Source organism: Amycolatopsis bartoniae (genome assembly GCF_014191255.1).
GTDB classification, from domain to species: Bacteria; Actinomycetota; Actinomycetes; order Mycobacteriales; family Pseudonocardiaceae; genus Amycolatopsis_E; species Amycolatopsis_E bartoniae.
On sequence record NZ_JACHWH010000001.1, the window covers coordinates 1,015,008 to 1,937,753 of the forward strand.

General features: G+C 70.9%; 800 protein-coding genes, 7 tRNA genes, 6 pseudogenes and 4 riboswitches (2 of these 817 running past the window's edge). Of the genes and pseudogenes, 355 read left to right on the forward strand and 458 right to left on the reverse strand.

Annotation, left to right across the window (positions count from 1 at the left end; all coding sequences use genetic code 11):
• On the forward strand, positions 1-369 hold the 3' portion of the coding sequence (gene def / locus FHX82_RS04985) for a peptide deformylase (protein ID WP_145937452.1). Its footprint begins 132 nt before the window's first position; 369 of the gene's 501 nt are visible here — the last part of the coding sequence; its start codon lies off the left edge, out of view; its stop codon occupies positions 367-369.
• Between the two features lie 166 nt (positions 370-535).
• Here the strand turns inward: def and FHX82_RS04990 are convergent, their stop codons facing one another.
• From FHX82_RS04990 to FHX82_RS05005, 4 genes are all read right to left on the reverse strand, one after another.
• Complete coding sequence (locus FHX82_RS04990) at positions 536-1,648, reverse strand: GNAT family N-acetyltransferase (RefSeq protein ID WP_145937451.1); 1,113 nt, start codon at positions 1,646-1,648, stop codon at positions 536-538.
• A 125-nt stretch (positions 1,649-1,773) separates the two neighbouring features.
• Positions 1,774-2,406, reverse strand: a complete 633-nt coding sequence (locus FHX82_RS04995) for a VOC family protein (protein WP_145937450.1) — start codon at positions 2,404-2,406, stop codon at positions 1,774-1,776.
• Between the two features lie 840 nt (positions 2,407-3,246).
• On the reverse strand, positions 3,247-4,011 hold the full coding sequence (locus FHX82_RS05000) for a maleylpyruvate isomerase family mycothiol-dependent enzyme (protein WP_145937449.1): 765 nt from the start codon (positions 4,009-4,011) through the stop codon (positions 3,247-3,249).
• Complete coding sequence (locus tag FHX82_RS05005; protein ID WP_145937448.1) at positions 4,011-4,508, reverse strand: SAV_6107 family HEPN domain-containing protein; 498 nt, start codon at positions 4,506-4,508, stop codon at positions 4,011-4,013. Before FHX82_RS05005 ends, FHX82_RS05000 begins: the two co-directional genes overlap by 1 nt.
• 532 nt (positions 4,509-5,040) lie before the next feature.
• On the opposite strand from FHX82_RS05005, the gene FHX82_RS05010 reads away from it, so the two are divergent.
• Both FHX82_RS05010 and FHX82_RS05015 read left to right on the forward strand, forming a co-directional pair.
• Positions 5,041-5,541, forward strand: a complete 501-nt coding sequence (locus FHX82_RS05010; protein ID WP_145937446.1) for a YbaK/EbsC family protein — start codon at positions 5,041-5,043, stop codon at positions 5,539-5,541.
• Positions 5,538-6,128 (forward strand): GNAT family N-acetyltransferase, encoded by a 591-nt coding sequence (locus FHX82_RS05015; protein WP_145937445.1) that lies wholly within the window; start codon positions 5,538-5,540, stop codon positions 6,126-6,128. The genes FHX82_RS05010 and FHX82_RS05015 overlap by 4 nt, the downstream gene beginning before the upstream one ends.
• On the opposite strand, the gene FHX82_RS05020 is transcribed toward FHX82_RS05015, so the two are convergent.
• The 4 genes from FHX82_RS05020 to FHX82_RS05035 all read right to left on the reverse strand — a co-directional run bounded on the left by FHX82_RS05020 (position 6,109) and on the right by FHX82_RS05035 (position 10,949).
• A complete protein-coding gene (locus FHX82_RS05020) occupies positions 6,109-7,002 on the reverse strand; it encodes a DMT family transporter (RefSeq protein ID WP_145937444.1) in 894 nt (297 codons plus the stop codon). The genes FHX82_RS05015 and FHX82_RS05020 overlap by 20 nt on opposite strands.
• Positions 7,003-7,320: 318 nt before the next feature.
• Positions 7,321-8,982 (reverse strand): DUF885 domain-containing protein, encoded by a 1,662-nt coding sequence (locus tag FHX82_RS05025; protein ID WP_145937443.1) that lies wholly within the window; start codon positions 8,980-8,982, stop codon positions 7,321-7,323.
• A 34-nt stretch (positions 8,983-9,016) separates the two neighbouring features.
• Entirely contained in the window at positions 9,017-9,901 is an 885-nt protein-coding gene (locus tag FHX82_RS05030; protein ID WP_145937442.1) for a methylenetetrahydrofolate reductase, read from the reverse strand.
• Between the two features lie 46 nt (positions 9,902-9,947).
• On the reverse strand, positions 9,948-10,949 hold the full coding sequence (locus FHX82_RS05035; RefSeq protein WP_145937441.1) for a bile acid:sodium symporter family protein: 1,002 nt from the start codon (positions 10,947-10,949) through the stop codon (positions 9,948-9,950).
• A 112-nt stretch (positions 10,950-11,061) separates the two neighbouring features.
• Here FHX82_RS05035 and FHX82_RS05040 point away from each other — a divergent pair, with 112 nt between their 5' ends.
• From FHX82_RS05040 to FHX82_RS05050, 3 genes are all read left to right on the forward strand, one after another.
• Positions 11,062-11,922 (forward strand): LysR family transcriptional regulator, encoded by an 861-nt coding sequence (locus FHX82_RS05040; RefSeq protein ID WP_145937440.1) that lies wholly within the window; start codon positions 11,062-11,064, stop codon positions 11,920-11,922.
• Positions 11,923-12,042: 120 nt separating this feature from the next.
• On the forward strand, positions 12,043-12,699 hold the full coding sequence (gene xynA / locus FHX82_RS05045) for an endo-1,4-beta-xylanase XynA (RefSeq protein ID WP_145937439.1): 657 nt from the start codon (positions 12,043-12,045) through the stop codon (positions 12,697-12,699).
• Between the two features lie 11 nt (positions 12,700-12,710).
• The gene (locus tag FHX82_RS05050; RefSeq protein ID WP_145937438.1) at positions 12,711-13,373 is read left to right on the forward strand and encodes a polysaccharide deacetylase family protein; all 663 of its coding nucleotides are present in this window, start codon (positions 12,711-12,713) and stop codon (positions 13,371-13,373) included.
• 595 nt (positions 13,374-13,968) lie between these two features.
• On the opposite strand, the gene FHX82_RS05055 is transcribed toward FHX82_RS05050, so the two are convergent.
• Entirely contained in the window at positions 13,969-14,655 is a 687-nt protein-coding gene (locus FHX82_RS05055; protein ID WP_145938514.1) for a helix-turn-helix domain-containing protein, read from the reverse strand.
• Between the two features lie 83 nt (positions 14,656-14,738).
• On the opposite strand from FHX82_RS05055, the gene FHX82_RS05060 reads away from it, so the two are divergent.
• Positions 14,739-15,548 carry a hypothetical protein gene (locus tag FHX82_RS05060; RefSeq protein ID WP_145938515.1) on the forward strand — a complete coding sequence of 270 codons (810 nt, stop codon included), beginning with the start codon at positions 14,739-14,741 and terminating at the stop codon, positions 15,546-15,548.
• Here FHX82_RS05060 and FHX82_RS05065 read toward each other — a convergent pair.
• Positions 15,541-16,323 (reverse strand): PIG-L family deacetylase, encoded by a 783-nt coding sequence (locus FHX82_RS05065; protein ID WP_145938516.1) that lies wholly within the window; start codon positions 16,321-16,323, stop codon positions 15,541-15,543. The two genes, FHX82_RS05060 and FHX82_RS05065, sit on opposite strands and share 8 nt — an antisense overlap.
• 77 nt (positions 16,324-16,400) lie before the next feature.
• On the opposite strand from FHX82_RS05065, the gene FHX82_RS05070 reads away from it, so the two are divergent.
• The 4 genes from FHX82_RS05070 to FHX82_RS05085 all read left to right on the forward strand — a co-directional run bounded on the left by FHX82_RS05070 (position 16,401) and on the right by FHX82_RS05085 (position 20,937).
• The gene (locus FHX82_RS05070; protein WP_145938517.1) at positions 16,401-17,465 is read left to right on the forward strand and encodes a polyprenyl synthetase family protein; all 1,065 of its coding nucleotides are present in this window, start codon (positions 16,401-16,403) and stop codon (positions 17,463-17,465) included.
• Positions 17,466-18,920 carry a phytoene desaturase family protein gene (gene crtI / locus FHX82_RS05075; protein WP_145938518.1) on the forward strand — a complete coding sequence of 485 codons (1,455 nt, stop codon included), beginning with the start codon at positions 17,466-17,468 and terminating at the stop codon, positions 18,918-18,920. It begins immediately after the preceding gene.
• Between the two features lie 72 nt (positions 18,921-18,992).
• Positions 18,993-19,781 carry an LLM class F420-dependent oxidoreductase gene (locus FHX82_RS05080; RefSeq protein ID WP_145938519.1) on the forward strand — a complete coding sequence of 263 codons (789 nt, stop codon included), beginning with the start codon at positions 18,993-18,995 and terminating at the stop codon, positions 19,779-19,781.
• 19 nt (positions 19,782-19,800) lie between these two features.
• Entirely contained in the window at positions 19,801-20,937 is a 1,137-nt protein-coding gene (locus tag FHX82_RS05085) for an MFS transporter (RefSeq protein ID WP_145938520.1), read from the forward strand.
• On the opposite strand, the gene FHX82_RS05090 is transcribed toward FHX82_RS05085, so the two are convergent.
• Entirely contained in the window at positions 20,906-21,274 is a 369-nt protein-coding gene (locus FHX82_RS05090) for an Rv2175c family DNA-binding protein (RefSeq protein WP_145938521.1), read from the reverse strand. The genes FHX82_RS05085 and FHX82_RS05090 overlap by 32 nt on opposite strands.
• Before the next feature lie 111 nt (positions 21,275-21,385).
• Between FHX82_RS05090 and pknB the strand changes: the two genes are divergently transcribed.
• The 4 genes from pknB (at position 21,386) to FHX82_RS05110 (ending at position 25,848) form a co-directional block, all read left to right on the forward strand.
• On the forward strand, positions 21,386-23,362 hold the full coding sequence (pknB, locus tag FHX82_RS05095) for a Stk1 family PASTA domain-containing Ser/Thr kinase (protein WP_145938522.1): 1,977 nt from the start codon (positions 21,386-21,388) through the stop codon (positions 23,360-23,362).
• A 193-nt stretch (positions 23,363-23,555) separates the two neighbouring features.
• The gene (locus tag FHX82_RS05100) at positions 23,556-24,866 is read left to right on the forward strand and encodes a wax ester/triacylglycerol synthase family O-acyltransferase (RefSeq protein ID WP_145938523.1); all 1,311 of its coding nucleotides are present in this window, start codon (positions 23,556-23,558) and stop codon (positions 24,864-24,866) included.
• Between the two features lie 34 nt (positions 24,867-24,900).
• A complete protein-coding gene (locus FHX82_RS05105) occupies positions 24,901-25,464 on the forward strand; it encodes a 2'-5' RNA ligase family protein (protein WP_145938524.1) in 564 nt (187 codons plus the stop codon).
• Positions 25,465-25,476: 12 nt separating this feature from the next.
• A complete protein-coding gene (locus tag FHX82_RS05110; RefSeq protein ID WP_145938525.1) occupies positions 25,477-25,848 on the forward strand; it encodes a VOC family protein in 372 nt (123 codons plus the stop codon).
• Here the strand turns inward: FHX82_RS05110 and FHX82_RS05115 are convergent, their stop codons facing one another.
• The 4 genes from FHX82_RS05115 to gltB (FHX82_RS05130) all read right to left on the reverse strand — a co-directional run bounded on the left by FHX82_RS05115 (position 25,849) and on the right by gltB (FHX82_RS05130) (position 35,678).
• Positions 25,849-27,240: a class II 3-deoxy-7-phosphoheptulonate synthase gene (locus tag FHX82_RS05115; RefSeq protein ID WP_183176481.1), complete on the reverse strand. Its 1,392-nt coding sequence runs from the start codon at positions 27,238-27,240 to the stop codon at positions 25,849-25,851.
• 69 nt (positions 27,241-27,309) lie between these two features.
• Positions 27,310-29,454 (reverse strand): MMPL family transporter, encoded by a 2,145-nt coding sequence (locus tag FHX82_RS05120; RefSeq protein WP_145938526.1) that lies wholly within the window; start codon positions 29,452-29,454, stop codon positions 27,310-27,312.
• 154 nt (positions 29,455-29,608) lie between these two features.
• Positions 29,609-31,114, reverse strand: coding sequence for a glutamate synthase subunit beta (locus FHX82_RS05125; RefSeq protein ID WP_145938527.1), 1,506 nt, complete (start codon positions 31,112-31,114; stop codon positions 29,609-29,611).
• Positions 31,107-35,678: a glutamate synthase large subunit gene (gene gltB, locus FHX82_RS05130; RefSeq protein WP_145938528.1), complete on the reverse strand. Its 4,572-nt coding sequence runs from the start codon at positions 35,676-35,678 to the stop codon at positions 31,107-31,109. Before gltB (FHX82_RS05130) ends, FHX82_RS05125 begins: the two co-directional genes overlap by 8 nt.
• A gap of 501 nt (positions 35,679-36,179) precedes the next feature.
• Here gltB (FHX82_RS05130) and FHX82_RS05135 point away from each other — a divergent pair.
• The 3 genes from FHX82_RS05135 to FHX82_RS05145 are packed head-to-tail and all read left to right on the forward strand — an operon-like array spanning position 36,180 to position 38,885.
• Positions 36,180-37,097, forward strand: coding sequence for an ABC transporter substrate-binding protein (locus FHX82_RS05135; RefSeq protein WP_183176482.1), 918 nt, complete (start codon positions 36,180-36,182; stop codon positions 37,095-37,097).
• Complete coding sequence (locus FHX82_RS05140) at positions 37,084-38,112, forward strand: FecCD family ABC transporter permease (protein ID WP_145938529.1); 1,029 nt, start codon at positions 37,084-37,086, stop codon at positions 38,110-38,112. Before FHX82_RS05135 ends, FHX82_RS05140 begins: the two co-directional genes overlap by 14 nt.
• Entirely contained in the window at positions 38,109-38,885 is a 777-nt protein-coding gene (locus FHX82_RS05145) for an ABC transporter ATP-binding protein (protein ID WP_145938530.1), read from the forward strand. Before FHX82_RS05140 ends, FHX82_RS05145 begins: the two co-directional genes overlap by 4 nt.
• Here the strand turns inward: FHX82_RS05145 and FHX82_RS05150 are convergent, their stop codons facing one another.
• Positions 38,886-39,608: an SDR family oxidoreductase gene (locus FHX82_RS05150; RefSeq protein ID WP_145938531.1), complete on the reverse strand. Its 723-nt coding sequence runs from the start codon at positions 39,606-39,608 to the stop codon at positions 38,886-38,888.
• Positions 39,609-39,658: 50 nt separating this feature from the next.
• Here FHX82_RS05150 and FHX82_RS05155 point away from each other — a divergent pair, with 50 nt between their 5' ends.
• Positions 39,659-40,255 (forward strand): TetR/AcrR family transcriptional regulator, encoded by a 597-nt coding sequence (locus FHX82_RS05155; RefSeq protein ID WP_145938532.1) that lies wholly within the window; start codon positions 39,659-39,661, stop codon positions 40,253-40,255.
• A 19-nt stretch (positions 40,256-40,274) separates the two neighbouring features.
• A complete protein-coding gene (locus tag FHX82_RS05160) occupies positions 40,275-41,063 on the forward strand; it encodes an SDR family oxidoreductase (protein ID WP_145938533.1) in 789 nt (262 codons plus the stop codon).
• Between the two features lie 25 nt (positions 41,064-41,088).
• Here the strand turns inward: FHX82_RS05160 and lgt are convergent, their stop codons facing one another.
• Entirely contained in the window at positions 41,089-42,030 is a 942-nt protein-coding gene (gene lgt / locus FHX82_RS05165; protein WP_145938534.1) for a prolipoprotein diacylglyceryl transferase, read from the reverse strand.
• 85 nt (positions 42,031-42,115) lie between these two features.
• Between lgt and FHX82_RS05170 the strand changes: the two genes are divergently transcribed.
• Both FHX82_RS05170 and FHX82_RS05175 read left to right on the forward strand, forming a co-directional pair.
• Positions 42,116-42,343, forward strand: coding sequence for an AbrB/MazE/SpoVT family DNA-binding domain-containing protein (locus FHX82_RS05170; RefSeq protein ID WP_145938535.1), 228 nt, complete (start codon positions 42,116-42,118; stop codon positions 42,341-42,343).
• Positions 42,344-42,347: 4 nt separating this feature from the next.
• On the forward strand, positions 42,348-42,749 hold the full coding sequence (locus tag FHX82_RS05175) for a type II toxin-antitoxin system VapC family toxin (RefSeq protein WP_145938536.1): 402 nt from the start codon (positions 42,348-42,350) through the stop codon (positions 42,747-42,749).
• On the opposite strand, the gene FHX82_RS05180 is transcribed toward FHX82_RS05175, so the two are convergent.
• The 6 genes from FHX82_RS05180 to FHX82_RS05205 form a co-directional block, all read right to left on the reverse strand.
• A complete protein-coding gene (locus tag FHX82_RS05180) occupies positions 42,750-42,926 on the reverse strand; it encodes a hypothetical protein (protein ID WP_183176483.1) in 177 nt (58 codons plus the stop codon).
• A 344-nt stretch (positions 42,927-43,270) separates the two neighbouring features.
• Positions 43,271-44,056, reverse strand: a complete 786-nt coding sequence (trpA, locus tag FHX82_RS05185) for a tryptophan synthase subunit alpha (protein ID WP_145935478.1) — start codon at positions 44,054-44,056, stop codon at positions 43,271-43,273.
• Positions 44,053-45,267 carry a tryptophan synthase subunit beta gene (gene trpB / locus FHX82_RS05190; RefSeq protein WP_145935479.1) on the reverse strand — a complete coding sequence of 405 codons (1,215 nt, stop codon included), beginning with the start codon at positions 45,265-45,267 and terminating at the stop codon, positions 44,053-44,055. Before trpB ends, trpA begins: the two co-directional genes overlap by 4 nt.
• Positions 45,264-46,073 carry an indole-3-glycerol phosphate synthase TrpC gene (gene trpC, locus FHX82_RS05195; RefSeq protein ID WP_145935480.1) on the reverse strand — a complete coding sequence of 270 codons (810 nt, stop codon included), beginning with the start codon at positions 46,071-46,073 and terminating at the stop codon, positions 45,264-45,266. The genes trpB and trpC overlap by 4 nt, the downstream gene beginning before the upstream one ends.
• 143 nt (positions 46,074-46,216) lie before the next feature.
• Complete coding sequence (locus FHX82_RS05200) at positions 46,217-46,762, reverse strand: Trp biosynthesis-associated membrane protein (RefSeq protein ID WP_145935481.1); 546 nt, start codon at positions 46,760-46,762, stop codon at positions 46,217-46,219.
• Entirely contained in the window at positions 46,740-48,302 is a 1,563-nt protein-coding gene (locus FHX82_RS05205; RefSeq protein WP_145935482.1) for an anthranilate synthase component I, read from the reverse strand. The genes FHX82_RS05200 and FHX82_RS05205 overlap by 23 nt, the downstream gene beginning before the upstream one ends.
• Positions 48,303-48,394: 92 nt before the next feature.
• On the opposite strand from FHX82_RS05205, the gene FHX82_RS05210 reads away from it, so the two are divergent.
• A complete protein-coding gene (locus tag FHX82_RS05210; RefSeq protein WP_145935483.1) occupies positions 48,395-49,024 on the forward strand; it encodes a TetR/AcrR family transcriptional regulator in 630 nt (209 codons plus the stop codon).
• Here FHX82_RS05210 and FHX82_RS05215 read toward each other — a convergent pair.
• From FHX82_RS05215 to FHX82_RS05225, 3 genes are all read right to left on the reverse strand, one after another.
• Positions 48,990-49,325 carry a hypothetical protein gene (locus tag FHX82_RS05215; protein WP_145935484.1) on the reverse strand — a complete coding sequence of 112 codons (336 nt, stop codon included), beginning with the start codon at positions 49,323-49,325 and terminating at the stop codon, positions 48,990-48,992. The genes FHX82_RS05210 and FHX82_RS05215 overlap by 35 nt on opposite strands.
• 149 nt (positions 49,326-49,474) lie before the next feature.
• Positions 49,475-49,867: a PPOX class F420-dependent oxidoreductase gene (locus tag FHX82_RS05220; protein WP_145935485.1), complete on the reverse strand. Its 393-nt coding sequence runs from the start codon at positions 49,865-49,867 to the stop codon at positions 49,475-49,477.
• Between the two features lie 7 nt (positions 49,868-49,874).
• Positions 49,875-50,687 carry a DMT family protein gene (locus FHX82_RS05225; protein WP_145935486.1) on the reverse strand — a complete coding sequence of 271 codons (813 nt, stop codon included), beginning with the start codon at positions 50,685-50,687 and terminating at the stop codon, positions 49,875-49,877.
• 44 nt (positions 50,688-50,731) lie between these two features.
• Here FHX82_RS05225 and hisF point away from each other — a divergent pair, with 44 nt between their 5' ends.
• Genes hisF through hisI form a run of 3 tightly spaced genes read left to right on the forward strand, consistent with a single transcriptional unit; the run spans position 50,732 to position 52,220 of the window.
• Complete coding sequence (gene hisF, locus FHX82_RS05230; RefSeq protein WP_145935487.1) at positions 50,732-51,505, forward strand: imidazole glycerol phosphate synthase subunit HisF; 774 nt, start codon at positions 50,732-50,734, stop codon at positions 51,503-51,505.
• Positions 51,502-51,867 carry a hypothetical protein gene (locus FHX82_RS05235; RefSeq protein ID WP_229881499.1) on the forward strand — a complete coding sequence of 122 codons (366 nt, stop codon included), beginning with the start codon at positions 51,502-51,504 and terminating at the stop codon, positions 51,865-51,867. Before hisF ends, FHX82_RS05235 begins: the two co-directional genes overlap by 4 nt.
• Entirely contained in the window at positions 51,864-52,220 is a 357-nt protein-coding gene (hisI, locus tag FHX82_RS05240) for a phosphoribosyl-AMP cyclohydrolase (protein WP_145935488.1), read from the forward strand. Before FHX82_RS05235 ends, hisI begins: the two co-directional genes overlap by 4 nt.
• Positions 52,221-52,225: 5 nt before the next feature.
• On the opposite strand, the gene priA is transcribed toward hisI, so the two are convergent.
• Positions 52,226-52,957, reverse strand: coding sequence for a bifunctional 1-(5-phosphoribosyl)-5-((5-phosphoribosylamino)methylideneamino)imidazole-4-carboxamide isomerase/phosphoribosylanthranilate isomerase PriA (priA, locus tag FHX82_RS05245; RefSeq protein ID WP_145935489.1), 732 nt, complete (start codon positions 52,955-52,957; stop codon positions 52,226-52,228).
• Between the two features lie 22 nt (positions 52,958-52,979).
• The gene (gene hisH, locus FHX82_RS05250; RefSeq protein ID WP_145935490.1) at positions 52,980-53,609 is read right to left on the reverse strand and encodes an imidazole glycerol phosphate synthase subunit HisH; all 630 of its coding nucleotides are present in this window, start codon (positions 53,607-53,609) and stop codon (positions 52,980-52,982) included.
• 108 nt (positions 53,610-53,717) lie between these two features.
• Here hisH and FHX82_RS05255 point away from each other — a divergent pair, with 108 nt between their 5' ends.
• Entirely contained in the window at positions 53,718-54,074 is a 357-nt protein-coding gene (locus FHX82_RS05255) for a hypothetical protein (RefSeq protein WP_145935491.1), read from the forward strand.
• Here FHX82_RS05255 and FHX82_RS05260 read toward each other — a convergent pair.
• Positions 54,065-54,949, reverse strand: a complete 885-nt coding sequence (locus FHX82_RS05260) for a transketolase family protein (protein ID WP_145935561.1) — start codon at positions 54,947-54,949, stop codon at positions 54,065-54,067. The two genes, FHX82_RS05255 and FHX82_RS05260, sit on opposite strands and share 10 nt — an antisense overlap.
• Before the next feature lie 6 nt (positions 54,950-54,955).
• Positions 54,956-55,636 (reverse strand): thiamine pyrophosphate-binding protein, encoded by a 681-nt coding sequence (locus FHX82_RS05265; RefSeq protein ID WP_145935492.1) that lies wholly within the window; start codon positions 55,634-55,636, stop codon positions 54,956-54,958.
• A 52-nt stretch (positions 55,637-55,688) separates the two neighbouring features.
• Between FHX82_RS05265 and soxR the strand changes: the two genes are divergently transcribed.
• Entirely contained in the window at positions 55,689-56,150 is a 462-nt protein-coding gene (gene soxR, locus FHX82_RS05270; protein WP_145935493.1) for a redox-sensitive transcriptional activator SoxR, read from the forward strand.
• 207 nt (positions 56,151-56,357) lie between these two features.
• On the opposite strand, the gene FHX82_RS37960 is transcribed toward soxR, so the two are convergent.
• Together FHX82_RS37960 and FHX82_RS05280 are read right to left on the reverse strand one after the other, a co-directional pair.
• Positions 56,358-56,642 (reverse strand): DUF2695 domain-containing protein, encoded by a 285-nt coding sequence (locus FHX82_RS37960; protein ID WP_145935494.1) that lies wholly within the window; start codon positions 56,640-56,642, stop codon positions 56,358-56,360.
• Between the two features lie 61 nt (positions 56,643-56,703).
• Positions 56,704-57,276, reverse strand: a complete 573-nt coding sequence (locus FHX82_RS05280; protein ID WP_145935495.1) for a TetR/AcrR family transcriptional regulator — start codon at positions 57,274-57,276, stop codon at positions 56,704-56,706.
• Positions 57,277-57,443: 167 nt separating this feature from the next.
• Between FHX82_RS05280 and FHX82_RS05285 the strand changes: the two genes are divergently transcribed.
• Together FHX82_RS05285 and FHX82_RS05290 are read left to right on the forward strand one after the other, a co-directional pair.
• A complete protein-coding gene (locus FHX82_RS05285; protein WP_145935496.1) occupies positions 57,444-59,576 on the forward strand; it encodes an MMPL family transporter in 2,133 nt (710 codons plus the stop codon).
• Between the two features lie 201 nt (positions 59,577-59,777).
• Positions 59,778-60,701: a glycoside hydrolase family 64 protein gene (locus tag FHX82_RS05290; RefSeq protein WP_145935497.1), complete on the forward strand. Its 924-nt coding sequence runs from the start codon at positions 59,778-59,780 to the stop codon at positions 60,699-60,701.
• Between the two features lie 43 nt (positions 60,702-60,744).
• Here FHX82_RS05290 and FHX82_RS05295 read toward each other — a convergent pair whose 3' ends face one another.
• From FHX82_RS05295 to hisD, 4 genes are read right to left on the reverse strand one after another with little or no spacing between them, the layout of a single operon-like run.
• Positions 60,745-60,903: a CG2302 family histidine operon protein gene (locus tag FHX82_RS05295; protein WP_183176484.1), complete on the reverse strand. Its 159-nt coding sequence runs from the start codon at positions 60,901-60,903 to the stop codon at positions 60,745-60,747.
• Complete coding sequence (gene hisB / locus FHX82_RS05300) at positions 60,900-61,499, reverse strand: imidazoleglycerol-phosphate dehydratase HisB (RefSeq protein WP_145935498.1); 600 nt, start codon at positions 61,497-61,499, stop codon at positions 60,900-60,902. The genes FHX82_RS05295 and hisB overlap by 4 nt, the downstream gene beginning before the upstream one ends.
• Complete coding sequence (locus FHX82_RS05305; protein WP_145935499.1) at positions 61,496-62,593, reverse strand: histidinol-phosphate transaminase; 1,098 nt, start codon at positions 62,591-62,593, stop codon at positions 61,496-61,498. The genes hisB and FHX82_RS05305 overlap by 4 nt, the downstream gene beginning before the upstream one ends.
• Complete coding sequence (hisD, locus tag FHX82_RS05310) at positions 62,590-63,912, reverse strand: histidinol dehydrogenase (RefSeq protein ID WP_145935500.1); 1,323 nt, start codon at positions 63,910-63,912, stop codon at positions 62,590-62,592. Before hisD ends, FHX82_RS05305 begins: the two co-directional genes overlap by 4 nt.
• A gap of 48 nt (positions 63,913-63,960) precedes the next feature.
• Here hisD and FHX82_RS05315 point away from each other — a divergent pair, with 48 nt between their 5' ends.
• Positions 63,961-64,758: a carbon-nitrogen hydrolase family protein gene (locus FHX82_RS05315; protein WP_145935501.1), complete on the forward strand. Its 798-nt coding sequence runs from the start codon at positions 63,961-63,963 to the stop codon at positions 64,756-64,758.
• Here the strand turns inward: FHX82_RS05315 and FHX82_RS05320 are convergent.
• Positions 64,703-65,614: a DMT family transporter gene (locus tag FHX82_RS05320; RefSeq protein ID WP_145935502.1), complete on the reverse strand. Its 912-nt coding sequence runs from the start codon at positions 65,612-65,614 to the stop codon at positions 64,703-64,705. The genes FHX82_RS05315 and FHX82_RS05320 overlap by 56 nt on opposite strands.
• 172 nt (positions 65,615-65,786) lie before the next feature.
• Between FHX82_RS05320 and FHX82_RS05325 the strand changes: the two genes are divergently transcribed.
• Positions 65,787-66,440: a VC0807 family protein gene (locus tag FHX82_RS05325; protein ID WP_145935503.1), complete on the forward strand. Its 654-nt coding sequence runs from the start codon at positions 65,787-65,789 to the stop codon at positions 66,438-66,440.
• Here FHX82_RS05325 and FHX82_RS05330 read toward each other — a convergent pair.
• Complete coding sequence (locus FHX82_RS05330; RefSeq protein ID WP_145935504.1) at positions 66,433-67,053, reverse strand: LuxR C-terminal-related transcriptional regulator; 621 nt, start codon at positions 67,051-67,053, stop codon at positions 66,433-66,435. The two genes, FHX82_RS05325 and FHX82_RS05330, sit on opposite strands and share 8 nt — an antisense overlap.
• Before the next feature lie 147 nt (positions 67,054-67,200).
• Here FHX82_RS05330 and FHX82_RS05335 point away from each other — a divergent pair, with 147 nt between their 5' ends.
• The 3 genes from FHX82_RS05335 to FHX82_RS05345 all read left to right on the forward strand — a co-directional run bounded on the left by FHX82_RS05335 (position 67,201) and on the right by FHX82_RS05345 (position 70,091).
• Positions 67,201-68,220: a type VII secretion protein EccE gene (locus tag FHX82_RS05335; protein WP_229881482.1), complete on the forward strand. Its 1,020-nt coding sequence runs from the start codon at positions 67,201-67,203 to the stop codon at positions 68,218-68,220.
• A gap of 85 nt (positions 68,221-68,305) precedes the next feature.
• Positions 68,306-69,004: a S1 family peptidase gene (locus FHX82_RS05340; protein ID WP_145935505.1), complete on the forward strand. Its 699-nt coding sequence runs from the start codon at positions 68,306-68,308 to the stop codon at positions 69,002-69,004.
• 13 nt (positions 69,005-69,017) lie between these two features.
• On the forward strand, positions 69,018-70,091 hold the full coding sequence (locus tag FHX82_RS05345; RefSeq protein WP_145935506.1) for a dihydrofolate reductase family protein: 1,074 nt from the start codon (positions 69,018-69,020) through the stop codon (positions 70,089-70,091).
• A gap of 271 nt (positions 70,092-70,362) precedes the next feature.
• On the opposite strand, the gene FHX82_RS05350 is transcribed toward FHX82_RS05345, so the two are convergent.
• The 4 genes from FHX82_RS05350 to nadA are packed head-to-tail and all read right to left on the reverse strand — an operon-like array spanning position 70,363 to position 75,181.
• Positions 70,363-71,643 (reverse strand): ATP-binding protein, encoded by a 1,281-nt coding sequence (locus tag FHX82_RS05350; protein ID WP_145935507.1) that lies wholly within the window; start codon positions 71,641-71,643, stop codon positions 70,363-70,365.
• 39 nt (positions 71,644-71,682) lie between these two features.
• A complete protein-coding gene (nadC, locus tag FHX82_RS05355) occupies positions 71,683-72,534 on the reverse strand; it encodes a carboxylating nicotinate-nucleotide diphosphorylase (protein ID WP_145935508.1) in 852 nt (283 codons plus the stop codon).
• Positions 72,531-74,174 (reverse strand): L-aspartate oxidase, encoded by a 1,644-nt coding sequence (locus FHX82_RS05360; RefSeq protein ID WP_145935509.1) that lies wholly within the window; start codon positions 74,172-74,174, stop codon positions 72,531-72,533. Before FHX82_RS05360 ends, nadC begins: the two co-directional genes overlap by 4 nt.
• On the reverse strand, positions 74,174-75,181 hold the full coding sequence (nadA, locus tag FHX82_RS05365) for a quinolinate synthase NadA (RefSeq protein WP_145935510.1): 1,008 nt from the start codon (positions 75,179-75,181) through the stop codon (positions 74,174-74,176). Before nadA ends, FHX82_RS05360 begins: the two co-directional genes overlap by 1 nt.
• 95 nt (positions 75,182-75,276) lie before the next feature.
• Between nadA and FHX82_RS05370 the strand changes: the two genes are divergently transcribed.
• Both FHX82_RS05370 and FHX82_RS05375 read left to right on the forward strand, forming a co-directional pair.
• Positions 75,277-75,933 (forward strand): NUDIX hydrolase, encoded by a 657-nt coding sequence (locus FHX82_RS05370; protein ID WP_308431622.1) that lies wholly within the window; start codon positions 75,277-75,279, stop codon positions 75,931-75,933.
• Positions 75,934-75,967: 34 nt separating this feature from the next.
• Positions 75,968-76,684 (forward strand): LON peptidase substrate-binding domain-containing protein, encoded by a 717-nt coding sequence (locus FHX82_RS05375; RefSeq protein ID WP_145935512.1) that lies wholly within the window; start codon positions 75,968-75,970, stop codon positions 76,682-76,684.
• 153 nt (positions 76,685-76,837) lie between these two features.
• Here the strand turns inward: FHX82_RS05375 and FHX82_RS05380 are convergent, their stop codons facing one another.
• The 7 genes from FHX82_RS05380 to FHX82_RS05405 all read right to left on the reverse strand — a co-directional run bounded on the left by FHX82_RS05380 (position 76,838) and on the right by FHX82_RS05405 (position 84,596).
• Entirely contained in the window at positions 76,838-77,383 is a 546-nt protein-coding gene (locus FHX82_RS05380) for a DUF2567 domain-containing protein (RefSeq protein WP_221215623.1), read from the reverse strand.
• Positions 77,384-77,470: 87 nt separating this feature from the next.
• Positions 77,471-77,671, reverse strand: coding sequence for a biotin synthase auxiliary protein BsaP (bsaP, locus tag FHX82_RS36795; RefSeq protein WP_145935514.1), 201 nt, complete (start codon positions 77,669-77,671; stop codon positions 77,471-77,473).
• Entirely contained in the window at positions 77,668-78,684 is a 1,017-nt protein-coding gene (bioB, locus tag FHX82_RS05385; protein WP_145935515.1) for a biotin synthase BioB, read from the reverse strand. The genes bsaP and bioB overlap by 4 nt, the downstream gene beginning before the upstream one ends.
• Before the next feature lie 80 nt (positions 78,685-78,764).
• Positions 78,765-79,481: a dethiobiotin synthase gene (gene bioD, locus FHX82_RS05390; RefSeq protein WP_183176583.1), complete on the reverse strand. Its 717-nt coding sequence runs from the start codon at positions 79,479-79,481 to the stop codon at positions 78,765-78,767.
• Positions 79,482-79,520: 39 nt separating this feature from the next.
• Entirely contained in the window at positions 79,521-81,800 is a 2,280-nt protein-coding gene (locus tag FHX82_RS05395) for a SulP family inorganic anion transporter (protein ID WP_145935517.1), read from the reverse strand.
• Between the two features lie 289 nt (positions 81,801-82,089).
• A complete protein-coding gene (locus tag FHX82_RS05400) occupies positions 82,090-83,370 on the reverse strand; it encodes an adenosylmethionine--8-amino-7-oxononanoate transaminase (protein WP_145935518.1) in 1,281 nt (426 codons plus the stop codon).
• Positions 83,371-83,393: 23 nt separating this feature from the next.
• On the reverse strand, positions 83,394-84,596 hold the full coding sequence (locus FHX82_RS05405) for a cytochrome P450 family protein (protein WP_145935519.1): 1,203 nt from the start codon (positions 84,594-84,596) through the stop codon (positions 83,394-83,396).
• 106 nt (positions 84,597-84,702) lie between these two features.
• On the opposite strand from FHX82_RS05405, the gene FHX82_RS05410 reads away from it, so the two are divergent.
• A complete protein-coding gene (locus tag FHX82_RS05410; protein ID WP_145935520.1) occupies positions 84,703-85,320 on the forward strand; it encodes a nucleoside/nucleotide kinase family protein in 618 nt (205 codons plus the stop codon).
• A 416-nt stretch (positions 85,321-85,736) separates the two neighbouring features.
• On the opposite strand, the gene FHX82_RS05415 is transcribed toward FHX82_RS05410, so the two are convergent.
• From FHX82_RS05415 to FHX82_RS05430, 4 genes are all read right to left on the reverse strand, one after another.
• Positions 85,737-86,873 carry a glycosyltransferase family 4 protein gene (locus FHX82_RS05415; RefSeq protein ID WP_145935521.1) on the reverse strand — a complete coding sequence of 379 codons (1,137 nt, stop codon included), beginning with the start codon at positions 86,871-86,873 and terminating at the stop codon, positions 85,737-85,739.
• A gap of 83 nt (positions 86,874-86,956) precedes the next feature.
• A complete protein-coding gene (locus FHX82_RS05420; protein ID WP_145935522.1) occupies positions 86,957-88,009 on the reverse strand; it encodes a C40 family peptidase in 1,053 nt (350 codons plus the stop codon).
• Between the two features lie 452 nt (positions 88,010-88,461).
• The gene (locus tag FHX82_RS05425; RefSeq protein ID WP_145935523.1) at positions 88,462-88,677 is read right to left on the reverse strand and encodes a hypothetical protein; all 216 of its coding nucleotides are present in this window, start codon (positions 88,675-88,677) and stop codon (positions 88,462-88,464) included.
• A gap of 81 nt (positions 88,678-88,758) precedes the next feature.
• A complete protein-coding gene (locus FHX82_RS05430; protein WP_183176486.1) occupies positions 88,759-90,132 on the reverse strand; it encodes an NYN domain-containing protein in 1,374 nt (457 codons plus the stop codon).
• A 91-nt stretch (positions 90,133-90,223) separates the two neighbouring features.
• Between FHX82_RS05430 and FHX82_RS05435 the strand changes: the two genes are divergently transcribed.
• Both FHX82_RS05435 and FHX82_RS05440 read left to right on the forward strand, forming a co-directional pair.
• Positions 90,224-91,933 (forward strand): DEDD exonuclease domain-containing protein, encoded by a 1,710-nt coding sequence (locus FHX82_RS05435; protein ID WP_145935524.1) that lies wholly within the window; start codon positions 90,224-90,226, stop codon positions 91,931-91,933.
• Between the two features lie 50 nt (positions 91,934-91,983).
• Positions 91,984-92,265, forward strand: coding sequence for an Lrp/AsnC family transcriptional regulator (locus tag FHX82_RS05440; RefSeq protein WP_091517201.1), 282 nt, complete (start codon positions 91,984-91,986; stop codon positions 92,263-92,265).
• A gap of 63 nt (positions 92,266-92,328) precedes the next feature.
• On the opposite strand, the gene qcrB is transcribed toward FHX82_RS05440, so the two are convergent.
• From qcrB to ctaE, 4 genes are read right to left on the reverse strand one after another with little or no spacing between them, the layout of a single operon-like run.
• Positions 92,329-94,023: a cytochrome bc1 complex cytochrome b subunit gene (gene qcrB, locus FHX82_RS05445; RefSeq protein ID WP_145935525.1), complete on the reverse strand. Its 1,695-nt coding sequence runs from the start codon at positions 94,021-94,023 to the stop codon at positions 92,329-92,331.
• On the reverse strand, positions 94,020-95,156 hold the full coding sequence (gene qcrA, locus FHX82_RS05450; protein WP_145935526.1) for a cytochrome bc1 complex Rieske iron-sulfur subunit: 1,137 nt from the start codon (positions 95,154-95,156) through the stop codon (positions 94,020-94,022). Before qcrA ends, qcrB begins: the two co-directional genes overlap by 4 nt.
• Complete coding sequence (gene qcrC / locus FHX82_RS05455) at positions 95,153-95,971, reverse strand: cytochrome bc1 complex diheme cytochrome c subunit (RefSeq protein WP_145935527.1); 819 nt, start codon at positions 95,969-95,971, stop codon at positions 95,153-95,155. The genes qcrA and qcrC overlap by 4 nt, the downstream gene beginning before the upstream one ends.
• Before the next feature lie 44 nt (positions 95,972-96,015).
• Positions 96,016-96,645: an aa3-type cytochrome oxidase subunit III gene (ctaE, locus tag FHX82_RS05460; protein ID WP_145935528.1), complete on the reverse strand. Its 630-nt coding sequence runs from the start codon at positions 96,643-96,645 to the stop codon at positions 96,016-96,018.
• 84 nt (positions 96,646-96,729) lie between these two features.
• Between ctaE and FHX82_RS05465 the strand changes: the two genes are divergently transcribed.
• The 3 genes from FHX82_RS05465 to trpD are packed head-to-tail and all read left to right on the forward strand — an operon-like array spanning position 96,730 to position 98,653.
• Positions 96,730-97,143 (forward strand): hypothetical protein, encoded by a 414-nt coding sequence (locus tag FHX82_RS05465; protein WP_145935529.1) that lies wholly within the window; start codon positions 96,730-96,732, stop codon positions 97,141-97,143.
• A 60-nt stretch (positions 97,144-97,203) separates the two neighbouring features.
• Positions 97,204-97,614 (forward strand): response regulator, encoded by a 411-nt coding sequence (locus tag FHX82_RS05470; RefSeq protein WP_145935530.1) that lies wholly within the window; start codon positions 97,204-97,206, stop codon positions 97,612-97,614.
• A 7-nt stretch (positions 97,615-97,621) separates the two neighbouring features.
• Positions 97,622-98,653: an anthranilate phosphoribosyltransferase gene (gene trpD / locus FHX82_RS05475; protein ID WP_145935531.1), complete on the forward strand. Its 1,032-nt coding sequence runs from the start codon at positions 97,622-97,624 to the stop codon at positions 98,651-98,653.
• Positions 98,654-98,721: 68 nt separating this feature from the next.
• Here trpD and FHX82_RS05480 read toward each other — a convergent pair whose 3' ends face one another.
• On the reverse strand, positions 98,722-99,141 hold the full coding sequence (locus tag FHX82_RS05480; protein ID WP_145935532.1) for a cytochrome c oxidase subunit 4: 420 nt from the start codon (positions 99,139-99,141) through the stop codon (positions 98,722-98,724).
• A 27-nt stretch (positions 99,142-99,168) separates the two neighbouring features.
• Complete coding sequence (ctaC, locus tag FHX82_RS05485) at positions 99,169-100,065, reverse strand: aa3-type cytochrome oxidase subunit II (RefSeq protein WP_145935533.1); 897 nt, start codon at positions 100,063-100,065, stop codon at positions 99,169-99,171.
• Positions 100,066-100,214: 149 nt separating this feature from the next.
• Here ctaC and asnB point away from each other — a divergent pair, with 149 nt between their 5' ends.
• Positions 100,215-102,149 (forward strand): asparagine synthase (glutamine-hydrolyzing), encoded by a 1,935-nt coding sequence (asnB, locus tag FHX82_RS05490; protein WP_145935534.1) that lies wholly within the window; start codon positions 100,215-100,217, stop codon positions 102,147-102,149.
• A gap of 366 nt (positions 102,150-102,515) precedes the next feature.
• Here asnB and FHX82_RS05495 read toward each other — a convergent pair whose 3' ends face one another.
• Positions 102,516-103,448, reverse strand: coding sequence for a carbohydrate kinase family protein (locus FHX82_RS05495; RefSeq protein WP_221215633.1), 933 nt, complete (start codon positions 103,446-103,448; stop codon positions 102,516-102,518).
• A gap of 193 nt (positions 103,449-103,641) precedes the next feature.
• Here FHX82_RS05495 and FHX82_RS05500 point away from each other — a divergent pair, with 193 nt between their 5' ends.
• Entirely contained in the window at positions 103,642-103,797 is a 156-nt protein-coding gene (locus FHX82_RS05500) for a hypothetical protein (RefSeq protein ID WP_183176487.1), read from the forward strand.
• A 77-nt stretch (positions 103,798-103,874) separates the two neighbouring features.
• On the opposite strand, the gene FHX82_RS05505 is transcribed toward FHX82_RS05500, so the two are convergent.
• Positions 103,875-104,237, reverse strand: a complete 363-nt coding sequence (locus FHX82_RS05505; protein ID WP_145935536.1) for a HesB/IscA family protein — start codon at positions 104,235-104,237, stop codon at positions 103,875-103,877.
• Between the two features lie 164 nt (positions 104,238-104,401).
• Between FHX82_RS05505 and FHX82_RS05510 the strand changes: the two genes are divergently transcribed.
• Positions 104,402-105,067, forward strand: a complete 666-nt coding sequence (locus FHX82_RS05510) for a DUF3043 domain-containing protein (RefSeq protein ID WP_183176488.1) — start codon at positions 104,402-104,404, stop codon at positions 105,065-105,067.
• Between the two features lie 35 nt (positions 105,068-105,102).
• A complete protein-coding gene (locus FHX82_RS05515; protein WP_145935537.1) occupies positions 105,103-106,092 on the forward strand; it encodes an aldo/keto reductase family protein in 990 nt (329 codons plus the stop codon).
• Here FHX82_RS05515 and FHX82_RS05520 read toward each other — a convergent pair.
• Positions 106,089-106,757: an IspD/TarI family cytidylyltransferase gene (locus FHX82_RS05520; protein WP_145935565.1), complete on the reverse strand. Its 669-nt coding sequence runs from the start codon at positions 106,755-106,757 to the stop codon at positions 106,089-106,091. The genes FHX82_RS05515 and FHX82_RS05520 overlap by 4 nt on opposite strands.
• A 55-nt stretch (positions 106,758-106,812) precedes the next feature.
• On the opposite strand from FHX82_RS05520, the gene cobT (FHX82_RS05525) reads away from it, so the two are divergent.
• On the forward strand, positions 106,813-107,859 hold the full coding sequence (gene cobT, locus FHX82_RS05525) for a nicotinate-nucleotide--dimethylbenzimidazole phosphoribosyltransferase (protein WP_145935538.1): 1,047 nt from the start codon (positions 106,813-106,815) through the stop codon (positions 107,857-107,859).
• Positions 107,860-107,911: 52 nt separating this feature from the next.
• On the opposite strand, the gene FHX82_RS05530 is transcribed toward cobT (FHX82_RS05525), so the two are convergent.
• The gene (locus FHX82_RS05530; RefSeq protein ID WP_145935539.1) at positions 107,912-109,015 is read right to left on the reverse strand and encodes a branched-chain amino acid aminotransferase; all 1,104 of its coding nucleotides are present in this window, start codon (positions 109,013-109,015) and stop codon (positions 107,912-107,914) included.
• Between the two features lie 95 nt (positions 109,016-109,110).
• Between FHX82_RS05530 and FHX82_RS05535 the strand changes: the two genes are divergently transcribed.
• Positions 109,111-109,395, forward strand: a complete 285-nt coding sequence (locus tag FHX82_RS05535) for a hypothetical protein (RefSeq protein WP_145935540.1) — start codon at positions 109,111-109,113, stop codon at positions 109,393-109,395.
• Here FHX82_RS05535 and FHX82_RS05540 read toward each other — a convergent pair.
• Positions 109,364-110,338: a hypothetical protein gene (locus FHX82_RS05540; protein ID WP_145935541.1), complete on the reverse strand. Its 975-nt coding sequence runs from the start codon at positions 110,336-110,338 to the stop codon at positions 109,364-109,366. The two genes, FHX82_RS05535 and FHX82_RS05540, sit on opposite strands and share 32 nt — an antisense overlap.
• A gap of 86 nt (positions 110,339-110,424) precedes the next feature.
• Here FHX82_RS05540 and FHX82_RS05545 point away from each other — a divergent pair, with 86 nt between their 5' ends.
• Positions 110,425-111,927: a leucyl aminopeptidase gene (locus tag FHX82_RS05545; protein ID WP_145935542.1), complete on the forward strand. Its 1,503-nt coding sequence runs from the start codon at positions 110,425-110,427 to the stop codon at positions 111,925-111,927.
• A 181-nt stretch (positions 111,928-112,108) separates the two neighbouring features.
• Here the strand turns inward: FHX82_RS05545 and FHX82_RS05550 are convergent, their stop codons facing one another.
• Positions 112,109-112,423, reverse strand: coding sequence for an oxidoreductase (locus tag FHX82_RS05550; protein WP_145935566.1), 315 nt, complete (start codon positions 112,421-112,423; stop codon positions 112,109-112,111).
• A gap of 169 nt (positions 112,424-112,592) precedes the next feature.
• Between FHX82_RS05550 and lpdA (FHX82_RS05555) the strand changes: the two genes are divergently transcribed.
• The 5 genes from lpdA (FHX82_RS05555) (at position 112,593) to lipB (ending at position 118,119) form a co-directional block, all read left to right on the forward strand.
• On the forward strand, positions 112,593-113,966 hold the full coding sequence (gene lpdA / locus FHX82_RS05555; RefSeq protein WP_145935543.1) for a dihydrolipoyl dehydrogenase: 1,374 nt from the start codon (positions 112,593-112,595) through the stop codon (positions 113,964-113,966).
• Positions 113,967-114,023: 57 nt separating this feature from the next.
• A complete protein-coding gene (sucB, locus tag FHX82_RS05560) occupies positions 114,024-115,811 on the forward strand; it encodes a 2-oxoglutarate dehydrogenase, E2 component, dihydrolipoamide succinyltransferase (RefSeq protein ID WP_145935544.1) in 1,788 nt (595 codons plus the stop codon).
• Between the two features lie 65 nt (positions 115,812-115,876).
• Positions 115,877-116,746 (forward strand): TIGR01777 family oxidoreductase, encoded by an 870-nt coding sequence (locus FHX82_RS05565; RefSeq protein WP_145935545.1) that lies wholly within the window; start codon positions 115,877-115,879, stop codon positions 116,744-116,746.
• Positions 116,743-117,372: a phosphatase PAP2 family protein gene (locus FHX82_RS05570; RefSeq protein WP_145935546.1), complete on the forward strand. Its 630-nt coding sequence runs from the start codon at positions 116,743-116,745 to the stop codon at positions 117,370-117,372. Before FHX82_RS05565 ends, FHX82_RS05570 begins: the two co-directional genes overlap by 4 nt.
• Positions 117,373-117,381: 9 nt before the next feature.
• Positions 117,382-118,119 (forward strand): lipoyl(octanoyl) transferase LipB, encoded by a 738-nt coding sequence (gene lipB / locus FHX82_RS05575; protein ID WP_145935547.1) that lies wholly within the window; start codon positions 117,382-117,384, stop codon positions 118,117-118,119.
• A 38-nt stretch (positions 118,120-118,157) separates the two neighbouring features.
• Here the strand turns inward: lipB and FHX82_RS05580 are convergent, their stop codons facing one another.
• Positions 118,158-119,093, reverse strand: coding sequence for an LLM class F420-dependent oxidoreductase (locus tag FHX82_RS05580; RefSeq protein WP_145935548.1), 936 nt, complete (start codon positions 119,091-119,093; stop codon positions 118,158-118,160).
• Between the two features lie 10 nt (positions 119,094-119,103).
• A complete protein-coding gene (locus FHX82_RS05585) occupies positions 119,104-119,697 on the reverse strand; it encodes a TetR/AcrR family transcriptional regulator (protein ID WP_145935549.1) in 594 nt (197 codons plus the stop codon).
• A 128-nt stretch (positions 119,698-119,825) separates the two neighbouring features.
• On the opposite strand from FHX82_RS05585, the gene FHX82_RS05590 reads away from it, so the two are divergent.
• From FHX82_RS05590 to FHX82_RS05610, 5 genes are all read left to right on the forward strand, one after another.
• Positions 119,826-120,332, forward strand: a complete 507-nt coding sequence (locus FHX82_RS05590) for a hypothetical protein (RefSeq protein WP_145935550.1) — start codon at positions 119,826-119,828, stop codon at positions 120,330-120,332.
• A gap of 20 nt (positions 120,333-120,352) precedes the next feature.
• Positions 120,353-121,288, forward strand: coding sequence for an oxidoreductase (locus tag FHX82_RS05595; RefSeq protein ID WP_145935551.1), 936 nt, complete (start codon positions 120,353-120,355; stop codon positions 121,286-121,288).
• 26 nt (positions 121,289-121,314) lie between these two features.
• Positions 121,315-122,316, forward strand: coding sequence for a lipoyl synthase (lipA, locus tag FHX82_RS05600; protein ID WP_145935552.1), 1,002 nt, complete (start codon positions 121,315-121,317; stop codon positions 122,314-122,316).
• 14 nt (positions 122,317-122,330) lie between these two features.
• A complete protein-coding gene (locus FHX82_RS05605) occupies positions 122,331-122,669 on the forward strand; it encodes an MmcQ/YjbR family DNA-binding protein (RefSeq protein WP_145935553.1) in 339 nt (112 codons plus the stop codon).
• 86 nt (positions 122,670-122,755) lie between these two features.
• Positions 122,756-123,379 (forward strand): DedA family protein, encoded by a 624-nt coding sequence (locus tag FHX82_RS05610; RefSeq protein WP_145935554.1) that lies wholly within the window; start codon positions 122,756-122,758, stop codon positions 123,377-123,379.
• Positions 123,380-123,383: 4 nt separating this feature from the next.
• On the opposite strand, the gene FHX82_RS05615 is transcribed toward FHX82_RS05610, so the two are convergent.
• The 3 genes from FHX82_RS05615 to FHX82_RS05625 are packed head-to-tail and all read right to left on the reverse strand — an operon-like array spanning position 123,384 to position 127,051.
• Positions 123,384-124,097 (reverse strand): copper homeostasis protein CutC, encoded by a 714-nt coding sequence (locus FHX82_RS05615; protein ID WP_229881479.1) that lies wholly within the window; start codon positions 124,095-124,097, stop codon positions 123,384-123,386.
• An 11-nt stretch (positions 124,098-124,108) separates the two neighbouring features.
• A complete protein-coding gene (locus FHX82_RS05620; RefSeq protein WP_222425966.1) occupies positions 124,109-126,016 on the reverse strand; it encodes an acyl-CoA dehydrogenase family protein in 1,908 nt (635 codons plus the stop codon).
• Between the two features lie 60 nt (positions 126,017-126,076).
• Positions 126,077-127,051, reverse strand: a complete 975-nt coding sequence (locus tag FHX82_RS05625; protein ID WP_145935555.1) for a hypothetical protein — start codon at positions 127,049-127,051, stop codon at positions 126,077-126,079.
• Positions 127,052-127,149: 98 nt separating this feature from the next.
• Here FHX82_RS05625 and FHX82_RS05630 point away from each other — a divergent pair, with 98 nt between their 5' ends.
• The 3 genes from FHX82_RS05630 (at position 127,150) to FHX82_RS05640 (ending at position 130,237) form a co-directional block, all read left to right on the forward strand.
• On the forward strand, positions 127,150-128,040 hold the full coding sequence (locus tag FHX82_RS05630) for a patatin-like phospholipase family protein (RefSeq protein ID WP_145935556.1): 891 nt from the start codon (positions 127,150-127,152) through the stop codon (positions 128,038-128,040).
• 155 nt (positions 128,041-128,195) lie between these two features.
• Positions 128,196-129,380, forward strand: a complete 1,185-nt coding sequence (locus FHX82_RS05635; protein ID WP_444541929.1) for a L,D-transpeptidase — start codon at positions 128,196-128,198, stop codon at positions 129,378-129,380.
• A gap of 110 nt (positions 129,381-129,490) precedes the next feature.
• Entirely contained in the window at positions 129,491-130,237 is a 747-nt protein-coding gene (locus FHX82_RS05640; protein WP_145935558.1) for an SIR2 family NAD-dependent protein deacylase, read from the forward strand.
• Here the strand turns inward: FHX82_RS05640 and FHX82_RS05645 are convergent.
• The 4 genes from FHX82_RS05645 to FHX82_RS05660 all read right to left on the reverse strand — a co-directional run bounded on the left by FHX82_RS05645 (position 130,234) and on the right by FHX82_RS05660 (position 138,243).
• The gene (locus tag FHX82_RS05645) at positions 130,234-131,391 is read right to left on the reverse strand and encodes a low temperature requirement protein A (protein WP_145935559.1); all 1,158 of its coding nucleotides are present in this window, start codon (positions 131,389-131,391) and stop codon (positions 130,234-130,236) included. The genes FHX82_RS05640 and FHX82_RS05645 overlap by 4 nt on opposite strands.
• A gap of 308 nt (positions 131,392-131,699) precedes the next feature.
• Positions 131,700-133,169, reverse strand: a complete 1,470-nt coding sequence (locus tag FHX82_RS05650; protein WP_268247171.1) for an MFS transporter — start codon at positions 133,167-133,169, stop codon at positions 131,700-131,702.
• Positions 133,170-133,819: 650 nt separating this feature from the next.
• The gene (dnaE, locus tag FHX82_RS05655) at positions 133,820-137,389 is read right to left on the reverse strand and encodes a DNA polymerase III subunit alpha (protein WP_145936711.1); all 3,570 of its coding nucleotides are present in this window, start codon (positions 137,387-137,389) and stop codon (positions 133,820-133,822) included.
• A gap of 122 nt (positions 137,390-137,511) precedes the next feature.
• Positions 137,512-138,243 (reverse strand): G1 family glutamic endopeptidase, encoded by a 732-nt coding sequence (locus FHX82_RS05660; protein WP_145936712.1) that lies wholly within the window; start codon positions 138,241-138,243, stop codon positions 137,512-137,514.
• Between the two features lie 164 nt (positions 138,244-138,407).
• On the opposite strand from FHX82_RS05660, the gene FHX82_RS05665 reads away from it, so the two are divergent.
• Positions 138,408-139,589, forward strand: coding sequence for an aminotransferase class V-fold PLP-dependent enzyme (locus FHX82_RS05665; RefSeq protein ID WP_145936713.1), 1,182 nt, complete (start codon positions 138,408-138,410; stop codon positions 139,587-139,589).
• Here the strand turns inward: FHX82_RS05665 and FHX82_RS05670 are convergent.
• Together FHX82_RS05670 and FHX82_RS05675 are read right to left on the reverse strand one after the other, a co-directional pair.
• The gene (locus FHX82_RS05670) at positions 139,582-141,867 is read right to left on the reverse strand and encodes a beta-xylosidase/alpha-l-arabinosidase (RefSeq protein ID WP_145936714.1); all 2,286 of its coding nucleotides are present in this window, start codon (positions 141,865-141,867) and stop codon (positions 139,582-139,584) included. The genes FHX82_RS05665 and FHX82_RS05670 overlap by 8 nt on opposite strands.
• Positions 141,864-142,877: a LacI family DNA-binding transcriptional regulator gene (locus FHX82_RS05675; protein WP_183176585.1), complete on the reverse strand. Its 1,014-nt coding sequence runs from the start codon at positions 142,875-142,877 to the stop codon at positions 141,864-141,866. Before FHX82_RS05675 ends, FHX82_RS05670 begins: the two co-directional genes overlap by 4 nt.
• A 188-nt stretch (positions 142,878-143,065) precedes the next feature.
• Here FHX82_RS05675 and FHX82_RS05680 point away from each other — a divergent pair, with 188 nt between their 5' ends.
• From FHX82_RS05680 to FHX82_RS05695, 4 genes are all read left to right on the forward strand, one after another.
• A complete protein-coding gene (locus FHX82_RS05680; RefSeq protein ID WP_145936716.1) occupies positions 143,066-144,358 on the forward strand; it encodes an extracellular solute-binding protein in 1,293 nt (430 codons plus the stop codon).
• The gene (locus FHX82_RS05685; protein ID WP_145936717.1) at positions 144,358-145,299 is read left to right on the forward strand and encodes a carbohydrate ABC transporter permease; all 942 of its coding nucleotides are present in this window, start codon (positions 144,358-144,360) and stop codon (positions 145,297-145,299) included. Before FHX82_RS05680 ends, FHX82_RS05685 begins: the two co-directional genes overlap by 1 nt.
• Complete coding sequence (locus FHX82_RS05690; protein ID WP_145936718.1) at positions 145,299-146,120, forward strand: carbohydrate ABC transporter permease; 822 nt, start codon at positions 145,299-145,301, stop codon at positions 146,118-146,120. Before FHX82_RS05685 ends, FHX82_RS05690 begins: the two co-directional genes overlap by 1 nt.
• Before the next feature lie 235 nt (positions 146,121-146,355).
• Positions 146,356-146,499: a hypothetical protein gene (locus FHX82_RS05695; protein WP_183176489.1), complete on the forward strand. Its 144-nt coding sequence runs from the start codon at positions 146,356-146,358 to the stop codon at positions 146,497-146,499.
• Between the two features lie 391 nt (positions 146,500-146,890).
• Here the strand turns inward: FHX82_RS05695 and FHX82_RS05700 are convergent, their stop codons facing one another.
• Positions 146,891-147,727 carry an aldo/keto reductase gene (locus FHX82_RS05700; RefSeq protein WP_145936719.1) on the reverse strand — a complete coding sequence of 279 codons (837 nt, stop codon included), beginning with the start codon at positions 147,725-147,727 and terminating at the stop codon, positions 146,891-146,893.
• Positions 147,728-147,767: 40 nt separating this feature from the next.
• Positions 147,768-148,394 carry a TIGR03085 family metal-binding protein gene (locus FHX82_RS05705; RefSeq protein WP_145936720.1) on the reverse strand — a complete coding sequence of 209 codons (627 nt, stop codon included), beginning with the start codon at positions 148,392-148,394 and terminating at the stop codon, positions 147,768-147,770.
• A 61-nt stretch (positions 148,395-148,455) separates the two neighbouring features.
• Between FHX82_RS05705 and FHX82_RS05710 the strand changes: the two genes are divergently transcribed.
• The 4 genes from FHX82_RS05710 (at position 148,456) to FHX82_RS05725 (ending at position 151,194) form a co-directional block, all read left to right on the forward strand.
• The gene (locus FHX82_RS05710) at positions 148,456-148,914 is read left to right on the forward strand and encodes a DnaJ family domain-containing protein (protein ID WP_145936721.1); all 459 of its coding nucleotides are present in this window, start codon (positions 148,456-148,458) and stop codon (positions 148,912-148,914) included.
• 99 nt (positions 148,915-149,013) lie between these two features.
• The gene (locus FHX82_RS05715) at positions 149,014-149,403 is read left to right on the forward strand and encodes a hypothetical protein (RefSeq protein ID WP_145936722.1); all 390 of its coding nucleotides are present in this window, start codon (positions 149,014-149,016) and stop codon (positions 149,401-149,403) included.
• Complete coding sequence (locus FHX82_RS37625; RefSeq protein WP_145936723.1) at positions 149,396-150,571, forward strand: sensor histidine kinase; 1,176 nt, start codon at positions 149,396-149,398, stop codon at positions 150,569-150,571. Before FHX82_RS05715 ends, FHX82_RS37625 begins: the two co-directional genes overlap by 8 nt.
• Positions 150,568-151,194, forward strand: a complete 627-nt coding sequence (locus FHX82_RS05725) for a response regulator (protein ID WP_145936724.1) — start codon at positions 150,568-150,570, stop codon at positions 151,192-151,194. The genes FHX82_RS37625 and FHX82_RS05725 overlap by 4 nt, the downstream gene beginning before the upstream one ends.
• A 22-nt stretch (positions 151,195-151,216) precedes the next feature.
• Here FHX82_RS05725 and FHX82_RS05730 read toward each other — a convergent pair whose 3' ends face one another.
• Entirely contained in the window at positions 151,217-152,380 is a 1,164-nt protein-coding gene (locus FHX82_RS05730; RefSeq protein ID WP_145936725.1) for a PI-PLC domain-containing protein, read from the reverse strand.
• A 227-nt stretch (positions 152,381-152,607) separates the two neighbouring features.
• On the opposite strand from FHX82_RS05730, the gene FHX82_RS05735 reads away from it, so the two are divergent.
• From FHX82_RS05735 to FHX82_RS05745, 3 genes are read left to right on the forward strand one after another with little or no spacing between them, the layout of a single operon-like run.
• Entirely contained in the window at positions 152,608-153,081 is a 474-nt protein-coding gene (locus tag FHX82_RS05735; RefSeq protein WP_145936726.1) for a hypothetical protein, read from the forward strand.
• A gap of 5 nt (positions 153,082-153,086) precedes the next feature.
• Positions 153,087-154,244, forward strand: a complete 1,158-nt coding sequence (locus tag FHX82_RS05740; RefSeq protein WP_145936727.1) for a PPE domain-containing protein — start codon at positions 153,087-153,089, stop codon at positions 154,242-154,244.
• 31 nt (positions 154,245-154,275) lie between these two features.
• Complete coding sequence (locus FHX82_RS05745) at positions 154,276-155,031, forward strand: ESX secretion-associated protein EspG (RefSeq protein ID WP_145936728.1); 756 nt, start codon at positions 154,276-154,278, stop codon at positions 155,029-155,031.
• 6 nt (positions 155,032-155,037) lie between these two features.
• On the opposite strand, the gene FHX82_RS05750 is transcribed toward FHX82_RS05745, so the two are convergent.
• Positions 155,038-156,384 carry an FAD-dependent monooxygenase gene (locus tag FHX82_RS05750; RefSeq protein WP_145936729.1) on the reverse strand — a complete coding sequence of 449 codons (1,347 nt, stop codon included), beginning with the start codon at positions 156,382-156,384 and terminating at the stop codon, positions 155,038-155,040.
• A gap of 77 nt (positions 156,385-156,461) precedes the next feature.
• On the opposite strand from FHX82_RS05750, the gene FHX82_RS05755 reads away from it, so the two are divergent.
• Entirely contained in the window at positions 156,462-157,067 is a 606-nt protein-coding gene (locus tag FHX82_RS05755) for a TetR/AcrR family transcriptional regulator C-terminal domain-containing protein (protein WP_229881478.1), read from the forward strand.
• Positions 157,068-157,779: 712 nt separating this feature from the next.
• Positions 157,780-161,568 carry an NACHT domain-containing protein gene (locus FHX82_RS05760; protein WP_145936730.1) on the forward strand — a complete coding sequence of 1,263 codons (3,789 nt, stop codon included), beginning with the start codon at positions 157,780-157,782 and terminating at the stop codon, positions 161,566-161,568.
• 389 nt (positions 161,569-161,957) lie between these two features.
• Here the strand turns inward: FHX82_RS05760 and FHX82_RS05765 are convergent, their stop codons facing one another.
• Positions 161,958-162,215, reverse strand: coding sequence for a GntR family transcriptional regulator (locus FHX82_RS05765; protein ID WP_145936731.1), 258 nt, complete (start codon positions 162,213-162,215; stop codon positions 161,958-161,960).
• Between the two features lie 153 nt (positions 162,216-162,368).
• Here FHX82_RS05765 and FHX82_RS37630 point away from each other — a divergent pair, with 153 nt between their 5' ends.
• The 3 genes from FHX82_RS37630 to FHX82_RS05780 all read left to right on the forward strand — a co-directional run bounded on the left by FHX82_RS37630 (position 162,369) and on the right by FHX82_RS05780 (position 163,585).
• Positions 162,369-162,938 (forward strand): winged helix-turn-helix domain-containing protein, encoded by a 570-nt coding sequence (locus tag FHX82_RS37630; protein ID WP_145936732.1) that lies wholly within the window; start codon positions 162,369-162,371, stop codon positions 162,936-162,938.
• 120 nt (positions 162,939-163,058) lie between these two features.
• Positions 163,059-163,406, forward strand: coding sequence for a phosphotransferase (locus tag FHX82_RS37965; protein WP_145936733.1), 348 nt, complete (start codon positions 163,059-163,061; stop codon positions 163,404-163,406).
• Positions 163,403-163,585, forward strand: a complete 183-nt coding sequence (locus FHX82_RS05780; protein ID WP_145936734.1) for a hypothetical protein — start codon at positions 163,403-163,405, stop codon at positions 163,583-163,585. The genes FHX82_RS37965 and FHX82_RS05780 overlap by 4 nt, the downstream gene beginning before the upstream one ends.
• Positions 163,586-163,589: 4 nt before the next feature.
• Here the strand turns inward: FHX82_RS05780 and FHX82_RS05785 are convergent, their stop codons facing one another.
• Together FHX82_RS05785 and FHX82_RS05790 are read right to left on the reverse strand one after the other, a co-directional pair.
• Positions 163,590-164,150 (reverse strand): NsdA family TPR-like regulatory protein, encoded by a 561-nt coding sequence (locus tag FHX82_RS05785; RefSeq protein WP_512698862.1) that lies wholly within the window; start codon positions 164,148-164,150, stop codon positions 163,590-163,592.
• Complete coding sequence (locus tag FHX82_RS05790) at positions 164,147-164,320, reverse strand: hypothetical protein (protein WP_183176490.1); 174 nt, start codon at positions 164,318-164,320, stop codon at positions 164,147-164,149. The genes FHX82_RS05785 and FHX82_RS05790 overlap by 4 nt, the downstream gene beginning before the upstream one ends.
• Before the next feature lie 724 nt (positions 164,321-165,044).
• Between FHX82_RS05790 and FHX82_RS37635 the strand changes: the two are divergent.
• The 4 genes and pseudogenes from FHX82_RS37635 to FHX82_RS36820 form a co-directional block, all read left to right on the forward strand.
• Positions 165,045-165,380 (forward strand): annotated as a pseudogene (locus tag FHX82_RS37635) (hypothetical protein); the annotation flags it as partial.
• 127 nt (positions 165,381-165,507) lie between these two features.
• Entirely contained in the window at positions 165,508-165,831 is a 324-nt protein-coding gene (locus FHX82_RS37640) for a hypothetical protein (RefSeq protein WP_311733300.1), read from the forward strand.
• Between the two features lie 72 nt (positions 165,832-165,903).
• A complete protein-coding gene (locus FHX82_RS37645; RefSeq protein ID WP_183176491.1) occupies positions 165,904-166,053 on the forward strand; it encodes a hypothetical protein in 150 nt (49 codons plus the stop codon).
• A gap of 42 nt (positions 166,054-166,095) precedes the next feature.
• Positions 166,096-166,881, forward strand: coding sequence for a hypothetical protein (locus tag FHX82_RS36820; protein ID WP_229881474.1), 786 nt, complete (start codon positions 166,096-166,098; stop codon positions 166,879-166,881).
• 169 nt (positions 166,882-167,050) lie between these two features.
• Here FHX82_RS36820 and FHX82_RS05810 read toward each other — a convergent pair.
• The 3 genes from FHX82_RS05810 to FHX82_RS05820 all read right to left on the reverse strand — a co-directional run bounded on the left by FHX82_RS05810 (position 167,051) and on the right by FHX82_RS05820 (position 168,106).
• A tRNA-Val gene (locus FHX82_RS05810) sits at positions 167,051-167,122 on the reverse strand.
• A gap of 41 nt (positions 167,123-167,163) precedes the next feature.
• Positions 167,164-167,625, reverse strand: coding sequence for a peroxiredoxin (locus FHX82_RS05815; protein ID WP_145936736.1), 462 nt, complete (start codon positions 167,623-167,625; stop codon positions 167,164-167,166).
• Between the two features lie 52 nt (positions 167,626-167,677).
• Complete coding sequence (locus FHX82_RS05820) at positions 167,678-168,106, reverse strand: DUF3052 domain-containing protein (protein WP_145936737.1); 429 nt, start codon at positions 168,104-168,106, stop codon at positions 167,678-167,680.
• Between the two features lie 387 nt (positions 168,107-168,493).
• On the opposite strand from FHX82_RS05820, the gene aceE reads away from it, so the two are divergent.
• From aceE to FHX82_RS05835, 3 genes are all read left to right on the forward strand, one after another.
• Complete coding sequence (gene aceE / locus FHX82_RS05825) at positions 168,494-171,304, forward strand: pyruvate dehydrogenase (acetyl-transferring), homodimeric type (protein WP_145936738.1); 2,811 nt, start codon at positions 168,494-168,496, stop codon at positions 171,302-171,304.
• Positions 171,305-171,362: 58 nt separating this feature from the next.
• A complete protein-coding gene (locus FHX82_RS05830) occupies positions 171,363-172,574 on the forward strand; it encodes an alpha-hydroxy acid oxidase (RefSeq protein ID WP_145936739.1) in 1,212 nt (403 codons plus the stop codon).
• Positions 172,575-172,705: 131 nt separating this feature from the next.
• Positions 172,706-174,319 (forward strand): L-lactate permease, encoded by a 1,614-nt coding sequence (locus FHX82_RS05835; protein ID WP_145936740.1) that lies wholly within the window; start codon positions 172,706-172,708, stop codon positions 174,317-174,319.
• Here FHX82_RS05835 and FHX82_RS05840 read toward each other — a convergent pair.
• Positions 174,300-174,932, reverse strand: a complete 633-nt coding sequence (locus tag FHX82_RS05840; protein ID WP_145936741.1) for a nicotinamide mononucleotide transporter family protein — start codon at positions 174,930-174,932, stop codon at positions 174,300-174,302. The genes FHX82_RS05835 and FHX82_RS05840 overlap by 20 nt on opposite strands.
• Before the next feature lie 488 nt (positions 174,933-175,420).
• Here FHX82_RS05840 and FHX82_RS05845 point away from each other — a divergent pair, with 488 nt between their 5' ends.
• The 5 genes from FHX82_RS05845 to FHX82_RS05865 all read left to right on the forward strand — a co-directional run bounded on the left by FHX82_RS05845 (position 175,421) and on the right by FHX82_RS05865 (position 180,256).
• The gene (locus tag FHX82_RS05845) at positions 175,421-176,620 is read left to right on the forward strand and encodes a PucR family transcriptional regulator (RefSeq protein WP_145936742.1); all 1,200 of its coding nucleotides are present in this window, start codon (positions 175,421-175,423) and stop codon (positions 176,618-176,620) included.
• A gap of 148 nt (positions 176,621-176,768) precedes the next feature.
• On the forward strand, positions 176,769-177,683 hold the full coding sequence (locus tag FHX82_RS05850; protein WP_221215648.1) for an ACP S-malonyltransferase: 915 nt from the start codon (positions 176,769-176,771) through the stop codon (positions 177,681-177,683).
• Positions 177,680-178,654 carry a beta-ketoacyl-ACP synthase III gene (locus tag FHX82_RS05855; RefSeq protein ID WP_145936743.1) on the forward strand — a complete coding sequence of 325 codons (975 nt, stop codon included), beginning with the start codon at positions 177,680-177,682 and terminating at the stop codon, positions 178,652-178,654. Before FHX82_RS05850 ends, FHX82_RS05855 begins: the two co-directional genes overlap by 4 nt.
• A gap of 72 nt (positions 178,655-178,726) precedes the next feature.
• Positions 178,727-178,972 carry an acyl carrier protein gene (locus tag FHX82_RS05860; RefSeq protein ID WP_139099344.1) on the forward strand — a complete coding sequence of 82 codons (246 nt, stop codon included), beginning with the start codon at positions 178,727-178,729 and terminating at the stop codon, positions 178,970-178,972.
• Between the two features lie 36 nt (positions 178,973-179,008).
• Positions 179,009-180,256: a beta-ketoacyl-[acyl-carrier-protein] synthase family protein gene (locus FHX82_RS05865; RefSeq protein WP_145936744.1), complete on the forward strand. Its 1,248-nt coding sequence runs from the start codon at positions 179,009-179,011 to the stop codon at positions 180,254-180,256.
• A 53-nt stretch (positions 180,257-180,309) separates the two neighbouring features.
• Here the strand turns inward: FHX82_RS05865 and FHX82_RS05870 are convergent, their stop codons facing one another.
• The 3 genes from FHX82_RS05870 to FHX82_RS05880 all read right to left on the reverse strand — a co-directional run bounded on the left by FHX82_RS05870 (position 180,310) and on the right by FHX82_RS05880 (position 183,121).
• A complete protein-coding gene (locus FHX82_RS05870) occupies positions 180,310-180,906 on the reverse strand; it encodes a hypothetical protein (RefSeq protein ID WP_229881556.1) in 597 nt (198 codons plus the stop codon).
• 73 nt (positions 180,907-180,979) lie between these two features.
• Positions 180,980-181,483 (reverse strand): DUF3145 domain-containing protein, encoded by a 504-nt coding sequence (locus FHX82_RS05875; RefSeq protein WP_145936745.1) that lies wholly within the window; start codon positions 181,481-181,483, stop codon positions 180,980-180,982.
• A gap of 192 nt (positions 181,484-181,675) precedes the next feature.
• Positions 181,676-183,121, reverse strand: coding sequence for a S8 family serine peptidase (locus FHX82_RS05880; protein ID WP_145936746.1), 1,446 nt, complete (start codon positions 183,119-183,121; stop codon positions 181,676-181,678).
• Positions 183,122-183,304: 183 nt separating this feature from the next.
• Here FHX82_RS05880 and FHX82_RS05885 point away from each other — a divergent pair, with 183 nt between their 5' ends.
• Positions 183,305-184,720, forward strand: coding sequence for a hypothetical protein (locus tag FHX82_RS05885; protein WP_183176493.1), 1,416 nt, complete (start codon positions 183,305-183,307; stop codon positions 184,718-184,720).
• A gap of 7 nt (positions 184,721-184,727) precedes the next feature.
• On the opposite strand, the gene FHX82_RS05890 is transcribed toward FHX82_RS05885, so the two are convergent.
• Complete coding sequence (locus FHX82_RS05890; protein WP_145936747.1) at positions 184,728-186,122, reverse strand: dihydrolipoyl dehydrogenase family protein; 1,395 nt, start codon at positions 186,120-186,122, stop codon at positions 184,728-184,730.
• 82 nt (positions 186,123-186,204) lie between these two features.
• Between FHX82_RS05890 and FHX82_RS05895 the strand changes: the two genes are divergently transcribed.
• Positions 186,205-186,852 (forward strand): histone-like nucleoid-structuring protein Lsr2, encoded by a 648-nt coding sequence (locus FHX82_RS05895; protein ID WP_183176494.1) that lies wholly within the window; start codon positions 186,205-186,207, stop codon positions 186,850-186,852.
• Positions 186,853-186,856: 4 nt separating this feature from the next.
• Here the strand turns inward: FHX82_RS05895 and FHX82_RS05900 are convergent, their stop codons facing one another.
• From FHX82_RS05900 to FHX82_RS05915, 4 genes are all read right to left on the reverse strand, one after another.
• Positions 186,857-188,239, reverse strand: a complete 1,383-nt coding sequence (locus tag FHX82_RS05900) for an NAD(P)(+) transhydrogenase (Re/Si-specific) subunit beta (RefSeq protein ID WP_145936749.1) — start codon at positions 188,237-188,239, stop codon at positions 186,857-186,859.
• A complete protein-coding gene (locus FHX82_RS05905) occupies positions 188,232-188,525 on the reverse strand; it encodes an NAD(P) transhydrogenase subunit alpha part 2 (RefSeq protein ID WP_145936750.1) in 294 nt (97 codons plus the stop codon). The genes FHX82_RS05900 and FHX82_RS05905 overlap by 8 nt, the downstream gene beginning before the upstream one ends.
• Positions 188,525-189,628 (reverse strand): Re/Si-specific NAD(P)(+) transhydrogenase subunit alpha, encoded by a 1,104-nt coding sequence (locus FHX82_RS05910; protein ID WP_145936751.1) that lies wholly within the window; start codon positions 189,626-189,628, stop codon positions 188,525-188,527. Before FHX82_RS05910 ends, FHX82_RS05905 begins: the two co-directional genes overlap by 1 nt.
• A 73-nt stretch (positions 189,629-189,701) precedes the next feature.
• Positions 189,702-190,334 (reverse strand): TetR family transcriptional regulator, encoded by a 633-nt coding sequence (locus FHX82_RS05915; RefSeq protein ID WP_145936752.1) that lies wholly within the window; start codon positions 190,332-190,334, stop codon positions 189,702-189,704.
• A gap of 89 nt (positions 190,335-190,423) precedes the next feature.
• Here FHX82_RS05915 and FHX82_RS05920 point away from each other — a divergent pair, with 89 nt between their 5' ends.
• From FHX82_RS05920 to FHX82_RS05930, 3 genes are read left to right on the forward strand one after another with little or no spacing between them, the layout of a single operon-like run.
• A complete protein-coding gene (locus FHX82_RS05920; protein WP_145936753.1) occupies positions 190,424-191,440 on the forward strand; it encodes a ferredoxin reductase in 1,017 nt (338 codons plus the stop codon).
• 10 nt (positions 191,441-191,450) lie between these two features.
• Positions 191,451-192,560 carry a fatty acid desaturase family protein gene (locus FHX82_RS05925; RefSeq protein WP_145936754.1) on the forward strand — a complete coding sequence of 370 codons (1,110 nt, stop codon included), beginning with the start codon at positions 191,451-191,453 and terminating at the stop codon, positions 192,558-192,560.
• 9 nt (positions 192,561-192,569) lie between these two features.
• Positions 192,570-192,773: a hypothetical protein gene (locus tag FHX82_RS05930; protein WP_145936755.1), complete on the forward strand. Its 204-nt coding sequence runs from the start codon at positions 192,570-192,572 to the stop codon at positions 192,771-192,773.
• 496 nt (positions 192,774-193,269) lie between these two features.
• Here the strand turns inward: FHX82_RS05930 and FHX82_RS05935 are convergent, their stop codons facing one another.
• Both FHX82_RS05935 and FHX82_RS05940 read right to left on the reverse strand, forming a co-directional pair.
• Positions 193,270-194,613, reverse strand: a complete 1,344-nt coding sequence (locus tag FHX82_RS05935; protein WP_145934506.1) for an NtaA/DmoA family FMN-dependent monooxygenase — start codon at positions 194,611-194,613, stop codon at positions 193,270-193,272.
• Positions 194,614-194,624: 11 nt separating this feature from the next.
• Positions 194,625-195,689 (reverse strand): LLM class flavin-dependent oxidoreductase, encoded by a 1,065-nt coding sequence (locus FHX82_RS05940; RefSeq protein WP_145934505.1) that lies wholly within the window; start codon positions 195,687-195,689, stop codon positions 194,625-194,627.
• 86 nt (positions 195,690-195,775) lie between these two features.
• Between FHX82_RS05940 and FHX82_RS05945 the strand changes: the two genes are divergently transcribed.
• From FHX82_RS05945 to FHX82_RS05960, 4 genes are read left to right on the forward strand one after another with little or no spacing between them, the layout of a single operon-like run.
• Positions 195,776-197,059 carry a sensor histidine kinase gene (locus FHX82_RS05945; RefSeq protein WP_229881553.1) on the forward strand — a complete coding sequence of 428 codons (1,284 nt, stop codon included), beginning with the start codon at positions 195,776-195,778 and terminating at the stop codon, positions 197,057-197,059.
• A 1-nt stretch (position 197,060) separates the two neighbouring features.
• Positions 197,061-197,705, forward strand: coding sequence for a response regulator transcription factor (locus FHX82_RS05950; RefSeq protein WP_145934504.1), 645 nt, complete (start codon positions 197,061-197,063; stop codon positions 197,703-197,705).
• 12 nt (positions 197,706-197,717) lie between these two features.
• Positions 197,718-198,128 carry a secondary thiamine-phosphate synthase enzyme YjbQ gene (locus FHX82_RS05955; RefSeq protein WP_145934503.1) on the forward strand — a complete coding sequence of 137 codons (411 nt, stop codon included), beginning with the start codon at positions 197,718-197,720 and terminating at the stop codon, positions 198,126-198,128.
• A 20-nt stretch (positions 198,129-198,148) separates the two neighbouring features.
• Positions 198,149-198,826 carry an HAD family hydrolase gene (locus FHX82_RS05960; protein ID WP_229881551.1) on the forward strand — a complete coding sequence of 226 codons (678 nt, stop codon included), beginning with the start codon at positions 198,149-198,151 and terminating at the stop codon, positions 198,824-198,826.
• A 34-nt stretch (positions 198,827-198,860) separates the two neighbouring features.
• On the opposite strand, the gene FHX82_RS05965 is transcribed toward FHX82_RS05960, so the two are convergent.
• Positions 198,861-200,612, reverse strand: a complete 1,752-nt coding sequence (locus FHX82_RS05965; protein WP_145934502.1) for a proline--tRNA ligase — start codon at positions 200,610-200,612, stop codon at positions 198,861-198,863.
• A 111-nt stretch (positions 200,613-200,723) separates the two neighbouring features.
• On the opposite strand from FHX82_RS05965, the gene FHX82_RS05970 reads away from it, so the two are divergent.
• Positions 200,724-201,617, forward strand: coding sequence for a 2-hydroxyacid dehydrogenase (locus FHX82_RS05970; RefSeq protein WP_145934501.1), 894 nt, complete (start codon positions 200,724-200,726; stop codon positions 201,615-201,617).
• 1 nt (position 201,618) lies between these two features.
• On the forward strand, positions 201,619-204,492 hold the full coding sequence (locus FHX82_RS05975) for an AfsR/SARP family transcriptional regulator (protein WP_145934500.1): 2,874 nt from the start codon (positions 201,619-201,621) through the stop codon (positions 204,490-204,492).
• A gap of 49 nt (positions 204,493-204,541) precedes the next feature.
• Here FHX82_RS05975 and FHX82_RS05980 read toward each other — a convergent pair whose 3' ends face one another.
• The 4 genes from FHX82_RS05980 to FHX82_RS05995 all read right to left on the reverse strand — a co-directional run bounded on the left by FHX82_RS05980 (position 204,542) and on the right by FHX82_RS05995 (position 206,788).
• Positions 204,542-204,748 (reverse strand): hypothetical protein, encoded by a 207-nt coding sequence (locus tag FHX82_RS05980; RefSeq protein WP_145934499.1) that lies wholly within the window; start codon positions 204,746-204,748, stop codon positions 204,542-204,544.
• Between the two features lie 65 nt (positions 204,749-204,813).
• Positions 204,814-205,695, reverse strand: coding sequence for a non-homologous end joining protein Ku (gene ku / locus FHX82_RS05985; protein WP_145934498.1), 882 nt, complete (start codon positions 205,693-205,695; stop codon positions 204,814-204,816).
• Between the two features lie 68 nt (positions 205,696-205,763).
• Positions 205,764-206,324 (reverse strand): TetR/AcrR family transcriptional regulator, encoded by a 561-nt coding sequence (locus FHX82_RS05990; RefSeq protein ID WP_145934497.1) that lies wholly within the window; start codon positions 206,322-206,324, stop codon positions 205,764-205,766.
• A 2-nt stretch (positions 206,325-206,326) separates the two neighbouring features.
• Positions 206,327-206,788 carry a mycothiol transferase gene (locus tag FHX82_RS05995; protein WP_145934496.1) on the reverse strand — a complete coding sequence of 154 codons (462 nt, stop codon included), beginning with the start codon at positions 206,786-206,788 and terminating at the stop codon, positions 206,327-206,329.
• A 90-nt stretch (positions 206,789-206,878) separates the two neighbouring features.
• On the opposite strand from FHX82_RS05995, the gene FHX82_RS06000 reads away from it, so the two are divergent.
• On the forward strand, positions 206,879-207,160 hold the full coding sequence (locus tag FHX82_RS06000) for a winged helix-turn-helix transcriptional regulator (protein WP_229881550.1): 282 nt from the start codon (positions 206,879-206,881) through the stop codon (positions 207,158-207,160).
• A 4-nt stretch (positions 207,161-207,164) separates the two neighbouring features.
• On the opposite strand, the gene FHX82_RS06005 is transcribed toward FHX82_RS06000, so the two are convergent.
• The 9 genes from FHX82_RS06005 to FHX82_RS06045 form a co-directional block, all read right to left on the reverse strand.
• A complete protein-coding gene (locus FHX82_RS06005; RefSeq protein ID WP_145934494.1) occupies positions 207,165-208,538 on the reverse strand; it encodes a vWA domain-containing protein in 1,374 nt (457 codons plus the stop codon).
• Positions 208,535-209,422 carry an AAA family ATPase gene (locus FHX82_RS06010; protein ID WP_145934493.1) on the reverse strand — a complete coding sequence of 296 codons (888 nt, stop codon included), beginning with the start codon at positions 209,420-209,422 and terminating at the stop codon, positions 208,535-208,537. The genes FHX82_RS06005 and FHX82_RS06010 overlap by 4 nt, the downstream gene beginning before the upstream one ends.
• A gap of 78 nt (positions 209,423-209,500) precedes the next feature.
• A complete protein-coding gene (locus FHX82_RS06015) occupies positions 209,501-209,824 on the reverse strand; it encodes a hypothetical protein (protein ID WP_145934492.1) in 324 nt (107 codons plus the stop codon).
• A 119-nt stretch (positions 209,825-209,943) separates the two neighbouring features.
• Positions 209,944-210,294, reverse strand: coding sequence for a DoxX family protein (locus tag FHX82_RS06020; RefSeq protein WP_145934491.1), 351 nt, complete (start codon positions 210,292-210,294; stop codon positions 209,944-209,946).
• 67 nt (positions 210,295-210,361) lie between these two features.
• Positions 210,362-211,024, reverse strand: a complete 663-nt coding sequence (locus tag FHX82_RS06025) for a hypothetical protein (RefSeq protein ID WP_145934490.1) — start codon at positions 211,022-211,024, stop codon at positions 210,362-210,364.
• Positions 211,025-211,278: 254 nt separating this feature from the next.
• Positions 211,279-211,352 (reverse strand) — tRNA-Arg (locus FHX82_RS06030).
• 87 nt (positions 211,353-211,439) lie between these two features.
• Positions 211,440-212,171 (reverse strand): SDR family oxidoreductase, encoded by a 732-nt coding sequence (locus FHX82_RS06035; RefSeq protein WP_145934489.1) that lies wholly within the window; start codon positions 212,169-212,171, stop codon positions 211,440-211,442.
• Positions 212,172-212,175: 4 nt separating this feature from the next.
• On the reverse strand, positions 212,176-213,573 hold the full coding sequence (gene lpdA, locus FHX82_RS06040; protein WP_145934488.1) for a dihydrolipoyl dehydrogenase: 1,398 nt from the start codon (positions 213,571-213,573) through the stop codon (positions 212,176-212,178).
• A 66-nt stretch (positions 213,574-213,639) separates the two neighbouring features.
• Positions 213,640-214,044 (reverse strand): nitroreductase family deazaflavin-dependent oxidoreductase, encoded by a 405-nt coding sequence (locus FHX82_RS06045; protein WP_145934487.1) that lies wholly within the window; start codon positions 214,042-214,044, stop codon positions 213,640-213,642.
• A 152-nt stretch (positions 214,045-214,196) separates the two neighbouring features.
• Here FHX82_RS06045 and FHX82_RS06050 point away from each other — a divergent pair, with 152 nt between their 5' ends.
• A complete protein-coding gene (locus FHX82_RS06050) occupies positions 214,197-215,237 on the forward strand; it encodes a LacI family DNA-binding transcriptional regulator (RefSeq protein ID WP_145934486.1) in 1,041 nt (346 codons plus the stop codon).
• Between the two features lie 194 nt (positions 215,238-215,431).
• Positions 215,432-216,052 carry a TetR/AcrR family transcriptional regulator gene (locus FHX82_RS06055; RefSeq protein ID WP_145934485.1) on the forward strand — a complete coding sequence of 207 codons (621 nt, stop codon included), beginning with the start codon at positions 215,432-215,434 and terminating at the stop codon, positions 216,050-216,052.
• Between the two features lie 71 nt (positions 216,053-216,123).
• On the opposite strand, the gene FHX82_RS06060 is transcribed toward FHX82_RS06055, so the two are convergent.
• Both FHX82_RS06060 and FHX82_RS06065 read right to left on the reverse strand, forming a co-directional pair.
• Positions 216,124-216,786 (reverse strand): histidine phosphatase family protein, encoded by a 663-nt coding sequence (locus FHX82_RS06060; protein WP_145934484.1) that lies wholly within the window; start codon positions 216,784-216,786, stop codon positions 216,124-216,126.
• A 9-nt stretch (positions 216,787-216,795) separates the two neighbouring features.
• On the reverse strand, positions 216,796-217,965 hold the full coding sequence (locus FHX82_RS06065; protein ID WP_145934483.1) for a S8 family peptidase: 1,170 nt from the start codon (positions 217,963-217,965) through the stop codon (positions 216,796-216,798).
• A 121-nt stretch (positions 217,966-218,086) separates the two neighbouring features.
• Between FHX82_RS06065 and FHX82_RS06070 the strand changes: the two genes are divergently transcribed.
• A complete protein-coding gene (locus FHX82_RS06070) occupies positions 218,087-219,004 on the forward strand; it encodes a hypothetical protein (protein WP_183176586.1) in 918 nt (305 codons plus the stop codon).
• A gap of 11 nt (positions 219,005-219,015) precedes the next feature.
• Here FHX82_RS06070 and FHX82_RS06075 read toward each other — a convergent pair whose 3' ends face one another.
• Positions 219,016-220,620, reverse strand: a complete 1,605-nt coding sequence (locus FHX82_RS06075; protein WP_145934481.1) for an acyl-CoA synthetase — start codon at positions 220,618-220,620, stop codon at positions 219,016-219,018.
• Between the two features lie 100 nt (positions 220,621-220,720).
• Here FHX82_RS06075 and FHX82_RS06080 point away from each other — a divergent pair, with 100 nt between their 5' ends.
• The gene (locus FHX82_RS06080; protein ID WP_145934480.1) at positions 220,721-222,355 is read left to right on the forward strand and encodes a bifunctional 3'-5' exonuclease/DNA polymerase; all 1,635 of its coding nucleotides are present in this window, start codon (positions 220,721-220,723) and stop codon (positions 222,353-222,355) included.
• Between the two features lie 237 nt (positions 222,356-222,592).
• Here the strand turns inward: FHX82_RS06080 and hrpA are convergent, their stop codons facing one another.
• Positions 222,593-226,456 (reverse strand): ATP-dependent RNA helicase HrpA, encoded by a 3,864-nt coding sequence (hrpA, locus tag FHX82_RS06085; protein ID WP_145934479.1) that lies wholly within the window; start codon positions 226,454-226,456, stop codon positions 222,593-222,595.
• 129 nt (positions 226,457-226,585) lie between these two features.
• Between hrpA and FHX82_RS06090 the strand changes: the two genes are divergently transcribed.
• Positions 226,586-226,990 carry a VOC family protein gene (locus FHX82_RS06090; protein ID WP_145934478.1) on the forward strand — a complete coding sequence of 135 codons (405 nt, stop codon included), beginning with the start codon at positions 226,586-226,588 and terminating at the stop codon, positions 226,988-226,990.
• Positions 226,991-227,012: 22 nt separating this feature from the next.
• Here the strand turns inward: FHX82_RS06090 and FHX82_RS06095 are convergent, their stop codons facing one another.
• On the reverse strand, positions 227,013-228,176 hold the full coding sequence (locus FHX82_RS06095) for an alpha-hydroxy-acid oxidizing protein (RefSeq protein ID WP_145934477.1): 1,164 nt from the start codon (positions 228,174-228,176) through the stop codon (positions 227,013-227,015).
• Between the two features lie 92 nt (positions 228,177-228,268).
• Between FHX82_RS06095 and FHX82_RS06100 the strand changes: the two genes are divergently transcribed.
• The gene (locus tag FHX82_RS06100) at positions 228,269-229,549 is read left to right on the forward strand and encodes a Bcr/CflA family multidrug efflux MFS transporter (protein WP_145934476.1); all 1,281 of its coding nucleotides are present in this window, start codon (positions 228,269-228,271) and stop codon (positions 229,547-229,549) included.
• A gap of 7 nt (positions 229,550-229,556) precedes the next feature.
• Here FHX82_RS06100 and FHX82_RS06105 read toward each other — a convergent pair whose 3' ends face one another.
• Positions 229,557-230,777 carry an NAD(P)/FAD-dependent oxidoreductase gene (locus tag FHX82_RS06105; RefSeq protein ID WP_145934475.1) on the reverse strand — a complete coding sequence of 407 codons (1,221 nt, stop codon included), beginning with the start codon at positions 230,775-230,777 and terminating at the stop codon, positions 229,557-229,559.
• Positions 230,778-230,906: 129 nt separating this feature from the next.
• On the opposite strand from FHX82_RS06105, the gene FHX82_RS06110 reads away from it, so the two are divergent.
• The 3 genes from FHX82_RS06110 to FHX82_RS06120 all read left to right on the forward strand — a co-directional run bounded on the left by FHX82_RS06110 (position 230,907) and on the right by FHX82_RS06120 (position 233,473).
• Entirely contained in the window at positions 230,907-231,110 is a 204-nt protein-coding gene (locus tag FHX82_RS06110) for a hypothetical protein (protein ID WP_145934474.1), read from the forward strand.
• Between the two features lie 51 nt (positions 231,111-231,161).
• Positions 231,162-231,971, forward strand: coding sequence for an ABC transporter ATP-binding protein (locus FHX82_RS06115; RefSeq protein WP_145934473.1), 810 nt, complete (start codon positions 231,162-231,164; stop codon positions 231,969-231,971).
• A gap of 473 nt (positions 231,972-232,444) precedes the next feature.
• Entirely contained in the window at positions 232,445-233,473 is a 1,029-nt protein-coding gene (locus FHX82_RS06120) for an IS110 family RNA-guided transposase (protein ID WP_145939377.1), read from the forward strand.
• Positions 233,474-233,654: 181 nt separating this feature from the next.
• Here FHX82_RS06120 and FHX82_RS06125 read toward each other — a convergent pair whose 3' ends face one another.
• The 8 genes from FHX82_RS06125 to FHX82_RS06160 all read right to left on the reverse strand — a co-directional run bounded on the left by FHX82_RS06125 (position 233,655) and on the right by FHX82_RS06160 (position 244,016).
• Positions 233,655-234,347, reverse strand: a complete 693-nt coding sequence (locus FHX82_RS06125; protein ID WP_145934674.1) for a FadR/GntR family transcriptional regulator — start codon at positions 234,345-234,347, stop codon at positions 233,655-233,657.
• A gap of 1 nt (position 234,348) precedes the next feature.
• Complete coding sequence (locus tag FHX82_RS06130) at positions 234,349-235,629, reverse strand: L-serine ammonia-lyase (RefSeq protein WP_145934675.1); 1,281 nt, start codon at positions 235,627-235,629, stop codon at positions 234,349-234,351.
• Position 235,630: 1 nt separating this feature from the next.
• Positions 235,631-236,707 (reverse strand): glycine cleavage system aminomethyltransferase GcvT, encoded by a 1,077-nt coding sequence (gcvT, locus tag FHX82_RS06135; protein WP_145934676.1) that lies wholly within the window; start codon positions 236,705-236,707, stop codon positions 235,631-235,633.
• Between the two features lies 1 nt (position 236,708).
• Positions 236,709-239,528, reverse strand: coding sequence for an aminomethyl-transferring glycine dehydrogenase (gene gcvP, locus FHX82_RS06140; protein WP_145934677.1), 2,820 nt, complete (start codon positions 239,526-239,528; stop codon positions 236,709-236,711).
• A gap of 123 nt (positions 239,529-239,651) precedes the next feature.
• Positions 239,652-239,745: riboswitch (glycine riboswitch) on the reverse strand.
• A 99-nt stretch (positions 239,746-239,844) separates the two neighbouring features.
• Positions 239,845-240,609 carry a 3-oxoacyl-ACP reductase gene (locus FHX82_RS06145; protein ID WP_145934759.1) on the reverse strand — a complete coding sequence of 255 codons (765 nt, stop codon included), beginning with the start codon at positions 240,607-240,609 and terminating at the stop codon, positions 239,845-239,847.
• 2 nt (positions 240,610-240,611) lie between these two features.
• Positions 240,612-241,976 carry an aldehyde dehydrogenase family protein gene (locus FHX82_RS06150; RefSeq protein WP_145934678.1) on the reverse strand — a complete coding sequence of 455 codons (1,365 nt, stop codon included), beginning with the start codon at positions 241,974-241,976 and terminating at the stop codon, positions 240,612-240,614.
• On the reverse strand, positions 241,967-242,671 hold the full coding sequence (locus FHX82_RS06155) for a gamma-glutamyl-gamma-aminobutyrate hydrolase family protein (RefSeq protein WP_145934679.1): 705 nt from the start codon (positions 242,669-242,671) through the stop codon (positions 241,967-241,969). Before FHX82_RS06155 ends, FHX82_RS06150 begins: the two co-directional genes overlap by 10 nt.
• Positions 242,652-244,016: a glutamine synthetase family protein gene (locus FHX82_RS06160; RefSeq protein ID WP_183176496.1), complete on the reverse strand. Its 1,365-nt coding sequence runs from the start codon at positions 244,014-244,016 to the stop codon at positions 242,652-242,654. The genes FHX82_RS06155 and FHX82_RS06160 overlap by 20 nt, the downstream gene beginning before the upstream one ends.
• 101 nt (positions 244,017-244,117) lie before the next feature.
• On the opposite strand from FHX82_RS06160, the gene FHX82_RS06165 reads away from it, so the two are divergent.
• A complete protein-coding gene (locus FHX82_RS06165) occupies positions 244,118-244,714 on the forward strand; it encodes a TetR/AcrR family transcriptional regulator (protein WP_145934680.1) in 597 nt (198 codons plus the stop codon).
• Positions 244,707-245,525: an amidohydrolase family protein gene (locus FHX82_RS06170; RefSeq protein ID WP_145934681.1), complete on the forward strand. Its 819-nt coding sequence runs from the start codon at positions 244,707-244,709 to the stop codon at positions 245,523-245,525. Before FHX82_RS06165 ends, FHX82_RS06170 begins: the two co-directional genes overlap by 8 nt.
• 26 nt (positions 245,526-245,551) lie before the next feature.
• Here FHX82_RS06170 and FHX82_RS06175 read toward each other — a convergent pair whose 3' ends face one another.
• The 7 genes from FHX82_RS06175 to FHX82_RS06205 form a co-directional block, all read right to left on the reverse strand.
• On the reverse strand, positions 245,552-246,622 hold the full coding sequence (locus tag FHX82_RS06175) for an NAD(P)-binding domain-containing protein (RefSeq protein ID WP_145934682.1): 1,071 nt from the start codon (positions 246,620-246,622) through the stop codon (positions 245,552-245,554).
• A gap of 574 nt (positions 246,623-247,196) precedes the next feature.
• On the reverse strand, positions 247,197-247,871 hold the full coding sequence (locus FHX82_RS06180) for an SRPBCC family protein (protein WP_145934683.1): 675 nt from the start codon (positions 247,869-247,871) through the stop codon (positions 247,197-247,199).
• Between the two features lie 93 nt (positions 247,872-247,964).
• On the reverse strand, positions 247,965-248,819 hold the full coding sequence (locus tag FHX82_RS06185; RefSeq protein ID WP_145934684.1) for an FAD binding domain-containing protein: 855 nt from the start codon (positions 248,817-248,819) through the stop codon (positions 247,965-247,967).
• Positions 248,816-251,254 (reverse strand): xanthine dehydrogenase family protein molybdopterin-binding subunit, encoded by a 2,439-nt coding sequence (locus tag FHX82_RS06190; protein WP_145934685.1) that lies wholly within the window; start codon positions 251,252-251,254, stop codon positions 248,816-248,818. The genes FHX82_RS06185 and FHX82_RS06190 overlap by 4 nt, the downstream gene beginning before the upstream one ends.
• Before the next feature lies 1 nt (position 251,255).
• Positions 251,256-251,774 carry a (2Fe-2S)-binding protein gene (locus tag FHX82_RS06195; RefSeq protein ID WP_145934686.1) on the reverse strand — a complete coding sequence of 173 codons (519 nt, stop codon included), beginning with the start codon at positions 251,772-251,774 and terminating at the stop codon, positions 251,256-251,258.
• A gap of 205 nt (positions 251,775-251,979) precedes the next feature.
• Complete coding sequence (locus FHX82_RS06200) at positions 251,980-253,092, reverse strand: XdhC family protein (RefSeq protein ID WP_145934687.1); 1,113 nt, start codon at positions 253,090-253,092, stop codon at positions 251,980-251,982.
• Positions 253,085-254,188 (reverse strand): vWA domain-containing protein, encoded by a 1,104-nt coding sequence (locus FHX82_RS06205; protein ID WP_145934688.1) that lies wholly within the window; start codon positions 254,186-254,188, stop codon positions 253,085-253,087. The genes FHX82_RS06200 and FHX82_RS06205 overlap by 8 nt, the downstream gene beginning before the upstream one ends.
• A gap of 81 nt (positions 254,189-254,269) precedes the next feature.
• Here FHX82_RS06205 and FHX82_RS06210 point away from each other — a divergent pair, with 81 nt between their 5' ends.
• The 4 genes from FHX82_RS06210 to FHX82_RS06225 are packed head-to-tail and all read left to right on the forward strand — an operon-like array spanning position 254,270 to position 257,375.
• Entirely contained in the window at positions 254,270-254,710 is a 441-nt protein-coding gene (locus tag FHX82_RS06210; RefSeq protein ID WP_145934689.1) for a hypothetical protein, read from the forward strand.
• Between the two features lie 4 nt (positions 254,711-254,714).
• Entirely contained in the window at positions 254,715-255,326 is a 612-nt protein-coding gene (locus FHX82_RS06215; RefSeq protein ID WP_183176497.1) for a DUF3558 domain-containing protein, read from the forward strand.
• A 13-nt stretch (positions 255,327-255,339) separates the two neighbouring features.
• Positions 255,340-256,626, forward strand: a complete 1,287-nt coding sequence (locus FHX82_RS06220; protein ID WP_183176498.1) for a PPE domain-containing protein — start codon at positions 255,340-255,342, stop codon at positions 256,624-256,626.
• A gap of 2 nt (positions 256,627-256,628) precedes the next feature.
• A complete protein-coding gene (locus tag FHX82_RS06225; RefSeq protein ID WP_145934692.1) occupies positions 256,629-257,375 on the forward strand; it encodes an ESX secretion-associated protein EspG in 747 nt (248 codons plus the stop codon).
• Positions 257,376-257,583: 208 nt separating this feature from the next.
• Here the strand turns inward: FHX82_RS06225 and FHX82_RS06230 are convergent, their stop codons facing one another.
• The 11 genes from FHX82_RS06230 to FHX82_RS06275 all read right to left on the reverse strand — a co-directional run bounded on the left by FHX82_RS06230 (position 257,584) and on the right by FHX82_RS06275 (position 266,542).
• Entirely contained in the window at positions 257,584-258,447 is an 864-nt protein-coding gene (locus tag FHX82_RS06230) for an AAA family ATPase (RefSeq protein ID WP_145934693.1), read from the reverse strand.
• Positions 258,448-258,512: 65 nt separating this feature from the next.
• Entirely contained in the window at positions 258,513-259,085 is a 573-nt protein-coding gene (locus tag FHX82_RS06235; protein ID WP_145934694.1) for a nucleotidyltransferase family protein, read from the reverse strand.
• A complete protein-coding gene (locus FHX82_RS06240; RefSeq protein ID WP_145934695.1) occupies positions 259,078-259,875 on the reverse strand; it encodes an IclR family transcriptional regulator in 798 nt (265 codons plus the stop codon). The genes FHX82_RS06235 and FHX82_RS06240 overlap by 8 nt, the downstream gene beginning before the upstream one ends.
• Positions 259,876-259,884: 9 nt before the next feature.
• The gene (gene pcaC, locus FHX82_RS06245) at positions 259,885-260,283 is read right to left on the reverse strand and encodes a 4-carboxymuconolactone decarboxylase (protein ID WP_145934696.1); all 399 of its coding nucleotides are present in this window, start codon (positions 260,281-260,283) and stop codon (positions 259,885-259,887) included.
• Positions 260,280-261,053: a 3-oxoadipate enol-lactonase gene (pcaD, locus tag FHX82_RS36510; protein WP_222425958.1), complete on the reverse strand. Its 774-nt coding sequence runs from the start codon at positions 261,051-261,053 to the stop codon at positions 260,280-260,282. The genes pcaC and pcaD overlap by 4 nt, the downstream gene beginning before the upstream one ends.
• Complete coding sequence (locus tag FHX82_RS36515) at positions 261,050-262,384, reverse strand: class-II fumarase/aspartase family protein (RefSeq protein WP_145934698.1); 1,335 nt, start codon at positions 262,382-262,384, stop codon at positions 261,050-261,052. The genes pcaD and FHX82_RS36515 overlap by 4 nt, the downstream gene beginning before the upstream one ends.
• Positions 262,377-262,922 (reverse strand): protocatechuate 3,4-dioxygenase subunit alpha, encoded by a 546-nt coding sequence (pcaG, locus tag FHX82_RS06255; RefSeq protein ID WP_145934699.1) that lies wholly within the window; start codon positions 262,920-262,922, stop codon positions 262,377-262,379. The genes FHX82_RS36515 and pcaG overlap by 8 nt, the downstream gene beginning before the upstream one ends.
• Positions 262,923-262,995: 73 nt before the next feature.
• Positions 262,996-263,739, reverse strand: coding sequence for a protocatechuate 3,4-dioxygenase subunit beta (gene pcaH / locus FHX82_RS06260; protein ID WP_145934700.1), 744 nt, complete (start codon positions 263,737-263,739; stop codon positions 262,996-262,998).
• Positions 263,740-263,784: 45 nt separating this feature from the next.
• Positions 263,785-264,960 (reverse strand): thiolase family protein, encoded by a 1,176-nt coding sequence (locus FHX82_RS06265; protein WP_145934701.1) that lies wholly within the window; start codon positions 264,958-264,960, stop codon positions 263,785-263,787.
• Positions 264,960-265,685 (reverse strand): CoA-transferase subunit beta, encoded by a 726-nt coding sequence (locus tag FHX82_RS06270; protein WP_145934761.1) that lies wholly within the window; start codon positions 265,683-265,685, stop codon positions 264,960-264,962. Before FHX82_RS06270 ends, FHX82_RS06265 begins: the two co-directional genes overlap by 1 nt.
• 38 nt (positions 265,686-265,723) lie before the next feature.
• Positions 265,724-266,542 (reverse strand): CoA transferase subunit A, encoded by an 819-nt coding sequence (locus FHX82_RS06275; RefSeq protein WP_145934702.1) that lies wholly within the window; start codon positions 266,540-266,542, stop codon positions 265,724-265,726.
• Positions 266,543-266,626: 84 nt separating this feature from the next.
• On the opposite strand from FHX82_RS06275, the gene FHX82_RS06280 reads away from it, so the two are divergent.
• On the forward strand, positions 266,627-267,544 hold the full coding sequence (locus FHX82_RS06280) for a 2-hydroxyacid dehydrogenase (RefSeq protein ID WP_145934703.1): 918 nt from the start codon (positions 266,627-266,629) through the stop codon (positions 267,542-267,544).
• A 24-nt stretch (positions 267,545-267,568) separates the two neighbouring features.
• Positions 267,569-268,252, forward strand: coding sequence for an HAD family hydrolase (locus FHX82_RS06285; RefSeq protein ID WP_145934704.1), 684 nt, complete (start codon positions 267,569-267,571; stop codon positions 268,250-268,252).
• A gap of 374 nt (positions 268,253-268,626) precedes the next feature.
• Here the strand turns inward: FHX82_RS06285 and FHX82_RS06290 are convergent, their stop codons facing one another.
• Positions 268,627-268,932, reverse strand: coding sequence for a HesB/IscA family protein (locus FHX82_RS06290; protein WP_145934762.1), 306 nt, complete (start codon positions 268,930-268,932; stop codon positions 268,627-268,629).
• 133 nt (positions 268,933-269,065) lie between these two features.
• Positions 269,066-269,509 carry a hypothetical protein gene (locus FHX82_RS06295; protein ID WP_145934705.1) on the reverse strand — a complete coding sequence of 148 codons (444 nt, stop codon included), beginning with the start codon at positions 269,507-269,509 and terminating at the stop codon, positions 269,066-269,068.
• Between the two features lie 98 nt (positions 269,510-269,607).
• Between FHX82_RS06295 and FHX82_RS06300 the strand changes: the two genes are divergently transcribed.
• The gene (locus tag FHX82_RS06300) at positions 269,608-270,039 is read left to right on the forward strand and encodes a GtrA family protein (RefSeq protein ID WP_145934706.1); all 432 of its coding nucleotides are present in this window, start codon (positions 269,608-269,610) and stop codon (positions 270,037-270,039) included.
• 261 nt (positions 270,040-270,300) lie between these two features.
• Entirely contained in the window at positions 270,301-270,972 is a 672-nt protein-coding gene (gene shbA, locus FHX82_RS06305) for an RNA polymerase sigma factor ShbA (RefSeq protein WP_145934707.1), read from the forward strand.
• Here the strand turns inward: shbA and FHX82_RS06310 are convergent.
• From FHX82_RS06310 to FHX82_RS06325, 4 genes and pseudogenes are all read right to left on the reverse strand, one after another.
• A complete protein-coding gene (locus FHX82_RS06310) occupies positions 270,969-271,949 on the reverse strand; it encodes a TIGR03557 family F420-dependent LLM class oxidoreductase (protein WP_145934708.1) in 981 nt (326 codons plus the stop codon). The two genes, shbA and FHX82_RS06310, sit on opposite strands and share 4 nt — an antisense overlap.
• Entirely contained in the window at positions 271,928-272,257 is a 330-nt protein-coding gene (locus FHX82_RS06315; RefSeq protein WP_145934709.1) for a WhiB family transcriptional regulator, read from the reverse strand. Before FHX82_RS06315 ends, FHX82_RS06310 begins: the two co-directional genes overlap by 22 nt.
• Before the next feature lie 56 nt (positions 272,258-272,313).
• A pseudogene (locus tag FHX82_RS06320) lies at positions 272,314-272,607 on the reverse strand (GNAT family N-acetyltransferase); the annotation flags it as partial.
• Entirely contained in the window at positions 272,571-273,014 is a 444-nt protein-coding gene (locus FHX82_RS06325) for a MaoC family dehydratase (protein ID WP_145934710.1), read from the reverse strand. The gene FHX82_RS06325 and the pseudogene FHX82_RS06320, both read right to left, overlap by 37 nt.
• A gap of 37 nt (positions 273,015-273,051) precedes the next feature.
• Between FHX82_RS06325 and FHX82_RS06330 the strand changes: the two genes are divergently transcribed.
• A complete protein-coding gene (locus FHX82_RS06330; RefSeq protein ID WP_145934711.1) occupies positions 273,052-274,206 on the forward strand; it encodes a saccharopine dehydrogenase family protein in 1,155 nt (384 codons plus the stop codon).
• 6 nt (positions 274,207-274,212) lie between these two features.
• Here the strand turns inward: FHX82_RS06330 and FHX82_RS06335 are convergent, their stop codons facing one another.
• Complete coding sequence (locus FHX82_RS06335) at positions 274,213-274,713, reverse strand: metallophosphoesterase family protein (protein WP_145934712.1); 501 nt, start codon at positions 274,711-274,713, stop codon at positions 274,213-274,215.
• Between the two features lie 100 nt (positions 274,714-274,813).
• Here FHX82_RS06335 and FHX82_RS06340 point away from each other — a divergent pair, with 100 nt between their 5' ends.
• The gene (locus FHX82_RS06340; RefSeq protein ID WP_145934713.1) at positions 274,814-276,595 is read left to right on the forward strand and encodes a VanW family protein; all 1,782 of its coding nucleotides are present in this window, start codon (positions 274,814-274,816) and stop codon (positions 276,593-276,595) included.
• Here FHX82_RS06340 and FHX82_RS06345 read toward each other — a convergent pair.
• Positions 276,579-277,295: a TetR/AcrR family transcriptional regulator gene (locus tag FHX82_RS06345; protein ID WP_145934714.1), complete on the reverse strand. Its 717-nt coding sequence runs from the start codon at positions 277,293-277,295 to the stop codon at positions 276,579-276,581. The genes FHX82_RS06340 and FHX82_RS06345 overlap by 17 nt on opposite strands.
• A 122-nt stretch (positions 277,296-277,417) precedes the next feature.
• Between FHX82_RS06345 and FHX82_RS06350 the strand changes: the two genes are divergently transcribed.
• Positions 277,418-277,603 (forward strand): DUF5302 domain-containing protein, encoded by a 186-nt coding sequence (locus FHX82_RS06350; RefSeq protein WP_145934715.1) that lies wholly within the window; start codon positions 277,418-277,420, stop codon positions 277,601-277,603.
• Between the two features lie 65 nt (positions 277,604-277,668).
• Here the strand turns inward: FHX82_RS06350 and FHX82_RS06355 are convergent, their stop codons facing one another.
• From FHX82_RS06355 to FHX82_RS06365, 3 genes are all read right to left on the reverse strand, one after another.
• Positions 277,669-278,742, reverse strand: coding sequence for a Glu/Leu/Phe/Val family dehydrogenase (locus FHX82_RS06355; RefSeq protein WP_145934716.1), 1,074 nt, complete (start codon positions 278,740-278,742; stop codon positions 277,669-277,671).
• A 120-nt stretch (positions 278,743-278,862) separates the two neighbouring features.
• On the reverse strand, positions 278,863-279,588 hold the full coding sequence (locus FHX82_RS06360; protein ID WP_145934717.1) for a tryptophan 2,3-dioxygenase: 726 nt from the start codon (positions 279,586-279,588) through the stop codon (positions 278,863-278,865).
• A 4-nt stretch (positions 279,589-279,592) separates the two neighbouring features.
• Entirely contained in the window at positions 279,593-279,988 is a 396-nt protein-coding gene (locus FHX82_RS06365) for a RidA family protein (protein ID WP_145934718.1), read from the reverse strand.
• Between the two features lie 220 nt (positions 279,989-280,208).
• Between FHX82_RS06365 and FHX82_RS06370 the strand changes: the two genes are divergently transcribed.
• Positions 280,209-282,143 carry a S53 family peptidase gene (locus FHX82_RS06370; protein ID WP_145934719.1) on the forward strand — a complete coding sequence of 645 codons (1,935 nt, stop codon included), beginning with the start codon at positions 280,209-280,211 and terminating at the stop codon, positions 282,141-282,143.
• 66 nt (positions 282,144-282,209) lie between these two features.
• Here the strand turns inward: FHX82_RS06370 and FHX82_RS06375 are convergent, their stop codons facing one another.
• Together FHX82_RS06375 and FHX82_RS06380 are read right to left on the reverse strand one after the other, a co-directional pair.
• On the reverse strand, positions 282,210-283,382 hold the full coding sequence (locus FHX82_RS06375; RefSeq protein ID WP_229880531.1) for a cytochrome P450: 1,173 nt from the start codon (positions 283,380-283,382) through the stop codon (positions 282,210-282,212).
• A gap of 39 nt (positions 283,383-283,421) precedes the next feature.
• Positions 283,422-286,217: an FAD-binding and (Fe-S)-binding domain-containing protein gene (locus FHX82_RS06380; RefSeq protein ID WP_145934720.1), complete on the reverse strand. Its 2,796-nt coding sequence runs from the start codon at positions 286,215-286,217 to the stop codon at positions 283,422-283,424.
• Positions 286,218-286,277: 60 nt separating this feature from the next.
• On the opposite strand from FHX82_RS06380, the gene FHX82_RS06385 reads away from it, so the two are divergent.
• Complete coding sequence (locus tag FHX82_RS06385) at positions 286,278-287,063, forward strand: 2-keto-4-pentenoate hydratase (protein ID WP_145934764.1); 786 nt, start codon at positions 286,278-286,280, stop codon at positions 287,061-287,063.
• 399 nt (positions 287,064-287,462) lie between these two features.
• On the opposite strand, the gene FHX82_RS06390 is transcribed toward FHX82_RS06385, so the two are convergent.
• Positions 287,463-288,404: an NADP-dependent oxidoreductase gene (locus FHX82_RS06390; RefSeq protein WP_145934721.1), complete on the reverse strand. Its 942-nt coding sequence runs from the start codon at positions 288,402-288,404 to the stop codon at positions 287,463-287,465.
• Positions 288,405-288,453: 49 nt separating this feature from the next.
• Between FHX82_RS06390 and FHX82_RS06395 the strand changes: the two genes are divergently transcribed.
• Positions 288,454-289,071, forward strand: coding sequence for a TetR/AcrR family transcriptional regulator (locus FHX82_RS06395; RefSeq protein WP_145934722.1), 618 nt, complete (start codon positions 288,454-288,456; stop codon positions 289,069-289,071).
• 534 nt (positions 289,072-289,605) lie between these two features.
• Here FHX82_RS06395 and FHX82_RS06400 read toward each other — a convergent pair.
• The 3 genes from FHX82_RS06400 to FHX82_RS06410 are packed head-to-tail and all read right to left on the reverse strand — an operon-like array spanning position 289,606 to position 293,181.
• A complete protein-coding gene (locus FHX82_RS06400) occupies positions 289,606-291,783 on the reverse strand; it encodes a xanthine dehydrogenase family protein molybdopterin-binding subunit (RefSeq protein ID WP_145934723.1) in 2,178 nt (725 codons plus the stop codon).
• Entirely contained in the window at positions 291,780-292,742 is a 963-nt protein-coding gene (locus FHX82_RS06405) for an FAD binding domain-containing protein (protein WP_145934724.1), read from the reverse strand. Before FHX82_RS06405 ends, FHX82_RS06400 begins: the two co-directional genes overlap by 4 nt.
• The gene (locus tag FHX82_RS06410) at positions 292,729-293,181 is read right to left on the reverse strand and encodes a (2Fe-2S)-binding protein (protein ID WP_145934725.1); all 453 of its coding nucleotides are present in this window, start codon (positions 293,179-293,181) and stop codon (positions 292,729-292,731) included. The genes FHX82_RS06405 and FHX82_RS06410 overlap by 14 nt, the downstream gene beginning before the upstream one ends.
• A gap of 130 nt (positions 293,182-293,311) precedes the next feature.
• Here FHX82_RS06410 and FHX82_RS06415 point away from each other — a divergent pair, with 130 nt between their 5' ends.
• A complete protein-coding gene (locus FHX82_RS06415; protein ID WP_145934726.1) occupies positions 293,312-293,878 on the forward strand; it encodes a TetR/AcrR family transcriptional regulator in 567 nt (188 codons plus the stop codon).
• A 10-nt stretch (positions 293,879-293,888) separates the two neighbouring features.
• On the opposite strand, the gene FHX82_RS06420 is transcribed toward FHX82_RS06415, so the two are convergent.
• The 3 genes from FHX82_RS06420 to FHX82_RS06430 are packed head-to-tail and all read right to left on the reverse strand — an operon-like array spanning position 293,889 to position 297,267.
• Positions 293,889-295,910: a phage holin family protein gene (locus tag FHX82_RS06420; protein WP_145934727.1), complete on the reverse strand. Its 2,022-nt coding sequence runs from the start codon at positions 295,908-295,910 to the stop codon at positions 293,889-293,891.
• Positions 295,907-296,491, reverse strand: a complete 585-nt coding sequence (locus FHX82_RS06425; RefSeq protein WP_145934765.1) for a DedA family protein — start codon at positions 296,489-296,491, stop codon at positions 295,907-295,909. Before FHX82_RS06425 ends, FHX82_RS06420 begins: the two co-directional genes overlap by 4 nt.
• An 8-nt stretch (positions 296,492-296,499) precedes the next feature.
• Entirely contained in the window at positions 296,500-297,267 is a 768-nt protein-coding gene (locus FHX82_RS06430) for an MBL fold metallo-hydrolase (protein WP_229880527.1), read from the reverse strand.
• A gap of 552 nt (positions 297,268-297,819) precedes the next feature.
• On the opposite strand from FHX82_RS06430, the gene gltB (FHX82_RS06435) reads away from it, so the two are divergent.
• A complete protein-coding gene (gene gltB, locus FHX82_RS06435; RefSeq protein WP_145934728.1) occupies positions 297,820-302,349 on the forward strand; it encodes a glutamate synthase large subunit in 4,530 nt (1,509 codons plus the stop codon).
• Positions 302,342-303,796: a glutamate synthase subunit beta gene (locus FHX82_RS06440; RefSeq protein ID WP_145934729.1), complete on the forward strand. Its 1,455-nt coding sequence runs from the start codon at positions 302,342-302,344 to the stop codon at positions 303,794-303,796. Before gltB (FHX82_RS06435) ends, FHX82_RS06440 begins: the two co-directional genes overlap by 8 nt.
• Positions 303,797-303,842: 46 nt before the next feature.
• Here the strand turns inward: FHX82_RS06440 and FHX82_RS06445 are convergent, their stop codons facing one another.
• From FHX82_RS06445 to FHX82_RS06495, 11 genes are all read right to left on the reverse strand, one after another.
• A complete protein-coding gene (locus FHX82_RS06445) occupies positions 303,843-304,709 on the reverse strand; it encodes a DMT family transporter (protein WP_221215342.1) in 867 nt (288 codons plus the stop codon).
• 314 nt (positions 304,710-305,023) lie between these two features.
• On the reverse strand, positions 305,024-306,280 hold the full coding sequence (locus FHX82_RS06450; protein ID WP_145934730.1) for a methylaspartate mutase: 1,257 nt from the start codon (positions 306,278-306,280) through the stop codon (positions 305,024-305,026).
• Positions 306,280-306,753, reverse strand: a complete 474-nt coding sequence (locus FHX82_RS06455) for a cobalamin B12-binding domain-containing protein (RefSeq protein ID WP_145934731.1) — start codon at positions 306,751-306,753, stop codon at positions 306,280-306,282. Before FHX82_RS06455 ends, FHX82_RS06450 begins: the two co-directional genes overlap by 1 nt.
• On the reverse strand, positions 306,750-307,991 hold the full coding sequence (locus FHX82_RS06460; RefSeq protein WP_145934732.1) for a type III PLP-dependent enzyme domain-containing protein: 1,242 nt from the start codon (positions 307,989-307,991) through the stop codon (positions 306,750-306,752). Before FHX82_RS06460 ends, FHX82_RS06455 begins: the two co-directional genes overlap by 4 nt.
• Entirely contained in the window at positions 307,988-309,487 is a 1,500-nt protein-coding gene (locus FHX82_RS06465) for a class I adenylate-forming enzyme family protein (protein ID WP_145934768.1), read from the reverse strand. The genes FHX82_RS06460 and FHX82_RS06465 overlap by 4 nt, the downstream gene beginning before the upstream one ends.
• Entirely contained in the window at positions 309,487-311,019 is a 1,533-nt protein-coding gene (locus FHX82_RS06470; RefSeq protein WP_145934733.1) for an AMP-binding protein, read from the reverse strand. Before FHX82_RS06470 ends, FHX82_RS06465 begins: the two co-directional genes overlap by 1 nt.
• Before the next feature lie 14 nt (positions 311,020-311,033).
• Positions 311,034-311,810 (reverse strand): hypothetical protein, encoded by a 777-nt coding sequence (locus FHX82_RS06475; protein WP_145934734.1) that lies wholly within the window; start codon positions 311,808-311,810, stop codon positions 311,034-311,036.
• 134 nt (positions 311,811-311,944) lie between these two features.
• On the reverse strand, positions 311,945-312,994 hold the full coding sequence (locus FHX82_RS06480; RefSeq protein WP_145934735.1) for an acyl-CoA dehydrogenase family protein: 1,050 nt from the start codon (positions 312,992-312,994) through the stop codon (positions 311,945-311,947).
• A gap of 31 nt (positions 312,995-313,025) precedes the next feature.
• Positions 313,026-314,213: an acyl-CoA dehydrogenase family protein gene (locus FHX82_RS06485; protein ID WP_145934736.1), complete on the reverse strand. Its 1,188-nt coding sequence runs from the start codon at positions 314,211-314,213 to the stop codon at positions 313,026-313,028.
• Positions 314,210-314,470, reverse strand: coding sequence for a phosphopantetheine-binding protein (locus FHX82_RS06490; RefSeq protein WP_145934737.1), 261 nt, complete (start codon positions 314,468-314,470; stop codon positions 314,210-314,212). Before FHX82_RS06490 ends, FHX82_RS06485 begins: the two co-directional genes overlap by 4 nt.
• A gap of 12 nt (positions 314,471-314,482) precedes the next feature.
• On the reverse strand, positions 314,483-315,595 hold the full coding sequence (locus tag FHX82_RS06495; protein WP_145934738.1) for an acyl carrier protein: 1,113 nt from the start codon (positions 315,593-315,595) through the stop codon (positions 314,483-314,485).
• Positions 315,596-315,869: 274 nt separating this feature from the next.
• Here FHX82_RS06495 and FHX82_RS06500 point away from each other — a divergent pair, with 274 nt between their 5' ends.
• The gene (locus FHX82_RS06500) at positions 315,870-317,264 is read left to right on the forward strand and encodes a Dyp-type peroxidase (RefSeq protein ID WP_145934739.1); all 1,395 of its coding nucleotides are present in this window, start codon (positions 315,870-315,872) and stop codon (positions 317,262-317,264) included.
• Positions 317,265-317,356: 92 nt separating this feature from the next.
• On the forward strand, positions 317,357-318,142 hold the full coding sequence (locus FHX82_RS06505) for a DeoR/GlpR family DNA-binding transcription regulator (RefSeq protein WP_145934740.1): 786 nt from the start codon (positions 317,357-317,359) through the stop codon (positions 318,140-318,142).
• A 25-nt stretch (positions 318,143-318,167) separates the two neighbouring features.
• Here FHX82_RS06505 and FHX82_RS06510 read toward each other — a convergent pair whose 3' ends face one another.
• On the reverse strand, positions 318,168-319,634 hold the full coding sequence (locus tag FHX82_RS06510) for a cobyric acid synthase (RefSeq protein WP_145934741.1): 1,467 nt from the start codon (positions 319,632-319,634) through the stop codon (positions 318,168-318,170).
• Complete coding sequence (locus FHX82_RS06515) at positions 319,631-320,557, reverse strand: cobalamin biosynthesis protein (protein WP_145934742.1); 927 nt, start codon at positions 320,555-320,557, stop codon at positions 319,631-319,633. Before FHX82_RS06515 ends, FHX82_RS06510 begins: the two co-directional genes overlap by 4 nt.
• Positions 320,558-320,593: 36 nt before the next feature.
• Between FHX82_RS06515 and cobU the strand changes: the two genes are divergently transcribed.
• The 3 genes from cobU to FHX82_RS06530 all read left to right on the forward strand — a co-directional run bounded on the left by cobU (position 320,594) and on the right by FHX82_RS06530 (position 323,312).
• Positions 320,594-321,214 carry a bifunctional adenosylcobinamide kinase/adenosylcobinamide-phosphate guanylyltransferase gene (gene cobU, locus FHX82_RS06520; protein ID WP_145934744.1) on the forward strand — a complete coding sequence of 207 codons (621 nt, stop codon included), beginning with the start codon at positions 320,594-320,596 and terminating at the stop codon, positions 321,212-321,214.
• The gene (gene cobT, locus FHX82_RS06525; RefSeq protein WP_145934745.1) at positions 321,211-322,224 is read left to right on the forward strand and encodes a nicotinate-nucleotide--dimethylbenzimidazole phosphoribosyltransferase; all 1,014 of its coding nucleotides are present in this window, start codon (positions 321,211-321,213) and stop codon (positions 322,222-322,224) included. Before cobU ends, cobT (FHX82_RS06525) begins: the two co-directional genes overlap by 4 nt.
• A gap of 356 nt (positions 322,225-322,580) precedes the next feature.
• Entirely contained in the window at positions 322,581-323,312 is a 732-nt protein-coding gene (locus FHX82_RS06530; RefSeq protein ID WP_229880524.1) for an adenosylcobinamide-GDP ribazoletransferase, read from the forward strand.
• Between the two features lie 167 nt (positions 323,313-323,479).
• On the opposite strand, the gene FHX82_RS06535 is transcribed toward FHX82_RS06530, so the two are convergent.
• Positions 323,480-324,205 carry a FadR/GntR family transcriptional regulator gene (locus tag FHX82_RS06535; RefSeq protein WP_145934746.1) on the reverse strand — a complete coding sequence of 242 codons (726 nt, stop codon included), beginning with the start codon at positions 324,203-324,205 and terminating at the stop codon, positions 323,480-323,482.
• A gap of 66 nt (positions 324,206-324,271) precedes the next feature.
• On the opposite strand from FHX82_RS06535, the gene FHX82_RS06540 reads away from it, so the two are divergent.
• The gene (locus FHX82_RS06540) at positions 324,272-325,150 is read left to right on the forward strand and encodes a proline iminopeptidase-family hydrolase (RefSeq protein ID WP_145934747.1); all 879 of its coding nucleotides are present in this window, start codon (positions 324,272-324,274) and stop codon (positions 325,148-325,150) included.
• Entirely contained in the window at positions 325,147-326,541 is a 1,395-nt protein-coding gene (locus tag FHX82_RS06545; RefSeq protein WP_145934748.1) for an APC family permease, read from the forward strand. The genes FHX82_RS06540 and FHX82_RS06545 overlap by 4 nt, the downstream gene beginning before the upstream one ends.
• Here the strand turns inward: FHX82_RS06545 and cobC are convergent.
• Genes cobC through FHX82_RS06565 form a run of 4 tightly spaced genes read right to left on the reverse strand, consistent with a single transcriptional unit; the run spans position 326,492 to position 331,383 of the window.
• Entirely contained in the window at positions 326,492-327,511 is a 1,020-nt protein-coding gene (cobC, locus tag FHX82_RS06550; protein WP_145934749.1) for an Rv2231c family histidinol phosphate aminotransferase CobC, read from the reverse strand. The two genes, FHX82_RS06545 and cobC, sit on opposite strands and share 50 nt — an antisense overlap.
• Positions 327,504-328,832, reverse strand: coding sequence for a cobyrinic acid a,c-diamide synthase CobB (locus FHX82_RS06555; RefSeq protein WP_145934750.1), 1,329 nt, complete (start codon positions 328,830-328,832; stop codon positions 327,504-327,506). The genes cobC and FHX82_RS06555 overlap by 8 nt, the downstream gene beginning before the upstream one ends.
• Entirely contained in the window at positions 328,826-329,440 is a 615-nt protein-coding gene (gene cobO / locus FHX82_RS06560; RefSeq protein WP_145934751.1) for a cob(I)yrinic acid a,c-diamide adenosyltransferase, read from the reverse strand. Before cobO ends, FHX82_RS06555 begins: the two co-directional genes overlap by 7 nt.
• Complete coding sequence (locus FHX82_RS06565) at positions 329,440-331,383, reverse strand: putative cobaltochelatase (protein ID WP_145934752.1); 1,944 nt, start codon at positions 331,381-331,383, stop codon at positions 329,440-329,442. The genes cobO and FHX82_RS06565 overlap by 1 nt, the downstream gene beginning before the upstream one ends.
• Positions 331,384-331,406: 23 nt before the next feature.
• A riboswitch (cobalamin riboswitch) is annotated at positions 331,407-331,516 on the reverse strand.
• A 41-nt stretch (positions 331,517-331,557) separates the two neighbouring features.
• Between FHX82_RS06565 and cbiE the strand changes: the two genes are divergently transcribed.
• Together cbiE and cobM are read left to right on the forward strand one after the other, a co-directional pair.
• Positions 331,558-332,736, forward strand: coding sequence for a precorrin-6y C5,15-methyltransferase (decarboxylating) subunit CbiE (gene cbiE, locus FHX82_RS06570; RefSeq protein WP_229880522.1), 1,179 nt, complete (start codon positions 331,558-331,560; stop codon positions 332,734-332,736).
• The gene (cobM, locus tag FHX82_RS06575; RefSeq protein WP_145934753.1) at positions 332,733-333,497 is read left to right on the forward strand and encodes a precorrin-4 C(11)-methyltransferase; all 765 of its coding nucleotides are present in this window, start codon (positions 332,733-332,735) and stop codon (positions 333,495-333,497) included. Before cbiE ends, cobM begins: the two co-directional genes overlap by 4 nt.
• 83 nt (positions 333,498-333,580) lie before the next feature.
• Here the strand turns inward: cobM and FHX82_RS06580 are convergent, their stop codons facing one another.
• Together FHX82_RS06580 and FHX82_RS06585 are read right to left on the reverse strand one after the other, a co-directional pair.
• Positions 333,581-335,491: a S53 family peptidase gene (locus FHX82_RS06580; protein ID WP_145934754.1), complete on the reverse strand. Its 1,911-nt coding sequence runs from the start codon at positions 335,489-335,491 to the stop codon at positions 333,581-333,583.
• An 86-nt stretch (positions 335,492-335,577) separates the two neighbouring features.
• Positions 335,578-336,645, reverse strand: a complete 1,068-nt coding sequence (locus FHX82_RS06585) for a cobalt-precorrin-5B (C(1))-methyltransferase (protein WP_145934755.1) — start codon at positions 336,643-336,645, stop codon at positions 335,578-335,580.
• A gap of 11 nt (positions 336,646-336,656) precedes the next feature.
• Between FHX82_RS06585 and FHX82_RS06590 the strand changes: the two genes are divergently transcribed.
• From FHX82_RS06590 to FHX82_RS06600, 3 genes are read left to right on the forward strand one after another with little or no spacing between them, the layout of a single operon-like run.
• Positions 336,657-337,406 carry a cobalt-precorrin-6A reductase gene (locus FHX82_RS06590; protein ID WP_145934757.1) on the forward strand — a complete coding sequence of 250 codons (750 nt, stop codon included), beginning with the start codon at positions 336,657-336,659 and terminating at the stop codon, positions 337,404-337,406.
• The gene (bluB, locus tag FHX82_RS06595; RefSeq protein WP_145934758.1) at positions 337,403-338,083 is read left to right on the forward strand and encodes a 5,6-dimethylbenzimidazole synthase; all 681 of its coding nucleotides are present in this window, start codon (positions 337,403-337,405) and stop codon (positions 338,081-338,083) included. Before FHX82_RS06590 ends, bluB begins: the two co-directional genes overlap by 4 nt.
• A gap of 24 nt (positions 338,084-338,107) precedes the next feature.
• Complete coding sequence (locus FHX82_RS06600) at positions 338,108-341,314, forward strand: arabinosyltransferase domain-containing protein (protein ID WP_183176500.1); 3,207 nt, start codon at positions 338,108-338,110, stop codon at positions 341,312-341,314.
• Between the two features lie 500 nt (positions 341,315-341,814).
• Here FHX82_RS06600 and FHX82_RS06605 read toward each other — a convergent pair whose 3' ends face one another.
• From FHX82_RS06605 to FHX82_RS06615, 3 genes are read right to left on the reverse strand one after another with little or no spacing between them, the layout of a single operon-like run.
• Positions 341,815-343,305 carry a precorrin-2 C(20)-methyltransferase gene (locus tag FHX82_RS06605; RefSeq protein ID WP_145938587.1) on the reverse strand — a complete coding sequence of 497 codons (1,491 nt, stop codon included), beginning with the start codon at positions 343,303-343,305 and terminating at the stop codon, positions 341,815-341,817.
• Positions 343,302-343,925 carry a precorrin-8X methylmutase gene (locus FHX82_RS06610; RefSeq protein ID WP_145938586.1) on the reverse strand — a complete coding sequence of 208 codons (624 nt, stop codon included), beginning with the start codon at positions 343,923-343,925 and terminating at the stop codon, positions 343,302-343,304. The genes FHX82_RS06605 and FHX82_RS06610 overlap by 4 nt, the downstream gene beginning before the upstream one ends.
• On the reverse strand, positions 343,922-344,977 hold the full coding sequence (locus FHX82_RS06615; RefSeq protein WP_145938585.1) for a ferredoxin-like domain-containing protein: 1,056 nt from the start codon (positions 344,975-344,977) through the stop codon (positions 343,922-343,924). Before FHX82_RS06615 ends, FHX82_RS06610 begins: the two co-directional genes overlap by 4 nt.
• A gap of 161 nt (positions 344,978-345,138) precedes the next feature.
• On the opposite strand from FHX82_RS06615, the gene FHX82_RS06620 reads away from it, so the two are divergent.
• Genes FHX82_RS06620 through cobN form a run of 4 tightly spaced genes read left to right on the forward strand, consistent with a single transcriptional unit; the run spans position 345,139 to position 350,660 of the window.
• Positions 345,139-345,987 carry an ABC transporter ATP-binding protein gene (locus FHX82_RS06620; RefSeq protein ID WP_221215679.1) on the forward strand — a complete coding sequence of 283 codons (849 nt, stop codon included), beginning with the start codon at positions 345,139-345,141 and terminating at the stop codon, positions 345,985-345,987.
• Positions 345,984-346,835: an ABC transporter permease gene (locus tag FHX82_RS06625; protein ID WP_145938583.1), complete on the forward strand. Its 852-nt coding sequence runs from the start codon at positions 345,984-345,986 to the stop codon at positions 346,833-346,835. The genes FHX82_RS06620 and FHX82_RS06625 overlap by 4 nt, the downstream gene beginning before the upstream one ends.
• Entirely contained in the window at positions 346,832-347,065 is a 234-nt protein-coding gene (locus FHX82_RS06630; protein WP_145938582.1) for a helix-turn-helix transcriptional regulator, read from the forward strand. Before FHX82_RS06625 ends, FHX82_RS06630 begins: the two co-directional genes overlap by 4 nt.
• Before the next feature lie 52 nt (positions 347,066-347,117).
• Complete coding sequence (gene cobN / locus FHX82_RS06635; protein WP_145938581.1) at positions 347,118-350,660, forward strand: cobaltochelatase subunit CobN; 3,543 nt, start codon at positions 347,118-347,120, stop codon at positions 350,658-350,660.
• An 18-nt stretch (positions 350,661-350,678) separates the two neighbouring features.
• On the opposite strand, the gene FHX82_RS06640 is transcribed toward cobN, so the two are convergent.
• From FHX82_RS06640 to FHX82_RS06670, 7 genes are read right to left on the reverse strand one after another with little or no spacing between them, the layout of a single operon-like run.
• On the reverse strand, positions 350,679-351,062 hold the full coding sequence (locus tag FHX82_RS06640; RefSeq protein ID WP_145938580.1) for a hypothetical protein: 384 nt from the start codon (positions 351,060-351,062) through the stop codon (positions 350,679-350,681).
• A 29-nt stretch (positions 351,063-351,091) separates the two neighbouring features.
• Complete coding sequence (locus tag FHX82_RS06645) at positions 351,092-351,694, reverse strand: gamma carbonic anhydrase family protein (protein WP_145938579.1); 603 nt, start codon at positions 351,692-351,694, stop codon at positions 351,092-351,094.
• Between the two features lie 3 nt (positions 351,695-351,697).
• Complete coding sequence (locus FHX82_RS06650) at positions 351,698-352,060, reverse strand: VOC family protein (protein ID WP_145938590.1); 363 nt, start codon at positions 352,058-352,060, stop codon at positions 351,698-351,700.
• Between the two features lie 5 nt (positions 352,061-352,065).
• Positions 352,066-353,445 (reverse strand): HAMP domain-containing sensor histidine kinase, encoded by a 1,380-nt coding sequence (locus FHX82_RS06655; RefSeq protein WP_145938578.1) that lies wholly within the window; start codon positions 353,443-353,445, stop codon positions 352,066-352,068.
• Positions 353,445-354,125, reverse strand: a complete 681-nt coding sequence (locus FHX82_RS06660) for a response regulator (RefSeq protein WP_145938577.1) — start codon at positions 354,123-354,125, stop codon at positions 353,445-353,447. Before FHX82_RS06660 ends, FHX82_RS06655 begins: the two co-directional genes overlap by 1 nt.
• 14 nt (positions 354,126-354,139) lie before the next feature.
• Entirely contained in the window at positions 354,140-354,313 is a 174-nt protein-coding gene (locus FHX82_RS06665) for a hypothetical protein (RefSeq protein ID WP_229880520.1), read from the reverse strand.
• Positions 354,310-354,720: a hypothetical protein gene (locus FHX82_RS06670; protein ID WP_145938576.1), complete on the reverse strand. Its 411-nt coding sequence runs from the start codon at positions 354,718-354,720 to the stop codon at positions 354,310-354,312. Before FHX82_RS06670 ends, FHX82_RS06665 begins: the two co-directional genes overlap by 4 nt.
• 65 nt (positions 354,721-354,785) lie before the next feature.
• On the opposite strand from FHX82_RS06670, the gene FHX82_RS06675 reads away from it, so the two are divergent.
• Positions 354,786-355,595 (forward strand): LamB/YcsF family protein, encoded by an 810-nt coding sequence (locus FHX82_RS06675; RefSeq protein WP_145938575.1) that lies wholly within the window; start codon positions 354,786-354,788, stop codon positions 355,593-355,595.
• Here FHX82_RS06675 and FHX82_RS06680 read toward each other — a convergent pair.
• Positions 355,570-356,796 (reverse strand): cytochrome P450, encoded by a 1,227-nt coding sequence (locus FHX82_RS06680; protein WP_145938574.1) that lies wholly within the window; start codon positions 356,794-356,796, stop codon positions 355,570-355,572. The two genes, FHX82_RS06675 and FHX82_RS06680, sit on opposite strands and share 26 nt — an antisense overlap.
• On the reverse strand, positions 356,796-357,563 hold the full coding sequence (locus tag FHX82_RS06685) for an alpha/beta fold hydrolase (RefSeq protein WP_145938573.1): 768 nt from the start codon (positions 357,561-357,563) through the stop codon (positions 356,796-356,798). Before FHX82_RS06685 ends, FHX82_RS06680 begins: the two co-directional genes overlap by 1 nt.
• Positions 357,564-357,794: 231 nt before the next feature.
• Here FHX82_RS06685 and FHX82_RS06690 point away from each other — a divergent pair, with 231 nt between their 5' ends.
• Positions 357,795-358,115, forward strand: a complete 321-nt coding sequence (locus tag FHX82_RS06690) for a hypothetical protein (RefSeq protein WP_145938572.1) — start codon at positions 357,795-357,797, stop codon at positions 358,113-358,115.
• A gap of 79 nt (positions 358,116-358,194) precedes the next feature.
• A complete protein-coding gene (locus tag FHX82_RS06695) occupies positions 358,195-358,662 on the forward strand; it encodes an RICIN domain-containing protein (protein ID WP_183176501.1) in 468 nt (155 codons plus the stop codon).
• A gap of 73 nt (positions 358,663-358,735) precedes the next feature.
• On the opposite strand, the gene FHX82_RS06700 is transcribed toward FHX82_RS06695, so the two are convergent.
• The 4 genes from FHX82_RS06700 to FHX82_RS06715 are packed head-to-tail and all read right to left on the reverse strand — an operon-like array spanning position 358,736 to position 361,203.
• Entirely contained in the window at positions 358,736-358,969 is a 234-nt protein-coding gene (locus tag FHX82_RS06700) for a hypothetical protein (protein ID WP_145938570.1), read from the reverse strand.
• On the reverse strand, positions 358,966-359,193 hold the full coding sequence (locus FHX82_RS06705; RefSeq protein ID WP_145938569.1) for a non-oxidative hydroxyarylic acid decarboxylases subunit D: 228 nt from the start codon (positions 359,191-359,193) through the stop codon (positions 358,966-358,968). The genes FHX82_RS06700 and FHX82_RS06705 overlap by 4 nt, the downstream gene beginning before the upstream one ends.
• Positions 359,194-359,204: 11 nt before the next feature.
• Entirely contained in the window at positions 359,205-360,629 is a 1,425-nt protein-coding gene (locus FHX82_RS06710) for a non-oxidative hydroxyarylic acid decarboxylases subunit C (protein ID WP_145938568.1), read from the reverse strand.
• Between the two features lie 7 nt (positions 360,630-360,636).
• Positions 360,637-361,203 carry a non-oxidative hydroxyarylic acid decarboxylases subunit B gene (locus FHX82_RS06715; protein ID WP_145938567.1) on the reverse strand — a complete coding sequence of 189 codons (567 nt, stop codon included), beginning with the start codon at positions 361,201-361,203 and terminating at the stop codon, positions 360,637-360,639.
• Positions 361,204-361,261: 58 nt separating this feature from the next.
• Between FHX82_RS06715 and FHX82_RS06720 the strand changes: the two genes are divergently transcribed.
• The gene (locus FHX82_RS06720; protein WP_145938566.1) at positions 361,262-361,666 is read left to right on the forward strand and encodes a MarR family winged helix-turn-helix transcriptional regulator; all 405 of its coding nucleotides are present in this window, start codon (positions 361,262-361,264) and stop codon (positions 361,664-361,666) included.
• Between the two features lie 48 nt (positions 361,667-361,714).
• Here FHX82_RS06720 and FHX82_RS06725 read toward each other — a convergent pair whose 3' ends face one another.
• Positions 361,715-362,356, reverse strand: coding sequence for an FMN-dependent NADH-azoreductase (locus tag FHX82_RS06725; RefSeq protein ID WP_145938565.1), 642 nt, complete (start codon positions 362,354-362,356; stop codon positions 361,715-361,717).
• Between the two features lie 85 nt (positions 362,357-362,441).
• Between FHX82_RS06725 and FHX82_RS06730 the strand changes: the two genes are divergently transcribed.
• Positions 362,442-362,921: a MarR family winged helix-turn-helix transcriptional regulator gene (locus tag FHX82_RS06730; RefSeq protein ID WP_183176502.1), complete on the forward strand. Its 480-nt coding sequence runs from the start codon at positions 362,442-362,444 to the stop codon at positions 362,919-362,921.
• Positions 362,922-362,925: 4 nt separating this feature from the next.
• On the opposite strand, the gene FHX82_RS06735 is transcribed toward FHX82_RS06730, so the two are convergent.
• Entirely contained in the window at positions 362,926-363,165 is a 240-nt protein-coding gene (locus FHX82_RS06735) for a hypothetical protein (protein WP_145938564.1), read from the reverse strand.
• 127 nt (positions 363,166-363,292) lie between these two features.
• Between FHX82_RS06735 and FHX82_RS06740 the strand changes: the two genes are divergently transcribed.
• From FHX82_RS06740 to FHX82_RS06755, 4 genes are all read left to right on the forward strand, one after another.
• Positions 363,293-365,656: a Tex family protein gene (locus tag FHX82_RS06740; protein WP_308431556.1), complete on the forward strand. Its 2,364-nt coding sequence runs from the start codon at positions 363,293-363,295 to the stop codon at positions 365,654-365,656.
• Between the two features lie 113 nt (positions 365,657-365,769).
• The gene (locus tag FHX82_RS06745; protein ID WP_145938562.1) at positions 365,770-366,186 is read left to right on the forward strand and encodes a DUF6401 family natural product biosynthesis protein; all 417 of its coding nucleotides are present in this window, start codon (positions 365,770-365,772) and stop codon (positions 366,184-366,186) included.
• A gap of 582 nt (positions 366,187-366,768) precedes the next feature.
• On the forward strand, positions 366,769-369,723 hold the full coding sequence (locus FHX82_RS06750) for an AfsR/SARP family transcriptional regulator (protein ID WP_145939362.1): 2,955 nt from the start codon (positions 366,769-366,771) through the stop codon (positions 369,721-369,723).
• Positions 369,724-370,417: 694 nt separating this feature from the next.
• The gene (locus tag FHX82_RS06755; RefSeq protein WP_145938560.1) at positions 370,418-371,047 is read left to right on the forward strand and encodes an SDR family oxidoreductase; all 630 of its coding nucleotides are present in this window, start codon (positions 370,418-370,420) and stop codon (positions 371,045-371,047) included.
• Between the two features lie 6 nt (positions 371,048-371,053).
• Here FHX82_RS06755 and FHX82_RS06760 read toward each other — a convergent pair whose 3' ends face one another.
• Positions 371,054-375,919, reverse strand: coding sequence for an RHS repeat-associated core domain-containing protein (locus FHX82_RS06760; RefSeq protein WP_145938559.1), 4,866 nt, complete (start codon positions 375,917-375,919; stop codon positions 371,054-371,056).
• Between the two features lie 91 nt (positions 375,920-376,010).
• Positions 376,011-376,469 carry an Lrp/AsnC family transcriptional regulator gene (locus FHX82_RS06765; RefSeq protein ID WP_145938558.1) on the reverse strand — a complete coding sequence of 153 codons (459 nt, stop codon included), beginning with the start codon at positions 376,467-376,469 and terminating at the stop codon, positions 376,011-376,013.
• Between the two features lie 77 nt (positions 376,470-376,546).
• Here FHX82_RS06765 and FHX82_RS06770 point away from each other — a divergent pair, with 77 nt between their 5' ends.
• Entirely contained in the window at positions 376,547-377,563 is a 1,017-nt protein-coding gene (locus FHX82_RS06770) for a Glu/Leu/Phe/Val dehydrogenase dimerization domain-containing protein (RefSeq protein ID WP_145938557.1), read from the forward strand.
• Between the two features lie 122 nt (positions 377,564-377,685).
• Here the strand turns inward: FHX82_RS06770 and FHX82_RS06775 are convergent, their stop codons facing one another.
• Positions 377,686-378,792 (reverse strand): SPFH domain-containing protein, encoded by a 1,107-nt coding sequence (locus FHX82_RS06775; protein ID WP_145938556.1) that lies wholly within the window; start codon positions 378,790-378,792, stop codon positions 377,686-377,688.
• Between the two features lie 15 nt (positions 378,793-378,807).
• Positions 378,808-379,035, reverse strand: a complete 228-nt coding sequence (locus FHX82_RS06780) for an NfeD C-terminal domain-containing protein (protein WP_222426004.1) — start codon at positions 379,033-379,035, stop codon at positions 378,808-378,810.
• A gap of 172 nt (positions 379,036-379,207) precedes the next feature.
• On the opposite strand from FHX82_RS06780, the pseudogene FHX82_RS06785 reads away from it, so the two are divergent.
• A pseudogene (locus tag FHX82_RS06785) lies at positions 379,208-379,627 on the forward strand (helix-turn-helix domain-containing protein); the annotation flags it as partial.
• Between the two features lie 591 nt (positions 379,628-380,218).
• Here the strand turns inward: FHX82_RS06785 and FHX82_RS06790 are convergent.
• Both FHX82_RS06790 and FHX82_RS06795 read right to left on the reverse strand, forming a co-directional pair.
• On the reverse strand, positions 380,219-381,475 hold the full coding sequence (locus FHX82_RS06790; RefSeq protein ID WP_145938555.1) for an aminotransferase family protein: 1,257 nt from the start codon (positions 381,473-381,475) through the stop codon (positions 380,219-380,221).
• 4 nt (positions 381,476-381,479) lie between these two features.
• Entirely contained in the window at positions 381,480-382,856 is a 1,377-nt protein-coding gene (locus tag FHX82_RS06795) for an FAD-binding oxidoreductase (protein WP_145938554.1), read from the reverse strand.
• A 67-nt stretch (positions 382,857-382,923) separates the two neighbouring features.
• On the opposite strand from FHX82_RS06795, the gene FHX82_RS06800 reads away from it, so the two are divergent.
• Entirely contained in the window at positions 382,924-383,508 is a 585-nt protein-coding gene (locus FHX82_RS06800; protein WP_145938553.1) for a TetR family transcriptional regulator, read from the forward strand.
• Positions 383,505-384,185, forward strand: coding sequence for a VC0807 family protein (locus FHX82_RS06805; RefSeq protein WP_145938552.1), 681 nt, complete (start codon positions 383,505-383,507; stop codon positions 384,183-384,185). Before FHX82_RS06800 ends, FHX82_RS06805 begins: the two co-directional genes overlap by 4 nt.
• Before the next feature lie 189 nt (positions 384,186-384,374).
• Here FHX82_RS06805 and FHX82_RS06810 read toward each other — a convergent pair whose 3' ends face one another.
• On the reverse strand, positions 384,375-385,271 hold the full coding sequence (locus tag FHX82_RS06810; protein ID WP_145938551.1) for a DivIVA domain-containing protein: 897 nt from the start codon (positions 385,269-385,271) through the stop codon (positions 384,375-384,377).
• Between the two features lie 50 nt (positions 385,272-385,321).
• Positions 385,322-386,554, reverse strand: a complete 1,233-nt coding sequence (locus FHX82_RS06815; protein WP_145938550.1) for an FAD-dependent monooxygenase — start codon at positions 386,552-386,554, stop codon at positions 385,322-385,324.
• Between the two features lie 106 nt (positions 386,555-386,660).
• Here FHX82_RS06815 and FHX82_RS06820 point away from each other — a divergent pair, with 106 nt between their 5' ends.
• Complete coding sequence (locus FHX82_RS06820) at positions 386,661-387,551, forward strand: TetR/AcrR family transcriptional regulator C-terminal domain-containing protein (RefSeq protein WP_145938549.1); 891 nt, start codon at positions 386,661-386,663, stop codon at positions 387,549-387,551.
• A 52-nt stretch (positions 387,552-387,603) separates the two neighbouring features.
• The gene (locus FHX82_RS06825) at positions 387,604-389,019 is read left to right on the forward strand and encodes a serine/threonine-protein kinase (RefSeq protein ID WP_145938548.1); all 1,416 of its coding nucleotides are present in this window, start codon (positions 387,604-387,606) and stop codon (positions 389,017-389,019) included.
• Between the two features lie 111 nt (positions 389,020-389,130).
• Here FHX82_RS06825 and FHX82_RS06830 read toward each other — a convergent pair whose 3' ends face one another.
• The 4 genes from FHX82_RS06830 to FHX82_RS06845 are packed head-to-tail and all read right to left on the reverse strand — an operon-like array spanning position 389,131 to position 392,829.
• A complete protein-coding gene (locus FHX82_RS06830; protein WP_145938547.1) occupies positions 389,131-390,279 on the reverse strand; it encodes a THUMP-like domain-containing protein in 1,149 nt (382 codons plus the stop codon).
• Complete coding sequence (locus FHX82_RS06835) at positions 390,280-391,248, reverse strand: class I SAM-dependent methyltransferase (RefSeq protein WP_145938546.1); 969 nt, start codon at positions 391,246-391,248, stop codon at positions 390,280-390,282.
• Position 391,249: 1 nt separating this feature from the next.
• Positions 391,250-392,029, reverse strand: coding sequence for an enoyl-CoA hydratase/isomerase family protein (locus FHX82_RS06840; protein WP_145938545.1), 780 nt, complete (start codon positions 392,027-392,029; stop codon positions 391,250-391,252).
• A gap of 35 nt (positions 392,030-392,064) precedes the next feature.
• Positions 392,065-392,829 carry an ABC transporter ATP-binding protein gene (locus FHX82_RS06845; RefSeq protein ID WP_183176587.1) on the reverse strand — a complete coding sequence of 255 codons (765 nt, stop codon included), beginning with the start codon at positions 392,827-392,829 and terminating at the stop codon, positions 392,065-392,067.
• A 277-nt stretch (positions 392,830-393,106) separates the two neighbouring features.
• Between FHX82_RS06845 and FHX82_RS06850 the strand changes: the two genes are divergently transcribed.
• Together FHX82_RS06850 and FHX82_RS06855 are read left to right on the forward strand one after the other, a co-directional pair.
• Positions 393,107-393,646 carry a cysteine dioxygenase gene (locus tag FHX82_RS06850; RefSeq protein WP_145938542.1) on the forward strand — a complete coding sequence of 180 codons (540 nt, stop codon included), beginning with the start codon at positions 393,107-393,109 and terminating at the stop codon, positions 393,644-393,646.
• Complete coding sequence (locus tag FHX82_RS06855) at positions 393,643-394,032, forward strand: rhodanese-like domain-containing protein (RefSeq protein ID WP_145938541.1); 390 nt, start codon at positions 393,643-393,645, stop codon at positions 394,030-394,032. The genes FHX82_RS06850 and FHX82_RS06855 overlap by 4 nt, the downstream gene beginning before the upstream one ends.
• Before the next feature lie 521 nt (positions 394,033-394,553).
• Here the strand turns inward: FHX82_RS06855 and glgP are convergent.
• The gene (gene glgP, locus FHX82_RS06860; protein WP_145938540.1) at positions 394,554-397,085 is read right to left on the reverse strand and encodes an alpha-glucan family phosphorylase; all 2,532 of its coding nucleotides are present in this window, start codon (positions 397,083-397,085) and stop codon (positions 394,554-394,556) included.
• A 58-nt stretch (positions 397,086-397,143) separates the two neighbouring features.
• Between glgP and FHX82_RS06865 the strand changes: the two genes are divergently transcribed.
• Positions 397,144-398,559 (forward strand): neutral zinc metallopeptidase, encoded by a 1,416-nt coding sequence (locus FHX82_RS06865; protein WP_145938539.1) that lies wholly within the window; start codon positions 397,144-397,146, stop codon positions 398,557-398,559.
• 541 nt (positions 398,560-399,100) lie between these two features.
• Here the strand turns inward: FHX82_RS06865 and FHX82_RS06870 are convergent.
• Together FHX82_RS06870 and FHX82_RS06875 are read right to left on the reverse strand one after the other, a co-directional pair.
• Positions 399,101-400,051: a tetratricopeptide repeat protein gene (locus FHX82_RS06870; protein WP_145938671.1), complete on the reverse strand. Its 951-nt coding sequence runs from the start codon at positions 400,049-400,051 to the stop codon at positions 399,101-399,103.
• 31 nt (positions 400,052-400,082) lie between these two features.
• Positions 400,083-400,379, reverse strand: a complete 297-nt coding sequence (locus FHX82_RS06875; RefSeq protein ID WP_145938672.1) for a thiamine-binding protein — start codon at positions 400,377-400,379, stop codon at positions 400,083-400,085.
• Positions 400,380-400,448: 69 nt separating this feature from the next.
• Here FHX82_RS06875 and FHX82_RS06880 point away from each other — a divergent pair, with 69 nt between their 5' ends.
• Complete coding sequence (locus tag FHX82_RS06880; RefSeq protein WP_145938673.1) at positions 400,449-400,949, forward strand: MarR family winged helix-turn-helix transcriptional regulator; 501 nt, start codon at positions 400,449-400,451, stop codon at positions 400,947-400,949.
• A gap of 48 nt (positions 400,950-400,997) precedes the next feature.
• Here the strand turns inward: FHX82_RS06880 and FHX82_RS06885 are convergent, their stop codons facing one another.
• From FHX82_RS06885 to FHX82_RS06895, 3 genes are all read right to left on the reverse strand, one after another.
• Complete coding sequence (locus tag FHX82_RS06885; protein WP_145938674.1) at positions 400,998-401,360, reverse strand: DUF3817 domain-containing protein; 363 nt, start codon at positions 401,358-401,360, stop codon at positions 400,998-401,000.
• A 166-nt stretch (positions 401,361-401,526) separates the two neighbouring features.
• Positions 401,527-403,887 carry a GH92 family glycosyl hydrolase gene (locus tag FHX82_RS06890; protein WP_145938675.1) on the reverse strand — a complete coding sequence of 787 codons (2,361 nt, stop codon included), beginning with the start codon at positions 403,885-403,887 and terminating at the stop codon, positions 401,527-401,529.
• Positions 403,888-403,890: 3 nt separating this feature from the next.
• The gene (locus tag FHX82_RS06895) at positions 403,891-407,124 is read right to left on the reverse strand and encodes a GH92 family glycosyl hydrolase (protein ID WP_261377291.1); all 3,234 of its coding nucleotides are present in this window, start codon (positions 407,122-407,124) and stop codon (positions 403,891-403,893) included.
• A 241-nt stretch (positions 407,125-407,365) separates the two neighbouring features.
• Here FHX82_RS06895 and FHX82_RS06900 point away from each other — a divergent pair, with 241 nt between their 5' ends.
• From FHX82_RS06900 to FHX82_RS06920, 5 genes are read left to right on the forward strand one after another with little or no spacing between them, the layout of a single operon-like run.
• Entirely contained in the window at positions 407,366-408,349 is a 984-nt protein-coding gene (locus FHX82_RS06900) for a LacI family DNA-binding transcriptional regulator (protein ID WP_145938676.1), read from the forward strand.
• Positions 408,350-408,351: 2 nt separating this feature from the next.
• A complete protein-coding gene (locus FHX82_RS06905) occupies positions 408,352-409,368 on the forward strand; it encodes a class I mannose-6-phosphate isomerase (protein WP_145938693.1) in 1,017 nt (338 codons plus the stop codon).
• Position 409,369: 1 nt separating this feature from the next.
• Complete coding sequence (locus FHX82_RS06910) at positions 409,370-410,137, forward strand: ATP-binding cassette domain-containing protein (protein ID WP_145938677.1); 768 nt, start codon at positions 409,370-409,372, stop codon at positions 410,135-410,137.
• Entirely contained in the window at positions 410,134-411,174 is a 1,041-nt protein-coding gene (locus tag FHX82_RS06915) for an ABC transporter permease (protein ID WP_145938678.1), read from the forward strand. Before FHX82_RS06910 ends, FHX82_RS06915 begins: the two co-directional genes overlap by 4 nt.
• A 22-nt stretch (positions 411,175-411,196) precedes the next feature.
• Complete coding sequence (locus FHX82_RS06920; RefSeq protein WP_145938679.1) at positions 411,197-412,174, forward strand: ABC transporter substrate-binding protein; 978 nt, start codon at positions 411,197-411,199, stop codon at positions 412,172-412,174.
• A 45-nt stretch (positions 412,175-412,219) separates the two neighbouring features.
• Here FHX82_RS06920 and FHX82_RS06925 read toward each other — a convergent pair whose 3' ends face one another.
• On the reverse strand, positions 412,220-412,927 hold the full coding sequence (locus tag FHX82_RS06925; protein ID WP_145938680.1) for an isocitrate lyase/PEP mutase family protein: 708 nt from the start codon (positions 412,925-412,927) through the stop codon (positions 412,220-412,222).
• Positions 412,924-413,379 carry a carboxymuconolactone decarboxylase family protein gene (locus FHX82_RS06930; protein ID WP_145938681.1) on the reverse strand — a complete coding sequence of 152 codons (456 nt, stop codon included), beginning with the start codon at positions 413,377-413,379 and terminating at the stop codon, positions 412,924-412,926. Before FHX82_RS06930 ends, FHX82_RS06925 begins: the two co-directional genes overlap by 4 nt.
• A 46-nt stretch (positions 413,380-413,425) precedes the next feature.
• Between FHX82_RS06930 and pdxR the strand changes: the two genes are divergently transcribed.
• Positions 413,426-414,787, forward strand: a complete 1,362-nt coding sequence (pdxR, locus tag FHX82_RS06935) for a MocR-like pyridoxine biosynthesis transcription factor PdxR (RefSeq protein WP_145938682.1) — start codon at positions 413,426-413,428, stop codon at positions 414,785-414,787.
• A 46-nt stretch (positions 414,788-414,833) separates the two neighbouring features.
• On the forward strand, positions 414,834-415,496 hold the full coding sequence (locus tag FHX82_RS06940; RefSeq protein ID WP_145938683.1) for an MBL fold metallo-hydrolase: 663 nt from the start codon (positions 414,834-414,836) through the stop codon (positions 415,494-415,496).
• On the opposite strand, the gene FHX82_RS06945 is transcribed toward FHX82_RS06940, so the two are convergent.
• The 3 genes from FHX82_RS06945 to FHX82_RS06955 are packed head-to-tail and all read right to left on the reverse strand — an operon-like array spanning position 415,487 to position 418,698.
• On the reverse strand, positions 415,487-416,542 hold the full coding sequence (locus FHX82_RS06945; protein ID WP_145938684.1) for an NAD(+)/NADH kinase: 1,056 nt from the start codon (positions 416,540-416,542) through the stop codon (positions 415,487-415,489). The two genes, FHX82_RS06940 and FHX82_RS06945, sit on opposite strands and share 10 nt — an antisense overlap.
• 5 nt (positions 416,543-416,547) lie before the next feature.
• Complete coding sequence (gene meaB / locus FHX82_RS06950) at positions 416,548-417,507, reverse strand: methylmalonyl Co-A mutase-associated GTPase MeaB (RefSeq protein WP_145938685.1); 960 nt, start codon at positions 417,505-417,507, stop codon at positions 416,548-416,550.
• Between the two features lie 3 nt (positions 417,508-417,510).
• Entirely contained in the window at positions 417,511-418,698 is a 1,188-nt protein-coding gene (locus FHX82_RS06955; protein WP_145938686.1) for an acetyl-CoA C-acetyltransferase, read from the reverse strand.
• Positions 418,699-418,816: 118 nt separating this feature from the next.
• Between FHX82_RS06955 and mce the strand changes: the two genes are divergently transcribed.
• The gene (gene mce, locus FHX82_RS06960) at positions 418,817-419,254 is read left to right on the forward strand and encodes a methylmalonyl-CoA epimerase (RefSeq protein WP_145938687.1); all 438 of its coding nucleotides are present in this window, start codon (positions 418,817-418,819) and stop codon (positions 419,252-419,254) included.
• Here mce and FHX82_RS06965 read toward each other — a convergent pair.
• Together FHX82_RS06965 and FHX82_RS06970 are read right to left on the reverse strand one after the other, a co-directional pair.
• A complete protein-coding gene (locus FHX82_RS06965; protein WP_145938694.1) occupies positions 419,247-419,819 on the reverse strand; it encodes a TetR/AcrR family transcriptional regulator in 573 nt (190 codons plus the stop codon). The genes mce and FHX82_RS06965 overlap by 8 nt on opposite strands.
• Complete coding sequence (locus FHX82_RS06970; RefSeq protein ID WP_145938688.1) at positions 419,816-420,187, reverse strand: SPW repeat protein; 372 nt, start codon at positions 420,185-420,187, stop codon at positions 419,816-419,818. The genes FHX82_RS06965 and FHX82_RS06970 overlap by 4 nt, the downstream gene beginning before the upstream one ends.
• A gap of 139 nt (positions 420,188-420,326) precedes the next feature.
• On the opposite strand from FHX82_RS06970, the gene FHX82_RS06975 reads away from it, so the two are divergent.
• From FHX82_RS06975 to FHX82_RS06985, 3 genes are read left to right on the forward strand one after another with little or no spacing between them, the layout of a single operon-like run.
• On the forward strand, positions 420,327-421,433 hold the full coding sequence (locus tag FHX82_RS06975) for a coiled-coil domain-containing protein (protein ID WP_145938689.1): 1,107 nt from the start codon (positions 420,327-420,329) through the stop codon (positions 421,431-421,433).
• Between the two features lie 43 nt (positions 421,434-421,476).
• Positions 421,477-421,926: a universal stress protein gene (locus FHX82_RS06980; protein ID WP_145938690.1), complete on the forward strand. Its 450-nt coding sequence runs from the start codon at positions 421,477-421,479 to the stop codon at positions 421,924-421,926.
• A 9-nt stretch (positions 421,927-421,935) separates the two neighbouring features.
• Positions 421,936-422,889 (forward strand): adenylate/guanylate cyclase domain-containing protein, encoded by a 954-nt coding sequence (locus tag FHX82_RS06985; protein WP_145938691.1) that lies wholly within the window; start codon positions 421,936-421,938, stop codon positions 422,887-422,889.
• A 745-nt stretch (positions 422,890-423,634) separates the two neighbouring features.
• On the opposite strand, the gene FHX82_RS06990 is transcribed toward FHX82_RS06985, so the two are convergent.
• The 3 genes from FHX82_RS06990 to FHX82_RS07000 all read right to left on the reverse strand — a co-directional run bounded on the left by FHX82_RS06990 (position 423,635) and on the right by FHX82_RS07000 (position 426,836).
• Entirely contained in the window at positions 423,635-424,870 is a 1,236-nt protein-coding gene (locus FHX82_RS06990) for an aldehyde dehydrogenase family protein (protein ID WP_145937395.1), read from the reverse strand.
• A 53-nt stretch (positions 424,871-424,923) separates the two neighbouring features.
• A complete protein-coding gene (locus FHX82_RS06995) occupies positions 424,924-425,613 on the reverse strand; it encodes a M50 family metallopeptidase (RefSeq protein WP_229880567.1) in 690 nt (229 codons plus the stop codon).
• A 320-nt stretch (positions 425,614-425,933) separates the two neighbouring features.
• The gene (locus tag FHX82_RS07000; protein WP_145937397.1) at positions 425,934-426,836 is read right to left on the reverse strand and encodes a DNA-3-methyladenine glycosylase family protein; all 903 of its coding nucleotides are present in this window, start codon (positions 426,834-426,836) and stop codon (positions 425,934-425,936) included.
• Between the two features lie 253 nt (positions 426,837-427,089).
• On the opposite strand from FHX82_RS07000, the gene FHX82_RS07005 reads away from it, so the two are divergent.
• The 4 genes from FHX82_RS07005 (at position 427,090) to FHX82_RS07020 (ending at position 429,188) form a co-directional block, all read left to right on the forward strand.
• Positions 427,090-428,028, forward strand: a complete 939-nt coding sequence (locus FHX82_RS07005) for a S1C family serine protease (protein WP_145937398.1) — start codon at positions 427,090-427,092, stop codon at positions 428,026-428,028.
• 95 nt (positions 428,029-428,123) lie between these two features.
• Positions 428,124-428,732 carry an oligoribonuclease gene (orn, locus tag FHX82_RS07010; RefSeq protein ID WP_145937399.1) on the forward strand — a complete coding sequence of 203 codons (609 nt, stop codon included), beginning with the start codon at positions 428,124-428,126 and terminating at the stop codon, positions 428,730-428,732.
• 74 nt (positions 428,733-428,806) lie between these two features.
• Positions 428,807-428,882, forward strand: a tRNA-His gene (locus FHX82_RS07015).
• 233 nt (positions 428,883-429,115) lie between these two features.
• A tRNA-Lys gene (locus FHX82_RS07020) sits at positions 429,116-429,188 on the forward strand.
• Between the two features lie 60 nt (positions 429,189-429,248).
• Here the strand turns inward: FHX82_RS07020 and FHX82_RS37650 are convergent.
• On the reverse strand, positions 429,249-429,509 hold the full coding sequence (locus FHX82_RS37650) for a tyrosine-type recombinase/integrase (RefSeq protein WP_229880516.1): 261 nt from the start codon (positions 429,507-429,509) through the stop codon (positions 429,249-429,251).
• A 443-nt stretch (positions 429,510-429,952) separates the two neighbouring features.
• On the reverse strand, positions 429,953-430,087 hold the full coding sequence (locus FHX82_RS36830; RefSeq protein ID WP_260171886.1) for a hypothetical protein: 135 nt from the start codon (positions 430,085-430,087) through the stop codon (positions 429,953-429,955).
• 263 nt (positions 430,088-430,350) lie between these two features.
• Here FHX82_RS36830 and FHX82_RS07030 point away from each other — a divergent pair, with 263 nt between their 5' ends.
• The gene (locus FHX82_RS07030) at positions 430,351-430,956 is read left to right on the forward strand and encodes a ClpP family protease (RefSeq protein ID WP_145937400.1); all 606 of its coding nucleotides are present in this window, start codon (positions 430,351-430,353) and stop codon (positions 430,954-430,956) included.
• Positions 430,953-431,129, forward strand: a complete 177-nt coding sequence (locus FHX82_RS07035; protein ID WP_183176504.1) for a DUF6247 family protein — start codon at positions 430,953-430,955, stop codon at positions 431,127-431,129. The genes FHX82_RS07030 and FHX82_RS07035 overlap by 4 nt, the downstream gene beginning before the upstream one ends.
• Positions 431,130-431,234: 105 nt before the next feature.
• On the opposite strand, the gene FHX82_RS07040 is transcribed toward FHX82_RS07035, so the two are convergent.
• The 10 genes from FHX82_RS07040 to FHX82_RS07085 form a co-directional block, all read right to left on the reverse strand.
• Positions 431,235-433,259, reverse strand: coding sequence for an AbfB domain-containing protein (locus FHX82_RS07040; RefSeq protein WP_145937401.1), 2,025 nt, complete (start codon positions 433,257-433,259; stop codon positions 431,235-431,237).
• 36 nt (positions 433,260-433,295) lie between these two features.
• A complete protein-coding gene (locus tag FHX82_RS07045; protein ID WP_145937402.1) occupies positions 433,296-433,589 on the reverse strand; it encodes a hypothetical protein in 294 nt (97 codons plus the stop codon).
• A 48-nt stretch (positions 433,590-433,637) separates the two neighbouring features.
• A complete protein-coding gene (locus FHX82_RS07050; RefSeq protein WP_145937403.1) occupies positions 433,638-437,795 on the reverse strand; it encodes a polymorphic toxin-type HINT domain-containing protein in 4,158 nt (1,385 codons plus the stop codon).
• A gap of 55 nt (positions 437,796-437,850) precedes the next feature.
• Positions 437,851-438,903 (reverse strand): hypothetical protein, encoded by a 1,053-nt coding sequence (locus tag FHX82_RS07055; protein ID WP_229880515.1) that lies wholly within the window; start codon positions 438,901-438,903, stop codon positions 437,851-437,853.
• Positions 438,904-439,025: 122 nt separating this feature from the next.
• Positions 439,026-439,841: an MBL fold metallo-hydrolase gene (locus FHX82_RS07060; protein WP_145937404.1), complete on the reverse strand. Its 816-nt coding sequence runs from the start codon at positions 439,839-439,841 to the stop codon at positions 439,026-439,028.
• A 112-nt stretch (positions 439,842-439,953) separates the two neighbouring features.
• Entirely contained in the window at positions 439,954-440,982 is a 1,029-nt protein-coding gene (locus FHX82_RS07065) for an LCP family protein (protein ID WP_145937405.1), read from the reverse strand.
• Positions 440,979-441,485, reverse strand: coding sequence for a SigE family RNA polymerase sigma factor (locus FHX82_RS07070; RefSeq protein WP_229880514.1), 507 nt, complete (start codon positions 441,483-441,485; stop codon positions 440,979-440,981). Before FHX82_RS07070 ends, FHX82_RS07065 begins: the two co-directional genes overlap by 4 nt.
• A 163-nt stretch (positions 441,486-441,648) precedes the next feature.
• The gene (locus FHX82_RS07075; protein WP_229880513.1) at positions 441,649-442,023 is read right to left on the reverse strand and encodes an STAS domain-containing protein; all 375 of its coding nucleotides are present in this window, start codon (positions 442,021-442,023) and stop codon (positions 441,649-441,651) included.
• Between the two features lie 36 nt (positions 442,024-442,059).
• Complete coding sequence (locus FHX82_RS07080) at positions 442,060-442,419, reverse strand: STAS domain-containing protein (protein ID WP_145937407.1); 360 nt, start codon at positions 442,417-442,419, stop codon at positions 442,060-442,062.
• A gap of 189 nt (positions 442,420-442,608) precedes the next feature.
• On the reverse strand, positions 442,609-442,863 hold the full coding sequence (locus FHX82_RS07085; RefSeq protein WP_145937408.1) for a WhiB family transcriptional regulator: 255 nt from the start codon (positions 442,861-442,863) through the stop codon (positions 442,609-442,611).
• A 289-nt stretch (positions 442,864-443,152) separates the two neighbouring features.
• On the opposite strand from FHX82_RS07085, the gene FHX82_RS07090 reads away from it, so the two are divergent.
• Positions 443,153-443,590: a winged helix-turn-helix transcriptional regulator gene (locus tag FHX82_RS07090; RefSeq protein WP_145937409.1), complete on the forward strand. Its 438-nt coding sequence runs from the start codon at positions 443,153-443,155 to the stop codon at positions 443,588-443,590.
• A gap of 1 nt (position 443,591) precedes the next feature.
• Here the strand turns inward: FHX82_RS07090 and FHX82_RS07095 are convergent, their stop codons facing one another.
• Genes FHX82_RS07095 through FHX82_RS07105 form a run of 3 tightly spaced genes read right to left on the reverse strand, consistent with a single transcriptional unit; the run spans position 443,592 to position 447,384 of the window.
• Positions 443,592-444,203, reverse strand: a complete 612-nt coding sequence (locus FHX82_RS07095; protein ID WP_229880511.1) for an acetoacetate decarboxylase family protein — start codon at positions 444,201-444,203, stop codon at positions 443,592-443,594.
• Between the two features lie 11 nt (positions 444,204-444,214).
• Positions 444,215-445,897 (reverse strand): FAD-dependent oxidoreductase, encoded by a 1,683-nt coding sequence (locus tag FHX82_RS07100; protein ID WP_145937433.1) that lies wholly within the window; start codon positions 445,895-445,897, stop codon positions 444,215-444,217.
• Positions 445,894-447,384: a flavin-containing monooxygenase gene (locus FHX82_RS07105; RefSeq protein WP_261377210.1), complete on the reverse strand. Its 1,491-nt coding sequence runs from the start codon at positions 447,382-447,384 to the stop codon at positions 445,894-445,896. The genes FHX82_RS07100 and FHX82_RS07105 overlap by 4 nt, the downstream gene beginning before the upstream one ends.
• A 71-nt stretch (positions 447,385-447,455) precedes the next feature.
• Between FHX82_RS07105 and FHX82_RS07110 the strand changes: the two genes are divergently transcribed.
• From FHX82_RS07110 to FHX82_RS07125, 4 genes are all read left to right on the forward strand, one after another.
• Complete coding sequence (locus FHX82_RS07110; RefSeq protein ID WP_145937411.1) at positions 447,456-448,481, forward strand: AraC family transcriptional regulator; 1,026 nt, start codon at positions 447,456-447,458, stop codon at positions 448,479-448,481.
• A gap of 34 nt (positions 448,482-448,515) precedes the next feature.
• Positions 448,516-449,502: an SDR family NAD(P)-dependent oxidoreductase gene (locus FHX82_RS07115; RefSeq protein WP_145937412.1), complete on the forward strand. Its 987-nt coding sequence runs from the start codon at positions 448,516-448,518 to the stop codon at positions 449,500-449,502.
• Positions 449,503-449,715: 213 nt separating this feature from the next.
• Positions 449,716-450,468: a GAF and ANTAR domain-containing protein gene (locus tag FHX82_RS07120; protein ID WP_145937413.1), complete on the forward strand. Its 753-nt coding sequence runs from the start codon at positions 449,716-449,718 to the stop codon at positions 450,466-450,468.
• A 35-nt stretch (positions 450,469-450,503) separates the two neighbouring features.
• Complete coding sequence (locus tag FHX82_RS07125; RefSeq protein WP_229880508.1) at positions 450,504-451,622, forward strand: FUSC family protein; 1,119 nt, start codon at positions 450,504-450,506, stop codon at positions 451,620-451,622.
• Here FHX82_RS07125 and FHX82_RS07130 read toward each other — a convergent pair.
• Positions 451,557-452,711, reverse strand: a complete 1,155-nt coding sequence (locus FHX82_RS07130) for a glycosyltransferase family 9 protein (protein ID WP_145937414.1) — start codon at positions 452,709-452,711, stop codon at positions 451,557-451,559. The two genes, FHX82_RS07125 and FHX82_RS07130, sit on opposite strands and share 66 nt — an antisense overlap.
• Before the next feature lie 114 nt (positions 452,712-452,825).
• Here FHX82_RS07130 and rfaE2 point away from each other — a divergent pair, with 114 nt between their 5' ends.
• Genes rfaE2 through FHX82_RS07145 form a run of 3 tightly spaced genes read left to right on the forward strand, consistent with a single transcriptional unit; the run spans position 452,826 to position 455,805 of the window.
• A complete protein-coding gene (gene rfaE2, locus FHX82_RS07135) occupies positions 452,826-454,301 on the forward strand; it encodes a D-glycero-beta-D-manno-heptose 1-phosphate adenylyltransferase (RefSeq protein ID WP_145937415.1) in 1,476 nt (491 codons plus the stop codon).
• A complete protein-coding gene (locus FHX82_RS07140; protein WP_222425985.1) occupies positions 454,298-455,101 on the forward strand; it encodes a glycosyltransferase family 2 protein in 804 nt (267 codons plus the stop codon). Before rfaE2 ends, FHX82_RS07140 begins: the two co-directional genes overlap by 4 nt.
• Positions 455,098-455,805 carry a BON domain-containing class I SAM-dependent methyltransferase gene (locus tag FHX82_RS07145; protein WP_229880506.1) on the forward strand — a complete coding sequence of 236 codons (708 nt, stop codon included), beginning with the start codon at positions 455,098-455,100 and terminating at the stop codon, positions 455,803-455,805. Before FHX82_RS07140 ends, FHX82_RS07145 begins: the two co-directional genes overlap by 4 nt.
• A gap of 488 nt (positions 455,806-456,293) precedes the next feature.
• On the opposite strand, the gene FHX82_RS07150 is transcribed toward FHX82_RS07145, so the two are convergent.
• Positions 456,294-456,743 (reverse strand): DUF4383 domain-containing protein, encoded by a 450-nt coding sequence (locus tag FHX82_RS07150; RefSeq protein WP_145937416.1) that lies wholly within the window; start codon positions 456,741-456,743, stop codon positions 456,294-456,296.
• A gap of 50 nt (positions 456,744-456,793) precedes the next feature.
• On the opposite strand from FHX82_RS07150, the gene FHX82_RS07155 reads away from it, so the two are divergent.
• On the forward strand, positions 456,794-457,180 hold the full coding sequence (locus FHX82_RS07155) for an NUDIX hydrolase (protein ID WP_145937417.1): 387 nt from the start codon (positions 456,794-456,796) through the stop codon (positions 457,178-457,180).
• A 283-nt stretch (positions 457,181-457,463) separates the two neighbouring features.
• Here the strand turns inward: FHX82_RS07155 and FHX82_RS07160 are convergent, their stop codons facing one another.
• Positions 457,464-458,525, reverse strand: coding sequence for a glycosyltransferase family 4 protein (locus FHX82_RS07160; RefSeq protein WP_145937418.1), 1,062 nt, complete (start codon positions 458,523-458,525; stop codon positions 457,464-457,466).
• Between the two features lie 73 nt (positions 458,526-458,598).
• Here FHX82_RS07160 and FHX82_RS07165 point away from each other — a divergent pair, with 73 nt between their 5' ends.
• The 4 genes from FHX82_RS07165 to FHX82_RS07180 all read left to right on the forward strand — a co-directional run bounded on the left by FHX82_RS07165 (position 458,599) and on the right by FHX82_RS07180 (position 460,624).
• Positions 458,599-459,060 (forward strand): hypothetical protein, encoded by a 462-nt coding sequence (locus tag FHX82_RS07165; protein ID WP_145937419.1) that lies wholly within the window; start codon positions 458,599-458,601, stop codon positions 459,058-459,060.
• 65 nt (positions 459,061-459,125) lie between these two features.
• Complete coding sequence (locus tag FHX82_RS07170; RefSeq protein WP_183176505.1) at positions 459,126-459,284, forward strand: hypothetical protein; 159 nt, start codon at positions 459,126-459,128, stop codon at positions 459,282-459,284.
• Positions 459,285-459,487: 203 nt separating this feature from the next.
• Entirely contained in the window at positions 459,488-460,387 is a 900-nt protein-coding gene (locus FHX82_RS07175) for a PfkB family carbohydrate kinase (protein WP_145937420.1), read from the forward strand.
• 39 nt (positions 460,388-460,426) lie between these two features.
• Positions 460,427-460,624, forward strand: a complete 198-nt coding sequence (locus FHX82_RS07180; protein ID WP_145937421.1) for a hypothetical protein — start codon at positions 460,427-460,429, stop codon at positions 460,622-460,624.
• On the opposite strand, the gene FHX82_RS07185 is transcribed toward FHX82_RS07180, so the two are convergent.
• The gene (locus tag FHX82_RS07185; RefSeq protein WP_145937422.1) at positions 460,621-460,998 is read right to left on the reverse strand and encodes a hypothetical protein; all 378 of its coding nucleotides are present in this window, start codon (positions 460,996-460,998) and stop codon (positions 460,621-460,623) included. The two genes, FHX82_RS07180 and FHX82_RS07185, sit on opposite strands and share 4 nt — an antisense overlap.
• 125 nt (positions 460,999-461,123) lie before the next feature.
• Between FHX82_RS07185 and FHX82_RS07190 the strand changes: the two genes are divergently transcribed.
• On the forward strand, positions 461,124-461,561 hold the full coding sequence (locus tag FHX82_RS07190; RefSeq protein WP_145937423.1) for a hypothetical protein: 438 nt from the start codon (positions 461,124-461,126) through the stop codon (positions 461,559-461,561).
• Between the two features lie 43 nt (positions 461,562-461,604).
• Positions 461,605-463,164 (forward strand): glycoside hydrolase family 13 protein, encoded by a 1,560-nt coding sequence (locus tag FHX82_RS07195; protein ID WP_145937424.1) that lies wholly within the window; start codon positions 461,605-461,607, stop codon positions 463,162-463,164.
• Here FHX82_RS07195 and FHX82_RS07200 read toward each other — a convergent pair.
• Complete coding sequence (locus FHX82_RS07200) at positions 463,161-463,565, reverse strand: four-helix bundle copper-binding protein (protein WP_145937425.1); 405 nt, start codon at positions 463,563-463,565, stop codon at positions 463,161-463,163. The two genes, FHX82_RS07195 and FHX82_RS07200, sit on opposite strands and share 4 nt — an antisense overlap.
• 71 nt (positions 463,566-463,636) lie before the next feature.
• On the opposite strand from FHX82_RS07200, the gene FHX82_RS07205 reads away from it, so the two are divergent.
• Complete coding sequence (locus FHX82_RS07205) at positions 463,637-465,247, forward strand: RecQ family ATP-dependent DNA helicase (protein WP_145937426.1); 1,611 nt, start codon at positions 463,637-463,639, stop codon at positions 465,245-465,247.
• A 21-nt stretch (positions 465,248-465,268) separates the two neighbouring features.
• On the opposite strand, the gene FHX82_RS07210 is transcribed toward FHX82_RS07205, so the two are convergent.
• On the reverse strand, positions 465,269-466,840 hold the full coding sequence (locus FHX82_RS07210; RefSeq protein WP_145937427.1) for an IS1634 family transposase: 1,572 nt from the start codon (positions 466,838-466,840) through the stop codon (positions 465,269-465,271).
• A 145-nt stretch (positions 466,841-466,985) separates the two neighbouring features.
• On the opposite strand from FHX82_RS07210, the gene FHX82_RS07215 reads away from it, so the two are divergent.
• Positions 466,986-469,574 carry a bifunctional FO biosynthesis protein CofGH gene (locus tag FHX82_RS07215; protein WP_145937428.1) on the forward strand — a complete coding sequence of 863 codons (2,589 nt, stop codon included), beginning with the start codon at positions 466,986-466,988 and terminating at the stop codon, positions 469,572-469,574.
• A 162-nt stretch (positions 469,575-469,736) separates the two neighbouring features.
• Here FHX82_RS07215 and kynU read toward each other — a convergent pair whose 3' ends face one another.
• Positions 469,737-470,909 carry a kynureninase gene (gene kynU, locus FHX82_RS07220; protein ID WP_145937429.1) on the reverse strand — a complete coding sequence of 391 codons (1,173 nt, stop codon included), beginning with the start codon at positions 470,907-470,909 and terminating at the stop codon, positions 469,737-469,739.
• 135 nt (positions 470,910-471,044) lie between these two features.
• On the opposite strand from kynU, the gene FHX82_RS07225 reads away from it, so the two are divergent.
• A complete protein-coding gene (locus FHX82_RS07225; RefSeq protein ID WP_145937430.1) occupies positions 471,045-472,877 on the forward strand; it encodes an AMP-dependent synthetase/ligase in 1,833 nt (610 codons plus the stop codon).
• 471 nt (positions 472,878-473,348) lie between these two features.
• On the opposite strand, the gene FHX82_RS07230 is transcribed toward FHX82_RS07225, so the two are convergent.
• The gene (locus FHX82_RS07230; RefSeq protein ID WP_145939320.1) at positions 473,349-474,263 is read right to left on the reverse strand and encodes an SDR family NAD(P)-dependent oxidoreductase; all 915 of its coding nucleotides are present in this window, start codon (positions 474,261-474,263) and stop codon (positions 473,349-473,351) included.
• 433 nt (positions 474,264-474,696) lie between these two features.
• Between FHX82_RS07230 and FHX82_RS07235 the strand changes: the two genes are divergently transcribed.
• The 5 genes from FHX82_RS07235 (at position 474,697) to FHX82_RS07255 (ending at position 482,431) form a co-directional block, all read left to right on the forward strand.
• A complete protein-coding gene (locus tag FHX82_RS07235) occupies positions 474,697-475,890 on the forward strand; it encodes an MFS transporter (protein WP_145939319.1) in 1,194 nt (397 codons plus the stop codon).
• A gap of 644 nt (positions 475,891-476,534) precedes the next feature.
• Positions 476,535-477,791: a GGDEF domain-containing protein gene (locus FHX82_RS07240; protein WP_145939318.1), complete on the forward strand. Its 1,257-nt coding sequence runs from the start codon at positions 476,535-476,537 to the stop codon at positions 477,789-477,791.
• Positions 477,792-477,884: 93 nt separating this feature from the next.
• A complete protein-coding gene (locus FHX82_RS07245) occupies positions 477,885-480,017 on the forward strand; it encodes a phospholipase A2 (protein WP_145939317.1) in 2,133 nt (710 codons plus the stop codon).
• Positions 480,018-480,139: 122 nt separating this feature from the next.
• Positions 480,140-481,768 carry an LCP family protein gene (locus FHX82_RS07250; protein ID WP_444541919.1) on the forward strand — a complete coding sequence of 543 codons (1,629 nt, stop codon included), beginning with the start codon at positions 480,140-480,142 and terminating at the stop codon, positions 481,766-481,768.
• Between the two features lie 183 nt (positions 481,769-481,951).
• Positions 481,952-482,431, forward strand: a complete 480-nt coding sequence (locus FHX82_RS07255; RefSeq protein ID WP_145937656.1) for a helix-turn-helix domain-containing protein — start codon at positions 481,952-481,954, stop codon at positions 482,429-482,431.
• A 43-nt stretch (positions 482,432-482,474) separates the two neighbouring features.
• On the opposite strand, the gene FHX82_RS07260 is transcribed toward FHX82_RS07255, so the two are convergent.
• On the reverse strand, positions 482,475-483,959 hold the full coding sequence (locus tag FHX82_RS07260) for a flavin-containing monooxygenase (RefSeq protein WP_145937657.1): 1,485 nt from the start codon (positions 483,957-483,959) through the stop codon (positions 482,475-482,477).
• A gap of 101 nt (positions 483,960-484,060) precedes the next feature.
• Between FHX82_RS07260 and FHX82_RS07265 the strand changes: the two genes are divergently transcribed.
• Positions 484,061-484,636, forward strand: a complete 576-nt coding sequence (locus tag FHX82_RS07265; protein ID WP_145937702.1) for a TetR/AcrR family transcriptional regulator — start codon at positions 484,061-484,063, stop codon at positions 484,634-484,636.
• Between the two features lie 243 nt (positions 484,637-484,879).
• Positions 484,880-485,320 carry a hypothetical protein gene (locus FHX82_RS07270; protein ID WP_145937658.1) on the forward strand — a complete coding sequence of 147 codons (441 nt, stop codon included), beginning with the start codon at positions 484,880-484,882 and terminating at the stop codon, positions 485,318-485,320.
• Between the two features lie 122 nt (positions 485,321-485,442).
• On the opposite strand, the gene FHX82_RS07275 is transcribed toward FHX82_RS07270, so the two are convergent.
• Complete coding sequence (locus FHX82_RS07275; RefSeq protein ID WP_145937659.1) at positions 485,443-485,664, reverse strand: DUF3618 domain-containing protein; 222 nt, start codon at positions 485,662-485,664, stop codon at positions 485,443-485,445.
• A gap of 108 nt (positions 485,665-485,772) precedes the next feature.
• On the opposite strand from FHX82_RS07275, the gene FHX82_RS07280 reads away from it, so the two are divergent.
• A tRNA-Leu gene (locus tag FHX82_RS07280) sits at positions 485,773-485,846 on the forward strand.
• Between the two features lie 7 nt (positions 485,847-485,853).
• Here FHX82_RS07280 and FHX82_RS07285 read toward each other — a convergent pair.
• The 10 genes from FHX82_RS07285 to FHX82_RS07330 all read right to left on the reverse strand — a co-directional run bounded on the left by FHX82_RS07285 (position 485,854) and on the right by FHX82_RS07330 (position 495,066).
• Complete coding sequence (locus tag FHX82_RS07285; RefSeq protein ID WP_145937660.1) at positions 485,854-486,408, reverse strand: EF-hand domain-containing protein; 555 nt, start codon at positions 486,406-486,408, stop codon at positions 485,854-485,856.
• Positions 486,409-486,604: 196 nt separating this feature from the next.
• The gene (locus tag FHX82_RS07290) at positions 486,605-487,138 is read right to left on the reverse strand and encodes a hypothetical protein (RefSeq protein ID WP_229880502.1); all 534 of its coding nucleotides are present in this window, start codon (positions 487,136-487,138) and stop codon (positions 486,605-486,607) included.
• A gap of 225 nt (positions 487,139-487,363) precedes the next feature.
• Positions 487,364-488,311 carry a catechol 2,3-dioxygenase gene (locus tag FHX82_RS07295; protein ID WP_145937662.1) on the reverse strand — a complete coding sequence of 316 codons (948 nt, stop codon included), beginning with the start codon at positions 488,309-488,311 and terminating at the stop codon, positions 487,364-487,366.
• A 14-nt stretch (positions 488,312-488,325) separates the two neighbouring features.
• Positions 488,326-489,360, reverse strand: coding sequence for a 4-oxalomesaconate tautomerase (locus FHX82_RS07300; RefSeq protein WP_229880499.1), 1,035 nt, complete (start codon positions 489,358-489,360; stop codon positions 488,326-488,328).
• Positions 489,357-490,052: a 4-carboxy-4-hydroxy-2-oxoadipate aldolase/oxaloacetate decarboxylase gene (locus tag FHX82_RS07305; protein WP_145937663.1), complete on the reverse strand. Its 696-nt coding sequence runs from the start codon at positions 490,050-490,052 to the stop codon at positions 489,357-489,359. The genes FHX82_RS07300 and FHX82_RS07305 overlap by 4 nt, the downstream gene beginning before the upstream one ends.
• Positions 490,053-490,329: 277 nt before the next feature.
• Positions 490,330-490,899, reverse strand: coding sequence for a TIGR03086 family metal-binding protein (locus tag FHX82_RS07310; protein ID WP_145937664.1), 570 nt, complete (start codon positions 490,897-490,899; stop codon positions 490,330-490,332).
• Positions 490,896-491,879, reverse strand: coding sequence for a sigma-70 family RNA polymerase sigma factor (locus FHX82_RS07315; RefSeq protein WP_221215349.1), 984 nt, complete (start codon positions 491,877-491,879; stop codon positions 490,896-490,898). Before FHX82_RS07315 ends, FHX82_RS07310 begins: the two co-directional genes overlap by 4 nt.
• Positions 491,880-491,965: 86 nt before the next feature.
• Positions 491,966-492,670, reverse strand: coding sequence for an anti-sigma factor (locus FHX82_RS07320; RefSeq protein WP_145937665.1), 705 nt, complete (start codon positions 492,668-492,670; stop codon positions 491,966-491,968).
• Positions 492,667-493,248, reverse strand: coding sequence for an ECF RNA polymerase sigma factor SigK (gene sigK, locus FHX82_RS07325; RefSeq protein ID WP_145937666.1), 582 nt, complete (start codon positions 493,246-493,248; stop codon positions 492,667-492,669). The genes FHX82_RS07320 and sigK overlap by 4 nt, the downstream gene beginning before the upstream one ends.
• A gap of 75 nt (positions 493,249-493,323) precedes the next feature.
• A complete protein-coding gene (locus FHX82_RS07330; RefSeq protein ID WP_145937667.1) occupies positions 493,324-495,066 on the reverse strand; it encodes a bifunctional sugar phosphate isomerase/epimerase/4-hydroxyphenylpyruvate dioxygenase family protein in 1,743 nt (580 codons plus the stop codon).
• A gap of 34 nt (positions 495,067-495,100) precedes the next feature.
• Between FHX82_RS07330 and FHX82_RS07335 the strand changes: the two genes are divergently transcribed.
• Positions 495,101-495,745, forward strand: coding sequence for a TetR/AcrR family transcriptional regulator (locus tag FHX82_RS07335; RefSeq protein WP_145937668.1), 645 nt, complete (start codon positions 495,101-495,103; stop codon positions 495,743-495,745).
• 67 nt (positions 495,746-495,812) lie between these two features.
• Here the strand turns inward: FHX82_RS07335 and FHX82_RS07340 are convergent, their stop codons facing one another.
• The 4 genes from FHX82_RS07340 to FHX82_RS07355 are packed head-to-tail and all read right to left on the reverse strand — an operon-like array spanning position 495,813 to position 498,622.
• Positions 495,813-496,787, reverse strand: coding sequence for an amidohydrolase family protein (locus tag FHX82_RS07340; RefSeq protein ID WP_145937669.1), 975 nt, complete (start codon positions 496,785-496,787; stop codon positions 495,813-495,815).
• Between the two features lie 40 nt (positions 496,788-496,827).
• Positions 496,828-497,052 carry an ADP-ribosylation factor GTPase-activating family protein gene (locus FHX82_RS07345; protein WP_145937670.1) on the reverse strand — a complete coding sequence of 75 codons (225 nt, stop codon included), beginning with the start codon at positions 497,050-497,052 and terminating at the stop codon, positions 496,828-496,830.
• Positions 497,049-498,086 carry a hypothetical protein gene (locus FHX82_RS07350; RefSeq protein WP_145937671.1) on the reverse strand — a complete coding sequence of 346 codons (1,038 nt, stop codon included), beginning with the start codon at positions 498,084-498,086 and terminating at the stop codon, positions 497,049-497,051. The genes FHX82_RS07345 and FHX82_RS07350 overlap by 4 nt, the downstream gene beginning before the upstream one ends.
• A complete protein-coding gene (locus tag FHX82_RS07355) occupies positions 498,083-498,622 on the reverse strand; it encodes a UGSC family (seleno)protein (RefSeq protein WP_145937672.1) in 540 nt (179 codons plus the stop codon). Before FHX82_RS07355 ends, FHX82_RS07350 begins: the two co-directional genes overlap by 4 nt.
• A 104-nt stretch (positions 498,623-498,726) precedes the next feature.
• Here FHX82_RS07355 and FHX82_RS07360 point away from each other — a divergent pair, with 104 nt between their 5' ends.
• Positions 498,727-499,119 carry a DUF2237 family protein gene (locus tag FHX82_RS07360; RefSeq protein ID WP_145937673.1) on the forward strand — a complete coding sequence of 131 codons (393 nt, stop codon included), beginning with the start codon at positions 498,727-498,729 and terminating at the stop codon, positions 499,117-499,119.
• Here the strand turns inward: FHX82_RS07360 and FHX82_RS07365 are convergent.
• A complete protein-coding gene (locus FHX82_RS07365) occupies positions 499,103-499,705 on the reverse strand; it encodes a hypothetical protein (protein WP_145937674.1) in 603 nt (200 codons plus the stop codon). The two genes, FHX82_RS07360 and FHX82_RS07365, sit on opposite strands and share 17 nt — an antisense overlap.
• A 44-nt stretch (positions 499,706-499,749) precedes the next feature.
• Between FHX82_RS07365 and FHX82_RS07370 the strand changes: the two genes are divergently transcribed.
• From FHX82_RS07370 to FHX82_RS07385, 4 genes are all read left to right on the forward strand, one after another.
• Positions 499,750-500,790 (forward strand): J domain-containing protein, encoded by a 1,041-nt coding sequence (locus tag FHX82_RS07370; RefSeq protein ID WP_145937675.1) that lies wholly within the window; start codon positions 499,750-499,752, stop codon positions 500,788-500,790.
• Entirely contained in the window at positions 500,790-501,446 is a 657-nt protein-coding gene (locus tag FHX82_RS07375) for a response regulator transcription factor (protein ID WP_145937676.1), read from the forward strand. The genes FHX82_RS07370 and FHX82_RS07375 overlap by 1 nt, the downstream gene beginning before the upstream one ends.
• Complete coding sequence (locus FHX82_RS07380) at positions 501,439-502,779, forward strand: sensor histidine kinase (protein WP_145937677.1); 1,341 nt, start codon at positions 501,439-501,441, stop codon at positions 502,777-502,779. The genes FHX82_RS07375 and FHX82_RS07380 overlap by 8 nt, the downstream gene beginning before the upstream one ends.
• 61 nt (positions 502,780-502,840) lie before the next feature.
• Positions 502,841-504,151: a DUF2079 domain-containing protein gene (locus FHX82_RS07385; protein ID WP_145937678.1), complete on the forward strand. Its 1,311-nt coding sequence runs from the start codon at positions 502,841-502,843 to the stop codon at positions 504,149-504,151.
• Positions 504,152-504,498: 347 nt separating this feature from the next.
• On the opposite strand, the gene FHX82_RS07390 is transcribed toward FHX82_RS07385, so the two are convergent.
• On the reverse strand, positions 504,499-504,768 hold the full coding sequence (locus tag FHX82_RS07390; protein WP_145937679.1) for a GntR family transcriptional regulator: 270 nt from the start codon (positions 504,766-504,768) through the stop codon (positions 504,499-504,501).
• A gap of 66 nt (positions 504,769-504,834) precedes the next feature.
• On the opposite strand from FHX82_RS07390, the gene FHX82_RS07395 reads away from it, so the two are divergent.
• The 3 genes from FHX82_RS07395 to FHX82_RS07405 all read left to right on the forward strand — a co-directional run bounded on the left by FHX82_RS07395 (position 504,835) and on the right by FHX82_RS07405 (position 507,448).
• Positions 504,835-505,119, forward strand: coding sequence for a helix-turn-helix domain-containing protein (locus FHX82_RS07395; protein ID WP_145937680.1), 285 nt, complete (start codon positions 504,835-504,837; stop codon positions 505,117-505,119).
• 518 nt (positions 505,120-505,637) lie between these two features.
• Positions 505,638-506,348, forward strand: a complete 711-nt coding sequence (gene pepE, locus FHX82_RS07400; protein ID WP_145937681.1) for a dipeptidase PepE — start codon at positions 505,638-505,640, stop codon at positions 506,346-506,348.
• Positions 506,345-507,448, forward strand: a complete 1,104-nt coding sequence (locus tag FHX82_RS07405; protein ID WP_145937682.1) for a DUF1015 family protein — start codon at positions 506,345-506,347, stop codon at positions 507,446-507,448. The genes pepE and FHX82_RS07405 overlap by 4 nt, the downstream gene beginning before the upstream one ends.
• Here the strand turns inward: FHX82_RS07405 and FHX82_RS07410 are convergent.
• Positions 507,445-508,287: a DUF2127 domain-containing protein gene (locus tag FHX82_RS07410; RefSeq protein ID WP_145937683.1), complete on the reverse strand. Its 843-nt coding sequence runs from the start codon at positions 508,285-508,287 to the stop codon at positions 507,445-507,447. The genes FHX82_RS07405 and FHX82_RS07410 overlap by 4 nt on opposite strands.
• 81 nt (positions 508,288-508,368) lie before the next feature.
• Here FHX82_RS07410 and FHX82_RS07415 point away from each other — a divergent pair, with 81 nt between their 5' ends.
• Both FHX82_RS07415 and FHX82_RS07420 read left to right on the forward strand, forming a co-directional pair.
• Complete coding sequence (locus FHX82_RS07415; RefSeq protein ID WP_145937684.1) at positions 508,369-508,695, forward strand: hypothetical protein; 327 nt, start codon at positions 508,369-508,371, stop codon at positions 508,693-508,695.
• A gap of 80 nt (positions 508,696-508,775) precedes the next feature.
• Entirely contained in the window at positions 508,776-509,657 is an 882-nt protein-coding gene (locus tag FHX82_RS07420; RefSeq protein WP_145937685.1) for a PaaX family transcriptional regulator, read from the forward strand.
• On the opposite strand, the gene FHX82_RS07425 is transcribed toward FHX82_RS07420, so the two are convergent.
• Positions 509,627-510,322 (reverse strand): IclR family transcriptional regulator, encoded by a 696-nt coding sequence (locus FHX82_RS07425; protein WP_145937686.1) that lies wholly within the window; start codon positions 510,320-510,322, stop codon positions 509,627-509,629. The two genes, FHX82_RS07420 and FHX82_RS07425, sit on opposite strands and share 31 nt — an antisense overlap.
• A gap of 120 nt (positions 510,323-510,442) precedes the next feature.
• On the opposite strand from FHX82_RS07425, the gene FHX82_RS07430 reads away from it, so the two are divergent.
• The 3 genes from FHX82_RS07430 to FHX82_RS07440 are packed head-to-tail and all read left to right on the forward strand — an operon-like array spanning position 510,443 to position 513,081.
• The gene (locus tag FHX82_RS07430) at positions 510,443-510,955 is read left to right on the forward strand and encodes a flavin reductase family protein (RefSeq protein WP_145937687.1); all 513 of its coding nucleotides are present in this window, start codon (positions 510,443-510,445) and stop codon (positions 510,953-510,955) included.
• A 13-nt stretch (positions 510,956-510,968) separates the two neighbouring features.
• Positions 510,969-512,195, forward strand: a complete 1,227-nt coding sequence (gene styA / locus FHX82_RS07435; protein WP_145937688.1) for a styrene monooxygenase subunit StyA — start codon at positions 510,969-510,971, stop codon at positions 512,193-512,195.
• Positions 512,196-512,250: 55 nt separating this feature from the next.
• Positions 512,251-513,081 (forward strand): alpha/beta fold hydrolase, encoded by an 831-nt coding sequence (locus FHX82_RS07440; RefSeq protein WP_145937689.1) that lies wholly within the window; start codon positions 512,251-512,253, stop codon positions 513,079-513,081.
• A gap of 97 nt (positions 513,082-513,178) precedes the next feature.
• Here FHX82_RS07440 and FHX82_RS07445 read toward each other — a convergent pair whose 3' ends face one another.
• Positions 513,179-513,373, reverse strand: coding sequence for a DUF2795 domain-containing protein (locus FHX82_RS07445; RefSeq protein ID WP_145937690.1), 195 nt, complete (start codon positions 513,371-513,373; stop codon positions 513,179-513,181).
• A 124-nt stretch (positions 513,374-513,497) separates the two neighbouring features.
• Here FHX82_RS07445 and FHX82_RS07450 point away from each other — a divergent pair, with 124 nt between their 5' ends.
• Entirely contained in the window at positions 513,498-513,917 is a 420-nt protein-coding gene (locus FHX82_RS07450) for a VOC family protein (protein ID WP_145937691.1), read from the forward strand.
• A gap of 1 nt (position 513,918) precedes the next feature.
• On the opposite strand, the gene FHX82_RS07455 is transcribed toward FHX82_RS07450, so the two are convergent.
• Positions 513,919-515,553 carry a thiamine pyrophosphate-binding protein gene (locus FHX82_RS07455; RefSeq protein ID WP_145937692.1) on the reverse strand — a complete coding sequence of 545 codons (1,635 nt, stop codon included), beginning with the start codon at positions 515,551-515,553 and terminating at the stop codon, positions 513,919-513,921.
• A 56-nt stretch (positions 515,554-515,609) separates the two neighbouring features.
• Positions 515,610-516,611 carry a glutathione S-transferase family protein gene (locus FHX82_RS07460; protein ID WP_145937693.1) on the reverse strand — a complete coding sequence of 334 codons (1,002 nt, stop codon included), beginning with the start codon at positions 516,609-516,611 and terminating at the stop codon, positions 515,610-515,612.
• Positions 516,612-516,682: 71 nt separating this feature from the next.
• Here FHX82_RS07460 and FHX82_RS07465 point away from each other — a divergent pair, with 71 nt between their 5' ends.
• A complete protein-coding gene (locus FHX82_RS07465; protein WP_145937694.1) occupies positions 516,683-518,047 on the forward strand; it encodes a WS/DGAT/MGAT family O-acyltransferase in 1,365 nt (454 codons plus the stop codon).
• Here FHX82_RS07465 and FHX82_RS07470 read toward each other — a convergent pair.
• Positions 518,044-519,018, reverse strand: coding sequence for an aldo/keto reductase (locus FHX82_RS07470; RefSeq protein ID WP_145937695.1), 975 nt, complete (start codon positions 519,016-519,018; stop codon positions 518,044-518,046). The two genes, FHX82_RS07465 and FHX82_RS07470, sit on opposite strands and share 4 nt — an antisense overlap.
• A 107-nt stretch (positions 519,019-519,125) precedes the next feature.
• Between FHX82_RS07470 and FHX82_RS07475 the strand changes: the two genes are divergently transcribed.
• Positions 519,126-520,334, forward strand: a complete 1,209-nt coding sequence (locus tag FHX82_RS07475; RefSeq protein WP_444541918.1) for an MFS transporter — start codon at positions 519,126-519,128, stop codon at positions 520,332-520,334.
• A 14-nt stretch (positions 520,335-520,348) separates the two neighbouring features.
• On the opposite strand, the gene FHX82_RS07480 is transcribed toward FHX82_RS07475, so the two are convergent.
• A complete protein-coding gene (locus FHX82_RS07480; RefSeq protein WP_221215350.1) occupies positions 520,349-521,746 on the reverse strand; it encodes an amidase in 1,398 nt (465 codons plus the stop codon).
• Positions 521,747-521,757: 11 nt separating this feature from the next.
• Positions 521,758-522,735, reverse strand: a complete 978-nt coding sequence (locus tag FHX82_RS07485) for a D-2-hydroxyacid dehydrogenase (protein ID WP_145937697.1) — start codon at positions 522,733-522,735, stop codon at positions 521,758-521,760.
• A gap of 94 nt (positions 522,736-522,829) precedes the next feature.
• Here FHX82_RS07485 and FHX82_RS07490 point away from each other — a divergent pair, with 94 nt between their 5' ends.
• Genes FHX82_RS07490 through FHX82_RS07505 form a run of 4 tightly spaced genes read left to right on the forward strand, consistent with a single transcriptional unit; the run spans position 522,830 to position 525,678 of the window.
• Positions 522,830-523,570 (forward strand): maleate cis-trans isomerase family protein, encoded by a 741-nt coding sequence (locus FHX82_RS07490; RefSeq protein ID WP_145937698.1) that lies wholly within the window; start codon positions 522,830-522,832, stop codon positions 523,568-523,570.
• A 33-nt stretch (positions 523,571-523,603) separates the two neighbouring features.
• Positions 523,604-524,317, forward strand: a complete 714-nt coding sequence (locus tag FHX82_RS07495; RefSeq protein WP_145937699.1) for a maleate cis-trans isomerase family protein — start codon at positions 523,604-523,606, stop codon at positions 524,315-524,317.
• Positions 524,308-524,982, forward strand: coding sequence for a GntR family transcriptional regulator (locus tag FHX82_RS07500; RefSeq protein ID WP_145937700.1), 675 nt, complete (start codon positions 524,308-524,310; stop codon positions 524,980-524,982). The genes FHX82_RS07495 and FHX82_RS07500 overlap by 10 nt, the downstream gene beginning before the upstream one ends.
• A 30-nt stretch (positions 524,983-525,012) precedes the next feature.
• Positions 525,013-525,678: a hypothetical protein gene (locus FHX82_RS07505; RefSeq protein ID WP_183176507.1), complete on the forward strand. Its 666-nt coding sequence runs from the start codon at positions 525,013-525,015 to the stop codon at positions 525,676-525,678.
• A 159-nt stretch (positions 525,679-525,837) separates the two neighbouring features.
• Here FHX82_RS07505 and FHX82_RS07510 read toward each other — a convergent pair whose 3' ends face one another.
• The 3 genes from FHX82_RS07510 to FHX82_RS07520 are packed head-to-tail and all read right to left on the reverse strand — an operon-like array spanning position 525,838 to position 532,685.
• Positions 525,838-530,106, reverse strand: coding sequence for an HAD-IC family P-type ATPase (locus FHX82_RS07510; RefSeq protein WP_145937796.1), 4,269 nt, complete (start codon positions 530,104-530,106; stop codon positions 525,838-525,840).
• A 48-nt stretch (positions 530,107-530,154) separates the two neighbouring features.
• Positions 530,155-531,216 carry a tartrate dehydrogenase gene (locus tag FHX82_RS07515; protein WP_145937797.1) on the reverse strand — a complete coding sequence of 354 codons (1,062 nt, stop codon included), beginning with the start codon at positions 531,214-531,216 and terminating at the stop codon, positions 530,155-530,157.
• Positions 531,213-532,685, reverse strand: a complete 1,473-nt coding sequence (locus FHX82_RS07520; protein WP_145937798.1) for an NAD-dependent succinate-semialdehyde dehydrogenase — start codon at positions 532,683-532,685, stop codon at positions 531,213-531,215. Before FHX82_RS07520 ends, FHX82_RS07515 begins: the two co-directional genes overlap by 4 nt.
• A gap of 66 nt (positions 532,686-532,751) precedes the next feature.
• Between FHX82_RS07520 and FHX82_RS07525 the strand changes: the two genes are divergently transcribed.
• The 4 genes from FHX82_RS07525 (at position 532,752) to FHX82_RS07540 (ending at position 538,166) form a co-directional block, all read left to right on the forward strand.
• The gene (locus FHX82_RS07525; protein ID WP_145937826.1) at positions 532,752-534,005 is read left to right on the forward strand and encodes an aspartate aminotransferase family protein; all 1,254 of its coding nucleotides are present in this window, start codon (positions 532,752-532,754) and stop codon (positions 534,003-534,005) included.
• An 8-nt stretch (positions 534,006-534,013) separates the two neighbouring features.
• Positions 534,014-534,511 (forward strand): DUF3830 family protein, encoded by a 498-nt coding sequence (locus FHX82_RS07530; protein ID WP_145937799.1) that lies wholly within the window; start codon positions 534,014-534,016, stop codon positions 534,509-534,511.
• 720 nt (positions 534,512-535,231) lie between these two features.
• The gene (locus FHX82_RS07535) at positions 535,232-536,605 is read left to right on the forward strand and encodes an FAD-binding oxidoreductase (protein WP_145937827.1); all 1,374 of its coding nucleotides are present in this window, start codon (positions 535,232-535,234) and stop codon (positions 536,603-536,605) included.
• A gap of 7 nt (positions 536,606-536,612) precedes the next feature.
• Positions 536,613-538,166, forward strand: coding sequence for an acetolactate synthase large subunit (locus FHX82_RS07540; RefSeq protein WP_145937800.1), 1,554 nt, complete (start codon positions 536,613-536,615; stop codon positions 538,164-538,166).
• Here FHX82_RS07540 and FHX82_RS07545 read toward each other — a convergent pair.
• Together FHX82_RS07545 and FHX82_RS07550 are read right to left on the reverse strand one after the other, a co-directional pair.
• Positions 538,135-539,040, reverse strand: coding sequence for a DMT family transporter (locus FHX82_RS07545; RefSeq protein ID WP_145937801.1), 906 nt, complete (start codon positions 539,038-539,040; stop codon positions 538,135-538,137). The genes FHX82_RS07540 and FHX82_RS07545 overlap by 32 nt on opposite strands.
• A gap of 85 nt (positions 539,041-539,125) precedes the next feature.
• A complete protein-coding gene (locus FHX82_RS07550; protein WP_183176508.1) occupies positions 539,126-539,665 on the reverse strand; it encodes a TetR/AcrR family transcriptional regulator in 540 nt (179 codons plus the stop codon).
• Between the two features lie 82 nt (positions 539,666-539,747).
• Here FHX82_RS07550 and FHX82_RS07555 point away from each other — a divergent pair, with 82 nt between their 5' ends.
• Entirely contained in the window at positions 539,748-540,125 is a 378-nt protein-coding gene (locus tag FHX82_RS07555) for a hypothetical protein (RefSeq protein ID WP_145937803.1), read from the forward strand.
• Between the two features lie 46 nt (positions 540,126-540,171).
• On the opposite strand, the gene FHX82_RS07560 is transcribed toward FHX82_RS07555, so the two are convergent.
• Together FHX82_RS07560 and FHX82_RS07565 are read right to left on the reverse strand one after the other, a co-directional pair.
• On the reverse strand, positions 540,172-542,331 hold the full coding sequence (locus FHX82_RS07560; RefSeq protein ID WP_183176509.1) for a 3-hydroxyacyl-CoA dehydrogenase NAD-binding domain-containing protein: 2,160 nt from the start codon (positions 542,329-542,331) through the stop codon (positions 540,172-540,174).
• 2 nt (positions 542,332-542,333) lie between these two features.
• Positions 542,334-543,545 (reverse strand): acetyl-CoA C-acetyltransferase, encoded by a 1,212-nt coding sequence (locus FHX82_RS07565; protein WP_145937805.1) that lies wholly within the window; start codon positions 543,543-543,545, stop codon positions 542,334-542,336.
• Positions 543,546-543,655: 110 nt separating this feature from the next.
• Between FHX82_RS07565 and FHX82_RS07570 the strand changes: the two genes are divergently transcribed.
• The 3 genes from FHX82_RS07570 to FHX82_RS07580 all read left to right on the forward strand — a co-directional run bounded on the left by FHX82_RS07570 (position 543,656) and on the right by FHX82_RS07580 (position 547,598).
• Positions 543,656-544,834 (forward strand): TetR/AcrR family transcriptional regulator, encoded by a 1,179-nt coding sequence (locus FHX82_RS07570; RefSeq protein WP_145937806.1) that lies wholly within the window; start codon positions 543,656-543,658, stop codon positions 544,832-544,834.
• Between the two features lie 241 nt (positions 544,835-545,075).
• Positions 545,076-546,371: an acyl-CoA dehydrogenase family protein gene (locus tag FHX82_RS07575; RefSeq protein ID WP_145937828.1), complete on the forward strand. Its 1,296-nt coding sequence runs from the start codon at positions 545,076-545,078 to the stop codon at positions 546,369-546,371.
• A gap of 12 nt (positions 546,372-546,383) precedes the next feature.
• The gene (locus FHX82_RS07580) at positions 546,384-547,598 is read left to right on the forward strand and encodes an acyl-CoA dehydrogenase family protein (protein ID WP_145937807.1); all 1,215 of its coding nucleotides are present in this window, start codon (positions 546,384-546,386) and stop codon (positions 547,596-547,598) included.
• A gap of 224 nt (positions 547,599-547,822) precedes the next feature.
• Here the strand turns inward: FHX82_RS07580 and FHX82_RS37970 are convergent, their stop codons facing one another.
• The 6 genes from FHX82_RS37970 to map form a co-directional block, all read right to left on the reverse strand.
• The gene (locus FHX82_RS37970; RefSeq protein ID WP_145937808.1) at positions 547,823-548,383 is read right to left on the reverse strand and encodes an Imm8 family immunity protein; all 561 of its coding nucleotides are present in this window, start codon (positions 548,381-548,383) and stop codon (positions 547,823-547,825) included.
• Between the two features lie 182 nt (positions 548,384-548,565).
• A complete protein-coding gene (locus FHX82_RS07590; RefSeq protein WP_145937809.1) occupies positions 548,566-548,790 on the reverse strand; it encodes a hypothetical protein in 225 nt (74 codons plus the stop codon).
• Positions 548,791-548,844: 54 nt separating this feature from the next.
• Positions 548,845-549,867 carry an alpha/beta fold hydrolase gene (locus FHX82_RS07595; protein ID WP_229880557.1) on the reverse strand — a complete coding sequence of 341 codons (1,023 nt, stop codon included), beginning with the start codon at positions 549,865-549,867 and terminating at the stop codon, positions 548,845-548,847.
• A 2-nt stretch (positions 549,868-549,869) separates the two neighbouring features.
• Positions 549,870-550,700 carry an SDR family oxidoreductase gene (locus FHX82_RS07600; RefSeq protein WP_145937810.1) on the reverse strand — a complete coding sequence of 277 codons (831 nt, stop codon included), beginning with the start codon at positions 550,698-550,700 and terminating at the stop codon, positions 549,870-549,872.
• A gap of 33 nt (positions 550,701-550,733) precedes the next feature.
• A complete protein-coding gene (locus FHX82_RS07605) occupies positions 550,734-551,225 on the reverse strand; it encodes a GNAT family N-acetyltransferase (RefSeq protein WP_145937811.1) in 492 nt (163 codons plus the stop codon).
• Positions 551,222-551,989, reverse strand: coding sequence for a type I methionyl aminopeptidase (gene map / locus FHX82_RS07610; protein ID WP_145937812.1), 768 nt, complete (start codon positions 551,987-551,989; stop codon positions 551,222-551,224). Before map ends, FHX82_RS07605 begins: the two co-directional genes overlap by 4 nt.
• Positions 551,990-552,108: 119 nt before the next feature.
• Between map and FHX82_RS07615 the strand changes: the two genes are divergently transcribed.
• Positions 552,109-554,958 (forward strand): AfsR/SARP family transcriptional regulator, encoded by a 2,850-nt coding sequence (locus tag FHX82_RS07615; RefSeq protein ID WP_145937813.1) that lies wholly within the window; start codon positions 552,109-552,111, stop codon positions 554,956-554,958.
• Positions 554,959-555,497: 539 nt separating this feature from the next.
• Here the strand turns inward: FHX82_RS07615 and FHX82_RS07620 are convergent.
• The 5 genes from FHX82_RS07620 to FHX82_RS07640 all read right to left on the reverse strand — a co-directional run bounded on the left by FHX82_RS07620 (position 555,498) and on the right by FHX82_RS07640 (position 561,962).
• A complete protein-coding gene (locus FHX82_RS07620) occupies positions 555,498-556,652 on the reverse strand; it encodes an acyl-CoA dehydrogenase family protein (RefSeq protein ID WP_145937814.1) in 1,155 nt (384 codons plus the stop codon).
• Positions 556,649-558,580: an ATP-binding protein gene (locus FHX82_RS07625; protein WP_145937815.1), complete on the reverse strand. Its 1,932-nt coding sequence runs from the start codon at positions 558,578-558,580 to the stop codon at positions 556,649-556,651. The genes FHX82_RS07620 and FHX82_RS07625 overlap by 4 nt, the downstream gene beginning before the upstream one ends.
• A gap of 5 nt (positions 558,581-558,585) precedes the next feature.
• On the reverse strand, positions 558,586-560,169 hold the full coding sequence (locus tag FHX82_RS07630; RefSeq protein ID WP_145937816.1) for a carboxyl transferase domain-containing protein: 1,584 nt from the start codon (positions 560,167-560,169) through the stop codon (positions 558,586-558,588).
• A gap of 68 nt (positions 560,170-560,237) precedes the next feature.
• Positions 560,238-561,026 (reverse strand): SGNH/GDSL hydrolase family protein, encoded by a 789-nt coding sequence (locus tag FHX82_RS07635; RefSeq protein WP_145937817.1) that lies wholly within the window; start codon positions 561,024-561,026, stop codon positions 560,238-560,240.
• Between the two features lie 147 nt (positions 561,027-561,173).
• On the reverse strand, positions 561,174-561,962 hold the full coding sequence (locus FHX82_RS07640) for an SGNH/GDSL hydrolase family protein (protein ID WP_145937818.1): 789 nt from the start codon (positions 561,960-561,962) through the stop codon (positions 561,174-561,176).
• 139 nt (positions 561,963-562,101) lie between these two features.
• Here FHX82_RS07640 and FHX82_RS07645 point away from each other — a divergent pair, with 139 nt between their 5' ends.
• Complete coding sequence (locus FHX82_RS07645; protein ID WP_145937819.1) at positions 562,102-562,689, forward strand: SACE_7040 family transcriptional regulator; 588 nt, start codon at positions 562,102-562,104, stop codon at positions 562,687-562,689.
• Positions 562,690-562,796: 107 nt separating this feature from the next.
• Positions 562,797-563,210, forward strand: coding sequence for a hypothetical protein (locus FHX82_RS07650; RefSeq protein ID WP_229880555.1), 414 nt, complete (start codon positions 562,797-562,799; stop codon positions 563,208-563,210).
• Positions 563,211-563,226: 16 nt separating this feature from the next.
• Here FHX82_RS07650 and FHX82_RS07655 read toward each other — a convergent pair whose 3' ends face one another.
• On the reverse strand, positions 563,227-563,841 hold the full coding sequence (locus FHX82_RS07655; protein ID WP_145937821.1) for a TetR/AcrR family transcriptional regulator: 615 nt from the start codon (positions 563,839-563,841) through the stop codon (positions 563,227-563,229).
• 117 nt (positions 563,842-563,958) lie between these two features.
• Between FHX82_RS07655 and FHX82_RS07660 the strand changes: the two genes are divergently transcribed.
• A complete protein-coding gene (locus FHX82_RS07660) occupies positions 563,959-564,747 on the forward strand; it encodes an SDR family NAD(P)-dependent oxidoreductase (protein ID WP_145937822.1) in 789 nt (262 codons plus the stop codon).
• A 4-nt stretch (positions 564,748-564,751) separates the two neighbouring features.
• Here FHX82_RS07660 and metX read toward each other — a convergent pair whose 3' ends face one another.
• Together metX and FHX82_RS07670 are read right to left on the reverse strand one after the other, a co-directional pair.
• Complete coding sequence (gene metX, locus FHX82_RS07665) at positions 564,752-565,876, reverse strand: homoserine O-acetyltransferase MetX (RefSeq protein ID WP_145937823.1); 1,125 nt, start codon at positions 565,874-565,876, stop codon at positions 564,752-564,754.
• Positions 565,873-567,177 (reverse strand): bifunctional o-acetylhomoserine/o-acetylserine sulfhydrylase, encoded by a 1,305-nt coding sequence (locus FHX82_RS07670; RefSeq protein WP_145937824.1) that lies wholly within the window; start codon positions 567,175-567,177, stop codon positions 565,873-565,875. The genes metX and FHX82_RS07670 overlap by 4 nt, the downstream gene beginning before the upstream one ends.
• A 99-nt stretch (positions 567,178-567,276) precedes the next feature.
• On the opposite strand from FHX82_RS07670, the gene rdmE reads away from it, so the two are divergent.
• The 3 genes from rdmE to FHX82_RS07685 all read left to right on the forward strand — a co-directional run bounded on the left by rdmE (position 567,277) and on the right by FHX82_RS07685 (position 571,202).
• Positions 567,277-568,848 carry an aklavinone 12-hydroxylase RdmE gene (gene rdmE, locus FHX82_RS07675; protein WP_183176511.1) on the forward strand — a complete coding sequence of 524 codons (1,572 nt, stop codon included), beginning with the start codon at positions 567,277-567,279 and terminating at the stop codon, positions 568,846-568,848.
• 109 nt (positions 568,849-568,957) lie between these two features.
• On the forward strand, positions 568,958-570,484 hold the full coding sequence (locus tag FHX82_RS07680; RefSeq protein WP_145939347.1) for a PucR family transcriptional regulator: 1,527 nt from the start codon (positions 568,958-568,960) through the stop codon (positions 570,482-570,484).
• 4 nt (positions 570,485-570,488) lie between these two features.
• Positions 570,489-571,202: an MOSC domain-containing protein gene (locus tag FHX82_RS07685; RefSeq protein ID WP_145939346.1), complete on the forward strand. Its 714-nt coding sequence runs from the start codon at positions 570,489-570,491 to the stop codon at positions 571,200-571,202.
• Position 571,203: 1 nt separating this feature from the next.
• On the opposite strand, the pseudogene FHX82_RS07690 reads toward FHX82_RS07685, so the two are convergent.
• A pseudogene (locus tag FHX82_RS07690) lies at positions 571,204-572,136 on the reverse strand (zinc-binding dehydrogenase).
• 159 nt (positions 572,137-572,295) lie between these two features.
• On the opposite strand from FHX82_RS07690, the gene ald reads away from it, so the two are divergent.
• Positions 572,296-573,399, forward strand: a complete 1,104-nt coding sequence (gene ald, locus FHX82_RS07695) for an alanine dehydrogenase (protein ID WP_183176512.1) — start codon at positions 572,296-572,298, stop codon at positions 573,397-573,399.
• A 440-nt stretch (positions 573,400-573,839) separates the two neighbouring features.
• Entirely contained in the window at positions 573,840-577,571 is a 3,732-nt protein-coding gene (locus tag FHX82_RS07700) for an ABC transporter ATP-binding protein (protein ID WP_229880495.1), read from the forward strand.
• 5 nt (positions 577,572-577,576) lie between these two features.
• On the opposite strand, the gene FHX82_RS07705 is transcribed toward FHX82_RS07700, so the two are convergent.
• Positions 577,577-579,814 (reverse strand): hypothetical protein, encoded by a 2,238-nt coding sequence (locus tag FHX82_RS07705; RefSeq protein ID WP_145939222.1) that lies wholly within the window; start codon positions 579,812-579,814, stop codon positions 577,577-577,579.
• Positions 579,815-579,896: 82 nt separating this feature from the next.
• Between FHX82_RS07705 and FHX82_RS07710 the strand changes: the two genes are divergently transcribed.
• On the forward strand, positions 579,897-580,409 hold the full coding sequence (locus FHX82_RS07710) for a SigE family RNA polymerase sigma factor (RefSeq protein WP_145939223.1): 513 nt from the start codon (positions 579,897-579,899) through the stop codon (positions 580,407-580,409).
• On the forward strand, positions 580,399-580,974 hold the full coding sequence (locus FHX82_RS07715; protein WP_145939224.1) for a hypothetical protein: 576 nt from the start codon (positions 580,399-580,401) through the stop codon (positions 580,972-580,974). Before FHX82_RS07710 ends, FHX82_RS07715 begins: the two co-directional genes overlap by 11 nt.
• 48 nt (positions 580,975-581,022) lie before the next feature.
• On the opposite strand, the gene FHX82_RS07720 is transcribed toward FHX82_RS07715, so the two are convergent.
• Genes FHX82_RS07720 through FHX82_RS07735 form a run of 4 tightly spaced genes read right to left on the reverse strand, consistent with a single transcriptional unit; the run spans position 581,023 to position 586,668 of the window.
• On the reverse strand, positions 581,023-581,403 hold the full coding sequence (locus FHX82_RS07720) for a hypothetical protein (RefSeq protein ID WP_145939225.1): 381 nt from the start codon (positions 581,401-581,403) through the stop codon (positions 581,023-581,025).
• Positions 581,400-585,824, reverse strand: a complete 4,425-nt coding sequence (locus FHX82_RS07725; protein ID WP_221215352.1) for a DUF6531 domain-containing protein — start codon at positions 585,822-585,824, stop codon at positions 581,400-581,402. The genes FHX82_RS07720 and FHX82_RS07725 overlap by 4 nt, the downstream gene beginning before the upstream one ends.
• Positions 585,817-586,137 carry a type VII secretion target gene (locus FHX82_RS07730; RefSeq protein WP_145935821.1) on the reverse strand — a complete coding sequence of 107 codons (321 nt, stop codon included), beginning with the start codon at positions 586,135-586,137 and terminating at the stop codon, positions 585,817-585,819. Before FHX82_RS07730 ends, FHX82_RS07725 begins: the two co-directional genes overlap by 8 nt.
• 9 nt (positions 586,138-586,146) lie before the next feature.
• Positions 586,147-586,668, reverse strand: coding sequence for a YbaB/EbfC family nucleoid-associated protein (locus tag FHX82_RS07735; protein ID WP_145935822.1), 522 nt, complete (start codon positions 586,666-586,668; stop codon positions 586,147-586,149).
• Between the two features lie 248 nt (positions 586,669-586,916).
• Here FHX82_RS07735 and FHX82_RS07740 point away from each other — a divergent pair, with 248 nt between their 5' ends.
• Entirely contained in the window at positions 586,917-590,627 is a 3,711-nt protein-coding gene (locus FHX82_RS07740; protein WP_145935823.1) for a multifunctional oxoglutarate decarboxylase/oxoglutarate dehydrogenase thiamine pyrophosphate-binding subunit/dihydrolipoyllysine-residue succinyltransferase subunit, read from the forward strand.
• A gap of 596 nt (positions 590,628-591,223) precedes the next feature.
• On the opposite strand, the gene FHX82_RS07745 is transcribed toward FHX82_RS07740, so the two are convergent.
• From FHX82_RS07745 to FHX82_RS07755, 3 genes are all read right to left on the reverse strand, one after another.
• The gene (locus tag FHX82_RS07745; protein ID WP_373308587.1) at positions 591,224-592,411 is read right to left on the reverse strand and encodes a S8 family peptidase; all 1,188 of its coding nucleotides are present in this window, start codon (positions 592,409-592,411) and stop codon (positions 591,224-591,226) included.
• A gap of 210 nt (positions 592,412-592,621) precedes the next feature.
• A complete protein-coding gene (locus FHX82_RS07750) occupies positions 592,622-593,701 on the reverse strand; it encodes an ABC transporter ATP-binding protein (RefSeq protein ID WP_145935825.1) in 1,080 nt (359 codons plus the stop codon).
• Positions 593,702-593,775: 74 nt separating this feature from the next.
• A complete protein-coding gene (locus FHX82_RS07755) occupies positions 593,776-594,981 on the reverse strand; it encodes an NAD(P)-dependent malic enzyme (RefSeq protein WP_229880492.1) in 1,206 nt (401 codons plus the stop codon).
• Between the two features lie 272 nt (positions 594,982-595,253).
• Between FHX82_RS07755 and FHX82_RS07760 the strand changes: the two genes are divergently transcribed.
• A complete protein-coding gene (locus tag FHX82_RS07760; RefSeq protein ID WP_145935826.1) occupies positions 595,254-595,850 on the forward strand; it encodes a dTDP-4-dehydrorhamnose 3,5-epimerase family protein in 597 nt (198 codons plus the stop codon).
• Here FHX82_RS07760 and FHX82_RS07765 read toward each other — a convergent pair.
• Positions 595,843-597,456: a GMC oxidoreductase gene (locus FHX82_RS07765; RefSeq protein WP_145935827.1), complete on the reverse strand. Its 1,614-nt coding sequence runs from the start codon at positions 597,454-597,456 to the stop codon at positions 595,843-595,845. The genes FHX82_RS07760 and FHX82_RS07765 overlap by 8 nt on opposite strands.
• 81 nt (positions 597,457-597,537) lie before the next feature.
• Complete coding sequence (locus FHX82_RS07770) at positions 597,538-597,984, reverse strand: hotdog fold domain-containing protein (protein ID WP_145935889.1); 447 nt, start codon at positions 597,982-597,984, stop codon at positions 597,538-597,540.
• A gap of 75 nt (positions 597,985-598,059) precedes the next feature.
• Here FHX82_RS07770 and FHX82_RS07775 point away from each other — a divergent pair, with 75 nt between their 5' ends.
• From FHX82_RS07775 to FHX82_RS07785, 3 genes are all read left to right on the forward strand, one after another.
• On the forward strand, positions 598,060-598,641 hold the full coding sequence (locus FHX82_RS07775; protein WP_145935828.1) for an acid phosphatase: 582 nt from the start codon (positions 598,060-598,062) through the stop codon (positions 598,639-598,641).
• An 11-nt stretch (positions 598,642-598,652) separates the two neighbouring features.
• Entirely contained in the window at positions 598,653-599,138 is a 486-nt protein-coding gene (locus FHX82_RS07780) for a GNAT family N-acetyltransferase (RefSeq protein WP_145935829.1), read from the forward strand.
• Positions 599,139-599,227: 89 nt separating this feature from the next.
• Positions 599,228-600,094: an LLM class flavin-dependent oxidoreductase gene (locus FHX82_RS07785; protein WP_145935830.1), complete on the forward strand. Its 867-nt coding sequence runs from the start codon at positions 599,228-599,230 to the stop codon at positions 600,092-600,094.
• On the opposite strand, the gene FHX82_RS07790 is transcribed toward FHX82_RS07785, so the two are convergent.
• Complete coding sequence (locus FHX82_RS07790; RefSeq protein WP_183176513.1) at positions 600,091-600,567, reverse strand: hypothetical protein; 477 nt, start codon at positions 600,565-600,567, stop codon at positions 600,091-600,093. The two genes, FHX82_RS07785 and FHX82_RS07790, sit on opposite strands and share 4 nt — an antisense overlap.
• A 260-nt stretch (positions 600,568-600,827) precedes the next feature.
• Between FHX82_RS07790 and FHX82_RS07795 the strand changes: the two genes are divergently transcribed.
• Positions 600,828-601,742 (forward strand): diacylglycerol/lipid kinase family protein, encoded by a 915-nt coding sequence (locus FHX82_RS07795; protein ID WP_145935831.1) that lies wholly within the window; start codon positions 600,828-600,830, stop codon positions 601,740-601,742.
• A 283-nt stretch (positions 601,743-602,025) separates the two neighbouring features.
• Entirely contained in the window at positions 602,026-602,280 is a 255-nt protein-coding gene (locus FHX82_RS07800; RefSeq protein WP_091513803.1) for a WhiB family transcriptional regulator, read from the forward strand.
• Positions 602,281-602,444: 164 nt separating this feature from the next.
• Here the strand turns inward: FHX82_RS07800 and FHX82_RS07805 are convergent, their stop codons facing one another.
• The gene (locus FHX82_RS07805; protein WP_145935832.1) at positions 602,445-603,950 is read right to left on the reverse strand and encodes a sensor histidine kinase; all 1,506 of its coding nucleotides are present in this window, start codon (positions 603,948-603,950) and stop codon (positions 602,445-602,447) included.
• Positions 603,951-604,042: 92 nt separating this feature from the next.
• Here FHX82_RS07805 and FHX82_RS37975 point away from each other — a divergent pair, with 92 nt between their 5' ends.
• On the forward strand, positions 604,043-604,117 hold the full coding sequence (locus tag FHX82_RS37975; RefSeq protein ID WP_098515123.1) for a 50S ribosomal protein bL37: 75 nt from the start codon (positions 604,043-604,045) through the stop codon (positions 604,115-604,117).
• A 60-nt stretch (positions 604,118-604,177) separates the two neighbouring features.
• On the opposite strand, the gene rsrA is transcribed toward FHX82_RS37975, so the two are convergent.
• Together rsrA and FHX82_RS07815 are read right to left on the reverse strand one after the other, a co-directional pair.
• A complete protein-coding gene (rsrA, locus tag FHX82_RS07810) occupies positions 604,178-604,498 on the reverse strand; it encodes a mycothiol system anti-sigma-R factor (RefSeq protein WP_145935833.1) in 321 nt (106 codons plus the stop codon).
• Complete coding sequence (locus FHX82_RS07815) at positions 604,495-605,133, reverse strand: sigma-70 family RNA polymerase sigma factor (protein WP_145935834.1); 639 nt, start codon at positions 605,131-605,133, stop codon at positions 604,495-604,497. The genes rsrA and FHX82_RS07815 overlap by 4 nt, the downstream gene beginning before the upstream one ends.
• Before the next feature lie 206 nt (positions 605,134-605,339).
• Here FHX82_RS07815 and ybaK point away from each other — a divergent pair, with 206 nt between their 5' ends.
• Both ybaK and FHX82_RS07825 read left to right on the forward strand, forming a co-directional pair.
• Positions 605,340-605,819: a Cys-tRNA(Pro) deacylase gene (ybaK, locus tag FHX82_RS07820; RefSeq protein ID WP_145935835.1), complete on the forward strand. Its 480-nt coding sequence runs from the start codon at positions 605,340-605,342 to the stop codon at positions 605,817-605,819.
• A 31-nt stretch (positions 605,820-605,850) separates the two neighbouring features.
• Positions 605,851-606,303 carry a hypothetical protein gene (locus FHX82_RS07825; RefSeq protein ID WP_145935836.1) on the forward strand — a complete coding sequence of 151 codons (453 nt, stop codon included), beginning with the start codon at positions 605,851-605,853 and terminating at the stop codon, positions 606,301-606,303.
• On the opposite strand, the gene FHX82_RS07830 is transcribed toward FHX82_RS07825, so the two are convergent.
• Positions 606,300-606,911 carry a TetR/AcrR family transcriptional regulator gene (locus FHX82_RS07830; protein WP_145935837.1) on the reverse strand — a complete coding sequence of 204 codons (612 nt, stop codon included), beginning with the start codon at positions 606,909-606,911 and terminating at the stop codon, positions 606,300-606,302. The genes FHX82_RS07825 and FHX82_RS07830 overlap by 4 nt on opposite strands.
• Positions 606,912-606,996: 85 nt before the next feature.
• Here FHX82_RS07830 and FHX82_RS07835 point away from each other — a divergent pair, with 85 nt between their 5' ends.
• The gene (locus FHX82_RS07835; RefSeq protein ID WP_145935838.1) at positions 606,997-607,653 is read left to right on the forward strand and encodes a peroxiredoxin-like family protein; all 657 of its coding nucleotides are present in this window, start codon (positions 606,997-606,999) and stop codon (positions 607,651-607,653) included.
• On the opposite strand, the gene FHX82_RS07840 is transcribed toward FHX82_RS07835, so the two are convergent.
• Both FHX82_RS07840 and FHX82_RS07845 read right to left on the reverse strand, forming a co-directional pair.
• Positions 607,650-608,258 (reverse strand): alpha/beta hydrolase family protein, encoded by a 609-nt coding sequence (locus tag FHX82_RS07840; RefSeq protein WP_145935839.1) that lies wholly within the window; start codon positions 608,256-608,258, stop codon positions 607,650-607,652. The genes FHX82_RS07835 and FHX82_RS07840 overlap by 4 nt on opposite strands.
• Position 608,259: 1 nt before the next feature.
• Entirely contained in the window at positions 608,260-609,015 is a 756-nt protein-coding gene (locus tag FHX82_RS07845; protein WP_145935840.1) for an SOS response-associated peptidase, read from the reverse strand.
• Between the two features lie 93 nt (positions 609,016-609,108).
• Between FHX82_RS07845 and rsgA the strand changes: the two genes are divergently transcribed.
• Together rsgA and FHX82_RS07855 are read left to right on the forward strand one after the other, a co-directional pair.
• Positions 609,109-610,098 carry a ribosome small subunit-dependent GTPase A gene (rsgA, locus tag FHX82_RS07850; protein WP_145935841.1) on the forward strand — a complete coding sequence of 330 codons (990 nt, stop codon included), beginning with the start codon at positions 609,109-609,111 and terminating at the stop codon, positions 610,096-610,098.
• A gap of 86 nt (positions 610,099-610,184) precedes the next feature.
• Entirely contained in the window at positions 610,185-611,006 is an 822-nt protein-coding gene (locus tag FHX82_RS07855) for an SCO4651 family lipoprotein (protein WP_183176514.1), read from the forward strand.
• A 16-nt stretch (positions 611,007-611,022) separates the two neighbouring features.
• Here the strand turns inward: FHX82_RS07855 and pruA are convergent, their stop codons facing one another.
• Genes pruA through FHX82_RS07870 form a run of 3 tightly spaced genes read right to left on the reverse strand, consistent with a single transcriptional unit; the run spans position 611,023 to position 614,555 of the window.
• Entirely contained in the window at positions 611,023-612,651 is a 1,629-nt protein-coding gene (gene pruA / locus FHX82_RS07860; protein ID WP_145935843.1) for an L-glutamate gamma-semialdehyde dehydrogenase, read from the reverse strand.
• Between the two features lie 9 nt (positions 612,652-612,660).
• Positions 612,661-613,152, reverse strand: a complete 492-nt coding sequence (locus FHX82_RS07865) for a DUF6912 family protein (protein WP_145935844.1) — start codon at positions 613,150-613,152, stop codon at positions 612,661-612,663.
• Complete coding sequence (locus FHX82_RS07870) at positions 613,149-614,555, reverse strand: WS/DGAT/MGAT family O-acyltransferase (protein ID WP_145935845.1); 1,407 nt, start codon at positions 614,553-614,555, stop codon at positions 613,149-613,151. The genes FHX82_RS07865 and FHX82_RS07870 overlap by 4 nt, the downstream gene beginning before the upstream one ends.
• Before the next feature lie 36 nt (positions 614,556-614,591).
• Here FHX82_RS07870 and FHX82_RS07875 point away from each other — a divergent pair, with 36 nt between their 5' ends.
• A complete protein-coding gene (locus FHX82_RS07875) occupies positions 614,592-615,353 on the forward strand; it encodes a TrmH family RNA methyltransferase (RefSeq protein WP_373308586.1) in 762 nt (253 codons plus the stop codon).
• Here FHX82_RS07875 and FHX82_RS07880 read toward each other — a convergent pair.
• Complete coding sequence (locus FHX82_RS07880; protein WP_145935847.1) at positions 615,322-615,705, reverse strand: HAD-IA family hydrolase; 384 nt, start codon at positions 615,703-615,705, stop codon at positions 615,322-615,324. The genes FHX82_RS07875 and FHX82_RS07880 overlap by 32 nt on opposite strands.
• Before the next feature lie 99 nt (positions 615,706-615,804).
• Here FHX82_RS07880 and FHX82_RS07885 point away from each other — a divergent pair, with 99 nt between their 5' ends.
• Entirely contained in the window at positions 615,805-616,254 is a 450-nt protein-coding gene (locus FHX82_RS07885) for an Rv3235 family protein (protein ID WP_145935848.1), read from the forward strand.
• A 754-nt stretch (positions 616,255-617,008) separates the two neighbouring features.
• On the opposite strand, the gene secA is transcribed toward FHX82_RS07885, so the two are convergent.
• Positions 617,009-619,858, reverse strand: coding sequence for a preprotein translocase subunit SecA (gene secA, locus FHX82_RS07890; RefSeq protein WP_145935849.1), 2,850 nt, complete (start codon positions 619,856-619,858; stop codon positions 617,009-617,011).
• A gap of 178 nt (positions 619,859-620,036) precedes the next feature.
• On the reverse strand, positions 620,037-620,708 hold the full coding sequence (gene hpf, locus FHX82_RS07895; protein WP_145935850.1) for a ribosome hibernation-promoting factor, HPF/YfiA family: 672 nt from the start codon (positions 620,706-620,708) through the stop codon (positions 620,037-620,039).
• 529 nt (positions 620,709-621,237) lie between these two features.
• On the opposite strand from hpf, the gene FHX82_RS07900 reads away from it, so the two are divergent.
• Positions 621,238-621,897, forward strand: a complete 660-nt coding sequence (locus FHX82_RS07900) for a ComF family protein (protein WP_145935891.1) — start codon at positions 621,238-621,240, stop codon at positions 621,895-621,897.
• Positions 621,898-622,030: 133 nt separating this feature from the next.
• Here FHX82_RS07900 and FHX82_RS07905 read toward each other — a convergent pair whose 3' ends face one another.
• The 7 genes from FHX82_RS07905 to ahcY all read right to left on the reverse strand — a co-directional run bounded on the left by FHX82_RS07905 (position 622,031) and on the right by ahcY (position 629,157).
• On the reverse strand, positions 622,031-623,776 hold the full coding sequence (locus tag FHX82_RS07905) for an LpqB family beta-propeller domain-containing protein (RefSeq protein ID WP_145935851.1): 1,746 nt from the start codon (positions 623,774-623,776) through the stop codon (positions 622,031-622,033).
• Complete coding sequence (gene mtrB / locus FHX82_RS07910; protein ID WP_221215355.1) at positions 623,773-625,467, reverse strand: MtrAB system histidine kinase MtrB; 1,695 nt, start codon at positions 625,465-625,467, stop codon at positions 623,773-623,775. Before mtrB ends, FHX82_RS07905 begins: the two co-directional genes overlap by 4 nt.
• A 7-nt stretch (positions 625,468-625,474) precedes the next feature.
• Entirely contained in the window at positions 625,475-626,152 is a 678-nt protein-coding gene (gene mtrA / locus FHX82_RS07915; protein ID WP_145935852.1) for an MtrAB system response regulator MtrA, read from the reverse strand.
• A 72-nt stretch (positions 626,153-626,224) separates the two neighbouring features.
• Positions 626,225-626,872 (reverse strand): dTMP kinase, encoded by a 648-nt coding sequence (locus FHX82_RS07920; RefSeq protein WP_145935853.1) that lies wholly within the window; start codon positions 626,870-626,872, stop codon positions 626,225-626,227.
• A gap of 24 nt (positions 626,873-626,896) precedes the next feature.
• Entirely contained in the window at positions 626,897-627,343 is a 447-nt protein-coding gene (locus FHX82_RS07925) for a type II toxin-antitoxin system VapC family toxin (protein ID WP_229880489.1), read from the reverse strand.
• Positions 627,340-627,627: a FitA-like ribbon-helix-helix domain-containing protein gene (locus tag FHX82_RS07930; protein WP_145935855.1), complete on the reverse strand. Its 288-nt coding sequence runs from the start codon at positions 627,625-627,627 to the stop codon at positions 627,340-627,342. Before FHX82_RS07930 ends, FHX82_RS07925 begins: the two co-directional genes overlap by 4 nt.
• A gap of 57 nt (positions 627,628-627,684) precedes the next feature.
• Positions 627,685-629,157: an adenosylhomocysteinase gene (gene ahcY / locus FHX82_RS07935; protein ID WP_145935856.1), complete on the reverse strand. Its 1,473-nt coding sequence runs from the start codon at positions 629,155-629,157 to the stop codon at positions 627,685-627,687.
• Between the two features lie 102 nt (positions 629,158-629,259).
• Here ahcY and FHX82_RS07940 point away from each other — a divergent pair, with 102 nt between their 5' ends.
• Positions 629,260-631,548: a hypothetical protein gene (locus FHX82_RS07940; protein ID WP_145935893.1), complete on the forward strand. Its 2,289-nt coding sequence runs from the start codon at positions 629,260-629,262 to the stop codon at positions 631,546-631,548.
• Positions 631,549-631,561: 13 nt separating this feature from the next.
• On the forward strand, positions 631,562-632,431 hold the full coding sequence (locus FHX82_RS07945) for an LLM class flavin-dependent oxidoreductase (RefSeq protein ID WP_145935857.1): 870 nt from the start codon (positions 631,562-631,564) through the stop codon (positions 632,429-632,431).
• Here FHX82_RS07945 and FHX82_RS07950 read toward each other — a convergent pair.
• The 3 genes from FHX82_RS07950 to FHX82_RS07960 form a co-directional block, all read right to left on the reverse strand.
• The gene (locus tag FHX82_RS07950; protein ID WP_145935858.1) at positions 632,411-633,916 is read right to left on the reverse strand and encodes an amino acid permease; all 1,506 of its coding nucleotides are present in this window, start codon (positions 633,914-633,916) and stop codon (positions 632,411-632,413) included. The two genes, FHX82_RS07945 and FHX82_RS07950, sit on opposite strands and share 21 nt — an antisense overlap.
• Before the next feature lie 337 nt (positions 633,917-634,253).
• The gene (locus tag FHX82_RS07955; protein ID WP_145935859.1) at positions 634,254-635,183 is read right to left on the reverse strand and encodes a cation diffusion facilitator family transporter; all 930 of its coding nucleotides are present in this window, start codon (positions 635,181-635,183) and stop codon (positions 634,254-634,256) included.
• A 57-nt stretch (positions 635,184-635,240) separates the two neighbouring features.
• A complete protein-coding gene (locus FHX82_RS07960; RefSeq protein ID WP_145935860.1) occupies positions 635,241-635,720 on the reverse strand; it encodes a DUF2000 domain-containing protein in 480 nt (159 codons plus the stop codon).
• 71 nt (positions 635,721-635,791) lie between these two features.
• Here FHX82_RS07960 and FHX82_RS07965 point away from each other — a divergent pair, with 71 nt between their 5' ends.
• A complete protein-coding gene (locus FHX82_RS07965; RefSeq protein WP_183176515.1) occupies positions 635,792-636,262 on the forward strand; it encodes an Lrp/AsnC family transcriptional regulator in 471 nt (156 codons plus the stop codon).
• A gap of 1 nt (position 636,263) precedes the next feature.
• Here the strand turns inward: FHX82_RS07965 and manA are convergent, their stop codons facing one another.
• The 5 genes from manA to FHX82_RS07990 all read right to left on the reverse strand — a co-directional run bounded on the left by manA (position 636,264) and on the right by FHX82_RS07990 (position 640,660).
• Positions 636,264-637,484, reverse strand: a complete 1,221-nt coding sequence (gene manA / locus FHX82_RS07970) for a mannose-6-phosphate isomerase, class I (RefSeq protein ID WP_145935861.1) — start codon at positions 637,482-637,484, stop codon at positions 636,264-636,266.
• Positions 637,485-637,542: 58 nt separating this feature from the next.
• Complete coding sequence (locus tag FHX82_RS07975) at positions 637,543-638,637, reverse strand: hypothetical protein (RefSeq protein ID WP_183176516.1); 1,095 nt, start codon at positions 638,635-638,637, stop codon at positions 637,543-637,545.
• On the reverse strand, positions 638,621-638,839 hold the full coding sequence (locus FHX82_RS07980) for a Trm112 family protein (protein WP_145935862.1): 219 nt from the start codon (positions 638,837-638,839) through the stop codon (positions 638,621-638,623). Before FHX82_RS07980 ends, FHX82_RS07975 begins: the two co-directional genes overlap by 17 nt.
• A 28-nt stretch (positions 638,840-638,867) precedes the next feature.
• Complete coding sequence (locus FHX82_RS07985) at positions 638,868-640,223, reverse strand: phosphomannomutase/phosphoglucomutase (RefSeq protein ID WP_145935863.1); 1,356 nt, start codon at positions 640,221-640,223, stop codon at positions 638,868-638,870.
• Positions 640,224-640,303: 80 nt separating this feature from the next.
• Positions 640,304-640,660, reverse strand: a complete 357-nt coding sequence (locus FHX82_RS07990; RefSeq protein ID WP_145935864.1) for a DUF3499 domain-containing protein — start codon at positions 640,658-640,660, stop codon at positions 640,304-640,306.
• A gap of 73 nt (positions 640,661-640,733) precedes the next feature.
• On the opposite strand from FHX82_RS07990, the gene FHX82_RS07995 reads away from it, so the two are divergent.
• Positions 640,734-641,201 (forward strand): metallopeptidase family protein, encoded by a 468-nt coding sequence (locus FHX82_RS07995; protein WP_145935865.1) that lies wholly within the window; start codon positions 640,734-640,736, stop codon positions 641,199-641,201.
• Between the two features lie 70 nt (positions 641,202-641,271).
• Here FHX82_RS07995 and FHX82_RS08000 read toward each other — a convergent pair whose 3' ends face one another.
• Both FHX82_RS08000 and FHX82_RS08005 read right to left on the reverse strand, forming a co-directional pair.
• On the reverse strand, positions 641,272-643,191 hold the full coding sequence (locus tag FHX82_RS08000) for a hypothetical protein (protein WP_221215356.1): 1,920 nt from the start codon (positions 643,189-643,191) through the stop codon (positions 641,272-641,274).
• 78 nt (positions 643,192-643,269) lie between these two features.
• Positions 643,270-643,554, reverse strand: a complete 285-nt coding sequence (locus FHX82_RS08005; protein WP_373308595.1) for a WhiB family transcriptional regulator — start codon at positions 643,552-643,554, stop codon at positions 643,270-643,272.
• A gap of 249 nt (positions 643,555-643,803) precedes the next feature.
• Between FHX82_RS08005 and FHX82_RS08010 the strand changes: the two genes are divergently transcribed.
• Positions 643,804-644,571, forward strand: a complete 768-nt coding sequence (locus FHX82_RS08010; RefSeq protein ID WP_145935868.1) for a site-2 protease family protein — start codon at positions 643,804-643,806, stop codon at positions 644,569-644,571.
• On the opposite strand, the gene FHX82_RS08015 is transcribed toward FHX82_RS08010, so the two are convergent.
• The 3 genes from FHX82_RS08015 to mshB are packed head-to-tail and all read right to left on the reverse strand — an operon-like array spanning position 644,552 to position 646,372.
• On the reverse strand, positions 644,552-645,244 hold the full coding sequence (locus FHX82_RS08015) for a hypothetical protein (protein WP_145935869.1): 693 nt from the start codon (positions 645,242-645,244) through the stop codon (positions 644,552-644,554). The two genes, FHX82_RS08010 and FHX82_RS08015, sit on opposite strands and share 20 nt — an antisense overlap.
• A 1-nt stretch (position 645,245) precedes the next feature.
• Positions 645,246-645,626 (reverse strand): hypothetical protein, encoded by a 381-nt coding sequence (locus tag FHX82_RS08020; RefSeq protein WP_183176517.1) that lies wholly within the window; start codon positions 645,624-645,626, stop codon positions 645,246-645,248.
• Positions 645,623-646,372: an N-acetyl-1-D-myo-inositol-2-amino-2-deoxy-alpha-D-glucopyranoside deacetylase gene (mshB, locus tag FHX82_RS08025; protein ID WP_145935870.1), complete on the reverse strand. Its 750-nt coding sequence runs from the start codon at positions 646,370-646,372 to the stop codon at positions 645,623-645,625. The genes FHX82_RS08020 and mshB overlap by 4 nt, the downstream gene beginning before the upstream one ends.
• A 110-nt stretch (positions 646,373-646,482) precedes the next feature.
• Between mshB and FHX82_RS08030 the strand changes: the two genes are divergently transcribed.
• A complete protein-coding gene (locus FHX82_RS08030) occupies positions 646,483-648,237 on the forward strand; it encodes an ABC transporter ATP-binding protein (protein WP_145935871.1) in 1,755 nt (584 codons plus the stop codon).
• 600 nt (positions 648,238-648,837) lie between these two features.
• On the opposite strand, the gene FHX82_RS08035 is transcribed toward FHX82_RS08030, so the two are convergent.
• From FHX82_RS08035 to typA, 5 genes are all read right to left on the reverse strand, one after another.
• Positions 648,838-649,767: an ABC transporter permease gene (locus tag FHX82_RS08035; RefSeq protein ID WP_145935872.1), complete on the reverse strand. Its 930-nt coding sequence runs from the start codon at positions 649,765-649,767 to the stop codon at positions 648,838-648,840.
• A gap of 1 nt (position 649,768) precedes the next feature.
• Positions 649,769-650,785: an ABC transporter permease gene (locus tag FHX82_RS08040; protein WP_145935873.1), complete on the reverse strand. Its 1,017-nt coding sequence runs from the start codon at positions 650,783-650,785 to the stop codon at positions 649,769-649,771.
• A gap of 167 nt (positions 650,786-650,952) precedes the next feature.
• A complete protein-coding gene (locus FHX82_RS08045; RefSeq protein WP_145935874.1) occupies positions 650,953-652,743 on the reverse strand; it encodes an ABC transporter family substrate-binding protein in 1,791 nt (596 codons plus the stop codon).
• Positions 652,744-652,935: 192 nt separating this feature from the next.
• A complete protein-coding gene (locus FHX82_RS08050; protein WP_229880486.1) occupies positions 652,936-654,660 on the reverse strand; it encodes an ABC transporter family substrate-binding protein in 1,725 nt (574 codons plus the stop codon).
• Positions 654,661-654,801: 141 nt separating this feature from the next.
• A complete protein-coding gene (gene typA, locus FHX82_RS08055) occupies positions 654,802-656,700 on the reverse strand; it encodes a translational GTPase TypA (protein WP_145935875.1) in 1,899 nt (632 codons plus the stop codon).
• 147 nt (positions 656,701-656,847) lie between these two features.
• Here typA and FHX82_RS08060 point away from each other — a divergent pair, with 147 nt between their 5' ends.
• Complete coding sequence (locus FHX82_RS08060) at positions 656,848-656,991, forward strand: hypothetical protein (RefSeq protein ID WP_183176518.1); 144 nt, start codon at positions 656,848-656,850, stop codon at positions 656,989-656,991.
• Here FHX82_RS08060 and FHX82_RS08065 read toward each other — a convergent pair.
• Complete coding sequence (locus FHX82_RS08065) at positions 656,988-657,293, reverse strand: YciI family protein (protein WP_145935876.1); 306 nt, start codon at positions 657,291-657,293, stop codon at positions 656,988-656,990. The two genes, FHX82_RS08060 and FHX82_RS08065, sit on opposite strands and share 4 nt — an antisense overlap.
• A gap of 254 nt (positions 657,294-657,547) precedes the next feature.
• Here FHX82_RS08065 and trpS point away from each other — a divergent pair, with 254 nt between their 5' ends.
• On the forward strand, positions 657,548-658,510 hold the full coding sequence (gene trpS, locus FHX82_RS08070; protein WP_145935877.1) for a tryptophan--tRNA ligase: 963 nt from the start codon (positions 657,548-657,550) through the stop codon (positions 658,508-658,510).
• A gap of 267 nt (positions 658,511-658,777) precedes the next feature.
• Here the strand turns inward: trpS and FHX82_RS08075 are convergent, their stop codons facing one another.
• From FHX82_RS08075 to FHX82_RS08085, 3 genes are read right to left on the reverse strand one after another with little or no spacing between them, the layout of a single operon-like run.
• Positions 658,778-659,173 (reverse strand): (deoxy)nucleoside triphosphate pyrophosphohydrolase, encoded by a 396-nt coding sequence (locus FHX82_RS08075; RefSeq protein ID WP_145935898.1) that lies wholly within the window; start codon positions 659,171-659,173, stop codon positions 658,778-658,780.
• A gap of 2 nt (positions 659,174-659,175) precedes the next feature.
• On the reverse strand, positions 659,176-660,474 hold the full coding sequence (locus FHX82_RS08080; RefSeq protein ID WP_145935899.1) for a sensor histidine kinase: 1,299 nt from the start codon (positions 660,472-660,474) through the stop codon (positions 659,176-659,178).
• A gap of 14 nt (positions 660,475-660,488) precedes the next feature.
• Positions 660,489-661,193 carry a response regulator transcription factor gene (locus FHX82_RS08085; RefSeq protein ID WP_229880483.1) on the reverse strand — a complete coding sequence of 235 codons (705 nt, stop codon included), beginning with the start codon at positions 661,191-661,193 and terminating at the stop codon, positions 660,489-660,491.
• 145 nt (positions 661,194-661,338) lie between these two features.
• On the opposite strand from FHX82_RS08085, the gene FHX82_RS08090 reads away from it, so the two are divergent.
• From FHX82_RS08090 to FHX82_RS08100, 3 genes are read left to right on the forward strand one after another with little or no spacing between them, the layout of a single operon-like run.
• Positions 661,339-662,388, forward strand: coding sequence for a LolA family protein (locus FHX82_RS08090; RefSeq protein WP_145935878.1), 1,050 nt, complete (start codon positions 661,339-661,341; stop codon positions 662,386-662,388).
• Positions 662,385-663,395, forward strand: a complete 1,011-nt coding sequence (locus tag FHX82_RS08095) for an ABC transporter ATP-binding protein (RefSeq protein WP_145935879.1) — start codon at positions 662,385-662,387, stop codon at positions 663,393-663,395. Before FHX82_RS08090 ends, FHX82_RS08095 begins: the two co-directional genes overlap by 4 nt.
• A complete protein-coding gene (locus FHX82_RS08100) occupies positions 663,392-664,255 on the forward strand; it encodes an ABC transporter permease (RefSeq protein ID WP_145935880.1) in 864 nt (287 codons plus the stop codon). The genes FHX82_RS08095 and FHX82_RS08100 overlap by 4 nt, the downstream gene beginning before the upstream one ends.
• On the opposite strand, the gene FHX82_RS08105 is transcribed toward FHX82_RS08100, so the two are convergent.
• From FHX82_RS08105 to FHX82_RS08120, 4 genes are read right to left on the reverse strand one after another with little or no spacing between them, the layout of a single operon-like run.
• Positions 664,236-665,054, reverse strand: a complete 819-nt coding sequence (locus FHX82_RS08105; RefSeq protein WP_145935881.1) for an inositol monophosphatase family protein — start codon at positions 665,052-665,054, stop codon at positions 664,236-664,238. The genes FHX82_RS08100 and FHX82_RS08105 overlap by 20 nt on opposite strands.
• Positions 665,051-666,058, reverse strand: coding sequence for an ABC transporter ATP-binding protein (locus FHX82_RS08110; protein ID WP_145935882.1), 1,008 nt, complete (start codon positions 666,056-666,058; stop codon positions 665,051-665,053). Before FHX82_RS08110 ends, FHX82_RS08105 begins: the two co-directional genes overlap by 4 nt.
• Positions 666,058-667,653, reverse strand: a complete 1,596-nt coding sequence (locus FHX82_RS08115; RefSeq protein ID WP_229880481.1) for an ABC transporter permease — start codon at positions 667,651-667,653, stop codon at positions 666,058-666,060. Before FHX82_RS08115 ends, FHX82_RS08110 begins: the two co-directional genes overlap by 1 nt.
• Entirely contained in the window at positions 667,650-668,696 is a 1,047-nt protein-coding gene (locus FHX82_RS08120) for a thiamine ABC transporter substrate-binding protein (RefSeq protein ID WP_145935883.1), read from the reverse strand. The genes FHX82_RS08115 and FHX82_RS08120 overlap by 4 nt, the downstream gene beginning before the upstream one ends.
• Positions 668,697-668,719: 23 nt before the next feature.
• Positions 668,720-668,833: riboswitch (TPP riboswitch) on the reverse strand.
• Positions 668,834-668,865: 32 nt separating this feature from the next.
• Between FHX82_RS08120 and FHX82_RS08125 the strand changes: the two genes are divergently transcribed.
• Together FHX82_RS08125 and FHX82_RS08130 are read left to right on the forward strand one after the other, a co-directional pair.
• On the forward strand, positions 668,866-669,156 hold the full coding sequence (locus FHX82_RS08125; RefSeq protein ID WP_145935884.1) for a 4a-hydroxytetrahydrobiopterin dehydratase: 291 nt from the start codon (positions 668,866-668,868) through the stop codon (positions 669,154-669,156).
• 63 nt (positions 669,157-669,219) lie between these two features.
• Positions 669,220-669,486, forward strand: coding sequence for a hypothetical protein (locus tag FHX82_RS08130; RefSeq protein WP_145935885.1), 267 nt, complete (start codon positions 669,220-669,222; stop codon positions 669,484-669,486).
• A gap of 247 nt (positions 669,487-669,733) precedes the next feature.
• On the opposite strand, the gene FHX82_RS08135 is transcribed toward FHX82_RS08130, so the two are convergent.
• Positions 669,734-670,168: a cytidine deaminase gene (locus FHX82_RS08135; protein WP_145935886.1), complete on the reverse strand. Its 435-nt coding sequence runs from the start codon at positions 670,166-670,168 to the stop codon at positions 669,734-669,736.
• A 21-nt stretch (positions 670,169-670,189) separates the two neighbouring features.
• Positions 670,190-671,272: a redox-regulated ATPase YchF gene (ychF, locus tag FHX82_RS08140; RefSeq protein ID WP_145935887.1), complete on the reverse strand. Its 1,083-nt coding sequence runs from the start codon at positions 671,270-671,272 to the stop codon at positions 670,190-670,192.
• A gap of 333 nt (positions 671,273-671,605) precedes the next feature.
• On the opposite strand from ychF, the gene FHX82_RS08145 reads away from it, so the two are divergent.
• Both FHX82_RS08145 and FHX82_RS08150 read left to right on the forward strand, forming a co-directional pair.
• Positions 671,606-673,075 carry a DNA-3-methyladenine glycosylase 2 family protein gene (locus FHX82_RS08145; RefSeq protein WP_145934038.1) on the forward strand — a complete coding sequence of 490 codons (1,470 nt, stop codon included), beginning with the start codon at positions 671,606-671,608 and terminating at the stop codon, positions 673,073-673,075.
• A 20-nt stretch (positions 673,076-673,095) separates the two neighbouring features.
• A complete protein-coding gene (locus FHX82_RS08150; protein WP_145934039.1) occupies positions 673,096-673,605 on the forward strand; it encodes a methylated-DNA--[protein]-cysteine S-methyltransferase in 510 nt (169 codons plus the stop codon).
• A 2-nt stretch (positions 673,606-673,607) separates the two neighbouring features.
• Here FHX82_RS08150 and FHX82_RS08155 read toward each other — a convergent pair whose 3' ends face one another.
• Together FHX82_RS08155 and FHX82_RS08160 are read right to left on the reverse strand one after the other, a co-directional pair.
• Entirely contained in the window at positions 673,608-676,568 is a 2,961-nt protein-coding gene (locus FHX82_RS08155) for an AAA family ATPase (RefSeq protein WP_145934040.1), read from the reverse strand.
• Positions 676,565-677,713, reverse strand: coding sequence for an exonuclease SbcCD subunit D (locus FHX82_RS08160; protein ID WP_183176519.1), 1,149 nt, complete (start codon positions 677,711-677,713; stop codon positions 676,565-676,567). The genes FHX82_RS08155 and FHX82_RS08160 overlap by 4 nt, the downstream gene beginning before the upstream one ends.
• Before the next feature lie 115 nt (positions 677,714-677,828).
• Here FHX82_RS08160 and rmuC point away from each other — a divergent pair, with 115 nt between their 5' ends.
• A complete protein-coding gene (rmuC, locus tag FHX82_RS08165) occupies positions 677,829-678,788 on the forward strand; it encodes a DNA recombination protein RmuC (RefSeq protein WP_145934042.1) in 960 nt (319 codons plus the stop codon).
• Positions 678,789-678,973: 185 nt separating this feature from the next.
• Positions 678,974-680,020 (forward strand): DUF6542 domain-containing protein, encoded by a 1,047-nt coding sequence (locus FHX82_RS08170; protein WP_145934043.1) that lies wholly within the window; start codon positions 678,974-678,976, stop codon positions 680,018-680,020.
• Positions 680,021-680,337: 317 nt separating this feature from the next.
• On the opposite strand, the gene FHX82_RS08175 is transcribed toward FHX82_RS08170, so the two are convergent.
• Positions 680,338-681,306, reverse strand: coding sequence for a 4-hydroxy-3-methylbut-2-enyl diphosphate reductase (locus FHX82_RS08175; protein WP_145934044.1), 969 nt, complete (start codon positions 681,304-681,306; stop codon positions 680,338-680,340).
• A gap of 105 nt (positions 681,307-681,411) precedes the next feature.
• On the opposite strand from FHX82_RS08175, the gene FHX82_RS08180 reads away from it, so the two are divergent.
• From FHX82_RS08180 to FHX82_RS08205, 6 genes are all read left to right on the forward strand, one after another.
• Complete coding sequence (locus FHX82_RS08180; RefSeq protein WP_145934045.1) at positions 681,412-682,341, forward strand: lipid droplet-associated protein; 930 nt, start codon at positions 681,412-681,414, stop codon at positions 682,339-682,341.
• A gap of 134 nt (positions 682,342-682,475) precedes the next feature.
• Positions 682,476-683,666, forward strand: coding sequence for an exodeoxyribonuclease VII large subunit (gene xseA / locus FHX82_RS08185; RefSeq protein ID WP_229880478.1), 1,191 nt, complete (start codon positions 682,476-682,478; stop codon positions 683,664-683,666).
• A 3-nt stretch (positions 683,667-683,669) separates the two neighbouring features.
• Positions 683,670-684,065, forward strand: a complete 396-nt coding sequence (locus FHX82_RS08190; protein ID WP_145934047.1) for a hypothetical protein — start codon at positions 683,670-683,672, stop codon at positions 684,063-684,065.
• The gene (locus FHX82_RS08195) at positions 684,028-684,261 is read left to right on the forward strand and encodes an exodeoxyribonuclease VII small subunit (protein WP_145934048.1); all 234 of its coding nucleotides are present in this window, start codon (positions 684,028-684,030) and stop codon (positions 684,259-684,261) included. The genes FHX82_RS08190 and FHX82_RS08195 overlap by 38 nt, the downstream gene beginning before the upstream one ends.
• A gap of 86 nt (positions 684,262-684,347) precedes the next feature.
• Positions 684,348-685,409, forward strand: a complete 1,062-nt coding sequence (glpX, locus tag FHX82_RS08200; protein WP_145934049.1) for a class II fructose-bisphosphatase — start codon at positions 684,348-684,350, stop codon at positions 685,407-685,409.
• A gap of 5 nt (positions 685,410-685,414) precedes the next feature.
• Complete coding sequence (locus tag FHX82_RS08205) at positions 685,415-686,224, forward strand: S1 family peptidase (RefSeq protein ID WP_221215742.1); 810 nt, start codon at positions 685,415-685,417, stop codon at positions 686,222-686,224.
• Between the two features lie 6 nt (positions 686,225-686,230).
• On the opposite strand, the gene FHX82_RS08210 is transcribed toward FHX82_RS08205, so the two are convergent.
• Positions 686,231-687,208, reverse strand: coding sequence for an NAD(P)/FAD-dependent oxidoreductase (locus tag FHX82_RS08210; protein WP_145934051.1), 978 nt, complete (start codon positions 687,206-687,208; stop codon positions 686,231-686,233).
• A gap of 105 nt (positions 687,209-687,313) precedes the next feature.
• On the opposite strand from FHX82_RS08210, the gene FHX82_RS08215 reads away from it, so the two are divergent.
• Together FHX82_RS08215 and FHX82_RS08220 are read left to right on the forward strand one after the other, a co-directional pair.
• On the forward strand, positions 687,314-688,711 hold the full coding sequence (locus FHX82_RS08215; RefSeq protein ID WP_145934052.1) for a class II fumarate hydratase: 1,398 nt from the start codon (positions 687,314-687,316) through the stop codon (positions 688,709-688,711).
• A gap of 118 nt (positions 688,712-688,829) precedes the next feature.
• A complete protein-coding gene (locus FHX82_RS08220) occupies positions 688,830-689,384 on the forward strand; it encodes a sigma-70 family RNA polymerase sigma factor (RefSeq protein WP_145934053.1) in 555 nt (184 codons plus the stop codon).
• Here FHX82_RS08220 and FHX82_RS08225 read toward each other — a convergent pair.
• A complete protein-coding gene (locus tag FHX82_RS08225; RefSeq protein ID WP_145934054.1) occupies positions 689,373-689,942 on the reverse strand; it encodes a TetR/AcrR family transcriptional regulator in 570 nt (189 codons plus the stop codon). The genes FHX82_RS08220 and FHX82_RS08225 overlap by 12 nt on opposite strands.
• A 74-nt stretch (positions 689,943-690,016) precedes the next feature.
• On the opposite strand from FHX82_RS08225, the gene FHX82_RS08230 reads away from it, so the two are divergent.
• Together FHX82_RS08230 and FHX82_RS08235 are read left to right on the forward strand one after the other, a co-directional pair.
• Positions 690,017-690,964 carry a DMT family transporter gene (locus FHX82_RS08230; protein ID WP_145934055.1) on the forward strand — a complete coding sequence of 316 codons (948 nt, stop codon included), beginning with the start codon at positions 690,017-690,019 and terminating at the stop codon, positions 690,962-690,964.
• The gene (locus FHX82_RS08235; RefSeq protein WP_145934056.1) at positions 690,877-692,391 is read left to right on the forward strand and encodes an ATP-dependent DNA ligase; all 1,515 of its coding nucleotides are present in this window, start codon (positions 690,877-690,879) and stop codon (positions 692,389-692,391) included. The genes FHX82_RS08230 and FHX82_RS08235 overlap by 88 nt, the downstream gene beginning before the upstream one ends.
• 546 nt (positions 692,392-692,937) lie before the next feature.
• Here the strand turns inward: FHX82_RS08235 and FHX82_RS08240 are convergent.
• Positions 692,938-694,464, reverse strand: coding sequence for a CehA/McbA family metallohydrolase (locus FHX82_RS08240; RefSeq protein WP_221215359.1), 1,527 nt, complete (start codon positions 694,462-694,464; stop codon positions 692,938-692,940).
• 79 nt (positions 694,465-694,543) lie between these two features.
• Here FHX82_RS08240 and mgrA point away from each other — a divergent pair, with 79 nt between their 5' ends.
• Together mgrA and FHX82_RS08250 are read left to right on the forward strand one after the other, a co-directional pair.
• Positions 694,544-695,569 (forward strand): L-glyceraldehyde 3-phosphate reductase, encoded by a 1,026-nt coding sequence (gene mgrA / locus FHX82_RS08245; RefSeq protein WP_145934057.1) that lies wholly within the window; start codon positions 694,544-694,546, stop codon positions 695,567-695,569.
• Between the two features lie 10 nt (positions 695,570-695,579).
• Entirely contained in the window at positions 695,580-696,185 is a 606-nt protein-coding gene (locus FHX82_RS08250) for an MBL fold metallo-hydrolase (protein ID WP_145934058.1), read from the forward strand.
• Here FHX82_RS08250 and FHX82_RS08255 read toward each other — a convergent pair.
• Positions 696,182-696,616, reverse strand: coding sequence for a DUF309 domain-containing protein (locus FHX82_RS08255; protein ID WP_145934059.1), 435 nt, complete (start codon positions 696,614-696,616; stop codon positions 696,182-696,184). The genes FHX82_RS08250 and FHX82_RS08255 overlap by 4 nt on opposite strands.
• 34 nt (positions 696,617-696,650) lie before the next feature.
• Here FHX82_RS08255 and guaB1 point away from each other — a divergent pair, with 34 nt between their 5' ends.
• Positions 696,651-698,090 (forward strand): GMP reductase, encoded by a 1,440-nt coding sequence (gene guaB1, locus FHX82_RS08260; protein WP_145934060.1) that lies wholly within the window; start codon positions 696,651-696,653, stop codon positions 698,088-698,090.
• A gap of 20 nt (positions 698,091-698,110) precedes the next feature.
• Here guaB1 and phoH2 read toward each other — a convergent pair whose 3' ends face one another.
• Positions 698,111-699,397, reverse strand: a complete 1,287-nt coding sequence (gene phoH2 / locus FHX82_RS08265; RefSeq protein ID WP_145934139.1) for an RNA 5'-3' helicase PhoH2 — start codon at positions 699,395-699,397, stop codon at positions 698,111-698,113.
• Positions 699,398-699,836: 439 nt separating this feature from the next.
• Complete coding sequence (locus FHX82_RS08270) at positions 699,837-700,613, reverse strand: isoprenyl transferase (RefSeq protein ID WP_145934061.1); 777 nt, start codon at positions 700,611-700,613, stop codon at positions 699,837-699,839.
• An 81-nt stretch (positions 700,614-700,694) separates the two neighbouring features.
• Here FHX82_RS08270 and trhA point away from each other — a divergent pair, with 81 nt between their 5' ends.
• Entirely contained in the window at positions 700,695-701,363 is a 669-nt protein-coding gene (gene trhA / locus FHX82_RS08275; protein ID WP_145934062.1) for a PAQR family membrane homeostasis protein TrhA, read from the forward strand.
• A gap of 4 nt (positions 701,364-701,367) precedes the next feature.
• Here the strand turns inward: trhA and FHX82_RS08280 are convergent, their stop codons facing one another.
• Genes FHX82_RS08280 through abmR form a run of 4 tightly spaced genes read right to left on the reverse strand, consistent with a single transcriptional unit; the run spans position 701,368 to position 704,963 of the window.
• Positions 701,368-701,937, reverse strand: coding sequence for a uridine kinase family protein (locus tag FHX82_RS08280; protein WP_145934063.1), 570 nt, complete (start codon positions 701,935-701,937; stop codon positions 701,368-701,370).
• Positions 701,934-702,410, reverse strand: a complete 477-nt coding sequence (locus tag FHX82_RS08285; protein WP_145934064.1) for a hypothetical protein — start codon at positions 702,408-702,410, stop codon at positions 701,934-701,936. Before FHX82_RS08285 ends, FHX82_RS08280 begins: the two co-directional genes overlap by 4 nt.
• Positions 702,411-702,467: 57 nt before the next feature.
• On the reverse strand, positions 702,468-704,360 hold the full coding sequence (locus FHX82_RS08290; RefSeq protein WP_145934065.1) for an acyl-CoA dehydrogenase family protein: 1,893 nt from the start codon (positions 704,358-704,360) through the stop codon (positions 702,468-702,470).
• Between the two features lie 39 nt (positions 704,361-704,399).
• Positions 704,400-704,963, reverse strand: coding sequence for an ATP-binding transcription factor AbmR (abmR, locus tag FHX82_RS08295; protein WP_145934066.1), 564 nt, complete (start codon positions 704,961-704,963; stop codon positions 704,400-704,402).
• 103 nt (positions 704,964-705,066) lie between these two features.
• On the opposite strand from abmR, the gene FHX82_RS08300 reads away from it, so the two are divergent.
• Positions 705,067-705,786 carry a tetratricopeptide repeat protein gene (locus tag FHX82_RS08300; protein WP_145934067.1) on the forward strand — a complete coding sequence of 240 codons (720 nt, stop codon included), beginning with the start codon at positions 705,067-705,069 and terminating at the stop codon, positions 705,784-705,786.
• Here the strand turns inward: FHX82_RS08300 and FHX82_RS08305 are convergent.
• Genes FHX82_RS08305 through mca form a run of 3 tightly spaced genes read right to left on the reverse strand, consistent with a single transcriptional unit; the run spans position 705,775 to position 708,999 of the window.
• Entirely contained in the window at positions 705,775-707,781 is a 2,007-nt protein-coding gene (locus tag FHX82_RS08305) for a thioredoxin domain-containing protein (RefSeq protein WP_145934068.1), read from the reverse strand. The genes FHX82_RS08300 and FHX82_RS08305 overlap by 12 nt on opposite strands.
• Before the next feature lie 37 nt (positions 707,782-707,818).
• Positions 707,819-708,091 (reverse strand): hypothetical protein, encoded by a 273-nt coding sequence (locus tag FHX82_RS08310; protein WP_145934069.1) that lies wholly within the window; start codon positions 708,089-708,091, stop codon positions 707,819-707,821.
• A complete protein-coding gene (mca, locus tag FHX82_RS08315) occupies positions 708,088-708,999 on the reverse strand; it encodes a mycothiol conjugate amidase Mca (RefSeq protein ID WP_145934070.1) in 912 nt (303 codons plus the stop codon). The genes FHX82_RS08310 and mca overlap by 4 nt, the downstream gene beginning before the upstream one ends.
• A 104-nt stretch (positions 709,000-709,103) precedes the next feature.
• On the opposite strand from mca, the gene FHX82_RS08320 reads away from it, so the two are divergent.
• Together FHX82_RS08320 and greA are read left to right on the forward strand one after the other, a co-directional pair.
• Positions 709,104-709,526, forward strand: coding sequence for a DUF4307 domain-containing protein (locus FHX82_RS08320; protein WP_145934071.1), 423 nt, complete (start codon positions 709,104-709,106; stop codon positions 709,524-709,526).
• Between the two features lie 195 nt (positions 709,527-709,721).
• Positions 709,722-710,219, forward strand: coding sequence for a transcription elongation factor GreA (gene greA, locus FHX82_RS08325; RefSeq protein ID WP_145934140.1), 498 nt, complete (start codon positions 709,722-709,724; stop codon positions 710,217-710,219).
• A 55-nt stretch (positions 710,220-710,274) separates the two neighbouring features.
• On the opposite strand, the gene FHX82_RS08330 is transcribed toward greA, so the two are convergent.
• Both FHX82_RS08330 and ilvA read right to left on the reverse strand, forming a co-directional pair.
• Positions 710,275-710,745 (reverse strand): Lrp/AsnC family transcriptional regulator, encoded by a 471-nt coding sequence (locus tag FHX82_RS08330; protein WP_145934072.1) that lies wholly within the window; start codon positions 710,743-710,745, stop codon positions 710,275-710,277.
• 9 nt (positions 710,746-710,754) lie between these two features.
• Positions 710,755-711,972: a threonine ammonia-lyase gene (ilvA, locus tag FHX82_RS08335; protein WP_145934073.1), complete on the reverse strand. Its 1,218-nt coding sequence runs from the start codon at positions 711,970-711,972 to the stop codon at positions 710,755-710,757.
• Between the two features lie 76 nt (positions 711,973-712,048).
• On the opposite strand from ilvA, the gene FHX82_RS08340 reads away from it, so the two are divergent.
• On the forward strand, positions 712,049-712,333 hold the full coding sequence (locus FHX82_RS08340; RefSeq protein WP_145934074.1) for a hypothetical protein: 285 nt from the start codon (positions 712,049-712,051) through the stop codon (positions 712,331-712,333).
• Positions 712,334-712,506: 173 nt separating this feature from the next.
• On the opposite strand, the gene FHX82_RS08345 is transcribed toward FHX82_RS08340, so the two are convergent.
• The 5 genes from FHX82_RS08345 to FHX82_RS08365 all read right to left on the reverse strand — a co-directional run bounded on the left by FHX82_RS08345 (position 712,507) and on the right by FHX82_RS08365 (position 717,574).
• Positions 712,507-713,664, reverse strand: coding sequence for a cystathionine gamma-synthase (locus FHX82_RS08345; protein WP_145934075.1), 1,158 nt, complete (start codon positions 713,662-713,664; stop codon positions 712,507-712,509).
• Between the two features lie 9 nt (positions 713,665-713,673).
• Positions 713,674-714,105 carry a hypothetical protein gene (locus FHX82_RS08350; protein ID WP_229880473.1) on the reverse strand — a complete coding sequence of 144 codons (432 nt, stop codon included), beginning with the start codon at positions 714,103-714,105 and terminating at the stop codon, positions 713,674-713,676.
• A gap of 9 nt (positions 714,106-714,114) precedes the next feature.
• Positions 714,115-714,603, reverse strand: coding sequence for a hypothetical protein (locus FHX82_RS08355; RefSeq protein WP_145934077.1), 489 nt, complete (start codon positions 714,601-714,603; stop codon positions 714,115-714,117).
• Positions 714,604-714,741: 138 nt separating this feature from the next.
• Positions 714,742-716,091 carry a hypothetical protein gene (locus FHX82_RS08360; RefSeq protein WP_145934078.1) on the reverse strand — a complete coding sequence of 450 codons (1,350 nt, stop codon included), beginning with the start codon at positions 716,089-716,091 and terminating at the stop codon, positions 714,742-714,744.
• A gap of 106 nt (positions 716,092-716,197) precedes the next feature.
• Positions 716,198-717,574 (reverse strand): cystathionine beta-synthase, encoded by a 1,377-nt coding sequence (locus tag FHX82_RS08365; protein ID WP_145934079.1) that lies wholly within the window; start codon positions 717,572-717,574, stop codon positions 716,198-716,200.
• A 107-nt stretch (positions 717,575-717,681) separates the two neighbouring features.
• On the opposite strand from FHX82_RS08365, the gene FHX82_RS08370 reads away from it, so the two are divergent.
• The gene (locus FHX82_RS08370; protein WP_145934080.1) at positions 717,682-718,902 is read left to right on the forward strand and encodes an acetyl-CoA C-acetyltransferase; all 1,221 of its coding nucleotides are present in this window, start codon (positions 717,682-717,684) and stop codon (positions 718,900-718,902) included.
• 40 nt (positions 718,903-718,942) lie between these two features.
• Here FHX82_RS08370 and FHX82_RS08375 read toward each other — a convergent pair whose 3' ends face one another.
• Together FHX82_RS08375 and FHX82_RS08380 are read right to left on the reverse strand one after the other, a co-directional pair.
• Positions 718,943-719,791: an LppU/SCO3897 family protein gene (locus FHX82_RS08375; RefSeq protein WP_145934081.1), complete on the reverse strand. Its 849-nt coding sequence runs from the start codon at positions 719,789-719,791 to the stop codon at positions 718,943-718,945.
• Between the two features lie 146 nt (positions 719,792-719,937).
• A complete protein-coding gene (locus tag FHX82_RS08380) occupies positions 719,938-720,768 on the reverse strand; it encodes a Bax inhibitor-1/YccA family protein (RefSeq protein ID WP_145934082.1) in 831 nt (276 codons plus the stop codon).
• Positions 720,769-721,015: 247 nt separating this feature from the next.
• Between FHX82_RS08380 and FHX82_RS08385 the strand changes: the two genes are divergently transcribed.
• From FHX82_RS08385 to FHX82_RS08400, 4 genes are all read left to right on the forward strand, one after another.
• The gene (locus FHX82_RS08385) at positions 721,016-722,410 is read left to right on the forward strand and encodes a collagen binding domain-containing protein (RefSeq protein ID WP_145934083.1); all 1,395 of its coding nucleotides are present in this window, start codon (positions 721,016-721,018) and stop codon (positions 722,408-722,410) included.
• Positions 722,411-722,424: 14 nt separating this feature from the next.
• Positions 722,425-723,102, forward strand: a complete 678-nt coding sequence (locus FHX82_RS08390) for a class F sortase (RefSeq protein ID WP_222425947.1) — start codon at positions 722,425-722,427, stop codon at positions 723,100-723,102.
• An 80-nt stretch (positions 723,103-723,182) separates the two neighbouring features.
• Entirely contained in the window at positions 723,183-725,177 is a 1,995-nt protein-coding gene (locus FHX82_RS08395; RefSeq protein ID WP_145934084.1) for an SDR family oxidoreductase, read from the forward strand.
• A gap of 72 nt (positions 725,178-725,249) precedes the next feature.
• Positions 725,250-726,440 carry a coiled-coil domain-containing protein gene (locus FHX82_RS08400; RefSeq protein WP_229880471.1) on the forward strand — a complete coding sequence of 397 codons (1,191 nt, stop codon included), beginning with the start codon at positions 725,250-725,252 and terminating at the stop codon, positions 726,438-726,440.
• A gap of 139 nt (positions 726,441-726,579) precedes the next feature.
• Here the strand turns inward: FHX82_RS08400 and FHX82_RS08405 are convergent, their stop codons facing one another.
• Positions 726,580-727,911, reverse strand: coding sequence for an amidase family protein (locus FHX82_RS08405; RefSeq protein WP_145934085.1), 1,332 nt, complete (start codon positions 727,909-727,911; stop codon positions 726,580-726,582).
• A gap of 71 nt (positions 727,912-727,982) precedes the next feature.
• On the opposite strand from FHX82_RS08405, the gene FHX82_RS08410 reads away from it, so the two are divergent.
• The gene (locus FHX82_RS08410; protein ID WP_183176521.1) at positions 727,983-728,453 is read left to right on the forward strand and encodes a DUF3761 domain-containing protein; all 471 of its coding nucleotides are present in this window, start codon (positions 727,983-727,985) and stop codon (positions 728,451-728,453) included.
• Positions 728,454-728,459: 6 nt separating this feature from the next.
• Here the strand turns inward: FHX82_RS08410 and FHX82_RS08415 are convergent, their stop codons facing one another.
• Together FHX82_RS08415 and FHX82_RS08420 are read right to left on the reverse strand one after the other, a co-directional pair.
• A complete protein-coding gene (locus tag FHX82_RS08415; protein ID WP_145934086.1) occupies positions 728,460-729,740 on the reverse strand; it encodes an MFS transporter in 1,281 nt (426 codons plus the stop codon).
• Positions 729,741-729,817: 77 nt separating this feature from the next.
• Positions 729,818-730,849 carry a DNA polymerase IV gene (locus FHX82_RS08420; protein WP_145934087.1) on the reverse strand — a complete coding sequence of 344 codons (1,032 nt, stop codon included), beginning with the start codon at positions 730,847-730,849 and terminating at the stop codon, positions 729,818-729,820.
• Between the two features lie 121 nt (positions 730,850-730,970).
• Here FHX82_RS08420 and FHX82_RS08425 point away from each other — a divergent pair, with 121 nt between their 5' ends.
• Positions 730,971-731,711: a hypothetical protein gene (locus FHX82_RS08425; protein ID WP_145934088.1), complete on the forward strand. Its 741-nt coding sequence runs from the start codon at positions 730,971-730,973 to the stop codon at positions 731,709-731,711.
• Positions 731,712-731,732: 21 nt separating this feature from the next.
• Here the strand turns inward: FHX82_RS08425 and FHX82_RS08430 are convergent, their stop codons facing one another.
• Positions 731,733-732,458 (reverse strand): dienelactone hydrolase family protein, encoded by a 726-nt coding sequence (locus FHX82_RS08430; RefSeq protein WP_145934089.1) that lies wholly within the window; start codon positions 732,456-732,458, stop codon positions 731,733-731,735.
• Between the two features lie 166 nt (positions 732,459-732,624).
• Between FHX82_RS08430 and FHX82_RS08435 the strand changes: the two genes are divergently transcribed.
• A complete protein-coding gene (locus tag FHX82_RS08435; protein WP_145934090.1) occupies positions 732,625-733,791 on the forward strand; it encodes an NAD(P)/FAD-dependent oxidoreductase in 1,167 nt (388 codons plus the stop codon).
• A gap of 69 nt (positions 733,792-733,860) precedes the next feature.
• Here the strand turns inward: FHX82_RS08435 and FHX82_RS08440 are convergent, their stop codons facing one another.
• From FHX82_RS08440 to msrA, 5 genes are all read right to left on the reverse strand, one after another.
• Positions 733,861-734,274 carry a hypothetical protein gene (locus FHX82_RS08440; RefSeq protein ID WP_183176522.1) on the reverse strand — a complete coding sequence of 138 codons (414 nt, stop codon included), beginning with the start codon at positions 734,272-734,274 and terminating at the stop codon, positions 733,861-733,863.
• Positions 734,275-734,479: 205 nt separating this feature from the next.
• A complete protein-coding gene (locus tag FHX82_RS08445) occupies positions 734,480-734,977 on the reverse strand; it encodes a DUF4234 domain-containing protein (RefSeq protein ID WP_145934092.1) in 498 nt (165 codons plus the stop codon).
• Positions 734,978-735,087: 110 nt separating this feature from the next.
• On the reverse strand, positions 735,088-735,543 hold the full coding sequence (locus FHX82_RS08450) for a GNAT family N-acetyltransferase (RefSeq protein WP_221215362.1): 456 nt from the start codon (positions 735,541-735,543) through the stop codon (positions 735,088-735,090).
• Complete coding sequence (locus FHX82_RS08455; RefSeq protein WP_145934093.1) at positions 735,537-735,980, reverse strand: MEKHLA domain-containing protein; 444 nt, start codon at positions 735,978-735,980, stop codon at positions 735,537-735,539. The genes FHX82_RS08450 and FHX82_RS08455 overlap by 7 nt, the downstream gene beginning before the upstream one ends.
• Positions 735,977-736,498 (reverse strand): peptide-methionine (S)-S-oxide reductase MsrA, encoded by a 522-nt coding sequence (msrA, locus tag FHX82_RS08460; protein WP_145934094.1) that lies wholly within the window; start codon positions 736,496-736,498, stop codon positions 735,977-735,979. Before msrA ends, FHX82_RS08455 begins: the two co-directional genes overlap by 4 nt.
• Positions 736,499-736,786: 288 nt before the next feature.
• On the opposite strand from msrA, the gene FHX82_RS08465 reads away from it, so the two are divergent.
• From FHX82_RS08465 to FHX82_RS36835, 4 genes and pseudogenes are all read left to right on the forward strand, one after another.
• Positions 736,787-737,344 carry a hypothetical protein gene (locus FHX82_RS08465; RefSeq protein WP_221215363.1) on the forward strand — a complete coding sequence of 186 codons (558 nt, stop codon included), beginning with the start codon at positions 736,787-736,789 and terminating at the stop codon, positions 737,342-737,344.
• Between the two features lie 24 nt (positions 737,345-737,368).
• Positions 737,369-738,331, forward strand: a complete 963-nt coding sequence (gene pip / locus FHX82_RS08470; protein WP_145934095.1) for a prolyl aminopeptidase — start codon at positions 737,369-737,371, stop codon at positions 738,329-738,331.
• A 69-nt stretch (positions 738,332-738,400) separates the two neighbouring features.
• A complete protein-coding gene (locus FHX82_RS08475; protein WP_145934096.1) occupies positions 738,401-738,919 on the forward strand; it encodes a DUF3237 family protein in 519 nt (172 codons plus the stop codon).
• A gap of 90 nt (positions 738,920-739,009) precedes the next feature.
• Positions 739,010-739,225 (forward strand): annotated as a pseudogene (locus FHX82_RS36835) (heme-binding protein); the annotation flags it as partial.
• A gap of 66 nt (positions 739,226-739,291) precedes the next feature.
• Here the strand turns inward: FHX82_RS36835 and FHX82_RS36840 are convergent.
• Positions 739,292-740,680: a DUF8189 domain-containing protein gene (locus tag FHX82_RS36840; protein WP_229880469.1), complete on the reverse strand. Its 1,389-nt coding sequence runs from the start codon at positions 740,678-740,680 to the stop codon at positions 739,292-739,294.
• 173 nt (positions 740,681-740,853) lie between these two features.
• Here FHX82_RS36840 and FHX82_RS37655 point away from each other — a divergent pair, with 173 nt between their 5' ends.
• On the forward strand, positions 740,854-744,720 hold the full coding sequence (locus FHX82_RS37655; RefSeq protein ID WP_145934097.1) for an nSTAND1 domain-containing NTPase: 3,867 nt from the start codon (positions 740,854-740,856) through the stop codon (positions 744,718-744,720).
• A 392-nt stretch (positions 744,721-745,112) separates the two neighbouring features.
• A complete protein-coding gene (locus tag FHX82_RS08490; RefSeq protein WP_145934146.1) occupies positions 745,113-746,942 on the forward strand; it encodes a GH25 family lysozyme in 1,830 nt (609 codons plus the stop codon).
• 767 nt (positions 746,943-747,709) lie between these two features.
• Here FHX82_RS08490 and FHX82_RS36850 read toward each other — a convergent pair.
• From FHX82_RS36850 to FHX82_RS08520, 6 genes are all read right to left on the reverse strand, one after another.
• Entirely contained in the window at positions 747,710-747,868 is a 159-nt protein-coding gene (locus FHX82_RS36850) for a hypothetical protein (RefSeq protein WP_229880468.1), read from the reverse strand.
• A gap of 240 nt (positions 747,869-748,108) precedes the next feature.
• Positions 748,109-748,182, reverse strand: a tRNA-Leu gene (locus FHX82_RS08500).
• Between the two features lie 32 nt (positions 748,183-748,214).
• Complete coding sequence (locus FHX82_RS08505) at positions 748,215-749,540, reverse strand: NAD(P)/FAD-dependent oxidoreductase (RefSeq protein ID WP_145934098.1); 1,326 nt, start codon at positions 749,538-749,540, stop codon at positions 748,215-748,217.
• Positions 749,541-749,651: 111 nt separating this feature from the next.
• Entirely contained in the window at positions 749,652-750,047 is a 396-nt protein-coding gene (locus FHX82_RS08510) for a type II toxin-antitoxin system VapC family toxin (protein ID WP_145934099.1), read from the reverse strand.
• Positions 750,044-750,244, reverse strand: coding sequence for a hypothetical protein (locus FHX82_RS08515; protein ID WP_145934100.1), 201 nt, complete (start codon positions 750,242-750,244; stop codon positions 750,044-750,046). The genes FHX82_RS08510 and FHX82_RS08515 overlap by 4 nt, the downstream gene beginning before the upstream one ends.
• 11 nt (positions 750,245-750,255) lie before the next feature.
• Entirely contained in the window at positions 750,256-750,993 is a 738-nt protein-coding gene (locus FHX82_RS08520) for a uracil-DNA glycosylase (protein ID WP_145934101.1), read from the reverse strand.
• Here FHX82_RS08520 and FHX82_RS08525 point away from each other — a divergent pair.
• The gene (locus FHX82_RS08525) at positions 750,992-752,461 is read left to right on the forward strand and encodes a S10 family peptidase (RefSeq protein WP_145934102.1); all 1,470 of its coding nucleotides are present in this window, start codon (positions 750,992-750,994) and stop codon (positions 752,459-752,461) included. The genes FHX82_RS08520 and FHX82_RS08525 overlap by 2 nt on opposite strands.
• A 16-nt stretch (positions 752,462-752,477) precedes the next feature.
• Here the strand turns inward: FHX82_RS08525 and FHX82_RS08530 are convergent, their stop codons facing one another.
• Both FHX82_RS08530 and FHX82_RS08535 read right to left on the reverse strand, forming a co-directional pair.
• Positions 752,478-753,431 carry a GH25 family lysozyme gene (locus FHX82_RS08530; protein ID WP_145934103.1) on the reverse strand — a complete coding sequence of 318 codons (954 nt, stop codon included), beginning with the start codon at positions 753,429-753,431 and terminating at the stop codon, positions 752,478-752,480.
• Positions 753,432-753,538: 107 nt separating this feature from the next.
• A complete protein-coding gene (locus FHX82_RS08535; protein WP_145934104.1) occupies positions 753,539-754,366 on the reverse strand; it encodes a helix-turn-helix domain-containing protein in 828 nt (275 codons plus the stop codon).
• Between the two features lie 102 nt (positions 754,367-754,468).
• Between FHX82_RS08535 and FHX82_RS08540 the strand changes: the two genes are divergently transcribed.
• Complete coding sequence (locus tag FHX82_RS08540) at positions 754,469-755,056, forward strand: NADPH-dependent FMN reductase (RefSeq protein WP_221215364.1); 588 nt, start codon at positions 754,469-754,471, stop codon at positions 755,054-755,056.
• A gap of 95 nt (positions 755,057-755,151) precedes the next feature.
• Here the strand turns inward: FHX82_RS08540 and FHX82_RS08545 are convergent, their stop codons facing one another.
• The 7 genes from FHX82_RS08545 to FHX82_RS08575 all read right to left on the reverse strand — a co-directional run bounded on the left by FHX82_RS08545 (position 755,152) and on the right by FHX82_RS08575 (position 762,100).
• Positions 755,152-756,870, reverse strand: a complete 1,719-nt coding sequence (locus FHX82_RS08545) for a S8 family serine peptidase (RefSeq protein WP_145934106.1) — start codon at positions 756,868-756,870, stop codon at positions 755,152-755,154.
• A gap of 120 nt (positions 756,871-756,990) precedes the next feature.
• Entirely contained in the window at positions 756,991-757,950 is a 960-nt protein-coding gene (locus FHX82_RS08550; RefSeq protein WP_145934107.1) for a Ppx/GppA phosphatase family protein, read from the reverse strand.
• A gap of 9 nt (positions 757,951-757,959) precedes the next feature.
• The gene (locus FHX82_RS08555) at positions 757,960-759,102 is read right to left on the reverse strand and encodes a lytic transglycosylase domain-containing protein (protein WP_229880463.1); all 1,143 of its coding nucleotides are present in this window, start codon (positions 759,100-759,102) and stop codon (positions 757,960-757,962) included.
• Between the two features lie 92 nt (positions 759,103-759,194).
• Complete coding sequence (locus FHX82_RS08560) at positions 759,195-759,695, reverse strand: DUF501 domain-containing protein (RefSeq protein WP_145934108.1); 501 nt, start codon at positions 759,693-759,695, stop codon at positions 759,195-759,197.
• 24 nt (positions 759,696-759,719) lie between these two features.
• Positions 759,720-760,277 carry an FtsB family cell division protein gene (locus FHX82_RS08565; protein WP_373308584.1) on the reverse strand — a complete coding sequence of 186 codons (558 nt, stop codon included), beginning with the start codon at positions 760,275-760,277 and terminating at the stop codon, positions 759,720-759,722.
• A 4-nt stretch (positions 760,278-760,281) separates the two neighbouring features.
• A complete protein-coding gene (eno, locus tag FHX82_RS08570; RefSeq protein ID WP_145934109.1) occupies positions 760,282-761,568 on the reverse strand; it encodes a phosphopyruvate hydratase in 1,287 nt (428 codons plus the stop codon).
• A gap of 79 nt (positions 761,569-761,647) precedes the next feature.
• Entirely contained in the window at positions 761,648-762,100 is a 453-nt protein-coding gene (locus FHX82_RS08575; protein ID WP_145934110.1) for a VOC family protein, read from the reverse strand.
• Positions 762,101-762,185: 85 nt separating this feature from the next.
• Between FHX82_RS08575 and FHX82_RS08580 the strand changes: the two genes are divergently transcribed.
• Positions 762,186-762,581 carry a tetratricopeptide repeat protein gene (locus tag FHX82_RS08580; protein ID WP_145934111.1) on the forward strand — a complete coding sequence of 132 codons (396 nt, stop codon included), beginning with the start codon at positions 762,186-762,188 and terminating at the stop codon, positions 762,579-762,581.
• On the opposite strand, the gene FHX82_RS08585 is transcribed toward FHX82_RS08580, so the two are convergent.
• The gene (locus FHX82_RS08585) at positions 762,550-763,146 is read right to left on the reverse strand and encodes a TetR/AcrR family transcriptional regulator (protein WP_145934112.1); all 597 of its coding nucleotides are present in this window, start codon (positions 763,144-763,146) and stop codon (positions 762,550-762,552) included. The two genes, FHX82_RS08580 and FHX82_RS08585, sit on opposite strands and share 32 nt — an antisense overlap.
• A 94-nt stretch (positions 763,147-763,240) precedes the next feature.
• On the opposite strand from FHX82_RS08585, the gene FHX82_RS08590 reads away from it, so the two are divergent.
• A complete protein-coding gene (locus FHX82_RS08590) occupies positions 763,241-764,143 on the forward strand; it encodes an SDR family oxidoreductase (RefSeq protein ID WP_145934113.1) in 903 nt (300 codons plus the stop codon).
• Between the two features lie 327 nt (positions 764,144-764,470).
• Here the strand turns inward: FHX82_RS08590 and FHX82_RS08595 are convergent, their stop codons facing one another.
• Complete coding sequence (locus FHX82_RS08595) at positions 764,471-765,130, reverse strand: hypothetical protein (protein WP_229880460.1); 660 nt, start codon at positions 765,128-765,130, stop codon at positions 764,471-764,473.
• 157 nt (positions 765,131-765,287) lie between these two features.
• Here FHX82_RS08595 and FHX82_RS08600 point away from each other — a divergent pair, with 157 nt between their 5' ends.
• On the forward strand, positions 765,288-766,499 hold the full coding sequence (locus FHX82_RS08600) for a wax ester/triacylglycerol synthase domain-containing protein (RefSeq protein WP_145934114.1): 1,212 nt from the start codon (positions 765,288-765,290) through the stop codon (positions 766,497-766,499).
• A 3-nt stretch (positions 766,500-766,502) separates the two neighbouring features.
• Here FHX82_RS08600 and FHX82_RS08605 read toward each other — a convergent pair whose 3' ends face one another.
• The 3 genes from FHX82_RS08605 to mfd are packed head-to-tail and all read right to left on the reverse strand — an operon-like array spanning position 766,503 to position 772,009.
• Entirely contained in the window at positions 766,503-767,438 is a 936-nt protein-coding gene (locus FHX82_RS08605; protein ID WP_145934115.1) for a nucleoside triphosphate pyrophosphohydrolase, read from the reverse strand.
• Entirely contained in the window at positions 767,435-768,409 is a 975-nt protein-coding gene (locus tag FHX82_RS08610; protein WP_229880457.1) for a hypothetical protein, read from the reverse strand. The genes FHX82_RS08605 and FHX82_RS08610 overlap by 4 nt, the downstream gene beginning before the upstream one ends.
• A gap of 54 nt (positions 768,410-768,463) precedes the next feature.
• Entirely contained in the window at positions 768,464-772,009 is a 3,546-nt protein-coding gene (gene mfd, locus FHX82_RS08615; RefSeq protein ID WP_145934150.1) for a transcription-repair coupling factor, read from the reverse strand.
• A 183-nt stretch (positions 772,010-772,192) separates the two neighbouring features.
• Between mfd and FHX82_RS08620 the strand changes: the two genes are divergently transcribed.
• Entirely contained in the window at positions 772,193-773,353 is a 1,161-nt protein-coding gene (locus tag FHX82_RS08620; RefSeq protein WP_145934117.1) for a PQQ-dependent sugar dehydrogenase, read from the forward strand.
• On the opposite strand, the gene FHX82_RS08625 is transcribed toward FHX82_RS08620, so the two are convergent.
• Positions 773,331-773,924: a dihydrofolate reductase family protein gene (locus tag FHX82_RS08625; RefSeq protein ID WP_145934118.1), complete on the reverse strand. Its 594-nt coding sequence runs from the start codon at positions 773,922-773,924 to the stop codon at positions 773,331-773,333. The two genes, FHX82_RS08620 and FHX82_RS08625, sit on opposite strands and share 23 nt — an antisense overlap.
• A gap of 108 nt (positions 773,925-774,032) precedes the next feature.
• Between FHX82_RS08625 and FHX82_RS08630 the strand changes: the two genes are divergently transcribed.
• The gene (locus FHX82_RS08630) at positions 774,033-774,539 is read left to right on the forward strand and encodes a winged helix-turn-helix transcriptional regulator (protein ID WP_145934119.1); all 507 of its coding nucleotides are present in this window, start codon (positions 774,033-774,035) and stop codon (positions 774,537-774,539) included.
• Here FHX82_RS08630 and FHX82_RS08635 read toward each other — a convergent pair.
• From FHX82_RS08635 to FHX82_RS08645, 3 genes are all read right to left on the reverse strand, one after another.
• Positions 774,511-775,233, reverse strand: a complete 723-nt coding sequence (locus FHX82_RS08635) for an SDR family NAD(P)-dependent oxidoreductase (protein WP_145934120.1) — start codon at positions 775,231-775,233, stop codon at positions 774,511-774,513. The two genes, FHX82_RS08630 and FHX82_RS08635, sit on opposite strands and share 29 nt — an antisense overlap.
• 90 nt (positions 775,234-775,323) lie before the next feature.
• On the reverse strand, positions 775,324-775,917 hold the full coding sequence (locus tag FHX82_RS08640) for a carboxymuconolactone decarboxylase family protein (protein WP_145934121.1): 594 nt from the start codon (positions 775,915-775,917) through the stop codon (positions 775,324-775,326).
• 172 nt (positions 775,918-776,089) lie between these two features.
• Positions 776,090-776,629: a cupin domain-containing protein gene (locus tag FHX82_RS08645; protein ID WP_145934122.1), complete on the reverse strand. Its 540-nt coding sequence runs from the start codon at positions 776,627-776,629 to the stop codon at positions 776,090-776,092.
• Positions 776,630-776,736: 107 nt separating this feature from the next.
• Between FHX82_RS08645 and FHX82_RS08650 the strand changes: the two genes are divergently transcribed.
• From FHX82_RS08650 to FHX82_RS38160, 3 genes and pseudogenes are all read left to right on the forward strand, one after another.
• Complete coding sequence (locus FHX82_RS08650; protein ID WP_145934123.1) at positions 776,737-777,309, forward strand: TetR family transcriptional regulator; 573 nt, start codon at positions 776,737-776,739, stop codon at positions 777,307-777,309.
• Positions 777,310-777,313: 4 nt separating this feature from the next.
• The gene (locus FHX82_RS36855) at positions 777,314-777,544 is read left to right on the forward strand and encodes a hypothetical protein (RefSeq protein WP_229880454.1); all 231 of its coding nucleotides are present in this window, start codon (positions 777,314-777,316) and stop codon (positions 777,542-777,544) included.
• A gap of 164 nt (positions 777,545-777,708) precedes the next feature.
• Positions 777,709-777,884: pseudogene (locus FHX82_RS38160) on the forward strand (transposase); the annotation flags it as partial.
• A 147-nt stretch (positions 777,885-778,031) separates the two neighbouring features.
• On the opposite strand, the gene FHX82_RS08660 reads toward FHX82_RS38160, so the two are convergent.
• Complete coding sequence (locus tag FHX82_RS08660) at positions 778,032-778,625, reverse strand: TetR/AcrR family transcriptional regulator (RefSeq protein WP_145934151.1); 594 nt, start codon at positions 778,623-778,625, stop codon at positions 778,032-778,034.
• Between the two features lie 85 nt (positions 778,626-778,710).
• Positions 778,711-779,649, reverse strand: coding sequence for an acyl-CoA desaturase (locus tag FHX82_RS08665; RefSeq protein WP_145934124.1), 939 nt, complete (start codon positions 779,647-779,649; stop codon positions 778,711-778,713).
• Between the two features lie 163 nt (positions 779,650-779,812).
• Here FHX82_RS08665 and FHX82_RS08670 point away from each other — a divergent pair.
• The 4 genes from FHX82_RS08670 to FHX82_RS08685 all read left to right on the forward strand — a co-directional run bounded on the left by FHX82_RS08670 (position 779,813) and on the right by FHX82_RS08685 (position 784,146).
• Positions 779,813-779,884, forward strand: a tRNA-Gln gene (locus FHX82_RS08670).
• A 5-nt stretch (positions 779,885-779,889) separates the two neighbouring features.
• A complete protein-coding gene (locus FHX82_RS08675) occupies positions 779,890-781,650 on the forward strand; it encodes a GGDEF domain-containing protein (protein ID WP_444541917.1) in 1,761 nt (586 codons plus the stop codon).
• Between the two features lie 46 nt (positions 781,651-781,696).
• On the forward strand, positions 781,697-783,169 hold the full coding sequence (gene glmU, locus FHX82_RS08680) for a bifunctional UDP-N-acetylglucosamine diphosphorylase/glucosamine-1-phosphate N-acetyltransferase GlmU (RefSeq protein WP_145934125.1): 1,473 nt from the start codon (positions 781,697-781,699) through the stop codon (positions 783,167-783,169).
• On the forward strand, positions 783,166-784,146 hold the full coding sequence (locus FHX82_RS08685; RefSeq protein ID WP_145934126.1) for a ribose-phosphate diphosphokinase: 981 nt from the start codon (positions 783,166-783,168) through the stop codon (positions 784,144-784,146). The genes glmU and FHX82_RS08685 overlap by 4 nt, the downstream gene beginning before the upstream one ends.
• 64 nt (positions 784,147-784,210) lie before the next feature.
• Here FHX82_RS08685 and FHX82_RS08690 read toward each other — a convergent pair whose 3' ends face one another.
• Positions 784,211-785,221, reverse strand: coding sequence for a hypothetical protein (locus FHX82_RS08690; RefSeq protein ID WP_229880547.1), 1,011 nt, complete (start codon positions 785,219-785,221; stop codon positions 784,211-784,213).
• Positions 785,222-785,488: 267 nt separating this feature from the next.
• Between FHX82_RS08690 and FHX82_RS08695 the strand changes: the two genes are divergently transcribed.
• From FHX82_RS08695 to FHX82_RS08705, 3 genes are all read left to right on the forward strand, one after another.
• On the forward strand, positions 785,489-786,088 hold the full coding sequence (locus FHX82_RS08695; protein WP_145934128.1) for a 50S ribosomal protein L25/general stress protein Ctc: 600 nt from the start codon (positions 785,489-785,491) through the stop codon (positions 786,086-786,088).
• Positions 786,085-786,681, forward strand: coding sequence for an aminoacyl-tRNA hydrolase (pth, locus tag FHX82_RS08700; protein WP_145934129.1), 597 nt, complete (start codon positions 786,085-786,087; stop codon positions 786,679-786,681). Before FHX82_RS08695 ends, pth begins: the two co-directional genes overlap by 4 nt.
• A gap of 136 nt (positions 786,682-786,817) precedes the next feature.
• Positions 786,818-787,174, forward strand: a complete 357-nt coding sequence (locus tag FHX82_RS08705) for a DivIVA domain-containing protein (protein WP_145934130.1) — start codon at positions 786,818-786,820, stop codon at positions 787,172-787,174.
• A 48-nt stretch (positions 787,175-787,222) separates the two neighbouring features.
• On the opposite strand, the gene FHX82_RS08710 is transcribed toward FHX82_RS08705, so the two are convergent.
• The 4 genes from FHX82_RS08710 to FHX82_RS08725 are packed head-to-tail and all read right to left on the reverse strand — an operon-like array spanning position 787,223 to position 792,240.
• Complete coding sequence (locus tag FHX82_RS08710) at positions 787,223-788,911, reverse strand: fatty acyl-AMP ligase (protein WP_145934131.1); 1,689 nt, start codon at positions 788,909-788,911, stop codon at positions 787,223-787,225.
• 32 nt (positions 788,912-788,943) lie between these two features.
• Entirely contained in the window at positions 788,944-790,692 is a 1,749-nt protein-coding gene (locus FHX82_RS08715) for an ABC-F family ATP-binding cassette domain-containing protein (protein WP_145934132.1), read from the reverse strand.
• Positions 790,693-791,652, reverse strand: coding sequence for a 4-(cytidine 5'-diphospho)-2-C-methyl-D-erythritol kinase (locus FHX82_RS08720; protein WP_145934133.1), 960 nt, complete (start codon positions 791,650-791,652; stop codon positions 790,693-790,695).
• Between the two features lie 9 nt (positions 791,653-791,661).
• Positions 791,662-792,240, reverse strand: a complete 579-nt coding sequence (locus FHX82_RS08725) for a TetR/AcrR family transcriptional regulator (protein ID WP_145934134.1) — start codon at positions 792,238-792,240, stop codon at positions 791,662-791,664.
• Positions 792,241-792,374: 134 nt separating this feature from the next.
• Between FHX82_RS08725 and FHX82_RS08730 the strand changes: the two genes are divergently transcribed.
• Positions 792,375-793,793 (forward strand): MFS transporter, encoded by a 1,419-nt coding sequence (locus FHX82_RS08730; protein ID WP_145934135.1) that lies wholly within the window; start codon positions 792,375-792,377, stop codon positions 793,791-793,793.
• 41 nt (positions 793,794-793,834) lie between these two features.
• Here the strand turns inward: FHX82_RS08730 and FHX82_RS08735 are convergent, their stop codons facing one another.
• Both FHX82_RS08735 and rsmA read right to left on the reverse strand, forming a co-directional pair.
• The gene (locus tag FHX82_RS08735) at positions 793,835-794,851 is read right to left on the reverse strand and encodes a methionine ABC transporter ATP-binding protein (protein ID WP_145934136.1); all 1,017 of its coding nucleotides are present in this window, start codon (positions 794,849-794,851) and stop codon (positions 793,835-793,837) included.
• Between the two features lie 175 nt (positions 794,852-795,026).
• Positions 795,027-795,114, reverse strand: a riboswitch (SAM riboswitch).
• Positions 795,115-795,179: 65 nt separating this feature from the next.
• Complete coding sequence (gene rsmA, locus FHX82_RS08740; protein ID WP_145934137.1) at positions 795,180-796,034, reverse strand: 16S rRNA (adenine(1518)-N(6)/adenine(1519)-N(6))-dimethyltransferase RsmA; 855 nt, start codon at positions 796,032-796,034, stop codon at positions 795,180-795,182.
• Positions 796,035-796,173: 139 nt separating this feature from the next.
• Between rsmA and FHX82_RS08745 the strand changes: the two genes are divergently transcribed.
• Positions 796,174-796,368, forward strand: a complete 195-nt coding sequence (locus tag FHX82_RS08745) for a hypothetical protein (protein ID WP_183176524.1) — start codon at positions 796,174-796,176, stop codon at positions 796,366-796,368.
• Positions 796,369-796,623: 255 nt separating this feature from the next.
• Here FHX82_RS08745 and FHX82_RS08750 read toward each other — a convergent pair whose 3' ends face one another.
• From FHX82_RS08750 to metG, 3 genes are all read right to left on the reverse strand, one after another.
• Positions 796,624-798,027: a resuscitation-promoting factor gene (locus tag FHX82_RS08750; protein ID WP_145938110.1), complete on the reverse strand. Its 1,404-nt coding sequence runs from the start codon at positions 798,025-798,027 to the stop codon at positions 796,624-796,626.
• Positions 798,028-798,231: 204 nt separating this feature from the next.
• The gene (locus FHX82_RS08755) at positions 798,232-799,125 is read right to left on the reverse strand and encodes a TatD family hydrolase (protein ID WP_145938109.1); all 894 of its coding nucleotides are present in this window, start codon (positions 799,123-799,125) and stop codon (positions 798,232-798,234) included.
• Positions 799,115-800,914, reverse strand: a complete 1,800-nt coding sequence (gene metG / locus FHX82_RS08760; protein ID WP_145938108.1) for a methionine--tRNA ligase — start codon at positions 800,912-800,914, stop codon at positions 799,115-799,117. Before metG ends, FHX82_RS08755 begins: the two co-directional genes overlap by 11 nt.
• A 48-nt stretch (positions 800,915-800,962) precedes the next feature.
• Here metG and FHX82_RS08765 point away from each other — a divergent pair, with 48 nt between their 5' ends.
• The 4 genes from FHX82_RS08765 (at position 800,963) to FHX82_RS08780 (ending at position 804,155) form a co-directional block, all read left to right on the forward strand.
• Positions 800,963-801,562 carry a PadR family transcriptional regulator gene (locus FHX82_RS08765; RefSeq protein WP_145938107.1) on the forward strand — a complete coding sequence of 200 codons (600 nt, stop codon included), beginning with the start codon at positions 800,963-800,965 and terminating at the stop codon, positions 801,560-801,562.
• Between the two features lie 81 nt (positions 801,563-801,643).
• A complete protein-coding gene (locus tag FHX82_RS08770) occupies positions 801,644-802,630 on the forward strand; it encodes an ATP-binding cassette domain-containing protein (RefSeq protein WP_145938106.1) in 987 nt (328 codons plus the stop codon).
• Positions 802,623-803,387 (forward strand): ABC transporter permease, encoded by a 765-nt coding sequence (locus FHX82_RS08775; protein WP_145938105.1) that lies wholly within the window; start codon positions 802,623-802,625, stop codon positions 803,385-803,387. The genes FHX82_RS08770 and FHX82_RS08775 overlap by 8 nt, the downstream gene beginning before the upstream one ends.
• Before the next feature lie 153 nt (positions 803,388-803,540).
• Positions 803,541-804,155, forward strand: coding sequence for a GH25 family lysozyme (locus FHX82_RS08780; protein ID WP_145938104.1), 615 nt, complete (start codon positions 803,541-803,543; stop codon positions 804,153-804,155).
• Between the two features lie 7 nt (positions 804,156-804,162).
• On the opposite strand, the gene FHX82_RS08785 is transcribed toward FHX82_RS08780, so the two are convergent.
• Genes FHX82_RS08785 through FHX82_RS08800 form a run of 4 tightly spaced genes read right to left on the reverse strand, consistent with a single transcriptional unit; the run spans position 804,163 to position 809,464 of the window.
• On the reverse strand, positions 804,163-806,109 hold the full coding sequence (locus tag FHX82_RS08785; RefSeq protein WP_145938103.1) for an NPCBM/NEW2 domain-containing protein: 1,947 nt from the start codon (positions 806,107-806,109) through the stop codon (positions 804,163-804,165).
• Positions 806,110-806,165: 56 nt separating this feature from the next.
• Complete coding sequence (locus FHX82_RS08790; RefSeq protein ID WP_145938102.1) at positions 806,166-807,149, reverse strand: glycoside hydrolase family 183 protein; 984 nt, start codon at positions 807,147-807,149, stop codon at positions 806,166-806,168.
• 57 nt (positions 807,150-807,206) lie between these two features.
• Complete coding sequence (locus tag FHX82_RS08795) at positions 807,207-807,863, reverse strand: response regulator (protein ID WP_145938101.1); 657 nt, start codon at positions 807,861-807,863, stop codon at positions 807,207-807,209.
• Entirely contained in the window at positions 807,860-809,464 is a 1,605-nt protein-coding gene (locus FHX82_RS08800; RefSeq protein ID WP_229880452.1) for a sensor histidine kinase, read from the reverse strand. The genes FHX82_RS08795 and FHX82_RS08800 overlap by 4 nt, the downstream gene beginning before the upstream one ends.
• Positions 809,465-809,624: 160 nt before the next feature.
• Here FHX82_RS08800 and FHX82_RS08805 point away from each other — a divergent pair, with 160 nt between their 5' ends.
• The 4 genes from FHX82_RS08805 (at position 809,625) to FHX82_RS08820 (ending at position 813,188) form a co-directional block, all read left to right on the forward strand.
• Positions 809,625-810,431 (forward strand): ABC transporter ATP-binding protein, encoded by an 807-nt coding sequence (locus FHX82_RS08805; RefSeq protein WP_145938100.1) that lies wholly within the window; start codon positions 809,625-809,627, stop codon positions 810,429-810,431.
• Positions 810,421-811,299: an ABC transporter permease gene (locus FHX82_RS08810; protein ID WP_145938099.1), complete on the forward strand. Its 879-nt coding sequence runs from the start codon at positions 810,421-810,423 to the stop codon at positions 811,297-811,299. The genes FHX82_RS08805 and FHX82_RS08810 overlap by 11 nt, the downstream gene beginning before the upstream one ends.
• A 9-nt stretch (positions 811,300-811,308) precedes the next feature.
• The gene (locus FHX82_RS08815) at positions 811,309-812,355 is read left to right on the forward strand and encodes an ABC transporter substrate-binding protein (RefSeq protein WP_145938098.1); all 1,047 of its coding nucleotides are present in this window, start codon (positions 811,309-811,311) and stop codon (positions 812,353-812,355) included.
• 143 nt (positions 812,356-812,498) lie between these two features.
• Positions 812,499-813,188: a G1 family glutamic endopeptidase gene (locus FHX82_RS08820; RefSeq protein ID WP_145938097.1), complete on the forward strand. Its 690-nt coding sequence runs from the start codon at positions 812,499-812,501 to the stop codon at positions 813,186-813,188.
• A 43-nt stretch (positions 813,189-813,231) separates the two neighbouring features.
• On the opposite strand, the gene FHX82_RS08825 is transcribed toward FHX82_RS08820, so the two are convergent.
• From FHX82_RS08825 to rsmI, 3 genes are read right to left on the reverse strand one after another with little or no spacing between them, the layout of a single operon-like run.
• Positions 813,232-813,573, reverse strand: coding sequence for a hypothetical protein (locus tag FHX82_RS08825; RefSeq protein WP_145938096.1), 342 nt, complete (start codon positions 813,571-813,573; stop codon positions 813,232-813,234).
• 18 nt (positions 813,574-813,591) lie between these two features.
• A complete protein-coding gene (locus tag FHX82_RS08830) occupies positions 813,592-814,551 on the reverse strand; it encodes a quinone oxidoreductase family protein (protein ID WP_145938095.1) in 960 nt (319 codons plus the stop codon).
• A 10-nt stretch (positions 814,552-814,561) separates the two neighbouring features.
• Positions 814,562-815,401, reverse strand: coding sequence for a 16S rRNA (cytidine(1402)-2'-O)-methyltransferase (rsmI, locus tag FHX82_RS08835; protein ID WP_145938094.1), 840 nt, complete (start codon positions 815,399-815,401; stop codon positions 814,562-814,564).
• Positions 815,402-815,455: 54 nt separating this feature from the next.
• On the opposite strand from rsmI, the gene FHX82_RS08840 reads away from it, so the two are divergent.
• Positions 815,456-817,003: a dolichyl-phosphate-mannose--protein mannosyltransferase gene (locus tag FHX82_RS08840; protein WP_145938093.1), complete on the forward strand. Its 1,548-nt coding sequence runs from the start codon at positions 815,456-815,458 to the stop codon at positions 817,001-817,003.
• A 524-nt stretch (positions 817,004-817,527) separates the two neighbouring features.
• Here the strand turns inward: FHX82_RS08840 and FHX82_RS08845 are convergent.
• On the reverse strand, positions 817,528-819,270 hold the full coding sequence (locus tag FHX82_RS08845; protein ID WP_145938092.1) for a serine/threonine-protein kinase: 1,743 nt from the start codon (positions 819,268-819,270) through the stop codon (positions 817,528-817,530).
• Positions 819,271-819,373: 103 nt separating this feature from the next.
• Here FHX82_RS08845 and FHX82_RS08850 point away from each other — a divergent pair, with 103 nt between their 5' ends.
• The 4 genes from FHX82_RS08850 to FHX82_RS08865 all read left to right on the forward strand — a co-directional run bounded on the left by FHX82_RS08850 (position 819,374) and on the right by FHX82_RS08865 (position 824,335).
• Positions 819,374-821,275 carry a propionyl-CoA synthetase gene (locus FHX82_RS08850; protein WP_183176525.1) on the forward strand — a complete coding sequence of 634 codons (1,902 nt, stop codon included), beginning with the start codon at positions 819,374-819,376 and terminating at the stop codon, positions 821,273-821,275.
• Positions 821,276-821,387: 112 nt separating this feature from the next.
• Positions 821,388-822,953, forward strand: coding sequence for a beta-N-acetylhexosaminidase (locus FHX82_RS08855; RefSeq protein ID WP_145938091.1), 1,566 nt, complete (start codon positions 821,388-821,390; stop codon positions 822,951-822,953).
• Positions 822,954-823,025: 72 nt separating this feature from the next.
• Positions 823,026-823,832, forward strand: a complete 807-nt coding sequence (locus FHX82_RS08860) for an SGNH/GDSL hydrolase family protein (RefSeq protein ID WP_145938090.1) — start codon at positions 823,026-823,028, stop codon at positions 823,830-823,832.
• Positions 823,805-824,335: a TetR/AcrR family transcriptional regulator gene (locus FHX82_RS08865; protein WP_145938089.1), complete on the forward strand. Its 531-nt coding sequence runs from the start codon at positions 823,805-823,807 to the stop codon at positions 824,333-824,335. Before FHX82_RS08860 ends, FHX82_RS08865 begins: the two co-directional genes overlap by 28 nt.
• Here FHX82_RS08865 and FHX82_RS08870 read toward each other — a convergent pair.
• Both FHX82_RS08870 and cadA read right to left on the reverse strand, forming a co-directional pair.
• A complete protein-coding gene (locus FHX82_RS08870; RefSeq protein ID WP_145938113.1) occupies positions 824,316-825,740 on the reverse strand; it encodes a pyridoxal-dependent decarboxylase in 1,425 nt (474 codons plus the stop codon). The genes FHX82_RS08865 and FHX82_RS08870 overlap by 20 nt on opposite strands.
• A gap of 25 nt (positions 825,741-825,765) precedes the next feature.
• Positions 825,766-827,454 (reverse strand): cadmium family heavy metal-translocating P-type ATPase, encoded by a 1,689-nt coding sequence (cadA, locus tag FHX82_RS08875; RefSeq protein WP_145938088.1) that lies wholly within the window; start codon positions 827,452-827,454, stop codon positions 825,766-825,768.
• Between the two features lie 61 nt (positions 827,455-827,515).
• Here cadA and FHX82_RS08880 point away from each other — a divergent pair, with 61 nt between their 5' ends.
• The 5 genes from FHX82_RS08880 to FHX82_RS08900 all read left to right on the forward strand — a co-directional run bounded on the left by FHX82_RS08880 (position 827,516) and on the right by FHX82_RS08900 (position 831,749).
• On the forward strand, positions 827,516-827,875 hold the full coding sequence (locus FHX82_RS08880) for an ArsR/SmtB family transcription factor (protein WP_145938087.1): 360 nt from the start codon (positions 827,516-827,518) through the stop codon (positions 827,873-827,875).
• Positions 827,876-827,891: 16 nt separating this feature from the next.
• Positions 827,892-828,383, forward strand: coding sequence for a PH domain-containing protein (locus FHX82_RS08885; protein ID WP_229880451.1), 492 nt, complete (start codon positions 827,892-827,894; stop codon positions 828,381-828,383).
• Positions 828,380-829,849, forward strand: coding sequence for a PH domain-containing protein (locus FHX82_RS08890; RefSeq protein WP_222425993.1), 1,470 nt, complete (start codon positions 828,380-828,382; stop codon positions 829,847-829,849). The genes FHX82_RS08885 and FHX82_RS08890 overlap by 4 nt, the downstream gene beginning before the upstream one ends.
• Before the next feature lie 71 nt (positions 829,850-829,920).
• Entirely contained in the window at positions 829,921-830,595 is a 675-nt protein-coding gene (locus FHX82_RS08895) for a DUF2306 domain-containing protein (RefSeq protein WP_145938086.1), read from the forward strand.
• Positions 830,592-831,749, forward strand: coding sequence for an FAD-dependent monooxygenase (locus tag FHX82_RS08900; RefSeq protein ID WP_145938085.1), 1,158 nt, complete (start codon positions 830,592-830,594; stop codon positions 831,747-831,749). The genes FHX82_RS08895 and FHX82_RS08900 overlap by 4 nt, the downstream gene beginning before the upstream one ends.
• Here FHX82_RS08900 and FHX82_RS37660 read toward each other — a convergent pair.
• Both FHX82_RS37660 and FHX82_RS08910 read right to left on the reverse strand, forming a co-directional pair.
• Positions 831,715-833,442 (reverse strand): tetratricopeptide repeat protein, encoded by a 1,728-nt coding sequence (locus FHX82_RS37660; protein WP_183176526.1) that lies wholly within the window; start codon positions 833,440-833,442, stop codon positions 831,715-831,717. The genes FHX82_RS08900 and FHX82_RS37660 overlap by 35 nt on opposite strands.
• A gap of 312 nt (positions 833,443-833,754) precedes the next feature.
• Entirely contained in the window at positions 833,755-834,261 is a 507-nt protein-coding gene (locus tag FHX82_RS08910; RefSeq protein WP_183176527.1) for a hypothetical protein, read from the reverse strand.
• 266 nt (positions 834,262-834,527) lie between these two features.
• Here FHX82_RS08910 and FHX82_RS08915 point away from each other — a divergent pair, with 266 nt between their 5' ends.
• The gene (locus FHX82_RS08915) at positions 834,528-837,377 is read left to right on the forward strand and encodes a hypothetical protein (RefSeq protein WP_145939306.1); all 2,850 of its coding nucleotides are present in this window, start codon (positions 834,528-834,530) and stop codon (positions 837,375-837,377) included.
• Positions 837,374-837,892, forward strand: coding sequence for a type VII secretion system-associated protein (locus FHX82_RS08920; protein WP_145939307.1), 519 nt, complete (start codon positions 837,374-837,376; stop codon positions 837,890-837,892). The genes FHX82_RS08915 and FHX82_RS08920 overlap by 4 nt, the downstream gene beginning before the upstream one ends.
• A 55-nt stretch (positions 837,893-837,947) precedes the next feature.
• Here FHX82_RS08920 and FHX82_RS08925 read toward each other — a convergent pair whose 3' ends face one another.
• The 13 genes from FHX82_RS08925 to eccD all read right to left on the reverse strand — a co-directional run bounded on the left by FHX82_RS08925 (position 837,948) and on the right by eccD (position 911,118).
• Complete coding sequence (locus FHX82_RS08925) at positions 837,948-838,172, reverse strand: hypothetical protein (protein WP_145939308.1); 225 nt, start codon at positions 838,170-838,172, stop codon at positions 837,948-837,950.
• A 166-nt stretch (positions 838,173-838,338) separates the two neighbouring features.
• Positions 838,339-841,059, reverse strand: a complete 2,721-nt coding sequence (locus FHX82_RS37665) for an AAA family ATPase (protein ID WP_145939309.1) — start codon at positions 841,057-841,059, stop codon at positions 838,339-838,341.
• A 160-nt stretch (positions 841,060-841,219) separates the two neighbouring features.
• Positions 841,220-841,870: a type VII secretion system-associated protein gene (locus FHX82_RS08935; RefSeq protein WP_145939310.1), complete on the reverse strand. Its 651-nt coding sequence runs from the start codon at positions 841,868-841,870 to the stop codon at positions 841,220-841,222.
• A gap of 13 nt (positions 841,871-841,883) precedes the next feature.
• Positions 841,884-901,304: a WXG100-like domain-containing protein gene (locus FHX82_RS08940; RefSeq protein WP_183176528.1), complete on the reverse strand. Its 59,421-nt coding sequence runs from the start codon at positions 901,302-901,304 to the stop codon at positions 841,884-841,886.
• Between the two features lie 59 nt (positions 901,305-901,363).
• On the reverse strand, positions 901,364-901,690 hold the full coding sequence (locus tag FHX82_RS08945) for a WXG100 family type VII secretion target (protein WP_145937602.1): 327 nt from the start codon (positions 901,688-901,690) through the stop codon (positions 901,364-901,366).
• Positions 901,683-902,150: a YbaB/EbfC family nucleoid-associated protein gene (locus FHX82_RS08950; RefSeq protein ID WP_145937601.1), complete on the reverse strand. Its 468-nt coding sequence runs from the start codon at positions 902,148-902,150 to the stop codon at positions 901,683-901,685. Before FHX82_RS08950 ends, FHX82_RS08945 begins: the two co-directional genes overlap by 8 nt.
• Entirely contained in the window at positions 902,147-903,895 is a 1,749-nt protein-coding gene (locus tag FHX82_RS08955) for a WXG100 family type VII secretion target (RefSeq protein ID WP_145937600.1), read from the reverse strand. The genes FHX82_RS08950 and FHX82_RS08955 overlap by 4 nt, the downstream gene beginning before the upstream one ends.
• Before the next feature lie 3 nt (positions 903,896-903,898).
• Positions 903,899-906,919 carry a hypothetical protein gene (locus FHX82_RS08960; RefSeq protein WP_183176529.1) on the reverse strand — a complete coding sequence of 1,007 codons (3,021 nt, stop codon included), beginning with the start codon at positions 906,917-906,919 and terminating at the stop codon, positions 903,899-903,901.
• A gap of 57 nt (positions 906,920-906,976) precedes the next feature.
• The gene (locus tag FHX82_RS08965) at positions 906,977-907,423 is read right to left on the reverse strand and encodes a hypothetical protein (protein WP_145937599.1); all 447 of its coding nucleotides are present in this window, start codon (positions 907,421-907,423) and stop codon (positions 906,977-906,979) included.
• An 87-nt stretch (positions 907,424-907,510) separates the two neighbouring features.
• A complete protein-coding gene (locus FHX82_RS08970; protein ID WP_145937598.1) occupies positions 907,511-907,804 on the reverse strand; it encodes a WXG100 family type VII secretion target in 294 nt (97 codons plus the stop codon).
• A gap of 49 nt (positions 907,805-907,853) precedes the next feature.
• Positions 907,854-908,183, reverse strand: coding sequence for a hypothetical protein (locus FHX82_RS08975; protein ID WP_145937597.1), 330 nt, complete (start codon positions 908,181-908,183; stop codon positions 907,854-907,856).
• A gap of 158 nt (positions 908,184-908,341) precedes the next feature.
• Positions 908,342-909,772, reverse strand: coding sequence for a type VII secretion protein EccB (gene eccB / locus FHX82_RS08980; protein ID WP_145937596.1), 1,431 nt, complete (start codon positions 909,770-909,772; stop codon positions 908,342-908,344).
• Positions 909,772-911,118 carry a type VII secretion integral membrane protein EccD gene (gene eccD / locus FHX82_RS08985; RefSeq protein WP_229880450.1) on the reverse strand — a complete coding sequence of 449 codons (1,347 nt, stop codon included), beginning with the start codon at positions 911,116-911,118 and terminating at the stop codon, positions 909,772-909,774. Before eccD ends, eccB begins: the two co-directional genes overlap by 1 nt.
• Before the next feature lie 185 nt (positions 911,119-911,303).
• On the opposite strand from eccD, the gene eccCa reads away from it, so the two are divergent.
• Positions 911,304-915,305 carry a type VII secretion protein EccCa gene (gene eccCa / locus FHX82_RS08990; RefSeq protein WP_145937594.1) on the forward strand — a complete coding sequence of 1,334 codons (4,002 nt, stop codon included), beginning with the start codon at positions 911,304-911,306 and terminating at the stop codon, positions 915,303-915,305.
• Between the two features lie 603 nt (positions 915,306-915,908).
• On the opposite strand, the gene mycP is transcribed toward eccCa, so the two are convergent.
• The 4 genes in view from mycP to FHX82_RS09010 are tightly spaced (at most 47 nt apart) and all read right to left on the reverse strand, a layout consistent with a single transcriptional unit that may run on beyond the window.
• Complete coding sequence (gene mycP / locus FHX82_RS08995; RefSeq protein WP_145937593.1) at positions 915,909-917,210, reverse strand: type VII secretion-associated serine protease mycosin; 1,302 nt, start codon at positions 917,208-917,210, stop codon at positions 915,909-915,911.
• Complete coding sequence (locus tag FHX82_RS09000) at positions 917,207-919,741, reverse strand: hypothetical protein (protein WP_145937592.1); 2,535 nt, start codon at positions 919,739-919,741, stop codon at positions 917,207-917,209. The genes mycP and FHX82_RS09000 overlap by 4 nt, the downstream gene beginning before the upstream one ends.
• Before the next feature lie 47 nt (positions 919,742-919,788).
• On the reverse strand, positions 919,789-922,179 hold the full coding sequence (locus FHX82_RS09005) for a right-handed parallel beta-helix repeat-containing protein (RefSeq protein WP_145937591.1): 2,391 nt from the start codon (positions 922,177-922,179) through the stop codon (positions 919,789-919,791).
• A gap of 37 nt (positions 922,180-922,216) precedes the next feature.
• A protein-coding gene (locus tag FHX82_RS09010) for a LuxR family transcriptional regulator (RefSeq protein WP_145937590.1) crosses the window boundary here: on the reverse strand, positions 922,217-922,746 show its 3' portion. It continues 2,125 nt past the right edge of the window; only the last 530 of its 2,655 coding nucleotides appear in the window; the start codon falls outside the window, past its right edge — the gene reads right to left on this strand; its stop codon occupies positions 922,217-922,219.

Sequence of the window (922,746 nt, forward strand, 5' to 3'; positions counted from 1 at the left end):
GCGGGGCTCGCGGCGCCGCAGATCGGGGTGTCGCTGCGGGTGTTCAGCTACGACGTGGGTGGGCTGACGGGCTACGTGATCAACCCCGAGCTGGCGGAGGTGTCGGAGGAGACGCACGAGATCGAGGAGGGCTGCCTGTCCGTGCCCGAGCTGCGGTTCCCGGTCACCCGCGCCGTGCGGGCGGTCGTGCGCGGGGTGGACGTGGACAACGAACCCGTTGTGGTGGAAGGGAAGGACGTGCTGGCACAGTGCCTGCAGCACGAAACCGACCACCTGAACGGAATGCTCTACCTGGACCGGCTGGCGAAGGACACCAAGCGGGAGGCTTTGCGCCAGGCGCGGAACACCGACTGGTTCTGGCGTCGCTGAAACCCGGCCCGCCGGGGATGGGGGCGGGAGGCTGGGCGGGTGCTGATGGTGTCGCCGGACGCTCACGAACCGCAACGCGCGCGATTCCAGGGTCCCGAACTCACGACCGCCCGGCAGGCGCCGGGGAAGCCCGACGCGACCGCCACGCGCAGGGCTCCGCCGACGTTCACGCGCCGCCCGGGACGCGCGGCAGCAGGTTCGGCGGGATGGTGATGCGCAGCAGACCCTCTTCCTCCGGCTGGTCGGGGGCCAGCCCGGCGCGGACGGCCGTGCGGAGGATGCCGTTGCGACCGGGGAGGGAGACCGCCATCAGGCGGCGGTGGCCGCGCGCGGCGGCGATCACCGCGAGGCGCGCCATGAGCGCCGTGCCGACACCCTTGCGTTGCCACGCGTCGTCGACGAGTAGGGAGATCTCCGCGATCTCGCCGGTGCCGGGGATGAGCTGCCCCAGCCCGATCACCTCCCGGCCGCACACCGCGAGCAGGCTCATCCCCCGCGGCGGCACCAGCAGCCGGTGCAGCCACCGGCGCGGCACGGTGCGCATTCCCGTGTGGTACCGGTGGAACAACGTCTCCGCCGAGCAGCGTTCGTGCAGGGCGAATACACCGTCGGCGTCGCCGGGCAGGCCCTGCCGCAGCACGATCGACGTCCCGTCGGCGCAGGTTGCGACCGCGGGGCGGGACACGTCGGCGCGGACGGTGTCCAGCAGGCCGAGCAGCGCCTCCGCGCGCGCGAGTTCCAGCTGCACGAACGGCGCCCACCGGCGGCGGGCGACCAGCGCGCTCACACCGTCCACTGTGAACACCGCGCGATGCCCGCCCTCGGTGCGGCCCGGGTTGGCTTCGGCGAGCGGGACCACGGTCACCAGGTCCGCGGCGAGGACCTCCCGCAGCACGTCGGCGTAGCGACCAGGATCGGCGACGGCCCGGCTCGCGGCGACCAGGGTCGCTGCGGAGGCGTCGACCAGCTCGTGCACGTCGGCGTCGGCCACCGCTGAGCATTCGCAGCCCTCGTCCTGGATGGCGCGGACCAGTTGCTCCTTCGTGAGCCCCGTCGCGGGGCGGACCACCACCTCGTCGAGCACCCCGCCCGGCACGGGCAGCACGGTCAGGCCGAGGATGTTGCACTCGAGATCGGCCATCCGGATCGCGATCCGGGCGAGCATGCCGGGGTGGTCGGCCATCCGGATGCGCAGCCGCCACGCGGCCGGGGCGGTCCGCTCCTCGGCGGGCGGCAGCCAGGGCGCGATCCGCGGGGGTGTCACGGTCTCGATTTCCATTCCATCACGATCGGCGCCGCACGTTGCCGCGTGAGGACGTCCGTGTTTCACCCGTGTCAGCGTTCGGCGCGGTCGAGCAATGCAGGCGAAACGAACGCCGTTCAAGCGGCGGTGAGGTGCTGGCCTCACGGCTGGTCGAGCAGGATGAACTCGTTGCCCTCCGGGTCCGTGCTGTTTCCGGCGGGGGCGCCGGCGAGGGCCAGGCGGATGCGGTTCGGCGACTGCTTCGGCTCCTCGGTGCGCAGGAACTCCAGCCAGGGGCCACGACCGGTCGGGGCACGCAGGCCGACGATGACCTGTTCCCGGGCGGCGATCCGCCAGCCGCTGTGTGTGGTCCAGAAAGTGGCCTGTGCCAACGGGTCCAGCGAGTCGACGACGATGGCGGCCAACGACTCCGTGGTGGTGTAGCCGGGGCGTGGTTCGAGGACGCAGAACTCGTTGCCCGCGGGGTCGGCGAGGACCACCCACGGCACTTCGCCCTGGCCGATGTCCACCGGCCGCGCACCGAGCGCGAGCGCGGTGTCGACCTTCGCGCGCTGGTCCTCGGCCGAGCTGCTGGCGAGGTCCAGGTGCAGGCGGTTCTTCGTGGTCTTCGGCCCGCGCTGGGCGACGAACACGAGGTCCAGGTCGCTCCCGTCGGAGGCCGGTGGGTGCACGACGTGCTCCGCGGCCGCCCAGCCGAGCAGGGACGCCCAGAACCGGGCCAGCTCGGCTGGCCGCTCCGCCTCGATCTGCACCGCCACCAGTCTCGTCGCCATACCCGGAACGGTAGCGGGCCGTGCGGCGGAAACGGTGGTACCGGACTGCACCCCGCCAGCCGCGTCACCGCCACGCGCGGAACGGTAACGGCCCGCACGATAAGCGGCGGGCGTCGGAACCGCACCACCACCGGCTTCGCCACCATGAGCGGAACGGCCGCGCGAGGAAACGGCGGCGCCAAGCTGCACCGCCACCAGCCGCATCGCCACGCCGGACGTGGTGATGGCCCGCGGGGCGAAAACGGCGGTACCGGCACCGCACCGCCCCAGTCACGCCGCCGCGCCCGGCGGTAGCGGCCCACACGGCGGAAACGGCGGCGCCACAGCCCCCCACCACCAGCCGCACCCCGAAAGGTGGTGGCTACACGACCAAACGGCGGCGCCGGAACCACACCACCACCAGCCCTGCCCGAACAGCGGCAGCCCACGATGGTAAGGGCGGCACTACAGCCCCGCACCACCAGCTTCGCCCGGACAGATGCGGCCCTCACGACGAAAACGGCGGCACTACAGCCGCGCACCACCAGCCGCACCCGGAAAGGTGGTGGCTACACGAACAAAACCGTGGCGCCGGCACCGCACCACCACCAGCCCCGCCCGAACAGCGGCAGCCCCCACGACGAAAACGGCGGCGCCACAGCCACGCACCACCAGCCGCACCCGGAAAGGTGGCGGCCATACGGCGGAAACGGCGGCGCCACAGCGCCGCCGTCGCCATCGCCCGGAGCAGTGGGTCCACGCGAACGAAGACCGTGGTGCCGGGGCCGCGCCGCCCCGGCACCACACCGCTCCACCGGGAACCCCTTCCCGACAACGCTTCCCCACGCGTCGGACTGGGGGTTACTTCGTTGCGAGGCGCAACAGCGCCCACAGCTGGCCGATGGCGTCCTCATCGCGTGACCACTCCACTTGCCGGTGGTCGTTTCGGCCCCACATCCACAGGTACATCGCTACCGGTGGGGCCGAGACGGCGCCGTCCGCTCTGGCGGCTTCCGCCGCAGAGCAGCGCCACGCCTCCGTCACCCCGGGGCCCGCCCTGGCTATCCAGTGGTGGCCGCCGCTGTGGACCGCCACCGACTTCCTCGTGGTGCCGGACAGGCCGAGCATCGGCAGCCGCTGGCCGAACCACACCGCCAGCACCTCGTCGATGCCGTCGATCGCGAAGTCCTCCGCGATCTCGCGCTCCGGTTCGCCCGCCGCGTTCACCACGTCCCACCGGTGGATCGTCGTCTCGTGTGCCATGCGCCGCGACCAGAAGCCGTACGTCCTGTCGGCAGGCCACCAGCTCGCGGCATACGCCTCCGCGTCGTGCGTCGTCAGCTCCGCCAGCAGCTCCGCGAGGCCCGTCCGCAGGTAGTCCTCAGTGGACTGCCCCGGCTCCGGAAACCGTTGCCACTCCCGGGGCGCGCGCCCCTGGGTGATCCACGCCGTCGCGGTGCGATACACCCCGCCGACATGGCGGACCACCTCGCCGATGGTGAACCCCGGACAGGTGGGGACCGGGGTGTCACCGGGCGCCGAACGCGACGCGCCGAGCAGCAGCTCCACCTCGACCCCGAGCGCGTCGAGGAACCGGCCGTGGTCGATCAGGGCTTGACCGGCCATCAGCCGCGCTGGGCCTTCTGCCGCCGGGGCGGCGCGGCGCACTGCCGGGCGGCTTCCGGCCGCGGGTGCACCACCCGGTCGGCCAGCTCCAGGAACAGCCCGGCCTGACGGCACAGCTCCGCCGCCGACTCCTCGGTGATGCGCCGCGTGATCCCGGCCTGCGCGGCGGCGCGCGCGGCGGAGTTGGCCGCGAAGTACGCCGACCACTCGGCCAGCTCCGGCGCGGCCGCTTCGAGCAACACCCACACGCTGGCCGGGCGCGCCCGGCCCCGGTGCGGGCGACCGCGCGCGGCCAGCACCGCGGCGCCACCACGCAGGGCGGCCAGGTAGGAGGTGACGAACTTGGAAACCGGGTCCGTGGCGTGCTCGGCCTCGGCGAGACCGTGCTGGGCCTCGTTCAGCAGAGCCACGGCGGCAGGCGCTGCGGGCGGGCGCACCGGCAGCGGCAGCGCGTGCTGCCGGGCGCCGTCACGCCCCGCGACGGTGGCAATGGACATTGCCCCTCCCTGTTCTTGCTGGTGGTTGCGGTGCCCGGCACCGAGACGCTTCCCCCGCCCCTGCGCCAGGCACCGCACCGGCGAGCGCTCCACCGGGTGTCGAACCTGTGTTCGAGCAAGTTCCAGCCTAACTTCGAACACGTGTTCGTTCAAGTCCTGATCCGGTGACGGAACGTCCTTTCTCTCAGCACCGAACCGGGCGTCGCTATTCCCTCTTCCAGGTCTGCCGGCGAGCTCGTCGGGTAACCGAGAACCAGCCCCGGCGCCCCGTCGGCATCAGGAGCCGCTCCAGTTCACCCGATTCCATCAATTGCGCGAGCACGAGTTGGGGCGGCACGGAATTTCCGAGATCGGCCTCGCGTTTGGTAGTCACCCGATCGGCGGAGGCGAGGAACTCCGCCGGATCCGGAGGCGACCAGGAGGGCGTCACACCGGGCCGGTCCGCCGTCCCAGGCCCACCGGCCCGGTGTCACTCCGGGTGAGAGGGGATACAGCGTCGGCCCGGCCGGACGGTCCGTGATCTCATATCGGTATGAGCAGCCTGGACCACCCGGCCGTCGCCAAGGTCGCCGCCGCGCTGGCGGAGGCGGGCAGGCACGACGCCGCGCAGGGGATCCGCATTCTCCCCTCCGAAGCGCGCACGGCGGCGCAGGCCGCCGAGGCGCTCGGTATCGAGGTAGGCGCGATCGCGAACAGCCTGATCTTCAAGGCGGTCTTCCCCGACCGGACTGAACCACTGCTGTCGCTGACCTCCGGGGCCCACCGCGCGGACACCGTGCGGCTCGCGGAACTGGTCGGCGCCACGTCCGTCGAGAAGGCGGACCCGGCGTTCGTCAAGGAGCACACCGGGCAGGTCATCGGCGGTGTCGCACCGGTCGGACACCCCCAGCCGATTCCCACGGTCGTGGACACCGCACTCGAGCGGTACCCCGTGATCTGGGCGGCCGCCGGGCACGCGAAGTCGGTGTTCCCGACCACGTTCGCCGATCTGGTGGCGCTGACCGGCGGACGCCCCGCGGGAGTGGGTACATGACCACGGTGTCGACCCAGTTCGTACCCCTGACCGCCGACGAGTTCCGCGGTCGCCTCCGCGAGGCGCTGGCCATCTACGTCGAGGCGATGCGGTATCCGCCCGGCACCGCCGAGCAGCGCGCGCCGATGTGGCTGACGCACGCGCTGCGCGACGGCTGGCGTTGCTTCGCGGCCCTCGACGCCGAGGGGACGCTGCTCGGCGTCGCCTACGGCTACCGCGGCAACCCGGGCCAGTGGTGGCACGAGCAGGTGCGCCGCGGGCTCGTGAACACCGCCGGCGAGGAAGCGGCCGGGCAGTGGCTCGGCGACTACTTCGAGCTCACCGAGATCCACGTGCGGCCGCGCAACCAGGCCGGCGGCATCGGCGAGACGCTGTTGCGGCGGCTGCTCGACGGCGTGCCGAACCGGCACGTGCTGCTGTCCACGCCCGAGGGCCCGAGCCGGGCCTGGAAGCTGTACCGGCGGGTCGGGTTCGTCGACGTCCTGCGCGACTACCACTTCGCCGGCGACCCGCGGCCGTTCGCGATCCTGGGCCGCGCCCTGCCGCTCGAACCCCCGGGCGCGGCGGTCAGTTCCGCAGGTAGCTGACCGCGAGGGCGGTCACCAGCAGGGCGGCACCGGTCCAGCCCGCGACTCCCAGCTGCTCGTGCAGCAGGAACGCCGACAGCACCGCCGCGGTCAGCGGTTCGAGCAGCGCGGACAACGCCGCCACGACGGGTGCCGCCGTGCGCAGCGCCAGGAAGTACGCGCCGTAGGCGACGCCAGTGGGCACGACGCCGAGGTACAGCGCGACCGCGAGCACGTCGGGCCGCAGCGGCAGCGCCATGCCCGACGCGAGCCCGAGCGGCAGCAGCAGGATTCCACCGATGAGCAGGCCGAACGCCGTGGTGCCGAACGAGTCGAGGCCCTCGACCGGCCGCCGGATCACCAGCGTGACGACGGCGAACCCGGCGCCGGCCACGAGCGCGATCGCCACTCCGGCGAGCAGCCGCGCGCCGCTGCCGACGCCTTCGGGCGACCAGGTGAGCAGCACCAGCCCGGCCACCGCGGCGGCCATCGAGACCAGCGTGGCGGGAGCGGGCAGGCGGCGGCGCACCACGGCGGTGGCGAGCGCGACGAACAGCGGCACGCTGCCGATGGTGACCATCGTGGCGATGCTGACCGACGTGAGCGTGACCGCGGCGAAGTAGCACGCCTGGAACTGCGCCAGCAGTGCCCCAGCGACGAGCAGCCGCCGCACCACCGCGGCTGTCCACTGTGGACGACGGCCGGTGAGGAGCAACAGCAGGACGGTGCAGCTGCCGCCGAGGAGCAGCCGGTAGGCAGCGACCGGCAGGGCGTGCAGCCCGGCCTTCGCGGCCAGCAGGGAACCGGACAGGCCGCCGGTCCCCCACAGGAGACCGGCGAGGATCAGCGCGAACGCGGACCGGCCACGCGCGGGCGCGGCAACGGGTGAAGACATGGGAAAACGCTCCAGCGTCGAAGAGTCAGGGACACCGACGCGGGGCGAAAGACGTGCGAGTGTTCCGCCCCGCTAGGCGCGGGGCGGTGGGGTGACGCGGTAGATGCGATGCATGTCAACCTCGTTTCTTCTTTCAGAAGCGGCGGAGCCGATTGCCGTGGGCCGTCAATCGGCACCGCCGCGGGTTCTGAGGCGGCCTCTCGCGAGGACAGCGCCTCCGTGGTGACCTGGCGGTCATGAGGAGGCGATCCCGGAGTGAGAGGCCGCCTCAGGTTCCGCTACCCGCACCGCTACGCAGGCCGAGAACCTCGGAGGCTTTCAGTCCAGTTCGTTCAATTGCTGGCGGAGGGTGTCGAGGCCCATACCACCGAGGCGGAGGGCCTTCGTGTGGAAGTCCTTGATGTCGAAGGCGGCGCCCTGGCGGCGGCGGGCGTCCTCGCGGGCCTCCAGCCACAGCCGCTCGCCCAGCTTGTACGCCGGGGCCTGGCCGGGCCAGCCGAGGTAGCGGTCGATCTCGTCGTGCACCAGGGGCGGGTCGGTGATGGTGCGTGTGAGCATGAACTCCAGCCCCAGTTCCGGCGTCCACCGCTCACCCTCGTGGAACCCCGTGCCCTTCGGGATCTCCAGCTCCAGGTGCATCCCGAAGTCGACGAGCACGCGGCCGGCGCGGAACAGCTGCTCCGACAGCATCCCGAACAGCTCGCCGTCGTCGGAGAGGTAGCCGAGGTCCTGCATCAGCCGTTCGGCGTAGAGCGCCCAGCCCTCGCCGTGCCCCGACGTGAACGCGAGCATGCGCTGGAACCGGTTGAGTGAGCGCTCGTACACCGCGGTCGCGATCTGCAGGTGGTGGCCCGGCACGCCCTCGTGGTAGACGGTGCTGACCTCACGCCACGTGGAGAACTCCTCGCGGCCCGGCGGCAGGGACCACCACATTTGACCCGGGCGAGAGAAGTCCTCGCTGGGGCCGGTGTAGTACGCGCCCGCGCCGCCACCGGGAGGCGCGATCCGGCACTCCAGCGCCATCACCTCGTCGGGGATGTCGAAGTGCTTGCCGCGCAGCTCGTTCAGCGCCGTGTCGGACAGCCGCTGCATCCACTGCTCGAACTGCCTGCGCCCGTGCACGCGGTACTTCGGGTCGGCGTCGAGGGCTTCGGCGGTCTCGTGGAGCGTCGCGCCGGGCTTGATGCGGGCCGCGACCTCCCGCATTTCCGCTTCCAGGCGGGAGAACTCGCCCCAGCCCCACTCGTAGGCCTCACGCGGGTCGAGCGCCGCGCCGGTGAAGTAGCGCGACCACAGGCGGTACGCGTGCTCGCCGACGGCGTCCTTCACGCGGGCCTTCGGCGCCAGCTCCGCGCGCAGGAACCCGGCCAGTTCGGCGTACGCCTCCTGCGCCGCGCGCGCCCCGCGGTCGAGGTCGGCACGCAGCACCTCCGGCCCGTTCGCGACGAGGTTCTCGAAGAACCCCTTGTCCCCGCTCAGGCCCGCCCACGTCTCGGCCTGCTCGGCGACCTTCGTGACCTGCCGCAGCGCCGCGGTGTTCCCGGCCTCGGCCGCGGCGAGCAGGGACGCGCGGATCCCGTCGACCGCGCCGGGCACCTTCGCCAGGCGCGCGGCGATGGTCGCCCACTGCTCCTCGGTGTCGGTCGGCATGAGGTCGAACACCATGCGCAGGTCCTGCACCGGGCTCGCGATGACGTTGAGCGCCGCGAGGTCGAGCCCGGCCTCGGAGATCTCCAGGTCCAGCCCCACGCGCTCGGTGAACACGGCCTTGGCCGAGCGCTCCGCCGGGTCGGTGGCCTCCGCGCGGCGGATCTCGTCCAGCGCCCGCCGGGACAGCGCCGCGCGGGCGGCGTGGCCCTCCGGCGAGTAGTCCGTCAGCTGGTCGTCGTAGCCGGGAATCCCCAGCTCCGTCGCGGCGACGGGGTGTGCCGCCGCGAAATCGTCGACGAACCGGTCGCAGATCTCGTGCACAGAAGCCATGCAGGCAACTTACCCGCTCGTGGCAAGGCGGTTTTCACGCCCGCACGGGCACCAGGCCGAGCCGCTGCACGACCTCACGCGTGGCCTTCGACCGGTTGAACGTGTAGAAGTGCAGGTCGGGCACGCCCTCGGCGATGAGCCGCTCGCACAGCTCGGTGACCACGTCCAGCCCCTCGGCGCGGAACGCCTTCGGGTCGCTCTCCAGCGGGCCCAGCCGGTCGAGCAGCCATTGCGGGCACGAGGCGCCGGACAGCTTGATCGTGGTCTTGAGCGTGCGCGGGGTGGTCAGCGGCATCACGCCCGGGATCAGCATCGCGTCGCAGCCCGCGGCGGCGACGCGGTCGCGCAGCCGCAGGAAGTCCTCGGGCTCGAAGAACAGCTGCGCGATGGCGAACTGGGCACCGGCCCGGAACTTGCGCACGAGGTACTTCGTGTCGCTCGCGAGGTCCGGCGAGCGGGGGTGGCCGTACGGGAACGCCGACACGCCCACGCAGAAGTCACCCAGCGAACGGACGAGCTCGACCAGCTCCTCGGCGTAGTTGAGGCCCTCCGGATGCGGCACCCACTCGCCGTACGGGTCGCCCGGCGGGTCGCCACGCAGCGCGAGGATGTTGCGCACGCCGACGGCCGCGTACCAGCCGATGACGTTGCGCAGCTCGGCCACCGAGTGGTTGACCGCCGTGAGGTGCGCCATCGGCACCAGCGTGGTCTCGGTGGCGACGCGGGCGATGTTGCGGATCGTGCCGTCGCGGCTCGACCCGCCCGCGCCGTAGGTGATGGACATGTACGCCGGGTCCAGCGCCTCCAGCTCGCGGATGGAGCGCCACAGGACGGCCTCGTCGGCGGCGTCACGCGGCGGGAAGAACTCCACCGAGAACACCGGGCCCTCGCCCCGCAACCGTTCGACCACCGATTTCATACCGGTCATCCTAATGGCGCGACCCCATCGCGACATATGTCCTGACTCAAGCTTGACTAGGGGCGAGTTCGCGCGCCGGTTGCTGCGCACCCCAGCGGCGGGCCAGCACCGCGCAGATCATCAGCTGCGCCTGGTGGAACAGCATCAGCGGCAGTACGACGAGGCCGACCGCGTGCGCGGGGAACAGGACGGTGGCCATCGGCAGGCCGCTGGCCAGGCTCTTCTTCGACCCGCAGAAGATGATGGCGATCCGGTCCTCGCGGTCGAAGCCCAGGCGCGGGGTGAGGAACCTCAGCACGGCGAACACCGCGAAGAACACCAGCAGGTTCACCGCCAGCAGCGCGACCAGCGACAGCCAGCTCAGCTGGTGCCAGATCCCGGCGACGACGCCCTCGCTGAACGCCGTGTAGACGACGATGAGGATGACGCCGCGGTCGGCGCGGCCCAGCACCTTCTTGTGCCGGGTGAGCCAGCCGCCGATCCAGCGGCGGGCGAGCTGGCCCGCGACGAACGGCACCAGCAGCTGCAGCAGGATCGAGGTCACCGAGTGCAGCGAGAAGCCGTTGCCGGTGGTGTGCAGCAGCAGGCCCACCAGCAGCGGGGTGAGCACGATGCCGATGAGGCTGGAGAACGAGGCGCTGCAGATGGCCGCCGCGACGTTGCCGCGGGCGATCGAGGTGAACGCGATGGACGAGTTCACCGTGGACGGCAGCGCGCACAGGAAGATCACGCCGGCGACCAGGGTGGGCGTGAGCACGCTGGACTCCAGCAGCCTCGTGGCCAGGCCCAGCAGCGGGAACAGCACGAAGGTGGCGAGCAGGATCGTCACGTGCAGGCGCCAGTGCCTCAGCCCGGCGAGCGCCTCCGCTGTGGACAGTCGCGCGCCGTAGAGGAAGAACAGCGCGCCGACGCCGACCGAGCTGACCACCGACGCGACGTCGGCGCCGGAACCACGCGCGGGCAGCAGCGCCGCGACCCCGACCGCGGCGAGGATGCCGAGGATGAACGGGTCGATCCGGGTTTTCGCGAGCAGCGCCGCCCCACGCATGAATGGTCCTTTCACCTGACTGGGATACCCCGATCCTGCGTTTTCCCGCTCCGATTGTGAAGTATGATTGCCGCCATAACTGTTATCACGAAACGTGATATACGGTGGCGCGGTGCTGGATCCGGTGTGGCTCAAGACGTTCCTCGTGGTCGCGGAAACCCGCAGCTTCACGCGGGCGGCGCAGCGGCTCGGACTCCGCCAGTCCACCGTCAGCCAGCACATACGCAAGCTCGAACAGGCCAGCACACAACAGCTGTTCGTGCGCGACACGCATTCCGTGGAGCTCACTCCGGACGGCGAAGCGATGCTCGGTTTCGCGGCGAACGTGATCGACACGATCGACCGCGCTATGAGCTATTTCACAGGCGCCGAGCTGCGTGGCCGGGTGCGTTTCGGCGCGTCGGAGGACTTCGTCGCGGGACCGCTGCCGGAGATCCTCGCCGAGTTCCGCCGCTCGCACCCGCTGGTGGACCTGGAGCTGACGGTCGCGCTGTCCGGGGTGCTGCACGAACAGCTGCGGTCGGGCGAACTGGACCTGGTGCTGGGCAAGCGGCAGGCGGGCGAGGACGCAGCCGGTGCACTGTGGACGGAGCCGCTGGTGTGGGTCGGCCGCGAGGGCGTGGCACTGGACCCGGCCGAGCCGGTGCCGCTGATCGTCTACCCGCCGCCGAGCATCACGCGCGCCCGCGCGCTGGAAGCCTTGCAGCGCAACGGGAAACGCTGGCGGATCGGGTGCACGAGCGGCAGCCTCAACGGTCTGCGCGCGGCGGCGCTCGCCGGGCTGGGGGTGGCGGTGTTCGCGCGCAGCCTCGTACCGGCGGGGCTCGTGGAACTGCCGCCAGGGCACGGGCTGCCCGATCCGGGTGAGGTCGAGTTCGTGCTCCGCGCGCGGCGGGCCGCGTTGCAGGGGCCGACGGCCGCCCTGTCCGACGCCATCCGCACCGGGGCGAGCCGGCTACACGGCACACCCTGAATCCGTTCGAAAGATTTCGCACCGAAAACTTTCGAAATACGTGGTTGACACGGGTCGAAAATTCCCGCCATACTTTCTCCGCCAGTTCTCGTGCCACCGTTCACGAGGAGGAAGAATTTCATGGCTCTGACGAAAATCCGCCGCCGAGCGCTGCTCGGACTGTTCTGCGCCGCGGTCGTGGCGGCCGCGCCGACGGCTTATGCGGACACCACCATCACCACCAGCCAGACCGGCACGAACAACGGTTACTACTACTCGTTCTGGACCGACGGCGGCGGTTCGGTCTCCATGACACTGGGGTCGGGCGGGAACTACCGCACGTCGTGGACCAACTGCGGGAACTTCGTGGCGGGCAAGGGGTGGAGCAACGGCGGCCGCCGGACGGTGAGCTACTCGGGCAGCTTCAACCCGTCCGGCAACGGTTACCTCTCGCTGTACGGGTGGACGTCGAACCCGCTGGTGGAGTACTACATCGTCGACAACTGGGGCACCTACCGGCCCACGGGAACGTACAAGGGCACGGTCACCAGCGACGGCGGCACGTACGACATCTACGAGACCACGCGGTACAACGCGCCGTCGGTCGAGGGCACGAAGACGTTCAACCAGTACTGGAGCGTGCGGCAGTCGAAGCGCACCGGCGGCACGATCACGACCGGAAACCACTTCGACGCGTGGGCCCGCGCGGGAATGCCCCTGGGCAGTTTCAACTATTACATGATCCTCGCCACCGAGGGTTATCAGAGCAGCGGGAATTCCAACATCACGGTGAATTGAGGAGTTTCCGCATGCGTATGACAAGAATGGCGATCGCCGCCGTGGTGGCCGCTTCCGCCGTGGTCACCGGTACCGGTTTCGCGCAGGCTGCGCCGTGCAGCGGGTACGTGGGACTCACCTTCGACGACGGTCCTTCCAACGACCACACCCCGGCGCTGCTCAACGCGTTGAAGCAGAACGGGCTGCGGGCGACGGTGTTCAACGAGGGCCAGTACGCGGCGGCCTATCCGGCGCAGGTGCGGGCCGAGGCGGCGGCGGGCATGTGGATCGGCAACCACAGCTACACGCACCCGCACCTGGTGCAGGAGAGCCAGGCGCAGGTCGACTCGGAGATCTCGCGGACGCAGCAGGCGATCGCGGCCGCGGGCGGTGGCACGCCGAGGTTGTTCCGGCCGCCGTACGGGGAGACGAACGCGACGGTGCAGTCGGTCGAGGCGAAGTACGGGCTGACGCAGGTCATCTGGGACGTCGACTCGCAGGACTGGAACGGCGCCAGCACGGACGCGATAGTGCAGGCCAACGCCCGGTTGACGAACGGGCAGGTCATCCTGATGCACGAGTGGCCGGCGAACACGCTGGCGGCGATCCCGCGGATCGCGCAGACACTGGCGGGCAAGGGCCTGTGCGCGGGGATGATCTCGCCGCAGACCGGCCGGGCGGTGGCACCGGGCTGACGTGACGGGCGAAAGCGGGGTGCGGTGGAGGGTCGCCGTGCCCCGCTTCTGCTGCCGGTGGCGGAGCGCCGGACCGTGGGCGGCGGGTTGCGGTAGGGCTCGCCCCGCTTCGACCGCCGGTGGCGGGATGGGGGGGCGAGGGTCCCGGGAGGAGATGGCGGGCGGACAGGCGGCGGGTTGCGGTGGAGGTTCGCCGCGCCCCGCTTCCGCAGCCGGTGGCGGGACGAGGAGTGGCGGCCGCCTGGAGCGCCGGACCGTGGGCGGCGGGTTGCGGTGGGGTTCGCCGTGCCCCGCTTCTGCCACCGGCCCCGGGGGCGAGAGGTGACGGGGGCCTGGGGCCGGACCGTGGCGGTCGGGTGCGGTGGGTGTTCCGCCGCGCCCCGCTGTCGCAGCCGGTGGCGGGATGAGGGGTGGCGGGGGGTGGGCTGCGGGGAGGGCTGCGCCGCGCCCGGCATCTGCAGCCGGTCCCGGGGGCGGGGATGAGGGGTGGCGGACCGTGAGCCCCGGTGCAGCGGGCTGAGGGGTGCCGGAACGCGGCCACCGTCCGCACCCGCTCCCGCCGCGGCAGCGACGCTCGCCCGCCGGGGAACCCGCCCTACCGCGCCACACCCCGTTCCCGCAGGAGGTCGCGGGGGGCCAGGCCCGCCAGGGCACGCACCTCGCGGGCCAGGTGGGCCTGGTCGGCGTACCCGGCGGCGGCCGCGAGGTCCGCCAGCGCCGCCGGGGCGCGTTCGGCCGCTCGGAGGAACCGCTGGAAGCGGCCCACCCGCTGCACCGCCTTCGGACTCAAGCCCGTGTGCTCCAGGAACAGCCGTCGCAGGTGGCGCTCCGTCAGGTCCAACTCCGCGGCCGCTCCACCGACCCCGGCCTCAGCGCGCCACAGACGCCGGACCGCCTCTCGCACCCGCTCGTCCACCGGGGCCGGGCGCAACGCCTCCGGCGGCACGCCCGCCCACACCTGCTCCGCCACGCGCCGCGCCACCGCGTCGGGCAGGATCGCCGACAGCGGCACCGTCTCGTCCCGCAGCTCGTGCGCCGGCAGCCGGAGCACCGCGCCGATCGCCTCCGTCCGGAACCGCACGCCCCGCAGGTGCGCCCCCGCCGGCAACGGCACCAGGTCCACCTCCGACGCGGGCCCGGCGAACACCGCTTCGCCGTCGGCGAACACGATCACGTCCGCACAGCCGTCCGGCACCACCCGCTGCACGCCGCCGCTCCCGGCGCGCTGCTCCCACCAGCACCGGACCGCACCGGAGCCGGGCCGTTCACGATAGGAGGACATGTTCCCGAGTATGACCGCGGCAGGTAACGTCCCGCCGCGGCCGGACGACTAATCCGTCGTCCTGCCGAGACGAGGGGAGACGGATGCTGCGGGTTCTCGGTGTGCACGGCATCGGCGCCCACCGCTACCACCGCCGGACCGGATCGGCGAAGGAAGCGGCGGACGCGCTGGCCACGGACTGGTTCCAGCACCTCGGCACCGCCATGCCCGCCAACTCCACCGTCGACCTGCGCGCCGCCTACTACGCGCACCACCTGCACCCCGACGACGGCCACAGCATCGACGAGGACCCGGCCACCCTCGACCCCGCCGAACAGCGCCTGCTGACCGGCTGGATCGAGCTCCTCGACCCCGAACTCACGAGCCTGCCGCCGGAGGACCGGCTGGAGCGCGCCGGGAACTGGCTCGTCCGCTCCCACGGCCCCGGCACCCGGCTGTTCGCTCTCACGTTCTGCCGCGAGCTGCACGCCTACCTCGGCGCCCGCGAGGCCGCCCGCCAAGCCGTCGCCGACGCGATCGCCGGACTGAAGCCGCACGTCGTCGTCGCGCACTCGCTCGGCAGCGTCGTCGCCTACGAAACCCTGTGGGCGCACCAGGATCACGACGTCGACCTGTTCGTCACGCTGGGCAGCCCGCTCGCGATGCCCGGCGTCGTGTTCGACCGCCTCGAACCCGGCGGCTGCCACGCGCGGCCGCCGCAGGTGCGCCGCTGGATCGACATCGCCGACCCCGACGACATCGTCGCCGTTCCCTCACGCGGGGTGGCCCGCCGGTTCGACGGCGTCGAACACGTGCCCGTCACCACGTTCATGTGGGAGTTCCAGACTCCCGGTGCCTACCTACGCTCCGCCGATGTCGCGGGCGTCATCTTCACCGCGGGCAGCCTCACTTGAGCAGGTCGTCGGTGACCACGCCCGGCTCCTCGCCGACCCGGATGAACCACTCGGTGCCGAACGCGTAGCGGAACGCCTCGTCCGGCATCGCGAGGAAGAACGACTGCTCGCTGATCTGGCTCGGGTGCGCCCGCATCGCGCGCCGCTTGTACTCCAGCCACGGCGTCACGTCCACCCTGGTGGTGATCTCGCCCTCGGGCTTGCCGACGGCCGCCATCTCCTCCTCCGACGGCATCGGGCTGCCGGGGTTGGCCTCGGCGAGCTCGGTCATCCCCCGCCGAAGGTGGTCGCGGTCGGTGGTGGCCTGGAACACCCGTGGCGTGCCCGCCAGTTCGGCCGCGCGCATGCCCACCCGGTGCACCTGGATGTGGTCGGGATGGCCGTAGCCGCCGTTGTCGTCGTAGCACGTCAGGATTTCCGCGTCCTCTTCGCGCAGGATCGCGGCGAGCTTCTCCGCGGCCTCCTCGACCGGAGCGGTCCAGAACGAGCCGGGCTCGTCGTTGGCCGCGTCACCCATCATGCCGGAGTCGGTGTACCCCAGGAACTCCACGCGCGCGGCGCCCAGGACCTCCGCTGCCGCAAGGGTTTCCCGCACCCGCCGCTCGGCGAGCGTCTCGCCCTCGGCGAGCAGTCCTGGCGGGATCTCCCCGCGTTCGCCGCGCGTGGCCACCACCAGCACGACCCGGTGCCCGTCCTCGGCGGCCTTGCGCATCACCCCGCCGCACAGGATGCACTCGTCGTCGGGATGGGCGTGGAAGGTCACCAGTGTCGTCACCAGGCGAGACTACGGGGGTCGTCACACCGTGACCACCCCGCGAAGCGAAAGTCGCCGCCAGGCCGGACGATAGGGGGATGGACTACGACGCCGACCTGCCGGGCCACGTGGAACGGGTGCTGAGCCGGTTCCTGCGGGAAGCGGGCGCGGAGATCGAGGCGACCGAACCGGGCTTCGCCTCCGGCGTCGACGCGCTCACCGAGTTCGTGCTGCGGGGCGGAAAACGCCTGCGCCCCACGTTCGCCTGGTGGGCCTGGCGCGGCACGGGCGGGCGCGCGGGGGACGCCGAGGGCGTGCTGCAGGCCGTCGCGAGCCTGGAGCTGGTGCAGGCGTGCGCGCTCATCCACGACGACCTCATCGACTCCTCCGACTCGCGCCGTGGCAGGCCGACGGTGCACGTCGCGTACGCCGACCTGCACACCTCACAGCAGTGGGCGGGCACGGCGGCCTCCTACGGGCTCGCCGCGGCCGTCCTCATCGGAGACCTCGCGCTCGCCTGGGCCGATGACATGTTCGGCGCCGCGCCACTGCCCTCGCCGGTCCTCGGCGCGGCGCGCCCCGCGTGGCGCGCGATGCGCACGGAAGTGCTGGCGGGCCAATACCTCGACGTCCACATGCAGGTGACCGAGGACGCCTCCCCGGAGGCCGCGCTGCGGGTGAGCCGCCTCAAGACCGCGGCGTACACCGTGGAGCGCCCGCTGCACCTCGGTGCCGCGCTCGCCGGTGCCGACGTGGCGCAGGTGGCCGCGCTGCGGGAGTTCGGCCGCGACCTCGGCATCGCCTTCCAGCTGCGCGACGACCTGCTCGGCGTGTTCGGCGACCCTTCGGTGACCGGGAAACCCGCCGGGGACGACCTGCGCGAGGGCAAGCGGACGCTGCTCATCGCGCTCGGCCTGCGGCAGGCGGACGCGACGCAGGCCGGGGTCATCACGAACGCGCTGGGCAACGTCGCACTGTCCGAAAAGGACATCGAGCAGGTGCGCGACGTACTGCGTGAAGTGGATGCCGTATCCGCCGTGGAACGGCACATCGACGAGCTGACCGGCAGCGCGCTCACCTCGCTGGCGCGGGCTGAGCTGACCGAACCCGCGGCGACCGCACTCGCGGAGCTGGCCGCCAAGGCGACCCGAAGGACGTTCTGAATGCGCGGGGACCACGTGGTCGTGATCGGGGCCGGGCTCGCCGGGCTGTCGGCGGCGCTGCACCTGCTCGGCGCGGGCCGCCGGGTGACGTTGCTGGAGCAGGACGACCGGCCGGGCGGGCGCGTCAGCCAGCACGAGTACGACGGCTTCACGGCCGACACCGGCGCCACCGTGCTGACGATGCCGGAGCTGCTCGACGAGGCGCTCGCGGCGGTCGGCGAACCCAACCGGCTCCGCCTCGTGCGGCTGGATCCGGCCTACCACGCGAGGTTCGCCGACGGCAGCGCGATCGCCGTGCACACCGACGGTGACGCGATGGAGTGCGAGATCCGGGAGTTCGCCGGGCCGCGCGAGGCCGACGGCTACCGGAGGCTGCGCCGGTGGCTCACCGAGCTGTACGCGGCGGAGAAGGACCGGTTCATCGGCGCGAACTTCGACTCCCCGCTCGACCTCGCGCGCCCGGAACTGCTCAAGCTGCTGGCACTGGGCGGTTTCGGCCGGCTGGGCCCGCGCATCGGCCGGTTCCTCGGCGACGACCGGCTGCGCAGGCTGTTCTCGTTCCAGGCCCTCTACGCCGGGCTCCACCCGCGCACGGCGCTGGCCGCGTACGGCGTCATCCCGTACATGGACACGATCGCGGGGGTGTACTACCCGCTCGGCGGCATGGGCCGGGTCGGGCAGGTGCTCGCGGACGCGGCCGAGCGGGCGGGCGCGGACGTGCGCTTCAAGACCGAAGCCGCCTGGCTGGAAAGGGTTTCCTCGCGCGTGCGGGCGGTGCGCACTCGCGCCGGCGAGCGGATCCCCTGTGACGCCGTGGTTCTCGCGACCGAGCTGACCACGTCCTACCGCCTGCTGGGGGTCCGGCCGAAACGCCTGCTGCCGCTGCGGTACTCGCCCTCGGCCGTGGTGCTGCACGGGAAGTCCGAGCGCAGCTGGCCGGAACTGGGCCACCACACCATCTTCTTCGGCGACGCGTGGGAGCGGACGTTCACCGAGATCATCCGCGACGGGCGGCTGATGTCCGATCCCTCGCTGCTGGTGACCCGCCCGACCGCCACCGACCCGACACTGTCCGCCGGCGGGCAGGTGGTGTCGGTGCTGGCGCCCGCGCCGAACCTGCGCACGGGACCCGTGGACTGGCCGCGCGTGGGCCCGGCGTACCGGGACGAGCTGTTGCGGGTGCTCGCGCACCGCGGGCTGACCGGGTTCGAGGAGGACTACCGGGTGGACGAGATCGTGACGCCGCGAGAGTGGGCCGAGCGGGGGATGGCGGCGGGCACGCCGTTCTCGCTGGCGCACACCTTCGCGCAGACCGGTCCCTTCCGGCCGGGGAACCTGGTGCGGGGGCTGGAAAACGCGGTGCTGGCAGGGTGCGGGACCACGCCGGGCGTCGGCATCCCGCCGGTGCTGATCTCGGGCCGCCTCGCGGCGGCGAGGATCACCGGTCCGCGGTAGGTCCCCGGCGCCGGGCGAGCTGACCGGTTGCCCATCGGGCAGGGTTCGCTGCCCGACTTTAGGCTTGGTGCCATGACTTCTGCTTCGACGAGGCCGGTGCGCATCGGCCTGCAGCTGCAGCCCCAGCACGCGGACTACAAGTCCATCCGCGAGACCGCTGCCCGCGCCGAGGACCTCGGTGTGGACATCATCTTCAACTGGGATCACTTCTACCCGTTGCGCGGCGAGCCCGAGGGCAAGCACTTCGAGTGCTGGACGATGCTCGGCGCGTGGGCCGAGTCCACGTCGCGCGTGGAGATCGGCGCGCTGGTCACGTGCAACAGCTACCGCAACCCGGAGCTGCTCGCCGACATGGCCCGTACCGTCGACAACATCAGCGACGGCCGCCTGATCCTCGGCATCGGCGCCGGCTGGTTCGAGAAGGACTACACCGAGTACGGCTACGAGTTCGGCACCGCGGGCAGCCGCCTGGCCGACCTCGCCGAGGCCCTGCCGCGCATCGAGTCCCGGCTGGCGAAGCTGAACCCCCCGCCCACGCGGCACATCCCGGTGCTCATCGGCGGCGGTGGCGAGAAGAAGACGCTGAAGCTGGTCGCCCAGCACGCCGACATCTGGCACGGCTTCGGCAAGCCCGACGTCGTCGAGCGCAAGGTCGGCATCCTCAAGCAGCACTGCGCGGACGTCGGCCGCGACGCGGGCGAGATCGAGATCTCCACCGGTGTCGAGGGCGACCCGGGCGAGCTGGGGCCGAAGCTGCGTGACCTGGGCGTGTCGCTGTTCACCGTCGGTGTGAGCGGCCCGGACCACGACCTGGAGCCGCTCAAGAAGTGGATCGGCTGGCGGGACGCGCACAACTCCTGAACCCGTCCACAGTGGACCGATGCTGGGCCGCTACCTGACCGGAGCGGCGCTCGCGCGGACCGGCGACGAACTGTCCGGTCCGGCGGTGCTGCTGCTGGGGCTTTCCGCCACGGGGTCACCGGCGGCCGCGTCCGCGCTGCTGGCCGGGCTGACGGCGTCCTCGGCGCTGGGTGGCCCGGCCTTCGGCGCGTTCCTCGACCGTACGGCACGCCCCGGCCGCCTGCTGGCCGTAACGCTCGCCGCGTACGCGCTGGGCCTGGTGGCGGTGCTGACCGCCACCAGGCACCTGCCGTGGCCCGCCGTGCTCGGGCTCGCGGCGCTGACCGGACTGTTCAACCCTGCCGTCGCGGGTGGCTGGACGTCGCAGCTGCCGAACGTGCTCGGCGGGCGCGCACTGGCACGGGCAACGGCACTGGACGCGGCGACGTTCAACGCCGCGAGCCTCGCCGGTCCGGCGCTCGCCGCCGTCGTCGCCGACCGCCTGGGCGCGCCGGCCGCGGTCGCCGTGGCGGCCGGGCTCGTCGCGCTCGCCCTGCCCGCCGCCTGGTCGTTGCCACGCACGGAAACCCGGCGCGACCGGACGCACTGGAGCGCGGGATTCGCCGTGCTGTGGCAGCGGAAAGCCCTGCTCCGCGCCACCCTCACGACCACCGTGTCCTACGTCGGCGTGGGCATGGTGACCGTCTGCTACCCCCTGCTCGGCGCGGCGCACTTCGGCGGCGCCACCCGGGGCGCACTGCTGCTGGCCGTGCTCGCCGCCGCGGCACTGGGCACCGACGCCGTGCTGGCGCGGCACCCGTGGCGCGGGCGGCCGGACACGCTCGTGTTCGCGAGCACGTTCGTCCTCGCGGCGAGCGCGGCGCTCAGCGTCCTGTCCCCGGTGCTCGCCGCCGTCGTCGCGGGCGTCGGCGAAGGACCGCAGCTCACGGGGCTGTTCGGTGTGCGGCACCGCGAAGCGCCGGACCACCTGCGGGCGCAGGTGTTCACCATCGGGGCCAGCGTGAAGGTCAGCGGGTTCGCCGCCGGATCCGCGCTCGGCGGCGCGCTGGCCGCCGGCTCGCTCACCGGCTGCCTGCTCGCCGCCGCCGCGGTGCAGCTGGCCGCCGCGGGCGGCTACCTCGCGGTCAGAACGCCATCGCCTGCGCGCGGCGCTTGACCTCGGTGCCGTGGTTCATGCGCAGGGCGTTGACCGGGGTGGTGCCGGGCAGCGACTCGTCCTCCGAGTACAGCCACCGCAGCATCTCCGTGCGGCTGAACCCGGCGTCGGTGAGCACTGTCAGCAGCCCGGCCAGCCCCTTCACCGGGGCGTTCCCGGCGAGGAAGTCGGCGGGCACGTACAGCTCACCGGCACGGCGGATCGCGAGCAACTGCCCGTCCCGCAGCAGCTGCCTCACCTTGTTCACGGACAGGCTCAGTACCTCGCTCACCTCGCCCAGCGAGAGCACGGCGACGTCCGGCCCGAGCACGTCATCAGCGACTGGAATCGCACTCACAGCTGACACTGTGCCACACGGGGTATCACCGAGCGCAATATCGAACGTTCGGAGTAACCAAACCTGAATCCGGCGCCCGGAGTCGACCCGGAAGTCCGTACCATCGCGGGCGTGACAACCACCGATACCGGTCTGGCCGGAACGCTACTGGAGCGGCGTTACCGGGTCGACTCCCCGATCGCCCGGGGCGGCATGTCCTCGGTGTACCGGGGCGCCGACACCCGGCTGGATCGCCCGGTCGCCATCAAGATCATGGATCCGCGGTTCGCCGACGACCGGTCCTTCGTCGAGCGGTTCGAGCGCGAGGCCCGCTCCGCCGCCCGCCTGCACCACCCGAACGTGGTCACCGTGCACGACCAGGGCTTCGACGGCGACCACGTGTTCCTGGTGATGGAGCTGGTCGACGGCGGCACGCTGCGCGACCTGCTGGACGAGCGCGGCCGCCTGGAGGTGCCGCTGGCGATCGCGGTCGCCGAGCAGATGCTCGCCGCGCTGTCCGCCGCGCACGAGGCCGGGCTGGTGCACCGCGACGTCAAGCCCGAGAACGTGCTGATCGGGCGCACCGGCACGCCGCCGACGGGCGTGGTGAAGGTCGCCGACTTCGGCCTGGTGCGCGCCGTCGCCAGCGCGGGTACGACCAGCTCCAGCATCATCCTGGGCACCGTCGCGTACCTCTCCCCCGAGCAGGTGACCACGGGCCTCGCCGGCGAGCGCGGCGACGTGTACTCGGCGGGCATCGTGCTGTACGAGATGCTCACCGGCCGCGCCCCGTACACCGGTGACACCGCGATCTCCGTGGCGTACCGGCACGTGAACGACGACGTGCCCGCGCCGAGCACCGTCACGCCGGGCGTGCCGCCCGCGCTCGACGACCTCGTGCTGCGCGCCACCCGCCGCGACCAGGAGGCGCGCCCGGCCGACGCCGGGGCCTTCCTGCACGAGCTGCGCCGGATCCGCGCGTCGCTTGGCATCGGGCCGGTCACCATCCCCGTACCGGGTGACCAGCCCTCGTCGTTGCCGGACGCGGAACGGACCGTCCCGGCGTTCGCCCCGGTCGGGAAGACTTCACCGATCACCGGTCCGCAGGGCACGCGCATGACGCCGCGGCCCATGGGCCTGCCCTCCACCGCCGTCCCCCGGATGCCACCGCCCGCTCCGCCGTCCGGTCCAGCCGACTCCGACCCCGAGGGTGTCCGGCGGCCCGCCCTGATCTGGTCGATCGCCGCGGTGCTGCTGGTGCTGATCGGCGTCGGCATCTGGTGGGTCGCCGCCGGGCCGACGAGCACGAACAGCACGTCGGTGCCGCAGGTGGCGGGCCTGGACAGGGCGAGCGCGGAGAAGAAGCTCACCGACGCCGGGTTCACGGTCAAGTTCACCCAGCAGCGCGACAACACCGTCGCCGCGGGCCTCGCCGTGCGCTCCGACCCCACCGCGGGGTCCGGTGCCGTCAAGGGCAGCCAGGTCACGGTCGTGCTGTCCGCCGGGCGCCCCACGGTGCCCGACATCAGCACCAGCACCTCGCTCACGCAGGCCGAGTCGGCCATCATCGCCGCCGAGCTGGTGCCCCAGCACGACGCGAACGCCGACCAGTTCAGCACCACCGTGCCCAGCGGCAACGTCATCAGCGTGAACCCGCAGCCGGGCACGCAGCTGGACCTGAACTCGCCGGTGTCGATCATCGTGTCGAAGGGCCCGCCGCCGCAGCCGGTGCCCGACGTCGTGGGCCTGTCCCACGACCAGGCGTTCCAGAAGCTGCAGGCCGCCGGGTTCGAGCCGTTCGACGCGGGCACCGAGTTCTCCGGCGACGTCGACGCCGGTGCGGTCACCAGGACCAGCCCGGCGGCCAACAGCCAGGTCACGGACGGAAGCAAGCGCGTCGGGGTGTTCACCAACGACGGCGTGCAGGTGCCGTCGGTGCTGGGCCGCTCGCTCGACGACGCGGTGCAGACACTGCAGCAGGCCGGGCTGCAGGCCGACATCAAGGGCGGCAAGGGCAACCGCGGCTTCGGTTTCGTCGTCGACCAGGACCCGGATCCGGGCAAACTGGTGAAGAAGGGGTCGAAGGTCCAGCTGCGCGTGTTCCCGTGACGGTTTCCGATCGGTCCTGCCCGCGAACCTTTTCCGCGGCCCGCAGTTTCCACTGTGGACGGTGAATCCTCCTTTCGAGTGAAGGAGAGTTCTGTTAGCGCCGCGGAAACACACCGACTACCCTCTTGTCACGTCCGTGGGTTCCAGTAGTGGTCCGATCGATTTCCGGAAACCGACCACAGAAGGGTCGATCATGACCGGCCGTCAGCTCAGCGGGCTCGATGTCGCCTTTCTCTGCCTGGACGGGGAAACGACTCCCATGCACATGGGCGCGGCGGCGGTGTTCGCCCCTGCCGCCACCACCGCGCCGGAACGCCTCGCGGACCTGCTCGTCGAACGCGCGGCCCGCGTGCCCCACCTGCGCAGGCGGCTGACCGCGTCGCTGCTGCCGCCCGGCGGGGCGTACTGGAGCGACGACCCGCGCTTCGACCCCGGCAGGCACGTCCAGGTGCGGGAGCTCGGCGAGGACTGCTCGGAGGACGCGCTCGCGCGGCACGCCGCGTCCTGGATGGAGGAGCCGCTCGACCTGCGCCGCCCGCCGTGGCAGGTGCGGCTCGTCACCGGCCTGCCGGACGGGCGGTTCGCGCTGCTGCTCAAGCTGCACCACGCCTTCACCGACGGCACGGGCGCGTTCGCCGTCGCGGCGGGCCTGCTCGACGAGCTGCCCGTCACGGCGGCGTTGCTGGCCGCCGCCGAACAGCCCGAGCCCGTGACACGGTCACCGCTCGCGGCGCTCCGGGACACGATCAACGAGGCCGGGGAGAACCTGGGCATCGCCTCGGCGGTGCTGCGCGCGGCGCGACCGTACCCGGTGTCCCCGCTGGCGGCGCCCAGCTCGGCCAGCCGCCGCCTCGGGTTCGTCCGGCTCGACCTGGCCGACTTCGCCACGATCCGGGCGGCGCACGGCGGCACCGTCAACGACGTGCTGCTCGCGGTGCTGTCCGGTGCGCTGCGACGGTGGCTCGTGGACCGCGGCAGGCGCGTCGCGGGCCGGCCGATCCGGGCGCTCATCCCCGTGAGCACCCGCGCCCGCAGCGGCGGGGCGGGCGGCAACCAGCTGTCCGGTTACCTGTGTGAGCTACCCGTCCACCTCGAAGATCCGGTGCGGCGGCTGCGGGAGCTGCGGAAGTCGATGAGCAGGCACAAGGCCGCGGGCCCGCTGTCGGGTGCGGGCGCGCTGCCCGTGCTGGCCGGGCGCATCCCGTCCCCCGTGCACCGGGTGGCGACGCGGTTCGCCGGGCAGGCCGCGGGGCTGCTGTTCGACATCGTCGTGACGAACGTGCCGCTGCCGAAGCTCGACCTGGCGCTGGACGGCGCGCCGCTGCGCGAGGTGTACCCGCTGGTACCGCTGGCCGCGCGGCACGCGGTCGGCATCGCCGCGGCCGTGCACGCCGATTCCGTCCACATTGGACTCCAGGTGAACGGCGCCGCCGTGGCGGACACCGGTTCGCTGCGTGACGCCGTGCTCAAGTCGGCCGCGGAGCTGTACGAGCACTCGGTCTGACGCTTTCGTGACCTTGGTGCGGCAGAATGTTTCCATGCCGGTCCCCACTGCCGCATGGCTTTCGCGTGCCACGAGGAGCGCGCTCATCGTCCCGGTGCCCGAGACCGAGCAGCTCGTGGACGCCCACCGCCGCACGCTCACGGGCACGCCCCCGTCGAGCGTGCCCGCCCACGTGACCGTGCTCTACCCGTTCGTCCACCCGAGCCGGATCGACGCGGCGACCTTCGATGCGCTCAGTGCCGTGCTGGGCGGGATTTCCGCGTTCGAGTGCGCCTTCACGCAGGTCCGGTGGTTCGACGACGAGGTGGTGTGGCTGCAGCCCAAACCGGACGAGAACTTCCGGACACTCACCCGGGTGGTGTGTGAACGTTTTCCGACACATTTGCCTTACAGCGGGGCACATCCGGACACGGTGCCGCATCTGACCGTCGTGGACGGTCGCAACGGGGACGCCGAGGGCAAACGCCGGATAGCCACGGACATCGCGGCGCATCTGCCGGTGCACGCGCGGATCGACCGGGTGCGCCTGGTGGCGGGCGAGGACGAGCACGGGCCGTGGCGCACGATCACGGAGTTCCCGCTGGCCGTGCCGGCGTGAGATCATCGGCCGATGCTTCGGTTGGGCACGGTCGTGCTGGGAGTGGAAGACCTGCACCGCGCCGCCGCCTTCTGGCAGGGCGCGCTCGGTTACGTCCCGCGGGACGGTGAACTCCGGCCGGGACAACGGTTCGCGGTGCTGGTGCCGCCCGAGGGCGGGCCGGGGCTGGCGCTGGGCGTGAGTGAGACCCCGGTGCAGGAGCACCCGCGGGTCCACGTGGACCTGTACGCCGCGGATGCGGCGGATCAGGTCGCCGAAGCGGAGCGCCTGGTGACCCTCGGCGCACGGCACGTCGACTGGGACCGCTACCCGGAGGACGCGGACTTCGTCGTGCTCGCCGACACCGAGGGCAACCGCTTCTGCATCATCGACACGAGCCGGTGATCAGTTGCGGAGCATCTCCGCCACCAGGAACGCCAACTCCAGCGACTGCTGGGTGTTCAGGCGCGGGTCGCACGCCGTCTCGTAACGACCGGCCAGGTCCAGGTCCGAGATCTCCTGCGCGCCGCCAAGGCATTCGGTGACGTCCTCGCCCGTCAGCTCCACGTGGATACCGCCGGGGTAGCTGCCCAGTGCGTGGTGCACCTCGAAGAAACCCTGCACCTCGTCGATGATCCGGTCGAAGTGGCGGGTCTTGTAGCCGGTGGAGGACTCGTGCGTGTTGCCGTGCATCGGGTCGCACTGCCAGATCACCTTGTGCCCGGTGGCCTCGACCTTCTCCACGATCGCGGGCAGCACCTCGCGGACCTTGCCGTTGCCCATGCGGGAGATCAGCGTCAGGCGGCCGGCCTCGTTGCGCGGGTCGAGGCGCTCGACGTACTCCACCGCCTGGTCCGGCGTGGTGGTGGGGCCGATCTTGAGGCCGATCGGGTTGGCCAGCAGCTCCGCGAACGCGATGTGGGCGCCGTCGAGCTGGCGGGTGCGCTCGCCGATCCACAGGAAGTGCGACGAGAGGTTGTACAGCTTCGGGTTCGACGCGTCGGCGTTGTCCAGCCGCAGCAGGGCGCGCTCGTAGTCCAGCAGCAGCGCCTCGTGGCTGGCGAAGATCTCCGTGGAGTGCAGGGACGTGTCGGTGACGCCGCAGGCGGACATGAAGCGCAGCCCGCGGTCGATCTCCCCCGCCAGCGCCTCGTAGCGCTCACCGGCGGGCGAGGTGCGCACGAAGTCCTTGTTCCAGTCGTGGACCTTCGTCAGGTCGGCGAGCCCGGACGCGGTGAGGGCGCGCACGAGGTTCATCGCCGCGCCCGCGTTGGCGTAGGCGCGGATCATGCGGCCCGGGTCCGGCACGCGCAGCTCGGGCTTGGCGACCAGGGAGTTGACGATGTCGCCGCGGTAGACGGGCAGGCCCAGCGCGTCGGTGGCGTTGGAGCGCGGCTTGGCGTACTGCCCGGCGATCCGGCCGACCTTCACCACGGGCAGGCTGGCGCCGTAGGTGAGCACGACGGCCATCTGCAGCAGGGTCCGCAGGTTCGCGCGGATGTGCGGCTCGGTGTTGGACTCGAACGTCTCCGCGCAGTCGCCGCCCTGCAGCAGGAACGCCTCGCCGCGGGCGACCATGGCGAGCCGCTCGCGCAGCCGGTCGATCTCGACGGGCACGGTGATCGGCGGCACGCTCTCCAGCACGGCCCGCACGCGCCGGGTCGCGTCCGGGTCCGGCCACTCCGGCTGCTGGGCCGCCGGGCGCGACAACGCCTCGTCGAGGCGTTCACGCAGCTCAGGCGGGAGCGGGGGCAGTTCGGGAAGGGTGTCGACGGGGACGTCCACGGTCCAGTTCACGGGGTCCAGGATATGGGGTCCCCGCCCGCCGCCCGTCGTCGCGTCGGTCACGACGACGGGCGGCACGGCTCAGCCCCTGGCGCTGGTCACCGGCTCCCGGGGCTCCGGCGCCTTCGCGCGGACCCGGCCCGGCCACCACGCCGCGCGGCCCACCAGCGCCGTCAGGCTCGGCACGAAGAACATCGCCATCACGAACGCCGCCACGAGGATGCCGAACGCCAGCGCGAAGCCCATCTCGGCGAGCAACGCGTTCCCGGCCAGCATCAGCGCGCCCAGCGAGCCCGCGAGGATGACGCCCGCCGCGGCGATCGTCGGGCCGGTGTGCCGGATCGCGAGCGCCGCCGCCTCGTGGGGCGACTTGCCCTCCTTCGTCTCCTCACGCAGCCGCGCCATCATCAGGATGTTGTAGTCGGTGCCCAGCGCCACCACGAACATGTAGATGATCAGCGGGATCATGAAGATCAGCCCCGACTCGCCGACGATGCCCTGGAAGAGCCACGTCGTCGCGCCGAGCGTGGCCGCGAAGCCCAGCCCCACCGACGCCATCACGTACCACGGTGACACGACGCTGCGCAGCATCAGCCCGAGCACCAGCATGATCAGCACCGCCGCCACCGGGAACACCACGCGGTAGTCGCGGTTCATCGTGTCCTGGATGTCGACGTACACCGCCGTCACGCCACCCACGAGCGCCTTCGTGCCCGCGGGCGCGGAGGCGTGCGCGGTGTCGCGCAGCGGCCCGCCCACGGTGTGGATCGCCGCGTCGGATGCCGGGTCGCTCGTGAGCGTCACCGAGTAGTTCGCCGTCGTGCCGTCCTTGCTCAGCTGCGGCTGCCCGACCGCCCCGACACCGGGCACCTTGCGCAGGTCCGCGCCGAACCCGCCGAGCGACGTCTTGTCCAGCGGCCCGTTGTCACTGCGCAGGTAGACGTTCGTGGGCGACGTCGCGCCCGGCGGCAGCCCCTTCTCCAGCGACTTCATCGCCACCTGCGACTCGGCGGTGTCCGGCATGGACCCGGACGCCAGGTCGAACGTCGGGTTGAAGTTCACCAGCCCGATCGCCAGCGCCACCATGATCACCCCGGACACGCCCGCGAACACCGCGGGCCGCCTGCCCACCGCCCGGCCGACGGCGGCGAACCGCGCCGCCTCCGGTTCGCGGCGCCACGCCTTCGACGGCCAGAACACCTTGGTGCCCAGCAACGACACCACGGCGGGCACCAGCGTCAGCCCGGCGAGCAGCGTGACCGCGACGGCGATCGCCAGCGACGGGCCCATCGAACGGAAGAACCCGAACAGCGACAGTGCCATCGTCAGGAACGCGATGATCACCACCGCGGCCGCGGACGTGATCGCCTCGCCCACGCGGCTCACCGCAGTCACCATCGCCCGCTTCGGGTCGTCGCCCGCCCGCAGCCGTTCGCGGTAGCGGAACATGAGGAACAGGATGTAGTCGGTGCCGACGCCGAACAGCACCACGATGAGGATCGACGAGATGGAGCTGTCGGCCTGCATCCCGAACAGCTTCACCACCCAGCTGATGAGCCCGTTCGCGATCTGCGACACGACGCCGATGAGGACGATCGGCAGCAGCGCGATGATCGGGCTGCGGAAGATCACCAGCAGCAGCACGAGGATCAGCAGGACGGTCGCGATGCCGACGATGGAGTTGGAGTTCTTCGACGCCTCCTGCGAGTCCAGCTGCTGCGCGACGGTGCCGGTGGTGCCCGCCTTCAGGTCACTGCCCGCGACGAGCGACTGCAGTTCGGTGCGTAGCCCCTTCGCCGCGTTCGTCAGCTCCTGCGCGTTCCCGCCGGACAGCTGCGGCATCTTCACCGCCGAGAGCTGCACGAGGTTGTTCGGCGACGGCTGGGCGGGCAGCACGGCCTCGACGTCGGTGAGGTGCTTGCCGCCGAGGTCCGTCACGACCTGGCTCACCTTCGCCGTGTCCTGCGAGTTCAGCGCGGCGCCGTCGGCCCGCTCGAACACGATGATCATGGACGGGGTGAAGGCGCTGGGAAACGCCTGCTGCCCGAGGTTCGCGGCCTGGATGGACTCGTAGTCCCGCGGTAGCGCGTCGCTCTCGTCCGTGCTCTTGGGCAGCGCCGGAGCGGTCGCGATCACGACGATCGCGAGCAGCACCCACGCGGCGATCACCCACCACGGCCGGTGCACGACCAGCCGCCCCAGTTTCGCGAACACACCGGTGTCCATGAACCACCCCTCGGAAGAAGCCCCTGTGAACGACGCCAGTGAACCGGCGCCGCCCCCGGGCCGCCACGTGTGCGCGGTCACTGCTGAGAGTTCGCTGAGACACGAAAAACGGGCACCCGGCGTCGTTGCCGGGTGCCCGTCGGTTCTACGCCGCTTACACCACCGCGAGTGGCAAAGCGGTGGGGTGCACGGGGGCGGGAAGGTCCGAGGCGCCGGTGAGGTAGGCGTCCACGGCGTTGGCCACCGAGCGGCCCTCCGCGATCGCCCACACCACCAGGGAAGCGCCGCGGTGCGCGTCGCCGCAGACGAAGACGCCCGGGGCGTCGGTCTGCCAGTCCGCGCCGCACGAGATGCGGCCGCGGGAGTTCAGCTTGATGTCCAGGTCGTCGAGCAGGCGCATCTCCTCGACGCCCTCGAAGCCGATCGCCAGCAGCACCAGGTCCGCCGGGATCACCTCGACCTCGTCGGTCACCGGCAGCACCTGCCTGCGGCCCGACTCGTCACGCGACACCCGCACCTTCTGCAGCTCGATCGCCCGCACGTGCCCGGAGTCGTCGCCCACGAAACGCTTGACCGCGACGCCGAACAGACGCTCACCGCCCTCCTCGTGCGCCGGGTACGTGCGCAGGATGTACGGCCACGTCGGCCACGGCGAACGCTCCTCGTCGCGGGTGGCCGGCGGCATCGGGTACTGGTCCAGCTGCGTCACCGACAGCGCGCCCTGGCGGGTGGCCGTGCCGTAGCAGTCCGCGCCCGTGTCCCCGCCGCCGATGACGATGACGTGCTTGCCCTTCGCGTCGATCTCCGGCGGCCCGTCGCCCTCGCACTGCTTGTTGGCCTGCACGAGGTGCTCCATCGCGAGGTGCACGCCCGCCAGCTCGCGCCCGGGCGTCACCGTGTCGTCGCGGCCGCGCAGCGCGCCGACCGCGAGCACCACCGCGTCGTGCCGGGCCCGCAGCTCCTCGACGGTCAGATCGACGCCGACCTCGCAGCCGGTGACGAACTTCGTGCCCTCCTTGCGCAGCTGCGCCAGGCGGCGGTCGAGGTGCTTCTTCTCCATCTTGAACTCGGGGATCCCGTAGCGCAGCAGCCCGCCGAGGCGGTCGTCGCGCTCGTACACGGTCACCTCGTGCCCGGCGCGCGTCAGCTGCTGCGCCGCCGCCAGACCCGCCGGGCCGGACCCGACCACCGCGACCCGCTGCCCCGAGGACACCTCGGCGACCTGCGGCTCGACGATGCCCATCTCCCACGACTGGTCGGCGATCGTGGCCTCGACCTGCTTGATCGCCACCGGCCCGCCGGACAGCGGCGAGATCGACAGCGTGCACCCGGCCTCGCACGGCGCGGGACAGAGCTTCCCGGTGAACTCCGGGAAGTTGTTCGTCGCGTGCAGGCGGTCGCTCGCGGCCGCCCAGTGGCCCTGGCGCACCAGGTCGTTCCACTCCGGGATCAGGTTGCCCAGCGGGCAGCCGGAACTGCCGGAGTGGCAGAACGGGATACCGCAGTCCATGCAGCGCGTGGCCTGCGTGCGCACCTTCTTGTTGCGTTCCTCCGAGGAGTCGTACGCGTAGACCTCACGCCAGTCCTGCACCCGCTCGTCACGCGGCCGCTTCTTCGGCTCCTCGCGTTCGAACTTCAGAAAACCACGGGGGTCAGCCATTCGCGGCCTCCATCACAGCCTCGTCGACGTCACGCCCCATTGCTTTCGCCGTTTTCATCGCCTGCAGCACGCGCGCGTAGTCACGCGGCATGACCTTCGTGAACGACGCCGACCGCCGGGGCCAGTCGCCGAGCAGTGACGCCGCGACCGTCGAGCCGGTCAGCTCGCGGTGCCGGGTCACGATTCCCTTGAGCCAGGACAGGTCCTCGGGTTCGAGCGGGAGCAGGTCGACCATCTCGCCGTTGACCCGCGAGTGGTCGAGGTCCAGCACGTACCCGATGCCGCCGGACATGCCGGCCGCCAGGTTCCGCCCCGTCGGCCCGAGCACCACGGCCCGGCCGCCGGTCATGTACTCGAACGCGTGGTCGCCCACGCCCTCGGCCACGACGGTCGCGCCCGAGTTGCGGACGCAGAACCGCTCGCCGACCTGGCCACGCAGGAACATCTCGCCGCCGGTCGCGCCGTAGGCGAGAGTGTTGCCCGCGATCACCTGCCGCTCGGCGGCGAACGTCGCGGCCGGGTCGGGACGCACCACGATCCGCCCGCCGGACAGGCCCTTGCCGACGTAGTCGTTGGCGTCGCCGACCATCTCCAGCGTGACGCCACGCGGCAGGAACGCGCCGAGCGACTGCCCGGCCGAACCGGTGAGCCGCACGTGGATCGTGCCGTCCGGCAGGCCCTCCCCGCCGTAGCGGCGGGTGATCTCCGACCCGAGCAGCGTGCCGACGGTGCGGTTGACGTTGCGGACCGGCAGCTCCAGGCGCACCGGGTGCGCGTCCTCCAGCGCCGCCTCGGCGAGCTGGATGAGCGTGCGGTCCAGCGCGTGCTCCAGCCCGTGGTCCTGCTCGCGGATCTTGCGGCGCGACCCGCCGTACGGGGTGTCGGTGGGCATCTCGAAGATCGGCCGCAGGTCGAGGCCCTTGGCCTTCCAGTGCTCCACCGCGTCGTCGACGTCGAGCACGTCGGCCCGGCCGATCGCCTCGTCGAGCGTGCGGAAACCCAGTGCCGCCAAGGTTTCCCGCACTTCCTGCGCGACGAACCGGAAGTAGTTCACCACGTGCTCGGCCTGCCCGGTGTAGCGCTTGCGCAGGTCCGGGTTCTGCGTCGCGACGCCGACCGGACAGGTGTCCAGGTGGCACACCCGCATCATGATGCAGCCCGCGACGATGAGCGGCGCCGTGGCGAAGCCGTACTCCTCCGCGCCGAGCAGCGCGGCGACCACGACGTCCCGGCCGGTCTTCATGGCGCCGTCCACCTGCACGGTGATCCGGTCGCGCAGGCCGTTGAGCATCAGCGTCTGCTGCGTCTCGGCGAGCCCGATCTCCCACGGCGTGCCCGCGTGCTTGAGCGAGTTCAGCGGGGAGGCGCCGGTGCCGCCGTCGTGCCCGGAGATGAGCACGACGTCCGCGTGCGCCTTGGACACCCCCGCCGCGACCGTGCCGACGCCGAGCGAGGACACCAGCTTCACGTGGATGCGGGCCTTCTCGTTGGCGTTCTTGAGGTCGTGGATCAGCTGCGCCAGGTCCTCGATCGAGTAGATGTCGTGGTGCGGCGGCGGGGAGATGAGCCCGACGCCCGGCGTCGAGTGCCGGGTGCGCGCGATCCACGGGTACACCTTGTTCGGCGGGAGCTGGCCGCCCTCGCCGGGCTTCGCGCCCTGCGCCATCTTGATCTGGATGTCGTCGGCGTTGACCAGGTACTCGCTGGTGACGCCGAACCGGCCACTGGCGACCTGCTTGATCGCGCTGCGGCGCTCCGGGTCGTACAGGCGCTCGGCGTCCTCGCCGCCCTCGCCGGTGTTGGAGCGGCCGCCGATGCGGTTCATCGCGATCGCGAGCGTCTGGTGCGCCTCCGCGGAGATCGAGCCGTACGACATCGCGCCGGTGTTGAAGCGCTTGCAGATCGACTCGATCGACTCGACCTCGTCGACGGGGATCGGCTGCCGGCCGCTCTCCTTGAACTTGAACATGCCGCGCAGCGCGCCGCCTTCGCGGGCGAGGCGGTGCACCTCGTCGCTGTAGGCGCGGTACGCCTCGTCGCGGCGGGTCTTCGACGCGTGCTGCAGCAGGAACACCGTCTCCGGCGTGAACAGGTGCAGCTCGCCCTCGCGGCGGTAGGCGTACTCGCCGCCGCTGTCCAGCCGCCGGTGCACGCGGTCGGTGGGGTTGTCCGGGTACGCGCGGCGGTGGCGCATCGCGACCTCTTCGGCCAGCACGTCCAGCCCGACGCCGCCGAGCTTCGACACGGTGCCGGTGAAGTACTCGTCGAGCACTTCCTGCGACAGGCCGAGCGACTCGAACACCTGCGCCGCGGTGTACGCGGACACGGTCGAGATGCCCATCTTCGACATGATCTTCTGCACGCCCTTGACGAGCGCCTTGACGTAGTTGCGCACGGCCTGCCGCGGCTCGATGCCCGACAGCATGCCCTGGTTGACCATGTCTTCGAGGGTTTCGAAAGCCAGGTACGGGTTCACCGCCGCGGCGCCGTAACCGAGCAGCAGCGCGATGTGGTGCACCTCGCGGGCGTCGCCGGACTCGACGACGAGCGCGACGCGCAGCCGCTCCTTGGTGCGCACCAGGTGGTGGTGCACCGCGGACACCAGCAGCAGCGACGGGATCGGCGCCATCCGGTGGTCGGAGTCGCGGTCGGACAGCACGAGCGTGCGCGCGCCCGCCGCGATGGCCTCGGACGCCTCGCGGCGCACGCGCTCGACCGCGTCCGCCAGCGCCTTGCCCCCACCGTCCACTTCGAACAGTCCGGACAGGACGGTGCACGCGAAGCCGGGCAGGTCCCCGTCGTCGTTGATGTGGATGAGCTTCGCCAGCTCGTCGTTGTCGATCACCGGGTACGGCAGCTCGATGTGGCGGCACGACGCCGGGCCGGGGTCGAGCAGGTTGCGCTCGGGACCCATGATCCGGCTCATCGACGTGACGAGCTCCTCACGGATCGCGTCGAGCGGCGGATTGGTGACCTGCGCGAAGTTCTGCTTGAAGTAGTCGTACAGCTGCCGGGACCGCTGGGACAGCACCGCGGGCGGGGTGTCCGTGCCCATCGAGCCGATCGGCTCCGCGGCCTTCTGCGCCATCGGCGCCAGCAGGATCTTCAGCTCCTCCTCGGTGTAGCCGAAGGAGAGCTGGCGGCGCAGCACCGAGTCGTGGCTCTGGGTCACGTGGTCGCGGTCGGGCAGGTCGGCCAGCTGCAGCAGGCCCGCGTGCACCCAGTCGCCGTACGGCTGCTGCCGGGCGAGCGCTGTCTTGACCTCGTCGTCGGCGACGAGCTTGCCCCCGGCGGTGTCCACGAGGAACATCCGGCCCGGCTTGAGCCGCCCCTTGGCCACCACCTGGTCCGGCGGCACGTCGAGCACGCCGGCCTCGCTGGCCAGCACCACGCGGTCGTCCGCCGTGCGCCACCAGCGCGCCGGGCGCAGGCCGTTGCGGTCGAGCACCGCGCCGACGAGCGTGCCGTCCGTGAACGTGACGCACGCCGGGCCGTCCCACGGCTCCATCAGGTTGCCGTGGAACTGGTAGAACGCGCGGCGCTCCGGGTCCATCGACGTGTTGTTCTCCCACGCCTCCGGGATCATCATCAGCACCGCGTGCGGCAGGCTGCGCCCGCCCAGGTGCAGCAGCTCCAGCACCTCGTCGAAGGAGGCGGAGTCCGAGGCGTCCGGCGAGCAGATCGGGTACAGCCGCGAGAGGTCGCCCGGGATCAGGTCGGACTCCAGCAGCGCCTCGCGGGCACGCATGCGGTTGCGGTTGCCGCGGACGGTGTTGATCTCGCCGTTGTGCGCGACGAACCGGAACGGGTGCGCCAGCGGCCAGGACGGGAAGGTGTTGGTGGAGAACCGGCTGTGCACCAGCGCGATCGCGCTCGCCAGCCGCTCGTCACGGAGGTCCGCGAAGAACGCCGGCAGCTGCTCGGGGGTGACCATTCCCTTGTAGACCAACGTCCGCGACGACAGCGACGGGAAGTACGTGCCGCACTCGGCGACCACACTGTCGTGCTCCACGCGCTTGCGCAGGCAGAACGTCAGCCTGTCCAGCTCGATACCGGCCGGGCGCACGCCGTCGGAACCCGGCTTGCCCGCGACGAACAGCATCGCGAAGTGCGGCATCACCGAACGCGCGGTGGGCCCGATGTTCGCGGCGTCGGCGTCGGCGGGCACGTCGCGCCAGCCGAGCACGTCGAGGCTCTCCTCCTCGGCCAGGCGCTCGATCAGCGACACGGCCTTGGCCCGCCGCTCGGCTTCCGCGGGCAGGAACGCGATGCCCGCCGCGTACCGGTGCTGCCCACCGGCGGCCGGCTCCGGCAGCTCGAACGGGGTGACCGCGCGCAGCAGCTCGTCGGGCAGCTGCAGCAGGATGCCGGCGCCGTCGCCCGAGGTGGGCTCGGCCCCCGCGGCACCGCGGTGGTCGAGGTTCATCAGCGCCGTCAGGCCGTCGGTGACGATGCGGTGCGAGCGCCGTCCCCGGATGTCGGCCACCATGGCGACACCGCAGGAGTCCTGTTCGAGCGCGGGGTCGTACAGACCCTGCTTGCCTGGAGTGGCGGAGAAGATCATGCGGGGACCTCCTTCGTCGTCGTCGTGCTCAGTGCGGAAAGTTCCCCCGGTCTTGCTGTGCTCGGGACGACGATGGCCCGCTGATTAGCGCGACCTTAACACCCAGGAAACATGACAGCACCCTCTCGAGATGTGGATTTTCTTCTCGGGGAGGTAACGATCTGGCTGCGGAGAACGACTTCGTTCTTGATGCGCTCGTTCCGGCGGGGGAACGGTTCCAGTGTAGGTCGCGCGTATCCGTCAAGATTACGTGAACGTTGCCCGAACGGGCCAGATCTCGCGGTGGTAGCGTAAGTCACTGCTGGTCAGCGGCTTGCCGGCCAGTGGTGCGCGGACGGGGAAACCGGTGGGAATCCGGTGCTGTGCCGCAACTGTGACGGTCCGTACACGGGCCGAAGCCAGATCGCCGTCGCGCGCCGACGCCCCTCACCTCCGGCTCAGAGGTGCGGCGTGACCGGGCACGGCACGGCGCGACGCCGGGGGCCGTCCACAGAGGTCCAGATGACACGCCGGTTTCCGCTCCTGCTCGTGGTCCTGCTCGTGCTCGCCGGCTGCGCCAGCCACCAGCAGGACGAGGCTTCCCCCGCGAAGCCCGACACCGAGGCGGTGTTCCCGGTCACCATCGGCTCGGTGACCATCGACTCCCAGCCCGCCCGGATCGTCTCCCTGTCGCCGTCCGCCACCGAAACGCTGTTCGCGCTGGGCGCGGGCGCGCAGGTGGTCGCGGTCGACTCCCAGTCCGACTACCCACCCCAGGCGCCGCACACCGCGTTGTCCGCGCTGAGCCCGGACCCGGAGGCAATCGCGGGCTACCACCCCGATCTTGTGGTCACTTCTGCCGACACGAACGGCCTTTCGGCCGCGCTCGCGAAGACCGGCACGAAGACGCTCGTGATGCCGGACGCGAAGACCCTCGACGACGCCTACGCCGAGTTCCTCGACCTCGGCCGGGCCACCGGCCACCAGGCCGAGGGCGAGAGCCTGGCCCGCCAGACCCGTTCCGACATCGACCAGGTGATCGCCGCCACGCCGAAACCGGCCCGGCCGCTCAGCTTCTACTGGGAGCTCGACCAGACCTACTACAGCGTGACGTCGAAGACGTTCCTCGGGCAGGTGCTCGCGCGGTTCGGGCTGACGAACATCGCGGACGGCACCGACCCGGCCGCCAACGGGGGCTACCCGCAGCTGTCCGCGGAGCGGATCCTGCAGTCCGATCCGGACGTCGTCTTCCTGGCGGACACGAAGTGCTGCGGGCAGAGCGCGCAGACCGTCGCCGCCCGGCCGGGCTGGAACACGCTGACCGCCGTCAAGGAGGGGCACGTCTTCCCGCTCGACGACGATCTCGCCTCGCGGTGGAGCCCGCGCATCGTGGACCTCGTGCGCGCGATCTCAGCCGACGTGACCGATGCGGGCAAGTAGGGCGCACGTCACGCGCCTGCGCCCCTGGCTCGTCGTCGCCGCGGTGCTGGTGCTGCTCGTGGCGCTCCTCGCCGGGGTCCTGATCGGCGCCGCGGACCTGGGCTGGCGGCGGGTGCTCGGCGAGATCTTCGCCGAGGCGACCGGCGGGCGCTCGCCGCTGACGGCCCGCGAGGCCGCGATCGTGTGGCAGCTGCGGGTTCCCCGCGTCCTGCTCGCGGGGCTGGTGGGCGCCGCGCTCGCCATGTCCGGCGCCACGTTCCAGGGCGTGTTCCGCAACCCGCTCGCCGACCCGTACCTGCTGGGCGCGGCCGCGGGCGCGGGGATGGCGGCGACGATCGTGGTCGTCGCCACCCCCGGGGCGAGCGGCTGGGTGCCGCCGGCCGCGTTCGCCGGGGCTCTCGGCGGCGTGGGGCTGAGCTGGCTGCTGGGCCGGACCACCGGGGGCGGCGGCACAGCGGGCCTGCTGCTGGCGGGCGTCGCCGTCGGGTCGTTCCTGTCGGCGGTGCAGACGTTCGCGCAGCAGCTCAACACCGAGACGATCCGGCAGGTCTACACGTGGCTGCTGGGCGGGCTGAACGTCAGCGGCTGGCACGAGGTCCTCGTCGCCCTGCCCTACATCGCCGTCGCGGCGGTGATCCTGTGCGTGAGCGCGCGCCTGCTGGACGTGCTCTCGCTCGGCGACGCGGAGGCCGAGTCGCTCGGCGTCCGGCCCGCGCGCGTCCGGCTGCTGCTGCTCGCCGCGGCGTCGCTGGCGACGGCGGCCGCGGTGTCGGTGAGCGGGCTGATCGGGTTCGTCGGCATCGTGGTGCCACACGTGGTGCGGTTGCTGGCCGGGGCCAGCTACCGCGTAGTGGTCCCGCTTTCGCTGCTGGGCGGGGCGGTGTTCCTGATCGCCGCGGACCAGGTGGCCCGTACGGTCCTGCCGGGCGAGCTGCCGCTCGGCGTCGTGACGGCGTTCGCCGGGGCACCGTTCTTCGTGGCCGTGCTGCGGTCCTCACGGGGGAAGGTGTCATGACGGCGCTGCGGTTGGAGGGCGTGCGCGCGGGCTACGACGGGCGCGAGGTCGTGCACGAGGTGTCCGTGACGGTGCCTGCGGGCAGCTGGCTCGCGATCGTCGGGCCGAACGGCGCCGGGAAGTCCACGCTGCTCAAGACGATGGCCGGGCTGTTGCCGGGCACCGGCCGCGTCCTCGTCGACGACCGGCCGGTGCCTTCGTTGTCCCGCAAGGAAAAGGCGCGGAAGCTGGGGTACGCGCCGCAGGACGCGGTGCTGCCCGCCGGGCTCACCGTCACCGACTACGCGTTGCTCGGCCGCACCCCGCACCTGGGTCTGCTCGCGCGCGAAAGCGCGGCCGATCTGTCCGTTGTGGACGAAGCACTCGCCCGGCTCGACCTCGCCGGGCTGGCGGGACGCGCCCTGGGCACGTTGTCCGGCGGTGAGCGCCAGCGCGCGGTGCTCGCGCGGGTGCTGGCGCAGCAGGCGAGCGTGCTGCTGCTGGACGAGCCGACGACGGGGCTGGACCTCGGGCACGCACAGGCGATGCTGGAGCTGATCGACCGGCTGCGCCGTGAGGACGGCACCACCGTGGTGTCCACATTGCACGATCTGACGTTCGCCGCCCAGTACGCGGACCGGGTGCTGCTGCTGTCCGACGGCACGGTCGCCGCGGCCGGAAAACCGGCGGAAGTCCTGACGCCGCAAGCACTCGCGCAGCACTACGGCGCGACCGCCGACATCCTGACCGCGCCCCGCGGCGAACTGGTCGTCACCCCCGTCCGCCCCCGCTGACTAGCTCTGCGCCGTCGGGCGCACCACGACCTCGTTCACGTCCACGTCGGCCGGCTGCCCGACGGCGAACGCGACCGCGCGGGCGATCGCGTCCGGGCCGATGGCGACCTTGTCCACCATCGCGCGCATCGGCTCCGGCGCCCCCTCGACGAACTCGGTCCTGGTCATGCCGGGCGAAACGATCGTGACGCGCAGGCTGTCGCCCGCCTCCTGGCGCAGGCCCTCGCACAACGCGCACACGGCGACCTTGGTGGCGGAGTAGACGGCTTGCCCCGGTACGGTCCGGTACGCCGAGGTCGAGGCGATCGTCACGAACTGCCCCGAGCCCTGCGCGCGGAACACCGGCAGCGCGGCGGCGATGCCGTGCAGCACGCCCTTGAGGTTCACGTCGACCATCTGGTCCCAGGCGTCCACGCGCAGCTCGTCGAGCGGCGCGACCGTGGCCACGCCCGCGTTGCCGACCAGGACGTCGAGGCGGCCGAAGCGCTCGCGGGCCACGTCGACGAGGTTCACCAGGTCCTGCCGCCGGGTCACGTCCGTCGGCGCGAAGGCAGCCTCCCCGCCCGCGCCGATGATGCGTTTCGCCAGGTCCTCCAACCGTTCCACGCGACGGGCGCCCAGGACCACCTTCGCGCCGCGCTCGGCGAGCAACAGCGCCGTCGCCTCGCCGATCCCGCTGCCCGCGCCCGTGATCGCGACGACCTTGCCTTCGATTTCCGTCATGTCCGACCCTTCCGATCAATGTAATACCCTACTTACATTACTCTGGTCGAGTGGCCAAGCGCGAGAGCTACCATCACGGGGACCTCCGGGCCGCGCTCGTCGAAGCGGCGCTGGAGCTGATCGCCGAGCGCGGGATCGACGCGCTGTCGGTCGCCGAGGCGGCCCGCCGCACCGGCGTGAGCCCGGGCGCGCCCTACCGGCACTTCCCCACGCGGCTCGCGTTGCTGAAGGCCGCGGCGACACGGGCGGCGGAGTTGCTGGCGGCCGATCTCCGTGCGGCGCTTGAGAAAACGGCAAATCCCACGGAAGCGCTCGCGGCGACCGCGGGTGCGTACGTGCGCTTCGTCGTGCGGCACCGAGCCGGGTTCGACCTGGTCTTCGCCGCACAGCTGCGCCCGCTCGCCGACCCCGCGCTCGGTGAGGCGGGGCGCGCGGTGATGGACGTCCTGCTGCCGATCGCGCTGGAGCTGACCGGGGACGCCCAGTCCGCGCTCGACCTGCTGCAGCAGCACATCGCGGCCGCGCACGGGTTCGCCGTCCTGCACCTGAGCGGCTTCATCAGCCGCTACTCACCGGGCGTCGACGACGTCGCCGAAGGCGCCGCGAACGCCAGCCGGGCCCTCGCGGCGGCTGCCCGCGGGGACTAGAACCTGTTACAGTCCGGGCATGATCCTGGATCGCTTCCGGGTGCCGGGCAAGGTCGCCGTGGTCACCGGGTCGGGGCGCGGCATCGGCGCGGCCGCCGCCGTCGCACTGGCCGAGGCGGGTGCGGACGTCGTGCTCTCCGCCCGCACCCAGGCCGACCTGGAGAAGGTCGCCGAACGCGTGGCGCGGACGGGCCGCAGGGCGCACGTCGTGCCCGCGGACCTCAGCGATCCCGCGGCCGCCGGAGCGCTCGCCGCCGCCGCGGTGGAGGCGTTCGGGCGCCTGGACATCGTGGTGAACAACGTCGGCGGCACCTATCCGCGGCCGCTGCTGGAGACCACGCCGGAGTTCCTCGAAGAGGCGTTCCGGTTCAACGTCGCCACCGCGCACGCACTGACCACCGCCGCCGTGCCCGCGATGCTGGAGGCGGGCGGCGGTGCGGTGGTGAGCATCTCGTCGAACATGGGCCGCATCGCGGGCCGCGGCTTCGCGGCGTACGGCACGGTGAAAGCCGCCCTCGCGCACTGGACGCGACTGGCGGCAGTGGACCTCGCGCCGCGGATCCGGGTGAACGCGATCGCGGTCGGTTCGGTGGCCACCTCGGCGCTCGACCTCGTGACGAGCAACGCGGAGATCCGCGAGAAGATGGAGTCGGCGACGCCGCTGCGGCGCATCGGCGACCCGGAGGACGTGGCCGCCGCGATCCTGTTCCTCGCCTCCTCCGCGGGCGCGTACGTCACCGGAAAGGTGCTGGAGGTCGACGGCGGCTTGCAGGCGCCGAACCTGGACCTCGGCCTGCCGGACCTCTAGCCTGCTGCTCCGCCCCCTACGGCGGTCACTCCGCGTCGCGGTGAGCGCCTGGTTCCAGCTCTTCGGTCTTCTGCGGTCCGGCCGGCTCTGTCCTGAGCAGTTCGGGGTCTTCGCGGGGCCCGCGGCTGCGGGCGACGAAGAAGTAGATCATCGCGCCGAGGAACACCAGGATCGCGGTCCAGACGTTGACGCGCAGGCCGAGGATGTGGTTGGCGTGGTCGGAGCGCAGGAGCTCGATCCAGAAGCGGCCGACGGTGTAGCCCGCGACGTACAGGGCGAACGCCCGGCCGTGCCCGAGCTTCAGGCGGCGGTCCATCCACACGACGAACGCCGCGACGAGGAGGTTCCAGAGCAGCTCGTAGAGGAACGTCGGCTGCACCGGGCTGTCCGGCAGGGGGATGTGCCCGAAGGCGACGCCGTCCGCCCCCTGGTCGGGGATGCTGGGGTTGCTGGGGTCGAAGCGCTGGTAGATCTCCAGGCCCCAGGGCAGCGACGTGTGGGCGCCGTAGAGTTCCTGGTTGAAGTAGTTGCCCAGGCGCCCGATGGCCTGCGCGGCCACGATGCCGGGCGCGATGGCGTCCGCCATGGCCGGCAGCGGAACCCCCTTGCGGCGGCAGCCGATCCACGCCCCGACGGCGCCGAGGGCGATGGCGCCCCAGATGCCGAGCCCGCCGTCCCAGATGTAGAGGGCCTTGATCGGCTCCTTGCCGGGGCCGAAGTACAGCTCGTTGTCGGTGATGACGTGGTACAGCCGCCCGCCGACGATCCCGAACGGCACCGCGAACACCGCGATGTCGACGACCGTGCCCTTCGTCCCGCCGCGCTCCTGCCAGCGGCGCTCACCCCACCAGATGGCGAGGATGATGCCCAGGATGATGCACAGGGCGTAGGCGCGGAGCGGGATCGGCCCCAGGTGCCAAACCCCCCGGTCGGGACTGGGGATCGTCGCGAGAAACACGGTGTGCACGGGGCCACCGTAGCCTGCGCGGACGGGGGAAGGACGTGAAGGCCGGAAAGTGGAGTATTACTCGGAAAAGTAATACTCTTACTTCGTGCGGTTGACGGAGAAGGGCCAGGTCACCATCCCCAAGGCGATCAGGGAACGGCTGGGGCTGGGTCCGGGCGACGAGGTGGAGTTCGTGCTGGACGAGGACGGTGCGCGGATCAAGCGCGCCTCGGGCAGCCCTTCCCGCGGGCGTCGCCTGGTGGAGCGGTTGCGGGGCCGTGGTGACGTGGCGCTGAGCACCGCCGAGATCATGGCCCTGACGCGGGACGTGTGACGCGTTGGCCACCCTCGTGGACTCGAACGTGCTCATCGATGTCCTCACGGAGGACGAGCAGTGGTTCGCCTGGTCGGCCGAGGCACTGGAAAAAGCCGCCGACGCGGGTCCCCTGGTGATCAACCCCATCGTCTACGCCGAGGTTTCGGTGCGGTTCACGAAGATCGAAGACCTCGACGACGCACTGTCGCCGGACGACTTCAGCCGAACGCCGTTACCGTGGTCGGCCGCCTTCCTCGCGGCCAAGTGCTTCGAGACCTACCGCCGCGGGGGCGGTACGAAGACTGCGCCCCTACCGGACTTCTTCATCGGAGCACACGCGGCGGTCTCCCGGTTCGCACTGTTGACCAGGGATGCGGCGCGGTATCGCACGTACTTTCCGACGGTCGAGCTGATCACCCCGTGATCAGCGGCCCGCTTCTCGCCCGTTGAGGAACGCCGAACCCACCGCGAGCACACAGCCGACCCCGAAGATGGCCGTCAACCACACCGGCCCACCCCGCCAGCCGTTCCAGATCCCGGCGGCGGCCATCAGCACGGCCATGACGATGTTGCGCAACTGCAGGGGAGACGGCTTGGCCATAGCCCCAGCCTTTCACGGCAACGACAGAACACCGGCACCCCACCCCACAGAACCCCGCAACGAAAACCGAGCAACGCCCCCTCCCCGCCCGGTCCTCCCCCGTCCCCGATACAAAGCCGTCATTAGCGGTCGGCACGGTGTGTCAAGGGTGAGGCGAAGCCTCATCGCGCAGCGACGCCGAAGGCGCCCTTGACGCACCGTGGCGACCGTTAAACAATCAGCGATCGGGGCGCCCACGCAACCACCATCGCGCGCAGCGCGGCTTTTCGCGCGCAGCGCGGCTTTGGGTCACTTCTCAGGCGACGGGATGATCACCCAACTCTGAGGTTCTGTGCAAACCCGGCTCAAGCCGTGACCGGCTGCCGTACTCCTTCGGCCAGCTCCGCCGTCAACGCCCGCACGGCGTCGACTCCCTCGGCGGCCTTCGTCACCAGCGCCGAGCCCACGATCACCGCGTCCGCGAAGCCCGCGACCTCGGCCGCCTGCTCCCGCGACTTCACGCCCAAACCGACGCCGATCGGCAGGTCCGTGTGCGCCCGTGCGCGCCGGACCAGTTCCGCCGCTCCCGAGCCCACCTGGTCGCGCGCGCCGGTCACGCCCATGACCGCCGTCGCGTACAGGAAGCCCGAGGCCGCCCGTGCGGTGAGGTCGAGGCGCTCCTCCGAGGACGACGGCGCCACCAGGAAGATCCGGTCCAGCCCGTGCTCCTTCGACGCCGCCATCCACTCCGCGGCCTCGTCCGGGATCAGGTCCGGCGTGATCATGCCCAGCCCGCCCGCCGACGCGAGGTCCCGCGCGAAGCGGTCGACGCCGTAGCGGTGCACCGGGTTCCAGTACGTCATCACTACGGCCCGGCCGCCGCGCGACGACACCGACTCCACGACCTCGAACAGCTGCTTCAGCCGGAAGCCCTGCTTGAGCGCGACGTCCGAGGCGAGCTGGATCGTCGGCCCGTCCATCACCGGGTCGGAGTAGGGCACGCCGACCTCGACGAGGTCCGCGCCGCCGTCGATCATGGCCGCGAACACGTCCTTCGAACCCTCGACGCTCGGGTACCCGGCGGGCAGGTACCCGACCAGCGCCGCCCGGCCCTCGCTGCGCGTCTGCTCGAAGAGAGCCTGCAAACTCACTTGTCCACCAGCCCGAACCACTTAGCCGCCGTGTCCATGTCCTTGTCGCCGCGCCCGGACAGGTTGACCAGGATCAGCGCCTCCCGGCCCAGCTCCTTGCCCAGGTCCAGCGCACCGGCGAGCGCGTGCGCGGACTCGATCGCCGGGATGATGCCCTCGGTGCGCGACAGCAGCCGCAGCGCCTCCATCGCCTGCGCGTCGGTGATCGGGCGGTACTCGGCACGCCCGGTGTCCTTGAGCCAGGCGTGCTCGGGACCGACGCCGGGGTAGTCCAGCCCGGCCGAGATGGAGTGCGACTCCATCGTCTGGCCGTCCTCGTCCTGCAGCAGGTACGTCATCGCGCCGTGCAGGTTGCCCGGCGTGCCCTTGGTGAGCGTCGCGCCGTGCCGCCCGGTCTCGACGCCGTCCCCGCCCGGCTCCAGCCCGACGAGCCGCACGTCCGGGTCGTCGATGAAGCCGTGGAAGATGCCGATGGCGTTGGACCCGCCGCCGACGCACGCCGCGACCGCGTCGGGCAGACGGCCGGTCTGCTCCAGGATCTGCGCCCTGGCCTCCTCGCCGATGACCTTGTGGAAGTTGCGGACCATCGTCGGGAACGGGTACGGGCCCGCGGCGGTGCCGAACAGGTAGTGCGTGGTGTCGGCGTTGGTGACCCAGTCGCGCAGGGCCTCGTTGATCGCGTCCTTCAGCGTCCGGGAACCGGTCTTGACCGGGATCACCTCGGCGCCGAGCAGCCGCATCCGGGCCACGTTCAGCGCCTGGCGTTCGGTGTCGACCTCGCCCATGTAGACCACGCAGTCGAGGTCCAGCAGCGCGCACGCGGTGGCCGTGGCGACGCCGTGCTGGCCCGCCCCGGTCTCGGCGATGACGCGCTTCTTGCCCATCCGCTTGGTGAGCAGCGCCTGGCCCAGCACGTTGTTGATCTTGTGGGAGCCGGTGTGGTTGAGGTCCTCGCGCTTGAGGAACACCCGTGCGCCGCCGGCGTGCTCGCCGAAGCGCGGGGCCTCGGTCAGCAGCGACGGCCGCCCCGCGTAGTCGCGCAGGAGCCGGTGGAACTCGTTCACGAAGTCGGGGTCGGTGCGGGCCTTGTCGTACTCGGCGGCCACCTCGTCGACGACGCCGATCAGCGCCTCCGGCATGAACCGCCCGCCGTACGGGCCGTAGTAGCCGCGCTCGTCGGGGTCGTGCTCGGTGCGCGTGGTGTCGCTCATCGGCTTGGCCTCGGGCAGGCGGGGTGCGAACCGGCGGTGACCAGCTTGACCAGCGCGCCCTTCGGGTCACCCGAGGCGACGAGACCCTCGCCGACCAGGACGGCGTCGGCGCCGTGCCCGGCGTACGCCATCAGGTCACCGGGGCCGCGGACACCGGACTCGGCGACCTTCGTCACGTCGAACGGCAGTCCGGGGGCGAGCCTGCCGAACACGTCGCGGTCCACTTCCAGGGTGTGCAGGTTGCGCGCGTTGATGCCGATGATCTGGGCCCCGGCCTCCAGCGCGCGGTCGGCCTCCTCGGCGTTGTGCACCTCGACGAGGGCGGCCATGCCGAGCGACTCGACGCGGTCGAGCAGCGAGACCAGCGCGTTCTGCTCCAGCGCCGCCACGATCAGCAGCACCATGTCCGCGCCGTGCGCGCGGGCCTCGTGCACCTGGTACGGGCTGACGACGAAGTCCTTGCGCAGCACCGGGACGTCGACCACCTTGCGCACGGCGTCGAGGTCGGCGAGCGACCCGCCGAAGCGGCGCTGCTCGGTGAGCACGCTGATGACGCGCGCCCCGGCCTCCTCGTAGTCCTTGGCCAGCGCGGCCGGATCGGCGATCGGGGCCAGCTCACCCTTGGACGGGCTGCGCCGCTTGACCTCCGCGATCACCCCGATCGAGGACTCGCGCAGCGCACCGGCCGCGTCCCGCGGCGGCGCGGCCTTGGCGGCGAGGACCTTGAGCTCGTCGAACGGCAGTGCCTTCTCGCGCTCGGCGAGATCGGCGCGGACACCGGCGATGATTTCTTCGAGAACGGTCACCGGGTGCCCCCGTTCCCAGGCGCATCCAGGTTTTCACTCGAAAGCTGGCTCACAAACACCTTCCCCTTCCCGCAGAAAAGATGCTAACCCGCGCACAATTCCGTGCCGGTCCCGGGTCGGACATGCCTTGGCGGCCAAGCCCGCTAGTCCTTGGTCGGATCTTCGCCTTCGGAGAGCGCCTCCCACAGCTCGGTGTCCGGGTCCCGTGCCGTCTTCTTCACGCCGGGCGCCGAGTAGCGTGCGCCCAGTCTCGGCATGGCTCCTGCCTTCCTGGTAGCGGTCAACCCGCCGAGCAGCACGAGAATTCCCCCGAGCAGCGCGAGTCCGCGACCGGTGAAGATCTGCCACACCGGTGTCCCGACGGGGAAACCGCCGAACGAGACGCCGTCGACGGCCAGCCAGACCGCCCACAGCCCGGCCGCCGCGAGGACGACGCCGAGGACCCGCCGGGGCCAGCCGCCGGTGGCGATCGCCCCGGCCACGCCCGCCACGGCGAGCACGGCCAGCGGCACGAGCGCGCCCTGCACCTGCGCGCCCGTGTGCGTCTCCAGCACGATGCCGCGCACGCCGCCGTCGCGCTGCTGCGCGGACCACACCAGGCGCGACGCGCCCCACAGCGCCGCCGCCCCGAGGAGCAGCAGCACCGCGATGGTCCACAGTGGACGCTTACTGGGCGCTGGCGACGTCATCGGCCGGGTCCAGGGCCCGCGCGGGGGCCATCGTCTGCGCGGCGGCGACGGCGGAGAGCACCGTGCGCGCCTTGTTCAGCGACTCGTTGTCCTCGTAGTCGGCCACCGAGTCGGCCACGACCCCGCCGCCTGCCTGCACATACGCCACGTTGTCCCGCACCAGCGCGGTGCGGATGGCGATAGCCGTGTCGGCGTCGCCGGCGAAGTCGAAGTAGCCGACGACGCCGCCGTAGAGGGCGCGGCGGACCGGCTCCAGTTCCTCGATCAGCTGCATCGCGCGCACCTTCGGCGCACCGGAGAGCGTGCCCGCGGGGAAGCACGCCGCGACGGCGTCGAACGCCGTGCGGTCGTCGCGCAGCTCGCCGGTGACGGTGGACACGATGTGCATCACGTGGCTGTAGCGCTCGATGGTGAAGAAGTCGACCACGCGGACGGTGCCGGGCTTGCACACCTTGCCCAGGTCGTTGCGGCCCAGGTCGACGAGCATCAGGTGCTCGGCGCGCTCCTTCTCGTCCGCGAGCAGGTCCTTCGCCAGCTGCGCGTCCTCCTCCGGGTCCACGCCACGCCAGCGAGTGCCCGCGATGGGATGCGTCGTGGCGCGCCCGTCGCGGACCGTGACCAGCGACTCGGGGCTGGAGCCGACGATGTCGAAGCCTTCGAGCCGCAGCAGGTACATGTACGGGCTGGGGTTGGACGTGCGCAGCACCCGGTAGATGTCCAGCGCGTCGGCCTGCGTGGCGATCTCGAACCGTTGCGAGGGCACCACCTGGAACGCTTCGCCGGCCTTGATCGCCTCGACGGCCTTCTCGACGGCCTGGTGGTAGTCCTCCTTGCTGCGGTGCCGCCGGAACTCGGGCGCGGGCCGCTCGAACACCGCCGTGGTGGACGGCGCGTGCGCGCGCAGCTCCTCCGTCATCCGCTCCAGCCTGCGGACGGCGTCGTCGTACGCCGCGTCCACCCGCTCGGGTGAGTCGTCCCAGTTCACGGCGTTCGCGATGAGCGTGACCGTGCCCTCGTGGTGGTCGACCGCGGCGAGGTCGGTGGCCAGAAGCATGGTCAGCTCGGGAATGTCGAGGTCCTTTTCGGCCAGCTCCGGCAGCTTCTCCAGCCAGCGCACCGCGTCGTAGCCGACATAGCCGACCATCCCGCCGGTGAGCGGCGGCATGCCGGGCAGCGGCTCGGTGTGCAGCGCCGCGACGGTCTCGCGCAGCACCTCCAGCGGGTTGCCCTCCGTCGGCAGCCCGACCGGCGGCGTGCCCTCCCACACCGCCTTCCCGTCGCGCACGGTGAGCGCCGCCGGGCTGCGCACGCCGATGAACGACCAGCGCGACCACGACTCGCCGTTCTCCGCCGACTCGAACAGGAACGTTCCGGGCCGGTCCGCGGCCAGCTTGCGGTACACGCCGACCGGGGTTTCCCCGTCGGCGAGCAGCCGCCGGACGACCGGGATCACCCGGCGGCCCTCGGCGAGCGCGCGGAACTCGTCGCGGCCGGGGCTCACGGCACCGAGGCCGCCGGACGCGGAATGGGCAGCAACCATGCCGCCATTGTGCCGCTGAGGAGTTTTCCAGCCGCACCGGCACTAATTCACACTCTGTTGAATTCCGGGACAGGGCGCGCCATCATGGACTGGTGACCACCGCCGACGACCCGAAGGCCGCCAAGCGCCGCGGCCGCCGCCCCGGCGGCCAGGACACGCGCGCCGCGCTCCTCGAAGCCGCCCGGGCGGTGTTCTCCGAAAACGGCTACGAGGGTGCCACGGTGCGCGCGATCGCCGCCAGGGCGGGCGTGGACGCGGCCATGGTGAACCACTGGTTCGGCGGCAAGGACGCCCTGTTCGCCAAGGCCGTGCTGCAGCTGCCGGTCGACGCCCAGGACGTGGTGGCCACCCTGGTGGAGGGCGACCTGGACTCGCTCGGCGAACGGATCGTCCGGCGGTTCGTCACCGCGTGGGACTCCACCTCCGGCGGCACCTTCCCCGCGCTCGTGCGCAGCCTGGCCAGTCACGACCAGGCCGCGATCGGGCTGCGGAACTTCCTCGTCGAGAACGTCCTCAGCAGGATCACGGCCCGGATCGAGACCGACCAGCCCCAGTTGCGCGCCACGCTGTGCGCCTCCCAGCTGATCGGCATCGGCATGGCGCGGTACGTCGCGGCTTTCGAGCCCTTCGCGTCGGCCGACGTCGAGGTGCTCGTGGCGGCGGTGGGCCCCACGCTCCAGCGCTACCTCACTGGCCCCCTCCGTTCCACACGTTCGAATTGACCGGGACCACTATCTTCTCCGGGTCCATTCCCAGCCGCCGCATTGCGCGCTCGACGTCGTTCACGTGCTCGTTCGCGATCCGTTCCGCCGCGCGGACGGAGAACTGGGCCGTCTCGAGGAACTGCCGCAGATCACCGCGGTCCGTAGTGGACAGTTCTCCGGGATTGTCCATGTCCGCTCGCACGACGTCCTCGATCGCGGTCTCCACCGCCATCAGGCCGTGCATCGCCTCGTCGAGCCGTTTGACCAACTGCCGCGCCCTACCGCGCAATTGCCCGTAATACATCCGCGTATCGCTCATCGCCGCACCCTTCGGGTTTCTCGGGGAGATTGTCTCGTCCCCATACAGTTCCGAAGATCGACGGCCTTGGCAACGAATCAGACAACGAGATCCGAAGTTCACCCGTAAGATCGATTCCAGCTCTTTTCCGCGGTAAACCGCGGTGGTTCCTACGCCGGTTCCTGGAGCCGGATCGCGATGCCCACCGTGCGGTCCGCGGGGCCGCGCAGGCGGCTGAAGAACATCGACACACGGCCGACGATCCCGTACTTCTTCGCGATCAGGCTCCGCACGCGCTCGCTCTCCGCGGCGTCCAGCAGGCGCGCCCGCCCGGCGAACTCCGGCCCGTGCGTGCGCTGCCCGCGCAGGTCGCACCCCTGCACGCGCACGGTCCCGTCCCGCCGGATCCGCTTGACCTTCCCCGCCTTGCGTTCGCTCCACAGCGCCAGCTCGTCGCCGTAGGGCGCCGCCCACACGGGCGTCGGCACGGGGGTGCCGTCCTTGCGGTACGTGGTCACCAGCACGTACTTCTCGGCCATCAGCCGTTCGGTCTCGGAAGTCATGCCGCCACTATGAACCGACCTCGCCGAAGCGGGCCAACGCGAGCGCGGCCGCCACCGCCACGGCGAACCCCGCGACGGCGACCCAGCCGAAGCCCGCGCGCGTCGCGTCCCCGAGCGCGAACACCCCGATGAGCGACGGCAGCACGGTCTCCCCGACCACCATCAGCGCCGTCGCCGTGGTCACGCCGCCCCGCTGCAGCGCCGAGGCGTAGAACAGCATCCCGAGCGCGCCCGCGACAGCCACCGCGTACAGCGCCGGGTCCGCGAAGAACGCCCCCACGCTGCTGGTCGAGACGATGCGCCCGGCCAGCGCGACCAGCGCGAACTCCAGCCCCGCCACCAGCCCGAGCGCGGTGCCGCGCAGCCGCCCGGCCGCCATGCCGACGGCCCCGACGACTCCCGTCGCCACCAGCAGCCCGACGTGGAAGGCCAGGCCCACCGGCTCCGAACCCTCGCTCTGCGCCGACGCGCCCAGCAGCGCGAGCCCCGCGCACACCAGCACCACGGCCGTCCATTCGCGAGCGTGCAGCCGGGTGCCGATGGCCATCGCCGCGACGGCCGTCACCGCCAGGCTCGCGGCGAGCGCGGCCTGCACGACGAACAGTGGCAGCACCCGCAACGCCACCAGTTGCGCGAGGAACCCCAGCACGTCCAGGCCCGTGCCCAGCACGTACCGCCACTGCCGGAACACCCGGACCAGCAGCCGCGGGTCGACCCCGCCGTCGCCCGCGGCGACGGCCCGCGCCGCCACCGCCTGGAACACCGACGCCACCCCGTACGCCACGGCCGCGACCAACGCACACAGCAATCCCCACCACATCCCGCCCACCCTACGGGCGAAACGGCGCCCATTAAGCTGGGCATATGTCCGTAGCCGTGAGGGTGATCCCCTGTCTGGACGTCGACGCCGGCCGAGTGGTGAAGGGCGTCAACTTCGCCGACCTGCGCGACGCGGGCGACCCGGTGGAGCTGGCCCGCCTGTACGACGCCGAGGGCGCGGACGAGCTGACGTTCCTCGACGTCACCGCCTCCTCCGGCAACCGGGAGACCACCTTCGACGTGGTGCGCCGCACGGCCGAGCAGGTGTTCATCCCGCTCACCGTCGGCGGTGGCGTGCGCACCACCGAGGACGTGGACCGGCTGCTGCGGGCGGGCGCGGACAAGGTGAGCATCAACACGGCGGCGATCGCGCGGCCGGAGTTCCTGCGCGAGGCGTCGCACCGGTACGGGGCGCAGTGCATCGTGCTGTCGGTCGACGCCCGGCGCGTGCCCGAGGGCGGCGAGCCGACGCCGTCCGGTTTCGAGGTCACCACGCACGGCGGCCGCAAGGGCACCGGGATCGACGCGGTCGAGTGGGCCGCGCGCGGCGAGGAGCTGGGGGTCGGCGAGATCCTGCTGAACTCGATGGACGCCGACGGCACCAAGAACGGCTTCGACCTGGAGCTGATCGAGCTGACGCGCAAGGTCGTGCGGGTGCCGGTGATCGCGAGCGGCGGCGCCGGTGCGGTGGAGCACTTCCTGCCCGCGGTGCGCGCGGGGGCCGACGCCGTGCTGGCCGCCAGCGTGTTCCACTTCGGACAGTTGAAGATCGGCGACGTCAAGGAGTCCCTGCGCGGGGGCGGGGTCGAGGTCCGGTGAAGCGCATCGAAGTCCGGGTGACGATGGCACTGATGGTCGGGCTGGGGCTGGCGTACACGCTGCTCGGGGTGATCATCGTGACCACGTCCGAGGCGTCGCCGCGCACGCTGCTGCTGCCGATCGCGAGCGTGGTCCTCGGCGGGCTCGTCACGGCCGGGCTGGCGCTGCGGATGCCGTCCGCGCGGTTCTTCGGGTTCGCCGTCGCCGCGCTGCTCGCCCTGCTGCACGCGTTCCTGCTGCTGGCCAGCGCGGTGCTGTTGTTCAAGCTGTTCTCCGGCCTGCTCGCGGCCGGTTACGTCTACGCGTGGGTGCTGCTCAACTCCGGGCCCATGCGCCGCTACCTGCTCGGAGACGCCGCGTGAGCCTCGACCCCGCACTGGCCGGCCGCCTCAAGCGGAACGCCGACGGCCTGATCTGCGCCGTGGTGGTGGACCACGCGACGTCGGACGTGCTGATGGTGGCGTGGATGAACGACGAAGCGCTGGAGCGCACGCTCACCACCCGCCGCGGCACGTACTGGTCCCGCAGCCGCCAGGAGCTGTGGGTGAAGGGCGAGACGTCGGGGCACGTGCAGCACGTGCGCGAGGTGCGCCTGGACTGCGACGCGGACACCGTGCTCGTGCGGGTGGACCAGGTCGGCCCGGCCTGCCACACGAACACGCGCACCTGCTTCGACACCGACGAGCGACTGCTACTGGCCGACGACGGGGCCTGACGCGCTCAGCGGACGGCGGCCAGTGCCTCCGGCAACGTGAAAGCCCCCGCGTAGAGGGCCTTGCCCACGATCGAACCTTCCACGCCGTCGCCCGCGAGGGCCGCCAGCGCGCGCAGATCGTCCAAACTGGACACTCCGCCCGAGGCGATCACCGGGGCGTCGGTGCGGGCCGCGACCTCGCGGAGCAGCTCCACGTTCGGGCCCTTGAGCGTGCCGTCCTTGCTCACGTCCGTCACCACGTACCGGGCGGCGCCGTCGCGGTCGAGGCGCTCCAGCACCTCCCACAGGTCGCCGCCGTCCTGCGTCCAGCCGCGCGCCGCCAGCCGGTGCCCCGCCTCGGTGATGCGCACGTCCAGCCCGATGGCGACCCGGTCGCCGTACGTGGCGACGGCCTTCGCGGTCCACTCCGGGTCCTCCAGCGCCGCCGTGCCCAGGTTCACCCGGCGGGCGCCGGTGGCCAGCGCGGCCTCCAGCGACGCGTCGTCGCGGATGCCGCCCGACAGCTCGACCTGCACGTCCAGCCGGCCGACCACGCGGGCCAGCAGCTCCCGGTTCGAGCCCTTGCCGAACGCCGCGTCGAGGTCGACCAGGTGGATCCACTCCGCCCCGTCGCGCTGCCACGCCAGGGCCGCCTCCAGCGGGTCCCCGTAGGAGGTCTCGGTACCGGCTTCGCCCTGGACGAGCCGGACGGCCTGGCCGTCGGCCACGTCCACGGCGGGAAGGAGCGTGAAAGTCACGCGGCCACGATAGCTGAGCTGCTCAAAGGCTCCGCAGCCAGTTCTCCAGCAGGTGCGCGCCCGCGTCGCCGGACTTCTCCGGGTGGAACTGCGTCGCCCACAGCGGCCCGTTCTCCGCGGCCGCCACGAAGTCCTCGCCGTGGTGCGCCCACGTCACCTTCGGCTGCTGCCCCGGCAGGCCCGAGTCGAGCTCCCACCGGCGCGCGGCGTAGGAGTGCACGAAGTAGAACCGCGTGCCGGCGTCCATTCCGGCGAACAGCTGCGAATCGGCGGGCGGGCGGACCGTGTTCCACCCCATGTGCGGCACGACGTCGGCGTGCAGGCGCTCCACCGTGCCCGGCCACTCGCCGGTGCCCTCGGACTCCACGCCGTGCTCGACCCCGCGCTCGAACAGGATCTGCATCCCGACGCAGATGCCCAGCACCGGGCGGCCGCCGGCCAGCCGCGTGCCGATGATCTTCTCACCGCCGACGGCGAGCAACCCCCGCATGCACGCGGCGAACGCGCCCACCCCGGGCACCACCAGCCCGTCGGCCTCCAGCGCCGCATGCGGGTCGGCGGTCACCTCGACCTCGGCGCCGACGCGGCGCACGGCACGTTCGGCGGAGCGGAGGTTCCCGGAACCGTAATCCAGAATCACGACGCGAGTCACCCCGCCAGTCTAGGGTGGCCCCGCGGACGCTTCCAGCACGGGAAAGTCCGGTTTGAACTCCCGGACCGCGGGGAATGAGTTCGGCGGGGGCAGGCAAAGGGAGTGACTATGCGGTCACAACACAGTTCCAGGGCACGCCCCGGCCGGAAGATCCTTGCCCTGACCGGACTTCTCGCCGACGAGCTGCAGCACCTCGACGCACGCGAGCTGGACGCGGCCGAGGTCCGCACGCTGATGCACGACCTCACCGGCACCGCCTCCGCCCTCACCCGGATCCTCGACGGGCTGCGCGACTGCCCGCTGCTCACCCCGCCGGGGCAGGAGCCCGGCGTGCACCACACGGTGTGCAGCGAGCTGGAGCAGGCGGCAGCCGCGGCCGAGGACCTGCGGGTGACGGCGGAGTCGTTGTGCCGGCTGCTACCGGCGGAGGCGGTGGTGCCGGAGCGCAGAACGCTTCAGCCGTAGAACCCGCGGATCGCGGACGTGAGGCCCGGCACGTCGAGCCCGTGCGCGGCGTCGTGGTCGGCCGGGGTGCCGTAGAGACGGACCTCCGCGTCGCGGCGGACGCCGAGGCTGAGCAGCCGGTGCGGCACGTCGGCGAGGGCTTCCGCGACGTGGTGCGCGGAGGTGCCCGCGAGGTACGGCTCGACGAGGACGACGTCGGCACGGTCGTTGGTCGCAGCGCGCAGGCTCTTGGCGTCGAAGGGCCGGACGGTGTGCGCGTAGAGCACTGTGACGTCGAGCCCTTCGGTGGCCGCGAGCACGTTGTCGAGCAGGGGGCCGACGGCCAGCACCACTCCGTCGTGTCCCTGCCGGACGGTCTGGAACCCGGCGCCGAGGTGGGGCTCGGCGTTCGCCTGCGAGCTGAGCCGGAGGTAGACGCTGCCGTCGCCGGGCAGGGATTCGAGCAGCAGCCGGCGGGCTTCCTCCGGGTGGCCGGGCACGTGCACGGTCCAGCCGGGGATGGTGTCCAGGAGCGCGACGTCCCCCGGTGACTGGTGCGTGCGGCCGTCGGACGACCTGTCGTAGGACGCGCCCGCGGAGACCAGGACCGCGCCGACACCCTGGTGGGTGAGATCGAGTTTCACCTGTTCGTAGGGCCGCTCGACGAGGAACGGCGGGAAGCTGTGCGCGACAGGGCGCAGGCCCGCGAGCGCGAGGCCGCCGGTGACGCCGACGAGCGCCTGTTCGCGGATGCCGACGTTGAGCACGCGGTCCGGGTGGCGCCGCCGGGTGCCGGCCAGCTGGGCGGCGGAGATCTCGGCGAGCACGAGCACCAGCCGGGGGTCGGCGTCCAGCATTTCGTCTATTGTGGACAGGAAGGTTTCGCGCATGTCCAGCACTGGTCAGGATTCCTTCGGTTCGACGACGGCGACCACGCACAGGGGTGCGTGCGGGTGCGGGGTGGTGAAGGCGTCGTACAGGGCGTCGTGGTCGCGGCCGTCGACGGTGCGGGTGACCCAGTTCTCGACGGCGAAGCGCCGGTCGATGCCGCCGGGCCAGCCGTAGGTGGCGGACTGGTTGTCGATCACGACGGCGGTCAGCCGGTCGAGGGAGAGGCGGCCGGCGAGCGCGACGGCCTCCCAGTTGGAACCCTCGTCGAGTTCGGCGTCGCCGACGAGCACGACGACCCGGGAGTCGATGTGCTGCGCCCGCAGGCCGAGCGCGGTGCCGGTGGCCAGCGCGAGGCCGTGGCCGAGGGAGCCGCTGGAGATCTCGACGCCGGGTACGCGGGTGCGGTCGGGGTGCAGGCCGAGGCGGGAGCCTGCCGACGCCCAGTCGTCGAGCTCGGCGGGGTCCAGGAAGCCCTTGGCGGCCAGCACGGCGTAGTAGGCCATGGGGCCGTGGCCCTTGGACAGCAGGAAGCGGTCGCGCCGCGGGTCGTGCGCGTTCGCGGGCGAGATGTTCAGGACGCGGTCGTACAGCACCCACAGAACGTCCACAGTGGACTGCGCGGCGGGCTCGTGCTTCTCGTCGCCGGTCAGGCGGGCGATCAGGGCGGACAGGTCCGGCGTGGCGGTGGTCATGCCGTCACGGTGCAACCTCGACTTAGGTTGAAGTCAAGGTTAGGCTGGTCGTGTGACCAAGCTTGGCGACCACCTCAGCATCGGGCAGGTCGCGGAACGCAGTGGCGTGCCGCACACCGCGCTGCGGTTCTACGAGGACCGCGGGCTGATCTCCTCGGAGCGGTCCGCGGGCAACCAGCGCCGCTACCCGAGGACCGTGCTGCGGCGGATCGCGTTCATCCGGGCGGCGCAGCGGGTGGGGCTGAGTCTCGAAGAGATCAGCAGTGCGCTGGCGACGCTGCCGAAGGACCACGCGCCGACGAAGGCGGACTGGGCCCGGCTGTCGCGGAACTGGCAGGAGGAGCTCGACGCGCGGATCGACGCGCTGCAGCGCCTGCGCGACCGGCTGACGGGTTGCGTGGGGTGCGGTTGTCTCTCCCTTCGGGTGTGCGGCCTGTACAACCAGGACGACCAGATGTCCCACTTCGGCCCCGGCGCGAGGCTGCTGAAACCCGCCCTGGAGGGCGGGGTCTAGCGGCGCCGGTGGGGCAGTTCGAGTAGCGGTGACGGGACCTCCGGGACTTGGGCAGTGCTCGCGGGCCGGTTCCGGCCCTGGTGATCGGCAATTGAAGGCGGCGGTTCGAGCGCTGCACGGTGGCGCCATCGAGCCGAACCGACTGCATCCGGCCCCGCGGAGCCGCCGACATACCGCACAGCGGCCGTCGCCGGACAGGCGCCACCCTCACGGCGGCCACCGCCGACAGGGACGTGTGGAGCCCAGCCGCGTAACCCCCGCGCACGGTGCCGGCGTACCACCCCGAGAAGCCCCGCCCGCCGCCAAAAGCGCGCAGTCGCACCGGGCGTGCCGCAGCACCGCGGCCACCGAGGGCGCGCAGGACGCACGCCACCGGGTGGTCCAGCGCAGGCTGTGGTCGCAGCCGTGGTCGTGCAGGACCCGCGCCAGGTAGCACCGCAGGCATTCGCGCGGCAGCGGGGTGGTCCAGCTCTCGACCAGCTCGGCATTCATCGTTCCCCCCAGGAAATCGTCGATCACCGAGGTCTACCACCCGCCACCGACAATTCCGGGCTCACGTCGCCCGGCGAGGCCGCCCCAGCAACCGCCGGCCCACTTCCACCAGGTGGGCACGCAGGGTGTCGTCAGGAAGAGCCGCGAACTGCGGCGCCCCGCCGGTCAGCGCGATGCCCACGATGGCCGCGTGCGCCGCGATCGCGCGGGACTCGTCCGCCTCCGGGCCCGCGAACAGCTCCAGCATCCGCCCCCCGTAGATGTCCGACCACGAGTCCGCCAGCGCGCGCGTCACGCCGGGATCCCGTGCGAACAACGCCACCAGCGCCCGGTGTCGCACCACGACGTCGACGAAACCCGTCAGCAGGTGGTCGATCTGCGCGCCCCGCCGGCGCAGCCGCGAAGCCTCCTCGACGACCAGCTCCAGCTCGCGCAGCCCCGGTTCGGCCACGGCGCCCGCGATCTCGTCCTTCGTCTTGAAGTGGTAGTACACCGCCGCCTTCGTGACCCCCAGCGCGTCCGCGATCATCTGCAGCGACGTGCCCTCCACGCCGTGCTCGGTGAACAGCTGCAACGCGGTGGCGAGCAGGCGCGTCCTCGTGTCTTCCCGGCCGCTCGCCGTCGCGGCTGTCATCGCACCCTCCCCGTGAACAGGCCGAGGGTACGTGCCACCACGAGCTCCGGCAACCTCCAGGGCGCTAGCCGTGCGGCTAGTCACACACTAGCCGATCGGCTTGGACGGCCCCTTGCCGATCGGCTAGCGTCGATGTCACCCGATCGACTGAGAGGAAAGGCGCGCTCGTGGCCACTGCGCTCTACCGGCTGGCTCGGTTCTCGTTCCGCCGCCGCAGGCTCGTCACCGCGGTCTGGGCCGCGGTGCTGATCGTGCTCGGCCTGGGGGCGCTGACCCTGTCCGGCCAGCTCACGAACTCCGTGACCATCCCCGGCACCGAGTCGCAGCGGGCGATCGACCACCTCAAGGAGCGCTTCCCGCAGGCATCCGTCGGCGGCGCCACCGCCCGCGTGGCGATCGAGGCACCGGCCGGTCAGAAGCTCACCGATCCGGTGAACCAGCCGACCGTCGAACAGCTCGTCAACGCGCTCAAGACCGCACCGAAAGCGCGCACGGTCAGCGACCCGTTCCAGACGAAGATGGTCTCGCCGGACGGCCGCGTCGCGCTCGTGCAGATCAGCTACGGCGTCCAGGCGTCCGAGCTGACCGAGAGCGATCGCGAGGCCGTCCAGGCGCCCGCCGAACCGGCCCGGCACGCCGGGCTGACCGTCGAGTTCGGCGGCGACGCGATCGAGGGCATGCCCGAAACCGGTGCCACGGAAGGACTCGGCGTCGTGGTCGCCGCGATCGTGCTGACCGTGACATTCGGCTCACTGCTCGCCGCGGGGCTGCCGCTGCTCACCGCGTTGCTCGGCGTCGGCGTCGGCATGGCGGGCCTCTTCACCGTCTCCGGCTTCACCGAGCTGAACTCCAACACCCCGATCCTCGCGCTGATGCTCGGCCTCGCCGTCGGAATCGACTACGCGCTGTTCATCGTCTCCCGCTACCGCCACGAACTGGGCCAGGGCCACGATCCCGAACAGGCCGCGGCCCGCAGCGTCGGCACCGCCGGTTCGGCCGTCGTGTTCGCCGGGCTCACCGTGATCATCGCGCTGGTCGGGCTCACCGTCGTCGGCATCCCGTTCCTCGGCCAGATGGGGGTCGCGGCCGCCGCGACCGTCGCCGTCGCCGTGCTGATCGCGTTGACGCTGCTGCCCGCCATCCTCGGTTTCGCCGGCCGCAAGGTGCTCGGCAGACGACGCGAGCAGACCCGCACCACGAACGGCGAACGCTGGGCCCGCTTCGTCGCGAGGCACCGCGTGCCCGTGCTGGTCATCGCCGTCCTCGGCCTGCTCGTCGTCGCGATCCCGGCGCTGAGCATGCAGCTCGGCCTGCCGAACGACGCGACCGCCGCGCCGGATTCGACGCAGCGCAAGGCGTACGACATCGTCTCGTCGGGCTTCGGTCCCGGCGTGAACGGCCCGCTCATCGTGGTCGTCTCCGACGCGACTCCGCAGAACACCACGGAGGCCGCGGACCGCATCTCGCGGCTCGGCGACGTCGCCGCCGTGACGCAGCCGCAGTTCAACGCGCAGCACGACACCGCGATGTTCACCGTCATCCCGAAGAGCGGCCCGAGCAGCGAGCAGACCGAGAAGCTCGTCGGCGACATCCGGAACCAGGCCGGGCACACCGAACTCGCCGTCACCGGGCAGACCGCGCTGCAGATCGACGTGTCCGAGAAGCTCGCCGGCGCGATGCTGCCCTACCTCGCGCTCATCGTCGGGCTCGCGTTCCTGTTGCTGATGCTGGTGTTCCGCTCGCTCGTGGTGCCGCTCAAGGCCACGCTCGGCTTCCTCGGCTCGGTGGTCGCCACGTTCGGCGCCGTCGTCGCGGTGTTCCAGTGGGGCTGGCTCGACGACCTGCTCGGGGTGAAGTCGACCGCGCCGATCATGAGCATGCTGCCGATCCTGCTGATCGGCGTGTTGTTCGGTCTCGCCATGGACTACCAGGTGTTCCTCGTGACGCGGATGCGCGAGGAGTACGTGCACGGCACCGAGGCGCAGGAGGCCACGATCACCGGCTTCCGGCACGGTTCGCGCGTCGTCGTGGCGGCCGCGCTGATCATGATCAGCGTGTTCGCCGGGTTCGTGCTCGCGGACACCACGCTGATCCAGTCCATCGGTTTCGCGCTCGCGTTCGGCGTGCTGGTGGACGCGTTCGTGGTGCGGATGACGCTCGTGCCCGCGGTGATGTCGCTGCTGGGCGCGAAGGCGTGGTGGCTGCCGCGCTGGCTCGACCGCGTGCTGCCGAACGTCGACGTGGAGGGCGAAAGCCTCACCAAGCAGCTCGACGAGCGCGAGCCCGCGAACGTCGGGTAAGCGCTTTCCCGAAGTGGTCCATACCTTGTTGCCCGCTCACCCTTGACGTTTGTTGGACCCGGCAACATACTGGGACCGCGCTGCCGAGCGAGGCCGGGACGGCCGCCCTCCCGAACCCGGAAGCGTTGCCGCATCAGGAAAATCGATCCGGCGCGCCCGCCCGGTCCCCCAGGGTGCCGTCGCGCCTTCCGGAGGTGAACGATGCTGTTCGCACGACGCCTGATCCCGGTCCTGCTGGCCCTCGGGCTGGCCGCTCTCCCCGTCACCACGGCGCAGGCCGCGCCCGCCACCGGCGAGCCGCCCGCGTCGTTCTGGGGCGACACGAGCACGATCCCCGCCGCCCAGAACGTCCTGACGGTCAAGGTCGAGAACCACACGAACGGCCAGTACCCCGACAGCCAGGTGTACTGGAGCTTCAACGGCCAGACGGCCTCGATCGCGCAGCAGCCCTACATCGACATGCCCGCCAACTCCGCCGGGCGCATGTACTTCTATCTCGGCTCGCCGAACGGGCAGTACTACGACTTCATCGAGTTCACCGTCGGCGCGGCGCAGATCAACGTCAACACCACCCGCGTCGACCGGTTCGGCCTCAAGCTCGCGCTGCTCGTGCACGGGCACGACGGTTCCGAGCGCGTGGTCGGCGAGAACTACGCGACATTCTCCGAGAGCAGGGACGCGACGTTCCAGCGGTTCCAGAACTCGGTGCCCACGGAGTTCAAGCAGCTGGCGACCGTCAACGCGCCCTACGGCATCCCGTCGCCGGGCAACGCCCCCGCGTTCCAGCCCGGTGGGCAGTACGCGAACTACTTCTCCAGCTACGCCGCATCCGTCGGCGACAGCAACGACTCGACCGCGCAGATCTTCGGCTGCGGCGGCACCCTGTCGGCCAACCCGCAGCTGTGCGCGGGGATCAACCGGCACGTCGCGCAGCTGCCGACGGCGGACCAGTCCAACCCGGCGAACTTCTACCAGACCGCGCCGGCGAACTACTACTCGCAGTTCTGGCACCAGAACGCCATCGACGGGAAGGCGTACGGCTTCCCGTACGACGACTACGCCGAGCAGTCCTCGTTCATCTCGGTGAACAACCCGCAGTACATGCTCGTCGCAGTCGGCTGGTGAGGCCGGGCCGGTGCGGCCGTGCCCCTCGCGGCCGCACCGGCGTTCAGCCGACGAACCAGGCGATCGCGCCGCCGAGCGCGAGCAGCGTGGCGACGAGCAGGAGCCCGGCCAGCACCTTCGAGTTCTTCCACGTGCTGTACACGCCGCCCGCGAGGAAACCGGCCAGCGCCAGCAACAGGATTCCGACGATCTCCTTGCTCACAGCACACCCTTGGTCGACGGGATGCCGCCCGCGCGCGGGTCGGGCTCGGTGGCGGCCCGCAGGGCGCGGGCGAGCGCCTTGTACTGCGCTTCGGCGATGTGGTGCGGGTCCCGGCCGTACAGGACGCGCACGTGCAGGGCGATCCGCGCGTGGAACGCCAGCGAGTCGAACACGTGCCGGGTCAGGACGAACGGGTAGTTGCCGCCGATGGTGAAGGTGTTGAACTCCTCCGGCTCGCCGGTGTGCACGCAGTACGGGCGCCCGGAGACGTCGATCGCCGCGTGGGCGAGCGTCTCGTCCATCGGGATCCACGCGTCGCCGAAGCGGCGGATGCCCTTCTTGTCGCCCAGCGCCTGGGAAAGCGCCTGGCCCAGCACGATCGCGGTGTCCTCGACCGTGTGGTGGGCGTCGATGTGGATGTCGCCCGTCGCCTCGACCTTCAGGTCCAGCGAGCCGTGCACGCCGAACGCCGTAAGCATGTGGTCGTAGAACGGCACGCCCGTGGAGATCTCCACCTCGCCCGTGCCGTCCAGGTCGAGCACGACGGAGATCGAGGACTCCTTGGTGGTACGGGAAATCTTGCCGACCCTGCTCACCGGGGGACCTCCTTGCTCGCCGCCAGGAAGGCGTCGTTCTCCTCCGGGGTGCCGATGCTCACCCGCAGGTGCCCCTCGATGCCGACGTCGCGGATCAGCACTCCGTTGTCCACATAGGACCGCCAACTGGCCTTCGCGTCGCTGAACCGTCCGAACAGGACGAAGTTGGCGTCGCTCGGCACCGGCGTGAAACCGAGGCCCAGCAAGGCTTCCACCACCCGCTCCCGCTCCGCGGCGAGCTTCGCGACCGACGCGAGCGTGGCGTCCGCGTGCCGCAGCGCCGCCCGCGCGGCGGCCTGCGTCAGCAGCGACAGGTGGTATGGCAGGCGCACGAGCTGCAGCGCGTCCACCACCGCCGGGGCGGCGGCGAGGTAGCCCAGCCGGCCGCCCGCGAACGCGAACGCCTTGCTCATCGTGCGCGACACGATGAGCTTCGCCGGATACTCCGCCAGCAGCGCGAGCGCGCTCGGCTGCGACGAGAACTCCGCGTACGCCTCGTCCACCACCACGATGCCGGGCGCCGCCTTCAGCACCGCTTCCAGCTCCGCCAACGGGATCGAGCCGCCGGTCGGGTTGTTCGGGCTGGTCACGAACACCACGTCCGGCCGCCGCTCGGCCACGATCGCGGCCGCGGCCGCGGTGTCGAGCGTGAAGTCCTCGCGGCGCGGCGTCGGCGCCCACTCGGTGCGCGTGCCCGCCGCGATGATCGGGTGCATCGAGTACGACGGCTCGAAGCCCAGCGCCGTGCGGCCCGGCCCGCCGAACGCCTGCAGGATCTGCTGCAGGATCTCGTTGGATCCGTTGGCGGCCCACAGGTTCCGCTCCGACACGAGCACACCCGTGGACACCGACAGGTAGTCCGCCAGGTCCTGCCGCAACGCGAGCGCGTCGCGGTCCGGATACCGGTGCAGCCCGGCGGCGACCTCGCGCACGGCCGCGGTGACGTCGTCGACCAGCTCCTGCGGCGGCGGGTACGGGTTCTCGTTGGTGTTGAGCCGGACAGGCACGTCCAGCTGCGGCGCGCCGTACGGGGTGCGGCCCCGCAGGTCCTCGCGCAGCGGCAGGTCCGCCAGCGTCACGTCTTCTGCTGTCACTTCTCTCCCTCGAAGCGCGCGGTCACGGCCTCGCCGTGCGCGGGCAGGTCCTCGGCGTTCGCCAGCGCGACCACCTTGCCGGACACTTCGCGCAGCGCCTGTTCGCTGTAGTCGATGACGTGGATGCCGCGCAGGAAGCTCTGCACGGACAGGCCCGACGAATGGCGGGCGAACCCGCCGGTGGGCAGCACGTGGTTCGAGCCCGCGCAGTAGTCGCCCAGCGAAACGGGCGCGTACGGCCCGACGAACACCGCACCCGCGTTGCGCACCCTGGCCGCGACCTCGCGGGCGTTCGCCGTCTGGATCTCCAGGTGCTCGGCGGCGTACGCGTCCACCACGCGCAGCCCGTCGTCTACAGTGGACACCAACACCGTGCCGGACTGCTTGCCCTGCAAGGCGGTGGTGACCCGCTCGCTGTGCTTGGTGGCCTTGACCCGCGTGGCCAGCTCCGCGTCGACGGCATCGGCGAGCGCAACCGACGTGGTGACCAGGACGCTCGCGGCGAGCGTGTCGTGCTCCGCCTGGCTGATCAGGTCCGCGGCGACGTGCCCGGCGTCCGCGGTCTCGTCGGCGAGGATCGCGATCTCCGTCGGACCCGCCTCGGAGTCGATGCCGATCAGCCCGCGCAACATGCGCTTCGCCGCGGTCAGGTAGATGTTGCCGGGCCCGGTGACCAGGTCGACCGGCACCAGCTCGCCGCCGTCGGTGTCCGTCCCGCCGTACGCGAGCAGCGCCACGGCCTGCGCGCCGCCGACCGCCCACACCTCGTCGACGCCCAGCAACGCGGCGGCGGCCAGCGTGGTCGGGTGCGGGCTGCCGCCGAACTCGGCCTGCGGCGGCGTGCACAGCACCAGCGACCCGACGCCCGCGGCCTGCGCCGGCACCACGTTCATCACGACGCTCGACGGGTACACGGCCAGCCCGCCCGGCGCGTACAGGCCGACGCGCTCGACCGGCACCCACCGCTCGGTGACGGTGCCGCCCTCGGTCACCTGCGTGGTGACGTCGGCGCGTCGCTGGTCGGCGTGCACCTTGCGGGCGCGTTCGATGGACTCCTCCAGCGCCGCGCGCACCTCCGGCGCCAGCTCCGCGAGCGCCTTCGCCAGCGCCTCCGCGGGCACGCGCACGGTCGAGGGCCGGACGCGGTCGAACTTCTCCGTGTACTCCAGCACGGCCTCGACCCCGCGGTCGCGCACCGCCTCGACCACCGGCCGCACCTGATGCAGCGCCGCGTCCACGTCGATCTCGGCACGAGGCAGCGTGGTACGCAGCTCGGCGGCGGACGGGACCTTTTCACGCAGGTCGGTGCGGTTCAGCATGGGTCTAGGGTACGGAGGGGGAAGCCGTCCACGACCAGGGAGGTAGCCGTGCTCCGGATCGCGCTGAGTCAGGTCACGTCCGGCGAGGACCCGGCCGGGAACCTCGAACTGATCCGCGGCGAAGTGGCCAGGGCCGCCGCCGAAGGGGCCCGGGTCGTGGTGTTCCCCGAAGCCGCCATGGTGCGCTTCGGCGTCAAGCTCGGCCCCCTCGCCGAACCGCTGGACGGGGCGTGGGCGAAGTCGGTGTCGGCGGTCGCGGACGAGCACGGCGTGCTGGTGGTCGCGGGCATGTTCACGCCGTCGGATGACGGGCGGGTGCGCAACACGCTGCTGGTCACCGGGCTGGGCAGGCACCTCGGCTACACGAAGATCCACCTCTACGACGCGTTCGGCTTCCGCGAGTCCGACACCGTCGCGCCGGGTTCGGACGTCGTCACCACCACGGTCGACGACGTCACGCTCGGCCTCGCCACCTGCTACGACGTCCGGTTCCCCGAGCTGTTCCGCCGCCTGGCCGACGAGGGTGCCGAGGCGATCGTGGTGCCGACGTCGTGGGGCAAGGGCGAGGGCAAGCGCGAGCAGTGGGACGTGCTGGTGCGCGCCCGCGCGCTCGACTCCGGCTGCTGGGTGCTGGGCTGCGGCCAGGCCGACCCGGCCGAAACGGGCACCGAGGTGAACCCCAAGGCCCCGACGGGCATCGGCTACTCGACGGTCGCCGACGGCTTCGGGCACGTCCGCGCGCAGGCCGGGCCCGGCCCCGAGCTGCTCGTCGTCGACGTCGACCCCGAGGTCACCCGGAAAGCACGGGCTGCGACGGGTGCACTCGCGAACCGGCGCTTGAGCTAGGCGAAACCGCCTGGCTGCGGCGGGACAGCAGCCAGATCCCCGCCACGATGACGGCCGCCGCGAGGATCTCCCCTGTCAGCACGCCCGCGCCGGCAGCCGCCGACTCGCCGAGCCAGCCGATGCCCACGGCCACGCCCACCAGCGGGTCGCTCGTCGTGATCACCGCGAGCGCGGGCGCGATCATCCGCCCCTGCTGGAAGGTGTTCTGCGACAGCAGGAACCCCACCGGCCCGACGAGGCACACGACGTAGAGCGCCCAGTGCGTGAACGGCACGGACCACCCCTCCCGCAGCTGCCCGGCGACCACCTTCAGCAGCCCGGCCGTCACGCCGTAGAGCACGCCCGTCGCGAGCGCCAGCCCGAGCACCCGCCCCGGCCCCCGCAGCACCCACGACAGGCCGAGCCCGGTCAGCGCGAGCAGCCCCAGCACCAGGGCGAGCGGCCCGGCGTCGTGCACCAGCTCGGCGGAACCCCCAGCCGGCCGGGCCAGCGCGAGGAACGCCGAGAGCCCCGCGACGCAGACGAAGGTGCCCAGCACCACCACCGGATCCGGCCGCCGCCCGCCCAGCCACGCGGCGAACACGCTCGCGAACGGCAACGCCGTCACCAGCAGCGGCTGCACCAGCAGCAACGGCCCGTACCCGAGCGCGAGCACCTGCAGCGCCAGTCCCCCGACCGTCGCCACGATCCCCACCAGCCACAGCGGACGGCGCCCCAGCGCGACCAGCAGCCCCGGGTTCAGCGTGCGGCTGCGCGGCACCTGGTGCGCGGCCTTCGCCTGCGCGGCCGACGCCAGCCCCATCAGCGCCGCCCCCGCCACCGCGGCGGGCACCGCCACGAGCAGTTCCACGCCCATCCGCTCACCTCCCCTTCACGCCACCATCACACCGTGGGCACCGCCTTCCCCGCATCCGGAAATTCCCCGGAGCGTTACCGGAACCCGACCCTGATCTCACACGTCCAGGAGGTAGATTGAGCCGCCTCACGAGCCCCGCCCCGTGCTCCCCCGCGCACAGACTGTGAGTCCGATGCCCCACCACGTGACGGTCCACCTCCCCGCCCTCGGCGCCCTCCTGCGCCAGGGCGCGAAGCACCTGCTCGAGTCGACGATCGTGCCGCTCGGCCTGTTCTACCTGCTGCTGACCCTCGTCGGCTTCGACGGCGGGCTGATCGCCGCGCTGTCCTGGTCGGTGCTCGCGCTCGCCCGGCGGGCCGTGCTGCGCCAGCCGGTCCCCGCCGTGCTCCTGCTGACCACCGGGCTGCTCGTCGGGCGCACGGTCCTCGGGCTGGTCACCGGCAGCGCGTTCCTCTACTTCCTGCAGCCGACGCTGCAGAACTTCCTCATCGCGCTCGTGATGGTGGGCTCGCTGCCGTTCGGCCGCCCGTTCATCGCGAAGCTCGCCGACGACTTCTGCGCGTTCCCCGACGCGTTCAGCAAGCACCCGCGCGTGGAGCAGATGTTCCGTCGCCTGTCGCTGCTGTGGGCGCTGGTGTTCCTGACCAACGGCGTCACGACGCTGTGGATCCTCGCGCGGGAGAGCGTCGGCAACTTCCTGGTGGTCTCCACCGCGGGTTCGTGGAGCGTCATCGGCGCCGCGATCGTGGTGTCGCTGCTGTGGTTCCGCCGCGCCCTGCGGGGCGAGGGCATCGCGTTGCGCTGGGGCGCCGCGCCCGTCAGCTGATGCCCTCCTCGATGGCCAGCCGGGTCAGGTCCGGGCGGCGCCGGCGGCCCGTCTTGTCCCGGATGCGCTCCAGGTAGGAGCGGACGGTCCGGACGCTGATCGACATGGCCTCGGCGATGTCGCTGTCCCGTTCGCCCGCCGCGACGAGGGACAGCACCTGCCGCTCGCGGTCGGACAGCAGGCTCTTCACCCCGCGCGTCGAGTTCAGCAGGAACGACGCCAGCGCGGGAGAGACGTACGTGTTGCCCGCCGCGATCTCCCGCACCGCACGCAGGATGTCGGCGCCGTCGGCGTCCTTCGACAGGTACCCGCGCGCGCCCGCCGAGATGGCACCCAGCACCTCCTCCTGCCCCGCGTGCGCCGAGACGATGAGCACCTTGTGCCCCATCTCGACGACCTTCTGCACCGCGGCGGAGTCCGTGACGCCACGCAGCTTCAGGTCGAGCACCACCACGGTGCCCGCGGGCTCGCGGGCCGCGGCGAACCGGGGCACGGAGTCGGCGACCGTGCCGAGCTCGATGTCCGCCGCCTCGGCCAGCACCCGCGCCACGGCGGACCGGTACAACGGATGGTCCTCGATCACGCTCACCCGGATCCGCGGCTGCTCGCTCATCCCCGCCTCCTCGCCTCGTCCCCCGGGGGATACCCCGCCCGCGCCCGCGGATTCTTCCGCACCCGGACCCCCTGTGGCTATTTCTACCGGCAGAAAAAGTGACGGCCCCGTTTATTCTGTACCAGGAATCAAGGAGAGGCGTCGATCTTGACCACGGCCGGGGCACGGATTCCTACGTTCACGGGGGCGCACCGCGCGAGCGCCGCCCTGTCGCCGTACGTTCTGCCGATCCGCCCCGCCCAGGTCGCCGTGTGGGTGCTCGCGGCGGTCTGCTGCCTCGCGGACCAGTCCCCGGAAACCGAACTGCTGGCGGCGCTGGTGGTCGGGGCCACCTCGGTGCGTTTGGCCGGACGGCACTTCGCGGGCTGGGCACTGACGTGGGTGCGCTATCGGCTGCTGCGCCACGACGACCGCAGGCTGGGCACCGATCCCCTGCTCGTGCTCGCCCCGGACTTCCGGCTGCGCCAGCACCACGACCGCGCCGGCAACCGCTTCGGCGTCATCGGCTCCGGGAACGGCTGGACGGCGGTCCTGCGGCTGACGACCGAGCCGGACGTGCGGTGGCTGAGCGGACTGCTGCGCCACGTCTGCGAGAACGAGGAGATTCCGCTGGCGGGGGCGCAGCTGGTCGCGCGGTCCGAACGCGGGCGGCGCGTGCACCTGGTCGCCCTGCGCTACCGCCCCGCCGACGCCCCGCTCGCGGCGCTGTCGCGCGGTCCCGGTGAGCTGGGCGAGCACCGGGCGCTCGTCCGCGCGGCGCTGAACCTGCTCGGCACGCTCGCCGAGGCAGGGTATCCCGCGACGATCCTGGAAGCGGGCGAGCTGGCCGCGGAACTGCGGGCAACCCTTGGCGTGCAAGGGGAACCGGCGGCCGTGTCGGACGGCTGGCGGGCGTGGTCCGCGGCGGGCACCACGCAGGCGTGCTTCACGCCGCGAGCCGATCTTGAAAGCGCTTTCCACGCCGGCGCGCGCCAGGCCGCCTTCACCGTCGCGTCCTTCTCCCTCCGCCGCACCTCACGGGGCCGGCTGCGGGAGGACGTCGTGCTGCGGGTGGTCGAGCACCGCCGCGCGCCCCGGGCGGACGACTTGGACGTCGTGGCCGTGCCGCTGTACGGACGGCACGAGTCGGCCGTCCGGCGCACCCTGCCGCTGGCCTGCGCGCGCTGACCGTTTTTTCCGACTTCCGTAGGTACCAGGGGAAGTTCTGGCGGAAATAGTTTCGAGAGGTTCTTCCCCTTCCCCGGAGGTTCCCATGCGAAAGACCGCTGCCGTCCTCGCCACCGCCGCCGTGCTCGCCGGTGCGGGCGTCGCAACCGCCGAAGCCGCCACGCCGTTGATCATCGGCGGCACCACCGTCAGCTCGGCGCCGTGGGGCGCGCAGATCTACTGGGACGACGTGTCCAGCTACGGCGGGTTCGAGTGCTCCGGCACGATCATCGCGTCGCAGTGGGTGCTCACCGCCCAGCACTGCCTCAACAGCCCCGGCATGCACGTGAAGATCGGCAGCGTGACGCTGCAGCAGGGCACGGACGTCGACGTCGACCGGCAGCTGGCCTCCCCGAACGGCGACATCGCGTTGCTGCACCTGACCCGCGCGGTGAGCACGACGTACATGCAGCTCGCGGACAGCGACCCGGCGACCGGTGCCACCAACCAGATCTACGGCTGGGGCCGCACGCAGGGCAGCAACCCGCCGTCCAGCACGCTCAAGACCGCCGACGTCCGCGTCACGGGCACGAGCTCCGACGCCTACGGCGGCCCGGCGATCGCCAGCCGTGGCGTGACCGGCTCGTCGTGGCACGGCGACTCCGGCGGCCCGGAACTGTCGGGCGGCAAGCAGGTCGGCGTGTGCTCAACGGGCAGCAACACCGGTTACCAGACCAACGGCACGCAGAACTACGCGAAGGTGTCGGCGAGCCGCTCGTGGATCCGGTCGAACGCGGGCGTGTGAGAGATTTGGGGGCGTGAGCAAGCGCCCGTACGTCCTGGCCTCGGCCGCGATGTCCCTCGACGGTTACCTCGACGACACGAGCCAGGAGCGGCTGCTGCTCTCCAGTCCGGAGGACTTCGACCGCGTCGACCAGGTCCGCGCCGGTGCGGACGCGATCCTGGTCGGCGCGGGCACCATCCGGGCCGACAACCCCCGGCTGCTGTCGCGGTCCGGGCCCGATCCCGTCAAGGTCACGCTCACGACCAGCGGGAAGCTGGACCCGGGCGCGAAGTTCTTCACCACCGGGGACGTCGCGAAGCTCGTGTACGCGGCGTCTCCGGCGGTCCCGGCATTACGCGCCCAGCTCGGCGACGTCGCGACGGTCGTGGACGCGAGCGAACCGCTCGACGTGCACCGGCTGCTGGCCGACCTGGCCGACCGCGGCATCGGGCGGCTGATGGTGGAGGGCGGCAGTGCCGTCCACACCCTGTTCCTGACCGAAGACGTCGTCGACGAGCTGCACCTGGTCGTCGCGCCGTTCTTCGTCGGCCAGCGGGAAGCGCCCCGGTTCGTGGGCGCGGGGCGCTTCCCGCAGGGCCGGATGCTGCTCGTGGAGACGCGGCAGCTGGGTGATGTCGTGCTGCTGCGGTACCTGACGGGCCAGGCGGCACGCGACCACAGGCGGCTGCGGGAGGCGGCCGAACTCGCGGAGCAGTGCCCGCCGTCCGCGACGTTCCGGGTGGGTGCGGTGATCACGGACGCGTCGGACCGCGTGCTGGCCACGGGCTTTTCCGGCGAGACGGACCCGCACGACCACGCGGAGGAGGCGGCGCTGGCGAAGCTGGGCCCGGAGGCGCCGCTCGCGGAGGCCACCATCTACAGCTCGCTGGAGCCGTGCAGCGCGAGGGCGTCCCGGCCGGTCACGTGCACGCAGCACATCCTCGACGCGGGCATCCCGAGGATCGTCTTCGCGTGGCGCGAACCGGCGGTGTTCGTCGACGCGCAGGGCGCGGAGCTGCTCCGCGCCGCGGGCCGCGAGGTGATCGAGATCCCGGAGCTGGCACCCTTGGTCCAGCAGGCGAACACCCACCTGCCAGGGGTGGGTTAGGTCTGCGCGGCTGCGGGGCCCGCCACCTCCTGCGCGCCGGACGCGTGGTCACCTCATCAGGCGGGCACCCCGAGCCGCGCCATCCCGCAGCCGCCTAGCGCGGCACCCACATCGTCACCCTCGTGCCGCGACTCCGGCCGGCCCCAAGCACGGCCCGCCAAGCATGGCCACCCGTGCCCCGTCCCCGCCGCCGGTCAGCGCGGTACCCGCCTCGCCACCCGGGGTGCCGCGACTCCGGCCGGAACTCCACCCCCCGCCATCCCGCAGCCGGTCAGCGCGGCACCCACATCGTCACCCTCGTGCCGCGCCCGGGGCGGGACTCCACCCGGCACCAGCCGCCGACCTCGGACAGCCTCGCCTTCATCGACTCGCTCATCCCGAAGCCCGCCGGGCGGGCGTCGGCGTCGTAGCCGACTCCGTGGTCGCGCGTGACCACGACGACCCCGCCGTCGCGCTCCTCCATCCGCACCACGACCTCGCGCGTGCCCGCGTGCTTCATCGTGTTGCGCAGCGCCTCCCGCGCCGCGTCGCGGACCGCGATCCGGCGGGCCTCCGACAGCTGGTCGTCGCCGATGTCGGAGATCGCCAGCTCCGCCCGCAGCCCCTCGCGCGCCATCTCCGTCGCCAGCGTGGCCAGCTCGGCGGCCAGCCCGTCCGGCGCACCCGTCGAGTTCAGCATCCGCCGCAGCTCGGTGGCCTGCACGCGCGCCGCCTCCCGGACCCGCGCCAGCTCCGTCGCACCGCCGTCCGCCAGTGCGATCGCCTCCAGCGTCTGCAACACGGTGTCATGCAGCGTCCGCTCCGTGCGGGCCCGCTCCGCGTCCTGCCCCAGCCGCATCCCGATCGCCAGCGCCAGCCGCGTCGCCAGCCCGAGCAGCACCAGCGAACCCACCGCCGTCGCCACCGCCACCAGCAGCATCCCCGCGACCCCGGCGAGGCTCGCCAGCGCCGGCCGCCCGCCGCCGGGCCCGAGCCACAGCAACACGCCCTGCAGCCCGATGCCCAGCACCGCCAGCCCGAGCCCCGCGAACAGCCCGCGGCACATCGTCCACAACGCGACCGTGCTGGTCAGGTAGATGAACGGCAGCCACCCGCCCGGCCAGAACAGCTCGGCGGGCGCCGTCGCCCCGCACCACAGGCTGGCGCCGACGGCGAGCGCGACGTCCGTCCACAGCAGCGCCCACGTCCACCGCCCGCGCCGGTCCGGTACCCGCAGCACCCACCCCGCGCTGGCCGCCGTGAAGACGGTGCCGAACCACGCCACCACGGTCTGCTGCCACGTCGGGCCGAAGCCGAGGACGAGCCAGAGCCACACCGCCGGCAGCCCGACGATCCGGAACGTCATCGGCAGCAACACGGCGTACCGCGTCGCGCGGATCATCAGCGGGTCGGCCGGCGGCTCCACCTCGCTCGCCGCCATCGCCCCCATCCGGCGCACGGCCGCGACCGGAGCAGGGTCGTCGACCTCGGAGGGCAGCTCACGCGGCGTGGACGCGAGCACGGGCGCGCCACGCCGGAGCAGGGCGAGCAGGAAGTTCGGACCGCGGGTCAAGTTTCGTACTCTTTCTCCCCCCTCGTGCACCTTAACCCGTCAGTGCAAGTCCAGCCCGAGGTCCAGCGCCGGAGAGGAGTGCGTGAGCCCGCCGACCGCGAGGAAGTCCACGCCGGACTCGGCGTACTCGCGGGCGTTGTGCAGCTTCAGCCCGCCGGACGCCTCCAGCCGCGTCTTCGGCGACAGCTCGTCGCGCGCCCGCACCGCCCGCGCGCAGTCCTCCGGCGTGAAGTTGTCGAGCAGCACCTCGTCCGCCCCGGCCGCCAGCGCCTCGGCGAGCTGGTCGAGCGTGTCCACCTCGACCTCGCACGGCAGCCCGGCCGCGTGCTCGCGGGCCGCAGCCAAGGCCGCCGTGACCGAACCGGCCGCGACCACGTGGTTGTCCTTGATCAGCACCGCGTCGCCGAGCCCCATCCGGTGGTTCACCCCGCCGCCGCAGCGCACGGCGTACTTCTGCAGCAGCCGCAGGCCCGGCAAAGTCTTGCGGGAGTCCCGGATCCGGCAGCCCGTACCGTCCACAGCGGACACCCACGCCGCTGTCGCCGTGGCCACGCCGGACAGGTGGCACAACAGGTTCAGCGCCGTCCGTTCGGCCGTGAGCAGCCCGCGGACGGAACCACGCAGCACCAGCGCCGGCTCCCCGGCGACCAGCTTGCTGCCGTCCTCCAGCGCGGACAGCACCTCGTAGCCGTCGCCGAGGACCTGGTCGAACACCGCCAGCGCCGCCGGGAGCCCGGCGAGAGTGCCGTTCACCCGCGGCGTCACCTCCGCACGCGCGGTCGCGCTCTCGGGCACGGTGGCGTTCGTCGTCGCGTCCGGGCCGTACCGCAGGTCCTCGGCGAGCGCGAGCTCCACCACGCGCCGGACGTCCTGCAGGTCGAGGTCGGTCATGCCACTCCCATCGCCGGAACCGGATCGGCCAGCACCGGCTGCCCCGACGGGCTGAGCCGGATGAGCTGGCTGCGCTGCCACAGCTCGTCGTCGCGCTCGGGAAAGTCGGCGCGGACGTGGCAGCCGCGCGACTCGGTGCGCCGCTCGGCCGCGGCGACCAGCGCCTGCGCCACCAGGGTGAGCGCGGCGTCCTCCACGTCCCGGTGTGTCCGCAGTGGACGGTCTTCTGTGGACAGATCGAGCACCGAGCCGACCACGGCGAGACCTTCGGCGTCCCGACCGATCGCGGCGTACCGGCTCATCACGCGCTGCAGGGCGTCCCGGTCGGCGACCGGCACCGCGCCCGGGCGCGGCTCCCGGCCCTGCCGCGGATCGGCCAGCAACCCGGCCGCGAGGTCCGCGGCGACGGCCTCGGCCGTGCCCGCCCCCGTGACCAGCCCTTCGAGCAGGCTGTTCGAGGCGAGCCGGTTGGCGCCGTGCAGTCCCGTCCTGGCGACCTCACCCGCGGCGTACAGACCCGTCACGCCGGTGCGCCCGTCCGTGCCCGCGACGACCCCACCGCACGCGAAGTGCGCGGCCGGCGTCACCGGGATCGGGTCCCGCGCCGGGTCGACGCCGATCGCCCGGCACGCCGCGAAGACCGTCGGAAACCGCGTGGCGAAGCCGGAAACCCCGGTGGCGTCGAGGAAAACGTGGTCGTCGATGCCGCCCGGCGCCTGCCCCATGCGGCGCGTGATGGCCGCCGAGACGACGTCGCGCGGAGCGAGGTCGCCCAGCGGGTGCACGCCCCGCATCACGGACTTCCCCGCGCCGTCGACGAGCACCGCCCCCTCGCCGCGCACGGCTTCCGTGACCAGCGGGCAGCGGCCGCGCGCGCCCGGCGTGTACAGCACGGTGGGGTGGAACTGCACGAACTCCAGGTCCGCCGCCTGCGCTCCCGCCCGCAACGCGAGCGCGAGCCCGTCACCGGTGGCGATCTCCGGGTTCGACGTGGCCTGGTAAAGCTGGCCCAGACCACCGGTGGCGAGCAGCACGGCCGGGGCGCGCAACACGCCGGGCACGCCGTCGGGGTCGAGCACCGTGACCCCCGCGACCGCGCCCAGCGGCGTGAGCAGCGCGTCGACGGCGATGTGCCGCTCCAGCACCGGAAGCCGCCGACCGGTGGCCTCGGCGACGAGCGTGCGCTCCACTTCGGCGCCCGTCGCGTCCCCGCCGGCGTGGATGACGCGGAACGCGCTGTGGCCGCCTTCGCGCGTCCGGGCGAGCAGCCCGGCTGCTCCCGGGTCGAACCGCGCGCCGGCCTGGCGCAACCACGAAACCGCACCCGGCCCGGCGTGCAGGATCGACCGCACCGCGTCCGGCTCGCACAGGCCCGCGCCCGCGACCAGCGTGTCCTCGACGTGCCGCCCGACCGAGTCACCCTCGTCGTGCTGGTCCTCCAGCACCACCGCGACGCCGCCCTGCGCCCAGCGCGTGTTGCCGTCCTCGACCGCGGCCTTGGTGACCACGAGCACGCGCAGCCCGAGCTCCTGGGCGCGCAGCGCGGCGGTCAGCCCGGCCACTCCGCTGCCCAGGACCACGAGATCCGCTCTCGCCTCCCACACCGCGGTTTTCGACTGAAAGTCGCTAACCGGGCGCATCACTCACCGCCGCCGGGCTGGCCGATCTCGATCATCCGCTGCACCGAAGCCCGCGCACGGGCCGCGGTCTCGAGGTCGACGTGCACCTCGTCGACGCCTTCACGCAGCGACCGGAGCAGGGCCGCGGGGGTGATCATCTTCATGTACCGGCACGACGCACGCTCGTTCACCGCGCGGAAGTCGATCTCCGGCGCGGCCTTGCGCAGCTGGTGCAGCATGCCGATCTCGGTGGCCACCAGCACGGTCTTGGCCTTGGTGTCGCGCGCCGCGTGCACCATGTCTCCGGTGGACAGGATCTTGACCTTCTCGCGCGGCACGGTGCCCTCGCCCGCGAGGTAGAGCGCCGAGGTGGCGCAGCCGCACTCGGGGTGGATGAACAGGTCGGCGTCCGGGTTGGCGGCCGCGCGCTCGGCCAGCTCGGGCCCGTTGATCCCGGCGTGCACGTGGCATTCGCCCGCCCACACGTGGATGTTGTCGCGGCCGGTCTCGCGCTTGACGTGCGCGCCGAGGAACTGGTCGGGGCAGAACAGCACCTCGCGGTCCTCGGGGATCGAGGCCACCACGTCCACCGCGTTCGATGACGTGCAGCAGATGTCGGTCTCCGCCTTGACCTCGGCCGTGGTGTTCACGTACGAGACCACCACCGCGCCGGGGTGCTCGGCCTTCCACGCGCGCAGCTGGGCGCCGGTGATCGAGTCGGCGAGCGAGCAGCCGGCGCGGGCGTCTGGGATCAGCACCGTCTTCTCCGGCGCCAGGATCTTCGCGGTCTCGGCCATGAAGTGCACGCCGCAGAAGACGATGGTCGACGCGTCACTGGCCGCCGCGATGCGGGACAGCGCGAGCGAGTCGCCCGTGTGGTCCGCGATGTCCTGGATCGCCGGGGACTGGTAGTTGTGCGCCAGCAGCACCGCGTCGCGCTGCCGCGCGAGCTCGCGCACCTCCTCCGCCCAGGCCGCGTCCGGCTCGATCCCGGTGTACGGGGTCAGCTCCTGCAGAGTCGAAGTCATCATGGCCCTCCTGGACCGGCTTGCGGGTTTTCGCCTTACAATCGAAAACCGTGCGAAGCCATATTAACAGCAGCGCCCCCCTGGCACACGAGGTTTTGGCGGCGGTCGTCCAGGTGCGTTCCGCCACACTGCGGGTGCTGCTGTGGCGCCGCGCCCTCGATCCGCACGTCGGCCGGTGGTCACTGCCGGGTGGCAGGCTGCGTCCCGACGAGGACGTGGAGACGTCGATCCGGCGTCAGCTCGCGGAGAAGGTGGACGTCCGGCAGCTGCGGCACGTGGAGCAGCTCGCCGTGTTCAGCGCCCCGGACCGGGTGCCGGGTCCGCGCGTGGTCGCGACGGCGTTCCTCGGGCTGGTGCCGTCCGACGTGGATCCGGAGGTGCCGGAGGACACCCGGTGGCACGAGATCGACGCGCTGCCGCGGACGGCGTTCGACCACCGCGAGATCATCCTGCGCGCCCGCGACCGGTTGCGCTCCAAGCTGAGCTACACGAACGTCGGATTCGCCTTGGCACCAAGGGAGTTCACCATTTCGGCGCTGCGTGAGATCTACTCCGCGGCGTTGGGGTACAAGGTTTCCGCGACGAACCTCCAGCGGGTGCTTTCGCGCCGCGGGCTGCTGGTGCCGACCGGCCACACGGCACCGCCGGGCCGCAGCGGGGGGCGGCCCGCCGCGCTGTTCTCCTTCGCCGGTGAGGGAATTCAGGTGACGGATCCGTTCGCGGTGTTCCGGCCGCCGCCGAGGCGACGATGAGCAGCGGAGCGGTTTTCGAAGTACCGTGTAGGCCGTGACCGATGCGGAACGGCCGGAGAGCAAGCAGGTGACCGTCCCGCTGTTCCCGTTGCAGACGGTGCTCCTGCCGGGTGCGGCGTTGCCGCTGCACCTGTTCGAACCGCGTTACCGGCAGCTCGCCGTCGATCTGCTCACGGGTGCGGTGCCGGACAAGCGGTTCGGCGTGGTCGCGATCCAGGCCGGGGGGATGTGCGAGATCGAGCGGCTGGAGCACGTGCAGGAGGTCGGCTGCACGGCGATCCTGCGGGAGAGCGAGCGCCTGCCGGACGGCCGGTTCGACATCCTCACCACCGGGGAGCGGCGGTTTCGTCTGCTCGACATCGAGACCCACCGCGCCCCGTACCTGGTGGGCACAGTGGAATGGCTGGACGACGAGCGCCTGCCGCCCGCCGCGGCCGAAGCGACCGCGAGACTGGCGGGCGCGGCGCGTGCCGCGCACCGGCGCTACCGGGAGTCGGCGTGGGACCGTGACGCGGTCACCCCTCCGGCGCCGGAAACCCACCCGGCCGACCTGGCGTACCTCCTGGCCGCGGACTGTCTGTTACCTCTCGCCGACCGCCAGCGCCTGCTGGAGGAACGCCACCCCCTCCGACGGTTGAGCATGGTGTACCGCCTGCTGTCCCGGGAGGCGGGTTTCCTGGCGGCGCTACACGCCGTGCCCGCGCCGCCCGCGCAGCTCCCCCACCTGATGACCCGCGCGGTGCTGAACTGAGGGGTGTCGTCGCGGCACGCCCCGCCACCGGCGGTGCTCACCAGCAGACGGGCCACGCTCCGCACCCCCCAGGCGAACAGCAGCCACCACGGCCTCACCCAGCAACACGCCCCCTGAGGCGGCCCCCTACGCGACGGAAGGCACCGCGGGGCCTCAGCCCAGCCTGCGGCCGAGGTCGTCGCGGCCGTTCCAGCCTGCCAGCAGGCCGTAGACCAGCGCCGTGGCCAGGGGTTGCGCCACCAGCACCCACAGCGACTCCAGCTGCGGCGCCTTGACCAGCACGTCCCCGATCTTCGGCGTGCCCGTCACGGCGTAGTGCCCGTTAGCGAACGCCACGCCCATCGACGTGCCGAGCCAGCCCGCGAGCAGCCCGCCCAGCACCGCCGCGATCATGATCACTGGGCCGCGGCGCTCCCGCAGCAGCCACACCACGACGCCGGTGGCGATACCGGCGGCGAACGCGAGCAGCAGGTAGATGCCCAGGTCGTCGAACCGGTGCCAGCTCTCCAGCTGCAGCGGCACGAGCTGGTTCCCGTCGTACACGCGCACCCGCTCCGGCGGCGCGATCAGCGACCAGAGCCAGCCCAGCGGGATGCCCACCAGCCCGACCAGGGACAGCACGCTCACCGCGGGCAGCAGGTCGGCCTTGACGATCACGCGCGGCTGCGGGCGGGGCAGGCTGAACACCAGCCGGGACAGCCCGGGCTCCTCGGACCTGCCGTCCGCCCCGACCGTTCCCTCAGCCACTGGTGTCTCCCCCTTCGCCGCGCCGCTGGCACGCCGAGACTAGCCGGTGCCCTCGCTCGTGCACGCACCGTGTCGGCTGCATCGCGCTTCCCACCCGGTGGGCGTCACCTGCACCACCATCCGCCGCGCGCACTGGGCGCAGAACCGCGGTGGTTCGAGCGCCGTGCGCGGGGTGTGGCACCGCGGGTGCTCGCTCCCCGCGAGCGGCTCACCGCAGTGCACGCAGTACGTACCGGTCACAACGTCTCGCTCAGCGCCTTGATCGGCATCTTGAGCTCGTCGAGCATTTCCAGGTCCTGGCTCGCGGGCCGGCCGAGGTTGGTCAGGTAGTTGCCGACGATGATCGCGTTGATGCCGCCCAGCATGCCCTGCTCGGCGCCGAGGTCACCGAGCGTCAGCTCCCGGCCGCCGGCGAACCGCAGCATCGTGCGCGGCATGGCGAGCCGGAACGCGGCGACGACGCGCAGCGCGTCCTTGCCCTCGACGATCTCGTACCGCTCGTAAGGAGTACCCGGCTGGGGGATGAGGAAGTTCATCGGCACCTCGTCGGGCTCCAGCTCGGCGAGCTGCACCGCGAACTCGGCGCGCTGCTCCGGCGTCTCGCCCATGCCGATGATGCCGCCGCAGCACACCTCCATGCCCGCGTCGCGCACCATGCGCAGCGTCTCCCAGCGCTCCTCCCACGAATGGGTGGTGACGACGTTCGGGAAGTGCGAGCGCGCGGTCTCGAGGTTGTGGTTGTAGCGGTGCACGCCCATCCCGACCAGCTCGTCGACCTGCTCCTGGGTGAGCATGCCCAGCGAGCAGGCGATCTGGATGTCGTTGCCGTCCGCGCGGATGGCCTCGATGCCCTCGCGCACCTGCGACAGCAGCCGCCGGTCCGGCCCGCGCACCGCGGCGACGATGCAGAACTCGGTGGCACCGGTCTCGGCCGTCTGCCGCGCCGCCTTGACCAGGCCCGGGATGTCCAGCCACGCCGAGCGCACCGGGCTGGGGAACCGGCCGGACTGCGAGCAGAAGTGGCAGTCCTCCGGGCAGCCGCCGGTCTTGAGGCTGACGATGCCCTCCACCTCGACCTCGGGACCGCACCAGCGCATCCGCACCTCGTGGGCGAGCGCGAGCAGCTCGGGCAGCCGGTCGTCACCCAGCCGCAGCACGTCGAGGACCTGCTGCTCCCCCAGTCCCACTCCCCGTTCGAGCACCTGTTCCCGTGCGACGGCGAGGACGTCGGTCCGTTCGGGCGCTGTGGTCACTGGCGTCTCTCCTTCGAGCGTCGGGCACAGACAGGTAGCCATGCTGCCTCACGGGGTGCCGCCGGGCATAGCGAGGAACGTCACGTCCGGGCGGCGGCCGCCTTCTGGAACTGCTCGGGGTCGAACTCGCCGCCGAACCACGGCGACAGCCCGGCCCGTGCCCGGTCCAGGAACTGCTCCCGGCCGAGCCCGCCCACCCCGGCGGCCAGCGCGCCGAGCAACGGCGCCCCGGCGGCGACGGGCAGGTCCGCTGCGTTGCTCAGCATCGCCAGGTCCGGCTCCGCGGGCCACGACCCGATGACCACGCCGGGCACGTGCAGCCCGCGCGCGGTGGCCACCTCCGCGGTCAGCGCCGTCGCGTTGAGCGTGCCCAGCCCGGCCTCCGCGACCACCAGCACGGGCGCCCCGAGCGCCCACGCCGCGTCGGCCAGCGTGCTGCCGTCCGGGCCGAACCGCACGAGCAGCCCACCCGCGCCCTCGACGAGGACGAGGTCGTGCGTCTCGTCCAGCTCGGTGGCCGCGCTCGCCACCTGCGACGGGGTCAGCACGGGCAGGCCGCTGCGCCGAGCCGCCGCTTCCGGCGACAGCGGGTCGGGGTAGCGCTGCAGCTCCCGCGTGGTCACGTCCCCGGCGAGCCGGGCCACCTCGGCCAGGTCCCCGGGCTCGTCCGGTCCGACGCCCGTCTGCGCGGGCTTGAGCACCGCGACCCGCCGCCCGCTGTCGACGGCGAGCGCCGCGATCGCGGCGGTCACGGCCGTCTTGCCGACGCCGGTACCCGTTCCGGTCACCACCAGCATGCTCACGGGCGTCCACGCTAGTACCGGCACCCGCAAGATCTACTTACTGGTCAGCCTCCTGTCCGCCGCCGGGTTCGCCGCCGAGTGGAACGACCCCGTCCGCGGGTCGTACAGGTGCACGCGCGCGGCACCGACGTCGAAGTACATGCCCAGCAGCTCGATGTCCCCGCGTGCCTCGGCGCGGGCGATCGTCGGATAACCCCGCAACCGCTCCAGTTGTTCGACCACGTTGTGCAGCGCCAGCTGGTTGGGCCCCGCAGGCTCCTCACCCTCGACCGCGATCGGGGGCTGCGTCCAGTACCGCGCGACGCTCGGCTCCGCGTGCCGCAGCCACGCCCGCAGCGCCGGCGCGTCCTCCGGCGCCCCGTCGAGCAGGGCCTTCATCGCCCCGCACGAGGAGTGCCCGCACACCACGACCTCGCGCACCTTGAGCACGTCCACGGCGAACTCCAGTGACGCCCCCATCGACGCGTCGCCTCCGGCCGCGCAGGACGCGTGGTCCGGCACCAGGTTGCCGATGTTGCGCATGGTGAACAGGTCGCCCGGCCCGCTGCTGGTGAGCACGTTCGGCACGATCCGCGCGTCCCCGCACGCGATGAACAACGTCTGCGGCGCGTGCACCTGGTCGTCCAGGTACGGCCGCACCAGCTGCGAGGTCCGCCGCTCGAACTCCGCCACGCCGCGCCGCATCGAGCTCCCCGTGCGCTGCTCCGGGATCGGCGGCACCTCCTCGTGCGTTCCCTGCCACTGCGACCAGGGCGCGAACCACCGGGGCACGACGTGCCGCGCCCGCGACTTGTGCACCGTCGGCTCGCCCGCCTTGCCGCTCTGGAACCACGGGTGGCCCACCTCGTCGACGACGACCGTGCCGCCGGCCTGCTCGTAGGAGTGCTGCCACGCCGACAGCACGTCGAACGCCGCGTGGTCGAGGTAGTCGACGACCAGTTCGAGGGTGACCTTGCTGCCGCGCGGGATCTCGTTGAGCACCGTTGTCAGCCGGGGGATGGACAACGCGGACAGCGCGCCTTCGACGACCACGCGCCAGCCGTCCTCGTCGCGTTCCGCGTGGATCCCCGCCCACAGCAGCCGCCACAGCATGAGCACCGCGGCCACGCCGATGCCGATCAGCACTCCGGTGAGCAGATCGAGCACCACGACCCCGGCCAGCGTCACCACGTACACCGGCAGGTCGCCGTGGCGCAGCACGTCCTTGATCTGCGCGACGTTCACCAGCCGCGCCCCGACGTGCACCAGCAGCCCGGCGAGCGCGGCGAGCGGGATGTTGCGCAGCAGCCCGGCCAGCACGGCGACGAACAGCAGGATCCACAACCCGTGCAGGATCGCCGAAACGCGGGTGCGGGCCCCGGACTGGACGTTGGCCGAACTGCGCACGATGACACCCGCGACGGGCAGCCCGCCCAGCGCCCCCGAGACGGCGTTCGCCGCGCCCTGCCCGATCAGCTCGCGGTTGAGGTCGGTGCGGGGCCCGTCGTGCATCCGGTCCACGGCCACCGCCGACAGCAGGGTCTGCACGCTGGTGACCAGCGCGACCGTGACCACGGCGACGCCGAAGGCGAACCAGCCGCCGCCGGGGAACTCCGGCGCGAACCGCAGGTGCAGCACGTCGGCGGGCACGTCGACCCGGGGCACGTCCAGCGCGAGCAACATCGAGACCACGGTGACGAGGCCGATCGCCGCCAGCGGGGCGGGCACGCGCCGGACGGCGGCGGGCAGCCTCCCCCACAGCACCAGCACGGCGAGCGTGCCCAACCCCAGCAGGGTGGCCGCGCCGTGCAGGTGGACGAGCTGCGACGGCAGCTGCAGCAGGTTTCCCACCGGGGAACTCTGTGCGTTGCCGCCGAGGACGATATGCAGCTGCGCGAGCACGATCGTGACGCCGATGCCCGCCAGCATGCCGTGCACGACCGCGGGCGAGATGGCGAGCGCGGCGCGCGCGACGCGGCTGAGCCCGAACAGGATCTGCAGCGCACCGGCGAGGACGGTGATCGCGCAGGTGACGGCCCAGCCGAACTCGGCGATCGTCTCGGCCATGATGACGGTCAGCCCCGCGGCGGGCCCGCTGACCTGCAACGCCGAACCACCGAGCGCACCGGCCACGACACCGCCGACGACGGCCGCGATCAGGCCCGCGACGATCGGGGCGCCCGAGGCGAGCGCGATGCCCAGCGAGAGCGGGACGGCGACCAAGAACACCACGAGCGACGCCGGGACGTCGTGGCGCAGGTTCTCCAGCAGGCGGCTGCCGCGCCCGCCGGAGCCCGGCGGTGCGTGCTCGCGTTCGCGTGCGGCTGTGATCATGATGCCCTCCGATTTCGGTTGCCGTGTGGCGAAGTGATCCGGCTCGTCCCCAGTGACCGCCGGTGATCCACAGATACCGGAAGCCGGGAGGAATGTCCGGTATGTAGAGAACTACTCACGTTTTGTTCACAGCAGGTGGTGACTGGCAAACCTGCCGGAAACAAACGATGGGCGCGCCCGCGCTCACTCCGCAGCGTGGCCACGGCCTCGAATTTGTACGCAGCGTGATCGCAAGCAGGACAGTGCTCGCCGTCACACTCGTTCTAGTGAACTTTTCCCGTACTGCCGGTCAGGCCGTCGCAGCCACCGCCGCCATCGCCTCGGCGATGGTCCGGACCTCGGCATCCGTGCACACGTACGGGGGCATCGCGTAGATCAGGTTCCGGAACGGACGCAGCCACACTCCGCAGTCGGTGGCCACTTTCGTGGCCGCCGCGAGGTCCACCTCGTGGTCCAGCTGGATGACACCGATCGCGCCGAGCACGCGCGCGCCGGCTACCCCGGGCAGCCGTGCTGCGGCCGCGAGCCCGGACCGCAGCCCGGCCTCGATCCGCCGCACCGAGCCCTGCCAGTCCTGCCCCAGCAGCAGGTCGATCGACGCGTTCGCGACCGCGGACGCCAGCGGGTTGCCCATGAACGTCGGGCCGTGTGCGAGCACCGGCACCTCGCCGCGGGAGATGCCGTCCGCGACGCCGGACGTGCACAGCGTGGCCGCCATGCTGAGATAACCGCCGGTCAGCGCCTTGCCGACGCACAGCACGTCCGGCGTGACGCCCGCGTGCTCGGCCGCGAACAGCGTGCCCGTGCGGCCGAACCCGGTCGCGATCTCGTCGAACACCAGCAGCACGCCGTGCCGCTCGGTCAGCTCACGCAGCACGCGCAGGTAGCCGGGATGGTGGAACCGCATCCCGCCCGCACCCTGCACGACGGGCTCGACGATGACACCTGCGAGTTCGTCCGCGTGCGCCTCGATCTCACGCGCCAGAACGTCCACATAGGACTCGTCCACCGGGGTGTCGAACCCGGCGGGCGGCTCGGGCACGAACACCTGCTCCGGCAGCACCCCGCGCCACAGTGAATGCATGCCGCCGTCCGGATCGCACACGCTCATCGGGTGGAACGTGTCCCCGTGGTAGCCGCCGCGCCACGTCAGCATCCGGCGCTTTCCCTTGCGCCCCAAGGACTGCCAGTACTGCAGGCACATCTTCACCGCGACCTCGACCGACACCGAGCCGGAGTCGCAGAGGAAGACGTGTTCGAGGCCGGGCGGGGTCAGCTCGACGAGCTTCGCCGCGAGCCGGATCGCGGGCTCGTGGGTCAGCCCGCCGAACATGACGTGGCTCATCCGCCCGGCCTGCTCGGCGAGCGCCGCGTCGAGCACCGGGTGCCGGTAGCCGTGGACCGCCGCCCACCACGACGACATGCCGTCGATGAGCTCACGCCCGTCGGCGAGCCGCAGGCGCACCCCCGACGCGCCGGTCACCAGCAGCGGCTCGACCCGGCCGGGCATCGGGCCGTACGGGTGCCACACGTGCCGGGCGTCGAGGGCGAGCAGCTGCGCGGGGTCCACGCCCGCACGATAAACCGGCGGTTTCAGCGCAGGCGGACCGGCAGGGTCTCGAGCCCGCGCATCAGCGTGCTGTCCCGCCAGCGCAGTCCGGCGGGCTCGCCGTCCAGCTCGATCGTGTCGAACCGGTCGAGCAGCTTGCCCAGGGCGATCTCGGCTTCGAGCCGGGCCAGCGGCGCGCCGACGCAGTAGTGGATGCCGTGCCCGAACGCCAGGTGCCCGCCGGCCGGGCGCGTCACGTCCAGGGTGTCCGGCTCGGCGAACTTCTCGCCGTCCCGGTTGGCCGACAGCAGCGAGATCAGGACGAACTGGTCCGCGGGGATGACGGTGCCGCCGACCTCGACCGGTTCGGTGGTGAAGCGCAGCGTCGCGATGTTCACCGGCCCCTCGAAGCGCAGGAACTCCTCGACGGCGCCGGGCAGCAGCGACGGGTCCGCGCGCAGCGCCGCGAGCTGGTCGGGCCGCTCCAGCAGCGCCCGCACGCTGTTGCCGATGAGGTTGACCGTGGTCTCGTGCCCGGCGACGAGCAGGAGGAAGGCCATGGAGATCAGCTCGACCTCGGACAGCTGGTCACCGGCCTCGGACACGTGCACCAGGTCGGAGAGCAGGTCCTCCGTCGGCTCGGCGCGCTTCGCCGCGATGAGCTTGGTCAAGTACTCCGACAGCGCCGTCCCGTGACTCCGCAGCTGCTCCGGAGTCGCGGCAGACACGATGGTGTTGGACCAGGCGCGGAAGTCGTCACGGTCCGTTGTGGGAATGCCCAGCAGTTCGCAGATGACGGTGATCGGCAGCGGGAACGCGAACGCGTTCAGCAGGTCGACGCGGCCGTCCTCGGGCATCGCGGCCAGCAGCTCGTCGGCGATCTGCTCGACGCGCGGGCGCAGGCGCGAGACCGTGCGCACGGTGAACGCCTTGTTGACGAGCTTGCGCAGCCGCGTGTGGTCCGGCGGGTCCATGTTGAGCAGGTGCGCGGCGAGCGACGAGACGAAGGCGCTGTCCGCGCCGCGGTGGACGGCGAACAGCTCGCGGACGCGCTTGTTGTCCTTGCTCAGCCGCGGATCGGCGAGCAGTGCCCTGGCCTCGGCGTACCCGGTGACCAGCCACGCTTTCAGCCCGCGCGGCATCGCCACCGGACGGACCGGCGACTCGGTCCGCAACCGCTCGTACACCGCATGGGGGTTCTGGATGAAATCCTGGTCGAGCTGGATCGGCTCGTCGAGCACCCGCATGTCCTGGTTTGCCTTCCCCTTGGTGTCCTGACGGGAAGAGAACGATTCACCTCGGGGAAAGGTGCCCTGCCCTCGGTGGCGCAGGAGCTTCCGGGAGAATCGGGGGGTGAAGTACCGGCCGATCTCCTTCGACCGGCTCGCCGGGGAACTGGCCGAACGGATCCTCGCGCTGCCGGGTACGCCGTGGGTGCGGGTGGCCGTCGACGGCGTGCTGGACACCGCCCTGTTGGCCGATGCACTGGTGGACCCGTTGCGCGTCAACGGCAGGCCGGTACTGAGGGTGTCCACAGTGGACTTCCTGCGCCCGGCGTCGCTGCGGTTCGAGAAGGGCAAGCAGGACCCGGACGCGCGATACTACGACTGGCTGGACGAGGGCGCACTGCGGCGCGAGGTGCTGGACCCGATCGGCCCCGGCGGCACGGGCCTGGTGCTGCCCGCACTGTGGGACGCCTCCCGAGACAGGGCGACGCGGCTGGACAGGGTGGAACTCCCCCCAGGCGGCGTGGTGATCGTCGACGGCGAGCTGTTGCTGGGCCGCGGACTGCCGTTCGACCTGGCGGTGCACCTGGCAGTTTCGGCAGGCGCACTACGCAGGCGTCTGCCGGAGGAGGAGCAGTGGGCGCTGCCCGCCTTCGCCAGGTACGAGGAGGAGGTCCAGCCCGCTTTGGTGACGGATGTCCTGGTCCGCGCGGACGACCCGAAACACCCGGCAGTGGCGGAGTAAAACAGCGAAACGACCACCCGGCGACGAAACGGGCCCAGCACACCCCCACCCGCCATCACCCACGCCACAGGAACTCGGCGACGAAACAAGCCCGGCACACGCCCAGGCCTCCCCCGTCCCCGATCCCCAGCTGCATTAGCGGTTGGCTCACCGGGTCAAGGGTCGCGCAGCGATCGCGAAGCGACGCCGAAGGCGCCCTTGACGCGGTGAGCCAACCGTTAAACGATCAGGGGAAAGGGGCGGGGGTGGCCGGGCGAAACGAGGGCGCCCAGCGCCCGGTCAAGTCCGCGCCCTACTGGACCACAGGGAACGCGCGCAGCGCGGGCGCACCCGCCGGCGAGCACGAGGGTTGTGGGCCTGGCTCGAAGTGATCCCCCGCTGCCAGGCGACGGGATGACCACCCAACTCCGCGGTTGCTACCCCGCCAACAACCCCCGCAACCGCTTGGCCATGTGGTCCCAGCGCCAGTGCTCGCGCACCCACTCGCGCCCGGCCTCGCCCATCTTCCGCGCCCTCGTGGGGTCCGCCAGCACCGACGCGAGGGTCTCCGCCAGCTGCATGACATCACGCCCGTCGACCACGTGGCCCGTCACCTCGTCCACCACCGTCTCCGGCGCGCCGCCCGAGCGGCCCGCGATCACGGGCAGGCCCGTCGCCGAGGCCTCCAGGTACACGATGCCCAGGCCTTCCACGTCGAGGCCCTTGCCGCGGGTCCGGGCGGGCATCGCGAACACGTCGCCGGCCGCGTAGTGCGCCGGGAGTTCCGGCCACGGCACCGAACCCGTGAAGACCACGTCCTCGGCGACGTCGAGTTCCCGCGCCATCCGCTCCAGCCTGCCGCGGTATGGACCACCGCCGACGATCAGCAGCGCCGCGTCCGGCACGCGCCGCCGCAGCTCCGGCAGCGCCTGCAGCAGCACGTCCTGCCCCTTGCGCGGCACCAGCCTCGACACGCAGACCACCGTCGGCCGGTCGCCGAGCCCGTGCCGGGCACGAATCTCCCGCCGGGCACCCTCGTCGGGGCGGAACAGCTCGACGTCCACACCGGACGGCAGGTGCTCCAGCCCCGCCATCGGGCCGAACGCCGCCGCAAACCGCTTGCGGGTGTACTCGCTGACGTATGTGACGACGTCCGTGGTGTTTCCGATGCGCCGCAACGCCTGCCGCGCGCCGGGCAGCATCGACCAACCCACCTCGTGCCCGTGCGTGCAGGCCACGATCCGCTGGGCGCCCGCGGCCCGCAGCGCGGGCGACATCAGGGCGAGCGGGGCCGCCGCGCCGAACCACACCGAGTCGCACTCCCGGCTGCGCAGGATGTCCTTCGCGCGCCGCACGACATCCGGAGTGGGCAGCATGAGCGACGTGGAATGCCGGACCACCTCGAACGGCGCGGCGGCGTCCCACTCCGGGTGCGAACCGGACGCACCGTGCCACGACGGGGCGTACACGACGAGGTCCTCGGGCGGCAGCCGCCGGGCCAGCGAGTCGAGGTAGTTCTGGATCCCCCCGGGCCGCGGCGGGAAGTCGTTGGTCACCAAGAGGGTCCGGGGCACGCCGACGAGAGTACCGAGTCCCCGAAAGCACCGGGGGCGGCACCGCGTGTGCGGTACCGCCCCCGGTGGGAAGTCGCGAAAGGTCAGTAGGCGACCCGGCGCGCTCCCGAATAGTCGTTCTGCAGCGGCGAAATCTTCACCACGTCACCGGTGTCGGGCGCGTGGACCATCTTGCCGTCGCCGAGGTAGATGCCGACGTGGTGCACCGGCGAGCCGAAGAACACCAGGTCGCCCGGCTGCAGCTGCGCGCGGGGCACGGCCTTGCCGACCGTCGACTGCGCCTGGCTGGTGCGCGGCAGCGAGATGCCGGCCTTGCCGTACGCGTACTGCGTCAGGCCCGAGCAGTCGAACGTGGACGGACCGGTGGCGCCCCACACGTAGCTGCTGCCCAGCTTGCCCAGCGCGACGTTGATGGCGGTCTGCGCGGCCGACGTCGGCGCGGGCAGACCCGGAGCCGCACCGCCCGTGTCGTGCTGCGCAGCCTTGTCCGCGGCGCTCAGCTTCGTGCTCAGCTGCTGCAGCTGGGAAAGCTGGGCCTGCAGCGCGGCGGACCGCGCGTTCAGGTCGTTGAGCAGCTGCTGCGACTGGTCGGTGGCCTGCTGGGCGCGGTTGCGCGCGTCCGTGGCCTGCTGCGCGGCCGCCGCCGCGGCGTTGACCGCGTCGGTGTAGCTCTGCAGCGCCCGGTTCTTGTCCTCGGCCAGCACGGCCAGCGCCGACGAACGGTCCAGGAAGTCCTGGGCCGAGGTGCCGGTCAGCAGCGCGGACAGCTTGTTCATCTGCGCACCGGTGACGAACGAGGCGTCCGCGAACTGGTCGACGACGACCTGGAACTTCGCCGCGTCGGCCTGCGCCGCCTGCAGCTTCTGGTTCGCCGCGGCCAGGTCGCCGTTCGCCCTGGCCAGGTCGGCCTGCTTGGCGTTGAAGTCGTCCTGCGCCTTGAGCTTGTCCTCGTTCAGCTGCTCGGCCTGCTGGGCCGCGGCCCGGTACTGGGCCAGTGCGTCCGCCGAGTTGGTGGGGGGATTCTGGAGGGCGGGGAGGGTGATCGCGCCGGCGGGGACACCCACGCCGACCATGGTGATCACCGCGGCGGCCGCGATGGCTCCTGCGACCACGCGCTTGATCGGTTGCGACTGCACGCCGCGCGTGTCTCCTTTGCACTCGGCCGCCTACCGGTTCGCCGTGCGCAGAGGTCGGGGGCCCTCTGGTCACCGGAGCGGGCGAAATCACGCGTCCGGCGAACGGCTTGCCCACCGCGGCCCGCGGACTTCAGGCACACAAGTGCCCGCACCTGGGTCCTGCCAGCAACGGTGGTTCCGGCACAGCTCCCCGACAAAGCTGCTTCGGCGGCGATCTCGCGTCGTGTCGCGGGGGTGCGACGACTGCCAACCGCGAGATCTCGGCCAGGTTACGAAAGAGCCGCGCTGTCGTCCAGCAGTGTCAGGGAAAAACTCTCCGTAATTTCCGTCGCCGCCCGTTCGGACCAGCGCGTACTTCCCGAGTGTGACCAACGTAACAACCATTACCCAGACCACTACTGACCGTTCGCCGCCGCAAACGACCGTTTGTCGCTTCCGGCGCTCGGGTGGACTCAGGCGGCGCGATCCTGGGTGTGCTCGGCCATCGGCAGGAGCCGCAGGCGCGGGATGAGCCCGCCCTCGGCGAGCGCCTCGATGGCCCGCAGTTCGTCCGGATCCCATTCCACCGTGGGAGGTGCGTTCAAAAGCACGCTGACCGCGCAGTCGGCGCACCCGGTGCCGCGCAGCACGCAGCGGCCACAATCGACGATGGTGCTTTCTCCGTGCATTTCTTCCTCCTGCTGACCTGGTACGGGCCGGACAGGAAGCACGGTAGGGACACCCACCGACAATTTTCGGCGCTTTCGAACTCAGACGCGACCCAATCGCGTGAGCAGTACCGCCGAAGCGACCGGATGCGCGCCCGAACTCCTGGTCGAATCGGCCACCGCGCGGTCCGAGGTCGCCACCACGAGCGGACGCCCTGGCGGCTCCGCCGCGACCAGCGCGCGGATCACGTCGTCGGCGAGCACCCCGGGATCGGAGAACAGCACCCGGACGCCGCGGGGCGCGACAGCGGGCACGGACAGCACGCCCGCCCCGTCGAACACCACCGTCACCTCGGCCCCGGTCCGCGACGCGAGCGCCCCGAGCTGCTGGACGAGGCGCGTGCGCTGGTCGGCGAGCGGCAGCTCCGGATAACCCGTCTTGGTGACGTTGTAGCCGTCCACGATCAGGTGCACGCTCGGCAGCCCCAGCAGGCGGTCCAGCGCCGCCGGATCCCGCACGTGCGCGCCGTGGCCGGCCGAGGAGGACGCACCCCGCACGAGGTCGGCCGGACGGCGCGCGCTCTTGCCGAGCGACAGCTCCCGGCGCAGCCCGGCCACCGCACCTTCGATGGTGTCGGCCAGCAGGGCGAGCCGGACCTCGTCGGCGTCGCGGGCCTCGCGGGCCGACTGACGGGCGATCTCGGCGTCGGCCACCGCCCGCTCGGCCCGCGCCCGCTCCGCCGCGACCCGCTGCCGCTCCCGGTCGAGCTGGGCGGTCAGGGCCGCGATCTCGGCGTCCTTCTCCCGGTCGGCGTTCGCCACCCCGGCCCGTGCGGCTTCCGCCGCGTCACGGGCCTGTCGCAGCAGTACGCCCTGCTCGCGCAGCCGGCCACGCAGCCGGTTCAGCTCGTCCTCGCGCTCCCGGCGGGCCGCGTCGACGGCTTCGAGGGCCTGTGCCAGCTCCTCCCGGGTGCGGACGAGCTCGGCCTCGAGCTTCTGGTTGCGTGCCACCGCGGCATCCCGCTCGGCGCGCAACGCCGTCTCGGCCGCGTTCTTGGCCACGAGCCGCACGCGGGACGTCGCGCTCGACTCACCCAGCAGGATGGCGGCCGTCGCGGCCACCACGGAGTCCTCGTCGTTCGGGTTGAGCGCGTCCTGGCGGTGCTCGCGCACCCACTCCAGGACAGCGGTCCGGAACGCGGTGGAGTCCTGCAACGTGCTCAGCAGAGCGGTGGCGCCGAGCCGCGCGCGCTTGGCGGGCGCGAACTTCGCGACCGGGCGCAGCTGCTGCGGGACATCGACGCGGGGCATCTTGCCGAGGGCTTCGGCGGCGAGCTCGGCGAGTCTGGCGCGCACGAGTTCCGGCAGCTCGCGCCAGGCGAAAGGCGGTGCCGGCTCCGCCTCCGGCCGCTGGTCAGGCGCCGGAGCGCGAAGACCGGGGTCTTCGGGCTCTTCGGCGTGCACTGAGGGCGGCATCCGTACAGGGTAGTCGGTCATTCGCGCGAATCTCTTCCCGCGGGACGGCGGTCGCCCGGAATTGTCGGTGCCGTTACCTAGGGTGCCGATCATGCATGCCGCCTCCGACCAGCTGACCTTCGACGAGCTGGGCACGCCGTTGCGGGAGACCACTTTCGTGGTGTTCGACCTCGAGACCACCGGCACCAAACCCGGCCCGAACGGCATCACCGAGATCGGCGCGGTCAAGGTCCGGGGCGGGCAGGTGCTCGGCGAGTTCGCCACCCTGGTCAACCCGGGCATGCCGATCCCGCCCCAGATCGTCGCGCTGACCGGGATCACCGGCGCGATGGTCTACGACGCCCCGCCGATCGAACGGGTGCTGCCCGCGTTCCTGGAGTTCGCCGCGGGGGCGGTGCTCGTCGCGCACAACGCCCCGTTCGACACCGGCTTCCTGCGTGCGGCGTGCGCGGGGCACGGCTATGTGTATCCCAAGCCCGCGGTGGTGTGCACCGTGCGGCTGGCCCGGCGCGTGCTCACCCGCCAGGACACGCCCAGCTTCCGGCTTTCGGCGCTGGCGGCGTTGTTCGGCGCGTCCACCACCCCCAACCACCGGGCGCTGGACGACGCCCGCGCCACCGTCGATGTGCTGCACGCGCTCCTCGAACGGGTGGGTTCGGTCGGCGTGCAGTCACTCGAAGAGCTGATGGACTACCTGCCGGAGGTGACGCCTGAGCAGCGGCGCAAGCGTGGGATGGCCGCCCACCTGCCGGAGCGGCCCGGGGTGTACCTGTTCCGCGGGCCGAACGAGGAGGTCCTCTACGTCGGTACGGCGGCGAACCTGCGGCGGCGCGTGCGCACGTACTTCACCGGTTCCGAGAGCCGCGGCCGCATCCGCGAGATGGTGGCCCTGGCCGAGCGGGTGGACGGCATCGAGTGCTCGCACGCGCTCGAAGCGCAGGTGCGCGAGCTGCGGCTGCTGGCGGCGCACCGCCCGGCCTACAACCGCCGCTCGAAGAACCCGCGCAAGTCGTGGTGGGTGGTGCTGACCGACGACGCGTTCCCCCGCCTGTCCGTGGTCCGGCTGCCCAAGGACGGGGCACTGGGCCCGTTCCACAACCAGGCGACGGCGAAGCTCGCCGCGGACGTCCTCGCCGGGGCCACCGGCCTGCGGACGTGCACCCAGCGAATCTCGGCCGTCGCCCCGTCGGGCAAGCCGTGTGCGCTGGCCGAGCTGGGGCGCTGTGGGGCGCCCTGTGCGGGTCGGCAGAGCGTGGCGGAGTACTTCCCCTCGGTGCACGCCGTGACGGGGCTGATCGGCGGCGTGGACGCCGGTCCGCTGCACTCGGCGCTGCGTCAGCTGGAGGAGCTGGCCGCCGCCCAGCACTACGAGCAGGCGGCCCGCCGCCGCGACGAGCTGGCCGTGCTGGTCCGCGCCGTCGCGAGGGCGCACCGGCTGTCCGCGCTCGCCGCGATCCCCGAGCTGGTCGCCGCGGCCCCGGACGGCAACTACGGCTGGGAGTTCGCGGTGATCCGGTACGGCAGGCTCGCCTCCGCCGGGGTGGCCCGGCGCGGGGTGCCGCCGATGCCGGTCGTGGACGCGCTGGTGGCCGCCGCCGAGACGGTCACGCCCGAGCCGGGCCCGCTCCACGGCGCCCCGCCCGAGGAGGCCGGTCTCCTGCTGCGCTGGCTCACCAAGCCCGGCGTGCGGCTCGTGCGCACGGCCGTCCCGTGGGCGGAGCCTGCCCACGGCGCCGGGGGCTGGCAGGAGTGGCTGGAACGCGCCTCGACGGCGACGGCACTGGAACAAGCGGCGGGCTGAGCGGCGGGGCTACGATCGCGGCGGTTCGACAACTCCCGAGGAGGACTGACGTGATCACCGCGATCGTGCTCATCCACGCCGTGGCGGACAGCATTCCCGAGACCGCGCAGGCGATCGCGGACATCGACGGCGTCTCGGAGGTGTACTCGTGCGCCGGCGACGTCGACCTGATCGCCATGGTGCGCGTGCACACCCACGAGGAGCTGGCCGACCTGATCCCGGCGAAGATCGGCCGCGTGCCGGGCGTCGTCGACACGGACACGCACATCGCGTTCCGCTCCTACTCGACGGCCGACACGGAGTCCGCGTTCGCACTGGGCGCCGACGACTGACCCGGTGCACGCCGAAAGGCCGGCTCCTCCACGAGGAGCCGGCCTTTCGCTGCGGGAGAACCGTCAGTGCTTCTGCGTCGGCGGGGTCTTCCAGCCGGCCGGGACCTCGCCCTCCGACGGGACCTCGCCGTTGCCGTGACCGTTGGCGTGGTGCCCGTTGCCGTGACCGTTGCTCTTCGCCCGGTCCAGTGCCGCGATCTCGTCGGCCGGGTCCGGCGCCAGCAGCGTGCCGGGCACCGGACGGCCCGCGGCACCCAGCTTGTTCATCTTCTTCGGCACCGACGCGCCCTGGTACTCCAGCGGGATCGCGTGCCCGTGCGAGTCGACGCCGCCCAGCGGCTGGTGCAGCTCGATGAACTCACCGTGCGGCAGGCGCTTGATGATGCCCGTCTCGATGCCGTGCTCTAGCACCTCGCGGTCGGCCCGCTGCAGGCCCAGGCAGAGCCGGTACGTCAGGAAGTACGCCAGCGGCGGCACCACCAGCAACCCGATCCGGCCCGCCCACGTGGTCGCGTTCAGCGAGATGTCGAACTGGTCGGCGATGATGTCGTTGAAGCCCGACAGCTCCAGCACCATGAAGAAGCTCAGCGCCATGATGCCGATGCTGGTGCGTACCGGTGCGTCCCGGGGGCGCTGCAGCAGGTTGTGGTGCGCGGTGTCGCCCGACAGCTTCCGCTCGATCATCGGGTAGCCGATGAGCAGGCCGAACAGGATCGGCATGCCGACCGCGCCGGCGAAGAACACCGCGGGCACCGTGTAGTTGCCCAGGTACAGCTCCCACGCCGGGAAGACACGCAGCATGCCGTCCGCCCAGGCGAGGTACCAGTCCGGCTGCGAACCGGCGGACACCTGCGAACCGTTGTACGGGCCGATGTTCCAGATCGGGTTGATCTGGAAGACGCCCGCCATCAGCGCGAGCAGACCGGTGGTGATCGCGAAGAACGCCCCGGCCTTGAGCGCGAACACCGGCATGATGCGCACGCCGACGACGTTGGTCTCCTTGCGCCGCACCCCGGGGAACTGCGTGTGCTTCTGGTACCACACCAGCGCCAGGTGCACGCCGACCAGCGCCAGCATGATGCCCGGCAGCAGCAGGATGTGCAGCGAGTACATGCGCGGCACGATCACGTTGCCGGGGAACTCCCCGCCGAACAGCGCCCAGTGCAGCCAGGTACCCATGATCGGCACCGAGAGCACGATGCCGGACAGGGTGGCGCGGATACCGGTACCGGACAGCAGGTCGTCCGGCAGCGAGTAGCCGAAGAAGCCCTCGAACATGCCCAGGATCAGCAGCAGCGAGCCGAAGATCCAGTTCGCCTCGCGGGGACGGCGGAACGCTCCGGTGAAGAAGATCCGGAACATGTGCGCCATCATCGCGGCGACGAAGAGCAGGGCGGCCCAGTGGTGCAGCTGCCGCACGAACAACCCGCCGCGCACGTCGAACGAGATGTCCAGCGTCGACGCGAACGCCCGCGACATCTCCACGCCCTGCAGGTTCTGGAAGCTGCCGTGGTAGGTGACCTCGGCCATCGACGGGTCGAAGAACAGCGTGAGGTACACGCCCGTCGCGATCAGCACGATGAAGCTGTACAGCGCCATCTCGCCGAGCAGGAACGACCAGTGCGTCGGGAACACCTTGTTCATCTGCCGGCGCAGGCCGGCCGCGAGGTGGTACCGCTGGTCCATGTTCGAGGCGGCCTCGTCGGCCTGCCTCTGGAGCATGCTCGAGCCCCTGGTCGGCGTGGTGAGTGAACTCATGACTTGCGCTCCCAGAAAGCAGGACCGACGGGCTCGATGAAATCGCTGCGGGCGATGAGGTAGCCCTGCGCGTCCACGGTGATCGGCAGTTGCGGCAGCGCACGCGTGGCGGGCCCGAAGATGGGCTTGCCGTACTCGAGCGCGTTGAACTGCGACTGGTGGCACGGGCACAGGATGCGGTTGGTGCGCTGCTCGAACAACGAAGCCGGGCAGCCGACGTGCGTGCAGACCTTGCTGTAGGCGTAGTACTCGCCGAAGTTGAAGTCCTCCTGGCCCTTGCGCTTGATCACCTTGGCCGCGTCCTCGGGACGGAGCCGGATGAGCATGACCGGGGTGTCGGACCGGGTGAAGACCGCGCCCAGCTTCTCCGGGTCGTTGCGCTCGGACTCGTGGAACGGGAACACCGTCTCCATGCCGCCCGCGTCCAGGTCCTCGGGGCGGATCAGGTCGATCTGGCTGGAGTCGCCGGTGTAGCGGCGCAGGTAGACCGGCTCGCCCTGGTACTCCGGCGCCCAGGGCGTGTGCCACAGGGTGTCGGCGGGGTCGCCCTTCCACGGGCTCTTGATGAACGAGGCCACCGGCAGCGCGACGACCCCGAGGCCGAGCGCGCCACCCGCGAGGCCGACCGTGCGCTTGACCAGCGAGCGGCGGGCGATGGTGCTGCGGCTGCCCGCGTCCTCCAGCTGCGCGACGATCGTCTTGCGGTCGATCTCCGGCGAACCCTCGCCCTCGCCGTCGTGCCGGTCCTGCACCGCGAGCTCGGCCGGGACGAACTTCTTGGTGTAGGACACGACGCCGATGCCCAGCGCCAGCACCGTCACGCCGAGCGTGACGCCCAGCATGGGGGTGTAGAGCGAGTACAGGAACGTGCCGCTCTGCTCCGGCGCCTTGTACTGCCACGGCCACCAGATCAGGGCCACCACGAAGCCGAGCCCGAACAGCGCGGCGATCGCGAACCACAGCGCGACCGAGCGCTCGGCGCGCTTCTCCGCCCGCGTGCCCTTGACCGGCCACGGGTCCGGGTAGTCGACGAGCTCGACCCCGTCCAGCTTCGTGCCCAGCTTGACCAGCTGGTCGCGGTCCATCTCCGCGAGTTCGGCGGAGGAAGGCAGGTTCTGCCCTTCGCTGCTCATGCCCTCGATCCAATCCACAGCGTGATGCCGATCAGCGCGCCGATGCCCACCACCCAGGCCACGACGGCTTCGGAGGCGGGACCGAACCCGCCGAGCCCGTTGCCGCCCGGGTTGTTGTTGCCGTCCGACACCGACTTGACGTAGGCGATGATGTCCTTCTTCTCGTCCGGCGTGAGCTGCCGGTCGGAGAACTTCGGCATGTTCTGCGGGCCGGTCAGCATCGCCGTGTAGATCTGGTCCTCGGTGGCCGGGTCCAGGCTCGGCGCGTACTTGCCCGCCGACAGGGCGCCACCGCGACCGGTGAAGTTGTGGCAGGACGCGCAGTTCAGCCGGAACAGCTCGCCACCGCGCGCCGGGTCCGCGCCGCGCAGCGCCGCGCCCGTCTCGGCGGGCCGCTCGGGGCCGCCACCGTTGGCCTGGATGTAGGCGCCGACCGCGTCGATCTCCTCCGGGCTCAGCTTCGGCGGCTTGCGCTCGGCCTGCGCCTCCTGGCGCACCATCGGCATCCGGCCGGAGGAGGTCTGGAAGTACACCGCCGCGTCGCCCACGCCGATCAGGCTCGGGCCGCGGTCCTGCACGCCCTGCAGGTTCGCGCCGTGGCAGGTGATGCAGGTGTTGTTGTAGACCTGCTGGCCCAGCCGCAGCTGCGCCGGGTCCTCCTGCGCCTGAGCCGTCTGCGCCTTCGGCACGAAGACCGCGTAGACGGCGCCCGCCCCGATCAGCGCGACGCCCAGCGCGAGCAGGCCGGCGATGCGCCTGCGCAGCTTGGTGCGCGCGCGGAAGCGGCGCTCGGAGGTTTTCTTCGTGGTGGTCATCTTGCGGCAACCCTTGCTGTGATGAGTCCGGGACGGGCTGGCGGTCAGGGAATGATGTAGATCACCGCGAACAGGCCGACCCACACGATGTCGACGAAGTGCCAGTAGTAGGACACGACGATCGCGGAGGTGGCCTGCGCGGGCGTGAACTTGCTCAGCTTCGTCCGGATGAGCAGGAACACGAACGCGACGAGTCCGCCCATGACGTGCAGCCCGTGGAAGCCGGTGGCGAGGAAGAACACCGTGCCCCAGGCGCCGGACGGGATCGTGACACCCTCGCGGACCAGGCTGGTGTACTCCCCGGCCTGACCGCCGATGAAGATCGCCCCCATGATCAACGTCAGCACGTACCAGCGGCGCAGCCCGTAGACGTCCCCGCGCTCGGCGGCGAACACACCGAGCTGGCAGGTGAACGACGACGCCACCAGGATGATGGTGAAGGGCAGCGCGTACGGGATGTCGAGGTGGATCGGCTCGCCGGTGGCGGCGTTGACGGGAGGCCAGATGCCACTCGAGTTCTGTGCCTTCACCGTGAAGAACATCGCGAACAGGCCGGCGAAGAACATGAGCTCGCTGGAGAGCCACACGATGGTGCCGACACTGACCATGTTCGGCCGGTTCAGCGAGTGCACCCGCTGGCTGATGTTGGGAGCTGCCGTTGTCACGAGTCGCATTATGTCCTCCGGCAACGGAGGCTGCCCGGTCGGGTCGCCGCGCGGGTTGGTCACATCGACGAACGCGGAGGGTGAGGAACAACGGTGAGTCTGCTCGATCGGGTCCGTGACCTGCTGAGAAAGAGCCCGGAACCAGTGCTGACGCCCGACACGCCGGGACTGTCGGTGGTCGCCGAGGCGTTCGACGCCGCCGAGGCGGATTCGGCGGTGCTGGCGAGATCACACCTTTGGGACGAGGAAAAACCCGCGGTGCTGCGCCACCACCTGACCTTGCCCGCGGCCAGGGTGGCCGAAGCAGCGCGCGTTCTGGCGCAGGATGGGTGGGAATTACGCACGGTGTCCGAATCGGACGGCGTGGCGAAGCTGCACGCGCTGCGCGTCCAGCGCCTCGACGCGCTGCACTGCGCCCAGGAACGCTCCCGGATGGCCGGGCTGGCGCAGCGGCTCGGCGGCGACTCGGTGGGCTGGGACGCGTTGCAGCAGACGGGTACTGGGTGAGAACGGACACTGCGACTACGATTCGACCCATACCACTGCGACGAGGCCGGAGGCTTGAACGTGACCGAGCAGCCGATGAGGATCCTGGTGTTCAGCCACCGGGCGGAAGTCCGCGAGTCGATCGTCACCGCCGTCGGCCGCAGGCCGGCGGCCGATCTGGGACGCGTGGACTACGTCGAGGCCGCCGGGATCGCCGACGTGCTGGCCGAGATGGACGAGGGCCTGGTCGACCTGGCCATCCTCGACGGCGAGGCCCAGCCCACCGGTGGCATCGGACTGTGCCGCCAGCTCAAGAACGAGATCACCGACTGCCCGCCGATCGTGGTCGCGGTGCGCCGCAAGGACGACCGCTGGCTGGCCACCTGGTCGCAGGCCGACGCCGTGCTGGTGCACCCGCTCGACCCCCTGACCGCGGCGGAGACCGTCGCGGAGGTGCTGCGGGGCCAGCGGGTCCCGGCAGTGCGCGCGTGATCCGCAGATGACGGCTCAGATCCACTCCTGGCCCGCGCTGCTCACCCGGCTCATCGACCGGGCCGACCTGTCCGAGGAGGACACGGCCTGGGCGATGGACCAGGTGATGTCCGGCGAGGCGACGCTCGCGCAGATCGGCGGCTTCGCCGTGGCGCTGCGCGCGAAGGGCGAGACGCCCGAGGAGATCGCCGGGATGGCGCGGGCGATGCTCGACCACGCCCGGCGCGTGCACGTCGAGGACCGCGCCGTGGACATCGTCGGCACCGGCGGTGACCGGTCGGGCTCGGTGAACATCTCGACGATGGCCTCGCTGGTCGTGGCGGGCGCCGGGGTGCCGGTGGTCAAGCACGGCAACCGCGCGGCGTCGTCGAAGTCCGGTGCCGCGGACGTGCTGGAGGCCCTCGGCGTGGCGATCGACCTGCCGCCGGAGGGCGTGCAGCGGTGCGTCGCGGAGCTGGGCATCGGGTTCTGCTTCGCGCCGGTGTTCCACCCGGCGTTCCGCCACGCCGGTCCCGCCCGCAGCCAGCTGGGCGTGCCCACCACGTTCAACCTGCTCGGCCCGCTGACCAACCCGGCGCAGCCGGACGCGGGCCTCATCGGGTGCGCGTACGCCGACCGGACGGAGCTGCTGGCACGGGTGTTCGCGCGCCGCGGCGCCAGCGCGCTCGTGGTGCGGGGTGACGACGGTCTCGACGAGATCACCACCACGACCACCAGCACGGTGTGGGTGGTGTCGGACGGCGAGGTGCGTCAGGAGCGCTTCGACCCGGCGTCGCTCGGCATTCCCTACGCCACGGCGGAGGACCTGCGTGGCGGCGAGGCGGCGGTGAACGCCGAGGTCGTGCGCGAGCTGGTGGCCGGCAAGACGGGCCCGGTGCGGGACGCGGTGCTGCTCAACGCGGCCGGCGCGCTGGCCGCGCACGCGGGTTTCTCCGGCTCGCTGACGGCCGATCTGGAGGCGGCGCTGGCGCGTGCCGCGCAGGCGGTCGACTCCGGCGCGGCGGCGGATCTGCTGGCGCGGTGGGCCGCGTTCCGCTGAGCCACCCCTGACAAGCGAAAGGGCGCCTTCCCGGCTCGGGAAGGCGCCCTTTTCGGCGTTGCTGAGACCTACTCGTGGTTGGGGCCCGTGTGGTACTCGAACACGAGGCCACCGACGGTGATGAGCAGCATGACCACCGCGATCACCAGCAGCCACACGTGGAAGAACGCCAGCGAGAGACCGGCCGTGGCGGCCGAGGCGGCCAGCGCGATGGGCCAGTAGCTGCCCGGGCTGAAGAAGCCCAGCTCGCCCGCGCCGTCGCTGATCTCCGCGTCCTCCCGGTCCTCCGGGCGCGCGTCGATGCGCCGCGCCACGAACCGCATGTAGCTGCCCGCGATGAAAGCCAGGCCGCCGGTCAGGATCAGCGCGACGAGGCCCACCGGCTCGACGCCGAAACCGCTCCAGTAGTAGGTGGTCACGCCGTAGACGATCGCGATGAAGAACGCGAACGCCGTGACCAGATCGAAAATCCGGGCTTCGACCCTCATGAAGCTGTCCTCACTCCTGTTCCGGGATCAGCGCGCGGTGCGATCGGTGTTGAACGGCCTGGTGGTGACCGCCTGCGGCGCGCACAGCTCGCCGCAGTTCATCGCGCCCAGCGCCTCGGCCGCGGTGTTGGGCACCCCGGTCGCCGGGTTGATCTGCGTCCGCAACTGAATGTACTGCTGGTACAGGTTGTCCGGCAGCGCGCGGACCTCGAAGTTCATCATCGCGTGGTAGGTGCCGCACAGCTCGGCGCAGCGGCCCACGAACGAACCGGACCTGTCGATCGTGTTCTGGAACGACGAGTCCTGGTTGTTCTTCTCCGGGTACGGGAACACGTCCCGCTTGAAGTGGAACTCCGGCACCCAGAAGGAGTGGATGACGTCGGTCGAGCGCAGGTTGTACTGCACCGTCTTGCCGACCGGCAGCACCAGCAGCGGGATCTCGGTCGAGCTGCCGACCGTCCGGATCATCTGCCCGGTGGCGTCCTTGGGCTCGTTCGGGTAGTCGAACTCCCAGTTCCACTGGAACGCCGTGACGTTCACCGTGACGTCGGGGTTCGGCTTCTTGTCGAGCACCTGGCTCTCGGTGGTGGCGGTGAAGAAGAACAGCACGCAGACCATCACCAGCGGCGTGATGACGCAGAACAGCTCCAGCGGCACGTTGTACTGGAACTGGCGCGGCAGGTCCGACGGGTCCTGGTTCTTCTTCTTGCGGTGGAACGCCGACGACCAGAAGATCAGGCCCCACACGATCACGCCGACGACGAGCGCGGCGAGCACGGACCAGGTCCACAGCCAGCGCATCTTGTCGGCCTGCTCCGTGACGCCCACCGGCCAGCCGAAGCGCAGCACCTCGTCACCGGAGCACCCGGTCGCCAACAGGGCCACGAGCCCGGCCAGCGCGGCGACCTTCCCGACCCTCTTCAACCCGAGCCTCCTCAAGTTCTCATGTGACAGCCGGAGCCTAGCTGAGTTCCCGGCCTCCGCTCGGCAAGGGGTAACCGTTCGCGGGGAGCCCAAGCGGCATACTGGCGTCTCCTTGTCTTCGATGTCGACCAAAAGGTGTGTGAGTAGACGTGTGCGGCCTGCTCGGACTGCTCTGTCCCAGTGAGAACGAAGCGGCGAAGGCCCGCGACGCGGTCGGCGCCGCCCTGCGCTGCCAGCGGCACCGCGGCCCCGACGAGACCGACACCTGGGCGGATGCCGAGGTCGTCTACGGGTTCAACCGGCTGGCGTTCATCGACGTCGAGCACTCCCACCAGCCACTCGTGTGGGGGCCGCCGGAAGCACCGCAGCGGTACACGCTGAACTTCAACGGCGAGATCTACAACTACCGCGAGCTGCGGGAACGGCTCATCGACGAGCACGATGCGAAGTTCGCCACAGAGGGCGACGGTGAGGTGATCGCCGCCGCGTTCCACTACTGGGGCCCCGGTTCGGTCGGCAAGCTGCGCGGGATGTTCGCGTTCCTGCTGTGGGACGCGCAGGAGAAGGTGCTGCACGGCGCGCGGGACCCGTTCGGCATCAAGCCGCTGTTCTACTCGGCCGGCCCGGGTGGGGTGGCGTTCTCCAGCGAGAAGAAGAGCCTGCTGGAGCTGTCCGGGGTGCTCGGGGTACGTGAGGAACTAGACACCATCGCCCTGCAGCACTACCTGACGCTGCAGTACGCGCCGGAGCCGGAGACGCTGCACACGGGCGTCCGGCGGATCGAGTCGGGCACGTCGTTCACGGTTTCCCCCGGCGGACAGCTGAAGCAGGAGCGGTACTTCTTCCCGCAGTTCACGGCCCGTCCGGTGCACACCGACGCGGAGGCGAAGGACCTGCACAAGCGCATCGCCGACGTGCTGCGCGACTCCGTCCAGAAGCACATGGTGGCGGACCCGGACATCACGGTCGGCGCGTTCCTGTCCGGCGGCATCGACTCGACTGCGATCGCGGCGCTGGCCAAGGAGCAGAACCCGAACCTGATCGCGTTCACCACCGGGTTCGAGCGCGAGGGCTACTCCGAGGTGGACGTGGCGGCCGAGTCCGCGGAGGCGATCGGCGTCCGGCACGTGATCCGCACGGTGACCGCGGACGAGATGATGGAGTCGCTGCCGCTGATCGTCTGGTACCTCGACGACCCGGTGGCCGACCCGGCGCTGGTGCCGCTGTGGTTCATCGCCCGCGAGGCCCGCAAGTACGTCAAGGCGGTGCTGTCGGGCGAGGGCTCGGACGAGCTGTTCGGCGGCTACACCATCTACAAGGAGCCCATCTCGCTGGCGCCGTTCGAGAAGGTGCCGGGCGGGGTGCGGAAGCTGCTGGGCAAGGTGTCGGAGCGCATCCCGGAGGGCACGCGCGGCAAGGACCTGCTCCGCCGCGGGGCCCTCACGCTGGAGGAGCGGTACTACGGCAACGCCCGCATCTTCCGCGACGACCAGTTGCGGAAGGTGCTGCGCAACTACGTCGAGGGCGTCGGCCACCGCGACGTGACCGCGGAGCACTACCGCACGTCGGCGGGCTGGGACCCGGTCGCGCGCATGCAGCACGTGGACCTGTTCACCTGGCTGCGCGGGGACATCCTGGTCAAGGCGGACAAGGTCACCATGGCCAACTCGCTGGAGCTGCGCGTCCCGTTCCTCGACAACGAGGTGTTCAAGGTCGCGGCGAGCATCCCGCTCGACCAGAAGGTGACGAACGAGACCACGAAGTACGCGCTGCGCCGGGCGCTCGACGGCATCGTCCCCGCGCACGTGCTCAACCGCCGCAAGCTGGGCTTCCCGGTGCCGATCAAGTTCTGGCTGCAGGACGAGATGTACGACTGGGCGCGCGGCATCGTGAACGACTCCCAGACCGACGCGCTCCTGGACAAGCCCGCCGTGCTGCGGATGCTGGAGGAGCACCGGGCGGGCACGCTCAACCACAGCAGGCGCATCTGGGCGCTGCTGGTGTTCATGCTGTGGCACGGCATCTTCATCGAGCACCGCATCAAGCCCGAGATCCCGGAACCGGCCTATCCGGTGAAGATCTGAGGTTTTGGTGGCGAAAAGCCCCCTTCCGCGCCAGCGGGAGGGGGCTTTTGTATTGGAACCCCAGAGTTGGGTGGTCATCCCGTCGCCTGAAACCGCACCATCACTTTGAGTCAGGCCCGCAACCCTCGTGCTCGCGTGAGATCACATGCCAAGCTTGCGGGCCTGGGTCAAAGTGATATGCACAAACCGCAGGCGACGGGATGACCACTCAACTCGACCACCTCGCCAAGGCGAGATCCCTTTGGGCCCGGCCATCCCGGAGCCTGCCCGCCGGCGAGGCATTCTTTTAATCTTTGAAGCCGCGCTGCGCGCGAAAACCGTGCGTTGGGGCGCCCTTTTTGGTTGCGTTTCGCTGCCGTGCGAGGGTTACGGGTTCAGTATTGTGCCGATTTCTACTGCCGCATCCTGACCGTAGGCGTCGGCAATCCGTTTCAGGCCTGCTGGTTTGTCGAGTTGCCATTCTTGGGTGCCGATTGTTTCCAGTACCAGCACCGCGATGAGCGAGCCCAGCTGTGCTGCCCGTTCCAGGCTCAGGCCACCGTTCATTCCGGCCAGGAAGCCTGCCCGGAAACCGTCTCCGACGCCGGTGGGGTCGGCCTTCGTCAGTTCCGGGATCGCCTCGATCTTCAGCGTCTCCGTGGGGCTCACGAGTTCCACACCCTTCTCACCCAGGGTGGTGATGCGCAGGCCCACGTGATCCAGGACCTCGTCCTCGCTCCAGCCCGTCTTCTGGCGGAGCAGCTCCCACTCGTAATCGTTGGTGAACAGGTACTTCGCGCCCTCCACGAAGGTGCGCGCCTGCTCGCCGTCCATCCTTGCCAGCTGCTGGGACGGGTCCACCGCGAACTCGTACCCGCGCTGGCGGCACTCCTCCGCGTGACGCAGCATGCCTTCGGGGTCGTCCGGGCTGATGAGCACCAGACCCAGGCTTCCCAGCCGCTCCTCGATCGGCCTCAGCTCGATGTTGCGGGCCTCCGCCATGGCACCCGCGTAGAACGTCGCGATCTGGTTCAGGTCCTCGTCCGTCGTGCACACGAAGCGCGCCGTGTGGGCGACCTCCGACACCAGCACCCCGGACGTGTCCACCCCGTGCCGCTCCAGCCAGGCCCGGTAGTCCGCGAAGTCCTCGCCCACCGCGCCCACCAGCACGGGACGCACCCCGAGCACCCCGAGGCCGAAGGCGATGTTCGCGCCGATACCACCGCGGCGCACCACCAGGTCGTCGGCCAGGAAGCTCAGCGACACGCGGTGCAACTGGTCGGCGATGAGCTGGTCGGCGAACCGGCCGGGGAAGTGCATCAGATGGTCGGTGGCGATACTGCCCGACACCGCGATCCTCGCGTTGGATGGCACGAGTGCTCCCTGTTCTCGACACAAGTATCGGCGCCGAGGTTGGTCCTTAAGAGTTGATTCGGCGCCGCGGACCGACACTACCGTGAAGTAAGGCTGTCGCGTGGGGCTCGAGTCCCCCTAGCGTCTCACTGTGCCCATCATGACCGAACCGGAAACACTCGCCGAACTCATCGACGACTGCGCCTCGATCCCCGCCGACCTGCGCGAACAGCACCAGGTCGCACCACTGCCGCCGGCGCCCCGCGCCTGGACGGTCGACGAAACGTGCCACTCCCAGGTGGCCGGCCTCGACTGAGGATCCAGCAGGACACGAAAAAGCGGGCGCGGGTCACACGACCCGCGCCCGCCCGTTTCGTCAGCGGTGCGCCGGACTCAGTGGAACGAGTCGCCGCAGGCGCAGGAACCCGTCGCGTTCGGGTTGTCGATCGTGAAGCCCTGCTTCTCGATGCTGTCGACGAAGTCGATCACCGCGTCCTGCACGTACGGAGCGCTCATGCGGTCCACGGCCACGCGCAGCCCGTCGAACTCGCGGAACAGGTCCCCGTCGAGCTCGCGCTCGTCGAAGAACAGCTGGTAGCGCAGGCCCGCGCAGCCACCCGGCTGGACGGCGATGCGCAGGTGCATGTCGTCGCGGCCCTCCTGCTCCAGCAGTGCCTTCGCCTTGGCAGCGGCAGCGGCGGTCACCGTCACGCCGTGGGTGTCGGTCTGCGGGGCGCCGGTCTCAGCGGTCGTCATGGCTCTCCCTCAGGTGTTGCTCTGTGGCGGGTACGAATGCCTCCTGCAACCAGTCAACATCGCCCGTCCCCGTTCTGTTCCACGCCGGGGCGTTCATCCCCCATGGTCCCACATCTTCACGACCGGGCGAACGGGCGCACGGACGCCTGCAATATCCTGGTCACGTGAGGTTCTTGCGCCGCAGCGGCACTACCACCGAAGACAGCCCCGTCACCGAGGCCGCCGAGGTGGCCGAAAGCGTCGAATCTCACAATCGTGGGTTCACGCCGGCGAAGGGGCGCGCCACGCCGAAGCGCCGCGAGGCCGAGGGCAAGCGCCGCGGCCCCGTCGCGCCGCCGCCGCGCACCACGCGCGAGGCGATGAAGCGCAACCGCGAGCTGCGCAAGTCCAACCCGCAGTCGAAGGAAGACCGCCGCGCCGCCGCCAAGGAACGCCAGGCCCGCATGGCCGCGGGCGACGAGCGGTACCTGCTCCCCCGCGACAAGGGCCCGGTCAAGGCGTACGTGCGGGACCTCGTGGACTCGCGCCGCAACCTCACCGGCCTGTTCATGCCGCTCGCCATCGTGGTGCTGGTCCTGATGATCACGCCGTTCCCGCTGCTGCAGCAGTACGTGACGCTGCTGTGCATGGTGCTGCTGGTCGCGATGGTCATCGAGGGCGTGCTCACCGGCCGCCGCGTCACGCGCCTGGCCAGGGAGAAGTTCCCGAAGGAGACCATCAACGGCCGCTCGCTGGGCTGGTACGCGTTCGTCCGGTCGAGCCAGGTCCGCAAGCTGCGGATGCCGAAGCCGCGGGTCAAGCCCGGCCAGCCGGTGCCCGAACCCAAGTAGTTAGCCACGCGAAGGACTCCGGCTAGGCTGGGGTCATGGAGTTTCGACGTCTCGGCCGTAGCGGACTCTCCGTCAGCGAGATCTCCTACGGCAACTGGCTCACCCACGGCTCGCAGATCGAGGAGGAGCAGGCGCAGGCCTGCATCAAGGCCGCCCTCGACGCGGGCATCACGACTTTCGACACGGCCGACGTGTACGCGAACACCGTGGCCGAGTCCGTGCTCGGGCGCGGGCTCGCCGGGCAGCGGCGCGAAAGCCTGGAGATCGCCACCAAGGTCTTCTGGCCGACCGGGCCGAAGGGGCCGAACGACAAGGGCCTGAGCCGCAAGCACATCCTCGAATCCTGCAACGCGTCGCTCAAGCGCCTGCAGACCGACTACGTCGACCTCTACCAGGCCCACCGGTTCGACCACTCGGTGCCGCTGGAGGAGACGTTCCTCGCGTTCTCCGACCTGGTCCGGCAGGGCAAGGTGCTCTACGTCGGCGTCTCGGAGTGGACCGCCGAGCAGATCACGCAGGGCGCGGCGCTGGCGCGTGAGCTGAAGGTGCCGTTCGTCTCGAACCAGCCGCAGTACAACATGCTGTGGCGCGTCATCGAGCCGCAGGTCGTGCCCGCCTCGGAGCGCGAGGGGCTGAGCCAGATCGTGTGGTCGCCCATCGCGCAGGGCGTGCTCACCGGGAAGTACAAGCCGGGCCAGGCGCCGCCCGCCGGGTCCCGCGCGGACCACGAGGCGACCTCGAAGGCGGTGCAGCGCTACCTGCGGGACGAGGTGCTGGAGCGGGTGCAGAAGCTGGAGCCGCTGGCCGCGCAGGCCGGACTGTCGCTCGCGCAGCTCGCCGTGGCATGGGTGCTGCAGAACCCGAACGTCGCCTCGGCGATCATCGGCGCCTCCCGGCCGGAGCAGGTGCACGAGAACGTCAAGGCGGCCGGCGTGAAGCTGGACGCGGACCTGCTGAAGGCCATCGACGAGGTGCTCGAAGGCGTCGTCGAGACCGACCCCCGCCACACGCAGAGCCCTCGCTAGCGGGACAGGACCTGCCCGGCGACGACGAGGTCGTGCGGGTAGGTCACCTTCATGTTCTGCTCCTCCCCCGGCACCCAGTGCACGGGCAGCGCGGAGAAGCGTTCCATCACCGACGCCGTGTCGGTGCCCTCGAAGCCCTCGCTCGCGGCCTGCTCGTAGGCCGCGAGCAGGGGCTGCGCCCGGAAACCCTGCGGGGTCTGGGCACGCACGACCGTGCCGGGAGGGCGCGCGCCGAGCGTGTCGCCGTCGGCGCCAAAGATGTCGTCCGCGGCCAGGCCCGGCATCGCGCCACCGTGTTCGCGGGCGACGCGCAGGACCTCGATGATCAGGTTCGGGGTGACCAGCGGGCGGGCGCCGTCGTGCAGGAGGACGGTGTCGACGGCACCGGCTCCGATGCGCCCGGCCAGGTGGCGCAGCGCGTTCAGTTCCGACTCCTGGCGCGAGCCGCCGCCGTGCACGACCTCGACGTCCGCGGGTTCGGCGTCGACGACCTCGCGGACCAGCTCCTCGTCCTGCGGGCGCGTGACCAGCACCAGCACACCGACCTCGGGCACCTTCGCGAACGCCGACAGCGACCACGACACGATCCGGCGCCCGGCCAGCGGCAGGAACACCTTGTTGAGGTTCGCGCCGACGCGCGTGCCCGCGCCGCTGGCCAGGATCACGCCTGCTGCCGAAGGTTCACTCACATCGCGGAATGGTAGGCGCTAGGTTGACGGCGTGAGTCGACCCGCGTTCACCGACGTCCCCCAGCCCGACGAGCTCGCGCGCGCCGAAGCCCGCCGACGGCACGCGACGCTGCTCAAGCCCGTGGAGTCCCTCGGCAGGCTGGAGGAGCTGGGTGCGTGGATCGCCGCGTGCCAGGGCGTGTGCCCGCCGCGCCCGTTCCAGCGGCCCCGCGTGGTGATCTTCGCCGCGGACCACGGGATCGCGGCGAAGGGCGTCTCGGCGTATCCGCAGGAGACGACGGCGCAGCTGGTGGACGCGCTGGTCAAGGGCACTGGCGTGCCGAACGCGCTCGCGGGCGTGGCGGGCGCGGGGCTGCGGGTGGTGGACGTGGGCGTCGACGCGGACACGGCGGTACAGGAGTTCAAGGTGCGCCGCGGATCGGGGTCGATCGACACCGAGGACGCGCTCACCGAGGCCGAGGTGGAGGCCGCGTTGCGGGCGGGCGTGGAGATCGCCAACGCGGAGGTCGACGCGGGCGCGGACCTGCTGGTGGCCGGTGACCTGGGCGTCGGGGTCAGCACGCCGTCGGCGGTGCTGGTCGCGGCGCTGACGGGGACCGAGCCGGTGGCCGTGGTGGGCCGGGGCTCGGGCATCGACGACAACGCGTGGATGCGCAAGGCCGCCGCGATCCGCGACGCGTTGCGCCGCGCCCGGACGGTGCTGGCCGACCCGCTGGCGCTGCTGCGCACGTCCGCGGGAGCCGACCTGGCCGCCATGACGGGCTTCCTGGCGCAGGCCGCGGTCCGCCGGACACCGGTACTGCTGGACGGCCTGACGTCGGTCGCGGCGGCGCTGGTGGCCGAGGAGCTGGTGCCGAACGCGCGGGCATGGTGGCTCGCGGCGAGCCGCTGCGCGGAGCCCGCGCACGACCTGGCGCTGGAGCACCTGGACCTGAAACCGGTGCTGGACCTGAACATCCGCCTCGGCGAGGCCGCCGGGGCGCTCGCCGCGCTCCCGCTGCTCACCATGGCCGTGCGGGTGCTCACCGACGTGGCCACCTACGAAGAAGCCGAGGTCACCGCACCCTCGGCACCGTGAAAAAAGGCCGCCGCCCCCACAGCGGGGACGGCGGCCTCGGAACGGACAGGGGTCAGGACAGCGGGTGCATCCAGCCGTGCGGGTCGGGGCGGGTGCCCTCCTGCACGCCGATCAGCTCGGCGCGCAGCTTCATCGTCACCTCGCCCGGCTCGCCGCCGTTGACGAGGAAGCCGCCGTTCGCGTGCTTCACCCGGCCGACCGGCGTGATCACGGCGGCGGTCCCGCACGCGAACACCTCCGTCAGCTCGCCGGACGCGGCGTCCTTCTCCCACTCCTCCGTGGAGATGCGCCGCTCCTCGACCTCGTGGCCGAAGTCCTGGGCGAGCCGCAGCAGCGAGCTGCGCGTGATGCCCGGCAGCAGCGAACCGCTCAGCTCGGGCGTCACCACGCGGGCGTCGGCACCGGAGCCGTAGACGAAGAACAGGTTCATCCCGCCCATCTCCTCGACCCAGCGCCGCTCGACCGCGTCGAGCCACACCACCTGGTCACAGCCCTGCTCGACGGCCTGTGCCTGCGCGAGGAACGACGCCGCGTAGTTGCCCGCGCACTTCGCCGCACCCGTGCCGCCGGGCGCCGCCCGCACGTACTCCGTGGACAGCCACACGCTCACCGGCTTGACACCGCCGGTGAAGTAGGAGCCCGCGGGCGAGGCGATGAGCGAGTACAGGTACTCGTCCGCCGGCGCGTTCACGCCGAGCCCCACCGAGGTGGAGATCATGAACGGCCGCAGGTACAGCGTGTCACCCGTGCGGGTGGGCACCCACCGCTCGTCGGCGGCCACCAGCTCCCGCAGCGAGGCGAGGAACAGCTCGTCCGGCAGCTCCGGCATGGCCAGCCGGTGGGCGGAATCGCGGAAACGCGCGGCGTTGGCCTCCGGCCGGAACGCGGCGATCGACCCGTCGGGCTGGCGGTACGCCTTGAGGCCCTCGAAGATCGCCTGCCCGTAGTGCAGCACCGAGGTGGCCGGGTCCAGCGTCACGGCCTCGTACGGCCGCAGCCCGGCGTCGTGCCAGCCGTGCTCGGCGTTCCAGCGGACGGTGACCATGTGGTCGGTGAAGTAACGACCGAAACCCGGAGCCGCCAGTACCTCCGCTACGCGCTCCGCCGGGGCGGGAGACGGGTTCGGGGTACGGGTGAAGGGCATGGTCGTCGTCATCGCTACAGGATATCCCTTAGTCGGACGTCCGAGAATGTCCTCCTGCCTTGCTTCGGTTCCCGCCGAAGCCGCCGCGGAGTCTCTAGGATGCTGGGGTGACGGAAAACAGTGTGTCCGCGGGCGCGGCTTCGGACGTCAAGACGCTGGGAGCGGCCGCGCTGCTCACCTACAGCGCCGGCGTGCTGCTGCTCGTCGGTTACCTCCTGCTCGGCGTGTTCGGCGCGATCCTCGGGGCCGTCGGCGCCGTCTTCGGCGTCATCTGGTGGCGCAGGACGCACGACGACAAGGTGTTCCCGCGCGACCTGTCGGTGAAGTCGCTCGTCGTGCTGGTCGTGGTGGCCGTCGCGGTCACGCTGCTCGCGTTCGCGCTGGCGGCCTGACCAGCAGCACGCCCACGGCGAGCACGCCCACCGCAATCAGCAGGTCCGGCCCCGGCACCCACGCCAGCAGCGTCACCGCCAGCGCGGCGCTCGCCACCGCCCGCGCGTCGCGGCGCCGGGCGGACAGCGTCAGCAGGCTGGTCACCAGCACCTCGGCCAGCGCCAGCGCCGCGGCCACCAGCAGCGCCCGGGACGGGTCCAGCAGCGCCGCGCCGACGGCCGCCAGCAGTCCACACAGGACCGAGCCGGACGGCCTCGGCAACGTTCCCCGCGCCTGGGTCAGCGCGCCCAGCGCGGCGGGCACGGCCGCGATCACCACTACTCCGGCCAGCAGCGGCTCGATCGCCTGCCCGTCGACCGCGGCGAGCAGGTCCCGCAGCGGCGCGCCGGACAGCCCCAGCCGCACCGGGCCGAGCTGGTAGAGCGCCGCCGCGCACACCACGAGCCCGGCGGCGACAGTACCCGCCAGCCACCGGTCCGGCTTCCGCCCGGCCAGCAGGGGGAAGAGCACAGCCGCGGCGGCGAACAGCCCGGTCCACCCCGGCCCGCTGCCCGTCCCCCGTTCCGGTGCGATCGCCAAACACAGCGCGACGACCCCGGCCGCGCCCACCAGCACGATGCCCAGCAGCCAGCCCCGCCAGTAGCGGGCGAGCACCAGCCCGGACGCGTCCGCGACGGTCACCACCAGCACGACGGCCACCGCGACCGGCACGCGGTACTGCGGCAGCAGGTAGGTCCCGCAGGCGGAGGCGAACACCGGCACCACGCCGAGGCGGGCCACCAGCCGCGCGCCCTCGGCCAGCGGTGCCGCGCGCGGCGGCACTTCGGGCCGCGGCAGGCACCACACGAGCAGCCCCGCCAGCACGACCCCGGCCGGCAGCCACCAGCCGCCACCGGCGGCGCCGAGCGCCAGCGCGATGCCCAGTCCCGCGGCGAGCCGCACGGCACGTCACCTGCCTCTCCCGTTCACCGGCCGCCTTATTAGCATGGCAAACCATCCACATCGTCCACGCGCGCGAGGAGCCATAAGTGACCGTGCCGAAGTTCGCCCTGTACGAGAACACAGAGACCGCCCTGGGCAAGAGCCGGGCCGAGGTGGTCGTGATCGGCACTCTCCAGGGTGAGAAGGCACCGGTCCTCGCGCCGGGCGCGGAGGCGGTCGATGCCGCGTTCGACGGCAAGCTCGCCGGGTTGCTGGCCACCCTGGGCGCGAGCGGCAAGGCCGAGGAGATCGTCAAGCTGCCCTCGCTCGGCAAGCTCGGCGCCGACGTCGTGCTCGCCGTGGGCCTGGGCAAGGCCGTGGACGGCACCGTCACCCCCGAGCAGGTCCGCCGCGCCGCCGGTGCCGCCGGGCGTGCGCTGGCCGGCACCGCCCGCGCACTGTTCGTCCCGTCCACTCTGGACCTGCAGGCCGCCGTCGAGGGTCTCGCGCTGGGCGCCTACAAGTTCACCGAGTACAAGTCCGAGCCGGGCGACGCACCGGTGTCCGCTGTGGACTTCGTGCAGCCCGCCGAGGGCCAGTCGCGCGCCCACAAGGCGACGCTGAAGGCCGCCACCGCGATCGCCGAGTCGGTGATCATCGCCCGCGACCTGATCAACACCCCGCCGAACGACCTGTTCCCGGCGTCCTTCGCCGAGCGCGCGAAGAAGCTCGCCGAGGCCAACGACCTCGAATACGAGGTGCTCGACGAGAAGGCGTTGAAGCGCAAGGGCTTCGGCGGCATCCTCGGCGTCGGCGGCGGGTCCTCGCGGCCGCCGCGGCTCGTGCGCGTGTCCTACAAGGGACCGAAGGCGGGCAAGAAGGTCGCGCTGGTGGGCAAGGGCATCACGTTCGACTCGGGCGGCATCTCGATCAAGCCCGCGGCGAACATGGACAACATGACCTCGGACATGTCGGGCGCCGCCGCGGTGCTCGCGTCGGTGGTGCTGGCCGCGAAGCTCAAGTACCCGCTGGAGGTCACCGCGCACATCCCGCTCGCGGAGAACCTGCCGTCGGGCAGCTCCTACCGGCCGGGTGACGTGCTGAGCATGTACGGCGGCAAGACCGTCGAGGTGCTCAACACCGACGCCGAGGGCCGCCTGGTGCTCGCCGACGCGATGGTGCGCGCGGCCGAGGAGGACCCGGACTACCTGATCGAGACCTCGACGCTGACCGGCGCGCAGGTCGTGGCGCTGGGCAACCGGACCGCCGGGATCATGGGGTCGGAGGAGTTCCGCGACCGCGTGGCGGGGATCGCGCAGGCGACCGGCGAGGGCGGCTGGCCGATGCCGCTGCCGGAGGAGCTGCGGGCCGACCTCGACTCGAAGCTGGCCGACCTGGCGAACGTCACCGGGCACCGCTGGGGCGGCATGCTCGCCGCCGGGCTGTTCCTGCGGGAGTTCGTCGCGGACGGCCTGCCGTGGGCGCACATCGACATCGCGGGCCCGGCGTACAACACCGGCGGCGCCTGGGGCTACACCGGCAAGGGCGGCACGGGTGTCCCGGTGCGCACCATCGCCGCAGTCCTGGCCGACATCGCCGCGAACGGCTGAAAGAGGCGGCGGAGCCGCTTGCTGTGGGCCGTCAACTCGCACCGCCGCGGGTTCTGAGGTGGCCTCTCGCGAGGACAGCGCCGACGTGGTGACCTGGCGGTCATGAGTCGGCGATCCCGGAGTGAGAGGCCGCCTCAGGTTCCGCTACCCGCACCGGCTCGCAGGCCCTTGCTGGAATTCCTCAGTCCTTCTTCTGTCGCGCCGTGTATTCGCGCATGCGGCGGGGGTAACCGACCTTGGCCACTTCGTACACCGGGATCCCCCGCTTGCGGCCGAAGGTCTGCGCCGCGTCGAGGCTGCCGATGCGGCGGCGGGTCCACTCGCCGTCGTGTGCGACCAACACCACGGTGGTTTCCGTCACCGTGGTGCGTGGCTCCACATAGGCCTCGACACCGGTGCGGGCCGCGGCCCACTCGTCCAGGTGCCGCGTGTCCCGCTCGGTGGCTCCGCGCAGCGTGCCCGCTCTGCGCCTCCGGAAGAGCCCCACCTCGACCACCCCGTTTCCCGCTGTTCCCACCGGCCATTATCCCGGCGTCGGCGAGTGCGCCCAGCAACACACCCGGCTACCTCGCAAGTCGCGAGTACGTAGTGACAAGATGATGAGGGTTCGGACGTAACACGACGTTGAACCGGATGGCAGACGAACCTCCTCGAGGAGAAGTGAAGTGACCGACGCTGGCCCCGACCTGGTGATCCTCGGTGGCGGTTCAGGCGGCTACGCGGCGGCGTTCCGCGCCGCCGAGCTGGGCCTGTCCGTGACCCTGATCGAGAAGGACAAGCTGGGCGGGACGTGCCTGCACCGCGGCTGCATCCCCACCAAGGCACTGCTGCACGCGGCGGAGGTCGCCGACTCGGCCCGCGAGGGCGAGCAGTTCGGGGTCAAGACGATCCTCGAAGGCATCGACATCGCCGGGGTCAACAAGTACAAGGACCAGATCGTCTCGCGGCTCTACAAGGGCCTGCAGGGGCTGGCCAAGGCCCACAAGGTGAACCTCGTCGAGGGCACCGGCACGTTCGTCGGCGGCACCACCGTCGAGGTCGACGGGCAGCGCCACACCGGCAAGAACCTGATCCTCGCCACCGGCTCGTACTCGAAGACGCTGCCCGGCCTGGAGCTGGGGGGCCGGTTCATCGCCAGCGAGGACGCGCTGTCGCTGGACTACATCCCGGAGAAGGTCGTCGTGCTCGGCGGCGGCGTGATCGGGGTGGAGTTCGCCAGCGTGTGGGCCTCCTTCGGGGTGGACGTCACGATCGTCGAGGCGCTGCCGCGGCTGGTCCCGAACGAGGACGAGTTCGCGTCCAAGCAGCTCGAACGCGCGTTCCGCCGCCGCAAGATCAACTTCAAGACGGGCGTGCGGTTCACCGGCGCGAAGCAGGACGACAACGGCGTGAGCGTCTCGCTGGAGTCCGGCGAGACCATCGAGGCCGATCTGCTGCTCGTCGCCGTCGGCCGCGGCCCCAACACCGCGGGCCACGGCTACGAGGAGGCCGGCGTCCGGATCGAGCGCGGGTTCGTGCTCACCGACGACCGGCTGCGCACCAACCTGCCCAACGTCTACGCGGTCGGCGACATCGTGCCGGGCCTGCAGCTCGCGCACCGCGGCTTCGCCCAGGGCATCTTCGCCGCCGAGGAGATCGCCGGCCTGCAGCCGCGCGCGATCGACGAGGCGGGCATCCCGCGCGTCACCTACTCCCACCCCGAGGTCGCCTCGGTGGGCCTCACCGAGGCAGCGGCCAAGGAGAAGTACGGCTCCGGGGTCACCACCTTCACCTACGACCTGGCGGGCAACGGCAAGAGCCAGATCCTCAAGACGTCGGGCGCCGTCAAGCTGGTCAAGGCGCCCGAAGGCCCCGTCGTCGGGCTGCACATGGTGGGCGACCGGGTGGGCGAGCTGATCGGCGAGGCCCAGCTGATCTACAACTGGGAGGCGTTCCCGGAGGACGTCGCGCCGCTGATCCACGCGCACCCGACCCAGACCGAGGCCCTCGGCGAAGCACACCTGGCCCTCGCGGGCAAGCCGCTGCACGTGCACAGCTGACGTACCTGGGCAGAAGACAGACCACAGCAACAAGGATTCAAAGGGAGTCAGCGAACGATGGCCTACTCCGTCACATTGCCGGAGCTCGGGGAGAGCGTCACGGAGGGCACCGTCACCCGGTGGCTGAAGCAGGAGGGTGACACCGTCGCGGTCGACGAGCCGCTACTGGAGATCTCGACCGACAAGGTCGACACCGAGGTACCGTCGCCGGTCGCCGGCACGCTGCAGCGGATCGTCGCCAAGGAGGACGAGACCGTCGAGGTCGGCGGCGAGCTCGCCGTGATCGACGACGGCACCGGCGGCGGCAGCAGCGACTCCGGCGGCGACGTGGAGAGCGCCCCGGCGCAGGAGCAGGCCCAGCCGGAGCCCGAGCCGCAGCAGCAGGCCGCCCCGGCCGCGCAGGAGTCCGCGCCGCAGGCGCAGCCCGCGCCGGGCGGCTCCGCGCAGGGCACCCCGGTGACCCTGCCGGAGCTGGGCGAGAGCGTCACCGAGGGCACCGTCACCCGCTGGCTCAAGCAGGTCGGCGACTCGGTCGAGGTCGACGAGCCGCTGCTGGAGATCTCGACGGACAAGGTCGACACCGAGGTGCCGTCGCCGGTCGCGGGCACGCTGCTGGAGATCAGCGTGAACGAGGACGAGACCGTGGAGGTCGGCGGTCAGCTCGCCGTCATCGGCGACGCCTCGGCCGCGCCGGCCCAGCAGGAGCAGCCGAAGCAGCCCGAGCCGCAGCAGGCTCCGGAGCCGAAGCCCGAGCCGCAGCAGGCCGCCCCGGCGCCCAAGGCCGAGCCGAAGCCCGAGCCCAAGCCGGAACCGAAGCCGCAGCCCGCCGCCCCGGCCCCGCAGGCTCCCGCGCCGCAGGCGTCGAAGCACGCCGCCGAGTCGGAGGACAACGGCAGCACGCCGTACGTCACGCCGCTGGTCCGCAAGCTCGCCACCGAGCACGGCATCGACCTGTCGTCGCTGACCGGCAGCGGGGTCGGCGGCCGGATCCGCAAGCAGGACGTGCTCGCGGCGGCCGAGGCCAAGCAGAAGCAGCAGCAGGCCGCCCCGGCCCCGGCGGCCGCCCAGGCTCCCGCGGCCCAGCGCCCCAGCGCCCCGGCGGCGTCGGCGGAGGAGTCGGCGCTGCGCGGCACCGTGCAGAAGGCCAGCCGGATCCGCCAGGTCATCGCGCAGCGCACCCGTGAGTCGCTGCAGACCTCGGCCCAGCTGACCCAGGTGTTCGAGGTGGACGTCACCAAGATCGCCCGGCTGCGCCAGCAGGCGAAGGCGGCGTTCCAGGAGCGCGAGGGCGTCAAGCTCACGTTCCTGCCGTTCTTCGCCAAGGCGACGGTGGAGGCGCTCAAGCAGCACCCGAACATCAACGCCTACCTCGACGAGGAGAGCAAGGAGATCACCTACTTCGGCGAGGAACACCTCGCCGTCGCGGTGGACACCGAGCGCGGCCTGCTCTCCCCGGTGATCCACAACGCGGGCGGGCTGAACCTGGCCGGCCTCGCGCAGGCGATCGCGGACGTCGCGGGCCGCACCCGGGCGAACAAGATCAAGCCGGACGAGCTGTCGGGCGGCACGTTCACCATCACGAACCTGGGCAGCAACGGCGCCCTGTTCGACACGCCGATCATCAACCAGCCGCAGTCCGGGATCCTGGGCGTCGGCGCGGTCGTGAAGCGGCCGGTCGTGGTGACCGACGCCGACGGGCAGGACACCATCGCGATCCGGTCGATGGCGTACCTGGCGCTGACGTACGACCACCGCCTCATCGACGGTGCCGACGCGGGCCGGTTCCTGACCACGATCAAGAACCGCCTCGAAGAAGGCCACTTCGAGGACGAGCTGGGTCTGTAAGGATCAGTCGAAGGGGCGTCCGGGCAACCGGGCGCCCCTTCGTCGTCTCCGCCTAAGCTGAGCGCATGCGCGTCCTCGTCGCGGGCTCCCGCGGGCTCATCGGAACCGGCCTGGTCTCGGCGCTGCTGGAGGCGGGGCACGAGGTTCGGCGCCTGGTCCGCGGCAGCGGTGAGCACACCTGGGACCCGCCGTCCGGCCGCATCGACGGCGCGGCGTTCGAGGGCGTCGACGCGGTGGTGAACCTGTGCGGCTCCACGATGGTCACGCGGTGGAGCGCGGCGCGGAAGCAGATGATCGCGGACAGCCGGATCGAGCCCACCGAGGTGCTCGCCGAAGCCGTCGCCGAGCACCGGATTCCGGTGCTGGTCAACGCTTCCGGCGTGAACTACTACGGCGACACGGGAAACACCACCGTGGACGAATCAGCGCCGCGGGGCGAAGGTTTCCTGGCCCACCTGTGCGAGGCGTGGGAAGCCGCCACGGCTCCCGCCGCGCGCGCCGGAACACGCGTGGCGTACCTGCGGACGGGGCTCGTGCTGAGTCGCCGTGGCGGGCTGCTGGGGCCGTTGAAACCGCTGTTCCGGCTCGGGCTGGGCGGCAGGCTCGGCAGCGGGGCGCAGTACCAGTCGTGGATCAGCGAGCAGGACGAGATCGGCGCGATCCGGTTCGTCCTGGAGCACGAGGGCGTGGCCGGGCCGGTGAACCTGACCGGGCCGGAGCCGGTGACCAACGCCGAGTTCACCCGTGCCCTCGGGCGGGCGCTGCACCGCCCCGCGCCGTGGTGGGCGCCCGGACCGGCGCTGAAACTGGCGCTCGGCGAGGCCGCGGACGACATGGTGCTGGCGTCCGTGCGTGCCGTGCCTTCCGTGCTGCAGCGGGCCGGTTACCGGTTCGTGCACTCCACTGTGGACTCCGCGATGGCGGCCGCGACGTGATCCGCTGGCTCGCGACCGGGCTGGGCCTGCTGGCCCTGTTCGTCGCATTGGGACTCGCGGTGGCGAAGCAGCCACTGGCGGTGGACCTCGCCGTCACAGGTGTGTTCCAGGGGTTGTGGCGCGGCACGGTCGGCAGCGTGACGACGGTGGTGAGCAACCTGGTCGGTCTCGTGCTGCCCGCCGCGGTGGCGCTTGGGATCCTCGTCGGCGCGATCCTGGCGTGGTACCGGAACCTGCGCGCGGAGGCGTGGATCGCGGTCCGGGTGCTGCTCGTGTTCGGCCTGGCGCGGCTGACCAGCTGGGTGGCCAAGCCGATCTTCCTGCGCCAGCGGCCACGCGCGTACTCGGAGTTCAGCTACCCCAGCGGGCACGTGGTGGCGATCGCGAGCGCGGGCCTGGCGGTGGTGCTGCTGTGCCGGTGGCTCGCCCCCGCGCTGACCCGCCGCGCGGCCCTCGTTTCGGCCCTGCTCACGGTGGTGGTCGCGCTGACGCGGCTGATCCTGGGCGTGCACTGGCTCAGCGACACCGTCGGCGCGGTGCTCGGCGTGCTGGGCATCGGGCTGCTCGGCGCGGTTGTGCTGAGGCTCCTACCGGGACCGGTATCGACGCCCTCCGCGGCGGCGTAACCTGCGGGAGTGAGTGTTTCCTGCCGTGCTGCCACCGAGCCGGTCGACGTCCGTCCGATCGGCACCATCGACTACCTCGAAGCCTGGGAGCTGCAGCGGACGTACGCCAACGCCCGCGCGGACGGCACGGGGCCGGACACGATGCTGCTGCTGGAGCACCCGTCGGTGTACACGGCGGGCAAGCGCACGCAGCCGGAGGACCGGCCGGTGGACGGCACCCCGGTGGTGGACGTCGACCGCGGTGGGCGGATCACCTGGCACGGGCCCGGTCAGCTGGTCGGCTACCCCATCGTCAAGCTCGGCGACCCGATCGACGTCGTGAACTACGTGCGGCGGCTGGAGGAGGCGCTGATCCGGGTGTGCGACCAGTTCGGCGTGCACACCGGCCGCGTCGAGGGCCGCAGCGGGGTGTGGGTGCCCGCCGACGACCGCGGGCAGGAGCGCAAGATCGCCGCGATCGGCATCCGCGTGCAGCGCGGCGTCACCATGCACGGTTTCGAGCTGAACTGCAACGCCGACCTGAGCGCGTTCGACAAGATCATCCCGTGTGGCATCCGGGACGTCGGCACCACGTCGCTGTCCTGGGAGCTGGAGCGCGAGGTCACCGTCGAAGAGGCGCTGCCGCTGGCGCGGGACGCGGTGCTGGCCGCGCTGGACGGCGAGCTGGCGGTGAGCGACAACCGGTGGCTGCCGCGTCCTGAAACGCCTTCCGCGCCGGGTGTGACGTTCGCCCTGCAACAGTCCTGAGTGGACCGGCCCGCTGCCGAGCGGGCCGGTCCTCGCGTTCAGGACAGCTGGGGCGCGACCGCGGAGGCGATCAGCTCCAGGTGGTCGAGGTCCGACAGGTCGAGCACCTGCAGGTACAGGCGGGTGATCCCGCTCTCCTCGCGGTAGCGGCCGAGCTTGTCGACCACCTCGGCGGGCGTGCCCGCGACACCGTTCTGCTTCAGCTCGTCCACCTCGCGGCCGATCGCCGCGGCCCGGCGGGCCACCTCGGCGTCGTCGGCGCCGATGCACACGACCTGCGCGGCCGAGCGCGTGATCTCCTTGGGGTCGCGGCCGATCTCGCGCGCGGCGGCCTCGACCCGCTCGAACTGGGCGGCGGCGGTGGCCGCGTCGACGAACGGCAGGTTGAACTCGTCGGCGTACCGGGCGGCGAGCGCGGGGGTGCGCTTCTTGCCCGCCCCGCCGATGATCACCGGCGGGCGCGGCGACTGCGCGGGTTTCGGCAGCGCGGGCGCGTTCTCGAGCCGGTAGTGCTCGCCGGAGAAGCTGTACGTCTCGCCCTCGCGCGTCTCCCACAGACCGGTGATGATCTCCAGCTGCTCGGCGTACCGATCGAAGCGCTCCTTCACCGGCGGCAACTCGATGCCGTAGGCGGTGTGCTCGGCGTCGAACCAGCCGGCGCCGAACCCGAAGTCGACGCGACCGCCGGACATCTGGTCCACCTGCGCGACGGAGATCGCGAGCACCGACGGGTGCCGGAAGGTGGCCGCGGTGACGAGCGTGCCGAGGCGGATGCGCTTGGTCTCCCTGGCGAGCGCGCCCAGGGTGACCCACGCGTCGGTGGGGCCGGGCAGCCCGGAGGCGCCGCCCATCGCCAGGAAGTGGTCGGAGCGGAAGAACGCGCCGAAACCGTTGTCCTCGGTGGCTTTCGCGACTCGGAGGAGGTCGTCGTAGCTCGCCCCCTGCTGGGGCTCCGTGAAGATTCTCAAGTCCACGGAGTCAACCCTAATCCGTCCGGCGCACCCGCGTGAGGAGGTGGACGATCACCGACTCGACCTGGTGGCCGACCTTCTTCGGGTCCGGGGAGCTCGCGATTTCCGTTGCGGCGGAAGACAAGGCACCGAACAGCAGGCGCGCGGTGATCTCCACCGGCACGTCGTCCACTTCGCCCGCCTCGATGAGGTCCTCCAGGCTGGAGCGGATGAGCCCGAAGCTCGCCCTGTCCTCGGCTTCGCGCCAGCGCTCCCAGCCCATCACGACCGGCGCCTCGTGGATCGCGATGCGCTGGTACGCCGGGTCCAGACAACTGGAGATGAACTCGCGCAGGCCGCGCAACGCGCGCTCCCACGGCGGCTCCGGGCCGCGCATGATTTCTTCCAGCCGCCCGAAGACCTTGCTTTCCACCTGCGCGAAAGCCGCCTCGAAAAGCGCCTGCTTCCCGCTGAAGTGGTGGTACAGCGCCCCTTTGGTCACCCTGGCGCGCTTGGCGACCTCGTCCAGCGAGGTGCCGGCGTAGCCCCGCTTGGTGAACAGTTCGACGGCGCTGTCCACCAGTGCGGATCGGGTGGACTCCGAATAGTCGAGTCGCCTGGACCGCATTGTCGCCACCGCCACAGCTTACGCCAGCATGAACTTCACATACCCGTGGTATGTTAACGGTGTTCGCCATACCGACGGTATGGCGCAAACTCAGAGTATGGCCAGGGTCACAGAAGGGGACTTGACCCATGAGCTGGAAAGACTTCCACCAACGACGCGAAACAGCCGACGCGGTGCTGCGGCGGGCCGCGCGGGATCCGCAAGGGCCGTTGCCCTTCGCTGAGGTCCCTGGTGCGCGTGAGGTGTTCGGATCCGAGGAACAACTGCTGCTCGCGCTGCAGTACCGCTGGGGCCAGGTGCTCGGCGGCCACCTGCGCGTGGAGTTCGAGGACGAGCCGGACGATCACGTCGACGCCGTCACCCGTGCCTGGAACCGGGCCGCGCGCAAGCATCCGGTGCTGCGGGCGGTGCTCGACGCGCACGGCGACCGCTACCCGTCGCTGCGGCAGGTGCGGGAGGCCGAGCAGCGGTCCCTCGCCGTCGCCGCCGGACTGGCGGAGCCCGGTGAGCCGATCGAGGAGATCACCAAGGTGGGCGCGGCGTTCTCCGCCCTGCTGCGGCACGGGCCGGGACTGCCCGCTCCCCGGCGCAACCCGCTCGGTCAGCTGCTGCGGATGCTCGCGCCCAGCGCCTGACCTGGTGTCTACTACGCGGTATGTGGACAGAGACTGACATCCCGGACCAGTCCGGGCGCACGGCGCTCATCACGGGGGCCAACTCCGGACTCGGCCTGCAGAGCGCGAAGGCGCTGGCCGCGAAGGGCGCCCGCGTGCTGCTGGCCTGCCGGTCCGCGGAGCGCGGCGCCCAGGCGCTGCGGGAGGTCCAGGCCGTCGCGGACACCGCGCCGCAGCTGATCGCGCTCGACCTGGCCGACCTGTCGTCCGTCCACAAGGCCGCCGGACAGGCCCGCGAGGCCACCGGTGACGCGCTCGACGTGCTGATCAACAACGCGGGCCTGATGGCGACGCCGCGCAGCCGCACAGCCGACGGGTTCGAGCTGCAGTTCGGCACCAACTACCTCGGGCACGCCGCGCTGACGTGGCTGCTCATGCCCGCGCTGCGCGGCGGCACGGGCGCCCGCGTGGTGACGTTGACGAGCGTCGCCGCGATCGGCGCCCGCGTACACCTGGACGACCCGAACTTCGAGCACCGCCGGTACAACCCGGGAGCGGCGTACGGGCAGTCGAAGCTGGCGAACCAGACGTTCGCGCTGGAGCTGGACCGGAGGCTGCGGGCGGCGGACGAGGACGTGCTGAGCGTCGTCGCCGCGCCCGGGTACACGGCCACCGGCCTCACCTCCGCGATGGCGCGCTCCCAGCGCCTTCCGCTGGTGAGCACGGTGCTCGGCGCGATCACCAAGCTCGGTGACGCGCTGCTGGCGCAGAACGTGCGGATGGGCGCGCTGCCGCAGCTGTACGCGGCGACGGCGCCCGAGGTCAACGGCGGCGACTACATCGGCCCGAAGACGCTCCAGCTGCGCGGCGAGCCCGTGATCGTGCAGCCGCTGCGGGCGGCGCTGGACCGCGAGACGGGGGCCGGGTTGTGGCAGCTGACAGCCAAGTTGACGGGGATCACGCCCGACCCGTCGTAGCTGCTGGAGCGCGTAGGCTGGGGCGCGTGACTGTTGCGCCTGAAGGTCGGAAGCTGCTGCGGCTCGAGGTCCGCAACGCCGAGACCCCGATCGAGAAGAAGCCGTCCTGGATCAAGACCCGGGCCAAGATGGGCCCCGAGTTCACCGAGCTGAAGGGCCTGGTGCGGCGCGAGGGTCTGCACACGGTGTGCGAGGAAGCGGGCTGTCCCAACATCTACGAGTGCTGGGAAGACCGCGAGGCGACGTTCCTGATCGGTGGCGACCAGTGCACCCGGCGCTGCGACTTCTGCCAGATCGACACCGGCAAGCCCGCCGAGCTGGACCGCACCGAACCGCGCAAGGTCGCCGAGAGCGTCCAGGCGATGGGCCTGCGCTACTCCACCGTCACGGGTGTCGCGCGCGACGACCTGGAGGACGGCGGCGCGTGGCTGTACGCCGAGACCGTCCGGCAGATCCACGCGCTCAACCCCGGTACCGGTGTCGAGCTGCTGATCCCGGACTTCAACGCCGACCCCGAACAGCTGGCCGAGGTGTTCTCTTCGCGGCCGGAGGTGCTCGCGCACAACGTCGAGACCGTGCCGCGGATCTTCAAGCGGATCCGGCCGGGCTTCCGGTACACGCGGTCGCTGGAGGTGATCACGCGCGCCCGTGAGGCGGGGCTGGTCACGAAGTCGAACCTGATCCTCGGGATGGGGGAAACCCCCGAGGAGGTCGAGCCCGCGATGCGCGACCTGGTGGAGGCGGGCTGCGAGATCCTGACGATCACGCAGTACCTGCGCCCGTCGGTCCGCCACCACCCGGTGGACCGGTGGGTGAAGCCGGAGGAGTTCGTGCAGCACTCGCAGGTCGCGGAGTCGCTGGGCTTCGCGGGCGTGATGGCGGGTCCGCTGGTGCGCTCGTCGTACCGCGCGGGCCGGCTGTACGCGCAGACCAAACGCCACCGCGGCGAGCCGCTGCCGGAGAACCTGTCGCACCTGGCCGAAGCCGGCCCGGCGGCGCAGGAGGCGAGCAGCCTGCTCACCCGCTGACGCCAGGAGGTCGCATGGCGACGACCGAGGACATCCGCCGGTGGGCGATGGCCTTGCCAGAGGTCGGGGAAACCAGTCACTTCCGGTTCCACGTGCCGGTTTTCCAGGTGCGCGGCCGGACGTTCCTCGGCATGGGCCGAGACGAGACCACGGCGGTCTTCTGCATCGACGAGCAGGAGGCGAACGACGCGGCGGCCGAGGATCCGGCGGTCTTCGAGGCAGTCCGGCGGCCTGACGCGCGCAGGAGCTTCCTCGGTTTGCAGGTCCGCCTGGCGGACGTCGACGACGAGCGGGTCAGGGAACTCGTCGAGCGGGCCTGGCGGCAGCAGGCCCCGAAACGGCTCACCCGCTGATCCCAGGGTTCTTCCCGGAAGCCGCGCCCGCGGTGGTTCGCTACTTTGGACACCGCGAGGGGTGACAAAACGGACAGGGGAGAACCGTGATCACCGACATCCTGAACTGGCTGCAGGGCCTGCCGCAGCCGGCGCTCGTCGGCGCGACGGGTCTGCTGGTGTTCCTGGAGTGCACGATCGGCCTGGGGTTCCTGGCGCCGGGCGAGTCGGGCCTGCTGGTCGCGGCGACGACGGCGCACACGGTGCCGCGGTTCCTGGTCCTGTGGGCGGTGGTCACGGTCTGCGCGACGCTCGGTGACTCGATCGGGTTCGGCATCGGGCACCGGTGGGGGTCGCGGCTGCGGGAGACGAAGCTGATCCAGCAGCACGGCGTGGAGGCGTGGGACCGGGCGACGGGCATCCTGCAGCGGCGGGGCGTGTGGGCGGTGTTCTTCGCGCGGTTCCTGCCGGTGATCCGCACCCTGATGCCCGCCGCGGCGGGCACGTCGGGGCTGCCGTTCCGCAAGTTCCTCCCGGCGGCCTTCGCGGGCGCCCTGTGCTGGTCGGCGCTGCACATCAGCCTCGGCGTGGCACTGGGCGAAGCGGCGAAGCAGATCGAAGGAGCCTTCAACACGGGCGGCTTGATCGTGCTGGGAGTGCTGGTGCTCGCGGGGCTGTTCTTCTTCCGGCGGTGGCGGAAGAAGCGGTCCCGGGTGGAGGAAAAGGTCTAGAGGTTCACGACCGCGCCAGTTCCACGAGCTTTCGTGCCACCTCCTCGTCCAGGACGGCGTGCGTTCCGTAGTCCACGGCCGCCCCTCCCGACGGCGCGAGCCGGCGGCGGGGCGCCGCATGCAGGTCGCGCACCCCGGTCGCCTCGGCGATCGCCCTGGCGTTGTGCGGGCGGATGCCGCCGCAGGCCATCACCGTCAGCTCGTCGCCCGCGGCAGTCACCATGCGGCGCAGCACCGGGACGCCGTCCTCCGCCCGCGCCGCGCCGCCCGAGGAGAGGACCCGGGCGACGCCCAGGGAACGCAGCGTCTCCACCGCCGCCACCGGGTCCTCGCACACGTCGACCGCGCGGTGAACCGTCACCGGCAGACCCTCCGCCGCCGCCACGAGGTCCGCCAGCACCGGCCGGTCCAGCGCGCCCCGCGACGTCAGCGCGCCCACCACGACGCCCGCCGCACCGGCCGACGCCGCGTGGCGGACGTCCGCCAGCATTGCGTCCACTTCGGACGGTGCGTACCGGAAATCGCCTTCCCGCGGGCGAACCAGCACGTGCACCTCCGACCGCCGGCACCGCGCCAGCACCGCCGCGAGCAGGCCCGGGCCGGGCGTCAGCCCGCCCAGCTCCCCCGCCGAGCACAGCTCGATCCGGTCGGCGCCCAGCGCGTCCGCCGTCACCGCGCCCTCGACGGTGTCCGTGCTCAGCTCGATCCGCAGCCCCACGACTCCGAAGCCTACGTACCGATGCGGCGCGCCACCGACTCCTCCGTCGACGCGCCCGCCCGCCAGTCGGCGATCCACGGGCCCGTGCCCTCACTCGGGTCGAGGATGCCGTCCTCCAGCCACGCGTACCGGCCCTCCAGCACGCGGGCGGTCAACGCGTAGTCCTCGTCGTCCGTGTTGTCCCACAACGCGTCGAACAGCTCCTCGATCCGCCCGCGCGCCTGGCGGCAGAACACGTCCGCCAGCTCCCGCGCCTCCGCGGTCCCCTGCATCTCCGCGCGCACGCAGCTCGCCGCCATCGCGAACAGCTCCGCCCCGATGTCGACGATCCGCCCGAGGAAACCCTGCCGCTTCTCCAGCGCCGCCTGCCACCGCGCCATGCCGTAGAACGTCGAGCGCGCCAGCTTCCGCGCGGTCCGCTCGACGTAACGCAGGTGACCGGCCAGCTCGCCGAACTCCGCGAACGACGTCGGCACCTGACCGCGGCCCGTCACCAGCTGCGGCAGCCACTTCGCGTAGAACCCGCTGGCCTTCACCGCCGCCTTCGCCTTCGCCTGCAGGTCCGCCTCCGCGTCGGCCAGCGCACCGGCGGCGGACAGGTGCGCGTCGACCGCCTCGCGGGCGATCAGCAGGTGCATGATCTCCGTCGAACCCTCGAAGATCCGGTTGATCCGCAGGTCCCGCACCAGCTGCTCGACCCCCACCGCGCGCTCGCCGCGGGCCGCCAGCGACGCGGCCGTCTCGTAGCCGCGCCCGCCCCGGATCTGCATCAGCTCGTCCGCGACCCGGCACGACATCTCGCTCGCCCACAGCTTCGCCAGCGCCGCCTCGATGCGGATGTCGTTGCGGCCCTCGTCGCTCATGTGCCCGGACAGCTCCTGCACGCTCTCCATCGCGTACGTCGTCGCCGCGATGAACGAGATCTTGTTCGCCACCGCCGCGTGCTCGCCGAGCCGCTTGCCCCACTGCACCCGCTCGGACGCCCACTCCCGCGCGATCTTCAGGCACCACTTCCCCGCGCCCGCGCACATCGACGGGATCGACAGCCGTCCCGTGTTCAGCGTGGCGAGCGCGATCTTGAGCCCCTGCCCCTCGCCGCCGACGACGTTCTCCTTCGGCACGCGCACCTTGTGGAAACGCGTCACGCCGTTCTCGATGCCGCGCAGGCCCATGAACGCGTTGCGCCGCTCGACGGTGATGCCGGGCGTGTCCATCTCGACGATGAACGCCGTCACCCCGCCGCGATGCCCCTCGGACTTCGGCACCCGCGCCATCACCACGACCAGCTCCGCCACGACACCGTTGGTGGTCCACAGCTTCACGCCGTCCAGCTCGTACGCCTCGCCGTCCTCGGTCGGTACCGCGGCGGTCGCGAGCCGCGCCGGGTCGGAGCCGACGTCCGGTTCGGTGAGCAGGAACGCCGTGACCGCGCCCCGCGCGCAACGCGGCAGGAACTTCGCCTTCTGCTCGGGCGTGCCCGCGAGCTTGAGCGGCTCGGGCACGCCGATCGACTGGTGCGCCGACAACAGCACGCCGAGGGTCGGATTCACCGAGCCGACAAGCATCAGCGCCCGGTTGTAGGCGACCTGGGTCAGGCCGAGCCCGCCGTACTCCTCGGGAATCTTGATCCCGAAGCAGCCCAGCTCGGCGAGGCCCTTGATGTACTCGTCGGGGATGCGGGCCTCGCGCTCGATGACGCTGCCGTCGATCGTGGCGCAGTACTCCCGCAGCTGGTCGAGGAAGCGGTCGGCCTTCGCCGCGGCCTCCGGCGTGGCACGCGGGTGCGGGTGGACGAGGTCGAGCCGGAAGCGGCCGAGGTAGAGCTCCTTCGCGAAGGACGGCTTGCGCCAGTCCGTCTCGCGCGACTCCTCCGCGAGCGCCCTGGCCTCCTTTTCCGTCACCTTCGGTTGCGTCGCCACCAGGCACCTCCTCGACATCGGCGTCAAGCCTTTGTGACGAGTGTTACCCATGGGTAGCGATCAGGGAAGGCTCTTCGGGGAGAAAAGGGCCTCGACGGCAAGCGGGAACTCCGGCATCCCGATCACCACTTCGCCGAGGCGCGGCGGCCCGAGCACCCAGATCCGCCGGTGGAACCAGATGTCGGTGTAGAGGTCGAGCGGACACGCCGGGATCTCCACCTCGACGGGACCGATTTCCGGCAGCACCGTCCACCCGCGGACGCACAGCTCGTCGTCTTCGGCGAAGTCGGCGTCGTCAACCGCGCCCGGGAGCGGGTACCAGTTCGCCTCGCCCCGCAAATGGCTCCGCAGCGCCCGGGCGCGCACGACCACCATCACCAGGGGAACGACCACGATGCCGTAGACGAAGAACGCTTCGCCGAGGTCCTCGGACGGCGGTGGTTCGATGACCGTGCCGACGACGAGCGCCGCCAGGGCCGCCGCGAACAGCACCGCGAAGCCCGCTGCCACCCGGAACACACGCCGCTCGCGCCACTGGTGGTCGACCTGCCGAGGCAGGCTCGCGCGCCCGGCTCGCCGCCGCACCCGCGCGGGCCACGGCCGACCCGAGCCCTCGACCCGCACGAGTGCCCTGCCCCGGCTGTCCGGTCCGACGAGCCACACCTGCCCGGTGCGCGCGATGACGTTGCGCACCTGCCGGGGCATTCCGCGCAACGCGAGCACCGTCTCCCCCGCCACGATCCGCCTGCCGTGCAGGGTCGCGGCGAGCGGCAGCCATGGCTGCTCCCGCAGCAGAGGCTCGGCCCACCGCACCGAGCGGAGCCGCCGCCAGATCGTCCAGCCCACCCAGGACGTGAGCCCGATAGCCAGCCCGGCGGTGTCGGTGCCCTCCCAGCCTGCCGCGGCGTGCACGCCGACGAGCACGGCCAGCCACAGCAGCCACCACCACGGCACCCGGGCGCGGTCGCGCAGGTGCGCGAGGTGCAGCGGGGTGCTGTCACACTCGATCGCGGGCAGCGAGGTCACAGGGATCATGGCAGGAGCAGCGTAAACGGCCGTACCCAGCGATTTTCCGGCGTAGCACTCGTCACGACGGACTGGCCGCCGCCACGGGCGCGAGGGACCATCGGGGCATGAGCGGACTGGACCTGCCCCGGCCCGTCGGGTTCGTCCTCGGCGGGGGCGGCAGCCTCGGCGCGATGCAGGTGGGCATGCTGCGTGCGCTCGACGAGTACGGGCTGCGGCCCGACCTCGTCACCGGCACGTCCGTCGGCTCGCTCAATGGCGCCTTCCTCGCGCTCGAACCGGGCGACGCGAGCGAGCGCCTGCCCGCGATCTGGGCGCACATGACGCGGCAGGAAGCGTTTCCCGGCGGGGTGTTCAGCCAGGTCCGGACGCTGCGGCACGCGAAGACGCACCTGTTCCCCAACACCGGACTCGCCGCGATCATCCGCGAGCACCTCGGCGACGGCACGACCTTCGAGGACCTGAAGCTGCCGCTCGGCGTCGTCACCACCGACGTCGACACCGCCGAGCCCCGGCTGTTCCGCACGGGCGAACTGCTGCCGACGCTGCTCGCGAGCGCCGCCATCCCCGGCATCTACCCGCCCGTCGAGCACGAGGGCCGGCTGCTCTACGACGGCGGGCTCGTGGCGAACGTGCCGATGCGCCAGGCGCTTTCGATGGGTGCGAAGTCCCTCGTGGTGCTGGACTGCGCGTTTCCCGGGCAGATCCCGTCGCCGCCGCGCACGATGGCCGAGGTGCTCATGTACACGGCGATGATCAGCATGCGCAACCAAGCAGTGCTGGAAGCCCCGGTGGCGGGCGCCGAGGTGCCCGTCGTGTACCTCCCCGGGCCGGTTCCGCTGCGGATGAGCCCGCTGGATTTCCGCCACACCGAACAACTCGCCGCGAATGCCTACGAGGCCGCGCGGGTACACCTCGACGGCCTCGCGGTGGACGGCCCCGGCCTGTACGGCGGGCCCGGTGTGAAAGTGGTGTCAGGCAGGGAGAACGAGTGGTGACGCACGCCACTCCCCGGCAACAAACCACGTGGTGGGGCGTCCATACGAGCGCGGTACTTTGAAGCACCGAGCCCGCTCCTCCCGACCTCCACGACAAAAGAGACCAGATGTTCTTGAAGAAGTCTTTACGAAACCCCGGCAGAGCGCGGTCCGGTGTGCTCACCGGACTGCTGGTGACCGTGCTCGCCCTTTCGGCGTGCAGTTCCGACGACTCCGGTTCCGCCAACGGCGGGAACACCGGCGGTACCACGGCTTCGTCGCAGGCGGGAGCGGTGGTGCAGGTCTCGATCGAGCCCGCCCAGACGACGGACGTCAACCCGACCACGCCCATCGTCGTGAAGGCCACGAACGGCACGCTCACCGACGTGACGGTCACCAACACCGCCAAGGGCACCAAGGTCAAGGGCGCGCTGTCGGCCGACAAGACGACGTGGACGTCCAGTGACGTCCTGGGCTACGGCGCGAAGTACACCGTGGACGCGCACGGCGCCGACGCGGCGGGCAAGACCGTCGAGCAGCAGAGCACGATCAGCACGCTGAACCCGGCGAAGCAGGCCAACCCGAACATGATCCCGGCGCCGGCGTCGGTCGCGTCGACGGGTGTCGGCGTGGGGCAGCCGATCGTGTTCCAGTTCACGTACGCGGTGAAGAACAAGGCCGCCGTGGAGAAGCAGCTGACGGTGAAGTCGGACCCGCCGCAGCAGGGCAGCTGGTACTGGGTGGACGACAAGAACGTGCACTACCGCCCGAAGGCGTACTGGCAGCCGGGCACGAAGATCACGGTGACCGCGAAGATCTACGGCGTGGACTTCGGCAACGGCGTGTACGGCGCGGAGGACCGCACGGAGACCTACCACGTGCACGACTCGTGGATCGCCAAGGCGGACGGCAACACCGAGCAGATGCAGATCCTCCACAATGGACAGGTCGTCAAGACCATGCCGATCTCCATGGGCAAGGACGCCACCCCGACGCACCTCGGCGCGCACGTGATCTCGGACAAGCAGCAGAACTACACGATGGACTCGTGCACCTACGGGGTCTGCAAGGGCGACCCCAACTGGTACCGGTCCGAGGAGCACTGGGCGCTGCGCATGTCCAACGACGGCGAGTTCGTGCACGAGAACCCGAACAGCGTGGGCGCGCAGGGCAACTCCAATGTCTCGCACGGCTGCATCAACCTCAACGCCGACAACGCGCAGTGGTTCTTCAACAACTTCAACCTCGGCGACGTCGTGGAGGTCAGCAACTCGGGCGGCAAGCAGCTGCCGATCTGGGACCTCTACGGCGACTGGGCCCTCTCCTGGGATCAGTGGCAAAAGGGCAGCGCACTCAACTGACGTCACTGGTGAGCCGGCTTGCGAGCCCATGCCGGTAGCGGAGCCGGTTGACGGCCCACAGCAAGCGGCTCCGCCGCTCGGAAAAGACGATCGTCCTCCATCATGGAGGCATGAGCGAGCTGGACAGGGCCCGCGCCCTCGTGCGTGGCGCGGGCCGGATCGTGGCGTTGACGGGAGCCGGGATCTCCACCGAGTCGGGGATCCCGGACTTCCGCGGCCCACAGGGCGTGTGGACGAAGAACCCGGCGGCGGAGAAGCTCTCCGACATCTCGGAGTACACCGCCAGCCGTGAGGTGCGGGAGCTGGCCTGGCAGAGCCGCCTCGAACACGCCGGGCTCGCGCCGGAGCCCAACACCGGGCACCGCGCCCTCGTCGACCTCGAACACGACGGGCGGCTGATGGCGATCCTCACGCAGAACATCGACGGCCTGCACCAGAAGGCGGGCTCGGACCCCGCGAACGTGGTGGAGCTGCACGGCACACTCGCGCAGAGCATCTGCCTGTTGTGCGGCGACCGCCGGGACATGCCCGAGACCCTGGAACGCGTGCGTGCCGGGGAAACGGACCCGTCCTGCCTGGTGTGCGGCGGAATCCTGAAGTCCGCCACCATCTCCTTCGGCCAAGCGCTCGACGTCGCGGTGCTCGAACGGGCCCGGCTGAACGCGCTCACCTGTGACCTGCTGCTCGCGGTCGGCACCTCGCTCACGGTCCACCCCGCGGCCGGCCTGGTGGACATCGCCGCGGCGGCGGGCGCCCCGGTGATCATCTGCAACGCGCAGGAGACCCCGTACGACGACGTGGCCGAGGTGGTCCTGCGCGACCCCATCGGCGAGGTGCTGCCCGCCCTCGTGCGCTAGCCCTCCCGGGTGGCCACCACCATCGTCGCCACGAGGGTGGCCACCGCGGCGGCCGTCAGGTACACCGCGACGGGCGTGAACGACACCGCCACCACCAGCACCGCCGCCAGCGGGAAGCCCACCGCGATCGGGCGGCACTCGTTGCGCGGGCCGATGTGCAGCAACCACACACTGAGCAAATACAGCGCCACCGGCACGGTCAGCGCGAGCGCCGAGCCCGTCGCGCCGAGGTGACCGGCGTGCGTGACGTGATCGATCGTCAGCTCCAGGCCGACCCCGGTCGCCGCCGCCGAGCCGAAGATCACGTAGTGCCCGAAGCCCCACAGGTAACCGTGGCGGAACTGCCGCACGCGGCGCTCCCCCGGCCGGTCGAAGTACAGCCACCACATCGAGCACACGATCACCAGCCCCGCGACCGCCACCCCGGCCAGCTCGCCCACGCCGTGCCCGCTGCCCAGCGCCTCCTGCATCGCGACGCTCGCGGCGAGCACCGACTCGCCGAGCACGATCAACGTGAACAACCCGTACCGCTCGGCGATGTGGCCCGGATGCCAGCTGGTCGCGCGGCTGCGCTCCGCCCACATCGGCACCAGGAGCTCCGCCACGACGAGCAGGACGAAGCTCGCCCCGAACCACGACACGGGAACGACGAGCCGCAGAATCCAGCCCACCTGGACGACGGTGATGCCCACCGCGTACCGCAACGCCGTCCCCCGGTACGCCTCATCCTGGCGCGCGGCCCGCAGCCACTGCACGACGAGCGCGAGGCGCATGAGGACGTATCCCGCGACGACGATCCTCAGGTCCTCGTGCCACGCCGCGGGCACGCCCGCCGCGACCACGAGCGCCCCGGCGATCTGCACGAACGTGGCGACCCGGTAAGGCACGTCATCGGTGTCGAAGGCGGACGCGAACCAGCTGAAGTTGACCCAGCCCCACCAGATCGCGAAGAACACGACGAGGTAGGTGCCGACGCCGTGGGCGATCTCGTGCTCGCCGAGCGAGTGGTGCAGCTGCACCCCGGCCTGACTGACCGCGACCACGAAACACAGGTCGAACAGCAGCTCCAGCGGGGTCGAGGCACGGTGCTCCTCGGCGCGGCTGCGGGCGGTCATCGGTCGGTGCCACGCGCGGGTGCGGCGCTCGGCGGGCATCGGGCCTCCTCAGCTCGGGAACGCCCGTATCCCACCACGGCCTGGGCTCGGGTGGGCCCGGCTCCCCCTCGTGCGGACCCACCCGAGCAGGTGCCTTCCCGCGCCGCCGAACGGTCCCCCGCGGACGCCGACGGCAGCGTGAGGAACGAGCGTTCGTGTCCCAGCCGGACGACAACGGCTCGCCGGCTGGTGGTCCCATCCCCGGACCGCCAGCCAGGCCGCCACTTTGCGTAGCGAATCCCTCGAAGTGAAGGCTTGACCAGGTTTACCCGGTCGCTCTGCGTAGCGCTACCGCATTCGGGAAACCATCACTCGGATGGAGCAGCCATTGTCACGTGCTGTAGTTGTTCATCCGACCGGCGTGCTCGCCGCGCGCGGAGCTCCGCGACGCCGAGCGTGAGCGCGACGAAGGTGAAGCCGGCCGCGCACAGCATCGAGATCGTGAGCGCGGCCGGGAAGTCGCCGTGTGTGCCGCCGACCATCGCCCGGAACACCCCGGCGAGCACCGCGGTGCCGATCGCGGTCCCGATCCGTTGTCCCGTCTGGAGTGCACCACCCGCGACACCGGCCATGCGGGTCGGCACGCATTCGAGGGTGAGGGTGGTGTTCGGGGAGATGACCATGCCGCCGCCGACCCCGGCGACCAGCAGCGGGGCGGCGAACACGAAACTCGCGTGGGCCGTCGGGCCAAGCCAGGCCAGCAACGCCACCGTCACCAGTCCGAGTGTCACGAGACTGAGCCCGGTCACCGTCAGCTTCCGGCCCAGGCGGGGCACGAGACGTCCCGCCACGGCGGCCGAGACAGCCGAACCGAGGGCGAACGGCGTGACGGAAAGCCCGGACTGTAGCGGAGAGTAGCCGAGCCCTTCCTGGAAGAACAGGGCGAAGACGAGCCAGATGCCGGCGAAGCCGCAGAAGTAGATCGCGCCGATGGAGGCGCCGGGCGCGTAACCCGGGGTCGTGGTGAAGAGCCGGACGTCGATCAGCGGGGCGCGCTCGTGGCGGACCGTGCGACGCTCCCACCACACGAACAGGGCACCGAACGCGACGGCGATCGGGAACAGCCACCACAGGCGCCGCAGACCGTCCTGTTCGGACTCGACGAGCGGCAGCAGCACGCCCAGGACGGTGAGGCCGAGCAACAGGATGCCGACGTAGTCGATCTCGGAGCGGAGGCGCGCGCGCCGCGTCGTCCGCTTCGGCACGAGCCGCAGGGCGAGCACGAACGCGACGACGCCGATCGGGACGTTGACGTAGAACACCCAGCGCCAGCCGTCCTGCTCGCCGAACAAGGCGAGGATCAACCCGCCGAGCACCGGCCCGACGGCGGTGGAGATGCCGACGACGGCGCCGAACAGGCCGAAGGCGCGGCCGCGTTCGGCGCCGCGGAACAGGTCCTGGATGAGCCCGCTGTTCTGCGGCGTGAGCAGACCGCCGGCGCACCCCTGCAGCAGCCGCGCGACGACGAGCGTCGTGTCGTCCGGGGCGGCCCCGGCGAACGCGCTGGTCGCGACGAACGCGGCGAGCGCGATGAGGAACATGCGGCGCCGCCCGAGCGCGTCCCCGAGGCGGCCGCCGGAGACCAGCACGAGCCCGAAGGTGAGCGCATAGCCGGAGACGACCCACTGCGCGGTGCCCGCGTTCGCGCCGATGCCCTTCTGGATGGACGGCAGGGCCACGTTGACGATGCTGACGTCCAAGAGGCTCATGAACCCCGCGGCGAGGGTGACCGCGAGGGCCTGCCAGCGCCGGGGATCAGGGTGGTGGTCGTCGGTCACCGGTCCATGGTGGCGCGGGTCGCGGGGTGGCGCGCGGTGAAGGGTGTGGGGTGGGGGCGGGGTGTCGTGTTCGCCTCGGGGGTGGGGGCGTGGGCGCCTTGCGTGGGGTTGGGGAGCCTCGGGGGCGGGGGCGCGCCGCCTTTGGGACGGGGGCGACTTCGGCGCCGCCGGGCCGCCGCCTTCGGGGCGGGGGCGCGACGCCTTCGGGGCGGGGGCGACTTCGGCACCGCCGGGCCACCGCCGCCTTCGGGGCGGGGGCGCCGCCTCCGGGGCGGGGGCGGCTGGGGTGCCGGGCCACCCCCGCTTCGGGGCGGGGCCGCCCCGCCTCCGGCGTGGGCCGCGCTGCCTCGGGGCGGGGGCGGCTGGGGTGTAGGTGGCGCTTGGGTGCGGGGCTTTGGTTGCCTTCGCGCGGACTTGACCGGGCGCTGGGCGCCCTCGTTCCGCCCGGCCACCCCCGCCCCTTTCCCCTGATCGTTTAACGGTTGGCTCACCGCCTCAAGGGCGCCTTCGGCGTCGCTGCGCGATCGCTGCGCGACCCTTGACACGGCGAGCCAACCGCTAATGAGGCTGGGGATCGGGGACGGGGGAGGCCTGGGCGTGTGCCGGGCTTGTTTGCGTCGACCGGTTCCCGTGGCGTCGTGGTCGCCGTTTTACGTGCCTGCGGTGATGCCTGGGATGCCCTTCAGCTCACCCATCAGCATGCTGCTCACCTTGACCGGGTAGTCGTACAGCGCGAAGACCGTCTCGCGTTGGCGGCCGATCAGCTTGAGCCGCACCGGGGTGTCGCCTCGGTGGGCCAGCAGCGTTTGCTTCAGCTCGCCCACCACGCTCTTGTCCAGTTTCTCCGCCGTGCAGTGCAGCATCAGCGGGGGCTCGTCGTCACCGTTGCCGACCTCTGACAGGTCCAGTGGTACGAGGCCGCCGCCGAAGACGGACATCTTGTCTTCCCGCCAGTTGACCCTGCCCTTGACCAGCACGGCGTTGTCCTCGACCAGATCGGCCGAGAACATGGCGTACGACTTCGGGAAGAACAGCACCTCCAGCGAGGCGTCCATGTCCTCCACCGTGCAGATCGCCCAGGGCTCGCCCTTCTTGTTGACCCGCCGCTCCAGCGACGTGATCAACCCGGAGACGATGAGCTCGCCCTCCTTCGGCGGGTTGTCCAGGATCGCGGCGATCGGCCGGGGCGCGTGCTTGCGCAGGATCCGCTCCGCCCCGTCCAGCGGGTGCGCCGAGACGTACAGTCCCAGCATCTCCCGCTCGTAGGCCAGCAGCTGCTTGCGCGGCCACTCCTCCTCGCCGAACTTCAGGTGCGCCAGCGGCGACGACGACGTGGCCGGACCGGCGTCGGAGTCGTCCGCCGAGCCGAACAGGTCGAACTGGCCCATCGCCTCCTGGCGCTTGAGCGGCACGACCGCGTCCACCGCGTCCTCGTGCACCTGGATCATCGACAGCCGCGTGTTGCCGAGCGAGTCGAACGCGCCCGCCTTGATCAGCGACTCCAGCACCCGCTTGTTGCAGGCCACCAGCTCCGACTTGTCGAGGAAGTCGGTGAAGGACGAGTACTTCCCCTTCTCCTCACGCGTCTTGATGATCGAGTCGACGACGTTGGCCCCCACGTTGCGGACCGCGCCCATGCCGAAGCGGATCGCGTCCCCGACCGCGGCGAAGCGCGGGCCCGACTCGTTGACGTCCGGCGGCAGCACCTTGATCCCGAGCCTGCGGCACTCGGACAGGTACACCGCCGACTTGTCCTTGTTGTCCCCGACCGACGTCAGCAGCGCGGCCATGTACTCCGCGGGGTAGTTCGCCTTGAGGTACGCCGTCCAGTACGAGACCAGGCCGTACGCGGCCGCGTGGCTCTTGTTGAACGCGTACCCGGCGAACGGGAGGATGGTGTCCCACAGGGCCTTGATGGCCTCGTCGGAGAACCCGTTCTCCTTCATCCCGCTGTGGAAGCCCTCGAACTCCTTGTCGAGGACCTCCTTCTTCTTCTTGCCCATGGCGCGGCGCAGCACGTCCGCGCGCCCCATGGAGTACCCGGCCACCTTCTGGCCGATGTGCATGATCTGTTCCTGGTAGACGATCAGGCCGTAGGTGTCGGCCAGGATCTCCTTCAGGGGTTCTTCCAGCTCCGGGTGGATCGGCTTGACCTGCTGCCGGTTGTTCTTCCGGTCGGCGTAGTCGTTGTGGGCGTTCATGCCCATCGGGCCGGGGCGGTACAGCGCGCCGACCGCCACGATGTCGTCGAAGACCGTCGGCTGCATGCGGCGCAGCAGGTCACGCATCGGCCCGCCGTCCAGCTGGAACACGCCCAGCGTGTCACCGCGGGAGAGCAGCTTGTACGTCTCCGGGTCGTCGACGCCGAGCGTGTCGAGGTCGATGTCGATCCCGCGGTTGGCCTTGATGTTGTCGATCGCGTCGCCGATGACCGTCAGGTTCCGCAGGCCCAGGAAGTCCATCTTCAACAGGCCGATGGCCTCACAGGACGGGTAGTCCCAGCCCGTGATGATCGACCCGTCATCGCGCATCCACAGCGGGATCGCGTCCATCAGCGGCTCGCTGGACATGATGACCGCGCAGGCGTGCACGCCCGCGTTGCGGATCAGGCCCTCCAGGCCGCGGGCGGTGTTGAAGATCGTCGAGACCTCTTCGTCGGTCTCGATCAGGGTGCGGACCTCCGCCGCCTCGCCGTAGCGCTCGTGCTGCGGGTCGACGATGCCCGACAGCGGGATGTCCTTCGCCATGATCGGCGGCGGCAGCGCCTTGGAGATCTTGTCGGCGATCGCGTAGCCCGGCTGGCCGAAGTGCACGCGCGCCGAGTCCTTGATCGCCGCCTTCGTCTTGATGGTGCCGAAGGTGATGACCTGGGCGACCTTGTCCGCGCCGTACTTCTCGGTGGCGTAGCGGATCATCTCGCCGCGGCGGCGGTCGTCGAAGTCGATGTCGATGTCGGGCATCGACACGCGCTCGGGGTTGAGGAACCGCTCGAACAGCAGCTTCTGCGGGATCGGGTCCAGGTTGGTGATACCGAGCACGTACGCGACCAGCGAACCGGCGGCGGACCCACGGCCCGGGCCCACGCGGATACCCACCTGGCGGGCGTGGTTGATGAGGTCGGCGACGACGAGGAAGTAGGCCGGGAAGCCCTTCCCGATGATGACGTCGAGCTCCATCTCGATGCGCTCGCGGTAGCCCTCCGGCGCGCCCTCCGGGAACCGCCACTTCAGGCCGCGCTCGACCTCCTCGCGCAGCCAGGAGGACTCGTCGTACCCCTCCGGCACCGGGAACACCGGCATCCGGTCCTTGTGGGTGTACACGTCCTCGTACGACTCGACGCGCTCGGCGATCAACAGCGTGGTGTCGGCGGCGCCGGGGACCTCGGAGTCCCAGTACTCGCGCATCTCCTGCGCCGACTTCAGGAAGTAACCGTCGCCGTCGAACTTGAACCGGTTCGGGTCGTTGAGGGTCTTGCCCGACTGCACGCACAGCAGCGCCGAGTGCGAGTCCGCCTGGTCCTTGGTGACGTAGTGCGAGTCGTTGGTGGCCAGCGGCTTGAGGTCGAGCAGCCTGCCGATCTCCAGCAGGCCCTCGCGCACCGACCGCTCGATGGGCAGCCCGTGGTCCATCAGCTCCAGGAAGAAGTTGTCCGCCCCGAAGATGTCCCGGTAGTCCGACGCGGCCTGGATGGCCTCCTGCTTCTGCCCCAGCCGCAGCCGGGTCTGCACCTCACCGGACGGGCAGCCGGTGGTGGCGATGATGCCCTCGGCGTTCTCCGCGATCAGCTCGCGGTCCATCCGGGGCTTGCGGTAGTAGCCCTGGATACTGGCCAGCGACGAGAGCTTGAACAGGTTGCGCAGGCCGGTGGAGTTGCGCGCCAGCATGGTCATGTGCGTGTACGCGCCGCCACCGGAGACGTCGCCGCCCTCACCGAACTCGTCCGAGCCCCGCTGCGACGCCTGCCCCCAGAACACCGGCTTCTTCGTGAACCGCGACTCCGGGGCGATGTACGCCTCGATGCCGATGATCGGTTTCAGCTCGGCCTTCCTGGCCTCCTGGTAGAACTGGTCGGCCCCGTACATGTTGCCGTGGTCGGTCATGCCGACGGCGGGCATCCCGAGGCGTTTGGCCTCCGCGAACAGCGGGGCGATCTTCGCCGCACCGTCGAGCATCGAGTACTCGGTGTGCACGTGCAGGTGAACGAAGGAATCGTTCGACACCGGCGAAAACCTCCCCATAGCGGTACTGCGTCCCTGAGGTGGTCAGCCTAGCTCGCGGCACCGACAGTTCGGTGAAGGCGTGCCGCACCCGGTGGGGTGCGGCACGCCGTGAGCGGGGACGCTCAGCCGGTGTAGGAGTCGGTGAACCCGTTGCCCGAGGAGTTCGGGTCGGACGGGGTGGCGTAGTTCACGCCGTTCTGGCGCAGGATGATCTTCTGCGAGCTGACCAGGCCCGGGTTGCCGCCGTTGACCGTCAGGCCGCTGAAGGTGACCGGCGAGAAGTGCGCCACCGACGACTGCGAGCCGCCGACGGTCGGGGCCTCCACGACGTACTCGGCCGACTGGCCGGGACCGCTGTAGGTCTTCGTCGACGACCAGCTCTTGCCGGTGGTGTTGTCCTTGAGCGAGATGACCCACGAGCTGCCGCTCGACTTCGCCACCGAGGCGGTGATGGAGTCACCCGCCTTGACCGGCACGCTGGAAATCGTCACCGAGTAGTCCGGCAGGATTTCCCACCATGCGGAATATTCCGCGCGGCCATTGACGTAATCGGATTCGGTGCCCGTCTGGATGAGGTCCGAGTTGCCGTCGCCGTCGATACCGACCCACGCCGAGGAATAGGTGGCCGAGCTCGACGCGGAAACGGAAGGGACGTTCCAGGTGGCGGTCGCCGAGGTGAAGCCGCTGCCCGTTTTCGCGTACCCGGACCAGTTCGACGAGTAGGACGCGTTCTGCTGGTGGGAGATCAGGTGGTCGGCGGAGTTCACCGAGGCCACGGCGGGGGAGGCGACGACGCCGAGCGCGGCCGCGGCGCCGGCGGCGATGGCGAGAAGCCGGTGGGGAGTCCGACTCATTTTCAGTTCTCCTTTTGGGGAAGGGGAGCGGGGAGGAGCTCCTGAAAAGAATTCCTAACCAGCTTCCCGGCGACCCGGCAAGAATCCGGCGGCGAATACCTACTTTGGTCGGTGCACAAATCGGACGAGCTGTCCGCTAGCGGGCGCGGGTAGGGTGGGCGATCATGCGGAACGAAGACGTGCTCCGGTACCGGGCCGAGACCCCCGGCTGCGCCGAGGTGGTCCACCTCAACAACGCCGGGGCGGCCCTGCCGCCCGAGCCGGTGGTCCAGACCGTCATCGAGTACCTGCGCGAGGAGGCCCGCCGCGGCGGTTACGAGACCGCGGCCGCGGCGCAGGACCGCGTGCAGGGCGTCTACGCGTCGGTGGCCCGGCTGCTGGGCGCGGAAGCCGACGACATCGCGCTCACCGACAACGCGACCCGCTCGTGGCAGGCCGTCTTCTACGCGCTGCGCTTCGAGCCCGGCGACCGCATCCTGACCAGCCGGTCGGAGTACGCCAGCAACGTGATCTCGTACCTGCAGGTCGCGCGACGCACCGGTGCGGTCGTCGAGGTGGTGGCCGACGACGAGACCGGCCAGGTCGACGTCGCCGACCTGCGCCGCAGGCTCGACTCCCGGGTGAAGCTGATCTCGATGAACCACGTGCCGACGCAGGGCGGGCTGGTCAACCCGGCCGAGGAGATCGGCGAGGCCGCGGCGGAGGCGGGCGTGCCGTTCCTGCTCGACGCGTGCCAGTCGGCCGGGCAGCTGGACCTCGACGTGCGCCGGCTGCGCTGCGACGCGCTGAGCGGCACCGGCCGCAAGTACCTGCGCGGTCCGCGCGGCACGGGGTTCCTGTACGTGTCCCCGCGGCTGCGGGAGCGATTGGAGCCCGCGACGCTCGACCTGCACTCGGCCACGTGGACCGCGCCGGACGAGTACGAGATCCAGCCGTCGGCGAAGCGGTTCGAGGTGTGGGAGCGCAACTTCGGGTTGACCCTCGGGCTCGGCGCGGCCGTGGACTACGCGCTCGCCGTGGGGCTGCCCGCGATCGAGGAGCGCGTCACCGCGCTCGCCGCGTCATTGCGCGAGCAACTGAGCGAGCTCGACAGCGTGACGGTGCACGACCAGGGGGCGCGCAAGTGTGGCCTCGTCACGTTCTCCACGCCGCGCCTGCCCGCGCTGGAGATCAAGGAGCGCCTCGGGAAGGCGGGCATCAACACCTCCGTCACCCAGCGCACCTCGGCGCAGTACGACTTCACCGATCGCGGGCTACCGGACCTCGTCCGCGCGTCGGTGCACTACTACAACACCGAGGACGAGCTGCGGCAGCTCACCGGCGAGCTGGCCCGGCTGCTCAGCTGAGCTCCACCGGGGTGGTCAGCACGGGGTACGGCCCCACCTCGCGCACGCGGCCGGTGATCTCGAACGAGCCCGCGCACGGCAGGTCGGCGGCGGAGCGCCCGACGAACACCTCCACCGTGCCGGGTTCGACGATCCGCCGCAGGTCCAGCCCGGTGAAGCTGGTGCGGTCGGCGTGCAGCTCGAACGTCACCCGCCGCTGCTCGCCCGCGGCGAGCGGCACACGGGCGAACCCGGCCAGCGCCAGCACCGGGCGGGTCACCTGCGCCTGCACGTCGTGCAGGTACAGCTGCACCGTCTCCTCCCCCGCGCGCTCACCCGCGTTGCGGACACTGACCGAAATGGACAGTGCGCCGTCGGCGGGAATCTCCGCGGTGCTCAGCGAAAGGTCCGAGTACTCGTAAGCCGTGTAGGAGATGCCGTGCCCGAACGGGAACAGCGGCGTGGGGTCCAGGTTGCTGATGCCCTCGCTGTTGCCGCCGAGCGGCGGGTGCAGGTACGTGCCGGGCGCGCCGCCGGCCACGCACGGCACCTGCACCGGCAGGCGCCCGGACGGGTTGACCCGGCCGGACAGCACACCCGCGAGCGCCGAGCCACCCTCCTCGCCGGGCATGAACGCCTGCACCAGCGCGGCCGCGGAAGCGTGGCGCCCCAACGCGTACGGACGCCCGGACACGACCACCACCACAACCGGCTTCCCGGTCGCCAGCAGCGCTGCCACCAGTTCGTCCTGCACGCCGGGCAGGCTCAGGTCCTCGGCGTCGCAGCCCTCGCCGGACGTGCCCTCGCCGAACAGGCCCGCGCGGTCGCCCACGACGGCGACGCACACGTCGGCAGCAGCCGCTGCCTCCACCGCGGCGGCGAACCCGGACCGGTCCTCCTCGCGGATCGGGCAGCCCTGGTGCAGCGAGATCTCCGCGTCCGGGAGCTCCTGCCGCAGTGAGTCCACAAAGGACGGTACCTCGACGCCGATGCCGAACTCCGGAAACCGCTGGAGCACGTGGTTGGGGTAGGAGTAGCAGCCCAGGAACGCCAGCGGGTCGTCGGCACACGGGCCCACCACGGCGATGCGCCGCGCCGACAGCGGCAGCACGCCGTCGTTCGCCAGCAGCACCACGGACTTCTCCGCGATCTCCCGCGCCAGCGCGCGGTTGCGCGGCGAGTCCAGGTCGACCGGCTCCGCGGCCGGCGTCCAGTCCGGGTCCAGCAGCCCCAGCTGGGCCTTCTGCCGCAGCAACCGGTGCACCGCGCGGTCGACGAGGTCCTCGGGCACCTCGCCGGAACGCACCAGCTCGATCAGTTCCTTGCCGTAACACAGCGTGTCCGGCAGTTCGACGTCGATCCCCGCGGCGAGTGCCAACGCACCCGCGCTCCCGACGGTGTCGGCCACGCGGTGCATGCTCTTCAGGAACGCGATCGCCCAGTAGTCGGACACCACGACGCCGTCGAAACCCCACTCGTCACGCAGGATCCCGGTCAGCAGCCCGCGGTGGGCGCCGACGGGCACGCCGTCCAGGTCGACGTAGGCGTTCATCACCGAACGCGCGCCACCGTCCCGAATGGACATCTCGAACGGCGGCAGGATCACGTCACGCAGCTCCCGCGGCCCGATCGACACCGGAGCGTGGTTGCGGGCGGCCCGCGAAGCCGAGTACCCCGCGAAGTGCTTGAGCGTGGCGACGATCCCCGTCTTCTCCAGCCCGCGCACGTACGCGGCGCCGAGCGTGCCGACCAGGTACGGGTCCTCCCCCAGCGTCTCCTCGACGCGGCCCCACCGGTAGTCGCGCACGACGTCCAGCACCGGCGAAAGCCCCTGGTGCACCCCGACGGCGCGCATGTCCTCGGCGATCGCGGTGGACATGCGCTCGACCAGCTCCGGGTCGAAGGTCGCCGCCCACGCGAGCGCCGCCGGGTAGACCGTGGCGCCGAGCGTGGTGAAGCCGGTGAGGCACTCCTCGTGCACGATCGCGGGCACGCCGAGCCGCGTCTCCTCGACGATTTCCCGTTGCAGCGCCACGATTCGCGCGACACCTTCGGCCACGCTCACCGGCGCGGTGCCGAACACGCGCGTCAGGTGCCCGATGCCGTCGGCGCGGACCTGCTCGAACGGCACCCCGCCGCGCGCGAACACGTCCTGCATCGGCGCGACGTTCCCGTTGAGCTGGTCGTTGCCCGGCCACGCGCTGCCCAGCTGTGCCACCTTCTCCTCGAGCGTCATCTCGGCCCGGAGCGCCTCGGCGCGCTCGTCGGGGGAAAGCGACGGATCCTGCCAGCGGGTCATCGTGCTCCTTGGTCGGCGAGGGGGGCCGTCGAGCCGCGGACGACGAGGTTGGTCGCCAGCTCGACGTGGTGGGAGTCCAGGGTTTCGCCCGCGATCAGCCGCAGCAGCGTGCGCAGCGCGACGCGGCCCATGTCCTGCAGCGGCTGACGGACGGTGGTCAGGCCCGGAGTGGCCAGTTCGGCCAGCACGGTGTCGTCGAAACCGACGACGCTCAGGTCCTCGGGCACGCGCAGGCCGCGGCGGCGGGCCGCCTCCAGCACGCCGAGGGCGGTGGCGTCGCTCGCGGCGAACACCGCGGTCGGCGGCTCGGCGAGCGACAGCAGCCGGGTGCCCATCTCCAGGCCCGCGTCGTACTGGAAGTCGCCGTGCAGCACCAGATCCGGGTCGGTGCCGACCCCGGCGCTCTCCAGCGCGGCGCGGTAGCCGTGCAACCGCGCCTGGTTGCACGACGCGGTCTGCGTTCCGCCGGCGAAGGCGATCCGGCGGTGGCCGAGGCTCAGCAGGTGCTCGGCCGCGGCCATGCCGCCGGACCAGTTGGTCGCGCCGACGCTGGTGACCTCGACGCGCGGCATGTTCAGCGGGTCGATCACCACGAGCGGCAGCCCGGCCTTGGCGAAGCCTTCCACCTGCGCGAGGCTGAGCACGGACGTGACCACGATGAGCCCTTCGCGCCCGCTGCTCTTGAGCCGCTGCGCCCAGCTGTCCTCGGGGGTGAGCGGGCCGCTGCCGTCGGGCGCCGGCACGCGGCCCACCACGACGTCGACGCCGGTTTCGGCGCCCGCTTCGGTGATGCCACGCAGGATTTCGAGCGCGTAGGGGCTGCGCAGGTCGTCGAACACGAGGTCCACGACCCGCGTGGGCACGGGCAGGCGCCTGCCGGTCTGCGGCACGTAACCGAACTGGCGCAACGCCTCCTCGACCTTGGCGCGGGTCGCGTCGGAGACGTCACCGCGCCCGTTGAGCACCTTCGAGGCCGTCGGCAACGACACCCCGGCGGCGTCGGCCACCATGGCCAGCGTCGCCCGCTTGCTGGAACCAGCCGACACCCCAACCTCCTATCGGAAAAATTTCGGCTCACTGTAGCTCGGGTATCTCTGTCCTACCAGACCTTGACGGAGCCGTGGCCGCAGCCTATCTTCCCTGCCACACCATAGTGTTTCCGAAAGTTTTCGGAACCTTCGATGGGGAAGGCACGACGATGACACTGGGCAAGCGCCGCACGGCGCTGATGGCGGCCGGGCTGGCCGCACTCCTCTCCTTCACGGCCGCGTGCGGCAGCAGCGGCCCGTCGGGTGCGGCCGGGGGCGCCACGGCATGGGCGCTGACCGGCGGTGACGAACAGACCATGCGCACGTCCTTCCAGCAGGCGAAGATCGACGGCCAGTTCTTCGGGAACGACGCCTACAAGCAGAAGATCCGCTCCGCGGTCGGGGCCGGGCAGGCGCCGACCCTGCTGTTCAGCTGGGGCAACGGCGGCATGCTCAAGTCCTGGGTGGACGCCGGGAAGGTCATGGACCTGACGCCCGAGGTGCAGAAGGACCCGACGCTGACCAGCCGCTACCTCCCCACGGTCGCCCAGACCGGCGTGATCGACGGCAAGACCTACGGCGTGCCCAACAACGGCATGCAGCCGGTCATGGTGTTCTACAACAAGGACCTGTTCAACCGGATCGGCGCGCAGCCGCCGAAGACGTGGGACGACCTGATGGCCCTCGTGCCGCGGTTCAACCAGGCCGGCATCGCACCGTTCGCCCTCGGCGGCCAGAGCAAGTGGCCGCTGCTGATGTGGGAGGAGTACCTCGTCGACCGCCTCGGCGGGCCCGGGGTGTTCGACGCGATCGCCGCGAACAAGCCGAACGCGTGGTCGGACCCCGCGGTGATCCAGGCCAACTCGATGATCCAGCAGCTCGTCAGCGCCGACGGGTTCGTCAAGGGCTTCAACTCGATCGCCACCGACTCCAACGCCGACAGCGCACTGCTGTACACCGGCAAGGCCGCGATGTACCTGATGGGCTCGTGGGCGTTCCCGTCGATCAAGCAGGCCGATCCGGACTTCATCTCCAGCGGCAAGCTCGGCTGGGTCACCTTCCCCACCGTCTCCGGTGGCAAGGGCGCGCCGGAGGACATCGTCGGCAACCCGGCCAACTTCTGGTCGGTCTCCGCCACCGCCACCGACCAGCAGAAGCAGGCGGCGATCGACTACTTACGTACCGGTGTGATGAACGACAGCTACGTGGACAGCCTGCTGGCCAGCGGTTCGGTACCGCCGGTCAACGGCATCGAGAGCAAGCTCGCCACGACGCAGGACCCGCAGTATCTGTCCTATGTGTACGGTCTGGCGAGCAAGGCGCCGAACTTCCAGCTCTCCTGGGACCAGGCACTTTCCCCCGGCCAGGCCGACACGCTGCTCAACAACCTCGGCCAGCTGTTCCTCAGGCAGCTCACGCCGGAACAGTTCTCCGCCAACATGAACGCCACGATCGGCAAGTGATGGACGCTCCGACGATCGCTCCCGGCACCACCGGTGCCGGGAGCCGGGAGGCGCCCGCGCCCGGTGCGCGCACCTCGCGCACCGGGCCGCCGGTGCTCATGGCCGTGCCCGCGCTCGTGTTGTTCGCGGTGTTCGCGCTGCTGCCGCTCGCCGGCGTGGTGGTACTGAGCCTGATGAACTGGGACGGCATCGGCGACATCTCGTGGAACGGGCTGGGCAACTGGGCACGGGCGCTGGGTGACCAGGCGACGTACCACGCGATCTGGCTGTCGGTGCAGGTGATGGTGGCCAGCTGGCTGTTCCAGACGCCGGTGTCGCTGCTGCTCGGCGTGCTCGTCGCCGGGCGCGGCCGGTACCGCGCGGTGCTGGGCGTGCTGTACTTCCTGCCGCTGCTGCTGTCCGCGGCGGCGATCGCGATCGCGTTCAAGGCGCTGCTGGACCCGAACTTCGGGATGAGCAGGGCGTTCGGGATCGGCGCGCTGTCGCAGGACTGGCTCGGCGACCCGACGCTGGCGCTGTACGTGGTGATCTTCGTGATCGCCTGGCAGTTCGTGCCGTTCCACACCCTGCTGTACCAGGCCGGCGTGCGGCAGATCCCGCGACAGCTGTACGAGGCCGCGGAGATCGACGGCGCCGGGCGCGTGCGGCAGTTCTTCTCCATCACGCTGCCGCAGCTGCGCTACACGATCCTGACGTCGTCGACGCTGATGCTCGTCGGTTCGCTGACGTACTTCGACCTCGTGTTCGTGCTCACCGGCGGCGGGCCGGGCAACGCGACCCGCTTCCTGCCGCTCGACATGTACCTCAACGGTTTCTCGAACAACGACATGGGCCGCGCGAGCACGCTGGCCGTGCTGCTGGTGGTGGCGGGCCTCGCGTTGTCGCTCGGGCTGGCCCGGCTGGCCGGGTTCCAGCGCGGTTCGCAGCTGGAGGGAGCCTGATGGCCCGCACCCGTCCCAACGTGCCCGGTGGTGTCGCCGGGTTCGTGTGGTTGGTCGTCGTGCTCGTGCCGGTGTACTACGTGGTGGTGACGAGCCTGCGCAACCAGCGCGGGTTCTTCGACGCGAACCCGCTGTCGTTCCCGTCGAACCCGACGCTCGACAATTATGCGTTGGTGCTGCGCAACGACTTCCTGCGATATTTTCTGAACAGCGCGGTGGTCACCCTCGGCACGGTGGCGATCACGGTGGCGGTCTCGCTGATGGCGGCGTACTACGTGGTCCGCGGCCGCACGCGGTTTTCGGGGTTGACGTACAAGGCTTTCCTGCTCGGTTTGGCGATTCCGTTGCAGGCCACGATCATCCCGATCTACTGGCTGATCACGCGGGCGCACCTGTACGACACGCTGCTCGCGATCATCCTGCCGTCGGTGGCGTTCGCGATCCCGCTGTCGGTGGTGATACTCGCGAACTTTCTGCGAGACGTGCCGAACGAGCTGTTCGAGTCGATGCGCGTGGACGGCGCCGGGCACTGGCGGATGCTGGTGAGCCTGGTGCTGCCGCTGGTCAAACCGGCGGTGGTGACCGTCGCGGTGTACGACGGCCTCAACGTGTGGAACGGCTTCCTGTTCCCGCTGATCCTCACGCAGAGCTCCGACCAGCGCGTGCTGCCGATGGCGTTGTGGGCTTTCCAGGGTCAGTTCCAGGTGAACATCCCGGCAGTCCTCGCGGCGGTCGTCCTGTCGACCCTGCCGGTACTGGCGCTGTACATCCTGGGCAGGCGGCAACTGGTGGCGGGGCTGACCGCAGGCTTCGGGAAGTGATGCGGGACCGCGGTGGCTGGAGAAGTCCGCCCCCAGCAGCACGAGCAAAGCGGCCCGCAGGTGAAAGCCCCGCCGTCCAGCGGTGGCGATAGCCCGACGACCCGGGACTCGCGATCGGCGCTGGGGGTGTGCGGTTTCGGTTTCCGGGCCAGGCAAAAACCGCCATCTGACCACCGGCATTTCGCGGTTCTCGGAGACCCCAGTCGCCCCTCTTTCCCGGTGGAGCGCCCCGCAGGTGAAGGTGAAGCCGTCCGGTGGGGTGGACACCGGTGGTGGCGACGAGCCCGACAACACCGGCCTCGCGATCGGCGGCGCCGCGGTGGCCGGTGCCGCCACCGCGGCCGGTGCCGTGCTGCTCCTGCGGCGGCGCACCCGCTGATGCCCGCCTCCCGCTGGCGCCGATGGCTGGGTTTCCTGGCCATCGGCACCGCCCTCGTGTCCTGCGGCACCGAGGCCACTCCCGCGGCACCGCCTCCGCCGGTGGCGGAAACCTCGGCACAGGCACCGGCGAGCACCGCTCGCCCGGTCACGCTGGAGGTGCCCGCGATCGGCGTCCACACGGGACAGATCGTCGACCTTGGGCTGACCTCTTCCGGTGAGCTCGAAGTACCGAAGGACGCCGTGACCACGGGATGGTTCACCGGCAGCCCGGCCCCCGGCGAAACGGGCCGTCCACGTGCTCGCCGCGCACGTGGACTGCAGCACCGCCGTCTTCACGGTCTACCGCGTCGCGCACTACCCGAAGACAGCTGGCCGGGCTGCGCCGGTGATCAGCCGTTGAACGTGTCCGGGTCGAAGCCGGTGCGCTGGTTGCGGTCCAGCTCGCCGAGCGCGCGAACGTCCTCTTCGGACAGCTCGAAGTCGAAGATGTCGATGTTCTCGCGCACGCGCTCGGGCGTCGACGACTTCGGGAACACGATGTTGCCCAGCTGGATGTGCCAGCGCAGCACCACCTGCGCGGGCGACTTGCCGTGCCGGTCGGCGATTCCCGCGATCACGTCGTCCCCGAGCACCTCGCCCTGGGCGATCGGGCTCCACGCCTCGGTCGCGATGCCGTGCCGACGGTGGTACTCGCGCAGCTCCGCCTGCTGCAGGTACGGGTGCAGCTCGATCTGGTTCACCGCGGGCGTGGTGCCGCTGTTCGCCGCCAGCTCGTCCAGGTGCGCGGGCTGGAAGTTCGACACCCCGATGGCGCGTGCCTTGCCCGCCTTGAGGATCTCCTCGAACGCCTGCCACGTCTCGACGTACCGGTTGCGCTTCGGCAGCGGCCAGTGGATGAGGTACAGGTCCACGTAGTCGGTGCCGAGACGGCGCAGGCTGCCCTCCAACGCGGTGATCGCGTTGTCGTGGCCGTGCGCGTCGTTGGCGAGCTTCGTGGTGACGAAGACGTCCTCGCGGGACAGCCCCGACTGCCGAATGCCCTCGCCGACGCCCTCCTCGTTGCGGTACATCTGCGCCGTGTCGATGTGCCGGTAACCGGCGTCGAGCGCGACGCGCACGGCGTCCGCGGTCTCGCCGGGCGGGATCTGGAACACGCCGAACCCGAACTGCGGGATCGCGACGCCGTTGCCGAGATCGATGCCGGGTACGGAGGAAGTCGTAGCCATGCCCCCGACCTACCCCCGGCCCGAACGGCACAAACGTCGGTCAGAGCCCCCGCTTGAGTGCCTTCAGCCGGTCGACCGCCGCCGGGTCACCCTCGAACTCCAGGCGCACCGCGTCCCGGCCGAACACGAACAGCAGCAGCTCCACCGGCCCGCCGACGACCGTCACGGTGTCCGGACCGGACTTCACCGCGGCCTGCTGACCGTCGGGAGTCCGCAACGTCACCCCGACCGGTGACTTGCGCAGGCTCAGCTTCCCCACCGCCCGCGCCGAACTCCAGGCCCGCGCGTCCCGCACCGGGTCCGCGGGGCGCGGCTCCCAGCCGGGCTGCCCACGCCGCGCGTCCTCGTGGTGCACGAGGAACTCGCCGGCGTTGGCCGCCTCGTCCACGCCGGGCAGGCGGGTGGGCCAGAACTTCGCGGGCCCGGACCGCAGCCGCGCGATCAACTCGCTCCACGGCTGGGCCGCGTACTGGTCCTGCACCTTGCGCGTGTAGGACGCGAACGGGGACACGAGGATGCCCACCGCCGCGTCCGGACGGTGCTCGCGCAACACGAGGTGCGCGGCGAGATCCCGCGTCCGCCACCCCTCGCACAGCGTCGGCGCATCCGGCCCGACTTCTTCGAGGAACGCGCTCAACGCCTGACGCTCATCCGAGGCAACACCCATGGCGCCGACACTACCCGGAAGTAGCGGTCCACAGCCGCCGCGTCACGGGCACACTCGAAGCATGACCGAACGCAAGCCGCCGGGGATGAGTGCGGAGACGTGGGTCGAGCGGCAGATCCGGCAGGCGCAGGAGCGGGGCGCCTTCGACAACCTGCCCGGCGCGGGGAAACCGCTGCCGAACCTGCACGCCCGCCGCGACGAGAACTGGTGGATCAAGCAGAAACTCGCCGACGAGGGGCTCTCCGCGGACGTCCTGCTCCCCGAGCCGCTCCGGCTGCGCAAGGAGATCGACGGGCTGCGCGAGTCCGTCCGCCCGCTGCCCACCGAACGCCAGGTGCGCGACGCGGTCGCCCAGCTGAACCGCCGCATCGCCGACTGGCTGCGGGCGCCCTCCGGACCGGCGGTTCCCGTGGGTCCCATGGATGCCGACGACGTGGTCCGGCAGTGGCGGGAAGACCGGCCGACGGTGCCGAAGCCACCGCCGCCGGAAGCCCCGCGCACCCGCTGGTGGCGCCGCTGACATCCTCCGATCGGTGGATGCCGCCGTCACCCGATCCGGCACCGGACGACGCCTCCCCGGCCGATCCGCCGACGCCACCGCTCCCCGAATACTCACTACGTGACAAGAACTTTCCGCATCCTGCACTGGCTCGCCGTCACCTACCTGGCCCTCGGCGTGCTCGCGCTCGTCGTCATCGTCCTCCTGCGGAACGACCCGGCGGAGGTCAACGACGCCGTCTGGACCCGCGCCGTCATCGTGCTGGTCACGGCCGTCGTGCTGGTCCTCCTCACGAACCGCGCGGCCCGCGGCTCCCGCGGCGCGTTCCGACGGCTGCGGATCATCTCGATCGTCGTCCCCGTCGCCATCGCGGTGATCGTCGCGCTGCCGGGGCTCTTCCCGCTGTGGATGCGGCTGGAACAGGGGCTGTGCGGGCTGGTCATGATCGCCTACGCGGTCGTGGTCAACGGACGGCGGACGGTCACGGTGACATCATCGAACGGTGAATGAGGTCGCGGATCCGCTGCAGGTCCGGCTCGACCGCCTGCGGCGGCTCGTGCCACTGCCGCTGCTGGCCGTGTCCACCGCGGCGTCCTTCGCGATACCGGGGGCCGCCCGGTCCCGGTTGCTGCTCGAAGCGAGCCTCGTGGTCGCGGCCGCCCTCTGGTCGGCGTTCGTGAGCGCGCGCCTGCCCGCCGGCACGCCGCTCCCGCGCCGCCTGGCCGCGTACGCCGTGCACACCCCGCTGGCGGCGGTGCTCGTCGGAACCAACCTCTGCTTCGGGATCTTCGCGTACTCGGGTTTCCTGTTCGCGTATCCGCTCGGCCGCCGCTGGCGGCTCGCGGCTTTCGCGGTCACAGCACTGATCGTGTCCGCTTCGCTGGCCGGCGGTTATCCGGTTCGCCTCGACGGGCACGGGCTCACGTACCTGATCGTCGCCGGCGTCATGCTGGCGCTGGTCCTGAACTCGGCCAGCATCACCAACCACGCGCTGGCGCAGAACGAGGAGCGCGGCCGGATGATCGCCGAGAACGCCCGGCTGCACGAGCAGTTGCTCACGCAGGCGCGGCACGCGGGCGTGATCGAGGAACGACAACGCCTCGCCGGCGAGATCCACGACACGCTCGCCCAGGGCCTGACCGGGATCATCGCGCAGCTCGCGGCGGCGGAACACGTCCGGCACGATCCCGGGCAGCTGTCCCGGCACCTGGAGCTGGCCCAGTCGCTTGCCCGCGCGAACCTCGCCGAGGCACGCCGGTCGGTGCGCGCCCTGCGCCCGGGGCAGCTCGAACAGGCCGGTTTGCCGGCGGCGCTCGGTGAATTGGCGCGCGAATGGTCGGCCAGTTCCGGAATTTCTGCGGAATTCCAGGAAACGGGCGCACGATGCCGGGTCCCCGACGAGGTCGAAACCATTCTTTTCCGGGTCGCACAGGAGGCGTTGGCGAATGCGGCGAAGCATTCCGGTGCACGTCAGGTGAATCTGACCCTGACCTGTCTCGACGACGCCGTGTTGCTCGACGTCCACGACGACGGAACGGGTTTCGACGCGGCAGCGGAAACCGACGGGTACGGCCTGCCGGGAATGCGTCACCGGCTGGCGAAAGTAGGGGGAACGTTGACGGTGGAATCCAGCGCGGGCTACGGCACCACGCTCAACGCTTCGGTTCCGCTGCGATGAGCCCGATCCGGCTGTTGATCGTCGACGACCACCCGATCGTCCGCGACGGTCTGCGCAGCCTGTTTTCCGGTGACGCGGATTTCGTGGTGGTCGGCGAAGCGGGCGACGGCGCGGAGGCGGTGCGGCTGGCGCGGCGGACCGAGGTGGACGTGATCCTGATGGACCTGCGGATGCCGGGAACGGGCGGGGTCGAAGCGATCGCGCGGTTGCGGGAGCTGGGTCACCCGGCGCGCGTCCTGGTGCTGACCACCTACGACACGGACCGCGACGTGCTCCCGGCGATCGACGCGGGCGCGACGGGCTACCTCCTCAAGGACGCCCCGAGGGACGAACTGGTCCGCGCGGTCCGGGCGGCGCACGCGGGCCAGTCCGTACTGGCGCCGTCGGTGGCGAGCACGCTGATCGGCCTGGTCGGCGCGGGCGCCGCGGAGTCACTGAGCCCGCGGGAACTGGAGGTGCTGCGCCTGGTCGCGGAGGGCGCGACGAACCAGGTGGCGGCCCGCCGCCTCCTCATCAGCGAAACGACGATCAAGACGCACCTGCTGCACATCTACACGAAACTCGGGGTGCGCGACAGAGCGTCCGCCGTGGCGGTGGCGTACAAGCGGGGTCTGCTGGACTGAGGATGGCACGGCCGCCACCAGCTCAGGTGGGAAAGTCCCTGCTCACCACGGGACCGTTGTCGCGGAACACATCCACTTCGACCCGGGCGTAGTCGTCGTTCGGCCGAGTTCCTTCCGCCGACCAGTCGAGGCTTGTGTAGGCGCCGCAGAGGTAGTGGCGGGAGGTGGGCTCCGCCGTGCCGTCCAGCCGGAAGAACGTGACCGCGACGTGCGCGCAGATCCCGTCCACCTCGGTGTCGAACAGCGTGCCCGAGAGGGACGCGGGGGTCAGCCCGGTGCCCGACTCCGCGCTGACCGCGGCGCCCGGCGTCGCCACCCAGCCGAAGTACTGGTCGGTCCCGTCGAGGAAGTCGGCCAGTGCGGTGGGGTGGTCGACGAGGTCGGTGTTGAGGAAGTCGACCCCGGCCTCCAGCTCGGAGTACCAGGTGTCGTCGTCCTGCGGGGTGTCGTAGAGGCGCACCTGGCGGCCGTGTTCGTGGGCGTCGCGGACGAAGCCGGGCAGGTCGGTGACGGAGGACCATTCGGCGGTCGTGATCGGGTTCTCCTCGGCCGAGTACGTGCCGTAGTCGCCGCTCCCGCCGTCGAAGAACTCGTGGCGGACGGGGTGGGCCGTGACGCACTCGCGTGGCGTGTGCCCGCTGAACACCACTTTCACCGCGCCTTCGGTGACCACTCCGTTGTCGTAGGCCGAAAGCATGCCCGCGTACTGGTTGTCGAGCATGTCGTGCACGCGCTGGTAGAGGCGGCCGTTCTCGTAGGGCATCTGGGCCTCGTCGGTGCACGAGGTGGGGACGTCGTTGGTGCCCACCTCGCCCTTGAGCTCGATCACCAGGTCGAACGGCTCGTCGCCGGAGGGGTAGACGCGGCCGTCGTTGTCCCGCACGCGTTCGGCCAGCTTGTCGAGGTAGAGGTTCTGCAGGGTCCGCGAGGGGTTGAGGTCGTTCTCGTCGTGCCCGACGAGAACGTTTCCGTCCTTGAGCCAGACGTCCGCCTCCACGCTGTTGAACCGCTCGTCCAGCGCTTGCGTCAACTCGTGCCCGGTGTCCGCGTAGTCGTTGTGCGAATGGGCGTGCAACAGGGGCGGCGGGCTGAACGCCAACGGCCGCACGGCCTGCTCGTGGGCGGGCACCCCCACCGTGGCGACCACCGCGCCCGCGGCAAGACCGGCCCAGATCCGGCGCATCATGCTGTCACTCCTTCGGCTCGGCTGCGAGATCCGGACCGACCATGGCAACGCGACCCGGGCGCCACAATCGAGTGGGAGCAGGCTGGGACGGGACAGCACCGGGACCAGCGACATCCCGGCACGGGCGGGACGTCCCGGGGCGGGATCACGTCGCGCGGAGGTGGAACGCTTCGGGTGAAATCCGCGTCTTAACCGGTGGAGCCGACTCCTACCGAGGGGAAGACACAGTGGACGACGCCTACCGGCTGAGCGACACCGGTGACGCCCGCCGGCTCGTGCGCCAGGCGCAGCGGCACCCCGAGCAGCAGTACGGGCACGTGCGCGAAGTCGCGGCGGTCGGCAACACGCCGGGGCAGATCGTCGCCGACGGCGGGCGCTTCGAGCTCGACCCGGCCGGGATCGCGGCCGCCGACGCCGAGCTCGGCCGCTGCCGCGACGAGCTGGCCACGCTGCTCGCCGAGTCCGTCCAGCTGGAGACCCCGCTGCGCGACGGCGGCGGCCCGGTCGCGAGCCACCTGCGCAAGGCGTTCGGTCTGCGCGGTTCCACCGACGGCGGCGTCCAGGGCGCCCTGCGCGGCTACCTCGCCGAGCTCGACGCCCTGCGCTCGGCCATCCGCCAGGCGGGCGCCGACCACGGGCAGCACGAGTCCGACGTCGCCGACCAGCTGCGTTCGCTGCACACCGGCAACGGGGAGCGCTGAACAGCATGACCGCCCCCGAACACCGGCGCCGCCACGAGTACTACTCCGACTCGCACGAGCCCACCGCGCGGCAGCGCCGACGCATCCGGCGCCGCCACGAGGCCCGCGTGCGCAACCGCGCCGACGACCGCTTCGGCAAGATCAACTGGAACGCCTACGACCACCAGCAGCTCTACGACATGGTCCACACCTCCGACCCCGCCGCGATGAGCGAGACCGTGCAGCAGTGGTCGGCGCTGGCCGATCGCGCCGACGCCGCGACGGCGCGGGTGCAGCGGACGGTCCAGCAGCTGATGGAGTCCTGGCGCGGCGGCTCGGCGGCCGGCGCAGCGGGCTCGGCCTCGAACCTCACCGCGTGGGCCGGCGACGCGGGCCGGATCATGCGCGGCATCGGCAGCGGCCTCGCGACCTACACGAACGCGATCGTCGACGCCCGCAACGCGATGCCGGACCCGGTGCACTACACCGCCGTCCAGCGCTTCCTCGACGGCTACGACGTGCGGGCCGAGGGCCCGGGCGCGGCGATCCTGGCCGAGCAGCTGCTGGCCGACCAGCAGCCGACGAAGGCCGAGGCCGACCGCGCCAAGGCCGAGGCCGTCCGGGTGATGGAGCGCTACGAGGCGACGAGCAAGGGCGTCCACGACACGCTGCCGTCGTTCGCCACCGCCCCGTCCACCGTGGTGCCCCCGTCGCAGGACGCCCCGTCCACGCCGGGCACCGGCTCGAAGGACCCGTCGAACCGGGGCAGCCGGGGCGTCGACAACCTCTTCCAGCGCGCGTCCGTGCCCACCGGCTCGCTGCCGTCCGGCGGTTCGGCGGGCTCGTCGAACCTGGACGTGACGAGGCCGTCCAGCATCCGCGACCTCATGGCGGGCAACGGTTCGAGCGGGCTCGCGGGCGGCCAGGGAAGCGCTTTCGGCGCTGGTCAGGAAGCGCTTTCCCGCGGTGGCCTCTCGGGCGCGGGCACGCAAGCGGGCGGTGGTTCGTTCAGCGGGTCGCTGCCGACGGCGAGTGGCGGTGGCACGGGCGCGGGGATGTACCCGGGCGCGAGTACCGGCCGGCGGGAGGACGACCGCGACCACCAGAACCGCTACGGCAGCGAGTCCGGTCTCGACCTGCTCGACGACCTGCCGCCGGCGTGCCCGCCGGTGATCGGCGAATGACGGCGGGGTGAGCTGACGGGTGGCGCGGCGCATGCCGCACGTCGACGGGGTCGTGCTGTCGCACCTCGAACTGGACCTGCTGTGGGAGGACCTGGGCCTCGGTCCGCTGCCGTACCCGCTGGACGTGCGTTCGCACGGGCGCACCCAGGACGAACGTGACGACCTGGGTGCGCAGGTCTTCGAGAGCCTGCGCGCCGCGGGCCTGCACGACGGCCAGGAAGCCGACGCGGCGCTGGAGGATTTGCTGGTCCTGATGAGCAGGCCAGTGCTGTCACTGGACGCGCTGGTGCTGGGCGGGATCCCGCTGCGCGTGCTGGCGGCGGCGCGTGGCCGCCGCGCCGTGCTGGCCGTGCTCGACCGCGAGGAGCTGGCGCTGCGGCCGATCGCGGCGTCGTCGCTGGCGGGCGTCGTCGCGGACGTGCTGGGCGACGTCCCACCCGGCCCCGGCAGCGAGGTGCGGCTCCCGAAGGAGGCGTTCGTCGAGGCACTGACCGCGTACAACTCGTCGGGGCACAACGCGTTCGAGTGGAGGCTCTCGCAGGCGGGTGTGTCCGGGCGCGCCTCGCGGGCGCTGTGGACCATCGCCGCGTCGCCGATCGTCGGCTCGGGGCAGCTCGCGGCCAACGGGCCGGGCGGCCGGTCCCCCGTGCTGACGTGGTTCGACACGGAGGCCGGCCGCTACGCCATCACCACCCAACCGGGTACCGGCCCGTGGGTCACGGTCACCCCGGCGGACCAACGCTGGCTGGTGACGCGCCTGATCGGCCTGACCGACCAGGTGCGCTAGCCGCGCTCAAGCCGCGGACGCGACGTGACCGTCGGGACGGATTGTCGCCGTGGTCAACCCCTTCCACTCCGCCCGGTCCTCCGCGAGCTCGTCATGGCGGAAGTCCACCGTGACGTGTCGCCCCGAGCGGAGCCGGTCGAAAAGCGTTGTGCCATCGGCGAAACGCAGGTTCGGCGCGCGTACGCCGGTCAGCGGGTGACCGTCACCGGCCGGGTAGCGCACCGACAGGCCGGACAACCGTTCCGCCAGGCCGCGCGCGAACGACGGGTGTTCGGCAAGCAGTTTCGACAGCAGGCCGCGCAACTGCTGCCCGTCTGGTGAGAACGCGGTCATCAACGAGGTCTGCGCCTGCGTGCTCTCCAGGAGATCGACCCCGACCGCGTGTCGCTCGTCGTGGTAGGTGTCGAGGAGGTCCGCTTCGCCCTTGACGGCGGCGGCGAGCTTCCAGCCGAGGTTCATCGCGTCCTGCACGCCCACGTTGAGCCCGACCCCTCCGGCCGGCATGTGCTGGTGCGCGGCGTCCCCGGCCAGCAGGACGCGGCCGGCCCGGTAGCGCTCCGCCTGCCGCGCGGCGTTGGTGAAGCGGGAAAGCCAGACCGGCGAGTGCGCGCCGAAGTCGGTGCCGGCCGCCGCGACGGCCTTCCCGCGCACCTCGTCGAGGGTCAGGTCGCCCGGCCAGTCCCCGCGCACGTCCTCCGGCGCGGACCCGACCAGGCGGTACTTCCCATCCGGCAGCGGCACGACCATCAACCCACCGTTGCCGTTGCCGGCGCTGAAAGCCCCACCCGGCGGCGGGAAATCGAGTGAGACGTCGGCGAGCCAGCCGAGGACGCTGTACGAGGTGCCGGGGAACGCGATACCGGCCGCCTGTCGGACGGTGCTGCGCGTGCCGTCGCAGCCGACGACGTATTCGGCCTCGAGCCGGTAGGCGCCGTCCGGCCCTTCGGCGTCGATCACGACGGAGTTCTCGTTGTCGCTCAAGGAAAGAAGCCGATGGCCGCGTTTCAGGTCCACTCCGGACACACGGGCGTGTTCCTCCAGCAACTCCTCGGTGCGTGCCTGCGGGATCGCCAGCGTGAAGCGGAAATCCGTGTCCAGCACACCGAAATCGAGCCGGTGGTCGAGGCTCGCGAAGTGACCGCTGGGAATTCTGAAGCCCTCGCCGAGGAACCGGTCCGCGAGACCTCGGCACGCGAACAGTTCGATCGTGCGCGGGTGGATCGTGAGCGCCTTGGAATGCGGGTCGGGGGCGAGCCGCGGTTCGAGCACGGTGACGCCGACCCCGGCCAGGCGCAGTTCCGCCGCGAGCCACAGGCCGACCGGTCCGGCCCCGGCGATGACGACTGGGTTCATGACTCCTCCTCTTGGTCAGTGACCAAGGCTAGCGCGTTTCTTGGTCAGTGAACAAGAGTGGGTGGTAGGCTCGGCCTGTGAGCACGGAGCGGCGGGACGAGATCGCGCGGGCGGCGCTGGAGCTGTTGCAGGAGAAGGGCGCCGAAGGGGTGAGCCTGCGCGCGGTCGCGGACCGGATGGGCGTGCGGCTGAACACGGTGTCCTGGCACGTCGGGTCGAAGGCAGGCCTGCAGGCGCTGATGGCGGACGCGATCGTGGGCGGGGTCTCCCTGACCCGGCTGCCGAAGGCGTGGGAACCGCGGGTGCGCGAACTGGCCCACCGCTACCGCGCGGCGCTGCTGAGGCACCGCGACGGCGCGGCCGTGGTGGCGGGCACGTACGCCGCGGAGCCGAACACACTGGCCGTCGCGGAGGCCCTGCTCACGGCGCTACTGGAATCGGGCTGCGCGGAGGCGGACGCGGCGTGGACCCTCTGGACGATCGTGTACTTCACGCTGGGCCTGGTGGCGGAGGAGCAGAACGCCCCGGCCGCAAAGGACGAACTGACAGCCGCGGCAACGACCGGCGCGTACCCCGCACTGGCGCGCACGCTGCACCACCTGACCGGAGGCAGCTTCGCGGACCGCCACGAGTTCGGCCTCGACCTGATCCTGCAGGCCCTCCGCGCGAGAACGTCCCCGTAGGGCGGGCTGGTGGTGCCTCCCACTCGGGAGAGCTCACCAAAGGCTGGCCACCAACGGCGACGACCAACCCTAGGCACAATCGACACGAGCAGCCGTTTGAATGCCCCCGGTGTACAGGTGCCGTGTTGCGCTGCCCACGCGGTACGTGGTTGCTCTCGGGCCGCACCGGTTCCGGCAGGCCAAACACTGTGGGCGCAGCAGGGTTCGAACCTGCGACCCCTTGCTTGTAAGGCAGCTTACTGACGGGAATTAGCAGTTCAGAAGCCCGCCGCCCTCCCGAGCAGCGTCCGTCCCTGTGCTCTACTGTCCGCCCACAACTGGGGTCGAGAATCGCGCCACTTTACAAATGTCGACCCTGTTCTCGCCTGTCGATGCCGCCGGTCGAGCACCGGAAGCACCCGACTGACACCCACCAGCAGACCCATCTGTTCCGAATCTGTCCCTCGGGAGCGGATTACCCCCGGCAGACAGCAGCAAGCAAGTACGCGCCTGGCCAGAACACTGATTGAAACAGGCGGCCTGAGGGTGGTTCTGGCAGACGTACGGTGGGCCACCGCGACGGCCATGACCTTCTTAATAGACCAGCGCCGACAGCCTCTCATTTATCCCCATGCAAACACAGCGTCATCGGCAACGTAAATGTAACAGTCGCCTCCTGCAGCACGATCCAATTGTAGGCTGTTGCCAGAGCGAGAGCGAGGAGGCAGGCACGGTGAGCGAAACGAACACCATCCATCAGACGCGGACACGGCGGGGACCTTCGTACGACTACGAAGCACTACTAGATGAACATTTTCAGCACCTTGTGCAAGCCTTACTACTGAAGCAGCACCCAAACTTGCAGTGCTTCCCGGTTGGAATGCCCGACGGCGGCCGCGACGCCACAGCGGGCGACACAAGTGAAAATGACTCCATTATTTTTCAGGTAAAATTCGCGCGTGATCCATCAACAATCAGCGATAAATACGAGTGGGTCAAGAAGGCTATTGAGGGCGAGGTCACGAAAGTGCGCCGTCTAGCCGAGCGCGGGGCACGGAAATACTACCTGGTAACAAACCTCCCGGCGACGTCACATCTCGAATCCGGGACGATCGACAAAGTCAATTCCTTCGCCAAAGAAGTTTTATCGATCCCGTTTCAATGCCTATGGCGGGACGACCTAGATCGCCGACTCGATGGCGAGTTCGACCTCAAACTGCGTTTCCCGCATCTACTAACCGGACCTGATCTCCTTCGGCTCATCTGGGATCGGGCGAGTGACACTCATATTCTATCCGAGGCGCGTGCGACGATAGAAACGTACCTAAGAAACCAATTCGAGGCGGATGAATTTCTTCGCTTCAAGCAAGTTGACATGTTGTCAACCAAGCTGTTCGACCTTTATATCGATGTGCCAGCTGTCCCCTCACCGCGGAAGCGGGGAGCGCCAAGATTCTCGCAAACATATGTTGACACAGTCACGAGGATAGGTCGCGCCTTAAGGAGGCTGGAGCCAGAGGAGGCGGCTATTCAGGCGTATCGACGGGTTAGTGAGGGAATTGGCGCCTCTGGTCTTTTTGCCGACATGATTCACCTTACACAGGTACCGCAGGTAGTCATAGAGGGTGCACCAGGGCAAGGAAAGACCACGCTAACCCAGTACCTGTCGCAGATACAGCGAGCGCGATATCTAGGCAAGCTAGAAGCGTTAGCACAACTACCCAAGACGCACACCTCCGGGCCCATATTTCTCCCGATTAAGCTAGAACTTAGAGATATCGCAGTTTGGCTAAAGGGCGTAGACCCCTGGAATCGCGACACCGACGCGCGGCACGGGCAGACAGAATCACTCGAATCAGCGATCGCCGGCCATATCAGGCGCTACTCGGGAGGGCGCCAATTCTCGGTCGAGCATGTACATTCGCTCATGCAATCAATTCCTATTCTTTTATGCCTAGATGCACTCGATGAGGTTGCAGACCTGGACGATCGAAAAAGGGTAGTCGAAGAAGTTGAGGCTGCCATTACGCGACTAAGTGGGACGCCAGGAAACTTGGTAGTAATCGTAACCAGTAGACCAACCGCGCTCTCGAACGCGCCAACTTTTTCGCCGGAAAAATTCCAATACTATAGCCTTGCGTCAATAGATCCGAATCTTGCGTTTCAGTATGCGCGCAAGTGGTCAACTGCCCGGGGGATTCGTGAAGATGTGAGAGCGGAGATCGATTCGATTCTTCGCACGAAACTTCAATCACCTCATATGGCGGAACTAGCTAAAAACACGATGCAGCTAACGATTCTCCTGACGCTAATCTCCTCACGCGGATCCAGCCTGCCAGACAAGCGTACCGAACTTTATACGGCTTACCTCGAACAGTTCTTGAGCCGAGAGTCGGACAAGGATCCGAGTGTACGGGAACATCGAGATCTGTTGATGGAGCTGCATGGTTACTTGGGCTACTACCTTCATGCAAATGCCGAAGGAAATAGGTCTTCCGGGCGCATCTCAAATGAGAATTTGCGGCAGCTTTTAGTTGACTATCTTGAGAGAGAAGAACAAGATACGTCTATTGTCGACAAGATCTTCAAGGCAGTAGTTGAGCGCGTAGTTGCACTTGTTTCTCGGGTCGAAGGGACACTGGAGTTCGAAGTCCAACCGCTTCGAGAATATTTCGCAGGGCATTATCTTTACCACACTGCCCCTTACTCCCCGCCCGGACGGGAACGCAAAGGAACGAAGCCTGACCGTTTCGACGGTATTGCTAACAACCCTTATTGGTTGAACGTCACCCGATTCTATGCGGGCTTCTTCTCTAAAGGTGAGCTATTTGACCTTGCCCATAGGGTTTGCGACCTACTTGAACAGTCCGAGCGGGATGGCGTAACGTATCCTCGGAGGCTTGCGCTTTCGTTGCTTCAAGACTGGGTCTTTTCTCAATCACCGAAAGCTGCTCGAATGGTAGTAGACGCGCTGTTCACAAAACAAGGAATGGCTTGGGCTGCCTCAGTTATTAGGAACCCCGTTATAGACATGTTCGAGAACTCGAGCTTCTACCTTCCAGTTGGCTCTGGCGGGGCCGATCGCGCGCAGGAAATCTTGCAGTCCGAGATCGTAAGGCATCTTTCGACTGATCGACTGGAACCCTTGTGTGCCTTGCTCGAATCCGTATCTGAACCTGAAAGTTTGCGTCGTTTCGTCGACGGGAATCCTTCTTTCCGTGAGGGTAATGGACGGAAAGATGCCCGGTGGGTTTTGATACGTGGACTACTTTCCGCAAACGACACTGATTCGATGGAGCGATTTGAAGAAGTTGTTGGCAAGCTTAACAGAATAGAGCTTGCGAAGCTATTGCGTGTGATGACGCTGTCATATGCGGAATCCATGGATGGGATGCAAGCCGGGGCTTGGCGGGAGGCCATGTGTCGTATCCTCGATTTAGGGACAATCCGACCTCCTTCGATGCATCCGGACTGCCCCTCAGCGCTATTGCTGCTCCGAGCACACCCCACGGTGTGGATTGACGATCTGCGCCACGGACGGTCCGCCACCCGCATGTTCGGGTCTCGGCTTTCCGGGGAAGCATCTTCCCGAGATCTCAATGAAGGAGGAAGACGCGCCCTGGAAATTTTCACGGAAATAGAGGAATATCTGGATGGAGGGATGGCGCGTACGTCACTCGCCCCCTGGGTACATTGTGTCGACACATTGGAGCGTGAGTTCGGGCGCAGCTGGTCCACCATCACAATCAGCTGCGAGGCCGCAGCGATCGTTTCTCCAAAGGAAAGAGCTAAGGGTGTCACGAGTCTGTTTGACGAGGACGCTAGTTTGCCGAAACGATTCAGGATGATCAGATGGAAGGGCAATGATGCTCAATGGTGGGCAAACGAATATGAGCAATGCTCGACGATTGCTGATCGTCGAATTTGGCTGACCGGCGTATGCGTATGGACTTCGCCAGATGTATTCGCCCAGCTGCTGCCTCGCATCGAGGACGCTCTGGCGGCCCTGGATAGCAGTGACGCTTGGATACTACTAAATACGATGAACAGCGCTTACTCATATTCCAAGCTATTGAGCAAGAGGCTCCAAACCCACCAAGTCTTGACCAGTCTAAGAGGGCGTTCAGTCGCCGTGCTTTTGTTAACTATCCGACGGTCCGATAAAGCGACTCAACTTCAGATTATAGATGATTTTTTCAGCGATTATGTGCAGGATGGCATAGTTGCCCATGAGATCCTCCCATTAGTGGGCGACCGCTTCTTATTCGATGGAGAGTCGAATTTGATGGACCTTGAGACATTGAAGGCGTGCGCCAGGTTTGGCAGCCTTCTTCCCTACGGAGGTTGGGAGTTCGGAGTTGATCGAAGAAAGCTTCGCAAGATACCAGCCAGGACTATACTAGAAAATAGCGACATTTTGCCGTTGTCGATCGTCGGACCAGCATTCGATGCAGTTGACTATGCGGCGCCGAAAGCCAAGGCCGTTCTCCGCATAGCAAATCAGGAGTCTTGGTTCAAATAATCGCGGCCTTGTGATCATCCCGTCGGTCGGTGGACGTTCCGTCGTGCCGCAACCGCCGCGCTCAACTGCCCCCGGGGTGGCCAAGTTGCGGTCTGACCGGACGTGGTTGCCATCAGGTCGGCGACGGGATGACCGGCGAGTACCTAGCTCTGCCAGAGCAACCATACGTGTCCTCCCCTCGTCATCCCACACCTGCCCGCCGACGAGGACACGCTCGCCGGCTTGTCTTGCGGCGGCTGCGGAGCTGCCTCGCCTCCGGCGAATCGCCGCGCCGCAGCTTGCAGGCGTCCCCTGCAATAAAGATGAACTCTGAACGCCAGATCGCAGTATTGGCCAACTCGCGCTGAACCAAAGCCGTGGCGCTACCCACAGGTGGTCGCGACCGTCCCCTACCCCTTCCGGGTGACCAACGTACCGCGCCCGAGGACCACGGTCACCACGCCTTCCTCCCGCAGCGCCGTGATCGCCCGCGCAGCGGTCGCCTTCGCGACGCCGTAGATCTCCGCCAGCTCCGGGCCGCCGGGTAGCTTCGATCCTGCAGGTAGAGCGCCGGATTCGATGTCGCGGCGGATGTCGTCGGCGATCTGGGCCCAGACGTACTCCGGTCCGTGGTGGTCGATGCGGCCAGAGCGGTCGTGCCATGACATGTCGCAACGCTATGCAGCGTCATCCTCCTGCATTCACACCTCGGTACTAGTGGGTTCCTATAGGTACCTAGGGCGTGCTGTCGCCGCCTCACGAGCGCGTCGCGCCGTGGTGGGTTGCGGCCGAGTGGAGTCCACCGAATCCCTGGAGTGCTGATGACCCTGTTCGAGGAGTTGGAGCCGGAGATTCCCGGCACGCTCTACGAGAAGATGGCCGAGCATCTGACCGAGCGCATCAAGCGCGGCGAGCTGCGGCCCAACTATCCGCTCCCCAACGAACGCCGGTTGGCGGAGGAGTACGGCGTCTCCTTGGGCACCGCGCGACATGCCACACGGCTGCTCAAGTACCGCGGTCTCGTGATCACAGTCCGCTCGAAGGGCACCTATGTCACCACGCTGGCCACCTCCTCAAGCTTGCTCAGCGATGCTGCCGTCGCCGAGACCAGCGGCTTCCTGGACAACGCACGCCCTGACGATCTCCCCCGTAATCTGGCCTCGACCGCACGACAGGGAGGCTGGATGACGCACGCCGTGCCAGCATTCACCGCCGAGTCCACCCGGGCCGTCCTCGATACAGCCTGTCGGATCGCGGGTGTGGACTGGCAGGGGGCAACTCTGATGCGTCTCGGCGAAAACGCGCTCTACCGGCTTGCGTCTGCGCCCATCGTCGTTCGGATCGCAGGAGGATGGACTACTGGTCGACGATCGAGAAGGAAGTGGCAGTAGCCCGCTGGTTGACGACGCAGGACTTCCCCGCCGGGCGACTGTCTCCTCCTGCCGAACAGCCGCTGTTCGCGGCCGGCCACCCAGTGACCTTCTGGGAGTTCATCCCCCGGTGACGTGGCCATGCCGGATGACATCGCCGCGCTCGGGAAGGCTCTGCGCCAGCTGCACCAGCTGCCCTCCCCCACCGAGTTCCACCTTCCGCGGACCGACATCCTGTCTCGGGTCCGGCCGCGCGTGACAGCTTCTCCCGTCTCGGACGACGACAAGGAGCTGCTGTTGCAGCGATGCGAGGAGCTGCAGGAGGCGGTCTCCCAGCTCCAGTTCCCACTGGATGAGTGCGCCATCCACGGCGACGCGCACATCAAGAACATGATGATCAGCGACGCGGTCCCGTTCTCATCGACTTCGAGAACTTCTCCTGGGGACAGCCCGAGTGGGACCTCTCGACGACGGCGACTGAGTACGTGACCGCCGGATGGTGGACGGACTGGGACGGCTTCCCGACTCTGCGCGCGACCCATGAGATCAAGATGACCACGTGGATCATGCAGAACGCCAACAACTCCCCGGAGATCAAGGCCGAGTTCGAGACCCGGATGCACACCATCCGCACCGGCGAGGCCACGGGCAACTGGCGCGCGTTCTGAGCGCTCAAGCCGCGGGCGGCAAGGCCAGCTTGGGGTAGCGCGCCTTCAACAGCTGATCGAAGTTCTGGGACAGCTCGCGCTCCGCCTTCACCGACCTCAGCGCCTTACAAAAGTCGGTCAGGTACCGCAGGTACCGCATCGACTGCAGGCCGTCGGCGAGTTCGACGGCCTCCGTAGCGAGCGCCACGCCCTCGTGTCGCTCGCCGTTGGCGAGCGATCCAGCCGCCGAGACCGTCTGGATGAACGCGCGCGTCCTCGGTGGTGTCAGCACCGGATCAATCGCCTGCGCCGTGAAGTACTTCGCGCGGTGCCCGTCGCCGAGGTCACGGAAGCAGTGCGACCCCTCACCGGCCAACTCCAGCGCGTCGAAGTAACTGACCCATTCCGGGTCCGCCCCGAGGTTCCGGGTCTCGAACGCTTGTTCCGCGCGGTTCAGCGCTGCAGCAGTGCCGGACTTGTCCGCGAGACTCGCCAGAGCGCGCGCTTCCATCGCCAGGAACATCGCGGACACGGTGTTCGTCGCCCGACGGAGCGTTGCGCTCTGGGCTGCTCTCGCAAAACTCACCGCGGGGTGAAGTAGCGCATCGCCACACCGTGGCGCCCGGCGTCGTACGCGCTCCAGCCGAGCAGCTGAGCGACCTCCGCGGCTGCGCCGAAGATCTCCCGCCGGATGGGCTCGGGGTGGTGTTTCCGCAGCAGCGGCACCACCTGGTCGCGGAAGAACTGGATGAGCATTCGCCGCGTGTGGCCGAACGGCTCACACCGGCCCTGCCACCGCCTGCACCAGCCGCGCCTATTCGGCCGACTGCGCCTCGCCCCCGCTACCTCGACGCCGCCGTTCGCGCGGAGGCAGCGAAGGCCCGCCAGGCGCCCGGGGCCAGCGCAACGCCACTCTCTGCGCCGCCGCCGTCGCGCTCGGGCACCTCGTGGCCGGAGGCGCACTGTCCGAACAGGACCACGAGGCTGTATTGCTCACCGCCGCCGGACGGCACATCGCGGAAGGCGCCTACAGCGAACACCAGGCGCGGCAAACGATCGCCTCCGGCCTCGCGCCGGACACAACCGGCCCCGCCCCATCGCCTGATCACTCACCCGGGGAGGAGACACCACCGTGCCTGTTTCGGTCGCGACGAAGGCGCACATAGCGCCACCAGAAGTACACCGCCCACACGCCAAAGATCAGTGTGAGCAGCCCTTGCGTCCAGCACACCAGACCGTCGGACCACACTGCCCAGAACGTCACCTCACCGGCAGTCCCCACGGTTGTGACCACCGCTCCCGCCAGCGCTACGGGGATCGAATTGGGATGTGGTGGCTCTATCGGCATGTCGTCGAGCCTCACACGTCGGAATCTTGGTCGCATGCCACCGAACGGAGCAACTGATCATGCCCGCCCCTCGTGCCCTGTCCTCGGTGCCGGAGCAGCCCGCGCAAGACGCGCTGGACCGACGCCGAACTCATGGCCGTCGACTTCCCCGAGCCGCGGTGGGCCGTGCGACCCCGCGCTCAACGCCACCGAAGTCGAGCGCGGACCGGGCCTCTACTGCGCGCTGGAGGACACCGGACGGCGCCTGCAGCGTCGACGTCGGCAGATGCTCGCGGCCGGAGGCCGGGCCACGTCGCTGCTGACGCTGGAGACCGCGTGCCCGACGATGCGCACGGCGGCGAGGCCCTGCTGTGCGAGTGGCTCGACGCCAACCCGCACGCCCGGCTGGTCATCATCGACACCTTCGCCAAGATGCGCGGCGCCGACCCGCACGGCATGTCCGCCTACGCCGCCGCCGTGCGGTTCAAGACGCTCGCCGACCACTACGGCGTGCCGTTCCTGCTCATCCACCACGTGCGCAAGCAGTCCGCCGACGACTTCCAGGACCTCGTGTCCGGCACGAGCGGCCTGACCGGTGCGGGTGGATGCCACGTTGGTGCTCAAGCGCTCCCGCGGCCAGGCGGACGGCGTGCTGCACGTGACCGGCCGCGACGTCGAAGAAGCCGAGTACGCCATGAGCTTCGACGCCACCTGCGGCGCCTGGGCCAAGCTCGACGGCCCCGCCGGCGACTACCAGCTGCACGACACCCGCGCCCTCATCGCCCGCTTCGTGCGCGACCACCCCGGCAGCAGGCCCACGGCCATCGCCGACGCACTGCAGCTCAAGCCCAACCGTGCGCCAGACCTGCTCGCGCATGGCCAAGGACAGCCAGCTGCACGCCGCGCCGAACGGCGCCTACTTCCCGCCCGGCGGCAGTGACAGCGACACCACCCCGGAGGCGTCACAGCTGTCACTCCGTCACTCACCCGACCCTGACCAGGGAGAACACCTGTGACGGCCCGAGTGACACCACACCCGCCCGTCACGCCCGCCCAGCCGACCGCCAGACAAAGGGGGAACGCGATGGACACGCCGCAGCCGGTGCCCGAACCGGTGCTCTACCGGGTCGAAGAAGCCATGCGGCTGCTCTCGATGAGCTGATCCGTCATCTACGAGCAGATCCGCTCCGGCCGCCTGCTCTCGGTGGCGAAGCGGCGTAGCAAAGGTGACGGCGGGATCCGTTGGTTCGAAACACGGCAACGATGGATCGCTGAAATCACGGTTGGATACACGGCCTCCGGCAAGCGAAAGGTCAAGACAGCCACCGCTGGGACCAAGACCTGGGCCGAAGAGAAGCTCAAAGAGCTGATTCGAGACCTTGACGACGGCGTGCCGATCGCAGACCACGCCTACACCGTTGGCCAAGCTGTCGAAGACTGGATGACCTACGGCCTGAGTGGTCGCGACGAGGACACCATCAAGACCTATCGATACCAGGTGGATCGACACATCAACCCGCACATCGGCGCGAGGAAGCTTCGCGAACTGGCCGCCGAAGAGGTCGAGAAGTGGCTAGCCGACCGGGCAACAGTGCTCAGCACGAGGACTCTACGAATGCTCCACTCCATACTCAACCGCTCAGTCAAGCGGGCGATGAAGCGCGACAAGGTGAAACGAAACGTGGTGGACCTGTGCGACGTGCCCGCCGGGCGGGATGGACGCCCCTCGAAAGCGCTCACCTTCGATCAAGCAATCAAGGTGCTGCAAGCGGCCGAGAATGCTGATCGGCGCTCGAACGGAAGAACTGCGAGCACCGACCTGGGATCACCTCGATTTGAATGGCGACAACAACGCCGTACCGCCGGTTCCACGCTCCATCAGCGTTTGGCGGCTCCGACTCCACAGCTTCGTCTCGCTACTGTCGAGCGCCAAGGTCCCGATCGAAGACATCGCACGGCTCGTCGGCCACAACGGCACCGCTGTCACTGAGCTGGTCTACCGCCACCAGATCCGGCCTGTGATGGAGGAGGGCGCGACCGCGATGGATCGCATCTTCGCCCGGCGGTCCCGCGAGGCGTAGTCAGGCAGATAGTCAGGCATCCGCCGGAGGGGGTGCCTCCCACCCGGGAGACACCCCCTCCGACCTGCGTAAACACTGTGGGCGCAGCAGGGTTCGAACCTGCGACCCCTTGCTTGTAAGGCAAGTGCTCTTCCGCTGAGCTATGCGCCCTTGCCCCGGTGGCGCCCCCAAAGGCACCACCGGGGGAAAGATCACGCCGCCAGTTCGGCGACCGCCTTCTTCCACGCCGACTGGTCGCGCGGCTCTCCGGGCTGGTTGACCTCCGCGAAGCGCACCACGCCCTCCTTGTCGATCAGGAACGTGCCGCGCAGTGCCAGACCCGCGTCGGAGTTGAAGACGCCGTACGCCTTCGCCACCTCGCCGTGCGGCCAGAAGTCCGACAGCAGCGGGAACTGGTAGCCCTCCTGCTCGGCCCACGCCTTGAGCGAGAACGGCGTGTCGACCGACACACCGATCACCTGCACGCGGCCGTCGTAGTCGTCGAACTCGTCCCGCAGCTGGCACAGCTCACCGGTGCAGATACCGCTGAACGCGAACGGGTAGAACACCAGCAGCACCGGCTTCTCACCCTGGAACGACGACAGGCTCACCTGCTGCTTGTTGTAGTCGTTGAGCGTGAAGTCCGGGGCCTTCGAACCGACCTCGACAGCCATACTGGCACACCTCTCCCGTCTCGCCTGACCTCTGCGAGCCCAACCTTACCGGTCAGCGCTTCGACTTCGACTTCGGTGAGACGAGTTTGGTCCCGGCCCAGTTCGGGCCCACGCTGATGTTGGACGTCTGGGCGAGCCCGACCGTCGGCACCGCCTCCGCGATCTCGCTCGGCTCGACGTGCCCCGGCTGCCCGGTCTTGGGGGTGAGCACCCAGATCACCCCGCTCTCGTCCAGCGGCGATCGGGCGTCCATGATCGCGTCGACCAGGTCGCCGTCGTCCTCGCGCCACCACAGCAGCACGACGTCGACGACCTCGTCGGCATCCTCGTCGAGGAGCTCGCCGCCGATCTGTTCTTCGACCGCCGCACGCAGGTCGTCGTCGACGTCCTCGTCCCAGCCGATCTCCTGAACCACCATGTCCGGCTTGATGCCGAGCCTTTCGGCGACGCTGCGGTTTTCAGCGTCTCCTGCGGCGACCACTGCTTTCACTCCTCCAACTACGACGGGTGACCGGCCGGTCCCGGGCACTCGGATACACGATGGGGCTAGCGAACACGCCCGCGGCGCGCGGCGCAACCGTCCACACCGGATCTCTCCCAAGTCGTTTCCCACGGTGAGCGGGTCCCAACCGTCCGGGCACCCCTTTTCGACCCGGCATTCGGAGCACCCCGGCACCCCGTGACCTAGGGTGGAGGGGTCGCGCGCGCGTGCGCGCGTGCGCGCAGTATGAGAATTCGTTCACGGCACCGGCAAACGTTACCGCCCAGTAGCGATGACGGAGGCCCCGAAAAAGACGACGATGTCAGCAGGGACCCGCCTTGCCCGGCGGGCCCCTGAACACGAAGTGACAACTGGCGAGGAGATCCCTTGGCCCCCCGAAAAGACCAGGCCGCTAGCGCTGGTGCCGGCACCCGGCAGGCGCCGGCACGGGTACGCGTCATCCGTGACGGATTGGCCGCGCACCTGCCGGACATCGACCCCGAGGAGACCGCCGAATGGCTGGACTCCTTCGACGAGGCGCTGGCCCGTGGCGGACAGCAGCGGGCTCGTTACCTGATGTTGCGGATCCTGGAGCGTGCCCGTGAGCGCAACATCGGCGTCCCGCCGCTCACGGCCACCGACTACGTGAACACCATCCCCACCGAGAACGAGCCCTGGTTCCCCGGCGACGAGGAGATCGAGCGCCGGTACCGGGCCTACATCCGGTGGAACGCCGCGATCATGGTGCACCGGGCGCAGCGGCCCGGCGTCGGCGTCGGCGGGCACATCTCCACGTACGCCTCCTCGGCCGCGTTGTACGAGGTCGGCTTCAACCACTTCTTCCGGGGCAAGGACCACTCCGGTGGCGGCGACCAGATCTTCATCCAGGGCCACGCCTCCCCCGGCATCTACGCGCGCGCCTACCTCGAAGGCCGGCTGTCGGAGCAGCAGCTCGACGGCTTCCGCCAGGAGTACTCGCACGCGGGCGAGGGCGGCGGCCTGCCGTCGTACCCCCACCCGCGGCTCATGCCGGACTTCTGGGAGTACCCGACGGTCTCCATGGGCCTCGGCCCGATGAACGCGATCTACCAGGCGCGCTTGAACCGCTACCTGCGCGACCGCGGCATCAAGGACACCGACGACCAGCACGTGTGGGCGTTCCTCGGCGACGGCGAGATGGACGAGCCGGAGTCGCGCGGCCTGATCCACGTCGCGGCGGGCGAGGGCCTGGACAACCTGACCTTCGTCATCAACTGCAACCTGCAGCGGCTCGACGGCCCGGTGCGCGGCAACGGCAAGATCATCCAGGAGCTCGAGGCGTACTTCCGCGGCGCGGGCTGGAACGTGATCAAGGTCATCTGGGGCCGCGAGTGGGACGCGCTGCTGTCCGCCGACCGCGACGGCGCGCTGGTCAACGTCATGAACACCACGCCGGACGGTGACTACCAGACGTACAAGGCCAACGACGGCGCCTACGTCCGCGAGCACTTCTTCGGCCGCGACCCGCGGACGAAGGAGCTGGTCAAGGACCTGTCCGACGCCGACATCTGGAACCTCAAGCGCGGCGGCCACGACTACCGCAAGGTGTACGCGGCGTACAAGGCCGCGATGGAGCACCACGGCCAGCCGACGGTGATCCTGGCGCACACCATCAAGGGCTACGGCCTCGGCCCGTCCTTCGAGGGCCGCAACGCCACCCACCAGATGAAGAAGCTCACCCTCGACGACCTGAAGCTGTTCCGCGACGCGCAGCGCATCCCGATCAGCGACAAGGAGCTGGAGGAGAACCCGAAGCTCCCGCCGTACTACCACCCGGGCAAGAACTCGCCCGAGATCGAGTACATGGTGGGGCGGCGGCGCGCGCTGGGCGGGTTCCTGCCCGAGCGGCGCGCCAACCGGGCCAAGGCGCTGGTGCTGCCGGGCGACAAGGTGTACGAGGCCGTCCGCAAGGGCTCGGGCAAGCAGGAGGTCGCCACCACCATGGCGTTCGTCCGGCTGGTCCGCGAACTGGCCAAGGACAAGGAGATCGGCGCGCGGATCGTGCCGATCATCCCGGACGAGGCCCGCACCTTCGGCCTCGACTCGATGTTCCCGACGGCCAAGATCTACAACCCGCACGGCCAGACGTACACCTCCGTGGACGCCAACCTGATGCTGGCGTACAAGGAGTCCGAGCACGGCCAGCTGCTGCACGAGGGCATCAACGAGGCCGGGTCCACGGCCTCGTTCACCGCGGTCGGCACGTCGTACGCCACGCACGGCGAGCCGATGATCCCGATCTACATCTTCTACTCGATGTTCGGTTTCCAGCGGACCGGCGACGGGCTGTACGCGGCGGCGGACCAGATGGCGCGCGGCTTCGTGCTGGGCGCCACCGCGGGCCGCACCACGCTGACGGGTGAGGGTCTGCAGCACGCCGACGGGCACTCGCTGCTGCTGGCGCACACCAACCCGGCCGTGGTCGCGTACGACCCGGCCTGGTCGTTCGAGATCGCGCACATCGTGCGGGACGGCCTGCGGCGGATGTACGGCGAGACCGGCCCGGACGGCAACGGCGAGAATGTCTTCTACTACCTGACGATCTACAACGAGCCGTACCAGCAGCCGGCCGAGCCGGAGAACCTCGACGTGGACGGGCTGCTCAAGGGCCTGTACCGCTACGCCGAGGCGCCCGCGGGCGACGGGCCGCAGGCCCAGATCCTGGTGTCCGGCGTGACGATGCCGGACGCGCTCAAGGCGCAGCGCCTGCTCGCCGAGGAGTGGGGCGTGCGGGCCGCGGTGTGGTCGGCCACGTCGTGGTCGGAGCTGCGCCGCGAGGCCGTCGAGGTCGACCGCGACAACCTGCTGCACCCGGCGGACGAGCCGCGCGTGCCGTACGTCACGCAGGCCCTGCAGGACGCGGCGGGCCCGATCGTGGCGGTGTCGGACTGGATGCGGGCGGTGCCGGACCTGATCCGCCCGTGGGTGCCGAACGACATGATCACGCTGGGCACCGACGGGTTCGGCTTCTCCGACACCCGGCCCGCGGCGCGGCGCCACTTCCTGGTGGACGCCGAGTCGATCGTGGTCGCCACCCTGGGCGGGCTCGCCCGCCGCGGCGAGGTCGACCAGGCGAAGGTGGTGGAGGCGACGCGCAAGTACCGCCTGCACGACGTCTCGGCGGCGGGGCCGCAGCTGTCCGACTCCGGCAACGCGTGACCAGTGGGCGGGCATCCGGTTCCCCGGATGCCCGCCCACTCTTTCGAGGGGAAGTGACTTGACGAAGAGGCGCCTGCCCAAGCCGTCCGAACTACGCGAGATCCTCCGCCCGAAACCGTTCGTGCTGGACCCCACCGAGCGCAGGCTCGGCCGCGCCCACACGATCCCCGACCTGCGCACGATCGCGCGCCTGCGGACGCCGCGGGCGGTGTTCGACTACACCGACGGTGCCGCGGAGCTGGAGGACAGCCTGCGGCGGGCGCGGCAGGCGTTCCGCAGGGTCGAGTTCCACCCCAACGTGTTGCGCGGGGTCGCCGACGTGGACACGAGCACCACGGTGCTCGGCAAGCGGTCGGCGCTGCCGTTCGCCTTCGCGCCCACCGGGTTCACCCGGGTGATGCACCACGAGGGTGAGCGGGCGGTCGCGCACGTCGCGCAGCGCGAGGGCATCCCGGTCTCGCTGTCGACGATGGGCACCACCTCGATCGAGGACGTCGCGGCGGCCGCGCCCGAGGCCCGCAAGTGGTTCCAGCTGTACGTGTGGCGCGATCGCGGCGCGGGGCTGGACCTGATGCGCCGGGCGCACGAGTCGGGCTTCGACACGCTGCTGCTGACCGTCGACACCCCCGTCGGCGGCGCGCGGATGCGGGACGTGCGCAACGGCCTGACGATCCCGCCGACGCTGACCCCGCGCACGTTCCTCGACGGCGCGATGCACCCGGCGTGGTGGTTCAACCTGCTCACCACCGAGCCGCTGCAGTTCGCGTCGCTGTCGTCGTGGGGCGGCACGGTCGCCGAGCTGATCAACCACATGTTCGACCCGGCGCTGAACTTCGACGACCTGGCGTGGGTGCGCGAGAACTGGCCCGGCAAGCTGGTGGTGAAGGGCATCCAGAACGCCGACGACGCGCGGGACGTGGTGAAGCACGGCGCCGACGCGGTGCTGTTGTCCAACCACGGCGGCCGCCAGCTCGACCGCGCGCCGACGCCGCTGGAGCTGCTGCCCCCGACACTCGACGCGGTGAACGGCGACGCCGAGGTGTGGCTGGACACGGGCATCCTCTCGGGCGGCGACATCGTCGCGGCGATCGCCCAGGGCGCCACCACGTGCCTCGTCGGGCGGGCGTACCTGTACGGCCTGATGGCCGGCGGGGAACGCGGCGTGCAGCGGTGCGTGGACATCCTGCGGACGGAGATCGTCCGGACCATGCAGCTGCTGGGCGTCCGCACGATCGACGCGCTACGGCCCAGCCACGCGACACTGCGCTGAAGGGGCGCGACACGGCGGAAACCGGCTCATCTCGGTGAGCGGAACATCCCGCTTGACCGATCAGCACCGGCTGCTCATGATCTCAACGCTCTGACGGAAACGGCTTTCCGCATCGCGAAAACGAGGTCGGCATGTTCGTGCAGGAGCTCGCCCCGCTCGCCGGGTCACTCGGTCTTTCGGCGCTCGTCGCGGTCCTTCCCCTCGCGACGGTGCTCGTCCTGCTCGGCGGCGTGCGCATGCGGGCCCACCACGCCGCGCTCCTCGGCCTCCTGGTCGCCCTCGTCGTCGCCGTCGCGGTCTACCACATGCCCGCCGTCCAGGCGATCTCCAGCGGGCTGCAGGGCGCCGCGTTCGGGCTGTTCCCGATCATGTGGATTGTCGTCAACGCGCTGTGGATCTATCGGATCACGGTCCGCACCGGGCACTTCGACGTGCTGCGCCGCTCGTTCGGCCGCGTCTCCGACGACCCGCGCATCCAGGGCCTGCTGATCGCGTTCTGCTTCGGCGCGCTGATGGAGGCCCTCGCGGGCTTCGGCGCGCCGGTCGCGATCAGCTCCGTGATGCTCGTCGCGCTCGGGTTCACGCCCGTGCGCGCGGCCGTGCTCGCCCTCGTGGCGAACACCGCGCCGGTCGCGTTCGGCGCGATGGGCACACCGGTCGTGACGCTCGCGCAGGTCACCGGCATCCCGCTGGACACCGTGTCGTCCATCGTCGGGCGCCAGACGCCGCTGCTGTCACTGTTCGTCCCGCTGCTGCTGGTGATCATCGTCGACGGCAGGCGCGGCCTGCGGGAGACGTGGCTGCCCGCGCTCGTGTGCGGCATCGCGTTCGGCGCCGTGCAGTTCGCCGCGTCGAACTACGTGTCCGCGCAGCTCGCCGACATCGGGGCGGCGCTGGCCGGGACGGCCGCGCTCGTGGCGCTGCCCTCGACGAGGAAACCCGCCCGCGAAGAGGTGCGCACGTCGGTGCTCACGGGCGTCGCGACCGAGACACTGGACCGGCCGGAGGACCGCGGCGAGGTCGTCCGCGCCTACCTGCCGTACGTGCTCATCATCGTGATCTTCTCGCTGGGCCAGGTGCCGCCGGTCAAGCGGCTGCTGGACGCCGTGACGTGGAAGTTCCACTGGGCCGGCCTGAACGTCGCCGCGCCGAACGGGAAACCCGTCTCCGGCAACACGTTCTCGCTGCCGTTCCTCAACACCGGCGGCACACTCGTGCTCATCGCCGGCATCCTGACCGTCGTCGCGCTGCGGGTGACGGCGCGGGACGCGGTCCGCGAATGGGGCGCGACCGTGCACGAGCTGCGGCTCGCGATCCTGACCGTGACCGCCGTACTCGCGCTGGCCTACGTGATGAACCTGTCCGGCCAGGCCACCACCATCGGCTACCTGATCGCCGGCGCCGGCGCGGCACTCGCGTTCCTGTCGCCGGTGCTGGGCTGGTTCGGGGTCGCGGTGTCGGGCTCGGACACGTCGTCGAACGCGCTCTTCGGCGCACTGCAGGTCACCGCCGCCCACCAGGCCGGGCTGTCGCCCGAGCTGCTCGCCGCGGCCAACAGCTCGGGTGGCGTGCTCGGCAAGATGATCTCGCCCCAGAACCTCAGCATCGCCTGCGCCGCGGCCATGCTGCCCGGGGAGGAGGGCACGCTGCTGCGCAAGGTGCTGCCGTGGAGCGTCGGGCTGCTGGCCGTGATGTGCCTGATCGTGGTCGGCCAGAGCACGGTGCTCAGCTGGATGCTGCCGTGACCCTGGTGCGGTTGCGGGTGGCCGACCGGTTCCAGCTCCACCAGCCGTGGATGACCAGCGCCGCGAAGACCACGTAGATCGCGGCGGAGAAGTACAGGCCGGAGGCGATCTGCAGCGGCACGCCGACCGCGTCGACGGCCAGCCACACCAGCCAGAACTCCACCAGCCCCAGCCCCTGCGCGCCGAACGCGACGAGGGTGCCGACGAAGATCGCGGCGTCCGGCCAGGGCGCCCACGACGCGTTGAGCGCGTCGAGCAGCAGCGCCATCGCCACGGTGCCCACGGCGAAGAGCCCCGCCATGCTCAGCCGCTCGGCGAGCCTGCCCTTGCGCACGACCACGCCGTAGACCGGGTCCTTGCGGCGCGTCCACGCCCACCAGCCGTAGAGCGAGATGACGAGGATGGCGACCTGCCGCGACGCGAGGCCGCCCAGGTGGGCCGACGTGTAGACCGCGAACAGCAGGACGGTGGCGCCGACCTGCACCGGCCAGGTCCAGAGCGTGCGCCGCTCGGCGAGGAACACCACGGCGAGCGCGCAGATCTGGCCCACGAGCTCGGCGATGGAGATCCACTGCCCGAAAACGGTCAGTCCGTGCTCCAGCAAGAAGTTCACGCCTTCGTCAACCCCTCCGGCTCGACGGTGATTCCCCGTCCGGGTCCATCTCACGACCTGGACGCAGCACGATCGGGTGAGTCAGGTAGCGGTGAAAACCTAACCAGGTCCATAGTGGACCTACCGGTGGGGACCGGGGAGATGAGGCCGCCCGGCGCAGCGCAAACCGCAAGCGCCGGGCGGCCTCGCATATGCTCACCGCTTCGCGGTTCGCATCCATGGGCCTGCGCTTGCCTCGCACTTGGGGGGGCCGAGCCCCCCAAACCCCCACGGTGCGAGCTCCTCCCGACCCGGCGTGCGGGCGTTGGAAATTAACCAGCACGGCGCCAGGCGTCCCGAAACCGCCGTGGCGCATCGCACGAGCACGGTTCGGCCGCGGCCAGGGGTGTGATCCCGCAAACTTCGCCACCAGCAGGCCGCACCAACCGCCAGGTTCGCCACCGACCATGCAAATTCCGCAAGTACCCGGGCATACGATCGTGGGCATCATGACCCAGACGAACGCCCGGTCCTTCCCGCCGCCTGCGAAGCACCACGGCCTTTCCGCCAAGACCCTGCGCCGGCTGGACCGCGCGTCCGGGCGGCTGGCCTCGGCGAGCGTCGCCGCCATGGAACAGCGGCTGCCGTGGTTCACTCGGCTGCCCGCGGACCAGCGGGCGAGCGTCCTGATGATCACCCAGACCGGCGCCGCCGGGTTCGTCGACTGGCTGCGCGACTCGCAGGAGGCCCTGAAGCTCACCAGCGAGGCCTTCCGCAGCGCCCCCCAGGAGCTGTCGCGCTGGATCAGCCTCCGCCAGGCCGTCGGGCTCGTCCGGATGGCCATCGAGGTCTTCGAAGAGGAGCTGCCCGCCTTCGCCGCCACCGACGCCGAACGCGCCTCGCTCATCGAGGGCATCCTCCGCTACGGCCGGGAGATCGCCTTCGCCACCGCCAACTCCTACGCCGCCGCCGCCGAGGCCCGCGGCGCCTGGGACGCCCGGCTCGAAGCCCTCGTCGTCGACGGGATCGTGCGTGGGGACGCCGAGGAAGCCGTCCTGTCCCGCGCCGCGGCGCTCGGCTGGGATCCCGCCACCGCCGCGACCGTCCTCGCCGGGCCGCCGTCCTCCGAGGACCCGCCCACCGTCGTGTTCGAGGTGCGCCGCCTCGCCGCCCGGCTCAGCAGGCCCGTGCTGCTCAGCGTCCAGGGCTCCCGGCTCATCGTCGTCGCCGGCGGGCCCGAGGACGACGTCGGCAAGCTCGCCGTCGCGTTCGGGGACGGGCCCGTCGTCGCTGGTCCCACCGTGCCGAGCCTCGCCGAGGCCCACCGCAGCGCCGCCGAAGCCCTCTCCGGGCTGCGCGCCGTCGTCGGGTGGCCCGGCGCGCCCCGGCCGGTCCGCTCCGCCGACCTGCTGCCCGAGCGCGCCCTGTCCGGCGACGCCGAGGCCGAGCGCCTGCTCATCGAGGAGATCGCCCAGCCGCTCGAAGCGGCGGGCCCGACCGTGCTGCAGACGGTGGAGGCGTACCTGGAGTCCGGCGGGGTGCTCGAAACCTGCGCGAAGACGCTGTTCGTGCATCCCAACACGGTGCGTTACCGGCTGCGCCGCGCCACGGAGCTCACCGGCCGCAACCCGCTCGACCCGCGGGACGCCCTGGTGCTGCGCATCGCGCTGATGGTCGGCAGGCTGGCCCGCGCCCGCGGGCTCTGGTGAGCGAACTCACTGCCTCCACTGCCCGAACCATACAAGGGATTCTCGTTCGGGATGCCGCAGAACCCGCGAGCTTTAGAGGGTTCCCACAAAATCGTGGCACGGACTTGGTGACGGCCAGCATGCCGACCAAGCGCACCGACCGTGTTCCCTGGCAGACGTGACAGCTCTCCTCGCTCCCGGACAGGGGTCCCAGGCCCCCGGCATGTTCACCCCGTGGCTCGAGCTCGCCGGCACCCGCGACAAGCTGCGGCGCTGGTCCGAGCGCGCCGGCCTCGACCTCGTGCACCTGGGAACCGAGGCCGACGCCGAGACCATCCAGGACACCGCGATCACGCAGCCGCTGATCGTCGCGCTGTCGCTGCTGGCCTACGAGGAGCTGGAGAACGTCCCGGCCGACGCGCCCGTGGCCGGGCACTCCGTCGGCGAGCTGGCCGCGGCCGCCATCGCCGGGGTGCTGTCCGCCGAGGACGCCGTCGCGCTCGCCGCCGTCCGCGGTGCCGAGATGGCCAAGGCGTGCGCCGCCGAGCCCACCAGCATGGCCGCGGTCATGCTGGGCGAGCCGGAGCAGGTCGTCGCCTGGCTGGAGGACAACGGCCTGACCGCCGCCAACCGCAACGGCGCCGGGCAGATCGTCGCCTCCGGTGCCGCCGACGCGATCGAGCGCATCGTCGCCGAACCGCTGGCGGGCACCAAGGTCCGGGCGCTCAAGGTCGCGGGTGCGTTCCACACCGCGTACATGGCTCCGGCCGAGGAGGCGCTGCGCGCCCACGCCGGGCAGGTCACCGTCTCCGACCCGACGCGCCCGCTGCTGTCCAACGCCGACGGCGGCGTCGTCACGAGCGGCGCGGAGTACCTCGACCGGCTGGTCAAGCAGGTCACGCGGCCCGTGCGCTGGGACCTCACGATGGACGGCCTGGTCGGCCTCGGCGTCACCGCCACCGTCGAGCTGCCGCCGGCCGGCACCCTCACCGGGCTGGTCAAGCGCCAGCTCAAGGGCACGGTCACCACCACCGTCGCGCTGAAGACCCCGGCCGAACTGCCGGCCGTCAAGGAGACTCTGTGACTACTTTGCGCCTGAAGCAGGGCCCCGCCGCCACGCGCGTGCTCGGGGTGGGCAGCTACCAGCCCGAGCGGCGGGTCACCAACGACGAGCTGTCGAAGATCATGGAGACCACCGACCAGTGGATCCGCGACCGCGTCGGCATCATCGAGCGCCGGTTCGCCGAGAAGGACGAGCTGCTGGTCGACATGGCGGTCACGGCGGGCCACAACGCGCTGGCCGACGCCGGTGTCGAAGCGTCCGAAGTGGACACCGTGATCGTGCCGAACTGCACCATGCCCTCGCCGATCCCGAACGCCGCCGCGCAGGTCGCCGACCGGATCGGCGTCAAGGCCGCCGGCGCGTTCGACCTCAACGCCGCGTGCGCGGGGTTCTGCTACGGCCTCGGCGTCGCCTCCGACCTCATCCGCTCGGGTTCGGCGGGCAAGGTGCTGGTGATCGGCGCCGAGAAGCTCACCGACGTGGTGGACCCGGTGGACCGCGCGAACGCGATCATCTTCGCCGACGGCGCGGGCGCCGCGGTGGTCGGTCCGTCCGACGAGCCGGGCATCGGCCCGGTGGCGTGGGGCAGCGCGGGCGACCTGGTGGACACGATCTACATGCGCGAGCACCGCTTCATCTACCAGGAGGGCCAGTCGGTCTTCCGGTGGGCGACCACGCAGATCGCGCCGATCGCCTTCCGGGCGCTGGAGCTGGCCGGGCTCGAACCGTCCGATGTGGACGTGCTGATCCCGCACCAGGCGAACCTGCGCATCGTCGAGGCGATCGCGAAGAAGCTGCGGGCCAAGGGCGCCCGCGAGGACATGCTGGTGGCCGACGACATCCGCTACTCGGGCAACACCTCCTCGGCGTCGATCCCGATGGCGCTGGACCACATGCGCAAGGCGGGCACCGTGAAGAGCGGCGACGTCGTGCTGATGGTCGGCTTCGGCGCCGGACTGTCCTACGCCGGACAGGTCGTCATCTGCCCGTGATACCACTTACCCCGGCGGGCGCCCGCCCGCCGGGGTGATCGAGCCCGAACAACCAGGAAAGGGAAACCAACAGTGGCGGACAAAGAAGAGATCCTCGCCGGCCTCGCCGAGATCGTCGAAGAGGTCGCCGGTGTCGCGCAGGACGACGTGAGCTCCGAGAAGTCGTTCGTGGACGACCTCGACATCGACTCGCTGTCGATGGTCGAGATCGCGGTGCAGGCCGAGGACAAGTTCGGGGTCAAGATCCCGGACGACGAGCTCGCCAACCTCAAGACCGTGGGTGACGCCGTCGACTACGTCGCGGCGAACTCGAAGTAAGCATCCTCTGAACACGATTCCTCGGGGAGAGGTCACATGAGCAACATCGACGTCGTGATCACCGGGCTGGGTGCCACCACGCCGCTCGGCGGGGACGTCGCGTCCACCTGGGACGGCCTGCTCGCCGGTCGCAGCGGCGTCCGCCGTATCGAGGCCGACTGGGTCGAGAGGTTCGACCTGCCGGTGAAGATCGGTGCGGCTCTCGCCGAGGAACCGACGGAGAAGCTTCCGCGTGTCCAGGCACGCAGGCTCGACCGGTGCGAGCAGATCGCCATCATCGCGGCGCGGCAGGCGTGGGCGGACGCCGGTTTCACGGAGCCGACGGACGAGCACAGCGACGTCGAGCCCGAGCGGCTCGGCGTGTCCATCGGCACCGGTATCGGCGGCCCGGTCACCCTGCTGAACCAGGACGACCTGCTGGAGGAGCACGGCATCCGCAAGGTGTCGCCGCTGACCGTGCCCATGCTGATGCCCAACGGCCCGGCCGCGCACGTCAGCATCGAGCTGAAGGCCCGCGCCGGGGTGCACGCGCCCACCTCGGCGTGTGCCTCCGGTGCGGAGGGCATCGCCAACGGCTACCAGATGATCCAGAACGGCCGCGCCGACGTGGTGGTCGCCGGTGGTGCCGAGTCGTGCATCCACCCGATCACCATCGCCGGGTTCGCGCAGGCCCGCACGGTGTCCACGAACAACGACGACCCCGAGCACGCCTCGCGGCCGTTCGACACCGACCGGGACGGTTTCGTCCTCGGTGAGGGCGCGGGCGTCGTGGTCCTGGAACGCGAGGACCGCGCGCGGGCCCGCGGGGCGAAGATCTACGGCAGGCTGTCGGGCTACGGCATCACCTCCGACGCGTACCACATCACCGGCAACCACCCCGAGGGCATCGGTCAGGTCGCGGCCATGACCCACGCGCTGCGGATGGCGGGGCTGACCGCGCAGGACGTCCAGCACGTCAACGCGCACGCCACCGCCACGGTCGTCGGTGACATCGGCGAGGCGAACGCGATCCGCAAGGCGATCGGCTCGCACCCGGTCGTCACGGCCCCGAAGGGCGCGCTCGGCCACCTGGTCGGCGGTGCGGGCGCGGTCGAGGGCATCGCGACGCTGCTCGCGATCTACCACGGCATCGTCCCGGCGACGCTGAACCTGAACAACCAGGACCCGAAGGTCGAGCTGGACGTGGTGGCCGGGGAGCCCCGCAAGGGCGACTTCACCGCCGCGATCAGCAACTCGTTCGGCTTCGGCGGCCACAACACGGCGCTGCTGTTCACCGCCGCGTAAGCGTTTCCCCCGAGGACGGCCGGTTCCCCCTTCCGGGGAGCCGGCCGTCCGTTTCAGCAGCGGGCGACTTCCGGCGTGGTGTACCCGGCGACGGAATCCACTCGCCAGTGTCCCTGTTCGATGGTCACCGGCAGGCTGAGCTTCCACTGCACGCAGGCGGCGCCGGGCAGCTCCGCGGGGGCCGACGCCGCGTCCTGGACGCTCGTGAAGCCCACCAGCACCCGCAGGTCCTGCGCGGTGATCGTGTCGATGCGGTAGACGAGGATGCTGCCGTCCTTCACGGACTGGTAGTCTTTCAGCCACTCCGCGCGCGACTTCGCCTGGATGCGCGCCCTCGTGACCGTGGTCTTCCACTGGTCGTAGTCGCGGTTGTTGATCGAGTCGAAGTACGTCTGCAGCAGCTGCGAGATCGCGTCGTGCTGCGGATGCGCGGCGGCGTCGGGCGTCAGCTCGACCGTGCCGGGCCCGGGCTGCTGGTCCGGCGGCCGCGCGGTGGAGGTCGGCAGCGCGAGAATGGCGTCCGGCTGCTGGTCCGGCAGGCGGTAGAGCTCCCTGGCGAGCAGGCCACCGCCGACCATCAGCGAGACGACCACGACCAGGACGGGCAGCAGCCAGCGATGGGCGTTCGGGGGAGCCGGCACTGCTGACACATCGGCAGCGTAGTGGTTAACGCTGTTTTACGCGCGCGACCACCCGATGTTCGGCCGTGTCCTGCCCGACGTCTCACCCCACCCGGTGCAGCCAGGTGACCGGGGCGCCGTCGCCGGCGTGGCGGAACGGTTCCAGCGCCTCGTCCCAGTTGGTGGCCAGGAGCTCGTCCACGCGGTGCGCGAAGGCCTCGCCCGCGCGGGCCTGGCTCACCAGGGCACGCAGCTGGTCCTCGCCCACCACGATGTCGCCGTTGGCGCTCGTCCGCCCGTGCCACAGGCCGAGCCCGGGCGCGTAGCAGTACCGTTCGCCGTCGACCCCGGGACTGGGGTCCTCCGTGACCTCGAAGCGCAGCATGGGCCACGCCTTCAGCCCGGCGGCCAGTTTCGCCGCCGTGCCTGCGGGCGCGCTCCAGTTGCACTCGGCACGGAGCTGGCCCGGGGCGGCCGGCTGTGCCGTCCACCGCAGGTCCACTCGGGTCCCGAGGGTGCCCGAAATAGCCCACTCGACGTGCGGGCACACCGCAGACGGCGACGAGTGGACGTACACCACACCACGGGTGTTTCCACGGGTGCTCACTGCTGACCTCCGCTACTCGACGAGGGGCGTCTTCCCCTACGACCTCGCGAGCTCGAACGTCTGCTGTGCCCTGGTGCGGCTAGAGCACATTGTGCACCGTGATCACCCATTTGGCCACACGAACCTCACCCGTCGCAGGCACCACTTCCGTGTGGGGCGCTCCCGGCGCACCGGCAGCGCCCCGACCGGCAACTAGGCGCCGAGGGACTGCGCGGCCGCGACCGTGTCAACGAGCCCGGTCCCCTTGTCGTAGCTGGAAGTGTAGGGGCCGACGGACTCGTAGGCCGCACCGTTCGCGTACTTGTACGCCGTCGACTTGATCGCGTTCTCGATGTCGGCGGGCGTCGCTGCGGGATCGGCCTGGAACAACTGCGCGACGATCCCGGTGATCTGCGGCGTGGCCATGGACGTCCCGCTGATCACGTTGTAGGTACCGATGTCCAGTGGGCCGGGCCCGTTCTCCGGCTGCAGGCCCTGCGCGCAGATCACCAGGTACGGGCGGCACGAGGACAGGATGTTCTCGCCGGGCGCGGAGACGTCGGGCCACGTCGCCGGGTCGGTCGCCAGGCCGCGGGAGGAGAAGTCGGACACCGTGCCGTCGCGGGTGCCGGTGCCCTGGTCGTTGTAGGACGCCACGGAGATCACGCCCGGCGTCGGGTCCTGACCGGGCGGGTTGGACAGGTTCTCGGTGCCGTCGCCGCCGTCGTTCCCGTTGGCCCACACGGTGACCACGCCCTCGGCGGCCAGCGCGCGCTGGAGCTGCACGGTGGCCGAGTTCGGGTCGAACGTGCCGCCGCCGCTGGGGCCGTAGGAGTTGTTGACCACCTTGATGGGCGGGCAGGTACTCGCCGGCACGCCCGCGCCGCACGGCGCGGCGTGGTTCTCCAGCACCCAGTTCAGCGCGGCGTCGGTGCCGAGCACGAGGATCGCGAGCCCGGTGGAGATGGCGACGATCTTCGAGCCCGGCGCGGAACCACCGACCCGGGTGCCGTCCGGCAGGGTCAGGGCGTTGCCCGCGGCGATCCCGGTGACGTGGGTGCCGTGCCCGCCGAGCGAGGTGGTGTCGGTGTCGAGCGACGTCGGCACGTCGACGATGCACGAGGTGTCCGTGCCGTCGAGGCACAGGCTCTTGAGGTTGCGCACCACGCGCGTGCCGTCCGGGCCCTGGAAGGCCGGGTGCGTCGGGTCGACGCCAGTGTCGATGATCGCGACGGAGACTCCGGTGCCGTCGAGCGCCGTGCCGTTCGCGCCGGTGAGGGTGGTGCGGGCTTCCGCGCTGCGGGTGGCGGTGGTGCCCGTGCTGCCGTACGCCACGAGCGGGTCGTTGTTCTCCACGTACGTCACGCCGGGCGCCTGGCGGACCGCGCGGACCTGGGCGGCGGAACCCTTCGCGGCGACGACGCCGATCTTGGCGAAGCGGGTGACCTCGGTGAGTCCTGCCTTGTGCACGGCCTGCGCGGCGGTGCCGACGTCGGCGGCGTGCACGAGCGTGGTCAGCTGCGTGGCCGGGGCGGCCGTGGACAGCAATGCGTTCAGCGACCCTGAAACGGGCGCGAGCGGGGTCTGCGCGGTGGCGGTGGGGGCGAGGACGATCGGGAGGGCGAGTACGGCGGCGGCTAGTGCACATCTTCTGCGCATCGGCTTCTCCTCGGGTCGGCGGGCAGCCGTCCTCCTAACGAGGAGCACACGCTTGAGTGACGACGGTCACTGTGCGCCAGAATCCGGGCAGACGGAGGATGGGATTTTCACACTGCCGGGCCAGTGGACCATCACTGCGCGCTAGCGTAAGCAGCCAGCAGCCACCGTCAGGGGGAGGTTCAGGTGCGGCTCGTCCGGCTCGGGCAACAGCCGTCTCGCGTGGCCGACGACATCCGCGCGGCGCTCGCGTCACTCGGCCGGGGGAACACCGTCGTCGGCGGGGTGGCGCTGGTCGGGGTGCGGCCGATCCCGTCGGTCCGCAGCGTCGACGCGGTGGTCGTGCTGCCGCGCGGAGTGGTGGTCGTGCTCGGCGTGGACCTGCCCGAACCCGCGATGAAGCTCGAAGCGCCGCTGGCGGGGGCGTGGCGCGCGGACGGCTGGCCGCTGCCGGCGCAGGACCACGCGGTCAACCCGGGTGCGCCGAAGCTGGCGCTCGCGGAGTCGATCGCGAAGCAGCTGCGGCCCAGGGTGCCCGCGGAGCTGCCGATCGGCACGATCCTCGCGGTGGGGCCGTTCGTCGACCAGGTGGACCAGCCGCCCGCCGACGTCACAGGCGCGGTCCGGGTGCTGCACCCGACGGCGACGCACATGCTCGCGGCCACCGTCTCGCTCGCGTCCGCGCCGAAGCCGTGTTCGGTGGAGGAGGCGCGCGCACTGTTGAAGGCGCTGGCTCCGGAAGCGCCGCCGATTTCCGACGAGGCGTTGCGCGCGGAAGGTTTCGGCGCCTTCGCGGAAGAGCCCGAGGCGACGGAGAAGCTGGCGCCACCGAAGCAGGCACCGAAGGTCACGAAGAAGATCGCGCCTCCGCAGCCGGAGCCCGAGCCCACGGAAAAGATCGCGCCACCACCGCCGCCACCGCCGCGCCCTCCGGTGAAGGCGCGTCCGCAGCTGCCGCCGCCGCGGCCGATCGAGGTGACGGCGCCGGTGCCGCGGGTCACGGCGGCGGTGCCGGTGCGGATGCCCGTGCAGGAGAAGCCGCGGACGGTGCGGTGGCTGCCGATCGGGGCGATCGGCCTGCTGGCGGTGCTGCTGGTGACGGCGATCGTGCTGGCGACGACGAGCGGGGGCGATCCGGAGACCGCGCCCCCGCCGCCGCAGCAGGTGGTGCAGGGGATTCCGCTGGTGCAGCGCGCGGCGGCGACGGACGCGCAGTGCGCGGCGCACGCCGTCGGGGATCTGCAGGTGAGCCTGCAGCACGGCGGCTGCGCGAGCATGACGCGGGCGAGCTTCGAGGCGACGGTGGGCGGCAGGCCGGTGGCGGTGTCGCTGGCGGTGGTGTCCTTCGCCGACGCGACCAAGGCAACGGCGTTCAAGAAGGCTGCGGACACCCCGGGCGGCGGCAGCGTGACCGACCTGGCCGGGGAGACGGGCAAGTGGCCGCGCACACCGCGCTTCGACGGCACGGCGGCCTACCTCAGCTCCGCCAACGGCACCACGGTGCGTCTCGTGCTGGCAGCCTGGTTCGACCAGCCCTCGACGGCGAACGACCCGGCCCTGCTGCAAGCGGCGCAGGCCGCTTTGGGCGCGAAGGTTTCCTGAGGAACCCCTACAACCCGTACGTCTCCAGCAGCCGTAGCCAGACCTCGCTCATCGTCGGGAACGCCGGGACCGCGTGCCACAGGCGGCGCAGCGGCACCTCGCCCACGACGGCGATCGTCGCGGAGTGCAGGAGCTCCGCGACGTCCTGGCCGACGAACGTGACGCCCACGAGCACCTCCCGCTCGGTGTCCACCACCATCCGCGCCTTGCCCGTGTACCCGTCGGCGTGCAGGGCCGAGCCCGCCACCGCGATGTCGACGTCCACCACCCGGTGCGGCTCGCCCTCCTCCGCCGCCGCGAGGCCGACCGACGCCACCTCCGGATCCGTGAACACCACCTGCGGCACGGCGTAGTGGTCCGCCGTGCTCGTGTACTGGCTCCACGGCGCCGTGTCGACCACCTCGCCCGCCGCCTTCGCCGCGATCACGTCGCCCACCGCCCGCGCCGCGTACTTGCCCTGGTGGGTCAGCGGCGCGCGGCCCGTCACGTCACCCGCCGCGTACAGCCAGCCACCGTCCACTTCGGACACCAGGCCCGTGTCGTCGACCGCCAGCGTGCTGCCCGCCTTCAACCCGACCGACTCCAGTCCGAGCTCGTCCGTCGCGGGACGACGGCCGGTGGCGACGAGGAGCTTGTCGGCGGTCAGCGTCTGCCCGTCCGTCAGCTCCAGCCGCGCCGCTCCGTCCACTTCGGAAGCCCGCACGAGGCCCGAGTCCAGGTGCACGCGAACGCCGTCCGCGCGCAGACCCGCCACCACGAGGTCCCCAGCGAACTCCGGATACCTCGGCAGCGGCCGCGGCCCGCTCACGACCAGGTCCACCCGCGCGCCGAGCCGCGCCCACGCCTGCGCCATCTCGACCCCGACCACCCCGCCGCCGAGCACCGCGAGCCGCGCCGGGACCTCGCTCGCCGTCGTCGCCTCCCGCGAACCCCACACCGGAACCTCGTCGAGCCCGGGGATGTCCGGCGTCTTCGGCACGCTCCCGGTGCAGACCACCACCGCGTGCCGCGCGCGCAGCACCCGGTCAGCGTCCACTGTGACCTCTCGCTCACCGGTGATCCGCGCGTGCCCCCGCACGACGTCGATGCCCGCGCCCCGCGCCCACTCGACCTGACTCGCGTCGTCACCACCGTGGGTGAAAGAGTCGCGACGCTCGAAGACCTTCGCGGGATCGATCGTGGCGCCCACGGGAACGCCGGGCAGCCGCCGCGCCGCGGCGAGCGCGTTTCCCGGACGCAACAAGGCTTTACTCGGGATGCAGGCCCAGTACGAGCACTCCCCGCCGAACCGTTCGTGGTCCACCAGCGCGGTGCGCAGGCCGCCCCGCACGGCCCGGTCGGCCGCGTTCTCCCCCACCGGGCCGCCGCCGATCACCACCACGTCGAAAGTCTCTTCGGTCATGCGCCCAGCGCACACCAGGCGGGCGCCGCATGCAAGCCCGGGAGGTATTCTCAGCGGAGTATTCGAGTACGGGAGGTTTTCGGTGGCCAAGAACACCGCGGTGCAGTTGCTGGACGACCTGAACGGAGAACCCGCTCAGGAGCAGGTCCGGTTCGGCCTGGACGGGGTCGACTACGACATCGACCTCTCCGACGAGAACGCCGGGAACCTGCGCGAGATCCTGGCGCGCTACGTCCAGCACGGCCGCCGCACCGGCGGGCGCAAGCGGCCCGTCCGTCGCCTCGCGCCGCCCACCCGCGGCCGCCGCAAGCCCGCCGCTTCCCGTACCGCGGCGGCGAAAACCGCGGAGACCACCGCCCGCAAGCGCACCCCGGCGAAGGCCACCGCGCCCGCGAAGCCGGCCGCGGAGAAGAAGACCGCACCGGCGAAGAGCACCGCGAGCAAGGCGAAGCCCGCCGCGGCGAAGAAGGCCGAGCCCGCCGCCAAGAAGGCGGCCGCGCCGAAGAAGACCACGGCGGCGAAATCGACGGCCACCAAATCGGCCACCACCCGGAGCACCGCCGCGAAATCGACGGCGAAAACTCCGAAAACGGCGGCCGCGAAATCGACGGGAACGAAGGCGAGCGCCAAGAAGCCGGCGGCCGCGAAGAAGACCACGGCAGCCGAAAAGGCGCCGCGCCGCGCCACCCGCAAGGCGCCGCCGGTGGTGTTCTCCAACGCCGAGAAGTAATCCGTCAGAGGTTCTTCAGCTCCTCGACCACCTCGCCGACCGAGCTCTTGGCGTCGCCGAAGAGCATGCTCGTGCGGGGTTCGTAGAACAGGTCGTTGTCGATTCCCGCGAAACCGGAGCTCATCGAGCGTTTCAGCACGATGACCGAACGGCTCGCGCTGACATCGAGGATCGGCATTCCGTAGATCGGTGAGTTCGGGTCGCTGCGGGCGGCGGGATTCGTCACGTCGTTCGCACCGATCACCAGCGCCACATCGGTCTGCGGGAATTCCGAATTGATGTCGTCCATTTCCTTGAGCTGCTCGTAGGGCACGTCGGCCTCGGCGAGCAGCACGTTCATGTGGCCCGGCATCCGCCCGGCGACGGGGTGGATGGCGTAGGACACCGAAATCCCCTTCGATTCCAGCAGCTGGCCCATTTCGCGGACCGCGTGCTGGGCCTGGGCGACCGCCATTCCGTAGCCGGGCACCACGACGACCTTGCTCGCGTACGCCAGCTGCACCGCGGTGTCGGCGGCGGTGGTGCTGCGCACCGGACGTTCTTCCCGCGTGCCGGACGCCACCGCCGTCGTGCCACCGAACCCGCCGGCGACGATCGCCGGAATGGAACGGTTCATCGCCTTCGCCATGAGGTTCGTCAGGATCGAACCCGACGCGCCGACGATCATGCCCGCGACGATGAGCGCGGTGTTGTCCAGCGCGAGACCCATCGCGGCGGCGGACAACCCGGTGAACGCGTTGAGCAGGGAGATCACGACCGGCATGTCGGCGCCGCCGATCGGCAGCACCACCATCAAGCCGAGCACCGCCGCGGCCAGCAGCAGCACGATCATCAGCACTTCGGCGTCGACGCCCGCGATCACGGCCACCGCACAACCGACCGCCGCCAGCAGCAGCACAATGTTCAACGGCTGCTGCAGCGCGCGCAGCGTGATCGGGCGCCCTGGCAGGATCTCCTGCAGTTTCCCGAACGCGATCAGCGAACCCCAGAAGGAGATCGAGCCGATGAGCGCCGCGAACAACGACGCGATCGCTATATAGCGGGGCTCGGCGGAATAGCCGTCCGTGGTGCGGAACTCGACCCACGCGATGAGCGCGACCGCGCCACCGCCGACGCCGTTGAACAACGCCACCATCTGCGGCATCGCGGTCATCTTCACCCGCCGCGCCGCGGGCACACCGACGACGATGCCGATTCCGATGCCGAGCGCGATCAGCACCCAGTTGCCCATGCCCGGCGTCAGCAGCGTCGCGACCACCGCGATCACCATGCCCACGGCGGCGATCCAGTTGCCGCGCACCGCGGTGCGCGGGCCGGTGAGGCCCATCAGGCCGTAGATGAACAACGCGAACGCGACGATGTAGAGGACCGCGATGAGGTCAGTCATCGGCGCGGTCCTTGCGCTGCTTGAACATGCCGAGCATCCGGTCGGTGACCAGGAACCCGCCGACGACGTTGATCGTGCCGAACGCGATCGCGATCACCAGCAGGATCTTGTTCAGCACGCCGTCCGCGCCGAGGCCCAGCACCACGAGCCCGCCCAGCAGCACGATGCCGTGGATGGCGTTCGTGCCGGACATCAGCGGGGTGTGCAGCGTGTTGGGCACCTTCGAGATCACCGTGAAACCCACGAATCCGGCGAGCACGAGCACCGCCAGGCTTTCCACGAGCATCAGGACTCTCCCCTTTCCCGTCCGGCGACGCAGGCACCGGCGACGATCTCGTCGGAGAAGTCGAGCGCGAGCCTGCCTTCGGCGTCCACCAGCAGCTCGACCAGTTCGGTCACGTTGCGCGCGTACAGCTCGCTCGCGTGCCCCGGCATTTCGGCGGCCAGGTTGAGCGGCGAGCAGATGGTGACGTCGTGCGCGACGACGTCCCGGCCTGGCTCGGTCAGCTCGCAGTTCCCGCCGGACTCCCCGGCGAGGTCGACCACGACACCGCCGGCCGGCATGCCGCGCACGGCTTCGGCGGTGACGAGGGTGGGCGCCTTGCGCCCGGGCACCAGCGCGGTGGTGACGACGACGTCGAACTGCGTGATCGCCTCGGTGAGGCGGCGTTGTTGCTCGGCTCGTTCCTGCTCGGTCAGTTCGCGCGCGTAACCGCCTTCGCCGACCGCTTCGATGCCGAGGTCGAGCCACTGCGCGCCGACCGAGCGCACCTGGTCGGCCACCTCCGGCCGGACGTCGTACCCGGTGGTGCGCGCGCCCAGCCGTTTCGCGGTGGCCAGCGCCTGCAGCCCGGCGACCCCGGCGCCGAGGACGAGCACCTTCGCGGGCGGCACCGTGCCGGCGGCCGTGGTGAGCATGGGGAAGAAACGGGTCAGGCGTTCCGCGGCGAGCAGCACCGCCCGGTACCCGGCGACGCTGCTCTGCGAGGACAGGGCGTCCATCGCCTGCGCGCGCGTGATGCGGGGAATCGACTCCATCGCGAACGCGGTGACCCCGGCCTCTTCGAGCGCCGCGACACCCTCCACATCGGACAGTGGCTTGAGGAACCCGATGAGGACGGTGCCCGCCTTGAGCCGGGCGACCTCCTCGGCCGTCGGCGGCGAGACCTTGAGCACCAGGTCGGCGTGCCAGGCGTCGCCCAGCTCCGCTCCGGCGGCGGTGAACAGCTCGTCGGCCAGCAGCACCCCCGCTCCGGCGCCGGGCTCGACGACGACGCGCAGCCCGCGCCGGACGAGCCGTTCGACCAGCTTGGGCACCAGCGCCACCCGCCGCTCGTCCGGTATCGACTCGCGGACGACGCCGACCGACAGCGGCACGGTCTCGACCACGGTGCACCACCTCCTCGCTGAGGCCGGGCGATCATTCCCGTTCTATCAGCAAAGGGGCAACCCGCAACCGGAGTCAAGTCCTGCTGCGCCAGCTCGGCACGCCGAGCGCGATGAGGCGGAGCCGTTTTTCCGCCGTGCGGACGATGCGCTCGTCGGTTCCGGCGTCGCGCGGCCGGGCTTCGAGCAGGTCGAGGACGGTGGCCTGCATCGCGGTGACGATCAGCTCCGCCATCATGTGCAGATCCTCGGTCGACCATTCGCGCAGGAAGTCGAGCCGCGCCAGGTCGACGGCGAGCTCGCTGGAGAACAGCTTCAGCTCGACCGCCACGGCGCGTGACACCGCGCCCCCGCCGCCGTAGCGCTCGCGGACGAGGAAGCGGAAGTGGTTCTCGTGCGCGCGGACCTGCTCGTACAGCGTCCGCACCGACTCGCGGATCATGTCGCCGGACGCGTTCCGCCCGCGCCGGACCGAGCGGATCATGTCGCGCAGCGTGCGCATCGACTCCTCGACGAGCGCGACGCCCAGCTCGTCCATCGAGGCGAAGTGCCGGTAGAAGGCCGTCGGGACGATGCCCGCGACCTTGGTGACCTCCCGCAGGCTGAGGCTGGCGAAACCGCGGTCGGCGAGCAGCCCCAGTGCCGCGTCGAGCAGCGCGCGCCTGGTGCGTTCCTTGCGCTCGTGGCGCGTCACCGGTTCGGCCGTCACAGTGCTCAGGTTACGTAACCCCCGCCTTGCCTCGTCCGGCACCTTCCGTCATCATTGAGTGTACAGATGTTCACTGAATGAGGTGCGGCATGAGCAGACTGGCGTCGATGGCCGAAGCGTTGCTCACCCCGCACGGCATCGACCGCTACCTCGAACTGGTGGACCCGATGCTGGTCCGCCGCGAGATCCGCGGCGAGATCACGGACGTGCGGCGGACGGCCGACTCGGTGACGCTGCGCCTGCGGCCCAGCCGGGCCTGGCGCGGGTTCACCGCCGGGCAGTACGTGCGGGTCACCGTCCAGATCGACGGCGTAAGGCGGACGCGCTGCTATTCCCCCGCCGTCTCGCAGTACGACGACGGCCTCGAACTCACGATCAAGCAGGACGGCCTGGTCTCGCGGTATCTGCACCGGAACGCCAGGCCGGGCCTGGTGCTCGGGCTTTCCCGGCCGGACGGGCAGTTCACGCTGCCCGAGCCGCGACCGGAGAAGCTGCTGCTCATCAGCGGTGGCAGCGGGATCACACCGGTGATGTCGATGCTGCGCACGCTCCTCGACGAGGGGCACCGCGGCGAGGTGGTGTTCCTGCACTACGGGCGGGACGTGCCCTACCGCGACGAGCTTTCGGCGCTGGACCGGCCGAACTTCCGCGTGGTGTTCGGCCACGACCTCGGCGGCCGGTTCTCCGTCGACCACCTCGACGCGGTCGCGCCGTGGTGGGCCGGGGCGCCTGCTTACGCGTGCGGGCCAGGGCGCCTGCTGGACGCGGTGCGGGACTGCTACGCAGAGTTGAGTGAACAACTGCACACCGAATCGTTCACGCCGCCGGAGCTGGCCGTCGACGCCGAGGGCGCGACGGGGCGGGTGCGGTTCGCCCGCAGCGAGGTGGAGGCCGACAACTCCGGCCGTCCGCTGCTGGAACAGGCCGAGGCCGCGGGGCTGCGGCCCGAGCACGGCTGCCGGATGGGCATCTGTTTCTCGTGCACCCAGGTCAAGAGCCGCGGCACGGTGCGCAACGCGCTGTCCGGGGACCTGTCCGCGGAGGAGGACGAGGAGATCCAGCTGTGCATCTCCGTGCCCGTCGGCGACGTCGAAATCAACTGTTAGGAGCATCCCCATGACCGGTTTGCAGGACCGGCTCACGCCGGAGCAGGTCGAGGAGTTCGGCCGGGAGATGGACGCGATCCGGCAGCGGATCGTGGCCGACCTCGGCCAGGAGGACGTCGACTACATCCAGAACGTCATCAAGACCCAGCGGACGCTGGAGGTCACCGGCCGCGCGCTGATGTACCTCCCGCCCGCGTGGCCGCTCGCCGTCGCTTCGCTTTCGCTGGCGAAGATCCTCGACAACATGGAGATCGGGCACAACGTCATGCACGGCCAGTACGACTGGACGCGCGACCCGGCGCTGAGCTCGCAGCAGTTCGAGTGGGACACCGTGGCGCCGTCGGAGAACTGGCGGCACTCGCACAACTACATCCACCACACGTACACGAACATCCTCGACAAGGACCGGGACATCGGGTACGGCATCCTGCGGATGGACCCGGCGCAGAAGTGGCACCCGTACTACCTGGGCAACCCGGTGTACGCGACGCTGCTGGCGTTCATCTTCCAGTGGGGCGTGATGCTGCACGACCTGGAGTTCGACCGCATCGTGCGGGGCGAGCGCAAATGGTCGGAGTTCGCCGAGGTGCGGGCGAAGATGGTGCGCAAGGCGGCGCGCCAGATCGGCAAGGACTACGTGCTGTTCCCGCTGCTCACGGGCCCGCTCGCGCCGCTGACGCTGGCGGGCAACGTGACGGCCAACGTGACCCGCAACCTGTGGGCGTTCGCGATCATCTTCTGCGGTCACTTCCCGGCGGACGTCGAGAGCTTCACCGAGGCCGAGACCGAGCAGGAGACGCGCGGGCAGTGGTACCTGCGGCAGATCCTCGGCTCGGCGAACATCACGGGCGGGAAGCTGTTCCACATCCTGACCGGGAACCTGTCGCACCAGATCGAGCACCACCTGTTCCCGGACATCCCGGCGCGCCGGTATCCGCAGATCGCGGCCGAGATCCGCGGAATCTGCGAAAAGTACGGGCTGCCGTACAACACGGGTCCGCTGCACAAGCAGCTGTTCTCGGTGGCGAAGAAGATCGTGAAGCTCGCCCTGCCGGGTTCCGGTGGCGCGCGTGAGCCGGAGCAGCCCACTACGCTTGAGCCGGAACTCAAGGCAGCTTAGGGGGCCACGATGGTGGGACAGTTCGAACGCGGCAAGGACACGGTGCAGGTGCTGACCGAAACGGCGGCCACCCACGTGGGCCGCATAGCAACGATCATCACCGGCGCGGTCCGCGACGTGGCCAGGGAAGCCGGCGACTGGCTCACCGAGGTGATCGAGATGCGGGAAGCCTCGAAGAAGGCACAGAAGGACGAAGAAGAGGGGGATCGTTAGATTCCCGAGAGTTGGGTGATCATCCCGTCGCCTGATTCAGGACCATCACTTTGAGGAGCAGCCGCAACCTTCGTGCTCGCCGGAGCTTGACATGCCAACCTTGCGGCTGGTCCTCAAAGTGATATGCACAAACCGCAGGCGACGGGATGATCACTCAACTCGACCACCCACCCGAGGTGAGATCCCTTCGGGCCCCCATCATCCTGGAGCCTGCCCGCCGGCGAGGCATTCTTTTGATCTTTTGTCTTTCGCCCCGCAGTCCCAGCGTGGTCACCCGCTGTGGGCCGGGCGTGGCCGCCCTCCTTGCCCGGCCCACCCCCGCCCCTCGTTTTTGAGTGTTCGACGGTTGACTCGCCGCCTCAAGGGCGCCTTCGGCGTCGCTTCGCGATGAGCAAGCTCACCCTTGACCCGGCGAGTCAACCGCCAAGTGCAGCTGGGGACGAGGGGCGGGGGAGATCCGGGCGGTGGTCCTGGGACTTTCTGTTTCTGGCGCGTCCTAAAAGGACTTCGGTGCTTTTAGGCCCAGGTGGTCCCTTAGTGTTTCGCCGCTGTACTCGGTCCTGAACACGCCTCGCTCCTGCAGCAGGGGCACCACCTTGTCGGCGAAGGGGTCCAACCCGCCCGGGGTTACGTGCGGTACCAGGATGAAGCCGTCGCACGCGTCTGCCTGCACCAGGTCGTTGATGCTCTCCGCGACGGTGTTCGGCGCCCCTACGAAGTTCTGCCTGCCGGTGACCTCGATGATCAGTTCCCGGATCGACAGGTTCTTCGCCTCCGCCAGTTCTCGCCACTGCTTCGCCGTCGCCAGGGGGTCCCGGTACATCCGCACGCTCGCCCGGCCCCTCGCGATCGTGTTCTCGCCCACCAGCGGGTCCACCTCCGGGAGCGGGCCGTCCGGGTCGTACTCCGACAGGTCCCGGTTCCACAGCTGCTCCAGGAACTTGATCGCCGTCTGCCCGCTCACCTGCTGGTGCCGCACGACGTCCGCCAGCTCCTGGGCCTCCGCGTCGGTGTCGCCCAGCACGAAAGTCGCGGCGGGGAGGACCACCAGATCGCTGTGCTGCCGCCCGTAACGAGCCAGGCGGCCCTTCACATCCCGGTAGAACTCCTGCCCGGCCTCCTTCGTGCCGTGCCGGGTGAAGATCGCGTCCGCCGTCGCCGCCGCGAACTCGCGGCCCTCGTCCGAGTCGCCCGCCTGCAGGATCACCGGACGGCCCTGCGGACTGCGTGGCACGTTGAACCGGCCCTTGATGTCGAACTGCGAATCGTGCCGCTCGAACGCACCGGCATCGTCGCGCGCCAGGAACCGGCCCGTTTCCTTGTCCGCCAGCACATCCCCGTCCCGCCAGGAGTCGAACAGCTCCGCCGCCGTCTCCAGGAAACGCTTCGCGCGGACATACCTGTCCTCCGCGGGCAGGTAACCGCCGCGCCGGAAGTTCTCGCCCGTGAACGCGTCCCACGACGTGACCACGTTCCAGCCCGCACGCCCCGCCGACAGGTGGTCGAGGCTCGCGAACTGCCGCGCCACCTCGTACGGCTCGTTGAACGTCGAGTTGATCGTGCCCGTTAGGCCCAGCCGCTCGGTCACCGCGGCGAGCGCGGCCAGCACGGTGAACGTGTCCGGCCGCCCGACGACGTCCAGGTCGTAGATCTGCCCGCCCTGCTCCCGCAGCCGCAGGCCCTCCGCGAGGAAGAAGAAGTCGAACTTCGCGCGCTCCGCGGTCTGCGCCAGGTGCACGAACGAGCTGAACTCGATGTGGCTGCCCGCTTCCGGGTCGCTCCACACGGTGGTGTTGTTGACGCCGGGGAAGTGCGCGGCCAGGTGGATCTGCTTCGTCATCTCGCTGCTCCTCAAGCGGCGTAACGGTTGGCCGGACGGTCGAGGCCCAGCAGGCCCCGCAACGTGTTCGCTTCGTAGGCGGTGCGGAACGCGCCGCGCCGCTGCAGTTCCGGCACCAGGCCGCGGGTCACCGCACGCAGGTCGTGCGGCACCGCCCCGGGCCGCAGCCGGAAACCGAACGCCTCCCGCGCCAGCAGGCGGTCCGCCAGCTGCGACGGCGTGCCCACGAAGATCTCGGCGTCGGAGGTGTACTCCTCGCCCGCCACCTCGTCCAGCCGCGCCTTGCGGTCGGCCGCGGCCTGCTCGGTCTCGTCCAGGAACACCACCAGATCGGTGAACACCAGCGGCCCTCGCACAGCCGGCTCCGGCTCGGTGACGAACACCAGGTCCGCGCTGCGCTCAGCCAGCCGGTAGGCCACCGGCACGTGCGCCAGCACCGCGACCGGCGGCTGCCCCTGCGGCGGGCGCGGCGTGATCGACGGGCCCTTGACGTCGAAGAACCGGCCCTCGAAGTCGATGTAGTGCAGCTTCTCCCGGTCGACGAACCGGCCGGTGGCGACGTCGCGGATCTCGGCGTCGTCCTCCCAGCTGTCCCACAACCGCCGCACGACCTCGACGTAGTCCGCGGCCTCGTCGAACAGGTCCTCCCGCGACAGCACCTCGCGACGGCCGAAGTGGTCGGCCTCGGCCTGCGAACCCGACACCCGCACTCGCAGCCCGGCGCGGCCGGTGCTGACGTAATCGAGCGTCGCGATGGCCTTGGAGATGTGGAACGGCTCGGTGTGGGTCGCGATCACCGTCGGCACGAACCCGAGGTTCCGCGTCAGCGGTGCGATCCGCGACGCGATGAGCACGGCGTCGAGCCTGCCCTGCACCCGGTCGGTCCGGTCGGTCTGCGGGCTCAGCGAGTCCTCGATGGTGACGAAGTCCAGCAACCCGCGCTCGGCCTCGGCCGCGAGGTCCGCCCAGTACCCGGCGGTGAACAGTTCGCCGGGCGGGGCGTCCGGCTCGCGCCAGGCCGCCGGGTGCCAGCCGGCGCCGTCGAGTGCGACGGCGAGACGGAGAGTCTGCGACATGCCCTGATCCTTTCGCCGGGACTGCCTTTTCCGGTTCCAGCGATACCTCCGGCGGTTTTGTTTCCGGTACCAAGGAGTGGGAAACGGTGGGGAAAACCGGATGGTCCGCGCGGTGCGAGCACGGCAAGCTGGGGACCATGAACCGCCGCCTGCTCCTCGCGCCGTTCGGGCGGGTGTTCGGCGGCGAGCTGGCGTGGGCGCTCGCGGGTTTCGTGCCGACGCTCGTGTGCACGGTGGTGCTGCTCGTCGGGCTGGTGCTCGGCACGGCGCTGTCCCCCGTGTTCCTCGGGGTGCTGCTGCTGGCCGGAGTGCTGGACGCGGTGCGCGACCTGGGCGGGCTGCACAGGCGGTGCGCGCGCAAGCTGCTCGGCGTCAGCGTCGCCGACCCGCCGGCTCCGCAGCGGGGCCTGCGAGCCCGCATCTTCGACCGGACCGGTCGGCGGACGCTCGGCTACCTCCTGGTGCGCCTCCCGCTGTCGCTCGTCGACCTCGCGGTCGCCGGGGCGCTGCTGATGTACGGGCTGCTCGCCCTGGCCTACCCGCTGTACTGGTCCGGCACGGGTGGCCGCCTGCTGCCGCTGACCGACATCCACGTCGGCGTCTGGTTCGCGACACTGCCGTTCGCGCTGGTCGGCGCGGGAATCCTGCTCGCACTGCCGTGGGTGCTGCACGGGCTGGCCAACCTCGACCGGGCGCTGGTGGTGAGCCTGCTCGGGCCGCGGAGCCTGACCGAACGCGTCCGCGACCTGGAAGAAAGCCGCGCGAACGTCATCGACGACGCCACCACCCGGCTGCGGCGGATCGAGCGCGACCTGCACGACGGCGCCCAGGCCCAGCTCGTGGCGCTGGCGATGAAACTCGGCATCGCGCAGGACGAGCTCACCCGCGAGGACGCCGACCTCGCGACGCTGCGGCGGCTGGTGTCGGCGGCGCACGGCGACGCGAAGCAGGCGTTGGTCGAGCTGCGTGACCTCGCCCGCGGCATCCGCCCGCCCGCGCTGGACGCCGGGCTTGAGGTCGCGCTCACCACGCTCGCCGCCCGCAGCGCTGTCGACGTGCGCCTGCACGTGGACCTGTCGGAACGCCCGTCGCCCGCGCTGGAGACCCTGCTGTACTTCAGCGCGTCGGAGCTGCTGACGAACGCGGTCAAGCACGCGCACGCGCCGGTCGTGCACGTGGAGGTGACGGCGCCCGACGGGTTCGTGCGGCTGGTCGTGTCGGACGAGGGCACCGGCGGGGCGCGGCTGTCGCCCGGCGGCGGGCTCGCGGGGGTGGCCGAACGCGTCGGCACGGTGGACGGCAGGCTGGAGATCGAAAGCCCGCCCGGTGGTCCCACGGTGATCACCGCGCGGTTACCGGTGGGGGGTTGACATGCGCATCGTGGTGGCGGAGGACTCGGCGATCCTGCGGGCGGGGCTGGTGGAGCTGCTCACGCTGCGGGGGCACGAGGTCGTCGCCGAGGTCAAGGACGCCGAGGCGCTGCGGCAGGCGGTACGGGAGCACCGGCCGGACGTATCCATTGTGGACATTCGGATGCCGCCGGGGTTCACCGACGAGGGGTTGCGCGCGGCACTGCAGCTGCGACGGGAGGACCGGGGCACGGCGGTGCTGTTGTTCTCCCAGTACGTCGAGACGACGTACGCCGCGGAGCTGCTCGCCGACCGCGCGGGCGGCGTGGGTTACCTGCTCAAGGACCGGGTGGCGGACGTGGCCGAGTTCCTCGACGCGCTGCGCCGGGTCGCGGCCGGGGAGACCGTGCTCGACCCGGAGGTGGTGAGCCAGCTGTTCGGCGCCACCCGCCGGTCGGACGTGCTCGGGCAGCTCACCGAGCGTGAACGGGACGTGCTCGCGTTGATGGCGGAGGGCCGGTCGAACGGCGCCATCGCGGCGAAGCTGCACCTTTCCGGCGGCTCGGTGGAGAAGTACGTCACGCGGCTGTTCGACAAGTTCGGCCTGCCACCGTCCGAAGAGGACAACCGACGCGTGCTCGCCGTGCTGCGGTACCTGGACTCGTAATACGGTGGAGGTATGCACTCCACCGAGATCGAGGTCCGCACCGGCCGCGAGGCCGTGGTGCACGACCTGACCAAGCAGGCCGAGTCGTTCCTCGCCGAGGCCGGCGCCGGAGACGGGCTGCTGCACGTGTTCGTGCCGCACGCCACCGCGGGACTGGCGATCCTGGAGACCGGCGCGGGCAGCGACGACGACCTGCTGGCCGCGCTCGACGAGCTCCTGCCGCGCGACGGCCGCTGGCGCCACCAGCACGGCAGCCCCGGTCACGGGCGCGACCACGTGCTGCCCGCGCTGTTGCCGCCGTACGCGACGGTGCCCGTGCTGGGCGGGAGTCTCGCGCTCGGCACGTGGCAGTCGGTGTGCCTGGTCGACACGAACGTCGACAACCAGGTGCGGAAGGTGCGGTTCAGCTTCCTCGCGGGCTGACGGTCGGTACCGTCGAGGGCGTGGACAAGCGACTCGTGCTGTGGGACATCGACCAGACGCTCATCGACACGCGGGGCACGGGCCGCGACTGGTACGCGCAGGTGCTCGCGGACGTGGCGGGCGTGACGATGACCGGGATGCCGGCGCTGTTCGGCCGCACGGAGCTGGCGATCACGTCGGAGGTGCTGCGGCTGCACGGCATCGAGCCGGAGCCGGACGTCGTGCGGCGGGTGTGGGCGGGGCTCGTGGCGGCGGCGGAGCGTGCGGTGACGACGTTGCCGGAGCGCGGCCTGGCGCTACCGGGCGCGGCGGCGGCGCTGGAGGCGCTCCGGGGCCGGGCGGTGCAGTCGCTGGTGACGGGCAACCTGCGTGAGGTGGCGTGGCACAAGCTGGTGGCGTTCGGACTGCACGAGCACCTGGACTTCGAGATCGGCGGCTACGGTTCGCTGTCGGCGCACCGCCCCGACCTGGTGGCGCACGCGGTGGCACAGGCGACGGCGCGGCACAGCCCGTTCGAGGCGGTGGTCGTCATCGGCGACACGCCGCACGACATCGACGCGGCACTCGCCCACGGCGCGACGGCGATCGCCGTGGCGACGGGCCGCTACGACGCGGAGTCCCTGCGTGAGGCCGGGGCGCACGTCGTGCTGCCAGACCTCGCCGACACGACGGCGGTACTGACGGCAGTGCTGGGCTGAACATCCCCGGGCTGGGCCCTTCACCGGAAAACCGTCAGCCCCGCACCAGCTTCACCAGGCGCGCCACGACCTCGTCCACCGGGACGTCCTCGCGGTCGCCCGTCGCGCGGTCCTTGACCTCCACCACGCCCTTCGCCAGGCCGCGGCCGACCACCAGGATCGTCGGCACGCCGATCAGCTCCGCGTCGGCGAACTTGACGCCCGGCGTGGCCTTGCGGTCGTCCAGCAGCACCCGCACGCCCGCCGCGTCCAGCTCCGCGGCCAGCTGCTCCGCCCCCGCGAACACGCTCTCGTCCTTGCCCGCGATCACCACGTGCACGTCCGCGGGCGCCACCGCGCGCGGCCACACCAGGCCCAGCTCGTCGTGGTGCTGCTCGGCGATCGCGCCGACCAGCCGCGACACGCCGACGCCGTACGAGCCCATCGTGATCCGGATCGGCTTGGAGTCCGCGCCCAGCGCGTCCACCTCGAACGCGTCCGTGTACTTGCGGCCCAGCTGGAAGATGTGCCCGATCTCGATCCCGCGCGCGGCGACCAGCGTGCCCTGGCCGTCCGGCGACGCGTCGCCCTCGCGGACCTCCGCGGCCTCGATGGTGCCGTCCGGCGTGAAGTCGCGACCCGCGACCAGGTCCACCACGTGGTGGTCGGCCTTGTCCGCACCCGTCACCCACGCCGTGCCGGTGACCACCCTCGGGTCGACGAGGTACCGGATTCCGTTGTCCTGCAACGCCTTCGGGCCGATGTAGCCCTTCACGAGGAAGGGGTTCGCCGCGAAGTCGGCCTCCTCCAGCAGCGCCACCTGCGCCGGCTCCAGCGACGCCTCCAGGCGCTTCTGGTCGACCTCGCGGTCACCGGGGATGCCGATGCCGAGGATCTCCCACTCCTTCGCGCCCGGCTGCCGGGTCTTCACCATGACGTTCTTGAGCGTGTCCGCCGCGGTGAAGGTGCGCCCGAGGTCGGTCTTCGTGTTCAGGTACTCCACCAGCGTGGCGATGGTCGGCGTGCCGGGAGTGTGATGCACCTGCGCCTCGGGCAGCCCCTCCAGCGACCGCGCGGGCGGCGGAGGCGTGACCACGGCCTCGACGTTGGCCGCGTAACCCGATCCGGTGCTGCGGACGTACGTGTCCTCACCCGTCTCGGCGACGGCGAGGAACTCCTCGGACGCCGAACCGCCCATCGCGCCGGACGTCGCCGCGACGATGACGTACTCCAGGCCGAGCCGGTCGAAGATCTTGATGTACGCGTCCCGGTGCAGCTGGTACGACCGCGACAGGCCCTCGTCGTCCAGGTCGAAGGAGTACGAGTCCTTCATGACGAACTCGCGCCCGCGCAGGATCCCGGCGCGGGGCCGCGCCTCGTCCCGGTACTTGGTCTGGATCTGGTACAACACGACCGGGTAGTCCTTGTACGAGCTGTACTCACCCTTCACAGTGAGCGCGAACAGCTCCTCGTGCGTGGGTCCGAGCAGGTAGTCGGCGCCCTTGCGGTCCTTGAGCCGGAACAGGCCGTCGCCGTACTCGGTCCAGCGGCCGGTCTTCTCGTACGGCTCGCGCGGCAGCAGCGCGGGGAACTGGATCTCCTGCGCCCCGATCGCGTCCATCTCCTCGCGCACCACGGTCTCGATGTTGCGCAGCACGCGCAGGCCCAGCGGCAGCCAGGTGTACCCGCCCGGGGCGACGCGGCGGACGTAGCCGGCGCGGACCAGCAGCTTGTGGCTGGGCACTTCGGCGTCGGCCGGGTCCTCGCGCAGGGTGCGAAGGAACAGCGACGACATCCTGGTGATCACTGGAGTTGCTCCTCGGGGTAGCGCACGGGCGCCGATACACGGTGTCGAACAGCGTAGTCAACCCCTGCCGGGGTGCTTCAACCGGTTATCGCGGGGTGGTTTCCTGGGCGCATGACCGCACGCGTGCTGCTGCCCTGGTCCGACCTCGCCGTGCCCGCCGAGCTGGAGGTGGCGTACTACGACGGCACGGGCACTCCACCGGGTGACCTCGACGGCATCGAGTTCTACGTGCTGCCCTACGACGCCGGCCCCGAACCGCCCAAGCTCATCCCCCGGCTTCCGGCACTGAAGGCCGTGCAGGCGCTGTCGGCGGGCGTGGACAACCTGCTCCCGCTCATCCCGGACGGCGTGCGGCTGGCGAACGGCCGCGGCCTGCACGACCTGAGCGTCGCCGAGCACGCGCTGGCGCTGGTCCTCGCGGCGCAGCGGGACCTGCCGCGTTGGTTCCGCCAGCAGCCGGCTGGGTCGTGGGAGCGTGAGCACACCCGTTCCCTCGCCGACTGCCGCGTGCTGCTCGTCGGTTACGGCTCGATCGGCAGGGCCATCGAGCGCTACCTGAACGCCGGTGAGGCCGAGGTGGTGCCGGTGGCCAGTCGTGCCCGCGAGGGCGTGCACGGCATCGACGAGCTGCCGGACCTGTTGCCCACCGCCGACATCGTGATCCTGGTGCTGCCGGACAATCCGGGCACGCGCGGGCTGATCGGCGAGCGGGAGCTGGCCGCGTTGCCGCAGGACGCGCTGGTGGTGAACGTCGGCCGCGGCACGGCGATCGACACCGACGCGCTCACCACGGCTGTGGCCGAAGGCCGGGTTCGGGCCGCGCTCGACGTGGTGGACCCGGAACCGCTGCCGTCCGATCATCCACTCTGGACACTTCCCGGTTCGATCATCACCCCGCACGTCGCCGGGGGTTCGGACTCCTTCTACCCGCGCGCGAAGCGGCTGGTCGAGGAGCAGCTGGCCCGCTTCGCGAAGGGGCAGCCGCTGGTCAACCTGGTGGGCTGACGTGCGGTTCGGCGTCCTCGGCCCACTGGAGTCGGCAGTCCCGGTCGGCGGTCCGCGCCCGCGGGCGCTGCTGGCCCTGCTGCTGCTCGACGCTGGGCGGGTGGTGAGCTTCGAGCGGCTGGTCGACGGGTTGTACGGCGAGGAACCGCCGACGGCCAACGCGTTGCAGGCCCAGGTGTCGCGGCTGCGGCGCAAGCTGGGCGCGGACGCGATCGAGCTGCACAGCTCGGGTTACCGGCTGAACGTCGACCCGGACGACGTCGACGTGCACCGCTTCACGCAGCTCGTCCGGGAGGCGGCGCAGAGCGATCGAGCGGCTGAACTGCTTGGGGCGGCACTGGATCTGTGGCGCGGTCCGGCACTGGCCGATGTGGACGGTCCGTTCGTCGAACCGGAGCGAGCGCGCCTGGAGGAGCTCCGGCTCACCGCGATCGAGGACCACGCGGGAGCGCGGCTGGCGCTCGGGGACGCGCCGGTCACCGAACTCCAGGACCTCGCCCGGGCGCATCCGTTGCGGGAACGGCTGCACGCCCTGCTCCTGCGCGCGCTCACCGCGTCAGGGCGACAGGCCGAAGCGCTCGCCTTGTTCGACGAAGTGCGGCGCAGGCTCGCCGACGAGCTGGGCGCCGACCCGTCGCCCGAACTCACCGCCGCCCACCTGGCCGCGTTGCGCGCCGAACCACTGAGCACCACCGCTGTTCCGGCTCAGCTGACCCGTTTCCTCGGTCGCGAGGACGAACTGACGCGCGTGGCGGAGCTGCTCGGCCGGGCCCGGCTGGTGACGCTCACCGGTCCCGGCGGTGCGGGCAAGACGCGGCTGGCGATCGAGGCCGCGGCTCGTCAGGACGCCGAGACGGCCTTTGTCGATCTGACGTCGCTGCGCGAGGTGCCGCAGGCGGTGCTCGCCGCCCTCGGTCTCCGTGAGACGTCGCTCTTCGGCGGTTCGGCCAAGATTGACCCGATCGAGCGCATCACGACCGCGCTGACCGGTCGCCGCCTGCTGCTCGTCCTCGACAACTGCGAGCACGTCATCGAGGACACCGCCGCTTTCGTGCACCGGCTGCTCGCCGCCTGCCCGGGGCTGCGCGTGCTGGCGACGAGCCGCGAACCGCTGGCCATCACGGGCGAGGCGCTCTGCCCGCTGCCACCGCTGCGCCCGCCGGCCGCCGTCGAACTGTTCGCCGAGCGAGCCGCCGCCGTCGCTCCCGGTGTGCACCTGGACGAAACCTTGGTCGAGCGGATCTGCGCCGCGCTCGACGGCCTGCCGCTCGCGATCGAACTGGCCGCCGCGCGGTTGCGCACGCTGCCCCTGGCGGACCTGGCGTCGCGGCTGGACGACCGGTTCCGCGTGCTCTCGCGGGGCAGCCGGACGGCGGCGCCGCGGCACCGGACACTGCGTGCGGTCGTCGAGTGGAGCTGGGACCTGCTGTCCGATCCCGAACGGGAGCTGCTGCGCCGCCTGTCCGTGTTCCCCGGCGGGGTCACCGTGGAGTCCGCACGCGCCGTGTCCGATGTGGACACCGAGGAGCTGCTCACCGGTTTGGCGGACAAGTCGTTGCTGGAGGTGGCGGACGGCCGGTTCCGGATGCTGGAGACCATTCGCGCGTACTGCGCGGAGCAGCTCGGCGAACGCGAACAGGTCTGCCGGGCGCAGGCGGAGTACTTCCTCGGCCTCGCCCGCACGGCGGATCCCCGGTTGCGCGGAGCGGAGCAGCTGACGTGGCTGGCACGGCTGACGGCCGAACACGCCAACCTGCAGGCCGCGCTGCGCTGGGCGGTCGACGCCGATCCGCCGCTGGCGCTGAGGCTGGTGGGCGCGCTCACCCCGTACTGGCGGTTGCGGGGCGTGCGCGGCGAGGTCGAACCGCTGGCGCGGCGGCTGCTCGACGACGTGATCGAGGGCCTGGAAGAGGAGTACGTGCTGGCGTATCTGGCGGCCGGACCGTCCCCTGTGGACGAACACCGGCGGCGGGCGGAGGCCGTCATGGCGACGCTCGACCGGCCGTTGCGCCAGCCGTACCTCGCGGTCGGCTGGGCGTTGTTCAGCGGGCCGCCCGAGGTGAACCGGCCGCTGACGCCGCTGGACCAGCGGATTCTGGGAAGTGACGAGCCGTGGCTGCGCGCGCTCGCCCGCTTCTCGATGAGCTACCTCGACCTGATCCGCGGTGAGCAGTCGCGCGCCGGGGACGAGTTCGCCGCGGCGCTGGGGATCTTCCGCTCGCTCGGGGACCGGTGGGGCATGGCGCAGGCGCTGGACGGGCTCGCGGCGCTGGCGGAGCTGCGGGGCTCGATGGCCGAGGCGGTCACGCTGACCGAGGAGGCGATCGAGCTGGTCGGGCAGCTCGGGGCGGTGGAGGAGCTGGCCGAGCTGTGGTGCCGGCACGGCGACCGGCTGCGGGACACGGATCCGGAGGCGGCCGCGGCGGACTACCGGCGGTCCGGGGAACTCGCGCGCCGGGCGGGCGTGCCGGCGACGCTTGCCTTGGCGTACCTGGGTTTCGGCGAACTCGCGCGGCGCCGGGGTGAGCTGGCGGAGGCGCGGCGGTGGTGCACGCGAGCGCTGGACGAGTGCGGCGCGGGCTGGCAGAGCACGACGGCCAGGTCGAAGGTGCTCAGGGCCCTCGGCCGGGTGGCGACGGATGAGGGCAGGTTCGCCGAGGCACGCACGCACCACGGCGAGTCGATCCGGATCGCGCTGCGGCAGGGCCTCCACCCGGACCTGGTGGAAGCCGCCACCGCGGCCGCGGACCTGGCCCGCCGGAGCGGTGACACCACGCTGGCCGCGCAGCTGAACCGGGCACAAGACAAGGCCCGCACCGAAGCGCGGGCCCAACCACTCACCGAGGTACTCGGCGAGCTGGCGATAATCTGGTAGAGGCGGCCACCCACCGAAGCTCGGTGAGACGGCGACGACGCAGCGCGGGTCAGGACGCCTCGGCGTACTCCTCCACCACGAGCGAAGCCGTGCAGTGGCAGTCGCCGTCGACTTCTTCGCAGGTCACGACGAACGTGTGCCGTACGCGGTCGAAGTCCCGGCAGCCGGGCTCGGTGCACTCGACGACCTCGTCCGTGTGCACGAGCAGCGTGCCGTGGCAGTGGTCCAGGTCGGCAACGCAGTTGGGGCACTCCATGCAGCCTTACTACCACCCCACCCGCCCGCAACCGGGGAGGGGGCCCGGCGTGTCGCGCGAAAGATTCAGGCGCTCTTCGGGGAACGCCTGGCCGCGGGCTTCTTCGCCGCCGTCGTCTTGCTCCCCGCCGTCCGGCCCGTGGCTCCCGTCTTGCGCGCTGCCGGTTTGCGGGACTTCTTCGCCTCCGACACGCTCGCCTCCAGCGCCGCCATGAGGTCCACGACGTCCGATTTGACCGTCTTCTTCCGCGGCTTCCGCGTGTCCTCCCCCGCGACCTTCGCCTCGATCACCGCTTCGAGTGCTTCGCGGTAACTGTCGGTGTACTTGTCCGGGTCGAACACCGGCTCGGTGAGCGAGTCGATGAGCGAACCGGCCATCGTCAACTCCTGCGGCCGGATCTGCGGCAGGTCGTCGTCGAGGAACCCGAAGTCCGGGCGGCGGACCTCGTCCGGCCACAGCATCGTGGTCATCACCAGCACGTCCGCGTGCACCCGCAGCAACGCGAGCGACTCCCGCTGGCGCAGCGCGACCTTCGCGATCGCCACGTTCTGGGACTTCTGCAGCGCGTCCCGCAGCAACACGTACGGCTTGATCGCGGCCTTCTGCGGCTCCAGGTAGTAGTGCCGGTCGTAGTGCAGCGGATCGATCGCCTCCAGCGGCACGAACTCCAGCACGTCGATCACCCGCGAGCTGGCCAGCGGCAGGCCGTCGAGGTCCTCGTCGGTGAGCACGACCATCTCGCCGTCGTCGAGCTCGTAGCCCTTCGCGATCTCCGCGTACGGCACCTCGACGCCCTCGATCGAGCAGAACCGCTTGTACTGGATGCGCCCGCCGTCACTCTCGTGCACCTGGCGCAGGGACACGTTCTTGTTCTCGGTCGCGGCGTACAGCTGGATCGGGATCGTGACCAGACCGAACGACACGGAGCCCTTCCACATCGAGCGCATCGCAGGTGCCCTCCCGCAAGTGGCGACAAAATCCCTGGTCACACCGTACGCGGGGAAGCGCTCGCCGACTACCCGCGCCGAGCCACCGCCAGCAACGCCGCGGCCGCCATCCGGCCCTGCCGCGCGGGGTCCGTCCGGCCGAAGATCCCCGCCGTGACCATGGCTCCTTCGGCCAGCAGCAGCAGCTGAGCGGACAGTTCGGCGGGCAGCCCCGCCGCGGCGACCAGCTCGTCCAGAAGCCGCCGAAACGCCTCTTTGTGGTGACGCGCCTGCCGCGTCACGCCCTCCGAAACCGCCCCGAGCTCGCCGTGGGAGTTGATCCACGCGCAACCGCGGAACCCGGGCTCGGCGAACCACAGCTCCAGCCAGTCGAAGACGGCGAGGACGCGGCGCTCGGGGTCGTCGAACTGCTCGACGTACTCGCTCAGCCGGGCGCGCCAGCGCGTGTCGCGGCGCTCCAGGTACGCCTCGACGAGCTGCTCCTTCGCCGGGAACAGCTGGTACAGCCGCTTGAGCGAGACGCCGGAGGCGGTGCGGATGTCGTCCATGCCGACGGTCTGGATGCCGCGGGCGTAGAACAGCTCCTCGGCGGCGTCGAGCAGTTTCGCCCTGGCAGTGTCGCTGTCCATCGCTATCCCTTGCCGCGCAGGACGTCCCGGGTCAGTTCGAGGTGACCGAGGTGCTGCGCCAGCTCCTCGTACACGTGCTGGAACGCGCCGCCAGCCGAGCGCCCGGCGGGCTTGTCGCGGTGGCGGTCCACCGGCGCCTCCCGCAGCGGCGCCCGCGGATCCGCGGCGACGACGTCCGCGCGGAACTGCTGCTTCACCTGCTCGACCCGGGCCACGAGGTCCGTCACGGCACCCGTGGCGGAGAACTCGGCTTCGCGATCGCGCTCCACCGGCCGCCCCGACACCAGCCGTCCGGCCCACCACTCGACCACGCCGAGGCAGTGCGTGACGATCGCGTACGGGGAGTTCGCTCCCGGCAGGTCCGGCCGCCGATTCGCCAGCTCGTCGCCGAGGTCTTCGAGGACGGCGGCCATGCTGTCGAGCGCTTTCTCCGCGTAGTACAGGTAGTCGTCCGCGCTGATCACGCTGCGGCCTCCCCAAGTCGCTCCGCCGGTCACCAGGACGTTACGCCACCGTCCTTCCTGGAACGGCCCGCACCGTGGATGCTGTTGCCCATGAGAAGCACGATCGACCTCCTGGGGCGGCGCTGGATGCTGCGGATCATCTGGGAACTCAGCTCCAGCCCGGCCGGCTTCCGTGAGATGCAACGCCGGTGCGGGAACATGTCGTCGAGCGTGCTGTCGAGCCGCCTCAGCGAGCTGACCGCCGCCCGGCTGGTGACCGGCGACGCGGGCCGCTACCGCCTCACGCCGCTCGGCGAGGACCTCGTCCGCGCCCTGCAACCGTTGCGGGAGTGGAACACCAAGTGGGAGCAGGAGACACCGACCGTCCATTGAGGACTCAGCTCGGCAGCAGCTCGGTGACCAGTCGCGTCAGCTGCCGCAGGTTCCGGCACTCGTGCATCGGCACCACCCTGGCGTACTCCAGCGCCGCGGAATCCCCGGTGCCCCACGCCGAACGCGGTTCGGGGTTGAGCCAGTACACGTGCTTCGCGCGGCCGGCGATCTCGCGCACCGCCGCCAGGTTCGGGTCACCACCGTTGGTGCGCCCGTCGCCCAGGATCAGCACCGACGTACGCGGGCCGACGGCGTCCGGCCAGCCCTCGACGAAACTGCCCAGCGAGTCCCCGTAGTCGCTGCTCATCCCCCACCGCGTCAGCTTCGCCTCGCTGAGGATGCGGCGCGCGAGCCCTTCCGGATCGGCCGCGCCCGCGGTGACCAGGCCGGTGATCTCGTCGGTCAGCTCGACGAACGCGAAGGTCCGGACCTTGCTGAACTGGTCGGCCAGCGCCTGCACGAGCTGCAGCGTGAACTGCGCGAAACCCGCGACCGAGCCGGACATGTCGCACAGCAGCACGAGTTCCGGGCGGCCGGGCCGGCGCTCACGCATTGCCGGGCGCATCGGCACGCCACCCGTGGCCAGCGACCGGCGCAGCGTTCGGCGCAGGTCGATCTGGCCGCGTCGCGCCCGGCGACGGCGGGCCGCGAGACGGGTCGCGAGCTTGCGCGACAACGGCTGGATGGTGCGCCGCAGTTCGGCGAGCTGACGGCTGCTGGCGTTGGTGAAGCTGACGAGATCGGTCTGCGGGGCCACGGCGTGCCGGGCGATGCGGTCGCGCCCGCGGTATTCGGCGGTGCGGCGGCGCGCCTCGGCCTGCACCTGCTCGCGGAACGCGGCGATGCGCGACTGGGCCTCCTGCCGGGCGAGCGCCTCCCCCAGCCCGTCGCCCTGGTCACCCCGAATCGCCGCGAGCACTCGGTTGAGCAACGCGTCCGGCCGCACCCGCTCCAGTGTCTGGTACGCGGACCAGCCGCTCATACCGCCCGCGCCGGAACCGCCCCGGCCGAACGAGCCGTACTGCCCGAACACCTCGACCCCGGCCGCGGCGAGCGCCCTCATGCGCTCGCCGTCGCCCTCGGCGAGGGCTTCGACGAGGGCGCTGCGCAGGTCCGCGAGGTCCGTGGTCTCCGCCGTCGTTTCGGCCGTGCCCACGGCGACGGGGAAGTAGAGGTCGAACAGTGCGTCGAAGGTCGCGCGCTGCCCGGACCGGCGCAGCAGGGTGGCGGCGAGCGCGGCCCGCAGCTGTTCGCGGTCGGCGAGGCCGAGCACGTCGATCGCGGCGCCCGCGTCGATGGTCTCGCCCGGGCCCACGCCGATCCCGTGCTCCCGCAGGGCTCCGACGAACTCGACCAGCCTGCCGGACAGCGCGCTCATGACGAGGCCGGGTCCAGCAGCCGGTCCAGCCGCAGCTCGGCCGCGGCCTTCTGGTGATCGCTCTGGTACTTCAGCAGCACGCCCAGCGTCGACTCGACGACCTGCTCGTCGAGGGTGTCCGCGCCGAGGGCGAGCAACGTGCGCGCCCAGTCGACGGTTTCGGCGATGGACGGCGCCTTGCGCAGGTCCATCTCCCGCAACGCGCCGACGACGCGCACGACGGACTCGGCCAGCCGCTCGTCGAGGTCGGGCACCTTGAGCGCGACGATGTCGCGTTCCAGCTCGGCGGACGGGAAGTCCAGGTGCAGGAACAGGCAGCGCCGCTTGAGCGCCTCGGACAGCTCGCGCGTCGCGTTGGAGGTCAGCAGCACGAACGGCCTGCGGGCGGCGGTGATGGTGCCCAGCTCGGGCACGGTGACCTGGAAGTCGCCGAGGACCTCCAGCAGCAGGCCCTCCATCTCGACGTCGGCCTTGTCGGTCTCGTCGATCAGCAGGACCGTCGGGTCGGGGTTGCGGATCGCCTTCAGCAGCGGGCGCGGCAGCAGGAACTCCTCGCTGAACACCTCGTCGCGCGCCTCGGCCCAGCCCTCGTCGCGGCCGGCGGTGATGCGCAGCAGCTGCTTGGCGTGGTTCCACTCGTACAGCGCGCGGGCCTCGTCGATGCCCTCGTAGCACTGCAGCCGGACGAGGTCGCTGCTCGTGGCCTCGGCGACGGCGCGGGCCAGCTCGGTCTTGCCGACACCGGCCGGGCCCTCGACCAGCAGCGGTTTGCCGAGCCGGTCGGCCAGGTAGACGGTGGTGGCGACCGGCGTGGAGGCCAGGTACCCGACCGCGGCCAGCCGCTCGACGACCTCGCCGACCGAACCGAACAACGGTTCCTGCATCGGTTCCTCCCGTTCCACGGCAACCCGCCCATTCTCCGACTCCTGAGTGAGCGCTTGGTCAGGAGGTGTGCAACGTCACTACCCGTGGGTCCGGCGTTCGTCGCGCAGCCGGTCACGCCGCGTCATCCCGCGGCGCCGGATCAGTTCGGCGGGCACCGGGATCGTCACGCTGAGCGACCACTGTTCGTCGCCGGAGACGAGCTGGAAGGTGACCAGACCGAGCCAGCCGCCCTCCTCGCGCTGGATCCACTCGTGCAGCATCCCCGGCGCCTCCGGCTCGATGCGCAGCGCATCGGGGTTACGCGGGCCGTGCTCGTCCAGACCCAGTCTGAGCAGGCGCCGAACCTGGACCCAGACCCGCCGGGGCGGAGTCAACGAACGTACCCACGGCGGCCGGTCCACGTGCTCTCCCTACCCCTGACACCGGAGCCGGACCGGCTGCTTCCCCCAGTCGGCCCGACTTCTCGAACGCTAGAACACACGTTCGATGATTACAAGGTGTCAGCGGACACGGAGCTGACTCAGAGTGACAGGAACCGCAGGACGAGCGCCGCGGCGGCCAGGAACAGGAGGAAGGTCGCGGGCGGCATCCCCGCGAGGTCCTTCTTGCGCACGTGGGCGCCCACGGCCAGCAGGAAGTACAGGACCACGCCGATGGCGGCGGCGATCCCGAGCGGCGCCCACCAGATCCCGGCGATCAGCCCGGCCGCGCCCGCGAACTCGCAGGCGGCGAGGAACGGGAAGAGGCGCAGCGGCACGCCGATCCCGGTGAGGCTGTCGACGATCTGCTGGGCGCGGCGGAGCTTGCCCGCGCCCGAGACGACGAGCGCGAGCGACAGCACGGCGGCCACGATGACGTAGGCCAGAAGCATGAATCCCCCACGGTCCGGGAACGGAGTCAGTGCATTGTGGCCGTTCCCGGCCGCGGGGGCCAGTGCGTCAGCCGGACATGCACCAGTTGCCGCTGGTGCTGGAGATGGGCAGCTGAAAGGACTTCGAGGTGCCCGAGGCGGACGCCTGCAGGGTGAGCGTGCCGCTGCTGCCGGTGACCTGCGGGGGACTCACCTCGGAGTAGGTCACCTGCGCGGGGATCTGGTCCATTGTGGTCCGGATCTGCTGCATTTCGGAGTCGCTGATGGGCGTGCAGGACAACGGCTGGAAAGCGTCGCTGTCGCGGTTGTTGTAGGCGTCGATGATGGCCTGTTCGAGCGCGTCCGGAGTGGACTTGCCGATGCCGCCGCTCGCCGCCGCCGTGCTGCTGCGGGAGGAGGCGGACTTGCTGGACGCGGTGGCGCTCGGGCGCGACGGCTGCGTGGAAGGCGCGGGCGAGGCGGAGGTTTTGGAGTCGCCGCCGGACAGCAGGACGGCGGCGGTGATCCCGCCGCCGACGATCACGAGCACACCGATCACGACGCCGACGATGAGCCCGGTCCTGTTCCGCCGCGGCGGTTGCCCACCGGGGAAGCCGGGGTAACCGGGGTAGCCACCGGGCTGCTGCGGGTACTGGCCCTGCTGGTACTGGTACGGCTGCGGCGGCCCGTAGGGCCCCTGCGGCGGCTGCCCCTGCGGCGGCGGGTACTGCCCCTGCGGCGGATAGGTCATGGAGTCCCCCCTTGTTCGCTGTTCGGACGCAACGCTATCGCGGTTGGTTCCGCAGTCCGCTCGCGGTGTGGATCTTCGGACCCCGCAAGGGAAATCCACGGCAGCCTTGCCCGCACGGGGGGCCGGACCATCAGCGCGCGGACCGGGTCGACGCGGGCGCAGGTATCTCCGGCAATTCCCCTATGCCGTGACAACCAGTCTCGTCACGCGACGACGCCCCCACGCGCCGCGCGGTTCTCACAGCTCAACCTCTGCGCCCTGGGCAGGACTCGAACCTGCGACCTAGAGATTAGAAGGCTCTTGCTCTATCCAGCTGAGCTACCAGGGCCTGGCGCCGACGCCCGCTGCAGGTCACGGCCGCGCCTGCAGTTTAGTCAACGTCACCCCTGCTATCGCTGGACACCGGCTGATCGTTTCAACCCCTGCCGAGGAAGGGCATCTTCGTGGCCGTGATGGTCATGAACTGGACGTTCGCCTCCAGGGGCAGGCCCGCCATGTACAGCACGGCCTCCGCGACGTGCGCCGGGTCGAAGGTGGGTTCCGGGCGCACCGAGCCGTCCGCCTGGCGGGCCCCTTCCGCTATCCCCGCCGTCATGTCCGTCGCCGCGTTGCCTATGTCGATTTGACCACACGCGATGTCGTACGGACGCCCATCCAGGGCCACTGCCTTGGTCAAGCCCGTGATCGCGTGCTTCGTCGCGGTGTAGGCGGCGCTTCCCGGGCGGGGCGCGTGCGCCGAGATCGAACCGTTGTTGATGATCCGGCCGCCCTGCGGCCGCTGGTCCTTCATGAGCCGGACCGCCTGGCGGGCGCACAGGAACGCACCCGTCAGGTTGACGTCCACCGTCTGGCGCCAGGCCGCCACGTCCAGCTCCGCCACGTCACCCGACGGGCCGAACGTACCGGCGTTGTTGACCAGCAGGTCGAGGCGCCCCCATTCGCGGCGCACCGCCGCGAACAGGGCCTCGACCTGCTGCTCGTCCGCCACGTCGGTCGGCACGACCAGTGCCGCCCCGCCCGACGCCGTCTCCGCCAGCGCCTCCGGGCGGCGACCCGCGAGCGCGACCTGGTAACCCGCGCCGAGCAGGGCGCGCGCGATCACCCTGCCCAGGCCGGACCCGGCCCCGGTCACCACCGCCGTCGGCATCGGCTCAGAAGTTGATCATGTGGCCGGCGAGACCGTGGACGGCCTCCTTGACCGCCTCGCCGAGCGTCGGGTGCGCGTGCACGTTCCGCGCCACCTCGTGCACCGTCAGGTCCCACTGCTGCGCCAGCGTCAGCTCCGGCAGCAGCTCGGTGACGTCCGGCCCGATCAGGTGCGCGCCCAGCAGCTCGCCGTGCTTCGCGTCGGACAGGATCTTCACGAAGCCGCCCGGGTCGGCCAGGCCGTGGGCCTTGCCGTTCGCGGTGAACGGGAACTTCGCGACCTGCACGTCGAAGCCCTTCTCCCGCGCCTGCTCCTCCGTGTACCCGAAGGAGGCGACCTGCGGCTGGCAGTAGGTGGCGCGCGGGATCATGACGTAGTCGAGCTCCATCGTCTCGGCCCCGCCGATGGTCTCCGCCGCCACGATGCCCATCGACTCGGCCGCGTGCGCCAGCATCAGCTTCGCGGTCACGTCCCCGATCGCGTAGATGTGCGGCACGTTCGTGCGGCAGCGCCCGTCGACGGCGATCGCGCGACGCTCGGTGAGCTCGACGCCCGTCTTCTCCAGCCCGTAGCCCTCGACCCGCGGCTGGAACCCGATCGCCTGCAGCACCTTGTCGGCTTCCAGGGTCTGCTGGGAGCCGTTCGACGAGACGGTGACCTTGACCTTGTCGCCGCTGTCGTCGATGGCCTCGACCTTCGTGGAGGTGAGCACCTTGATGCCGAGCTTCTTGTACCGCTTGGCCAGCTCCTTGGACACCTCGGCGTCCTCCAGCGGCACCATCCGGTCCAGGAACTCGACGATGGTCACGTCGACGCCGTAGTTGTGCAGCACGTAGGCGAACTCGACGCCGATCGCGCCGGCGCCCGCGATGATGATGCTGCCGGGCAGCTCACGCGAGAGGATCTGCTCCTCGTACGTCACCACGCGCTCGCTGAGCGTGGTGCCGGGCAGCAGGCGCGTGGTGGCGCCCGCGGCGATGATGCAGTTGTCGAACGTCACCGTCTCGGTGCCGTTCGCCGTGGCGACCTCGAGCGTGTTCGGGTCGGTGAAGGTCCCGCGCCCGTCGTACTCGGTGATCTTGTTCTTCTTCATCAGGAAGTGGACGCCCTTGACCCGGCCGTCCGCCACCGAGCGGCTGCGGTCGAACGCCGCGCCGAAGTCGAAGCGGATCTCCCCGTCGGAGGAGATGCCGAAGGTCTTCGCCTCCTGCTGGACCAGGTGGGCGAGCTCGGCGTTGCGCAGGAGCGCCTTCGAGGGGATGCAGCCCACGTTCAGGCAGACCCCGCCCCAGTACTTCTCCTCCACGATCGCCGTCTTCAGTCCGAGCTGTGCCGCCCGGATCGCCGCGACATACCCGCCAGGCCCGGCGCCCAGCACCACAACGTCGAAATGTTCAGACATGCACCCAGACTATGCCGCCGGGGGGCGCGTCGTTCGCGGTGGTCGAGGGCGCCGGGGAGGCGGAAATCAGACCCGTTCGAGGACGACGACGGGGATCTTCCGGTCGGTCTTCTTCTGGTACTCGTCGTAGTCCGGCCACACCTTCGCCATGACGGGCCAGAGCTTCTCGCGCTCCTCGTCGCCGGCGGTACGGGCCCTCGCGGTGAACTTGTCGGCCCGGACCTGCACCTTCACCTCGGGGTTGGCCTGCAGGTTGAGGTACCAGCCCGGGTGCTTCGGGTCGCCGCCCTTGGACGCGACGATGACGTAGTCGCCGTCGACCTCCTGGTAGATGAGCGGGAACTTGCGGTCCTCACCGCTCTTGCGCCCCTTCGTCGTCAGGATCAGGCAGGGCACGCCGGGCTGCCAGTCGTGACCCTCCTCACCGTTCGTCTCCTCGTAGCGGCGGACGTGTTCCTCGCCGTAAAGCATGCGCGCTTCCTTTCGTCGGTCCGGGACCCAAGGGACAACGCGTCGGCGCCGGAAGTTAATCCGACCCGATCGAGTGCATCTGACCAGGCAAAATCCGGGAACCCACCTAGAATTCGGGGCTGTTGAGAGCGCTTGCCGCCAGGGGAGGACGGATGATCGCCAGGAGCCACGTGACGCTCGAAGACGTCGCGCAGGAGGCCAATGTGTCTCTTGCCACGGCGTCGCGGGTGCTCAACGGCACCACCAACGTCCGCGAAGACCTGCGCGACAGAGTGCTCGCCGCGGCGACGGACCTCGCGTACACGCCGAATGTGCACGCGCAGGCGCTCGCCGGCGCCTCGCACCCGATGGTCGGGGTGGTGTGCCACGACGTGAGCGACCCGTACTTCGCCGCCGTCGCCAGGGGCGTGCTGCGCGTGGCCGACCGCAACGGCCTGCTGGTGATGCTCGCGAGCACCTTCCACGACCCGGAGAAGGAGATCGCGTACGTGTCGACGCTGCGGCGCCAGCGCGCGTCGGCGATCGTGCTGGCCGGGTCGGCCTTCGAGGACAGGGCGTGGGAACGGGCGCTGTCGGCGGAGCTGGAGCCCTACCGTCGCGGCGGCGGCCAGGTGGCCGTGATCGGCAGGCACCGCAACCTGCGGGCGGACAGCGTGCAGCCGGAGAACCGGTCCGGGGCGAAGGCCCTCGCGGCCGCGCTGGCGGGCCTGGGACACCGGCGGTTCGCCGTGCTCACCGGGCCGCGCACGCTCACCACCGTCGTCGACCGGTTCACGGGTTTCCGCGAAGGGCTCGCCGAAGCGGGCGTCGAACTGTCCGAAGGAGACGTGTTCGAGGGCGCGTTCAGCCGGGACGGGGGCCACGCCGCGGCGCGCGAGCTGCTCGCCGCGGGACACAAGGCCACGTGCGTGTTCGCGGTCAGCGACGAGATGGCCATCGGCGCGATGACCGCCCTGCGCGAAGCCGGTCGTTCGGTGCCGGACGACGTCTCCGTGGCCGGGTTCGGGAACATCCCGGTGGCCCAGGACCTCAACCCCGCGCTCACCACGGTCACGCTGCCGCTGGAGGACCTCGGTGAACAGGTGATGGAGCTGGCGCTGAGCGGCACCCGCGGCGGACGCAGCCGCGTGCGCCGGATGGGCGGCGAGGTGGTGCTCCGCGAGAGCACCGCCCGCACCCGGCGCCGGCGTTGATCGTCCACAGTGGAGCCAGTTTCTACTGTCGGTAGCACGAAGCCGGTCTGAGCCGTCCGGCGGAAAAAGGCCCCGGCGTTGTTCCGCCGAGCGGTCCACCTTCTGTGGGTGGTCATGCTCCGATCGACTGACGTCGGCTGCAACTTGCACCGAAAGGCACCCATCCGCAGATCGGCCGTGCCACGATGTGCCGCATGACCACCAGCTCCGAACCCCGATGGCGAAGACTCGAGCCCGACGAACGCAGAGAGCAGATTTTCACCTGTGCCGCACGGCTGTTCGGGGAGCGCCCGTACGCCCTCGTGTCCACTTCGGACATCGCCGCCGAGGCGGGCGTGGCGCGCGGGCTCATCAACCACTACTTCGGCACGAAGCGGGAACTGTACCTCGCCGTGATCCGTCGCGCGGTGACGATGCCGCCGCTCGACGGCCCGTTCCCGCTCGACGGATCGCTGCCCGAGCGCGCGCACACGACGGTGGACCACTTCCTGGACATGGTGCTCAGCCAGGGAAAGATGTGGCTGGTCGCCACGTCGGAGGGCATCGGCAGGGACCCCGAGGTGGAGCAGATCATCGTCGACGCGGAGCGCAAGTCCGCCGACCGGCTGCTGGACGCGTTCGGCGTGCCCCCCGACGCCGAGGCCCGAACCCAGCTCAACGCGGTGGTCCGCGCTTTCGCGGGCATGGTGAAAGCGGCCGGGCGCGAATGGCTGCTGCGCAACGAACTCGACCGCGGTCAGGTGCACACCCTGCTCTACCACACGCTGATCACGATGCACGAGAACGTTTTTCCCAGCCTGCAGAAGACGGGCTGATTTCTTCCTGAACCGGACAAAGGCCCTGACCCCGCCTGCCGGATCCGGAAATCGGATTTCCCATCCGCTGCTCAGCGGTAGGTGAGCAGCCGCGCCGTGCGGCCCTCGAAGTGCGAATGCTCGTTGAACGACAACAGCGTGATTCCGCTGCGCCCGGCGACCAGCTTGGTGATACCGCAGTTCACCGTCACCCGGTTCAGCTTGAGCAGGCCCGTTTCGGGATGTCCCAGCAGGTGCCCGGCGAGCGTGCCGATCACGCCGCCCGACGTGAACACCACCGCGTTCTCCCCCTTGCCCAGCACCGCGACCAGGTCCTCCAGCGCACCTCGCACGCGGGCGCGGAAGGCGGGCCACGACTCGGCGCACGGGGTGTCCTCGCCCGCCCCGATCCACGCGGCGAGCGCGCCGTCGAGCACCGCCTGGTAGCCGCGGGAGTCCGCCGCGTCCTGCGGCACCCCGCCGCCGTGGTGCGCCACGATGTCGACGTGGTCGTACTCGTTCCAGCGCGGGTCCTCCTTGGCGGGCGTGCGCACGCCGAGCCAGTCGAGGACGGTCTCGGCGGTCTTGCGCTGGCGCGCGAGTGACCCCGAACGCGCTTCGGTGAAGCGGACCGTGCGGCGCAACAGCTCCGCACCGACCACCGCGCCCTGCTCGATCCCGACGCCGGACAGGCGGTCGTAGTCCGCTTCACCGAAGGAGGCCTGACCGTGCCTGATCAGGTAGATCGCACCCATGGGCGCAGACTAGCCCGCCACGTTCAGCAGCTTGTTCGGCGTTCCCGCCGTCGCGTTGCTGATCTTGCCGGTGGTGGCGGCGCTCGTCAGCGCGTCCGAGACCTGCGCCGGGGTCGCGTCCGGGTGGGTGGCGAGGTACAACGCGGCAGCGCCGGTGACGTGCGGGGTCGCCATCGACGTGCCGCTGATCGTGTTGGTCGCGGTGTCCCCGGTGCCCCACGACGACGTGATGCTCACGCCGGGCGCGTAGAGGTCCACACCGCTGCCGTAGTTGGAGAAGCTCGCCTGCTTGTCGGTCTTGTCGCTGGCCGCGACGGTGATCGCCGCGGGCAGGCGGGCGGGCGAGGAGGTGCTCGCGTCCGCGCTCTCGTTGCCCGCCGCGACCGCGAACGTGACACCCTTGTCGATCGCGCCCTGGACGGCGTCGTCGAGCGCCTCGTCCGGGCTGCCGCCGAGGCTCATGTTCGCGACGGACGGGCCGGAGGCGTGGTCGGCGACCCAGTCGATGCCTGCGACGACCTGCTCGGTGGTGCCGCTGCCGTCGGCGTCGAGCACGCGCACCGGAACGATCTTCACGCCCTTCGCGACGCCGTACTCGCTGCCGCCGATGGTGCCGGCGACGTGCGTGCCGTGGCCGTTCTCGTCGGTCGGGTCGCTGTCGTTGTCGATGAAGTCGTAACCGCCCGAGACGCGGCCGCCGAACGTCTCGTGCGTCGCGCGGACGCCGGTGTCGATGACGTACGCCGTCACGTTGCTCGCCGTCGTGCTGTACGTGTACGACGAGTCGAGCGGCAGGTTCTGCTGGTCGATGCGGTCGAGGCCCCACGAGGGCGGGTTGCGCTGCGTGTCGGCGACGTGGAAGACGTGGTTCTGCACGACGTACGCCACGCTGCTGTCGGCCGCGAGGCGCTTGGCCTCGGCCTCGCTGGCGTGGATCGAGAACCCGTGCAGCGCGGCCGTGAACGTGTGCTGGAGCAGTCCGTCGTACCGGTTCGCGAGCGTCTGCGAAAGCGTGCTGACGGCTCCGGTGTTCTTGAGCACGACGATGTAGCTGTCCGTGACCGCGCCCGCGGTGCCGGCGTCGCGGATCTGGCCCTCCTGGGCCTGCGCGGCGGCCGTTCCGCCGACGACGACCGCGAGTGCCGCGCCGACCGCCAACAACTTCCGAGAGTTCCGCATGAACTGTCCTCCCCACCCGAACCGGTGATTAGGAATTCATGCAAACTCGTGACGAGCACCCAAAGCAATGATTCACAGTTACCAGTACTCACTCGTTTGGGGGAACGCTGGTAAGTTGGTCTTGATCGCAGCCAACAGTTCGAGGCGGGTTCAGGTGGCCAGTTCCGCGTTCTCGGAGGCGCTGCGCACGTCGATCGCCCGGAGCGGGCTGAGCCTGGACCGGCTGCAGGCGCGGTTGCAGGCCAACGGTATCCCGGTGAGCATCACGGCGCTGAGCTACTGGCAGTCGGGCAAGCGGCAGCCGGAACGGCAGAGCTCACTCTCGGCGGTGCGCGTGCTGGAAGAGGTGCTGGGGTTGCAGCCCGGGGAGCTGCTGAGCCTGCTGCCCCCACCCCGCCCGCGAGGCCCGGCCCGCCCGCGCCGCACGGAGCCGGTGAACTTCCCGGTGGAGGCGTTGAAGGCGCTGCTGGAGAAGGTCGGGGCGCCGCACGCGCTGGAGCAGCAGCACCGGCTGAACCTGGCGAGCCTGCACGACAGGTGTGAGATCGCGGCCGACGGAGGTCAGCGGTGCACGACGGCCCGGACGGTCTTCCAGGCGACCGCGGACGGGCAGGACCGCTGGCTGCTGGTGTACGACCACGGCGGCGCCGAGGCGGGCCCACCCCAGCTGCACGCGCTGCGCAACTGCCGCCCCGGCCGGGTCGAGGTGGACACGGAGCACGGCTTGACGGCGGCCGAGCTGCTGTTCGACCGCACACTGGACCGCGGAGAGACCCACCTGATCGAGTACACGCTGACCAACGGCGGTCCGCCCTATCCCCCTTGCGCCAACACGTACTACCGCGAGTTCCGCAGACCGGTGCGGGAGTACCTGCTGGAAATCAGCTTCGACGCGGCGCCGAACCACTGCTGGCAGTACACCAGGAGCGGAGCACAGGACGCCGAGGAACGTAAGCCACTACAACTGGACACGACAGGCAGCGTCCACGCGGTGGCACTGGACTTCGGCCCGGGCGTCTTCGGCATCAGCTGGGAATGACGGCCGGTTTCCTACCCCAACTGGTTCCGCAGTACCTTCCCCGTCGCGTTGCGCGGCAGCTGCTCCAGAAACTCCACATCCCGGGGCACCTTGTACCGCGCCAGGTTCGACTTCACGTACTCCCGCACGGTATCGGCGTCCAGGTCGCTGCCCTCCGCGCGCACGATGTACGCCTTGAGCCGCTGGCCGAAGTCCTGGTCCGGCACGCCGACGACGGCCGCCTCGATGACGTCCGGGCGTTCCACCAGCAGGTTCTCCACCTCGACGGGGAAGACGTTCTCGCCGCCGGAGACGATCATCTCGTCGTCGCGGCCGTCGATGAACAACAGGCCGTCCTCGTCGAAGTGGCCCACGTCGCCCGTCGACAGCAGGCCGTCGATGATCTCCTTCTGCCGCCCGTCCGTGTAGCCCTCGAAGCTCAGCCCGCTGCCGACGAACACCCGGCCCGTGACACCCGGTTCGGTGATGCGGCGGCCGTCCGCGTCGTACAGCGCCACGCGGCAGCCCACCGGCGCCCGGCCGACCGTGCCCGGCGCCTTCCGCCAGTCCTCGGGCGTGGCGACCGTCGCCACGGCCACCTCGGTGGAGCCGTACAGGTTGTGGATCACGTCGCCGAACGCCTCGGTCGCGCGGTTGCCCAGATCCGGCGAGAGCGCCGAGCCCGCGACGAAGATGATCCGCAGCGACGACGTGTCGTACCGCTTGAGCACCTCCGGGCCGAGGTCGACGATCCGCTGCAGCATCGTCGGCACCAGCACGAGGGCCGTGCACCTGTGCTCGGCGACCCCCTTCAGCGTCTCCTCCGGGTCGAACCGGCGGCGCATCACGACCTTGCAGCCCAGCGCGTACGACAGAATGAACTGCGAAACCCCGGTGCCGTGGAAGATCGGCGCCCCGAGGTACGTGCACTCGCCGGCGCGCAGCGGGATGCGGTCGAGGAACTGCGCTGTCGACAGCAGCGACGTGTGGTCGCGCGGCGCGCCCTTCGGGGTGCCGGTGGTGCCGCTCGTCAGCAGCACGAAACCGCCACGCCGCGCGGGGTACGGGACCGGGCGGTCGTCCGTGCTGGCGATCAGCTCGTCGAGCACCGGGACCTCGTTCAGCGCGTCGTCGGTGTCCACCCAGGCGAGGTACCGGTCGACGTCGGCCGGGATGTCGGACAGCAGGTCGGTGAACTCCTGGTCGTGCACGAGGGCGCGGGCGTTCTCGCGCTTCGCGACGTCGGCGAGCTGCCGCTTGCCGAAACCGGTGTTCATCAGCAGCAGGCGCGCCCCGAGCTTTCCGGCCGCCGACATGGACAACACGAGGCCTCGGTGGTCGCGGCAGAGCGCGGCGATCACCGTGCCGGGCCGGATGCCGCGTTCGGACCAGGCGCGGGCGAGCGCGTTGGACTGCAGTTCGAGCTGCTTGAAGGTGAGCGGACCGCGCTCGTCGACCAGGCCGACCTCGTGCGGGCGGCGGCGGGCGGCGATCTGGGCGGCGGCGGCGAACGGGCCGATCCTGCGCATCGCCACCAGCGACACCAGTCCCTCGTCGATCCGCGGGAACGGGATGAGACCCGCCTTCCACATCACCTCGACGCTGCGGACGGTTTCCGTCACCTTGCCGACGAGCATGGCACCTCCGTTGGCCCCGTACCGAGGGTATGTGTTACCCGACAGTAGCCCACCTGGACCGGCGACGAAAAGTGTCGGTGGGCAGGCGCAGAATCAGGGTATGCACATCTACGTCGGTCGGGAGGACGGCGGCACTTTCGAAGTGCTCACGCCCTCCGGTCGGCGCAGTCTCGACGTGTCCGGGCTCGCTGAACTGGAGCACGAGCACCACCCTCGGTGGGTGTTCGCGTCCGTCGAGCGGGACTACCCGGCGCTCGTCCGCGGCGGGCTGCGGCTGAACCGCTGCCACGACCTGTCGCTCGCCGAAGGGCTGCTGCTCGCGTACGAGGGCCGCGGCGGTCCGCGTGGCCTGGCCGCCGCGCTGGCCAGGGCCAACGGGCTCGAACCGCCGCCGGACGAGCCGTCGCACGCGGACGCGCAGCCGGCGTTGTTCGAGCCGCGAGGTTCCGGCCTGCCGCCCGGGGTGTCGGTGGTCGACGCGGCGCGGACAGTGCTGGCCGAGCAGGAGCGCCGGATCCGGCGGTGCGAGTTCCCGGACCGGATGCGGCTGCTGGTCGCGGCCGAGTCGGCGAGCGCGCTGGCGGCGGCGGAGATGTCGATCGACGGCCTGCCGTGGCGGCCGGAGGTGCACGACGAGCTGCTCACGGAGCTGCTCGGGCCGCGCGTGCCCGCCGGGCAGCGGCCGAAGAAGCTCGTCGAGCTGGCCGCGCGGGTGAGTGAGGCGTTCGGTGGCAAACCGGTCAACCCGGACAGCCCGGCGACGATCGTGCGGGCGTTCGGCCGCGAGGGCATCTCGATCCCGTCGGCGCGGGCGCACGTGATCCGCAAGCTCGACCACCCGGCCGTGCCGCCGCTGCTGGAGTACCGCGAGCTGTCGCGGCTGCACTCGGCGAACGGCTGGGCGTGGCTCGACGAGTGGGTGCACGACGGGCGGTTCCGGCCCGCGTGGGTGGTCGGCGGCGTCGTGTCCGGGCGTTGGGCGAGCCAGGGTGGCGGGGCGCTGCAGATCCCGAAGACGCTGCGGGTGTGCGTGCGGGCGGATCCGGGGTGGAAGCTCGTGGCGGCCGACGCGGCCCAGCTCGAACCGCGGATCCTGACGGCGCTGTCGGGCGATCGGCGGCTGGCGGAGGTGTCGGCGTCGACGGACCTGTACGCGCGACTGGCCGAGGCGATGTTCCCGTCACCGGACGAGAAGTCCCGCGGGCGGGCGAAGATCGCGATGTTGTCCGCGATGTACGGCGGCACGGCGGGCGAGGCGGCGTCGCTGCTCGCCTTGCTGCGCCAGCGTTTCCCGGACGCGGTGTCCTATGTGGAGCGTGCGGCGCGGGCCGGGGAGCGCGGCGAGCGGGTGCGGTCGCGGTTGGGCAGGACGTCACCGGCGCCGTCGGAGGCGTGGCGGGCGCTGACGGGAGCGGCGGAGGACGACGGCCGGGGGCGGCAGGCGTCGCGCAACTGGGGGCGGTTCACGCGGAACTTCGTGGTGCAGGCCAGCGCGGCCGACTTCATGGCGGTCATGCTCGCCACGCTGCGCCGGCGCCTGCCCGAGCCCGCACACCTGGTGTTCTTCCAACACGACGAGGTGATCGTGCACACGCCGGACGAACTGGCGGAGGACATCCCGGCGCTGATCGAGGCTTCGGTGAGCGAGGCGTCGGCGCTGCTGTTCGGCCCGTCGTGCCCGGTGCACTTCCCCATGCACGCCGCGGTGGTGAACGTCTACGCGGACGCGAAGTAAGTGGGGCGGCGATGCCGCTCAGCTGTCGCTGGTTCCTCCGGACCGGAGGTCTGCTCCTCTGCTGCCGGGCGACGGCGCGAGCACGCCGACCAGAGCACCGAGCGCGAGGCCGACGAACCCGTACAACGCCGTCTCGTCGGAGCCGTCGTACTTGATCCCCAGGTACCCGCTTCCCGAACGCGTCCTCGGTCGCCTGTTTCGTCGCCTCCTGCCCGACCTTGCGCAGCGCTTCGGCGATCAAGCCGCCGCGTCGAGGGCCTTCAGGATCCGCTTCGCGGACACCGGGTGGGCCGTGCCGAGGGTCTGCGCGAAGTAGCTCACCCGCAGCTCCTCCAGCATCCAGCGCACCTCCTCCAGCTCCGGGCCCGGCCGCACGCCCGGGGGCAGCGCGTCCACCGCACGCTGGTACTCCTCCTGCAACCACTGCACGTCCCGCAGCAGTTCGACGTCCTTCGCCGCCGCGTTGCCCAGCTTGTCGACGCGCCGCTCGATCGCCCGCAGGTAGCGCACGAGGTTCGGCAGGCGGTCGAAGCCCGTCGCCGTGACGAAACCCGGGAACACCAGTGCGTCGAGCTGCTTGCGGATGTCCGCGAGCGACTCCGCCGGGCCCCGCGCGTCGGCCAGCGTGGTCTCCACGTCGTTCGCCGCGCGCAGGATCTGCTCCACTTCGGACAGTACCATGAGGACGGTCGGATTCACGCTGCCGCGCACCTTCTCCAGCAGCACCCCGAAACCGGCCTCGTCCCACACCGGGCCGCCGTTGTCGGCGATCAGCTTGTCCACCGCGCAGTTGACGCAGTCCTCCAGCAACCCGGCCACGCTGCCGTGCGGGTTGCGGCCGAGCACCAGCTTCGAGGTGTTCGACAGGTTGCGGTTGATGAACTTCATCGGCGAGGGCAGGTTCAGCCGCAGCAGCTTCCGCGTGCCCAGCCACATCTGCTGCCGCTGCTCGACCGGCGTGTCGAGCATCCGCACGGCCACCGTCTCGCCCTCGTCGACCAGCGCGGGAAACGCTTTCACCTCGTGCCCGCGCCGAGTGCTTGCGAAGACGCGAGGCAGTTCACCGAACGCGGGCTTCGTGAGCCCGGCCCGCTCGATGCTGTTGGCCGCCTTGGAGATCGTCTCCCGGACCTTCCCGCTCAGCGACCGCTTCAGCTCGGCGAGATCCTTGCCCTCGCGGAGTTTCCGCCCCCGCTCGTCGACGACGCGGAACGTCATCCGCAGGTGCTCGGGCACCGCGGACAGCTGCCACGCATCGGGCGGGACCGCCACCCCGCGCAGGTCCTCCAGCTCCGCCGCCAGCACGTCCAGCAAAGGCCCGTCCACCGGTGAGATCCTGGACAGCACGTACTTCGCGGTGTCCGGCGCCGGCACGAAGTTGCGCCGCAGCTGCTTCGGCAGGGACTTGATCAGCGTGGTGACCAGCTCCTCGCGCAGCCCCGGCACCTGCCAGTCGAACCCGTCCGGCGTGACCTGGTTGAGCACCGGCAGTGGAATGTGGACGGTCACGCCGTCGGCGTCCGCACCCGGCTCGAACTGGTAGGTCAGCGCGAGCCGCTGCGAGCCCTGCACCCACGTGTCCGGGTAGTCGGACTCGCGCACGGCGTCCGCGGCCTCGGTGACCAGCATGGCCTTCTCGAAGTTGAGCAGGTCCGGCTGGCTCTGCCGCGCCTTCTTCCACCACGTGTCGAAGTGCCGCGCCGACACGACCTCCTCGCCGACGCGCTGGTCGTAGAACTCGAACAGCGTCTGGTCGTCCACCAGCAGGTCACGGCGGCGGGCCCGGTTCTCCAGGTCCTCGACCTCGTCGAGCAGCGCCCTGTTCTCCGCGAAGAACTGGTGGCGCGTGTCCCAGTCGCCTTCGACGAGCGCGTGGCGGATGAACAGCTCCCGCGACAGCTCCGGGTCGATGCGCCCGTAGTTCACCTTGCGGTCCACCACGAGCGGCACGCCGTACAGCGTGACGCGCTCGCTGGCGACCACCGATCCGCGCTTGCGTTCCCAGTGCGGCTCCGAGTACGTGCGCTTGACCAGGTGCCCGGCCAGCGGCTCGACCCACTCCGGCTCGATGCGTGCGTTCACCCGCGCCCACAGCCGCGAGGTCTCGACCAGCTCCGCCGACACCAGCCAGCGCGGCTGCTTCCGGAACAGCGCCGAGCCCGGGAACACCGCGAACCGGGCGCCGCGCGCGCCGAGGTAGTCGCCCTTGTCCGGATCCTTCAGCCCGATCTGCGACAGCAGCCCGGCGAGCAGCGACACGTGCACGTTCTGCGGATCCGCGGGCTCGCTGTTGAGCGTGATGCCCAGCGGTTTCGCGAGCTGGCGCAGCTGGCTGTAGATGTCCTGCCACTCGCGCACCCGCAGGTAGTTGAGGAACTCGTTGCGGCACAGCCTGCGGAACTGGTTGTTGGAAAGCGCTTTCTGCTGCTCCCGCAGGTACTCCCACAGGTTGAGGTACGCCAGGAAGTCCGACGTCTTGTCGGCGAACCGGGCGTGCTGCTGCTGCGCGGCCTCCTGCTTGTCCGCCGGCCGCTCCCGCGGGTCCTGAATGGACAGTCCGGCGGTGATGATCATGACCTCGCGCACGCAGCCGTTCTTGGCCGCCTCCAGCACCATCCGGCCAAGGCGCGGGTCCACGGGCAGCTGCGCGAGCTGCCGGCCGACCTCGGTGAGCTTCTCCCCGTCGAGCGCGCCCAGCTCCTGCAGCAGCTGCTTGCCGTCGTTGATCTGGCGGCGGTCCGGCGGTTCGACGAACGGGAACGCGGCGATGTCGCCGAGGCCGAGCGCGGTCATCTGCAGGATCACCGACGCGAGGTTGGTGCGCAGGATCTCCGGATCGGTGAACTCGGGGCGCGATTCGAAGTCCGCCTCCGTGTACAGGCGGATGCAGATGCCGTCGGACGTCCGGCCGCAGCGGCCCTTGCGCTGGTTGGCCGACGCCTGCGAAATCGGCTCGATCGGCAGCCGCTGCACCTTGGTGCGGTGGCTGTAGCGGGAGATGCGCGCGGTGCCCGGGTCGATCACGTACTTGATGCCGGGCACGGTCAGCGAGGTCTCGGCGACGTTGGTGGCCAGCACGATGCGGCGGCCGGAATGCCGCTGGAACACGCGGTGCTGGTCGGCGGCGGAGAGCCTCGCGTACAACGGAAGGACTTCCACGCCACGTCTGTCCTGTTTGGACAAGGCGTCCGCGGTGTCACGGATCTCCCGCTCCCCGGACAGGAACACGAGGATGTCGCCGGGGCCTTCGGCGCACAGCTCGTCCACCGCGTCGGAGATCGCCTGGACCTGGTCACGCTCCTCGGCTTCGGGCCGTTCCGGGTCGACGAGCGGGCGGTAGCGGACCTCGACCGGATAGGTGCGGCCCGACACCTCGACGATCGGCGCGTCGCCGAAGTGCTCGGCGAACCGCTCGGGGTCGATCGTCGCGGAGGTGATGATCACCTTGAGGTCCGGGCGGCGCGGCAGGAGCTGCTTGAGGTAGCCGAGCAGGAAGTCGATGTTGAGGCTGCGCTCGTGGGCCTCGTCGATGATGATCGTGTCGTAGCGGCGCAGCATCCGGTCGGCCTGGATCTCGGCCAGCAGGATGCCGTCGGTCATCAGCTTGACGAGGGTGTCGTCGCCGCTGGTGTCGGTGAACCGCACCTTGTAGCCGACGGTGCCGCCGAGTTCGGTGCCCAGCTCGGCGGCGATGCGCTCGGCCACGGTGCGCGCGGCGAGGCGGCGCGGCTGGGTGTGCCCGATCTGCCCGCGGACGCCGAGCCCGAGTTCGAGGCAGATCTTGGGCAGCTGCGTGGTCTTGCCGGAGCCGGTCTCCCCCGCGACGATCACGACCTGGTGGTCCCGGATCGCGGCGGCGATGTCGTCCTTGCGCTGACTGACGGGCAGCTCGGCGGGATAGGTGATCTTCGGGAGGCTCTCGCGGCGCTGCCGCACGCGCAGCTCGGCGGCCTCGACGTCGGCCGCGATCTGGCGCGCCACGCGCTCGGGGTCCCGCGCCTTGCGGGCACCGTCGAGCCGGCGACGGAGCCGGTGCTCGTCGCGCAGGGTCAACTCGGGCAGCCTGGCCCGCAGCTCGGCAAGGGGGGATGGGGTGGACATACGTCGTCAAGTTTAACCGGCACCAGAACGACGTGACGGCGCCGGAGACTCTTCGGATACCGGGCGGGTCCTGTCCGCTATCGGGGCTAGCTTCGGTGGTGTTCCTTCCCGAAGCAGAAAGGCCCCACCGTGCAGTTCGTTTCCGTCCGCATCATCACCAACGACATCGCCCGCCTCGTGGAGTTCTACGTCCAGGCGACCGGCCTCGAAGCGCAATGGCTCGCCGAGCAGTTCGCCGAGGTCGCGAGCCCTTCGTGCACCCTGGCGATCGGCACCGCCGAGACGATGGCGCTGTTCAACCCCGGCGCGGCCGTGCCCGAGTCGAACCGGACCGTGATCATCGAGTTCCTGGTCGAGGACGTCGACCAGGAGTACGAGCGGCTCACGAGCCTGGCCGCCGCGCCCGAGATCGTGCAGAAGCCCACCACGATGCCGTGGGGCAACCGCTCGCTGCTGTTCCGCGACCCCGACGGCAACCTCGTCAACTTCTTCACCCCGGCCACCGACGAGGCCCGCGCGCGGTTCGCCCGCTGACGCCGACGGTCCTCGTCCGCGGTCAGCCCCGGACGAGGACCTCCGGCGTGAGCTCCCCGGGCGTGCGGTGCCCGGCGAGGCCGAGCGTCAGGTCGAACTCCGCCAGCAGGCTGCGCAGCACGTGCCGCACGCCGTCCTCGCCGCCGAGGCCGAGGCCGTACACGTAGGGCCGCCCGAGCAGCACGGCCTTCGCGCCCAGTGCCAGCGCTTTCAGCAGGTCCGAACCATTGCGGACGCCGGAGTCGAACAGCACCTCCAGCCGGTCGCCGACGGCCTGCGCGATGCCCGGCAACGCTTCCAGCGCGCCGAGCGCGCCGTCGACCTGCCTGCCGCCGTGGTTGGACACCACGACACCGTTCATCCCGGCGTCCGCCGCGCGGCGCGCGTCGTCCGCGTGCTGGATGCCCTTGAGCAGGATCGGGCCGTCCCACAGCTCACGCAGCACCGCGAGCTGGCTCCAGCTGTGGTCGGTGCCGGTGAACATGCCGATCCACTGCAGCAGCGCCATCGGCTGGTCCTCCTCCGGCGTCTTCTGCAGCCGCGCGCGGAACGCCGGGTCGGACATCGCGATCGCCGTGCCCTCGTTGCGGATGAACGGCAGGTACGAGCGGTCGAGATCCCGCGGGCGCCACGCCAGGGTCCACGTGTCGAGCGTGACGACCAGCGCCGTGAAGCCCGCCTTGCGGGCGCGGTCGAGGATGCTCGCGCACACGTCGGGGTCGTTCGGCCAGTACAGCTGGAACCAGCGCGGGCCGTCGCCGCTCGCCTCCGCGACCTGTTCGATCGTCCGCGACGACGCGGTGGACAGGATCATCGGCAGGCCCAGTCCGGCGGCGGCGCGGGCCGTGGCGAGCTCGGCGTCCGGGTGCACGATGGACTGCACACCCACGGGCGCGAGCAGCACGGGCGCGGGGATCTCGGCGTCGAACAGCGTCGTGGTGAGGTCGCGGTCGGTGGCGTCGGTGAGCATGCGCGGCACGATCTTCCAGCGGTCGAAGGCTTCGCGGTTCGCGCGCGCTGTCGCGCCGGCGCCGGCGGAACCAGCGACGTACCCGAACGCTTCGGGCGTCAGCACGGCCTTCGCCGCCTCTTCGAGCGCGGTGAGGTCGGTGGTGAAGGCGGGGGTGGTTCCCGCGAGGCCCTGCAGGTAGATCTCGTTCTGGTAGCCACCGAATCGTTCGGCCACGGGCACCTCCTCGTCGATGCTGGGCGCAGCCTACGTCCTGCCCGCGCGCGTCATTACCGGGGAGTAGTGGCACCGGGCACAGTCAGGAACAAATGCGGCCCTTTCCGTGTTCTCCTGGTTCCGGAGACGGAGGACACCCCTTGACCACCCCCGCCGCACCGAAAACCCTGCGCTACGCCCTGATCCTCGGCAGCCTGTCGGCGTTCGCGCCGCTGTCGATCGACATGTACCTGCCCGCGTTGCCGCGGATGGCGGGCGACCTGCACAGCTCCGACACCACGTTGCAGCTCACACTGACCGCGTTCATCGTCGGGCTGGCCGTGGGTCAGCTCGTGCTCGGGCCGATTTCCGACGCCGTCGGCCGGCGCAGGCCATTGCTGGCAGGGCTCGCCGTGTACGCGGTGTCTTCGGTGCTGTGTGCGGTGAGCCCGTCGGTGGAGGTGCTGATCGTCGCGCGGCTCGTGCAGGCACTCGGGGCCGCGGCCGGAATCGTGATCGCGCGGGCGATCGTGCGCGATCTGTACTCGGGCACGGCGATGACGAAGTTCTTCTCGATGCTCATGCTGGTGAGCGGGCTGGCGCCGATCCTCGCGCCGGTGCTGGGCGGGCAGATCCTCCGTCTGACGTCGTGGCGCGGGGTGTTCGTCGTGCTCACGGTGTTCGGGGCGCTGCTGTTGCTCGCGACGGTGCTCGCACTGCCCGAACCGTTGCCGCCGGAACGCCGCAGTCCCAACCGGCTCGGGGCGACGCTGCGGACGTACGCGGGACTGCTCGGTGACCGGTCGTTCTTCGGTTACGCGCTGGCGGGCGGGCTGATGTTCGCCGGGTTGTTCGCGTACGTGTCGGCGTCGTCGTTCGTGCTGCAGGGCGTGTACGGGTTGAGCCCGCAGGAGTTCAGCCTCGTGTTCGGCGGTAACGGCGTCGGGATCGTGCTGGCGGGACAGCTCAACGGGCGGCTCGTGGGCCGCTTCCCGGAGCGGGCGCTGCTGGCGGCGGGCCTGACGACTTCGGCGGTGGGCGGGATCGGGGTGCTGGTGGCCGCGGTGTTCTCACTGCCGCTGCCGGCGTTGCTGGTGCCGTTGGTGCTGCTGGTGGCGAGCATCGGAATGGTGATGCCGAACGCGTCGTCGCTGGCGTTGGCGGAACACCCGCGCAGCGCCGGGGCGGCGTCGGCGCTGCTGGGCGTGCTGCAGTTCGTGATCGGCGGCCTGGCGACCCCGCTGGTCGGCATCGGCGGCGAGAACAGCGCGATCCCGATGGGCGTGGTGATGGCGAGCTTCGCCGTCGCGGCGCTGGTGGTGTTCGTGACGATGACGCGGCCGGTGCGGGTACCGTCGCCTGCCGTGTCAGAGGCCACGAGCGGACGGTCGTAGGACGTCCTCACTCCACACTGGACAGATCACCCTTCACGAGGACCTCCTCGGGCACCGTGAGCCGCTCGCCGACGATGCGGCCCAGTGCGTCCCCGTTGTCCCAGTCGTTCACGTTCATCGCGGCGACCACCCGGCCCTCCCGCAGCCAGAACGCGATGAACTGCCGCTCCCGCAGGTCCCCGCGGACCACGAGGCGGTCCGTGTCCGGGTCGGCCACGCCGCGGTATTCGCAACCGAGGTCGTACTGGTCGGAGAAGAAGTACGGCGCCCTCGTGTAGGGCTCCTCGCCGCCGACGAGGTTCGCCGCCACGTGCGCACCCTGGTTCTTCGCGTTCGCCCAGTGCTCGACGCGCAAGCGCTTGCCGTGGTGCGGGTGGAAGTGCGACGCGATGTCACCGACGGCGAACACGTCCGGCGCCGACGTCCGCAGCGTCGCGTCCACCGCGACACCCCCGTCGTCGGCCAGTTCGAGACCCGCGGTGTGCGCCAGTTCGACGCGCGGTTTCACGCCGACCGCGACCAGCACCAGGTCCGCGGGCAGCTCGGTACCGTCGGTCAACCGTAGTCCGTCGACCGAGCCGGTTCCGGTTAACCGAGCGATGTCCGCGTTCAGCCGCCACTGCACCCCGTGTTCGGCGTGCAGGTCCTGGAAAACCTTTGCGACCTCCGCGCCGAGCACCGGCCGCAGCGGCGCCGCGATGCGGTCGACCACCGTCACGTCGAGCCCGTGCTTCCGCGCCGCCGCGGCGGCTTCGGTGCCGATCCAGCCGGCGCCGATGATCACGATCCGTTCCACGGTCGAGAAAGCGCCGCGCAGCGCCAGCGCGTCGTCGAGGGTGCGAAGCGTCCGGACGCCCGGCAGGTCGGCCCCGGGCAGGGGCAGCGAACGCGGTTGCGAGCCCGTGGCCAGCAACAACCGGTCGAACGCGTGCTCGCCACCCTTGCTGTCCACGACGAGCCGGGCACCCAGCTCCACCCGGGTGGCGGCGGTGTCCCTGCGCAGCTCGATATCGTTCGCGCGGTAGAAATCCGCTTCGCGCACCCAGTCCGGCTCGTCGGTGTCGCCCAGCAGCAGACCCTTCGACAGCGCGGGCAGCTCGTACGGCGGATGGTCCTCGGCCGCCAGCAGAACCACTTCCCCGGCATAGCCACGCTCACGCAGTGTGGCGGCCGCCGTCGCCCCACCGACTCCCGCGCCGACGATCACGATCCGCTGTGGCTCCGCCATGTCACGCTCCCGTCGTTTGTGGCGTGCCTCACGCTACCGTCCGGGTGAGTTCAGCGCGTCCCCCGTCACGATGACTTCCGCGAGCTGTCGCACCTGTGGCCCGGGGCGAACGCGAGCGAGGGGAGCGACGTGACGGCTCAGGACGAATGGTCTGTCACCTGCCGGGATCTGGCGGGCAGGAAGCGGGCGCTGACGGTGTTCACCAACAGCGGACGCGTCGTGGTGGTGGCTCCGCCGGGCGAGGCCGCGGTGCTGGAGCCGTTGGACGTAGGACGTCTGCGTGCGGCGCTGCGGGATGCCGTGGTCTCGGCCGGGCGCGAAGCGGGGGCTTGATCACTCCCCCAGCCGCTACCGCTGCCGAAGGGGCTAGGTTAGCCTAACTTCATGACCGCGATCGCCGAAAAGACCACTTCGACCCGGCTCCACGGCGAGAACCTGACCCTCGCCTACGACGGTCGCACGGTGGCCGAGGACCTCGGGGTGACCATTCCCGACCAGTCGTTCACGGTGATCGTCGGTCCGAACGCCTGCGGGAAAACGACTTTGCTGCGGGCGTTGGCGCGCTTGCTGAAGCCGCGCAAGGGCATGGTGTACCTGGACGGCGAGGTGATCACCTCCCTGCCCGCGAAGCAGGTCGCGCGTCGGCTGGGGTTGTTGCCGCAGAGCTCGATCGCGCCCGAAGGCATCACGGTGTCGGACCTGGTGGCGCGGGGCCGGTACCCGCACCAGCGCCTGTTGCGCCAGTGGTCGAAGGACGACGCGGCGGTCGTAGAACGTTCCATGTCCGCCACGGGCGTGTCCGAGCTGGCCGACCGCCTGGTGGACGAGCTGTCCGGCGGACAGCGTCAGCGGGTGTGGCTGGCGATGGCACTGGCGCAGGAGACCGAACTGCTGCTGCTCGACGAGCCCACGACGTTCCTCGACATCTCGCACCAGATGGACATCCTGGACCTGTGCGCGGAACTGCACGCGAAGCAGGGCCGCACGCTCGTGGCGGTGCTGCACGACCTCAACCACGCGGCCCGCTACGCCACCCACCTGATAGCCATGCGGGGCGGCGAGGTCCTGGCGACGGGTACCCCGGAAGAGGTCGTGACGGCGGAGCGCGTCGAGGAGATCTTCGACCTGCCGTGCAGGGTGATGCCGGACCCGGAGACCGGGACGCCCTTGGTGATTCCCAAGGCGCGGCGGTAGGGGTTGCTTCGGGCCCGGGCCGCAGCACCGTGTTCGGTGGGGGCGCAACCTTCGTGCTCACCGGCGGGTGCGCCCGAAAGCCGCGCTGCGCGCGTGAGCCGTGGTCAGTTTGGGTGCGGACTTGACCGGGCGCTGGGCGCCCTCGTTCCGCCCGGCCACCCCCGCCCCATCCCTTGATGGTTTAACGGTTGACTCACCGCGTCAAGGGCGCCTCAGTGGTGGGGTGTTGGTGCCGTCGTGTGGCGGTTAGGGTCTGGTCCTCGGTTGCGTGGTGACTCTCAAGGGCGCTGTCACCTGCGTGTTGGTGGTTGGCTTGGCGAAGAATTGTCCAGCGTGGCCGGGGTCCCGGGCCGGCTGGGCGTGACTTGATAGAAGCGTGGACGAGACGCCATCCATCAACTCGACTGAGGTGTGTCCGTCCAGCCTGGCCCGGGGTGCATGCCTGCCCTGGAGTGGAAGGACACGCGAGAACCATGGTGGTCATTGGGATTGATCCGCACAAGCACACCCATACCGCGGTCGCGGTGGACGAGGTGGGTCGCAAGCTCGGTCAGGTGACGGTGGCGGCTGACGAGGCCGGGGTGTTGCGGTTGTGGGTGTGGGCCGGGCGGTTCGGGCAGCGGCGGTGGGCGGTGGAAGACGGGCGTGCGGTGGCGGGTCGTCTGGTGCGCACGCTGATCGGGATGGGGTCGGCGGTGGTGTGGGTACCGCCCAAGCTGATGGTCGCGTGCCGGGCCAGTGCCCGCACCCGGGGCAAGTCCGACCCGATCGACGCGCTCGCGATCGCCCGGGCCGCGCTGCGTGAACCGCGTTTGCCTGCGGCGAGGTTGGATCAGGTCGCGTTGGACCTGCGGTTGCTGATCGACCGGCGGGAGACGGTGGTGGCGGCCCGCACCGCCGCGATCTGCCGGCTGCGCTGGCACCTGCATGACCTGGCACCCGGGCTGGACGAGGGGACGCGGACACTGACCGGGCGCCGCCGCCAGCACGCCCTCACCGGGATGGTTGCGGCCCTGCCCGCCAGTGTCCGCCGCGACATCGCCTTGGACCTGCTGGCCGACATCACCCGGCTGACCGAGCAGATCCTGATACTCGAGCGACGCCTGAGCGAGCTGGTCACCCCGATCGCACCCACCCTGATGGCGATCGTGGGAATCAACGTCCTCGCCGCGGCCAAACTGATCGGGGAAGTCGCCGACATCACCCGTTTCCGCAGCCCCGCCGCGTTCGCCATGCACACCGGCACCGCACCCATCCCGGTCTGGTCCTCCAACACACCCCAATACCGGCTCAACCGCGGCGGGAACCGGCAACTCAACACCTGCCTGCACCGCATCGCCCTCATCCAGCTCATCCACCACCCACCCGCCCAGCAATTCCGAGACCGCTGGACCCAGCAACACCCCCACGCCACCAAAAAAGCCGCCATCCGCGCCCTCAAACGCCACCTCACCAACGTCATCTACCACGCACTACAAACCGACCACCACCACTTGACATAGAAGCTTCTTCGGCGTCGCTGCGCGATCGCTGCGCGACCCTTGACCCGGCGAGCCAACCGCTAATGAGGCTGGGGATCGGGGACGGGGGAGGCCTGGGCGTGTGCCGGGCTTGTTTTCGTCGGCGGGTGACCGTGGTGTCGTGGGGGACGGGCGAACGTCGGTTAGCGGGGCAAGGGGCTGGTCAGCTCAAGAATGCCCGTAGCAGGGAGGCCGTCCCCTCCAGGTGTTCCTTCATCGCCTGCCTTGCGGCTGGTGCGTCCCCGGCGAGGATGGACGATACGACGGCCTCGTGTTGGGTGTTCGAGTGTTCCAGGTTCGGTTCCAGCAAGGGGATCTCGTCCAGTAAACGGTTGACCCTCATGCGCACGTCGGCCACCGCTGAGGTCAAGGAAGCCGAGCCGGTCACCTCTGCGATGGCCAAATGGAGCCTCGAATCCCGTCGACGGTAATCGGTTAACGAAGCGGATCCGGCTTCCTCCAGCGTCGCGATCAGGTGGTCGCGTCCCGGGTCCCGGAGTGAGCAAGCCGCCAGCTCTGCTGCTCCCGTTTCCAGCACGTGCCGCAGCCTGAGGGTGTCCTCCAGGTCCGGGCGCTGCTCGTCCACCACCGGCGTCGGGAGGGTTTCCCGCACGAACGTGCCGCCGTACCGGCCGCGGCGGGACTCGACGTAACCCGCATCCGAGAGGGCGTGCAGGGCCTCGCGGAGGGTCACCCGGCTCACCCCGAGGCGCTCGGCCAACTCGCGTTCCGGGGGCAGGCGCTCACCCGCCCCGACCACACCCAGCCGGATCGACTGCAGCAGCCGCTCCACCGTCTCCTCGAAGGCGTTCCCCGCCCGAACCGGGCGGAACAGCGCCTCGTCCGCACCCGCCATGTCAGCATTCGATCACGTTGACGGCCAGCCCGCCGCGCGCGGTCTCCTTGTACTTCACCTTCATGTCCGCGCCGGTCTCCCGCATCGTCTTGATCGCCTTGTCCAGCGTGACCACATGACCACCATCGCCGTGCAGAGCCATCCGCGCGGCCTGGACCGCCTTCGACGCCCCGATCGCGTTCCGCTCGATGCACGGGATCTGCACGAGACCACCCACCGGATCACACGTCAGCCCCAGGTGGTGCTCCACCCCGATCTCGGCCGCGTTCTCCACCTGCTCCGGGCTGCCACCGAGCACCTCGGCCAAACCCGCCGCCGCCATCGCACACGCCGAGCCGACCTCGCCCTGACATCCTACCTCTGCCCCGGAGATCGAACCCGTCGTCTTCAGGATCACGCCGATCGCGCCCGCGGTGAGCAGGAAACGCACCACGCCCGCGTCCGAAGCGTCCCGCACGAACTGCCGGTAATAGTGCAGCACCGCCGGAATGATGCCCGCCGCACCATTCGTCGGCGCCGTCACCACCCGGCCACCGGAAGCGTTTTCCTCGTTCACCGCCAGCGCGTACAGGCCCACCCAGTCCATTGCGGACAGTGAATCGGCGGGCTCGGAAAGCAGCTTCGCGTGCAACGCCTTCGCCCGGCGCCGCACCTTCAGACCGCCCGGCAACACGCCGTCGTGCTCGAAGCCGTTGCGGACACACTCCGCCATGACGTCCCAGATCTTCAGCAGCCCGGACTCGATCTCCTCACGCGAGCGCCACGAAAGCTCGTTGCGCAGCATGATCTCGCTGACCGGCACACCCTCCGCCCGGCACAGCGCAAGCAGCTCGCCACCGGTGGTGAACGGATGCGGCAACTGCGTCGAATCCTCGACGACGCCCTGCTTACCGCGGACGAAACCACCGCCCACCGAGTAGTAGGTGCGCTCCGCCAGCAGCTCGTCACCGTACGCGCGGAAGATCATCCCGTTCGGATGCTCCGGCAACGACTTCCGCCGGTGCAACACGAGGTCGACCTCGAAATCCAGCGACGGCTCCGCGTCGACGGCCACGGTCTCCGGCCGCTCACCGGACAGTCCTAACAGGACAGCCCGCTCGCTGCCGTGTCCGTGCCCGGTCGCGCCGAGCGAGCCGAACAGCTCGACCTTCACCCGCTGCACCCGCGATCGCAACGAACCCAGGCTTTCCAGGAACATCACCGCGGCACGCATCGGCCCGACCGTGTGCGAACTCGACGGGCCGATACCGATCGAGAACAGGTCGAAGACGCTGATGGCCATCTCAGTCGCGCCGGTAGAACGGCATCGGCACGACTTCGACCGGCTCCACCCGCCCCCGGATGTCGACCGACAGACCCGTGCCCGGCTCGCTCAGCTCCTTCGCCACGTACGCCATCGCGATCGGATGACCGAGCGTCGGCGAAAGCGCCCCGCTCGTCACCTCACCGACCGCACGCGAGCCGTCCAGCACCTGGTACCCGTGCCGGGGCGCGCGCCGCCCGGAACCCTTGAGTCCCACGAGCACCTCGGCCGGCTCGCGACGGCTCTCCAGCGCTGCCTTGCCCACGAAGTCCGGCTTCTCGAACTTCACCACGCGTCCCAGCCCGGCGTCGAACGGCGCCCGCGCACTGCTGAGTTCATTGCCGTACAACGGCATTCCCGCTTCGAGCCGAAGCGTGTCCCGGCACGCGAGACCGGCGGGTAGCAGACCGTGCCCCTCGCCGGCGGCGGTCAGCACGTGCCACACGTCGACGGCCTCGGCCGCCGGAACGTACAGCTCGAAGCCGTCCTCACCCGTGTAACCGGTGCGCGCCAGCAACACGTCGTGACCACGCACCTGCGCGGGCGTGCTCGCGTAGTACTTCAGGTCCGACAGCTCCGCGTCGCTCACCGAACCGACGATCGCCGCGGAATTCGGGCCTTGCACCGCGATCAGCGCGGTGTCGGCCGAGCGGTCCTCGACCGCGACGTCGAACTTCTCCGCCCGCGTCCGCAGTTCCGACGCGACGAGCGCCGCGTTGCCCGCGTTGGCCACGACGAGGTACTTCTCCTCGGCGAGCCGGTAGACGACGAGGTCGTCCAGCACACCGCCGTCCTCGGCGCAGATCATCGTGTACCGGGCGCGGCCGGGCTTGACCGCGGACAGCGTGCCGACCAGCGCGAAGTCGAGCGCGTCCGCCGCCTGCGGGCCGGTCAGCTCGATCTCGCCCATGTGCGACAGGTCGAACAGGCCCGCGGCCTCGCGTACGGCGCGGTGCTCGGCGAGCTCGCTCGAGTACCGCACCGGCATCTCCCAGCCCGCGAAGTCGGTGAACAGCGCGTGTAGTCCTTTGTGGACTCCGTAGAGCGCGGTGTGCATGTCAGCTCCCGTAGGCTTCGATGGGCGGGCACGAGCAGACGAGGTTGCGGTCGCCGTACGCGCCGTCGATGCGGCGGACCGGCGGCCAGTACTTGCCCTTCGGCGAAACTCCGTCGGGATAGACCGCCGTCCTGCGGTCGTACGGCAGGTCCCACTCGCCGGTCAGCGTTTCCGCGGTGTGCGGGGCGCCGCGCAGCGGGCTCCGCTCGACCGGCCAGCGCCCCTCGGCGACGTCCTCAATCTCCCGGCGGATCGCGATCATCGCGTCGCAGAACCGGTCGATCTCGGCCACGTCCTCGCTCTCGGTGGGCTCCACCATGAGCGTGCCCGCGACCGGGAAGGACATCGTCGGCGCGTGGAAACCGTAGTCCACCAAGCGCTTCGCGACGTCCTCGACGGTGACACCGGTGCGCTTGGTCAGCGCGCGCAGGTCCAAAATGCACTCGTGCGCGACCAGTCCGTCGCGTCCGGTGTAGAGCACGGGGTAGTGCGGCGCGAGGCGCGCGGCGACGTAGTTCGCGGCCAGCACGGCGACCTTGGTCGCGGCGGTGAGGCCGGGGGCACCCATCATCCGCACGTACGCCCAGGAAATCGGAAGGATCGACGCCGAACCGAACGGCGCCGCCGAGACCGGTCCCACCGCCGATTCGCCGGGCAGCTCGGGGTGCCCCGGCAGGTACGGCGCGAGGTGCGCGCGCACCGCCACCGGGCCGACGCCGGGACCGCCACCGCCGTGCGGGATGCAGAAAGTCTTGTGCAGGTTCAGGTGCGACACGTCGCCGCCGAACTCGCCGGGCTTGGCCAGGCCGAGCAGCGCGTTCAGGTTCGCGCCGTCCACGTAGACCTGCCCACCGCCCTCGTGCACGATCCGGGCGATTTCACTGATCCCCGTCTCGTACACGCCGTGCGTCGACGGGTACGTGACCATGATCGCGGCCAGCGTCTCGCGGTGACTGTCCACTTTGGCCTGCAGGTCGTCGAGGTCGACGTTGCCGTTCTCGTCGCAGGCGACTACCACCACGCGCATCCCGGCCAGCACGGCGGACGCCGCGTTGGTGCCGTGCGCTGACGACGGGATCAGGCACACGTCACGCTCGGGCTGCCCGTTCGCCTTGTGGTACGCGCGGATCGCGAGCAGCCCCGCGAACTCGCCCTGCGAACCGGCGTTGGGCTGCAACGAAACCTCGTCGTAGCCGGTGACCTCGGCGAGCCAGTCGCACAGCTGGCCGATCAGCTCGCGGTAGCCCTCCGCGTCCTCGGCCGGCGCGAACGGGTGCAGGCTCGCGAACTCCGCCCAGCTGATGGGCTCCATCTCGGTGGTGGCGTTCAGCTTCATCGTGCACGAACCGAGCGGGATCATGCCACGGTCGAGCGCGTAGTCCATATCGGACAGCCGACGCAGGTAGCGCAGCATCGAGGTCTCCGAGCGGTGACTGGAGAACACCTCGTGCCCGAGGAAGTCGCTTTCCCTGGCCAGCCCGGACGGCAGCGCCGACGGCCCCTGCTCGGCGTGCGCCTCCAGGTCGAAGGCCAGCAGCACGCGACGCAGAGTGTCCACAGTGGTCACTTCGTCGCACGCGATGCGCACGTGGTCATCGTCGACGTGGCCGAGGTTGATGCCGAACCGGCGGGCATCGGCGAGCACTTGCCGCGCACGGCCCGGAACACGGGCGAGCACGGTGTCGAAGAAGCTCTCGTGCACGACCTCGACGCCACCTTCGCGCAGCGCCGCGGCGAACCCGCTGGCCAGCCGGTGCACGCGCTCGGCGATGGCCTTGAGCCCGTCGGGCCCGTGGTAGACGGCGTACATCGCGGCGAGCACGGCGGGCAGCACCTGCGCGGTGCAGATGTTGGAAGTCGCCTTCTCGCGGCGGATGTGCTGCTCGCGGGTCTGCAGCGCGAGCCGGTACGCCGGGTTGCCGTCGGCGTCCTGCGAGACGCCGACGAGACGGCCCGGCAGGGAGCGTTCGAGGCCCTTGCGCACGGCAAGGTAGCCGGCGTGCGGGCCGCCGTAACCGAGGGGCACGCCGAACCGCTGCGTGGTGCCCGCCGCGATGTCGGCGCCGAACTCACCGGGCTCGGTCACCAGCGTCAGGGCGAGCAGGTCGGCGGCGACGGTGTAGAGCGCGCCCGCCTCCTTCGCGACCTTGCCGATCGCCTCGTAGAAACCCTTGCCCCGCAGGACTCCCGACGCGCCGGGGTACTGCACGACGACACCGAAGAACTCCTCCGGCAGCCCGGCCTGCAGGTCGCGGACGTCGACCTCGATGCCGACCGCCTCCGCGCGGGTCCGCACCACGGCGATGGTCTGCGGCAGGCACTCGGAGTCGAGGACCACGCGCGAGGACTTGGCCTTCGACTGGCGGCGCATGAGCATGACCGCCTCGGCGACGGCGGTGGACTCGTCGAGCAGCGAGGCATTGGCGGTGTCCAGACCGGTCAGCGTCGAGACCATGGTCTGGAAGTTGAGCAGCGCTTCGAGGCGGCCCTGCGAGATCTCCGGCTGGTAGGGCGTGTACGCGGTGTACCAGGCGGGGTTTTCGAGCACGTTGCGGCGGATCACCGCCGGCGTCACGGTGTCGCTGAAGCCGAGACCGATCATCTGGACCATCGGGCGGTTCTTCGCGGCGAGGGCGCGCAGTTCGGCGATGGCCTCCTGCTCGCTCGCGGGCGGCGGCAGCCGCAGGTCGCGGTCGGTGCGGATGGCCGCGGGAACGGCGGCGTCGACCAGCGCGTCGAGGCTCCCGTACCCGCATTCGGCGAGCATCTTGGCCTGCTCGTGCTCTGCGGGACCGATGTGACGGTCGGCGAAGGTGGACATCGGGAGCTCCTCCATCAGTGGCTGTGGGAACTCCCCCTCTGTCATCGGCACCTGAGAGTTTCACCGCGTAGCGCGGCTTTCACCTTGGGTGAGACGCGAACGCGCCTGCTTTCCAGAGTGGCCTGGCCAGAAGCGGTAACTGGTACCTGAGAGATTGGCGGGGATGTTGCTCCTTCGGTGCCCCGTCTGACGACGAGGACTCTCCCGCTCCGGCTCGTGACGGCCCATGTTCAGTTGTGGGCGTCAGTCTATAGCGCCACCGCCCCCGGGGCGAAGTGGCAGCGAGGCAGCTCACCGGGGGCGGCGTCCGCCGGACCTACAGCGGCGTGACGTACGCGCCGCTGATCCCGCCGTCGACGAGGAACTGCGACGCGGTGATGAACGAAGCATCGTCGCTCGCGAGGAACGCGACCGCGGCGGCGATCTCCGTGGGTTCGGCGAAGCGGCCCAGCGGCACGTGGACCAGACGGCGGGCGGCGCGCTCCGGGTCCTTCGCGAAGAGCTCCTGTAGCAACGGAGTGTTGACCGGCCCGGGACAGAGCGCGTTCACGCGGATGCCCTCCCGCGCGAACTGCACGCCCAGCTCGCGCGTCATCGACAGCACGCCGCCCTTGGAGGCGGTGTACGAGATCTGCGAGGTCGCCGCGCCCATGACCGCGACGAAGGACGCCGTGTTGACGATCGAGCCCTTGCCCTGGCGCTGCATGTGCGGAATGGCGTACTTGCAGCACAGGTACACCGACGTCAGGTTGACCTCCTGCACCCGCTTCCACGCTTCGAGCCCGGTGGTCAGGATCGAGTCGTCCTCGGGCGGGGAGATGCCGGCGTTGTTGAACGCGACGTCGAGCGAGCCGAACCTGTCCACTGTGGTCTGAAAGAGGGCCTCGACCTGGGCCTCGTTGGTGACGTCGGTGGCGATGAACTCCCCGTCGACCTCGTCCGCGGCGGCCTTCCCCGAGGACGCGTCGACGTCGGCGATCACGACCTTCGCGCCCTCGCTCGCCAGCCGCCGCGCCGTGGCGAGGCCGATCCCGCTGCCGCCGCCGGTGATGACGGCGACCCGGCCCTCGAACCGCTGCATGCTCAACCCTCTCCACCTTCAGTGCTCAGGAAGACGTTCTTGACCTCGGTGAACGCGTCCAGGGCATCCGGCCCCAGCTCGCGCCCCAGCCCGGACTGCTTGAACCCGCCGAACGGCGTCCAGTACCGCACGGAGGAATGGGAGTTGACCGACAGGTTCCCGGCCTCGACGGCCCGCGAGACCCGGAAAGCACGTCCAACGTCGGACGTCCAGATGGACCCGGACAGCCCGTACTCGGTGTCGTTCGCCAGGCGGACCGCGTCGGCCTCGTCCGTGAACGGGACGACCGCGACCACCGGGCCGAAGATCTCCTCCGTGACCAGCGGGTCGGTCAGCGATGTCGGTGTGACGACCGTCGGCGGGAACCAGAAGCCCGGCCCGTCCGGCGCCTCGCCGCGGAAGGCGACGGGCGTGTCGTCGGAGAGGTAGGACGTCACACGTTCTCTCTGGCGCGCGGAGATCAGCGGGCCCATCTCGGTGCCCTCGGCCGCGGGGTCACCGACCACGACGCCCTTCACCGCGGGTTCGAGCAGTTCCAGGAACCGGTCGTAGACCGTCGACTGGACCAGGATCCGCGAACGCGCGCAGCAGTCCTGGCCGGCGTTGTCGAACACGCCGTAGGGCGCGGTGGCGGCGGCCTTCTCCAGGTCCGCGTCGGCGAAGACGATGTTCGCGCTCTTGCCACCGAGCTCCAGCGTCACGCGCTTCACCTGCTCCGCGCACCCGGCCATGATCCGCTTGCCGACCGCCGTCGAGCCGGTGAACACGACCTTCCGCACGGCCGGATGCGTCACGAACCGCTGCCCCACCACCGGCCCCTCGCCCGGCAGCACCTGGAACACGTCCGCCGGGATCCCGGCTTCGCGCGCCAGCTCGGCCAGCCGCAGCGCCGTGAGCGGGGTCAGCTCGGCGGGCTTGAGCACGACGGTGTTCCCGGCCGCGAGCGCCGGGGCGAACCCCCACGCGGCGATCGGCATCGGGAAGTTCCACGGCACGATGATCCCGACCACGCCCAGCGGCTCGTGGAAGGTCACGTTCACCCCGCCGGGCACCGGAATCTGCTTGCCGTGCAGGCGTTCCGGGGCCGCCGCGTAGAAGTGCAGCACGTCGCGCACGTTGCCCGCCTCCCAGCGGGCGTTGCCGAGCGTATGGCCGGAGTTGGTGACCTCCAGCCGCGCGAGGTGTTCGAGGTCCGCGTCGACGGCGTCGGCGAAGCGCCGCAGCAGGCGCGCGCGGTCGCCCGGCGCGACGGCCCGCCACGCCGGCAGCGCCGCCTGCGCCCGCGCGATGGCCGCGTCGGTCTCCTCGACCGACGTCAGCTCGACCGTCGCGACGACCTCCTCGGTCGCCGGGTTGATCACCTGCATGAAGCCTCCACCAGTGCCGCGAACAGCCTTACGTCCTCGATGTCCTGCTCCGGATGCCACTGCACGCCCAGCACGAACCGTTCACCCGGCAGCTCGACGGCCTCGACCGTGCCGTCCGCCGCCCAGCCCACGGCCCGCAGACCCGTACCCAGCGCGTCGATCGCCTGGTGGTGGTAGCAGTGCCCTTTCGCCTCCGCACCAAGGATTTCCGCGGCCCGGCTGCCCTCGGCGAGGGTGATCCGGTTGTGCCCGTAGCTCGCGGGCCCCGGCTGGTGGTCGGCGTGTCCCACCGCGTCGGGCAGGTGCTGGATCAGCGTGCCGCCGAGCGCGACGTTGAGCACCTGGATTCCCCGGCACACGCCGAGGATCGGCAGGCCGCGGTCGAGTGCTTCGCGGGTCAGCGCGAACTCGAACCCGTCGCGCTCCGGCCGGGTCACCGTCTTCTCGTGCGCGTTCCGCCCATACCGGGCGGGGTCGACGTCCGCGCCTCCGGTGATCACCAAGGCGTCCACAGCGGACAGTGCGGAAGTGTCCTCCCCCACCGAGGGCAGCAACACGGGGATACCACCGCCGTTGACCACGGCGTCCACATAGGAGCGTGGGAGCAACGCCGCCGGGGTGTCCCACACTCCCCACCGGGCCTGCTCCACGTAGGTGCTGAGCCCGATGATCGGCTTAGAGCCGCTCGAAACCACGGATCCGCTCCCAGTCGGTGACGGCGGCGTCGAACGCGGCCAGCTCGACGCGCGCGGCGTTCAGGTAGTGCGCGATGACCTCGTCGCCGAACGCGGCGCGGGCGACCTTGCTGTCGGACAGCAGCTGCGCCGCGTCACGCAGGTTCGAGGGCACCGTCGGCTTGTCCGAACCATAGGCGTTGCCGATGAACTCCGGCTCCAGCGGCAGCTCGTTCTCGATGCCGTGCAGCCCGGCGGCGATGAGCGCCGCGACCGCGAGGTACGGGTTCACGTCGCCGCCGGGCACCCTGTTCTCCACCCGCAGCGACTGCCCGTGCCCGACGACACGCAGCGCGCACGTCCGGTTGTCGGTGCCCCACGCCACCGCCGTGGGCGCGAAGCTGCCGGGCACGAAACGCTTGTAGGAGTTGATGTTCGGGGCGAAGAAGTACGTAAGCTCACGCAGGCAGGCCAGCTGACCGGCCAGGAAGTGCTCCATCGTCCTGGAGAAGCCGCCCGGCCCGTCGCCCGCGAGCACCGGCTCGCCGTCGGCGGAGCGCAGGCTGATGTGGATATGGCAGGAGTTGCCCTCACGCTCGTTGAACTTCGCCATGAAGGTCAGGCTCCGCCCTTCCTGCGCGGCGATCTCCTTGGCGCCCGTCTTGTAGACGCTGTGGTTGTCGCAAGTGGACAAGGCATCCGTGTAGCGGAAAGCGATTTCGTGCTGGCCCGGGTTGCACTCGCCCTTCGCGGACTCGACGTACATCCCCGCGTCACGCATCTCGTTGCGGATCCGGCGCAGCAGCGGCTCGATCCGGCCCGTGCCGAGCAGCGAATAGTCCACATTGTACTGGTTCGCCGGGGTCAGGTCGCGGTATCCGCTCCACCAGGCCGATTCGTACGAGTCGTCGAAGACGATGAACTCCAGCTCGGTGCCGACGAACGCGGCGAGCCCGCGCTCGGCCAGCCGGTCCAGCTGGCGGCGCAGCACCTGCCGCGGCGACACCGCGACCTCGCCGCCCTGCACGCGCTCGACGTCCGCGAGCACCAGCGCCGTGCCCTCGTGCCAGGGAACCAGTCGCAGGGTCGACAGGTCCGGGCGCAGCACGAAGTCGCCGTAACCGCGCTCCCACGACGAGATTTCGTAGCCCTCGACGGTGTTCATGTCCACGTCGACGGCGAGCAGGTAGTTGCACGCCTCGGTGGCGTGCGGCACGACCTCGTTGACGAAGTAGTCGGCCGCGCACCGCTTGCCCTGCAGGCGGCCCTGCATGTCGGTCATGGCGACGAGCACGGTGTCGACCACGTCTTCATCGACCAGTTCACGCAAGCGGTCCACGGTGAGGATGCCCCTGGCACTGTTCATCCGCACACCCTTCCGCGCCGCCGCACACCCCGTCAAAGGGCTACTATTGGTCCATTGGAAGCGGCTGTCAAGAGGGCGTATTGGAGGCTAGTCTCCAATACATGGGGAGGCCGCCGAGGCACGGTGAGGACGAGCTGCTGGACGCGGCCGTTCGCCTGTTCGCCGAGGGCGGCGCCCGGGCGGTCACGATGGCGGCCGTCGCCAGGGAGGCCGGAGCGCCGAGCGGTTCGGTGTACCACCGCTTCGCCGACCGGTCGTCCCTGCTGGCCGCGTTGTGGCTGCGCACGGTTCAGCGCTTCCACTCCGGCTACCTGCCCGTTCTCGCCGAGGAGCCTCCGATCGAGGCTGCCATACGTTCAACGTCCTACGTCATACGTTGGTCGCGCGATCACCTGGAAGAGACGCAGGTGCTCTACGCGGGCAAGCGGGCCTTCGGCGAGGCGGAGTGGTCGGCCGAACATCACGCCGCCGCGAAGGAGACCGACCAGAACCTGGAGCACGCGTGGCGCGGACTGCTGCGCCGGCTGCGGCCCGCGACCGGGCAGCGCACCGACGAGCTGCTGCTCGTGCTCGTCGACCTGCCGTACGGCGCGCTGCGGCGGTACCTGGAACAGGGGCAGGCGCCGCCGGCGCGCACGATCGACCTGGTCGCACGGGCGGCCAGGACCCTGCTGAGCGGAGGGGAAGCAGATGGCTGAGGAGATCATCGACGTCTGGATGCAGCAGCCGAACCAGCGGTTCCTCGACCAGCGGTGGCTGGAGCCGCTACTGCGCTGGACGGGGATGGAGCGCATGGTCCCGCCGGTCTCGGCGACGCTCGGCGCGATGGACCAGGCCGGGGTGCGAGTCGGTCTCGTGTCGGCCTGGCACGGGCCGCAGGGCGTGCTGATCTCGAACGACGAGGTGGCCGAGTTGGTCAACCGTCAACCGGACCGCTTCGCCGGGGTCGCGACGGTCGACCTCACCGACCCCGTGCGTGCGGTGCGGGAGATCCGGCGGTGCGTGCGGGACCTCGGGTTCGTGGGCGTGCGGGTCGTGCCGTGGCTGTGGAACCTGCCGCCGAACGACCGGCGCTACTACCCGGTGTACGTGGCGTGCGTGGAGGAGGACGTGCCGTTCTGCACGCAGATCGGGCACACCGGGCCGCTGTGCCCGTCCGAGCCGGGGCGGCCGATCCCGTACCTGGACGAGGTGCTGCTGGACTTCCCGCAGTTGGTCGTCGTCGGCGGGCACGTCGGGTACCCGTGGCTGGCGGAGGTGCTTTCGCTGGCGCGGAAGTACCCGAACTTCTACGTCGACACGTCCGCGTACGCCGTGCACCGGCTGCCGCCGGAGCTGGTGGAGTTCATGCGCAAGGAGGGGCGGACGCGGGTGCTGTTCGGCAGCAACTACCCGATGCTCACGCCCGCCCAGTGCCTCAAGCGGCTCGACGAACTGCAGCTCGGCGCGGAGGCGCGGGAGCTGTTCCTGGCGGGCAACGCCCGGCGCGTGTTCTCGTTACCGCTCTAGCGCCAGCCCCTCGCCCACCACCGCCCTCAACGGAGACGCTTCGCGCCACTGTCCAGCACCTTCCTGACCTCGTTGACCGCGGCCCGGCCGGCACGGTTGGCCCCGATCGTGCTCGCCGAGGGCCCGTAGCCGACGAGCTGCAGCCGCGGCTCGGCGACGACGCGCGTGCCGTCCATGCGGATGCCGCCCCCGGGCGCCCGCAGGTGCAGCGGCGCCAGGTGGTCGAGGGCGGCGCGGAAACCGGTCGCCCACAGGATCACGTCGGCGTGCTGCTCGGTGCCGTCCGCCCACACCACGCCGTGCTCGGTGAGGTGCGAGAACATCGGTTTGCGGTCGAGGATCCCGGCTTCGATGCCCCGCTTCACCTCAGGCGTCAACGCCAGCCCGGTGACGCTCACCACGGACTCCGGCGGCAGCCCCTCCCGCACCCGCCGGTCGACCTTCGCGACGGACTCGCGCCCGTGCTCGGGCGTGAAGTCGGAGTCGAACCACTCCGGCTCACGTCGCGTGACCCACGTCGTCCCGCTCGCGACCTCGGCGATCTCCAGCAGCAACTGCACCCCGGACGCACCCCCGCCCACGACGACGACGTGCTGCCCGCGGAACTCCTCGGCACTCTGGAAGTCGGCGGTGTGCAACTGGCGCCCGCCGAAGGTCTCCTGGCCCGGATAGTGTGGCCAGAACGGCCGGTCCCAGGTGCCGGTCGCGTTGATCACCGCACGGGCAGCCCACGCGTCGGTCGCACTCTCGACGAGCAGCCGCTCCCCTTCGTCCCGCACGGACAACACGTCGACCGGACGCAGCACCGGCAGGTCGAAGGTCCGCTCGTAGCGGGCGAAGTACTCGGACACCACGTCGGACGCGGGCCTGTTCCGGTCGGCGGGGCCGAGTGCCATGCCGGGGAGGTCGTGGATGGCGTGGGCCTTCCCCAGGCGGAGGGAGGGCCACCGGTACTGCCAGGCCCCACCGGCCCGCTTGCCGTGATCGAGGACCACGAAGCCGGTGAGGTTCCGGAACCCCGTGCGGCGCAGGTGGTACGCGGCGGACAACCCGGCTTGCCCGGCTCCGATCACCACCACGTCGGTTTCGTTGCGCACAATGGGTGAACAACGGGGAGGCCGGAGGACTTCCCGCGCCGTGAGGCGCTTTGAACGGACCCCGAGAGTTGGGTGATCATCCCGTCGCCTGATTCAGGACGATCACTTTGAGCCAGGCCCGCAACCCTCGTGCTCGCGTGAGCCGACATGCCAAGCTTGCGGGCCTGGCTCAAAGTGATATGCACAAACCGCAGGCGACGGGATGATCACCCAACTCGACCACCCACCCCAAGGTGAGATCCCTTTGGGCCCCCATCATCCTGGAGCCTGCCCGCCGGCGAGGCATTCTTTTTCTCTCTGGACCCAGCGTGGTCACCCGCTGTGGGCCGGGCGCGGGCGCCCTCCAATGCCCGGCCACCCCCGCCCCATCCCCTGATCGTTTAACGGTTGGCTCACCGCGTCAAGGGCGCCTTCGGCGTCGCTGCGCGATCGCTGCGCGACCCTTGACCCGGCGAGCCAACCGCTAAGGCAGCTGGGGATCGGGGACGGGGGAGGCCTGGGCGTGTGCCGGGCGGCTTTCGTCGGCGGGTGACCACGGCGAAGTGGGGGACGGGCTTTCATGGGCCCGCTGTGACTAGCGGCGGCGGATTGTTCTGATGATCGCCACGATGGTCACCAGGGCTGCGACCGCCGCCAGTGCCGGGCCCAGGCGCTTCAGCACGGAGTTGCCTGCCAGGTCGAACAGGTCGATGGCCTCCGTCTCCTTCGGCTCCGACGGCTTCACCGCCTCCAGCTTCGGCTTCTGCTCGGGCTGCTGCGCCGCCGGTGCCGGGGTCGCCGCCTCGGCCACAGGCTCCGGTTCGTCAGCCACCGTCAGCTTGTCCGCCAGGTTGCCCGCGAACTGGTCCAGGATCTTGCCACCGACCTCGGAGATCATCCCGCGACCGAACTGCGCGGGGCGGCCCGTCACGTTGAGGTCCGTCGACACCGTCCCCTTGGTGCCACCGCCCTCTTCCGTCAACGTCACGGTGACCGTCGCCGCCGCGGTGCCTGCTCCTCGGGAGTCCTTGCCGGACGCCTTGATGACGATTTTGCGCGCCGTCTCGTCCTTCTCCAGGAACTCACCGGAACCCTTGTACAGCAAGGAGATGGGCCCCAGCTTGACCTTGACCGTGCCGGTGAACGTGTCACCTTCGACCTTCGTCAGGGTCGCGCCGGGCATGCACGGGGCGACGCTCTCCGGATCGGTGACCGCCTGCCAGACCTGTGCGGGCGGCGCCGGAACGGTGAACTCGTGGTCAAGCCGCACGGCCTGACCTCCCTTCCTCGTCGTAGGGCAGGTACCGGAGAAGGCACCCGAACGGCACTTTACGCCGCCCGGGCGCCCTCCCGGACGCTCCTGTCACCTCGCGACAGCCGCGGAGACCGCCCTACCCGTCAGTACCCGGGCCAGTTCCTGGCGGTACTCCACATCCGCGTTGCCGTCCACCGTCGGGTTCGTGCCCTCGGCCGCGTGCGCGGCAGCCGCCCGGATGTTCTCCGCCGTCGCCGCCTGGCCGACCAGCGCCTGCTCCACCGCGGTGGCCCGGACCGGCGTGGCACCCATGTTGGTCAACGCGATCCGCGCCTCGGCGATCGTCTCGCCCTCCGTGCGGACGGTCGCCGCCACGGCCACCATCGACCAAGCCTGCGCGACGCGGTTGAACTTCTCGTAGTGCGCCCGCCAGCCGGTGTACTTGGGCACCCGCACCTCGACCAGGAGCTCGTCCGGCGCCAGCGACGTGGTGAAGAAGTCCTGGAAGAACTCCGCCGCGGGCACCGTCCGGCGGCCACCGGTCCCGGCGATCACCATCTCCGCGTCCAGCGCCAGCGCGGGGGCCAGCAGGTCCCCCGCCGGATCGGCGTGCGCGAGCGCGCCGCCGAACGTGCCGCGGTGGCGCACCTGCGGATCCGCCACCGTGTCCGTCGCCCTGGCCAGCAGCGTCGCGTGCTCGGCGACCAGGTGGTCGCGCTGCACGTCGTAGTGCGTGGTCATGGCACCGATCACCAGCGCGTCGCCCTCGTCGCGGACGCCGCGCAGCTCCGCGACCTTGCCCAGGTCGATGATCGTCGACGGCGCGGCGAGGCGCAGCCGCAGCACAGGCAGCAGGCTCTGCCCGCCCGCCAGCACCTTGGCATCCTCACCGGCGTCCGCCAGCGCCCGCACCGCCTCGTCCACTGTGGACGGAGCAACGTAGTCGAAGGCAGCGGGGATCACTGCGCACCTCCCGAAGCGTCGATCGAACCGAGCCCGCCGCCGGCCTCACTGCCGAGGCCACCGGCGTCCTTCCTGCCGCGGTGGATCGCGGCCCACACCCGCAGCGGCGAGCACGGCATCTCGATGTCGTTCACACCCAGGTGCCGCACCGCGTCGACCACCGCGTTCACCACCGCCGGGGTCGACGCGATCGTGCCCGCCTCGCCGACGCCCTTGACGCCCAGCGGGTTCGTCGTCGACGGCGTCTCCGTGCGGTCCGTCGTGAACGAGGGCAGGTCCGCCGCCGACGGCAGCAGGTAGTCGGCGAACGTGCCCGTGGTCAGCGTGCCGCTCTCGTCGAACACGGCCTCCTCGAACAGCGCCTGCGCGATGCCCTGCGCGAGCCCCCCGTGGATCTGGCCCTCGACGATCAGCGGGTTCACCACCGCGCCGACGTCGTCCACGCACACGTACTTCCGCAACGTCACGCGCCCGGTCTCGGTGTCGACCTCGGCCGCGCACAGGTGCGTGCCGTGCGGGAACGAGAAGTTCTCCGGGTCGAACACCGCTTCGGAGTCCAGCGTCGGCTCGATGCCGTCCGGCAGGTTGTGCGCCGCGAAGGTCGCGAAGCAGATGTCCTGGATCGTCGTGGACTTGTCCGTGCCGCGGACGGTGAACTTGCCCTGCGCGAACTCCAGGTCGTCGGGCGAGCACTCCATCAGGTGCGCGGCGATCGTGCGGGCCTTCGCCACGACCTTCTCCGCGGCCTTGACCACGGCGATCCCGCCCACCGCGAGCGAGCGCGAACCGTAGGTGTCCATGCCCTTGTGCGACGACTGCGTGTCACCGTGGATGACTTCGACGTCCTCGAACGGCACGCCCAGCTGGTCGGCCACGATCTGGCTCCACGCCGTCTCGTGTCCCTGGCCGTGCGCGGACGCGCCCGTGACCACCTCGACCTTGCCGGTCGGCAACATCCGCACTGCCGCGTGCTCCCAGCCGCCCGCGCCGTAGTCGAGCGAGCCGAGCACACGCGACGGCGCCAGACCGCACATCTCGGTGAACGTCGAGATGCCGATGCCCAGCTGCACGGGATCCTTGCGCTCACGCCGTTCCCGCTGCTCCCGCCGCAGGCCCTCGTAGTCGAACAGCTGCATGGCCTTCTCGGTGGCGGCCTCGTAGTTGCCCGAGTCGTAGGTCAGCGTGGAAACCGTGGTGTACGGGAACTCCTCGTGCTTGATCCAGTTCTTCTCGCGCAGCTCCATCGGGTCCACGCCGAGCTCGGCGGCGAGCTCGTCCATGATCCGTTCGATGCCGAACGTCGCCTCCGGACGGCCCGCGCCGCGGTAGGCGTCGGTGAGCGTGGTGTTCGTGAACACGTTGGTGCACGCGAAGTGGTACGCGGGGATCTTGTAGATCGCGTTGAACATGAACGCGCCGAGGATCGGCACGCCGGGGCCCACCAGCCCCAGGTACGCGCCCATGTCGGCGAGCAGCTCGACTTTCAGGCCCGTCACCGTGCCGTCGCGGTTCGCCGAGATCGTGATGTCCTGGATCTGGTCGCGGCCGTGGTGCGCGGCGAGCATCGTCTCCGAGCGCGTCTCCGTCCACTTCACCGGCTTGCCGAGCTTCTGCGCGAGCAGCAGGCACATCGTTTCTTCCGGCAGCACGGCGATCTTGCCGCCGAAGCCGCCGCCGACGTCCGGCGCGATCACGCGCAGCTTGTGCTCGGGGATGCCCAGCGTCAGCGCGGCCATCGTCTTGAGGATGTGCGGCACCTGCGTGGCCGACCACATCACGATCTGCGCACCCGTCGGGTCCACCACGCACGAGCGCGGCTCCATGAACGCCGGGATCAGCCGCTGCTGGCGGAACCGGCGCTTGACCACCACCTCGGCGTTCGCGATCGCTTCTTCGACATTTCCGCCCGAACCCGCTTCGCCGCTGTCGAACACCCACAGCGCGTTGCGGTTGGTGCCCAGCTCGGGGTGCACGAGCGGCGCGTCCTCGGCGAGCGCGTTCTCGAGACCGAGGACGACGGGCAACTCCTCGTAGTCCACGTCGATCGCTTCGAGCGCATCCTGCGCCTCCGCCTTGCTGCGCGCGACGACGACGGCCACGCCTTCACCGGCGAAGTTGACCCGGTCGGCGGCGAGCACGGGCCGTCGCGGGCTCTTCATGTCCGGTGTGATCGGCCACGCGCACGGCATGCCGATCGTGCCTTCGGGGTCGAGGTCGGCGGCGGTGTAGACGGCGACGACCCCGGGCTTGGTCTTCGCCTCCGCCGTGTCGATGCCGTTGATCTTCGCGTGGGCGAAGGGGCTGCGCAGGACCGCGACGTGCAACAGCCCGGGCAGCGTCATGTTGTCGGTCCAGCGCGTGCGGCCGGTGATCAGGCGCGCGTCCTCCTTGCGGGTGCGGGCCTTGCCGACCTCGGGCTCGATCGTCGAGGTCACGTCACTCGCCCCCGATCGCGCTCGTCTCGCGCAGCTGCTCGGCTTCGGGTCCGGCGCCCGGGCTCATGTGGCGCGCGGCGTCCCGCACGGCGCGGACGATGTTCTGGTAACCCGTGCAGCGGCACAGGTTGCCCTCCAGCCCTTCGCGCACGGCCTTCTCGTCCGGGTCCGGGTTGTCGGCGAGCAGGTCGATCGACTGCATGATCATCCCGGGCGTGCAGAACCCGCACTGCAGCGCGTGGTTGTCGTGGAACGCCTGCTGCACCGGGTGGAGCTGTCCGTCGCGCACCAGCCCCTCGACGGTGGTGATCTCGCAGCCGTCGGCCTGCACCGCGAGCACCGAGCAGGACTTCACGCTCTGGCCGTTCAGGTGGACGGTGCAGGCGCCGCAGTTGCTGGTGTCGCAGCCGATGACCGTGCCGACCTTGCCGAGCGTCTCCCTCAGGTAGTGCACGAGCAGGGTCCGGGGTTCGACCTCGTCGGAGTACTGGGTTCCGTCGACGGTGACGGTGATACGCATGTGAGGCCCTCCAGTGGTGGGAGCTGGGTGATCGGCTTCACACGGGAGCCTGCTACTTCCGTCGCGACGGGACAAGTCCCAGGTGGGTGACTCCTTCCGGCCGGTTCCGCAGCTGCGTTGCGGGCACTGGGTTTTCTCCGCTCCTGCGGAGATCCACAGTGCACGGAATGACAACTTTCTGATTTTCGATCACCGATGTGTGGAACTAACCGTGGATGCGGCCGGACAGCTGCGCGAGCCGCTGACCGCCGCCGCCCCACCGCATCGCGATGATCTCCGCCGCGATCGAGACAGCGGTTTCCTCGGGCGTCCGGGCGCCGAGGTCGAGCCCGATCGGCGACGACAGGCGCGCGAGGTCCTCGTCCGTCATCCCGGCCTCCCGCAGCCGCTCGATGCGGTCTTCGTGCGTGCGGCGCGAACCCATCGCGCCCACGTAACCGACGTCGAGCCGCAGCGCGACCTCCAGCAGCGGCACGTCGAACTTCGGGTCGTGGGTCAGCACGGTGATCACCGTGCGCCGGTCGATGCGGCCCGCCTCGGCCTCGGCCTTGAGGTAGCGGTGCGGCCAGTCGACAACCACCTCGTCGGCGCTGGGGAAGCGGCTCGCGGTGGCGAACACCGGCCGCGCGTCGCACACCGTGACCTGGAACCCGAGGTAGGCACCCATCCGGGCCATCGCGGCGGCGAAGTCGATCGCGCCGAACACCAGCATCCGCGGCGGCGGCTCGAACGAGTTCACGAACACCGACATGCCCTCGCCGCGACGCTCGCCCTCCAGGCCGTAGTGCAGGGTGCCGGTGCGGCCGGTGGCGAGCAGGCCGCGCGCGTCGTCCACCACGGCGTCGTCGACGCGGGCCGTGCCGAGCGTGCCCTTCGTCCGGTCCGGCCACACGATCATGCGCCTGCCGACGCGATCGGGGTCGTCGTGCTCGATGACCGTGACCACCGCGACCGGCTGTCCTTTGTGGACGGAGTCGACGACGTCCTGCAGCTCCGGCATCGTCTCCCTGTCGACGCGCTCGACGTAGATGTCGATGATCCCGCCGCAGGTCAGGCCCACCGCGAAGGCGTCGTCGTCACTCACGCCGTAGCGCTGCAGGACGGGCTTGCGCTCGGCGACGACCTCCTGCGCCAGCTCGTAGACCGCGCCCTCGACGCAGCCGCCGGACACGCTGCCGACGACCTCGCCGTCCTCGCCGACCAGCATCGCGGCACCCGGCGCGCGAGGGGCGCTGGAGAACGTGGAGACCACGGTGCCCAGCCCGACCGCCTCACCCTCGGCCCAGCGCTTGTAGAGCTCGTCAAGTACGTCATGCATCGCGTATCTCCACCAGCAGTCGTTCCAGGGTGGCCAGGCTGTGGCCGGCCAGCAGGCGATCGAGGTGCGGGAGCGCGGCCGCGATGCCCGACTGGATCGGAGCGTAACCGTCGCGTCCCGCATGGGGGTTCACCCACAACACAGCGTGCGCCAACCTCCGCATCCTGGCCAGCTGCTCACCGAGCAGGCTCGGATCGCCGCGCTCCCATCCGTCGGAGAACACAACGACGACGGCACGCCTCGCGATTCCCCGCTGGCCCCAGCGATCCAGGAAAACGCGGAGCGTTTCGCCGAGGCGCGTGCCGCCCGCGAAGTCCGGCACCGCCGCACCCGCGCCGAGCATCGCGCGTTCCGGGTCGCGTTGACGCAGCTGGCGGGACACGCGTGTCAGGCGCGTGCCGAGCGTGAACACCTCCGTGCTGGCGGGCGCGCTCCGCACGACGACGTGCGCGAAGCGGAGCAGCGAGTCGGCGTAGGGGGACATGGAACCGGAGACGTCGAGCAGGAACACGACGCGGCGGGGGCGGGTGGCCTTGGCGCGATGGGCGAGCCGGACGATCTCGCCCTGTTCGAGCATGCCGCGCAGGGTCCGGCCGGGATCGAGGGCACCCTTCCTGGCGGGACGGCGGCGGAGGGAGCGTTTCAGCGGGGGCACGGGCTTGAGCACGGCGAGGAGTTCCCGCAGGTGACGGCGTTCCGCGGCGGTCAGCTCGGCGAGGTCCCGCTGGCGCAGCAGCTCGGTGTCGGTGGCGGCGACGCGCAGCTCGTCGGCCTGCTCCTCGGCCTCGCCTTCACCGGGTTCGCCGCTCATGGCGGCCATCCGGGCTCTTTTCTCCTTGGCGACCGTCACGGGCCTGGGTCCGGGTGGTTCGGCGGCGAACCACTGGGCGAAGGCGTCGTCGTAGCGGGGCAGGTCGTCGGGGTCGGCGCACAATGTCACCCGTCCGGCCCAGTAGAGCTGGTTGACGTCGGCGAGGTCGACCCGCTCAACGGCGTCCAGGTACGCCTGCACGCGCTGCGGACCGGCGGGCACGCCGGCCTCCCGCAACGCGGCGGCGAACCCGACCAGTGCGGGCAGCGGGTCGGTGGCGGTCATCGTTCCATTGTGCTCCGGGAACGGGAACCGTCCGCTAGGCTCGTGCGTCAGACGGTCACCGTGTGGTACGGGGAGGCAGCTGTGATCGAGGCGGACGGCGGAGGCTTCTGGGCGGAGGCCCTGAACGGGGAGCCCAGCCAGGACTCCTACACCGTCTGGGGCTCGGACGGCATGATCGGCGCGGCGGTGGCCGAAGCCGGCGGTTCGGGCCGCTTCGAGTTCCCCAGCGTCGAGGAGATGAACGCCGTGCTGGGCCTGTGGAAGGACCGGCAGGCGAGTATCAGGACGAAAAAGGGGAAGATCGAAAGCGCTCTGGAGAGTCTGACTCAACTCGCCGATGACCCCGAGAGCCAGGGATACCTGTCCCAATCCCGCGAATCGCTGAACCTGCTGAAGAACCAGCACGACTCGATGCTGACGTACATCGAGAACTACATAAGCAAGCTGACCGATGCGACGAACGCGAAACACGGCAACGAGGAATCGAACGAAGCCGTGTTCAAGAGCCATTCGGAGAACTGACGACGTGAGGAAGCGCAAGCACGTACTCGGGTTCGCCGGGCTCTGCACGGCGGCGGTGCTGTGTGTCAGTTGCTCCCAGACGACGACCGGGGCCCCCTCGGCGACCACCGACAGCACGGCAAAGGGATCGAGCGCACCGAAGGTGCCACAGGAGCTCGACCCGAGCTCCTACCTCGGTAAGCCCTGTTCGATCGTGCCCCAGCAGACCATGTCACAGCTCGGCTTCCCGGATCCGGGCGTTCCGAACACCACCAGTCAGACAGCGATCACCGGTGGCCCGGCCTGTGACTGGTACATGCCGGACTCGTCGAAGAGCATCCACGTGGGTATCCAGCGATCCAGCAGCGGCAACGACAACGGTGGGATAGCGAAGATCCTGAGCCTGAATGGCAGTCTTTTCTCATTCGCCGAACTCACCGACGTCTCCGGCTATCCGGCCGCATACGCCGACACGCAGGACGACCGGCCGAAAGGCGCCTGCACCCTCTGGGTGGGCATTCAGGACGACCTCACTTTCTCGGTCGCGACCGATCGCTATTCCGGCGCCCAGGATTCGTGCGATACCGCCAAGCAGATCGCTGCCTCGGTGATCACCACACTCCAGGGGGGTTCCTGAGATGGGAGCGGGGATGAACGGAACACAGGTCTACGACAACTTCACCAGCGGCAGCTCCCAGTCGCTGCAGGCGGCGGCCCAGGCGGTGCAGCAGCTGGCCGCCGAGTATGAGCAGGAAGCCGAGGCCATCCGGAGCCTCCAGACGCGCATGAACGCGGCCTGGACCGGCAGCTCCGGTGATGCCGCGTACGCCGGCGCCAACCCGCTCGCCCAGGCGTTCCAGGACTCCCACGCCCCCCTCGAACTCACCAACGCGTCGATGAGCGTGCAGTCCGACCAGTTCGAGAACGCCAGGGCCAAGGTCGTGCCCGTGCCGCCCGCGCCGGACAAGCCCAGCGGCTGGTCGACGGTCCTCAAGTCCGCCATCCCGATCGTCGGGCCGTCGCTCGCCGTCAGCGACATCAAGTCCTACCAGGAGGGCGTGGAGAAGACCAACGCCGCCAACGCCAACAACGTCCGCGTGATGGAGCAGTACAGCTCGGCGACCGGCGACACGCGCGGGAAGATCCCGATGGACTACAAGATCCTCCCCGCCGACACCGCCTCCATCGGCCTCCAGTCCGCCAGCGTGGGCAGCATCGGCTCCGGCGTCACCAGCGGCTACCGGCCCCCCTCGTCCGTCGGCAGCACCATGGGCACCGCGTCGGTCAGCTCGCCGCGGACCGGCTCGAACGGCGGCGGGCCCGTCTCCTCGTCCGGCCCCACCGGCGGCGGCAGCATCCGTCAGGTGACCCCGAAGACGCCGGGCGTGTCCGGGTCGACCTCGGGCACGGGTGGCACCGGGAGCAGCGCTTTCACCCCGGGAGGCACGAACACCACCAGCGAGCGGACCTCCCGCAACACGTCGTCCACCGGCGGCCGCTCCGGCAACAGCGCCGCCAACCGGCTCTTCAACGCGGACGACGAGAACACCTCGCGGCGCGGCGGCGGGACCACCAGCCGGGGCGGCAGCGCCGCCGAGGAACGGCTCGGTCGCGGCGGTAGTGCGGCCGAGGGCCGCGGTGGCAGTGCCGCCGAACGCCTCGCCCGCGGTGCGGCCGGCAGCAGCGGCGAAGGCCGCCTCGGCGCCGGAAAGGGCAGTGGGGCCAGCAACTTCGGCAGTGCCGCGGCCGCGGAGGAGGCCGCCGCGAGCCGGAGTGCCGCCAGGAGCGCCAACGGCACGCCGATGGGCGCCGCGGGTCAACGCGGTCGTGGCGAGGAGGACGAGGAGCACCAGCGTCCCGACTACCTGATCGAGCCCGACCCCGACTCGATCTTCGGTACCGACGTGCGCACGACCCCGCCGGTCATCGGCGAGTAGGCATGCCGGCCGTTCGCAGCGACTACCTCTCCCTCCCGCTCGACGCGCTCGCGGGCGCCGTCGAGCGGGAGCGGGCGGGCACCCTGCACGTCGTCCTGCGGCCGGAACCCCTGTGGCTTCCCGACGACGAGAAACTCGCCGCCGAGCGCCGCATGCACGAGTCCCTGCAGGAGGCCGGACTGCTCGACCAGCACGGGCGCCTCGACGTCGAGTTCCTGGACTGGCTGCCCCTGCTGACGAAGGCCAGCATCGAGTACTACGGCTGGGTCCACGACGGCGAGCGCACCTACGGGGTGCTCGCCGCGGCACGCGGGTTGCAGGGCATCGTCGCGGTGCGGGTCGACGACGGGATCGCGTTGAAGCCCGTCCCCCGCGACCACCTGGCCGAAGCACTGATCGCCGAACTGCCCGACGTGCGCCCCGGCGGCGGGCGGCCGCTGGTGATCCGGGTGGCGGAGCTGGAGGAAGCCGGCCGCGAGGACCGAATCCCCAGCTGGGACATCCGGGACCTCGTCAACGTGCTGCAGCGACCGGTCACCGGAACGGGCGAGCTGTACGTCGCCCGGCGGGATGAGCTGAACCGCTACCACCAGCTGGAGCAGCCGCTGCACTACGCCGACACCGACTGGGGCCGCTACCTGAACTACGCCATGGGCACCGGCAAGGACTCGCAGATCTACCTGGCACCAGGCCACCCCACGGCGATCATCGAGCACCTGCGAAAGCTGGAGCAGACACTGCCGAGTTGAGCGGTGCGCTTTCAGAGCGGCGGGTGCTGACCGGCAGAGGGCCGGAGGGCCCGTGCAGGTAATCGGCCGGTGGCGGCCGGCAGCTGGAACGTGCGGCAGGCGTCGCCAGCCGCGAGCAGGCTCGTAGCCGCTGACCAGCGGCAGGCGGCGCAGGCCCCAGGCAGCGGCGAACCCTGTGCCATCGGCCAGCGCAGACCGAGCAGCCGGGTCAGGCCAGGAGGGCGTCCAGCTTGGCGCGGACCCGTTCCATGTCCTCGGTGTACTTCAGCACCGCACCGAGGGTGCGGGACGCCGTGTCCACGTCCAGTTCGTCCCGGTTCAGGGCCAGCAGCGCCTGCGCCCAGTCCAGCGACTCCGCCACCCCCGGCGGCTTCAGCAGCTCCAGCTCCCGCAACCGCCGGGCGGCGACCGACACCTGGGTCGCCAGTCGCTCGCCTATGCCGGGGATCCGGCGGCGCAGGATGGCGACCTCCCGTGCCAGGTCCGGGTGCTCCAGCCAGTGGTACAGGCACCGCCGCTTGAGGGCGTCGTGCACCTCGCGCGTCCGGTTCGACGTCAGGATCACCAGCGGCGGCTGCTCGGCCCGCACCTCACCGAGCTCCGGGATCGTCACGGCGTTCTCGTCGAGCAACTGCAACAGGAATGCCTCGAACTCGTCGTCCGCGCGGTCGATCTCGTCCACCAGCAGCACGCACGGCGCGGTGGTCAGCGCCCGCAACAACGGCCGCGCCAGCAGGAACCGCTCCGTGTACAGCGACTGCTCCGCGGCCTCGATGTCGAGGCTCTCGCTGCCCGCCTCCAGCGCCCTCAGGTGCAGCAGCTGCCGCGGGAAGTCCCACTCGTACAGCGCCTGCGCGGCATCGATGCCCTCGTGGCACTGCAGGCGGATCAACGGCAGCTCCAACGACCGCGACAGCGCGACCGCCAGCGACGTCTTCCCCGTGCCGGGCTCCCCCTCGCAGAACAACGGGCGCTGCATGCGCAGGGCGAGGAACGCGGCCGTGGCGACACCGTCGTCGGCGAGGTAGCCGGCGCCTTCGAGCGTCCGCGCCAGCTCTTCTGGAGAGTTCACTGTTCCACCATAAGCAGATCACCCCGGCTGTCCACGTCGAACCCGGCTGCCGGGCTTCTCGTAGGTCACCCCTGAGCCGCAGGCAGATCGTCCGGGGTGTCCACGTCGAAACCGCTGCCCAGGTCGCCGCACTCGATCAGCTGCACGTCCTGCCGGGGGGCGAGCCAGTCGCGGGCACCTCGGTCACCGTTCGCACTGTCCGCTACTTCCGACCACCAGCGGCGGCCGAAGAGCACCGGGTGCCCCGGCTTTCCGTCGTAGGCGGCGCGGGCCACGACGTCCGGCGACGCGAGCGCTGTCAGGCGGGCCACGATACGGGCGTCCACCTTGGGCAGATCGACCAGATGCACGAGCACGGCGTCGGCCTTCGGGAGGGACCGCAGCCCGGCCCGCAGCGACGCTCCCATGCCCGTCGCCCAGTCCTCCGCGTCCACCGCGAGCGACGGGTCCGGCAGAAGCGCCCGGACGTCTTCCGCCTGAGCGCCCACCACCACCCGCACCGGGGCGCAGCCGCCGTCTGTCAGGACGCGCAAAGCGCGGCGCACCAACGGTTCCCCGCCCAGCTCGACCAGTGCCTTCGGGCGCCCGAAGCGACGGCCCGCGCCGGCGGCGAGCAGCAGCCCCGCGCAGCTACCCACGGCGCGCCTGCACCGGGGCGTGGGCGAGATCGCCCTCGATGCGCTTCGCCGTGGCCAGCAACGCCGGCAGCATCTCCTCACACACCCGCTCACGGCTGGTCCGGCTGGCGTGGGTGGACACGTTGACCGCCGCGATCACCCTGCCCCGCCGGTCGCGGATCGGGGCGGCGATCGAGCGCAAGCCCTCCTCCAGCTCCTGGTCGACCAGTGCCCAGCCCAGCACCCGCACGGCCTGCAGCTCTTTCAGCAGCGCGTCGGAATCGGTGAGGGTGTGCGAGGTCAGCTTGTCCAGGCTCGCCTTCGCGAGGTACTCCGCCAGCTCCCCGTTGTCGAGCCAGGCGAGCAGCACGTGCCCCATCGACGTGGCGTGCGCGGGAAACCGGGTGCCGACGTTGATCGTGACGGTCATGATCCGCGAGACCGCGACGCGCGCGACGTAGACGATGTCCGTGCCGTCCAGCACCGAGACCGAACTGGACTCGCGCACCTCCGCCGACAGCCGTTCGAGGTGCGGCTGCGCGACGTCCGGCAACGTCATGCTCGACAGGAACGCGTACCCCAGCTCCAGAACCCGCGCCGTCAGTGAGAAGTACTTCCCGTCGGTGCGGACGTAGCCGAGGTCGACGAGCGTCAGCAGGAACCGCCGGGCCGCCGCGCGGGTCAGCCCCGTCGCCCTGGCCACATCGGACAGCGTCAGCTCCGGCGCGCCCGCGTTGAACGCGCGGATCACCGCGAGGCCGCGCTCCAGCGACTGCACGTGGTGGGCCGCACGCTCCTCCGGCTCGGTCATGGGAAGAGATTACTTGCGCGGCTGCGCCGTCGGTTCGCCCATCTCGGCCAGCGTCTTCTGGGCCAGGGCGAACGCGGCGTTGGCGGCGGGCACGCCCGCGTAGACGGCGGTGTGCAGCAGCACCTCGCCGATCTCGTCGGGGGTCAGGCCGTTGGTGACGGCCGCGCGGACGTGCATCGGGATCTCGTTCTCGCAGTGCAGCGCGGTCAGCACGGCGAGAGTGATGCAGCTGCGCGTCCTGCGGTCGAGGCCCTCGCGCGTCCAGATCGAGCCCCACGCCGACCGGGTGATGTAGTCCTGGAACTTCTGCGTGAACTCGGTGGCGTTCGCGCCCGCGCGGTCGACGTGGGCGTCGCCCAGGACCTCGCGGCGGACCTTCATCCCGGCGTCGAAAACCTCGTCGCTCACGCGACTCCCTCCAGGTGCTCGAGGATCAACTGGTTGAAGCGTTCGGCCTGCTCGTAGCTGCCGAGGTGCGCGGCGTGGTCGACGACCTCGAACCGCGCGCCGGCGATGCCGTCGGCGATGACCCGACCGTGGTCCGGCGGCAGTGCCTTGTCGTCCGCGCCGGAGATGACCAGCGTCGGCGCGGTGATCTTGGGCAGCCCCGGCACGAGGTCGAGGTCCGCGAGCAGCTCGCAGCACGCCGTGTAGCCCTCGGCGGGTGTCGTGGCCGTCATCTCGCGCAGGGCGGCGGCCTCGTCCGGGTGCGCGTCGATCCACTCGCGCGTGAACCAGCGGCCGATGCTGCCTTCGGCGATCTTCGCCATGCCCTCGGCCCGGACCTGCTTGACGCGGTCGAGCCACATCTGGGTGTTGCCCGGCTGCGCGGACGTGCAGGCCAGCACGAGACTGCGGACCCGCTCGGGCGCGTTCTGCCCCAGCCAGATCCCCGTCATGCCGCCCAGCGACAGCCCCACGAAGTGCACCGCGCCGATTTCCAGCCTGTCCAGCAGGTCGAGCACGTCGCCGCCGACGTCCTCGATGCCGTACGGGCCGGACGGCACCGGCGAGCGCCCGTGCCCGCGGGTGTCGTAGCGCAGGACACGGAAACCGTGGTCCACCAACGGTTTCACCTGCGGATCCCACATGTGCAGGGTGCTGCCGATGGAGTTGCTCAACACGACGACCGGGCCGTCGGCGGGACCGTCGAGCACGTGGTGCACGGCGACGCTCACAGGGTTTCCTTTCGCTGGGCGTGGGCTGCCAGCGCGCGCTCGACGAAGACGCGCGCGCTGCCCAGATAGTCTGCCGGGTCCAGCAGCCGGGCGATGTGGTCCCGGGTCAGGTGCTTGCCGACCAGCGGATCCTCGGCCAGGAGGTCGGCCAGCTCGCCGTCGCCCGCGAGCGCCTTCTTGGTGCACTCGGTGACCGCGTCGTGCGCCGCGAGGCGGCCGGTCTCCTTCGCCAGCTCGGTGGTGACCCGCTCGGAGAGGATGGCGCCTCCCGTGGCGTCGAGGTTCTGCCGCATCCGGGCGGGGTCGACGCGCAGCCGCTCCAGGCTGGTGCGCAGCCAGTACACGGCGGATCCGGTGGTGCGGAACAACTCCGTGAGCGGCCGCCATTCCGCGTGCCACGAGCCGGCCGCGCGCTGGTGCTCCTGCGTCATCGCGGCGAGCAGCGTGCCCACCAGGCCCGGCGCCTGCTGGGCGGCGGCCTGCGCGGCGACGGCCGCGACCGGGTTGCGCTTGTGCGGCATGGTGGACGAGCCACCGCTGCCCTCGGCGATCTCCGCGACCTCGGCCACTTCCGTCTGTGCCAGCAGGGTGAGGGTGCGGCTCGCGCCGCCGACCACTCCGGACAGCTCGCCGAGCGCCCCGGCCAGCTCCGCGATCCGCGTCCGTTCGGTGTGCCACGGCAACGCGGGCTCCGCCAGCTCCAGCCGTCGGCTGAACGCGGCCAGCACCTCCGGCCCCCGCTCGCCGAGCGACGCGAGCGTGCCGGTGGCTCCGCCGAGCTGCGCGGCCGGGCGCAGCTGCGCCAGCCGCCGCGCCGCGGCGTCCAAACCGGACAGCCAGCCGGCCGCGGTGAACCCGAACGTCACGGGAATCGCCTGCTGCAACAGGGTTCGCCCGGCCTGCACCGTGCCCGCGTGCTCGCCCGCGAGCCGGGCGGCCAGCTCCGCCGCCGCGTCGAGCTCCTCCCGCAGCGGTTCGAGCGCCCGCTTCGCGACCAGCATGGCCGCGCTGTCCATCACGTCCTGGCTCGTGGCACCGAAGTGGACGTAACGAGCCGCCTCGCCGCCGACCTTCGTGGTGAGCTCGCGGACCAGCGGCGCCGCGGGATTGCCGACGCCGACCGCCTTCGCACCGATCTCGGCCGTGTCGAAGTAGCCCTCGCGGCAGACCTCGGTGATGCGGTCGGCGTGCTCGCGCGCTATCAGCCCGGCGTCCGCCTCGGCGCCCGCGAGGGCCGCCTCGACGTCGAGGAGCGCACGCAGCCAGGCCGCGTCACTGACCTCGTCACGGACGGGCCCCGCGGCGAGCACCGGGTCGAACAGCTCAGACATCGAAGAACACTGTCTCGCCTTCACCCTGCAAGCGCACGTCGAAGCGGTACCCGTCCTCGGTCTTCTCCGCGATCAGGGTGTGCCGCCGCTCCTCCGGGACCGACTGCAGCACCTCGTCCGCCGCGTTGGCCTCGGTGTTCTCCGGGAAGTAGATCCGCGTGACCACCCTGTTGAGCATCCCGCGGGCGAACACGGACACGTCGATGTGCGGCGCCTGCGTGCGGCCCTCCGTGCCCGGCAGCGCACCCGGCACGAGCGTGAGGATGCCGTAGGTGCCGTCCGGGGCGGTCGGGCACCGGCCGAAGCCGCGGAAACCGGAGACCCGGCCGCGCGGGTCGTCGGGGTGGTCGAAGCGGCCGTCCGGGTCGGCCTGCCAGGTCTCGATCAGTGCGTCCGGGATCGGGTCGCGCGCGCCGTCGGTGACGAGGCCGCGGATCCACACCGCGCCCCGGGTGCCCTCGGGTACGACGGTGGGGCCGTCCTCCCAGGGCAGGCCGAGGGACAGGAACGGGCCGACGGTCTGCGAAGGGGTGGTCATTCGTCCTCCACTGCGTTCTGCGGGACACCCGCACCCGATCGGACGAGCGAGCGCTGAAGGGCGGGATTGTCGCTCACTCGTCCTCTTCCTCCTCGTTCTCGAAGACCGACGCCTCGCGGCCGCGGACCACGATGTCGAACTCGAACGCGAGCGCCCAGTGGTCGACGGTGCGGCTCATGTCGAACTTCGAGATCATCCGCTGCCGGGCCTTCTCGTCCGGGATCGAGTTGAAGATCGGGTCCTGGAAGAACAGCGGGTCCTCGGGGAAGTACATCTGCGTGACCAGGCGCTGTGTGAAGGCCAGGCCGAACACGGAGAAGTGGATGTGGGCCGGGCGCCAGGCGTTGTCGTGGTTCTTCCACGGGTACGCGCCAGGCTTGATCGTGGTGAACTCGTACCGCCCCTCCGAGTCGGTGACCGTGCGGCCGGCACCGGTGAAGTTCGGGTCGAGCGGGCCGGGCCAGTTGTCGCCGATGTGCCGGTAACGGCCGGAGGCGTTGGCCTGCCAGATCTCGATCAGCGAGTGCGGGATCGGCCTGCCGTCACCGTCGAGCAGCCGGCCGTGGACGATGATCCGCTGTCCGATCGGCTCCCCGTCGTGCTGCACGGTGAGGTCGTTGTCGTGCTCGCCGAGCCTGCCGGGGCCGAGCAGCGGGCCGGTGACCTCGGTGAGCATCTGCGGCAGCAGGCTCAGCGGCTGCTTGGGGTGCCGGAACGTGGTGGACCGGTAGGAGGGCGAGTCCAGCGGCGGATGGGTGCCCTCGGGATCCCGCCGGTACTGCGGCAGGATCAGCCTGTCGCTCGTCGGTGCTGCCATAGCACTTTCCCTTTCCTTCAGTGCTGTTTCCGAAGCCGTCCCCGGTCAGGCTTCGAGGACGACGGCCAGCCCCTGGCCGACGCCGATGCAGATGGCGGCGAGGCCGTAGCCGCCGCCGCGGCGGCGCAGCTCGTACGTCAGGGCGCCGAGGATGCGGCCACCGGAGGCACCCAGCGGGTGGCCGATCGCGATCGCGCCGCCGTTGACGTTGACGATCGACGGGTCGAGCTTCGGCCAGTCGGCGAGGCACGCGAGCGACTGCGCGGCGAACGCCTCGTTCAGCTCGACGGCCTTGAGGTCCTCCCAGCCGATGCCCGCCCGTTCGAGCGCGATCTCCGCGGCCCGGACCGGGCCGATGCCGAACACGTCCGGGTCCACCCCCGCCGCGCCCCGGCCCGCGATGCGGGCGAGCGGCGTCTTGCCCAGCCTGTCCGCGGCCTTCTGGTCGCCCAGCAGCACCGCCGACGCGCCGTCGTTGAGCGGCGAGGCGTTGCCCGCGGTGATGGTGCCCTCCTTGCGGAAGGACGGCTTGAGCTTGGCCAGCTTCTCCGCGGTGGAGTCGGCCCGGATGCCCTCGTCGCGGGTCAGCTCGGTGCCGGGCACCGGCACCACGTGGTCGTCGTAGAACCCGGCGTCCCACGCCTTCGCCGCGTTCAGGTGACTGCGCAGGGCGAACTCGTCCTGCGCCTCGCGCCCGATGCCGTAGCGCTCGGCGAGTCTTTCGGTGCTCTCGCCCAGCGAGATCGTCCACTGCTCCGGCATCTCCGGGTTGACCATGCGCCAGCCCAGCGTGCTGGAGTGCAGCGTCTGGTTGCCCGCCGCGAACGCCTTCTCCGGCTTCAGCAGGATCATCGGCGCCCGGCTCATCGACTCCACGCCGCCCGCGACGACGAGCGACGCGTCACCGGTCGCGATGGAGCGGCTGGCCTGCATGGCCGCGTCCAGGCCCGATCCGCAGAGGCGGTTGACGGTGGTGCCCGGCACACTGGTGGGCCAGCCCGCGAGCAGCGCCGCCATCCTGGCCACGTTGCGGTTGTCCTCCCCGGCCTGGTTCGCGTCGCCGAGGACCACCTCGTCGACCGTCGCCGGGTCGAGGTCGCTGCGCTCGCGCAGCGCCTTGAGCACGTGCGCGGCGAGGTCGTCGGGGCGGACCTTCGCCAGCGCGCCGCCGTAGCGGCCGAACGGGGTGCGGATCGCGTCGAGTACGAATGCCTCGGACATCACTTGGCAGCCTTCAGTTCGCGGAGGGTCTGGAGTTCGGTCTCGGTGGGGGCGGGCGTGCGGGACAGCTCGGGTGAGACCTTCAGGTCCCAGCCCGTCGCTTCGCGCACCTGCTCGACCTCCACGCCTTCGTGCAGCTGGGTGAGGACCAGCTCACCCGTCTCGTCCGGGCGGAACACGCCGAGGTCGGTGATCACCAGCGTGGGGCCCGCGCCGCGCAGGCCGAGCTTCTCGCGCTCGCCGTGGCCCCTGCCGTGCCCGAACGAGGTGATGAAGTCGACCTTCTCGACGAAGCTGCGCTTGCTCTGGCGCACCACGACGTACACCTCGCGGCACGACGCCGCGATCTCCGGCGCACCACCCGCGCCCGGCAGCCGCACCTTCGGGTGCGCGTAGTCGTCGCCGATCACGGTGGTGTTGATGTTGCCGAACCTGTCCAGCTGCGCCGCGCCGAGGAAACCGATGTCGATCCGGCCGGGCTGGAGCCAGTAGTTGAACACCTCGGGCACGCTGATCACCGCGTCCGCCGTCTCGGCGAGTATCCCGTCGCCGATCGACGCGGGCAGCCGCCCCGGCTTGGAGCCGAGCGTGCCCGACTCGTAGACGAGCACGAGATCCGGCGCGTGCGTGCGGCGCGCGAGGTTCGCCGCGGTGGAGGGCAGGCCGATGCCGACGAAGCACCGCTGGCCGCCGGACAGCGCGCGGGCAGCGGCGATGGACATCATCTCGTCGGATGTGTACGTGCGCTCTTCGGTCGTCGCAGTCACTTCGCCGCCTCCATCCCGAACACCTTCTCGTTCAGCCACTGTTCGAACGAGTCCCGATTCCGGCCAATGGAATCCCAATACTCGTAATATTCGTTGTCCCTGTCGTAGTAGCCCTGCGCGTACGACGGATGCGCGCCGTGCGGCGCCTCGGCGACCGCGGTGACGGCCCACGACGGCAGGATCAGCTGCCCTGGCACGGGTTCCAGCTCGTCGACCACCTCCTCGACGGTGACGAGGCTGCGCTTCGCCGCGAGGACGGCCTCCTTCTGCACGCCGACGAGCCCCCAGATCTGCACGTTGCCCGCCCTGTCCGCGCGCTGCGCGTGGATGACCGACACGTCCGGGTTCAGCGCCGGGACCGCCGCGAGCTGCTCGCCCGTGAACGGGCACGTGATCTGCTTGATGGTGTCGGTGTGCTTCGGCAGATCGGTGCCGGTGTACCCGCGCAGCACGGCGAACGGCAGCCCGGAGGCACCGGCGACGTACCGGTTGGCCATGCCCGCGTGGCTGTGCTCCTCGATCTCCAGCGGCACCGGCCACGAGTTCTGCACCGCGTCGCGGAACCGGTGCAGCGAGCCCACTCCCGGGTTGCCACCCCACGAGAAGACCAGCTTGCGCGCGCAGCCCGCGCCGATCAGCTGGTCGTAAACGATGTCCGGCGTCATCCGCACCAGCGTCAGGTCCTTGCGGCGCTGGCGGATGATCTCCTGCCCCGCGGCGTGCGGGATCAGGTGGGTGAACCCTTCGAGCGCGACGGTGTCCCCGTCGTGCACCAGCCGCGCGACCGCGTCACGCAGGGGCAGTATCTCGGCCATCGGCTACTCCGTTCGCATCCCGCACAGAAGTTCTCCATAAGAACTTACTTGTTCCGAGCGTTCCGCGCAAGGGAAGGTGGGTGCATGCGGATCGTGGTGACGAGGCGGATATCCGAGGCGGCGCTGGTCGAGCTGCGTGCCCTGGGCGAGGTGTGGGTGTCGGAAGCGGATCGCCCGCTGGAGCCCGAAGAGCTGGGGAAGGCGGTGGCCGGCGCCGACGCGGTGGTGAGCATGCTCCACGACCGGATCGACGCCTCGGTGGCGGAAGCCGCCGGACCTCAGCTGCGCATAGTCGCCAACGTAGCGGTGGGGTACGACAACATCGACGTGCCCGCGCTGGCGGAGCGCGGCGTCCACGTCACGAACACGCCAGGTGTGCTCACCGACGCGACGGCCGACCTCGCGTTCGGACTCCTGCTCGCGCTCACCCGGCGGATCGCGGAGGGCGACAGGCTCCTGCGGGCGCGGCAGCCGTGGTCGTTCCACCTCGGGTTCATGCTCGGTTCCGGCTTGCAGGGCAAGACGATGGGCATCGTCGGCGCCGGGCAGATCGGCAGGGCGGTCGGCCGCCGGGCCGAGGCGTTCGGCATGCGCGTTGTCTACAGTGGACGATCCGACCCGAAGGAGGAACTGCTGCGGACGGCGGACGTCGTGTCACTGCACTGCCCGCTCACCCCCGAAACCAGGCACCTGATCGACGCGGACGCGCTGGCGACCATGAAGCACACCGCGTTCCTCATCAACACCACGCGGGGTCCGGTGGTCGACGAGTCCGCACTCGCGGACGCGCTGCTGGCGAACGAGATCGCGGGCGCGGGGCTGGACGTCTTCGAGCACGAACCGGAAGTCGAACCACGACTGCTGGAGCTGGACAACGTCGTGCTCACACCACACCTGGGCTCCGCGACGGTCGAGACGCGCACCGAGATGGCCCTGCTCGCGGCCCGCAACGTCGAGGCGGTGCTCACCGGCGGGGAGCCGGTAAATCCCGTGCACTCCTGAGTGGTACGGCAGTACAGTTTTTGCGTGCGGCAGACACTGATCTTCGACGCCGACGACACGTTGTGGGAGAACAACGTCGTCTTCGAACGCGTCATCGACGACTACCTGGGCTGGCTCGCCCACCCGACACTGGACCGTGCCGCGCTGCGCGCGATCCTGGACGACATCGAGCGGGCGAACGCGGTGGCGCACGGCTACGGCACCCAGGTGTTCCTGCGCAGCCTGCACGACTGCTTCGAGCACCTGCGCGAGCGGCCCGCGACCGAGGCCGAACGCCAGGAGATCCTCGCGCTGGCCGACGCGCTGATCAACCTGCGGGTCGAGCTGATCCCCGGCGTCGCGGAGACGCTCGAAGAGCTGAGCACGCGGCACGACCTGCTGTTGCTGACCAAGGGCGACCCCGAGGAGCAGCAGCGCAAGCTGGACGCCTCGGGCGTGGTGCACCACTTCGGCAGCGTCCACATCGTGCGCGAGAAACACGACGGCACGTACCGGGGCCTGGTCGAGGAGCACTCGCTGCGGCCGGACCGGACGTGGATGATCGGGAACTCACCGAAGTCGGACATCCTGCCCGCCCGCCGCGTGGGGCTGAACGCGGTGTTCATCCCGAACACGCACACGTGGGTGCTGGAGCACGACGAACTGGACCCGCATGACGACGGGGTCCTGCACCTGGAGCGGTTCCCGGAGCTGCTGGCGCATTTTTGAGCCCGGGCGCGATGGTTGGCGCACGTCGGGGCTGCGTGCGGGAGCGGCTGGGTGAGGCGGCGGACTCCGGATGAGTGGCCGACAGCGGGACGCTGGGCCCGGGGTCGCCTGAACAGAGAGGCGGCTGGGCGGGGAAGCACGGGACAGCGCGGCGAACGTGGCACGAACCGCCAGCGGGCGCCGGGCCGGGTTGGCGCACGTCGGGGCTGCGTGCGGGAGCAACTGACTGCCACGGCAGGGCCCACCGAGAGCGAAGGGGCCACCAGTGGGGCGCGGTGAACGGATGAGCCGCCAGCCGGAACACCGACCCCGGACACAGCGCAGCCGGCTCCTCGCACCCAGAGAGAGGAGCCGGCTGCCTGCGGAAACCGCGGTCAGACGCCCACGGCCGGGGCCGGCATCACCGCGAAGTTCAGCTGTCCCTCGTCGTCCTGCTGGACGTCGAGGACCTTGTCGTCGAGGAACTGGGCCGCCTGCGGCTCCAGGAACACCCTCGCCCCGTCGTCGGTGCCCAGCACCTGGTCGCCCGCCTCGGGCTGCTCCGCCAGCGAGAGCGCGAGCTGCGCGCCCTCCTCCTGCTGGGCCTGTACCGCGAAGCGCAACCCCCCGGTCTCCTGCTTGCCTTCCTGGGTGGTCAGCGCGCTGATCGCCTCGGCGGCGGCATCGGTCATCGCGAGCATGGTGATCATCCCTTCGGTTCTCGTGCGCTCGTCCCCACGACCGTAGAGGTCTCGGAATGGTCACGCCGCCCCGCACCGGCAGCTTTGGCCGAAAACCCGCCGTTCCCCCAGTTCACCCCGGGAGTGACGGATGTCACTGCGGGGCTGTCGGCGGCGTCCGGAACGTCTCCGCGACCGAGCCACCCGGCTTGTCCGCGTTCTGGTCCTCCTCGACCGACGGCACGCCCCGCGGCGAGTCGGCGTCGTCGCGCACGAGCGTCTCCGGCGTGCCGACCTGGTCGTCGACGCTCTCGTCGAGCTGCTCGGCCGGGGTGGTCGCCGTGGTCGGCCGGTCCGGGTCCTCCGGCTGGACGTCCGGGCGCTCCTCGCGCAGCCGGTCCTCCAGCGGCTTGCCGTCACGTTCCTCGTTCGGGGTCGTGCCGAAGCCGTCGGAGAAGGCGTAACGCTCGGGCGGCTCGATGCCCTCTTCGAGCGGGTCGACCCGGAGGCGGTCCTCGTCCAGATCCTCTGCGCTGTTCAGCGCCGCGGGATCGGATTCGACGGAATCGGGAACAGGATGTCCATGCGCCTCACTCATGGAGCAGCGGTACCCGAGGTCAAGGCCGGGCAAACCCGAGATCAAGCTCACTCGCTTGTATCGTGCAAGAAGTTGCTGAGTGTAGGTAAGTTGTGGACATGACCACCGCGCAGTGGACCCGGCCCCGTGCCGAGCACCGGGTCGACGGCACCCACCCGGTGTTCTGGTACGTGGTCGCCGGCGTCGTGACCACCGGACTGCAGGAGCTCGTCTTCCTCGCCGCCCGGCCGCTGATGCCGTCCGTCGCGGCGAACGTCCTCGCCATCGCGCTCACGACGGTCGCCAACACCGAGTTCCACCGCCGGGTCACCTTTTCGACGATGCACACGTCCGCGGTGAAGCTCCACATCCAGTCGATCGGCACCTTCGCCTTTTACGCCGGGTACGGCTCGGTGGTTCTGCTCGTGCTCCAAGCATTCGTCGGTTCACCCTCGGCGACACTCGAAGCGGTGATTCTTGCCATCACCAGTACGGTGGGCGGAATCTTACGGTTCGTGGTCCTTCGTTGGTGGGTTTTCACCACGGACTGAGCGCCACCGAATGGATACGGAACTCACCGGTAACGGCGGAAAGTGACCGCCCACCAAGCAATCGCGGCCATTCCGCTGCTGCAAACGGGGTATTCCCGAAAGATTGCTTGTTGAAATCTCACACGCCGCATACGATTACGCTCAGTCGCATCGAGAGCGGATCGGCAGGGACCTTTTGGGGAGTGTCCGCTCGCGATCGTGACAGACGTTGACCTGACGACGACCGGTCGGTAGGTCTCCGTTGTCGTTGGGGAGTCGACCATGAAAACCGAAGTCCCGCCTGTCGTTCCTGTGCCCGCAGAAGCTCAGGTGCCCGGGTTCACCACGCCGCAGACCTTTCCACGGGGGGCCGCCTCACGGCTGACCAAGGAAGAGCTCGACCCCGCGGTGAAGGATGCCGCCACCGGGCATCCGGCCGCCGTCGAGCGCCTGATCAGCATGATCACGCCCGTCGCCGTGCGGTACTGCCGCGCCCGCCTCGGCGGCCGCGACCTGTCGTACCTCTCGGCCGACGACGTCGCGCAGGAGGTCTGCCTGGCCGTGCTGCACGCGCTGCCGAACTACCAGGACCGCGGCGGCTCGTTCCTGTACCTGGTGCACGCGATCGCCTCGAACAAGGTCGCCGACGCCTACCGCCTGGTCTCACGCGACCGGTCGGACCCGGTCGCCGAGCTGCCCGAGCGCCCGCTCGCGGACAACGAGCCGGAGAAGTACGTGCTCGACGGCGACCTCGGCGCCAGGCTGAACGGGCTCATCGCCACCCTGCCCCCGCTGCAGCAGGAGATCCTGACCCTGCGGCTGATCGTGGGCCTGTCGGCGAACGAGACCGCCGAGGCGCTCGGCATCTCGGCGGGCAACGTCCGCGTCACCCAGCACCGGGCCCTCACGAAGCTGCGCACCATGATCACCCGCGACGGTGACCTGGTCGGCTAGCCGTAGGTCTTCTCCAGCGCCGGGAGCAGGTCGGACTTCGCGAACTCGAAGAACGGGTCCTGCTGGTCGCCGCCGATCTGCACGAACGCGAGGTCGGTGAACCCAGCGTCGGCGAACGGCTTGACCGCTTCGACGATCGCGTCCACGTCCGCGCCGCACGGGATCGACTCCGCCACGTCGGACTGCCGCACGTACTGGGTCGCCCCCGCGAACGCGGACGTGCCCGGCAGTTCGGCGTTGACCTTCCAGCCGCCGCTGAACCAGCGGAACTGCTCGTGCGCCCGGCGCTCGGCCGCCTCCCGGTCGGTGCCGAACGAGACGGGCAGCTGCGCGAACTTGCGCGTCGCGTCGGCGCTCGCCTTCGCGCGCTCGGCGTCCCATGCCTTGACCAGGTCACCCTTGGGCTCGGTGGCGATCAGGGCGTCGGCGACCGGCGCGAACCGCGACACCGACTGCTGCCCCGACACCGCGATCCCGATGGGGGTCCGGCGGTCCGGCAGGTCCCACAGCTTCGCCGAGTCCACGCGGTAGTGCTGCCCGGAGAAGTTGACGTAACCGCCGTCGAACAGCTCCCCGATGATCTCGACGGCCTCGGCGAGCATCTCGTGCCGCACGTTGGCGGGCGGCCAGCCGCGGCCGACCACGTGCTCGTTCAGGTTCTCGCCCGCGCCGAGGCCCAGGATGAACCGGTTGTCCGAGAGCAGGGACACGGTCGCCGCCTTCTGGGCGACCACCGCCGGGTGGTACCGCATGATCGGGCACGTCACGAAGCTGAGCAGCTCGACCCGGTCGGTGACCTGGCTGACGGCGCCGAGCACGCTCCACGCGTACGGCGCGTGCCCCTGCGCGTCCAGCCAGGGCGAGTAGTGGTCACTGGAGACCTCGAACGCGAAACCGCTTTCCTCGGCGGCCTTCGCGTGCCGGACCAGTTCCTTCGGCCCGGCCTGCTCGGTCATCAGGGTGTAACCGAAACGCACTCCTGCTCCCCCTCGGCTTCGGCTTGGAGCTGCTTGCGGCGCGCGATGGCGGCGCGGCGCTCGGTCTCGTCCAGCCCACCCCAGACACCGAACGGCTCTTCGACGGTCAGCGCGTGGTGGCGGCACTCCACGATCACCGGGCACGACATGCAGATGCGCTTGGCCCTGGCGACGCGGTCGGCTCGCGCGAAGCCGCGCTCTCCGTCAGGATGGAAGAAGACCGAGCTGTCGAGGTTCCGGCAATTGCCGTGGCGCTGCCACTCCCAGGTTTCGGCGACCGGGGTAGGCAGGCGTGACGTGTCCGCCATGTTCGAACTCCCTCGCGACGTGCTGTCGCGCCCGGGCTACCCCGCTTCTCGCCGCGCTAATCCCTGCACAGGGAAGAAAAAATCTTCTCGAACCAGTGATCGGCGTACAACCGCTCGCCGTAGGGCTCCACTTCGCGGTATCCGTGCTTGGCGTACAGCGCCCTGGCCTCGACAAGATCGCTGCGGGTGTCCTGGTGCATCACTTGTGCACCGTTTCGGCGGGCCGCTTCCTCCGCCGCGCGCAACAGCGCCGAGGCGACGCCGCGGCCGCGGGTAACGGCCTCCGGGTGGTCGACCGGCAGCCGGGTGATCCTCATCGCCGTCGTACGAGGTTCAGCGCGAGCGCGGAGAACACCAGCTCGTCGTCCTGGTTGAGCAGCTCGATGCGGGTGCGGACGAGGCCACGGTCGGGCTTCGACTTCGAGGGTCGGGCCTCCACGACGGTCACGCGCAGGCGCAGCTCGTCGTCTGGGCGCACGGGCCTCGGCCAGCGCAGCTCGTCGATACCGGGGCTGCCGAGACTCGAAACCGGCGACAGGTAGTTGTCCGCGAGCAGGCGCATCATCATGCTCGCCGTGTGCCAGCCGCTGGCGATGAGGCCGCCGAACGGGCTCTGCGCGGCGGCTTCCGCGTCGACGTGGAAGGGCTGCGGGTCGTAGCGCGTGGCGAACTCGACGATCTCCTGCTCGGTCACCTTGACGGCGCCGAACTCGTGCGTCGAGCCCGGCACGTAGTCCTCGAAGTAGCGGTCGTTCATGCTGCGCAGCTTGCCACGCCCGTCACATACTGTCGGTATGGCCGAACCACGGAGCTTCGACGTCGTCCTCCTCGGCGCGACCGGCTTCACCGGCGCCCTCACCGCCGAGTACCTCGCGCGGCGGATGCCCGAGGGCGGGCGGTGGGCGATCGCGGGGCGCAACCGCGAGAAGCTGGAGGCGCTGCGCGCCCGGCTCGGGCTGCCGGCGCAGCTGCTGGAAGCGGACGTGACCGACCGGGCGTCACTGCGGAAGCTCGCGGAGTCGGCGAAGGTCGTGATCAGCACCGTGGGGCCCTACCTGGAGCACGGCGAACCGCTGGTGGCCGCGTGCGCCGAGGCGGGCACGGACTACGTGGACCTGTGCGGCGAGGCCGAGTTCTTCGATCTGGTGTACCTGCGCCACCACGAGACCGCGGCGCGCACGGGCGCGCGGATCGTCCACGCGTGCGGCTTCGACTCGGTGCCGCACGACCTCGGCGTGTTCTACACCGTCAAGCAGCTGCCCGAGGGGGTTCCGCTGCGGATCTCCGGCGCGGTACGGACGAACGCGACGTTCTCGGGCGGCACCTACGCCTCGGCGCTCGGGGTCTTCTCCCGGCTCGTGCCGATGGTGCGGACCGCGCGCGAGCGGGTCAGGGCGGAGGGACAGCCGGCGGGACGGCGGGTCCGGACGAACCCCGGGCTGCCGCACCGCGACCCCGGCACGGGCCGGTGGCTGGCGCCGCTGCCCACGATCGACCCGCAGGTCGTCGGCCGCTCCGCGCGCCTGCTCGACTCCTACGGGCCGGACTTCCAGTACCAGCACTACGTGTCCTTCAAGCGCCTGCCGACGCTCGTCGGCGCCGCGGCCGGAGCCGGCGCGCTGGTGGCGGCGACCCAGCTGCCGCCGGTGCGGAAAGCGCTTTCGGGCGTGCGGAAGCAGGGTTCGGGCCCGAGCGAGGAACAGCGGGCGCGGTCGTGGTTCAAGGTGCGCTTCACCGGCGAGGGCGGCGGAAAACGCGTGGTCACCGAGGTGGCGGGCGGCGACCCCGGCTACGACGAGACCGCGAAGATGCTGGGCGAGTCCGCGCTGGCGCTGGCCTTCGACCCCCTGCCGCCGACCGCGGGCCAGGTGACCCCGGCCGCCGCGATGGGCGACGCGCTCCTCGGGCGGCTCGTGGACGCGGGGATGGTGTTCCGGGTGGTCGCCTGAGGGCTGTCACCTGCGCGGCAGTGGGTGCAGCTCGACGTCGGTGAGCGCGCCCTTCGCGATGCGGGCCGTCAGGTAGGTGCAGACGGGCTGGCGGCGGCGGTCGGTCGGCGAGCCGGGGTTGAGCAGGCGCAGGCCGTTGTCGGCCACCGTGTCCCACGGGATGTGGCTGTGCCCGAACACCAGCACGTCGGTGTCGGGGAACGCCTCCGCGCACCGCTTCTCCCGGCCCTTCGCCGCGCCCGTTTCGTGGATCACCGCCAGCCGAACGCCGTCCAGCTCCGCGTGCGCGACCTCCGGCAGCCGTTTCCGCAGTTCAGGGCCGTCGTTGTTGCCGTAGACGCCGATCAGCCGCTTGCTGCGCGCTGCCAGCTCGTCCAGCAAGGCCACCTCCACCCAGTCACCCGCATGGATGACAACGTCGGCCCGCTCGACGGCGCGCCACACCTCGTCCGGCAGCGCCCGGGCGCGTTTGGGCAGGTGAGTGTCCGAAAGGATGGCGAGACGCATGCCTCACACCTACACACCCGCTGTCCCGCGCGCCACCGGGCGCCCGTAACCTTCCTCCCTGTTGTCCGGATTCCCGCCCACCTCAGGGGAAGGTGACCCGTTGCCGCAGGAACCCGTGTGGCCGACCACTGACGCCGAGCAGACCGACTACCTCGAACCGGTCACCGAAGTCATTCCCGCGGTCGAGCCGAAGCGCCCCCGCCGCGCCCTGCGCCGCGCCGCCGTCGTCGCGGGCTCGGTGCTCGGCGTGTTCGTCGCGCTGTACGCGGTCGACCTGCTGGTCAGCCAGGGCAACGTGCCGCGCGGGGTGACCGTGGCCGGTGTGGACGTCGGCGGGCTCAAGCGCGCCGAGGCCGAGGAGCGGCTGCGCGAACAGATCGAGCCGCGGCTGGTCCAGCCGGTGGCCCTGCGCGCGGGCGACGTCGACACCACGGTCGAGCCGGCGCGCGCGGGACTGAGCCTCGACTGGGCGTCCACTTTGGACCAAGCCGGCACGCAGCCGCTGAACCCGTTCACGCGCGTCACGTCCTTCTTCACCAGCCGCGAAGTCGGCGTGGTGACGCACGCGGACAAGGCGCAGCTGACCAACGCGCTGCAGAACCTGCGCACCCAGATCGACCGCCAGCCCGTCGAGGGCGGTATCCGCTTCGAGGGCGCCAAACCGGTCGCGGTCGAGCCGAAGCAGGGCCAGCAGCTGCAGGTCGACGACGCCGCCATCGCCGTGCTCGCCGACTGGGCCTCGGGCCATCCCGTGACGCTGCCCGTGCGGCTCACGCCGGTCGCCGTGTCGCCGGAAGCGGTGCGGACCGCGCTCACCCAGCTCGCACAGCCCGCCGTGTCCGGCCCGGTGGTCATCCACGGCGAGGGCAAGGACGCCACCGTCAAGCCCGAGGCGATCGCGGCCGCGCTTCGCTTCGAGCCCGCCGAGGGCGGCACGCTCGCCATGAAGGTGGACAACGCGAAGATCGTCGAAGCGGCGGGCCCGCAGCTCAAGTCGACGGAGAAGCAGGGCAAGGACGCGCAGATCGTGTTCAGCGGCGGCAAGCCGACGGTCGAGGAGTCCGTCGACGGCCGCGGCGTCGACTGGGACCCGACGCTGCAGCCGCTGCCGGACCTGCTGAAGACGACGGGCAAACGCGAGCTGACCGCGAAGTACGTCGACACCCCCGCGAAGGTCACCACCGAGCAGGCCAACCAGCTCGGCATCAAGGAGGTGATCGGCGAGTTCACCACCGGCGGCTTCGCGGCGGACTCCGGGGTGAACATCCGGACGGTCGCGCAGAAGGTCAACGGCGCCATCGTCAAACCCGGGGACACGTTCAGCCTCAACGGTTTCACGGGCCCGCGCGGCACCGCCCAGGGTTACGTCGAGGCGGGCGTGATCGAAAACGGCGCGCCCGCACGGGAAGTCGGCGGCGGGATCTCCCAGTTCGCGACCACGCTGTACAACGCGGCGTACTTCGCCGGGCTGAAGGACGCCGGGCACAAGGAGCACAGCTACTACATCAGCCGCTACCCGGCCGCCCGCGAGGCGACGGTGTTCCAGAACCCGGACGGCTCCAGCGTCATCGACCTGAAGTTCACCAACGACTCCGGCAGCGGCGTCGCCATCCAGACCATCTGGACGCCGTCGTCGATCACCGTGAAGCTGTGGGGCACCAAGCGGTACACGGTCGAATCGGTGCCGGGCGAACGGATCAACCCCGTCGACCCGACGCCGAAGCCGGGACCGGCGGAGAACTGTCACCCGTCCAACGGCGCGCCGGGGTTCACCACGAGCGACACCCGCATCCTGCGCGACGCGGCGACCGGGCAGGAGGTCCGGCGCGACAAGCGCACCGTGCACTACAACCCGCAGCCGAAGATCATCTGCGCCGGATGACCTCGAGCCGGGCCTCGATCCCGTCGAGGCAGCGCTCGATGGCGTAGTCGAAGGTGTCCGTGAAGTACGTCTCGCGGCGCTGCGGGTTCTCGGCGACGGCCCGCAGCGAAGCGCTCATGGCGGCGAGACCGGGCCGGGTGACGTCGTCGCTGTGCCGGCTCCACGCGGCGAGGTCGCGGGCGTGCTGCTCGGCGTGGCGGGTGTGCTCGTCCTCCACCGAGATCAGGTGGCAGATGACGTTGGTGAGGAAGCGGTAGACCTCCGCGCTCTCCTCGCCGAACCCGGCCAGCTGCAGGACGCACATGCCGCGGTCGATGGAGGGCGCGGCGGCCTCCGGGGTGAGGCCCTGCACGGAAATCCGCCGGGCGACACCGGGATAGCGCGAGAGCACCGTGCGCAGCTCGACGGCCAGCGCGCGGAACCAGTCGCGCCACGGCAGCCGTTCGGACGGCAGCGGGAACATGCCGATGACCCGGTCCACCACCGCGCGTACCACCGACTCCCGGTCACCGACGTGGTGGTAGATCACCGCCGGGTACGCCTGCACGGCCGCGGCCAGCTGGCGCAGCGTCCAGCTCTCCAGGCCGTGGTGCGCGGTGAGGTCCAGGGCCGCGGCGATGATCCCGTCCGGGGTCACGGCGGGCAGGCCCGCCGCGTCCCGCGAACGAGGCCGGCCGGGAACCGCAGCAGAGTTGGGCATGGGCTCACCCTAGCTGGCCCGTCTCCGTTACTGGCAGGCTGCCAGTTTCGGAAAAAACCCGATGGCGGAGTGACTTCCGGCGTGCGAGGCTGGGAGCGTTCGTCCGCGTCGAGGAGGTCCCCATGTCCGAAAGCCCGTCTTCCTCCGACAATCCCGAGGACGACCTGAAACGCAAGTTCCGGGAGGCACTGGAGCGCAAGCAGGCCGCGGGCCGTTCGGGTGGCCAGCACGAGCACGGCGGCGGCAAGGGGCAGCACGCACACGGCCCCGCGGCGGCGAAGCGCACCTTCCGCCGCAAGTCGGGTTAGGCCGTCGGGAGGCGATTTCCACCGCCCGGGCGGCCCGCCGAACCACGGGCCGCCCGGGCGGGCGCCTACGCCGGGGTCAGGATCGACCGCAGCCGCCCGACTTCCGACATCCGGCGCTCTGCCAGGCGGTCCGCCGCCGTGGCCGGTGGGACGCCCTCCGCCTCGGCGAGGGCGAACACCGCCTTCGTCGTGTCGTAGATGGCGCTCGCCTTGCGCTGGGCCCGCTGGAAGTCGAAGCCGTGCAGCTCGTCGCTCACCTGGATCACCCCGCCGGCGTTCACGAGGTAGTCCGGGGCGTACAGGATGCCGCGCTCCTCCAGCACCTTCTCGATGTCCGGGTGTGCCAGCTGGTTGTTCGCCGCCCCGCACACGACCTCCGCGCGCAGCTGCGGCACCGTCTCGTCGTTCAGCGCGCCACCCAGCGCGCACGGCGCGAAGACGTCCAGCGCCGAGCGCACCAGCTCGTCCCCGTCCGCCACCTCGACCTCGGGGTGCGCCGCCCGCACGGGCTCGATCGCCGCCGCCGACACGTCGCTCACCACGACCCGTGCCCCCGCCTCGACGAGGTGCCCCACGAGCAGGCGCCCGACCTTCCCCACCCCGGCCACGCCGACCCGCCGCCCGGCGAGGTCCGGCGAGCCCCACCGGTGCGACGCGCACGCGCGCATGCCCTGGAAGACCCCGAACGCCGTGAGCACCGAGGAGTCGCCCGCACCGCCGTCGTCGGCCGACCGGCCGGTCACGAACCGCGTTTCGCGGGCCACCACGTCCATGTCGGCGACGTACGTGCCCACGTCACAGGCGGTGATGTAGCGCCCGGCGAGCGACTGCACGAACCGGCCGTACGCACGCAGCAGCGCCTCGGTCTTGACCGTGGCCGGGTCGCCGATGATCACGGCCTTGCCGCCGCCGAGGTCGAGCCCGGCCAACGCGTTCTTGTACGCCATGCCCTTGGACAGCGCCAGCACGTCGGCCAGCGCCTCGTCCTCCGAGGCGTACGGGTAGCAGCGGGTGCCGCCGAGCGCCGGGCCCAGCGCGGTGGAGTAGATGGCGATGATCGCCTTCAGGCCGGTGGCCCGGTCCTGGCAGAACACGACCTGTTCGTGACCGCTTTCGCGGCCGAATACCCCTTCGGTCACGGTTCGTGACTCCTCATCGTGGGTGGCCGGCCGCTCGTGGCGCCGGCGCGGTTTCGGTTGTGGTGAGCCGGAAGATCTTCCCCGCTCACCCAGCAACCTAGCGCCACCGGCGGCGGCCCACTAGAGATCGCGGCGGATGGCCCACAGTTCGGGGAACACCGGCCGGAACAACGTGGCGCGCAGGTACTCCGCGCCCGACGAGCCACCCGTGCCCGCCTTGTCGCCGATGGTCCGCTCGACCATCTTCACGTGCCGGTAGCGCCACTCCTGCAACCCCTCGTCGAGGTCCACCAGGTGCTCGGCGACCAGCGCGGGCCCCTCGTCGTCCGCGTAGACGCGCGGCAGGTCGCCTTCGTAGCCGTGTGCCTTGAGGTAGGACTGGAACGACTCCCACAGCGAAGGCCGCGCCATCGCCTCGATGATCCGCTGTCGCCCCAGGTCGTCCGCCGCGTAGTGCTCGAACGCGCGCTCGTCGCGGCGGCCCAGCACGGCCTCCAGCTCGCGGAACTGCGCGGACTGGAAACCGCTGGCCGCGTCGAGCCGGGCTCGGAAGCTCGCGAACTGGCTCGGCGTCATCGTCTCCAGCACATCGATCTGCGCCACCACGACCTTGAGGATCGTCAGGATCCGCCGCAGCGTCCGTACCGCCCGCGCGGTGTCGCCCGCCTCCAGGCGTTGCTGCAGGTAGCGCACCTCGTGCAGCAACTGCTTGAACCACAGCTCGTACACCTGGTGGATGACGATGAACAGCATCTCGTCGTGCTCGTCGGAGCGTGGCCGTTGTGCGGCGAGGACCTCTTGGAGCGCGAGGTAGGACGTGTAGGTGAGGGCGGCGTCATCGGGCATGGGGTCAGGCTAGGGCGGCGGTGACGTCGAGCTCGACCAGCTGACCCGGAAATCCGAGGCACGTGACGCCGAGCAGGGTGCTCGCGGTGCTGAAGGCGCGGCCGAGCGCGGACCCGGTGAGCCGGTCCCAGACCGCCGAAAGCTCCGCCCGTTCGCTGCTCGCCACGTAGATCACCGTACGGACGACGTCCTCGGGCGTCGCGCCCGCGTCCTCCAGTGCCAGCAGCGTGTTGGCGACGATCTGATCGGTCTGGCCGAGCAGGTCAGGGGCGATCCGCCCGTCGGCGTCGAGCGGGCACTGCCCCGCGAGGAACACCAGCCGCGCGGCTTCGACACTGGTCACGTGGTGGTAGCCGGGGGTCGGGTGGAGGCCGGGCGGGTTGCGGCGTTCGATGGTCACACCAGCGAGCCTGACACGGAAAACTGTGGTCCACTATGGATTTTCGACAGGGCGGAAAGTCCCGTGAGACCGTTTCTCCACTTACGGGTGATTTGCCCGTTTCCCTACCAAGTGCGGAAACCGGACTTTTGCTTTCGGTACGGTTTTCATCTTCCCCTGGCCGGTTTTCACGCTTAATCTCTCGGCAGTTCCGCTGTCTCGTCAAGAGGGGAAGTCCCCAGTGCGAAGAGCTCTGACCCTGTTCGTTTCGCTCGCCCTCGCGGGTGGCGCGGCCGTCGCGGCACCGGCCGTGGCCTCCGCGCAGGGCCGTGCGGTGATCCCGCAGTCCCACCCGGATTGGGCCACGCCCCAGGCGAAGGTCGCCGAGACGACGCCGTCGTCGAAGCTGAACTTCCGCGTCTACCTGGCGATGCGCGACCAGGCCGGTGCGCAGTCCGTGGCGCAGGCCGTGAGTGACCCGTCGAGCAAGACCTACCGGCAGTACCTCACCCCGGCGCAGGTCACCGACAGGTTCGCCGCCACCGACGCCACCGTGAAGTCGGTGCGCGACTGGCTGGCCGGCAGCGGCTTCTCGATCGGCGACGTGCCGTCGAACAAGGCGTACGTCGAGGCTTCCGGCACCGCCGACCAGGTGGAGAAGGCGTTCAGCGTCGACCTCGCCAAGTACAAGGTCGACGGCCAGGTGCTGCGCGCGGCGGACAAGGAGCTTTCCGTCCCGGCCGCGCTGTCCGGCCAGGTGCTCGGCGTCGTCGGCGTCGACCAGGCCACCCAGCTGCTCAAGCCGCAGCACACCGACGGCACCCCGAACGACGTGCCGCCGTCCGACGGCTTCCGCAACGCCCCGCCGTGCAGCACCTACTACGGCGAGAAGGTCGATACCACCGACCCGGCCTACGGCGGCAAGAACCTGCCGTACGCCCCCTGCGGCTACACGCCGGCGCAGCTGCGTTCGGCCTACGGCGTCGACAAGGTCCCCGCGGACGGCAAGGGCACGACGGTCGCGATCGTCGACGCCTTCGCCTCGCCGACCCTGTACGCCGACGCGGCCGAGTACGCCAGGCGCAACGACCCGGCGCACCCGCTGCTGACGTCGCAGTTCTCGGAGAAGGTCTTCCCGGCCACCCCGGGCCAGGAGGCGCCGGACCAGTGTGATGCCGCCGGCTGGTACGGCGAGCAGACGCTGGACGTGGAGGCCGTGCACGGGCTCGCGCCCGGTGCGAACATCCTCTACGTCGGCGGTGCCGACTGCCAGGACGCGTCGCTGGACTCGGCGCTGAACTGGATCGTCGCGGGTCACCGCGCCGACATCATCAGCAACTCCTACGGTGACACCGGCGAGGACATCCCCGCCTCCGAGGTCAAGGTCTGGACCCAGATCGCCGTGCAGGCCGCGCTGGAGGGCATCGGCGTCTTCTTCTCCTCCGGTGACAACGGTGACGAGGCCGCGCGACTGGGCCACCCGGCCGCGGACTTCCCCGCTTCGGACTCGTGGGTGACCGCCGTCGGCGGCACCAGCCTCGCGGTCGGCAAGGACGGCAGGAAGCTGTTCGAGACCGGCTGGGAGACCGGCAAGAGCGTCCTGACCAACGGCGCGTACGTGCCCGGCCCGCCCGGGGCGTACACCAGCGGTTCCGGCGGCGGCACCAGCGTGCTGTTCGACCAGCCCTTCTACCAGAAGGGGATCGTGCCGGACGCGCTGTCGACGCAGAACCAGCACGGCAACCACAAGGGCCGCGTCGTCCCGGACATCTCGGCGGTCGGCGACCCCAACACCGGCTTCCTGGTCGGGCAGACGCAGACCTTCCCGGAGGGTGTGCACTACGACCAGTACCGCATCGGCGGCACCAGCCTCGCGTCGCCGGTTCTCGCCGGGATCGTGGCGGTGTCGGACAGCCTGTCCCACTTCCACCACGGGTTCCTGAACCCGCTGGCCTACCAGGTCGCCTCGCGCACGCCGGCGATCAGCGACGTCAAGCACGTCGACGGCGCGGTGGAGCGGGTCGACTACGCCAACTCGGTGGACGCCTCCGACGGGCTGATCACCTCGGCGCGGACGTTCGACTACCCGAACCTGACGATCCACACGACGAGTGGCTACGACAACGTCACCGGCCTCGGCTCGCCGAACGGCCTGGCGTTCCTGTTGCTGCCGTAGGGATTCTCACGAAGGAGCCCGGCCTTCCCCGTCACGGGGAGGCCGGGCTTTTCGCGTGGTGGATCCTCACCAGGCCACGGGCATCGTGCGGGGACCGCGGACGATCATCTCCGTCTTCCACACCGGGTCGCCCGCCAGCCGGAGCGTCGGCAGGCGCGTGACCAGCGTCCGCATCGCCTCCTGCAGCTCCACCCGCGCGAGCGGGGCGCCGAGGCAGTGGTGCACGCCGTGGCCGAAGCCGAGGTGCTGGTTCTCCTCGCGGTCGAACCGGATGTCCTCCGCGTCGGCGAAGCGCAGGCCGTCCCGGTTCGCCGCGCCGACGGCGACCAGCACCGGCTCACCGCGTTTCACCACGACCCCGCCCACCTCCACGTCTTCCTTGGCGTAGCGCGGGAAGCTCGCGCCGGCACCGAGCGGCACGAACCGCAGCAGCTCCTCGACCGCCGGTTTGACCAGCTCCGGGTCGTCGCACAGCTGCGCCCACTTCTCGGGGCGTTCGAGCAGCACGTAGACGAAGTTGGGGATCTGGCTCGCGGTGGTCTCGTGCCCGGCCACGAGGATGCCGCGGCACAGATCGATGAGTTCCAGCTCGGTGAGCTTGTCCTGCTCGTCGCGGGCGGCGATGAGGTCCGACATCAGGTCGTCGGCGGGTTTCGCGCGCCGCTGCGCGACGAGGCCGCGCATGTAGTCGCGCAGCTCCTCCTGGTTGGCGGTGAACTCCTCGGGCGTGAGCCGGCTGGTCGACAGCAGCGCGTCGCTCCACACCCGGAACCGCGGCCGGTCCTCCACCGGCACGCCGAGCAGCTCGCAGATGACGGCGACGGGAATCGGCAGTGCGAAGTTCTCGACCAGGTCCACCGGCGCGCCCTGGGCCACCATCTCGTCGAGGAAGCGCTCGGACAGCTCGCGGACCCGCGGCCGGAGCTGCTCGACGCGGCGGATCGTGAACGCCTTGGCGACCAGGCGGCGCAGGCGGGTGTGGTCGGGCGGGTCCATCTGCAGGATGCCGCCCGGCCGCATGCCCGGGTTCAGCCGAGGCGCGTCGCGTTCCGCGGACATCGCGCGGCTGAACCGCTGATCCCCCAGCACGAAGCGCGCGTCGGCGTAGCGGGTGGCCAGCCAGGCCGGTTCCCCGTACGGCAGCTGCACGCGGATCATGCCCTCGGCGTCGCGGGCCGCGGCGTACGCCTCGTCCAGGTCAAGTCCGATTGTCTGATTGAAGGGATAGGCAACAGTCACACAATCTGTCTAGCGGATTGTTGACAAGCAGAAAATCCGCTATTCGAGCGCGTCGCGCAGCAGTTCCGCCAGGTGGACCGCCCTGCGGTCGGCCTCCTGGGCGATCTGCGTGCGGCAGCTGAAACCGTCGGAAATGACCACGGTGTCCGGTGCCGCCTCGCGGATCGCGGGGAGCATGCGGTCCTCCGCCACCGCGACCGACACGTCGTAGTGCCCGCGCTCGAACCCGAAGTTGCCCGCGAGGCCGCAGCAACCGGAGTCCAAAGTGGAGTTCCGGATGCCCGCGCGCGCCATGAGCCGTTCGTCGGCCCTGAAGCCCAGCTCCGCGTGCTGGTGGCAGTGCACCTGCGTGATCGCGTCGAGGTCCAGGTCCCGCAACGGCAGTTCGGCGTCGGCGAGCAGCTCGGCGAGCGTGCGCGTGCGCTGGGCCAGCAGCTCGGCCGTCGTGTCCCCGGGCAGCAGGTGGCCGAGGTCGCCGCGGAACAACGCCGTGCAGCTCGGCTCCAGTCCCACGACCTCGTACCCGGCGTCGAGGTACGGCTTGAGCACCGACAACGTCCGGCGCAGCACGCGCTTCGCCACGCCGAGCTGCCCCGTGGACACCCACGTCAGTCCACAACAGACGTTCTGTTCCGGCACCACCACGTCGTATCCGGCGGCTGCCAGCACCTCGGTGGCGGCGTGCAGGACCTCCGGGGTGAGGAAGTTGTTGAACGAGTCCGGCCACAGCACGACCGGTTTGCCGCCGGAAGTCCGCTTGCGCGAACGGGTGAACGGCCGGTCGGCGAACTTCGGCAGCTCCCGCTCGGGCGCGAGCCCACCGAGCCGCTTCACCAGCGCAGCCACGCGCGGGCGGCGCAGCACGGCGTTCGCGAACCGCGGCGCGAGCGCAGAGAACCGCAGCCACAGCGGCAGCCAGCCCATCGAGTAGTGCGACAGCGGGCGCAACCTGCCCTTGTAGTGCTGGTGCTGGAACTCCGCCTTGTAGGTCGCCATGTCGACGTCGACGGGGCAGTCCGAGAGGCAGCCCTTGCACGACAGGCACAGGTCCAGCGCGTCCCGCACCTCCTCCGAGCGCCAGCCGTCGGTGACGAGCTCGCCGTTGATCATCTCCGCGAGCAGGTGCGCGCGCCCACGCGTGGAGTGCTTCTCCTCCCTCGTCGCGCGGTAGCTCGGGCACATCACGCCACCACCGCCGGTGTTGCGGCACTTGCCGACGCCGACGCACCGGCGCATCGCCTCGGCGAAGCTGCCGTGGTCGCGCGGATAACCCAGCGCCACCGGAATCGTCGCGGCGCGCACCCGCAGGTCGGCGTCGACCGGGCGGGGGCGCACGAGCACGCCCGGGTTCATCCGGTCGTCGGGGTCGAAGATGCCCTTGAACCGCTCGAACAGCGCCATCACCTCGGGGCTGTACATGCGCGGCAACAGTTCCGAGCGCGCCTGCCCGTCGCCGTGCTCACCGGACAGCGAACCGCCGTGCGCGGCCACCAGGTCGGCCGCGTCCTCCAGGAACGCCCGGAAGTTCTCCTGCCCCGGCCGGGACAGCAGGTCGAAGTCGATGCGCATGTGCAGGCAGCCCTCGCCGTAGTGGCCGTACACCACGGTCTTGCGGCCGTGCCGCGCGAGCAGCTGCTTGAACTCCCGCAGGTACGAGCCAAGGCGCTCGGGCGGGACCGCGGCGTCCTCCCAGCCGGGCCACGCCTCGGACCCGTCGGCCATCCGCGTCGCGAGCCCGGCGCCCTCCTCGCGGATGCGCCACAGGCGTCGCTGCGCGGCCGGATCGGTGAGCACGACGTGGGGCCGGCGCAGCTCGCGCGCCACCTCGTGCGCCCTGTCGCGTGCCTCGTCGAGGGTGTCGCCGGTCAGCTCGACCATCAGCCAGGCGTTGCCGTCGGGGAGGTCCTCGCCACCGGAGCTGGTGAGCCGGACCAGCTCGACGTCCAGCCCCTCGACGGTGAGCGGTTTTCGTTCGAGGATCGCGGGCACGGCGTCGGCGGCGGCGATGTCCGACTCGAAGCCGAACACAGCCAGCGCCTTGTGCTTCGGCAGTTCGACGAGCCGCACGGTGGCGTCGAGCACGGCGACGCAGGTGCCCTCGCTGCCGACGAGCGCACGGGCGACGTTGAAACCGTTCTCCGGCAACAGGTGTTCGAGCCCGTACCCGGACACGCGACGGCCCCACGTCGACAGTTCCTTGCGCAGCAGTGCGAGGTTGCCGTCCACCAGGTCCCGCAGTTCGCGGTACACCCGGCCTTCCGTGCCCGGCAAGGCGGCACGACGGTCCACTTCGGACCGTGACGTGGCACCGACCGTCATCCGCGTGCCGTCGTAGAGCAGCACGTCCAGGCTTTCGACGTTGTCGGCGGTGCGACCCCACGCCACGGAGTGCGAGCCGCAGGCGTTGTTGCCGATCATGCCGCCGAGGGTGCAGCGGCTGTGCGTGGACGGGTCGGGCCCGAACCGCAGGCCGTGCGGGGCGGCTACGGCCTGCAGGTCGTCGAGCACGGTGCCGGGTGCGACGCGGGCGGTTCGTGCCTGTGCGTCCAGTTCGCGTACCCCACGCAGGTGGCGGGAGGTGTCCAGGACCACGCCGGGGCCGCACGCGTTGCCCGCGATGCTGGTGCCCCCGCCCCGGGCGATCACCGGCGCCCCGGCCTCGCGACAGGCTGCGACGGCGGCCACCACGTCGTCGACCGTCCGCGGCAGTACCACGCCCAGTGGCGTGTGCCGGTAGTTGGAGGCGTCGGTGGTGTAGAGCGCGAGGGTGCCCGCGTCGAAGGCCGCGTCCTGCTTGCCCAAAAGGGTCCGAAGGGTGTCCTGCACGTCGTTCATTGTGCCGCCTGGCGGGACGCCGGTCTTGCCCGGCGCGGGCGCGGGGAGTTGGCTGTGAGCATGGAAACAGCCGCGGTGCGGGAAGTCGCCAACCGGTTGCTGCTGGCGTACGAGAAGGGCGAGCCGACCGATCCGGTCATCGCGTCGCACCCGGAGGCGACCGTCGCGGACGCCTACCGGATCCAGCAGGAGCAGGTGCGTGCGTGGGTCGCGGGCGGGGACGTCGTCAAGGGGCACAAGGTGGGCCTCGCGTCCCGGGCGATGCAGGAGCAGATGGGCGTGGACCAGCCGGACTACGGGCACCTGCTGGCGGGCATGTTCTCCCTCGAACACCAGCCGATTCCCGCCGCGGGCTTCCTGCAGCCGCGGATCGAGCCGGAGATCGCGTTCGTGCTGGGCAAGCCGCTGTCCGGGCCCGGGGTGACGGTGGCGGACGCGCTGCGGGCGGTCGACTTCGTGGTGCCCGCGCTGGAGATCGTGGCGTCGCGGATCACCGACTGGAACATCTCGATCGTCGACACGATCGCGGACAACGCCTCCTCGGGCGGCGTGGTGCTGGGCAGCAAGCCGACGTTGTTGTCCGATGTGGACTTGCGGTTGGTGGGCTGCACGCTGCAGCTGGGTGGTGAGCTGGTGGCGACCGGTGCGGGCGCGGCGGTGCTCGGTTCACCGGTCAACGCGCTGGTGTGGCTGGCGAACACCATCGGGCCGTTGGGCATCGACCTGGAGCCGGGGCACGTGGTGTTGCCGGGCTCGATGACCAGGGCGTTCCCGGTCACGGCGGGCGACACGGTGGTGGCGGACATGGGCGAGCTCGGCACCGTGACGGCGGTGTTCACGGCGTAGGGGCCCGCCGCGGTTCGGGTCTTGGCGGCGGCCCCCTTGCGCCGGGGCGCGGGCGTACTGGCCCTGGCTTGGGCGCGGTTGCCTTGGCACCCCGGCCCGCGGTACGGGGATCAGGTGACCCGCGCGAGCTTCCCGCCAACGTGCCGCCCTCGCTCAGGTTGGCCGCCACGGCCTTGGCATTGGGGAGCCACAGCCCGCACGGTCACCCGCGAGCGCGCCCCTCGCTCAGCTCGTGCGCCGCGGCCTGACCGGATCAGCTCACCAGCACGACCTTCCCACGGGAGGCTGGTTCTCTTCCAGGTTGGCCGCCACCACGGCCTCGGCACTGGCGAGCCACAGCCAGCACGGTCACCCGCGAACGCGCCCCTCGCTCAGCTCGTGCGCTGCGGCCTCGCCGGATCAGCTCACCAGCACGATCTTCCCGCGCGCGTGTCGGCTCTCGCTCAGCTCGTGCGCTGCCGCGGCCTCGGCCAGTGGGAAGGCCGCCGCGACCGGCACGCGCAGGCGGCCCTCCGCGGCCAGTTTCACCGCGATGTCCAGCGCGTGCAGGGCCAGCGGGTCGGCGCCCGCGAGATCCGAGTTGTTCTCGTCGACGGGCGCGGAGTGCGACATGTGCACGCCGTGGGCGGCCGCGTCGAAGTCGGCGATCGTGACCACGCGCGCTGGGTTTCCGGCGATCGCGATCAGGTCCGGCAGTGCCCCGCCGGCGCAGTCGAACACCGCGTCCACCCCGTCCGGCGCCAGCGCGCGAACCCGTTCCACCAGGCCCGGCCCGTAGGTCGTCGGCTGGGCGCCGAGGGAGCGCAGGAAGTCGTGGTTGCGTTCGCTCGCGGTGCCGATGACCGTGGCGCCGCGGGCGGCCGCGACCTGGACGGCGACCGTGCCGACGCCGCCGGCCGCGCCCTGCACCAGCACGGTGTGCCCGGCGCCGACCGCGAGCCGGTCGAGAACCCGGACGGAGGTCTCGACGCTGCCCGCAGCGCCGCCCGCCTCTTCCCAGCTCCACGCGGCCGGTTTGGGTGCCCAGGCGGACAGGACGGTGTAGTCGGCGTTGGCGCCACGCGCGGGGGTCATGCCGAAGACCTCGTCACCGACGGCGGTGCCCGTGACCCCGGGGCCGACCTCGTCGACCACGCCCGCGGCGTCGAACCCCGTGCGCCACGGGAAGGTCGCGGGCACGATGTCCCGCATCTTCCCGGACCGGAGGATCACCTCCCCCGCGCCGAGGCCCGAGGCGCGTACGGCGATGCGGATCTCTCCCGGTCCGGCGTGCGGCTCTTCGACTTCGACGACGTGGACCACGCTGGGCGGCCCGTACTCGGCAAACTGGACGGTTCTCATGGTCGCGAACGTAACGGAACGATCGGTCCGTTTCGCTAAAGTGAGAAGGGTGACGGCCCAAGTGACAAAGCTGCGCTCCGACGCCCAGGACAACCGGATGCGCATCCTCGCGGCGGCGCGGATGGTCTTCGCCACGAAGGGCCCCGACGTGCCGGTACGCGAGATCGCCCGGCGTGCGCAGGTAAGCGTCGCGACCGTGTACCGGCACTTTCCGGCGAAGGAAACGTTGTTCACCGAGGCGTTCGCCGAACAGCTGGCGCTGTGCTCGTCGGTCATCGAGGAGGGCCTGGCGGAGACCGACCCATGGCGGGGGTTCAGCCTGGTGGTCGAGAAGCTGCTGGAGGCGCATGCGCTCGACCGGGGGTTTCGGGCGTTCGTCGCGCAGCTCCCCCAGGCGTTCGACATCGCCGGCGACCGTGAGCGCGCGCTGCGGTTGCTGCTCGAACTCGTCCGGCGAGCGAAGGAGTCGGGCGACCTGCGGGCGGACTTCGTGTTCGAGGACGTCGTGCTCGCGGTGATGGCGAACGACGGTATCCGCGCGGAGACCCCAGCAGCGCGAGCGGCGGCGTCGCGCCGTTTCGCGGCCCTGATGCTGCAGTCCTTCCGGGCGAACCCGGTCCCGGCGCCACTCCCCCCGGCTGTCCGGCTGCCGATTGCCGCGCGGTGAGGTGGCAGGGGTGTGACCGGAGGGTGCGCGTGGGGAACGAACGGGTAAGGCCAGAGCCGGACCGCGGGATGGCGGGCGGGGCCTGGACATCCGGTGGGCAGAACCGGACTGAATCGGTGGCCGAGACCAGAAGCCGGGCTCGACTGGGTGGCGGCGATCAGCCAGCAGCCACCAAGCGAGCCGACCCCGAGACCACTGCCAGGCAGCGAGCCAGCCCCGACGACCCGATCACGGGGCCGCCACCATGCGCCGGGCGAGGCCGAGCCATCCCGGCGGATCAGTCGGGTGGGCATGGCCAAAGTCGGCCGACCGGATGACCGTGGCTGGGAGCCAGCCAGGCGTGTGTCGCCAGCTGGGCCCATCGCTGGCGTGGTTGATCGCTGAGCGAGCGCGGGGGCGGCAGGGCGGGCATCGCCAGCTGGGCCGACCGCTGGCGTGGACGAGGCGGCATCGTTGACCGCTGAGCGGGCGGGGTGGCGGCCGGGCGGGTCTGTGTCGCTGTCACTGACCCTCCCCGGCGCGCCACCTCGCCGCCTACTCGATCAGCAGGTCTTCGATCGTGATGGGGATGTGGCGGACTCGGATGCCGGTGGCGTTGTGGACCGCGTTGGCGATTGCCGCTGCTACGCCTACCACGCCGATCTCGCCCAGGCCTCTCGCGCCGACCGAGTTGTGGAAGGTGTCCGGGTACTCGACGAACTCGATGTCGACCTTCGGGATGTCGGCGTTGACCGGCACGAGGTAGCCCGCGAAGTCGGCGTTCGCGAAGCGGCCGTTCGGCTCCAGTTCCAGGCCCTCGTGCAGCGCCGCCGACACGCCCCAGATCATGCCGCCGATCATCTGGCTTCGCGCCAGCTGCTCGTTGATGATCCGGCCCGCGTCGAACACGCCCAGCAGCCGCGAAACGCGCACCTCACGGGTCAGGCGGTGGACCCTCACCTCACAGAACTGGGCGCCGAACGAGCTGAACGAGTGCTTCGTCATCTCCTCGCCCGGCGCGGACGAGCCGACCGCGGAGATCGACTCCCGGCCCACCGCCCGCAACAGCTCGCCGTACGGCATGGTGCGGCCGTCCGCGTGGACCTCGCCGTCCGCGTACGTCACCTCCTGGCCCTCGAACGGCGCGCCCGGCGCCGAGGCCAGCGCCACCAGCGCGTCGATCACCTCGGCCGCGGCGACCATGATCGCCGTTCCCGTGCTGGCCGTCGCGGTGGAACCGCCGGACATCCCGCCCGGCGGATACTTCGAGTCACCCAGCCGCGGGGTGATGCGGTCCGGCGCGATACCCAGCGACTCCGCGCCCACGGTGGACACCACGGTGAGCAGCCCGGTGCCCGGGTCGGCGCCGCTGGTGGAGATCACGGCCGTCTCGTCGGCGTTCAGCCGCACCTCGACCGACGAGGGGAACCGGAGGGCGGGGAACATCGCCGTCGCCACCCCGAGGCCCACCTGCCAGTCCCCGTCCATGTGGCCCCGCGGCGTGCGCTCCGACCAGCCGAAGCGCCGCGCCCCGATGCTGAAGCACTCGTCGAGGTGCTTGCTCGACCACTGCAGGTCCTGCCCCGGCGGCGCGATCGAGTTGTTGCGCAGGCGCAGCTCGATCGGGTCCATCCCCAGCGCGACCGCCAGCTCGTCCATCGCGCTCTCCAGCGCGAACGAGCCCGGCGCCTCGCCCGGCGCCCGCATGAACGTGGTCTGCGGGATGTCGAGCGGCACCACCCGCTGGCTGATCGACAGGTTCGGCGTGGCGTACGACCGCAGCGAACTGCTGTGTGACGTCTCCTCCACGAACGACCCGCCACGCGGGATGGTGCACCACGAGTCGTGGCTGACCGCCCGCAGCGTCCCGTCGCGGTCCGCGCCCAGCGAGATCTTCTGCACCGTCGCGGGCCGGGTGGCCGTGGCGGTGAAGACCTGTTCCCGCGCGAGCGCGGCCTTGACCGGACGGCCGAGCGCACGGGCGGCCGCGGCGGCCAGGAAGGCCGGGACCGACGTGCGGCCCTTGCCGCCGAAGGCGCCGCCGACGAACGGGTTGACCACGTGGACCTGTGAGCTGTCCAGCCCCAGCGCGCCGGACAGCTCCACGGCGACGAGGTTGCTGCCCTGGTTCCCGCTGTAGAGGGTCAGCTCGCCCGCCTCCCACACCGCGACCGCCGAGTGCGGCTCCATCGCGGCGTGGTTCTGCGTCGCCGTGCGGTAGGTCTCCGACACGACCACCGTGCTGTCCGCCAAAGCGTCCTCGATGGACTCCACGCCGTCGGCGAGCACCGAGATGGACGCCGGGGCGCCGCCGAGGAGCTCGGGCGCCTCCTCCGCGGTGTCCAGCCCGTCCTCGAGCGACGTACTCGCCGGAAGCGAGCGGTACGAGACCTCGATGAGCATCGCCGCGTCCCGCGCCTGCTCGAAGGTCTCCGCGACCACGAACCCGATCGGCTGGCCGTACCAGGCCACGTCCCGGTTCCGCAGCGGAATCCACGCCTCGCCGGGGATCATCAGCGGCGGCGGCTGGTGCAGCTCCAGCGGGTCGAACGGCGTGTACACCGCGAGCACGCCCGGCGCGCTCTTCGCCGCCGTGACCTCCATGGCCTCGACCTCGCCACGGGCGATCGTGCTGGTGACCACGTAGCCGTACACCATGCCCGGGAAGTTGTGGTCCACCGCGTACTTGGCCCGCCCGGCGACCTTGAGCGGGGCATCAAGCCTGCCGGTCACCGGCGGCTCCCTTCGGTCAGTTCGAGCAGCGCGCGCACGACGGTCCGCTTGAGCAGCGACACCTTGAAAGCGTTGTGCGCCAACGGCTTCGCGCCGTCGGCGGCCACGGACGCGGCTTCCTCGAAGGACTGTTCTGTCACCGGCTTGCCACGCAGCGCCTCCTCGACGGCCGTCAGCCGCCACGGCACGGTGGCCACGCCGCCGGCCGCCACCCGTGCGTCGACGATCCGCGAGTCACGCACGTCGAGCGCCACGGCGGCGGAGGTCAGTGCGAACTCGTAGGACTGCCTGTCCCGCACCTTGACGTACGTGGAGTTGGCCGCCCAGTCCAGCCGCGGAACGCGCACCTCGGTGATCAGCTCGCCGGGCCGCAGGTCGTGCTCCACCTCGGGCGTCTCGCCCGGCTGCCGGTAGAAGCCGGCGAGCGGGACCACCCGGTTTCCGTCCGCGCTCGTGAGCACGACCTCCGCGTCGAGCGCGACGAGGGCCACCGCCACGTCACTGGCGTGGGTGGCGACGCAGGCGTCGCTCGTGCCCAGGATGGCGTGCATCCGGTTGGCACCCGAGAGCGCGGAGCAGCCGCTGCCGGGGTTTCGCCTGTTGCACGGCATCGCGACGTCACGGAAGTACGTGCACCGCGTGCGCTGCATCAGGTTCCCGCCGATGCTGGCCATGTTCCGCAGCTGCTGCGAGGCGCTCAGCAGCAGCGCGCGCGAGATCGCCGGGTACACACCGGGGTGCTCCGCGATGTCGCTCATCCGCTCCAGCACACCGAACCGCAGCCCGTCGGTGGTGTCGATGCCGCGCAGCGGGAGGTCGTTGATATCCAGGACGTGTTGTGGCGTCAGGACGTCGAGCTTCATGAGGTCGACGAGCGTGGTGCCGCCCGCCAGGAACGTGCCCGGCTCGGCGAGGGCGTCCTCGATGGTGGGAGGGGCAGTCAGTTCAAACGGTCGCATCGGCCTTCTTCACCTGTTCCACAGCCGCGACGATGTTCGGGTAGGCGGAGCACCGGCAGAGGTTGCCGGACATGAACTCCCGGACGTCCTCGACGTCCTGGCGCACCGCGGCGACGGCCGACATGACCTGCCCCGCCGTGCAGAACCCGCACTGCAGCGCGTCCTGCTCCACGAACGCCTGCTGCACGGGATGCAGCTCGTCCTCCGTCGACAGTCCTTCGACCGTTGTGACGGGCCGCCGCACGGCCGCGGCCAGCGTGAGGCACGAGAGCACCGGCCTGCCGTCGACGTGGACGGTGCAGGCGCCGCACTGCCCGCGGTCGCAGCCCTTCTTCGGGCCGGTGATGTCGAGCCGTTCACGCAGCGCGTCGAGCAGCGTGACACCCGGCTCGACGTCCAGCCGCCTGGTGGTGCCGTTGATCTCGAGCGAGATTTCCATGTACTGGGTCCCTTCCCCCGGGCCCTCGACTGAGTTGCGGATAGTCATCCGCTTCGTTCTGCCAAGCTAGCGGATTACAATCCGGTTCGCAACGACTGGAGTCCGAAGAGGCAGCGGGGAGGCACCAAAGGTGACCGGATCGGTCAGTTCGCGCAGGGCGGACACCCGCCGCAACCACGAGCTCATCCTCATCGCCGCGTCGTGTTCGCTGGCGGACTCCGGCGAGCTGTCGTTCAACGCGATCGCCAAGCAGGCCGGGGTCGGCGTCGGCACCGTGTACCGGCACTTCCCGACCCCGGAGGCCCTCATCCTCGCCGTCTACGAGCGCGAGGTGCGCCACCTCGTCGACATCGTGGCGGAGCTGCTGGAGCGGCACCCGCCGGAGCGGGCGTTCCGCGTCTGGGTCGTCGACCACCTGGCGTACTACATGATGACCAAGCGCGGCCTCGCGAACGCGCTGCACAAGGCCGCGCCGTCGCGGGGCGAGCTGCCCGGCCACGCCTACGAGTCGATGGTCGGCGCGGTCCGGACCCTGCTGGAGGCCAACATCGAGGCGGGCACCGTCCGGCCGGACCTGAGCCCGGAGACGCTGGTGCGCGGCCTCGGCGGGCTGCTGTACCTCCAGCAGGGCGAGGACTGGAAGGCGCAGACGATGGAGCTGGTCGACCTGCTGTGGCGGGGGATGCGGAACGACTAGCCGGGCTCCCCTACGCCGGCTCCGGGTGGCCCAGCTTCGTCAGCCACAGGCGGAACAGCCTGTGCAGCGATTCGGCGCCCACGAGCTCGCCCGGGGGTTCGAACTCCCTCGGGTAGAGCAGGAAACCCCGCTCCTGGGGGCCGCCGAAACCGCCGTGCGAGCCGACGTGCGGCTCGAACGGGGAAGCCTCGTCGGTCTCCGGGTCGTAGCGGCTGTTGATCATGATGTCGGCGCAGTGCGGGAACGAGTCGACGCGCCGGATCAGCTCCTTCGCGTGCGGGCCCAGCTGCAGCAACGGGTCCTCACCGACGACGAAGCCGCTCTCCAGCCGGTGCAGCCCGTCGCGCCCGAGCACCACCGGGCCGAACTCCCCGCTGCGCACCAGCAGGAACCCGATCCCGGCGTGGTCGACCAGCGCGGGCAGCAGCTCCGGGTACTCGCGCTCGATGGTCTCCAGCTCCACGCGGCCCTCGTGCTCGGTGAACGACACCATCGCCGTGTGCCCGGACACCGTCACCACCACGCCGGGCGCCACGCGGGTCACCTCGGCGGGCTTCCCCGACTCGGCCCGCGGCCGGTGTTCGAGCCTGCCCGCCCGGCGCGCCCGGTCCCGCAGCCGCTGCGCGATGGGGCCGCCGCCGGACGCCACCTCGGCCTCGGTCGTCGGCCCGCCGCACAGGCGCCCGACCAGCTCCTCCACCGACTCGCCGAACCGGTCCGCGAACGCCCAGCCCTGCGTCTGCCCGTGGTCGGACAGCACGACGAGGTGGTAGCGGCGCGGCGCGAGCTTCGCCGCCCGGTGCAGCCGCCCGATCTGCTGGTCGATCGCGCGCAGCACGGCGAGCGAGTCGAACCGCTCGATGCCCGAGTGGTGCGCGACCTCGTCGTAGCCCAGGAAGTCCGCGTACACCACCGAGCGCCCGGCCAGCATGTCCTCCAGCACCGCCGACACCACGACGTCGCGCGCGATGACCGTGGTGCCCGGGCGCGCCAGCGGGTACAGCCCGCCGCGCTTGACGCGTGGCCGCACGCCCGCCCTGCGCTGCTTCGCCGCGGCGGACAGTTCGCGCGCCACGTCCATCAGTGCGGAACCCAGCGTGTGCACGGCGTTGACCGGGTTGGCGAAGTACGCGTAGTAGCCCGCACCCAGCCGGTCGGAATGCCTGCGGCGCAAGCCTTTCGGCAGCAGCACCGAGACCGCGCTCATGGTGAGGCTGAAGTGCGGGGCGTCGCCGGTGAACAGGTTCCCGTGGCTCGCGCCGTCGACCGCCAGCAGGCCGCGGCCATTGGAGTGCCGTCGCTCGATCTCCGCCGCGTCCCGCGGATGGGCGCACGCCATCACGTGGTCGCGATCCTTTTCGTACCACCGGAAACCGAGGATGTCGTGGTTGGAACCGTGCAGGATCCCGCACACGCTGGCGCCGGTCTGCGAGCTCCAGTCGGTCTGCCAGTGCGTCAGCTTGTGGCTGTCGGCGCCGATCCAGCGCGCCAGCGTGGGCATGTCGCCGTCGCGGACCGCGCGCCGCACCACGTCGTAGCCGAGCCCGTCGACCTGCAGGAAGATGACGCCGGGCGGCTGGTCGGCCAGGTGCCCGGGGCCGCGGCGGCTGCGCCGGACCGCGCGCCGGAAGAAGACCTCGTCCTCGTCGATGGCCAGCACGCTGCTGACGATCGCGTTGACCACGGAGATGCCGAGCACCACGAGCACCGCGGTGCGCAGCCCGTCGACCTCCACGCCCGGCACCGTGGCGAGCACCGCGAACGCGCCCGCCCCCAGCAGCAGGAAACTGCCGATGCCGAGGGTGAACAACGCGACCGGCAGCGCGACGCGCAGCACCAGCGGCCACACCACGCTCGTCAGCACCGACAGCAACAGCGCGCACACGATCGGCTGCCACCAGCGCGGCATCTCGAAGCCGTCGAGCAGCGCGTCCAGCCCGTGCAGGGAAAGCGCGACGGTGAGCAGCACCAGCACTCCGCGGGCGACGGTGCGGCCGCGCCGCAGCAGGCGGCCGCGTTCCGCCTCGGTCATGAGTCCACCTTCGTCCGGCCCCGCCGCCACCGGGCGACGAGGTTGAGCACAACCGTCACCAGCAGCACCAGCACCGCCGCGAGCAGTGTCGCCACCACAGGTGAGTCGAAGATGCCGCCGCTGAGCACGCCGAGCAGGGCGTACGCCACCGCCCACAGCACGCAGGCGGCGAGCGTCGCGGGCACCAGGCGGCGCCACGGGTACTCCACCGCGCCGGCGGCGAGCAGCACCGGGATGCGGCCCGCGGGTACGAGCCTGCCGATCACGACGAGCTGCCAGCCGCGGCGGGTGAACCGCTCCCGCACCGAGACGAGCCGCTCCGGCCGCTGCCCGCGCGCGAGCCAGCGGACAGCCGCCGTGCTGCCCAGCCGCGCCACCGCGAACGTCGCGGTGTCGCCGAGCATCGCGCCGAGCGTGGCCACCAGCAGCACCAGCGGCAGCGACAGGTGCGGGGTCGTCATCGCGACCGCCGCGGCGGCGCCGACGAGCGCGCCGGTGGGCACGACGGGCACGATCGATCCGATGAGGACACCGAGGAACAGCGTGGGGTAACCGATCGACGACGTGTCCGACCAGTCCAGCGCGAGCGTCACCGGCTCACCCGCACGGGCTCGCCCGGCTCGGTCACGAGCACCTCGGTGTGCGCGGCGGCGGCCTCCGCGAACCGCCGGGGCGGTTCGACGAGCAGCCGTCGCATCTTCTTCGTCCGCGCGATCCCCGGCACCGCGAGCGTGCCCCAGTGCACCGGCACGGTGACCGTGGGTTCGATGAGGCGCGCGGCTTCCGCGGCCCGCTCCGGGTCGAGGTGGCCGGGACCGAGCGACGGCCCCCAGCCCCACACGGGCAGCAGCGCGACGTCGATTCCGGACAGCTCCGCCATCTCCTCGTACAGATCCGTGTCACCGGCCACGTAGACGCGGCGCCCGCCGGACTCCACGAGGTACCCGACCGCGGGCGCGTGCGGGCCGTGCGTGAACCGCGGGCCCCAGCGGTGCGCGGCGTGGTCGGCGTGCAGCGCGGTGATCCGCAGCCCCTCGTCCTCAAGGCCTTCGCCGACGCCCAGCTCCCGCACGTTCCGGAAACCCCGGCGCCGCAACCACTCCCCGGCGCCGCGCGGCACCACGACGGGAACATCGGTGCCCAGCATCCGCAGTGAAGGCAGGTGCAGGTGGTCGCCGTGCAGGTGTGAGATGAGCACGAGATCGGTGCCCGCCCAGGAATCCGGCGGCAGCGGCGGCGCGACCCGGCGCAGCCCGCCCACGTTCGCCGTCAGCACGGGATCCGTGAGCACCACCCGGCCGGCTGTCTCCAGACGGACTGTCGAGTGGCCCAGGAAGCGCATGACAAGTCCGTCCACGCCGTCATTATCCACACCGATCCGGCGATCCGAGGGCACCCGCGGGCCGCGCGGCACAGTGGTTCAAGTAACACTACGGTTACCGAATCCCCGCTCCGGAAGGACCCGGTGGATCGATCACGAGGCCGCCGGGGAGCTTGTTTTCGCTGATCAGCGGCGGTGCGGAGACCCGAGATCAAGTTCAGCTCAACAGTCAACGCTCGCGTGGCATTTCCCACGCGGCACGAACGACGTATGTCGATAACGCTGAATTCACACTACTGTCATAAGACCCGGCGAACCCGGGAGTAACAACCGCGCCGTCGCAACGGGTCCCACCACACCCGCGGCAGACGCGTGCGCCCATCCAAGCCCGACGACGTGCACACCGAGAACCGAGCGGCCACCCGCTGATGTGTGGCCGGGCGATGGCGTCTGCCCTCCAGGCCGCCTCGCCCGTCTTTTTCTCTCGACTGACCATCGCGGCCCGGGACGGCTCCGTTAGCAGGTCTGCTCAGACCTGCCCGATCGAGTGAAGTTCCGGGCTGCCTACGCCCAAGGAGGCGGCCAGCCGTGACCCGCCACAGTTCGACAGAGCCCCAAGGCTTGTACGACGCGCAGTTCGAACACGACGCCTGCGGCGTCGCCTTCGTCGCCGATCTCGCCGGCCGTCGAGATCACGAGATCGTCAAGAAGGCGCTCATCGCGCTGCGCAACCTCGAACATCGCGGTGCTCGCGGAGCCGAACCCGATACCGGCGACGGCGCCGGGATCCTGATCCAGGTGCCGGACGCGTTCTTCCGCGAGGTCGTGGACTTCGCGCTGCCCGAGGCCGGGCACTACGCGGTGGGCACGGCGTTCCTGCCCGTCGACGACACCGCACGCGGGCGTGCCATGAGCGCGATCGAGAGCATCGCCGCCGAGGAGGGCATGTCCGTCCTCGGCTGGCGTGAGCTGCCCGTGGACCCCGAGCACGTCGGCCCGACGTCGAAGAGCGTCATGCCGCACTTCAGCCAGGTCTTCCTCGCCGCGCGCGAACCCGACGTGTGCGGGCTCGCGCTGGAGCGGCTGGCCTTCTGCGTGCGCAAGCGCGCCGAACGCACGCTGGAGCCCGAGGGCGTGTACTTCCCCAGTCTGTCCTCGCGGACGATCGTCTACAAGGGAATGCTGACCGAGCCGCAGGTGGAGCGGTTCTTCCCGGACCTGACCGACGAGCGCGTGACGAGCGCCATCGGCCTGGTGCACTCGCGGTTCTCCACCAACACCTTCCCGTCTTGGCCGCTCGCGCACCCGTACCGGTACGTGGCGCACAACGGCGAGATCAACACGTTGCGCGGCAACCGGAACTGGATGGACGCGCGCGAGTCCATGCTCGCCACCGACCTGATTCCCGGTGACCTGCGGCGGCTCTACCCGATCATCACGCGGGACGCCAGCGACTCGGCGACCTTCGACGAGGTGCTGGAGCTGCTCCACCTCGGCGGCCGCAGCCTGCCGCACGCGGTGCTCATGATGATCCCCGAGGCGTGGGAGAACCACGAGGAGATGGACCCGGCGCGCAAGGCGTTCTACGAGTTCCACTCCGCGCTCATGGAGCCGTGGGACGGCCCCGCGCTGGTGTCGTTCACCGACGGCACGCAGATCGGGGCGGTGCTCGACCGCAACGGCCTGCGCCCAGCGCGGTACTGGGTCACCGAGGACGGCCTGGTCGTGCTCGCCAGCGAGGTCGGCGTGCTCGACATCGACCCCGCGAGCATCGTGCGCAAGGGACGCCTGGAGCCGGGCCGCATGTTCCTCGTCGACACCGCCGAGGGGCGGATCATCGACGACGAGGAGATCAAGGGCGGGCTCGCCGCGCAGCACCCGTACGGCGAGTGGCTGGACAACGGCCTGGTGCACCTGGAGGAGCTGCCCGAGCGCGAGCGCGAGGTGCCGACGCACGCCTCGCTCGTGCGGCGGCAGCAGGCCTTCGGCTACACCGAGGAGGAGCTGGAAACCCTCCTCGAACCAATGGCGCGCACCGGCGCCGAGCCGATCGGCTCGATGGGCAACGACTCGCCGCTCGCCCCGCTGTCGAGCAGGCCGCGGCAGATCTTCGACTACTTCTCCCAGCTGTTCGCGCAGGTCACCAACCCGCCGCTGGACGCGATCCGCGAGGAGCTGGTGACCTCGCTCGGCACGCAGCTGGGCGCCGAGCAGAACCTGCTCGAAGCCGGGCCGGAGCACTGCCGCAAGATCGTGCTGCCGTTCCCGGTGCTGGACAACGACGAGCTGGCCAAGCTCGTGCACATCAACGACGACGGCGACCTGCCGGAGTTCCAGGCGGTCACCGTGCAGGGCCGCTACCGCGTCGACGACGACGGCAAGGCGCTCGTGGAGCGGCTGAACCAGATCTGCGCCGAGGTCGACGAGGCGATCGAGGACGGCGCGCGGCTCATCGTGCTGTCCGACCGCGGTGTCGACGAGCGGCACGCGGCGATCCCGTCGCTGCTGCTCACCGGCGCGGTGCACCACCACCTCGTGCGCCAGAAGACCCGCACACAGGTCGGGCTCATCGTCGAGTCCGGCGACGCACGGGAGGTGCACCACATCGCGCTGCTCATCGGCTACGGCGTCGCCGCGGTGAACCCGTACCTCGCGATGGCCACCGTCGAGGAGCTGGCGCACCGGGGCAAGATCCCCGGCGTCACGCCGCAGCAGGCCACCCGGAACCTGATCAAGGCCCTGGGCAAGGGCGTGCGCAAGACGATGTCGAAGATGGGAGTGTCCACTGTGGCCTCCTACACCGGCGCCCAGATCTTCGAGGCGATCGGGCTCGGCGAGGAGGTCATCGACACCTGCTTCGCCGGCACCACGTCGCGGCTCGGTGGCGTCGGCTTCGCCACGCTCGCGGACGAGGTCGCGCAGCGGCACAAGCGCGCATTCCCGCGTGACGGCGTCCGCGCGTCGCACCGCGAGCTGGAGACCGGCGCGGACTACCAGTGGCGGCGCGAGGGTGAGCCGCACCTGTTCAACCCGCACACGGTGTTCAAGCTCCAGCACTCGACGCGCAGCGGGAAGTACGAGGTCTTCAAGGAGTACACGCGCGCGGTCGACGAGCAGTCCGAGAAGCTGATGACGCTGCGCGGGCTGTTCGACTTCAAGGAGGGCCTGCGGCCGCCGGTACCGATCGAGGAGGTCGAGCCGGTTTCGTCGATCGTCAAGCGGTTCGCCACCGGCGCCATCTCCTACGGCTCGATCTCGCAGGAGATGCACCAGACGCTCGCGATCGCGATGAACCGCCTCGGCGGCAAGTCCAACACCGGTGAGGGCGGCGAGGACCCGGAGCGGCTCTACGACCCCGAGCGGCGTTCCGCCGTCAAGCAGGTCGCGAGTGGACGGTTCGGTGTCACGAGCGAGTACCTCGTCAACGCCGACGACATCCAGATCAAGATGGCGCAGGGCGCGAAGCCCGGCGAGGGCGGGCAGCTGCCCGGCGCGAAGGTGTACCCGTGGATCGCGAAGACGCGGCACTCCACGCCGGGCGTGGGGCTGATTTCGCCGCCGCCGCACCACGACATCTACTCGATCGAGGACCTGGCGCAGCTGATCCACGACCTGAAGAACGCCAACCCGCAGGCGCGGATCCACGTCAAGCTGGTGTCCGAGGTCGGCGTCGGCACGGTCGCGGCCGGTGTTTCCAAGGCCCACGCGGACGTCGTGCTCATCTCCGGGCACGACGGCGGCACGGGCGCTTCGCCGCTGTCGTCGATCAAGCACGCGGGCGGGCCGTGGGAGCTGGGCCTGGCCGAGACGCAGCAGACGTTGCTGGCCAACCGGCTGCGCGACCGGATCGTGGTGCAGACCGACGGGCAGCTCAAGACCGGCCGTGACGTCGTGATCGCGGCGCTGCTCGGCGCCGAGGAGTTCGGCTTCGCCACCGCGCCGCTCGTGGTGTCCGGCTGCATCATGATGCGCGTCTGCCACCTCGACACGTGTCCCGTCGGCGTCGCGACGCAGAACCCGAAGCTGCGCGAGAAGTTCAGCGGCAAGGCCGAGTACGTGGTGAACTTCTTCGAATTCATCGCGCAGGAGGTCCGGGAATACCTGGCGCGGCTGGGTTTCCGGTCCATCGAGGAGGCCGTCGGGCACGCGGAGCTGCTCGACAAGCGGCGTGCGATCGAGCACTGGAAGGCTTCCGGGCTGGACCTGACGCCGATCTTCCACGTGCCCGACCTGGAGCCGCGGGCGGCGCGGCACCGCGTGGTCTCGCAGGACCACGGGCTGGAGAAGGCGCTGGACAACACGCTGATCCAGCTGGCCGAAGGCGCGCTCGCGTCGGGTGACCGCGTGAAGCTCGAACTGCCCGTGCGCAACGTTAACCGGACCGTCGGCACGATGCTCGGCTCGGAGCTGACCAAGCGCTGGGGCGGCGAGGGCCTGCCGGACGACACGATCGACGTGACGTTCACCGGCACCGCGGGCCAGTCGTTCGGCGCGTTCCTGCCGCGGGGCATCACGCTGCGGCTGTTCGGCGACGGGAACGACTACGTGGCCAAGGGCCTGTCCGGCGGCCGTGTCATCGTGCGGCCGGACCGGAACGCGCGGTTCGCCGCCGAGGAGCACATCATCGCCGGGAACGTGATCGGCTACGGCGCGACCGGGGGCGAGATCTTCCTGCGCGGCAAGGTCGGCGAGCGGTTCTGCGTGCGCAACTCGGGCGCGCTGGCCGTCGTGGAGGGCGTCGGCGACCACGGGTGCGAGTACATGACCGGCGGGCGCGTGGTCGTGCTCGGCCCGGTCGGGCGGAACTTCGCGGCCGGCATGTCCGGCGGCGTCGCCTACGTGCTGGACCTGCCCGCGCTGCGCGTCAACCGCGAGATGGTCGACCTCGACCCGCTGGACGACGAGGACGTCGAGTTCCTGCGTGACGCGGTCGAAAAGCACTACGTGGAAACGGAGTCCGCGGTGGCGCACGCGCTGCTGGCGGACTGGGACGTGGCCGTCGAGCGGTTCGGCAAGGTCATGCCCACCGACTACAAGCGAGTTCTGCAGGCTCAGGCCGCGGCGGAGAGGGACGGCCGCGACGTGAACGAGGCGATCATGGAGGCCGCACATGGCTGACCCCAGGGGTTTTCTGACGACGCCGCGAGAGACGCCGAAGACCCGGCCGGTGTTCGTGCGGATCCAGGACTGGCGCGAGGTCTACGAGGACTTCCACTCGTCGAAGGTGGAGAAGCAGGCCGGGCGCTGCATGGACTGCGGCATCCCGTTCTGCCACCAGGGCTGTCCGCTGGGCAACCTGATCCCGGAGTGGAACGACCTGGTGTGGCGCGACGACTGGCGCGACGCCATCGAGCGGCTGCACGCGACGAACAACTTCCCGGAGTTCACCGGCACCCTGTGCCCGGCGCCGTGCGAGACCGCCTGCGTGCTGGGGATCAACGACGATCCCGTGACGATCAAGCGCGTGGAGATCTCCATTGTGGACCGTGCGTGGGAGGAGGGCTGGGTCACGCCACAGCCGCCTGCCACGAAGACGGGCAAGAAGGTCGCGGTGGTCGGTTCCGGCCCGTCCGGGCTGGCGGCGGCGCAGCAGCTGACCCGCGCCGGGCACGACGTGGTGGTGTTCGAGCGGGCGGACGCGATCGGCGGCCTGCTGCGGTACGGGATTCCGGCGTTCAAGATGGAGAAGTGGCGGCTGGACCGGCGGCTGGACCAGATGCGCGCGGAGGGTACGGAGTTCCGCACCGGGGTGAACGTCGGTGTCGACGTCACCGCGGAGGAGCTGCGATCGTCCTACGACGCGGTGGTGCTCGCCGGTGGTGCCACGGCGTGGCGGGACCTGCCGATCCCCGGCCGCGAGATCCCCGGGGTGTACCAGGCGATGGAGTTCCTGCCGTGGGCGAACCGGGTCGCGGCCGGCGAGCTGGCGGAGCCGCCGATCTCGGCGGAGGGCAAGCACGTCGTCGTCATCGGCGGCGGTGACACGGGCGCGGACTGCGTCGGCACGTCCCACCGGCAGGGCGCGCTTTCGGTGACGCAGCTGGAGATCATGCCGCGGCCGCCGGAGTCGCGCTCGGAGGCCCACCCGTGGCCGACGTACCCGATGATCTTCCGTGTGTCGTCGGCCCACGAGGAGGGCGGCGAGCGGCTGTACTCGGTCAACACGCAGGAGTTCCTCGCCGACGAGTCGGGGAACCTGCGTGCGCTGCGGCTCGTCGAGGTGCGCAACGAGGGCGGCAAGTTCGTGCCGGTCGAAGGCACGGAGAAGGAGCTGCCGGCGCAGCTGGTGTTGTTGGCGATGGGCTTCGTCGGGCCGCAGAAGGAGGGCCTGCTGGAGTCGCTGGGCGTGGAGTTGGACCAGCGCGGCAACGTGGCCAGGGACGAGGCGTTCCGCACGAGCGTGGACAACGTGTTCGTGGCGGGCGACATGGGCCGCGGCCAGTCCCTGATCGTGTGGGCGATCGCGGAGGGCCGCTCGGCGGCCGCCGCGGTGGACCGCTACCTCGTGCCGGAACGCGAACTCCTGCCGGCGCCCATCCGCCCGACGGACAGGCCGATTTCGTAAGACGATCACGGTTGCCTTCCGGGTGTTCCCCGGAAGGCAACCGTGATCACACTCCCTGGGTGCTCCGGCCTTTTCGCCGCTGGGCGGCCAGCAGGACACCTGCCGCGGCGAGCACGAAGCCTCCCACCGCGTACCAGGACAACGGCTCCCGCAAGGTCACCGACGCGATCATCGCGGTCACCGAGGGAACCAGGAAGAACATGGTGCTGCTCCGCCCCACCTCCCCGCGCCGGATCATCACGAAGAGCAGTGTGAAGGCGAGTATCGAGTTCACCAACGCGAGCCATCCCACGCTGAAGGCGAACACCCCGAAATTGTCGGTGTGCACGTCCTCGAACGTGAACGCGCACACCGCGGCGAGGACCGTCGACGCGACCAGCTGAACCGCCGTTCCGGTTCGCAGGTCCATCTCCGGGCAGAACCTCTTCTGGTAGACCGTCCCTCCGCTGAGTGCGAGGAGGCCGAGCACCGTGAGAGCGATCCCCGCCAGGTACTGCTCGGAGAAGTCGAGCCCCTTCGCCACGGCGAGCACGACTCCTGTCGCACCCAGCAGGAAACCCCACAGCTGCTTGGGTGCCGGCCGTTCTCCGAGCGTGGGCCGTGCCAGCAACACCGTGAGGAGCGGGTTCATGCCGATCACGAGCGACGAGATCGCAGCGGGTACGCCGAGCTTGAAGCCCGTGTACACCGCGAGGAACTGCACCCCCTGCACGAGGACACCGGCAACCGCTATGTGTGCCAGCGCTCGTCCGCCCCGCGGCCACGCGGCTTTCGTGACGAACGCGATGACGAGCATGCAGACAGCGGCGAGCCCGAACCGGGCCAGCAGCAGGGTGAACGGTGGCGTACTGCGGACGCCGAGATCGCCGACGACGTAAGCGCTGCTCCACGCGAGCACGAAAACCGTCGGCACCCCGGCCACGATCAGGATCGACCTGACGCGCGCGGCCGACTCCGGACCTGGAAGCCATGGCACCGGAACCGAAAACCGGACATTCCCACTGTTCCTCAAGTGCGCTCCTGACGGTTCCATGTCCACAGTGGACAACGCCATCGGCAGCCGATAGCGAAACGAGTAGTACATTGTAGATCGACCAGGTCAGGACGTAGGAGGAAAATGATGTACCACAGGGATTTTCGGCATACAAACCATGCGACTTCATCGCCCGTCCAGGCAATACCCGGCAAAAGATCTATACACGGACAGTCACGCCCGCGTCACTTCGGTTACACCTCCGAACCGCTGTCGAACTTGCGCTGGACATAAGTTAGTGCGTCCAGTAGACGACCCGCGGAGCGGGGGCGCTCCATGCCGCGCCCTACCGATCCACCAAAGGGAAGTGCCCCGATGCTTTCCCAGCCGAGCCGACCATCCTCGTCGATGCAACTCATCGTCGCTCCCTTGTTGTCAGGGTGCACACAGAAGGGAATATCGAGCCGGCCACGGCTGAACGCCTTCCGCAAGGCCACTCCGATGTCGTTGTCGAGTTCGAGAACGGACTCCACCAGGGTGGCGGCCTCGACGTATGTCTGGCTGTCGCTGTCGATCACGGGCTTGGTGGACTTCGTCATCGTCAGTGCGAAGTCCGCCGCTTCCTCCAGAGCAGCGACGTTCTCGTCGATCGTGGGAATCCTCTGAGCCTCGACCTGCGTCTTGACCAGCAGACGTTCAGCCCCCGACAGAACTGCCAGCTTGACCGCCTCGGCCAACAGGCGCGCGGCGCCGACTGTGGTTTTTGGATAAACACCCATATAGGCGTACACAACGGTGTGCCACTCTACTCGGGGTAACAGTCGTCGGCACAATCGACGCAGTGCCGCGACGGCGTCGAGATCCTGCTCCGGGCTGGTTTGCTGAGCGTAGCTCACAGAGATACTGCGAATGCCGTGCTGTACGAAGAACAATGCTTCGAGTACCGAGAGCGCCACCAGTTGACTGGGCGGGCAGAGCTGGCCCAGCATGCAGCCACCAAACGTCTCCAAATGCGGTTCCACGCCGCGATCTCGTAGTCCGGCGAAAGCACGGCAGCAGCTCGACCAGCTTTCGATCGATCGCGACAGCGGGGTACGGCCGTACGGAAGACAATAGGAGACGGGGCCACCTTCGGTGGCGGTCAGCGGTACAGTGCACAGGATCCGGAAAATCTCGTGTGGCATGGCTGCCCCGTGCCTGACCTGCACGGGGAATTCGGCATTCTGCACCGATGTCACCCAACGAGTCGTCTCGAGCGGATGGGTGACCAACGGATAGCCGTTGAGCGGGATACCGGACCGAAGAGCCTGGTCCGCCAGATCGAACCGGCCGACTCGTGTGTGGGCGTCGAGGGTTATCGTGCCCACCGTGACCGCCCGGGCACTTCCGGTCGCGACCAGACCAGCTCGCATGTGGCAGGGATCCGCGAATCCCATCCGGGGCTGCACCACGAGCCGCTCGGATTTCGCCTGGTCGAGCACGAACCGGCCGAAGTCCGGAGGAGCTTCCATCAGGGGGTTCGCCCGGCCGACAGCTCACTGGGCACGCCGCGGGTGCGGTGCCCCTCGCCTGTCAACGTCACGAGCATCTGGCGGAAAGTCACCAGCGAGTCGGGCCCGTCGTCGAAGACCGCGTCGAAACCGGCTCTTCTGAGGTGCTCGGCTCGCCGGGTGGCGCCCTCCGCCAGCACAGCGAGCTTGCCGCCCGCGACCACCAGCATGCCTTCAGGCTGGTCCGCCGCGCGCAGTCGCCTGATCAGCCCGAGACAGTCCTGGTAACCGTGACCGTTGACGCTGCTGATGACGACCAGGGCGGGTTCGCGGAGCAGGCATTCGGCTGCCAGCAGCTCCTCCGGCACGCAAGGCCCGAGGTTCACCACCGGGAGACCGACCTCCTCGACCAGCAACTGCAGGAACACGAGGTTCCAGGTATGAGCATCGGAAACCGTGGAACTCACGATGACCACCGCCGACACTGCGCTCACCCCACCTTTCCTGCGTGTTCCCTCACACGTCGCAATTCCAGCCTCGACACGGAGACGACCTCCTCGCCTCGCAGCACGACCTCGGTAGGCGCAGATCGGCCCAGGAACGCGAGAAGACTGGCGGTGGGTCCATACGCCCCCGCGTTCGGAATAGCGACTGTGCCACCGGGAACGACCTCGGGTACTGCTGCCTGCCTGGCCAGGATGTCCCCTGGGGTGCAAAGAGGGCCTGCCAGGCTCGCCACCGGTGCGCCACACCCTGCCCCGACTTCCACCTCGACCGGCAGTAGCCTCCCGATTCCGGAGAGCCCACCGAAGACGTTCACGCCACCGTCGAGCAGGACGAACCGTCGGCCCCGGCTGATCTTGACACTGCGCACCCCCAGCAGGAGGGTGCCGCTCGCGCCCACCAGATAGCGGCCCGATTCCACAGCTATCCGCACGTCGTTGCCCCGCCAACGTGGCAGGTGCCGATCCAAGATCGCCTCGAGAGCGGAACGCAGTCCCGAGTAGGTCGGAGGAGTACCGGTACGGCCGTAAGGGCAGGCGAAACCTCCGCCCAGGTCGAGGAACCGCAAGGGCACACCGAACTGTTGCTGCAGCCGGACAGCGGTCCCGACTGCCTGCCCGAACTCCGCGAGGAGGGCTTGTTCGTCCTGAGCGTTACTCTGGGAGAAGAAGTGCAGCCCCACGAGTACCGTGCCGGGTACGGCGCGGAGATCCGGCATCAACTCACCGAGCAACTCGCTGTCGATGCCGAACTGGCTCGCACGGCCGGTCATCCGGGCGCCGGTGGCTCCCACCGCGACGTCGTTGATTCTGAGCAGGCAATCGGCCACCACGCCGAGACCACGGGCCACCGCACCGATGTGTGCCAGGTCGGCCGGTGACTCCGCGGAGAAGAGGCGGACCCCGGCCTTGAGCGCCAGGAACAACTCGTGTTCGGTTTTCGCCGGGCCAGTGTAGAGGATGTCAGCGGGATCCCGGCCGGCTTGGAGTACGAGCGAAAGTTCGCCCGCCGAACTGATCTCGGCCTTGCACCCGGTCTGTCCCGGCGCGGCCAGTTCGCGAATGACTTCCGGATGTGGGTTGGCCTTGACGGCGTAGAAGACCTCCGTCTTCTCCGGCAGACAGTCGAACAGTGCTTGCCGGGCAGCACCGATCCGGTCCAGCTCGTAGACATACAGCGGTGTCCCGTACTTTTCGACCAGTTCCGCTCGCAGTCTTTCACCGATCATGGGTCGCCTCGTTCGAGTAGCCGTGCCAATGCCTGACGAGCACTTTTCCCGTGCACCGTGCGCGGAAGCGCTGCGACCACGCGGCAGATCACGGGAACCTTCGCCGGTTCGAGCCTTTCTCTCAGCCCGTCCAGCACCTTCGCCACCGAGGCGGTGGATTCCACGAAAATCGCGAGGTCATGGCTGTCTCCGGGAGGAAGCACTGCTGCGGCCTCGACACCAGGAATGTCCGTCGCGGCGTGCTCGATCTCGACCGTGCTCATCCGGATTCCCTTGCGCTTGAAGACCTCGTCATGCCGACCGTGGAAGTAGAGGTAGCCGTCCTCGTCGACGAAGCCGTAGTCGCCGGTGTGCAACCGGATACTGCCGTCTGCTTCGTCCCGACGGAACACCTTCCGCGTCGCTTCGGAATTCCGCCAGTACCCGTCCATCACGTTCGGTCCGGAGACCACGATCTCTCCGATCTCGCCAACCGGCACCTCGCCTCCGTGCGGATCCAGGATCGACACGTGTGTCCCGGGCAGCGGCCGACCGACGGAACCGGGGCGCTCGCCATGTTCTTCCGGTGGCATCACCGTGATCCTCTTGGCTTCGGTCTGGCCGTACTGGCGGATCACGCGTGCTCCGGGGAAACGAAGGCTGAGCTCGTCCGCCACGGCCGGCGCCAGCGCAGCACCTGTGTTGGTGAACATCCGAATCGGCGGAAGAATCCCCCTTTCCCTCCTCGCCAGACGGAGGATCATTCCGGCGAACGATGGCACAATGGGGACGACGGTGGTGCCTGTCTCCCGCATCCTGCCGAGCAACCGGAGATCGGACTCGCCATCGGCGAGAACGATGGTGCATCCCGCCAAGCAGGTCATGAGCACCTTGTACAACCCGTAGTCCCAGGACAACGGAAAGCGGCAGAAGACCACGTCCTCGGCGTGGTAGCCGAGCACGGCGACCAGTGTCCGGCACGCGAACATCACCTGCCGGTGCGGACAGACGACGGCCTTCGGCGTACCGGTGCTCCCGGAGGTGTAGATGAGGACAGCTGGATCCGCCGACGACGACACGTGCACGGTTGGCCCGGCCACCTGCTCACCCTGTAGTTCGCAGGTCAGCTCGTCCAGTTCCACGACCGGAACGTCGACGATTCCGTGCCACATGCGCACGGCCTCCGCACTGGTGACGACCAGAGCGGGATCAGCATCGGCGGCGATGGAACGAAGGTGGAACGCTTTGGTCGCGGGATTGACCGGCACGAACACACCGCCGGCGCGCGAAACCCCGAACAGCATGCCTGCCATTCGGCGGCCGGCCGGCAGTTGGACGAGTATCCGGTCACCGCGTCCGATGCCGAGCCGTACCAGCCAGGCCGCGAACTCCCGGCTGAACCGGGCCAGCTGACGGTAGGTCCAGTCTCCCGCCGCATCCCGGATCGCCGTTGCTCCGGGGACCCTCCTTTCCGCGTCGTCCAACGCCAGGTGCAGGAGATCCCTTTCCGCTGTCATCACGCCTGGTCCTCGGAGGCAGAACCACCCGCCGCGCAACCGCCTCGTTTTTTCGTCAGCGCTCGTCGGTCGATCTTGCCGTTGGCGCTGAGCGGGAGACGGGGGAGCACGGTCACGGCCGAAGGAACCATGTATTCGGGCAAACGCTGCCGCAAACCGGCCATCAGGCTTTCCGGGCGTAGGTCCTCACCGGCGCACACCGCTTCGATAGCACTGTTGTCACCGTCTTCCGCCAGGAAGGCGACAGCATCGGTCACGCCGGCTTCCGATCGCAGAGCCGATTCGACCTCGCCGAGCTCGACGCGGTATCCGCGGACTTTCACCTGTTGGTCCAACCTGCCCAGGTGCACCAGTCCCTGGTTCGAAACACGAACACGATCACCGGTGCGGTACCACCATCGTTCCGATGGCTGCGCCGGATCGGTCAGTACCTGAGCCTCTCCTCCGTCCCATCGAACGAATCGGCCGATGTTGTCCGCGGGATCCAGATAGCCGGGGAACCGCTGAGGCCCACGAACGCACAACTCGCCCTCGGTGTTCGGCCGGCTTTCCTCGTCGAGCACCAGCTGTTCGAGACCGGGATGAAGATCACCGATCGGCAGGACCTCACCCGCCGACCGGTCGTTCTCCAGTTCTCGTCGGGACAAGCGATATCGGCTGCAGCTCAGGGTCAGCTCCGTCGGGCCGTAGAGGTTCTCCAGCACGGAATTGGATGCCGCAGTCTGCCACGCCCGCGCTTGCGCCACCGTGAGCGGCTCGCCGCAGAACAAGCTCCACCTGAGGGTCGGCATCGAATCCGGAGGCAGTGCGCGTAGCCGCATGGCGAAGGACACGACGGACGGTACCGAGAACCAGTGGGTGATTCGCCGCCGCGCCACGAACCTGGCAGGCGCCAGGAGGTCGGTCCGGTCGGGGACGACCAGTGTCGCTCCCGCGCTCCACGTCGCGAAGAGGTCGAAGACCGAAAGATCGAAGGTGAGATCGAAGGTCTGGGTCACCCTGTCGCCTGGTCGGAGCGCGTAGCGGCACCAGATGTGGTCCAGGTAGGCGGCGAGGTTTCGATGAGAGATCGGAACGCCCTTGGGCCTGCCCGTGGAACCCGAGGTGAAGAGGATGTAGCAGAAGTCGTCAGGTCCAGGAACGGGATCTCTCTCCCGTACCGGCCGGTCGACGGACGGTTCCACCATCCTGGCCGGCAAGGAAACCGCCGGGGGCTCTTCCTGCGAGAGTACGTAACGGACACCCGCCGCCTTTACCACGGCCGCATTGCGAACCGGTGGGAAACGGGGGTTCAACGGCACCACGGTCGCCCCGAGCGAAGCTATCGCCAGATATCCGGCATAGGCGAACAACGATCGTTCAGCCAGGAGGCCAATCCTCGCGGGAGCGGCATCTCGGCTCTCCGGCAGCAGGCGCTTCGCCATCCGTTCGGCCTCGACGCGCAGTTCCTCATAGGTGACAATGCGGTCCTCGACCTCCAGTGCAACCTCTCGGGGGTACCGCCGGGCAGAGGCAGCGAACCAGTCGTACATCGTCCCGCATGCCTTCATGGAGTTCCTCCGGCTTCGAGCATGCGTGAGATGCGCACGACAACCTGTTCCACCGAAGACGTGCGCCGACGGCCTCGCCGGAGAGCTTCGACGGCGAACTGAACGGCTCTCGGCAGATCCGCCCAGGCTCTGGCTTTCTCTGATTCCCCTTGTCCCTGTGCCGCGAGGCGGTAGCACTGGTGCCGACTCGCGCACCAGATGTCCAGCGCCAGCCGGGCCAACACCCCAGGATCCGCTTGGAGAGTGCGCGTGATCAGGTGCAGAACCGAGGCCGGGTCCCGGATCCACTCCACATCGTCGGCCGGGCTCGGATCGAGAGCAGTCGTGGCCCGCTCTAGCCACCGATACCGGCTGGACTCGGGCATGCTCACGGCCGTACCCAAAGCATGGCGGTCACGGTGCAACTGCTCCGGGGTGGGACTTGTCAAAGGTGTCAGCAGAGCACGGAAGTCCTCCTCGGTCAGCCAGCCCCGGTACCGCATCTGCTCACCACGTGGAGTACGCGCAGCGAAATGATCCGCCACGTGCCAGTGTTCGTGCTCGTACCCGCTCACCACCACCCAGTGGGGCACTTCCTCCGCTTTCGCGGAGGGCGACCACGGTACGTACCAGGTGTTGCCCACCACGAGGACCTGCCCCCGGCGTCGGAGCTCGGCTCGTATTCCTGCCCTGGTGGCTCCCCAGGTCTCGGCCGTGCGATAGGTCAGAGCGGATCCGTCGGCGTGGAAGTCGATGCGGTCGTGGTGGGAGAAGACGAGGACTTCCGCCGCCACGTCGGTCCTCACCCAGAGGTGGACGGCCGAGGCGAGCTTCTGCGCGGCCTCCGGGTCGTCCCGCTCCAGGTACGCGACCAGGTTCGCCGAGTAGCAGGTCAGTGCCCGCGGGGCCGTCCGATCCGATGATCGCATCAGTTCTCCGATTCCGCGGCCGGAGCGAGCCCGGCCAACAGATCGGGCACGTGATCGGCGACCAGGTCGAGCATCACTTCGGTCGCTCCACCTCCGATCCCGAACACCGCGGCCTCGGTCCGCAACTGCTGAACCCCGTCCGTTCCGAAGCCCTCCGCGCCGTACAGCCGGCAACACTCCTCGAGCACCTGTATCGCGGTCGTGCCTGAGGCCGCCTTGAGCAACGCCGCGGCAGCCGCGTCATGTCGCACCGCGATGCGCTCGTGCAACCGCTCCCACAGCGCGGTCAGGCCGCTCAGCTGGACGAGACAGACTGCCAGCCGCTGCCGCACCGAAGCGTTGCGAGACAGCGGTTCGCCGTCGATCCGCCGGTCAGCTACCAGCTCGACGGTACGGGAAAGCACCAGCCGGCAGAGCTCGATCGCCCACGTGGCCGAAGCCAAGCGTTCCACGGTCAGGTGTCTGACGAACACCGGCAAACCACGACCGAAGCCACCGAGGACCCACTCGTCGGGCACCTCGACGTCGGCCAGCTCGAGGTGAGCCAACCCTGCCCCGGCGAACAGTGGAGTGTCCACTGCGGACACAGACACCCCGGGTGCGGACGTCGGCACCAAGAGCCACGTGAAGTTCGTGATGTGCCGGCCGGGCCGGTGCCGAGCGAGTACCAGAGCGTGTCGCGCCTGAGTACCGCACGTGATCCACCGCTTCCGCCCGTTCAGGACGAGGTCACCACTTCGCCTGCGAGTGACAGTGGTGCCCAATGCGACCAAATCCGACCCCGGCCCCTCGTCGGTTGCGGCGACGGCCAGGACTTCTTCCCCCGAGAAACACGCGTCGAGAACCCGCAAAGCCGCAGCTGTCTTCGCCGTCTCGGCGAGCAAGGGAAGCGCGGTCGCGAGCTGCACGCAGAGAGCGAGCACCAGCCCCTGATCCCCCTCCGCGCAGGCGTCTCCGATCAGCCGCCTGAGCAACAGCGAGTCGAGGCCGTCGTCCGCCTTGCCATCATAGAGCCGGAAAAGGTCACCGGACTCGCTCAGCGCGGCCATCGTCTCCTGAATGCTCGGAGCCAAAGACGGACTAGGCAAACCCCACCTCCGGATCGAGCAGGGCCAGTCTGCCGTCGGCGAGGTGCAATCGGTCGTTGTTGAAGTTCAACGCGGCGGAGCGGAGGTCCCGCATCACGCGCTCCAACCCGGTTGGTGAGTCCTTGAGGTACCCGTGCCGCAAGCCGACCGCGTCTATCAAGTTCTCGACGGCTCGGTAGGTCTCCTCGGAGGCGGTGATCTTGAGTGTGTTGATCAGCAGCTGGTGCCTCGGTCGTGACAGGTCTTCACCATTCTCCTTGGTCTTGACCACCAGACTCGCCGTGTGGCGGATCAGTGCGTGCACCGTCTCCAGTCGCTGTCTCGCCTGCGAGAGCCTCGAAACGAGCAGTTCGGAGTCCAGGTTCACTCGCCCCCGTTCCTTCGGAGACCGCAACAGGGTCAGCACGCGCGACATCGCGCCGCTCGCGGCGCCCAGCCAGGCCGCCGCCCAGCCCAGATGCGCGAGGGCTGCGAAACCGGTGACCGCGATGTCCCGGAAGCCGCCATGCCTGCCTATCACCTGCCAGTCCGGCACCCGTCCCTCGAGTCGGAGCGCGACGCTGTGGCTCGCTCGCATCCCCAGCGGGTTCCAACAGCCAGACGTCTCGACTCGCAACTGGCTTCGGTCGGCGTAGACGAGCGACACCTCTCGCTCCGATCGTGCCCACGGGCTTCGCGCAGTGACGAGGAACCCGTCGGCGTATGCCCCACCGGTCACGATGGGAGCCACTCGATCGATCACCAACCACTCGTCATCGGCCGTCAGCTGTGACTGGGCGCTGAGCAGATCACCGCCCTTGCCGACTTCGGTCGTGACCGAAGCGAGGTACAAGCCCTCGGCCAACCGTGGCAGGAGGAAGTCCCGCAGCGGCTGTGCTGCGTGATCCACCACCGCGGCGGTCTGCTGACAGTGCATCGCGAAGATCATCGCAACGGACAGATCGACTCTGCCCAGCTCGTTCGTCGCAGCGAGCAATTCGTCGACGCCACCGCCGAGTCCTCCATACCCCTCCGGCACGAGCAATCCGAGCAGCCCCTGCCTGCGGAGTTCGTCCAGAGCCGCCACGGGAAATTCCGCTGCCGCATCCGTCTCGACGGCGTTCCTCTCGGCGACGGCGCACGCGGCATCAACCCGTTCGCGCAGCGACATCGGGACGATTTGCGGAGCCGGTGTCGTCATGTCTCGCCCACCGCACCCCGAGCGCCGTCGAGTGCAGCCGCAGTCGCTCCCCACAGGCTGCCGGCGGTTTTGAAGGTCTCCTCGGTGAGGACGTCTTCCGGCAACCGGACGTCGAAGCTGTCCTCCAGCGAGAACAACAGCTCGATCGACTGCATGGAGTCGAGACCGAAGTCGCGCAACCTGGTTTCCGAAGTGATCTCCCGATCTCCCAGAAACGGCAGAAACGGACGCAGTAGGTCGACAAACACGGGGTCCATGCCTTTCTCCTCTCAGCCGGACCAGGGCCGGGTCGCTCTCACCAGCTCGCACAGATCGGACACATGTGTCAATTTTTCGGGGAGCAGGCTGCCGGGCGGGAACTCCACCGAGAAAACACTTTCCAGCCGTTCCACGATTTCGACCATCCGCAAGGAGCTGAACGTCGCCAGATCCGTCAACGCACCACTTTCCACGAGCGGGCCGTCGACTCCGAGTACAGAGGCCACGGTCTCCCTGACCGTCGCACGGATCCCGCCGTCGTCCTCCACGGAGGCCCGAGGCGAGAACGCTGCGAAGTCCTCGTTCAGCACGTTCTGAACCAGCGGGAATATCCCGGGCAGCTCCGGCCGATCCCGGTACACCCTCCGATAGGAGAGGTAGACCCGAGCCACCACGTCAGCCCATCTGTCCAATTGTTCTCGTGCCGCGCGAGCCACGGTCGTGTTCCGCTCGACCAGGTACCGCATGTACAGGCGACGTGCTCGCAACAGCAACCAGACCTCGAGACTGAACCTCTGGAGTGCTGCTTTCCTGTCGCTGAAGCGGCAATACGAAGCGATGTAGGTTTCCACCTCGTCGCGGTCGAGTTCTACTGACGGAAGTGGCATAGGTCCGAGCCTTTCCGGTTCGAACCGGACCACGACGTACCGCGGTAGGTCGTCGATCAACGCCGCCAGCGCGGGTCTGCTGTACTCCAGCTGACATGGGCGAGCAGAACCCCATTGCGTGTCGTTGTGATACGCATCGGAAATACAAGCACCAGCACTGCTTGGCTCCAGGAGGAAACTGTGCTCGACGTGGTGGCAGTGGTGGTAGGGAACCCACGGCAGGTGATAGGCGTCCGTGACCACGAAGACCGGTCCGTCGTCCGCAAGCAGGTTCCGCACCGGAGGATTTTCGGCGCTGTCGACGACCCGAAGCCCCAGCTTCCGGCGTGCAGCAGCCAACTGTTCGTCGAGTGACGGCTCAACGGTCGGCAGGATGCCTCTTCCTGTTTTCGGCCGGAACACGAGTTCCGAACCAAGCAGGTGAGCTGCCGTGTCACCGTGGTGACGAACAGCAAGAGCGGCAAGATTGACCTGAAGACAGTCGAAGAGCTCAGCCTCGACCGAGGAAGGAATCATCCCCCACTCCCTCCATTCAGGCGAACGATTCACGGAGCCGGCATCGGATCACAGACTCACCGGGAACGCCTGTGGGCCAAAGGCTGCACGAGCTCGCGGAATCGTGCGAGGAGGCACTCTCAACCGATGACCGCCTGCTGAACTACTGTCACCCAGCATGGAATTCCTCCCCTGCTATTACGACATTCGAGTGAAAGGAGGCGGCCGGGTGCATCCCCGGGGGGCGGTTTCGCCACTTAGGGGCACACGCAGGTTCACCGAAGAGGGGGCTCCCATGGCCGTTGACCTGTCCACCCCGCTCACGTGGAAAACCGCCACCGGCGACGCCGCCACGATGCTCGCCGAGCTGCAGCCGAACATCGTGAAGGCACACGTGCGCGACCACCTGTCCGTGCTGTTCCTCGGGTTCGGGGACGGCGGCGAGGCGCGGACGTTCCTCAAGGCGTTGTCCGGCCTGATGAAGTCGGCGAAGGCGCACCTGGAGGAGATCGAGGCGTTCAAGGCAGGCACCGGGAGCGGCACGGCCTACGTGGGCCTCGGCGTGACCGCGGCCGGCTACGCGAAGCTGGGGATCGCGCAGCCGCCGGCGAACGCGCCGTTCCTGGGCGGCGCCAAGGCTTCCGTGCAGAAGCTGACCGACCCGGCGGTGACCGAGTGGGAAACGCCGTACCAGCAGCCCATCGATGCCGTCGTGCTCGTCGGGGACGCGACCGCGGCCTCGGCCAAGGCCAAGCGCGGCGAGGTGCTGGCGCTGCTGCCACCGTCGGTGACCGTACTCGGCGAGGAGACCGGGCGCGGGCTGTCGAACGACAACGGGGACGGCATCGAGCACTTCGGTTACGTCGACGGGCGCAGCCAGCCGCTGTTCCTGACCGAGGACGTCGACGCCGAGCGCGACACCACTGACGGGATCAACGAATGGGACCCGGCCTCGCCGTTGAGCCAGGTACTGGTGCCCGATTCCGCGGCGCCGGATCCGGCGGTGCACTTCGGAAGCTACTTCGTTTTCCGGAAACTGGAACAGAACGTTCAGCTGTTCAAGCAGGCGGAGCAGGATCTGGCCGACCAGCTGGCCCTGAAAGGCGAGGACGCGGAACGCGCGGGCGCGATGTTGATCGGCCGTTTCGAGGACGGCACTCCGCTGGTTTCGCAGAGCGCTGCTGGTGCGCACTCGCCGGTGGAGAACGATTTCAGCTACGACAGCGACAAACTAGGGCAGAAATGCCCGTTCCACGCACACATCCGCAAGACCAACCCGCGTGGTTCGGGCGGCTTCGAGACCCCGGACGCCGAACGGCGGCACCTGATGGCCCGGCGGGGCCAGACCTACGGGCGGCGACTGGACGACCCCAGCGCCGACCTGCCGCCGGTGGTGCGGCCGACGAAGGACGTCGGGCTGTTGTTCATGGCCTTCAACAGCGACCTCGTGAACCAGTTCGAGTTCACGCAGCTGAACTGGGCGAACAACGCCGGTTTCCCGGCGACGCCGGACAACTCGCGCCCCGGCCTCGACCCCGTGATCGGGCAGGGCGAGCGGCCGTCGGCGAACTACGACCGGGACTGGGGCCGCAACGGCGCGCAGCCGGTCGACCCGATTCCGCAGGCAGTGACGCTGAAGGGGGCCGAATACTTCTTCATGCCCTCGCTCGCCTTCCTGCGGAGCCTGTGAGAGAACGGCCAACAACCCGCCGGGAGATTTCCCGGCGGGTTTCCCCGAACAGCCGATTCCGAAAGCATCGGGAAAGCGGGTAGTAGTTAGGCGTGAATCGACACGAACGCCTGAACACGCTGCTCGAAATGGTGGGGCAGCGGCACAGGATCGACGTCGAAGAATCGGCGAAAGAACTTCGCGTTTCACCCGCGACGATTCGCCGGGACCTCGACCACCTGGCGGGCAGGCAATTACTCATCCGGACGCGCGGTGGCGCCGTCCCGAGCACGGTCGCCTACGACCTGCCGCTGCGCCACAAGACCGCCAAGCACGGGGTGGAGAAGCAACGGATCGGCAATGCGGCGGCGGACCTGGTGCGGCGCGGGATGATCGTCGGGCTCAACGGCGGCACCACCACGACGGAGGTCAGCCGCGCGCTGGCGATCCGCCCGGAGTTCAACGAGAGCGACGCGCTCCCGGCGCTCACCGTGGTGACCAACGCGCTGAACATCGCACACGAGCTCGCGGTGCGCCAGTGCGTGAAGATCGTGACGACGGGCGGCGTGGCCAGGCCTGGATCGTTCGAGCTGACCGGTCCGCTGGCCGCGCTGATCCTGCAGGAGGTCAGCCTGGACCTCGCTTTCATCGGCGTCGACGCCATCGACGCCGGCCGCGGCCTCTACCACCGGCACGAAGCGGAGGCGAGCGTCAACCGCTTGTTCGCGGCACGGGCGAGGGAGGTGGTGGCGGTGGCGGACAGCTCGAAGCTGGGCGCCTTCGCGTTCGCCAAGGTGTGTGGCCCGGCGGAAATCCGCATGCTGGTCACGGACAGCGGCGCGGACCCGGCACAGGTGAAAGCCTTTGAACGGGAAGGCGTGCGAGTCATCACGGCGTGACAGCGGTCCGCCGACGTTCGCGCGCTCACAGGATCCGCTGCCCACTGGGAGCACCGGACGTCGCGAGCCGCAGGAGCGCCTCCGTGTCGAGGTGCTCGGCCACGGCGTCGGCCAGCCGGTCGAGCATGGACTCCCGCAGTGCCGCGAAACCCGGCGCGCCCGGGCTCGGGGACCACGTCACCCCGGCCTGGGCCGCCGCCTCGATGAGCCACGCGCGGCGGAACCCGTCGTTGTCGAGCGTGCCGTGCCACGTCGTGCCCCACACCGGGCCGCGTCGCCAGCCGTCCAGGAACGGTTCGGCCTCACCGTGCGCGGTGGCGCTGCCGTGGTGGATCTCGTACGCCTCGACCTCGTGCCCCCGCCACCGGCCCACGGGGCGGGCGAGCACCTTCTCCTGCGTGAACGACACGGTCGTCGGCAGCAGTCCCAGCCCGGGCACGACGCCCGCGCCGGACTCGACGTCGTCCCGGATTTCCTCCGCCAGCATCTGGTAACCGCCGCAGATTCCCAGCACCGGCCTGCCGTTCCGCACCCGGTCATTCAGCGCACCGTCGATCCCCCTTGCGCGAAGCCAAGAAAGATCATCCACAGTGGCCCGGGTGCCCGGCAGCACCACGATGTCGCTCGTGCGCACGACGTCCGGATCCGCCGTCAGCTGCACGCTCACGCCCGGCTCCGCGGCGAGGGCGTCGACGTCCGTCGCGTTCGACGCCCGCGGAAAGCGCACCACCGCGACGCGCAGCGACCCGCCCCGCTGCTCGCGCCGCCACCCCGCGGCGGCGAGCGCGTCTTCCGAGTCGATCCACACCCCGTCCAGCCAGGGCAGCACGCCCAGCACGGGACGCCCCGTCAAGTCGGCAATCCGATCGAGCCCTGGTCGTAAAAGCCGAATGTCACCACGGAACTTGTTGACAATCCAACCTGACAACAATCCTTGATCAGGAGGATCCAACAATGCTTGCGTTCCGTACATCGCGGCGAGCACGCCCCCGCGGTCGATGTCGCCGACGACGAGCACGGGCAGGTCGAAGCGGCGCGCCAGTCCCAGGTTCACGTAGTCCCGGGCGCGCAGGTTGATCTCCGCGGGACTGCCCGCGCCCTCGCACACCACGACGTCGAAGCGCGTCCGCAGCTCCTCGAACGTGTCGAACGCCAGCTGGGCAAGCGCTTTCCGGCCCGTCGCGTACTCGCCCGCTTCGAGCGTGCCGAACGGTTTGCCCAGCGCGATGACGTGACTGCGGGAGTCACTTCCGGGCTTGAGGAGCACGGGGTTCATCGCCGCCTCCGGCTCGACTCCCGCGGCCCGCGCCTGCAACCACTGCGCCCGCCCGATCTCCGCGCCGTCCGCGCACACCATCGAGTTGTTCGACATGTTCTGCGCCTTGAACGGCGCCACCCGCAACCCCTGCCGCGCCAGCCACCGGCAGATCCCCGCCGTGACGAGGCTCTTGCCCGCGTCGGACGTGGTGCCCGCGATGAGCAGCCCCCTCACCGGGCCACCGCCCCGGCCAGTGCCGCCAGCCCGACAGCCTGCGACAACCGCACCGAGCGGCGCAGGTCCGCCGGCGCGGGCGACGGCCCGTCGCCGAGCGTGCCGCGGTCCTCGGCGCGCCCGCCGTAGCTGTTCACGCCACCGAGCCGGATGTCCAGCGCCCCGGCGAAGGCGCTCTCGACCTGCCCGGCGTTCGGGCTCGGATGGCGCGCGGCGTCCCTCCGCCACACCCGCCACGCCCGCTCCGGCCGTCCGCCGGCGAACGGGGCGCAGCACACCGCGGCGAGCGCGCCGAGCCGGGCGGGCAGCAGGTTCGCCACGTCGTCGGCGCGCGCGGACGCCCAGCCGAACCGCTCGTAGCGCGGCGAGTGGTGCCCGACCATGGCGTCGAGCGTGTTGAGCGCGCGGTAGCCCAGCAGGCCCGGCAGCCCGGCGACGGAACCCCAGAACAGCGGCGCGACCACGGCGTCGGAGGTGTTCTCGGCGATGGACTCCGTCGCCGCGCGGGCCAGCTCCTTGGTGTCCAGGCCGGTCGCGTCGCGGCCGCACAGGTGCGAGAGGCGCTGACGGGCGGCGGGCACGTCACCGGCGTCGAGCAGACTCGCCATGACGGCGCCTTCGTGCGCGAGACCGCGGCCGCCGAGGACGGTCCACGTCGCGAGCGCGGTGGCGGCAAAGCGCGCGAAGGGGCGCCGCCGCGTGGCGAGCTGCAGGAGTGCCCCGGCCCCGGCGGCCGTGCCTACGCAAGCGGCCGCGAAGGCGGCACCGCGGGGGCGGGAGTCGGCCCACACCCGGCGTTCGAGGGCCCCCGCGGCCCGGCCGAACAGGGCGACCGGATGGCCGCGGCGGGGATCGCCGAACGCCGCGTCCAGCGCGTACCCTGCGGCGAGCCCGAGCCTGGTCAACGATCTTGCATACACCACGCACGCGACGGTAGCGCTTGCACGAGAATGCCGGGTATGACCAAGCTGACCCAGCGGCTCGCCTCCTCCCTCGAGGTCGCCGCCCGGCTGCTCCGCCGGTACGGGAGCGACGAGGGCAAGGTGCTCGTCCTCGGCGGCGTGCGGTCGGGCAAGTCCCGGCACGCCGAACGCCTGATGGCCGCCCACCCCGAGGTCGTGTACGTCGCGCCGGGCTACCCGGCGACCGAGGACGACCCGGAGTGGGCCGCACGCATCGCCGCGCACCAGGCCCGCCGCCCGAAGAACTGGCGCACGGTCGAGACGACGGACCTCGCCGCGACGGTGCGCAAGGCGTCGCGGCCGCTGCTCGTCGACTGCCTCGGCACGTGGGTGAGCCGGGTCCTGGGCGAGGTCGGGGCGTGGGACCAGGCCGAGGGCTGGGAGCTGCGGCTCGACGAGCGGCTGGAGGAGTTCCTGGCCGCGTGGGTGAGCGCGCACGTACCGATCGTGGCCGTCAGCAACGAGGTCGGCATGGGTGTGGTGCCCGCAACGATGTCCGGGCGCGTGTTTCGTGATGTGCTGGGCGCGTTGAACAACCGGGTCGCCGCGGAGTCGGACAGCGTCCAGCTCGTGGTGGCCGGGCGCGTGCTGCGCCTCGGCGAAAGGGCTTTGCTGTGATCGACATTCCGCTGCCGGACTCCCGTGCCCACGCGGACGCGCTGGCGCGACTGGACGCGCTGGTGAAGCCGGTGGGGGCGCTGGGCAGGCTGGAGGAGCTGGCGGCGTGGCTGAGCGCGGCGCACGGCGAGGTGCCGCCCCGGCCGCTGTCGAACGTGCGGGTCGTCGTGTTCGCCGGTGACCACGGGGTGTCGGCGACGTCGGCGTACCCGCGGGAGATCACGGCGGCGATGGTCCGGGTGTTCCTGGCGGGCAAGAGCGGGGTCAACGTGCTGGCGCGGCAGGTCGGCGCGCACGTGCGGGTGCTGGACATCGCGGTGGACGACGACCTCGCGGACGTGCCGGACGAGGTGAAGGCGCACAAGATCCGCCGCGGTTCGGGGTCGATCGACGTCGAGGACGCACTGGCGCCGGGCGAGGCGGAGCGCGCCTTCGAGGCGGGCCGCGAGGTGGCGGACGCGGAGGTCGAGACGGGCGCGGACCTGCTGATCCCGGGTGACATGGGCATCGGCAACACGGCGGTTGCGGCGGCGCTGGTGGCGGCGGTGCTCGGGTTGCCGGCGTCGGACGTCGTGGGCACGGGAACGGGCCTCGACGAGGCGGGGCGCGCGCGGAAGGTGGCGGTGGTCGAGCGGGCGCTGGCGCGGCCGCGGGGCACGGGTCCCTTCGAGTTGCTGACCGCACTGGGCAGCGCGTGCGCGGCGGCGACGGCGGGTTTTTTGGTGCAGGGGGCGGCCCGCGGGGTGCCCGTCCTGCTCGACGGGGTGTTCTCGGGCGCGGCGGCGGTCGTGGCGCGGGAGATCGCCCCGGACGCGGTGCGGTGGTGGCTGGCGGGTCACCGGTCGACGGAGCCTTCGCAAGCGTTTGCGCTGAAGGCACTCGGCCTGGAGCCGATCGTGGACCTGGGGCTGCGCCTCGGCGAAGGCAGCGGTGCGGTCCAGGCGGTCCCCACGCTACGCGCGGCGCAGGCGATCATCGCCGAGATGGGTCTGCTGGCGGATCTTGCGTAGGGAGACCGCGGGTGCGGTGGCGACAGCACCTGCCCCGCCGCAGGTGGCCGCTCGGGTGTCGGCGACAGCGAGCGAGCAGCCGACAACGACGCCCACGGGTGCGGTGGCGGCAGGGCCTGCCCCGCCGCAGGTGGCCGCTCGGGTGTCGGCGACAGCGAGCGAGCAGCCGACAACCACACCCACGGGTGCGGTGGCGACAGCGCCTGCCCCACCGCAGATGGCCTCTCGGGTGTCGGCGACAGCGAGCGAACGGCCGACAACGACGCCCACCGTGCTTCGGATCGCCATCTCGGTCCGCAAGCGGCGGCTGTCGGGTCGCGCCCAGCGCATCGTGACGCGGACGACCGGAGAGCGCCGTGCTTGATCCACTTCGCCTGGCTGTCGGCACCCTCACCGCGCTGCCTGTTTCGCCGCCGGGCCGGATTGATCGGCGCGTGGCGGGCCGGGCGATGCTGCTGGCGCCGATTGCGGTGGTGCCGTTGGCCGTCGTGGCGGGGGTTGTGCTCTGGGCCGGGCACGCGCTCGGGCTGCCGTCGCTCGCGGTGGCGGGAGTGGCCGTCGGGGCGGTGGCGCTCGGCAGCCGGGGGCTACACCTCGACGGACTCGCCGACACCGCCGACGGGCTCGGTGCCTCCTACGACCGCGAACGAGCGCTGGACATCATGCGGCGCGGCGACTCCGGGCCCACCGGGGTGGCCACGCTCGTCCTCGTGCTGATCGTCCAATGTGGAGCAATGGCCGTCGCCGGTCCCGCGACCGGTGCGGCCGCCGTGCTCGCCGGACGGTGCGTGTTGTCCTTGTGCTGCGCGCGGGGCGTACCGTCCGCGCGACCGGAAGGACTGGGCGCCACCGTCGCCGGTTCGGTACGGATTCCCTTGGCAGTGCTGGTCTTCCTCCTCGCGGCCGGGCTGTCGTGCCTGCTGCCCGGCCTGCCGTGGTGGCGCGGCCCGGTCGCGGTCGCCGTGGCGTACGCGGCCGCGGGACTCCTCCTCTGGCGCTGCACCCGACGGCTGGGCGGCATCACCGGTGACGTTCTCGGCGCCTGCGTGGAGACAGCCACCGCTGCCGCGCTGCTCGCCCTGGCCTGACACCACCTCCGGCGCCCGGCCGTCGTTCGGCCGGGACCACCCGCGCCAGCGTGAAACCGCGCGGCCGAGCGGCTTCACCGGCCGCTCACCGACAGCACCGCCCCATCGCACTCGCCGCCGCCACAACAATCCGGCCGACCGGGCACCACCACCCCGATGGCCAGGAACTACTCCCCCGCCCGGTCGACGGCGTGCCGCAGCGCGTGTTCCGTGATCCGGAAGTGCTCGCCCGCTATGGCGGCCGCCTTGTCGGGGTCGCTCTTCGTGATCGCCTCCACGAGCGCCCGGTGCTGCGGCAGCGCCATGTCCCGCAGCGCCGGCGTGAACGGTTCGTGCGTGATACCCAGGCTCACCTGTGCCAGCAACTGCCGGCTCAGGTCCGCCAGCGACGGGTTGTGCGCGGCCGCCGCGATGCTGCGGTGCAACTCCACGTCGGCGGACCGGGCGGACGCGCCGTCGGTCGCTTCCTCGTACCGCCGCAACGCGCCCAGGATCGCCGCGTCGTCCTCCAGTGTGTGGCGCTCGGCGGCCGTCCGCGCGATCAGCGACTCGATGAGCCGCCGCAGGTCGAACAGCTCCTCGAGCTGGTCCCAGTCCTTTCCGAGCAGGTCGCGCACGGCCCCGGCCGTCCGTTCGCCCCAGTCCTGCCGCACGAACGACCCGCCGGTGCGACCACGCCGGATCTCCACGTACCCGGCCTCGCGCAGGTCCGCCAGCGCCGCCCGCACCGTCACGCGGCTGACGGCCAGCATGTCCGCCAGGTCCCGTTCCGCGGGCAACCGCTCTCCGGCCGAGTAGTCGCCGACGGCGATCGCGGCGATCAGCCGGTCCGCGACGGCTTTGGCCGCGGACACCGGCTGCACGGGCATCGACAACTCGCGCTCTTCAGACACCCGCACATCGTAAATTCCACATGAAAGGTCTGCTATTCATACCTTAGCTGGTTTACGCTGAGTCCCATGACGACCACCGGCCAAGTTCCCTTCCGCGAATACCGGACCTGGTACCGGATCACCGGCGAGCTCGGCGCCGGTGTCCCCCTCGTCGTCCTGCACGGCGGTCCCGGCTGCACCCACAACTACGTCCTGAGCCTCGCCCGGCTCGCCGGCAGCCGCCCCGTCGTCCACTACGACCAGCTCGGCTGCGGCAAATCCACCCACCTGCGCGACGCCGACCCGGGCTTCTGGACCGTCGAGCTGTTCCTCGACGAGCTCGACAACCTCCTCGCCCACCTCGGCATCGCGGGCGAGTACGACCTGCTCGGCCAGTCGTGGGGCGGGATGCTCGCCGCCGAACACGCCGTGCGCAGACCGCCCGGCCTGCGACGGCTCGTGATCGCCGACTCGCCCGCCTCCATGCAAACCTGGAGCGCGGAGGCCGGGAAGCTGCGCGCCCAGCTGCCGGACGACGTCCGCGCGGCCCTCGAACGCCACGAAGCCACCGGGGACTACGAAAACCCCGAGTACAAGGCCGCGACCGACGTCTTCTACGCCCGGCACGTGTGCCGGATCGTGCCGAACCCACCGGAGGTCCAGGCCACCAACCAGGCACTTGCCGACGATCCGACTGTCTACAATGCGATGAACGGACCCAACGAATTTCATGTTGTCGGATCGTTGCGTGACTGGACTGTCGTCGACCGGCTGCCCGCGGTCGAGGTGCCGACGCTGGTGGTCAACGGCCGCTACGACGAGGCCACCGACGAGTGCGTCCGGCCGTACGTCGAGCGGATTCCCGGCGCCCGGCACCACCGGTTCGAAAACTCCTCCCACATGCCGCACGTGGAGGAGCAGGATGCGTACCTGGCTGTGATCGGCGCATTTCTGGAGGGCGAATGAGTGAAAGCGAGTTGGGCCGGTTCGGGTACGAGCAGGAGCTGCGCCGGACGATGAGCCTGCGGGACCTCGTCGTCTACGGCATGGTCTTCATGGTCCCCATCGCCCCGTTCTCGATCTTCGGCTCGGTGTTCGACGGCTCGTCGGGCATGGTGCCGCTGACCTACGTCATCGGCTGGATCGCGATGATCTTCACCGCGGTCAGCTACCGCGAGATGTCGCGTGCCTTCCCGATCGCCGGCTCGGTCTACTCCTACGCGGGCCGCGGCATCGTCCCGTCCGCCGGGTTCCTCGCAGGCTGGGCGATCCTGCTGGACTACCTGCTCGTGCCGACGCTGCTGTACGTCGTGGGCGCGCAGGCGATGAGCAACGTCGTACCCGCCGTGCCGCAGTGGCTGTGGATCGTGCTGTTCGTCGCGCTGAACACGCTGATCAACCTGCGCGGCATCGAGACCACAGCGACCGCGAACAAGGTCTTCCTCTACGCACAGCTGCTCGTGCTGGCGGTGTTCGTGGTGCTCGCGATCATCGGCATCAGCCGTGGTTCGGGCGGCGCGCACTGGTCGGGCACGCCGTTCTTCAACTCCGCGGAGTTCTCGCCGTCGCTGGTGTTCGGGGCGCTGTCGATCGCGGTCCTGTCGTTCCTCGGTTTCGACGCGATTTCGACGATGTCCGAGGAGGTCCGCGGCGGTTCGCGCGTGATCGGCCGGGCCACGCTGCTGGCGCTGACGCTGGTCGCGGTGCTGTTCATCGTGCAGACGTACCTGGCCGCGCTGCTGGTGCCGGGCAAGACGCAGTTCGAGAGCGACGACGCCGCCAACAACGCGTTCTACGACATCTCGCACCTCATCGGCGGCCGCACGTTCGAGATCGTGGTGGCGCTGGCGGTGGCGATCGGCTCGGCGATCGCGAACTCGCTCGTCGCGCAGGCGGCGACGTCGCGGCTGCTGTTCTCGATGGCGCGCGACCGGCAGCTGCCGAAGTTCCTGCGCGACATCCACCCGACGCGCCGCGTGCCGCAGAAGGCGATCCTGCTGGTGGCCGGAATCTCCCTGGTGCTGGGCCTGTTCCTGGTCGGGCAGATCTCGCTGCTGTCGTCGCTGGTGAACTTCGGCGCGTTGTTCTCGTTCCTGCTGCTGCACGTTTCCGTCGTGTCGCACTACCTGATCCGGCGGCGGGACCGGCGCTACGGACTGCACCTCGTGGTGCCGCTGATCGGGTTCGTGGTCATCGGCTACGTGCTGGTGAACGCCGACATCCACGCGAAGGTCGGCGGGCTGGTGTGGCTCGCGATCGGCGTGGCGGTGCTGGTGTTCTTCAAGGTCACCGGCCGCTCGCCGGAGCTCACGCTGGAAGAAGGCGCGCCAGCACCCGGAGAAAAGCGGTCGTCGTAGCCTCGTCGCGGACGGCGAGACGCAGGTGGTCGCCGTCCAGGCCGGGGAAGGTGTCCCCGCGCCGGACGGCGTACCCCGCCTCGCGGAGGCGTGCACGGATCCGTTGCGCGCCAGGAATTTTCACGAGAACGAACGGGGCGCGTGGCTCGCCCACCACCTCCACGCCGAGCTCCCGGAGCCCGGCGACGAGTCGTTCCCGGTCCCGTTCGGCGGCCACGGCCAGCTTGTCGGCCTCGTCGAGCGCGGCCGGACGGCAGCAGGCGACGACGGCCCGCGCGGCGAGCGTCGAGACCGACCACGGCGGCTGAACTGCCTTCAGCCGCCGCACCAGGTCCGGCTCGGCGAGCAGGTAGCCGGCGCGCAGGCCCGCGATCCCCCACGTCTTCGTGAGGCTGCGGAGGACGACGAGCCCGGAAAGCGCTTTCTCGGCCAGTGCCTCGGGCTCGCCCGGGATCGCGTCGAGGAACGCCTCGTCGACCACGACCACGCGCCCAGGGCGCAGCAGGGCTGCCAGCTTCGCGGCCGGGTGCAATGTCGACGTGGGGTTTGTAGGATTGCCGACAATCACCAAATCCGCGTCGTCGGGAATCAGATCCGCCTCAAGTTGACAATCCGACTTTAGGATTAGCCGACGTGGCTCGTTGCCGACGGCCCTCAGTGCGGCCTCGGGCTCGGTGAACTGCGGGTGCACCACGACGGCGTTCCGATCGCGGAAAGCCGTGGCCAGCAGGGTGAACGCCTCCGCAGCGCCTGCCGTCACCAGCACCTCGTCCGGCCTGCGTCCGTGCCGCTGTGCGACCGCCGCCGTCGCGGCTGTCGGATCCGGATAGGCGGCCAGGTCGGCGACAGCCTCCCGCAGCTCGCGCTGCAACCACTCCGGCGGTGCGGGCAGGCGCACGTTCACGGCCAGGTCGACCAGGCCCTCGCCGACCTCCCGGTCGCCGTGGTGGTGCAGGTCGTAGTCACTCATAGCGGTGCACCGCGTCCGCGAAACGGCGCGCCAGCGACGGGTGCCCGGCCCAGTGGACGTGCAGGTAGGACGCGTGCAACGTCGGCGTGGCGAAGCCCTCCGCGCTGCCGTCCCACTCCCAGGCCGGATTCGCGCCGTGCCGCGGCAGGACTTCCGTGCGATGGAACTCGTGCCCGGTGACCCGGCTTCCGGCGTCGCCCAGGAGGTGCGCGGCCGGGGCCACGGCTCGACGGTATCCGAGCGCGCCGCGCTTTCTCATGTGCGCGGTCGCGTCGAGCGCTCCGACCATCGGCTGTCCGTCCAGCTCGCGGCACAGGTACAGCAGCCCGGCGCATTCCGCGACCACCGGCATTCCACTGTGGACAGCGGACGCGATCTCCTCGCGCAACGGGACGTTCGCGGACAGCTCCTCGACGTGCACCTCGGGAAAGCCGCCCCCGAAGTACAGCCCGGCGCATCCCTCCGGCAATGCCTTGTCCCGCAACGGATCCACATCCACGACATCGATACCGTGCGCCGACAGCAGTTCCACCGTCTCGGTGTAGCGGAACGTGAACGCCTCGCCCGCCGCCGCGGCGACCACCTTGCGCGGACCCTCCCACGAGACCGGCGGAGACCACGGCCGACCGCTCAGCCGCGAAGCTCCCCGCGCCACCCCCACGACGGCGTCCAGGTCCACTCCGGCCGCCACCCACGCCGCGAGGTGCGGCAACAGCCGCTGCGACTCCGCCGCCCGCTCCGCCACCGGCACCAGCCCGAGATGACGGCTCGGCGCGTGGATGTCGTCGGTGCGGCGCAGCGCACCCAGGACCGGAATCCGGGTGGGCGCGATCGCCGAGCGGATCTCGTCCTCGTGCCGCTGCGAGCCGAGCTTGTTGAGGATCACCCCGGCGAGTTCGACGCGTGGGTCGTACTTCGCGAAGCCCAGCACCGTGGCCGCGACGCTACGGCTCGCCGCGCTCGCGTCCACCACGAGAACCACCGGCGCGTCCAGCAGCCGCGCGACGTGAGCCGTCGAGGCGAACCCCTCGGTGCCGAGCGCGCCGTCGAACAGGCCCATCACGCCCTCGATCACCGCGAGCTCGCCGGCGCCGTGCAGCAACAGCGGCACGAGCAGTTCTTCGCTCTGCAGAAAGGGATCCAGGTTGCGCGGCGGCCTGCCGGTGGCCAGCGCGTGGTAGCTCGGGTCGATGAAGTCCGGCCCCACCTTGTGCCCGGACACGTCGATCCCGCGGGCCTTCAGCGCCGCCATCAGCCCGGCCGCGACGGTGGTCTTGCCGTGTCCCGAGCCCGGAGCCGCGATGACGACCCTGGCTACCATTCGATCCCCCGCTGGCCCTTCTGCCCGGCGTCCATGGGGTGCTTGACCTTCGTCATCTCGACGACCAGATCCGCGGCCTCGACCAGCTCCGGTGGCGCGTCACGACCGGTTACCACGACGTGCTGGCGGCCGGTGCGGTTCCGGATCGCCTCGACCACGTCGGCGACCTCGATCCAGCCCCACTTCAGGGGGTAGGTGAACTCGTCGAGCACGTAGAAGTCGTGGCGCTCCTCGGCGAGCCGCCGCTTGATCTCCGCCCAGCCTTCGCGCGCGTTGGCGGCGTGGTCCTCTTCGGACCCCGCCTTGCGCGACCAGCTCCAGCCCTCGCCCATCTTGTGCCACTCGACGGGCCCGCCCTGGCCCGTACTCTCGTGCAACTCGCCGAGAGCCTTGAAAGCGCTTTCCTCGCCCACGCGCCACTTCGCGGACTTGACGAACTGGAACACCCCGATCGACCAGCCTTGGTTCCACGCCCGCAGCGCCATGCCGAACGCTGCCGTCGACTTGCCCTTCATCGGTCCGGTGTGGACAGCGAAGATCGGGCGGTTGCGACGCTGGCGCGTGGTGAGACCGTCTTCCGGCACGACCTCCGGCTTGCCCTGCGGCATCAGGCGGCCCTCCCCAGGCGCGACTTCACGGCGCTGGTCAGCGAATCCGCGGCCACCTCACCCAGCGGCACGTGCTCCGCGCCCAGATGCTCCGCCAGTTCCGCCGCGAGCCCGAGCCGCATCCGGCCGGACTCGCAGTCCATCACCACCGCCGTGACCCCGGCCAGCAGCTCGGCCGCGGCCTGCGAGCGGCGCACCGCGTCGGGTCCACTGGTGGCGCGGCCGTCGGTGACGACGACCAGCAGCGGACGCCGCCGTGGGTCGCGCAACTCCTCCACCCGCAGCACGCGCGCGGCTTCGAGCAGCCCTTCCGCCAGCGGAGTCCGGCCGCCTGTCGGCAGCGCCTCCAGCCGCGCCGCCGCGGCTTCGACGCTGATCGTCGGCGGCAGCGCGAGCTCCGCACCCTGCGCCCGGAACGTGACCAGCCCGACCTTGTCCCGCCGCTGGTACGCGTCCAGCAGCAGCGACAGCACTGCGGTCTTCACCTCGCGCATCCGTGAGCGGGCTCCCATCGAGCCGGACGCGTCCACGCAGAACAGGACCAGGTTGCCCTCATTGCCCTCGCGCCGGGCGTAGCGGAGATCACCCTTGCGCAGCACCAATCCCGGACCCGAGCGACCGCGATCACGTTGGTGCGGCGCCGCCGAGCGCAGCGTCGCGACGAGGTGCGGCTTTCCTGCGCGGACGCTCGCGGGCTGGACACCGATCGTCCGCCCTGCCTCAGTGATGGCGCGTGAGCGCCGCCCGCGTTCGCCCTCGCCGACTCCGGCGACGCGGAACAGCCTGGCCTTGAACGGTTTTCCCGATCCGGTCCGCTGTTCACCGCCGCCCTGCTGACCGGCCGCCGGAGTCTGCCCACCGTCGCCTTCAGGCTGAGCTTCCGACGGCGCCTCCGAACCCGAACCGGGACCGTCGTCCTCCGGCCCGGGCTCCGGCGGTTCGGCGTCACGCAGCGCCTGCTCCAGCTGCTCCTCGTCGATTCCCGGCGCGTCGAACGGGTTGCGGCGGCGCCGGTGTGGCAACGCCAGCCGCGCGGCAACCCGAACGTCCTCAGTGGACACTTCGGTGCGTCCCGCCCACGCCGCGTGCGCGACGGCCGTCCGCGCGGTGACGATGTCCGCCCGCATTCCGTCCACATCGAACGACGCGCACACCTCCGCGATCTGCCGCAACGCGTCGTCGGTCAGTTCCACCGACGGAAGAAGCTTCTGCGCCGCCTGGATTTCCGAAGCCAGCGCGGCGTCCTCGTCGGCATAGCGCGCGGCGAAGACGTCCGGATCCGCCTCGTACGCCAGCCGCCGCCGGATCACCTCGGCGCGCTGCTCCGGGTCGCGGCTGGACGCGACCTCGACGGTGAGCCCGAACCGGTCGAGCAGCTGCGGCCGCAGCTCACCCTCCTCCGGGTTCATGGTGCCGATGAGCACGAACCGCGCGGCGTGCGAAACGGACACGCCCTCGCGCTCGACGGTCGCGCGGCCCATCGCCGCCGCGTCGAGCAGCGTGTCGACGAGGTGGTCGTGCAGAAGGTTGACCTCGTCCACGTACAACAGGCCGCGGTGCGCCGCGGCGAGCAGGCCGGGCTGGTAGTCGGTGACGCCCTCCGAGAGCGCGCGTTCGAGGTTGAGCGAACCGACCACGCGGTCCTCGGCCGCGCCGACGGGCAGTTCGACCAGGCGCGCGGGACGCCGGGTGGCGGTGGCACCGGTGTGCGGACCGTCGGGGCAGGCCGGGTCCGGCCGCGCGGGGTCGCACGAGAACCGGCAGCCCTCGACGACGTCGACCTCGGGCAGCAGCCCGGCGAGCGCACGGACCATCGTGGACTTCGCGGTGCCCTTCTCGCCACGCACGAGCACCCCGCCGATGGCGGGCGAGATGGCGGAAAGCACCAGCGCGAGCCGCAGATCCGGCATCCCGACGACAGCGGTGAACGGATACGGCCTCAACAGGACTCCTTCGCCACTCGCGGGTGTCCTCGCCCGCTCGGTACAGGGCAACGCAACGGGCGCCGAAGCTCTGGCTCCCGGCCACGAGGACCGGTCACAGTGGCGGGACCGCCCCGGATTCGCACCGGGTTCCACGACAGCCGTCTCCGGCATCATCGCATACGGTTCTACGGCGTGACGATTGTTGTGGTGGGCATCGGTGCGGACGGGTGGGCCGGGCTGCCCGAGCCCGCGAGAGCCGAACTGACCGCATGCGACGTGCTGTTCGGTTCCGCCCGCCAGCTCGACCTCGTGCCGCTCGACCTGCCGAAACACCCCTGGCCGAGCCCGCTGCTACCCGCGCTCGAAGAGCTGCTGTCCGGGCACGAGGGCCGCCGGTTCGGGGTGCTCGCGAGCGGGGATCCGCTGCTGTCGGGCATCGGCACGACGCTGGTGAAGCGGTTCGGCGACGTGCGGATCGTGCCCGCGGTGTCTTCGGTCACGCTCGCGCGGGCGCGGCTCGGCTGGTCGGCGGAGGAGACCGAGGTTGTCAGCGTCGTGGGCCGCAACGTGCACCGCGTGACGCGGGCGCTCGCGCCGGGCGCACGGGTACTGGTGCTCAGCTCGGACGCGTCGACCCCGGCAGCGATCGCGGAACTGCTGACTCAGCGGGGGTTCGGGGAGAGCAAGCTCACCGTCCTGGAGCAGCTGGGTGGTGCCGAGCGCCGCGTCGACGGCGTGGCGCGGACGTGGTCGACGAATGTCGACGCGCGGATTGTCGACCCGTTGAATGTCGTCGCGATCGATTGTTCTGGAATCGGATTGTCAACAATGCCCGGGTTGCCGGATGAGACTTTCGAGCACGACGGCCAGCTGACGAAACGCGACCTGCGGGCGTCCGCGCTGGCCCGGCTCGGGCCCGTGCCCGGGCAGCTGCTGTGGGACGTCGGGGCGGGAGCGGGCAGTGTCGCGATCGAGTGGTCGCGGGCGCATCCGCGGAACCGGGCGATCGCGGTCGAACGGGACTCCGAACGCGCCGCCCGGATCGGGCGCAACGCCGAGCGACTCGGCGTGCCCGATCTGCGGGTGGTGACCGGTGCCGCGCCGGAAGCCCTGGAAGGACTGCCCGCGCCCGACGCCGTGTTCCTCGGCGGTGGCCTTTCCGCGCTGGACGTCTGCCGTGAGGCGCTGCGGCCCGGCGGCCGGCTCGTCGCACACGCGGTGACGCTGGAGTCGGAGCAGGTCCTCGCGGACGCCTACCGGCAGCACGGCGGGGAGCTGGTCCGGCTCGCCGTCGAGCACGCCGCCCCGCTCGGCAGGTTCACCGGCTGGACGCCGGCCCGGACCGTGACGCAATGGAGCTACCAGAAATGACCGTGTTCTTCATCGGCGCCGGCCCCGGCGCGGCGGACCTCATCACAGTGCGGGGCCGCGACCTGCTCGCGCGCTGCGCGGTCTGCCTCTACCCCGGCAGCCTCACGCCGCCCGACCTGCTGGCGCACTGCCCGCCCGGCGCGAAGCGGATCGACACCGCGGACCTGTCAGTGGACCAGATCGTCGGCGAGCTGGTGGCGGCGGACCGTGCCGGGCACGACGTGGCGCGCCTGTGCTCGGGCGACCCGTCGATCTACAGCGCGGTGGCGGAACAGATGCGGCGCCTCGACGCGGCGGACGTGCGGTACGAGGTGGTGCCGGGCGTGCCCGCGTTCGCCGCGGCGGCCGCCGAACTGGGGCGCGAGCTGACCGTGCCCACGGTCGGGCAGAGCCTCGTCATCACGCGCGTGCAGGCGCGGTCCACGGCGATGCCACCGGGCGAGGAGCTGGCGACGTTCGCCGCCAGCGGGACGACCCTCGCGCTGCACCTGGCGATCAACCGGGTGGAGCAGGTGGTCGAGGAGCTGCTGCCGCACTACGGCGCCGACTGCCCCGTCGCGGTCGTGCACCTCGCTTCCCAGCCGGGGCAACAAATCCTGCGCGGAACGCTCGCCGGAATCGCACAACAGGTCCGCGCCGCGGAAATCACGCGGGCGGCGGTCATCTTCGTCGGCCGCGTGCTGGCCGCCGAGAATTTTCCGGACAGCTACCTGTATTCCGCGGCCCGGGACCGGTCGGAAAAACTCCGCGGTCTCGAGTGAGGCCGGAGGTGTAGCCGCACCACCGCTGAAACCGTCCGGCGCGGTCGGACGGCCCTTCCTCAGCCCGGGGTCCGCTCTGCTCGTCACCTGCCGTGCAGTGGCCGGAACGAGTCGATCAGTTCGCGGGTCGGGGAGCCCAGTCCGGTCGCGGTGTCGTAGCCGGGCCCCGATTCCAGGTCGCTCAGCCCGAGTTGTCCCGGGGTGACGAGCTCGACGGCTCCGCGATCGACGACGGCGAAGGTGACGGTGTCCGGTGTCCCGGCGGGGTTGTCGTGGATCTCGTGGAAACGACCGCCGCCGTGCCGGGCGTACAGCGCCGGATTGGCGAAACCGAGCGGGCCGCGTTCCTGCACGAGCAGAGCCGCGATACCGGCGAACAGGGGCGTGGCCAGGCTCGTGCCCCCGCCGTATTCCACGGTGTAGGCCACGTTGCCGTGGATGTCGCGTTCGGTCTCGCCGACGAGCAGGCCCAGGTCGGGGTCGGCGAGCGCGGACACGTCGGGGATGGTGCGCATCGGCGGGCTGCCGGCGAACCGTGACGCCACGACGCCGTTCTGGTAGGCGGGTTGCGGAAAGACCGTGCTGGTGCCGCCGCCGGTGGCCTTGCCCTGGTCACCGGGCGGTTCGGGATCCCAGCCCGTGCCGTCCTCGGACAACGACGACTTGTAGGTCGCCCAACCGATCTCCCACAGGTACTTGTTCCCCTCGCCCAGCGCCAGCGTCGTGCCGCCCACGGCGGTGACCCAGGGGCTGGACGCCGGGTACTCCACGGTGCGCGCTCCGTCGATGACACTGCCCCCGGAATCGCCGCTGGCGAAGGCGAACGTGATGCCTTCGACCGCCCCTTCCTGGAACAGGCGCTCGTACTCGGCGATCGCCTCGGGCGCCGCCCCGGGCGTGTAGCCGGAGATGATCGAACCCGACACCACATCCGCCAGGTGCCGGTCCACGATCTGCGCGACCGAGTCCAGCACCGAATCCCCCAGCCGGGACGCCGAACCCACGACGAAGGCGATGTTCGCCTCCGGCGCCATCGCGTGCGCGCCCTGGACGTCCATGGTGAACTCGCCGCTGATCTGCTCGGCGGGGGCGTCGGCCGGGACATACGCGGTGAACTGCCCCGGTGCGAACGCGGGCTCCCCGTGTTCGGTGGCGAAGCGGTTCGTGTCCGACAGTGCGTTGACCTCGTTGTACACGGAGACGATGCCGATGGTCACACCCTTGCCGGTCAGCCCGGTCCCGGTGATCCCGTAGGCGTCACGCACCTGTTTCGGCGTGTAGCCGCACGGCGCCCACTGGCTGACGTGGCCGTAGGCGGGCGGCAGGTCGGTGGCCGGGGCCGCGCCGAAATACGCGGGACAGGGACTGGCCGGTGTAGCCGCTGTCTTCCGCGTCACGGCAGCGCTGGGGCTGCCCGGGAACGACGGTTTCCCGGTCGCGACGGTGAGCCCGGTGATGGTGAGGACGTCACGGGCCACGGCGGCGGGCACCGTGACCGGGTCCTTCGCCGCGCGGTAAGGGACGAACTGGAAGGTGTAGTTCTCGAACCGCGTGCCGAACGCGGTGGCCGCCTGGGAGACGGTGCCGTGCACGACGACGGCACGCGAGCTGATGTCCACGATCGACAGCCCCGTCCCGCGCAACCACGCGGTGACGGCGTCGATGCGGTCCGGGGTGGGGCCGAAGCGTGCGCGTGTCTGCTCGGGTGTCAGGTAGTGGCCGTAGCGCGGGTCCGCCGGATCGGACACCGCCCGCGCGTAGTCGGCCAGTCCCCGGGCGTTGCCGGTGAGGAACACCTGGGCGGTGATCTGCGTGGACGGATCGGTCGGTCCGGTGTCCGTCCCCTCGTGGACCACCTCGTCGGCCCAGGTGTCCGTCAGGTGGGCCACGGGCACCCGATCGGGCTCGTCCGCCTGGGCGGTCACCCCAGCCAGGACGGTGGCCGTGACGAGGAGAAAGCCCGTCACGGTCTGGAGATGACGCTTCTTCCGCATATCGCTCCTTCGGGCGAGAACACTGCATCCCTGCAGACGCCCCCGAGAGCGGGTTGTTGCCGCGCGGCACCGTCCGGACCTCCGGATCAGCCCGATCGGGCCGATCCGGGCTGACCCGCCCGTCCGACGATCGTCCCGGCGCGGTCGACCACCACGACGTCCACCGCCACCGGGGCGGGGGTCAGTACCTCCGCCGCGACCTCCCGGGCCTTCGACGCCACCAGGTCGCCCAGTGGCAGGCCCGCCGTCTGGGCCAGCTCCAGTGCGTGCAGCGCCGTGTTCGCCGCGAGGATCTCGTCGCCCACCGCGGGGGCCAGTGACGCCAGCAGCCGCAGGTCGACCTGTGACCGTTTCGAGTGCAGGTCCAGGTGTCCGGCCGCGAGCTTCGAGAACTTCGCGAACCCGCCGGCCAGCGTCAGCCGTGGCACGGGGTGGCGCCGCAGGTACTTCAGCACCGCTCCCGCGAAGTCCCCCATGTCCAGCAGCGCGCTCTCCGGCAGCCCGTACAGCTCGGCCACCACCCGCTCCGACGTGCTCCCCGTCGCGCCCGCCACGTGCTCGTGCCCCATCGCCCGCGCCACGTCCACCCCGCGCCGGATGCTGTCGATCCACGCCGAGCACGAGTACGGCACCACCACGCCCGTCGTGCCCAGCACGGACAGGCCGCCGAGGATGCCGAGCCGCGGGTTCCACGTCTGCCGCGCGATCTCCTCGCCGTCGGGGATCGAGATCTCCACCACGACGTCCCCGCTGTGACCGTGCTCGGCGGCGACCCGCTCGACCGCCTCCGTCATCAGCCGCCGCGGCACGGGGTTGATCGCGGGCTCGCCGATCGCCAGCGGCAACCCCGGCCGCGTCACCGTGCCAACGCCTTCGCCCGCCAGGAACGTCACCCCGCTCCCCGGCTCCCCGCGCGACACCGTGGACAGGATCAGCGCGCCGTGCGTGACGTCCGGATCGTCCCCCGCGTCCTTGATCACCCCGGCCGTCGCTGACCCGTCGCCGAGCCGCTCCGTCGCCAGCGCGAAAGCCGGGCGCCGGTCCTTCGGCAGCCGGACCTCGACCGGGTCGGGGAACTCGCCCGTGAGCAGCGCCGTGTACGCGGCTGTCGTCGCCGCGGTCGCGCACGCCCCCGTGGTCCACCCGTACCGCATGAACAGGGAGTATGGCTGGCGTGCAGACCGTTCTCGTCCTCGGAGGCACCGCGGAGGCCCGGGCGCTGGCCGCGGAGCTGACCGAGCGCGGTATCCACGTGGTCTCGTCGCTGGCCGGACGCGTCGCGAACCCCCGCCTTCCCGTCGGTGAAGTCCGCGTCGGCGGCTTCGGTGGAGTAGGAAAGTTCGCAAAGTGGATTGTTGACAACAGGATTGTCGCTGTTGTGGATGCCACACATCCCTTCGCTCAACGAATCGGATTGTCTGCAATCCGCGCCACCGCGGAGGCCGGAGTCCCGCTCCTCCGCCTGCAACGACCGGGCTGGCAGGCCGGGCCCGGCGACGACTGGCACTGGGTCGACTCACTGGACGAAGCCGCGACGAAGATCACACAACTCGGCGAGCGCATCTTCCTGACCAGCGGCAGACAGGGCCTCGCCGCCTTCGCCGGCTGCACGGAACAGTGGTTCCTCGCCCGCTGCGTCGATCCGCCCGAACCGCCGCTGCCGCCGCGGATCGAGGTCATCCTCGACCGCGGTCCCTACGACGTCGAGGGCGAGGCGAAGCTGTTGCGCGAGCACCGGATCGACGTGCTCGTCACCAAGGACAGCGGCGGCACCATGACCACCGCGAAGCTCGTCGCCGCCCGCGAACGCGGCATCCCGGTGGTCGTCGTGCGCCGCCCGGAACGGCCCGGCGTCCGCACCGTCGAGGACGTGCCCGGCGCGGTGGCCTGGGTGTCGGCGATGCTGGGCGCATGACGCAAGCCTTCTACGACGTCCTGCTGCGCCGCCGGGACGTGCGCGCCGAGTTCACCGGCGAGCCGATCCCCGGCGACGTGCTGACGAGAATCCTCGAAGCCGCGCACGCCGCCCCCAGCGTCGGGCTCACGCAGCCGTGGGACTTCGTGCTGGTGTCCGATCGGCGAACGCGAGAGGAATTTCGTGAGCACGTGCTCGCCGAGCGGGCGGTGTTCGCCGAGTCCCTCGACGAGGAACGCGGCGCCGTCTTCGACCGGATCAAGATCGAAGGCATCCTGGAGTCGAGCCTCGGCGTCGTTGTCACGTACGACCCCGCCCGCGGTGCCCCCGCCGTGCTGGGCAGGCACGCGATCGCCGACGCCGGCCTGTACTCGGTGTGCCTGGCCATCCAGAACCTGTGGCTCGCCGCGACCGCGGAGGACCTGGGGGTGGGCTGGGTGAGCTTCTACCGCGAAGGTTTCCTCCGCGAACTGCTGGGCATCCCCGATGGCCTGCGTCCGGTCGCGTGGCTGTGCGTCGGACCGGTCAGCGGGTTGCACCGAACGCCCGATCTGGAGCGGTTCGGGTGGCGGCGCCGGCGCCCGCTGGCCGCCGCAACCCATCTCGACCGCTTCGGGCGACAGGCGGGCGTGCATAATCTCTGCGCGACAGAACCCGAAGGAACCTCGACTCAGTAGGGCGATAGCGTTCGTTCAATGTGGATGGCCAGCAGGACGCCGACAGTCACCTCCGGTGAGGTGACCGATCCGGAGCAGCCCCGCCCGGACACCCCACCCCCGACCGTGCCCGGCACCAGACTTTGGCACTGGCTGTCCGTCGTGCTCGGCCTGTTCGCGGCCGCGTGCGCCATCGCGTACCCGTTCCTGCCGGTGGTGCAGGACACCGCGCGCATCACCTGGCCGGTCGGCACCGACACGCGCCCGGTCAACGCGCCGCTCACTGGCTACTGGGCGCAGGAGATGCGCGTCGACCTGCCGTGCGGCACCATCCAGTCGCTCGACTCCCGGTCGCCGGACGGCGCGCTGCTGTTCTCCACCGTGCCCGGCGCGCGCACCGGCAACGGCGCGGGCGTGTTCCTGCGCGTCGAGAAGGGTGTCCTGACGGCGTTCAACCGCGGTCAGCAGGTCGCCCGCCAGCCGCTGCCCGCCGCGGGCTGCGACGTCACGTTCACGTCGACCGCCACCCACACGACGTTGAAGGTGGCGGGCACCGCGGTCTACGACTCCGGCGGCGACGTCCGGCCGCGCGTCGTCGGGATCTACACCGACCTCACGTCGGCCAAGGACCCGATCACCGGGCTGAGCGTCTCCATCACCCCGGACACGCGCTACCAGTCCTCGCCGACGGGCCTCAAGGTCGGCGTCGGCGTGTTCGGCGTGCTGTCGCTGCTGGGCTGCCTCATCGCGGTGAACCGGCTCGACCGCGGCCGCGCCCGCCGCGCGCCCCGCTGGGCGCCGGTCGGCTGGTGGAAGCTCACGCCACGCGACTTCACGGTGTTCGGCGTGCTCGGCGCGTGGGTCTTCATCGGGCCCGTGACGTCCGACGACGGCTACATCCTGACCATGGCCAGGGTCGCCGACCAGGTCGGCTACCTGACCAACTACCACCGGTGGTTCGGCGTCGCGGAGGCGCCGTTCGGCTGGAACGACCACATCTACGAGCTGATGGCCACGGTGTCCACGGTGCCGCCGTGGATCCGGCTGCCGTCGTTCCTGATCGCGATCATCTGCTGGCTGCTGATCAGCCGCGAGGTCATGCCCCGGCTGGGCAACCAGGTCCGGCAGAGCCCGGCGGCGAGCTGGGCCGCGGCGATGGTGTTCCTCGTCTGGTGGCTGCCGTTCAACAACGGCGTGCGCCCGGAGCCGTGGGCCGCGCTGGGCTCGCTGCTGGCGCTGTGCGCGGTCGAGCGGACGCTGGTCACCCGGCGCCTGCTCCCGTTGTGCCTTGGCCTGGTGGGCGCCGCGTTCGCCCTCGCCGCCACGCCCACGGCGTTGATCGCCGTCGCGCCGTTCCTGGTCGCCGCGCGGCCGCTGTTCCAGATGCTGCGCACGCGGGCCAAGGAGTCCGGCTGGCTGTCGGTGCTCGCGCCGATCGCGGGCGCCGGGTTCATCGTGCTCGTGGTGGTGTTCGCCGACCAGACGTTCGCCACCGTCGCGGAGGCGACCCGCCTGCGTGGCAACGTCGGCCCGAACCTGCCCTGGTACAACGAGCTTTCGCGGTACGAGCTGCTGTTCGCCGACAGCGCCGACGGCTCCATGACGCGCCGCTTCCCGGTGCTGCTGCTGATCCTGTGCACCGGCGCGTGCCTGGTGGTGCTGCTGCGCCGCGGCCGCATCCAGGGCGCCGCGCTCGGCCCGGCCCGGCGGCTCATCGGCACCACCGCGTTGTTCTTCCTGCTGCTGGCGCTGACGCCGACGAAGTGGACCCACCACTTCGGCGCGTTCGCCGCCGTGGGCTCGGCGATGGCCGCGCTCACGGCCCTGGCCACCAGCTCGACGGTGCTGCGCTCGAAGCGGAACCGGGCGACGTTCACCGCGGGCCTGCTCGCGGTCGCGGCGCTGGCGGCGACGGGACCGAACGCGTACTGGTTCGTGTCCGGGCTCGGCGTGCCGTGGTTCGACAAGGCGCCGTCGATCCACGGTTTCCACCTGTCGACGGTGCTGCTGCTGGCGGCGGCGGTCGCGGCGGTGATCGCGTTCGTGGAGAACGTGAAGGCGCAGCGGCCCGTCCTGCTGCCGCCGCCGACGCACGAACGGCGGCTGCGGGCGCTGAAGCTGGGCTCGATCTCGCTCGTCGTGGTCTGCGGCCTGGTCGTCGCGTTCGAGTTCGCCAGCATGGGCAAGGCGATCCAGAAGCAGTGGGGCAGCTACAGCCTCGGTGCCGCGAACGTCGAGCACCTGTTCACCACCAGCTGCAACCTGTCCGACCACGTGATGGTGGAGCAGGACCCGGTGTCGAGCGTGCTCAAGCCGGTCGCCGCGCAGACAGTGCCGGTGCCGCACCAGCCCACCCCGGGCCTGCCGCCCATCGACGAGGACAACGGCAAGACGCAGGCCGGGTTCCACTCGACCGCGCAGGGCGGGGACGACCCGCTGAGCGGGCCGCCGCACGGGTTCACCACGAGCACCGTGCCGATGTGGAGCAGCTATCACGAGAACCCGGGCACGCCCACGGGCCGTCTGCGCACGGACTGGTACGCGCTGCCCGCGAACCGCGCCGACAAGCAGGTCGTGGTGGCCGTCGCGGCGAAGAGCGGCAAGGCCACGAGCGTCGCGCTGGAGTTCGGCACCGAGACGGCGGAGGGCGTGAAGATCGTCCGGACCGACACCGTGCTGCCCCAGGGCGTGGGCACGAAGTCGGGCAGCGACACCACGGACACCGGCAAGTGGACCGACGAACGCGTCCAGCTCGGTGACCTGCCCGCGAACGTGTCGGTGGTCCGCGTGGTCGCGAAGGACGACGACGTCACGGAGGACGGCTGGGTCGCGGTGAGCGCCCCGCGCGTCCCGACGTTCACGACGCTCACCCAGCGCGTCGGCAACGCCCCGGTGTACATGGACTGGCCCGCGGCGTTCGTCTACCCGTGCATGAACCCGGTGACCTCGCACGACGGCATCTCGCAGGTCCCGGCGTACCGCATCACGGCGGGCACGCTCGCACTGGAGGCGGGCATCGCGGACAACATCGGCGGTGGTCCGCTCGGCTGGCTGGAAGAGGTCGCGAGCGAACCCGAGGTCCCGAGCTACCTCGAAGGCGACCCGGGCCAGCCGTGGGGCCAGCTGATCCAGATCGAGCCGTACACGGAGGGCACGACGCCCCACGTGGAACACGGGGAGAAGACCGTGTGGGGCTGGTGGTCCCCCGGCCCGGGCCCGCAGCAGCCGAACGGCTCCACGGCGACGCGGTGATTTCGGGTTTCAGGCCCCTTCCGCGCCAGCGGGAGGGGCCTGAAACATGAAAACCCGAGAGTTGGGTGGTCATCCCGTCGCCTGATTCAGGACGATCACTTTGAGGAGCAGCCGCAACCTTCGTGCTTTCCGGCGCTTGTCATGCCAACCTTGCGGCTGGTCCTCAAAGTGATATGCACAAACCGCAGGCGACGGGATGACCACTCAACTCGACCACGCTGCCAAGGTGAGGTGGAGGGCATCCCCTGGCTCATCCTGGAGCCTGCCCGCCGGCGAGGCATCTTTTGATCTTTGAACCCGCGCTGCGCGCGAAAAGCCGCGCTGCGCGCGATTGTGGTTGCGTTGAACGCCCCGATCGCTGATCGTTTAACGGTTGGCTCGCCGCGTCAAGGGCGCCTTCGGCGTCGCTTCGCGATCGCTGCGCGACCCTTGACACGGCGAGCCAACCGCTAATGACGGCTTTGTATCGGGGGCGGGGGAGGCCTGGGCGTGTCCCGGGCTCAGTAGGTGCGGGGGGTCCAGACTTGACCGTTTGTGGTGCGGGTTTTTGTGCTGCCGATTATCAACAGGCAGCGCATGTCTACTGTGGACGGATCCAAGGTCCCTAATGTGGTGATCCTGGTTTCTTCTTCTGGGCCACCGATGTCTCTTGCGATGACTACCGGCGTGCCCTCTGGGCGGTGGCGTAGCAGGACGTTCTTTGCCTGTTCCAGTTGCGTCGTCCGCGTTTTGGAGGCTGGGTTGTAGATGGCGATCACCAGGTCTGCCGCGCCCGCCGCGTCCAGGCGCTTTTCGATGATCTCCCACGGTTTCAGCCTGTCCGACAGGGAAATCACGCAGTAGTCGTGCCCCAGGGGTGCGCCGACCTTGGAGGCCGCCGCCTGCGCTGCCGTCACGCCTGGGAGTACCCGCACCGGGACCGGCTCCTCCAGCAGCGACGCCTGTTCCAGCACCGCCGACGCCATCGCGAAAACGCCCGGGTCGCCCGAGGACACCACTGCCACGCGGGCTCCGGCGCGGGCCAGAGAAAGCGCTTCCCTTGCCCTGTCTGCTTCCACTCGGTTACCCGACGCGTGCCGCTGCTGGCCCGCTCGTTGCGGGACCTTCGCCAGGTACGGGCCGTAGCCCACGAGGTGCTCCGCGGCTTCCAGTGCCTCCGCCGCCTCCGGGGTCAGCCACTGCGGGCCCGCGGGCCCCAAGCCGACGACCACGACCTCGCCGCCCTCGGCAGGAGGCTCGGCAGAAGGCACAGCACCGGACTTCCGGCCCGCGTAGGCAGGGCTGGGCACCAGGGCGAGGGAGAAGTACGGCACCGAGTCCGGGGAGACCTCCGCGAACGGCTCCACCCGCTGCGCCTGCCACGTGGCCCGTTCGACGAAGTAAGCGCTTTCCAGCTTGCCGGACTCCGCCAACGCCTCCCGCACCGAACCGAACGTGCGGCCCAGCTTGAGAACGGCCGCCGCATCCGTGTCCGCCAGCCGACGGGCCAGTTCCGGGGCCGGCAAGGTGCCCGGCAGCACCGTGAGGACCTCGTCCCGCTGCACCAGCGGACGCCCGAGCACCGCCGAGGCCGCGCTCACCGACGTCACACCCGGGACGGCCTCCGCCTCGTACCGGTCGCACAGCCGCTCGTGCATGTACATATAGGACCCGTAGAAGAACGGGTCGCCCTCGCACAGCACGACCACGTCGCGGCCCGCGTCGAGGTGCTCGGCGAGACGCTTCGCGCTCAGCTCGTAGAACTCCGCGATCGCGCCTTCGTACCCGCCCGGATGATCGGTGGTCTCCGTGGTCACCGGGTAGACCAGCCGCTCCTCGACCTGCCCCTCACGCAGGTACGGCTCGGCGACCGAACGCGCGATGCTCCTGCCGTGCCGCGCGCTGTGGTAGGCGATCACCTGCGCCTCGCTGATCAACCGCGCCGCCTTGACGGTCAGCAGCTCCGGGTCACCAGGACCGAGGCCGACACCCCACAGCTTCCCCGTGCTCATTCGGCTTCACTCGCCAGCGCGTTCACCGCGGCCACGGCCATCGCACTGCCCCCACGGCGCCCGTGCACCACCAGGTACGGCGCGGGCGCCCGCTTCACCAACTCCACTTTGGACTCGGCCGCACCCACGAAACCCACCGGCACCCCGATGATCGCCGCGGGCACGCCCGCGCCCTCCTCGATCATTTCGAGCAGCCGGAACAACGCGGTGGGCGCGTTGCCGATCGCGACGACCGAGCCCGCCAGCTGGTCCCGCCACAGCTCCAGCGCCGCGGCCGAACGCGTGGTGCCAAGTCGTTCCGCAAGATTGGGGACTTGTGGATCAGACAACGTACAGACAATCGGATTGTTGACAGGCAACCTCCGCCGGGTGATGCCGCTGGCGATCATCTGCGCGTCGCACAACACGGGCGCGCCCGAGCGCAGCGCCGCGCGGGCCGACTCGACAAGCTCCAGCGAGTAGGCGAGGTCGTCGACCAGGTCCACCATCCCGCACGAGTGGATCATGCGCACCGCGACGGGTTCGAGGTCTTCCGGCAGGATCGCGACGTCGGCCTCGTCGCGGATCGTGGCGAACGAGTGGCGGTAGATCTCCGCCCCGTCCCTCAGATAGTCGATCACCGGTTTCCCTTCTGTCCCAGCACATCCACCAACGCCTCGACGGACACCCACGCACCGTCGACGAGATACCCGCCCTCGACCGCCACCACGTCGACGGCGTCGCGGGGCTTGCCGCACCGCCGCTCACAACCCGAGAAGTGCGCCCGTGCCGACACCCGCCGCGCGTCCGCCCGCACGTCCGCGCGTGACTTCGCGCAACCAGGCTGCCCGATGCACGCGCTCACCCGGCTGTCGGCGGACAACGCCGTCAGCTCCGGCCGGTACTCGGGCACCACCACGCTCCGCCACGGCGTGATGACCACGTCGCTCCGGAACGCCCGCAGCTGCGAGGCACTCAGCTGTCCGAACAGCGGCGCCACGCACAGCCCACGACGCCCGTCGTCGCGCACGAACGGCCCCGGCTCGACAGGCCGAAAAGGCCGCCGCACACCGGAAAATCCCGGCAGCTCCCGCATCCGCCACGCGGTCCCGCGGATCTCCAGGAACCGCAACGCCTCCGCCACGAGCACGGCGACCGCCTCCGTACGCGGCACCCGCGGCCCGGGCTCCCCCGCCCGCAGCAACACGCCGTCGGAGTCGTCGAGCGCCTGCCAGCACAGGTCGGCGTCCTCCGCGGCGACGTCCGCACGCCCGTCGTCCAGCGCGAAGAGGAACCGGCCCGGCAACCCGGCGAGCGCGGGCTCCGCGCACACCGCGGCGTCGAGCTCGGCCACCAGCGGGCGGACGTCGACCAGCCCGCCGGCGAGACCGCTCAGCGGCGACGCGAGGTAGTTCCGCACGCGCTCGTGCGACGGCGCGGGCAGCAGACCGGCGTCCGAGAGGCGCCCGACCAGCTCCCCCGTGTCCCGTGACAGGCCGCGCAACTGCACGTTCCCGCGTGAGGTCAGGTGCACCGAGCCGTCGCCCAACTCCTCCGCGCAGGCCGCGAGCACGTCCAGCTGCGCGGCGGTGATCCGCCCGCCCGGCAGCCGGACTCGCGCCAGCGCGCCATCCGCGGCGTCGTGCGTGGCGAAGACACCAGGGCACGCGTCGGGACGGAAGCGGACGGACATGGGCTCACTGTAACTGTTGGATCGGATGTAGTAGTCCTGCTACATTTCATCGCACCACGGGAACAAGGGGGACAAGGACTATGACAGTTCTGAACGGTCCACGGGGTGTGGTGGACCCCGTGAGAGCCGGCACGGCAGTGCTCGACGTCCGCGACCTGCGGATGCGCTACGGCACCCAGGACGTGCTGAAGGGGGTGGACTTCACCGCCGAGCGCGGCGAGGTCCTGGCACTGCTGGGGCCGAACGGCGCGGGCAAGACCACCACCGTCGAGATCCTCGAAGGCTTCCGCATGCGTTCCGCGGGCGACGTGCGCGTCCTCGGCGTCGACCCGGCCAGGGGCGACGAGGCGTGGCGGGCGCGGATCGGCGTGGTGCTCCAGTCGTGGCGCGACCACGCGAAGTGGCGGGTGCGGGAGCTGCTCGCGCACCTCGGCTCGTACTACCGCGACTACTCGACCGAACGCGTCCGCCGGCCGTGGGACGTCGACGAGCTGATCGAGACCGTCGGGCTGGCCCCGCACGCCCACAAGCGCACCAGTTCGCTGTCCGGCGGCCAGCGGCGGCGGCTCGACGTGGCGATCGGCATCGTCGGCAGGCCCGAGCTGCTGTTCCTCGACGAGCCGACGGTGGGGTTCGACCCGGAGGCCCGCCGCGAGTTCCACGACCTCGTGCACCGGCTCTCCGACGACGAGGACACCACGATCCTGCTCACCACGCACGACCTGGACGAGGCCGAGAAGCTGGCCGACCGGATCCTCATCCTGGCCGGCGGCTCGATCATCGCCGACGGCTCGGCCGACGAGCTGTCGCGCCGCATGTCCACGGAGGCCGAGGTCAAGTGGACCCGCGACGGGCAGCGGTACGTGCACACCACCAGCGAGCCGACGAAGTTCGTGTACGAGCTGTTCCGGCAGTACGGCGAGGAGATCGCCGACCTGGAGGTGCGGCGGGCGAGCCTGGAGGACACCTACGTGGCGATGGTGCGCCGGTTCGAGGAGGGAACCCGATGAACGTGCTGGTGGGCGCCGGGCGCGCCGGGCTGGTCCGCGGCCGCATCGAGCTGCGGCAGACCTTCACCAACACCGCCGACCTGTGGTCGTACCTGTTCCCCGCGGTGCTGCTGACGGCCGTGATGGTGTTCATGCGCGGCTCGTCCGTGCCGGGGATGAACTTCCAGCTCAGCTCGCTGACGCTGCCGGGCGTGCTGGGCATGAACGTCGCGTTCGGCGGCCTGGTCAACCTGAGCCAGCAACTGGTGACCGAACGCGAGGACGGCACCCTGCTGCGGGCGAAGGCCGTCCCGAACGGCATGGTCGGCTACCTGGTCGGGAAGATCGTGCAGGTCTCCGGGATGTCGCTGGTCGCGTGCGTGCTGGTGCTCGTTCCCGGGCTGTTCGTGACGGGCGGGCTCGACCTGGGGGCGGGCTCGTGGCTGGCGCTGCTCGGCGTGCTCGTGCTGGGGCTGGTGGCGAGCATGCCGCTCGGGGCGATCCTCGGTTCGCTGCTGCCGAGCACGCGCAGCATGGGCCTGGTGATGCTGCCCATCATGGGGATGGTCGGCCTCTCCGGGATCTTCTACCCGATCACCAGCCTGCCGTCCTGGCTGCAGGGCGTAGGCCAGGTGTTCCCGATCTACTGGGTGGGCCTGGGGATGCGCTCGGCGCTGCTGCCGGACGCGTTGTCGGCGGTCGAGATCGGGCACTCGTGGCGGCACCTGGAGACGGTCGGCATGCTGGGCGTGTGGGCGGTGCTCGGCCTGCTACTGGCGCCGGTGGTGTTGCGTAGGATGGCGCGTCGCGAGTCCGGCTCGACCGTGGCCGCTCGCCGGGAGAAGGCCTTGCAGCGGATGCCGCGATGAGCGAGACGATCTACAACCGCATCGCCATGCTGCGCGCGGAGCGGGGGATCTCGCGGCGCGAGCTGGCCGAGGCGCTGGGCGTGCACTACCAGACCATCGGCTACCTCGAACGCGGCGAGTACAGCCCGAGCCTGTACCTGGCGTTGAAGATCGCGCAGCACTTCGAGGTGGGCGTGGAGGTGATTTTCTCCACTGAGCCGTTCCCGCGGCTCGGTGAGCGATCCGCTTGACGCGGGGCCGCCCGCCCCCGGAGAGTTGGGGGTGAGACCTAGGAGGCACCGCGTGATCCTGCTGTTGTCCACTTCGGACACCGACCTGCTGAGTGCCAGGGCGAGCACCGCCGGGTACCGGCTGGCCAACCCGGCCCGGCTCGACCTGGCCGAGCTGCCCGCCCTGCTCGACGGTGCCCGCATCGTCGTCGTGCGCATCCTCGGCTCGGCGCGGACGTGGCAGCAGGGGCTCGACGCGGTCCGCGCGAGCGGCGCGCACGTCGTGGTGCTCGGCGGCGAGCAGACGCCGGACGCGGAGCTGATGGAGCTGTCCACCGTCCCGGCGGGCATCGCCACCGAGGCGCACGCGTACCTCGCGCAGGGCGGGCCGGAGAACCTCACGCAGCTGCACCGGTTCCTCTCCGACACCCTGCTGCTCACCGGCGACGGTTTCGAGCCGCCCGCGCCGCAGCCGATGTGGGGCGTGCTGGAGCGGGAGCCCCGCCGCAGCGAGGGTCCGGTCGTCGCGATCCTCTACTACCGCGCGCACCACCTGGCGGGCAACACGGCGTTCGTCGAGGCCCTGTCCCGCGCGGTCGAGGACGCGGGCGGGCAGGCCCTGCCGATCCACTGCGCGTCGCTGCGCTCCCGTGAGCCGGAGATGATGGCGGAGCTGGCGAAGGCGGACGCGCTGCTGGTCACGGTCCTCGCGGCGGGCGGCACGCGGCCGTCGGAGGTCGGCGCGGGCGGCGATGACGAGGCGTGGGACGTGTCGGAGCTGGCCGCGCTCGACGTGCCGATGCTGCAGGCGTTGTGCCTCACCAGCGACCACGAGACGTGGGCGGCCAACGACGAGGGTCTGTCCCCTTTGGACGCCGGGAACCAGATGGCGGTGCCGGAGTTCGACGGGCGGCTGATCACGGTCCCGTTCTCGTTCAAGGAGCTGGACGAGGACGGGCTGCCGCACTACGTGCCGGACGCCGAGCGCGCGGCCCGCGTCGCGGGCATCGCGCTGGCCCACGCCCGGCTGCGGCACACCCCGCCGCCCGAGCGCCGCATCGCGCTGATGTTGTCGGCGTATCCCACGAAACACTCGCGGGTCGGCAACGCGGTCGGCCTGGACACGCCCGCGTCGGCCGTGAAGTTGTTGCGCCGCATGATCGAGCTGGGCTACGACCTGGGTCCGGAACCGTTCCCCGGCATCGAGTCCGGTGACGGGGACGAGCTGATCCACGCGCTGATCGCCGCGGGCGGCCAGGATCCCGAGTGGCTGACCGAGGAACAGCTGGCGGGCAACCCGATCCGCGTGCCCGCCGCGCGTTACCGCGAGTGGTTCGCGCGGCTGCCCGAGGACCTCCGCGAGGAGGTGGAACGGCACTGGGGCCCGGCGCCCGGCGAGCTGTACGTGGACAACGGCGACATAGTGCTGGCGTCGCTGCAGGCGGGCAACGTCGTGCTGATGATCCAGCCGCCACGCGGGTTCGGCGAGAACCCGGTCGCGATCTACCACAACCCGGACCTGCCGCCGAGCCACCACTACCTCGCCGCGTACCGCTGGCTGGAGGAGGAGTTCGGCGCGCACGCGGTCGTGCACCTGGGCAAGCACGGGTCGCTGGAGTGGTTGCCGGGCAAGACCGCGGGCCTGTCGGCGTCGTGCGCGCCGGACGCCGTGCTGGGCAACCTGCCGATGATCTATCCGTTTCTGATCAACGACCCCGGCGAGGGCGCGCAGGCCAAGCGCCGCGCGCACGCGACGATCGTCGACCACCTGATCCCGCCGATGGCTCGTGCCGAGAGCTACGGCGACCTCGCGCGGCTGGAGCAACTGCTCGACGAGCACGCGAACATCGCGGCGATGGACCCGGCGAAGCTGCCCGCGATCCGCGCGCAGATCTGGACGCTCATCCAGGCCGCGAAGCTCGACCACGACCTCGGCGTGGCACAGCGCCCGCACGACGCGGAGTTCGACGACTTCCTGCTGCACATCGACGGCTGGCTGTGCGAGGTGAAGGACGCGCAGATCCGTGACGGGCTGCACATCCTGGGCGAGGCGCCGACAGGCGAAGCGCGGGTGAACCTCGTGCTGGCGATGTTGCGCGCGCAGCAGATGTGGGGCGGCAAGGCCGGTGCCGTACCGGGCCTGCGTTCGGCGCTGGGCCTCAAGGAGGACGCACCACTGTCCGATGTGGATGCCGTCGAGGCGACCGCGCGGCAGCTGGTGCTCGACATGGAGGCGGCCGACTGGTCGGTGGACGCCATTTCCGTCGAGGAGCCGGTCGCTTCGGTGCTGCGGTTCGCCGCGACGGAGATCGTGCCGCGGCTGGCGGGCACGACGGCGGAGATCGACGCGGTGCTGCACGCGCTCGACGGCGGCTACATCCCGGCGGGGCCGAGTGGTTCGCCGTTGCGCGGCCTGGTGAACGTGCTGCCGACGGGCCGGAACTTCTACACCGTCGACCCGAAGGCGATTCCGAGCCGCCTGGCGTGGGAAACGGGACAGGCGCTGGCGGACTCGCTGCTGAAGCGGTACCGCGAGGACACCGGCGACTGGCCGCAGTCGGTGGGCCTGTCGGTGTGGGGCACGTCGGCGATGCGCACTTCGGGCGACGACGCGGCGGAGGTGCTGGCGCTGCTGGGCGTGCAGCCGGTGTGGGACGAGGCTTCGCGGCGGGTCACCGGTCTGGAGCCGATTTCCCTGGCGGAGCTGGGGCGCCCGCGCATCGACGTGACGGTGCGAATCAGCGGGTTCTTCCGCGACGCGTTCCCGCACGTGATCGACCTGATGGACGACGCGGTGCGGCTGGTGGCCCAGCTGGACGAGCCGCTGGACCAGAACTACGTCCGCGCCCACTATCTGTCCGATGTGGAGAGTCATGGCGACGAACGCCGTGCCACCACCAGGATCTTCGGCTCCAAGCCGGGCGCGTACGGGGCTGGCCTGCTGCCGCTGATGGACTCCGGCAACTGGCGCGACGACGCGGACCTGGCGGAGGTGTACGCGACGTGGGGCGGGTACGCGTACGGCCGTGAGCTGGACGGCAAGCCCGCGCGGGAGGACATGGAGAGCTCGTACCGCCGGATCGTCGTGGCGGCGAAGAACACCGACACGCGCGAGCACGACATCGCGGACTCCGACGACTACTTCCAGTACCACGGCGGGATGATCGCGTTCACCCGGTCGCTGACGGGTCAGGCACCGGCGTCGTACATCGGTGACTCGACGTCGCCGGACGCGGTGCGCACGCGGTCGCTGCACGAGGAGACGGCGCGGGTGTTCCGCGCGCGGGTGGTGAACCCGCGCTGGCTGGCGGCGATGCGCAAGCACGGCTACAAGGGCGCGTTCGAGCTGGCGGCGACGGTGGACTACCTGTTCGGCTTCGACGCCACGGCGGGTGTCGTGCAGGACTGGATGTACGAGAAGCTGTCCGAGTCGTACGTGCTGGACCAGCAGAACCAGGACTTCCTGGCGCAGTCCAACCCGTGGGCGCTGCGGGGCATCATCGAGCGCCTCACAGAGGCCGCGGACCGCGGCCTGTGGGCCGAGCCGGACCCGGCTCTGCTGGACCAGCTGCGCGAGGTCTACCTCCGCACGGAGGGCGACCTGGAGGGCGAGTAGCGGCGGGGGCGCACCGGATCACAGGTCCGGCAACGGATCCTCCGGTGAGCCCCTTCCGCCGTCGAGTTCCAGGTCCGCCGCCCGGATGACCGGGACGTACTCCTCGTCCACCTCCAGCGTCAGGTCTCCGATCCGCACGGTGGGCCCGAGGGACGGGTGCACCTCGACCGGGCCGAGGCGCGTTCCCCTCGGGTGGTCCGCCCAGACCGACTGCGGGGCGTTGCGGCGCCAGCGGCTGCACGCCAGCACCACCACCCGCCGCTCCGTGACGACCACCAGGTAGCCCGCCGCGAGCTGCATTCCGCTGATCATCAGCGACATCGCCGGGAACAGGTAACGGATCTCTTCGCCCGCCGCGAGAAAGGCCCGGCACCTCTCACTGACGACCGATTTCAGGGGCACCCGAGAAGTGTGGCAGAAACGCCCCGAAATCAGGCGCCGTCGAGGAAGCGGTCCGTCCGGTGCCTGCCGAACAGCTCGGCGTAGCGGGCGGTCACGCGGTCCATCGTCGCCTCTTCCCGCGCCAGCCCGAACACCGTGCCGGGGAAGTCCGCGTCCCGCTGAACGCGCCACAGTTCCTCGTGCTGGTCCGGGGAGAACAGCCGCGCCGGATCGCCGACGGCGACCCAGCCGATGGGCACCACCGTGCCGGGCGCCACCTGAGCGTTGACGTGCACGACCCCGTGCACCCGCACCTCCGCGCCCTTCCCGATCCGCGCGCCGGGAAACACAGCCGCGCCGGTGGCGATGAACGCTTCGTCTTCGACCACCGCGCCGTTGACGTGGCTGTGCGGCCCGAGCAGCACACTGCGGCCGATCGCCGTGGCGTGGCCCCCGCGGCCCCGGACCAGGGAGTTCTCCATGACGATCGAGCGCTCGCCGACCTCGATCGCGCCTCCTTCGGCGGTCAGCACCGCGCCGAACAGCACCCGGACGTCCGCTCCGACCGACACGTCACCGCAGACCACCGCGTTCGGCGCCACGTACGCCGAGGGGTGGATGCGGGGCCGGTGCCCGTCGTGTTCGAGGATCACCGGTCAACCCCGCGTCCACAGGCAGAACGGGTGACCGGCCGGGTCGAGGCACACGCGCACGTCGTCCTGCGGCTGGAAGTCCGCCACCTTCGCGCCCGCCGCCGTGGCCAGTTCCACCGCCGCCGCGAGGTCGTCCACCTCGATGTCCAGGTGCAGCTGCATCTGCTGGTCCGCCCGCCCGGCCGGCCACACCGGCGGCGTGTGCTCGGTCTCCGTCTGGAACGACAGACCCGCGCCGCCGTCCTCGGGCCGCAACGTCACCCAGTCCGGCTCGTCCGTGCCGATGGGCCAGCCGAGGAGCTTCTGGTAGAAGTCCGCCAGCCCACGCGGATCGGGCGTGCCCAGTACGGTCGAGGTCAGCTTCAGTCGCGTCACGATCCGAGCGTAGGACGACCACCCGCCGGTGGCAGCGCGATCGTGAACGCGGCGCCGCCCTCGGGAGCCGGGCCCGCGGAGATCGTCCCGCCCATCCGCGTCACCAGGCCGTGCGCCAGCGCCAGGCCGATCCCCGACCCGACCGGGCGCCGCCCGCGGTACTTCGCGTTCAGCGTGCCCCGTTCGAACGCCACCGCGTAGTCCTCCGGCGCCAGCCCTGGGCCGCCGTCACGCACCTGGAGCACTCCCGCTCCGCTCAACGACAGCGTCAACGGCGCCCCGGCCGGAGTCACGCGCAACGCGTTCTCCGCCAGACCGTCCAGCACCTGCCGCAACCGCCGGGCGTCGGCGACCGCGAACACCGGTTCGGGTGGCAGCTCGACGTGGAAGTCCACTCCCGCGCGCTCGCACCGCGTCCGCCACACCTGCGCGCAGTGCCGCACGGTGTCGGTCAGGTCCACCTCCGCCAGGTCCAGCCGGAACTCGTCCGCGCCGAGCCGCGCGAGGTCGAGCAGGTCACTCACCAGCCGTTCCAGCCGCCCGGACTCCTGGCGGATCGTCTCCCCCGCCCGCCGCGCCTCCTCTCCGGAGACGACCCCGTCCGCGAGCGACTCCGCGAACCCGTGCACCGCCGTCAGCGGCGTGCGCAGCTCATGGGACACCGACAGCAGGAACTCCCGCTGCCGGGCCTCGCTCTGCTGCAACGCGACCGCCAGCTCGTTCACCGCCGTCGCGACCTCCGCCACCTCGGCCGGGCCTTCCACCGGCACCCGCAGGTCCCGCCGTCCCTGCCGCATCGTCGCCGCCACGTCCGCCGTGCGCCGCAACGGCCGCGCCAGCAGCCGCCCGAGCAGCAGCCCGGCCGCGGCCGCCACCAGCAGCCCGGCACCCAGCGACAACAGGATGTCGCGCACCAGCGTGCGTTGCGCGGCCCGGCCCGTCTGCACCGGCGCCACCAACGCGAACCCCACCCCCGTTCCCACGCCGCGTGCCTCGACGAGGTACTGCTGCCCCGCCACGGTCCGGCTCGCGGAGATCACCTGTCCCGCGGTGATCCCGCTCAGCCCGGCCTCCATCGCGGCACGGGCGGCCGCGGCGTCGTTGCCCGGCAGCACTCCCCGTGGGCGGACCACCACGATCGAAATTCCCTGTCCCCGCAACACGTCCGCGACCTTCGGCAGCCCCAGCCGGGAGCCCAGCCCCGCCTCGTCGACCTGGCTCGCGACCACGTCCGCCTGCGCGGCCAGCGAGGTCCGCAGCACGTCCTGCCCGGCCCGGCGGACGAGCCCCGCCGCGACGAGCCCGGCGACGAGCACCGCGACCCCGGCGACGGCCAGGCACAGCGCGGTGATGCGGAACGCCAGCGAACGGCGCATCAGGGCGCGTCCGCCGCGTACCCGACGCCCCGGACCGTCCTGATCGGACTCGCGTCGCCGAGTTTCGCCCGCAGCTGCGCCACGTGCACGTCGACGGTGCGAGTGCCGGCCGACGCGGCGTAGCCCCACACCGCGCTCAGCAGGTGCTCCCGCTCGAACACCCGCCCCGGCCGCCGCATCAGCTGCGCCAGCAGCTCGAACTCGGTCGAGGTCAGCGCGACCTCGCGCTCGCCTGCCCACACCCGCCGCCCGGGCACGTCGATCCGGACCTCGCCCAGCGACAGCACCTCCGCGGGGGCGCCGTGCGCGCGGCGCAGCACGGCGCGGACCCGGGCGGCGAGCTCGCGCGGGCTGAACGGTTTGGTCACGTAGTCGTCGGCACCCAGCTCCAGCCCGAGCAGGCGGTCCACCTCGTCGTCGCGGGCGGTGACGAACAGGACGGGCGTCCAGTCGCCGCCCGCGCGCAGCGTCCGGCAGACCTCGACGCCGTCCTTTCCGGACAGTCCGATGTCGAGCACGACGGCGACCGGCCGCAGCCGGCGCACGGCCGCGAGCGCGGCGTCACCGTCGCTCTCGACGTGCACGCCGAACCCGTCCCGCCGCAGGTAGAGCGCGATCAGCTCGGCGATCGCGGGCTCGTCCTCGACGACCAGGACGAGACCACGGCCGGGTGCGGACACGGGCTCTCCCGGGGTCAGGGCGAGCCGTCGCCCGCCAGCTCGGAGTCGATCGCGTCCAGCGTAGTCTGGATCCGGCTCAGTTCGTCCTGTGGTTGTGGCGCGGGCGCGCTCGCCTGCTCGTGGCAGCCCGCGCAGCACAGCGCGAACACGCCCAGCGCCACGGCCACCACGGCCCTGCGCACGCTCACTTCGCCACGCAGTGCGCGGTCTTGAACGCGTTCAGCCGGTCCTGCGCGGACTTGAGGTCGTCCAACCGCCCGGCACGCCGGTCCGCGCGCACCACCAGCTGGTCGGCCGCCTTGGTGTGGCCCTTGGCCCGCTGCGCGTCCGCGCGGGCGCGCAGCCACGCCACCGAGCCCTTGGTGTTCGCGTCGCCGTTGATCCGGGCGGTGAGCTTCGCCCGGTGGTCGAGCATCTTCGGCAGCACGTCGGCGCACAGGTGCTGGGACTCCTCGGGGCTCAGCGTGACCGGCGCGTACGTGGGGGTCGTAGGCTCGGTGGTCTCGGTGGTCTCGGCGGACGCCGCGGGAACGCCCGCGGCGAGCGCCACGACGGCGCCGCAGCCCGCGACCGCGGCACGGATGGGAAGACGCATGTGGTTTCCTCCTTCGTTCTCCGGCACCGACTGTGCCCGGTGCGGGTTCGAGGAAGGTGGCCGCGATGTTCGAGTTCGGTAAGGAACGGGGAGGGGACGCGCAAGTGATCGACCTGAACAGCGACCTCGGCGAGGGTTTCGGCATCTGGCCGCTGACCCACGACGACGCGCTCCTGGACATCGTGACCAGCGCGAACGTGGCGTGCGGCTTCCACGCCGGCGACCCGAGCGTGCTGCGCCGCGTCACGGCGCGGGCCGCCGCGCGGGGCATCGCCGTCGGGGCGCAGGTGGGGTACCGTGACCTCGCCGGGTTCGGCCGCCGGTTCATCGACGTCGACCCCGCCGAGCTGGTCAACGACGTGATCTACCAGATCGCCGCGCTCGACGGGTTCGCCCGCGTCGCCGGGACCCGCGTGAGCTACGTGAAGCCGCACGGCGCGCTGTACAACGCGATCGTGCACCACGCGAAGCAGGCGGCGGCGGTCGTCGAAGCGGTGAAGGCCTACGACGCGACGCTGCCGGTGCTCGGCCTGCCCGGTTCGGAATGGTTGCGCCAGGCCGAAAACGCGGGTCTGCGGCCGGTGCGCGAGGCGTTCGCCGACCGCGCCTACACCCCCGAGGGCACGCTGGTTTCGCGACGCGAGCCGGGCGCCGTCGTGCACGACGCGGAGGCCGTGGTGCGCCGCGTCGTGCGGATGGCCACCGAGGGCACGGTGGTCGCGATCGACGGCAGCGTCGTCGAGGTCGAGCCCGAGTCGGTGTGCGTGCACGGCGACACGCCCGGCGCGGTCGACATCGCCCGCGGGGTGCGGGAAGCACTGGTGCGCGAGGGCGTGGAGCTGCGCCCCTTCACCAGCGCAGCGGCAGGTGCGTGATCCCGTTGATGAAGTTCGACGTCAGGTGTCGCACCTCGCCGTCGAGGCTCACTTCGGGCAGCCGGAGGAACTCCCGGAAGAAGATCCGCAGCTGCAACCGTCCGAAGTGGGCACCGAGGCACAGGTGCGGGCCCTGGCCGAACGCGAGGTGCTCGTTGGGTTCGCGCGTGACGTCGAACCGGTACGGGTCGGGGAAGGCGCGCTCGTCGAAGTGCGCCGACGCGAAGTAGACGACCACCTTGTCGCCCGCGCGGATCCGTTGCCCGCCCAGTTCGGTATCACGCGCGGCGGTGCGGCGAAAGGTCAGCACGGGCGGGTGCCAGCGCAGCATTTCCTCGACGGCGCCGGGCAGCAGGGCGGGATCCGCCCGCAGCCGCCGGTACTCCCCGGGGTGCTCGACGAGCGCGAGCACCCCGCCGGGCAGCGCGCTGCGCACGGTGTCGTTGCCCGCGATCACCACGAGGAAGAAGAACATCTGCAGCTCGGCGTCGTCGAGGGCGCGGCCGTCGACCTCGGCGTGCACGAGCGCGGTCATCAGGTCGTCGGCGGGACGGGCGCGTTTCTCGGCGGCGAGCTGCTGCGCGTAGGCGAACATGTCGGCGAGCATCGCGGGTGAGCGCGGGTTGACGGGTTTCCCCTGCTCGTCGCGGACGATCTCGGCGTGTTCCGGGTCCTGGTAGCCGATCACGCGGTTCGTCCACTTCAGCAGCAGCCCGCGGTCGCCGGGCGGCACGCCGAGCAGGTCGGCGAGGTTGAGCAGCGGGAAGTCGTCGGTGACGTCGGCGGGCAGGTCGCAGCGGCCGTCGACGGCGCCGAGGAGGTTCCGGGCGCGTTCGGCGATCAGGTCGGTGAAGCGTTCCAGGCGGCGGCGCGTGAACACGGCGGCGACGATGCGGCGCAACCGGTTGTGCTCCGGCGGGTCCATGTTGAGGATCATGCGGCGGATGAACGCGAGGTCGTCCGGTTCCGGGTCGCGGATCTGGGTGGCGCCGAGCCACGACGAGTACACCTCGGGGGTGCGCAGGACGTGCTTCACGTCGGCGTAGCGCGTGACGGCCCAGTAGCCGGGGCCGGCGGGCCAGCCCAGGACCTCGTGTTCTTCCTGCCAGGACACGGGTTCGGTGTCGCGGAGGCGGCGGAACTCCTCGTGCGGCAGGCCGCGTGCGAACACCCTCGGGTCGAAGACGTCCGCGCGGGTCATCAGTGCTGGTCCAGGAACACTTCGATCGCGTTGGCGAGGGTGACGGGCACCTCGTCGGCGGCGTAGTGCCCCGCGTCGGGCAGGACTTCGAGCTCCAGCTTCGGGTACCACTGGGCGAACGTCGTGAGCATCGCCTGCTCGCCGAGCGCGGGGTCGTGCTCGCCGACGAACACCTTGACCGGCACCTCCGCGCCGGCGATGCGGTCGGAGAAGTCGGTGCGGGCCCAGGCGTTCAGGTACGCGGCGAAGGCATCCTTGTCGGAGTTTTCGAGGGAGTGCTGGACCATGCCGTCGAGCCACGCGTCGGGATGCCGTCCGCCCGTGGTGAAGTCGATGATGGTGCGCCGCTTGGCCGCGTCCTCGGCGGCGCCGGAGAACAGCTGCCACGTCTCGTCGTCGAACGGCACGCCACTGGCGGGCACGGGCGAGACGCCGACGAGGGCGCGGACGCGTTCGGGCGCGTCGGCGTAGAGCCACTGCATGACGCTGCCGCCCATGGAGTGCCCGACGAGCGAGAACCGCTCGTCGCCGCGCTGGTCGGCGAGCGCGAGCACGTCGGCGGCGGCCTCGGCGATCGTGTGCTCGCCGGGCTCGCCGCGGCGGGCGCCGTAGCCGCGGTAGTCGGGGAAGACGTAGGTGAACCGCTCGGCGTCCAGGTGCGGGATCAGGTTGTCCCACGCCCGCCCCGACCCGAACCACCCGTGCAGGACGAACACGATGTGCCCGCCGGTACCGACAACGTTGCTGGTCACGTGCGCCTCCCTCATCGAGCAGCTCCGAGCTTGACACATCCGGCGCGGTTGCGCACCGGTTCGGTGGTGCGTCGGTCCGATCCGATGCGTCCCCGCCCCCGGCGTGGGTGCTGGTCGTCGCGGTGGGACGTCCCGGGGCGTCCCGGGATCCGGCGAACGGGTACCGCGCCGCCCGGGCGACCGGGATGGTCCCGTCCTGTGGTGCCCGGGCCTCCCGCACCACATCCGGCAACGAAGGGAAAGACCGTGAACATTCGCTCGACTCGCGTCCGCGCGCCGGTGGCCGCGGCCGCCCTGGTCTCCGGCACAGCGGTGTCGTTCGGGGCACCCGAAGCCAGTGCGGCGGGCTGTCCGACCAACGCCCAGGTCGTCTGCTGGTCCTTCCCGCTGCCGACCAGAACAGGATCGAATCCGTGCGCAACCGCACGAACTGCCGGCTCTACCTCGTACTACTGCACCTCGTCCACCGGCTGGTGCGACCAGGAGTGGATGAAGCAGCAGTCCGAAGACGGCACGATCGCCCCGCTCAACGCCATCGACGGGTTCCAGTTCACCGCACCCCGTTGAGCACCCCGTCCACCCGACGCACGCCAGGGAGCAGATCATGCGTATGTTGAGAGCACTTCTGCCGTTGTTGTTGCTGGGCATGGCGATCCTGCCCGGCACGGGATCAGCCGGGGCCTCCACACCGGTTCCGATGGACGTGTACCGCGCCTGGCTGGTCAACTCGAATTCGGGGTACTGCCTCGCCGCTTCGGAATCGCCGGGCGAACAACCCGTGGTCCAGACGGGCTGCTCCGGCGAAGTCGTCGACTGGTCGATCGTCGACCTGGCGGGGACCGACCGGCACAGCATCGACACCGCGTACGGCCCCCTGCGATGCGTCGCAGCCCGTGGCACGACCGAATCCCAGGCGGTGGCCACCGACTGCTGGCAGGGTTATGACGACCAGGTCTGGCACATCACGCACAACTATTCGAACAACACGTACCAGTTCAGGAACGTGAACTCCAAGCTGTGCCTCGCCGCCCGTGGAACCTCGATGGGAACGCCCGCGATACAGACGACGTGCGGCGCCTGGGCCGACCAATGGTGGTGGATCTATCCGGAGTGAACCGCACCGCGCGGAGCTGCGGACGCGAAGGGACAGGCCGGTGACGCACCCAGACGGTCACCGGCCTGTCGGCCTACTCCCCCGCGACCCTCCGGTGGTGCTGGAACGGCCACTGGTGCACGGGCCGCGCCACCAGCTCCTCCGGCGGGTCGGGCAGCTTCGCCACGCCGCGGGCGATCACCACGATCCGGTCCTGCCCGCCGAGGTAGATGTCGGCCTCCCGCTGGACCGTCGCCTCCACCCAGCGCAGCAGGTCGTCCCGACGCCCGGGGACCGCGCGGACCTCCCACATCAGCGTGTCGCTCACCGGGCGGCCCGCAGCGGCGGTACGGCCGGGACCTCCGGCGCGTTGTCGATGTCGGCCCGCGTCATGCGGAACTCCTCCGGGTACAGCTCACGCTGCGTGCGGCGCGCGGGTTCCGTGGTGCGCCAGGTGTAGAGGCACAGCTGACACTGGTGCACCTCCCATACCCCGGGCACCGGCGAGTCCGCCAGCTTGGCCAGCACCTCGTGACCACAACGAGGACACATGCGAATTCTCCTTACCGCTCGGCGAGCATGCCCTGCAGCCGGGTGAGCCACGCGGCGGCCTCGGGCAGGTCGCGCACCGGCTGGCTGTAGTGCCCGCGGTTGTCGGGGGCGACCGGGGTGGTCGCGTCGATGATCAGCTTGTTCGTGATGCCCGCGGGGTGTGAGCCGGGATCCAGCTCCACCACGGGCAAATTAGGAATGTTGACAATGTCACCAGCCGCATTGACTTTTGTTGACAATGCCCACATCACCTGCGGCAGGTTGAACGGGTCGACGTCCTCGTCCACCAGGATCACCATCTTGACGTAGCCCAGCCCGTGCGGCGTGGTCATCGCGCGCATGCCGACGGCCTTCGCGAACCCGCCGTAGCGCTTCTTCGTCGAGACGATCGCGAGCAGCCCGTGCGTGTACATCGCGTTGACCGCCTGCACCTCGGGGAACTCGCGCTTGAGCTGCTGGTAGATGGGCACGCAGGTGCTGGCGCCGATCAGGTAGTCGACCTCCGTCCATGGCATGCCGAGGTACAGCGACTCGAAGATCGGGTTGCTGCGGTAGGAGATCCGGTCGATGCGCACCACGGTCATGTTGCGCCCGCCCGAATAGTGGCCGGTGAACTCGCCGAACGGGCCTTCGATCTCCCGCTTCCGGCCCTCGATCACGCCTTCCAGCACCACTTCCGAGCCCCACGGCACGTCGAGCCCGGTGAGCGGCGCCGTCGCGATCGGCGCGGGCGCGCCCCGCAGGGCACCGGCCATCTCGTACTCGCTCTGGTCGTAGGCCATCGGTGTGCTCGCGACGATCGTCATCACCGGGTCGTTGCCGAGCGTGATCGCGACCGGCAGGTCCTCGCCCGCCTGCTCGGCCTTGTTCAGGTGCAGCGCGACGTCGTGCATCGGCACCGGCTGCAGGCCCAGCTTCGCGCGGCCCTTGACCTCCATCCGGTACACGCCGACGTTCTGCTTCCCGAAGTGGTCCGGGTCCTCCGGGTCGCGCGAGATCACCGCCGCCTTGTCGAGGTAGAACCCGCCGTCCCCGTCGTTGAGCCGGAACAGCGGCAGCACCCGGAACAAATCGACGTCGTCACCCTCCAGGGTGTTCTCCGCCCACGGCGGGTTCTCGCGCCGCTCGGGCGCAACCGGGAACGTCTCCCAGCGGCGGATGAACTCCGCAACCTGCTCCTTCACCGGCAGCTCCGGCGGCAGGCCGAGCGCGAGCGCGTGGTTGGCCCAGGAACCGTGCACGTTCAAGGCGATGCGCGCGTCGGTGAACCCGGTGACGTTGTCGAAGTACAGCGCGGGCGCCCGGTCGCCGAGCCGCGCGGCGGCGTTCGCGGCGGCGCCCAGGTCCGGTTCGGGGTCCACCTGCTCGGGGATCCGCAGCAGCTGCCCCTCCTTGTCGAGTGCGTCCAAAAAGGACCGTAGATCGTCGTAGGCCATGGTTCTCCTATCGGTGCAGGCCGGACCAGCGGCGGGCGCGGGGCGCGGGCAGGTCGAACTGGTCCAGCACGCGGGCGACGAGGTGGTCGAGCACGTCGTCCACGGACTCGGGGTTGTTGTAGAAGGCCGGCATCGGCGGCACGATCGACACGCCCATCCGCGCCAGCGCGAGCATGTTCTCGAGGTGGATCTCGCTCAGCGGCGTCTCCCGCGGCACCAGCACGAGCTTGCGGCGCTCCTTGAGCACGACATCCGCGGCGCGGCCGATGAGCCCGTCGGCGTACCCGGCGCGGATGCCGGCGAGCGACTTCATGCTGCACGGGATCACCACCATCCCGTCGGTGCGGAACGAACCGGACGAGATGCTCGCCGCCTGGTTGCCCGAGCCGTGCACGACGTCCGCGAGCTTCGCGACTTCCCTTGCGCTGTAAGGAGTTTCCAGCTCGATGGTGGTGCGCGCCCACCGGCTGAGCACCAGGTGCGTCTCGACGTCGTCCAGCTCGCGCAGCGTCTCGAGCAGCCGCACGCCCAGCGGCGCCCCAGTCGCACCCGTCATCCCCACGATCAACCGCACGACACCCTCCCTCGATGGTTCGTATACGAACCTTTCGTGTTCACACTACCATCGCGGAATGTCCCGAGTCGACGAAGCGGTGTTCCATCTCATGCGCCGGGTACTGCAGGAGCACGGCGCGCGCTGGCAGGCGAAGCTGCCGAACCTGACGAAGCCGCAGTACGCGGTGCTCGTGGTGATCGACGAGGGTGAGGAGGTCGACCAGGCGACGGTGGGTCAGCAGGCGGCCATCGACAAGGCAACCCTGGCCGGGCTCATGCTGCGCATGGAACAGCGTGGGCTCATCACCCGCACGGTGGGCGCGGACCGGCGGCGGCGCATCCTGCGCCTCACCGAGGCCGGCCGCGAGGTACTCGCGGAGGCCAAAGAAGTCGCGGACGAGGTGAACGGCTCGATGCTCGCTCGCCTCGACGAACCTGAGCACAATCAGCTCAGAGGATTGTTGACAAAACTAACAGCTTAAAATCCGACAAGAGGACCTTCCGACCAGACAGCCGGAAGGTCCCCCGTCTCAGGCGATCGCGGGAGCCCAGAGCCCGTCGATCTCGCGTTCCGCCGCCGCCAGGCTCTGTTCCGCCAGCGGGATCAGCTCCGCCATCGCCGGGTTCACGGAAGCCAGCGTCAGCTCGGCCACGATGAACCGCGGCTCCAGTCCCGTTAGCGCCAGCCCGTGCGGCAGCCACGGCGACGCGTGGTCCCAGCCCTCGCGCGGAGTGCCCTCGCCGTAACCGCCACCACGCGCGGCGAGCACCAGCAGCTCACGGCCCCCGAGCAGTCCGGCGTTGTTCTCCATGTCGACGGACAACCCGGGAACGATCAGGTGGTCCACCCACGCCTTGACGGTGCTCGGCGGCCCGTAGTTGTAGAGCGGCAACCCCAGCAGGATCGTGTCAGCGCGCTTGACGTCGTTCACGACCTCCTCCATCACCGCGAAGGCCGCGGCATGCTGGTCGGTCCGCTCCGCGGGCGGCACCTTCCGGGCCGCATCGCTCTCGGCGCCGAAGTGCGGAAGCGGCTCCGCGGCGAGGTCGCGGTAGGTGACCGTGCCGTCCGGGTGCGCCTTCCGCCAGGCCGCCGCCGCCCGCGCGGTGAGCTTGCGGGTCACGGAGCTCTCGCCCTGGATGCTCGAGTCGATGTGCAGGAGATGAGGCATGTCGTTTGACCGTCCGTAGATAGTTTATGTTGGACAAACTATTTGTACCACGCGTATCGCTGCTGCGGGAACGTAGAATGAGTTCATGGCCTCCCTGCCGGTCGTGAAGCAGCCGCCGCCCCGCGTGGGCGCGCTGCTCGACCACCTGTCGCGGCGCATCCGGCTGCGTTCGGAGTCCGTGCTCGCGCCGCTGGGCCTGCGGCCCCGGCACCTGCTCGCCCTCACGGTGCTGCGCGACCTCGGCGGCAGCAGCCAGCAGGCGCTGGCCCGCACGCTGGAGATGGACGGGACGAACGTCGTCGGCCTGCTCAACGACCTGGAGGCCGACCACCTCGTCGAGCGGCGCCGGTCTCCGGAGGACCGCCGCAGGCACGTCGTCGAGCTCACCGACGCCGGCGCGCAGTGGCTGGCGAAGGCCGAGTGCGCGCTCGCGTCCGTGGAGGACGAGGTGTTCGCCGAGCTCGACCACGACCAGCGCGCGACGCTCTACTCCCTGCTGCGCCAGGCGATGCGGGACTGCCCGCCGAGCCCGGCCGGCTGCATCGCGGAACCGCCGTCCTGCTGACCCGCTAGCACCACGGAACTTCCTGCTCCTCCCACAGGACCGCCTTGTGCAGCGCCTCGACGAGCTTCTCGTCGTCCTCCTCCGACGGGTCCTCCCCGAAGGGCACCCACCGCTGCGCCACGAGCGCGCCGTCCTCGTACCCGGCCAGCAGAATTCCGGGATACGAAAGGGAAACCGGGCGCCCACCGGCATCGACGGTGACATGCTTGAGCTGCAGCGCCACCCGGACCGCCCTTTCGACCATGCTCCGGCAGTCGCGGGAGAGCGGGATTTGGTTACCGGCCGGTTTTCGGCAACCCTGTCCGGACGGGCGCCCGCGAGCGCAGGCACAATGCAGGCCGGACATCTCGACCAGGGAGTGGATCAGGAACGTGACAGGCGTCGTGCAGTCGATCGAGCAGAGGATCGCCGAGGAGCTCGGCGTGCGGGAGGGGCAGGTCAAGGCGGCCGTAGACCTCCTCGACGGCGGCTCGACGGTGCCGTTCATCGCGCGGTACCGCAAGGAAGCCACCGGGATGCTCGACGACGCCCAGCTGCGCACGCTCGAGGAGCGGCTGCGGTACCTGCGGGAGCTGGACGAGCGGCGCCTGGCCGTGCTCGACTCCATCCGCACCCAGGGCAAGCTGACCGAGGAGCTGGAGGAGCAGATCCGGCTCGCCGACACCAAGGCGCGCCTGGAGGACATCTACCTGCCCTACAAGCCGAAGCGGCGCACGAAGGCGCAGATCGCCCGCGAGGCCGGGCTGGAGCCGCTGGCCGACGGGCTGCTGAACGACCCGTCGACCGACCCGCAGGCCGCCGCCGCGGTGTTCGTCGACGCCGAGAAGGGCGTGGCCGACGCACAGGCGGCCCTCGACGGCGCCCGCGCGATCCTGGTGGAGCGCTTCGGCGAGGACGCGGACCTGATCGGCGAGCTGCGCGAGAAGATGTGGGCGCAGGGCAGGCTCGCGTCGAAGGTGCGCGCGGGCAAGGAGACCGATGGCGCGAAGTTCTCCGACTACTTCGACTTCTCCGAGCCGTTCACGAAGATGCCGTCGCACCGCGTGCTGGCGATGTTCCGCGGCGAGAAGGAAGAGGTGCTCGACCTCACGATCGAGCCCGAGGAGCCCAGCGACGAGCCCCGCGTGGGCCCGAGCGAGTACGAGCAGCGCATCGCGCAGCGGTTCGGCATCTCGAACGAGGGCCGTCCGGCCGACAAGTGGCTGCAGGACACGGTGCGCTGGGCGTGGCGCACGAAGATCCTGCTGCACCTGGGCATCGACCTGCGGCTGCGGCTGCGCCAGGCCGCGGAGGACGACGCGGTGAAGGTGTTCGCCGCGAACCTGCGTGACCTGCTGCTCGCCGCTCCCGCCGGCACCCGCGCGACGATGGGCCTCGACCCGGGCTTCCGCACCGGCGTCAAGGTGGCGGTCGTGGACGCGACCGGCAAGGTCGTCGCCACGGACACGATCTACCCGCACCAGCCCGCGAACCGGTGGGACGAGTCGATCGCGAAGCTGGCCGTGCTGACGGCGAAGCACCAGGTCGAGCTGATCGCGATCGGCAACGGCACGGCGTCGCGGGAGACGGACAAGCTGGCGCTTGAGCTGATCAAGAAGCACCCGGAGCTGAAGCTGACGAAGGCCGTCGTGTCGGAGGCCGGCGCGTCGGTGTACTCGGCGTCGGCGTTCGCGTCGCAGGAGCTGCCGGGCATGGACGTGTCGCTGCGCGGCGCGGTGTCGATCGCGCGGCGCCTGCAGGACCCACTGGCGGAGCTGGTGAAGATCGACCCGAAGTCGATCGGCGTGGGGCAGTACCAGCACGACGTGTCCGAGGTCTCGCTGTCGCGGTCGCTGGACGCGGTGGTCGAGGACTGCGTGAACGCGGTGGGGGTGGACGTGAACACCGCGTCGGCGCCGCTGCTGACCCGGGTTTCGGGCATCACGTCGTCGCTGGCGGAGAACATCGTGAGCCACCGCGACGAGAACGGCCCGTTCCGCTCGCGCGAGGTGCTCAAGCAGGTGCCGCGGCTGGGGCCGAAGGCGTTCGAGCAGTGCGCGGGCTTCCTGCGGATCCGGGGCGGCGACGACCCGCTGGACTCGTCCAGCGTGCACCCGGAGTCGTATCCGGTGGTGCAGCGCATCCTGTCGGCGACGGGCAAGGAGCTGCGCGAGCTGATGGGCAACGAGCGGGCGCTGAAGTCGGTGCGCCCGGAGCAGTTCGTCGACGAGAACGTCGGGTTGCCGACGGTGACGGACATCCTGTCGGAGCTGGAGAAGCCGGGCCGCGACCCGCGGCCGGCGTTCAAGACCGCGACGTTCGCCGAGGGTGTCGAGAAGCTCGCCGACCTGAAGCCGGGGATGCGGCTGGAGGGTGTCGTGACGAACGTGGCCGCGTTCGGCGCGTTCATCGACATCGGCGTGCACCAGGACGGGCTCGCGCACGTGTCGGCGCTGTCGAAGAACTTCGTCAAGGACCCGCGTGACGTGGTCAAGCCGGGTGACATCGTCAAGGTGAAGGTGCTGGACGTCGACATCCCGCGCAAGCGGATCTCGCTGACGCTGCGGCTGGACGACGAGGTCGGCGGCGATGGGAGCCCGAAGCCGGCGAGGCAGCAGGGTGGCGGTGGCGGTCAGGGCCAGCGCAAGGGCGGGAACCAGCAGCGTGGCGGTGGTCAGCAGCGCAACAACCGGCGCGACACCGGCGGTGGCGGTGCGCTGGCGGACGCCCTGCGCCGGGCCGGTTACGGTCGCTGAGCCGGGAGCGGGTGCTCACCGTGCGTCGCCGCTTTTGGCGGCGTGCCACGCCGTCCGGCGGAACAATGCGCCGCCGGGTGGCGGACGGGCGGGTGTCGGCTCATCATCGGAGTATGGGCTGGGCCGATTACCTCGCGGATCGTTCCGCCCGGCGGTGGCTGCAAACCGTCGCCGGGCGGCTCGAGCCGGGCTGGCGAGCCCTGTCCGGTGACGCGGCGTTGTGGACCGCTTACGAACGGCACCTGGCAGCAGTGGCCGACGCGGTACGGTGCGAGGACGAACTGGTGGCCCGCACCGAACCGGTGAGTGACCTGGTCCTCATCGCAGGCCACGCCCACGACGTGTGGACCGAGGCCGAGTCCCGAGGCTGGGCGCCCCCCGCCCGCCCGGCGGACTGGACCACCGAGGAGTGGACGGGCCTGCGCCTGCTGGCGTGCTACCGACTGGCCGCAGGCGAACCCCACGGCCCAAAGCTGAGCCCAGCGGCAGCACTGGCCCGCCCAGCAACCACGAAAAAACGCGTACGGTAAGCGGAATCTTTCGCAAGCCACCCACCCCCACCACCCAACGCACACCCCGCGACGCAAACGCGAGCACCGCACTACTCCGCCCGGCCCTCCCCCATCCCCGATACAAAGCCGCCATTAACGGTCGGCATGGTGTGTCAAGGGTGAGGCGAAGCCTCATCGCGAAGCGACGCCGAAGGCGCCCTTGACGCGGCGTGCCGACCGTTAAAGACTTAAAAATCGGGGCGCCCAACGCAACCACGGTCCTCGCGCGCAGCGCGGCTCTTCGCGCGCAGCGCAGTCTTTCCGCTCCCCGCGCGGTCTTCCCACGCCCCGCGCACCTCGGCCCCGCGCACCTCCGGCCGCTAACGCTCCGCGCCTCCGCGCCCCTACACCCTCCACGCCTCCGCTAGCGCTCCACTCACTCCGCTCACCCCGCGCCTCCGCGCCCTCCACGCCTCCGCTAGCACCCCGCTCACCCCGCGCCCCCCATACCTCCGCTAACGCTCCGCGCCCCCTCACCCCACCCCCACACCCCCGCAAGCCCCCGAACAGCCCCACCTCCACCCCCATCAGAGCCCCAACGTTCACTGACCGGACATACGAATGGAGCTAGCGGGGCAGCGACTTTCACCCATACGATCCGGTCCGGTGATTTCCTTCCGCATCCTCGGCCCGCTCGAAGTCGTGGTGGCGGGCCGCACGATCGCACTGGGCGGCCCCAAGCCGCGCTTGTTGTTGGCGGCGTTGTTGTTGCAGCCCAACGTGGTCGTGTCGACGGATGCACTCGTCGAGGTGCTCTGGCCGGGTTCGGCGCCCCGCTCGGCGGCGGCCAACATCCGCACCTACGTGCACTCGCTCCGCCGCCGTCTCGCCGAGGCGGATCCCCTGCTGGCAGAACGGATCCAGGGTCGCGCGGGTGGTTACGTGGCCACCGTCGAGCCGGGTGAGCTGGACTCGGCGGTGTTCGAGCAGTGCCTTGCGCAAGCGGAAGCGGTGCCGGATCCGCAGAAAGCGCTTTCCGCGCTGGGCGAAGCGGCGGAGCTGTGGCGCGGGGAGGTACTGGAAGACCTGCCGCACAGCCACACCTGGAGTTCGGCCGTCGCGAGGCTCACTGAGTTGCGGCTTTCCGCGGAGGAGCAACGGATCCGGTGGCGCATCGGGCTGGGGGAACACGCCGAAGCCGTTGCGGAACTCCGTGCGCTGCTCGCCGACCACCCGCTGCGCGAGGAGCTGTGGCAGCAGCTGATCCTCGCGCTCGACGCGTGCGGGCGCCGGGCCGAGGCGCTCACCGCGTACACCCAGGCCGAGCGCGTGCTCCGCGAGGAACTGGACGCCGAGCCCGGCCCGCAGCTGCGCCAGGTGCGGGCGCGGCTCACCACCGCCGCCGAACCCCAGCAGCTCCCAGCGAATCCGGTGCCCATGTGCCAGCTTCCACTCGACCTCCCCGACTTCACCGGCCGCGAGGATCTCGTCGCGGACCTCGTCGCGCTCCTCGAAGAGTGCCGTGACGCCGGCCGTCCCGCTGTGGTCGTGCTGTCCGGTGCGCCGGGAGTGGGCAAGTCGGCTCTCGCGGTGCGGGTCGCGCACACGATGCGGACGGAGTTCCCCGACGGCCAGCTCCACATTGACCTCCGCGGCACCGCGGAATCGCCGCGCCGGCCGCTCGACGTGCTGCCGGAACTGTTGCGGGCGCTGGGAGTTCCCGACTCCGCGATGCCGCGCCAGCTCGACGAGCGCTCCGCGCTCCTGCGTGCCCGTCTCGCCGGACGCCGACTGTGCATCGTGCTCGACGACGCCGGAAACGCCGCGCAGGTTCGGCCGTTGCTGCCGGGCGCGGGTGCCTCCGCGGTGATCGTCACGAGCCGGGTGCGGATGCCCGACCTCGAAAGCGCCCGGACGTTCGATGTCAACGTTTTACCTGACGACGAGGCAACAAACCTATTGTCAACAATCGTCGGATCAGAACGTCTGACAAGAGAACCTGAAGGCGCGGCGGCAATCCTACGGGCCTGCGGTCGACTTCCGCTCGCCATCCGGGTCGCCGGAGCCCGCCTGAGTCACCGTCCTAACTGGACGCTTGCCCGGCTGGCGGACCGGCTGTCGGACGAGCACCGGCGACTCGACGAGCTGCGCGTCGGCGACCTCGCGGTGCGGGCGAGCGTGACGTTGAGCTACGACCAGCTGCCCGGCAGCGCGGCACGCGCGTTCCGCGGGCTCGGGCTGCTCGGCCCGGTGCAGTTCCCCGGCTGGGTCGTCGGGGCGGTGCTCGACCGACCCGACGGGGACGACGTGCTGGACGTGCTCGTCGACGCGCACCTCGTCGAACTGGTCGCCGCCGACGTGAGTGGCCAGCCGCGCTACCGGCTCCACGACCTCCTGCGGGTGTACGCCGCGGAGCAGGCAGAGGCAGAGCCGCTCGACGAGCGCCGCGGGCGGGTGCGGCGGGTGCTGGAGGGCTACCTGTCCCTGGCGACGGAAGCCGCGGAGCACATGCCGATCCACTTCTTCGGCGTGGTTTCGGTGCCCCGCGACGACGTCCCGTGGCGGCCGGCGAACGTGCCCGTCGACCCTGGCACGTGGTTCGAGGCGGAGCTGCGCACCGGAGTCGCGATGGTGGAACTGGCCGCGCGATGGGGTTTCGACGACCTCGCGTGGCGACTGACCGCCGCGTTGACGCCGTACTTCGACCTGCGCGGGCACCACGACGACTGGCAGCGCACGCACGAGATAGCGCTTTCCGCCGCTCGCCGGTCCGGGGACCGGCACGGGCAGGCGATCGTGCTGCGCAACCTCGGCCAGATCGACCTCTACCGCGACGCGTACGACGAAGCGCTCGACGCGTTCGAGCAGTCGCTGCGGCTGTTCCGCGAAATCGGCGACGCGAGTGGCGCCGGGATCGCGCTCGCCGGACTGGGCACGGTCCGGCGCGTGGCCGGGGAGAACGAGCGCGCGCTCGACCACTGTCACGAGGCGCTCGAACTCTTCGCGCGCGCCGGGAACAAGCACGGTGAGGCGGTGGTGCGCATCGCCGTCGGCACCGTGTGGCTGGCGCAGAACTGCTTCGCCACGGCGGGCCGCTGGTTCACCGACGCGTACGAGCTGTCGGCCGAGATCGGCGACCGGCACCGGGAAGCTCATGCGCTGCAACGACTCGCGCTGCTGCACCAGAGCCGCGGCAACCTCGGCGCGGCGCGCGAGGAGCTGGACCGGGCGATCGCGATCTTCGACGAGCTGGGCGACGACCACTGCGTCGGGTACGCGCACCAGAGCCTCGGGAAGCTGTACCTGATGAGCGGGGACCTCGCCCACGCGCGGCTGTTGCTGGTGAACTCGCTGTCGGTGCACCAGCGCAACGGCGACCGCCGCTCGGAGGCGGAGACGGCGGAGCTGCTCGGCGAGCTGCACGAACGCCTCAACCAACCGGACAAGGCCCGCGAGTACCTCGCCCGCTCGCTCGGCATCTGGCACGAGCTCCAGGTGAGCAAGCACGAAGAGGCCCTGCGGGAACGCCTGCGCGCCCTCGGCGGCCAAGACCTCCTGACCCTGCCGGGCGCCTGATTGTCGGACAAGCCTCAAGGTGCCTTGTCCGAATGTCTACAACCCTTCAATCCGACACGACAACTTGCCGATCCTTGACAGCAGCGGCGGCCGGGTCCGGCGGGCCGCGATCCGTGGCAACAACGGCCGACCGGTCCGGCGACCGCAGTCCATGACAGCAGCGGCCGAGCGGTTCGGTAAGCCGCACGACCCCATGGCAACAGCGGACGACCGGCTCGACGAGCCGCGCCATCCGTGGCGACATCGGCCGACCGGCTCGGCGAACCGCACCATCCATGGCAACAACGCCGAACGATCCGCGAGCGGCACGGGCGCGACGCGAGCCGCAAGAGCGATCAGCAAACCGCCTCAGCGCGACGCAACCAGCCACACCAGCGCGGCACAACCAGCCACACCAGCCGACGCAACCAGCCACACCAGCGCGGCACAAGCGGCACGAGCACAACGCAACCACCCGCAAGTGCCGCACCAGCCGACGCAACCAGCCACACCAGCGCGACAAGAGTCCCACGAGCGCGACGCGTGACCGCGCAGCGCCACATGAGCACACGAGCACACGAGCACACGAGCACACGAGCACACGAGCACGACGCAACCCGCGACCTCCCCACCCCACCCGGCGCCGGACCCCGCCATTGACCCCGAACTTGATCACGGCCATCCTGTTCCCCACGAGCGAGTCGGGGAGGCGCCGATGAGCAGCTTCGTCGTGGTGGGCGGAACCGGGCGGACCGGGCAGCGCGTGGTGCGTCTGCTCGCCGACGGTGGGCACGACGTCCGGGTGGCCGGCCGCGTGCCGAGCGGTGACAACGCGGTCGCGCTGGACCTCGCCGCGCCCGATCCGGCTGTCTTCGCGGGCGTCGACGGGGTCGTGATCACGGTCGAGCCGCCGGACGACGCCGCCGGGGCGGAAGCCGTGCTGCACCACGGGGTCGCAGCCGCGGCCGCTGTCGCCGCGCGTGACGACGTGCCGCTCGTACTCGTCTCGCAGATCTACGTCACCCGCGCCGCGAAGCATCCCGAGATGACGGCCCGCATCGAGGCCCGCGCCCGCGGCGAACAGGCCCTGCGCGAGAGCGGCGCCCAGTACACGATCGTCCGCCCGAGTTGGCTGCACGACCGCCCCGCCGACGGGATCCGCGTCGAACAGGGCGACACGGGCGAAGGCCGCGTGAGCCGCGACGCCGTGGCCGCCGCCGTCGTCGCGGCCCTGTTCGACCCCTCCGCCTCCGGCAAGACCTTCGAACTCTACGACGACGCCGAGTCCACGGAACCGGACTGGTCGACGATCTTCGCCTCGCTCAAGCCCGACGCAGTGGACTGAACCACCTCAGTCGTCGGAGTCCGAGTCGTACCGCGGGCGCTTGGACGGCGGCCCCGTGGGCGTCGGCGACGCCGGCGTCGGACCGGCGTCCACCGGCTTCGAGTTCGCCGGCAGGCCCTGCACCGGCTGGTACGACGGCCAGGGACCGCCGATGAACTTCTGGTCGTTGCGGTTGTAGTACATGTGGTGCGAGCCCCCGCTCGGCGTCGGCTGGTTGTACCGGTCCTCGTGCGAACCGGTGGCCGCCGAGGACTTGCTGTACTCGATGCCGTGATAGCTGCTGGCCTGCTTGTTGTACTTCTGGTTCTCGCTGAACGGCAGTTTGTGACCCGTCTCGTTCCAGTACGTCCCCGCCGCCTTGTTATGGCCCATGACGCCCTCCGGCCGCGAGATGATCCTGTCCGGCGTGCCGTCCTGGTGCACGGACTGGTATTGGCCGTGCTGGTCCATCCACTCCTTCAGCTTCGGGCCCTTGAGCCCGGGCGGCGGCTGGTTGATCAGCGCGTTCTTCCACAGCGGCAGCACACTGCCCTGGTGCCACGGCGGGTTCTTCATCCCCGCCGCCACGCGGTTCTTCTTGTCCTTGTTCTTCCCGGCCGGCGAAAGCTGCTGGTACCACGTGCCGCCGGGCGAGTTGTCGTAGAGCCGCCCGCCCGGTGAGTTGTGTGGACCACTCGGCGGCACGTTGGTGTTGATCGACAGGTTCGGCCGCTTCGTCCCGATACCCGAACCCGATGCGGAGGTGCTGCCCGTGCACGACTGTGGCCCGAGGCCGAGCGGGTCGGTCAGCACGTGCGGGTTGCTGACGTACGCGTACGGGTTCGGCCCCGGTTCGAGACCGAGCGGGTCGATGCTGAGATAACGTGCGGGCACCGGGTCGTAGTAGCGCTGGAAGTTGTAGTGCAGCCCCGTTTCCGCGTCGTAATGCTGCCCCGGGAACCGCAGCGGGGTGGGCTCGGCGGTCGCGGGACCGGCGGGCGCACCGTGCACGCTCGTCCGGCCGCACCACGCGATCCCGCCGCGGTCGTCGACCAGCTCCGCCGGGCTTCCGGTCAGGTCGGCCACGATCGCGTGGAACTGCTCGTCCACAAAGGACTGTCCAGGCAGCGCCACCCGTTCCCGTTGCGCGAGCGGGCGGAAGTCGTCGGGCTCGTAGTCCCACACCGTCGCCCGGACCCCCTGCGGCCCGGTGCTCGCCTGCTCGGCCAGCAACTGACCGTCCCAGGTGAACTCGACGCGTTCGAGCAGGGTGAGGCCGTCGACGGCGACGTGCTCCTTGGCGACGCGGCGGCCCAGCGGGTCGTAGGTGTAGCGCCAGGTGCTGCCGTCCGGCACCACCACCGACGTCAGCCTGTCCTCGTCGTTCCAGGCGAAGCGCCACGTCAGCTTCGCACCGCCGGGCAGCGCGCGTTCCCGCAGCACGACCCGGCCGCGGCGGTCGTGGCCGTAGCGCATGCCGCCCGCTGCGGTGACCAGCGGCCCGGTGAGGGTCCGGCGGCCGAGCAGGTCCGTCTCCGCCGTGGGCCACGACGCCTCGGTGACGTTGCCCGCCGCGTCATAGGTGTAGGACTCGGACCCGTGCGGCGCCCGGACGCCGGTGACGCGGCCGGTCACGTCGAGCGTGAAGTCGCGGGGACCGGTGGCCTGGTCGCGCAGCCCCGTCAGCATCCCGTCGGACCGGTAGGCGTACGCCCGCTGCTGCCCGATCCGCCCCGACGGGTCGGTGATCGCCTGCGCGGCGAGCTGCGATCCCGGCGTCCAGGTCTGGGTCAGCGTCGCGCCAGGGCCGAGGGTGCGGCGCACCTCGCGGCCCACCGGGTCGTGGGCGAACCGCAGGCTCCGGCCTGACAGGTGCACCGCGACCGGCAGGCCGGCCGGGTCGTACTCCCACGTGCTCTCCGCGCCGGACGGTGTCAGCCGCCGGACGCGCCGACCTTCCGCATCGTAGGCAGATCGGACTGTCCGATTGTTGACAGTCTCCGCGAGGACGCGCCCCGCCGCGTCGCGCTCGAAGCTCACCCTCGTGGTGCCGTTGTCGGCCGCCATCAGGTAGCCGGCCGCGCTGACCTCGAACGTCGTGGTGGTTTCACCCACGGTCTGCGCGACGAGGTTTCCGGCCAGGTCGTAGGAGAACGTCGTGCGCTGCCCGTCGGGCCGGACGCGTTCGACGAGCTGGCCCGCGGCGTCGTAGGCGAAGGTGGTGACGGCGCCCGAGAAATCGGTCTCCCGCACCAGGTTCCCGGCCGCGTCGTACTCGTAACGCCACACCCGGCCCTGCTCGTTGGTCACCTCGGTGATCCGCAGCAGCGGGTCGTAGGTGAAGCCGACGCGGCTGCCGTCGGGCGAGATCTGCGCGGACGGGAGGTCGAAGTGGGTGAACTCGCCGAGGGTCGCCGCTCCGGTGGGACCGGTGTGCACGCGGTTGTTGCCCTCGCCGTCGTACACCCACTGTTCCCGGCTCCCGTCGGGGAACACGTGCCAGGCGAGCCGACCGTCCACTGTGTACCCATAGCGGTCCGCAGCGCCCAGCGGGTCGACGACCGCGACGATGCGCCCGAAGGCGTCGCGCTCGTAGCGGGTGGTCGCGCCTAGCGGGTCGGTCTCCGCCACCACGAGACCGGCCGGGTCGTTCTCCACCAGGCTGGTGGCGCCGGTCGCGTCGGTGATGCCGACGACCAGACCGCGCTCGTCGAGCCGGTAGCGGGTGGTGCCGCCGTCCGGAGCGATGACTGCGATCAGGTTCCCGCGCTCGTCGTAGGAGTACCGCGTAACGACGCCCGGAGCGTCGAACACCGACAGCGGGCGACCCGCCGCGTCGCGTTCCCAGAGCCGCTCGGTGCCGTCCGGCCGGATCTCCGCCACGACGTTGCCGCGTTCGTCGTGCCGGTACCGGGTGGTACGGCCCAACGGGTCGGTGCGGCTCAACAGCCGGCCGTGGTCGTCCCATTCGGACACCGTCGCGTGCCCGAGCGGGTCGACCTCGCGGACCACCTGCCCCGCCTCGTCGAGGTGGTACTCCGAGCGTTGCCCCAGCGCGTCGGTGGTGCGGGTGATCCGGTTTTCGGTGTCGTACTCCAGGACACCGGTGAGAAAACCGCCCGCGCCTTCGGTGCGCACCACGCGGCCCGCGCCGTCGTAGCCGTAGCGGTACCACTCGCCGTTGCGGTCGTCCCAGGCCACGATCCGGCCCGCGCCGTCGTACTCGTAGCGGAACGGGCGCCCGGACGCGTTGGTGACGGCGGTGAGGTCGGAACCGGTGTAGCCGTAGCGGACGAGCTCGGTCTCCGTTCCGTCCGGCGCCACCGAGAACAGGGCCGTGACGAGCCCGCCGTCGGTCTCGAAGCGGATGAAGTGTCCGGCGCTGTGGCGGATTTCGACGGGCGTGCCGTCGTCGGTGCGGTAGACCTCGAACCGGTTGCCGTTGCGGTCGGCCACCCAGGCCAGCAGCGCCGCGCCGGGCCCCGGCGCGAAGTAGAGCAGCCGCTCGTTTTCCTGGTCGTCGAGCAGGTATCCGCCGTCCTCGGTGCGGGCCAGCGGACGGCGCGGCCCGCGTTCGGCGAGCACCCAGCCGTCCGTGACCGGCACCGGATAGCGCTGCAGGGTCCCGTCGACGGCCGCGAAGCTGACCCCGTCGGCGTCGGCCTCGATGCGCTGGTCCACTGTGGACGTCCACGCGCCACCGAGCGACCGCCCGGTGCGGTAGCCGGAGAAGTGCGTCCGCTCGAAGACCAGCGGGAGCGCGCCGAGGAACGTGACGTCGATCTCGGTCATCACCAGCTGGCCGGTGGCCACGTCGATCGGGTCGAACTCGCACTTGGTGTTGTCGATCGAACGCGGGTTGTCGCCCTGGTCGCGCAGGCCCTTCGACGAGTCGCCACCGGGGTTGCCGCGGGAACCGCCGGACGACGACGGACTGGTGCCGCCCTTGGGGTTCGGCGGCGGCGTGTGATCCGAGGAGGGACTGGTGTCGCCTTTGTCACCCTTCGGCGCCGGGCCGGGATCGCCGTTGGGCGTGCCGTGGGGCGAGGCCGACGACGGGGTGGTGCCGCCGAGGTCCTTGGTCTGGGTCTTCGGCGCCGGGCCGAGGTCCTTCGGCTTGCCGACGCCTGCCTTGCTGCCCGGCTTGAGGTTCTTGAACGCCTTGCTCGCGTCGCCGAACAGCTTGCCCGCCTGCTTCAGCAGGTCGCCCAGCGCCTTGAGGGCCTTGACCAGCCGCTTGACGAGGTCCGCGATCTTCGACGACACCTTCGCGACCTCGGCGATCACCTGCGGCACCACCCACGCCGAGGCGATGCCGAGGGTGAAGACCACCTGCAGCGCCCAGCTGATCAGGTGCCCGATCAGCTCCGCGATGATGTCGCGCACGAGCGCCCGCACCGCCGCGACGACCTCGCCTGCGGTCTTGATGCCCGAGGACGCACCGTCCGCGCCCTTCTGGGCCGACTCCAGCAACGCCATCGTGTCCGAGCTCTGCTGCCGGTAGGCGTCGGCGGCGGGACCGGTCCAGCCGGTGATGTCCGCGTCGACCATGCCCTTCAGGTCCTGGCCGATGTCGCCCAGCTCACCGGCGATGTTCTTCCAGGTCTCCGACTGCGCGGTGATCGCGTCCGGGTCCCCCGCCAGCGCGTTCAGCGCCTCCTTCAGCGGGCCGACGTGCTCCATCAGCCAAGCGACGCCGGCGGCGAGGATCGCGCCGAACGGGTCCATCGCCATCGACAGCGCGTCCAGCGCCGTGCCCACGGCACCCATCGCGACCGATGCCCAGTCGCCGCTCTTGATCGCCTGGTCCAGGTCGTTCGCCGACTCGAGCAGGGAGATGCCCGAGTACGCCTTCGTCGAGTCCTGTTCCTGAGCCACCAGTGGATTGCCCACCACACCCCCCGAACGCCACGTAATCCCGTCAAGATAACAAGGGGAAGAGATCGATGGTCGAAGACGCGGGAATATTCCCCTTCGTGCACTCCTACTCGGGCAGGGCTTCCAGGACCGGTCTGCGCAGGTGCTGGTAGATGATCGACGTGCGGAAGCCCACGATCTCCCGGCGGCTGGTGAACCGGTCGAGCAGGAACGCGTGCAGGTGGTCGATGTCCTGCGCCGTCACGTGCACGAGGAAGTCGTCACTGCCCGCCATCGTGTAGACGGCCAGCACCTCGGGCAGTTCGGCGACCGACCGCTCGAAGGACTGGACCACGCTCCGGCTCAGCGGGCGCACCTGCACGGCGACCATCGCCTGCACGGTGCGGTTCAACGCGGTCAGGTCGATCTCCGCGTGGTAGCCCCGGATGACACCGCGCTGCCGCAGCAGGCGCGTCCGCTCCAGGCAGGTCGACGGCGCGATGCCGAGCTTCCGCGCGATGTCCCGGTTGGACTGCCGCGCATCCTCCTGCAACTCCCGCACGATCGCCGAATCAAGTTCGTCCACGACCGGCTCCTCTCCTTGTTGACCGAACAAAGTTCGGAAAGTCGGATTGTCTTTTGTCAACAAGCTAGCTTCAAGCCATGGAACACGAAGATCTGACGGTGCGCCGGGGGCGGCGCTCCGGCTTGCCCGTCATCATCGCGGTGCACTCGCGGGCGCTCGGCCCGGCTGTGGGCGGAGTGCGGTTGCGGCGTTACAGCTCGTGGCGGGACGGGGTCGACGACGCCCTGCGCCTGTCGGAAGCGATGACCGCCAAGTGCGCCGCGGCGGGCCTGGCCTTCGGCGGCGGGAAGAGCGTCATCGCGCTGGACGAGGACACTCCGCTGACGCCGTCCCTGCGCCAGGCGGCGCTGGACGACCTCGGGGAACTGATCGCCGCCCACGACGGTTCGTACCTCGCCGGACCCGACGTCGGCACCGGTCCGGCGGACATGTTGGTGCTGCGGCAGCATTCTCCGCACGTCTTCTGCCTGCCGGAGGAAAACGGCGGTACGGGTACGTCGAGTATCCCGACGGCGGTGGGTGTGCTGGCGGCGTTGCGTGCGGGGGTGCGGCACGTGTTCGGGGCCGATTCCGTGGCCCGGCTGACAGTGGTGATCAGCGGCCTGGGTTCGGTAGGTTCTCTGATCGCGCAGGGACTTCCGGGTGCTCGGGTCGTGGTGTCCGATGTGGACAGCTCTCGGCGCGATCCGGCCTACGAGTGGGTCTCACCGGCAGAGGCCCTGCGAACTCCGGCGGACATCTTCGTCCCGGCGGCCGTCGGCGGCGTGTTCTCTCCGGAGACGGTGGCGAACGTCCAGGCACGGCTCGTCGTCGGGCCCGCGAACAACCAGCTGACGGCCTATTTGGTGGCGGGGCTCCTGGCTGAGCGGGGCGTCACGTGGATCCCGGACTTCGTCGCCAGCGCGGGCGGGGTCATCTACACCCTCGGGCGCGAGGTGGAACACCTGACACACGAGGAGGCGATGGCCCGCGTGGAGGGTATTGGGTCCACTGTGGATTCCCTCCTGGGGTCCGCAAGGACTCCACTCGACGCGGCAATGGACCTGGTCCGCGAACGGCTCACTCGCCCTCGGGCGGACCTGGCTTCTCGCTGAGACAGGGGGCGTGTCGAGCTGCTTAGGGTCCACTGTGGATTGACAACCTAGTGATCCTCGCTGCGGCAGGGGCGCGCCGAGCGAGTAAGTCCACTGTAGACTCCGCTCGACGCGCCCCCCGATCACTGACCTTCCGGCAGGCTCGGCTTCTCGCTGACGAGCCCCTTCTTCACCGAGTCCAGGATCGCCATGCCCTGACCCACCAGGCCCGAGGCCAACTCGCCCAGGCCGTCCGCACCGTTGAGGATGTTGACGTTCGCCCCCGACAGGCCGTGGGCGGCCTCCTTCACGATCTGCGGCAGCTGGTCGATCAACATCCGGTCCAGCGCGACGCGGTTGTGCGACGCCGCCGCCTCAGCCTGGATGCGCATCCGCTCCGCTTCGGCCTGCGCCAGGATCCGCACGCGCTCCGCCTCCGCGTCCGCCGGCTTCACGACCTCCGCCACCAGCTGCTGTTGCCGCAGCTCGGCCTCGCGCTCCGCTAGCTCCGTCTGCATCGCGATCACCTCGCGCTGCGCCCGCGCCCGCGCGAGCGGCCCGGCCTGCCCGGCCTCCGCCTGCGCCTGGTCGACCTCCGCCTGGTACTGCGCCTGCACGACCGCCGTCTGCCGCGCGTACTCGGCCTGCCGCCGCTGCGACTCCTGCTCCGCCTCCGCCGCGGCCTGGTTCGCCTGCGCCTGCGCGATCTTCGCCTGCCGCTGGATCGCGGCGTTGTGCGGCGCGGCCATCGCGGCGATGTAGCCGAGCTTCATGTCGTCGATCGACTGGATCTGCAGCGAGTCCACGGACAGGCCGATCTTCGCCATCTCGGCCTTGGACCCGTCGAGCACCTCCGTGGCGAGCTTCTGCCGCTCGGTGACGATCTCCTCCACCGTCATCGAACCGACGATCGAGCGCAGGTGCCCGGCGAAGATGCGCCCGGTCAGCACCGCCATCTGGTCCTGGTCGGAGAGAAAGCGCTGTCCCGCGTTGATGATGCTCTCCTCGTCGTTGCCCACCTTGAACGCGATGACCGCGCGCACACTGAGCGCGATGCCCTGCCGCGTCACGCAGATCTCCTCGACCTCCGACTCGCACATGGCGAGCGTGAGGTACCGGACCTTCCGGAACAACGGCACCACGAAGCTGCCGTGCCCGATCACCACCCGGAACGGGTTGTCCTCCCGCCCGTTCCGGCCGCCCGAAATCAGCATGGCCTGGTCAGGGGCCGGAACGTGATAGCCGAACATCTCTCTTCGATCTCCTCATTCGACGCCGGGAAGGTCCGGCCAAGGCACGACGTCCACGGTCCGCGCGCCGCGCGAGCCGATGACGAGTACGGGCGTGCCGAGCGGGATCGGTTCCTCGGACCAAGCCAGATAGGTTTCCGTGCCACCGCGGATCCGCACCCGCACCTCGCCGGGGCCGGCCTCGCCACGCGTCGCGTGCACGAGTTCACCGGTCCGGCCCACCACGGTGGGATCGCCGTTCACAGCACAGAATCTACCTCTCGCCCCGATCTTTCCGCAGGAAAAACTGCCATCCGGACAAAGGGGAGAATTTCCCGGGAACCCGGAACAACTCGGTCATGATCCACAACGCGAACGTGCACAATGAGCCATTTTCATCGTGACGGTGCGGGTCACGGCGCAGCGAGAGTCTGATGTGGATATTTCGTTGTCCAACCGCGGCCTGCGCCACCTCGCCGACCTCATCCGCACCCACTGTCAGCAGCGGCGATCCCGGTGGCGGCGCCTGGCCCCCGGCCGGCAGGCCCTGCCAGCTCTGGCCCACCTGCGCAACGGCGACGCCCTGACCCGGCTGGCCGCCGGGTTCGAGGTCGGCCTGGCGTTACGTTCGTGAGGCCATCGACCTGCTCGCCGCGACCGCCGGGGAGCTGCAGACCGCGATGGCCAGGACCAGACTGCTCGCGTTCGCGATCGCAGATCCAGCGGGACGGTTGTTCTGGGCGTCCGCAGCTCTACCCGGCTCGGTCCATGACCTCACCACGGCCCGCACTCACGGCAGCATCGACGCCCTGATCGCCAAAAGATCATGACGTTCGCGGACGAGGCCTACCAAGGCGTCCGCATCACGTCGAGAATTCGATCCACCAAGGATGAAAAGACTCGTTGTCGAGGAAACCGACTGAGGCGGACTCGGCGGCTCCGCCCCGCGCCAACGCAGTGGCCGGCACTGCGTGCCTGTCGCCTTCGCCTAGACCGGCATCCGGCTACGCCCGTGCCGTCCGATCGCCCGAGGCGTCACGGTACTGCTTAGGCGAGGAACCGACCACTCGCCGGAAGGCCGTGCTTGACCTCAAGGTCGTGCAGCGCCCGCACATCCGGCTGGCGGAGTCAGTGCTGAACCTCCAAGACCCGGGGAAGGCCACGCGCCAGAACCCCCGGGCGTCCTTCCACCATCCTCGAACGGCACGAGAATCAATTGTGGCGGGGTAGGAATGCCGAGGCTCCCGGTCGCGGCATCGAATTTGGTCGATTCGATGTCCTGCTAGGAGCCTCGCCCTCACCGATCAGCGGCCCCTGCCGACCCTGGCTGATCTGCAAGATCAAGACAAACAGCAAAGACGATTGCCCTATTGTCCTCCTGCCGACTTGCGAGCAAGAGGAAAATCGCATTGTCAACAATCCTCTTTGCCTAAAACAGGATTGTCGATCAGAGCTTGAGCGCCAGCTCGTCGAGCCCGACGGCGAGCGCCAGGCCGATCTCCTGGAGCTGCTCGGCCTGGATGGTCAGCGGCGGCGACACCGCGAGCGCCTTGCCGAGCGTCCGCAGCAGCACCCCGCGCTGGCGTACGAGCAACGCCAGGTCGGCAATCGCCGACGGCAGGGTCTCCAGCACCTCGGCTTTCAGCTCCACCGCGCCGAGCAGCCCGAGCCCCGCACGCACCTCGGCGACGAGCGGGTGCCGCGCCAGCGGGGCGAGCGCGTCCGCCAGCACGGTCTCCATGATCCGCCCGCGCTCGACGAGCCGCTCGCGGTCCAGGATCGCGATGTTGGCCAGCGCCGCGGCGCAGCACGCCGGGTGGCCCGAGTACGTGGCGCCGTGCCGCAAGGTGTTGCCGCGCCGCTCCCAGAACGGCTCCGCGACCCGGCCGTGCGCGACGACCCCGCCGAGCGGCAGGTACCCGCTCGTCACGCCCTTGGCGAAGGTGATCAGATCCGGTTCGGCGTCCCACCGCTCGACGCCGAACCACGTGCCGAGCCTGCCGAACCCGCAGATCACCGCGTCCGCGATGGCCAACACGCCGAACTCGTGGCAGACGTCGATCACGCCCCGCACGTACCCCTCGGGCGGCGGCAGCACCCCGCCCGCCCCGACGACCGGCTCGAACAGGAACGCCGCGACCCGCTCCGGCCCGACCCGCAGGATCTCGTCCCGCAGCGCGTCGACCGAGTCGTACGGCACCCGGGACGACGACGGCAGGAACTCGCCGAAGCCCGCGCGGTTGGCTTCGATGCCCGCCACACCGGTGCCGACCCCGTTGGTGCCGTGGTAGGACTGCGCGCGGCTGATCACGTGCACGCGCCCGGGCTCGCCCTGCGCGTCGTGGTACCGGCGGGCGATCTTCACCGCGCTGTCGATCGCCTCGCCGCCACCCGTGGTGAGGAAGACCTTGGCGTCCGGCATCGGCGCGAGCCCGGCGAGGCGGTTCGCGAGGTCCCGGGCCGGTGTGTTGGTGAAGTCGCCGAAGATCGAGTACCCGGCCAGCGTGCGCAGCTGCCCGGCCGCCGCGTCGGCGATCTCCTGCCTGCCGTGCCCCACGTTCGCGTACCAGAGGGCGGCCGTCGCGTCGAGGTACCGGTTGCCGTGGGTGTCGTACACCCACACGTCCTCACCGCGTTCGAGGACGAACTCGTCCTCCCGCACCGCCGCCATGTCCGAGAACGGATGCCACAGAGCTGACCCCATGACCTCAGCATGACGGTCGCGCGATCACTTTGCCAGGGTTGAGAATTCCGCGCGGGTCGAAAGCCTGCTTGACCGCCTGGTGCACGGACAGGCCGACCTCGCCGAGCTCCGTCTCGAGCCACGCCCGCTTGAGCGTGCCGACGCCGTGCTCGCCGGTGATCGTGCCGCCGAGCCGCAGTCCCAGCGCCATGATCGCGTCGAACGCCGCCTGCCCGCGGCGCACCGACTCCGGATCGGCCGCGTCGAAGACCACCGTCGGATGCAGGTTCCCGTCGCCCGCGTGCCCGCAGCACGGCACGGCCACCCCGTGCTCGCGCCCGATCGCCACGATGCCGTCGATCAGCTCCGCGAGCCGGGACCGCGGCACGCACACGTCGTCGATGAGCTGGTCACCCAGCTGCGCGACCGCCACGCCGACCAGCCGGCGCGCCTCGATGAGCAGGTCGCCCTCCGCGGGGTCGCTCGCGACCAGCACCTCCGTCGCCCCGCACTCCCGCGCGGCGCGGGCGAAGGCGTCGAGGTCGTCGGGCGCGGCGGGCCCGCGGTCGGACTGCGCGATGAGGACGGCGCCGACGTCGTCGGGGAAGCCGAGGTCGCGGTACGCGGAGACGGCGTCGACGGTCGCGCGGTCCATGAACTCCAGGACCGACGGGCGGCGCCCGGTGCTCAGGTACGCCGTCACCGTGCGGCACGCCTCCACGGGCGTCGCGAAGAACGCGAGCGCCGTCAACGGTTTCTCGGCCGCGGGCCGCAGCGCGACGGTCACCTCGGTGATCACGCCGAGCGTGCCCTCGGACCCGGTGAACAGGCGGACGAGGTCGTACCCGGCGACGCCCTTCGCGGTGTGGCGGCCGGTGCGCAGCACACGCCCGTCCGCCAGCACGACCTCCAGCTCCCGCACGAAGTCGCTGGTCACGCCGTACTTCACACAGCACAGCCCGCCCGCGTTCGTGGCGACGTTGCCGCCGATCGTCGAGCTCTCCCACGAGCCCGGGTCGGGCGGGTAGAACAGACCCTTGTCCGCGACGGCCTTCGACAACACGGCGTTGACCACGCCCGGCTGCACGGTCGCGGTGTGGTCGACCTCGTCGACGTCCAGGATCCGGTCCATCCGCTCCAGCGACAGCAGGATCGCGCCGTCCACCGCCGCGGCGCCGCCCGACAGCCCGGTGCGCGCGCCCTGCGGCACCACGGGAATCCGGTGCTCGTGCGCGTACTCCAGGATCCGCACGACCTCGCGGGTCTCCCGCGGGCGGGCGAGGGCCAGCGGCTGCCCGGCGCGCCCGAACCGGGCCTGGTCGGAGCGGTACGCCTCCAGCACGTCCGGATCGGTCGTCACGTAGTCGGCTTCGAGCACGGAGCGCTCCCTCCATCGGGACATTCGCAGGTAGAACACTAATACTTACTCGCCCTTGGCAGTTCTTACTTGGCCGAGGTACTTTTGTGCCATGCAGGTAAGGAGCTTCACCGCGGAGGCCCGGCGGACGCAGATCGTGGGGGCGACGATCGAGGTCATCGCCGAGGTCGGCTATCCGCAGGCGTCGTTCTCGCGCATCGCCGAACGGGCCGGACTGAGCAGCACGCGGCTCATCTCGTACCACTTCGCGGGGAAGAAGGAGCTGATCGAGCAGGTCGTCGCGGAGTTGTACACCGAGATCGGCGGGTTCATGACCGAGCGCGTGGAGCGGGCGGAGTCGCCGCGGGAGGCGCTGCACGCGTACATCGAGGGGTACGCGGAGTTCGTCGCCGGGCACCGGACGCAGATGAAGGCGCTGCTGAGCATCTTCCTCAACGGCGGGCTGGAGTACGACCCGGCCGAGCAGGAGGTCGTCGTGCTGTCGCCGCTGGAGCGCATCGTCGGCGACGGCCAGGCGGCGGGCGTGTTCCGGCAGTGCGACGCGCGGGTGGCGGCCGCGGCGGTGCAGCGCGCGCTCGACGGGTTGCCGATGATGCTGGAAACTTCACCGGACCTGGACGTGACTGCCGCCGCGCGGGAGCTGGTGGAGCTGTTCGACCGGGGGTTACGGGCATGACGCTCCCGGTGCAGGAGACTCCCCGGGTGCCGCGGCGGCAGCGGCTGCGGCAGGGCGCGGTGCTGGTCTTCGACATCGGCGGGCCGATCGCGCTGTACTACGTGCTGCGGGCGGCCGGGCTGAGCGTGTACCTGTCGCTGCTGATCAGCGCGGTGCTGCCGGTGCTGAGCACGGTGGTGCAGGTGCTGCGGAGGCGGAAGCTCGACCAGCTCGGGTTGTTCATGGCGGGCATGACGGTGCTGTCGGCGGGCGTCGCGGCGATCAGCGGGAGCGAGCGTTTCCTGCTGGCGAAGGACGGCTGGCTCACCGCGGTCACCGGCCTGTGGCTGCTGGCCACGACACGCGCGCACCGGCCGTTCGTGTACCACTTCGCGCGCATCCTGCTGGACGGGCGCGTCGGCCCGGACGGCGAGCCGTTCGAGTCGCTGTGGGCGCGGCTGCCGCGGTTCCGCCGGGTCTGGCGCGTCGCGAACGTCATCTGGGGCACCGCGACGCTGCTCGACGCCGGCGTGCGGGTGGCGATGGCGTACACGCTGCCGGTGAACGCCGTGCCCGCCCTCAACGGCGCGCAGTACGCGGTGCTGTTCGTCGTCCTCCAGGTGGCGACGAACATCTACTACTTCCGGGCCGGGCTCTTCAACCCGCACTCGGCTCTCTACCGCCCGCGAACACCCTGAGGACTTGTGGCGCGACCTGCGGTTTCGTGGGGCACGCCTTGGTCGTCCTCAGCCGGGCAACTCGCGAGTCCGCGGAAGACGCCAGTTCCGGGCCTGCTGCCACCACCCCGCGCGGGGGCACGCCACCGCACCGCCGCCCGCCCGCGAACGCGCCACTCACTTGTGGCGCGACCTGCGGATTCCCGGACGTCAGCCCGCGGGCTGGGCCACCTCCACCGGTTCCTTCTTCGGTTCCTTCCTCGGCTCCGGCACGATCTCGATGCGCTTCGCCGCGGGGGGTTCCACCTGCAGCAACGGGGTGGCGTCGGCCAGGAGCTTCTGCGTCTTGTGGAGCTGGTCGGTGGTGCGGCGGCGCAGGGCGTCGAGCGCGTCGGCCTTGCGTTGTGCCTGGTCGAGGAGCTGCCGGGCCTTCTCGGCGGCCTCCGCGACCATCTTCTCGCACTTCTCGGCGGCCTCCCGCTCCTGCTTCGCGATGCCCTCCATCGCCGTCGCCCGGCGCTGGCGCATCGCCTCCTCGAAGTCCTTTTCCACCTGCTCACGGCGTTGCGCGGCCTGCTCGTCCAGGCGGTGCCGCGTCTCCGCGGCCTCGCTGGTCATCGCCTCGACCTCGGCCTTCGTGCGCCGCATCATCTCCTCGTGCTCGGCCGCGGCCTCGCGCCTGCGCGCGTCGACCTCCGCGACCAGGCGTTCGTGCCGCTCACGCAACCGTTGCGCGGCCTGGTCGGCCGCCGCCCAGCTGCGTTCGGCCGCGGCGCGCGCCCGCTCGGTGATCTCCTTGGCCTCGTCCTCGGCCAGCTCGACCATCCGCAGCAGGCGCTCGCTGAGCCCGTCGGCCTCGATCGGGGTGCGGCTGATGCGGTCGACCTTCTCGCGCAGCCGGTCGTTCTCGCTGCGCAGCTCTTCCAGCTGCCGCGCGAGGTTCTCCGCGCTGGCCGCCGCCGCGTCCCGGTCGGAGATCACCATCCGCAGGTCTGCCTCGACCCGCTGCACGTACCGGCGGACCTGACGCACGTCGTACCCGCGCCAGGTCCGGTCGAAGTCCGTGCGGAGTGGAACCAGATCCTCGCGAGAGTCAACGCCCGCCATCAGCACCTCCCGAAGCGACAGTCCTCAGTGGACTATTGAGCCGAAACCCGTTACTGCCAAGCATCCTCTTTCCGAGGCGTCTCGTCCACCAGCTTGGCCGGTTCAGCGTAATTTTCCAGTGTGACGCTCTCGGCCTTGCCCCCGAGATCACCCGTCAGCAACCGCCGCCACGGTCCGGCGAGCATCGCGCGGGCCGTCAGATTTCCGATCCCGATCATCGCGCGCCCCTTCGGCAGGAACATCTTTACCCCACCAGGCATGGGTTTCCGGTTCTCCCGGACGTAGTCGTCGAGCACCTCCCGGTACCGCGCGAACGCCCGCCGGTGGTCGCCGCGCGCCGCGGCCAGCTCACCCGCGAGGACGTATGCCTCGACGATCGCCATGCTCGTGCCCATGCCGATCGAACCGGCCGACACCGCGTCCCCGAGCAGCGCCACCCGCCCCCGCGACCACTCGCCGACCGACACCACGCTCTCCCGGTCGTAGTAGAAATCCGTTGTCTCCCACATGGATTCGAGCATCCGAGGCACGTGCCAGCCCTCGCCGGCCATGGCGTCGGCGACGAGCTGCTTCTGCCCCGCGACGTCGTGGCGGTCGTACTCGCGCGCGGGCCCGGCGAAGAAGAACATGCCACGCGTCCGCCCGCCGCGGGTGGGGTAGAGGCTCGCGCGCTTGCGGCCCGGCATGACGTACATCCGCTGCGTGTCGCCCAGTTCCAGCCCGAGGTCGGCCGCGAAGATCACCTTGGCGTAGCCCTGGTCGCGCACGAAACCGGACTCCGGACCGAAAACCAGGCGCCGCACGTTCGAGTGCAGCCCGTCCGCCCCGAAGACGAGGTCGAACCGGCGTGACGCGCCGCTCGCGAAGGTCACGTCCACCCCGGCCGTGTGCTCGTGTATCGCGGCGATGGAGTCGTCGAAGACGTATTCGGCGTCCTGAGTGGCCTCGAACAGGACCCGCGCCAGGTCGGCGCGCAGGATCTCGAGGTCGGCGATGACCCCGCCCGAGTGCCCGCTCAGCTCGCTGCCCCAGTGCCACAGCACCCGGTCGTCCCGGTCCACCGTGCTCATCCCGCGGACTCCCGTGTGGTGCGCGCGCACTTCGTCCAGCAGTCCCATGCGGTCGAGCACCTCCCGCGCCGCGCCGCGCACGTCGACCGCCTGCCCGCCGGTGCGCAGCCCGGGCGCCCGCTCCACCACGGTCACGTCGTAGCCGTACCGCCGCAGCCAGTAGGCCAGTGCGGGGCCGGCGATGCTTGCTCCAGAGATCAGCACCTGTGTCATGCGTACACCGTACAAACACTTTGAGTACGGCGTAAAGATTACTAGTGCACCCTTGTTATAGTGCGAGAACGAGGAGCACCGCCCTAGTGCACCGGAAGGGTTGGAGATGACGCACCCGTACGCCAGGATCGTCACGGAGCTGCGGCGCCGGATCGCCTCGGGCGAGCTGCGCCCCGGCGACCGGGTGCCGTCCACGCGGCAGCTGACGCAGGAGTGGGGCGTCGCGATGGCCACCGCGACGAAGGCGCTGACCACGCTGCGGCAGGAGGGCCTGGTGCGCGCCGTGCAGGGGGTCGGCACGGTCGTCGCCGACGGACGGTCGCCGCGGACCGGCACCGAGCAGGAGCTGACGCGCGAGCGCATCGTGCGGGCCGCGATCGAGATCGCCGACGGCGAGGGGCTCGCGGCGGTGTCCATGCGCAGGATCGCGACCGACCTCGGCGTCGCCACGATGTCGCTGTACCGGCACGTCCCGGGCAAGGACGACCTCGTGGTGCTGATGGCCGACGCCGCGATCGCCGAGGAGCCGCTGCCCGACGTCCCGCCACCGGGCTGGCGCGAGCGGCTGGAGTACTCGTCCCGGCTGCAGTGGCGGCTCTACCACCGGCACCGCTGGCTCGCCGGCGCCATTTCGATGACAAGGCCGCAGGCGCTGCCGAACGCCATCCAGCACACCGAATGGTCCCTGCGGGCGCTCGCCGGGCTGGACCCGAAGACGATGCTCTACGCCTACTTGACGGTTTTCGGCTTCGTGCGCGGTGTCGCGGTGAACCTGGAGGCCGAGGCGCAGGCGGAACAGGACACCGGCCTCACCCCGGACGAGTGGATGGAAACGCAGGAGGGCCTGCTGGAGCCGCTCGCGGCGAACGGCGACCTGCCCGCGTTCCGGGAACTGATCACCCACGACATCGACTTCGACCTCGACGATCTCTTCGAGTTCGGCCTGGCGCGTCTTCTCGATGGGCTGGAGAAACTCCTCGTACCGCCGATGCGGTGACACGCTGGGTAGCTCCGTGATCGTTCCTGGACCGAACCCGTAGCCTAACCGGGTGACCGGGACGGAAACGCAGGACGAGGGACGCCTGATCGCCGGCCGCTACCGGCTCGAGCGCCGCATCGGCGGCGGCGCGATGGGCGTGGTGTGGCTCGCGAAGGACGAGTTGCTCGACCGGACCGTCGCGCTGAAACAGCTGCTCCTGCCCGCGACGCTGAACGAAGAGGAGACCGAGCACGCGCGCAAGCGCTCGGCGCGCGAGGCCCGCATCGCGGCGCGGCTGCAGCACCGGCACGCCATCACGGTGTTCGACGTGGCCGACGACGACGGCATGCCCGTGCTGGTCATGGAGTACCTGCCGTCGCAGAGCCTCGCCGAGGTGCTCAACGCCCGCGGGCCGCTGCCGCCCGCGGAGGTCGCGCGGATCGGTTCGCAGGCGGCGCACGCGCTCGCCGCCGCGCACGAGGCGGGCATCGTGCACCGTGACGTCAAGCCCGGCAACATCCTGCTCGGTGAGGACGGCACCGCCAAGATCACCGACTTCGGCATCTCGCGCGCGGCGGACGACGGCACGCTCACCGGCAGCGGTGCGTTCGCGGGGACGCCCGCCTTCCTGGCGCCCGAGGCCGCGCGCGGCGAGAAGCCCACCGCGGCGTCCGACGTGTTCTCGCTCGGCGCGACGCTCTACGCGATCGTCGAGGGCCGCTTCCCCTACGGCGACTCCGAGAACCAGATGGCGCTGCTGTACGCCGCGGCCGCGGGTCGTTTCAGCCCGCCGCAGAAGGCGGGCCCGCTGACCGACCTGCTGAACCGGATGATGAGCTTCGCGCCCGAGGACCGGCCGACGATGGCCGCGGCGGCCGCCGAGCTGGAGAAGATCGTCGCCCCGGTGGTCCGGGACCGGCGCCGCACCGCGGTGGTGTGGGCGAGTGTGGCGGCGGTGGTCGTCATCGCCGCCATCGTCACCACGGTGCTGCTGGTGAACCGGGGTTCCGGGGAGAACAACGCCGCTCCGCCCGCCACGTCCTCCGCCGCTCAGCCGCCCGCGTCGTCGTCCTCGCAGCAGCAGGCGGCACCGCCGCCGGCCACCTCCAGCCAGGCGGCCACCTCGTCGTCCTCGGCCGCGCCGCCGGCCTCGCCGTCCACGCAGGCCAGCACCGGCACGGGTGCCGCGACCACCGACCCGGTGCAGTTCATGCGCGACTACTACGGCCGGATGCCGGGCGGGACGGACATCGGCTGGACCGAGCTCAGCCCGGCGATGCAGGCGCGGGTCGGCCACGCCTACTACCTGCGGTACTGGAGCGAGATGAGCAGCTTCCAGGTGACCAGCGGCCCCAGCCCGGCCGGTCCCAACGCCGTGGTGGCGACCCTCGACTTCGTCCAGAACGGCAAGCACTACCACGAGGTCCACCGCATCACACTGATCAACAGCGGCGGCAAGTTGCTCATCGACAGCGACAACGTCTGAGCGTGCTCGCTCGACCGGATTGAAGTCGAAGTAGATTGTCAACATTCCGGAAGTAGGTCAGTCCAGATGTCGCATTGACGGCAAGTCGTATCGCCGGATTGTTGACAATGATCAGAACGGAATTCTGGACGCTTCGCACAGAAAGGCGACCGGAGACCGGCCGATCCTGGTGAGCACCACCGTCGCCTCGCCGTCGCCGCGCGGTTTCAGGCGTTTCCGCAGCGCGTCCGGGTCGACGTCCAGGCCGCGCACGAGGATCTCCAGCCGGCCCACGTCGTGCCGCTTCAGCAGCGGCTTCAGGGTCTTCTCGCTGTACGGGCCGTGCTCGACGATCCGGAACGCCCGCACGCCCGGCGGCGGGGTGTCCCCCGTGAGGTAGGCGATGCGCTCGTCCAGCTGCCACAGACCGTGCCGCGCGCCGTAGTGCTTCACCAGCCCGGCGCGCACCACCGCGCCATCCGGATCGACGATCCACTCCCCCGGCGCCCCGGCCGGAACGTCGTCCGGTTCGTCCGAGGTCACCGTCCACTGTGGACCGTCGCTGCGCAGGACCGTCGCCCGGCGGGCCGTCGAAGCGAGGTCGCCCGTCCACAGGCACGCCTCGCGGACCTGGCCGTCCAGCGACACCAGCTCGACCTCGTCCGCCCACGGCAGCGCCGTCCAGTCCAGGCCCGGTGAACACTTGACGGCCAGGTCACGCCCGGCGTACACCTCGGCGAGGCCGTCCAGCGGCGGCGCGAAGTCCTCCGGCCGCCACTTCCGCCCCCGCGCGTCGCGCCGGGCCGGGTCGGCGACCACCACCGTGCCCCGGCTGACCGGGCGCAACGCGTCGGCGCGCACCAGCGGCACGTCCGGGCAGTTGTGCCGGGCCATCGCGAGCCGCACTTCGTCCACATCGGACCCCAGCGTCCGGCGGGCAACCTTCGCGAGCTCCGCCAGGTCCGCGCCGATCGAGCAGGTCACATCGTGCACGTCGCGGCCGGTCAGCCGGGACGCACGGTGCCGGGCCACGGCCGAAGCGCTCGCCTGCTGCAGCGCCTCGCTCGTGTACAGCCAGCCCTCGGCGTCGAGCTTCACCTTCGCCTTGCGCCGCAGCACCACGGTCTCGAGCACCGCGGCGGCGCGCTCACCGGCGACGCGGCGCGCCGCCTCCACGTCCGCTATCCGCGAGGCGTCCAGCGCGGCGCACTCGGCGAGGACGCGGACGCCCTCCGCCGAGCGCAGGAACGCGACGTCGTCGAGCGAGAACGCGTACGGCAACTACAGCTCGACCGGCGCGGACGGCTTGATCCCGGTGATCATCACGTTGTAGAACAGCTCACGCGGCAGCAGCCGGGCCAGCACCTTCTTGTCCAGCGCGGAAAGCCGCAGCCACAGGTGGTAGGCGAACATCCGCCACCGCACGGTCAGCTTCTCCTGCGGCACGGCCGCCTCGAACGTGCGGATGGGCCATCCGGCCAGCGCCGCCGCGAACTCCTCGGTGACCGCCTTGACGTCCACCGCGCCCGCGCCCAGCGCCATCCGCTCCAGGTCGCTCGGGTCGAACGTATGGATGTCGACCACGGCCTCCAGCGCCGCCGCGCGCGAGGACTCGTCGAGCTCCTCCTGCGGACGGCGCCACGAGTTCAGCGGGCCCAGCTTGGTGACGTTGGTCGTCAGCCACCAGGTGAGCTGGCCGAGCTTGCGCGCGTACCGGTCGCCGATCTTCGTCGGCTCACCGGCGAACACGAACCGCCCGCCCGGCTTGAGCACCCGCAGCACCTCGCGCAGCGCGGCCTGCACGTCCGGGATGTGGTGCAGCACCGCGTGCCCGACGACGAGGTCGAAGCTGTTGTCCTCGTACGGGATCCGCTCCGCGTCGGCCACGCGACCGTCCACGTCGAGGCCCAGCTTCTCGGCGTTGCGCAGCGCCACCTGCACCATGCCCGGCGACAGATCGGTGACCGAGCCCTTCTTGATGACGCCGCCCTGCATGAGGTTCAGCAGGAAGAAACCGGTGCCGCTGCCCAGTTCCATCGCCGTCGGGTACGGCTGGCCGTCGGTGCCCGCGACGGCGTTGAACACGTCGGTGGCGTAGGAGATGCAGCGCTCGTCGTACGAGATCGACCACTTCTCGTCGTAGGTGCCGGCCTCCCAGTCGTGGTAGAGGACGTTGGCCAGCTTCGGGTCCTGGTACGCGGCCTGGACCTCTTCGGCCGTGGCATGCGGGTGCGGTGCGGGATCCGTCACGTCATTTCCCTTCGAAGGTGGCCTTGCCCGGGCCGTTCTCGATGAACGACCGCATCCCGTTCTCCTGGTCCTGGGTCGCCCAGAGGGCGGTGAACAGGTACGTCTCCAGCTTGAGCCCGCTGGCGAGGTCGCCGTCGAGCCCGCCGTCGATGGCGGCCTTGGCGTTGGCGAGCGCGACCGCGGGTCCGTTCGCGAACTGCGCGGCCCACTTGTGCGCCGCCGCGTACACGTCGTCGGGCGCCACGAGCTCGTCGACGATGCCGAGGCTCAGCGCCTCCTCGGCCTTCGCGAACCGGCCCGTGAACACGAGGTCCTTCGCCTTGCTGGGGCCGACGAGCCGCGCGAGCCGCTGCGTGCCGCCCGCACCGGGGATGATGCCGAGCAGGATCTCCGGCTGGCCGACCTTGACGTTGTCACCGGCGATGCGCCGGTCCGCGGCCAGCGCCAGCTCGAGGCCGCCGCCGAGGGCGTAGCCGGTGATCGCGGCGACCGTGGGCTTCGGGATCGCGGCCACCGCGGCGACGGTGCCCTGCAGCGCCGCGCCGAAGGTGCGCATCTCCGCGTACGAGCGGGCGGCCATCTCCTTGACGTCCGCGCCACCGCAGAAGGTCTTCTCCCCGCCGTACAGGATCACCGCGCGCACGTCGGCGCGCTCGCCCGCCTCGCGGGCCGCTTCGCCCAGCTCGGCCTGCACCTGGTCGTTGATGGCGTTGACCGGCGGGCGCTCCAGCCGGATCGTGCCGATCCCGCCGTCCACCTCGAGCCGTACGAACTCGCCCACGCTGGCATCCTCCTCGATTGTTACTGGCCAGTACCCTACCGGCGCCGAGCGAAGTACCGGTCCCCCGACCGTTCGAGCAGCAGGTCCTGGTCGAACGTCTTGGACAGGTTCTCCGCGGTCAGCACGTCCTCGATGAGCCCGGCGACCACGGCGTGGCCGTCGCGCAGCAGCAACGCGTGGGTGAAGCCGGGCGGGATCTCCTCGACGTGGTGGGTCACCAGCACGGTGGCCGGCGCGTCGGGGTCCATCGCGAGCGTGGACAGCCGGGCCACCAGGTCCTCGCGGCCGCCGAGGTCCAGACCCGCGGCGGGCTCGTCGAGCAGCAGCATCTCCGGATCGGTCATCAGGGCACGGGCGATGAGGACGCGCTTGCGCTCGCCCTCGGACAGGGTGCCGAAGGTGCGGTCGGCGAGATGCGTCACACCGAGGGTGCCGAGCAGCTCCAGCGCGCGGTCCATGTCCAGGTTCTCGTACTCCTCGCGCCAACGGCCCAGCACCGAGTACCCGGCACTGACCACCACGTCGCGGACCAGCTCGTCGCCCGGCACCCGGTTCGCGAGGGCGGCGGAGGTGAACCCGATGCGGGGACGCAGCTCGAAGACGCTGACCTTGCCGATGCGCTCGCCGAGCAGGTCGACGGTGCCGGTGGTGGGGTGCAGCTCCGCGGCCGCCAGCCGCAGGAGGGTGGTCTTGCCGGCGCCGTTGGGGCCGAGCACCACCCACCGCTCGTCGAGCTCGACGGCCCAGTCGAGGCCTGCAAGCAGGTCGCTGCCGCCGCGGCGGACCCCCACGCCGGACATGCGCACCACGAGATCGTCAAGGTTGTTCGGCTCGCTCACGTGCCCATTGTGGTCATAGTTGGCGCCTGCGGTGGCAGCGGCCCCGTACCAGCAGGTGGGACTTCACGCGGGGTAGCGCACGGTGGTGGCAGGATGCGTTGTGTGAGCACTCCGCCGTTCGCGCGCCCCGCGGGCCCGTTCTGGCGCGACCGTGCCGTCGACCTGCTCCTCGTCGCCTCGTGTGGCTGTACCGGCTCGTTCCGCAGCCACGACGACGATCACCACCGAGGAGCTTCCGTTGACCCAGACCGTTCTCGACTTCGAAATCCACCCGCGCCTGGCTGAAACCGGCCTGCCCGGGCTGCTGCACCCGTCCCGTCTGTTGTGGACGGCCGCCGAGCTGGCCGACCTGACCAAGCGCGTCACACGCGAGCTGGCCGAGCCGCTGGCGGACGTGCTGCGCTTCGACTCCGACCAGCGCTGGTGGGCGCGCCTCGCGCTCACCGACGGCGTGGAGCTGTGGCTGTTGTCGTGGCTGCCCGGCCAGCACACGCAGCCGCACGACCACGGCGGCGCGGCGGGTTCGTTCACGGTGTTGCAGGGCGAACTGGCCGAGGAGTACCGCTACCCCGGCGGCCCGATCCGGTCACGCAGCCACGTCGCGGGCGCCGGGCTCGGCTTCGGGGCTGGGCGGGCCCACCAGGTGGTCAACAGGGGCGACGCCCCGGCGGCGAGCGTGCACGCGTACTCGCCGCCCCTCGTGCCGACGCGGGAGTACGCGTCGCTGGCCGACGTACCCAGCGAGATCCCGCCCCTGCCGGTGATACTCGGGCGATGACCGTCGAAGACATGCTCGCCGCGGCCCGGTCGACCCTCGACCGGGTCGACCCGGCGGGCGCGCAGACTCTCCAACAAGAGGGCGCGCTGATTGTTGACATTCGGCCGGAGGCCAACCGCGCGGCGGAGGGCGAGATCCCGGGCGCGGTGGTGATCGAGCGAATCCACCTGGAGTGGCGCCTCGATCCGGCGGGCTCCCACCGGTTGCCGCAGGTGCGGCCGGGACAGGCGGTCGTGGTGGTGTGCAACGAGGGGTACGCGTCCAGCCTGGCGGCAGCCGACCTGCGGCGTCTGGGGGTCGAGGCCACGGACCTGGACGGCGGATTCCGAGCCTGGAAGGCGGCGGGGTTGCCCGTGCAGGAGGGGCCTTCGCCAGCGGTGCCGTAGGCGAGGAGAGGCGCCGTGAGGCGCTTTGAACACACCCCCGAGAGTTGGGTGGTCATCCCGTCGCCTGATTCAGGACCATCACTTTGAGGAGCAGCCGCAACCTTTTTCGAGACTGGCGCTTGTCATGCCAAGCTTGCGGCTGGTCCTCAAAGTGATATGCACAAACCGCACGCGACGGGATGACCACTCAACTCGACCACGCTGCCAAGGTGAGATCCCTTTGGGCCCCATCATCCTGGAGCCTGCCCGCCGGCGAGGCATTCTTTTGATCTTTTCTCTCTCGCCCCAGCGTGGTCACCAGCGGTGGGCCGGGCGCGGACGCCCTCCAATGCCCGGCCACCCCCGCCCCTTCCCCTTGATGGTTTAACGGTTGGCTCACCGCGTCAAGGGCGCCTTCGGCGTCGCTTCGCGATCGCTGCGCGACCCTTGACACGGCGAGCCAACCGCTAATGAGGCTGGGGATCGGGGACGGGGGAGGCCTGGGCGTGTGCCGGGCTTGTTCTCGTCGGCGGGTGGCCGTTTTAGGCGTGGACCACTTTTCCTAGTTCTGCTGGGGTTGCCAGTAGGGAGTGTTTTGGCAGTACCCTTACCGTGTAGCCCAGGGAGCCTGCGTGTGGGAGCCTCAGGGTTGCCGCGAACAGGCCGATTTGCTCCTGTTGCATGGAAACCGTTACCGCGTTGTGCAGTTCGTCGCTGTCGCCGACGCTGCCCACCACCGCCTGAACGTCCACTTCGGACAGATCCAGCCCTGCCAAATCGATTCTGGCCTGTACTCGCACTTCGCTGCCGACCACCAATGATTCCGCGGTCAGATCTGTGTCGAAGATTTTGACCTGCGGCCACAACACATCGATTCGCTTACGGTACTCCGACAGGGACCGTGCGCCCTCGTAGGAATCCTTCGCGGCCGCGGCGACTGTGGAGGCGGCTGGGCAGTAGCACGTTTCCACGTATTCCCGCACCATCCTCGAAGCCTGCACGCGCGGGCCGAGGGTGTCGAGCGTGTGCCAGACCATCGACATCCAGCCTTGCGGCACCCCATTGCCATCCCGATCGTAGAACAGCGGCGCCACCTGCTGGCCCAGTAAGTCGTACAGCGCGGCCGATTCCAGCTCGTCACGGCGCAGCGGGTCCCTGATGCCGTCCGCCGTCGGGATGGCCCAGCCGTTGCTGCCGTCGTAGCACTCGTCCCACCAACCGTCCCGAATGGACAGATTGAGGCCGCCGTTCAGCGCCGACTTCATGCCCGACGTGCCGCACGCCTCCAGCGGGCGCGTCGGGTTGTTCAGCCAGACGTCGCATCCACGGTACAAATACCGTGCCATCGACATGTCGTAATCCGGAAGGAAGACCATCCGACGTCTGACATCAGGATCGTCTACAAATCTGACAATCTGCTGGATCAGTTGTTTACCACCCTCGTCAGCGGGATGGGACTTGCCCGCCACGACGATCTGGATGGGCCGGTCCTCGTCCAGCAGCAGGGCCTTCAAGCGCTCCGGGTCGCGCAGCATCAGGGTCAGCCGCTTGTACGTCGGCACGCGGCGGGCGAAGCCCACGGTCAGCACGTCCGGGTCGAACACCGTGTTGATCCAGCCCAGCTCCAGCGCCGAAGCCCCGCGCTGCAGCCACGCGTCCCGCACCCGGCGGCGCACCTCGACCACCAGTTTCTGCCGCAGGTCCCGCCGCAGCGCCCACAACTCCTCGTCGCTGACGCCCTGCTGACTCGGCAACTGTCCTTTGTGTCCCCATTCTTTGTGCTTCCCACCGAGCAACGCCGTCAGCTCGCGCGCGACCCACGTCGGGCCGTGGACGCCGTTGGTGACCGACGTGATCGGCACCTCGTCCTCGTCGAAACCCGACCACAGCCGGGCGAACATGCGGCGCGACACCCGCCCGTGCAGCTGCGAGACGCCGTTCGCCCGCTGCGCCAGCCGCAAACCCATGTGCGCCATGTTGAACATGCCCGGGTTGTCCTCGGCGCCGAGCGCCAGCACCCGCTGCGTCTCGATCCCCGGCAGCAGCCGGCCGTCGCCGAAATAGTGTTGCACGAGGTCCACCGGAAACCGGTCGATGCCCGCAGGCACCGGGGTGTGGGTGGTGAACACCGTGCCCGCCCGCACGGCCGACAGGACCTCGTCGAACCCGAGGCCGTGCTCGTCGATGATCTCCCGCGCCCGCTCCAGGCCGAGGAAGCCCGCGTGCCCCTCGTTGGTGTGGAACACCTCCGGCTGCGGGTGCCCGGTCAGCTCGCAGTACCGCCGCACCGCGCGCATCCCGCCGATCCCGGCGAGGATCTCCTGCCGGATGCGGTGATCGGCGTCACCCCCGTACAGCCGGTCGGTGACGCGGCGCAGGTCCTCGTCGTTCTCGTCGACGTCGGTGTCCAGCAGCAGGAGCGGCACGCGGCCGACGCGGGCCTGCCACACCTGGGCGTGCAGCGTGCGGCCGCCGGGCATGGCGACCTGCACCAGCACCGGCTTGTCGTCTTCGCCGGTGAGCAGCTCCAGCGGCAGCGCGTTCGGGTCGATCACGGGATAGTGTTCGAGCTGCCAGCCGTCCAGCGACAGGCCCTGCCGGAAGTAGCCGGCGCGGTAGAGCGGGCCGACGCCGATCATCGGCACGCCCAGGTCGGACGCCGCCTTGAGGTGGTCGCCCGCGAGCACGCCGAGGCCGCCGGAGTAGTTCGGCAGGGCCTCGTGCACGCCGAACTCCATGCAGAAGTACGCGATGCCCCGCGGGGCGCCGTCGGCGCCGTGCTGCTCCTGGTACCAGCGCTCCTCGGTGAGGTAGCGCTCCAGGTCCTCCGTCGCCGCCCGCGCCCTGGCCAGGAAGTCCTCGTCGGCGGCGAGCTCCTCGAGCCGGGCCGACGGGACGGCCAGCAGCATCCGCAGCGGGTCGCGGACCCGGCGGAACAGCTCGTCGTCCATGGACGCGAACAGGTCGCGGGTCGGTGGGTGCCAGGTCCAGCGGAGGTTGGTCGCCAGCGCACGCAGGCCCGCCAGTGGCTCCGGCAGGCTCGCACGGACGGTGAACCGACGGATTGCTCTCATGGGAAGCGACGATATCGGTTAGTGTCCGGTGGCCGAAGCCGATCAGGGAGCGGGTGGGATGCGCGCAGGGGCACTGGCCGTCGCGATCGCGGGAACGCTGGTGCTCGCGGCGTGCGGTGGGAACGACGGGGGAACGGCCGCGGGTTCGGTCGCCGGGCTGCCCGTGACCCACTTCGAAAGCGGCCTGCGCCCGGACGCACCGACGCCGGACCTGGACGTGCGGAACGTGAGCGACGACGACGCCGACCGGCTCGCCACCGCCACGATCGCCGACGTCGAGGACTACTGGTCGGGTGAGCTGCCCGACGACTTCGGGGTGAAATTCGACCCGGTCGAGAAGCTGCTGTCGTACGAGTCGAACGGGACGAACCAGACGAACGGCTGCGGCGACACGAAGAAGAACGTGAACGCGTTCTACTGCGGCCAGGACGACTCGATCGCGTGGGACCGGGGCGTGCTGCTGCCGACGATGATCCAGCAGTTCGGGCCGCTGTCCGTGGTCACGGTGTTGTCGCACGAGTTCGGGCACGCGGTGCAATATCGGCTGCAGGACAAGGCGGGAATCACCCGCAGCACGCCGACGATCGTCAAGGAGCAGCAGGCGGACTGCTTCGCCGGGAGCTACTACCGCTGGGTGGCCGAGGGGAAGAGCAAGTACTTCCGGGTGTCGACGGCGGAGGGCCTGAACGCGGCGTTGTCATCGCTGTTCCTGGTCCGCGACAGCGCGGGCACGGCGGCGACCGACAACCAGGCGCACGGCACGGCGTTCGACCGCATCTTCGCCTTCCAGCTCGGCTTCGAACAGGGGCCGAAGGAGTGCGCGAAAATCGACATGACGAGCCTCCAGTCGCGGCTCACGGAACGCCCGTTCGACCAGGCCGACCGCAACGAAGGCACACTCCCGATCAACGACACCACGCTCGACTTCCTGAAGCAGAGCCTGGACGCGGCCTTCGCGGGCGCGCACGTGCCGTCACCCGAGATCGTGCCCGGTTCCGGTGCGTGCAGCGGCGGCCCCGCGACCCCGCCGGCGTCGTACTGCCCGTCGGACAACACGGTGAACATCGACGTGGACACACTGGCCGCGCTGGGCCGCGAGGTGAACCAGAGCGCGGAGTGGAACGGCGAAACGAGTGGCGGTCACGGCGACTTCGCGGCCCTGTCGGAAATCGCGTCGAGATACGCACTGGCGATCGAGAAGGGCGTCGGTGCTTCCCTGGACAACGCGAACGCGGGCCTGCGCACGGCGTGCCTGGTAGGCGCCTGGGCAGCGGCGACGAACAAGCTCCCGAACACGGTGCTGCGCCTGTCGGCGGGCGACCTGGACGAGGCGATCTCGGACCTGCTCCGCCCGGACAGCCTCGTGGCAGCGGACGTGAACGGAAAGCGGGTGGACGCAGGCTTCACCCGAGTCGAGGCCATGCGCACGGGCTACCTAAAGGGCTCCACCCCCTGCAGCAAGCAATACGGGTAGCCACCACACCAACCACCAAAACCGCCACCCCGCAACGAAAACCGAGCAACGCCCCCTCCCGCCCGGTCCTCCCCCGTCCCCGATACAAAGCCGTCATTAGCGGTCGGCACGGTGTGTCAAGGGTGAGGCGAAGCCTCATCGCGAAGCGACGCCGAAGGCGCCCTTGACGCACCGTGGCGACCGTTAAACAATCGGCAATCGGGGCGCCCTACGTGACCATCGTTTTCGCGCGCAGCGCGGTCTTTGGTCTTTTCGGGCGCGAAGGCGCGGGTTCAAAGATCAAAAGAATGCCTCGCCGGCGGGCTGGCTCCGGGATGGCCGGGCCCAAAGGGATCTCACCTCGGGTGGGTGGTCGAGTTGAGTGGTCATCCCGTCGCCTGCGGTTTGTGCATATCACTTTGAGGACCAGCCGCAAGGTTGCGTGGTTCGGCCGCCGGTTGACAGCGAATGTTGCGGCTGCTCCTCAAAGTGATCCCCCGGTTTCAGGCGACGGGATGACCACCCAACTCTGGGGTTCCCTTCAAAGCGCCTCACGGCGTCGTCAGAACAGTGCCGACGCCAGGTCCCTCCGTGCCTTCGCCACCCGGTCGTCCGCCGGGTCGAACAGCTCGAACAGGCCCACCAGGTGTTCCCGCACCTTGTTGCGCTCGTCGCCCGCTGTCCTGCGGACCGCGTTGATCAGCCTCGCGAAGGCTTCGTCCACCTGGTTGGTGGCGACCTCGTAGTCCGCCGCCGCGAGTTGGGCCTGCACGTCGGACTGGTCGGCGTCCGCGCGGGCCACCGCGGACGGGTCGGCCTGCTCGGCGCGGGCGGCGAAGCGGACCTGCGTCAGCGCTGCCTTGGCGAGCTCGTTCGCCGGCTCGACGTCCAGGATCTTCTGGTACGCGGCCTCGGCACCGGCGTAGTCCCCGCGCTCGAAGGCTTCCTCGGCCTCGACGAAACGCGGGTCCTCCGGCTCCTCGACCTCCTCCGGCTGCGCGTTCCGCACGCCGGGCAGCTTGTCCTTGAGCGCGTCGAGCAGGGCGTTCAGCCACTTCTTGATCTCCGGCTCCGGCAGGGCGCCCGCGAAGGCGTCCACCGGCTGCCCGCCCGCGATGGCGACCACCGTGGGGATCGACTGGGCGCCGAACAGCTGCGCGATGCGCGGGTTGGCGTCCACGTCGACCTTCGCCAGCACCCAGGCCCCGCCGGACTGCGCGGCCAGGCGCTCGAGCACCGGGCTGAGCTGCTTGCACGGCCCGCACCAGTCGGCCCACAGGTCGACGACGACGAGCTGCTGCAGGGACCGCTCGACGACGTCCTGCTGGAACGACGCCTCGGTCACCTCCAGCACGTTCTCGCCGGACGCCGGAGGCGCCTGTGACGCCGGGGGCCCGGCCGGCCGCTGCCGCGCCGCGTCGGCGCGGGCCTTGAGCGCGGACAGGTCGACCGCGCCCGACAGCGCGGCCGACATGGCCGCCGAATTCGCTGCTGCTCCGCGTGGGTTCGTCACCCTTCCATCCTGGCACGCGAGCCCGCGAGAATCACCGCAGGTGCTCCTCCACCCGGTCGACCTTCGCCGACAGCTGACCTTCGTACCCCGGACGGATGTCGGCCTTCAGCACCAGCGACACCCGCGCCGCGCCCTCACCTGCGGCTTCGACCGCCCGCTTCACCACGTCCATTACCTCGTCCCACTCGCCCTCGACGTTGGTGAACATGGCGTTCGTCTCGTTCGGCAATCCCGACTCCCGCACCACCTTGACCGCCCTGGAGACGGCCTCGCTCACGCCCCCGTCGGGGTCCCCGCCGGACGGGCTGACGCTGAAAGCCACGATCATGTCGTTCCTCCTCGTTTCTGGCCCCACCCTGCCCCATGACCCCGGTACCCGCTGGTAGCTTCCCGGTTCATGAACCGCCCACTGCCGTTCGACCCGATCGCCCGCGCCGCGCAGCTGTGGGAGGACCGGGTCGGGCCCTCCGGCACGATGGCCGCGGTGACCGGGTTGATGCGCGTCCAGCAGATCATCCAGTCGGCCGTGGACGGCGCGCTGAAACCCCACGGTCTCACCTTCGCCCGCTACGAGGCGCTGGTGCTGCTGACGTTCGCCCGCCGGTCGAGCCTGCCGATGCGCGTGATGGGCGAGCGCCTGCAGCTGCACCCGACGAGCGTGACGAACATCGTGGACCGGCTGGAGCGCGACGGGCTCGTCAAGCGCGTCCCGCACCCCACCGACCGCCGCACGACGCTCGTCGAGATCACCGACGACGGCCGGGCGCGGCACGCGGAGGCGACCAAGGCCGTCACGGCGATCGACTTCGGCCTCGTCGGCCTGACCCCCGCGCAGACCACCCAGCTGACCGAGCTGCTCACCCGCGTCCGCAAGGCGACCGGCGACTTCGTCGAATAGCAGAACGGCCCCCACCCGGGCGGGTGAGGGCCGTTTTCCGCAAGTACGTCAGGCGGCCGCGGTCTCGCGGACGAACAGCCCGGTGCCGCCGTAGGTGAGGCGCTCGGGGCCGTCGAGCTTGCCGGTGCGCAGCGCCCACGTCTCGAACCACCACGTGAACAGCGGCGGGATGCTGGCCAGCAGCGCCAGCACGAGGGTCTTCGGCTTCCACGCCAGCGGCTTGAACACGGACAGCGTGACCAGCACGTAGCAGATGAAGATCACGCCGTGCACCATGCCCAGCACCGGAACTCCTCCTTCGTGGGCCGCGGAGAAGCCGTACTTCAGGATCATCCCGATCACCAGAGCGGCCCAGGAGAGCGCCTCGGCGATTGCGGCCACGCGGAACACGAGAGCGGCCTTGCTGGACACTGCTTTCCTCCTCAGTGGATGCACACACGAAAAAACGTCCGGCGCGGGGTTTTCGCCCCAGGGACGTCAACCACGCTGTCGGACGTTTCGATATCAGTGTGCGCCGTGATGCTCCTCACCGGAACATCGGGGGTCGTGATTGTGCTCACGACCCCCGAAGTCCCAGCTACGCACAGGGTGACGGCGGTGCCCCACCGGGACCCGTTGCCCACGTGGCCTTCGCGGCGTCCGCGGTCAACCGGAAGTCCAGGGTGGACCCGCGCGTCAGCTGCTCCAGCGATACGTAAGCCCGGTCACTCTGCACGCCGTTCACCCGCAGCCCCTGCACGTACTGCAGCTGCGAGGCGTCGGCGCCGCCGGCCTTGAGCACGATGTCGCGGCCGTTCTCCAGGTGCACCACGGTCTTGGCGAACTGCGGCGCGCTCAGCACGAACTGGCCGGTGCCAGGCACCGCCGGGTACAGCCCGAGCGAGCTGAACACGTACCAGGCCGACATCTCGCCGAGGTCGTCGTTGCCCGTGACCCCGTTGGGGGCGTTGGTGAACAGCGTGTGCGCCGCCCGGACCACCGCGGAGGTCTTCCACGGCTGGCCGACGAGTGTGTACATCCACGGCGAGTGCAGGTCCGGCTCGTTGTTCGGGTTGTACCGGAACTGGTTGTAGTAGTTGTACGGCCCGGTGACCCACTCCTCGCGGACCGTCTTGGCCGGGTCGGCCAGCAGGTCCGAGTAGGCGAAGAAGTCGTCGAGCCGTGCCGTGGTGGCCTGCTGCCCGCCCATCCGCTGCACGAGGCCGGGGATGTCCTGCTGGGTCAGCCACTGGTACTGCCAGGCCGTGCCCTCGTGGAACCCGTCCTGCCCCTCGGGGGTGTAGGGCCCGTCGGCGGGGGTGAACCAGGCGCCGCCCTCGACCTTCGGGCGCGGGAAGCCCGTGAAGCCGCGGTCGGACACGGTGCTGTCCCACAGGACGCGGTAGTTCTGCCCCTTGGCCGCGAGCGCGTTCGCGTCCTGGGTCTTCCCGAGGCCGCGCGCCATGATCGACAGCGAGCAGTCCGCGAGCGCGTACTCCAGGGTCGCCGACGCGCCGTGGTTCGGGTCGGTGTCCTGGCCCTTCTTCGGGAAGTTCGGGTCGTACTGGACGAACCCGTTCGCCTGGTAGCTCTCGTTGCCCGAGCGGCCCTGGAACGGCGAGTCGGCGGGCGGGATCTGCGTCGAGTTCTGCAGCAGCGCCTGGTACGCCTTGCCTTCCAGGCCCCGCAGCGCGCCGAACCGCCAGAGGTCCACCAGGTACGGCGTGACCGGGTCACCGGTCATCGTGTTCGTCTCCTGGTTCGCGTACGCCCATCTCGGCAGCCAGCCGCCCTGGTCGTGGATGGCCAGGATGCTCTGCGCGATGTCGCGTGCCCGGTCGGGGCGCAGCAGCGCTATCAGCTGGTTCTGCGAGCGGTAGGTGTCCCACAGCGAGAAGTACTGGTAGTACGTCCAGCCGACGGCGCGGTGGATCTGGTTGTCGAAACCGCGGTAGCGGCCGTCGACGTCGTTGCCCGTCAGCGGTTGCAGGAGCGTGTGGTAGAGCGACGTGTAGAAGACCGTACGGTTGTCATTAGTACCGCCGGAAACGTCGATTGTTGACAATTCTTTTCGCCACGTGTTGACAGTCGCGGCCTTGACCTTGTCGAAGCTCCGGTTGCCCTCGGCGGCGAGGTTCCGCCGGGCGCCGTCGGCGTCCACATAGGAGATCGCCGTGGACGCCGTGACCGAACCCGGGTTGTCGAAGGACAGCCACGCGCCACGCAGGCCCGCGCCACCGGCGGACTCCTTGCTACCGGGCGTGCCGCCGGTCGGTGACCACGTGCCGTACGAGGTGAACGGCTTGTCGAACGTCGTGCGGAAGTAGGTCGTGTACGGCTTGCCGCCGCAGAACGCCTGCGACTCGACGGTTCCTTCGACAGTCCTGTTGTCAACAATCCGAATAGAGGATCCGCTGACAGGTTCCTTGTCGTTCGCTTGACCTGTGTTCACGAAGACCTGCGCCGGGCCGGACTGGTCGAACGTGTACCGCTCGACGCCGGTGCGGGTCGTCGCCGTGGTCTCGACGTCGATGCCGCCGTAGCCGGTCAGGTGGACCTTGTAGTAGCCGGGCGAGCCCACCTCGCCGTCGTGCGTGTACGGCGAGGCGTACTTCGTCTGGTCGAAAGTGGACGGATTCGCCGGGTCGAACGTGCCGGTGCGCGGCAGGGTCGAGACCAGCCCGCCCTGCTCCCAGCAGCCCGCGCCGGAGAGGAAGAAGTGCCCGAACCCGCGGATCGCGGTATCGGTGTACTGGTACCCGGCGTAGTGCGAGCCGATGGGCGAAACCTGCGTCATACCGAAGGGCGCCGAAGCGCCCGGGAACGTGTTGCCCTCGTCCTGGGTGCCGATGAACGTGTTGACCGAGTCGAGCACGTCCACCGGCGCGGCCGCCGCCACCGGAGTGACGACGGCCGCCGGAACGAGGGCGGCAGCGAGCACTGCCACCAGTTTCTTCATGGGTTATCCGATTCCGATCGCGAAGACGTGCAACTGCCCACCCGAGACGTTCGACGGCAGGGTCACGCTCTTGACGGTCTTGCCCGCGGCGAGCGTGATCGGGGCGCTGGCGAACACGTAGGTGTTGATCTGCTGCGGGTCACCGCCGGTGCTGTTGCGGTACGGCGTGCTGAACGCGACCTGGTTGCCGAACGACGGCTGCTGACCGCCCGCGCCCAGCGTCCAGTCCGAGAACCCGAGCGACGCCGTGCTCGTGGTGCCGTCGGTGTAGGTGATCGTCACGGTGCCCTGCGCGCTGCCGTTCGCGGCCGCGCCCAGGAAGGCCAGCCGGCCGCTGCCGGAGGCGTTGAGCGTCTGGCCCTGTGCGATCACGTTGTCCGGCGAGCCCGCCGGGTAGTTCGGCCAGGTGTAGGACAACCCGTTGACCGTCACCGTGCTCCCCGCCTTGGCGCCCGCCGCGGCGAGCGCGTCCGCGGAGTAGCTGAAGCCGACCCCGTCGAAGTTCGCCGACGCGGGCTTGGCGTCCGGGGAGATGCCCGCGTTGTTCACCGCGGCCAGCCAGCTGCCGGGCTGGGCGACGAGCACGCCGAGCGTCGTGGACAGCGACTGCTGCCCGCTGGCGCTCAACGTGATCGGCACCTGGTACGAGCCGTCGGCGGTACCGGCGGCGACGCTGACGGTGACGTTCACCTGAGCCTTGCCACCGGCGGGCACCGCGATGTCACCGGAGGACGGGGTGACCGTGATGCCCGCCGGCGGCGCGGCAGTCCAGTGCCACGTGCGGGCGGTGCCGGACAGGTCCTGCGCGCCGACCGCCGCGGTGCCGCTCGTGCCCGACGGCACGAGCACCCGAGCCGGATCCACAAAGGACAGGGCGGGCGTCTCGCCCTCACGGAACGAAGGCGGTGCGTCCGAAGGCGCGCTGCCCCACGAGGTGTCCGGAGTGGACGACAGGGTGAAGTCGAGCGTGCCGCCCGTGGTGGCGAACGACTCCGGCAGCCAGGTCTTGGTCGTCGAGACGCCGTTGACCTTCAGCCCGGTCACGTACTCACCGGTGCCGTGCCCGTTGATGGTGATCTTCTTGCCGAGCCCGGTGGTCACCGCAACCTTCGAGAACAGCGGCGAGCCGACCACCAGCTCCGCGCGGCCCGGGATCTCCGGGTACACGCCGAGCGCCGACCAGACGTACCAGGACGACATCTGGCCGAGGTCGTCGTTGCCGATCAGCCCTTGCGGGTTCGGGTTGTACAGCTCGGTCATCGCCCGCCGGACGATCGCCTGCGTCTTGTAGGGCGCACCGGCGAAGTCGTACAGCCACGGGGCGTTCGAGTTGGGCTCGTTGCCCAGGAACGCGTGCGGGTCCTGGGTGCCCGCGTTCAGCTCCTTGAAGAACTCGTCCAAACGCGACTGAACGGCCTGGTTTCCGCCGAACGCCGTGACCAGGCCGGCCACGTCGTAAGGCACCATCCAGCTGTACTGCGCGCCGTTGCCCTCGACCCAGCCCTGCGAGCTGCCCGGGTTGTACGGCGTGCTGAACGTGCCGTCGGCGTTGCGCGGCTGCAGGTAGCCGGTCGCGGGGTTGTACAGGTTCTGCCAGTACTGGGCCCGCTTCATGAAGTTCTGGTACGTCGAGGAGTCCCCGAGCCGCGCGGCGAGCTGCGCGATCGAGAAGTCGGCGCTGGTGTATTCGAGCGTGTCGGCACCGGCGCCGGGCACGTACCCGAGCGTCTGGTAGTCCTGCAGCCCGGGGCGCTCGGTGTAGCCCTGGGTGGTGGGCTGGGTCGCCCCGCGGATCATGGACAGCAGCGCGTTGTTCGCGTCGAAGTCCTTGGCGCCGAACGCGTACATGCTCGACACGATGATGTGGTACGGGTCGCCGTTCATCACGCCCGTGTAGTCGTTGGCCACCGTCCAGCGGTCCCACGCGCCGCCCTGGGCGGCGTACTGGACCATGGAGTTCGCGATGTCCGAGGACTCCTTCGGGGCCAGCAGCGCGAGCAGCTGGGCCTCCGAGCGGTAGATGTCCCAGCCGGAGAAGTTGGTGTACATCGCGTGTCCCTTGGCGGCGGTGTGCACGCGGCCGTCGAAGCCGGTGTACTTGCCGTCGACGTCGGAGAACACGTTCGGCTGGATCAGCGAGTGGTACAGCGCCGTGTAGAACGTCGTCCTGTCGGCGTCCGAACCACCGGTGACCTGGACCTGGTTGAGCCGGTCGTTCCACGCCTTGCGCGCCGCGGTCGCGACGTCGTCGAAGGAGCGGTGGTTGTTCTCCGCCTTGACGTTCGCCTGCGCGCCGTCGACCGACACGAAGGACACGCCGACCTGGACGTTCACCGTGGCGCCGGGCGCGAAGGTGACGTAACCACCGCTGCCGGGGCCGCTGACAGTGGTGTCGGCGGGCTTCTTCGTATCCGTACGCGCGGTCTTGGTCTCCTCGGCCGCCTTGGCCTGCGGGGCGACCTTCGCCTGCGCGCCACCGTTCTCGGTGGCCTTGTTCGGGGTGACCGTGCCGTTGCGCCACGTGCCGATCGACGCGAACGGCTGATCGAACTTCGCGTAGAAGTACACGCGGTAGTGCGAATCGGTGCCGCAGAACCCGCCGCTGGCCGCCCAGCCGCTGACGGTGTCCTTGCCGATCGAGATCTGCGCGTCGTCCGTGCCGGTGACCGACCCGGAGCTGTTGATCAGCAGCGTCGACGTGCTGTTCTGCGGATAGGTGAACCGGCCGGAGCCGGTGCGCTGGGTCGCGCTCAGCTCGACGTTCACGCCGCTGTCGAGCTTGACGCTGTACTTGCCCGCCGTGGCCTGCTCGTTCGCGTGCGAGAACGGCATGGTGTAGCGGCCGGGGTCCGTGGCGGGCGAGGTGGTGACCTGCCCGTTGTACGGGATGAAGGGGATGTCCTCGTAGGTGTCGCAGCCCGCGCCGGACAGGTGCGTCAGGCTGAAGCCCTTGAGCGCGGTGCTGTCGTAGTAGTAACCGCCCTGTTGCGCGGTCACGGTGTCCGGACTCCACTGGACCATGCCGAACGGCACCACGGCGCCGGGGAAGTTGTTCCCCGCGCCACCGCCCGTGCCCTGGTCCTGGCCACCCGGCCGGGTCCCGACGAAGGGGTTGACCCACTTCGCCAGATCCTGTTGCGCGGGCGCCGCGTCCGCCTGCACCGCCGGCAGTACCGCCGACGTGACCACGAGGCCGGCGACGAGCGCCAGCCCCCTTTTGACTCGCGAAAGCCTCACTGGCGTCGCCTCCTGTGACAACCTTGTCGCCGCAGGCCACTGTCGTCAGCGGCTGACGAGCGGGTCAAGGATCATGCCGGATCCTGTCTCGTTCCGGACAGGCGATACTCCATACGTCCCACGGAAGACGTCGGTCATCTCGTTCGGACCATTGACAAACGTGTCACGAACGTGTGAAATCCCGAGAACTATGACAACGTTGTCGGACGGGACCCGCGGACCCACCGCGAGACGCGCCACGATGAGCGACGTCGCGCGGCTGGCCGGGGTCAGCATCAAGACGGTGTCCCGGGTGGTGAACGACGAGCCGGCCGTGCACCCGGAGACGGCGCGGCGGGTGCTGGCCGCCATCGAGCAGCTCGGTTTCCGCCGCAACCTCGGCGCCCGCAACCTGCGCCGCGGCTCCAGCACCGGCACCGTCGGCCTGATCGTCGAGGACGTCGGCAACCCCTTCTACTCCGAGCTCAACCGGGCCGTGGAGAAGATCTCGACCTCGTTCGGCAGGCACGTGCTCACCGGCTCGTCCGAGGAGAACTCCGAACGCGAGCGCGAACTGGCGCTGGAGTTCTGCTCCCGCCGCGTCGACGGGCTGCTCATCGTGCCCGCCGGCGCCCAGCACCACTACCTCGTGCCGGAGATGCGGGCGGGCACGCCGGTGGTGTTCCTCGACCGCCCGGCGGGCGACATCCTCGCCGACACGGTGCTGGTCGACAACCTGGGCGGCACCATCGAGGCGGTCGCGCACCTGGCCCGCCACGGCCACCGGCGCATCGCGTTCCTCGGCGACCGGCCCGACATCTTCACGGCGACCGAGCGGCTCCGCGGTTTCCGGGAAGGCTGCGTCCGCGCGGGCCTGCGCTTCGACGAGCGGCTCGCCGTCCTTCGCACGCCCACGCAGGAGAACGTGGTGGAAGCGGTGAACCGGCTGCTGACCGGTCCCGACCGCGCCACCGCCGTCATCGCGGGGAACAACCGGGTCGCCGTGCACCTGCTGCGCGCGCTGACCCACGTCACCCCGCGCCCCGCGCTGGTGAGCTTCGACGACTTCGAGCTCGCCGACCTGCTCGACCCGCCCGTCACCGTGGTCGGCCACGACGTGAGCCGGCTCGGCAAGGCGGCGGCCGAGCTGCTGTTCGCAAGGATCCACGGCGAGGATTCCCCGCCGAGAAAGGTTGTGCTGCCCGTGCACCTCATCCCCCGCGGCTCTGGAGAGATCGCCCCGTGACCGTGCCGACCAAGAACCCGATCAAGCTCCCGGCCAACCAGCCGCCCCAGTTCTACCGCGGCGGCGCGGCGATCGCCGCCCTGCGCGGCGCCGAGTCCGGCAAGGAGTTCGGCCCCGAGGACTGGGTCGCCTCCACCACCACGCTCTTCGGTCAGGACGAGACGGGCCTGACGAAGCTGCCCGACGGCCGGTGGCTGCGGGACGCGGTGCGTGCCGACCCCGAGTCGTGGCTCGGCGCGAAGCACGTGGCCGCGTTCTCGGACTCGACGGCGCTGCTGGTCAAGCTCCTCGACGCCGGGCAGCGGCTGCCCGTGCACTTCCACCCGTCGAACTCCTTCGCCCGTCAGCACTTCGACTCGCACTTCGGCAAGACCGAGGCGTGGATCGTGGTCGGCACGAGCGGGGACGACCCGCGTGTCTATCCCGGCTTCAAAGAGACTGTCGACCGGAAGACTGTCGACAACTGGGTTCGTGAACAAGACACCGAGGCCATGCTCGGCGCGCTCAACAGCGTGCCCGTGCAGCCCGGCGACAACGTGTACATCCCGGCGGGCCTGCCGCACGCCATCGGTGAAGGGGTGTTCGTCGTCGAGTTGCAACAGCCGACCGACTTCTCGTTGACGATCGAATGGCGCGACTTCCTCGACAGCCCCGAGAAGGGTCATCTCGGCATCGGCTTCGACGCCGCGCTGCAGGCGCTCGACACGTCGGCCCGCGACCCGGAGTCGATCATCAGGCGCACGGCGGGCGTGACGGAGTCCACTGTGGACCTGCTGGTGCCCGGCGCGGCGGAGTTCTTCCGCGCCGACCGGCTCTCCCCGAAGCCCTCGCTCGACCTCGACCCGTCGTTCGCGGTGCTCGTCGTGCTCGACGGCCACGGCGCGCTGAAGACCGAGCACGGCGGCGAGCTGGCACTGGCCAAGGGCGACACCGTCGTGGTGCCCCACTCGGCGGGCCAGGCGGAGGTGTCGGGCGAGCTCACCCTCATCCGCTGCCGTCCCCCAGCACCGGGAGCCTGACATGACCGACGCCGTCCTGCTGGACGCCCAGAACATCGTGAAGCACTACGGCTCGGTCGAGGCGCTGCGCGGCGCCTCGTTCCAGGCCAGAGCGGGCGAGGTCACCGCGCTGATCGGCGACAACGGCGCCGGGAAGTCGACGCTGATCAAGTGCCTCTCCGGTGCCGAACAGCCCTCGTCGGGGCGGATCCTGCTGGACGGCGCCCCGGTCACGCTCGACTCGCCCACCACCGCGCGGCGGCTGGGCATCGAGACGGTGTACCAGGACCTCGCGGTCGCGCCGGAGCTCGATCCGGCCGCGAACCTGTTCCTGGGCCGCGAAATCCACCGGCGCGGCATCCTCGGCAAGCTCGGGATGCTCGACAAGGCGGAGATGCGCCGGCGCGCGGTGGACGAGTTCCAGCGGCTCGGCGTGACCCTGCAGAGCACGGACGTGCCGATCGGCTCGCTGTCCGGCGGGCAGCGCCAGAGCGTCGCGGTGGCGCGGTCGGTGGTGTGGGCGTCGAAGGTCGTGTTCATGGACGAACCGACCGCGGCGCTCGGCGTGGTGCAGCGCGAGCGCGTGCTCGACGTGATCCGGCGGGTGCGCGACCAGGGCATCGCGGTGGTGCTGATCAGCCACAACATGCCCGAGGTGCTGTCGGTGTCCGACCGGATCGAGGTGCTGCGCCTGGGCACGCGGGTCGCGCGGTTCAAGGCCGCGGAGACCAAGCTGGAGGACCTCGTCGCCGCGATGACCGGCGCTCTGACGCAGGAGGAGGCGGCGTGACCACGACCAAGGAAGTCCAGTCCTCTGTGGAGGGTGGCTTCGGAAAGCGCTCTCTCGGGCAGCGGCTGATCGGTGCCAACACGTTCTGGATCGCGCTCGTGCTCGTCGCGCTGATCGTGGTGTTCAGCGTGCTCAAGCCGGGCCAGTTCGCGACCCTGTTCACGTTCCAGACGCTGCTCATCGAGACGTCGGTGCTGCTCGTGCTGTCGGTCGGGATGACGTTCGTGATCATCACGTCCGGCATCGACCTGTCCGTCGGCTCGGTGCTGATCTTCGCGGGCATGGTGTGCGGCAAGACGATGGAAGCGCTTTCCGGTGGCAACGCGAGCAATGCGGGCTGGGGCGTCATCCTCGTCGGACTGGTCGTGGCCGTGGCGTCCGGCACGATCTGGGGTCTGATCAACGGTTTCCTCATCGCGGTGGCCAAGATCCCGCCGCTGATCGTCACCCTCGGCACGATGGGTGCCGCGCTCGGCGCGGCGTACCTGCTCAACAACGGGTCGGACGTGCGCAGCGTCCCGACCGTGCTCAACAAGACCCTCGGCTACGGCACCTCGCTCGGCGGCATCCCGAACCTGGTGCTGGTCGCCGTGGTGATCACGCTGATCGGCGCGTGGCTGTTGCACACCACCAAGTTCGGCCGCTACACCTACGCGGTCGGCTCGAACGCCGAGGCGGCCCGGCGCTCCGGCATCGGCGTCACGGCGCACCTGCTCAAGGTGTACCTGCTCACCGGGTTCCTCGCCGGGATCGCGGGCTTCATGTCGCTGGCGTACTACGCCTCGACCACCATCACCGCGCACACGACCGACAACCTGAACGCGATCGCGGCGACGGTCATGGGCGGCACGAGCCTGTTCGGCGGGATCGGTTCGGTGCTCGGCACGGTCATCGGGGTGTTCATCCCGGCCGTCCTGAAGAAGGGCTTCAACATCACGCAGGTGCCGGACTTCTGGCAGATGATCGCGGTCGGCGCGGTGCTCATCGCGGCTGTGTGGTTCGACCAGCGCCGCCGTCGGCAGCGCAACTCCCGGTAACTACAACGAAGTAGAGGTCAGCATGAAGAAGGTGCTCACGGCGGGAACGGCCGTCGCGGCCGCGGTCCTGCTCGCGGCATGCGGCTCGGGACAGGTCGGCGGCGGGTCCGGCGGCGCGGTGCAGAACAACAAGCAGCTCGCGCTGATCCCCGGTGTGCAGGCGGAACCGTTCTACATCTCGATGCAGTGCGGCGCGGAGGCCGAAGCGAAGAAGCTCGGTTACACGATCACCACGCAGGCGCCGCAGAAGTTCGACGCGGCGCTGCAGACGGAGAAGGTCAACGCGCTCGGCTCCAACCCGCCGGCCGCGCTGCTCATCGCGCCGACCGACGACACCGCGATGCTCGCGCCCATCCAGCAGGTCGCCAACCGGGGCACGAAGATCGTGCAGGTGGACACCTCGTTGAAGGACTCCAGCATCGCCGTGTCCTCGATCTCGTCGAACAACACCGAGGGCGGGCAGCTCGCCGCCAAGACGCTGGCCGACCTGGTGGGCACCAAGTCCGGTTCGGTGCTCGTGCTCGACACCATCGCGGGCACGTCCACCACGGCGGCCCGCGTGCAGGGCTTCTCCGACGAGCTGAAGAACCACCCGAACCTCAAGTCGATCGGCGTCCAGTTCACGCAGAACGAGCCGGAGCAGGCGGCGGCGAAGGTCACCGCGGCGCTGGCGTCCACTCCGGACCTGATCGGCATCTTCGCCACCAACCTCAACACCGGTGAGGGCGCGGCGACCGGTCTGCGCAACGCGGGCAAGATCGGTCAGGTCAACCTGGTCGGCTTCGACGCCAGTCCGTCCGAAGTGGACGGTCTGCGCAACGGCGAGTACCAGGCGCTCATCGCGCAGGACCCGGCGATGATCGGCCAGCAGGGCGTGGACCAAGCCGTCGCGGCGCTGGAGAACAAGCCGGTGACGAAGACCCTCACCGCGCCGCTGCACTCCATCACCAAGACCAACATGGACGCGAACTCGCAGTATTTTTATAAGCAGCAGTGCTGATGCCTCCCGGGGGCGGGCGTGTGGTGGCCGCCCGCCCCCGGGTTCTCACAACTCCTTGAGCCGCCCCGCGAACCACTCGCGCATGTCCTGCCAAAGCCGGGCGCCCAGCGAGATCCGTGCGATGCCCATCGCGGCGAGATCGGTGTCGGGAATGCGATTTCCGTTGACGGCGCCGGGACTCACCGCCCGCACGAACTCCTCCAGCACGTCCGCGTCGCGAAGCAGGATCGGGTAGACGCAGTCCGCGCCCGCGGCCAGGTACGCCTTCGCGCGCTCGATCGCTTCCGGCAGCACCTGCCTGGGCTCGCCCTTGAGGAACAGGTCCACCCGGGCGTTGATCACCAGCGCGTCCCCGGCTGCCTCGCGCACGGCGGCCAGCCACTCGGCGTGCTCGGCGACGGGGCGGAGGCGCTTGGTGGTGTGATCCGTGTCCTCCAGGTTGCAGCCCACCGCACCAGTTTCCAGCAGCCGTTCCACCAGCTCGGCGGGCGGCAGGCCGTAACCGGCCTCGGCGTCGACGGTCACCGGGACCGACACCGCCCGCGCGATCCGGGCCGCCGCCTGGAACATCTCCCCGGCCGGCGCCTGCTCGCCGTCCGCGTACCCGAGCGAAGCCGCCACGGCGAGCGAACTCGTGGCCACCACGGGAAAACCGGCCTCCTCGACCAGCCGCGCGGTGGCCGCGTCCCAGACGTTCGGCAGGAGCAGCGGGTGGCCCGGCACGTGGAGCGCCCGCAGCGTCGCGGCGGTCACCGCGGCACCGGGGTGCGGCTGGTGACGTTGAGCCGGTTGAAGGCGTTCATCAGGGTGACGGCCCAGGCGACGGCGGCGTACTGCTGCTCGCTCAGCGCCGCGGTGGCCTGCTCGTAGACGTCGTCCGGCACGTCCTGCGTCTCGGACAGCTTCGTCATCGCGTCGGTCAGGGCGAGTGCCGCCCGCTCCTGCTCGGTGTACACGTCGGCCTCGCGCCACGCGCTGAGCAGGTAGACGCGCGCTTCGGTCTCCCCGAGTTTGCGGGCGTCCTTCACGTGCATGTCGAGGCAGAAGGCGCAACCGTTGAGCTGCGAGGCCCGGATCTTGCACAGTTCCAGGACCAGCGGGTCGAGCCCCGCGTCGGCGGCCAGCTTCTTGACCGAGTTGTTGAGTTCCACCAACTGCTTCTGCAGGTCGGGCTGGCTGCGGCTGAGAGGGATTCGCTTGCTCATGGCTCCGACGCTATCCCGAACTGGCCCACGAGTATGGTCCAGTTCCGTGGCGGATTCGTGGTCCAGTTCCTGGGACGTGCACCTCGACTGGCATCCCGGCAGCGGACGGCAGGGGCTCGCCGACGCGCTGCGCCGGGCGATCCGGGAGGGTCGCCTGTCGCCGGGCGCGGTGGTCCCATCGACGCGGGCGCTGGCGAAGGACCTCGGCGTCGCACGGGGCACCGTCACACGGGTGTACGCCGACCTGACGGCCGAGGGCTACCTGCGCACGAGCCAGGGCGCGCCGACCCGCGTCGCCGCGGTCACTCCGGCAGCACCGGCGAAGGAGGGGCCGCGGGCCGCGCCGTGGGTACCGAAGCTGCGCTGGGACCTCTACCCCGGTCGCCCGGACCTGTCGTCCTTTCCGCGTGACGCCTGGATTTCCGCGACACGTCGGGTGTTGCAGTCCTCACCGGCGAGCGTGTTCGACTACGGCGACGTGCGGGGCCCGGCGGTGCTGCGGGAGGCGCTGGCGCGGTACCTGTCCCGCAGCCGCGGGGTGCTCGCCGAGCCCGAGCGGATCGTGGTGTGCGGCGGCTTCAGCCACGCGCTGACCGTGCTCGCCCACGTCCTGCCCGGCGAACTGGCCTTCGAGGACCCGTCGCTGCCGGAGTTCCGCGACCTGGCGGCGCGGTGCGGCATGCGGGTGACCGGCGTACCGGTGGACGAAGCCGGCCTACGGGTGTCCGAACTGGACAGTCCGACGGTCGTGGTGACCCCGGCGCACCAGTACCCGCTGGGCACCACGCTCGCCCCGGAGCGCCGGACCGCGCTGGCCCGCTGGGCCACCGAAGGCGGGCTCGTGATCGAGGACGACTACGACGGCGAGTTCCGCTTCGATCGACAACCGGTCGGTGCACTGCAAGCATTGTCGCCGGAGAGGATTGTCTACACGGGGACAGTCAGCAAAACGCTCGCGCCCGCGGTCCGGATCGGCTGGCTGGTGCTCCCGCGCGCCCTCGTCGAACCGGCGCGGGCCGCGCTGGCGACCACCGGCTGGCGCCCGCCCGTGCTGGACCACCTGGTGCTGGCGGAGATGCTGAACTCCGGCGCGTACGACCGGCACGTGCGGCAGCGGCGAATCGGGTACAGAAATCGGCGCGACCGATTGTTGACAATCCTACCTGAGGACTTTCGACCAGTAGGAATTTCCGCAGGTCTACACCTCCTCCTGATGCTGCCGGCAGGAGTCCGCGAGGACGAGGTGGTGCGGGCGGCGACGCGCGAGTCCGTGGCGGTCGACTTCCTGGGGCGGCACTGGATCGCCGAGGGCGACCACCCGCAGGGTCTCGTGCTCGGTTACGCGACGCCCGCGGAGCACGCGTTCGGGCCCGCGATCGACGCGCTGATGCGGGCTCTTACGCCGTGAGCTGATCCGGCCCCGTTCGCGGGCGCCGGGTTCTAGCTTGGGGCACATGGAAATCACACCGCGGTTGAGCATGCTGAAGGTCAACGGCTGGCAGGTGTACCGCTGGCAGGACGGCGACCGGACGACGTTGATCGACACGGGTGCCCCGGGCGGTGCCGACGAGCTGACGTTCCCCGGCCTGACGCAGATCGTGCTGACGCACTGGCACACGGATCACGTCGGCGCGGCACCGGAACTGCGGACACGGACGGGCGCGCGCGTGTCGGCAGGTGCGGCGGACGCGGCGGTGCTGCGTGGTCTGACGCCCCCGCAGGAGCCGGTGCTGGAGGACTGGGAGCGGCCGCTCCTGGAGCGGGCCTCGGCGGGTCTGCCGCGGACGCTGCCGCCGATGGAGATCGACGAGGACCTGGCGGAGGGCCAACGGCTCGACATCGGCGCGGGCGCGGAAGTCCTGTCGGTGCCGGGGCACACGGACGGCAGCATCGCGGTCCACCTGCCCACCGAACGGATCCTGTTCACCGGCGACGCCGTCGCGCACTCCGAGGGCCGGGTCATCCTGGGCGTGTTCAACACGGACCGCAAACGCGCCATCGAGTCGTTCCACCGCCTCGCGGACCTCGACGTGGACACGGTATGCTTCGGCCACGGCGACCCGATCGTCGGCGGCGCCGGCAAGCGGCTGCGCGAGGCGGCCGAAGCCTATTCCTGAGCAGGCCCCGGGTGCGCGAGATCGTCGGGCACCGGCTCGTTCGGCGCGTACGCCGGTGCCTGCCCGTCCGCCAGCGCGGCCGCCGAATCCGTCAGGCCGAACCGGTCCCGCACCTTGCCGAGGAAGTCCGGCTCCGCCAACCGCACCAGCTTCGAGCGCTTCTGCGCGCCGTAGACGCTGATCCAGTCCCCCGGGTTGAGCACGCCCCGCAGCTGCCCGTCGACGCTCACCGCCACCTGACCGGAGTGCTCCAGCACCAGGATCCCCACCCGCTGCGAACAGTCCAGCACCACGCTCCGGTTGAACACCATGTGCGCGGCCACCGGCGTGAACACCAGCGCGTCCAGCCGCGGCGACACGATCGGCCCGCCCGCGGCGAAGCTGTACGCCGTCGAACCGGTCGACGACGCGACGATCAACGCGTCCGCGCTGTAGGACGCGAACAGCTTCCCGCCCACGTACACCGCCAGGCTCGCCTGCCGGTCCCGCGCCAGCTTCTCCGCCACGATGTCGTTGAGCGCCAGCACGTCCAGCGGCACGCCCCAGCCGGCCTCGCTCTTCATCCCCGGCCGCACGTGCGGCGGCGGCAACGTCGGCCCGCGCCCGTATCGCAGCATCGCCTCGATGCCCGGGGGGATCTCCAGCGGCCGGGACGCACGCATCGTCAGCGTCATCCGCGGGTCCACCGTCATCTCGCCGCGCTGCACGGCGTCGAGCGCGGACCGCACGTCGTCGGTGCGCACCTCGGTCAGGAACCCGACCCGCCCGACGTTGACGCCCAGCACGAGCGCGTCGATCGGGCCGGCTATCCGCACCCCGCGCAGGAACGTGCCGTCCCCGCCGACGGTGACGATCAGGTCCGGGTTCCCGGCCCGCGCCGCCTCCTCGCGTGCGTTGAGCCGGTGGCCGTCGTGGTCGTCCCACACGTCGATGTCGACGCACGGGATGCCGTGCTCCGCAGCCCACTTGCGCACTTCCTGGGCCGCTGCGAGGGCCGCCTCCTTGCCGCCGTGAACGACCAGTCCGACCCGCTCGACAGGCACCATGCTCCCTATTGTCCAGGCTTCAGCTCGGCGAGCAGCGCATCGGCCGCCGCGTACGGGTCCAGCGCCCGCTCCACGACCCGTTCGGCCAACCCGTTCAGGTGACCACCGCCGTGCAGGTCCGCCAGCTCGGCGCGCAGCCGCCGCACCGCGATCGCTTCGACCTCGCTCGCCGCCCGCCGCGTCCGGCGGCGCACCAGCTCACCCCGTGTCTCCAGCCACTCCCGGTGCTCGTCCAGCGCGCGCACCAGCTCCTCGGCGCCCTCGCCGCGCGACGCCACCGTTCGCACGATCGGCTGCCGCCAGCTCTCGCCGCGGACCTCCCGGCGCCCGTACGCGATCAGCTGTTTGAGGTCCCGCGCGACGACGTCGGCGCCGTCCCGGTCGGCCTTGTTCACCACGAACACGTCCGCGATCTCGAGCACCCCGGCCTTCGCCGCCTGCACTCCGTCGCCGAGCCCCGGCGCGAGCAGCACGACCGTGGTGTCCGCCAGCCCAACGACGTCCACTTCGGACTGTCCAACCCCGACGGTTTCGATCAGCACGACGTCGAAACCCGCCGCGTCGAGCACCCGGACGGCCTGCGGCGTCGCCCACGCGAGCCCGCCGAGGTGCCCGCGCGTGGCCATCGAGCGGATGAACACGCCGGGATCGGTCGCGTGCTCGGTCATCCGGATCCGGTCGCCGAGCAGGGCACCGCCGGAGAACGGCGACGACGGGTCGATCGCCAGCACGCCGACCCGCTGCCCCGCCTTGCGCAACGCCGTCACCAGCACCGACGTCGAAGTCGACTTGCCGACTCCCGGCGGTCCGGTCAGCCCGATGACGCGCGCGTGCCCGGTGTACGGCGTGAGCGCGGCCGCGATCTCGCGCAGCTTCGGAGAAGCGTCCTCGACCAGCGAGATCAGCTTCGCGACCGCGCGCGGCTGCCTTTCCCGCGCGCGGTCGACCAGTTCGGCAACGTCCAAGGACTAGGCCGACGGCACCCGGAGCAGCAGCGCGTCACCCTGGCCGCCACCACCGCACAGCGCCGCGGCGCCGAGACCGCCACCGCGCCGGCGCAGCTCGTGCACGAGGTGCACGGCGAGCCGGGCACCGGAGGCACCGATCGGGTGGCCGAGCGCGATCGCCCCGCCGTTGACGTTGACCTTCTCCGGGTCCAGCCCCAGCTTCTCGCTCGACACCAGGCCGACCGCGGCGAACGCCTCGTTGATCTCCACCAGGTCCAGCGCGCCCACGTCCAGCTTCGCCTTCGCCAGCGCGGCCTTGATCGCGTTCGACGGCTGCTCGTGCAGGCTCGCGTCCGGCCCGGCCACGACACCGTGCGCGCCGATCTCGGCCAGCGGCGTGATGCCCAGTTCCTCGGCCTTCTCACGGCTCGCCACGACGACCGCCGCCGCACCGTCGGAGATCTGTGACGCCGAGCCCGCGGTGATCGTGCCGTCCGCGGCGAACGCCGGGCGGAGCTTCGCCAGCCCCTCGGCGGTGGTGTCCGCGCGCACGCCCTCGTCGGTGTCGAACAGCACCGGCTCGCCCTTGCGCTGCGGGATCGAGACGGGGGCGATCTCTTCCTTGAACAGGCCGTTCGCGATCGCGGCGGCGGCGCGCTGGTGCGAGCGGGCGGAGAACTCGTCCTGCTGCTCGCGGGTGACGCCGTAGCGCGAGTTGTACTTCTCCGTCGAGGCACCCATCGCGACCTGGTCGAAGGCACAGAACAGGCCGTCGTGCGCCATGTGGTCCACGAGCGTGGTGTCCCCGTACTTGAACCCGGACCGCGACTTGGGCAGCAGGTGTGGCGCCTGCGTCATCGACTCCTGCCCGCCGGCGACGACCAGGTCGAACTCGCCGGCGCGGATCAGCTGGTCGGCCAGCGCGATCGCGTCGAGGCCGGACAGGCACACCTTGTTGATGGTCAGCGCGGGCACGTCCATCGGGATGCCCGCCGCGACCGCCGCCTGCCGGGCCGGGATCTGGCCCGCGCCCGCGGTCAGCACCTGGCCCATGATCGTGTACTGCACGGCCTCCGGCGCGACACCGGCCCGTTCGAGCGCCGCCTTGATCGCCACGCCACCCAGCTGCGCGCCCGAAAAGTCCTTCAGGGACCCCAGCAGTCGACCGATCGGGGTGCGGGCGGCACCCAGGATCACCGAACCGGACAAGGCAGCCTCCAAAACGCGAACGACAGCGGTCGATTCGACGATACCGGCCGGGAGCGCGCAGTACAGGTGTGAGTCGCCGCACGCCAACCGCCGCCGTCGCACCCCTATGCTCGCCCTTATGAATGAGGCGCTCAAACCGCTCGTGACGACCGTCGACCACGTCGGCATCGCGGTGCCGGACCTCGACGCCGCCATCGCGTTCTACGCGGAGAACTTCGGGTTGCGGGCCACGCACACCGAGGAGAACGAGGAGCAGGGCGTGCGCGAGGCGATGCTGCACGCGCCCGGCGACGAGTCCGGGCCCGCGGTCCAGCTGCTCGCGCCGCTGCGGCCGGACTCCACGATCGCGAAGTTCCTCGACAACAAGGGCCCGGGCCTGCAGCAGGTCGCATACCGGGTGACGGACGTCGAGGCCGCGGCGGACGCGTTGCGCGCCAAGGGTTTGCGCCTGCTCTACGAGAAGGCCAAGCGCGGCACCGCGGGCAGCCGGGTCAACTTCGTGCACCCGAAGGACGCCGGTGGTGTCCTCGTGGAGCTCGTCGAACCGGCTAGGTGACCGGCCGCGCCATCAGCGCGTCGGCGATGAAGTTCAGCTCCCGTTCCATCAGGTCGGCAGGCTCGTCGCCGTGGCGCGCCACGGAGTGCCGGTAGCTCACGGCGAGCGCGAGCAGCCCGGCCGCGCTGTCGACGTCCTCGACCGCCACGCCGCCCTCGCCCGCCGCGAGGATGACAGCCCGCACCTGCCGCACCAGCTGCTGGAACCGCTCGTGGAGCGCGTCGCGCACCGCGCGGTGCGTGTCGGCTTCGCGCCACAGCAGGTGCGACAGCATGCGGGAGCGGGCGAGCCGGGCGTCCAGCTCACGCACCAGACGCCGCAGGCTCTCCGCGATGTCCCCCGGCACCACCACCAGCGCGGGTTCGAGCTGCTCGTCGGGCAGTCGCTTGATCAGCGCGCCCAGCAGGTCGGACTTGCGCCGGAAGTAGTAGTGCACCAGACCTTTCGGCACGTTGGCGCGGTCCGCGATGCGCGACGTGGGGGTGGCGTCGAAACCCGATTCGGCGAACAGCTCCTCCGCCGCGGCGAGGATCCGCTCCTTCGCCGGGGGCTCTTCCGTACTCAGTGCTGACCCGCCGTCCTGCCGTGCGCGGCGTTCGCGACCGGCAGCGCCGCGGCGCCGACGATCAGGGTCAGCCCACCGAGGATCCACGCGGACCACGAAGCGGCCGTGAGGTCGGTGTAGCCCATCACCCACGGGGAGATGAAGAGCAGCGCCCCGAGCACCACCTGCAGGCCCTCGCCGTAGATCAGCCCCGGCATCGCGAGCGACAGCAGGCCGTCGAGGGCGATGAGGGCGCCCATCACGACCAACGACCACATCGCGGCGTTGTCGGTGTTCACCCACAGGAACGACAGCACCGCCACCACACCCAGGACGACCTCGGCCCAGTCGTGCGGACGGGTCCAGGCACGTGTCGACATCTCAGTCATGGATTCCACCTCCTGCGGAAAGCGTCCTTATGCTTTTCCACTTCCCATGGTGCGCCTTGATTGGCCGGCCGGTCAAGATTGCTCGCAGGCCCGCTGGGGCACACGGCGCCGAGATCGGTGACGCCACTAGTCTCTCGGTATGAGCCTTGGCGAGGAACGGGAGCTTGTACCGCTGGGCGCCGGCTTCGATCTGGCGAAACGCGGCTACGACCGGCACCAGGTGGACGAGCACCTGGAGCGGCTCGACGGCGACCTCAAGATGCTCGCCGCCGACCGGGACGCCGCCATCTCGCAGGCCGGTGACCTGGCGCGGCAGCTGGAGCAGGCCCGCGGGGAGATCGACAACCTCCGCGGCCAGGTCGAGCGGCTGGGCCAGCCTCCGACGACCGTCGAGGGCCTGTCCGAGCGCCTGCAGCGGATGCTCCGGCTCGCACAGGACGAAGCCGCCGACACCCGCGCCCGTGCGGAGGCCGAGGCCGGGCACATCCGGGCCAAGGCCGAGGCCGACGCCAGCGCGATGCGCGCCCGCTACGAGCAGCTGCTGTCCGAGCTCGACGCCCGCCGCAAGGAGATGGAGGCCGAGCACCGCAAGGTCCTCGAGGACGCGCGCGCCGAGGCCGAGGCGATCACGCAGAAGGCCAAGGAGGAGCGCGACCGCCTCGACGCCGAGGCCGAGCAGCACCGCACCAAGGTCGAAGAGGACTTCGAGATCGCCATGGCCGCCCGCCGCACGGAGGCCATGCGCGTGCTCGCCGAGCAGGAGGCCGCCAGCAAGGCCGAGGCCGAGCGCCGCGTCCGGGAGGCGACCGAGGAGGCCGCCGCGATCCGCGCGAAGGTCGCGGAGGAGGAAAAGGCGGCCAACGCCGAGATCGAGCGCCGCCGTCGCGAGTCGCTCGAGGACGCCAACCGCCGCAAGCAGGCGTCGATCACCGAGGCGAACGCGCGCGTCGCCGAGGCCACCGACGAGGCGCAGCGCCGGGTTCGCGAGGCGACCGAGGAGGCGAACAAGCGGATCAACGCCGCGGCCGACCGCGTCGAGGCCCTCCGTTCGCTGCGCGCCGGGATCGCCGAGCAGGTCAAGGCCGCGAGGGCGGTGCTCCACGAGGCGTCCGCGGTCCTCGGTGACGGGGCTCCGGCCGAGCCGGTGCCCGACGAGCAGCCCACCCGGCCGGCCACGCCGCGGCCTGCTCCGGCCCCGAAGAGCACTCCCCGGGACGGGGCTGCGAGCAAACCGACTGGCGAGTAACCTTCACAGCCACGCGGTTGCGCGCACTGGCGGAGGGACTCGCATGGCGGCTTACACCACTGTTGTCGTTGGTACGGACGGCTCGGACTCGTCCTTTCGCGCGGTCGACCGGGCCGCGGCGGTGTCGGCGGACTCGGGTGCGCAGCTCGTGATCGTCTGCGCCTACTACCCGGCGAGGCAGGGCGACGTCGAGAAGGCGCAGGACGTGCTCCGCGACGAGGCGTACCAGGTGGTCGGTTCCGCGCCCGCGGAGGACACGCTGCAGGACGCGCGGGACCGGGCGGTCAGGGCCGGTGCGACGAAGATCGACACGGTGGCGGTGGTCGGTGAGCCGGTCGAGACGTTGCGGAAGGTCGTGTCGGAGCGGTCGGCGGACCTGCTGGTGGTCGGCAACCGCGGGTTGAACACGCTGACCGGGCGGATCCTCGGCTCGGTGCCCTCGGAGGCGGCGCGCAAGTCCGGGGTGGACGTGCTGATCGTGCACACGACCTGACGGGTTTTCGTGGACGAGGAACGGCTGGAACGCATCCTGCTCGGTGGGGAGCGCCGGTACACGCGGCTCGAGGTCGCGGAGAAGACGGGCGTGCCGATCGAGCGCGCGACGCGGCTGTGGCGTGCGCTGGGTTTCGCGACGGTCGCGGACGACGACGTGGTGTTCACCGAAGCCGACGTGGAGGCGGTGCGCCTGGCCGACCAGCTGATCTCGTCGGGTTGGCTGGACCCGCGCCTCGAAGCGACGGTGACGAGGGCGCTGGGCCAGCACCTGTCGCGGCTGGCGGAGTGGCAGGTGTCCATGTTGTGGACGCTGATCAGGGAGAACGAGGAGCTGGGCCGGGACGAGAAGCAGGTGGCGTTGCTGGTGGAGCGCCTGGTGCCCGAGTTGCAGCGGGTGCAGGACTTCGTGTGGCGGCGGCACTTGGCGGCCTTCGCGGGGCGCGCGCTGGCGTCGCCGGCGGAGAACCTGGAGGCGCGCACGGAGGTCGCGGGTTTCGTCGACATGGTCGGCTACACGCGGTTGACGAGGCGCATCGGCGAGGCGGAGCTGAACGACATCCTGGAGCGCTTCGAGGCACTGGCGACCGAGGTGGTGGCCGAACACCACGGCCGGATAGTGAAGATGATCGGCGACGAGGTCCTGTTCGTCGCCGACGCGCCCGCGGACGCCGCCGAGATCGCCCTGACGCTGACGGAACGCACGAGCGCGGACGAGACGCTGCCGGACGTCCGCGCGGGCATGGCGTCGGGCCGGATCCTGAGCCGGTTCGGGGATGTCTACGGGTCGGTGGTCAACCTGGCCAGCCGCCTGACGTCGGTCGCCCGCCCGGGCACGATCCTGATCGACAAGGAACTGGCGCGCGCCCTCGCGACGACGCACCGGTACTCGATCCGCCCCCGCAGGGCGACCGCGGTGCGCGGCTACGCCCGCCTACGCTCCTTCGCCCTCCGCCGAGGCTGACCGGCCAGGTGACAGCGGCCGGGCCGGGCGCCACCGCACCTGATCGGCCGGGTGACGGCGGCTGGGCCGGGCCACCGCACCTGATCGGCCCGGGTGACGGCGACTGGGCCAGGCGCCACCGAGGCTGACCGGCCGGGTGACAGCGGCTACGCCGCATCCCGCCGCGCACTCGCCTGGCCGCCGCGCGCCCCACTCCATCGTCAAGCCATCTCGCTCAGCCGCGGGCCACCCCCACCGCGGACCCCGCCGCGCACCCTCGGCCCAGGCCACCCCGGCTCATCCCGGCCCGCCCCGCGCGGCCGGTTCCCAAGCCACGCAACTCACGCCCGGCCATACCACCGAGGACCCACCACGCACCCCTCCGTTCCGGTGCGGTCGGCTCACCCCAGCCGCGCCCACGCATCCACTCCCAGGCCACTCGGCTCACCCTGACGCGCCCACGCATCGCCCCCGCCCCAGACCGCTCCGCTCACCCCGGCCGCACCCACACACTCCGCCGCCCCAGGCCGCACCCACGCAGCTCCGGCCGCTCGGCTCACCCGGCCGCCCCCACACATCCACTCCCCCCGGGCCGCTCCGCTCCCCCCTCGGCCGCACCCACGCCTCCACCCCGCTCCCGGCCACTCGGCTCACCAGGAGTCACACCACCAAGCCACCTGCCGCGTGCCGTCCACCGCGTACACCGCCCGCGACCAGCGGCCACAGCACCGGCGGCCGGTCGCGTTCAGCCGCGAGGCGAGCCGGGTCAGGCGGGCAGGACCGCGTACTGCCGGACGTACAGGTCGGTGTAGGTGACGGGACCGCGGGGGCCCGGCACGCGGTCCAGGTTGATGCCCGTCTCGGGAACGGCCAGCAGCTTGAAACCGTCGAGGAGGCGGGTCGGTGCGTTCCAGAAGACGCCCGTGCCCGTGTAGCCGTCGAAGAACGCCTCGGCGGCGGCAGTGTCCTCGGTCGCGATGCCCGCGGCCAGCCCGGACGTCTGCTCGTTCGCGATGCGCACGGCCTCGGCCAGGTCCGCGACCTGCGCGACCGTCACCGTGGCCTCCTTGTCGGAGTCCAGCGCCCACTCGTAACCGATCGCGTGCTCGTGCGGCGGCAGCGAGGGCGACACCTTCCGCTCCGCGAGCGCGTCCGAGATCACCGGCCACAGCCGCTCGTACACCGCCGCGTGGATCAGCAGCAGGTTCAGCCGGTTGCACACCCCGAGCCGGTCCAGGCTGCCGAACACCAGCGAGCGCACCTTGTCCGCGTCCGCCGCCTCGTCGACGTAGAGCACACCACCACCGTCGGCGTGGGCGAGGGTGCGCACGCCGTGCACGGCCGCTTCCGTGGCGAGCGCGCGCGTGCTGTCCCCGCTGCCGCGCAGGATCACCAGCGGCACGAGGCTCGGCAGCTGCACGAGCGCCGACGCCGCCTCACGTTCGACGCGCGGCACCAGCTGGACGACGTTCGAGTCGATGCCCGCCTCGGCCAGCCCGGGCGCGATCACCACGTCCAGCAGTCGCTGCGCGGAACCCAGCGCCGCCGACCCCGTCCGCAGCACCCCGGCGTTGCGCGACTTCACCAGCTGCGAGGCGACATCGACCGTGACGTTCGGCCGCGCCTCGTAGTTCGCGCCGATGACCCCCACCGGACGTCGCCGCTCCACCAGCCGCAGCCCACCGTCCAGTGTGGACACCGGAACCGAGCGCTCCTGGTGCGGCGCGCCGGCCAGCAACCGGAGCTGCTCGGCCATGCCGGTCAGCCGCTCCTCGGTGATGGTCAGGCGGTCGAGCAGCCCCGCGCTCATACCCTCCTCGCGGGCCTTCGCGACGTCGGCGCGGTTGGCTTCGAGCACCGCTTCGCGCCCCTCGAGCAGCAGGCGCGCCATCGCCGTCAGCGCGGCGTCGATCGCCTCGTCCGGTGCGGTGGCCAGCGACGGAGCCGCTGCTTTCGCCGCCCGCGCGCATTCCTCGACTGCCTTGGCCACCTCGTCCGACACAGCGCACCTTCCTTTCGCCGCTTTCGCGCGCTCCAGTGTGCCGTACGGGCAGCTCAGGACTGCAGCGCGGGCTCCAGCAGCCACGCCCCGCCGACCACGAGGCACGTGAGCGTGATCACGACCAGGATCAGCACCCACAGCACCGCGGGCACGCCAGTGAGCCGGGCGAGCTGGTCCACGTCGGAGTCGCGGGCCGCGCCGCGACGCCGTTTCGCCTGCAGCTCGAACACCGGCCGGAGACCGCCGAGCAGCAGGAACCAGGTGATGACGTACATGACCCACGCCTGGACCTCGGGTCCGGCGACCAACGCGACCACCGCGAGCCCGGCCGCGGTGAGGACGACGGAGAGCACGCCGTAGGCGTTGCGCACCATCACCAGCACGCCGAGCAGCAGCACCGCGGCGACCCCGAGCAGCACCGTGATCCGGTTCGCGGCGAGCAGCCCCGCGAACCCGAGCCCCAGCACGGCCGGGGCGGGATAGCCCGCCAGGGACGTCAGCACCATGCCCGGCCCGGTCGGACGACCGCGGGACACCGTCACTCCAGAGGTGTCGGAGTGCAGCTGAATCCCCTGCAGGCGCCGCCCGGCGAGCACCGCCACGAGTGCGTGCCCGGCCTCGTGCACGATGGTCACGAGGTTCCGCGCAAGCCGCCACGGCGCCCCGGAGAGCACCAGGAGCAGCGCGAGACCGCCCGTCACCAACGGCACCCACACCGTCGGGTCCGGTTGCGCGCCGAAGATCCCCGTCGGCGAAACGACATCGCCTGTGTCCGCGAGTTGCACGCGCGCAGCTCACCACATCGGTTGTCTACGTACTGTTACCACCCCCGTCCGTTTCACAGGTCTTGTCATTCGTTGCCCAGCTCCAGCCGCGACGCGGCGCGCCGGAGTACCGGTGGTGCTGATGCGGGGCGCCTCCGCGGCAGCATCACCATTCCCGACAGCGTGATCAGCTCATCCCGTGGTCAGGGACGAGCGAGCCGCGGTCCAGCGGTGGGCTGCCTCTGGTGCAGCCCAACCACAACGCGGCCGTCCCGTGCCGGAGATTGTCAGGACTCGGATCAGCTCGTGCGGGCCTCCCGGTGGGTGCGGAGGAGCAACGCGACCCAGCTCCGGTACGGCTTCCATTGCCCGGCCACCGCGGCCAGCTCCGCCGCTGTCGCGTCCGGCATCTTGTACAGCTCGCGCATCTCCTCGTGCAGGCGCGTCTCGTTGGCCGGGAACAGATCCGGTTGCCCGGCACCGCGGATGAGGATCAGCTCCGCCGAAAACGGCCCGATGCCCGGCAGGCGCTGGAGCCGGCGTAGGGCGTTCTCGGGGTCGAGAGCCCGCAACTCCTCCGCGTCGAGCAGTCCCTCGCTCGCCGCTCGCGCGACGGACCGCAGTCGTTCCCGCTTGATTTCCGGCAGCCCCAACGGCTCGTCGATCGACAGCAGTGCCTCGGGCGACGGGAACGAAGCGAGCTGCTGCCCCGCGACTTCCACCGGCTCGCCGTACCGTTGCGCGATCCGTCGCTTGATAGACGCGGCCTGGATCACCCGGATGCGCGCGGCGATCACCGCCCAGCAAGCGGCTTCGTACGGTGAATGGAACAGGACTGGCCGGAGCCCCGGATACCGGGCCTGCAGCCGGCCCACCACCGGATCCGCTTCACCCACTGCCGCGAACCCCTCGCCGGGCAGGTCCAGCGACAGGATCCGGCGGACCTGCCGCACCGCCTGCTCGGCCACATCTCCCCCTGCCTCAACGGAAATCGTGACAACTCCGGGCGCTCGTTGCCGGATCAGGACACCGGCATGCTGCCAGCTCCCTTCCACCGGGAACGCCAACCGCAACACGTCCGGCTCCCGTGCGGCATCGGCTCGCGCGGCCGGCGTGAACCCCTCCAGGAACCGCGCGGACGCGGCGAGCTCGAACGGACCGTCGGCGCGCAGCTCGGCGGGCCGGTGCAGGGTGCTGGTCATCGGGTACCTCCTCGGGTCGGAACTTCGATGCGCCGACCCTAACGACGACCACCGACAATTTTCGGAGTGATCGCCCGGCTGCCGCTCGCCTGGACGGTCGAGTTCTACGTCATGATCACACGACCGGTTGAAACCGCCGGCTTGTACATTGTGGACAGTTAGCACCGAGCTGAGAAATCTCAGGAAATTCTTCTCAGCTGATTTTCGGGTTACTCCACAGCTTTCTCACAACAACGCGCCCCAAGCTGAAGGCATGAGCGAGAACGACTACCGGCCGGGCCACGGAGGTGGCTACCCGCCACAGCAGAGCTATCCGTACTACGCGCAGCAGCCTGCTCCCGCCGGGCAGGTCCTCGCCCCGCCCCCGCCACGCCGGAAGGGCAGGCGGATGGCGGCGCTGGTGAGCGCGACCGCCGTCGCGGCCGCCCTGGTGGGTGGTGCCGGTGGTGCGGCGATCGTGGGTCTCGAGAGCGGCTCCACGGGAACCGCGACGGGCAACACCGCCACCGCCCAGACGGTGTCCGGCAGCACCAGCACGGACGTCAGCGCGGTCGCCGCCAAGGTACTGCCCAGCGTCGTCCAGGTGAACGTGACCACCAGTCAGGGTGAAGCCATCGGTTCCGGGGTGATCCTCAGTGCCGACGGCAAGATCCTCACCAACGCGCACGTCGTGTCCGGAGCGGTCGGCGACGTCACCATCACGCTTTCGGACGGCAGGAAGTATCAGGCGAGCGTGCTCGGCTCGGACACCACGGCCGACATCGCCGTGCTGCAGGCGCGAGGCGCCAGCGGCCTCACCGCCGCGACGCTGGGTGACTCGAGCAAGCTGCAGGTCGGCCAGGAGGTCGTCGCCATCGGCTCGCCCGGCGGACTGCAGAACACGGTCACGTCCGGCATCGTCAGCGCGCTGAACCGGCAGCTGTCCGACATCGGCACCGGTGAGGAGCAGTCGTCGCCGTTCGGGCAGACCGCCGACCGGACCAGCGATTCGCCCAGCTACACCGCCATCCAGACCGACGCGGCGATCAACCAGGGCAATTCGGGCGGCGCGCTCGTGAACATGGCGGGCGAGGTCATCGGCATCAACTCGGCGCTCTACAGCCCTTCGTCGTCGGCGGGCTCGGTCGGCATCGGCTTCGCGATCCCCATCAACGACGCGAAAACCATCGTCAGCCAGATCGAGAACGACTGACGGGACGGGGGAAGCAGCGGAACGGGCCGTGGTCGGGGCGGCCCGTTCCGCTGTGTCGGTCGTGGGCACGGGACGCGGCGCGTTAAGGTTTTTCGGTGACCGACCGTCTTGTCTGGATCGACTGCGAGATGACGGGGCTCGACCTCGCCAAGGACGCACTCATCGAAATCGCCGTGCTGGTGACCGACGCCGAGCTGAACATCCTCGGCGAAGGACTGGACCTCGTCATCCACGCGGACGACGAGCAGCTCTCCACGATGCCGGAGGTGGTCCGCGAGATGCACGCGCGATCCGGCCTCACCGAAGAGGTCCGCCGCTCCACGGTCACCCTCGAAGAGGCGGAGCAGCAGGTGCTCGCCCACGTGCGCCGGTTCGTGCCGGACCCGAGGACAGCGCCGCTCGCGGGCAACTCGATCGCCACCGACCGCGGGTTCATCGCGCGCGACATGCCGGCGCTCGACGCGCACCTGCACTACCGCATGGTCGACGTGTCGTCGGTCAAGGAGCTCGTGCGGCGCTGGTACCCCCGGGTCTACTACGCGAAGCCGGAGAAGGGCCTCGCGCACCGGGCGCTGGCGGACATCCGCGAGTCGATCGGCGAGCTGGACTACTACCGCCGGACCGCGTTCGTGCCCCAGCCCGGCCCGAGCAGCGAAGAAGCCCGCGCGGTGGCCGCTGACATGCGGCAACAGCACGGCGGGTAACCCGGTGGGCGCCCCCGGGAGCGGCACGCTACGATATCCCGGCCGAGGTTGACCGGCTTCCGGTTCCTCGCGTGGTGGGTGTAGCTCAGATGGTAGAGCACCTGGTTGTGGTCCAGGATGTCGCGGGTTCGAGTCCCGTCACTCACCCCATTGGCCCCACCGTGGTCGCCGCTGGCGCGGCTTTCCTCGGTGGGGTTCGTCATTTCACCCGGGGGGCGACCCCCCGGACCCCCACGGTGCTTGCTCCTTGCGTTGATTGGTGGGGAGCGTTGGGTGGGGACCAGCAGCCGGGGGTGTTGCGGGGCCCCTGTGTGAAGGGGGTCTGCGGGGGGTGCTAATCTTTCTTTCGTCGCCGAGGGGAACCGGAGCGGCGAGGAAAACGAGCGCCATTAGCTCAACTGGCAGAGCAGCTGACTCTTAATCAGCGGGTTCGGGGTTCGAGTCCCTGATGGCGCACAAAACCCCAGGTCAACGGCCTGGGGTTTTTTGCTTTCAAGATCACGTCCTACCGAAACCCTACTCTTTCGTCCCTGACTCCGTACCCAGCTCTTGCTGGAGCGCGTCGGCGGCGGCCGGGTTCGCGACCTTGCGACCGACGTAGACATCCTGGGTCAGCGACGGCCGTGCGTGCCCGAGCTGGTCGGCGATCTGCCGCGGGGTGAACCGGGCTTCGTCGAGGATCGTGGCGCACGTCTTGCGGAACACGTGCGAGGTGACCCAGGCGAACCCCTCGGTGCCGCGGGCGACCCGGAGGTCCCGGCGGGTGTTGCGGATCACGCCAGCCGGCGAGTGCGTCCGGGAACACGGGCACCTCGCTCCCCGGCGTCAGGTCGCAGTCCAGGGCGGCGAGACGACGGCGACGCCGGAGCATGTCTACCGCGAACGGCGGGAGCGTCCGTACGCCACTGTCGGTCTTCGGCGGGCATCCGGCGAAGACCCTCCCCACGCACCGCGTCACCGTCCATTCGATGTCGACGGTTCCGGCGTCCAGGTCGATCTCGTCCCAGGAAACGGCCAGGGCCTCCCCGATCCGAACGCCCGTGGCGAGCATGAACCGGGTCAGGTCCGGCAGGTCCTTCCGCCGCGCGGTCGTGTCCGCCTCCAGTTGCGCCGGCCACTGCGTTCGTTCGTCGCACGCTTCGCACCGTCTTCGTCGTCGATGCTCCCTGACGCTTGCGCACTGTCCTGAGTAGAGTGTCCACACGCGACCTGTTGACCTCTCACACCGGCAGCTCACCGAACGCCGGACGGACGTAGCTCCACAACTGCCGCTCGTACAGCTCCAGTGAGTTCGGCGACATCTCCCCCGCGTCCTTGTTGGTCGCCGCGGTCTCAGTGGCGTCTCTGCGTTCCATGGGGCGGGGCACGCCGTCGCCTCCTGCCGTCCAGCCGGGCGTCCACGTCGTCGGGCCGGTACCGGACACGCGGGATACGTCATGCCACGCATTTGCTCCGGTACCGCGGCCTCGTGCTCACAGTTCCCTGACCCGGAAACAGTCTGATTCTGCATGTGATCGCCACCAGAGAACTCCGCACGCTGAGAGCGACGGTGCCCCTTTCGGGCTCCGAACCCGAATACCGTCGGTGGCGTCCCGGCCACCGACGAGAGGCACCCGAGATGACTGCCCACTTGCTACCCCAGCTGCGTTCGCCGGGAAGTGACCTGACGTTCACCGATTCCGTCTACGAACAGCTTCTGCGCGATCGCATCGTGTTCCTCGGCTCCGAGGTCACCGACGAGGTCGCCAACCGCATCACCGCGCAGCTCCTGCTACTGGCGGCCGACGACCCGGAAAAGGACATCACGTTCTACATCAACTCACCGGGCGGCTCGGTCACCGCCGGCATGGCCGTCTACGACACCATGTGCCTCATCAAACCGGACGTGTCGACGTTCGGCCTCGGTTTCGTGGCGTCGATGGGCCAGTTCCTGCTCACCTCGGGCACGCCGGGAAAGCGTTTTCTGCTACCGAACACGCGCATCGTGATGCATCAGCCGTCAGCCGGTATCCATGGCCCCGCCACCGACATCGCCATCCAGGCCGAGGTCTTCGGCAAGATGAAGCGCCGAATCGCGGAGATCACCGCCCGTCAGACCGGACAGCCTGTCGAACGAATCACCGCCGACGCCGACCGGGACCGCTGGTTCGACGCCGAGGAGGCGCTGGCCTACGGATTCGTCGACCAGATCGTGGGAGGCGGTGATGTGGCTCTCAGTGCATGAGCCAGACGTGGCGACCCCGGCACGGGAGCTGGCGACGCATCGCCCAGATGACGCAGGCCGACCCCGCTGGGCACGGGCGGATGCTGGAGCAGGCGAAGCGGACGCTCCACACCGGGGAGCTGCCTGACGACGCGGTTGACTGGGAGCAGTTCCGGACCGAGCTGGGCGTCTGACCCGCCGGCGGCCTATCGCACCGAGGACGATGGCCGGGGCCGTGACGGAGCGTGGCGGCGGAAAGCCGGAGAAGGCCGCCTGACCAGCCTTCTCCGGCCGAAACCCTACTTCGCGCAGGCGTTCCTGCTGTCCGTCACCGCTCCGGTGGTCGAGTTCCAGGTGATCGAGCCGTGCTGGAAGTTCGTGCAGCGGCCGGTCGGGACGGCCGTCTCGTCGGCTGTCGGGTAGCCCAGGTACGAGCGTTCCCAGTCCAGCGCCCGCCAGCGGTCCTTGATGGCGCCGTAGATGGGGTGGGCACCGTACTGGGCCGTCCAGTAGATCGAGCCGCTGCCGGCGAAATGGTTGTACCTGCCGACACCGTCCGGCGTTCCCGTCTCGTCGATCGTCGGTGCGCCGAACAGGGAGCTGTGGATGAGGTCCATCGACAGGTACTTCGCCAGGATCTGCCCCTCCGTCTCCTTCGCCCCCGTCGCGGCGGACCAGGTCAGGCGGCCGCTCGCATAGTCGCGATACCGCAGCTCACCGTCGGCCTTCTCCTCGGCCACCGGGTCGCCCACGTGCGCGCGCATCGCGTCGTCGTTGAGCCAGCGGCGCTGGATGGCCGAAGTGGCCGGGTTCTCCCCGTGCACCCGCCAGAACGTGTCGATCTCGAACAGGTTCGCCGAGTCGAAGTTGTGCGTACCGCTCCGGTCCGCGGCGTAGAGCAGCCCGTCATAGTGGCGCAGGAACCGGCCGGGCGCACCCTTCGACTCGAGCGTCACGCCGTTCTCGTCGAGACCCGCGCGACTGCACCACGTGGCGTCGGTGCGGAACCGGTCACTGCCGTCGCTGGCCGCCGTCAACACCTTCAGGTCCTGTTGCCGGAGGTACGAACCTGGCGTGGCCACCGACTCGAACGAGTGGCAGTCCGGATCCGCCAGGCCGGGGACGACCTTCCAGGTGGCATCGACCCCGTCACCCGGTTGCGGGGCCGCCTTGCCGAAGTCGATGTAGCTCTGCTTGCCGGGCGCGCTGCGCACGTAGGCACCGCGCGAACCGACGGTGTCGGCCTGCAGCGACTGCCGCAGCACGGCGTCCTGGTACTGCCCGACGCGCAGGAACCGGTCGACGTCGTCGACCGTGCCGGCCAGTGCGATGTCCGCGGCGGCGACGAGCGTCGGGTGGACCTTGCTGTTGGCGGCCTTGGTGCGCAGCTCCTGCAGGCGCTTGCGGTCGGCCTCCGCCTTCTTCTGCAGCGCGATCTCGATGTCGCGGCGGTTGGCGGCGTAGATGCCGGAGTCGATGAACGCCTTCCAGTCGGCCGGGTTGCTGCTGCGGATGGTCCGCTCGGCGGCCGCGGACACCTCGGTACCGGGCGTCGCACGGTTCCAGATCTCGCGGATGAAGTTCTCGTCGGAGAGCACGAGCAGGCTTTCCGACGCGACGATGCCGAGCACGGCCGCCGCGTTGGCCTTGGCGTTCCGGGCCGCCAGGCGTGCCTTCTCCGCCTCGGTCGCCTGGTTGTCGGCGTCGATCGCGTCCTGCTGGTCCTGGGCGTGCGCGGTGACGATGCCGTTGAGCAGGAACTCCTTCTGCGCGGCCTCGTCCTGCCCGAACGCGGTGAGCGCGGCGGCCTTGACCTCGGGGCCGGTCGCGCGCTGCCACAGCGCGTAGACGAAGTCGCGGTAGGTCTGCACGAGCAGCTCGGGTTCGGCGATGATGCCGATCGTCGCGGCGGCGTGCTGCTTCAGCTCCCGTGCCTGCCTGGCGACTTCGGCGTCACGGATTTCGTTGGTGTTGTCGCGTTCCTTGGCCTCGTGGATACCGGTCTTGATCCACTGCGTGCACTCGAAGTCACTACCGGCGAACGCGAGTTCCGCCGAGGCGCGCACCTCGGCCCCGGTGGCCTGCCGCCACAGGGCGATCACGAAGTTGCGGTCGCTGAGCACGAGCAGGTCGTCCCCGGCGACGATCCCCAGTGCCGCGGCGGCGCGGACCTTGTCCTCCAATGTGGACTCGGGCGCGGTGGCTTGTGTGGTCACTGAAGCCGGCGCCGGAGCGGTCGCGGCCTCCGCCGGAACGCCGGCGAGCCCGGCCAGTAGAGCGACGGACGTCGCGACGACGAGGAATCCCCCAGGTCTTTTTCTCATTCCCTCTCATTTCCCCTTCGGGTCACTTCGTCGGAGCTAGTCCCCGACGATCCACAGATAGCCGCGGTCCCGTTCCACCGCTTCGAAGAGTTCGCGCAACCTGGCGATGTCCGGAGCCAGTTCGGGACGGCGCCCGAGAATGGCGGTGAACTCCTTGTCGATCCTCTTGAGCTGGAGAACGTTGAACATCGTGTCCGCGTGATCGGCGATGCCGGAGAGCACGTCGTCCGGCCCTGCCTCGGCCAGCACCCGCGTGAGGGAGACACCGGCCTCCCTTCCCACGTGGACACGCTCGTGCACCTGGTTCTCCCGGTACACCCCTAGTCCCATTTCTCGCTCCTTCCGGTTCGGCGCGCCCGGATCGTAGCCCGGGTCCGGCTAGCCGGGCGGCAGAACCGGCTTCGGAATGGGATACATCGACATGATGCCGCCGTACTTGTCCTGGACCAGCATGTACCAGTTCGTGGGCAGACCACCCGCGTCCTGGGAAAGCCTGCCGACCGGGCTCCCGTTGTCCACCAGCCGTTCGAAGTTGCCGTTCGCGTTCGGGCCGCGGCAGGGGCACGCGTTTGCCTTGTCCACCAATGCGTCGAGGTCGACACCCGCGTCGAAGACGCTCTTGTCGCTCGTGACGAGTGACCCACCGGGCATGTGCACGTCGCGTACCTTCTTCTCCGAGGCGTTGTCGAGCATCGCGTCGATGCAGTTGGTGTTGTGCACCAACACCGCGACGGAAGACGCCGAAGCCGGACCGGCGTGCACGTAATACGTGTGAACGCCTTCGACGGAGAGGTTGAAGACTTCGCGGGTCTCGGTCCACGTACGCGTGACTACGACCTCGACGTCCCGTCCTTCCGGCGTTCGCAGGTGCTGTCCCGGGTGGAGATCGCCGGCTTCGCGCCAGCGCCGCTCGTCCGTCACCCAGAACGGATGCGCCTCCGTCGCTTCGATCGTCCCGGTCGCGTCACCCGCAGCTCCGTCGACATCGACGGTCACCGCGACGAGGTACTTGACGCCGAACCCGCGGATCACCTGCAGGACGGAATGTGCTCCGGTGCGCCCGCCGGCCGGATCCGTGGCCACGACGGCGTCGCCGACCGTGATGCCGCCGATCGCTCGCCACGTCCCGTCGGCCATCAGCACCGGCGTGTCCGGCGTGAAACTGTTGCCGCCACACGCGTTCTTGAGCTTCTGCACGAGCTCGGCGGCGCCGTCGAGCAGCTTGCGCCCGGCCGCGGAACCTTCCAGGAACTTGGTGAGCCCACCCGCGATCTTCGCGATGGCGCCGCTGACCGCGGGCAGCTTCGCGACGAGCGCGAGCAGCGAACCCACGTTGACGACCGTCCACAGGCAGGCCGCGACGTCCCCTTCACCGAAACACTTTTTGGCGTCGGTGTAGCCGATCACGTCGAGCAGCACCTGCCCGCCGTTCTCGATGATCCAGTCGATCACGCTCTGCTTGGCCGAGTCGTAGGCGGCGTGGTAGTCCGCCATGCACTTGTCGACGTCACGCGTCTGTTCCCGGCAGGCCGCGAGCAGAGCTCCGTCGTCGTTGACCGACAGGTCCGGCCCCGCGTTGCCCACTTCGTCCACAGAGGACTTCTGCTCCGCCGCCTGGCGGTCTCGTTCCGCTTGCTCCGCCCGGTCCGCCGCGTGTCCCGCGTCGATCGCCGACTGCATGGCGTTCCGGGCGGCTTCGGCCGTGGCGTCGGCGTGCTGCTGAGCTTGCGTGGCCGCCGATTCCGCTGCTGTCGCGTCGGATTCCGCCCGGCCTGCCGCGTCGCGGGCGGCCGCCGCGTCGGACTCCGCAGCCGAGGCCGCGGCTCGGGCGGCTGCCGCTTCGCCCTCCGCCGCCGAGGCGGCGCGGCCCGCGATCGCCGCGTCGTTGCTCGCCTGGTTCGCCGCCGCGCGGGCCTTCACCGCGTCGTCGTGTGCCTGCGCGTCGGCCTGGGCGGCACGGGACGCGGCGGCCCGAGCCGCGGCCCCGTCGACCGCCGCGTCGGCTGCCGCCTGCTGCGCCTCCGCCGCCGACCGCGCCGCGGCCGCCGACGAGCGCGAAGCCGCCGCGGCCGCGTCGTACGCCGGTTTGACCTCGCCCGCCGCGCGGTCCGCGGCTTCCTGTGCGAGTCTCGCGGCCTCCGTCGCCTCGTCCGCCGCCCTGGCCGCGGCCGCCGCCTGCTCCGCACCGACCGCTTTCGCCTGGTTGGCCACGAGCAGCACGAAGTCGGCGCCGAGGTCGGTGTCGCCGAACGGCGCCGTGATCGTGATCGCGGTGTTCGCCGGATCAGTGATCGCCTGGGACGACGCACGGGCCGCCACCGACGCCTGCACCGCGAGACCGGCCTGCGTCGCCGCCGACACCGACTCCGCCGCGGCCGCGTCGGCCTCCGCGCGTGTCCGATCGGCCGCGCGGACCGCCTGCACGGCCTCCGACGCCGCCTGCTCGGCCAGCGCAACGGCGTTGCGGGCCGCTTCCGCCGCGCGCGCCTCCTCGAAAGTCGCGTCCGAGGCGGCCGAATCCGCGCGCAGCCGTGCCGCGTGCGTGGCCCGCGCCTCGGCCTCGGCCTGGTTCGCGGCCGCGTTCGCGCGTGCCGCCGCGGCTGCCGCCTGCTGGGCCGCGGCACGGGCCCGTGCCGCGTGCGCTCCGGCTTCGGTGGCCGCGGCACGTGCTCCCGCCGCCGCGCCCGTCGCGGTGTTCGCCGCACCTCGTGCGGCACCGGCCGCCGTGCGGGCGGTCGTCGCGTAGCCGCGCGCCTCGTTGGCCGCGTCCTGTGCCGGCTTCTCGTTCGTGCTGCCCCGGCTCGCGGCCGCCATGGCGTCCATCGCCGCCGAACGGGCGTCGGCGGCACGTTGCTCGCGCTCCGCCGCGTAGGCCCTGTCTCGTGCCTGCGCCGCGTTGCGCTCTTCGTTGCGGGCGTTGGTTTCCGCCTGCGCGGCACGACCATTGGCGTCGTCCGCGCCCTGCCTCGCCACGGACGCGATCCCGGCCTGCCGGTCGGCCTCGCCCCGTGCCGAACGCGCGACCGCCGCCTGCTGGTCCGCCCTCGCCCTGGCGGACGCGGCGGCCGACCGTTCCCGCTCGGCGGTCGCCCGGGCCGCGGCAGCCGTCGCGGCTTCACGTTCCGCGGTCAGGCGCGCGGTGCGGGTGCGCTCCGCGGCCGCCCATGCCTGCGCTTCGGCGGTTTCCGCGGCCTGGCGGGCGGCTTTCGTCCGCACCGCCGCGTCCTTCGCGGCGTCCGCCTGCACACGCGCCGCGTCGGCGATCTGCGCTGCCGCACGGGCGTGTTCCTCGGCGTGCTGACGCCACTGCTTCGCCTCTTCGGCGTGCCGCTCGGCTTCTTCCTGCGCGTTGCGCGCCTGGTCGGTGAACGCCGTCGCGTCGATCGCGTGCTGCGCGGTCTCCGACGCCGCCACCGCGGCCTGTGCCGCACTCGCCATTCCGCGGGCCATGTCGGCCCACTGCGTGCCGTACGTCAGACCCGTCTCCACGAGGACGTTCGCCTGGACCTGTGCCGTCGCGGACGCCTGTTGCGCGTCGGTCGCCGCCTGCCGCGCGTAGCCCAGCTGGCGGGCGACCTCCTCCTTGACGCCGGTGAACGCGTCCGCCGGGTGCTGCCCGCCGGCCTTGTTCGCGGCGAGGATCTGCGCCGCCTCGCGCGCCTCGGTGCCCGCCGACACCAGCGCGTTCGCCGAACGCTCCAGTGCGCGCACGCCGTTGCCGTGCGCCACCAGCAGGGCCTGCCGCGCCTGTGCCGCCCTCGCGGCCCGCTGGGCGAGCTCGGACAGCTGCTCGGCCGCGTCGTCGCGGGCCTCCTGGTCCTTCAGGTACTGCTCGCGCGCGTCGGCGTCCGCCTTCGCCGCGACGAGGTAGCCGTGGGCGAGGAACTCCGCTATCGCCGCGTCCCCGCCGTCCAGCGCGGTCTGCGCCGCCCGCTGCACCGCCGGGCCGCCCGCACCCACGAGCAGCTGGACCCGGGACCGCAGCTGCGCCAGCCTGTCCTGTTCGCCACGAGTGGCGTCGGCATCACGCTGTTGCGCGATTTCCTTGCCGTAGGCCAGGAACAGCATGCAGTCGGAGTCCGAACCGGACAGTACGCGCTCGACCTCGGCGTTGAAGTACGGGCCGCCGGTACCTCGCAGCGCCTCGATCGCCGCCCGGTCCTGGCGGGCCTGCTCCTGTTTGCGGGCGGTGGCCCGGGCCTTGGCCTCGCTGAGCCCGCGGTTGAGGAAATCCATGAGCGCCGCGTTGGTGCCCACCGCCAGCGCGGCCGCTGCCGCCTCCCGGACCTCCGGATCCTCCGCCAGCTCGGCGTTGTCGACCACGAGCTGCCGGAACCGCGGATCACCCCAGTCCGGTACGCCGGTCGAACCGTCCCACTCCCGGTACGGATCCGGCGGCATGGGCCGTGCCTCGGACGGTTCCTCCGCCGCCGCAACGGATGGCGTGGACTCCGCCAGCGCGGGCGCGGGCTGGACCAGCCCGGCGAGAACCGCGAGGACCAGCAGTGCGGACAGGCATCTTCGGACGCGCGTCAACTCGATCTCCCCAGTGTGGACGGCGAACGCGCCCACTCCGGGCGCGGGAAGAGCTTCAGGCGAGGACGCGTGCCTCGCCGTCGAGGGCCTGCTGCAGCAGCGCGGCCCAGTACTGCGCCTGCTGCGCGGCCTGCGCGCGCTCGGCGTCCCAATCGGACTGCGAGGTCTGGGCAGGACCGGTGATCGCGGCCCAGTTCGGCCCGCTCGCCGTGCTCGCCGCGGCGTACACCGCGGCCCAGTTTCCGGCCTGGCTGCCGGCCAGTTGCTGTGCCTCGTCCCAGTACGAGCGGGCCGGTGCCGTGTGGTCACCGACGGCCTGCCAGGCGCGGACCGCCGCGGCCCGGGCTTGTTCGGCGGACTCACCGCTCGCGTCGCGCGCGGCCTGTTCGGCCGACGCCGCGTCAGCGAGCAGCTGGGTGAGCGCGGCGCGCCAGCGCATCTCGTTGTCCGCGCCCTGCTGGCGGAAACCTTCGAGGTCGAGCCGGGCGCCGAACGCCCAGCCGTTGGCGAAGAAGTCCACCACGTCGTTGTCGGTCGCCCCGGTGCGCACGGCGTAGGCCGCGCTCACCCGCACCTGCGCACCCGGGTCGCCGACCGCCAGTCCGCGCACGAACTCCCGGTCGGCCTCGGCGATCGCGGCCGCCTGCTCGCCCTGCTGGGCGCGCACGGCGCTGTCGCGCAGCTTCGCGGCTTCGAAACCGCCGTTGGCGAACCGTTCGCGGTCGGCGTCGTCGCGGCTGTTCACCGCGAACTGCGCGGCCGCGTGCACCTCCGGCGAGAACTCGGCGGTGAAGGCCGCCAGCACCCGCTTGGCGAAGTCCGCGTTCCGCGTCTTCCGCTGTGCCGCGAGCTGCACCGCGTAGTCGTAACCCGAAGTCAGGAACTGGTCGATCGCGGCGTCCGGCGCGCTCGACAGCAACGCCTGCCACGCCGCGATCCGCACCGTCGACCGCGGATCGTACTGCGCCAGGTAGCGCACCCAGATCGCGTCGGCGGGAGTGGACTGGACCTGTGCGTTCTCCGCCAGTGCCGGCACCGCCGGCCCGACCGGACCGAGCACGGCGACGACCCCCAGACATGCCGCACCGAAAAGCGCGCGCTTGCGCATGAACCCCTACCCCCAGTACCGCGGGCGCATGCCGCGGTAAAGCGAACGTAAGGGATCTCCCAAGCTTTGACAAGGTGCAGACGGCGCAACCCTGACCTGTCAGCCCGTGGTCTCTCCTGGGCTCAGGTCAGGTGGTCGAAATCGCCCCGGGCCCAGGCTATGTGCCGGTCCGCGGAACGGCGCACGACCGCGCGGGCGTCGGCGTCTATGCGGGTTTCGAAGTTGCCGTACAGGCGGTCGAAGTCGTACTGCTCGACGTGCCGGGCCACGCGTTCCACCACGGCTGGAGACAAGGGGATCCGGTTGGGGAAGCTACGCATGAAGCTCACCGAACGCCGGTCCGGGTTCGCGAACACCGTGTCACTGCTCAACAACACGCCCCGGCCGTCGGCGCCCGCCGCCCAGTGGGCGATCGTGCTGCCCGGGAAGTGGCCGCCCGGCTGGGAAAGCGTCACGCCCGGTAGCACCTCCTCGGTGCCCGACCAGAGGCGGATCACCGGATCCCGGCGGGCGATCCACTGCGCGTCCGGCTCGGCCACCAGCACCGGCACGCCGCCGAGGCGCCTGCTCCACTCGACCTGCACGCCGAACATGTGCGGATGACTCGCCGCGATCGCGACCACTTCGCCGAGCTCGCGCACCGCGCGCACGGCCTCGTCGTCGACGTAACCGATCGCGTCCCACAGCAGGATGCCCGCCGGCGTGCGGAGCAGCTTGCACTGCTGCCCGATGCCCGCCTTCGGCGTGCTCGTGAGCCCGAACAGGTCCGGCTCCAGCTCGACGATCTCGGTGCGATACCCCTCGGCGGCCATCTCGCCGAGCGTGGTCCAGTGCTGCCCGTCGGCGGGCACCCACTGGCGCTCGTCGGCGCAGATGGCGCACACGTCGACCTTCTCCGCGTGTTCCACGGCGCACGTGCGGCAGATCCAGAACGTCATCATCCCTCCCCGGTCGACGCCGACTCTACCCCGGACAGGGCGAGGCCCGCCCCGGAAAACGGGACGGGCCTCGCCTGGTCGGTGACCGTTCGGCGAAATGTCCTAAGAGGACTCAGTTCACGCACTGGTCCGGACTCGGCGTGGCCGCCGGCAGGTCGGCCACGTACGCGCGCACCTGAGCGGGGTCGAGCCCGATCACGGCGCCGGTGCCGGGGATCATCAACTCCCCGTCGGCGACCGGGATCGTGCCCGTCTTGACGGCGTGCACGCCGCTCAGCTGGGCCGCGAACGCGAGCAGGTCCCAGCCCGGGTCGGTGCGGACGTCGGCGCGCACGATGTCGAGCAGGGACGCGAGCCGCTGCGCGTCGGTGAGCAGGTTGCCCGACAGGGCCTTGTCCACGAGGCCACGGAGGAACACCTGCAGCCGCACGACGCGGTCGAGGTCGCCCTTCGGCAGTCCGTGCCGCTGCCGGAGGAAGGCGAGCGCGGACTGGCCCTCCACCACCTGTTGCCCGGCCGGGAACGAGGCCCCCGACATCGGGTCGTGCGCCGCCGCGCGCAGGCACACCGGCACCCCGCCGACCGCGGAGCTGAGCGAGCCGAAGCTCGCCATGGGGACAATGCCGTAGTGGTCGACGTGCGTTCCGGTCAACTGCCCCACCGTGTCGGCGAGCGTGCGGGCACCGGCCTCGTCCGCCGCCGCCTCGTCGTGGCCCTGGTTCAGCGCCGCCTGCCTGCCCGCGGCGTAGGCGCTGTTGAGCTTGCCCTTGCCGACCCCAGGAATGTCCACATAGGAGTCTCGTGGAATGGAGGCGAACGAAGCCGTGCCGTCTCGCCCGAAGTGGCCCAGCACGACGGAATCGGCGTACCCGATGTCGTCGAGCCCGACGAGCAGTACGTTCTCCTCGGCCGCGGGAGCGGCGCCGACGACGGGCTCGCCGCGGTGCAGCGCCCGTGGCACCAGGACCACGGCGACCGCCACGACGACGACCAGCGCGGCCACGGCGACCAGGACCGGCGTCCGGCGGGAGGGAGCGCTGCGGTGCTCCAGCTGCGCCAGCACCCGGGCCGGGTCGGGCCGCCGGTCGGCCTCCTCGGTCAGCGCGGCGCGGATCAGCAGTTCGGTGCGGTCGTGGGTCATGACAGTGCCTCCGTCACGGGCAGGCGGCCGCGCTCCGCGGCGCGCAGTGCGCTCAGGGCGCGGGAGAGGTGGCTACGGACGGTGCCGGCCGAGCAACCGAGGGCCTCGGCGATCTCGGCGTCGGTGCAGTCCTCGTAGTAGCGGAGCACGACCGCGGCCCGCTGCTTGCGTGGCAGCGCCGCGATCCGCCCGCGCATCGCGTCCCGCTCGGCGTACTGCTCCGCGTGGTCGGCCGCCGGGGCGGTGAGGGCGTCAAGCGTGCTGTGCGTGGCACTGACGTTGCGGGCCGCGCGGCGGCGCCGCCAGGACAGGTACTCGTTGGTGACCATCCGGCGCACGTAGCTCTCGGGCGCGTCCAGCGCCGCGATCCGCGTCCAGCGGTGCTGCGCGCGGAGCAGGACCTCCTGCACGACGTCCTGCGCCAGGTGCGGATCGCACGTCAGCGCGGTGGCGTAGCGCAACAGGCGGTCCAGGCGCCCGGCCACGAATTCCTCGAAGCGCACCGAGGCTCCCTTCGTTTCAGGATCGATGCGCCCCTACAACGCGGTGAACCCCCGCGGTTGTTGAGTCGGTGGCGAAATTCGTCCCCGCCGAAAAGCTGCCGGGCATGCTGAACGGCGGGGAAGGCCATGGACCTTCCCCGCCGCACGCCGGCCTCGTGGCTCGTCAGCCGCCGAGGGCTTCGTCCCGGGTCGCGAAGACCGGAATCTCCTGGTCGAGGCCGGTCAGCTGGAGCGGCCGTGCCGTGGCGCTGCTCGCCGCGACGACCTTCAGCTCCGTGTGGTCCCCGGCCTCCTGGTGCGCGGCGACCAGCGCGGTCAGGCCGGCGGAACCGAGGAAGTCCACCCCGCCGAGGTCGACGACCAGCGTGCCGGGGCGCTCGCGCACCACGGCCAGCACCTGCTTCTCGAACTCCGGCGCGGTCACCATGTCGATGTCGCCGGACACCGCCAGCACCGTGCCCTCACCGTGTTTCTCCACGTTGACGCGCACGCTCTGCCCGTTGGGACCGGCCTGGGATGACGGATCGGCTGAACTCACGGCGTAAATATCTCACAGGTCGGCGCGGATCTCCGATCAGCCGCGCAGTGCGTGCCCCAGATCCGGGCTGAGCGGCAGGTGCGGGGCGAGTCCGGCGACTTCGACCGCGCGGTCGACGCAGCGGGAACCGCCGACCAGGCGAAGCACGAAGTCGTCGGCCTCGGCGCGCTCACGGGCGTCCAGCAGCGCGGACAGGCCCGCGGTGCCGAGGAACGTCACCCGGGAGAGGTCGACCACGACCCGGCCGGGGGCCGCCGCCCAGACCTTCTCCAGCGCCGTGGCCAGGTCGGGGACGGACGACGCGTCGACCTCACCGCGGACGTCGACGACGACGACACCGGGTTCGGGTGTGTTGGTGGTGATGTGCAGCAGCGGGGGGATGGCGGTTGCCGACACGCGGCACCTCCGTAACGGTTGGCTTCGCCTGGTCGCCTGCCCTCGGGCGGTGCATTCCGGGCACGAACGGCGGCTGTGTGCTCAACCTGTACTGCCCCCTGTCTACACGGGGGAACGACCGTTGTCACCCGGCCCGGACGCGCGAAAGCCCGCCGGCGCGTAACGTCGGCGGGCTTTCGGCGACGGAGCTCAGGCGGCTTCGGCGCGCGTGCGGCGGAACAGCTTCCGCCGCTCGGCGTCGGTGGTGCCGCCGAAGATCCCGTGGTCCAGGCCGGTGTCCAGGGCGTACTGGAGACACTCGGCACGAACCGGACAGCGTGCGCACACGGCTTTCGCCTGTGCGACCTGCCGGGCACCCGGGCCCATGGCGGACACGGGAAAGAACAGCTCGGGGTCCTCGTCCCGGCAGGCGGCACGCTCCTGCCAACTGCTCTGGTAGGTCATTTCCTGCCGCCTCCTTTCGTGGCGTGTACGAGGCATGGCTCCGCCGCTCCTGCTGAGGGTGGAAATTGCACGAGACGCGCGAACCAGCCGCACACTCAACACGCGCTGGTCGGATTTGATTCCCGACCTTGAGTTGTGGTGTTCCGCACTAGGCGGTACCCACCGTGGTGGAGATCCAACCAAATCAAAATCTTCTGGTTGACAATCCTCACAGCCGACAATCCGACTGGCCTACAATCCACTCCTCCACGTGCTAAGTTGGATTTCAGAACGAGGAGGAGGTCGGGCCATGGCGGCACGGAAGTGCTCGATCGCCAACGCACTGGCGGTGATCGGCGAGCGGTGGAGCCTGCTCGCGTTGCGCGAGGTGTCGCTGGGGCAGCGCCGGTTCGACCAGATCGCGGCCAACACCGGAGCCAGCCGGGACATCCTGGCGGCCCGGCTGCGCAAGCTCGTGGAGCACGGGGTGCTGCGCAAGGAGCAGTACGAGGAGCATCCGCCGCGCTACGAGTACGTGCTCACCGAGGCCGGGCGGGAGCTGCAGCCGATCCTGCACGGGCTGATGCAGTGGGGTGACCGCTACGTCACGGAGGGTCCCGCTCCGACGGTCTGGGAGCACGCCTGCGGCGCCGAACTGCACACGACGACGGTGTGCGCCCACTGCGGGCAGCCCGTCCAGCCCGGGGAGTCGAAGCTCGTCCGGCTCGGCGGCGTGCCGCAGGGCTGAGTCAGCGGCGGCGTGGGCCGAAGCGCAACTGGAAGTTCCGGGCCGCCACGGTGAGGAACGGCCGGTACGCGCTGAGCCACTTCAGGCCGCCGCCCGTGCGCCACGTGCCCATCGCCAGGTGGATCGTGCCCCGGGCGCGGATGGGTGTGCGTGCGAGCGCGCCGCCCAGCTCCTGCAACACCGTCCCCCGTACCGGGAAGGGCAGCTTGAGCCCACGGGAAAGCCCGGCGACCCGGGCGTCCGCGAGCACCGTGCCGTCGCTCGCCGTGCCCGTGAACGACGGCTCGTGGCTCAGCGAGAACTCCGCCAGCTCCTTGGGAATCCCCCACAGCTCACGGCCACCCGCCCGCGAGGCGGGGCTGTCCACCCAGATGTCCGTGATCGTCAGCCCGACGCGGACGCCCTGGCGCACCACGACCGCCGCCAGCAGCTCGTGGTACGGCAGCAGGCCGCCGGGCAGGTAGTCCACGAACGCGGTGCCCACGACGGCCCTGCCGAACACGCTCACCGGCCGCACGCCCTCGGGCAGCGGCGGCAGCGCGGACACCGGCACGAGCCACGCCGACACGTACCCGTGCCCCCGCAGGTCCCAGGGCTCGGCTGGATAGTCCACTGTGGAATCCCTCACTTCGGGCTGATCGGCAGGCGCAGTGCACCAGGCGCGGCCTCGGGCACCACCGGGTTCTTCGGCTCGACGGGTTCCAGGCGCACGTACTCCGCGCCTTGGGGCGGCCGCCGGTCCGGCTCTCCCTTGTTGGGCCACAACGCCATCGCCCGCTCGGCCTGCGCGGTGATCGTCAGCGCGGGGTTCACGCCGAGGTTCGCCGAGATCGTCGAGCCGTCCACGACGTGCAGGCCCTCGTAGCCGTAGAGCCGCTGGTACGGGTCGACCACGCCGGTCGCCGGGGAGTCGCCGATCGCGCAGCCGCCGATGAAGTGCCCGGTCAGCGGGATGTTCGCGAAGTCGGGCCACGCCCCGCCCGGGATGCCGTCGATCCTGGCCGCCACCCGCCGGGTCGCCTCGTGCCCCGCCGGGATCCACACCGGGTTCGGCTCGCCGTCGCCCTGCCGCGTGGTCATCCGGCGCCCGAACAGCCCGCGCTTCGTGTACGTCGTGAGCGAGTTGTCCAGGCTCTGCATGACCAGCAGCGCGATCGTGCGCTCCGACCAGTGCCGCGGGTCGAACAGCTTGCGCAGGTCACGCCGGTTGCGCGCCAGCTCCCGCAGCCCGAGCCGCCACCGCGCCCGGCCCTCCTGCGCGTCGACGAGCACCGTCATCAGCAGGCCCATCAGGTTGCTGCCGTGGCCGTAGCGCACCGGTTCGATGTGGGTGTGCTCGTCCGGGTGCATCGAGGAGGTGATCGACACGCCGTCGGAGTAGTCGACGTCCGCGTTCCTCGCCTTGGCGGCGAGCACGGCCTCGGAGTTCGTCCGCGACAGCATCCCCAGCCGTCCGGAGATCCGCGGCAGGCTGCCACGGTCACGCAGGCGGTGCAGCAGCCGCTGCGTGCCGAGCGCCGCGGCCGAGAAGATCACCTGCTCGGCGGTGAACCGGCGCTTGGCGCGGCCGCCCGTGCGCCGGGCCGAGATCTCGTAGCCGCCGCCGGGCAGCGGCCGCACGTCGGTGACCGTGGTCAGCGCGTGCACCTGCGCCCCGGCGCGTTCCGCGAGGTGGAGGTAGTTCTTGACCAGCGTGTTCTTCGCGCCGTGGCGGCAGCCGGTCATGCACGCGCCGCAGTGCGAGCACCCGTTCCGGTCCGGGCCGAGGCCGCCGAAGAACGGGTCCGCCACGCGCTCACCCGGTTCGCCGCCGAAGAACACGCCGACCTGCGCGGGCCGGTAGGTGTCGCCGACGCCCATTTCCTCCGCGACCGCCCGCAGCACGTGGTCGGACGGGCTCGTGCGCGGGTACCGCGTGACGCCGAGCATGCGCTTGGCCTGGTCGTAGTACGGCGCGAGCTCGGCGCGCCAGTCGGTGATGTGGCCCCACTGCCGGTCGCGGAAAAAGGCTTCTGGCGGCTCGTACAGGGTGTTCGCGTAGACCAGCGAGCCGCCGCCGACGCCCGCACCGCTCAGCACGAGGACGTCGCGCAGCAGCGTGATCCGCTGGATGCCGGTGCACCCCGCGTACGGCGCGAACAGGTAGTCCCGCAGGTGCCAGGACGTCTTCGCGAAGTCGGCGTCGGCGAACCGGCGGCCCGCCTCCAGGACGCCCACCCGGTAACCCTTCTCCGTCAGCCGCAGCGCGCTGACGCTGCCGCCGAAACCGGAGCCGATGACCACCACGTCGTAGTCGAACACGCTCAGGCCGCCTTCACTGTCTTCTTCGGGGAAACCTCGCGGTAGGCCGTCAGGTCGGCCTTCGCGGTCCGGCGGTGGTACTCCCACACCAGCCCGGGCCAGTTGGTCGAGATGCGGCCGTCGTCCTCGCGGTACCAGCTGCGGCAGCCGCTCCACACGCTGGCCTGCAGGCGTTGCTGGACCTCGGTGTCGAACCGTTCCGCGACGTCCCGTCGAATGTCCAAACAGGACGCCCGACCGGCCGTGATCTCCCGCAGGAGCTGCAGGACGTAGCGGCACTGGTGCTCCATCATGTAGATGATCGAGTTGCCGCCGAGGTTCGTGTTCGGCCCGTAGATCAGGAACATGTTCGGGAAGCCCGGCACGCTGATGCCGAGGTAGGCGTGCGCGCCACCGGCCCACTCCTCGCTCAGCTCGCGGCCGCCGACCCCGCACACGCGCATCGGCGCGAGGAACTCCGTGGCCTTGAAGCCGGTGCCGTAGATCAGCACGTCCGCCTGGTGCAGCCCGGTTTCCGTGCGCACGCCGTCCGGGGTGACGCCGGTGATCCGGTCGGTGACGACCTCCACATTGGACTGCGCGAGCGTGGGGTACCAGTCGTTGGAGAACAGCACGCGCTTGCAGCCGATGCGGTAGCCGGGCTCGAGCCGCTCCCGCAGGCGGCGGTCGGACACGTGCCGCCGCAGGTTGTAACGGAACAGCAGCTCGACGAGCTTGCCCAGCGGCTGGACCGAGGTGAACGCGGAGGTCAGCAGCTCGCCGATGCTCCACGTGCCGAGCCGCCCCGCCTGCTGCACCTGCGGCAGCAGCCGGTAGACGCGGTGGTGCCAGCGGGTGTACGCGCGGTCCGGCTTCGGGATGACGTAGGGTGCCGAGCGCTGGAACACCGTCAGCTTCGCGACCTTCGGCTGGATCCGGGGCACGAACTGGATCGCGCTCGCGCCGGTGCCGATGACCGCGACGCGCTTACCGGTGAGATCGACGTCGTGGTTCCACTCGGCCGAGTGAAAGGCTTCGCCACGGAAGGTGTCGAGGCCGGGCAGGTCGGGCAGCGCGGGCCGGGACAGCTGGCCGGTGGCGGGCACGAGCACGTCGGCCTCGACCACCCCGTTGGGTGTGTGCAGGCGCCACTTGCGGGTGACCTCGTCGAACTCCGCGCCGCTGACCTCGGTGTTCAGCCGGACGTGGTCGAGTACGCCCTCGGCCTCGGCGGTGCGGCGGAGGTAGGCGAGGATGTCCGGCTGCTCGGAGTAGCGGCGTGGCCAGGTGCGGTTCGGCGCGAAGGAGTACGAGTACAGCGGCGAGGGCACGTCGCACGCCGCGCCGGGGTAGGTGTTCTCCCGCCAGACCCCGCCGATGTCACCGGCTTTCTCGAACACCGTGAAGTCGGTGAACCCCGCCCGTTTCAGCGTGATGGCCATGCCGAGGCCACCGAAACCGGCCCCGATGACGGCCACCTTCAGCGGGTGAGCGGACTTCGGCGTCTGTGTCACGTTGAGAAAGGTAAGCGCCCTTCTGGCACCCGGCCAAGACAACAGCGGACAACCGATCCATAATTTCGGCCATGAGCCAGCTGGTCGACCCCGTCGTGCGGCACTGGGACTTCCCCCGCGGTATCGCGAGCGTGTGCCTGCTGGCGCGGTTCGCCGGCGAGCACGGCCTCACCACGGACGAGGTACTGGCGGGCAGCGGCCTGACCCCGGCCCGGCTCGCGGACGCCACCGCGGAGGTCGACGCCCGCCAGGAGCTGCGCGTGGTGCGCAACCTGGCCACCGCGCTGCCCGACGCCGGGCTCGCGGTGGGCCGGGAGTACCACGCGACCGCGTTCGGCATCTTCGGCTTCGCGTTCATGAGCAGCCCCACGATGCGGGACGCGGTGAACCTGGCGCTGCGTTACCTCGACCTGAGCTTCGCGTTCAGCATGCCGCGGGCGCGCGTGGAGGACGATCGCGCACGGATGGAGCTCGACGACTCGTCGCTGCCCGCGGACGTCGCCCGGTTCCTCGTCGAGCGGGACCTGTCGGCGATCCACACGATGCTCGTCGACCTGCTGCCCTCCGGGCCACCGATGCTGTCGCTCGAACTCCGGCATCCCGAACCGTCCACAGTGGACGAGTACGAGGAGCAGTTCGGACTGCGCCCGCGGTTCGGCGGCAGCGCCAACGTCGCGTTCTTCGACGCCACGTTCCTCGACGAGCCGTTGCCACTGGCCAACCCGCAGACCGTCGCGTTGTGCGAGGCGCAGTGCCGGGAGCTGGTTTCGCAGCGGCGCCGCCGCGCCGGCATCGCGCACGAGGTCCGCGAGCGGCTGACCCGGTTCGGCGCACTCGCCGAGGGGATGCCGGGCGTCGCGCGCGAGCTGGGCATGAGCACGCGGACGTTGCGCCGCAAGCTGGAGGAGTCCGGCACGAGCTTCCGCGACCTGCTCGACGAGGTGCGCGAGGCGCTCGCGGAGGAGATGTTGACCACCGGCGCGCTCTCGATCGAGGACGTCGCGATCCGGCTGGGGTACGCGGAGGCGTCCAGCTTCATCCACGCCTTCAAACGGTGGAAGGGCACCACCCCCGCCGCGTACCTGCGCGGGATTTGACCTGGAGCGCGGTCCAGCTCCTAGCGTCGGTCCCATGACCACCGCACAGCACAAGATCGGCTCCGGCTTCGGCGCGGAGACCACCGCCACCGACGTCCTGCGGGGCGTCGACCTGTCCGACAAGCTCGCCGTCGTCACCGGCGGCTACTCGGGGCTGGGCCTCGAAACCACCCGGGCGCTGGCCGCCGCCGGGGCACACGTCGTCGTGCCCGCGCGCCGCCCGGACGCGGCGAAGGCGGCGCTCGGCGGGCTCGCCGAGGTCGACGAGCTGGACCTCGCGGACCTCGGCAGCGTGCGCGGGTTCGCCGACCGGTTCCTGGACTCGGGACGGCAGATCGACATCGTGATCACGAGCGCGGCCGTGATGGCCTGCCCGGAGACCCGCGTCGGGCCGGGCTGGGAGGCGCAGTTCGCGACCAACCACCTCGGCCACTTCGCCCTGGTCAACCGGCTCTGGCCGGTGATCCGGCCGGACGCGCGCGTGGTGTCGGTGTCCTCGCGCGGGCACCACTTCTCCGGTATCCGCTGGGATGACCCGTGGTTCCAGACCGGCTACGACAAGTGGCAGGCCTACGGGCAGGCGAAGACCGCGAACGCCCTGTTCGCCGTGCACCTCGACCGGCTGAGCGACGGTGCGCGGGCCTTCTCGGTGCACCCGGGCAGCATCATGACGCCGTTGCAGCGGCACCTCTCCCGCGAGGAGCAGATCGCCAACGGCTGGATCGACGAGGACGGCAACCCGCTCGGCGCCTACTTCAAGACGCCGGAACAGGGCGCGGCGACGCAGGTGTGGTGCGCGACCTCGCCGCGGCTCGCCGGAATGGGCGGGGTGTACTGCGAGGACTGCGACATCGCCGAGCCCGCGCCCGCCGACGACCTGCCGTCGGGCGGCGACCGACCGCCGGTGCGGCTGGGCGTGCGCGACTACGCCGTCGACCCGGCGCAGGCCGAGCGGCTGTGGGCGTTCTCGGCGGAACTGACCGGGGTGAACGCGTTCGCCTCCAGCCGCGGCCAGTCCTGAGTAGACAGCCACCTCCGACGGCCCGGCCGGGCCCGCCCCACCCGAGAAGGACCCCTGATCGGGCCGGTGCCGCGCGCACGTATGCTTTCGGTTGCGTCAAGCAGCTGGCGCCGAAGCTTGGGCAAAGCACGGACGGCGCGAAGGTGGCGAAAGCTTGATGTCAGGTCTTTTTGTGGTACCCGCACGTGGATCGGCGCGGTCGACCCTGCGCGGATGAACACCTCCCCCGATCGGCCGGAACCACTGCTCCGACTGGACGAGGTCGCGGCCGCGTTAGCAGGACTGCGGACGGAAATCTCCGAGGAGGAACCACTCCAGGCCGTGTTGCAACGGCTCGCCGAGACAGCGGTGAAGGGCATCGCCGACGCGGACGCGGTGAGCGTGACACTGCTCGAGGACGACGGCGCGCGCACCGCGGCGACCACCGAGGAAGCCGTGATCGACATCGACCGCGACCAGTACACCACCGGTCGCGGCCCGGCGTTGCACTCCGCCCGCACCCGCCAACCGGTGCGGGCCGCGGTCCGCGAGGACGAGGAGCGCTGGCCGGAGTTCGTCAAGGCCGCGCAGGACAGCGGGGTGCAGGCGTACCTGTCGGTGCCCCTGCTCCTCGACGGTGCCAGCGAGAACGACGACGAGCTGCTCGGCGCGCTCAACGTGTACAGCAGGACGGCGTCGGCGTTCGACCCCTTCGACGAGCGGCTCATGCAGCTGTTCACGGGGGCGGCGTCGGCGGCGATCAGCAACGCCCGGCGCTGGCACCACGCGCGCCAGCGCGTGCGGCACCTGGAGATCGCGCTCACCTCGCGAGCGGAGATCGACCAGGCCAAGGGCGTGCTGATGGCCGTGCACGGCATCACCGCCGACGAGGCGTTCGCGCGCCTCGTGGAGCAGTCGCAGCGGCAGAACACCAAGCTGCGTGAGGTCGCGCACGAGCTGCTGCAGTCGGTGCGCCGCCGCGGCTGAGCATGAGGCCCGGGCGCACCGGGTACCGCTGGAGGGTGAACCGCGTACTCCACTCCCTGCGTGCGCCCGGCGACTGGCTGTTGCGTGCCCTGCGCGTGCCCGGCCGCGAGCGGGAAGCCTTGGTACAGGCCGGAAAGATGGCGCTCGCCGCGGTGCTGGCCTGGCTCGCGGCGCGCGTCCTCCTGCCGTCGCCGCAGTCGTTCATCGCGCCCTACGCCGCGGTGTTCCTGATGGCCGAGACGGTCTACCGGTCGTTCACCAACGCGGCGCAGCAGCTCGTCACGCTGATGTTCGGGCTCGTGCTCGCCTACCTGGGCGCGACGCTGATCCCGGTGCCGCTGCTCGCCATGGGCGTCACGGTGTTCCTCGGCGTCCTCATCGGCCAGTGGCACCGACTGGGCAGCAGCGGCATCTGGGTCGCCGTCGTCAGCCTGCTGATGATCGCGGGCGGCACCGCGAACTCCGGGGTCTACCTGCTGGAACGGCTCGGGGAGACGGTGCTCGGCGCGGTCGCCGGGGTGGTGGTGAACATGGTGGTCCTGCCGCCGGTGCACCTGCGGCACACCCGGGAGGCCGGGGTCGTGCTCGCCGGGGAGATCCGGGAGCTGCTGGGCTCGATCGCGGACGACCTCCGCGAGGACTGGGACGTCGAGACGGCCCGGTCGTGGCTGCGGCGCGCCCGCACGCTCGACCACACCGTGCGGCGCGCCGACGAGGCGATGATCGCAGGCCGCGAGAGCACCCGCTTCAACCTGCGCTGGCAGCTCCTCGCGCGCCGCAACCGGTCGCCGCTGACGTCGGCCATGGCGGAGTCGATCACCACGCTGGCCGAGGTTTCCGCGCAGGTGCAGCGGATCGCGGAGGCACTGGTGACCGAGGAACCGATGGACCCGGCGTTCACGCAGCGTTTCGCCGACCTGCTCGAACGGCTTTCGCAAGCGGTTGCGTGCTACGAGGAGTCACTGGACCAGCGCGTCGAGGCACTGCCTGAGCGCCTCGACGCCCTCCACGCGAAGCAGCGCGAACTGGCCCAGTGGGTCTGGGAGGGACGCACCCTGTCCACCGAGGCCCGGCAGACCGAGGACGCGCTACTGCTGGCCGTGTCCCGCGCGCTGCGCGTGCTCACCGGCACGGACCCGGCGATGCGCCAGTAGCTCGCGGGTCTCTTTGAGGACCGCGTCCACCTCGACCGACGCGACGAACGAGTCGTCGTGCTCGCAGCGCGGCAGGTCCTCGCGGGTCACGTCGACCCCGCACACCGGGCAGTTCGTGGTCCACGAGATCAGCACGCGGTCCTGCCAGCGGCCCAGCGGCCCGGCGTTGATCACGTTGCCCATCCAGTAGATCCCGACCGCCGGCGCGCCGACCGCACGCGCGAGGTGCCGCGGGCCGCTGTCGTTGCCGACGAACACGCCGCAACTGGCCAGCACACCACACAGGGCGGACATCGACAGCGAGGTCATCGGCCGGACCTGCTCGCTCGCGTCGCCCACCCGCTTGCGCGACAGCGCCGTGACCCGGTCCACCAGCTCCTGCTCGTCGGGCGAACCGATCACCGCGACGCCCGCGCCGTCGGCCACCACGGCGGCGATGACCTCGGCGAACTTCTCCGCGGGCCAGCGGCGGCGCGGGTCGGTCGCGCTCGGGTGCACGACGACGAGCGGCCGCGGCAGGCCGAACAGGTGCTCCTCGGCGGCGACCAGGTCCTGTTCCCGCACGGTCACCGACGGCTCCAGCGCGACGGGCGCCGCACCGGCGAGCCCGACCACCTCCAGCGCACGGACGACCTCGTGCTGGTAGTAGCGGAACGGCACCCAGCGGTCCAGCTCCACCGCGTCCTCGGTGCGCGAGCCGACGGTGTAGCGCGGTTTGAGCCGCTGCACGAACGGGTTCGACCACCGGCCGCCGCCGTGCACCTGCACCGCGAGGTCGACCGGGCCGACGCTGTCGAAGAACTCACGCTGCTCGGCCTCGTCGAACGGTTTCCCCTTCGGCTCGTGCACGCCGCGCGCGGGCGGCAGCTGCAGGACCTGGTGGATCGGGGACGGGCGGTCCGCGAACAGCTCGGCGTGCATCCGCGTGCCGAGCAGCACGAGCTCGGCGTCGGGGTAGGCCGCCTTCAACGACTGGATCGCGGGCACCGCGAACAGCAGGTCGCCCAGTCCGCCGCCACGCAGCACCGCGATCCGGCGCACGTCGGGCCAGGGTTCGAGGACCGGTCCCACCGCGGGTGTGTTCGTCACGTCGCCTCCTTCTCGCGCAGGAAGAGGTGCCCGTTGTCGCGGCGGGCAAACGGCAGAAGTTTGACCTTCGCGTATTCGGGCACGTTCTCCGACGAGAAGGAGTGGAGGTCGCACATGACAGCCATCACGGCTGACCTGGTCGAACGGCTATCGCAGCACACCCCGAAGGTCGTCGTCGTCGGTGACGCGATCCTCGACGTGTGGTTGTCCGGGCACAGCGACCGGTTGTGCCGCGAGGCGCCGGCGCCGGTCGTCGACGTGGGCAGCCGCGCGCTTTCCGCCGGCGGCGCGGCGAACACGGCGGTCAACCTCGCGGCCATGGGCGCCCAGGTGCGGTTCGTGAGCCTCGTCGGCGACGACGACTCCGGCCGTGAGCTCCGCGAACTGCTCGCCACGCAGAATGTTGACACGCAACATGTCGTGCTGTCCTCTGGTCGACGGACCGTCAGCAAGCATCGCGTCGTCGCCGACGACCAGGTGCTGGTGCGATTCGACGAAGGCGACGCCGAGGACGCGGACGGCGAGCTCGGGCAGCAGATCGCGGCGGCGGTCGAACTGGCCGTCGAGGACGCGGACGCGCTGTTGATCTGCGACTACGGCAATGGGCTTTTCGGCCCCGCGGTGCGGGAAGTTCTGGCGAAGGTGCGCGAAGCGGTGCCGCTGGTGGTCGTCGACGCCCACGACTGCGCGCGCTGGCGCGGAATCACGCCGGACCTCGTGACACCGAACGCGGGCGAAGCCGCCCAGCTGTTGGGCGCGGCCTTGCCGGAGAACGGAAAACGGGCCGAGCTGTTCGAGCGGCGCCGCGCGGAACTCTTCGAGGCCACGGGCGCGAAGGCCGTCGTCGTCACGCTCGACCGCGACGGCGCGCTGCTCCTCGCTCCCGACACCCCGGGTTACCGCACGTGGGCCGATCCCGTGCCGGAGAGCCAGGCCAGCGGTGCCGGGGACACGTTCGTCGCCGCGCTTTCGCTGGGGGCGGCGGCTTCGCTGCCGCTCACCGCGTGCCTGGAACTGGCCCAGGCCGCGGCGTGCGTGGTGGTGCACAAGAACGGCACCTCGGTGTGCACGTGGACGGAACTGTCGGTGGCGCTGACGCGCGACGCCGCGCTGGAGCCCGAGGAGCTCGCGGAACTCGTCGCGCGGCACCACGAAGCCGGGCAGACGGTGGTGTTCACCAACGGCTGCTTCGACGTGCTGCACCGCGGGCACATCACGTACCTCAACGAAGCCAAGCGCCAGGGCGACGTGCTGGTCGTCGCGGTCAACTCCGACGACAGCGTGCGGCGGCTCAAGGGTCCGGACCGGCCGGTGAACACCGCGCAGGACCGGGCGGCCGTGCTGTCCGCGCTCAGCTGCGTCGACTACGTGACCGTGTTCGACGAGGACACCCCGATCAACCTGCTCCGCCGGCTGCGGCCCGAGCTGTACGTCAAGGGCGGGGACTACACCGAGAACATGCTGAAGGAGGCGCCGGTCGTGCGGTCCTACGGCGGCGAGGTCCGGGCACTGGGCTACGTGCCCGAGCAGTCCACCACTTCGGTGATCGAAAAGATCCGCACTGGATCGGCGGTCGGGGAGGAGGCGTGACGGCACTGGAGGTGCTCGTTCCGACCTGCGACCGGCCGACCGAGTTCGCCGTCACGCTGTCCGGGCTGGCGGCGCAGGAGTTCGCGGACTTCGCGGTGATCGTGAGCGACCAGTCCGACGGCGCGCCCAGCTGGGACACGCCGGCGGCGCGGGCGATGATCCGGATGCTCGAACGGCGCGGGCACAGCGTGACGCTGAGCCGCAACCTGCCGCGGCGCGGGCTGGCGCAGCAACGTGGGCACCTGCTTTCGCTGGCCACGGCGCCGTACGTGCTCTTCCTCGACGACGACGTGTGGCTCGAACCCGGCACGCTGGAGCGGATGCACTCGGCGATCACCGAGCTGGAGTGCGGTTTCGTCGGTAATGCCGTGCAGGGTCTGTCCTATCTGGACGATCACCGGCCACACGAGCTGGCGCCGTACGAGGAGTGGGCGGGACGGCCGGAACCCGAGCAGGTGTCGCGGGACAGCCCGGCGTGGAACCGGTGGACCCTGCACAACGCCGCGAACCCGACGCACCTGTCCGACCGCGTCGCGAACCGTCCGAAGTGGACGGCGTACAAGGTGGCGTGGGTCGGCGGTTGTGTGTTGTACGACCGGGAGATGCTGGAGTCGGTCGGGGGTTTCGACTTCTGGGCGGAGATCCCGGAGACGCACTGCGGCGAGGACGTGCTGGCGCAGCTTCGGGTGATGGCGAAGTACGGCGGCGCCGGTATCCTGCCCACGGGAGCGGTCCACCTGGAATCTCCCACGACAGTGCCCGATCGCACACTCCAAGCGTATGAGGCGGTGGTTCCGTGAGCCCCCTTTCCCAGGAGCGGCTGAGGAAGCGTGACAGGTTTCTCGACCAGGCCGTACGGGAAATGTGGAAGTACGACGAACGACTGCGTGGGCTCGACGTCGAGGTCCGGTTCGACCGGGGCGTCGCGCACCTGACCGGCGAGGTGGACTCGACGGCGCAGCTGCGCACCGCGCGCGACCTGGTGGGGCGGCTCGACGGCGTGCTCGGGGTGTGGGACCGGGTGCGCGTCGACGGGCGGGACCCGGTGGTGCTGGATTTGGGCTGCGGGGCGCAGAAGCAGTATCCGGGAAACTTCGGCGTGGACCTCTACCGCACGCCGGAGGTGGACGTGCTGGCCGATGTGTCGAGCGGCCTGCCGTTCGCGGACGCGTCGGTGGACAGGGTGTTCCTCGTGCACATCCTGGAGCACCTGATCGACTTCCTGCCGCTGGTGGACGAGGTGCACCGGATCCTGCGGCCGGACGGTGTCGCGTTCGTGCTGTCGCCGTGGTGGCAGTACGTGAACGCCGTCGCGGACCCGACGCACGTGCGGATGCTGGACGTGCAGACCATCAAGGGCATCTGCCGCCGCCCCGGCTCGCGCCGCCTGTGGTACCCACTGCACGCGGCCTGCGACGGCGCCAGCATCTTCGCGGAGCTGCAACCACTTGCGGACGAGTCGGAGTACCCCGACGAGGCGGAGCTGTCGCGGTTCTTTGATTGAAGGGCGGACGGGCGGGTCGCCCCGGGAATGAATGGTGGACCGCGAGGCCCCCCGGATTGGATGGCGGACCGGAGGGGCACCCCGTCACTGGATCGGGACCGCGGGAGTCGACGCGCTACCAAATCGCCGACCACGAGCATCGTCCTGCCACTGGATCGCGAACCGGAGAGTCACCCCGCCATCGGATCGCCGACCACGAGAGACACCCGCGACCAAGCCGCGAATCGGTAAGTCCACCAGCCACCGGATCGCCGACCGGTAAGTCACCCGCCACCGGATCGCTGGCGCGAGAATCACCCGCCACTGGATAGGCCCCGCGAGAGTCGAGCCGGGCGACTGAATTGCGGACCTGGCGAGTCACCCCGGCGGCCGGGGATTGCCTGGGGCGACTTTCCGCTTGTCAACAATCAGCGCCGTGGCTTGTACGAGCTGCGCATTGTCGTATTGTCCTCGCCGCTGATTGTCAACATGCCGAGCCTTCGGTGGAGCTAAGCGCGCTGCTCGCGGGAGCGCTCCACCACGGTCCCCAGCACGCCCAGCGCGACCATGCCCACCGCGAGTCCGAAGTGGAGCCAGTCGTCCGCGCCGTTGACCGGCAGGAAGTTCATCGCGCTGTGGTTGTCGATCACCAGGCCGTACACGCACACCAGCAGGTAGATGAACCCGCCGATCACCAGGTACCCGCGCGACCCGCCGGGGCCCCGCGCGAGCACGAGGCCCGCGATGCCGAACACCAGGTGCACCAGGTTGTGCAGGATCGACACGTTGAAGACGCCGAGCAGGAGCGCCCCGGAGTGGTGGCCGCCGAAGGTGAGCTGGTCGTAGTGCGTCGTGATACCGGGGATGAAGCCCAGGATGCCCGCGAGCAGGAAGACCACGCCCACCACGAGCGCGAAGGTCTGGACGGGCCTGCGGGTCTTCGTCGTCGTATGCGTCATGCGCCCGATATACCCAGGCGTGTGCGGCCGATGCACTACAGTTTTCCGCTGTGATCGACAAAATCGCCTGGTTGCGGGTGGAGTCGGGGCGGGTCCTCACGGCCCGCTCGCACGGCAAGGACGTGTACTACCTGCCCGGCGGCAAACGCGAAACCGGGGAGAGCGATGTCGACACGCTGGTGCGGGAGGTCCGCGAGGAGCTGTCGGTGGCGATCGTGCCGGAGAGCGCGGTGCACGCCGGCACGTTCGAAGCACAGGCCGACGGCAAGGCCACGACAGTCCGGATGACCTGCTACTCCGCCGACTACACGGGAGAACTGGCGCCGAGCAGCGAGATCGCCGAGCTGCGCTGGCTCACGCACGCCGACCGCGACCAGGTCTCCGCCGCCACCCGGACGATCATGGACGACCTGCACCGGCGCGGGCAGCTGCGCTGAGCCCCGCCAGCTCACGCACACCGATCGCAACCACGTCTCCCCGACGACCTACATCAGCCCGGGCGCCCACCAGCGCCTTGCCCCCAGCACCGCAGCGGAATTCCGCGTGGCAGCTCCCATCCGGCGCCGCGCCCGCTCGCACCCGCCGACCTGCACCAGCTCAATCCCACCCGCCGCACGTCGAAGTTCCGCACGGCCGGCTCGCGCCGGGCACCCACGCCCGTCGGCCCACACTGAGCCCCGCCGCGCTTCGGCCACGTCAACCGCGCCTACGCCTCCAACATCACCAAGACGACCCCCGACGACCGGCATCAGCCCGGGCACCTGCACTGAACTCCGCCAGCGCCTCCGCCACCTGGACCCCCACCCGCCGCACGTCGAAGTTTCGGGTGGCCAGCTCGCGTCCGTCGCCGGCGAGCTTCGTCCGCAGGCCGGCGTCCGTGACCAGCCTCTCCAGTCCGCTCGCCAGCGCGCCGGCGTCGTCGGGTGGCACGATCGTCGCGGCGCCGGCGAGCGCGTCGACCGCGTCGCCGACCGCTGTGGTCAGGCACGGCACGCCGTGCGCCAGCGCGGTGAGCAGGGCTCCCGGTGGCACCTCCTGCCGCGCGGGGGCGCAGAACACGTCCAGCCGCCGCAGCAGCGGCACCGCGTCCGCGACCGGGCCGACGAACCGCACCGGAAGTCCTCGCGCGCGGTCGATCAGCGCCGCGCGCTCAGGTCCGTCGCCCGCGATGAGCACCTGCAGCGCCCGCCCGCGGCGGACGAGCGCGGCGACGGCCTGGATCAGCAGGTCCAGCCCCTGTTCCGGCACCAGCGGAGCGACCGCGCCGACGACGACCGGTGTCCGGCTGCGCAGCGGCACCGGCGTCGCCGGGATCTCCACGCCAGGGCGGATGCGACGGATCCGGTGCGCGGGCACGCCCAGTTCCTGCAATGTCAACAATAGGGAACGCAGCGGCGCGAACCCGCCGATCAGCCGATTGTAGACATCCCAACTGTCGACAAGAGGCAAGTTGCCGGAGTGCAAGGTCACCACCGTCGGTGCCACCGACTCCGCGGCCCGCAGCACCGCCTCGTTCCCGCGCACGTCCGGCAGGTCGACGTGCACGACGTCCGGTGCCAGTTCGGCGAGCACGGCCTGCATGTCCGGCGCCCACGACCGGCCGCGCGCCGACGGCACCACCCGCACCTGCGATCCGCCGCCGAAGAACCCGGCGACCTCGCGGCTCACCACCAGGCTGGGCCGAACCGATGGAGGCAGGAACCGCAGCAACCGCGCCAGGTGTGCCTCGGGAGCGCCGAAGGAGTCCGAATCGACCACGAAAGCCGTATGGAGAGGTGCCACGGCGAAACGGGTACCCGCCGCCCGAAGGAGCTACGTGTGCGGTTCGACACGGGAACCAGGGGTAACCGAACGCATGTTGTCTTCCATCCTGCGGGGCATGGCGGCCGGTGCGGCCGGGACCACCGCGCTCAACGCGGTCACCTACCTCGACATGGTGTGGCGCGGCCGCCCGGCCAGCAGCACTCCGGAGAAGACCGTCGAAACGCTTTCGGAGAAGACCGGTCTCCCCGTTCCCGGCGAAGGGGAACAACGCGAGAACCGCGTCTCCGGCCTCGGCCCGCTGATGGGCCTGTTCACCGGAGTCGGCGTCGGCGCGCTGTACGGGGCTCTTCGCGGCCTGGGCTGGCGGCCCTCGATGCCCGTCGCCGGCCTGCTCACGGGTGCCGCGGCGATGGTCGGTTCGAGCGCGCCCATGACGCTGCTCGGCATCACCGATCCGAGGGAGTGGAAGCCGGCGGACTGGGCGAGCGACGCCGTTCCCCATCTCGCCTACGGCCTGGTCACCGCCGGTACCTACGCCGCCACCACCTGCTGAGACGCGTTTCAGCACTCACTCGAACGGGTATCTATTTCTCCGGTCGCGACCCGGGAGGTAGGAGTATGGCCAGGCACCGTTTCGAGGACAACGACAACGACGAGAAGTGGGGCGGCCCCGAACTCGCCGAGAAGGTCGACCACGAGCCGCAACGGCACAACGAAGACCGCAGGTCCCGCAGACGCCAGCCCGAAGAAGAGCCGAGCCATCCGCAGCAGGGGTGAAACGGCCGGAGGCGGCGTGACCGGAGGGGGCACAACGGTCACGCCGCCGGCAGGGCCACCACAGGCCCGCCCGGCCAGGCGGGGCGATGACCATGGCGTGTGACGGCGGATTTACCGTCAGAACCGCACAGTTCCAGCTACCCGGGCGCCGTCGTGGGCAAACCTGTGTTTCGCACGGCGACCACCGGGGGTACCGCCTTTCCATGAGTGTTGTCGTGCTGGGACAGGTTGCCCGTGATCTCGTGCTTCGCGTGCCGGAGGTGTCCGGAGCCGGGGAGTCCGCGACCGTCCGGGAACGACTCGAAATGCTCGGCGGCAAGGGGGCGAACCAGGCCGTCGCACTGGCGCAGCTGGGAGTGGACGTCTCGCTCGTGGGCGTGGTCGGCGACGATCGGACCGGGGAATGCCTTGTGGCGCAGGCCGGAAGCGACGGGATCGACGTCTCCCACGTGGTGCGCCGCTCCGGCACCGAGACCGCGTTGCTGGTCGACGTCCTCGAAAACTCGGGCCAGTGGCGCTACCTCGAACACGTTCCCGGCCCGACGCTCGTGTCCGAGCGGGACGTGTTCGCCGCCTCGGAGAAGATCCGGCGGGCGCGTGCCGTGCTCATCCAGCTGCAGGAACCGCCGGAGACCGCGTTGCAGGCGGCCCGGATCGCGCGGACCGCGGGCGTCCGCGTCATCCTCGACGGTGCCCCCAGCGGGCTGAAGACGGAACTGCTGGCGTGCGCCGACGTGTTGCGCGCCGACCGGCGTGAGGCGGAAATGCTGGCGGGCAAGGAGATCCGGTCGGTGGAGGACGCCGTGGCGGCCGGCCGAACGCTCGTCGACCGGGGGCCTTCGCTGGTGGTGCTCGACGCGGCCGGAGAGGGCAACGTGTTCGTGACGCGTTCCGGGCACGAGTTCCTGCCGCTGCCCGACGTGGAGGTGGTCGACACCACCGGCGGCGGCGACGCGCTCATCGCCGCGCTCACGTTCGCGCTGGTGACGGGAGAGCCGGTGCCGGTGGCCGCCCGGATGGCTGTCGCGGCGTCGGCCAGGACGGTGCAGCACGCGGGTGGTCGCCCACAGTTGTCCCGGGCCGCACTCTCCGAATACGTCTGATCGAGTGTTTGCCACGTCACATTAGGGGCATCCCCGATCATGCTGACGTCTGCCTCCACAGGCACCCCGAGGACCGCGCCGCGGCTGCGCATCCCACCCGACCAGACGGCGCCCCCGGTGCCCTGCGAGCAGTGCGGCTACACGGCGCTGCACGTGGGCCGCGTGGTGGACGCCAACGACCGGGTCCTGGCCACCGTGCTCGTCTGTACCCGCTGCAACGCCCGCACGCCGTTCTAGGCCATCAGCTCCCGGCTGGCGACTTCGGCCGCGCCGAGCTCCTGGCTCAGCTGCATCGTGAGGTTCTGCGCCCGCGCCAAGGCCGACGCCGCGTCGAACACCGAGCGCGTGATCGCGTCGAACTCGCGCTGCGGGAGGTCGCCGGCGCACATCCGCCGCTCCAGCCACGCCCCCAGTTCCGGCAGGCTGCGGCCGACGTTCTCCGTCAGCAGGCGCAGCGACGCGAGCACCTCGGACACCTCCGCCGCGCTGCCGAGCCCGCCCCCGCCATCCAGGCCCGAAGCCTGCCGGTAGAGGTTGCGCGTCGCTTCCTGAGCGCGCGCGGCGAACGTGGTGGCGGCGGCCTCGGTCCCGCCGTCCGGCGATGCGTCCATGTCGAAGTTCCTTCGTCGGCGAGGGTTCTTCAAGCCGTACCCCCGGCCGTGACGGCCAAACGAAGTTTCGCCGGAATCTCGCCGGGAACCCGCCGGGCAAGAACCCCCGGCGCGATGGATTTCCCATGACTCCCAGCGAACTCCAGCGCGACGTCCGGCAGCTCGCGGACCGGCTCGTCGCGGTCGTCACCGACTCCGATCATCGTGCGCTCTCCGCGCTCGTGCTCCGGCTGCTGTCCCCGCAGTCCCCGGACCGGCGGCTGTTTCCACCGCTGCTGGCGGAACTCACCGCCGAGACCGCCGAGCACATCCGCGCGCTGGCCGGCCCAGGGTGCTCCGAGGACTTCTTCACCGTCGACCTCTTCGGGGACGACGAAGCCGGTGTCGAGGTGGACGAACTGGCGCCGCCGCTGCGCGCGACGCTGCGGGCCGTACTCGCCGAACTGCACGACGACTCCGAGAACGCCTTGGTGCAACTGGATTTCGTGGCGCAGGACCCCAACCCGCTCGGCCGCCTCGACGCGCTGCTGCACCTCGCCACGTGGGTGAGCGAGCTGCGCTGAACCCGTACTCTCGGAACCGGAACCGAACGGAAGGGGACGGTACGTGAGCACCCGGTGGTGGCGCGACGCGGCCATCTACCAGATCTACATCCGGAGCCTGACCGACGGCAGCGGCGACGGGATCGGCGACCTCGCCGGGATCCGGAAACGCCTGCCGTACCTACGAGATCTCGGCGTCGACGCCGTGTGGATCACCCCGTGGTACCCCTCGCCGTTGGCGGACGGCGGGTACGACGTGGCCGACTACCGCGACATCGACCCGCTGTTCGGCACCCTCGCCGAAGCCGAGGCGCTGATCGCCGAAGCACACGAGCTGGGGCTGCGGCTGATCGTCGACCTGGTGCCCAACCACACCTCCGTGCGGCACCGGTGGTTCCGCGCCGCGCTCGAAGCGGGGCCGGGCTCACCCGAACGGCAGCGGTACATCTTCCGCCAGGGCAAGGCTCCCGGCGTGCCGCCCAACGACTGGCGCAGCGTGTTCGGCGGCCCGGCGTGGACGCAGGTGCCCGACGGCGAGTGGTACCTGCACCTGTTCGACGCCTCGCAGCCGGACCTGAACTGGGACCTGCCGGAGGTGCGCGCGGAGTTCGAAGACGTGCTGCGGTTCTGGCTGGACCGCGGCGTGGACGGGTTTCGCATCGACGTCGCGCACGGCCTGGTCAAGCACCCCGAGCTGCCGGACCTTGGCGTGGATCACGAGAACCTGGTCGAGCCGCCGGACCGGACCAACCACCCGCACTGGGACCGCGACGAGGTGCACGAGATCTACCGCTCGTGGCGCCGGGTCACGGAGTCCTACGGCGAGGACCGGATCTTCGTCGCGGAGGCGTGGGTGTCGCGGCCGGACCGGCTGGCGAACTACGTCCGGCCGGACGAGCTGCACACGGCGTTCAACTTCGACTTCCTGCGCTGTGCCTGGGATCCCGGTGCGCTGCGCGAGGTGATCGATTCGAGCATCGCCGCGGTGAGCGCCGTCGGTGCGCCGACCACGTGGGTACTGTCCAATCACGACGTCGTGCGGCACGTGACCCGTTATGGGGATGGGGATCTCGAACTCGGCAGGCGCCGGGCGCGGGCCGCGCTGCTGCTCATGCACGCGCTGCCGGGCAGCGTCTACCACTACCAGGGCGAGGAACTGGGGCTCGAAGAGGTGCTGGACCTGCCGGAGGAGGTGCTGCAGGACCCGACATGGGAACGGTCAGGGCACACCAGGCGTGGCCGGGACGGCCGCCGGGTTCCCTTGCCGTGGCAGGGAAACGAGCCGCCGTTCGGCTTCGGGCCGGGCGGCTCCTGGCTGCCGCAGCCGGAGCACTGGCGTGCGCTCACCGTAGCGGCGCAGGAGGCCGACGAGAACTCGATGCTGCACCTCTACCGCGAGGCGCTGCACCTGAGGCGCGACCACCCGGCGCTCGGTGACGGCGAACTGTCCTGGTTGGACTCTCCGGAGGACGTGCTGCTGTTCCGCCGCGAGCCGGGCCTGGTGTGCGCGGTGAACCTCGGCACCAGCCCGTTCCCGTTGCCGCCACACGAGCGGGTCCTGTTGTCGAGCGAACCACTGCCGAACGGCAAACTCCCGACCGACGCGGCGGTGTGGCTGGCCTAACCCAGGTGCTGCCGCAGCTGCTGGCAGGCGTCCTCGCAGCTGCGGCACGCCTCGGCGCATTCCGCGCAGTGCCGGTGGTGCTCGGCGTGCCGCTCGCACTCCTCCGCGCACGCCCGGCACGCCTGCTCGCACACCGCGAGCAGCTGCCGCGTCACGCCGAGCGCGTCGCCGCGGCGGGACAGGATCCGCACGGTCACCTCGCACACGTCGGCGCAGTCGAGGTCGGTGCGGATGCAGTCGCGCATCGCCGCGGGGTCGGACTCCGCCAGGCACGCGTCCGCGCAGGCCGTGCACGCCTGGGCGCACGTCAGGCACTCCTGGATGGCCGCCGCGATGGCCTCGGGGTCGACGCCGCCAAGGTCGGCGGGGTGGCTTTCGAGCATCGCCAGTGCTTTCGTCATGCCTCGCGCGTACCCCCGCGGGGGTGGGAGAAACCACGTTTCCCCCGCTACCACCAGGGAATCTCCCGACGGTGTCCGCACGCGACGAGCTGCAAGCAGCAGCGAAGAAGAACTTCGGCTGGGACCAGCTGCTCCCCGACCAGCGCAAGGCGATGGAGCAGCTGCTCGACGGCCGTGACGTGCTCGTCGTGATGCCCACGGGCTCCGGCAAGTCCGCGATCTACCAGGTGCCCGCGCTGCTGCGCCCGGGGCCGACGCTGGTGGTGTCGCCGCTGACCGCGTTGCAACGCGACCAGGTCACGCAGATCGCCGAGAGCGACGCACCGGAGGCGGTGGCGGTGAATTCCGCCCAGCCGAACCGCGAAAGCAAGGACGCCTGGGAGTCGATCAGAGAAGGCGACGCCGAGTACCTGTTCCTCTCCCCCGAACAGCTGGCGAAGGAAGAGGTGCTGCGGCGGCTCGACGAGATCCGGCCGAGCCTGTTCGTCGTCGACGAGGCGCACTGCGTTTCCGCGTGGGGACACGACTTCCGACCCGACTACCTGCGGCTGAGCCCGGTGATCGAGCGCCTCGGGCACCCGCCGGTGCTCGCGCTGACCGCCACCGCCGGCGGCCCGGTGCGCGAGGACATCGTGACGCACCTGGGCATGCACGACCCGGTGCAGGTGATCACCGGCTTCGACCGGCCGAACCTCTACCTGGCCGCCCAGTGGTTCGCCACCGACGAGGAGAAGCAGCAGGCCATCCTGGACTGGGTCGCGGAGGAGCCGAAGCCCGGCCTCGTCTACACCGCCACCCGTAAGGACGCCGAGCGCTACGCCGAAGCCATCGGCCCGTCCGCCGCCGCCTACCACGCGGGCATGAAGGCCGGTGACCGCAAGGAAGTGCACGAACGGTTCCTCGCCGACGAAGTCGAGGTGGTGGTCGCCACGTCGGCGTTCGGCATGGGCATCGACAAGCCGAACGTCCGCTTCGTCGCGCACGCCTCGATCCCGGAGTCGCTCGACTCGTACTACCAGCAGATCGGCCGCGCCGGGCGTGACGGCGAACCCGCGCGGGCGATGCTGTTCTATCGCCCCGAAGACCTTGGCTTGCAACGGTTTCTGACCGCCCGCCGGCTGGACGAGGAGGGCGTGCGCGAGGTCGCCGACGCGGTGCGCGACCACGACGGGCCGATGACGCCGCACGACGTCGACGACGAGGTGGACCAGTCCCACCGGCGCGCGATGAACAACCTGAACCTGCTGGAACAGGCCGACGTCGTCGAGGTACGCGACGGCGAGTTCGACTACCGCGACGACGCGCCCGAGGACCCGGCGGAAGAGGTCGCCGAGGTCGCGGAGAAGCAGAAGCAACTGGACCGGACGCGGCTGGAGGTCATGCGCCAGTACGCGGAAACCCAGTCGTGCCGCCGCCAGTTCCTGCTCGGCTACTTCGGAGAGACGCTCGAAGAACCGTGCGGGCACTGCGACACGTGTGACGCGGGCACGGCCGCCGAACAGGCGCAGTTCGCCGACGCGGAGTTCCCGCCGGACTCGAAGGTCCGCCACCGTGAGTGGGGGCCGGGGCGCGTCGTTCACCGGGAAGCGGACCGCCTGACGGTGTTGTTCGACGACGGCGGTTACCGCACGCTGTCACTCAAGGCCGTCGAGGAGGAGGACCTGCTGACGCAGGAAGGTTGAGCGCGCCGGCCCGGCCGTGGGTTAAGGCGCGTACGCCCCGAGGCCGAACAGCTCGAACAACCGCTGCCGTGTGCCGTCGCGGGCCGTGAGCACGCGGCGGGTGCGCGGGCGGCCGCCGGTGGACGGGTAGCGCAGCACCGTCTCCCCGATGCCCGCCAGCTGGTCCAGCAGTTCGCGCACGGACAGGTCGAGCCCCGCGCGGTCGGCCTCCCGCCGCATGACGTGGGTGACCGCCGTCGCGAGCACGCTCACCAGCGAGTGCACGGCGATGCGGTGCTCGCTCCAGTCCCACCGCGGCGCGGGCGCGGCGACGAACGGACCGTTGAGCATCCGGACCGTCGAGTCGAGGTGGTAGCGCGCCCGGTACGCGGTGACGACGTCGACGACCGGCCAGTCGTGGTCGGTCACCAGCAGCTGCTTGCCGAAGAACTCCTCGTCGAGCCGGGCGCGGGCGGCCTCGTCGATGCGGTACTCCAGCCGCAGCTCACCCGGGGTACCGCCGCTGAGCCGGGCACTCAGCACGCGGTCCACCCACCGCACCCGCGTGATCCGCGCGATGTCGGTGAGCAGCTGTTCGCGCGGCCGCCGGTTGGTGCCCGCGGCCAGCGCGAGCGCCAGCCCGTCGAGTTGCCGCGTCGCGCTGCTCAGCGCCTGCGCGAACCCCCGCGCCTGCGTCGCGTGCAACCGGGCGGAGTGCGTCAGCACGACCCGCCGCCGCGTGCCGAACACCTGCGTCCGCGTGTCGAGCGCGGTGAGACCCGGGAACCGCTCCACCGGCCTGCGGCTCGAAGCGGGCCGCGCCAGCAGGTCCGGGAAGTCCGCGAGCGGGAGCGCCCCGACGAAGTGCAGTCCGGAGTCGAGGTCGAGCTGCGCGTGCTGGCCGGTGTCGAACACGACCGTCACCTCACCCGCCTGCCGCGTGCCGAGCCGGTCGACCGCCACGCCGAACGGCTCCACCCCCGGCCCGCCCCGCAGGTACACCCGCGAAACGAGCGGGATCGCGCCGTCCAGCGTCACGAGCGCGCTGAGCCCGGCGAGCGTCGCGTCGGCGGTGTCGGACTCGGCGTACATCGCGAAGTTCGGCACGTCCAGGGCCAGCGTGACGGCCTCGCGGGGAATCCTCGCTGCGACAGCGTCTTCGATACGCTCCAGCTGCTGCGGCGTGAGCCGCCGGGTCACGCGCCAGAACTCTTCGTCCCGCACCGCGTCGGCCGGCAGGCGCGGTCGCACGAAGCGGGCCGCCGCCGCGCCCTTCCACCACTCCGCGAGCGGCAGGCACGACGCGGTCGCCCGGTGCAGGACGGCCAGCACGAGGTACGTGGCGACCTGCGCCCGGCGCGGGGTCAGCACCTCCTCGATCGCCTGCCGCACCTGGAGCCGCTCCAGGGTGGACCAGACCGCAGCGACGTCACCGAACGCGAGGTGCCGCGTCGATTCGGGCATTCCGCCCCCACCGTCGAGTGCCGCGGCCACGTCCTCGGCGGAACCGAGGTAGCGCTGCGAGACGATGCGGGGCTTGCCGTCCACCCGTTCGGACTCCGCGAGGTAGTAGTAGGTCCGCCCGTTGATCCGCTTGCCCACGATCGACGCCACACTTTAGGTAATACCGCTCCGCGCGCCCGCCGGCAACGCGAGCAGCGGCACTGAGCTGCGGAAACCTCCCGCCCGCGACGGCGCCCGGAAGAGATCACCGAAGCGGTCGTGGAGTTGCTTCGCCCGGCGGATCTACGTTGGCGTCATGGCTTCTCCCGAACCGCAGGACCGCCCCACCGCCTCCGCGATGCGCCGGGCCCTCGCCCGCGCGCGGGACGGCAAGACGCTCGACCTCGCCGAGACGACCGTGCTGCTGCACGCCCGGGACGAAGACCTGGCGACGCTGTCCGGGTACGCGTCGCGGGTCCGCGACGCCGGGCTCGCCGCGGTCGGCCGCGAGGGGATCATCACCTACAGCCGCAAGGTGTTCATCCCGCTGACCCGGCTGTGCCGGGACCGGTGCGGCTACTGCACTTTCGCCACCGTCCCGGGCAAGGTGGACGCTCCGTTCCTGTCCCCGGACGAGGTGCTGAAGATCGCGCGCGATGGCGCCGCGATGGGCTGCAAGGAAGCCCTGTTCACCCTCGGCGACCGGCCGGAGGACCGCTGGAAGGCCGCCCGCGAGTGGCTCGACGCGCACGGCTACGACGACACGCTCTCGTACGTGCGGGCGATGGCGATCCTGGTGCTGGAGGAGACCGGGCTGCTGCCGCACCTCAACCCGGGTGTCATGACGTGGCAGGACCTGCAGCGCCTCAAGCCCGTCGCGCCGTCGATGGGCATGATGCTGGAGACCACCGCGACCCGGTTGTGGAGCGAGCGCGGCGGCCCGCACTACGGCTCGCCCGACAAGGACCCGGCCGTGCGGCTGCGCGTGCTCGAAGACGCCGGGCGCAGCTCGGTCCCGTTCACCACCGGCATCCTCATCGGGATCGGGGAGAACTACTCCGAGCGCGCGGACGCGTTGTTCGCGATCCGCAAGGCGGCGCGGACGTACGGCGGCATCCAGGAAGTCATCGTGCAGAACTTCCGCGCGAAGCCGGACACGAAGATGCGCGCCACGCCCGACGCTGACCTGCAGGAGCTGGCGGCGACGATCGCCGTGGCGCGGCTGGTGTTCGGGCCGAAGATGCGGCTGCAGGCGCCGCCGAACCTGATCGGCAGCCAGTACGAGCTGATGGTCAAGGCGGGGATCGACGACTGGGGCGGGGTGTCGCCGCTGACGCCGGACCACGTCAACCCCGAGCGCGCGTGGCCGCAGATCGACGAGCTGGCCCGGCAGACCTCCGCCGCCGGGTACGAGCTGCGGGAGCGGCTCACCATCTACCCGGAGTACGTCCTCGCCGGGGAGCCGTGGCTGGACCCGCGGGTGGCCGGGCACGTGGCGGCGCTCGCGGACCCGGAGACGGGTCTGGCGAAGGACGTCAACCCCGAGGGCAGGCCGTGGCAGGAGCCGGACGGCGGCTGGCAGCAGCAGGGCCGGACCGAGCTGCACGTCGAGGTCGACACCGTGGGCCGCACGGGCGACCGGCGCAGCGACTTCGACTCGGTGTACGGCGACTGGAACGAGCTGGCCAAGCAGGTGCCGGGCGCACCGGCACGGATGGACTCCGATATCGCGGCAGCCTTGCGGCGCGCGGAAAAGGACCCCTCCGGACTGTCTGATGAGGACGCTCTGGCGCTGCTGCACGCGGACGGCGCGGAGCTGGACGCGCTCGCGGAGCTGGCCGACGGCCTGCGCCGGGACGCGGTCGGCGACGACGTGACGTTCGTGGTGACGCGGAACATCAACTTCACCAACGTCTGCTACACCGGCTGCCGGTTCTGCGCGTTCGCGCAGCGGCGGACGGACGCCGACGCGTACACGCTTTCGCTGTCGCAGGTCGGCGACCGCGTCGACCAGGCGTGGGAGGCCGGGGCGACGGAGATCTGCATGCAGGGCGGGATCCATCCGGACATGCCCGGCACGGCGTACTTCGACCTGGCGGCCGAGGTGAAGCGGCGGCAGCCGGACATCCACCTGCACTCGTACAGCCCGATGGAGGTCGTCAACGGCGCGTCGCGGACCAATCTGTCCATTCGGGACTGGCTGACGCGCGCCCACGAGTCCGGTGTGGACTCCCTGCCGGGCACCGCGGCGGAGATCCTCGACGACGACGTGCGGTGGGTGCTGACGAAGGGCAAGCTGCCGACGTCGAGCTGGGTCGAGGTGATCAGCACCGCGCACTCGCTGGGCATCCCGACGACGTCGACGATGATGTACGGCCACGTCGACACGCCGGCGCACTGGGTGGGGCACATCAAGCTGATCGCGCAACTGCAGCGCCAGTCGCTCGAACGCAACGGGCGGCGGGGGTTCACGGAGTTCGTGCTGCTGCCGTTCATCCACCAGAACGCGCCGATCTACCTCGCGGGACTCGCGCGCCCGGGCACCACGGTGCGGGAGAACCGGGCGGTGCACGCGCTGGCGCGGATCCTGCTGCACGGGCTGATCGACAACATCCAGTGCTCGTGGGTGAAGCTCGGCGAGGACACGTGCCGGGCGGTGCTGCGGGGCGGGGTGAACGACCTCGGCGGCACGCTGATGGAGGAGACCATCAGCCGTATGGCGGGCGCGAACAACGGCTCGTACAAGACGATCAGTGAGCTGGAGGCCATGGTCGAGCCGCTGGGCCGCCCACTCGTGCAGCGAACGACGTCGTACGGCCGCCCCTCGCCGGAGCGCGTCGCGGCGGCGCGCCTGAGCGACGGTGTCGCCCAGGCGGTGCGCAACCCGCTGCCGCTCCTCACCTGAGCCACCCCCGGCCGGTCACCCTCCGTGCACGCGAACAACAGGGTCCTTCGGCCCTGGTGGACGGGACCGGCTTCGGCGAAAGTAAGGACATCAGGAATTTCTCGGTCATGCCGGTCGCACTGACCCGGGAAAGGCCGGGGCGGCGACTCCCACACCTCCCCGCTACCCCGGCCATCCTGATAGCACCCGAGCAGCGCGAAGCACGTCCCCGTACCGCGTGTACAACGCGGCCAGCCCGAACCGCAGAACTTCGGGCTGCCGGAAGTCGCAGATGACGTCCTGTGCCGTCAGCATGGCCAGCGCCTCCCTGGCGCCCGGCCACCTGACGGACACCTGGTTGCCCCGGCGCGCCGGGGCCCTGGGGGTCAGCACCTCCACCCCAGGCACCAGCTCGTCCAGGCAACGCAGGAAGAACTCGCCCAGCGCGAGGGCCTTCGCCCGCACCTGGCCGACAGTCACGTCCCCCCACACGTCGAGCGCCGCGTCCAGCGCGAGCATCGACAGGATGTCGGGCGTGCCCGCACGTGCCCGGCTGATTCCGGCGCGCCCGGCGTACCCCTCGTCCATCGCGAACGGGTCCGCGTGCCCGGCCCAGCCCGTCAGCGGCTGGTCGAACGCCTCCTGCCACCGCGCCGGCACGTAGCTGAACGCGGGGGCGCCCGGGCCGCCGTTGAGGAACTTGTACGTGCAGCCGACCGCCAGGTCCACGCCGGCGGCGTCCAGCTCGACCGGCACCGCGCCGACGCTGTGGCAGAGGTCCCACACCGCGAGCGCCCCGGCCGCGTGCAGTGCTTCGGTGATGCCGGTCAGGTCGTGCAGCTCCCCCGTCCGGTAGTCGACGTGGTTGACCAGCGCGAACGCCGTCCGTTCCGACACCGCCCCCGGCATCTCGCCCGGCGCGACGCGGCGGACGACGTGCCCGGTCAGCCGGGCGGCGCTGTCCGCCACGTAACCGTCGGTGGGGAACGTCGTGCCGTCCACCAGGATCTCCTGGCGCCCGGGGTTCAGCCGCGTGGCGGCGACCAGCAGCTTGAACAGGTTGACGCTCGTGGAGTCGCCCACCACCACCTGGCCGGGCGCCGAGCCGACGAGCGGTGCGATCCGGTCGCCGATCCGCTCCGGTGCGTCCCACCAGCCTTCGTCCCAAGAACGGATCAGTCGCCGGGCCCACTGCTCGCGCACGACCTCTTCGAGCCGTCTGGCTACCGAGCGTGGCGGGGCACCCAGTGAATTCCCGTCGAGGTAAGCCACTTGCGGGTCGAGGTCGAACTCCGCCCGCTTGCTCGCCAGCGGGTCGCGAGCGTCCAGCTCGGCCGCCTCCTGCCCCAACGACATGCAGTTCCTTCCCGTCGGCGAAAGTTGGCCGCGATTCCGGATCCTCTGGCCGCGAATCGCTACCTTCCTGTGTCCTCGCTCACATAGAGTGGCGGCCATTCGCCGCCATCCGTGTCGCACACCAGGAGGCCAACGGTGACCAGCCAGTCGTCGGTCGCGGACCGGGCCAAGGGCCAGACCATCGCCAAGCTACTGCGCCGCAACGCCGGCGAGTACGGGGACCTGCCCGCGCTGACCTCGCTCGACGCCGAAGGCGAGCCGACGCTGACCTGGGCGCAGGTGCGGCACGAGGTGGCCGTGCTCTCCCGCGGCCTCGCCGACCTGGGGCTCGGCCGGGGCGACCGCATGTTGATCATGGCGCCCAGCTGCCCCGAACACCTGCTCGTGGACCTCGCCGCCGTGCACGCCGGCGCGCTCCCGTGCACCGCGTACGCCACGCTCAGCCCGGACCAGATCCGGTACGTGGCCCGGCACAGTGCGGCGCCGGTCGTGGTGCTGCACGGCGTGAACGAGCTGAAGCGGTGGGAACAGGTGCTCGACGACCTGCCCGCGCTGCGGCACGTCGTGTTGGTCGACGCCGAAGCCGCCCCGCCCGGCGACGACCGGTTCGTCAGCCTCGCGGAGGTGCGGCGCCGGGGCGAGGAGCTGCATGAGGCCGATCCGGACGCGTTCGAGCGGGCGACCGACGCCATCCAGCCGTCCGATCCGCTGGCGATGATCTACACGTCGGGCACGACGGGGCAGCCGAAGGGCGTGGTGCTCACGCACGCGAACGCCGTGCACGAGTCGTACGCGATGTGCGAGGTGCACGGCATGACCGGGCCCGTCACGAACATCGCGTACCTGCCGCTGGCGCACATCGCCGAGCGGGAGGTGTCGATCTACCTGCCGATCACGCTCGCCGGGCACGTCCACACCCTCGCCGACCCGAGCGGCATCATCGGCGCGCTCGGCCGCGTGCACCCGAAGGGCTTCTTCGCCGTGCCGCGGGTGTGGGAAAAGATGGTCGCGGGCCTGAAGAACATGCTGGCGAGCGTCCCCGAGGAGCGGCGCACGGCGTTGTTGCAGGCGAACGAGCTGTTGCAGCGGGGCTACAAGCTGCGGGACGCCGGCCGGGAGGTGCCGGCCGAGCTGGCGGAGCAGATCGCCGAGACCGACCGGACCGTGCTCGCCCCGATCCGCCAGATGCTGGGCCTCGACCAGCTGATCTTCTGCGGCAGCGGGGCGGCGGCGCTGCCGGTGGAGGTGCTGTACTTCATCGCCGGGCTGGGGGTGGAGATCCACGAGGTGTGGGGCCTCTCGGAGACGACGGGTGCGGTCACGTCGAACTCCGCCGCGGCCTTCCGTGCGGGCACCGTCGGCCGGGCGGTGGGGGACACCGAGATCAAGGTCGCCGAGGACGGCGAGCTGCTGGTCCGCGGTTCGCTGGTGTTCGCCGGCTACCTGCGGGAGGACGGCAGCGTGCAGCCCGCCGTCGACGACGAAGGCTGGTACGCGACGGGCGACATCGGCACGATCGACGAGGACGGCTTCGTCCGGATCACCGACCGCAAGAAGGAACTGATCATCACCTCGGGCGGCAAGAACATCGCGCCCACCCGCATCGAGGGCCTACTCAAGGAGCACCCGCTGGTCGGCCAGGCGGTGGCGATCGGCAACGACCGCCCCTACGTCACCGCGTTGATCGTCCTGGACGACGAAATCCTGCCCGGCTGGGCGGCGGCGCAGGGCATCGAGTTCACGGACGTCGCCACGATGGCGGGCCACCCGGCCGTCCGCGAGGAGATCGAGCGCGCGGTGAAGTCGGCGAACAGCAGGTTGGCAAGGGTGGAGCAGATCAAGCGGTACCAGGTGATCAGCACCCCATGGACCCCGGAGTCGGGTGAGCTGACCCCCACGCTGAAGCTCAAGCGCCGGATCATCAACGACAAGTACGACAAGGAGATTGAAGCCTTGTACGCGGGCTGACAAGGGGCAGATCGGCAAGTCGGATTGTCAACAACAAGACAATCGGAAACCAGGCGGATCCGACAACCGGACGACTGGACAACTGGACAACCCGGCACCTGAACAACCCGGCGCTCCGACAACCCGGCACCCCGCACCCGGCACCCGGCACCCGGCACCCGGCACCCGGCACCCGGCACCCGGCACCCGGACAACCCAACCATCGGACGCCCAACAACCCCCAAGCCCCCAACACCCCGCAACGACACAAGGAAAAAGGCCCTCCGCCCGGTCCTCCCCCGTCCCCGATACAAAGCCGTCATTAACGGTCGGCGCGCCGTGTCAAGGGTGAGGCGAAGCCTCATCGCGAAGCGACGCCGAAGGCGCCCTTGACGCGGCGTGACGACCGTTAAACAATTAGCGATCGGGGCGGAAGAGGGCCGATGGTGACCACCACCTCCCGCGCGCAGCGCGGCCCCCCACACCGCCCCCTCAAGCACTCCGCAACGGCGACGACGTCGACTCCGTCCATTTCCGCAGCCGGGGCGGCACCCGCTTCTCCAGCCCGTACGGCTCCAGGTGCGCGCTGAACACCTCGTCGAACGCGCGCCGCACCGTCTCCGTGTCCCAGGTCTGCCGCTCCAGGATCGGCGCCTTCAGATACGGCTGGCCGATGATGTGCAGCTGCGGGCCGTTGCACCGCACCAGCTGTCCCGTGATGCCTTCCGCGTCGTCGGAGAGCAGGAACAGCACGAGGGGCGCGATGCGGGACGGCGTGCGGTCCGGCGGGCAGTTCCGCAGGGAGCGCTCCGACTTCCAGACCATCCGCGTGTGGGCGAGCGGGCAGACGGCGTTGACGCGGATGCCGACCTCCTCCAGGTCCAGTGCCCACGAATACGTCAGCGACGCGACCGCACCCTTGCTCGCCGAGTACACGCCGAGTTTCCGCTGCCCCAACGAGGCACCCGACGAAATGTTGACAATCGCACCGCCGGTGCCCTGGGCGACCATCTCCTTGATCGCCGCGATGCCGGTGTACATCACCCCCAGGACGTTGACCTCCACCAGCTCGCGGATCTGCTCGGGCTCCTCCTGCCACGGCAGCGCCTCGTAGTTCAACGCCGCGTTGTTGACGAGACCGTCGATGGAGCCGAACTCGTCGACGCACAACCGGACCAGTTCCGCGGCCTGGGCTGGATCGGTCACGGTGTGCGAGCTCGCCACGGCGCGGCCGCCGTGCTCCCGGATGTTGGCGGCGGTTCGTTCCGCCGGTTCGGCGTCGACGTCGTTGACGACCACCTTCGCCCCCGCCTGGGCGAGGTGCACGGCGAACGCCTCACCCAGCCCGCGGCCGGCTCCTGTCACCACCACGGCGCGGTCCCGCAGGCCCGCCAACTGCATGTTCATGTTCCTCGCTCCCCACTGGCCAGCCCCGACGCAGCCCGTTCCGCGGGCTCCCACTGACCCTGGTACCAGTGTTCGCCGCCACCACTCGGACGACACCTGGACGACGACGAGCGGTCTGCCCACTGCGCCGAACGAGTGAGCGATGACCAGCGGCGCATACTCTCCGACCGGTCAGCGCGCCGGATCGGGTGCTCCGTTCGTCGTAATCCGAAGGTCGGTGATTACGCCCGGTTGGCGCCAATGGCGGATACCGTCTTGCTGTGACTGTTCGCCTCCGGGCTGTAAGCGGCATACTGGCCGTGGTCTTTCCTGTCCCTTGGGTGAGTGCCCGGTTCCCGCACCCCACGGCGGACGACAAACTGTGTGAACGTTGTAGCGTTCACCCGATCAGGGGGGAGCTGGCAGGATGGTGAGGGCCCACGCCAGGCCACGCATGAGCTCCGTGCTGGCCAACCGGGAGTTCCGCACCGTCTGGCTGGCCGAAGCTCAGTCCACCATCGGGGACCAGCTCACGATCGTCGCGCTGGCGTTGCTGGTCTACCACCGCACGGGCTCGGCGCTGCTGTCGGCCATGGCCTACGCCCTCACGTTCCTGCCCGCGCTCGCCGGCGGCCTCGGCCTCGCCCAGCTCGCCGACCGCTACCCCCGCCGCACCGTACTGGCCGCCTCGGCCGCGATTCAGGCCGTCCTCGTGGGCGTGATGGCCGTGCCCGGCATGCCGCTGGTGCCGCTGTGCGTGCTGGTCGTGTTCGCGCGGCTCGCGGGCGGCCCGTCCAATGCGGCGCAGAACGCGCTGACGCGGGAGATCTTCGCCGACGACGAGCTGTACCTGCGCAGCCAGGACATCCGCGGCATCACCACCAACACGGCGATGCTGCTGGGCCTGGCCGGCGGCGGGTTCCTCGTCACCACGGCGGGCCCTTCGTGGGCGCTGGCCATCGACGCCGCCACCTTCGCCGTCAGTGCGCTGGCGCTGCACCGGTGGGTGACCAAGCGCCCGGCGGCCGACAACGGTGCGGGCTCGTGGTTCGGGGCGATCCGCTGGGTCGCGGCCCAGCACCGGCTGCGCGTGCTGCTGGGCCTGTCGTGGCTCGTGGGCCTCGCGGTGATCCCGGAGGGCCTCGTCGCCCCGCTCGCGCGCGAGATCGGCGCGCCGGACCAGGCGGTCGGCTGGCTGCTCGCGGCCGACCCGCTCGGCTTCGTGGTCGGCGTGTTCCTCATGTCCCGCTACGTGTCGGCGGAGACGCGCAGGAGGGCGCTCGGGGTGCTCGCCATCGTGCCGACGGCGATCCTGCTGGTGTTCTCCCTGAAGCCGGACCTGGTGCTGGCGCTGGTCGCCCTCGCGGCCGCGGGTGCGGCCGGGGCGTACATCGTCACGGTGGGCGCCTCGTTCCTGACGTGGGTGCCCAACGAGCTCCGGGGCGGTGCCGGGGGTGTGTACCGGACCGGGCTGAGGGTGGCCCAGGGCGTGGGCGTCGCGGTGGGCGGCGCCTTGGCCGAATGGGCGGGTTCGGCCACCACCGCGATCACGATCGCGGGTGCGGCGGGGGTCCTGCTCGGAATCCCGCTCGCGGTGTCCTGGACACGGCTGCAGGGGGGTACGACGGAAGCAGCCGGCGCGTCATGAGCGAGCACGCGGCCGGGCCGCATCAGAAGTCACGGTTCGACACGACCGGTCACCTCCAGTATTTGCGGGGGAAACAAACGCGAAGTGACGCAGTCGGATCAGAAGTCACGGTTCGACACGAAGAACACCTCTCCCACACCACGCAGCAGCGAAACAAACGGGTTTTACGGCAGCACCATCAGAAGTCACGGTTCGCCACGGCCGGCTACCTCCACACTTCCCGAGCAACACAAACGAGCACGCAGAACTCCCCCCACTCAGAAGTCGCGGTTCGTCAAGAAGAACACCTCCAATCGGTGCTCGCATCCGGCGCAGCGACGCACCACTGTGGACGAGGTCCTCGCCGACACGGTGCGTCGTATGCGGTGGGATGATACCTGTTGAAGAGAAAGCACCCGGCGTCTCTCCGGGCACAGCAAAGTTACCCCGCCGCAGTACCGTCCGTCGAGAGAGGTGATCCAGTGCCCGCTTCACCCTCCCGGCCCGGATCGCCCACGGTGGCCGGGCAAACGCCCCCGGCGAGCACCGGCGGTGACGGCGCGGCCGCTTCCGCACCGGGCCGATCAGCGGGCAACCGCCCCCAGTCGGGAACGCTGCGTGATTCCCCGAGCACTCGCCGCTCTTTCAAACCGCAATATTGGGCGTTGTGGCGGCGCCCCAAACGATTCATCGCTTTCCTCGTCGTAGCGGAAGTCGCCGCCATTGGGTGGTTCGTCCACGTAATCCTGGACATGGCGGCACCGACCCACCTCGATTTGCTGCGGTTCGCGATTCTGACCGCGGGCGCCACCGTGCACATCCAGATGACGCGGCGACAGGAGGAACGGCGCAGAAATCGCGTCCGCACGGTCCTGATCGACCTGACCGCGGTGTGGGTGTTTCCCGCCGCGATTATTCTTCCATCGCCGCTGACGCTCGTGCTCGTGCTGCTGATCCGGGTTCAACACTGGTTCGTCGCGCGGCGCCCGGCGCACAACTTCGTGTTCTCGTCCATCACGCACATGCTCGCCGCGACGGTGGCGCACCAGGTGTTCGTGACGCTCGGCGGGCAGCAGTGGATGTCGCTGACGGTGACCTCGTCCTTCGGCGAGTTCGGGAAGCTCGTGTTCGTCGGGCTGGTCTACGAGGCCGTGCAGATCCTGTACGTCGGGAGCATTCTCAGCCTGTCGGCGAAGTCGCGGCCGACCGTGCGCAGCGTCCTGGGCAGCAAGGCGGACAACCTGCTGGAGGCCATCACGATCGGCCTCGGCGCGGTCACCGCGATCCTGCTCGTGATCCTGCCGCCGACAGTGGCGATCATGGCCGTCGTGACGGTGGTGTTCAACCGCCTCGCGGAGCTGGACCAGCTGCAGGACGACGTGCGCACCGACCCGAAGACGCAGGTCTACAACATGCGCGGGTGGACGGAGTCGGCCGAGCGCGCGCTGACGAGGGCCGGGAAGTCGGACGACAACCTGGGCGTCCTGATGATCGACCTCGACCACTTCAAGTGGATCAACGACACCTACGGCCACCCCGCCGGTGACGACGTGCTCCGCAACCTCGCCCAGCTGCTGGACGAGGTGACGCGCCCGAGCGACGTCGTGGGCCGCTTCGGCGGCGAGGAGTTCCTCGTGCTGCTGCCCGAGACCGACCAGGCGGCGGCCACCGGCGCGGCGGAGCGGATCCGGTCCTCGGTGGCGGAGCTGCGGATCGTCACCACGGACAAGCGCGGCGACCAGATCACCGTGTCCGGCCGGACGGCGTCGATCGGTGTCGCGGTGTTCCCGGACCACGGCGACTCGCTGGAGAAGCTGATGCAGGCCGCGGACGCCGCGGTGTACGAGGCGAAGGAGGGCGGGCGGAACCAGGTCCGGCTCGCCGAGCACCGGCCCCACCGCCCCGCTTCGGCGGGCGCCTGAGCGAGCCACTGCCGAAACGGCCACTAAGGTGGGCCACCGATCCGGGGGCTACCCCGGTGTCCGAACGCCGCCGATCCTGTCACCCTGGAGCTCATGATCGCCCCAGCCGAGACCCCGCGCCTGCGACGGCGCCTGTCGACCTCGGCCTGGCTGCTGGTGCTCACCCTGGCCCTGCTGGGCTTCGGGTTCGTCTCGTCCCGCCCGTCCGCGCCGCCGGACACCGGGCCGCCCACCGGCGGTGCCGCCGCGGCGCAGCGCGCCATCGAGGCGCTGACCCACCCCGGCGCCGAGCCCACCGCACTCAGCCTGCTGCCCGCCGACTTCACCCAGGTGACGGGCGTCGTGCCCGGCTCGCTGCCGGCGCGTGACGGCACCGTCCGCGCCGTGCACGTCGACGGCGGCTGCTCCACGCCGTGGGGTGACGACAACACGAAGTGGGACTACGCCGTGCCGTGCAAGGCGCACGACCTGGGCTATGACCTGCTGCGCTACGCCGACAAGGTGGGCCACCCGCTCGCCCCGGCGGTCCGCGAGTCCCTCGACGCCCGCCTGTCGGCCGACATGCACAACGCGTGCCGGATCAACCCGATGGACTCGCCGCGCACCTGTCAGTTCGTCGCTTCCGTGTACTCCGCGGGGCTCGTCGTGAACTCGTGGCACCAGCGGTGGGGTCCTCCCGTCGGTGACCCGATCGGCCCGATGCTCGCGGGTGTCGCGGTGATCGGCTGCCTGCTGGTGTTCCGGTTGCGGGGCTGGCTCACCGCCCGCCGCACGCGCCCCGCGCGAACGGCGCCCGCACCCGTGCCCGCCCCGGCCTCGGGCTGGGTGACGCTCGGCGTGACGAGCCTGGTGCTGCTGATCGCCGGGGAGTCGGTGCTCCAGCTGGCCCGCTGGGCGGGCGCCGACGACGCGTGGCTGTGGCCGTTCACGTGGCTCGCCCAGCTCGCGCCGGTGTTCTACTTCGCGGGCGGCCGCGCGAACGCTGCGGGCTGGCAGGCCGTGCGCGACGGCGGTGGCGGCTACCGCCAGTACCTCGCGCACCGGGCGAGCTGGCTCCTGCGGCCGGCGCTGGTCTTCGTGGTGGTCACGCTCGTCGTGCCGCTCGCGCTGGAGCTGCTGGGCATCCCCGCGAGCACGAACGCGACGATCGTGCGCGTCGCGCTGCACCCGTTGTGGCTGCTGGCCCTCTACCTGCTGACCCTCGTCGTCGCACCGGTCATGCTCGCGCTGCACCGCCGCGTGCCGAGGTCCACGGTGTCGGGGCTGCTGGCGTTCGTGGTGCTGGCCGAGCTCGGCGGGAGCTGGCTCGGCTCGAAGATCCCGCACTACGCGGCAGCGTTCGGCCTGGCGCTGCTCGCACAGCAGGTCGCCTTCGGACGCCCCCTCGCCGCGCGGCGCCGGTGGCTGCTGGCGGGTGTGCTGGCCGGACTGGCCGGGCTCGTGCTGCTGACCACCGTCGGCGGGGTGTCGCCGAACCTCCTCGGCGCACCGGGCGCTCCGCCCGCGCTGGCCGCTCCGGCGCTGCCGGTGCTGCTGCTCGGCGTCGCGCAGCTGTGCCTGCTCGGGCTGTCGTCGCGCCCGTTGAACCGGCTCACCGCCCAGCCCGTGGTCTCGGTCGTGGTCCGGTTGGCCCTGCGTGCCCCGATGAGCCTGTACCTGGTGTTCCTCGCGGCCGTGCTGCTGCTGGTGACGGTGGTGTACCTGCCGTCGCCGCCCACCGATGCCCTCGCGTGGCTCGCCCGGCCGCGCACGCTCATGGCGCTGGGACTGCTCACCGTGCCCGCCGGCGCCGTGTTCTGGTGGTTCGAGCGGCACGGCGACGGGTCGGTCCCGCTCGCCCCGGCCACCCCGACGGGCTGGCTCGCGCACGCGGCCACGGCCCTGGGCACGCTGTTCGCGACGATCGGCCTGTTCGGCTTCGCACTGACCCAGTTCGGCGGCGACACCGGCGAGACGATGCTGGGGCTGCCGCTCGACCCCATCCAGAACCTCATCCAGCTGCTGCTCGGCGTCTTCCTCCTGCACGCCGTCCGCACCGGGGTCAGCGCGGCCACGAGCACGTGGGTCGTGACGGCCGTGGCCTGCGTCCCGGCGCTGCTGGAGGCGGCCGACGGGTTCGACGGTGACACCGTGACGGTGCTGGTCCACGGCCTGACAGCGGTCTTCGCGCTGACCGCCGCGGGCAGTACCCTGCTGTCCCCCCGGACGGTGGTGGAGAACACGTAAGAGGGTGTGCTGAACCACTTTCACTGATCAATGTGCGACGCTACGGCAACCGGGTGACCTAGTGGTGCGTCCACCCGTTCGGGCACTCGTGCGACTTGTAGTCGGGGAAGGGAGACGAGGGCGTGGAGTATCCGCCGCGGAACGAGCGTGGGGCGACGCGCCGCCCCGTGCCGCGGCAGGGCCGTCCCGCCGACGCGCGCTACGTCGGCCCGTCCCGCCGTCCGGCTCCCCCACCCGCCCGGGGTGACCGGCGCCCTCCGCCGTCCCCGCGCCGCCGTCCCGTGCCCCCGCCTCCGCCGTCCCGGCACCGCTACGGCGCGAAAGTCGCCGTCGCGGTGGTGTCGCTGCTGGTGATGAGCCTCACAGGCTACGCGTGGGCCGCGATGCAGGGTCTGGTGGACGGGCTCACCACGGCGGACGTGATCAGCGGCGACCAGCCCGCCGACGGCGCCCGCGACATCCTCCTGGTGGGCATGGACAGCCGGACCGACGCGCAGGGCAACCCGCTGTCCGAGCAGCTGCTCGCCGAGCTGCGGGCGGGGGTGTCCGACGGGGAGGAGAACACGGACACCCTGATCATGGTCCACATCCCCAACGACGGCAGCAAGGCCGTCGCGATCTCCCTGCCGCGTGACTCCTACGTCAGCATCCCCGGCTACGGCACCCACAAGATCAACTCGGCGTACGCGCGGGCCAAGGCGGCCGAGCGCAAGAAGCTGCAGGACTCCGGCGACACCGACGCCAAGGACGTCGAGGTCAAGAGCTCGCAGGCCGGGGCGAAGGAGCTGATCGCCACCGTCGAGCAGCTCACCGGCTCCTCGATCGACAACTACGCCTCGATCAACCTGCTCGGCTTCTCCGACATCACGAAGGCCATCGGCGGTGTCGACGTCTGCCTCAAGGACAACGTGAACGACCCGTACTCGGGCGCGAAGTTCACCAAGGGCAAGCACACGATCTCCGGCGTCGAGGCGCTCGAGTTCGTCCGCCAGCGGCACGGGCTGCCCCGCGGCGACCTCGACCGCGTGGTGCGCCAGCAGGTGTTCATGGCGGGCATGGCGCGCAAGGTGCTCTCCGCGGGCACGCTGACCGACCCCGGCAAGCTGAGCGACCTGACCGACGCGATCAAGAAGTCCGTCGTGCTCAACCAGGGCTGGGACATCCTCGGCTTCGCCCAGCAGATGAAGGGCCTCACCGGCGGGCAGCTGCAGTTCCAGACCATCCCGGTGGTCAACCCGGACTACGCGACGCCCGACGACGGCCAGGCCATCAAGGTGGACCCGAGCCAAGTGCGCCAGTTCGTGCAGGGGCTGACGGCGCCGCCGAGCAGCGCGGCCGCGAGCACCCCCGCGCCGGATCCGAACTCCACGACCACAGTGGACGTCCACAACGGAACCACCAAGGCCGGGCTCGCCGCGGGCGTTTCGCAGGCGCTGACCGGGCAGGGTTTCACGCAGGGCGAAGTGACCACAGCGGACGGCAAGGTCAAGGCCACCGCGATCCACTACCCCGCCGGCGCGCAGGCCGCCGCCCAGCGCGTCGCCGACGCCCTCGGCGTCAAGGCGTCGCTCCAGCAGGACACCGAGGTCAAGGCGGGGCATGTCCTCGTCGTGATCGGCAGCGACTACTCGGGGGCGACGTCCGCCCAGAACGTCCAGCAGGCCGCGGCCGCGCCGTCCACCACCGCCGCCGCGCCCGCCTCGGATACCGACGAACCGATCACTGCCGATGGCATCGTTTGCGTGAACTGAACTGATCCGTTCAGCCTCCTGTCGTTAGCCCGATCGGCCTAATCCCGAGATCAAGTTGAACGACTCGGCCGAACTCGCGTAAGAGCGAGCCCTTGAATGGCTTACATACGCGTGGACACCGCTGAAATTCGACCGGACATGCCGGCGCAGGGGTGCGGCGTAACGCAGGGCAGGGGACCAGGAGTGCACATCGACAGTGACCTCTACCAGCGAGTTCTGGGGGAGGAACTCAGGAAGCTGCGGCGACGGCGTGGCTGGACCCGGAAAGAGCTGAACCAGCACCTGCAGAGCGACATCTCGCTGCAGACGCTGGCGACCTACGAGCTGGGGACGCGGCAGTGCTCGGTGGTGCGGCTGGTCGAGCTGTGCCTCGCGATGGACGAGCTGCCCCAGGACCTGCTGGCCCGCGTGCACCGCCGCGTCTTCACCGACGAACCGGGCAAGGTGCGGCTCGACCTGCCGCACGTCGTCGCCGACCGCCGTCCGGAGCTGCTGCCCCTGCGGAGATGGGCGGAGGACCGGCTGCGCCAGCCGGGCGCGCCCCGCGAGGTGCAGCTGGACAAGCCCGCCATCGACCGGATGGCCGAGCTGTGCGGGCTCGCCAGCACCGAGCTGCTCGCGCTGCTGCACCAGGACGGGCTGGATCCCGGGGGCGGAGGCTGACGACTCCGCCCCGCGAAATCAGCAAGATGCGGATCGCCGGATGCTACTTGCCACCTGCGGTGCCGATTAGTTCGAAGTCCGCGGGGCGGACCTTGCGGGTGGCCAGCCAGTAGCGCCAGGTGAAGCCGGGCCAGAGGGTCCGGTTGACGCCCTGCGCGTCGAGGTACCAGCTCTTGCAGCCACCCTGCGTCCACACGCCCTTGGCGAGCTTGCGCTGCACGTGGGCGTTGAACCGGTCCTGGACCTCCGGCCGCGTGGTCAGCGCGGCCGCCTGGGAGCTCTCCACCAGCTCGATCGCCTCGGCGACGTAGTGCGCCTGCGACTCGACCATGAAGACCACCGAGTTGTGGCCGAGCCCGGTGTTGGGCCCGAGCAGGAAGAACAGGTTCGGGAAGCCGGCGACGGTGATGCCGAGGTGCGTGCGCATGCCCTCGGCGGCCCACCACTGCGCCAGGTTCCGGCCGCCCTCGCCGAGGATCTCCAGGTTCTCGAAGGCGTCGATCACGTGGAAGCCGGTGCCGAAGATGATGGCGTCGACCTCGTGCTCGCGGCCCGCGGTGTCGACGATGCTGTGCTCGCGCACCTCGGCCACGCCGTCGGTGACCACGTCGACGTTGTCCCGCGCGAGCGCCGGGTAGTAGTCGTTCGACAGGAGGACGCGCTTGCAGCCCATCACGTAGTCCGGCGTGAGCTTGCGACGCAGCTCCGGGTCGGCGATGTTGCGGTCGATGTGCCGCTTCGCGAGCTTGGAGGCGGCCTTCATCAGCGTGAGGTTGCCGTTGAAGCCCAGCGCGCGGGCTTCGAGCGACCAGTAGATCAGGTCGCGGTAGGCCGTCTGGAGCGCCGGCACCTTGCGGAACGCGGCGCGCGCCCACTCCGGCATCCTGTGGTCCGGCTTCGGCAGCACCCACGGCGGCGTCCGCTGGAAGAGCGTCAGCTGTGCGACCTCGGGCGCGATCGCCGGGACGAACTGGATCGCGCTGGCCCCGGTGCCCACCACCGCGACCCGCTTGCCGCGCAGGTCGTAGTCGTGGTTCCAGTCGGCGGAGTGGAACCGCTCGCCCTGGAACTTCTCGATGCCGGGCAGATCGGGGATCTGCGGCAGATGCAGGGCGCCCACCCCGTTCACGAGGTAGCGGCCGACGAACTCGTCACCGCCCCGCGTGGTGACGTGCCAGCGGTGCTCCCCGGCGTCCCAGCGCGCCCCGGTCATCTCCTGGCCGAACCGGATGTAGGAGTACAGGTCGTACTTCTTGGCGATGCCGCGCAGGTAGTCCCAGATCTCGGGTTGCGGGGAGAAGGTGCGCGTCCAGTCGGGGTTCTGCTCGAAGGAGTAGGAGTACATGTGCGACTGGACGTCGCAGGCGCAGCCCGGGTACGTGTTGTCGCGCCATGTGCCCCCGACCTCGGTGGCCTTCTCCAGGATCACGAAGTCCCGGCGGCCCTTCTTCAGCAGCTCGACGGCCATGCCGAGCCCGGAGAACCCGGTGCCGACGATGACCACGCCCGCTTCGGTGCGTTCGCCCATCCGTCTTCCTCGCTCTTCCCTGTTTGACTGTTACCGCGAGTCCACCTTACTTGAAGTAGGTTACCTGCGGTAGAGTGAACGGGGTGAGTACCCGCAAACGAATGCCCCGCGCCGAGCGTGAGCGACAGATGATCGAGGTCGCCGAGTCGGTGTTCGCGGAGCGCGGGTACGTGGCGGCGTCGATGGACGAGATCGCCGAGCGGGTCGGCGTGTCGAAACCGATGCTGTACGAGTACTTCCACTCCAAGGAAGGGCTGCTGCTGGCCTGCATCGCCGAGGCGCGGGCGGAGCTGCGGAAGGTCACCGAGGAGTCGGTCGCGCACGCCACGTCGGCGGAGGACGCGCTGCGGCGCGGACTGCTGGCGTTCTTCGTCTACATCCGCGAGCACCAGCAGGCGTGGTCGCTGCTGCGGCACGAGATGGTGCTGATCGGCACGTCGGCGTCCGACGAGATCGAGGCCACCCGGCGCCAGCAGACCGACCTCATCGCCAAGCTGATGGCCGGCTTCTTCGACGCGGGGTCCCCCCTGCGGGTGGAAGCGGCGGCGGAAATCGTCGTCGGTGCGTGCGAACGGCTAGCCATTTGGTGTGAGCAGCACGCTGAGGTGACACCTGAACGGGCTACTGACTACGCGATGGCGCTGCTCTGGACCGGTCTTCGCGAACGCGCATTGTGAGCACCTCTGCCACGTTCGTGCAGATGCACGTGCATTAGCTGACCCTATCGTCACGCAGAGCACATCTCGCCCCCTTGCTTGTGACGGAGCGTCGTGTTGAGGTATCGATAGAGGGTCAGCAAAAGTTCAGCGAACGGCGGATTAAATTACGCCCGATCGGGGTAGCCCCGCTCGGCGTCACGACCCGGTGGTGTCCGGCTCCCCTTCGGGAACCAGACAGCCGGTGCAGGGGTGGGAGGACTGATGGCGGAACCGATCACGGCGGTCTACGTCCAGGACGACGAGGACTGGACGATCACCGTCGAGGGGTACGGCAAGAAGCTGACCGGGCGGGCGCCCGGCATCATCGCGGCGCGGGACAGCGTGGACCAGCTCGTGGAGTCGCTGGGGCCGGACGCCAAGGGCGCCACGGTGGTGCACCTGCTGAACGGCAGCGCACTGGAGTTCACGGCGACGTACATGAAGGCGCGGCTGGCGCGGCCGGAGCCGGCTCCACTGGAGGTGCCAGCTTCGGAGGCGGTGTCTTCGGAGGCGGCGCCCGCTGAGGTGCCGGCGCAGCAGTCGGAGGAGCAGGCGAAGCCGCAGAACAAGGCATCGCGCCGCCCGAAGGCCAAGCTGACGGCCGACATCGGGGACGCACTGGAGAAGAAGGCCCCGGCCAAGGCCGCCGCAGCGCACGGCTGAGCCGTCAGGAGCTCTGGTTCGCGGCGGAGGAGGGCCGCCGCGGGCCGGAAGGCCACGCGGCTGGGCCGGTTGAGTGAGTGCCGGAAGCCCGGGCGAGTCGGAACCCGCCCGGGCGCGGCGTGTCAGCGGAAGAGCTTGCGCACCAGCAGGGCCGCGACGAGCACAGCGGCGCCGATGAGCGGGAACTTCACCTTCGGGTCCTCGAGCTTCGCGAGCACGCTCGTCTTGGCGGTGTCCGCCAGCCGCTTCGGGCTGGCCTTCTCGCCGAGCTGGTCCAGCGTCGTGGCCAGCGCGGCGCGCGCCTGCTCGATCTCACGCTCGATGGTGTCGGGGTCGCGTGCCACCTGTCCTCCTCAAACCTCGGCAGGGCACCACCGTAGATCACGGCTCCACCCGCGTCGTACCGGCCACGCCGGAAGCCCCCGATCCCGGAGGCTAGGCTGGGCCGCGCCGGGCCCGTAGCCCAATTGGCAGAGGCACACGGTTTAGGTCCGTGCCAGTGTGGGTTCGAGTCCCACCGGGCCCACCCGGCTTCACGGCATCGAGCGCGTCGGGGAGAGGTCGAAGCGGCCGAACACCCAGGTTCCCGGGGACTTCGGGTCGTCGCCCGCCCAGAACTGGGTCCACAGGCGCCGGAACTCGTCGCGGGAGATGTGGCCGTCGGCGTCGAGGTCCAGCAACGGGAAGACCTCGTCGGTGTCGGTCTCCCGGCCGGTCCACGCCTCGATCAGCTGGCGGTACTCGCCGCGGGAGATGCGGTCGTCGGCGTTCTCGTCGATGGCCTCGAACATGGAGTCGGCGGTAGCGGTCACGGCGTCGGTCATCGCGGGCAGCTGGTCGACCACCGCGAGCACGTCGTCCAGCGTGACGCGGTCGCGGTCTCGGGCGGCGGAGCTGAGCGAGTCCCACCAGCCGAGCATGATCGTCCGAAGGCGCACGTACTGCTCCGAGCCGGGCGCGACACCCCGCAGAGCCGTCCACCGGGCCGCGAGTGCCTCGAAGTCGCGCTCGACGAGGAACCCCCGGTCCTCGGAGTCCATCGCGTCGAACACGCCGGTGATCTTGCGCCGCTGGAACTCGCTGGCCATCGCTGCATCCCCTCGTCGGATCCGATGTGGACGCAGTTCAGCATCGTCCTGTTCGGACCCACTGGCGATAGGAAACCCGGGTCGAACGGTCCCGGCAGTCAGGTGACACCGAAGGTCACCGCCGGTGGGTGATTCGGCCTGGTGCTCTTGCCTGTCACCGGACCGGCTCAGGGGCGGTGGTACATCCGGGTGTTTCTCACAGGGGCGGCAGGACATCGACGACCTCTGCCACCTCCTCGAGGAGGGCGTCGTTCGGCCGACCCCTCCCCGGTTCCGTTTCGGCGATGACGACGAGCGAGCCGTCGCTGCGCGAGTGGTAGTGGTGGCCGGTGAACTTGATGCCGCCGAGGCCCAGGACCTCCGTTCCGAAGGGCGTGACGTCCCCCGAACCGTACGTGTCCTCGAGCCGCTTGAGCTGGTCGGCCGAAGCGCCTGACGGCATCCGGACCCACATCACGGTGCCGACGATGACGTTGCCCCCTGCGTCGCTCACCGCGAACAGCTGCTGCTCCAGGTCGTCACAGGGATGCGTGACGAAGAACTGCTGCACCTGCCCGAACGACTGGACAGCACACCGCAACCGGTGCCGGAGATCCTTCTTGAGCTCCTTCAGGCCCAGCCTCCGCCAGGCCTCCGCTTCGTCGCCGTCCTTCGCCGACTGACGGGCACGGGCGGTTCGAGCCTCGGTCGCGCCGCCGCTGTCGGTCGCGGCATCCAGCCCGGCGCCCACCGACGAGACCACGTCACCGCTGCTGGCGAACGCCACGACTCCCGCCAGAAGACCCGCTGTCAGCACGCCTCCGGCGCCCTTGGTCCACCTTCCGCTGGAATCTCTGGGCTGGTTCTTGTAAGACACTCATCACTCTCCCGGGTCGCGCTGGCGTCCAGACACTCGTCCCAGGAGGGAGTTCCGCTTCAGTTTTCCGTGAGAACCACCCGGATGTCGCAGCTCGCGCTACCCCACCGGCGGGGTGCCGTGCGTGTGGAAGGACTCGATGGTCTTCAGGCCCCACGCCTGGCCCTTCGAGCGCTCCGCCTGGGTCCACGTGATCGGCTTCCAGTCGGGGGCCAGGATGAGGCGCGCCACCGGGTTGCAGAGCTCGATGCGGTTCCCGCCGGGCTCGTACACGTACAGGAAGAACGTCTGCTGGATCGCGTGCTTGTGCGGGCCCGTCTCGATGAAGACGTCGTTCTCCAGGAAGATGTCCGCCGCGCGGAGGATGTCCTCCCGCGTGTCCGTCGCGAAGGCGATGTGGTGCAGGCGCCCGTTGCTGCCCGTCCAGTCCTCTGTGTACACCAGGTCGTAGGACTTGTTCCCGAAGTGCAGCCACTGCGCGGCGATCCTGCCCTCGTCCAGCCGGATCTGCTCGGTGACCTCACCGCCGAGCAGGTCGCGCACGAAGTCGCCGTTCGGTTCCGTCTGCGCGGCCAGGAAGTTCACGTGGTCGAGCCGGCGGACGCACACCCCGCGCCCGGGGTACGCCTGCGCCTGGTTCTTCAGCGCCGGCCGCAGCTCCTCCGGCGGCTCGTACCACTCGCTTTCCCAGTACAGCTCGAACTCGTGCCCGTCCGGGTCCGTCGCGAGGTACGTCGGCCCGATGCCCGCGTCCCCGTCGATCCAGCCGATGCCCCGGCCCGCGGCGTCCAGCGCCTTCACCCGGCGGTCGAGCGCCTCCTGGCTCGACGCCCGCAGCGCCGTGCGCCGGATGCCGGACGTCGAGTGCGCCGTCAGCTTCAGGCTGTGGTGCTCGTAGTCGTCCCAGGTGCGCAGGTACACCGAGTCGCCGTCCCGGCCGTTCTCGGTCAACCCCATGATCTCCGTGAAGAACCACAGGCTCTTCTCCGGCTCCGGGGTGAGCAGCTCGACGTGACCGACGTGAGCGATGTCGTGCAACGGTGCCATCGACAATCTCCTGACTAGCGGGGAAAAACGGTGCCCTCGAACAACTTCCGGGCCGTGCGCACCACACCGGAGCGGCGCACGCGGGTGCCGTCCAGCTCGACCTCCACCTCCAGGTGGCCGGTCGGGTGCTCGATGTCGAGCCGGTTGCCGGTGATGTGCGCGAGGTCGTGGCCGACCGCACCCTCCATCATCACGGCCGTGCCCACCGTCACCGCGCCCAGCACGCCGATCGACGTGTGCACCTCCAGCGGGATGAACGTGCGGGTGCAGATGGTGCCGCCGTCGCGGGGAGCAGCCACCAGCGTGGTCTTCGGCACCGACGCCTCGCTGACGTCGCCGAGGCCCATCAGCTTTCCGGCCTGCAAGCGCAGGGACTGGACGCGCTCACGCAGACCGGCCAGCTCCGCCACGCTTTCGTAACCCGTGACACCGAAATCCTTCGCGTACGCGACCACGACGGGCATTCCGTTGTCGACGCACGTGACCTCGATCCCGTCGATCTCGTCGCGCACGTTCCCGGTGGGCAGCAGGCTACCGGTCGCCGAACCCTCGGTGTCGGCGAAGTCAAGGGTGATCGCCGCGGCGGTGCCGGGCACACCCGAGATCGCGGTGTCCCCGTCGTAGCGGACCACGCCACCCGGCGTCGGAAACGTCGCCACCGCAACGGAATCCGAGTTGACCATGTGAATCCGCACGGACGTTTTCTCGTTCCCGGGCCGCACCAGCCCGCGCTCGACGGCGAAGGGGCCGACCCCGGCGAGCAGGTTGCCGCAGTTCTGCCGGTCGGAAACCGTGGGCTCCTCGACCCCCAGTTGCAGGAACAGGTAGTCCACATCGGACTTCCCGTCCGCCGCCGGGGAGACCACGGCCACTTTGCTCGTCAGCGGGTGCGCGCCGCCGATGCCGTCGATCTGGCGCGGGTCCGGGCTGCCCATGATGCGCAGCAGCAGGTCGTCCCGCTCGGCGCGGTCGGCGGGCAGGTCGTCGGCCAGGAAGTACGCACCCTTGGAGGTGCCGCCGCGCATCAGCAGGCACGGAACGCCGGTCACAGCCCGTACTCCTCGGCGGTCACGTACTCCACGCCGAGCTCGGCGAGCTTCGCGCGCAGGCCGTAGCGGTCGAGTCCCAGCTCGCCCTCACGGAACGCCGCGCGGGTCTTCTCCTCTTTTTCCACGCGCGCCTGCGAAGCGTCGAGCGCGCGGTCGACGTCCTGCCTCGGGACGACCACGACACCGTCGTCGTCGGCGAGGACCGCGTCGCCCGGCTTGACCAGCTGGCCGCCGATGGTGATCGGCACGTTCACCGCGCCCGCGGTCGCCTTCACCGTGCCCTGCGCGCTCACCGCGCGGGACCAGACGGGGAAGTTCATCTCGTGCAGCTCGGCGACGTCGCGGACGCCGGCCTCGGTGACCAGCCCGCGCACGCCGCGCTCCTGCAGCGCGGTGGCGAACAGCTCGCCGAACATGCCGTCGGTGGACGGGGAGGTCGTGGTGACCACGAGCAGGTCACCGGGACGGCACTGCTCCACGGCGGCGTGGATCATCAGGTTGTCGCCCGGCCAGGACAGCACCGTGACGGCCGTGCCGCCGACCCGCGAGCCGAGGTGCACGGGCCGCAGCTGCGGGCCGAGGAACCCGACGCGCCCCAGCGCCTCGTGCACGGTGGCCACGCCGTACTCGGCGAGCTTGTCGACCTTCTCGATCTCCGCGCGCGGCACGTCCGTGACGACGACGTTCCTCATGGCAGGACATCTCCCTACTGACTCGGCTTCTCGTCCGACAGTAGGAGCCCGGAGACCAGATTGTCAACAATTTTGGTAACAAGACGCGAAGTGGCTGGTGGACGCGACTTTTGTCCTGCCTACTCCAGTGGAACGCCGTCGACAGTCGTCAAACAGGCAAGTCCGACAGTTCGATTGTCGACAAGCCAGTCTGAGGATTGTCAACAACGGAACTGCGCACCCGCCTCATGTCAGCGGTTCGGTGTTCGGTCAAGACCGAACACCGAACAGGACCCTCCTACGGTCGCCGCCCGGTGAACGCCAGCAGGTGGTCGCTCGCGCCGGCGAACGGGGGTACCGGCACCGCCGGCGCGAAGCGGCCCGGCCGGTCCGCCTCGGGGAGCAGCAGGGGAGCCACCGCGAGCAGGTCCTCCGCCAGTGGCTCCGGCAGCGGGCGCGGCGAACCACACGCCTGCGCCACGTCCCAGCCGTGCACGGCGACCTCGAACGCGCCCGCCGTGGTGAGGATGCCCGACGTCAGCAAGGCTCCCCCGACGTCGACTCTGTCCGGCGCCTCCGCGGCGGTCCACGCGGCGAGCAGACCGGTGGCGCGAGCCCGCAGGCCGAGGACCGGATCGCCCGCGACCTCGGGCACGTCGAGAGTGACGTGCCCGAGGTCGGCGGCTTCGTGCAGAGCGAGCAGCGAGTCGTCGAGGTGCGCGAGCAGCTGCGCCAGCGTCCAGCCCGCGCAGGGGGTGGGACGCGACAGGTGCGCGGCGGAGACGAGCCGGAGGTTGCCGAGCGTGTAGCCGACCGCGCGTTCGAGCAGGTCGAGGCCGCCGAGCAGCGCCGCACACTCGTCGGTCATCGCGGGAGGACCTCCGGCAGGCCGAACTTCGCGAACAGGTCGGTGTCGAAGAAGGAGGCGACGTGTGTGACACCGGATTCCGACAGCGTGAGCACGGGCAGGTTGAACGGGCGGTAGACCTCCCCGTCCCGGAGGTAGAGACCGAAGGCGGGCTGGCCGTTCGCCGACGTCGGGATGAGCCGCATGTCGCCGGGGCCCTTCGCCGGGCACTGGAGGTCGATGAGCCTGCCGATGTTCTCGGCGCCCTGGTACCAGCCGGTGAACGGCGGCATCTCCCAGACCGCGTCCTTCGTGAACAGCTCGACGATCGCGGCGATGTCCTTGCGCTCGAACGCGCTCACGTACCGGTCCAGCAGCTCGCGCTGCGCCGCGTCGCTGGGCTCGACCACCTCGTCCTGCTGCGGGGTGACCTCGTCGAGCTGGGCGCGGGCGCGCTGGAGGATGCTGTTGACGGCGGTGGTCGTGGTGTCCAGCACCTCGGCCACCTCGGCGGCGCGCCACTGCAGCACGTCCCGCAGCACCAGCACCGCGCGCTGACGAGGCGGCAGGTGCTGCAGCGCGGCGATCAACGCCAGCCGGATGCTCTCGCGGGACGCCACGATCGCCGCCGGATCCGCCTGTTCGCTGTTGACCAGCGCGTCGGGCACGGGTTCGAGCCACGGCACCTCGGTCTGCTGCACCAGCTCGTCACCGGCGTCGGAGCCGGGCGCGCCGAGCCCCGTGGGCAGCGGGCGCTTGCCACGGCTTTCCAGCGCTGTCAGGCAAACGCGCGTGGCGATGCGGTAGAGCCACGTGCGCAGGGACGACCGGCCCTCGAACCGGTCGTAGGACTTCCAGGCGCGCAGGTAGGTCTCCTGCACCAGGTCCTCGGCGTCGTGCACCGAACCGAGCATGCGGTAACAGTGCGCGAGCAGCTCGCGTCTGAACGGATCTGCCTGACGAAGGAAGTCCTCGTCGGCCCGTCTTTCGGTCATCGTCATGGTCACCAGCATCGCCTCCACTCTCGCTGCCTGTACAGACCGGGCGAAGCGGAAAAACTCACCGCCGACCGGGTGGTGACTTTGCGTCACACGCCGAACCACGCGATCGGTGTCGTGGTGGGCTGCGGTGAACCGCCGGCGGGTTCGACCGTCATGGCGATCTGCTGGACCCCCTGCAACCCGTCGAACAGCAGCGGCGTGCCGCCGAAGAGCCCGATCGAGCGCGGAGTTCCACCGGCGATGGCCCAGGCCTGGTATGCCTTGCCCGGTGGTGTGGCGGGCATGCCGGTGGCCAGCAGCAGGCCGCGGTTCAGCCGCTGCGACACCATGACGCTGCCGTTCCGGGAGGGCACGGCACGCAGGTCCGGCGCCGACAGCAGTTCGGCGATCGCCGTCTGCTGCGCCTGGCTCTGGGCCAGCTCGCTGCGGGCGGTCGTGAGTTGGTCGGCGGTGCGGACCGCGAGGACCCCGAGCCCGGCGGCGACCGCGACGGCGACGGCCGCCGCCACCGCCATGAGCCTGGTTCCCCAGCGGCGCGAGGTCCGGCCGAGGGTGAGCGGTGGATCCTGGCGGGTTTCGGCGACCTGGGCCAGCACGCGGGATTTCAGGGCCGGTGGCGGGGGCTGCGACACCGCGAGCCCGAGACGGGCGGTGGTGGCACGCAGTTCGGCGACTTCCTGGGTGCAGGACGGGCACTCGGCAAGGTGCCGCTCGAACTGGCGCCGTTCCAGCTCGTCGAGCGCGTCCATGGCGTACGCGCCGGTCAGCAGGTGCACGTCGGGCGTGGTCATCGGGTCACCCCCAGGCAGTCCCGCAGGCGGATCAGCCCGTCCCGCAACCGTGTCTTGATCGTCCCGAGTGGACTGCCGAGCAGCTCGGCGACCTCGGGGTAGGTCTTACCGCCGTAGTAGGCCAGCACCACGGACTCGCGTTGCAGCTCGGTGAGGGTCGACAGGCAGCGGCGCACCTGCTCGCGTTCGAGCCGGGCGGTCACCGCCTCGGAGACCTCGTCGAACTCCCGTTCCGGCGCCATGGCCTTCTGCTCACGCTCCGCGCGAGCCTGCGCCGAGCGCACCCGGTCCACGCCACGGCGGTGCGCCAGCGTCAGCGCCCAGTTCAGCACGCTGCCCCGTGCGGGGTCGAACCGCGGCGCGGTGCGCCACAGCTCCACGAGGACCTCCTGCGTGACCTCCTCCGACTGCGCCACGTCCCGCACGACCCGCCGCACAACCCCGTACACCGGCCCCGCCACGACCTCGTACAGCTGCTCGAACGCGGCCTCACTCCCCCGGGCGACCCGGGTGAGCAGCTCCTCCGGACTGGGCCCACCAGGGCCCGGTGACGCGAGCACCCGCACCGAGTCGTCCATCCGCCCATCCTCTCCCACGTCGACAGAGGTTGTTCGCCACCGAAGGCGGGGCGGATTGGTCGGGTTCGGAAGTGTTCAGCCCCCGGCCAGGCGCAGCCTCCGGTGGGCCGCCATTCGGACGGGGGCGTTCGCCGCGCCGTAGCCGGCGTAGTTCCCGATTCGCTGCACCACCTCGAAGAACACCCGCGAACCCAGCACGCGCGTGTAGAAGTGCAGGAACTCCCCGCCCTCGTCGCGGTCGTACAGCACCGAGTACTTCCGCAGCGCGGCCAGCAGCTCCGGCGGCGGCGCGAGCCTCGCGTCGAGGTCGTCGTAGTAGTTGTCCGGGATCCGCAGCAGCGGCGCGCCCCGTTCGTGCATCTGCCTCGCGCTCGCCAGCACGTCCTCGCTCGTGAACGCGAGGTGCTGCGGCTCCGGCACCCCCGGCGCCCACCCGCCGCGCCGCAGCAGGGCCACGTTGAGCGAGATCCGCACGTCCCTCGCCGCGTTGCTCACCGCCCGGCTGCGCACGAGCCCGAACGGCGCCGCGAACTCCGTCGGCAGCTCCGGCTGCAGCCCCAGCACCGACCGGTAGAACAACGCCGCCTCGTCGAAGTTGTCGAACGGCTGCGTCAGCGACACGTGGTCGGTGCCGGTGATCCCCGCCCCCGCGTCCTCCGGTGCACCCGTCGCCGGGAAGTCCTCCAGCCAGCCGTTGCCGCAGAAGAACACCGCCGTGCCGTCCGGCGCGGCAACGCCGGGCAGGCTCACGTCGGTCAGCGCGGGCGAGTGCAGCGCCGCCGCCCGTGCTTGCGACGCCGCCGGGTCCGCGCTCTCCACCGCCAGCGCGCTGATCTGCCCCGAACCCTCGTTCAGCAGCACCCGCGCCCCGCCCTGCCGCCACAGTTGCACGGGCTTCGTGCGGTGCTGGCCGGCGTGCGTGAAACCCATGGCGGACAACGCTTCCGCCAGTTCCGGCCCGGACACCTCCAGCTCGGTGAACGCGTGCCCGGTCAACGCCGGCGCGGGCGGCAGCCGGTCCTCCTCCAGCAACAGCACCGACCGCATCGCGTCCACCGCCGCCCGCCACGGGTCGGACTGGCGGAACACGTCGTTGAACACCTCCAGCGACAGCGGCCCGGCGTACCCGGTGGACAGCACGTGCCCGAGAAACGTCGTGAGGTCGAACGCGCCCTGCCCTGGGAACAGCCGGTGGTGCCTGCTCCACTGCAGCACGTCCATGTGCAGCCGCGGCGCGTCGGCCAGCTGCAGGAAGAAGATCTTCTCCCCCGGGATCGTGCGGATGGCGGCCAGATCCGTGCCTCGCGAGAGGACGTGGAAGCTGTCGAGGCACACGCCGAGCGCCGGGTGGTCGCCGCGGCGGACGATGCGCCACGAGTGGTCGTAGGTGTCGACGAACCGACCCCACGCCAGCGCCTCGTACGCGATCCGCAGCCCCCGCGCGCCCGCCCGTTCGGCCAGCAGCCGCAGCTGCTCGGCCGCGAGGTCGTCGTCGTCCACCGCGTCCGGCGACACCGACGAGCACACCAGCATCGTGTCCGCGCCCAGCTGCTCCATCACGTCGAACTTGCGCTCGGCGCGGCGGAGGTTGGCCGCGAGCACGTCCGGCGGCACCGCCTCGAAGTCCCGGAACGGCTGGTAGAGGTCGACGGACAGGCCGAGGTCCGCGCACCGGCGGCCGATCTCGGCCGGCGAGTGCGGTGACACGACGAGGTCGTTCTCGAAGATCTCGACCCCGTCGAAACCGGCCGCCGCGGCCGCCGCGAGCTTGTCCTCCAGCGTGCCGGACAGGCAGACCGTCGCGATGCTCCTGCGCATTGCGCCTCCCGGGGGTGGGTCATAACGTGCGCTCATGTCAGTGACCCCTGATCGACAGCGCGACGCGGACCGCACCCGCGCCGAGATCCTCGACGTGGCGACCCGTGAGTTCGCCGACCAGGGCTTCGCGGGTGCGCGGGTGAACGAGATCGCCGCGAAGACCCGCACCACGAAGCGGATGATCTACTACTACTTCGGCAGCAAGGAGGGGCTCTACGTCGCGGCGCTGGAGCGCGCGTACTCCGTCATCCGCGCGCAGGAGCAGGAGCTCGACGTCGAGCACCTCGACCCGGCCGAGGCGCTGCGGCAGCTGGCCGCGCTGACCTTCGACCATCACGAGTCCCACCCGGACTTCGTGAAGCTGGTCAGCATCGAGAACGTGCACCGCGCCGAGCACCTGGCGAAGTCGACCGTGCTGCCGGGCCTCGCGACGCCGGCGCTCGACGTGCTGAAGCGGATCCTCGCGCGCGGCCGCAAGGACGGCCGGTTCCGCGACGACGTGGACGCGCTCGACGTACACATGCTGATCAGTTCCTTCTGCATCTTCCGCACCGCCAACCGGCACACCTTCAACGCGATCTTCGACCGCGACCTGCTCGACCCCACGCGCCGCGAGCACTACCGGAAGATGCTCGGCGAGGTGGTGCTCGAGTACGTAACTCACCGTCCGGTACATTAGCTCGCGCTCGGGGCACCCGCAACGGCCGCGGCAGGGGTGTTTGCCGGGTTTGATGTTCGTTCGCAGTTCAGTCCACGGGCAGGCCAAACAGCGCTTCGGCGTTGCGGTGGGCGATCCGGTCGCGGTCGTCGGCGTCGAGCGGGAGGTCGTCGAGGAACTGCCGCGCCTCGGTCATCGACTGGTAGGGGTAGTCGGCGGAGAACATGATCCGCTCGACGCCGACCTGGGCCCGCAGCATGGCGAAGTTGGGCTCGAAGTTGAAGCCGCTGAACGTGTAGTGCACGTTCTGGCGCAGGTAGTCCACGACGCCCCGGTCGAGCCCGGTGCTCGGGGACATCGCGGAACCGCCGAACACCCGCTCCAGCCTCGGCAGCATGAACGGCAGCCCCTCGCCCATGTGCCCGATGACCACCTGCAGCCGCGGGTACCGGTCGAACACGCCCGCCAGCACCAGCCGGAGCACGTGGGTCGCGGTCTCGATGTGCCAGCCCCAGCCGGGCGCCGCGAGCGCGGCGGACACCGCGTCCGGGAAGTTCCCGGTGTAGCTCGCCTCGATCACCGGCCGCGGGGGCGGCGTCGGGTGCAGGTAGAGCGGGACGCCCAGCCGTTCGGCGCGGGCGAGCACAGGCCAGAAGTGTTCGTCGTCGAGGTACCGCCCGTTGATGTGGCCGTTGATCATCGCGCCCACGAAGCCGTGCGTCTCGACCATCCGGGACAGTTCGTCCGCCGCTGCCGCCGGGTCGGCGACGGGGAGCGCCGCGAATCCGGCGAGCCGGCCGGGATGGCGGCGCACGGCGTCAGCAAGGTGATCGTTGACCGTGCGCGCCCAGTGCCGCGCGTCGGCCGCGTCGAGCTGTTCGGTGCCCGGCGCGGTCAGCGACAGGACCTGGACGTCGATCCCGGCCGCGTCCATCTCGCCGATTCGCAACTCGTCGAGGTCGCACAGGCGGTTCGTGAGCTCGTCCTGCCCGACGGCGTGCCTGCCGGGCCCTTCGAGGAAGGGGCGGGTGGCGAAGTGTTCCTCAAGTGTGATCGTCCGCATGTCAACAATCATGGCCTCTGCGGATCGGACAAGCCGGTTGTCAACGATCCGACAAGGTGAGGTCGATGCAGTCCTCGGGCACGCCGAGCGATTTGTGCAGAATGCCGCGCAGCACGGGCTCCGGCGCGAGGCAGTCCGCGCACGCGTCCGGGTCGGCCACCGAGATCCGGACGTCCACCCGGCCTTCGCGTTCGGTGACGTCGAGCGCGTACCCGTCGGCCGCGAGCGTGTCCCGCATCGCCGCCAGGCCGTTCTGGTCGATCATGCCCGTCCTCCCACCGGGACCGGCTTTCCGCGCCAAGCCCCGAAAATCCGCACCACCATCGACATCGCGGCGTTGCGCGCGCCCGCCACCACGATCGGCACCTGATCCGGGCCCGACAGGAACCGCTCGAACACGTCGTCGTCGCCCGCGTCCTCGGCGGCGTGGCGGACCCGGTTGTCGGTCAGCCCGTTCTTGCCCGCGCGGCGGAGGTCCCCGCGCGTGCGGCCGACGTGATCGACGAGCCAGGACTTCACGTCCGCCTTGGTGAACCCCTCCTTGGCGAGCATCTGCGCGTGCTCCGGCCCCAGCACCAGCCCGCACGGCGCTTCGCGGAAGATCACCGCGCCGGTGCGCGCCATGGTGTCCGCGATGTCGGCAAGCACCTGTTCCGGATCCTGCGTGTGCCGATTGTCAACAAACTCACAAGTGCGAAGTAGGGTTGCCGACACGGCACTTGTCCGATTGTCGACTCCACACTCGACGGACAACGGCTCCCACGGACTCTCCTCCTCGTTCTCGGCCACGCAGATCGACCACCGGCCCGGCAGGCCCTGCGTCGCCTGCTCCAGCACGTGCGGCCGAATGCCGAAGACGTTGCGCACGATGAGCCCGATCGCTCGCGGCACTGTCGCGTTAGGCCGGAAGCCCGGGCCGAACACCCCGCCACTGCTGTTGAAACCCAGCCGTTCGCGCACCGGCCCGTTGACGACGATCAGCGGCGCCGGGCCGCTCGTGCTCTGCCACCCGCCGCCCGCCGCGGCGCGGTCGGCCATGATCGCCTCGAACGCGGCCAGCACCACGGGGAAGTACTCCGGCCGGCAGCCCGCCATCGCCGCGTTGATCGCCGCCAGCTCCACGGTGCACTCGCGCCCCAGCTGCGCGAGCGTCCCGATGACGTCCTCCGGCGCGCGCTCCGTCCGCGCGAGGAACCGGTCGACCAGCGGGCGTGAGGCGGGCACCACCGGCAGCCCGTCGGTCCAGTCCTGGTCGTAGCAGTACTCGATCGCCTCCTGCGCGGCGCCGGGATCGGTCATGACTCCGCCGTCAGGATCGCGACGACCTCCGGCAGGACCTCTTCGGCCCGCTTGCGCACCTCGTCCGGGGTGAGCACCGCGACCGGGTGCGCCGTCGTGGCGTAGTGGTAGCCCTTGGCGTTGCGCAGTTCGGCCATCGCGTCGGCGGTGACGACGAACGCGTCACTACAAATCACCGCGGCCGGCACGCCCCGGCGTTCCAGTGCGACGCCGTCGGCGACCGCCGACGCGCTGCACGAACCGCAGTCGCCGACCCCGGTGATCACCGCGTCGCACGTCTCCGCCAGCTCGGTCAGCTGCTCCTCGGGCAGCGGCAGGGCGAACGCGGTCTTGACGCTCGGCCGCACCGCCTCGACCCCGTGCCGCTCGCGCAGCAACCTGCCCAGTTCGTCGAGGAACAGCGCCGCGTTCTGCTTGGTGTTCGACAGCAGGCCGACGGTCGCGCCGGCCAGCCTCGCGCGCCGGGGCGTCAGGACGGCAGCACCTTCCGACACGGCGCGGCGCCCGCCCGTCGGATCGAGGATCGGAGTGGCCATGCACCCGATCGTGGGCCGTTCGCCGGGCGGGCGCCAAGGGCGTTTTCGCCTGACGGCAACAACTCGCCGCAGCGCCCGGCCGGGGATGCTGCGAAACTGAAAGTATGGCGAACGACCGCAACGTGCTGGGCGGGGAGCTGGAGGCGTGTGGCAGCGACCCCGTCACCGGGTTCTACCGCGAGGGCTCCTGCACCACCGGCCCCGACGACCTCGGCAACCACACGGTGTGCGCAGTCGTCACGAAGGAGTTCCTCGAGTACTCGCTCAAGGTCGGCAACGACCTGCTGACCCCGCGGCCGGAGTACGAGTTCCCCGGCCTGCAGGCGGGTGACCGCTGGTGCATCGTCGCGGCGCGCTGGCAGGAGGCGTACGAGGCGGGCGTCGCCCCGCCCGTGGTGCTCGCGGCGACGCACGAGCGCGCGCTGGAGGTCGTGGACCTGGAGGCGTTGCGCGAGCACGCGGCCGACGTGCCCGCCGACCCTAGTTCGCTGCTCTGACCCGGAACCGGGTGAACCAGATCGCCGCGCCGGTGAACGCGATCGACCCGATCACGGCGACCACGTCGAAGGCCAGGTTGTGGCGGCTGGCGAAGTCAGGTTCGAGCAGGCCACCGGGCGTGTCGAGCACCTCGACGGTGGTGCCGGCGCGCTGCCGGTCGGTGGAGTCGGTGCGGATGGTGAAGGTGCCGCCGCGCGGGCAGCTGAGGGTGTGCACGAAGCCGTAGTGCTGGTAGCGGGAGCGGGTGTCCACCTCCTCACGCTGGATCACCTGGCAGGACTCGGCTAACCCGAACGTGTGTAAGGCAAGACCTCGGCCGCCTACGGTGAGTGCGGCGAACAGGAGCGCCCCGGACACCAGCGCGAGGATCAGCGCCCACCACGGGCCGCCCGCGAACCGCGTCGTGCCGAGGGCGAACGCGGCCACTCCGGCGATGCCGATGACCAGGGCGACGATGCTGCTGTGCGGGGGCAGCACGAACAGCACGGCCGCCACCACCACGCCCGCGATCCCGGCGGGGGCGGCCACCCGTCCAGTGCGGATTCCGAGTCTTCGGGCGAGATCACCCGCCGGAGTGCCTGTCATCGCGTAACTCTAGCCAGCGAACGGGCCCTTGTATTGTGACGCGCGTGCACGAAGCCGGCTACTACGAGCTGCTCGGGGTGGACAGGACCGCCTCCGTGGCCGAGATCAAGTCGGCGTACCGCGCGAAGGCCCGCGCGAGCCACCCCGACGCGGGCGGTTCGCCCGACGAGTTCCACCGGCTCCGCCTCGCCTATGAAACGCTGAGCGACCCGCACCGCCGCGCGGAGTACGACCGGGGCGCCGCGCCCGTGCCCATCCGTGTACGGCGGCGGCCACGCAGCTTCGGCGAGGACCCGTCGTTCGTCGCGACCGTGCCACGGCTCGATCCGGAGACCTTGCCGTGGTGGCACCGCGTCGCTCCGGCGTGCCCGGCGACGCCGGAGCGCCCGGGGCACGCGCCCGCCGCGATCCTGCTGTGCTGGCTGTTGCTCGTGGTGCTGCCGTTGCTGGCCGGGCCGCTGCTGGTGACCATCTGGCTGCTGCTGGCGACGGCCGTCGCGATCTGGCTCGTGCGGCGGCACCTGCTGTTGAAGCAGGCGCGGGAGCGGTTCGCCGCCGAGTTCGGCCGGACGGTGGTGTTCGGCCGCCCCGGCGGCGACGCCGACCAGTGGGGTGAGCGGCTGACGGCGGAACTGCTGGAGCGCTATCTGACGCGGTTGCCGTCCGTGCGCGTCTTCCACGGCCTCGCCTGGCCAGGTTCGGTGTTCGCCGACATCGACCACGCCGTCCTCGCCGGGCGGCGGCTGGTGCTGGTGGAGTCGAAGACTTGGCTGCCCGGCTACTACGCGGCCGACGAGGACGGCACCCTGTGGCGCGACGACCGCCTCTTCCGCGGCGGCGCGACCCGCCTGCCCGAGGCGATCGAGGCGTACCGCGAGCTGCTGCCGGGCGTGGAGATCCGCGGCGCGCTGGTGGTGTACCCCAGCCGCGCCGGGGAGATCACGACGGAGGAGGACTTCGACCTGCCCGCGCCGCCGATGACGCCGGAACAGTTCGTGACCGAGATCGGCGGCTGGCTGGCCGCACAGCCGTCCATTGTGGACATCGAAGTGCTGCGCCTGGTGCGCGGGCAAGTGGTGAGCTAGTGCGCATCCTGGTAGTGGAGGACGAGAAGCGCCTCGCCGCGGCGCTGAAGGCTGGGCTAACGGCGGAGGGGTACGCCGTCGACGTGGTGCACAACGGACGCGACGCGCTGTGGTTCGTCTCGGAGCACCGGTACGCGGCGATGATCCTGGACATCATGCTTCCCGGCCTGAACGGGTACCGCGTTTGCGCCCAGCTGCGCGCTTCGGGCGACGACACGCCGGTGCTGATGCTGACCGCGAAGGACGGCGAGCACGACGAGATCGAGGCACTGGACACCGGCGCGGACGACTTCCTGGCGAAACCGTTCTCGTACCCGGTACTGCTGTCGAGGCTGCGGGCACTGATCCGACGGGGCGGTTCGAGCGAAGCGAGCGTACTGACGCTCGGGCCGGTGCACCTCGATCTCAGTGCCCGCCGCTGTTCCCGCGACGGCGTGGAAGTGCCGCTCACCAGCAAGGAGTTCGCGTTGCTGGCCTACCTGCTGCGCCGCCCCGGCACGGTGGTGAGCAAGGCGGAGCTGCTGGAGAACCTGTGGGACTTCGCTTCGACCGCGACGGCGAACGTCGTCGAGGTCCACGTGAGCGCGCTGCGCCGGAAGCTCGGCCTGGAGCTGATCCGGACCGTCCGCGGCGCCGGTTACCTCGCCGATGCTTAGGTCCACCCGCACGCGGGTCGCCGCACTGGCGACCGTGGCCGCGCTGCTCGCACTGGGCGGAGGCGGGCTCTGGTTCGTGCGAACGCTTTCGGAGCGCTTCGAGGCGGGCGCGACGCAGCTGGCCTCGGCCGAGGCACAGTCCATCACACGCCTGCTGGACGACGGCACCGCGCCAGCGGACGTGACCTCGGTCCTGCGCGGCAGCGGCGTGCCCCTCTTCGAGATCGTGGACCACACGGGCCGTGTCGCCAGCTGCCCGGAGCTGGACCCCACCGCACCGCCCTTTCTGGCGGGCAGGACGACCCTCACCCTCGACGGGCCGGTGACGGGCAGCCGGATCAGCTGGCAGCGCTGCAACAGCGGCTTCGACGGCTACATCGACGGACCGATCCGAACAGCTGTCGTGCGCGGCGGAACGTCCGACTACGCCGTGTACGTGGCCGCTCGCATCGACCCCTACGACCAATTGCCGGCGATCCGGTCGCAAGTGCTGGTGGCGGTGCCCGTGGTGGCACTCGCGATCGGCATCGTGGCCTGGCTGGCGGTGCGCCGCTCGCTGCGCCCGGTGGAACGGATCCGGAGCGGGCTCGCGGAGATCAGCGCGCACGACCTGACCCGACGCGTGCCGGTACCGGCCACAAGGGATGAACTCGCCGCGCTCGCCACCACGACCAACGAGACGCTGACGCGCCTGCGGTCGGCGGTGGAACGACAGAGGCGGTTCACCGCCGACGCCTCGCACGAGCTGCGCACCCCGCTCGCGTCGCTGCGCACCCAGCTCGAGGTCCTGCTCGCCTATCCGGACCGGATCGACTGGCAGGAGGCGGTGACCGGCGCGGTGGCCGACGTGGGCCGGCTACAGGAACTGGTTGCGGATCTGCTGACGCTGGCTCGCCTCGAAGGCGGCGGCGCGGACCGCCAGGAGCGGGTACCGATGGCCGAAGTCGTGAGCGGCTGTCTGGCCGGCCGCGACGTGGCAGCACGGCTGATGGCTGCCGTCGTACGCGGGCACCGGGGACAGCTGGCGCGAGTGGTACGGAACCTCCTCGACAACGCCGAACGACACGCGCGATCCACTGTCACCGTCTCGTTGACGGTCACGGACGAGTGCGTGCTGGAGGTCTCCGACGACGGTCCAGGTGTGCCCACGGCCGAGCGCGAGCGCGTCTTCGACCCGTTCGTCCGGCTCGACGAGGACCGGGACCGGGAGGACGGCGGCAGCGGTCTGGGGCTGGCGATCGTCTCGGAGATCATCACGGCGCACGGCGGGACGGTTTCCGTGCTGGACAACGAACCCGGGGCCCGTTTCGTCGTGCGCCTGCCGCTCGCCTGACTGAAGACGTCTTCAGGTTGCTTCAGCTCCGGTTCAGTGTGGCGGCACGAGGCTGCCCGCCATGCTTCTCGCTCCACGCGCCCTGCGCGCACCGACCGTGCCGGTCATCGTCGCCGCCGCCGCGTTCGTCGGCTACGCGGTCTGGTCCCTGCTGCTGCACCACGTCTGGCTCGCCACCGGGTACGACCTGGGTATCTTCGAGCAGGCCGTACGGTCCTACGCGCACGGCCACTGGCCGGTCGCGGACCTGAAGGGCCCGGACTTCCCCCTGCTGGGCGACCACTTCCACCCGGTACTGGCGGTACTCGCCCCGCTCTACCGCCTCTGGCCGTCGCCGGACACGTTGCTGCTCTCCCAGGCAGCTCTGCTGGCGGTGTCGGCGATTCCGGTGACCCGGTGCGCGATCGAGCGACTGGGCGGCGGGCCGGGCGCGGCTTTCGGCACGGGGTACGCGTTCTCCTCCGGTCTGCTCAACGCGGTCACGTTCGACTTCCACGAGATCTGTTTCGCGGTCCCCCTGCTGGCGTTCTCGGTCGAGCGCCTCCTGCGGAGGGAGTGGCGAGCCGCGGTTGTCTTCGCCGCACCGCTGGTACTGGTCAAGGAGGATCTGCCCCTGACACTGGCGGCGCTCGGGATCTACCTGGTGTGGCAGGGGCAGCGGCGGCTGGGCTGGGTGGTGTGTGTCTGCGGGCTCGCCTGCACCGCCGTGCTGACAGGACTGGTGCTGCCCGCGCTGAACCCCGACGGGCACTACGCCTTCGCCGGGCGGATGGGCACACCGGCGCTGACCGACGGGCTGGGGCCCAAACTGATGACCCTGTTGCTGACGTTCGGGCCCACCGCGTTCGCGGGTGTTCGGTCACGGGTGTCGATCCTGCTGGTGCCGACGCTGGCGTGGCGCCTGCTGTCCAGCTATCCCAACTACTGGGGCCCGGGCTATCACTACAACGCCGTCCTGATGCCCATCGTTTTCCTCGCAGCGCTGGGAAGTTCTGCCGAACGCCTGCGCCGTCCCGCAACGGTGTGCGCCGTGCTGACCTCAGTCGTCGTGTGCGGTGCGTTGTTGCCTGGAGCGCCGCCACCGGCAACCGAACGGGCTGCGCTGGCGGCGGCGCTGGCATCCATCCCGGACGGCGCCACCGTGGCGGCGGGCAGTCAGGTGGCGCCCCACCTGACGAGCCGCTGCCGCGTGCTGTTCTTCCCCGAACAGCCGGACGCCTCGACCAGTCCGGAGTGGATAGTCACGACCCGCCCACTGATCGCCTGGCCGATCCCGGTGGCGGCTCAGGAGCGGCGGCTTCGGGAACTCCGACAGGAGCGCTACGTTGCGGTGATCGACACGGAGAAGGTGCTCGTCCTCCACCGAAGGTGAGCACGAGTCTGCTCAGGGACCTCGGTCTCGCTGGGAAGCATGTCACCATCGACTCGCACAAGCGAGCCTCAGTCGCCGTCAGGGCGCTGCGCGACCCGACCGGCGCCGTGATCCACTCCGACCGCGGCGCCCAGTTCCGGTCGGCTGGCGCGCTCACGGGCTGACCGGGTCGTTGGGTCGGGGCCCGTGGTGACAATGCCGCGATGGAACGTTCTCGACACCCGGTGGCGCACCCGGGAACGGGCGCTCTGGGCTCACCCCAATCGAGTTCGAGATCAACTCCACGGCCGCACCAGTGCCCGAACTGTCAATCGAAGTGTGAGCACCTCCTTCCGTCGCCTCGGTGGTCAAGCCGCGCTCCAGAGGCACAGCGGCGGCTCTCGGTCCCGCTTCGTGACGTACGTGCCCTTCGACTTGATCGTCACCACCAGGCCGCGCTCGCGCAGCACCCGCGTCGCGTGCCGGGCTGTGCCGAGCGAGACGCCGTACTCGCGCGCCAGCTGGTTCTCGCCCGGCAGCGGCGTGTTCGGGGCGAGCTCGCCGGAGCGGATGCGCGCCGCGAGCTGCTCGGCCATGGCTTCGTACAGGTAACCCGGGGTCTCCCGCTCGATGTTCATGCGACAAAAAGTATCATGAGAAGAACAAGATGTCCTGCGAAACGCCACGGCTAAGCTTCTTCCCCGATGACCGAAAAGGAAGCGGACGAGGCGTTCGACGACCGGCTGCGCGCGCTCGCCGGCCGGATCCGCAGAGCGCGCCGCGACCTCGACCTCAGCCAGGAGGACCTCGCCGACCGGGCCCGCGTGTCGCGGTCGGTCGTGGCCGAACTGGAGCGCTCACGGCTGGACCAGCCGAAGAGCAAGGAGGACCCGCGCAGCCGCCCGCCGCGCAACATCACACTCGACAGCCTCTTCCGCATGGCCGACGCGCTGGGCATCCACCCGGCGGACCTGCTGGACGACCGCTGACCTGGGTGGCGCCTCGCGCAGGCCTGCTCGGCGGCCGATCCGAGCGGTGCCCCTCGCCGTCTGCGCACCGGCTGGGCGGTCGATGACGTGAGCGATGCCCCAGCCATCCGTCGGCCCACCGCAGAGTGGGTGGGCGCGGGCCGCGCCGGGCGGGCAGGTTTCACGAGGGTGGTGCCGCTCGGGTCGCCGGGCGGCTCCGCGAGCGGCGGAGCGCGGCTCGGGTCGGCGATGCCGGGCCGCTCCACAGCCGGTGGCCGCCGCTTGGCTCGGCGACGGTGGCTGCGGGCGTAGGCGGGCGCCCGGGCCGGTGATCGTCCAGCGGTTCCGCAGACGGCGGAACCTCGCTCCGCGGTCGCTAACGGCGGCGGAGCGCGGCTCGCGTCGGCGATAGCCGGTCCACAGCCGGTGGCCGCCGCTCAGCTCGGCGACGGTATCCGTGGGCAGCGGCGCCGCCCAGTCGGCGGCCGGCTCCGCGGGCGCCGGAACGTCGTGAGTGCCGCGCGTGATAGGCATGCCGTATGCGCCTGCTGTTGCTGTCCAACTCGACCGCCCCCGGCAGGCGGTACCTCGAGCACGCCGGGGAAGCCCTTGCCGCCGCCCTGGACGGGGTGCGGCGGCTCGTGTTCGTCCCGTTCGCGCTCGCCGATCACGACGGCTACACCGCGCAGGTGGCCCAGGCGCTCGACTCGTACGGCGTGCACGTCACCGGTGCGCACGAGGGTGACCCGATCGAGTCGCTGGACGCCGCGCAGGCCGTGTTCGTCGGTGGGGGCAACACCTTCCGGCTGCTGCGGGAGCTCTACGCGCGCGAGCTGCTCGCCCCGATCCGCCACCGCGCCGGGCGTGGCACCGTCTACATCGGATCCAGCGCGGGCACCAACGTCGCGTGCCCCTCGATCCGTACCACCAATGACATGCCCATCGTGCAGCCGCCCTCGTTCGAGGCAGCCGGGCTCGTGCCGTTCCAGATCAATCCGCACTACCTCGACCCGATTCCCGGCCACATGGGAGAAACCCGCGAGGAACGGATCGAGCAGTTCCTGGAGGAGAACGACGTGCCAGTGCTCGCAATGCGCGAAGGCACCTGGCTGACGCGCGTGGATTCGTCGTTGACGCTCGGCGGGGAACCGGTGGGAGCACGGTTGTTCCGCCGGGGCGCCGCACCCGAAGAGATCGAATCCGGTGCCGATCTGAGTCCACTCCTCGAAATCGCGGGCCGCTACCGGTGAACGCCTGGGCCCACGCGATCAGGACCGGCTGGGTCGTGACCGGCGAGGTGCCCGGCCCGGACGTCGACGAGTTCGCCGACCCGGCGGAGATCACCCGCGCCCTCGCCGGCGCGCAGTCCGCAACTTTACTGGCGGTCCAACACCCGCACCGGACGCCGGAAGGCCGCGGCCTCTCGCTCGCCGAGGCCCTGCCCCGCGCCCGCCGCGTTCTGGACGGCCTCCTCACGAGCGCCTACCGCGAAGTGCACGACGTCGTCGCCGTCTACGAGGTCGCCGGCCGCACGATCGGCGTTCTCTGCCTTGTCGATCCGAGCATTGTCAACGTTCGACACAGCGAACAGGTCTACCAGCGGATTGTCGACGATCGGACAATCGCACTTTCCGGTTTGGGGCTTGCCACCAGTGCGGCGATGCTCGTGCCCCTCTCCGACGGCGAGCGGCTGACCGCGGCCGCACGGCGGGCGACCGTCGGCCGGGAACCCGCGGTGACCACGAAGGACGCGCACCGGCTGTGGCTCATCGGCCCGGGCCCCGTGCAGGACGAACTCCTCGCCATCGCGCAAAGCGGACCGCTGCTGGTCGCCGACGGCAACCACCGCGTCGCCGCCGCGGCGGCCGCGCACACCGGCCTCTTCGCCCTGGTCACCGCTGGCCCGGACCTGCACGTGGGCGCCATTCACCGCGCGCTCACCGGCACCGGGCTCAGCCACGCGGACCTCGCCGACGCGTGGCGCCGGATCGGGCTCACCGTCCACGAGGTACCGGACGCCGAGCCACCACGACTGCCGGGCACAGTGACCGTTTCACCCGACCTGGTGGTCGAACTGCCCGAACCGGATGGTCCGCTGCCGCACATCGACCACGGCACCGTCGAGGACCTGCTGCTCGCCCGCGCGCTCGGCGTCGACCCCGAAGGACCGCACGTACGAGTGGTGCCGGAGGGCCACGACCCCGGCCCGGACGTCGACGCGCTCCTGCAGCTGGCGCCGGTGCCGCTGGCGGACGTGCTCGCGGTGCACGACCAGGGCCGCCGGATGCCGCGCAAGGCCACCTACTTCACGCCGAAACCCCGCAGCGGCCTGCTGCTCGCGCAGCTCTAGGGTCCCGGCAGCACCCGTTCGAGCGCCGACCAGCCGGTGTCGAGAGTCCGCTCGTGTTCCTCGGCCCGGCCGCCGCCACGCAGGCCGAACAGGCGCTTCGCGAACAGCAGGTACACCACCACCGCGAGGTTGATCAGCAGCGTGAGGATCTTGAGCACGCTGACCTTGTGCGTCAGCTCGTAGATCTCCGGCACCAGCAGCACGGCCGTGGCCACGAACGTCAGGTACTCCGCCCAGCGCCGGGCCAGCCACAGCCCCACCGCCTCGACGCCCTCCAGCACCGCGTACGCCACCAACACCGCGCCGACCAGCCACAACGTCGTCGCGCGGGCGTTGAACAGCTTCTCCGCCTCGCCGAGGATGCCTTCGCCCGAGCTGCCGGAACGACCACCGAGCGCGGCCTGCAACGCGTCCATGACCCGGAAGAACGGGTCGCTGAGCGCCTGCCGCTCGTGCGCGAACGCGAAGACGGCGACGGCGAGCGCGGCCAGCACGACGAAGTGCAGCAACCGGTCGAGCGCGATGAGCCGCAGCACGTACCGGTCGCGCAGCAGCTTGCCCCGCAGCGGAACGTCCACCTCGTGCGGCTCCGGCAGGTACTCGCGCACCGGCGCCTCGGGCGGCGGCAGCGGGATCCAGCCGTCGCAACGCAGGCAGCGGTGCCAGCGCAGGCCGTCCCGCTCACGCACCACCATCGCGTCCTCGGGCCGGATCCGGGCGGTGTCTCGCCCGATCAGGTGGTGCCCGTGCCGCGCGCAGCCCAGCAGCTCGTAGGTCAGCCAGCGCTTCCGGCCCGCCGTTCCCGGCGGGGCGAGGAGCTGTTCTTCGGGCTCTGTCACGAACGGCAGGCTAACGCACGTGCACGGGTCCCGTGCAGCGCAAAGATACGATCTGCAAATTGCAGAAACTACTCGGTTTCAGTGAGCGAATCCGGAGTTTGCTACATTCCGGTGACGACGCTTCTGGGTCCGCACGGGCCGCCCTATGCTGCAGAGAGCCGAGAGAACCGGATGGTAATCATGGCAACTCGCATTGATTTCGGACCCGGCGAAACGTGTTTCGCCTGCCTCGTACCGCGCGACCAGACACCAGTGAACGAAGAATGGTGCTACGACGTGTACCACAGGCCGCTGTGCGGCCAGTGCGCCCGAGACGAATGCATTATCCACGAGCCGTGGGGTGAGGAATTTCCGGAAGTGGAATTCCTGTCGCGGGACGCCGCGACCCTGTCGTATTTGGCCCGTTGACGAACTACTCCTGCCGCACCCACCGGACCCGTCGCGGTATACCGTGGTCGAACTGACCGGCCACGGGAGGTGACGGGGTGATGGGGGACGCGGCACGCCCCACGGTGAGCAGGCGGCGCGAGGTCAGCCACACGAGCGCGCGCTCGCTGCTGATGACCGTGCTCGGTGAGTTCGTCCTCCCGCGCGGCCGTCCCGTCTGGACGTCGACGCTGGTCGACGTGCTGGCGATGTTCGGCGTCGAGGAGAAGTCGGCCCGCCAGGCGCTCGCGCGCACGGCGGCCGAGGGCTGGCTCGTGTCCGAGCGCGTCGGCAGGCGGGTCCGCTGGTCGCTGACCCCGCCGGGGCGGCGGCTGCTCACCGAGGGCGCGGAGCGGATCTACAGCTTCGGCCGCGACGGCGGCAGCTGGGACGGGCAGTGGCTGATGCTGCTCGTTTCGGTGCCCGAGACCAAAAGGGACCTGCGGCACAGCCTCCGCACGCGGTTGACGTGGGCCGGTTTCGGCTCGCCGACGCCGGGGGTGTGGATCAGCGCGGACCCCAGTCGCCAGGACGAGGCGGACGGCATCGTGCGCGAGCTCGGCCTGGACCGGGAGGCGATGTCGTTCGTCGCCGCCTACGGCCGGATCGGCGACGAGGACGCGATGGTGTCGCGCGCCTGGGACCTGACCGCGCTCGGGGAGCGGTACGAGGACTTCATCGACGAGTTCACCGGACTGCACCCCGACGGCGGCGGCGAGGTCCTGCACGCGCAGACGCGGCTCGTGCACGAGTGGCGCCGCTTCCCGTTCCTCGACCCGCAACTGCCGGTGCGGCTGCTGCCGCCGAACTGGAGCGGGGTGCAGGCCGCGGAGCTGTTCCACCGCCTGCACGTCGAGTGGCGGCCCGCCGCGCAGCGGCACTGGGCGCTGGTGACGGACGACGAGGAGACCGCTCAGATCTCCCAGACCTCGCCGGCGGGCTGAGTCAGCCGGGTGGCGGTACGCCGCACGGCGTCGGCGGCTTTGTCCTCACTGATGTCCCCGGCGACGAACACCACCGCCACGCAGCCGACGGTGCCTTCGGCGAGCCAGACCGGCGCGGCGATCTCCGTGAGCCCGGCGTGCAGCTCGCCCACCGTGCGCACGTAACCCGTCTGCCGCGCCCAGCCGATTTCGGGCCGCTCGTCCGGTCGCGGCGGCGCCGCCGACCGGATCGCCAGCCCGCACGCGCCGCGGTCCAGCGGCGCCCGCGTCCACGGCCGGTACGCGGCGACGCCGATGCGGTCCCGGTCCGGCTCCGCCGTGACCAGCGTGACGACCTGCCCGGCCCGGGGCACGGCGAAGAAAGCGGTGGCGCCGACGGCGTTCGCCAGCTCCGCGAGCACGTCGTGCAGCTGCGCCTGGGTGTCGCCGAGCACCGAGCGCGTCAGCACCAGCAGGCCGAGCCCGAGGGTGTACCGGCCTTCCGTAGTACGCCGAACGAGTTCCCGATCTTCCAGCGTGCGCAGGATCCGGTAGACAATCGACCGATGCAGTCCGGTCGCCGCAGCCAGCTCCTGGCTGGAGCGGGCCTGCCCGTCGGCCAGGATTTCGAGCACGTCGAGGGCGCGGTCGAGCGTCTGCGCCCGCACCCCGGGCTTGGTTTCCACCCCGTGCTCCCCTCACTGTTGTGCCGATCACCCTAACACGCTATGGTGCTCGAATATCGAGCTGACAGCGTCGTCATTGCTCGATACCAGAGCCGCTGCCGGGAGGATTTCAGGGCCGAGATGTCGCCGCGACACCGTCCACCGATCGATCCCCAGTCGTTCCGCCGCACGATGAGCCGGTTCACCAGCGGCGTCACCGTCGTCACGACGATCGACGGCGAGCACGTGCACGGCATGACCGCCAACGGCTTCCTGTCCGTCTCCCTCCAGCCGCCGCTGGTGCTCGTCTCCCTCGCCCAGAGCTCACGCATGGCCGGGCTGCTGCGGCGCACCGGCCGCTACGGCGTCAGCGTGCTCGCCGACGACCAGCAGCTGCACTCACAGCACTTCGCCGGCCGTCCGGTGGCGGGGCTCGACCCCGAGTTCGACCGCGTCGACGGCATCGCCTACCTGCGTGGCTCGCTCGGCCGGATCGGTTGCGACGTCGTGGAGATCCACCCCGCCGGCGACCACCTGCTGTTCCTCGGGCAGGTCACCCACCTGGCGCACTCCGACCGCAACCCGCTGGTGTTCTTCACGGGGACCTACCGGGCGCTCTACGCGGACTCGGGCGACGAGCTGTTCACCTACTGACGAAGGAGCGGTCATGGAAGGCATCGGCATCGTCGGCGCGGGCATCGCGGGCCTGCACCTGGGACTCCTGCTCCGGCAGCACGACGTGCCGGTCACCATCTACAGCGACCGCACGTCCGAGCAGCTTGCCGGCGGCCGCATGCTCAACAGCGTCGCCCACCACCACGCGACGATCGAGCGGGAGCGCGCGCTCGGCGTCGACCACTGGGCGGGCGAGGAGTACTTCTACTTCGGCCACCACCACTACCTCGGCGGCCCGCAGCCGCTGCGGTTCCCCGGGTTCTTCCAGGCCCCGTCGCGAGCCATCGACTACCGCATCTACCTGCCGACGCTGTTGCAGGACTTCGTCGCCCGCGGCGGCGAGTTCGAGGTTCGGCCGGTGCAGGCGGCGGACGTGGTGCTGCTGTCGGAACGGCACGAGCTGGTGGTGATCGCGTCGGGCCGGGGCAACATGAGCGCGATGTTCCCGCGCCGCGCCGACAAGTCGCCCTACGACTCGCCGCAGCGGAAGCTGTGCGTCGGCCTGTACGAGGGCGTCGCGCCTTCGGAGCCGCGTGGTGTCACGATGAGCGTCGCGCCGGGGCAGGGCGAGATGCTGGAGATCCCGATGTACTCCGCGGCCGGGCACGTCACGGCGCTGCTGTTCGAGAACGTGCCGGGCGGGGACCTGGAGATGCTCGCGGAGATCGGGTACGACGACGATCCGGCGGGCTTCGAGAAGACGATCCTGGAGAAGACGCGGGAGCACCACCCGTCGACGTTCGAGCGCATCGACCCCGCGAAGTTCCGCCTGACCAGCCCGCTCGACCTGCTGCAGGGCGGCGTGCTGCCGTCGGTGCGTGAGGACTACGCGCGGCTGCCGAACGGCCGGTACGTGGTGGCGCTCGGCGACGCGCACGTGGTGGTGGACCCGGTGGTCGGGCAGGGTGCGAACTGCGCGTCGTACTCGGCGGGGGAGCTGGGGCAGGCGATACTGGAGGACCCGAACTTCGACGAGCGGTTCTGCCAGAAGGTCGCGGACCGGCGGCGCAACCGGGTGCACGCCACGGCAGACTGGACCAACCTGATGATCCGCACGCCCCCGCCGCCGCACCTGCTGCGGCTGCTCGTGGCGATGGCGCAGAACCAGGCCGTGGCCGACGAGTTCACCGAGAACTTCAGCTGGCCCGACCGGCAGTGGGACGTGCTGGCGACACCGGAACGGGTGGAGCGGCACCTCGTCCGGCACGGCGTCGCCTGAATCCACTGTGGACTCCTGACGGGAACTGTCGGTGGGTGCGGCTAGGGTTCCGGGCGTGACCGAGCACCTGAGCATCCCCACCCCCGCCGGCTCCTTCGACGCGATCGCGGCGGGGCCCGCCGACGGGCGGCCCGTCCTGTTCCTGCACGGGTTCCCCGAGGCGGCCGTCGCCTGGGAGTACCAGGTCAACGTGCTGGGGCGCCGGGGTTTCCGCGCGGTGGCGCCGGACCAGCGCGGCTACTCGCCTGGGGTACGGCCGTCGACGGTGGCGGAGTACGGGGTGAGCGAGCTGGTGGGCGACGTGCTGGCGATCGCGGACGAGCTGGGCTGGTCGCGGTTCGACCTGGTGGGCCACGACTGGGGCGGGGCCGTCGCGTGGTGGACGGCGGCGGAGCACCCGCAGCGGTTGCGGACGCTGACGTCGGTGACCACGCCGCACCCCGGCGCCCTGGCCGAGGCGCTGCGCACGGACGAGGACCAGCAGCTGCGGTCGCAGTACATGCGGGACTGGCGCAGCAGCAGCACGGAGCGGCAGATGCTCGCCAACGGCGGCGAGGCGCTGCGGCGGATGTTCGAGTGGCGGGTGGGCCAGAGCCGGGTGGACGAGTACCTGCGGCGGCTGTCCGAGCCGGGGGCGCTGACGGCGGCGCTGAACTGGTACCGGGCGGGCAGGCCCGCGGGGTCGATCGGCAAGGTCGAGGTGCCGACGCTGTACGTGTGGAGCACCGAGGACGTGGCCTTCGGCTCCACGGCCGCCTTCGGCACCGAGCAGTGGGTCACGGGGCCGTACTCGTTCCAGATGCTGGAGGACGTCAGCCACTGGGTGCCGGAGGAGGTGCCGGAGGTGCTGACCGGGGTGATCCTGGAACACCTGCAGGGCAGGTGAGGCGGTCAGGACGAGCGTCCTGAAGCCCGGGACACCACCCCCGCTGGGGATCCGACAAACCGGCTTTTCGCCCGGCCGGGCGAAAAGCCGGCCGCCGTCAGTTGCGTGAGAACTCCTGGCTCACGGCGTTCGGGCCGTCGTACTCGCGGTCCGGCATCGACTTGAGGTGCTCCAGCACTGCGTCGTCCGCGCCCTGCGACTTGGCGTGCTCCACCAGCGCGTCGCGGCTGGCCGGGTAGTCCACGCCGGACAGGAACTTCTGCATCTGAATCGGGTTCGGAGTGTCCGCCATGATGCTTCTCCCTTCCTTGCTCCGGCCCCCGGCTACCCACCCTCGCGCCCGTCATTCATGCCCGATTCGGGCACCCCGCGACCGACCACCGAAAACTGTCGGTGGGCGCCGCTACGGTCGCGGCATGGCATACGACTTCCAGGTGACCGTTGATTCCGCCGACCCGCACGCCCTGGCCGACTGGTGGGCCGAGGCGCTGGGCTGGCACGTCGAGCCGAGTGACGAGGCGTTCATCAGGCGGATGGTCGCCGAGGGCCACGCGAAGGAGGAGGACACGAAGACCCACCGGGGCGTGCTGGTCTGGCGCATCGGGGCGGCGATCCGGCACCCGGAGTCCGGCCGCCGCGTGCTCTTCCAGCAGGTTCCGGAGCCGAAAACGGTCAAGAACCGCGTCCACCTCGACGTGCACGTGGGCGAGCACAGGGACGCCGAGGCGGCGCGCCTGACGAGCATGGGCGCGAAGGAGGTGTACCGCGGGCGCCAGGGCCCGTACACGTGGATCACGATGACCGACCCCGAAGGCAACGAGCTCTGCCTGGTGTGAATCAGCCCGTCCGGTACCACCGCGGCGAGGTGTTCACCGGCGGCTTCAACGCGGCCCGCACCACGAGGACGTTCGGCTCGTCGGCGCGCACGAACTCGCTCAGCAGCCGCCGGAAGGCGCGGCCGAAGCCCTTCACCTCGTCGGCGTCCACGCCGAACGAGCGGGCCAGGCCGACGAAGTTCGGGGTGTGCAGGTCCACCCCGCGGTGCGGCACGCCCGCGCGCGTCTGGTCGAACCGCAGCATCCCGTACCCGCCGTCGTCCACGATGATCACCGTCACCGGGAGCGACTCCTGCGCCAGGGTCGCCAGGTCACCGCAGCCGTACAGGAACCCGCCGTCCCCGCTGACACACACCACCCGGGAGGATCCCGCGGCCGCCGCGCCCAGTGACGCCGGGAAGCCGAAACCGAGCGTGCCCCACCCCATCGGGTAGGCGAACCGACGCGGGCCGCTCACCCGGTGGTAGCCACCTGCCCAGTAACCCGCCACGCACATGTCGGCCACCACCACGGCGCCCGCGGGCAGGGTCTCCTCCAGCGTGCCCAGGAAGTCCGCGGCCTGCGGCTCCTCCGCCCGCACCCGGCGGCGCACCCGCTCCTCGACCGCCCGCAGCCGCCCGGTCAGGTCCGGCAGCCCCGGCCGCGCCACCAACCCGGACACCAGCCGCGCCACGATGTCCCGCGCGTCGCCGACCAGCGTGACGTCCGGCTGGTAGTTCTTCGCCGCGTCCTTGGGGTCCACGTTCACCGCGATCAGCTTCGGCGGCCGCGGCATCCGCCAGTTCTGCGTCATCAGCCCGTCGAAGTCGGTGCCGACGCCGAGCACCACGTCCGCTTCGTCCCACAACGCGCCGACCTCGGGCGCGTGCACCGGCGTCGGCGCGAGACACGGGTGGCCGGGCGGCAGCAGACCACGCGCGGCGAACGTGGTGATCACCGGGGCGGTCAGCTTCTCCGCCAGCTCGCCCACGACCGGTCCGGCCTCCGCGCGCAACGCGCCACCGCCGGCCCAGATCAGCGGCCGTTCGGCACCCGAGAGCAGCGCCAGCGCGAGATCGAGATCGTCCAGGTTCACCGCCGCGAACCGCTCGGTGACCTCGGTGTCCGGGCCGCGCTCGGTCTCGGCGCGCAGGAAGTCCGTCGGGATGCCCACGTACACCGGCCCGCTCTGCGGCTCGCGGGCGATGCGCGCCGCCCGCGCCACCGCCGGGGCGATGTCCCGCGGCGAGGCAGCGGTGATCGTGGCCTTCGTGACCGGCGCGAACATCGCCGCCTGGTCGCTCGTCTCGTGCAGCACGCCGCGCACGGTGTCCGGCCGCCGCAACGTCGACGGGATGTCGGTGGCGATCACCAGCACCGGCGACGCGGACGCCATCGCCTCGCCGACCGCCGCCAGCGTGTTCGCCGCGCCGGGGCCGGTGGTCACGAGGGCGACACCCAGCTTGCCGGTCGCCCGCGCGTACCCGTCGGCCGCGTAGCCGGCGGTCTGCTCGTGCCGGGCACCGACCAGCCGGATGCCGCTGCCCGCGATCGCCTCCCAGATCGGCAGGTTGTGCACCCCGGGCAGGCCGAAGGCGACCTCGGTCCCCAGTTCGGCCAGCACATCCACCAGGTGTTCCGCGCCGGTCTTGTTCACTCGTCCAGGTTAAGCCCCCACGGCGGGGACGCACTGTCGGTGTGCCTCTCCCCTGGTCACCACTGCGGTGGCAGGGCCTCGGCGGCGGGTGGCGGACCGGGCGGCGTGCCGTCGCCGAAGGGGCGGCCGCCCAGCTCCTCCCGCCCGTGCGGGGTGGCCCAGCCGCGCAGGTCCGGACCTTTCGGCACGATCCGCGTCGGGTTGACCTGCTCGTGCACCTGGTAGTAGTGCCGCTTGATGTGGTCGAAGTCCACCGTGTCGCCGAAACCCGGGGTCTGGAACAGGTCTCGCGCGTATGCCCACAGCACGGGCAGCTCGGTCAGCTTCTGCCGGTTGCACTTGAAGTGGCCGTGGTAGACCGCGTCGAACCGGACGAGCGTAGTGAACAACCGGATGTCCGCTTCGGTGATCGTGTCGCCGACGAGAAAGCGCTGTCGCGAAAGCCGGTCGGACAATTGGTCCAACCGGGCGAAGAGCCGTGAATACGCTTCGTCATAAGCCGACTGCTGCGACGCGAAACCCGCCTCGTACACCGCCGCGTTCACGTCCCGGTACACCGCTTGGTTGATTTCGTCGATCTCGCCCCGTAATTTCTCCGGATACAGGTCGGGCGCGCCTTCGCGGTGGTACGCCGTCCATTCCGTCGACAGGTCGAGCGTGATCTGCGGGTAGTCGTTGGTGACGAGCTTCCCGCTGGGCACGTCGACGATCGCGGGAACGCTCACCCCACCGTCGTAACCGGGTTCGGCCGCCTGGTACGCCTCGGCCAGAAAACGTATGCCCAGCACGGGATCCCGCCCGTCCGGGTCGAGCGTGAACCGCCAGCTGCGCTCGTCCTGGATCGGGTCGGCGACCGCGACGGAAATCGCTTCCTCCAGCCCGAGCAGGCGCCGCACGACCAGGCTCCGGCTCGCCCACGGGCAGGCGCGGCTGACCACGAGCCGGTAGCGGCCGGGCTCCACGGGCCAGCCGTCGCGGCCGTCGGCCGTGATGCGCGCGGCGAAGTGGTTGGGCGCCCTGACGAACTTCCCGGTTTCCGGGTCGGTCGGAATGGTCATCCTGACACACTAGAGCGACTTTTCGCGCCTAGCATTGTGCGTAGCACTCCGGCCCCGAGAGGTGGACTCCCATGGCACTGATGCCCTTCACCGACTCGATGTTCCTGCTGGTGGAAAGCCGCGAGCACCCGATGCACGTCGGTGGTCTCCAGCTGTTCCGCACCCCCGAGGGCGCCGACCGGGACTACCTGCGCGGGTTACGCGAGGACCTGCTCAAAGCGGACAACGTGCCACCGCTGTTCCGCCGCCGCCCGGCGCGGCCGGTGAACACCGCGGGTTACCTGGCCTGGGCACAGGACTCCGATGTCGACCTCGACTACCATTTCCGCCACTCCGCGCTGCCGCAGCCGGGCCGCATCCGCGAGCTGCTGGAGCTGACGTCGCGCTGGCACAGCACGCTGCTCGACCGGCACCGCCCGCTGTGGGAGATCCACCTCGTGGAAGGGTTGCGGGACGGCCGGTTCGCGATGTACAGCAAGATCCACCACGCCCTGCTGGACGGCGTCTCGGCCCTGCGGCACCTGCAGGGCACGCTGAGCGACGACCCGGACGACCACGACTGCCCGCCGCCGTGGGGTTCGCGCCGCCCGCCGCGTGAGAAGGCGCGCCGCGGCAACCGTTCCCTGCTGGACACCGCGCGCGGGTCTCTGGAACAGCTCGCGGGAGTCGCGCCGGCGGCGCTGCGCGTGGCGCGTGAGGCGTTCCGGGAGCACACGTTGACGTTGCCGATGCAGGCGCCGCGCACGATGTTGAACGTGCCGATCGGCGGGGCCCGCCGGTTCGCGGCGCAGTCCTGGCCGCTCGGGCGGGTGCGGTCGATCGCGGCGAAGACGGGCACGTCCCGCAACGACGTCGTGCTCGCGATGTGCTCGGGCGCGCTGCGCGACTACCTCATCGAGCAGAGCGCGCTGCCGGACGCGCCGCTCGTGGCGATGGTGCCGGTGTCGATGCGCAAGCAGAGCGACACCGAGTCCAGTGGCGGCAACCAGATCGGCGCGGTGCTGTGCAACCTGGCCACCGACAAGACGGACGCGGCGGTCCGGCTCGCGACGATCCACCACTCGATGCGCGAGGCGAAGCGGATCTTCAACCAGCTGACGCCCGTGCAGGCGCTGCTGCTGTCGGGGATCAACGTGGCGCAGCTGGGGGTTGCGACGGTGCCGGGTGTCGTCTCCAACACCCGGCCGCCGTTCAACCTCGTGATCTCGAACGTGCCGGGGCCACGCAAGCAGATGTACTGGAACGGCGCGCACCTCGACGGGATCTACCCCGCGTCGGTGCTGCTGGACGGGCAGGCGCTGAACATCACGCTGACCAACAACGGCGACAACCTCGACTTCGGCATCACCGGCTGCCGCCGCAGCGTTCCGCACCTGCAGCGCCTGCTGCTCCACCTCGACACGGCGCTGTCGGAGCTGGAGGCCGCGGTGGCCTAGGCCACGCCCTCCGGGCTGGCGCCGTCGACCTGCACGCCGCGGGCGGTGATGCGCTCGATCTCGGCGACCTCGTCCGCGGTCAGGTCGACGTCCGCCGCGCCGAGGCTGTCCTCGATGTTCTTCGCCCGGCGGGCGCCGACGATGGCGACGTGCACGCCCGGTTTGTGCAGTGTCCAGGCGATCGCGAGCTGGCTGACGGAGCAACCCTTGTGCTCGGCGAAAAGTTTCAGCTCGTCGACGACTTCGAGGTTGCGGCGCAGGTTGTCGCCCTGGAAGGCGCTGGCGTTGGAGCGCCAGTCGCCGTCCTCGAACTTCGCGTCCGGGGTCAGCGCGCCGGTGAGCAGGCCGCTGCCGAGCGGGCTGTAGACCAGCACGCCGATCTCGTGCTCCCGGCAGTACGGCAGCGGGTCGTCCTCGATCGCGCGCCGGAACAGGTGGTACGGCGGCTGCAGCGTCTCCACGGGACGCGTCCGGTCGAAGGCGGCGAGCTGCGGAGTGTCGTAATTGGACACTCCCACGTGCCGGATCTTGCCCTCGTCGACCAGTTCCTGCAGCGCGCTCGCGGTCTCCTCGGCCGGCGTGTCCGGGTCGGGCCAGTGCACCTGGTAGAGGTCGATGTGGTCGATCTCCAGGTAGCGCAGGCTTTCCTCGACACCCTGGCGCAGCCACGACCGGCGCGCGTCGCGGGGCCGGTCACTGCCCGGGTTGATGCCGCCCTTGGTGGCGATGACAACGCTGTCGCGGTCCCGCTTCAGCTCCTCGCGCAGTGCGCGGCCGAGCAGCGCCTCGGACTTGCCGAACCCGTACGCCTGGGCGGTGTCGAAGAAGTTCACACCCAGCTCGCGTGCGTGCCGGATCGCCCGCACCGCGGCGTCCTCGTCGAACGAGCCCCAGTCCCCGCCGAGCTGCCAGGTGCCGAACGCGATGCGGGAGACCTCCAGCCCGCTCCTGCCCAATGTCGTCGTACGCATGCTTCCAGCTCAGCACAACCGCCGACCGGACGCATCGTGAAGTTGGTCAAGCACCCGCGCGGATAATCGCTTGGCCTCGCCTCGGCCGACGGGCCAGTCTGCTCTCCGTGAACCCGCTGGCGCACGACGACTTCCGGTGGTTGCTGACCGGGCGGACGTGCGGTGAGCTGGGCAACGCGGTCGCGCCGGTGGCACTCGCCTTCGCGGTGCTCGACCGCACCGGATCCGCGGTGGACCTCGGGTTCGTGGTGGGCGCGCGGTCACTGGCCAGTGTGTTGCTGGTCCTGTTCGGCGGGATGCTCGCCGACCGGTTGCCCCGCTCGGTCATCCTGCAGGGCAGCGAACTCGCGTCGGCGCTCACGCAGGCAGTGATCGCCGCGAGTGTCCTCTGTGGATTCGGCTCGGTGCCGCTGCTGGTCGCGCTCAGCCTCGCCAACGGCGCGGTCGCGGCAGTCTCGCTGCCCGCGGCGTCCGCGCTGACCCCGCAGACTGTGCCGGAAAACGTGCTGGCACAAGCGAACGCGTACGTGCGCATCGGGGCGAACCTCGGCCGCTTCACGGGTGCCGCCGTGGGTGGAGTGCTCGTCGCCGGGCTCGGCTCGGGCTGGGCGATCGCCGTCAACGCGTCCCTGTTCCTCTCGGCGGCGCTGAGCTACCGGCGGATCCGCGTGGAACCGGCGGTGGTGCCGTCGTCGCGACCGCTCGCCGAGCTGGCGGAGGGCTGGCGCGAGTTCTCGTCTCGCAGCTGGATCTGGACGGTGGCGGCGCAGTTCTGCGTGGTCAACGCGGTGAACGCGGGCGCGGTGCAGGTGCTCGGTCCGTTGATCGCGGACCACACCATCGGGCGGCGGGCGTGGGGGCTGATACTCGCGGCACAGACGATCGGGGCATTGGCCGGCGGTGTGCTGGCAGCGCGTTGGCAGCCGCGCCGCGCCTTGCTGGTGGGAGTGGCGGTGACGTTCGCCGACGTGCTGCCGCTGGTGTTCCTCGTGCAGGTGCCGCTGGTGCTGCCGCTGCTGGCGGCGGGGTTCGTGAACGGAGTGGCGATCGAGGTGTTCACGGTGGCGTGGGACGTGTCGTTGCAGGAGAACGTTCCCGCGGACCGGCTGTCGCGGGTGTACTCGTACGACCTCCTCGGGTCGATCGTCGCACTACCGGTGGGTGCCGTGGCGGCGGGTCCGCTGGCCGCCCGGTTCGGCACGCAACCCGTGTTGCTGGCCGGCGCGGCGGCGATCGCCGTGGCGACGGCCGGCGCGCTGCTGAACCGGGAAATCCGGATCCTGCGCCGGCGCGGGCCTCGTGCGACTCCCGTCTGATCCCAGCGCCGCGCCTACCCGCCCGAGGCCAGGCGGCTCACGCGGATCGGGCGGATCTCCTCCACCAGTTTCGCCACGGCCAGCACCAGGTCGTCCGAGTGCCGGGGGCCCACGATCTGCAGGCCGACCGGGCGGCCGTCCGACGTGAGGCCCGCCGGGACGCTGATCGCCGGCTGCTGGGTCATGTTGAACGGGTACGTGAACGGCGTCCACTCCGGCCAGCCCGACAGACCGCTACCCGGCGGCACCTCGTGGCCCGCCTCGAACGGCGGGATCCCGACGGTCGGCGTGAGCAGGACGTCGTAGCGCGTGTGGAACTCACCCATCAGGATGCCCAGCGCCGCGCGCTCCGCGTTGGCCGACAGGTAGTCCGCCGCCGAGTACGTCTTGCCCTGCTCCCACACCCGCCGCAGGCCCGGGTCGACCTTCTCCTCCGAGCCCGGCGGGAACGTGTCGAGCCACTGCGCCGCGCCCGTCGACCACAGCACGTCGAAGGCGTCCTTCGGGTCGCCGAAGCCCGGGTCGGTCTCCTCGATCCGCAACCCCGCGTCCGCCAGGCCGTTGACCGCCGAGCGCACCAGCTCCGCCACCTCGGGGTCCACCTTCGCGAACCCGAGCGTCGGGGAGAACGCCGCGATCAGGCCGCGCACGTCGCGCCGCACCGCCTCGCGGTACGCGCTGATGGGCGGCGGCAACGCGGCTGGGTCGCGGTGGTCCGGCAGCGCGAGCACGTCCAGCATCAACGCGACGTCGTCCACCGAACGCGCCATCGGGCCCGCGTGCGACAGCGCGCCGAACGGGCTCGCCGGGTACAGCGGGACGCGGCCGTGCGTCGGCTTGAGCCCGACGATCCCGCAGAACGCCGCGGGAATCCGGATCGAACCGCCGCCGTCGGTGCCGACCGACAGCTCCCCCATCCCGGCCGCGACGGCCGCCGCGCTCCCACCGCTGGACCCACCCGCGGTCAACGCCGGGTCCCACGGGTTGCGCGTGACGCCCGTCAGCGCGCTGTCCGTGACGCCCTTCCACGCCAGCTCCGGCGTGGTGGTCTTGCCCAGCAGCACCAGGCCGTTCTCGCGCAGCCGCGCGGCGACCGGGCTGTCGACGTCCCACGGCTGGTCCGGGTCGATGCAGGTGGAGCCACGCAGGGTGGGCCAGCCCGCGGTGAGGAACATGTCCTTGATCGACGTCGGCACCCCGTCGAGCCAGCCGATCGGGTTGCCCTCACGCCAGCGCGTCTCGGAGGCCTTCGCGCCTTCGAGGGCCACTTCGCGGTCGACGAGGCAGTAGGCGTTCACCTCGCCGTCGCGCTCCTCGATGGCGGTCAGCGCGGCCTCGGTGGCCTCGACCGGCGAAATCTCCCCGGTCGAGTACGCGGCGACCAGCTCACTCGCCGTCAACAGGGTGCTCATGATGCTCCTTGTCACTGCCCCGACGGCACGTAGCCCAGTTGTTTGTCGACGACATTACGAAGCGGGCGGCCGTCGCGCCAGCGGGCGAAGTTGTCGGCGAACACCTCGACGAGCGTGTTGCGCCAGCCCACGAAGTCCCCGGACATGTGCGGGGTCAGCACCACGTTTCCCAGCGTCCACAATGGATGATCGGCGGGCAGCGGCTCGACGTCGAAGACGTCCAGCGCCGCCCCGGCGATCTGCCCCTCCCGCAACGCCGTGACCAGGTCACTCGTCACCACCAGCTCGCCGCGGCCGACGTTGACGAACCGGGCGGCCGGCTTCATCGCCGCGAAGGCGGCCGCGTCGAACATGCCCTTGGTCTGCTCGGTCAGCGGCGCCACGGCGATGACGTAGTCGAACTCGCCCACCCGTGTCGCGAGGTCGGCCGACGCGTACACGGTGCCGAAGTCGGGGTCGCCGTCGCGCTCCCGGCGCCCCATCCCGGACACCACCAGCCCGGCGGCGCGCAGCAGCCGGGCGATGGCCCGGCCGATCGGGCCGGTGCCGACGACGAGCGCGCGGCGGCCCGCGACGCGCTCGCTCTCGCGGTGCTGCCAGCGCCGCTCCCGCTGCAGCTCCAGCGAGCGCGGCAGGTCCTTGGCGAACGCGATGACGACGCCGAGCACGTACTCGGCGATCGAGTCGTCGAACACCCCGCGCGAATTGGTCAGGACCACGTCGCTCTCACGCAGCTCGGGGAACATGACCGGGTCGACGCCGGCGCTCGCGATGTGCACCCAGCGGACGCGGTCGGCCGCGTGCCAGGCGCCGGGCACGGCGGTGGAGAGGAAGTCGTAGACGAACAGCGCGTCGGCTCCGCGCAACGCTTCGGGAAGCCCTTTTTCGTCTGTGTAACGGATTTCGGCCCCGGATTCGATGGGTCCCATGTCCGGGGGGTGCCGATCTCCGCAGAGCACCGCCAGCACCGGAGCCTCCGTGCCGATCATCATTGACACGGTAGGAGCCGGTCGTATGATTGTCAACAATCCGAGGATCCACCCCGGAGGCCTTCGTCCAGAGCGTCACCTTCGGAGCCCAGCCTTGGATTTGGACTTCCCTGTCTTCGACGGCCCACTGGCCCAGCGGGGGATCGGCGTCATCGCGCCGTTCGACCTGGCGTTGGAGCGCGAGCTCTGGCGCTGGGTGCCGATGGAGGTGTCCCTGCACCTCGCCCGCACCCCCTACGAACCCGTGCCGGTGAGCATGGAGATGGCGCAGCTCGTCAGCAACAGCGCCCACCTCGCCGCCGCCACCCGCGACGTGCTTCACGTGGAACCCGAGGTGGTCGCGTACCTGTGCACGTCGGGCAGCTTCGTCAACGGCATCGACTACGAGCGCTCGCTGTGCAAGGCGATCTGCGACGCCGGCGCGCCGGACGCGGTGACCACGTCGGGTGCGCTCGCCGAGGTGCTGCACCAGCTCGACGTGCACCGCGTCTCCGTCATCACCCCGTACGACGCGGACCTCACCGGCAAGCTGCACGAGTTCCTGACCGAGATGAACGTCGAGACGCTCTCCAGCGAGCACCTCGGGCTCGGCGGCGGGATCTGGAAGGTCAGTTACCGCACGATCGCGGAGCGGATCTTCGCCGCCGACCACCCCGACGCCGAGGCGGTCTTCGTCAGCTGCACCAATCTGCCCACGTACGACCTGATCGAGCCGCTGGAGGCGGCGCTCGGCAAGCCGGTGCTTACCGCGAACCAGCTGACCATGTGGGCGTGCCTCAAGCGCATGGAACTTCCGATCGTCGGACCTGGCAAGTGGCTGAAAGAAGTATCGTAGGATTGTCGACAACCTGACTGGAGGTTTGTCCGAATGCCGACTGTCGGATTCATCTACCCCGACCACGCTGCCGAGGACGACTACCCGTTCGCCGAGCAGCTGCTGGGTCCGGGGTTCTCGCTGCCGGTCGAGCACATCTACGGCACCGACCTCCACGCCGTGCCCGAGCTGCTCGACCTGGGCAGCGAGGAGCGGCTGGCCGAAGGCGCGTCGCTGCTGGCGAAGCACGAGCCCGACGTCGTGGTGTGGGCCTGTACGAGCGGCAGCTTCGTCTACCGCTGGGAAGGCGCGCAGGAGCAGGTGGACAAGCTGGCGGCCGTCGCGGGCAAGCCGGCGTCGAGCACGTCGTTCGCGTTCGTGCGGGCGGCGGCGAAGCTGGGCCTGAAGCGCGTCGCCGTGGCGGCGAGCTATCCGGAGGACGTGGCGAAGCTGTTCGTCGAGTTCCTGGGCCGGGGTGGCATCGAAATCGTCGCCATGTCCAGCGCGGGCATCGACACCGCCGCCGAAGTCGGCACACTCGCACCGGAGTCAGTGGTGGATTTCGCGGTTTTTCACGACCATCCGGCCGCGGAAGCGGTGTTGGTCCCCGATACCGCGATGCGAACCCTCGGAGTCATCCCTACGATCGAGGCTCGACTCGGAAAGCCCGTGCTCACGGCCAACCAGGTGACCATCTGGGAAGGCCTGCGGCTGGCAGGCACAGTACCCGAGTCCGTTCAACTGGGGGAGCTTTTCCAATGCCACTGACAGAAATGGAACCCGTGAACCGGGAGTCCACCGCCTCGATCATCGCGCGCCAGCTGCGCGAAGCGATCATGACCGGCTCACTGCCGCCGGGCGCGCAGCTGGGGGAGACCGAGCTGGCCGCGCAGTTCCAGGTGTCGCGCGGGCCGTTGCGCGAAGCGATGCAGCGGCTCGTGTCCGAAGGTCTGCTGCGCAGCGAACCGCACCGCGGGCTGTTCGTGATCGACCTCGAACCCGAGGACATCCAGGACATCTACGCCGCGCGCATGGCGATCGAACGCCAGGCGGTGTTGCGCGTCGTGCGCCGGCCCGACCGTGAAGTGGTGGCCGAAGCGCTCACGGAAACGGTGCACGACATGGCGGACGCGACGGCCGCGCGGGACTGGAGCGGAGTGTCCGAAGCGGACAACCGGTTCCACGAGGTGCTCGTCGCGGCGTCGGGCAGCAAGCGGCTGCAGCGGATGTCGCAGACGTTGCTCACCGAGACACGGATGTGCCTGTCCGCGCTGCGCCTCACGTACGCCGAGGACGAGGAGCGGGTGACCGAGCACATGCAGATCACCGAAGCCATCCGCCGCGGCGAAGGGCAACGCGCGATCGCCCTGCTGGAAACCCACATGGACGACGCCGTGCGGCGGCTCACGCAGGACACCACCGCGCCCGCGTAACGTTCCCCGGCGCGTTCCCGATCCCGGAGCGTGCGCAAGCTCTGGTTGTTCCTGGTCGCGGGTGTGCTCGCGGCGTGCTCCGCCGCCCCGGCGGCGCCCGCCCCCGCTCCACCCTCCCCGTCCCCATCGGTGAGCGACCAGCAGCGGGTGCTGGCCGCGATGCTGACCCGCGACGAGGTGGCCAAGTACGGACTGAACGTCGCGCAGGGCCCCGTCTCCGTGCTGCCCAACGAGACCTCGCGCCCGTCGCTCGGGAAGCCGTGTGGGCAACGGCTGGCGTCGGACGGGCGGATTTCGAGCGCCGCGCAGGCGGACTTGTACACCAGCGACGGTGACGTACACCTGCAGGTGCACCAGGTACTGGCCCGCTACCGAGCTGCGGGGACGACCACGGTTCAGGAGGTCGAGCAGGCGTTGACCTGCAGCCATGACACGGACGCGGTGGGGCTCGCCACGACCGTCACCGGCAAGATCTCCGTGCCGCAGGCGCCCGGCGTCGAGCGGCAGGTGGCGTACTGCGAGGACGACCCTGAGATGGGGTCCCGCCACTGTTACGTGTTCGCGGCCCAGGGCAACTACGCGATGATGCTCGACTTCCAAGCCGTCTCCAGGAATCGCGCCGATGCGAAGAAGCTGCTGGACCAACGCGTCCCCGCGCTGACGCCCGCGCTGGAGACGGTTCTCTCGCGCGGCTGACGGTTTCCGATCTTCACGGGTTGTTCCTCCTTACCTTCGTCACCCCCGTCGCGGATGTCTCCGGGGCGGCGCGTCGGGTTCGGGCTCGTCGCCGAGACCATCGGCAAAGGCGAGGCGCCGGCGCGGACGGTCAGGGCGATCGAGGCCCGCGGCTGAGGCTCAGTCCGCCTCCTCCGGCTGGCGGTCGAACAGGGTGCCGAGCAGCGTCGCCGACGTGGCGGAGCCCAGTGCGATCGTCCAGCCGACCGGGCCCAGTGGCGTGCAGCCGAAGAACCGGCTCACGCCCGGGGTCTGGATCACCAGCGCCAGCGCGGCCGCGGAACCCAGCGACGCCGCGAGCGTCGGCCGGTCCACCCCGCCGGTCACGAGCGTCTGGCCCAGCTGCGTGCCGACGAGGCTCGCCAGCGCGACGGTGCTGGCCCGGCGGCCACGGCCGGTGACCCGCGCGAGGGTCCAGGCCGTGGTCGCGCCCAGGGTCGTGACGCCCGCGCGCACCCCGATGTCACGCTGCAACGCCTTGCCCAGCGAGCTTTCCGGGCCCTCGCTGAGCAGTTCGGTGCCGCCGCTGGGGCGGCGCAACGCGATCGCCAGCGCCGGGGCCAGGTCGGTGAGCAGGTTGACCAGCAGCAGCTGCCGCGCGGTCAGCGGCGAGCGGCCGGTGAGCACGGCACCCAGCACGCTGAACGCGATCTCCCCCAGGTTGCCGCCCAGCAGGATCGCGAGCGCCTCCCGCACCGAGGCCCACATCGCACGCCCTTCGATCAGAGCGGCGATGATCGTCTCCAGCCGGTCGTCGGTCACCACGAGGTCCGCGGCGGCCTTCGCGGCGGGCGTGCCGTGCTCGCCGAGGGCGATACCGACGTCGGCGAGCCGGATCGCCGGGGCGTCGTTGGCCCCGTCGCCCGTCATCGCGACCGTGCGCCCGAGCCGCTGGTACGCCTTGATGATGCGCACCTTCTGCACCGGGCTGCAGCGGGCCACCACGTCGACCGTCCGCAACGTCTCCGCGAGCCGGTCCTCGTCCAGCTCCTCGATCTGCGCGCCGGTCACCACGTGCAGCTGGTCCTTGTCCACCATCACCTCGCTCGCGATGGCCTCACCGGTGTCGGGGTGGTCGCCGGTGATCATCACGATCTGCACGCCCGCCTCCCGCAGCTGCGCGGCCGCGGAGGCGGCACTGCCGCGCACCGGGTCCGCGATCGCCACGAAGCCGCGGAACTCCAGGTCCTCCACCGCGTCCTCGTCCACAGTAGACGAATCGAGCGAGCGCTCGGCCACCGCGAGGACCCGTTGGCCTGCCTGGGTGAGTTTCTTCATGCGCTTCGACAGCCGCCGGTGCGTCGCCTCGTCGAGCGAGCACTTCGGCAGCACGGCCTCCGGCGCCCCCTTGACGCTGAGCACCGTCTCGCCGTCCAGCCGGCAGAGCGTCGCGTGGTAGCCGCGCGACGGCTCGAACGGCACGGCGTCCAGCTGCTCCCACGACCGCTCCCCGGCGTACTCGGCGCTCGACAGCACCGCGCGGTCGGTGGCGTGCGGCAGGTCTGTCGGATTGTCAGCATGAGGAGTGGCGCGAACGGCGACTGCCAACACGTCGGAAAGTTCGCTAGTCAGATTGTCAACAACGCGACGATCCTGTCCGTCGTCGATCTCGTGGACCGTCAGCTTGCCTTCGGTGAGCGTGCCGGTCTTGTCGAAGCACAGCACGTCGACCCGGCCCAGCGCCTCGATGCTGCGCGGGTTGCGCACGAGCGCGTTGTGCTCCGCGAGCCGCCGCGCCGCGGCCAGCTGTGCCGCGTTGACGAGGAACGGCAGCCCTTCCGGCACCGACGCGACCGCGAGGTTGACGGCCGCGGACATGCTCTCGCGCAACGGGATGCCACGCACCAGCCCCGCGCCGGCGACGGCGACCGCCGACCCCAGCGCGGCGGGCATGCTCTTGCGCGTCAGCTCGGCGAGCCGGTTCTCCACACCGGTGTCGGGCGCACCCTCCCTGGCGAGCGCCATGCTGCGCCCGGCCTCGGTGTCGTCGCCTGTCGCGATCACCACCGCGGTGGCCTGTCCCGCCGCGACCGTCGTGCCCTCGTAGAGGATCGACGTCCGGTCCGCGACGTCCGCGGCCACCACCGGCGCGGGGTTCTTGGCGATGGGCAGTGACTCGCCGGTGAGCGAGGACTCGTCCATCTCCAGCGCTTCGCTTGTCAACAATCGGCAATCCGCTGGTACTACATCACCCGAGTCGAGCAGTACCACATCACCACGAACCAGCTCGTCCGCGGCGAGCGTGCGTTCCTCGCCGTCCCGCAGCACGGTGGCCGTGGTCGCCGACCGGTGCAGCAGCTCGGCCAGCTGCCGTTCCGTGCGCACCTGCTGCACGCTGCCGACCACCGCGGACAACGCGGTCACGCCCGCGACGAGCAGCGCGTCCGACGGAGATCCGACGGACGCGGACAGCGCCGCCCCGCCGAGCAGGACCGGCGTCAGCGGGTTCGACAGCTCGGCGATGAAGGCATTGGCGAAACTGGTCTTCTCCTCGCCGCCGCTGGCCCGCGTCCGGCGCCGGACCTCCTGTGTGGACAGTCCGTTGTGGTCGGTTTTCAGGCGCTCCAGCACGATGTCCGCGGGCATCAGGTGCCAGGGCGCCACAGCGCCGTTCAACGCCGGCGGCCGCAGGCGTCCCGCGCGCCGGTGGGCGTTGGCGATCGCCAGCCCGGCGCCGGCGTTCACCGCCCGCAGGCTGCGGCTCGCCGGGCTCGTCCGGCCCCGCTGCAACGCGCTGACCGCGCCCACGCCGCTCGCCCCGGCGGCGAGCCGGATGCCGTCGCGGTCGATGTCGCGGGCCACGCACGTCGCCTCGATCAGCAGCCCGGCGACGGCCAGGTCGTCCCCGACGAGCAGGTGCGCGCCCCACGGCGGCGCCTCGCCGTCCGCGTGCACGCCGACCCCGCAGTCCGACGCGCCCAGCGCCTGCCGGTCGGCGGACACGAGCAGCACGACGTGCCCCTCGGCCTGCAGGTCACGCACCGACGCGACGAGCCGCTTGCCCCCGGGCACGGTCCGGTCCGCGTCGAAGGACGGCTCGTCCCCGTTCGCGCTGACGATGGGCAGGTTCGCGCGCCGGGCCGCGGCGACGAGCGTCGCGATGCCGGGCGGGGTCTCCCGCTTGAGCCCGAGCAGGGCGTGCAGCTCGTCCTCGCGCCACAGGCCGAGGACCGCCGCCGCGCCCTTGCGCAGCAGCTCCTCGCCGTCCTCGCCGGGTTCGTCGAGCGGGGCGAGCCGCCAGCCGTCGGCGCTCCGCTTCTTCCGCGGCCGTTTCGGGTCGAACAGCTGCCACACGCGGTCGACGAGACCGGCCTCGTCGGAAAGCGCTTTCAGCTCGCTCGGCGCCATGCGCCCGGTGTCGAGCGCGCCCTCGTCGACAACCACCATGTCGACCGTGTCGAGGCGCCGTAGTACGGCGCGGTCCATCACGAGCGTGCCGTGCCGCGCCAGCACCCGCCCGAGGTGGGCCCCGAACGCCGCGCGCCCCGCCTCCGCCGCCTTGGGCAGCGACGCGAGCCCGATCCCCAGCGCTCGCCGCGGCCCGAACGGCAGCATCACGGCGGTCGCCGCGGCGCCGGCGGCCAGTACCTTGCGCTCGTAGTCCTCCACCGGGCCGTCCGGCAGCGGCCGCGGCCGTTCGACGACCACGGGGTCCGCGGCGGCGTCCTCGGGACCGGTGATCAGGCTGCTTTCCGCGGCGCACCAAGCCTTCGAGTAGGCGCGCGCCTCCCGCCACTGCTCGACGCGCTGCACGGTGTCCAGCAGGGTGCCCTCGCCGCCGGCGGCGAGCCCGTGCCCGAGCGCGGCGGCGATGGAGGTGGCCGTGTCGGCGCGCTCCCCGCTGCCCGCCCGCTTCGCGGCGAGCTCGCGCAGCTTCGGGTGCAGGTCGAGGACGCTGGGCAACGCGGCCAGTTCCGCGGGCAGCGGCGCCCACGGCGCGACGCGGGTGATCGCCGACAACCCGAGCCCAATGGCGTTCGCGGCGAGCGTCGGCAACAGGCGCGTGCCGCGCACGCCGTCCGCGGGATGGTGGAGTTCGTCCTCGGCGACGAGTTCCTGCTCGGTGTCCGGTTCGGCCTCGGCGCGCTCGACGACGCGTACCAGGTCCTCGGTCCGCGGCGCGGGGTCGTCGACGGCGATGATCACCCGGGAGGAGGGCGCGTTGACGCGCGCCCAGTGCACGCCCTCGTGCTTCTCCAGCTCCCGCTCGATGCGGCGCGCGACGCGTTCGCCGCCCGCGCCGTGCACCCCGTGCGCCTCGACGTGCAACCGTCCAGGGCAGGACCACACCTGCCGTCGCTGCCGTCCCCCCAGCACACCACGCACGGTGCCGGCGATCGCACCGACAGTCGACAACGGTCCCGGCACCCGCACGCCGAGCAACTCCATTGGCACCTCCCTCTCCCGTGCCAGGAAAGGTGCCCAGAAACCGCCGTTCTATGCCTGCACGGCGTCCGCGATCGCCGAACCGAGTTCTGCCGTCGTCGCCTTGCCGCCGAGGTCCGGGGTCGCCACCTCGCCCGTCGCGAGGACCTGCTCGACCGCCGTGTAGACGGCTCGGGCGGCTTCGGCCTCCCCGAGGTGTTCCAGCATCATCGTGCCCGCGAGGATCTGCGCCACCGGGTTCGCGATGCCCTGACCGGCGATGTCCGGCGCGCTGCCGTGCACCGCCTCGAACATCGACGGGTGCTCGCGCGCCGGGTTGATGTTGCCCGACGGCGCCATGCCCAGCCCGCCGGTGACCGCCGCCGCGAGGTCGCTCAGGATGTCGCCGAACAGGTTCGACCCCACCACCACGTCGATCCGCTCCGGCTGCTGCACCATCCGCGCGGCCAGCGCGTCGATGTGGCACTGTTCACTGTGGACGGTCGGGAACTCCTCGGCCACCTCGGCGAAGATCTCGTCCCAGAACGGCATGGTGTGGATGATCCCGTTGGACTTCGTCGCCGACACCACCCGGCCCGTGCGCGTCTGCGCCAGCTCGAACGCGTACCGGACGATCCGCTCGACCCCGACCCGCGTGAACACCGACTCCTGCAGCGCGAACTCGCCCGGCAGCCCGCGGTTCTGCCGCCCGCCCAGCTCGGAGTACTCGCCCTCGGAGTTCTCCCGGACGATCACCATCTCCAGCTCGTCGGCCGTGCGGTCCCTGAGCACCGACGTGGTGCCCGGCAGCAGCCGCACCGGCCGCAGGTTGACGTACTGCGAGAACGCGCGCCGCACCGGGATCAGCAGTCCCCACAGCGAAACGTGGTCCGGCACGCCGGGGAAGCCGACCGCGCCGAGCAGGATCTGGTCGAACCCCGCCAGCTGCTCGATCCCGTCCTCCGGCATCATCCGGCCGGTCTCGAGGTAGCGCTCGCAGCTCCAGTCGAACTCGGTCCACTCCAGCCCGAACTCGAACCGCCGCGCGGCGCGGTCCAGCACCTTGCGGGCCTCGGCCTGGACGTCCACGCCGATGCCGTCGCCGGGGATGCTGGCGATCCGGTAGGTGTTCACAGTGCGACCGCCACGTACTTGATCTCCAGGAACTCGTCGATACCGACCCCGCCGCCCTCACGGCCCAGCCCGGACTGCTTGACCCCGCCGAACGGCGCGGCCGGGTTGGACACGATGCCCTGGTTCAGCCCGATCATGCCGGCCTCCAGGTTCTCCGAGACGCGCAGCGCGCGCTTGAGGTCGTTGGTGAAGACGTAACTGACCAGACCGTACTCGGTGTCGTTCGCGGCGGCGACCGCTTCGTCCTCGGTGTCGAAGACGGTGATCGGCGCCACCGGCCCGAAGATCTCCTCGCTCGCCATGCGCGCGTCGCGCGGCACGCCGGTGAGCACGGTGGCCTGGTAGAAGTTGCCCGGCCCGTCGACGGCCGCGCCGCCGGTGAGCACCTGCGCGCCGCGCTCGGTCGCGTCCCCCACCAGCTCGGTGACCTTCCGCACGGCATCGGAGTCGATCAGCGGGCCGACGACGACGCCCGTCTCGGTGCCGCGGCCCATCGGCAGGGCAGCCATGCGCTCGGTGAGCCGGCGGGCGAACTCGTCGGCGACGCCGCGCTGCACGTAGAACCGGTTGGCCGCCGTGCACGCCTCGCCGATGTTGCGCATCTTCGCCTGCATCGCGCCGTCGACCGCGGCGTCGAGGTCCGCGTCGTCGAACACCAGGAACGGCGCGTTGCCGCCCAGTTCCATCGACGTGCGCAGCACCTTGTCCGCGCACTGCTCCAGCAGCTTCTTGCCCACCGCGGTCGAGCCGGTGAACGACAGCTTGCGCGCGCGGCCGTCGCGGATCAGCGGTTCCATCACGCCGCCGGGGTCGGTGGTGGTGACGACGTTGAGCACGCCCGCGGGCAGCCCGGCCTCGGCGAGGATCGCGGCGAGGGCGAGCATCGACAGCGGGGTCTGCTCGGCGGGCTTGATCACCATCGTGCAGCCCGCGGCGATCGCCGGGCCGATCTTGCGCCCGCCCATGGCCATCGGGAAGTTCCACGGCGTGATCAGCAGCGTGGGGCCGACGGGCTGCTTGGTCACCAGGAACCGCCCGGCGCCGTTGGGCGCGACCTGGTAGCCGCCGTCGATGCGCACGGCCTCCTCGGAGAACCAGCGGAAGAACTCGGCGGCGTAGGCGATTTCGCCCTTCGCCTCGGCGAGCGGCTTGCCCATCTCCAGCGTCATCAGCAGGCCGAGTTCGTCGGTGCGCGCGAGCAGCAGCTCGTAGGCCCGGCGCAGGATCTCGCTGCGCTCGCGCGGCGCGGTGCGGGCCCAGTCGGCCTGCGCGGCGACGGCGGCGTCGAGCGCGGCGCGCCCGTCCTGCGGCGTCGCGTCGGCGACCTCGCACAGCACCTCGCCGGTGGCCGGGTCCTCGACGGCGAACGTCCGCCCGCCCGTGGCCGGCACCCACTTGCCGCCGACGAACAGCTCCTTCGCCACGGCCTCGACCACGCTCGTTTCGCTCACGTCCGCCTCCCGGTTCATTGCGCCTCGTCAGAGCCCATGCTATGCATATTGTCAACAATCTACAACCGGCCGGAGGAGCTGTTCATGGCCCAGCTGTCCCCCCTACTCAAGCAAGCCACTCCGGTCGTCGTCGACCACGGCGAAGGCGCTTACCTCTACGACGTGGACGGCCGGCGGCACCTGGACTTCACGGCCGGGATCGGCGTCACCAGCACCGGGCACTGCCACCCGAAGGTGGTCGCGGCGGCGCGGGAGCAGATCGGCAAGCTGGTCCACGGGCAGTACACGACCGTCATGCACCAGCCGCTGCTCAAGCTCGTCGAGCGGCTCGGCGACGTCCTGCCCGCCGGGCTCGACTCGCTGTTCTTCGCGAACTCCGGCAGCGAAGCGGTCGAGGCCGCGCTCCGGCTTTCGCGACAGGCGACCGGGCGGCCGAACGTGATCGTCTTCCAGGGCGGCTTCCACGGCCGCACCGTCGCCACGGCGACCATGACCACGTCGGGCACCCGGTTCAGCGCGGGCATCTCACCGCTCATGGGCGGCGTCCACGTGGCGCCGTTCCCGTACGCCTACCACTACGGCTGGGACGAGCAGACCGCGACGAAGTTCTGCCTGCGCGAGCTGGACTACCTGTTCGCCACCGTCAGTGCGCCCAGCGAGACCGCGGCTTTCGTCGTCGAGCCGGTCCTCGGCGAGGGCGGCTACGTGCCGGCGAACACCGAGTTCCTCCGCGGCCTGCGGGAGCGCGCGGACGAGCACGGGATCCTGCTCGTGATCGACGAGATCCAGACCGGTTTCGGCCGTACCGGGCGGTTCTGGGGGCACGACCACTTCGACGTCCGGCCGGACGTCGTCACCATCGCGAAGGGCCTGGCCAGCGGCTTCCCCCTGTCCGGCATCGCCGCGTCGCAGGAGCTGATGGCGAAGGCGTACCCCGGTTCGCAGGGCGGAACCTACGGCGGCAACGCGGTTTCGTGCGCCGCGGCACTGGCCACTTTGGACGTCATCGAGGAGGAGGGGCTGGTCGCGAACGCGGCGGCGCGCGGGCAGCAGCTGCTCGAAGGCGCGCGGCTGATCGGTGACAAGACCCCGCAGATCGGTGACGTGCGCGGGCTCGGCCTGCTGGTGGGCTCGGAGTTCACCACGGCCGACGGCAAGCCCGACAACGCGACCGCGCAGGCCGCGCAGCAGGAGGCCGCCCGGCGCGGGCTGCTGATGCTGACCTGCGGCGCGTACATGAACGTCGTCCGGATGATCCCGCCGCTGGTGGTGAGCGCGGAGCAGATCGACGACGCCCTCGCCATCTGGAGCGAGACCGTCGCGGCCGTCACCAAGTGAGGAGAAACGTGGCCCGCTACATCACCATCAGCCTCGACAAGCGCGGCGTGTCCTGCCGTGCCGTGCTGCTCGACGAGGAAGCGCCCCGCACGTGCGAAGCGGTGTGGAACGCGCTTCCGCGGACCGGTTCTGCCTACCACGCGAAGTACGCGCGGAACGAGGTGTACACGCTGGTTCCGCCGTTCGACCCGAAGCCGGGGCGGGAGAACTCGACGATCACCCCCATTCCCGGCGATGTCGTCTATTTCGGGTTCGAGGCGTGGGAAATCGGCAACACCGCCTACGGCTACGAGGAATCCAGCGAAGCGCACGGCGACGGCGGCGCGACGGACCTCGCCTTTTTCTACGGCCGGAACAACCTGCTGATCAACGGCGACGCGGGGTGGGTGCCGGGCAACGTGTTCGCCTCGATCGTCGAGGGACTGCCCGAAATGGCGGCCGCCTCGCAGGACCTGTGGCTGCGCGGCGTCGAGGGCGAGACCATCACCTACGCCCGCGTGGAGTGACAGCCGGTGAAGGGCGCCGGAGCTCCGGCGCCCTTCACCCGTTCGCATGAAAGCAGCAGAATCACCAACCGTGGTAACGGCTTCACCCGTTCGGGAGTGTGTCGAGCCCGGTTGCCGCATCAAGATCGTCATTACCCCACGTCACTCCTTCGGGGCGTGCTACCGGACGTGTCGCTACCCGTCCGTGTGAGACCCGGTGAGAAACACGAAAGTGTTACACGTTTAGCCTAAGGGGCTTGCGGCGCCGGGCGGTAAGCGCTTTCCCTGCGGTAGCCCCGTTTTGACAGCGCCCCGGACCGGATGGAAATCTCCTCCTCGCTTTCGAAAGCAAGGGCACATTCGAAGAAACTCTTAAGGAGCTTTTCCATGCACGCGTTCGGTGCGCACTTCCACTACTGCCACGACATCCTCACCCACGTGGCTGCTGGTCTGGTCCACTTCGTGGGCTGGCTGGTCTGATTTCCTGACGCATCGGGTGCGGGACCGGAACGTTGGCGCGGACCGGTCCCGCCTCCGCGGCGGGAAGAGGAATTCCGAAATGAGACCCGGACGTGCTCGCCGTGCAGGTGGGTTCCCGTGGCGAGTACGTCCTTCCCTGCGCCGGTGCACCTTCACCCGGCGCCGGCCCACGCCGCACCACCGCTTCCTCCGCCGGCTACCTCCCGCCGTACTAGGCTGCGATCGACAGCGGTGCGGGTACGGGAGAGGCGGGTGCACGTCATGGTCGACGTCGCGGCGCGGTTCGCCGAGATCGTGGGAGCGGACCGGCTGCTCACCGGGGAACGGGTGAGCGAGGACTACGCGCACGACGAGTCCCTGACCTGTGAACCCCGCAAACCGGCGTATGTGGCCAAACCGGCAACCGCCGAGGAGGTCTCCGCCCTGCTGGTCGCCGCCGCGGAGCACTCCGTGCCCGTCACGGCCCGCGGCTCGGGCAGCGGCCTGTCGGGCGCCGCGCGCCCCCGTGAGGACGGGCTGCTGATCTCGTTCGAGCGCATGAACGCCGTACTGGAGATCGACACCGGCAACCAGGTCGCCGTGGTGCAGCCCGGCGTCACCCTCGCCGAGCTCGACGAGCGGACCGCCGCCGCCGGGCTCGCGTACACCGTCTACCCCGGCGAGCTGAGCGCGTCCGTCGGCGGCACGGTCGGCACGAACGCCGGCGGGATGCGGGCGGTGAAGTACGGCGTCACGCGGCACAACGTCTTGGGGTTGCAGGCGGTGCTGCCCACCGGCGAGATCATCCGCACCGGCGGGAAGACGTCGAAGATCTCCACCGGGTACGACCTCACGCAGCTGATCATCGGCTCCGAGGGCACGCTCGCGCTGGCCACCGAGATCATCGTCAAGCTGCACCCCCGGCTGCCGCACGCGGCGACGGTCCTCGCGCCGTTCGGTGACCTGACACAGGTGATGGAGGCTGTGCCGCGCATCCTCGCGAGCGGTTTGACGCCGAACATCCTGGAGTACATCGACAACCTCACGATGGCCGCGATCACCTACAACGAGAAGCTGTCGCTCGGCGTGCCGGACTCGGTGCGCGACGCGGCGCAGGCGTATCTGGTGGTGGGCCTGGAAAACCGGGACGCCGACCGCCTCGAAGGTGACGTCGAGCGGACCGGGGAGCTGCTCGGTGAGCTCGGGGCCGCGGACGTGTACGTGCTCGAAGGGGGGTCCGCGCGGAAGCTGATCGAGGCGCGGGAAAAGGCTTTCTGGACGGCGAAGGCCGCGGGCGCCGACGACGTGATCGACGTCGTGGTGCCGCGCACGGAGATGCCCGGTTTCCTCGCGAAGGTACGCGAACTGGCCACGGCCGCCGAGGCGGGCGCGGTCGGCTGCGGGCACGCCGGCGACGGGAACGTGCACCTCGGGATCTTCTGCAAGGACAACGAAAAACGGCAGCGGCTGCTGCACGACATCTTCGCCGCGGGCATGGCCTGCGGCGGCGCGATCTCCGGCGAGCACGGCATCGGCACCGCCAAGCTGAGCCACTTCCTGGACCTGGAGGACCCGGCGAAGGTCGCGCTGATGCGCCGCCTCAAGCAGGCCTTCGATCCCACCGACACCCTCAACCCCGGCGTCCTTTTCGGTTAGGAGCGAAATGAACGGCGCACAGTCCCTGATCCGCACGCTGGTCGACTCGGGCGTCGAGGTGTGCTTCGCGAACCCCGGCACGTCCGAGATGCACTTCGTCGCCGCGCTCGACTCCGTGCCCGAGATGCGGGGCGTGCTCGGCCTGTTCGAGGGCGTCGTCACCGGTGCCGCCGACGGGTACGCGCGCATCGCGGGCAAGCCGGCGGCCACGCTGCTGCACCTCGGCCCCGGCCTCGGCAACGGTCTTGCCAACTTGCACAACGCCCGACGTGGCTACACGCCGATTGTCAACATCGTTGGTGACCACGCCACCTACCACAAGAAGTACGACGCTCCCCTGGAGTCCGACATCCCGGCCATCGCGAGCTCCCTGCAGGGCTGGGTGCGCGAGTCGGACAGCACGAAGGACGTCGGCGCGGACGCGGCGGCGGCGGTCGCGGCGTCGATGGACCCGCCCGGCCGGGTGGCGACGCTGGTCCTGCCCGCGGACATCTCGTGGGGCGACGGTGGAACGGCGGTGGCGCCCATCCCGCCCCGCAAGCCGCAGGCGGTCGCGGCGAGCAAGGTGTCCGCGGTGGCCGACGCCCTGCGCTCGGGTGAGCAGGTCGCGCTGCTCGTCGGCGGCCCCGCCTGCCGCGAAGCGGGCCTGCGGGCGGTGAGCCGCATCGCGGCCGCGACCGGCGCGAAGCCGTTGATCGAGACGTTCCCGGCCCGGCTGGAGCGTGGCGCGGGCCTGCCGGCGATCGAGCGCCTCGGGTACCTCGCGGAGCAGGCTTCCTACCAGTTGAGCGGTGTCAAGCACCTCGTGGTGGCGGGCGCGAAGTCGCCGGTGTCGTTCTTCGCGTACCCGGGCAAGCCGAGCGACCTCGTGCCGGACGGCGCGCAGGTGCACACGCTCGCGGAGCTGGACCAGGACGTCGTCGGCGCGCTCGAAGCGCTGGCGGACGAGGTCGCGGCGGGTGTCGAGCCGGTGTTGCAGGAGCCGCAGCGCCCGGCGTTGCCGAGCGGGCCGCTGTCGGCGCAGAACTGGGTGGAGGTGATCGGCGCACTGCTCCCGGAGCGCGCGATCATCTCCGACGAGGCCAACACGTCGGGCCTCCTGCTCCCGGCCGCCACGGCGGGCGCGCCCCGGCACGACGTGCTCACCCTGACCGGTGGCGCGATCGGCCAGGGCCTCCCGGTCGCGACGGGTGCCGCCGTGGCCGCCCCGGACCGACCGGTGATCGCCCTCCAGTCCGACGGCAGCGCGCTCTACACGATCTCGGCACTGTGGACCCAGGCGCGGGAAAACCTCGACGTGACAACGGTCATCCTGAACAACAGCGCGTACGCCATCCTGCGCATGGAGCTGCAGCGGGTGGGCGCGGAAAGCGGTGGCCCGAAGGCGAACGCCCTGCTGGACCTGTCGAGGCCGGACCTGGACTTCGCGAAGATCGCGGAGGGCATGGGCGTCCCGGCGACGAGGGCGACGACGGCGGAGGAACTGGCGGACCAGTTCAAGGCGGCCATCGCGGAGCCGGGACCGCACCTCATCGATGCCGTGGTGCCGTCGATGATCTAGCGACGCGAAGCCGGCCGTGTGCGGCGAGGATCCCGACGATCACCAACGCCGCGCCGGCCGGCTGGTGCCACGCCAGCGGCTCGCCGAGCACGACGATCCCCAGCACCACGCCGACGATCGGTGTCACGTAGGTCACCGCCGCGGCGTTCGGCGCGCCCCACGCGCCGACGATGTTGGTGTTCCAGATGTAGGCCAGGCCCGTGCAGACCGCGCCGAGGGCGAGCATGCTCAGCGCGACGGGCCAGGTCAGGTCGATCTCGCCGCCGGCGAGGAACGGCGTGGCCAGCAGCATGAGCACAGCACCGACGGTGACCTGGACGAAGGCGACGGTCGGCGCGGGCACCCCGCGCGGGGAGACGAACCTGCGCAGGTAGGCGAAGGCCAGTCCGTAACACGTGGTCGCGCCAAGGCACGCCACCTGGGGAAGCAGGTCGCCGTGCCCGGAGACCGACCACGGTCCGATGACCAGCAGCACACCGAGGAAGCCGAGCACGAGTCCGGCACCTCGGTCCCGGGTGTTCTTCTCGGTGGGCAGGACCGCCGCGGCGAAGGCCATCGTGGTCAGCGGGGTGGTCCCGTTGTAGATGCTGGCCAGCCCGGAGGAGATGTGCTGCTCGGCCCAGGAGAACAGCAGGAACGGCACCACGCACAGCAGGACGCTGACCACAGCCAGGTGGCCCCACAGCGCGGGTTCCCGTGGCACGGCAGCGCGGCGGACGAGCATGACCAGGACCAGTGCGAGCGCGCCGAAAACCATCCGCGACCAGACCACCTGGGCCGGGGACAGCCCTTCGAGGCCGATCTTGATGAACAGGAAGCTCGCGCCCCACGCCAGCGCCAGCAGGCAGAACTGGACGCCGACTCGGCCTGCCACGGTGCTCCTTCGTGCCGGACTGCCACCAACCGCCGGTAGTCAACCGGAGGCGAACCGGTGATGCTGGCGGCTTCCGGACACGCAGTTACCGCAACGAGGCCGCGAACTGTTCCAGTGCTTCGTCGGTGCGGTGTTCGTCGCCGGTCAGGAAGCGGTCCAGCAACAGGCCCCGTACTACCGCGATCGTCAGGGTGGCTTTGCCGTCGCCGCCGAGGGCTGTGCTCAACGGGTTCAGCCAGTCGGTGACCATGGCTCGGCCGCCTTGCGGGTAGCGGTCGGGGTGGTTCACCGCGTCGACGTAGACCTCGAAGAACAGCTTCAGGAACTGCTCGCGTTCCGGGGCGGTCAGCCAGGCCCAGACGCCGCGGACCAGGTCCGCGGGAGCATCGCCGACTTCGCCGATCGCGTCCGCCAGCAGCACTGCCTCACGCCGCCTGATTTCGGCCAGGATTTCGGCCACCAGGTTCTCCTTGCTGCCGAAGTCGTACTGCAGCATCCGGGTGCTGGTGCCCAGCGCCGCCGCCAGCGGCCGGAGGCTCAGCCCGGCCAGCCCCCTGGCCAGGACGTAGTCGGTCGCCGCCGCGAGGGTTCCCGCCCGCCGCTCCGGCTCCGGTGGTCGGCCCACCCCTACCTCGCTCTCGACATGCCCGCCGGTTTCTGCCACAGTTTATGACACAGTCGTGACATAAACTCCGAGGGGAGTAGGAATGTCCACCAAGACGACTTTCCGGTTGTCCACAATCCTACGAGCGGACGCGGTGTGGGACTGCCTGCTGGGTGTCACGCTCCTCCTCGCCGCCTGGCCCGCAGTCGCGGAGTCCACGGCGATCTCCACCGCGTTGTGGCCCGCGTTCGTCCTCACTGGACTCGGAAGCCTGGTGTTCGGCGTGGTACTGGCCCGTTCGGCCAACACGTCCAGCGCTCCCGCGGTGGCGCGCGCGGCCGCGATCGGCAACGCCGCGGCGGTCGTCGCCGTCGTGGTGTTGTTGCTGCTCACAGAGCCCGAGACCGCCGCCCGCGCGGTGTTGGTACTGGCAGCCGTGGGATGCGCGGTGTTCGCGGCACTGGAATGGACCTGGACATGAGAAAGCGCTCTCTCCCGCGCGGGGGAGAGAGCGCTTTCCCTTGGTGTTACTCGAAGATCTCGCCGTTCTCGGCCTTCTTCACCAGGCTTTCCGGCGGCAGGAAGTGGTCACCGTAGCGCTCGGCCAGTTCACGGGCCCGCGCGACGAAGCCCTTCAGCCCGCCCTCGTACTGGTTGATGTACTGGATGACACCACCGGTCCAAGCCGGGAAGCCGATGCCGAAGATCGACCCGATGTTGGCGTCCTGCACCGACGTGAGCACGCCCTCGTCGAAGCACTTCACCGTCTCCAGCGCCTCCGCGAACAGCATCCGCTCCTGCAGGTCCTTGAACGGCACCTGCGCGCTGCCCGACTTGAACGCCTCCCGCAGGCCCGGCCACAGGCCGGCCCGCTTGCCGTCCACGTACTCGTAGAACCCGGCGCCCGAAGACCGGCCCTTGCGGTCGTATTCGTCGAGCATGCGGTCGATCACGGCCTCCGACGCGTGCTCTTTCCACGTCCCGCCCGCGGCCTCGACCGCGGCGCGCGTCTCCTGCCGGATCTTCCGCGGCAGCGTCAGGGTCAGCTCGTCCATGAGCTGCAGCGGCGGCGCCGGGTACCCGGCCTGCGAACCGGCCTGCTCGATCGACGCCGGCTCGACGCCTTCACCGACCGCGGCGACGGCCTCGTTGATGAAGGTGCCGATCACCCGCGAGGTGAAGAACCCGCGGCTGTCGTTCACCACGATGGGCGTCTTCTTGATCTGCAGCGTGAAGTCGAAGACCTTGGCGAGCGTCGCGTCGGACGTCTTCTCCCCGCGGATGATCTCCACCAGCGGCATCTTGTCCACCGGCGAGAAGAAGTGGATCCCGATGAAGTCCTCCTGTCGCTGCACGCCCTGCGCGAGGCCGGTGATCGGCAGCGTGGAAGTGTTGGAGCCGAGCACCGCGTCCGCGTTCACGATGTTCTCGATCTCGCCGAACACCTTGTGCTTGAGCTCCTGGCTCTCGAACACGGCCTCGATCACGAAGTCGACGCCCTTGAAGTCCTCCGGGTCGGCCGACGGCTTGATGCGCGCCAGCAGCTCGTCCGACTTCTCCTTCGTGGTCCTGCCGCGAGAAAGCGCTTTCTCCTCCAGCTTGACCGCGTAGCCCTTGCCCTTTTCGGCCGCCTCCAGCGAGACGTCCTTGAGCACGACGTCGATGCCGGCCTTCGCCGACACGTACGCGATCGCCGCGCCCATCATCCCGGCGCCGAGCACACCGACCTTCTTCGCGGTGTACTTCTCGTAGCCGTCGGGCCGCGAGCCACCGGAGTTGATGTGCTGCAGGTCGAAGAAGAACGCCTTGGTCATGTTCTTCGCGACCTGGCCGGTGACCAGGCTGACGAAGTACCGCGTCTCGATCTTCGTGGCGGTGTCGATGTCGACCTGCGCGCCCTCGACGGCCGCGGCCAGGATCGCCCGCGGGGCCGGCATCGGCGCGCCCTTGATCTGCTTGCGCAGGTTCGCGGGGAACGCGGGCAGGTTCGCCGCGAACTTCGGGTTCGACGGGCTGCCGCCGGGGATCTTGTAGCCCTTGACGTCCCACGGCTGCTGCGCCTCGGGGTTGGCCTTGATCCACTCCTTGGCCTTCGGCAGCAGTTCGTCCACACTGGACACCAGCTCGTGCACCAGGCCCAGTTCCAGCGCCTTGGCGGGCTTGTGCCGCTGGCCCTGCACGAGCACGTTCAGCACCGCGCTCTGGATGCCCAGCAGCCGCACGGTGCGGGCGACGCCGCCACCGCCGGGCAGCAGGCCCAGCGACACCTCGGGCAGGCCGATGACCGTGCCCTTGACGTCGGCGACGATCCGGTGATGCGTGGCCAGCGCGATCTCCAGGCCACCGCCCAGCGCGGCACCGTTGATGGCCGCGACGACCGGCTTGCCCAGCGTCTCCAGCCGGCGCAGCTGCGCCTTCATCTCGTCGGTGCTGCGGGTGATCTCCTCCGCGTGCTCCGGCGTCGCCTTGATCAGGTCGTTGAGGTCACCACCGGCGAAGAACGTCTTCTTCGCGGACGTGAGCACGACCCCGGTGATCGAGTCCTTTTCGGACTCCAGCCGGTCGACGGTCCGCCCGAAGGACTCGCGGAAGTCGGCGTTCATGGTGTTCGCCGACTGGTTGGGGTCGTCCAGGGTCAGCACGACGATGCCGTCGGAGTCCTGGTCCCAGCGAATAGTGTTGGTCATGTTCACACCCGCTCGATGATCGTGCCGATACCCATGCCGCCGCCGATGCACAGCGACAGCAGCGCGCGCCGGGCCTGGCGCCGCTCCAGCTCGTCGACCATGGTCCCCAGGATCATGGCCCCGGTGGCGCCGAGCGGGTGGCCCATCGCGATGGCGCCGCCGTTGACGTTGACCTTCTCCTCCGGCAGCTTCAGGTCCTTCATCCACTTCAGCACGACCGACGCGAACGCCTCGTTCAGCTCGAACAGGTCGATGTCGTCCGTGGTCAGGCCCGCGTTGGCGAGTACCTTCTGCGTCGCGGGCGTCGGGCCGGTCAGCATGATCGTCGGGTCGGAGCCGGTGATCGCGGCGGACACGATGCGCGCCCGCGGGGTCAGGCCGAGGTCCTTGCCGACCTGCTCGTCGCCGATCAGCACGATCGCGGCGCCGTCGACGATGCCCGACGAGTTGCCGCCGGTGTGCACGTGGTCGATCTTCTCGACCCAGTGGTACTTCTGCAGCGCGACGGCGTCGAAACCGCCGAACTCGCCGATGGTCTCGAAGGCGGGCTTGAGCTTCGCCAGGCTCTCCAGGGTGGTGCCCGGGCGGCGGTGCTCGTCGTGGTCGAGAATCGTCACGCCGTTGATGTCCTTGACCGGCACGACCGACTTCGCGAAGTAGCCGCCCGACCAGGCCGCCTCGGCCTTCTCCTGCGAGCGGACCGCGAACCGGTCGACGTCCTCGCGCGAGAAGCCCTCGATGGTGGCGATCAGGTCGGCGCCGATGCCCTGCGGCACGAAGTAGGTGTCGTAGTTGGTCGCCGGGTCGGTGAACATCGGGCCGCCGTCGGAGCCCATCGGCACCCGCGACATCGACTCGACGCCACCGGCGATGATCAGGCTCTCCCAGCCCGAGCGCACGCGCGCGGCGGCCTGGTTCACCGCCTCCAGGCCGGAGGAGCAGAACCGGTTGAGCTGCACGCCCGCGACCGTGTCCGGCAGGCCGGAGGCCATCGCCGCGGCCCGCGCGATGTCGGCGCCCTGGTCACCGACCGGGGACACCACGCCCAGGATGATGTCCTCGATCCGGGCCGGGTCCAGGCCGGGATGGCGCGCCTTGAGCTCGTCGATCAGACCGACCACCAGGTCGATCGGCTTGGTCCCGTGCAGGGACCCGCCCTTGTTCTTGCCACGAGGCGTGCGGATGGCCTCGTAGATGTATGCCTCGTTGCCCACGCGTGCGGCCTTTCCTCGGTTTCACGCTAATCTCCATTAACATAATCCGCCTATATCCCCTGGTGTCAACTGCTTGCGATGTGATCCGTGGAAGCTAGAGTGGTCTCACCATGACGACCTCCCGGAGCCGTCGCCCGAGCGACAGGAAGAACCAGCTGGCGGCCTGTGCCGCCGAGCTGTTCCGCGCTCGCGGCTACCACGGGGTGGGCATCAACGACATCGCCGCGGCGGCCGGCGTCACGGGCCCGGCGCTCTACCGGCACTTCGCCGACAAGCAGGCCGTGCTCGCGTACGTGCTGCTGTCGGGCGTGCGTGACATGGAGACGGAGACCACCCGCGCGCTCAGCGCGCTGAAGGCCGACGACGAGCAGGTCGAGCGGCTGCTGACCGGGATCGCGAGCGCGTCCGTCGAGCGGCGGGACGTCGCGGCGCTGTGGCGCTGGGAGGGCAGGCACCTGTCGCCGCGGGACCAGCGGGAGATCGGCCGCCGGTCGAGCGCGATCCTCACGTCGTGGGCGAAGGTCCTGATGGAGCGACGGCCGGAGCTGGCGGCGGCCGACGCCGAGCTGCTGTGCTGGGCGGCACTGAGCGTGTTCGGCAGCGTGTCCGTGCATCACACGACGGTGGCGAAACGGCGGTTCGTGCAGCTGCTTGCCGGACTGGCCCAGCGCGTCCTGCAGGTGGACCTGCCGTCCGGGGGCGAGCCCGAGCCCTCGGTCGCAGCGCCTGGTCTGGGCACGCCGTCCCGGCGCGAGCAGCTGCTGACCTGCGCGGCGGAGCTGTTCCGCCGCAACGGGTTCCACGACGTGAGCATGGAGGACATCGGAGCGGCGGCCGGCATCGCGGGCCCGAGCGTCTACCGGCACTTCCCGAGCAAGGCGAGCCTCGTGCAGGCCATCGCCCGCCGGGCCGCCGACCGGCTGGCGCTGGCCACCGAGGAGGTCCTGCGTGGCAGCTCGAACGAGCGCGCGGCGCTGGGCGGGCTGGTGGACTCGTACGTGCGCGTGCTCACCGGTTCACCCGAACTGATCGTGTCGTTCTCCATCGACGGAGTGAACCTGGCGGAGCAGGACCGCGTCGAGCTGCTCCGCGTCCAGCGCGACTACGTGGCCCAGTGGGTGAGCCTGCTGTGCGCCGCGCAACCCGAGCTGCCCGCCCGCGAGGCGAAGATCATCGTGCACGCGGCGCTGACGATCGCCAACGACCTGGCCCGCACCCGCCGCCTCAACGCGCGGCCGAGCCTGCCCGCGGAGCTGAAGGCGCTGATGAAGACGGTGCTCGGCGTCTGAAGACGGTGCTCCACGTCGATTGACCTGCACACAAGTGCATTGTCGGCGTCGACTACTGGGCGATTGTTGACAATCCTGCTGGCCGACATGGCGATCTTCGGCGTGTCCTGTTGTTGACAAGAAGAAGATCGAACACCAGGACGCTCCGACACGTGCTAACCTACTGACGAGTAGGTAACGGCGGACGGAGGAGTGCGACGTGGCAGCGCTCAACGGAACACCGCGGCGGAAGCGAGACGTCATGGGCGTGGGCCTCGCCGCACTGACCAGGCTGGCGGGCAGCAAGACGCTGGAGCGCGCGGGCCTGCGCGTGCCGGTGCAGAACCTGGTGGGCTCCGCGACGAAGAACGGTTTCCGCGCCGCGGGTGCCGCTTCGCGCGTGTTCAAGTCCACCCGGGCGACCGGGAAGCCCACCCGCCCTGGCAAGCCCGAGGACAAGGGTCTGTTCGACGTCACCCCGTCGGAGGACCAGCAGCTGATCGCCGAGACGGTGAGTGAGTTCGCCGCCGAGCAGCTGCGGCCGGCCGCGGCGGAGGCGGATGCGAAGCTCGCCCCGCCGGACGGGCTGCTGACCCGCGCGGCGGAGCTGGGCGTGACGCTCATCGGCATCCCGGAGGAGCTGGGCGGCGCCGGTTCGGAGCGTTCGGTCGTGACGAGCGCGCTGATCGCCGAGGCGCTCGCGCACGGTGACCTGGGCCTCGCGGTGGCCGTGCTGGCGCCGTCCGCGGTGAGCACGGCGCTCGTGCTGTGGGGCGACGCACAGCAGCAGGCCGATTACCTGCCCGCGTTCGTCGGGGAGGACGTGCCCGCCGCGGCGCTCGCGCTGCAGGAGGCGCGGCCGCTGTTCGACCCGTTCAAGCCGGCGGTCAAGGCGCGCCGCACGCCGTCGGGGTACCAGCTGGACGGCGTGAAGTCGCTGGTGCCGCGGGCCGCGCAGGCGGAGCTGTTCATCGTGTCGGCCGACCTCGACGGTCGCGGGCCGGCGTTGTTCCTGATCGAGTCTTCGACGTCGGGTGTGACGGTCGAGGCCGAGCCCGCGATGGGCCTGCGTGGTGCGGCGACCGGGAAGTTGTTCCTGGACAACGTGAAGCTGCCCGCGGGCGCACTGCTGGGCGGCGCCTCGCCGGAGGTGTTCACCGAGGTCGTGCGGCTGTCGCGGCTGGGCTGGGCGGCGCTGGCGACCGGCACCGCGAAGGCCGTGCTGGACTACGTGATCCCGTACGTGAACGAGCGCACGGCGTTCGGCGAGCCGATCAGCCACCGGCAGGCCGTCGCGTTCTCGGTGGCGGACATCGCGATCGAGCTGGAGGGCATGCGGCTGGTGACGTTGCGCGCGGCGGCGCGGGCCGAGCAGGGCAAGCCGTACGCGCGCGAGGTCGCGCTCGCCCGGAAACTGGCCACGGACAAGGGAATGCGGATCGGCAGTGCCGGTGTGCAGCTGCTCGGCGGGCACGGGTTCACGAAGGAACACCCGGTGGAGCGGTGGTACCGCGACCTGCGGGCGATCGGCATCGCCGAAGGCGTCGTTCTTCTCTAGAAAGGGTTTGCTGTGATCAACCTCGAGCCTCCCAAGAAGGCCGGCGCCCTGATCAACCAGGCGTACCAGGCCGCTTCCCAGGTGCTGCGCCCGATTTCGCGGAAGTACGACCGTGCGGAGCACGAGTATCCGAAAGAGCTGGACATGTTCGCCGCGGTGCTCGACGGGCTGAACTCGTCGGGCGAAGGCGGTGCGGGCGCGGCGGGAGTGCGGCGTTCCGAGGACGACGGCAAGAAGAAGTCCGGCAACCGCAACGGCGGCAACCTGAGCACGGTGCTCGGCACGATCGAGATGTGCTGGGGTGACGTGGCGTTGCTGCTGTCGATGCCGCGGCAGGGCCTTGGCAACGCGGCGATCGCGTCGGTGGCGAACGAGGAGCAGCTGGCGCGCTTCGGCAAGCTGTGGGCCGCGATGGCCATCACCGAGCCGGACTGCGGTTCGGACTCGGCGGCCATCACGACGACGGCGGTCGAGGACGGCGACTCGTACGTGCTGAACGGCGAGAAGATCTTCGTGACGTCGGGCCAGCGCGCCGACGCCGTGGTCGTCTGGGCCACTTTGGACAAGTCGGCCGGACGTGCGGCGATCAAGTCCTTTGTGGTCGAGAAGGGCACGCCGGGCTTCGAGGTCGTGCGGCTGGAGCACAAGCTCGGCATCCGCGCGTCGGACACCGCGGTCCTGCGGTTCGACAACTGCCGCGTGCCGAAGGAGAACCTGCTGGGTTCGCCGGAGGTGGACACCAAGAAGGGTTTCGCGGGGGTCATGCAGACCTTCGACAACACCCGGCCGCTGGTGGCGGCGATGGCGGTCGGCTTGGCCCGCGCCGCGCTGGAGGAGACGGCACGAATCCTGTCCGAAGCGGGTGTCGTGGTGGACTACGACAAGCCCGCGAACACGCAACACGCCGCGGCGGCCGCGTACCTGGAACTGGAAGCCGACTACGAAGCCGCCTACCTGCTGACGCTGGAGTCGGCGTGGATGGCGGACAACCGCAAACCGAACTCGCTGCAGGCCTCGATGGCGAAGGCCAAGGCGGGCCGGTCCGTTGTGGACATCACACTGAAGTGCGTCGAACTGGCCGGCGCGTTCGGCTACACGGAGGAGTCACTGCTCGAAAAGTGGGCGCGGGACTCGAAGATCCTGGACATCTTCGAGGGCACGCAACAGATCCAGCAGCTCATCGTGGCGCGGCGGATCTTGGGGAAGACGAGCGCGGAGCTGAAGTAGCCCGCGCGAACGGAAACCGCCCGGCGCGCGTGCTGTCGCGAGCCGGGCGGTTCTCGTTGGTCCGGATGGTCAGACGGGCGGTTTCCAAGATCAGGCCCCCTGTAGACCCTCATCCGTGTCAGAGATCGGCACGCCCTGCGCCAGAAGCACCGACGCGTAGAAGTGCCGTAGCCCGTGCATCCTGTCGGCCCGCTTGCGGTACTCGACACCAGCGGTCTGGACCCTCAAACTCGCTCCGGTGGGAACGAGGGCCCCGGATGGGCATCGACGTGGGCGTCGTACCGGTAGCCGTACTCCCACACCAACACCCGACCCAACCGAGAGGCGACAGCGCCCCAATCCGGTCCCGCCGTGGCTTGGCACTGCTCGTCAACCGCGGCATGAATCGCCTGGGCCGACCAACGCTCGACCAGCAACAAGCCACTGCCGAAGAGCACCCGGCCATCGGAGGACCAGGCATAACCCGGCCCAGGAGAGGCACCTGACGGCCCACCGCCCTCAGCGAAGCACTGACCAAGCCAAAGAGGCGTACAGACAAGAAAGTCAAACGCGTCTGCCGGGCCACTGTCCTCGGTTCCGACGAACGCGGTCAGGTAGCACCCGAAGCAGGTCGGATCTGGCGGTGCGAAGTCCTCGAACGCGCGAGGCGAGTAAGTCGTGATGCCCTGGAGGACTGCTTGGACACGAGGCAGGTTCACCCGACCATGATGCGCCCCATCGAACGACCCATGCCTCCGGCGACCTCCTCGCAGGGGAGAGACTTGGGGAGGCCAAACGCATGCCATTCAGCGTGCCATTGAGGCCGGTCAACCACGTTCCCAGGCCGTCTGAGGCCGGGCAGACGCAGCAGCTCGTGAAACCGCCCGGCGCGAGGGTTCCCCTTCCGTCGGGCGGTTTCGTGAGCGGAACGGCGCCGAGCGGATCACCACGACCCACTACCCGAGCGGCGACACCCCGCGCAACCGGTTCAGCGCCGCCGGGCTTCCGCTTCCCTCGGCGAACGGACTCGTGCGTCGCGGGCCGTCCAGTTCACCTGCGAACCCCGCAGCAGGTCGGCCGCGCGACGGTCTGCCCTGTCGGGCATCCGGACCTGCCGCTCGCCTCCCCGTTGCCGGTCGCGCGCGTCCGCGAGCAGTGCCGTGCCCAGCATGACCACGATCACTGCCCCGAGGCCGATCCACAAAGCCGCCATTCACGCACCCCCAGTACGTCGGTGTGCCGCCAGCGTACCCGGAAAGCGCTTCCCTCAACCCAGGAATTCGTCGAGGTACGACCACGTCGTCGTGCGGGCCCGGCGGCCGGTGAGCACGCCCAGATGCCCTCCGGGCGCGGTGCGGAACTCCACCGACGGCAACAGCTGCGTCAACCGCTCCACCGCCCGGCGCGGCGCGATCGTGTCGTTCTCCCCCGCGATGACCAGCACCGGGACCTCGATGTCGGCCAGCGAGATGCTCCGGCCGTTCAGGTCGACCTCCCCGTCCGCCAGGTCGTTCGCCCGGAAGAAGCGGTGGTAGATCTGCCCGAAGGTCCTCCCGGGGTACGCGATCATGTTGTCCATGAAGTGGTCCACGGCCTCGATCTGCGCCAGGAAATCCCTGTCGTCGAGATTCCGGAGGATCGCGAGCGGTTTCGTGATCTCCTTGTCAATCCCGGTCGCCCAGAAGACGCGACCGACCACATAGGACGGTGCGCCACCCAGCAATCGGTAGAACGGCGTCAACAGGTGCCCGCCCGTCGCGGCCACCAGCGGGCGGAACGGTGCGATCAGCGGGATCGCGGTGAAGTCCACCGGCGACGCGATCGTGACGAGCGACGCGATCGGCAGCGACGGGCGGGCCGCCGCGGTCAGCAGCGAGAACAACCCGCCGAGGCACCACGCCACCAGGCGCACGTCCTGCCCGCCCGCGTCCTCGCTCACCTTCCGGATCGCCTGCGGCAGCACCTCGTCGACCCAGTGCTCGATGCCCAGCCGCCGGTCGGCGAACGCCACCGTGCCGTAGTCCACGAGGTACGTCCGCTGCCCCCGCTCCACGAGGTGCTCGGCGAGACTGCACCCGCGCCGCAGGTCGAAGCACTGCGCGGGCGCGGCCAGCGGCGGCACCAGCAGCACCGGCGGCCCGTCCGACCCGCCGTGCAGCCGGTACACCGACCGGTTCGGCCCCTGGTCGATCAGCGTCCGCGGCACCGGCCGCAGATCCGCCACCCCGCCCCGCAACTTGCCCACCACATTCGCCGCGGCGGCCGCCAGGCTCACCGGCGACAACGTCAGACTCAAGACCGCCGCACCCTCGCCTCGTACTCCGCACGCTCACCGGAACGCGCGCCCATGAACACCTTATCCGCTCCCACGGCGTGGATGAACCACTCCGACACCGCCCGCGGCACCAGCCTGCCGAGCCGCCCCGTCACGTCCAGCGAGCGCGGCACGTACACGTCGAACCGCGGCCGCCGCACGACGTCCACAATGGCCCGTGCCACGTCCTCCGGCTGCAGCGATTTGAACATCTTCGTCTCCACCAGCCCGTCCGCGAGGTGCGTGCGGACCACCGCCGGCATGACGCACGAAATGTCCACACCGGACCCGCGCAGCTCCAGCCGCACCGCCTCGGACAACCCCACCACCGCGTGCTTCGTCGCACAATACGTTGCGGCGCCCGGGAAACCGGCCTTGCCCGCCATCGACGCGACGTTCACGATGTGCCCACGCGCTCGCGGCCGCATGCGCTTGATCGCCTCACGCGTCCCGTGGATGACGCCGTGCAGGTTGATCTCCAGCTGCCGCGTGGTGGCCTCGTCGTCCTCCTGCTCCAGCGGCGCGAGCAGCATGATCCCCGCGTTGTTGACCAGCACGTCGACCGGCCCGAGCCGCCGCTCCACCTCGTCGAGGAACTCCCCGAACGCCCGGCCGTCGGTGACGTCCAGTGGCAGCGCGAGAGCATCCAGCTCACCGGCGAGCTTCTCGGCCCGCACCTGGTCGACGTCGCCGATCGCGACGCGCGCACCCAGCCGGGCCAGCGCCCGCGCCGTGGTGGCGCCGATGCCCTGCGCACCACCGGTGATCACGATGACCTTGTCCCGCAGCTCCGTTGCCATGGCGCCCATCCTGCCGCCCGCGGGACAGTTTTTCCAGCAGTGTCACAAGCGGCGTTCGAAGACCTGGACGGTGGTATCACGGACCGGCACCTCGACCGTCGGCGTGAACCCCTGGCCGCGGTAGTACTCGACCAGCTTCCCGTCACCGCCGGACCAGCAGTCCACGCGCACCACGCTCACCCCGCGGCGGCGTGCCTCGGCGAGGGCGAACTCGATGAGCGCGGCGCCGACGCCCCTGTGCTGCCGCGAGGCCAGCAGCAGGACCAGGTACAGCTCCGGTTCGTCGACCGGCGGGACGTACGGCACCCGCTCTCCGAGGATCAGCGCGCCGACGACGGCACCGTCCACTTCGGCGAGCTGGAGGTCGCCGCCCTGGATCTGCTCACTCACCCGCTGCACGCGCTCGGGATCCTGAGACCAGGGCTGAGCACCCCATTGAGCCGCCCGGCCGCGAGCCACCAGCCACTCCACGGCCTCGTCACCCAGCCGCAGTACTTCCGGCAGGTCGGCGACGCTTCCGGCCCGGATGTTCACAGCGCCGTCAGGATGCGCGGCCCCTCGTCCGTCACGGCGATCGTGTGCTCGACGTGGGCCGCGCGCGTGCCGTCGATCGAGTGGATCGTCCAGCCGTCGTCGGCGTAGCGGTACTCGTCCCGGCCGCCCGCGATGAACATCGGCTCGATCGCCAGTACCAGCCCCGGCCGCAGCCGCATGCCTTTGCCCGCCGGGCCTTCGTTCGGCACGTGCGGCGCCTCGTGCATCGCCCGCCCCACGCCGTGGCCGCCGTGGTCCGCGAGCAGTCCGTAACCAGCACGGCGCCCGATGACACCGATGGGATGGGCGACGTCACCCAGGTGGTTACCCGGCTTCGCCTGCTCGATTCCCGCCGCCAGCGCCTGCTCGGTGGTCTCGATCAGCCGGAGGTCGGCGGGATCGGCGTCACCGACCACGAAGCTGATCGCCGAGTCGCCGTGCCAACCGTCGACGGACGCGCCGAAGTCCACACTGAGCAGGTCCCCGTCGGCGAGCCGGTAGTCCGTCGGGATGCCGTGCACCACCGCGTCGTTGACGCTCGTGCACAGCACCGCCGGGTACGGCGACGGCGCGAAACCGGGGTGGTAGTGCAGGAAGGAGGACTTCGCGCCCGCGTCGGACAGCAGGTCCGCCGCCAGCGTGTCGAGTTCGAGCAGGCTCGTGCCCACCGCCGCCTGCGCGCGCACCGCTTGCAGTACCCTCGCGACGACCCGGCCCGCTTCACGCAGCGCGGCGATCTCGTTCTCGGTCTTCAGTTCGATCACGGTCCACCCTCGTCGGTATTGTTATACCGGTATTTCTATCACAGGGTACCCCGGAGGGGCAAAGGCCCGCACGGCCTTCCGTATGGTCTGTGTGAACAGCATTCAAGGGAGATCGCGCCGTGGACAAGCCCCCCGAGTACCAGCAGGGGGCCTGGCGCTTCCGGTTGCTCGGCCGGTTCTCCGTCGGCGTCGGCGGCGAGGCGGTGAGCATCCGGTCGCGGCTGCACCAGGCCCTCCTCGCCGGCCTGCTCGCCCACCCGAACCAGGTCGTGCCCGCCGACGACCTCATCGACACCATCTGGCAGCGGCGGCCGAAGAACGCCAGCAACAGCCTGCACGTGCTGGTCAAACGCCTGCGGGCGGCGCTCGGCGACCCCGACCGCGTGCGTGCCGAGCCCGGCGGCTACCGGATCGTCGTCGCCGAGCACGAGCTCGACCTGCTCGAGTTCACCGCGTTGCTGGAGCGCGCGAAACAGGCCACCGATCCGCTCACCGAACGTGATCTGCTCGCGGAAGCGCTCAGCCTGTGGGGTGACGGGCCCACCCCGCCGCCGCTTCGCGAGGAGGACCGCGGCCGGCTGGAGGAGCTGCGGCTCGGCGCGCTCAGCCGGCGCATCGCGCTCGACCTGGAGACAGGCCGCGAAGCCGAGGCGATCTCCGAACTGCGGCGGCTCACGCAGCGACATCCGTTGCGCGAAGGCTTGTGGGCGCAGCTCATGCGCGCGCTGCACCAGTCCGGTTCACAGGCGGAAGCGCTCGCCGTGTACGCCGAGGCGCGGGCGGTGCTCGCCGACGAGCTGGGCGTGGAACCGGGCGCGGAGCTGCGGGAACTGCACGCGGCAGCGCTGGCCGCCGACGGCGCCCCGGCCTGGGAGCCGGTGTGCCAGCTGCCCGCGCGCACCGACGACTTCGTCGGCCGCGAGGACACCGTCGCGCGGCTCGAACGGCTGCTGGAACCGGCCGACACCGCGCGGGTCGTCGTCGTGTGGGGCCAGCCCGGCGTCGGCAAGAGCACCCTCGCCGTCCAGGCCGCGCACCGTCTGCGGGAGTCCTATCCGGACGGTCAGTGGTTCGCCGCGCTCCACGACCGGCAGGCCGGACGGACGTCCGCGCACGAGCTGCTGGAGCAGTTGCTGCTGGCCAGCGGCCTGCCCGCCGGGCAGATCCCGGCGCAGACCGGCGCCCGCTCGGCGGCGCTGCGGGCCCGCCTCGCCGACCGGCGGGTGCTGCTCGTCCTCGACGACGCGGGACAAGCCGCGCAGGTCGCGCCCGCGCTGCCCGGCACCGGCGGGTGCGCCGTGCTCGTGACGTCGCGCCGATCCTTGCTCGACCTGCCGGGCGCGCAACGACTGCGGATCGAGCCGCTGCGCCGCGACAGCGGCGTCCAGCTGCTGAGCCGGATGATCGGCGCCGAGCGTGTCGAGGCGGAACGCGCGCACGCCGAGGAACTCGTGCGCCTGTGCGGGGCTTTGCCGCTGGCGCTGCGGATCGCGGGCGCGCGGCTGTCGCTGCGGCCGGAAGCGCCCTTGAGCGCGCTGGCGCAACGGTTGTGCGACGAGCGGACCCGGCTCGACGAGCTCGCCGTCGAGGGCATGGAAGTGCGGGCGAGCCTGTCGCTGACCTACCAGGGGCTGAGTCCGCTGGCGCAGAAGGCGTTGCGGTGCACCGTTTTGTTGCCGCGCACGGGTTTTTCGCCGTGTGCGCTCGGCGCGGTGACCGACGGAAGCGACGGCGAGCGGCTCGTCGAGGCACTGACGGCGAACGCGTTGCTGGAGCCGCGCGGAGTGGACGACACGGGCGCGGCCCGCTACCGCACACACGACCTGGTGGCCTTGTACGCGCGGGACCTGGCGACGGACGACGACCTGGAGCCGGGGTTGCGCGGGCTGCTGGACCTGCTGCTCGCACGCGGCGAGGAGGTCTACCGGGAGGCGTCGCGCTGGACCGAGGAGCTGCCGCCGTACCAGGCGCCCGGGGCCATGCCGGCGCGGCTGGACCTCCCGCCGTTGCGGTCGCCGGAGGCGTGGGCGAGGTCGGAGCGGGACCTGTTGCTGGCCGCGATCGACCAGGCGTGCGCGGCGGGCTGGCACGCGGACGCGGCGCGGCTCGCGGACCTGGTGATCCCGGCGCTGCACCTCAGCGGCGGCTTCGACCAGCTCGCCGCGGCGCGGCAGCGGATCGCCGAGGCGGCACGGGCGGCGGGCGACGAGCTGGTGGCGTGGCGGGCGGACTACGGCCGCGCGGAGGCGTCACTGGCGGAGGACGTGTCGGAGTCGGAAAGGACGTTCGTCGCGTGCGCGGAGGCGTTCGACCGCCTCGGGGCGGCGACGGAACTGGTGTACAGCCTGACGGGCGTGGCGTTCTGCCGCCTGATGCGCAACGAGCCGGACCTCGAAACGGCGGAGCGGGCGGTGCGCATCGCTGCGACGGGCGAGGATCGGATCGCGTACTGCACGGCGAGCCGCACGCTGGCGCAGACCTTGCAGCAGCACGGCCGGATCCGGGAGGCGGTGTGGATCCTGAAGAAGACCACGCAGGAGGCGGCGAAGCTGCACGTCCGGTCGCTCACCGCGGGGCTGTACCGCGAACTGGCGCGGGCGGCGCTGCTGCTGGGTGACATCGACGCCGCGGCGTCGGCGTGCCTGGACGCGGCGCCCCTGTTGAGTGGCAACCCGCACGACGAGGCGTGGTTGCTGCAGCTGCGCAGCCGCGTGGAGACGGCGCAGGGCCGCTACGCCGACGCGGCCACCACGGCCCGCCGCTCGCACGGCATCTTCACCGAACTGGGCGACCGCCGAGCGGCGGCGAGCTCGCTGATCTGGCTCGCCGACGCCCTGTGGCACAGCGGTGACCACACCGAGGCGGTCACCCTGGCCCGCCAGGCACGCGACGCACTGGCGGCGATGGGCTCGACGATCCTGGCGCCGGAGGCGGAGCGCATCCTGGCCAGAGCAAGCCAGAGCGCTTGAGGGGTCCCGGGGGCGATTCGGAATCCCGCCGCCGCGGAGGGCTTGGTCGGGCGGACACGGCTGAACGCGATGGCGGGTGCGGCTGATCGGGCTCGGACGCGGCCGGATGCGGTGGCCGGGCGCAAACGCTTGCGCGACCGCTGCCGGCGCGCCTGCAGGTGGCTGCCCGGATCAAGTGGTGATCGCTACCCGAGCGGGTGCGGTCGACGGAAATGCCTGATCAGCGCGGGTTGCCGGACCGGAACGAGGCGCACGCGAGCAACCCGGGTGCGAGCCAGGCACTCCCGCACAAGCCCCTATCGGCGGCAGCGTCCGAAATGTCAGCGACGTGTCAGTGACGACCTGCCATCATGCCCCTTAGGGCTGGACCGTGATTGGGGGTCGGCCCAGCGACGTTGCAGTCGGGCGGCGGCCATCCCCGTGCCGCCGCCGGACTCAACCACCGCTTCGCAGCCATCCTCCCGGAGGCGCCACCCGGCGACCGCCGGAACTCCCCGGAAGCCACCGCGAACTGCCGCGAGTCGCATCCCCGGGATGGGTCAGCGTAGGCCCAGTTCCCTGGCGATCAGCATCCGCTGGATTTCGCTCGTTCCCTCGCCGATCTCCAGGATCTTCGCGTCTCGATAGAACCGTCCCACCGGGAACTCGTTCATGAACCCGTACCCACCGAAGATCTGCGTCGCGTCGCGGGCGTTGTCCATCGCCGCGTTCGAGGAGACCAGCTTCGCGATCGACGCCTCCTTCTTGAACGGCTCCCCGCGCAGCAGTTTCGCCGCCGCCTGGTAGTACGCCAGCCGCGCCGTGTGGGCCCTCGTCTCCATGTCCGCGATCTTGAACTGGATCGCCTGGTAGCTGCCGATGTTCGCCCCGAAAGCCGACCGCTCCCGCACGTACCGCAGGCACTCGTCCACGCACCCCTGCGCGAGGCCGACGCTCAGCGCCGCGATCGCCACTCGGCCTTCATCCAAAGTAGACAGAAACTGCGCGTACCCGCGACCACGCTCACCCAGCAGGTTCTCCGCCGGTACCCGGCAGTCCGCAAAGGACAGTCCGTGTGTGTCGGACGCGTTCCAGCCCACCTTCGAGTACTTGGGCTCCACCGTGAACCCGGGCGTGCCCGACGGGACGATGATCGCCGAGATCTCCTTGCCGCCGTCCGGTTTCGTGCCCGTCACCGCCGTCACCGTGACCAGCCGCGTGATGTCCGTGCCCGAGTTGGTGATGAACGACTTGCTCCCGTTGATCACCCACTCGCCACCGTCCAGCACCGCCGTCGTGCGCGTCGCCCCCGCGTCCGAGCCACCACCCGGCTCCGTCAGGCCGAACCCGCCCAGCGCCTCGCCCGCGCACAACGCCGGCAGCCACCGCTCACGCTGCTCGGGCGTGCCGTACCGGAAGATCGGCATCGCGCCCAGGGACACGCCCGCTTCCAGCGTCACCGCGACCGACGAGTCGACCCGCCCCAGCTCCTCCAGCGCCAGGCACAGCGCGAAATAGTCCCCGCCCATCCCGCCGAACTCCTCGGGGAACGGCAAACCGAACAACCCCATGCGCCCCATCTGCGCCACGAGGTCGTACGGGAACTCCTCACGCTCGTAGAAGCCGCCGATGACCGGCGCCACCTCGTTCTGCGCGAAGTCGTGCACCGTCTTGCGCAGTGCCTCGTACTCCTCGTCCAGCCTGAAGTCGATCATTCGTCCGCCTCCGGGGTCACCACGGCCAGCACCTCGTCCAGCGCGACCTGCTGGCCCGCCTGGACACGCACCTCGCGCACGACCCCGTCGACCGGTGCGACCAGGGTGTGCTCCATCTTCATCGCCTCGACCACGAGCAACGGCGCACCGGCCGTCACCCGCTCGCCGGGCGCCACCTTCACCACGAGCACCGTGCCGGGCATGGGGCTGACCACCGGCCCGCCCTCGGTCGCTTCGCCGTGCGTGGCCAGCAGGTTGGGCCGCTCGCCCACCGCGACGGCACGCCCCTCCCGGCACAGCCACTCCCCCGCGCGCCGGTACCGGCGGAACTCACCCGGGTACCGCACTTCGAGCGAGTTTCCCCGCCGCACGGCGGAAACCCGCACGGGTTCACCCTCGCCGACGACCACCGTCGCGTTGTCCGGCAGACCCTCGACTCGCACCAGCTCCTCGGCGTCACCCGCCTTGAGCCGCATGGTCACGCCGCCGCGCCCGCCGAGTCGCCAGCCGCTCGGCACGTCCCACGGGTCCACCACATCACCGGAAGGCAGCAGGTCCAGCACCCGGTCCAGCGCGGCGGCGACGAAGAACTCCTCCGGCACCTCCGCCGACACCAGCTCGTCGAGCCGACGCTCCACCAGCTCCGTGTTCAACCGTCCATTTCGGACGTCCTCGTCGGCGAGCAGTGCCCGCAGGAACGGAATGTTCGTGGTCAGCCCGAGCACCGCGGTATCCGCCAGCGCCCTGTCCAGCCGCTGCAGCGCCGACGCCCTGTCCGGCCCCCAGGCGACGACCTTGGCCAGCATCGGGTCGTAGTTCGAGGTCACGTTCGTGCCCGGCTGCAGCCACGAGTCGACCCGGACGTCCGACGGCTCGTGCAGGTCCAGCACCGTGCCGCCGGTGGGGATGAAGCCCCGCGCCGGATCTTCCGCGTACACGCGGGCCTCCACCGCGTGCCCGTTCAAGCGGATGTCTTCCTGGTCGAAAGAAAGCGCTTCCCCAGCCGCGACGCGGACCTGCCACTCGACGAGGTCCAGACCGGTCACCAGCTCGGTCACGGGGTGCTCGACCTGCAGGCGGGTGTTCATCTCCATGAAGAAGAACTCGTCCGGCGCCTTGTCCGACACGATGAACTCCACCGTGCCCGCCCCGGTGTAGCCGACCGACCGCGCCGCCTCCACCGCGGCCGCACCCATGCGCTCGCGCGTCGCCTCGTCGAGCAGCACCGAGGGCGCCTCCTCGACGATCTTCTGGTGCCGCCGCTGCAGGCTGCACTCGCGTTCGCCGAGGTGCAGCACCGTGCCGTGCGCGTCGGCGAGCACCTGGATCTCGATGTGGCGCGGCGTGGTGACGAACCGCTCCAGCAGCAGCCGGTCGTCGCCGAACGCCGCCCGCGCCTCCCGCTGCGCCGATTCGACCGCCGCGGCGAGGTCCGCCGGGTCGGTCACCAGCCGCATGCCCTTGCCGCCACCGCCCGCGGACGGCTTGAGCAGCAGCGGGTAACCGACCTCGGCGGCAGCAGCGGAGAAGTCATCCGGTTCGGCCAGGCCCGGTACCACCGGCACTCCCGCGGCCGAGACCGTGGCCTTGGCGGCGATCTTGTCACCCATCGCCTCGATCGCCGCGACGGGCGGCCCGATGAACACCACGCCCGCTTCGGCACAAGCCCGCGCGAAGGAAGCGTTTTCAGCGAGGAACCCGTACCCCGGGTGCACCGCCTGCGCCCCCGTCTCACGGGCCGCACGCACCATGTCCTCAATGGACAGATAGTTCGGCACGTGCACCGCCAGGTCGGCCTCGTGCACATGCCGGGTGTCCGCGTCCGCGTCGGTGTACACCGCGACCGAGCGGATGCCCAGGCGCCGCAACGTGTTCATCACCCGGACCGCGATCTCACCACGGTTCGCGACCAGCACAGTGGAAAACATCGGCCTCACATCCGGAAGACGCCGTAGCCGACGGGTTCCAGCGGCGCGTTCGCCGCGACGGACAGCGCGAGCCCCAGCACGGTGCGCGTGTCCGCCGGGTCGATCACTCCGTCGTCCCACAGCCGGGCGGTGGAGTAGTAGGGGTTGCCCTGTTCCTCGTACTGCGCGCGGATGCTCTCCTTGAACTCCTCCGCGCCCTCGGAGTCACGCCGCACTGCCGAAAGCACCTGGGCCGCCTGCTCGCCGCCCATCACGGAGATCCGCGCGTTGGGCCACATCCACAGGAACCGCGGCGAGTACGCCCGGCCACACATCGAGTAGTTCCCGGCGCCGAACGAACCGCCGATGACCACCGTGAACTTCGGCACCCGGGCACACGCCACCGCGGTGACCATCTTCGCGCCGTGCTTGGCGATGCCGCCGGACTCGTACGCCTTGCCGACCATGAACCCGCTGATGTTCTGCAGGAACACCAGCGGGATCGAGCGCTTGTCGCACAGTTCGATGAAGTGCGCGCCCTTCATCGCCGACTCCGAGAACAGCACGCCGTTGTTCGCGATGATCCCGACCGGGTGCCCGTGGATCCGGGCGAACCCGGTGACCAGCGTGGCGCCGTACTCCTTCTTGAACTCGCCGAACTTCGAACCGTCGACAATCCGCGCGATGACTTCTCGGACGTCGTACGGCGTGCGCGAGTCCACCGGCACGGCCCCGTAGAGCTGCCGCGGATCCACCACCGGCTCCTCGACGGGCGCGACGTCCCACGGCCGCGGGGAACGCGGCCCGAGCGTCGAGACGATGGAGCGGACGATCTGCAACGCGTGCGCGTCGTCGTTGGCCAGGTGGTCGGTGACGCCGGACTGCCGGGCGTGCACGTCGCCGCCGCCCAGCTCCTCCGCCGTGACCACCTCGCCCGTCGCCGCCTTCACGAGCGGCGGGCCGCCGAGGAAGATCGTGCCCTGGTTGCGCACGATCACCGCTTCGTCGCTCATCGCCGGCACGTAAGCGCCGCCCGCCGTGCAGGAACCGAGCACGGCGGCGATCTGCGGGATGCCGCGCGCGGACATCGTGGCCTGGTTGTAGAAGATGCGGCCGAAGTGCTCGCGGTCGGGGAACACCTCGTCCTGCCGCGGCAGGAACGCGCCGCCGGAGTCGACGAGGTAGAGGCACGGAAGGTTGTTGTGCAGCGCCACTTCCTGCGCACGCAGGTGCTTCTTGACGGTCATCGGGTAGTACGTGCCGCCCTTGACCGTGGCGTCGTTCGCGACGATCACGCACTCGCGGCCCGACACGCGGCCGATGCCGGTGATGATGCCCGCCGCGGGCGCCTCGTCGTCGTAGAGCCCGTTCGCCGCGAGCGGAGACAGCTCCAGGAACGGGGATCCCGCGTCGAGCAGCGCGTCCACGCGGTCGCGGGGCAGCAGCTTGCCGCGCTCGACGTGGCGGGCGCGGGACTTCTCGGGACCGCCGAGCCGCGCGGCCGAGAGCCGCTTGCGCAGGTCCTCGACCAGCTCGGCGTGTTCCGTCACGTTGCGCGCGTAACTCTCACTCCGCGGATCTACCGCGGTGGTCAGCGTCGGTGTGTCCATGCCAGCCCAAGTTAGTCGTCGTTAACTTCGCTTCTGATGTTAACGACGACTAACCCGGCTGTCCAGCCTCAGAGCGCGGCAGTGAAGGCCGGGAGGTAGCCCTCGGCGTGCCCGGTCACGTTCGGGTGAAACGAGTCGCTCAACGGGTCGGTCAGCGAGTTCAGCCACGGGGTGTCCGAGCAGACCTCGTGACCGGTGAAGTTGCCGCGCACGTCGGCGAACGCGAAGCCGGCGTTCGCGGCCTCCTTCGCCAGCACGGCGTCCAGCGCGTCCGCCGCACCGTTGACGTAGCCGCGCGAGGTGTTCGAGACGCCGCCGGCGCAGAAGTTGTCACCGGGGAAGTAGATGTGCGGGTAGCCGACCACGACCACCTTTGCGTTCGGCGCCTTGTCCCTGATGGCCGAGTACACGCCGTCGAGCTGCCCGGGCAGGGTCGTGTGCACGTAGTCGACCGCGGCGTCCGTGGCGGTCTTGCAGGCGTCGTCGCCGCCGAGGATGCAGTTGGCCATGACGTTGGTGAACCCGGCGTCGTTGCCGCCGACAGTGATGGAGACCAGCGTGGTGGTCGCACTCAGCGTGCCGAGCTGGTTGTTGAGCACGTCGGTGACCGTGGCGCCGGAACACGCCTGGAAGTCGAGCGTGGCGCCGGACTGCTTCGCGTACAGCTCCGGGTAGGCGTTCGCGCTGCGCTCGCAGGCGGTGTCGTCGACGTACGAGCCGGCGCCGTTGCCGGAGGAGTACGAGTCACCGAGCGCCGCGTATTCGATGGGGTCGGCACTGGCGACGGAGGTGAAGCCGAGCGTGGCCGCGAGACCGGTGACAGCGAGGACGATTGTCTTCTTCAGGCCGGTAGACATGTGGACCTTTCGACGAAGGGATTGTCCCTTCGTTGACAATCAGATCGTCGGCTCGTTGTCTTGTCGGATCGAAGACAGCCCGAAGAGCCCCGAGCCGCGCCCGATGGGTCACGACCCGGGGCTGAACGGCTCGGGGTTGTCAGGCCCTCAGAGCGCGCCGGTGAAGGTCGGGTAGTAGCCGTTCGCCTGACCGGTGGCCGTCGGGTGGTACGACTCGTCCACGGGCCACGTCACGCTGTTGAGCCACGCGGAGCCCGAGCAGATCTCGTGCCCGGTGAACGCCTGGCGGACGTCGGCGAAGGTGAAGCCGGCGTTCGCGGCCTCCTTGGAGATCACCGTGTCGAGCGCGTCGGCGCCACCGTTGATGTAGCCGCGGGAGGTGTCGGACAGCCCGACCGAGCAGGAGCCGCCGATCTTGTAGAAGTGCGGGTAGCCGAGCACGACGACCTTCGCCTTGGGCGCCTTGCTGCGGATCGTCGAGTACACGTTGTCCAGCAGGCCGGGCAGGGTGCTGTAGACGTAGTCGGTGGCGTTGGTGACCGCGGTCTTGCAGCCGGAGTCACCGCCGAGGATGCAGTCCTCCATCACGCTGCTGAACCCGGCGTCGTTGCCGCCCACGGTGATCGACACCAGCGTGGTGTTCGCGTTCAGCGCGCCCACCTGGTTGCTGAGCACGTCCCCGGTCTTGGCGCCGGAGCAGGCCTGGAAGCTGATCGACGCGCCGGTGGCGTTCGCGTACAGCTCCGGGTACGCCTTGGCGCTGCGCTTGCAGCTACTGGAGTCGAGGTAGGAGCCGGCGCCCACCCCGGAGGAGTAGGAGTCGCCGAGCGCGACGTAGTTGATCGTGGCCGCCTGGGCGACCGCGGTGAGTCCCAGCGTGGCCAGCACAGCGGCGACGGCGACGGTAAGCGTTCTCAAGGCTGCGGGGACGGACATGGACGAGGCCCTTCTGTGAGTGACAGACCACACATAGATGTAGCAGGGTTGTTGCTCACGAGAACCCGCAATTAGTTGGTAAGTGGTAACGAACAGGCGAACGTTAGCGGTCGCTAACTTGACCCGATAGCATGACAAGATGTCGAGCTCCACCCCCCTGGTCAACGGCGAGAAGGCGAGTCGCCGAGAACAGATCCTCACCGCCGCGGCCGAGCTGTTCGCCCGCCACGGGTTCCACGGAGTGGGCATCGACGACATCGGCGCGGCGGTCGGCATCTCCGGCCCGGCGCTGTACCGGCACTTCCGGAGCAAGGACGCGATGCTCGGGGAGATGCTCAGCTCGATCAGCCACTACCTGCTCGACGGCGGCACCGCGCTGGCCGCCCGCACCGCCGACCCCGAACGGGTGCTGGCCGAGCTCGTCGGCTTCCACGTGGACTTCGCCCTCACCCAGCCGTCGCTGATCACCGTGCAGGAACGCAACCTGGCGAACCTGACCGACGAGGACCGCAAGGAAGTGCGGGCGCTGCAACGCCGGTACGTCGAGGTGTGGGTGCGCGCGATCAGGGACGCCGTGGCGGGGGTCAGCGAGCGCCGCGCGCGCTCGGCGGCACACGCCGTGTTCGGTCTGATCAACTCGACGCCGTACAACCGCTATCTGGATGACGCCGAACTGGCTGATCTACTGCGCCGGCTCGCGCTCGGTGCACTGCACTCCCTCGCCTGAGTCACCCGTTCTTCGCACTGGCGCGAACCCCCGATCTCTGGTGTTTGATAGGGCGTGTGGGCAGCGAGCAGAACGTCGTGGCGAAGGCACAGCGTGCGCTCGTCGCGATGCGGCTCGGCCGGGACGACGACGCGCTGGGTGAGGTGGCGCCCTCGTCCGACGAGGAGCTGCGCGAGCTGATGCTGCTGCTGTTCGGCGAGTGCAGCACGATGGTGTCGGTGCTCGGCGACGGCGGCAGCGCGCCGGTCAAGGTGCAGGTGTTCGACGAGACCGGTGAGGAGGTCCCGATCGACGAGGCCGACCCGCCGGTGCGCACGGCGGTGCGGACCCTGCTGGCGGAGGTGCACGGCAACACCGAGGCCGCCGAGGAGCAGGTGGAGATCGCGCTGGCGAGCGCCGCGCCCGACGAGGTGAACAGCCTGCTGCTGCAGGCGCTGCGCTGGACGATCCGCTTGTCGACCGAGTGCCTGGACCGCGACCTGCCCGTCACCGGCTGGGTGCACGAGGCCGTGGCGGACTGACACTGGCAGCGTCCGTCTACTGCGGACGCCCGCCGCCGAGTGCGCCGAGCACCGTCCGGAACGTCAGGTCGGCCCGCGCACCCAGCACGCCGGCCGGGTCGTCCGTCGTGCCCGCCAGCGCCGGTGAGTCCGCGGGCAGCCGCCACGCCTCGTGCACGATCGCCAGGTAGACCTGGCGGCACCACGCCGGCTCGGCGGCGGTGATCTCGCCCGCTTCGCGCAGCCGCGTGAACAGCAGGTCGAGTCCTGCGACCACCTCCTCGCTCAACGCCGTGATCCCGGTCTCCGGGTCCGTCGTGAGCTCCATGACCGCCTGGTTGGCCACCTTGAGCTCGAAGACCAACTCGGTGAGGCGGTGCAGCGCGGCGACCGGCGGCGCCGCCGACACGCGCGTCTGGTCGAGCGCCCGCAGGTAACGCTCGTTGAGCCGGTCGGTCAGCGCGGCCAGCAGCGCCCGCCGCGACGAGAACCGCCGGTGGACGGTGGCGCGCGCGAGCCCCGCCGCGTCGGCGATCCGTTCGAGCGTCGCGTTCGCGTCCACCGCGAGCACGTCCTCGGCCGCGTCCAGGATCCGAGTCGTGCTGCGCTCCGCGTCCGCTCGCACGCGCCGCGGTCCGGCCTCTGCGCTCATGTCACCTCCTACGTCTCGAATCAGCTTACAGTCGAGACGTGAACGGATCACTTGTTGACTTAAGTGAGACTTTCATGTTGCATCTCTGGCAGACCTCTTCTGACAGGAGCAGCAACCATGGATCTGAACCTCGCGGGCAAGCGCGTCCTCGTGACCGGCGCGAGCAGGGGAATCGGCCTCGCGATCGTCGAGGGCTTCCGCGCCGAGGGCGCCGAAGTCGTCGCCGTCTCGCGGAAGAGCACGCCCGAACTGGAGGCCACCGGGGCCACCTTCGTGTCCGCCGACCTGGCCGCACCCGGGGAGCCCCGGCGAGCGGTCGAGGCGGCGCTAGCTGCCGACCCGCGCCTCGACGTGCTCGTCAACAACGCGGGCGGCGGTGAAGTGACCGACGCGGACCTCCTCGATCCCCTCGGTGGTTCGAGCGCGACGTGGGAGAACGTGCTCGCGCTGAACCTCGGTGCCGCCGTGGAGATGACCCGGGCCGCGATGCCGGCACTGTCGCAGGCGGGGGGTGCCGTCGTGAACATCGGCTCGAGCTCCGCTCGTGACCCACGAGGGGTGCCGCTCCCCTACGCCGCCGCCAAGGCCGGGCTCAACGCCTTCTCCCGCGGACTGGCGGAGAAGGTGGCCGAGACCGGGGTCCGGGTCAACGTCGTCACGCCGGGCAGCACGCGGACGGCGATCATGACAAGCCCGGACGGCTACGTCGGACGAGTGGCGGCGAGCATGGGCGTGGAGCACGACACGCTGCTCGCGGCCCTGCCCCAGCAGTCCGGGATGGTGACCGGCACGCTGATCGAACCGGCCGAGATCGCCCGCGCGGTGCTGCTGCTGGCGTCGCCGACGATGCCCAGCGCTGTGGGCTCGAACTGGACCGTCGACGGCGGCACGCTCAAGACACCGTGAGCCCTCAGTCCAGCAACGCCTTGACCAGCCCCGCGATCTGCGGTGTCTCGATCAGGAACGAGTCGTGCCCGTACGGGGACGAGATCACCGCCGCCTCGCCGCTGCCCGGGAGGGCGGCGGCGAGGTCACGCGCCTGGTACGACGGGTACAGCCGGTCGCTGTCCACGCCCGCGACCAGTGTCCGCGCGGTCACCCGCGACAGCGCTTCGCCGACGCCGCCGCGGTCGCGGCCCACGTCGTGGTCGTTCATCGACTCGGTCAGCAGCAGGTAGCTGTTCGCGTCGAAGCGGCGCACCAGCTTGTCCGCGTGGTGGTCCAAATAGGACTCGATGGCGTACCGGGCGTCGCCGGGGGCCTGGCGACGCCTGCCGAACCGGTCGGTCAGCTCCGGCTCGCTGCGGTAGGTCACGTGCGCGATGCGGCGCGCGATGCCCAGCCCGCGGTGCGGCCCCTCGCCCGGCGCCGCGTCGTAGTAGTCGCCGCCCCGCCACGCCGGGTCCGCCCGGATCGCGTGCAGCTGCGGCGAAGCCCAGGCGATCTGTTCCGCCGACGCGGCCGCTGTCGAGGCCACCACGAGCAGCGCCTCGACCCTGCCCGGCAACGTGACCGCCCACTCCAGCGCGCGCATCCCGCCCATCGACCCGCCGAGCACGAGCGCCCACCGCTCGACGCCCAGCGCGTCCGCCAGTGCGGCCTCCGCCAGCGCCTGGTCCCGGACGGTCACCCTGGGAAACCGGCTGCCCCAGGGTTTTCCGTCCGGATCGGGCGACGCGGGACCCGTCGTGCCCTGGCAACCGCCGAGCACGTTGGGCACCACGACGAACAGCTCGTCCGTGTCCAGCGCGCGGCCGGGCCCGATGAGCCCGTCCCACCAGCCCGGCGACGGATGCCCGGGCCCCGCCGGGCCCGCGGCGTGCGAGTCGCCGGTCAGCGCGTGTTCGACCAGCACGGCGTTGGACGCGTCCGAGTTCAGCGTGCCCCACGTCTCGTAGGCGAGCTGGTAGCCCGGCAGGACACCGCCCGCCTCCAGCCGCAGCGGCCGGTCCACCGCCAGGAACTGCCGGTGTCCCACGGGATCTCCCGCCCGCCACGCACCCGAGGCGGGCGGGAGGTCCGGCGCTGGGCTCACAGAGCCGCCTTGGCGGCACGGAAGCCCGCCTCGAGGTCGGCCTTGAGGTCCTCGATGCCCTCGATCCCGACGGCGAGCCGCACCAGGCCCGGCGTGACGCCGCTGGACAGCTGCTCCTCCGGGTTCAGCTGGCTGTGCGTCGTGCTCGCCGGGTGCACGATCAGGCTGCGCACGTCGCCGATGTTCACCAGCTGGCTGTGCAGCTCGGTGCCGTCGACGAATTTCCGGCCCGCCTCGACCCCGCCACGCAGGTCGAACGACAGCACCGCGCCCGCGCCCTTGGGCAGGTACTTCTGCGCGAGCTCGTGGTGCGGGCTCGACGGGAGGCCGGCGTAGTACACCTTCTCCACCTCGTCGCGCTGCTCCAGCCACTCCGCGAGCGCCTGCGCGTTGGCCACGTGCCGGTCGAGGCGCAGTGACAACGTCTCGATGCCCTGCAGGATCAGGAAGGCGTTGAACGGCGAAATGGCGGCACCGGTGTCCCGCAGCCCCTGCACGCGGGCCTTGGCGGCGAACGCGCCCGGACCGAGGGCCTCCCAGTACTTCAGGCCGTGGTAGCTCGGGTCCGGCTCGTTGAAGCCGGGGAAGCGTTGCGGGTCGGCGCCGAAGTCGAACGTGCCGCCGTCGACGAGCACCCCGGCGATCGTGGTGCCGTGGCCGCCGAGGTACTTCGTGGCCGAGTGGACCACCACGTCGGCGCCGTGCTCGATCGGGCGCAGCAGGTACGGCGTGGGCACGGTGTTGTCGACGAACAGCGGGACCCCGGCCTCGTGCGCCACGTCCGCGACCGCGCGGATGTCGAGCACGTCGCCGCCCGGGTTGGCCAGCGTCTCGGCGAAGAACAGCTTCGTGTTCGGGCGCACCGCGGCGCGCCACTGGTCGAGGTCGTTCTGGTCCTCGACGAAGCTGACCTCGATGCCCAGCTTCGGCAGCGTGTAGTGGAACAGGTTGTACGTGCCGCCGTAGAGCTTCGGGCTCGACACCAGGTGGTCACCGGCGTTGGCCACGTTCAGGATCGCGGCGGTGGTGGCCGCCGAACCCGACGCGAACGCCAGCGCGGCCACGCCGCCCTCCAGCGCGGCGACGCGCTGCTCCAGCACGTCCTGTGTCGGGTTCATGATCCGGGTGTAGATGTTGCCCGGCTCGGCGAGGCTGAACAGGTCCGCGCCGTGCTGCGTGTCCCGGAAGACGTACGAGGTGGTCTGGTAGATCGGCGTCGCGCGGGCGCCCGTCGCACTGTCCGGGTTCGCCCCCGAGTGGATCTGCTTGGTCTCGAAGGACCAGGCGTCGTTGCTCGTCATGGGCCCGCACGCTAGTCACCCCGGCGGTACCCGGCCAGCGATCTCAGCTTCTGGAACTTCTCCCTTGCCAATTCTCTTAGTTTCTAAGATACTTTCTTCATGAGAGAAGAGCGAGTGGACGTACTGGTAGCAGGCGCTGGGCTGGCTGGACTGTCGGCGGGGATGTTCCTGGCGCAACAAGGGGTTTCGGTGCTCGTCGTCGAGCGGCACGCCAGCACCTCGGTGCACCCCCGCGCTTCGGGGCAGACGCCGCGCACGATGGAGCTGTACCGGTGGGCGGGGATCGACGAGGAGGTGCTGGGCGTCAGCGAGCGCGCGTCGCAGGGGCTGCGGATCACGATCGCGTCGAGCCTCGCCGGGCCGGTGTTCCACCGGCTGCTGGAGGACATGTCCGAGCTGGACCTCGACGCGGCGGTGGGGCTGCCGTGGGGCATGGCGGGGCAGGACGTCGTCGAGCCGATCCTGCTCGCGCGGGCGGAGAAGTCCGGGGCGCAGGTGCGGTTCTCGACCACGTTGACGTCGTTCGAGCAGGACGCGGAGGAGGTGGCAGCGCAGGTTTCGCCCGACGGCGGCGAGCCGTACCTGGTGCGGGCGCGCTACCTCGTGGCGGCGGACGGCGGGCGGAGCCGCATTCGCGAACGGCTCGGCATTCCCGTCGACGGGTTGGGGGCCATCGGCCACTCGATCGGCGTGGTCTTCGACGCTGACCTGGGTGACCGGCTGCAACCGGACGTGACGGACCTGTACTACCTGCAGCACCCGGAGTTCACCGGCGCGCTGGTCAACACCGACGTGCCGGGACGGTACGTGTTCGCGGCCGACTACCACCCGGAGCGCGGTGAGTCCGTCGACGACTTCCCACCCGAACGGTTGACGAAGCTGATCCGCGCGGCGACCGACCTGCCGGAGCTGGCGCCGGAGATCCGCTGGGTGGGGGCGTGGGAGATGGCGGCGCGGGTGGCGCGGCATTTCCGGGCGGGGCGGGTGTTCCTGGCCGGTGACGCGGCGAAGGTGACCCCGCCGACCGGGGGCATGGGCGGCAACACGGCGGTCGGCGACGGGCACGCGCTGGCGTGGCAGCTGGCGGCGGTGCTGCGGGGCGAGGCGGGGCCGAGGCTGCTCGACGCATACGAGGCCGAGCGGCGGCCGATCGCGGAGCTGGTGGTGAACACGTCGCTGCACAACGCGAAGCAGCGGATGGCGCCGGAGCTGGACCTCAGCGGCGTGGGTGACCCGGTGGACCAGATCGAGCTGACGCTGGGTTTCCGCTACCGCTCCTCGGCCGTGCTGATCGAGGACGACGACCCCAGGCCGACGGAGAACCCGAACGCCCCGAGCGGCCGGGCGGGTTTCCGTGCGCCCCACGTGCCTCTCGGGGACGGCCGGTCCATTGTGGACCTGCTGGGGCGCGGGTGGGTGGTACTGGCGAACGGCCCGTCGTGGCGGTCCGCGACCCGCGAAGTGGCGGCGGAGACGGGAGTTGCGTTGCAGTGCTTCGAAGCGGGCCAGGACTTCGGCGACCCGCAGGGGGTGTTCGCTGTCCGGTACGGCCTGGAACCGGACGGGGCGACACTGGTGCGCCCGGACGGCATCGTCGCCTGGCGCACGGGCCCGGTCCCCGACCCGGCGGGAACGCTGTGGGACGTGCTGGCCCGGGTGCTGAGCCGCTGATCCCGCGGCTTCGGTGTGGCGGCGGTGGCCGGAAGCCTCCGAGGGCAGCCTCCCGCTGCTGCGGGGCAACCTCCCCTGCCGCCGCCGTGCAGGACCGTATGCTGCGGAAATGGTGTCCGTCCGCAGTGTCGTCGAGCGGGTCGGGCCGACGCTGCTGCACGCGGTGTCCGTGCCCGACTCGTGTCCCGCCGTCGCGGACGTCGTCATCGCCGAGCCCGGCGCGACCACCGCCGTCGCCGCCGGGGACCTCGTGCTCGGCGTCGCCCCGGTGGACACCGACGGCGCCGTCGCGCTCGTGTCGCACAGCGCCGAGCACAAGGCCGCCGCCGTCCTGCTCAAACCGCCCTTCGCCGGCAAACCCGCCGTCCGGCGCGCCGCCAAGGCCGGCGACATCGCCCTCGTCGAGGTCCACGCCGCCACCGCGTGGGCGCAGCTCGTCTGGCTGCTGCGCACCGTCCTCGACGCCGCCGACACCGTCGACGACAGCGACGATCCCGGCGACCTGTTCCGCCTCGCCGACGTGGTCGCCTCCGTCGTCGACGCGCCCGTCACGATCGAGGACACCAACTCCCGCGTCCTCGCCTACTCCGCCCGCCAGGACCTCACCGACCCCGCCCGCGTCTCGACGATCATGGGCCGCCGCATTCCCGGCGACGTGCTCGCGCGGTTCCGGTCGAAGGGCGTGTTCCGTGAGCTTTCCCGTGGCAGGCAAACGGTTTTCGTCCCGGCGCAACGCGACGGCACGCTGCCCCGGCTGATCGTGCCCATCCGGATGGGCGGCGAACTGCTCGGCTCGATGTGGGCCGTGGTGCGCGGCCCGGTGTCGGAGGCGCGGGCCGCCGCCTTCGCCGACACCGCACCCGTCGTCGCGCTGCACCTGCTGCGCCACCGGGCTCACGCCGACGCCCGGCGCCGCGCCTCCGCCGAGCTGCTGCGCAACCTCCTCGACGGGAAAACCGGTCCCCGCAAGGCGATCGAGGAGCTGCAACTGGCCGACGTGCCGCACCGCGTGGTCGTCGTCGACACCCCCGGCGAAGACGGCGAGGGCCTGCGGCTGGCGTTGCTGGAACGGCTTTCGCAGGGCATCGGCCGCCGCCCGGTCGCGACCGAGCTCGACGGCCTGCTGTACGCGGTGGTGCCCGACGGCGAGGCGTGGTCGGAGCTGCGGAAAGCGCTGGCCGACCAGCCCGCGCGGGTGGCCGCGGGCAGCGCGGTGGACATCGCCGAGCTGACCCGCTCCCGCGCGGAGGCCGAAGAAACGCTGACGCTGCTGCGTGCCGGACTGCTCGACAGCACCGTCGGCAGCTACGACGAACTGTGGAGCGCGCTGGTGCTGCACCGCGCCGCCACCGCGGCCGCCGACGCGCACGTGACGGCGTTCGGCCCGTTGGAGACCCTGCGCGAGCACGATCGCGCCAACCACACCGAGTACCTCGACACGCTCTACGAGTGGCTCCGCTTCCCCGGCGACCCCCGCGCGGCCGCGAAGGCGCTGCGGATCCACCCCAACACCCTGCGGTACCGCGTGCGCCGCCTGCTCGACCTCGTTCCGCTCGACCTGGACGACCCCGACGTGCGGCTGGCGCTGCTCGTGCAGCTGATCGCGGTCCGGTGGTCGGGGGCGCGGATATCATGAACGGATGTACTCGGGATCCGTGGTGCGGCTGGACCGCTGGCCGGTGAAGTCGTTGCGCGGCGAGCGGGTCGACGCCGCGCGGTTCGACGAGCGGGGCATGGCGGGTGACCGCGCCCACGCGCTGGTCGACCTGCGGGAGAAGCGCGCCGGGCGCGTGCTCACCGTGCGGCAGAACCAGGAGCTGCTGTCGTGGCGAGCCACCTACCCCGGGCCGGTCGAGGAGCCGCCGGTGCTGCACGGCCCGGACGGCGCCGAGTGGTCCTGGTCGGATCCCGGTCTGCCCGCCGCGCTCACCGAATCCCTTGGTGTGCCGCTGGAACTGCGCGCGGCGGACGGGCAGCAGGACCGCGGGCCGTCCGTGCTGGTGACCACGGAGGCTTCCCGCGCGGCACTGGAGGAGGAGCTGGGCGGCCCGGTCGAGCTGGACCGCTTCCGCCCCAACGTGCACCTGGCGCTGGACGCGCCCGCGTTCGCGGAGCAGGACTGGGGCGAGGGCACGGTGCTCACGATCGGCGACGTGGTCCTGGAGGCGGTCGGCGACAGGGCCGGCCCGTGCATCCGGTGCGCGGTGCCGAGCTGGGACCCCGAAGGCCGCGAACGCTGGCCGAAGCTGCAGACGTGGCTCATCGAACAGCACGACAACAAGTTCGGCCTGATCATGCGAGCCACCCGCCCGGGCACGGTCCACGTCGGAGACCCCGCCTCGGTGCGGTTCTAGCTCACACCACCAGCAGCGTCTTCCCCACCGTCGCGCGGGTTTCGATCGCCCGGTGGGCGTCGGCGGCCCGGGAGAGCGGGAAGCGCTGGCCGATCAGCGGGGTCAGCTGTCCCGCGGCCGCCTCTTTCAGCGCCGACTCCGTGAACGCCCGGAAGTCCTCCGGCGAGAACTACAGGCCGCGGTGGACGGAGATCCCCCGCGCTTCCGGCACCGGTGCCCACGAGCCGCTCGCCAGGCCGTAGGCCACGAAACGGCCGCCGCGGCGCAGCAGGGAGAACGCGGTCGCGCCGAGGTCGCCGCCCACGCCGTCGAACACGACGTCCACCTCGCCGACCTCGTCCGCCCAGTCCGGCGCCGAGTAGTCGACCGCGCGGTCCGCGCCGAGGTCCTGCGCCACCGCCACCTTCCGCGGGCCGCCCGCGGCCGCGACCACCGTCGCCCCCGCCTGGCTCGCCAGCTGCACCAGCAGGCTGCCGACCCCGCCGGCCGCGGCCTCGACGAGCACGCGGTCCCCCGGTCCGACCTCCGCCGTCCGCACCAGTGCCTTCGCCGTGCGGCCGTCCGCGAGCAGGGCGACCGCGTCGTCCAGCCCGAGCCCCTCCGGCACCACGAACGGCACGTCGGCGGGCACGACCACCCGCTCGGCGTACGCGCCCGAGCCGCCGGTCGCGGTCACCACCCGCCTGCCCACGAGATCGCCGTCCACGCCCGGCCCGGCGGCGAGAACCACGCCGCCGACCCCGTTGCCGGGAATCACCGGCGGCTGCAGGCGGTAGGGAACCGTGCCGCCGGCCCGCAGCTGCGTCTCGACGAAGGTGGTGTTGGCGAACGCCACGGCGACCAGCACCTCGCCGGGGCCCGGCACCGGATCGGGCGCGTCACCGAGGCGCAGGACTCCGGGATCGCCGAACTCGGTCAACCACACGGCTCTCACGTCCACCACCGTGCATCCTCCAGTTAGGTGGAGGTCAACCCCGCTGTCGTGCGGGAACCATCCGCTGGCGCGAGGATTGTCTTGGGCGGACGATGACACCGCCATCCGGGTGCAGCACGGTGGTGACCACAACGCCAACGAAGCGACCAGGAGGAACCCGTGCGTATCGCCGTCCCCCGTGAGATCAAGAAGCACGAATACCGGGTGGCGCTGACGCCGGCCGGCGTCCACGAGCTGACGCGGCGCGGTCACGAGGTGTTCGTCGAGACCGAGGCCGGTGTCGGGTCCGCCATCCCGGACGACGACTACACGGCCGCGGGCGCCAAGATCCTGGCCACCGCCGACGAGGTGTGGGCCGAGGGCGAGCTGGTCCTGAAGGTCAAGGAGCCGATCGCGGAGGAGTACCCGCGTCTGCGCGAGAACCAGACCCTCTTCACGTACCTGCACCTGGCCGCCGACCGCCCGCTGACGGAAGCCCTGCTGGCCAGCGGCACCACCGCGATCGCCTACGAAACGGTCCAACTGGCGAACGGCAGCCTGCCCCTCCTGGCCCCGATGTCAGAGGTGGCAGGCCGCCTGGCCCCGCAGGTAGGCGCCTTCGCCCTGATGAAGCCCAGCGGCGGCCGAGGCGTCCTCCCCGGCGGCGTACCAGGCGTGCGCCCCGCCAAGGTCGTGGTGATCGGCGGCGGGGTCGCCGGCCTGAACGCGGCACGGGTAGCCCTGGGCCTGGGGTCCGAAGTGGAAATTCTCGACACCAATGTGGACCGCCTGCGCCAGATCGACCAAACCCACAACGGTCAGATCAAAACGGTCACGTCCACAGCCTTCGCCATCGAAGAGGCGGCACTCCAAGCCGACCTCATCATCGGCGCAGTCCTGATCCCAGGCGCCAAAGCCCCGAAACTGATCACCAACGACCTGGTCAGCCGCATGAAGCCGGGCAGCGTCCTGGTGGACATCGCCATCGACCAGGGCGGCTGCTTCGAGGACTCCCACCCCACCACCCACGACGCCCCCACCTACGAGGTCCACAACTCGATCTTCTACTGCGTGGCCAACATGCCAGGCGCAGTCCCCACCACCAGCACCCAAGCCCTGACCAACGTAACCCTCCCCTACGCAACCGCCCTGGCAGACCAGGGCTGGCAAGCCGCACTAGCCACGAACCCAGCCCTAGCAAAGGGCTTGAACGTTCATCAACACAAAGTCACGAACCAGGCAGTAGCGACAGCCCACAACCTCCCGTACAGCAACACGCCCTAGCAACCGGCCCACGACGATGGGGGTCCAGGGGGCGAGCCCCCTGGCGGGGGTTTGGGGGTCGACCCCCAAAGGGCAATGCGAGGTTGACGCAAGAGGGAAGGCGCGTCAGCGCCGAACAAGGGGCGGCCCGCTCAACCAGCCTGGGGGTCACTGGGAGCGGGCCGCCAACAACAGCTTAGGTGGTCGGCGCCGACTTCGCTGCATGGGGTGGCGGTTTTACTCGAAATACTTCTTCACCGTCCGTGACGGGACGTCGTGATTACCCGACGAACTGGGGTTTTGGGGTCGCGGCGGGGTCCGGGGCGGATGGTGACGAAGGTCGCCTCCGGGGGCGTTCACCCGTTCGCCGGAGAGGGTGAGGGGCGTTCGTGAGGTTGTCCGATGTGGAGATCTCCCTGCTGGGCGGCCGGAGGGGGCGGAGTGCGCATAGCCTGGAGCGTGTGACCGCTGCTGCCCCTGAGTCCCCGACCGGCTGGATCCGCAGACTCGCCGCCGCCGCCTGGCGGCATCCCTGGCTCGTTGTGTTGTCGCTCACGGCTGCGGTCGTGAGTGTCGGCTTCCAGGCCGCGAGCCCGTTGTTTGTGCGTGCGGCGGTGGACGACGCCGTGGGCGGCGACACGGGGCAGCTGGGGCTGCTCGCGGGTGGTCTGGTCGGGGTGCAGGTGCTGATGTTCGCGACGGCGTTCGTGCGCCGGTACGTGGGCGGGCGGCTGGCGCTGGACGTGCAGCACGACCTGCGGCGCGCGGTGTTCGGCGCGGTGTCGCGTTTGGACGGTGGGAAGCAGGACTCGCTGCGCACGGGGCAGGTGGTGTCGCGGGCGATCACCGATCTGCAGCTGGTGGTGTCGCTGCTGATGATGGTGCCGCTGTCGATGGGTTCGGTGGTGTTCGCGGTGTTCTCGCTGGCCGCGATGCTGTGGATGTCGCCGCTGTTGACGGTCATCGCGCTGGTCGTGGTACCCGCGGTGGCGTTCGTCGCCGGGCGGTCCCGCAAGCGGCTGTTCCCGGCCACCTGGTCGGCGCAGCAGCGGGCCGCGGACGTGGCGCAGCACGTCGAGGAGACCGTCACCGGTGTGCGGGTGGTGAAGGGTTTCGGGCAGGAGGCGCGCGAGGTTTCGCGACTGGAGCGGGCCGCGAGGAGGCTGTTCGCGGAGCGGTTGCGCGCGGCGCGGTTGTCGGCGGTGCCGACGGCGACGACGTCGGCGCTGCCTGCGGCGGGGCAGGTCGCGGTGCTCGCGTTCGGCGGCATCCTGGCGCTGCGTGGCGAGGTCACACTGGGCACGTTCCTCGCTTTCGCCAGCTACGTCTCTGGTCTCGTCGGGCCCGCGCGGATGCTGTCGTCGATGGTGGTGCAGGCCCAGTTGACCCGCGCGGGTGCGGATCGCGTGTACGAGCTGATCGACGCCCAGCCGGAGGTGCGGGACGCGCCGGACGCGAAGCCGTTGCCGGACGGGCCGCTCTCGATCGAGCTGTCCGACGTGCGGTTCGGTTACACCCGGTCCGAACCAGTCCTCGACGGGATGACGCTCACCGCCCGGCCAGGTGAAACGCTGGCGCTCGTCGGCACGGCGGGTTCGGGCAAGTCCACGATCTCCCTGCTGCTGCCCCGCTTCTACGACGTGCACGCGGGCTCGGTGTGCCTCGGCGGCTGTGACGTGCGCGAGCTGCGGCTGGCCGACCTGCGGCGCGCGGTCGGCGTGGTGTTCGAGGAGGCGTTCCTGTTCTCCACCTCCGTGCGCGACAACATCGCCTACGGACGCCCGGACGCGAGCGACGAGGAGGTGATCGCGGCCGCGAAGGCCGCCGAGGCACACGACTTCATCGAGGAACTGCCCAACGGCTACGCCACCGAGGTGGGTGAACGCGGCCTCACGCTCTCGGGCGGCCAGCGGCAACGGCTCGGTCTCGCGCGGGCCCTGCTCACCGACCCGCGGGTGCTGATCCTCGACGACGCGACCTCCGCCGTCGACACGGTCACCGAAGCGGCGATCCACGACACGCTGCGCGCCGTCACCGCGAGCCGCACGACCCTGCTCATCGCGCACCGCCGCTCGACCCTCGCGCTCGCCGACCGCATTGCAGTGCTCGACGCGGGCCGCGTGGTGGACATCGGCACCGCCGAAGAACTGGAAGAACGCTGCGAGCTGTTCCGGGAGCTGGTTTCCGGGCCCGGCGAGGGCGTCGAGCAGAAGCACCGGCGCGAGTGCGTGCGGCGCCCGGAAACCGGGACCACGCCCGAACTCTGGCCCGAACTCCCCGAGCAGGACGACGCCGGGCAGCTCGCCGACTCCGCCCAGCAGCGCACCGCGACCCCGGCGGCGGGGGCGATGGGCGGGATGCGCGGCGCGTTCGACGTGCCGCCGACAGAGGAGCTGATCGAGGGCGTCCGCAGGCTGCCGCCCGCCGACGACGTGCCGGGCCTCGATCCGGAGGACGTCACGCGGCCGGACCCGCGGTTCCGCCTCGCCGGCCTGCTGCGCCCGGTCCGCGCCCTGCTCACCGCGGTGGTCGTGCTGGTCGGGATCGACGCCGCCGCCTCGATCGCGCTGCCCGCGCTCTACCAGCAGGGTGTGGACCACGGCGTGCGCCCCGGCGCCGAGTGGGTGATCTGGCTGACCGCGGCCATCGGCGCGGTCATCATCGCGATCGACTGGCTGGTGATCTCCGCGCAGACCCGGCTCACCGCGCGCGCCGGGGAGACGGTGCTGTACTCGCTGCGCGTCCGCAGCTACGCGCACCTGCAGCGGCTCGGGCTCGACTACTACGAGCGCGAGCTGTCCGGCAAGATCATGACCCGCATGACGACGGACGTGGACGCGCTGTCGACGTTCCTGCAGACCGGCGTCGCGCAGGCCGTCATCAGCGCGCTGACCCTCGTCGGCATCTCGGTGGCGCTGCTGGTCACCGACACCTCCCTCGCCCTGTACGCGCTGTCCGTGCTGCCGATCCTGATCGTGGCGACGGTGATCTTCCGCAGGCTCGCCACCGCCGCGTACAACGAGGCACGCGAACGGGTGAGCGTGGTGAACGCGGACATGCAGGAGAACGTGAGCGGGCTGCGGGTCGCGCAGGCGTACAGCCGCGAGGAGCGGTCTGCGGAGGTGTTCGCGTCCCGCAGTGACGCGTACCGCCGCTCACGGCTGCGGGCCCAGCGTTACGTCGCGACGTACTTCCCGTTCGTCACCATGCTTTCGGGTGTCGCGGAGGCCGTCGTCCTGGTCGCGGGCGCAAACCGGGTCGCCGCGGGCACCCTGCCGGTCGGCGTGCTGCTGGGGTTCCTGCTGTACCTGAACCTGTTCTTCTCGCCGATCCAGCAGCTGTCGTCGGTGTTCGACGGCTACCAGCAGGCGAAGGTGGGCCTGCGCCGGATCGGGGACCTGCTGCGCACGCCGACTTCGGTGCCGCCGCCGGACAACCCCGTGCCGGTGCCGGAGCGGCTGCGGGGTGAGGTCACCTTCGACGCGGTCGACTTCGCCTACCCCGGCACGGAAACCAAGGCGCTGGCCGACATCGCGCTCAAGGTCGCGCCTGGCGAGACGGTGGCGCTGGTCGGTTCGACGGGCGCGGGCAAGTCCACCGCGGTGAAGCTCGTCGCCCGCTTCTACGACGCGACGGGCGGCAAGGTCGGCATCGACGGCGTGGACGTGCGGGACTACGACCTGCCGGGGCTGCGGCACCGGATGGGCGTGGTGCCGCAGGAGGCGCACCTGTTCTCCGGCACGGTCGCCGACAACGTCCGCTACGGCCGCCCGTCCGCGAGCGACGCCGAGGTGGAGGCCGCCGTGCGGGCGGTCGGGGCGCTGGACGGCGTGGCCGCGTTGCCGTCCGGGTTCCGGCAGTCCGTCGGCGAGCGCGGGAAGTCGTTGTCCGCCGGGCAGCGGCAGCTGATCGCACTCGCGCGGGCCGAGCTGGTGGACCCGGACGTGCTGCTGCTCGACGAGGCCACGGCGGCGCTCGACCCGTCCACCGAGGCGGCGGTCCTGCAGGCGACGGAACACGTCGCCCGCCGCCGGACCACGTTCGTGGTGGCGCACCGCCTCGCGACCGCGGCCCGCGCCGACCGCATCGTGGTGCTCGACCACGGGCGCGTCGTCGAGCAGGGCACGCACGACCAGCTGCTCGCCGCGGGTGGCCACTACGCCCACCTGTGGCGGACGGGCAACCACGAGTAGGCCGGTCAGGAGACCACGGGCAGTCCCCATTCCGTGCGGAACCGCTCGACGAGCAGCCACGCGCGCGTCGGGTGGTCGCCGAACGCCTCCCGGGCCCGGGCCAGCGTCTCGAACGACCCGGGCCCGGATTCCGCGGAGGCGCGGACGACCTGCTCCTTGGTGAGGCCGTCGGAGAAGACCTCCCGCAGCGTCAGCGCGAAGTAGAGGAAGGTCGCCAGCTCCATCCGGACGACGTCGGCGGGTTCGGCCGCCTCCGGGGTCCGGGCCAGCTCGCCGACGGTCGCGAACAGCTCGCCGGGCGACTGCCGGGCCAGCCCGGGGCCGTCGGCCAGCCGGATCAGCTCCACCACCGCGGTCACGGGCCCGAGCGGCCGCAGCTCCCGCTGCGCCAGCCGCGCCGCCTGCTCGATCGCGGTACCGGTCAGCTCCGCGCACACCCGTCCCAGTGTCGCCGCGGGCCCAACGGCCATCATCGCCCTGGCCGCGCGGATCAGGTCCCTCGGCAGGCCGCCGGAAAAGCAGTGGCAGAAGCAGACGAACGGCTCGGCCAGCCCGATCAGCCTGCTGCTGAGCAGTTTTCGGCTCTCCCGCAGCGTCAGCTGGTCCACTCTGATGATCTCGTCGAAGGCGCTGTCGAACGCGTCGCGCACGGCGAACCCTCGGCGCTCGAACGAGGTCAGCGCGTCCTCCGACACCGACAGCACGAAGTGGCAGCCGGGCACGCCGAACAGCGCCTTCAGCTCGTTGACGAACCGCTGGGCGTGCTCGGCCGAGGCGATCTTGTCCAGCTCGTCGACCGCGACCACCAGCGGGGTCGCCGCCGCGCTGGAATTGGTGACGGACAACGTGTCCGCGACGGCGCGGAGGAACGCGCGCAGCTCGGCGACGATCTCCGGATAGGTCAGCGCCTGGCGCGCCTTGGCCGTCGAACGGGTCCGCGTGGCGTCCGCGGACACCCCCGGCAACGTCAGCTTGCCCGACCAGCCGGTGGTTCTCGTCTGCAGGTAACGGATGTCCTCCAGCCGTTTCGCCGCGCTCGCCACGAGCGCGAGCCACCGCTTCTCCGGCACGCTCCGCCTGCCGCGCAACCACTGCCTCGGGCCGCGCGCCGTGCTCCGGTAACCGAGGACGGCCTGGCAGACGGTGGCGTAGACGTGCAGCGCGAAGTCCCGGCCCTCGTACCCGATCGGCGCGTCCACGCGGACCAGCAGGTGCTCCCGTCCGGCGGGCAGCAACCGTCCTTCGCGATGGGCTTCGAGCAGTGTCGTCTTGCCCGCGCCACGGGGACCGGCGACGCCGATCGCGCCACCCCGCATTCCGGCAAGGACTCGCCGGAACCGTTCCGTGGCCACGGTTTCGACGGCCAGGTCGGTGCTGTGCATCAGGCCGAGCCCCGAGTCGTCCCGGACGCTGAGCACCACGTCGTAGGACGGGGCGGCGAGCCGGTTGATGAGCCTGCCGACGGCAGGCTCGACCGCCTGCCGCGCGGCCGTGCGCCAGTTCTCCAGCGCTGTCGCCGCGTCGGCCTGCAGCCGGGCGTGCAGCACGTCGAGCGACAACCCCGGAGCCTTGCCGTCAGCGCGCGGGGTGCCGGTGGTCACGAGAGCGAGCAGCACGAACACGACGAAGGCGAGCACCGCGGTCACGACGGCACCGGGCAGGGTCGTCTGCCGGACCAGCAACGGCCACAGGCCGACCACGACCCCGGCAGCCACCAGGAACGCGAGCCAGCGCGCCCCTCTGCGGCCGGGCGATCCGGCTTCGACGCCGCCGAACCCCGTCAGGGACGCCATCAGGAACGCGAAACAGGCCCCCAGCGCGCCGACCACCACGCCCAGCGTCAGCACGATCTTGGCGAGGACCGACCCGTCCTCGCCGTAGAGCCCGGACAGCAGCACCGCGGCGACCCACACGACGAAGGGCGCGGCCAGCAGCAGTAGGAACTCCCGCACCGGTGCGGCTCGCCTGAACCAGGACCGGTCGGGCGCCGGGATGGCGCCGAGGGCACGCACCGCGTCCCGGTAACCGGAGATCTCGGCATTCGTCGGGCTGAGCAGGGCACCGGGGTCGGCGAGCAACCTCTCGCGCAGGTCCGCGGCGGACAGTCTCAGCTCCTCGCACGACCGGCGGATCCTCGGCTGGGCCAGCACGGCCTCGACGATGGGTGGCAGTTCCGTGGAGATGAGCCTGCGCATCACGTCGTCGTCGGCCGGGGCGCTTTCGGCCACCATCACGTCGGTCACGGCGAAGATTCTTCCCGAACGCGTGCAACCCGCGGTCCCGTTTCGGCGTATCGAGTCCGACGTCGGCGGCTGGGGGCCTTTGGTGGAGCACAAGGATGACTTCGTCGAGTTCTACTCGGCGCGGTTCGAATGGGCGAGACGCGTGGCCTATGCCCTGTGCGGGGACTGGAGCCAGGCGGAGGAGCTCGCGCAGACGGCGTTCGTGCGCACGTACGTGCACTGGCGCCGGATCAGGCGGGAGGCAGGGGCAGCCTACCTGCGCACGGTGATCACCAGGGCGTTCCTGGACACCCGGCGGCGCGGCCGGGAACGCGAGCAGCCCGTCGCGGAACCACCGCCGGGTGAACCGGCTCCCAGCGAGATCGCCCGCAGCGACGACCGGGCCGCCCTGCGCCAGGCGTTGCGCGAGGTGCCGCCCCGGCAGCGGGCCGTGCTGGTGCTGCGGTTCGTGTACGACCTGCCGGTGGAGGAGATCGCGGAGACGCTGAACTGCTCGGTGGGCACCGTGAAGAGCCAGACCGCCCGTGGCCTCAAGGCGCTGCGCCGGCACTACGCGCGGCAGGCCGAGACACTCGAGGACGAAAATGTGGGCTGACGAGGAAGAGCTGGGCCTGGCGCTGAAGGAGGCCGTGGCGGGCGACGGTCCGCCGCCGGGCGACCACCTGACGGAGGTCCTGCGCCGGGGCCGCCGCGGGGTGCTGCTGCGCCGCGCGGGGGCGGTGGCCGCTTCGGTGTTCATCGCGGGCGGGCTGTGCGTGGGCGGGTTGGCGCTGCGCGGGTTCAGCCTCACGCCACCACCGCCGGCCAACGGCGTCACGACCCCGGCCCCGGTACCGAGCAGCCCCACCACGACGACCACCGGAGCGCCGCCCGCGGTGCCGGAGACGAACGGCGCGCGGCCCGGGAGCGGCGGCAGCGCCGTCCCGCCGGGCACGACGAGCCACCCCGCAAGCACGACGCCGACCACCTCCACGACGACGACCGGCCCCACGACGACGACCAGCGGGAAGTGCACGGAACAGATCGACTACGGCAGCGACCCACGCAGCAACGCGGAGATCAACAGCATCGGCGAGAGCACGGGAACCTGCCCCAACCCGATCTGGAACCCACCGACGAGCCCGTCCGAAGGCTCCGGCACCCCGCGACCGACGTCGTGATGGCGTGGCGGCGGCCGGCAGCGGGTCGGCGCCCCAGCTGCCGCCCTCCTAGGCCGTCGTCGCCCTCCAGCCGCCGTCGAAGGTCAGCACCAGCCGGTCCGCCACGCCGAACGCCTCGCCCACCGCCAGCGCGGCCGCGGCCCGCACCGCGCTCTCCTCGATGTCCGTGACGTTCAGCTGCGCGTGCACGACCTCCACCCGTGCCACGTCCACCCCCAGCGACCGCACCAGCTCGACCCCCTCCCGGGCACCGGCTACCGCCGCCTCCACGAACTCCGCGTCGTGCCGCGGCTGCAACGACGTCCGGTCCTCCGGCGGCACGGCCCAGACCACGTCCGCCTCGCCGGGCACCACCCGCACCCGCACCTGCCCGAAGTAGCCGACGCCACCCTTCTGCCGCTGCAGCTTGAACTCCCCGGTGCGGGTCATCCGGAACTCCTCGTGCTCTGGAACAGGTGGTAGACGCTGCTACTGAAGTAGTGCTCGGCGCCGAACCTCCCGGTGACGCGCCGGATGTGGTCGTAGTCGTGGTTGCCCTCGGACAGCCACAGCTCGGTCGCGGCGTCGTCGTCCATCGTGCTCATGTCCGCCGACCGCAGCCCGTCGAAGTCCTCGCCCCGGATCCGGTGCTCGACGATCTCCATCGACGGCGCGCCCTCGCGGCTGCTCATCACGCCCAGGTACCGCTCCGCCTGCTCCCTCGTCTCCCAGGCGTAGAGCCCCTCGCCCAGCTCCGACCGCGGCCGGCCGTTCGAATCCACCCCGGAAGGCCAAGGCTCGCCCCCGTTGTCGATCAGCCGGTCGGCGTCCTGCCTGCTCTGGACGCTGTAGTACGTCTGGCACGGCGTGAGCCCGCTCGGGTCGATCGCGGACGTCGGGTTCGGCACGTACGCCTGCGGGTTGGGCGCGGGCGCCAGCCCCAGCGGGTCGATCGCCGTGTACCGCCCGGTGGCCGGGTCGTAGTACCGGTGGTGGTTGTAGTGCAGCCCGGACTCGCGGTCGTAGTACTGGCCGGGGAACCGCAGCGGGGTGTCGGCCCCGTCCCCGCCGCCGGGCAGGTCGAGCCCCCACAGCGTGGACCGCCGCCGCCACGCCAGCGTGCCGTCCGGCGTGACCAGCTCGGACGGGGTGCCGACGAGGTCGGTGACGATCGAGTAGAACTCGCGGTCGAACCACTCCTGGTCGCGTGCCGTCCGCTCCACCTGGGACACCGGCCGGAACGTGCCCGGCTCCCAGTTCCACGTCGTGGCCGTGCCGTCGGAGCGGATCTGCTCGGCGAGGACCATGCCGTCCCAGCAGAAGTCGATCCGCTCGGCGACCGCGCTCCCGGCGAGCCGGAGTTTCGCGATCCGCCTGCCGAGCGGGTCGTAGAGGTAGCGCCAGCGCGTCCCGTCCGGGGTGGCCACCTCGACCAGCCGGTCGTCGGCGTTCCACGTGTAGTGCCAGGTCTCCGGCTTGGCCGACAGCCGCTTGCGCGAGCGGCTGATCACCCGGCCCTGCGCGTCGTACCGGTAGCGCACGTTCCCGGCCTGTGTGACGGCGCAACCGGCGTACTGGCGCGATCCCTGTGCGTCACCGGACGGGTCGGGCCAGCTCGCCGAGGTGACGTTGCCCGCCGCGTCGTAGGCGTAGCGCTCGGTCCAGCCCGCTCCGGTCACCGCGGTGATCCTCGCCGCCGGGTCGAGCGTGAACGACCGGTTGCCCGCGAGCAGGTCGTCGACTCCGGCGAGGTGCCCGTCCGGCCGGTAGTGGTAGCGGCGCTGCTGGATCACCCGCGACCGGTGGCGCGCGCTCGCGACGGCGGAAACGGTCTGGGTGCCCAGCCGGCCGCCGGGCTCCCAGGACTGCGCGATCACGGTGCCGCTGTCGAGCAGCCGCTCGGTCTCCCGCCCCGCACCGTCGTAGCCGAAGGTCATCGTGTGCCCGGCCGTGCGCAGAGAGTCGGGCCGCCCGCCCATGCCGTACCGCCACACCGTTTCGGCCCCGGTGGGGGTGCGCCGCCGGGTCCGGCGGCCGATCCGGTCGTACTCCGACACGACGAAGCGCCCGTTGCTGCCCTCGGCCAGCACCCGGCCCACCGCGTCGCGGGTCAGCAAGAGGTCCGCGTCCGCGTTGCGCGCCCGGACGAGACGGCCCACCGGGTCGTGCTCGAAGGTCTCGACCACGTCGCCGTGGCTGCGCTCGACCACGTTGCCCAGCCGGTCGCGCCGGTAGGTGATCTCCTCCTGGTTGCCGTTGATCCGCGCGACGAGCCGCCCGGCCGCGTCGTGCCGGTAGCGCACGGTCCGCCCGTTGAAGTCGGTCTCGGCGACGAGGCGTCCCGCGTCGTCGTACTCGTAGCGCCAGACCTGGCCGCGGGAGTCGGTCACCGACCGGAGCTTGAGCGTCGGGTCGTAGGCGAAGGTCAGGCTGCTGCCGTCGGGGCGGACGTGCGCGGCGGGCAGGTCGAAGTGCGTGGTGCGGACCCGCGTGACCTGGCCCAGCGCGTCGACGTACTCGACCTGGTTGCCTTCGCCGTCGTAGCGCCACCGCTCGACGCCGCCGCCGGGATGCGTCCGCGACAGCAGCCTGCCCTCGACCGTCCACGTCAGTGTGGTCGTCGCGCCGGTGGGGTCGGTGATCTCGACGACGCGGCCGAACTGGTCGCGCCGGTAGCGGGTGACGTTGCCGTGCACGTCGATGTCGGCAACCGGCAGGCCCGCGGCGTCGGTCTCGGTGCGGTGCACGCGGCCCAGCTCGTCGGTCACCTTGACGAGCTGGCCCGTGCCGTCGTACTCGCACCGGGTGGTGGCGCCGGTGGGATCGGTGACCGTGGTGACCCGGCCGGCGTCGTCGTAGGTCCGCCGCCACACCGCACCGTCCGGGTCGACGGTGACGACGGGACGGCCGAGTTCGCCGTACTCCGCCAGCGCCTGCGTGCCGTCGGGGCGGGTGATCGTGGTGAGGTTGCCGTCCTCGTCGTAGCGGTAGGTCGTGGTGTGGCCCAACGGATCGGTCCGGGACACCAGCCGGTCGAACTCGTCCCACTCCTGGGTGGTGGTGTGGCCGAGCGGGTCGGTCTCGGCGACGATCTGGCGTCGCTCGTTGACCCGGTAGACGGTGGTGTGGCCGAGCGCGTCGGTGAAGCGGGTGATGCCATCTTCGTAGGAGAAGGTGCCGTCGAGGTAGCCGCCCGAGCCCTCGTTCGCCACGCAGCGGCCGCGTTCGTCGTAGCGGTAGCGGTACCACTCGCCGTTGCGGTCGGTCCACTGCGTGATCCGGCCCGCGAGGTCGTAGTCGAACCGCAGCGCCGCCCCCGAGGAGTTGAGCACCTCGGCCAGCCGTCCCGCGTCGTCGTAGCGGTACCGGACCACCGGGATTTCGCCACCGTGCTCGTCTTGCAGGGACAGCGCGGTGATCAGGCCGCGGTCGGTCGCGACGGCCAGCTCGTAGCCGCCCGAATGCCGGACCGCCGTGGGGGCGCCGGTGGCGTCCCGGTCGAACTCGATCCGGTTCCCGCTGCGGTCGCGCACCTCGCGCAGCAGTCCGGTGCCGGGCGCGAAGTGCAGGCGCTGCCCCGTTTTCCCCCGCTCGACGGTGAACCCTCCGTCCACGGTCCGCGACAACGGCCACCGGGGCCCCATTTCGGGCAGCACCGGACCGTCGGCCGGTGGTGCCGGGTACACCAGCAGCATCCCGTCCTCGGCGACGTACACGACGCCCGCCGCGTCGACCTCGACCCGTTGGTCCAAGGTCGACGCCCAGCTGCGCCCGTACGAGCGGCCGGCGCGGTAGGACGAGACGTGGGTGCGGCGCAGCAGCAGCGGCAGCACACCCGGGAGGTCGACGTCGGTCTGCCCCAGCACCATCTCGCCGGTCGCGACGTCGATCGGGTCGTTCTCGCACACCCGCGCGTCTTCCGGGGTCTTGGTCTCCGCCGGGTCACCGGGACGGCTCGAACCCGCTGTGGTGCCGTCGCCGGGGTGACTGGCGCCGGGCAGGTCCGCGCCATCCGGCGTGTCCGGTGCGTGTGGCGCGTCGGGGCTGTGCACGTCGGGGGTGTCGAGGGAGTGGGCCGCCGAGGGGGTGGTGGCGCCGTCGGCGCGGCGGGCGAACTTCTTGCCCAGCTTCGCCAGTTTCTCGATGATCTCCCCGAGCTTGTCCACGATCCGCCGGATCTTCGGGGTCACGTTGCCGATCGTCTTGAGCAGCTTGCGCACCAGGTCCGAAACCTTGGTGATCGTGCTCGTGATCGCCGTGGTGGCCTGCGCCGCCACCAGCGGGGTGGCGAACCCCAGCGTGCACGCCTCCTCCAGCACCCACGAAATCAGCTTCCCCACCAGCTCCGCCACCAGATCGCGCACGGTCTCCCGCACCATCGCCACGACCTGGCCCATCACCATCACACCGGTGGAAATCCCGTCCGCCAGCGTCGCCGCCCCCGCCAGCGCGTCCGTCTGCTCCGCCACCCGCCCCCGATAGCCCTCCGCGCCGGTACCCGACCAGCCCGCCGTGCCATTGGTGACCTCCGCCCGCAAATCCCCCGCAACCGCGGCCACCTCACCGGCGACGTTGCCCCACGTGTCGGCGAAGGACTGGATCACCGGCGGATCCCCCGCCAGCCAATCCAGCGCCTCCTTCAACGGCTGCACGTGCTCGATCAACCACGACGCCCCGTACTGCGCCAGCGTCCCGATCGGATCCACCACCATCGACAGGGCTTCCATCCCCACCCCGACGGCACCCAGCCCGACCTCGACCCACGACCCGTCCTTGACCCCGTTGGCCAGATCCACCGCCGACTCGGCGATCCCGATCCCCGTGACCCCCGTCGTCTGCGACTGCGCCTGCGCGACGAGCGGGTTACCCATCGAGCGGCTTCCCGAGCGCCTTGATCGCGTCGCCCGTGGTCTGGTCCTGCTTCTCGTAGGTCTGGACCGCGTCACGCACCTTCGCGGCGGTGTCGGCGACGGACTCCTGCGCGGCCTGCAGCGCGCGGACGCCCATCTGCTCGAACGGGTCGAGCAGCAGCGCGAACGGCTGGCAGATCACGCCGTACGCGCTGTTGTCCATCGTCACCTGCTGCGCCGCCTGCACGGCGGTGGCCAGTCGCTCGGCGAGGCCGTCCACCTTGCCGGCGTGCGTGGTGAGCTCGTCGGTGAGTACCTGGTACCCGTCGGTCATGCGATCCCCCTAGTCGCGCCGCAGGAACGTCTGGTTGCCGAAGTCGTCGTCGCCGTCGTCGGGGCGCTTCGGCCGCGGGCGCGGCGGTGGCGGCGGCGCCTGCTGCTCGTCGGCCTCGGTCTCGATGCGCAGCTGCCTGCCGGGCGCCTCGGGCGCGGGCTCCTCCTCGGGCGGCGGCGGGAAGTTCTCCTCCGCGGTGGCCACTATGTGGCGGCTCGTTTCGTCGTCCCCCACGGTTTCCGCGACTATTTCCCGAATTCGCTGGGGATACCGCGACTGCGCCTGCTGCATGGCGGTGAGCACGGCTGCCGCGATCTCGTCCGGGCTGAGCTTGCGCACCCCGTCCGTCATCGCCACGCCCGTCGGGATCCCGTTGGCCCCCACCGTGACCCTGACCGCGCCGTTCGCCGCCGAGCCGGTGATGGAGATGCCCTCGACCTCCTGCTGCATCCGCTGGTAGCGGGCCGCTTTCGCCTTCGCGTCGCGCTCCCAGTCGTCCACCATGCGGGCCATGTCGTCGAGTTCCGCCACCGGTCCGCTCCCCTTTCGTCTTCCTTACGGACGTCGCGCACGGTTGTCCGGTTCCGCCAGGTTCCCGCAGGCAGTGCGTTCCGTCCAGTAGCATCGGAATCGAGCCCTGCATCGATCAAGTGAGCAATCCCAAACGACGGTGCGACGGAGATGCACCACTTCGATCACAACCTCCCGAGCCGGGGGGTTAGCCTGGTAGGCGCATCAGCGGACAACAAGAACGAGATGGATAGAGGCGAGTCCCTGCCGTGTCCAGCAGCAGCCCTGCGTCACAGTTCGGCCCCAACGAGTGGCTCGTCGAGGAGATGTACGACCAGTTCCTCGCCGACCCCTCTTCAGTAGATGCCGCCTGGCATGACTTCTTCTCCGACTTCAAGCCGACGCAGACGCCGGAGACCAAGCCGGACAACGCGGGCAGCGCGCCGCAGGCCGCGCAGCCGAAGCAGGAGACCAACGGCCAGGCCACCAAGCCGGCCCCCGCGAAGACCCAGGCCGCCACCGCGAAGACCGCTCCCGCCAAGACCGAGCCGGCCGCGAAGGCCGCCCCGGCGAAGGCCCAGCCCGCCGCCGCCAAGCCGCAGGCCACCGCCGCCGCCGCCAAGGGCGGCCAGCAGGAGACCAAGCAGCTGCGCGGCGCGGCCGCCGCCATCGCGAAGAACATGGACGCCTCGCTGAGCGTCCCCACCGCCACCAGCGTGCGCGCCGTCCCGGCGAAGCTCATGGCGGACAACCGGATCGTCATCAACAACCACCTCAAGCGCACCCGCGGCGGGAAGATCTCCTTCACGCACCTCATCGGGTACGCGATGGTGCGCGCGCTGCAGGCGTTCCCGAACATGAACCGGCACTACGAGCTGATCGACGGGAAGCCGTTCGCCGTCACGCCGGAGCACGTGAACCTCGGCCTCGCCATCGACATGAAGGGCAAGGACGGCGGCCGCACCCTCGTGGTGGCCTCCATCAAGAACACGGAGAACATGTCGTTCCTCCAGTTCTGGCAGGCCTACGAGGACATCGTCAAGAAGGCGCGCAACAACAAGCTCACCGCCGACGACTTCTCCGGCACCACCATCTCGCTGACCAACCCGGGCGGCATCGGCACCAACCACTCGGTGCCGCGGCTGCAGGCGGGTCAGGGCGCGATCATCGGTGTGGGTGCGATGCAGTACCCGGCGCACTTCGAGGGCACCAGCGAGAAGACGCTGGTGGAGCTCGGCATCAGCAAGATCATGACGCTGACCTCGACGTACGACCACCGCATCATCCAGGGCGCGGAGTCCGGTGAGTACCTCAAGCGCATCCACGAGCTGCTGCTCGGCGAGGACGGCTTCTACGACGACATCTTCACGTCGCTGCGGCTGCCGTACGAGCCGGTCCGCTGGGTCTCCGACATCCCCGAGGGCGGGATCGACAAGACCGCCCGCGTGCTGGAGCTGATCGACGCGTACCGGATGCGCGGCCACCTGATGGCCGACACCGACCCGCTGAACTACCGCCAGCGCCGCCACGAGGACCTCGACGTCCTGTCGCACGGCCTGACCCTGTGGGACCTCGACCGCGAGTTCGCGGTCGGCGGGTTCGCGGGCCAGGAGAAGATGAAGCTGCGCGACGTGCTCGGCGTGCTGCGCGACTCCTACTGCCGCACCGTCGGCGTCGAGTACACCCACATCCTGGACCCGGAGGAGCGCCGCTGGATCCAGGACCGGGTGGAGGTCCCGCACGCGAAGCCGGACCCCAACGTGCAGAAGTACATCCTGTCGAAGCTGAACGCGGCCGAGGCGTTCGAGACGTTCCTGCAGACCAAGTACGTCGGCCAGAAGCGGTTCTCGCTGGAGGGCGGCGAGACGGTGATCCCGCTGCTGGACACCGTGCTGGACAAGGCCGCGGAGCACGAGCTCGACGAGGTCGTCATCGGCATGCCGCACCGCGGCCGCCTGAACGTGCTGGCCAACATCGTCGGCAAGCCGATCTCGCAGATCTTCCGCGAGTTCGAGGGCAACCTGGACCCGGGCCAGGCGCACGGTTCCGGTGACGTGAAGTACCACCTGGGCGCGGAGGGCAAGTACTTCCGCATGTTCGGCGACGGCGAGACGAAGGTGTCGCTGGCGTCCAACCCGTCGCACCTGGAGACCGTGGACCCGGTGCTGGAGGGCATCGTCCGCGCGAAGCAGGACATCCTCGACAAGGGCGACCAGGACGGCCAGGGCTTCACCGTGCTGCCGGTGCTGCTGCACGGCGACGCGGCGTTCGCGGGCCAGGGTGTGGTGGCGGAGACGCTGAACCTGGCGCTGCTGCGTGGTTACCGCACCGGCGGCACCGTGCACATCATCATCAACAACCAGGTCGGTTTCACCACGGCGCCGGAGAACTCGCGCTCCTCGCAGTACGCGACGGACGTGGCGAAGATGATCGGTGCGCCGATCTTCCACGTCAACGGTGACGACCCGGAGGCCGCGCACTGGGTGGCCAAGCTGGCCGTCGAGTACCGCCAGGCGTTCAACAAGGACGTCATCATCGACATGATCTGCTACCGCCGCCGCGGCCACAACGAGGGCGACGACCCGTCGATGACGCAGCCGGCGATGTACGACATCATCGACACGAAGCGCTCGGTGCGGAAGACCTACACCGAGGCGCTGATCGGCCGTGGTGACATCTCCGTCGACGAGGCCGAGGCCGCGCTGCGTGACTTCTCCAGCCAGCTGGAGCACGTGTTCAACGAGGTGCGCGAGCTGGAGAAGCACCCGGCGAAGGCGAGCCCGTCGGTGGAGGGTGAGCAGCAGGTCCCGGCCAAGGTCCCGACGGCGGTGTCGCGCGAGGTCATCGAGCGCATCGGTGACGCGTTCCTGAACGTGCCGGAGGGCTTCAACCCGCACCCGCGCGTGAAGCCGGTGCTGGAGCGGCGCGCGAAGATGGCCCGCGAGGGCGGGATCGACTGGGCGTTCGGCGAGCTGCTGGCGTTCGGTTCGCTCGCGCTGGAGGGCCGCCTGGTGCGGTTGTCCGGCCAGGACTCGCGGCGTGGCACGTTCACGCAGCGGCACTCGGTGCTGATCGACCGCAAGACCGGCAAGGAGTACGCGCCGCTGCAGAACCTGGGCGAGAACCAGGGTCGCGTGATGGTGTACGACTCGGCGCTGTCCGAGTACGCGGCGGTGGGCTTCGAGTACGGCTACTCGGTGGCGAACTCCGAGGCGCTGGTGCTGTGGGAGGCGCAGTTCGGCGACTTCGTCAACGGCGCGCAGACGGTGATCGACGAGTACATCTCGTCGGGTGAGGCCAAGTGGGGCCAGCTGTCGGACGTGGTGCTGTTGCTGCCGCACGGGCACGAGGGTCAGGGTCCGGACCACACGTCGGGCCGGATCGAGCGGTTCCTGCAGCTGTGCGCGGAGGGTTCGATGACGGTGGCCGTGCCGTCCACCCCGGCGAACTACTTCCACCTGTTGCGGCGGCACGCCCTGGACGGCATTCGTCGTCCGATGATCGTCTTCACGCCGAAGAGCATGCTGCGCAACAAGGCGGCCACCTCGTCTGTCGAGGACTTCACCGGCCAGTCGAAGTTCATGTCGGTGATCGACGACGTGCAGGTGGAGCCGGAGAAGGCCCGCAAGGTGCTGCTCACCTCCGGGAAGCTGTACTGGGAGCTGGTCGCGGAACGCGCCAAGCGCGAGGCCGACGACGTCGCGATCGTGCGGATCGAGCAGTACTACCCGCTGCCGCTCAAGAAGCTGCGTGCGGCGCTGGAGCGCTACACGAGCGCCACGGAGGTCGCCTGGGTGCAGGAGGAACCGGAAAACCAGGGCGGTTGGCCCTTCTTCGGCCTCCACCTGCCCCGGAAGTTCCCGGACCTGCTGTCGGGCCTCCAGGTGGTCGCCCGCCGCCCGATGGCCGCCCCGAGCGCCGGTTCGTCCAAGGTGCACGAGGTCGAGCAGAAGGCCCTGATCGCCAAGGCCTTCGAGTAAGCACACAAGACAGCCGCCCCCTCCCACCACAGGGAGGGGGCGGTTTTTATGTTCCCCACAAACAGAAACAGGCACCCGGCAACAAAGAAGGCCCGGCACACGCCCAGGCCTCCCCCGTCCCCGATCCCCAGCTGCATTAGCGGTTGGCTCACCGGGTCAAGGGTCGCGCAGCGATCGCGAAGCGACGCCGAAGGCGCCCTTGACGCGGTGAGCCAACCGTTAAACGATCAAGGGGATGGGGCGGGGGTGGCCGGGCATTGGAGGGCGGCCACGCCCGGCCCACCGCTGGTGACCACGCTGGGACCAGAGAGGAAAAGAATGCCTCGCCGGCGGGCAGGCTCCGGGATGGCCGGGCCCAAAGGGATCTCACCTCAGGTGGGTGGTCGAGTTGAGTGGTCATCCCGTCGCCTGCGGTTTGTGCATATCACTTTGACCCAGACCCGCAAGCTTGGCATGACCAGCTGCGGTCTCGAAAAAGGTTGCGGGCCTGGCTCAAAGTGATGGTCCTGAGCCAGGCGACGGGATGACCACCCAACTCTGGGGTTTTCCTTGCGAAAGCCCCTCCCGCTGCGCGGAAGGGGCTTTCGCCAAATCCCTTACTGGCCCGTGTACAGCAAGGCGTTCGGGCTTCCGCTGCCCGCGCTGGTCACCTTGCCGGTGGTCGCCGCTGCCACCAGGGCGTTCCGCACCGTGGCGGGGGACGCCGTGGTGTGGGTGGCCAGGTACAGCGCCGCCGCGCCGGTCACGTGCGGGGTTGCCATCGAGGTGCCGCTGATGGTGTTCGTCGCCGTCGTGCTGCCGATCCAGTCCGACTTGATGCTGCTGCCCGGGGCGAAGATGTCCAGGCAGCTGCCGTAGTTGGAGTAGCTCGCCCGCGCGTCGGTGCTCGTCGTCGCGCCGACCGTGATGGCCTCCGCGGTGCGGGCCGGGGAGTAGTTGCACGCGTTCGCGTTGTCGTTGCCGCCGGCGATCGCGAACGTGACGCCCGCCGAGATCGCGTTGCGCACCGCACTGTCCACCGAGCTGGACGCACTGCCGCCGAGGCTCATGTTCGCCACCGCCGGCTTGACCGCGTTCTGCGCGACCCAGTCGATCCCGGCGATCACCCCGTCGTAGGAGCCGGAGCCCGAGCAGTCCAGCACCCGCACCGCGGTCAGCTGCACGCCCTTCGCCAGACCGTACGTGCTCCCGCCGACGGTTCCGGCGACGTGCGTGCCGTGGCCGTTGCAGTCGGTGGCGTTGCTGTCGTTGTCCACGAAGTCGTAGCCGGACTTGGCGCGCCCACCGAAGTCGCTGTGCGTCAGGTTGATGCCGGTGTCGATGATGTACGCGTGCACGTTCGACGCGGTGGTCGAGTACGTGTAGCTGCTGTCGAGCGGCAGGTTGCGCTGGTCCACCCGGTCCAGGCCCCACGACGGCGGGTTCGACTGGGTCGCCGTGATGTGGAAGGTCCGGTTCTGCTCGACGAAAGCGACCGCGGGGTCGGCCGCGGCGCGCTTCGCCTGGCTCTCGCTCATCGTGGCCGAGTAGCCCTTGAGCGCGGTCGTGTACTTCTTGTGCACGACGCCGCCGAGCTTCGCGGCCAGCGCGTCGACCGGCGACGCGGTGTCCTTCAGCACGACGATGTAGCTGTCCTTGATCGCGTCGGCACCGCCGGCGCCGACGATGGAGCCTTCCTTGGCCATCGCGGGGGCGCTGGTGGCGACCGCCGCGATCGTCGCCACGGCCGCGGCCAGGCCGAGTGCGGCGAGCGGTTTGCGCGTGAATCGGGTGGGGTTGCGCACGGCAGGCATTCCTCCTTGGCAGGGCCGGTCCGGTAAGGACTCACCGGACCGCAAGGGGTGAAAAGCATTCACGTCGCGAATGCACCGCCGAGCGTAAAAGGGATTTTCCCAGCACCGGAAGGCCCTGCACTCGATCAGCCCCAGCCGAAAGTAGGAGGAACTTTCGCCTGGTCACCGGGATGAGCCGAACGGCCCCGGCCGAAAGTAGGCTCAGGCGCGGCTTTCGAGCACGTCGAGTATCTGGCGCGCGGTGACGGCACCGACCACCCGGCCGTCGTCGTCCACCACCACGCCGAGACCCGACGGCGAGGAGAGCGCGGCATCCAGCGCACCCCGGACCGCCGTGCCCCGCTGGTACAGGGAACCGCCCGCCACCAGGTCCTCTTCCGCCAGCGGACCGTCCACAGTGGTCTCGGGTGCGAGCCAGCCCCGCGGGTGCCCGTCGGCGTTCACGGCGAGCCGCCAGTCGCCGACTGCCCCCGCGAGGGTTTCACCCAGCGCCACGGTCGCGACGTCCTTCACCTCGACGCCGTCGGACTCCACAAAGGACAGACCGCGGTAACCCCTGTCACGCCCCACGAACGACGCCACGAAGTCGTCCACCGGGTGCCGCAGCACCTCGGCCGGAGTGCCGTACTGGGCGAGCTTCCCGCCCACCCGCATCACGGCGACCTTGTCGCCGAGCCGCACCGCCTCGTCGATGTCGTGGGTGACGAACACGATCGTCTTGCCCAGCCGAGACTGCAGCCTCAGCAGCTCGTCCTGCAAGCCTTCCCGCACGATGGGATCGACCGCGGAGAACGGTTCGTCCATCAGCAGCACCGGGGAGTCCGCGGCCAACGCCCGCGCGACGCCGACGCGCTGCTGCTGCCCGCCTGAGAGCTGCGCCGGATACCGCTTGCCCAGCTCCTCGGGCAACCCGACCGTCGTCAGCAGCTCCGCCGCCCGGTCACGCGCCTTCCGCTTGCCCCAGCCGGACAGCAGCGGCACCGTCGCGACGTTGTCCAGCACCGTCCGGTGCGGGAACAGGCCGGCGTTCTGGATCACGTAGCCGATCCCGCGCCGCAGCACCGGCGGATCGGACTCACGCACGTCCTTGCCGTCCAGCAGGACCGCGCCGGAGGTCGGCTCGACCATGCGGTTGATCATCCGCAGCGAGGTGGTCTTGCCGCAGCCGGACGGGCCGACGAACACCGTGATCGTGCCGTCCTCGACGGTCAGGCTCAGGTCGTCGACCGCCACCGTGCCGTCGGGGTACTGCTTCGTCACACCCCGGAACTCGATCCCCACAGCCCGCCTCCTCCGGAAAACGGCCGGTCTCCCGCCACGGAAGACCGGCCGTCCACAACAGCTTGCGCGCCAGCCTAACCCGCAACGCCGTCTTCCACCGCCGCCTTCGCCACGGCCGCGGCGACCTCGGGCGCCACCCGCGGGTCGAGCGGGCTCGGCACGATGCGGTCCGGGCCCAGGTCGTCCTGCGCCACGGCGACGATCGCGTCCGCGGCCGCCAGCTTCATGTTCTCCGTGATCGCCCGCGCGCCCGCGTCGAGCGCGCCCCGGAACACGCCGGGGAAGGCCAGCACGTTGTTGATCTGGTTCGGGAAGTCACTGCGGCCGGTGGCCACGATCGCCGCGTACCGGGCCGCGACGGCCGGGTGGACCTCCGGGTCCGGGTTGGACAGCGCGAACACGATCGCGTCGTCGGCCATCGTGCCCAGCAGCGACTCGTCGATGGTGGCGCCGGACAGACCGAGGAACACGTCCGCCCCGCGCAGCGCGTCGGCGAGCCCGCCGGTCAGGCCCGCCTTGTTCGTGGTGCCCGCGAGCTGCTCCTTGACCGGGTTCAGCCCCGCGCGGCCCGAGACGATGCCCTTCGAGTCCAGCAGCGTCACGTCGCCGATGCCGGCCTCCTGCAGGATCCGCGCGCACGCCACGCCGGCCGCGCCCGCCCCGGAGATCACCACGCGCTGGTCGGCGATGTCCTTGCCGAGCACCAGGTTGGCCCCGCGCAGCGCGGCGAGCGTGACGATGGCCGTGCCGTGCTGGTCGTCGTGCATGACCGGGCAGTCCAGCGCCGCCTTGAGCTTGTCCTCCAGCTCGAAGCAGCGCGGCGCGGAGATGTCCTCCAGGTTGACGGCGCCGAACGACGGGCGCAGCCGCACCAGCGTCTCGACGATCTCGTCCACGTCGGTGGTGTCGAGCACCAGCGGGATCGAGTCGAGCCCGCCGAAGGTCTTGAACAGCACCGACTTGCCCTCCATCACGGGCAGCGACGCGCTGGCGCCGATGTCCCCGAGACCGAGCACCGCGGTGCCGTCGCTCACCACGACGACGAGCCGGTCGGCCCACGTGTAGCGCTGGGCGAGCGCGGCGTCCTCGGCGATGGCGCGGCTGACCTTCGCCACACCGGGGGTGTAGGCGACGGACAGGTCGCGGGGCCGCGAGATCGGCCGCGTGGCGGCGACGGCGAGCTTGCCGCCCTCGTGACCGGCGAAGATTTCGTCGTCCGACACCGGCGAGTGGTCGTCTTCGCGCTCCATCGCCTTCCCTGTCGTCTGAGCTTGAGTCATGGTCGAATCCCTCCCGGGACTGCGAGCGAGTGTGATTGCCCTGCTGCTCGGCAGCCCGGCGCGGTGGCGCCGCCCTACCGGCCAGGCGTCCTGATCGGGCCGTCCCAGCCCTTGGTGAGGCGACGGCCACGGACGCGGCGGTCCCCCCAGTCTGACAGGCCCGGTGCCACTCGTGCAGACCAGGTGCGGTTCACGTCACAAAAATTGCTGGTCAATGCCGGTATAACAAGACGTCCGTCCGGCTTGAGAGCTCTTCCGTACTATTTCTTCCCATGAAGGTGCGCGAGCTGGCCGTGAAGGACGCTTACGAGTTCACCCCGCAGCAGTTCCCCGACAACCGGGGGCTGTTCGTGGCGCCGCTGCAGGAGCCGGCGCTCGTCGAGGCCGTCGGGCACCCGATGCACCTGGCCCAGACCAACCACAGCGTGTCGCGGCGCGGCACCATCCGCGGGCTGCACTTCGCCGACACGCCACCCGGTCAGGCGAAGTACGTCTACTGCCCGAGCGGGGCGCTGCTCGATGTCGTCGTCGACCTCCGCGTGGGCTCCCCGACGTTCGGCCGGTGGGACGCGGTGCGGCTCGACTCGGTGGACTTCCGCGCCGTGTACATCGCGGAGGGCCTCGGGCACGGTTTCGTGGCACTGGAGGACAACACGGCCATGTCGTACCTGTGCTCGACCGGGTACAACCCCGGCGGCGAGCACGGCATCACCCCGCTCGACCCCGCGCTGGACCTGCCGTGGCCGGAGGGGATCGAGCGGATCCTGTCCGAAAAGGACGCCTCCGCCCCGACGCTCGCCGAGGCGGAGGCGGCCGGGCTGCTGCCCAGCTACGCGGCCTGCGTGGCCCACTACGCGTCGCTCAGCTGACGTCCTCGGCGAGGATGCGCTCGACGTTGCGCTCGGCGAGCGCGGTGATCGTCACGAACGGGTTCACCCCCGTGCTGCCGGGGATGAGCGAGCCGTCCATGACGTACAGGTTCCGGTAGCCCTTCACGCGCCCGTAGAGGTCGGTCGCCTCGCCGAGCACGAGCCCGCCCAGCGGGTGGTAGGTGAACCGGTTCTCGAAGGCCCGCGTGTCGCCGAACAGGTCGTACCGGTACACCGTGCCGTTCGCGGAGTTGATCCTGTCGAACAGGTTCTTCGCCGCGTCGATCGACGGCTGCCCCTGCGAGATCTCCCACTGCAGCCGCGCCGAGTCGCTCGCCGCGTCGTAGGTGAAGTAGCCGCGCTCGGGGTTGCGGGTGATCGCGAGGTACAGGCTCGCCCACGTCTCGATGCCCGCGGGCACGGGCGCGATCTCCGCGAACACGGGGTACTTCGGGTCGTTCCAAGCGTCGATCCCCAGCGCCGGCATCCCGGATTCGAGCGAGCCCACGGCGTCCCACACGTGGTTCGCGCGCCCGAGCATCACGTTCCCGTTGGTGCCCCAGCCCTGGCCGACGGCGTCGTTCAGCTCGGGCAGCTTCCCGGTCTCGCGGGCGCGCACGAGCAGCTCGGTGGAACCGAGGCTGCCCGCGCCCAGGAACAGGTACTTCGCGCCGAGCTGCTTCGTCGCGAGCACGTTGCCTTCCGCGTCGCTCTGCCGCACCGTCAGCGTGTACGTGCCGTCGGGCTGCTGCGCGATGTCACGCACCTCGTGCAGCGTGCGGATGGTCACGTTGCCGGTGCCCAGCGCCGCGGCGAGGTAGCTCTTGTCGAGCGAGCGCTTCCCGTAGTTGTTGCCGTAGATGACCTCGGACGCCAGCGCCGAGCGCGGCACCTCGTTGGCCTCCTCGCGGCGCATGTAGTCGAAGTCGTAGACGCTCGGCACGAACGTCGTGGCGAGGCCCGCGTTGTGGGCGTGCTTCCGCGAGACGCGGGCGTACTGGTACGAGTCGCAGGTCTCGAACCACGTGGTGTCGACGCTGTTGGCGCCGAGACCGGCGTTCGCCCGCGGGTAGTACTTGCCGTACATCTCGTCGGCGTCGACCCGGGGCAGGATCTGCTCGAAGTACGAGCGCTTCGGCACCACGGCCATCGCGCCGTTGACCAGTGAGCCGCCACCGACGCCGCGGCCCACGTACACCGACATGTCGCCGAAGTGCACCCGGTCGAGCACGCCCGCGTACGGGTCGATGTTCCGGTTCGCCAGGTCGAGCCAGAGGAACGACGCGAGCGGCGCCTCGGTGCGCGTCTTGAACCACATCGCGCGCTTGTCCGGGTTCAGCATGTTCGGGAACACCTTGCCGTCGCTGCCCGGCGTGTTCCACAGCTGCCCCATCTCCAGCATGACGGTGGGGATCCCGGCCGCGCCGAGCCGCAGCGCCGTGACCGCGGCGCCGTAGCCGGTGCCGATGATCACAGCGGGCGAGAAGTCCGCTTCGGCGGCGGAAGCGGTGCCGCGCAAGGAAATCGTGCCGAGCCCGGCGGCCGCCGCGGTACCGAGCGCCGCCGCACCGAGAAAACGCCTACGGGAGAGGGAGTGGGGAGACATGCGGCGACCCTATGCGGTTCGCCGGGGTTTTGTAAACGCCGTTAACTACGCTTTGCTCCTTATGCCGCAAGGAAAATCGGTTCAGCCCTTCCTGGTGACCCAGATGGTGATCGTGGCGGTCACGACGGGCCGCCCGGCGGTGTCGGTGATCGTCACGGGCACCGGGAGGTCGAAGCCCTCGTCGCCGAACTCCGGCAGCTCCGGCAGCTCGGCGACCGCCCGCAGCCGCGTCTTCGCCTTGGCGACGTAGGAGACCGTCATCCCCTTCGGCAGCCACCGGTGCGTGGCGGGCACGGTCGCCTCCGCGAGCATGCCCATCGCGATCTCGGCGAGGTTGCATGCCGCGATCGCGTGAAAAGTGCCGATGTGGTTGTGGACACCCCACCACTTCGGCGCGGTCACCTCGCAGCGACCCGCCCGCAGCTCCCGCACGGTGGGCAGCACCGTGCCGAAATAGGGCGCACGCAGGCACACCGCGGCCGAGAAGAGCCGCTTCCCGCCCGGCAGCCCGGCGAGCTTCGACCACATCGCGTAGGTCTGGGTCACCGCACCTCCTTGGTTACTCGCGAGTAGCAAAGCAGACCGCTTGCTATGTTCGCAACCGTGGACCACGAGCTCTTCCTCCTCCGGCACGGCCAGACCGAGTGGTCGGTGAACGGCAGGCACACCGGGCGCACCGACATCCCGCTGACTCCGGCGGGCGAGAACCAGGCGCGCGCCGCCGGGCTGACGCTCGGCGGGCTGCGCAAGGGCCCCGCGCTCGTGCTGAGCAGCCCGCGGCAGCGCGCGGTGCGCACGGCCGAACTGGCGGGCCTCGTCGTGAACGAGCGGACCGAGGACCTCGCCGAATGGGACTACGGCGACTACGAGGGCGTCACCACCCCGCAGATCCGGGAGACCGTGCCCGACTGGACGGTGTGGCACGGGCCGATCCCCGGCGGGGAAACCGCCGACCAGGTGGGCGCGCGTGCCGATAGGCTGCTGGCGCGGGTGCGCGCCGCGCTCGCCGACACCGAGGTCGTCCTCGTCGGGCACGGGCACTTCAGCCGGGTGCTGGTGGCCCGCTGGCTGGGCCTGCCCGCGACCGCCGGAGTCCACTTCGGACTCGATCCGGCCGGGGTCTCGGTGCTCGGCGACGAGCGGGGCGAGCCCAAGATCGAGCACCTCAACATCCCGCCGTCCTGACGGAGACCACCTTGGCCGACAGCCGAATCCGCCGCGTACAGGAGTCCGATGTGGACACCCTCGTGCAGCTGGTGCGAGACCTCGCCACCTACGAGAAGGCGCCGGCGGAGTGCCGGCTGACGTCCGAGAAGCTGCACGCGGCGTTGTTCGGCGAGGCGCCGGCCGTGTTCGGCCACGTCGCCGAGCAGGACGGCGACATCGTCGGCTTCGCGCTGTGGTTCCTGAACTTCTCCACGTGGCGCGGCGTGCACGGCATCTACCTCGAAGACCTGTACGTGCGCCCCGAACTGCGCGGCTCCGGCCTCGGCAAGGCGCTGCTGGCCACGCTGGCGAAGGAGTGCGTGGACCACGGCTACGCGCGGCTGGAGTGGTCGGTGCTGGACTGGAACCCGGCCACCGGCTTCTACAAGGCCCTCGGCGCCACCGCGATGGACGAGTGGACCGTGTACCGGCTCACCGACACGGCATTGGACAGGCTGGCCCGCACGATCGGCTGAGCTCCGCCGCTTGCCGAGCGGAACGTCGCTCCGTATCTTTGCTAGCGGAGCGGCGTTCCGCTTGCTCCTCCATAGCGGACGGAGGAACCATGTCCCAGGTCAGCTTCGGCATCGCGACCGCGCCCATGCAGGTCGGCTACCCCGACCTCCAGCGAGTCTGGCGCGAGGCGGACGCGATCCCCGAAATCGAGCACGCCTGGCTGTTCGACCACCTCATGCCGATCGGCGGCGACCCGGACGGGCCGATCTTCGAGGGCTGGACGCTGCTCTCGGCGCTGGCCGCGCAGACCGAGCGGCTGCGCCTCGGGCTGTTGGTGACCAGCAACCGCTTCCGGCCGCCCGCGATGCTGGCCAAGATCGCCACGACGGTCGACGTCGTCTCGGGCGGCCGGCTCGACTTCGGGATCGGCGTGGGCTCGCGCCCCGGTCACCCGCTGGCCCGGCGCGAGTACGAGGCACACGGCCTGCCCTTCCACGACACGAAGACGGCCGTCGAGAGCCTCGCCGAAGCCTGCACGGTCATCCGGCGGCTGTGGACCGAGGACGAGCCGTTCGACCACGAGGGCGCCCACGTCCGGCTCAGCGGCGCGTTCGGCAACCCGAAGCCCGTCCAGCGCCCCCACCCGCCGATCGTGATCGGCGGCCGCTCGTCGGCGACGCTGCGCGTGGTCGCCGAGCACGCCGACGTGTGGAACATCCCGGGCGGCGACATCGAGGACGTCGTCAGCCGCAGCGCGCTGCTGGACCGCTACTGCACGGAGATCGGCCGTGACCCCGCGACGATCACGCGCTCGATCCACCTTGGCGTCTCCTACGACCGCCCGGCCGCCACGCGGGAGGCGATAGCGGAAGCGACCGACGCCGGTTTCCGGCACGTCGTCCTCGGCCTGCCGTCGCCGTACCCCGTCGGCGTGGCGAAGTGGGTCGCGGAGGAGCTCGTCAGCCCGTCGGCCTAGGAGTCCCCACGCTCACGACGGGCCGCACGGCCTTCGAGGCCACCGCGCTCGGCGGCCTCCTCCTCGGTCTCGTCCGGCCGCTGGCCCAGCGCCCACGCCCGCGAAGGCTGCCGGAACAGCAGCACGAGGATCGCCACGCCGACGAGGATGACCGGCACCCCCGGCCCGGGGAGCCCGGACGGCCCGGTCAGGTACCAGCCGACACCGACGGTGATGAGCCCCACCACCAAGCCCGGCGTGCGGGCCCACGTCTGACCCATCGCGAGCCCCGCGGCGCAGCCGAGCACGGCGAGCGCGAACACGACGTAGAACGCGGCCTCGGCGAGGACGTTGTTGCGGGGCACGTCGGAGGTGCCCGAAGCCACGAGCACCAGCACGCCGAACACCAGCAGGCCCAGGCCCGGCAGCGCGGTGGCGAGCCCGGCGAGCCGGACCTCGCGCGGCGCCGGAGCGATCTTGTCCTTGATCGACACGGGAAAACGCCTTCCACCTGCGGTTGGTGACCTTGTGTGAGCACCATCGATGCTATGCCACCCGGTCGGCCGTTTTCGAACCGCGGCCGTCCGGGTCAAGATCTGTATGTCGTCGGCGAGCGGGCGGTCGGCCCGGGTGCACTTGTCACGACGAACGGCCCTGCGGAAGCGATGGGAGGTCTACCGGCACTCGGATCGGTTCCCCGTGACTTGCAACTCCGCGGCCCGCCGGTGCCCCGCGGTTGACCTACCCTGCGGGAGTGCGCGCGATTCTCGTCGTCAACCCCCGGGCCACGTCCACCACGGCGGGCGGCCGCGATGTGCTGGCACACGCCTTGGCGAGCCAGGTCAAGCTCGAGGTGGTCGAGACCGACTACCCCGGGCACGCGCTCGCGGTGGCGCGCGACGCCGCCCGTGAGGGCATCGACCTGGTCGTGGCCCACGGCGGTGACGGCACGGTCAACGAGGTCGTCAACGGCCTGCTCTCCGACGGGCCCGGCGACGCGCCCGCGCTCGGCGTCGTGCCGGGCGGCTCGGCCAACGTGTTCGCGCGCGCCCTCGGCGTCTCGCGCGACCCGGTGGAGGCCACGCACCAGCTGCTGCGGGCCATCGAGGGCGGGCAGAGCCGGTCGGTGGGGCTCGGCCGCGCCGACGGACGCTGGTTCACCTTCAACGCGGGGCTCGGCTGGGACGCCGACGTCGTGACCACGGTCGCGGACCGCCGGGGCAAGCAGACCAACGCCCTGCTCTACCTGCGTTCGGCCGTGGCCTGCTACTTCCGCCCGCCGCTGGGCCGCGAGCCGCTCACGGTGCACGTGCCGGGCGAGGAGCCCGTCGAGGTGCGCACGGCGTTCGTCTCCAACACCGATCCGTGGAGCTACCTGGGCCCGCGGCCGGTCCACCTGAACACCGGCACGTCGTTCGACACCGGACTGGGCCTGTTCGCGCTGACCGCGCTGAGCCTGCCGACCGTCTACCGCCACGTGCGGCAGGCGCTGCGGGCCGAGGCGAAGCACCGGGGACGCCGGCTCCTGCGGTACGACGACCTCGCGGAGCTGCGCGTGGAAGCTGAACAGCCGGTAAACTTCCAGGTGGACGGCGATCCGCTGGGCAAGCGGACCCGCGTCGAGTTCACCAGCGTCTCACACGCGCTGACGGTCCTCGTCGCCGGGTGAGCGCGCGGAGGGGCTTCCGGGGTGATCGTTCGCGGCAAAGTGCAACTTGCCGCTCGTCGACACCAAGGCCCCGCTCACCGCACAGCGCTTCCCCCCGGAACACTGTTTCGGAGAGAAACCGCAGGTCAGCCCGGTCGCCCGACCAGGTGAGCTGACTCACCGATCACGAAAAAATCCTTGTCGAAAGCGGTGTCTCGTGAAAGCATTCACAAGCACCCAGAAACACGACCGCCATGACGACTGTGGCGCATCACACTGCGCCCATTAGAAGGAGCTCACAGAAATGGACTGGCGCCACGACGCTGCCTGCCGAGACGAGGACCCGGAGCTGTTCTTCCCCGTGGGCAACAGCGGTCCCGCTCTGCTGCAGGTCGCCGAGGCGAAGGCCGTGTGCCACCGCTGCACCGTCGCCTCCGACTGCCTGGCCTGGGCTTTGGCCAGTGGTCAGGACGCCGGCGTGTGGGGCGGCATGAGTGAGGACGAGCGTCGCGCCCTCAAGCGCCGCCGCGCTCACATCGGCACGCGCAGCAACGCCTGATTGCCACGATACGGCGCGGCTTCGCGGACCCCGGCACCGGGTCCGGCGAAACACCCGCCGAGGACTTCCGAGTCCGCCTGTAGAACGCTGCAGAGGGCCGGTACCCCCTATCCGGGTACCGGCCCTCTGGCGTGTCCGGGGTCCGTTTCGACGACGCTTTCAGCTCACAACCGGCGGCTCAGCGGGATCCGCAGCGCGGCTTCCGTGCCACGGGCCTCGCCCTCGCGCAGGCCCTTCAACGACAGCGAGCCCCGCAGCTCCGACTCGATCAGGGTCCGCACGATCTGCAGCCCCAGCCCGTCGGCGCGCTCCAGCGAGAACCCCGCCGGCAGCCCGCGCCCGTTGTCGCGGATCAGCACGTCCAGCCACCGCGCCGAGCGGGACACGGCGATCTCCACGCGGCCCGGCCGCCCGTCGGGGAAGGCGTGCTCCACCGCGTTCTGCACCAGCTCCGCCAGCACCATCACCAGTGGCGTCGCGATCTCGGCCACCACCACGCCGAACGACCCCGTCCGCCGGAAGCTCACCCGCGACTCGGCCGTGGCGACCTCGCCGACCATCGGCAGCACCTTGTCCAGCAGCTGGTCGAGGTCGACCCGCTCGTCCACGGACACCGACAGCGCCTCGTGCACCATCGCGATCGACGACACCCGGCGCACCGACTCCGTCAGCGCCAGGCGCGCCTCCTCGCTGTTCGTCCGGCGGGACTGCAGGCGCAGCAGCGCCGCCACCGTCTGGAGGTTGTTCTTCACCCGGTGGTGGATCTCGCGGATGGTCGCGTCCTTCGACAGGAGCGCCCTGTCCCGCCGCTTGACCTCCGTCACGTCCCGCACCAGCACCAGCGCGCCCGCGGGCTGGCCGTGCGGGCGCAGCGGCAGGGCGCGGAACAACACCACGGCTCCCCGCCGCGAATCGGCCTCCGTGCGGCTGCCCGGCTTGCCGTCGAGTGCGTCGAGGATGCGGTGCGCGACCTCGGTGGCGTCGAACGGGTCACGGATCAGCGAGCGAGTCAACGGCGCGAGCCGCGTGCCCACCAGGTCGGACTCGTGCCCCATCCGGTGGTACGCCGACAGCCCGTTGGGGCTCACGTACACCACGTTGCCCGCCGAGTCGAGGCGGATCAGCCCGTCCCCGACCCGCGGGCTGGTGTGCACGTCGCTCTGCGAGTCCGGGCTGGGGAACGTGCCGTCCGCGATCATCTGGCACAGGTCACCAGCGCTGCCGAGGTACGCGACCTCCAGCGGGCTCGGCACCCGCGGCGCGGCCAGGTTCGTCTCCCGGCTCAGCACCGCGATGACGTTGCCCCCGAACGACACCGGCACCGCTTCACGGCGCATCGGCAGGTCGCGGTACCAGTGCGGGTCCTCCTCGCGGCAGATCCGCACCTCCCGCATCGCGCGCGCCAGCTGCGGGTGCTCGTCGACCGTGAACCGCGTGCCGACGACGTCCTCCGGGTGCGCCGTCGGGGCCGTGGTGGGCCGCGCCTGCGCGACGCACACGAAGTCGCCGCCCTGGGCGGTCAGTTCCTTGGAGACCGGCACCCACAGCAGGAAGTCGGCGAACGACAGGTCCGCGAGCAGCTGCCACTCGGCCACCACGGCCTGCAGGTGGTCGGCGGCTTCACCCGACAGGCCGGTGTTCTCGGCGAGCAGGTCGGAAAGTGTGGACATCGCTTCCATACAACCAGAGCGGACCGGGTCGGCACAGCCCGGGCGCGGCCTGCCACACTGGGGGGAGCAAGCTACACTCGAGGAGCAGACACATGTCGAAGCGTGCCCGTAAGCGTCGCGACCGGAAGAAGAACGGCGCGAACCACGGCAAGAAGCCCAACGCCTGAGTTCCCAGGCGAGCGAAAGGCCCCGGCGGAATCCCGCCGGGGCCTTTCCGCGTCCTCAGCTCAGTCGCGCTGCTCGATGCTGACCTCGGTGCGCTCGACGGTCACCCCGCCGCTCACCTCCACCGTCCGGCGGAACGACGCGCGCAGCTTCTGCTTCAGCTCCGCCGGGGCGGCGTCACCACCGCACTTGCGGGCGAGCAGCTGCTTGAGCGCCTCGTCGATGCCGTACTCCTCGAGGCACGGCGGGCAGTCCTCGATGTGCCGCCGCAGCTCGGCGTCCCGCTCCGGACTGCACTCGCGGTCCAGTAGCAGGTAGATCTCGGCGAGCGCCTCCTCGCACTTGACCTTGTCCTTGCCGGACTCGGACTCACACGGGTTCACTGCGCCACCTCCTGCTGAGCGCCCCGGATGAAGCCCCGCTCGCGCGCGACGCCGGCCAGCAGGTTCCGCAGCTGCGCCCGGCCCCGGTGCAACCGGGACATGACGGTGCCGATGGGAGTGTCCATGATCTCGGCGATTTCCTTGTACGCGAAACCCTCGACGTCGGCGAGGTAGACCGCCAGGCGGAACTCCTCGGGCAGCTGCTGCAACGCCTGCTTGACATCGCTGTCGGGCAGCCGGTCCATGGCCTCGACCTCGGCCGAACGCAAGCCGCTGGAGGTGTGGCTCTCCGCCTGGGCGATCTGCCAGTCGGTGATCTCCTCGGTCGGCTGCTGCACCGGCTGACGCTGGCGCTTGCGGTAGCCGTTGATGTAGGTGTTGGTCAGGATGCGGTACATCCAGGCCTTGAGGTTCGTGCCCTCCTTGAAGGAGTTGAACGCCCCGTACGCCTTCAGGTAGGTCTCCTGCACCAGGTCCTCGGCGTCCGCCGGGTTGCGGGTCATCCGCATGGCGGCCGAGTACAGCTGGTCCAGCAGCGGCATCGCGTCCCGCTCGAAGCGCTCGGCGCGTTCTTCGACCTGCTCCTGGTCGTCAGCAGCAGGCTCCGGTGTCGCGTCGTTCGGCGTGCTCGGCAAACCTTTCCCTTCCCCGTAAGCGTAGGACAGCTTCGAGGATACGCGGGGGCCCTTGGGCTGGCCTGGCACGGCGGGCCGACCAGGACGGGTGACGTCCTGGACCCTGCCGCCCGGATGAGCAAGCTTCGTCATCACACCCCGCATAACGGCACGGCACCGGCCTGCATTCCCCCGTCCGGCGCAAGAACGAATAAGCTGCGGCAACGATGGCAGGCAAGGGAACCCCGGCGACCGCGGTGCTGGTGAAGCAGAAGGTCGCGCACCGGTTGCACACGTACGAACACGACCCGAAGCACGAGTCGTACGGCCTGGAGGCCGCCGAGGCGCTCGGCGTCGAGCCGGCGCGCGTGTTCAAGACGCTGGTCGCGGACGTGGACGGCAAGCTCACGGTCGGCGTGGTGCCGGTGACGGGCCAGCTGGACCTGAAGGCGCTGGCAGCCGCGGCGGGCGGCAAGCGGGCGAAGATGGCGGAGGCGGCCGCCGCGCAGCGGGCCACGGGCTACGTCCTGGGCGGCATCTCCCCGCTCGGGCAACGCAGCCGCCTGGCGGTGGTGATCGACGCGTCGGCGGAGGGCTTCGAGACGATCTTCTGCTCGGGCGGCCGACGAGGGCTGGAACTGGAACTGGCCCCGGCCGACCTGGTCCGCCTGACGGGCGCGAAGATCGCGAACATCGCGGCGGACTAGCCGCCGCGTCCAGCAAGGACGAGGGGGCTCCATGGGAGCGTCAGGTTGGGACTATCGCGCACCGTATGCGGGCAGCGTCGACGCGACACTCATCGCGGTGCGGGAACGGGCTCTGGCCAGCGGTGATTACCTCTGGCCGTGGGAGGAGTTCGACGCAGGCGAAACGGTTCCCCGGCCCACGACCTTGGCCGAACTCGACGAGGCGATGGAGGCCGAGGAGTTCTGGGACGTGGGCACGCACAGCATCCTCGACGTGCGTGGCGTAGCCACCGAGGACAGCTTCAGCGCGATCCGCCCGCTGAGCGCCAGGGAGCTCGACCAGGTGTTCGGCACCCGGCAGCCGTCCGCCGCCGACTTCGAGCGCGTTCAGCAGGCAGGCGCGCTCGCCGCCCTGGAGGGTGAGAGCTGGAGCGGCCGGAGCGTGGTGATCCACCGGAACGGCAGCCCTGAAGAGGTCTACTTCTGGGGCCACTCCGGGGACTAGCGGGCTGCCTGCTGCTCGATCCGCTCGATCATCGTGTCGAGCGCGGCTTCCAGCGCGGCCGGGTCGCGTTGCGCCTGCGCCAGCAGCAAGCCGCCCTGCAGCGCGGCGAGCATCGCCAGCGAGAGCTTGTCCGGGTCGGCCTCCGGCCGCAGCACGCGGGCGTCGACCATGTGCCGGAGGCCGTCGCGGATGGCACCCGCCCAGCGGGAGAAGCTGTCCGCGAGCGCCGCGCGGGCGCCGGGGTCCTGGTCGGCCAGCTCGCTGGCCAGCGACCCCAGCGGGCAGCCGCCGACGCAGTCCAGGTCCCGCACCGCGTTCACCACGACGTCCCGCCACGCCCGCAGCGCCGCGACGCTGTCGAGCCTGCTCAGCAGCGCCGACTGGGCGCCCACGATCGCCTCCGTCTGGTACTCGATGACCGCCCTGGTCAGGGCGTCCTTGTCGGCGAAGTAGTGGTAGATCTGCGACGAGCTGACCCCCGCCGCGTCCCGGATCGCCGGCGTGCTGGTGCCCGCGACGCCGTGCCGGAACATCAGGTCCGCCGCGGCGCGCACGATCCGGTCCCGGGTGGCCTGGCCCTTCGTGGTCAGCGGCGGTGACGTGCTCATATCCGCCACCCTACCGAATTCTGGACTTGACTATCCATTCCATGACGCGCAGAGTGGATAGCATAATCCAATCTTGGGAGCAGGCATGAGCAACGACAGGACGATCGCGGACCGGACAGCCGCGGTGCGCAAGCAGGCGGACGCAAACCTCCCCGCCGAGGTCACGACGGCGTTCGACGCTGAGCTGGCGCGCATCGTCGGCCGGGGCGTGCCGGCCGGAGTGGCCACGCCGGGCACCGCGATGCCCGACGGCGACCTGCTCGACGTCCACGGCAAACCGACCACGCTGAGCGAGACCACGGCTGGACGCCGGGCGGTGGTCGTCTTCTACCGCGGCGCGTGGTGCCCGTACTGCAACGTCACGCTGCGCGCCTACCAGGAAGAACTCGTCGGCGAGCTCGAGACCCTCGGCGTCGCGCTCGTCGCGATCAGCCCGCAGAAACCGGACGAGTCACTGTCGCTGGCGGAGAAGCACGACCTCTCGTACGCGGTGCTGTCGGATCCGGGCAACCAGATCGCGCGGCAGCTGGGCATCGTGTTCACCCTCGGCGACGGCGCCCGCGCGGGCCAGGCCAAGCTCGGCGTGGACATCACCGAGGGCAACGCCGACGGCACCGCGGACCTCCCGCTGACCACGACGGTGCTCGTCGACGCCGACGGCACGATCCGCTGGATCGACGTCCACCCCGACTACACCACCCGCTCGGAGCCCGCGGACATCCTCGCGGCGCTGGACTCCTAAAGCAGCGGCCGCAGCACCCTGGTCAGCCACTCCGATGTGATCCGGGCCAGTGCGTCCAGGTCCTTGTCCAGCGCGTGCGTGCCGGGGATGACGACGACCTCGTGGTGCGGGCCCGCCTGCGGCCTGCCGAACGGGTCGGTCTCCCCCTGCACGACCAGCACCGGCACCTCGACCGCGTCCAGCTCGGCCTGCCGCGACTTCTCCGGCTTGCCCGGCGGGTGCTCCGGAAACGCCAGGCACAGCACGGCCGCCGCCTGCCCCGCGGCCGCCGTCCGGCACGCCACGCGGGCGCCCGACGACCGGCCGCCGAACACCTGCGGCATGCCGTCGAACCGCTCGGCCAGCTCCTCGGCGACGGCGAGCCACGCCGCGTCGAGCTGCTTCGCCGGGGCGGGCGCGCGGCGGCCCGCGACGCGGTAGGGCTGCTCCACCAGCGCCACGTCGACGCCCACGGCCTGCGCCGCACGGGTGACCGCGACCAGGTCCTTCGCGTCGGTACCGCCGCCCGCGCCGTGCCCGAGCAGGAGCACGGCCTGCCCCTCCTCGGCGCAGTGCAGCTCCGCCCGGGCCGGGCCGTGCGGGGTGTCGATCTCTATCCGGGTCATGTCATTTCGGCAGGTCGAACAGCGCCGTGTCGAGGTCGGCCTGTCCTTCCTCGACGCGGTCCAGCAGCTCGGGCCCGTTGTTGCGGACGTTGTTGACCCGGTCGGAGATCGGCCGTAGCTCCAACGTGTCCACCAGTTCACCCGGCGGTGTGAGCAGCTCGCCGACCTCGTCGCGGTCCGGGTCGAGCCAGCTCGCCCAGGAGTCCTTCGGCATGAGCAGCGGCATCCGGTCGTGGATGTCGGTGAGCCTGCCGATCGCGTCCGTGGTCATGATGGAGAACGTGATCAGCGGGTCGGCCTCGTCGTTCTTCGGGTCGCGCCAGCTCTCCCAGATCCCGGCGAAGGCGAGGTCGGGGCCGGTCATGTAGAACGGCTCCTTCTTCTTGCCGGTCTTGCGCCACTCGTACCAGCCGTCGGCGGGCACGAGGCAGCGGCGCCGGGCCAGCGCCTTCTTGAACGCCGGCTTCTCGGTGGCCGTCTCCGCCCGGGTGTTGATCATGCGGTTGCCCACCGACGGGTCCTTCGCCCAGAACGGCACCAGGCCCCAGCGCATCACTCGCAGGCTGCGCACGGGGGGCTCGTCGGCCAGGACCTGGCCGTCGGCGTCACGCGGGTGGCGCTGCACCACCGTGACCACGTTCTTGGTGGGCGCGACGTTGTAGTCCGCGTCCCGGGCCTGCCCGCCCGTCTCGTCCACCGCGTCGAACTCCCGGACCAGGTCCGCGGGGTTCTTGGTGGCGGCATAGCGGCCGCACATCTCGCCAACTCCTTCACACCGGTGCTGGAGGGTCCATCGTTCCACACATCAGGGATCATCGTGCTTGACACACTCGCCGGAGGGAGACCCGGTTTGGCAGGCAGCGACTGGCGCAGGCTCGACGAAAGCGACGTGCACGTGCGGCCCGGGCGTGGCTCGCGACCCCGTAGCAAGCTTCGTCCGGAGCACGCCGACGCGACCGCGGCGATGGTGGTCGCGGTCGATCGGGGGCGCTGGACCTGCGCCGTGGACGCCGATCCGGACCGGCTCGTGACCGCGATGCGCGCCCGCGAGCTCGGCCGCACCCCCATCGTCGTGGGTGACCGCGTCGGGGTGGTCGGGGACGTGAGCGGCAAGCCGGACACGCTGGCGCGGATCGTCCGGGTCGAGGACAGGTCGAGCCTGCTGCGCCGGACCGCCGACGACACCGACCCGTACGAGCGGATCGTGGTCGCGAACGCGGAGCAGCTGCTCATCGTCACCGCGCTCGCGGATCCGCCGCCGCGCACCGGGTTCATCGACCGCTGTCTCGTCGCCTGCTACGCCGGGGGCCTGCAACCCGTGCTGTGCCTGACGAAGGCCGACCTGGCGAGCCCGGACGAGCTGCTGGCGCGCTACGCCGAGCTGGCCGTGCCGACGCTGGTGACCAGGCACGACGAAGAGGTGCGCGAGGTCGTCGAGACGGTCCGGGGCCGGGTGTCGGCACTCGTCGGCCACTCCGGAGTCGGCAAGTCGACTTTGGTCAACCGCCTGGTGCCGGACGCCTTCCTCGCGACGGGCGCGGTGAGCGCCGTCGGCAAGGGGCGCCACACGTCGGTGGCGGCCGTCGCGCTGCCCCTGCCCGGCGGCGGCTGGGTGATCGACACCCCGGGCGTGCGGTCGTTCGGCCTGGCGCACATCACGGCGGACGACATCGTTTCGGCGTTCCCGGAGTTCACGGAAGCGGCCGAGGAGTGCCCGCCCGGCTGCGGCCACCTCGGCCCGCCCGAGGACCCCGACTGCATGCTCGACGAGGTCCCGGAACAGCGGCGGCTGCCCTCACTGCGCCGGCTGCTGGCCTCGCGCGCCGGTCTGGAAACCTGAACAACGGGATCCTGATCACACCGGCGCACTTCCAATCTGAAAATATGAGCCCCACTTCACGTTCTTTTCACGAGATGGGGCTGCACATGAGAAAAAGACCCGGCCTGGCCGTGGCCACGCTGGCGCTCGTCCTGACGCTGACCGGCTGCGGCGCCCGCGCGGTCTCCGGTACCCCGAGCGGCGACGGGCACCTCTTCGACAACGCGCAGGAGCTGGTCCGCGCCGCCACGGGTGAGACCGACCAGGTGAAGTCGGCGAAGTTCTCGATGACCATGACGGTCGCCGGCCAGCCGGTCACCGGTCAGGGCGAAGGCCGCTTCGACGGCGACAACACCGCGATGCGCATGTCGATGACCGCCAGCGGGATCGACGAGGAGATGCTCTACGTCGGCAAGAAGATCTACCTCCAGGTGCCGGAGCAGTACCGCGACCAGCTCACGTCGGGCAAGCCGTGGGGCCAGTTCCCCGAGAACAGCAACTTCAGCAAGGTGATGGGCGCCGCGCAGGCGCAGCAGAACGACCCGAAGCAGATGCTCCAGCAGATCCAGGAAGCCGGGACGATCACCCGGAGCGCGCAGGAGACCCTCGACGGCAAGCCCGCCACGCACTACTGGATCGACGTCGACGTCGCCAAGTCGGTCGACAAGCTCGCTCAGTCCGGGCTCTCGCAGGCTCAGCTGCAGGGGATGGCGAGCAAGGTCAAGACGGTCCCGATGCAGCTCTGGCTGAACGAGGACCTGCTGCCGGTGCAGATCACCGAGGACATGACCGAGCTGATGCGCGCCGCAGGTGCTCCGGCCTCGACCCAGAACATGACGCTCACCATGAAGTACACCGACTGGGGCATCCCGGTCGACGTGCAGGCGCCGCCCGCCGACGAGGTCGGCGACATCGAGCTGCCCAACTGACTTCCCCGGGCGCCGGCTACCCCATGTGCGGGTAGCCGACGCCCGTCGGGGCGTCGAACGTCTCCTTGATCGAACGCGGGCTCGTCCAGCGCAGCAGGTTGAACATCGAACCCGCCTTGTCGTTGGTGCCCGAGCCGCGCGAACCGCCGAACGGCTGCTGCCCCACGACCGAACCCGTTGGCTTGTCGTTGACGTAGAAGTTGCCAGCGGTGAACCGCAGCGCCTCGTGCGCCTGCTGCACCGCGGCCCGGTCGTCGGCGAACACCGCACCGGTCAGCGCGTACTGCGACACCGTGTCGGCGTGCTCCAGGATCCGCGCGTAGTCGCCGTCGTCGTACACGTGGACGGCGAGGATCGGGCCGAAGTACTCGGTGGAGAACACCTCGTGCGCGGGGTCGTCGGCCACCAGCACCGTGGGCTCGACGAAGTACCCCACCGAGTCGTCGCAGTGCCCGCCGACGAGCAGGTGCATGGCCGGATCACCATCCACTTCGGACAGTAGCTTGCGGTGCTTCGCGAACGCCCGCGCGTCGATCACCGCGCCGCCGAACAACGAGAGATCCGTGACGTCGCCGTATTCCACCGTGCGCGTCAGGTCGGCCAGCTCGTCGCGGAAACCGTTGTCCCACAAGGAACGCGGCACGTACGCGCGAGAGGCGGCCGAGCACTTCTGGCCCTGGTACTCGAAAGCGCCCCGCACCAGCGCGGCCAGCAGCTTCTCCCGGTTCGCGGACGCGTGCGCGACGACGAAGTCCTTGCCGCCCGTCTCGCCGACGATCCGCGGGTAGCTGCGGTAGGTGTCGAGGTTCTCCGCGATCCGCCGCCACAGCAGCTTGAACGTCGCGGTCGAACCGGTGAAGTGCAGCCCGGCGAACCCGGGGTCGGCGAGCGCGACCTCGCTGACCGCACGACCGTCGCCCGTCACCAGGTTGATCACCCCCGGAGGCAGGCCGGCCTCCTCGAACACCTGCATCGTGTAGTGCGCGGCGAGCTGCTGCGTCGGCGTCGGCTTCCACACCACCGTGTTGCCCATGAGCGCCGGGGCCGTCGGCAGGTTGCCCGCGATGGCCGTGAAGTTGAACGGGGTGATCGCGACGACGAACCCGTCGAGCGGCCGGTAGTCCATCCGGTTCCAGCTGCCGGGCACGGAGTTCGGCTGCTCGGCCAGGATGCGGCGCGCGTAGTGGACGTTGAACCGCAGGAAGTCGATCAGCTCGCAGGCGGCGTCGATCTCGGCCTGCTGCACGGACTTCGACTGCCCGAGCATGGTCGCGGCGTTGAGCGTGTCCCGGTAGCGGCCCGCGATCAGCTCCGCGGCCCGCAGGAAGACCGCGGCGCGCTCGTCGAACGGCAGCGCACGCCAGCCGGGCGCGGCGACCTTCGCCGCCTCGACGGCGTCCGCCACGTCCTCGGGGGTGGCCTGCGCGGAGACTCCCAGCACGTGCCCGTGGTCGTGCGGCTGCACCACCTCGAACGCGTCTCCCCCGCCCATCCGGCGGCGGCCGCCGATGGTCTGGGGCAGCTCGTGCTTCTCGGCTTCGAGCTCCGCCAGCCGCCGCCGCAGCGACTCGCGCTCGGGCGTCCCGGGCGCGTAGGTCAGGACGGGTTCGTTCGACGGCTGGGGCACGTTCGTGACGGCGTCCATCACCTCACGCTAAAGCAATTCGAGCAGGAACGGCAGCTCCTGAGGCGCGTACCAGGCCAGTTCGTGGTCCTCGGCTTCGCCCAGCGCGAACTCCGCGTCGAGGTCCCCGAGGTCCGCGGCGTCGATCACCGCCGCCGCCGAGCGGACCGCCTCCTCGGCCTCCTCGGTGTCCACGTGCACCGCGGCGACGTCCTCCAGCCCGATGGGCCCGGAGATCTTCACCACGGCGGCGTCCAGGTCCGGCCGCGGCGTCGCGTCCGCCACGTCCACCGACAGCACGACGCGGCGCGGCGGCTCCTTCTCCTCGTCGCCGAGCAGCCGCAGGGACGCGCGGGCCGCGTCGAGCAGCGCGGCGTACTCCAGCTCCTCCGTGTCACCGCTGACGTAGGACTCGCGCAGCGCCGGGGTGAGCGCGAACCCGGTGCCGCCGAGCGGCTGCAGCTCGCCGTCGGAGACGAGCCTGCGCAGCATCCCGATCGTGGCCGGCAGATAGACCCTCACCAGTTCGTCCCCTTCAGTTCGTCCAGCGAATCCTCGACCATCCCGGCCAGGTGGCCCACGTCGGACACGGCCTTCCGGTCGCCGTTCAGTCCGAAGTAGACCTTCCCGGCGTAGGACGTGACCCCGATGGCCAGCGCCTGGTTGCGCGCCAGCGGGATCACCGGGTACATCTCCGTCATCCTCGCCTGCCCCGCGTACAGCGGCTGCTGCGGGCCCGGTGAATTGGTGACCACCAGGTTGAAGATGCGGCCGGAGAACGACCCGGCGGCCCGCGCCGCCAGCGAATGCATCGTCGCCGGCGCGAAGCCGCCCACCTTCAGCATGGCACGCGCCGCGACCGAGCGGCCGGAGTCGGTGTAGCGGCGCATGGCGTGGCTGATGTGCTGCAGCCGCAGCACCGGGTTCGGCTCGCCCACCGGCAGGTCCACCAGGTGGGCCTCCACCTCGTTGTTCACCAGCCCGGCCGGGGAGAACTCGACCGTGCCGGGTTCGAGCACCGCCATCGGCACGAGCGCCCGCAGGGTGCTGCTGACCTGCACGCTTTCTCCGCGCGAGAGCAGCCACTCACGCAGGGCACCGGTGACGACGGCGAGTACGACGTCGTTGACCGTTCCCCCGTGTTGGGCGCGGATCTTGCGGTAGTCCTCCAGGCGGGTGCGGACCACCGCGAACACCCGGCCACCGCTGACATGGGTGTTCAGCGGCCCGGCCGGAGCGGGCCGCACGAGCGGCCCCAGCACCGAGGCCAGCCCACCCACGGCGTCGGCGAGCTTGCCCGCCGTGGCGGCCGCGTCCCCGACGAACGCCCGCACGTTCTCGACCAGCGCGCCCGGCTGCTGCACCGTCTCGCTGACCGCGTCGAGCACCAGCTGGGCGTTCGACGGCGGGCGGCGCGGCCGCCAGGTGTCCTCGTACGGCTCGCACAGCTGGGGTGTGGTGTCGAGGATGAGCTGGCCCAGCTCGACGGTGCCGATGCCGTCGACCACGGCCTGGTGGGTCTTGGTGACCAGCGCGACGCGATCGCCGGACAGCCCTTCGACGAAGTACGCCTCCCACAGCGGGCGCTCGGAGTCCATCGGCCGCGCCATCAACCGCGCGACCAGGTCGAACAGCTGCTCGTCGCTGCCCGGAGCCGGCAGCGCGGAGCGGCGGACGTGGTATTGGAGGTCGAAGTCCACGTCGTCGACCCACACCGGCCGGGCCAGGTGCCCCGGGACGTTCAGCACCCGCTGCCGGTAGCGCGGCAGGTAGGCCAGGCGCTGCGCGACCAGGCACAGCAGCTGCTCGTGGTCGAACCCGTCACGCGGGCGCTCGAACACCGCCACTGCGCCGACGTGCATCGGGGTGGCCGCGTCCTCCAGGTACAGGAAGGAGGCGTCGAGCGCGGATAGGCGGTCGGGCATGAGGCGATCGTTTCACAGCCTGGTCTACTGGTGCCTGTGCAAGAGACTGTCTCCCCGAAGGACCGCTTCCTGACCGTGTACGGCCGCAAGCCGGTGCTGGAGGCGCTCGACGACCCGGACCTGCGGGTCGACAAGGTGATACTGGCCGACACGGCCCGGGCGCCGGAAATCGAACGGGCCGCGCGCCAGGCCGGGGTGCCGGTGCAGCGGGCGAGCGCGCACCGCGTGAAGGTGCTGGCGGGTAATGGGAAGCAGGACCAGGGCGTGCTCGCGGACGTCGTCGCGCCCCGGATGCGGCCGCTGTCGGCGGCGCTGGCGAAGGCGCCCTTGCCGCCGCGGGTACTCGTGCTGGACGGCATCACCACCCCGGCGAACGTCGGGATGATCCTGCGCACGGCGACGGCCGCCGGGATCGACGGCGTCGTGGTGCCGCGGCGGGGTGTCGCGTCGCTGGACCCGCTGGTGGTGAAGGCGTCGGCGGGGGTGGCGTTCCGGGCGCCGGTCCTGCGCTGCGCGACGGCGGCCGAGGCGGCGACCATGTTGTCGGACGCGGGGTACCGGCTGTACGGCCTGGGCGCGAGCGGGGGCGAGCCGCTGTTCGAGGCGGAGTTCCCGGCGCGGGCGGCGTTCGTGCTGGGCGGCGAGACGGCTGGGGTGTCCGAGGACGTGGCGGAGCTGCTGACGGGCTGGCTGTCGATCCCGATGCCCGGCGAGGTGGAGTCGCTGAACGTGTCGGCCGCGGCGGCGGTGCTGTGCTTCGACCTGGTCAGGCGGGGAACAACGCGCCCAGCTCGGTGAGCGTCGCGGCGACGGCGGTGTGGTGGACGCCGACCATGCCCGTCTTGACAGCACCGTCCACATTGGAACGTGAGTCGTCGACGAAGACGCAGGCCGTGGCGGGTAGTCCGAGCTGTTCGGCGGTGAGCAGGTAGATCTGCGGCATGGGTTTGACGTACCCGACCTCGCCGGAGAACACGAGCGCGTCGAACCAGCGGCCGAGGCGGTCCCTGGCGGTGCCGCCGCCCGCGGCGTTGGACAGCAGCGCGGTGCGCACGCCGCGGTCGCGCAGGTCCTCGATGGCGGTGAACAGCGCGGCGGCGTCGGGGTCGGTGAGGACCCCGGCGTAGTCGACGACCAGCCCGTTCAGCATGGCCCGACGATAGTCGTCACTGGATCGGGGACAGCGGGACCGCGGGGTTGCGGGGTGGACCTCCTGACGGACGCACGTTTCGAGCGTTCTGGGGGAAAGATGCAGGGGCTTCTGCCGCTGAGAGAGTACGAGCCGCTTCGTGACCTGCACAGGTTCGTGGAGGTCGGCGGGCAGCTGACGCTGGAGCTGGGCGCGGCGCGGGTGCCGCGCCCGAGGCGGGGCAGGCCGGGCGAGGGACTGCCGACGGGGCACGCGAGGTCGGTCGTGAACGCCATCCTGGAGGTCCGCACGGGCCGGCGGCCAGTGAGCCAGGTGCAGGGCCTGGTGGGGGCGCAGCTGTACGCGCAACTGGGCCTGTGGAGGCCGCTCCGCAACGTTCGGTTCACGGTGAAGAGCCTGCGGAGCTGCGCCATCACGCCCACGTCGTACGAGGTCGGCGTCACGGCGACCACGGGCACGCGCACCCACGCCGTCATGGCGCGCTTCGAACTGGCCGGGTCAGGGTGGCGCTGCGTGTTCTTCGAGATCATCCGCCTGGGGGCGCGGTGATGGGGTTCTCGGTGGGGCGCGGGCCGCCGGGGGTTTGCAGGAGGTCGGCCAGCCGCGGTGCCCTTCGGGGCTGGCCTCGGCGGGCTGGAGCGGGCGCGGGCTTGCCGAGGCGGCAGTTCGCACGAGGCCGGGCAGCCGCAGCAGCCCCCTGGGCGACCGCGGCTGGACCACCGTGCCGTGCCGGGCTACCACGCTCGAGTGGGCGCCCGCACCGCCCTGCCACCCAACGGAGTGGCAGGGGCGCATCCGCGTGCCCACTGCGGGTTTCGGCCTCCGCTACCCGAGTGGCACGGACTCAGCTGTTCACCGCGCCATCGCCACCTGCCAGAGTGGCTCGGCCGCACTCGCACGCCCAACTCCCCGGCTCCGAGGCACCGCCGCTATCCGATGGAGTGGCACCGGCTCACGCGCTGGCGTCTCGGTCACGCCTGCCTCAGCCATCCACCAAGCCCTCACCACCCGACGGAGTGGCACAAGCGTCCCCGCACGCCCATGCCATCGCCCCGGAGCGCCATGGCCGCGAAGGCCTGCAACCGTCCAGGACGCCACCACCCGCCCGAGTGGCGCGAGTTCACCCGGCTACTGCCCTCGGTCACCCAACTCCGGCCCCCGCCGTCACCGCCCACGTCCGAAGCGAGCCCCGAGCACGCACGTCCCAAGGCCGCTATCCGTCCGAAGGACTCAGCTGTTCACCACCCCAAAACCGAAAGGGCCCTTCCCACCAGGGAAGAGCCCTCCGGCCTCGAAAGGAACCTCAGCGGTTGCCCTTCTTGTCCCGCTTCGCGTCCGCGCGCGCTGCCGCGCGGCGTTCGCGGCGCGTGCCGCCCGCGGCGCCCGCCGTGGCGGCCGCTCCGCCCGACGGCTTCGCCGCCGCGCCGCGGCGCTGGACTCCGCCCTGTTCCGCCGGACCCGAGAAGGACAGGCCGCTCTGCCCGTTGCCGTCGTCGCCGAGGCCCTTGCCCCGCAACGCGGTCGGCGCCTGCGGGCGCGCCGGTTCGGGCTGGGGCTGCGGCGGGGTCGGCTGGGCGTGCCGACCACCGGAAGCACCGGACGCACCCGAAGCCGCCGGGACCGCGGCCGGGGACTGCGCCGGCGGCGCCTGCTGCGGCTCCGCCTGCTCGACCTGCAGGTTGAACAGGAAGCCGACCGCCTCCTCCTTCAACGAGTCCAGCATGGCGGTGAACATCTCGAAGCCCTCACGCTGGTACTCGATCAGCGGGTCCCGCTGCGCGAGCGCCCGCATGCCGATGCCCTCCTTGAGGTAGTCCATCTCGTAGAGGTGCTCACGCCACTTGCGGTCCAGCACCGACAGCAGCACCTGCCGCTCCAGCTGCCGCATCGCGCCCTCGCCGACCTTCTCGTCGATCTCGGCTTCGCGCCGCGCGTAAGCGTCCTGCGCGTCCTCCAGCAGCCGGTCGAGCAGGAAGTCGGAGCTGATGTCCTCGTCCTCCTCGGTCAGCTCCTCCCAGGTGACCGACACCGGGTACAGCTGCCGCAACGCGGTCCACAGCTTCTCGTGGTCCCAGTCCTCGGCGTACCCGCCCGCGGTGGCGCCCTGGACATACGCGGTGACGACGTCGCTGAGCATGTTCTTCATCTGCTCGGAGAGGTCCTCGCCCTCCAGCACGCGGCGGCGCTCGGCGTAGATCACCTTGCGCTGCTCGTTCATGACCTCGTCGTACTTGAGGACGTTCTTGCGGATCTCCATGTTCTGCTGCTCGACCTGCGTCTGCGCACTCTTGATCGCGCGCGACACCATCTTGTGGTCGATCGGCTGGTCGTCCGGCAGCCGCATGGTGGTCATGACCCGCTCGACCATCGTCGCGTTGAAGCGGCGCATCAGCTCGTCGCCCAGCGACAGGTAGAACCGCGACTCGCCCGGGTCGCCCTGGCGGCCGGAACGACCACGCAGCTGGTTGTCGATGCGGCGGGACTCGTGCCGCTCGGTGCCCAGCACGTACAGCCCGCCCGCCGCGCGGACCTCCTCGGCCTCGGCCTTCACCTCGGCCTTGACCTCTTCGAGCACCTTCGGCCAGGCCGTCTCGTACGCCTCGGAGTGCTCGACCGGGTCCAGCCCGCGCTCGCGCAGCCGCTCGTCGGCGATGATGTCCGGGTTGCCACCGAGCACGATGTCGGTACCGCGGCCCGCCATGTTGGTGGCCACCGTGACCGCGCCCTTGCGCCCGGCGCGCGCGACGATCAGCGCCTCGCGGTCGTGGTGCTTCGCGTTCAGCACCTCGTGCGGCACCCCGCGCTTGACCAGCAGCTTCGACAGGTACTCGGACTTCTCGACGCTCGTGGTGCCGACCAGCACCGGCTGGCCCTTCTCGTGCCGCTCGGCGATGTCGTCGGCGACCGCCTCGAACTTCGCGGGCTCGCTCTTGTAGATCAGGTCGGTCTGGTCCATGCGGACCATCGGCCGGTTGGTCGGGATGGGCACCACACCCAGCTTGTAGGTCTGGTGGAACTCGGCCGCCTCGGTCTCGGCCGTACCGGTCATACCCGAGAGCTTGTCGTAGAGCCGGAAGTAGTTCTGCAGGGTGATCGTGGCCAGCGTCTGGTTCTCGGCCTTGATCTCGACGCCTTCCTTGGCCTCGATCGCCTGGTGCATGCCCTCGTTGTAGCGGCGACCGGCCAGGATGCGGCCGGTGAACTCGTCGACGATGACCACTTCGCCGTTGCGGACGATGTAGTCCTTGTCGCGCTTGTACAGCTCCTTGGCCTTCAACGCGTTGTTGAGGTAGCCGACCAGCGGGGTGTTCGCGGCCTCGTACAGGTTGTCGATGCCCAGCTGGTCCTCGACGAACGCGACACCCTTCTCGGTGACGCCGACGGTGCGCTTGCGCTCGTCGACCTCGTAGTGCACGTCCTTCTTCATCAGCGGCGCCATGCGCGCGAACTCGACGTACCAGCGGGCGGACTGCTCCGCGGGACCGGAGATGATCAGTGGCGTACGGGCCTCGTCGATGAGGATCGAGTCGACCTCGTCGACCATGGCGAAGTTGTGGCCGCGCTGGACGCAGTCGTCCAGTGTCCACGCCATGTTGTCGCGCAGGTAGTCGAAGCCGAACTCGTTGTTGGTGCCGTAGGTGATGTCGGCGTGGTACGCCTTGCGGCGCTCGTCCGGCGGCAGCTCGGCGAGGATCGCGCCGACCTCGAGACCGAGGAAGCGGTGGACGCGGCCCATCCACTCCGAGTCACGTTTGGCCAGGTAGTCGTTGGTGGTGACGACGTGCACACCCTTGCCGGAGAGCGCGTTGAGGTACACCGGCATGACCGACGTCAGGGTCTTGCCCTCACCGGTCTTCATCTCGGCGACCTGACCGAGGTGCAGGGCGGCGCCACCCATCAGCTGGACGTCGTACGGGCGCTGGCCGAGCACCCGCAGCGCCGCCTCGCGGGCGACCGAGAACGCCTCGGGCAGCAGCTCGTCGAGCGACTCGCCGTCCTCGTACCGTTTCCGGAACTCGTCGGTCTTCGCGCGCAGCTCGGCGTCGGTGAGGTCCTTCACCTCGTCTTCGAGGGAGTTGATGTGGTCGGCGATGTTGCGCAGCCGCTTGAGCATCTTGCCCTCGCCCGCGCGCAGCAGGCGGTTGAGAACCATCCGGTCGACCTCACTAGCTGTTGTGGAAATGCGCCCAGGCGTGTTCCCGGGCGGACCGTGCGCCTCCTCCATCGTAGGGAAGAGGCACAGGTGAGTGCACGCACGCCGCGACTTCGGTCGCAGAAAACAGCCCGCACGCGGCGGGGCGTGCGGGCTGTTCGCGGCTGGGAGGTGGGAGTCAGCGCAGTCTGATGACGCCGTAGTCGAAGCCCTTCCGCCGGTACACGACGCTGGGGGCGTCGGCGTCGGCGTCGTGGAAGAGGTAGAAGTCGTGTCCGACCAGCTCCATCTGGTAGAGGGCCTGGTCGACGGTCATGGGCTTGGCGGAGTGCTCCTTCTCGCGCACGATCCGGCCTGGGCGGTGCTCTTCCTCCCAGCGCTGCATGGGCAGGTCGAACGTCTCTTCGTCGAGCTCGGCGGCCGCCACCGGAGCGGGGGCGGGGGCTTCGAGCACGGCGGTGCTGGACGCCGGCATGCGCACGTCGGCGGCAGCGGCGGAGACGGGGGCGGTCGCTTCGGCGACCGATTCCGGGCAACGTCGCCCGTAGTGCACGCGGCGGCGGTCGGCCATGCGGCGCAGGCGGTTCTCCAGCTTGTTCACGGCGGCGTCGAGCGCGGCGTAGAAGTCGCCGGCGCACGCCTCGGCGCGGACCGCGGGGCCCTTGCCCTTACCGGTGATCTCGACGCGCTGGCAGCTCTTGGCCTGCCGTCGGTTGGGCTCGTGGAAGAGCTCCACGTCGTAGCGGAAGACCTTCTTGTCGTACCGTTCCAGACGCGCGAGCTTGGCGCTCACGTGCGTGCGGTAGTGGTCGGGAACCTCCACGTTGCGACCTTTGACGACGATATCCATACACGACCTCCCTGACTCCAGCTGAGTTCGAGCTCTTGGGGTTTGACGAGGGTGCCGACGCGATGGCCCTGCACGGGGATTTCACTCTTCCGTCGGCACCAGGGTCATCGGCTGTTCACCTCCCTGCCGTGCGGAGTGGCTATAGCGGTGCACGTTAGCCCCGTAACGCGCATCACAAAACCCCCCGAGCCGGGGGATGCCAGTGGCTGGGAAACCGTCACCCTGCGCGTCCGGCCCCGCGGTGCGGCGGACCTGGGACGACTCGATCGGAGCACTTCGAGGGGGCGCTTTTCACCTTGACACGCAAGGGTTTCCGCGCGTGAGAGGCCGAGCGTGACCGTCGGGGCAGGCGGTCGTGCCACCCCGGTGGGCGCTTGCGCCGAAGACGGATCTTCGTTGAGCGGCCTCATACCGGGACAACGGGCGGGTCTTCACCGACGTTCCCGAACATTGCACCCGTGTGGGTGAACCGCCTGTTCCGGATGGCCCGAAACTGTCGGTGGGTGCGGGCAGAGTGCGGGGCGTGGGACTGGGGGAACAGGTACTCGAACTCGTGCTGCCGGCGACGTGCGCGGGCTGCGGTGCGCCGGGTGCGCCGTGCTGCCCGGGTTGTCTGGCGGACTTCTGCGGGCCGCGGCAGGTGGCGCGGGGCCCGACGGCCGGTGCGGGGGTCTACGCGCTGGCCCGCTACGAGGACACCGCGCGGCGGCTGGTGTTGTCGTACAAGGAGCGGGGGCGGCGCGACCTCGCTCCGCAGCTGGGCGGCGTGCTCGCGGCGGCGCTGCCGTACCTGCCTGAGGCGCGCCCGGACGACGACGGGGTGTGGTGGCTGGTGCCGGTCCCGTCGCGGCGGGTCGCGTCGCGAGTGCGGGGAGGTCCGCACATGCGCCGGCTGGCCAGGTCCTGCGCGGCGGCGCTGGCGGAACAGGGCCGGTCAGCGGCGGTGGCCCCGGCGCTGCGGCTGACGTCGGGAGTGCGCGACGCGGTGGGCCTTACGCGAGCCCAGCGAGCGGCAAACCTGGCGGGCCGCCTGCGCCTCGACCCGCGCGGCCTGCCGCCACCCCGCACCCCGCTGATCCTGCTGGACGACGTGATCACGACGGGAACCACGGTCGCCGCCTGTGCGCGGACGCTGGAGGAAGGGGGTTATCCAGTAGCTGCGGTGCTGTCCCTCACCGCAGCCGGGTGATGGGTTGGAGGTGGCAGAGCTGGGCGTTCAGTGCGGCGCCGACCGACCCAGCCCAAGCAGAAAGGAGCCAGCCAAGAACCGGGCGCCCCAGCTCAGGCGGCTTGCCGCCGAGAGCCCCACGGCAGCAGCAATCTCACCCTGGGTAGAACGGCGCCGCCCGGGAGCCGAGGGAGCTTTGGTGCGGGCGCCAGACCTCGCCGACGTCCGAGGCGGTCCACAGGCCGCCCGCGTCGGCCACCACGATCGGGCGGCCGGGGGCCGCCGTGATCGCGTACACCGGCGGGGTCAGGTTCGAGCTGTTGAACGTGTCCAGGCGCAACCCGTCGATGGGCACCTTCACCACCGGCTGCGACGGCATCGTCGTGGCCGCCACCAGGCTGTCCTGACTGAGCCAGTCGACGTCCACCACGTCCGACAGCGTGCCCGTCTGCAGGATCCTCGGGCTCCGCAACGTCACGGCGTCCTGCGTCCGCACCACCGACGCCACCAGCAGCTGCCCGTTCACGACGATCGCCGCCCGGGCGCCGTCCCGCGACAGCCGCAGCGCGCTGATCGGGCCCACCGCCAGCACTTCCTCGGCGTTCACGGCCTGCCCGGACCAGCCGCCGTCCGGCGTGCGCAGCACCCGCACCACCGCCGCGCCGTCGACCACCGTCCACACCTCGCCCGAGGTCCCGTCCGCCGTCGCCGTCGGGCGCCACGTCGGGCGCGTCAGCGTGCCGCCGAACAGGTTCACCAGCTGCGCCGAACCCCCGTACGACCCGATTCGCAACTGCTGGCGCCCGTTCGCGTTGTCGACGATCGCCAGCTGCCTGCCGTCGATCGACTGCGCCGCGCTCACCACCTGGTACCCGCCCGACCCCGCAGGACCCTGAATCGCAGCACCATCGGCCAGTGAACGGATACGCCCGTTGACCGTCATCAACCCCGGCAGGTCCGGGCCCGGCGACGCCAGCGACGTGTACGACGGCACGTCGCTCGGCAGCCAGTCCTCGTGCCCGTCCACCAGCGCGTTCCCGTCCGACAGCAACCGCACCCGGTTGGTGGTCACCGCCTGCAGCGACAACACGATCTGCGCCGCGATCAGCTTCCTGACCTCCGGCGCCTGGTCACTGACCCCGGTCAGCGGCACCATCAGCGCCCCGTCCGGCGTCACCGTCACGTTGCCCTCGATGTTCGCGTCCTCGGGCAGCGGGCTGCGCACCGCGCCGACCAGCTGGTTCGACGGCCCGGACAGCAGCAGCGACACCACCCGCGCGGGCAGCCCCAGCTGCGGCTTCCCCGCCACGTAACGCAGGTCCGGCACCACCGTGTTCGAGTCCTGCGCGAAGAAGTACACCGGCACACGTACGTAGTTCGCGGTGAAGTCGCTGTAGGGCATGACGATGCTCGCCGGCGGGTTGGTCACCCGCCACTGCCCGTCGGACTGCTTGCGCACCAGCAACCGCAGCTCGTACGGGCTCTTCGACGGGATGAAGGAGCTGTCCGCGTCGAGCATCCCGAGGTTGGTGCCGCGCACCACGACCACCCGCTCGTTCGGGTTGTTCGGCACGTCCCCGCCGGTGGCGTAGACGGTGTTGAACTGGTCGTCGATGACGTTCATGCTCTTGCCCGGCTGCCACGCCTTCGCCGCCCCGTCGTCGAGGTACGTGCGGGCGGCGGCGTTGTTGCTCACCGGCTGCGCGCTGGCGCGCACGAAGTCACGGGCGACGGTCAGCGGGTCGAGGTCGCGGGCTGGCTGCGGCACGTCGGGGTTGGCGATCTGGCCGAGCTCCTGCTGCTGCACCGCGACCGGCTGCGACTCCTCCGGCACCGTCGCGCAGCCGGCGACCAGCAGCGCCCCGGCCAGCGCCGCGAGCAGGCGGTGGCCCCTTCTCATCCCACGTCCTCCTTGCGCAGCTCCGGCACGACGATGCTGTAGTCCGCGCCGGAACCGATGCTGGCCTGCCCGTTCACCGCTTGGCCGTCCGGGGGCACGAGTGGCAGCGGCGGCTCGCCGAACGGTTCGCCCTGCCGCCGCGGCAACGTGAGCCGGAAGCTCGCGCCGTGCCCCGGCGCGCCCCACGCCTCCAGCAGCCCGCCGTGCAGCCGCGCGTCCTCGTGGCTGATCGCCAGCCCGAGGCCCGTGCCGCCGGTGCGCCTGTTCCGTGACGGGTCCGCGCGCCAGAACCGGTTGAACACCAGGTCCGCCTCGCCGGGCCGCAGGCCGACCCCGTAGTCCCGCACCGTGATCGCGACGGCGTGCTCGTTCGCACCGAGGGTGAGCCGCACCGGACGGCCCTCACTGTGGTCGACGGCGTTCGCGAGCAGGTTTCGCAGGATCCGCTCCACACGCCGGGCGTCGATCTCGGCGAGCGTCTCGCTTTCCGGCAGCTCCAGCTCCACGTCGGTGCCCGCGTTGCGCGCGATCGCCCGCACCTGCTCCACCGCCCGGCGGGCGATGGGCGCGATGTCGATCAGCTCGGCCGCCAGCTCCTCCACCCCCGCGTCGAGTCGGCTGATCTCCAGCAGGTCGCCCAGCAGCGCCTCGAACCGGTCGAGCTCGTCGACCAGCAGCTCGGTGGAGCGGGCGAGCCCGGCGGGGAACTGCTCGCGGGACGCGTGCAGCACGTCGGCCGCCATCCGGACCGTGGTCAGCGGGGTGCGCAGCTCGTGTGAGACGTCCGAGGTGAACCGCCGTTGCAGGGTGCCGAAGTCCTCCAGCTGGCGGATCTGGTGCTGGATGCTCGCGGCCATCTCGTTGTACGACAACGCGAGCCGCGACAGGTCGTCCTCGCCCGTCACGGGCAGCCGTTCGTCCAGCTCACCCCCGGCGAACCGGGCGGCGGCGGCCGCGGCCGACCGGACCGGCCGCACGACCTGCCGCGTCACGATGTTGCTGATGCCCGCCAGCAGCACGAGCAGCACCAGACCGCCGACGAGCAGCGTGTTCTGCACCGTCTGCACCGTGTTCTGCTCCGCCGTCATGGGGAACAGCAGGTACAGCTGAATGGGTCTGCCGGTGCTGGTGACGGGCGCGGCGACGATCAGGTAGGTGGTGCGCACGCCCGCGTCGTCGACCGTGTGCGTCTGGTAGGCGACCTGGTTGGCCTCGGCGAACCGCTCCAGCCCCTCGGGCACCTTCCAGATCGGCCCCGCCGAGTCCGTCGAGCTGGACCCGCCCGCGGTGAGCACCGGCTCGAAGGCGCCCGCGGCCGACGCACCCGCGCCTTGGTCGTCCGAGGACGAGCTGGTGATCTTCTTCAGCACGTTCTGCAGCCGGTCGGGCAGCGCGTCCTGGTCGCTGAGGCCGACCAGCTCGTTCTCGGCGGTGGCCACCACCTGCAGGGTCTGCGCGATCGCGGCCTGGCGCTTGGTGTCGGTCAGGCGCGTGATGATCTGGTTCTGCAGCACCATGCCCAGCACGAACACCACCGCCGAGGACAGCGCGAGCGTCGACGCCGTCACCCGGAACTGCAGGGACCGCCGCCACAGCAGGCCGAACGCGACGAGCCTGCCGCGGCCGTGCGCGCCCAGGCGGCGGGCCAGCCGCAACACCCGGACCGCGAAGGCGATGATCTGCTGCTTCATCGGCGGCTTACGGAGGACCGGCCTTGTAGCCGACGCCGCGCACCGTCAGCACGACCTCGGGGTGCTCCGGGTCCTTCTCGACCTTCGAGCGCAGGCGCTGGACGTGCACGTTGACCAGCCGGGTGTCGGCGGCGTGCCGGTAACCCCACACCTGTTCGAGCAGGACCTCGCGGGTGAACACCTGGCGCGGCTTGCGGGCCAGCGCCACCAGCAGGTCGAACTCCAGCGGCGTGAGCGGGATGGCCTTGCCCTCGCGGGTGACCTCGTGCCCGGGCACGTCGATGGTGAGGTCGCCGATCGAGAGCGACTCGGCGGGCTCGGCCTCGGTGCGGCGCAGGCGCGCGCGGACCCTGGCGACGAGCTCCTTCGGCTTGAACGGCTTGACCACGTAGTCGTCGGCCCCGGACTCGAGCCCGAGGACGATGTCGACGGTGTCGCTCTTCGCGGTCAGCATGACGATCGGCACGCCGGACTCGGCGCGGATCGCCTTGCACACGTCGATGCCGTTCATGCCGGGCAGCATCAGGTCCAGCAGGACCAGGTCCGGTTTGAGCTCTCTGAGCGCGGGCAGCGCGCGGGAGCCGTCGGCGACGACGGCGGTGTCGAAGCCCTCGCCACGGAGCACGATGGTGAGCATCTCGGCGAGGGCGGGGTCGTCGTCGACAACCAGGACACGTGCCTTCATGAGCACATATTCGCACTACGGACCCCGGTTGGAACTGCCGACCCGGCAACCGGCGCACAAGATCGCCGCTGCTTAGCCCGGATGGACCAGTGACCGGGCCAGTGCGGGCGCGTCGGAGCCGGTCGTCCCGTCGACCACGTGCCAGGGCGAGAGCCAGGACCGGGCCGCGAGCTGGTCGTACACGCGGGCGCAGCGGACCTGGAGGTCGTCGTCGGACTCGAACGCGTCCTTCGCACGGCCGGTCTCGGTGCCGGCGCGCCGTTCGGCCCGCTCGGCGGCGACCTCGGGGCTGACGCGGAGCAGGATCTGCGTGTCGGGCACGGGCAGCCCGAAGCGGGCGATTTCGACCTCCCGCACCCAGCGCACGAACTCGCCGTCCGCGTCCTGGTGCAGCCGGGCCGCGCCGTACGCGGCGTTGGAGGCGACGTACCGGTCGAGGAGGACGACGTCGTGCTGCTTCACGGCGTCCGCGATGGTCTCGGCGGCGCCGCGGCGGTCGAGCGCGTAGAGCAGGCCCATGCCGTAGACGGAGTCGGCGAGGTCGCCGTGCCCGCGGTGCAGGGCTTCCCGCACGAGGTCGGCGTGCACGCTTTCGCCGTAGCGGGGGAAGGCCAGCGTCGTGACGGTCTCGCCGGAATCGTGCAGCGCCTTCATCAGCGCTTCGGTCAGCGTGCGCTTCCCCGCGCCGTCCAGCCCCTCGATGACTACCAATCGGCCCACGTGAGGCAGGTTATCGGGGCCCGCTCAGCGAACCTCGAGCCCGTGCGCCTTGGCGGCGTCGGCCTGCCGCTGGTCGCGGGTGACCATCGCGACGGGCTCACCACCGGTGAGCTCGGCGGTGCCGTGCAACGCGACGGCCAGGTGGATGGCGTCGAGGGTGCGGAGGGTGTGGTGGTCCGACACCAGCCGGTAGGCCGCGGGCATGATCACCCGTGGGACCAGCGGGATCAGACTCAGCGCCCCCGCGCCGCGGGTCTCCTCGTCGAAGCGCGCCAGCGCGGGTGCGGCATGGCGGATCCGGCCGTTGTTCCTCGCCGTCGCCATCGCACTGGCGAACTCCACCCTCGTCAGCTCGCTCGTCACCACCAGCTCGTCGTTGTCGAGCAGCAGCTCGACCAGCTGCGCGTGGTCGGGCTCGTCGGGCATGAAGGCACGCACGACCGCGCTCGTGTCCGCGTAGAAGACGGTCACCACTCGCCTCGCGTCCAGTCGAGCGCTTCGCTGACGGCGGTGCCGGTGCCGCGCATCAGCTCGTCGAGCTCGGCCCGGGTGGGCACGGGACCTTCGGGCTCGAAGGCCACCAGCTTGCCCTCGGCCAGCAGCCGCCGCTTCCACTCCTGCGGCGTCTCGGCCTTGTCGACCGCGGCCTTCAGCACCTCGGTGACGAACTCGTTGACGCTGCGTCCCTCCGACTCGGCCTTCAGCTTCAGCCGGGCGTGGAGATCGTCGTCGAGACGCGTGATCATCTGTCGCATACTGCGATGCTATCACAAGCACCGCTCATGATAGCACCGCAGCGCGACAGACCGCGATCAGTAGCGGTAGTGCTCCGACTTGAAGGGGCCTTCCACGTCGACGTCGATGTACTCCGCCTGCTCCTTCGTGAGCTTCGTCAGCTCGCCACCGAGGGCCTGCAGGTGGATGCGCGCCACCTTTTCGTCGAGTTTCTTCGGCAGCCGGTAAACCTCGTTGTCGTACTCCTCGTGTTTGGTGAACAGTTCGACCTGCGCGATCACCTGGTTGGAGAAGCTGTTGGACATGACGAACGAGGGGTGGCCGGTGGCGTTGCCGAGGTTGAGCAGCCTGCCCTCGGACAGCACGAGGATGCTGTGACCGTCGGGGAAGGTCCACTCGTCGACCTGCGGCTTGATGTTCGTGCGCCGGATACCCGGGTAGCGCGTCAGGCCCGCGATGTCGATCTCGTTGTCGAAGTGGCCGATGTTGCCCACGATGGTCTGGTGCTTCATCTTGGCCATGTGCTCGGCCATCACCACGTCCTTGTTGCCCGTCGTGGTGATGACGATGTCGGCCACCGGCAGCGCCTTCTCCAGCGTGGTCACCTGGAACCCGTCCATCGCCGCCTGCAGCGCGCAGATCGGGTCGATCTCGGTGACGATCACCCGCGCGCCCTGCCCCTTGAGCGACTCCGCCGCGCCCTTGCCGACGTCACCGTAACCGCACACCACCGCGACCTTGCCGCCGATGAGCACGTCCGTACCGCGGTTGATCCCGTCGATCAGCGAGTGCCGGATGCCGTAGCGGTTGTCGAACTTCGACTTGGTGACCGAGTCGTTCACGTTGATCGCCGGGAACAGCAGCTTGCCCTGCGCCGCCAGCTGGTACAGCCGCAGCACACCCGTCGTGGTCTCCTCGGTGACCCCGCGCACACCCTGCCCGATGCGGGTCCACTTCTGCCCGTCCGCGGCCAGCGACTCCCGCAGCAGGCCCAGGAAGACCTTCCACTCCTCGGAATCGTCGTCCTCCGCCGGCGGCACCACACCCGCGGCCTCGTACTCCGTGCCCCGGTGCACCAGCATCGTCGCGTCGCCACCGTCGTCGAGGATCATGTTCGGGCCTTCGCCGTCCCAGGTCAGCATCCGCTCGGTGCACCACCAGTACTCCTCCAGCGACTCGCCCTTCCACGCGAACACCGGCACGCCCTTGGGCTCGTCGACCGTCCCGTGCGGGCCCAGCACCACCGCGGCCGCCGCGTGGTCCTGCGTGGAGAAGATGTTGCACGAGGCCCAGCGGACCTCCGCGCCCAGCGCCACCAGCGTCTCGATCAGCACCGCCGTCTGCACCGTCATGTGCAGCGAGCCCGACACCCGCGCCCCGCGCAGCGGGAACACCTCGGCGTACTCGCGGCGCAACGCCATCAACCCCGGCATCTCGTGCTCGGCCAGCCGGATCTCCTTGCGGCCGAACTCGGCCAGCTCGAGATCCGCCACCGCGAACTCCACCCCGTTGCGGGTGTCGTGCCGCTTGGCAACGCTTTCGGGGGTCATAAGGCATTTCCTCCATGAATCGGCGACACCTGAACAGTACCGTTGTCCGTTCATCACGGAACACCCTCGAGGCACCCTCGAAGAAGGAGGCGACACGTGCCGATCCCCGGCCCGGAAACCCGGATCGTCGAGCTGCGTGTCCCCGGCCTCTCCGGCACCTCCGGCGAAGCGCTGCTGGACGTGGTGAGCACGGTCGAGGTCGCCGGTGACGGGCTGGGCCGCGTGATCCGCCCGTCCGACCGCCTGCGCCGCCCGGCGCCCGGTCCGGTGCTGCAGGCGCTGGGCCGGTCGGTGCCGCGGACGCTGGAGGGTTACCTGTGGGGCGGCATGACGTCGGGCGGCGCGGCGAAGGCGGCGTGGGCGCTGTTGTTCCCTTTCTCACTCGCGAACGTGGCCCACTGGATGCTCCCGCCGGTACCGGAGGGCAGCCGGGCGGCGGCCGCGCTCGGCGCGGTCTGCCGCAGCCTGCTGCGGGTCGCCGGGCTGTTGCTGACGATGCTGCTCGTGGGACAGCTGGCGGTGCTGTCGCTGGACCTGTTCGCCACGCAGTGCCTGGCGCCCGGGGCGGCCTGCCTGTCCGTGGTACCGGAGCGGTTGCGCGAGCTGACGGCGCTGCGCACGGTCGCGGGTCTGGTGCCACCCGCGGTCGTGATCTTCGTGCTGTACCGGATTTCCGCCACGCGGTGGCACGTGACGTGCGAGGACCTGCCGCCGCGGCGCGGCCCGTTGCCGGGCGACGCGTTGCGGGCCGAAGCAGATTGGCCGTCGCTGCGCTACCTGCACACGGCGAGCGCGCTGGCCACCGTCGCGCTCCTGGTGCTGGGTGGCCCGTTCACCGTGCCGCGGGCGACGGGTGAGCTGGTCCTGTGGTGCTGCGCGCTGGCCGTCGTGGCCGCGTCGCTGGTCGCGACGGCGGTCGGGGTCCGTGTGCCGCGGCGGACGTTGCTGGGGTTCGCGGCGCTGGTGTTCTGCGCGGTCGCCGCGTTCCGGCCCGCGCTGCCCGCGGGGTCGGACGAGACCGTGCAGGGGCTCGGTGCGGTGCTGCTCGCGGTGTCCGTGTTGTTCGCCGTCCTGCTCGTGCCCGCCGCGCTGGTCGGCAGGCGGACGTGGCGCGAGCAGCCGAAGCGCCTGCGGCCGTGGCTCGGCGGCTGGGCCGCGGCGCCGGTGCTCGCGCTCGCGGTGCTCCTGGGCGGCGGTTTCGGCGCGGGCCTCGCGATCGGGCTGCGGAAACTGGCCGGGGCGTCGTGGCTCCGGCTGCCCGACAGCTACACCCCGGTGACAGTGCTGTGGGGCGGCGGGCTGGTGCTGGCGGCCGTGCTCGCGGTGTTCGGCTTCGCGGTCGGCGTGCCGCTGCGACGGCGGCGCCGCGGGGTGCCGGAGATCGTGCGGCTGTTGCAGGACGAGGGCGACCACAAGCGTGCGGCGGCCGCCTGGGCGCGGTCGGCGTGGGAGCGGCGGCACCTGCACCACCTCGCGTTCGGCGTGGTGTTCGGCATGTCGGCCGGGGCGGCGGCGCTACTGGTGGTGCGGTTCGTGCTCCGCGCCCGCCCCGGCTGGTTCGCCCCGCTGTCCGCGCTCGGCGTGTTCGCGCTCGGCGCGCTGGCCGTCGGGCTGCTGCGGGTGGTCTACACCGCCGCGCGCAAGCCCGAGCGGGACAGGCACCTCGGCGCGCTGGCCGACCTGGTGTGCTTCTGGCCGCGGGCGGCGCATCCGGTGATCCCGCCGTGCTACGCGCTGAAGGTGGTGCCGGAGCTGGCCGACCGTGCGAAGGAGCACCTCGCCGAGCCGCACACGCGGGTCGTCCTCGGCGGGCACGGGGTGGGCAGTCTGCTGGCGGTGATCGCGACGGCCCGGCTCGTGCACGCGCTGCCCGAGGGCGAGCGGAGCCGCCTCGGCCTGCTCACCGCCGGGTCGCCGTTGCAGTGGGGGTACCAGCGCGCGTTCCCGGCGCTGCTGTCGCGGGAGGCGCTGGCCCGGTTGTTCGGCGAGCTGGACGGGCGCTGGCGCGGCCTCGCCCGTGGCACGGACGTCTTCGGCGGCGGCGTCACCACGTGGCGGCAGGACGCGGCGGACGGGAAGCTGCGCGGCGACGGCTACCTGCCGGACGGCGGCGTCGGCGAGGTCGGCCCGGCGCTGCCCGGTCCGACGGGCGCCCTCGTCCTCGGCGGTGACCACTGGCTGCCCGACCCCGTCCGCACCACACCCGGCACGCGTCGCTGGGCCGCGGGCGTGCTGGGGCACGCCGATTACGAGGTCGACCCGGAGTGGGACAGGGCGGTCGCGATGGCCGCGGGCCTGGAGTTCCCGGACCGGCCGACGACGCGGCCGTTCGGCGAGCAGGTGCCGCTGTTCCCCGACCTGCCCCGGTTCAACCTGAACCTCGCGCCGTGAGCACAGTGGGGGGATGCGCATCGGCATCGGCATCCCCAACACCGTCCCCGGCGTCTCCGGCCCGCTGATCCTCGACTGGGCGCGGCGGGCGGAGGAACGTGGCTTCGCGTTCGTCTCCACGATCGGTCGCGTCGGCTACCCGTCGTACGACTCGCTGACGGCGCTCGCCGCCGTCGCGGGCGCCACCAGCCGCCTCGGCCTGACCACCAACGCCGTGCTGGGGCCGACGTATCCGGACGCGGTGCTCGCGAAGATCACCGCGACCGTCGCGCAGCTGTCGGCTGGACGGCTGACGCTCGGTCTGGGCGTCGGTGCCCGCGAGTCCGACTACCTGCCCGCCGAACGCGACTTCGCGGACCGCGGCGCGGCCTTCGACCGCCAGCTGGAATTCCTGCACCGCGCCTGGGGCGGCGAACCGGTCGCGGCGGGTGACTTCGCGGACGAGCGGCGAGCGGTGGCGCCTCCCGGCGAGGCGGTGCCCGTCCTGATCGGCGGCCACGGCAAGCGAGCCGTCCGCCGCACCGCCCGGTGGGGCGCGGGCTGGACCGGAGCCGGCGGTGGGCCACGCCGCGCGGAGCCGACGATCAAGGAGATCCGCCAGGCCTGGCAGGAGGCCGGCCGGGAGGGCGAGCCGCGCCTGCTCGGGCTGGCGTACTTCTCGACCGACGACCGCCGCGCCGAGGACTCCGACCGCTACCTGCGCTCGTACTACGCCTACGCCGGTGACCACGCGAACACGATCGCCGAGGGCGCGGTGCGCACGCCCTCGGCGATCCGCGGGATCCTGCGGGACTTCGAGGCGATCGGGATGACCGAGCTGACGTTCACCCCGACACTGGCCGATCTGTCCGAAGTGGACCGACTAGCCGACCTGGTCCTCTGAGATCCGCTTGCCCAGCAAGGAATGCCGGCGGCTGTAGGCGAAGTAGATCACCACGCCGACCACCATCCACACGACGAACCGCAGCCACGTGAGCACGGTCAGGTTCAGCATCAGCCACACGCAGGCCAGGATCGCGAGCACCGGGAGCACCGGCACCCACGGCACGCGGAACGCGCGCGGCAGGTCGGGGTGCGTCCGGCGCAGCACCAGCACGCCCGCCGAGACGAGCACGAACGCGAACAGCGTGCCGACGTTGACCATCTCCTCCAGCTTGTCCGCGGGGAAGAAGGTCGCGGCGGCGGCCACCAGCACGCCGACGAGGATCGTGGCGCGGGCGGGCGTGCCGTTGCGGCCGGTGCGCGCGAGCTTGCGCGGCAGCAGGCCGTCGCGGGACATCGCGAACAGCACCCGGACCTGGCCGAGCATCAGCACCATCACCACGGTGGTGAGGCCGGCGAGCGCGCCGACGGAGATCACGTTGGCGGCCCAGTCGACGCCGTTCGCGGAGAACGCGGTGGCCAGCGTCTTGTGGCTGCCGTCGCCTGCCTTCGTCGCGAGCTCGGTGTACGGCACCATGCCGACGACCACGAGCGAGACGGCGACGTAGAGCACGGTCACGATGGCCAGCGAGCCGAAGATGCCGCGCGGCACCGAGCGCTGCGGGTTCTTCGTCTCCTCGGCGGTGGTGGCGACGATGTCGAAGCCGATGAAGGCGAAGAACACCAGCGAGGCGCCGGCGAGCAGCCCGAACGCGCCGAAGGAGCTGCTGGCGCCGCCCGCGATGAGCGAGAACAGCGACTGGTTGACGCCGCTTTCGCCGGAGCCGCTGCCGGCGGTGGGCGGGATGAACGGCGAGTAGTTCGCGCCCTTGACGTAGAAGATGCCGAGCACGATCACGAACAGCACGATGAGCACCTTGACCGCGGTGATCACCATCGATACCCGCGACGACAGCTTGGTGCCGACCGCGAGCACGGTCGCCAGCACGACGACGAGGAGTAACGCGCCCCAGTCGACATCCACCCCGCCGAGTGAGAACGTCGTCTTCGTGCCGGTGCCGAAGAGGTAGCCGAGCACCGTTTCGAGGTAGACCGACCACCCCTTGGCGACCGCGGCCGCGCCGACGGCCAGTTCGAGCACGAGGTCCCAGCCGATGACCCAGGCCATGAACTCGCCGAAGGTGGCGTAGGAGAACGTGTACGCGCTGCCCGCGACGGGCACGGTGGAGGCGAACTCGGCGTAGCACAGCGCCGCGAGCCCGCAGGCGATCGCGGCGAACACGAAGGCCAGCGAGACGGAAGGGCCGGCGTAGTCACCGGCGGTGCGCGCGGTGAGCGTGAAGATGCCGGCACCGATCACCACGGCGACGCCGAAGACGGTCAGGTCCCACGCGGAGAGGTTGCGACGCAGTCTGGTTTCCGGCTCATCGGTGTCCTTTATGGACTGCTCGATGGACTTCGTCCGCCACAACCCGTTCCCTGGCAAGGTGCCACTCCTCCCTGGTCTCCTGCATCTCAGGTCCGGTTCGTCACCTTAACCCGGCAGAGTGAAAGCGGCGAATCAGGCGTTCGGGATCGGGGCGGCGCAGCGGCTGACCCGCGGGCAAACCCGGCTACCGGCGGTCCGCCCGGCCGAGGAGGCACGAGCCACCGCCCGGCCACCGGCACCACGGCGAATCAGCCATCCCGGCGCGGAGCCGCTCCCGGCCGGAGTCAGGGCACCACCCAGCGACCGGCACCACAGCGAACGACCCGGCGCGGAGCCGCTCCCGGCCACGGCCCTGCGGAGTCGGCCACCACCCAGCCACCGGCACGGCGGCGAATCAGGCGTCCGGTGTCTGGACACGCTCCCGGTCCAGGTCGGGCTCCAGGTAGATCAGCCGGGCGATCGGGACCTTCGCCCGGACGCGCGCTTCGGCGTCGTCGATGGCGCGCGCCACCTCCGCGACCGTGAGGTTCGGCGCGAGTGCCAGCTTGGCCGCGACCAGCAGCTCCTCCGGGCCGAGGTACTGCGTCCGGATGTGGATCACCCGCTCGACCTTCCCCGCGGCCAGCTCGGTGCAGATCGTCTCCAGCTGCTCGTCCGTCGCGCCCTCGCCGATCAGCAGGCTCTTCATCTCGACGATGAGGATGATCGCGATGACCCCGAGCAGCGTGCCGATCGCGATCGTGCCGATGCCGTCCCACACCGGGTCGCCGGTCAGCTCCGCCAGCCCGACCCCGGCCAGGGCGAAGACGAGACCGAGCAGCGCGCCGGTGTCCTCCAGCAGCACCACGGGCAGTTCGGGCGTGCGCGACTGCCGGATGAAGCCCCACCACGAGACGTCACCCTTGATCTTGCGGGACTCACCCATCGCGGTGATGAAGCTGTATCCCTCCAGGCAGATCGCGACCACCAGGATGACCACCGCGACCAGCGGCGAGGTCAGCGGCTCGGGGTGCTCGACCTTGTGGATGCCCTCGTACAGCGCGAACGCCGAGCCGAGGGTGAACAGCATCAGCGCCACGACGAACGAGTAGAAGTACCGGTCCCGCCCGAACCCGAACGGGTGCTCGCGTGTCGCCCGGCGGCGTGACGTGCGGTGACCGAGCAGCAGCAGTCCCTGGTTGGAGGTGTCGGCGAGCGAGTGCACCGACTCGGCGAGCATGGACGAGGACCCGGTGAACAGGAACCCGACGAACTTGGCCACCGCGATCCCGGCGTTGGCGCTCAGCGCCGCGAGAATCGCCTTGGTTCCCCCGCCTGCCGACACGCTGACTCCCCTGAAAGTCGTCCCGATTTGTCGGGATGCAGCCTACGGGGCGGGAGATCACCGCAGCAGCGGGAGCCCTCCGACCAGCTTGTCGACCTTGTTCCGCGGTCCGACAATACTCACGGCGTAGTAGCTCAACTCGCTCTCGTCGGTGCTCCCGAGGCCGGCCCGGTACTCCTCGTACGAGCGGCTCGCCTGCGCGTGCTTCGACATGTCGGCGACGAACAACCCCTCCTTGCTCATCGCCTTCGTCCGGATCTCCCGCACCTTCGCCGCGTCCCCGCCCAGGATCGACACCCCGCTCCACGGCAGGCCCGCGTGCGTCTGGCCGTCGGCGTCCACGACCTCGCCGCCCACCACGCCCGGCAGCACGGCCGCGACGGCGGCGCCGAGGCAGGCCGTCGCGTTGGCGACGAGTCCGGCACCGAGCGACTGGTCGGCCACGATGACCCACTTCAGCTTCGCGCTGCGGGTGCCCGCACCCTCCCGAACATCCGCTTCGAGAAGTGCCTGGAGTTCCTGATGTCCTGTGCTCATGCCCGCAGAAGCTAGGCAAAGATGGAGACCAGATCCACCAGCGCCGAACTTAATTCGACAAAGGAGCGGATATGGCCGAGCTGGACGAACTAGATCAGGCACTGCTGCGGGAACTGCAGCGCGACGCACGGCGAACCAACCGGGAACTGGCCGCCGCCACGGGTGTCTCGCCGTCGACCTCCCTCGAACGCGTGCGGTCGATGCGGGAACGCGGCATCATCCGCGGGTTCCTGCTCGACGTCGACCTCGCGGAGATCGGCCGCCCGGTCCAGGCGCTGATCGCGCTGCGCGTCCGCCCGCCATCCCGACGGGTGATCGAAGCGTTCCGCGAATGGGTGACGCTGCTGCCGGAGACGGTGGGCGTGTTCGTCGTCTCCGGCGGCGAGGACTTCCTGGTGCACGTGGCCGTCCCGGACAACGACGCGCTCTACGCCTTCGTCATCGACCGGCTCACCCAACGCCCCGAGGTGGCCGACGTCCGCACCAGCGTGGTGTACGAACACCTGCGCCCGCGCGTGATCGCCCCCGCGAAGGGGAAGTGAGCTACCGCCCCGAGGTGGCGCGGAACAGCTGCGTCCGCCCCTCGCCGATCGGCCGGACGTGCACCGCCGGGTCGGCCGCCGGCAGCCACAGCGACTGCCCCCGGCCCAGCTCCAGCTCCTTGCCGTCGTCGGCGCGCACCAGCACTCGGCCGGCCGTGCACAGCAGGATCTGCGGCACGCCGGTGTGCACCCGCAGGTCCGCCTGCTCACCCGCCGCCCAGTCACAGCGGGACAGCTCGAACTCCGGCGCGTCCGTCCGGTACACCGCGCCGCAGTCGCTCGGCTCGCCGGGCAGGATCGGCATGTCGCAGCAGGTGAAGTCCACCACGCGCAGCAGCTCGGGCACGTCGACGTGCTTCGGCGTGAGCCCGCACCGCAGGATGTTGTCCGAGTTGGCCAGGATCTCCACGGCCGTGCCGTGCAGGTACAGGTGCAGGTTCCCGGCGGGCAGGTAGATCGCCTCGCCCGCACTCAGGATCAGGCGGTTGAGCAGCAGCGCCGCCAGCACCCCCGCGTCCCGCGGATGCGCCTCGCCCAGTTCGAGGATCGTCCGGCACTCGGTGTCGAACTCGCCGTGGTCCTTCACGTGCAGCACGCACGCGTCGAGCACCTCGGGCAGCAGCTCGTCCAGGATCGCCTGCGGCAGCGTGATCCACGTGGTGAACAGCGCACGCATGCCGGCGGGGTCGGGCTGGGCGGCCAGCAGCTCGGTGTACTTCGCCAGCCCGGGCGTCTCGATCGCGCGCAGCAGCTTGATCGTGCGCTCCGGCTCGCGGAACCCGGCGAGCGCGTGGAACTCCGTCAGCGCGCACACCAGCTCGGGCTTCGCCGTCGGGTCCGGGTAGTTGCGGTTCGGCGCGTCCCGCGGGATGCCGGCCGCCTCCTCGCGGGCGTGCCCCTCCGCGGACTGCGCCGCCGACGGGTGCGCCTGCATCGACAGCGGCTCTTCGACGGCGAGGATCTTCAGCAGGAACGGCAGCCGGTTGTTCCAGCGCTGCGAGCACTCCGGACCGAGGTGCGTCTGCGGGTCGCCCTCGATCAGCTCCAGCAGGCTGCGCTCCTCGCCGTCCGCGCCGACGACGCGCGACGGGTCGCCGGGGTGGGCACCCATCCACAGCTCGGCCTCCGGATGCGGCGCCGGTACCTCGCGTCCCAGCAGCTCCGGGATCGTGGTCCGCGAACCCCAAGCGTAGGGCCGCACGGCATTGCGGAGCAGCTCCACCGTGTTCTCAACTCCTTGGCATCCGCCCCGGGGCGGTTCTCGTTCGGAGACAGCGAGTTCACGCCGTGGCCGGCGCGTACTGGCCGGCACCACCCAAGCTTCCCGCCGCGAGCCCGAGATAGACCGCGGCCAGCTCGAACCGTAGCGCGAGCACACCCGCGCGCACAGGCTCGTCCCCGGCGATCTCGTCCCCGGGGGCGATGGTTCCGGCCCCGGGAAGGGTATGTGAGGCCTCGTAGCGGGCCGCGTCCGCGGTCGGTCCGCCGTGCACGGCGAGCAGCAGCACCCTTGGCTTCAGCCCGGCGTCGTCGAAGTCCGGATCGGCGAAGATGTCCTGCTCACCGGAGTTCGCCAGCACCGAACGGTGCAGCGCGGGCCGGGCCAGCGCCTGCCGGTAGCCACCCGCGTCGCACACCACCCCCGCGTACGCGCCCAGCACGTACGCAGCGTGGTCGGCGACCGCCGTCGCCACCGGGTCGAGCCCCCACAGCATCGGCACCCGGTCGGCCAGCCGCAGCGCCAGCGCCTTCGCCGGGTTCGCGAACGAGTCCCGGCCGAGGTGCCCGCGCTCGGCCTCGGCGTCCAGCTGGTCGGCCAGCGTCTCGACGTCGGCGACCAGCAGGCCCAGCGCGTTGGCGGTGAGCAGCCCGGCGGCGAGGCCGCGGGCGAAGGTCAGCTCCGGCGGCACCGGGATCCGCGGCGCGAGCAGCAGGCCCTTGCCCGCGATCGACGCCGCCACCGGCCCCTCCTGCGGCCCCGACAGCACGACGCTCGCGCCGAACCGGCTGGCCCGCTCGATCCCGGCCGCCAGCTCGCGGTCGGCCGGGTCGTCGGTGTGCGCGAACACGACGTCCAGCGCTCCGATCCAGCTGGGCACCGCGTCGGTGAGCACCACGGGCACCGGGCAGGACGGCGCGAGCAGCGCGGCCAGCAGTTTCGTCAGCCCCCGGCCGACCCCGGGCCGGACCACGAGCACGAGCGACCGCGGCCTGCCGACATCGAGGCGGTCGGCGAGCTCGACGTCCGCCGCCACCTCGGTGGTGGCCCGCACCTGGGCACCCGCCATCGCCGCGGCCCGAAGCAGCCCCGCCGAGTCGGCCTCCGCCAGCCGGGCGGGGTCGTCCAGGAGCGTGTCGTCAAGCACCGTCGGCACTGGGATCAGCGGAGCCGGGCTCGACCGCTTCGTCGAGCAGGAGGACGGGGATGCCGTCGCGCACCGGGTAGATCCGTCCGCAGGACGTGCAGGTCAGCGCGTCCGCGTCCGCGTCGTCCGGGGTACCGGGGCGCAGCGGGGCGTGGTCCGGGGACGGGCACGCCAGGATCTCCAGCAGCTGAGGGTCGAGCGCGAGAGCCATATCTTCTCCTTACCACGCGATCGGGTGGTCAACCACGGACGATCGCGAGCACTTCGTCGGTCAGCGCGCGCACGGCTTCCTGGGTCGGTGCCTCGACGTTGAGCCGCAGCAGCGGCTCGGTGTTGGACGGGCGCAGGTTGAACCACGAGCCGTCGGGCAGCTGCACGGTGAGCCCGTCCACCTCGTCGGTGGTCACGCCGGAACGGCTCGCGAAGGCGTCCTTGACCGCCTGCTGCCGGGCCGCCTGGTCGTCGACGGTGGAGTTGATCTCACCGGACGCCTCGTAGCGCTTGTACTCGCTCGTCAGCTCCGACAGCGGGCGGTCCTGCTCGCCGAGGGCGGCCAGCACGTGCATCGCGGCGAGCATGCCGGTGTCGGCGCGCCAGAAGTCGCGGAAGTAGTAGTGGGCGGAGTGCTCCCCGCCGAAGATGGCGCCGGTGCGGGCCATCTCCCCCTTGATGAACGAGTGCCCGACGCGCGTGCGGACCGGCTTGCCGCCGTGCTCGGTGACGATCTCCGGCACCGCGTGCGACGTGATCAGGTTGTGGATGATCGTCGCGCCCGGCTCCTTGGCCAGCTCGCGGGTGGCGACCAGCGCGGTGATGGCGCTGGGCGACACCGGGTCGCCGTTCTCGTCGACCACGAAGCAGCGGTCGGCGTCGCCGTCGAACGCCAGGCCCGCGTCGGCGCCGACCTCGCGCACCTTGGCCTGCAGGTCGACCAGGTTCTTCGGGTCCAGCGGGTTGGCCTCGTGGTTGGGGAAGCTGCCGTCGAGCTCGAAGTACATCGGCACGACGTCGATCGGCAAGCCCTCGAAGACCGTCGGGACGGTGTGCCCGCCCATGCCGTTGCCCGCGTCGACGACGACCTTCAGCGGCCGGATGCCGGACAGGTCGACGAGCTTGCGCAGGTACGCGGCGTAGTCGGCGAGCACGTCCCGCTCGGTGACGATGCCGGGCTGGCCCTCGAACGCCGGGACGCCCTGCTCGACGGTGTCGCGGATCTCGGCGAGGCCGGAGTCCTGGCCGACCGGAGCGGCACCCGCGCGGCACATCTTGATGCCGTTGTACTTGGCGGGGTTGTGGCTGGCGGTGAACTGGGCGCCCGCCAGGTTGAGCGAGCCGGAGGCGAAGTACAGCTCGTCGGTGCTGGCGAGGCCGATGAGCACCACGTCGAGGCCCTGCGAGGTGACGCCGTCGGCGAACGCCTTGGCCAGGCCGGGCGAGGACTCCCGCATGTCGTGGCCGATCACGACCGCCGGGGACTCGGGCTTGATCAGCAGGGCGAACGCGGCCCCGAAGTCCCGCACCAGGTCGGCGTTCAACTGCTCGCCGACCACCCCACGGATGTCGTACGCCTTGACGATGGCGGACAGGTCTGACACGCGCTTCTCCCCGACGGTTCGACAGGTTCGGATGCCGGAAAGAGTACCGGGGAAAACTCGGCGTCGTCGGGGGCCCGACTTCAGGAGATCGGGTCCGGGAGGACGCGGAGGTGGCCACGGCGCCCGGAGCCGCCTTCCGGCTCCGGCGGGGGCGCCGGACGGTCGGGCCTGCCGGCCTCGCGGACGGCCTCGGCGAGCGCGGTCAGCTCGTCGTCCGACCGGTCGGGCTCGGCGAAGGAGCCCTCGTGCCGCACGACTTCCCACCCCTTGGGCGCGGTCAGCCGGAGCGCGTGCTCTTCGCACAGGTCGTAGGAATGCGGCTCCGACGCCGTCGCGAGGGGACCGACCACCGCGGTCGAATCGCTGTAGGCGTAGGTCAGCGTGGCGACTGCGGGTTGGAGGCACCCGGTCCGCGAACACTTTCGTACGCTCGACACGAACACGGACGATACTGCCTCGCACCGACAAGTGTGCGCAGGCACACCGGATGAGGGCGGTAACCTTCCCTCTGTGTCCACCGCTCGCAGTTCCCGCCAACGGCGGCGCGTCCGCCGTGACCGCCACGGTCGCGGCCTGCGCGGCCCGCTGTACCCCGCGTCGCTGCCCGCGGCCGCCAGCCGGGCGGAGAAGTTCGACCAGCTGGTGCTGGACGCGCTGGAGCCGATCGAGGCCCGCTGGCGCGACCAGCTGACGAAGCTGGACGTCGCGGTGGACGACGTGCCCGAGGTGCGCGGGACGAGCCACGCGGTGCAGGCCGAGGGCGTGCTGCACGACGGTTCGGTGCCGCTGTCGCGCCTCGTGCCCGCGGGGGTCGACCGGGCGGGCCTGCCGACGCGCGCGCGGATCGTGCTGTACCGGCGGCCGCTGGAGGCACGGGCGAAGGACCCGAACGAGCTGGCCGAACTGGTGCACGACGTGCTGGTCGAGCAGGTGGCCGGCTACCTGGGCGTGGAACCGGACGTCATCGACGGCGAGTAGCCCGCCGGTCAGCCGCGTCGAGGGAAACCCGCTGGAAAGACAGCCGGACAGCCGATCCGGGCGGTCGGCGTCATCGCCGCCGGGTGGGGGCCGGGATGGCGGTGAGCAGGGCGAACAGCACCGCGGCCACCTGGACCAGCAGCAGCACGTCCCGCAGGGTCGACGGGTGCTCGATGCTCACCTCGGAGGAACCCGGCGGCACCGAGACCGCCACCTGGTGGCCCCACGCCGGCACGATCGGCTGCGCCTTGCCGTCGACCGTCGCCTCCCAGCCCGCCTCCTGCTCCGCCGAGAGCACCAGCAGCCGCCCCGCCGTGCCCTCGGACACGCGCACGTGCACGTCGGGCAGGTCGGCGTCCACCGGGGTGACACCCGTCGTGTTCGCCGGGGCCGACGACGTGACCGCCTGCTTCGCCACGCTCGCCGGTACCAGCACCACCTGACCGGACGGGGCGAGCAGCCGCAGCACCGCCCGGCCGTCCTTGGTCGGCTGCGCGGCCACCGCGAGGTCCGGGGCCAGCGCGACGATCGGCGCCGCGTCCGCGCCCGGCGGCAGGACGACGAACAGCGCGCCCGCCGCCGTGGCGCCCGAAAGCGCTGCCCTCGTCGCGCCCGACGACGGCTGCGCCAGCGCGCTCTGCCACGCCGTCATGCGGTCCGGGGTGCTCGCGGTGAGCGCCAGCTGGTCGTCACCGAACAGCGGCATCCTGCCGCCCTCCTGCCGCGTCGGCTCGTCACCCGAACCGACGACGAGCACCGAACGCCCGGAGCGGTCCAGCTCGTCCGCCTGCGCGGCCACCAGCTGGTCCCCGCCCCCGGAGTGCAGCGGGCCACCACGGCCGCCGAACACGGCACCAGCGCCGAGCACGAGGACCACCATCACCGCGGCGACGGCGGCGATCCTCGGCAACACCGCGGTCCCGGTGCCCGAAGCACACGCGTTCAGGATGATCCACAGCAGTCCCGCGCTGAGCAGGAGCAGCGGCACCCCGGTATAGCCGACAGCCGCACCGCCGCCCTGCAACGGTTTGACCGCCACCAGCAGCACCACGGCCAGCCCGCACGCGCCGAGAGCGGCCAGCGCGAGCCCGGCGCTCAGCAACGCCCGCGGCCGCACCGCGACGGCGAAGATCGTGGCGACCAGCAGCACCACGCCGATCGGCCAAGCCCCGGCGCCCCCGGGATACAGCCCCACGAGGTCGGCCGCCGGTGGCGCGGGCGCCGGTCCGCTGAGGCCGTGCAGGAACAACGCGGGCTGGTTCACCAGCACGGTCGGCCACGGCAGCAGCAACGCGAGCGGCAGCAACACCACGATGCCGACCGACGCGATGCGCCGCAGCAAGCTCTTTCCCGGCGGCAGCACGACGAACCCGGCGACCAGTCCGAGCAACGCGAGTCCGTGCGCCAGTGGCGAAAACGCCCCGAGCACCGCGACTCCCACCGCGCAGGCCGACGACCGGTACAGCCAGCGATCCCCTGTGCTGGCAAGCAGATCGCCGATACCGGACACGACGAGCGGCAGCACGACGTGCACCACCACGACATCGAGCCGGCCCTGCGCCACCGAGGCCGTTGCGGCGGGCACCATCGCGTACGCGGCGGAGACGGCGGCGCGTGTCCAGCGCGAGACCGGAAGCCTGCGAGTGGCCGCGTACGCGGACAACCCGGCGAGCGGCGCGTCACCGATCAACAGGATCGCGACGAGCGCGGGCGGACCACCCAGTGGGACGAAGATCGCCCCCAGGGCGCCGAGAATCGCGAGCGAGGTCGGCGCGGCACTCGCCGTGCCACCGCCGGTCTGGTGCCACCCCGCGAGGTAGGTGGACCACAGCTCGCTCAGTGAACCGACGGGCAGCAACCGCCCGCCGGCGAGGTCGAGTCCGAGCCGGGCACCGTTGACGCCCAGCCCGAGCGCCGTCAGAACGACGAAAAGACTTGCCGGTGGCGCGATCCGCCAGGCGATCGACTGCCCGGACCGCTCCCCTGCCAACGACACTCCAGTCCGTCTCGTACTTCCCCGCGGGATGCGACCACCTTAACGGTCGGCACGTCCACGCGGGAAACTACGTCAGACAGCGCGTTTCTTGAGCTTGCGACGCTCCCTTTCGGACAGTCCGCCCCAGATGCCGAAGCGTTCGTCGTGGGCCAGCGCGTACTCGAGGCACTCGCTCTTCACTTCACAGCCCTGACAGATCCGCTTGGCTTCCCTGGTGGAGCCACCCTTTTCCGGGAAGAACGCCTCCGGGTCGGTCTGCGCGCACAGCGCGCGGTCCTGCCACTCCGGCGGCTCGGCCGGGTCGAAGATGTCGGCGAGCTCACCCAGATCCGCGTCCGGGCCCGCTCCCCACTCCACGACCTGCCCCCATTCCCTTCCGTCTGCTTCCAACCGCACTTCCGCCTCCTCTGCTTCCACGCACTCCCCAGGCTGGCGGTGTTGAAGCCGCACCCGACGTCCCCTTGCCGCGTCGAATGACAGCAATGTGATTACACCCGTGTAATGCGGCCAGGTCAAGCCGAGTAGCGAGTTCGGGGGACCCTGATGCCTGATCGCGCAAGGGGACACGCCGACGGCGACCCGGACGGATACGACAGACTGGAAGGCGTGCAGCGATCAGCGGTCAGACCCAGTCCTGTCTTCTTCGCCATTCTCGCGCTCACCGTAGTGGGTGGCTTACTCGCCGCGTTCAGCAACGCGGAGACCACGAGCGATCCCATGCTCGTCGCCGGTGTCTTCATCCTCGTCGTGGCGGGCTGGGCGCTTTCGCTCACACTGCACGAGTTCGGTCACGCCTTCGTGGCCTTCAAGGGCGGCGATCATTCGGTGGCGGGGAAGGGCTACCTGAACCTCGACGTCCGCCACTACACCGACCCGGTGCTCTCGCTCGTGCTTCCGTTGATCCTGCTGGCGATCGGCGGTATCCCGCTGCCCGGTGGCGCGGTGTGGATCAACCGCTGGGCGCTGCGTTCGCGCGCGGTGTCCACGTGGGTCTCGCTCGCGGGGCCGCTGAGCAACCTGGTGTTCGGCGCGTTGCTGACCCTCGCGGTCACCTACATCCCGATGCCGATCGGACTCTCGATCGGGCTGTCATACCTGGCGCTGCTGCAGGTCTTCGCGTTCGTCCTGAACATCCTGCCGGTGCCGGGGCTGGATGGCTTCGGCGCGATCGAGCCGTACCTGTCACCGCAGACGCGGGAGTTCGCCGCCAAGGTCCGTCCCTGGGCGCCGCTGGCCCTGTTCGCGCTGCTGTTCGCCGTTCCCACCGTCAGCGCCGCGTTCCAGGACCTGTCTTCGTTCATCTACGAGGCCATCGGCGGCAGCCGTTACGCCGCCGTGCTCGGGCAGGACACGTTCATGTTCTGGCGCCACTGAGCCAGACGTTCGCCCGCTTCGCGACCTTCTTCAGACCCGAACGTTCGGCGAGGTAGTCGCCCGCCATGCCGACCACCGGCAGCATTCCCAGTGCCCGCTGGTAGAACCGGCCGCGCGGACGCTTCTCCAGTTCGCCGGACACGGCGAGCAGCGAGCGGCCCATGCGCCACAACGTGGTCGCGACACCCTTCGGCGTGATCTTGCGCTCGTGCTGCTCGCCGAACTCCCCGGCGAGCTCCGCGGTCTGCGCGTCCTCGGCGCCGTCCTTGCCCGCCGCCAGCGCGGGGTCGATGTCGCGCTGGAACAACACCCACGCGACGAGCCGCACGCGCTCGCCCACGTCGTCGACTCCGTGCTCACCCGCGATCGCACACAGCAACAGGCCCTGCGCGCTGGCGCCGAGCGCGTCCTGCACCGGCAGCCGGTCGGCGAGCACGCCACCGAGCCCCGGAATCGCCGTCACCAGCGACGTGAGCCTGCCGACGCGGTTGATCCACCAGTCGATGTGCTCGTCGCGGGTCATCCCGTCCCACGCCGGCGTGCCCGGCAGCTTCACGTTGGCCAGGCCCTCGATGCGGCCGGGACGGCACATCGCGTGGAGCACGGGCCGGGCGGCGCGGACGAACGGGCGCAGCACCCTGACGATCTGCTTGTCGGAAATGGCTTCGGCCACGTCACTTCCTTCCCGGAGTGGCGAGCGAACCGCCGAGCGCGAGTGCCGCGGGCAATGCCCCGCCCGCGATCAGCAGCAGGCCGCGCCAGTCCTGGATCAGCACGAGGTCACCGCCCGGACCCGTCAGGCCGAGCACCACGATCGTCAGTACCCACAAAGCCAGTGGCGCAAACGCCGCTCTCGGGTGGACCAGGCGCCCGGTCAGCACGACCAGCAGCGGCGTCGTGAGGATCGCGACGAGCACCGACACCGGCAGCGGCACGGTGCCGGTGCTGCCCACGCGCAGCGGCAGGAAGAACAGCTCCAGCGTCGCCAGCAGCAGGGTGTCGAGGAGCAGCACTCCCAGCAGGGCACGCCGCACCAGCGGGCTCGCCTCGGTCATTCCAGTCCTCCGAACAGGTCCGTCTCCGCCCCTTCGCGGGGGCCGCGCACCAGCGTGAAGTACTCGGCCTCGCCGATCTGCTGCGGGACCCCGTTCGACAGCGCGAACTCCGGCGGGTCCACGGTGACCTGGGTGGCGTGCGCCCGCAGCGCGGCGATCTTCGCGTCCAGGTACGGGCGGATGTCGATGGCGGTGGTGATCTCGTTGACCGGCGCCTCGGGCGGCAGGACGGCCCCGCCACCGGCGGCGATGTGGAACACGCGCCGCGCGGAGTCCGCGATGGCCATGGTGATCTCGTGAGCGCGGATGTGGTCGGGGTGGCCGTAGCCGCCGAACGAGTTGTACGTCACGAGCACGTCCGGGCGGACCTCGTCGACGATCACCCGCAACTGCAGGACCTGGTCGTCGAACGACCCACCGGCGAACGCGCGCGGATGCTCGGCCGCGGGCGTGCCCGCCATGCCGGAGTCACGCCAGCCGCCGATCCCGCCCAGGAAGCGGTGTTCGGTCACGCCGAGCGCTCGCAGCGCCGCGGAGAGCTCACCCGAGCGGTAGCCGCCGAGCTGGTCGGCGGCCCAGGACCCGAGGCCGGCGAGCTCCGGCGGGATGATCTCCCCCTCCTCGCCGAGGGTGCAGGTCACCAGGACCACTTCGGCACCCTCGGCCGCGTAGCGGGCCATGGTGCCACCCGTGGTGATGGTTTCGTCGTCCGGATGGGCGTGGACCAGCAGTAATCGCTTTGGCACAGTTCCACAATATTTACGGTCTGCCAACCATCGTCGCGGGATCCTCGGATATCCTCGCGCGAAGTTGCGCTGAACAGCGGTGAACGTTTTCCCCCACGAAGGGCCACTTGGTGAGCACTGAAGCGACGACGGCGAGGCTGGCCGCCTCGGGTTCCGTCCTGTCCATCGCGGACCTGAAGATCTCCTTCGCGACCGACGACGGCGTGGTCGAGGCGGTCAAGGGCATCGGCTTCGACGTCAAGCCCGGCGAGATCGTCGCCGTCGTCGGCGAGTCCGGTTCCGGCAAGTCCGTGACCTCCATGTCGGTGCTCGGCCTGCTGCCCAGGACCAGCAAGATCTCCGGTGACCTGCGCCTCGACGACCGCGAGCTGGTCGGCCTCAAGGACAAGGACATGCGCCGGGTCCGCGGCAACGACATCGCGATGATCTTCCAGGAGCCGATGAGCGCCCTGAACCCCGTGTACACGGTGGGCTGGCAGATCCGCGAGGCGCTGCGCGCGCACCAGGACATCTCACGCGAGGCCGCCGACAAGCGGGCCCTCGAACTGCTCGACATGGTGGGCATCCCCAACCCGGTCGAGCGGTTCAAGCAGTACCCGCACCAGCTCTCCGGTGGTCTGCGGCAGCGCGTGGTGATCGCCATGGCCATCGCGTGCGACCCGAAGGTGATCATCGCCGACGAGCCCACCACGGCGCTCGACGTCACCGTGCAGGCGGAGATCCTCGGCCTGCTGCGCAAGCTGCGGGACACCCTGAACACCGCGATCGTGCTGATCACCCACGACATGGGCGTGGTCGCCGACCTCGCCGACCGGGTCGTGGTGATGTACCAGGGCGAGATCGTCGAGCAGGCGCCCGTGCACGAGCTGTTCGCCTCGCCGCGGGAGGACTACACCAAGCGCCTGCTGGCGGCCGTCCCGGTGCTCGGCCAGCGTCCCGAGGGCCGTCGACTGCTGGACGAGGTGCAGGACGTCCCGGCGGAGGACATCCGGCTCAGCGACGCCGAGCTGGAGTCCCACATCCGGACGGACGCGCCCGCGCTGGAGATCAAGGACCTGGTGCTGGAGTACCCTGGCAAGCGCCGCCAGGCCAAGAACCGCGCCGTGGACGGGGTTTCGCTGCACATCGACAAGGGCGAGATCCTGGGCCTGGTGGGCGAGTCCGGTTCGGGCAAGTCCACTGTGGGCCGTTGCGCGATCCGCCTGCTGAAGCCCACGGAGGGCACCGTCTCCGTGGCGGGGCGTGACATCACCAACCTGTCCACGAAGGAGCTGCGGCCGCTGCGCCGGTACTTCTCCATCGTGTTCCAGGACCCGGCGTCCACACTGGACCCGAAGATGACCATCGGCGAGTCGATCGCCGAGCCGATGGTGCTGCACAAGATGTTCCAGGGCAAGGAACTCAACGACCGCGTGGTGTCCCTGTTGGACAGCGTCGAGCTGTCGGGGCAGTATCGCAACCGGTACCCGCACGAGCTGTCGGGCGGGCAGCGCCAGCGCGTGTCCATCGCCCGCGCCCTGGCACTGGACCCGCATCTGCTGATCGCGGACGAGCCCACCTCGGCGCTCGACGTCTCGGTGCAGGCTCGCGTGCTGGACCTGTTCCTGAACCTGCAGCAGTCCCTCGGGTTCGCCTGCCTGTTCATCAGCCACGACCTCGCCGTGGTCGACCTGCTGGCCGACCGGGTGGCCGTGATGCAGCGCGGAAAGCTCGTCGAGGTCGGCGAGCGTGACCAGGTGCTGCACAACCCGCAGCAGGAGTACACGAGGCGCCTGCTGTCGGCGGCGCCGGTGGCGGACCCGGTGCTCCAGGCCGAGCGCCGGGCAGCGTGGGAGGCCGGGAAGCTCGCTCCAGTGGCGGACTGAAGGTTGTCGGTGAAAGCCCCTTCCGCGTCAGCGGGAGGGGCTTTCGCATGGGGAGCCCAGAGTTGGGTGGTCATCCCGTCGCCTGATTCAGGACCATCACTTTGGCTCAGGGCCGCAACATCCGCTGTCCACCGGCAGCCGAGCTACCCAACCTTGCGGCACTGAGCCAAAGTGATATGCACAAACCGCAGGCGACGGGATGACCACTCAACTCGACCACCCACCCAAAGGTGAGATCCCTTTGGGTCCCATCATCCTGGAGCCTGCCCGCCGGCGAGGCATTCTTTTTCTCTCTGGACCCAGCGTGGTCGCCCGCTGTGGGCCGGGCGTGGCCGCCCTCCAATGCCCGGCCACCCCCGCCCCTTCCCCTTGATGGTTTAACGGTTGGCTCACCGCGTCAAGGGCGCCTTCGGCGTCGCTTCGCGATCGCTGCGCGACCCTTGACCCGGCGAGTCAACCGTTAATGAGGCTGGGGATCGGGGACGGGGGAGGCCTGGGCGTGTGCCGGGCGGCTTTCGTCGGCGGGTTGCTGTTGTGTGTCTGGGCAAAAGGAAAAGGGCCCTGTCCCGTTCGGGAAGGGCCCTTTTCCTTTTTGCTTTCCTATGCCTTCATCCTTCGTTGCCTTGGGTCGAAGGCGTCTCGCAGACCGTCGCCGATGAAGTTGATCGACAGCGAGATCAGCACCAGCACCACGAACGGGCCGAAGAACAGCCACGGGCGGGTCTGCACCTGCGCGTAGTTCTCCAGGATGATCCGGCCGAGTGAGGTGTCCGGCGGTTGCACGCCCAGGCCGATGAAGCTCAGTGCGGCCTCCACCAGCACCGCCTGTGCCACGGCCAGCGTCGCGTTCACCGTGATGCTGCCGATCATGTTCGGGACCAGGTGACGGAAGATGATGCGGCCCGTGCCCGCGCCCGCTGCCCTTGCCGCTTCGACGAACTCCCGCTGCGAGAGTGCCATCGCCTCGGCGCGGGTGATGCGCGCGATCGGCATCCACGCGAACAGTGCCAGCACGATCGCGACCACGAACCAGCTGCCGTGCCCGAAGACCTTCGCCATGATGGCCGCCGCCGCGATCTGGGGGACGATCAGGAACAGGTCGGTCAGGCGGGACAGTGCCGAGTCCGTGAAACCTCGCAAATAGCCTGCTAGCGAGCCGAACACCACGCCGATCAGGGTGGCCAGCACCGACACCACCACGGCGATCAGCAGCGAGAACTGGGTACCGCGCAGGACCTGCGACACCATGTCCTTGCCGACCTGTGTGGTGCCCAGCGGGAAGTCCCCGCTCGGCTTCGCGAACGACGGGAAGCTCGCGTCCTCGTAGGCGTGCGGCCAGAAGATCGGCATGATCACCGCGATCAGCACGATGATCAGCAGCACCACCGTGGAGATCATGGCGAGCTTGTGCCGCAGGAACTTCCGCAGCACCAGTTTGCCCTGGCTCGCGGGTTCCGGAAGTGCCTCGGGGGGCAGGGTGCCTTCGCGCTGGGCGGTCGAGGCCGCCTCGCCGGCAACCAGGGAGTTCATGTCAGCCAACGCGAATCCTCGGGTCCATGATGCCGTACAACAGGTCCGCGATGAGGTTGGCCAGCACCACCATGACGGCGACGACGACCAGCCAGCCCATCAGCACGGCGGGATCGTTGTGGTTGACGGCATCGACGAGCAGGGTGCCCATCCCGTGCCAGTTGAACACGGTCTCGGTGATGATCGCACCAGTGAGAACCTGGCCGAAGTTCACCGAGAACAGGGTGGCGACCGGGATCAGCGCGTTGCGGAACGCGTGCCGGAACACGACGCGGGAACCCGAGAGGCCCTTCGCCCGCGCGGTGCGCACGTAGTCCATGTTCAGCGTCTCCAGCATCGAAGCGCGCTGGAACCGGCTGTACGCGGCGAAGCTGATCGCCATGATCGACAGGGTGGGCAGCAGGTACGCACCCGAGTACTTCGCGAGGAAGTCCCCGAACCCGGTCGAGTTCAGGTTCTCCGGGCTCGTCGTTCTCAGCCACGGGTTGCCCAGCCAGTCGCTCAGGCCGACGTCGTGGATCCAGATGTTGAGCTGGATCGCGTAGGTCTTCAGGACCACCGCGACGCAGAAGATCGGCATGGAGAAGAGGAAGAAGGCCAGCGTGGTGGCGAAGTAGTCGACGATCGAGTACTGCTTGACCGCGGCCAGCACGCCGACCGCGACACCGACCACCAGCGCGAGGACCTCGGCACCGACCACGAGCTTGATCGTGACGTCGAAGGCGCCCATGACCTTCGGGAAGACCGGCGCCATGGCGTTGCCCTGCGCGACCGAGACGCCCCAGTCACCGGTCAGGAAGTGCCCGAGCCAGTGGAAGTAGCGGGCGACGATCGGCTGGTCCAGACCGAGCTGGCGCGCCGTCTCCGCGATGGCTTCCGGGTTGATGTTCGGGCGGCCGCGGAGCTCCGCGAGCGGGTCACCGACCGAGGCGACCATCACGAACACGAGAAAGGTCCCGACAAGCAGTACCGGGATCGAGATCGCCAGCCGGCGAAGGATGTAGATAACCAGGTTCAACGAGAACGCTCCTCATCAGGGCCTGGCCGGAAGTATGCAGCCGAACCCGGTATCCACCGTACGGGGGGTCGCCCACGGTCTGACACCTACTTCCGAAGGAAGCCCGAGGGCCCGGCTCATGACCGGGCCCCCGAACTCCCTACCCAGGTGATCAAATGGTGCGAAGGTTACTTCTGCGCCCACTCACCGGCGTTCCACAGCGCACCGTAGTACGACTGCATGTACACCTTGTCGATGCCCTGGAACGCCCACATCGACGGCACCGCGAACAGCGGCAGCGACGCGTAGTCGTTCGCGATGGCGGCATCGGCCTGCTGGTACAGGTTCGTCGCGGTGGCCTCGTCGGTCGCCACGACCGCCTGGTTGAACAGGTTGTCGACCGTCGGGTCGCTGTACGCCTGGTGGTTCTGGTTACCGCCCGTGCTGTACAGCGGCTGCGACTGCGACTTGAACGGCGGCTGCGACCACGCGAACAACGCGATGTCCCACGCGCCGGTGCTCAGGCGACCACCGCTGAGGAACGTCGGGTCGTTGTCGTTCTTGATCTCGATGCCCGCGGCCTTCGCCTGCGACTGGATGATCTCCACCGTCTGGTCGCGACGCGGGTTGTTGTTGTGCGAGATCGTCACCGAGAAGCGCTGGCCGTTCTTCTGGTAGATGCCGTCGGCACCCAGCGTCCAGCCGTCCGCCTCCAGCGTCTTCTTCGCGGCGTCGGCACCCTTGCCGGCCTTGTCGCTGTAGACGTCCTTGTAGGCGCTCTCCGCCGGCGTGTAGATCAGGCTGCCGTCCGGAGTGATGTCCGACTGGACCTCCTTGAGCAGCTTGTCCGTGATGTCCGAACGCTGGATCACCTCGAACAGCGCCTGCCGCGCCGCCTTGTCCTTGAGGATGGCGTTGCGGTAGTTCATGTCGATGTGCTCGTAGGACAGCTGCGGAGCCGAACCGTAGACCACGCCCTGAGCCGAGAGGCCCTTCATGGTGTCGGCCGCGGTGGCGTCCGGCTGGGTCGAGGCCACGACCTGGATCTCACCGTTCTGCAGCGCGGTGGCCATCGCCTTGGTGTCCGAGAACTTCTTGACGACGATCTTGGCCGGGCCGCCCTTGGCGCCGATCCACTGCGGGTTCTTCTCCAGGGTGACCGCACCCTGGTTCTGGTCGAACGCCGTGATCATGTACGGGCCGGAGGCCGGGTCGAGGTCCTTGTTGAACCCCTTCCAGCCGTTGGTCCAGAAGTCACCGGCCTTCTTCAGCACCGCCGGGTCGCTGGTCGGGGTCAGCTGCGTGACGTCCGTGATCCCGATCTGCTTCTCGAGGATGTGCGCCGGGAGAATCGCGTTCGAGTCGAACAGGCCCTTGTAGTCGACGTAGGGCTGCTTGAACGTCGCGACGAAGGTCAGGTCGTCGGTGCACTTGGCGCTGTTGATCAGGTCGTAGCCCGCGGTGGCCGCCGGGTTGAAGCCCGCGTTCGGCGCCACGCCGCTCTGCGACAGCCAGGCCAGGTAGTAGTCCTTGCAGTTCCACGGCGCGCCGTCGGACCACTTGACACCCGGCTTGATCTTGTAGGTGACCGTGTACGGGTTCGTGGAGGTCACGTCCCAGGAGTCCAGCACGTCGTTGTTCAACAGCACCTTGTTGTTCCCGTCGATCACGCTGCTGCCGGACAGCGTGGCGATGAGGACGTAGGTGTTGTACGACGAGTTGGTGTCCGGCGTCTGGTTGTTGTACGCCGAGAAAGCGTCGTCGATACCGACTGTGACGGTGCCGTCCCAGGCGGGGGCATCACCCAGTTTGAAGGTTCCGGCCTGCGCGTTCTCCGCCTTGCCGACCGCCATGCTCTTGATGTCGGTGCTCGAACCGTTCTGGTCCGTGCCCCCGCCGCTGCCGCCACTGCAGGCGCTCAGCACGAGCGCGGCAGCCGCGGCCACTGTGACGGCCGAAGCTGCTTTCCATCTCCTCATTTATGTGTGCCCTCCTAGCACTGGGCCAACGCCCACACCGCTCCTGCGCGTTAGGCGGGAGCTTATGTCACACCGAATGCACGCACCGGCGCACTGCCGGAGAACGCTAGAAACCTCAACACAAGGAGTCACCACCCCGAGAGCGATTGTGACCAAAGGGTGACTTCCACCTAACATGCGGACATACGTTGGTTACTTGCCGCCACGTGTCCAGTTCACGGCTGACCCGAACGGCCCAACCATCGCGGGGCCCGGCGTCACGCCCGAAATGCCGTTTCCGATGGCCAGGGTGTCCGCGAGCTGGAACAGCGGGATCACGGTGTGTTGCGCCCAGAGCTTCGGTTCGAGCTCGGTGAGGGTCTCCGCGAGCGTCTTCTTCCCGCTCAGCGCGTCGTCGACCGCGGACTGCAGCTCGGAGTCGCAGACCGCGGCCGGGTTGGCGGGCACGACCGTCGTGGTCGTGGTCGTGGTGCTGTTCTGCCCGGGACGGCAGCCGAAGGTGGACGCCAGCACGGTCGCCGGGTCACCGCCGACCGGCAGCGGCACGACGGCGAGGTCCACGCCCACGCTGCCCGAGCCGTCCGACGCGGGCTGGCCCGTGGTGCCGACGGGCATGGCCAGCAGGTTCGCGAACAGGTCCCGCGGCTCCGGGTTGATGGTGCTGACCTGCACTCCGGCGGCCGTGAGCTGGCGAGCGAGCTCCTTCGCGATGCTCGCGTACGGCTCCAGCTGCCCCGGCGACGCGACGACGAGCGAGAGGGGCTTGCCGTCCTTGCGCCAGGTGCCCGCTTCCTTGCTGTAGCCCGCGCTCTGCAACAGCTGTTCGGCTGTCGCCGGATTGGGTGTTGACACGTTCGCGGGAATCGTGGCCGCGTAGCCGGACACGGATGGGGGAAGCACCTCGGCGTCCGCGCGCAGCCCGGCCGACGGGCCACCGGAGGTGCCCTCGTCGATCAGCGCGTTGCGGTCGATCAGCGCGGCGATCCCCGCGCGCACGTTCTCGTTCACCAGCGCGCCGTTCGCGGGCCGCAGCAGGACGTCCGCCACGCGCGGGCTCGCCACGGTGTGCAGCTGGACGGCCGGGCCGATGTCCTGCAGCAGCTTGAGCCCCGTGGCGTCCGTCCGCGACATCACGAACTGCTCGTTGCCGCTGCGCAGCGCCGCCGCGAGCCCGGCCTCGTCCGACCGGCGCAGCACGATCTGGTCCACCGCCGCGGGCTTGTCCCAGTACCGCTCGTTGCGCTCCAGGATGATCTCCCCGCGCGCGGTGTCGAGCTGCTTGATGGAGAACGGGCCGCCGTAGGCCGGGAAACTGCCCTGCAAGGCCCCCTGCCAGCCTCCTGGAGCGTCTTTCAGCAGGTGCTGGGGCAGCAGGTCGTTGAACAGCGTCTGCCAGCCTGGGTAGGGCTGTGAGAACGTCACCTGGACGCCCTTGCCGCCCTCGCTCGGCTGGATGTTCGAAATGAGCCGGTAGCCCGCCGGTTCGACGACGCCTGGCTGGTCCCGCATCGCGTCGGCCAGGTACACGAAGTCCTCGACCGCGATCGGGGCACCATCGGACCAGGAGGCGTCCTGGCGGATCTCGTAGGTCACCGTGAACGGCTCCTGCGAGGTGACGGCCGCCGACCGCATGAGCGTGGTGTCGAGCTGGTACCGGCCGTCGTCGGACTGCCGGAACACCGACGGCAGCAGCAGCTGCGAGAGCGCGGTGGTGATCGTGGACTGGTCGGCGAGGTTGTGCGGGTTGTAGCCGCCGACGATGTCGTCCACGCCCACCACGATCTGCGAGGGACCGGGCACGGTGGGGGTGGTCGGCGCCGGCTGCGACGTGACGAGCGGAGGCGGCGGGGTCGAGGTGCACGCGGCGAGCACGCTCACGAGCAGCACGACCAGTGCCGCCGCTCCGCTCCTCCGCACGCTGCCTCCCCAGGCGTCGAGCCCACGATGGTGCCACAAGGCCCAACGCCGCGACACGCAATTGCCCAAGCCGCTCGGCACCGTATCGGGTACCGCCGGAAGGTGGACGTCCGCCACCCCCGGCGCGTTCCCCTCCCGGAGCTACTTCTGCAGGCTCTTGGCCCGCGACCGCTCCTTGGCGCGCTGGCTGATGTCCAGCGTCACCTTGCGCACCCGGACCACCTCCGGCGCGACCTCGACGCACTCGTCGACGGCGCAGAACTCCAGCGCCTCCTCCAGGCCCAGCTTGCGCGGGCGGGCGAGGCGTTCGAGCTCGTCACCGGTGGACGAGCGCATGTTGGTGAGCTTCTTCTCCTTGGTGATGTTGATGTCGAGGTCCTCGGCGCGCGGGTTCTCCCCGACGACCATGCCCTCGTACACCTCGGCGCCCGGCTCGACGAAGAACGTGCCGCGGTCGGCGAGCTGGATCATCGCGTACGCGGTGATCGGGCCCGACCGGTCGGCCACCAGCGAACCGGTGTGCCGGGTGCGGATCTCGCCCGCCCACGGGAAGTAGCCCTCGAACACGTGGTTCGCGATGCCGGTGCCGCGGGTCTCGGTGAGGAAGTCGGTGCGGAAGCCGATCAGGCCACGCGCCGGCAGCACGTACTCCAGCCGGATCCGGCCGGTGCCGTTGCCACCCATGTGCTCCATCCGCCCCTTGCGGGCCGCCATGAGCTGGGTGATCGAGCCGAGGTACTCCTCCGGCGAGTCGATGGTCAGCCGCTCGAACGGCTCGTGCAGCTTGCCGTCGATCGTGCGCGTGACCACCTGCGGCTTGCCGACGGTGAGCTCGAAGCCCTCGCGGCGCATCTGCTCGACGAGGATGGCCAGCGCCAGCTCGCCACGGCCCTGGACCTCCCACGTGTCCGGCCGCTCGGTGGGCAGCACCTTGATGCTCACGTTGCCGACCAGCTCCTGGTCCAGCCGCGCCTTGACCAGGCGGGCGGTGACCTTGTCGCCGCCGTTGCGCCCGGCCAGCGGCGAGGTGTTCACGCCGATGGTCATCGAGATGGCGGGCTCGTCGACGGTGATCCGGGGCAGCGCCTCGGGGTTCTCGACGTCGGCGAGGGTGTCGCCGATGGTGATGTCGGGGATGCCGGCGATCGCGACGAGGTCGCCCGCGGCGGCCTCCTGCGCGGGCACGCGTTCGAGCGCCTCGGTGACCAGCAGCTCGGAGATCCGGACGTTGTGCACGGACCCGTCCGCGCGCAGCCACGCCACGGTCTGGCCCTTGCGCAGCTTGCCGGAGTGGATGCGGATGAGCGCGATGCGGCCGAGGAAGTTGGACGCGTCGAGGTTGGTGACCAGCGCGCGCAGCGGACCGTCCACATCGGCCTGGGGCGGCGGCACGTGACGCATCAGGGTCTCGAACAGCGGGTCGAGGTTCTCGCTGTCGGGCAGCGCGCCGTCGGCGGGCTGCTCCAGGCTGGCGCGCCCGGCGCGCGCCGAGGCGTAGACGACGGGCAGGTCGAGCACCGCGTCGAGGTCCGCGTCCTCGATGTCGCCCGCGAGGTCGAGCAGCAGGTCGTGGGTCTCCTCGACGACCTCGGCGATCCGGGCGTCGGGGCGGTCGACCTTGTTCACCACGAGGACCACGGGCAGGCCGGCTTCGAGGGTCTTGCGCAGCACGAAGCGGGTCTGCGGCAGCGGGCCCTCGCTGGCGTCCACCAGCAGCACGACGCCGTCGACCATGGCGAGGCCGCGCTCGACCTCGCCGCCGAAGTCGGCGTGGCCCGGGGTGTCGATCACGTTGATGGTGACCGCGCCGTCCGGGGTCTGGCGGTGGATGGCCGTGTTCTTGGCCAGGATGGTGATGCCCTTCTCACGTTCGAGCTCACCTGAGTCCATGACGCGGTCGACGACCTCGGCCCGTTCGGCGAAGGCCCCGGACTGGCGGAGCATGGCGTCGACCAGGGTGGTCTTGCCGTGGTCGACGTGTGCCACGATGGCTACGTTGCGCAGGTCCGTACGGACCTTCTCGGCGGTTGCTGCGGGCACGCGAAGGCTCCTGAGGTGCTCAGAGTTTCGGAAGGGAGGGCCACCCGGCCGGCTTTGGCCTTCGGGCAGTCCCTCTCAGGATACCCTCTACCCCTTTGTGACCTCCGACACGCTGCACCGGCAGTTAGCTTCGCCTAACCTAATCCAATGGGCAAGGACAGCGCGGAACCCCAGGCGGTGGTGCGCAAGCTCATCAAGGCCGGCAAGGTGAAGAAGAAGTGCTGCCGGTCGAAGAGCCGCTGCAAGAAGTGCCCGGTGCTCGCGCTCAAGAAGGCGAAGGCCGCCGCCTAGGCGAGCTGGGCCATCGCCTCGTTCAGGCGGTGCAGCTCCGGCGCGGTGCGCGTCGCCGCGAACTCGATGATCTCGAACGTCGCCAGGTGCCCGAGCACGAAGGGGTTCACGCAGAGGATCGCTTCGAGCTTCGCGCGTGACATCGACCGCGTGAGGATCACGCAGCCTTCGCGCGAGTCCCGGCGGCCCGCCGCGAGGAACTCCCCCGCCGCGAAGTGCTTTTCCAGCCACTTCGCGTAATCGGGTAATGCGTAGTCGACTTCTTCCAACGGGGCTGTGTAAGTCAGCAGAACCACGAACATGAATCGACGGTAGCCCCGTCACGGCGTACCGGCGGTCGAGATTTGGACTCGTCGATCACATCGGTCATGCGGTGGTAAAGAATTGCCGCGGGAGTTAAAGTGACCGCATGCGCAGCTTCACGGGTCTGTGGTGGCCGCCCTCGGGCGGCTGACCTCGCTGTGCGCTGACACATCCAGGCCGCCCGCACGGGCGGCCTTTTCCGTGTCCGGGAGGCGGTCCGCGCGGGCGGCACCGAACCTCCGAGGAGGACACGATGAGGATCTCCGGCATCACGCCGTCCGGTCACCCGCAGCTCGGCAACTACCTGGGCGCGATCTCGCGCTGGGCCGCCGAGGGCGGGCCGTCGGACCTGTACTTCGTCTCCGACCTGCACGGCATGACCACGACACACAACCCGGCCGGGCTGCGCTCGCGCACGAGCGAAATGCTCGCCGTGCTGATCGCGTCCGGAATAGCCCCGGAACGCGTTTTCGTCCAGTCCGATCTGGCGCGGGAACTCGGCGCGCTGACGTGGATCCTGGAATGCACCTGCAGCTACGGCGAGGCCGCGCGAATGATCCAGTTCAAGGAAAAGGCGGGCGGGCGGAGCGGGGTGCGGTTGAGCCTGCTGACGTACCCGGTGCTGATGGCCGCGGACATCCTGCTGCAGGGCGCGGACGAGGTGCCCGTCGGCGAGGACCAGCAGCAGCACGTGGAGCTGACCCGTGCGCTGGCGCGGCGGTTCAACTCCACCTACGGCGAGGTGTTCGCGGTGCCGGAGGCGGTGCTGCCGCTCACCGGCGCGCGCGTGCGGGACCTGGCGGACCCTACGCGGAAGATGTCGAAGTCGGCGCGGGACGCGGCAGGCGTGGTGTTCGTGCTCGACGAGCCGGACCTGGTCCGCCGCAAGATCCGCCGGGCGGTGACGGACGCGGAGACGGTGCCCGCGTACGACCCGGAGCGGCGGCCGGGGGTGTCGAACCTGCTGGAGATCCTCGCCGCGTGTTCGGGCACGACGCCGCGGGAGGAGGCCGAGCGGCACGGTTCGTACGGGGCGCTCAAGGCGGCCGTGGCGGAGGCGGTGGTCGAGACGCTGCGCCCGATCCGCGAGCGGACACTGGAGCTGCTGGCGGACCCGGCGGAGCTGGAGCAGGTCCGCAAGGCGGGTGCGGCGCGTGCCGCGGACCGCGGCGAGCACCGGCTCAGCTCGGCGCTGCGCCTGATCGGGGCGGGTTGAGGGACGTCAGCGGGATGCCCGCGGCGGAGGCCGCTCGCCGCTGCTGCCGGTCGAACGACCCCAGCACGACCTCCGCCCCGGGCTCCCCGGCCAGCTGCACGGCCACGGCGAGGTAGCACGCGTCGGCGCCGGGTCGAGGGGAGGACGACCCGGCCTTCGTCGGCCAGGCGCCGGAGGATCGCCTCGTCCGCCACGGGTACCACCTTCACGTAGGGCTGCCGTCCTTGATGATGACGCCAGGTCGCCGGGGTGAACGACCTCAGGCCCCTAGTTCACACCTTCGAGCAGCTCGTGCAGTGCGGGAAGCAGCTCCAGGTCCGCGGGCAGCCAGCGGAGGCCGTCCAGCGCCGAGGCGGTGACCCACCGGAGTCCCTTGTGCTCCAAGGCTTTCGGGCGCGCCTTCGGGTCCACCAGCCGGGCGGCGTACACGCGCAGCACCAGGTTCGAGCGCAGCGGGACGTCGTTCCCGACCCGGTCGCCCACGGTGATCTCGACGCCGAGCTCCTCGACGCACTCGCGGCGCAGCGCCTCCGGCTCGGTCTCCCCGGGTTCGACGCGACCGCCCGGCAGCTCCCACCGGCCCGCCACCTCCGGCGGATACGCCCGTTGCTGGGCGAGCAGGGCGCCGCCCCGCACGATGGCCGCCCCGACGATCACTCGCACCTTCACGAAGCGGAGACGTTACCGGCCCGCCGCCACGTCACCTGGAAGCGGGCACCGCCCTCCGGCGACTCGCCGACGGTCACCCGGCCACCCCGTCGCCGCACCGCCTCCGCGACCATGGCGAGCCCGAGCCCGCTGCCACCCGAGGTGCGGGACCGGTCGTCCGCCACGCGGTAGAACCGGTCGAACACGCGGTCCCGGTGTTCCGGTGGCACGCCGGGACCGTCGTCGTCGACGACCACGCGCACGCTCGTGTGCCCGGGCACCACGGACACCACGACCTGCGAGCGCGCGTACCGGCAGGCGTTGCGCAGCAGGTTGTTCAGCACCAGTTCGACTTCCGGATGAGCCGCGTGCGCCCACGCCGACCCGACGACCCCGTTGACGCGGGCGGTGGGCGAGCCCGGCGGTAAGCGCTTCACCGCCGCGCGCGCCTCCGTGACCAGTTCAACGGGCTCGGCGGGCGGCAGCTCCCCGGCGTCCGAGCGGGCCAGCGCCAGCAGCTGGTCCAGTAGCGCGGACAGCCGCTCGGCCTCGGCGAGGACGTCGGCCAGCGTCTCCTGCGCGAGCTCCGGGTCCGGGTTCGCGACCGCGACCTCGGCTTGCACCCGGATCGACGCGACGGGCGAGCGCAGCTCGTGCGCCGCGTCCCCGGTGAACCGCCGCAGCCGCCTGCTCACCTCCTCCTGCCGGGCGAGCAGCGCGTTGAACTCCACCGCCAGCGCCCGCAGCTCGTCGTGCGCCTCCGGCACCGGCAGGCGCTCACCGGACGGCAGCGCCCGCACCGAACGGCGCATCCGAGCGACCGGGCGCAACGCCATCCGCACGACGAACCACGTCGCGACGGCGGCGAGCACCGCACCGGCCAGCGCCACCCACAGCAACCACCTCGACCACTTGTGGGCCGCGGAGTCCAGCCCCACCAGCCCGGTGCCCGCGACCACCAGCCGCAGCGACCCGTCCGGCGCGGGTACCACGCTGCCCCGCCACAACATCGCTCCATTGTGGACGGACTGGCCCGCGTTCAGCGCCCGGACCTCGCCCTGCCCGAGACCCCGCACCGGACCACCGCCGTCCAGCGGAGCCCCGGCCGTGTCGAGCACGCGCAGCAGCACGCCGTCCACCGGCGCGGGCGCGTGCCCGGCCGAGACCGCGGCGCCCGCCGTGCCGAGCGCGACGCCCAGCTCGTCGTCCACCGAGGCCACCTGCAGCGGGCCGAGCCCGCGTCCCGCGAACAACGCCAGCCCGAGCAGCACCGCGAACGTGACGACCGCCGCGGGCACGGTGATGCGGAGCCACATCGGCCAGCGCGTGATCACCCGGGCAGGACCTCGTCGAGCTGCGCGTCGGACGCGAGGTAGCCGTGCCCGCGCACGGTCCGCACGAGCGCCCCCGCGCCGACGGCGTCGAGCTTGCGCCGCACGTACCCGACGTACACCTCGACGACGTTGCGCGTGGCCGCCTGCTCGTCGCCCCACACCGCACGCAGCAGCTCGTCCTTGGTGACCACCGTGCCCGCGCGGCCGACGAGCACCTCCAGCAGGCCGAACTCACGCGGGCTCAGCGCCACCGGCTCGTCGTGCCAGCGCACCTCGCGGGTCGCGCGGTCGACGACGAGCCCGCCGATGCGCACCGGGCCGCGCACGGACTCGGTCTGCGCCCGGCGCAGCACCGCGCGGACCTGCGCCACCAGTACGACGAACGAGAACGGCTTGACCAGGTACCCGTCGGCGCCGAGGTCGAGCCCGTCGGCCTGGTCGACCTCGCCGTCCTTGGCCGAGATCAGCAGCACCGGCGTGCGGATCCCCTGCGCGCGCAGCTGCTGCAGCACGCGGTAACCGGACAGCCCGGGCAGCATGATGTCGAGCAGCAGCACGTCGAAGGACCCGGTCTGCGCCAGCCGCAGCCCACCGGGACCGTCGGCGGCGGTGATGACCTCCATCCCCTCCGCCCGCAGTCCGCGGTGCAGCGCCTTGCGCACACCGGGCTCGTCGTCCACCACCAGCACCCGAGGCTTCACGCTGCCCAGGATGCACGGTTTTCGCTGGCCGCGCGGCCGTTCTCAGCGGTCTCTCAGCGTCTCAGGGCGGTCTCAGGAGCAAGGCGGGAGCGTTTGTGCCGGGATCGGAGCACACTGGTGCTCGCCGGACACAGGGAGAGTTTCCATGCGAACGAAGACGAAGGCCATCACCGCCGCGGTGACGGGCTCGGCGCTGGGGGCGGCCGGGCTGGCGTGGCTCGCGATGCCCGCGAGCGCGGGCGAGGCGCCGGAGCTCCCGCCGATCGGCGCGGAGGAGCTGGTGCAGTCGGTGATGGCGACGAAGACGCCGGCGCTGGATGGCACCGTCCAGGTGGAGAACAACCTGGGCCTGCCCACCACGGCGCTGCCCGGTGGCATGAGCCTGAACCTCGACGCCGCGCACGTCTACAACGACGGCAACGGCAACGCCAAGCTGTCCATCGAGCAGGGCGCGAACGACACCACGGTGGTGCGCAACGGCACCACGGTGTGGACGTACAACTCGGCGAAGAACACGGCCACGAAGACGACGGTCACGGACGAGCAGCCGCCGGCGCAGATCCCGAGCGACCCGGCGGCCGCGGCGACCCAGCTGATGGCGAAAGTCCGGGAGAGCAGCACGGTCGCCGTCGAGGGCACCGCGCGCGTGGCGGGCCGGGCGGCGTACGAGCTGGTGCTCACGCCGAAGCCGACCGAGCACACCGTGCTGCGCGAGGTCCGGATCGCGGTCGACGCGGAGAAGCGCGTGCCGCTGCGGCTGGCCGTGCTGGCCTACGGCTCGGCGGACCCCGTGCTGCAGGTCGGGTTCAGCGACATCGAGTTCGCGTCGCAGCCCGCGAGCGAGTTCCAGTTCACCCCGCCGCAGGGCGCGAAGGTGACCGAGGAGCAGGCGCAGCTGCCGAAGCGCCCGGAGACCGCCGACTCGGTGGAGGTCGTCGGCGACGGCTGGGACTCCGTCGTCACGGGCACCTTCCCGACCGACGCGCTCACTCCGAAGCAGGGCCCGAAGCACGGCGGCGCGGACGCGAACCCGCAGCAGCTGCTGAGCCGCTTCGGCAAGCCGGTCAGCGGCGCCTTCGGCAACGGCTGGGTGATCAGCACGAAGGCCGGCAGCGCGCTCATCACCGCCGACGGCCGGTTCGCGGCCGGTGCGGTCACCGAGCAGACGCTGGTCGACGCGCTGAGCGCGAAGTGACCACCTCTTCGGACCTCGAACTGGGGGCGGGCGTGGACGCGCCCGCCCCGGCTCCGGTGCTCGCGGCGCGGACCAGGGGGTTGCGCAAGGTGTACCGGAGCGCGGTCGCGGTGGACCAGGTCGATCTGGACGTGCCCGCGGGCGCGGTGCTGGGCATGCTGGGGCCGAACGGCTCCGGCAAGACCACCACGATCCGGATGCTGCTCGGCCTGGTCCGCCCGACCGAGGGCGAGGTGGAGCTGCTGGGCAGGCGCATGCCCGATCAGGCGGCACACGCGTTGCCGGATGTCGGCGCGCTCGTCGAGGGGCCGGGTTTCCACCCGTTCCTGTCCGGCAGGGAGAACCTGCGCCGGATGGCCGCCGCGGAGCCGCGACTGTCCGTTTCGGACATTCCGAGGGCGGTCGAGGACGCGCTGGAGCGGGTCGGCCTCGGCGCCGCGGCGCACCGCCGGTACCGCGGGTACTCGCTGGGCATGAAGCAGCGCCTCGGCCTGGCCGGGGCACTGCTGGTGCCGCGCCGGATGGTGGTGCTGGACGAGCCGACCAACGGCCTCGACCCGGCGGGCACGCGGGAGATCCGCAAGATCATCGGGGAGCTGCACGCCGAGGGCGTGACGGTGCTGGTGTCGTCGCACCTGCTCGCCGAGGTGGAGGCGACGTGCACGCACGTGGCGGTCCTGCACGACGGCAGCGTCGTCGCGCAGGGCGAGCTGGCCGAGCTGCTGGAGTCCGGCAGCCCCGGCCTGCTGGTGTCCACTCCGGACGGTGACCTGGCACTGGAAACCCTGCGGGAGAACCGGATTCCCGGTCGTCTCGTGCCGGAGGGCGTGCGCGCGGACCTCACGGCGGCCACCGCACCGCAGGTGGTCGAGGCGCTCGTACGGGGCGGGGTCGCGGTGCACGAGGTCAAGCGGGAGCGCACCGGGCTCGAAGACCTGTTCGCGCGGCTGACGGAACACGGGGCTGACGGCGCGGGGCTTCCGGAAGTCGACGAGGTGACGGCATGACGACTGCGACAATGACCGCGGCACCCGCGCAACGGACCACCGTGCCGCTGCTGCGCCTGTACCGCGCGGAGCTGCGCTGGATCTTCCGCCGGCCGCGCACGCTCGTCGTGCTCGGGCTGCTCGCGTTGATCCCGGTGGTCGTCGCGATCGGGCTCGCCATCGGCCGCTCGACGGACCAGGGGCCGGGCAACGGCGGCGTCGCGTTGTTGACCACCGCCGCCGCCAACGCGCTGGTGCTGCCCATCGCGGTGCTCGCGGTGACCCTGAACCTGCTGCTGCCGCTCACCACCGCGATGTCGGCGGGCGACGCGGTGGCGGGCGAACTGGCCCACGGCACGCTCCGCGGCTGGCTGATCGCGCCGGTGAGCCGCGGCCGCCTGCTCGCGGTGAAGGCACTCGGCGTCGCGACCTTCACACTCGCGTCGGTGGCGCTGATGGCCGTGGTCGGCGTGCTCGCCGGGCTCGCGATCAACGGCACCGGCTCGCTGTACACGCTGTCCGGCAGCACGCTGTCGTTCGGCGCGGCGCTGGGCCACATCGCGATCGCGGTCGGCTGGGTGACGCTGCAGCTGTGGGCGATCGGCGCGGTCGCGCTGGCGGTCTCGGCGTGCACCGAGCACCCGATGCTGGTCGTGGTGTCCGTGCTGGCGGGCACCATCGTGTCGAGCGTGCTGCTCCTGCTCTCGGCGGTCGACTGGCTGCACCCGTTCCTGCTGCCGCAGTCGTGGGACTCGATCACCGACGTGCTGCGGGACCCGATGCCGACGGCCGGGCTCGCGGAAGGCGCGGCCCGGGCCGCCTGCTACCTGGTGATCGGGTTGTCGCTGGCGTACGCCCGGATCACGACGAAGGACGGGTGATCTCCTCGGCGAGCTGCTGCGCGAGGTCCGGGGTCGCCGCGGCGATCCCGGACCAGCGCCTGCTCAGGTCCGGGTCGATCTCGACCGGGCGCCCGTAGGCGTCCACCAGCGCGCCGCCCGCCGCGGGCAGCAGGACGAGCGCGGCCGCGATGTCCATGATGCGGTGGGTGTCGGAACCCGGGTCGGCGAAGGCGTCCAGTGACCCTTCGGCCACCAGCGCGGCTTCGAGGCAGCTGCTGGACAACACGCGTACGCGGGCGGCACGGCGACTGACGCGCACCCACGCGTCCTCGCTCTTCGGGTGCGGACGCAGGAGGCTGACCGCGGCGCCGTCGAGCTCCCGGCGGCCCGTGGTGCGGTACGGCGTGGTCTCGCCGGCCTTCGCGTGCCAGCTGCGGCCGGTGTCGAGCCACGTGGTCAGCGACTCGACCGCCTTGCCGTCCACCGCGACCACCCCGGCGAACGCGGAGAACGGCACTCCGGCGACGGCGTTGGACGTGCCGTCGACGGGATCGACCACGAGCGTCACGGCGGACCCGTTGTCGACGACGCCGATCTCCTCGCTGATCAGGTTGACCCCGTGGCGGTCGACGGTCTCCGCGACCGCCGTGTCGACGAGCTGGTCCAGCCGGGTGGTCGGCGTGCCGTCGGCGCCCATGTCGACCTTCTCGGCGAGCTGCGCGCGGTCGAACCGCCCGCGGGCGTCGCGGAAGGCGGCCACGGCCGCTTGGGCGACGGCGGCGAGGGCGGGGTGGGTACCGGCGGGGATCTCCGGTTCGGGCACAGGCCACTGGATCATGCGCGTCCTTTCCTGGTGACTACGCCTTGATCGTCCAATGCCAGGCGGATTTCGTCACCTGGAGCGAACTCGGCGTCGACGGGGGCGACCGCGTCCACGATGCCTTCTCCCGTCCGCACGCGCAGGCGGACGTGGTCACGCCGGTGGACCCTCGTCAGGACCTCCCCCGCGATGCCTTCGCCCGCCACGCGCAGGGCGTGGGGGCGCAGGCCGACGCGCACCGGTCCGTCCGGTTCGCCGCTTCGGAGCTCGCCGAGCGGGAACCGGACCACTCCGTCCTCGGCGGTTCCGTCGAAGAACGACGTGACGCCGAGGAACGCCGCCGTCTCGTCGTCGGCGGGCCGCCGCCACACCTCGCGCACCGCACCGACCTGGCGGATCTCACCCGCCCGCAGCACGGTGACCCGGTCGGCGAGCGTGAACGCTTCCTCCTGGTCGTGCGTCACGAGCAGCGCGGTGATCTTGGCGTTGCGCAGCACCTCCGCGAGGTCCACGGCGAGCTGCTCACGCAGTCCGGCGTCCAAACCGGACAGTGGTTCGTCCAGCAGCAGCAACCGGGGTTCGGGCGCCAGTGCCCGCGCGAGCGCGACCCGCTGCGCCTCGCCGCCGGACAGCTCCGTCACGCGCCGCCGCTCGTACCCGCTCAGCCCGACGAGATCGAGCAGCCGCGCGACCCGCTCCGCGCGCTCCTTCGCGGGCAGCTTCCGCAGGCCGAACGCGATGTTGCCCGCGACGTCACGGTGCGGGAACAGCTGCCCGTCCTGGAACACCAGGCCGAACCCGCGTTCGTGCACCGGCACCCGCGCGAGGTCCTCGCCGTCCCAGCGGACGCTGCCGGACGCGAGCGGCTCCAGCCCGGTGATGGCCCGCAGGAGCGTGGACTTGCCGGAGCCGGACGGCCCGAGCAGGGCGAGCACCTCGCCGTCGGCGATGTCCAGCTCGGCGTTCCGCACGGCGGTGAACGAGCCGTAGCGGACGGTCAGCCCGTGCACGGACAACGACATCAGAACTCTCCCACCCGGCCGGAGCCGATCCGGTCGATGACGACCACGGCGACTGCCGTCACCAGCATCAGCAGGGCGCAGGCGGCGTAGGCCATCTGGTTGTTCAGCTCGCCGGGCCGCGCGATGAGCGATGCGATCGCCACCGGCAGCGTCGGCGTCTGCGGCCGCGCGAGGAAGCTCGTCGCGCCGAACTCCCCGAGCGCCACGACGAAACCGAAGCCGGCGGCGGCGACCACGGACCGGATCGCGAGCGGCACGTCGATCTCCCGCCACACCCGCAGCGGGCTCGCGCCGAGCGTGGCCGCTGCCTGCCGCAGCCGGTCGTCGATCGAGCGCAGCACGGGCAGCACCATCCGCACGACGAGCGGGATGACCACCAGCGCCTGCGCGAGCGGCACCAGCAGCGGCGAGGTCCGCAGGTCGCCGGGCAGCGCGTCGAGCGTGATGAGGTAGCCGAACCCGACGGTCACGGCGGACACGCCGAGCGGCAGCATCAGCGCCGCGTCCATGCCCTCGGCCAGCCCGTGCTGGAGGCGGCCCGGTGCCCGGCGCAGCGCGACGACGAGCACCGCGGCGGAGACCCCGATGACCAGGGCCAGCACGGTGGCGTCGGTGGCCGTGAGCAGGGAGTTCACCGCCGCGCCCCAGCCGGAGATCTGCAGCGTGCCGTCGTTGCCGGTGCTCGCCAGCGCCCGGTACCCCGCGAGGCTCCAACCGTCCTGAGTGGACACCGAGCGCACCAGCAGCGCGACGATGGGTGTCAGCAGCAACCCGAGCACCGCCACGGCCGCGGCGACGACGGCCCACTCGCCGCCCACCGGCCTCCGCGCGGTTTCCGTGCGGGCGCGCAGTTTCAACGCGGTTTCCCGGCGTCTGCGGGCCGCGGCACCGAGCAGGAGCGAGGCGAGCACCGCGGCGATCTGCACGAGTGACAACGCCGCAGCGCCGCTGAGGTCCAGCAGGTTCTCGGTGCGCAGGTAGATCTCCGTCTCCAGCGTGCGGAACCGGCCCCCGCCGAGCACGAGCACGACGCCGAAACTGGTCGCGCAGAACAGGAACACCACCGCGGCCGCCGACGTGATCGCGGGCAGCAACGCGGGCAGCGTGACCGAACGGAAGGCCCTGGCGCGCGAGGCGCCGAGCGAGCGCGCCGCGTCCTCGGCCCGGGAGTCGAGGTGCGACCACAGCCCCGCCACGGTCCTGGCGACGACGGCGACGTTGAAGAAGGCGTTGGCCAGCACGATCGACACCACCCCGCCCTCCGGCCACAGCGCGCGGAAAGCCAGCCCCACCACCACGGTCGGCAAGACGAACGGCACCAGCACCAGCGTGCGCAGCACCGCCACGCCGGGCAACCGGACCCGCGCGAGCACGAACGCCAACGGCATCCCGGCGAGCACCGCGAGCACGGTCGAGCCCGCGGCCTGCGCCACGGTGAACCCCGCGAGCCGCCAGGTCTCCCCGTCGGCAAGCGCCTTGATCACCTCGTCGCCGGTGAAGCCGCGCTTGAGGATCGCCAGCACCGGCCAGGCGAAGAAGACGACCAGGAACCCGAGCGGCACCAGGGCGAGCAGCCCCAGGCCGGCCCGGCTCACTGGCCGAGCAACGACCGCCACTCGCCGATCCACCGCTCACGCCCCGCCTGCACCTGGTCCGCGGGCAGGCTCGCCGAGTCCTGCGGCTGCGGCGCCGCCTCCGCCCAGCCGGCAGGCAGCGCCACGCCCTGACGGGCCGGGTACACGTACATGTTCTCCGCGACGGTCGTCTGGAACTGCTGCGACAGCAGGAAGTCCACGACCTTGTGCGCCTTGTCGGCCTGCTTGGTGCCCGCCAGCACGCCGGTGTACTCGACCTGCCGGTAGCAGGTGTCCAGCAGGGCCTTGGTGCGAGGCTTGCCGTCGTCGCCGATCTCCGCCGCGGGCGAGGAAGCGTAGGACACCACGATGGGCCGCGGGCCCTTGCCGGACGAGCCGGAGAAGTCCTGGCTGTACGCCTCTTCCCAGCCGCTGTCGGACTTCAGGCCGTTGTCCTTGAGCTTCTGCCAGTACGCCTGCCAGCCCTGCTCGCCGTACTTCGCGATGGTGCCGAGCAGGAACGCGAGCCCCGGCGAGGAGGTCGCGGGGTTCTCGACGACGAGGAGGTCCTTGTAGCGCGGGTCGGTCAGGTCGCCGTAGCTCGTCGGAGCGGGGATGCCCTTCTGCGTGAACCAGTTCGTGTCGACGTTCAGGCACACGTCGCCGAGGTCGACGGCCGAGAGCCGGTGCTCGCTGTCGACGGCGTAGCGCTGCGGCCCGCGGTCGGCCTCGGGGCTGGTGTAGGACTCGAAAACGCCCTCGCTGAGCGCGCGCGACGCGAAGGTGCTGTCGACGCCGTACGCGACGTCGCCGATGGGGTTGGCCTTCGTGAGCACCAGGGAGTTGGTGAGCGCGCCCGCGTCGCCCTTCTTGATGACCGCGATCTTGATGCCGGTCTGCTGCTGGAAGGCGTCGAGCACCTGCTGCGGCGCGGCCCAGGAGTCGTGCGTGACGAGCGTGACGGTGCCGCCGGAGTCCTCGTTCGAGCCGCCGACGAGCGTGCAGCCCGTGGTCAGTGCGGCGGTCAGCCCGAGCACGACGGCCGCGCTCCACTTGCCTCTCATGGCCCCTCCTTGCGCTCACCGGCAGGAAGGGGCTGGGGCCTCCCTGGCGCCGGCATGATCCGGATCAGGTGCGGACGGTCGCGGGTCTGGTCCCGCCTCTCAGCCCGGTTCGGCTCCGGACTCCCGTGGCAACCGTGCAGCGTACCCGGCGGGGCGCCACCATGGAGCAATGGCAGAGCTACTGACCGATGACGAGGTCGCCGACGCCCTGACGAGGTTGCCGCACTGGAAGCGCGAAGGGGACACGCTGGAGCGCACGGCGGAGCTGGGCAGCTTCCCGCAGGCGATCCAGGTGGTCAACCGGGTCGCCGAGATCGCGGAGAGCGTGGACCACCACCCGGACATGGACATCCGCTGGCGCACGGTGGTGTTCCGGCTGAGCACCCACTCGGCGGGCGGGCTGACCGGCAAGGACGTGTCGTTGGCGGCGGAGATCGACGGGGTCGTCGACGCGTTGTGACGTTCGCTACGGCGGCAACATCACGGGCGGTGTCGTGCGTTGCCGGTGTGGAGGGAACGCACGATGTCGAAGATCCTGGTCAAAATTGGCGGAGTGGCGGCGGCGGTCGCCGTGCTGTTCGGGGTGCTGCTGGGCGGCGTGGCGCAGGCCGGCGTCGCACAGGCGGCCGAGCCGAGTGGAACGCAGCAACGCGACACCGCGGCGGTGCAGGTGCAGCCGACGGACGAAACGCGAGCGGTGGTCGTGGGGACGCTGTCGTTCGTGCTGATGGTCGCCCTGGCGGGCGGCGTGCTCTGGTACACCGCCCGCGGCAGACATTCGGCGGAATGATTTGCGTCACAGAGTGCTAACATCGGTGCCTGCCGGGCCGGTTCCACGCGCGGAAGTAATCCGTCCACCAGCCCACTCAGGACCAGCATGAACAGCACTCTGTCGGCCGCCCAGCGCACCTGGGTCACCGCGATCGCCACCACCGTCACCCTGCTGTCCGTGATCCTGCTCGGCGTCGCAGCCTGAGCAGCCCGACCGGCCCTTCCCGCGCCATCGGCGTGGGAAGGGCTTTTTTTCGAGCGATGCCTCAGCGGTGCTCGGCGGTCGACGGCCAGTTGCCGCCGGTGAAGGCGGTGGCCCAGTAGACGGGGTTGAGGTCGGCCAGTGTCCGTGCCCGCCAGCCGCACTCGGCACTGCCATCGGCGACGGCGACCTGAAGGTCGGAACCCCACAGGGCGAGCCGTTCCTGGCAGATGCCGCAAGGAGCGAGCACGCGCACGCCGTTCCCGTTCCGGCTGACGCAGACCGAAGCCGTGATCGCCTCGCCCAACGTGTACGCGCGGCAGATGTTGCCCGTCTCGGCGCACAGGGTGGCGGCGGCGTTGAGGTTGTCCAAGCTGACGCTGGTCAGCACCTCACCACTCGCCAGGTAGGCGGCGGCCGCCACCGCGTGGTCCGTCCGCGGCCAGCGGCGCTCCAGTAGCCCGACCGCGGCGTCCACCAGCCGTTGATCCAGTTGCATTCGCCCAGTGTGGCAAGCGGCTCAGACGTTGAAGCGGAACTCCACCACGTCGCCGTCGGCCATGACGTAGTCCTTGCCTTCCATGCGGACCTTGCCCGCGGAGCGCGCGGCGGCCATCGAGCCGGCCTCCATCAGGTCGTCGTAGGAGACGATCTCGGCCTTGATGAAGCCGCGCTCGAAGTCGGTGTGGATGACGCCCGCGGCTTGCGGGGCGGTCGCGCCCTTGGGGATCGTCCAGGCGCGGGACTCCTTCGGGCCCGCGGTGAGGTACGTCTGCAGCCCGAGGGTGTGGAAGCCGGCGCGGGCGAGGGCGTGCAGCCCGGGCTCGGGCTGGCCGACGGACTCGAGCAGCTCGCGGACGGACTCCTCGTCGTCCAGCTCCAGCAGTTCGGCCTCGATCTTGGCGTCGAGGAAGACGGCGTCCGCGGGCGCGACGAGCTTCGCCAGCTCCTCGCGCTTGGCGCCGTCGGTGAGGACACCCTCGTCGGCGTTGAACACGTACAGGAAGGGCTTGATGGTGAGCAGGCTCAGCTCGCGCAGCAGGCTCGTGTCGAGCTCCTTCTGCGCGGAGAAGAGGGTGCGGCCGCTGTCGAGGATGTCCTTGGCCTGCTGCGCGGCCTCCAGCGCGGGGCGGTGCTCCTTCTTGGTGCGCGCTTCCTTCTCCAGGCGGGGCAGGGCCTTTTCGAGGGTCTGCAGGTCCGCGAGGATCAGCTCGGTGTTGATGGTCTCGATGTCGGACGACGGGTCGACACGGCCGTCGACGTGCACCACGTCCGGGTCGTCGAACACGCGGATGACCTGGCAGATGGCGTTGGCCTCGCGGATGTTGGCGAGGAACTTGTTGCCGAGCCCCGCGCCCTCGGAGGCCCCCTTGACGATGCCCGCGATGTCCACAAAGGACACCGTGGCGGGCACGACCTTCTCGGAGTGGAACATCTCGGCGAGCCTGTCGAGCCGCACGTCGGGCAGCGGCACGACCCCGACGTTGGGCTCGATCGTGGCGAACGGGTAGTTCGCGGCGAGCACGTCGTTGCGGGTCAGTGCGTTGAACAGGGTGGACTTGCCGACGTTGGGCAGCCCGACGATGCCGAGGGTGAGGCTCACGGGCAGACAGTCTAGTTGCGCACCCCGCACACCCGACCCTCCGGTTGCTCGCCGTCCGCACCGGCCCTCGCACGGCCTCTCCAATCCCCAGGCGCATCTCGCCACTGCCGTCACACCGCGCGCTCACACCGCCGCGACCCCTCGGTCCTGCCTCCCCATCTCACGCCAGCCCATTCGCCGCCTCCCACCTACCTCACCGCCGCCCCCACCGGAACCGCCCCGGCCAGGCCGCGCCACCCGCCCCTCACCCCGGCCCGCCGCCCCCACCAGCGCGTCATCGCCATGGCGGATTTCCGCCAGTCATCGCCCTGACCTGCTGGCAGTATCGAAGCCATGACAGCCGTAGCCACCCCCGCCGGGCAGGCGCTCTGGCGTGACGCCGAGCGTTGCTACCGCGCCGTCGCGTCCCGCGACGCCCGCTTCGACGGGCAGTTCATCGTGGCCGTCAAGACCACCGGCATCTACTGCCGCCCGTCCTGCCCGGCGCTGACGCCGAAGGCCGCGAACGTGCGGTTCTACCCGACGTCCGCCGCCGCCCAGGCGGGTGGCTTCCGCGCCTGCCGCCGTTGCCTGCCGGACGCCGTGCCCGGCTCACCCGAGTGGAACCTGCGCGCCGACCTCGCCGCTCGCGCCATGCGCCTGATCGCCGACGGCGTCGTCGAACGCGAGGGCGTGCCCGGCCTGGCCGGGCGCCTCGGCTACTCGGAACGCCAGCTCGGCCGCGTGCTCACCGCCGAGCTGGGCGCCGGCCCGCTGGCCCTCGCCCGCGCGCACCGCGCCCACTCGGCCCGCCTGCTGATCGAGCTGTCCGAGCTGCCCCTGTCCGACGTCGCCTTCGCCGCCGGGTTCGCGAGCGTCCGCCAGTTCAACGACACCATCCGCGAAGTTTTCGCGCGCACGCCATCGCAACTCCGTGCCGCGGCCGCGGCGCGAGGGCGGCCGGACACCGTGCCCACCGACGAACCGACCGGCACGAAGCTCAGCCTCCGGCTGCCCTACCGCAAGCCGTTCGACGCCGGCGGCATCTTCGGCTTCCTCGCCGCCCGCGCCGTGCCCGGCGTCGAGTGGGCCGAGGACGGCGGCTACGGACGCACGCTGCGGCTGCCGCACGGTCCGGCGACCATCCAGCTCACCCCGCAGGACGGCCACGTCCGCTGCGAGCTGCGGCTCGCGGACGTGCGCGACCTCGGCAGCGCGGTCGCCCGCACCCGCCGCCTCCTCGACCTCGACGCCGACCCCGAGGCCGTGCTGCGCGTCCTCGGCGCGGACCCCGCGCTCGCCCCCGCCGTCGACGCGGCCCCGGGCATCAGGGTGCCCGGCGCCGTCGACGGACCCGAACTCCTGCTGCGCGCCATGCTCGGGCAGCAGGTGTCCGTGGCCGCGGCCAGGACGGCAGCGGGCCGCCTCGCCGAAGCCCTCGGCGAGCAGCTCCCGTGGGGCACGCTGTTCCCGACGCCCGAAGCCGTCGCCGAACACGGACGCGACGTCCTCCGCGGCCCCCGCCGCCGGGTCGAGGCGATCAGCACCGCCGCCGAGGCACTGGCGACCGGCGCGCTCGACCTCCACGTCGGGCGCGACCCGGACGAGCTGCGGAAGGAGCTCCTCGCCCTGCCCGGCGTGGGGCCCTGGACCGCCGACTACGTGCTCATGCGCGTCCTCGGCGCGCCCGACCTGCTCCTCGCCGACGACCTGGTGGTCCGCAAGGGCGCCGCGGCACTCGGCATCACCGACCTCACCGATCACGCACAGGCCTGGCGACCCTGGCGGTCGTACGCCGGCATGTACCTCTGGCGAAGCGCCTGACCCCCTCGAAGGAGAACCCCATGAGCACCGCCCACTGGTCCACAATGGACACCCCTGTCGGCCCCTTCACCGCGATCGTCGCCTCCGACGGCGCCGTCCTGTCGTCCGGATGGACCGCCGACCTCGACCAGCTGACCCCGCAGATCTCGCGCTCGCTGCTACCGGGCGAGCTGCGCGAGAAGCGCGACCTCGGTGCGGTGAGCACCGCGATCCGCCGCTACCACGAGGGCGAGCTGGACGCGATCGACGACGTCCCCGTCCGCCAGCGCTCCGGCGAGTTCCTGCAGCACGCCTGGGACGTGCTGCGGACGGTGCCCGCCGGCAAGCCGGTCACGTACAGCGAGTACGCCGCGCTCGCCGGGCGGCCCGCGGCCATCCGGGCGGCCGCGTCCGCCTGCGCCCGCAACGCGGTGGCGCTGTTCGTGCCGTGTCATCGGGTTCTGCGCATCGGTGGCGCGATGGGCGGCTTCCGCTGGGGTGTCGACGTCAAGCGCTGGCTGCTCGACCACGAGTCACCCGAGCTGCGCTGAGCTCACATCCGCACCTCCAGCGTCGAACCGGTCCGCGCCTTGCGCACCCGCAGCCGGGTCGGGATGCGCTGGCGCAGCTCCTCGACGTGCGAAACGAGGCCGACCACGCGTCCGCCGGCTCGCAGCTCGTCGAGGATGTCCATCACGACGTCGAGGGTTTCGGCGTCCAGCGTGCCGAAGCCCTCGTCGACGAACAGGGTGTCCAGCAGTGCACCCCCGGTCTCGGCGGCGACCACGTCGGCCAGGCCGAGCGCCAGCGAGAGCGAGGCGAGGAACGACTCGCCACCGGACAGGGTTTTCGCGGGCCGGACGGTGCCCGAGTAGTCGTCCAGCACGTCGAGCCCGAGGCCGCCCTTCGTGCCGTGCGCACCGGCGCGGTCCGTGTGCACGAACGAGTACCGGCCCTGGCTCATCGCCTGCAGCCGGGCTGTGGCGGCGACCGCGACCTCTTCGAGCCGGGCCGCGAGCACGTAGGAGCGCAGGGACATGCGGCGGGCGTTCTGGCCCCGCCCGTTGACCACGTCGGTCAGCGCGTCAAGCTCCGCGAACTCCTCTTCGAGTGGCCTGATCGCCTCGGTCGCCTGCGTCAACCGGCCGGCCAGCCGGCCGAGCTCGCCGGCGCGGGTGGCGGCGGCACGTGCTTCGGCGACCGCCGTTTCCGCGGCCACTCGCGCCGCCCTTGCCGTCTCCACCGCCGACTCGACGTCCACCTCGTCGTCCGGCGAAATCCCGGCGAGCTCCGGATCGGCGAGCACCGCGCGGGCGGCGGCTTCCTCGGCCGCGGCGTCGGAAAGGCGCTTCTCCAACCGGGCCATGACGTCGTCGGGACGCGCCGCCGCACGCATCTCGTCCACCGTCTCGAAACCGGCCTGCCCCAGGCAGGACCGCAGTTCCTCCTGGCGCTCCGCCAGGTGCCGCTCGGCGGTCGCCCGCGCCAGCCGCGCTTCGGTGAGCGCGTCGAGAGCCTGGATGAGCCCGGCGAGGTGCGCACGCCGGGCGCCCACGTCCTCGTGCTCGCCGCGAGCCTCGTCAAGCCGCCGGGCGCGCTCCTCGACCCGGTCCACCAGCGTGCGCCGCCGGGTCTCGGCAGCCGTGGCGGCCTGCTCAGCGGCGACAAGCTCGTCCGTCAGCGACTTCGTCTCTGCCTCGGCGGAGCGCAGTTCGGCCGAGAGGCGGGCCCGCTGACGGGACTTCGCTTCGATGTCCGCGACCTGCGCCTTGACCTGCCGGAGCTCGGCCTCCAGTTCGTCCCCCGTCCGGCCCCGCAACCGTTCCCGCAACGCGGCCAGCTCGGTCTCCGCCCGGTGCTTCGCGGCTTCGGCCGCGCCCCGGGCCGCTTCGGCACGCGCGACGGCGGCCTCCGCCTCCGCTTCCTGCTCGCGGTCGACCGACCCGTCCGCGGGACGAGCGGGCGCCGGATGCTCCGCCGAACCGCAGACCGGGCACGCCCCGCCGTCGACGAGGCCCGCGGCCAGCTCGGCCGCCATGCCTTCGAGCCTCAGTTCGCGCAGCTTCAACCGGTGGTCCCGGGCCTCCTGGTGCGCGTCAACAGCGGCTCGCACGCGTGCCTCTGCGCGACTGAGCGCCTCAAGCGCGCCCGGCAGACCGGCGGCGTCCCGCACAGCCGTCGTCAGCTCGGTTTCCTTGGTACGCAGGGCTTCCAGCTGGACTACTGCCGCGTTGGAGACGTCCAGCTGCGCCCGCAGCTCCTGCACCCGCTGCGGAATTCCGTCGAGTTTCTCGGTGAGCACCTGCACCTTCGCGCGCGCCTCACCGACGCGCTCGACCAGCTGCCGGATCTCCCGCTGATCACGGACCTGCTGCTCCGCCTCCGCGACGAGGCCCGCCAGCGCCCCGGCTTCCTCCCGCAGCTTCCCGGCGTACCTGCGCAGTTCCACGGCGTCGGCGTCGACATCCTGGTGACCGACGGCTGCGAGCCGCCGCGCCCGCTGGCTCTCGGCTGTCCGTGCCTCTTCCAGTTGCCCAGCGCAACGGTCGGCTTGCTCGGCCGCCCGCAACACCGTCGCCGCCCGCCGCGCGCCCGCCAGCTCCGCGTTCCACTGGGCGCGTTCGGACTTCTGTCCGTCCAAAACAGACAGACGACGTCGCGCCGCACGCAACCGCTGTACGCGTTCGGCGGCATTCCTGCGTTCGAGCAGCGCCTTTTCCGCACTGTCCAAAGCGGACCGGACCTGCTGTTCCACGGCTTTCGTTTCCGCCACGGCACCTTCGACGTCGGCTCGAACCTGGCCCACCCACTCGGCAAGGTTCTCCTCCGGCGCCTCCCGGCCCGCCACCTGCGCGAAACGCGCCACCCACTCCCGCACGTCCTGACGCCTGCGGTCGAGTTCCCGGCGCTTTTCCACACGGAGTTCACGGAACCACGCTTCCACGTCGGCGAAACGCTTGGTGCCGAACAACCGCTCAAGCAGCTTCTCCCGCTCGTCGGTGTCGGCGCGGAGGAACTTGGCGAACTCGCCCTGCGGCAGCAACACCACCTGGAAGAACTGTTCGTGAGTCATTCCGAGCAGGCCCTGCACAGTGCGGCCGACCTCGTCGATGCGCACCAGGCCCTCGGGCGGCTGGCCGCCGGGGACGCCGTCCAGCCAGGTCAGCGACGCCTTCGCCTGCTGCGTCGTGGTTCCCTCGCCACGGCGCTTCGGGCGCTGGTACTCGGGGCTGCGCACGAGCCGCATCCGCTGCCCCTGCACTGTCAGTTCGAGGACGACCTCGGTGGCTTCGTCCGGCTCCGCGAAGTCACAGCGCAGCCGTTTCACCTGGCCGCGCGCGCCGGGCACGGTGCCGAACAACGCGAACGCCACGGCGTCGAGCAGCGTCGTCTTGCCCGCGCCCGTGTCCCCGTGCAGCAGGAACAACCCGTCGGAACCGAGGGCGTCGAAATCGACGACCTGGCGCTTCCGGTACGGGCCGAACGCGGCGACCTCGAGCCTGTGCAGTCTCATGACTCACCTCTGCCCGCGAGTTCCAAAGCCTTGCGCAGCAACCGTTCCTCACGTTCACTGGGCGCCGCACCCCGGCAGTCGTCCAGGAAGTTCCTGGCGATCTCGGCGTCCGACCGCCCCCGCACGGCCTCCGCGTAGCGCAGCACCGCACCCGTTTTCCCGTTCTCCGGCTGCCATTCCAGGTGCACGGCGTACGGGAACCGCTCCCGCAGGCGGCGCATCGCGTCGATCGGCCGCACGGGATCGGTGAGCGTGACCGACAGGTAGCAGTCGGCGAGTTCGGCGTGCTCGTCGGCGCTAAGCAGCCAGTCGATGCCGCCGGTGACCGTCGCGAGGCGGCGCGGCACGGGCAGCTCGTGCCGCCGGACTTCGGCGAGCCCGACGCCGTCGAAGTCGACCAGCCACACCGATTTCCGTTGCCGCGCTTCGGAAAACGAGTAGGCGAGCGGACTTCCCGAATACCGCAGGTGTTCCGCCAGGGTCTGCGGACCGTGCAGGTGTCCCAACGCGACGTAGTCGACGCCGTCGAAGACCTCGCCGCCCACCTGCTCGACACCGCCGACCGCGATCGTGCGCTCGGAATCGGTACCCTGACCGCCGGTCACGAAGGCGTGCGCGAGCACGACGGAACGGGTGCCGGGCTCCCGGCGGCCCAGGTCATCGCGGATCAGGCGCATCGCCTCGGTGAGAACTCCGTTGTGTCCCTTGGCTTCCGGCACGCCCAGCGCGTGCCGCGCGACTTCCGGCTCCAGGTAGGGAATGCCGTAGACCGCGACCGGGCCGTGCTCGTCCCGCAGCAGCACGGGATCGGCGATCCGGTGCACCGCCGTGCGCAGATGCAGCCCGCCCGCCGCGGCGAAGTCACCGAAAGCTCCCAGCCGTGGCGCGGAATCGTGGTTGCCCGCCGTGATCACCAGCTGCGCGCCCGCCTCGCGCAACCGGGCCAGCGCCCGGTTCGCGACCTGCACGGCCTCCGCCGAAGGCACCGCGCGGTCGTAGACGTCCCCGGACACCAGCACGACGTCGACCGCCTCGGCGGCGACCAGGTCCGCGAGGTGGCCGAGCACGGCGTCCTGCTCGGCGAGCAGGTCCGCGCCGTGGAACGTGCGTCCGACGTGCCAGTCGGAGGTGTGCAGGAATCTCACGCAGCCCAAGTTAGAGCCGATCTACGACAGAACCACGGAGACATGCCGCAGGAGTTCACTCGAACGTGTGTGCGACTTTTCGGCCCTGCGATTTTTGTCGGTGGGTGCCGTCAGAATGCATCGCGACCGAGAAAGATCGAGAGGAAGGAGGTCGACCGTGGCATCCACCGTGATCAGCACGGCGGCCGTCGTCATCGCTCTGGCGTTGCTGGTGGCGATCGTCCTGCTGTGGCGGCTCTACACGGACAGCATGCGCCGTGCGGACGCCGCCGCCAGGCAGGTCGAGGTCGAGCGTTCACGCGTGGATCAGCAGCAGGCGGCCCTGCGCCGGTACGAGGTGGCGTTCGCCTCGATCAGCGGCAGGGGCGAACTGGGGGAACAGGTTCTGGTGGAAACCGCACGCGCGCTGGGTCTGCGGGAGGGACTGCACTTCACCCTGCAGACCGACCTGGCCGGCGGGGGCGCGGCGAAGCCGGACATGGTGCTCCGGGTCGGTGGCGATCGCACCGTCCCGGTGGACGCGAAGGCGAGCATGGCGTGCTGGGCCGAAGCGGTCGAGACGGACGACGCCGACGAACGGCTCGACGCGCTCCGGGTGCACGTCCGCAACCTGCGCTCGCGCGCCGCGGAGCTGGCGGGCAAGGGTTACCAGCGCTGGGCGGACGGCATCTACGGCACCGTCATGTTCGTTCCCTCCGACGCGGCGGTCGTCGCCGCGCTCGACACCGATCCCGAGCTGTTGCGGTGGATGCTCGACCGGCGGGTCTTCCTGTGTGGCCCGACGGGTTTCGCGGTACTGGCCTCGGCCGCGTTGTTCGCGGCGAGCGACCGGGCGGTCGTCGACGACATCGAACGGGTCCGGGCCGGGGCCGGGGCCGCACACCGGGCGGCGGGGAACGCGGTGGATGCGCTCAACCTGTCCAGCACGCATCTGCAGCGTTTCCTGTCCGCCCGTCGGCGTGAGCTGGACGCGCTGGAGGGCTTCCGGGCGGCGGTCACGCCGTTGACCGAGGCGTCCGGAAGCCCCACGGAGGTACCAGCCGTACGAAAGGGGGACGAACTGGCAACCAGTTGAACGACGACCGCCGGGGTCCAGACCAGTAAGGCGGCGTGAAGCGTAACGAGCACATTGCCAACAGGCTCGGCACAGGTAAAACCGCTGGTCATCGTGGGCCGAACGGTCCATCTTGGCCTGCCTGGAGGTCCAAGTCCGCGGAGTGGCGGGCGCTGGGCCGTCCGAACGAGTTACCGTGTTCACCTGTGACCGCCATTCGCGATCGGCAGAGCGACACCGACGCCGACGAGGTAGCCGTTCCCTGGGACGCGCGTCCCGTCGTCGGCGAGCGCCGTGGCCTGCCCTGGTGGGGCGCGGTGCTGCTGGCATTCGGTTTCGCCGTGGTCGGTGCGGTCGCGGGGCTGCAGCTGCAGAACGGGCTCAGCCTGCTGTTCGACATCTGCTACTTCATCGGTGCCGTGGCCGCGGTCTGCGCGGTGCAGCGACGCAGTCTCTTCGGGCCGATGGTGCAGCCGCCGCTGATCCTGGCGATCACGGTGCCGCTCGTTGTCCTGTTGGTGTCGGGCCTGCCCGCGAACAGCGACACCCTCGCGAAAGCCCTCGCGATCGGTACGCCGCTGATCAACGGCTTTCCGGCGATGGCGATCACCACGGGCTTCACGCTGGCCATCGGGATGGTCCGGCTGTACCGGGAGCGGAACCCGGAGGCTGTCCCGAAGAGCGGCGAGGGCAAGCCGTCCCCGGCCCGCAAGCGTCCGTCGAGCCAGGCACGGACGCGTGACGGCGAGGACGACCGGGCCGGCAAGCCCGCGCGCGGCGTTGCGGAGCGCAAGGGGCGAGACGGCGGTGCCGAGCGCGGCGGTGGCGCCACGCGCGTCCGCCGTCCTACCGAGGGCCGGTCGCCGGCTCAGCGGCCGCTTGCGGGTGAGCAACACCCGTCGCTGCCGCTGACCCCGCGGCGGCGGTCGGAGGACCCGCCTCGCCGTGCCGAGCCGGGCCGGGACAGCCGGGGTGACCGTGGCGACCGCAGGGAACGCGGCGGGGAGTCCGGCCGCGGCAAGACGCCGCCTCCGTCCGGTCGGCGCGTGCCCCGCGGTGGCGCGCCGGACGAGGGCGAGTCCCGCCGCGGCGGCGAAGGTCGTCGGCAGCCCGGCGACCGCCCGCGACGGTTGCCTCCTCGCGGCGGGACGGGTGAGTCCCGTGGTGCCTCCGGCGAGCCGCCACGGCGATCGCCAGGACGCCGCGGCGGGCCGCCTCCGCGTGGGCGCCGCCCCTGGGAGGACGACGCCTGAGCCGCGGCCTCGCTCGGTCCGGCGGTTAGCCGTCGTCGGCTCGGTCAGGTCGACCGTCTCCGGCTTGCAGTCGGCTCGGTCCGCGCTCGGCTCAGCTCGACCTGTGCTCCAGGCCGCAGCCAGCTCAGTCAGGTGCCTGGTCGTCGTCCACTCGGTTCGGCGTCTGCGCGCACCAGCTCGGTCCACATCGGCCCGGCGGCGGCTCCCGGTGCAACTGAAAACGCCAACGTTCGAGCGCAACTCATGCTGGAACGGCGATGGCGGCTGCCCTGAACCGGACAGCCGCCATCGTGAGTCTCTTGTGGACGGTCCAGCCGCTACTTGGCGGCCTTGCGCAGTTCCTTCGGCAGCGCGAAGGCGATCTTCTCGTTGGCTGTGGTGACCTCTTCGACCTGGCCGTAGCCACGCTCGGCGAGCCACTGCAGCAGGTCCATCACGAGCACGTCGGGCACGGAGGCACCGCTCGTGACGCCGACCGTGCTGACGCCCTCCAGCCAAGCCTCGTCGACCTCGCTCGCGTAGTCGACGAGGTGCGAGTCGCGGGCGCCCGCCTGCAGCGCGACCTCCACGAGCCGCTTGGAGTTGGAGGAGTTGCGTGAGCCGACGACCAGGACGAGGTCGCACTCGCCCGCCATCGCCTTGACGGCCGTCTGGCGGTTGGAGGTGGCGTAGCAGATGTCGTCGCTGGGCGGGTCGGCCAGGTTCGGGAACCGCTCGCGCAGCTGGTTCACCCGCTCCATGGTCTCGTCCACGCTCAGGGTCGTCTGCGAGAGCCACACGACCTTGGACGGGTCGCGGACCTGGGCGCTCGCGGCGTCGTCGGCCGTGTCGACCAGCTGGACGTGGTCCGGCGCCTCGCCCGAGGTGCCTTCGACCTCCTCGTGGCCCTCGTGACCGATGAGGAGGATGTCGTAGTCGTCCCTGGCGAAGCGGTTGACCTCTTTGTGCACCTTGGTGACGAGCGGGCAGGTGGCGTCGATGGTGCGCAGGTTCCGCTCTGCCGCCTCCGCGTGCACGGCCGGCGACACGCCGTGCGCGGAGAACACGACCAGCTCGCCCTCCGGCACCTCGGAGGTCTCGTCGACGAAGATCACGCCGCGCTCGCGGAGCGTGTCCACGACGTGCCGGTTGTGCACGATTTCCTTGCGCACGTAAACCGGCGGACCGTACAGCTCCAGGGCCTTTTCGACCGCGATCACCGCGCGGTCGACCCCGGCGCAGTAACCGCGAGGCTTGGCCAGCAGCACTCGCTTGGCGGGCTCGGTGGCGGGGCTAGCTGCACTCATGGTTCCCAGGGTACGGCCCACCCCTGATGTGCGGCCGATCACGTCGAACGGCCTCTCGGACTCGCCGGGTTGGGCAGGATGGCGCATGTGGGGCACGCTGTACGCATGAAGCCGCTCCCGCTCCCCCTCCGCGTCGCCGCGGGCCTGGCCGTCACGGCCGCCGAGCGTGCCCGCGAGCTGCCCAAGAACGTCGTGGGCCTGCCGGTCACCGTCGTCTCGCAGGTCCTGCAGTTCTCGATGCGGCTGCAGCAGCACGTCACGGAACTCGCCATCAAGGGCGACGAGGTGCTGTCCTCACTGCGCCCGGCTGAGGAGACGCCCGAATGGGCGACGTTCGACGAGGACCTGCCGCCCGTGCCGGAGCCGCCGACGGGCCACAACGGCCGGAAGCCCACGAGCCTGCGCGACGTGAGCGAGAACGCCCGCGACCCGTGGGAGCAGGAAGAGCGCGCCCTCGCCGAAGACCACACGGAAGGCGAGTTCGACAGCGCTGCCGGCGGACTTCTCGACGCCGCGCTCGAAGTGGACGCCATCGGCGAGCCCGGTCCGCCCGAGCCTTCCGGTGCTGCCGTCTCCCCGGGCGCCGGAACCGAGTTCGGTGGCAGCGGGATCACTCCGCGGAGTGATGACGACCTGGACGACGCCGATCCCGAGGCCGTAGTCGGCCCGAGCGGGCTCGGCAACTACGACGAGCTGACCCTGCCCCAGTTGCGCGCCCGCCTGCGGCGTTTCACGCTGGAGCAGCTCGAAGAACTGCTGGCCTACGAGCGCGCCCACGAGAACCGGCCGTCGTTCGTCGGCATGCTGACCCGCCGGATCGGCAACGTCCAACGCCTCGCCGACGGCGGCGGAGATGAGCGCGACCAGGATGACGGCGACCAGGACGGTGCCAGGGGCAAGAACGCCACGGGCGGCACCAGCGACACTGGCACTACCGGTAGCACCAACAGCAGCACCACCAGCGCCGAGGACCTCACCAACAGCACCGACCCCACCGCGGACGGTGGCGACGGCACAGGTGCCACCGGCCGGTGAGCACCGAACCGGCCGCAGCCAAGGACACCCAGGACCCCAGAAACGCCCGGGACCTCCGAGACGCCCCGGACTCCAAAGGCTCCCGAGACACCAAAGAACCCACCAGCGCCGAGAATCCCTGGCCCGTCCGCACGGTGGCCCGCAAGATCTCCGACTGGATCCACCGCCTCGGGGCCGTCTGGGTGGAGGGGCAGGTCACCCAGATCTCCGCCCGCCCGGGCACACAGACCGCCTTCCTCACGCTCCGCGATCCCTCCGCCGACGTGTCCATGACCGTCACCGCGCCGATGCGGCTCGTGCGGAGCATCGAGCCGCCGCTGCGGGACGGGGCCAGCGTCGTCGTCTTCGCGAAGCCCACGTTCTTCCTCGGGCGCGGCACGATCAGCCTGCGCGCCGCCGAGATCCGGGCCGTCGGGATCGGTGAGCTGCTCGCCCGCATCGAGCGGCTCCGCCGGCTCCTCGAAGCCGAGGGGCTCTTCGCGCCGGAACGCAAGCGCCGCCTGCCGTTCCTGCCCAAGGGCATCGGCCTGATCACCGGCCGCGCCTCCGCCGCCGAGCACGACGTCCTCGTCAACGCGCACAACCGGTGGCCCGCCGCGCCCATCCAGGTCGTCAACACCGCCGTGCAGGGGCCGACCGCCGTACCGCAGATCCGGAAAGCACTGTCCATTCTGGACTCCGACCCCGCCGTCGACGTCATCGTCATCGCGCGCGGCGGCGGGAGCGTCGAGGACCTGCTGCCGTTCTCCGACGAAGCCCTCTGCCGGGCCGTCGCCGCGTGCCGCACGCCCGTCGTCAGCGCCATCGGCCACGAACCGGACACCCCGCTGCTCGACCACGTCGCCGACCTGCGCTGCTCCACCCCCACCGACGCGGGCAAGCGCATCGTGCCCGACGTCCGCGAGGAGACCGCCCGCGTGCACCAGATGCGCGACCGGGCCCGCCGCGCGCTGCACGGCTGGGTCGACACCCAGTGCCGCCTCCTCGACCAGCTCCGCAGCCGCCCCGTGCTCGCGGACCCGCTCGGGCCCATCCAACGCCGGGCGGACGACGTCGAGCTGCACCGCGAACGCGGGCGCCGCGCCATGCTGAACACGCTGTCCCACGAGCAGGCCGCCGTCGCCTCCGCGCGGGCGCGGCTGACCGCGCTCGGACCGGCCGCGACCATGGCCCGCGGCTACACCGTTGTGCAATTTCCGGACGAGGCAGGCAACCTCCAGGTGCTGCGATCCATCTCTCAAGTGGCGGAAGGAACTCCGCTGCGCGTGCGCGTCGTCGACGGCGCCGTGCACGCGGTCGCCCAGACCGTCGAGCCGGGAGAGTAGGAAGTGCGCAGCCCCACGTTCCTGCCGCTCACCACCGACGCGGCCGTGCACGCCGGCGCCCACGCCGTGCTGCACCGGGCCACGGAAGCCGACCGCGCCGCCGACGCCTGCTGGGCGTCGCTGCTGAGCGGCTCGGCGGTGCAGCGGTGCGGGCTGGACGCGCGGCTGCGCCGGTTGTCCGAGGCCACCTCGGTGTACGTCGGGACGAAGTGGTGGTTCAGCGAGGGCTCGGCGTACCGGCAGCGGGTGGCCCGCGCGCAGGGCAGCATCGAGGACGCCATCACCGAGGGTGACGGTCAGGAGTTCGCGCAGGCGTTCATGGGCTACGACCACGCGATGGCGAGCGCGCTAGTCTGCACCGGTGAGCGAGGCCGCGGAAAACACAGAGCTCGGCTATGAACAGGCCCGTGACCAGCTCGTCGAGGTCGTGCGCGAACTCGAGGCCGGCGGGCTGTCACTGGAGCAGTCCCTGGCGCTCTGGGAAAAGGGCGAGCACCTCGCGAAGGTCTGCGAGCGGCACCTGGACGGTGCGCGGGAACGCATCGAGACGGCGCTGAAGTCCGTCGAAGACGAGGACGCCGAAAACGCCCAGTGACCTTCGCCATGCGCGAAGATGTCCTGCGGGATCCGTCCGGTCTGAGAGAATCGGGGTCCGCCCAGCACCCACCCGGGAGGCCACCGATGTCGAGCGTCACCCCGTCCCCCAGCCCCGCGAGGCGCAAGGAAGCACCGGACCGCAACCTGGCCATGGAGCTGGTGCGCGTCACGGAGGCCGCGGCCATGGCGGCGGGCCGCTGGGTCGGCAAGGGTGACAAGAACGGCGGGGACGGCGCCGCGGTGGACGCGATGCGCCACCTCGTCTCCACCGTCTCCATGCGTGGCGTCGTGGTCATCGGCGAGGGCGAGAAGGACGAAGCGCCGATGCTCTACAACGGCGAGGAGGTCGGCAACGGCGACGGCCCGGCGTGTGACGTCGCGGTCGACCCGATCGACGGCACCACGCTGATGGCGAAGGGCATGCCGAACGCGCTCGCGGTGCTCGCCGTCGCCGAGCGGGGCGCGATGTTCGACCCGTCCGCCGTCTTCTACATGGAGAAGCTCGCCGTCGGTCCCGAGGCGGCGGGCAGCGTCGACCTCTCCGCCCCGATCGCCGAGAACATCCGCCGCGTCGCGCGGGCCAAGAGCAGCAGCGTTTCCGACGTCACCGTCTGCATCCTCGACCGGCCCCGGCACGAGCAGATCATCAAGGAGGTCCGCGAGGCCGGTGCCCGCATCCGGTTCATCTCCGACGGTGACGTGGCGGGCGCCATCGCCGCCGCGCGCCCGACCACCGGTGTCGACCTGCTGCTGGGCATCGGCGGCACACCGGAGGGCATCATCGCCGCGTGCGCGATGAAGTGCCTCGGCGGTGAGCTGCAGGGCCGGCTGTGGCCGAAGGACGACGCGGAGCGCGAGAAGGCCCTTGCTGCCGGGCACGACCTCGACCGCATCCTCACCACCGACGACCTGGTGCGTGGCGACAACGTGTTCTTCTGCGCCACCGGCGTCACCGACGGTGACCTGCTGCGTGGCGTGCACTACCGGGCGGGCGGCGCCACCACCCAGTCGATCGTCATGCGGTCGAAGTCCGGCACCGTGCGCATGATCGACGGCTACCACCGGCTGACGAAGCTGCGGGCGTACTCGTCGATCGACTTCGACGGGCAGCTCGACGACGAAGACACCGTGCCGCCGCTGCCGTGAGGTGGCTGGTGTCGGGCACCGCGGCCTGCCTGCTCGCGGTGCTGTTCCTGGTGCAGCCGGGTTCCGCCGCGGAACCCCGGCTGGTCGGTGGTGTCCCCGCGGACCAGCCGTACCCGTTCGCGGCGTCGCTGCAGTCCACGCAGGGCGAGTTCTTCTGCGGCGGTTCGCTGATCGACCCGTCGTGGGTGGTGACGGCCGCGCACTGCGTGGTGGGCCAGTCGGCGTCGTCGTTCACGGTGCGGGTGGGCAGCAACGACCGCACGCAGGGCGGTGAGCTGGTCACGCCGGACAGGCTGGTCGTGAACCCGGACTACAACGCCGCAGGCGCGGGTGGGGACATCGCCGTGGTGCACCTGCCGCAGCCGGTCAAGGCGGCCCCGGTGCCGCTCGGCACGGCCGCCGCCGTTGGTACGGCCGTGCGGTTACTGGGCTGGGGCCAGACGTGCGCCACGCCGGGCTGCGGCGACGCGCCCACGATGCTTCAGCAGCTGGACACCCAGATCGTGGACCCGACTCAGTGCACGGCGGCGTTCAGCGGAAGCGTCGAGCTGTGCACCGGCAACCCGGGCGGCAAGGCCGGCGCCTGCTACGGCGACTCCGGCGGCCCGGAGGTCGCGCAGGTGGACGGGCACTGGGTGCTGCTGGGCGTCACGAGCCGCCCCGGCAACGACTCGTCGACGTGCGCCACCGCCCCGTCGATCTACACCTCCGCTGTCGCGTACGCGGGCTGGATCCACCAGCAGCTCGCGCCACCGCCGCCGTCACCGCCACCGGCGACGAGCCCGGCCCCCACACCGCCGCCGCCCGCGCACTGAAAGTGCTTACTCGACGTTGCTGGAGTGCCCGGGGAACAGGTGCGCCTGCGGGTCGAGCTCGACGGCGATGTTGTTGACCGCCGTCGCGGCCTCGCCGAAACCGGTCGCGATGAGCTTGACCTTGCCCGGATACGCGGCCACGTCGCCCGCCGCGTAGACCCGCGGCCGCGCGGTCGCCATCGTCGAGTCGACGCTGATCGCACGGTGGTCGATCTGCAGGCCCCAGTTCTCGATGGGCCCGAGGTCGGCGGTGAAACCCAGCGCCGCCACGACGGCCTGCGCCGGTAGCACGACCGGCTCGGCGTCCTTCGCCGTCACCACCACCTCGCACAGCGCGCCCGAAGCGTCCTCCCGCAGTTCGGCCACCTCGGCGTCGGTGAGCAACCGGACGCCGAGCTCGCGGGCCTGGCGCACGATCGACTCCGCGGCGCGGAACTTCGCACGCCGGTGCACGAGCGTCACGCTTTCCGCGACGGGGTGCAGCGCGAGCACCCAGTCGAACGCCGAATCGCCGCCGCCGACCACGACCACATCCTGCCCCGCATGCGCGTCGAGCGACGGCACGAAGTGCACCATGCCGCGGCCGAGCCACCCGTCGCCCGCGGGCAGCGGCCGGGGTGTGAACTCGCCGATGCCCGCCGTCACCAGCACGGCTTTCGCGTGCACGACGTCTCCGCCGTCGAGCTCCACGTCGAGCCCGTCGCCGCCCTCGCGCAGCACCTCCGCCTTGCGCCCCAGCAGGTACGTCGGCTGCCACTGCGCCGCCTGCTCGACGAGGCCCTTGACCAGGTCCCGGCCACGAACCGCGGGAAACCCACCGACGTCGTAGATCATCTTCTCCGGGTACATCGCGGTGACCTGGCCGCCCGCCTCGGGCAGCGAGTCGACCACCGCCATCGAGAGCCCGCGGAACCCCGCGTAGTAGGCCGCGAACAGGCCGGTCGGGCCCGCGCCGACGATGAGCAAGTCCACCGAAAGCTCCATCGGCCCGGCCGCCTTTCCGTTGTGATCTCCCGCACTTCGATCGTAGTCACGTCGCGTGCCGAAGCACACGAAGCGAACGCCGCGCGGCTGCGCGAAACTGGCGTCATGGCTGAACAGGAATACCGGATCGAACACGACACGATGGGCGAAGTGAAGGTGCCCGTCGACGCGCTCTACCGCGCGCAGACGCAGCGCGCCGTCGAGAACTTCCCGATCTCCGGCCGCGGTCTCGAGCGCGCCCAGATCCGCGCGCTCGGCCTGCTCAAGGGCGCGGCGGCCCGCGTCAACGCGCGTCTCGGGGTGCTCGACTCCGCCCTCGCCGACGCCATCGCGGAGGCCGCCGACGAGGTCGCCGAGGGCAGGCACGACGCGCACTTCCCCATCGACGTGTTCCAGACCGGTTCCGGCACCTCGTCGAACATGAACGCGAACGAGGTGATCGCGACACTGGCGAGCCGGAAGCTGGGCTCCGACGTGCACCCGAACGACCACGTCAACGCCTCGCAGTCGTCCAACGACACCTTCCCGACCACGATCCACGTCGCCGCCACCGAGGCCGTGCTGACCGACGTGATCCCCGCGCTCGGGCACCTCGCGGCGACGATCGAGCAGCGGACCGCGGAGTGGCAGGACATCGTGAAGTCCGGCCGCACGCACCTCATGGACGCCGTGCCGATCACCCTGGGCCAGGAGGCGGGCGCGTGGGCGGCGCAGGTCCGCTACGGGATCGAGCGGCTGCAGTCGGGCCTGGAGCGGCTGGGTGAACTGCCGATCGGCGGCACGGCGGTCGGGTCCGGGCTCAACGCGCCCGAGGGCTTCGGCGCTTCGGTGGCCGCGGAGCTGGCGCGCGTCACGGGTCTGCCGCTCACCGAAGCCCGCAACCACTTCGAGGCGCAGGCGACGCAGGACAGCGTGGTCGAGACCTCCGCGCACCTGCGCACGGTCGCGGTGTCCCTGGCGAAGATCGCGAACGACCTGCGGTGGCTCGGTTCCGGCCCGCGCACAGGTCTCGCCGAGCTGGCGCTGCCGGACCTGCAGCCGGGCTCGTCGATCATGCCGGGCAAGGTGAACCCGGTGATCCCGGAGGCCACGCTGCAGGTGGTGGCGCAGGTGATCGGCAACGACGCGGCGGTGGCGTTCGCGGGTTCGCAGGGCAACTTCCAGCTCAACGTGAACCTGCCGGTGATCGCCCGCAACGTGCTCGAGTCCGCGCGGCTGCTCGCGGCCGTGTCCCGGCTGCTGGCGGACAAGGTGTTCGCCGGGATCACGGTGAACACCGAGCGCACCAAGGAGTACGCCGAGGGTTCGCCGTCCATCGTGACGCCGCTGAACAAGTACATCGGCTACGAGGAGGCGGCCGCGGTCGCGAAGCAGGCGCTGAAGGAGCTGAAGACGATCCGCGAGGTCGTCATCGAGCGGGGCTACATCTCGCAGGGCAAGCTCACCGAGGCCCAGCTCGACGAGGCGCTCGACGTGCTACGGATGGCGCGCGGCGGTAAATGACACCGAAGGGCCGCCCGCGCCGGTGGGCGGCCCTCGGAAAAGTTCGCGCCGGGGATGAACCGGTCGTGTGCGGGGTCCGTGCTGGTGTGCATCGCCAGTCCGGAGGAAGGACGCCGCAGTGCACGACGACGACATCACCCGGGACGCGTTCGCCGCCGCCCGGGGCGACGCGGCCGCCGCCGGGCGGTTCGTCGCGGCCACCCAGCGCCAGCTGCACCGCCTGCTGTCCTACCTCACCAACCCCGCCGTCGCGGAGGACCTGACGCAGGAGACGTACCTGCGGGCCTTCGCCGCGCTGCACTCCTACGAGGGTCGTTGTCCCGCAAGGATGTGGCTGCTGACGATCGCGAAGCGGGTCGCCGCGGACCAGCTGCGCGCCAACCGCCGTCGTCCGGTGCCGGCGCAGACCGACGACTGGACGAGCGCGGCCGAACGCGGCGGCGCGACGACGCCCGACCACGGCAGGCTCGTGGTGCTGCGGCGGCTGATCGACCAGCTGGACGCCGAACGCCGCGACGCCTTCGTGCTCACGCAGGTGGTCGGCCTGTCCTATGCGGACGCGGCCGAGGTGTGCGACTGCGCCGTGGGCACCATCCGCTCGCGCGTCTTCCGCGCCCGTGAGGAGCTGACGGCCGCCGTGCGCGGCGCGGAACGCGTGGCCTCACCCGGCTGAGGCGTCCTCCAGCAGCTGCCGCGCCAGGCGTTTGGCGTTGGCCACGGCGTCCGGGACCACGCCGAGGGACGCCGCGACCGTCGCTCCCTCGAACAGCACGAACAGCGACTCCGCGAGCCTTCCCGGGTTGCGCATCCCCGTCACCAGTTCCCGGAAACAGCCCAGCATCCACTCCTTCTGCGCCCGGATCGCACGTCTGCCGGGGTGGTCGCCGTCGGGCAGTTCCGCGTGCGCGTTGACGAACCCGCAGCCACGCCAGTTCTCCTCCGCCATCCACTCGGCCAGCGCGTCGAACACCAGCAGCGGTTTGCGTCCCGGCGCGACGCGGGGGCTGCGCGCCAGGACCGCGCGCACGTGCTCGCGCCAGCGTTCGTCCCGCCGGTTCAGGTACTCGCCGACGAGCGCGTCCTTCGAGCCGAACCGGTCGTACAGGGTCTTCTTGGTCACGCCGGCGGCGGCGGCGATCGAGTCCACCCCGACCGCGTGGATCCCCTTGGCGTAGAACAGTTCTCCCGCCACTTCCAGCACCCGCCGCGCGGCCGGGGTCAACGTCTCCACGGTTCGAGACTATACCGACCTGTTTAGTTCCGCCAGTCCCTCGGGTATACAGGTCGGTATACTCAGGAGGTCTCATGTGGACTGTCGTGCTCGGCGCCGGCCTGGTGCTGTTGTGGAGCTCGGGGTTCGTCGGCGCCACGATGGGGACCGCGTCGGCCACCGCGATCACGTTGCTGGCCTGGCGGTTCCTCGTCGCGGGCGGACTGCTGCTGGCGTGGCGGCGGCCGCGGATCACGCCGCTGCAGGTCGCGCTCGGCCTGCTGTCGCAGGGCGGCTACCTGTTCGGGGTGTACGAGGCGGCCGACCTGGGTGTCGCGGCCGGGACGTCCGCGCTCATCGCGGCACTGCAACCCGTCGTCACCGCGGTGTTCGGGCAGCGGCTGCTCGGTGAGCGTGCCGGGCCGCGGCAGTGGGTCGGCCTGGTCATCGGGCTCGGCGGTGTCGCGCTGGTGGTGGGCGACGACCTCGCGGGAAGCATTGCCCCGCTGTGGGCGTACGCCCTGCCGTTCGGCTCGATGCTGGCACTGGTGGCGGCGACGCTGATCGAACGCAGGGTTTCGCCGACCACCTCGGTGGGTGATTCGCTCGTCGTGCAATGCGGCACCAGCGCCGTGTTGTTCGCCGGACTCGCGGCGGTGACCGGGCAGCTGGTGCCACCGATGACCGGCTCGTTCTGGTTCGCGGTCGGCTGGATCGTCGTGTTGTCGACCTTCGGTGCCTACGGCTGTTACTGGGCGCTGCTGCGCCGGACGTCGGCGACCACCGTGTCGAGCCTGCTGTACCTGACCCCGCCCACCACCATGCTGCTCGCCTGGCTCATGTTCGGGCAGGGGCTCACCGGACGGGGACTGCTCGGCCTGGCGATCTGCCTGGTCGGAGTGGTGCTCGTGCTGCTTCCCCGGAAATTGTCGGTGCCCCGGGGCAGAATGTCCCCATGCTGCTCGCCGACCTCGTCACCGCTTCCGCGGCACTCGCCGCCACGCGATCGAGGAAGGCGAAAATCGCGACGCTGGCGGAGCTGATCACCCGGGCCGCAGCGGATGAGCTGCCCGCCGTCGTCGCGTTCCTCACCGGTCAGCCCAGCCAGGGGCGGATCGGCACGGGATGGCGGACGTTGGCCGAGCTGGGGGCGCCACCGGCAGCCGGGTCCGTGCTCACCGTCGGCGAGGTGGACGCGGCCTTCGGCGAGGTCGCGGCCACGGCAGGCAGCGGTTCGGCGAAACGCCGCGCCGAGACGCTGCACGAGTTGTTCGCCCGCGCCACAGCGGGTGAGCAGGAGTTCCTGTTCCGGCTGCTCACGGGCGAGCTGAGGCAGGGTGCACTGGAAGGGGTGATGATCGACGCGATTGCCGCGGCCGCGGAAGTGCCCGGTGAGGCGGTCCGGCGTGCCTTCATGCTGTCCGGACAGCTGCCGGTCACGGCGCTGGCCGCCGTCACGGGCGGGGAGCAGGCGCTGGGCGAGTTCCGGCTGCGGCTGGGCAGGCCGCTGCGGCCGATGCTGGCTTCGCCCGCGGAGTCGCTCGACGAGGCGCTGCGCGAGCACGCGTCCGCGATCGTCGAGTACAAAATGGACGGTGCGCGCATCCAGGTGCACCGCCAGGGCGACGAGGTGCACGTGTACACGCGGACGCTGCGTGAGATCACGCGGAGCGTCGGCGAGCTCGTGCAGCTCGTGCGCGAGCTGCCGTGCGAGTCCGTGGTGCTGGACGGAGAGACGCTCGCGCTCACCGACGACGGGCGGCCGCGGCCGTTCCAGGAGACGATGAGCCGGTTCGGCAGCAGCCGCGAGGAGCAGGTGCGCGAGCTGTTGCTGCGGCCGTACTTCTTCGACTGCCTGCACCTGGACGGCCGGGACCTGCTCGACGCGCCGCTGCGCGAGCGGAACGCCGCGTTGCGCTCCGTGGTCGGCGAGCACCTGATCCCGGGTGCGGTGGAGCCGGACGACGCGTCGGCGATCCTGGACGCGGCGCTCGATGCCGGGCACGAGGGCGTGATGGTGAAGTCGCTGGACTCGGTGTACGCGGCGGGGCGGCGCGGGCGCGCGTGGCTCAAGGTGAAGCCGGTGCACACGCTGGACCTGGTGGTGCTGGCGGCGGAGTGGGGGCACGGCAGGCGGACGGGGTACCTGTCGAACCTGCACCTGGGCGCACGGGACCCGGACGGCGGGCCGCCGATCATGGTGGGCAAGACGTTCAAGGGGCTCACCGACGAGCTGCTGGCGTGGCAGACGAAGACGTTCCAGGAGTTGGCGGTCCGCCGCGACGACTGGACCGTGTACCTGCGGCCGGAGCTGGTGGTGGAGATCGAACTGGACGGCGCCCAGGTCAGCTCACGCTACCCGGGCGGCGTGGCGCTGCGGTTCGCCCGGGTGGTGCGCTACCGCCCGGACAAGGAACCCGCCGACGCGGACACGATCGACGCCGTGAGGGCAACGCTGAAAGGCGGGTGACCGGGTCCGGGCCACGTCGGGCACGGTGGTCAGCTGACTCGGCGCGACGAGTGTGGCGATAGGTGACGGCGCCGAGCCCGGCGCCCCGGGCTGGGCCGGGCGGGGTCCCGGGCTGCGGCAGCCCGCGCCGCCCCGCGCGCCACGCTGCCGCGCGCCGGGCCACATCAGGCCGGGGCCACGCGCCAGACCGGGCCACACGCCAGGCCGAAGCCGCACCGGGCCACGCCCGCGCCACGCCAATCCACGCGCCCCGCGCGCCGCGCCGCCGCGCGCCGGGCCACATCAGGCCGGGTCCACGCGCCAGACCGAAGCCGCACCGCACCACGCCGCGCCAGCCCCTGCCGCCCCGCGCGCCACGTCCCGCGCCGCCGCGCACCGCGCCGCCGAGTGTCGGTCCGCGCCGGGCTACGCACTGCGCCGCCGCGTGCCAGTCCGGGCCGCCCCGCGCACCACGTCCCGCACCGTTCCGTGCACCGCGTGCCAGTCCGCGCAGCCCCGCGCACCACGTCCCGCCCCGCGCCGGGTCACCACCGGGGCCGGAAACCCCTACCGGCCCAGGAAGATCGGGTTCGTCATCGCCGCCATGGCGCCGAAGTTCAACCCCGGCGACAGCGCCGGGGCGCCTGCCGTGCCGTCGGACAGGGGGTGGCGCACCTCGGCGCGGACGTACTTCGACACGGCCGGTGTCGTCAGCCAGGTGACGCTGCCGGTGCCGCTCGCGGGCAGGCTCTGCTGCAGGATCTGCCCCTCGTCCGTGATGAGCCGGACCGTGCCGTTCGGGACACCGCGCACGTCGAGCCGCACCGCGATCTTGTCGCCGTCCGCCACCGCGAGGCGCTCCCCGATGCCCGCAGACTGCCCGCGCGGGCCTGCCGCCGTGAACGACAGATCGACATCCGCCGACTCGGCCAGCCAGTTGCGGCCCGCCTTGATGCCCTTGAGGATCGCGTCGCGGCTCAGGTCGTCGGCGTACACCACGTTCTGCGGCAGCCCGATGACGTTGTCCGGGTTGTGCGCATCGCTGTTGCCCATGGCGGGCAACCAATTCCCCTTGCCACGCACCGAATCCACGAGCATGTTGTCCCAAGTGGACACCGTCGCGTCGTCGTCCCACGTCCACGGGCCGTTCCACACCTCGACGGCGTCGAAACCGTCGTAGCCGAACTTGAAGTTGCACGCCACCCACGGGCAGTACGGGTGCGCGGCCACGCACAGGCCGCCGACGCGGTGGATCGCCCGCTGGTAGTCGTCGATCGCGTTGTCCGTCGAGCGGTAGCGCCAGTCGACGAACTGCCCCGGCTCCAGCCCGAGCGCGAGCCAGTGCCCGTTGCGGGTGGTGACCTCCTCGCCCAGCATGATCAGCAGGTCCGGCCCCGCGAACTCACCCCACACACCGTGCGAGGACGTCGTGTTGTGGTCGGTCGAGGTGACGAAGTCCAGCTTCGCCGCGCGGGCGCCCGCCGCGACCTCCGTCGGCAGCCGCCTGCCGTCCGAGTGCACCGTGTGCAGGTGGCAGTCGCCGCGGTACCACGCGCGCCCACGGCCCCGTGCCTTCGCAGGCGGGTAGTTCGGCTTGAACGGCTCGCCCGGAGCGCCGAACGTCAACGTCACCTCGACGCGGTAGTTCATCCCCTGCGGCGCCACCTGGTACGGGCCCAGCACGATGTTCCACGTCCCTGGCATGACATCGCCGGGCAGGTACCCGGGCGTCGCCTCGGTGCGGCTGATCGAGAACCGGTCGCGGAAACCGCCCGACCAGCCCCGGAAACCGTCGCCACCCAGCCGCGTCCCGCGCACGTCGAACACGCCGATGTCGCACGAGTTCCCCGGCGTTCCGGCGGGCACCGCGGGCTTGTCGTAGCTGTACACCACCGAAAGCTGGTTCACCCCGGCCGGCACCTGCACGGGCAGGTACACGAAGTCCGGCACGCCGGGGTCGAGGTGCCCGGTGATCACCTTCGTCTGGCTGCCTTCAGCCGCCTCGGCGAAGCTCACCGGCGCCAGCGCCAGTCCGGTACCCACTCCGGCCGCAGCCAGGAACCCGCGACGCGACACGCCTTCCCCGCAGTTCATGCACATGTCCGCACGCTTTCATCCGTGGCCGTCCAGCAGGTGACCGCGAGTTGAACCTTTTCGCCATAGAGTGCTCAGCGTGACCTTCACCGCGGCCGAGAACCGCTACGACGAGATGCAGTACCGACGGACCGGGCGCAGCGGACTCAAGCTGCCCGCCATCTCCCTCGGCCTGTGGCACAACTTCGGCGACGACCGTCCCCTGGAGACGCAGCGCGCCATCCTGCGCCGCGCGTTCGACCTCGGCATCACACACTTCGACCTGGCCAACAACTACGGCCCGCCCTACGGCTCCGCGGAGTCGAACTTCGGCAAGCTGCTGGCACAAGACTTCCGGCCGTACCGGGACGAACTGGTCATCTCCACCAAGGCGGGCTACGACATGTGGCCCGGCCCCTACGGGGACTGGGGTTCGCGCAAGTACCTGCTGGCGAGCCTCGACCAGTCCCTGACGCGGATGGGCCTGGACTACGTCGACATCTTCTACTCGCACCGCTTCGACCCCGAGACGCCGCTCGAAGAGACGATGGGCGCGCTCGCTTCCGCCGTGCAGCAAGGAAAAGCGTTGTACGTCGGCATCTCCTCCTACAACGCGCGCCGCACCCGCGAGGCCGCCGCGCTGCTGCGCCAGTACGGCGTTCCGCTGCTGATCCACCAGCCGTCGTACTCGATGCTCAACCGCTGGGTCGAGGAGGACGGCCTGCTCGACGTGCTGGGCGAGGAGGGCGTCGGCTGCATCGGTTTCGCGCCGCTCGCGCAGGGCCTGCTCACCGACCGCTACCTCAACGGCATTCCCGAGGGTTCCCGTGCCACCCAAGGGAAGTCGCTCGCCCCGGAGTCGGTCGAGCAGAACGTGGACAAGCTGCGGGCGCTCAACGAGGTCGCGAAGCGGCGTGGCCAGTCGCTCGCACAGCTCGCGCTGAGCTGGCTGCTGCGGGACTCGCGCGTCACGTCCGCGCTCATCGGCGCTTCCTCCGTGCGGCAGCTGGAGCAGAACGTGGCCGCGCTGCAGGGCCCGACGCTGACCGACGACGAGCTGACGGAGATCGACGAGTACGCCACCGACTCCGGGCTCAACCTGTGGGCCCGCTCCAGCGAGTCGTAGGGTCGGCAGCATGACGGCAACGGTGCGGAACGTGGTCACCTCGGGCGTGTTCGAGCTCGACGGCGGCACGTGGGACGTCGACAACAACGTGTGGCTGATCGGCGACGACAGCGAGGTCTTCGTCATCGACGCCGCCCACGACGCGGACGCGATCGCGAAGGCGGTGGGCGAGGCGACCGTGCGCGCGATCATCTGCACGCACGCCCACAACGACCACGTCAACGCCGCACCCGCGCTGAGCGAGCGCACGGGCGCACCGATCCTGCTGCACCCGGACGACCGGGTGCTGTGGGACCTGACGCACCCGGGCCTCGCACCGGACGCCGAGCTGGCCGACGGGCAGATCCTCACGATCGCCGGCACGGACCTGACGGTGCTGCACACCCCTGGTCACGCGCCCGGAGCCGTGTGCCTGTACTCGCGGGAACTGGGTGTCGTCTTCACCGGCGACACCCTGTTCCAGGGCGGCCCCGGCGCGACCGGCCGGTCGTACTCCGACCACCCGACGATCGTGCGCTCGATCCGGGAGAAGCTGTTCGCCCTGCCGGACGACACGGTGGTGCACACCGGTCACGGCGCGTCGACGACGATCGGCGCCGAGAAGGCGAACGTCTAGCTCAGCCGCATCGAGCCTTCGGCTCCTGCGCGGACCCACGCGACGAGCCCTGCGACGTCGACGCCGTACGGCGGCTCGGCGGCGTAGGGCTCGATCGCGTCCGCGCCCCTGGCCAGCAGCGTCTGTGCGCCCTTCGCGTTGCCGCGCGCGCGGTGCGTCAGCCCGACGGCGAGTTGCGCGAGGCCCTTCCACAGGCCCCGCTCGGGCCCGTCCGCCGACTTCCAGGCGTCCTCGAACACCTCGTGCGCGTGGAACGGCTTGCCCTCGTCGAGCAGGCGCTGCGCCTCGGTGAGCGTCTCCGCCGGCGTCCGCACCACACCCTCGGGCTGGCGCTCCACCCCAGGTGAGCCGTAGGGCAGCGGGCGCCCCAGCCCGTCGCGCGGACGGGCGTTGCGGGCACGGCCTTCGGCGTCTCGGTCGCGGTCAGCCATGCCTCCATCGTCGCATGACGTATTCTGGGGCCTCGTGCGCTTCCTCGACGGCCATCGGCCCGCCCACGATCTGACCTACGACGACGTCTTCCTCGTCCCGAACCGCTCGGACGTGGAGTCCCGTTTCGACGTCGACCTCGCCACCGTGGACGGGACCGGCGCCACGGTCCCGATCGTCGTGGCCAACATGACGGCCGTCGCGGGCCGCCGGATGGCCGAGACGGTCGCCCGCCGCGGCGGGCTCGTCGTGCTGCCCCAGGACGTGGACCCGGCCGCCGTCGCCGAGATCGTCGGCTGGGTGAAGAGCCGCCACACCGTCTGGGACACCCCGCTGGTGCTCACCGGCGGTGACGCGGTGGCCGACGCGCTGAACCTCGTCGGCAAGCGGGCGCACGGCGCAGTCGTCGTGGTCGACGACGACCACCGCCCGGTCGGGATCGTGGACGAAAACGCTTGCGCGGGCGTCGACCGGTTCTCGCGGCTGGCCGAGGTCGCCGAGCCACCCGCCGTCACCCTGCCCCTGGACACCCCGGCCCGCGAGGTCTTCGAGCGCCTGCACGCCGCCGGCGCCCGGCTCGCGCTCGGCGTGGACGGCGACGGCAGGCTCGTCGGCGTCCTCACGCAGACCGCGGCCCTGCGCGCCGAGGTCTACGCCCCCGCCGTGGACGCGCGGCACCGGCTCCGCGTCGCCGCCGCCATCGGCGTGAACGGGGACGTGGCCGCGAAGGCCGAGGCCGTGCTCAACGCAGGCGTCGACGTGCTCGTCGTGGACACCGCGCACGGCCACCAGGAGAAGATGATCGCCGCGCTCAAGGCCGTGCGGTCGGTGTCGCCGCAGGTGCCGGTGGTCGCGGGCAACGTGGTCACCGCCGAGGGCACGCGCGACCTCATCACCGCCGGTGCGGACGTCGTGAAGGTCGGCGTCGGCCCGGGCGCGATGTGCACGACGCGCATGATGACCGGCGTCGGCCGCCCGCAGTTCTCGGCCGTCGCCGAGTGCGCGGCCGCCGCGCGGGAGCTGGGCAAGCACGTGTGGGCCGACGGCGGGATCAGGCACCCCCGCGACGTCGCGCTGGCGCTGGCCGCGGGCGCGTCCGCCGCGATGGTCGGCTCCTGGTTCGCCGGCACCCACGAGTCCCCTGGCGACCTGCGTTACGACGAGCAGGGCCGCCCGTACAAGGAGTCGTTCGGGATGGCGTCGAAGCGTGCCGTCGCGGGCCGCACCCGCACCGACAACGTCTTCGAGCGGGCCCGCAAGGCACTGTTCGAGGAGGGCATCTCCTCGTCGCGGATGCTGCTCGACCCCGCTCGTCCTGGCGTCGAAGACCTGCTGGACTCGATCTGCGCCGGCGTGCGGTCGTCGTTCACGTACGCGGGCGCGCGCAACGTCGAGGAGTTCTACGAGCGCGCGACGCTGGGCATCCAGTCCGCCGCGGGCTTCGCGGAGGGCCGTCCCCTGCCCACCGGCTGGTGAGCAGGGGACGGCCACGTCCGTCAGCCGTGGTCTTCGAGCATCTCGGTGACCAGTGCGGCGATCGGCGAACGCTCCGAGCGCGTCAGCGTCACGTGCGCGAAGAGCGGGTGGCCCTTCAGCTTCTCGATCACCGCCGAGATGCCGTCGTGCCGCCCGACGCGGAGGTTGTCCCGCTGCGCGACATCGTGCGTCAGCACCACCCGTGAGGCCGTGCCGAGGCGCGAGAGCACCGTGAGCAGCACGTTGCGCTCCAGCGACTGCGCCTCGTCCACGATCACGAAGGCGTCGTGCAGCGAACGGCCGCGGATGTGCGTCAACGGCAGGACTTCGAGCATCCCGCGGTCGAAGACCTCGTCGAGCACCTCCTGGCTGACCAGCGCGCCGAGGGTGTCGAACACCGCCTGCGCCCACGGCTGCATCTTCTCGCTCTCGGACCCCGGCAGGTAGCCGAGGTCCTGGCCGCCGACCGCGTAGACCGGCCGGAACACGACCACCTTGCGGTGCTCGCGCCGCTCCATCACCGACTCCAGGCCCGCGCACAGCGCGAGCGCGGACTTGCCGGTGCCGGCACGGCCGCCGAGGGACACGATGCCGACCTCGGGGTCGAGCAGCAGGTCCAGCGCGATGCGCTGCTCGGCGGAGCGGCCGTGCAGGCCGAACGCCTCGCGGTCGCCGCGGACCAGCCGCACCTGCTTGTCGGGGGTGACGCGGCCCAGTGCCGCCGAACCGCCGCCGAGGAGCCGCAGACCGGTGTGGCAGGGCAGGTCCCCGATGTCGGGCTGCCCGAAGTCGGCGAGGTCGATGGTGCCGCCGTGGAACAGCGCGTCGATCGCCTCCTGCGGCACGTCGACGTCCGCCATGCCGGTCCAGCCCGACGGGGTGACCTCCTGGGCGCGGTACTCGTCGGCGTCCAGGCCGACCGCGCCCGCCTTGACCCGCAGCGGGATGTCCTTGGTCACCAGGGTGACCGTGGTGCGCTCGACGGCGAGGTTGAGCGCGCACGCCAGGATCCGGTGGTCGTTCGAGTCGGTCCGGAACCCTGGCGGCAGGACGGTCGGGTCGGAGTGGTTCAGCTCGACGTGCAGGGTGCCGCCGGCGTCGCCGATCGGCACCGGAGCGTCGAGACGGCCGTACGTGCGCCGCAGGTCGTCGAGCATGCGCAGGGACTCCCGCGCGAACCAGCCCAGTTCGGGGTGGTGCCGCTTCGCCTCCAGTTCGCTGATCACGACCAGCGGCAGCACGACGGCGTGCTCGGCGAACCTGGTGACGGCCCACGGGTCCGAGAGCAGGACCGAGGTGTCGAGCACGTAGGTGTGCCGCTGGGAGTCGGGGGATTGCGGACCAGCCGCTGAGTCGCCGGTGTTTTCCGCACCGGCTGAGGTCCTGGGCGAACGCTGCGCAGTCACGACGGCATCTCCCTCGTGGGCGTGGCACCACGCCCGCACTCGCTGGGCCGAGCACCGCCCTGGCTGACCGCTCCCGCTGAGTTTCAGCGGGTACGACCACGAGGGCCGGGTGCCGGCCCCCTCGTGCGTTGCGCGAACGACTTCACGGCTGGTACCGCCGTCGTTCCCTCAACTACCGCCACGTCCAGGGCCTCCCGGGATGGCCCGCAAGGTCACGGACCATCACTTCGGAAGTTACCTGCGAAATTCCGATCGTGCAGGCAGCCAGGCAGGTGATTCGCCGAAAGGTTGTTTCACCGAAAGTAGATCGTCAGCTGTCGTTCGGTGACAGGCAGTGATGTCAAGTACCGAACCGGCGGTGTCGCCAGGCGTAATCACGCAGCGCACGCAGGAAATCCACTCGGCGGAACGCGGGCCAGTAGGCTTCCGTGAACCAGAACTCGGAGTGAGCGGACTGCCAGAGCAGGAACCCGGACAGCCGCTGTTCACCGGACGTTCGGATGATGAGGTCCGGGTCGGGCTGGCCGGACGTGTAGAGGTGCTCGGAGATGTGGTCGACGTCGAGGATCTTCGCCAGCTCGCGGATCGAGGTGCCCTCGTCGGCGTGCTGCAGCAGGAGGCTCTTCACGGCGTCGGCGATCTCCTGGCGGCCGCCGTAGCCGACCGCGATGTTGACCTCCATGCCCTTGCGGTCCTCGGTGCGGGCGGCGGCGGCCTTGAGGCTGCGGGCCATGTCGGCGGGCAGCAGCTCCAGCGCGCCGACCATGCGCAGGCGCCACGACGTCTCGGGGGCGGCGAGCTCGTCGACCACGTCGACGATGATCTTGAGCAGTGCCTCGACCTCTTCGGTGGCGCGGTTGAGGTTGTCGGTCGAGAGCAGCCACAGGGTGACCACCTCGACGTCGGCCTCGCGGCACCAGGACAGGAAGTCGGCGATCTTCTTCGCACCGGCGCGATGCCCGTCGGCGACGTCGGTGAAGCCCGCTTCGCGCGCCCACCTCCGGTTGCCGTCGAGCATGATCGCGACGTGGCGGGGATGGCGCCCGGCGGCCTGCTGCATCAGGCGCTTGCCGTAGACCGTGTAGACGATCCGGGATGCGATGGAGCGGAGACTCACGTGGATCGAGCGTACGCGCACGGGACGTGGTTCCGGCCACTGGGACTGGCGCAGAACCTACGGTTACGTAACCTGAGAACCGTGAGCGTCACTACCGATCCCGAGTTCGTCGACACCCGTCCGCGCCTGCGCGGGCATCTGCACTTCTGGTCGTTCTTCGGCGCCTTCGCCGGAGCCGTGACGCTGGTCGTGTGTGCGGCGGTGTCGGTGTCCGCCGTCGCCGCCTTCGCGACGGCGATCTACGGACTGACGGTGATGGGCGTGTTCGGCGTGAGCGCCCTGTACCACCGCCGGTTGTGGGGGCCGCGGGCGTACCAGTGGATGAAGCGGGCGGATCACTCGATGATCTTCCTGTTCATCGCGGGCACGTACACGCCGTTCACCGTGCTGTCCATGTCGAAGCCCACGGGCTGGGTGATCCTGGCGGTGGTGTGGGGCGGCGCGGCGGCGGGCGTCGCGCTGAAGATGCTGTGGCCGGGCGCGCCGCGCTGGCTGGGCGTACCGATCTACGTGGCGCTGGGCTGGGTGGCCATCTTCGTGCTGCCGGAGCTGGCCCACAACGCCGGCGTGGCGTCCCTGGTGCTGTTGCTCGTGGGCGGCCTGTTCTACACCATGGGAGCGGTCTTCTACGGCGTCCGCTGGCCCAACCACTGGCCGGAGACGTTCGGATACCACGAGTTCTTCCACGCGTGCACCGTGCTGGCCGCGATCTCGCACTACATCGCGATCTGGCTGGCTGTGTTCGCGTAGCTGGCTAGGAGATCTCGCCTCGGGTGGTCCGCACGACGAGGTCCGCGCGGCTCCGGGTCCCGTCAGCGGTGAAGAAGCGCTCCTCGGCCGCCTGCCAGCGGAGCCACAGTTCCCTGTGGTCCTCGCCGTCCCGGGCCAGGCCGCGCTCCAGGCACTCGTCGCGGGGGGCTTCGACCCAGACGCGGTACGCCAGGCGGTCGGCGATCGCCCGGCGGGTGGTCGTCACGCCTTCCAGAATCACCAAAGGCGCCCAACGGACGATCTTCCGCTCGTCCTTCAACGAAGTTCCGAACTCGTCCCGCTCCCAGTCCCGCACTCGATAGCACGCATCCCTGCCGCTGAGCAGTGGCTCGACGACTTCCTGCTCCCAACGCGGCCACCAGCCCGCGAAGTCGGTCCACGACACGAAGTCGTCCACCTCGATCACCGGTGCACCCGATGCCGACGCGAGGGCCCGCGCGAACGTGCTCTTGCCCGAGCCGGCCGGGCCGTCGACGCCGACCAGGCGGATTCCCGCCAGCGCGGGCCGGCGTCGGATCTCCGCGAGCACCGCCTCCACGCGGGAAGATCTCACCGCAACGCCGTCGTCCCCGCCTCCGCTCGATGCGGCTCCAGCGTCGCCTTCTGTTGTTCCGCCCGCGCGATCAGCCCGTCGAAGTCCACGTCCGGTAGCCGCTCGGCCAGGCCTGCCAGGTCGCGCAGCGTCTCCCACAGCTGCTTCTTCCTGTCGATGCCCATCACGAGCATCTCCAGCTCCAGGAAACGGCTCAGCGGCGAATAACTCAGCAGCCTGCCGTTGGGCTTGAACCGCCCCAGGCGTTCGGCCACCGTGACCAGTGCGGGCTTCAGCGGGTTCACCGGGACCTTCAGCCTGGCCATGATGGAACGGAACGTTTCCACGTCCTCGGCGATACCCGCCGACACCGAGGCCAGCGCCTCGCCCAGCGGGGTACCGCGGTTGCTGCCCTGCGCTCGCCTCGCCAGCTCGCGCCAGCCGACCCCCAGCGCGAGCTGGTCGTTCAGGTAGATCGCCAGATAATTCGTCATCCCGCCGGATACCCCGCTCCCGGCGAAATCCTCGCGGAGCGGGGTTCCGACATCCACTCAGTCCAGCATCTCCGCCTTCAGGAACGCCTCCGGGATCGCGAACGCGTCCACCAGCAGCCGCGCCTGCGGGCGCAGCCGGGCACACAGGTCGTTGACCGCCGCGATCACCTGCTTCGCTCGCGCCGACGTCAGGCGGCCGTGTTCCAGGAACCACGCGCGGTCCTCTTCGACGTTCGACAGCACGTACAGATCACACAACCGGCTCAGCAGCTCACGCGCCTCCGGGTCACCGCACCGCTCGATGGCCGCCACGAAAGCCTCCAGCACCACGCGGTCCACGTGCACCTGCGCGGCCCGCAAAATGTGGTCCTGTGCGTTGTTGAACGCCTCGAACGGATCGCCCTCCGACGCACCCGCCCGCAACCGGCGCGCCGCGCCCTCCAGCACGTGCTTCTCGCGGTCCTCGAACAGCGTCACCTGCCACGCCCGGTCGAACAGCACGCCCTCGTCGTCCCGGCCCGGGGCCGCGTCCGCGAGGCGGTCGATCACCTTGCGCGCCGCCGTCCGCTCGATCACCGTCTCCACCACCTGCTCGGCCACGAAGCGTGCCGTCGCGAGCGGGCTCAGGTCCGCGAAGTGGTCGCGGTAGTTGGTCAGCAGGCCCTTCGCGACCAGCTGCAGCAACACCGTGTTGTCGCCCTCGAAGGTGGTGAACACGTCGGTGTCCGCCTTCAGCCCCGCGAGCACGTTCGCGGCGAGATATCCCGCGCCGCCACACGCTTCCCGCGCCATCTGGATCGTCCGCGTCGCGTTCCACGTCGCCGTCGCCTTGACCCCCGCCGCCCGCGACTCCAGCTCCCGCTGCGTGTGGTCGTCGACGTCGCTGCGGCCCTGGATGTCGTGCAGGCTACGGACCAGCTCCTCCTGCGCGAAGTGCAGCGCGTACGTCCGCGCCAGCGCGGGCAGCAGTTTCCGTTGGTGCACCGTGTAGTCCAGCAGCACGGTCTCGCCGGAACCGTCCGGCCGCTCGAACTGCCTGCGCCGCTCGCCGTACCGCACGGCCAGCGCCAGCGCCCGTTCCGTCGCGCTGATCGCGGCGCCGGCCACGCTGATCCGGCCGCGGATCAATGTGCCCAGCATCGTGAAGAACCGGCGGCCGTCGCTTTCGATCGGGCTCGAGTACGTGCCGTCCTCGGCGACGTCGGCGTACCGGTTGAGCAGCGCCTCCCGCGGCACACGCACCGAACGGAACATCAGCCGCCCGTTGTCGACGCCGTTGAGGCCCGCCTTGCGGCCACAGTCGGAGATCTCGACGCCCGGCATCGCCTCGCCGAGCTCGTTGCGGATCGGCACCAGGAACGCGTGCACCCCGCGCACCTCCCCCTGCGTGACCAGCTGCGCGAACACCACGGCCATCCGCCCGTCACGGGCGGCGTTGCCGATGTAGTCCTTGCGCGCCCCCTCGTCGGGGGTGTCGATGACGAACTGGCGCGTGTCCGGGTCGTACGTCGCCGTGGTGCGCAGGTGCTGGACGTCCGAACCGTGCCCCGTCTCGGTCATCGCGAAACAACCGGGCAGGTCGAGGTCCATGATGCGGGCCAGGTAGCGCCGGTGGTGCTCCTCGGTGCCCAGCAGCTGCACCGCCCCGCCGAACAGCCCCCACTGCACACCGGCCTTGACCATCAGCGACAGGTCGCCGTAGCCGAGGATCTCGAACGACACCACGGATCCGCCGATGTCACCACCGCCGCCGTACTCCTTCTGGAAGCCCAGCCGCGGGTGCCCCGTCTTCGCCAGCACGTGCAGCTGGTCGAGCACCCACGCCCGGTACTCCTCGGTACTGACGTCCTGCGGCGACTCGTAGGCGTTCTCCGCCATCCGCTCCCGGACGTCACGCCGCAGTGCCGCCCACTGTCCATCCAGTACGACCGTCAACGCCTCAGGGTTCATGCTTCAAAGCTTCACCCACCTGGCGGTTCTTCGCAGCACTCAGCCGAGGTCGGGCCCCTGCGCGCGCAGGTCGTCCACACGCGACATCGCGTCGCGCAGCTCGGCGAGCCAGCTGTCCGCGTGCTGCCCGACGAGCCGGACAGCCCAGGCCAGCGCGTCGGAACGGGAACGCGCGACACCCGCGGCGACGAGCGTGTCGAGCACCTGGCGCTCCGGCTGACGCAGGCGCGTCATCACGGGCACGGAAAGTGTGGTGAACAACTCCTCTGTCTCGCCGATGCGGGCGCCCCACGCCACCTTCCGCTGGTACCGGTGCTCGGCCTGGCGCGCGATCTCGATGCGCTGCTCGCGCGTCTCCTCGCGGAACCGGCTGATGCGCCCGGACTCCGCGGCGGCGCGAGCGGCGTCGTCCGCGAACTCCTCGGTCAGCGGCGGCAGCTCGCCGACCACGAGGATCTCCTCCCGGTCGACGGTCAGCTCGGGAGCGCCGGTGAACCAGCCGTCCGGCAGCCGCCCGGCGAACCAGCCCGCCGCGTCCGCCGCCGACGGCACCTCGCCCTGCTGCCAGCCGCCCCGGCCCTTCCAGCCTCGTTGTCCTCGCATGAGAACCTCCAAGAATTACACGATTACATCGCTACAGACGCTACGCCGGGACAGCGCTTCCGAAGAGGGGTTCCGCGCAGGGCGAACCGCTAGGCTCGGCGAGGTGGGGTTCGAAGAGCAGGCCATGGCCGTGTTCCGGCGCGGGAACGACGACGAAGTGACCCGGCTGGCCACCGAGGAGCTGGACAGGGCTCAGGCCAACGGTGACGCCGAGGGCGAGGTCGGCGCGCTGGCGATGCTGGCGCGCGTCGCCGTCCGGCTCGGTGACCTCAAGGAGGGCTGGGCCCGCGCCGAGCAGGCGCGGGAGGTCGCGCGGCGAACCGGAGACGCGGCGCTGGAACAGTGGCCGCTGCACATCCTGGCGGGCACCGCGCGCCTGGCGGGCGACATCGAGAAGGCGCGCCCGCTGGCGGCGGAGGCCATCGCGGCGCACGAGGCGCTCGGCGACGTCCGCATGCTCGCCGTCGAGCAGCACAACCTCGCGCACCTCGAACTGAACGAGGGCGAGATCGACCGCGCCCGCGAACTCTTCACCAGCGCACGGGAGAAGGCCGCGCGGGCGGGCGCCGACGACCTCCTCCCCGAGCTCGCGCTCGGCGTCGCCGCGGTGGCCGCCTACGACGGGGAATTCGCCCGGGCGGCAAGGATCCTGGGCGCGGTCGACAGCTTCCTCGACGCCGAGGGCAAGGTCTTCGACCCCGACGACTTCCTCGAAGAGCAGGCGATCCGCGACAAGCTCGAAGCCGAACTGGGCGCGGCGGCCTTCGCCGACGCCTACCGCCGGGGCGCCGGCGAGGACCTGCGCCAGTACTCAGCGCAGTAGCGCCGCCTCCAGCTCGTCGGGCGTCGTCACCGGGCGCTCGCACACGTAACCCCGGCAGACGTACGCCGCCGCGGCGCCCTCCACCAGCGGTCGGTCCGCCAGCAGCGGCGCGGTGTCCGGCTGGCCCGCCAGCACGACCCCGCCGCCGTGCACGAACTGCGCCGCCGTCGTGCGCAGCTCCGACCACGCCTCCGGATCGAGGCCGACGACCGCCACCTGCACGGGCCCGGCGAGCAGCGCCTCCGCGACCGACAGCCAGTGCCCGGCGAAGCGCGGCGCCTTCGCCGCCAGCTGCCCCACGCGGTTCAGCGCCAGCTCCGCCGCCTCCCGGTACCGCGCGGACCGCTCGTGCCCGACCAGCACCGACGCCGTCACCAGCGCCCCGGCCAGCGCCGACGCACCGGACGGGCTCGCGTTGTCCATCGGGTCGGAAGGCCGCTGCACCAACGCTTCCGCGTCGTCCGCCGTGTCGTGGTACGCGCCCGGCGCCTCAGCCGACCCGAACCGCTCCAGCGCGATGTCCAGCAGCTCGACCGCCTCGTCGAGCCAGCGCCCCTCGCCCGTCGCCTGGTGCAACGAGAGGAGCCCTTCGGCCAGGCACGCGTAGTCCTCCAGCACGCCCGCCGCCTCGCCCACCCGCGCGGCACGCGTGCTGCGCCGCAGCCGCCCGTCCACCAGGTGCAGGTCGAGGATCGCGCTCGCCGCCCGGTCGGCCTCCGCGACCCACCGGGGTTCGTTCAACGCGACCCCCGCCTCGCACAGCGCGGTGATCGCGAGCCCGTTCCACGCCGCGATCACCTTGTCGTCCCGGCCCGGCTGCGGGCGCAGGCCACGCGCCTCCAGCAACGCCTCGCGCACGCGCTCGAACCGCTCCGGGTCGTCGGGGTCGCGGCGCAGCTGCAGCACCGACTTCCCGTGCTCGAACGTGCCCTGCTCGGTCACCTCGAACAGCGACGCGGCCCACTCCGCGTCCTCTTCGCCGAGCACCTCCCGCAGCTGCGCGGGCGTCCACACGTACGTCAGCCCCTCCTCGCCGAGGGTGTCCGCGTCGAGCGACGCCGCGAAGCCACCTTGTTCCGTGCCGAGCCGGCGGAGCAGGAACTCACCGGTCATGCGGGCGACCGTCCACGCGCGCCGGGAACCGGTCAGGCGCGCCAGGTGCGCGTACACGCGCAGCAGCAAAGCGTTGTCGTACAACATCTTCTCGAAGTGCGGCACGACCCAGTCCGCGTCCACCGAGTACCGTGCGAAGCCGCCGTCCAGCTGGTCGTACATGCCGCCGCGGGACATCGCTTCCGCACAATCCTCCACAAGGGACAGTGCCGCCGCGGACCCGGTGCGTTCGTGGTGGCGCAGCAGGAACTCCAGCACCATCGACGGCGGGAACTTCGGCGCACCACCGAAACCGCCGCGCTCGGTGTCCGCCTCCGCGGCCAGCTGCCGCACCGCCTGCGCCAGCACCTGCTCGTCCACCGCGGCCTCGGCGAGCGGCCCGGTCTGCTTCGCCAGCTGCTCGACGATCTGGCCCGCACCGGCCTTCAGCTCGTCGCGGCGCTCCTCCCACGCCTGCGCGACGGCGACCAGCAGGTGCTGGAACGACGGCATTCCCGGCCGCGGCTGGGGCGGGTAGTAGGTGCCGCAGTGGAACGGCTCGCCGTCGGGGGTCAGGAAGCACGTCATCGGCCAGCCGCCCTGACCGGTCATCGCCTGCGTGGCGGTCATGTAGACCGCGTCGATGTCGGGGCGTTCCTCGCGGTCGACCTTGATGTTGACGAAGTGGTCGTTCATCAGCCGGGCGGTCTCGGCGTCCTCGAACGACTCGTGGGCCATGACGTGGCACCAGTGACACGCCGCATACCCGATCGACAGCAAGATCGGCACGTCCCGGCGGCGGGCCTCGGCGAGCGCTTCCGCGCTCCACGGCCACCAGTCCACCGGGTTCTCGGCGTGCTGCAGCAGGTACGGGCTCGTGGCGGCGGCTAGTCGGTTGGCCATGCCACCAGGGTGGCACGGACCCGCCTGCCGCGCGGCGTCAGGAGTTCTCGCTCTTCTCCGCCTGCTTCACGGGCTCCTCCGCGGCGGGCTCCTCGGCGTCGAAACTCGCCGGCACCCGCTTGAGGTGCTTGGTCATCGACCGCACCAGGAACGCCACCGCGACCAGGAAGACCAGCAGCAGCAGGAAGCCGACCGGGGAGGACTTGCCGAAGTCCTCCCCCTGGCCGCCGTTGTCGCCGTTGCCCGGCTGCTGCGCCAGTACGAGGGCGGTCGTCTCGACCGGCCCCGCGCCTGGCAGTGCCAGAATCATGCAGTCACCTTCTCCCGTACCCCGGCGAACAAATCGTCCTCCGGCAGGGTGCTGTCCACAAGAGAGCGGACCAGCTCGTACTCCTCCGTCGGCCACACCCTCCGCTGGATCTCCAGCGGCACGGCGAACCAGCGGCTGTTCGGGTCGATCTGCGTGGCGTGCGCCTTGAGCGCTTCGTCGCGGATCTTGAAGTAGTCGGCGCACTCGACGCGCGTGGTGACCCGCTCCATCACGTCCGCGCGGTCCGGGTCCCACTTCTCCAGCCACTCGCCGTACGGCGACTCCAGGCCCGCCTCGGTGAGCGCGTCGTGGAACAGCTGCATCTTCTGCCGGGAGAACCCGTGCATGTAGTACAGCTTCAGCGGCTGCCACGGCTCGCCCGCCTCGGGGAACCGGTCGGGTTCGGCGGCGGCGTCGAAGGCCGCGACCGACACCTCGTGCGTGCGGATGTGGTCGGGGTGCGGGTAGCCGCCGTTCTCGTCGTAGGTCAGCACGACGTGCGGGCGGAACTCACGCATCACCTTGACCAGCTCGCGCACCGGCTCCTCCAGCGGCACCGTCGCGAAGGAACCCTCCGGCAGCGGCGGCAGCGGGTCGCCCTCGGGCAGCCCGGAGTCGACGAAGCCCAGCCAGTGGTGCTTGATCCCGAGGATCTCGGCGGCGCGCGCCATCTCCTCGCGGCGCAGCTGCGACATGTTCTCGCGCACCTCGGGCCGGTCCATGGCGGGGTTCAGCACGCTGCCCGCCTCGCCGCCGGTGCAGCTGACGACCATCACCTCGGCACCCTCGGCGACGTACTTCGCCATGGTGGCCGCACCCTTGCTCGATTCGTCGTCGGGGTGGGCGTGCACGGCCAGCAGCCGCAGGCCGGAACCAGGTTCGGAAATCCGCTCGACAGAGTTCACCATGCCTGCAACGACCCCTTCTGCACCGCTATTCCGACCCTGACGGATACTCGATCCCGTACCCATTGTCCCCGGGGGTACGACAGTACGGATCAGGAGGCCCGGGTTTGACCACGCGCGCGCTGCCCGAGGGTCGCTACGGCAAGGTCGGCGGCCGGGCATCGGCACGGTGGCGTCGCTGGCTGTTCGCGGCCGTCGCGCTCGTCGCCGGTGTGGTGGTGGCGTGGGTGGCGTACGTGAACCTCGGTCCGGCGCCGATCCAAGCCGACCGGGTGTCGTTCGCCGAGCAGCCGGGCAACGCGATGTCCATCACCATCAACGTGACCCGTGACGACCCGGGCAGGCCCGGCGTCTGCATCGTCCGGCTGCGTGACATCTCCGGTGCCGAGAGCGGCCGTAAAGAGGTGTACATCCCCGCGGGGGACAACCACAGCATGCAGACCACGGTGGTGCGCAGCATCGACCGGCCCGTCGACGCGGACGTGTTCGGCTGCTCCTACGACGTACCGTCATACTTGTCAAGCAGCTAGCGGCCAACGGAGTGAAACCCGCGCCGAACGCCCGGTCAGCGGGAAAACGGACGCTCTCCGGAGTGCCCGTCGTGCTATCCTGACCTACCGGCACGGCCCAGACGGGCCGTGTTTTTCCTTTATCTCAGCCTCGCCGGCCTCCTGCCGGTGGGGCCGCCGGCTTGTATACCCATGCCCGGCAGGCACGACGAGGAGATGGTGGCCGTGAGCGACACCCAGGTGACCTGGCTGACGCAGGAAGCCTTCGACAGGCTCAAGCACGAGCTCGACGAACTGATCGAGAATCGTCCGGTCATCGCCGCGCGGATCAACGACAGCAGGGAAGAGGGCGACCTCAAGGAGAACGGGGGCTACCACGCCGCCCGTGAGGAGCAGGGCCAGGCGGAAGCCCGGATCCGGCACCTCCAGGAGCTGCTGCGGTCGGCGAAGGTGGGCGAGGCACCCGCCAACGACGGCGTCGCGGAGCCCGGCATGGTCCTCACCGTGCGCTACGACGGTGACGATGACGAGGAGAAGTTCCTGCTCGCCACCCGTGAGGAGGGCGCCGAGGGGGCGCTCGACGTGTACTCCCCCGAGTCCCCGCTGGGCAAGGCGCTGCTGGGTGCCAAGGAGGGCGAGTCGCGTGAGTACGACCTGCCCAACGGCCGGAAGCAGAAGGTGACCCTCATCAAGGCGGTGCCCTACCGCGGCTGAGCCGTCCGGGACGGCCGGTTTCCGTGACGGGAGAACCGGCCGTCCGGGGTTCGCGCTAGCTCGTGTCGCCGTGCGCGATCCGCTCCAGCAGCGGCCGCACCCGCAACGGGATGGGTGTGGTCAGCGCGAGTGACGTGTTGGTGCGCCGCACCCCGGGCAGGCTCACCACCCGGTCGATCACCTGCTGCAGGTCCTCGTGGTCGCGGGCGACCATCCGCACGAACAGGTCGCCCTGCCCGGTGGTGGCGTGCGCCTCGCAGACCTGGTCGATCGCGGCCAGCCCGGCGGCCACCTCGGTCCGGCTGCCCTGCGCGATCTCGATGACGGCGAACGCGGTGAGCCCGTACCCGATCGCCGCCATGTCCACCTCGGGCGGAAAGCCGCCGAGCACGCCCTGCTCGGTCAGCCGGTCCAGGCGCGCCTGCACCGTCCCGCGCGCGACGCCGAGACGGCGGGCGCACTCCAGCACGCCGAGCCGTGGCGCGTCGGTGAGCAGGAGCAGCAGTTTCGCGTCGAGTGCGTCCACGTCCCCTCCCTACACGGTCTGCTCGCGCACGAGCGTGTACCCGGCGCGCTGGAGTTCGGTCGTGACGCCGGCGCAGTGCTCCGGGCCGCGGGTTTCGAGCTTGAGCGCGACCTCGACCTCGCCGAGCGCGAGCGCGCCGGAGATCCGGGAGTGCTCGACGTCGAGGACGTTCGCACCGAGTTCGCTGATCCGCGACAGCACCGAGGCGAGCACGCCGGGCCGGTCGGGCACCCGCAGCCGCAACGCGAGGTAGCGGCCGCCCGCGGTCATGCCGTGCTGGATGATCTGCAGCAACAGCAGCGGGTCGACGTTGCCGCCGGACAGGATGGCGACGATCGGGCCGGAGAACTCGCCCGGGTACTGCATCAGCGCCGCGACGGTCGCCGCACCCGCCGGCTCGACCACGAGCTTCCGCCGTTCCAGGCACAACAGCACCGCACGTGACAGCGACTCCTCGGTCACCGTCAGCACGTCGTCGACCAGCGTCTCGACGTGGGCGAAGGTGAGCGCGCCGGGCTCGCCGACCGCGATCCCGTCCGCCATCGTCGACGACTCGGTCAGCCGGACGGGTTTGCCCGCGGCGAGCGAACCGGGGAAGGCCGCCGCGCCCTCGGCCTGCACGGCAACGACACGCGTGCCCGGCCGCATCCCCTTGACCGCGCTGGCCACGCCGGACACGAGGCCGCCGCCGCCCGCGGGCACGAGCACCGTGGCGACCTCGGGCACCTGCTCCAGCACCTCGGCGCCGACAGTGCCCTGACCGGCGATGATGTCCTCGTGGTCGAAGGGGTGGATGAACACCGCCCCGGTGTGCTCGGCGAAGGCAATGGCCTCCGCGAGCGTCTCGTCGAACACGTCGCCGTGCAGGTGGACGTCGGCGCCGTAGCCGCGGGTGGCGGCGAGCTTCGGCAACGGCACGCGCGTGGGCATGAAGACGGTGGACTTGATGCCGAGCAGCGAAGCGGCGAGCGCCACTCCCTGCGCGTGATTCCCCGCACTGGCCGCGACGACACCGCGGGCGCGTTCCTCGTCGTCAAGGCCGTGGATGCGGGTGTACGCGCCGCGGATCTTGAACGAACCGGTGCGCTGCAGGTTCTCGCACTTGAGGTGGACGGGACCGCCGTGAACCTTTTCCAGGTCCCGTGCGTGTTCCATCGGAGTGACACGGACGATCCCCGCCAGGAGCCGGCGCGCGGCGTCGATCCGGTCCAGGGACACCAATCGCATATCCGGGATCATGCCACCCCGGGCCGGGCGGTTTCGGTACCCTGGACGCGGCCGGGACGGGAATCAGGGAGTGACGATGCGAAGGCGGAGCGAAACGGACGGCGGCACGCGCCGTCGCGCCAGTCGTTCGGCCGGGGCGCTGCCTCTGGTCGCGGCGATCACCTCGGCCCTGGCGCTCACGGGCGCGGCTTTCTACACGGTCGACAGGGCCGCCTGCGGCGACCCGGCGCAGTACATCCGCCACGACAACCACATCGAGCTGGTGGGTGGCTGCGTGGAGGGCACCGAGCTGCAGCAGCTGCGGACCACGCAGTCCCACTCGTCCGGTCAGGTCGCGACCGAGAACAACTACCGGCCCTGAAACTTGGGATGGCGGCCTGCATAGCGGTGCAGGTGGCGGAACCTGAGGCGGCTTCTCACTCCGGGATCGCCGACTCATGACCCCCAGGTCACCACATCGGCGCTGTCCTCGCGAGAAGCCACCTCAGAACCCGCGGCGGTGCGAGCTGACGGCCCCACCAAAACGAACAATCTCTAACCGAGCGCGGTCCGCAGGTCTTCGACCAGGTCGCGGCCGTCCTCGATGCCGATCGACAGGCGCAGCAGGTCTTCCGGCACCTGGAGCATCGAGCCCGCCACGCTGGCGTGCGTCATGCGGCCCGGGTGCTCGATCAGCGACTCGATCCCGCCCAGTGACTCCGCCAGGATGAACAGCTCCGTGCGCGCCGCCACGTCCAGCGCGGCCTGCTCGCCGTCGGCGTGCCGGAACGACACCATCCCGCCGAAGCGGCGCATCTGCTTCGCCGCCACCTCGTGCCCGGGGTGTGTCTCCAGCCCCGGGTAGTACACCTCCGCGACCTTCGGGTGCGCGGCCAGCGCCTCGGCGACCCGCTCCGCGTTGTCGCAGTGCCGCTCCATGCGCACGGCCAGCGTCTTGATGCCCCGCAGGGTCAGCCACGCGTCGAACGCGCCCGGCACCGCGCCCGCCCCGTTGCGCAGGAAGAACAGCTGCTCCCGCAGCTCGTCCTCGTTGGTCAGCACCGCGCCGCCGACCACGTCGGAGTGCCCGCCGAGGTACTTCGTGGTCGAGTGCACGACGACGTCCGCGCCCAGCTCCAGCGGGGTCTGCAGGTACGGGGTGGCGAACGTGTTGTCCACGACGAGGCGCGCGTTCGCGGCGTGCGCGACACCGGCCAGCGCGGGGATGTCGGCGATGCCGAGCAGCGGGTTGCTGGGCGTCTCGCACCAGACCAGCTTCGTCTCCGGCCGGACCGCGGCACGCACGGCGTCGATGTCCGAGAGGTCGGCGACCGTGTACTGGATGCCCCAGTTGCTGAGCACCTTGTCGATCAGGCGGAACGTGCCGCCGTACGCGTCGTTGCCGAGCACGAGGTGGTCGCCGGGGCGCAGCACGCTGCGCAGCACGGCGTCGCTCGCCGCCATCCCGGACGCGAACGCCAACCCGTGCCGGGCGCCTTCGAGCGAGGCGAGCTGCTGCTCCAGCGCCGTGCGGGTGGGGTTCGCGGTGCGGGAGTACTCGTAGTCACCCTCGCGGGTGCCGCCGACGCCGTCCTGGGCGTAGGTCGAGGTCTGGTAGATCGGCACGATCACCGCGCCGGTCCGCGGGTCGGGCTCCTGACCAGCGTGAATCGCGCGCGTCTCGAAGCCGAACCGGGAGGTCTCGGAAGTCATGCCCCCAGGTTAGGACCAGCCGCTCGTGACCCACCGTGCGGTGGGCCGGAGGCTCGCGAGCACGAGCGTCGCGACGGCGGGCAGGCACAGCAGCGCCGTGTAGCCGATGGGCAGCGTGTTGTTCGCGAGCCCCAGGAAGTAGATCCCGAACGAGCCCAGCACCAGCACCGTCACGTACAGCACCAGCGCGAGCGCGGCCCCGGCGATGGTGAAGGCCCGGCCGAAGGGTTTCGCGAGGATCAGCCCGACGCCACCGGTGGTCAGCACCCCGGCCACGATGACGTGCAGCAGGAACGTGAGCAGCGCCCGGCCGAGATCGTCGTCCCCGGCCAGCATCACCGCGCCCCCTGCGACACCGATCAGGTGAAAGAGCCCGCCGAGCAGGGCGAGCACCGCCGCCGGAATACCCGTGCCGCCGCCGCGCGACCGCTGATCATCCATGCCCATGGCCTACCAGTTCCCCGGCTGCGGGTGGTCGCCGGGCCGGTACCGCAGGTATCTGAACGTGCGCGGCAGGGCACACAGCACCAGCACGACCGGACCGCCGACCGCGGCCGCGACCCTGACGAACGCCTGGTCCGGGGTGAGCTGGAACATCGCGCGGAAGAACTGGGTGAAGTAGCCGGGGAACAGCAGCAGCGGTTCGGTGACCACCGCGCCGATGGCGCCGAGCGCCCCGAGCAGCAGCAGCACGCCGCCCGCGAACGCACGGAACAGGGTGACCAGCGCGCCGGCGAGCAGCAGGAGCGCGGCGCCGAAGTACAGCCCGAGCACGATCTTCGTCGGTTCCGGCAGGTCGTCGATGCCGTAGTCGACGAACCACGTAGCGGGCAGGTACCCGAGCACTCCCGCGAGCCCCAGCCCGACGAGCCCGGCGAGGATCGCCGTCACACCGTTGGGGCGTCGCTCGGCGTCCGGATGGCCGTACGGGTTCGTCACGATGCCCCCAGATGGCGAGCGCTGAGTGGGTGCGCTCACCTTAGCGGCGGCGGGGCCGCGCGCGGAGCCGTTCCGAGTACCGGAAACAACGATGCCCCCGGCTGCGTCAGCCGGGGGCATCGAGTCGGTTTCAGCCTGTCACCAGGGCTGCTGCGGGGGCTGGCCGGGCTGCTGGGGCGGCTGGCCGTAGGGGCCGGGCTGCCCGTACGGACCCGGCTGCTGCCCGTAGGGGTTGGGCGGCTGCGGGAACCCGCCGCTGGTCGGGGCGGGACCGCCGGGCTGCTGGCCGTAGGGGCCGGGCTGGCCGAAGCCACCGCTGGGCGGGCCGTAGGGGTTCGGCTGCCCGGGCGGGCCGTACGGACCCGGCTGCTGCTGGCCGGGGAAGCCGCCGTGCGGCGGACCGCCGAAGCCGCCAGGAGCGCCGAAGCCACCAGGAGCGCCGGGGCCACCGGTCGGGCCGCCGAGGCCGACGAACTGCGCGGTGGACGGCACGAGCGCGAGCGCGCCGATCGCGGCGAGCACGATGCCGAAGATCAGCTCGAACACGACGCGGGTCGGGCTGGCCAGCGCGGCCATGAAGATGATCGACACGATGAGCAGCACCGCGCCGCCGCCGACGATCAGGTACGCCGAGATCTTGTTCTTCAGGAACAGCAGCACCGCGCCCGCGACGGCGGCGAGGCTGCCCAGGGCCATCAGGATCACGTAGATCCACGCCTGCGTGACCGTGCTGTCGCTCCCCGAGCTCGCCGACTCGACCGCCTGCTGGCAGATGCTCGGGTCGCCGCCCATCTGCCGGATCTGCGACTCGCACTGGGCCACGGCGTCACTCGTCGACCCGGCACTGCCCAGGTCACCCATGAGCGTGAAGGCGAGGATGGCACCGATCAGGCCGAGCACGCCGACGACACCCGCGGCGATCCAGCCGAACAGCTGCTGCTGGTTGCCGCCACCGCCACCGGCCGGAGCACCGTAGGGCGAGCCGTAGCCCGGGGGCGGACCACCGAACCCGCCGGGCTGACCCGGCTGGCCGAAGCCCTGGGGCGGCTGGCCGTACGGGCCCGGCTGCTGCGGCTGCCCGAACCCACCCGGCTGACCGAAGCCACCGGGCTGACCCGGCTGGCCGAAGGCGCCCGGCTGCTGGCCCAGCGCGGCGGGGTTGTCCGCGGCGCTCGGCGGCGGGGCGTACGGGATGGACTGCGGGGGCTGGGCGCCCGGGGGCACGAGCTGCGTCGACTCGCTGCCCGGCTCACCCGCGCTCGCCGCACCGCCTTCGCCCTGCTCGGCGGACTGGCCCGGCTGCACGACCTGGGTCGGCTCGGGGGTCTCGCCGAACGAGCCGCCCGGCTGCTGACCGGGCTGCACCACCTGGGTCGGCTCCGACGAGGCGAACGGACTGTCTTGCTGCGGCTGAGGACCACTCGGCGGACCCTGCGGCGGCTGTTGCCCGCCACCCCAGGGCTGGTTCGGCGGCTGCGGAGCGCTCATGTGGGCCTGTAACCCCCTTGAAAAGGCTGGATGTGCTCTGGCAGCACACGCTATCGGATGACCCGGAGCAGTGCTCGTAACGCCCCGGACGAAAAGGACGATAAATCTACCCGCGCCGTCCGGCCAGGAAACCGAGCAGATCGTGCCGGGTCACCACGCCCGCGGGCTTGCCGTCGAGCAGCACCAGCGCGCCGTCCGCACCGGAAAGCGCTTTCATCGCCGCGCTGACCTGTTCGCTCGCGCCGATGGTCGGCAGCGGCGGCGACATGTGCTGTTCCAGCCGGTCGGCGAGGTTGGCCTTGCCGGTGAACAGCGCTTCCAGCAGGTCCCGCTCGATCACCGCGCCGACCACCTCGGCCGCCATCACCGGCGGTTCCGCGCTGACCACGGGCATCTGGCTGACGTCGAACTCCGAGAGGATCGCCACCGCCTCGGCGACGGTCTCGTTCGGGTGCGTGTGGACCAGGTCGGGCAGCGCGCCGGTCTTCGCCTTGAGCACGTCGCCGACCGTGGCGCCGGAGCTGTCGGGCGAAAGGAAGCCGAACGACGACATCCACTGGTCGTTGAACACCTTGCCGAGGTAGCCGCGGCCGCCGTCGGGCAGCAGCACGACCACCACGTCGTCCGGCCCGAGCCGCTGGGCCAGCCGCAGCGCCGCCGCGACCGCCATCCCGCACGAGCCGCCGACCAGCAGCCCCTCTTCGAGCGCGAGGCGGCGCGTGATGTCGAACGACTCGGCGTCGGAGACCGCGATGATCTCGTCGGCGACACCACGGTCGTAGGTCTCCGGCCAGAAGTCCTCGCCGACGCCCTCGACGAGGTACGGGCGGCCGGTGCCGCCGGAGTACACGGAGCCCTCCGGGTCGGCGCCGACGACGGCGACCTTCCCGTCGGAGACCTCCTTGAGGTAGCGCCCGGTGCCGGAGATGGTGCCGCCGGTGCCGACGCCGGCGACGAAGTGCGTGATGCGGCCGTCGGTCTGCCGCCAGATCTCCGGGCCCGTCGAGTGGTAGTGGCTCGCGGGGTTCTCCGGGTTGGCGTACTGGTTCGGCTTCCAGGCGCCGTCGATCTCCTTCACCAGCCGGTCGGAGACCGAGTAGTAGGAGTCGGGGTGCTCGGGCGGGACGGCTGTCGGGCACACCACGACGCGGGCGCCGTACGCCTTGAGCACGTTGCGCTTGTCCTCGCTGACCTTGTCCGGGCAGACGAACACGCACTGGTACCCCTTGCGCTGGGCGACCATCGCCAGCCCGACGCCGGTGTTGCCCGAGGTCGGCTCGACGATGGTGCCGCCGGGCTTCAGCAGCCCGGCCGCCTCGGCGGCCTCGACCATGCGCAGCGCGATGCGGTCCTTCACGCTGCCGCCCGGGTTGAGGTACTCGACCTTGGCCAGCACCAGCGGCTGCAGTCCCTCGGTGAGCGCGTTGAGCTTGACCAGCGGGGTGTTGCCGACGAGGTCGACGACGTGCTCGTAGTACTCCACGCGGTTAGCCTACGTGGTGCGTATCGCGTTGGGGTTTGCCCGCGTACGTGCAGCGGGCAGGATATGGGTAAGCACGCGCTTAGCCAGACCCGAAGGAGTGTCCCGCCATGCCAGAAGCCGTCATCGTCGCCACCGCCCGCTCGCCCATCGGACGGGCGGGCAAGGGCTCGCTGGTCGACATGCGCCCGGACGACCTGGTCGCCCAGATGATCCGCGCCGCGCTGGACAAGGTGCCCCAGCTCGACCCGAAGGACATCGACGACCTCATGCTGGGCTGCGGCCTGCCCGGCGGGGAGCAGGGCTTCAACATGGGCCGCGCCGTCGCCGTGGAGCTGGGCTACGACCACCTGCCCGGCTGCACGGTCACCCGTTACTGCTCCTCCAGCCTGCAGACCACCCGGATGGCGCTGCACGCAATCAAGGCCGGCGAGGGTGACGTCTTCATCTCGGCGGGTGTCGAGACCGTGTCCCGGTTCGCGAAGGGCAGTTCGGACTCGTGGCCGGACACGCACAACCCGCTGTTCGCCGAGGCCGAGGCGCGCACCGCGAAGACCGCCGCCGAGGGCGCGGACACCTGGGTGGACCCGCGCGAGAACGGCCAGGTGCCCGACGTCTACATCGCGATGGGCCAGACCGCCGAGAACCTGGCGCGGCTGAAGAACGTCTCCCGCGAGGAGATGGACGAGTTCGGCGTGCGGTCGCAGAACCTCGCCGAGAAGGCCATCGCGGACGGCTTCTGGGCGAAGGACATCACGCCGGTCACGCTGCCGGATGGCACCGTGCTCAGCAAGGACGACGGTCCGCGGCCGGGCGTCACGCTGGAGGGTGTGTCCGGGCTCAAGCCGGTGTTCCGGCCCGACGGCCGGGTGACCGCGGCCAACTGCTGCCCGCTCAACGACGGTGCCGCCGCCGTGATCGTCATGTCCGACACGAAGGCGAAGGAGCTGGGCCTGACCCCGCTCGCGCGCGTCGTGTCGACCGGTGTGTCCGGGCTGTCGCCGGAGATCATGGGCTACGGGCCGGTCGAGGCGTCGCAGAAGGCGCTGGCGAAGGCCGGGCTGTCGATCGGCGACATCGACCTGGTGGAGATCAACGAGGCGTTCGCCGCGCAGGTCATCCCGTCGTACAAGGACCTGGGCATCGACATCGACCGGCTGAACGTCAACGGCGGCGCGATCGCCGTCGGCCACCCGTTCGGCATGACCGGCGCCCGCATCACCTCGACGCTCATCAACTCGCTGCAGCACCACGACAAGCAGTGGGGTCTGGAGACGATGTGCGTCGGCGGCGGTCAGGGCATGGCGATGGTGCTGGAGCGCCTGAGCTGATCCGGCGGTGGGGCGGGGCGGTTTCCCCGCCCCACCGAGGTCAGGCGTGGTTGCTGTCGGTGAGGCAGAACGTGGTGGACGGCTGGGAGTACTTCAGGGCGGCGTCCGCGTCGGTGTCCTGGCAGGCGGATTCGTCGGCCGTGCCGGTGATGACCTTGACGATCCTGACCTCCGCGGCCGGGTCACCGCAGTCGACGCGCTGGTAGCCCTTCGTCAGGTCCGTGACGTTGGACAGGCACTCGCCCTCGCGGACGTTGGGCATGAGGCAGAGCTTGTACGAGTTGTCGCCCTCGACCCAGTACTTGTCGTAGTCGCCGGCGGGGCAGTCGCTGACGTCGTCCTCGAGCCGGACGGCGATCTTGACGTTCGCGGTCTGGTCGGTGCAGTCGACCTTCTTGGGCTCGACGTTGTCCTTGAACTCCTTGATGCTCAGGCACTCGCCGACGGCCGCGCGGTCCGGGGAGCTCTGGGACGAGATGATCCCGGTGATCACCGCCACCACCACGACCACCACGGGAATCGCGATGCGCAGCCAGACCCACTTGCTCCGCTTCGCCCGCTGTACCGGCACGCCGGGCGGAGGCCCGAATGCGCCGGGCGGGTAGGCGCCGGGCTGACCGGGCGGTGGCCCGTAGGGCGGGCCACCGGGCGCCGACTGGGCGTAGGCGGGCTGTCCCGGTGGCGGCCCGTAGGGCGCCGCCGCACCGGGCTGACCGGGGATCGGGCCGGGCTGACCGGGGACGCCTGGCTGACCAGCCGCCTCGCCCGGCTGACCCGGGGCCACGCCCGGGTGACCGGCGGGAAGCCCCTGGGCGGGCGTGCCGGACTGCTCCGGCGGGGCGAAGGGATTCGGCTGGCCGTCCTGCCCCGGCTGCGGGGGAACGCTCACACTGACCTCACAGAAGTGAAAAACGATGATTACTCGCATCTAACACTGTGTGATCAACAAGAGGGACCGAATCGCTGAAATGGGTGGCAAAAACAGCAGGGGACGCCCGGATCGTTACCGAGCGTCCCCTGTTCTCGCAACAGTCGCTAGTCGTTCTGCAGGTACGACAGCAGCCGCAGGATCTCGAGGTACAGCCAGACCAGCGTGGTCATCAGACCGAACGCCGCGAACCACGCCCACTTCGCCGGCATGCCCTCGCGGATCATCCGGTCGGCCATGTCGAAGTCGAGCAGGAAGTTGAACGCCGCGATGCCGATCACCACGAGGCTGAAGATGATCGCGAGCGGCCCGCCGTCACGCAGGCCCATGTTGACGTGGAACAGCGAGAGCACGAGGTTGGCGAGCATCAGGATCGCGGCGCCCGCGGTGGCCCCGATGATCCACTTCGTGAGCTTCGGCGTGACCTTGACCGCGCCGGTCTTGTAGACCACCAGCATCGCGACGAACACGCCCGCGGTGCCGAGGATGGCCTGCAGCGCGATACCCGGGTAGATCATCTCGAACAGCCCGGTGATGGCGCCGAGGAACACGCCCTCCGCCGCCGAGTACACCAGCGTCATGGGGCCACTGGGCTTCTGGCGGAAGATCATCACCAGCGACAGCGCGAGGCCGACGAGCATGGCCACGACCATCACGCCGAGCACCGGGCCCAGCGCCCTGGCGTCCGCCTGACCCTGCGCCCATATCGCGGCGATGACACCCGTGACCAGCGCGGTCGCGAGCGAAAGCCCCGTCTTGATGACGACGTCGTCCACCGTCATCGGGCGGTCGCCCGACCCGGTGCGCGTCGGCGGCGGGCCGTAGCCGGGGATGCCGCCCTGCGGCTGGTTGAAGCCTACGTTCGGCCCGTACTGGCCGTAGCCCGCGCCACCGCCCACCGGCAGATTGCGGAACGCGGGGTTGCTCGTGGAACGCACCTTGATCCTCCTGGATCTCCTGGCACCTGCATGGGGTTCAACGGCGGAGACCGCCGTCCGGTTCCCGTCGGGTAAAGAAAACTTTACCGAACTCCCGGAGGCGCTTCCGCGAGGACGCTACTCATAACCAGCGCGAATCACGACTTCGGCCGATTGTCCCCATGTCACTTCCAGGCGACCCTCACATGGGGTGCCCGCCCGGTCACCCGAGCAAGTCGGGGACGATACGTGAAGGAGCCGGCACCCCATGGGCAGAACGCGTGCCCTTCTGGCGGTACTCGCCGCCTGCCTCCTGTCGGTGCTCACGGCCGTTCCGGCGGCCGCGGCCTACCAGGAGCAGACGGGCCATCTGGTCACGCCGGGACAGCCGTACGGCGGCAAGTCCCGGTCCGGCGACTGGCTGGGGTCGTACCTCGTCAACGGCAAGCAGGTCTTCTGTGTGCAGTTCGAGTACAAGGCCCCGGACACCGACGAGCAGTACCAGCCCGGTGACGAGCTGCGCACCAAGTGGGGCGACCCGCTGTCCCCTGACGTCTCGGCCGACATCTCGTACCTGCTGCTGCGCTACGGCGACACGAAGAACCCGGACCAGGCCGCCGCGCTCGCGCACCTGCTGCATTCGTGGACGTCGCCGCCGCGCCAGGGGCACGACGACCTCAACCCGAACAACGACTTCCGCCACATCGCCTACGACGCGCCGTTCCACCTGGCGAAGCTGCCCGCGGCCGCGCAGCAGGCGGTGCGGGCCCTGACGGCGGACGCCGAGGCCAACCGCGGCCCGTGGACGGCCGAGATCACCGCGCCGAGGGCCGACCAGCTGATCGGCACGGCGGGCGAGTGGACCGTGACGGTGCGCAACGCCAAGGGCAAGGGCATGGCGGACGTCCCCGTCACGCTCCAGCTCACCGGCGCCGCGCTGGCGGACGGTGGGAAGAAGGCCGCGGTGACCACGGGCGACGACGGCACGGCGACGGTGAAGATCACGCCCACGGCGGCCGATCCGCAGGTGACGGCCACGCTCTCCGCCCCGGCGGACAAGCCGTACGTGCAGGCGCCGGTCGACGTCGACACCCAGCGCGTGGTGTCCACCGGCGGCGAGAAGGAGCTGACCGCGAAGGCCGGTGCGAAGGCGAGCACCAAGCCCGGCTCGGTGCAGGTCACGAAGCTCGACGCGCAGAGCGGCAAGGGCATCAGCGGCGTGGCGCTGCGGCTGACGGCCAAGGACCACACGGCGCCCGCGAAGGACCAGGACGGCAAGCCGCTGACCGGTCCCGACGGGAAGCCCGCGGTGCTCACCACCGAGGGCGACGAGGGCAAGGTGACGGTCGGGAACCTGCGGACGCCGCAGGAGATCTGCGTGGTCGAGGTGAGCCCGCCGGACGGGTACGACCAGGCGTTCGACCCGGCGAACCCACCCTCGGCGTGCGGCACGGTGCAGCCCGGCGAGACGCTCGCGCTCGCGATCAGCAACGTCCCCAACCAGGTGCCCACGGCCATTCCGGCGGGTGCCGACCCGCCCACCGCGGTGCTGCACGCGAGCACCACCGTGGTCACGTCGCCGCTCGGCGTCGCGACGCTCGGTGGGCTGGCGCTCTTCGGAGCGGGGCTGGTCGGGTTCCTCGCGCGACGCCGGTTCCGGTAGCCGTGCACGGAAGGGTGGCAGGAGCGGGTCTGGTGGCGGCCGCGGCGGTGTTGCTGGCCGTTTCGACGGGAGGCGTGCTGCTTTCTCCGCCCACCGCGGCGGTGGCGGGCACGCCCCACGCGTTGCCGGTCGCCCCGGCTCCGGCCGTGATCCAGCAGACCCAGCAGGCCACCGCCTCGCCTCCCTCGCCGGTCACCACGGCACCGCCACCGGCCTCGTCCGTGGCACCGGCACCGGCCGTGGCGACGACACCGGCGCAGGCGCCGGGCACGGTGCGGCTGCCCAGTGGCAGCACGGCCCGCCTGGTCCGGCAGGAGGTCGTCGGCGGCGTGCTCCCGGTGCCCCGGAGCCTGAACGACGCGGCCTGGTGGGGCGCGGACCTCGACGCGCCACGCGGCGCCACCGTGTTCGCGGGTCACGTGAACTGGGCAGGACGGACGGGCCCGTTCGCCGAGCTGTGGACCGCGCGCATCGGCCAGGAGGTCACGGTGGTGGCGCCGGACGGGCGGCTCCTGCGGTACCGGGTGTCGCAGCTGATCAGCCTGCAGAAGGACGAGCTCCCGCACCGCGCCGTGGAGCTGTTCGGGCAGACCGGCGCGCACCGCCTGGTCCTGGTCACGTGCGGCGGCGAGTGGGTCGGTGGTGCACAGGGCTACGCCGAGAACCGCGTCGCGATCGCCGACCCCGCCTGAGCAGTGGTGGTGGTTCTCACTCGACAGGGCGAGGACAATGCCCCAGAAGGTTCTGCACGTACGCGACGAAGGGTGACCCGATGCCCGGCTACCTCGTGACCGGCGCGACCGGCCTGATCGGCCGCCACTTCACCCGGCTCCTGCTCGAACGGGACGACACCGAGCACGTCCGGCTCCTGGTCCGCGCGGCCTCCCGCGACCGGCTGGAGAGCCTGGTGGCGACGTGGCCGCACCCGGAGAAGGTCTCGCTCGTGGTCGGCGACCTGTCGGCCGAGCGGCTCGGCGTGGGTGACGAGGTCCGCGAGGAGCTGCGCGGGCAGGTCGACCACCTCGTGCACCTGGCGGCGCTGTACGACATCACGGCCGACGACGAGACCAGCGTCCGCGCCAATGTGGACGGCACGCGCAACGTGCTCGAACTGGCCGCGGACCTGCGTGTGGGTTGTCTGCACCACGTGTCCTCCGTGGCCGTGGCCGGTGACCACGAGGGCGTGTTCACCGAGGACATGTTCGACGTGGGCCAGCGGCTGCCGACCGCCTACCACCGCACGAAGTTCGAGGCGGAACGGCTGGTGCGCCACCAGCACGAGGTGCCGTGGCGGGTGTACCGGCCCGCCATCGTCGTCGGGCACTCCGAGACCGGCGAGATGGACAAAGTGGACGGTCCCTACTACCTGTTCACGGCCATCGACAAGCTCAACCGGCTGCCGAACCTCCCGCTGGTCGGCCCGGACCTCGGCAACACGAACATCGTGCCCGTCGACTACGTGGCCAAGGCACTGCTGGCGCTGGTCACGCGGCAGCACCTCGACGGCTGCACGTTCCACCTGGTCAGCCCGGAACCGCAGCCGGTCGTCTCGGTCTACAACGCGTTCGCCCGCGCCGCGGGTGCGCCGACCATCGACGTGCAGCTCGACGAGCGCCTGTCCAAGGGCATCGTGCGGCTGGTGAAGCTGACCGAGCACGTGCCCGGGGTGTCGCTGGTGCGCGACGGGTTCCTCGCCCGGCTGGGCATTCCGCCCGTGCTGCTGGAGAACACGGCGTTCCCGTCGGTGTTCGCCTCCTCCGCCACGCGCAAGGAACTGGCGTCGAGCGGCGTGGAGGTGCCGCGGCTGGAGAACTACGCCGACGTGCTGTGGCGGTACTGGCGCGAGCACCTCGACCCGTTCCGTGCGCGGGTGCACGGCAGCCGCGGGGAACTGGACGGGCGGCGGATCGTCATCACCGGCGCGTCGTCCGGCATCGGGCGCGCCACGGCGCTGAAGGTCGCGGCGCAGGGCGCGGTTCCGCTGCTGGTGGCCCGGCGGCAGCACGAGCTCGAAGAGGTGCGCGACGAGATCGTCGCGGCGGGCGGCAGTGCCGCGGTGTACCCGGCGGACCTGACCGATGTGGAGTCGGTGAGCAAGCTCGTCAAGCAGATCCTCGACGAGCAGGGCCGCATCGACATGGTGGTCAACAACGCGGGCCGCTCGATCCGCCGGTCGATCAAGCTGTCGTACGACCGGTTCCACGACTACGAGCGTGCGATGGCGATCAACTACTTCGGCGCGGTGCGGCTGATCCTCGCGGTGCTGCCACACATGTCGGAACGCAAGTTCGGGCACATCGTCAACGTGTCCTCGATCGGCGTGCAGGGCATCGCGCCCCGCTTCTCCGCGTACGTGGCGTCGAAGGCGGCGCTGGACTACTTCAGCAAGATCGCGGCGACCGAGACCCATGGCGACGGGATCACGTTCACCACCATCCACATGCCGCTCGTGCGGACGCCGATGATCCGGCCGACGAAGATCTACGACGCGTTTCCCACGAAATCGCCCGATCAGGCGGCGGACATGGTCGTGCGCGCACTGCGTGAACGCCCGAAGCACATCGGCACTCCGGAGGGGTACCTCATCCAGGCGGCGTACACGTTCCTGCCCGGAGTCGTGGATGCGCTGGCGTACGAGGGTTTCCGCATCTTCCCGGACTCCGAGGCGGCGGGCGGCACCGGTGAGATCAAGCTGGGCAAGGGGGAACGGCACCTGTCCAAGGCGGCGACGCGCCTGATCAAGCTCACGCGCGGCTTCCACTGGTGAGTCCAACCGGGACGAGTGGACACGCACTGACCTGACGGCGTTAACACCGTGTGCGCGGGTACCTTCTTCGGCATGGTTCCCGATCGAGACAACGCGCTGCTCCCGCTGAAGCGTGACTACAACCAGGTGTGGCACGGTTTCGACCGCGGCCAGGTGCTGCAGTACCTGGACCACGTCGAGTCACACCTGCGTCGGGTGATGGCCGATCGTGACGCGGCGATGGCGCAGGCGAGCACGATGTCCCGGGAACTGGAGAGCGCGCGTGGCGAGATCCAGCGGCTGCGCACGCGGGTCGAGGAGCTGAAGCGGCCGCCGGAGCGGATCGAGGACCTCGACGAGCGGATGCAGCGCACGATCGAGCTCGCGAACGCGCGTGCGGAGGAGATCGTGACCCGGGCGCAGGTGGCGGCCGAGGAGCACTGGGCGTCCAGCACGGACGTGTCCACCAGGTTGCGGGAGCGGTACCAGAAGCTGATCGACGCGCTGGAGACGCACGCGGAGGCGCTGGAGTCCGAGCACAAGAACGCGCTCGACGCGACGAAGCTCGAGGTCCAGAAGCTGACGACGGACGCGGCCCGGCGCCGGACGGCGCTCGACATCGAGGCGGAGCGCAAGCGCCGCACGATCGAGCACGACTTCGAGACCTCCATGGCGGCGCAGCGGGCCGCGCTGGAGAAGCACATCGCGGACCAGCAGACGGCGAGCAAGAACCAGGCCGAGCGCCGGATCGCGGAGGCGACGGCCGAGGCGAAGCGCCTGGTCGACGAGGCGACCGCCCGCGCCAACCGGCTCATCTCGGAGGCCACCGCGCAGGCGGAGCGCCGCGAGGACGAGGCGAACCGGAAGGTGCAGCGCCTCACGTCGCTGAGCGAGCAGGCCGTGGGCCGCCTCCGCAAGGCGAACGAGGTGCTGGCGCGCAGCCACCAGTCGCTGTCGCCGCTGCGGGAGGAGTCGGTGGTGGACATGACCCGCCCGGCGCCGGTCGAGCCGGCCCCGGCGCCAGGTTCCGAGGCGCCGACGGCGTACGTCAAGCCGGTGCCGACTGCCCCGGCGTCGACGGTCCCCGCCCAGAGCGCGGCGCCGAAGGCTCCGGCGCCGGTTCCGGTGACGCCCGCGCAGGTCGTGGTTCCGCCCGCCGGGGAGTCCGCGCTTCCGCAGCCGTCCAACGGCGAGAGCAAGCCGGTCACGCCGACGAAGCCCGCCCTGTCCCCGACGAAGCCCGCGCAGCAGCCAGTCGAACCGGCGTCTTCCAAGCGCCAGTAGCGGCAACCGCGGCGAGGGGTTGAGCCGCTCCAGCCGGGAACCACCGCCAGCGGGCGAGCCTCCCCGCCGGGTGCGGCGACCAGCGGCCCCAACCACACCCCCGCAGCCAGCCGAACCTGCGGCCGCCAAGGGGCAGCCGCTACCGCGCCCCCGCCTGGGGCAGTCGCGGCCAGGGGTTCAGCCGCTCCAGTTGGGCGGCCACCGCCAGCAGGCGGGCCTCCCCGCCGGGGGCGGCGACCAGCTGGACGCCCAGTGGCAGCCCGTTGGGGTGACGGGCGGCGGGTACGGACATCGCGGGGTAACCGGCCAGGTTCCACAGTCCCGCGAACGGCGCCACCCGCACCGAGCTGACCGCGTTCGCCAGCGCGGAGCGTTCGTGCCACCGCGCGGCCTTCACCGGCAGCGCGGCCAGCGTCGGCGTCAGCAGGACGTCGTGGTCCGCGAAGAACTCCGCCGCGCGGCGGCGCCAGCGCTCCCTCGTTCCCGGACGGACCAGGCCCGCCCTGCGCAGTGCGCGGCCCAGGCGCACGTGCGCCTGCGTCCGCGGTTGCAGCAGCGTCCGGTCCAGGTCGTCCGCCTGCTCCGACGGACCCGCGAACCAGCGCGTGAGGAGGCCGAACGTCGCCTCGTAGCCGTACCGGGGCGTGGCCCGCTCGACCTCGTGCCCGGCTCCCGCCAGCGCGTCCGCCACCCGGTCCACCGCCTCGCACAGGGGTTTCGGCACTGGGGCACGCGTCAGCGGCACGTCGACCGACACCGCGACCCGCAGCCTGCCCGGCTCGCCCACCCGCGCCAGGTCCGGCCGGTCGCCGAGCACCGACAGCAGCAACGCCGCGTCGGCCACCGTCGTCGCGAGGCTGCCGTGCGCGGACATCCCGTACCAGCCCTCCTCGGTCAGCAGGTCCCCGCCCGGCTTGATCCCGACCAGCCCGCACATCGCCGAAGGCAACCGCACCGACCCCGCGCCGTCCGTCCCGTGCGCCACCGGCACCAGACCCGCCGCCACCGCCGCCGCGCTGCCGCCCGACGAACCACCCGCCGTGTACTCCGGCTGCCACGGGTTGCGCGCGATCCCGCCCGGACCGTCGGTCATGGGCCACACGCACAGCTCGGGCACCCGCGTCAGCCCGACGATCACCGCGCCCGCCGCCCGCAACCGCGCGACCACATCGGAGTCCTTTGTGGACGTCTCCACGGGCGCCGCGGCCGAGCCCCAGGACGCGTACTCACCCGCGATCTCCGTGACGTCCTTGACCGCGACCGGCACCCCGGCGAGCGGCAGCTGCGCCAGATCCGGCCGTTGCGCCACCGCGCGCGCCTCGGCCACCGCCTCCTCCGCGCGCACCCTGCGGAACGCGCCCACCACGCGGTCCGCCGCCTCGATCCCCGCCAGCACCCGCTCGGTCAGCGCCACCGGGTCGAGCTCGCCCGCCCGGACCGCCGCCGCCAGCTCCGTCGCCGTCGCATCCATGACCGCACCCTAAGCCGTAACGGCACCGGCGCACAGCGCGACTTCCGACGGTCCGAGACAAAGGAGTCGACTTGTCCACTGGCAGATTTTCGCGCCTGGCCGGGGTTCTCGCGCTAGGCGTCACGCTCGCCGCCTGCGGCGCCGCCCCGGTGCTGCCCGCGACGACGACCACCACGACCCCACCGGCCGTCGTCAGCAGCACCAGCACGGCGACCCCGCCGTCGCTCGCGACCACGCCGGCACCTCCGCCGGTCACTTCGGACACGCCTCAGCCCGCCGCGGCCGTCCCGCAGACCCACGCCGCGGCCGTCCCGCAGACCCACACGCCCACGACGACCAAGCGCACCACGGCGGCTGCGCCGAAGGCCGCGTCGTGCTCCGGCGGCTACATCAACGTGGACGGCAACTGCGTGCCGAGCCCCACGCACGCCGCCTCACCTCCGGCGGGCGCCACCGCGCACTGCAAGGACGGCACCTACAGCTTCAGCAAGCACCGGCAGGGCACCTGTTCAGGCCACGGCGGTGTCGCCGAGTGGCTGTGACCCCCGTCAGTCCGTTGTGGCCGGACTGACCGCCGTGCGGTCGGTGCCGAAGTTGATCCCCTTCGCCTCCTTGCCCACGAGCGTCAGCACGGTGACCACGACCAGCACCGGGATGATCGTCACGACCAGCGCGAACGGGTAGCCGTGGTGCTCGGCCAGGCTCTCCTGGATCGGCAGGTTGAACGCGGCGAGGCAGTTGCCCAGCTGGTACGTCACGCCGGGGTAGAAGCCGCGGATCGCGTCGGGCGACATCTCCGTCAGGTGCGCCGGGATGACACCCCACGCGCCCTGCACCATGACCTGCATCAGGAACGAGCCGAGGCACAGCAGCGCGGCCGTCTTCGACAACGCGAACAGCGGCACGATCGGCAGGCCGAGCACCGCGCAGAACGCGATCGTGTAGCGGCGGCCGAAGCGTTCGGACAGCGAGCCGAACACGAGACCGCCCGTGATGGCGCCGATGTTGTAGATCACCGCGATCCACGTGGCCGTCGTCGAGGACAGGCCGGCGCCGCCGGAGGTGTGCGCGGACAGGAAGGTCGGGTAGACGTCCTGCGTGCCGTGGCTCATCCAGTTGAAGGCCGTCATCAGCAGCACGAGGTAGACGAACCGGCGGATGATCTTCGGGTCGAGCAGGATGTCCTTGACCGAAGTGCGCGTCACGCGCATCTTCTGCCGCGCGCTCTCCCAGACCTCGGACTCCTTGACCCGCGCCCGGATGATCAGGCTGATCAGCGCCGGAATGATGCTCAGCGCGAACAGCCAGCGCCACGAAAGTCCCGCCCAGTGGAGGATGACCAGCGACGCGAGCGAGGCCAGCAGATAACCGAAGGAATAGCCCTCCTGCAGCACCCCGGAGAAGAACCCGCGCCGTTTCACCGGAATCTTCTCCATGGCGAGCGCCGCGCCCAGTCCCCATTCGCCGCCCATGCCGATGCCGTACAGCAGGCGCAGGATCAGCAGCACCGTGAAGTTCGGCGCGAACGCGCAGAGGAAACCGACGATCGAGTAGAACACGACGTCGACCATCAGCGGCACGCGCCGCCCGACGCGGTCGGCCCACAGCCCGAACAGCAGCGCCCCCACCGGCCGCATGATCAGCGTGGCCGTGGTGATGAACACTACGTCGGCCTTCTGCATGCCGAAGCTCTTGGCGATGTCGGCGTAGACGAAGACGACGATGAAGTAGTCGAACGCGTCCATCGTCCAGCCGAGGACCGCGGCGATGAACGAGTTCCGCTGATCGGACGTGAGGCGCTGCCGCGCCCCTGCTGACGACTCTGCCATGCGGATGACCTTATTTCGGCGCGCGCGTGGCAACCACCCGAAGCGGTGAGCAGTTTCCGGCCAAAGCGGACAAAATACTATTTCCCGGTCTCGAATTCCGCCCGGACACCCAGCAACCGGACGGGACGGCCGTCCTCGAACCGCCCCAGCACCGCGAGCGCGGTGCGCTCCAGGACGTCCGCGTCGCTCGTCGGGGCGTCGAGGGTGACGCTGCGGGTCTGGGTGAAGAAGGGCGCGAAGCGCACCTTCACGGCCACACGCGCGGCCGGGCGCCCCTCCTCGACGACGTCCTCGGCGACCCGGCGGGCCAGCACGGCGACCTCGCGCGCGATCTCCGCCGGGTCGGTCAGGTTCTCCTGGTAGGTGACCTCCCTGCTGCGTGAGCGCGGCACGTACGGCGTCGCGGTGACCTCGCGGTCGCCGTGCCCCAGCGCGAGCAATCGGTACCAGGGCCCCATCGTCGGCCCGAAACGGGCGGCCAGCTCCTTCGGATCGCTCGCCGCCAGCTGCCCGACGGTCTCCGTGCCCAGCTCGGCCAGCTTCTTCGCCGTCTTGCGCCCGATCCCCCACAACGCCTCGACGGGACGGGCGTCCATCACCTCGGACCAGTTGTCCTGAGTCAGCCGGTAGATGCCGCCGGGCTTCGCGAACCCCGTCGCGATCTTCGCGCGGAGTCGGTTGTCGCCGACGCCCACGGCGCACGACAACCCGGTCCGCTCCGCGACGGCGGCACGCAGCCGCGTGGCCAGCTCCTCCGGGTCGTCCGTGCTCGCGCCGACGAACGCCTCGTCCCAGCCCAGCACCTCGACCACCACCGGGAACTCCCGCAGGACCGCCATGACCCGCTCCGACACCTCCTCGTAAGCGGGCTTGTCGACCGGCAGGAACACCGCGTCCGGACACCGCTTGGCGGCCAACCGCAGCGGCATGCCGGACTGGATGCCGAACTCTCGCGCTTCGTAGGACGCGGTTGCCACCACCGCGCGCTGGGTCGGGTCACCCGTTCCGCCGACGACGACCGGCCGGCCACGCAGCTCCGGGTGCCGCATCACCTCGACGGCGGCGATGAACTGGTCGAGGTCGACGTGCAGGATCCAGTCCGCGGGCACGGTTCGAGTATGCGGGGAAAGCTCGGTTGCCTCTGCACTTGCGCGACACGATAGGGTGACGCGGGCACAAGAACGAGCTCGAGATCTTCACCTGCACGAAGGACGAGGAAGGGCACGCTCCGTGACGACCGCGACCCACAGTCTCGACACCACGTCGGGATCGACCACCGTCGCCGAGCTGCTGGCCCGCAACGGTGCCCGCGCCGGCCGCGCCCCGCATCGTCGCTCCCGTGCCACCACGCCCGAAGGCTCGTTCGGCGGCACGCTGCCCGCCTTCCCGCTCCCGGCGGCTGCCGAGACGGCGACGCAGTACCACTACGACAAGACCACCGTGAGCGCGCTGCTGGAGGAGGAGCCCGCCGCGGCGGTCGCGACCGCCAAGGAGAGCCGCCCGCCCCGCACCGGTCTCAAGCTCGCCGGGCTGGCCTTCGCGGGTGCCGTGCTGGTGGGCGGCTGGGCACTGGCCCACGCGCAGACCCCGCAGACCGGCGGCACCGCCTCCGGACCGGTGCCCAGCGGCACGACGCCCGAGTCCAACGCGCTGCAGGCGTCCTCCCCGATCGGCGCGCAGGTCGTGCCGCTCGCGGCCGCCACCCCGACGACGACCGCCGAGATCCCGGCACCTCCCACCCAGGCGCGGCAGCCCGACAAGGGCAAGTTCAGCGGCACGCTGCCGAAGACGAGCAAGGCCAAGCCGAAGGCGCAGACCTCGGCCCCGGCCAAGGCTCCGGCGACCGCGTCCCAGCCGACGGTGACCATGCCGAAGATCCCCACGCCGGACCAGTGGCCGTTCAACCCCGGCGGCTACGGCCCGGGCGGGGGCTGGAACGGCGGCCACGGCGCCGGGCACCACCACCGCTGATTCTTCCTGGTGATCGGCGGATCACTCCGTCACGGGCAGGCACTCGGCGAGCAGGTCGACGACATCGCGCCAGGCTCGCTGGGCGTGCCGTGGGTGGTACCCGACGCCGGGGACCGTGGGATGGTCGACCGGCGGGTGGTGGAAGGCGTGCAAGGCGCCGCCATAGACCACGAGGCGCCAGTCGACGCCCGCAGCCTGCATCTCAGCGGTGAACGCGTCCCGCTGCGATGGAGGCATGATCGGGTCTTCCGACCCGACCCCGGCCCACACCGGGCAGCGAATGCGCGCCGCCTCGCCCGGTCGGCCCGTGGTCAGTGCGTTGACCGTCCCGATCACGCGCAGGCTGACGCCGTCGCGCCCGAGTTCCAGCCCGACGGCGCCCCCGGTGCCGTAGCCGACGGCGGCGATCCGGTCGGGGTCGGTCCGCGGTTCAGCGCACAACACGTCGAGCGCCGCATGGCCGATGCCCCGCATCCGGTCGGGATCAGCGAGCAGCGGCAGGCAACGGGCCAGCATCTCCTCGGGGTCGCCCAGATAGCGCCCGCCGTGAAGGTCGAAGGCCAGCGCTACGTATCCCAGCTCGGCGAGAGCATCGGCCCGGCGGCGCTCGACGTCGCTGAGCCCCATGCCCTCCGGTCCGAGCAGCACCGCGGGCCGGCGGCCGGCACCGGCCGGGAGCGCGAGGTGCCCGATCATCGTCAAACCGTCGGCCGGATACTCGACCGTACGCGTCGTAATCGTCGTCACGAGACTGGACCGTAGTGATCGTCGAGTCCGGTCGGCCCGGTGTTCGCCGCCGGCGGAACAGCGCGGGTGATTTACGGAGCCGACCGCTGAGCGTGCCGTTGAAAGCGCTTCCCGAAAGCGCTTTCCGTTGTGGTTCCTGATCTTCTTCCCCGGGTAGCCGACCCGCATGACGGGAAACGACCGGTTCGTCCTCGTCGGCGGCGGGCCCGCTGCCTACGCTGCCGCACGCGCTTACCGGGACGCGGGCGGCGACGCCGACGTCCTGCTGCTGTCGGCGGACATCGAGCCGCCGTACGAGCGGCCCCCGTTGTCGAAGGAGTTCCTGCGCGGTGAAGCCGGGGAGGACGACCTTCCCTTGGCACCGGCGGGTTTCTACCGCGAACACCGGATCGACGTGGAGCTCGGCGACCCCGTCGTCACCCTCGATCCCGGGGAGCGCACCGTCACCACCGCCGCCGGCCGCACCGTCGGCTACAGCCACTGCCTGCTCGCGACGGGGGCGGAACCGGTGCGCCCGCCGATCCCCGGCGCCGACCACCCCGCCATCCGGACGCTGCGATCGGCGTCGAGCGGGCGGGAACTGCGGGAGGCGGCGAAGAACGCGCGCAGCGTGGTGGTCGCGGGCGCCGGGTTCATCGGTTGCGAGGCCGCGATTTCCCTGTCACGCCTGGGTGTCCAGGTGACCGTCCTGTGTCCCGAGGAGGAGCCGCAGCAACGGCGGCTCGGCTCGGTCGCCGGACGGAAGCTGCACCGCTGGCTCCGGTGCGAGGGCGTGAGCGTCCTAACGGACACCCGGTTGCTCGGCGTCGACGACGGCTACCGGATCCGCACCGAACTCGTGCCGCTGCTGGACACCGATCTCGTCCTGCTCGCCACGGGCATCCGGCCGCGCGGCGAACTGGCGGAACGCGCGGGGATCAGCACCTCGCAGGGCCGCGTGTGCGTGGACGAGCACATGCGCAGCAGCGAGCCCGGGGTGCTCGCCGCGGGTGACGTCGCACTCGCTTTCCACGCGTCGGCGCGGCGCCCGCTGGTCGTCGAGCACTGGGACGACGCGCTGACCATGGGCGCGATCGCGGGCCGCACCGCCGCGGGTGCCGAGGCTTCCTGGACGGCACCGCCCGGGTTCCGGTCGGTGCTCGGGGACCGGTACCTCAAGTACGCCGCGTGGGGCGACGGGTTCGACGAGGCCGAGCTCGTCCAGCACGACGACGAGGCGTTCACCGTCTGGTACACCCGCGACGGCGTGGTGGTCGGGGTGCTCACGCACGACGCCGACGCCGACCACGAGCGCGGGGTGGCACTGGTCGAGGCCGGACGGCCGCGCCACTGACACAGCGGAAGGGCGGCTCCGGAGCGTCGCCCGGAGCCGCCCTACCTGCGGCCTGGTCCATCTACTCGATCAGAGCAGGTGGATCGAACCGACGTCCAGCAGGCCACCGTCGTCGTTGTCGTTCCAGTCGCTGTGGTGGTTCCAGTGGTGGTGACCGTAGTTGTAGTCGCAGTCGTCGTTGTCGTAAGAGACCCAACCGTGGTGGTTGTCCCCGTCGTACGAGTACGAGTGGGTGCTCTCGGAGCTCGCGCCGTCCGGCCCGGCGGCGGTCGCGCCGTGGTGGTAGGCGCTCGCGTCGTCCGTCGCCCAGGAGGTGGTGCCGTCGGTGCTGGCGCCACCGGAGCCAGCGGAGGTGCTGCTGCTCGTGTAGTACGAGGCACCGGCGTTGTCGTTCGGGGTGTCGGCCGAAGCGATACCGGCGGCGCCCACCATGAGGGGCAGAGCGATGGCACTGGCCACCAGCGCGCGGCGGATGATGCGCATGAGATGATTCCTTTCTCTGTCGGCAGACAGGGACAGGGCTCGCTCTCTCCGTTGTTCGCCCTTCGCGTGAGAGCGGGTCCTGCTTTTGTCCGGTCGGACTCTTTCGTCCGGCACCAACAGCGTTACCCGTGCGCAGGCCGCCGATACATCCTCGATCGTGTGAAGTAACCGTTTGCCCAGGAAAACGGCACTATGTGAAAGATACTCAGGCGTGCAGCGGGATCTGCTGGCCCGCAGGAACCCCGTAAGCGGCGCAAATCTTGTTCAGCTCGCTCTGGTAGTACACGACTCCCACGCCGAACACGAGCATGAGCAGCATCCCGCCGACGGCCGAACAGGTCTCGGGCAGCCCGGCGGCGCGCTGCGCGTTCCGGATGCGGTTGCCGGTGTTGTAGTAGCTGACCAGCGGCGCGATGAGGGTCCAGCTGAGGAACAACAGGACCAGCACGGGACCCGCGACCGGCACCGCGCGGCGCCGGTCGAACTCGGCCATCTCCTTGTGGATCTTGTAGTACCAGACCAGGCTGTAGATCCCGAGCGTCAGCAGCGGCCACAACAGCCACACGAGAACCGGGTTGCGCTCCTTCATGGACAGTCCCGTCGCGACCGGCTGCCCCGTGGCGACCGGGGCGGCCGGTGTCCACGCGGGAGGCTGCGGCGACACCGGAACCGGGGTCTGCTGGTAGGGATTGGGCTGCGTCATCGGTGGGAAGTCCTTCCTGACAAGTCCTGAATGGCCACGCCCCCGCCGGGCCTGAGTGCGCCTGTAGTTCGACGCCGCGGCGGGGTTCGTTACGGCCGGACCGATCAGGGTTACCGCTTCGCAACCAATGGCTTGCGCATCTCCTCGCCGCCGGTGGGCACGAAGCCGTGCCGGCGGTACAGCGCGATCGCGCGCTCGTTGCCGGGCAGGACGTCCAGCCGCAGCTCCGGTGCGCCCTGCCGCACGGCCCACTCCTCGATGGCCGTCAGCAGCAGGTCCGCGACGCCTTTTCCGCGCGCCCGCGGGCTGACCCACACCGACCGCACCTCGGCGACGCCATCCGGATACCGAATCCCGCTCGCCAGGCCGACGACCACACCGTCGTCCCTGGCGAGGAGGTTCAGCGCGTCCGGCATCGCGAGCCTTTCGCGCCAGCGTTGTTCGGCGCCCCGGTTCCAGTCGTCGACGGTGGTCCGGAACGCGTGCGGCGCGTCCGTGAGCGCGGCCAAGCGGACGTCACGCCAGTCGGGCCAGTCCTCAGGCGTCGCCTCCTGGAGGGTCAGCAATGGTCGCTCCAACGCGGCACCCGCGCGGCCTGGCCACGCAGCGCGCCGTCCGCGTCGACGAGGTTCCACACCGTCGCGTCCTCGAGCCAGAACCGCCTGCCCGACTTGGCGATGCGCAGGCCCCGGTAGCTTTCGACGAAGCCCTGCCGCCGCACGCCCGCCATCAGCCGGTCGCGCTCGTCCCGGTCCGGCGCCTCCGCCGAGAGCCGGGACGGCAGGCCGACGAACTCGTCCCAGCTGTACTCGAAGCAGCGCTGGGCCATCCGGTTGGCATAGACGAACAGCGGGTCGTCCGAGGTGTCGTGAGCGAGCAGCACGAACGGGGCGTCCTCGTAGAGCCATCGCGCGTCCGGCGAGCCGCCGGGCAGCAACGGCCGCCCGACGACGCGTTCGTGGCTGCTGTTCAGCAGCTGCGCGAAGTCCTCGTCGCGCTTCACCCGATGTACTGGGCGAAGGACTTACGCACCTTGTTGACCTTCGGCAACGCCACCGCGAGGCAGTAGCCCTGGCCGGGGTTCTTGGCGAAGAAGTCCTGGTGGTACTCCTCGGCGCGGTAGAACTCGCCGAGCGGCTCCAGCGTCGTGACGATCTCGCCCTCCCACCACTCGCTCGCGCGCTTGATGGCGGCCTCGAACTCGGCGCGCTGCGCGTCGTCGGCGTAGAACATCGCCGAGCGGTACTGCGTGCCGACGTCCGCGCCCTGGCGGTTCAGCTGGCGCGGGTCGTGCAGGGTGAAGAAGACGTCGAGGATGACCTCCGCGGGGATGACCTCGGGGTCGAACGTGACGGCGACCGCCTCGGCGTGCCCCGTGCGACCGGTGCACACCAGCTCGTACGAGGGCCCGGCGACGTCGCCACCCGTGTAGCCGGACACGACGTCCTGCACGCCACGCAGCGTGCGGTAGACCGCGTCCAGGCACCAGAAGCACCCGCCCGCGAGCACGAAAGTCCGCATGTCACCTCTCCTTGTCAAGGGAAGTCCCAGGGTATCCCGGCTCCGGCGCGGTGGTCGCGCCCCGACGGTGATCCGTAACGCAGGTTCCGCCCTGCGCGAACCCCGTTTGACAGCCCTCCGGGCACCGGGTCATCCTGTGCGCAGGCGTCGGTCCGCCGCCCAACCTCCTTCGGCCCTCCCCGGCAGGGCCGCCCGGTGGAGGCAAAGGGGATCCAGTCCCCGGATCGCTTGTCATCCGCCTGCACGTGCTCCTCGCCGGGGGTCGAGTGGCGTGCTGCCGAGGGCCCGATGACAGCGAACAAGCACTTCAAGCGCCGCGTCCGCGAGCGCGCCCGCCGCACCGGCGAGTCCTACACCGCTGCCCTCGCCGCCCTCCGGCGTGAACTCGCCAGGAGACAGATCATGCAGTGGCAGCGCATCGAGAAACCTGATTTCGGTTACGCCGTGCGGATTCCGCAGGGCTGGGACGAACGCCCGCCGAACCTGAAGAACAGCCCGTGGGAGACCGCGCGCTTCGGCGACCGGACCGACCGCAGGCACTCCGCCATCGTGTTCCGGCAACCCGTCCGGCCCGCCGACAGCGCGCTGGAACTCGCCGAACGCGCGCGGTCTTCGCTGGAGCACAACGGCTTCACCGACTTCGACCTCGCCGAGGCCGAGGTGGGCGGCGCTCCCGGCGCCGTGCTGCGGTGCGCGAAGCACGACGCGGGCCGCAGCTGGCACGTCATCGAGTACCTGCGCCTCGACGGAGAGGTCGTCTTCTGCCTCGGCTGCGGCACCTCCCAGCCCGCCGAGGACGACGAGCTGTTCACGGCGATGGCCGACGGCTTCGAGCTACTCGGTTAGCGCGAGGTCCGGGAGACTGGGCGGATGAGATATCCGCCGATCGAACCGTACGACTCCGGGATGCTCGACGTCGGCGACGGGCATTCGCTGTACTGGGAAACCTGCGGCAACGCCGATGGCAAACCGGCGCTGGTGCTGCACGGCGGCCCGGGTTCGGGGTGTTCTGCGCGCCAGCGCGGGCTCTTCGATCCCGGGCGCTACCGGATCGTGCTGTTCGATCAGCGCAACGCGGGACGCAGCGTCCCGTCAGCGGCGGCGCCTTTCGTGGACCTGTCGGCCAACACGACGCAGCACCTGATCGCCGACATCGAGCGGTTGCGCGTCCACCTCGGTGTCCCTGAGTGGCTCGTGTGGGGTGGCTCGTGGGGAGTCACGCTGGCGCTGGCCTACGCGCAGGCGCATCCGGAGCGGGTGACCGAACTCGTCCTGGCCGCCGTGACCAGCGGAGACCGTCGGGAGACGGACTGGATCACGCGCGACATGGGACGCGTGTTCCCGCGCGAGTGGGAGCGGTTCCGCGCGCTGGTCCCCGACGACGACGACCTGGCGGCGGGCTACAGCCGCCTGCTGCACGACCCCGATCCGGAGGTACGCGCCGAGGCGGCGCGGTCCTGGTGCGACTGGGAGGACACGCACATCTCCCTCGCGCCCGGTGCCGCGCCGTACCTGTCGGTCGCGGATCCGGCGTTCCAGCTCGCCTTCGCGCGGATCGTGACGCACTACTGGTCGCAGGGCTGCTTCCTGGAGGAGGGCCAGCTGCTCCGCGACATCGGGCGGCTGGCGGGCATTCCGGGCGTGCTCATCCACGGCCGCTACGACGTCAGCGGGCCGCTCGACACCGCTTGGGCGTTGCACAAGGCCTGGCCCGGCAGCGAACTGGTCGTCCTGGACGACGCCGGGCACGGCGGAACCTCCATGACGGAGGCGATCGTCGAGGCGACGGACCGGTTCGCCCGCCCCACGCACAATCGGTTTGCCAATCAATGAAATGCCCGCTGCGCCCGTGAACGTGCTCCGGCATCGTGTCCGCCACCAGAGCGTGAAAGGTGCATCACGATGTGTGTTCCGCCGCCTCGCGCGGGAGGCAGCAGGAGAGGCGGACCGCTGTTCCCGGCACCGGCACTGGAGTACGTCGCGACGGTCGTCGTGGAGCTCGGGGCGCCTTTGGACTTCGGTGAGACGCCGGACGGGCACCACCGCGTGGTGCCGATCACGGGCGGCACGGTGGACGGCCCGGAGCTGTCGGGCGCGGTGCAGCCGGGCGGCGCGGACTGGCAGCGGGTCCTCCCGGACGGCACGACGCTGGTCGAAGCGCGCTACACACTGGAACTGGAGACCACCGAACCGGCGCGGCTGGTGGCGGTGACGAGCACCGGCCTGCGCACCGGCCCGCCGGACGTGCTGGCGGCACTGGCGAGGGACGAGGAGGTCGACGTGGCCACGTACTACTTCCGCCTGTGCATCAGAGCCACGACGGCGAACGCCACGCACGGCTGGCTGAACACGAGCCTGCTGGTGGCGACCGCGGAACGCACGGCGCTCCAGGTGCGCTACGACATGCACCGGATGAGTTGAGGCGGAGGCTCACGGAGAACCGGCATCCCCAGCTCGGGACCGAGTGGCGCGCCAAGTGTCGCGGGTCATGGCGTTCGTCAGCTCGCCAGCATCTCCAGCCAGGCCGCACTCGAGGTGGTGGCGGCCGCGCAACGTGCCGCGGAGACGGCGGGCCAGAAGTCCGCGATCGCGGTGGTCGACGCGGCAGGTCACCTGTGCGCGTTCGTGCGCCTGGACGGTGCGCCCGCCCAGGCGAGCCAGCTCTCACAGGACAAGGCCTACACCGCGGCGGGGTGTCGGTCGAACCAACGCTCCCGTCATGAGCGATTCCTTACGGGCCGGTTCCGACGACGAGGTGGGCGACCGCGTGCTGCGCGGCCGCCCACCTTCGTCTCACGCGGCGCCGGGGACGCTGGCGATGGAAACGGCGCTGGCCGCCATCTTCGGCGTACCGATGCCGGCCACCGGCTGGAAGTCCGTCCAAGTGCCTGCCGCGGTGCGGATCCGGTGGTAGACATTGCCGTCGTTGCCGACCGCGACCAGCTGCGCGGACCCGTCGGGAGCACCCGTGATGGACACCGCGCTCGCGGCCATCTTCGGCGTACCCACACCGGTCACCGGCTGGAAGCCCGTCCAGGCGCCGGGCTTGGTGCGGATCTGGTGGTAGACGTTGCCGTCGTTGCCAATCGCGACCACCTGTGCCGAGCCGTCCGGGTCGGCCGATATCGACACGGCACTGGCCGCCATCCTCGCCGTGCCCACGCCGGGCACGGGCTGGAAGCCGGTCCAGTTTCCGCTCGCCTGCCGGACTTCGTGGTACACGTAACCGTCACCGCCGACAGCGAGCACCTGCGCCGAGCCGTCCGGGTCAGCGGTGATGGCGACGGCGGACGCCTTCATCACGCCGCCGGACGAATCGGTCAGCGGCTGGAACCCGCTCCAGTTCCCGTTCAGGGCACGGATCTGGTGGTAGACGCCGCCGTCGTTGCCGATCGCGAGGACCTGTGCGGAGCCGTCCGGGTCGGCCGAAATCGACACGGCACTGGCTGTCATTTTCGGCGTGCCCACGCCAGGTATGGGCTGGAAGCCGGTCCAGTTTCCGCTCGCCTGCCGGGCTTCGTGGTACACGTAACCGTCACCGCCGATGGCGAGCACCTGCGCCGAGCCGTCCGGATCGCCGGTGATGGCGACAGCGGAAGCCTTCATCACACCGCCGGACGAATCGGTCAGCGGCTGGAACCCGGTCCACCTCCCGTCGGGGTTGCGGACTTCGTGGTAGACGCCGCCGTCGTTGCCGATCGCCACCAGCTGGCCGGGAACGGGCGCGGCCAGCCCGACGGGAGCGACGTAGCCGCTGATCGTCATGCCCATGACTGAGGAATAGCCCTCCGACCAGTCGTACGGGCCGTCCTTCTGGACCCGCCCGTCACCTTCGTTGCCGCCGACCGAGACGATCGTGTGGTGGGCGGTGTCGACGCTGGTCACGATCGCCACGTGGTCCGCGTAATCGTCGGCAGCCCGGTAACCGAACACCACCGCGTCGCCGACCTGTGGGGTGCTCGACAGCGTTCCATGTGTTTTGCCGTAGTCGTAGAAGCTGGCGGCCCACGCGTTCAGCTCGCTGACATCGACACCGTTCTGCGCCCAGACCCATTTCGCGAACAGCGCACACCACTCGTAGGAACAGGCGTCGTACTTGTCGCAGGTGTTGCCAATCTCTCCGGTCGCGGTTCGCGCGATGGCATTGCCGTCGGTCGCGGACGCGATACCACTCGTACTCACAATCATCACGAGCAACGCGAGCAGAGCCGCCAGCCCGGGTCTGTTTCGGTGGATTCGGTGTGGGGACACGGAGTTCCTCCCTGGTTTCCGGTGATGCTGCGTGTTCGGATCTACTCCGTTCGAGTTGTGCGGTGTCGGTCGCTGGACACCGCACAACCAGGTCCGCACAATCGGTGACAGCACGGAGGGGCCTGGGGGTGCTGAGCGTGCCGCGACCGGAACGACCGTTGGACCCCGATGCGGGTCCGCTGCCCGAATTCGCCGATGGTCTGCGGCGCCTCCGGGAAAAGGCGGGCAGTCCCACCTATCGTGAACTCGCCGGCCGGGCGCACTACTCGTGGTCGACTCTCGCCGACGCGGCAGCCGGCCGGAAACTGCCCAGTCTTCCGGTGACCCTGGCTTATGTGCGGGCCTGCGGCGGAGACCCCGAGGAATGGGAAAAACGCTGGCGGGAGGTGGCGGCCGAACTCGCGGATCCGCCCGTCGAGGCCACGGCGGCGGAAGCGGACGAGCGGTGCCCTTACGTGGGATTGCGTTCATTCCAAGCGGAGGACGCCGGCAATTTCTTCGGACGGGAAATCCTCACCGAGGAACTGTTCGACCGGGTGCGGTCCGCGTCCTTCCTCGCCGTGTTCGGTGCTTCCGGTTCCGGGAAGTCGTCGCTGTTGCGCGCCGGGCTCGTTCCGCGCATTTCCTCCGAAGCGCACTGGCCGACGCTGTTGTTCGCGCCCGGTCCACATCCGCTGGAACAGACCGCGGTACGCCTGGCGGCCTGGTGCGGCCGCTCGGCCACCGCGCTGCACGAGGAACTGGCCGTCAATCCGCGCGCCCTTCACCTGACCGTGTTGCAGGCCCTGAACGACCAGCCTGGCGACGTGCCCCTGCTCTTGGTGGTCGACCAGTTCGAGGAGGTCTTCACCCTTTGCCGGGACCGGGCCGAACGCGCCGCGTTCCTCACCGCGCTGCTCACCGCGGCACAGGCGGAGAACGGCCGCACCAGATTGGTTCTGGGGGTGCGGGCGGACTTCTACCCACACTGCTCGGAGCACCCCGAACTGGTCGAAGCGTTGCGGGACAACCAACTGCTGGTGGGTCCCATGAGCACCGACGAACTGCGCCGCGCGGTGAGCCTGCCCGCGACCCGGGTAGGGGCCACGGTGGAAAGCGCGCTACTCGCCCGCGTGGTCGCGGATGCGGCGGGCCAAGCCAACAAAGCGCTCCCGCTGGTCTCGCACGCGCTGCGCCAGACCTGGCACCGCCGCCGGGGTAACACGCTCACCCTCGCCGGTTACGAAGCGGCAGGCGGCATTCAGCACGCCCTCGCCCAGACCGCCGAGGCCGTGTATGCCGGTCTGACGGCCGAGCAGCAGCGACTCGTGCGGACCGTCCTCCTCCGGCTGGTGGCGTTGGGTGAGGGCACCGAGGACAGCAAACGCCGCGTGGCCAGGAACGAGTTCGTGCCCGCGCTCGACCCGGTGCTGGACATGCTGGCCGAGGCCCGGTTGATCACGGTGGACACGAACACCGTGGAGATCACCCACGAAGCCCTGTTCCGGGCCTGGCCGCGGTTGCACGACTGGGTCGACGCCGACCGGGCCGGTCTGCGGACCTACCAGCAACTCATGGACGACGCCGCGGCCTGGCGGCAGGCCCCTGCCGACCGCAGCCTGCTGTACCGCGGCAACCGCCTCGCGTCGGCTCGCGACTGGGCAGACCAGCACCCCGACGCCGTCGCCAGCAACCCCGGGGCAGCCGCGTTCCTGCGCACTTCCCTGCGTCACGAGCGCACGGTCCGGAGGTGGCGGTGGGTCACGGTGGCGGTGGTGTGCGTGCTGGCGTTGTTCGCCGCGAGCGCGGGCGTGGTCGCGATGCAGCAGAACAGCACGGCCCAGGCCAAGACGCACGGGCTCGCCGGCGCGCAGGCGTCCGCCGAAGCCCAGCAGGTCGCCGGCAGTGACGTCTCGCTCGCGGCGCAGCTGAACCTGGTGGGCTACACCGACCAGCCGACCGCGCAGACCGAGGCCGACCTGCTCAGCACCGAGCACCAGGCGTTGTCCACGTTGCTGCCCGGGTTCTCGGACACGGTCTACGGCGTCGCGTTCAGCCCGGACGGGACCACGCTGGCCAGCGCGGACCGGGACGGCACGGTGCGGCTGTGGAACACCGCGGACCGCGGCAGCCCAAGCCCCTGGGGCCCTCCCGTGGCGGGGCACGCCGGGCGGATCTTCGCGCTGGCGTTCGGCCCGGACGGGAAGATCCTGGCCACCGCGGGCGACGACGGCACCATCCAGCTGTGGAACGTCGCCGACCGGACCCGTCTGGTGGCTGCGGGACCGGCGGTGCCCGCGCACTCCGGCTACGCCAACACCATCGCGTTCAGCCGGGATGGACGGCTGCTGGCCAGTGGTGGGGCGGACGGCACGGTCCGGCTGTGGAACGTCAGTGACCCCGCGCATCCCTCGGCCCTCGGCTCCCCGCTCACCGGAGCGACCGACGCGATCTTCCAGGTCGCGGTCAGTTCTGACGGGCGGATGGTCGCCGCCGCCGATCACGCCGGCCTGGTGCGTCTCTGGAACATCGGCGATCCCACGCATCCCGTGCAGTTGGGCGATGCGGCGCGGGTGGAGAGCCAGCACGCCTACGCGCTCGCGTTCAGCCCGGACGGCCGCCTGCTGGCGACCGGCGGGGACGACTACGTGGTGCGGTTGTGGAACCTGAACGACCCGGCTCGTCCCACCGCGGTGGGCGCACCGCTCGCGGGGCACACCAACACCGTCTACGCGCTGGCGTTCAACCCGGCGGGCACCGTGCTGGCCAGTGCCGGCGCCGACCGGACGGTGCGGTTGTGGAACCTGACCAACCCAGCCGAACCGGTCGCGCTGGGCCAGCCGCTCACCGGGCACACCGGCTACGTCCGCTCGCTGGCATTCAGCCCCGACGGCACGACACTCGCCAGTGGCGACGCCGACCGCACCATCCGGTTGTGGAACCTGCCCGGCACGGTGCTGCTGGGCCACACCGATCGAGTGCAGGGGGTCGCGTTCAGTCCTGATGGGACGGTGCTGGCCAGCGGTGGGGCGGACGGCACCGTGCGCCTGTGGGACGTCACCGATCCCACGCACGCCCGGCCGCTCGGGGCTCCGTTGACCGGGCACACCGACGAGGTTCGCCGGGTCACCTTCAGCCCGGACGGGCGGACCTTGGCCAGCACGAGCGCGGACGGCACGGTGCGGCTGTGGAACGTCGCCGACCCCGCGCACGCCTCCGCGCTGGGCGGCCCGTTCGGTGGCGGCGACGGCACGGTGGAAACCGCGGTGTTCACACACGACGGCCGGGTGCTGGCGACTGCCGGGAACGGCGGCTCGCTGCGATTGTGGGATCTCGCCGATCCGGTGCGGCCGGTCGAACTGGGACTTCCCCTGGGCGGCCAGTCGAAGTTCGTCTACTGGCTGGCGCTCAGCCACGACGGCCGGATGCTCGCCAGCGCCGGTGCCGACGACACGGTGGCGCTGTGGGACATCGCCGATGTCCGGGACCCGCGTCGGCTGGCTTCGCTGCCGGTCGAGGTCAGTGGCGCGTTCGGTGTCGCGTTCGGTTCGGACGATCGGACCATCGCGGTCGCCGGGGCCGACAGCACGGTGCGATTGTGGAACCTGAGCGATCCCTCCCGGCCCACTGCGGAGCAGCAACCTCTGACCGGGCACACGAGTTTCGTGTACTGGGTCGGTTTCAGCGCGGACGGCAGGACCCTGGCCAGCGCCGGCGGGGACGGCACCGTCCGGCTCTGGAACGTCGCCGATCCGGCCAGCCCCACCGACCACGGCCGCCTGACCGGGCACACGGCGGCCATCGACAACGCGGCGCTCAGCCCGGACGGCCGAATCCTCGCCACCGCCGGCGACGACCACACCGTCGAGCTGACGATCATGGACGTCCACCGGGCCGCGGCACGGATCTGCACCACGACGGCAGGGAATCTCACGGCAGCGCGCTGGCAGCGGTACGTTCCCGAACTGCCGTTCAACCCGCCGTGCGCCTAGCTCCTGTCGGAGCAACCCCCGACCATGGCACCGCCTGAGACACGGTCCGCAACGGAAATCGAGGCGAAACTTCCTCCACTCCAACCCGAAGCGGCTGTAGGAGATTTTCCCACCGGTCCACGATGGCCTGTGATTTTTGAGTGTCGGATCTCTCTGTCGCCGAGAACCTGACTCGGTTTACAGTTCCCTGCGCCGAGTTCGTTCGAACCCGCGTTCCTGATCTGGGGGAGGTCCCTGTGCGCCGGTTGCGTGCGCTCGTGGTGGTGCCGGTGCTGCTGGCCGGATTGGTGTCTCCGGCACTGGTATCGGCTCCGGCCGCGCTGGCCGGGCAGAGGGGCCCGACACATCCCGACGCCGACTATCTCGGCTCGACGGTGCAGGCGCACCAGACGATGCGTGCGATGGCCACTGCGCAGGCCCCGGCCGGGACGCCGGGGATGGACGTGTCGCACTACCAGAACACTGTGGACTGGAACGCCGCCGCGGCCAACGGGGCGAAGTTCGCCTACGTCAAGGCCACCGAAGGCACCAGCTACACCGATCCGCAGTTCACCACGAACTACACCGGTGCCGCGAACGCCGGGCTCGCCCGCGGCGCCTACCACTTCGCGCTCCCCAGCGACTCGGACGGTGCGACGCAGGCCACCTACTTCCTCGCCCACGGCGGTGGCTGGGTCGCCGACGGCCGCACCCTCCCGCCGGTGCTGGACATCGAGTACAACCCCTACGGCACCGCCGACTGGACGGGCTGGTGCTACAACCAGACCCCCGCCCAGATCACCGCGTGGATCACCGACTTCACCACCACGATCCACGACCGCACCAACCGCTGGCCCGTCCTCTACACCACCAACGGCTGGTGGTCGCACTGCACCGCCGACTCCACCGCGTTCGCCAACGATCCACTGTGGATCGCCCCCAGCAACTCCGACATCCCCGGCTCCCCCGCCATCCCCGCCTCCTGGAGCGCCTACACCTTCTACCAGTGGGCCACCTCCGGCGCCCTCCCCGGCGACCAGGACGTCTACAACAACGCCACCACCGATCTGGCCACCTTCACCACCGGCGACAGCCCCGACAAGATCCAGGCCCACTACACCGGCCTCGGCGCCACCACCTCCACCCTCGGCTCCCCCGTCGGCGCCGAATACTCCGTCGCCTCCGGCTGGGCCCAGGACTACGACCACGGCACCATCTACTACTCACCCAACACCGGCGCCTACGCCGTCACCGGCCCCATCCTCGACCGCTACCGCCAACTCGGCGGCCCCGCCGCACTCGGCTTCCCCACCAGCGACACCACCGCCACCGCCGACGGCACCGGGCAGTACACCACCTTCGGCATCACCTCGATCTACACCACCCCCAACACCGGCACCCACCTCATCAAGGGCGACATCCGCGCCAAATGGCTCGCCCTCGGCGCCGAACAAACCCTCGGCTACCCCACCACCGATGAGTCGACCACCCCGGACGGTGTCGGGCGCTACAACCACTTCAGCGCCAGCGGCGGCGCGTCCATCTACTGGTCCCCCAACACCGGCGCCCACAACATCCAGGGCCCCATCCGCGACAAATGGGCGGCACTGGGCTGGGAAACCGGCCTCGGTTACCCCACCACCGACCAGACCACCACCCCCGACGGCACCGGCCGCTACAACCACTTCAGCCTCGCCGCCGGCGCCTCCATCTACTGGACCGCCAACACCGGCGCCCACTCCATCCAAGGCGCCATCCGCGACAAATGGACCGCCCTCGGCCGTGAGAAGACCCTCGGCTACCCCACCACCGATGAGTCGACCACCCCGGACGGTGTCGGGCGTTACAACCACTTCAGCCTCGCCGCCGGCGCCTCCATCTACTGGTCCCCCAACAGCGGCGCCCACTCCATCCAAGGCAGCATCAGGTCGAAGTGGGCCGCCCTCGGCTGGGAAACCGGCCTGGGCTACCCCACCACCGACGAGTCCACGACGCCCGACGGCCTGGGCCGCTACAACCACTTCACCAACTCGGCCTCGGTCTACTGGACCCCCTCCACCGGAGCCTGGTCGGTCGTCGGCGCCATCCGCGACAAGTGGGCCTCCCTCGGCTGGGAAACCAGCAAACTCGGCTACCCCACCAGCGACGAATACAGCGTCACCGGCGGCCGCCGCACCAACTTCCAGCACGGCACCATCACCTGGTACAGCAACAACAACACCACCCAAGTCACCTACAGCTGACCAGACCGCCACTCTCGTCAAACCAGCAACGGGTTATCGCTTCCTGTACTCCAAAAGCGACACCACGCGGCCCAACCACCGCCGAGGGAACCGGCCGGCACGGCTCCAAGATCATGCTTCCGGCCGAACACGCGGGGCCGAGATCCGGCGGGCTGGGTGCTGTCAAGCCGCGAGCGGCCCGGATTTGCCGTGGTATCGCCGTGTTGTCGCGGAGCATGGCTCAGAGCACGTTGAGCCGTGCGACAACGTTCACCTCGTGGCCGATCGCGGACCGTGTCAGCCGGCCTCGGGCATCAGCAGAGTTGATTCGCTATCGGACAGCATCTTCCATGAATGACCACCCATCTGCTCCTTCTTCGAGCTGGGACCGTCGGGTGACCAGGCCCTTGGGCTGTGTGCGGGGCACGAAATTAGCGAGGTGTCTGACTTCAATTCGATGATCAGCCACGCCCGTTAGGCGGTCGCTAGCTCATTGCTCGTCGAACTTTGTCGCGCCGACCCGAAGTTGCTTTCGGAGCGTCTCCACCGAGATCGGACGTCGGTAACGTCGCCAGTGGTCGGCGTCCGCGCGGCGAGCGCGCTCCACGAGGTCCTCGTCGAGAGCAGTGGCCCGGCGGAGGTCCGCTCCTACCTGCTGACCATGCGGAAAGGCCGCAGGCTCGCCCGCCTTACCCCATTGATCAGCACATACCGGGTCAGCAACGTTCAACAGCAGTGTCACCACGCTCGCCGCAAGCAGCAGGCGTCGCGCTGGCCGCAACACGTCCTCACTGGCCCCGGACCACCAGCGGCGCTACGAACACCGGTACCCGCAGCTTCAACGCCAAGTTCAACACGTTGCCGAACCCAGAGAGGAAGGTAAGCCCGATCACCAGCCCCATCGTGACCGTGACAAACCGAGCAACTGTCTGCGAGTTGGCGTTCAAGATGGGCTCTCATCCGAGCCCGGAAGCTCGAAGCTCGCCGCGACCACTAACGTGCCGACGAAAATTCCCTGGTCAGCCCCGTTGGTAGTCCCGCCGAGGGCACCAACCCGCGCCGCAACCGAGCGCTCGCAACCGGCGGGTTCATCGGGCACCACCGCTCTTGTGGCGGTGTCGCGCAATCCGAACCGTCGCTGAAAGTCGCAGCTCACGAGGGGCGCGGTCTCGTGAGGATGCTGTGCGTGCCCCCGACGGGACTCGAACCCGCACTGAATCGATTTTAAGTCGACTGCCTCTGCCGGTTGGGCTACGGGGGCACCGCACAGCATAATGCGGCGCCCCGGTGACCTCAGGACCTGGAGGCCCGCGCGAACTCTTCCTTCGGGTTGTTGATCTGCCCCAGGGAGACGACCTCGCGGCGGAACAGGCCGCCCAGCATCCAGTCCAGCAGGATGTGGATCTTGCGGTTGAAGGTGGGCATCGCCTTGAGGTGGTAGCTGCGGTGGAACAGCCAGGCGGGGAAGCCCTTGATCTTCAGGTTCAGCGCGTCGGCCACGCCCTTGTGCAGGCCGAGGCCCGCGACCGCACCGAGGTTCTTGTGGAAGTAGTCCTTCGGCTGGCCACCGCGGAGCACGCGGATGATGTTGGCCGCCAGCACACGCGCCTGGCGGACCGCGTGCTGCGCGTTCGGCGGGCAGGTGGCCGTCGGGTCCTGCTCCGTGCGCGACAGGTCCGGCACGGCGGCGTTGTCGCCCGCCGTCCACACGTCCGGGTGGCCCACGACCTGCAGGGCGGCCGTCGCCTCGACGCGGCCGCGCTTGTCGATCGGCAGGTCGGAGTTGGCGAGCACCGGGTTGGCCTTCACGCCGGCCGTCCAGATGATCGTGTCGCTGTCGAACTCCGTGCCGTCCGAGAGCACCACGTGCCCGTTCTCGAACGACTTCGCCGCCGTGGACAGGAACACCTCGATGCCGCGCTTCTCGAGCTGCTCGACCGTCCACACACCCAGCGTCTCGCGGACCTCGGGCAGGATCCGGCCCGCGGCCTCGACCAGCACCCACCGGATGTCCGACGGGTCGACGTTCTCGTAGTACCGCGTGGCGTCGCGGGTCATGTCTTCGAGCTCGGCCAGCGCCTCGATGCCCGCGAACCCGCCGCCGACGACGGTGAACGTCAGCAGCCGCTTGCGCAGCTCCGGGTCCAGCGTGCTGGCCGCCTGGTCGAGCTTCGTCAGCACGTGGTTGCGCAGGTAGATGGCCTCGCCGATGGTCTTGATACCGATGCCCTGCTCGGCGAGCCCCGGGATCGGCAGCAGGCGCGCCACGGCACCGAGCGCGACCACGAGCACGTCGTAGTTCAGCTGCTCGATGTGCCCGTCCGCGGCCTCGACCGTGACGGACTTGCGCTCGTGCTCGATCTTGTTGACGCGCGCCGTCAGCACGTGACAACGCTTGAGGACCCGCCGCAGCGGCACGACCACGTGCCGCGGTTCGATGGCGCCGGCAGCCGCCTCCGGGAGGAACGGCTGGTACGTCATGTGGGGCTGGGGGTCCACGATCGTGACGGACGCTTCGTTGGCGCGGAGCTTCTTCTGGAGTCCCAGCGCCGTGTAGAGCCCGACGTAACCACCGCCCAGGATCAGGATCCGGGTCGGTTCCGACTTCACTGCGGCCATACCCATATCCTCCCACTCCCCCGGGCCCGACGCTCGTACCCCCCGGCCAGCTGTGACCAGGGTCGCCATAGCAGGGCAAAACGATTCAGATCAACTCCGGCGAACCGGCACTCAGGCCACGAGCTCCACCCGACAGTAGCTGGTCGCGGTGCGCGCGAGGCGCCGGTCGGAGGTCAGCAGCGGGATGCTCCGCGCCTCCGCCAAGGCCACGTATGCGGCGTCGGAACCGCTGATCCCGTGGCGGAGCTGCCACATGCGAGGCAGCAGCTCGTCCAACGAAACATGATCGACACCGAGCAACGGCAGGCGGTCCACCGCCCGTACTGCCTGCTCTTCCTTGATCTTGCTGCCGAGAGCGAGACCGCGGACAACCGACAAGACCTCTGCCTTCCAATGCTCAGGCGCAGCCCACTCGGTGTCCCGCCCGAGAACAGCACGCGCTCGGCGTCCCCGATCGTCGGCGTATAGAAGCATGTTGGCCAACACGGACGCGTCGACCACGATCACGCCGCGCCACCCGCGCCGTCAGCGTCGGTGTCACCAACACGGTCCTGTCGCGCCTGGTCGAGGAGCTCGGCGGCGTCGGGGGCATCGTCACCCGCGCCACCTCCCTCGGCGAGCTCCTGTTCGATATCGAACAGGAGCTGCCGGTTGCGGCTGAATGCTGCCTGTCGTTTCAGCACACCCAGCAGGAGCGACTGCATGCGGAGTCAAGTCATGAGTTCCTGACTTCCAACCCCGCCCGCGAAGCCGCGCGAGCCAGGACGTCCCGCAGCATCGCGGGGGTGAGCCTGCCCGTGAAGGTGTTCTGCTGTGACACGTGGTAGCACCCGAACAGGTGCAGCTCCCCGCCCAGGACGACCTCCACCCCGTGGCCGAACTTGGGCGCCGGCTTCGGGACCGGCCACGTCTGGGCCAGCACGGGCAGCAGCGCCTGCCAGCCGAAGGCACCCAGCACCACCACCGACTTGAGCCGGGGCTTCAGCAGCTCCAGCTCCCGCACCAGCCAGGGGCGGCAGGCGTCCCGCTCGGCGGGCGTCGGCTTGTTCTGCGGGGGCGCGCAGTGCACGGGCGCGGTGATGCGCGTGCCGTACAGCTCCAGCCCGTCGCCCTTGCGCACCGACGTCGGCTGTGACGCCAGGCCCACGTCGTACAGCGCCTGGAACAGCACGTCCCCGGACCGGTCGCCGGTGAACATGCGGCCGGTGCGGTTCCCGCCGTGCGCGGCGGGGGCGAGCCCGACGATCGCCATCGACGCGTCGGCCGGGCCGATGCCGGGCACCGGACGGCCCCAGTACGTCTCGTCCTTGAACGCGGCCCGCTTCTTCCGCGCGACCTCCTCGCGCCACTCCACCAGGCGGGGACAGCGCCGGCAGTCCGCGAGCGCGTCGTCGAGCTCGGCGATCGTGGTGGGTCTGATCTTCGTCACCCCTCCAGCGTAAGTTGAGCTCATGCCCGAGACCCCCGACGAGGAGCCCGAGAAGAAGGCTCCGGAGCCGAGCGACGACCTCGTCAGCACCCAGCACACGCTCACCGTCAAGCGCCGCAAGCTCGCGTACACCGCGAAGACCGGCCGCGTCGTGCTGCGCAAGGAGGTGCTCACCGACGGCAAGTTCGAGGGGCACCAGGCCAAGGCCGAGGTGTTCCTCACGTCGTACACGCTCGACGACGCCGAGCCCGGCTCGCGGCCGGTCACGTTCGCGTTCAACGGCGGCCCCGGCTCGGCCAGCGTCTGGCTGCACATGGGCCTGCTCGGGCCGCGGCGCGCCGTGTCGGGGGACGTCGACTCGCCCGAGCCGCCGCCGTACCGGCTGGTGGACAACCCCGAAACGCTGCTGGCGCACAGCGACCTGGTGTTCATCGACCCGGTGTCCACCGGCTACTCGCGCGCCGTCGCCGGGGAGAAGCCCAAGGACTACCTCGGTTTCACGCCGGACATCGAGTCGGTCGGCGAGATCATCCGGCTGTGGACCTCACGCAACGGCCGCTGGCTGTCGCCGAAGTACCTGGCGGGCGAGTCGTACGGGACGCTGCGGGCGGCCGCGCTCGCCGCACACCTGCAGGAACGGCACGGGCTCTACCTCAACGGGCTGATGCTGATCAGCAGCGTGCTCGACATGGGCACCATCCGCTTCACCGAAGGCAACGACAAGCCGTACCCGCTGTACGTGCCGACATACGCGGCGATAGCGCACTACCACGGGCTGCACGGGGAGCGGCCCCTCGACGACGTGCTGGCCGACGCGGAGGAGTTCGCCGCGCGCGAGCTGCCGTACGCGCTGGAGCGCGGTGCGCGCCTGTCGGCCGAGGAGCGCACGGCGGCCGTGCAGACGCTGGCGTCGCTCACCGGGCTCGACGAGTCCTATGTGGACAGGGTGGACCTGCGGATCGAGCACGTCCGGTTCTTCACCGAGCTGCTGCGCGACCGGGGGCTCACCACAGGCCGCATGGACGGCCGCTTCACCACCTGGGAGCCGGACGGCGGGCGCGAGCACATGAGCGACGACGCCTCGGTGTCACGGATCATCGGCGCGTACTCGGCGGCGTTCAACCACTACGTGCGCGCCGAGCTGGGCTACGAGAACGACCTGCCGTACGAGGTCCTGTCGATGGACGTGGTGCGGAACTGGTCGTACTCCGACTTCGAGGGTCGCTCGGTGTCCGCCGTGGAGGCGCTGGGCGCGGCGATGCGGGCCAACCCGCACCTGAAGGTGCACGTGGCGCTGGGCTACTACGACGGCGCGACGCCGTACTACGCGGCCGAGCACGTGCTGGCGCGCCTGCAGATCCCCGAGGAGCTGCGGGACAACGTCGAGACGGCGTACTACCCGGCGGGCCACATGATGTACGTGCACGAGCCCTCGCGGGTGCAACAGTCCAAGGACCTCGGCGCGTTCGTCGCGGGCAGCAGCAACCGGTAGCCGCGGGAACGTCCACTCAGGACCGGCGGGCGACGGTGGCGGTGAACTCCTGGTCGGACCAGTAGGCGAGGTCGATCTTGCCCGTGCCCTTCGGGATGATGCAGGAGTACGCCCCCTTCTCCGGAACGGCACGGGGTTGGCCTTCGGGGATGGGGTTGCCGCCGGTGCCCGCGTCCCAGCCCCAGTTGTAGACGCCGTAGAGCCACAGGCCGATCGGGCCCGGCGCGATGATCAGGTCGTGCTCGTAGAGCATCGAGCAGGCGAGCGAGAACACGGCGGGCTGGTTCTGGCTGCCGCCTGCCGGGATGCGGATCATGTCTTCCTCCGTGGTTGTGCCGCCTCCCTCGCCGTCGTACAGGAAGGCGGCGAGGTCGTCTCGGGTGCCGCGGAACGCGTTGGCGTCCAACGGCGTGTAGCCCGCGACGCGGGCCGAACTGGTGAACTGGAGCAGCTGCACCGGCAGGCCGCCGTAGCCGTCCCAGTAGGAGGCCGGGACCTGCGCCCACTCGTCCGCCAGGGAACCGACGGTGGTGTCCGGATAGCGGCTCGACCACAGCGGCGGCAGTCCGGCCAGCGACGGGGAGCCGAGCTGCTGCCAGTACCAGCGCGGCAGGTACACCAGCGGCACCCGGTACCCGGCGGCGCGCGCCCGGTTCACGACGTCCTGTACCAGGCCGACGTCGCCGCTGCCGCTTTCCACGTCCGGGATGACGGGCACGTCCTGCGGCACGGTGGCGCGGATGCCGTCGACGTGCGCGGCGGCGGAGACGTTCGAGCGCTGGTACCAGTAGGCGGCGGCCAGCATGCCCGCGGCGCGGGCCTTGGCCAGGTTGGCGGCGAACCGGTCGTCGGCGCCCGTGCCCTCGCCGGCCTTGATGACGCAGAACTCGCACCCCTCGCTCCGCGCGGCGCCGAGGTCGAGCGAATCGGGTTGGTGGTGGCTGATGTCCAGCCCGAAGGTGACGGCCATGTGCCCTCCTCGGCCTACCGTTGGAGTCGAGCATGCGGCGGCCGGGAGGGCTGTCACCAGGGAGCGAAACTCATTGTTTGCATGTACTGACGCTGTGTGACCGACGGTCAGGAGATCGCCCGCAAGGACCCGCCCGGCCGTCGGAGCGCCTCCACGGCCTGTGCGGTCCGCTCGTCCGCGGGGAGGAAGACCACCACCGACTGCCCGTCGGAGGACAGCTCCAGCGTCTCGCGGAGCAGCCGGAGCTCGGGCCCGCCGGGGTGGTTGAGCCGAAGCGGGCCGCGGCGCGGCACCACGTGGCGGTGCAGGCGGCGGGTGAACTCCGGGACCTGCGCGAGCTCCCCGGAGAGCCAGTAGGCGCTGTCCAGCGTGGACCCGAGCCACAGGTCGAAGACCTGCTCGTCGGCCACGTCGTCCCAGTCGGCGAAGAACTCCCCCGCGCGGGGGTCGGTGAAGACGTAGCGCGTGAGGTTCGGCTCGTCACCGTCCAACAGGCCCGTTCCGCTCGTCACCGTCTCGAAGCCGCTGGTGCGGGCGAGGATGTCGCCGACGCGGTTGGTCACCACGGCGATGCCCGGTTCGAGGAGGCGGAGCGTGCGCAGGACCGGCGGGCGGACGTCGCGGCGGGGCGGGCCGGACTGCGGGTGCGTGACGCAGCCACCGCGGCTGATCTTGAAGAGGTAGCGCAGGTGGTTGCGCTGCGCGGGATCGAGGCAGAGCGCGTCGCCGAGCGCCCGCAGCACCTCCACCGACGGGTTGCGGTCCCGGCCCTGTTCCAGGCGCGTCAGGTACTCGACGCTGATGCCCGCCCGCGCCGCGAGGTCCTGGCGCCGCAGGCCCGGCGAGCGGCGGCGGCCGTGCTCCGGCAGGCCCAGCGACTCCGGCTGGACGCTGTCGCGCATGGTGCGGAGGAAGTTCCCCAGCGGCGTCCCCATGGTGTTGAGCATAGGCGCCGCCGGGGCGCTCAGCGTGGCCCTGCGGGGGCCAGCCTGAGCGCGGTCTGGCTGTGGTCACCTCGGGGTTCGATGGTGACAGGTATGACGAACAAGTTGGTGATCATCGTCGGCAGCGTCCGGGAGGGACGGTCCGGCCCGGTCCTCGCGTCTTGGGTCGCCGAGCAGGCCCGCGCACACGGCGGTTTCGACGTGACCGTGGTCGACCTCGCCGAGATCGACCTCCCGCTCGCCCTGCCCGACGCACATCCGAAGCTCGCCGCCGACGACTACCCGCGCCCGGCGGGCATGGCGCCGCTGACCGCGGCGATCGACGGCGCGGACGCGTTCATCGTGGTGACGCCCGAGTACAACCACAGCTATCCCGCGTCGCTGAAGGCCGCCATCGACTGGCACTTCACGCAGTGGGCGGCCAAACCGGTGGCCTTCGTCAGCTACGGCGGAACCGCCGGTGGCCGGCACGCGGCGCTGCATTTGGAGAACGTGTTCATCGAACTGCACGCCGTGCCGATCCGCGACGGTCTCTCGTTCCCGTACTACCGCCGCACGTGGCAGGACGGCAGGCCACTCGATCCGGAGACGCCGCAGTTCACCAAGACGATGCTCGACCAGCTGACCTGGTGGGCGACGGCACTCCGGACGGCTCGGGAGGCCACTCCCTACCCGGCGTGAAGGCCGGTCTCGTCCGAAATCCAGGAGCGAAAAGCCGAGGCGTTGCACGAAAACAGCCGGTCTCCCGTGGGAGACCGGCTGCCTTCGCGAACCACTCAGCCCCGGGTCAGCGCCCCGCCACGCGTCACCGCGGCGTAGGCGTCGACGGCACCGTGGCCGTAGAAACCGTTGAACTGAGGCGTTCCCTGGCAGGTCGCGGTGAACGACGCGTCCCGGCCCTCGTCGAGGTAGTCGACCGTCCGCGGCACCGGGCACGCGATCGGCGCGGCCGTCCCCTCGATCACCTTCTGCACGACGTCCGGGCTCAGCCCGAAACCGCCGCGGCCCGGCTTGCCGTACTGCGAAACGATCAGCGCGGCGACACCCGTCGCGTGGGGCGTGGCCATCGACGTGCCCTGCAAGAACTGGTAGTAGCCCACGCGACCGTCCGCGGCCACCGCCTTCTGCACGCCGAGCGCGGCACCTTCCGGCGTCACGTTGCCCGCCGCGTCGATGTTCCCTTCCGCGATCCCGACGTTCTTCGGGTACGCGGACAGGATCTCGTTCTCGTTGGTGCGGTACCAGTCCGTGCCGAACCCGTCGCGGTAGTAACCGCCGGGCGCGGACACCGAAATCTGCTCCAGGCCGTAGTTCGAGTAGTCGGCCTTGGCACCCGACGGGCCGAACGAGCTCACCCCGATGGTGTGCGGGCCCTCGACCGGCAGCGACAGGCAGGTCGCGTTGTCGATGCCGCGGTCGTGGATCGAGTCCGCCGGGTAGTCCGGGCTCGTGGTGTCCGGCTGCGGCGCGCCGAGGTCGGTGTGCTGGTTGCCCAGCGCCACCACGGACGTGACGCCCTTGCGGTAGGCGTAGTCCAGCGCCCGGTTGATCGACTCGACGATCGTGCGCTGTTCGAGCTGCTGCTCCGGGGTATCGGCCGGGTTGTTCGCGCAGTTGTACAGCCACGGATCGACGTAGAACGACATGTTGACCACGTCGATCCCCGCGTCACCGGCGTACGTCAGCGCGTCCACGGCGGGCTGGAGGAAGAAGAAACCCGAGTCCTGACCGGCGCGGATGTTGACGAGCGTGACGTTCGGCGCCACGCCCGAGACGCCGAAACCGTTGGCAGCGGCGGCGATCGTGCCCGCCACGTGCGTGCCGTGCCCGTTGTCGTCGTGGTCGGCCGGGTCGACGCAGCCGCGGTACTCGCACGGGCCGTCGACGACCGCGCCGGTCTCGTCGGTGGGGATGTCACGGGTGAAGTTGCGGGAGTCGGCGGCGTCGAAGTTCGGCGCGATGTCCGGGTGCGAGCCGTCGATGCCGGTGTCGATCACGCCGACCTTGACGCGCTTGTCGCCCGGCTGCACGGTGCGCGCGAGGTCCGAGCGCACGGACTTGAGGCCCCACAGCTGGTCGTCGAGCGGGTCGGTGCCCACCGGCTTCTGCACGGACGGCTTCTTCTTGGCCGAACCGCGTTCCTTCTCGGCGACGTCCGGCTTGGCGGTCGCCTTGTCCTCCGGTGCCTTGCCGATCGACGTCGCCTTGGCGGCGCCGTAGACCGCGCGGTTCGCCGAGACCCGTTCGACGAAGCCGTTCGCGGGGGCGCTGGCGGTGATCAGCCCGACCGCGCTGTTGGTGTGCAGGACGGTGCCGCCCGCGTCGCGGATCGCCTTCTCCGCGGCGCCGACGCTCTGCCCGGCGGCCGCGAGCACGGTGAACTCCGTGGCGGCACCGGAAAGCTGCGGTTGTGCCGCGGCGGTCGGCCCGGCGACCACGATCCCGCCGATCAGCGGTACCGCGAGCGCGGCGATGAGCAACCTGAATCTCCTCAAGGAAAACTCCTCCTCACCAAAGGGTGAGCAGGAACCTACCCGGGGTTTCGGTAAAGGGGAACCAAAACCCGACTAAAGTCAGGTGCTCGAACAAGATCGACCGGATACCCTGCCGGGCCGTCAATCCCCCACGAGGGAGAGCGCGATCCCGTCGAGGATGTCGTGCTCGCTGACCACGAGTTCCGTCGGCCCGCCGCGCTCGGCGAGCTGCTCCGCGAGCAGCCGCACGATCAGCGCGCCGCCGCCGATGACGTCCACGCGGCCGGGGTGGATCACCGGGTTCGCGGCGCGGGTCTGGTGGTCGGCGGCCAGCAGGTCGTCGGCGAGCCCGAAGACCTGCGCCTGCGACAGCCGGGACAGGTGGGTGCGCTCGGAGTCGTACTCGGGCAGCTCCTGCGCCACGGCGGACAGCGTGGTGACCGTGCCCGCGACGCCGATCCAGGTCTTCGCCTTCGCCACGTCCACGACGTCGAACGCCTCCCGCAGCACGCCCGTGGCGAACTCGCGGGCCGCGGCGATCTCGTCCGGCGTGGGCGGGTCGGACTTCAGCGCCCGCTCGGTGATGCGCACGCAGCCGATGTCGACGGACTTCGCGGCGGTGACCGAGGCCCGCTGCCCGTCCCAGTCGCCGAGCACCAGCTCGGTGGAACCGCCGCCCACGTCGACGACGAGGAACGGCCCGTCGTCCGGGTCCTGCTCGCCGACGGCGCCGGTGAACGACAGCCGTGCCTCCTCGTCGCCGCTGATCACCTCGGCCTCGACGCCGAGGACGTCACGCGTCATCGCGAAGAACTCGTCCCGGTTGCTCGCGTCCCGCGTCGCCGAGGTCGCGACCATGCGGACGCGCTCGACGCCCTTGCGGCGCGCGGCGACGGTGTAGTCGACCAGCGCGGCGCGGGTGCGCTCCAGCGCCTCCGGCGCGAGGCGGCCGGTGGCGTCGACGCCCTGCCCGAGCCGCACGACGCGCATCTCGCGGTGCAGGTCACGCAGGTCGACGGTGCCGTCGTGGCGGACGGTCAGCTCGGCGACCAGTAGGCGGATGGAGTTCGTTCCACAGTCGATCGCGGCAACACGGGGCATACCCGCAGGTTAGCCGGTGGTGCTGGAGGTGGTCGTACTCGTGTCGCTCGACGGTGTGGGCGCGCACGGGTCCGGCGTCCCGGTGGTGGTGGTCGTGGTGGTGGTCGTCGTCGACGGCGGCGACGACGACGACGGTGACGAAGACGACGTCGGACAGGTGGGGCCGGTCGTCGGCGGAGCGTCCGATGTGGACGGTGGCGGCGTGGCCGGTGCGGAGGTGTCCACGCGCGGGTCCACAGTGGGCGTCGTCGCCGGAGGCGCCGGGGTGACCGGCACCGGTGCCGGGGCGGGCACGGCGGGAGCCGCCGGAGCCGCGGGCGCGTCCACCGGAACTGCGCTGTCGGGCAGCTGCAGGACGCCGTTGCGGTATGCCTCCGCCCACAGGATCACCGTGTTCACGTACACGTCGGAGTTGTTGTACCGGTAGATCGCCGCACGCAGCTGATCCGGGTTCGCGAGGTCCAGACCACCTGAGCACAGGTAGCGGCCTGTGGTCAGCGTCGCGTCGTAGAGGTTGTTCGGGTCCGCCACGCCGTCGCCGTTGCCGTCCACGCCGTAGACCAGCCACGTCGCCGGGATGAACTGCGTGGGCCCGACGGCGCGGTCCCACACCGTGTCGAGGTCCCAGCGGCCGCGGTCGGTGTCCGGGATCGCGGCCACCGAGCCGACGCCGTCGAGCACCGGGCCCAGGATCGGTTCGCGGGTGGTGCCGTTCGCGTCGACGTAACCGCCGCGCGCGTGGTTGGACTCGATGCGCCCGATGCTCGCGATCAACGCCCAGTCGATGTGGCAGCCCGGCTGCTCGCGCGCCATGATGTCGGCCGCGTTGTGGTACGCCTTGAGCGCCGTGCCGGGAATGCCGAGCGGCCCGCTGGGCAGCTCCTCCGGCGGCAGCGGTTCGGTGACGGCGGAGCGCTGCGACAGGCTGCCGTCGACGTTGACCTGCACGAGTTTCGGGTCGAAACCCTGGACGAGTGCGGCGTCCCGCGTGTGCTCGGTGCTCGGGGCGCTGCTCCAGTCGGACGTGCCGCCGCTCGCGATCCCGGCCGGGACGACGGCGAGCACGCCGCCGAGCGCGGCGACCAGCGTCTTGTGGCGCAGCCCGATCCGCCGCGCCTTGCGCCGGACGATGCGCACCCGCGTCAGTCGCACACCCCGACTCCTCCCGGTTCCGGCCCCATCGTCACGCAGGCGCTGTTAAGCGCACGTGACCGCTTGGCCTATCCCCACAGGAAGGAGCAGCGTTACGCCGCGCAGTCCCCGGAAGGCCAGTCGGGCTTGAGCAGTTCCAGCGTCTCGTCACCGAACGGGTTCACGCCGGGACCGCACGCGAGCGTGTGGGCGAGGTGGACGTGGAGGCACTTGACCCGGCCCGGCATCCCGCCCGCGGTGACCTGGTGCCCGAGCGGCTCGATGGCGTCGCGCTGTGCCAGGTACGACTCGTGCGCGCGCTGGTACTGCGCCGCCAGCTCCTCGTCGACCGACAGCCGCTCGGTCATCTCCTTCATCAGCCCCGACGCCTCCAGGCGCCCGACGAGCGAGGCCAGGCGCGGACAGGTCAGGTAGTACAGCGTGGGGAACGGCGTGCCGTTCTCGAGCCGGGGGCTGGTCTGCACCACCGACGGGTGGCCGCTGGGGCACCGGGCGGCGATGGCCCGCAGCGCCCGCGGCGGGCGGCCGAGCTGCTGCGCGATGATCTCGCGGTCGGCTTCCGTCACCGGCTCGAACGAAGACGTCTGTTCCACGCCCCCATTGTCGCAAGCGGCGCGTCAGCCCCCGACCGTGGTCCAGAACTTCTCGTACCAGGCCGCGTCCCCGGGCGTGGGCGCCTGCTGGGCCTGTTGCTGCTGGGCCTGCGGGGTGTCCTCGGGCAGCTGGACGAGGTACGGCGTCTCGCCCGGCATCACGTACCGCAGCCGGCGGCGGGCCTCGGCCTCGACCTGCGCGGGGTCGTTCAACGCGGCCTGCCGCTCCTGCAGCTCCGCGACCTGGCTCCGCAGCTCGGCCTGCCGCTGCTCCTGCGCGGTGATCTCGGACCGCTGGCTCAGGTAGGTCCGCAGCGGGACGGCGAGGGTGAAGGCCAGCGCGCACACGACGATCGCGAGCACCGCGGCCCGGCGCGTGGTGGACATGCCCAGCACGCGGGTGGCCCCGGCGCCGGGCTTGGCGGCGAACCCCCGCCGCAGCCGCGACTTCGGCGGCTCGCGCCGCACCCGCCGTGGCCTGCCCTCGACGCGTGACGACCCGGAGGCAGGGCGCGCCGGCTGGCCGTCCGCACGGCGTTCCGTGCGGCGGCGCCTCGTGCGCTCCCTGCCTCGCTGGGTCACGGCGTCAGCTCTCCGGGGTGAACCGGGGGAAGGCGAGGTCGCCGGCGAACCGGGCGGCGTCGCCGAGGGTCTCCTCGATGCGCAGCAGCTGGTTGTACTTCGCCACGCGCTCGCTGCGGGCCGGGGCCCCGGTCTTGATCTGGCCCACGCCGGTGGCGACGGCCAGGTCGGCGATCGTGGTGTCCTCGGTCTCGCCGGAGCGGTGGCTCATCATGCTCTTGTAGCCGTAGGACGTGGCGAGCGTGATCGCGTCGAGGGTCTCCGACAGCGTGCCGATCTGGTTGACCTTGACCAGCAGCGCGTTCGCCGCGCCGCGCTCGATGCCCGTCTCCAGGCGGTCGGGGTTGGTGACGAACAGGTCGTCGCCGACGAGCTGCACGCGCTCGCCGATCTGGTTGGTCAGCGCCACCCAGCCGTCCCAGTCGTCCTCGGCCAGCGGGTCCTCGATCGAGACCAGCGGGTACGCGTCGAGCAGCTCGGCGTAGTACGCGGCCAGCTGCTCGGCGCTGCGCTTGGTGCCCTCGAAGCTGTAGGAGCCGTCGGCGAAGAACTCGGTGGCGGCGACGTCCAGCGCCAGCGCGACGTCACGGCCCGGGCGGTAGCCGGCCTTCTCGATCGCGGTGGTGATCAGGTCCAGCGCCTCGCGGTTGCTGGACAGGCTCGGCGCGAAACCGCCCTCGTCGCCGAGGCCGGTGGCCAGGCCGCGGCCCTTGAGCACCGACTTGAGCGAGTGGTAGACCTCCACGCCCCAGCGCAGCGCCTCGCGGAAGGACTCCGCGCCGATCGGCGCGATCATGAACTCCTGGATGTCCACGTCGGTGTCGGCGTGGGCGCCACCGTTGAGGATGTTCAGCATCGGCACCGGAAGCACGTGCGCGTTCGGGCCGCCGAGGTAGCGGAACAGCTCCAGCTCGGCGGACTCGGCGGCGGCCTTCGCGACGGCGAGCGACACCCCGAGCAGGGCGTTCGCGCCGAGGCGGGACTTGTCCGGGGTGCCGTCGAGATCGACCAGCTTCTGGTCCACGATCCGCTGCTCGACGGCCTCGATGCCGGCCAGCTCGGGGCCGATCTCGTCGAGGACCGCGGCGACGGCGCGCTCGACGCCCTTGCCGTTGTACCGCTTGGGGTCGCCGTCGCGGAGCTCGACGGCTTCGTGCTCACCGGTCGACGCCCCCGACGGGACGGCGGCCCGCGCCAGCGTGCCGTCGTCGAGCGCCACCTCCACCTCGACAGTCGGGTTGCCGCGCGAATCCAGGATTTCGCGGGCGCCTACCTGCTCGATGACCGCCACTCGTCGCTCCTCATCGGTTGTCCGGCGATGACGGGTTTCAGCCTAACGGCAGGTCGCGGTCACCCGTTGGAGGCTCGGCTCAGTCGGTGGCCCGGATCTCCTGCCAGCCCGACGGCAGGTCCGCGGTGTCCGAAATGTGCTGCCAGAAGGTCCAGCTGTTGCCCCCGATGTCGGCGACGCTGAACACCCGGGCACCGTAGGGCTGGTTCTGCGGCGGGGAGACGTCGCAGCCCTCGCCGAGCGCGGCGCAGACACGCTCGTACTGCGCGTCGGCGTTCTCGACGTAGACCACGTTGAGCTGGCCGACCGGGTGGTCGACCCCCTTGCCCGCCCAGTAGTCCGCGCCGACGCCGGTGAGCACGATCTCGGCGTCCCCGGCCGCGACGGTGGCCTGGAACACCTGGCCCTCCCCGTCGACGTACCGGACGCGCTCGGTGAACCCGAACACGCGGACCAGCCACTCCAGCGCCTCGGTGGCGTCGGTGTAGTAGAGGTAGGGCGACAGACCGAGGTAGCGCGGTTGTTCGCTCATAACCGCACAGTGCACCACGTCGCCGTCCCGGACCTTGATCGCACCCCTGCCGAAAGCGGGCGCCGAGGGGTAACGTCGATTGTCTATGGACGACGAGAACCACACTCCGGGCCATGACCGGTTCGAGGCGTTCCGTCAGGCCGAGGCACTGGTCCAGAACCGCCGCCCGCTGGACGCGCTCAAGGCACTGCAGCCGGTGCTCGAGGCCGAGCCGGACAAACCCAGCGTGCAGCTGCTGGCCGGGCGCGCCTACTTCCACTCCGCACAGCTCAAACACGCCGAGCGCGCGTTCACGCGGGTGCTGGAGCTGGACCCGGCGGACCACTACGCGCGTTTCGTGCTGGGCCGCACGCTGCAGCGGCTCGGGCGGCTGGTGGAGGCGCTTGGTCAGCTGCGCATGGCGTGGGCGATGAACCCGGTGCCGGAGTACCAGGACGCGCTTTCCGAGGTCAACGCCCGGGTGCGGCTGCAGGAGAGCTGAGTCCGGCGGCCGCGGCCACCAGCTCGGCGAGCGCCTCCCGCGCCAGGTCGGCGAACTCCTCGCGGTTGCCCGGCTCGGCCCAGCGCTCGTAGGCCGTCGAGAACGCGAGCGCGGCCAGGTCCGCCGCCACCTTCGCGACGGGCTCCGGCTCGCCGCGTTCACGCAGTGCGTCCACCATCGCGCTGGTCAGCTTGGCGCGCTTGAGCAGCTCGCGCTCCAGCAGTTCGGCGTTGGCGGCGACGACGGCGCGCCGCGCGTCCGCGAAGGGCTGCCGTTCGATCGGGAAGACGGCCGCGACCCGCTCGATCGCCGCCGCGGCCACTTCCAGCGCGCCGGCCTCCGGTGGAACGGTCGCCATCCCTTCCGCGAACAGCCCCACGAACCCTTCCTGGTCGCCGAACAGCACCTCGCGCTTGTCGCCGAAGTACCGGAAGAAGGTGCGCTTGGTGAGCCCGGCGCGTTCGGCGATCTCGTTGACCGTGACCTGGTCGAACCCGCGTTCGGTGAACAGTTCGAGCGCGGCCAGCTGCAGGCGCTCCAGCGCGTTCGGTTCCCAGCGGCCCATGTCGTCCAGTCTAGCCGGATGACACCAAGTGTCATGACGCGCTACAGTGGCGATGTCACCAAGTGACATCCAACTTCTCGAAGGGATCCTCCCCATGCGCGTACTGGTCACCGGGGCCACCGGCCACCTCGGTTCCGCCGTCGTCCCCGAACTCCTGTCTCACGGGCACGAGGTCGTCGGCCTCGCCCGCTCCGAGAACTCCGCCGCCAAACTGAAGGAGCAGGGCGCCGAGGTGCACCTCGGCGATCTCGACGACCTCGCCGGGCTGACCGCGGTCTCGTCCACAGTGGACGGTGTAATCCACCTGGCCTTCAAGCACGACCTGATGATCACCGGGGACTTCGAGGGAGCGATTGAAGCGGATCTCGCCGCGATCGCCGCCCTCGCGGACGGGCTGGCGGGCAGCGGCAAGCCGTTCGTCGGCACCACCGGCACCCTGATGACGATCGGCACCGTCGACCGGACCGCGACCGAGGACGACCCGGCCGGGCAGAACCCGCGCGGGAAGGCCGAGAACGCGGTACTGGCGCTCGCCGAGCGCGGCATCCGGTCCTCGGTCGTCCGGCTCCCGCCGACCGTGCACAGCGACCTGGACAAGCACGGGTTCATCCGCCTGCTGATCGCCACCGCGCGGCAGCACGGGAAGTCCGGCTACCTCGGCGACGGCGGCAACCGCTGGCCCGCGGGCCACACCCTCGACGCCGCACGCCTCTACCGGCTCGCGCTGGAGCAGGCCCCGGCGGGCTCGCGCCTGAACGCGGTGGGCGACGAGGGCGTGCCGTTCCGGGAGATCGCGGAGGTGATCGGCAGGCACCTGGACGTCCCGGTGGTGCAGATCCCCGACGCGGAGGCGGCCGCGCACTTCGGCTTCCTCGCGAGCGTCGTCCCGCTCGACAACCCGACGTCGGCGAAGCTCACCCGCGAACGCGTGGGCTGGGAGCCGGTCGGGCCAGGCTTGATCGCCGACCTCGACGCGGGCCACTACTTCCAGGACTGACCCGGGGGCATCGCCGCGAAGGTGTCGGCGGCGGCGAGGCGTCCTGCGGGGGCTGGGAACCGCTCGGGCCAGGCTTGATCGCCGACCGCTACCGCCGGAACCGACCGCGGGGCTACCCCGGCCTCGCCACCGCAAGGGCGCTCGCGGCGGCGAGGGTGTCCTGCCACCGCGAAGGTGTCGGCGGCGAGGATGTCCTGCGGGGGCTGGGAACCGACTGGACGGGCCTGATCGCCGCCTACCCCGGCCTCACCGCCGCAAAGACATCGGCGGCGGCGAGGGCGTCCCCACGAAGACCGGGAGCCGCTCGGGCCGGGAACCGTCCGCCGCCTACCCCGGCTTCGCCGCCGCGAAGGTGTCAGCTGCGGTGAGGGTGTCCTGCGTGTCCTGTTGCGACTGCGTGTAGCCGAGAACCGTTGTCCACCAACCGTTCCCGGTGCTCAGGTCGGCGCCGGTGGAGCACAGCGCCCGGGCCACCGCGTACGCCGCGTCGGCGGGGTTGCGCTGGTCCGGGCGTTTGCCGTCGTTCGTCGCCCTCGCCGCCCAGCGGTCCCACACCGCCTGCGGCACCGGCAGCGGACCCGACCCCACCGCCTGCACCTGGCCCAGCCCGGCGAGCGTCGCCCACGACAGGTGGCACGCCGGGGCTTCTCCGCGCATCCGCATCTCCGCCCGGCCGTACGCCGACACCAGGGCCGCCGGCAGCTTCGTCGGCCCCGCGAGGCTGCGCGCCCACGCGTCCAGCTCCGCCTCGTCCGACCGCGTCGGGTGGTCGACCGGCGCGGCCACGGCGGACCGGGGCGCGGCGACGACCGGCGGGGGCGCCACGGGAGGCGCCGGCGAAGGGGCGGACTGCGCCGGGGCGTCCGGGCGCGTCGTGCCGAGGGTGAAGATCAGGACGAGCGCGGTCGCGACCAGCCCGATGACGAGCCACAACGACGTCCACGACCGCGGCGACGTGATGTCCCTCGAAGGGGTGGGCTCGACCACCGGATCAGGTTAGCGGTATCACGCTGCGCTGCCACTGCTGCGGCGCGCCGTGCCCCGCCCGATTTCGACTGTGACCCGCGTCGGTCTGTCTTGTTTTCCCGCCTCGCGCCGGAAAAGGTGATCATCGTAGCGCTCACCCGATACGGGGGCAGGATCGATGACTCGTGACGCACCGACAGCCGACCCGATGACCCACGTGTTCCTCGCGCTGGACCGGTTCGCGCCCGATCCGACGGACATGTACTTCGGCTTCCGGCTGCGGATGGGCGGCGAGCCACCCGCGCTCGACGCCCTGCGGGAGCGGCTGGCGGACCGGGTGCGGCGGCTGCCGCAGCTGACCCACCGGCTGGTCGACGACAACGGGCAGGCCCGCTGGGAACGCGACGAGGACTTCGACCTCGCCCGGCACGTGCACGCGCTCCCGCCCTCCGACGCGGTGGTACCGGCGCGGTCGCTGTTCCCGGAAACGCCTGATCACGCCCGGCCGCGGTGGGGGCTCTGGCTGGTGCCGGGCACCGGCGGCTGGTTCCTGAACTACGTGGCGCACCACGCGGTGCACGACGCGTTCTCGATGGTCCACACCCTTGACGCGATGTTCGGCGACGCCGCACCGGCGGACGCCGCACCGCCGGTTCGCCGGTCGTGGCGCGGCGTTCCGGCGCTGGTCGCGGACGCCCTCAAGACCTACCGGCAGCCAGTCGCCTGGCCGCCGCTGGCCGCCCCGGTCGGTCAGAAGCGCCTTCTCGCGCACCACACCGTCGAACTCGCCCGGCTCCGCACCGTGGCCGCCGCTGCCGGGGCCACGGTCAACCAGGTGCACCTCGCGGCGACGGCGAGCGCGTTGAACGAGTGGCCCGCGGCGGGTTCCCCTGGCCCGTTGCACGCACTGCTCCCCGTGGACACCCGCCTGCCCGGGGAACCGGATACGGGTAGCGGCAACAAGATCGGCCTGGTCCGGGCACCGCTGTTCACCGAGCTGCCCACGACGCGCCAACGCCTCGAAGCACTGAAAAAGGCAACGGCCCGGCAGCGGCTGACTCGCCGTCGCGCCGGGTTCCGCGCGTTCTCGAACGGCTCCGCGCAACGGCTCGTGGGCTGGGCGCTCGGACGGTTCACGAACGTCGCCCACACCGCGGTGGGCATCTCCAACCTGCGACTGGACCGGCAACTGGCGGTGTTCGGCACCCCGGTGGACGAGGTCGTCCCGCTGCCGTGGCTGCCCCCGGGCAATGCGTGCTTCTCACTGGCCGCGGGTTACCGGAACCACTTCACCGTCTCCATGCTCGCGCACGACGGCGTGGCCGACCCGGCGGGTTTCACCGACGCCTGGGCCCAGGCCCTGGACGAACTGCAGGCCGAGTTCGGCTGAGCCTCAGGGCCAGAACCGGCGCCAGCCGTCGACCTCCAAAGTGGACGGTTCGACGCCCGCCGCGCGGGCGTTCGCCTCCGCGGCGCGCACGTCGGCGGCGAAACGCTTCGCCACGGCACGCAGTTCACCCTCCGGGTCCACGCCCGCCCGCCGGGCCGTGGCGGCGAGCACGAACAACCGCGACGGCGCGTCCTGCCCGCCGGGGAACAGGTCCAGCGGCACGCCCGCGCGGCCGGTGCGCTGGCCGAGCTTTCCCGCGAGCGCCGCCGCGGGCTGGCCGAGCGCCACGCCGTCCACAATGGACTCACGCTGCTTCTCGACCTGCTTCAGCTCCTCCCAGCGCAGCTCCTGGTGCTCCGCCGTCGCCACGCGCTCGGACTCCGCGAACACGTGCGGGTGCCTGCCGACGAGCTTCGCCACCAGCTCCCCGGCCACCGCGTCGACGTCGAACGGGTCTTCGGCGTCCTCCGCCGCCACGCGGGCGTGGAACAGCACCTGCAGCAGGACGTCCCCCAGCTCCTCGCGCAGCGCCGTCCGGTCGCCGTCCTCGATCGCTTCCAGCAGCTCGTACGTCTCCTCGACCAGGTACTGCCGCAGCGAGGAGTGCGTCTGCTCCGCGTCCCACGGGCACCCGCCCGGCGACCGCAGCCGGTCCATCACCTGCGCGGCCTCGACCAGCCGCGCGCCCGTCGGCTGCGCGATGACCCGCGCGCCCGGCAACGCCCGCACCGCGGGGTCTTCGGCAGATGCGGCGAACAGCACCACCGACGTCTCCGCCGCCAGCACCGCGGGCTCCGGGGCGGGCTTCGCGCCGAGCTGGTCGGTCAGTTCCTCCCCCAACCCGCTCGCGTAGACGGCCCGTGCGCCGCGCAGGTGCGGGAACGCGGCGGGCGGCACGCCCGCGCCGGGAAAGGGCAGGAGGACGACCGTGGCGGTCAAGACTGGGCGGATCCCTTCACTGGAGCGACGAAACCGGTGCTCTCGGCGGCGCTGGGCGCCACCGCCATCGCCACCGGGTCCCACACACCGTAACGCGGGTTGATCCGCAGCTGCTCCGAGTAGGGCTGCAACAACCGCAGACCGGTGGACACCAGCTGGTCCTCCGTCGGCTCTGCCGACTGCTGCGCCGTCGACGGCACGCCCGAGTCGCGCTGGCGGACGACCGCCACCAGCCACGTGGTGTCCTGCTGGCTCGGCTGGAACGCGACGACCGTGCCCTGCGGCACCCCGAACAGGACGGTCGAGGCGGCCGCGGGCGACTGGACCGCGGAGATCTGCTGCCCGGAACCGGTCTGCACGCCCGCCGCGGCGTCCTCGCGCAGCACCTGGTCGGCGGCGGCCGGGCTCGCGGCCATCCGCTCGGCCTTCGCGAACGCCTTGTCCCGCATGCTCTGCGGCTGCGCACCACCGTCGTCGGAGGTGACCACGGTGTAGTCGTAGGTGACCGACAGCCCGCCGAAGTGCTTGCGGCCCAGCGCCTGCATCAACCCGTAATCGGTGAAGACCTCGCGGTGGTCCCGCGCGCGGTAGGCGATCTGGCGCGCCAGCTGCGACGGGTCCACGCCGTTGGCGGACACGGGCGTGACGAGCGGGTCCTCACCCAGCAGCCCGGACACCGTCGCCTCGTCCGCGACGAGCCCCTCCTGCCGCGCGGCCTTCACCAGCAGCTCGTGCTGGGCCAGCTGCCCGACGATCTCCCGGCCCAGCTGGTCGAGCTTGTGCTGCTGCGACAGCTGTTGCGCGGCGGGCTGTTCCCGCACCGCCTTGTCGATGAGCTGCTGCACCGTGTCCTGGGACACCTCGGTGTCACCCAGCAGGAAAGCGGCCCGCACCTGGCTCGGCCCCGATCCGCAGCCGGCGAGCAGAAGGCAGGCGGCGACGGCAGCGACGAGCGCCCGCGGGCGACTCATGATCCGCATCACACCCCGTACCCTCTCACAAGCACCGCGGTTTGGGGACCCCGGTCAGCCGACCGCCGCCGGTTCCTTGGTCAGGTTGGTCAGCAGCTTCGCGCACCACTCCAGCAGCGCCTCGTCCCGCAGCGGCGGCGCGCCGATGCGTCCCCCCGCCGGGCCTTCGGTGGGCTTCGGCACCGCGACGGTGCCGGTCACCGCCTTGAACGTCGCCTTCGGGTAGAGCCGCTTGAGCCGTACCAGCTTGGACTCCGGCAGCGGCAGCGGCGCGAACCGGATCGTGTTGCCCTGCAACGTCACCTCCGTGACGCCCGCCGCGCGGCACGAGTGCCGGAACGCCGCCACCGACAGCAGTCGCCGCACCGGCGCGGGCGGCTGGCCGTAGCGGTCGATGAGCTCCTCCTCGACCGCGGCGAGCGCCTCGGCGTCCGGCGCCGACGCGATCTTGCGGTACGCCTCCAGCCGCAGCCGCTCCCCCGGCACGTAGTCGTGCGGGATGTGCGCGTCGATCGGCAGGTCGACGCGGACCTCCCGCAGCTCTTCCTCTTCCGCGGACTCCACGCCCGCGTTGCGCCGGAACACGTCCACCGCCTCGCCGACGAGCCGCACGTAGAGGTCGAAGCCCACGCCCGCGATGTGCCCGGACTGCTCGGCGCCGAGGATGTTGCCCGCGCCGCGGATCTCCAGGTCCTTCATCGCGACCGCCATGCCCGCGCCCAGCTCGGTGTTCTGCGCGATGGTGGCGAGCCGGTCGTGCGCGGTCTCCGTCAGCGGCGACTCCGACGGGTACAGGAAGTACGCGTACCCGCGCTCGCGGCCGCGGCCGACGCGACCGCGCAGCTGGTGCAGCTGCGCGAGGCCGAGCAGGTCGCCGCGCTCGACGATGAGCGTGTTGGCGTTGGAGATGTCCAGCCCGGTCTCGACGATCGTGGTGCAGACCAGTACGTCGAACTCACGCTCCCAGAAGCCCTGGATGATCTTTTCGAGCTTCTCCTCGTTCATCTGCCCGTGCGCCGTCACGACCCGCGCCTCGGGCACCAGCTCGCGCAGCCGCCGCGCGGCCTTCTCGATCGACGACACCCGGTTGTGCACGTAGAACACCTGGCCATCGCGCAGCAGCTCGCGCCTGATGGCGGCACCGACCTGCTTGTCGTCGTACGCGCCGACGTAGGTCAGGATCGGGTGCCGGTCCTCGGGCGGGGTGAGGATCGTGGACATCTCGCGGATGCCCGCCAGCGACATCTCCAGCGTGCGCGGGATCGGCGTGGCGGACATGGTCAGCACGTCGACGTGCGTGCGCAGCGCCTTGATGTGTTCCTTGTGCTCGACGCCGAACCGCTGCTCCTCGTCCACGATGACCAGGCCGAGGTCCTTGTAGCGGACACCCGTCTGCAGCAGGCGGTGCGTGCCGATCACGATGTCCACGTCGCCGGACGCGAGCCCCTCCAGCACGGTGTCCACTTCGGACTTCGGGGTGAACCGGGACAGCCCCTTGATGGTCACCGGGAACGACTGCATCCGCTGGGCGAACGTGTTGAGGTGCTGCTGCGCGAGCAGCGTGGTGGGCACCAGGACGGCGACCTGCTTGCCGTCCTGCACCGCCTTGAACGCCGCGCGCACCGCGATCTCGGTCTTGCCGTAGCCGACGTCGCCGCAGATCACGCGGTCCATCGGCACGCCGCGCTCCATGTCGGCCTTGACCTCGTCGATCGCGGCGAGCTGGTCGTTGGTCTCGGTGAACGGGAACGCGTCCTCCAGCTCGCGCTGCCACGGCGTGTCCGGCCCGAACGCGTGCCCCGGCGCGGCCTGGCGGGCGGCGTAGAGCTGCACCAGCTCGGCCGCGATCTCCTTGACCGCCTTGCGCGCCTTGGCCTTCGTGTTCTTCCAGTCCGAGCCGCCGAGCTTGTTGAGCGTGGGCAGCTCGCCGCCGACGTAACGGGAGACCTCGTCCAGCTGGTCCGTCGGCACGTACAGCCGGTCGCCGGGCTGGCCGCGCTTGGAGGACGCGTACTCCAGCACCAGGTACTCGCGGGTGGCGCCGGAGATGGTGCGCTGCACCATCTCCACGAACCGCCCGATGCCGTGCTGGTCGTGCACGACGTAGTCGCCCTTCTTCAGCGCCAGCGGGTCGACCGCGTTGCGGCGCCGGGACGGCATCTTCGCGCCCAGGTCCTTTGTGGACGAGCTCGCGGTGGCGCCGCGGCCGGTGAGGTCGGCCTCGGTGAGCACCACCAGGCGCAGTCCGGGCGCGACGAACCCCTCGGTCAGTCCGCCGCACACGACGGTGACCACGCCCGGCGCGGGCTGCTCGGCCAGCCCGTCCGCCAGGGTGGCGGCGACCTCGGCGGTGGACAGCTGCTCGACGGCGCGGCTCGCCGTGCCGTGCCCCGCCACCACCAGCACGCCCGTGCCACCGGCGGCCAGGTGCCCGCGCAGGTCGGCGACCGCGCGCTCCAGGTCACCGCGGTACGCGGGCGCCGGCTCGACCGCCACCTGGTAGACGTCCTCGCTGGTCAGCTGCGACAGCGTCCACCACGGCCGGTTGGTCTCGCCCGCGTGCTTCGCGACCTCGGCGAGGTCCCGGTACGCCGACGCGCCGAGGTCGATCGGCGCCTGGCCGCCACCCGCGGCGGCCTGCCACGACGCTTCGAGGAACTCCTGCCCTGTGCGCACCAGGTCGTGTGCACGGGCGCGGATCTTCTCCGGGTCGGCGAGCACGACGTGCGTGCCCTCGGGCATGGCGTCGGTGAGCAGCTCCAGCTCGCCGTCGCACAGCACGGGGATCAACGCCTCCATGCCCTCCGACGGCACCCCGCCGGCGAGCTTGGTGAGCATCTCCGCCAGCTGCGCGTCCGCCTCGTACTGCTCGGCCAGCTCCCCGGCGCGCGCCTTGACCTCGGGCGTGAGCAGCAGCTCGCGGCACGGCGGCGCGTGCACGGCCTGGATCTCGCCCGGCAGGGAGCGCTGGTCCGACACCGCGAAGGCGCGGATCTCGCTGACCTCGTCGCCCCAGAACTCCACGCGGTACGGGTGGTCGGCCGTCGGCGGGAACAGGTCGAGGATGCCGCCGCGCACCGCGAACTCGCCGCGCTTCTCGACCATGTCGACGCGCGTGTACGCCAGCTCGACGAGCCGCTCCAGCGCGGCCTCGAAGTCGTGCTCCTCGCCGACCCGCAGGTCGACCGGGGTGAGGCTGCCCAGGCCCGGCGCCATGGGCTGGATCAGGCTGCGCACGGTGGAGACGACCACGCGTGGCGCGTCCGGCCCGCGCAGCCGGTGCAGCACGTCGAGGCGGCGGCCGACGGTGTCGGCGCGCGGGGACAGCCGTTCGTGCGGCAGCGTCTCCCACGACGGGAAGTCCGCCACAACGGCGGGTCCGAGCAGCGCGCCCAGCGCGGACGTCAGCTCCTCGGCCTCACGGCCGGTGGCGGTGACGGCGAGCACCGGGCGGCCCGCGCCCTCGTCGGCCGCGAGCGCGGCCACGACGAGCTGACGGGCGGCCGTGGGCCCCTGCAGGTCGAGCAGCGGCGAACCGGCCCGCTCCACCACCCCGCGCAGGGCGGGATCGGCGAGCACGGACGACAGCAGACCGGACAACACCCCGTCTGTCACGAAAACTCCCCTGTGCGCAGACATGCGGACGTGCCTCTGCGCAGGATGGAAAGGGCGCAGCGGCTCTTCCTCCAATGTACGTCTCACCACCGACAGAAGTTCGGCTGCCTGTTGTCCTGCCCACCGATCGAGCCACCGCGGGAGCCCTGGCTGGGGCAGACTGAGCGCATGCGCCGGATCGGAATCGTCCTGTTCGCCCTGCTTCTGAGCGCCTGCACGAGTTCACCCGCGGCCGTGCGGCAGCAGCCCGAGCAGCCGAACCTGCACGTCGACGTGGTCGCGAGCGGGCTGGAGCACGGTTGGGACGTCGGTTTCCTCCCGGAGGGCAAGCTGCTCGTGACGCAGCGTCCCGGCCGGCTGTCGCTGGTGGACGGCACCGGCGCGCACGACGTGACCGCCGACCTCTCCGACGTGTACGCCCGCGGCGAGGGCGGCTTGATGGGCCTGGTGGTGCACCCGGACTTCGCCCGGACCCGCCGGTTCACCGTGTGCCAGACCCACCAGGAGAACGGCCGGCCCGTCGACATCCGGCTCACGACGTGGACGCTCTCGCCCGACGAGCGCAGCGCGACCAGGGTCCAGGACCTGCTGACCGGGCTGCCGGTGAACCCCAGCGGACGGCACTCCGGCTGCCGCCCGGCGCTCGCGGCCGACGGGGCACTGCTGGTGGGCACGGGCGACACCGCGCGGTCGACGATCGCGCAGGACCGGCACAGCCTCGGCGGCAAGGTGCTGCGCATCGACCTGGAAACCGGCGCGCCGCTGCCGGACAACCCGTTCATCTCCTCCACTGACCCGAACGAGCAGCGGATCTACACCTACGGGCACCGCAACGTGCAGGGCGTGACCGTGCGGCCGGGCAGCGGGCAGATCTTCACCGCCGAACACGGCCCGACGTTCGACGACGAGGTGAACCTGTTGCGGGCGGGCGGGAACTACGGCTGGGACCCGTCGAAGGGCGGCACCGACAGCTCCTATGACGAGAGCGTGCCGATGACCGACACCACCCGGTTCCCGGACGCGGTCGGTCCACTGTGGACATCTGGGCAGATCACGGAGGCCATCTGCGGCGCGGCCTTCCTGACCGGCTCGCAGTGGGGCCCGCTGGAGGGGAAGCTCGCGGTGGTGGCACTCAAGGGCCAGAAGATGCTGCTGTTCGATGTGGACAGTGCCGGGAAGATCACCGGCGTCACGCTGCCGCCGGAGTTCGACGACAAGTACGGTCGCCTGCGCGCCGCCCGCACCGCCCCGGACGGCGCCCTGTACGTCACGACTTCCGACGGCAGCGACGACAAGGTCCTGCGGATCACCCCCGCACCCGGTAGCTGACGTGGGTGACGAGCGAGGTCGGCCGAGCTGACACCAGCTCCAGCTCACGGCTCGGCAGGCCCTCGAAGAGCCGCTCGCCCCCGTCAAGCACCACGGGCGCGACATGCAGGCGCACCTCGTCGAGCAGCCCGGCGGCCAGGTACTGGTTGATCGTCGAGGCACCGCCCGCGATCGAGATGTCCCGGTCGCCCGCCGCCTCGCGCGCCTGTCGCAACGCCGACTCGATGCCGTCGGTGACGAAGTGGAACGTGGTGCCGCCCTTCATCTCGATCGACTCACGCGGGTGGTGGGTGAGCACGAAGACCGGCCCGTGATACGGCGGCTCGTCGCCCCACCAGCCCTGCCACTCGCTGTCCCACTCGCCGCGGATGGGCCCGAACATGTTGCGCCCCATGATGAACGCGCCCGCGTCGCAGATCGCCTCGATCTCGGCTCTGTTCTCGTCGGCGCGTTCGAACTGCCAGCGGTGCAGCAGCTCGCCGCCTTCACCGAGCGGGTTTTCGCGACTCTGGGCGGGCCCGGCGAGATACCCGTTGACCGACACCGACACGTCGCAGAACACCTTGCCCATGACTGCTCTCCTTTTCCGAGAACCGGTTGCGACTTGCAACCGGTTGCCGAGAACTGTATCGGAAGCAGGACCGGTTGTAAACTGCAATCAGAAGGAGAGGAGGCACCCGTGGAGGAGCGGTCCGGCTGCCCGATCAACCTCGCGGTCGAGGTGCTCGGCGACAAGTGGTCCCTGGTGGTGATCAGGGACATGATGTTCGGCAACCGCAGGCACTTCCGGGAGCTGCTGAACAACTCGGAGGAAGGCATCGCGTCGAACATCCTCGCGGCGCGGCTGCAGCACCTCACCGAGCAGGGACTCGTGACGCGGGCGCCCGATCCGGGGCACAAGCAGAAGGTGATCTACAGCCTGACGGAGGCATCGATCCAGCTGGTACCGGTGATCGCGCACCTCGGCGCGTGGGGCCGCCGCCACCTGCCCGTCACGCGGGAGCTGGCCGTGCGGGCGGAGCTGCTGGAGCGCGGGGGCCCGCAGCTGTGGGAGGAGTTCATGGACGAGCTGCGCGAGCAGCACCTGGGCATCCCGCGTCCCGCCGGGCGGGAGTCGGTGTTCGCCCGCCTGCGGGCGGCGTACGAGGCGGAGCTGGCTAACGCCCCAGGTGCGCCCCTCCGTTGAGGTGGATGACCTGGCCGGTGAGGTGGCCCGCGCCCGGGCTCGCGAGATAGCCGACGAGCTCGGCGACGTCGTCCGGCTTACCGGCGCGCTTCGTGCGAGTGTGCGTGACGAGCGCCTGCCGCCGCTGGTCGGTGAGGGTGCCCTGGAAGAACTCGGTGTCCTCGACGAGCCCGGGCGCGACCACGTTCGCCGTGATGCCGCGCGGCCCCAGCTCGCGGGAGATGTCCGCCGTCCACGACTCGATCGCCGCCTTGGCCGCGCCGTACGAGCCGGCGCCCTTGCTCGCCGCGATGGAGCCGAGGTTGACGATCCGGGCACCGTCCGCCAGGCGCGGGGTGAGCGCGGTGGTCACCAGCACGGCGGACAGCACGTTCGCCGCGAAGTTGGCGCGCCAGGCCTCCGCGAGCGCGGCGAGGTCGCCGGGGTCGCGGCCGAAGTCGGTGTTGCCGCCCGCGTTGTTCACGAGCACGTCGACCCGCTCCGGCAGTTCGGCGAGCGCCGCCGTCACCGCGGCGGGGTCACTCGCGTCGAAGGGCACGTAACGGGCCCCGAGCAGCACCGCGGCTTCGGCGAGCACCTGCTCGCGCCGTCCGGTGATCGTGACCCGCTCGCCCGCCTTCGCGAACCACGACGCCACCGCGAACCCGATCCCGGTGCCGCCACCGGTCACGACCACTTCTCTGGCCCCAGTCATGGGTGACAGCCTAGTAGCCTATCGCTGCTTGGTTCTGGAGTGTTTGGTCGAGAGGGTTGGGTCTTGCTCGACGGCGTCGAAGAGGACCGGCTACTCAGGCGCGGGGACGGCGAAGAGATTGAGAACGCTACTGACAGTGAGATAGACGCCCATCAGCGCCGCGATGTCAAAGAGGCCCTGCTCGCCGAAGGTGGACAGGGCCTCGTCGTAGAGCGTCTGCTCGATGTGATGCTCAACGGTCAGCTGACGCACGAGAGCAAAGACAAGCTCTGCCTCGCGACCGAGCTGCTCCGGAGTGCGACCCGCGGCCAATGCGTCCGCATCGCCGGCGGAAATCCCCGCGGCCTGCGCCAGGATCCGGTGGGCGTAGACCTCGTAGTCCGAACCCCAGGCTGACCCGACCGCGAGAATCACGACCTCACGCAGCTGCGGCGACAGAGAGGTGTGCCGAGATTCGGCCTTGGCCAACTCCTGAAACTTTTCGGCGATCTCAGGACGGCGTAGGAACGCGTTGTACGGCCCGATCAGACGTTGGTCGTCGGTGACGAACTGAAAGCCCGCGTCCAGAGACCACGGGTACTGCTCAGCCATCGCGGCGTCGTAGAAACGCTGTTGCGTTGGGCTCAGTGCTGTGGCGTCGACGAGCGGGAGACGCCCGCCCAAATCATGATTTATGGCCGCCATTGGTGTTCTCCGTTCGCTTCTGTGGTTTGAGGTTGGCCGGAATCTCGCAGAAAGTTCGAGTCGGACTGCTCCAACCGTCCTGCGCTCTCCTCTGCCGCTGCCGACTCAGGCGGTGGCAGAGGAGAGCATCGAGTCTCGAGGCCGAGCGGCCACGTCCCTGGGGTGCGCGGGACTAACGGGTTGTCGTGCGGTCCGCGCCGACCGAGACAGCGACGAGCGTGCAGGGCTCGATGCCGTAATTGCGCCACACGTGCCGGGTGCCGTTCTGGACGACTACGTCGCCTGCCCGTAACACGGCTCGTTCGCCATCGTCGAGTTCGAGCGTGGCCTCGCCTTGCACGACCATCAGGTAGTCCATCGTGTCGGTGGTGTGCATCCCTGAGCCGTCGGGCTCCATTGAGGCCATCACGCCGGGCATCTGCCGCTCCAGCTCGGCAGAAGCCGCGGCTGCGTCCACGTCCGGCGGTGGGGTCACTCCCTGCGGGGGATGCGTAATGATCACGAAGCGCGATCCATCCCGCGGCGGGAAGTACGTCTCGACGCCGCTGGGCGACCCGTCGTCCGGGAACGTGGGCGGCTCGTCGCGTCCCCACAGCCGGTAAGCGGCGAAGCCGGGCGTCAGCGCAGAGGTGATCGGCTCCACGTTCTGGTCGTCGACCACCCGCGACCTGCCCTCGCTGTCGTGCCCGGTGACGACCCGGCGAACAGTCATGCTGCGCTCTCCTCGAATGCGTCCAAACAAGACTCAGTGATGAGTCTCAGTCTCGTCACCGTACATGGTGACGAGACCGAGTCGCAATGCACCGCTATAGTGGGGTCATGGCCCGCTGGCAATCGGACGCACAGGCACGGCTGGAGGACGCCGCCCTTGAGCTGTTCGCCGAGCGCGGATTCGAGGCGGTGTCGGCCGCCGAGATTGCCGGCCGCGCCGGACTGAGCAAGGCGACGTTCTTTCGCCACTTCCCCGACAAGCCCGAGGTGCTGTTCTGGGGCCAAGACCTGCTCGCCAACACCTTCCGGCAGGCCATCGCGGACGGCGCGGCAGGTGCCTCGCCACTCGAGCTCGTGCGTGCCGCGGTCCTCGCCGTCGACCCCGTTTTCGACGCCGACCGGCACCGCCATGCCGCGACCCGTCAACGCCTGATAGCTTCCTCGGCGACCTTGCACGAGCGCGCCGTGCTCAAGCGCGCCGCGCTTGCCCAGACGATGACCAAAGCGCTGCAGGCTCGGGGCGTCGCCGCCGGGACGGCCGAGCTGGCCGGACTGGCCGGCACCGCGGCGTTTGGCGCGGCATACGAGCGCTGGGCCGCAAGCCCGACCTACCGCGGGTTCGCCGGCTTCGCCCGCCGCGAACTCGACCGGACCGCCCGCGCCGCGGCCAGCCTGAGCTAGTAGCGTGCCGCTGCTCAGTTCTGGTGCTTGGGACTGGGAGGCTGTTGTCCGGCAGGGCCTTTCCTGCCGGACGGCTGACCACCACAGGTGTGCATCCGGCATCGACGATCAGGCGGGCCCGGGTGCTACTCGGCGGTTGCTGGAAAAACACGTCGAACTCACCGAGGAGATCCCGAATCTGGATCACTCCACCATCGGCCGGGTCCTAAAAAAACCGAACTGCGCCCTCATCTGAGGAAGTGCTGGAACATCCCACCGCGGGCGAACGCGGAGTTCGCTGCCCGCATGGAGGACGTGCTGGCGGTCTACGCCCGCCGCACGACCCCGCCCGGCCGGTCGTGTGTATGGACGAGAAACCCTTCCAGCTACTCGGCCAGGTCCGCGACTGTGGTGCTGGTCATGGACAACCTCAACACCCACGGCATCGCCTCGCTCTACGAGGCCTTCGAACCCGGTGAGGCCTTCTCTCTCGCCCAGCGCCTGGAGATCCACACCCCTAAACATGGGGTCCTGGCTCAACATCGCCGAGATCGAGCTGTCCGCGCTGTCGCGGCAATGTCTCGACCCCCGCATCAGTCACCTCGGCAACCTCAACACCGAGCTCACCGCATGGCAGCACGCCATCAACGCCGAGCAACGCCAGGTCCACTGGCAGTTCACCAACGACGACGCACGCGTCAAACTCCGCCACCTATACCCCAAGAATCAGCCACAACACTCTACTAGTGCAGCCGCAGCTTCGGTTTGTGTTCCAAATGCGAGAGCCCGTTCCACGCGAGGTTCACCAGGTGCGCGGCCACCTCGTCGCGCTTGGGTTTGCGGGCGTCCAGCCACCACTGGCCCGTCAGCGCGACCATGCCCACGAGCGCCTGCGCGTACAGCGCCGACAGCTTCTCGTCGTAGCCGCGCGCCGCGAACTGCTGGCCGAGGATGTGCTCCACCTGGCTCGCGATGTCGTTGAGCAGCGTGGAAAACGTGCCCGTCGAACTGGCGACGGGCGAGTCGCGGACCAGGATGCGGAACCCGTCGTGCGACTCCTCGACGTACCCCAGCAACGCGCTCGCCGCCTGCTCCAGCATCGCCCTCGGGTGCCCACCGTGCAAAGTGGACACCATCCGGTCGAGCAGCACCTGGGTCTCGCGGTCCACGACGACGGCGTAGATGCCTTCCTTGCCGCCGAAGTGCTCGTACACCACTGGCTTCGAGACGTTGGCGCGGTGCGCGATCTCCTCGATCGAGGTGCCGTCGAAACCCTTTTCCGCGAAGAGGGCGCGGGCCACGTTCAGCAGTTGCTGACGTCGCTCCGCGCCCGTCATCCGCACCCGCGCCACCGGCTCCGGGGGCCGCGCCCCCGTAACCAGTTCGCGCTTCGACCTACGTCTTCCCGCCACCGGGCAGAGACTATTCCGCTTCCAGGCGGGCCAGCCGGGTCGGGGTGGGCCAGCGGACGCTGTGCACCCAGCCCAGCTTCTCGAACAGCCAGATCACCCGCGCGGAGATGTCGATCTGGCCGCGCTTCACGCCGTGCCGCGCCGACGTCGGGTCGGCGTGGTGCAGGTTGTGCCACGACTCGCCGAAGGACAGGATCGCCAGCGGCCAGAAGTTCGCCGACTTGTCGCGCGCCGCGAACGGGCGCTCACCGATCATGTGGCACACCGAGTTGACCGACCAGGTCACGTGGTGCAGCACGCACACCCGCACCAGCCCGGCCCAGAAGAACGCGGTGACGCCGCCCCACAGCGACCACGTGACAAGCCCGCCGATGATGCCCGGCACGACCAGCGTCAGCAGCGTCCACAGCCAGAAGTACTCGTCGACCTTCTTGATCGCCGGGTCCTTGAGCAGGTCCGGGGCGAACCGCTCGGCGTTGCTCTGGTCGCGCTCGAACAGCCAGCCCATGTGCGCGTGCCAGAAGCCCTTCGCGATGGCCACCGGCGAGGTGCCGAAGGCCCAGGGCGAGTGCGGGTCGCCGTCGCGGTCGGAGAACGCGTGGTGGCGCCGGTGGTCGGCGACCCACGTGATCACCGGGCCCTGCACGGCGAGGCTGCCCGCGATGGCGAGCGCGACGCGCAGCCAGCGCTTGGCCTTGAACGAGCCGTGCGTGAAGTACCGGTGGTACGAGACGGTGATACCGAGCCCGCTGATGCAGTAGAAGACCACGAAGAGGCCGACGTCCACCCAGCTCAGCCCCCACCCCCAGGCGAAGGGAACGGCGACCGCCACCGCGAGCAACGGCAGGATCACGCCGAGGTACACGGAGAACTGGACGCCTGCGGGGCGCTGCCCGCTGGTGACCGGTTTCGGGCCTTTGGTGGGAGTCGGTTCCAGGGTAGCCGTCATGCGCAACACTTCTTCCTGCGAAAACGACCCGGGGAAGGGTCGCCTTACCTACGTATGCGTAAGTTACGGTACAGGAGGTTTACCCCCAGGGGGAGAGCCGAAAACCAGGCCGAACCCCAGCACCGGGGGCGGTTTGCCGCGTCGGTATTCTGACCAGGCACGATCCGCCGTAGTGTAATTGGCAGCACTTCAGATTTTGGTTCTGACAGTTCAGGTTCGAATCCTGGCGGCGGAGCAGCCGTGCCCGACCCCGACGATCGAGGGGGTGCCCCCCTGCAAGGCGAGAGCGAGACGAGCAGAAGACCAGCGCTGGCCGAGCTGTCCGACGCCTGGCTGGTGGGGCGCTCCCGGGAGCTGATCGCCGCGGTCCAGCACACCGACCGCGAAGAGCAGTTGGACATCGTGCGCACGGTCGACGAGCTGCTCGACGAGACCCAGCGGCGCGGTGAGCCCGTGCTGGTCGCGCAGCTGCTGCGCGCCGCCTCGCTCGCCCGGCTCGTCACCCGCGGCCTGGCCGGGGAGTCCGAACCGCTGCTCGACGAGATGCTGGCGCACACGCGCCGCCACGGGCTTTCCCTCTACCGCGCGGACGCGCACGCGTTGCGCGGCCGCCGGCTCGTGCTCGCCGGCCAGGAGGACGCGGCGCTCACCGAGATCGCCCGCGCGCTGGCGATCCTCGACGACTCCGACCGGCCGGACGTGCAGACACCGCGCCGCGAGTGGGCGAAGACCCGGTCCAGCGCCTTCATCGACTGCTGGCTCGTGCTCAACCAGCTCGGCGTGTACGAGGCGGCCGAGGACGTCATCGCGCGGGCGCACCAGGCGGTCCGCGAGACCGCGGGGCCGCACGAAATCACGCTCCAGCTGATGAACCGCGTCAAGATGCTGCTCGGCTGGGCGCTGCGGCTGGAGCGGGTGGACCGCCACCGCGAGGCCGCCACCAAGTTCGAGACCGCCGCGTCCATGGCCGTCGCCGTCGAGGCCCCGTTCGCGGAGTCGCTGTTCCCCCGGCGCCTCGGCGTGCCCGCGGTCGAACAGGTCGGGGTGCTCGCCGCCGCACTCGCGCTCGCCGATCCCGCCGCCGGGCACATCGACCGGCTGCAGCGGCTGCTCGTCGAGCCCGGGTACCCGCACGAGCAGGTCATCGTGGCCATCGCGTTGGCCCGCTGCCTGGACATCGCCGGCCGCCGCGACGAGGCACTCAAGGCGCTGCAGTCCACGCGGCTGGGCCTGGAGGAGGACAACTCGCAGCCGTCGATGCGGCTCAACCTCATCCGCGAGCTGGCCCGGCTGGACTTCGAGGAGAACGGCGAGCGCGAGAAGCTGGCCTCGTTCGTCGAGTACGCCACGGCGCTGGAGATGGAGCTGTGGTCGCTGCGCGAGTCGCAGATCGCCACGCTCAACACGCGCCGCGAGCACGAGCGGCTCTCGGCCCAGCACGGCGCGGTCAGCCAGCAGGCGCTGCAGGACCCGCTCACCGGGTTGCCGAACCGCCGCGCGCTCGACGAGCACCTGCGCACGCTTTCGCAGTCCACCACCGCCCAGCCGCTCGCCGTCGCACTCATCGACCTCGACGGCTTCAAGGGCGTCAACGACGAGCACTCGCACGCGGAGGGCGACGACGTGCTGCGCGTGGTCGCCAGCACGCTGCGCGACGCGCTGCGCGGCGACGACATCGTGGCCCGCTACGGCGGGGACGAGTTCGTCGCGCTGCTGCCGGGCGCGCCGGTGTCCGCCGCGAAGCAGGCGCTGATGCGTGCCGTCAACGCGGTGTCATCCCTGCCACACCACCTTTCGCACGGCGTCACGCTGTCGGTCGGGCTGGTGTCGCTGCGCCCGCAGGAGCGGGCCGACCAGGTGCTCTCCCGCGCCGATGCCGCCATGTACCAGGCGAAACGCGGTGGCGGCGACCAGGTGGCCACGGCGAACGCGGTGCCGGGCGAGACGTCGGCGGCGTGGGCGGAAGCCGACCCGCCGCCGGCGGCCGAAGAGCTTCCGTAGGATCGTTGCCCGGTAAGCAACGCCGCCGTCTGCAGTTTGGAGTGCCGTGACCGGCCCGCTGAGCACACTGGTCCTCGCCGCGGGCGAGGGCACCCGGATGCGTTCCACCACCCCGAAGGTCCTGCACCCCATCGCGGGCAGACCGCTGGTGGAGCACGCGGTCCGTGCGGCCGCCGGCCTGGAGCCGGACCACCTGGTGGTGGTCGTCGGGCACGGCCGCGAAGCCGTCGCCGCGCACCTGGAGCAGCTGGGCAAGGCGCTGGGCCGTCCCGTCACCACCGCCGTGCAGGAGGTGCAGCAGGGCACCGGGCATGCCGTGTCGTGCGCGCTGGAGACCCTGCCGGCGGACCTGACCGGCACGGTGCTGGTGAGCTACGGCGACGTGCCGCTGCTGGACACCGAGACGTTGTCGGCGTTGCTGGCCGAGCATCGCGACGCGGGCAACGCCGTCACGGTGCTGACAGCCGTGCTCGAAGACCCGACGGGCTACGGCCGCATCATCCGCGACGCGGACGGGGCCGTGCGCGGCATCGTCGAGCAGCGCGACGCCACACCCGACCAGCTGGAGATCACGGAGATCAACTCCGGGGTCTACGCGTTCGACGCGGCACTGCTCGCCGACGGCCTCACCCGGCTGTCGACCGACAACGCGCAGGGCGAGCTGTACCTGACCGACGTGCTCACCAACGCGTGCGCCGACGGCCGCAAGGTCGGCGCGCTCGTCGTCGACGACCCGTGGCTGACCGAGGGTGTCAACGACCGCGTGCAGCTGTCCGTGCTGGGCGCGGAGCTGAACCGCCGGATCGTGCGCCGCTGGCAGCTGTCCGGCGTGACGGTCGTCGACCCGGCCACCACGTGGCTGGACGCGGGCGTGACGCTCGCGCGCGACGTGCGGATCGAGCCGGGTGTGCAGCTGCACGGCGAGACCACGATCGGCGAGGGCGCGGTGATCGGCCCCGACACCACCCTGACCGACGTGCGGGTGGGCGCGGGCGCGAAGGTGGTGCGCACGCACGGTTCGGAGTCGGAGATCGGCGAGAACGCCAGCGTCGGCCCCTTCGCGTACCTGCGGCCGGGCACGGTGCTGGGCGAGGCTGGCAAGATCGGCACGTTCGTCGAGACGAAGAACGCGAACATCGGCAAGGGCTCGAAGGTGCCGCACCTGACGTACGTCGGCGACGCCACGATCGGCGAGCACAGCAACATCGCCGCCTCCAACGTGTTCGCGAACTACGACGGGGTCCGCAAGCACCACACCAGGATCGGCTCGCACGTGCGCACCGGCTCGGACACCACGCTGGTGGCCCCGGTCGAGGTCGGCGACGGGGCCGTGATCGGCGCAGGTACCGTGATCAGGCGAAACGTCCCACCGGGGGCGCTTGCGGTCTCCACCGGACCGCAGCGCAACATTGAAGGCTGGGTGGCCCGGCGCAGGGCGGGCACACCCGCGGCGGAGGCGGCGGAAGCCGCGCTCGCCGCCGAAGGGAACCAGGAAACCGAGCGGGAGTCGTCGAAATGAGTCCTAAGTCCGGCACGCCGAAGAAGAACCTCATGCTCTTCTCCGGCCGCGCACACCGGGAACTCGCGGAAGAGGTGGCCAAGCACCTCAACGTGACGATCACCCCGCAGACCGCGCACACCTTCGCCAACGGCGAGCTGTTCGTGCGGTTCGAGGAGTCGGTGCGCGGCACGGACGCCTTCGTCATCCAGAGCCACACCACGCCCATCAACGAGTGGGTGATGGAGCAGCTGATCATGGTGGACGCGCTCAAGCGCGCGAGCGCCAAGCGGATCACCGTGGTCATGCCGTTCTACCCGTACGCGCGGCAGGACAAGAAGCACAAGGGCCGCGAGCCGATCTCGGCGCGGCTGATCGCGGACCTGTTCAAGACCGCGGGCGCCGACCGGATCATGACGGTCGACCTGCACACCGCGCAGATCCAGGGCTTCTTCGACGGCCCGGTGGACCACCTGTTCGCGCAGAGCCTGCTGGCCGACCACATCAAGAAGACCTACGGCGACGCCGACATCGCGGTGGTCTCGCCGGACTCCGGCCGCGTGCGGCTGGCGGAGAAGTGGGCGCAGCAGCTGGGCGACCGGCCGATCGCGTTCATCCACAAGACGCGTGACCCGGACAAGCCGAACCAGGCGGTGGCCAACCGCGTGGTCGGCCAGGTCGAGGGCAAGCTGTGTGTGCTCGTCGACGACATGATCGACACCGGTGGCACGATCGTGAAGGCGTGTGACGCGCTGCTGGCCGAGGGCGCGGCCGACGTCGTCATCGCCACCACGCACGGCATCCTGTCCGACCCGGCCACCGAGCGGCTCTCGGAGTGCAAGGCGCGCGAGATCATCGTCACGAACTCGCTGCCGATCCCGGAGGAGAAGATCTTCCCGCGGCTCACGGTGCTGTCGATCGCGCCGATGCTCGCGGAGGCCATCCAGCAGGTCTTCGAGGACGGCTCGGTGACGAGCCTCTTCGACGGCCACGCCTGATCCCCGGCCCACGGCGAACGACCGGTGCGAACCGGTCGTTCGCCGTGTCGGTCTTCGGGGCTGATCAGGGAGTCAGCGCCGCGGCGACCTCGTTCTTCAGCGCGGCCGGGTCGACGGTCGCCACCGGTTCGGCCGATACGTTCGGCGTCGCGGCCACCCGCGCGGTCCCGGTCAGCTTCGGCAGCGCGAACTTCACCGAGCACGACAACGTGGAAGTCCCGTTCAGCGGTGTGACCAGCTCCTGCCCGCAGTCCTGCTCGCCGAGCCTCGGCGACGACACCGCGGTCTTCAGCACCACCCGCGCCGACGCCCTCGGCGCGTCCCCGAGCAGGTCGTTGTCGACGTGCACGGTGTCAGTGCAGGCGCCCGAACCGGTGCAGTGCAGCGTGTGGCCGGTGACCGTGGTGGCGACCACCGGCCCGGCCACGAACGGCTGACCGAGCCCGTCCAGCGTCTCGTCGAACCGCGACCGCAGGTCCGCGAGCCGGTCGGCCACCACCGGCCGGACGCCGATGTCGGTGCGGCCGACCGTCTGCGGCACGACCGGCGCCAGCAGCGCCGACGCGAAGCTCACCACCCGGTAGGGCGGCGCCGCGGTCACCCGGAGGCCGGACAGGTCGAACACGTCCAGCCCGTCGGCCAGCGTGGCGCGCAGCGACCGGTCCACCGGCGAGACCGCCGACCGCAGCGCCTGCGCCACGGTCGCCGGCGCGAACGTCCAGCCGGGGTCGAAGGCCAGCACCGCACGCGCCCAGCGGGCGCCGTACTCGGCCGCCCGGTCCGCCGCCATGCCCTGCTCCTGCCAGTGCGCCGCGGGCGCCCGCACGAACAGGTCACCGCCCGCGCGCAGCGCCTGGACCTCCTGCCCGTGCAGCGGCAGGGTGCCGGTGACCAAACCCTTCTGAGTGACGGTGAAGGCCTGTCCCGAGCCCAGCTCGTACGTCACCGCCGTCTCGCGGGCCAGCGCGCCGAGCGCGCCCTCCACAGCGGAACGCGGGTCCGGCCCACCTGCGGGTGCAGCGCTTTCACAGGCTGTCAGCAGCAGCACCGCGACCAGGGCGAGCAAGCCCCTCACGGTCCTTCGCGGCATTCGGGCACCCCCTGACTTCCAAGCTTCCTACTTGCCGGAGCGACCCACCGCAACCCCTGGGAGGCGGAATGCTTACACTGAGCAGGTTGTCTCGGCGAGGCGGGCACCACAGGTACCCCCGGTGCCCGACGTGATCGACGCGGCGGCTTGAGTGGCCACGCGCTGTGCACGTTTCGCTGGAGCTCGCCGCCGCAGACACCGCCCGCCTGATCCCCGTGCGACAAGATCCACCGTTTTAAGGAGTACAAGACCGTGTCCGAGGTACGTCTGTCCGTCGAGCCGCGCACCGAGTTCGGCAAGGGCGCCGCGCGCCGCACCCGTCGCGCCGGCAAGATCCCCGCAGTGCTGTACGGCCACGGCACCGAGCCCCGGCACCTCGCGCTGCCGGCGCTCGAGTTCGCCCGCGTGGTCCGCGAGAACGGCAGCAACGCCGTGCTCACGCTCGACGTGGACAACGCCAGCGAGCTGGCCCTGACCAAGACCATCACCGTCCACCCGCTCAAGAACTACATCGAGCACGTCGACCTGCTCGTCGTCAAGCGCGGCGAGAAGGTCACCGTCGACGTGCCGGTGGTCATCACCGGTGAGCCGGCGCCCGGCGGCCTGGTCAACCAGGACGTCGACACGATCTCGGTCGAGGTCGAGGCGCTGCACATCCCCGAGCAGTTCGAGGTCTCCATCGACGGCGCCGAGGTCGGCACCCAGATCACGGCGTCGCAGGTCACCCTGCCGTCGGGCGCGAACCTGCTGACCGACCCCGAGGCGCTGGTCGTCGCGGTCACCGAGCCGCAGGCCGAGGCCACCGACGAGGCCGCGGGCGAGGGCGAAGGCGAAGAGGCCGCCGCGGAGTGACCGCTCCCGATCTGCCCGGGACCGACGAGCAGGTGCTGCTCGTCGGTCTCGGCAACCCCGGGCCCCGCTACGCCGCCAACCGGCACAACGTGGGGTTCATGGTGCTGGACGAGCTCGCCGCGCGCGTGGGCGGGAAGTTCAAGGCGCACAAGGGCGGCGCGGAGGTGCTCGAAGGCAGGCTGGCCGGGCGCCGCGTCGTGCTGGCGAAGCCGCGCTCGTTCATGAACCTCTCCGGCGGGCCCGTCGCGGGCACCGCCAAGTTCTACAAGATCGGGCCGGAGGGCGTCGTCGTCGTGCACGACGAGCTGGACGTGCCGTTCGGCGGGCTCAAGCTGAAGCTCGGCGGCGGCGACAACGGGCACAACGGCCTGCGGTCGATCACCAAGTCGCTCGGCACCCGCGAGTACTACCGGGTGCGCTTCGGCATCGGGCGGCCGCCCGGCCGGATGGACCCGGCGGATTTCGTGTTGAAGGACTTCTCGACGGTCGAGCGCAAGGAGCTCCCGTTCGAGGTCGACAGGTGCGCCGACGCGGTCGAGGCGCTCCTCGGCAAAGGGCTGACGGCGGCTCAGAACGCCTTCCACGCTGGGTAGCCGTCTTTCACCCACAGGCGTGGGTTGCTTCTCCCCATCGTGTTTCTGCGCGAGCCGGACCTTTCCGGCGCGGTGTGCCGCGGCTAGGACTGTGTGCGGGAAGAGTCCCGGTCTAGCTGAATGTGGAGAACCCGTCATGTCTCTTACCGCCGAAGAGGTCCGCCGCGTGGAGTTCGGGAACGCGCCGATCGGGCGGCGCGGCTACGCCAAGAACGAGGTGGACGCGTTCGTCCGGCGCATCGCGAAGACCCTGGAGGGCGAGGACGACCTCACCGCGGCCGAGGTGCACCACGTGATGTTCGACAAGCCGCTGCTCGGCAAGCGCGGGTACGACGAGCGCGAGGTGGACGAGTTCCTGGAGCGGGCGGAGGACACGCTGGCCACGTTCACCAGCCGGGCGCACCCACTGCCGAAGGCGCGCACGGGCGCGGAGCCGGGTGTGCACACCCCGGCGCCGGGCCCACAGCCGAGCGTGGAGCTGAGCCAGTCCTGAGGTGCGTGGAGGGGCGGGTCACCGGTGGCGTCCCGCCCCTCCGGCGCGTCAGTGGCTTGCCGACTGGTGGATGCGGTCCGCGAACTGCGCCGCCGTCGCCGCGCGTTTCACCTTGCCCGAGGGGGTCTTGGGCAGGCTGCCGGACGGCAGGACGACCACCGCGTACGGGCGCAGGTCCACCGCGTCACGCACGCGTGCCGAGACCTCCTTCACCAGCCGCCGCTCGGCGTCGGCGTCTCCGGCGAGCTTCGACTCCAGCACCACCGCGAACCGCTCCCGTCGGGTGCCCGCGTCGATCCGCACGGCCACCGCGTTCCCGGCCCGCACGCCTTCGACCGACGTCGCCGCGCGTTCGATGTCCGTCGGGTAGATGTTGCGGCCGCCCATGATGATGACGTCCTTCTTGCGGCCGCAGATGACGATCTGCCCGTCCACCAGGTATCCGAGGTCGCCGGTGTTGAGCCAGCCGTCGGCGTCCTGCGTCGGCACCGGGCCGTCGACCGTCAGGTACCCCGGGGTCACCGCCTCGCCGCGCAGCCGGATCTCCCCGACCTCGCGCTCGCCCCGCCGCTTGCCCTCGGCGTCCACGATCTCCGCTTCGAGCCCGTCCAACGGCCGCCCCAGGACCGCGAACGACCGCACCTCCTCGGTGCCGCGCCGCGGGTCACCCTCGGGCACCGGCACCGCGCGGTCGTCGGCCTCCAGCGCGTCCGCTTCGACGTAGTCCAGCGTCAGCCCGGTGAACAGCGGCGCGAACGAGACGGCGAGCGTCGCCTCGGCCATGCCGTACGCGGGGAAAACGCACTCCGGGGGCATCTTGAACCGCGCACCCGCGTCGGTGAACGTCTTCACGGCCGTCTCGTCGATCGGCTCGGCGCCGTTGAGCGCAATGCGCAGCGTGGACAGGTCGTAGGCGTCGTCGTCCTCGACCTTGGCCAGACGCCGCCCCACGATCGCGTAGGCGAAGTTCGGCGCGGCGGTGGTGGTCGCCTTGTACTTGCTGATCAGCTCGGGCCAGACCAGCGGCCCGGACAGGAACTCGACGGGCGTGATCTTGATCAGCTCGACGCCGAACGTCATCGGCACGGTCAGGAACCCGACCATGCCCATGTCGTGGAAGGTCGGCAGCCAGGACACCATGATGTCGCGGTCGAACACGAACTCCGCGCGGTCGACCATCGCCTTGATGTTGGTGTACAGGTTGCCGTGGTTGATCCGCACCGCCTTGGGCTCGGCGGTGGAACCGCTGGTGAGCTGCAGCAGCGCGACGTCGTCCTCGGTCACGGGCACGGGCTCGGCGAGCGGTTCGGCTTCGAGCAGCTCGGTGATCACGCGGAAGGCGATGTCGTGCTCGGTGAGCACGGGGGCGAGCGCGTCGAACGGCTCGCCGAGCAGCACCAGCCCGGCGCCGATCATGTTCAGCACCTTGACGGTGTCCTCCGCCCACACGGCGAGGTCCGTCCGCGGCGTCGGCTGGTGCAGCATGGTGACGCTGCCGCCGGCGAGCCACACGCCCTGCACGGTCGGGGCGATCAACGCGGGCGCGGCCGCCAGCACGGCGACCGGCGTCCCCGGCCGCAACCCGTGCTCGACGAGCCCGCCCGCCAGGCGCTTGGCCTGCTCATGGATTTCGGCCCACGTCCGGCGCACCGGCTCCTTGGGCTCCCCGGTGACCATCCCACGCTGCTGACCACCCGCCGTCGCCGTGGCGACGAGCGTGTCGACGAACCTGCTCATGGTGCAGACCCTAACTGGTGGGGTGAACTCGTTCACTCCACCAGTTCGGAAGTCTCCAGCCAGCGGGCCTCGACGTCGTCCTTCTCGGCCAGTACCGACTTCAGCTCCGCGTTCAGCTCCACCAGCTTCTCCGGGTTGGTGGCGTTGGCGGCGAGCTGGTCGTGCAGGTCGGTTTCGCGTTTGGACAGCGTGTCCAGGCGCCGCTCCAGGCGGCCCAGCTCCTTCATCGCCGCGCGGTGCTCGGCGGCCGACGACGACTGCTTCGGCGCCGCCGGAGCGGACACGGGCGCCGGGGCGCGGCGCGTCAGGTACTCGTCGATCCCGCCCGGCAGGTGCGTGATGCGGCCGTCGCCGAAGAGGGCGTACACCCCGTCACACACGCGCTCCACCAGGTACCGGTCGTGCGAGACCACCACCAGCGTGCCGGGCCACGAGTCGAGCAGGTCCTCCAGCTGCTGCAGCGTGTCGATGTCCAGGTCGTTCGTCGGCTCGTCGAGCAGCAACACGTTCGGCTCCGCCATCAGCAGCCGCGCGAGCTGCAACCGCCGCCGCTCGCCGCCGGACAGGTCCTCGACCGGCGTCCACTGCCGCGCGGCCGGAAACCCGAGCCGCTCGGCCAGCTGCGACGCCGACATCTCCTGCTTGCCCAGCACCACGCGCCCCGCGATCTCCTCGACCGCTTCGAGCACGCGCAGCTGCCCCGGCAGCTCTTCCAGCTCCTGCGAAAGGTGCGCGAGCCGGACCGTCTTGCCCTGGATCCGCCGCCCCGCCGCGGGCTCGGACTCCCCCGCCAGCAGCTTCAGCAACGTCGTCTTGCCCGAACCGTTCACGCCGACCAGACCGATCCGGTCGCCAGGGCCGATCCGCCACGTCACCGTGTCCAGCACCGGCTTGTCGCCGGCGTTGAGGGTCACGTCCTCCAGCTCCAGCACGGTCTTGCCGAGCCGGCGCCGCGCGAAGCTGAGCAGCTCCACCGAATCCCGCGGCTGCGGCACGTCCGCGATCAGCGCCTCGGCCGCCTCGATCCGGTACCGCGGCTTCGACGTCCGGGCCTTCGCGCCGCGCTGCAGCCAGGCCAACTCCTTGCGCGCCAGGTTCTGCCGCTTCTCCTCCGCGCTGGCCGCGAGCCGGGCCCGCTCGGCACGCGCGAACACCCAGTCCGCGTAGCCGCCCTCGTACTGCTCGACCTTGCCGTTCGCGACCTCCCACGTGCGGCCGCACACCGTGTCGAGGAACCACCGGTCGTGGGTGACGACGACGAGCGCGGTGCGGCGGGCGAGCAGGTGGTCGGCGAGCCAGCGCACGCCTTCGATGTCGAGGTGGTTGGTCGGCTCGTCCAGCACGATCAGGTCGAGGTCACCGACGAGGGCGGCGGCCAGCGAGATCCGCCGCCGCTCACCGCCGGACAGGTTCGCCGTCGGTGACTCCAGTCCCAGCGCCGTGAGCCCGAGACCGTCCACAATGGAACGGACGCGGGCGTCGGCCGCCCACTCGTGCTCGGCCGCGTAGTGCGACAGCACGGCGTCGCGGACCGTGGTGCCCTCGCCCAGTTCCGTGCGCTGCGTGACCACGGCCATGCGCAGGTCCCGGACCCGGCTGACGCGACCGGAGTCGGGCTCGGCGATGCCGGACAGGACCTCCAGCAGCGTGGTCTTGCCGCCGCCGTTGAGACCGACGACGCCGATGCGCTCGCCTTCGGCCACGCCGAGCGAGACCTGGTCGAGCAGGGGCTTGACCCCGTAGGACTTGCTGACGGATTCGAGGTTGATCAAGTTGGCCATTTAGGCGTGCACCTGGGGAGGAGGAGTGGGACGAACGTCGTCGCCGGTGACGAACCGGGCACCGGGCACCGGGCCGTGGGCCACGCGGGTGGTGCGGCACACGCCGGCTCCCGCCAGCTCGGCGGCCACCTCCAGCGCGCTTTCCCCGTCGGCGCACAGGAAAGCGCACGTCGGGCCCGAGCCGGACACGGTGCCGGCGAGCGCACCGGCGTTGACGCCCGCGCGCAGGGTGCGGCGCAGGCCCGGTCGCAGCGAGACCGCCGCGGCCTGCAGGTCGTTGCCGAGCAGCAGCGCGAGCTGCCGCGGGTCACCGGACGCGAGCGCCTCGACGGCGGGCGCGTGCGAGCCGACGCGCGGCGGGTTCCCGCTCTCCCGCAACCGGTCCAGCTCACCGAACACGCGCGGGGTGGACAGTCCTTCGTGGTCGAACGCGAGCACCCAGTGGAACGTGTGCCGCGACAGCACGGGCACGAGTTGCTCACCGCGGCCGGTGCCCAGCGCCGTGCCGCCGTACAGCGCGAACGGCACGTCACTGCCGAGCGTCGCCGCGATACCGGCCAGCTCGTCGCGGCCGATCTCCAGCTTCCACAGCGCGGCGAGCGCGACCAGCGTGCCCGCCGCGTCGGCGCTGCCACCCGCCATGCCACCGGCGACGGGAATTCCCTTGCGGACGGTCACCCGCACCTTCGGGTCGCTCTTGCCCACGTGCGCGGCCAGCGCCTCGACGGCGCGCCACGCGAGGTTGTCCGGACCGGTCGGCACCTGGTCCGCGCCCTCCCCGGAGATCTCCAGGCCCGGCTCTTCGGCGACCGCGACCGTCACCTCGTCCGACAGCGACAGGGCGTGGAACACGGTGGTCAGGTCGTGGTAACCGTCCTCACGCAGGTCGCCGACGGACAGGTGCAGGTTGATCTTCGAGGGCACCCGCACGGTGACTGGTGGCGGAACGACGGCAAGCACCCGTCAAGACTACGTGGCCTCCCCCGCCGTCCGCCCGCGAGGAGAAACAAGTTCCAGCGCGACCTCCAGCGCGACCTTCCCCGGCTCCGAGACGGGGGTGTCCGCCCAGAAGTGGGGCGCGTTGCCCATGATGAGCGCGACCAGCGCGAGGCGCCCCCTCAGCTGCGTGGCCGGGTCGCGCTCGCCCGCGCCGATGATCTTGAACAGCTCCTGCATGCGCTCGAACAACGGGTTGCGCCCGCGGAACTCCTTCATCGCGGGCTGGTTGTCCTGCATGAACCGCATCACCGGGCCGAACCGCCCCTCGACGAGCGCGGCCATCCGGCGGATCAGCTCCTCGCGGGCCCCGGCGGGGTCCTCCTGCTCACGCGCCCACGCGAGCACCTCGTCCATCGACTCGGCGAGGTCGTCGAGCAGGCTCGAGACGATGTCCTCCTTGGTGCGGAAGTGGTAGTACAGCGCGGCCTTGGTGACCCCGAGCCGTTCCGCGATCTCCCGCAGCGAGGTCTTCTCGTACCCCTGCTCGACGAACAGGTCGAGCGCGACCTGCTGGATGCGCTCCCTCGTGTCGCTGCGACGCCCCGCCATCGCCGTCCTTCCTGAGACTTTCTCATTACTAACTTGACGCCCGGCTAGTTTCCAGCTTACCGTACGTCCAGCAAGTTAACTTGTCGGCCGACAAGTAATGACTGGCTCTCAGCTTACTTCGTGAGGGGAACTCCATGACAACGACACTCAGCGCGCCTGCCGAGGCGCGCAGTGACCGGCGCCGGTGGTGGGCGCTGGTCGCGATCGGACTGGCCCAGCTGCTGGTCATCGTCGACACCACCATCGTCAACATCGCGCTGCCATCGGCGCAGCACGACCTCGGCATGTCCGACACCGCCCGCCAGTGGACGATCACCGCGTACACGCTGGCGTTCGGCGGGCTCCTGCTGCTCGGTGGACGGCTCGCCGACCGGCTGGGACGGAAGAACACGCTCATCGTCGGCGCGCTCGGCTTCGCGCTCGCGTCGGCCGTCGGGGGCGCCGCGAGCGGACCAGGCATGCTGATCGCGGCCCGCGCGGCGCAGGGGGTCTTCGCCGCGATGCTCGCGCCGTCCACGCTCTCGCTGCTCACGGTCACGTTCACCGAGGCGAAGGAACGGGCGAAGGCCTTCGGCATCTTCAGCGCGATCATGATGTCCGGCGCCGCGCTCGGCCTGCTCGCCGGCGGCGCGCTCGCGCAGTACCTCGACTGGCGCTGGTGCCTCTACGTGAACCTGCCGCTCGCCGCGGCGGCCGCGGTGCTCGGCTGGTTCGTGCTGCCGAACGTCGAGGGGCACCGGGAAACCCGGCTCGACTGGATCAGCGCGATCCTCGGCAGCGGCGGCATCGTCTCGCTCGTCTACGGGCTGTCGGAGGTGGCCACGCGCGGCTGGGGTTCGGGGCTGGTGCTGGGTCTGCTCGGCGTCGCCGTGGTGCTGGTGACTGCGTTCGTGCTCCGGCAGGCCCGGGTCGCGAACCCGTTGCTGCCGCTGCGGATCCTCGCCGACCGCACCCGCTCGGCGGCCTACCTGACCATCGGCGCGGCGTCGTTCGGGATGTTCGGCCTGTTCCTGTTCCTGACCTACCAGCTGCAGGCGATCATGCACTACACGCCGTTCGAGGCCGGCCTGGCGTTCCTGCCGTTCCTGCTGGGCAACGTGCTCGTGTCGACGCTGCTGTCGCGCCGCCTGCTGCCCCGCACGGGCCCGCGGCCACTGCTCACGATCGGCATCCTGCTGATGGCGGTGGGGCTGGCCGGGCTCACGCTGCTGACGCCGGGCGCGTCGTACTGGGGCCTGATCCTGCCGGTCGAGCTGGTCATCGGCGCCGGGGCGGGATTCGCGATGCCGGTGGTGATGAACACCGCGACCGCGCGGGTCGCGGACGCCGACGCGGGGGTGGCGTCGGCGTTCATCACCACCTCCCAGCAGGTCGGCGGCTCGGTCGGCACGGCGTCGCTCAACTCGATCGCCGCCAGCGCGACCACCGCGGCCGCGGGTCTCGGCGCGACGGGGGCGACCGTGCACGGCTACGCGGTCGCGACCGGCTGGGCGAGCGGGATCCTCACCGCCGCCGCGCTCGGCGTGTTCCTCCTCGTCGGCAAGCGGCGCTGAGAGACACGGAGGGCCCCACCGCGCGGTGGGGCCCTTTCGCGTCAGGCGGCGACGAGCCGCTTCGGCGTGGCGCCGGTCAGGTGCGTGACGTGGGCGCCGTGCTCGGCGATCCACGCCAGCGCGTGATCCGACCGGGCGCCGCGGACGCCGACGCGGAAGCGGGCGACGGGGGTGTCGCCGATGCGGGTCAGGCCGCCGCCGATGGTCGCCAGCTCCACCTCGAAGCGGCTCGCGGCCTCGGGCAGCAGGGCCCCGACGGCGGCGAAGCCGACCAGCACCACGTCGGCGGCGCGGTCGTAGGTCGCGGTCTGCGCGGGCGGGGTGTCGATGACGGGCAGGAGCGTCTCGGCGACGCGGCTACCGGGCGCGGCGAGCAGGTCCAGCAGCGAACCGTGCTCGACGACGCGGCCCGAGTCCAGCACCGCGACCTGGTCGCAGACCCGCCGCACCACTGCGCCGTCCTGCGTGGTGAGCAGCACAGTGACACCCAGCTCGGCGCGGGCGCGGTCGAGGACGGTGAGCACGGAGCCGCTCTCCTCGCTCGCGACACCGGCTGTCGGGTCGTCGGCGAGCAGCACCGCGGGACCGGTGGCGAGCGCGCGGGCTACGGCGAGCCGGCGGCGCTGGCCCTCGGTCAGCTCGCCGGGCTGCTGGGTGGCGCGCTGGGTGAGGCCGGCGAGATCGAGTACGCGGCCGACGCGGCTTCGGCGCTGCGGGCCGTCGACGCCGAGCTGCTCCAGCGGGGCGGCGACGTTGCCGGCGACGGTGCGCTCGGCGTTCAGTGGCGAGGAGCCGTCGAGGACGGCGACCTGGCGGCGCACCTCACGCAGCCGCCGCCCGTCGAGGCCCGCCGTGTTCAGCCCGTCGAGGCGGATCGTGCCGCGGTCGGGTTTTTCTTGCAGGGCAACGACTTTCGCCAACGTGGACTTGCCGGCGCCGGCCGGGCCGACCACGCCGTAGAGCGAGCCTGCCCCGATTTCGAGGCTCACGTCACGGAGCGCGAGGACGGGGGAACCCTTGCCGGGAAAGGACTTGGTCAGGTTTTCGAGGGTGATCACGGGAAGCTCCCAGGTGTGCGGGCGTCGCGAAGGGGACCGTCCGATGTGGACGGCCTGTGGGGTGAAGGGGATCGAACTCAGCGAAGAGAACGGTCAGCGACGACACGCACACGCGGTGCGACGGCACTCATCGACGACTCGGCGCCTGGTGAGCATTCGCGTGCGGTACACAGATCCTCCATCGATCCTGGCGGTAGCACCTGCCCGGCGGGTGGTTGCTGCGACTTCGGCGAGCCAGGTCTCTCAGTCGCTCGGGATGGATACCCTTGAAGTAGAACGGATGTCCTGTGTTCCGCGCAAGTATCCCGGTGCAGATCACACCCGTGGTTCACACGGACGGCGGTAAGTGAACACCCTGAGCGATTTGCGCAAAATCCCTTACCGTGAGCTGCTCGCCGCGGGCCCTGGGATCGATGCCCGCCGCTTGGAGCAGTTCTTCCGCGCGGGCGGCGGAACCGGCCCACGACGCGAGCGCGGCGCGCAAAGTCTTGCGCCGCTGGGCGAAGGCCGCGTCGACGACCGCGAAGACGGCTTTCCGGTCGGCCGTCGAGACGGGTTCGGCGGCACGCTCGAAGGAGACGAGCGCCGAGTCCACGTTGGGCACGGGCCAGAAGACGGCCCGCGGCACGGCGGCGACCTTGCGGGCCTTGCCGTACCACGCGATCTTGACGCTGGGCACGCCGTAGGTGCGGCTGCCGGGGCCCGCGGCCATCCGGTCGGCGACCTCGGTCTGGACCATCACCAGCGCGCGGGCCAGCGAGGGCAGCTCGGCGAGCAGGTGCAGCACGACGGGCACGGCCACGTTGTAGGGCAGGTTGGCGACGAGGGTCGACGGCGGCTCGGGCAGCTCGTCGGCGCGGAGCTTGAGGGCGTCGCGTTCGAGGACGGTGAGCTTGCCGCCGGGCACCCGTTCGGCGACGGTGCCGGGCAGGCGGGCGGCGAGGACGGGGTCGATCTCGACGGCGGAGACCCGCGCGCCGGCGGCGAGCAGGCCGAGGGTGAGCGAGCCGAGCCCGGGCCCGACCTCCAGCACGGCGTCCCCTTCGCCGACCCGGGCGAGCTCCACGATGCGGCGCACGGTGTTGGGGTCGTGGACGAAGTTCTGCCCGAGCTTCTTCGTGGGGCGCACCTCCAGCTCGGCGGCCAGCCTGCGAATCTCGGCCGGACCGAGGAGCGTCGTCACAGGATGAAGATTACCCGGCGGGTGGTGGCAGCCGGGGACGGCGGCCTGGGGTTGGGGTGGGGGCGCGGCGGGACGGCGGGTGGAGGCGGGTGGGGTGGCGCGGCGAGCGTGGGGAGTGAGGCTGCGCGGGAGGCGGGCGGTGGCGTGGCCGGTGGCGGGCGCGGCGGGCGGTGGCGTGGTGGCGGCGGCTCAGGCCCGGGCGGACGACGGCGTAGCCGGTGGGGTGGGACGGCGGGTGGAGGCGGATGGGGTGGCGGGCGGCAGGGTTGGGGTGGTGGCGCGGCGGCAGGACAGCGGGTGGCTACCGCGCGGCGGGCGGTGGCTGCCCGGCTGATGGCGGCGCGGCCGGTGGCGGGCACGGCGGGCGGTGGCGTGGTGGCGGCGGCCCAGGCCCGGGCGGACGACGGCGCAACCGGTGGGGTGACGCGGCCCGGTGATGGTGGCGGCGGCCGGTGGGGTGGCGCGGCGGCAGTCGTGCGGCCGGACGACTGCACAGCCGGTGAGTGGCGTGGTGGGCCGGAAACGCCGCTGGGCGGCCACCCCTGGAGGTGGCCGCCCAGTGCAAGGCGTAAGGGAACCTTCGAGGCCGTCAGGCCTTCTTGCCGCAGACGGGCCAGGCGCCGTAGCCGCCGCGGTCGTCGCGGACCTTTTCCGCGATCGCGATCTGCTGTTCGCGCGTGGCCTGGCTCGGCAGGGGCGCGTAAGCCGTCCCGCCGTACGCCGCCCAGGTCTGCTTGTCGAACTGCAGGCCGCCGTAGTAGCCGTTGCCCGTGTTGGTCGCCCAGTTGCCGCCGGACTCGCACTGCGCGATGCGGTCCCACGCGGAACCGTCGCCGCTGATGGCGGGCTGCTTCGTGCCGATGCGGATGATCTTCGGCTTCGCCTCGGTCAGCACCTTCACCGAGAGCTGCTCCCGGGCGGTCTCCTGGCCGTTCTTCTTCGTGACCCGGTAGGTCACCATCTGCTTGCCCGGCGTACCCGGGTCCTGCACGACCTGCTGCCCCGCGTCGAGCGTGGCGTCCTTGATCTGCTGGACCGGCGGGTCGATGTCCTCTTCCTGGTTGATCACCGACACGCCGGTGCGGCTGATGTGCACCTCGGCACCATCGGTGATCTTGAACTGGAGGCCGCCGTCGACCTCGTCGTCCGGGCCCAGCGAAAGGTTCTGGTCCTTGAGGAAGTCCCCGGCCGTGATGGCGTTGGTGGTGACCTGCCGCGGCGCCGCGTCCCCGTCGTAGACCGTGACGTGCTTGAGCGTGTTGATCGTGACCGTCGAACCGCCCAGCGGCAGCTCCGCGTTCGGGGCCATCGAGAACAGCGTGCCCGGGCCGAACTTGCCGTTCAGGCCCAGCTGGTCGAGCGCCTCGGCGAGCGTGTCCGCCCGGACCCACGACTCCTGGGTCACGCCATCGACGACCAGGTTCAGGTGCCTGCCGTGCTCCAGCTTGATGACACCGCCGTCGCCGACCGCCGCCTGCGGGGACGGGGAGAGCGCGTCGTGCTCGCCGACCGTCAGGCCCGCGTCCTGGAGCACCTCGCCGACGGTCTTGCCGAAGCTGTGCACCGTCTGCGTGTGGCCGTCGACGTCGACCGTGACGCTCTTGTTCATCGCCAGCGCGGCCGCGCCGCCGCCGGTGATGCTGATCAGCAGGGCCAGGACCGAGCCGCGGAGGAACCGCTTCTTCCAGGTCTTGACCGCGGAGACGAGAGCCTGCTCCGGCTCGTCGTCGGCCTCCACGGTGGCGGTGCGGTCCGCGGAAGCGAGGTCCGGCAGCGCCAGCGGGGGCAGCATGGTGGTCTCGGCGTTGATCAGCCGGATGAGCTCGTCGACGTCGAGCTCGGCCTCCGCCATCAGGTCGTCGGCGTCGGGGCCCAGCACCGTGCGCACGTCGTGCTCGGTGATGGCGAGGTCGTCGGAGAAGTCCCAGTCTTCCTCGGGGTTCGGCCAGTCCAGCGTGCCGACGCCGCCACGGGTGGTCGTGAACCAGTCCATGGTGTCGTCCAGGTGCGCGTGAGCCTGTCTACTACCAGTCACAGCAGGTCGTTCCCTTTCGCACTAGCGGCATCCACAGTCCTCGTCATCCCCGATCCCGACCTGCACTGACTCGAACTGCGGAGGTGCTCGACCGATTAATCGGTTGGCACGATCACGGGACAGTAACGGGTCCCGGCGGGTTGCGCAAACACCCCTCGGAATCTAGTGGCCTTCGTCACTCCTCCGAGTGGTGGGGTCGGTTCCCCGAATGTCGCAGTCCGTTGAATCCGTTGTGACAGAAGGCAACCGGAACACGCGCTCGGCGTTCCGGCAAGCCGCCGAAGCGACGTCTTCCACCGGCTGTTCCCGCAGCTCAGCGAGGTACCGCACGGTGTAGGCCGTGCAGTAGGGCTCGTTGGGCCTGCCGCGGAACGGATGCGGCGTCAGGAACGGCGCGTCCGTTTCCACCAGGAACTGCTCCGAAGGGACCAATTTCGCGGCTTCCTGGAGTGCGCTCGCGTTCCGGAACGTCACAGTGCCCGCGAACGACAGGACGTAGCCCGCGTCGACGCAGCGGCGGGCGAACTCCGCGTCCCCGGAGAAGCAGTGGAACACCACCTGCTCCGGCGCGCCCTCCTCGGCGAGCACGCGCAGCACGTCGGCATGCGCGTCCCGGTCGTGGATCATCAGCGGCTTCCCGACCCGCTTCGCGAGGTCGATGTGCCACCGGAACGCCTCCTGCTGGGCGTCGTGCGGCGCGTAGTCCCAGTAGTAGTCCAACCCGGTCTCGCCGACCGCCACGACGCGCTCGGCGCCCGCCAGACGCTCTACTTCGGACCGCTCGGCGTCGCCGAAGTCCTTGGTGCGCGTGGGATGGATGGCCACGGCGGCGTACACGCGGGAGTCCCATGTGGACGCCTGGGTGACCCAGCGGGCCGACGCGAGGTCGTCCGCGACGGTCACCACTCGCGTGACGCCGGCGGCCGCGGCGCGGTCCACCATCGCCGTCACGTCGGCCGCGGTGACCGCACCGCAGGCGTCCAGATGGGTGTGCGAGTCGACCACCGGCGCCGGGAGCCGCTCCGGCACCGGCGGTCGTTCCTTCTTATTCGGCACGTTCGATCGGGGCCCACTCCGGCCCGGTCTCGCCGAGCTTCGGGTCCAGCTTCGCGAACAGCGGCGTCGGCTTGGCCAGCGGCTTCCCGACCTCGATCGGCGTGGACTGCCAGCGCGCCTGCTCGGCCGCGTAGTCGCCGGTCAGGATCGGGTTGCGGCGGCCGGGCAGATCGAGGTCCTCGACCTCCTTGAGCTCCGGCTGCGCCGCCCACACGCCCGTGCCACCGAGCGCCTCGTGCACCTTCTGCGCCGCGTGCGGCAGGAACGGGGTCAGCAGCGTGTTGGCGTCCGACACGACCTGCAGCGCGGTGTGCAGCACGGCGTCGCGACGTTCCGGGTCGTCCTTGAGCTTCCACGGCTCCTGGTCCGACAGGTACCGGTTCGCGGCCGTGACCACCCGCATGGCCTCCGACGCGGCCTGCTTGAACCGCGAGCGGACCAGGTGCGCGCCGACGGTCTCGAACGCCTGCCGCGAGACCGCCTTCAGCTCCTCGTCCGCCGGGGCGGGCTTCGCCGGAGCCGGGATGGCGCCGTTGTTCTTGTGCGCCATCGAGATCGAGCGGTTGACCAGGTTGCCCCACTCGTTGGCGAGCTCGAAGTTGGTGCGCCGGACGAACTCGTCCCACGTGAAGTCGGTGTCCTGCGTCTCCGGCCCCGCCACGGCGATGAAGTAGCGCAGCGAGTCCGGGCCGAACTCACGCAGGAAGTCGTTGACGTAGATGACCGTGCCGCGCGAGGTGGAGAACTTCGAGCCACTCATCGTGAGGAACTCACTGGAGACGATCTCGTCGGGCAGGTTCAGCCTGCCGTACGGGCCGGGCTCGCCACCCTTGTCGCCCTCGCCGTTGTGCCCGAGCAGCAGCGCGGGCCAGATCTGGGCGTGGAAGGTGATGTTGTCCTTGCCCATGAAGTAGTAGCCCCGCGCGTCCGGGTTGGTCCACCACTCCTGCCAGGCGTCCGGGTTGCCGCTGCGGCGCGCCCACTCCACGCTCGCGGAGAAGTAGCCGATGACGGCGTCGAACCAGACGTAGAAGCGCTTCAACGGCTGGTCGCGCCAGCCGTCCAGCGGCACCTTCACGCCCCAGTCCAGGTCACGCGTGATCGGCCGGGGCCGCATGTCCTCGACCAGGTTCTGGGTGAACTTGAGGACGTTGGGGCGCCAGTCGGTGCGCGTGGTGAGCCACTTGCCGAGCGTCTCGGTGAACGCGGGCAGGTCGAGGAACAGGTGCTCGGTCTCGACGAACTTCGGCGTCTCGCCGTTGATCCGCGACTTCGGGTTGATCAGGTCGCTGGGGTCGAGCTGGTTCCCGCAGTTGTCGCACTGGTCGCCGCGCGCGCCGTCGTAACCGCAGATCGGGCAGGTGCCCTCGATGTAGCGGTCGGGCAGGGTGCGGCCGGTGGACGGGCTGATCGCGCCGGTGCCGGTCTTCGGCACCACGTAGCCGTTGCGGTGCAGCGCCAGGAAGATCTGCTGCGTGACCTCGGCGTGGTTGCCGGTGGTGGTGCGGGTGAACAGGTCGTAGCTCAGCCCGAGGCCCTGCAGGTCGGAGCCGATCTGGGCGGCGTACTTGTCCGCCGTCTGCTGGGGGGTGAGCCCCTCCTTGTCCGCCTGCACGGTGATCGGGGTGCCGTGCTCGTCCGTCCCGGACACCATGAGCACCCGGTTGCCCGCCATTCGCTGGTAGCGGGAGAAGACGTCCGACGGGACGCCGAAACCGGACACGTGGCCGATGTGGCGGGGGCCGTTGGCATAGGGCCAGGCCACCGCCGTCAACACTGGGGTGCTCATGCTTTATTAGCGTACGGGGACTGTCATGTCCGTTTCTTGGAGGTGCTCGTGACGGCGACCCGGCTGCTCGTGCTCGGCGTGGTCCGGATGCACGGCGCCGCCCACGGCTACCAGGTGCGCCGCGAGCTGCTGACGTGGTCGGCGGACAAGTGGGCCAACGTCCAGCCGGGATCGATCTACCACGCGCTGAAGAAGATGACCGCCGAGAAGCTGCTGGAGCAGGTCGAAACGGAGAACGGCGCGGGGCCGGACCGCACGGCGTACCGGCTCACCGAGGACGGCGAGACCGAGTTCCAGGTGCTGCTCGCGAAGTACCTTTCGCAGTCCGGAGATCCCGACGCGTCGCAGGACGCCTACCGGCTCGGCGCGGCACTGACCTTCCTCACCGCTCTGCCCCGCGAGCGGGCGATCTCGCTGCTGCGGCAGCGCGCGACCCAGATGGAGGGGCAGCGGGCGGCGGTGGCGGATGTCCTGGACCACGGCACGTCGTGGGGGCAGCCCGAGCACGTCACCGAGCTGTACCGGCTGTGGGGGACGCAGGTCGAGGCCACCGTCGGATGGGCGCGGGACCTGATCACGCGGCTGGAAGCGGGCGAATACGTCATGGCGGATGATCCCGGACGGTCATTCGGCGAATCCCCGCAGTAATCAAGTTTGACTAGCTCCCCATACTCCGGGATAGAGTGCTGTGCTCTTGCTAGTCAAATTTGATCACCGGAAGGGGAGACCATGATCAGGGCTCGCGGTCTCGCGCGCAGCTTCACCGCACGCGGCCGCACCGTCGAAGCCGTCAAGGGCGTCGACCTCGACGTGGCGGAGGGGGAGCTCGTCGGGTTCCTGGGACCGAACGGCGCCGGGAAGACGACGACACTGCGGATGCTTACGACGCTGCTGCGCCCCACGGCGGGAGAGGCGACCGTCGGCGGCTGCGACCTGCTGGCGGACCCGCTGGGCGTCCGGCGGCGGATCGGTTACGTCGCGCAGGGCGGCGGCACCACGGGCGAATGCCGGGTGCAGGAGGAGCTGGAGCTGCAGGGCAGGCTGTACGGGCTGACGAAGGCCGACGCGCTCGCCCGCGGCGCGGAACTGGTCGAGCGGCTCGACCTGGCCGGGCTGGACCAGCGGCTCACCAAGACGTTGTCCGGCGGGCAGCGCAGGCGGCTCGACATCGCGCTCAGCCTCATCCACGACCCGAAGCTGCTGTTCTTCGACGAGCCGACCACCGGGCTCGACCCGCAGAGCCGCGCCAACCTGTGGGAGCACATCCGGCGGCTGCGCGGCGAGCACGGCGTGACGTTGTTCCTCACCACGCACTACCTCGACGAGGCCGACTCGCTGTGCGACCGGATCCTGGTGATCGACAACGGGGAGATCGTCGCGGAGGGCACGCCGGACTCGCTCAAGTCCCGGGTGTCCGGCGACGGCGTCACGGTCGGCGTCGGCGAGGGCACGGTCGCCGCGGCGGCGGAGGTCGCGGGCAGGCTGCCCGGCGCACACGAAGTGACCACAGTGGACTCGTCGGTGTCGTTCCGGGTGCCGCGCGGGGACACCGCGCTACCGGAGCTGCTGCGCGCGCTCGACGCGCGGGGCATCGCGATGACCTCGGTGCAGGTGCGGCGGCCGACGCTCGACGACGTGTTCCTGACGCTGACCGGCCGCAGCCTGCGGGACGCCGAGCAGGGTGCCCCTGCGGAGCAGGAGGCCGTCCATGCGTGACACGTGGCTGATCTTCAAGCGGGACCTGGTGCTGTCGCTGCGCAACCCGGCGTGGCTGATGATCGGGATCATGCAGCCGGTGCTGTACCTGGTGCTGTTCGGGCCGCTGATGGAGAAGGTCGTCAGCAATACACCCGGGTTCCCGCCGGGCAGCAGCTGGACGATCCTGACCCCGGCGCTGATCGTGCAGCTGGCGCTGTTCAGCTCGTCGTTCGCCGGGTTCGGGCTGCTGGTGGACTACCGCAGCGGTGTGCTCGAACGGCTGCGCGTGACGCCCGCGAGCCGGCTGGGGCTGCTGCTGGGGAAGGTGCTGAACAACGCGGTGCAGGCGGTGGTGCAGGCGATCCTGATCACCGTGCTGGCGTACCTGGTGTTCGGGCTGGACGCGCCGGTCGGCGGGGTGCTGCTGAGCCTGGTGATCGTGGCGCTGACGGCGGTCACGCTGGCATCGGCGTCCTACGCGGTCGCGCTGACGCTCAAGAGCGAGCAGGCGTTCCCGGCGCTGCTGAACGCGGTGCTGATGCCGGTGCTGCTGCTGTCGGGGATCCTGCTGCCGATCACCAGCATCCTGGCGCCGAACTGGTTGTACACGCTGTCGCGGATCAACCCGTTCACGCACGTCGTGGACTCCGAGCGGGCGACCTTCCGCGGGGACTTCACCTTCGACGGGCTGTACCTCGGCGGAATCGTCCTCGTCGTGCTGGCCGCGCTCGCCGTTTTCTGGGGCGCGCGCACTTTCCAGCGCGAGAACGCGTAGCGATTCAAAAGGGGGCGGCCGCGGAAAAAGCGGCCGCTCCCCTTGCGCTGGGTGAATCGGTTCCGCTGGGCGGGGGTGCGTCAATCCCGCATCCAGGGCTTTTCGCACTTAGAGTGGCTGCACGGTGTCCACGGGGAGTGCGAAGGCGGAGGTTTGACCGAGGGCGAATCGGGGCGTGGGATCAACCTGTCGCTGCACGCGACCGTGGACGACTGGGACACGGTCCGGTCCGCTGCTGTCGTTTTCGCCTCGGTCACCGTGACGGAGAACGTGAACTGGTCGGACGCCGGGGCGCAGCGGCAGATCGCGGCGGCGCAGGAGGCGGGCGTGCGGGCGGGGATCCGGCACTACGCCCGGCCGGGGGCGCCGCACGACCAGGCCGAGCACTGCGTGCGGCTGGGCAAGCAGCTGGGCGTGTTCGGCCCGGGCGCGCTCGCCCCGGCGCTCGACGTGCACGCGGTCGGCGTGGACGACCGCTTCATCCGGGCGTGGATCAAGGGCGTCCGGCACGCGGCCGGTATCCGGAAGGTGCTGGTGTACGCGCCCTACGACTCGTGGCTGCACGAGCTGCACCCGGACAAGTGGGCCGACTCCGACGTGGTGCTGTGGGTGCGGCGGCACAACGGCATCCCGGGCCGCCCCGGCTGGTTCCACCCGCGCCTCGGCCTGCACCAGCACCGCGCGGCGCCCATCGCGCCCGGACTGCACGGCCCCATCGGCCTGGACGCGCTGGTGTACCCGTTCACGGTGGCGGACGTGCTGCTGTAGACCGCGGTCAGCAGGTGAGCTTCGCGTCCGCCCAGTCGGCGTGGTCGTAGTCGACCCCGTCGCCGCCGTCGGTGACGCGGAGGTCGAGGACCTGGCGGCCCGACACGTCGGCGCTCACCGGCACGGCCGCGTCCCCGTGGTGCAGGACGTTCGTGCCGGTGAGCCGGACGCCGTCGCCCCAGACCTCGAACGCCACGCTGCCCGCGCCCGACTCGTCGTCCACGCCGACCCTGGCCGAGAACGTCGTGCAGGCACCGCCCAGGAACACCCGCACCGACGACGGGGCGTGCGCGCCGAGGCCAGTCGGGTAGGTCGTACCGGCGATGGTGAGCGGATGCCCGTCCCCCGCCGCTGTCTCGCCGTTGCTCGTGTCGCGCTCCACCGGGCCCCAGCCGTTGCTGCTGGAGAGGAAGGGCAGCGCCGACACCTGTGTTTCCCCTGGCGGCGGCGATACGGCGGTCACCGTGCTCGCCTCGGCGGTCCTGGTCGCGGAGCGGCCGCCCACCTGGTAGCTCACCGTCGCGCCCAGCGCGAGCGAACCTGGTGGTTGCGCGCCGGAGGGGCGGACGGTCCAGTCGTGCGTCCACGCCGTGCGCACGCTCGCCGCCGTGGCGTCCGGGCCACCGTCGACGGTCCAGCCTGCCGGCACGTCCAAGTGCGCGGTGACGTGGTGCAGGGCGGGCGAACCGTCGTCGTGCAGGGTGGTCCGCACGGTGAACGGCGCGTCGACGGCCGTCGCCTCGGGCGTGGTCAGGGCCAGCGTGGTCAGCGGCGGCTGCGCGCCGCCGCCCGGCCACACCCGGTAGACCACCGCCGCGTGCGACGGGACGGTGCCGTGCAGCTGTCCGGCGCTCTGGCTCTCCTCCCCGGACCACAGGTCGCGCACGCGGTAGTGGGCGGCTTGCGGCAGCCCCAGGTCCGCGGCGCTCACTCCCATGTCCGCACCCGTCGTGCCCCGGTTGAGCAGGACGACCGCGGCGGAGCCGTCCGACATCGGCTTGGTCCAGACCTCCGTGTCACCGTCGTCGCGGATGCGGTGCCCCTGCACGCCGCCCCAGTCCTGGTCGACGGCGACCAGGTCGCGGTTCTCCAGGATGCGGGCGGTCGCGGGGTCCATCGAGCGGATGTCGTTGCCCGCGATCAGCGGCGCGTTCAGCAGTGCCCACAACGAGAAGTGCGCCCGGTACTCGGCGTCGGTCATGCCGCCGTTGCCGACCTCCAGCATGTCCGGGTCGTTCCAGGCGTTCGGACCGGAGTACGCCTCCAGCCCGACCTGCTGGTCGAGGATGCCCATCGCGCTGCCCCAGCTGTCGTTGATGTCGCCGGTGGTGCGCCACAGCTCGCCGTAGCGCGCACCCCACAGCCACGGCTGGTTGCTGCCCCACTCGCAGATCGACAGCACGATCGGCCGCCCCGTCGCCCGGAGCGCGTCCGACATCGCCTGGTACCGCTCGGTGGCCGGGCGGCCCTCGTTGTTGCAGTTGTCGTACTTGAGGTAGTCCACGCCCCACGCGGCGAACGCGCGCGCGTCGGCGGTCTCGTGGTCGAGGCTCGCCGGGAAACCGGCGCAGGTCCTGGTGCCCGCCGACGAGTAGATGCCCAGCTTGAGCCCGCGGGCGTGGGCGTAGTCGGCGAGCGCGGCGATGCCGTGCGGGAACCGCTGCGGGTCCGGCTGGAGGTTGCCGTCGGCGTCGCGCTCGGGCGCCATCCAGCAGTCGTCGATGTTGAGGTAGTGGTAACCGGCGTCGCGCATCCCGCTGGCGACCAGCGCGTCCGCGGTCTGCCGGATGAGGTCCTCGTCGATGTTGCAGCCGAACTTGTTCCAGCTGTTCCAGCCCATCGGAGGCGCCGGCAGGAGGTTCTGCCCCGGGACGGCGAAAGCGGGCGGACTCAGGAGGGCGGCCGACGCCGCGAAGAGCAGCACGGACAGCAAACCCGTCAAGATGCGACGCATTTCTTCACCCCATCGTGAAAGACCTCCGTCCATCTACGCATTGCCGACAAGAACCGTCAACCGGCCACAAGTAGGGAACGCATGAGGAACACGTTGTACGGGCCCCACTGCGACATCAGGTAGTAGATCTCCGGGCCGTCCAGCGCCCACGGGTGGAGGTAGCCGCCGTAGAGGCCCGGGTACTGCGCGCCCGGGACGGCGACCTCACCCGGGGACCACGGGCCCGTCAGGCGGTCGGCCGTGCGGAGCAGGATCGCGCCGCCCGGGTCGTCGAGGTGCAGGGCCAGCCACTGTCCCCAGTGGACGCTGTAGGCGACGGACAGCTCGCCGACCGGGCCGGGCAGCACCGGTACGGCGGCGAACTCGTCGCGGGACCAGCCGGAGCCGGTGTAGTACTCGTAGGCCGAGGCGTCGAGCAGCTCGGGGACGGAGGCGCGGGCGAGGTAGGCGTCGCCGTGGCGGCCGTTCGTGGTGCCGAACAAGTAGACGTGGTCACCCTCGCGGGCGAAGGCGCCCATCTGGAACGGGTCATCGCGACGGCTGGCGCGGTTGATCCAGCGGGCGCCGCGCGGCTTCTCCCACGTGACGCCGCCGTCCGGGGAGACGGCGATGCCCGCGTAGTTGGTGTGCCACCGCCCGGGCGGGCCCCACTCGCGCACCGACATGTAGTGCACGTACTGCACGCGATCGACGGCGATGCCGGAGTTCGGGATGACGGTGACCTCGTCGCGGCGCCGGTCGCGCGGGATCACCTGCGCCGCGGTGCCGTCGGGCCGCGGAACGAACCCGTCGAGCACCAGCCCCTGCGACAGCTCGCGGGTGCGGGAGAAGGCGAGGACGTTGCACCGCCAGTCCGCACTGTTCGGCCCTCCCCCGTCGCCGCCCCAGCCCTCGCCGAAGGTGTCGCCGAACAACACGAACACACGCCCGTCGCCGCCGTCCCACAGGATGCCGAGATCGGTGCCGTGCACGGCGTAGCGCTGATCGGTGTGCCCCGGCCCGGTCACCTTCGCGACGAGCTCCGTCCTCTCGACCCTCATCGCTCCGAGGCTAGGCGCGCGTCGACTGGATGTAGCCCGGGCAGGGAAGCAACCCGGTCAGGCCCGCCAGCTGTACTCGTGTTCCGGGCGACCCGTGGCGCCGTACCGCAGGCGCATCTCCACCGTGCCCGCTTCCGCCAGCGCGGTCAGGTAGCGCTGGGCGGTGGCGCGGGCGACGCCGAGGCGGGACGCGATCTCGGCCGCCGACAGGGGGCGCGCCGCCTGGCGCAGTTGCTCCGACACCAGCCGGGCCGTCGCGCTGGACTGGGCCCTGCCCGTGCCCGCCCGGTCCTGCTCGTGCAGCAGCCGGAACGCCCGGTCGACGTCCTCCTGCCCCAGGTTCCGCTCCTCGCCGACCAGCTGCCGGTAGCGCGCGTACGCCGTCAGCCGCTCCGCGAGCTGGCGCGTGGTGAACGGCTTGATCAGGTAGTTCAGCGCACCGGCGCGGATCGCCGCCAGCACCGAACGGGTGTCCGTCGCCGCGGAGAGGACGATCGTGTCCGTCTGCAGCTCCGCCAGCAGGCTCAGCCCGGACTCGTCCGGCAGGTACACGTCCAGCAGCACCAGGTCCGGCGCCAGCTCCCGCGCCCGCGCCCGCGCCTCGGCCGCCGTGTGCGCCGTGCCCGCGACCGCGAAACCCGGCACCTCCGCCACGAACCCCGCGTGCACCCCGGCCACCCGGAAGTCGTCGTCCACGATCAGCGTGCGGATCACGATTCCTCCTCAGACAACAACTCCGGCAGCGCGGCCACGAACAACGCACCCCGCTCGTCACCGCCCGCGTCGGCGAGCCACACGTCCCCGCCGCGTGCCCGCGCCGCCTGTCTCGCCAAGGCCAGCCCCAGCCCGTGCCCCGGCGAGAGCTTCGTCGACACCCCTTCGTCGAACAGCGTGTCCCGGACGCCCTCCGCCACCCCAGGACCACTGTCCACAACAGACACATGCAGTGCGCAACCTTGTTGCAGCAGCGCGATCTCCACAGTCGCCGGACGGCGGGTGCCCAGCCGTGCCGCGTGCACCGCGTTGTCGAGCAGGTTGCCGACGACGGTGTTCACGACGAGGGGATCGCGTACCGTGCCCCGCACCCACGAGTCGTCCGACAACCGCAGCGTCACGTCCTTCTCCCCGGCCTGCTCGGCCTTCGCGGACACCAGGGCCTGCAGATACGGGTCGCGCACCGAGTCACCGATCCCGCCCGGGCTCACCGCGGTGTCCGTCAACGCCTGCAGGTACTCGACGGCTTCTCCGTTGTGCCCCAACTGGAGCAGGCCGGAAAGCGTGTGCAGCCGGTTGCTGAACTCGTGCCGCTGCGCACGCAGACCGTCCGAAAGGGACCGAACGGAGTCCAGCTCGCGGGTCAGCGCGTCGAGGTCCGTGCGGTCGCGGAACGTCAACACCGTGCCGAGGTCCCGCTCGTCACGGCGGACCGCCCGCGAGTTCACCACCAGCACCCGATTTCCCGCCACGGCAAGGAGATTGTCCACCGGCTGGCGCTCCGCGACCGCCTTGCCCAGCCTCGGCGACAGGTCCAATTCGGACACCGGTGCGCCCACGGGAAGCGCTTTCCCCAGCAGGCGCTCGGCTTCGGCGTTCCGGACGGACACGCGGCCGGCGGCGTCCACCGCCAGCATCCCCTCGCCGATCCCGTGCAGCACGGCTTCCCGCTCGTACAACAACTCCGTCAGCTCCCGCGGTTCGAGCCCGTGCGTCAGCCGGTTCAGCCGCCGGGTCAGCAACGCCGACGCGGCCACCCCGAGCGCGAGCGCCCCGGCCGCGAACGCCGCGCTCGTCGAGACCAGCCGGACCAGATCTCCGGTCGGCTCACCGATCTCGTAGCCCACGCTGACCTCGCCGACCACCCGCCCGTCGGCGGCATGGATCGGCGTCTTGCTGCGCACCGAAAGCCCGAGCGTCCCGTTCTGCACGGCGCTGATGACGTCGTGGCCCGCCAGCGCCTCTTCCGCGCTGGTGCTCACCTTCCTGCCGATCTCGGTCACGTCGGGGTGCGCGAGCCGGATGCCCTCGTCGTCGGTGATCACCACGAACAACGCGCCCGTCAGGCGCGTCACGTTCCACACCCGCTCCTCCAGCTCGCCGCCCGCGCGCCGGGCGGTGGCGTTCGCGACCACCACCGGATCGACGGACACCGTGTGAGCGATGCCGAGGGCCCGCTCGCCGTACTGGTCACGGAGCGTGCCCCACAGCAGCCAGCTCACCAGGGCCAGCCCGACCGCGAGCAGGAGCACCACGACCCCGATCTGCAGTATCAGGATCTGCCGCGAGAACCGCATGCGACTGAAGACGCCGTTGTCCATGGAGGAACCATACGTGCTGGTCAAGACCCTGAGCTAAATGCGCGAAACGTGAAGAACGCGCGCTGCGCACGCAGAACGCGGACAAGCTTCCCCCGGCCGGTGCGGCCTTCCTAACGTGCGAACCACGCGTCAACCAGCCGAGTGACGAAGGAGTCACCCGATGTCATCCCCGCTGATCGAGCTGATCGGTGCCACGAAACGGTTCCCCAGCGGAAGCGGCTCGGTGCACACCGCGGTCCGGGACCTCGACCTCGCGGTCGCCCCGGGCGAGTTCGTCGCCGTGGTCGGCCCGACGGGCTGCGGCAAGTCGACCACCCTCTCGCTGATCTCCGGCCTCCAGCCCGCTTCCGCGGGCCAGGTGAAGGTGAACGGGCAGCCGGTGACGTCCATTCCGGACGGTGTGGGTTACATGTTCCAGACCGACGCCGTGATGCCGTGGCGCTCCGTGCTGGACAACGTCGCGTCCGGCCCCCGGTTCCGCGGCGCGTCGAAGGCCGAAGCCCGCAAGCAGGCCGCCGACTGGATCGAACGGGTCGGGCTCGCTGGGTTCGAGAAGTACTACCCGCACCAGCTCTCCGGCGGTATGCGCAAGCGCGTCGCGCTGGCCCAGACCCTCGTCACGAAGCCCGCGATCATGTTGATGGACGAGCCGTTCTCCGCGCTCGACGTGCAGACCCGCGCGCTCATGCAGGACGAGCTGCTGCGGCTGTGGTCGGGCAGCGGCGCGGCGGTGGTGTTCGTGACGCACGACCTCGAAGAGGCCATCGCGCTGGCGGACAAGGTCGTCGTGCTGACCACGAGCCCGGCCACGGTCAAGGACGTGTTCGCCGTCGACCTGCCGCGCCCGCGCAAGGTCGAGGAGCTGCGCATCACCGAGGACTTCCTGCGGATCTACCGCGAGGTCTGGGAGTCGCTGCGCGTCGAGGTCGAGAAGGCCCGCAGGAAGGGAACGGCCGATGTCGCTTGAAACCGTGCTGCCGCAGGCGGTCCAGCCCGAAACCGAGGAGATGATCCTGGCGCGGCAACGCAAGGCCGTCGGCAGGCGCCGCCGCAACACGTGGTTGCTGCGCCTGGCGATCGTCGTCGCGTGGCTCGGCAGCTGGGAGCTCGCCGCGACGCTGTGGATCGACCCGTTCTTCTACTCGAAGCCGTCGCGCATCTGGGACCGCCTGGCGGGCTGGTTCACCACCGGCACCGACTTCGGCTCGATCTGGTACCAGCTGTGGGTCACCGTCGAGGAGGCCGTGTTCGGGTTCGTGCTCGGCGCGCTCGCCGGGGTGGTGCTCGGCGTGCTGCTGGGCCGCAGCCAGTACCTCGCCGACGTGCTCGCCCCGTTCATCAAGGCCGCCAACGCCGTGCCGCGCATCGTGCTGGCCTCGCTGTTCGTGATCTGGTTCGGGCTCGGGCTCGCGTCGAAGGTCGCGACCGTCGTGGTGCTGGTGTTCTTCGCGGTGTTCTTCAACGCCTTCACCGGTGCCCGCGAGGTCGACCGCAACCTGATCGACAACGCGCGCATCCTCGGCGCCGGGCGGCTCCAGGTGCTGCGTGCCATCGTGCTGCCCAGCGCGACGTCGTGGATCCTGTCCTCACTGCACACCGCGTTCGGCTTCGCGTTGATCGGCGCGGTGGTCGGCGAGTACGCGGGTTCCAAGGCGGGCATCGGTTTCCTGATCGCCAACTCACAGGGCACGTTCGACTCGGCGGGCATCTACGCCGCCATGATCATCATCACCGTCGTCGCGCTGGTGGCCGAATGGGGTATCGGTCACCTGGAGAACCGGCTGCTGCGCTGGCGGCCGTCGATGTCCCGCACCACCGACACCGCCGTCGTCTGAGGAGTTTCAATGAGGATTCGCCGTATCGCCGGCGCGGTCGCCGCGCTCGCACTGGTCGCCGGCGCGACCACCGCCTGCCAGGACTCCCGGGTGGCCGAGACGGGCGCCGGTGGCAAGCCGAAGGTCACGATCATCGTCGGTGGCCTGGAAAAGGTCATCTACCTGCCCGCGATGCTGACGCAGCAGCTGGGCAACTTCGCCGCGCAGGGCCTCGACGTCGAGCTGCAGGGCGAGCAGTCCGGCGCCACGGCGGAGACGTCGCTGGTCGCGAAGCAGGTCGACGGCGTGGTGGGGTTCTACGACCACACCGTGGACCTGCAGGCCAAGGACCAGTGCATCCAGAGCGTCGTGCAGATGGCCAACATCCCCGGCGAGGCCGAGGTGGTCGGCACCGCGAGCGCGAACTCGATCACCAGCGCCGCGGACTTCAAGGGCAAGAAGCTCGGCGTCACGTCGCTCGGCTCGTCGACGGACTTCCTGACCAAGGCGCTCGCGGCCAAGGCGGGCGTCGGGGCCGACCAGTACACCCCGGTGAAGGTCGGGGCGGGGCAGACGTTCATCGCGAGCCTCGACAACGGCGGCATCGACGCCGGGATGACCACCGACCCGACCATCGCGCAGCTGACGAACACCGGCAAGGCCAAGGTGCTCTACGACATGCGCACGGTCGAGGGCACGAAGGCCGCGCTGGGCGGGCTGTACCCGGCGACGTCGCTGTACCTCAACTGCGACTTCGTCCAGCGCAACCACGACGTGGTGCAGAAACTCGCCAACGCCTTCGTCGCGACGCTGAAGTGGATCAGCCAGCACAGCCCCGAGGAGATCGCCGCGAAGATGCCCGCCTCCTACAGCGGCGGCGACCAGGCGCTGTACGTCGAGTCGATCAAGAACAGCATCGGGATGTTCAACACCGACGGCCGGATGGACCCCAGCGGCGCGAAGAACGTGCTCGAAGTGCTGTCCTCGTTCTCGACGAACGTCAAGCCGCGCAAGGACTCCATCGACCTGTCGAAGACCTACACGACGGAGTTCGTCGACGCCGCACCGAAGGGCTGAGCCGCCTTTGCCCGTTCTTTAACCGCTCTTGGTGCGGCATTTTGGGCCGAAAGTAGCTGGTCGAGACCAATTCGCGAATCCCATAATTCCTGACGGTGCACCCGCGATCACTCCCCGTCCCCTGCCAGGAAAAGGATCCCGCCATGAAGACGACCTTTGCCAGGACCGCGAGCCTGTTCGCCGTCGCCGCGGCCGCCACCACCGCCTTCGCGGGCACGGCGAGCGCGGACGCCGTTTACGGCGCGCACTCCTTCGCCGGAGGCAACTGGGGTGGCTACGTCAGCTTCGGCAGCTTCACCACCGCCACCGCGAGCTGGGTCGAGCCTTCGGTGACGTGCAGGTCGAGGAACGACCTGTTCGCGCCGTGGGTGGGCATCGACGGCGACGGCTCGTCGACGGTGGAGCAGACGGGTGTCGAGACGGACTGCAGCAGCGGAAGCCCGGTGTACCAGGGCTGGTACGAGATGTACCCGGCCGCGCCGGTGTACTACAGCAACGCCGTCGGCGCGGGCGACCACATCAGCGCCACGGTGACCCGCACCGGCACGAACACCTACCAGCTCTCGCTGAGCGACACCACCAGGGGCTGGACGCAGACGGTGACGAAGTCCTTGTCCTCCAGGCACTCCTCGGCGGAGGCGATCATCGAGTCGCCCACCGACTCGTACCCGACGATCAACGGCGGCGTGCAGTTCACGGGCGTGAAGTTCAACGGCACCAACCTCGCGTCGACCTCGCCGTCGGGCCTGAGCGCCGACGACCGCGGCACCTACACGTGGTCTCCCAGCGCCATCGCCTCCGACGGCACCGACTTCACCATGACGCGTCACTGACTCCGCCGGGTGCGCGCCGTGGTCGGCGGCGCGCACCCCGCGGTCACGCGCGTGAGGCGAAGCGGTCCGCGAGGTCGCGGCAGCGCTGCGCGGCCTCGGCCGCCTGCTCGGCGGTGATGGTCATACCCGGCATGCCGGTCAGGTGCTCGACCTGCCCGGCGAAATCCAGGTACACCCGGCGGGCGTGCTCACGGCAGGCGAGGCACGTGACGCTCTCCGGGCGCACGGACGTCATCGCGAGGGGCACCGCGATCCCGCAGCCGGTGGTGACGACGCTCGGCGATTCCGGCACGACACCCAGCAGTGACGTCACCGCACTGCGCACCGCGCCACCGGCTTCCAGCACCTTCCGCTCGACGTGCACGTGCGGATCACTCCCGGTCATCCGCCACCTCCCGAGTCGCTACCGGCGCGGGTCGAGCATCAGCTTGCCCACCGTCGCGCGGGAACGCAGTGCCTCGTGCGCCTCGCGGGCCTGCGACAACCCGTATTCGCCACCGGCGATCGCCCGGATCCGGCCCGCCAGCGCCAGCTCGAACAGCTCCGTCATCGCCTTGCCGTAGACGTTGCCCGGCAACGAAAACGCGTGCGCGAGCCACATCCCGGCGATCGTCGTCGAGTGGCCGAGGACGTTGCGCAGCTCCACGGCCTTCGGCTCCTCCCGGCTCGCCATGCCGTAGAACGCGAGCCGCCCGAACGGGGCGAGCGCCGCGATGCTCTGGTCGGTGACGCGCCCGCCCGTCATGTCGAGCACGATGTCCACCCGGTTGCCGCCGTTGGCCTCGCGCAACGCGGCGGTCATGTCCTCGGCGCGCGAGTCGATCGCGACGTCCGCACCCAGTTCCAGCGCCAGCGAACGCTTCTCCTCGCTGCTCGCCGTCGCGATCACCCGGCCGGCGCCCCACGCCTTGGCCAGCTGCACCGCGATAGTGCCGACCCCGCCGGCCGCCGCGTGCACGACGACGCTCTCGCCCTCCTCCAGGTGCGCGCTCTTGCGCAGCAGCAGCCACGCTGTCGCGCCCTGCACGACGAACGACAACGCCGTCAGGTCGTCGATCCCGTCGGGCACCGGGATGAGCATCCGGCTGTTGCCCACCGCGCGCTCGGCGTAACCGCCGCTGCCGCCGAGCAGCGTGAGCACGCGCTGCCCGTCCGGCGTCCGGCCGATCACCTCGCCGCCCGGCACGAGCGGCAGCTTGCTCGGCGCGAGGTAGGTGTTCTCGGCCTGGTGGGTGTCGGCGTAGTTGACGCCGATGTGGTCCACCTCGATGAGCACCTGCCCCTCACCGGGTTCCGGATCGGGCAGTTCGACGTTTCGCAGGACTTCGGGACCACCGAACTCCGTGACCTGGACAGCACGCATGCCCCGAACCCTACCCTTCGGTAACAGCGTTTCGCCGCGCGGTGAGGACAGCGTCGTACAGCTCCTTCTTCGACACCCCGGCGCCCTCGGCGACCTCGGCCGCCACCGCCTTGAGCCGCTCGCCCGCCGCCACCCGCGAGGACACCTCCTCGACCAGGTTCTCGACGCTCACCTCGGCGGGCCGCGCGCCCTCCAGGACCACGGTGATCTCGCCGCGGACGCCCTCGGTGGCCCATGCGGCCAGCTCGGCGAGCGTGCCGCGGCGGACCTCCTCGTACGTCTTCGTCAGCTCCCGGCACACCGCCGCGCGGCGCTCGCCCAGTGCCTCGGCCGCGTCCGCGAGGGTCGCGGCGAGCCGGTGCGGGGACTCGAAAAAGACCACCGTCCGCTGCTCACCGGCGAGCGTCGCGAACCACCGCGCCTTCTCGCCGGGCTTGCGCGGCGCGAAGCCCTCGAAGCAGAACCGGTCGCTGGGCAGGCCCGACAAGGCGAGCGCCGTGGTGACCGCGGACGGGCCGGGCAGGCATGTGACGGGCAGGTCCTCGGCGACGCACGCCGCGACGAGCCGGTAGCCGGGGTCGGACACGCTGGGCATCCCGGCGTCGGTGACGAGCAGCACGGTCTCCCCGGCGTGCAGGGCTTCGAGCAGCTTCGGCAGGCGCGCTGTCTCGACGTCCTCGTAGAAGCTGACGACGCGGCCCGCCGGGGTGACGTCGAGCGCGGCGGCGAGCGAACGCAGGCGCCGCGTGTCCTCGGCCGCGATGACGTCGGCCTCGGCCAGGGCTGTGACCAGGCGCGGAGAGGCGTCCCGCGAGTCACCCAACGGTGTGGCAGCGAGAACGAGCGGCATGACTCCACCCTAAGGGCCACACCGGACTCACCCGGGCACCCCTAGGATCAGCGCGTGACCGCACTGCTGACCCGCCCGGATCCGGTGGAGGCACTGCGCCCGCCGCACGACCGCGAGGCGACGCTGCTGGGCAGGCCGATGCCCGCCGACCGGCTGCGCGGCTGGATCGTCACGCTCGTGCTGGGCGCGCTCGCGGCGATCACCCGGTTCCAGAACCTGGGGTTCCCCACCGACAAGGGCACCCCGATCTTCGACGAGAAGTACTACGCGGTGCAGGCGTGGCAGATGCTGCGCAACGGCTGGTTCGAGGACAACGCCGGCTACGAGGTCATCGTGCACCCGCCGCTGGCCAAGGAGATCATCTCGCTCGGCGAGTGGATGCTCGGCTACAACGGCTGGGGCTGGCGGTTCAGCTCGGCCGTGGCGGGCACGCTCATCGTGGTGCTGGTGGTGCGCGCGGCCCGGCGCCTGACGCGGTCCACGTTGCTCGGCGGGATCGCGGGCATCCTCGTGGTCTGCGACGGGGTGCTGTTCACGCAGTCGCGGATCGGGATGCTGGACATCTTCATCGCGCTGTTCTCGTTCGCGGCGTTCGCCTGCATCCTGGTGGACCGGGACCAGGTGCGGCAGCGGCTGGCGGTGGCCGTGCGCGAGGGCTGGGCGGACGAGTCGCCGTGGGGCCCGCGGCTGGGCTTCCGCTGGTGGCGCTTCGCGGCGGGTGTCTGCGTCGGGCTGACCTTCGCCGTGAAGTGGTCGGGCCTGTACTACATGGCGTTCTTCGGCCTGCTGGTCGTGGGCTTCGACGTCGCCGCACGGCGGGCGGCGGGCGTGCCGCGGCCGTGGCTGGGGACGCTGAGGCGGGACGTGCTGCCCGCGCTGTGGGCGCTGGTGCTGGTGCCGGTGCTGCTGTACCTGGCGAGCTGGTGGGCGTGGTTCGCGAGCGAGTCGGCGACCGACCGGCACTACACGGAGATCAAGGGCATCGCGCCGGGTTTCTGGGGCTGGGTCCCGGCGGGTTTGCGGTCGCTCGGTGACTACTCGATGAACGTGCTGCACTTCCACGAGACCCTGTTGACGCCCAAGGACGATCCGCACCCGTGGGAGTCGAAGCCGTGGACCTGGCCGATGGGCCTGCGGCCGATGCTGTACTACTACGAGTCGGGCACCAGCACGTGCGGCAGCGCGGACTGCGTCCAGGCAGGGATGCTGATCGGCACCCCCGCGACGTGGTGGCTGGCGTTCCCGATGCTGGGCTGGGGTCTGTGGCGCTGGCTGTTCCGCTTCGACTGGCGGTACGCCGCCGTGCTGGTCGGCTACTTCGCGGGTTATCTCCCGTGGTTCACCAACATCGACCGGCAGATGTACTTCTTCTACGCCACCCCCATGGCCCCGTTCCTGGCACTGGGCCTCACGCTCGCACTGGGGCAGATCCTGGGCAGCGCCAAGCGAGGATTCGAGCGCAGGGGAACAGGACTACTGGTAGTCGCACTCTACGTAGGACTAGTGGTAGCCAACTTCGCCTGGCTATGGCCAATCCTGAACGGCGACAGCATTTCAGGCGCCCACTGGCAAGCAGAACTATGGCTACCCAGCTGGCGGTAGTCACCCACCTTCGCCCCGGTCACCTTCGCCGCAGTGACCCGGCGACGAAACCTAGCCCGGCACACGCCCGGACCTCCCCCGTCCCCGATCCCCAGCCTCATTAGCGGTTGGCTCGCCGTGTCAAGGGTCGCGCAGCGATCGCGAAGCGACGCCGAAGGCGCCCTTGACGCGGTGAGCCAACCGCTAAACGATCAAGGGGAAGGGGCGGGGGTGGCCGGGCATTGGAGGGCGGCCACGCCCGGCCCACAGCGGGCGACCACGCTGGGTCCAAAGAGAAAAAGAATGCCTCGCCGGCGGGCAGGCTCCAGGATGATGGGGCCCCAAGGGATCTCACCTCGAGTGGGTGGTCGAGTTGAGTGATCATCCCGTCGCCTGCGGTTTGTGCATATCACTTTGAGCCAGGCCCGCAAGCTTGGCATGACCAGCTGCGGTCTCGAAAAAGGTTGCGGGCCTGGCTCAAAGTGATGGTCCGCTGTCAGGCGACGGGATGATCACCCAACTCTGGGGTTTTGTTCAAAGCCCGCCTACTGCGGCGGCATGACCCGCGTCCCCGAGGGCTGCTGCCCTGTCCTCGGCACGATCCTCGTCACCGGGCCGTCCGGCGACTTCCCCGCTCGGGCCAGCCAGCCCTCCACCTCGCGGCGCACGACGTTCAACGTCGGCCGACGGCGAGGTTCGTTGTCCAGCGACGCGATCAACAACCGGGCGTGCGCCGACCGCTGCGGCAATCGACTGGCCGGTTCCGCGCGGGCCGCCGCCATCAGCGCCGCCATTGGGCTCTCGCGCGTGCCCCGCGGCGGGTAGCCCGACAGTGCGTAACTGACCGTCGCCGCGAGTTGCCATGCGTCCGAGGCCGGGGAGGCGGCCGCGCCGGCCGCCTGTTCCGGCGCCACGAAGTCCGGGGTGCCGATCATCATGCCCGTCGCCGTCATCGTCGAGTCGCCCCTGCTCCGCGCGATGCCGAAGTCGATCAGGTGCGGCAGGCCGCTCGGGTCGAGGATCACGTTGGACGGCTTGATGTCCCGGTGCAGCACACCCTTCTCGTGCGCCGCCTGCAGCGCGCCCGCCACCGTGGCCCACAGGCGGCCCGCGGCGATGTCGTCCAGCGGGCCCATCGTGTCCACCGCCGTGGCCAGCGCCTGACCCTCCAGGTACTCCATGACCAGCGCGAGCCCGTCCGGCTCCTCGACCAGGTCGTACACCTTCACGCAGTTCGGGTGGTTCACCATCGCCAGCGCGCGGGCCTCCCGCCGCATCCGCTCCTCGGTGTCCCGGTCCGGCGCGTGCGCGATCTTCAGCGCCACCGTGCGGCCCAGCTGGTTGTCCACCGCCTGCCACACCGTGCCGAACCCGCCGTGCCCCAGCTGCCGGATCCGCCGGTACCGCTCACCGCCGTTGGACTTCGACCCCGGCGGCACCGGCATCGGGCCCGGCGTGGCCGCGAGCTGCGGCGCCGGAGCAACAGCCGTCGGCTTGTACGGCGGAGGCGCCGGACGCGGCTCGGGCTTCGGTTCCGGCCTGGGCTCCGGCCTCGGCGGAGGCGGCGGCGGTGGCTCGGGCTTGCGCTCCTGCTGCGGCCGGTTGATCACCGACCACGGCGGCGGGCCCACGAGCGCGACCGGGATCAGCCCCAGCACCGTCACCGGCAGGAAGCCCAGCCACAGGTGCACGGCCGTGTTGGCCTCGACCGTCGAACCGAACACCACGAACAACACGAACGGCACCCACAGCAGCCGACCCGGCCACTTCTGGCCGCGCCGCATCGCCGTACGCGCCTGCAGGATCACGAAGAACAACGACGCCACCGGCAGGCCGACGAGCGCACCCAGGTAGTAGCCGTACGCGAGCTTGCTGCCCGACGGGTAGAACAGCGTCTCGAACACGTTCTGGCCGCCGCCGAGGTAGTCGCTCTGCTTGCCGATGAACGAGCAGTAGTCCCGCCCGAACGTCGACAGCTCCGCGCCCGACAGCCCCGAGCCCTGCCCCGCGAACGCCGCCCGGAACGTGCTCGACACCCCGTTGGCCAGCAGCCACGGCAGCAGGAACACGGCCAGCAGCCCCACGGCCGCGATGACACCGATCGTGACCGCGTCGTACCTGTTGCCGGTGAACTTGCGCATCATCGCGACGGCCACCGCGCCCGCGATGGGGAACAACGCGATGAGCGCGCCGGCGGCGCTGGTCGCCCACACCCAGTCACCGGGGCAGAACCCCGGGTTGAACAGGGAGTGCGCGAGGGACAGCAACCAGCTGGCGAAAGCGTTCAACGCCGGTCCCTCCTGCTCGGGTGTTTCCTCGTGGCCCACCCTATTAGCCCGTTGGACGCGTGGCCCGCCCGGCGGGTTGCCGCTTCCCGTTGCGGGTGATGACATGTGGGCAGAGCGCGACGACGAGGAGGTCCGTCCCGTGGGCACGTACGCCGAGGAGTACCAGCGCAGCCTGACCGACCCGGAGGGGTTCTGGCTGGGCGCGGCGAAGGCGATCGACTGGACGCGCGAGCCGGACCGCGCGCTCGACTCCACGAAGGCCCCGCTCTTCCGCTGGTTCCCCGGCGGCGAGCTCAACACGGCGTACAACGCGCTGGACAGGCACGTCGAGGGCGGGCGCGGCGAGCAGACCGCGTTGATCTGGGACTCGCCCGTCACGTCGGCGAAGCGGACGTACACGTACTCGCAGCTGCGGGACGAGGTCGCGCGCTTCGCGGGCGCGTTGCGTTCGCTCGGTGTCGAGAAGGGTGACCGCGTCATCATCTACCTGCCGATGGTGCCCGAGGCCGTCGTCGCGATGCTCGCGTGCGCGCGGATCGGCGCGGTGCACTCGGTCGTCTTCGGCGGCTTCGCGCCCAAGGAGCTGGCGGCGCGGATCGAGGACGCGAAGCCGAAGGTCATCGTCGCCGCGTCGTGCGGCGTCGAACCCACCCGCGTGGTCGAGTACAAGCCGATCATCGACGAGGCGCTCGCGACGACGGCGCACCAGCCGGACAAGGTCGTGGTCCTGCAGCGCGACGCGTGCACCGCCGAGCTGGGGCCGCGGGACGTCGACTGGCGCGACCTGGACGCGCAGCCCGTGGACCCGGTGCCCGTCGCGGCGACCGACCCGCTGTACATCCTCTACACCTCGGGCACCACGGGTAAGCCGAAGGGCGTGGTCCGCGACGCGGGCGGGCACGCGGTGGCACTGGCCTGGACCATGGGCGCGGTATACGACATCCGGCCCGGCGACGTGTGGTGGACGGCCTCCGACGTCGGCTGGGTCGTCGGCCACTCCTACATCGTGTACGCGCCGCTGCTCATCGGGGCCACGACCCTGCTCTACGAGGGCAAACCCGTCGGCACCCCGGACGCGGGCGCGTTCTGGCGCGTCATCGCCGAGCACCGGGTGAAAGCGCTGTTCACCGCGCCGACCGCGTTGCGGGCGATCAAGCGCGTCGACCCGGACGCGCGCGAACTCCAGGCGTACGACCTCGCGGACTTCGAGACGCTGTTCCTGGCCGGGGAGCGGCTGGACCCGGAAACCCTGCATTGGGCGCGGGAGAAGCTCGGCGTGCCGGTGATCGACCACTGGTGGCAGACCGAGACGGGCTGGCCGATCGCGGCCAACCCGCGCGGGCTCGAACCGCTGCCGGTCAAGCCGGGGTCGGCGACCGTGCCGATGCCGGGCTACGACGTGCGGATCCTCGGCCAGTCCGGCGAACCGCTGCCCGCGGGCCGGGAGGGCGCGATCGCGATCAAGCTGCCGCTGCCGCCGGGCTGCCTGCCGACCCTGTGGGGCGACGACGAGCGTTACGTCGAGGCGTACCTGTCGCGTTACGAGGGCTACTACCTCACCGGCGACTCCGGGTACCGCGACGAGGACGGCTACCTGTTCGTCATGGGCCGCACGGACGACGTGATCAACGTGGCCGGGCACCGGCTGTCCACCGGTTCGATGGAGGCGGTCCTCGCGGCGCACCCGGCGGTGGCCGAGTGCGCGGTGATCGGCGTGCGCGACGAGCTGAAGGGTCAGCTGCCGCGCGGGTTCGTGGTGCTCAAGGCGGGTGTGGAGGTCGACGAGGACACGTTGCGCGAGGAGCTGGTGGCGGCGGTGCGCCGGGACATCGGGCCGGTGGCCGCGTTCCGTCAGGTGTCCATTGTGGACGCACTGCCCAAGACGCGGTCGGGCAAGATCCTGCGCAAGACGATGCGCGGGATCGCCGAGGGCCGCGACGAGCCGGTGCCGTCCACCATCGAGGACCCGTCGGTGCTCGACGCCCTGCGCGCGATCCTCCTTTAGTACTGGGCTGATCGGGGGAACCCCCACCGAACCGGTCCCGTACCACCATTGCACCCGGGCCCGAAGTGGTCTATACCTTTGGGATCCAACTCCCCGACAGCCGGAGTGCCCGATGCGTAGACGCGTGTCCCTGGCAAGTCTGTTCGGCGCGGCCCTGCTGACGCTCACCGCCTTCGCCCAGCCCGCGATGGCCGAGCAGAGCACCAAGCAGCTGACCGACGTCGTTCCCGTCCCCGTCCAGGCCAAGTCCGATCCCCGAGCCGACTTCCGGCTCACCCCGGCGACGGTCATCGTCGCCGACCGCGACGCCCGGCAGGTCGCCGACTACCTGCGCGGCGTGCTGCGGCCGTCCACCGGCTACCTGCTGCCCGTGGTCCCGTTCGCGGTGACGCCGAAGATCGAGCTCGACGTCACGAAGACCGCGAAGGTCGGCGACCAGGGCTACCAGCTCGACGTCACCCAGCGCGGCGTCACCATCCGCGCCAACACCTCCGACGGGCTGTTCGCCGGCGTGCAGACGCTGCGCCAGCTGCTGCCCGCCTCGATCGAGGCGAAGACCGTCCAGCACACCAGGTGGGTGGTGCCGGGCGGCAGCATCACCGACTACCCGCGGTTCGCCGAGCGCGGCGCGATGCTCGACGTGGCCCGGCACTTCTTCAACCCCGACCAGGTGAAGCTGTACATCGACCAGATCGCTCAGTACAAGATCAACACGCTGCACCTGCACCTGGCCGACGACCAGGGGTGGCGCATCGAGATCAAGAGCTGGCCGAACCTCGCGAAGTACGGCGGCAGCACCGCGGTGGACGGCGACCCGGGCGGCTACTACACGCAGGCCCAGTACAAGGACATCGTCGCGTACGCCGCCTCGCGGCACATCACGATCGTGCCCGAGATCGACATGCCGAGCCACACGAACGCCGCGCTGGCCTCGTACGCGGAGCTGAACTGCGACGGCGTCGCGCCGCCGCTGTACACCGGCATCGACGTGGGCTTCAGCTCGCTGTGCGTCAACAAGGACATCACCTACAAGTTCCTCGACGACGTGATCGGCGAGCTCGCGGCGATGACCCCGGGCAAGTACATCCACATCGGCGGCGACGAGGCGCACTCGACGAGCCCCGCGGACTACCAGACGTTCGAGAACAAGGTGCTGCCGATCGTCGCCAAGCACGGCAAGTTCGCCGAAGGCTGGAACGAGATCGCGAAGGCCACCGCACTGCCGGTCACCGCGGTTCCGCAGTTCTGGGACACCGACGGCGTGGACGACGCCACCGCGGCCGCCGCGGCGCGCGGCAACAAGATCCTCATGTCGCCGGCGAACAAGGCGTACATCGACCAGCAGTACACGCCGGACAGCCCGCTCGGCCTGCACTGGGCCGGCTACGTCGAGGTCAAGGACGCCTACGACTGGGACCCGGCCACCACGCTGGCCGGGGTGACGCAGGACAGCCAGATCGCCGGTGTCGAGGCGCCGCTGTGGTCGGAGACCATCCACAACAGCGACGAGATCGAGTACCTGGCGTTCCCGCGCCTGGCCGGGATCGCCGAGATCGGGTGGTCGCCGCGGTCGACGCACGACTGGAACTCCTACCGCGAGCGGCTGGCCGACCAGGGCCCGCGGTGGGACGCCGAGGGCATCGACTTCTACCGGTCACCACAGGTGGACTGGAAGTAGCTCCGGTAGACACTGTCTACTGATCTTGATATACCAGGTCTCTTGGGTGAACAACTCATGACGGAGACCTGAATGCACTACGAACGATTCGTCGCCCTCGGCGACAGCTGCACCGAGGGGTTGCACGACCTGTACCCCGGTGGCAAGCAGTACCGGGGCTGGGCGGACCTGTCCGCGGCGACCCTCGCCGCGGCGGGCCCCCAGTTCCGGTACGCCAACCTCGGCGTCCGCGGCAGGCGGCTCGACCAGATCATCGTCGAGCAGATCCCCACCGCGCTGGACCTGCGCCCCGACCTCGTGGCGCTGTTCGGCGGCGCCAACGACGTGATGACCCGGCACTTCCGGCCCGAGGTCGTCGCCAAGCGGGTCGCGGCCGCCGTGCGGATCCTGACCGGCGCCGTGCCTACCGTCGCGGTGTTCACCCTTCCCGACGTCTCCAGCCGTATGCCGGGCGTCCTGCGCGTCCGCGGCCGCATCGACGCGCTGAACGAGGCCATCCGTGAGTCCGCCGACCGGTACGGCGCGCTGCTGGTCGACCTGTCCGACGAAGACGTGCACGACCTGCGCTACTTCGGTCCCGACCGGCTCCACCTGTCCGAGCCGGGCCACCGGCGGCTCGCCGCGCGCCTGCTCACCAACCTCGACGTGCCGTGCGACCCGGCGTGGCTCGCGCCGCTGCCCGGTGAGCCGCTGCAACCCGGCCTGCGGGCGCACGCGCAGTGGCTGTGGCGGGAGGTGCTGCCGGTCGCCGTGAGCCGCACGCGCAACTGGGTCGTCGGGCGCTCGCCCGGCGACGGGTTCACGCCGAAACGGCCCGAGCTGCTGCCTGTCCTCGCCGAAGAACTCAATCCGTGGACAGCGCTCCCCGGCGGCGCCTGATCTCCAGCGCCGTGACGCTCCTCGCCGACGAAGGCGTGGAGGCGGTCACGTTGCGGCGCATCGCACGCGAGGCCGGTGTCTCGCACGGCGCACCACTGCGGCACTTCGCCGGCCGGGCCGAGCTGCTTTCCGCGGTGGCGCAGGAGGGGTTCGCCGAGCTGGGCGAGGCCGACCTGCCCGACTCGTCGGCGCGTGACCGGCTGCGCGCCGCGTGCCGGGCGTACCTGGAGTTCGCGAGGCGGAACCCGGCGATGTTCGAGCTGATGTTCCGGCACGACCTGATCGACGTGAGCGAGCTCGACCAGGAGGTGTTCGTGCGGTTCACCGGCCTGGTCGCCGCCGCGCAGGCCGACGGCTGGCGCCCCGGTGCCGACTCCCGCGCGCTCGCCGCGTCGCTGTGGGCCGCGCTGCACGGGCTGGCGGAGCTGTGGCTGTGGGGCGGGCTGGCCGAGCAGGACCTGCCCGGCACGCTGGAGCTGACGCTCAGCGCCTACCTGGGCTGATCCGCTTTCCCGCCGTCTGGAGGGTTTCCCACGCGGTCGCCACGTGCGCGGAGGTCGTGGCGGGCGAACCGATCGCCATGCGCAGCCAGACCTCGTCGCCGATCTTGGTGTGCGTCAGGTACAGCTGCCCGGACGAGTTGACGCGCTCCATCAGCTCCAGCGCGTCCGTCCTCAGTGGACGGAAGCAGACCAGCCCGAAGGGGTGGTGCTGGCGCAGCTCGAAGTCCGGGTCGGCGGCGACGAGGGCCGCGAGCTCCTGCGCCAGCGCGACGCCCGTGCGAATGTGCTCGCGCAGCCCTTCGGCGCCGTACCAGCGGATCACCGACCACAGCTTGAGCGCGCGGAACCGGCGGCCCAGCGGCACCTGCCAGTCGCGGTAGTCGATCACCTGGCCGGACTCGCTGGCGGGGTTGCGCAGGTACTCGGGCAGGATCGACAGCGCGTCGATGAGCGGCCGCCGGTCGGCGACCCACAGCACGCCGCAGTCGAAGTTGGTCAGCAGCCACTTGTGCGGGTTGGTCGCGTAGGAGTCCGCGTACTCGGCGACGCCGTCGTTGATCCACCGCAGCTCCGGGCACACGGCGGCGACACCCGCGTACGCCGCGTCGACGTGCAGCCAGATCCCGTGCTCCCGGCAGATTTCCCCGATCGCGCGCACCGGGTCGACGGCGGTGGTGGAGGTGGTGCCGATCGTGGCGCAGACGAGGGCGGGCGTGGCACCGGCGGCGACGTCCTGCTCGATGAGCGCCCGCAGGTGCGCGGGGTTCATCTCCAGCGTCTCGGGGTCCACGTCGACGCTGCGGACGTTGGCCGCGCCGAGCCCGGCGATGCGCCCGGCCTTCTCCAGGGAGGAATGCGTCTGTGAGGAGACGTACATGGTGTAGCGGCCGGTGATGCCGTCCGCGCCGACCTTTCCGCCGCTGGCCCGGTGCAGCGCCGCGAGCACCGCGACGAGTGCCGCGCTCGACGCCGAGTCCTGGATGACGCCACCGCCGCGCGAGTCGGTGCGGAAATGCGCCGGCAGGTCGAGCAGTTCGGCGAGCCAGTCGACCACGACGGTCTCCAGCTCCGTGGCGGCCGGGCTCGTCGCCCAGACCATGCCCTGCACGCCGAGACCCGCCGAGAGCAGGTCGCCGAGGATGCTGGGGCCGCTGGTGTTCGACGGGAAGTAGGCGAAGAAGTTCGGGTGCTGCCAGTGCGTGACGCCCGGCAGCAGGACGCGGTCGAGGTCGGCGAGCACGTCGTCGTACGGCTCGCCCCGTTCCGGCGGCGAGGCGGGCAGCTGCGCACGCACGTCGCCGGGCCGGACCGCCGAGCGGACCGGGTACTGCTCGACACCAGCCAGGTAGTCGGCGATCCGGTCGACCACCTGCCTGCCGTACTGCCGGAACTCCTCCGGCGTCATGTGCCCTGCCATGCGGTCCAGCTGATCACCTCCACGCCGACTTCCGCAACAACCGCAGCCCGTTGAGGGCCACCAGCGCGGTGGAACCCTCGTGCCCGGCCACGCCCAGCGGCAGCGGCAGGTCGCCGAGCAGGTCCCACAGCACCAGCCCGGCGATGCACGCCGCCGCGAGGACCAGGTTGGCCGACACCATCCGCCGCGCCCGCCGCGCCAGCCGGATCACCGCGGGGATGGCGGTCAGCTCGTCACGCACCACGACGGCGTCGGCGGTCTCCAGCGCCAGGTCCACCCGCCCGACCGCGACCCCGACGTGCGCGGCCGCGAGCGCGGGCGCGTCATTGATCCCGTCGCCGACGAGCAGCACGCGCTCGCCCAGCTCCCGCACCGCGGTCACCTTGTCCTGCGGGAACAACTCGGCGCGCACGTCCGCGATCCCGACCTCGGCGGCGATCTTGTGCGCCGCCTCCTCGCCGTCGCCGGTCAGCAGCACGGGCTCGAACTCCGCGAGCGCGGCGACGGCGGCGGGCGCGTCCTCCCGCAGCCGGTCGGTGAGGACGATCCGGCCGACCTCGACGTCGTCGACGTAGACCGTGGGACCACGGCCGACGCGCACCTGCCTGCCCTCGACCTCCGCGCGCACGCCCACGCCCGGAATCGCGGCGAACCCTTGTGCGGCAGGCACTTCCAGGCCGCGTTCGCGGGCGGCGGCCACGATCGCGCGGCCGAGCGGGTGCTCGCTGCCGTACTCGGCGGCGGCGGCCAGCCGCAGCACTTCGTCGTCGGCCTCGACCACCCGCGGCGCGCCTTCGGTGAGCGTGCCGGTCTTGTCGAACGCGACGCGCGTGGCCGTGCCGAGCCGTTCCATCACCACGGCCGACTTGACGAGCACGCCGTGCCGCCCGGCGTTGGCGATCGCGGACAGCAGCGGCGGCATGGTCGCGAGCACGACGGCACACGGCGAGGCGACGATCATGAACGTCATGGCGCGCAACAGGGTCGGCTGCAGCGCGGCGCCGAAGGCCAGTGGCACGAAGAACAACGCGAGCGTGGCGGCCACGACGCCCACCGAGTACCACTGCTCGACCTTCTCGATGAACAGCTGCGTCCTCGCCTTGGTCGCGGACGCCTCCTCGACCATCGAGACGATCCGCGCGATCACCGTGTCCTGCGCCGCCCGCGTGACGCGGACCCGCAACGCGCCGGTGCCGTTGAGGGTGCCGGCGAACACCTCGTCCCCGGCGGTTTTGGGCACCGGCAACGGTTCCCCGGTGATCGAAGCCTGATCGACCTCGCTCGTCCCCTCGACGACCTCACCGTCCGCGCCGATGCGTTCGCCGGGCCGGACGAGCAGGACGTCACCGACCTCGGCGCTGCTCGCGAGCTCGTCGCCGGAAACCAGGTCCCGCACGGAGTTCGCGGTGCGGCGCGTCGCGACCGCTTCCAGCGCACCGGAGGTCGCGAAGATGACGATCAGCAGCCCGCCGTCGAAGACCTGCCCGATCGCGGCCGCCCCGATCGCCGCGACGACCATCAGCAGGTCGACGTCGAGGGTCTTCTCGCGCAGCGCCCGCAGCCCGTCGAGCAGCGGCGCCCAGCCGCCCGCGAGGTAACAGGCCAGGTAGAGCGGCCAGGCCGGGCCGCCGAGCAGGTCCACGCCGAGCCCGGCGAGGAAGCACACCGTGGCCACGACGGCCCATCGCACCTCGGAAATCATGCCTTCACCCTACAGGAACATATGAAGACGTCTACATGTGTTCTCTTGCTAGGATTGCCGGGTGGGGCACGGAGTCGAAGGCAGGCACGCGCCGGCGGCGTCGCTGGACGCGGCCGCCGCGGCGACCGTCGCCGCCACCCTCCAGGCCCTCGCGACGCCCAGCCGCCTGCTGATGCTCACCCGGCTGCGGCAGGGCCCGTGCTCGGTCGGCGAGCTCGCGGAGGCCGTGGAGATGGAGCAGTCCGCGGTGTCCCACCAGCTGCGCCTGCTGCGCAACCTCGGGCTCGTCGCCGGGCAGCGCACCGGCCGCAGCATCGTGTACAGCCTGTACGACAACCACGTGGCCCAGCTGCTCGACGAGGCCGTGTACCACATCGAACACCTCCGCCTCGGCGTGCAGGACCGCTCGTCCACCGCATAACTGGCACAGTGGTGGCGTGAGCGAACCAGTGCTGGATCTGCGGCCTCCGGCCAACCTCGTGGACCGGCGTGCGGTGGGGTTCTGGACCACGCGGGCGGCGCTGGGCTGGGTCGCCCCACTCGTCGGGGTGCTGCTGTGGCTCGTCTTCGCCGGTGGCACCGCCGCGACGATCACGTTGGTGGTGGTCGCCGTGCTCGCCCTCGCGCACCTGGTCGTGATGCCGCAGTGGCGCTACCGCGTGCACCGGTGGGAGGTGAGCGAGCAGGTCGTCTACACGCAGTCCGGCTGGTTCAACCAGGAGCGGCGCATCGCCCCGGTCTCCCGCATCCAGACGGTCGACACCGAGCGCGGCCCGCTCGAACGGCTCTTCCGACTGGCGAACCTCACCGTCACCACGGCGTCGGCCCGCGGTCCGGTGCACATCCACGGGCTCGACCTCGACACCGCGCAGCGCCTGGCCGCCGAGCTGGCCGCCCGCACGCAGGCCACCGCGGGGGACGCGACGTGACCGAGCCGCTGCCGTGGCACCGGCTGAGCGCGAAGATGCTCGCCGTGCACCCGGTGCAGGAGGTGATCCGGTTCCTGCCGGTGCTGATCGGCGTGCTGTTCATCGGCAGCCACGGGCAGGGGCACGTGTGGAGCCTCGTCGGACTGGGGGTTGCCGTCGGGGGCGGGCTGTTGCGCTGGTTCACCACGACGTACCAGCTCACGCCGACGCACGTGCGCGTCCGCCGCGGGCTGCTGAACCGCCGTGAGCTGTCCGTGCCGCGGGACCGGATCCGCTCGGTGGACCTCACCGCGCACCCCCTGCAGCGCATCCTCGGGCTGAGTCGGGTGGTGATCGGCACCGGCCGCTCCGACCGGCACGACGAGGGCGTCACCCTGGACGCGCTCGCCGCCCCCGCAGCCGCCCGGTTGCGCGAGGAACTGTTGCACCGCACGGAAAGCGTCGAGCAGGCCGAGCCCGCGGGCACGGTGCTGGCGCGGCTGTCCCCGCGCTGGGTGCGGTACGGCCCGTTCACGCTGTCGGGCATCGCGACGATCGGCGTCGTGGTCGGCTCGCTCGCCAACCTGTTCAACGAGACCCGCGTGGACCCCGACGACTGGGGCCTGCTGCGGTCGGTCATCGGGCAGCTCACGTCCGTGCCGGTCGCGGTGGCGGTCGTGGAGATCACGGCGTTCGTGGTGGTGCTCGTCGCGGTGTTGTCCGCGCTGGCCTACGTGCTGGCGTTCTGGAACTTCCGGCTCGTGCGCACCGGCGGCACCCTGCACGTCACGCGCGGCCTGCTGACGAGCCGGTCCACCACCATCGAACTACGGCGCCTGCGGGGCGCGGAGATCAGCGAACCCCTGCTGCTGCGGGCGGTGCGCGGCGCGCGCTGCATGGCGATCACCACCGGGCTGCGCGTCGGGCGGGGCTCGGAGCACGGCGGCACGATCCTGCTGCCGCCCGCGCCGCTGACCGAGGCCCGCCGCGTGGCGGGCGAGGTGATCGGCGATTCCGAACCGGCGCGGCACGAGCTGGTTCGCCACGGCCCCAGCGCGCACCGCCGCCGCTACACGCGGGCGTTCCTCTTCGCGGTCGTCGTCACGGGCGTGTTCCTGCTGCTGCACGCGTTTGCGCGCTGGCCGGACTGGCCGTGGCAGGTGGCGCTCGTGCTGTTCCCCGCGGGCGCGCTGCTGGCCGAGGACCGCTACCGCAACCTCGGGCACGTGCTGCTCGGGCGGCGGCTGGTGTTCCGGCACGGCAGCCTGCTGCGACGGCGGTACCTGCTCTCGTCCGACGGCGTGATCGGCTGGGTGGTGCATCGGTCGTTCTTCCAGCGCCGGGCGGGTCTCGTGTCGCTCACCGCGACCACCGCCGCGGGACATCAGCACTACACGTGCACGGACCTGCCCGCCGCGGAGGCCGTCGCGCTGGCGCACGACGCCGTGCCCGGACTGCTGGACCCGTTCCTCGTCCGGCGCGGGTGACGGTTTTCCCTCCCCCGGAACGGAGGTCTGCCCGGCTGTGCCCGATGTCCGGTTCGCGAAGAGTGCTCGACATGACCTCTCCGCGAATCCGACTGCCCCTGGTGGGGCTCATGGTGGTGGTAGTGCTGTTCCTCGGCTACGCGCTGCCGCCGTACCTCGGCCTCGATCCGGCCCGCGCCCGGACCGTGGCGCCCGAAGGTGTGCCGTACTACTACCCGCTGCTGGTCACGCACATCTTCCTCGGCTCGCTGGCGTTGCTGACCGGTTGTCTGCAGCTGTGGCCTTGGCTGCGGGGGCGTTGTCCGGTGGTGCACCGGTGGAGCGGCCGGGTGTACGTGTTCGCGTGCGTCTTCGGCGGGCTCGCGGTGCTGACGTTCAGCACGGTGACCTACTGGGGCCCGAACCAGCAGGCCGCGAACACGCTGCTGGCCGTGCTGTGGATCGGCACCACGGTCGCCGGGTACCGGACCGCGCGGCAACGGCGGTTCGGTGAGCACCGCAAGTGGATGGTGCGCAGTTTCGCGCTGTGCTTCTCGATCATCCTGAACCGGCCTTGGACGATCGTGGTCATGGCGATCGTACAGCCGGGCGACGAGGCGGCCGCGGCGCAGGCGGCCGGGGTCGGGGCGTGGCTGAGCTGGGTGGTGAACCTGCTGGTGGCCGAGTGGTGGCTGACCAGGCCACGCAAGCCGGTCAGCCGGCGGTCAGCGGATGGTCAGCGGGTCCCGGCACGCTCCGCGGCATGAGGATTCTGATTTCCGGCGCGAGCATCGCCGGTCCCGCGCTCGCTTTCTGGCTCGCCCGTCAGGGCCACGACGTGACGGTGGTCGAGAAGGCGCCCGCTCTGCGGGAAGGCGGTCAGGCCGTCGACTTCAAGGGCGACACACATCTGGCGGTCCTGCGGAGAATGGGCCTGCTGGACGACGTCCGGCGCCTCGCCACCGGTGGCAGGGACCAGACCATCGTCGACGCCGGGGGCAGGCGCCTGGCGATCATTCCGGGCGAGTTCACCGGCGGCGACGTCGAAATCCGCCGCGGCGACCTGTCGCGGCTGTTGTACGACCGGACGAAGGACACCTGCCGGTACGTCTTCGGCGACTCGATCCGGTCGCTGCGGGAAACCGCGACGGGCGTGGACGTGACGTTCGAGCGGAGCGAAGCGGCGACGTTCGACCTGGTGGTGGGCGCGGACGGCATCCACTCGAACGTCCGGCGCCTGGTGTTCGGCCCGGAGCCGGAGTACGTGCGGTTCCTCGGCCACTACTACGCCCTCGCCGACCTGGACGTCCCGGGCGATGCGGTGATGTACAACGAACCGGGCCGGATGGCGGCGCTCGGCGGCCCGAAGGCACCGGCGTTCTTCGTGTTCGCGTCGCCGGAGCTGGACTACGACCGGTACGACGTGGAGCAGCAGAAGCGTTTGCTGGCAAGGGCTTACGAGGGCGGCGGCTGGCGGATCCCGGAGCTGATGGCCCGCCTTCCGGAAGCACGCGACGTGTACCTGGACTCGCTCAGCCGGGTGGAGCTGGAGCACTACTCGCGGGGCCGGGTGGTCCTCGTGGGAGACGCGGCGTACGGCAACACCCTCGGCGGTTTCGGCACGGGCCTCGCCGTGGTGGCGGCGTACGTCCTGGCGGGAGAGCTGGCTTGCGGTGACCACGCCACGGCCTTCCGGCGGTACGAGGAGCAGCTGCGCCCGTACGCCGAAGCGGGCAGGCGCGGCAACGCGGGCCCGTTCCTCGCGCCGGGCTCGAAGCTGCGGCTGCGGATGCGCAACTGGACCTTCCGCTCGCCACTGCTGCTGCGCTGGCTGCTCAAGGTGACGGACCGCCTGGCGACGGACATCGAACTGCGGGAGTACGAGGTCAGAACCCCTGATCCGACAGAGGTTCGCTGGTGAGGTCCAGCTTCATCAACGCCACCTGCACGTCGACGGCCCTGGGGTCGTTCAGCTGCTGGTACAAACCGAGCGCCTCTTCCAGCAGCTCCTTCGCCTGCTCGCGGGCACCGAGGCAGGCGTTGATCTCGGCCAGCCGGTACAGGCTCTCGGCCTGGCCCAGCTCCTCGCGCCTCTCACGGCGCAGCTCCAGCGCCAAGCCGTAGTGGAACAGCGCCTTCTCGTGGTTGCGTTCCCGCTGGTACAGCTTCCCCAGGTGGTGGTGGGTCCGGCCTTCCAGCGAATGGTTCCCGGTGCCCGGCGCGATGTCGAGCGCTTCGTTCGCGGCGTCGAAGGCTTCAGGGATCCGGCCCTCCTTCTCCAGCGCCATCGCCATCGTCGCGCTCACGATGGCGATGCCGAACGGCCACTCGGGAGCGCGGAAGTGCCGGAGCGCCCGCTCGAAGCACTCGATCGCCTCGGCGTACTGCCCCACTGCGGCAAGGCTTTCTCCGAGCGCGTGCTGTGTCCAGGCGTACCCGCGGTCGTCGTCGATGTCCTCGTACAGCGCCACGGAAAGCCGCAGGTACTCGATCGCTTCCCGGTCCCGGCCCAGCTCGTGCAGGATCCAGGCGACGACGTGGCGGCACCGGACGATGCCGACGCGGTCCCCCGCGGCCTCGGCGATCTTGAGGGCGCGGTGAGCGAAGCCGAGGTACTTTCCCCGCGGCCGCTTGAGGTAGAGGAACGGTACGGAGTGGACGAGCAGGCGCCAGGCCTCCGAAGCCTGGTACTCGGGGCGGTTCAGGAGGTTCAGCAGTGGGTCCAGCGTCTCCTCGAACCACACTCCCGCCGCCGCCCCATCCCCGGGCGCGAACGGCAGCGGCACGTCCACCTCGCGGTGCATGGCCTCCCCCGCCCAAGCCGGCGCCAGCGCGTCACCGGCCGCGGCGGTGATGGTCGTGGCGCAGCCGAGCAGGCGGTCCCGCGCCTCGCGCCGCTCGTCCTCGGTCGCGAGCCAGGCCGCGTACTCGCGGCAGGCTTTCCGTATCTCGATCTTCGTCCTGATGCTGACCAGACCGCTTCGTTCCAGCGCACGCACCACTTCGCCGGCTCGATTCAAGTCCACATCGGACAGTGCGGCCACGGTGGCCAGGTCCAGCGCGGCGAGGGGTTGCACGCCCAGCAGCCGGGCGATCCGATGCTCATCCGAGCGACGCAGGCCGGCCTCGAACTCCGCGACCTGCGTCTCCCTGGCCACCCGGGCGAGTACCTTCCGCGCCGCGCACACCGCGAGGGGCTCGATGTCGACGACGTGCACCCCGTCGAGCGCGGCCAGGTCACCGACCTCCCGGCAGGTGATCAACACGGCTTCGACCGACTCCGTCAGCAGGGCGGAGACCTGCGCCTTCTCCTGCGCGTTTTCGAGCACGACGAGCAGCTGCCGACCCCTGACAGCGGCTTCGAGAGACGCGCGCAGCTCCGAGGGAAAGAGCGGAACGGGCACCTTGAGCCGATGCAGCCAGGCGGTCAAGATGGCCTCGATCTGCTCCTGCGAACGGACTCCGTTCAGATCGGCGTGCAGGCAGCCGTCCGGGAAGCGCCGTCGCGCTTCGGACAACCACCGGAGGGTGGTGACCGTCTTGTCCGCGCCGGCCCGTCCGGCCAGCACCACGAACCGGGCCTGCCCCAGTGCCTTGTCGAGGCGTCGTCGCACGCGCCTCCGGTCGGCGACCCTCCCCTTGAGCCGAGGTGGACGGGTGGGCATCTCCCTGGCGACGTCCACGGGCATGCGGCCGCCGCGGAACTGCGCGAACCGACCTCGCCATCGCGAGTACAAGGGATCCCGCACCGCTGCCCTCCATCACTATCCGTGACGCAAGCTTCACCCAGATGATCAAACAAAATGATCGTTTCACTCCATAGAACCACAGAGCGGCGAGAAGCGCCAGCACGCGGTACACCGCACCCTCCTCGATCGGCGGTACGGTTTCCGGGTCTGGTTCGCGCGGTCCTAAAGGGACAGTCTTCAGCAGGGCAGCGAACGGGACGGGTGCCAGAAACCCGCCGTGTTGCTGGAGATCTTCAGCTCCGCCGGTGGGGCGGGCGGGGCGGGCCACAGCTGGATCAGCCCGACGCCCGCCACGGCCTTGTCGCAGTCGCGCAGGTGGTACCGGATGCGGTAGCTCCCGGGCCCCTCCGGCAGCTCGCCCAGGTACCGCACCAGCCGGCGCGACCACGTGAAGACGCTCAGCTCACCGTCGGTGGACTCGTAGCTCGACTCCACGACGTCCTCGTACTCCGCGAGGTTCGGGCCCGGCTCCGAGCGGTGGACCCGCACGGTCAGGTCGACCCAGCACGCGCCGGCGCCGGTGGTGCACCGCACCCAGCCCGGGGTGGGGCTCAGCAGGCCCCGCTCGGCAAGGCACCGCTCCGGCCTGCCGCCCGGCTCGCCGAGGAAGAAGTGCGCGAACCGCACCTCGACGGCGTCCTGGAAACGTGGCTCTCCGGATTCACCCGGCCCGCCTGAAGTCATAACGAATCACGATATGAGCGCGCTTCTCGTCCTGACCAGAGCATTTCGTGCAGGTCCCGTGGTTCTTTCGCCCGCTGTCGCTCATTTGTGCTGGTACGGCGGAACTCCGCACCGTCCACTTGAGCAAGAGTTAGGGTTGCCCGGCCCCGCGTGGCTCGTGAGGGAAACCCAGCGAACTGGGTCCTCGGAGCGGAACCCGGGCGCAGCCCCGCCGACTCATGAGCGATGCTAGGACGCGGGCCCGCGCGTGGAGGAAGGGAACAGCGATGCCTCTACTGACGAAACTCCGTGCCCGGCCGCGTCCCGACGCGGAGCTGACCACGGAGGTCGTCGGGCACGCGCACGTGGTCCACGCCCCCGGCGCCATGAGCGACGAGGCGCGGATGCTGGCCACCCTCCTCGCCGCCGACCCGGACGCCGAGCTCGTCGTCGCGGACCTGCCCGCCGACTCCGGCGAAACCGCGTGGGAAGCGCTCGCGACCACGCTGCCCCGCGGCAAGCGCGCCGTCCGCCTCGTGGTCACCGGTCCCTTCCGGGAGTTCGGTTCGACGGTGGCCAAGTGGCTCTCGACCCGGCTCGATCGGACGATCATCGCCCCCGACAAGATCGTCCTGCCCGGCGCCAACGGCGTGTTGTTCGCACCCGCGGGCAAGGGCGGCGGCTGGCTGTCCTTCCGCCCCGGGCAGGCGGCCGAACCGCAGGGCCGCCGGTTCCCCGAACCCGGCTGGGACGAGCTGTTGCCGCAGGACAGCGCGCCGCTGGGCCCCGGGAGCACCGCCGAACCGCTGCCCGCGGGGATGTGGCTGCGCGCGGACGGGGACGAGCGCTGGCTGGCCGTCAGCCGGGCGCGGCTGATCCGGCTGCTGCCCTGCCAGTCCGACGTCATCACCCTCGTGATCGGCGCGCAGAACATGCCCGAACTCGCCCTCGAAGACGTCGCCCGGTTCTGGTCGCTCCTGCCTGACGAGGCGCGGAAGAAGGTCCGTTTCGTCCAGTACGGCCCGGTGCGGCTGCCCCCGCGCCGGACGCTCGGACAGGCGCTCGCGGAGGTGCTCGGCGAGGAGATCGCCTGCTACTCCGGCATTCCCGTGGGCCCGCCCGACGCGCCGGACGTCTTCACGGTCCGCCCGGACGGCTCGCACGGCTGGAAGACCTTCGGGCAGCTGTTCTCGTACCGCCCCGGGGCGCCCGTGCCGCGGCTGCGTGCGCACCGGGCGCCGTGGGCTGACCTGACCGAGTCCGCGCCCGGGGTCTACCGGTTCAAGCCGGACGCGGTGGTGGAGGTCGTCCAGGCGGGGTTGTGGGTGCGGCCGCTGGAGGAACCCGCGCACGCCGACACGATCCGCGCCGTTCCGGTGGATTTGAAGCGGAACCGGCTCTTCTGCGAGGCCGGTGAGGCTGCGGTGGCCGAGGAAGTGGCGGGGCGGCTGGAGTACCCGACGCGGTTGGTGACCAAGGTGGTGCCGGTGGACGTGGAATCCGCACCGGGAGCGGTGGAGGCGGTGGACGACGTGGACGTTCCGGACGCGGAGGCCCCGGTGGCGGACCTCGAACTCCCGGATCCCGAGAGCCTGGAGGCGTCGCCGGAGCAGGTGCTGCCATGGCTGGCACGCCTGATCGGCAGCGGCTCGTTCGCGGTGCCCCCGGCGCCCGCCGAGGGGTCGCGGTTCACGCACGTCCTCGGGGGTGGCGCGGAGCGCGGGGTTCCGGGGCCGCGGGTGGAGCCGGTGGAGGCTGCGGCTGAGGCGGCTGAGGCGGCGGCACCGGTGGAGGCTGCTGCGCCGGTGGAGACGGCGGCGGAGGCTGCGGCACCGGCGGAGGCTGCGGCCGCACCAGCTGGGGCCTCGCCGGCGCCGGTGGAGGCGGCGCCGGTGGTGGCGACGGCTGCGGCGGCCCCGGCGGAGGCCGGGGTTGCGGCGGTTGAAGCGGGCCCGGTGGAGGCCGAGGCCGCTGCGGCGCCCGCGCCGGTGACGGAGGCTGGGGCTGCCGTGCCGGTGGGCGCCTCGCCGGTGACCGAGGAGGTTGCGGCGGCGCCCGCGCCGGTGGAGGCCGAGGCAGCTGCGGCTGAGGTGGCCGCGCCGGTCGAGACTGCGCCGGAGCCCGCCACGGCTGAACCAGCGGCGGCCACCACGACGGAAGCCGAGCCGGAGCCCGTCGCGGCCGCAGCCGTCGAGGTCGAGGCAGCCGCGCCTGTGGAGACTGCGGCGATCGAGCCGGAACCCGTCGAGGCCGAACCGTCGGCGGAACCCGAGCCGGAGCCCGTCGCGGCCGTCGAGCCCGAGCCCTCCGAGGTCGTGCCGGAGGCAGCCGTCGCGGAGACCGTTGAGCCGCAGCCGGTGCCTGAGGTTGCGTTGCTGGGGGCCAAGGGTGGGCTGGACGAGGCTCGTGCGTGGTTGCGGGAGGCGTGGCGGGAGCAGTTCGACGCGGAGACCCCGTTCGTCACCCGGGTCCTCGCCGCCAACGCGAAGCTCGCCGCGGGCGGACCGGCGGCGCTGACCGACGCGGTCGCGCTCCGGCTGTACCTCGCGGGCCGGACCGGCATCGACACCGGACTGCGCACCGGCACCGGCGATGTCCACTTCGGACGGTGTGTGGCCGCGGGACTGGAGCGGTTGCCCGGTTACCGCGGCGCGACGGTGACGGCGCTCGACGTCACGGCGCCGCAGTGGGAGTTCCTCGGCGCACGGCCCGTGCTCGCCGAGTGGGGTTTCCTCAACGTGCTCACCGCCCCCTGCGCGGCGCAGGGCGGCGACACCGACCTGCTGGTGTGGTCGATGACAGGCCGCAAGACCGCGCCCCTCGAACCCGAGGACGACGGGGTCGACGGCCGCCTGGTGTTCCTGCCCGGCACGCGGTTCAAGGTCCTCGCGGTCACCGAGCCGGGCGACGGCGTGCGTGGCCGGATCGTGTTGCGGGAGCTGTCGCCCACCGAGATCGACGCCGAGGGGCGGGTGGCGCCCAACCGGGCGTCGCTCGACGAGTTCGCGAAGATCTCGCTGGAGCGCGCCGCCGACCGTTGGGCGCACGAGGAGTCCCGCGAGCGGGTGCCCGCGGCCCTGCGGGGGATGTTCGGGCAGCTGCCCGGCATCAAGCCGTCCGGGAGGGCACGGCCGTGACGGACGGGAACCAGGCGCTGCTGCTGATCGATCCCGAGTGGACACCGACCGACGAGCAGCCAGAGCCGCCGGTGGAGGTCCTGCTCGGCGCGTGGCTGATGACGCCGGAGGGAAAACCCGCGCGCTTCCAACCGAATCCGGACTACCGACCGTCCACACCGGACTCCCCACTCGACCCGGTGGACGCGGTGCTGCGACGGATGGCCGACGTGCCCGACGCCACGAGCGACCTGCCGCAGGTCCTCGCCCACGCGACGTTCGGCATCGCGCTGGACGAACGCGGGGTGGCACTTGTCCGCCGCGCCCCGGACTTCCAGTCGGTGGTGCTGGTGACGACAGCCTACGGCCACCGCGAGCGGGTGGACGCGCCCCGCTGGCGGGAGGTCGGCCTGGCGCAACTGGCGAAGGCACTGCCCGCGCGCGGAGTGGACGTCCTGCTCAACCCAGGCGCCCGCGCCTCGATGCGCGTCCCGGCGGAGACGATCCGGGAAATCGCGGCGAAAGCGAAGTCCTAGCGAAGCGTCCGGCGAGACCTTCTCGTTCACCGAGAGGGTCTCGCCGGCGTCCGCGTTACGCGCTCATCCGCCACAGCTCGTAGACGCCGACGGCGTCGAGCCGGCATTCGTGTGGCAGGTCTACCTGCTGGTCGCCGACAAGCTGCTGATAACCCGCTTCACAATAGAACGAGCTGCTGTACCAGTATCCCGTGTAGTACCACCCGCTGGCGGAGGCCGGCGTCGCAGTGACGACCAGCGCGCCGAGTCCGACCAGAATACCGACTACGAGCTTCCTCATGACGACCTTTCTCCAGAGATGTCGCATGCTCACACGATCGTCAGATCGGGAATCGGTCCCTGACCGTGCCGGCTCAGCTTGGTCCATCACCACCGTCGTCACGGCGAAGTGCTGCGCCCGCCGCCGACGGGCGGAACATCCCTCACCAGGACTTGCCGCGATGCGGCTAACCCTCGTATTCCCCGTTCAGCATGGCCGTCGACAACTCGATCCGGGAGCGGTATCCCGTGCGCGTGAACAGGCGGCTGAGCCTTCCTTCGATGCTCTTGTCGCTCGTGCGCAGCGCCATCGCGAGTTGCTTGTTGCTCAGGCCGCCCGCTGCGAGCATTGCCAGCAGGTGTTCGTTCTCCGCTACCGTTTCCTTGCGGCCGCGCACCGCCACGCCGTGTTCGCGCATCAGGTTCCGCAGCCACGCCCGCGCCAGCATCGCGTCCAGACCACCCAGCGTGTCGTACGCCTCGGCCAGCAGGTCCGGCTCCCCCATCCCATATTTCACCAGCCGCTCCAGCACCACCGCCAGCTCCAGCGGCTGCCCGCGCTCCCGCGTCTGCCGCAGGCACTCCTGCGCCGCTTCGCGATCCTTGACCACCGTCGCGCGGGCCAGCAGCACGTGCACCGTCGCGCGGGCCGTCGGCATCGCCTCCGCGACCCGCTCCAGCTCCGCCAGGCACCGCTCGGCCGCGTGGACGTCGCCCGCTTCCAGTGCCAGATCCACCAGCTCCGCCCAGCACAGGTCCGCCCCCACGAGCAGACCACGCTCGCCGGCGTCCAGCGCCTCCCGCAGCCTCGACTCGGCACGCTCGTTCTCGCCCAGCGCCCGGTCCAGCCGCGCCTCCGCGGCGTCCAGCAGATGCGCCAGCACCGGGTTGAGGGCGCGACCCCGCCGCAACAGCTCGCGCGCCGTGGTCAGCCTGCCCTGCGCCACCAGGATCCCGATCGTCGTCTGCAGCATCCCCGTGTACCCGGGCTCGTGACCACGCCCGGCCGCGACCACCCCGCGGCGCGTCAGGTCGATCGCGGAGGCAGCGTCACCACGCAGGCCCGCGATCATCGCCTGGTCGTACAGCGGCAACGCCGTCGCGGGCAGGTCCTCGTCGATCAACAGCTTCTCGGCCTTGCTCAGGTCACCGGTGACCAGCAGTCCGGACACGTGCGAACTCACCTGGTCGAGCCGGTGCCGCGCCGAACCACGCAGCGCCCACCGTTCCCGCGCGGCCAGGCTGCGCTCGAACCGGGCCGTCCGGCCGCTCCACAGCTCCGCCATGGTGGCGAGCAGCTCGCCCAGCATCGCGGAGGTGGCGTTACCGGCGCGCCAGAACGCCTGGTTGTCCGCCAGCAGCTTGTGCGCCTCGCTCCAGCGGTCGAGCGCCGCGCACGCGAACGCCGCGGTGACCACCTGGCGGTCGGGCCCGCCGGTCCACCGCCGTCGCTGCTCCGCCAGCTCCCGCAGGGCCTCCGCGTCGCCCACGCCGTGCAACGCCTGCACCGCCATGAGCTGGATCTCCTGCGCCGCGTCCGGCGACAGCTGGTCGGCGTAGTCGCCCAGCAGCGACTGCGCGCCACGCAGGCTTTCCTCGTAGTCGCCGTGGATGTGACAGGTCGAGGTGTGCATCAGCAGCACCATCGCGCGCTGCGCCCGGTTCTCGGCCAGCTCGATCGCCGCGCCCAGCCACCGCACCGCGCTCTCCGCCTGGTCCTGCTGAACCGCCGCCGACCGGGTGAGCAGCTCGCCCAGCGCACGCTGCCGGTCGACGAGCCTGCCCGCGCCCGCGACCTGGTCGGTCAGGTAGTCGGTGTCCCCGCACGCCGCTTCGCCCGACCACACCGCGGTGACGGCGGTGGCCGCGAGGCGACGGCGCTCGAACGGGCCAAGGCTGGCGGTGAGCGCGGAAGCCACGAGCGGCACCGTGAAGCGCCACGACGCGCCGCCCCGGCCGCGGTGGATGATCCCCGCCCGGCACAGCGCGTCCAGCAGCTCCGCGGCCTCGGGCGTTCCGAGCACCTCGGCGACCAGCCGCGGTACCGCCGCGCCCAGCGGCCACAGCACCGAGACGGCCTTCGCCGCCGCCCACGCCTCGGGGCCGAGCTCCCGCACCATGCGCACGAGCTGGTTGTGGGCGGGCGGAGCCACCGGCGACGTGCGTTGCACGAGGTACGCCTGCCGGTCCACGATCTCCACAGAACCGTTGCGCCGCAACATCTCTATCGTGTCGCCGATCGCCGCGACCACCCCGCGGCTGACCTCGTGCACCCGGTCGACGAGCGCGGGCTCCGGCGTCGCCTGCAACGCGGCGGTGACCTGCCGGGCCACCTCCCGGCGCGGCAACGGGGTCAGCCGCACCGAGTGGACCAGACCTTCCCGCCGCAACTCCCGCACGGTGGCCGGCAGTTCCGGGTTGCCGCCGGCCGTGGGGATGCGCGCGGTGCACACGCAGCGCACCTGGCTGCCCGCCAGCTGCCGGGTGAAGGCGGCCAGCACGGCCAGCGAGTCGGGGTCGATCCAGTGCGCGTCGTCGATCAGCAGCACCGTCTCCCGGCCGCCACGCAGGAGCGGGACGGCCACGGCCGCGGCCGCCCGGTGCGCGATCTTCGGGTCGTTCCGCGCGCCGTCCACCGGTCGCAGCGGCGACCAGGGCCACGGCGCGCCGTCCGGGCCGGGCAGGTGCATCGCGGGTTCGGCGACCCCGCCCTCGGCCTCGGGGCCGGATCGGAGCGTGAAGCGCGCCGGCAGCGCCTCGCCGTCGCGGGTGAAACGCATCGCCCACACCGTCACGCCCCGCGCCGCGAACTTTTCGCTCAATTGAGCAAGCAGCGTCGTGCGCCCGACTCCGGCCGGACCGGTCACCGCCACCAGCGGACCGGCCGCCTCGGCGATTTCGTCCAGCACTCCTCGACCTCCACCGACAGCACGTCGTCCGGGAGCGGCTCTCCTGTCTCATGATTGCCGCAGGTCCCGGCCCGCTACCAGCGATCTGCCCCTCCAGGCGTCCGAACCTGCACGAAGTTCGCACACCGCAGGGGTGACGGCCGTCACCCGGAGGTCGGTCCTATTCGGACTGGGTCTCCCCGCCCGCCGTGGGCTCCCACGGCACGACCCGCAGGCCGTTGGCGTCCTGGTTGCTGTTGGCGTAGATCTCGGCGACCTGCTCGTCGTCCATCATGAGCGTCTCGCGCATGAAGTCCCCGGTCAGCCGGACCGAGGCCGGGCCGCCCGGGTTGAACAGCACGTCCACCTCGTCGGCGAGCAGCTCGACCAGCTCGTCGAGGTCGATCCGCCGCCAATCCGGAGACGCTATCCGCTGGCGGTGCTGCTCACCGGTGGCGACCACGACGCACAGGATGTCGTCCGGCGACTTCGTGACCAGCGGCCGCCCGTCCCCGTTCATCGCGATGTCGAACAGCGTGTCGCGCAGCATCAGCTGGATGTGGTCGGCCTCGGCGCGCCCCTGCAGGACCAGCCGCAGCACCGCGTCCAGCGGGTCCGACGGCGAGTTCTCGTCGGCGGGCACGTACTCCGGGTTGGCCCGGAACTTGCCGATCTTCCCCTCGTCCTCCACCGGCCACAGGCCGACGACGGCCTCGATCGGCGGCGGGTCGTTCTCGGAGGTCGGCCGCCACGCGGGGTCCATCAGCAGGAACCAGTTCTCCAGCGGACCTTCCGCCTGCGTGCCGTCGGTCGTCTCGGTCATGGTGACCATGATGGCCCCTTTCTCATTCGGTCTCCGCCCCGGCCGGGGGCAACCACGGCGGGCGGGTTATCGCCGCCTGGTAGGTGAACTCGCCGGGGTTCGGCGAAGCGATGGGCTGGGCGGACAACCCCAGCAGCTCGGCCGCCCGCGGCGGCAGCACCACCCGCCGCGGCACGCCGGCCTCGTCGACCGACTGCAGCGTCACGGTGTGCACCTGCGCGGCGAGCTCGGGCCGGGCCGCGAGGAAGGCCAGCGCGGTGGTCCAGACCTGGTCGGCCTGCGGGTTGCCCTCCAGCAGGGCGGCCACCGCCGTGAGGTCCAGGCTGCCGGGGTGCTCGCGGAGCTGCTCCAGGAGCGCCTGGAGCGCCTGCTCGGTCAGCTCCAGCACGGACGGGGTGCCCTCGGTGGCGGGGTTGGCGGGGTTGTTCGGGTCCGCCGGGGTGGTGGGGTTGTCCGGGTCCGCCGGGGTGGTCGGGGTGGTCGGCGTGCCCGGAACCTCCGAGGTGGTCGGGACCGCCGGGGTGGCGGCGCGTGCCACCGGGGTCGCGGGCGTCGCCGGGGTGAAGCCGGTCAGGGCGGGGGCCTGGATCGGCGTCGCGGCCGGGTTTCCGTAGAACTGGGCGGCCGGGTGGCCCTTCGGCATCGCCACGACCGGGCCGTCGGCGCCCCACCCGGCAGGGGTGTGGACGACGTTCTCAGCACCGCTCAGGTCGTCCGCCAGGAAGTCCGGCGGCACGTGCACGCCACCGAAGTTCTGCAGGATCTGGTTCACGCGATCCCGATCGTCCGAATCGGACTGTCCCGAGTGGTCGGAGCCGCCGGAGCCGGAGCCGGAGTCGCCGAGGTCGGAGCTGTCACCGGGGTCCTCGGAGGCCAGGTCGGCGGCGAGCTTCAGCGCCTCGATTCCCTCGTCGAGGCTCATCAGCGCGACGCCGACGCTCGACGCCCAGTCGAACAGGTCGGTGAGGTCGGGCCACTCGTCCTCGGTGCCGGTGACGTGGCGGACCGAGATCAGCGGGCGCACGGCACCCCGCAGCGCGTCCTTCGCCAGGTCGGTCCAGACCACCGCGCGCCACCGGTCGCCGGCCGCGCGGAGGGTGTGCTCCAGGTTCTGCCGGAACCGCGCCACGGTCTCCACCGAGTTCAGCGCGGCCCGCGGCCAGACCGAGTGCAGCAGCCGCGGCATTTCCAGCAGCCCCGGCAACGGCGGCACGCGGTGACTCCCGGCCCAGGTGTAACGGCGCTCCGCGGACGGTTCGTCGCGCTCGATCCCGACGTTCCGCAGGTTCCCGGTCACGTCCAGGCGCCGCAGCAGCTCGACGGCGCCCTCGGCGTCACGCACCGGTCCCAGGGGGAGGGCCGGTCCGTGTCCGCCGCTCGCGGGCACCGCGGCACCGGGCTGGAAGTCCGGGTCGAGCGCGGCGAACGCCTTCACCAGCTCTTCCGGAACGTCCGAGGCCAGCGCCCGCTCGCCGAGTTCGTGCTCGGGCAGGTCGGCCCGCACGGCGCCGTCGGCGTCCGCCCAGTCCTCCGGCGTCGCCGAGAACTCGACACCGGTGCGGCGCACCTCGACCTCCGGAGCCGGCAGCCCCAGCTCCGCCAGCCGCGCCTGCTCGGACCGGTACTCGTCGCGGAAGGCCTCTTCGACCTCGGCCGCGCGTTCGAGCCCTTCCTCGTGGTCGTAGCCGTAGCCGCTGACCTCCACGGCCGGCAGCGCGGCCCCGTTGCGGGCGCGCCACGCGGCCGCCCTCGCGACCTGGCGGGCGAACCGCCGCACCCCCGGGTTCGTCCCGGCGCCGTAGGCGGTGGCGGGATCGATCGAAGAGGCGGCGAGGTCGCTGAGCGGGATCGGTTCGGCCGTCGGGCGTCCCACCTCCCTGTAGTGCCCGCCGTTGTGCACGTACCGCGGGCCGTCGATGCCCAGCGCGGCCCCACTGGTCGCCGCCAGCACGGTGCGCAGGGGCAGCCCCTCGTCCCAGGCTTCCTTGAGCAGCGAGGCGGAACTGACGCCGTCCGGACCGGCGGTGGTGTCGGCCCAGCAGCTCAGCAGCGTCAGGTGCGCGTCGCCGCCGGGGTGCGCGCGGCGGAAGGCGTCGCTGCCGGAGATCGCGGCGGCGCTCGGCGCTCCGGCCAGGCGCACCTTGTCCCCGAGGCGGTTGCGGAAGCCCGACCGCATCGAGAACTCGAACCCCTTGCCCGGGTGCCCGTGCATCGTGACGGTCCACGAGCGGGCGGCGGCCGGCCGGACGGGGTTCAGGTACGGGACGTAGACGTCACGGTGCCCGCCCTGGCCGTCCGGCTCCTTCGACGCGGAGTAGTAGAAGCTGCTCTGCACGGCGTTCTCCCGCAGCCCGTGCGCCGACATCCAGGCCCGGTCGAACTCGCTCGCGGGGAAGAACTGGCCTCGGCCGCCCAGCTTCGCGTTCGCCCGCTCGTAGCTCACCAGCTGCTCCGGCACGATCGGCGCGACGTGGTCGAACCCGGAGCCGTTCACCGCGAGTGACCCGTCCTCGCCGAACGTCGTCTCGGCGCGGGGGCCGTAGAAGGTCCGCGAGTAGCCGGCGGGCACGAACGTCTCGGCGATCTCGCCCAGTCCGGTGACGGGACCGCCGAAGGTCGCCAGCGCGACACCCTTCTCCTGGCCCTCCGAGCCCGTCTTCAGCCCCTTCCGGCCGAGCATGTCGCGCAGGTCCTGGCCGTCCCGCAGCGACCGGGCCAGCACCGCCGGGGACAGGTCCAGCTCCTTGCCGTCCGCACGCAGGGCCTGGTACCCGGTCTCGCTGCGCTGGGCGAACAGCAGCGCCGGACGCTGCCGCCACGGCGAGTCGATCGACTTGCCGTCCCCGTCGAGGAACTTCCCGAGACCGCCGGGGTCGGCGGCGGCCCAGCGCTGGACCCGCGCGAGCGTGGCGTCGTCGCCGTGGAAGCGCACGAACTCGCCGAGCTTCTCGCCGTCCGGACCCGTGATCACCACCGTCCGCAGGTCGCCGGCGCGCGGCACCGACACGAGTGTCAGCGTGCCGTCCGCGGTGCGCACGTAGACGTCGTTGAAGAACTTCTCCGCCCGCAGCGCACCGGCGAAATCGAAGCCGACCCCGCCGTAGTTCACCCGGACGTCGCTGGCATCGGTGTCCAGCACCACCGGACGGCCCTCGGCCAGCTGCTGCCGGAACCCGGAGTCGCCGAGCAGCACCCTGCCCAGCTCGGTGCCGTCCACGTCGGCGAGCTTGCCGTTCGACAACTCGGCGCGGGCCGAGCCCTCGTCCCCGGTCAGGCCCACGACCAGCGGGTTCCGCTCGTCGGTGTAGGTGGGCAGCGCGGTGTTCACGGCGAAGGCGGAGCCGGACGAGGTGTGCCGCACGTCGGCCGCGGTCAGCGCGGGACCGGCGGTGAACGGCTCGTTGACGATGAGTGCGCCGTTCTCGTGGAAGCGGTACTCACCCGCGTAGTGGAACGACTGCCACGGTCCGGTCAGCTCGGCGAGCTTCGCCAGGAACGCTTCGTTGAGCGCGTGGTCTCCTGCCGGGTCGAGGGTGACCACCGCCAGCCGTGGGCGCACCGGGCGGTCGGTCAGCCGCTGGAAGTCCGCGCTCGCCGCGACCCGTTCCGCCAGCTGCTCCGGCGTCAGCAGCGTGTGGCCACCGTTTCGGGACGGCAGCTTGAACCGGCCGCCGTCGGCTTCGAGGTACAGGCGCACCGCGTCACCGCCGTCCGCCCAGTCCACAGTGGACTGCGTGATCCCGCCGTTCCCGTCGTCCAGTCCGAGCACGCGCTCGGTGTGCTCGGTGGAGTTGCCGGTCGCCTCGACGATCCGGTCGACGTGCTCGCCGGGGGTGACCAGGGTGAGCACGTTCTCGCGGCCTTGCGCGTTCGCCACCGGCGTCCACGGCAGGTCTGCCGCCGGAGCCGGGTGCGCGGACGCCCCCAGGGTGATGGCGGGAGCCGGACCACCGCTCGCCGGAGGCACCGGGTTGCCCGGCTGGTACGCCGGGTCGAGCGCGGCGAACGCGGCGACGATCAGATCGTCGTCCTCGGTGGCCAGCGCCTGCTCGCCGAGTTCGTGGGCGGGCAGGTCGGCGGTCACGGTGACGTCCATGGGCGTCCAGCCGCTGGAGACGGGGATGATCCGCACCGTCACGTCCTGCTCCGGCACCGGCAGTCCCAGCTCGGCCAGCCGCGCGCTCTCCCGCGTGAACTCCTCACGGAAAATCGTCTCGATCCGTTCCGCCCGTTCGCGTCCCTGCTCGGTGGTACCGCCGAAGCCGGTGATGTCGACGGTGGGCAGCCCGGCGCCGTTGCGCGCCCGCCACGCGGCCGCCCTGGCGACCTGACGCGCGACTCGCCGCACCTCGGCCTCGTCGGCCGGGTCGGCCACGTTCGCCTCCGTGATCCGGCCGGCGGCCAGATCGCTCAGCGGGATCGGCTCGGCGACCGGCGCAGCCGGCTCGCGCACCTCGCGGAAGTGCCCACCGCCCTCGACGCGCCGTGTGCCGTCGGCGTCCAGTACGACGTAGTTGTCGGCCGCCAGCGCCCTGGCCAGCGGCTTCCCCTGGTCCACCGCGGCCTTGAGCCGGAAGGCGGAGCTGGGCCCGTTGGCCGGGCTGACGTCGGCGAAGCAGCTGAGCAGGGTCAGCTCGGTGTTCTCACCGGGACCCGCGCGCAGGAAGCTCTTGCTGCCGAAGATGGCGGCCGCGCTCGGCTCGTCGGCCAGCAGGACGCGGTCGCCCAGCCGCTGCGGGGAGCCCGCGATCATCGAGAAGCTGAACCCGGTGCCGACCGAGCCGTGCACCACGGTGTTCCACGAACGGTCACCGGGCCTGGCCGGCATCAGGTGCGGTTTCCAGAACGCCCGCTGCCCACCCTGGCCGTCCGGTTCGGAAGTGGCGGAGTAGTAGATGCGGCTGCGTGCGGTGGTGTCGTGCGCGCCGGCGGAAGCCATGAGCGCCCGGTCGAAGTCGGCGGCCGGGAAGAACTGGCCCCGCGTACCCAGCTTCGCGTTCGCCCGCTCGTAACTCGCGAGGTGCTGCGGTCCGGGGATGATCGGCGCGATCCGCTCGAACCCGGGCCCGCTCACCTGGAGCGCGCCGTCCGCGCGGAAGGTCAGCTCGGCTCGCGGGCCGTAGAAGGTCCGCGAGTAGCCGGCGGGCACGAACGAGTCGGCGAAGTCGTGGAGGCCGACTGCGGGCCCGCCCATGCTCGCCAGCATGGCCGGAATCTCCCGGCCCTCTTCACCGGTCCTCGCGCCTTCCCTGCCGAGCATCTCGCGCAGGCCCCGGCCGTCGCGCACGGACTGGCCCAGCACCCGCGGAGCCAGGTCCAGCTCCTTGCCGTCGGTGCGGAGCGCGCGGTAGCCGTTTTCGCTCCGCTGCGCGAAGAGCAGCACCGGCCGCTGCTGCCACGGCGAGATCTTCCAGGTCCCGTCGTCGGAGGCGAAGGCGGTCATGACGGCGCCGCCCTTCTCCGCCCAGTTCCGCACTCGCGCGAGTGCCTCGGTGTCACCGGGGAAGCGGACGAACTCGCCGATCCGCTCGCCCTTCGGGCCGGCGATCTCCACGGTCTGCAGGTCCCCTGCCCGCGGCACTGACACCAGGGTCAGCGTGCCGTCCGCGGCACGCAGGTAGACGTCGTTGAAGAACCCGTCCGCGCGCAGCGCACCGGCGAAGTCGAAACCGAGACCGCCTTGGCCGACCCGGACGTCGGTGAGGTCGGTGTCGAGCACCACCGGCCGGTTCTCCGCGAGCTGCCGGCGGAAACCGGAGTCGCTCAACGCGAGCTTGCCCAGGCTCGTGCCCCCGAGGTCGGTGAACTTGCCGTTCGACAGCTCGACCCTGGCCGTGGTCTCGTTCCCGGTCAGCGAGACCACCGCCGGGTTCCGCTCGTCGGTGTAACCCGAGGGGACGTCGGAGAAGGCGAGCCCGTTGCCGGTGGTCGTGTGGCGCACGTCGGCCATCGTCAACGGGGGCCCTGGCGTGAACGGGTGCTCGACGTCCAGGACACCGTCCTCGCGCACGCCCACGGTGCCGACGTAGTGGTAGGACTGCCACGGCCCGGTCAGCTCGGTCAGCTTCGCCAGGAACGCCTCGTTGAGCGAGTGGTCGCCCGGCTGCCCGTCGGCCTGGAAGGTGACCACGGCCAGCGGCGAGCGGACCTGCGCGGCGCTCCACCGCTGGAAGTCCGGGGTGGCGGCAACGCGTTCCGCCAGCTCCTCGGGCGTCAGCGCCGTCCAGCGGCCGTCCTTCAGCGGCAGCCAGAACCGGCCGTCCATGGCGGTGAAGTGCAGGCGCCGCGGGTTCGGACCGTCGGCCCAGTCGGCGGTGACCTCGGTCGTGACGGTCGCACCGTTGGCGTCGATGGTGGTGACGGCGAGCAGGCGGTCGCTGTGCTCGGTGGTCCAGCCGAGCCGCTGGACCATGTCGATTTCGTCGCTGCCGTCGGTCGTCGTCAGCATCGTGTCCTGGCCCAGCGCGTTCTTCAACGGCAGCCAGTGCACGTCCGCCGCCGAGACCTCGTGTGCCGGTACCGGCTCCGGGACGGCCTCCGGAGCGGTCGCTTCGGCAGGCGATGCGGGAGCGGGAGCGTCGGCGAGCGTGAGCGACGGGGTGCCGCCGTGGCCGTGCCACCACGGGGGCGCGGCGAACGCCGTGTTCGCCTGCTCACGCTCCTGGTTGGCCTGCTCGCGAACCAGGTCCAGCGCCTGCTGGAGGTCGCCGGAACCGGTGTGCACCGGCGGCTTGTTCCAGTGCAGCTCGACCCACTCGGAGTCGGACTCCAGGCGGCCGTCCTCGGTGACGCGCACCTGGCCGTCGGTCATCACGACCGGCGTCTTGAGCGCGTGGGTGATCGCCGGGCCGAGCCGGGAGGCTCCGCCGGGGACCGCCAGCACGAGGCGGACGTCGACGTCCTCGTCCTCCGACACGAAGGAGGCCGCGTTCTCCATCACGTCGGTTCCCGAAATGGCCTTCGCGAAGTACTCGAACGGGACGGGGTCGCGGCGCCACATCTCGACCGCGTCCTGCCCCGGCGTCAGCGTCGCGGTGATGATCTGCGCGCCGTCGTACTTCGGCAGCTCCTTGACCGCGTGCAGGGCGTCGGGCACGCTCTCGGTCCGCGTCGGGTAGTGCCACCCGCGTCCGTCGGGGCCGGTGACGACCTGGGCCCGCAGCTGGTGGTCGTTGTCCCCGTCCTGCGACCACTCCTGCGTCCATTGTGGAGTCCAGGTGTACAGCTCCACGGCGAGCTTCTGCGCCTCGGGGCTCAGCGGCAGCAGCTCCAGGAAGTCCAGCAGCAGCCCGAGCTGCGCCTCCTTGGTCGTGGCCTCCGGTTCGTGGCCCAGCAACCTCGGGTCGGCCATCAGCTCTTCCAGGCGACCGTGGATCGACGGGTCCTGCGCGGCCAGCGCCATCGCGGCCGAGATCTCGGCGTGCACCTGCCACACGGCCGGATCCAGGCTGCCCGACCAGAGCCGGAACTCGACCCGGTCGTCGGCCTCGCCGTACACGTGCTGGAAGTTGATCGCGTCGTGCTTGCCGTTGCTCAGCCCCTGGACCTCGTCGATCGACGTGATCTCCGCGGGATCGCGCGGCACCGGGTTCGGGCCGACCGCCCACAGCTTCCGCTGCCGGGCGCCGGGGCCGTAGTGGTTCGCCAGGCGGTAGAGCGTGCTTTCGAACGCCTTGTTCAGCTGCGCCAGCCGCCCGTACACGGGCAGTTCCGGCTGCTGCTCGAAGCTGAAGTTCACGTGCCCGCCGACGTAGTCGGCGCTCGGCCGCCCGCCGTTGGCGCCCCGGTACGACCGGATGAGCTCCAGTACCTTCGCCAGCTCGGCCCAGCTCTCCGGCTTGCCGGACAGCACCGGCGAGACGATCTCGACGCCGCCGGTGTGCGCCGACTCCTGCACCAGGGTCCACTTGCCCTTGCCCAGCTGCGCCAGCTGCGGCCCCAGCGTCGCCTCGACGTGCGGGTACTCCTCGCCGATCAGCTGGAACTCGACCTCGAAGCCGAACCGCGCGTCCGGCCTGCTGCTCACCCCGCCGGGGATGCCGTCCGGTCGGAAGGTCAGCGGGTGCTCGCCGTTCCCGATCCGGGCCGCGGCGGCGTCGTGGAGCTGCCCCAGCTGCCGGAGCCGGAAGTTCCGCAGCTGCGCGGTCAGCCGCCGCGCGCTCGCCACCCGGTCGCCGAGCCCGGCGATGTCCTGTTCGGACGGTCCGTTGGTCTGGAGCCGCTCCACCTGGGCGGACCACGCCTGCATCCGGGCCCGCAACTGCGGGTTGTACGACGCGGGGAACACCGCGAGGTGCCGCTTCATCTGGCTGACCTCGCCGGCCAACCGCGCCACCGAGGCGGGTACGTCGAGCGGCTCGGGCGTCGCGTAGTCCGGGTCGGTCTCCCCGTCGGCGTCGCGGTCCGAGTCGTGCGCGTCGTCCATCGGCGCGTCGGGGTCGGTCTCCCCGTCGGCGTCCAGGTCCGAGTCGTGCGCGTCGTCCATCGACACGTCCGAGTCCGTCTCGCCGTCGGCGTCCAGGTCCGAGTCGTGGGCGGCGGCCTCCTGTGCCGAGCCGGGCACCTGGTGGTCGGGGTCGAGGGCGGCGAACGCCGCGGCGATCGCGTCCGCGTCCCTCGTGGCGAGCGCCTGCGCACCCAGTTCGTGCGGGGGCAGGGTGACCTCCACCTGCCCGTCCAAAGTGGACGAGTGACCCGGTACACCGCCGCGCGCCACGCCGCGTTGCCGGATCTCCACGCCGTACTGGGGCAACGGCAGCCCGAGCTCGGCCATCCGCGCCTTCTCCGCGGCGAACGCGGTGCTGAACTCCTTCGCGATCTCGTCGGCCTGGTCCAGCGCGTCGTCCACGGTGTCGCCGATGCCGATGACCTCGACGACGGGCATGGGGGCGTTGTTGCGCGCTCGCCACGCCGCGGCCCTGGCCACCCGTCGTGCGGCCAGTTCGACCCGGGGGTTGTCCGCTTCGCTGTCGGCCACGCGGACCGGTGCGATGCGCTCGGCGGCGAGGTCGCTGAGCGGGATCGGCTCGGCGGCGCTGCCCACCTCACGGAAGTGACCACCGCGTTGGACGTTGCGCACCCCGCCTTCGACGTCGACGATCTCGTCCGCCGCCACCAGCGACCTGAGCGGCTGCCCCTGCGTGAAGGCGTCCTTCAGCTGCCGCGCCGAACTCGTTCCGAACGGCCCCACCGAAGTGTCCGCGAAGCAGCTGAGCAGGGTGACCTCGGCATCCCCGCCGGGATGGGCCCTGCGGAAGCTCTCGCTGCCGGAGATGGCGGCGGCGCTCGCCGCACCGGCCAGTACGACCCGGTCACCCGGCTGGTGGCGGAAACCGGTGCGCATCGAGAAGCCGAACCCGGTGCCGACGTTCCCGTGTGCGTCCACCACCCGGGACCGCACGGGGTCCGGCCTGCGCGGGTGGAGGAACGGCACGGGCACCTCCTGGTGCCCGCCCTGGCCGTCCGGGTGCTCCTCGATCGAGTAGTAGATGCGGCTCATCACCGTGGTGTCATGCATCCCGGCGTTCGACATCATCGCGGGATCGAAATCCTCGGACGGGAAGAACTGGCCGCGCGTGCCCAGCTTCGCGTTCGCCCGCTCGTAGCTCACCAGGTGCTGCGGCCCCGGCACGATCGGCGCGATCCGCTCGAACCCGGGCCCGTCCAACCCGAGGACGCCGTCCTGGCGGAAGTGCAGCCCGGCCTGTGGGCCGTAGAAGGCCCGCGAGTAGCCGGCGGGCACGAACTGGTCGGCGAACCCGGCGAGCCCGACCGCCGGACCACCGATGCTGGCCAGCATGACCGGGGTCTCCCGCCCCTCGGCCCCGTTGTGCGCGCCCCGGTTGCCCAGCATCTCCCGCAGCTTCCGGCCGTCGCGCAGCGACCGGCCCAGCACGTTCGGGTGCAGGTCCATCGGCAGCCCGTCGGCCCGGATCGCCCGGTAACCCGAGGCGCTCCTGGCTGCGAACAGCAGTGCCGGACGCTGCTGCCAGGGCGTGGCCTGCCAGGTCCCGTCGGCCCGCAGGAAGGCGGTGGCGGCGGCACCTCCGCCGGCGGCCCAGGCCCGCACCCGCGCGAGCACCGCGTCGTCGCCCGGGAAGCGGACGAACTCGCCGACCGGCTCGCCGTTCGGGCCGGTGATCTCGGCGGTCAGCAGGTCTCCCGCCCGCGGCACCGACACCAGGGTCAGCGTCCCGTCCGCCGCGCGCACGTGCACGTCGTTGAAGTAGCCCCGCGCCCGCAGCGCACCGGCGAAGTCGAAGCCGAGCCCGCCGTAGTTCACCCGGACGTCGGTGGCGTCGGTGTCCAGCACCACCGGATGGCCCTCCGCCACCTGGCGGTGGAACTCCGGGTCGTCGAGCAGGAGGTTGCCCAGCCCGGTGCCGCCGAGGTCGGTGAAGACCCCGTTCGCCAGCTCGACCCTGGCGGAGCTCTCGTCCGCGATGAGCCCCACGACCACCGGGTTCCGCTGGTCGGTGTAGTCCGGGAGACCGGAGTCGAAGCCGAAGGCGGAGCCGGCCGAGGCGTATCGGACATCGGCCGGGGTGAGCGCGGGACCGGCCGTGAACGGGTGGTCGACGACGAGGTAGCCGTTCGGCTGGGAGAGGTTGTACGGGCCGACGTAGTGGTAGGACTGCCACGGCCCCGTCAGCTCGGTCAGCTTCGCCATGAACGCTTCGTTGAGCGAGTGGTCACCCCGCAGCGCGAAGTCGTCGTGGGTGACGACGGCCAGCGACGGCCGCACGGACGAGGCGGCCAGCTGCTGGAACTGCCGGCTCGCGACCACCTTCTCCGCCATCTCCTCGGGCGTGAGCAGGGTGTGGCGGTCGCCGGTGAGCGGAACCTTGAACTGGCCGTGCGCGGCGTCGAAGAACAACCGCACGGGGTTGGTGCCGTCGGCCCAGTCCGCGTAGGTCTCCTCGACGCGCTCGGCGCCGTCGGGCCCGCGCCGGGACATCCCGATCAGCCGCTCGGTGTGCTCGGTGTTCGCCCCGATCAACTGGTCGAGCAGAGCGGCGCGGGAGGTCAGCGCCAGCACGTTGTCCTGGCCGTGCGCGTTCTTCGGCGACGTCCACAGGAGGTCGTCCGGGGAGACCTCGTGCGCCGGAACGGGGGTGTCGCCCTGGGGCAGCAGGTTGGCGAAGGTGAACTGGAACGGCGACCCGGCCGCCGGTGCCGTGGCGGTGAGCCCCGCGGCGGACGGCTCACCCGGCCGCGTCCCACGCGCGCCGGTGGAGAACGTGGCCGGGATCTGCGGCTGGGCGACGTGCGCCTGCGCCCGCTCGATCGCCTGCGCGAGCTCGGTCGTCCCGGTCCGGAAGGGAACGCCGTTCCCGTCGAACTGGAGCCATTCCATTGTGGACTCGATGCGGCCGTCCTCGGTGAGCCGCACCTCGCCGTGGGTGGCCAGCACGGGTGCTTCGAGCTGGTCCTGGGCCAGCGCGGCCAGCCGGGCCGCACCTCCGGAAACCGCCAGCACCAGCCGGTTTTCGAGATCGCTGCCCTCCGGAACCCACTCGTCGGCGTGTTCCAGCACGCCGCGAGAACCGAGAACCTGGGCGAAGCCCTCGAACGGCACCGGGTCGCCCCGCCACATCTCGACGGTGTCCTGCCCCGGCGTGATCGTGGCGGCCACGATCTCGACGCCCGGGTACTGCGGCAACTGCTTGACCGTGCGTACGGCGTCGCGCACGCTCACGCCGCTGCGCGGGTACAACCAGCCACGCCCGCCGTGACCGGTGACGACCTGCGACCGCAGCAGGTGGTCGTTCGCGCCGTCCAGCCGCCACGGCCCGGTCCACGCGAACAGCTCCACCGCCAGCTTCTGCGCCGCCGGACTCAACGGCAGCAGTTCCAGGAAGTCCAGCAGCAGCCCGAGCTCCGCCTCGGAACTGAGGTCCTCGTCGTGCCCGAGCAACCGCGGATCGGCCATCAGCTCGTCGAGCCGGTGCTGGATCGACGGGTCCTTCGCCGCCAGCGCCATCGCCGCCGAGATCTCGGCGCGCACCTGCCACACGGCGGGGTCGATGCTGCCCGCCCACAACCGGAACTCCACCCGGTCGTCGGGTTCACCCAGCACGTCGTTGAAGCTGATCGCGTCGTGCTTGCCGTTGCTGAGCGCCTGGACCTCGCCGAGGGTGGTGAGGTCGGCGAGGTCCGGCGGCAGCGGGTTGGGGCCGACGGTCCAGATGGTCCGCTGCCGCGGGGTCAGCCCGTGGTGGTTGGCCAGCCGGTAGAGCAGGCTCTCGAAGCCCTTGTTCAGCTGGGCCAGCCGCCCGTACTCGGCCAGCTCCAGCTGGGAGGTGAAGCTGAAGTTGACGTGCCCGCCGACGGCATCGGCGTCGGGGCCTGCACCGGCGGAGTTGAAGTGCGTGCGGACGATCTCCAGCAGCCTGGGGAGCCTGGTCCACTTGTCCGCGCCCTGCAGGATCGGGGAAACCAGCTCGACGGTGTTCTCGTCGGACATCTCCCTGACCATCGTCCACTTGCCGGGCGTGACGTGGTACTTGTCGTCGAAGTCGGCGCCGTCGTTCCACTCGATGAAGCCCTCGGCTTCCAGCTTCCGGCCGAGATCCTGGGTGAGCGCGCTGATCGCGCCGTCTGGCGCCTCCTCGGGCAGCTGGACCTCGATCTCGAGGCCGAACCGCGCGTCCGGCCTGCTGCTCACCCCACCCGGAATCCCGTTCGGGTAGAAGGTCAGCGGGTTCTCTTCGTCCTCCACCCTGGCCACGGCGGTCTGGTAGAGCCCGTTCACCTGCTGCAGCCGGAGCTCCCGCAGGCGCGCGTTCAGGGTCCTGGTGCTGGCCAGGCGCTCGGCGAGCCGGGCAGTGTCCTGTTCGGACAGTCCGCGGGCCAGGTCGTCGTCCGCCCGCCGGACCTGTGCGCGCAGCTCGGGAGCGAACGTCGGGGAGGCCACCGCGAGGTGCCGCTTCACCTGAGCCAGCTCGTCGGACAGCTGCTGGACGAGGCCACGTGGGTCGGCGAAGGCGGGAGCGGGCGCCACGTAGTCCGGGTCCGTCTCGCCCTCGGCGTCGAGGTCCGAGTCGTGCATCGGCACGTCCGGGTCCGTCTCGCCGTCGGCGTCCATCTCGGAGTCGTAGGCGTCCTCGGGGGATTCCGGCAGCCGGGCTCCGTCGTCGGACGGCTGCGGCCGGGACGACGGCACGTCGATCGTCGTGCCGAGCGCCCGCGCGCGGTTCTCCAGCAGCCACAGGTTGCGCGGCTTGACCGACGGCACGGGGAGGTCGGTGTGGCCCTTCTCCCGCAGCTCCTTCAGGTAGTTCTTCAGGTGCTCGGTGAACAGGCCGTCGTCGGCGACCACCCGGTTCGACGACGGGCCCCGCAGCGCCCACGCCTGGCCCTGGCGGTTGCGGCGGACGTACTCGTCGTAGATGCCGAGCGGGTGCCCCAGCTCGTGGGCCACCGACAGCTCGTGGGCGTCCTCGGCCCAGTGGAGCTGGTCGTTCTTGCTGCCCGCGGGGCCGATGGTCACGGTGTGGTGCGCCGCTGCGGTGGGATCGTGCAGCACGCGGTAGTGGAAGGCGTCGCCGGTCGGCAGCCGGAACTTGTGGTTGTACAGCTGGTCGAGCCCCGCCTGCACGCGCTCGACGTACGCCTGCGCGTCGAAGCCCGGACGCGCGTCGAAGTTCAGCCGGACCGTGTACTCCTGCACCCACTTGCCGGGCCGGACCTCGTAGCGGCTGCGGTCGTAGCCGATCGGGTGGCGCCACGAACCGGACTCGGGGTGCGGCGTCAGGTTCAGGACCGTCGGCCCGACGTCCTCGCCGAACACGGTGACCGGCACGGCCCGCGACCGCGCGGCGTCGAGCTCCTGCCTGGTGACCGGGTCGGAGTCGGTCATCCACTCCGCGGTGGCGGCATCGCTGTGCCGCCAGCTCTCGTCGTCGAGGATGGCGTGCTTCGCGGGCAGCAGCTCGGTGGTGATCTCCAGCGGGTCCGCGAGCCGTTCCGGCCCGGTCTCCGCGAGCGTCTGGTGGCCGGTGCCACGCAGCTCCCAGTCCACGCGCAGCTCGACCGTGCCCGGCCGGACCTCCGCGTGTTCGACGTGCGGGGTCAGCCCGAGGTCCTCGGCAGTCGTGCGCACGCCACGCAGGCGGGTCGCGTGCTCGGTGATCCCGTCGGTCAGCGCCCGCGCCACGGTGGCACCGGCGCCGTTGAGCGAGTGCAGGGTGACGACCGGCGGCTCGAAGCCCCGCTCGGCGCGGGTGATCGCCTGCTCCGCGAGGTAACGCGCCTGCTCCTGCAACGCGCGCGTCTGCTCCGGGGTCGGTTCGTGCGAGAGGAGCAGCTCGGGCGCGCCCGTGCGCGGCGCGGGGCCGCGTACGGCCTCGGGCTCAGCGCTGGGCTCCCGGATGTCGACCGGTTCCTCCGGCAGCCGGGCCCGCTTCGCGCCCGCGGCCTCCATCATCTCGGCGCGCCGCTTCGCCATGTTCCTGAGCTGTTCGGGACGCCGGGCCTGGATCTCCTCGGCCAGGTCCCGCATGTGCTCACGGGGAACCGAGGCACGCCAGTCCGAAGTGGACGGTGTGGCGGCCGGATCGCTCAACGTGACCGGGCGGATGTTCTCGCCCAGGAACTCGGCCTGCACACCCTCCCTCGGGCGCACGAACGACGCCACGTCCGCGGGCAGCGGGACGGGCGTGAACTTGCCGTTCATGAACCGGTCGAGGGTGACCGTGCGCACCTCGTCGCGGAACGCCGGGACGCTCGCCAGGAACCCGATCGCGGCCGCCCACACCACGTCCGGCCGGGCGTGCTGGTAGACCAGGTCGGCGACCTCGGTCAGGTGCAGGTCGCCCTGGCGGTTGCGCAGCTGGCGGACGAGCGTCTGCACCACCTTCGCGGTCAGCCGGCCGGTGCCCTCGGCGTCGTCCAGTGCGATCGGAGCGCGCCGCACCTGGGTGGCGGAGCCGGGCACCCAGCTCTGGAGGGAGTTCGTCTCGGTCCCCTCCAGCAGCGGGAGCTCTTCGATGCCGAGCCGGTCGCGGAGCTTCGAGAACGAGTCCGGGCCGGTGCGCACCATGACGGAGTTCCGCCGGATCCGGCCCTGCGGCGTCGTGAAGATCTCCTTGGGCAGCGCCATCATCTCCGGCTTGAAGAGATCGAGCTGGCGCAGCTGGTAGTTGCCTTCGATCACGTCCAGGTCCACCCACGCCAGCGGGTGCCCCTTGGCCATCGCGATCGCGCTGTTGCCGGAGGCCAGCGTCGGTCCGGTCGGGAGCTGGATCCGCCTCCCGCTGAAGGCGTAGCCGTCAGGCGACTCGTGGACCTTGCGCAGCGCGTCCGGGTCCCGCAGCAGGTCGTCGCCGTCGATGTACAGACCACCGAAGCGGCCCCCGATCTCCACCCGCAGGCTGTCCGACGCCGCCGCGTAACCGCGCCCGGTGCCCTTGGTCAGCTCGGCCCGGTAGAACGGGTCGAGGCGCATCGGCGAGTCCGCGTTGAACACCTCGTCGACGTTCACCAGGCGGATGTCGTTGTCGCGCGCCCACTTCACCATCTGGCGCACGCCTTGCAGGGACGCGTCGAAGGGGTTCGCGAGCGCCTCCGCGATCCGGTCGCGCGGCACGTCCGTCCACAGCACCGCCGTGCCGCCGAGCGTCTTCGCCGACTGCGCGAACCGCTGCTGGAACGAGCCCGTCGGGCCGTCGTCGGCCAGCGGGCCGCCGAGCCAGATCCCGTGCAGCAGCTTGGGAGTCTCCCGCTTGGCGGGCAGCGCGGCCACGTCGATGTCCCGCGCCTCCCAGTACCGCAGCTCGTCCTCGGTCCAGTCGGAGACGAGCACGTCCTGCTCGACCTCGGCGAGCGCGTCGGGTGTGAGCGCGTCCGCGTCCGGGAAGGGGTTCACCAGGTCGAGGCGCTGCAGCAGGGTCATCCCCTGCGCCGCGCTCAACTCGTCGTGGTCCAGACCGAGCAGGGCTTCCGGTGCCTCGGGCGTGTTGCCGAAGCCGAACAGGTCCGGGCCCAGCAGCTCGTGGTACTCGCGCTGCCCGCTGAGCACGGCCTTTTCGGCCATCTCGTCGAGCCGGGACCGGATCGCCGCCACGGCGACCGGATCGGCGAACCTGCCGGGCACGACGCCCGGCAGGATTCCGTCGGCGGGTTCCTCGGGCAGGACGTCGACCTCGTGCTCGGCGTGGACCTCCGGCTCCGCGTAGTCCTTCGCCACGTCGAACATGTCCCGCAACGCGTGGTAGGCGTTGTCCGTCAGGTAGTCGCGGTTCGCCGCGTTCGGCAGGGCTTCGGTGAGCGCGTCCAGGTCGAGCAGCTGCAGCAGGCGGGCGGTCTCGGGCCCGGTGTCCGGCAGGTCGCGTTCGAGGTACGCCTGGTACGCGAGCGCGCTCAACACGGTGTTGTGCACGGGGAAGCGGCGTTCGAGCTCGTCCGGCGTCAGGCCCGCCGGCGGCAGGACGTGCGGCAGCATCCGCGCCCGCCACGGAGACGCGTCGCGGCCCGGCATCTCGCGGAGGAAGTCGGCCAGCCGCGTCACGTGGTTCGCGAGCTCCAACGGGGGCACCGCGTCGTCGTGCTCTTCGAACGGCGGCACGTCCTCGTAGGCAGGCGGCAGGTCCGCGTACGGCGGCGCGTCCCCGATGTCCTGCGGGGTTTCCTCGTAGCGCGGCGGAGCGTCCTCTCGCGACTGTCCGGAGTAGACCGGCTCACCCTGCTCGGGGAACTCACCGAACGGCCTTCCCTCCACCGTTCCCTGGAGATAGCGGGTGCTGTTGCGGACCATCTCCGCGGCCTGGCGCACGTCGTGCAGGCCGGACCACGCGTTCTCGGGCAGCATCTCACCGGCGATGCGGTCGGCCAGCATCGTCACGATGCCCTCGTGGAACGCCTGCCGGACCTCCACCGGCGCACCACCCGGCACGGCCGGGGGCAGCGGGCCGGCCAGCGCTTCGGCCTGCTCCCGGGCCAGCTGAGCCCGCCAGCCGGAAGCCTCGTCGCGTTGCTCGTCCTCGCGCAGCCGTTGCCGCGCCTCGTCGAACTGGTCCTGGAACCTCGCCAGCTCCGTCCTGGCCCAGGCACCGAGGTCGTCGAAGGTGCGCAGCTGCTCGAACCGGTTGCGCAGTTCGTCGGCCAGCAGGCGGCCGTCGCCACCCTGCGCCAGTCGCGCGGCCACCGCGTCGGTCATCGACTGCCACAGCCGCTGCTGCACGGCGGTGACCGGACCGTAGCCCGGAATCGGGGCGGGGCGCTCACCGAGGAGCCACTCGGCGTGCTGCCGGTCGACTTCCAGGTCGTCGGGCAGCCACTCGGTGGCCGTGCGCAGGTAGGCCTCGAAACCCGCCACCGAGCCGGACAACCGGCTCGGGTCGGCGACGGCGGGGCCTGCCGAGTCCGAGACCAGCGCGTCGATGGCCTCGGCCTCCTCGGGCATCTCCGGCACAGCCACGTGCGCCGGTTCCGGCTGCGCCGGCCGGGCGGCAACCGTGTACAGCGAGGCCAGTTCGCGCGCCGGCAGCATGGTGTAGTGCGGGGCGCCGGACACCGGCCCGCGCAGGGACTCCGCGACGCGGCGCACCTCCGTCACGGTCGGGTTCTCCCAAGCCGACCGGGGAAGCGCACCGGTCAGCATCGAGTCCGCCATCAGGGTCACGAGACCGTTGTGGAAGTACCGGCGCACGTCCTCGTCGGCTTCCGCGACGGCACTGGGCAGGTCGCGCAGCAGGCGCTGCGCGTGCGACCGGGCCCGCTCGACCTCCTGCGGTGCGGACTCCGCCCGCTCGGCCAGCCGCTCCTCGGCCGCCTCGATGTGCTCCGACCACCGCACCGTCGCGTTCGTGGCGATGGCGGCGAGGCCGCCGTCGCCGGCCTCCGACACGTTGTCGTCCGGTTCCTCGGGGCGCGACTCCGCCACCGGCTGCGGCTCGCTGGGCTGCGCCATCTCCTCGCGCAGCGCGCTCAGCTCGCGGATGGGCGCGACCGTGTAGTGCGCGTTGTCGGTTTCCGGCCCCCGCAGGGACTCCGCGACCTGCCGCAATCCGGCGGTGTTCTCCCAGGCGACCCTGGGCAGCGTGCCCGCGAGCAGCGCGTCCGCGAGCACCGACACGAGGCCGTCGTGGAGAAACTGGCGCACGTCGGCGTCGGCCTCCGGCGTGGCGTCGGGCAGCGCACCCACGAGCCGCTCGGCCCGGGACCGCGCCAGCGCCGCTTCCGCCGGCACGGGGTGCGAGTCCAGCCGCTCCTCGGCCGCGCCGATGGGCCCGGACCAGTCGACGATCGCGTTCGTGCCGAGGGTGGCCAGGTCTTCTTCCGGGGCTTCGTGGTGCTCCGGCGCCGGTTCCGGTGCCGGAGCGGCTTCGTAGGCCCGGATCGCGGCTATCGCGCTCATCGGCAGGCGGGTGTAGTGCGGCTCGCCGCCGACCGGGCCGCGCAGCGACTCCGCGAGCTCGCGCAGCTGCGTGATCTCCGGATTCCGCCAGGCCGCCCGGGGCGAGGCACCCGAGAGCATCGCGTCGGTGAGCACCGAGACGAGACCTTCGTGGAGGAACAGCCGGATGTCCTCGTCGGCGTCGGGGGTCGCGTCGGGCAGCGCACGCACCATCTGCTCCGCGAGAGAGCGGGCCCGCTCCACCTCGTGCGGCGGCGCGGAGTCCACGCGCTCCTGGGCGTCGCCGATGCGCTCGGACCACTCGGCGACGGCGTTCGTCCCGGCGTCGTCGACGGTTTCGGTGACGTGCTCCCGCGGCGGCTCGGTCGGTTCGGGCGCGCGGACCTGACCCAGGATCTCGACGGCGTTGCGGCTGTAGTGCCGTTCATCCGACGGCCCACGCAGCGCTTCCGCGGTGTTGCGCAGTCGCACGACTTCGGGGCTGTGCCAGGCGACGCGCGGGTTCGTGCCACCGGCGATGAGGTCGGTCAGCATCGACACCAGACCGTCGTGCAGGAACTGACGCGTGTCCTCGTCCACACCGGACACCGCCGACGGCAGCTCACCCACCAGCTGCTCCGCCTCGGCACGCGCCTCCTCCACTGGCCGCACCGAGTCGAGGTCACCGTCCACACGCGACTCGACGCGACCGGACGCCTCCAGGATCGGCTCCGCCCAATCCGCCATCGCCGCTTCCGCCCGCGTGTAATGCGGCTCTTCGACCGCACCACGCAACGACTCCGCGGTCTCCCGCAACCGCGCGACGTCCTCGTGACCCCACGCCTCTTCACGGCTCGCGCCACCGGCGATGAGGTCGGTGAGCATCGACACCAGGCCGTCGTGCAGGAACTGACGCGTGTCCTCGTCCGCACCGGACACCGCCGACGGGAGAGCACCCGCCAACTGCTCCGCCTCAGCCCGCGCCTCCTCCACCGGCCGCACGGACTCCAGCTCACCGTCCACACGCGACTCGACGCGCGCCGACGCCTCCAGGATCGGCTCCGACCACTCCGCCATCGCCGCGTCGCCGAGGTCCTCCACAGTGGACGACGGTCCCTTCGCCACGGCCGGGCCGGTCGGGCCCGCGGCCCCGAGGTCCTGCGGCGCCGGGGAGTTGACAGCACCCACCTCGCGGAAGTAGCCGTCGTGCACCACCGTGCGGCTCCCGGTGGGAGCGTTCAACACGTCCTGGTCGGCCCCGTACATGGTGACCGGCCGGAAGTCCTTCTCCCACGCCTGCTTGATCGACAGGGCCACGGAGGCGGTTCCCGGCGAGTGCACCGCGTTGGCCTGGCAGTGGCCGATCAGCACGGGCAGGTCAGGAGAACCTGCCTGCACGAAGATCTCGCTGGCGTACACCGCGTGCGCGGCCTTCGCCCCGGACAGCGTCACGACGTCACCGCGGACGTGGGGGCGGCCGGTGGTCAGCGCGAAGACCAGGCCCTCCGCTGGGTCACCGTGCCCGTCGAAGAGCCAGACGTCCAGGCCCGCCCACGGCGACTTGGTCTGCCGCTCCGACTTGAGCGTGTTGAGAGCGCCCTTCTTCGGGCTGACCTGGCGGACGTAGGTGTCCTGCCTGGCCCCGTCGAAGTGCATGCCGTTCAGCGCGTCCCAGGCCGCGTCGAGGGACTTCGACGGGAAGAACTGCCCGTGCACGGTGCCGTTCGACCGCACGTGCGGGTAGCTCAGCAGGTCGCGCGGACCGGGGTCGAGCGGGGCGAGCTCGTCGAAACCGCCGGCGACGGCCAGTGTGCCGGGCTGCGCGAAGGACATGCCACGCACCGGCCGGTACATCGTGCGCGAGTACCCGCCGCCCAGCATCTCCCCGGCGAACTCGTCCAGCGCCGGGGTGTCCCCGTCCAGCCCGGCCAGCAGCAGCGGGATCTCGGTGTCGTTCCGCATCAGCGAGCGCAACGCGCGGTCGTCGCGCAGCACCCGGCCGAGCGATCGCTGCGACACCTGCACCGGCTGCCCGTCCGTCCGCAGCGCCACGTACCCGCCGGGACCGCGACGGCCGACGACCAGCACCGGCGGCGTCACCCAGGGCACCTCCTGGCGCTGCCCGTGCTCGTCGACGAAGGTCGCGAGGCTCTGCCAGTCCGCCGCCTGCACCCAGTCGCGCAACTGCTGGACCACCTGGTCGTCACCGGGCGAGCGGATCACCTTGACCGCGACCGTGCCGTCGTTGCTCGTCAGGGTGGTCGTCTGCAGGTCGCCGTCACGCCAGTCCGAAACCAGCTCGAACCGCGTACCGGGAGCCCGCCGGATCCCGCCCGCCTCGATCCGCGCGCCACCGGTGGCTGCGTAGACGTCCGGGAAGAGACCGACCTCCCGCAGTGCCCCCGCGAAGTCGAAGCCCAGGCCGCCGTGGTTGTTCCGCACCGCACCGTCGTCGCCGACCAGGACGATCGGCCGGTCGGGCTCCATGCGCAGCTTCGCCAGGAAGTCCGGGTCCGACAGCAGCTGCTTGCCGAGCGCACGGCCTTCCACCTCCGCGAGGAACCCGCCCGGCAGGCCCACCTTCGCGTGGTCACGTGCACCGTCGACCGAGACGAAGATCGGCTCGCGGTCGCCCCACTCGCCGCGGTGATCCACCGTGCCGTCGGCGATGCCTTCGGCGAACTGCCGCAGTTCGTCCGCGTCCGCGGCCCGGCCGGTGCCGGTGCCGGTGGGGAAGCCGAAGACCGTGTCGTGGGAGACGTGCTCGACGTCCTGCAACGCCAGCGGCGTCTCGGCGAACTCCGCGCCCGCGTCGGTCGTCAGTACGCCGATCTGGTCGTCGAGCGACACCTTGCCGTGGTACGAGAAGCCTTGCCACGGTCCGGAAAGCTTCTTGAGCGCGGACAGCAGGCCGGGGTTGGGGTTGTGCGTGCCGGGGCCCGCCGCCTGGTCGTCGGTGGCCACGACGATGGGCCGCCGCACCGGGTCCTGGCGCGCCTGCGCGAACACGCTGGTGCCCAGAGCCAGCTCGGCGAACTCCTCCTCGGGAATCTCGACCAGCTCGCGGCTGCCCTTCATCCTGGCCACGAACACGCCGTCCGTGCTCTCCAGCAGCAGGTGCAGCGGGCGGGCGCGGTCCCCGTCGACGGCACCGGCCCAGGCCGCGATCTTCTCGGTGCGCTTCTCCTCCGGTGCGGCACCGGTGCCGGAGTCCTGGCTGGAGCTGCTGCTGCTGGCGGAGCTCGTGTCGTCCTCGGGGTGCTGGGCGTACATGCGCTGGGCGTTGTCGGTGGCGCGCCCCGCGCCGGACTTCATGGCCCGGGCCGTGCTGTCGGTCGTCGGGAACCCGACGCCGTAGTTCCGCCCGTGCGCGTCGGTCAGCGGCACCCAGACCAGGTCGTCGAGACGCGGCCGGGAGATCCGGTGGAAGCCGCCGTACTGCGGCTGCTCGGAAGCGGGCAGGTCGGCGGCGTGCATCTCGCGGTACGGGCCGTTCCCGCGCAGGGCTTCGCTGAACTCCCGCAGCGCGCGCTCGGACTCGACGGGGTGCGCCGGATCGGTGGCGACCACCGACACCACGAGCTTGGGGTCGGCCGCCAGCGCGTTCCGGTACTCCTCGTTCGCGGCGACGCGCTGGGCGAGCCCGGCCCCGTCGAGCACCTCGCCGTCCACGACGAACCGGCCGTTACGCGCGGTCGCGAACACGTAGAACGGGTTGCGGACACTGTCGATCGGCTTCGGCGGCATCTGGTCGTAGGCGTCCCGCCACTCGGCCAGCTCCGCCGGGTCACTGGTGAACGCGACCGCACCGAGCCCGTTCGACGCGGCCGGGAACGTGGCGGCTTCGGAGGTGAGCTTGGTCCTCTTCGCAGGCGGGGCGTCCATGTCCACATCGGACGCGGCGTCGCTGTCGGTCAGGGTCCGCGGGTGGACGACGGTCGCCTGTCCGACGCCGGACGGCGGCTGCGCCCCGTTCGCCGCCTTGCCGGGGGCGAGCGCCGCGAACGCCTCGTTGAGCTTCTGGATGGCCTCGTCCGACGTGTCCCCGCGGGTGATCCGGTTGACGGCCGACTCACCGAGGTCGTGCTTCGCGAGCTGGACGTGGACCTGCCCGACCGGCCCGTAGCCGTAAGGCGCCTTTTCACCGATGACGCGGACGGTGACGTCCTCGGGCCGGACGTCCAGGCCCAGCCTGCTCAACCGCACCGTCTCGGCGGTCAGCTCGTCGTTGAACACCGCCGCCATGGCGTCCGCGCGGTCCTGGCCCAGCTCCTTGGCCCGCGTCGAACTGCCCAGGACCGAGTGGCCCCAGCCCCGGATCGTCACCTCCGGCAGGTCCACGTTGTGCCGCCTGCGCCACGCCGCGGCGCGAGCGACCTGCCGGGCGACCTGGCGGACCTCGGCGACCTGCGGGCCCGACAGCACCTTGCCCTTCTTCGGGAAGGTCGCCTCGACGGCGCCGATGGTGTTCGCCGCGAGATCGGCCAGCGGCACGTCCGGCGGCCGCGTCCCGTCCGGCAGGGCCTCGGTGAACACGCCGTCCACGATCGAGCGGGTCGCGGTCGTGTTGGTGACGAAAACGGGCTTGGTGGCACCGAAGACCCGGGCCGGCTGGCCCTTGACCTGCTGCCATTCGCCCTTGAACCGCTCCGCGGGAGCCTCGCTCGCCCCGTCCGGAGCGGCCATCAGCCAGCACTGGCCGAGCACGACCGGAGCGGTGGGGTCGGTGCCGGCCTGCCGGTACACCTCGGTGCCGGCGACCATCCGCGCACTGGCGGCACCGTCGACCACCACCGTGTCGCCGATGTGCAGGGGCTGGTCCGTCTTGAGCCCGAAGGTGAACCCGTCGCGGAGCCCGTGCCCGTCGAGGAACCACGCCGGAACCGTGCTGCCCGCCCAGGGCGCCAGCACCGGGACGGGGCGCTCGACCGTGGTGCCGTTCGCCTTCTTCTCGGTGTGTTTCTGCAGGTAGTACTGCTGCCGCACGGCGGAGTCGTACCGGGCGGGCAGGAACATGTCCTGTGCGTCCTTCTCCGTCAGCGGGAAGAACTGCCCGTGGCCGCCCAGGGTCTCGTTGGCCATGGCGTAGGTGACGATGTCGTCCGGCCCCGGCATGACCGCCGCCTGGGTCTTGAGGTCCTTGCCGTTCGTGGTGATGCCACCGCTGCGCAACAGCGACAACGAGCCCTGCGGGTGGTGGACCAGCCGCGAGTAGCCGCCGGGCAGCAGCGACTGCGCGAACTCCCCGACGCCGGTGGTGTCCCCGTCCAGCGCGGCGAGCACGAGCGGGCGGTCGCTGCGGGGTCCCTTGCCCCGGCCCAGCATCTGCCGCAGGTCGGGGTCGTTGCGGACGATCTGGGCCAGCTTCGCCGGGGTGAGCTGCTGGACCACGCCGTCCTTCCGGATGGCCTGGTAGCCGCGGGGACCGACACCGCCGAACAGGAACGCCGGCATCGTACCCGCAGGCCACGGCGAGGCAGCCGTGTGCAGGAGGGAACCCGTGCTGACCAAATACGTCTTCAGGTGGTCGGCCGCCGCGTTCTCGGCCCACTCCTTCGCCCGCCGGAACTGGAGGCCGTCCCCGGGGTAGCGCACGAACAGCGCCACCGGGTCGCCGGCCCGGTTCTTCAGCACGCTCGTCCGCACGTCGCCCGCCCGCAGGTCCGACACCAGCGCGAAGTCCGTGTGCCCGCTGGTGCCGATCTTGTCCGGCTCGATCCGCGCCGCACCGTCGGGCGAGTAGACGTCGGTGAAGAACCCTTCGGCGCGCAGCGCACCGGCGAAGTCGAAGCCGAGGCCGCCGAAGTTGGACCGGGTGCCGCCGTCGCGGGCCACCAGCAGCACCGGCCGCTCCGGGTCGGCCTCCAGTGCCCGCCGGAACCGCGGGTCGGCCAGCAGCATCTTCCCGAGCTGCCGGCCGCCCAGTTCGAGCACGCCGCCGGCCCTCGTGGCGATGCGGGCGAACGTGCCGTCCGGTGAGTCGACGGAGACGATCAGCGGCTTCTTCGGCGCCCACACCCCGTCCAGGTCGGCGGTGCCGTTCGCGACCGCGTCGATGAAGTCCGCCAGCACCGCCGTCTCCGCCGCGGGCTCGCGGGCCCCGCCGGGCACGGGGAAACCGAACACCTCGTCCGACGACTGGTGCACCACGTCGGCCAGCGCCGGGGGCGGTCCTTCGGTGAACTCGCTGCCCCGCGGCACGGACAGCATGGCCACGTCGTTGAAGGAGTAAGAACCGCTGTAGTCGTAGGTCTGCCAGGGGCCGGTGAGCGCGCGCAGCTTCGTCAGCAGCCGGTCGTTGGCCGCGCTCTTCGGCGTGCCCTGCGCCGCGCCGTCCCGGGTCAGCACGAGCAGCGGCGGCCGGGTCGGGCCGCCGGTCAGCTGCTGGAACGCCGACGACTTCGCCATCAGCTCGGCGGTCTGCTCGGGCGCGAGCTGCCAGGTGCTCCCGTCGCTCAACGGCACGTCGAACCTGTCGCCGGTGCTGTCCAGGAGTAACTCGGCAGGGCGTGTGCGGGCGCCGTCCGTCGCCGCGGCCCACGCCTGCGTGGTGGGCGTCTTCCGCTTCTCGCCCGCCGCGTCGACCTCGGTCTCGTACACCGCCCGCATGCTGTGGTCGGTGGTGAGGTTCAGCTTGTGGACCTCGTTGTCGGCGAGGCGCTGCGGCGAGGCGAAGCCCATACCGAACTGGCGGTCGTTCGTGTCCTTCAGCGAAACCCACAGCACGTCGTCCGGCCGGATCTCCGACACCAGCTCGAAGGACCCGCCGTTCGCGGGCACCGCCGTGCCGGTCGCGTCCAGCTCCAGCCGGTCGGTCGCCGCGGTCACCGACCGGTACGGGCCGCCGTCGCGCAGCGCCTCCGCGAACTCCTTCGCCGCGCGGGCCGACTCGTCCGGGTGCGCGGGATCCGCGGCGACCAGCCGCACCGGCACCGTCGGGTCCGCCACGTGCTGCTGGAACGCGGGCGAGTTCCGCACGTGCCGGGCCAGGGTGGCGCCGTCGACCCGCGCCCCGCCGAGCAGGAACTGGTCGCCCACGGCGGTGGCGTAGACGTAAAACGGGTTCTTCGGACCGGTCTTCGGCGGCAGCGCGGCGTGCAGGGCGTCCCAGTCCGCCTTCTCCGACGTGAAGCCCGAGTCGAAGCTGAGGCCGCCGGCCGAGTGGGCGGTGGTGCCGTGCACCGACGTCCGCGGCTCGGTGGGCACCGACACGTCGACGGTGACGTGGCCCGCCGGGCCCTGGACCACCACGATGTCCGGCAGCGCGCGCGACGGGTCGCCGTCCAGCAGTTCCGCGCGCAGCAGGTCCGCGACGACCCGCGCGTCCTGCTGCGTGCCGGTGATCTCGACCCGCGGCGCGGGCAGGCCGTCGGCGTGCTGGAGCGACACCGACGTGTTCAGCACGCTCGCCAGCGTCCGCAGGTCCGACGCCTCGGCGGGGTCGGCGAGGCGCGGCCCGCCCGGGTCGACGTGGTAGGTGCGCTGACGGCCCAGTTCCACGTTCGCCAGGTCGCGGGCGAGCTGGTCCGCGGTCGCCGACGCCACGCTGTGGATCGAGGACGCGCCGCTCGCGCTGGCCAGCGAAGCGGTGCTGCCTGCCGCCGCGGTGAGCCCGAGGCCGAGCCCGGTGCCGAGGCCGAGCCCGGTGCCGCTGGCGATGGAGCCGGTGTCGCTGGACAGTGACGCCGCGTCACTGTCCGGACCGGTGAGGCCGAGCCCGGTGCCGAGGCCGAAGGTGTTGCCCAGCCCCAGGCCCGTGCCACCGACGATGGAACCGGCGTCGCTGTCGCTGTCCGACCAGTTGGTGTTGGCGAAGCCCTGCAGCGGTGCCGAACGGGGAACGCCGCCGCCCCCGCCGGGGCCACGGCCCGCCTTGCCGGTGCCGAGTCCGCCGCCTCCGCCGCGCAGCACCTCGTCTTCGTCGCGAGGCGCTTCGAAGACGGCGGAGTCCTCGTCCGGTGTGGCGCCGTCCGGCAACGGGCGCACCGTGCCATCGCGGCGGACCTCGACGCGGCTGTCGAAGCCGCGGACGCCGCCCCGGTAACCGACGTCGCGGAGGAGGTTCGTCAGCGTTCCGAGGCGGCCGGACTGCGGGCTGTCGACCCGGCAGCTGACGAACACCATCGCCGCGCGCTGCTGCCAGCCGGCATCGCCGGGCAGCTCGATGCTGGTGAGCAGCCGCACCACGCCGCGCTCGTCGAGCGGCACGATCTCGCCGCTCTTCTTGCGGATCGAGAAACCGCTTTCACCGTGGTGGATCACGGTGGCGAACTCGTCCGGCACGCCGGCGCCGTTCTCGAAGGCTTCCTGCAGCACGACACGCTCGCGGTCCGTCCGCGGGAAGCCGACACCGCGCACGTTGCCCGCACGGTCCCGCAGCGGCACGAAGTCCACTTCGGACGGATCGACGTGGGGGAACGGCCCGGGCGGCGTGGGCGCGGCGTCCATGACGACGCCGTCCTCGGATGCCGCGTCGCTGTGCTCCGAGAGCGCGGCGTCCTCGTCGTCGGACCAGCCCTGGAACGTCTCGTCGAAGCGAATCCGCGGCCCCCGCGGCGACGACGGCTCCTCGGCCACCGACTCGCCGTCGTGCTCGCCCGCGTCCGACGCGGCGTCCTCGTCGTCGGACCAGCCCTCGAACGTCTCGTCGAACCGGATCCGCGGCCCCCGCGGCGACGACGGCTCAGGCACGTGCTCACCGTCGGACAGGTCCGGCTCGCTCAGAGCGTCGTCAAAGCCGTCCGGGTCAAAGTGCTCGAAACCGCCGAACAGCGGCTGCGGCTGGCCAGGCTTGACGCCGGGCGCGACGGCTTCGAGGAACGCGCCTCCCCGCTCGACCGTCCGCTCACCGTCCCGCTTGACCCTGACTACTTCCGATGCCGCCCACATGATCGTCGGGCCAGCTTCGCGTTCCCACGCCTCACGGACACTGAAAGCCACCGTGGGCTCGGCGACCCCGGCCGCGTTCACGTTGGTGGCACACTGCCCCAGCACCACCCCGGCGTCCGGATCGGGCTGCGCTTGCCGGTAGATCTCGCTGCCGTAGATCGCCGCCGCCGCCGGATCGCCGGAAAGCTCGACAGCATCGCCGCGGCGGTAGGAGTCACCAGTGGACAGGGCGAAGGCAAGTCCACTGGAGGACCCGTGGCCGTCCGTGAACCAAGGGTCGCGACCGGCCCACGGCGCGCGGAATGGCTCCTTTCGGTACTGGTAGCCGCCCTCCCCGTCGGGGCGGCGAATCTCCCGGATGTAGTACTGCTGCTGCGCCCGGGATTCTCCGACCGCGGCGAGCCCCATGTGTGCGCCGTCGAAGTCCCCGCTCGGGAAGAACTGGCCGAACGTGCCGAGGCGCTCGTTCGCGCTCGGGTAGCTGACGATGTCCTCCGGCCGCGGCGCGTCCGGCTCGATCGCCCGGAAGCCCGGCCCCTGCACCCCGAGCGACCCGCCCGGCCGGAACGTCAGTGTGCCCTGCGGTGCGTAGGCCGTGCGGGCGTAACCACCGCGCGCCATGCCCTCCGCGAACTCCTCCAGCCCGATGGTGGGGCCCCCGAGCCCGGCCAGCAGGTAGGGCAGGGTCGGATCGGTGCCGAGCGCCTCGCGCAGGCTCTGGTCGTCGCGGAAGACGTCGGCGAGCTCGGCGGGGCTGACCGAACCCACCGTCCCGTCCCGGCGCATCCCGAGGTAACCGCGCGGCGTGCGCTGCGCGACCAGAAGCGCCGGCGCGCGGTCCCACGGCGCGGCGGCTTCGCTGCCGTCGCCGCGGGTGAAAGTGCCCATGGTGAACTCGTTGCTCTGCTCGGCCCAGCGCTGCAGGCGCCGGAGCACCTCTTCGTCGCCCGGGGTCCGGACGAGCCGGGCGGCCAGCGTCCCGTCCGGCCGGTGGATGTCGGTGGTCTCCAGGTCGCCGGCCCGCAGCCGCGAAACCGGGACATAGCTCGCGTGCTCGCCGACGTCGCCCTTGACGCCGTACACCGTCGGGTGGAAGCCGGCCTCGTGCAGGGCACCGGCGAAGTCGAAGCCGAGACCGCCGATGTCGTTGCGCAGTCCCGAATCCTTCGAGAGCACCACGACCGGCCGCGTCGGGTCGGCTTCCAGCTGTGCCCGGAAGGCGGGATTGGCGAGCATCATCCGCCCGATCGCCCGGCCACCCAGTTCGAGGTCCTGGCCGTTCTCGAGTCCCGCGAGTGCGTGCCGCGCTTCGCCGTCCAGCACGACGTACAGCGGTTCCTCGTTCCCCCACGGGCCTTCGAGGGACGCCGTGCCGTCGGCGAGGGCGGCGGCTCGCGCCGCGGCGTCACCCGACGTCGCGGAGACCGCGAAGGCCGGGCCCTCGGCCGCGAACCGGACGTCTCCGGTGCTCGGCAGGGATTCGGCGAACCGGCCGCCACGCTCGATCCCGACGACGCCGAAGTCGCGTTCGAAGGTGAGCCGTCCGGTGTGCTCGAACGCCTGCCACGGCCCGGTCAGCTCGCGCAGCTTCGTCAGGAACCGCTGGTTCAGCTCGTGCGTGGCGGCGTTCGGGCTGACGTCGTGGGTGGCCACGACCAGCGGCGGGCGGACCGGGCCGCTCGCCGCGTCGCGGAAGAAGGCGGTGGTCGCGACCATCTCCGCCATCGCGTCCGGGCTGAGCCGCGACACCGTTTCGCCGTCGTTGTCGGCCACGAGGAAGTGGCCGTCCTCGCTCTCCAGGAACAGGTGCAGCGGGCGGGTGCGGTCGCCGTCGGTCGCGGGAGCCCAGTCCTGCACGGCTTCGGTGACGGTGGTGGTGCCGTCCTCGTTCGGCGAGCGGACGGCCAGCACCCGCTCCGCGTGGTCGGTCGACGCCTTGATGGCCGAGACCATGTCCCCGCCGCGCTGCCTCGACGAGGCGAAGCCCATGCCGTAGTCCCGGCCGTGCGCGTCGACCAGCGGGTACCAGTGCACGGTTTCGATGTCCGGCCCGGTGTCGCCGGGGTGCTCGCTGGGCGGCTCGCTGGCCTGCGACTCGCTGTCGTCGTCCAGCGGGTTCCGCCAGTCGTCCGCGAACTCGCCGTCGAACGGGCTGGTCGGGCGCGAAAGCGTGCCGTCGTCGGACTGGGTCTCGTCCGGATCGCCGCTCGGCGCGGGTTCGAGGGGAGAGGGCTCGTCGTGCGGGCCGACGTGGGTGTCGGCGGACGACGGCCGGTCCTCGGGCGCGGGCTCCACCACGACCTTCGGCACCGAGAGCCCGCCCTCCTCGGCGGACTCCGGCACCTCGGGGATCGGGGTGTCGAAGACGTTGCGCCAGTTCGCGAACGTCTCCAGCGGCGTCTCGGTCGTCGGGAAGAAGGCGCCGGGGTGGCCGCCGGACGAGTGGCGGACGGGCACCTGGAGCAGACCGTCGGAGGAGCTGAACCGCCGTCCCGCCGACGGGCGCCGCACCGGCACGACCTCGGGCTGCCCGGCGTGCTCCGGTGCCGTGTCCTCGGACGAAACGCTCGTGTCGTCGGCGAGGTGCGGGAAGAACTTGGGGTTCGCCTGCACGTCGGACGAGTCCGCCCACGCGGCGAGCTCCTCCGGCGTGAGCAGCGCCGGGTAGGAGTTCATCGGGTTGTTCATGACGAACACCGGGCGATCGTCCACAGTGGTCGCCTGCAGGTAGACGTCGTGGTCCGGCGTCTTCAGCAGCGCCCCGCCGTCCGCCGACACCTGCCGCCAGAACTCCGCCCACTGCTCCGGCGTCTCCAGCCCGTCGGCGAGGAACACCCCCGGCTGCCGCTCGCCGAACAGCTCGCCGGCACCGAACAGCGTGCCGTCCGGCTCCAGCGCCAGCTGCGACTGGAGCCTGCCGAGGTAGGACTCGTGATCGACCCCGCTGAGCCTGCGGCCGCCGCGGTCCACGATCAGCGGTGACGTCAGCGCGAGACTCGTCCACCACTCGCCGCGGACGACCTTCTTGGTGAGTACCGGCACGCGGTCGGTCTTGAGGTCGGCGGCGGCCAGCTTCTGCATGGACCGGCCCCAGCGCTCGCTGAGGTCCCGCCACTGCCGCCGCACCGCGGGGTCGCCCTGGTCGGCGTCCACCAGCCGCAGCGCCTGCCGCTCGATGGCCGTGAACTCGGCGCGCGCGTCGGCGACCCGCTTGCGGACCATCTCCTCCTGGGTGCGGCCGAACGGCCGGTCCGACCGGCTCTTGACCTCGGGGCGCACCCGGTTGAGGCCGTGCTCGGTGGCGTCCGCCATGGCGCGGCCCACCTGCAGCAGCCCGGCCAGCGACGGCACCCTGTTGCGCACGGCCGCGTCGACCGCCGCCGCGACGCACGTGTTGAGGAAGTACTGCTCCTCGTGGCCGGCGGCCGCGAACGACGCTTCGGTCAGCGCCGCCGGGTTCCGCACGAGCGCGGTGAACAACGGCTGGCCCGCCAGCGCCGCCCGCGCCGGGGCGCTGAGGTTCATCGTGCCGAGCCCGGTCAGGCGCACCGGCAGCTCCGCGGACGGCGGCAGCACGAGCCCGTACACCGGCGAGGTCGGCTCCGTGAACGGGTCCTCACCGCGGGAGACGTGCGTGCTCAGGTCGTCGAGCAGCTGCGTGAGCCGGGCGGGCGTGACCGGCTGGATCGTCCGGCGATCCACCTCCACCCCGCCGTCGGAGCGCTTCGGGCGGCGCGGCTGTTCCCTGGTCGGCACCACCGAGGCGGCCAGCAATGCCTCATTGACGAGGGTGCGCACCCGGTCCCTCGTCCGCGCGGGGAGCCGGCCGAGCGAGCGGTCGAGCGCGACCAGCTGGTCCCGGGTGCCCTCGGGCAGCGGGTGGTGCTCCAGCTTGCCGTCGCTCGCCAGTGCGGCGAACTCGGCGATCCTGGCCCGCACCTCGGACCTGGGCAGCTCCAGCCGGGTCAGCCCGTGCGCGACCGCGTCGTAGCCGGTGGCGGCCTGCTGCTCCGGGGTGTGCCGCGGGTCGTCGAAGGTGACCTCGACGGTCGCCCGGCGCTGGTCCTCGGGAGCGAGGTGGGCCGGCGCCTGGGCGGTCTCGGTGCGCAGCTCGATGTCCTCCGGGCGCACCGTGACGTGGTCGCCCTGCAGCGCGGCGAGCTCCTCGGTCAGCGCGGCGCGGAAGTGGTCGAGCAGGTAGTCGGCGCGCCGCTGGGCGATCGTCTCGACCACCCCGGGGCCGAAGAGGCTGCTGCGGCGGCGGCCGCTGCCGTAACCGGTGACCGTGATCTTCGGGGCGGTCATGCCGAGGTCCGCCCGGAGCACCGCCGCACGAGCCGTGTCCCGCGCGGCTTGGCGGACACCGGCGAGCGTTTCGTGGGAAACGGTCCGCGCTCCCGGCTCGAACCACACGCTCGCGGTCCGCCTGCCGTGCAGACCGCCCATGGCGACCGTCACCAGCGGGTTGACGCCCGGCGCCCTGCCGTAGGGCTCGTAGAGCAGTGCCTGCTGGTCGAAGAACGTCTCGCCCGGTTCCCGGGTGTACATCCGGAAGTGCCACCGCTGCCCGGCGGGCAGGGTGTTGAGCTCGGCGGCCATCGCCCGCCAGGCCCGCTGCCGGGCCTCCGGCTCGGCGTCGTCGTACCCCGTCTTCTCCAGTCCGGCGAGCGCGTCCGCCAGTTCGCGGTGGCGTTCGAGCCGCGCCGCTTCGGCGGTGTCGCCCGCCGAGCGCGCCTGCTCCGCCCGGGCGCCCAGGTCCGCGGCAACGCGCTGGAGCTCTCCCCGGTGCTGCCCCAGGTTGGCGTTGATGCCGTCGCGGACGGCGCGGTCGAGCTCCGCCCCGCGCGCGTAGTTCTCCAGCGTGATCTGCGTCCGGCCGTCCGCGCTCTCGGCGATCACGGTCGCGAAGTGGTAGCCGTGCGTCGCGTGCTCGCCACCGCGAGCCGCGTTGACCGTGTAGTCGGGACGGCCGTCGGGGCCCTCGTCCGGCACCGACACCCGCAGGTACATCTGGCCGGGCTTGGCCCACGCGAACTGGTTCACGCCCATCCGCCGGGCGGCTTCGTCGAGCCGCTCACGCTGTTCCCGCAGCTGCGGCGCGTGGTTGAGCAGCTGCCCGTAGCGGCGCCCCGGCAGTGGGCGGCCCGGCGTGCCGCCCACTTCGCGCTGGTCCCGCGCGGCGAGCTCGGCGGCCCTATCAGCGTCCACATCGGACAACCGGCCGTGCTCGACGATCTCCGCGAGCCCCTCGGCGAGATGGAAGGCGCCGGTGACCTCCAGGCCGTCGGTGGCGTCGGCCGGAGTCGTCACCCGCTCGCCGTCCGCGTCGCCGAACAGCAGGGTGTCCGCCGTGGCGCCGTGCACGACGGTCGAGAAGTCGATGCAGACGTCGCTCAGGTAGTCGGGCAGCCGCGGCACGACGCGGTGCAGCACCTGCTCCCGGCCGTCCTGGTCGAGCACCAGCCGGGTCTCCTGCACCTCCAGCTCGATACCGGTTCCGGTGCGCCGCAACGCCTTCCGGGCCTGGTCCAGCACGTCGGAGGTCGCGAAGAACTCCTTGGCCTCGTTGGCCCCCTCGATCCCGTCGACCGACCGGGTGCCGTTGATGCCCAGTGTCCCGTCGCCGGCGGTGCGCAGCTCCGGCCGGTACTGCGAGACGAAGTCGCTGTCCTGCCGCCCGAAGACCGGGAACGCCCCGTCGGTGTGCCGCTGCGTCTCGACCGGCCGCAACGACTCGAAGAGCCGCGCGCCCAGGGGCTCCGGCCGGTAGGAGAGCGTCAGGTTGGGCCGCGGGGCGGGAGCCGCGACCGGTGCCGCGGACGGGCGGCGCTCGTCCTGCTCGATACCGAGGTGGACCAGCGAAGGCGGCAGCCCGGGCCCGAACCGGACGACCGGGACCGCGCGGTGCTGCTCCTCGATGTCGTCGAGGATCTTGCGCTGGAACTCGGTCTCCGGCTTCCAGTACTTGACCGCGCCGTGCTCGACGCCCATCTCCCGGCCGGTGAGCAGGTACACCATGCGCTCGTAGTCGGCCTGGTGCAGGCTCGCCCCGTCCTCGGGCAGCCGGATGTCGTACAGGTCGTTGTCGCCGGTGATGTTCCGGAACTCGTCGTCCTTGCGTTGCTGCACCAGGCCGTCGACGACCCGGAACCGGCCCTGCTCGGCCAGTTCCCGCATCGGGTCCGCCAGCTCGGCGTACTCCCGCGAGCGGTTGTCGTACCGCTGCAGCACCGCCTCGTGGAGTGACTCCGGCACGTTCGCCAGATCCGGCCGTTGCGGCTCGAAGTAGCCGACGAGCCCGATCCGCTCCCGCGGCACGCCGAGGTGGACGTCGAGCTCGGTGATCGTCTTGGCCTTGATCTCCGCCGGCTTCGGTACGGCGCCGCGGGCCCGCCACGTGACGGAGGCGGGGTTGGTGGGCCGCACGTCGATGACGACGCCGAAGCGGTCGACCATCTTCTGGAACCGGTGCTGGTCGCGCTGGGAAAGTCCGTACTGGGTCTCGATGGTGCGCTCGTCGACCACGTCCGAATGCGCCGACCGCAGCGAGACCCAGCTGCTCTGGCGCCGCAACGACGACGGGAGCACGGGCTCGACGCGCTCGTCGAGCTCGTCGAAGAGCTCCTCGACGAACCGGGACGCCTCGCGCTGGATGGCGGGCAGCCGCGGCGGCTCGTCGGAGGCGAGCGTGACCGACCGCTGCTGCGCGCGCTCGCCGTCGGGGACGCGGACCGTGCCGTCTTCGAGGATCTCCACGCGGGTGGACGGACCGCTGACGTCGCCGTGGTAGCCGTCCTTCCGCAGCAGGTCACGCAGGTTCCCCAGGCGCCCGCCCAGCGCGGGGTCGTCGACGCGGCAGCTGAGCACCACCAGCTCGGGCTTGTCGCGCCACGCCTGACCACCCGGCAGCTCTGTACTGTTGAGCAACCGCAGCACACCGGCCTCGTCGAGGCGGATCCGCTTCCCGTCGGACTTGCGCCAGACCGAGAAACCACCCTCGTCGTGGTGCATGACCGGGGTGTACGCGTTCGGGTCACCCGCGCCGCGCTGGAACGCCGACTGCACGATCTCGGCCTCGCCCGGGCCGGGGAAGAACACGCCGTTGACGTTGCCGTCACGGTCGGTCAGCGGCACGAAGTCCACATCGGACAGTTCGATGTGCTCCGGGCCCAGCAGGTCCGCCAACGGAACCGGATTGTCCACAGTGGCCGGACGGTCCATCGTCACGCCGCGCGGCGCGTCCGGGCCGAACGGCCCGGTCTCCGGCCGCTGGCCGTCGACGTGCACCTGGACGGTGCCGATCATCGGCTCCATCGCGCTCAGGTGCTCGCGCACCGGCACGTCCACGCGGTCCAGCACCTGCTCGGCGGTCAGCCCGGTCCGGCCCTGCGGGTACTGGGCGAGGCGCCGCCGGACGGCGGCCTCGACGATCGCGCGGAACGGCGCGCCGCGCTCCGCCGAGTCGAGGGCGCCGCCCGGGAAGCGCAGCAGGTGCACCGTCATGTCGAGCCGCGGCTGCTGCCCGTCGCGCGCCGCGACCATCGCGTCGGTGAAGCCCTCGGCCATCCACTCGATCCGGCGGCGGTTGCTGACCGCGATCCCGCCCGGCCCCTCGACGCGGGTCGTGAAATCGCTCTGCGCGCGGTACGAGTCGACTGTCCGCCTTGGACTGTCGTGGACGGCCAGCTCCCAGGTGCCGTGGTTGGCGTTGTTGCCCGTGACCGGGTTGAAGCTGAGCTCCCATGCTTCGGGACGGTCGGGGTACCGCTCCGCCGGGAACAGCTCGTCCAGCGCCGCCCGCAGCTCGTTCGGCACCTCCTCCCGCAGCATCTCCGCGACCTGCTCGAACCGCTGCTCCGCCACCCGGCTCGGCAGCTGCCGCACGTCGATCCGCAGGTCCATGCCCTCGCGGCCGCGATTGGGGACGGCCATCGCCTCGCGCACGATCGCGCGCGCCCCGACCCGCAGTGCGGCCCGGTCGGACTCGGACAGTCGCGGCTGCCGCACGTCCTCGATCCGCCCACGGGCCCGCACCACGGGCTGTCGCGGCGCCGTCGGCTGCAGGGTCCGCGTGGGCTGGGTGACCTGCGTGGCGTGGGTGGGTTGCGTCGCCTGGGTGGGCTGCGCTTCGGCCGCGCGCCGGGTGTCCTCGCTCAGCCGCCGCTGCCGGGGCTCCTGCGCGGCCAGCAGCTCGGCCTCCGACCGGCTCTCGGCCCGCGAACGCCGCCGCTGGGCCTCCACTTCCTGGCGGCGCTGCTCGTCCAGGGCGCGGCGCCGCTGCTGGGCCTCCACCTCCTGGCGACGCTCGTCCAGGGCACGGCGCCGCTGCCGGGCCGCCTCGCGGATCCGCTCCTGCTCGGCCTCCGCGGCGGCGCGGCGCCGCTCCTCCTCCGCACGGCGCTCCGCCGCCGCGCGGGTCCGCTGCTGCCGCGCTTCGGCACGGCTGCGCTGCCGCTCGGCTTCTTCGGCCCGCTGCCGCTCGGCTTCCTCGGCCCGCTGCCGCTCGGCTTCCGCTTCGGCCCGGTGCTGCTCGTCCAGCCGGGCCTGGTTCTCCCGCTGCTCACGCCGGCGCTGGTCCTCCCGGCCCCACCACGAGTCCTCACGCGCCTCACGGGCCCGCTGCTCGTCCAGCCGAGCCTGGTTCTCCCGCTGCTCACGCCGGCGCTGGTCCTCCCGGCCCCACCAGGAATCCTCACGCGCCTCACGGGCCCGCTGCTCGTCCAGCCGAGCCTGCTCCTCCTGCTGCTCACGCCGGCGCTGGTCCTCCCGCGCCCACCAGGAGTCCTCGCGCGTCCGCTCGTCCGGGCCCGGTTCCGCGGTGGTCGCGGGCCGGTTCCCGGCGCCGTCGGCGGTGTGCTGCGGACCGGCATCCGGCGTGGTGGGCTGCATCCGCAGCTCCCACCTGCCGTAGTCCGCGCGCGACGATCCGGCGACCACGCGCTGGTGCACGTTCCACGTCAGGTCGTCGGCGGAGCGCAGGGGGAAGCCGCCCCCGCGCAGGATCTGGTCGACCGCGCCGCGTACGGCCTCGCCGACCGCGCCGGACATCTGGCCGTGCGCCTGGCTCATCGACCGGGGCCCGTGCAGGGTCAGCAGCACCTCGACCGAGGTGTGGCCGCGCCCGACCAGCCCGGCGATCTGCGCGGCGACGGCACCGACCGCCGCGGTTTCGCCCGGCGTGAGCACCGGGCCGCCCTGCTCGGTGAACTGGCCCTGGGCGAGCACCGGGGCGCCGGACAGCCGCACGTAGCGGGCCAGCTCGCTCTCGGCGGGCCGTGCCGCGGGAGCTTCCGGCCCGCGTGGCCCCGCGCCGGGCCGCTGCGTCGCGGCGGACTCCGCCGCCGGCTGCAGCCGCAGGTCCCACCTGCCGTGGTCGCTCACCGGTGCGTCCGGCAGCGCCTCCCGGCGGAAGTGCAACGTCAGCTCGCCCGCCGAGCGCACCGGGAAACCGCCGCGGCCCAGGACGTCGTCCACCGCTCCCTGGATCGCCCGGCCCAGCGCGTTGGACATGCGGTTGTGCTCCTGGCCCGCCGGCCCGTGCAGGTCGAGCTGCACGTCGAAGGCGGTGTGCCCCTGCGCCACCAGCGCGGCCAGCCGGCTCGCGATCGCGCCCACCGTCGCGCTGTCGCGCGGGGTCAGCTGCTCCGGGCGCGCGGTGTCGAACCGTCCCTGGCCCACCGGGGCGACGGCGGCCGGCTGCTCGGCGGCCCGGCCCGGTTCCAGCCGCAGCTCCCACCTGCCGAAGTCCCTCGGCGGCGCGTCCGCCCGCGCCTGGCTGCGCAGCGACACCGCCAGTTCCTGCGCCGACCGCACCGGGAAACCGCCGCGGCCCAGGATGTCGTCCATCGACTGCCGGAGCGCGTCGGCGACGGTGTTGACCATCCGGCTGTGCACGGGAGCCAGCTGCTCCGGCCCGTTGAGGTGCATCGACAGGTCGAACGACCGGTGCCCCTGCCGCACCAGCCCGGCGAGCCGGCCGGCGACCCGGCCGATCGTGGCCCGGTCCTGCGGGGACAGCACCGGCTCACCGCGCTCGGTGAACTCGCCACCGGCCAGCGGCTCGCCGTGCATCGCCGCGGGCTGCTGCTGCACGGCCGGCTGCGACGGCGCCAGCCGCAGCTCCCACCTGCCGTACTCGCTCGCGGGCACATCCGGTCGCCCGCTGCGATGCAGCGACAACGTCAGCTCGCGCGAGGACCGGACCGGGAACCCGCCCCGGCCCAGGATGTCGTCCACGGACTCGCGGAACGCACCGCCGACCGTCGCCATCATCCCGATCTGCTCGGGCGTCAGCTGGTCCGGACCATCCAGGTGCAGCGCCACGTCGAACGACCGGTGCCCCTGCCGCACCAGCCCGGCGAGCTGGGCGGCGGCCTGCCCGATCGCCGCCCGCTCCGGCGGCGACAGCACCGGCGCGCCTTCATCGGCGAACTGGCCACCGGCCACCGGCTCGTTCTGCTCGACCGCGGGCTGCTGCTGCGGCGCGCGGTTGCCCTCCGGCTCGGGGGTGACGTCGTAGAGGCTGTCGAAGTCGTCCGGCCGCTCCCGCGGCGCACCCGCCGTGGGCTCCAGCCGCAGCTCCCAACGGCCGTAGTCGCTCTCCGGCGCGTCCTCCCGCACGTCCTGCAGGTAGTTCAGCCTCAGGTCGGCCGTCGACCGGTCCGGCCCCAGCGCGCCGTTCACCGCCTGCTGGAACGCCCAGCCGATCGCGGTCCCCATCTGGGCGTGCACGTTCGCCAGCTGCTCCGCCGGGCCGTTCAGGTTCAGGTGCACGTCGAACGACCGGTGCCCCTGCGCCACCATCCCGGCGAGGCGGGTCGCGACGTCGTCAACCGCGGCCGCGTCCTCGGGCGACAGCACCGGCCCGCCCTGCTCCGTGAACTCGCCGCGAGCCGTGGGCATGGCGGGAGCCTCCGGCGTCTCGGCCCGCGGCGCCGCCGCGTCCGACGGCTGCAGCCGCAGCTCCCACCTGCCGTACTCGCTCTCGGGCGCGTCGGTGCGGCCGCCGCGGTGCAGCGGCAGGGACAGCTCCTGCGACGAGCGCACCGGGAACCCGCCGCCGCCGAGGATGTCGTCCACCGCCTGCCGGAACGCGCTGCCGACCGCCGCCACCATCTGGATGTGCGCGGGCGCCAGCTGTTCCGGGCCGTTGAGGTGCAGCAGCACGTCGAACGACCGGTGCCCCTGCGCGACCCAGCCGGCGAGCCGGCCCGCGGCCTCGCCGATGGCCGCCCGCTCCGCCGGGGCGAGCGCCGGCCCGCCCTGCTCGGTGAACTCGCCACGGGCCATCGGCTCGCTCGCCGCCAGCCGCTCCAGCGGGGTCGGCTCGGGCTGGGGCTGCTGGGCGAGCTCGTCGAGCACCGCCTGCACTTGCGCGTCGGTCAGGCCGAACGGGGCGTTCGGGTCCGGCTGCTCGGGAAGACCGAACCCGAAGTCGTACGGGTCGAAGTTCGCCGGGTCGAAGCCCACCTGCTCGAAGAGGTTCGGGTCGAAGCCCTCCAGCGAGCCGAGCGCCGGCGTGCCGTCGAAGTTCAGCGCCGTCAGCGCGTTCGCCAGCTCGGTGCCCGTGCTGGCCGGGGTCGCGGTCGGCTCCTGCGGCGCGGTCAGGTTGGCCCGGTCCGGCTCGGGGGTGACGTCGTACAGGCTGTCCCAGCCCTCCGGCCGCGCCGACGGCAGCAGCCGCAGCCCCCAGCTGCCGTACTCGCTCTGCGGCGCGTCCTGCCGCGTGTTCTGCCGGAAGCGCAACGACAGCTCGTCCGTCGACGCCACCGGGAACCCGCCGAGGCCGAGGATGCCGTCCGTGGTCTCGCGCAGCGCCTCGTCGATCACCTCCCGCATCCGGGCGTGCGGCTGGGCCATCCGCTCGGCCGGGCCGTTGAGGTCCAGCACCACGTCGATGGACCGGTGCCCCTGCGCCACCAGCCCGGCGAGCTGACCGGCGGCCCGGCCGATCGCCGCCCGGTCCGCCGCGGTGAGCACCGGCCCGCCCTGGGGGGTGAACTGCCCTTGGGCCACCGGCTCCGGCTCGCCCTGGTCGGCGCGCGGGGTGGCGCCCCCGTCGAGCTCGTCGAGGAACGCCTGCGCGACCTCCGGGTCGAGGTTCGACAGGTCGAAGGCGCTGAGATCGAACGCGGCGGGCTCGGTCTCCTGCTGCCCGAGGTTGTCGAGGTCGAAGGTCCCGGGATCGAAGTTGTCGAAGTCGAAGATGCCAGGGTCGAAGTTGGCGAGGTCGAAGCCCGCCGCCTCGAAGAGGTTCGGGTCGAAGCCCTCCAGCGACGGGAACGTGTCCGGCGCGCCGATTTCTTCGATGCGCGGGAGGTCCGCACGCGGCGTGTCGACGTCCATCTCGTCGGCGCCGGAGCGGTTCGTGGGCGCCTCCGACTGCCCACGGGACAGTGGCGCCGGGGTGCTGAAGTCGAGCGGCTCTGGCAGCAGGCTGAACGGGTCGTCCCAGACGGCGTTCCAGTCGAACTGCGCGTAGGGGTCCTCGGGTTCGGGCTCCGGCCTGCCCTGGTTGCCCTCGAAGTCGAACACGTCGTCCATGAGGGCGTCGACCGCGGCTTCGTCCACTTCGGACTCGGAGTCCGAGACCTCCGGCTCGTCGCGGGTCAGGGGAGCGATGTCGTGCCCGTCCGGGCCGTTCATCAGGTCCGCCAGCATCTGTTCCGCGAACGGGCTCATCGCGTCGTCGAACACCGACGCGCCCCGCTGCACGGGCGGTTCCGGAGTGGGGCCCCCGAACAGGCTGTCCTCCTGGTCCGGGCCCCCGAACAGGCTGTCCTCCTGGTCCGACGTGTCGGAGGAGTCCTCTTCGGACCGGCTGGACGACTCGTGGCCGGACTCGGCGTCCTGCTGTCCACCGGTCTCGGGCGCGTCCGGCACGGGCTCCTCGACCGTGATGCGTGGCGGGCTCTCGACCTCGTCGGCCGGAACGCTTTCGGTCATCCGCAGGTCGACGCCGCGGCCGAGCCGGTTCTCCGGATTCCACCTGACCTGCACGCGGTCGCGCATGATCTCGTCGACGGAAGGCAGCCAAGCCCGGCGGCGGCTGTTGTTGCGGGCCGCGGCCAGCGCCCGCCGCACCAGCGCCTCGACCTGACGCTGGCGTTCGGGCCCGACGACGTGGCTGCCGGCGATGTCGATGGTCAGGTCGGGACGCCGGTCCACGGTGCTTTCAGCCAGCCGCGACAGGAAGCCCTCGGCCGCGCGGTTCAGCCGCCATTCGAACGCGGCCGGCGTGCGCGAACTGGCGTTGCTGAGGAAGGCGCCGGTCAGCTCCTGCGCGCCGCGGTAGTCGTCCGCGGTGCGCCCCGTCGTGGGGTACGACCGGATGCGGACCTCACCGTCGTAGCCGCTGCGGTCGTTGGTCCAGGTCCAGGTGATGGGCAGGTTCCGGGGGTCGATGCCCGCGCTCTCCAGGCCGCCGTGCAGCCGGCGGTCGATCTCCTGCCGCACCCGCTGGCGGACGGTCTCGTTCCGCCAGTTGCTCGCGATGCCGACCGTGATGCGGACCTCGGGCAGTTCCGCGTCCGGTGCCAGCGCCGCGATCTCCGTGCCGATGCGCTGCGCGAAGCCCTCGATCGCCTCCTCGTCCGGCGCGAACAGCCGCACGGTGTGGTCGTTGATCGAGTGGAAGTGCCCCCTCAGCCTCGTGTCGTCCTGGCGGGGCGCACGGGGTGCACGGGGTCCACGGGGCGCGCGCGGCCGGGGCGCGGCGGGCGGGGTGGACTCGTCGCTTTCGCTGGACTCGTCGCGTTCGCCGGGCGCGTCGGCCGGCTCGTCCTGCCCTGGCTGCTCTCCCTGGCGCACGTCGAACAGGACGGCGGACGACGCGTTCTGCTGGACGTGGGAGTCGAACCGGACGTGGTCGGCCAGCAGCTGGTTGACGGCGGGGGCGTCCTCGTGTCCGGCACGCGCTTCGGCGAAGGCGTTGCGAACGAGGTCGCGGACCTCCTGCAGACGGGCTCCGGCATTGCGCTCGCTGGGGTTGACCACGCCGACCACCAGCGTCCCGTGGTCGCCCTCCGGATCGGCCAGCACCCGCCCGGCGAAGCCCTGGGCCAGCAACCTGACCCGCTGCCGCGCCGTCTCCGACAGCACGGAGAAGTTCGGCATGAAGAACTCGGTGAGCGTGCGGGCGTTCCGCAGGCTCTCCGTGGTGATGTTCGGCGTGTTGTGGAACGCGGCCCGCATGGTGACCGGGTGACCGGGAGGGGCCTGGTTGGTCAGGTACGTGAAGCGCAGTCCATCCGGTACCGGCCCCCTGGCCTCGATCGCGCGCCGCAGGACCCCTTCCAGCCACGCGTGCTCCTCGGTGCGCACCCCGTGCGCGGAACCGCCGACCCGGCGCAGGTGCAGGCGCACGTCGCCGAGCACTTCTCCCCGCGCGGCGCGCTCGTGCACCTCGGCCGCGAATTCGTCGGCGGCTTGCGCGAGCTCCGCCTGGCTGTCGTCGGTGAGCCGGAACGGCTGGCCGGGAGTGAGCTCTCCCGTCCAGTGGCTGGTTTCGGCGTCGGTGCGCCGGGCGAAGCGGGAAGCGCTTCCCGCGGGCAGCCTGGTGGTCGGCACCGCGGGCGCCTGCGCGCGGGGCTCGGGAGCCGGTGCGGGAGCCGGTTGTTCCGCCGGAGCGGGGGCTGGTTCCTGCCGCGGCGCGGGGGCGGGCGCGGGAACCTCGTCGCCGCCGATCTCCGGCTGGACCGCCCTGGCCTCCTGCGGTCGCTGGTCCAGTTCGTGCTCGGGCCCGACGAGGTCGACGAGCAGCTCGCCCCGGCTCGGGCCGGTGCTCTGGCGGAACTCGACGTGGTCGCGGATCAGCTGTTCCGGCGTCAGCTCGGATCCTTCGGGCAGTGCGGCCCGCACCGCCGCGTTCAGCTCGGCCGTGACCGTCCGGGCGCGCTGGGCGGCCAGCCCCTCCCCGGTGGTGCGCAGGTCGAGGACGAGGCGGGGCCGCTCGTTCGGGTCGTCGTTGTCCCGCACCCGCTGGACCAGGCCCTCCACCATGCGCTCCAGCCGGTAGCGCGCGGCGCTCGGGATCGCGGCACCGCGGGTGAGGAAGGGGACGTCCAGCTGCCGCGCGGCGCGGTAGCTCTGCGCGGCCGCGTGCGGGGACCGGTGCACCGTGATCTGGACGTTCGGCGCCTCGTTGACCTGGGGGTCGTACTCGAGGTGGTCGAACGCCAGCCACAGCCGGTCCGGGTCCACGCCCCTGTTCTCGAGCGCGGTGCGCAGCTCGTCCTCGAGCATCTCGAACAGGGCCGGTCCGTGCTGCCTGCGCCGGAAAGCCGTGTCGGTCAGGTGGAACCGGACGTCCGGCAGCTCCCTGTCCTGCTCGACGAGCGCCGCGATGTTCTGCGCGACACCGTCCACCAGTTCGCCGAGCGTGGCCTGGTCGTCCGGTGCCAGCCGCAGCGGGTCGTCTCGGGAGAGGTCGGCGCTCCACTCGTGTTCGACCGGATCCGTCCGGCGGCTGCGGCTCCGCTGCGGCCGCAGCGGGGCGCCCTGGGCGGCGGGCAGGGGGATCAGCCCATTCGCCCCGATGTCCTGGGCGGGCACCGCGCGGGCCTGGTCGCCCCAGGTCAGCTCCGCGTCGTGCTCGCCCGGCCCCTCGTCCAGCTCGTGCTCGGGACCGGTGATGTCCAGGTAGAGCACCGGATGCTTGTCGGACGGGCCCTGGCGGAACTCGACGTGGTCGCGGATGAACTGCTCGGGCGTCAGGTCGGAGCCGGGGGGCAGTGCCGCCCGGACCGCCGCGTTGACGTCCGCCGTCACCGCGTGCGTCCGTTGCGCCGCCGCACCCGGGGACGTCCGCAGGTCGAGGACGAGGCGGGGCCGCTCGTTCGGGTCGTTGCTGTCCCGCACCCGCTGGACGAGGCCCTGCACCATCCATTCGAGGCGGCGGCGGGCGGCGTGCGGCAACGCGTTGCTCCGGCCGAGGAACGGCAGGGTGAGGCGCCGTTCGGCCTGGTAGCTCTCCGGAGACCGGTGCGGCGCCCCGTGCACCGCGATCTCGATCGACGGGGCCTGGTTCGCACCGGGGCCGCGCTCCGCGCGGTCGAACGTCAGGCGCAGCGCGTCCGGGTCGAGCCCCCTGTTCTCGACCGCGGTGCGCAGCTCGTCTTCGAGCATCTCGAACAGCGCCGCGGCGTGTTCGCGCCGCCGCACCGGGGTGTCCGCGACGTGCAGGCGGATGTCCAGCGTCTCCCGGCCGGCGCCGGCGAGCTGCTCGATGTTCCCGGCGATGCGGTCGACCGCCTCGCTGAGCGTGGCCTGGTCGTCCGGCGACAGCCGCCGCGGGTCGGTCGCGGACAGCGTCGCCTGCCAGCTGTGCACCACGGGGTCCGGCCGGTTCGGGTTGACCGTCGCGGACCGCAACGGCGCGCCCGTCGCGGCGGGCAGCGGGATGAGCTCCGGGGACTCGTCGTGGGCTTCGGACTCCTCGCTGGACACCGACTCGGCGTCGGAGTCGTCGCGGTCCGAGGACTCGTCGTCGGAGTCGTCGCGGTCGGAAGACTCGGCCTCGGAGTCGTCCCGAACCGAGGACTCGGCCTCGGACTCGTCGCGGTCCGAGGACTCGGCGCTGGACGAGGAGTCCGAACTGTCCTCACTGGACACCGACTCGGCGTCGTCGTCCCGCACCGGCTCGGACTGCGTCCGCGGCGGCGAAGCCGGGGCGGCGCCGTCCCACTGCACGGCGAGGTCGTCCTCGGACCGCAGCCGGTCGAGTGCGTGCAGCGGACCCAGGATCTCGGCGCCGAGCGCTCCCGGGCGGCTGGTCGACTCGCTCTGGTGGAACTCGACGTGGTCCCGGATGAACTGCTCCGGCGTCAGGCCGGAACCTTCGGGCAGCGCCGCCCGCACCGCCGCGTTCACCTCTTCGGTCACCCACTGCGCCCGCTGCTCACGGACGGTCGGCGCCGAACGCAGGTGGAGGACCAGGCGAGGCTGCTGGTTCGGGAGGTCGTTGTCCCGCACCCGATCGACCAAGCCCTGCACCAGCCACCGCAGCCGGTCGGCGACGGCGTCGGACATCCGCCCGCCGCCCTGGACGAACGGCATGGTGAGCTTGCGCGCTGCCTGGTAGCTCTGCGCGGACCGGTTCGGCGAACCGTGCACGGTGACCTCGACCGACGGGTCCCCGGTCCGCGGCGTGTTGTGCGGGGTGCGGTCGAAGGTGAGGCGCAGGGTGTCGGGATTCAGGCCCCGGTTCCGGATCGCGTCGCGCAGCGTGTTCTCTAGCCGGTCGAACAACGCGGAGCCGTACCGCGCCCGGCGTGCGGGGTCGTCGTAGACGTGCAGCCGCACGTCCGGCATCTCCCGGTTGGCCTGTGCGAGCTGCACGACGTTGTACGCGAAGCGGTCGGCCAGCTCCGAAAGCCCGGCTTCGTCGTCCGCGGTGAACCGCATCGGGTCGCCGTCCGGCAACGCGGCCCGCCAGGTGCGCTGCGGCTGAGCCAGCGGCGCCTGGCTGATGTTCCGCGGCGGCACGCCCGTGCCGGCGGGCAACGGGGTGGGCCCGGCCGGCTCCGGTGAGGAGTCCTCGCTGGCAGACGACTCGACGTCCTCGTCCCGCTGCGAAGTGGCGGGCCCGGCGACCTCCTCATCCCGCTGCGGAGTGGCGGGCGCGTCGGACATGTCCACGTCGGGCCGGGAGCCTTCGGAGCCTTCCAGCTCGGGCAGGGTCACGAGCGCGGACGCCTGCCCGGCGCGGAACGAGAAGTCGCCCTCGGACGTAACGTGCACCTCGGGCATCAGCTCGTCGACGCTCGGCAGGTTCGGCATCATCGCGGGATCGGCCGCGGCGAGGGCCTCGGCGATCGCGGACCGCACTACGGCGGTCACCTCGGCTTCGCGCGGCGCGTGCATGCCCGCCGCCTCGTTGATCTGACCGCGGATCTCCACCCGCACCGGCGGCATCTGCCGCAGGCCGGCGCGCACCGCCCGCACCGTCGCTCCCTGCACGGCCCACCGCAACCGGTCGGCGTGGGCGACCGGCAGCCTGACGGAGCGGTTCGCGAAGTCGAGGTTCAGCTCGGTTCCGGCGCGGTAGTCCGCGGGCCGGCGCCCCGGGTGCGGGTGCGTCCAGAGTTCGACCCGGGGGTTGTTGCTCGACAGCCAGGTCGACGGGGTGACCCGCAGGTTCATGCTGGCGATCGTGTGCTCCGGAGCGCCGTCCTGCAGCGCTGCCAGCTCGGTGTCGACCATGCCGAGGAAGTCGCGCCCGATCCGGTCGGTGATCTCCTCGCCCACCGCCCGCGAACCGCTGCGGGTGTGCACGACAAGCCGCAGGTCGAGACTCTCACGTCCCTCACGGGCGAGCGGCAGCAGCTCCGCGGCCAGCACGCGGGCCCGCTCGCGCAGGCTCTCGACGGAGTCGGGGCGCAGCTGCCGGCCGTCGAACCGGCCGGTCCACTCCTGCTTCGGCTCGCGGCCCGGGTAGCCGTCGCCCGGGTTGAGCACGACCGACCTCGGCGGCGTGCCACCGGCACCGGGCCCGCGCCCGGCGCCGACGCCATCGCCGTGGCCGCCGCCGCGTCCGGCGAGGTGCTCGTCCTCGCGCTCGGCGGTCCGCATCGTGCCGCCGTCGGCGAAGCGCTTGGTGCCGTCCTCGAAGATCTCCACCTTCGTCGTCGGCCCGCGCACGTCGCCGTGGTAGTCCTGCTCCGCCAACAGGTTCTTGAGCTTGCCCAGCCGGTTGCCCAGCGCCGGGTCCGCCACCCGGCAGCTCAGGATCACCAGCTCGGGCTTGTCGCGCCACGCCTGACCACCCGGCAGCTCGGTGCTGTTGAGCAACCGCAGCACACCGGCCTCGTCCAGCCGGATCCGCGCGCCGTCCGACTTGCGCCAGACCGAGAACCCACCCTCGTCGTGGTGCATCACCGGTGTGTACGCGTTCGGGTCACCCGCACCGTGCTCGAACGCCGACTGCACGATCTCGGCCTCGCCCGGACCGGGGAAGAACACACCGTTGACGTTGCCCTTGCCGTCCGTCAACGGCACGAAGTCCACATCGGACAGTTCGACGTGCTCCGGACCCAGCAGGTCCGCCAGCGGCGCCGGGTCCTCCAGCGTGCCCGCCGGGCGGTCCATGGCGACGCTCTCCGGCGGCACCGGGTTCACGGAGGGGTTCACCCGCGCGGGCACCCGCAGGTCGCCGAGGTAGCCGTGCTCCTGGCCCTCGGCGACGTCGAAGAGCGACCGGGTGTGGTCCGGCGCGTCGACGAGCACGTCCTCGCCGTTGTAGAACCGGCCGAACGTGATGTGCCGGACCAGCGGCGCCAGCTCCGGGTCGGCGGCGATGAACGACACCGCCGCGTCCAGGATCATGTCCGGGTCGGGGTGCGATTCGACCGCCTCGCGCACCGAGGTCAGCATCAGCTCGCCCGGGCGGTTGTACAGCCCGCGGATCAGGGTCTGCGTCACGCGCTGGGTCAGCTCCAGCGTCGACGCCTGGTCCCACGTCCGGGTCGGCTCCACCGGCGTGGTCTCCAGCCAGGTCCCGGTGCTGTCGATCTCGAACCCGCCGACGCCCGGCAGCTCGGTCGCGTCGCGGTAGCCGAGGCGGCGGGCCAGGCCCTCCAGCATGAGCGGCCCGGTGCGGTACATCGTCGAGTTGCGGCGCACGCGGGTGTGCGGGTTGTCGAAGAACTCCAGCGGCTGTTCGGTCCAGCCACGCGGCATGAGTCCCGCCTGGGGCACCGAGTACTGCTCGCGCACCTCCGCGGCCCACTCCCGGCCCACCGGGTGGTTGTGCGGGATCACCATCACCGAGTGCGTGAAGCGGGCGCCGTCGTTGAACAAGCCCCAGCCCTCGGGCGAGTTGATCACCCGCTGCAGGTCGCTCAGGTCGGTCGGCACGTCGTCGCCGTCGAGCCAGATCCCGCCGAAGCGCCCCGCGACGGCTTCACCGCGCACGAGGTCGCTGGTCTCGCCGTGGCCCTGCCTGCTCTGCTTGGCCCGCTCGGTGGCGGCCTCCTCCTGCAGCCGCATCGGCGTCTCGGAGTTGAACACCTCGTCGATGTTGACCAGGTTGATGCCGAACTGGCGCGCCCACTTCAGCATCTCGCGGGTGTCGTGCAGCTCGTCGCGCGAACCGTCGGCAGGCTCCGGCGTCGCGTCGGCCCGCTCGAACTGCTCGCGCGGCACGTCGGTCCACAACACGGTGTCGACATGGCGGCCGGCGGCCTGCGCGGTGCGGGCGATGCGGATGACGTGGTCGATCGCGCCGCCGACCCCGCGGATGGGCCCACCGCCCCAGAAGCGGTGGAACACCATCGGCAGCTCCAGCTGCCGCGGCAGGCGCCCCCGGCCGCGCGGCGACCAGCCGGCGAGCGACAGCGGGTCGCGCGGGCGCGAGGTCAGGACGCGGCTGCGGTCGTGCGGCAGCGCGGACGCGGTGAGGTCGGCGGCCGTCGGCCGCGGGGTGCCGGCGGGCTTCGCGAGGTTCAGCGCGCGCAGGAACGGGATCTGCTGGTCCGCGGCGAGGGTCGACGGGTCGTGGCCACGCAGGAAGTCGGGCGGTTCCGGGGCGCGGCGCAGCCCGAAGCGGTCCGGCCCGAGGAGCCGGTTCGCCTCGGTGGGCCAAGGCACGTGCTCGGCGTCGCGGGCGGACTGCTGCAGGGCGTCGAACAGCTGCCGCGCGGAGGTGAAGTCGGACGGGGCGTCGTCGCCGAGGGTGAGGCTGCGCGGCGCGGCGCCTTCGGGCTGGTCCTGCGCCGTTTCGGGCGCGGGCTGCTGCTGGGCGGCGGCGTCCAGGTCCGCCGTTTCGCCGCCGTGCTCCGAGGCGTGCTCCGACGCTTGTTCCGAAGCGGACACCGGCGTCTGCGCCTGCGCGGGCTCGTCGCCGAGCATCTGGTAGAGGTCGCGGTACAGCGACGACGCGGTGTGGGACGGCACCTCGGAGCCGGACTCGCTCTCGACCGTGTCGGTCCTGGTCGTACCGAGCGGAGCGGGCCGCAGCTCCGAGTCGCCCGTGCGGGTCGACTCCGAGGAGAAGGAGTCCGGCGACGGGCTGCGCAGGTAGCTGTCGATCAGGTCGACGAGCTCCTGATACATCTGCGTCGACGGGCGCGGTATCTCAGGCAGCAACGCCGCGGAGTGCCGCGACGACCCTTCGCCCGCGTTCGCGTCGCGCTGCTGCTGCGCCCGCGCCGCGCGGTCGCTCGCCTGCCGCTCCGCGGCTTCGCGGAGCTCCCGCGCAACGCGCTCCTCGGCCTCGCGCTCCGCGCGCTCCTGCTGCGCCCGCTCCTGCGCTTCGCGCTGCGCGCGCTCCCCCCGCTCCTGCTCCGCCCGCTCCGCGGCGGCCCGCTCCGCGGCCTCCTCGTCGCGCAGCCGCTGCTCCACCGCTGCCGCGGTCTCCAGCGCTTCGCGCAGCTCACGCTCTTCGCGCTCCGCGGCCTCCCGCTCCGCGTCCGCTCGCCGCTGCCGCTCAGCGTCCGCCGCGCGCTGCTCCGCGTCGCGCCGCCGCTGCTCCGCGTCGGCCGCGTCCTGCTCCGCCTGGCGCCGCTGCCGCTCCGCCTCCGCGGCCTCGTCGCGCTGCCGCCGCGCGTCGGCCGCACGCTGCCTGGCGTCCTGCTCACGCGCCTCGGCCAGGTCGGCTTCGAGGGCACGGCGCTCACGCTCGCGCTGCTCGAACTCCCGCGTGCGCTGGTCGAGCTGGCGCTGCGAGCGCTGTTCGGGGGTGAGCCGGCCGAGCGCTTCCTGGGTGCGTGCCGCTTCGAGCTGCTGGTGGTAGCCGTCGAGCGCGGACCACCACGCGGATTCGGCGTTGTCGACCGCGATGTGCGCGTCGTCCAGCTCGGTCCAGGCCGCCTCCATCGCCTCGATCGACATCGGCTCCGCCGGGTTGGCTTCGAGCCCGCTCAGCTTCTTGAGGGCGTCTTCCCAGGTCTTGCCCGCGTCGGCCAGCTTCGTCGCCGCCGTGACGAGCTCCTCCGGCAGCGGACGCGCCGGGTCGGGGTTGCCACGGATCGCGTAGGCGTCCTGCACGGACACGTCGGCCATGCCGGTCCGCTCGCGCCAGCTGCCGGGCTTGCGCTTCGCGACGAACCGGAAGTCGGCGTCGTAGAGGTCGACCTGGGTGACCTTGTCGTCGGTCTTGACCTCGTCCGCGGTGAGCGGACTGCTGTCCTTGGCCTTCTTCGCCCCGCCCTCGGCCTCGAACAGGTTGCCCTGGCCGGTGATCGGCACGCGGTAGCGGGTGCCGCCGAACATCGAGCCGAACGCGTGCCTGCCCTCGCTGATCGAGTTGGCGCCGCCGGGGTGGCCGACACCGCCACCGCCCGCCGGGGCCAGCCCGGTGACGCGCCAGTCGTTGCCGGACTTGACCTCGACGCCCTCCTCGCGGGAGGTCTCGCCCTTCCCCTCGACCTCGACGCGGCCGCTGACCGAAGCGAGCCGCGGGTTGCGCAGCCGCACGTGGACTTCCAGCTCCCACCCGTTGGGCAGGGGCAGCGCGAACCCGCCCTCGATCGGCTTGAGGCCCAGCTCTTCGGCGATCACGGGGTCCATCCCCTCGATGCCCGCCTTGATGGCCGTCGGGGTGAGCGCGTTCCGCAGGGCCGCGATCGTCCGGCTGTTGAGCTTGGACCCGTCGAGGGCGTTGCTCAGCGCGCGTGCCCCACCCGCGCGGAGGTCCTCCATCCGGCCGAAGTAGTGATCGGCGTGGTAGGTCCCGCGGGTGGGCAGCGCGACCTTGTCGGGGTGGTTGTGCCACCTCGTCATCGCCCACGAGTTGTGCTGCGAACCCGGCACGGAGACGATTTCGCCGGCCTCGCCGTAGTGCTCGTGGTTGTCCGAGGGCGGCGGGAACGACTCCTCGGGCAGCTTGACGATCGTGACGTCCAGCGGCTCCGGCGAGACGTGCGCGACCACCTCGCGGGCGATCTCGCGCCCGTCGGGCCCCACCTGCAGCGACCGCTCGATCCGGATGTCGAAGGCGAGCCGCGCCCGGTGCGCCCCCAGCGGGCCGGACGTCTTGGCCGACTGCTTGTGCGTGACCTCGTCGGTGACGCTCTGCTTGCGTTCCTTGTTGCCGAGGTTGGTTTCGAGGTCGAGACCGGCGGCGATGGTGCCGGAACCCTCGCCGTGCCCGGTGGTCTGCTTGTCGGCGTCCGGGCCGGGCGGCTCGGCCAGGCGGCCCATGGGACGGGCGGAACCGCCGAGGGTGGCGAGGGTGTAGCCGTGCGAGGTCTCGCCGGTTCCCTTCACCTTGGCGGACTGCGAGGTGGACAGCTCGCCGGCGTGCTCGATGCCGGAGAACGTCGGCGTCCCGTCGAGGCGCGCTTCGAGGTTGACGTAGTAGGTCTTGCCGGTGAGCCGGTCCTCCAGCCGCAGCGGGGTGATCCGGCCGCCGTTGAGGGCCGTGTTGATCGACCGGTTGGGATTGCGGAGGAACCGCCGCAGCTCGCCGTAGTTGTCGTGTTCGATGTCCAGCCGGGACTCCGGGAGCAACCGGGCCGCGGTCTGCGGGTCGAGGTTCTCCGCCAGCTGCTTGCGCAGGTCGCGGATGCTGCCGGTGAGGTCGATCCGGGTCCGCACGGCGCCGAGGCCGATCGACGGCTTCTTGCCCTGCGTCAGTGACGCCGGCGCGGGCAGGGTGTGGTCGGGGTGCTGCTGCACCTCCGGTGTGTCGGGGACCGGCGGCCGGTGCTCCATCTCGGCCAGCTGCGCCTCGTCGGCCCACATCAGCACCGACTGCGGCAGCCGGAAAGCCTCGCCGGAGTGCTGCCGCCGCGCGGAGTCCGGCTTGCCGCCGAACAGCTCGCGCACGCGCCACTTGTCGAAGTTGCTGCGGTAGTTGCTCTCGGCCACGACGGCCGCGTCGACGTCCACCCAGACCAGCGTCTTCTTGACCGGCTTGCCGTCCTGGTAGACGGTCTTCTCGACGCTGCTGAACTCGCCGCCCTTCTCCCCGCCCCAGCGGAAGGAGGGCAGCCCCAGCTCGGCGAGGAACAGGCCGAGCGCGCTGTGGCTGATGCCGCCGGGCTGCTTGGCGTTCTCGCCCCCGCCGGTCACCCCGAGTAGACCGGCCGAGCCGGCGCCGTGGGTGGCGCCGGAGACGCCCGTGATCCCGTACGACGTCAGGGAAACCGAGTTGCTGATCCCCTTCGACGCGGCGATGCCGGTGCTGCTGCCCAGCGTGCTGGTGAGCTTCTGGTACTCCTCGACCGACACCCGCTGCGGGTTGCTCGGGGTGAACGACAGGCCCACCCCGGCACGCAGGTCCGCGCGCCGCCGCCCGTGGTGCAGCCCGCGGATCTCCATGATGTCGCTGAACAGGTTCGGGTTGCGCTTGAGCGCGTCCGGGCCGACGGCCGCGGTGATCAGCTCGTTGTGCGCGGGGTTCTTGAAGGGGCGGTTGACCTCCCCTGGCGCGAACAGCGGGTCGCGCTTGGAGGAGTCGAACAGCCTGCCGCGCACGGACTCGATGTAGTGCTCCGCGCCCAGCACGGCGACGATCTCCGCGTTGTCGAACTTCCGCGAGGCGCCCGGCTGCAGCTGGTAGATCTTCGAGCCGATCGGCACCACGTTCTGCGGCGTGATGTTCAGCGGGTCCGGCGGCGTGTCGCTGACGAGGCTGCTCGGCACCAGCAGCCGCAGCGGGACCACGTCCGGGTGGGGTTGCCCGGCGCCCGGGGTGTTGCCGCGGCTGACCAGCTTGGGCACGGTCCGCCCCGGCGAGCCGAAGGTGATGCCGCGGGTGCTCTCGTTGAGGCGGACGAACGAGCGGACCGTGGGGGTGATGGTGAGGTCCGCCGCGAACGGCACCACGTTGTGCGAAGAGAGGTCGCCGTCCTCCTGCAGGTTGTCGCCGTGCGTGCGCTTGGCGCCCTCCTGGTCCTCCGACCTCAGGTTCGAGGAGTTGTTCCAGATGCGGTTGTAGCCGAGGTTCCCGATCCACGTGCCGACGGCGTTGCCGAGCGGACCCTGGACCCGGGCCTGCACGCCGGTCCCCACCGACGTCTTCTTGCTCGTCGAGAAGTCCACCCCGGCCTTGGACTTCATCTTCGTGTCGACCGAGGTCTTCGTGGCCTTGATCGGGCTGTCCTCGCGGATGTTGCCGAGCGAGCCGTTCAGGGTGATCGTCGTCGAGTAGTCGCGGAAGAGGCTCGACTTCACGACCTGCACGGTCAGCCCCTGCGGGGTGAGCATCGTGTCGATCATCTGCGACAGCTGCGTCGGCGACAGCTTGTCCGCGAGGTCCTCGCCCCGCTCCAGCACGATCTCCGTCCGCCGCGACGTGCCGCCGTCGAACTCGGGCGAGGAGAACGGGAGGATGAACTTGCTCGACGTCAGGTGGTACCAGCGGTGCCCCGGCGTCTTCTGCAGCAGGTCGGCCACCCGGCGGCGGAGGCGGTCGCCGCCGTCGAAGTCGTCGATCATCGCGCCGCCGACCGAGTGCCCGCCCCAGATGTGGGCCGGCGGGTAGCGCGTCTGCGCGGGCGCCGCGGCGTCCGGCTCCACGCCGGGCACCAGCCCCGCGCGCTCGGCGCGGTCCTGGCGCGCCCACTGCACCGAGTGGACGTGGCCTTCCAGCGTCCGCGCCTCGCCGCCGAGCGGGCGCCACTGGATCTCGTACTGCATCTCGTACCGGCTGGCGTCGCCGGTGGTGGTCACGGACCGCTTGCCGACGACGGTGCCCGTCTGCTCCTGCGTGTGCCCGGAGGTGTGGCTCACGCCGACGGCGGGGCCCACCGCGAAGAAGACGGCCTTCGTGTCGGCACCCGCGCCGACGTGGACGAACCCGCCGCCCGTGCGGCTCGCGGTGTTCTTGTCCGTCGACTTGTTCTTCAGGATGTCGGTGTCGGTGTGGTTGAGGTCCGGCACGGTCTCCAGCGTCCGCACCTTCTTGGCGACGGCACGCATCTCGACCCTGGTAGGCGGGTTCCCCCAGCTCCAGCCCTTCTTGCCCTTGACGAGCATGTCGGAGCGGACCCAGCCCACCTCGGACAGCTCCGCGGCGGCGGCCGGGTCGTCGGGGAGGTACACCGCCATCTCCGGCAGGGTCTTCTTGATGTTCTCGTCGGAGAAGAACTTCTCCAGGTCCCGGCGGCCGTCCGCGCCGAAGGCCGTGAGGGCCTTGGCGAGCCGGGGTGCGACCTGCTGGAAGAAGCTGCGGTTCGGCGGCGTCACCGAGTACGCCTCTTCCACGCCGAACCGGGCCGGCGGCTCCCGGTCGAGGTCCCGCAGCGGGTTGGCCTCGATGTCGGGGTGCTTGAACGACGTAGGCACGCTCAGCTCGACGGTGCCGTCGACCGTGCCGACGTGGCCCGGCCTGGTCACCTCGCGCCCGTCGGGGTCGAACAGGGTGTAGTGCAGGCGGACCGGCACGTCGACGTCCTGCAGCGCCTTGACCTCGATACCGCTGCTCTGCCCGGCCTCGAACGCGCTCTTGGTGGTGTGCGCGTCGTTCGCCGCGGCGGGCAACTGCACGCTCGCTGCCACCACCAGCGGCGGGACGGCGGTGAACGAACCGGCGAGGTTGACGTCCCGGTTGCGCGCCGAGCTGCTGGAACCGTCGCTCTTGACCTCGGTCTTGCCCGATGGCTTCGCCTTGCCGAGGTCCTTGCCCTCGTCGGTGGGCAGGGCGTCGCTCGCCTTCTTGTTCTTGCCCTTGCCGCGGCGCTTGCCGCCGCCGCTGCGCTCGGCGGTGCGGCCGGTCTGCCCGGACGGCCGGTCCGACGAGCTCGGCGACTCCGCCCCGTCGGGGGCGTCCTTGAGCTGGACGTTGTCCCAGTCGTACTCGGCGCGGACGAGCACCTCGTACTTCCGGCCGCCGACCGAGAGGGTCTCCCGCGTGCCCTTGTTGAGGTAGGACTTGGTGTCCGCGGCGATCTTCTTGTGGAGGTTGTTGAGGTCGGCGTTGTTCCGCAGCCGGGGTTCGAGCCGGACCAGGCCGGGCCGCATGTCGCCGCCCTGCATGGGTTTCTTCTGTTTGGACGGGCCGCCGCCGAGGTTGGCCAGCAGGTACGGCGGGATGCGGTCCCGCAGTTCCTGAGCGTCGCGGGCGGGGCCGGTGGCGTGTTCGCTGCCGCTGCTCTCGGAGGTGGCGTCGGTGTCGGTCCTGGGCAGGCTGAGCTGCGAGCCGCTGGGGCCTTCGCCGTTGTCGACCTGGCTGACGTGGCTGAGGCCGGAGCGGCTGCGGGCGGACCGGTTGGGGGTGGTCAGCTCGTGGTCTTCGCTGATGGGCTCCAGATTCGTGCCGGAGCGGGTGAGCCGGTCTCCACTGCGGAACGGGCCACCGCCGGGTGGCGGCGGGTCGGCGGGCGGGTCGTCGGGGCCGGGGCGGCGCGGGGCGCGGGCCGGGCTGTGCATCGAGTCGTACGGGCCCTCACTGATGCTCGACGGGACCTCGTCGAGCGTGAAGGGCTTGCGGTGCGGGGTGTTCTCGGCGCTGAGAGGGTGGTCGATGACGTCGCCCGCGCGGCTCACCACGCTGTCGAGGGTGGCGAGGTTGTTGCTGGTGAGGGTGTACGTGCGCCGCTCGGGCGGGCCCATGATGCCGTCTTCGTCGACGCGGTTGAACATCATGTCGTCGGCGCGGTAGCCCTCGCCGAGGCCGAAGAAGTGGAACAGTTCGTGCAGCCGGTCCTTCGGGTCGGCGTGGACGTCCCACTGGACCTGGTCGGTCACCCGGGTTTCGTTGGGGCGCGTGGAGTCGAAGAAGTCGACGGGGACGTTCTTCGAGGGGTCGCGGTCCCAGGCGGGGGCTTCCTCGACGGCTTCCTTCGAGGCGATCCTGAAGTGCAGCTGGTCGCCGTTGCCGAGCCGGTGGCCCGGTTTGAAGTTGAAGTGCTCGTCGAGCAGCCGCTGGGTGTCCTCGATGAGCTGGCTGCGCCGGTCGCCGTCGACGGAGTCGTTCTTGGACAGCAGGTCGAGCGGGACGGTGAGCTCGGAGACCCACTTGTCCTTCTCGACCTCGAAGCGCCGCAGGTCGAAGCGGATCTGGGTGATGCGCCCAGCGACGCGGCCGTTCTCGCGGCGGGCGTCGCGGAAGGGATCGAAGCGCTCCGCGCGGAACCGGGTGGGCGGCGCGGCATCGCGGCGCTCGTGCCAGGTGGTGCTGTAGCCGGTGATGTGGGTGGCGCCGTCGGTGACGCCGTTGGCGCCCCCGTGGTCGGTGCCCGTGTGGTGCGTGAGACCCGGCGCGTCGGCGGCGAAGGCCGCAGCGATGACAGCGGCCGCGGCGTCCTCGGGGGTGGGGTTCTGGTCGGAGCGCCGACGGCCGGAGCGCTGGGCGTCGCTGCGGTCGGAGCGGTCGCTGCGGGGGGTGTCGGCGCGGGGGGTGTCGCTGCGGTCGGAGCGGGTGCTGTCGCTCCGGTCGCTGCGAGAACCGTCGGTCCGATCGGTGCGGGGCCCGTCGGTGCGAGTGGCGTCGGTCCGATCGGTGCGGGGCCCGTCGGTGCGAGTGGCGTCGGTCCGGTCGGAACGGGTGCTGTCGCTCCGATCGGTGCGGGGCCCGTCGGTCCGGGTGGCGTCGGTCCGATCGGTGCGGGTGCTGCTGTCGCTGCGATCGCCCTGCCGCGAGGTGTCCCGGGAGGCGGCGGCATCCTTGGCGGGTTGGTTGTCGCGGTTGGGCGAGGCGTCCCTTGTGGACTGCCCGTCCCGGTTCCCCTGAGGATCCCGAGGCGGCTGCGGGTCGCGGTTCGCCGAGCTGTTGTCGCGGTTGACGGTCTGCTGGTCGGCCGCAGGCGTGTCGGAGCGCCCACCACTGGTGGAGGTGGCGGTGTCGCTCCGGCTCGGCGTGGGCCGGGAAGTCTCGGTCGACGTGGACTGACTCGGCGTGGGCCGGGTGGTTTCCGTCCGGGCGGGCGTCTGGGGTTGGGTGGTGGTGCTGTCGGTGCGGGGCGCCGGGGAGGCGGGCGTCTCCGTGCTCGACGTCCGCGAGGTGGGCTGGTTCCCCGACTGCGCCGGACGTTGCTCCGGCGTGCTGTTCGTCTGGGTTGTGTTCGTCTGCGACGGGCGCGACTCCGCCGGAGTATTCGTCTGCGCCGGGCGAGGCTCCGTCGGGGTGCTCGCCTGGGTCGGGCGAGGCTCCGCCGGATTGTTCGTCTGCGTCGTGTTCGTCTGCGACGGGCGCGGCTGCGTCGGAGTGTTCGTCTGCGTCGTGCTCGACTGCGACGGACGCGACTCCGTCGGAGTGCTCGACTGAGTGGTACCCGACTGCGACGGGCGGGGTTCCGTCGGAGTGTTCGTCTGCGTCGTGCTCGACTGCGACGGGCGGGGTTCCGTCGGCGTGCTCGACTGGCTCGTGCTCGCCTGCGACGGGCGGGGCTCCGGGGTCGAGGACTGCGTCGTGCTTGGAGTCGGCGCCTTCGCTGCGGGCTTCGCAACACTGTCCGATGTCGACGGGCGGTTCGACTGCGACGTAGCCGCTTCCGAGGGCTTCGCCGTCTGCTGTGTGGGCTCGGAAGCAGTCGGGCGCGGCTGGTTCTGCTGAGTCGGAGTTGTGGGCGTCGTCGAGTTCGAGCGGGAGGGCGTCGTCTCCGTGCTCGTTGCCGGGCGGGAGGTGGATGTCTCCGAGGCACCCGTCTTCGACGGCGTCTGCTGGGTCGAGCCGTCCGTCCGCGTCGAGGTCTGCGTGGAGCCGTCCGTCCGGCCCGACGTCGGAGTCGAACTGTCCGTCCGGCCCGATGTCGGAGTGGAACTGTCCGTCCGCGTCGGCGTCTGGGTCGAGCCGTCCGTCCGCGTCGACGTCTGCGTGGAGCCGTCCGTTCGGCCCGACGTCGGAGTGGAACTGTCCGTCCGCGTCGGCGTCTGGGTCGAGCCGTCCGTCCGGCCCGGGGTCGGCGTCGAGCCGGCCGTGCGGGTCGGCGACTGCGACTGGGTCGCCTCGGCCGGCCTGCCTTGCTGCGTGCCGTCGGAGCCGACCGGGCGGCCGGTGGTCGTCTGGGGTGTCGAGGAGGTGCTCGGACGGGTGGAAGACTGGCCCTCGGGTCCGGGGCGGGACTGGCTCTGCGTCTGCGGCTGGTTGCCCGCGGACTGCGACTGCCCCTCCGAACGCGGGGCACCCGACTGCGTCTGCGGCTGCCCGTTCGTCCCCGAGCTCACCGACGAGTCGGACCGCGAAACCCCACCCGGCTGCGTCTGTGACTGGCCGCCGGGGACCGTGCTCGACTGGTTGCCCGACACCGCCGCCGGGCGGCCGTCCGCACCCGGCTGACCGCCCGCGACCATACCGGGCTGGCCACCCTGCAACTCCGACTGGCGGCCATCCCCACCGAACTGCGACTGATCCCCGGACACACCGAGCTGCGAACGCCCCCCAGGGAGCCCCGAATGCTGACCGTCCACATTCGACTGCGAATTGCCGTCCGAGGACTGACCATCCACATGCGACCCGGAGTGCCGACCGTCCACACCGAACTGCAACTGGTCGCCGGAAACCACCGAAGGCCGACCGTCCGACCCGACCCGCGTCTGGTCTCCCGAAACCTCGGAAGGACCACCGTCCACACGCGACTGCCCATCGGACCCCGTCGATGGCCGGCCATCCCCACCGAATTGCGTCTGATCCCCGGACACCACCGAAGGCCGACCGTCCGAACCCACCCGCGTCTGATCCCCGGACACCACGGAGGGCCGACCATCCGAACCGACCCGCGAATTCCCCGAGCCCGCAACGGTTTTCTCGCCCGAGACCGTCGTCGGGCGGCCGTTGCCGTTCGCCTCGGTCTGCCCGCCCAGGGACTCTCCACGGTCACCACCGAGCTGGACACCCCTCGGCGCCGGAATGCCGCCGTTCTGGAACACCCCGGCACCGTCCGACTCCTCGCCCGTGAGGAAGTCGCGGTCGTTCGAGTGCCCGTTGGTCTCGGTGGAAATCCCGTGGTGCGAACCGTTCTCGCCGTGGGAGCCGCCTTCCCCGCCCACGGTGAAGAGCGTGCCGAGCCCGCCCTTGTTCGAGAAGGTCACGTCGTCGGAACCCTCGTCCGAGTACGGCGGCGCCTCCTCCCCGCCGGGGATGATCAGCTGCTCGTCGTCACCGACCTCGTCCGAGTACGGCGGCAGCGTCGCGTCGGAACCGCGCCTGCTGTCGTTGCCACCCTCGGACGGCCCGCCGGGCCCGTCGCCGAGCAGTCCGCCCTTCCCGCCGAGATTCAGCTTGTCGACTTTGTCCTCGATAGTCGGTTTCTCGGCCGGCGGGCCACCGCCCTCGCCTTCACCGCCGCCCTTGCCGTGCTTGCCCCCGCCCGGCCCGGACAGGGCGCTGAGGATGCCGTCCCAGACGTTGCCCTTGTTGCCGGTGGCGATGTTGACCACGGGGTTGCTCGCCGCGACCATCGAAACCTGGCCGAGCGCGTACGCCGCAGGCCCGCCGATGTTGAACACCTTCTGCCACGCGGGCGACAGAAGATCCCTGACCGGCTGCTTCTCGAGGTCGGCCCGCACCTTCGCCGGGTCGAACTTGTTATCGCGGGCGAAGTTGTCGATGTCCTTCCCGAAGCGGCCGTCGAAGTCCTTCCCGAAGACACTCTTGGCGTCCTTGCCGAAGGCGCTGCCGATCCCCTTGCCCAGACCGTGGAACGCACCACCCGCGGCGCCACCGATCGCACCGCCGATGGCCGAGCCCTTGAGCGACTCCGTGTCGAAGCCGTCGCGGTCGCCCGCCGCGATCTGGCCCCCCTGGATGCCGGCGTCGAGCGTGACCATGAACGCGGCGCCGCCCGCGGCCCACTTGCCCATGTGCAGCCCGAGCTTCCAGGTGGCGTTGAGCACCTGCTTGAACGTGACCTGGGACAGCTTGGAGATCAGCTGCTTGATGATCTGCGACAGGGTGAGCCGGGCGGCGGCTTCCACCGCGGGGACGAAGATGGCGCCGAACAGCGTGGCCAGCAACTCGATGACGGTCGCGAGGGCCATGGCGGCCATCACGATCAGCATGATCTTGGACTTCTGGATGTCCGCCGCGGCGTTCTTCGCTTCCTTCGCGAACTCCGCGGCCGAGTCCATCATCTCCTGGAACCCGGGACCCAGCTGGGTCTTCATGAAGTCGACGATGTTCGCCGCGGTCACGCCGTCCATGGCGCCGTCGACGGCGCCGGTGATCGGCCCGAGCTCCTCGAGCGCGGTCTTCATCTCGTCGTGGTACTTCGACCAGGCGGCACTGATCGCCTTCAGGCCGCCCTCGCTGCCCTCCGGCCACTCCATGCCGAGGACGATCTTGAAGAAGTGCTGGAGACCGGAAGGCAAATGAGTGGTCTCATCCGCACCACTCATGCCTCGTCACCTCGATCCCCTGCTCCGGGACCCCCTGTCCCGGAGCCCACCACGAAAAATCAGCTGTTCTGGCCCGTCGACGCGTCGATCCGCCGTGCTTCGTCCTCGTCCACGCTCTGGAAGGTCTTCGACGCGTCGTCGATGTCGTTCCTCAGCTCGATCACACCCGGACCGGCCTGCTCCGCCCCCTCGCGGACCTGCTTGGCGTTGGGCACGTAGTTCTGGGCGAACGCCTTGCCGATGTCGTCCTCGCCCCAGCAGCCGTCATGCTCGTCGAGAACACCGGCGAGCTCGTGGTACGCGGTGGTGATCCGGTCGCCCAGCGAGCCGAGCCGCCTCGTGGCCTCCTCCAGCGCCGCCGGGTCGAGGCGGAAGTTCTCAGCCATCCTTCCTCAGCTCCTTCTCGTTCTTGCCGGTCACGCCGTCGTCGAGACCGTCGACGCCCTCCAGCATCGGGCCGATGAGTGAGTTCAGGATCTCCATCGGGTCGGCCTTGCCGTTCAGCATCCCGGCGTAGTCGAGGCCGGGGCGCCCGTCGGTGCCCATGGCCTTCTGCACCTTCTCCATGGCCTGCGTCCGCCCCTGGCGGAGGGTCTCCATGATCAGGTGGGCGAGCTGGGCCGGGGGCAGCGTGCGGTACTTGTTCCCGTTGAACGTCAGGTCGGAGAGCTCGCCGCGGCCGTCGAAGGTCATGGCGAACGAGTTGTCCTTGGCGCGGACCGTGGTGCTGGCCTCTTCCCAGACCTTGCCCACTTCCTGCAGCTTGCGCTTCTCGCGCTCCAGGTCCGCCATCGCCTCTTCGATGGCCTGGTCAGGGTTGCCGAACTTGTCGATCCAGCTCGTCATCCGTCTCCCCTCCGTTCCCTGATGCGGCCGAGCACGTCGTCGTCGCCCAGCAACTGCTGCAGCTCCGCGAGCCGGTCGGCGTTGGCGCCGGACGGCTCGGCGGCCTGGGACTGCTGCTGCCGGGACTGCGGCCTGCCCAGCACCGACGGCGCACCCATCCCACGGTCCCAGACGTCGGGCCCAGGTCCAATCGGGACGTCCGCCATACGTTCGTTTTCTTGCTGGTTTTGCCCTCGCATCCCTCCCATCATCATGGGAGACATCGGATGGGTGGTCGAACCGGCACCCGCGGTGGCGCCCGGCGCCGCCGCACCACCGCCGCCGGTGGTCATCGGGAAACCGGCTTCGGTGGCCGCGGTCAGGTTGGTGAGCGGGCGCACCGGGGACGGCGATGTGGTGTGGGCCACGTTCGTGACGCTCGGGGTGGAGTAGCCACCGGTGGTCGCCCCGCCGAGGCCACCGCCGGTCTGGACCACGCGTTCCGCGGTCGCCGCGTTGACCGTGACCTGGTGGCCAGTGCCTCCCGGCACCTGCGGAGTCCCCGGCGTGACCGGCGTCTGCGGGGTTCCCGCGGTCGCGGCGGCCGTGATCTGCGTGGTCGCCTGCGTGGTCACCGTCGCCGGGGTGGTCACGTGCACGGGCGTGTGCGAGACCGTCACCAGCGGGGTCTCCGCCGGGGTGTCGGTGTTTTCGACTGTGGCCTCCGACACCGTGATCGGGCGCTCGGTCTCGGCCGTGAAGGTGCCTTCCTCGGTCTCCTCGGCGGCCTTCTTCTTGGTGCTCTTCTTGCTCTTCGTGCTGACCGCCGTCTCTTCGGCGGGAACCGTGGTGGCGGTCCGGCCGAGCACGGCGGGCACGACGGCCTCCTCCGTCTGCGGAGCCAGCGCGAACGCCGAGAACGTCCGGGGCGCGTCCGTCGGCGTGACCACCGAGTGCTGCGACCCGGTGCCCGACTGCTGCCCGGTCAGGCCGAGCGGGCCGTTCTCCGTCGTGTACGCGGCTTCCGTGGCCGACCCGCCGGACGCGAAGAACCGCCCCGCACCGAACACGCCGCCGCTGCCCGGTCCGAACCCGGTGGCACCGAAGATCCCGGTGCCGACCGGGTAAGGGGCGTTCAGGCCGTCGTCCGTCAGCTTGTAGTCGGTTCGGACGACGTTGTTGCCGTCGCCGTTCCCGCCGTCGCCGGTGCCGGGGCCGTTGTCGCCGCTCTTCGTGTCCTTACCGCCCGCGTCGTCCATCGGCGCGATGCCGAGGCCGATGTCCTGGTAGGCCGTGCCCAGGTCACGCAGGATCTGCACCGCCGCGTCGTGGTCGAGCTGCTCCGGCGTGGGCGTGCCCGGCGGTGGCGCGGTGGCGGGCGGCGGGGCCGCCGCCTGCTGGGCCTGGTGCGCCTGCAGGTCGCGGATGCGCTGCTGCGCGAGCGCCAGCGCGTCCCCGGCCTGGCGCAGTGCCTGCGCGACGCTGGGGATGGGCTGCGCGGTCTTCGTGATCCAGCCCGACAGCTCCTGCGAGACCTCCTCGAATGCCTCCGAGATCAGGCCGTCCCAGTACTCCCCGATCTGCCGGCTTTCCCGGCGGAAGTCGGACAACGCCGTCTCGAAGCGCGCCGCCGCGGCGTCGAACAACTGCGCCTGCTGGTAGAAGAGCTCGGGCGGGAGCTCGTTCACCAGCTGGACGAGCTGGTCGAACGTCAGGTTCTCCAGGCCGAGGTCGAAGGGGGGCGGCGAGGGGTCGCTGGCGGCCACGGGTCAGCTCCTGCCCAGCACCGGCGACGGCGGCGAGTCGGAGTCGTCGTCGTCCCAGGCGCGGTGGTCGGCCTGCAGCCAGATCTGCGGCTCGCGTTCCTTGTTCTGCTGGTTGCCGCCCATGCCACCCATTCCGCCCATGCCACCCATCGGCATGCCGCCGGTGGACCCCTGTTGCAGGGCGCCCGTCGGGCTGGCCACCGGGCCGGTCGTGGCGGCGAAGGTGGTGCCGGTCGTGGTGCTGCCGGGCACGGTCATCCCGCGCTGCTGGGCCACCTCGGTGTCGAACTGGGCCGGGTTGCCGCCTCCCGCCTGGCTGCCGTCGAGCCGGGCCGCGGCCAGGCCGCCGACACCACCACCGGCGCCCGTGCCGAGGCCGGTGATCCCGCTCGTGTCCGCGGTCTTGGTGCCGGTCGGGTTGAGGAAGCTCTGCATGGCCGAGTCCCCGGTCGACGAGCCGCTGGTGCCGGAGGCGCTGCCGATGTTGTCGATCGCGTCGTTCGCGGCCTTCTTCGCGGCTTCGAGCGCCGCCGTCTGGGCGGGGCTGTCGTTCGGCGTGGCGAGCGCGTCGATGGCCTTGTCCGCCGCGTCCTTGGCGTTCTGCACCGCCTGCGCGTGGTCGGGCGCGTTCGGGTCGAGGCCGTCGAGGCTCTGGATCGCCTTGTCCGCGGCGTCCTTGGCCTTGTCCAGCGCGTCGCTCGGGGCGTCGATGTTGCCGATCGCGTTGTCGGCGGCGTCCTTCGCGGCCTCGACCGCCTGGTGCTGCTGGGGGTCGATCAGGTTGCCGAGGGAGCCGTCGAGCGCGTCCTTGGCCGCCTGCAGCGCCTTCAGCCGGTCCGGGTCGGTGGTCTGGCTCATCAGGTCGTCGATGGCCTTGTCCGCCGCGTCCTTGGCGTCCCGCACCGCCTGCGGATCAGCCGTGCCACCGGCACCGTCGGCGCCGCCGCCGCTGCCACTGCCGCTGCCGTCACCGGTACCGGTGAGCCCGTCGATGGCCTTGTCGGCCGCGTCCTTGGCGTCCTGCAACGCCTTCTGCTGCGTCGGGTCGTTCGGGTCGAGCGTGGAGTCGCCGTTGGAGCTGGTGGACGGGGTGCCGCTGCCGCCGGCACCGTCCGCGCCGCCACCGCTGCCACTGCCGCTGCCGTCCGAGCCGCCGGCACCGCTGATGCCGTCGATCGCCTTGTCGGCGGCGTCCTTGGCCTTCTGCAGGGCGTCCTTGGTGGCCGGGTCGTCGGTCTTGCCCGCCAGGTCGTCGATCGCCTTGTTCGCGGCGTCCTTCGCGTCCTGGAGCCCCTTCTGACCCTCCGGAGTGGACAGTGCGGGGTCCGTCGAACCCCCGCTGCCGGAGCTGCCGTCGCCGCCTGCGCCGTCGCCACCGGTCGTGCTCGGCGTGTCGCCGCCACCCGCGCCGGTCAGGCCGTCGATGGCCTTGTCCGCGGCGTTCTTCGCGTCCTGCAACGCCTTGTCGCGAGCCGCGTTGCCGCTGCTGCTGCTCCCGCTGCCGCCACTACCGCTGCCGCTGCCGGTGCTGCCGGGCGAGCCGCCGGTGGTGCCGATGGGCGCCCCGTTGCTGTCGACCGGCGCTCCCGCGCTCTCGCCGCCGCCGCCAGCACCCGAGCCGGAGCTGTCGCCCGCGCCCGACAGACCGTTGATCGCGTCGTCGGCCGCCTTCTTCGCGTCGTCGAGCGCGCCCTTCGTGGCGGGGTCGGTGGTCTGCCCCTTCAGGCCGTCGATGGCACCGTCCGCCGCCTTCTTCGCGTCGTCGAGCGCCTGCCCGCGGCCCCCGTCACCCGAGGATCCGCTGCCCGCACCGGAACTCTCGGTCTGCGGCTGGCCCGAGCCCGAGCCGTAGCCGCCGCTCCCCGCGCCGCCGCTCCCGGAATCGTAGCCACCCCCGGCGCCGCCGCTTCCGGAACCGGAGCCCGAGCCAGAGCCGTTGCCGAGCTTGCCGATCGCGCCGTCGACCGCGTCCTTGGCGTCCTGGTACGCCTTCTTCTTCGCGGGGTCGTCGGTCCCGTTGATCAGGTTGTCGAGGGCGTCGTCCGCCGCCTTCTTGGCGTCGTCCTTGCCCTTCTCGTAATCCGGGTTCCCGCTGGAGCCCGAACCGGAGTCGTAACCCGAACCCGACCCCGAACCCGAGCCAGAACCGGAGTCGGAACCCGAGGCGGACCCCGAGCCCGAGCCGGACCCGGAACCAGAGCCGGATCCCGAACCAGAGCCCGACCCGGACCCGGAGCCCGACCCGGACCCGGAGCCCGACCCGGAACCCGAGCCGTTGTACCGGGAGTCCTCGGACTTCGGCTTGCCGTTGACGATCCGCAGCACGGAGAGGTCGGCGCCCCGCGAGTTGTACTGGTTGGCCAGGCTGGTGGTGAGGGTCTGCAGGTCGCGCAGCAGGTCCGCCTGGACCTGCTTGTCCAGCTTGTTGATCTCGTCGATCGTGGCCTGCTCGATCTTGTTGATCAACGCCTGCATCTCGGAGGCGTACAGGTCGTCCGACAGGTCGGCCAGCGAGTTGATGCCGTCGATACCGGCCTGCTTGATCCGCTCTTCCTGGCTCGCCCGCTTGTTGTCGTACTTCTGCACGGTGTCCCACCACTGGGCCGCGAACGACTGGATCGCGTGCCCGATGTTGCCGACGGTGGTGCCGTACTTCTTCGTGTCGAGCGTGGTGTAGAGCTCTTCGCTCTCGTTGAGCAGATCGGTGGCCCACTTGTTGAAGGCGTCCCCCGCGTCACCCTGCAGGTGGTCCTTCATCGCCTTGATCTCGCTGGCGAACTTGGTGTTGATGTCGCCGAGCGCCTTCGTCGCGTCGTTGATCGCGAACTCGAGCTTGTACCACGCCTCGGCGACGTCGTTGCTGCTCAGCCCCGCCTCTACCCCACCGTCCTTGTCGGCGGTGTAGATGAGGTCCCCGACGGCGTGTTCGAGGTCGCCGTAGGACTTGTACTGGTCGGGTAGCCACGCCGGCGCGGAAGCGTTGTACTCGCCGACGAGCTGGCCGTCGTAAGACGAATCGGACATGTCAACTTTTCCTTACCGGGGTTTTCCGTACTGGCGGGAGCTGAGCAGCGGGGTACGTCAGATCGGGTCGGACAGGTTGTCGTTGTAACCGTCGCCGTCGTCGGGCTTGTTCGTGTTGCCGCTCGTCGAGTCCGGCGTGAAGTTGTGCTGGTCGTTCTCGGTGTTCTTGTCCATCGTCGAGATGTCGCTCTCGACGTGGGAGATCAGCTCGGTGATGCTGGTCTTGATCTTGTTCGCGTTGTCGCCGTCGGCGTTCTCGAAGTCGGTGGCGATGTTGGTGAGCGTGGTCTCCATGTCTTCGAACGCCGTCTTCAGGTGCTCGGCGTGCGCGACGATGGCGTTGCGGCGGTCGTCGACGATCCGCTCCAGCCACTGCGCGAGCTCGAAGTGCCCCGCGTTGGGCCACTGCGGCTTGAGGTTGCTGAACGCGGTCATGTCGTCCATCAGCGCACCGATGTTCTTCGCCGAGGCCTTGATGCCGTCGGCGTCGAAGGTCGTGGACATGCTGGCCGGCTCCTTCCGGGTCCGTGGAATGCGGAGTGCGTGGTGTGCCGGACCGGGTCCCGGTCCGGCACACCACGCGTTCGCGAGCTAGAGGATGTTGCCCGCGCCGCGCTTGTCCTGGTCCTGCATGTCGTTCGCGGCCTGGTGCAGGGCGCTGTTCAGGTTGTCCAGGTTGGCGCGGTTCTGCTCCAGGTCGGAACGGAGGTCGTTGGCGATCTGGTTGTAGCTGTCCGCCGTCGAACCCTGCCAGTCCACCATGATCCGCTTGACGTCGTTGCCGAGGTCGTCGGTCTGCGACTGGATCTCCTGGGCCTTCTTGCTCATCATCGAAAGGCACTCTTCGATGACCGGGTAGTCGTACTTGATCAGGTCACTGGACATTCGCGTGGTCCTTTCAGGAAGGGAAGTCTTGGCGGGACGGGAACTCGGCTCAGACGCCGAGGAAGTTCCCGGTCTCCATCGGCAGGTTCAGGATCGCCTGGTTGCTCTGCTGGTCGGTGCCGTCCTGGTTGCTGGCCTCACGGCGGATGTTCTCGGCCATGGTCTGCAGGTGCGCCAGCACCGACTTGCGAACCGACTCGATCCAGTTGTCGCACGTCGTGCTCAGGGCCCGCGTCGCGGCGGAGGGGCTGGCCGCGAGGGTGGCGTCGACCTGCTGCTTGAGCTGGTTCAGCTGCTGGTTGATGTTGTCGGCGGTCTGGTCATGCTTGGTCGCCTGCTGGTTGATCTGCTCGACGCTCAGCTGAGTTGAGTGGGACACTTGGCCTCCTGCTGTCGGTCCGTGTGCTCGGCTGGTCTCCGGTGCCGAGCCACAGGTTGGCTACACCTTGAACGATATGGATCTCGCACGGCCGGAAAGTCCTTTCCGGCTCTTCTCCCGGAGAGGGGAGGGACTCCCCTCATGAGGAAAACGGCACTTCACGGCTGCGGTGCCTGCACCTGCACCGCGGCCTGGGTGCTGAGCAGCGGCCCGGTGGGCAGCAGGTCCAGCAGTTCCGAGGGCACGCGCACCACGTTGGACTCCGAATAGCCGAGCGCGCTCAGCACGGTCTCGTCGGCCAGCGGGAACCGCGTCCCGGTCTCGGTGATCAGGTAGGCCGCGCCGGGAGTCGCTCCCGGCGCGGGCTGGTCGCGGGCCAGTACGCCACTGCCGGCGGGGATCACGACCTCGTCCGCGGTCGTGCCCGCCACGTGCGCGCCGACCGGCACGGCCTGCGTCAGCACCTCCGCCGCGGGCACCAGCTCCGCCGCGGCGTCCAGCTCACCGGTCACGGAGGCGCCGAACGCCACGCAGGGGAAGAAGTTCGCCGGCGGCGTGACCACCTGGGGCGGTTCCGTCGGCAGGCCGGACACGAGGTCCGCGCCCGTGGAGGCGGGTACGCCCGCGAACGCCGCCGGGCCCACCTCGATGGGCTGGACCGGCGTGTCCGGATAGGCCTGTTTCGTCGACGGTTCGGCGAGCAGCAGGGCCGCGGTGGTCCGGCTGAGCGAGGTGATCCCGTCCTGGCGCACGAGGTAGAGCTGGTCGGTGCTGATCGCCGGGTTACGGACCTCGTAGACCTGGCCGACGACGCTCGGCCTGCCGTCGATCAGCGGGCCGGGCTGCCCGACGCCGGGCGTCGGGGGCACGGCGATGTCCTGGCCCTGCGGAATGGGGTTGAGCCAGCTCGGCGCCACCAGCACCGGCCGGACGTCGCCGTAGCCCAGGGTCTCCAGCACCGTGTGGTCACCCAGCTTGTGCCGCTTCCCCTGCCACACCAACCAGTTCACACCGTCCGATGTGGACACGATGAACGCCTGACCGGAGTCGAGCGGCAACCCGTCCCGCTCCCCGAGCAGGAGCGTCACCTGGGGGCCGGTCGACCCTGGGGCGTTGCCCGCGGGCTGGGTGCAGACCGTCCACGCGCCGGTGTCGAGGTTTCCCGCCGCGGGCAGTGCGTCGGGCGCGCCCGGAATGCCGATCGGCTGCCCGACCGGCGTGCCCGCCAGCGAGTTCTGCGACACGGACACGATCTGGCCGTTGCCGGACTGTCCCGACGCGAGCCGGGCCGAGGAGTAGTTGAGCACCGGGCGCAGCTGGCCGTCGAGGTAGACGTAGCGCGCACCGGTGTTCTTGTCCATCACGATGGCGCCCGCCTTCTGCCAGGAGGTGTCGCCGCCGGGCACGAACAACCCGTAGATGCCGAAGATCGCCGCCAGCAGCGCGGACACCAGCACGCCCAGCACGATGCCCGTGTTGAGCCGCTTGTTCGGTGCCTGCAGGACGTCCGGCCTGCCGTGCGTCACGGCGGCGGCGAGTCTGCCGACGACGAAGAAGTACGCCTGTACCTGGTCCTTGCGGGACTGCATCAGCCTGCCAACCCCCGCATGTACGAGTAGACGTGCAGGACCTGCAACAGGATCGGCAGGATCGCGACCGCGGTGACCGACTCCAGGATCTCGACCGCGCGGCCCCAGTACGGCCGCAGGCGGCGGCCCGGCAGGCGCTCACCGAGCAGCAGCAGCACGGTCCCGACGGCGAACACCGGCACGAAGACCACCATCAGCCTGCCGAAGGGGCTCTGCTCCAGTCCGATGTGGACCAGGTTCGCGAGCACCGCGACGGTCGCGGGCAGCAGGATCGACCACCGCTGCACCGTGCCGCCGGGGTGGCGCGCCCGCAGGAACATCAGGAACGCCATCACCAGCGAGAGCACCATCGACCAGCCGTAGCCCTCGACGACCAGCATCGGCAGCAGCACGAGCTGCCCGAGCCCGAGTCCGATGTGCAGTGCCGTCGAGTAGCCGACCGTCGCCGCGCCGCGTTCCACCACCAGCTTGTGCGGCACCGGCTCGATGTCCTCGCTCAGCTCCTCCGCGCCGGTCGGCAGCATCGGCAGGGTCAGTCCCGAGAGCCGGAACGCCGTGGCGGGCACGAAAACGCCCATGATCAACGTCACGACGAGCACGATCGCGGCCGCCTCCGGCGGTGACGCCGGGGTCACCGACCCGATCAGCCCGGCCAGCGCGAGCACCAGCGCGAACACGGTGGCGCCGGTGAACAGCAGCGCGCCGTCGGCCACCGCGACCAGTCCGGCGGCGAGCGCGACCAGCGCGCCCGCGGCCCCGCCGGTGACCCGGATCATCGCCGTGGCGGCCGGATCCAGCAGGTCCACCACCAGCGTTCCGCACAGCGCCGCGTAACAGACGCCGACGCCCGCGAGGATCACCGCCACCTGCGGCTTCCCCGCTCCCCGCGCGACCAGCGCGCTGCCGCCGGTCAGCAGCACCGCCACCACGCCCGACAGCAGGGTCTCGACCCACACCGCACCCGCGCCGGACACCAGGAACAGCCCGAACAACAGCACCGCGGCGGAGCCGATCCGGAACATCCAGCGGGTGTGCGCGGGCGTCCACACGCCCGGGTGCTCACGAACCTGCTGGCCGACGCCGTCGACGAGGTCGTCGTAGTCGATGGCCGCGAGCTGGTCCGCCCTCGGCCGCAGGTAGACGGTTTCCCCGTCGAGCAGGTTGAGCTCGGCCAGCGTGCGGTCCTCGTCGAGCGGCTCCTCGCCGAGCCGCTGCACGACCCAGCCCTCGTGGTCGGCACCCTGCTCGATCCACTCCGCACCGAACTGGGGCAGGATCGCGGGCAACAGGTCGGCGAGCGGCACCTCCGCCGGGAGCGCGACGTCCGTCGCCTTCTTTCCCAGCACGAACCGTAGCCTCGCCGAGGTAGTTGTGCGATGCTGTGTCTGCTCTTCCATACAGGTGTCCAGGTCCTTTCCTGCCAGGGCTAGAGACCGTGACCGCCCGAAAGTAGCCGAGCGCCGCGCGCATCCCTCCGGGTTCGCGCCGGTGGAGGCGAAATAGGGGAAGTCCACTCACCGAGGGAGAGCTTGTGAGCACGATCCTGTTCGCCCGGCGGGCGCGGCGTCCCAAGCCGGCGGCGCCGAGCTCGGAGATCGAGATCCAGGAGCCGCCCGCCGTACCGGAGGACACCGGCGGCGGCATCAGCAACGTGCTGCTGTACGCGCCGATGGGTCTCGGCTCGATGGCGATGGTCATGATGTTCGTCCGTCCCGGCTCCGGGACGATGTCGTACATCGGCGGCGGCATGATGGTGCTCTCGGTCGCCGGCATGCTCGTCGCGCAGCTGCTGCGCAGCTCGGTGACCCACAAGCAGAAGCTCCACGGGCACCGGCGCGACTACATCCGCTACCTGACCCAGCTGCGCACCCGGGTGCGCGACTCGCTGACCGCCCAGCAGAAGGCGGCGCGCTGGATCCACCCGGACCCGCACGCGCTGTGGTCGATGGCGCTGGGCTACCGGCTGTGGGAGCGCCGCCCCGCCCACGACGACTTCGGCGAGGTCCGCATCGGCCAGGGCACCCAGCGCTCCACCCTCAAGCTGCTGCCGCCCGACACCAAGCCGATCGAGGACCTCGAACCGCTGGCCGCGCACGCGCTGCGCCGGTTCCTGCGTGCCTACTCGACGCTGCCGAACGCCCCGATCGCGGTGTACCTGCGCGGGTTCGGGCAGATCCAGTTCAGCGGGGACGACGAGGCGGTGCTGGGCATGGTCCGCGCGATCATCGGCCAGTTCGCCACCGCACACGCGCCCGGTGACGCGCGGATCGCGGTCTGCGCCACCGAGGAGCGGATGGAGCGCTGGGACTGGCTGAAGTGGCTGCCCCACAACCAGGATCCGGAGAGCCGCGACGCGGCGGGCGCGCGGCGGCTGGTCACCGACGGCATCGCGGAGGTCGAGCTGCTGCTCGGCGGCCCCGCGTTCACCGGGCGGCCGCGGTTCGAGGCGGACACCCCCGTGACGGCGTCGGAACCGTTCGTGATCCTCATCGTGGACGGCGTGCGGGTGCCGGAGGACCACCGCATCGCCGACGAGGGCTACCGCAACGCGGTGGTGCTCGACGTGTCCGGCTCGCTGCCGTGGCAGCAGCGGCCGGGCGTGCTGTTCCTGGAGGTCGAGAAGGAGGAGGCCAGGACGGTCTCGTTCGACCGGCTCGGCAAGCCGCACGCGAAGCCGCTGTGCCGCCCGGACTCGCTCAGCGAGATCTCCGCCGCCGCGCTGGCCAGGACGATGGCGCGGTTCCGGGTCGGCGAGGTCAGCGAGGACGACCAGGAGCCGATGGCCGCGGACTACGACCTCGCGGGCCTGCTCGGGCTCGGTGACGTCGCGACCTTCGAGCCGACGAAGTACCGCCGCGAGCGCATGACGAGCAAGCGGCGGCTGCGGGTGCCGATCGGCATCGCGGGCTCGGGCACGCCACTGGAGCTGGACATCAAGGAGGCCGCCGAGGACGGGATGGGCCCACACGGGCTGTGCGTCGGCGCCACCGGTTCCGGCAAGAGCGAGCTGCTGCGCACGCTGGTGCTGGCGCTGGCCACCACGCACTCCTCGGAGGACCTCAACTTCGTCCTCGTCGACTTCAAGGGTGGTGCGGCGTTCCTCGGTTTCGACGAGCTGCCGCACACCTCCGCGGTCATCACCAACCTGGTCGACGAGCTGGAACTGGTCGACCGCATGCAGGACGCGCTGACCGGTGAGCTCAACCGCCGCCAGGAGTACCTGCGCGCGGCGGGCAACTACGCGTCCCGCCGCGACTACGAGGCCGCCCGCGCCGCCGGCGCCCCGCTGGAGCCGATGCCCGCGTTGTTCATCGTGGTCGACGAGTTCTCCGAGATGCTGTCCAGCAAGCCCGAGTTCATCGACGTGTTCGCCATGATCGGCCGGCTGGGCCGAAGCCTCGGCGTGCACCTGCTGCTGGCGTCCCAGCGACTCGACGAAGGCCGCATCCACAAGGTGGAGACCCACCTGTCGTACCGGATCGGCCTGCGCACGTTCTCGGCGATGGAAAGCCGCAGCGTCATCGGCGTGCCGGACGCCTACGAACTGCCCAACAGCCCCGGCAACGGCTACCTGCGCCCGGACACCCAGACGCTCGTCCGGTTCAAGGGCGCCTACTCCTCCGCGCCCTACCGCGCCAAGCGGCAGCAGCGCGTGCTCGACTCGGTGGAGCAGCACATCGTGCCCTTCGGCACGAAGTACATCGAGCCGCCGACGAACCACGAGCCGGAACCGGAACCGGAGCCGGAGGATGAGGGCCAGGACAGCTCGCTGACCATGCTCGACGTGCTGATCGAGCGACTGAAGGGGGTGGGCCCGCGGGCTCACCAGGTGTGGCTGCCGCCGCTGAAGCAGTCGGCGACGCTGGACCAGCTGCTGCCGCCGCTGGTGGACCACCCGGAGCTGGGCCCGCGCCCGGTCGGCGACCTGCACACCGCGGACCTGACCGTGCCCGTCGGCCTGATCGACCTGCCCGCGCAGCAGAAGCGCGAGCTGCTGACCGCGGACCTGTCCGGCGCCAAGGGCAACGTGGCCGTGGTCGGTGGTCCGCAGAGCGGCAAGAGCACGTTGCTGCGCACGCTGATCGCCGGGCTGGCGCTCACGCACACCGCGGAGGAGGCGCAGTTCTACTGCCTCGACTTCGGTGGCACGCTCACCGCGCTGGCGAGCCTGCCGCACGTCGGCAGCATCGCGAACCGCCTCGACCGGGACCGGGTGACGCGCACGGTCCTGGAGGTCACCAACCTGATGGCGCGGCGCGAGGCGATCTTCGCCGAGCACAACATCGACTCGATGGCCAGCTACCGCCGGGCCCGCAAGCAGGGCCGGTACAAGGACATCGACCCGTACGGCGACGTGTTTCTGGTGGTCGACGGCTGGTACACGGTCCGGCAGGACTTCGAGGACGTCGAGGAGCGGTTCACCGAGCTGGCGGCCCGCGGGCTGAGCTTCGGCATCCACCTGGTGATCGCGAGCAACCGGTGGTCGGAGATGCGGCCGTGGCTGCGGGACGTGATGGGCACGCGCTTCGAGCTGAAGCTGGGTGACCCGGTGGACTCGGAGGTCAACAGCCGGTTCGCGGCGACGGTGCCCGCGATCCCCGGCCGGGGCATCACGCCGGACCGGCTGCACTTCCTGGCCGCGCTGCCCAGGATCGACGGACAGTCCACAACGGACGATCTCGCCGAGGCGACGGTGGAGCTGGCGGAGGCGCTGGCGTTGCCCACCGCCCCGTCGGCGCCGAAGGTGCGGTTGCTGCCGCACAAGCTGTCGGTGCGCGAGCTGCCCGGGCCGACGGCGCCGTCGCCGTCCGCGGAGATGCGGATGGTGCTGGGGATCGAGGACGTCGAGCTGGGGCCGCAGTGGCACGACTTCGACGCGAGCCCGCACCTGCTCATCTACGGTGACGCGGAGACGGGGAAGACGAACCTGTTGCGCCACATCGCCCGGTCCGTGGTGGCCCACCACAGCAAGGACGAGGCCCGCGTGATGTTCGGCGACTTCCGGCGCGAGCTGCACGACTGCATTCCGGCGGAGCACCAGCTGGAGTACGCGGTCGGGGCGGAGGCGCTGGAGAAGTCGATCGCGGGCGCGTCACAGGCGATCGCGCAGCGCATCCCGGGCCCGGAGATCAGCCCGAGCCGCCTGCCGAAGCGAGACTGGTGGAAGGGCGGTCGGCTGTACATCATCATCGACGACTTCGAGCTCGCGGAGGGCGGAAGTGGTGGCGGCGGTCCGCTGCAGCCGCTGCTGCCGTTGCTGCCGCAGGCCGCGGACATCGGGGTGCACGTGATCGTGGCCCGCAGCACGGCGGGCGCGAGCCGCTCGATGATGAACCCCGCGATCCGGCGGATGTGGGAGCTGGGGACGCCCGCGTTGCTGTTGTCGTGCCCCAAGTCGGAGGGCGCGTTCCTCGGCAACCTGAAGCCGCGGACGCTCCCCCCGGGCCGCGCGCAGTTCGTCAACCGCCGCCGCTCCGTGCGGCTGGTGCAGACCCCGCTGGTGCCCAGGAACGGGGAGCCGGGTCAGGGCTGATCAGGTCCGGGCCGCCCGGGGTTCTCCCGGGCGGCCCGGTTCCTGTTCTGGTGGGGGCACCCGTCCCGCCCCCGGCTTTCCGGGGCGGGCCGGTTTGGGTCCTCAGCCAAATTCACGGAACCTCAGCCGCTGCACTCAGCCGAAGTCACCAGACCTCAGCCACTGCACTCGGCCAAAGTCACGCGACCTCAGCCCCACCGAACGGCCACAACCGAAGCTCCTCAGCCATTCCGCCCAGTCGACCCGTGTGCCTCAGCCAGAAAACCGCGCGGCCTCAGCCGTCCCCGGCCGCGTTGGTATCAGGCCTTAGCCATCCGGCGCCGCCGAAGCTTGGCGCTCAGCCAAATTCACGGGACCTCAGCGTCCCGAAATCGGCCAGAATCGGGCTCCTCAGCCAAATTCACGGAACCTCAGCCGCTGCACTCAGCCGAAGTCGCCAGACCTCAGCCGCTGCACTCGGCCAAAGTCACGCGACCTCAGCCCCACCGAACGGCCACAACCGAGGCTCCTCAGCCATTCCGCCCGGCCGGGCCCGGTACCTCAGCCAGAAAACCGCGCGGCCTCAGCCAGAAACCGCGCCCAAGCACCGAACCCGCCCCGGGATCAGTCCTTCCGCCCCAGAACTCCCGCCGAACCGGATCCCACGGGCTCCGAGTCCGCCCCCGCCCCCGCCGCCGGCTTCGGTGACACGACCTCCACCACCCGGGCGGGCCGCCACCCCCGGCGACGGCCGCCGCGAGACAGGCGCGAGACCCGCACCAGCGCGAACGCGAAGATCGCCGCCACCATGACACCCGCCACCGCCAGCAGGGGGCCCAGTTCGTCCGGCGCCTGGACGTTCGCCGGCCGCACCGGCGGCGGGGTGACCATCACCTGCGCACCGGCGCCACCCTCCTCCGGCAGCACCGTCGTCACCGCCGCCATCAGGTTCACCGTGCCCCAGCCCAGCCCCGGGTCGGGCAGCGCCGCCGCCGGGTGGTTGGCCGTCGCCTCCAGGCGGTGCTTCACCTGCGCTGCCGTGAGGGTTGGGCGGTACGCGCGCACCAGCGCCGCGGCCGCCGCCACGAACGGGGCCGCGTAACTGGTTCCGCTGCCCTGCCACTGCCCCGGACCGCCGGGCCCGATGCTCGTCACGTCGACCCCCGGCGCCACCAGCGAAAGGAACGGCCCCGTCTGCGAGAAGTTCGCGCGCTGCCCGTTCGCGTCCACCGCGCCGACCGCGATGACGCCCGGGTAGGACGCCGGGTACGTCACCGGGTCCCCGTCTTCCGCGCTGTTCGCCGCCGACGCCACGACCACCACGTCCCGGCTCGCCGCGTACTGCACGGCCGCCTGCAGATCGGCGTTCGGCACCGTCGTGCTCGCCGAGATGTTGACCACCTGCGCGCCCGAGTCCACCGCCTGCCGGATACCGCGCGCCATGCTGTCCGCCGTCAGCGCACCGGGCGAGTTGTCGCCGGCCGAGTTGGCGACCCGGATCGGCAGGATCGACACGTCCGGCGCGACGCCCGCGAAGCCCGTCCCCGGCGCGCTCGCCGCCGCGATGATCCCGGCGAGGAACGTGCCGTGCCCGTAGCAGTCGCTGTCGGCGGGACCGTGCGACGACGTCGTGATGTCCACCCCGCGCTGCACGTGCCCCGCCAGCTGCGGCGTGTGCGCGTCCACCCCGGTGTCGACCACCGCGACGGTGATCCCCCCACCCCGCGTGAGGGGCCAAACCCGTTGCGGCGCGAGTTGTTGCTGCGCCCACGGCACCGAAGTCTCGGTCCCCTGCGGCGGCGGCAGGCACGCCTGCTGGTTGTTCGGCAACGGGGTGGCGGTCTGCTGCGCCGCGGCCGGCCCTGCCGACAGCACTCCCAGGAGCAGCACGCTGCCCGTCAACGCGGAAAGCCGCCGCGCCCTCATCGGGACGCCCCCACGGTGTGCCCGCTCAGCTCTTCCGCGACGTCCGGCTGCCACTCCACCAGCGACGTGGTGAGTCGCGCCGCCACGTCGGGATCCTCGACGAGCCGCAGCGTCGCCTGCTGCCGCCGCGCCAGCACCTGGTCCAGTTTGGCCAGCACCGCCAGGTCCCGTTCGTCGAGCTCGGTGTCGGGCTGCTCGCCGGGTGCCAGTTCGCGGAACAACACGGCGACCCGCGGCGCGGCCGGCCCCTCCTCGCCTTCCTCGGTCTCTTCCTCGCCCTCCGCCGCGGTGCGCACGGCGAGCGCCTTGAACCGCGCCCCGGCGGCGAAGACGACCTCGTTCATCGGCCTGCTGACCATCAGCTCCGACGTGCGCCGCGCCGAAGCGGGCCAGATCAGCACGTCGAGGTCGGCGCCGGGCACGGTCACGTCGAGATCCATGCTGGCGGTGAGGAAACCGGGCTCGCTGAGCAGCGTCCCGGGAGTGCTCGCGTGTTCGAGCGACTCGCCCACCTTGCCCTGCCGCAGCACCGCGCGCCGGTGGGTCGGCAGCCGCCGGATACCCGAGACGAGGCACTGCAACTGCCCGTCCAGCCCGCCCTTCTGCCCGGCGCGCACGGCCCCGTTCAGCTGCGCCGCGCTCGCCTCGCCGCGGCCGAGGTAGAGGCACACCGCGACGTAGTCCGCCTTGGCGTCGGACGTGTCGCCCTGGCGCATCGACGGCCACGCCGCCAGCGCCGCGTTCACCGTCGCCAGCGCTTCGGAGAACGCGTCTCCCGCGGCGGCGGCGAAGCGCGCCTGCTCGGCGCTCGTGCTCGGCCGGTCGGCGAGCACGAGCGGCTTCAACGGCTCCTGTTCCCCGGTCGGCTGGGACGGCACGGGTTCCGGTTCCTCGGCGACCGGAGCCTGCTCGACGGGCTCCTCCTCGGGCACCTCCTCCGCGACCGGTTCGGCCTCGGCCGGCTCCGGCGCGACGGGTTCCGGTTCGACGGGCGCCGGTGGCGGCACGAACTCGGTGATGTCGGGTTCCGCCGGTGCTTCCTCGACCGCGCGCGGCGGTTCGGACACAGTGGACACCGGCGAGGTGGACATCATCGCGATCGACGGGGGCGCCGACAGCAGCCGCGGATCGAGGGCCCCGGCCGGTCGCGGCGGAGCCGCCGGTTTCGCGGGAGCCGGAGGCTGCTGCACGGGAGCCTGCTGCGGCTGCGCCGGAGCCTGCTGCACCCGAGGCTGTACGGGAGCCTGCGGTGCCGGAGCCGAAGGCCGCGCAGGCCCCGAAGCCACCGAGGGCGCCCGCCCCGCCGGCTGCACCCCCGCCGACATCCGGTGCAGCACCGCCGCCGCCTGCTCGTCCAGCGTGCCTGCCACGCGCACCCGCACCACCGCGCGCCGCCCGGGGTCGAGTGCCGCCAGCAGGCGTTCGGTGGCGACCAGGAGCCGCACGCCCACCGGGTCGCCGGCGTTGCCGAGCTGCAGCGTCCAGCCCGTCGGGTCGAACGGCGCCACCTCGGCCGCGCACTCCGCCGATGCCGCGCGCAGCACCAGCCCGGACGGCACGACGTCGGCGAACACCGCCGTGTCCCCGTCGCCGAGGCGGTAGCTCCGCGGGCCGCTGCGCGTCCAGCCCGCCGGCGGCGGCGCGATGTCCAGCACGTGCTGGTCCCCGCCTCCGGCGGTCTGCCGCAGCACGGTCGGGAACGGCTGGAACAGGCTCTTGCCCTCCGCCGTCAGGACGCAGGACGGCACCGGCCCCAGCGGCACCCCACTGGCGAACCGCACGTCCCGCCCGGTCCGCAGCGCCAGCTCGGCCTGCCAGATGTGGTCCGTGACCTCGGCCGTCATCGGCACGAGCAACGGGTCGCCGTCCGCCAGCCGGTTCAGCACCGTGGCGATCGAAGCCGGAGAAGGGGTCGCATCCCCGCCACCGACCACGACCTTCGGAAAACGCCCGTCGAAGGGCACCGAGAACGCGACGTCCGCGCGGTCGACCGCCGGTGCGCCCACCGTCCGCGCGTAAAGCCCGGCGGGGACCGGATCCACGACCGTGGTCGCGTCGACCGTCACCGTGGTCCGCGGCACGAGGGCTTCCCAGCGCGGCGACGGGCAGCGCAGCCCGGCGAAACCGGCGGGACCGTCGGCGCGGAACCGCCACCAGCCCGTACCCCCGGTGCCGTGCCCGGCGTAGCGTCCGGCTTCCGGGTCGAGGAACGGCCCGTCGGGAGCGACGACGTCGAGTTCGAGTTCCTTGGCCAGCAACTGGGCGCCGGCGGGGTCACCGGCCAGTCCGGGCAGCCCGATCCACACCGACTCGACGCCGTCCGGCAGCTCGCCCAGCAGGGTCGGCAGGGCAGCGAGGAACGCGGGCACCTGCCGGGCCCGCTCGGAGATCGAGACGATCAGCTGTCCGGGGACGGCGGGGCCGTCCGGCACCCGGGACGGGGGCTCCTCACGATGGCGAACCAGCAGCTGGGTTGCTCCGGGTTCGGCGACCAGGACGTCCAGCGCCTGGCGTGCCGCATTCCGATTCATTCTCACTCCCGCCGTCAAGCACGCTCGGCGACCAGCACCGTTCCTCGTCAACCATTGAGCTGGAGGTCTTCGACGGTGAGCAGGGTGAGGTCGGCGGCGTCGGCCGTGGCGGCCATCGCCAGCCTCGACGCCTGCCGGTCGGTCATCCGCTCGAACACCCGTCGCGCGGTACGCCCGTTGCCGAACGTGCCGTCCTTCGGAATCTCCTCGAAGTACTGCAGCAAAGCGTCCGCGGCGTCCTCGTCGAGCCGGTAGTCGTGCTTGGCGCACTGCGAACGCACGATGGTCACCAGCTCGTCCGCGGTGTAGTTGGCGAACTCGATGGTGCGGCTGAAGCGGGACTCCATGCCGGGGTTGGACTCGAGGAACTGCTTCATCTCCTTCGAGTACCCGGCGGCGATCACCACGACGTCGTCGCGGTGGTCCTCCATCAGCTTCACGAGCGTGTCGATCGCTTCGCGGCCGAAGTCGGGGCCGGTGCCGCCCTGCCCGGTGCTGAGCGTGTACGCCTCGTCGATGAACAGGACCCCGCCCAGCGCCGTGTTGAACGCCTCGGTGGTCTTGATCGCCGTGCCACCGATGATCTGCGCGACGAGGTCCGCCCGCGCCACCTCGACCAGGTGTCCCTTCCGCAGCACGCCCAGCTGCGCCAGGATCTGCCCGTAGAGGCGCGCGACGGTGGTCTTGCCGGTGCCCGGAGCGCCGGCGAACACAAGGTGCCGCGCCATCGGCGGGGCGGACAGCCCGGCGTCCTGCCTGCGCTTGGCCATCTTGTTGAGGTTGATCAGCGAGGTCACCTCGGCCTTCACACCCGCGAGGCCGACCAGGTTCTGCAGCTCCACCAACGGGTCGGACGCCAGCACCGGCCGCTGCGCGGGCTCCTCCGGCGCGGGCGCCGGGGCGGCCGCCGCGGTGCCGTAGGCGTCGGGCGCGAGGTTGCCCTGGGTGATCAGGTCCAGCACCTCGATCGCGGCGCCGGGACGCGTCTGGCGCACCCCGCTGCCGCGGTTGTCGCGCACGGTGCAGCCCGCCACGCGCACGGATTCCTCGGTGTCCAACCGGATCCCGTCGGCCGAGCCACCGGAGAACTCCGACTCGCTGACCGAACCGGACGCGCCTTCGTCGAACAGGCAGCCCATTCCCGTGCTGCCCTGCACGCGGCAGCGCACCAGCGACAGGTCGGCACCGGAACCGGCGTACACGCCGTCCGCGCCCGCCCGGTCGATCGCGCCGTCGGCGAGTGCCAGCGCCGCCCCGACCACGCTGACCCCGGCGCCTGCGGGCTTGCGCAAACTCAGCCCGGTCACCGAGGGCCGGGCGGAACCGGTGACCGAAAGGCCCACGCCGCCACCGCCGTCGATCTCGACGTTCTCCAGCGTGCCGCGCGCGCCGCCGTCGACCTCGACCGCCGCGCCGTCGCAGCCCATCACCCGCAGCCGGCGGAAGAGGGGGTCCGCGCCGTCCTCGATCCGGACGCCGGAGGTGCAGCCGGACACGGTGACCGCGTCGAACTCCGTGACGCTGCGCTGGGTCACCGCCACGCCGATACCGTCCACATCGGACACCGAGCAGCCGGAGACGGTGCCGGACGCGCGGCCCGCGAAGTGCATCCCGCGGCCGCGGGTGCCGGACACCGAACAGCTCCGCAGCACGGGAGCGGAACCTTCGGCGACGAACACGCCTTCGGCGCCGGCCCCGGAGACCGAGCAGTCCTCCAGCACGACCTGCCCGCTGGTGGCGAGATAGAAGCCGACAGCGTCCACATTGGACACCGTCAGTCGCGTCGCGGTCATCCCCGCCTGCTGTTCCACCGCCACGGCGGGCTTTCCGGCACCGGAGATGGTGGTGTCCTCGACGGTGAGCCGCCCGTCGCCGTTGAGGCAGATCCCGTTGCCCGCGGCGGTGGTCACCGAGCAGGCCCGCGCCCGCAGCACCCCGGCCTCGGCGACGACGATGCCCGACGTGCCCAGGTCGCCCATCCGGCAGGCGTCGAGCACGCCGCCGACGGGCGAGGTCACCACGACACCGGCGCCGACCGGGTTGCGGACCTCGCACTCCCGCATCAGCACGCTGCCCTGGTCGCGGACGAACACCGTGGACCAGGCCGACGCCTGCAGCAGGCATTCGGTGATCGCGAGCTGACCGCGGACGACGACCACGGCCGGGCTGTCGGCGTCGGTCGCGCTGACCGTGATGCCCGACAGCGCGGCGGACTCGCTGTCCACGATGACGGTGACGCCGTTGTCTGCGACGACCTGGACCGTGCCGGGCCCGTCCTCCGCGGTGATCGTCACCGCCTTGGTGACCACCAGGTTCTCGGTGTACCGGCCGGGTCCGACGAGAATCACGGCACCGTCGCGGGCGTCGGCGACCGCGTCACCGATGCTGCGGTACCCCTGGCCCGGCGCCTGGGAGACCACGACCACGTTCTGACTCACGTTCCCGGCTCCTCCGTGCTGACTTCGCCCACGACTGTCATGCCCCGATCGACTCCAGCTTCCCACCCAGGTCGGAGGTGGCGAGACCGTGCCTGGTCCGGCAGCCGGCCTTCGCGAACAACCTGGTGAGGTGCTTCTCGACCGTCTTGGCGCTCATCCGCAGCGCGACCGCGATCTGGCGGTTCGTCTTGCCCTGCCGGATGAGCTCGATGATCTGCAGGTCCAGTCCGGACAGCTCGGCGCGCCGGTCGCGGCGCAGCGGCGCCACCCCGCAGCGCTTCATCGAGTACCGGGTCCTGGCGGTCAGCCGGGTGGCTCCGATGGCGCTCGCGAGCTGGTACGCCTCCTCCAGCCAGGGCCGCGGTTCACCGGCGATGCGCCCGACCATCTGGCACGCGATCGTCAGGTCCAGCTGTTCGCCGCGTTCGCGCACGAGCCGCTCGGCCGCGCGGATGGACACCGGGTCCCCCTCCACGAAACCGCGGACCAGCAACGCGGTTTCGGCGGACCGGCCCCGCCCGCGCCGGTCGTAGCGGCTGTCGACCTCGGCGAGGATGCGCCGGGCCG

Bases quoted from the DNA above. Each gene is read 5' to 3' on its own strand.
- FHX82_RS04990 (WP_145937451.1), bottom strand. From the start codon at position 1,648: ATGGAAATCGAGACCGTGACACCCCCGCGGATCGCGCCCTGGCTGCCG.
- FHX82_RS04995 (WP_145937450.1), bottom strand. From the start codon at position 2,406: ATGGCGACGAGACTGGTGGCGGTGCAGATCGAGGCGGAGCGGCCAGCC.
- FHX82_RS05000 (WP_145937449.1), bottom strand. From the start codon at position 4,011: ATGGCCGGTCAAGCCCTGATCGACCACGGCCGGTTCCTCGACGCGCTC.
- FHX82_RS05005 (WP_145937448.1), bottom strand. From the start codon at position 4,508: ATGTCCATTGCCACCGTCGCGGGGCGTGACGGCGCCCGGCAGCACGCG.
- FHX82_RS05010 (WP_145937446.1), top strand. From the start codon at position 5,041: ATGAGCAGCCTGGACCACCCGGCCGTCGCCAAGGTCGCCGCCGCGCTG.
- FHX82_RS05015 (WP_145937445.1), top strand. From the start codon at position 5,538: ATGACCACGGTGTCGACCCAGTTCGTACCCCTGACCGCCGACGAGTTC.
- FHX82_RS05020 (WP_145937444.1), bottom strand. From the start codon at position 7,002: ATGTCTTCACCCGTTGCCGCGCCCGCGCGTGGCCGGTCCGCGTTCGCG.
- FHX82_RS05025 (WP_145937443.1), bottom strand. From the start codon at position 8,982: ATGGCTTCTGTGCACGAGATCTGCGACCGGTTCGTCGACGATTTCGCG.
- FHX82_RS05030 (WP_145937442.1), bottom strand. From the start codon at position 9,901: ATGAAATCGGTGGTCGAACGGTTGCGGGGCGAGGGCCCGGTGTTCTCG.
- FHX82_RS05035 (WP_145937441.1), bottom strand. From the start codon at position 10,949: ATGCGTGGGGCGGCGCTGCTCGCGAAAACCCGGATCGACCCGTTCATC.
- xynA (WP_145937439.1), top strand. From the start codon at position 12,043: ATGGCTCTGACGAAAATCCGCCGCCGAGCGCTGCTCGGACTGTTCTGC.
- FHX82_RS05050 (WP_145937438.1), top strand. From the start codon at position 12,711: ATGCGTATGACAAGAATGGCGATCGCCGCCGTGGTGGCCGCTTCCGCC.
- FHX82_RS05055 (WP_145938514.1), bottom strand. From the start codon at position 14,655: ATGTCCTCCTATCGTGAACGGCCCGGCTCCGGTGCGGTCCGGTGCTGG.
- FHX82_RS05060 (WP_145938515.1), top strand. From the start codon at position 14,739: ATGCTGCGGGTTCTCGGTGTGCACGGCATCGGCGCCCACCGCTACCAC.
- FHX82_RS05070 (WP_145938517.1), top strand. From the start codon at position 16,401: ATGGACTACGACGCCGACCTGCCGGGCCACGTGGAACGGGTGCTGAGC.
- crtI (WP_145938518.1), top strand. From the start codon at position 17,466: ATGCGCGGGGACCACGTGGTCGTGATCGGGGCCGGGCTCGCCGGGCTG.
- FHX82_RS05080 (WP_145938519.1), top strand. From the start codon at position 18,993: ATGACTTCTGCTTCGACGAGGCCGGTGCGCATCGGCCTGCAGCTGCAG.
- FHX82_RS05085 (WP_145938520.1), top strand. From the start codon at position 19,801: ATGCTGGGCCGCTACCTGACCGGAGCGGCGCTCGCGCGGACCGGCGAC.
- FHX82_RS05100 (WP_145938523.1), top strand. From the start codon at position 23,556: ATGACCGGCCGTCAGCTCAGCGGGCTCGATGTCGCCTTTCTCTGCCTG.
- FHX82_RS05105 (WP_145938524.1), top strand. From the start codon at position 24,901: ATGCCGGTCCCCACTGCCGCATGGCTTTCGCGTGCCACGAGGAGCGCG.
- FHX82_RS05110 (WP_145938525.1), top strand. From the start codon at position 25,477: ATGCTTCGGTTGGGCACGGTCGTGCTGGGAGTGGAAGACCTGCACCGC.
- FHX82_RS05120 (WP_145938526.1), bottom strand. From the start codon at position 29,454: ATGGACACCGGTGTGTTCGCGAAACTGGGGCGGCTGGTCGTGCACCGG.
- FHX82_RS05125 (WP_145938527.1), bottom strand. From the start codon at position 31,114: ATGGCTGACCCCCGTGGTTTTCTGAAGTTCGAACGCGAGGAGCCGAAG.
- gltB (WP_145938528.1), bottom strand. From the start codon at position 35,678: ATGATCTTCTCCGCCACTCCAGGCAAGCAGGGTCTGTACGACCCCGCG.
- FHX82_RS05135 (WP_183176482.1), top strand. From the start codon at position 36,180: ATGACACGCCGGTTTCCGCTCCTGCTCGTGGTCCTGCTCGTGCTCGCC.
- FHX82_RS05140 (WP_145938529.1), top strand. From the start codon at position 37,084: ATGCGGGCAAGTAGGGCGCACGTCACGCGCCTGCGCCCCTGGCTCGTC.
- FHX82_RS05145 (WP_145938530.1), top strand. From the start codon at position 38,109: ATGACGGCGCTGCGGTTGGAGGGCGTGCGCGCGGGCTACGACGGGCGC.
- FHX82_RS05150 (WP_145938531.1), bottom strand. From the start codon at position 39,608: ATGACGGAAATCGAAGGCAAGGTCGTCGCGATCACGGGCGCGGGCAGC.
- FHX82_RS05160 (WP_145938533.1), top strand. From the start codon at position 40,275: ATGATCCTGGATCGCTTCCGGGTGCCGGGCAAGGTCGCCGTGGTCACC.
- FHX82_RS05180 (WP_183176483.1), bottom strand. From the start codon at position 42,926: ATGGCCAAGCCGTCTCCCCTGCAGTTGCGCAACATCGTCATGGCCGTG.
- trpB (WP_145935479.1), bottom strand. From the start codon at position 45,267: ATGAGCGACACCACGCGCACCGAGCACGACCCCGACGAGCGCGGCTAC.
- FHX82_RS05200 (WP_145935481.1), bottom strand. From the start codon at position 46,762: ATGACGTCGCCAGCGCCCAGTAAGCGTCCACTGTGGACCATCGCGGTG.
- FHX82_RS05205 (WP_145935482.1), bottom strand. From the start codon at position 48,302: ATGGTTGCTGCCCATTCCGCGTCCGGCGGCCTCGGTGCCGTGAGCCCC.
- FHX82_RS05215 (WP_145935484.1), bottom strand. From the start codon at position 49,325: ATGAGCGATACGCGGATGTATTACGGGCAATTGCGCGGTAGGGCGCGG.
- FHX82_RS05220 (WP_145935485.1), bottom strand. From the start codon at position 49,867: ATGACTTCCGAGACCGAACGGCTGATGGCCGAGAAGTACGTGCTGGTG.
- FHX82_RS05225 (WP_145935486.1), bottom strand. From the start codon at position 50,687: ATGTGGTGGGGATTGCTGTGTGCGTTGGTCGCGGCCGTGGCGTACGGG.
- hisF (WP_145935487.1), top strand. From the start codon at position 50,732: ATGTCCGTAGCCGTGAGGGTGATCCCCTGTCTGGACGTCGACGCCGGC.
- FHX82_RS05255 (WP_145935491.1), top strand. From the start codon at position 53,718: ATGCGGTCACAACACAGTTCCAGGGCACGCCCCGGCCGGAAGATCCTT.
- FHX82_RS05265 (WP_145935492.1), bottom strand. From the start codon at position 55,636: ATGACCACCGCCACGCCGGACCTGTCCGCCCTGATCGCCCGCCTGACC.
- FHX82_RS37960 (WP_145935494.1), bottom strand. From the start codon at position 56,642: ATGAATGCCGAGCTGGTCGAGAGCTGGACCACCCCGCTGCCGCGCGAA.
- FHX82_RS05280 (WP_145935495.1), bottom strand. From the start codon at position 57,276: ATGACAGCCGCGACGGCGAGCGGCCGGGAAGACACGAGGACGCGCCTG.
- FHX82_RS05290 (WP_145935497.1), top strand. From the start codon at position 59,778: ATGCTGTTCGCACGACGCCTGATCCCGGTCCTGCTGGCCCTCGGGCTG.
- hisD (WP_145935500.1), bottom strand. From the start codon at position 63,912: ATGCTGAACCGCACCGACCTGCGTGAAAAGGTCCCGTCCGCCGCCGAG.
- FHX82_RS05320 (WP_145935502.1), bottom strand. From the start codon at position 65,614: ATGGGCGTGGAACTGCTCGTGGCGGTGCCCGCCGCGGTGGCGGGGGCG.
- FHX82_RS05325 (WP_145935503.1), top strand. From the start codon at position 65,787: ATGCCCCACCACGTGACGGTCCACCTCCCCGCCCTCGGCGCCCTCCTG.
- FHX82_RS05330 (WP_145935504.1), bottom strand. From the start codon at position 67,053: ATGAGCGAGCAGCCGCGGATCCGGGTGAGCGTGATCGAGGACCATCCG.
- FHX82_RS05340 (WP_145935505.1), top strand. From the start codon at position 68,306: ATGCGAAAGACCGCTGCCGTCCTCGCCACCGCCGCCGTGCTCGCCGGT.
- nadC (WP_145935508.1), bottom strand. From the start codon at position 72,534: ATGACCGACCTCGACCTGCAGGACGTCCGGCGCGTGGTGGAGCTCGCG.
- FHX82_RS05360 (WP_145935509.1), bottom strand. From the start codon at position 74,174: ATGCGCCCGGTTAGCGACTTTCAGTCGAAAACCGCGGTGTGGGAGGCG.
- nadA (WP_145935510.1), bottom strand. From the start codon at position 75,181: ATGACTTCGACTCTGCAGGAGCTGACCCCGTACACCGGGATCGAGCCG.
- bioD (WP_183176583.1), bottom strand. From the start codon at position 79,481: ATGCTGGTGGTGACCGGAACGGGTACCGGCGTCGGCAAGACGGCCGTG.
- FHX82_RS05395 (WP_145935517.1), bottom strand. From the start codon at position 81,800: ATGATCACAGCCGCACGCGAACGCGAGCACGCACCGCCGGGCTCCGGC.
- FHX82_RS05405 (WP_145935519.1), bottom strand. From the start codon at position 84,596: ATGCGGGTGCTCGACGAGCCGATCCAGCTCGACCAGGATTTCATCCAG.
- FHX82_RS05425 (WP_145935523.1), bottom strand. From the start codon at position 88,677: ATGCACGGAGAAAGCACCATCGTCGATTGTGGCCGCTGCGTGCTGCGC.
- FHX82_RS05430 (WP_183176486.1), bottom strand. From the start codon at position 90,132: ATGCCGCCCTCAGTGCACGCCGAAGAGCCCGAAGACCCCGGTCTTCGC.
- FHX82_RS05435 (WP_145935524.1), top strand. From the start codon at position 90,224: ATGCATGCCGCCTCCGACCAGCTGACCTTCGACGAGCTGGGCACGCCG.
- qcrB (WP_145935525.1), bottom strand. From the start codon at position 94,023: ATGAGTTCACTCACCACGCCGACCAGGGGCTCGAGCATGCTCCAGAGG.
- qcrA (WP_145935526.1), bottom strand. From the start codon at position 95,156: ATGAGCAGCGAAGGGCAGAACCTGCCTTCCTCCGCCGAACTCGCGGAG.
- qcrC (WP_145935527.1), bottom strand. From the start codon at position 95,971: ATGACCACCACGAAGAAAACCTCCGAGCGCCGCTTCCGCGCGCGCACC.
- ctaE (WP_145935528.1), bottom strand. From the start codon at position 96,645: ATGCGACTCGTGACAACGGCAGCTCCCAACATCAGCCAGCGGGTGCAC.
- trpD (WP_145935531.1), top strand. From the start codon at position 97,622: ATGACGGCTCAGATCCACTCCTGGCCCGCGCTGCTCACCCGGCTCATC.
- FHX82_RS05480 (WP_145935532.1), bottom strand. From the start codon at position 99,141: ATGAGGGTCGAAGCCCGGATTTTCGATCTGGTCACGGCGTTCGCGTTC.
- FHX82_RS05495 (WP_221215633.1), bottom strand. From the start codon at position 103,448: ATGCACTTCCCCGGCCGGTTCGCCGACCAGCTCATCGCCGACCAGTTG.
- FHX82_RS05500 (WP_183176487.1), top strand. From the start codon at position 103,642: ATGACCGAACCGGAAACACTCGCCGAACTCATCGACGACTGCGCCTCG.
- FHX82_RS05505 (WP_145935536.1), bottom strand. From the start codon at position 104,237: ATGACGACCGCTGAGACCGGCGCCCCGCAGACCGACACCCACGGCGTG.
- FHX82_RS05515 (WP_145935537.1), top strand. From the start codon at position 105,103: ATGGAGTTTCGACGTCTCGGCCGTAGCGGACTCTCCGTCAGCGAGATC.
- FHX82_RS05530 (WP_145935539.1), bottom strand. From the start codon at position 109,015: ATGACGACGACCATGCCCTTCACCCGTACCCCGAACCCGTCTCCCGCC.
- sucB (WP_145935544.1), top strand. From the start codon at position 114,024: ATGGCCTACTCCGTCACATTGCCGGAGCTCGGGGAGAGCGTCACGGAG.
- FHX82_RS05565 (WP_145935545.1), top strand. From the start codon at position 115,877: ATGCGCGTCCTCGTCGCGGGCTCCCGCGGGCTCATCGGAACCGGCCTG.
- FHX82_RS05585 (WP_145935549.1), bottom strand. From the start codon at position 119,697: ATGCGGTCCAGGCGACTCGACTATTCGGAGTCCACCCGATCCGCACTG.
- FHX82_RS05590 (WP_145935550.1), top strand. From the start codon at position 119,826: ATGAGCTGGAAAGACTTCCACCAACGACGCGAAACAGCCGACGCGGTG.
- FHX82_RS05595 (WP_145935551.1), top strand. From the start codon at position 120,353: ATGTGGACAGAGACTGACATCCCGGACCAGTCCGGGCGCACGGCGCTC.
- FHX82_RS05605 (WP_145935553.1), top strand. From the start codon at position 122,331: ATGGCGACGACCGAGGACATCCGCCGGTGGGCGATGGCCTTGCCAGAG.
- FHX82_RS05625 (WP_145935555.1), bottom strand. From the start codon at position 127,051: ATGATCCCTGTGACCTCGCTGCCCGCGATCGAGTGTGACAGCACCCCG.
- FHX82_RS05630 (WP_145935556.1), top strand. From the start codon at position 127,150: ATGAGCGGACTGGACCTGCCCCGGCCCGTCGGGTTCGTCCTCGGCGGG.
- FHX82_RS05640 (WP_145935558.1), top strand. From the start codon at position 129,491: ATGAGCGAGCTGGACAGGGCCCGCGCCCTCGTGCGTGGCGCGGGCCGG.
- FHX82_RS05645 (WP_145935559.1), bottom strand. From the start codon at position 131,391: ATGCCCGCCGAGCGCCGCACCCGCGCGTGGCACCGACCGATGACCGCC.
- FHX82_RS05660 (WP_145936712.1), bottom strand. From the start codon at position 138,243: ATGAGTCGGACTCCCCACCGGCTTCTCGCCATCGCCGCCGGCGCCGCG.
- FHX82_RS05665 (WP_145936713.1), top strand. From the start codon at position 138,408: ATGCGGAACGAAGACGTGCTCCGGTACCGGGCCGAGACCCCCGGCTGC.
- FHX82_RS05670 (WP_145936714.1), bottom strand. From the start codon at position 141,867: ATGACCCGCTGGCAGGATCCGTCGCTTTCCCCCGACGAGCGCGCCGAG.
- FHX82_RS05675 (WP_183176585.1), bottom strand. From the start codon at position 142,877: ATGGTGGCCGACGCCGCCGGGGTGTCGTTGCCGACGGCCTCGAAGGTG.
- FHX82_RS05680 (WP_145936716.1), top strand. From the start codon at position 143,066: ATGACACTGGGCAAGCGCCGCACGGCGCTGATGGCGGCCGGGCTGGCC.
- FHX82_RS05685 (WP_145936717.1), top strand. From the start codon at position 144,358: ATGGACGCTCCGACGATCGCTCCCGGCACCACCGGTGCCGGGAGCCGG.
- FHX82_RS05690 (WP_145936718.1), top strand. From the start codon at position 145,299: ATGGCCCGCACCCGTCCCAACGTGCCCGGTGGTGTCGCCGGGTTCGTG.
- FHX82_RS05700 (WP_145936719.1), bottom strand. From the start codon at position 147,727: ATGGCTACGACTTCCTCCGTACCCGGCATCGATCTCGGCAACGGCGTC.
- FHX82_RS05705 (WP_145936720.1), bottom strand. From the start codon at position 148,394: ATGGGTGTTGCCTCGGATGAGCGTCAGGCGTTGAGCGCGTTCCTCGAA.
- FHX82_RS05710 (WP_145936721.1), top strand. From the start codon at position 148,456: ATGACCGAACGCAAGCCGCCGGGGATGAGTGCGGAGACGTGGGTCGAG.
- FHX82_RS05725 (WP_145936724.1), top strand. From the start codon at position 150,568: ATGAGCCCGATCCGGCTGTTGATCGTCGACGACCACCCGATCGTCCGC.
- FHX82_RS05730 (WP_145936725.1), bottom strand. From the start codon at position 152,380: ATGATGCGCCGGATCTGGGCCGGTCTTGCCGCGGGCGCGGTGGTCGCC.
- FHX82_RS05740 (WP_145936727.1), top strand. From the start codon at position 153,087: ATGACCGCCCCCGAACACCGGCGCCGCCACGAGTACTACTCCGACTCG.
- FHX82_RS05745 (WP_145936728.1), top strand. From the start codon at position 154,276: ATGCCGCACGTCGACGGGGTCGTGCTGTCGCACCTCGAACTGGACCTG.
- FHX82_RS05750 (WP_145936729.1), bottom strand. From the start codon at position 156,384: ATGAACCCAGTCGTCATCGCCGGGGCCGGACCGGTCGGCCTGTGGCTC.
- FHX82_RS05765 (WP_145936731.1), bottom strand. From the start codon at position 162,215: ATGTCATGGCACGACCGCTCTGGCCGCATCGACCACCACGGACCGGAG.
- FHX82_RS37630 (WP_145936732.1), top strand. From the start codon at position 162,369: ATGACCCTGTTCGAGGAGTTGGAGCCGGAGATTCCCGGCACGCTCTAC.
- FHX82_RS37965 (WP_145936733.1), top strand. From the start codon at position 163,059: ATGCCGGATGACATCGCCGCGCTCGGGAAGGCTCTGCGCCAGCTGCAC.
- FHX82_RS05790 (WP_183176490.1), bottom strand. From the start codon at position 164,320: ATGCTCATCCAGTTCTTCCGCGACCAGGTGGTGCCGCTGCTGCGGAAA.
- FHX82_RS05815 (WP_145936736.1), bottom strand. From the start codon at position 167,625: ATGGCTGTCGAGGTCGGTTCGAAGGCCCCGGACTTCACGCTCAACGAC.
- FHX82_RS05835 (WP_145936740.1), top strand. From the start codon at position 172,706: ATGTTCGTGCAGGAGCTCGCCCCGCTCGCCGGGTCACTCGGTCTTTCG.
- FHX82_RS05845 (WP_145936742.1), top strand. From the start codon at position 175,421: ATGACCCAGACGAACGCCCGGTCCTTCCCGCCGCCTGCGAAGCACCAC.
- FHX82_RS05865 (WP_145936744.1), top strand. From the start codon at position 179,009: ATGAGCAACATCGACGTCGTGATCACCGGGCTGGGTGCCACCACGCCG.
- FHX82_RS05880 (WP_145936746.1), bottom strand. From the start codon at position 183,121: ATGCGCAGAAGATGTGCACTAGCCGCCGCCGTACTCGCCCTCCCGATC.
- FHX82_RS05890 (WP_145936747.1), bottom strand. From the start codon at position 186,122: ATGACCGAAGAGACTTTCGACGTGGTGGTGATCGGCGGCGGCCCGGTG.
- FHX82_RS05900 (WP_145936749.1), bottom strand. From the start codon at position 188,239: ATGACTGACCTCATCGCGGTCCTCTACATCGTCGCGTTCGCGTTGTTC.
- FHX82_RS05905 (WP_145936750.1), bottom strand. From the start codon at position 188,525: ATGCTCGTGGAAAGCCTGGCGGTGCTCGTGCTCGCCGGATTCGTGGGT.
- FHX82_RS05920 (WP_145936753.1), top strand. From the start codon at position 190,424: ATGAGCAGACTGGCGTCGATGGCCGAAGCGTTGCTCACCCCGCACGGC.
- FHX82_RS05925 (WP_145936754.1), top strand. From the start codon at position 191,451: ATGACCGGTTTGCAGGACCGGCTCACGCCGGAGCAGGTCGAGGAGTTC.
- FHX82_RS05930 (WP_145936755.1), top strand. From the start codon at position 192,570: ATGGTGGGACAGTTCGAACGCGGCAAGGACACGGTGCAGGTGCTGACC.
- FHX82_RS05935 (WP_145934506.1), bottom strand. From the start codon at position 194,613: ATGACGAAGCAGATCCACCTGGCCGCGCACTTCCCCGGCGTCAACAAC.
- FHX82_RS05940 (WP_145934505.1), bottom strand. From the start codon at position 195,689: ATGTCGCAGACTCTCCGTCTCGCCGTCGCACTCGACGGCGCCGGCTGG.
- FHX82_RS05950 (WP_145934504.1), top strand. From the start codon at position 197,061: ATGCGCATCGTGGTGGCGGAGGACTCGGCGATCCTGCGGGCGGGGCTG.
- FHX82_RS05955 (WP_145934503.1), top strand. From the start codon at position 197,718: ATGCACTCCACCGAGATCGAGGTCCGCACCGGCCGCGAGGCCGTGGTG.
- FHX82_RS05970 (WP_145934501.1), top strand. From the start codon at position 200,724: ATGACCGCACGCGTGCTGCTGCCCTGGTCCGACCTCGCCGTGCCCGCC.
- FHX82_RS05980 (WP_145934499.1), bottom strand. From the start codon at position 204,748: ATGGAGTGCCCCAACTGCGTTGCCGACCTGGACCACTGCCACGGCACG.
- ku (WP_145934498.1), bottom strand. From the start codon at position 205,695: ATGCGCTCGATGTGGAAGGGCTCCGTGTCGTTCGGTCTGGTCACGATC.
- FHX82_RS05990 (WP_145934497.1), bottom strand. From the start codon at position 206,324: ATGGACAGCGACACTGCCAGGGCGAAACTGCTCGACGCCGCCGAGGAG.
- FHX82_RS06000 (WP_229881550.1), top strand. From the start codon at position 206,879: ATGAGAAGCACGATCGACCTCCTGGGGCGGCGCTGGATGCTGCGGATC.
- FHX82_RS06005 (WP_145934494.1), bottom strand. From the start codon at position 208,538: ATGAGCGCGCTGTCCGGCAGGCTGGTCGAGTTCGTCGGAGCCCTGCGG.
- FHX82_RS06010 (WP_145934493.1), bottom strand. From the start codon at position 209,422: ATGCAGGAACCGTTGTTCGGTTCGGTCGGCGAGGTCGTCGAGCGGCTG.
- FHX82_RS06020 (WP_145934491.1), bottom strand. From the start codon at position 210,294: ATGCTTCTGGCCTACGTCATCGTGGCCGCCGTGCTGTCGCTCGCGCTC.
- FHX82_RS06025 (WP_145934490.1), bottom strand. From the start codon at position 211,024: ATGACCTATCCGCCGCAGGGGCAGTACCCGCCGCCGCAGGGGCAGCCG.
- FHX82_RS06035 (WP_145934489.1), bottom strand. From the start codon at position 212,171: ATGCCGACGGCGGTGGTGACCGGGGCCGGGTCCGGCCTGGGCAGGGTG.
- lpdA (WP_145934488.1), bottom strand. From the start codon at position 213,573: ATGTCTGAACATTTCGACGTTGTGGTGCTGGGCGCCGGGCCTGGCGGG.
- FHX82_RS06045 (WP_145934487.1), bottom strand. From the start codon at position 214,044: ATGCTTTACGGCGAGGAACACGTCCGCCGCTACGAGGAGACGAACGGT.
- FHX82_RS06050 (WP_145934486.1), top strand. From the start codon at position 214,197: ATGATCGCCAGGAGCCACGTGACGCTCGAAGACGTCGCGCAGGAGGCC.
- FHX82_RS06055 (WP_145934485.1), top strand. From the start codon at position 215,432: ATGACCACCAGCTCCGAACCCCGATGGCGAAGACTCGAGCCCGACGAA.
- FHX82_RS06060 (WP_145934484.1), bottom strand. From the start codon at position 216,786: ATGGGTGCGATCTACCTGATCAGGCACGGTCAGGCCTCCTTCGGTGAA.
- FHX82_RS06065 (WP_145934483.1), bottom strand. From the start codon at position 217,965: ATGCGGAACTCTCGGAAGTTGTTGGCGGTCGGCGCGGCACTCGCGGTC.
- FHX82_RS06075 (WP_145934481.1), bottom strand. From the start codon at position 220,620: ATGCTCGTCGGCAAGGTGACGGAAACCGTCCGCAGCGTCGAGGTGATG.
- FHX82_RS06080 (WP_145934480.1), top strand. From the start codon at position 220,721: ATGCACATCTACGTCGGTCGGGAGGACGGCGGCACTTTCGAAGTGCTC.
- hrpA (WP_145934479.1), bottom strand. From the start codon at position 226,456: ATGTCCACCCCATCCCCCCTTGCCGAGCTGCGGGCCAGGCTGCCCGAG.
- FHX82_RS06100 (WP_145934476.1), top strand. From the start codon at position 228,269: ATGCGGCCCTTTCCGTGTTCTCCTGGTTCCGGAGACGGAGGACACCCC.
- FHX82_RS06105 (WP_145934475.1), bottom strand. From the start codon at position 230,777: ATGGCGGAGCCACAGCGGATCGTGATCGTCGGCGCGGGAGTCGGTGGG.
- FHX82_RS06115 (WP_145934473.1), top strand. From the start codon at position 231,162: ATGACCGCGATCGCCGAAAAGACCACTTCGACCCGGCTCCACGGCGAG.
- FHX82_RS06120 (WP_145939377.1), top strand. From the start codon at position 232,445: ATGGTGGTCATTGGGATTGATCCGCACAAGCACACCCATACCGCGGTC.
- FHX82_RS06125 (WP_145934674.1), bottom strand. From the start codon at position 234,347: ATGGCGGGTGCGGACGAGGCGCTGTTCCGCCCGGTTCGGGCGGGGAAC.
- FHX82_RS06130 (WP_145934675.1), bottom strand. From the start codon at position 235,629: ATGGCCATCAGCGTCTTCGACCTGTTCTCGATCGGTATCGGCCCGTCG.
- gcvT (WP_145934676.1), bottom strand. From the start codon at position 236,707: ATGCACACCGCGCTCTACGGAGTCCACAAAGGACTACACGCGCTGTTC.
- gcvP (WP_145934677.1), bottom strand. From the start codon at position 239,528: ATGTCCACCTTCGCCGACCGTCACATCGGTCCCGCAGAGCACGAGCAG.
- FHX82_RS06145 (WP_145934759.1), bottom strand. From the start codon at position 240,609: ATGCAGCGGTTCGAGGGCCGGGTCGCCGTCATCACCGGCGGCGGCAGC.
- FHX82_RS06150 (WP_145934678.1), bottom strand. From the start codon at position 241,976: ATGCAGGTGATCAACCCGGCGACCGAGGAGGTCGTCGCGACGGTCGAG.
- FHX82_RS06160 (WP_183176496.1), bottom strand. From the start codon at position 244,016: ATGAACAGTGCCAGGGGCATCCTCACCGTGGACCGCTTGCGTGAACTG.
- FHX82_RS06165 (WP_145934680.1), top strand. From the start codon at position 244,118: ATGGGGAGGCCGCCGAGGCACGGTGAGGACGAGCTGCTGGACGCGGCC.
- FHX82_RS06170 (WP_145934681.1), top strand. From the start codon at position 244,707: ATGGCTGAGGAGATCATCGACGTCTGGATGCAGCAGCCGAACCAGCGG.
- FHX82_RS06195 (WP_145934686.1), bottom strand. From the start codon at position 251,774: ATGCGTATCACCGTCACCGTCGACGGAACCCAGTACTCCGACGAGGTC.
- FHX82_RS06200 (WP_145934687.1), bottom strand. From the start codon at position 253,092: ATGCATGACGTACTTGACGAGCTCTACAAGCGCTGGGCCGAGGGTGAG.
- FHX82_RS06205 (WP_145934688.1), bottom strand. From the start codon at position 254,188: ATGACCGCCACCGACCCGCTGCCCGCACTGGTCGGGTTCGCCGCCGCG.
- FHX82_RS06220 (WP_183176498.1), top strand. From the start codon at position 255,340: ATGAACGGAACACAGGTCTACGACAACTTCACCAGCGGCAGCTCCCAG.
- FHX82_RS06225 (WP_145934692.1), top strand. From the start codon at position 256,629: ATGCCGGCCGTTCGCAGCGACTACCTCTCCCTCCCGCTCGACGCGCTC.
- FHX82_RS06240 (WP_145934695.1), bottom strand. From the start codon at position 259,875: ATGACCGAGCCGGAGGAGCGTGCGGCCCACCACGTGCAGTCGCTGGAG.
- FHX82_RS36515 (WP_145934698.1), bottom strand. From the start codon at position 262,384: ATGTCTGAGCTGTTCGACCCGGTGCTCGCCGCGGGGCCCGTCCGTGAC.
- pcaG (WP_145934699.1), bottom strand. From the start codon at position 262,922: ATGACCACCCCTTCGCAGACCGTCGGCCCGTTCCTGTCCCTCGGCCTG.
- pcaH (WP_145934700.1), bottom strand. From the start codon at position 263,739: ATGGCAGCACCGACGAGCGACAGGCTGATCCTGCCGCAGTACCGGCGG.
- FHX82_RS06265 (WP_145934701.1), bottom strand. From the start codon at position 264,960: ATGTCCGAGGCATTCGTACTCGACGCGATCCGCACCCCGTTCGGCCGC.
- FHX82_RS06270 (WP_145934761.1), bottom strand. From the start codon at position 265,685: ATGATGTCCATCGCCGCTGCCCGCGCGCTGTCCGGCGGCCAGCGGTGC.
- FHX82_RS06275 (WP_145934702.1), bottom strand. From the start codon at position 266,542: ATGGCCGAGATACTGCCCCTGCGTGACGCGGTCGCGCGGCTGGTGCAC.
- FHX82_RS06280 (WP_145934703.1), top strand. From the start codon at position 266,627: ATGCGGATCGTGGTGACGAGGCGGATATCCGAGGCGGCGCTGGTCGAG.
- FHX82_RS06290 (WP_145934762.1), bottom strand. From the start codon at position 268,932: ATGCTCGCGATGACCGATGCCGCCGCCGAGGCGATCAGCGCGCTGACC.
- FHX82_RS06295 (WP_145934705.1), bottom strand. From the start codon at position 269,509: ATGAGTGAGGCGCATGGACATCCTGTTCCCGATTCCGTCGAATCCGAT.
- FHX82_RS06300 (WP_145934706.1), top strand. From the start codon at position 269,608: ATGACCACCGCGCAGTGGACCCGGCCCCGTGCCGAGCACCGGGTCGAC.
- shbA (WP_145934707.1), top strand. From the start codon at position 270,301: ATGAAAACCGAAGTCCCGCCTGTCGTTCCTGTGCCCGCAGAAGCTCAG.
- FHX82_RS06315 (WP_145934709.1), bottom strand. From the start codon at position 272,257: ATGGCGGACACGTCACGCCTGCCTACCCCGGTCGCCGAAACCTGGGAG.
- FHX82_RS06325 (WP_145934710.1), bottom strand. From the start codon at position 273,014: ATGAACGACCGCTACTTCGAGGACTACGTGCCGGGCTCGACGCACGAG.
- FHX82_RS06330 (WP_145934711.1), top strand. From the start codon at position 273,052: ATGGCCGAACCACGGAGCTTCGACGTCGTCCTCCTCGGCGCGACCGGC.
- FHX82_RS06335 (WP_145934712.1), bottom strand. From the start codon at position 274,713: ATGCGTCTCGCCATCCTTTCGGACACTCACCTGCCCAAACGCGCCCGG.
- FHX82_RS06345 (WP_145934714.1), bottom strand. From the start codon at position 277,295: ATGCCCAACTCTGCTGCGGTTCCCGGCCGGCCTCGTTCGCGGGACGCG.
- FHX82_RS06350 (WP_145934715.1), top strand. From the start codon at position 277,418: ATGTCCGAAAGCCCGTCTTCCTCCGACAATCCCGAGGACGACCTGAAA.
- FHX82_RS06360 (WP_145934717.1), bottom strand. From the start codon at position 279,588: ATGCCCGATGACGCCGCCCTCACCTACACGTCCTACCTCGCGCTCCAA.
- FHX82_RS06380 (WP_145934720.1), bottom strand. From the start codon at position 286,217: ATGAACGACGTGCAGGACACCCTTCGGACCCTTTTGGGCAAGCAGGAC.
- FHX82_RS06385 (WP_145934764.1), top strand. From the start codon at position 286,278: ATGGAAACAGCCGCGGTGCGGGAAGTCGCCAACCGGTTGCTGCTGGCG.
- FHX82_RS06390 (WP_145934721.1), bottom strand. From the start codon at position 288,404: ATGAGAACCGTCCAGTTTGCCGAGTACGGGCCGCCCAGCGTGGTCCAC.
- FHX82_RS06405 (WP_145934724.1), bottom strand. From the start codon at position 292,742: ATGCGACCGTTTGAACTGACTGCCCCTCCCACCATCGAGGACGCCCTC.
- FHX82_RS06410 (WP_145934725.1), bottom strand. From the start codon at position 293,181: ATGGAAATCTCGCTCGAGATCAACGGCACCACCAGGCGGCTGGACGTC.
- FHX82_RS06420 (WP_145934727.1), bottom strand. From the start codon at position 295,910: ATGACCGAGGCGGAACGCGGCCGCCTGCTGCGGCGCGGCCGCACCGTC.
- FHX82_RS06440 (WP_145934729.1), top strand. From the start codon at position 302,342: ATGGCTGACCCCAGGGGTTTTCTGACGACGCCGCGAGAGACGCCGAAG.
- FHX82_RS06450 (WP_145934730.1), bottom strand. From the start codon at position 306,280: ATGGAAGCTCCTCCGGACTTCGGCCGGTTCGTGCTCGACCAGGCGAAA.
- FHX82_RS06460 (WP_145934732.1), bottom strand. From the start codon at position 307,991: ATGATCGGTGAAAGACTGCGAGCGGAACTGGTCGAAAAGTACGGGACA.
- FHX82_RS06465 (WP_145934768.1), bottom strand. From the start codon at position 309,487: ATGACAGCGGAAAGGGATCTCCTGCACCTGGCGTTGGACGACGCGGAA.
- FHX82_RS06470 (WP_145934733.1), bottom strand. From the start codon at position 311,019: ATGTACGACTGGTTCGCTGCCTCTGCCCGGCGGTACCCCCGAGAGGTT.
- FHX82_RS06480 (WP_145934735.1), bottom strand. From the start codon at position 312,994: ATGGCCGCGCTGAGCGAGTCCGGTGACCTTTTCCGGCTCTATGATGGC.
- FHX82_RS06485 (WP_145934736.1), bottom strand. From the start codon at position 314,213: ATGACGACACCGGCTCCGCAAATCGTCCCGATGTCGCTGCGCGAACGG.
- FHX82_RS06490 (WP_145934737.1), bottom strand. From the start codon at position 314,470: ATGGACCCCGTGTTTGTCGACCTACTGCGTCCGTTTCTGCCGTTTCTG.
- FHX82_RS06495 (WP_145934738.1), bottom strand. From the start codon at position 315,595: ATGATTCCTTCCTCGGTCGAGGCTGAGCTCTTCGACTGTCTTCAGGTC.
- FHX82_RS06500 (WP_145934739.1), top strand. From the start codon at position 315,870: ATGGCCGTTGACCTGTCCACCCCGCTCACGTGGAAAACCGCCACCGGC.
- cobU (WP_145934744.1), top strand. From the start codon at position 320,594: ATGACCAAGCTGACCCAGCGGCTCGCCTCCTCCCTCGAGGTCGCCGCC.
- FHX82_RS06540 (WP_145934747.1), top strand. From the start codon at position 324,272: ATGACGACCACCGGCCAAGTTCCCTTCCGCGAATACCGGACCTGGTAC.
- FHX82_RS06545 (WP_145934748.1), top strand. From the start codon at position 325,147: ATGAGTGAAAGCGAGTTGGGCCGGTTCGGGTACGAGCAGGAGCTGCGC.
- cobC (WP_145934749.1), bottom strand. From the start codon at position 327,511: ATGAGTGACTACGACCTGCACCACCACGGCGACCGGGAGGTCGGCGAG.
- FHX82_RS06555 (WP_145934750.1), bottom strand. From the start codon at position 328,832: ATGGTAGCCAGGGTCGTCATCGCGGCTCCGGGCTCGGGACACGGCAAG.
- cobO (WP_145934751.1), bottom strand. From the start codon at position 329,440: ATGCCGCAGGGCAAGCCGGAGGTCGTGCCGGAAGACGGTCTCACCACG.
- cobM (WP_145934753.1), top strand. From the start codon at position 332,733: ATGACCGTGTTCTTCATCGGCGCCGGCCCCGGCGCGGCGGACCTCATC.
- FHX82_RS06580 (WP_145934754.1), bottom strand. From the start codon at position 335,491: ATGCGGAAGAAGCGTCATCTCCAGACCGTGACGGGCTTTCTCCTCGTC.
- FHX82_RS06585 (WP_145934755.1), bottom strand. From the start codon at position 336,645: ATGCGGTACGGGTGGACCACGGGGGCGTGCGCGACCGCGGCGACGACA.
- FHX82_RS06590 (WP_145934757.1), top strand. From the start codon at position 336,657: ATGGCTGGCGTGCAGACCGTTCTCGTCCTCGGAGGCACCGCGGAGGCC.
- bluB (WP_145934758.1), top strand. From the start codon at position 337,403: ATGACGCAAGCCTTCTACGACGTCCTGCTGCGCCGCCGGGACGTGCGC.
- FHX82_RS06600 (WP_183176500.1), top strand. From the start codon at position 338,108: ATGGCCAGCAGGACGCCGACAGTCACCTCCGGTGAGGTGACCGATCCG.
- FHX82_RS06605 (WP_145938587.1), bottom strand. From the start codon at position 343,305: ATGAGCACGGGGAAGCTGTGGGGTGTCGGCCTCGGTCCTGGTGACCCG.
- FHX82_RS06615 (WP_145938585.1), bottom strand. From the start codon at position 344,977: ATGTCCGTCCGCTTCCGTCCCGACGCGTGCCCTGGTGTCTTCGCCACG.
- FHX82_RS06620 (WP_221215679.1), top strand. From the start codon at position 345,139: ATGCGCTACGGCACCCAGGACGTGCTGAAGGGGGTGGACTTCACCGCC.
- FHX82_RS06625 (WP_145938583.1), top strand. From the start codon at position 345,984: ATGAACGTGCTGGTGGGCGCCGGGCGCGCCGGGCTGGTCCGCGGCCGC.
- FHX82_RS06630 (WP_145938582.1), top strand. From the start codon at position 346,832: ATGAGCGAGACGATCTACAACCGCATCGCCATGCTGCGCGCGGAGCGG.
- FHX82_RS06655 (WP_145938578.1), bottom strand. From the start codon at position 353,445: ATGCGCCGTTCGCTGGCGTTCCGCATCACCGCGCTGTGCCTGGCCGTC.
- FHX82_RS06670 (WP_145938576.1), bottom strand. From the start codon at position 354,720: ATGCGTCTTCCCATCCGTGCCGCGGTCGCGGGCTGCGGCGCCGTCGTG.
- FHX82_RS06675 (WP_145938575.1), top strand. From the start codon at position 354,786: ATGTTCGAGTTCGGTAAGGAACGGGGAGGGGACGCGCAAGTGATCGAC.
- FHX82_RS06680 (WP_145938574.1), bottom strand. From the start codon at position 356,796: ATGACCCGCGCGGACGTCTTCGACCCGAGGGTGTTCGCACGCGGCCTG.
- FHX82_RS06685 (WP_145938573.1), bottom strand. From the start codon at position 357,563: ATGAGGGAGGCGCACGTGACCAGCAACGTTGTCGGTACCGGCGGGCAC.
- FHX82_RS06695 (WP_183176501.1), top strand. From the start codon at position 358,195: ATGGCGATCCTGCCCGGCACGGGATCAGCCGGGGCCTCCACACCGGTT.
- FHX82_RS06705 (WP_145938569.1), bottom strand. From the start codon at position 359,193: ATGTGTCCTCGTTGTGGTCACGAGGTGCTGGCCAAGCTGGCGGACTCG.
- FHX82_RS06710 (WP_145938568.1), bottom strand. From the start codon at position 360,629: ATGGCCTACGACGATCTACGGTCCTTTTTGGACGCACTCGACAAGGAG.
- FHX82_RS06720 (WP_145938566.1), top strand. From the start codon at position 361,262: ATGTCCCGAGTCGACGAAGCGGTGTTCCATCTCATGCGCCGGGTACTG.
- FHX82_RS06725 (WP_145938565.1), bottom strand. From the start codon at position 362,356: ATGCCTCATCTCCTGCACATCGACTCGAGCATCCAGGGCGAGAGCTCC.
- FHX82_RS06730 (WP_183176502.1), top strand. From the start codon at position 362,442: ATGGCCTCCCTGCCGGTCGTGAAGCAGCCGCCGCCCCGCGTGGGCGCG.
- FHX82_RS06735 (WP_145938564.1), bottom strand. From the start codon at position 363,165: ATGGTCGAAAGGGCGGTCCGGGTGGCGCTGCAGCTCAAGCATGTCACC.
- FHX82_RS06745 (WP_145938562.1), top strand. From the start codon at position 365,770: ATGGGCTGGGCCGATTACCTCGCGGATCGTTCCGCCCGGCGGTGGCTG.
- FHX82_RS06750 (WP_145939362.1), top strand. From the start codon at position 366,769: ATGGAGCTAGCGGGGCAGCGACTTTCACCCATACGATCCGGTCCGGTG.
- FHX82_RS06755 (WP_145938560.1), top strand. From the start codon at position 370,418: ATGAGCAGCTTCGTCGTGGTGGGCGGAACCGGGCGGACCGGGCAGCGC.
- FHX82_RS06770 (WP_145938557.1), top strand. From the start codon at position 376,547: ATGGAACACGAAGATCTGACGGTGCGCCGGGGGCGGCGCTCCGGCTTG.
- FHX82_RS06775 (WP_145938556.1), bottom strand. From the start codon at position 378,792: ATGTTCGGCTATCACGTTCCGGCCCCTGACCAGGCCATGCTGATTTCG.
- FHX82_RS06790 (WP_145938555.1), bottom strand. From the start codon at position 381,475: ATGGGGTCAGCTCTGTGGCATCCGTTCTCGGACATGGCGGCGGTGCGG.
- FHX82_RS06795 (WP_145938554.1), bottom strand. From the start codon at position 382,856: ATGTCCCGATGGAGGGAGCGCTCCGTGCTCGAAGCCGACTACGTGACG.
- FHX82_RS06800 (WP_145938553.1), top strand. From the start codon at position 382,924: ATGCAGGTAAGGAGCTTCACCGCGGAGGCCCGGCGGACGCAGATCGTG.
- FHX82_RS06805 (WP_145938552.1), top strand. From the start codon at position 383,505: ATGACGCTCCCGGTGCAGGAGACTCCCCGGGTGCCGCGGCGGCAGCGG.
- FHX82_RS06810 (WP_145938551.1), bottom strand. From the start codon at position 385,271: ATGGCGGGCGTTGACTCTCGCGAGGATCTGGTTCCACTCCGCACGGAC.
- FHX82_RS06815 (WP_145938550.1), bottom strand. From the start codon at position 386,554: ATGACACAGGTGCTGATCTCTGGAGCAAGCATCGCCGGCCCCGCACTG.
- FHX82_RS06820 (WP_145938549.1), top strand. From the start codon at position 386,661: ATGACGCACCCGTACGCCAGGATCGTCACGGAGCTGCGGCGCCGGATC.
- FHX82_RS06845 (WP_183176587.1), bottom strand. From the start codon at position 392,829: ATGTCCGGCGTGGGGGTCCGCCGCGGCGGCAGCGACCTGCTTGCAGGC.
- FHX82_RS06855 (WP_145938541.1), top strand. From the start codon at position 393,643: ATGACCGTCGAAGACATGCTCGCCGCGGCCCGGTCGACCCTCGACCGG.
- glgP (WP_145938540.1), bottom strand. From the start codon at position 397,085: ATGAGAGCAATCCGTCGGTTCACCGTCCGTGCGAGCCTGCCGGAGCCA.
- FHX82_RS06865 (WP_145938539.1), top strand. From the start codon at position 397,144: ATGCGCGCAGGGGCACTGGCCGTCGCGATCGCGGGAACGCTGGTGCTC.
- FHX82_RS06875 (WP_145938672.1), bottom strand. From the start codon at position 400,379: ATGATCGTGGCTTTCAGCGTCAGCCCGTCCGGCGGGGACCCCGACGGG.
- FHX82_RS06880 (WP_145938673.1), top strand. From the start codon at position 400,449: ATGAACCGCCCACTGCCGTTCGACCCGATCGCCCGCGCCGCGCAGCTG.
- FHX82_RS06890 (WP_145938675.1), bottom strand. From the start codon at position 403,887: ATGAAGAAACTGGTGGCAGTGCTCGCTGCCGCCCTCGTTCCGGCGGCC.
- FHX82_RS06900 (WP_145938676.1), top strand. From the start codon at position 407,366: ATGAGCGACGTCGCGCGGCTGGCCGGGGTCAGCATCAAGACGGTGTCC.
- FHX82_RS06910 (WP_145938677.1), top strand. From the start codon at position 409,370: ATGACCGACGCCGTCCTGCTGGACGCCCAGAACATCGTGAAGCACTAC.
- FHX82_RS06920 (WP_145938679.1), top strand. From the start codon at position 411,197: ATGAAGAAGGTGCTCACGGCGGGAACGGCCGTCGCGGCCGCGGTCCTG.
- FHX82_RS06930 (WP_145938681.1), bottom strand. From the start codon at position 413,379: ATGAGCAAGCGAATCCCTCTCAGCCGCAGCCAGCCCGACCTGCAGAAG.
- FHX82_RS06940 (WP_145938683.1), top strand. From the start codon at position 414,834: ATGGAAATCACACCGCGGTTGAGCATGCTGAAGGTCAACGGCTGGCAG.
- FHX82_RS06945 (WP_145938684.1), bottom strand. From the start codon at position 416,542: ATGGTGCCTGTCGAGCGGGTCGGACTGGTCGTTCACGGCGGCAAGGAG.
- mce (WP_145938687.1), top strand. From the start codon at position 418,817: ATGAATGAGGCGCTCAAACCGCTCGTGACGACCGTCGACCACGTCGGC.
- FHX82_RS06970 (WP_145938688.1), bottom strand. From the start codon at position 420,187: ATGACTGAGATGTCGACACGTGCCTGGACCCGTCCGCACGACTGGGCC.
- FHX82_RS06975 (WP_145938689.1), top strand. From the start codon at position 420,327: ATGAGCCTTGGCGAGGAACGGGAGCTTGTACCGCTGGGCGCCGGCTTC.
- FHX82_RS06980 (WP_145938690.1), top strand. From the start codon at position 421,477: ATGGCGGCTTACACCACTGTTGTCGTTGGTACGGACGGCTCGGACTCG.
- FHX82_RS07000 (WP_145937397.1), bottom strand. From the start codon at position 426,836: ATGACCAGCACCCTGCACCGGCCCGCCGAGCTGCGCGCCGACGGTCCG.
- FHX82_RS07005 (WP_145937398.1), top strand. From the start codon at position 427,090: ATGAGCGAGAACGACTACCGGCCGGGCCACGGAGGTGGCTACCCGCCA.
- FHX82_RS36830 (WP_260171886.1), bottom strand. From the start codon at position 430,087: ATGGAACGCAGAGACGCCACTGAGACCGCGGCGACCAACAAGGACGCG.
- FHX82_RS07030 (WP_145937400.1), top strand. From the start codon at position 430,351: ATGACTGCCCACTTGCTACCCCAGCTGCGTTCGCCGGGAAGTGACCTG.
- FHX82_RS07035 (WP_183176504.1), top strand. From the start codon at position 430,953: ATGAGCCAGACGTGGCGACCCCGGCACGGGAGCTGGCGACGCATCGCC.
- FHX82_RS07040 (WP_145937401.1), bottom strand. From the start codon at position 433,259: ATGAGAAAAAGACCTGGGGGATTCCTCGTCGTCGCGACGTCCGTCGCT.
- FHX82_RS07045 (WP_145937402.1), bottom strand. From the start codon at position 433,589: ATGGGACTAGGGGTGTACCGGGAGAACCAGGTGCACGAGCGTGTCCAC.
- FHX82_RS07055 (WP_229880515.1), bottom strand. From the start codon at position 438,903: ATGCGCAAGCGCGCGCTTTTCGGTGCGGCATGTCTGGGGGTCGTCGCC.
- FHX82_RS07060 (WP_145937404.1), bottom strand. From the start codon at position 439,841: ATGACGTTCTGGATCTGCCGCACGTGCGCCGTGGAACACGCGGAGAAG.
- FHX82_RS07065 (WP_145937405.1), bottom strand. From the start codon at position 440,982: ATGACCCACGACCGCACCGAACTGCTGATCCGCGCCGCGCTGACCGAG.
- FHX82_RS07085 (WP_145937408.1), bottom strand. From the start codon at position 442,863: ATGACCTACCAGAGCAGTTGGCAGGAGCGTGCCGCCTGCCGGGACGAG.
- FHX82_RS07090 (WP_145937409.1), top strand. From the start codon at position 443,153: ATGGCGGCACGGAAGTGCTCGATCGCCAACGCACTGGCGGTGATCGGC.
- FHX82_RS07110 (WP_145937411.1), top strand. From the start codon at position 447,456: ATGAGCCAGCTGGTCGACCCCGTCGTGCGGCACTGGGACTTCCCCCGC.
- FHX82_RS07115 (WP_145937412.1), top strand. From the start codon at position 448,516: ATGACCACCGCACAGCACAAGATCGGCTCCGGCTTCGGCGCGGAGACC.
- FHX82_RS07120 (WP_145937413.1), top strand. From the start codon at position 449,716: ATGAACACCTCCCCCGATCGGCCGGAACCACTGCTCCGACTGGACGAG.
- rfaE2 (WP_145937415.1), top strand. From the start codon at position 452,826: ATGACAGCCATCACGGCTGACCTGGTCGAACGGCTATCGCAGCACACC.
- FHX82_RS07150 (WP_145937416.1), bottom strand. From the start codon at position 456,743: ATGACGCATACGACGACGAAGACCCGCAGGCCCGTCCAGACCTTCGCG.
- FHX82_RS07165 (WP_145937419.1), top strand. From the start codon at position 458,599: ATGTTGTCTTCCATCCTGCGGGGCATGGCGGCCGGTGCGGCCGGGACC.
- FHX82_RS07170 (WP_183176505.1), top strand. From the start codon at position 459,126: ATGGCCAGGCACCGTTTCGAGGACAACGACAACGACGAGAAGTGGGGC.
- FHX82_RS07175 (WP_145937420.1), top strand. From the start codon at position 459,488: ATGAGTGTTGTCGTGCTGGGACAGGTTGCCCGTGATCTCGTGCTTCGC.
- FHX82_RS07180 (WP_145937421.1), top strand. From the start codon at position 460,427: ATGCTGACGTCTGCCTCCACAGGCACCCCGAGGACCGCGCCGCGGCTG.
- FHX82_RS07185 (WP_145937422.1), bottom strand. From the start codon at position 460,998: ATGGACGCATCGCCGGACGGCGGGACCGAGGCCGCCGCCACCACGTTC.
- FHX82_RS07190 (WP_145937423.1), top strand. From the start codon at position 461,124: ATGACTCCCAGCGAACTCCAGCGCGACGTCCGGCAGCTCGCGGACCGG.
- FHX82_RS07200 (WP_145937425.1), bottom strand. From the start codon at position 463,565: ATGACGAAAGCACTGGCGATGCTCGAAAGCCACCCCGCCGACCTTGGC.
- FHX82_RS07215 (WP_145937428.1), top strand. From the start codon at position 466,986: ATGGCTTCTCCCGAACCGCAGGACCGCCCCACCGCCTCCGCGATGCGC.
- kynU (WP_145937429.1), bottom strand. From the start codon at position 470,909: ATGTCGTTGGGGCAGGAGGCGGCCGAGCTGGACGCTCGCGACCCGCTG.
- FHX82_RS07230 (WP_145939320.1), bottom strand. From the start codon at position 474,263: ATGAACATGCAGTTGGCGGGCCTGCGGGACCGCGCCGTGGTGGTGACA.
- FHX82_RS07235 (WP_145939319.1), top strand. From the start codon at position 474,697: ATGAGCTCCGTGCTGGCCAACCGGGAGTTCCGCACCGTCTGGCTGGCC.
- FHX82_RS07245 (WP_145939317.1), top strand. From the start codon at position 477,885: ATGATCGCCCCAGCCGAGACCCCGCGCCTGCGACGGCGCCTGTCGACC.
- FHX82_RS07260 (WP_145937657.1), bottom strand. From the start codon at position 483,959: ATGGGCGAACGCACCGAAGCGGGCGTGGTCATCGTCGGCACCGGGTTC.
- FHX82_RS07265 (WP_145937702.1), top strand. From the start codon at position 484,061: ATGCCCCGCGCCGAGCGTGAGCGACAGATGATCGAGGTCGCCGAGTCG.
- FHX82_RS07270 (WP_145937658.1), top strand. From the start codon at position 484,880: ATGGCGGAACCGATCACGGCGGTCTACGTCCAGGACGACGAGGACTGG.
- FHX82_RS07285 (WP_145937660.1), bottom strand. From the start codon at position 486,408: ATGGCCAGCGAGTTCCAGCGGCGCAAGATCACCGGCGTGTTCGACGCG.
- FHX82_RS07295 (WP_145937662.1), bottom strand. From the start codon at position 488,311: ATGGCACCGTTGCACGACATCGCTCACGTCGGTCACGTCGAGCTGCTC.
- FHX82_RS07305 (WP_145937663.1), bottom strand. From the start codon at position 490,052: ATGAGGAACGTCGTCGTCACGGACGTGCCGCGCGCGGAGATCGAGAAG.
- FHX82_RS07310 (WP_145937664.1), bottom strand. From the start codon at position 490,899: ATGACCGACGAGTGTGCGGCGCTGCTCGGCGGCCTCGACCTGCTCGAA.
- FHX82_RS07315 (WP_221215349.1), bottom strand. From the start codon at position 491,879: ATGACGATGACCGAAAGACGGGCCGACGAGGACTTCCTTCGTCAGGCA.
- FHX82_RS07320 (WP_145937665.1), bottom strand. From the start codon at position 492,670: ATGACCACGCCCGACGTGCACCTGCTGACCGGCGCGTACGCCATGGAC.
- sigK (WP_145937666.1), bottom strand. From the start codon at position 493,248: ATGGACGACTCGGTGCGGGTGCTCGCGTCACCGGGCCCTGGTGGGCCC.
- FHX82_RS07330 (WP_145937667.1), bottom strand. From the start codon at position 495,066: ATGCGCAGGAGCATCGCGACGGTCTGCCTGTCCGGCACGCTGGAGGAC.
- FHX82_RS07335 (WP_145937668.1), top strand. From the start codon at position 495,101: ATGTCAGTGACCCCTGATCGACAGCGCGACGCGGACCGCACCCGCGCC.
- FHX82_RS07340 (WP_145937669.1), bottom strand. From the start codon at position 496,787: ATGCGGACGATCACACTTGAGGAACACTTCGCCACCCGCCCCTTCCTC.
- FHX82_RS07345 (WP_145937670.1), bottom strand. From the start codon at position 497,052: ATGATCGACCAGAACGGCCTGGCGGCGATGCGGGACACGCTCGCGGCC.
- FHX82_RS07350 (WP_145937671.1), bottom strand. From the start codon at position 498,086: ATGACCGATCCCGGCGCCGCGCAGGAGGCGATCGAGTACTGCTACGAC.
- FHX82_RS07355 (WP_145937672.1), bottom strand. From the start codon at position 498,622: ATGGCCACTCCGATCCTCGATCCGACGGGCGGGCGCCGCGCCGTGTCG.
- FHX82_RS07360 (WP_145937673.1), top strand. From the start codon at position 498,727: ATGGCGAACGACCGCAACGTGCTGGGCGGGGAGCTGGAGGCGTGTGGC.
- FHX82_RS07365 (WP_145937674.1), bottom strand. From the start codon at position 499,705: ATGACAGGCACTCCGGCGGGTGATCTCGCCCGAAGACTCGGAATCCGC.
- FHX82_RS07380 (WP_145937677.1), top strand. From the start codon at position 501,439: ATGCTTAGGTCCACCCGCACGCGGGTCGCCGCACTGGCGACCGTGGCC.
- FHX82_RS07385 (WP_145937678.1), top strand. From the start codon at position 502,841: ATGCTTCTCGCTCCACGCGCCCTGCGCGCACCGACCGTGCCGGTCATC.
- FHX82_RS07390 (WP_145937679.1), bottom strand. From the start codon at position 504,768: ATGAACATCGAGCGGGAGACCCCGGGTTACCTGTACGAAGCCATGGCC.
- FHX82_RS07395 (WP_145937680.1), top strand. From the start codon at position 504,835: ATGACCGAAAAGGAAGCGGACGAGGCGTTCGACGACCGGCTGCGCGCG.
- pepE (WP_145937681.1), top strand. From the start codon at position 505,638: ATGCGCCTGCTGTTGCTGTCCAACTCGACCGCCCCCGGCAGGCGGTAC.
- FHX82_RS07420 (WP_145937685.1), top strand. From the start codon at position 508,776: ATGGGGGACGCGGCACGCCCCACGGTGAGCAGGCGGCGCGAGGTCAGC.
- FHX82_RS07430 (WP_145937687.1), top strand. From the start codon at position 510,443: ATGTCGCCGCGACACCGTCCACCGATCGATCCCCAGTCGTTCCGCCGC.
- styA (WP_145937688.1), top strand. From the start codon at position 510,969: ATGGAAGGCATCGGCATCGTCGGCGCGGGCATCGCGGGCCTGCACCTG.
- FHX82_RS07445 (WP_145937690.1), bottom strand. From the start codon at position 513,373: ATGGCGGACACTCCGAACCCGATTCAGATGCAGAAGTTCCTGTCCGGC.
- FHX82_RS07450 (WP_145937691.1), top strand. From the start codon at position 513,498: ATGGCATACGACTTCCAGGTGACCGTTGATTCCGCCGACCCGCACGCC.
- FHX82_RS07460 (WP_145937693.1), bottom strand. From the start codon at position 516,611: ATGACCATTCCGACCGACCCGGAAACCGGGAAGTTCGTCAGGGCGCCC.
- FHX82_RS07465 (WP_145937694.1), top strand. From the start codon at position 516,683: ATGGCACTGATGCCCTTCACCGACTCGATGTTCCTGCTGGTGGAAAGC.
- FHX82_RS07470 (WP_145937695.1), bottom strand. From the start codon at position 519,018: ATGCGTACGACGACATTGGGCAGGAGCGGGCTGGAGGTCTCCCGCATC.
- FHX82_RS07480 (WP_221215350.1), bottom strand. From the start codon at position 521,746: ATGAGCACCCTGTTGACGGCGAGTGAGCTGGTCGCCGCGTACTCGACC.
- FHX82_RS07485 (WP_145937697.1), bottom strand. From the start codon at position 522,735: ATGATCGGCACGGAGGCTCCGGTGCTGGCGGTGCTCTGCGGAGATCGG.
- FHX82_RS07495 (WP_145937699.1), top strand. From the start codon at position 523,604: ATGCCGACTGTCGGATTCATCTACCCCGACCACGCTGCCGAGGACGAC.
- FHX82_RS07500 (WP_145937700.1), top strand. From the start codon at position 524,308: ATGCCACTGACAGAAATGGAACCCGTGAACCGGGAGTCCACCGCCTCG.
- FHX82_RS07510 (WP_145937796.1), bottom strand. From the start codon at position 530,106: ATGGAGTTGCTCGGCGTGCGGGTGCCGGGACCGTTGTCGACTGTCGGT.
- FHX82_RS07520 (WP_145937798.1), bottom strand. From the start codon at position 532,685: ATGAACCGGGAGGCGGACGTGAGCGAAACGAGCGTGGTCGAGGCCGTG.
- FHX82_RS07525 (WP_145937826.1), top strand. From the start codon at position 532,752: ATGGCCCAGCTGTCCCCCCTACTCAAGCAAGCCACTCCGGTCGTCGTC.
- FHX82_RS07535 (WP_145937827.1), top strand. From the start codon at position 535,232: ATGGTCGACGTCGCGGCGCGGTTCGCCGAGATCGTGGGAGCGGACCGG.
- FHX82_RS07540 (WP_145937800.1), top strand. From the start codon at position 536,613: ATGAACGGCGCACAGTCCCTGATCCGCACGCTGGTCGACTCGGGCGTC.
- FHX82_RS07555 (WP_145937803.1), top strand. From the start codon at position 539,748: ATGTCCACCAAGACGACTTTCCGGTTGTCCACAATCCTACGAGCGGAC.
- FHX82_RS07560 (WP_183176509.1), bottom strand. From the start codon at position 542,331: ATGACCAACACTATTCGCTGGGACCAGGACTCCGACGGCATCGTCGTG.
- FHX82_RS07570 (WP_145937806.1), top strand. From the start codon at position 543,656: ATGACGACCTCCCGGAGCCGTCGCCCGAGCGACAGGAAGAACCAGCTG.
- FHX82_RS07575 (WP_145937828.1), top strand. From the start codon at position 545,076: ATGGGCGTGGGCCTCGCCGCACTGACCAGGCTGGCGGGCAGCAAGACG.
- FHX82_RS37970 (WP_145937808.1), bottom strand. From the start codon at position 548,383: ATGGCATGCGTTTGGCCTCCCCAAGTCTCTCCCCTGCGAGGAGGTCGC.
- FHX82_RS07590 (WP_145937809.1), bottom strand. From the start codon at position 548,790: ATGGCGGCTTTGTGGATCGGCCTCGGGGCAGTGATCGTGGTCATGCTG.
- FHX82_RS07600 (WP_145937810.1), bottom strand. From the start codon at position 550,700: ATGGGCGCCATGGCAACGGAGCTGCGGGACAAGGTCATCGTGATCACC.
- FHX82_RS07620 (WP_145937814.1), bottom strand. From the start codon at position 556,652: ATGATCGACTTCAGGCTGGACGAGGAGTACGAGGCACTGCGCAAGACG.
- FHX82_RS07625 (WP_145937815.1), bottom strand. From the start codon at position 558,580: ATGTTTTCCACTGTGCTGGTCGCGAACCGTGGTGAGATCGCGGTCCGG.
- FHX82_RS07630 (WP_145937816.1), bottom strand. From the start codon at position 560,169: ATGGACACACCGACGCTGACCACCGCGGTAGATCCGCGGAGTGAGAGT.
- FHX82_RS07635 (WP_145937817.1), bottom strand. From the start codon at position 561,026: ATGTCTACCGGCCTGAAGAAGACAATCGTCCTCGCTGTCACCGGTCTC.
- FHX82_RS07640 (WP_145937818.1), bottom strand. From the start codon at position 561,962: ATGTCCGTCCCCGCAGCCTTGAGAACGCTTACCGTCGCCGTCGCCGCT.
- FHX82_RS07645 (WP_145937819.1), top strand. From the start codon at position 562,102: ATGTCGAGCTCCACCCCCCTGGTCAACGGCGAGAAGGCGAGTCGCCGA.
- FHX82_RS07650 (WP_229880555.1), top strand. From the start codon at position 562,797: ATGCGGCTCGGCCGGGACGACGACGCGCTGGGTGAGGTGGCGCCCTCG.
- FHX82_RS07655 (WP_145937821.1), bottom strand. From the start codon at position 563,841: ATGAGCGCAGAGGCCGGACCGCGGCGCGTGCGAGCGGACGCGGAGCGC.
- FHX82_RS07660 (WP_145937822.1), top strand. From the start codon at position 563,959: ATGGATCTGAACCTCGCGGGCAAGCGCGTCCTCGTGACCGGCGCGAGC.
- FHX82_RS07670 (WP_145937824.1), bottom strand. From the start codon at position 567,177: ATGACGAGCAACGACGCCTGGTCCTTCGAGACCAAGCAGATCCACTCG.
- rdmE (WP_183176511.1), top strand. From the start codon at position 567,277: ATGAGAGAAGAGCGAGTGGACGTACTGGTAGCAGGCGCTGGGCTGGCT.
- FHX82_RS07680 (WP_145939347.1), top strand. From the start codon at position 568,958: ATGGTGTCCGTCCGCAGTGTCGTCGAGCGGGTCGGGCCGACGCTGCTG.
- FHX82_RS07685 (WP_145939346.1), top strand. From the start codon at position 570,489: ATGTACTCGGGATCCGTGGTGCGGCTGGACCGCTGGCCGGTGAAGTCG.
- FHX82_RS07715 (WP_145939224.1), top strand. From the start codon at position 580,399: ATGTGGGCTGACGAGGAAGAGCTGGGCCTGGCGCTGAAGGAGGCCGTG.
- FHX82_RS07720 (WP_145939225.1), bottom strand. From the start codon at position 581,403: ATGACCCGCACCGGGGAGTTCAAGCTGCAGCGGCAGAAGGGTGGCGTC.
- FHX82_RS07725 (WP_221215352.1), bottom strand. From the start codon at position 585,824: ATGGGTAACCCGCTCGTCGCGCAGGCGCAGTCGCAGACGACGGGGGTC.
- FHX82_RS07730 (WP_145935821.1), bottom strand. From the start codon at position 586,137: ATGACCGACGGGTACCAGGTACTCACCGACGAGCTCACCACGCACGCC.
- FHX82_RS07755 (WP_229880492.1), bottom strand. From the start codon at position 594,981: ATGACTCAAGCTCAGACGACAGGGAAGGCGATGGAGCGCGAAGACGAC.
- FHX82_RS07760 (WP_145935826.1), top strand. From the start codon at position 595,254: ATGAAGGTGCGCGAGCTGGCCGTGAAGGACGCTTACGAGTTCACCCCG.
- FHX82_RS07765 (WP_145935827.1), bottom strand. From the start codon at position 597,456: ATGTCTCCCCACTCCCTCTCCCGTAGGCGTTTTCTCGGTGCGGCGGCG.
- FHX82_RS07770 (WP_145935889.1), bottom strand. From the start codon at position 597,984: ATGTGGTCGAAGCTCGCCGGGCTGCCGGGCGGGAAGCGGCTCTTCTCG.
- FHX82_RS07785 (WP_145935830.1), top strand. From the start codon at position 599,228: ATGTCCCAGGTCAGCTTCGGCATCGCGACCGCGCCCATGCAGGTCGGC.
- FHX82_RS07800 (WP_091513803.1), top strand. From the start codon at position 602,026: ATGGACTGGCGCCACGACGCTGCCTGCCGAGACGAGGACCCGGAGCTG.
- FHX82_RS07805 (WP_145935832.1), bottom strand. From the start codon at position 603,950: ATGTCCACACTTTCCGACCTGCTCGCCGAGAACACCGGCCTGTCGGGT.
- ybaK (WP_145935835.1), top strand. From the start codon at position 605,340: ATGGCAGGCAAGGGAACCCCGGCGACCGCGGTGCTGGTGAAGCAGAAG.
- FHX82_RS07825 (WP_145935836.1), top strand. From the start codon at position 605,851: ATGGGAGCGTCAGGTTGGGACTATCGCGCACCGTATGCGGGCAGCGTC.
- FHX82_RS07830 (WP_145935837.1), bottom strand. From the start codon at position 606,911: ATGAGCACGTCACCGCCGCTGACCACGAAGGGCCAGGCCACCCGGGAC.
- FHX82_RS07835 (WP_145935838.1), top strand. From the start codon at position 606,997: ATGAGCAACGACAGGACGATCGCGGACCGGACAGCCGCGGTGCGCAAG.
- FHX82_RS07840 (WP_145935839.1), bottom strand. From the start codon at position 608,258: ATGACCCGGATAGAGATCGACACCCCGCACGGCCCGGCCCGGGCGGAG.
- FHX82_RS07845 (WP_145935840.1), bottom strand. From the start codon at position 609,015: ATGTGCGGCCGCTATGCCGCCACCAAGAACCCCGCGGACCTGGTCCGG.
- FHX82_RS07855 (WP_183176514.1), top strand. From the start codon at position 610,185: ATGAGAAAAAGACCCGGCCTGGCCGTGGCCACGCTGGCGCTCGTCCTG.
- pruA (WP_145935843.1), bottom strand. From the start codon at position 612,651: ATGGACGCCGTCACGAACGTGCCCCAGCCGTCGAACGAACCCGTCCTG.
- FHX82_RS07870 (WP_145935845.1), bottom strand. From the start codon at position 614,555: ATGCCCGACCGCCTATCCGCGCTCGACGCCTCCTTCCTGTACCTGGAG.
- FHX82_RS07880 (WP_145935847.1), bottom strand. From the start codon at position 615,705: ATGCTGAACGGGCTGGTCGTCGACTACGCCGGGGTCCTCACCGACCCC.
- FHX82_RS07885 (WP_145935848.1), top strand. From the start codon at position 615,805: ATGCAGGGGCTTCTGCCGCTGAGAGAGTACGAGCCGCTTCGTGACCTG.
- secA (WP_145935849.1), bottom strand. From the start codon at position 619,858: ATGGTTCTCAACCGCCTGCTGCGCGCGGGCGAGGGCAAGATGCTCAAG.
- hpf (WP_145935850.1), bottom strand. From the start codon at position 620,708: ATGGATATCGTCGTCAAAGGTCGCAACGTGGAGGTTCCCGACCACTAC.
- FHX82_RS07905 (WP_145935851.1), bottom strand. From the start codon at position 623,776: ATGAGAAGGGGCCACCGCCTGCTCGCGGCGCTGGCCGGGGCGCTGCTG.
- mtrB (WP_221215355.1), bottom strand. From the start codon at position 625,467: ATGAAGCAGCAGATCATCGCCTTCGCGGTCCGGGTGTTGCGGCTGGCC.
- mtrA (WP_145935852.1), bottom strand. From the start codon at position 626,152: ATGAAGGCACGTGTCCTGGTTGTCGACGACGACCCCGCCCTCGCCGAG.
- FHX82_RS07930 (WP_145935855.1), bottom strand. From the start codon at position 627,627: ATGCGACAGATGATCACGCGTCTCGACGACGATCTCCACGCCCGGCTG.
- ahcY (WP_145935856.1), bottom strand. From the start codon at position 629,157: ATGACCCCCGAAAGCGTTGCCAAGCGGCACGACACCCGCAACGGGGTG.
- FHX82_RS07945 (WP_145935857.1), top strand. From the start codon at position 631,562: ATGCGCATCGGCATCGGCATCCCCAACACCGTCCCCGGCGTCTCCGGC.
- FHX82_RS07960 (WP_145935860.1), bottom strand. From the start codon at position 635,720: ATGAGCACAGGACATCAGGAACTCCAGGCACTTCTCGAAGCGGATGTT.
- FHX82_RS07965 (WP_183176515.1), top strand. From the start codon at position 635,792: ATGGCCGAGCTGGACGAACTAGATCAGGCACTGCTGCGGGAACTGCAG.
- FHX82_RS07980 (WP_145935862.1), bottom strand. From the start codon at position 638,839: ATGGCTCTCGCGCTCGACCCTCAGCTGCTGGAGATCCTGGCGTGCCCG.
- FHX82_RS08020 (WP_183176517.1), bottom strand. From the start codon at position 645,626: ATGACCGAGGCGAGCCCGCTGGTGCGGCGTGCCCTGCTGGGAGTGCTG.
- FHX82_RS08035 (WP_145935872.1), bottom strand. From the start codon at position 649,767: ATGAACTCCCTGGTTGCCGGCGAGGCGGCCTCGACCGCCCAGCGCGAA.
- FHX82_RS08045 (WP_145935874.1), bottom strand. From the start codon at position 652,743: ATGAGGAGATGGAAAGCAGCTTCGGCCGTCACAGTGGCCGCGGCTGCC.
- FHX82_RS08060 (WP_183176518.1), top strand. From the start codon at position 656,848: ATGGGCAAGGACAGCGCGGAACCCCAGGCGGTGGTGCGCAAGCTCATC.
- FHX82_RS08065 (WP_145935876.1), bottom strand. From the start codon at position 657,293: ATGTTCGTGGTTCTGCTGACTTACACAGCCCCGTTGGAAGAAGTCGAC.
- trpS (WP_145935877.1), top strand. From the start codon at position 657,548: ATGAGGATCTCCGGCATCACGCCGTCCGGTCACCCGCAGCTCGGCAAC.
- FHX82_RS08080 (WP_145935899.1), bottom strand. From the start codon at position 660,474: ATGTGGCTCCGCATCACCGTGCCCGCGGCGGTCGTCACGTTCGCGGTG.
- FHX82_RS08090 (WP_145935878.1), top strand. From the start codon at position 661,339: ATGCGAACGAAGACGAAGGCCATCACCGCCGCGGTGACGGGCTCGGCG.
- FHX82_RS08100 (WP_145935880.1), top strand. From the start codon at position 663,392: ATGACGACTGCGACAATGACCGCGGCACCCGCGCAACGGACCACCGTG.
- FHX82_RS08105 (WP_145935881.1), bottom strand. From the start codon at position 665,054: ATGATCCAGTGGCCTGTGCCCGAACCGGAGATCCCCGCCGGTACCCAC.
- FHX82_RS08110 (WP_145935882.1), bottom strand. From the start codon at position 666,058: ATGTCGTTGTCCGTGCACGGGCTGACCGTCCGCTACGGCTCGTTCACC.
- FHX82_RS08120 (WP_145935883.1), bottom strand. From the start codon at position 668,696: ATGAGAGGCAAGTGGAGCGCGGCCGTCGTGCTCGGGCTGACCGCCGCA.
- FHX82_RS08125 (WP_145935884.1), top strand. From the start codon at position 668,866: ATGGCAGAGCTACTGACCGATGACGAGGTCGCCGACGCCCTGACGAGG.
- FHX82_RS08130 (WP_145935885.1), top strand. From the start codon at position 669,220: ATGTCGAAGATCCTGGTCAAAATTGGCGGAGTGGCGGCGGCGGTCGCC.
- FHX82_RS08135 (WP_145935886.1), bottom strand. From the start codon at position 670,168: ATGCAACTGGATCAACGGCTGGTGGACGCCGCGGTCGGGCTACTGGAG.
- FHX82_RS08145 (WP_145934038.1), top strand. From the start codon at position 671,606: ATGACAGCCGTAGCCACCCCCGCCGGGCAGGCGCTCTGGCGTGACGCC.
- FHX82_RS08150 (WP_145934039.1), top strand. From the start codon at position 673,096: ATGAGCACCGCCCACTGGTCCACAATGGACACCCCTGTCGGCCCCTTC.
- FHX82_RS08155 (WP_145934040.1), bottom strand. From the start codon at position 676,568: ATGAGACTGCACAGGCTCGAGGTCGCCGCGTTCGGCCCGTACCGGAAG.
- rmuC (WP_145934042.1), top strand. From the start codon at position 677,829: ATGCATCGCGACCGAGAAAGATCGAGAGGAAGGAGGTCGACCGTGGCA.
- FHX82_RS08175 (WP_145934044.1), bottom strand. From the start codon at position 681,306: ATGAGTGCAGCTAGCCCCGCCACCGAGCCCGCCAAGCGAGTGCTGCTG.
- FHX82_RS08180 (WP_145934045.1), top strand. From the start codon at position 681,412: ATGAAGCCGCTCCCGCTCCCCCTCCGCGTCGCCGCGGGCCTGGCCGTC.
- glpX (WP_145934049.1), top strand. From the start codon at position 684,348: ATGTCGAGCGTCACCCCGTCCCCCAGCCCCGCGAGGCGCAAGGAAGCA.
- FHX82_RS08210 (WP_145934051.1), bottom strand. From the start codon at position 687,208: ATGGAGCTTTCGGTGGACTTGCTCATCGTCGGCGCGGGCCCGACCGGC.
- FHX82_RS08215 (WP_145934052.1), top strand. From the start codon at position 687,314: ATGGCTGAACAGGAATACCGGATCGAACACGACACGATGGGCGAAGTG.
- FHX82_RS08230 (WP_145934055.1), top strand. From the start codon at position 690,017: ATGTGGACTGTCGTGCTCGGCGCCGGCCTGGTGCTGTTGTGGAGCTCG.
- FHX82_RS08235 (WP_145934056.1), top strand. From the start codon at position 690,877: ATGCTGCTCGCCGACCTCGTCACCGCTTCCGCGGCACTCGCCGCCACG.
- FHX82_RS08240 (WP_221215359.1), bottom strand. From the start codon at position 694,464: ATGAACTGCGGGGAAGGCGTGTCGCGTCGCGGGTTCCTGGCTGCGGCC.
- FHX82_RS08250 (WP_145934058.1), top strand. From the start codon at position 695,580: ATGACGGCAACGGTGCGGAACGTGGTCACCTCGGGCGTGTTCGAGCTC.
- FHX82_RS08255 (WP_145934059.1), bottom strand. From the start codon at position 696,616: ATGGCTGACCGCGACCGAGACGCCGAAGGCCGTGCCCGCAACGCCCGT.
- FHX82_RS08285 (WP_145934064.1), bottom strand. From the start codon at position 702,410: ATGACGAATTATCTGGCGATCTACCTGAACGACCAGCTCGCGCTGGGG.
- FHX82_RS08290 (WP_145934065.1), bottom strand. From the start codon at position 704,360: ATGAACCCTGAGGCGTTGACGGTCGTACTGGATGGACAGTGGGCGGCA.
- abmR (WP_145934066.1), bottom strand. From the start codon at position 704,963: ATGCGAGGACAACGAGGCTGGAAGGGCCGGGGCGGCTGGCAGCAGGGC.
- FHX82_RS08305 (WP_145934068.1), bottom strand. From the start codon at position 707,781: ATGGCCAACCGACTAGCCGCCGCCACGAGCCCGTACCTGCTGCAGCAC.
- FHX82_RS08310 (WP_145934069.1), bottom strand. From the start codon at position 708,091: ATGATTCTGGCACTGCCAGGCGCGGGGCCGGTCGAGACGACCGCCCTC.
- mca (WP_145934070.1), bottom strand. From the start codon at position 708,999: ATGGTGAACTCTGTCGAGCGGATTTCCGAACCTGGTTCCGGCCTGCGG.
- greA (WP_145934140.1), top strand. From the start codon at position 709,722: ATGGTGGCCGTGAGCGACACCCAGGTGACCTGGCTGACGCAGGAAGCC.
- ilvA (WP_145934073.1), bottom strand. From the start codon at position 711,972: ATGCGATTGGTGTCCCTGGACCGGATCGACGCCGCGCGCCGGCTCCTG.
- FHX82_RS08340 (WP_145934074.1), top strand. From the start codon at position 712,049: ATGCGAAGGCGGAGCGAAACGGACGGCGGCACGCGCCGTCGCGCCAGT.
- FHX82_RS08345 (WP_145934075.1), bottom strand. From the start codon at position 713,664: ATGACTTCCGAGACCTCCCGGTTCGGCTTCGAGACGCGCGCGATTCAC.
- FHX82_RS08350 (WP_229880473.1), bottom strand. From the start codon at position 714,105: ATGGATGATCAGCGGTCGCGCGGCGGCGGCACGGGTATTCCGGCGGCG.
- FHX82_RS08360 (WP_145934078.1), bottom strand. From the start codon at position 716,091: ATGAGCGCTCCGCAGCCGCCGAACCAGCCCTGGGGTGGCGGGCAACAG.
- FHX82_RS08370 (WP_145934080.1), top strand. From the start codon at position 717,682: ATGCCAGAAGCCGTCATCGTCGCCACCGCCCGCTCGCCCATCGGACGG.
- FHX82_RS08385 (WP_145934083.1), top strand. From the start codon at position 721,016: ATGGGCAGAACGCGTGCCCTTCTGGCGGTACTCGCCGCCTGCCTCCTG.
- FHX82_RS08395 (WP_145934084.1), top strand. From the start codon at position 723,183: ATGCCCGGCTACCTCGTGACCGGCGCGACCGGCCTGATCGGCCGCCAC.
- FHX82_RS08400 (WP_229880471.1), top strand. From the start codon at position 725,250: ATGGTTCCCGATCGAGACAACGCGCTGCTCCCGCTGAAGCGTGACTAC.
- FHX82_RS08405 (WP_145934085.1), bottom strand. From the start codon at position 727,911: ATGGATGCGACGGCGACGGAGCTGGCGGCGGCGGTCCGGGCGGGCGAG.
- FHX82_RS08415 (WP_145934086.1), bottom strand. From the start codon at position 729,740: ATGGCAGAGTCGTCAGCAGGGGCGCGGCAGCGCCTCACGTCCGATCAG.
- FHX82_RS08435 (WP_145934090.1), top strand. From the start codon at position 732,625: ATGACGGGAAACGACCGGTTCGTCCTCGTCGGCGGCGGGCCCGCTGCC.
- FHX82_RS08440 (WP_183176522.1), bottom strand. From the start codon at position 734,274: ATGCGCATCATCCGCCGCGCGCTGGTGGCCAGTGCCATCGCTCTGCCC.
- FHX82_RS08445 (WP_145934092.1), bottom strand. From the start codon at position 734,977: ATGACGCAGCCCAATCCCTACCAGCAGACCCCGGTTCCGGTGTCGCCG.
- msrA (WP_145934094.1), bottom strand. From the start codon at position 736,498: ATGCGGACTTTCGTGCTCGCGGGCGGGTGCTTCTGGTGCCTGGACGCG.
- FHX82_RS08465 (WP_221215363.1), top strand. From the start codon at position 736,787: ATGACAGCGAACAAGCACTTCAAGCGCCGCGTCCGCGAGCGCGCCCGC.
- pip (WP_145934095.1), top strand. From the start codon at position 737,369: ATGAGATATCCGCCGATCGAACCGTACGACTCCGGGATGCTCGACGTC.
- FHX82_RS08475 (WP_145934096.1), top strand. From the start codon at position 738,401: ATGTGTGTTCCGCCGCCTCGCGCGGGAGGCAGCAGGAGAGGCGGACCG.
- FHX82_RS08490 (WP_145934146.1), top strand. From the start codon at position 745,113: ATGCGTGCGATGGCCACTGCGCAGGCCCCGGCCGGGACGCCGGGGATG.
- FHX82_RS08505 (WP_145934098.1), bottom strand. From the start codon at position 749,540: ATGGCCGCAGTGAAGTCGGAACCGACCCGGATCCTGATCCTGGGCGGT.
- FHX82_RS08515 (WP_145934100.1), bottom strand. From the start codon at position 750,244: ATGCAGTCGCTCCTGCTGGGTGTGCTGAAACGACAGGCAGCATTCAGC.
- FHX82_RS08525 (WP_145934102.1), top strand. From the start codon at position 750,992: ATGCCCGAGACCCCCGACGAGGAGCCCGAGAAGAAGGCTCCGGAGCCG.
- FHX82_RS08520 (WP_145934101.1), bottom strand. From the start codon at position 750,993: ATGAGCTCAACTTACGCTGGAGGGGTGACGAAGATCAGACCCACCACG.
- FHX82_RS08530 (WP_145934103.1), bottom strand. From the start codon at position 753,431: ATGGCCGTCACCTTCGGGCTGGACATCAGCCACCACCAACCCGATTCG.
- FHX82_RS08535 (WP_145934104.1), bottom strand. From the start codon at position 754,366: ATGGGGACGCCGCTGGGGAACTTCCTCCGCACCATGCGCGACAGCGTC.
- FHX82_RS08540 (WP_221215364.1), top strand. From the start codon at position 754,469: ATGACGAACAAGTTGGTGATCATCGTCGGCAGCGTCCGGGAGGGACGG.
- FHX82_RS08550 (WP_145934107.1), bottom strand. From the start codon at position 757,950: ATGCCCCGTGTTGCCGCGATCGACTGTGGAACGAACTCCATCCGCCTA.
- FHX82_RS08575 (WP_145934110.1), bottom strand. From the start codon at position 762,100: ATGAGCGAACAACCGCGCTACCTCGGTCTGTCGCCCTACCTCTACTAC.
- FHX82_RS08580 (WP_145934111.1), top strand. From the start codon at position 762,186: ATGGACGACGAGAACCACACTCCGGGCCATGACCGGTTCGAGGCGTTC.
- FHX82_RS08585 (WP_145934112.1), bottom strand. From the start codon at position 763,146: ATGGGCCGCTGGGAACCGAACGCGCTGGAGCGCCTGCAGCTGGCCGCG.
- FHX82_RS08590 (WP_145934113.1), top strand. From the start codon at position 763,241: ATGCGCGTACTGGTCACCGGGGCCACCGGCCACCTCGGTTCCGCCGTC.
- FHX82_RS08600 (WP_145934114.1), top strand. From the start codon at position 765,288: ATGACTCGTGACGCACCGACAGCCGACCCGATGACCCACGTGTTCCTC.
- FHX82_RS08610 (WP_229880457.1), bottom strand. From the start codon at position 768,409: ATGAGTCGCCCGCGGGCGCTCGTCGCTGCCGTCGCCGCCTGCCTTCTG.
- FHX82_RS08620 (WP_145934117.1), top strand. From the start codon at position 772,193: ATGCGCCGGATCGGAATCGTCCTGTTCGCCCTGCTTCTGAGCGCCTGC.
- FHX82_RS08625 (WP_145934118.1), bottom strand. From the start codon at position 773,924: ATGGGCAAGGTGTTCTGCGACGTGTCGGTGTCGGTCAACGGGTATCTC.
- FHX82_RS08635 (WP_145934120.1), bottom strand. From the start codon at position 775,233: ATGACTGGGGCCAGAGAAGTGGTCGTGACCGGTGGCGGCACCGGGATC.
- FHX82_RS08640 (WP_145934121.1), bottom strand. From the start codon at position 775,917: ATGGCGGCCATAAATCATGATTTGGGCGGGCGTCTCCCGCTCGTCGAC.
- FHX82_RS08645 (WP_145934122.1), bottom strand. From the start codon at position 776,629: ATGACTGTTCGCCGGGTCGTCACCGGGCACGACAGCGAGGGCAGGTCG.
- FHX82_RS08650 (WP_145934123.1), top strand. From the start codon at position 776,737: ATGGCCCGCTGGCAATCGGACGCACAGGCACGGCTGGAGGACGCCGCC.
- FHX82_RS08660 (WP_145934151.1), bottom strand. From the start codon at position 778,625: ATGACGGGCGCGGAGCGACGTCAGCAACTGCTGAACGTGGCCCGCGCC.
- FHX82_RS08665 (WP_145934124.1), bottom strand. From the start codon at position 779,649: ATGACGGCTACCCTGGAACCGACTCCCACCAAAGGCCCGAAACCGGTC.
- FHX82_RS08685 (WP_145934126.1), top strand. From the start codon at position 783,166: ATGAGTCCTAAGTCCGGCACGCCGAAGAAGAACCTCATGCTCTTCTCC.
- FHX82_RS08705 (WP_145934130.1), top strand. From the start codon at position 786,818: ATGTCTCTTACCGCCGAAGAGGTCCGCCGCGTGGAGTTCGGGAACGCG.
- FHX82_RS08710 (WP_145934131.1), bottom strand. From the start codon at position 788,911: ATGAGCAGGTTCGTCGACACGCTCGTCGCCACGGCGACGGCGGGTGGT.
- FHX82_RS08715 (WP_145934132.1), bottom strand. From the start codon at position 790,692: ATGGCCAACTTGATCAACCTCGAATCCGTCAGCAAGTCCTACGGGGTC.
- FHX82_RS08725 (WP_145934134.1), bottom strand. From the start codon at position 792,240: ATGGCGGGGCGTCGCAGCGACACGAGGGAGCGCATCCAGCAGGTCGCG.
- FHX82_RS08730 (WP_145934135.1), top strand. From the start codon at position 792,375: ATGACAACGACACTCAGCGCGCCTGCCGAGGCGCGCAGTGACCGGCGC.
- FHX82_RS08750 (WP_145938110.1), bottom strand. From the start codon at position 798,027: ATGGACTGGTTCACGACCACCCGTGGCGGCGTCGGCACGCTGGACTGG.
- metG (WP_145938108.1), bottom strand. From the start codon at position 800,914: ATGAGCACCCCAGTGTTGACGGCGGTGGCCTGGCCCTATGCCAACGGC.
- FHX82_RS08770 (WP_145938106.1), top strand. From the start codon at position 801,644: ATGATCAGGGCTCGCGGTCTCGCGCGCAGCTTCACCGCACGCGGCCGC.
- FHX82_RS08775 (WP_145938105.1), top strand. From the start codon at position 802,623: ATGCGTGACACGTGGCTGATCTTCAAGCGGGACCTGGTGCTGTCGCTG.
- FHX82_RS08785 (WP_145938103.1), bottom strand. From the start codon at position 806,109: ATGCGTCGCATCTTGACGGGTTTGCTGTCCGTGCTGCTCTTCGCGGCG.
- FHX82_RS08790 (WP_145938102.1), bottom strand. From the start codon at position 807,149: ATGAGGGTCGAGAGGACGGAGCTCGTCGCGAAGGTGACCGGGCCGGGG.
- FHX82_RS08800 (WP_229880452.1), bottom strand. From the start codon at position 809,464: ATGGACAACGGCGTCTTCAGTCGCATGCGGTTCTCGCGGCAGATCCTG.
- FHX82_RS08805 (WP_145938100.1), top strand. From the start codon at position 809,625: ATGTCATCCCCGCTGATCGAGCTGATCGGTGCCACGAAACGGTTCCCC.
- FHX82_RS08810 (WP_145938099.1), top strand. From the start codon at position 810,421: ATGTCGCTTGAAACCGTGCTGCCGCAGGCGGTCCAGCCCGAAACCGAG.
- FHX82_RS08815 (WP_145938098.1), top strand. From the start codon at position 811,309: ATGAGGATTCGCCGTATCGCCGGCGCGGTCGCCGCGCTCGCACTGGTC.
- FHX82_RS08820 (WP_145938097.1), top strand. From the start codon at position 812,499: ATGAAGACGACCTTTGCCAGGACCGCGAGCCTGTTCGCCGTCGCCGCG.
- FHX82_RS08825 (WP_145938096.1), bottom strand. From the start codon at position 813,573: ATGACCGGGAGTGATCCGCACGTGCACGTCGAGCGGAAGGTGCTGGAA.
- FHX82_RS08830 (WP_145938095.1), bottom strand. From the start codon at position 814,551: ATGCGTGCTGTCCAGGTCACGGAGTTCGGTGGTCCCGAAGTCCTGCGA.
- rsmI (WP_145938094.1), bottom strand. From the start codon at position 815,401: ATGCCGCTCGTTCTCGCTGCCACACCGTTGGGTGACTCGCGGGACGCC.
- FHX82_RS08850 (WP_183176525.1), top strand. From the start codon at position 819,374: ATGTGGGCAGAGCGCGACGACGAGGAGGTCCGTCCCGTGGGCACGTAC.
- FHX82_RS08855 (WP_145938091.1), top strand. From the start codon at position 821,388: ATGCGTAGACGCGTGTCCCTGGCAAGTCTGTTCGGCGCGGCCCTGCTG.
- FHX82_RS08860 (WP_145938090.1), top strand. From the start codon at position 823,026: ATGCACTACGAACGATTCGTCGCCCTCGGCGACAGCTGCACCGAGGGG.
- FHX82_RS08870 (WP_145938113.1), bottom strand. From the start codon at position 825,740: ATGACGCCGGAGGAGTTCCGGCAGTACGGCAGGCAGGTGGTCGACCGG.
- cadA (WP_145938088.1), bottom strand. From the start codon at position 827,454: ATGATTTCCGAGGTGCGATGGGCCGTCGTGGCCACGGTGTGCTTCCTC.
- FHX82_RS08895 (WP_145938086.1), top strand. From the start codon at position 829,921: ATGACCTCTCCGCGAATCCGACTGCCCCTGGTGGGGCTCATGGTGGTG.
- FHX82_RS08900 (WP_145938085.1), top strand. From the start codon at position 830,592: ATGAGGATTCTGATTTCCGGCGCGAGCATCGCCGGTCCCGCGCTCGCT.
- FHX82_RS08910 (WP_183176527.1), bottom strand. From the start codon at position 834,261: ATGACTTCAGGCGGGCCGGGTGAATCCGGAGAGCCACGTTTCCAGGAC.
- FHX82_RS08915 (WP_145939306.1), top strand. From the start codon at position 834,528: ATGCCTCTACTGACGAAACTCCGTGCCCGGCCGCGTCCCGACGCGGAG.
- FHX82_RS08925 (WP_145939308.1), bottom strand. From the start codon at position 838,172: ATGAGGAAGCTCGTAGTCGGTATTCTGGTCGGACTCGGCGCGCTGGTC.
- FHX82_RS08935 (WP_145939310.1), bottom strand. From the start codon at position 841,870: ATGGTCACCATGACCGAGACGACCGACGGCACGCAGGCGGAAGGTCCG.
- FHX82_RS08940 (WP_183176528.1), bottom strand. From the start codon at position 901,304: ATGAGTGGTGCGGATGAGACCACTCATTTGCCTTCCGGTCTCCAGCAC.
- FHX82_RS08945 (WP_145937602.1), bottom strand. From the start codon at position 901,690: ATGGCTGAGAACTTCCGCCTCGACCCGGCGGCGCTGGAGGAGGCCACG.
- FHX82_RS08950 (WP_145937601.1), bottom strand. From the start codon at position 902,150: ATGACGAGCTGGATCGACAAGTTCGGCAACCCTGACCAGGCCATCGAA.
- FHX82_RS08960 (WP_183176529.1), bottom strand. From the start codon at position 906,919: ATGTCCGATTCGTCTTACGACGGCCAGCTCGTCGGCGAGTACAACGCT.
- FHX82_RS08965 (WP_145937599.1), bottom strand. From the start codon at position 907,423: ATGTCCACGACCTTCGACGCCGACGGCATCAAGGCCTCGGCGAAGAAC.
- FHX82_RS08970 (WP_145937598.1), bottom strand. From the start codon at position 907,804: ATGTCCAGTGACCTGATCAAGTACGACTACCCGGTCATCGAAGAGTGC.
- eccB (WP_145937596.1), bottom strand. From the start codon at position 909,772: ATGCAGTCCCGCAAGGACCAGGTACAGGCGTACTTCTTCGTCGTCGGC.
- mycP (WP_145937593.1), bottom strand. From the start codon at position 917,210: ATGAGGGCGCGGCGGCTTTCCGCGTTGACGGGCAGCGTGCTGCTCCTG.
- FHX82_RS09000 (WP_145937592.1), bottom strand. From the start codon at position 919,741: ATGAATCGGAATGCGGCACGCCAGGCGCTGGACGTCCTGGTCGCCGAA.